General features: G+C 61.2%; 805 protein-coding genes, 29 tRNA genes, 17 pseudogenes and 1 riboswitch (1 of these 852 only partly in view). Of the genes and pseudogenes, 395 read left to right on the forward strand and 456 right to left on the reverse strand.

Going from position 1 to position 922746, the window contains the following annotated elements; genetic code table 11:
• Positions 1-25: 25 nt before the first annotated feature.
• The 3 genes from CXQ80_RS13695 to CXQ80_RS13705 form a co-directional block, all read right to left on the reverse strand.
• A complete protein-coding gene (locus tag CXQ80_RS13695) occupies positions 26-1981 on the reverse strand; it encodes a TonB-dependent receptor domain-containing protein (protein WP_101320357.1) in 1956 nt (651 codons plus the stop codon).
• 162 nt (positions 1982-2143) lie between these two features.
• Positions 2144-2803: a thiaminase II gene (gene tenA / locus CXQ80_RS13700; protein ID WP_101320359.1), complete on the reverse strand. Its 660-nt coding sequence runs from the start codon at positions 2801-2803 to the stop codon at positions 2144-2146.
• Between the two features lies 1 nt (position 2804).
• Positions 2805-3452: a TenA family protein gene (locus CXQ80_RS13705; RefSeq protein WP_101320361.1), complete on the reverse strand. Its 648-nt coding sequence runs from the start codon at positions 3450-3452 to the stop codon at positions 2805-2807.
• Between the two features lie 78 nt (positions 3453-3530).
• A riboswitch (TPP riboswitch) is annotated at positions 3531-3646 on the reverse strand.
• A 130-nt stretch (positions 3647-3776) separates the two neighbouring features.
• On the opposite strand from CXQ80_RS13705, the gene CXQ80_RS13710 reads away from it, so the two are divergent.
• Together CXQ80_RS13710 and CXQ80_RS13715 are read left to right on the forward strand one after the other, a co-directional pair.
• Positions 3777-4316 (forward strand): WYL domain-containing protein, encoded by a 540-nt coding sequence (locus CXQ80_RS13710; RefSeq protein ID WP_101320363.1) that lies wholly within the window; start codon positions 3777-3779, stop codon positions 4314-4316.
• A 283-nt stretch (positions 4317-4599) separates the two neighbouring features.
• The gene (locus CXQ80_RS13715; RefSeq protein ID WP_101320366.1) at positions 4600-6552 is read left to right on the forward strand and encodes an alkyl/aryl-sulfatase; all 1953 of its coding nucleotides are present in this window, start codon (positions 4600-4602) and stop codon (positions 6550-6552) included.
• Here the strand turns inward: CXQ80_RS13715 and CXQ80_RS13720 are convergent.
• The 4 genes from CXQ80_RS13720 to codB form a co-directional block, all read right to left on the reverse strand.
• Positions 6549-7289: a hypothetical protein gene (locus tag CXQ80_RS13720; protein WP_101320368.1), complete on the reverse strand. Its 741-nt coding sequence runs from the start codon at positions 7287-7289 to the stop codon at positions 6549-6551. The genes CXQ80_RS13715 and CXQ80_RS13720 overlap by 4 nt on opposite strands.
• Positions 7290-7432: 143 nt before the next feature.
• Positions 7433-8674, reverse strand: coding sequence for a cytosine deaminase (gene codA / locus CXQ80_RS13725; RefSeq protein WP_101320370.1), 1242 nt, complete (start codon positions 8672-8674; stop codon positions 7433-7435).
• Positions 8675-8678: 4 nt separating this feature from the next.
• Positions 8679-9893 (reverse strand): PucR family transcriptional regulator, encoded by a 1215-nt coding sequence (locus CXQ80_RS13730; protein ID WP_101320372.1) that lies wholly within the window; start codon positions 9891-9893, stop codon positions 8679-8681.
• Positions 9890-11149: a cytosine permease gene (gene codB, locus CXQ80_RS13735; protein WP_101320374.1), complete on the reverse strand. Its 1260-nt coding sequence runs from the start codon at positions 11147-11149 to the stop codon at positions 9890-9892. The genes CXQ80_RS13730 and codB overlap by 4 nt, the downstream gene beginning before the upstream one ends.
• 413 nt (positions 11150-11562) lie before the next feature.
• On the opposite strand from codB, the gene CXQ80_RS13740 reads away from it, so the two are divergent.
• The 4 genes from CXQ80_RS13740 (at position 11563) to CXQ80_RS13760 (ending at position 16400) form a co-directional block, all read left to right on the forward strand.
• Positions 11563-12276, forward strand: a complete 714-nt coding sequence (locus tag CXQ80_RS13740; RefSeq protein ID WP_157831750.1) for a CPBP family intramembrane glutamic endopeptidase — start codon at positions 11563-11565, stop codon at positions 12274-12276.
• Between the two features lie 383 nt (positions 12277-12659).
• On the forward strand, positions 12660-12866 hold the full coding sequence (locus tag CXQ80_RS13750) for a DUF6434 domain-containing protein (protein WP_101320380.1): 207 nt from the start codon (positions 12660-12662) through the stop codon (positions 12864-12866).
• A gap of 452 nt (positions 12867-13318) precedes the next feature.
• Positions 13319-15364 carry a TonB-dependent receptor domain-containing protein gene (locus tag CXQ80_RS13755; RefSeq protein ID WP_101320382.1) on the forward strand — a complete coding sequence of 682 codons (2046 nt, stop codon included), beginning with the start codon at positions 13319-13321 and terminating at the stop codon, positions 15362-15364.
• Positions 15365-15707: 343 nt separating this feature from the next.
• Positions 15708-16400 carry a YoaK family protein gene (locus tag CXQ80_RS13760; RefSeq protein ID WP_101320384.1) on the forward strand — a complete coding sequence of 231 codons (693 nt, stop codon included), beginning with the start codon at positions 15708-15710 and terminating at the stop codon, positions 16398-16400.
• Between the two features lie 957 nt (positions 16401-17357).
• Here CXQ80_RS13760 and CXQ80_RS13775 read toward each other — a convergent pair.
• The 3 genes from CXQ80_RS13775 to CXQ80_RS13785 form a co-directional block, all read right to left on the reverse strand.
• The gene (locus CXQ80_RS13775; protein WP_101320388.1) at positions 17358-18719 is read right to left on the reverse strand and encodes a CitMHS family transporter; all 1362 of its coding nucleotides are present in this window, start codon (positions 18717-18719) and stop codon (positions 17358-17360) included.
• A gap of 76 nt (positions 18720-18795) precedes the next feature.
• A complete protein-coding gene (locus CXQ80_RS13780) occupies positions 18796-19500 on the reverse strand; it encodes an RraA family protein (protein WP_101320390.1) in 705 nt (234 codons plus the stop codon).
• Between the two features lie 12 nt (positions 19501-19512).
• Positions 19513-20394, reverse strand: coding sequence for an NAD(P)-dependent oxidoreductase (locus CXQ80_RS13785; RefSeq protein WP_101320392.1), 882 nt, complete (start codon positions 20392-20394; stop codon positions 19513-19515).
• Between the two features lie 215 nt (positions 20395-20609).
• On the opposite strand from CXQ80_RS13785, the gene CXQ80_RS13790 reads away from it, so the two are divergent.
• From CXQ80_RS13790 to CXQ80_RS13800, 4 genes and pseudogenes are all read left to right on the forward strand, one after another.
• A complete protein-coding gene (locus tag CXQ80_RS13790; protein ID WP_101320394.1) occupies positions 20610-22568 on the forward strand; it encodes a sigma 54-interacting transcriptional regulator in 1959 nt (652 codons plus the stop codon).
• A 778-nt stretch (positions 22569-23346) separates the two neighbouring features.
• A complete protein-coding gene (locus CXQ80_RS24745; RefSeq protein ID WP_157831751.1) occupies positions 23347-23511 on the forward strand; it encodes a hypothetical protein in 165 nt (54 codons plus the stop codon).
• Between the two features lie 30 nt (positions 23512-23541).
• A pseudogene (locus tag CXQ80_RS13795) lies at positions 23542-23796 on the forward strand (site-specific integrase); the annotation flags it as partial.
• 311 nt (positions 23797-24107) lie between these two features.
• Positions 24108-25499 (forward strand): site-specific integrase, encoded by a 1392-nt coding sequence (locus CXQ80_RS13800; protein WP_101320396.1) that lies wholly within the window; start codon positions 24108-24110, stop codon positions 25497-25499.
• A gap of 479 nt (positions 25500-25978) precedes the next feature.
• Here CXQ80_RS13800 and gudD read toward each other — a convergent pair whose 3' ends face one another.
• The 8 genes from gudD to CXQ80_RS25355 all read right to left on the reverse strand — a co-directional run bounded on the left by gudD (position 25979) and on the right by CXQ80_RS25355 (position 36262).
• A complete protein-coding gene (gudD, locus tag CXQ80_RS13805) occupies positions 25979-27331 on the reverse strand; it encodes a glucarate dehydratase (RefSeq protein ID WP_101320398.1) in 1353 nt (450 codons plus the stop codon).
• A 25-nt stretch (positions 27332-27356) separates the two neighbouring features.
• Positions 27357-28730, reverse strand: a complete 1374-nt coding sequence (locus CXQ80_RS13810) for an MFS transporter (protein WP_101320400.1) — start codon at positions 28728-28730, stop codon at positions 27357-27359.
• Positions 28731-28879: 149 nt separating this feature from the next.
• Complete coding sequence (locus CXQ80_RS13815; RefSeq protein ID WP_101320402.1) at positions 28880-29905, reverse strand: LacI family DNA-binding transcriptional regulator; 1026 nt, start codon at positions 29903-29905, stop codon at positions 28880-28882.
• A 567-nt stretch (positions 29906-30472) separates the two neighbouring features.
• Entirely contained in the window at positions 30473-31999 is a 1527-nt protein-coding gene (locus CXQ80_RS13820; RefSeq protein ID WP_101320404.1) for a class I adenylate-forming enzyme family protein, read from the reverse strand.
• Between the two features lie 12 nt (positions 32000-32011).
• On the reverse strand, positions 32012-33247 hold the full coding sequence (locus CXQ80_RS13825; protein ID WP_218195348.1) for an aldehyde dehydrogenase family protein: 1236 nt from the start codon (positions 33245-33247) through the stop codon (positions 32012-32014).
• A complete protein-coding gene (locus tag CXQ80_RS25350; protein WP_218195349.1) occupies positions 33214-33429 on the reverse strand; it encodes an aldehyde dehydrogenase family protein in 216 nt (71 codons plus the stop codon). Before CXQ80_RS25350 ends, CXQ80_RS13825 begins: the two co-directional genes overlap by 34 nt.
• A 195-nt stretch (positions 33430-33624) precedes the next feature.
• Positions 33625-35337 carry a sigma-54-dependent Fis family transcriptional regulator gene (locus CXQ80_RS13830; protein ID WP_157831752.1) on the reverse strand — a complete coding sequence of 571 codons (1713 nt, stop codon included), beginning with the start codon at positions 35335-35337 and terminating at the stop codon, positions 33625-33627.
• A gap of 706 nt (positions 35338-36043) precedes the next feature.
• Positions 36044-36262 (reverse strand): hypothetical protein, encoded by a 219-nt coding sequence (locus tag CXQ80_RS25355; protein WP_371918874.1) that lies wholly within the window; start codon positions 36260-36262, stop codon positions 36044-36046.
• Positions 36263-36744: 482 nt separating this feature from the next.
• Between CXQ80_RS25355 and speB (CXQ80_RS13835) the strand changes: the two genes are divergently transcribed.
• The 5 genes from speB (CXQ80_RS13835) to CXQ80_RS13855 all read left to right on the forward strand — a co-directional run bounded on the left by speB (CXQ80_RS13835) (position 36745) and on the right by CXQ80_RS13855 (position 43864).
• Positions 36745-38109 (forward strand): agmatinase, encoded by a 1365-nt coding sequence (gene speB, locus CXQ80_RS13835; protein ID WP_218195350.1) that lies wholly within the window; start codon positions 36745-36747, stop codon positions 38107-38109.
• Between the two features lie 367 nt (positions 38110-38476).
• Positions 38477-39946 carry an APC family permease gene (locus tag CXQ80_RS13840; protein WP_101320406.1) on the forward strand — a complete coding sequence of 490 codons (1470 nt, stop codon included), beginning with the start codon at positions 38477-38479 and terminating at the stop codon, positions 39944-39946.
• A gap of 360 nt (positions 39947-40306) precedes the next feature.
• A complete protein-coding gene (locus CXQ80_RS13845; protein ID WP_101320408.1) occupies positions 40307-41476 on the forward strand; it encodes an MFS transporter in 1170 nt (389 codons plus the stop codon).
• A 60-nt stretch (positions 41477-41536) separates the two neighbouring features.
• Positions 41537-43192, forward strand: coding sequence for a choline dehydrogenase (locus tag CXQ80_RS13850; protein WP_101320410.1), 1656 nt, complete (start codon positions 41537-41539; stop codon positions 43190-43192).
• 15 nt (positions 43193-43207) lie between these two features.
• Positions 43208-43864 carry a glutathione S-transferase family protein gene (locus tag CXQ80_RS13855; protein ID WP_101320412.1) on the forward strand — a complete coding sequence of 219 codons (657 nt, stop codon included), beginning with the start codon at positions 43208-43210 and terminating at the stop codon, positions 43862-43864.
• Between the two features lie 37 nt (positions 43865-43901).
• Here CXQ80_RS13855 and CXQ80_RS13860 read toward each other — a convergent pair whose 3' ends face one another.
• Positions 43902-44411: a multidrug/biocide efflux PACE transporter gene (locus tag CXQ80_RS13860; protein WP_371918875.1), complete on the reverse strand. Its 510-nt coding sequence runs from the start codon at positions 44409-44411 to the stop codon at positions 43902-43904.
• A gap of 36 nt (positions 44412-44447) precedes the next feature.
• Here CXQ80_RS13860 and CXQ80_RS13865 point away from each other — a divergent pair, with 36 nt between their 5' ends.
• Positions 44448-45323 carry a LysR family transcriptional regulator gene (locus CXQ80_RS13865; RefSeq protein WP_101323053.1) on the forward strand — a complete coding sequence of 292 codons (876 nt, stop codon included), beginning with the start codon at positions 44448-44450 and terminating at the stop codon, positions 45321-45323.
• Here CXQ80_RS13865 and CXQ80_RS13870 read toward each other — a convergent pair.
• Complete coding sequence (locus CXQ80_RS13870) at positions 45291-45845, reverse strand: TetR/AcrR family transcriptional regulator (RefSeq protein WP_101320414.1); 555 nt, start codon at positions 45843-45845, stop codon at positions 45291-45293. The genes CXQ80_RS13865 and CXQ80_RS13870 overlap by 33 nt on opposite strands.
• A gap of 136 nt (positions 45846-45981) precedes the next feature.
• On the opposite strand from CXQ80_RS13870, the gene CXQ80_RS13875 reads away from it, so the two are divergent.
• The 13 genes from CXQ80_RS13875 to CXQ80_RS13935 all read left to right on the forward strand — a co-directional run bounded on the left by CXQ80_RS13875 (position 45982) and on the right by CXQ80_RS13935 (position 62301).
• A complete protein-coding gene (locus CXQ80_RS13875; protein ID WP_101320416.1) occupies positions 45982-47274 on the forward strand; it encodes an NAD(P)/FAD-dependent oxidoreductase in 1293 nt (430 codons plus the stop codon).
• A 15-nt stretch (positions 47275-47289) separates the two neighbouring features.
• Positions 47290-47610 carry a multidrug efflux SMR transporter gene (locus tag CXQ80_RS13880; RefSeq protein ID WP_101320418.1) on the forward strand — a complete coding sequence of 107 codons (321 nt, stop codon included), beginning with the start codon at positions 47290-47292 and terminating at the stop codon, positions 47608-47610.
• A gap of 480 nt (positions 47611-48090) precedes the next feature.
• Positions 48091-50223, forward strand: a complete 2133-nt coding sequence (locus tag CXQ80_RS13885) for a methyl-accepting chemotaxis protein (RefSeq protein ID WP_371918933.1) — start codon at positions 48091-48093, stop codon at positions 50221-50223.
• A 145-nt stretch (positions 50224-50368) separates the two neighbouring features.
• Positions 50369-51853: an aldehyde dehydrogenase gene (locus CXQ80_RS13890; protein WP_101320422.1), complete on the forward strand. Its 1485-nt coding sequence runs from the start codon at positions 50369-50371 to the stop codon at positions 51851-51853.
• A 12-nt stretch (positions 51854-51865) separates the two neighbouring features.
• On the forward strand, positions 51866-53089 hold the full coding sequence (locus CXQ80_RS13895; RefSeq protein WP_101320424.1) for an NAD(P)/FAD-dependent oxidoreductase: 1224 nt from the start codon (positions 51866-51868) through the stop codon (positions 53087-53089).
• A 31-nt stretch (positions 53090-53120) separates the two neighbouring features.
• Entirely contained in the window at positions 53121-54521 is a 1401-nt protein-coding gene (locus CXQ80_RS13900; protein ID WP_101320427.1) for an aldehyde dehydrogenase family protein, read from the forward strand.
• An 11-nt stretch (positions 54522-54532) separates the two neighbouring features.
• The gene (gabT, locus tag CXQ80_RS13905; RefSeq protein ID WP_101320430.1) at positions 54533-55804 is read left to right on the forward strand and encodes a 4-aminobutyrate--2-oxoglutarate transaminase; all 1272 of its coding nucleotides are present in this window, start codon (positions 54533-54535) and stop codon (positions 55802-55804) included.
• A 27-nt stretch (positions 55805-55831) separates the two neighbouring features.
• The gene (locus CXQ80_RS13910) at positions 55832-56152 is read left to right on the forward strand and encodes a 2Fe-2S iron-sulfur cluster-binding protein (protein WP_101320432.1); all 321 of its coding nucleotides are present in this window, start codon (positions 55832-55834) and stop codon (positions 56150-56152) included.
• 30 nt (positions 56153-56182) lie between these two features.
• Entirely contained in the window at positions 56183-57133 is a 951-nt protein-coding gene (speB, locus tag CXQ80_RS13915; protein WP_101320434.1) for an agmatinase, read from the forward strand.
• A 28-nt stretch (positions 57134-57161) separates the two neighbouring features.
• Complete coding sequence (locus tag CXQ80_RS13920; RefSeq protein ID WP_101320436.1) at positions 57162-58391, forward strand: cytochrome P450; 1230 nt, start codon at positions 57162-57164, stop codon at positions 58389-58391.
• A gap of 11 nt (positions 58392-58402) precedes the next feature.
• Positions 58403-59206, forward strand: a complete 804-nt coding sequence (locus CXQ80_RS13925; protein WP_101320438.1) for a coniferyl-alcohol dehydrogenase — start codon at positions 58403-58405, stop codon at positions 59204-59206.
• A 54-nt stretch (positions 59207-59260) separates the two neighbouring features.
• Positions 59261-60634, forward strand: coding sequence for an aspartate aminotransferase family protein (locus CXQ80_RS13930; RefSeq protein ID WP_101323054.1), 1374 nt, complete (start codon positions 59261-59263; stop codon positions 60632-60634).
• Positions 60635-60906: 272 nt separating this feature from the next.
• Positions 60907-62301: a sodium:solute symporter gene (locus tag CXQ80_RS13935; protein WP_101320440.1), complete on the forward strand. Its 1395-nt coding sequence runs from the start codon at positions 60907-60909 to the stop codon at positions 62299-62301.
• Here CXQ80_RS13935 and CXQ80_RS13940 read toward each other — a convergent pair.
• From CXQ80_RS13940 to CXQ80_RS13955, 4 genes are all read right to left on the reverse strand, one after another.
• A complete protein-coding gene (locus CXQ80_RS13940; RefSeq protein WP_101320442.1) occupies positions 62287-62895 on the reverse strand; it encodes a TetR/AcrR family transcriptional regulator in 609 nt (202 codons plus the stop codon). The two genes, CXQ80_RS13935 and CXQ80_RS13940, sit on opposite strands and share 15 nt — an antisense overlap.
• A 100-nt stretch (positions 62896-62995) precedes the next feature.
• The gene (locus CXQ80_RS13945) at positions 62996-64006 is read right to left on the reverse strand and encodes an AraC family transcriptional regulator (RefSeq protein WP_101320444.1); all 1011 of its coding nucleotides are present in this window, start codon (positions 64004-64006) and stop codon (positions 62996-62998) included.
• Between the two features lie 369 nt (positions 64007-64375).
• On the reverse strand, positions 64376-65107 hold the full coding sequence (locus tag CXQ80_RS13950) for a TorF family putative porin (protein ID WP_101320446.1): 732 nt from the start codon (positions 65105-65107) through the stop codon (positions 64376-64378).
• Between the two features lie 341 nt (positions 65108-65448).
• Positions 65449-66336 (reverse strand): LysR family transcriptional regulator, encoded by an 888-nt coding sequence (locus CXQ80_RS13955; RefSeq protein ID WP_101320448.1) that lies wholly within the window; start codon positions 66334-66336, stop codon positions 65449-65451.
• Positions 66337-66558: 222 nt separating this feature from the next.
• Between CXQ80_RS13955 and CXQ80_RS13960 the strand changes: the two genes are divergently transcribed.
• From CXQ80_RS13960 to CXQ80_RS13975, 4 genes are all read left to right on the forward strand, one after another.
• Positions 66559-67764: a CaiB/BaiF CoA-transferase family protein gene (locus CXQ80_RS13960; RefSeq protein WP_101320450.1), complete on the forward strand. Its 1206-nt coding sequence runs from the start codon at positions 66559-66561 to the stop codon at positions 67762-67764.
• A complete protein-coding gene (locus tag CXQ80_RS13965; protein ID WP_101320452.1) occupies positions 67761-68588 on the forward strand; it encodes a CoA ester lyase in 828 nt (275 codons plus the stop codon). The genes CXQ80_RS13960 and CXQ80_RS13965 overlap by 4 nt, the downstream gene beginning before the upstream one ends.
• Positions 68589-68670: 82 nt before the next feature.
• On the forward strand, positions 68671-71037 hold the full coding sequence (gene ppsA / locus CXQ80_RS13970; protein ID WP_101320454.1) for a phosphoenolpyruvate synthase: 2367 nt from the start codon (positions 68671-68673) through the stop codon (positions 71035-71037).
• Positions 71038-71106: 69 nt separating this feature from the next.
• Positions 71107-72624: a fumarate hydratase gene (locus CXQ80_RS13975; protein ID WP_101320456.1), complete on the forward strand. Its 1518-nt coding sequence runs from the start codon at positions 71107-71109 to the stop codon at positions 72622-72624.
• 320 nt (positions 72625-72944) lie between these two features.
• Here CXQ80_RS13975 and CXQ80_RS13980 read toward each other — a convergent pair whose 3' ends face one another.
• From CXQ80_RS13980 to CXQ80_RS14020, 9 genes are all read right to left on the reverse strand, one after another.
• A complete protein-coding gene (locus tag CXQ80_RS13980; protein WP_101320458.1) occupies positions 72945-73514 on the reverse strand; it encodes a hypothetical protein in 570 nt (189 codons plus the stop codon).
• Entirely contained in the window at positions 73511-74233 is a 723-nt protein-coding gene (locus tag CXQ80_RS13985) for an SDR family NAD(P)-dependent oxidoreductase (RefSeq protein ID WP_157831753.1), read from the reverse strand. Before CXQ80_RS13985 ends, CXQ80_RS13980 begins: the two co-directional genes overlap by 4 nt.
• A 153-nt stretch (positions 74234-74386) precedes the next feature.
• Complete coding sequence (locus CXQ80_RS13990; protein ID WP_101320462.1) at positions 74387-74788, reverse strand: nuclear transport factor 2 family protein; 402 nt, start codon at positions 74786-74788, stop codon at positions 74387-74389.
• 97 nt (positions 74789-74885) lie between these two features.
• Positions 74886-76193 carry a 4-aminobutyrate--2-oxoglutarate transaminase gene (gabT, locus tag CXQ80_RS13995; RefSeq protein WP_101323055.1) on the reverse strand — a complete coding sequence of 436 codons (1308 nt, stop codon included), beginning with the start codon at positions 76191-76193 and terminating at the stop codon, positions 74886-74888.
• Between the two features lie 232 nt (positions 76194-76425).
• A complete protein-coding gene (locus CXQ80_RS14000; RefSeq protein ID WP_157831754.1) occupies positions 76426-77199 on the reverse strand; it encodes an MBL fold metallo-hydrolase in 774 nt (257 codons plus the stop codon).
• Between the two features lie 213 nt (positions 77200-77412).
• A complete protein-coding gene (locus CXQ80_RS14005) occupies positions 77413-78570 on the reverse strand; it encodes an alkene reductase (RefSeq protein ID WP_101320466.1) in 1158 nt (385 codons plus the stop codon).
• A 104-nt stretch (positions 78571-78674) separates the two neighbouring features.
• Positions 78675-80195, reverse strand: coding sequence for a cytosine permease (locus CXQ80_RS14010; RefSeq protein ID WP_101320468.1), 1521 nt, complete (start codon positions 80193-80195; stop codon positions 78675-78677).
• Between the two features lie 430 nt (positions 80196-80625).
• Positions 80626-81537, reverse strand: coding sequence for a LysR family transcriptional regulator (locus CXQ80_RS14015; RefSeq protein WP_101320470.1), 912 nt, complete (start codon positions 81535-81537; stop codon positions 80626-80628).
• 167 nt (positions 81538-81704) lie between these two features.
• Positions 81705-82628 (reverse strand): LysR family transcriptional regulator, encoded by a 924-nt coding sequence (locus tag CXQ80_RS14020; protein ID WP_101323056.1) that lies wholly within the window; start codon positions 82626-82628, stop codon positions 81705-81707.
• A 389-nt stretch (positions 82629-83017) separates the two neighbouring features.
• Here CXQ80_RS14020 and CXQ80_RS14025 point away from each other — a divergent pair, with 389 nt between their 5' ends.
• The 5 genes from CXQ80_RS14025 (at position 83018) to CXQ80_RS14045 (ending at position 87540) form a co-directional block, all read left to right on the forward strand.
• A complete protein-coding gene (locus CXQ80_RS14025) occupies positions 83018-84181 on the forward strand; it encodes an acyl-CoA dehydrogenase family protein (protein WP_101320472.1) in 1164 nt (387 codons plus the stop codon).
• Positions 84182-84243: 62 nt separating this feature from the next.
• Positions 84244-84996, forward strand: coding sequence for an electron transfer flavoprotein subunit beta/FixA family protein (locus CXQ80_RS14030; protein ID WP_101320474.1), 753 nt, complete (start codon positions 84244-84246; stop codon positions 84994-84996).
• A complete protein-coding gene (locus CXQ80_RS14035) occupies positions 84997-85938 on the forward strand; it encodes an electron transfer flavoprotein subunit alpha/FixB family protein (RefSeq protein WP_101320477.1) in 942 nt (313 codons plus the stop codon).
• Between the two features lie 15 nt (positions 85939-85953).
• A complete protein-coding gene (locus CXQ80_RS14040) occupies positions 85954-86790 on the forward strand; it encodes a MaoC family dehydratase N-terminal domain-containing protein (protein ID WP_101320479.1) in 837 nt (278 codons plus the stop codon).
• A 102-nt stretch (positions 86791-86892) separates the two neighbouring features.
• Positions 86893-87540, forward strand: coding sequence for a TetR/AcrR family transcriptional regulator (locus tag CXQ80_RS14045; protein WP_101320481.1), 648 nt, complete (start codon positions 86893-86895; stop codon positions 87538-87540).
• Between the two features lie 117 nt (positions 87541-87657).
• On the opposite strand, the gene CXQ80_RS14050 is transcribed toward CXQ80_RS14045, so the two are convergent.
• From CXQ80_RS14050 to CXQ80_RS14085, 8 genes are all read right to left on the reverse strand, one after another.
• Positions 87658-88383, reverse strand: coding sequence for an MBL fold metallo-hydrolase (locus CXQ80_RS14050; protein WP_101320483.1), 726 nt, complete (start codon positions 88381-88383; stop codon positions 87658-87660).
• Between the two features lie 181 nt (positions 88384-88564).
• Positions 88565-89935 carry an aspartate aminotransferase family protein gene (locus CXQ80_RS14055; protein WP_101320485.1) on the reverse strand — a complete coding sequence of 457 codons (1371 nt, stop codon included), beginning with the start codon at positions 89933-89935 and terminating at the stop codon, positions 88565-88567.
• A gap of 30 nt (positions 89936-89965) precedes the next feature.
• A complete protein-coding gene (gene speB / locus CXQ80_RS14060) occupies positions 89966-90913 on the reverse strand; it encodes an agmatinase (RefSeq protein ID WP_101320487.1) in 948 nt (315 codons plus the stop codon).
• A gap of 478 nt (positions 90914-91391) precedes the next feature.
• Entirely contained in the window at positions 91392-92633 is a 1242-nt protein-coding gene (locus CXQ80_RS14065) for a multidrug effflux MFS transporter (protein ID WP_101320489.1), read from the reverse strand.
• Entirely contained in the window at positions 92630-93922 is a 1293-nt protein-coding gene (fabF, locus tag CXQ80_RS14070) for a beta-ketoacyl-ACP synthase II (RefSeq protein ID WP_101320491.1), read from the reverse strand. Before fabF (CXQ80_RS14070) ends, CXQ80_RS14065 begins: the two co-directional genes overlap by 4 nt.
• Positions 93923-93987: 65 nt before the next feature.
• The gene (locus CXQ80_RS14075; protein ID WP_101320493.1) at positions 93988-97080 is read right to left on the reverse strand and encodes an efflux RND transporter permease subunit; all 3093 of its coding nucleotides are present in this window, start codon (positions 97078-97080) and stop codon (positions 93988-93990) included.
• Positions 97077-98183, reverse strand: a complete 1107-nt coding sequence (locus CXQ80_RS14080) for an efflux RND transporter periplasmic adaptor subunit (RefSeq protein ID WP_101320495.1) — start codon at positions 98181-98183, stop codon at positions 97077-97079. Before CXQ80_RS14080 ends, CXQ80_RS14075 begins: the two co-directional genes overlap by 4 nt.
• Before the next feature lie 80 nt (positions 98184-98263).
• Positions 98264-98878: a TetR/AcrR family transcriptional regulator gene (locus CXQ80_RS14085; protein WP_101320497.1), complete on the reverse strand. Its 615-nt coding sequence runs from the start codon at positions 98876-98878 to the stop codon at positions 98264-98266.
• A 1305-nt stretch (positions 98879-100183) separates the two neighbouring features.
• Between CXQ80_RS14085 and CXQ80_RS14090 the strand changes: the two genes are divergently transcribed.
• From CXQ80_RS14090 to CXQ80_RS14130, 9 genes are all read left to right on the forward strand, one after another.
• On the forward strand, positions 100184-100921 hold the full coding sequence (locus CXQ80_RS14090; RefSeq protein ID WP_101320499.1) for a hypothetical protein: 738 nt from the start codon (positions 100184-100186) through the stop codon (positions 100919-100921).
• Between the two features lie 113 nt (positions 100922-101034).
• Complete coding sequence (locus tag CXQ80_RS14095; RefSeq protein ID WP_101320501.1) at positions 101035-101250, forward strand: AlpA family transcriptional regulator; 216 nt, start codon at positions 101035-101037, stop codon at positions 101248-101250.
• 3 nt (positions 101251-101253) lie between these two features.
• On the forward strand, positions 101254-102132 hold the full coding sequence (locus CXQ80_RS14100) for a ParA family protein (protein WP_101320503.1): 879 nt from the start codon (positions 101254-101256) through the stop codon (positions 102130-102132).
• A gap of 14 nt (positions 102133-102146) precedes the next feature.
• A complete protein-coding gene (locus tag CXQ80_RS14105) occupies positions 102147-103688 on the forward strand; it encodes a ParB family protein (RefSeq protein ID WP_101320505.1) in 1542 nt (513 codons plus the stop codon).
• A 16-nt stretch (positions 103689-103704) separates the two neighbouring features.
• The gene (locus CXQ80_RS14110) at positions 103705-104256 is read left to right on the forward strand and encodes a DUF2857 domain-containing protein (RefSeq protein ID WP_101320508.1); all 552 of its coding nucleotides are present in this window, start codon (positions 103705-103707) and stop codon (positions 104254-104256) included.
• The gene (locus tag CXQ80_RS14115) at positions 104250-105467 is read left to right on the forward strand and encodes an STY4528 family pathogenicity island replication protein (protein WP_101320510.1); all 1218 of its coding nucleotides are present in this window, start codon (positions 104250-104252) and stop codon (positions 105465-105467) included. The genes CXQ80_RS14110 and CXQ80_RS14115 overlap by 7 nt, the downstream gene beginning before the upstream one ends.
• A 150-nt stretch (positions 105468-105617) precedes the next feature.
• On the forward strand, positions 105618-106373 hold the full coding sequence (locus CXQ80_RS14120) for a PFL_4669 family integrating conjugative element protein (RefSeq protein ID WP_101320512.1): 756 nt from the start codon (positions 105618-105620) through the stop codon (positions 106371-106373).
• The gene (locus CXQ80_RS14125; protein ID WP_101320513.1) at positions 106370-106864 is read left to right on the forward strand and encodes a DUF3158 family protein; all 495 of its coding nucleotides are present in this window, start codon (positions 106370-106372) and stop codon (positions 106862-106864) included. The genes CXQ80_RS14120 and CXQ80_RS14125 overlap by 4 nt, the downstream gene beginning before the upstream one ends.
• Positions 106865-106868: 4 nt before the next feature.
• Positions 106869-107297, forward strand: a complete 429-nt coding sequence (locus CXQ80_RS14130) for a single-stranded DNA-binding protein (RefSeq protein WP_101320515.1) — start codon at positions 106869-106871, stop codon at positions 107295-107297.
• A 94-nt stretch (positions 107298-107391) separates the two neighbouring features.
• Here CXQ80_RS14130 and CXQ80_RS14135 read toward each other — a convergent pair whose 3' ends face one another.
• Positions 107392-107619: a hypothetical protein gene (locus tag CXQ80_RS14135; protein ID WP_101320518.1), complete on the reverse strand. Its 228-nt coding sequence runs from the start codon at positions 107617-107619 to the stop codon at positions 107392-107394.
• A 140-nt stretch (positions 107620-107759) separates the two neighbouring features.
• Between CXQ80_RS14135 and CXQ80_RS14140 the strand changes: the two genes are divergently transcribed.
• The 13 genes from CXQ80_RS14140 (at position 107760) to CXQ80_RS14200 (ending at position 118992) form a co-directional block, all read left to right on the forward strand.
• Entirely contained in the window at positions 107760-108104 is a 345-nt protein-coding gene (locus CXQ80_RS14140) for a helix-turn-helix domain-containing protein (RefSeq protein WP_101320520.1), read from the forward strand.
• Between the two features lie 98 nt (positions 108105-108202).
• Positions 108203-110170: a DNA topoisomerase III gene (locus CXQ80_RS14145; protein WP_101320522.1), complete on the forward strand. Its 1968-nt coding sequence runs from the start codon at positions 108203-108205 to the stop codon at positions 110168-110170.
• 745 nt (positions 110171-110915) lie between these two features.
• Positions 110916-111443, forward strand: coding sequence for an STY4534 family ICE replication protein (locus CXQ80_RS14150; protein WP_101320524.1), 528 nt, complete (start codon positions 110916-110918; stop codon positions 111441-111443).
• Positions 111444-111510: 67 nt separating this feature from the next.
• Positions 111511-111768, forward strand: coding sequence for a hypothetical protein (locus CXQ80_RS14155; protein ID WP_101320526.1), 258 nt, complete (start codon positions 111511-111513; stop codon positions 111766-111768).
• Positions 111769-111836: 68 nt separating this feature from the next.
• On the forward strand, positions 111837-112331 hold the full coding sequence (locus CXQ80_RS14160; protein ID WP_101320528.1) for a JAB domain-containing protein: 495 nt from the start codon (positions 111837-111839) through the stop codon (positions 112329-112331).
• A gap of 65 nt (positions 112332-112396) precedes the next feature.
• Entirely contained in the window at positions 112397-113113 is a 717-nt protein-coding gene (locus CXQ80_RS14165) for a hypothetical protein (protein ID WP_101320530.1), read from the forward strand.
• 131 nt (positions 113114-113244) lie between these two features.
• Positions 113245-113754, forward strand: coding sequence for a PilL N-terminal domain-containing protein (locus tag CXQ80_RS14170; protein WP_101320532.1), 510 nt, complete (start codon positions 113245-113247; stop codon positions 113752-113754).
• Positions 113751-114419 carry a hypothetical protein gene (locus tag CXQ80_RS14175; RefSeq protein WP_101320534.1) on the forward strand — a complete coding sequence of 223 codons (669 nt, stop codon included), beginning with the start codon at positions 113751-113753 and terminating at the stop codon, positions 114417-114419. Before CXQ80_RS14170 ends, CXQ80_RS14175 begins: the two co-directional genes overlap by 4 nt.
• Before the next feature lie 40 nt (positions 114420-114459).
• The gene (locus tag CXQ80_RS14180) at positions 114460-115149 is read left to right on the forward strand and encodes a TIGR03759 family integrating conjugative element protein (RefSeq protein WP_371918935.1); all 690 of its coding nucleotides are present in this window, start codon (positions 114460-114462) and stop codon (positions 115147-115149) included.
• The gene (locus CXQ80_RS14185; protein WP_101320538.1) at positions 115131-115685 is read left to right on the forward strand and encodes a transglycosylase; all 555 of its coding nucleotides are present in this window, start codon (positions 115131-115133) and stop codon (positions 115683-115685) included. The genes CXQ80_RS14180 and CXQ80_RS14185 overlap by 19 nt, the downstream gene beginning before the upstream one ends.
• Entirely contained in the window at positions 115682-116101 is a 420-nt protein-coding gene (locus tag CXQ80_RS14190) for an integrating conjugative element protein (RefSeq protein WP_101320541.1), read from the forward strand. The genes CXQ80_RS14185 and CXQ80_RS14190 overlap by 4 nt, the downstream gene beginning before the upstream one ends.
• 9 nt (positions 116102-116110) lie before the next feature.
• A complete protein-coding gene (traD, locus tag CXQ80_RS14195; protein WP_101320543.1) occupies positions 116111-118237 on the forward strand; it encodes a type IV conjugative transfer system coupling protein TraD in 2127 nt (708 codons plus the stop codon).
• Between the two features lie 26 nt (positions 118238-118263).
• Entirely contained in the window at positions 118264-118992 is a 729-nt protein-coding gene (locus CXQ80_RS14200) for a TIGR03747 family integrating conjugative element membrane protein (protein ID WP_101320545.1), read from the forward strand.
• A 148-nt stretch (positions 118993-119140) separates the two neighbouring features.
• Here the strand turns inward: CXQ80_RS14200 and CXQ80_RS14205 are convergent, their stop codons facing one another.
• Positions 119141-119641, reverse strand: coding sequence for a hypothetical protein (locus tag CXQ80_RS14205; protein ID WP_101320547.1), 501 nt, complete (start codon positions 119639-119641; stop codon positions 119141-119143).
• Positions 119642-119973: 332 nt separating this feature from the next.
• Between CXQ80_RS14205 and CXQ80_RS14210 the strand changes: the two genes are divergently transcribed.
• The 11 genes from CXQ80_RS14210 to CXQ80_RS24750 all read left to right on the forward strand — a co-directional run bounded on the left by CXQ80_RS14210 (position 119974) and on the right by CXQ80_RS24750 (position 129143).
• Positions 119974-120201 (forward strand): hypothetical protein, encoded by a 228-nt coding sequence (locus tag CXQ80_RS14210; RefSeq protein WP_101320549.1) that lies wholly within the window; start codon positions 119974-119976, stop codon positions 120199-120201.
• A gap of 177 nt (positions 120202-120378) precedes the next feature.
• A complete protein-coding gene (locus tag CXQ80_RS14215; protein WP_371918936.1) occupies positions 120379-120708 on the forward strand; it encodes an RAQPRD family integrative conjugative element protein in 330 nt (109 codons plus the stop codon).
• Positions 120695-120934 carry a TIGR03758 family integrating conjugative element protein gene (locus CXQ80_RS14220; protein WP_101320553.1) on the forward strand — a complete coding sequence of 80 codons (240 nt, stop codon included), beginning with the start codon at positions 120695-120697 and terminating at the stop codon, positions 120932-120934. Before CXQ80_RS14215 ends, CXQ80_RS14220 begins: the two co-directional genes overlap by 14 nt.
• 15 nt (positions 120935-120949) lie before the next feature.
• A complete protein-coding gene (locus CXQ80_RS14225; protein WP_101320555.1) occupies positions 120950-121327 on the forward strand; it encodes a TIGR03745 family integrating conjugative element membrane protein in 378 nt (125 codons plus the stop codon).
• Positions 121328-121337: 10 nt separating this feature from the next.
• Positions 121338-121739: a TIGR03750 family conjugal transfer protein gene (locus CXQ80_RS14230; RefSeq protein WP_101320558.1), complete on the forward strand. Its 402-nt coding sequence runs from the start codon at positions 121338-121340 to the stop codon at positions 121737-121739.
• Positions 121736-122374 (forward strand): PFL_4703 family integrating conjugative element protein, encoded by a 639-nt coding sequence (locus CXQ80_RS14235; protein ID WP_101320561.1) that lies wholly within the window; start codon positions 121736-121738, stop codon positions 122372-122374. Before CXQ80_RS14230 ends, CXQ80_RS14235 begins: the two co-directional genes overlap by 4 nt.
• Entirely contained in the window at positions 122374-123180 is an 807-nt protein-coding gene (locus CXQ80_RS14240) for a TIGR03749 family integrating conjugative element protein (RefSeq protein ID WP_101320563.1), read from the forward strand. Before CXQ80_RS14235 ends, CXQ80_RS14240 begins: the two co-directional genes overlap by 1 nt.
• Positions 123170-124678: a TIGR03752 family integrating conjugative element protein gene (locus tag CXQ80_RS14245; protein ID WP_101320565.1), complete on the forward strand. Its 1509-nt coding sequence runs from the start codon at positions 123170-123172 to the stop codon at positions 124676-124678. The genes CXQ80_RS14240 and CXQ80_RS14245 overlap by 11 nt, the downstream gene beginning before the upstream one ends.
• Positions 124641-125060: a TIGR03751 family conjugal transfer lipoprotein gene (locus tag CXQ80_RS14250; protein ID WP_060498896.1), complete on the forward strand. Its 420-nt coding sequence runs from the start codon at positions 124641-124643 to the stop codon at positions 125058-125060. Before CXQ80_RS14245 ends, CXQ80_RS14250 begins: the two co-directional genes overlap by 38 nt.
• Positions 125060-127801 carry a conjugative transfer ATPase gene (locus CXQ80_RS14255; RefSeq protein ID WP_101320567.1) on the forward strand — a complete coding sequence of 914 codons (2742 nt, stop codon included), beginning with the start codon at positions 125060-125062 and terminating at the stop codon, positions 127799-127801. Before CXQ80_RS14250 ends, CXQ80_RS14255 begins: the two co-directional genes overlap by 1 nt.
• Positions 127802-128372: 571 nt before the next feature.
• A complete protein-coding gene (locus CXQ80_RS24750; RefSeq protein ID WP_157831755.1) occupies positions 128373-129143 on the forward strand; it encodes a hypothetical protein in 771 nt (256 codons plus the stop codon).
• A 339-nt stretch (positions 129144-129482) separates the two neighbouring features.
• Here CXQ80_RS24750 and CXQ80_RS14265 read toward each other — a convergent pair whose 3' ends face one another.
• The 7 genes from CXQ80_RS14265 to CXQ80_RS14290 form a co-directional block, all read right to left on the reverse strand.
• A complete protein-coding gene (locus tag CXQ80_RS14265) occupies positions 129483-129776 on the reverse strand; it encodes a KTSC domain-containing protein (RefSeq protein ID WP_371918876.1) in 294 nt (97 codons plus the stop codon).
• 277 nt (positions 129777-130053) lie between these two features.
• Positions 130054-130647: a hypothetical protein gene (locus tag CXQ80_RS14270; protein ID WP_101320573.1), complete on the reverse strand. Its 594-nt coding sequence runs from the start codon at positions 130645-130647 to the stop codon at positions 130054-130056.
• Entirely contained in the window at positions 130648-131154 is a 507-nt protein-coding gene (locus tag CXQ80_RS24755) for a hypothetical protein (RefSeq protein ID WP_157831756.1), read from the reverse strand.
• Between the two features lie 104 nt (positions 131155-131258).
• On the reverse strand, positions 131259-131762 hold the full coding sequence (locus CXQ80_RS14275) for a Mov34/MPN/PAD-1 family protein (protein WP_371918877.1): 504 nt from the start codon (positions 131760-131762) through the stop codon (positions 131259-131261).
• Positions 131741-133357: a ThiF family adenylyltransferase gene (locus CXQ80_RS14280; protein ID WP_101320577.1), complete on the reverse strand. Its 1617-nt coding sequence runs from the start codon at positions 133355-133357 to the stop codon at positions 131741-131743. Before CXQ80_RS14280 ends, CXQ80_RS14275 begins: the two co-directional genes overlap by 22 nt.
• A 3-nt stretch (positions 133358-133360) precedes the next feature.
• Entirely contained in the window at positions 133361-134500 is a 1140-nt protein-coding gene (locus CXQ80_RS14285) for a cyclic GMP-AMP synthase DncV-like nucleotidyltransferase (RefSeq protein ID WP_101320579.1), read from the reverse strand.
• A 277-nt stretch (positions 134501-134777) separates the two neighbouring features.
• Positions 134778-135179, reverse strand: a complete 402-nt coding sequence (locus CXQ80_RS14290) for a hypothetical protein (RefSeq protein ID WP_371918878.1) — start codon at positions 135177-135179, stop codon at positions 134778-134780.
• A 714-nt stretch (positions 135180-135893) separates the two neighbouring features.
• On the opposite strand from CXQ80_RS14290, the gene CXQ80_RS14295 reads away from it, so the two are divergent.
• The 4 genes from CXQ80_RS14295 to CXQ80_RS14310 are packed head-to-tail and all read left to right on the forward strand — an operon-like array spanning position 135894 to position 140079.
• On the forward strand, positions 135894-136871 hold the full coding sequence (locus CXQ80_RS14295; RefSeq protein WP_101320583.1) for a TIGR03756 family integrating conjugative element protein: 978 nt from the start codon (positions 135894-135896) through the stop codon (positions 136869-136871).
• Positions 136871-138226, forward strand: coding sequence for an integrating conjugative element protein (locus CXQ80_RS14300; RefSeq protein WP_101320585.1), 1356 nt, complete (start codon positions 136871-136873; stop codon positions 138224-138226). The genes CXQ80_RS14295 and CXQ80_RS14300 overlap by 1 nt, the downstream gene beginning before the upstream one ends.
• Positions 138223-138528 (forward strand): hypothetical protein, encoded by a 306-nt coding sequence (locus tag CXQ80_RS14305; RefSeq protein WP_101320587.1) that lies wholly within the window; start codon positions 138223-138225, stop codon positions 138526-138528. Before CXQ80_RS14300 ends, CXQ80_RS14305 begins: the two co-directional genes overlap by 4 nt.
• Positions 138529-138537: 9 nt before the next feature.
• On the forward strand, positions 138538-140079 hold the full coding sequence (locus tag CXQ80_RS14310; protein ID WP_101320589.1) for a conjugal transfer protein TraG N-terminal domain-containing protein: 1542 nt from the start codon (positions 138538-138540) through the stop codon (positions 140077-140079).
• Here the strand turns inward: CXQ80_RS14310 and CXQ80_RS24825 are convergent.
• The gene (locus CXQ80_RS24825) at positions 140068-140298 is read right to left on the reverse strand and encodes a hypothetical protein (protein ID WP_178080771.1); all 231 of its coding nucleotides are present in this window, start codon (positions 140296-140298) and stop codon (positions 140068-140070) included. The genes CXQ80_RS14310 and CXQ80_RS24825 overlap by 12 nt on opposite strands.
• A gap of 573 nt (positions 140299-140871) precedes the next feature.
• Here CXQ80_RS24825 and CXQ80_RS14320 point away from each other — a divergent pair.
• Both CXQ80_RS14320 and CXQ80_RS14330 read left to right on the forward strand, forming a co-directional pair.
• On the forward strand, positions 140872-141237 hold the full coding sequence (locus CXQ80_RS14320; protein WP_101320591.1) for a DUF3085 domain-containing protein: 366 nt from the start codon (positions 140872-140874) through the stop codon (positions 141235-141237).
• A 704-nt stretch (positions 141238-141941) separates the two neighbouring features.
• The gene (locus CXQ80_RS14330) at positions 141942-142880 is read left to right on the forward strand and encodes an ArdC family protein (RefSeq protein WP_101320595.1); all 939 of its coding nucleotides are present in this window, start codon (positions 141942-141944) and stop codon (positions 142878-142880) included.
• Positions 142881-142965: 85 nt separating this feature from the next.
• Here CXQ80_RS14330 and CXQ80_RS14335 read toward each other — a convergent pair whose 3' ends face one another.
• The gene (locus CXQ80_RS14335; RefSeq protein ID WP_101320597.1) at positions 142966-143331 is read right to left on the reverse strand and encodes a histone-like nucleoid-structuring protein, MvaT/MvaU family; all 366 of its coding nucleotides are present in this window, start codon (positions 143329-143331) and stop codon (positions 142966-142968) included.
• 124 nt (positions 143332-143455) lie between these two features.
• Complete coding sequence (locus CXQ80_RS14340) at positions 143456-143650, reverse strand: hypothetical protein (protein ID WP_101320599.1); 195 nt, start codon at positions 143648-143650, stop codon at positions 143456-143458.
• Positions 143651-143872: 222 nt separating this feature from the next.
• On the opposite strand from CXQ80_RS14340, the gene mobH reads away from it, so the two are divergent.
• The 6 genes from mobH to CXQ80_RS14370 all read left to right on the forward strand — a co-directional run bounded on the left by mobH (position 143873) and on the right by CXQ80_RS14370 (position 153123).
• Positions 143873-145591: a MobH family relaxase gene (gene mobH, locus CXQ80_RS14345; RefSeq protein ID WP_101320601.1), complete on the forward strand. Its 1719-nt coding sequence runs from the start codon at positions 143873-143875 to the stop codon at positions 145589-145591.
• A gap of 169 nt (positions 145592-145760) precedes the next feature.
• A complete protein-coding gene (locus CXQ80_RS14350) occupies positions 145761-146933 on the forward strand; it encodes an ABC-three component system protein (protein ID WP_157831757.1) in 1173 nt (390 codons plus the stop codon).
• Between the two features lie 39 nt (positions 146934-146972).
• On the forward strand, positions 146973-147467 hold the full coding sequence (locus CXQ80_RS14355; RefSeq protein ID WP_256585574.1) for a three component ABC system middle component: 495 nt from the start codon (positions 146973-146975) through the stop codon (positions 147465-147467).
• The gene (locus tag CXQ80_RS14360; protein ID WP_101320608.1) at positions 147467-149452 is read left to right on the forward strand and encodes a DUF3732 domain-containing protein; all 1986 of its coding nucleotides are present in this window, start codon (positions 147467-147469) and stop codon (positions 149450-149452) included. Before CXQ80_RS14355 ends, CXQ80_RS14360 begins: the two co-directional genes overlap by 1 nt.
• A 289-nt stretch (positions 149453-149741) precedes the next feature.
• Positions 149742-150899, forward strand: coding sequence for an ATP-binding protein (locus CXQ80_RS14365; RefSeq protein ID WP_101320610.1), 1158 nt, complete (start codon positions 149742-149744; stop codon positions 150897-150899).
• Between the two features lies 1 nt (position 150900).
• On the forward strand, positions 150901-153123 hold the full coding sequence (locus CXQ80_RS14370) for a hypothetical protein (RefSeq protein ID WP_101320612.1): 2223 nt from the start codon (positions 150901-150903) through the stop codon (positions 153121-153123).
• A 738-nt stretch (positions 153124-153861) separates the two neighbouring features.
• On the opposite strand, the gene CXQ80_RS14375 is transcribed toward CXQ80_RS14370, so the two are convergent.
• The 9 genes from CXQ80_RS14375 to thrS all read right to left on the reverse strand — a co-directional run bounded on the left by CXQ80_RS14375 (position 153862) and on the right by thrS (position 161332).
• Positions 153862-153938: transfer RNA gene (locus CXQ80_RS14375), tRNA-Pro, on the reverse strand.
• Positions 153939-154036: 98 nt separating this feature from the next.
• Positions 154037-154393 (reverse strand): MerR family transcriptional regulator, encoded by a 357-nt coding sequence (locus tag CXQ80_RS14380; protein ID WP_101320614.1) that lies wholly within the window; start codon positions 154391-154393, stop codon positions 154037-154039.
• Positions 154374-154676 (reverse strand): integration host factor subunit alpha, encoded by a 303-nt coding sequence (ihfA, locus tag CXQ80_RS14385; protein WP_002553164.1) that lies wholly within the window; start codon positions 154674-154676, stop codon positions 154374-154376. Before ihfA ends, CXQ80_RS14380 begins: the two co-directional genes overlap by 20 nt.
• A gap of 4 nt (positions 154677-154680) precedes the next feature.
• Positions 154681-157062: a phenylalanine--tRNA ligase subunit beta gene (pheT, locus tag CXQ80_RS14390; protein ID WP_101320616.1), complete on the reverse strand. Its 2382-nt coding sequence runs from the start codon at positions 157060-157062 to the stop codon at positions 154681-154683.
• A 31-nt stretch (positions 157063-157093) separates the two neighbouring features.
• Positions 157094-158110, reverse strand: coding sequence for a phenylalanine--tRNA ligase subunit alpha (gene pheS / locus CXQ80_RS14395; RefSeq protein ID WP_101320618.1), 1017 nt, complete (start codon positions 158108-158110; stop codon positions 157094-157096).
• A 109-nt stretch (positions 158111-158219) separates the two neighbouring features.
• Positions 158220-158576: a 50S ribosomal protein L20 gene (gene rplT, locus CXQ80_RS14400; protein WP_043860801.1), complete on the reverse strand. Its 357-nt coding sequence runs from the start codon at positions 158574-158576 to the stop codon at positions 158220-158222.
• Between the two features lie 27 nt (positions 158577-158603).
• Entirely contained in the window at positions 158604-158798 is a 195-nt protein-coding gene (gene rpmI, locus CXQ80_RS14405) for a 50S ribosomal protein L35 (protein ID WP_028696462.1), read from the reverse strand.
• A 60-nt stretch (positions 158799-158858) separates the two neighbouring features.
• Positions 158859-159410 carry a translation initiation factor IF-3 gene (gene infC / locus CXQ80_RS14410; RefSeq protein ID WP_178080772.1) on the reverse strand — a complete coding sequence of 184 codons (552 nt, stop codon included), beginning with the start codon at positions 159408-159410 and terminating at the stop codon, positions 158859-158861.
• Complete coding sequence (gene thrS / locus CXQ80_RS14415) at positions 159410-161332, reverse strand: threonine--tRNA ligase (protein ID WP_101320620.1); 1923 nt, start codon at positions 161330-161332, stop codon at positions 159410-159412. The genes infC and thrS overlap by 1 nt, the downstream gene beginning before the upstream one ends.
• A 336-nt stretch (positions 161333-161668) precedes the next feature.
• On the opposite strand from thrS, the gene CXQ80_RS14420 reads away from it, so the two are divergent.
• Together CXQ80_RS14420 and CXQ80_RS14425 are read left to right on the forward strand one after the other, a co-directional pair.
• Positions 161669-161971 carry a hypothetical protein gene (locus tag CXQ80_RS14420; protein WP_101320622.1) on the forward strand — a complete coding sequence of 101 codons (303 nt, stop codon included), beginning with the start codon at positions 161669-161671 and terminating at the stop codon, positions 161969-161971.
• Between the two features lie 160 nt (positions 161972-162131).
• Positions 162132-162344: a cold-shock protein gene (locus tag CXQ80_RS14425; RefSeq protein WP_003179963.1), complete on the forward strand. Its 213-nt coding sequence runs from the start codon at positions 162132-162134 to the stop codon at positions 162342-162344.
• 105 nt (positions 162345-162449) lie between these two features.
• On the opposite strand, the gene CXQ80_RS14430 is transcribed toward CXQ80_RS14425, so the two are convergent.
• Positions 162450-162773, reverse strand: a complete 324-nt coding sequence (locus CXQ80_RS14430; protein WP_101320624.1) for an I78 family peptidase inhibitor — start codon at positions 162771-162773, stop codon at positions 162450-162452.
• A gap of 284 nt (positions 162774-163057) precedes the next feature.
• On the opposite strand from CXQ80_RS14430, the gene CXQ80_RS14435 reads away from it, so the two are divergent.
• Positions 163058-163273, forward strand: a complete 216-nt coding sequence (locus CXQ80_RS14435) for a hypothetical protein (protein WP_101320626.1) — start codon at positions 163058-163060, stop codon at positions 163271-163273.
• On the opposite strand, the gene CXQ80_RS14440 is transcribed toward CXQ80_RS14435, so the two are convergent.
• From CXQ80_RS14440 to CXQ80_RS14470, 7 genes are all read right to left on the reverse strand, one after another.
• A complete protein-coding gene (locus tag CXQ80_RS14440; RefSeq protein ID WP_101320628.1) occupies positions 163245-164252 on the reverse strand; it encodes a nucleoside hydrolase in 1008 nt (335 codons plus the stop codon). The genes CXQ80_RS14435 and CXQ80_RS14440 overlap by 29 nt on opposite strands.
• 64 nt (positions 164253-164316) lie before the next feature.
• Entirely contained in the window at positions 164317-164721 is a 405-nt protein-coding gene (gene rbsD, locus CXQ80_RS14445) for a D-ribose pyranase (RefSeq protein WP_101320630.1), read from the reverse strand.
• Positions 164718-165626, reverse strand: a complete 909-nt coding sequence (rbsK, locus tag CXQ80_RS14450) for a ribokinase (protein WP_101320632.1) — start codon at positions 165624-165626, stop codon at positions 164718-164720. Before rbsK ends, rbsD begins: the two co-directional genes overlap by 4 nt.
• A 9-nt stretch (positions 165627-165635) precedes the next feature.
• The gene (locus CXQ80_RS14455) at positions 165636-166661 is read right to left on the reverse strand and encodes a LacI family DNA-binding transcriptional regulator (protein ID WP_101320634.1); all 1026 of its coding nucleotides are present in this window, start codon (positions 166659-166661) and stop codon (positions 165636-165638) included.
• A 4-nt stretch (positions 166662-166665) separates the two neighbouring features.
• Entirely contained in the window at positions 166666-167649 is a 984-nt protein-coding gene (locus CXQ80_RS14460) for an ABC transporter permease (RefSeq protein ID WP_101320636.1), read from the reverse strand.
• Complete coding sequence (locus CXQ80_RS14465; RefSeq protein WP_101320638.1) at positions 167646-169199, reverse strand: sugar ABC transporter ATP-binding protein; 1554 nt, start codon at positions 169197-169199, stop codon at positions 167646-167648. Before CXQ80_RS14465 ends, CXQ80_RS14460 begins: the two co-directional genes overlap by 4 nt.
• 20 nt (positions 169200-169219) lie before the next feature.
• Positions 169220-170173 (reverse strand): sugar ABC transporter substrate-binding protein, encoded by a 954-nt coding sequence (locus tag CXQ80_RS14470; RefSeq protein ID WP_101320640.1) that lies wholly within the window; start codon positions 170171-170173, stop codon positions 169220-169222.
• Positions 170174-170508: 335 nt separating this feature from the next.
• Here CXQ80_RS14470 and CXQ80_RS14475 point away from each other — a divergent pair, with 335 nt between their 5' ends.
• Both CXQ80_RS14475 and CXQ80_RS14480 read left to right on the forward strand, forming a co-directional pair.
• A complete protein-coding gene (locus tag CXQ80_RS14475; RefSeq protein ID WP_101320642.1) occupies positions 170509-171597 on the forward strand; it encodes an asparaginase in 1089 nt (362 codons plus the stop codon).
• Positions 171598-171751: 154 nt separating this feature from the next.
• A complete protein-coding gene (locus CXQ80_RS14480; protein WP_101320644.1) occupies positions 171752-171994 on the forward strand; it encodes a DUF1654 domain-containing protein in 243 nt (80 codons plus the stop codon).
• A gap of 8 nt (positions 171995-172002) precedes the next feature.
• On the opposite strand, the gene CXQ80_RS14485 is transcribed toward CXQ80_RS14480, so the two are convergent.
• The 5 genes from CXQ80_RS14485 to CXQ80_RS14505 all read right to left on the reverse strand — a co-directional run bounded on the left by CXQ80_RS14485 (position 172003) and on the right by CXQ80_RS14505 (position 175752).
• The gene (locus CXQ80_RS14485; RefSeq protein ID WP_256585776.1) at positions 172003-174054 is read right to left on the reverse strand and encodes a PAS domain-containing sensor histidine kinase; all 2052 of its coding nucleotides are present in this window, start codon (positions 174052-174054) and stop codon (positions 172003-172005) included.
• Between the two features lie 134 nt (positions 174055-174188).
• On the reverse strand, positions 174189-174614 hold the full coding sequence (locus tag CXQ80_RS14490; protein WP_101320648.1) for a GTP pyrophosphokinase: 426 nt from the start codon (positions 174612-174614) through the stop codon (positions 174189-174191).
• A gap of 87 nt (positions 174615-174701) precedes the next feature.
• The gene (locus CXQ80_RS14495; protein ID WP_101320650.1) at positions 174702-175271 is read right to left on the reverse strand and encodes an SPOR domain-containing protein; all 570 of its coding nucleotides are present in this window, start codon (positions 175269-175271) and stop codon (positions 174702-174704) included.
• 136 nt (positions 175272-175407) lie between these two features.
• Positions 175408-175484: transfer RNA gene (locus tag CXQ80_RS14500), tRNA-Val, on the reverse strand.
• A gap of 191 nt (positions 175485-175675) precedes the next feature.
• Positions 175676-175752: transfer RNA gene (locus tag CXQ80_RS14505), tRNA-Val, on the reverse strand.
• A gap of 200 nt (positions 175753-175952) precedes the next feature.
• On the opposite strand from CXQ80_RS14505, the gene CXQ80_RS14510 reads away from it, so the two are divergent.
• Positions 175953-177236, forward strand: coding sequence for an FAD-binding oxidoreductase (locus tag CXQ80_RS14510; RefSeq protein WP_101320652.1), 1284 nt, complete (start codon positions 175953-175955; stop codon positions 177234-177236).
• Between the two features lie 47 nt (positions 177237-177283).
• On the opposite strand, the gene CXQ80_RS14515 is transcribed toward CXQ80_RS14510, so the two are convergent.
• Positions 177284-177973, reverse strand: coding sequence for a peptidase C39 family protein (locus tag CXQ80_RS14515; protein ID WP_101320654.1), 690 nt, complete (start codon positions 177971-177973; stop codon positions 177284-177286).
• Between the two features lie 209 nt (positions 177974-178182).
• Between CXQ80_RS14515 and CXQ80_RS24830 the strand changes: the two genes are divergently transcribed.
• Positions 178183-178359 (forward strand): hypothetical protein, encoded by a 177-nt coding sequence (locus CXQ80_RS24830; protein ID WP_178080773.1) that lies wholly within the window; start codon positions 178183-178185, stop codon positions 178357-178359.
• A 101-nt stretch (positions 178360-178460) separates the two neighbouring features.
• Here CXQ80_RS24830 and CXQ80_RS14520 read toward each other — a convergent pair whose 3' ends face one another.
• Positions 178461-179213, reverse strand: a complete 753-nt coding sequence (locus tag CXQ80_RS14520; RefSeq protein ID WP_101320657.1) for a TerC family protein — start codon at positions 179211-179213, stop codon at positions 178461-178463.
• 49 nt (positions 179214-179262) lie between these two features.
• Positions 179263-179505: a hypothetical protein gene (locus CXQ80_RS14525; RefSeq protein ID WP_101320659.1), complete on the reverse strand. Its 243-nt coding sequence runs from the start codon at positions 179503-179505 to the stop codon at positions 179263-179265.
• A gap of 129 nt (positions 179506-179634) precedes the next feature.
• Here CXQ80_RS14525 and nhaR point away from each other — a divergent pair, with 129 nt between their 5' ends.
• The 3 genes from nhaR (at position 179635) to CXQ80_RS14540 (ending at position 182537) form a co-directional block, all read left to right on the forward strand.
• Positions 179635-180528: a transcriptional activator NhaR gene (gene nhaR, locus CXQ80_RS14530; RefSeq protein WP_101320661.1), complete on the forward strand. Its 894-nt coding sequence runs from the start codon at positions 179635-179637 to the stop codon at positions 180526-180528.
• Between the two features lie 66 nt (positions 180529-180594).
• Positions 180595-181806 (forward strand): serine/threonine transporter SstT, encoded by a 1212-nt coding sequence (sstT, locus tag CXQ80_RS14535; protein ID WP_101320663.1) that lies wholly within the window; start codon positions 180595-180597, stop codon positions 181804-181806.
• 83 nt (positions 181807-181889) lie between these two features.
• On the forward strand, positions 181890-182537 hold the full coding sequence (locus tag CXQ80_RS14540; protein WP_101320665.1) for a YceH family protein: 648 nt from the start codon (positions 181890-181892) through the stop codon (positions 182535-182537).
• A gap of 27 nt (positions 182538-182564) precedes the next feature.
• On the opposite strand, the gene ahpF is transcribed toward CXQ80_RS14540, so the two are convergent.
• The 8 genes from ahpF to CXQ80_RS14580 form a co-directional block, all read right to left on the reverse strand.
• On the reverse strand, positions 182565-184127 hold the full coding sequence (gene ahpF, locus CXQ80_RS14545) for an alkyl hydroperoxide reductase subunit F (protein WP_101320667.1): 1563 nt from the start codon (positions 184125-184127) through the stop codon (positions 182565-182567).
• Positions 184128-184251: 124 nt separating this feature from the next.
• Positions 184252-184815, reverse strand: coding sequence for an alkyl hydroperoxide reductase subunit C (ahpC, locus tag CXQ80_RS14550; protein WP_101320669.1), 564 nt, complete (start codon positions 184813-184815; stop codon positions 184252-184254).
• A 177-nt stretch (positions 184816-184992) separates the two neighbouring features.
• Positions 184993-185373, reverse strand: coding sequence for a fimbrial protein (locus tag CXQ80_RS14555; protein WP_371918938.1), 381 nt, complete (start codon positions 185371-185373; stop codon positions 184993-184995).
• Between the two features lie 33 nt (positions 185374-185406).
• Entirely contained in the window at positions 185407-186762 is a 1356-nt protein-coding gene (gene gorA, locus CXQ80_RS14560; protein ID WP_101320673.1) for a glutathione-disulfide reductase, read from the reverse strand.
• A 69-nt stretch (positions 186763-186831) separates the two neighbouring features.
• On the reverse strand, positions 186832-187671 hold the full coding sequence (gene galU, locus CXQ80_RS14565; RefSeq protein WP_101320675.1) for a UTP--glucose-1-phosphate uridylyltransferase GalU: 840 nt from the start codon (positions 187669-187671) through the stop codon (positions 186832-186834).
• Positions 187672-187942: 271 nt separating this feature from the next.
• Entirely contained in the window at positions 187943-188857 is a 915-nt protein-coding gene (locus CXQ80_RS14570) for a c-type cytochrome (RefSeq protein WP_101320677.1), read from the reverse strand.
• Positions 188854-189504, reverse strand: a complete 651-nt coding sequence (locus CXQ80_RS14575) for a cytochrome c (RefSeq protein WP_101320679.1) — start codon at positions 189502-189504, stop codon at positions 188854-188856. Before CXQ80_RS14575 ends, CXQ80_RS14570 begins: the two co-directional genes overlap by 4 nt.
• Before the next feature lie 146 nt (positions 189505-189650).
• The gene (locus tag CXQ80_RS14580; protein ID WP_101320681.1) at positions 189651-190010 is read right to left on the reverse strand and encodes a hypothetical protein; all 360 of its coding nucleotides are present in this window, start codon (positions 190008-190010) and stop codon (positions 189651-189653) included.
• Between the two features lie 163 nt (positions 190011-190173).
• Here CXQ80_RS14580 and CXQ80_RS14585 point away from each other — a divergent pair, with 163 nt between their 5' ends.
• The 8 genes from CXQ80_RS14585 (at position 190174) to csrA (CXQ80_RS14615) (ending at position 195927) form a co-directional block, all read left to right on the forward strand.
• The gene (locus CXQ80_RS14585) at positions 190174-190476 is read left to right on the forward strand and encodes a DUF1883 domain-containing protein (RefSeq protein WP_101320683.1); all 303 of its coding nucleotides are present in this window, start codon (positions 190174-190176) and stop codon (positions 190474-190476) included.
• A gap of 7 nt (positions 190477-190483) precedes the next feature.
• Positions 190484-190654, forward strand: a complete 171-nt coding sequence (locus CXQ80_RS24835) for a hypothetical protein (protein ID WP_178080774.1) — start codon at positions 190484-190486, stop codon at positions 190652-190654.
• A gap of 50 nt (positions 190655-190704) precedes the next feature.
• On the forward strand, positions 190705-191778 hold the full coding sequence (locus tag CXQ80_RS14590) for a nitronate monooxygenase family protein (RefSeq protein ID WP_101320685.1): 1074 nt from the start codon (positions 190705-190707) through the stop codon (positions 191776-191778).
• 91 nt (positions 191779-191869) lie between these two features.
• Positions 191870-192625: a molybdate ABC transporter substrate-binding protein gene (gene modA / locus CXQ80_RS14595; protein ID WP_101320687.1), complete on the forward strand. Its 756-nt coding sequence runs from the start codon at positions 191870-191872 to the stop codon at positions 192623-192625.
• Positions 192625-193305 carry a molybdate ABC transporter permease subunit gene (modB, locus tag CXQ80_RS14600; RefSeq protein ID WP_101320689.1) on the forward strand — a complete coding sequence of 227 codons (681 nt, stop codon included), beginning with the start codon at positions 192625-192627 and terminating at the stop codon, positions 193303-193305. Before modA ends, modB begins: the two co-directional genes overlap by 1 nt.
• A gap of 1 nt (position 193306) precedes the next feature.
• Positions 193307-194398, forward strand: coding sequence for a molybdenum ABC transporter ATP-binding protein (modC, locus tag CXQ80_RS14605; protein ID WP_101320691.1), 1092 nt, complete (start codon positions 193307-193309; stop codon positions 194396-194398).
• Between the two features lie 58 nt (positions 194399-194456).
• Positions 194457-195473: a DNA topoisomerase IB gene (locus tag CXQ80_RS14610; RefSeq protein WP_101320693.1), complete on the forward strand. Its 1017-nt coding sequence runs from the start codon at positions 194457-194459 to the stop codon at positions 195471-195473.
• A 253-nt stretch (positions 195474-195726) separates the two neighbouring features.
• A complete protein-coding gene (gene csrA, locus CXQ80_RS14615) occupies positions 195727-195927 on the forward strand; it encodes a carbon storage regulator CsrA (protein ID WP_101320695.1) in 201 nt (66 codons plus the stop codon).
• 72 nt (positions 195928-195999) lie between these two features.
• Here the strand turns inward: csrA (CXQ80_RS14615) and CXQ80_RS14620 are convergent, their stop codons facing one another.
• Genes CXQ80_RS14620 through CXQ80_RS14630 form a run of 3 tightly spaced genes read right to left on the reverse strand, consistent with a single transcriptional unit; the run spans position 196000 to position 198975 of the window.
• Positions 196000-196353 carry a response regulator gene (locus CXQ80_RS14620; protein ID WP_101320697.1) on the reverse strand — a complete coding sequence of 118 codons (354 nt, stop codon included), beginning with the start codon at positions 196351-196353 and terminating at the stop codon, positions 196000-196002.
• A gap of 10 nt (positions 196354-196363) precedes the next feature.
• The gene (locus tag CXQ80_RS14625; RefSeq protein ID WP_101320699.1) at positions 196364-197809 is read right to left on the reverse strand and encodes an ATPase domain-containing protein; all 1446 of its coding nucleotides are present in this window, start codon (positions 197807-197809) and stop codon (positions 196364-196366) included.
• Positions 197810-197832: 23 nt separating this feature from the next.
• Complete coding sequence (locus CXQ80_RS14630) at positions 197833-198975, reverse strand: nitrogen regulation protein NR(II) (RefSeq protein ID WP_101320701.1); 1143 nt, start codon at positions 198973-198975, stop codon at positions 197833-197835.
• A 335-nt stretch (positions 198976-199310) separates the two neighbouring features.
• Between CXQ80_RS14630 and CXQ80_RS14635 the strand changes: the two genes are divergently transcribed.
• Together CXQ80_RS14635 and CXQ80_RS14640 are read left to right on the forward strand one after the other, a co-directional pair.
• Positions 199311-199395 (forward strand) — tRNA-Leu (locus CXQ80_RS14635).
• A 104-nt stretch (positions 199396-199499) separates the two neighbouring features.
• A complete protein-coding gene (locus CXQ80_RS14640; protein WP_101320703.1) occupies positions 199500-199913 on the forward strand; it encodes a DoxX family protein in 414 nt (137 codons plus the stop codon).
• 37 nt (positions 199914-199950) lie between these two features.
• On the opposite strand, the gene CXQ80_RS14645 is transcribed toward CXQ80_RS14640, so the two are convergent.
• Positions 199951-200142, reverse strand: a complete 192-nt coding sequence (locus CXQ80_RS14645) for a hypothetical protein (protein ID WP_101320705.1) — start codon at positions 200140-200142, stop codon at positions 199951-199953.
• Positions 200143-200496: 354 nt separating this feature from the next.
• Complete coding sequence (locus tag CXQ80_RS24840; protein ID WP_178080775.1) at positions 200497-200664, reverse strand: hypothetical protein; 168 nt, start codon at positions 200662-200664, stop codon at positions 200497-200499.
• A gap of 223 nt (positions 200665-200887) precedes the next feature.
• Here CXQ80_RS24840 and CXQ80_RS14650 point away from each other — a divergent pair, with 223 nt between their 5' ends.
• Positions 200888-201142: a Pathogenicity locus gene (locus tag CXQ80_RS14650; RefSeq protein WP_101320707.1), complete on the forward strand. Its 255-nt coding sequence runs from the start codon at positions 200888-200890 to the stop codon at positions 201140-201142.
• Positions 201143-201293: 151 nt separating this feature from the next.
• On the opposite strand, the pseudogene CXQ80_RS25040 reads toward CXQ80_RS14650, so the two are convergent.
• Positions 201294-201434, reverse strand: a pseudogene (locus CXQ80_RS25040) (chromate transporter); the annotation flags it as partial.
• A gap of 239 nt (positions 201435-201673) precedes the next feature.
• Between CXQ80_RS25040 and CXQ80_RS14660 the strand changes: the two are divergent.
• The 5 genes from CXQ80_RS14660 (at position 201674) to CXQ80_RS14680 (ending at position 207645) form a co-directional block, all read left to right on the forward strand.
• Positions 201674-202480 carry a shikimate dehydrogenase gene (locus tag CXQ80_RS14660; RefSeq protein WP_101320709.1) on the forward strand — a complete coding sequence of 269 codons (807 nt, stop codon included), beginning with the start codon at positions 201674-201676 and terminating at the stop codon, positions 202478-202480.
• Between the two features lie 105 nt (positions 202481-202585).
• Positions 202586-203395 (forward strand): IclR family transcriptional regulator, encoded by an 810-nt coding sequence (locus CXQ80_RS14665; RefSeq protein ID WP_101320711.1) that lies wholly within the window; start codon positions 202586-202588, stop codon positions 203393-203395.
• 250 nt (positions 203396-203645) lie between these two features.
• Entirely contained in the window at positions 203646-204989 is a 1344-nt protein-coding gene (locus CXQ80_RS14670) for an aromatic acid/H+ symport family MFS transporter (protein WP_101320714.1), read from the forward strand.
• A gap of 23 nt (positions 204990-205012) precedes the next feature.
• Complete coding sequence (locus tag CXQ80_RS14675; RefSeq protein WP_101320716.1) at positions 205013-205822, forward strand: sugar phosphate isomerase/epimerase; 810 nt, start codon at positions 205013-205015, stop codon at positions 205820-205822.
• 113 nt (positions 205823-205935) lie between these two features.
• Positions 205936-207645 carry an FAD-dependent oxidoreductase gene (locus tag CXQ80_RS14680; protein WP_101320718.1) on the forward strand — a complete coding sequence of 570 codons (1710 nt, stop codon included), beginning with the start codon at positions 205936-205938 and terminating at the stop codon, positions 207643-207645.
• A gap of 69 nt (positions 207646-207714) precedes the next feature.
• Here CXQ80_RS14680 and CXQ80_RS14685 read toward each other — a convergent pair whose 3' ends face one another.
• The gene (locus CXQ80_RS14685) at positions 207715-209175 is read right to left on the reverse strand and encodes an L-lactate permease (RefSeq protein WP_101320721.1); all 1461 of its coding nucleotides are present in this window, start codon (positions 209173-209175) and stop codon (positions 207715-207717) included.
• A gap of 131 nt (positions 209176-209306) precedes the next feature.
• Here CXQ80_RS14685 and CXQ80_RS14690 point away from each other — a divergent pair, with 131 nt between their 5' ends.
• The 3 genes from CXQ80_RS14690 to CXQ80_RS14700 all read left to right on the forward strand — a co-directional run bounded on the left by CXQ80_RS14690 (position 209307) and on the right by CXQ80_RS14700 (position 211801).
• Positions 209307-209795: an Lrp/AsnC family transcriptional regulator gene (locus CXQ80_RS14690; protein WP_101320723.1), complete on the forward strand. Its 489-nt coding sequence runs from the start codon at positions 209307-209309 to the stop codon at positions 209793-209795.
• Positions 209796-209975: 180 nt separating this feature from the next.
• Positions 209976-211394, forward strand: coding sequence for an ATPase domain-containing protein (locus CXQ80_RS14695; protein WP_101320725.1), 1419 nt, complete (start codon positions 209976-209978; stop codon positions 211392-211394).
• 44 nt (positions 211395-211438) lie between these two features.
• Positions 211439-211801 (forward strand): response regulator, encoded by a 363-nt coding sequence (locus tag CXQ80_RS14700; protein WP_101320727.1) that lies wholly within the window; start codon positions 211439-211441, stop codon positions 211799-211801.
• 202 nt (positions 211802-212003) lie between these two features.
• Here CXQ80_RS14700 and CXQ80_RS14705 read toward each other — a convergent pair.
• A tRNA-Cys gene (locus CXQ80_RS14705) sits at positions 212004-212077 on the reverse strand.
• A gap of 153 nt (positions 212078-212230) precedes the next feature.
• A complete protein-coding gene (sohB, locus tag CXQ80_RS14710) occupies positions 212231-213250 on the reverse strand; it encodes a protease SohB (RefSeq protein ID WP_101323058.1) in 1020 nt (339 codons plus the stop codon).
• Positions 213251-213447: 197 nt separating this feature from the next.
• On the opposite strand from sohB, the gene CXQ80_RS14715 reads away from it, so the two are divergent.
• The 4 genes from CXQ80_RS14715 to CXQ80_RS14730 all read left to right on the forward strand — a co-directional run bounded on the left by CXQ80_RS14715 (position 213448) and on the right by CXQ80_RS14730 (position 216606).
• Positions 213448-214158: a histidine phosphatase family protein gene (locus tag CXQ80_RS14715; RefSeq protein ID WP_101320729.1), complete on the forward strand. Its 711-nt coding sequence runs from the start codon at positions 213448-213450 to the stop codon at positions 214156-214158.
• Between the two features lie 54 nt (positions 214159-214212).
• Positions 214213-214530, forward strand: a complete 318-nt coding sequence (locus CXQ80_RS14720; protein WP_101320731.1) for an SCP2 sterol-binding domain-containing protein — start codon at positions 214213-214215, stop codon at positions 214528-214530.
• 217 nt (positions 214531-214747) lie between these two features.
• Positions 214748-215815 (forward strand): phosphotransferase family protein, encoded by a 1068-nt coding sequence (locus CXQ80_RS14725; RefSeq protein WP_101320733.1) that lies wholly within the window; start codon positions 214748-214750, stop codon positions 215813-215815.
• Between the two features lie 23 nt (positions 215816-215838).
• Positions 215839-216606, forward strand: a complete 768-nt coding sequence (locus CXQ80_RS14730) for an SDR family oxidoreductase (RefSeq protein WP_101320735.1) — start codon at positions 215839-215841, stop codon at positions 216604-216606.
• A 9-nt stretch (positions 216607-216615) separates the two neighbouring features.
• Here CXQ80_RS14730 and CXQ80_RS14735 read toward each other — a convergent pair whose 3' ends face one another.
• Complete coding sequence (locus CXQ80_RS14735; protein ID WP_101320737.1) at positions 216616-216966, reverse strand: hypothetical protein; 351 nt, start codon at positions 216964-216966, stop codon at positions 216616-216618.
• A gap of 117 nt (positions 216967-217083) precedes the next feature.
• Here CXQ80_RS14735 and CXQ80_RS14740 point away from each other — a divergent pair, with 117 nt between their 5' ends.
• On the forward strand, positions 217084-217386 hold the full coding sequence (locus tag CXQ80_RS14740) for an RcnB family protein (protein ID WP_101320739.1): 303 nt from the start codon (positions 217084-217086) through the stop codon (positions 217384-217386).
• Between the two features lies 1 nt (position 217387).
• Here CXQ80_RS14740 and CXQ80_RS14745 read toward each other — a convergent pair whose 3' ends face one another.
• Entirely contained in the window at positions 217388-218548 is a 1161-nt protein-coding gene (locus CXQ80_RS14745; RefSeq protein WP_101320741.1) for a GGDEF domain-containing protein, read from the reverse strand.
• A 244-nt stretch (positions 218549-218792) separates the two neighbouring features.
• Between CXQ80_RS14745 and CXQ80_RS14750 the strand changes: the two genes are divergently transcribed.
• The 3 genes from CXQ80_RS14750 (at position 218793) to CXQ80_RS14760 (ending at position 222736) form a co-directional block, all read left to right on the forward strand.
• Positions 218793-219188, forward strand: a complete 396-nt coding sequence (locus CXQ80_RS14750; RefSeq protein ID WP_101320743.1) for a bacteriocin — start codon at positions 218793-218795, stop codon at positions 219186-219188.
• Between the two features lie 201 nt (positions 219189-219389).
• The gene (locus CXQ80_RS14755; RefSeq protein ID WP_101320745.1) at positions 219390-221219 is read left to right on the forward strand and encodes an SLC13 family permease; all 1830 of its coding nucleotides are present in this window, start codon (positions 219390-219392) and stop codon (positions 221217-221219) included.
• 104 nt (positions 221220-221323) lie between these two features.
• Positions 221324-222736, forward strand: coding sequence for a GGDEF domain-containing protein (locus tag CXQ80_RS14760; protein ID WP_101320747.1), 1413 nt, complete (start codon positions 221324-221326; stop codon positions 222734-222736).
• A gap of 545 nt (positions 222737-223281) precedes the next feature.
• Here the strand turns inward: CXQ80_RS14760 and CXQ80_RS14765 are convergent.
• Complete coding sequence (locus CXQ80_RS14765; RefSeq protein ID WP_101320749.1) at positions 223282-223635, reverse strand: SH3 domain-containing protein; 354 nt, start codon at positions 223633-223635, stop codon at positions 223282-223284.
• A gap of 64 nt (positions 223636-223699) precedes the next feature.
• Complete coding sequence (locus CXQ80_RS14770) at positions 223700-224191, reverse strand: GNAT family N-acetyltransferase (protein WP_101323059.1); 492 nt, start codon at positions 224189-224191, stop codon at positions 223700-223702.
• Positions 224192-224317: 126 nt separating this feature from the next.
• Here CXQ80_RS14770 and CXQ80_RS14775 point away from each other — a divergent pair, with 126 nt between their 5' ends.
• Complete coding sequence (locus tag CXQ80_RS14775; protein WP_101320751.1) at positions 224318-225265, forward strand: LysR substrate-binding domain-containing protein; 948 nt, start codon at positions 224318-224320, stop codon at positions 225263-225265.
• 246 nt (positions 225266-225511) lie between these two features.
• Entirely contained in the window at positions 225512-225715 is a 204-nt protein-coding gene (locus CXQ80_RS14780) for a hypothetical protein (protein WP_224785525.1), read from the forward strand.
• Positions 225716-225726: 11 nt separating this feature from the next.
• Here CXQ80_RS14780 and CXQ80_RS14785 read toward each other — a convergent pair whose 3' ends face one another.
• The gene (locus CXQ80_RS14785) at positions 225727-226041 is read right to left on the reverse strand and encodes a hypothetical protein (RefSeq protein WP_101323060.1); all 315 of its coding nucleotides are present in this window, start codon (positions 226039-226041) and stop codon (positions 225727-225729) included.
• On the opposite strand from CXQ80_RS14785, the gene CXQ80_RS24845 reads away from it, so the two are divergent.
• The 4 genes from CXQ80_RS24845 (at position 226028) to CXQ80_RS14800 (ending at position 228718) form a co-directional block, all read left to right on the forward strand.
• A complete protein-coding gene (locus CXQ80_RS24845) occupies positions 226028-226294 on the forward strand; it encodes a hypothetical protein (RefSeq protein WP_178080735.1) in 267 nt (88 codons plus the stop codon). The genes CXQ80_RS14785 and CXQ80_RS24845 overlap by 14 nt on opposite strands.
• A gap of 105 nt (positions 226295-226399) precedes the next feature.
• Positions 226400-226735, forward strand: a complete 336-nt coding sequence (locus CXQ80_RS14790) for a hypothetical protein (RefSeq protein ID WP_101320755.1) — start codon at positions 226400-226402, stop codon at positions 226733-226735.
• A gap of 215 nt (positions 226736-226950) precedes the next feature.
• Positions 226951-228192, forward strand: a complete 1242-nt coding sequence (locus CXQ80_RS14795; protein WP_101320757.1) for a DUF1835 domain-containing protein — start codon at positions 226951-226953, stop codon at positions 228190-228192.
• Positions 228193-228382: 190 nt separating this feature from the next.
• Positions 228383-228718: a hypothetical protein gene (locus CXQ80_RS14800; RefSeq protein WP_101320759.1), complete on the forward strand. Its 336-nt coding sequence runs from the start codon at positions 228383-228385 to the stop codon at positions 228716-228718.
• Here CXQ80_RS14800 and CXQ80_RS14805 read toward each other — a convergent pair.
• Positions 228708-230312: a hybrid sensor histidine kinase/response regulator gene (locus tag CXQ80_RS14805; protein WP_178080831.1), complete on the reverse strand. Its 1605-nt coding sequence runs from the start codon at positions 230310-230312 to the stop codon at positions 228708-228710. The genes CXQ80_RS14800 and CXQ80_RS14805 overlap by 11 nt on opposite strands.
• A 123-nt stretch (positions 230313-230435) precedes the next feature.
• On the opposite strand from CXQ80_RS14805, the gene CXQ80_RS14810 reads away from it, so the two are divergent.
• Positions 230436-231038: a response regulator transcription factor gene (locus tag CXQ80_RS14810; protein WP_101320763.1), complete on the forward strand. Its 603-nt coding sequence runs from the start codon at positions 230436-230438 to the stop codon at positions 231036-231038.
• Between the two features lie 21 nt (positions 231039-231059).
• Here the strand turns inward: CXQ80_RS14810 and CXQ80_RS14815 are convergent, their stop codons facing one another.
• From CXQ80_RS14815 to CXQ80_RS14830, 4 genes are all read right to left on the reverse strand, one after another.
• Positions 231060-232658: a histidine kinase famiy protein gene (locus CXQ80_RS14815; RefSeq protein ID WP_101320765.1), complete on the reverse strand. Its 1599-nt coding sequence runs from the start codon at positions 232656-232658 to the stop codon at positions 231060-231062.
• 153 nt (positions 232659-232811) lie between these two features.
• The gene (locus tag CXQ80_RS14820; protein WP_101320768.1) at positions 232812-235298 is read right to left on the reverse strand and encodes a TonB-dependent siderophore receptor; all 2487 of its coding nucleotides are present in this window, start codon (positions 235296-235298) and stop codon (positions 232812-232814) included.
• Positions 235299-235414: 116 nt separating this feature from the next.
• Positions 235415-236374, reverse strand: coding sequence for a FecR domain-containing protein (locus CXQ80_RS14825; protein ID WP_101320770.1), 960 nt, complete (start codon positions 236372-236374; stop codon positions 235415-235417).
• Positions 236358-236876, reverse strand: coding sequence for a sigma-70 family RNA polymerase sigma factor (locus CXQ80_RS14830; RefSeq protein WP_101320772.1), 519 nt, complete (start codon positions 236874-236876; stop codon positions 236358-236360). Before CXQ80_RS14830 ends, CXQ80_RS14825 begins: the two co-directional genes overlap by 17 nt.
• A 237-nt stretch (positions 236877-237113) precedes the next feature.
• On the opposite strand from CXQ80_RS14830, the gene CXQ80_RS14835 reads away from it, so the two are divergent.
• Positions 237114-237731, forward strand: a complete 618-nt coding sequence (locus CXQ80_RS14835) for a glutathione S-transferase family protein (RefSeq protein WP_101320774.1) — start codon at positions 237114-237116, stop codon at positions 237729-237731.
• A gap of 227 nt (positions 237732-237958) precedes the next feature.
• Here CXQ80_RS14835 and CXQ80_RS14840 read toward each other — a convergent pair whose 3' ends face one another.
• Both CXQ80_RS14840 and arfB read right to left on the reverse strand, forming a co-directional pair.
• A complete protein-coding gene (locus tag CXQ80_RS14840) occupies positions 237959-238576 on the reverse strand; it encodes a hypothetical protein (protein ID WP_101320776.1) in 618 nt (205 codons plus the stop codon).
• Positions 238577-238669: 93 nt separating this feature from the next.
• Positions 238670-239083, reverse strand: coding sequence for an alternative ribosome rescue aminoacyl-tRNA hydrolase ArfB (gene arfB, locus CXQ80_RS14845; RefSeq protein ID WP_101323061.1), 414 nt, complete (start codon positions 239081-239083; stop codon positions 238670-238672).
• 116 nt (positions 239084-239199) lie between these two features.
• On the opposite strand from arfB, the gene CXQ80_RS14850 reads away from it, so the two are divergent.
• Both CXQ80_RS14850 and CXQ80_RS14855 read left to right on the forward strand, forming a co-directional pair.
• Positions 239200-239931, forward strand: coding sequence for a LexA family protein (locus tag CXQ80_RS14850; protein WP_371918879.1), 732 nt, complete (start codon positions 239200-239202; stop codon positions 239929-239931).
• 296 nt (positions 239932-240227) lie between these two features.
• Complete coding sequence (locus CXQ80_RS14855) at positions 240228-240878, forward strand: polysaccharide lyase family 7 protein (RefSeq protein ID WP_157831759.1); 651 nt, start codon at positions 240228-240230, stop codon at positions 240876-240878.
• Between the two features lie 170 nt (positions 240879-241048).
• On the opposite strand, the pseudogene CXQ80_RS14860 reads toward CXQ80_RS14855, so the two are convergent.
• The 3 genes and pseudogenes from CXQ80_RS14860 to CXQ80_RS14870 form a co-directional block, all read right to left on the reverse strand.
• A pseudogene (locus tag CXQ80_RS14860) lies at positions 241049-241345 on the reverse strand (transposase); the annotation flags it as partial.
• A 247-nt stretch (positions 241346-241592) separates the two neighbouring features.
• Positions 241593-241991, reverse strand: a complete 399-nt coding sequence (locus CXQ80_RS14865) for a TonB family protein (RefSeq protein ID WP_101320780.1) — start codon at positions 241989-241991, stop codon at positions 241593-241595.
• A 275-nt stretch (positions 241992-242266) separates the two neighbouring features.
• Positions 242267-242551, reverse strand: a pseudogene (locus tag CXQ80_RS14870) (terminase); the annotation flags it as partial.
• 249 nt (positions 242552-242800) lie between these two features.
• Between CXQ80_RS14870 and CXQ80_RS14875 the strand changes: the two are divergent.
• The 5 genes and pseudogenes from CXQ80_RS14875 to CXQ80_RS14895 form a co-directional block, all read left to right on the forward strand.
• Positions 242801-242914 (forward strand): annotated as a pseudogene (locus CXQ80_RS14875) (phage holin, lambda family); the annotation flags it as partial.
• Positions 242911-243744: an N-acetylmuramidase family protein gene (locus tag CXQ80_RS14880; RefSeq protein WP_101320782.1), complete on the forward strand. Its 834-nt coding sequence runs from the start codon at positions 242911-242913 to the stop codon at positions 243742-243744. The pseudogene CXQ80_RS14875 and the gene CXQ80_RS14880, both read left to right, overlap by 4 nt.
• 235 nt (positions 243745-243979) lie before the next feature.
• Positions 243980-244351 (forward strand): annotated as a pseudogene (locus CXQ80_RS25045) (LysB family phage lysis regulatory protein); the annotation flags it as partial.
• Positions 244272-244538 (forward strand): Rz1-like lysis system protein LysC, encoded by a 267-nt coding sequence (lysC, locus tag CXQ80_RS24915; protein ID WP_218195352.1) that lies wholly within the window; start codon positions 244272-244274, stop codon positions 244536-244538. The pseudogene CXQ80_RS25045 and the gene lysC, both read left to right, overlap by 80 nt.
• A pseudogene (locus tag CXQ80_RS14895) lies at positions 244522-245001 on the forward strand (phage tail protein). Before lysC ends, CXQ80_RS14895 begins: the two are co-directional and overlap by 17 nt.
• A gap of 204 nt (positions 245002-245205) precedes the next feature.
• On the opposite strand, the gene CXQ80_RS14900 reads toward CXQ80_RS14895, so the two are convergent.
• A tRNA-Ser gene (locus tag CXQ80_RS14900) sits at positions 245206-245293 on the reverse strand.
• A gap of 120 nt (positions 245294-245413) precedes the next feature.
• Here CXQ80_RS14900 and CXQ80_RS14905 point away from each other — a divergent pair.
• The 8 genes from CXQ80_RS14905 to CXQ80_RS14940 all read left to right on the forward strand — a co-directional run bounded on the left by CXQ80_RS14905 (position 245414) and on the right by CXQ80_RS14940 (position 251174).
• Positions 245414-246085 carry a Bax inhibitor-1/YccA family protein gene (locus CXQ80_RS14905; RefSeq protein WP_101320786.1) on the forward strand — a complete coding sequence of 224 codons (672 nt, stop codon included), beginning with the start codon at positions 245414-245416 and terminating at the stop codon, positions 246083-246085.
• Between the two features lie 185 nt (positions 246086-246270).
• Positions 246271-247650 carry a nucleobase:cation symporter-2 family protein gene (locus tag CXQ80_RS14910; protein ID WP_101320788.1) on the forward strand — a complete coding sequence of 460 codons (1380 nt, stop codon included), beginning with the start codon at positions 246271-246273 and terminating at the stop codon, positions 247648-247650.
• Positions 247651-247723: 73 nt separating this feature from the next.
• A complete protein-coding gene (gene tusD, locus CXQ80_RS14915) occupies positions 247724-248116 on the forward strand; it encodes a sulfurtransferase complex subunit TusD (protein ID WP_101320790.1) in 393 nt (130 codons plus the stop codon).
• Position 248117: 1 nt separating this feature from the next.
• Complete coding sequence (tusC, locus tag CXQ80_RS14920) at positions 248118-248477, forward strand: sulfurtransferase complex subunit TusC (RefSeq protein ID WP_101320792.1); 360 nt, start codon at positions 248118-248120, stop codon at positions 248475-248477.
• Positions 248477-248773: a sulfurtransferase complex subunit TusB gene (gene tusB / locus CXQ80_RS14925; protein ID WP_101320794.1), complete on the forward strand. Its 297-nt coding sequence runs from the start codon at positions 248477-248479 to the stop codon at positions 248771-248773. The genes tusC and tusB overlap by 1 nt, the downstream gene beginning before the upstream one ends.
• Positions 248770-249105 (forward strand): TusE/DsrC/DsvC family sulfur relay protein, encoded by a 336-nt coding sequence (locus CXQ80_RS14930; RefSeq protein WP_101320796.1) that lies wholly within the window; start codon positions 248770-248772, stop codon positions 249103-249105. The genes tusB and CXQ80_RS14930 overlap by 4 nt, the downstream gene beginning before the upstream one ends.
• Positions 249102-250115 (forward strand): glycosyl transferase family protein, encoded by a 1014-nt coding sequence (locus CXQ80_RS14935; RefSeq protein ID WP_101320798.1) that lies wholly within the window; start codon positions 249102-249104, stop codon positions 250113-250115. The genes CXQ80_RS14930 and CXQ80_RS14935 overlap by 4 nt, the downstream gene beginning before the upstream one ends.
• A gap of 96 nt (positions 250116-250211) precedes the next feature.
• Entirely contained in the window at positions 250212-251174 is a 963-nt protein-coding gene (locus CXQ80_RS14940) for a glutathione S-transferase family protein (protein ID WP_101320800.1), read from the forward strand.
• A 36-nt stretch (positions 251175-251210) separates the two neighbouring features.
• Here the strand turns inward: CXQ80_RS14940 and CXQ80_RS14945 are convergent, their stop codons facing one another.
• Together CXQ80_RS14945 and CXQ80_RS14950 are read right to left on the reverse strand one after the other, a co-directional pair.
• Positions 251211-251993, reverse strand: a complete 783-nt coding sequence (locus CXQ80_RS14945) for an SDR family NAD(P)-dependent oxidoreductase (protein ID WP_218195353.1) — start codon at positions 251991-251993, stop codon at positions 251211-251213.
• Positions 251994-252083: 90 nt separating this feature from the next.
• Positions 252084-253124: a sigma-54-dependent Fis family transcriptional regulator gene (locus CXQ80_RS14950; protein WP_101320802.1), complete on the reverse strand. Its 1041-nt coding sequence runs from the start codon at positions 253122-253124 to the stop codon at positions 252084-252086.
• A 158-nt stretch (positions 253125-253282) separates the two neighbouring features.
• On the opposite strand from CXQ80_RS14950, the gene CXQ80_RS14955 reads away from it, so the two are divergent.
• Positions 253283-254206, forward strand: a complete 924-nt coding sequence (locus CXQ80_RS14955; RefSeq protein ID WP_101320804.1) for a LysR family transcriptional regulator — start codon at positions 253283-253285, stop codon at positions 254204-254206.
• A 3-nt stretch (positions 254207-254209) separates the two neighbouring features.
• On the opposite strand, the gene CXQ80_RS14960 is transcribed toward CXQ80_RS14955, so the two are convergent.
• From CXQ80_RS14960 to CXQ80_RS14970, 3 genes are read right to left on the reverse strand one after another with little or no spacing between them, the layout of a single operon-like run.
• Positions 254210-255004, reverse strand: a complete 795-nt coding sequence (locus CXQ80_RS14960; RefSeq protein WP_101320806.1) for an SDR family NAD(P)-dependent oxidoreductase — start codon at positions 255002-255004, stop codon at positions 254210-254212.
• Between the two features lie 12 nt (positions 255005-255016).
• A complete protein-coding gene (locus CXQ80_RS14965; protein ID WP_218195354.1) occupies positions 255017-256897 on the reverse strand; it encodes a TRAP transporter large permease subunit in 1881 nt (626 codons plus the stop codon).
• A complete protein-coding gene (locus CXQ80_RS14970; protein WP_101320808.1) occupies positions 256897-257928 on the reverse strand; it encodes a TRAP transporter substrate-binding protein in 1032 nt (343 codons plus the stop codon). Before CXQ80_RS14970 ends, CXQ80_RS14965 begins: the two co-directional genes overlap by 1 nt.
• A 391-nt stretch (positions 257929-258319) precedes the next feature.
• Here CXQ80_RS14970 and CXQ80_RS14975 point away from each other — a divergent pair, with 391 nt between their 5' ends.
• The 5 genes from CXQ80_RS14975 (at position 258320) to CXQ80_RS14995 (ending at position 263427) form a co-directional block, all read left to right on the forward strand.
• On the forward strand, positions 258320-259489 hold the full coding sequence (locus CXQ80_RS14975) for an acetyl-CoA acetyltransferase (protein ID WP_101320810.1): 1170 nt from the start codon (positions 258320-258322) through the stop codon (positions 259487-259489).
• Positions 259486-261063 (forward strand): acyl-CoA synthetase, encoded by a 1578-nt coding sequence (locus CXQ80_RS14980; RefSeq protein ID WP_101320812.1) that lies wholly within the window; start codon positions 259486-259488, stop codon positions 261061-261063. Before CXQ80_RS14975 ends, CXQ80_RS14980 begins: the two co-directional genes overlap by 4 nt.
• Positions 261060-261611, forward strand: coding sequence for a hypothetical protein (locus CXQ80_RS14985; RefSeq protein WP_101320814.1), 552 nt, complete (start codon positions 261060-261062; stop codon positions 261609-261611). Before CXQ80_RS14980 ends, CXQ80_RS14985 begins: the two co-directional genes overlap by 4 nt.
• Positions 261608-262006, forward strand: a complete 399-nt coding sequence (locus CXQ80_RS14990; protein ID WP_101320816.1) for a PPC domain-containing DNA-binding protein — start codon at positions 261608-261610, stop codon at positions 262004-262006. Before CXQ80_RS14985 ends, CXQ80_RS14990 begins: the two co-directional genes overlap by 4 nt.
• A 110-nt stretch (positions 262007-262116) precedes the next feature.
• On the forward strand, positions 262117-263427 hold the full coding sequence (locus CXQ80_RS14995; protein WP_101320818.1) for an OprD family porin: 1311 nt from the start codon (positions 262117-262119) through the stop codon (positions 263425-263427).
• A 90-nt stretch (positions 263428-263517) separates the two neighbouring features.
• Here the strand turns inward: CXQ80_RS14995 and cysG are convergent, their stop codons facing one another.
• The 6 genes from cysG to ftsK all read right to left on the reverse strand — a co-directional run bounded on the left by cysG (position 263518) and on the right by ftsK (position 270977).
• Positions 263518-264906 carry a siroheme synthase CysG gene (gene cysG / locus CXQ80_RS15000; RefSeq protein ID WP_101320820.1) on the reverse strand — a complete coding sequence of 463 codons (1389 nt, stop codon included), beginning with the start codon at positions 264904-264906 and terminating at the stop codon, positions 263518-263520.
• Positions 264907-266187 carry a serine--tRNA ligase gene (gene serS / locus CXQ80_RS15005; RefSeq protein WP_101320823.1) on the reverse strand — a complete coding sequence of 427 codons (1281 nt, stop codon included), beginning with the start codon at positions 266185-266187 and terminating at the stop codon, positions 264907-264909.
• Between the two features lie 28 nt (positions 266188-266215).
• Positions 266216-266590, reverse strand: a complete 375-nt coding sequence (crcB, locus tag CXQ80_RS15010) for a fluoride efflux transporter CrcB (RefSeq protein WP_101320825.1) — start codon at positions 266588-266590, stop codon at positions 266216-266218.
• The gene (locus CXQ80_RS15015; RefSeq protein WP_101320827.1) at positions 266587-267912 is read right to left on the reverse strand and encodes a replication-associated recombination protein A; all 1326 of its coding nucleotides are present in this window, start codon (positions 267910-267912) and stop codon (positions 266587-266589) included. Before CXQ80_RS15015 ends, crcB begins: the two co-directional genes overlap by 4 nt.
• Positions 267913-267924: 12 nt before the next feature.
• Positions 267925-268548 (reverse strand): outer membrane lipoprotein chaperone LolA, encoded by a 624-nt coding sequence (gene lolA / locus CXQ80_RS15020; protein WP_101320829.1) that lies wholly within the window; start codon positions 268546-268548, stop codon positions 267925-267927.
• 62 nt (positions 268549-268610) lie between these two features.
• On the reverse strand, positions 268611-270977 hold the full coding sequence (gene ftsK / locus CXQ80_RS15025; RefSeq protein WP_178080833.1) for a DNA translocase FtsK: 2367 nt from the start codon (positions 270975-270977) through the stop codon (positions 268611-268613).
• A gap of 402 nt (positions 270978-271379) precedes the next feature.
• Here ftsK and aat point away from each other — a divergent pair, with 402 nt between their 5' ends.
• The 3 genes from aat (at position 271380) to infA (ending at position 273144) form a co-directional block, all read left to right on the forward strand.
• Positions 271380-272060 carry a leucyl/phenylalanyl-tRNA--protein transferase gene (gene aat, locus CXQ80_RS15030; RefSeq protein ID WP_101320833.1) on the forward strand — a complete coding sequence of 227 codons (681 nt, stop codon included), beginning with the start codon at positions 271380-271382 and terminating at the stop codon, positions 272058-272060.
• A 55-nt stretch (positions 272061-272115) separates the two neighbouring features.
• Complete coding sequence (locus CXQ80_RS15035) at positions 272116-272823, forward strand: arginyltransferase (RefSeq protein ID WP_101320835.1); 708 nt, start codon at positions 272116-272118, stop codon at positions 272821-272823.
• Between the two features lie 102 nt (positions 272824-272925).
• Positions 272926-273144: a translation initiation factor IF-1 gene (infA, locus tag CXQ80_RS15040; protein ID WP_002553999.1), complete on the forward strand. Its 219-nt coding sequence runs from the start codon at positions 272926-272928 to the stop codon at positions 273142-273144.
• A gap of 87 nt (positions 273145-273231) precedes the next feature.
• Here the strand turns inward: infA and clpA are convergent, their stop codons facing one another.
• Together clpA and clpS are read right to left on the reverse strand one after the other, a co-directional pair.
• On the reverse strand, positions 273232-275502 hold the full coding sequence (gene clpA, locus CXQ80_RS15045) for an ATP-dependent Clp protease ATP-binding subunit ClpA (RefSeq protein WP_101320837.1): 2271 nt from the start codon (positions 275500-275502) through the stop codon (positions 273232-273234).
• 30 nt (positions 275503-275532) lie between these two features.
• Complete coding sequence (clpS, locus tag CXQ80_RS15050; RefSeq protein ID WP_101320839.1) at positions 275533-275895, reverse strand: ATP-dependent Clp protease adapter ClpS; 363 nt, start codon at positions 275893-275895, stop codon at positions 275533-275535.
• A gap of 228 nt (positions 275896-276123) precedes the next feature.
• Here clpS and cspD point away from each other — a divergent pair, with 228 nt between their 5' ends.
• A complete protein-coding gene (gene cspD, locus CXQ80_RS15055) occupies positions 276124-276384 on the forward strand; it encodes a cold shock domain-containing protein CspD (protein WP_178080777.1) in 261 nt (86 codons plus the stop codon).
• A 69-nt stretch (positions 276385-276453) separates the two neighbouring features.
• Here the strand turns inward: cspD and icd are convergent, their stop codons facing one another.
• Positions 276454-277710, reverse strand: coding sequence for an NADP-dependent isocitrate dehydrogenase (icd, locus tag CXQ80_RS15060; RefSeq protein WP_101320841.1), 1257 nt, complete (start codon positions 277708-277710; stop codon positions 276454-276456).
• A 427-nt stretch (positions 277711-278137) separates the two neighbouring features.
• Here icd and CXQ80_RS15065 point away from each other — a divergent pair, with 427 nt between their 5' ends.
• The 8 genes from CXQ80_RS15065 (at position 278138) to CXQ80_RS15100 (ending at position 288122) form a co-directional block, all read left to right on the forward strand.
• Positions 278138-280363: an NADP-dependent isocitrate dehydrogenase gene (locus tag CXQ80_RS15065; RefSeq protein WP_101320843.1), complete on the forward strand. Its 2226-nt coding sequence runs from the start codon at positions 278138-278140 to the stop codon at positions 280361-280363.
• Positions 280364-280430: 67 nt separating this feature from the next.
• Positions 280431-280871 (forward strand): NUDIX hydrolase, encoded by a 441-nt coding sequence (locus CXQ80_RS15070; protein WP_101320845.1) that lies wholly within the window; start codon positions 280431-280433, stop codon positions 280869-280871.
• A 56-nt stretch (positions 280872-280927) separates the two neighbouring features.
• Positions 280928-282052 carry a tRNA 2-thiouridine(34) synthase MnmA gene (gene mnmA / locus CXQ80_RS15075; protein ID WP_101320847.1) on the forward strand — a complete coding sequence of 375 codons (1125 nt, stop codon included), beginning with the start codon at positions 280928-280930 and terminating at the stop codon, positions 282050-282052.
• Positions 282049-282675, forward strand: coding sequence for a high frequency lysogenization protein HflD (gene hflD, locus CXQ80_RS15080; protein WP_101320849.1), 627 nt, complete (start codon positions 282049-282051; stop codon positions 282673-282675). The genes mnmA and hflD overlap by 4 nt, the downstream gene beginning before the upstream one ends.
• A gap of 258 nt (positions 282676-282933) precedes the next feature.
• Entirely contained in the window at positions 282934-284304 is a 1371-nt protein-coding gene (gene purB / locus CXQ80_RS15085) for an adenylosuccinate lyase (RefSeq protein ID WP_101320851.1), read from the forward strand.
• Positions 284305-284385: 81 nt separating this feature from the next.
• Positions 284386-285552: a cupin domain-containing protein gene (locus CXQ80_RS15090; protein WP_101320854.1), complete on the forward strand. Its 1167-nt coding sequence runs from the start codon at positions 284386-284388 to the stop codon at positions 285550-285552.
• The gene (locus CXQ80_RS15095; RefSeq protein WP_101320856.1) at positions 285545-285979 is read left to right on the forward strand and encodes a GNAT family N-acetyltransferase; all 435 of its coding nucleotides are present in this window, start codon (positions 285545-285547) and stop codon (positions 285977-285979) included. The genes CXQ80_RS15090 and CXQ80_RS15095 overlap by 8 nt, the downstream gene beginning before the upstream one ends.
• Before the next feature lie 175 nt (positions 285980-286154).
• Positions 286155-288122, forward strand: coding sequence for a DNA topoisomerase III (locus CXQ80_RS15100; RefSeq protein WP_101320858.1), 1968 nt, complete (start codon positions 286155-286157; stop codon positions 288120-288122).
• Between the two features lie 15 nt (positions 288123-288137).
• On the opposite strand, the gene CXQ80_RS15105 is transcribed toward CXQ80_RS15100, so the two are convergent.
• From CXQ80_RS15105 to CXQ80_RS15115, 3 genes are all read right to left on the reverse strand, one after another.
• The gene (locus CXQ80_RS15105; protein WP_101320860.1) at positions 288138-289235 is read right to left on the reverse strand and encodes an extracellular solute-binding protein; all 1098 of its coding nucleotides are present in this window, start codon (positions 289233-289235) and stop codon (positions 288138-288140) included.
• Entirely contained in the window at positions 289235-290344 is a 1110-nt protein-coding gene (gene aguA / locus CXQ80_RS15110; RefSeq protein ID WP_101320862.1) for an agmatine deiminase, read from the reverse strand. The genes CXQ80_RS15105 and aguA overlap by 1 nt, the downstream gene beginning before the upstream one ends.
• 96 nt (positions 290345-290440) lie before the next feature.
• Positions 290441-291328 (reverse strand): LysR substrate-binding domain-containing protein, encoded by an 888-nt coding sequence (locus CXQ80_RS15115; RefSeq protein WP_101320864.1) that lies wholly within the window; start codon positions 291326-291328, stop codon positions 290441-290443.
• A gap of 136 nt (positions 291329-291464) precedes the next feature.
• Between CXQ80_RS15115 and CXQ80_RS15120 the strand changes: the two genes are divergently transcribed.
• Together CXQ80_RS15120 and CXQ80_RS15125 are read left to right on the forward strand one after the other, a co-directional pair.
• Complete coding sequence (locus CXQ80_RS15120; RefSeq protein WP_101320866.1) at positions 291465-292805, forward strand: glutamine synthetase family protein; 1341 nt, start codon at positions 291465-291467, stop codon at positions 292803-292805.
• Between the two features lie 106 nt (positions 292806-292911).
• Entirely contained in the window at positions 292912-293691 is a 780-nt protein-coding gene (locus CXQ80_RS15125) for a TSUP family transporter (protein WP_101320867.1), read from the forward strand.
• On the opposite strand, the gene nudC is transcribed toward CXQ80_RS15125, so the two are convergent.
• Both nudC and CXQ80_RS15135 read right to left on the reverse strand, forming a co-directional pair.
• Positions 293659-294489 (reverse strand): NAD(+) diphosphatase, encoded by an 831-nt coding sequence (gene nudC, locus CXQ80_RS15130; RefSeq protein WP_101320869.1) that lies wholly within the window; start codon positions 294487-294489, stop codon positions 293659-293661. The two genes, CXQ80_RS15125 and nudC, sit on opposite strands and share 33 nt — an antisense overlap.
• Before the next feature lie 35 nt (positions 294490-294524).
• Complete coding sequence (locus CXQ80_RS15135) at positions 294525-295337, reverse strand: crotonase/enoyl-CoA hydratase family protein (RefSeq protein WP_101320871.1); 813 nt, start codon at positions 295335-295337, stop codon at positions 294525-294527.
• A 217-nt stretch (positions 295338-295554) separates the two neighbouring features.
• Between CXQ80_RS15135 and nhaB the strand changes: the two genes are divergently transcribed.
• Positions 295555-297057 carry a sodium/proton antiporter NhaB gene (gene nhaB / locus CXQ80_RS15140; protein ID WP_101320873.1) on the forward strand — a complete coding sequence of 501 codons (1503 nt, stop codon included), beginning with the start codon at positions 295555-295557 and terminating at the stop codon, positions 297055-297057.
• Positions 297058-297067: 10 nt separating this feature from the next.
• Here nhaB and CXQ80_RS15145 read toward each other — a convergent pair whose 3' ends face one another.
• Together CXQ80_RS15145 and CXQ80_RS15150 are read right to left on the reverse strand one after the other, a co-directional pair.
• Positions 297068-297709 carry a LysE family translocator gene (locus CXQ80_RS15145; RefSeq protein WP_101320875.1) on the reverse strand — a complete coding sequence of 214 codons (642 nt, stop codon included), beginning with the start codon at positions 297707-297709 and terminating at the stop codon, positions 297068-297070.
• A gap of 135 nt (positions 297710-297844) precedes the next feature.
• Positions 297845-300205, reverse strand: a complete 2361-nt coding sequence (locus CXQ80_RS15150; protein ID WP_101320877.1) for an FdhF/YdeP family oxidoreductase — start codon at positions 300203-300205, stop codon at positions 297845-297847.
• 152 nt (positions 300206-300357) lie between these two features.
• On the opposite strand from CXQ80_RS15150, the gene CXQ80_RS15155 reads away from it, so the two are divergent.
• Positions 300358-300663, forward strand: a complete 306-nt coding sequence (locus CXQ80_RS15155) for an NIPSNAP family protein (protein ID WP_101320879.1) — start codon at positions 300358-300360, stop codon at positions 300661-300663.
• Between the two features lie 43 nt (positions 300664-300706).
• Here the strand turns inward: CXQ80_RS15155 and CXQ80_RS15160 are convergent, their stop codons facing one another.
• Positions 300707-301990 carry a Zn-dependent hydrolase gene (locus CXQ80_RS15160; protein WP_101320881.1) on the reverse strand — a complete coding sequence of 428 codons (1284 nt, stop codon included), beginning with the start codon at positions 301988-301990 and terminating at the stop codon, positions 300707-300709.
• Positions 301991-302040: 50 nt separating this feature from the next.
• Entirely contained in the window at positions 302041-303531 is a 1491-nt protein-coding gene (locus tag CXQ80_RS15165) for an NCS1 family nucleobase:cation symporter-1 (protein ID WP_101320884.1), read from the reverse strand.
• A 599-nt stretch (positions 303532-304130) separates the two neighbouring features.
• Between CXQ80_RS15165 and hydA the strand changes: the two genes are divergently transcribed.
• From hydA to preA, 3 genes are all read left to right on the forward strand, one after another.
• The gene (gene hydA / locus CXQ80_RS15170; RefSeq protein WP_101320886.1) at positions 304131-305570 is read left to right on the forward strand and encodes a dihydropyrimidinase; all 1440 of its coding nucleotides are present in this window, start codon (positions 304131-304133) and stop codon (positions 305568-305570) included.
• A 131-nt stretch (positions 305571-305701) separates the two neighbouring features.
• Positions 305702-307069 (forward strand): NAD(P)-dependent oxidoreductase, encoded by a 1368-nt coding sequence (locus CXQ80_RS15175; protein WP_101320888.1) that lies wholly within the window; start codon positions 305702-305704, stop codon positions 307067-307069.
• Positions 307070-308344, forward strand: coding sequence for an NAD-dependent dihydropyrimidine dehydrogenase subunit PreA (gene preA, locus CXQ80_RS15180; protein WP_101320890.1), 1275 nt, complete (start codon positions 307070-307072; stop codon positions 308342-308344).
• 52 nt (positions 308345-308396) lie between these two features.
• Here the strand turns inward: preA and CXQ80_RS15185 are convergent, their stop codons facing one another.
• The 6 genes from CXQ80_RS15185 to gnd all read right to left on the reverse strand — a co-directional run bounded on the left by CXQ80_RS15185 (position 308397) and on the right by gnd (position 315226).
• Entirely contained in the window at positions 308397-309017 is a 621-nt protein-coding gene (locus CXQ80_RS15185; RefSeq protein ID WP_101320893.1) for a TetR/AcrR family transcriptional regulator, read from the reverse strand.
• A 54-nt stretch (positions 309018-309071) separates the two neighbouring features.
• Complete coding sequence (locus CXQ80_RS15190) at positions 309072-310262, reverse strand: MFS transporter (RefSeq protein WP_101320895.1); 1191 nt, start codon at positions 310260-310262, stop codon at positions 309072-309074.
• 121 nt (positions 310263-310383) lie between these two features.
• Entirely contained in the window at positions 310384-310842 is a 459-nt protein-coding gene (locus tag CXQ80_RS15195; RefSeq protein ID WP_101320897.1) for a GNAT family N-acetyltransferase, read from the reverse strand.
• Positions 310843-310880: 38 nt separating this feature from the next.
• Entirely contained in the window at positions 310881-312671 is a 1791-nt protein-coding gene (locus tag CXQ80_RS15200) for a glycoside hydrolase family 15 protein (protein WP_101320899.1), read from the reverse strand.
• Between the two features lie 72 nt (positions 312672-312743).
• Positions 312744-314246: a glucose-6-phosphate dehydrogenase gene (zwf, locus tag CXQ80_RS15205; protein WP_101320901.1), complete on the reverse strand. Its 1503-nt coding sequence runs from the start codon at positions 314244-314246 to the stop codon at positions 312744-312746.
• Positions 314243-315226: a phosphogluconate dehydrogenase (NAD(+)-dependent, decarboxylating) gene (gene gnd, locus CXQ80_RS15210; RefSeq protein ID WP_101320903.1), complete on the reverse strand. Its 984-nt coding sequence runs from the start codon at positions 315224-315226 to the stop codon at positions 314243-314245. Before gnd ends, zwf begins: the two co-directional genes overlap by 4 nt.
• A gap of 198 nt (positions 315227-315424) precedes the next feature.
• Here gnd and CXQ80_RS24850 point away from each other — a divergent pair, with 198 nt between their 5' ends.
• The 13 genes from CXQ80_RS24850 to CXQ80_RS15270 all read left to right on the forward strand — a co-directional run bounded on the left by CXQ80_RS24850 (position 315425) and on the right by CXQ80_RS15270 (position 334468).
• Positions 315425-315592, forward strand: a complete 168-nt coding sequence (locus CXQ80_RS24850) for a DUF6026 family protein (protein WP_178080778.1) — start codon at positions 315425-315427, stop codon at positions 315590-315592.
• A gap of 90 nt (positions 315593-315682) precedes the next feature.
• Positions 315683-316138 carry a DUF4440 domain-containing protein gene (locus tag CXQ80_RS15215; RefSeq protein WP_101320905.1) on the forward strand — a complete coding sequence of 152 codons (456 nt, stop codon included), beginning with the start codon at positions 315683-315685 and terminating at the stop codon, positions 316136-316138.
• A gap of 145 nt (positions 316139-316283) precedes the next feature.
• Entirely contained in the window at positions 316284-316802 is a 519-nt protein-coding gene (locus CXQ80_RS15220; RefSeq protein WP_101320907.1) for a sigma-70 family RNA polymerase sigma factor, read from the forward strand.
• A complete protein-coding gene (locus CXQ80_RS15225; RefSeq protein ID WP_101320909.1) occupies positions 316799-317725 on the forward strand; it encodes a DUF4880 domain-containing protein in 927 nt (308 codons plus the stop codon). The genes CXQ80_RS15220 and CXQ80_RS15225 overlap by 4 nt, the downstream gene beginning before the upstream one ends.
• Before the next feature lie 806 nt (positions 317726-318531).
• Entirely contained in the window at positions 318532-320853 is a 2322-nt protein-coding gene (locus CXQ80_RS15230; RefSeq protein WP_101320911.1) for a TonB-dependent siderophore receptor, read from the forward strand.
• A gap of 11 nt (positions 320854-320864) precedes the next feature.
• Positions 320865-321698, forward strand: a complete 834-nt coding sequence (locus CXQ80_RS15235; protein WP_101320913.1) for an alpha/beta hydrolase — start codon at positions 320865-320867, stop codon at positions 321696-321698.
• Between the two features lie 499 nt (positions 321699-322197).
• The gene (gene glgA / locus CXQ80_RS15240) at positions 322198-323757 is read left to right on the forward strand and encodes a glycogen synthase GlgA (RefSeq protein ID WP_101320916.1); all 1560 of its coding nucleotides are present in this window, start codon (positions 322198-322200) and stop codon (positions 323755-323757) included.
• 14 nt (positions 323758-323771) lie between these two features.
• Entirely contained in the window at positions 323772-325514 is a 1743-nt protein-coding gene (gene treZ, locus CXQ80_RS15245; protein WP_101320918.1) for a malto-oligosyltrehalose trehalohydrolase, read from the forward strand.
• A complete protein-coding gene (gene malQ, locus CXQ80_RS15250; protein ID WP_101320920.1) occupies positions 325511-327580 on the forward strand; it encodes a 4-alpha-glucanotransferase in 2070 nt (689 codons plus the stop codon). The genes treZ and malQ overlap by 4 nt, the downstream gene beginning before the upstream one ends.
• Positions 327577-330345, forward strand: a complete 2769-nt coding sequence (locus CXQ80_RS15255; protein ID WP_101320922.1) for a malto-oligosyltrehalose synthase — start codon at positions 327577-327579, stop codon at positions 330343-330345. The genes malQ and CXQ80_RS15255 overlap by 4 nt, the downstream gene beginning before the upstream one ends.
• Positions 330346-330359: 14 nt before the next feature.
• Complete coding sequence (locus tag CXQ80_RS15260; protein WP_101320924.1) at positions 330360-330680, forward strand: DUF2934 domain-containing protein; 321 nt, start codon at positions 330360-330362, stop codon at positions 330678-330680.
• Between the two features lie 151 nt (positions 330681-330831).
• Positions 330832-332985, forward strand: coding sequence for a glycogen debranching protein GlgX (gene glgX, locus CXQ80_RS15265; RefSeq protein ID WP_101320926.1), 2154 nt, complete (start codon positions 330832-330834; stop codon positions 332983-332985).
• A gap of 406 nt (positions 332986-333391) precedes the next feature.
• Positions 333392-334468, forward strand: a complete 1077-nt coding sequence (locus CXQ80_RS15270; RefSeq protein ID WP_101320928.1) for an autotransporter outer membrane beta-barrel domain-containing protein — start codon at positions 333392-333394, stop codon at positions 334466-334468.
• Positions 334469-334516: 48 nt separating this feature from the next.
• Here the strand turns inward: CXQ80_RS15270 and glgB are convergent, their stop codons facing one another.
• Genes glgB through CXQ80_RS15285 form a run of 3 tightly spaced genes read right to left on the reverse strand, consistent with a single transcriptional unit; the run spans position 334517 to position 342086 of the window.
• Entirely contained in the window at positions 334517-336730 is a 2214-nt protein-coding gene (gene glgB, locus CXQ80_RS15275; protein ID WP_101320930.1) for a 1,4-alpha-glucan branching protein GlgB, read from the reverse strand.
• Entirely contained in the window at positions 336731-340042 is a 3312-nt protein-coding gene (treS, locus tag CXQ80_RS15280) for a maltose alpha-D-glucosyltransferase (RefSeq protein ID WP_101320932.1), read from the reverse strand. It lies immediately after the preceding gene.
• A gap of 25 nt (positions 340043-340067) precedes the next feature.
• Positions 340068-342086, reverse strand: coding sequence for an alpha-1,4-glucan--maltose-1-phosphate maltosyltransferase (locus tag CXQ80_RS15285; RefSeq protein ID WP_101320934.1), 2019 nt, complete (start codon positions 342084-342086; stop codon positions 340068-340070).
• Positions 342087-342225: 139 nt separating this feature from the next.
• Between CXQ80_RS15285 and CXQ80_RS24855 the strand changes: the two genes are divergently transcribed.
• The 5 genes from CXQ80_RS24855 (at position 342226) to CXQ80_RS15305 (ending at position 348290) form a co-directional block, all read left to right on the forward strand.
• On the forward strand, positions 342226-342387 hold the full coding sequence (locus CXQ80_RS24855; RefSeq protein ID WP_178080779.1) for a hypothetical protein: 162 nt from the start codon (positions 342226-342228) through the stop codon (positions 342385-342387).
• Between the two features lie 350 nt (positions 342388-342737).
• Positions 342738-343901 (forward strand): isovaleryl-CoA dehydrogenase, encoded by a 1164-nt coding sequence (locus CXQ80_RS15290; protein WP_101320936.1) that lies wholly within the window; start codon positions 342738-342740, stop codon positions 343899-343901.
• Between the two features lie 18 nt (positions 343902-343919).
• Positions 343920-345527, forward strand: a complete 1608-nt coding sequence (locus CXQ80_RS15295) for a carboxyl transferase domain-containing protein (protein ID WP_101320938.1) — start codon at positions 343920-343922, stop codon at positions 345525-345527.
• 4 nt (positions 345528-345531) lie between these two features.
• Complete coding sequence (locus CXQ80_RS15300) at positions 345532-346344, forward strand: gamma-carboxygeranoyl-CoA hydratase (RefSeq protein WP_101320941.1); 813 nt, start codon at positions 345532-345534, stop codon at positions 346342-346344.
• The gene (locus CXQ80_RS15305) at positions 346341-348290 is read left to right on the forward strand and encodes an acetyl/propionyl/methylcrotonyl-CoA carboxylase subunit alpha (RefSeq protein ID WP_101320944.1); all 1950 of its coding nucleotides are present in this window, start codon (positions 346341-346343) and stop codon (positions 348288-348290) included. The genes CXQ80_RS15300 and CXQ80_RS15305 overlap by 4 nt, the downstream gene beginning before the upstream one ends.
• Before the next feature lie 50 nt (positions 348291-348340).
• On the opposite strand, the gene CXQ80_RS15310 is transcribed toward CXQ80_RS15305, so the two are convergent.
• Positions 348341-349048, reverse strand: a complete 708-nt coding sequence (locus CXQ80_RS15310) for a LexA family transcriptional regulator (protein ID WP_101320946.1) — start codon at positions 349046-349048, stop codon at positions 348341-348343.
• Positions 349049-349145: 97 nt separating this feature from the next.
• Here CXQ80_RS15310 and CXQ80_RS15315 point away from each other — a divergent pair, with 97 nt between their 5' ends.
• The 3 genes from CXQ80_RS15315 to CXQ80_RS15325 all read left to right on the forward strand — a co-directional run bounded on the left by CXQ80_RS15315 (position 349146) and on the right by CXQ80_RS15325 (position 351700).
• Complete coding sequence (locus CXQ80_RS15315; protein ID WP_101320948.1) at positions 349146-349451, forward strand: DUF6124 family protein; 306 nt, start codon at positions 349146-349148, stop codon at positions 349449-349451.
• Between the two features lie 431 nt (positions 349452-349882).
• On the forward strand, positions 349883-350389 hold the full coding sequence (locus CXQ80_RS15320) for a sigma factor-like helix-turn-helix DNA-binding protein (protein ID WP_101320950.1): 507 nt from the start codon (positions 349883-349885) through the stop codon (positions 350387-350389).
• Between the two features lie 162 nt (positions 350390-350551).
• A complete protein-coding gene (locus CXQ80_RS15325; protein WP_101320953.1) occupies positions 350552-351700 on the forward strand; it encodes a M14-type cytosolic carboxypeptidase in 1149 nt (382 codons plus the stop codon).
• On the opposite strand, the gene CXQ80_RS15330 is transcribed toward CXQ80_RS15325, so the two are convergent.
• The 7 genes from CXQ80_RS15330 to CXQ80_RS15360 form a co-directional block, all read right to left on the reverse strand.
• Entirely contained in the window at positions 351701-352669 is a 969-nt protein-coding gene (locus CXQ80_RS15330) for a spore coat U domain-containing protein (protein WP_101320956.1), read from the reverse strand.
• Entirely contained in the window at positions 352666-354987 is a 2322-nt protein-coding gene (locus tag CXQ80_RS15335; protein WP_101323067.1) for a fimbria/pilus outer membrane usher protein, read from the reverse strand. Before CXQ80_RS15335 ends, CXQ80_RS15330 begins: the two co-directional genes overlap by 4 nt.
• A gap of 77 nt (positions 354988-355064) precedes the next feature.
• Positions 355065-355841 carry a molecular chaperone gene (locus CXQ80_RS15340; protein ID WP_101320958.1) on the reverse strand — a complete coding sequence of 259 codons (777 nt, stop codon included), beginning with the start codon at positions 355839-355841 and terminating at the stop codon, positions 355065-355067.
• Between the two features lie 36 nt (positions 355842-355877).
• Complete coding sequence (locus CXQ80_RS15345) at positions 355878-356381, reverse strand: spore coat U domain-containing protein (protein ID WP_101320960.1); 504 nt, start codon at positions 356379-356381, stop codon at positions 355878-355880.
• 3 nt (positions 356382-356384) lie between these two features.
• Entirely contained in the window at positions 356385-356918 is a 534-nt protein-coding gene (locus CXQ80_RS15350) for a spore coat U domain-containing protein (RefSeq protein ID WP_101320962.1), read from the reverse strand.
• 17 nt (positions 356919-356935) lie between these two features.
• Positions 356936-357466, reverse strand: a complete 531-nt coding sequence (locus CXQ80_RS15355; protein ID WP_101320964.1) for a spore coat U domain-containing protein — start codon at positions 357464-357466, stop codon at positions 356936-356938.
• Between the two features lie 30 nt (positions 357467-357496).
• Positions 357497-357988, reverse strand: a complete 492-nt coding sequence (locus CXQ80_RS15360; RefSeq protein ID WP_178080834.1) for a spore coat U domain-containing protein — start codon at positions 357986-357988, stop codon at positions 357497-357499.
• A 362-nt stretch (positions 357989-358350) separates the two neighbouring features.
• Here CXQ80_RS15360 and CXQ80_RS15365 point away from each other — a divergent pair, with 362 nt between their 5' ends.
• From CXQ80_RS15365 to CXQ80_RS15375, 3 genes are read left to right on the forward strand one after another with little or no spacing between them, the layout of a single operon-like run.
• A complete protein-coding gene (locus CXQ80_RS15365) occupies positions 358351-360603 on the forward strand; it encodes an ATP-binding protein (RefSeq protein ID WP_371918880.1) in 2253 nt (750 codons plus the stop codon).
• 15 nt (positions 360604-360618) lie between these two features.
• Entirely contained in the window at positions 360619-361080 is a 462-nt protein-coding gene (locus tag CXQ80_RS15370; RefSeq protein ID WP_101320970.1) for a response regulator, read from the forward strand.
• 11 nt (positions 361081-361091) lie between these two features.
• Positions 361092-363476: a hybrid sensor histidine kinase/response regulator gene (locus CXQ80_RS15375; protein WP_101320972.1), complete on the forward strand. Its 2385-nt coding sequence runs from the start codon at positions 361092-361094 to the stop codon at positions 363474-363476.
• Between the two features lie 91 nt (positions 363477-363567).
• Here the strand turns inward: CXQ80_RS15375 and CXQ80_RS15380 are convergent.
• A tRNA-Gln gene (locus tag CXQ80_RS15380) sits at positions 363568-363642 on the reverse strand.
• 269 nt (positions 363643-363911) lie between these two features.
• Here CXQ80_RS15380 and CXQ80_RS15385 point away from each other — a divergent pair.
• Complete coding sequence (locus CXQ80_RS15385) at positions 363912-364154, forward strand: DUF465 domain-containing protein (protein ID WP_101320974.1); 243 nt, start codon at positions 363912-363914, stop codon at positions 364152-364154.
• A gap of 172 nt (positions 364155-364326) precedes the next feature.
• Positions 364327-365406 carry a cell division protein ZapE gene (gene zapE / locus CXQ80_RS15390; RefSeq protein ID WP_101320976.1) on the forward strand — a complete coding sequence of 360 codons (1080 nt, stop codon included), beginning with the start codon at positions 364327-364329 and terminating at the stop codon, positions 365404-365406.
• On the opposite strand, the gene CXQ80_RS15395 is transcribed toward zapE, so the two are convergent.
• Positions 365403-367292 (reverse strand): propionyl-CoA synthetase, encoded by a 1890-nt coding sequence (locus CXQ80_RS15395; protein WP_101320979.1) that lies wholly within the window; start codon positions 367290-367292, stop codon positions 365403-365405. The genes zapE and CXQ80_RS15395 overlap by 4 nt on opposite strands.
• A 200-nt stretch (positions 367293-367492) precedes the next feature.
• On the opposite strand from CXQ80_RS15395, the gene CXQ80_RS15400 reads away from it, so the two are divergent.
• Positions 367493-368359: a LysR family transcriptional regulator gene (locus CXQ80_RS15400; RefSeq protein ID WP_101320981.1), complete on the forward strand. Its 867-nt coding sequence runs from the start codon at positions 367493-367495 to the stop codon at positions 368357-368359.
• Here CXQ80_RS15400 and CXQ80_RS15405 read toward each other — a convergent pair.
• From CXQ80_RS15405 to CXQ80_RS15425, 5 genes are all read right to left on the reverse strand, one after another.
• On the reverse strand, positions 368333-369490 hold the full coding sequence (locus CXQ80_RS15405; RefSeq protein WP_101320983.1) for an HPP family protein: 1158 nt from the start codon (positions 369488-369490) through the stop codon (positions 368333-368335). The genes CXQ80_RS15400 and CXQ80_RS15405 overlap by 27 nt on opposite strands.
• 133 nt (positions 369491-369623) lie before the next feature.
• Positions 369624-370943 (reverse strand): sensor histidine kinase, encoded by a 1320-nt coding sequence (locus CXQ80_RS15410; protein WP_101320985.1) that lies wholly within the window; start codon positions 370941-370943, stop codon positions 369624-369626.
• Entirely contained in the window at positions 370940-371608 is a 669-nt protein-coding gene (locus tag CXQ80_RS15415; RefSeq protein WP_101320987.1) for a response regulator transcription factor, read from the reverse strand. The genes CXQ80_RS15410 and CXQ80_RS15415 overlap by 4 nt, the downstream gene beginning before the upstream one ends.
• Positions 371609-371923: a PepSY domain-containing protein gene (locus CXQ80_RS15420; protein WP_101320990.1), complete on the reverse strand. Its 315-nt coding sequence runs from the start codon at positions 371921-371923 to the stop codon at positions 371609-371611.
• Positions 371923-372228 carry a PepSY domain-containing protein gene (locus CXQ80_RS15425; RefSeq protein ID WP_101320992.1) on the reverse strand — a complete coding sequence of 102 codons (306 nt, stop codon included), beginning with the start codon at positions 372226-372228 and terminating at the stop codon, positions 371923-371925. The genes CXQ80_RS15420 and CXQ80_RS15425 overlap by 1 nt, the downstream gene beginning before the upstream one ends.
• Before the next feature lie 225 nt (positions 372229-372453).
• Here CXQ80_RS15425 and queD point away from each other — a divergent pair, with 225 nt between their 5' ends.
• Positions 372454-372810 (forward strand): 6-carboxytetrahydropterin synthase QueD, encoded by a 357-nt coding sequence (gene queD / locus CXQ80_RS15430; RefSeq protein WP_101320994.1) that lies wholly within the window; start codon positions 372454-372456, stop codon positions 372808-372810.
• Positions 372811-372816: 6 nt separating this feature from the next.
• On the opposite strand, the gene CXQ80_RS15435 is transcribed toward queD, so the two are convergent.
• Positions 372817-373584 carry a hypothetical protein gene (locus CXQ80_RS15435; RefSeq protein WP_256585582.1) on the reverse strand — a complete coding sequence of 256 codons (768 nt, stop codon included), beginning with the start codon at positions 373582-373584 and terminating at the stop codon, positions 372817-372819.
• A gap of 67 nt (positions 373585-373651) precedes the next feature.
• Entirely contained in the window at positions 373652-374119 is a 468-nt protein-coding gene (locus tag CXQ80_RS15440; RefSeq protein WP_101320998.1) for a DUF1289 domain-containing protein, read from the reverse strand.
• A gap of 407 nt (positions 374120-374526) precedes the next feature.
• Here CXQ80_RS15440 and acnB point away from each other — a divergent pair, with 407 nt between their 5' ends.
• Positions 374527-377136 carry a bifunctional aconitate hydratase 2/2-methylisocitrate dehydratase gene (gene acnB, locus CXQ80_RS15445; protein WP_101321000.1) on the forward strand — a complete coding sequence of 870 codons (2610 nt, stop codon included), beginning with the start codon at positions 374527-374529 and terminating at the stop codon, positions 377134-377136.
• Positions 377137-377373: 237 nt separating this feature from the next.
• Here the strand turns inward: acnB and CXQ80_RS15450 are convergent, their stop codons facing one another.
• Positions 377374-378270, reverse strand: coding sequence for a LysR family transcriptional regulator (locus CXQ80_RS15450; RefSeq protein WP_371918881.1), 897 nt, complete (start codon positions 378268-378270; stop codon positions 377374-377376).
• A 131-nt stretch (positions 378271-378401) separates the two neighbouring features.
• On the opposite strand from CXQ80_RS15450, the gene araD1 reads away from it, so the two are divergent.
• The 4 genes from araD1 to CXQ80_RS15470 all read left to right on the forward strand — a co-directional run bounded on the left by araD1 (position 378402) and on the right by CXQ80_RS15470 (position 383981).
• Entirely contained in the window at positions 378402-379400 is a 999-nt protein-coding gene (gene araD1, locus CXQ80_RS15455) for an AraD1 family protein (protein WP_101321004.1), read from the forward strand.
• Between the two features lie 64 nt (positions 379401-379464).
• The gene (locus CXQ80_RS15460) at positions 379465-380784 is read left to right on the forward strand and encodes an MFS transporter (protein ID WP_101323068.1); all 1320 of its coding nucleotides are present in this window, start codon (positions 379465-379467) and stop codon (positions 380782-380784) included.
• Positions 380785-380811: 27 nt separating this feature from the next.
• Positions 380812-382365 (forward strand): UxaA family hydrolase, encoded by a 1554-nt coding sequence (locus tag CXQ80_RS15465; RefSeq protein ID WP_101321006.1) that lies wholly within the window; start codon positions 380812-380814, stop codon positions 382363-382365.
• 29 nt (positions 382366-382394) lie between these two features.
• Positions 382395-383981, forward strand: a complete 1587-nt coding sequence (locus CXQ80_RS15470) for an aldehyde dehydrogenase (NADP(+)) (protein WP_101321008.1) — start codon at positions 382395-382397, stop codon at positions 383979-383981.
• A gap of 142 nt (positions 383982-384123) precedes the next feature.
• On the opposite strand, the gene prpD is transcribed toward CXQ80_RS15470, so the two are convergent.
• From prpD to CXQ80_RS15500, 6 genes are all read right to left on the reverse strand, one after another.
• Positions 384124-385608, reverse strand: a complete 1485-nt coding sequence (gene prpD / locus CXQ80_RS15475; RefSeq protein ID WP_101321010.1) for a 2-methylcitrate dehydratase — start codon at positions 385606-385608, stop codon at positions 384124-384126.
• Positions 385609-385664: 56 nt separating this feature from the next.
• The gene (prpF, locus tag CXQ80_RS15480; protein ID WP_101321012.1) at positions 385665-386852 is read right to left on the reverse strand and encodes a 2-methylaconitate cis-trans isomerase PrpF; all 1188 of its coding nucleotides are present in this window, start codon (positions 386850-386852) and stop codon (positions 385665-385667) included.
• A gap of 136 nt (positions 386853-386988) precedes the next feature.
• Positions 386989-389577, reverse strand: a complete 2589-nt coding sequence (gene acnD / locus CXQ80_RS15485; protein ID WP_101321014.1) for a Fe/S-dependent 2-methylisocitrate dehydratase AcnD — start codon at positions 389575-389577, stop codon at positions 386989-386991.
• A 155-nt stretch (positions 389578-389732) separates the two neighbouring features.
• The gene (gene prpC / locus CXQ80_RS15490) at positions 389733-390860 is read right to left on the reverse strand and encodes a 2-methylcitrate synthase (RefSeq protein ID WP_101321016.1); all 1128 of its coding nucleotides are present in this window, start codon (positions 390858-390860) and stop codon (positions 389733-389735) included.
• Positions 390861-390926: 66 nt separating this feature from the next.
• Complete coding sequence (gene prpB / locus CXQ80_RS15495; protein ID WP_101321018.1) at positions 390927-391817, reverse strand: methylisocitrate lyase; 891 nt, start codon at positions 391815-391817, stop codon at positions 390927-390929.
• A complete protein-coding gene (locus CXQ80_RS15500; RefSeq protein ID WP_101321020.1) occupies positions 391814-392530 on the reverse strand; it encodes a GntR family transcriptional regulator in 717 nt (238 codons plus the stop codon). Before CXQ80_RS15500 ends, prpB begins: the two co-directional genes overlap by 4 nt.
• A 306-nt stretch (positions 392531-392836) precedes the next feature.
• Between CXQ80_RS15500 and CXQ80_RS15505 the strand changes: the two genes are divergently transcribed.
• The 5 genes from CXQ80_RS15505 to CXQ80_RS15525 all read left to right on the forward strand — a co-directional run bounded on the left by CXQ80_RS15505 (position 392837) and on the right by CXQ80_RS15525 (position 398208).
• Positions 392837-393373, forward strand: a complete 537-nt coding sequence (locus CXQ80_RS15505) for an ATP-dependent zinc protease (RefSeq protein WP_101321022.1) — start codon at positions 392837-392839, stop codon at positions 393371-393373.
• Positions 393374-393378: 5 nt separating this feature from the next.
• Complete coding sequence (locus CXQ80_RS15510) at positions 393379-394914, forward strand: inactive transglutaminase family protein (RefSeq protein ID WP_101321024.1); 1536 nt, start codon at positions 393379-393381, stop codon at positions 394912-394914.
• Entirely contained in the window at positions 394914-395897 is a 984-nt protein-coding gene (locus CXQ80_RS15515; RefSeq protein WP_101321026.1) for an alpha-L-glutamate ligase-like protein, read from the forward strand. Before CXQ80_RS15510 ends, CXQ80_RS15515 begins: the two co-directional genes overlap by 1 nt.
• 132 nt (positions 395898-396029) lie before the next feature.
• Positions 396030-397373, forward strand: a complete 1344-nt coding sequence (gene pabB, locus CXQ80_RS15520; RefSeq protein WP_101323069.1) for an aminodeoxychorismate synthase component I — start codon at positions 396030-396032, stop codon at positions 397371-397373.
• Positions 397374-397473: 100 nt separating this feature from the next.
• Positions 397474-398208, forward strand: coding sequence for a phosphoadenylyl-sulfate reductase (locus tag CXQ80_RS15525; protein WP_101321028.1), 735 nt, complete (start codon positions 397474-397476; stop codon positions 398206-398208).
• Between the two features lie 48 nt (positions 398209-398256).
• On the opposite strand, the gene cysB is transcribed toward CXQ80_RS15525, so the two are convergent.
• Together cysB and CXQ80_RS15535 are read right to left on the reverse strand one after the other, a co-directional pair.
• Positions 398257-399231 carry an HTH-type transcriptional regulator CysB gene (gene cysB / locus CXQ80_RS15530; protein WP_101321031.1) on the reverse strand — a complete coding sequence of 325 codons (975 nt, stop codon included), beginning with the start codon at positions 399229-399231 and terminating at the stop codon, positions 398257-398259.
• Positions 399232-399358: 127 nt separating this feature from the next.
• Positions 399359-399856 (reverse strand): universal stress protein, encoded by a 498-nt coding sequence (locus tag CXQ80_RS15535; RefSeq protein ID WP_101321033.1) that lies wholly within the window; start codon positions 399854-399856, stop codon positions 399359-399361.
• Between the two features lie 285 nt (positions 399857-400141).
• On the opposite strand from CXQ80_RS15535, the gene CXQ80_RS15540 reads away from it, so the two are divergent.
• Complete coding sequence (locus CXQ80_RS15540) at positions 400142-401218, forward strand: 3-deoxy-7-phosphoheptulonate synthase (RefSeq protein ID WP_101321035.1); 1077 nt, start codon at positions 400142-400144, stop codon at positions 401216-401218.
• 57 nt (positions 401219-401275) lie between these two features.
• Here the strand turns inward: CXQ80_RS15540 and CXQ80_RS15545 are convergent, their stop codons facing one another.
• Positions 401276-401557 carry a GNAT family N-acetyltransferase gene (locus tag CXQ80_RS15545; protein WP_101321037.1) on the reverse strand — a complete coding sequence of 94 codons (282 nt, stop codon included), beginning with the start codon at positions 401555-401557 and terminating at the stop codon, positions 401276-401278.
• Positions 401558-402064: 507 nt separating this feature from the next.
• Here CXQ80_RS15545 and oprI point away from each other — a divergent pair.
• Entirely contained in the window at positions 402065-402316 is a 252-nt protein-coding gene (oprI, locus tag CXQ80_RS15550) for an outer membrane lipoprotei OprI (protein WP_003259780.1), read from the forward strand.
• A 136-nt stretch (positions 402317-402452) separates the two neighbouring features.
• On the opposite strand, the gene CXQ80_RS15555 is transcribed toward oprI, so the two are convergent.
• The 3 genes from CXQ80_RS15555 to CXQ80_RS15565 all read right to left on the reverse strand — a co-directional run bounded on the left by CXQ80_RS15555 (position 402453) and on the right by CXQ80_RS15565 (position 404501).
• Positions 402453-403430 (reverse strand): L,D-transpeptidase family protein, encoded by a 978-nt coding sequence (locus tag CXQ80_RS15555; protein WP_101321039.1) that lies wholly within the window; start codon positions 403428-403430, stop codon positions 402453-402455.
• A gap of 125 nt (positions 403431-403555) precedes the next feature.
• Positions 403556-403837, reverse strand: coding sequence for a hypothetical protein (locus CXQ80_RS15560; protein WP_101321041.1), 282 nt, complete (start codon positions 403835-403837; stop codon positions 403556-403558).
• A gap of 58 nt (positions 403838-403895) precedes the next feature.
• A complete protein-coding gene (locus CXQ80_RS15565; protein ID WP_178080780.1) occupies positions 403896-404501 on the reverse strand; it encodes an arylesterase in 606 nt (201 codons plus the stop codon).
• Positions 404502-404511: 10 nt separating this feature from the next.
• Between CXQ80_RS15565 and CXQ80_RS15570 the strand changes: the two genes are divergently transcribed.
• The 3 genes from CXQ80_RS15570 (at position 404512) to greB (ending at position 408348) form a co-directional block, all read left to right on the forward strand.
• Positions 404512-405195: an ABC transporter ATP-binding protein gene (locus CXQ80_RS15570; protein ID WP_101321046.1), complete on the forward strand. Its 684-nt coding sequence runs from the start codon at positions 404512-404514 to the stop codon at positions 405193-405195.
• Positions 405195-407702 (forward strand): ABC transporter permease, encoded by a 2508-nt coding sequence (locus tag CXQ80_RS15575; RefSeq protein WP_101321048.1) that lies wholly within the window; start codon positions 405195-405197, stop codon positions 407700-407702. The genes CXQ80_RS15570 and CXQ80_RS15575 overlap by 1 nt, the downstream gene beginning before the upstream one ends.
• A gap of 169 nt (positions 407703-407871) precedes the next feature.
• Positions 407872-408348: a transcription elongation factor GreB gene (greB, locus tag CXQ80_RS15580; protein WP_101321050.1), complete on the forward strand. Its 477-nt coding sequence runs from the start codon at positions 407872-407874 to the stop codon at positions 408346-408348.
• Between the two features lie 32 nt (positions 408349-408380).
• Here greB and CXQ80_RS15585 read toward each other — a convergent pair whose 3' ends face one another.
• Together CXQ80_RS15585 and CXQ80_RS15590 are read right to left on the reverse strand one after the other, a co-directional pair.
• Entirely contained in the window at positions 408381-408689 is a 309-nt protein-coding gene (locus CXQ80_RS15585; RefSeq protein WP_101321052.1) for a hypothetical protein, read from the reverse strand.
• Positions 408690-408894: 205 nt separating this feature from the next.
• A complete protein-coding gene (locus tag CXQ80_RS15590) occupies positions 408895-410304 on the reverse strand; it encodes a transglycosylase SLT domain-containing protein (protein WP_101321054.1) in 1410 nt (469 codons plus the stop codon).
• A gap of 148 nt (positions 410305-410452) precedes the next feature.
• Here CXQ80_RS15590 and CXQ80_RS15595 point away from each other — a divergent pair, with 148 nt between their 5' ends.
• From CXQ80_RS15595 to CXQ80_RS15605, 3 genes and pseudogenes are all read left to right on the forward strand, one after another.
• Positions 410453-411262, forward strand: a complete 810-nt coding sequence (locus CXQ80_RS15595) for a TatD family hydrolase (RefSeq protein WP_101321056.1) — start codon at positions 410453-410455, stop codon at positions 411260-411262.
• 108 nt (positions 411263-411370) lie between these two features.
• A complete protein-coding gene (locus CXQ80_RS15600; protein WP_101321058.1) occupies positions 411371-412849 on the forward strand; it encodes a methyl-accepting chemotaxis protein in 1479 nt (492 codons plus the stop codon).
• Between the two features lie 75 nt (positions 412850-412924).
• Positions 412925-413146, forward strand: a pseudogene (locus CXQ80_RS15605) (terminase); the annotation flags it as partial.
• A gap of 2 nt (positions 413147-413148) precedes the next feature.
• On the opposite strand, the gene CXQ80_RS15610 reads toward CXQ80_RS15605, so the two are convergent.
• From CXQ80_RS15610 to CXQ80_RS15620, 3 genes are all read right to left on the reverse strand, one after another.
• Positions 413149-413946 carry an acyl-CoA thioesterase II gene (locus CXQ80_RS15610; protein WP_101321060.1) on the reverse strand — a complete coding sequence of 266 codons (798 nt, stop codon included), beginning with the start codon at positions 413944-413946 and terminating at the stop codon, positions 413149-413151.
• A 111-nt stretch (positions 413947-414057) separates the two neighbouring features.
• Complete coding sequence (locus CXQ80_RS15615; RefSeq protein WP_101321062.1) at positions 414058-414825, reverse strand: CHAD domain-containing protein; 768 nt, start codon at positions 414823-414825, stop codon at positions 414058-414060.
• A 14-nt stretch (positions 414826-414839) separates the two neighbouring features.
• Entirely contained in the window at positions 414840-415118 is a 279-nt protein-coding gene (locus CXQ80_RS15620; protein ID WP_101321064.1) for a hypothetical protein, read from the reverse strand.
• 154 nt (positions 415119-415272) lie between these two features.
• Between CXQ80_RS15620 and CXQ80_RS15625 the strand changes: the two genes are divergently transcribed.
• Positions 415273-416313: a patatin-like phospholipase family protein gene (locus CXQ80_RS15625; RefSeq protein WP_101321066.1), complete on the forward strand. Its 1041-nt coding sequence runs from the start codon at positions 415273-415275 to the stop codon at positions 416311-416313.
• Positions 416314-416386: 73 nt separating this feature from the next.
• On the opposite strand, the gene CXQ80_RS15630 is transcribed toward CXQ80_RS15625, so the two are convergent.
• The 11 genes from CXQ80_RS15630 to CXQ80_RS15680 form a co-directional block, all read right to left on the reverse strand.
• Positions 416387-418258, reverse strand: a complete 1872-nt coding sequence (locus CXQ80_RS15630) for a SurA N-terminal domain-containing protein (RefSeq protein WP_101321068.1) — start codon at positions 418256-418258, stop codon at positions 416387-416389.
• 180 nt (positions 418259-418438) lie between these two features.
• Positions 418439-418711, reverse strand: a complete 273-nt coding sequence (locus CXQ80_RS15635; protein ID WP_101321070.1) for an HU family DNA-binding protein — start codon at positions 418709-418711, stop codon at positions 418439-418441.
• Positions 418712-418881: 170 nt separating this feature from the next.
• Positions 418882-421278, reverse strand: coding sequence for an endopeptidase La (gene lon / locus CXQ80_RS15640; protein ID WP_101321072.1), 2397 nt, complete (start codon positions 421276-421278; stop codon positions 418882-418884).
• Between the two features lie 153 nt (positions 421279-421431).
• Entirely contained in the window at positions 421432-422715 is a 1284-nt protein-coding gene (clpX, locus tag CXQ80_RS15645; RefSeq protein WP_101321075.1) for an ATP-dependent Clp protease ATP-binding subunit ClpX, read from the reverse strand.
• A 108-nt stretch (positions 422716-422823) separates the two neighbouring features.
• Positions 422824-423465, reverse strand: coding sequence for an ATP-dependent Clp endopeptidase proteolytic subunit ClpP (clpP, locus tag CXQ80_RS15650; RefSeq protein ID WP_101321077.1), 642 nt, complete (start codon positions 423463-423465; stop codon positions 422824-422826).
• A 91-nt stretch (positions 423466-423556) separates the two neighbouring features.
• A complete protein-coding gene (gene tig / locus CXQ80_RS15655; protein WP_101321079.1) occupies positions 423557-424870 on the reverse strand; it encodes a trigger factor in 1314 nt (437 codons plus the stop codon).
• A 234-nt stretch (positions 424871-425104) separates the two neighbouring features.
• On the reverse strand, positions 425105-425410 hold the full coding sequence (locus tag CXQ80_RS15660; RefSeq protein WP_101321081.1) for a DUF6388 family protein: 306 nt from the start codon (positions 425408-425410) through the stop codon (positions 425105-425107).
• 161 nt (positions 425411-425571) lie between these two features.
• Positions 425572-425647 (reverse strand) — tRNA-His (locus CXQ80_RS15665).
• A 33-nt stretch (positions 425648-425680) separates the two neighbouring features.
• A tRNA-Leu gene (locus tag CXQ80_RS15670) sits at positions 425681-425765 on the reverse strand.
• 57 nt (positions 425766-425822) lie between these two features.
• A tRNA-His gene (locus CXQ80_RS15675) sits at positions 425823-425898 on the reverse strand.
• Positions 425899-425948: 50 nt separating this feature from the next.
• Positions 425949-426025, reverse strand: a tRNA-Arg gene (locus tag CXQ80_RS15680).
• Between the two features lie 269 nt (positions 426026-426294).
• Between CXQ80_RS15680 and folD the strand changes: the two genes are divergently transcribed.
• Positions 426295-427149, forward strand: coding sequence for a bifunctional methylenetetrahydrofolate dehydrogenase/methenyltetrahydrofolate cyclohydrolase FolD (gene folD, locus CXQ80_RS15685; protein ID WP_101321083.1), 855 nt, complete (start codon positions 426295-426297; stop codon positions 427147-427149).
• A gap of 78 nt (positions 427150-427227) precedes the next feature.
• Here the strand turns inward: folD and CXQ80_RS15690 are convergent, their stop codons facing one another.
• Positions 427228-428931: a bifunctional diguanylate cyclase/phosphodiesterase gene (locus tag CXQ80_RS15690; protein ID WP_101321085.1), complete on the reverse strand. Its 1704-nt coding sequence runs from the start codon at positions 428929-428931 to the stop codon at positions 427228-427230.
• A 401-nt stretch (positions 428932-429332) separates the two neighbouring features.
• Here CXQ80_RS15690 and CXQ80_RS15695 point away from each other — a divergent pair, with 401 nt between their 5' ends.
• The 4 genes from CXQ80_RS15695 to CXQ80_RS15710 all read left to right on the forward strand — a co-directional run bounded on the left by CXQ80_RS15695 (position 429333) and on the right by CXQ80_RS15710 (position 433193).
• The gene (locus CXQ80_RS15695) at positions 429333-430643 is read left to right on the forward strand and encodes a C4-dicarboxylate transporter DctA (RefSeq protein ID WP_101321087.1); all 1311 of its coding nucleotides are present in this window, start codon (positions 429333-429335) and stop codon (positions 430641-430643) included.
• Between the two features lie 69 nt (positions 430644-430712).
• On the forward strand, positions 430713-431420 hold the full coding sequence (locus CXQ80_RS15700) for a FadR/GntR family transcriptional regulator (protein WP_101323070.1): 708 nt from the start codon (positions 430713-430715) through the stop codon (positions 431418-431420).
• A gap of 16 nt (positions 431421-431436) precedes the next feature.
• Positions 431437-432132 (forward strand): GntR family transcriptional regulator, encoded by a 696-nt coding sequence (locus tag CXQ80_RS15705; protein WP_101321089.1) that lies wholly within the window; start codon positions 431437-431439, stop codon positions 432130-432132.
• Positions 432133-432206: 74 nt separating this feature from the next.
• Positions 432207-433193 (forward strand): hypothetical protein, encoded by a 987-nt coding sequence (locus tag CXQ80_RS15710; RefSeq protein ID WP_256585583.1) that lies wholly within the window; start codon positions 432207-432209, stop codon positions 433191-433193.
• On the opposite strand, the gene CXQ80_RS15715 is transcribed toward CXQ80_RS15710, so the two are convergent.
• Positions 433183-433611: a PACE efflux transporter gene (locus CXQ80_RS15715; RefSeq protein WP_101321091.1), complete on the reverse strand. Its 429-nt coding sequence runs from the start codon at positions 433609-433611 to the stop codon at positions 433183-433185. The two genes, CXQ80_RS15710 and CXQ80_RS15715, sit on opposite strands and share 11 nt — an antisense overlap.
• A 107-nt stretch (positions 433612-433718) precedes the next feature.
• Here CXQ80_RS15715 and CXQ80_RS15720 point away from each other — a divergent pair, with 107 nt between their 5' ends.
• From CXQ80_RS15720 to CXQ80_RS15730, 3 genes are all read left to right on the forward strand, one after another.
• On the forward strand, positions 433719-434597 hold the full coding sequence (locus tag CXQ80_RS15720) for a LysR family transcriptional regulator (protein WP_101321093.1): 879 nt from the start codon (positions 433719-433721) through the stop codon (positions 434595-434597).
• 176 nt (positions 434598-434773) lie between these two features.
• On the forward strand, positions 434774-436660 hold the full coding sequence (gene mcpA, locus CXQ80_RS15725) for a methyl-accepting chemotaxis protein McpA (protein ID WP_101321095.1): 1887 nt from the start codon (positions 434774-434776) through the stop codon (positions 436658-436660).
• Between the two features lie 168 nt (positions 436661-436828).
• Complete coding sequence (locus CXQ80_RS15730) at positions 436829-437614, forward strand: sulfite exporter TauE/SafE family protein (protein WP_101321097.1); 786 nt, start codon at positions 436829-436831, stop codon at positions 437612-437614.
• A 33-nt stretch (positions 437615-437647) separates the two neighbouring features.
• Here the strand turns inward: CXQ80_RS15730 and CXQ80_RS15735 are convergent, their stop codons facing one another.
• Together CXQ80_RS15735 and CXQ80_RS15740 are read right to left on the reverse strand one after the other, a co-directional pair.
• The gene (locus tag CXQ80_RS15735) at positions 437648-438694 is read right to left on the reverse strand and encodes a DUF1176 domain-containing protein (RefSeq protein WP_101321100.1); all 1047 of its coding nucleotides are present in this window, start codon (positions 438692-438694) and stop codon (positions 437648-437650) included.
• A gap of 100 nt (positions 438695-438794) precedes the next feature.
• Positions 438795-439334: a histidine phosphatase family protein gene (locus CXQ80_RS15740; protein WP_101321102.1), complete on the reverse strand. Its 540-nt coding sequence runs from the start codon at positions 439332-439334 to the stop codon at positions 438795-438797.
• 104 nt (positions 439335-439438) lie between these two features.
• Here CXQ80_RS15740 and CXQ80_RS15745 point away from each other — a divergent pair, with 104 nt between their 5' ends.
• Positions 439439-440008, forward strand: a complete 570-nt coding sequence (locus tag CXQ80_RS15745) for a biliverdin-producing heme oxygenase (RefSeq protein ID WP_101321104.1) — start codon at positions 439439-439441, stop codon at positions 440006-440008.
• Here the strand turns inward: CXQ80_RS15745 and CXQ80_RS15750 are convergent, their stop codons facing one another.
• The 5 genes from CXQ80_RS15750 to CXQ80_RS15770 all read right to left on the reverse strand — a co-directional run bounded on the left by CXQ80_RS15750 (position 440009) and on the right by CXQ80_RS15770 (position 446585).
• Positions 440009-440341, reverse strand: a complete 333-nt coding sequence (locus CXQ80_RS15750) for a DUF3325 domain-containing protein (protein ID WP_101321106.1) — start codon at positions 440339-440341, stop codon at positions 440009-440011.
• Positions 440338-441873: a PepSY domain-containing protein gene (locus tag CXQ80_RS15755; protein ID WP_101321108.1), complete on the reverse strand. Its 1536-nt coding sequence runs from the start codon at positions 441871-441873 to the stop codon at positions 440338-440340. Before CXQ80_RS15755 ends, CXQ80_RS15750 begins: the two co-directional genes overlap by 4 nt.
• Positions 441870-442157, reverse strand: a complete 288-nt coding sequence (locus CXQ80_RS15760) for an iron transporter (RefSeq protein ID WP_101321110.1) — start codon at positions 442155-442157, stop codon at positions 441870-441872. The genes CXQ80_RS15755 and CXQ80_RS15760 overlap by 4 nt, the downstream gene beginning before the upstream one ends.
• Positions 442158-442180: 23 nt before the next feature.
• Positions 442181-444421, reverse strand: coding sequence for a TonB-dependent siderophore receptor (locus CXQ80_RS15765; RefSeq protein WP_101321112.1), 2241 nt, complete (start codon positions 444419-444421; stop codon positions 442181-442183).
• A gap of 223 nt (positions 444422-444644) precedes the next feature.
• Entirely contained in the window at positions 444645-446585 is a 1941-nt protein-coding gene (locus tag CXQ80_RS15770) for a methyl-accepting chemotaxis protein (protein ID WP_101323071.1), read from the reverse strand.
• Positions 446586-446835: 250 nt separating this feature from the next.
• Between CXQ80_RS15770 and CXQ80_RS15775 the strand changes: the two genes are divergently transcribed.
• On the forward strand, positions 446836-448116 hold the full coding sequence (locus tag CXQ80_RS15775; RefSeq protein ID WP_101321114.1) for a Y-family DNA polymerase: 1281 nt from the start codon (positions 446836-446838) through the stop codon (positions 448114-448116).
• A gap of 2 nt (positions 448117-448118) precedes the next feature.
• Here the strand turns inward: CXQ80_RS15775 and CXQ80_RS15780 are convergent, their stop codons facing one another.
• Positions 448119-448550 (reverse strand): LexA family transcriptional regulator, encoded by a 432-nt coding sequence (locus CXQ80_RS15780; RefSeq protein ID WP_101321117.1) that lies wholly within the window; start codon positions 448548-448550, stop codon positions 448119-448121.
• Positions 448551-448652: 102 nt separating this feature from the next.
• Here CXQ80_RS15780 and CXQ80_RS15785 point away from each other — a divergent pair, with 102 nt between their 5' ends.
• Positions 448653-449360: an SOS response-associated peptidase family protein gene (locus tag CXQ80_RS15785; RefSeq protein WP_101321119.1), complete on the forward strand. Its 708-nt coding sequence runs from the start codon at positions 448653-448655 to the stop codon at positions 449358-449360.
• A 41-nt stretch (positions 449361-449401) separates the two neighbouring features.
• On the opposite strand, the gene CXQ80_RS15790 is transcribed toward CXQ80_RS15785, so the two are convergent.
• From CXQ80_RS15790 to CXQ80_RS15815, 6 genes are all read right to left on the reverse strand, one after another.
• Positions 449402-449611 (reverse strand): formate dehydrogenase subunit delta, encoded by a 210-nt coding sequence (locus CXQ80_RS15790; protein ID WP_101321121.1) that lies wholly within the window; start codon positions 449609-449611, stop codon positions 449402-449404.
• Positions 449608-452493, reverse strand: coding sequence for a formate dehydrogenase subunit alpha (fdhF, locus tag CXQ80_RS15795; protein WP_101321123.1), 2886 nt, complete (start codon positions 452491-452493; stop codon positions 449608-449610). The genes CXQ80_RS15790 and fdhF overlap by 4 nt, the downstream gene beginning before the upstream one ends.
• The gene (locus tag CXQ80_RS15800) at positions 452490-454043 is read right to left on the reverse strand and encodes an NADH-quinone oxidoreductase subunit NuoF (protein ID WP_101321125.1); all 1554 of its coding nucleotides are present in this window, start codon (positions 454041-454043) and stop codon (positions 452490-452492) included. Before CXQ80_RS15800 ends, fdhF begins: the two co-directional genes overlap by 4 nt.
• Positions 454037-454522, reverse strand: a complete 486-nt coding sequence (locus tag CXQ80_RS15805; protein WP_101323072.1) for a formate dehydrogenase subunit gamma — start codon at positions 454520-454522, stop codon at positions 454037-454039. The genes CXQ80_RS15800 and CXQ80_RS15805 overlap by 7 nt, the downstream gene beginning before the upstream one ends.
• A gap of 322 nt (positions 454523-454844) precedes the next feature.
• Complete coding sequence (locus CXQ80_RS15810; protein ID WP_101321127.1) at positions 454845-455132, reverse strand: DUF3077 domain-containing protein; 288 nt, start codon at positions 455130-455132, stop codon at positions 454845-454847.
• Between the two features lie 24 nt (positions 455133-455156).
• Entirely contained in the window at positions 455157-455411 is a 255-nt protein-coding gene (locus tag CXQ80_RS15815; protein ID WP_101321129.1) for a hypothetical protein, read from the reverse strand.
• A gap of 1044 nt (positions 455412-456455) precedes the next feature.
• On the opposite strand from CXQ80_RS15815, the gene CXQ80_RS15825 reads away from it, so the two are divergent.
• The 4 genes from CXQ80_RS15825 to CXQ80_RS24760 all read left to right on the forward strand — a co-directional run bounded on the left by CXQ80_RS15825 (position 456456) and on the right by CXQ80_RS24760 (position 461134).
• Positions 456456-457019, forward strand: coding sequence for a type 1 glutamine amidotransferase domain-containing protein (locus tag CXQ80_RS15825; RefSeq protein WP_101321134.1), 564 nt, complete (start codon positions 456456-456458; stop codon positions 457017-457019).
• Between the two features lie 683 nt (positions 457020-457702).
• Positions 457703-458584: a DUF2971 domain-containing protein gene (locus tag CXQ80_RS15830; RefSeq protein ID WP_101321136.1), complete on the forward strand. Its 882-nt coding sequence runs from the start codon at positions 457703-457705 to the stop codon at positions 458582-458584.
• Positions 458585-459157: 573 nt separating this feature from the next.
• On the forward strand, positions 459158-460495 hold the full coding sequence (locus CXQ80_RS15835; protein WP_101321138.1) for a hypothetical protein: 1338 nt from the start codon (positions 459158-459160) through the stop codon (positions 460493-460495).
• Between the two features lie 486 nt (positions 460496-460981).
• Complete coding sequence (locus CXQ80_RS24760; protein WP_157831760.1) at positions 460982-461134, forward strand: hypothetical protein; 153 nt, start codon at positions 460982-460984, stop codon at positions 461132-461134.
• 299 nt (positions 461135-461433) lie between these two features.
• Here CXQ80_RS24760 and CXQ80_RS15845 read toward each other — a convergent pair whose 3' ends face one another.
• The 3 genes and pseudogenes from CXQ80_RS15845 to CXQ80_RS15855 all read right to left on the reverse strand — a co-directional run bounded on the left by CXQ80_RS15845 (position 461434) and on the right by CXQ80_RS15855 (position 463040).
• The gene (locus tag CXQ80_RS15845; protein WP_101321142.1) at positions 461434-461844 is read right to left on the reverse strand and encodes a type II toxin-antitoxin system PemK/MazF family toxin; all 411 of its coding nucleotides are present in this window, start codon (positions 461842-461844) and stop codon (positions 461434-461436) included.
• A gap of 3 nt (positions 461845-461847) precedes the next feature.
• Complete coding sequence (locus CXQ80_RS15850) at positions 461848-462120, reverse strand: hypothetical protein (protein ID WP_101321144.1); 273 nt, start codon at positions 462118-462120, stop codon at positions 461848-461850.
• 144 nt (positions 462121-462264) lie between these two features.
• Positions 462265-463040 (reverse strand): annotated as a pseudogene (locus CXQ80_RS15855) (DNA adenine methylase).
• A gap of 72 nt (positions 463041-463112) precedes the next feature.
• Between CXQ80_RS15855 and CXQ80_RS15860 the strand changes: the two are divergent.
• Together CXQ80_RS15860 and CXQ80_RS15865 are read left to right on the forward strand one after the other, a co-directional pair.
• A pseudogene (locus tag CXQ80_RS15860) lies at positions 463113-463382 on the forward strand (pyocin activator PrtN family protein); the annotation flags it as partial.
• Between the two features lie 213 nt (positions 463383-463595).
• The gene (locus CXQ80_RS15865) at positions 463596-464609 is read left to right on the forward strand and encodes a DUF4062 domain-containing protein (protein ID WP_101321146.1); all 1014 of its coding nucleotides are present in this window, start codon (positions 463596-463598) and stop codon (positions 464607-464609) included.
• A 195-nt stretch (positions 464610-464804) separates the two neighbouring features.
• Here CXQ80_RS15865 and CXQ80_RS15870 read toward each other — a convergent pair.
• Positions 464805-465927: pseudogene (locus CXQ80_RS15870) on the reverse strand (tyrosine-type recombinase/integrase).
• A 103-nt stretch (positions 465928-466030) separates the two neighbouring features.
• Between CXQ80_RS15870 and dusA the strand changes: the two are divergent.
• The 3 genes from dusA to CXQ80_RS15885 all read left to right on the forward strand — a co-directional run bounded on the left by dusA (position 466031) and on the right by CXQ80_RS15885 (position 470204).
• Positions 466031-467041: a tRNA dihydrouridine(20/20a) synthase DusA gene (gene dusA, locus CXQ80_RS15875; RefSeq protein ID WP_101321148.1), complete on the forward strand. Its 1011-nt coding sequence runs from the start codon at positions 466031-466033 to the stop codon at positions 467039-467041.
• A 244-nt stretch (positions 467042-467285) separates the two neighbouring features.
• Positions 467286-468212 (forward strand): transaldolase, encoded by a 927-nt coding sequence (gene tal / locus CXQ80_RS15880; protein WP_101321150.1) that lies wholly within the window; start codon positions 467286-467288, stop codon positions 468210-468212.
• Positions 468213-468314: 102 nt separating this feature from the next.
• Entirely contained in the window at positions 468315-470204 is a 1890-nt protein-coding gene (locus CXQ80_RS15885) for an alkaline phosphatase D family protein (RefSeq protein WP_101321152.1), read from the forward strand.
• A gap of 21 nt (positions 470205-470225) precedes the next feature.
• On the opposite strand, the gene rssC is transcribed toward CXQ80_RS15885, so the two are convergent.
• The 3 genes from rssC to CXQ80_RS15900 all read right to left on the reverse strand — a co-directional run bounded on the left by rssC (position 470226) and on the right by CXQ80_RS15900 (position 472916).
• Positions 470226-470708 carry an anti-sigma factor antagonist RssC gene (gene rssC / locus CXQ80_RS15890; RefSeq protein ID WP_101321154.1) on the reverse strand — a complete coding sequence of 161 codons (483 nt, stop codon included), beginning with the start codon at positions 470706-470708 and terminating at the stop codon, positions 470226-470228.
• Positions 470705-471889, reverse strand: a complete 1185-nt coding sequence (gene rssB / locus CXQ80_RS15895; protein WP_101321156.1) for a two-component system response regulator RssB — start codon at positions 471887-471889, stop codon at positions 470705-470707. Before rssB ends, rssC begins: the two co-directional genes overlap by 4 nt.
• A gap of 319 nt (positions 471890-472208) precedes the next feature.
• On the reverse strand, positions 472209-472916 hold the full coding sequence (locus CXQ80_RS15900; protein WP_101321158.1) for a VacJ family lipoprotein: 708 nt from the start codon (positions 472914-472916) through the stop codon (positions 472209-472211).
• Positions 472917-473105: 189 nt separating this feature from the next.
• On the opposite strand from CXQ80_RS15900, the gene CXQ80_RS15905 reads away from it, so the two are divergent.
• Both CXQ80_RS15905 and CXQ80_RS15910 read left to right on the forward strand, forming a co-directional pair.
• A complete protein-coding gene (locus CXQ80_RS15905) occupies positions 473106-473663 on the forward strand; it encodes a phosphonoacetaldehyde phosphonohydrolase-related protein (protein WP_101321161.1) in 558 nt (185 codons plus the stop codon).
• Between the two features lie 122 nt (positions 473664-473785).
• Positions 473786-474049 (forward strand): DUF4404 family protein, encoded by a 264-nt coding sequence (locus tag CXQ80_RS15910; RefSeq protein WP_101321164.1) that lies wholly within the window; start codon positions 473786-473788, stop codon positions 474047-474049.
• 46 nt (positions 474050-474095) lie between these two features.
• Here the strand turns inward: CXQ80_RS15910 and queF are convergent, their stop codons facing one another.
• Positions 474096-474926, reverse strand: a complete 831-nt coding sequence (queF, locus tag CXQ80_RS15915; protein ID WP_101321166.1) for an NADPH-dependent 7-cyano-7-deazaguanine reductase QueF — start codon at positions 474924-474926, stop codon at positions 474096-474098.
• Positions 474927-474992: 66 nt separating this feature from the next.
• Positions 474993-475484 (reverse strand): plastocyanin/azurin family copper-binding protein, encoded by a 492-nt coding sequence (locus CXQ80_RS15920; RefSeq protein ID WP_101321168.1) that lies wholly within the window; start codon positions 475482-475484, stop codon positions 474993-474995.
• Between the two features lie 151 nt (positions 475485-475635).
• On the opposite strand from CXQ80_RS15920, the gene CXQ80_RS15925 reads away from it, so the two are divergent.
• Together CXQ80_RS15925 and CXQ80_RS15930 are read left to right on the forward strand one after the other, a co-directional pair.
• Positions 475636-476316 carry a heavy metal response regulator transcription factor gene (locus tag CXQ80_RS15925; RefSeq protein WP_101321170.1) on the forward strand — a complete coding sequence of 227 codons (681 nt, stop codon included), beginning with the start codon at positions 475636-475638 and terminating at the stop codon, positions 476314-476316.
• Positions 476316-477716: a heavy metal sensor histidine kinase gene (locus CXQ80_RS15930; RefSeq protein WP_178080782.1), complete on the forward strand. Its 1401-nt coding sequence runs from the start codon at positions 476316-476318 to the stop codon at positions 477714-477716. Before CXQ80_RS15925 ends, CXQ80_RS15930 begins: the two co-directional genes overlap by 1 nt.
• On the opposite strand, the gene CXQ80_RS15935 is transcribed toward CXQ80_RS15930, so the two are convergent.
• The 3 genes from CXQ80_RS15935 to CXQ80_RS15945 form a co-directional block, all read right to left on the reverse strand.
• Complete coding sequence (locus CXQ80_RS15935) at positions 477694-478938, reverse strand: lipoprotein-releasing ABC transporter permease subunit (protein ID WP_101323074.1); 1245 nt, start codon at positions 478936-478938, stop codon at positions 477694-477696. The two genes, CXQ80_RS15930 and CXQ80_RS15935, sit on opposite strands and share 23 nt — an antisense overlap.
• 61 nt (positions 478939-478999) lie before the next feature.
• Positions 479000-479683, reverse strand: a complete 684-nt coding sequence (lolD, locus tag CXQ80_RS15940; RefSeq protein WP_178080783.1) for a lipoprotein-releasing ABC transporter ATP-binding protein LolD — start codon at positions 479681-479683, stop codon at positions 479000-479002.
• A gap of 7 nt (positions 479684-479690) precedes the next feature.
• Complete coding sequence (locus CXQ80_RS15945; RefSeq protein WP_101321174.1) at positions 479691-480941, reverse strand: lipoprotein-releasing ABC transporter permease subunit; 1251 nt, start codon at positions 480939-480941, stop codon at positions 479691-479693.
• A 93-nt stretch (positions 480942-481034) separates the two neighbouring features.
• On the opposite strand from CXQ80_RS15945, the gene CXQ80_RS15950 reads away from it, so the two are divergent.
• On the forward strand, positions 481035-481619 hold the full coding sequence (locus CXQ80_RS15950; protein WP_101321176.1) for a PilZ domain-containing protein: 585 nt from the start codon (positions 481035-481037) through the stop codon (positions 481617-481619).
• Positions 481620-481650: 31 nt separating this feature from the next.
• Positions 481651-482367 (forward strand): glycerophosphodiester phosphodiesterase, encoded by a 717-nt coding sequence (locus tag CXQ80_RS15955; RefSeq protein WP_101321178.1) that lies wholly within the window; start codon positions 481651-481653, stop codon positions 482365-482367.
• Between the two features lie 48 nt (positions 482368-482415).
• Here the strand turns inward: CXQ80_RS15955 and sthA are convergent, their stop codons facing one another.
• Entirely contained in the window at positions 482416-483810 is a 1395-nt protein-coding gene (sthA, locus tag CXQ80_RS15960; RefSeq protein ID WP_101321180.1) for a Si-specific NAD(P)(+) transhydrogenase, read from the reverse strand.
• Positions 483811-484148: 338 nt separating this feature from the next.
• Positions 484149-485612: a glyceraldehyde-3-phosphate dehydrogenase gene (locus CXQ80_RS15965; RefSeq protein ID WP_101321182.1), complete on the reverse strand. Its 1464-nt coding sequence runs from the start codon at positions 485610-485612 to the stop codon at positions 484149-484151.
• A gap of 168 nt (positions 485613-485780) precedes the next feature.
• Between CXQ80_RS15965 and mfd the strand changes: the two genes are divergently transcribed.
• From mfd to CXQ80_RS15980, 3 genes are read left to right on the forward strand one after another with little or no spacing between them, the layout of a single operon-like run.
• Positions 485781-489230, forward strand: a complete 3450-nt coding sequence (mfd, locus tag CXQ80_RS15970) for a transcription-repair coupling factor (protein WP_101321184.1) — start codon at positions 485781-485783, stop codon at positions 489228-489230.
• A gap of 10 nt (positions 489231-489240) precedes the next feature.
• The gene (locus CXQ80_RS15975; RefSeq protein ID WP_101321186.1) at positions 489241-489813 is read left to right on the forward strand and encodes a CsiV family protein; all 573 of its coding nucleotides are present in this window, start codon (positions 489241-489243) and stop codon (positions 489811-489813) included.
• Between the two features lie 4 nt (positions 489814-489817).
• Positions 489818-493117: a DEAD/DEAH box helicase gene (locus CXQ80_RS15980; RefSeq protein WP_101321188.1), complete on the forward strand. Its 3300-nt coding sequence runs from the start codon at positions 489818-489820 to the stop codon at positions 493115-493117.
• A 43-nt stretch (positions 493118-493160) separates the two neighbouring features.
• On the opposite strand, the gene nagZ is transcribed toward CXQ80_RS15980, so the two are convergent.
• Positions 493161-494159, reverse strand: coding sequence for a beta-N-acetylhexosaminidase (nagZ, locus tag CXQ80_RS15985; protein WP_178080835.1), 999 nt, complete (start codon positions 494157-494159; stop codon positions 493161-493163).
• An 81-nt stretch (positions 494160-494240) separates the two neighbouring features.
• A complete protein-coding gene (locus tag CXQ80_RS15990; protein WP_101321193.1) occupies positions 494241-494954 on the reverse strand; it encodes a TetR/AcrR family transcriptional regulator in 714 nt (237 codons plus the stop codon).
• A gap of 235 nt (positions 494955-495189) precedes the next feature.
• Between CXQ80_RS15990 and lexA the strand changes: the two genes are divergently transcribed.
• The gene (gene lexA, locus CXQ80_RS15995) at positions 495190-495798 is read left to right on the forward strand and encodes a transcriptional repressor LexA (protein WP_101321195.1); all 609 of its coding nucleotides are present in this window, start codon (positions 495190-495192) and stop codon (positions 495796-495798) included.
• 13 nt (positions 495799-495811) lie between these two features.
• The gene (sulA, locus tag CXQ80_RS16000) at positions 495812-496291 is read left to right on the forward strand and encodes an SOS-induced cell division inhibitor SulA (RefSeq protein WP_101321197.1); all 480 of its coding nucleotides are present in this window, start codon (positions 495812-495814) and stop codon (positions 496289-496291) included.
• Between the two features lie 51 nt (positions 496292-496342).
• On the opposite strand, the gene CXQ80_RS16005 is transcribed toward sulA, so the two are convergent.
• From CXQ80_RS16005 to CXQ80_RS16035, 7 genes are all read right to left on the reverse strand, one after another.
• Positions 496343-496576: a hypothetical protein gene (locus CXQ80_RS16005; protein WP_101321200.1), complete on the reverse strand. Its 234-nt coding sequence runs from the start codon at positions 496574-496576 to the stop codon at positions 496343-496345.
• A 50-nt stretch (positions 496577-496626) separates the two neighbouring features.
• Positions 496627-497148 carry a DUF6586 family protein gene (locus CXQ80_RS16010; RefSeq protein ID WP_101321202.1) on the reverse strand — a complete coding sequence of 174 codons (522 nt, stop codon included), beginning with the start codon at positions 497146-497148 and terminating at the stop codon, positions 496627-496629.
• Positions 497149-497321: 173 nt separating this feature from the next.
• The gene (gene topA, locus CXQ80_RS16015; protein ID WP_101321204.1) at positions 497322-499934 is read right to left on the reverse strand and encodes a type I DNA topoisomerase; all 2613 of its coding nucleotides are present in this window, start codon (positions 499932-499934) and stop codon (positions 497322-497324) included.
• 101 nt (positions 499935-500035) lie between these two features.
• The gene (locus tag CXQ80_RS16020; RefSeq protein ID WP_101321206.1) at positions 500036-500287 is read right to left on the reverse strand and encodes a DUF1653 domain-containing protein; all 252 of its coding nucleotides are present in this window, start codon (positions 500285-500287) and stop codon (positions 500036-500038) included.
• A gap of 77 nt (positions 500288-500364) precedes the next feature.
• Complete coding sequence (gene fadA, locus CXQ80_RS16025) at positions 500365-501540, reverse strand: acetyl-CoA C-acyltransferase FadA (protein WP_101321208.1); 1176 nt, start codon at positions 501538-501540, stop codon at positions 500365-500367.
• A gap of 31 nt (positions 501541-501571) precedes the next feature.
• Positions 501572-503719, reverse strand: coding sequence for a fatty acid oxidation complex subunit alpha FadB (gene fadB, locus CXQ80_RS16030; RefSeq protein WP_101321210.1), 2148 nt, complete (start codon positions 503717-503719; stop codon positions 501572-501574).
• A gap of 501 nt (positions 503720-504220) precedes the next feature.
• Positions 504221-504658: a hypothetical protein gene (locus CXQ80_RS16035; RefSeq protein ID WP_101321212.1), complete on the reverse strand. Its 438-nt coding sequence runs from the start codon at positions 504656-504658 to the stop codon at positions 504221-504223.
• A 109-nt stretch (positions 504659-504767) separates the two neighbouring features.
• Here CXQ80_RS16035 and CXQ80_RS16040 point away from each other — a divergent pair, with 109 nt between their 5' ends.
• The gene (locus tag CXQ80_RS16040) at positions 504768-505208 is read left to right on the forward strand and encodes a universal stress protein (RefSeq protein WP_101321214.1); all 441 of its coding nucleotides are present in this window, start codon (positions 504768-504770) and stop codon (positions 505206-505208) included.
• A 49-nt stretch (positions 505209-505257) separates the two neighbouring features.
• Here the strand turns inward: CXQ80_RS16040 and CXQ80_RS16045 are convergent, their stop codons facing one another.
• Complete coding sequence (locus CXQ80_RS16045; protein ID WP_101321216.1) at positions 505258-507183, reverse strand: ATP-binding cassette domain-containing protein; 1926 nt, start codon at positions 507181-507183, stop codon at positions 505258-505260.
• 216 nt (positions 507184-507399) lie between these two features.
• Here CXQ80_RS16045 and CXQ80_RS16050 point away from each other — a divergent pair, with 216 nt between their 5' ends.
• Positions 507400-509328: a transglycosylase SLT domain-containing protein gene (locus CXQ80_RS16050; RefSeq protein WP_101321219.1), complete on the forward strand. Its 1929-nt coding sequence runs from the start codon at positions 507400-507402 to the stop codon at positions 509326-509328.
• Positions 509329-509387: 59 nt separating this feature from the next.
• Here CXQ80_RS16050 and CXQ80_RS16055 read toward each other — a convergent pair whose 3' ends face one another.
• Positions 509388-510191 carry an MOSC domain-containing protein gene (locus CXQ80_RS16055; protein WP_101321221.1) on the reverse strand — a complete coding sequence of 268 codons (804 nt, stop codon included), beginning with the start codon at positions 510189-510191 and terminating at the stop codon, positions 509388-509390.
• Positions 510192-510254: 63 nt separating this feature from the next.
• Positions 510255-511190 carry a chemotaxis protein CheV gene (locus CXQ80_RS16060; RefSeq protein ID WP_101321223.1) on the reverse strand — a complete coding sequence of 312 codons (936 nt, stop codon included), beginning with the start codon at positions 511188-511190 and terminating at the stop codon, positions 510255-510257.
• Positions 511191-511534: 344 nt separating this feature from the next.
• On the opposite strand from CXQ80_RS16060, the gene CXQ80_RS16065 reads away from it, so the two are divergent.
• From CXQ80_RS16065 to CXQ80_RS16075, 3 genes are all read left to right on the forward strand, one after another.
• A complete protein-coding gene (locus CXQ80_RS16065) occupies positions 511535-511975 on the forward strand; it encodes a histidine kinase (protein ID WP_101321225.1) in 441 nt (146 codons plus the stop codon).
• A gap of 375 nt (positions 511976-512350) precedes the next feature.
• A complete protein-coding gene (locus tag CXQ80_RS16070) occupies positions 512351-513247 on the forward strand; it encodes a sensor histidine kinase (RefSeq protein ID WP_101321228.1) in 897 nt (298 codons plus the stop codon).
• On the forward strand, positions 513237-513896 hold the full coding sequence (locus CXQ80_RS16075; protein WP_101321230.1) for a response regulator transcription factor: 660 nt from the start codon (positions 513237-513239) through the stop codon (positions 513894-513896). The genes CXQ80_RS16070 and CXQ80_RS16075 overlap by 11 nt, the downstream gene beginning before the upstream one ends.
• On the opposite strand, the gene yegS is transcribed toward CXQ80_RS16075, so the two are convergent.
• Positions 513880-514767 carry a lipid kinase YegS gene (gene yegS / locus CXQ80_RS16080; protein WP_101321232.1) on the reverse strand — a complete coding sequence of 296 codons (888 nt, stop codon included), beginning with the start codon at positions 514765-514767 and terminating at the stop codon, positions 513880-513882. The two genes, CXQ80_RS16075 and yegS, sit on opposite strands and share 17 nt — an antisense overlap.
• Positions 514768-515058: 291 nt before the next feature.
• Between yegS and CXQ80_RS16085 the strand changes: the two genes are divergently transcribed.
• Together CXQ80_RS16085 and CXQ80_RS16090 are read left to right on the forward strand one after the other, a co-directional pair.
• Positions 515059-516516 (forward strand): mannose-1-phosphate guanylyltransferase/mannose-6-phosphate isomerase, encoded by a 1458-nt coding sequence (locus CXQ80_RS16085; protein WP_101321234.1) that lies wholly within the window; start codon positions 515059-515061, stop codon positions 516514-516516.
• A 57-nt stretch (positions 516517-516573) separates the two neighbouring features.
• Positions 516574-517821, forward strand: coding sequence for a glycosyltransferase family 4 protein (locus CXQ80_RS16090; protein WP_101321236.1), 1248 nt, complete (start codon positions 516574-516576; stop codon positions 517819-517821).
• On the opposite strand, the gene glp is transcribed toward CXQ80_RS16090, so the two are convergent.
• Both glp and moaB read right to left on the reverse strand, forming a co-directional pair.
• Entirely contained in the window at positions 517810-518997 is a 1188-nt protein-coding gene (glp, locus tag CXQ80_RS16095; protein ID WP_101321238.1) for a gephyrin-like molybdotransferase Glp, read from the reverse strand. The two genes, CXQ80_RS16090 and glp, sit on opposite strands and share 12 nt — an antisense overlap.
• Positions 518998-519019: 22 nt before the next feature.
• Positions 519020-519559: a molybdenum cofactor biosynthesis protein B gene (gene moaB / locus CXQ80_RS16100; RefSeq protein WP_101321240.1), complete on the reverse strand. Its 540-nt coding sequence runs from the start codon at positions 519557-519559 to the stop codon at positions 519020-519022.
• A gap of 182 nt (positions 519560-519741) precedes the next feature.
• On the opposite strand from moaB, the gene CXQ80_RS16105 reads away from it, so the two are divergent.
• On the forward strand, positions 519742-519963 hold the full coding sequence (locus tag CXQ80_RS16105; protein ID WP_101321242.1) for a YgdI/YgdR family lipoprotein: 222 nt from the start codon (positions 519742-519744) through the stop codon (positions 519961-519963).
• 164 nt (positions 519964-520127) lie between these two features.
• Here the strand turns inward: CXQ80_RS16105 and CXQ80_RS25360 are convergent, their stop codons facing one another.
• The 3 genes and pseudogenes from CXQ80_RS25360 to CXQ80_RS16115 all read right to left on the reverse strand — a co-directional run bounded on the left by CXQ80_RS25360 (position 520128) and on the right by CXQ80_RS16115 (position 523700).
• Positions 520128-520895, reverse strand: coding sequence for a methyl-accepting chemotaxis protein (locus CXQ80_RS25360; RefSeq protein WP_371918939.1), 768 nt, complete (start codon positions 520893-520895; stop codon positions 520128-520130).
• Between the two features lie 165 nt (positions 520896-521060).
• Positions 521061-521804: pseudogene (locus CXQ80_RS25365) on the reverse strand (methyl-accepting chemotaxis protein); the annotation flags it as partial.
• A gap of 132 nt (positions 521805-521936) precedes the next feature.
• Entirely contained in the window at positions 521937-523700 is a 1764-nt protein-coding gene (locus CXQ80_RS16115; protein WP_101321247.1) for an ABC transporter transmembrane domain-containing protein, read from the reverse strand.
• 266 nt (positions 523701-523966) lie between these two features.
• On the opposite strand from CXQ80_RS16115, the gene CXQ80_RS24860 reads away from it, so the two are divergent.
• A complete protein-coding gene (locus CXQ80_RS24860; RefSeq protein WP_178080784.1) occupies positions 523967-524134 on the forward strand; it encodes a PA1571 family protein in 168 nt (55 codons plus the stop codon).
• A 95-nt stretch (positions 524135-524229) separates the two neighbouring features.
• On the opposite strand, the gene pdxB is transcribed toward CXQ80_RS24860, so the two are convergent.
• The 5 genes from pdxB to CXQ80_RS16140 form a co-directional block, all read right to left on the reverse strand.
• Positions 524230-525372, reverse strand: coding sequence for a 4-phosphoerythronate dehydrogenase PdxB (gene pdxB / locus CXQ80_RS16120; protein ID WP_101321250.1), 1143 nt, complete (start codon positions 525370-525372; stop codon positions 524230-524232).
• Between the two features lie 60 nt (positions 525373-525432).
• Positions 525433-525675 (reverse strand): sulfurtransferase TusA, encoded by a 243-nt coding sequence (gene tusA, locus CXQ80_RS16125; RefSeq protein WP_101321253.1) that lies wholly within the window; start codon positions 525673-525675, stop codon positions 525433-525435.
• A gap of 75 nt (positions 525676-525750) precedes the next feature.
• On the reverse strand, positions 525751-527154 hold the full coding sequence (locus CXQ80_RS16130) for an aspartate aminotransferase family protein (protein WP_101321255.1): 1404 nt from the start codon (positions 527152-527154) through the stop codon (positions 525751-525753).
• A 114-nt stretch (positions 527155-527268) separates the two neighbouring features.
• Positions 527269-528591, reverse strand: coding sequence for an ATP-binding protein (locus tag CXQ80_RS16135; protein WP_101321257.1), 1323 nt, complete (start codon positions 528589-528591; stop codon positions 527269-527271).
• Positions 528588-529262, reverse strand: coding sequence for a response regulator transcription factor (locus tag CXQ80_RS16140; RefSeq protein WP_101321259.1), 675 nt, complete (start codon positions 529260-529262; stop codon positions 528588-528590). The genes CXQ80_RS16135 and CXQ80_RS16140 overlap by 4 nt, the downstream gene beginning before the upstream one ends.
• Positions 529263-529444: 182 nt before the next feature.
• Here CXQ80_RS16140 and dsbD point away from each other — a divergent pair, with 182 nt between their 5' ends.
• The 3 genes from dsbD to dsbG are packed head-to-tail and all read left to right on the forward strand — an operon-like array spanning position 529445 to position 532753.
• A complete protein-coding gene (gene dsbD / locus CXQ80_RS16145) occupies positions 529445-531157 on the forward strand; it encodes a protein-disulfide reductase DsbD (protein WP_101323075.1) in 1713 nt (570 codons plus the stop codon).
• Positions 531157-531993 carry a TlpA disulfide reductase family protein gene (locus CXQ80_RS16150; RefSeq protein WP_101321261.1) on the forward strand — a complete coding sequence of 279 codons (837 nt, stop codon included), beginning with the start codon at positions 531157-531159 and terminating at the stop codon, positions 531991-531993. Before dsbD ends, CXQ80_RS16150 begins: the two co-directional genes overlap by 1 nt.
• Before the next feature lies 1 nt (position 531994).
• Positions 531995-532753, forward strand: a complete 759-nt coding sequence (gene dsbG, locus CXQ80_RS16155) for a thiol:disulfide interchange protein DsbG (protein WP_101321264.1) — start codon at positions 531995-531997, stop codon at positions 532751-532753.
• Between the two features lie 13 nt (positions 532754-532766).
• On the opposite strand, the gene rlmM is transcribed toward dsbG, so the two are convergent.
• Complete coding sequence (gene rlmM / locus CXQ80_RS16160; RefSeq protein WP_101321266.1) at positions 532767-533843, reverse strand: 23S rRNA (cytidine(2498)-2'-O)-methyltransferase RlmM; 1077 nt, start codon at positions 533841-533843, stop codon at positions 532767-532769.
• 243 nt (positions 533844-534086) lie between these two features.
• Between rlmM and acnA the strand changes: the two genes are divergently transcribed.
• Both acnA and CXQ80_RS16170 read left to right on the forward strand, forming a co-directional pair.
• Positions 534087-536828 (forward strand): aconitate hydratase AcnA, encoded by a 2742-nt coding sequence (gene acnA / locus CXQ80_RS16165; protein WP_101321268.1) that lies wholly within the window; start codon positions 534087-534089, stop codon positions 536826-536828.
• Positions 536829-536951: 123 nt separating this feature from the next.
• Positions 536952-538517: a PAS domain-containing methyl-accepting chemotaxis protein gene (locus CXQ80_RS16170; RefSeq protein ID WP_101321270.1), complete on the forward strand. Its 1566-nt coding sequence runs from the start codon at positions 536952-536954 to the stop codon at positions 538515-538517.
• 47 nt (positions 538518-538564) lie between these two features.
• On the opposite strand, the gene CXQ80_RS16175 is transcribed toward CXQ80_RS16170, so the two are convergent.
• The 5 genes from CXQ80_RS16175 to CXQ80_RS16195 all read right to left on the reverse strand — a co-directional run bounded on the left by CXQ80_RS16175 (position 538565) and on the right by CXQ80_RS16195 (position 541921).
• Positions 538565-539449: a pseudouridine synthase gene (locus tag CXQ80_RS16175; protein ID WP_101321272.1), complete on the reverse strand. Its 885-nt coding sequence runs from the start codon at positions 539447-539449 to the stop codon at positions 538565-538567.
• A gap of 50 nt (positions 539450-539499) precedes the next feature.
• Complete coding sequence (locus tag CXQ80_RS16180) at positions 539500-539805, reverse strand: transcriptional regulator (RefSeq protein WP_101321275.1); 306 nt, start codon at positions 539803-539805, stop codon at positions 539500-539502.
• A 72-nt stretch (positions 539806-539877) separates the two neighbouring features.
• Entirely contained in the window at positions 539878-540309 is a 432-nt protein-coding gene (locus CXQ80_RS16185; RefSeq protein ID WP_101321277.1) for a D-Ala-D-Ala carboxypeptidase family metallohydrolase, read from the reverse strand.
• Between the two features lie 110 nt (positions 540310-540419).
• Positions 540420-540656: a glutaredoxin family protein gene (locus CXQ80_RS16190; RefSeq protein ID WP_101321279.1), complete on the reverse strand. Its 237-nt coding sequence runs from the start codon at positions 540654-540656 to the stop codon at positions 540420-540422.
• Positions 540657-540712: 56 nt separating this feature from the next.
• Entirely contained in the window at positions 540713-541921 is a 1209-nt protein-coding gene (locus CXQ80_RS16195) for an ammonium transporter (protein ID WP_101321282.1), read from the reverse strand.
• A gap of 301 nt (positions 541922-542222) precedes the next feature.
• Here CXQ80_RS16195 and CXQ80_RS16200 point away from each other — a divergent pair, with 301 nt between their 5' ends.
• The 6 genes from CXQ80_RS16200 (at position 542223) to CXQ80_RS16225 (ending at position 549198) form a co-directional block, all read left to right on the forward strand.
• Complete coding sequence (locus CXQ80_RS16200) at positions 542223-542537, forward strand: YqjD family protein (RefSeq protein WP_101321284.1); 315 nt, start codon at positions 542223-542225, stop codon at positions 542535-542537.
• Between the two features lie 9 nt (positions 542538-542546).
• Entirely contained in the window at positions 542547-542918 is a 372-nt protein-coding gene (locus CXQ80_RS16205) for a phage holin family protein (RefSeq protein ID WP_101321286.1), read from the forward strand.
• Positions 542915-543244, forward strand: coding sequence for a hypothetical protein (locus CXQ80_RS16210; protein WP_101321288.1), 330 nt, complete (start codon positions 542915-542917; stop codon positions 543242-543244). The genes CXQ80_RS16205 and CXQ80_RS16210 overlap by 4 nt, the downstream gene beginning before the upstream one ends.
• Before the next feature lie 77 nt (positions 543245-543321).
• Positions 543322-544653 carry a deoxyguanosinetriphosphate triphosphohydrolase gene (locus CXQ80_RS16215; protein ID WP_101321290.1) on the forward strand — a complete coding sequence of 444 codons (1332 nt, stop codon included), beginning with the start codon at positions 543322-543324 and terminating at the stop codon, positions 544651-544653.
• A gap of 316 nt (positions 544654-544969) precedes the next feature.
• Positions 544970-545590 (forward strand): response regulator transcription factor, encoded by a 621-nt coding sequence (locus CXQ80_RS16220; RefSeq protein ID WP_101321292.1) that lies wholly within the window; start codon positions 544970-544972, stop codon positions 545588-545590.
• Positions 545590-549198 (forward strand): response regulator, encoded by a 3609-nt coding sequence (locus tag CXQ80_RS16225; protein ID WP_101321295.1) that lies wholly within the window; start codon positions 545590-545592, stop codon positions 549196-549198. Before CXQ80_RS16220 ends, CXQ80_RS16225 begins: the two co-directional genes overlap by 1 nt.
• Before the next feature lie 51 nt (positions 549199-549249).
• Here the strand turns inward: CXQ80_RS16225 and CXQ80_RS16230 are convergent, their stop codons facing one another.
• Positions 549250-549594: a YggL family protein gene (locus CXQ80_RS16230; RefSeq protein ID WP_101321297.1), complete on the reverse strand. Its 345-nt coding sequence runs from the start codon at positions 549592-549594 to the stop codon at positions 549250-549252.
• Between the two features lie 184 nt (positions 549595-549778).
• On the opposite strand from CXQ80_RS16230, the gene dacB reads away from it, so the two are divergent.
• Positions 549779-551239, forward strand: coding sequence for a D-alanyl-D-alanine carboxypeptidase/D-alanyl-D-alanine-endopeptidase (gene dacB / locus CXQ80_RS16235; RefSeq protein ID WP_101321299.1), 1461 nt, complete (start codon positions 549779-549781; stop codon positions 551237-551239).
• 65 nt (positions 551240-551304) lie between these two features.
• Here the strand turns inward: dacB and CXQ80_RS16240 are convergent, their stop codons facing one another.
• The gene (locus tag CXQ80_RS16240) at positions 551305-553662 is read right to left on the reverse strand and encodes a diguanylate cyclase (protein ID WP_101321301.1); all 2358 of its coding nucleotides are present in this window, start codon (positions 553660-553662) and stop codon (positions 551305-551307) included.
• A 101-nt stretch (positions 553663-553763) separates the two neighbouring features.
• Positions 553764-555965 (reverse strand): bifunctional 23S rRNA (guanine(2069)-N(7))-methyltransferase RlmK/23S rRNA (guanine(2445)-N(2))-methyltransferase RlmL, encoded by a 2202-nt coding sequence (rlmKL, locus tag CXQ80_RS16245; protein WP_101321303.1) that lies wholly within the window; start codon positions 555963-555965, stop codon positions 553764-553766.
• Positions 555966-556511: 546 nt separating this feature from the next.
• Here rlmKL and rmf point away from each other — a divergent pair.
• Positions 556512-556727: a ribosome modulation factor gene (gene rmf, locus CXQ80_RS16250; protein ID WP_101321305.1), complete on the forward strand. Its 216-nt coding sequence runs from the start codon at positions 556512-556514 to the stop codon at positions 556725-556727.
• A 97-nt stretch (positions 556728-556824) separates the two neighbouring features.
• Here rmf and CXQ80_RS16255 read toward each other — a convergent pair whose 3' ends face one another.
• A complete protein-coding gene (locus CXQ80_RS16255) occupies positions 556825-557850 on the reverse strand; it encodes a quinone-dependent dihydroorotate dehydrogenase (RefSeq protein WP_101321307.1) in 1026 nt (341 codons plus the stop codon).
• 138 nt (positions 557851-557988) lie between these two features.
• On the opposite strand from CXQ80_RS16255, the gene CXQ80_RS16260 reads away from it, so the two are divergent.
• From CXQ80_RS16260 to cobA, 5 genes are all read left to right on the forward strand, one after another.
• Positions 557989-559203, forward strand: a complete 1215-nt coding sequence (locus CXQ80_RS16260) for a CmpA/NrtA family ABC transporter substrate-binding protein (protein WP_101321309.1) — start codon at positions 557989-557991, stop codon at positions 559201-559203.
• 11 nt (positions 559204-559214) lie between these two features.
• Positions 559215-559790, forward strand: coding sequence for an ANTAR domain-containing response regulator (locus CXQ80_RS16265; protein WP_101323076.1), 576 nt, complete (start codon positions 559215-559217; stop codon positions 559788-559790).
• 193 nt (positions 559791-559983) lie between these two features.
• Positions 559984-561195 (forward strand): NarK/NasA family nitrate transporter, encoded by a 1212-nt coding sequence (locus CXQ80_RS16270; protein WP_101321311.1) that lies wholly within the window; start codon positions 559984-559986, stop codon positions 561193-561195.
• A gap of 9 nt (positions 561196-561204) precedes the next feature.
• Positions 561205-562875 (forward strand): bifunctional protein-serine/threonine kinase/phosphatase, encoded by a 1671-nt coding sequence (locus CXQ80_RS16275; RefSeq protein WP_101321313.1) that lies wholly within the window; start codon positions 561205-561207, stop codon positions 562873-562875.
• 26 nt (positions 562876-562901) lie between these two features.
• The gene (gene cobA, locus CXQ80_RS16280) at positions 562902-563651 is read left to right on the forward strand and encodes a uroporphyrinogen-III C-methyltransferase (protein ID WP_101321315.1); all 750 of its coding nucleotides are present in this window, start codon (positions 562902-562904) and stop codon (positions 563649-563651) included.
• A gap of 75 nt (positions 563652-563726) precedes the next feature.
• Here the strand turns inward: cobA and CXQ80_RS16285 are convergent, their stop codons facing one another.
• The 8 genes from CXQ80_RS16285 to ppsA (CXQ80_RS16320) form a co-directional block, all read right to left on the reverse strand.
• Positions 563727-564761: an OmpA family protein gene (locus tag CXQ80_RS16285; protein ID WP_101321317.1), complete on the reverse strand. Its 1035-nt coding sequence runs from the start codon at positions 564759-564761 to the stop codon at positions 563727-563729.
• Positions 564762-564871: 110 nt separating this feature from the next.
• Positions 564872-565438 carry an RNA polymerase sigma factor SigX gene (sigX, locus tag CXQ80_RS16290; protein WP_101321319.1) on the reverse strand — a complete coding sequence of 189 codons (567 nt, stop codon included), beginning with the start codon at positions 565436-565438 and terminating at the stop codon, positions 564872-564874.
• A 113-nt stretch (positions 565439-565551) separates the two neighbouring features.
• Positions 565552-566376 carry a mechanosensitive ion channel domain-containing protein gene (locus CXQ80_RS16295; RefSeq protein ID WP_101321321.1) on the reverse strand — a complete coding sequence of 275 codons (825 nt, stop codon included), beginning with the start codon at positions 566374-566376 and terminating at the stop codon, positions 565552-565554.
• A 2-nt stretch (positions 566377-566378) separates the two neighbouring features.
• Complete coding sequence (locus CXQ80_RS16300) at positions 566379-566630, reverse strand: CrfX protein (RefSeq protein WP_101321323.1); 252 nt, start codon at positions 566628-566630, stop codon at positions 566379-566381.
• An 89-nt stretch (positions 566631-566719) separates the two neighbouring features.
• Positions 566720-567715, reverse strand: a complete 996-nt coding sequence (locus tag CXQ80_RS16305; protein WP_101321325.1) for a CorA family divalent cation transporter — start codon at positions 567713-567715, stop codon at positions 566720-566722.
• Between the two features lie 27 nt (positions 567716-567742).
• Positions 567743-568234, reverse strand: coding sequence for a ribonuclease E activity regulator RraA (gene rraA / locus CXQ80_RS16310; RefSeq protein WP_101321327.1), 492 nt, complete (start codon positions 568232-568234; stop codon positions 567743-567745).
• Between the two features lie 47 nt (positions 568235-568281).
• Positions 568282-569301 (reverse strand): alpha/beta fold hydrolase, encoded by a 1020-nt coding sequence (locus CXQ80_RS16315; protein WP_101321329.1) that lies wholly within the window; start codon positions 569299-569301, stop codon positions 568282-568284.
• A 96-nt stretch (positions 569302-569397) separates the two neighbouring features.
• A complete protein-coding gene (gene ppsA / locus CXQ80_RS16320; RefSeq protein ID WP_101321331.1) occupies positions 569398-571773 on the reverse strand; it encodes a phosphoenolpyruvate synthase in 2376 nt (791 codons plus the stop codon).
• Positions 571774-571949: 176 nt separating this feature from the next.
• Here ppsA (CXQ80_RS16320) and CXQ80_RS16325 point away from each other — a divergent pair, with 176 nt between their 5' ends.
• A complete protein-coding gene (locus tag CXQ80_RS16325) occupies positions 571950-572768 on the forward strand; it encodes a pyruvate, water dikinase regulatory protein (protein WP_101321333.1) in 819 nt (272 codons plus the stop codon).
• Between the two features lie 701 nt (positions 572769-573469).
• Here CXQ80_RS16325 and CXQ80_RS16330 read toward each other — a convergent pair.
• Positions 573470-578335 (reverse strand): NAD-glutamate dehydrogenase, encoded by a 4866-nt coding sequence (locus tag CXQ80_RS16330; protein ID WP_101321335.1) that lies wholly within the window; start codon positions 578333-578335, stop codon positions 573470-573472.
• Positions 578336-578661: 326 nt separating this feature from the next.
• Here CXQ80_RS16330 and CXQ80_RS16335 point away from each other — a divergent pair, with 326 nt between their 5' ends.
• The 5 genes from CXQ80_RS16335 to CXQ80_RS16355 all read left to right on the forward strand — a co-directional run bounded on the left by CXQ80_RS16335 (position 578662) and on the right by CXQ80_RS16355 (position 583628).
• Positions 578662-579015, forward strand: a complete 354-nt coding sequence (locus CXQ80_RS16335; protein ID WP_101321337.1) for a hypothetical protein — start codon at positions 578662-578664, stop codon at positions 579013-579015.
• Positions 579016-579097: 82 nt separating this feature from the next.
• Entirely contained in the window at positions 579098-579808 is a 711-nt protein-coding gene (locus CXQ80_RS16340) for a FadR/GntR family transcriptional regulator (protein WP_101321339.1), read from the forward strand.
• 105 nt (positions 579809-579913) lie between these two features.
• Positions 579914-581107 (forward strand): L-2-hydroxyglutarate oxidase, encoded by a 1194-nt coding sequence (gene lhgO / locus CXQ80_RS16345; protein WP_101321341.1) that lies wholly within the window; start codon positions 579914-579916, stop codon positions 581105-581107.
• Positions 581108-581145: 38 nt separating this feature from the next.
• A complete protein-coding gene (locus tag CXQ80_RS16350) occupies positions 581146-582474 on the forward strand; it encodes an MFS transporter (protein ID WP_101321344.1) in 1329 nt (442 codons plus the stop codon).
• Positions 582475-582668: 194 nt separating this feature from the next.
• Positions 582669-583628 (forward strand): MoxR family ATPase, encoded by a 960-nt coding sequence (locus CXQ80_RS16355; RefSeq protein ID WP_101321346.1) that lies wholly within the window; start codon positions 582669-582671, stop codon positions 583626-583628.
• A gap of 6 nt (positions 583629-583634) precedes the next feature.
• On the opposite strand, the gene CXQ80_RS16360 is transcribed toward CXQ80_RS16355, so the two are convergent.
• Complete coding sequence (locus CXQ80_RS16360; RefSeq protein WP_101321348.1) at positions 583635-584924, reverse strand: DUF2235 domain-containing protein; 1290 nt, start codon at positions 584922-584924, stop codon at positions 583635-583637.
• 298 nt (positions 584925-585222) lie between these two features.
• On the opposite strand from CXQ80_RS16360, the gene CXQ80_RS16365 reads away from it, so the two are divergent.
• The 9 genes from CXQ80_RS16365 (at position 585223) to CXQ80_RS16400 (ending at position 596623) form a co-directional block, all read left to right on the forward strand.
• On the forward strand, positions 585223-586167 hold the full coding sequence (locus tag CXQ80_RS16365; RefSeq protein WP_101321350.1) for a DUF58 domain-containing protein: 945 nt from the start codon (positions 585223-585225) through the stop codon (positions 586165-586167).
• Entirely contained in the window at positions 586164-586658 is a 495-nt protein-coding gene (locus CXQ80_RS16370) for a DUF4381 domain-containing protein (RefSeq protein WP_101321352.1), read from the forward strand. Before CXQ80_RS16365 ends, CXQ80_RS16370 begins: the two co-directional genes overlap by 4 nt.
• Entirely contained in the window at positions 586651-587727 is a 1077-nt protein-coding gene (locus CXQ80_RS16375; RefSeq protein WP_101321354.1) for a VWA domain-containing protein, read from the forward strand. The genes CXQ80_RS16370 and CXQ80_RS16375 overlap by 8 nt, the downstream gene beginning before the upstream one ends.
• Positions 587728-587859: 132 nt before the next feature.
• Positions 587860-587937 (forward strand): hypothetical protein, encoded by a 78-nt coding sequence (locus CXQ80_RS25370; RefSeq protein WP_371918940.1) that lies wholly within the window; start codon positions 587860-587862, stop codon positions 587935-587937.
• A 98-nt stretch (positions 587938-588035) separates the two neighbouring features.
• On the forward strand, positions 588036-589448 hold the full coding sequence (locus CXQ80_RS16380; RefSeq protein ID WP_371918941.1) for a tetratricopeptide repeat protein: 1413 nt from the start codon (positions 588036-588038) through the stop codon (positions 589446-589448).
• Positions 589445-591076, forward strand: coding sequence for a BatD family protein (locus tag CXQ80_RS16385; RefSeq protein WP_101321359.1), 1632 nt, complete (start codon positions 589445-589447; stop codon positions 591074-591076). The genes CXQ80_RS16380 and CXQ80_RS16385 overlap by 4 nt, the downstream gene beginning before the upstream one ends.
• A 77-nt stretch (positions 591077-591153) precedes the next feature.
• Entirely contained in the window at positions 591154-592392 is a 1239-nt protein-coding gene (locus CXQ80_RS16390; RefSeq protein ID WP_101321361.1) for an exonuclease SbcCD subunit D C-terminal domain-containing protein, read from the forward strand.
• Positions 592389-596033, forward strand: a complete 3645-nt coding sequence (locus CXQ80_RS16395) for an AAA family ATPase (RefSeq protein WP_101321363.1) — start codon at positions 592389-592391, stop codon at positions 596031-596033. Before CXQ80_RS16390 ends, CXQ80_RS16395 begins: the two co-directional genes overlap by 4 nt.
• Positions 596030-596623: a glutathione S-transferase gene (locus CXQ80_RS16400; protein ID WP_101321365.1), complete on the forward strand. Its 594-nt coding sequence runs from the start codon at positions 596030-596032 to the stop codon at positions 596621-596623. Before CXQ80_RS16395 ends, CXQ80_RS16400 begins: the two co-directional genes overlap by 4 nt.
• Position 596624: 1 nt before the next feature.
• On the opposite strand, the gene CXQ80_RS16405 is transcribed toward CXQ80_RS16400, so the two are convergent.
• From CXQ80_RS16405 to CXQ80_RS16450, 10 genes are all read right to left on the reverse strand, one after another.
• Entirely contained in the window at positions 596625-597779 is a 1155-nt protein-coding gene (locus CXQ80_RS16405) for a lactonase family protein (protein ID WP_101321367.1), read from the reverse strand.
• Positions 597727-598032: a DUF5629 family protein gene (locus tag CXQ80_RS16410; protein WP_101321369.1), complete on the reverse strand. Its 306-nt coding sequence runs from the start codon at positions 598030-598032 to the stop codon at positions 597727-597729. The genes CXQ80_RS16405 and CXQ80_RS16410 overlap by 53 nt, the downstream gene beginning before the upstream one ends.
• Before the next feature lie 86 nt (positions 598033-598118).
• Positions 598119-600494, reverse strand: a complete 2376-nt coding sequence (locus tag CXQ80_RS16415) for an RND family transporter (protein WP_101323077.1) — start codon at positions 600492-600494, stop codon at positions 598119-598121.
• Positions 600495-600514: 20 nt separating this feature from the next.
• Positions 600515-601525, reverse strand: coding sequence for a YCF48-related protein (locus CXQ80_RS16420; RefSeq protein ID WP_101321371.1), 1011 nt, complete (start codon positions 601523-601525; stop codon positions 600515-600517).
• 351 nt (positions 601526-601876) lie between these two features.
• Positions 601877-604534 carry an aminopeptidase N gene (gene pepN, locus CXQ80_RS16425; protein WP_101321373.1) on the reverse strand — a complete coding sequence of 886 codons (2658 nt, stop codon included), beginning with the start codon at positions 604532-604534 and terminating at the stop codon, positions 601877-601879.
• 12 nt (positions 604535-604546) lie between these two features.
• A complete protein-coding gene (locus CXQ80_RS16430) occupies positions 604547-605377 on the reverse strand; it encodes a DUF2797 domain-containing protein (RefSeq protein WP_101321375.1) in 831 nt (276 codons plus the stop codon).
• Entirely contained in the window at positions 605374-605634 is a 261-nt protein-coding gene (locus tag CXQ80_RS16435) for a YeaC family protein (RefSeq protein WP_101321377.1), read from the reverse strand. The genes CXQ80_RS16430 and CXQ80_RS16435 overlap by 4 nt, the downstream gene beginning before the upstream one ends.
• Before the next feature lie 13 nt (positions 605635-605647).
• The gene (locus tag CXQ80_RS16440; protein ID WP_101321379.1) at positions 605648-606520 is read right to left on the reverse strand and encodes a rhomboid family intramembrane serine protease; all 873 of its coding nucleotides are present in this window, start codon (positions 606518-606520) and stop codon (positions 605648-605650) included.
• Complete coding sequence (locus tag CXQ80_RS16445) at positions 606517-607488, reverse strand: metallophosphoesterase (RefSeq protein WP_101321381.1); 972 nt, start codon at positions 607486-607488, stop codon at positions 606517-606519. The genes CXQ80_RS16440 and CXQ80_RS16445 overlap by 4 nt, the downstream gene beginning before the upstream one ends.
• A complete protein-coding gene (locus tag CXQ80_RS16450) occupies positions 607488-608378 on the reverse strand; it encodes an NAD(+) kinase (RefSeq protein ID WP_101321383.1) in 891 nt (296 codons plus the stop codon). The genes CXQ80_RS16445 and CXQ80_RS16450 overlap by 1 nt, the downstream gene beginning before the upstream one ends.
• A gap of 56 nt (positions 608379-608434) precedes the next feature.
• Between CXQ80_RS16450 and CXQ80_RS16455 the strand changes: the two genes are divergently transcribed.
• Both CXQ80_RS16455 and CXQ80_RS16460 read left to right on the forward strand, forming a co-directional pair.
• Positions 608435-609424, forward strand: coding sequence for a DUF1853 family protein (locus tag CXQ80_RS16455; protein WP_101321385.1), 990 nt, complete (start codon positions 608435-608437; stop codon positions 609422-609424).
• Between the two features lie 147 nt (positions 609425-609571).
• Positions 609572-610117, forward strand: a complete 546-nt coding sequence (locus CXQ80_RS16460) for a cytochrome b (protein ID WP_101321387.1) — start codon at positions 609572-609574, stop codon at positions 610115-610117.
• On the opposite strand, the gene CXQ80_RS16465 is transcribed toward CXQ80_RS16460, so the two are convergent.
• Together CXQ80_RS16465 and CXQ80_RS16470 are read right to left on the reverse strand one after the other, a co-directional pair.
• On the reverse strand, positions 610108-611007 hold the full coding sequence (locus CXQ80_RS16465; RefSeq protein ID WP_101321389.1) for a 1-aminocyclopropane-1-carboxylate deaminase/D-cysteine desulfhydrase: 900 nt from the start codon (positions 611005-611007) through the stop codon (positions 610108-610110). The genes CXQ80_RS16460 and CXQ80_RS16465 overlap by 10 nt on opposite strands.
• A 54-nt stretch (positions 611008-611061) precedes the next feature.
• Positions 611062-613089, reverse strand: coding sequence for an NADPH-dependent 2,4-dienoyl-CoA reductase (locus tag CXQ80_RS16470; protein WP_101321391.1), 2028 nt, complete (start codon positions 613087-613089; stop codon positions 611062-611064).
• Positions 613090-613280: 191 nt separating this feature from the next.
• Between CXQ80_RS16470 and CXQ80_RS16475 the strand changes: the two genes are divergently transcribed.
• Together CXQ80_RS16475 and CXQ80_RS16480 are read left to right on the forward strand one after the other, a co-directional pair.
• Positions 613281-614399, forward strand: a complete 1119-nt coding sequence (locus CXQ80_RS16475; RefSeq protein WP_101323078.1) for a nitrilase-related carbon-nitrogen hydrolase — start codon at positions 613281-613283, stop codon at positions 614397-614399.
• 4 nt (positions 614400-614403) lie between these two features.
• Positions 614404-615444: an AraC family transcriptional regulator gene (locus CXQ80_RS16480; RefSeq protein WP_101321393.1), complete on the forward strand. Its 1041-nt coding sequence runs from the start codon at positions 614404-614406 to the stop codon at positions 615442-615444.
• 251 nt (positions 615445-615695) lie between these two features.
• Here the strand turns inward: CXQ80_RS16480 and CXQ80_RS16485 are convergent, their stop codons facing one another.
• The 23 genes from CXQ80_RS16485 to leuC form a co-directional block, all read right to left on the reverse strand.
• The gene (locus tag CXQ80_RS16485) at positions 615696-616556 is read right to left on the reverse strand and encodes a DUF2242 domain-containing protein (RefSeq protein WP_101321395.1); all 861 of its coding nucleotides are present in this window, start codon (positions 616554-616556) and stop codon (positions 615696-615698) included.
• Between the two features lie 152 nt (positions 616557-616708).
• Positions 616709-617611, reverse strand: a complete 903-nt coding sequence (locus tag CXQ80_RS16490) for a homocysteine S-methyltransferase family protein (protein ID WP_101321397.1) — start codon at positions 617609-617611, stop codon at positions 616709-616711.
• Complete coding sequence (locus CXQ80_RS16495) at positions 617608-618657, reverse strand: glycine betaine ABC transporter substrate-binding protein (RefSeq protein WP_371918882.1); 1050 nt, start codon at positions 618655-618657, stop codon at positions 617608-617610. The genes CXQ80_RS16490 and CXQ80_RS16495 overlap by 4 nt, the downstream gene beginning before the upstream one ends.
• A gap of 14 nt (positions 618658-618671) precedes the next feature.
• The gene (locus CXQ80_RS16500; RefSeq protein ID WP_371918942.1) at positions 618672-620729 is read right to left on the reverse strand and encodes an ATP-binding cassette domain-containing protein; all 2058 of its coding nucleotides are present in this window, start codon (positions 620727-620729) and stop codon (positions 618672-618674) included.
• A 399-nt stretch (positions 620730-621128) separates the two neighbouring features.
• Positions 621129-621205 (reverse strand) — tRNA-Asp (locus tag CXQ80_RS16505).
• Between the two features lie 141 nt (positions 621206-621346).
• Positions 621347-621423, reverse strand: a tRNA-Asp gene (locus CXQ80_RS16510).
• A 96-nt stretch (positions 621424-621519) separates the two neighbouring features.
• A tRNA-Asp gene (locus CXQ80_RS16515) sits at positions 621520-621596 on the reverse strand.
• Positions 621597-621674: 78 nt separating this feature from the next.
• Positions 621675-621750 (reverse strand) — tRNA-Val (locus tag CXQ80_RS16520).
• Between the two features lie 146 nt (positions 621751-621896).
• The gene (locus CXQ80_RS16525) at positions 621897-622670 is read right to left on the reverse strand and encodes an SDR family oxidoreductase (protein WP_101321401.1); all 774 of its coding nucleotides are present in this window, start codon (positions 622668-622670) and stop codon (positions 621897-621899) included.
• A complete protein-coding gene (locus CXQ80_RS16530; RefSeq protein WP_101321403.1) occupies positions 622667-623878 on the reverse strand; it encodes an O-succinylhomoserine sulfhydrylase in 1212 nt (403 codons plus the stop codon). Before CXQ80_RS16530 ends, CXQ80_RS16525 begins: the two co-directional genes overlap by 4 nt.
• A gap of 14 nt (positions 623879-623892) precedes the next feature.
• Positions 623893-625398 carry an amidophosphoribosyltransferase gene (purF, locus tag CXQ80_RS16535; RefSeq protein WP_101321405.1) on the reverse strand — a complete coding sequence of 502 codons (1506 nt, stop codon included), beginning with the start codon at positions 625396-625398 and terminating at the stop codon, positions 623893-623895.
• A gap of 42 nt (positions 625399-625440) precedes the next feature.
• Positions 625441-625995: a CvpA family protein gene (locus CXQ80_RS16540; protein WP_101321407.1), complete on the reverse strand. Its 555-nt coding sequence runs from the start codon at positions 625993-625995 to the stop codon at positions 625441-625443.
• Between the two features lie 120 nt (positions 625996-626115).
• Positions 626116-626766 carry an SPOR domain-containing protein gene (locus tag CXQ80_RS16545; protein WP_101321409.1) on the reverse strand — a complete coding sequence of 217 codons (651 nt, stop codon included), beginning with the start codon at positions 626764-626766 and terminating at the stop codon, positions 626116-626118.
• Entirely contained in the window at positions 626750-628057 is a 1308-nt protein-coding gene (gene folC, locus CXQ80_RS16550; RefSeq protein WP_101321411.1) for a bifunctional tetrahydrofolate synthase/dihydrofolate synthase, read from the reverse strand. Before folC ends, CXQ80_RS16545 begins: the two co-directional genes overlap by 17 nt.
• The gene (gene accD / locus CXQ80_RS16555; protein ID WP_101321413.1) at positions 628057-628956 is read right to left on the reverse strand and encodes an acetyl-CoA carboxylase, carboxyltransferase subunit beta; all 900 of its coding nucleotides are present in this window, start codon (positions 628954-628956) and stop codon (positions 628057-628059) included. Before accD ends, folC begins: the two co-directional genes overlap by 1 nt.
• 239 nt (positions 628957-629195) lie before the next feature.
• Positions 629196-629816 carry a phosphoribosylanthranilate isomerase gene (locus CXQ80_RS16560; protein ID WP_101321415.1) on the reverse strand — a complete coding sequence of 207 codons (621 nt, stop codon included), beginning with the start codon at positions 629814-629816 and terminating at the stop codon, positions 629196-629198.
• Positions 629817-629874: 58 nt separating this feature from the next.
• Positions 629875-630729: a tRNA pseudouridine(38-40) synthase TruA gene (truA, locus tag CXQ80_RS16565; protein ID WP_101321417.1), complete on the reverse strand. Its 855-nt coding sequence runs from the start codon at positions 630727-630729 to the stop codon at positions 629875-629877.
• A 119-nt stretch (positions 630730-630848) separates the two neighbouring features.
• Positions 630849-633593 carry a FimV/HubP family polar landmark protein gene (locus CXQ80_RS16570; protein ID WP_101321419.1) on the reverse strand — a complete coding sequence of 915 codons (2745 nt, stop codon included), beginning with the start codon at positions 633591-633593 and terminating at the stop codon, positions 630849-630851.
• 71 nt (positions 633594-633664) lie between these two features.
• Positions 633665-634669 (reverse strand): aspartate-semialdehyde dehydrogenase, encoded by a 1005-nt coding sequence (locus CXQ80_RS16575; protein WP_101321421.1) that lies wholly within the window; start codon positions 634667-634669, stop codon positions 633665-633667.
• Positions 634670-634808: 139 nt separating this feature from the next.
• Positions 634809-635921, reverse strand: coding sequence for an aspartate-semialdehyde dehydrogenase (gene asd, locus CXQ80_RS16580; protein ID WP_101321423.1), 1113 nt, complete (start codon positions 635919-635921; stop codon positions 634809-634811).
• A gap of 64 nt (positions 635922-635985) precedes the next feature.
• Positions 635986-637068: a 3-isopropylmalate dehydrogenase gene (gene leuB, locus CXQ80_RS16585; protein WP_101321425.1), complete on the reverse strand. Its 1083-nt coding sequence runs from the start codon at positions 637066-637068 to the stop codon at positions 635986-635988.
• Positions 637069-637146: 78 nt separating this feature from the next.
• On the reverse strand, positions 637147-637791 hold the full coding sequence (gene leuD, locus CXQ80_RS16590) for a 3-isopropylmalate dehydratase small subunit (protein ID WP_101321427.1): 645 nt from the start codon (positions 637789-637791) through the stop codon (positions 637147-637149).
• On the reverse strand, positions 637788-639221 hold the full coding sequence (leuC, locus tag CXQ80_RS16595) for a 3-isopropylmalate dehydratase large subunit (RefSeq protein ID WP_101321429.1): 1434 nt from the start codon (positions 639219-639221) through the stop codon (positions 637788-637790). The genes leuD and leuC overlap by 4 nt, the downstream gene beginning before the upstream one ends.
• A 130-nt stretch (positions 639222-639351) precedes the next feature.
• Here leuC and CXQ80_RS16600 point away from each other — a divergent pair, with 130 nt between their 5' ends.
• Positions 639352-640230 carry a LysR family transcriptional regulator gene (locus CXQ80_RS16600; protein ID WP_101321431.1) on the forward strand — a complete coding sequence of 293 codons (879 nt, stop codon included), beginning with the start codon at positions 639352-639354 and terminating at the stop codon, positions 640228-640230.
• Between the two features lie 61 nt (positions 640231-640291).
• A complete protein-coding gene (locus CXQ80_RS16605) occupies positions 640292-643588 on the forward strand; it encodes a PAS domain S-box protein (RefSeq protein WP_101321433.1) in 3297 nt (1098 codons plus the stop codon).
• 49 nt (positions 643589-643637) lie between these two features.
• Here CXQ80_RS16605 and CXQ80_RS16610 read toward each other — a convergent pair whose 3' ends face one another.
• Both CXQ80_RS16610 and CXQ80_RS16615 read right to left on the reverse strand, forming a co-directional pair.
• Complete coding sequence (locus tag CXQ80_RS16610) at positions 643638-644081, reverse strand: Hsp20 family protein (protein WP_101321435.1); 444 nt, start codon at positions 644079-644081, stop codon at positions 643638-643640.
• Between the two features lie 126 nt (positions 644082-644207).
• Positions 644208-645182 (reverse strand): tRNA-dihydrouridine synthase, encoded by a 975-nt coding sequence (locus CXQ80_RS16615; protein WP_101321437.1) that lies wholly within the window; start codon positions 645180-645182, stop codon positions 644208-644210.
• Positions 645183-645878: 696 nt separating this feature from the next.
• On the opposite strand from CXQ80_RS16615, the gene CXQ80_RS16625 reads away from it, so the two are divergent.
• From CXQ80_RS16625 to CXQ80_RS16645, 5 genes are all read left to right on the forward strand, one after another.
• Positions 645879-646745 carry an McbB family protein gene (locus tag CXQ80_RS16625; protein WP_101321441.1) on the forward strand — a complete coding sequence of 289 codons (867 nt, stop codon included), beginning with the start codon at positions 645879-645881 and terminating at the stop codon, positions 646743-646745.
• On the forward strand, positions 646742-647539 hold the full coding sequence (locus CXQ80_RS16630) for a microcin B17 processing protein McbC (protein ID WP_101321443.1): 798 nt from the start codon (positions 646742-646744) through the stop codon (positions 647537-647539). Before CXQ80_RS16625 ends, CXQ80_RS16630 begins: the two co-directional genes overlap by 4 nt.
• Positions 647532-648725 carry a YcaO-like family protein gene (locus CXQ80_RS16635; RefSeq protein ID WP_101321445.1) on the forward strand — a complete coding sequence of 398 codons (1194 nt, stop codon included), beginning with the start codon at positions 647532-647534 and terminating at the stop codon, positions 648723-648725. Before CXQ80_RS16630 ends, CXQ80_RS16635 begins: the two co-directional genes overlap by 8 nt.
• 128 nt (positions 648726-648853) lie before the next feature.
• Entirely contained in the window at positions 648854-649468 is a 615-nt protein-coding gene (locus tag CXQ80_RS16640; RefSeq protein ID WP_256585585.1) for a hypothetical protein, read from the forward strand.
• A complete protein-coding gene (locus CXQ80_RS16645; protein ID WP_101321449.1) occupies positions 649469-650176 on the forward strand; it encodes an ATP-binding cassette domain-containing protein in 708 nt (235 codons plus the stop codon). It abuts the gene before it with no gap.
• Between the two features lie 8 nt (positions 650177-650184).
• On the opposite strand, the gene CXQ80_RS16650 is transcribed toward CXQ80_RS16645, so the two are convergent.
• The 11 genes from CXQ80_RS16650 to uvrB form a co-directional block, all read right to left on the reverse strand.
• Complete coding sequence (locus tag CXQ80_RS16650) at positions 650185-650613, reverse strand: thioesterase family protein (protein ID WP_101321451.1); 429 nt, start codon at positions 650611-650613, stop codon at positions 650185-650187.
• Between the two features lie 43 nt (positions 650614-650656).
• Positions 650657-651490, reverse strand: coding sequence for an alpha/beta hydrolase (locus CXQ80_RS16655; protein ID WP_101323080.1), 834 nt, complete (start codon positions 651488-651490; stop codon positions 650657-650659).
• Between the two features lie 22 nt (positions 651491-651512).
• Entirely contained in the window at positions 651513-652052 is a 540-nt protein-coding gene (locus tag CXQ80_RS16660) for a TetR/AcrR family transcriptional regulator (RefSeq protein ID WP_101321453.1), read from the reverse strand.
• Between the two features lie 171 nt (positions 652053-652223).
• Positions 652224-652299, reverse strand: a tRNA-Glu gene (locus tag CXQ80_RS16665).
• Positions 652300-652344: 45 nt separating this feature from the next.
• Positions 652345-652420: transfer RNA gene (locus CXQ80_RS16670), tRNA-Ala, on the reverse strand.
• A 64-nt stretch (positions 652421-652484) separates the two neighbouring features.
• Positions 652485-652560: transfer RNA gene (locus CXQ80_RS16675), tRNA-Glu, on the reverse strand.
• A 42-nt stretch (positions 652561-652602) separates the two neighbouring features.
• Positions 652603-652678, reverse strand: a tRNA-Ala gene (locus CXQ80_RS16680).
• Between the two features lie 53 nt (positions 652679-652731).
• A tRNA-Glu gene (locus CXQ80_RS16685) sits at positions 652732-652807 on the reverse strand.
• Positions 652808-652883: 76 nt separating this feature from the next.
• Positions 652884-652959 (reverse strand) — tRNA-Ala (locus CXQ80_RS16690).
• 245 nt (positions 652960-653204) lie between these two features.
• Positions 653205-654686, reverse strand: a complete 1482-nt coding sequence (gene gltX / locus CXQ80_RS16695; protein ID WP_101321455.1) for a glutamate--tRNA ligase — start codon at positions 654684-654686, stop codon at positions 653205-653207.
• Positions 654687-654820: 134 nt separating this feature from the next.
• On the reverse strand, positions 654821-656836 hold the full coding sequence (gene uvrB / locus CXQ80_RS16700) for an excinuclease ABC subunit UvrB (RefSeq protein WP_101321457.1): 2016 nt from the start codon (positions 656834-656836) through the stop codon (positions 654821-654823).
• Between the two features lie 279 nt (positions 656837-657115).
• Here uvrB and CXQ80_RS16705 point away from each other — a divergent pair, with 279 nt between their 5' ends.
• Entirely contained in the window at positions 657116-658312 is a 1197-nt protein-coding gene (locus CXQ80_RS16705; protein ID WP_101321459.1) for an amino acid aminotransferase, read from the forward strand.
• 36 nt (positions 658313-658348) lie between these two features.
• Here the strand turns inward: CXQ80_RS16705 and CXQ80_RS16710 are convergent, their stop codons facing one another.
• The 16 genes from CXQ80_RS16710 to CXQ80_RS16785 all read right to left on the reverse strand — a co-directional run bounded on the left by CXQ80_RS16710 (position 658349) and on the right by CXQ80_RS16785 (position 671591).
• Positions 658349-658909, reverse strand: a complete 561-nt coding sequence (locus CXQ80_RS16710) for a DUF1285 domain-containing protein (protein ID WP_101321461.1) — start codon at positions 658907-658909, stop codon at positions 658349-658351.
• A gap of 12 nt (positions 658910-658921) precedes the next feature.
• Entirely contained in the window at positions 658922-659527 is a 606-nt protein-coding gene (locus CXQ80_RS16715; protein WP_101321464.1) for a DUF4823 domain-containing protein, read from the reverse strand.
• A 66-nt stretch (positions 659528-659593) separates the two neighbouring features.
• On the reverse strand, positions 659594-660562 hold the full coding sequence (locus CXQ80_RS16720; RefSeq protein WP_101321466.1) for a GTP 3',8-cyclase MoaA: 969 nt from the start codon (positions 660560-660562) through the stop codon (positions 659594-659596).
• Positions 660563-660670: 108 nt separating this feature from the next.
• Positions 660671-661306 (reverse strand): TetR/AcrR family transcriptional regulator, encoded by a 636-nt coding sequence (locus CXQ80_RS16725; protein WP_101321468.1) that lies wholly within the window; start codon positions 661304-661306, stop codon positions 660671-660673.
• 405 nt (positions 661307-661711) lie between these two features.
• Positions 661712-662494, reverse strand: a complete 783-nt coding sequence (locus CXQ80_RS16730) for a TatD family hydrolase (RefSeq protein WP_101321470.1) — start codon at positions 662492-662494, stop codon at positions 661712-661714.
• A 31-nt stretch (positions 662495-662525) separates the two neighbouring features.
• Positions 662526-663512 carry a DNA polymerase III subunit delta' gene (locus CXQ80_RS16735; RefSeq protein ID WP_101321472.1) on the reverse strand — a complete coding sequence of 329 codons (987 nt, stop codon included), beginning with the start codon at positions 663510-663512 and terminating at the stop codon, positions 662526-662528.
• The gene (tmk, locus tag CXQ80_RS16740) at positions 663505-664137 is read right to left on the reverse strand and encodes a dTMP kinase (RefSeq protein WP_101321474.1); all 633 of its coding nucleotides are present in this window, start codon (positions 664135-664137) and stop codon (positions 663505-663507) included. The genes CXQ80_RS16735 and tmk overlap by 8 nt, the downstream gene beginning before the upstream one ends.
• Before the next feature lie 9 nt (positions 664138-664146).
• Entirely contained in the window at positions 664147-665340 is a 1194-nt protein-coding gene (gene mltG, locus CXQ80_RS16745) for an endolytic transglycosylase MltG (protein WP_101321476.1), read from the reverse strand.
• Positions 665341-665343: 3 nt separating this feature from the next.
• Positions 665344-666165 carry an aminodeoxychorismate lyase gene (pabC, locus tag CXQ80_RS16750; protein WP_101321478.1) on the reverse strand — a complete coding sequence of 274 codons (822 nt, stop codon included), beginning with the start codon at positions 666163-666165 and terminating at the stop codon, positions 665344-665346.
• A complete protein-coding gene (fabF, locus tag CXQ80_RS16755) occupies positions 666165-667409 on the reverse strand; it encodes a beta-ketoacyl-ACP synthase II (RefSeq protein WP_101321480.1) in 1245 nt (414 codons plus the stop codon). Before fabF (CXQ80_RS16755) ends, pabC begins: the two co-directional genes overlap by 1 nt.
• Positions 667410-667578: 169 nt before the next feature.
• Positions 667579-667815, reverse strand: a complete 237-nt coding sequence (acpP, locus tag CXQ80_RS16760; protein ID WP_004371293.1) for an acyl carrier protein — start codon at positions 667813-667815, stop codon at positions 667579-667581.
• A 215-nt stretch (positions 667816-668030) separates the two neighbouring features.
• Positions 668031-668771 (reverse strand): 3-oxoacyl-ACP reductase FabG, encoded by a 741-nt coding sequence (fabG, locus tag CXQ80_RS16765; protein ID WP_101321482.1) that lies wholly within the window; start codon positions 668769-668771, stop codon positions 668031-668033.
• Positions 668772-668787: 16 nt separating this feature from the next.
• Entirely contained in the window at positions 668788-669726 is a 939-nt protein-coding gene (fabD, locus tag CXQ80_RS16770; protein WP_101321485.1) for an ACP S-malonyltransferase, read from the reverse strand.
• Between the two features lie 127 nt (positions 669727-669853).
• Positions 669854-670864: a phosphate acyltransferase PlsX gene (gene plsX / locus CXQ80_RS16775; protein ID WP_101321487.1), complete on the reverse strand. Its 1011-nt coding sequence runs from the start codon at positions 670862-670864 to the stop codon at positions 669854-669856.
• Positions 670865-670867: 3 nt separating this feature from the next.
• Positions 670868-671050, reverse strand: coding sequence for a 50S ribosomal protein L32 (rpmF, locus tag CXQ80_RS16780; RefSeq protein WP_016485486.1), 183 nt, complete (start codon positions 671048-671050; stop codon positions 670868-670870).
• A 13-nt stretch (positions 671051-671063) separates the two neighbouring features.
• Positions 671064-671591 carry a YceD family protein gene (locus CXQ80_RS16785; protein WP_101321489.1) on the reverse strand — a complete coding sequence of 176 codons (528 nt, stop codon included), beginning with the start codon at positions 671589-671591 and terminating at the stop codon, positions 671064-671066.
• A gap of 94 nt (positions 671592-671685) precedes the next feature.
• On the opposite strand from CXQ80_RS16785, the gene CXQ80_RS16790 reads away from it, so the two are divergent.
• Entirely contained in the window at positions 671686-672264 is a 579-nt protein-coding gene (locus tag CXQ80_RS16790; RefSeq protein WP_101321491.1) for a nucleoside triphosphate pyrophosphatase, read from the forward strand.
• 38 nt (positions 672265-672302) lie between these two features.
• Here CXQ80_RS16790 and sppA read toward each other — a convergent pair whose 3' ends face one another.
• The 3 genes from sppA to rluC are packed head-to-tail and all read right to left on the reverse strand — an operon-like array spanning position 672303 to position 674938.
• On the reverse strand, positions 672303-673292 hold the full coding sequence (gene sppA / locus CXQ80_RS16795; protein WP_101321493.1) for a signal peptide peptidase SppA: 990 nt from the start codon (positions 673290-673292) through the stop codon (positions 672303-672305).
• A 6-nt stretch (positions 673293-673298) separates the two neighbouring features.
• On the reverse strand, positions 673299-673976 hold the full coding sequence (locus CXQ80_RS16800) for an HAD family hydrolase (protein ID WP_101321496.1): 678 nt from the start codon (positions 673974-673976) through the stop codon (positions 673299-673301).
• Positions 673973-674938, reverse strand: coding sequence for a 23S rRNA pseudouridine(955/2504/2580) synthase RluC (gene rluC / locus CXQ80_RS16805; RefSeq protein ID WP_101321498.1), 966 nt, complete (start codon positions 674936-674938; stop codon positions 673973-673975). The genes CXQ80_RS16800 and rluC overlap by 4 nt, the downstream gene beginning before the upstream one ends.
• Positions 674939-675721: 783 nt before the next feature.
• Between rluC and rne the strand changes: the two genes are divergently transcribed.
• Complete coding sequence (rne, locus tag CXQ80_RS16815) at positions 675722-678973, forward strand: ribonuclease E (protein WP_101321500.1); 3252 nt, start codon at positions 675722-675724, stop codon at positions 678971-678973.
• 99 nt (positions 678974-679072) lie between these two features.
• Here rne and murB read toward each other — a convergent pair whose 3' ends face one another.
• The 8 genes from murB to CXQ80_RS16855 form a co-directional block, all read right to left on the reverse strand.
• The gene (gene murB / locus CXQ80_RS16820) at positions 679073-680092 is read right to left on the reverse strand and encodes a UDP-N-acetylmuramate dehydrogenase (RefSeq protein ID WP_101321502.1); all 1020 of its coding nucleotides are present in this window, start codon (positions 680090-680092) and stop codon (positions 679073-679075) included.
• Positions 680089-680553 (reverse strand): low molecular weight protein-tyrosine-phosphatase, encoded by a 465-nt coding sequence (locus CXQ80_RS16825; protein ID WP_101321504.1) that lies wholly within the window; start codon positions 680551-680553, stop codon positions 680089-680091. The genes murB and CXQ80_RS16825 overlap by 4 nt, the downstream gene beginning before the upstream one ends.
• A complete protein-coding gene (kdsB, locus tag CXQ80_RS16830) occupies positions 680553-681317 on the reverse strand; it encodes a 3-deoxy-manno-octulosonate cytidylyltransferase (protein ID WP_101321506.1) in 765 nt (254 codons plus the stop codon). The genes CXQ80_RS16825 and kdsB overlap by 1 nt, the downstream gene beginning before the upstream one ends.
• Positions 681314-681499: a Trm112 family protein gene (locus CXQ80_RS16835; protein WP_028633616.1), complete on the reverse strand. Its 186-nt coding sequence runs from the start codon at positions 681497-681499 to the stop codon at positions 681314-681316. The genes kdsB and CXQ80_RS16835 overlap by 4 nt, the downstream gene beginning before the upstream one ends.
• Positions 681500-681542: 43 nt before the next feature.
• Positions 681543-682550 carry a tetraacyldisaccharide 4'-kinase gene (gene lpxK / locus CXQ80_RS16840; RefSeq protein WP_101321508.1) on the reverse strand — a complete coding sequence of 336 codons (1008 nt, stop codon included), beginning with the start codon at positions 682548-682550 and terminating at the stop codon, positions 681543-681545.
• Positions 682550-682984, reverse strand: coding sequence for a biopolymer transporter ExbD (locus CXQ80_RS16845; protein ID WP_060481531.1), 435 nt, complete (start codon positions 682982-682984; stop codon positions 682550-682552). Before CXQ80_RS16845 ends, lpxK begins: the two co-directional genes overlap by 1 nt.
• Positions 682981-683616 (reverse strand): MotA/TolQ/ExbB proton channel family protein, encoded by a 636-nt coding sequence (locus CXQ80_RS16850; protein WP_060481604.1) that lies wholly within the window; start codon positions 683614-683616, stop codon positions 682981-682983. Before CXQ80_RS16850 ends, CXQ80_RS16845 begins: the two co-directional genes overlap by 4 nt.
• 90 nt (positions 683617-683706) lie before the next feature.
• Positions 683707-685917, reverse strand: a complete 2211-nt coding sequence (locus CXQ80_RS16855; RefSeq protein ID WP_101321510.1) for a DNA internalization-related competence protein ComEC/Rec2 — start codon at positions 685915-685917, stop codon at positions 683707-683709.
• 142 nt (positions 685918-686059) lie between these two features.
• Here CXQ80_RS16855 and CXQ80_RS16860 point away from each other — a divergent pair, with 142 nt between their 5' ends.
• Positions 686060-686686, forward strand: a complete 627-nt coding sequence (locus tag CXQ80_RS16860; protein WP_150570139.1) for a DUF2062 domain-containing protein — start codon at positions 686060-686062, stop codon at positions 686684-686686.
• On the opposite strand, the gene CXQ80_RS16865 is transcribed toward CXQ80_RS16860, so the two are convergent.
• From CXQ80_RS16865 to CXQ80_RS16875, 3 genes are all read right to left on the reverse strand, one after another.
• A complete protein-coding gene (locus CXQ80_RS16865) occupies positions 686570-687349 on the reverse strand; it encodes an ABC transporter permease (protein ID WP_101321513.1) in 780 nt (259 codons plus the stop codon). The genes CXQ80_RS16860 and CXQ80_RS16865 overlap by 117 nt on opposite strands.
• Positions 687346-688278 (reverse strand): ABC transporter ATP-binding protein, encoded by a 933-nt coding sequence (locus CXQ80_RS16870; RefSeq protein WP_060481534.1) that lies wholly within the window; start codon positions 688276-688278, stop codon positions 687346-687348. The genes CXQ80_RS16865 and CXQ80_RS16870 overlap by 4 nt, the downstream gene beginning before the upstream one ends.
• 145 nt (positions 688279-688423) lie before the next feature.
• Positions 688424-689047, reverse strand: coding sequence for a glutathione S-transferase (locus tag CXQ80_RS16875; protein WP_101321515.1), 624 nt, complete (start codon positions 689045-689047; stop codon positions 688424-688426).
• Between the two features lie 168 nt (positions 689048-689215).
• Here CXQ80_RS16875 and CXQ80_RS16880 point away from each other — a divergent pair, with 168 nt between their 5' ends.
• Complete coding sequence (locus CXQ80_RS16880; RefSeq protein WP_101321517.1) at positions 689216-691663, forward strand: acyl-CoA dehydrogenase; 2448 nt, start codon at positions 689216-689218, stop codon at positions 691661-691663.
• 53 nt (positions 691664-691716) lie between these two features.
• Here the strand turns inward: CXQ80_RS16880 and CXQ80_RS16885 are convergent, their stop codons facing one another.
• Positions 691717-693246: a hypothetical protein gene (locus CXQ80_RS16885; protein WP_101321519.1), complete on the reverse strand. Its 1530-nt coding sequence runs from the start codon at positions 693244-693246 to the stop codon at positions 691717-691719.
• 217 nt (positions 693247-693463) lie between these two features.
• Between CXQ80_RS16885 and CXQ80_RS16890 the strand changes: the two genes are divergently transcribed.
• The 3 genes from CXQ80_RS16890 (at position 693464) to CXQ80_RS16900 (ending at position 695433) form a co-directional block, all read left to right on the forward strand.
• Positions 693464-693874 carry a PA2817 family protein gene (locus CXQ80_RS16890; protein ID WP_101321521.1) on the forward strand — a complete coding sequence of 137 codons (411 nt, stop codon included), beginning with the start codon at positions 693464-693466 and terminating at the stop codon, positions 693872-693874.
• A 228-nt stretch (positions 693875-694102) separates the two neighbouring features.
• Positions 694103-694642 carry a fimbrial protein gene (locus CXQ80_RS16895; RefSeq protein WP_101321523.1) on the forward strand — a complete coding sequence of 180 codons (540 nt, stop codon included), beginning with the start codon at positions 694103-694105 and terminating at the stop codon, positions 694640-694642.
• A gap of 119 nt (positions 694643-694761) precedes the next feature.
• Positions 694762-695433, forward strand: a complete 672-nt coding sequence (locus CXQ80_RS16900) for a molecular chaperone (protein WP_371918943.1) — start codon at positions 694762-694764, stop codon at positions 695431-695433.
• A 146-nt stretch (positions 695434-695579) separates the two neighbouring features.
• Here CXQ80_RS16900 and CXQ80_RS16905 read toward each other — a convergent pair whose 3' ends face one another.
• From CXQ80_RS16905 to CXQ80_RS16920, 4 genes are all read right to left on the reverse strand, one after another.
• Positions 695580-699296, reverse strand: coding sequence for an RHS repeat protein (locus CXQ80_RS16905; RefSeq protein ID WP_101321527.1), 3717 nt, complete (start codon positions 699294-699296; stop codon positions 695580-695582).
• Positions 699297-699354: 58 nt separating this feature from the next.
• A complete protein-coding gene (locus CXQ80_RS16910) occupies positions 699355-702177 on the reverse strand; it encodes a hypothetical protein (protein ID WP_101321529.1) in 2823 nt (940 codons plus the stop codon).
• Positions 702178-702179: 2 nt separating this feature from the next.
• Complete coding sequence (locus tag CXQ80_RS16915) at positions 702180-704627, reverse strand: hypothetical protein (RefSeq protein WP_101321531.1); 2448 nt, start codon at positions 704625-704627, stop codon at positions 702180-702182.
• 171 nt (positions 704628-704798) lie between these two features.
• Entirely contained in the window at positions 704799-706595 is a 1797-nt protein-coding gene (locus CXQ80_RS16920; RefSeq protein WP_101321533.1) for a hypothetical protein, read from the reverse strand.
• 322 nt (positions 706596-706917) lie between these two features.
• Here CXQ80_RS16920 and CXQ80_RS16925 point away from each other — a divergent pair, with 322 nt between their 5' ends.
• The 4 genes from CXQ80_RS16925 (at position 706918) to CXQ80_RS16940 (ending at position 716398) form a co-directional block, all read left to right on the forward strand.
• A complete protein-coding gene (locus tag CXQ80_RS16925) occupies positions 706918-707355 on the forward strand; it encodes a hypothetical protein (protein ID WP_178080785.1) in 438 nt (145 codons plus the stop codon).
• 27 nt (positions 707356-707382) lie between these two features.
• Entirely contained in the window at positions 707383-712500 is a 5118-nt protein-coding gene (locus CXQ80_RS16930; protein WP_101321535.1) for an RHS repeat domain-containing protein, read from the forward strand.
• Between the two features lie 242 nt (positions 712501-712742).
• Positions 712743-715322: a fimbria/pilus outer membrane usher protein gene (locus CXQ80_RS16935; RefSeq protein ID WP_101321537.1), complete on the forward strand. Its 2580-nt coding sequence runs from the start codon at positions 712743-712745 to the stop codon at positions 715320-715322.
• Positions 715319-716398 carry a fimbrial protein gene (locus CXQ80_RS16940; RefSeq protein ID WP_101321539.1) on the forward strand — a complete coding sequence of 360 codons (1080 nt, stop codon included), beginning with the start codon at positions 715319-715321 and terminating at the stop codon, positions 716396-716398. Before CXQ80_RS16935 ends, CXQ80_RS16940 begins: the two co-directional genes overlap by 4 nt.
• Positions 716399-716504: 106 nt before the next feature.
• On the opposite strand, the gene CXQ80_RS16945 is transcribed toward CXQ80_RS16940, so the two are convergent.
• The 5 genes from CXQ80_RS16945 to CXQ80_RS16965 all read right to left on the reverse strand — a co-directional run bounded on the left by CXQ80_RS16945 (position 716505) and on the right by CXQ80_RS16965 (position 717056).
• Positions 716505-716580 (reverse strand) — tRNA-Gly (locus CXQ80_RS16945).
• 85 nt (positions 716581-716665) lie between these two features.
• A tRNA-Gly gene (locus tag CXQ80_RS16950) sits at positions 716666-716741 on the reverse strand.
• A gap of 3 nt (positions 716742-716744) precedes the next feature.
• A tRNA-Glu gene (locus CXQ80_RS16955) sits at positions 716745-716820 on the reverse strand.
• Positions 716821-716902: 82 nt separating this feature from the next.
• Positions 716903-716978: transfer RNA gene (locus tag CXQ80_RS16960), tRNA-Gly, on the reverse strand.
• Positions 716979-716980: 2 nt separating this feature from the next.
• A tRNA-Glu gene (locus CXQ80_RS16965) sits at positions 716981-717056 on the reverse strand.
• 369 nt (positions 717057-717425) lie between these two features.
• Between CXQ80_RS16965 and CXQ80_RS16970 the strand changes: the two genes are divergently transcribed.
• Complete coding sequence (locus tag CXQ80_RS16970) at positions 717426-718193, forward strand: hypothetical protein (RefSeq protein ID WP_101321541.1); 768 nt, start codon at positions 717426-717428, stop codon at positions 718191-718193.
• A gap of 60 nt (positions 718194-718253) precedes the next feature.
• On the opposite strand, the gene CXQ80_RS16975 is transcribed toward CXQ80_RS16970, so the two are convergent.
• Both CXQ80_RS16975 and CXQ80_RS16980 read right to left on the reverse strand, forming a co-directional pair.
• Positions 718254-718736 carry a GAF domain-containing protein gene (locus CXQ80_RS16975; RefSeq protein ID WP_101321543.1) on the reverse strand — a complete coding sequence of 161 codons (483 nt, stop codon included), beginning with the start codon at positions 718734-718736 and terminating at the stop codon, positions 718254-718256.
• Between the two features lies 1 nt (position 718737).
• The gene (locus CXQ80_RS16980; protein WP_101321545.1) at positions 718738-719625 is read right to left on the reverse strand and encodes an ATP-binding protein; all 888 of its coding nucleotides are present in this window, start codon (positions 719623-719625) and stop codon (positions 718738-718740) included.
• Positions 719626-719702: 77 nt separating this feature from the next.
• On the opposite strand from CXQ80_RS16980, the pseudogene CXQ80_RS16985 reads away from it, so the two are divergent.
• Positions 719703-722059: pseudogene (locus CXQ80_RS16985) on the forward strand (response regulator).
• Here the strand turns inward: CXQ80_RS16985 and CXQ80_RS16990 are convergent.
• Positions 722049-722537 carry a glutathione peroxidase gene (locus CXQ80_RS16990; protein ID WP_101321549.1) on the reverse strand — a complete coding sequence of 163 codons (489 nt, stop codon included), beginning with the start codon at positions 722535-722537 and terminating at the stop codon, positions 722049-722051. The pseudogene CXQ80_RS16985 and the gene CXQ80_RS16990 sit on opposite strands and share 11 nt — an antisense overlap.
• A gap of 13 nt (positions 722538-722550) precedes the next feature.
• A complete protein-coding gene (gene msrB, locus CXQ80_RS16995) occupies positions 722551-722946 on the reverse strand; it encodes a peptide-methionine (R)-S-oxide reductase MsrB (RefSeq protein ID WP_101321551.1) in 396 nt (131 codons plus the stop codon).
• Between the two features lie 169 nt (positions 722947-723115).
• On the opposite strand from msrB, the gene CXQ80_RS17000 reads away from it, so the two are divergent.
• Both CXQ80_RS17000 and htpX read left to right on the forward strand, forming a co-directional pair.
• Positions 723116-724327: a pyridoxal phosphate-dependent aminotransferase gene (locus CXQ80_RS17000; protein WP_101321553.1), complete on the forward strand. Its 1212-nt coding sequence runs from the start codon at positions 723116-723118 to the stop codon at positions 724325-724327.
• A 218-nt stretch (positions 724328-724545) separates the two neighbouring features.
• Positions 724546-725433: a protease HtpX gene (gene htpX / locus CXQ80_RS17005; RefSeq protein ID WP_101321555.1), complete on the forward strand. Its 888-nt coding sequence runs from the start codon at positions 724546-724548 to the stop codon at positions 725431-725433.
• Positions 725434-725490: 57 nt separating this feature from the next.
• Here the strand turns inward: htpX and CXQ80_RS17010 are convergent, their stop codons facing one another.
• On the reverse strand, positions 725491-726141 hold the full coding sequence (locus CXQ80_RS17010) for a thiopurine S-methyltransferase (protein WP_101321557.1): 651 nt from the start codon (positions 726139-726141) through the stop codon (positions 725491-725493).
• Positions 726142-726243: 102 nt separating this feature from the next.
• Here CXQ80_RS17010 and CXQ80_RS17015 point away from each other — a divergent pair, with 102 nt between their 5' ends.
• Entirely contained in the window at positions 726244-727011 is a 768-nt protein-coding gene (locus tag CXQ80_RS17015) for a class III extradiol ring-cleavage dioxygenase (RefSeq protein ID WP_101323082.1), read from the forward strand.
• A gap of 66 nt (positions 727012-727077) precedes the next feature.
• Here CXQ80_RS17015 and CXQ80_RS17020 read toward each other — a convergent pair.
• Both CXQ80_RS17020 and CXQ80_RS17025 read right to left on the reverse strand, forming a co-directional pair.
• Positions 727078-728806: pseudogene (locus CXQ80_RS17020) on the reverse strand (DEAD/DEAH box helicase).
• A gap of 343 nt (positions 728807-729149) precedes the next feature.
• Entirely contained in the window at positions 729150-729905 is a 756-nt protein-coding gene (locus tag CXQ80_RS17025) for a spermidine synthase (RefSeq protein WP_101321561.1), read from the reverse strand.
• 119 nt (positions 729906-730024) lie between these two features.
• Between CXQ80_RS17025 and CXQ80_RS17030 the strand changes: the two genes are divergently transcribed.
• Positions 730025-731371, forward strand: a complete 1347-nt coding sequence (locus CXQ80_RS17030) for a class II 3-deoxy-7-phosphoheptulonate synthase (protein ID WP_101321563.1) — start codon at positions 730025-730027, stop codon at positions 731369-731371.
• 45 nt (positions 731372-731416) lie between these two features.
• Here the strand turns inward: CXQ80_RS17030 and CXQ80_RS17035 are convergent, their stop codons facing one another.
• Positions 731417-732166 carry a sulfite exporter TauE/SafE family protein gene (locus CXQ80_RS17035; RefSeq protein ID WP_101321565.1) on the reverse strand — a complete coding sequence of 250 codons (750 nt, stop codon included), beginning with the start codon at positions 732164-732166 and terminating at the stop codon, positions 731417-731419.
• 112 nt (positions 732167-732278) lie between these two features.
• Between CXQ80_RS17035 and CXQ80_RS17040 the strand changes: the two genes are divergently transcribed.
• From CXQ80_RS17040 to CXQ80_RS17050, 3 genes are all read left to right on the forward strand, one after another.
• Positions 732279-733232 carry a LysR family transcriptional regulator gene (locus CXQ80_RS17040; RefSeq protein WP_101321568.1) on the forward strand — a complete coding sequence of 318 codons (954 nt, stop codon included), beginning with the start codon at positions 732279-732281 and terminating at the stop codon, positions 733230-733232.
• Positions 733233-733289: 57 nt separating this feature from the next.
• Positions 733290-733745, forward strand: a complete 456-nt coding sequence (locus CXQ80_RS17045; protein ID WP_101321569.1) for a MarR family winged helix-turn-helix transcriptional regulator — start codon at positions 733290-733292, stop codon at positions 733743-733745.
• Between the two features lie 128 nt (positions 733746-733873).
• Complete coding sequence (locus CXQ80_RS17050) at positions 733874-734302, forward strand: organic hydroperoxide resistance protein (protein WP_101321571.1); 429 nt, start codon at positions 733874-733876, stop codon at positions 734300-734302.
• Between the two features lie 62 nt (positions 734303-734364).
• Here the strand turns inward: CXQ80_RS17050 and efp are convergent, their stop codons facing one another.
• Both efp and earP read right to left on the reverse strand, forming a co-directional pair.
• The gene (gene efp / locus CXQ80_RS17055; RefSeq protein WP_101321573.1) at positions 734365-734934 is read right to left on the reverse strand and encodes an elongation factor P; all 570 of its coding nucleotides are present in this window, start codon (positions 734932-734934) and stop codon (positions 734365-734367) included.
• Positions 734935-734982: 48 nt separating this feature from the next.
• Positions 734983-736116 (reverse strand): elongation factor P maturation arginine rhamnosyltransferase EarP, encoded by a 1134-nt coding sequence (gene earP / locus CXQ80_RS17060; protein WP_101321575.1) that lies wholly within the window; start codon positions 736114-736116, stop codon positions 734983-734985.
• A gap of 130 nt (positions 736117-736246) precedes the next feature.
• Here earP and CXQ80_RS17065 point away from each other — a divergent pair, with 130 nt between their 5' ends.
• Together CXQ80_RS17065 and CXQ80_RS17070 are read left to right on the forward strand one after the other, a co-directional pair.
• The gene (locus CXQ80_RS17065) at positions 736247-736633 is read left to right on the forward strand and encodes a hypothetical protein (protein WP_101321576.1); all 387 of its coding nucleotides are present in this window, start codon (positions 736247-736249) and stop codon (positions 736631-736633) included.
• Positions 736633-737118, forward strand: coding sequence for a GreA/GreB family elongation factor (locus CXQ80_RS17070; protein ID WP_371918883.1), 486 nt, complete (start codon positions 736633-736635; stop codon positions 737116-737118). Before CXQ80_RS17065 ends, CXQ80_RS17070 begins: the two co-directional genes overlap by 1 nt.
• Here CXQ80_RS17070 and CXQ80_RS17075 read toward each other — a convergent pair.
• Complete coding sequence (locus CXQ80_RS17075) at positions 737115-738053, reverse strand: LysR family transcriptional regulator (protein ID WP_101321577.1); 939 nt, start codon at positions 738051-738053, stop codon at positions 737115-737117. The two genes, CXQ80_RS17070 and CXQ80_RS17075, sit on opposite strands and share 4 nt — an antisense overlap.
• A 120-nt stretch (positions 738054-738173) precedes the next feature.
• Between CXQ80_RS17075 and CXQ80_RS17080 the strand changes: the two genes are divergently transcribed.
• The 3 genes from CXQ80_RS17080 to CXQ80_RS17090 all read left to right on the forward strand — a co-directional run bounded on the left by CXQ80_RS17080 (position 738174) and on the right by CXQ80_RS17090 (position 742579).
• On the forward strand, positions 738174-738923 hold the full coding sequence (locus CXQ80_RS17080; RefSeq protein WP_101321578.1) for a 3-oxoacyl-ACP reductase family protein: 750 nt from the start codon (positions 738174-738176) through the stop codon (positions 738921-738923).
• 132 nt (positions 738924-739055) lie between these two features.
• On the forward strand, positions 739056-740258 hold the full coding sequence (locus tag CXQ80_RS17085) for an MFS transporter (RefSeq protein ID WP_101321579.1): 1203 nt from the start codon (positions 739056-739058) through the stop codon (positions 740256-740258).
• Positions 740259-740452: 194 nt separating this feature from the next.
• Positions 740453-742579 (forward strand): TonB-dependent siderophore receptor, encoded by a 2127-nt coding sequence (locus tag CXQ80_RS17090; protein WP_101321580.1) that lies wholly within the window; start codon positions 740453-740455, stop codon positions 742577-742579.
• A 116-nt stretch (positions 742580-742695) separates the two neighbouring features.
• Here the strand turns inward: CXQ80_RS17090 and CXQ80_RS17095 are convergent.
• Positions 742696-742785, reverse strand: a tRNA-Ser gene (locus CXQ80_RS17095).
• Positions 742786-743073: 288 nt separating this feature from the next.
• On the opposite strand from CXQ80_RS17095, the gene CXQ80_RS17100 reads away from it, so the two are divergent.
• Together CXQ80_RS17100 and CXQ80_RS17105 are read left to right on the forward strand one after the other, a co-directional pair.
• On the forward strand, positions 743074-743763 hold the full coding sequence (locus CXQ80_RS17100; protein WP_101321581.1) for a crotonase/enoyl-CoA hydratase family protein: 690 nt from the start codon (positions 743074-743076) through the stop codon (positions 743761-743763).
• Positions 743764-743838: 75 nt separating this feature from the next.
• The gene (locus CXQ80_RS17105; protein ID WP_101321582.1) at positions 743839-744810 is read left to right on the forward strand and encodes a magnesium and cobalt transport protein CorA; all 972 of its coding nucleotides are present in this window, start codon (positions 743839-743841) and stop codon (positions 744808-744810) included.
• Positions 744811-744852: 42 nt separating this feature from the next.
• On the opposite strand, the gene CXQ80_RS17110 is transcribed toward CXQ80_RS17105, so the two are convergent.
• Positions 744853-745590 (reverse strand): amidotransferase, encoded by a 738-nt coding sequence (locus tag CXQ80_RS17110; protein WP_101321583.1) that lies wholly within the window; start codon positions 745588-745590, stop codon positions 744853-744855.
• A gap of 527 nt (positions 745591-746117) precedes the next feature.
• On the opposite strand from CXQ80_RS17110, the gene CXQ80_RS17115 reads away from it, so the two are divergent.
• Entirely contained in the window at positions 746118-746918 is an 801-nt protein-coding gene (locus CXQ80_RS17115; RefSeq protein WP_101321584.1) for a cytochrome c, read from the forward strand.
• Between the two features lie 48 nt (positions 746919-746966).
• Here CXQ80_RS17115 and CXQ80_RS17120 read toward each other — a convergent pair whose 3' ends face one another.
• From CXQ80_RS17120 to CXQ80_RS17135, 4 genes are all read right to left on the reverse strand, one after another.
• Positions 746967-747299, reverse strand: coding sequence for a ribonuclease E inhibitor RraB (locus CXQ80_RS17120; protein ID WP_101321585.1), 333 nt, complete (start codon positions 747297-747299; stop codon positions 746967-746969).
• A gap of 193 nt (positions 747300-747492) precedes the next feature.
• Complete coding sequence (locus tag CXQ80_RS17125; protein ID WP_101321586.1) at positions 747493-747729, reverse strand: hypothetical protein; 237 nt, start codon at positions 747727-747729, stop codon at positions 747493-747495.
• 147 nt (positions 747730-747876) lie between these two features.
• A complete protein-coding gene (locus tag CXQ80_RS17130; RefSeq protein WP_101321587.1) occupies positions 747877-749952 on the reverse strand; it encodes an LTA synthase family protein in 2076 nt (691 codons plus the stop codon).
• Between the two features lie 190 nt (positions 749953-750142).
• Complete coding sequence (locus CXQ80_RS17135) at positions 750143-750334, reverse strand: PLDc N-terminal domain-containing protein (protein WP_101321588.1); 192 nt, start codon at positions 750332-750334, stop codon at positions 750143-750145.
• A gap of 124 nt (positions 750335-750458) precedes the next feature.
• Between CXQ80_RS17135 and CXQ80_RS17140 the strand changes: the two genes are divergently transcribed.
• On the forward strand, positions 750459-751409 hold the full coding sequence (locus CXQ80_RS17140) for a ZIP family metal transporter (protein ID WP_101321589.1): 951 nt from the start codon (positions 750459-750461) through the stop codon (positions 751407-751409).
• A gap of 21 nt (positions 751410-751430) precedes the next feature.
• On the opposite strand, the gene CXQ80_RS17145 is transcribed toward CXQ80_RS17140, so the two are convergent.
• Both CXQ80_RS17145 and CXQ80_RS17150 read right to left on the reverse strand, forming a co-directional pair.
• Positions 751431-751961: a hypothetical protein gene (locus CXQ80_RS17145; RefSeq protein WP_101321590.1), complete on the reverse strand. Its 531-nt coding sequence runs from the start codon at positions 751959-751961 to the stop codon at positions 751431-751433.
• A 59-nt stretch (positions 751962-752020) separates the two neighbouring features.
• Positions 752021-752542, reverse strand: coding sequence for an ankyrin repeat domain-containing protein (locus CXQ80_RS17150; protein ID WP_101321591.1), 522 nt, complete (start codon positions 752540-752542; stop codon positions 752021-752023).
• Positions 752543-752812: 270 nt separating this feature from the next.
• Here CXQ80_RS17150 and CXQ80_RS17155 point away from each other — a divergent pair, with 270 nt between their 5' ends.
• Positions 752813-753085, forward strand: a complete 273-nt coding sequence (locus CXQ80_RS17155) for a DUF3509 domain-containing protein (protein WP_101321592.1) — start codon at positions 752813-752815, stop codon at positions 753083-753085.
• Positions 753086-753188: 103 nt separating this feature from the next.
• Here the strand turns inward: CXQ80_RS17155 and CXQ80_RS17160 are convergent, their stop codons facing one another.
• The 3 genes from CXQ80_RS17160 to aroC form a co-directional block, all read right to left on the reverse strand.
• On the reverse strand, positions 753189-753725 hold the full coding sequence (locus tag CXQ80_RS17160) for an oxidase (protein WP_101321593.1): 537 nt from the start codon (positions 753723-753725) through the stop codon (positions 753189-753191).
• Positions 753725-754879, reverse strand: coding sequence for an MFS transporter (locus CXQ80_RS17165; RefSeq protein WP_101321594.1), 1155 nt, complete (start codon positions 754877-754879; stop codon positions 753725-753727). Before CXQ80_RS17165 ends, CXQ80_RS17160 begins: the two co-directional genes overlap by 1 nt.
• A 63-nt stretch (positions 754880-754942) precedes the next feature.
• Positions 754943-756034 (reverse strand): chorismate synthase, encoded by a 1092-nt coding sequence (aroC, locus tag CXQ80_RS17170; RefSeq protein ID WP_101321595.1) that lies wholly within the window; start codon positions 756032-756034, stop codon positions 754943-754945.
• Between the two features lie 157 nt (positions 756035-756191).
• On the opposite strand from aroC, the gene CXQ80_RS17175 reads away from it, so the two are divergent.
• Positions 756192-757151 (forward strand): alpha/beta hydrolase, encoded by a 960-nt coding sequence (locus CXQ80_RS17175; RefSeq protein ID WP_101321596.1) that lies wholly within the window; start codon positions 756192-756194, stop codon positions 757149-757151.
• Between the two features lie 90 nt (positions 757152-757241).
• The gene (locus CXQ80_RS17180; protein ID WP_101321597.1) at positions 757242-758027 is read left to right on the forward strand and encodes a hypothetical protein; all 786 of its coding nucleotides are present in this window, start codon (positions 757242-757244) and stop codon (positions 758025-758027) included.
• Between the two features lie 134 nt (positions 758028-758161).
• On the opposite strand, the gene prmB is transcribed toward CXQ80_RS17180, so the two are convergent.
• On the reverse strand, positions 758162-759070 hold the full coding sequence (prmB, locus tag CXQ80_RS17185; protein ID WP_101321598.1) for a 50S ribosomal protein L3 N(5)-glutamine methyltransferase: 909 nt from the start codon (positions 759068-759070) through the stop codon (positions 758162-758164).
• 178 nt (positions 759071-759248) lie between these two features.
• On the opposite strand from prmB, the gene CXQ80_RS17190 reads away from it, so the two are divergent.
• From CXQ80_RS17190 to CXQ80_RS17210, 5 genes are all read left to right on the forward strand, one after another.
• Positions 759249-759839 carry a cysteine hydrolase family protein gene (locus CXQ80_RS17190; protein ID WP_101321599.1) on the forward strand — a complete coding sequence of 197 codons (591 nt, stop codon included), beginning with the start codon at positions 759249-759251 and terminating at the stop codon, positions 759837-759839.
• Positions 759840-759921: 82 nt separating this feature from the next.
• Positions 759922-760242, forward strand: a complete 321-nt coding sequence (locus CXQ80_RS17195) for a hypothetical protein (RefSeq protein ID WP_101321600.1) — start codon at positions 759922-759924, stop codon at positions 760240-760242.
• A 188-nt stretch (positions 760243-760430) separates the two neighbouring features.
• Positions 760431-760991 carry a Smr/MutS family protein gene (locus tag CXQ80_RS17200; RefSeq protein WP_101321601.1) on the forward strand — a complete coding sequence of 187 codons (561 nt, stop codon included), beginning with the start codon at positions 760431-760433 and terminating at the stop codon, positions 760989-760991.
• Between the two features lie 70 nt (positions 760992-761061).
• Positions 761062-761607 carry a GTP cyclohydrolase I FolE gene (gene folE / locus CXQ80_RS17205; RefSeq protein WP_101321602.1) on the forward strand — a complete coding sequence of 182 codons (546 nt, stop codon included), beginning with the start codon at positions 761062-761064 and terminating at the stop codon, positions 761605-761607.
• Between the two features lie 61 nt (positions 761608-761668).
• The gene (locus CXQ80_RS17210; RefSeq protein WP_101321603.1) at positions 761669-762040 is read left to right on the forward strand and encodes a glutaredoxin; all 372 of its coding nucleotides are present in this window, start codon (positions 761669-761671) and stop codon (positions 762038-762040) included.
• 39 nt (positions 762041-762079) lie between these two features.
• On the opposite strand, the gene CXQ80_RS17215 is transcribed toward CXQ80_RS17210, so the two are convergent.
• Positions 762080-762682, reverse strand: a complete 603-nt coding sequence (locus tag CXQ80_RS17215; protein ID WP_101321604.1) for a glutathione S-transferase family protein — start codon at positions 762680-762682, stop codon at positions 762080-762082.
• Between the two features lie 142 nt (positions 762683-762824).
• Between CXQ80_RS17215 and CXQ80_RS17220 the strand changes: the two genes are divergently transcribed.
• A complete protein-coding gene (locus CXQ80_RS17220; protein WP_101323084.1) occupies positions 762825-764015 on the forward strand; it encodes a benzoate/H(+) symporter BenE family transporter in 1191 nt (396 codons plus the stop codon).
• 187 nt (positions 764016-764202) lie between these two features.
• Here the strand turns inward: CXQ80_RS17220 and CXQ80_RS25375 are convergent, their stop codons facing one another.
• The 3 genes and pseudogenes from CXQ80_RS25375 to CXQ80_RS17230 all read right to left on the reverse strand — a co-directional run bounded on the left by CXQ80_RS25375 (position 764203) and on the right by CXQ80_RS17230 (position 767650).
• On the reverse strand, positions 764203-765075 hold the full coding sequence (locus tag CXQ80_RS25375; protein ID WP_371918944.1) for a methyl-accepting chemotaxis protein: 873 nt from the start codon (positions 765073-765075) through the stop codon (positions 764203-764205).
• A pseudogene (locus CXQ80_RS25380) lies at positions 765064-766140 on the reverse strand (HAMP domain-containing protein); the annotation flags it as partial. The gene CXQ80_RS25375 and the pseudogene CXQ80_RS25380, both read right to left, overlap by 12 nt.
• Before the next feature lie 85 nt (positions 766141-766225).
• Positions 766226-767650, reverse strand: a complete 1425-nt coding sequence (locus CXQ80_RS17230; RefSeq protein WP_101321606.1) for a PLP-dependent aminotransferase family protein — start codon at positions 767648-767650, stop codon at positions 766226-766228.
• Positions 767651-767774: 124 nt separating this feature from the next.
• Here CXQ80_RS17230 and CXQ80_RS17235 point away from each other — a divergent pair, with 124 nt between their 5' ends.
• From CXQ80_RS17235 to CXQ80_RS17250, 4 genes are all read left to right on the forward strand, one after another.
• Positions 767775-768968 (forward strand): MFS transporter, encoded by a 1194-nt coding sequence (locus tag CXQ80_RS17235; protein ID WP_101321607.1) that lies wholly within the window; start codon positions 767775-767777, stop codon positions 768966-768968.
• Between the two features lie 48 nt (positions 768969-769016).
• Positions 769017-769865 (forward strand): lipopolysaccharide kinase InaA family protein, encoded by an 849-nt coding sequence (locus tag CXQ80_RS17240; RefSeq protein WP_101321608.1) that lies wholly within the window; start codon positions 769017-769019, stop codon positions 769863-769865.
• 34 nt (positions 769866-769899) lie between these two features.
• Positions 769900-770763, forward strand: a complete 864-nt coding sequence (locus CXQ80_RS17245; protein ID WP_101321609.1) for an AarF/UbiB family protein — start codon at positions 769900-769902, stop codon at positions 770761-770763.
• Between the two features lie 140 nt (positions 770764-770903).
• On the forward strand, positions 770904-771905 hold the full coding sequence (locus CXQ80_RS17250) for an NADP-dependent oxidoreductase (RefSeq protein ID WP_101321610.1): 1002 nt from the start codon (positions 770904-770906) through the stop codon (positions 771903-771905).
• 40 nt (positions 771906-771945) lie between these two features.
• Here the strand turns inward: CXQ80_RS17250 and CXQ80_RS17255 are convergent, their stop codons facing one another.
• Positions 771946-772707 (reverse strand): lipopolysaccharide biosynthesis protein, encoded by a 762-nt coding sequence (locus CXQ80_RS17255; RefSeq protein ID WP_371918945.1) that lies wholly within the window; start codon positions 772705-772707, stop codon positions 771946-771948.
• A 225-nt stretch (positions 772708-772932) separates the two neighbouring features.
• Positions 772933-773634 carry an orotidine-5'-phosphate decarboxylase gene (pyrF, locus tag CXQ80_RS17260; RefSeq protein WP_101321611.1) on the reverse strand — a complete coding sequence of 234 codons (702 nt, stop codon included), beginning with the start codon at positions 773632-773634 and terminating at the stop codon, positions 772933-772935.
• 182 nt (positions 773635-773816) lie between these two features.
• On the opposite strand from pyrF, the gene CXQ80_RS17265 reads away from it, so the two are divergent.
• Complete coding sequence (locus CXQ80_RS17265) at positions 773817-773984, forward strand: DUF2897 family protein (protein ID WP_101321612.1); 168 nt, start codon at positions 773817-773819, stop codon at positions 773982-773984.
• Between the two features lie 92 nt (positions 773985-774076).
• On the opposite strand, the gene CXQ80_RS17270 is transcribed toward CXQ80_RS17265, so the two are convergent.
• Entirely contained in the window at positions 774077-774403 is a 327-nt protein-coding gene (locus tag CXQ80_RS17270; RefSeq protein WP_101321613.1) for a ComEA family DNA-binding protein, read from the reverse strand.
• 680 nt (positions 774404-775083) lie between these two features.
• On the opposite strand from CXQ80_RS17270, the gene wecB (CXQ80_RS17275) reads away from it, so the two are divergent.
• From wecB (CXQ80_RS17275) to CXQ80_RS17335, 13 genes are all read left to right on the forward strand, one after another.
• Positions 775084-776226, forward strand: coding sequence for a non-hydrolyzing UDP-N-acetylglucosamine 2-epimerase (wecB, locus tag CXQ80_RS17275; protein WP_101321614.1), 1143 nt, complete (start codon positions 775084-775086; stop codon positions 776224-776226).
• A complete protein-coding gene (wecC, locus tag CXQ80_RS17280) occupies positions 776223-777485 on the forward strand; it encodes a UDP-N-acetyl-D-mannosamine dehydrogenase (RefSeq protein WP_101321615.1) in 1263 nt (420 codons plus the stop codon). The genes wecB (CXQ80_RS17275) and wecC overlap by 4 nt, the downstream gene beginning before the upstream one ends.
• Positions 777486-777498: 13 nt before the next feature.
• Entirely contained in the window at positions 777499-782976 is a 5478-nt protein-coding gene (locus CXQ80_RS17285) for a glycosyltransferase (RefSeq protein ID WP_101321616.1), read from the forward strand.
• A 94-nt stretch (positions 782977-783070) separates the two neighbouring features.
• Positions 783071-786751 (forward strand): DUF6270 domain-containing protein, encoded by a 3681-nt coding sequence (locus CXQ80_RS17290; RefSeq protein ID WP_101321617.1) that lies wholly within the window; start codon positions 783071-783073, stop codon positions 786749-786751.
• Positions 786748-788370 (forward strand): aldolase catalytic domain-containing protein, encoded by a 1623-nt coding sequence (locus tag CXQ80_RS17295; RefSeq protein WP_101321618.1) that lies wholly within the window; start codon positions 786748-786750, stop codon positions 788368-788370. Before CXQ80_RS17290 ends, CXQ80_RS17295 begins: the two co-directional genes overlap by 4 nt.
• Entirely contained in the window at positions 788367-789053 is a 687-nt protein-coding gene (locus CXQ80_RS17300) for a cytidylyltransferase domain-containing protein (RefSeq protein WP_101321619.1), read from the forward strand. Before CXQ80_RS17295 ends, CXQ80_RS17300 begins: the two co-directional genes overlap by 4 nt.
• A complete protein-coding gene (locus CXQ80_RS17305) occupies positions 789050-789715 on the forward strand; it encodes an HAD family hydrolase (protein ID WP_101321620.1) in 666 nt (221 codons plus the stop codon). Before CXQ80_RS17300 ends, CXQ80_RS17305 begins: the two co-directional genes overlap by 4 nt.
• Entirely contained in the window at positions 789708-790154 is a 447-nt protein-coding gene (locus CXQ80_RS17310) for a hypothetical protein (protein WP_157831761.1), read from the forward strand. Before CXQ80_RS17305 ends, CXQ80_RS17310 begins: the two co-directional genes overlap by 8 nt.
• Before the next feature lie 65 nt (positions 790155-790219).
• A complete protein-coding gene (locus CXQ80_RS17315) occupies positions 790220-791935 on the forward strand; it encodes a hypothetical protein (RefSeq protein ID WP_101321622.1) in 1716 nt (571 codons plus the stop codon).
• 7 nt (positions 791936-791942) lie between these two features.
• Positions 791943-793265 carry a glycosyltransferase family 4 protein gene (locus CXQ80_RS17320; protein WP_256585586.1) on the forward strand — a complete coding sequence of 441 codons (1323 nt, stop codon included), beginning with the start codon at positions 791943-791945 and terminating at the stop codon, positions 793263-793265.
• Positions 793265-794455 (forward strand): glycosyltransferase family 4 protein, encoded by a 1191-nt coding sequence (locus tag CXQ80_RS17325; protein ID WP_101321623.1) that lies wholly within the window; start codon positions 793265-793267, stop codon positions 794453-794455. The genes CXQ80_RS17320 and CXQ80_RS17325 overlap by 1 nt, the downstream gene beginning before the upstream one ends.
• Positions 794456-794732: 277 nt before the next feature.
• Positions 794733-795401 carry a metallophosphoesterase gene (locus CXQ80_RS17330; protein WP_256585587.1) on the forward strand — a complete coding sequence of 223 codons (669 nt, stop codon included), beginning with the start codon at positions 794733-794735 and terminating at the stop codon, positions 795399-795401.
• A 50-nt stretch (positions 795402-795451) separates the two neighbouring features.
• Entirely contained in the window at positions 795452-796492 is a 1041-nt protein-coding gene (locus CXQ80_RS17335) for an acyltransferase (RefSeq protein WP_101321624.1), read from the forward strand.
• A gap of 89 nt (positions 796493-796581) precedes the next feature.
• Here CXQ80_RS17335 and CXQ80_RS17340 read toward each other — a convergent pair whose 3' ends face one another.
• The 33 genes and pseudogenes from CXQ80_RS17340 to mtnA all read right to left on the reverse strand — a co-directional run bounded on the left by CXQ80_RS17340 (position 796582) and on the right by mtnA (position 835684).
• Positions 796582-798576: a nucleoside-diphosphate sugar epimerase/dehydratase gene (locus CXQ80_RS17340; protein ID WP_101321625.1), complete on the reverse strand. Its 1995-nt coding sequence runs from the start codon at positions 798574-798576 to the stop codon at positions 796582-796584.
• Positions 798577-798638: 62 nt separating this feature from the next.
• Positions 798639-799664 carry a glycosyltransferase family 4 protein gene (locus tag CXQ80_RS17345; RefSeq protein WP_101321626.1) on the reverse strand — a complete coding sequence of 342 codons (1026 nt, stop codon included), beginning with the start codon at positions 799662-799664 and terminating at the stop codon, positions 798639-798641.
• Positions 799661-800626, reverse strand: coding sequence for an SDR family oxidoreductase (locus tag CXQ80_RS17350; protein WP_101321627.1), 966 nt, complete (start codon positions 800624-800626; stop codon positions 799661-799663). The genes CXQ80_RS17345 and CXQ80_RS17350 overlap by 4 nt, the downstream gene beginning before the upstream one ends.
• Positions 800626-801876 carry a glycosyltransferase family 4 protein gene (locus CXQ80_RS17355; RefSeq protein WP_101321628.1) on the reverse strand — a complete coding sequence of 417 codons (1251 nt, stop codon included), beginning with the start codon at positions 801874-801876 and terminating at the stop codon, positions 800626-800628. Before CXQ80_RS17355 ends, CXQ80_RS17350 begins: the two co-directional genes overlap by 1 nt.
• A 13-nt stretch (positions 801877-801889) precedes the next feature.
• A complete protein-coding gene (gene wecB / locus CXQ80_RS17360; RefSeq protein ID WP_101321629.1) occupies positions 801890-803020 on the reverse strand; it encodes a non-hydrolyzing UDP-N-acetylglucosamine 2-epimerase in 1131 nt (376 codons plus the stop codon).
• Between the two features lie 35 nt (positions 803021-803055).
• Positions 803056-804156 (reverse strand): NAD-dependent epimerase/dehydratase family protein, encoded by a 1101-nt coding sequence (locus tag CXQ80_RS17365; RefSeq protein ID WP_101321630.1) that lies wholly within the window; start codon positions 804154-804156, stop codon positions 803056-803058.
• Positions 804157-804158: 2 nt separating this feature from the next.
• The gene (locus tag CXQ80_RS17370) at positions 804159-805193 is read right to left on the reverse strand and encodes a polysaccharide biosynthesis protein (RefSeq protein ID WP_101321631.1); all 1035 of its coding nucleotides are present in this window, start codon (positions 805191-805193) and stop codon (positions 804159-804161) included.
• A gap of 34 nt (positions 805194-805227) precedes the next feature.
• Positions 805228-806010, reverse strand: a complete 783-nt coding sequence (locus tag CXQ80_RS17375) for an AglZ/HisF2 family acetamidino modification protein (protein WP_101321632.1) — start codon at positions 806008-806010, stop codon at positions 805228-805230.
• Position 806011: 1 nt separating this feature from the next.
• A complete protein-coding gene (gene hisH, locus CXQ80_RS17380) occupies positions 806012-806626 on the reverse strand; it encodes an imidazole glycerol phosphate synthase subunit HisH (RefSeq protein ID WP_101321633.1) in 615 nt (204 codons plus the stop codon).
• A complete protein-coding gene (locus CXQ80_RS17385; protein ID WP_256585588.1) occupies positions 806623-807777 on the reverse strand; it encodes an N-acetyl sugar amidotransferase in 1155 nt (384 codons plus the stop codon). The genes hisH and CXQ80_RS17385 overlap by 4 nt, the downstream gene beginning before the upstream one ends.
• A gap of 2 nt (positions 807778-807779) precedes the next feature.
• Positions 807780-809096: a hypothetical protein gene (locus CXQ80_RS17390; RefSeq protein ID WP_157831762.1), complete on the reverse strand. Its 1317-nt coding sequence runs from the start codon at positions 809094-809096 to the stop codon at positions 807780-807782.
• A gap of 16 nt (positions 809097-809112) precedes the next feature.
• Complete coding sequence (locus CXQ80_RS17395) at positions 809113-810339, reverse strand: lipopolysaccharide biosynthesis protein (RefSeq protein WP_101321636.1); 1227 nt, start codon at positions 810337-810339, stop codon at positions 809113-809115.
• Positions 810336-811640, reverse strand: coding sequence for a hypothetical protein (locus tag CXQ80_RS17400; RefSeq protein ID WP_157831763.1), 1305 nt, complete (start codon positions 811638-811640; stop codon positions 810336-810338). Before CXQ80_RS17400 ends, CXQ80_RS17395 begins: the two co-directional genes overlap by 4 nt.
• A 79-nt stretch (positions 811641-811719) precedes the next feature.
• Positions 811720-812478: an oxidoreductase gene (locus CXQ80_RS17405; protein ID WP_101321638.1), complete on the reverse strand. Its 759-nt coding sequence runs from the start codon at positions 812476-812478 to the stop codon at positions 811720-811722.
• Entirely contained in the window at positions 812465-813169 is a 705-nt protein-coding gene (locus tag CXQ80_RS17410) for a cytidylyltransferase domain-containing protein (RefSeq protein WP_101321639.1), read from the reverse strand. Before CXQ80_RS17410 ends, CXQ80_RS17405 begins: the two co-directional genes overlap by 14 nt.
• On the reverse strand, positions 813169-814179 hold the full coding sequence (locus CXQ80_RS17415; RefSeq protein ID WP_101321640.1) for a Gfo/Idh/MocA family protein: 1011 nt from the start codon (positions 814177-814179) through the stop codon (positions 813169-813171). Before CXQ80_RS17415 ends, CXQ80_RS17410 begins: the two co-directional genes overlap by 1 nt.
• Entirely contained in the window at positions 814176-815222 is a 1047-nt protein-coding gene (locus tag CXQ80_RS17420) for a nucleotidyltransferase family protein (protein ID WP_101321641.1), read from the reverse strand. The genes CXQ80_RS17415 and CXQ80_RS17420 overlap by 4 nt, the downstream gene beginning before the upstream one ends.
• Before the next feature lie 22 nt (positions 815223-815244).
• Positions 815245-815889, reverse strand: coding sequence for an acetyltransferase (locus tag CXQ80_RS17425; RefSeq protein ID WP_256585589.1), 645 nt, complete (start codon positions 815887-815889; stop codon positions 815245-815247).
• Positions 815890-815909: 20 nt separating this feature from the next.
• Positions 815910-816995, reverse strand: a complete 1086-nt coding sequence (gene neuB, locus CXQ80_RS17430) for an N-acetylneuraminate synthase (RefSeq protein ID WP_101321643.1) — start codon at positions 816993-816995, stop codon at positions 815910-815912.
• Between the two features lie 3 nt (positions 816996-816998).
• On the reverse strand, positions 816999-818153 hold the full coding sequence (gene neuC, locus CXQ80_RS17435; RefSeq protein ID WP_101321644.1) for a UDP-N-acetylglucosamine 2-epimerase: 1155 nt from the start codon (positions 818151-818153) through the stop codon (positions 816999-817001).
• Positions 818150-819301, reverse strand: coding sequence for a LegC family aminotransferase (locus tag CXQ80_RS17440; protein WP_101321645.1), 1152 nt, complete (start codon positions 819299-819301; stop codon positions 818150-818152). Before CXQ80_RS17440 ends, neuC begins: the two co-directional genes overlap by 4 nt.
• A 10-nt stretch (positions 819302-819311) precedes the next feature.
• Positions 819312-820292, reverse strand: coding sequence for an NAD-dependent 4,6-dehydratase LegB (locus tag CXQ80_RS17445; RefSeq protein ID WP_101321646.1), 981 nt, complete (start codon positions 820290-820292; stop codon positions 819312-819314).
• Positions 820293-820679: 387 nt separating this feature from the next.
• A complete protein-coding gene (locus CXQ80_RS17450; RefSeq protein ID WP_101321647.1) occupies positions 820680-821741 on the reverse strand; it encodes an LPS O-antigen chain length determinant protein WzzB in 1062 nt (353 codons plus the stop codon).
• 213 nt (positions 821742-821954) lie between these two features.
• Positions 821955-823386, reverse strand: a pseudogene (locus CXQ80_RS17455) (MBL fold metallo-hydrolase).
• Positions 823387-823489: 103 nt separating this feature from the next.
• Complete coding sequence (locus CXQ80_RS17460) at positions 823490-823753, reverse strand: LapA family protein (RefSeq protein WP_101321648.1); 264 nt, start codon at positions 823751-823753, stop codon at positions 823490-823492.
• 22 nt (positions 823754-823775) lie between these two features.
• Positions 823776-824075: an integration host factor subunit beta gene (gene ihfB, locus CXQ80_RS17465; protein WP_101321649.1), complete on the reverse strand. Its 300-nt coding sequence runs from the start codon at positions 824073-824075 to the stop codon at positions 823776-823778.
• Positions 824076-824358: 283 nt separating this feature from the next.
• Complete coding sequence (gene rpsA, locus CXQ80_RS17470) at positions 824359-826038, reverse strand: 30S ribosomal protein S1 (RefSeq protein WP_101321650.1); 1680 nt, start codon at positions 826036-826038, stop codon at positions 824359-824361.
• Positions 826039-826161: 123 nt separating this feature from the next.
• A complete protein-coding gene (cmk, locus tag CXQ80_RS17475; RefSeq protein WP_101321651.1) occupies positions 826162-826848 on the reverse strand; it encodes a (d)CMP kinase in 687 nt (228 codons plus the stop codon).
• Positions 826845-829052, reverse strand: a complete 2208-nt coding sequence (locus CXQ80_RS17480; protein ID WP_256585781.1) for a bifunctional prephenate dehydrogenase/3-phosphoshikimate 1-carboxyvinyltransferase — start codon at positions 829050-829052, stop codon at positions 826845-826847. Before CXQ80_RS17480 ends, cmk begins: the two co-directional genes overlap by 4 nt.
• A gap of 249 nt (positions 829053-829301) precedes the next feature.
• A complete protein-coding gene (gene pheA / locus CXQ80_RS17485; RefSeq protein ID WP_101321653.1) occupies positions 829302-830396 on the reverse strand; it encodes a prephenate dehydratase in 1095 nt (364 codons plus the stop codon).
• Complete coding sequence (serC, locus tag CXQ80_RS17490) at positions 830396-831481, reverse strand: 3-phosphoserine/phosphohydroxythreonine transaminase (protein ID WP_101323087.1); 1086 nt, start codon at positions 831479-831481, stop codon at positions 830396-830398. The genes pheA and serC overlap by 1 nt, the downstream gene beginning before the upstream one ends.
• A 70-nt stretch (positions 831482-831551) precedes the next feature.
• Positions 831552-834326, reverse strand: coding sequence for a DNA gyrase subunit A (gene gyrA / locus CXQ80_RS17495; RefSeq protein ID WP_101321654.1), 2775 nt, complete (start codon positions 834324-834326; stop codon positions 831552-831554).
• A gap of 281 nt (positions 834327-834607) precedes the next feature.
• Positions 834608-835684 carry an S-methyl-5-thioribose-1-phosphate isomerase gene (mtnA, locus tag CXQ80_RS17500; protein ID WP_101321655.1) on the reverse strand — a complete coding sequence of 359 codons (1077 nt, stop codon included), beginning with the start codon at positions 835682-835684 and terminating at the stop codon, positions 834608-834610.
• A 109-nt stretch (positions 835685-835793) separates the two neighbouring features.
• Here mtnA and CXQ80_RS17505 point away from each other — a divergent pair, with 109 nt between their 5' ends.
• The 4 genes from CXQ80_RS17505 (at position 835794) to CXQ80_RS17520 (ending at position 839345) form a co-directional block, all read left to right on the forward strand.
• A complete protein-coding gene (locus CXQ80_RS17505) occupies positions 835794-837116 on the forward strand; it encodes a TRZ/ATZ family hydrolase (RefSeq protein ID WP_101321656.1) in 1323 nt (440 codons plus the stop codon).
• A 64-nt stretch (positions 837117-837180) separates the two neighbouring features.
• Positions 837181-837879: a bifunctional 2-polyprenyl-6-hydroxyphenol methylase/3-demethylubiquinol 3-O-methyltransferase UbiG gene (gene ubiG, locus CXQ80_RS17510; protein WP_101321657.1), complete on the forward strand. Its 699-nt coding sequence runs from the start codon at positions 837181-837183 to the stop codon at positions 837877-837879.
• 2 nt (positions 837880-837881) lie between these two features.
• The gene (mupP, locus tag CXQ80_RS17515; protein ID WP_101321658.1) at positions 837882-838553 is read left to right on the forward strand and encodes an N-acetylmuramic acid 6-phosphate phosphatase MupP; all 672 of its coding nucleotides are present in this window, start codon (positions 837882-837884) and stop codon (positions 838551-838553) included.
• 51 nt (positions 838554-838604) lie between these two features.
• On the forward strand, positions 838605-839345 hold the full coding sequence (locus CXQ80_RS17520; RefSeq protein WP_101321659.1) for a YciK family oxidoreductase: 741 nt from the start codon (positions 838605-838607) through the stop codon (positions 839343-839345).
• A gap of 317 nt (positions 839346-839662) precedes the next feature.
• Here the strand turns inward: CXQ80_RS17520 and CXQ80_RS17525 are convergent, their stop codons facing one another.
• From CXQ80_RS17525 to CXQ80_RS17555, 7 genes are all read right to left on the reverse strand, one after another.
• Positions 839663-840448 (reverse strand): TenA family transcriptional regulator, encoded by a 786-nt coding sequence (locus tag CXQ80_RS17525; protein ID WP_101321660.1) that lies wholly within the window; start codon positions 840446-840448, stop codon positions 839663-839665.
• Between the two features lie 39 nt (positions 840449-840487).
• Positions 840488-842944, reverse strand: coding sequence for an EAL domain-containing protein (locus CXQ80_RS17530; protein WP_101321661.1), 2457 nt, complete (start codon positions 842942-842944; stop codon positions 840488-840490).
• 145 nt (positions 842945-843089) lie between these two features.
• Complete coding sequence (locus CXQ80_RS17535; protein ID WP_101321662.1) at positions 843090-844922, reverse strand: ABC transporter ATP-binding protein; 1833 nt, start codon at positions 844920-844922, stop codon at positions 843090-843092.
• Positions 844915-845547, reverse strand: coding sequence for a DsbA family protein (locus CXQ80_RS17540; RefSeq protein WP_101321663.1), 633 nt, complete (start codon positions 845545-845547; stop codon positions 844915-844917). The genes CXQ80_RS17535 and CXQ80_RS17540 overlap by 8 nt, the downstream gene beginning before the upstream one ends.
• Positions 845548-845550: 3 nt before the next feature.
• Complete coding sequence (locus tag CXQ80_RS17545; protein ID WP_101321664.1) at positions 845551-846483, reverse strand: rhodanese-related sulfurtransferase; 933 nt, start codon at positions 846481-846483, stop codon at positions 845551-845553.
• Positions 846484-846663: 180 nt separating this feature from the next.
• Positions 846664-846960 carry a BolA family transcriptional regulator gene (locus CXQ80_RS17550; protein WP_101321665.1) on the reverse strand — a complete coding sequence of 99 codons (297 nt, stop codon included), beginning with the start codon at positions 846958-846960 and terminating at the stop codon, positions 846664-846666.
• 10 nt (positions 846961-846970) lie between these two features.
• Positions 846971-847492 carry a DUF2059 domain-containing protein gene (locus CXQ80_RS17555; protein WP_101321666.1) on the reverse strand — a complete coding sequence of 174 codons (522 nt, stop codon included), beginning with the start codon at positions 847490-847492 and terminating at the stop codon, positions 846971-846973.
• A 154-nt stretch (positions 847493-847646) separates the two neighbouring features.
• Here CXQ80_RS17555 and CXQ80_RS17560 point away from each other — a divergent pair, with 154 nt between their 5' ends.
• Complete coding sequence (locus tag CXQ80_RS17560; protein ID WP_101321667.1) at positions 847647-849041, forward strand: class II fumarate hydratase; 1395 nt, start codon at positions 847647-847649, stop codon at positions 849039-849041.
• Positions 849042-849189: 148 nt separating this feature from the next.
• On the opposite strand, the gene CXQ80_RS17565 is transcribed toward CXQ80_RS17560, so the two are convergent.
• Together CXQ80_RS17565 and pap are read right to left on the reverse strand one after the other, a co-directional pair.
• On the reverse strand, positions 849190-850149 hold the full coding sequence (locus CXQ80_RS17565) for a DMT family transporter (protein ID WP_101321668.1): 960 nt from the start codon (positions 850147-850149) through the stop codon (positions 849190-849192).
• A gap of 161 nt (positions 850150-850310) precedes the next feature.
• Complete coding sequence (pap, locus tag CXQ80_RS17570; RefSeq protein WP_101321669.1) at positions 850311-851804, reverse strand: polyphosphate:AMP phosphotransferase; 1494 nt, start codon at positions 851802-851804, stop codon at positions 850311-850313.
• A 123-nt stretch (positions 851805-851927) separates the two neighbouring features.
• Here pap and mnmC point away from each other — a divergent pair, with 123 nt between their 5' ends.
• The 5 genes from mnmC (at position 851928) to CXQ80_RS17595 (ending at position 859120) form a co-directional block, all read left to right on the forward strand.
• Positions 851928-853904, forward strand: a complete 1977-nt coding sequence (gene mnmC / locus CXQ80_RS17575; protein ID WP_101321670.1) for a bifunctional tRNA (5-methylaminomethyl-2-thiouridine)(34)-methyltransferase MnmD/FAD-dependent 5-carboxymethylaminomethyl-2-thiouridine(34) oxidoreductase MnmC — start codon at positions 851928-851930, stop codon at positions 853902-853904.
• 141 nt (positions 853905-854045) lie between these two features.
• Complete coding sequence (locus CXQ80_RS17580; protein ID WP_101321671.1) at positions 854046-855833, forward strand: N-acetylglutaminylglutamine amidotransferase; 1788 nt, start codon at positions 854046-854048, stop codon at positions 855831-855833.
• Positions 855834-855836: 3 nt separating this feature from the next.
• Positions 855837-857582: an N-acetylglutaminylglutamine synthetase gene (ngg, locus tag CXQ80_RS17585; RefSeq protein WP_101321672.1), complete on the forward strand. Its 1746-nt coding sequence runs from the start codon at positions 855837-855839 to the stop codon at positions 857580-857582.
• A 64-nt stretch (positions 857583-857646) separates the two neighbouring features.
• Positions 857647-858831: an osmoprotectant NAGGN system M42 family peptidase gene (locus CXQ80_RS17590; protein ID WP_101321673.1), complete on the forward strand. Its 1185-nt coding sequence runs from the start codon at positions 857647-857649 to the stop codon at positions 858829-858831.
• Between the two features lie 61 nt (positions 858832-858892).
• Positions 858893-859120 carry a YheU family protein gene (locus CXQ80_RS17595; protein ID WP_101321674.1) on the forward strand — a complete coding sequence of 76 codons (228 nt, stop codon included), beginning with the start codon at positions 858893-858895 and terminating at the stop codon, positions 859118-859120.
• Positions 859121-859151: 31 nt separating this feature from the next.
• Here the strand turns inward: CXQ80_RS17595 and csrA (CXQ80_RS17600) are convergent, their stop codons facing one another.
• From csrA (CXQ80_RS17600) to CXQ80_RS17610, 3 genes are all read right to left on the reverse strand, one after another.
• Positions 859152-859331: a carbon storage regulator CsrA gene (gene csrA / locus CXQ80_RS17600; RefSeq protein ID WP_101321675.1), complete on the reverse strand. Its 180-nt coding sequence runs from the start codon at positions 859329-859331 to the stop codon at positions 859152-859154.
• A gap of 922 nt (positions 859332-860253) precedes the next feature.
• Entirely contained in the window at positions 860254-860586 is a 333-nt protein-coding gene (locus CXQ80_RS17605; protein WP_101323088.1) for a YnfA family protein, read from the reverse strand.
• A 50-nt stretch (positions 860587-860636) separates the two neighbouring features.
• The gene (locus tag CXQ80_RS17610) at positions 860637-861443 is read right to left on the reverse strand and encodes an SDR family oxidoreductase (protein WP_101321676.1); all 807 of its coding nucleotides are present in this window, start codon (positions 861441-861443) and stop codon (positions 860637-860639) included.
• Between the two features lie 197 nt (positions 861444-861640).
• On the opposite strand from CXQ80_RS17610, the gene CXQ80_RS17615 reads away from it, so the two are divergent.
• Positions 861641-861799 carry a DUF3309 family protein gene (locus tag CXQ80_RS17615; RefSeq protein WP_178080836.1) on the forward strand — a complete coding sequence of 53 codons (159 nt, stop codon included), beginning with the start codon at positions 861641-861643 and terminating at the stop codon, positions 861797-861799.
• Between the two features lie 82 nt (positions 861800-861881).
• Here the strand turns inward: CXQ80_RS17615 and CXQ80_RS17620 are convergent, their stop codons facing one another.
• The 3 genes from CXQ80_RS17620 to CXQ80_RS17630 all read right to left on the reverse strand — a co-directional run bounded on the left by CXQ80_RS17620 (position 861882) and on the right by CXQ80_RS17630 (position 864918).
• Positions 861882-863546, reverse strand: coding sequence for a cation acetate symporter (locus CXQ80_RS17620; RefSeq protein ID WP_101321678.1), 1665 nt, complete (start codon positions 863544-863546; stop codon positions 861882-861884).
• Positions 863543-863854, reverse strand: a complete 312-nt coding sequence (locus tag CXQ80_RS17625; protein ID WP_101321679.1) for a DUF485 domain-containing protein — start codon at positions 863852-863854, stop codon at positions 863543-863545. Before CXQ80_RS17625 ends, CXQ80_RS17620 begins: the two co-directional genes overlap by 4 nt.
• Positions 863855-864069: 215 nt before the next feature.
• Positions 864070-864918: a glycine betaine ABC transporter substrate-binding protein gene (locus CXQ80_RS17630; RefSeq protein ID WP_101321680.1), complete on the reverse strand. Its 849-nt coding sequence runs from the start codon at positions 864916-864918 to the stop codon at positions 864070-864072.
• 206 nt (positions 864919-865124) lie between these two features.
• On the opposite strand from CXQ80_RS17630, the gene CXQ80_RS17635 reads away from it, so the two are divergent.
• Positions 865125-866684, forward strand: a complete 1560-nt coding sequence (locus tag CXQ80_RS17635) for a beta (1-6) glucans synthase (RefSeq protein ID WP_101321681.1) — start codon at positions 865125-865127, stop codon at positions 866682-866684.
• Between the two features lie 3 nt (positions 866685-866687).
• On the opposite strand, the gene CXQ80_RS17640 is transcribed toward CXQ80_RS17635, so the two are convergent.
• Positions 866688-867065 (reverse strand): hypothetical protein, encoded by a 378-nt coding sequence (locus tag CXQ80_RS17640; RefSeq protein WP_101323089.1) that lies wholly within the window; start codon positions 867063-867065, stop codon positions 866688-866690.
• Positions 867066-867295: 230 nt separating this feature from the next.
• Between CXQ80_RS17640 and CXQ80_RS17645 the strand changes: the two genes are divergently transcribed.
• A complete protein-coding gene (locus CXQ80_RS17645) occupies positions 867296-868594 on the forward strand; it encodes a serine/threonine protein kinase (RefSeq protein WP_101321682.1) in 1299 nt (432 codons plus the stop codon).
• Positions 868587-869402 (forward strand): VacJ family lipoprotein, encoded by an 816-nt coding sequence (locus CXQ80_RS17650; RefSeq protein WP_101321683.1) that lies wholly within the window; start codon positions 868587-868589, stop codon positions 869400-869402. Before CXQ80_RS17645 ends, CXQ80_RS17650 begins: the two co-directional genes overlap by 8 nt.
• A gap of 35 nt (positions 869403-869437) precedes the next feature.
• Here CXQ80_RS17650 and CXQ80_RS17655 read toward each other — a convergent pair whose 3' ends face one another.
• Both CXQ80_RS17655 and CXQ80_RS17660 read right to left on the reverse strand, forming a co-directional pair.
• Complete coding sequence (locus tag CXQ80_RS17655; RefSeq protein ID WP_101321684.1) at positions 869438-870580, reverse strand: patatin-like phospholipase family protein; 1143 nt, start codon at positions 870578-870580, stop codon at positions 869438-869440.
• A gap of 25 nt (positions 870581-870605) precedes the next feature.
• Entirely contained in the window at positions 870606-871541 is a 936-nt protein-coding gene (locus CXQ80_RS17660) for a lipid A biosynthesis lauroyl acyltransferase (protein ID WP_101321685.1), read from the reverse strand.
• 111 nt (positions 871542-871652) lie between these two features.
• Here CXQ80_RS17660 and minC point away from each other — a divergent pair, with 111 nt between their 5' ends.
• From minC to CXQ80_RS17690, 7 genes are all read left to right on the forward strand, one after another.
• Entirely contained in the window at positions 871653-872411 is a 759-nt protein-coding gene (minC, locus tag CXQ80_RS17665; RefSeq protein ID WP_101321686.1) for a septum site-determining protein MinC, read from the forward strand.
• Between the two features lie 100 nt (positions 872412-872511).
• Complete coding sequence (gene minD, locus CXQ80_RS17670) at positions 872512-873324, forward strand: septum site-determining protein MinD (protein ID WP_101321687.1); 813 nt, start codon at positions 872512-872514, stop codon at positions 873322-873324.
• Positions 873325-873327: 3 nt separating this feature from the next.
• Entirely contained in the window at positions 873328-873582 is a 255-nt protein-coding gene (gene minE, locus CXQ80_RS17675) for a cell division topological specificity factor MinE (protein WP_101321688.1), read from the forward strand.
• Between the two features lie 138 nt (positions 873583-873720).
• Positions 873721-874356 carry an RluA family pseudouridine synthase gene (locus tag CXQ80_RS17680; protein WP_101321689.1) on the forward strand — a complete coding sequence of 212 codons (636 nt, stop codon included), beginning with the start codon at positions 873721-873723 and terminating at the stop codon, positions 874354-874356.
• A 71-nt stretch (positions 874357-874427) separates the two neighbouring features.
• Positions 874428-875717 carry a M18 family aminopeptidase gene (locus CXQ80_RS17685; RefSeq protein ID WP_101321690.1) on the forward strand — a complete coding sequence of 430 codons (1290 nt, stop codon included), beginning with the start codon at positions 874428-874430 and terminating at the stop codon, positions 875715-875717.
• Positions 875718-875812: 95 nt separating this feature from the next.
• Positions 875813-875980, forward strand: a complete 168-nt coding sequence (locus tag CXQ80_RS24865; RefSeq protein WP_178080787.1) for a hypothetical protein — start codon at positions 875813-875815, stop codon at positions 875978-875980.
• 44 nt (positions 875981-876024) lie between these two features.
• Positions 876025-878202, forward strand: a complete 2178-nt coding sequence (locus CXQ80_RS17690; protein WP_101321691.1) for a mechanosensitive ion channel family protein — start codon at positions 876025-876027, stop codon at positions 878200-878202.
• Positions 878203-878211: 9 nt separating this feature from the next.
• Here CXQ80_RS17690 and CXQ80_RS17695 read toward each other — a convergent pair whose 3' ends face one another.
• Positions 878212-878925 carry a UTRA domain-containing protein gene (locus CXQ80_RS17695; RefSeq protein ID WP_101321692.1) on the reverse strand — a complete coding sequence of 238 codons (714 nt, stop codon included), beginning with the start codon at positions 878923-878925 and terminating at the stop codon, positions 878212-878214.
• 329 nt (positions 878926-879254) lie between these two features.
• On the opposite strand from CXQ80_RS17695, the gene CXQ80_RS17700 reads away from it, so the two are divergent.
• The 6 genes from CXQ80_RS17700 to CXQ80_RS17725 all read left to right on the forward strand — a co-directional run bounded on the left by CXQ80_RS17700 (position 879255) and on the right by CXQ80_RS17725 (position 884504).
• A complete protein-coding gene (locus CXQ80_RS17700; protein WP_101321693.1) occupies positions 879255-880316 on the forward strand; it encodes an ABC transporter substrate-binding protein in 1062 nt (353 codons plus the stop codon).
• Positions 880317-880410: 94 nt separating this feature from the next.
• Positions 880411-881217 carry an alkaline phosphatase family protein gene (locus CXQ80_RS17705; RefSeq protein WP_101321694.1) on the forward strand — a complete coding sequence of 269 codons (807 nt, stop codon included), beginning with the start codon at positions 880411-880413 and terminating at the stop codon, positions 881215-881217.
• A gap of 29 nt (positions 881218-881246) precedes the next feature.
• A complete protein-coding gene (locus tag CXQ80_RS17710; protein WP_178080837.1) occupies positions 881247-882053 on the forward strand; it encodes an ABC transporter permease subunit in 807 nt (268 codons plus the stop codon).
• Positions 882043-882837, forward strand: a complete 795-nt coding sequence (locus CXQ80_RS17715) for an ABC transporter permease (RefSeq protein WP_101321696.1) — start codon at positions 882043-882045, stop codon at positions 882835-882837. Before CXQ80_RS17710 ends, CXQ80_RS17715 begins: the two co-directional genes overlap by 11 nt.
• Before the next feature lies 1 nt (position 882838).
• On the forward strand, positions 882839-883828 hold the full coding sequence (locus CXQ80_RS17720) for an ABC transporter ATP-binding protein (protein ID WP_101321697.1): 990 nt from the start codon (positions 882839-882841) through the stop codon (positions 883826-883828).
• Between the two features lie 22 nt (positions 883829-883850).
• On the forward strand, positions 883851-884504 hold the full coding sequence (locus tag CXQ80_RS17725) for an HAD family phosphatase (protein WP_101321698.1): 654 nt from the start codon (positions 883851-883853) through the stop codon (positions 884502-884504).
• 33 nt (positions 884505-884537) lie between these two features.
• Here CXQ80_RS17725 and CXQ80_RS17730 read toward each other — a convergent pair whose 3' ends face one another.
• Positions 884538-885500, reverse strand: a complete 963-nt coding sequence (locus tag CXQ80_RS17730; protein ID WP_101321699.1) for an NAD(P)H-quinone oxidoreductase — start codon at positions 885498-885500, stop codon at positions 884538-884540.
• 141 nt (positions 885501-885641) lie between these two features.
• On the opposite strand from CXQ80_RS17730, the gene CXQ80_RS17735 reads away from it, so the two are divergent.
• A complete protein-coding gene (locus CXQ80_RS17735) occupies positions 885642-887723 on the forward strand; it encodes a carboxy terminal-processing peptidase (protein ID WP_178080788.1) in 2082 nt (693 codons plus the stop codon).
• A gap of 197 nt (positions 887724-887920) precedes the next feature.
• Here the strand turns inward: CXQ80_RS17735 and CXQ80_RS17740 are convergent, their stop codons facing one another.
• The 7 genes from CXQ80_RS17740 to nirB form a co-directional block, all read right to left on the reverse strand.
• Positions 887921-888304, reverse strand: a complete 384-nt coding sequence (locus CXQ80_RS17740; protein ID WP_101321701.1) for a hypothetical protein — start codon at positions 888302-888304, stop codon at positions 887921-887923.
• Complete coding sequence (locus tag CXQ80_RS17745) at positions 888301-888651, reverse strand: helix-turn-helix transcriptional regulator (protein WP_101321702.1); 351 nt, start codon at positions 888649-888651, stop codon at positions 888301-888303. Before CXQ80_RS17745 ends, CXQ80_RS17740 begins: the two co-directional genes overlap by 4 nt.
• Before the next feature lie 100 nt (positions 888652-888751).
• Positions 888752-889192, reverse strand: coding sequence for a YkvA family protein (locus CXQ80_RS17750; protein WP_101321703.1), 441 nt, complete (start codon positions 889190-889192; stop codon positions 888752-888754).
• A gap of 272 nt (positions 889193-889464) precedes the next feature.
• Entirely contained in the window at positions 889465-890205 is a 741-nt protein-coding gene (locus CXQ80_RS17755) for an FKBP-type peptidyl-prolyl cis-trans isomerase (RefSeq protein ID WP_101321704.1), read from the reverse strand.
• A 229-nt stretch (positions 890206-890434) separates the two neighbouring features.
• Entirely contained in the window at positions 890435-891367 is a 933-nt protein-coding gene (gene pcaQ, locus CXQ80_RS17760) for a pca operon transcription factor PcaQ (RefSeq protein WP_101321705.1), read from the reverse strand.
• A gap of 43 nt (positions 891368-891410) precedes the next feature.
• On the reverse strand, positions 891411-891773 hold the full coding sequence (nirD, locus tag CXQ80_RS17765) for a nitrite reductase small subunit NirD (RefSeq protein ID WP_101321706.1): 363 nt from the start codon (positions 891771-891773) through the stop codon (positions 891411-891413).
• Positions 891773-894325: a nitrite reductase large subunit NirB gene (nirB, locus tag CXQ80_RS17770; protein WP_101321707.1), complete on the reverse strand. Its 2553-nt coding sequence runs from the start codon at positions 894323-894325 to the stop codon at positions 891773-891775. Before nirB ends, nirD begins: the two co-directional genes overlap by 1 nt.
• 485 nt (positions 894326-894810) lie before the next feature.
• On the opposite strand from nirB, the gene map reads away from it, so the two are divergent.
• From map to CXQ80_RS17785, 3 genes are all read left to right on the forward strand, one after another.
• On the forward strand, positions 894811-895602 hold the full coding sequence (gene map, locus CXQ80_RS17775; protein WP_101323090.1) for a type I methionyl aminopeptidase: 792 nt from the start codon (positions 894811-894813) through the stop codon (positions 895600-895602).
• 108 nt (positions 895603-895710) lie between these two features.
• Positions 895711-896403, forward strand: a complete 693-nt coding sequence (locus CXQ80_RS17780; RefSeq protein WP_101321708.1) for a DUF1266 domain-containing protein — start codon at positions 895711-895713, stop codon at positions 896401-896403.
• Entirely contained in the window at positions 896400-899048 is a 2649-nt protein-coding gene (locus tag CXQ80_RS17785) for a J domain-containing protein (RefSeq protein ID WP_101321709.1), read from the forward strand. The genes CXQ80_RS17780 and CXQ80_RS17785 overlap by 4 nt, the downstream gene beginning before the upstream one ends.
• Positions 899049-899096: 48 nt before the next feature.
• On the opposite strand, the gene CXQ80_RS17790 is transcribed toward CXQ80_RS17785, so the two are convergent.
• The 3 genes from CXQ80_RS17790 to CXQ80_RS17800 all read right to left on the reverse strand — a co-directional run bounded on the left by CXQ80_RS17790 (position 899097) and on the right by CXQ80_RS17800 (position 901125).
• Positions 899097-900803, reverse strand: coding sequence for a molecular chaperone HscC (locus CXQ80_RS17790; RefSeq protein WP_101321710.1), 1707 nt, complete (start codon positions 900801-900803; stop codon positions 899097-899099).
• Between the two features lie 156 nt (positions 900804-900959).
• Positions 900960-901036, reverse strand: a tRNA-Asp gene (locus CXQ80_RS17795).
• 13 nt (positions 901037-901049) lie between these two features.
• Positions 901050-901125 (reverse strand) — tRNA-Val (locus CXQ80_RS17800).
• A gap of 206 nt (positions 901126-901331) precedes the next feature.
• On the opposite strand from CXQ80_RS17800, the gene rdgC reads away from it, so the two are divergent.
• The 3 genes from rdgC to sugE all read left to right on the forward strand — a co-directional run bounded on the left by rdgC (position 901332) and on the right by sugE (position 903720).
• Entirely contained in the window at positions 901332-902249 is a 918-nt protein-coding gene (gene rdgC / locus CXQ80_RS17805) for a recombination-associated protein RdgC (protein WP_101321711.1), read from the forward strand.
• A 73-nt stretch (positions 902250-902322) separates the two neighbouring features.
• The gene (locus CXQ80_RS17810; protein WP_101321712.1) at positions 902323-903288 is read left to right on the forward strand and encodes a bile acid:sodium symporter family protein; all 966 of its coding nucleotides are present in this window, start codon (positions 902323-902325) and stop codon (positions 903286-903288) included.
• Positions 903289-903402: 114 nt separating this feature from the next.
• A complete protein-coding gene (gene sugE, locus CXQ80_RS17815) occupies positions 903403-903720 on the forward strand; it encodes a quaternary ammonium compound efflux SMR transporter SugE (protein WP_101321713.1) in 318 nt (105 codons plus the stop codon).
• Positions 903721-904216: 496 nt separating this feature from the next.
• Here sugE and CXQ80_RS17820 read toward each other — a convergent pair whose 3' ends face one another.
• On the reverse strand, positions 904217-906091 hold the full coding sequence (locus CXQ80_RS17820; protein ID WP_101321714.1) for an MFS transporter: 1875 nt from the start codon (positions 906089-906091) through the stop codon (positions 904217-904219).
• 208 nt (positions 906092-906299) lie between these two features.
• On the opposite strand from CXQ80_RS17820, the gene CXQ80_RS17825 reads away from it, so the two are divergent.
• Positions 906300-909776: a hybrid sensor histidine kinase/response regulator gene (locus CXQ80_RS17825; protein WP_101321715.1), complete on the forward strand. Its 3477-nt coding sequence runs from the start codon at positions 906300-906302 to the stop codon at positions 909774-909776.
• Here CXQ80_RS17825 and rmuC read toward each other — a convergent pair.
• Both rmuC and CXQ80_RS17835 read right to left on the reverse strand, forming a co-directional pair.
• The gene (gene rmuC, locus CXQ80_RS17830; RefSeq protein ID WP_178080838.1) at positions 909748-911106 is read right to left on the reverse strand and encodes a DNA recombination protein RmuC; all 1359 of its coding nucleotides are present in this window, start codon (positions 911104-911106) and stop codon (positions 909748-909750) included. The genes CXQ80_RS17825 and rmuC overlap by 29 nt on opposite strands.
• A 181-nt stretch (positions 911107-911287) precedes the next feature.
• Positions 911288-911617 (reverse strand): annotated as a pseudogene (locus tag CXQ80_RS17835) (sel1 repeat family protein); the annotation flags it as partial.
• Positions 911618-912573: 956 nt separating this feature from the next.
• On the opposite strand from CXQ80_RS17835, the gene CXQ80_RS17840 reads away from it, so the two are divergent.
• From CXQ80_RS17840 to CXQ80_RS17850, 3 genes are all read left to right on the forward strand, one after another.
• Positions 912574-912798, forward strand: a complete 225-nt coding sequence (locus CXQ80_RS17840) for a hypothetical protein (RefSeq protein WP_101321718.1) — start codon at positions 912574-912576, stop codon at positions 912796-912798.
• 248 nt (positions 912799-913046) lie between these two features.
• The gene (locus tag CXQ80_RS17845; RefSeq protein ID WP_101321719.1) at positions 913047-913529 is read left to right on the forward strand and encodes a hypothetical protein; all 483 of its coding nucleotides are present in this window, start codon (positions 913047-913049) and stop codon (positions 913527-913529) included.
• Between the two features lie 146 nt (positions 913530-913675).
• Positions 913676-914953, forward strand: coding sequence for an OmpP1/FadL family transporter (locus CXQ80_RS17850; protein WP_101321720.1), 1278 nt, complete (start codon positions 913676-913678; stop codon positions 914951-914953).
• 35 nt (positions 914954-914988) lie between these two features.
• Here CXQ80_RS17850 and CXQ80_RS17855 read toward each other — a convergent pair whose 3' ends face one another.
• The gene (locus tag CXQ80_RS17855; RefSeq protein ID WP_101321721.1) at positions 914989-915918 is read right to left on the reverse strand and encodes a LysR family transcriptional regulator; all 930 of its coding nucleotides are present in this window, start codon (positions 915916-915918) and stop codon (positions 914989-914991) included.
• Between the two features lie 122 nt (positions 915919-916040).
• On the opposite strand from CXQ80_RS17855, the gene CXQ80_RS17860 reads away from it, so the two are divergent.
• On the forward strand, positions 916041-916301 hold the full coding sequence (locus CXQ80_RS17860; protein ID WP_101321722.1) for a DUF2798 domain-containing protein: 261 nt from the start codon (positions 916041-916043) through the stop codon (positions 916299-916301).
• Between the two features lie 2 nt (positions 916302-916303).
• Here CXQ80_RS17860 and CXQ80_RS17865 read toward each other — a convergent pair whose 3' ends face one another.
• From CXQ80_RS17865 to cobU, 9 genes are all read right to left on the reverse strand, one after another.
• Positions 916304-916855, reverse strand: a complete 552-nt coding sequence (locus CXQ80_RS17865; RefSeq protein WP_101323091.1) for a glutathione peroxidase — start codon at positions 916853-916855, stop codon at positions 916304-916306.
• Between the two features lie 45 nt (positions 916856-916900).
• The gene (locus CXQ80_RS25050) at positions 916901-917023 is read right to left on the reverse strand and encodes a hypothetical protein (RefSeq protein WP_256585591.1); all 123 of its coding nucleotides are present in this window, start codon (positions 917021-917023) and stop codon (positions 916901-916903) included.
• A complete protein-coding gene (locus CXQ80_RS17870) occupies positions 917020-918222 on the reverse strand; it encodes an MFS transporter (RefSeq protein ID WP_101321723.1) in 1203 nt (400 codons plus the stop codon). The genes CXQ80_RS25050 and CXQ80_RS17870 overlap by 4 nt, the downstream gene beginning before the upstream one ends.
• 65 nt (positions 918223-918287) lie before the next feature.
• Positions 918288-918692, reverse strand: coding sequence for a MarR family winged helix-turn-helix transcriptional regulator (locus CXQ80_RS17875; protein ID WP_101321724.1), 405 nt, complete (start codon positions 918690-918692; stop codon positions 918288-918290).
• A 54-nt stretch (positions 918693-918746) separates the two neighbouring features.
• Positions 918747-919946 (reverse strand): glycoside hydrolase family 5 protein, encoded by a 1200-nt coding sequence (locus tag CXQ80_RS17880; RefSeq protein ID WP_101321725.1) that lies wholly within the window; start codon positions 919944-919946, stop codon positions 918747-918749.
• Positions 919947-920072: 126 nt separating this feature from the next.
• On the reverse strand, positions 920073-920813 hold the full coding sequence (locus tag CXQ80_RS17885; protein ID WP_101321726.1) for an adenosylcobinamide-GDP ribazoletransferase: 741 nt from the start codon (positions 920811-920813) through the stop codon (positions 920073-920075).
• Between the two features lies 1 nt (position 920814).
• Complete coding sequence (cobC, locus tag CXQ80_RS17890) at positions 920815-921381, reverse strand: alpha-ribazole phosphatase family protein (RefSeq protein ID WP_101321727.1); 567 nt, start codon at positions 921379-921381, stop codon at positions 920815-920817.
• Positions 921378-922433 carry a nicotinate-nucleotide--dimethylbenzimidazole phosphoribosyltransferase gene (gene cobT, locus CXQ80_RS17895; protein WP_101321728.1) on the reverse strand — a complete coding sequence of 352 codons (1056 nt, stop codon included), beginning with the start codon at positions 922431-922433 and terminating at the stop codon, positions 921378-921380. Before cobT ends, cobC begins: the two co-directional genes overlap by 4 nt.
• On the reverse strand, positions 922430-922746 hold the 3' portion of the coding sequence (gene cobU / locus CXQ80_RS17900) for a bifunctional adenosylcobinamide kinase/adenosylcobinamide-phosphate guanylyltransferase (protein ID WP_101321729.1). 205 nt of this gene lie beyond the right edge of the window; the window shows 317 of its 522 coding nt (coding positions 206-522); its start codon lies off the right edge, out of view; it ends in the stop codon at positions 922430-922432. The genes cobT and cobU overlap by 4 nt, the downstream gene beginning before the upstream one ends.

Below are 922746 nucleotides of genomic sequence, written 5' to 3' on the forward strand. Positions count from 1 at the left end.
ACGGCCCCGTTTGCAACGGCTCTGATCAGAAGTTGTAGGTCGCGCCCATCCACAGCGTGCGGCCATAGTTCACCGTGCCGTAGGTCTCGTCGTCCAGACGCTTGTCGGTAATGTTGTTCAGCGAGGCATTCACAGTCAGCGCATGGGTCAGGTCATACGAGCCGCCGATGTCGGCAGTGGTGTAGCCCGGCGCCGATTCGGCAGTGATGGTGTTGCCTGTTTCTTCGCCGTAGTAGCTGAGCGCGGCCCAGGCTTGGGCACGGTCATTGACCTGCCATTCGCCGCGCAGGTTGGCTTTCTGTTTCGGCGTCAGGGCAAGCGGCGCACCGGCGTTGGCACCGGTCTTCTGCTCGGAGTCGGTGTAGGTGTAGTTGCCTTTGATCAGCAGGTCGGAGCGGATGTCCCATTGACCGGTCAGCTCGACGCCACGGATCACCGCCTTGTCGACATTGACCCGGTCCATGACGATGTAGCCGTTCCAGCGCCGGTCAGTGGTTACGGTCGAGAGCTTGTCCTGAAAGTCGTTGTAGAACAACGTCACGCCTGCCGACAGATCATTGCGGTTGGACCACAGCGCCGACACTTCGTAGTTGGTGCTGGTCTCGGGCTTGAGGTCAGGGTTGCCGAGCATGACGAACCGGTTGCGGCGCAGGTAGGCGTAGCCTTCAACCACGGCGCGCAGCTCAGGGGTCTTGAAGCCGCGGGCAACACCGCCTTTGAGCGTCCACTGATCCGTCGCGCGCCAGACCCCGTACACGCGTGGGCTGAAGTGGTTGCCGTATTCTTCGTGGTTGTCCATGCGCAGGCCGCCGGTCAAGGCGAAGGTGTCGGTGACCGACCATTCGTTTTCGGCAAACAGCGCTTTTTGCTGGACCGAGAACTCGTAATCAACCTTGTCACCCAAGCCCTGGTTCCAGTCGGTGACCTGGTTTTCCTGCCATTGCAGGCCAACCGTGCTGACGTTGTAGGTGGTCGGCACGACCAACTTGGCGTCGAGCACGCGGTTGCGGATTTCAGGCTTGCGCCCGTAGATGTCGGTCTGGTCTGGCGTGGCCTTGCCTTCGCGGCTGGTGGTTTCCTGATAGAGGGCGACGTCAGAGGTGGCCCAGCCCCAGCGCCCCTGGTGCGACAGCGACCAGTGATCACGGTTGTTGTCTTGCTCGCGGGTGGCCCAGTTGGCACTGACGCCATCACCGTTTTTCAGGCGCGTAACGCCGGCTTCGAGCAGGATATCGTGGTCGATAGTGGGCGTGAAGGCCAGGCGCGTGGTCAGGTCGCGGTGATCGGCCTTGCTGTGGCCGTTGGTCTGTTCCAGGTCAGCATCGGCCTGGCGGTCCAGGTAGCGGCCCCACACTTGCAGGCCAAGCAGGTCTTGCTTGAGCGGGCCGCTCAAGTAGAAAGTGGTTTGCCCGGCGTCGCCCTCTGCGCTGTGCTGACGCGCCGAATAGTCGTAACCGATCGAGCCGCCCCACTCGGGCGAGACCTTGCGGGTAATGACGTTGATCACCCCCCCGATAGCGTCCGAGCCATACAGCGACGACATCGGCCCGCGCACCACCTCAATCCGCTCGATGGCGGCTGCCGGCGGGACAAAGCTCTGCTCGTAACCGGCGTTGCCGTTGACCCGTGATTCACGGGCGCTCTGGCGTTTGCCATCGACCAGAATCAAGGTGTAGTCGCCCGGCATGCCGCGCATCGAGATGTCGCTTTCGTTGGCGCCGCCGTTGACGGTGACCCCCTCGACATCACGCACTGCGTCACCGAGGTCGCGGTACGACTTGCGACGCAGGTCTTCGCCGTCGATCACGGTGATCGACGCGGGCGCGTCCTCAACCCGCTGCTCGAAGCCCGAGGCAGTCACAACCACATCTTCAAGGGTCAATGGGATGGGTTCTGGAGGGTTTGTCTGCGCGTGCGCGGCACCCGCCAGAAATACGGCCAACGTGGAGGAACGGCTGAAAATACGACGTGATGCGCGCATGCAAGTGACCTGTGAATTCCGCTGTAAAAGAGAATCCTAATCAGATGCATTGGCGCAAATGGGACAAAGTGTGACAGCCGCTGTCGACGACCGCGACGCCAAAGCCAGCGTCGAGGTACCACAGCTATGCCTGCAGGCACCTCAAGCACGCTGACCAGCCGATTATTCGGCAGCCTGCAATCCCATCTGCCAGAAGTCCGCCTCAAGCCGTGAGGCCTGGGCAAAGATCGCCGCCAGCTCGGTGAAACGTGACTCGGTCATGCTCCGCGCAGCCAGCTCGTCCAGGTGCTTGCGGGCAGACGCCGCCACGTCTTGATAGGCCTCACCGGCATACTCGCCGATCCATTCGCGGTACGGATGCTGGTTCAGATCACCGATTGCGCCGGCCAGGCGCTGGCCGATTTCGGCGTAGCCGATCACGCACGGTGCCAGCGCAACGTGCAGTTCAAGCAGGTCGCCGGCGGCTCCGCAGTCAAGCACATAGCGGGTATAGGCCACGGTCGCCTGATGCTCGGGGGCAGCTTGAATGTCGGCTTGCGACAAGCCCCAGCGGGCGCACAGGCGCAGGTGCAGTTCAGTCTCGTCAAGAATCGCCGCAAGCCCGGCCTGCGCGGCGCGGATGTCACTTGGCAGGCGACTCTTGTAGGCGGCCAGCGCCCAGGCGCGGGCGAACTGGATCAGGAACAGGTAGTCCTGCACCAGATACTCGCGAAACGCCGCCTGACTGAGGGTACCCGTCTGCATCTGCTGCAGGAAGTCATGCTCGACGTAGCTCGCCCATTGCGGCGCAGCGGCGGCCTTGAGCCGATCAAAAATATCCATGTCAGGCCTCGCCATCGTATACGGCATCGAAGAAGGCCAGTTCCAGCGCGACTGTGCGCAGGTAGAAGTCGCGGCTGAGCTCGGCCTCCTTTGGCCCGACGCGGTCAAGTTCAGCTTGCAGGAACGCGACAAAATCCTCGAAGAACGGGTTGTCATGCAAGGTGACCCACTCAGCGTGGACGAAATGCTCGGGCAGTGGCTGCGGCGCCTTCTGCGCCCAGTCCAGGTACACCCCCTCGGCCACATTCAGCACCGCCAGCGCTGCCGCATAGGAGCGGCTTGCCGCCGCCTCGGCCATGATCGCCTTGAAGCCTGCGGTGGGCGCACTGTCGGCAGGCTCGTCGCGCTGCGCCGGGCTTACATCGAGGGCCTCGAATGCACGCAGGAAATAGGTGTTTTCGTCACTCGAGATCATCCCGGCAAAACGGCCCAGACGCAGGCGCGCTTCAAAGGTATCGGCTGTGGCGATCGCCGCACCGAGCAAGGTCAGAAAGCTGTCGAGAAAGCGATGGTCCTGAACCAGGTAGCGGACCATAACCGGATCCGCCAGGGAACCATCACATAGCTGTCGCACGAAGCGGTGGCCAACGGCAGCCGACCAGGTCGGTTCGCTCTGCTCGCGCAAATAATGGGTAAAACGTTCGCTCATGCTGCTGTCCTCTGGGAGGTGGCAGCGAGGCCAGGCGGGTGGTGCATGGTGCGGCCTCGCAGTGAGGCCGGCGCAAAGGCAGGTCGGCGGTCCCATCCCTTCGCCGGCATGATCCGGATCAGGTGCTAAGGGTCACCGCGCTGCATCTCGCCAGCGGTTTCTCAGCCCGTCTCCGGGCTCCCCTTGGTAGCGCTCAGGTATACCGCAGACGCAGGCCAGTTGTCACGGCACGTTGGCTGCACGCCCAGCAAAAGGTATGCTAGGCGAACATAGCCAATTGCCACCACTAGAGCCGTGCAGTGATCGCGCGCCAAGGAACCCGCTTTGCCCAGCAACCCCACGCGCCAGACCATCGCCCGCCAGTGGCAGTTGCTCAAACTGCTGCCTGACCGCCACCCGGGCATGAGTTCCAATCAGTTGCAGCAGGCCCTGCACCAGGTCGGCCATGGCACCAGCAAGCGCACGGTCGAACGTGATCTGAACGAGCTGACCGAGCTGTTTCCGGTGCGCTGCAACAGCAAGGGCACCCCATATGGCTGGTACTGGCAGGCCGAGCTCAGCACCGAGCTGCTGCAGCCGCCGCAGCCCAGCGATCGTTGCATGGCGCAACCGATCACCTTGCGGGCCTGGGTGACGCCGGGGCTGGCGCGGCAGTTGGCGGCGCAGCCGCTGTCGGACGACATGTTGCTGGAGCCGCTTGCCGAAGGCGACGCCAGGTTGGTGGCCACGGTTGCCTATGACCAGGCCCTTTTGAGCTGGCTGCTGGCGCATGCCGGCTCGATCAAGGTGAGTGCCCCGGACAGCGTGCGTGAGGCTCTGCTCGAAAGGCTGCATCAAGCACTGCTGTTGCACGAAAGCGGCTAAGTCAGCGCTGCGATTACACGCGCAAGCATCCTGGATCTGCGATTAACGCCGCACAAATCATTGGCGCCACCGCTAAACTTCACCGGAAACGGCGGCGAGTTAAGTCAACTTGATAGACTGACTTGTCGTCGGGGTTGGGTTTCCAGCGCTGAACAACACGGCGCATCGTCTTAGGGCTGCTCAGCAGCCCTAAAACTCACAGCCACAGCGTTAACACCTGCCCAAACCTCCTTGCCATAGGCTACTGTTCCCCCTTGCGCGTCGTTCAAGCCAAGGAATCCCTATGCCGCATCGCCTGTTACTGCCGCTATTGCTGCTGTGCCCGCTCGCCTCTGCCGCCGATGCACCGCAAAAAGACGCCACCAGCTTCACCCGCCAAAGCAATCAACAATGGTTGCAGCGCCTCCCCTTCAACGACCGCGCCGATTTCGACGCCGCTCAGCGCGGCTTGATCGAGCGCTTCGATGGCCGCATCGACAATGCCGACAGCCAACCGGCGTGGGACCTGCAGCGCTACGCCTTCATCAACGGTGAAGCGCCTGCCACCGTCAACCCAAGCCTGTGGCGCCAAGCCCAACTGAACGCCATCGCTGGCCTGTTCCAGGTCACCGAGGGCATCTATCAGGTACGTGGTCTGGACCTCGCCAACATGACCCTGGTCGAAGGCGACAGCGGCCTGATCGTGATCGACCCACTGCACTCGGTAGAAACCGCCCGCGCTGCCATGGAGCTGTACTTCAAGCATCGCCCGCGCAAGCCTGTGCTGGCGGTGATCTACAGCAACCCGCAGGTGAGCAGCTATGGTGGCGTGCGCGGCGTCGTCGACCCCGCCGAGGTCAAGGCCGGCAGGGTTCAGGTGCTGGCACCGCGCGGTTTCTATGCGCAGGCCATCAGCGAGAACGTGCTGGTGGGCCCAGCGATGCAGCGCCGCGCCGAATACCTGTATGGCAACGCCCTGCCCCGCGGGCCTCGCGGCCAGGTCGATGCAGGCCTGGGCAAAGACATATCCAGCAACGCCACGATCAGCCTGATCGCCCCCACGCGGGAGATAAGCAAAGCGGTCGAGACCGTGCGCATCGATGGCATCGACATCGAATTCCAGCTCACCGCAGGCCAGGACGCGCCGGCACAGATGAACCTCTGGCTGCCGCGCTTCAAGGCGCTGGCCATGGGCGAGAACGTCGCCCACAGTCAACTGAGCCTGCTCGACCTGCGTGGCGCGCCGGTGCGCGATGCCAGAAGCTGGTCGCGCTACCTCGACCAGACCTTGGTGCGTTACGGTGAGCGGGCCGAGATCGTCCTCGGCCAGCATCACTGGCCAACCTGGAGCGGCGCGGCAGTGCGCGAGTACCTTGCCGACCAGCGTGACCTGTACGCCTATATCGATGGCCAGACGCTACGCCTGATCAATCAGGGCCTGACCCCGGACGCAATTGCCGCGCAACTCGCCACGCTGCCCCCGCGCCTGGCCAAGCGCTGGTACAGCCGCGATTACTACGGCTCGCTCAGCCTCAACGTGCGTGCGGTCTATCAACGCTACATGGGAAGCTACGACGGCAACCCCGCTACCCTCGACCCACTGCCACCGACCGACACCGGCCGGCGCTATGTCGAAGCCATGGGCGGCGCCAACCAGGTGCTGAGCCTTGCACGCAAGGCATTTGCTTCAGGTGATTACCGCTGGGTCGCCGAGCTGACTCGGCAATTGATCTACGCCCAGCCCGGTAACAGCGCAGCACGTCAACTGCAGGCCGATGCATTCGAGCAACTCGGCTACCAGAGCGAGAACGCTACCTGGCGCAATGCCTACCTGAGCGGCGCACAGGAGCTGCGCGACGGTGTTGCCGCAAGCCCAGCCCCCGGCAACGTCGATGACATGGTACGGGCCCTGGCAGCGCCACTGTTCTTCGATCTGCTCAGCGTGCGCCTCAATGCGCAAAAGGCAGCCGAGCAGGACCTGACCATCAACTGGCGCTTCACTGACCTGGGTGAAGATTATGCGCTGACCGTGCGCAACGGCGTGCTGACCCACCGCGACCGCACGCGCCACCGCCGTGCGGATGTCGAGGTGAGCATGAAAAAAGCCACACTCGATCGTATCGCCTTGAAGCAGACCGGCTTCGTCAAAGAGGTCACAGTGGGTGATATCAGCATCAGCGGCGAGCGGATCAAGTTCCTGCGCCTGATGTCCGGGCTGGAAGATCCGCAGGGGCGCTTCGAGCTGGTCGCGCCTTAAGCGCGGCGCTGGGCCGTAGCCTGCTGGCTGCGGCTCAGGCATGCATAACCAAGGCCCAATACACCGATTGCCAGTGCACCGAGCAAGGCCAGCAGCAGCTGGCTGTAGCTGGCAATGGTGGCTGGCAGGCCGACGAACTCGCGGTAAGCGAGAATCTGCGCCTCGCCGTCAGCGTGGCGAATGCTCAGGCCGCCCTGTCGGATCTGCGAGTAGTCCGAATCGAAGTACACCCATACCTTGCAGTCTTCGCGCCCGCCGATGGTGGCGATGTCGATCAGGTTGGTCGCCGCCTGTGGGATGATGTCGTTGCCGTCATCGTCGCGCACCTGCACCAGGCCCTTGGCCGGCAAGCGGATCTGAATGTTCTTCAGCGGGGCTTCGCGGGTGTTCTTCAGCTCTATCACCAAGCCGGTACGATGGTCGACCAGGCCTGCCTCGAACGGCTTGGCAAACAACGCCAGATACGGCGCCTGGGCCGCGTCCACCAGCTTGTCGACCTGCTGATTGCTCAACTGGCCCTGGCTGATATCGCTCATCTGCCCGTGCAAGCGCTCGTAGCGCAGCATGTCGTTGGCAGTACTGATGCGCTCGCTGAACTGGCTTGGGTAGGTCAGGTAGGAGTAGGTAAGCCGCGCTTCCAGGGCTGGGTCCTGCTTGAATGCCAGATACAGGCCGCCTGCACAGGCACCAGCGACCAGCAGGCCAACGAGGGCTTTACCGACTTTTTCCCAACTCACCTGGGCGTTTCCTTATTTCGCTGTAGGGGCGATGCAAAATCGCCGGCCAAGCGTGCCACTGATCGCGCTCAGGGGCAAATGCGAATTAGACCGATCGCCAGCCATCGCCCACGCAGATAAGCCTGCGCGGGCGATGGTCAGGATCAAGCCAGGCGCTGCACCTGGGCCGGGGTGCGGCGCATCAGCACCTTGCCATTGCGCACTGAAACCAGTGCGTAACCCTGGCTGCGGACCATCTCGTAATCATCCGGCGCCGACAGCACCAGCAGATTCGCTGGCCGTCCGACCTCCAGCCCATAGCGCTCGCCAAGATTGAGGGTGCGCGCGCTGTTGTCGGTGATCAGGTCGAGCGAGCGCTGCAGGTCTTCGTAGCCGAGCATGTGGCAGATGTGCAAGCCGGCCTCGAGAATGCGCAGAATGTTGCCATTGCCCAGCGGGTACCACGGGTCGACGATCGAGTCCTGGCCAAAGCACACGTTCATCCCGGCGCAGTCGATTTCGGCGACGCGGGTCAGGCCACGGCGTTTGGGGTAGGTGTCGAACCGGCCCTGCAGGTGGATGCTCTCGGTCGGGCAGGAAACAAAGTTGATGCCCGACATTTTCAGCAAGCGGAACAGCTTCGAGCAGTAGGCGTTGTCATACGAACCCATTGCCGTGGTGTGGCTGGCGGTAACCCGCGCACCCATGCCGCGCACTCGCGCCTCCTCGGCCAGCACTTCGAGGAAGCGCGACTGCGGGTCGTCGGTCTCGTCACAATGTACATCCACCAGGCAACCGCTGCGCTCGGCCAGGTCCATCAGAAACTTGATCGACGACACGCCCTGATCACGGGTGTTCTCGAAGTGCGGGATACCGCCCACCACATCCGCGCCCATCGCCACCGCCTCGGTCATCAAGGCGCGACCATTGGCGTACGACTCGATGCCCTCCTGCGGAAACGCGACAATCTGCAGATCGATCAGGTGGCGCACTTCTTCGCGGACTTCAATCATCGCCTTGAGTGCGGTCAGCTTGGGATCGGTGACGTCGACATGGGTACGCACATGCTGGATGCCGTGATCGACCAGCATGCCGATGGTCTTGCTGGCGCGGGTCTTGGTGTCTTCATGGGTATTGAGCTCTTTGCGCTCGGCCCAGCGCTCGATGCCCTCGAACAAGGTACCGCTCATGTTCCAGTTGGGCTCGCCAGCGGTGAGGGTGGCATCGAGGTGAATATGCGGCTCGATAAAGGGCGGCACCACCAGGTTGTGCTCGGCGTCGATATCACTGGCGTTATTCAGCGCCAGCGGCCCGCTCTGCGCCTGGATCGCAGCGATGCACTCGCCTTCGAGTTCGATGCGAAACAGCCCGTCCTTGCCACGCAGGCGTGCATTGATGATGTTCATGGTTCTACTCCTTGCCCTGGGCTGCGGTCATGCGCCATATGAGCATAGCGACCGCAGCATTCATACGAAAAAGCGGATCATCGAGTGATTGTCCGCTCAGTTGTTCGATTCTGCCGATGCGTTGATTGATGGTGTTGCGGTGCAGGCCCAAGCGCGCGGCGGCCTGCAAGGCGTTGCCGTTGGCGCCCAGCAGAGCATCGAGGGTGTGCAACAACGCATGGGGATGCTTGCGCCCGGTTTCGATCAGGCGACCGAGGGTTTGGCTGACGAAGCTGTCGATCAGGCCGCGGTCGCTGATCCCCTGCAACAGGCGCAGCACGCCCAGCTCGCTGAAGTCGCACAGGCCGCTGGCCGGGCGCAGGTGCTGGGCGACGTCGAGCGCCTGACGGGCTTCGTTGAGTGCCTGGCGATAGTGCGCGCAATCCTCGGCCAGGCAGGACATGCCCAGATATACCCCGGTGTCACCGGCAATAACCCGCAATTGCTGATGCAACTGCGCCAGCCCACCGCGCAGGTTCGCCACGTCAGGCAGCAATAGCACGAACAGATCGCCCGGCAACTGTGCCGTGACAGCGCCCGGCTGGGTGCGACACCATGCTTGCAGGCAGTCTTCCAGCGCTTGCTGGCTGGCCTGCCAAAGGCGCTCGGCTTGCTCCGGAGCATGCTGTTCGAATACCTCATCGCCTGCCAGCCGCAGCGCCACCAGCCGCCGCGGCTCGTCCAGCGCCAGCTGCAAGTGCGCGGCGCGTTGCCGGGCGATGGCCAGGCTTGGATAATCGCCGGTCAGCAATTGCCCGATGATGTCATCCCGCGAGCGGCGCGCTTGTGCCATCTGCACCAGCGCCGTACCGATCAAATGGGTCACCACCACCATCTTCAGCGCGTAGGGCTGCTCGATCAAGCTCAGGCCCAGTTGCTCGGCGCGTTCGATCACCTTCGGTGGAATCTGCTGAATGAAGCTGCCACCAGTGAGGATCACCAGACCGGCGATGCCCACCGCGTCGCCATCCTCGACCAGGCTCAGCAGATTGGCCTCGCCGCGCGGGTGATTGATGCCCGTAACGAACACCAGTTCACCGCCCATCACCCATTCGGCAATACCCTCGTTCTCGGCCACGTAGGGCCAGCGTACCCGCCGCTGCAGGTTGCGTTGGCCAGCGCGCACGGTCATCTGTGCAAGCCCGGGCAGGCGCAGAATTTCTTCCAATGCCAGGCTCACGGCTCGACCTGCGCCAGCGCCCGCCGCCGACCGCTCAGCTCAAGCAGGACGATATAGCACAGCGCCGAAGCGCCAATTCCCACCAGCGGCGCGACCCACGGCGAGCTGTAGGCCAACAGCGCACCGACGGCGTAGGCAGTCAGCCCCTTGAGGTTGTAGCGTGGCAACTGAACCGAGGCCAGCGCCGGGTATTTGCCGCGGTGGCGGTACCAGAAATCAGCCATGATCACCCCGCCGACCGGCGGAATGATCGAACCCAGCAGCACCAGAAACGGGATCAGCAGCTCGTACATGCCGCCAATAGCCAAGAGGATGCCCAGCCCCGCCGCGACCAGAGTTGCCGTGCGCCGGCGTTCGCTGCGCAGGAGATGGCAGGCCGCTGCCGAGACGTTGTAGATGGTCGGCCCCTGGATGGTCCACAGGTTCAGGCAGAGCATGATCACTGCCGCGAACGACAAGCCCTGCAGGATCATCACCTCGACGATATCGGCCTGCTGATAGACCATCGCGCACCATGCTCCCGCCACCACCATCAAGCCATTGCCGAGCAGAAAACTGACCACACTGGCGGTCACCGCGACCCGCCCGCTGCGCGACAGGCGCGTCCAGTTGGTGGCTTGAGTCGCACCGCTGGCGAAGGTGCCAAAGACCATGGTCACCGCCGCTGAAAACGTCATCGCCTCGTGCGGCACCACCGCAGCCAGGCCAGCAAAACCACCGGCGTCGCCGGTAGCGATGTACATCGACACCAGCAACAGCACGAACATCAACGGCACCGACACCCGCGACAGCAGGTCCAGGCCCTTGAAGCCAATGATCGCGGTAATGCTGAAACCAAGACCGAACAGCACCATCAGCGGCACAGTGAAGCCCTCAGCCAGGCCCAGGATCTTCACCAGCACGATCGCCACCGTCGCGGTGCCCCAGGCGTACCAGCCCAGCTCGGCGAAACCCAGCAGGAAGTCCGATAGCCGGCTGCCCGCCTCGCCAAAGCAAAAGCGCCCCATCAATACCGTATTCAGCCCGCTGCGCGAGGCGATGAACGCCAGGCTTGCGGCGTACAACGCCAGCAGTGAGTTGCCGATGGTGGCGATCCACAGCATGTCGACGAAATTGAACGCCATACCCAGCTTGCCGCCGGCGAACATGGTGCCGGTGAAGAAGGTGAAACTGAACAAAACCATGGCGATCGGCAGCAGGCCCTTGCGGGCTGACTGCGGGGCTTCGGATAACGGGAATTCGCTGGGCGCGCTCATCGATGCTGCTCCGGGTAGTGGATGGAGCAGCTAGAGCAATATGCGGGCCGCTTCGACGGGGCCGCTGATCTAGCAAAAAGCGTGCGTCTGCCACAATGATCACTGTGCAGTCAGCACACTTTCTTCAACATGACGGCCTCAGGCGTGTGCTTTATGACTCATCCCAAGGCAACCCTGCACCATTCAGGCGCATTGCTATGGGAAGTTGGGAAACGAGCGTTGTGCTGTCCAGCCATTACGAGATGATCTGGAATCAGCAGATCACCAGTGCCAGCAAGTTGGTGTCCGGGGACTGAGTGTTAGCCACGCTGGCGCCGCCCTGGGTAAATATTGTTTATCTACGATCGTCGATTGTCAGGCGATAGCGGCAACGGCAAGATGCCCGCCGAATTGCTCAAACAAGGAACGTCCCCGTGCAAACCTCAGCATCATCCCTGCCCTCAGCGGTAGCCCCTGCGCCGTCACGCTATAACGTCTTCAAGCGGCTTGGCATGCTGGCCCTGGCGCTCATCATCTACCTCGCCGCAAGCGTGCTGGTTGTCCTGCCCGACCCGTCCGCGCCCCTCACCAGCCAGAAGCTGATCAACTCGGTAGGCTACGCCGCGATCGGCCTGTTGGTGCTGCTGTGTTTGCAGTACCGCAAGCAAGGCCTCAGGCAGGTGATCCTCGGCCAGCACTGGCGGCGCCCGTTGCTGTTCGGTCTGATCGCCATGGTCGGGACCTACACGCTGTGCGCGCTGCTGATGCACCGTTTGCAGATACCCCGCGAAAGCTTCATGGTGCACTTCTACGACGGCCTTGGCCCGGCGCAGATTGCCCTGCTCTGCCTGACCTTGGTGCTGTTCCCGCCGGTCACCGAAGAGCTGCTGTTCAGGCACTACATGATGCGCGTGTTTCCGCTGGACAGTGGCCGCTTCTGGCAGTGCACCGCGATCGTGGTCAGCACGTTGGTGTTTGCTGCGCTGCACAACCAGTACGACAACCTGATCACCTTGGTAACGCTGGTTGCCGTCGGTTTGATCCTCGCCATTGCACGTATAGCCAGCGGCGGTTTGCTGGTGCCGGTGTTACTGCATGCCGCGGCGGAGGTGGTGGCGATTTCGATCAATTATCTGCAGATGGATTGACCGCCGGCTGATCGCGCCAGGGAGTCTGAACGTTGAACAGATTCGCCGCCTTGGCAGGAAACGGCTCTATGTAAATGGCGGCCAGTCGCACATGCTTGATGGCCTGGCCGCCGAGGCGCGCTTTCACTCGGCACCAGGCGGAATGCCATCCTTGTTCTTGTCCTTGAGCCGAGCCTTTTCCTCTTCGGTGGAATGAGCCGGCACCTGGCTGTCTTTCTGGTCGTCTTTTGGATCGGTCATCGCAGTTTCCTCAGTGTGTGGTCATTGGGCAGTCCACGTGCCGAGCAGTTCAGATTGAGCAGCCCAGCCAACTCAATCCATGGACAACGCCACGCCCTTCAGTGCTAACCTGCCCGCTTCACGTCGCCATCACCGGATCAGCCATGAGCTTAAACTGGCACTCAGGACCAATCACTCGCGCCACCCCATTGGACGCTCAGTACCGTAACACCCAGAAGGTCCGCCAATTCCTGATTGCCGAATGCGGCGAAGCCTTCAAATTCGACCGTACGTTCATGGCCTGGATCAAGAGCGGCGCGCCAGCAACCATGGGCGATGTCGCCGACGAGTGGTTGCGTACCCATGCCTGAGGCTAGCCCTCCATCAGGCTGAGTGAGCACAACTGCAACATCTCGCCTTCTTCTATCGTTGCCCTCACCTTTGTCGGTTCTGACAGCACCATCTGCGGCGCGCAATTTGAACAATTATCGCTCGACACACAGCGAGCCGATGATGTCCGACATTCAGCTTGCCCAGGTGATCGCCACCTCACTGTGAGATCGAGCACGGCGCTCATTGCGCCTGCTGTAACGTTACCGTGCTGCCGCCAAGCCCACCGCCGAGTGGGCTTTTTCACGCCTGAATGAAGCTCCGATCACGCCTTCAGCGAGCAAAAAGCGTCAACGTGCTCAGTAAAGTATTTGTCAGTTTTGTGTAAACAAAATTGGGCAATTACTTTTAAATGGTTCTCATTTGCGATACCGTCCGATCCCGATTGCATTCTGCCTCTTGAATCCAACCGATCGACAAGGACTGTTCCACGATGCCACGCCCACCGTTCTGCCGTGCCCTGCTCACCCTGGCGCTGATCGCCGCAAGCCCTGTTCAGGCCGAAGAAACCCTCGAGCTAGAGCCGCTGCCTGCCACTGAACTGCAAGCTTCGTTCGTCACCGCTAGCGGCGGCGGCACTGATGTGCGCGATGCCCCGGCCAGCGTCAGTGTCATCACCCGCGAAGAGATCGAGCGCCAGCCGGTGTACGACCTCAACACCCTGCTGCGGCGTATCCCCGGTGTGACCGGCGGCTTTGGCCCGGTGGGCGAGCAGTCGAAGATCAAGCTGCGCGGCCTGGACGACAAGTACACGCTGATTCTGGTGGACGGCAAACGCATCGGCAGCTCCGCCGACACCAACTACCGCCGCGACCTGGGCCGCCAGGACATCAACTGGATCTCGCCGAACATGATCGAGCGGATCGAGATCGTGCGCGGGCCGATGTCGTCGCTGTACGGCTCGGACGCCATGGGCGGCGTCATCAACATCATCACCCGCAAGGTTTCCCTTGAGTGGAGCGGCTCGCTCAACGCCAACACAACCATCCCGGAAGACTCCGACCGCGGTCAGACCAACCAGACCAGCGTCAACCTGTCCGGCCCGATCACCGAATCGCTAGGCCTGCGCCTGGGCGCCAACCTCACCCGGCGGGCGGCCGACGAAGTCGAACCGCGGGTCGATACCCTCGGCGACTTCGTCTACAACGACGGCGCTGGCGGGGCCAAGGACCACAGCGTCAACGCCCTGCTCAACTGGCAACTCAACGACAACCACCAGCTGTCATTCGAAGCCACACAAGGCGTGGAGCGCTCCTGGTCGTCGAAAAAGACCTTCGGCGACTGGGACGAAACCATTGGTGAAGGCTTTGGTGCTGCGCGTCTGACCCGAGACAGCTTCATCATCTCGCACAACGCGGACTGGGGCTTTGGCACCTCGCGGATCGACGCCTACCTGAACAAATTCAAGAACGACATCAGCTGGGGCAAGGCCAGCTCCGAGGAAAAGATCGTCGAAGGCAGCCTCAACATCCCGTTCGATCTGCTGATCAACCAGCGCCTCACCGTTGGCGGGCAATGGAAGCGCGAGCAACTGACCAACACCGACACGCTGGGTACCGTCCCCGTCGATTATCAGGGCAAGCCAGTCAGCGGTGCGGACCTTGAGGGCGACTACTCGGCGCTGTTCATCGAAGACGAACTGTTCCTGCTCGACAACCTCTCGCTGACCTTGGGCAACCGCTTCGACCACAGTGACGAATATGGCAACCACAACAGCCCGCGCGCCTACCTTGTCTACCACCCGCACCCGGACTGGACAGTTCGCGGCGGCGTGTCGCGAGGTTTCCGTGCGCCAAGCCTGAAAGAAGGCAGCGCCGGTGCGGCAACCAACTCCGGCGGTCGCGGCTGCACGTCGCTGCGGCCGCTGGGGTACGTCACCGGCGAATGCTGGATGGCCGGCAATCCAAACCTGCGCCCGGAAATCAGCACCAACAAAGAAATCGGCGTGTCCTTTGACCACGACGGCTGGGAAGCAGGCCTCACCTACTTCCACACCGACTTCAAGGACAAGATCGAATACGCCCCGCTGGGCAACTTCCAGGGCCGTTGGTGGACCATGCTGGAAAACGCCGACAAGGCCCGCACCCGCGGCTGGGAAGGCAGTAGCAAAGTCCCCCTGTGGGAAAATGCAAGCTGGCGCACCAACGCCACCTACATGCTCGAAAGCCGCAACCTGTCGACCGGCCGCGACCTGATCAGCGCGCCTAAACTGTCGCTGTTCAGCGCCATCGACTGGCAGATCAGCGACCGCATCGGCACCGAGCTGTCGGCGCAGCATGTGGGCAAGCAGCGCGGTTTGGGCACTGACTTCGTCAAGTCGTACACCACCTATGACTTGAGCGCCAACTGGGCGGCGACCAACTGGCTGTCACTCAATGCCGGCGTGCAGAACCTGCTCGATGAAGACCCGCGGGATGAGTCGACCAGCTTTTACGTGCCGGGTCGGGCGTACTTTGTCGGGATGACGACTTACTTCTGAAGCATGCCTGCTTTCAAACAGGTGGGTGGCAGCTATACGCGGGTTGATAGACCGAGGATGAGGGAACTCGGCGCACACGAGGTGCCCCACGTACAGCCGCCATAAGCGAGCACGTGATTCACTCATCAGTACAGCCTGTCAAAGCCGGTCGCAGCATTTGCGGCGACGGCATGAGGCTAGATGCGCTGAGGTTGGCCTGCAAGAGCTTAAAGGCGCTGGGAACATGTTTGGGAAATGAACTACAGCGAAGCAGGAAAATCAGCCTTAGGACATGATTTGACGCGGCCTGAAACAGGTTTTATTGTCCGGTAATACGTTGTTTCCAAAAGCCTCTGAGGCACTGATGCTCCCTGACTCAGCATTCTATACAGCACGCGGAAGACGCATAGCTAGGCTGCGTGGCAAAGTTGGGCTGTGCATGGTCGCAGCACTCTCCTTCCTCGCCGGCATGACTGACGCAGTCGGGTTCACCGCAACAGGTGATTTCGTATCCTTCATGAGCGGCAATACCACTCGCCTTGCGGTTTCAATTGGTGAGCGGGACTACAGCTCCATCCTCACCATCAGCACTCTGATCGGCGCGTTCATCGCTGGCAATGCCATCGGCGTGATCGTCACGCGCCTGGTCGGCCGCCGCTCCTGGCCGTTGCTGCTCTGCGTAGGCGCCCTGCTCTGCCTGGCGGGTTCGACCCCTATACCGCTGTTCTCGCTGGTGTGCACTGTCATAGCCATGGGTATGATCAATGCCGTGGTCGAGGAAGTGAATGGTTTGCCGATCGGGCTGACTTACGTCACCGGCGCCCTGTCACGCTTCGGCCGCGGGCTTGGCCGGTGGTTGATGGGTGAGCGCAAGCCGGGCTGGCGGGTGCAGCTTGTGCCTTGGATGGGAATGCTGCTGGGAGCAGTTGCCGGCGCGCTGCTGCAGGGGTATCTCGGGATCACGGCTTTTGTAATCAACGGGCTTCTGGTGTTTGCACTCGCCGCGTCCTCGCTAGCCATCCCACGTCGCTGGCAGCGGAACTACATGCCCAGGTAGCTCCAGAGTTTCAACAAGACGATGTTTAACCCGCGGCCTCTACGCCCTATGGCGGGACACGCATCAGAACAGGATGCAGCCCATCACAATTTAGAATTGCTACGGACACCTGACTCGTTTAATGCTTCCACTATTGAGGCTATAGGAGGAAGCCACATACAGCGTTACCACCTGAGCTCTCTCAGCGAGGAAGCCTTCGCACCTAAAGCCGCATGAAACGTTTGTCGTGAAACAAATGTTCTCATTCCTTACCTTGTAGAGATCACGCGGCCAAGAGCGGCAGTCGTCCTTGCCTCCGAGCGGACATGACATCTGTTCAATTTCGCCAGCAGCCACGATCTCAGAGCCGGGAAGCTGCCTCATGTCCCCGAAAGCAAAGACTTGAGCGCTTGCGAGGCTGATCAACAGCGAAGCGCAAAAGCGGATGAAAGATATGCAGTGTCGTTTTTGAATTTGCTCAGCAACTTTTGTCATGAAGCTCAGCCGGCCAAGCGCTCATGAACCACATGATTCCTGGAATCATCAAGTAGACCCAATACGTGCTTGGGTAAATGCAGATACCGACAGCCCAGACGGCAAGCAACGTTCCGCCCGCTCGCCGACGTCGCCGCGGCGTGAACCACTCCTGAAACGCTTTATGCCTCTCCCGCCAGCCCATTACCACTCTCCTTGTTTGGTAAGCGGAAGGATATCATCCCCCAAGCGATAAGTGCCTCCCCCGCACAGGCGGCGCCTGCATGCCCGCCAGAAGGTGATGACCATGTACGCTTTGGGCCACATAAACCCAGAGGGCACTGCCGCTGTGCATGGTCGCAGCGCTCTCGTTCCTCGTTGCCGGTGCACTGCTGCAGGGCTATCTCGGTATCACCGCTTTTGTGATCAAAAGGTTGTAGGCCAGTCATCGCGGCATAACCACAGCGATGACTGGATGCACCCAGCACTTGGCTGGCAGGCTGATTAGCCCACGGGCAACTCTCCCGTCACGATCGCGGTAACGATAAAGATGCCGAACAGCGGCAGCGACCATTTGAAGAACTCTTTCTGGTATTGCCCGAAGGTCATCTCGGTCCGGTTCATCAGCAGGAACAACCAGGCTACCGTAGGGCTGGCATAACGCAGCGCCTGCCCCATGAACGAGGCAACACCAATTTCAGTAGGAGTGATGCCGAACTGGTAGGCAATCGGCGCTACTACCGGCAGGATGCCGAAATAATAGGCGTCCACTGGCAATGCGTAGCAGGCGATCGCCCCCAGGAAGGCGAACATCAGGGCGGTATGACTGCCCATTGATTCGGGGATCAGACCCGCGATGCTTTGCGCGACCGCAGCAGCCATGCCACTGCCGTTGAAGATGCCGAGAAAACAGCCTGCCGCCATGATGATCGACGCAACTGCGATGGCATCGCCACCGTTGGCAGTGATACGGTCACGTTGCTCGGTGGCGCTGTAGTTCACCGCCAGAGCGATGGCGGTGCCGAGCATGAATACGATTGCCCCACTCGCCCAGCCTGCCAGCAGGGTGACCAGCATGCCGATGGTCAGGGCCAGATTGAACAGAAACAGTTTAGGCCGCTTAAACTCACGGTCGTTCTCCTCGATAACCGTGACCATTTCCTCAATCTGCTGCGGCGTGACGATGGCCCGCTCGCCCGGTATGAAACCTAGCCGAATGCGCTCCTTGCGCCCCATCAGATAGGCCATGAAAAACACATAAATGAATGACACGCCAAGGATCGGCAAAATTGCCACGAACAGCGTGTTCACCTCCACGTTGAGCACTGCGGCAGCACGCGCCAACGGCCCGCCCCAGGGCAGGCAGTTGCCAAGTCCGCAAGGGAGAATGATGAGCATGGCCAAGTTCGACAACTTCAAGCCCATTTGTCTGTAAAGCGGCAGGAAGGCGCTGGTGATGATCAATATGGTAGTGGTGCCATCACCATCGAGGGTTACCACGGAAGAAGTGAAAGCCGTGACCAGGATGATCTTCAATGGATCGCCATTGGCCTTGCGGATCAGGTATGTGCATAACGGATCGAATAGACCCACATTCATCATCAGGCTGAAGTAAAGAACTGCGAACAGGATCATCACCGTCGGGTTGACGGTCCCCAGCGACACCTTGCCTTCTGCGTTGACGGTGTAAAACAGGCCTTCCCTTACCCAGGTGACCAGCGTATCGAACGGCACACCGGAGGCCATGCACGCCAGCGCACCGACAATAAGCGAAACGACGATCAGCCCGGTGAAAGGGGAAAGCTTTTGCTTGATAACGAGGATCAGGAACGAAACGATCAACAAATAGCCGAGAGCGGTAAGCATTCGGGCATCTCCCAATTTTATTCTTATAGTGCGGAAACGGTGTATCAGGAGAGCCTCTTGGACTCCCTTGAATGCATCAGCGCCCGATCAGCAGTTCAGTCACCCAGGCCGGCGCGAGCTCTGGCAGCGGCTGACCGTTAGCCCTACGACGGGCGTAATCATCGATGACCTCGCGCCGCTTGGCCTCATAAGCATCCTTTTTCTCCGAAGCCTGCAAGACTTCGAGCAGGCGGCCACGAGGAACGACAGTGACACCGTCGTAATCGCCGAAGACCAAGTCGCCTGGAGTGACCTCTATCCCGGCACAGTGCACTGGTGCGTTGATCTTGCCGGGGCCCTGCTTGGCCGGGCTACGTTGCATGAATCCCTTGGCGTAGACCGGAATGTCCAGCTCAGCCAGCGGCACTTTGTCACGTACGCAGCCATCGATCACCAGACCGCTGAGGCCAACTGCCTGGGCAGCGCCAGCCATCAGATCACCGATGTAGGCACGACCGCGATAGCCCTTGCCAGCCACCACCAGCACGTACCCTGGCCGGCCTTGGTAAATGGCCACATGGATGGGGAAATTGTCACCGTCTTCGGTATCCACCGTGTAGGCGGTGCCGAGCATGATCTTGCTTTCATCAAGCGGCATCAGATCGCTGTCCATGCAGCCATTACGTGCAATACCAAGGCTTTGCATGCCATCGCAAAGCTGGGCGGGGCTGAGTTTGCGAAAGCGCTCGAGGATGTCCTGCGGGATGGGTTCAGGCAGAGCAAAATACTGTTCAGTGTTCATGATCGACAATCCTCAAGAGTGGCGGGCGAGATGGGCAATGGCGTCGCGATAATTCATGTCGCTGCCACCCGGCCCTAGCAGGCTGGCCCAGTCGCTCAGAGCAAGCTTCTGTAGTTGACCGCGGGTGGCCGTGGACATGGTGGAATCGACGCCGGCCGCTTCGAGCGTCGCCACTACATCGTCGAGTTCAGCACCGCGGCGCTTCGCATGGATCAAGGTCCGAGCGGTGAAGGTATTGGCGAGTTGCTCTACCGTTTTGCCGTTCAGTGAGTCAGCCAAGGATTCGACCAAGGTATCAAGCACGCCGAAACGCTCGGCCGCCAGGAAGGATTCCAGAAACAGTTGCGGCAAGCCTTTCATCACCACGCTTTTGAGCATCTTGATGGCCGAAGCAGAGCCGGGCTCGGCGTCCAGCACAGTCAGCCGCATACCGTGCGGCGTGAAAGCCTGCTCAAACGCCTGGGCGGCGCTCCCGGCCAGCAGCATCGGGACACGGTGGGCGTTACCCGGTACGGTACCCATCACCGCGACGTCGCAGAAGTCAACGCCGGCAGCCCGCGGTAATCGATCGATAGCCTGTTTGACAGTGGGGGCTGCCGAGTTCATATCGATGTAGTGCTGCCCGCTCTGGAGCAGCGGCATGATCCGCTCGGCCAGTGCAAGAGCGCTGTTGGCGCTGGTCAAACATGCGATGAAGCGCGCTTCTCGGCAGGCCTCTTCCAGGGTGTCATACAGCGTCACCTGCGCCTGCTCGGCACGTTGTTGAATCAGCGGGCCAGCCTTTGGGTCGTCTCTATAGGCGTCATATGCGCCTATACGCATTCCCCCTTGCTGCCCCAGGCCGCTGGCCAGGTGGAACGCGGCTTCGCCGAAACCGATAAAGATCAGGTCCATGAACACATTGCCTCTTATTGGATTTATTTCCTTGAGGTAGAGCAAGGCATGTGCCACGCGCGGCGACGTCGGCTTCACATAAAATAAAATCTTTTAAGATCAATTAATTAGCGCATGCTCGATCACCTGACCTTTGCCACGAGGCAACAGAGGGATAACCTGCTCATTGCAGTTAATTTCATTTCCTGAACAACAATGAAATATAAGGAAACCGCATGAAACAGGAGGTCTACTTGGCTGAGCAGCGAATTCCTACAAACGGGATCGCCGTCATCACGCCGTCCACCACCATGACCCGGGTAATGAACAGCATCCTGCGAGCGCGCCAGCTTTCGCTGCCCGTTGTGGAGGCGGCCCAGACCGATGCGATCAAGACTGCTCGGCAGCTGATTGAGGAAGGTGCTGAGGTGCTGATCAGTCGAGGCAAGACCGCAAGCATGCTTCGCGAACACTTTCGCGTGCCGGTCGTGGAGGTCAGGCATACCTTTTTCGATTGCATCAATGCTTATGAAAAGGCTTCACGTCTGTCATCGAAAATTGCTTTTTTGGCCACCTCAGAGGGCTACGCAAGAATCTTGGAAAAGTCCCGTCCATTCTTGCCCGATGCTTCAATCTGCTTTATCGACCCTCTGAGCAGCTTGCAAAACACCGACTCGGTACTCGACAACCTGCAGACGCAGGGTATCGAAGTAGCCATAGGTGGACTGTCACTCGAGGAACCGGTGAAATCGCGGGGCATGCACTATGTCATGTCCGATACCGACAGTGACGCAGCAGCAGAAGCGATCGACGAGGCCTTGCACCTTTTGCAGGTGCAGGAGGAAAGAAGACAGCAGCGACAGGAACTGCAACACCGATACGAGATGATCCAGTCGATTCTGGATTGCGTGTCTGAAGGCATCTTCAGCGTCGATGGTTCGGGCGTGGTAACCAGGATGAATAATGTCGCCCGGACCTACTTGAGTGCAGTCAGCTGCGGAGACGCCGTTACCCAACTACCGCTAAGCAATTACTTCACTCAGGCGCTCCGCCATGGCAAACCAGTGCGTGGCGCGTTGATCGACATAGGCCGACTTTCGCTGACACTGAGCATTGCCCCCATCGTGCTTGAGGGAGAAATAATCGGCGCCGTCGCCACCCTGCAAAACCAGACGGATATCAAAGCGATCGAGCAGAAGATGCGTCGCGCGTTGGCAGGCCGCCACCTGGCCGAAAGCAGCTTCGACGACATCATCGGCAACAGCGCCGCCTTGCTGAAAGCCAAGGCCCTGGCTGCGACCTTTGCAGGAGTGGACAGCACCCTGATGATTGAAGGTGAAACCGGCACCGGCAAAGAGTTGTTCGCGCAGAGTATCCACAATGCCTCACCACGCCGCAGCGGTCCCTTCGTGGCCATCAACTGTGCAGCCTTCGCGCCCAGCGTCCTGGAGAGCGAGTTATTCGGCTACGTGAAGGGCGCATTCACTGGAGCGGCGGCGGAGGGCCGGGCAGGAGTGTTCGAGCTCGCCCATACCGGCACTCTGTTTCTAGACGAAATCAGCGAAACCTCTACGGACATCCAGTTAAAGCTACTTCGAACTCTGCAGGAGCGGAAAGTGATCCGTTTGGGGGACGACAAGGTCACGCCGGTGGATATCCGCATTATCACCGCGAGCAACAAACCGCTGCCGGCGTTGATTGCCCAAGGGCTGTTCCGTGAGGACTTCTACTACCGGATCTGCGTGTTGAGGCTCAGGTTGCCTCCTCTGCGCGAGCGTCGAGAGGACATCCCTGCCCTAGCCCGCCACATTCTCAAAGGTAGCACCAGCGACGTACTGAAAACCACGCCAAAGCTTATCGCCAGGCTTTGCGATCACCACTGGCCAGGTAATGTACGACAGCTAGGCAACATCGTCGAACGCCTTAGCGTGATGAGTAAGTGCAGCATGTTGCTTCCGGACTGGCTGGACGAGGCGCTTGACGATCTTTCGCCGGCAGCCATCAATCCTGCTGGTGAAAGTGTGTCAAAGCTGCCGAACGAGCGAGACATTTTATTCGCCGCACTGACCAATGCTGGCGGCAATCGAAGAATCGCAGCCGAGCACCTGGGCATCAGCACCACCACGCTGTGGCGCAGGATGAAGAAATTCCTCGATCAGGATCCAGGCTGCTTCGATGCAGCCCGATACTCCTGATGCTTCCTGCATTGGGAGCGAATTCGGCGGATCAATCTAAATCACCCGCAGGACGTTAACCTTGAACACACTCCTGTAGCCACTGACAAACGCAAGCCATTCGGCGTCCGTCCAGTTGGACCTGCGCTTGACCTGCCGCAAGTCATGACGGCTTGCGGTCATTGCGGTGAAGCGTTTACCGCTGCGGCTGTGGAGCTGGCCAGCATGGAGCCAGCCCTCCTCCAGCAGTATCGCTGACCATCGGTCTTTGAAATGCAAAAAGCCCAGCGCGGTGCTGGGCTCTGTCGACTTAATCCAAAGGATCAGATGATCACTTAAGCCCCAATACGGAGATTATTCCCAGGGATGCTTTTGATATATGTAACGTTTTACAGTGGGTGAACCTGACAAATCCGGCGGCCCTTGCCTATTCACGCTCCGAAAGGGCGGATTCTGTACGTAACGGGCGCGATCCTCTGAACGATTTTTATCGGCTTGATCTTGTTGATCACCTTGATAGTTATCTTTATCAGCCGGCATGCTTACCAGCCTATCACTATCGATCCCATATCTATCTCTGGACATACGCACCTCTCAACGCTCAGAAATTCTGAGCTAAATCGAGTATGCGCCTATTCAAAATATGGAATTTTTCTATTAGACCGCCGGGCCAACTGAAAGCGGAAGGTATGGCCTGTCGCACATCCAGCGTGGATGAAAGGCCAGTATCGCGCCACTACAGCGCCGTCGTAGTGTTGCGCCTCGCAATGAACCGCCGCGGTTCGTTGCCGGAAAGCCCATGGACTGGGGCAATTCAGGAGATAAGGAATGCCTGCAAATCCCGGACAAAAAATTTGCTCCTACATCATCGTTCACCACCCTTTACGATGAGCTCAAGGCCATTGGCTCTGGATACGCACTGGTCCTGGAACTGGTGACCGGGAAGAAGCTGAGCAGTGCCTGATCCACAAGCTTGAGAAGCTGCGCAGCGAGGCAACATTTGCGCCCAGCTTGCCCTGGTTTCGCTTCAATCAGGACTCACGACCTGAAGCATACCTTCGGCATACGCCTGAAGGCAGCTGGCGTGACAGAGGAAGATCGGAAGTCGCTGCTTGGCCACAAGAACGGGAGCGTGACCAGTCACTACTCCGGCGCTGAGCTGGGTCAGTTGATAGAGGCGGCAAACAAGGTTTCAGCAACGGACTCGCGTGGGCCGGTGCTGACAATTCTGAAAAGGAGGCAGGCTTGAAAATGGAGAAGTCACGCAAAAGTCACGCAAATGAAAAAGGCCATTCCTTGCGGAAATGGCCTAAGTCATTGGGATTATTGGTCGGGACGGAGTGATTCGAACACTCGACCCCTTGCACCCCATGCGTATCTTTCGTGGTTCTTTATGGATCCCAATAGCCACCCCTGTCAGGCCAAAACCCAGTAAAATCGAGCACTACAGCCCCGACCGGCTACCACTTCGATCCGCCAGAATCCACCGACAGCCGAGTCACTCGGTGGGGTAAAAGTGGGGTAAAATTCGAGGTAACCGGTTCAAGCTGGGGGTGACACATGGCTAAGCTGACTGCCAAAAAATTGGAAGCTTTCACGGCTGACGATCACGGTACCGTTCTCCGAGAGGACGGTGGACTGGTCGCAAAAGTCCGCGCTGGAGTGCGTGGGGTCACCATAATTTTTCGCTTCGAGTTCAAACACGAAGGCGTGAAACGCGATTTGAGTCTGGGAAGTTGGCCAAAAAAATCGCTAGCTCAGATCCGCGCCGAACGTGACGAAGTAAAGGCCGTTACCACCAAAGGCATTCTTCCCGCAGCTGCTCGCAAAGCCGCCAACATAGAAGCTCAAGCAGCCGTAGCCGCCACCATTGCTCTAGCCGAGCAGAGCATTGCCGAAAATAAGACCGTTTCTGAACTCTTCGAGGATTGGATACGCGACGGTGTGTCTCGCGAGGATGCCAACGCAGAGCTCCGTCGGAGCTTTACCAAAGATGTACTCCCCGTAATTGGGAAGAAGCCACTAAGTAGTCTTACCGAGAAGGACCTGCTCACGGTCCTGCGCTCGGTGAAAGCCCGCGGGCTGAACCGCACTGTAGTGATTCGAAGTAACGATATTCGCCAGATGCTGCGCTGGGCCGAGAAACGCAAGCCATGGCGGTCTTTAATGGTCGACGGCAACCCCGCGGAGCTGATAGATGCTAAACAACTACTTGATCACGATTACCAAGAAGAGCGTAATCGCTTGCTCTCTCCGGACGAAATTCGCGAGTTGCGTGATATTTTCGCCCGTTTGGAGGTCGACTACGAAGCGCTGGATGCAGGTCAGAAATATTCAGTCGTCCGCCCGGCTAACAAACGTGTGCAATGTGCCGTCTGGATTTGCCTAGGTACGCTCTGCCGCATCGGTGAACTGCTGAAAGCCGAATGGAAGCACCTGGATCTCGATAAGGGGGACTGGTTCATCCCGGCCGAGGCCACCAAGGGACACAAGGGGAAACGCCAAGATCATCACGTTTTCCTATCCGCGTTCGCCTTGGATCAATTCAAGATATTGAAGGTACACACCGGGCATACGCGGTTCTGCTTCCCCAGCAGAGACGAAAGTAGCCACGTCGATACCAAGACCATCAGCAAACTGATAGGCGACCGGCAGTGCAGCCTCAAAAATCGCAGCAAACCGTTGTCTGGCCGTCATCACGATGACTCGCTGGTGCTAAGTCAAGGAACAAAAGGCGAATGGACACCGCACGATTTACGTCGCACTGGAGCGACCCTGATGCAGGAACTGGGTGTTAACCTGGACATCATCGACCGTTGTCAGAACCACCAACTCGGAGGTTCAAAAGTTCGTCGGCATTATCTACATTATGATTATGCGAAAGAAAAGAGCGAGGCCTGGCGCATCTTAGGGGAGCACCTTATAAATATCCTCTCAAGTCCAAACGACTGATCAACGGAGCGGAATTGAGACTCGGATTAGGCCTGCGAACTCTTGAAATATAGGCTTATTAAGCCATCCCTTTCGGGAGTTTAAACTCCGATCAGCAAAACTCGCTGATACCTATGAGTCCCTCATTGTACGAAGGAATTCCAAGTCAAGCACAGTTACACTATTTCCAGCTCAGCACTGCAGACGCTATCTGGCAAGGAAGATCATAAGCACTCCCTGGCTCCGCTCTTGCTGTAGACAAAGTCTGGCACTGTATGGATGCTCGGTGTCCCACCCTGGATGGAACCGCCGCGCCGGTGGCATTCACTTTTCATCACCAGGTCGAGGCGTTTCTTTCACTCAATTTTCACAATACCTCGGCGACACGTCACGAGCGGGTTTTCTTTTACCCGCAATTGCTCATCGAATTCGCCTAACCCAAAAAGCGCCTCAGGATCTAAAAATCCCGTGGCGCCGTAAAGGGTCAACTCAAGTATTCACTAGCGTACCAAGCACGGCTTTTTGTTATCGAATTTCCACCCCGACATTAGATACTGCATGGCTACCGCGTCGTCACGGGCTCCGAGTCCCATATTGCGATAGACCTCGTGCGCATTCATTAATGCATCCATGTCCAACTCGACACCCAGTCCCGGCTTTGCAGGTACCTGTACCAACCCCCCTTGAATTTTCGGAGGTTCCTTGGTCAGACGCTGACCGTCCTGCCAGATCCAGTGGGTATCAATCGCCGTCACATTGCCAGGTGCAGCCGCGGCAACGTGCGTGAACATGGCCAAAGAAATATCAAAATGATTGTTGGAATGCGATCCCCATGTCAGGCCCCAGTCGTTGCACATCTGGGCCACGCGCACTGAACCCTGCATTGTCCAGAAATGCGGGTCAGCCAAGGGGATGTCCACCGACTGTAACTGAATTGCATGCCCCATCTGTCGCCAATCGGTCGCAATCATATTGGTCGCTGTTCTCAGCCCAGTGGCGCGCCTGAACTCAGCCATTACCTCTCGACCGCTGTAGCCGTTTTCCGCACCGCATGGGTCTTCGGCGTAGGCCAGTACATCATGCTTATCCCGGCAGAGAGCAATGGCTTCTTTCAGCGACCATGCGCCATTCGGGTCTAGAGTGATACGCGCATCCGGAAAGCGTTCGGCCAGCGCTGTCACTGCTTCGATCTCTTCTGCACCCCTAAGCACGCCACCTTTGAGCTTGAAGTCCTTGAAGCCGTATCGCTCGAATGCCGCCTCAGCCAGCCTCACAACCCGCTCCGGAGTCAACGCTTCCTCGTTCCGAACGCGGAACCACGCGTTCTGCGCGTTCTCCTCGCTGCGATATGGCAAATCAGTGCGCGTACGATCGCCGACATAGAACAGGTAACCGAGCATCTCCACGGCATCGCGCTGCTGGCCTTCACCCAGCAACGCCGCAACTGGAACGTCGAGGTGCTGCCCCAGAAGATCAAGCAGCGCCGACTCCAAAGCGGTAACTGCGTGCACAGTAATCCGTAGGTCAAAGGTCTGCAGGCCGCGGCCGCCGGCATCCCGATCAGCAAACGCCAATCGTACCTGGTTCAGCAGGCTCTGATAGCTGCCAATCGACTGCCCAACCAAGAGCTCGCGAGCGTCTTCGAGCGTTTGGCGGATGCCCTCCCCGCCCGGAACTTCACCCACACCCGTACGCCCTGCATTGTCTTTCAGAATGAGCACGTTCCGGGTGAAGTACGGCCCGTGGGCACCACTGAGGTTCAGGAGCATGCTGTCGTGGCCCGCCACCGGCACGACCTGCAATTCGGTAATCACGGGCGCACCGCGGGTGGCTTGGCTGGTCAAAGCATTCATTGGCATTTCCTTGTTTTATTTGCATTCAACGCGAAGTCGGTGCGGTCACTGGGGCTGGGATGGGAGCTGGAGTGGCTGGATCTTCGAGGCCTTTCAATTCAATACGCTTGATATCGCCGACCACAAACAGATAGCTGACGGCCGCAATCAGCGCGTTGGCGCCAATGAACACCAGCGCCATCTTGAACGAGCCGGTAGCGGCGATGATGTAGCCGATGACGATGGGCGTGGATATCGACGACAGGTTGCCGATGGTGTTGAACAGGCCACCGGCCAGCCCAGCGATCTGTTTCGGTGAAGTATCCGAGACCACGGCCCATCCCAAGGCCCCTACGCCTTTTCCGAAGAATGCCAGTGCCATGAAGGCGACCACCATCCAGTCGGCTTCGACGTAGTTACAGATGATCATCGACATCGACAGCACCATGCCAAGCACAATCGGCGTTTTGCGCGCGACGCTCAGTGAGTTGCCACGACGCAGCAGCAAGTCGGAGAAAACCCCACCGAGGATGCCGCCGAGGAAGCCGCAGATGGCTGGCAGTGAGGCAATGATGCCGGCTTTGAGGATGGTCATACCCCGCTCCTGCACGAGGTACACCGGAAACCAGGTGAGGAAGAAGTAGGTCAGCGAGTTGATGCAGAACTGGCCCAGGTACACCCCCGCCATCATGCGGTTGGTCAGCAGTTGCCGCACATGATCCCACTTAGGGCCGGCGGCCCTCTGTTGCTTGCGCTCGTCGATGTCAACCAGGCCGCCGTTATCGGCGATGTACTGCACTTCGGCGGCATTCACCAGCGGATGTTTGCGTGGGCTGTATATCACCTTCAACCAAACCAGGGAGAACAGCATGCCCAGCACGCCCATCATAATGAACACGTGCTCCCAGCCGAACCGATAGACGATCCAGCCCATCAACGGTGCAAAAAGCGCGGTGGCAAAGTACTGCGCGGAGTTGAAGACCGCCGAAGCCGTACCGCGCTCCTTGGTCGGGAACCATGAGGCGACTATGCGCGAGTTGCCCGGAAACGATGGCGCTTCGGCTAATCCCACCGACATCCGCAGCAAGATCAGCAACACCACAGCCGTGGTGACGCCGAACTCACCCACGAAGCCTTGCAGGAGGGTGAACAGCGACCAGGTAAAAATGCTGGCAGCGTAAACCCGCTTTGAGCCGAATCGGTCAAGCAGCCAGCCGCCTGGGATCTGCCCAAGAACGTAGGCCCAGCCGAAGGCAGAAAAGATGTAGCCGAGAGTGATGGCATCGATGCCCAGCTCCTTTTGGATACTAGAGCCGGCGATCGAAATGGTGGCCCGATCAGCGAAGTTGATCGTGGTCACCAGAAAAAGCATGAGCAGGATCAAATAGCGGACTCGAGTCTGCTTGGTTTCTGGTTGCATCAGTAACGCTCCCACGAATTGTTTTTGTGCGGGTAGACGGACAGGGACCGCTGCAGACGTAGGTTGTCGTACAACGATAACGTTATCATTGCCTGGATAACGTTACCATTCAAGCCCCAAAACAATTTCTTTTTGAGGCATGAGGTGCTTCAGGTGCTAGAGCGCTCGATGAGGATGAAGCTGGTGTCCTGATGAACCGGGCTGGTAGAGCCCGAAAATCGGCGTAGCAGAGCCTCTGCGACGGCCTTGCCCATTGCCGCTGAGTTGACACCGATGGTTGAAAGCGCCGGGTGAGCAAAGCGGCTATTGGTGGTATCGCCAAAACCGAGCACAGCGATGTCTTGGGGTACCCTCAGCCCCAAATTTGCGGCCTCGGCCAAGACTCCTAGGGCGACGGTGTCTGAGCTGCAGAATACAAGCTGAGGACGACTTGGCAGTTTCATCAGCCGCTTCAGCCCCTCCCTTCCTACTTCCCAAGTGGCCGGCAATGGGAGCACCTCTAAAGCAATTTCATCAACGCCGAAAGTTTTCAAACGATCGGTCAGTGCGTTGCACCGTCTGATACCTCGGGGGTCGTCGACAGTAATCACCGAAAAGCGGCGATATCCCTTGTCATGGAAATGATCAGCTACAAGTCGTCCTACCTCTTCGTGAGAGAAGCCTACTTGCATGTCGAGGGCGTTGTCGCTGAGATCCCATGCCTCCACAACAGGAATTCCTGCGGAAGCCAAGCGTGCGCGGCTGCCTGAGGTGTGCAGAGTACCCGTGAGGACAATCCCATCCGGCCTACGGCCCAGAATCGCTTCTAAAAGCGCCTCCTCCTTTTCCGGGGAATAACCGGTGGGCCCAAGCAGCGCTTGATATCCTGCTTCTGTCAGACGATCCATCATGGCCTGAACAGCTGTGGAGAAAATCGAGTTGGCGATGGTGGGAAGCAGAATGGCAACCAAACGACTTTTGCTAGAGGCCAGACTGCCAGCTAGCAAATTCGGGACGTATCCCATCGCCCTAACGACTTCGAGCACACGCTCGCGAGTCGCCTCACTGACGCGCTCAGGCCGATGTAACGCACGCGAAACGGTAATAGGAGATACTCCTGCTACGCGGGCCACATCGATCACTGTAACCGGAAGATCGCCTTCCCCAATCAATTCTCTTTTAGATTTTCGTGCCACTGAATCACATTTTTTACACAAGTGGAGAAGGTGGTACCGGTCGACGGTGCCATATAGTGGAGCGTCACATTGTGTCAGTCTACGAAAGTAGGCGAAGCGGGGCAAATTTGATCCTATTGCCCGACCTGGCTAGTAATTAGTGGGCCGACCGAGTAACGGCCAGGTCCGTGAAAATTGGAATCACAACGAAGCGTGTCTGCATAAACATCCCTCTTCGTAGCACACCATTAGTATTAGCCTCTCTGTGCCAAAGCATCAAGGCAACTAATAGCGGTCGCCCCCCTTGACCCCCTTGTAACAGCACTGCACTCCTGCGTTAACCTGCCAGATCTCGCTGGGAGCGGATAATTGGATCGAACATACGCCAGGATGGTTGATTCGCGCCTTGCACGCAGGAGGTCGATTGACTGACTCCAGTTTAGTCGGTTTGGTCCCTATTGGGTGGGCGTCGGCTTTTCTACCGAGATGCCTTGGGCAGGTTAGTCCCTCCAGATCCCCCCACTGGGCACGCCGGGTGTGGGGGGGGGAATAACACAAGCCGGCGTATCCGTAGCACCCGCTTCGACCTCAGTCAAAAATCTCCCGAAGCTTACGCCTCATCACTTTGCCGCTTGCGGTCTTGGGTAGATCATCGACGATAGTGAAAAACCTCGGGACTTTGTAAGCCGCCAAACGCTGCCTACAGTGCTTTTCGACCTCTACAAGATCCAAGTCAACATCTGCTCGCTTGACGATGTAGGCCTTGGCTAGCTCACCTTTAGCCACGTCTGGAACGCTACCCACGGCAACCATACTGACACCTGGATGCTCGGCTATAACTCTTTCCAGTTCGGCGGGGTAGATGTTGAAACCTGCCGTAATGATCAGGTCTTTGAGACGGTCGACTACGAAGATGAAACCATTGGCATCAATGTAGGCAAGGTCACCAGTGCGCAACCAGCCTTTTTCATCCTTAGCTTCCCGGGTGGCATCCGGCCGGCCGAGATACTCTCGCATCACTATCGATCCTCGCATTTGAAGCTCACCGACTTCACCGGGCTCAGATACGCACTTATCTGAAACCGGGTCGACGATACGGGCCTGTTGATGCGGCAGTGGTATGCCTATTGCGCCCAAACGCCTGGGCCCATGAACCGAGTGGGTGGCCCCTAAACCACCTAGCTCCGTCATTCCCCACAGTTCAAGCAACCGGCAGCCAAATACCCTCTCAACTTCTTCCATTTTTGCCTCAGGCATGGTCTGACCACCTACAGTGCATCGACTCAGCGTGGAGAGATCGAAATCCTTCAGTCGAGGGTGATCAAGCAGATAGAGGTACATGGTGGGAACACCTTCAAATATCGTGGCCCGGTTAGCTTGCATGCTCTCCAAGATCGCGCCAGCTTCGAATGTCCTGTGCAGCACCAGTGTCATCCCGTAGCCAATCGCGGCATTCATCACCACGTTGCCGTATACATGAGACAGGGGAAGAGCACTCACTACAACATCCATCTGGTTACGCCCATGCATGGTCGCAGTCATGGCAACATTCATGAGGATCGATTGATGTGTGAGTACCGCTCCTTTTGGATGGCCGGTTGTTCCTGACGTGTACCCAATCGTAGACACGTCATCCGAGCTGATCCCCGCTAACGGAAATTCCGTCGTAGTAGACGTAGCCTTCAGCAACGTTACCAAACTCAAAGCTCCGGGAAGGGCTTGCCCATCCAACTGGATGTAATGTCGCAAACACGTCGTGGAAGCGCTCGATTGCAGCCCCTTGATCCTGTCGCTCGTGCCAAAAACCGCAACCGCGCCACAGTCAGCAATAGCGAATGCAGCCTCCTCAGGCGTGAGCATCAGATTTAACGGATTGATCACAGCTCCAGCTTTCAAAATACCGTAATAGACGAAAACCCATTCCGGGCTGTTTGGCGAGTAGAGGGAAACGACGTCGCCTGGCTGTACGCCTCGATCTATAAGTGACTGAGCGATGAGATTGGAAAGGTTGTCTAGCTGGGTAAAGCTCCAGGCGCTGCTCTCATAGATGACTGCAGCTTTATCGCCGTATCGTTGAGCTGCGTGACTGAGCAAAGCACCAATAGTATTTTGCATGCCACCCCTCCTTCACCCGGCACGTTTTTGGAGTATGGTCTGGATGTTTGTGTACTCGGCGAGCCCGTGCAGGGAGTTTTCGATTCCCATACCCGATGCCTTGTGGCCTCCAAATGCAACATGAGGTGAGAAATGATGGGCGTGATTGATCCATACGGTGCCGACCTGTAAGCGAGAAGCGATACGTGCAGCCGCCTCGAGATCGTTCGACCAGACCGAAGCAGCCAGACCATACTCGGTGCTATTGGCTCGGCGGATTACGTCTTCAACATCGCTGAATTTCAGCATTGGCAATACGGGGCCAAACGCCTCCTCTGTGACACAGCGAGCATCCTCCGGTGGGTTATCGATGATGCTTACCGGTATGAAGTAGCCCTTGGAGGTCGATGCTTCTCCTCCAATGAGGAAACGATGCCCGCTCACCTGGCTGTCTCTTAGCAGGTCTTTAACCTTTTCGTATTGCATGCTGTTCTGCAGTGGGCCCAGCTCAATGCCGGGCTCCATTCCATTGCCCATTTTTACCGTTCTGGCGTAGGCCACGAGCTCCTGACCGACCTCGTCATAGATGGCCTCATGCACATACAGCCGTTTGCAAGCTACGCAGAACTGAGCGCTATTAGAGAACGCCGCCCAGAAGAGATCTTTGGCGATGGATTTAGCGTCAACGTCGGGCATCACTATGGCAGGATCATTACCGCCGAGCTCTAGCGTAAGGCGCTTGAGGTTAATCGAAGCGCTTTGCATTACCCGCTTACCGGTGGCCGTCGACCCTGTGAAAGCGATCTTCCCGATGCCTGGGTGCTCGGTGATCCATTGCCCAAGGTCACTACCGCCAGCAAGCACATTGAGCACACCTGGCGGGAGTATCTCATTTGCCAGTTCGCCCAGTAAGAGGGTGCACAAGGGTGTGAAGGGGGAAGGTTTAAGCACCATGGTATTGCCGGCGACCAAAGCAGGGGCAATCTTCCAGATAGCCAACAGCACCGGGAAATTCCATGGGGTGATCGCACCCACTACACCAATAGGTGTGTGGCGTGAAACAATCCGATTTGTACCGTTGTCCTGAACAACCTCATCCACAAGCGCCTGCTTTGCAATTTCACGGCACCAGTGAATCGCTCCGCCAATTTCCCATTCAGCTCCCGAACGGGCTTTGCCTTGCTCGCTGATTAGTAGCTCTACAAATCGATCATGATGCTTCTCCAGCATATCGCCTAAAGCGCTGACAAACCGCTGCCGCTCAACCATCGGCCTCCCCCCCAAAAGGTGAAGGCAGTCTGAGCCGCGCAGACAGCCGCTTCCAAGTGCTCCCTGGTAGCTATTGGAAACTCACAAATGATTTGTTCGGTAGCGGGATTGATTGCGTTGGCGGTCTCAGGGGGGCTGACAAGACGTCCATCGATCGACAACGAGAACTCTAGCGTTTTCATCCATCTCTCCAAGGCCAAGGCCTTTTTTTCTTGTTGGAAAGATAGAGAGTGCAAGCACTGAGCCAAGACAAGTTCACTGAAAAAAATCAGCTAGATCAGTCAGCTACGAGCAGTCGCGTTCATCCTGTTGGCCAGCTTGTATCAGAAATGAACAAAGCCATGAATGCGACGTTCCGTAGCTGAACGATCAGCTATTCAAGATCTGGGCGCCCGTTGTAGGTATCTGTATAAGGTCGTCCTGGACACACCTAGAGCTTTAGCCGCAGCCGTCACACTTCCATTATGAGCGGCCAGGCTGGCCGTCACCCACTCGTCTCTTAAGCTCGACAGAGAAGTGCTAGGCTTGGGTGGGTGATCGGTGATCGAGCACCGAAGCCCACTGTGGCCAGATACTAGAATCTCTGCCGGCAGTGAATCCCTCTGGATCTCGCCGGATGGCCCGCTTAAGGCACACGCCACTTCGATCACATGCCGTAACTGACGAATGTTTCCTGGCCAACGGTACTGAAGCAGCAACGCCTCCACATCCTCAGGCAGATGACATCCTTGCCCATCCTGAAGATCTGTCATCAGCGTTTGGATCATCTGTCCCAGATCGGAGCGGTCACGCAGTGCTGGTAGCTGAACCTGAAAACCACTCAGTCGATAATAGAGATCTTCGCGAAAAGCCCTTGCTTCGACCATCGAGGCCAAGTCGCGATGAGTCGCGGAGACCACCTGAACGTCGATCTTTGTCTCTTTGACCCCGCCCAATCGAACGTTACTCCGCTCCTGTAGGCTCCTGAGTAGCCTCGTTTGCAGATTCAGAGCCATGTCGCCAATTTCATCGAGAAAAAGCGTTCCACCATTCGCTAGCTCAATTTTCCCAGGAGCACCTCCCTTTCGACTACCCGTGTATGCGCCCTCCTCGTAACCAAAAAGCTCGGCCTCCGCTAGGCTTTCTGCGATAGCTGAACAGTTGATGGCAATAAAAGGCTTGCCGGGTCTGGTTGCATCGTGAAGACGGCGGGCGAACCACTCCTTGCCTGTACCCGTCTCGCCTTGAATCAGCACAGGAATCTGACGTTTGAGTACGATTGCCGCACGCGACAGCAATGTACTCACCAGATCACCACATTTCGTCTGCGTTGAAACGACAAGTGCCTTCTGTGGATCGGTACGAATAGCCGGCGCTTGTAAAACGGACAGGTATAGCAAAGCTCCTTGATGGGTATGGACTGTGTGAATATTCTCGGATCCCAGTACCTCCATAAGTCTGTGATCGACTAGGTCCTCGAAGCCAAGCACTTGCCCTTTCTGTACGAAGCCGGGATCGACCTGGAGCATCTGTGTGGCATTGCGGTTTGCCGAGAGCAATCGTCCGTCTTCTCGCACCAGCATGAGGCCCTGCAGGGGAGTACGCAGGAGCCGTGGATCTTCATTGATACCTATCAAGATACCGGATGTACTGGCCGCAAAAAGCCGGTTCTCGATGGATCGCGCTGCCAAGCCCACCCGGTAAAGGGCGCGAGGATCGATAGCTGAGTCATAGCCGGTTGCATCCAAAACACCAGCGAGCGCGCCATCCAAGCCGAACACTGGCGCAGCTACACAACTGAAGCGACTCAGCTCATCCAGAAAGTGCTCTCCCCCCTGGACAACTGAGGCCTCGGACTCGCTCAACACTACTGCAGGGGCGTTGGTTCCCAGTTCTGATTCTGGAAGTCGACGTCCACACTGAAGAGGCAAGCGCAATTCGCGGGGAGCGAGGTCGTGATTTCCGGTGGAATGGAGAATGGTCCCATCTGCGTTAGTGAACAAAACCACCCAGGATGGCGACTTCATGGAGCGCATGAGCCCCACGACATCGGGTGTTGCGATCTCAATGAGGGCATGGTGCTGATCGCTCACTCGCCGCGCTTCAGCCATGCTCACGCTCTGCCCAAACAGCATCCGATCCGCTGGCCGAAGACCAGCGGCATATGTCCGCTCCCAGGACCGGAGCAGGGACTTAGAAATAATGCCTGGGGGCAGCTGCTCGCCTTCCAGGAATGAACGACGTGCGTATGAGATATCAAGTATATGACCATGCGATGCCATAGGAGCCGCCCCTTATTGTGGTTGTCAGGCGCTGTTCACATTTGATTGTCAATAAATAGCACGATTCAAAGGATGACACCACGGTGATGACGAACCGCCACACAGGCGAGCCAAGCTAGCCAACGCGTTTGGACGCAGCTTATGATTTATTACCGGACATGAAAGAACTGCGTACTTTATAAAATATTACCATTGATTCGTGATGCAAAAAAGGCGCCCGAGGGCGCCAAGAGGGAGCTCATTTTTGCGACTTAGGATTTTGGGTCACCCTGGGAATCCTTAATGAGACGGTTAACCTCAGACGCTTCATTAGCTTCCAATTGCTCCGCTCTCAGCCTGGCTCGCTCACGAGCTTCAGTCGCGGCCTTGTTTGTTGCTTTGACATATTGATTAAACTCTTTCGAACGTTGAGCACCATCCTCCGCGAATGAAAAATTGGCAAGCATAAGCCCTGTAACGAATGCAAAAAAAATACTTCATGGTGACCTCTGAGTAATGGGCGCTGGGATACTGCGCATTCAATTCACGTTGAGTTTTATGACACACGCCACGACGCTACAACATGCGAACCGTATGCCATCCTCCAGAGCTTAAGAAGTCCATGATTGGCCATCTTAGTCTCTGCAACCATTCCATCAGGTGGATTGACATAGTTTTTGACATCGCGTGATCTTCTAGTAGCTTTTATTCTTCTTTGGCGGAGTTCACTGTATGGAATAGTGACTGGTCTTAGTACATCGAGAACTTGGGGCATACCAGATCCGTATTCATCCAGCAGCGAAAAGTTGCGCTTCAAACCTGATATCTCGCTGGAGCGCGGGGCGTATCCGCCAGTTCTCGAGTTCTAGTACCTGAGCCTCTACAATTCCCTCCATATGGCGAAAAGCTGCCAACGCGACATCCCAATTGCTTCCTATGGTTCAAACTTTGGGTCACAGGCCGTATGAGGCGTGCAATCAAGGTTGGCGTAGGGGTATTTCCTGAGATCTGCAATACAGTCCGTAGGGGGCTCGCTAATCTTCCGATTTAAAATACGTTCGTATTGCTATTTTCACAAGTCGTAGGTCTTTGCTGAAAAATAAAGAAACATTTCAGGGAGGTAGTCACGGTCTCAGCTAGTTTTTTCCGGTCATTTTAGAAGCGTTTTGGCGATCTGGTACGGACGAATTCTGGCTCAACGAGATGGGCCAAACGTTACTAATTGTTACTCAGGAGAATGTCCCTGGCGGACTCCTAATGGCGTTCGTACCCAGCAAAATCGCGACGTTGCACACACCCTCTTCCGCAACACGCCGGAAAACCAATCTGCGGCGTGATGTCGCGACCCAATTGAACTGGGTTGTTAATTTTAAAATACGATCGCATTTTAAAAATGAGATGGGAAAACAGCTTGGTTTTGACGGGCCTCTGCTGCTTCCCCACCTCCAAACTCTCCAGCCTATCGGGCTCGGCCCTCAGCAGATCCGACCCAAGGCGCGAGAACCAAGTGTACCTAGCCTGACGTTCAACGTCGGCACGATGAGTGGATTTATGATTACGAAAAGCGCTCTTTCGAAAGCGATTGCATACTCTCTCCTTACAGTTAGCGCCCTGGCTAGCACGGCTTGCGTGGCTACGGCCGCTCCAGAAGAGAAAACGCAGAGCGTGCCTGCTATGGGTGGAGGCAAGCTTCCGCCCTCGAAAACCACTGGCGACTACTTGGCTTATGCAGGAATCCCCACATTCTGGCGTGCCCAAAGCACTCAGGATCTTACCGGCGTAGACATCGCAGTGATGGGCGTTCCATATGATATCGGGGTCACCAACCGTTCTGGTGCGCGCTTGGGCCCACGCGCAATCCGAGAAGCATCGCTGCACGTTGGCAATTTCCAGCACCCGTGGAAAGGAAATATTGCCAAGGATTTGAAGATCATCGATTACGGTGATGTAGGCATGGGTGTGGGTGGCGATGCAACCAAAAACATGATCGACGAAACCTACAAGCATGCGAAAAAAATCTTTGCCTCGGGTGCGCGCTTGTTCACCATTGGCGGGGATCACACCATTCCGTATGGCCCGGTTCGAGCAGCTAAGGATACGTTCGGTCAGATCGCACTGATTCACTTCGACAGCCATCAAGACTCGATGAGCAGCAATGGTGGAAAGGAGATTTTCCACGGCTCATTTGCCCACGACTTGGCTGAGGAAGACACGGTAAACGCTCACAAATCTGTCCAAGTGTTCATTCGCACGGACATGCCAAATGAAGAAGGCTACAACATCATTTACGCCCATGACGCGCTGTATTCTGAGCCGGAGGACGTTGCTGCCAATATCAAGAAAATCGTTGGGGACATGCCTGTCTACATTACATTTGATATCGACGCCCTTGATCCATCCTCTGCACCAGGTACTGGCACGCCTGTACCCGGAGGCCCTACCACGTTCCAGGCATCCGAGGTTCTTCGCAACCTTGCCGGTCTTAACGTCGTAGGCGCGGATCTAGTTGAAGTTGCCCCAATGTACGATCCGAGTGGTGTAACAGCCCTCTCTGCAGGTGCAATCTCTCGCGACCTTATGCACTTGCTGGCGGAACCGATCAAAAAGCAAAAGAACAAATAACGTTCACCAGAAACGCGCCTAGGCCTCCACAGCAGGTGGAACTACCACCTGCTGTGGAACTAATAAACTCAGCAAAAAAGTCAACAGCATGCTCGTCTCATGGGCGTTCGCCTAGTCACTGTCGCTGCACCCCTTCTCATTGGGACGCCAGGTGGCAGACATTCTGGGTCGCATGCTCGCCGCCCCTTAGCTGAATAGGCCAAAAAGCATCCGCAACGGCCAACCTGCTGCCGCTCCGTAGAGTTTTTTCCCTGCCTAGTGACACAATGTCGCAGCGCTAACCGTACCTATTTACCCCCTTGGCGTAAAATAAGAAGGTCAGTGCAACTTGAAACGGCAGGTTTAAACAATTCGGAATCCTAATAAAATGACATTCCCGCCCGCACAAAGCCCTATCGAAACCACTGTGCGATTGAAGCGCCAGTTTAAAATGCATGATGCATTCACCCTTGCGTTCGTTTACATCTCACCGATTGTTGCGCTTTACGCCGTTTTTGGACTGATTGTCCAAGCCGCCGGCCCTGCGGGCTGGTGGGTTTTCCCTATCGGCTTGTGCTTACAACTCTTAATCGCCCTTTCGCTCGGGGTAATGGTTTCACGCTGGCCCCTTCAAGGGGGAAGTTACCAATGGGCCCGGCGTCTGATGGGTGATAACTACGGCTGGTTAACTGGATGGTTCTACATCTGGACACTTATCTTTGTATTTGCCTCCAACGGATATGCCATCGCAAGCTTCATTCCTGCGGCGCTGGGTATCGAGGCATTCACGACATCAACCCAAATTTACATCGCGCTCAGCATCGTGTGCCTGGCAACAGTACTCAATCTGCTTGGCCCGGGTACCCTCAAACTGCTTGGCAAGCTTAGCTTGGGGGCTGAAGTCATTGGCTCACTCGGCCTGGCTACTGTCCTTCTGATTTGGCACCGTCAGCATGATCTCGACATCCTCTTCACCACAGCAGGCGCTGGTGGAGACAGCTATGTCCTAGGTGGTCTGCTGGTCGCTCTGGGCTTTGTAGGGTTCGGCCTGGCGGGCTTTGAGTCTGTATGCAGCATGGCAGAAGAGGTGGAGCAACCGGAAAAGAACATTCCCAAAGCTATCATTGGCGCCCTGCTCGCCATCGGCATTATTGTCAGCTACTGCGCCCTTGCGCTCATCCTTGCCACACCTGACTTCGCTGCCATCGTCAGCGGCGCTATCGTCGACCCGGCAGCCTCCACTATCCAGGCCGCATTTGGGGAGAACATTGCTCGCGTGTTCTTCGTCCTTGTCATTATCGGCTTTGCCGCTTCCATGATGATGGCTCAAACCAGCGTTTCCCGGGTCATCTGGGCATTCTCGCGCGACCGTATCTTGCCTGGCTCAGAATTTCTCTCGACGCTCTCAAGCAAGCACCGTACGCCCAACAGAGCAGTGATCCTCGTGGGCGCGCTTGCCGTAATTGTTACCTTGCTGGCTTTCTCAGAGCGCGTCTATGCGACCCTCATTTCATCGGCTACTGCGACCTTCTTTATCACCATGGGGTTTGCAGTCCTCGGTCTGCTGTACCGTCTGATGGTAAAAAAATGGCAAGCGGGAACTTTCAGTTTGGCCTCAATGACCCTACCCGTGGTTATCGGCGCCGCCTGTTGGATCGTTTTCGAAATCGCTAACTCTGCCTGGCCTCGCGAGGTAGTCGGTCAAAGCTGGTATGTGAGCTGGGCAGTATTCATCGGCATATCCCTGGTCGGCTTGAGTGGTGCCGCGGTATGGCTGAGCATTCGCAAAAATCTCAAAGGCTCCCAAGCGCTCTCAGAATCTGTAGAGCACCTGCTTCCTGATGAGGCTAATGGCTAACATCAGGCGCCAAGGACGGCACTCTCATTGCGCGCGCGGCACATCCATTGAAAAGAACTGTTGCCCCCCTTCGACCATGCCTTGCCCCTTGCGCACGGTCGCTATCGGGCGCCTCAAACGCCCTGCCACGCGGCGCCTGACCTGCATCGCCCCTTTTTGGCCATCCTCGCCATATCCACAGGGGCTCACATTACCGAGAATCGAATGACCCCCCAATCTGTGCAATTGGGGTCCGCCAGGGAGGCCAATACAAGAACAATGCTAGGGGCTAACCTCCCTCTATCACGTCAGGTAATGACGCCAAGCATCCTGCCAATACCGCATGCCATCAGCGTGCAACATAAAAACAGAGGATGAACCATGTCTTCGAACGTCGATCTGCATTTCCAGGCGTCCACGCTCCAAAAGGTCTCGGCGCTGTTGATCCCTTGCTTTGCATACGTAGCAGTCCTGGGTGTTCCAATCACCTTCACGGGCATTATTGAGACCTTCGGCATCACCCCCGCGCAGGCCACGATTGCCTCAACAGCAGAGATCGCGTGCATTGCATTTGCATCGATTTGTATGTCGCTTGTGCTCGGCATCATGAATCGCAAGACCCTCTATGTCCTCGGTGTCGCTTTGGCCATTGCGGGCCAGGTAGGCACTCTGGCTGCGGATGCCTTCAACCATGTTGTGGTGTACAGAGCTGTCGCCGGACTCGGCGAGGGTTTGTGCATCGGGCTAGGGTTCGCAAGCCTGGCTCAATTCAAAGGCGGTACCAAGCTCCTTGGCTATAGCTCGGCCCTCAGTGCAGCTGTGACACTCAGCGCCTTCCTGGTCGTCCCGCCACTTCATGGGGTTCTAGGTACCAAGGCAGTGTTTTGGGCGCTTTCAGCCGGGTACATCATTTTGCTCCCACTTGCCTTCGCTCTGCCCAATGTCAGCAAAATTCAGCACATAGAGCTGCCATCCCCTTCAGCCTCGATTGGTGTACGAAGCGTTTCCCTGTTTTTCCTCTGCCTCCTGAGCAGCATTGGAGCAAACACGCTATGGCTGTACTTTGAGCAGGTTGGTCAACAAGCTGGCTTGGACTTCGCCGGCGTCGGCCTCGTTGGGTCTGTAGGGATGTTCTGCTCCATCTTCGTTCCGTTAGTAGCTAATAAGGCGTTCGAAAAATTCAGAAACGCCCTCCCCTTGTTGGCTGCCTGTCTCCTAATGGCCGTTACGTCTTACCTGTACGTGAAACCGAATCTCTACATTTACTGGACCATCGGTTTGTCCATGACATTCCTGTACGTTTTCCTTCTGGCATACGCCCGTATGTATTCGTCTGACATTGATAGCACAGGCCGCACAACCGCTGCTGCCAGCGGCGCTGACTCGCTGGGTATGGTCATAGGGCCGATGATCGTCGCAGTGACGCTTCAGTTCGATAACGGATATGCCCAACTCGGCGAATTTGGCGTCCTTATGCAGTTGCTGTGCTTGATCCCTGCGGCGTTCATCCTCGTAAAAAAGACTAAAGCGGCGAACCCCGCCCGCCAATAAGAAAGGCAATCACCTGGTCGTTCAATCCGGCCAGGCTTTCAGTTTAAGGATTTACAGAATATGGAAATGGTGTTCGATTACGTCATCGTGGGCGGAGGCTCGGCTGGCTGCGTATTGGCCAATCGGCTGTCTGAATGCGGTCAATTCCAGGTCTGCTTGGTCGAAGCAGGCGGTAAAGACAATTCAATTTTCATCAAAATGCCCTGTGCTGTAGGTGTTCCCCTCGTCACCCCTAAATTCACTTGGGCATTCGAGTCAGAGCCCGAGGTGCACCTCAACGGTCGGCGTATATTTTCTCCGCGCGGCAGGGTGATAGGGGGCTGCTCATCGATTAATGGCATGGTGTACATGCGCGGCCATCCATTGGACTTCGATGAGTGGGAAAAGAGCGGTGCCGAAGGATGGGGCTACAGCAATGTGCTGCCCTACTTTAAAAAAGCGGAATGCCGAGCGGACGGCGGCAACGACTGGCGTGGCGCACATGGCCCGCTCAACACCCGCTATGGCACCCTAAGCAATCCCCTATACAGCGCCTTCATCAACGCAGCCAAGGAAGCCGGCTACGCCGAATCAGACGACCTCAACGGCTACCGCCAGGAGGGTTTTGGCCGGTTCGACATGACGGTACACAACGGCACGCGGTGGTCTACCGCTGCAGCCTACCTGCACCCAGTAACGAAGCGCAAAAATCTTCGAGTTCTCCATAACGCCGTGGTAACAAAGATCAATGTGGTGAATGGCGTGGCAGAGTCAGTCAACGTGGTTGAATCTGGCGTTAAGCGGGCTATCGCAGCCCGACGCGAAATCATACTGTCGAGCGGGCCGATAAACAGTCCAAAAATCTTGCTGCTTTCTGGTATTGGCGACAGCGAGCACATGCGCTCAGTCGGAATCGAGCCAGTGCATCACTTGCCCGGGGTCGGAAAAAATCTGCAAGACCACATTTCTTTGTATGTCCAAGTCAAATGCAAAAAGCCGGTAACGCTCAATGCCATAAGCCACGTGGCAAAGGCCAAACTCGGGGCACGTTGGCTGCTGCGTCGCGATGGCCTGGGCGCCACAAACCATTTCGAATGCGGTGGTTTTATACGCTCGAAGGCGGGGTTGAAGTACCCTGATATAGAGATCCATTTTCTACCGGTTGCGGTGCGGGACAAGGGGCATCCTCAAGCCAAGGAGCATGGCTTCCAGGTAGATGTTGGCACGACCAAGTCAAAAAGCGTGGGTCACGTTCTTCTCGCATCCAACGACCCCATGGAAGCACCCAAGATCACCTACAACTATCTCAGCAACTCGGACGACTGGCGAGAAATGCGCGCCTGCGTTCGCTTAGTAAGGGAAATTATCCGACAGCCAGCCTTGAGCCTCTACGCGGGCGAGGAGTTAATACCAGGAGTTCACGTCCAAACCGATGACGAGATAAATGATTTCATCGCTCAGAACGCACAAAGCGGATTTCATCCTTCAGGGACATGCAAAATGGGTCATTCTAACGACCCTATGGCAGTCGTTAACTCATCGCTTCAGGTCATTGGCGTACAGCATCTGAGAGTTGTTGATTCGTCAGTCATGCCGACTATTACCAACGCAAATCTTAATGCACCTACCATCATGATTGCAGAAAAGGCGGCGGACTTGATCCTCAACCGGCCACTCCTGAAACCTGAACAGGTAGATTACTTCATTCATGAAAACTGGATGACTGAACAACGCTGAAAAGGAAGCGCACTCATGTACACATTACACTTCGTTCCTGACTGGGCCTCGCTCGCAGTTCGGCTGACTCTAGAAGAATTCCAGATCCCGTATGTAGCCTCATTGGCCGAGCAACGTGATACGCCCGAATTTCGGAAAATGAGCCCGCTCGGATTGATCCCGGCTTTTAGTACACCAGTCGGTGACATGTGTGAGACCGTGGCGATTTTGCTGTGGTTGTCCGACCAACATGCGGGCGTTGCGCCCGCCGCGAATTCTCCGGATCGCGCCGCGTACCTGCGCTGGCTGTTGTTCATCAACAATTCGATCCATAACCACATCCTTTCCCTGTTCCATCCTGAGCGAGTCTCAAGCGCAGACTGCACTGACGCCACAATGCAAAACGCACGATGCCAGGTGCAGCACGCCTTGAGCATCGTCAACGAAATGATTACTCAAGACCAACCTTCATGGTTTCATCATCAGACGCCATCAGCAATCTGCTACTACCTCGGGCTGCTGATGCGCTGGATGAATGGCTTCGAGGTCACCCATCCGGCGCACATTTCAAGCACTGATTACCCGGCGCTGCATTCGATGTTAAAAGGTTTGGAGAATCGCAGAGCCTCCCGGGTATGCGCGAAACTGGAAGGCCTGGGTGACACCATTTTCACCAACCCCACCCTGGTTTGACGACCCGATTCGGCAGCCCAGCCAGGGGCTGTCGAGCCTACTGCTCAAGTTGACAGGAACGGTTCGCCGATGCGAAGAAGCGGTCGCGCACTTTGTCATACACGTAGTTAAACAGCATGGTATACGGCAAGAACATGAGCAGAATACCGATATCCAACCAGAAGGCTTCGAGCAGTGAGATGGACAGCCACCAGGCGGCCATCGGAACCACAAAAAAGATCAAACCAAACTCAAACATCACCGCGTGCACGACGCGCATCCCCACTCCACGCCTGAAACGAAAATGGTTCTGAAGTCGATCAAACAGGTAGTTATAGAGCATGTTCCACATTATCGCCACTGTCGATATGACGAGGGTCAGGACGCCAATGTCAAAGAGCGGCTTGGCCGTCACCACGCTAATGATCGGCGTAAAGCTTAATATCGCGCACGCCTCAAACGTCAATGCGTGGACAACACGTTCGCGTACACTGCGTTCGATCAAATTTTCTGCCATGACTCCATCGCCCACACTTATCAAGGATGCTTCGATGATACCCGGTGACATTTTTCGTTCCAGTTGGCTGCCATCGGCCTAACCGATATGTACTACTCAAATGAAACTCTAGAGGCGTTGGTCCACGCTGCCTCCTGCGGATCCTTCAGCGCAGCAGCGAGGCACTTGGGCAAAAGCCAGTCAACCGTCAGTGAACTAATCTCTCGGCTGGAGATCGATCTCAATACACAGGTTTTTGTGCGGGGAACGCGATCGCTAACGCCTACGCCTGCAGGTGTAGCGCTCATCCGATACGCCAAAGAGGCGCTTCACGCTGCCGACCGCTTCCGTTTACAGGCCAACTCAATGGCCAGTGGCAAGGAATTCAAGCTGACCTTGGTGCTCTCTGATTTATACCAGCATCAGCAATATGCAACGCGGCTGTCCGAACTCGATGCGCGTTATCCAGACCTTCAATTTGAATGCTTGATAGCCGAAAGAAAAGACGTTCTGAATCACATCCTCCAGGGGAGAGGTCAACTGGGCCTGCTAGCAGCCCAGCCCCACTATCCTGCGGAGGTAGCGAATTGCCGCCTCAATCATCCTTCCGAATTCGGTATTTTCATCCGCCATGGACATGAGTTGCTGGAACAAGGAAGTCCGACGCATCAGGACCTCATTGGGCACAGAATGCTTCGCTTGAGCAGCGTCGCACGCTCGGACGATGAAGATGAAAATTTTGCAATCTCCTCGCTGAAATTCTGGTCTGCACCAGACTACTTAACCTTGTTGGAGATGGCCGCCCTGGGGTTTGGATGGGCAATTCTTCCGAAGGCACTGGTGGAGGCATACGGAGGCGCGCGCCTTCAGGAGATCTCGGCATCTGGTTGGCCCAAGACTGTACCGGTGGACGCAGTATGGTCTCGTAAACATGCCCTGGGCCCCGCAGCCTCATGGCTTCTCGATCGCTTGATGGTTGATTGACCGGATGTCGGAAAAAAGCTCCAGCCAGGATTCGTCGTCGACCTCCATAAAACCGAAAAACCTGAGGAAGAACGCGCCTTCAGTGGCGAGAAACGCCAACCGCGCCCGCCTTCCTTCCTCGGTCTTTAGGTCTACGCCCTCCAACCGTGCTTGATACCAACCGCGGACCCATCCTAAGTGATCTGGGGTATCAATTAGCGCTGCCATTAGTCCTGCCGCCTTACCCAGAGAGGCTTGGTCAGCTATCCGAGTACATTCAATGTGGGCATCCACCCTGGCCATTGGCGAAGGGTCAGAACCAGCAATCGCCTCCACCGATTCCTCGTAGCTCTTGCCCCAACGCTTAAGCATGGCATCGATAAGCATCTCCTTGTTTTTGAAGCAGGATTGCACACCACCCTTTGTTATCCCAGCCGCCTTAGCAACCGAATCGATGGTAAGCGCAGATACCCCATTCTGCGCAACCAACTGCTCCGCGAGGCGTAAGACCTCATCCCTATCAATTGTCTTTCTTCGACCCATGGTGGTTGACTTCCCAAAATACGAATACGATTATATTGCTATTTCTACAGGGCGCAGGCTAGTGCCAAGCAATGATACGTGACAGATGCGTGTCTGCGCTTGACGCAAATCCCAGCCACTACGAGGTGCAGAATAGATGGGCAGAACCAAACGTGTAGTCATCGTGGGCGCCGGGTTTGGCGGCTTGGCGACGGCCAAGGCGCTGGCAGGCACGGCTGTGGAAGTGACCTTGGTGGATCGAAGCAATCATCACCTCTTCCAACCCCTTCTCTACCAAGTGGCCACCGCCACTCTTTCGCCTGCGGACATCGCATCGGCTACCCGTGCAGTGATACAGGGGCCGAACGTTCAGATCATCATGGATGAGGTCGTTGGAGTCGATACAACCCATAAGCTGGTGTTGACACGTTCTCGCAAAAATCTTCGCTACGATTACCTCGTGCTGGCCACTGGGGCTGATTATTCGTTCTTTGGGAATGATGACTGGGCAAGACATGCGCCAACCCTGAAAACGCTTGAGGATGCGCTGACCATTCGAGAGGGCCTACTGGCAAACCTGGAAAAAGCCGAGCGCAACGTAGCGCCGAGCGACGTAGAAGCACTTTTGACGTTTGTCGTCGTGGGTGGCGGCCCTACGGGCGTCGAAATGGCAGGCGCAATCGCTGAGCTGGCACGCTCCGCTCTGGCAAAAGACTTCAGAAACCTCGACCCCAAGATGCTCAAGATCCTACTGATTGAGGCGGGACCGAGGATTCTGTCTTCGTTCCCGAAGCATCTCTCAAACTATGCGGTCAACGCACTGGAGAAGCTCGGTGTAGAGGTTCGGCTAAATTCACCGGTCACTACCATCGACCAGAACGGCATCAATTTAGGGGCGACGCGGATCAGCAGCCGCAATGTGATCTGGTGTGCCGGCACTCAAGCCAGGCCTGCTGCAATGTGGGTTGGCGCCGCTGCGGACCGCAATCTCGCGGTGCGGGTAAGCAAGAACTGCTCGGTCATTGGCCAACCTGACATCTTCGCCATTGGTGATGTCTCAAGTTTCGACTCAGGCAATGGCTTGCGCCTACCAGGGCTTGCCCCCGTGGCCAAGCAACAAGGCCGATTTGTCGGCAGGTTGCTGCTGAACCGTGCTACCGGGCGCAAAGAACCGGGGGCGTTCGTTTACAAAAATTGGGGCGCCATGGCAGTTATCGGGCGTTCTCACGCCGTTGCAGACTTTGGCAAACTCCGATTGAAGGGTTTTATCGGCTGGCTGGCCTGGTCACTCGTCCACCTGATGTTGCTGATCGATTTTCGCAGCAGAGCGTCCGTTTATCTACACTGGTCGTGGGCATGGTTCACCCGCGGGAGGGCCGCAAGACTGTTAACCGGAGTGAAGCGCGGTTCTACTATCCAGATTCCATCTACCGAAACTATAGACTCCTAACGAGAGGTTGTTCACATGGCATGGTTTTACTTAATACTCGGCGGCATTTTTGAAGTGGGCTTCACTACCTGCATGCGCTATACCGAGGGATTTAAGAACATTCCTTGGACGCTGGCCTTTATCGTGTGCATTGGCCTCAGCATGTTCTTCCTCGAAGTTGCAGCTCGCACAATCCCACTGGGGACGGCCTACGCAGTATGGACGGGTATCGGCGCACTGGGCACGGTCGCTATTGGCATGATCTGGTTCGGCGAGCCGAGTACCTTGATCCGAATCTTGTTTGCCCTCGGCATCGTTGCGTGCATTGTTGGACTTAAGCTGACCTCCGGTCACTGAACACCCCACCGGCGCGCCCATTAAGGCGCGCCGCCCTTTGAAGGAGATCGACTTGGAAATAGAGAAGGAATGGATCGGCTTGGCGATATGCCTGCTGATCGTCGTCAGCGGGTGCTTGATCCACGGGCTATCGCCTGGCGCAGCAAGACCTCAAGCCAAGCAGGCATCAAAGTCGAGCGAGAACAGGCAGGAGGGTTAACTTAGAAGTTTGCCCGACTCGCCGCAACTCTTGATCACTTTGGGCTAACTGCTCGAACCACCACGACACGATTGTTTTTATATAATATTTCATGAGAGATACTCCGTGAGATGATCCTTTTGGTACAAAAACAATCCACCGTCAAGACCACCATTCAACATTGGCCGAAGGGGCATCTTTGTGACCTTTTCGGCCATATTTCATTGTTGGCAGCTAAGGCAAAATTAGCGCTTCCCTGCGGCGCTCGCCGCACCCCACCTCACTCACAATCGGGTGTGCCCGTGCAGCTATCGATTAAAAATAAAATCGTGATACTTGCAGGTTTGAGCCTACTCACCGTGGTGGCAGTTCTCTCGACCATCAACTTCGCTCAATCAAAAAAGAGCATCGCCTTCGTCAAAGAAAAAACCCTGACGCTCGCGGGCGAAACCGCCATTGAACGGATGAAGGCCTACAGCGACAATCAATCGCTAAAAATCCAGGCCTATTTTATCAGGGCGTTCCTGTACGGCAGTGGCCTGGCCGAGCAACTGGCGCAATACAAAACCGATGCCACGCACTATGCGCTCGATCATGAGCAGCTTCGTCGCCTGCTGCATGAACAGACTAAAAAGTCACTGGCAGGCAATCACTCACTGTTAAGTATCTATGCGGTTTATGAGCGCAATACCCTTGACGGCAATGACGCTCGCTTTCTCAATCGCGCAGATCTCGGCAGCATCGACAGTGGCCGCTTCACCAGTTACTGGACGCGGCGCAATGGGGAGGTGTCTCAGCTCAACACCGCTGAAGCGACCATGCACGACACTTCGCCGATGCTTGACGGCACCCCTTTCAATGCCTGGTACACCTGCCCTCTCACCACCCTCAAGCCTTGCATGCTCAACCCTTACATTGAAGAGCTAGGTAACCAAAAAAATCTGATTACCTCCATCACCTTCCCCATGCTTGAAAATGGCAAGCCTGTTGCGGTTCTGGGCATGGACATTGGCCTCCAGCGACTGCAGGAGCTTGCCACTGAAGGGGCTGAAACCATTTTTAACGGCCAGGCAGAGATCAGCATCATCAGCCCGGCCGGCCTCTTAGCCGCTCACAGTGCAAACTCCGAACTACTAAGCAGGCCGGCCTCCGAAGCGTTCGGCGAAAACTCGGAAGCGATCATGGCTGGACTGCAGTCCGACCAAGCTATAGTCAGCCGTGCAGGGCAGGCGCTCCGTATCGTGAGCCGATTTTCGCCGATCCCAGAAAGCAAACCTTGGTTGGTCGTCATCGAAATCCCTACATCAATGCTTTTCGAGCCGTCGAGGGTGTTGGAAGGACAGCTGGATCAGCAAGCCACAACCAGCCAGCGAAACAATTTCCTAGGCGGCCTCGCTGCGGTACTGGTGGGTCTTCTGCTTATGGGATTTACAGCTAGCAAGGTGACGCGGCCTATCGGAAACGTGTCCTCAATGCTCCAGGACATCGCTACAGGTGAAGGCGACTTGACTCAGCGGCTACCGCAACGGTCCAACGACGAGCTAGGTGAGCTCTCATCTTGGTTCAACATTTTTTTAGACAAGCTGCAGCCAATTGTGGCGCAGGTGAAATCATCTGTCCTAGAAGCTCGAGACACGGCGCATCGCTCAGCGAACATTGCGACGATTACCAGCGACGGCATGCAGCACCAGTACCGGGAAATCGATCAGGTCGCCACAGCTTCCCACGAGATGAGTGCCACCGCCCAAGACGTAGCCCGCAGTGCATCTCAAGCAGCAACCGCAGCCCAAGACGCAGAATCCGCTGCCAGGGCCGGCCTCGATGTTATCAACTCTACTTCGGAACGAATTGCCTACCTGGCAAGTGAGATGAATCAAGCCATGTCCCAGGTAGAGAGTCTCTCTCAACGCAGTGAACAGATTGGCTCCGTGCTGGATGTCATCAAGTCCATAGCTGAACAGACTAACCTGCTCGCTCTGAATGCCGCGATTGAAGCGGCACGTGCGGGTGACGCAGGCCGAGGATTCGCTGTCGTCGCTGATGAGGTTCGAAGCCTGGCGCGCAGGACTCAAGAATCTGTCGAGCAGATACGCAACGTCATTGAAAACCTGCAAACCGGAACCCGGATGGTAGTGAAAGCCATTGGCAAGAGCCATACGGACGTCCAGGACACCGCCGAGCAAGCCACCGTGGCCCTCGCCGCCCTGAGCAGGATCAGTGAGGCGGTACGGGTTATCAACGACATGAATCTGCAGATAGCGGCGGCGGCGGAAGAACAGAGCTCGGTGGCTGAAGAGATCAATCGAAATGTGGCAAACGTGCGCCAGGTGACGGAATCTCTCACGTCTCAAGCAGATGAGTCAGCCCAAGTCAGCCGCTCACTGAATGCCTTGGCCACTCATCAACAGGCGCTCATGTCGCAATTCAAGGTCTGACACCTCGTCGTGCTGACCAAAGGTCTTTTTTTAACACAACTGTCGTGCTATAAAGATTTCAAAACGCTCCCTCCTTTCCAAGGCCTTGCGTGGCCAGATCCAAATCAAAGGGGAGCACCTACAAAAAACTGGAGGTACTGAGTCGATGAATCGCTCTATTGAGTTTTGGCAAGCCAAAGGTGAAGCCCTGAATCCAGAAGGGAGGGCCTTCATTGATGGGAAGTATGTCGAATCGATTTCGGGTAAGTCCTTCCCCTGCATCAACCCTGCCACGGGCAAAGAAATCGGTCGCATCGCGGAATGCGACCGGGCCGACGTTGATTTGGCAGTTTCGATTGCCAAGCAACGCTTCGAAAGCGGCGTTTGGGCCAAGCGATCCCCTACCGAGCGCAAGAACGTTCTGCTGAAGCTGGCTGCTCTGATCCAGGAAAACATGGAAGAGCTGTCACTACTGGAATCCCTCGATATGGGTAAACCCGTCGAGGTGTCTTACACCTATGAAATGCCTGAACTGGCCGGCTATGTGCAATGGGTCGCTGAAGCCGTCGATAAGCTGTATGACGAAGTAGCGCCTACCGGCCAGGGTGATCTCGCGCTTATCCGGCGTGAAGCGCTGGGCGTGGTGGCTTGCGTTGTCCCTTGGAACTTCCCGCTCGACATGGCCATTTGGAAGTGCGTGCCAGCTCTGGCCATGGGCAACTCGGTCGTTCTGAAGCCGGCTGAGCAGTCCTCTCTGACCGCCATCAAGCTGGCCGAACTCGTCAAGGCTGCCGGGGTACCAGACGGGGTGTTCAACGTGATTACCGGCTTCGGCGAGACCGTTGGTGCATCCCTCGGCCTGCACATGGACATTGCCTGCCTTGCCTTTACCGGTTCCACCGAAGTCGGTAAATACTTCCTGAAATACTCCGCCGAATCGAACATGAAGCTGGTTTGGCTGGAATGTGGTGGCAAGAGTCCAAACATCGTTTTTGCCGACACAGAAAACCTGGATCAAGCAGCAGAACTGGCCGCCCGCGTCTTCTATAACCAGGGCGAGGTGTGTTCCTCCCCTACCCGTCTGCTCGTTGAAGAAACCATTCACGATGACTTCGTATCCAAGGTCATCAAGTACGCAGAGAGCTACGAGCCTAACGACCCGCTTGATCCAAACGCGCTGATGGGCGCCATGGTTGAGGACATTCATACCCAGCGCGTCATGCGCTACGTCGAAGCAGGCAAGGCTGAGGCAACATTGGCCTACGGCGGTGAGCAGGTGGTCATCAACGGCAGCTCCAACTTCATCCGCCCTACCATTTTTACCGGCGTGACGAACGAGATGCGTATCGCCAAAGAGGAAATCTTTGGCCCAGTGTTGAGCATCATCAAATTCCAGACCGAAGCAGAAGCCATCGAGATCGCCAACGACTCGATCTACGGCCTGATGGCCTCAGTATTTACCTCCAACCTGTCTCGCGCTCACCGTGTCGCTGAAGCGCTGAAAGCTGGGACAGTGACCGTTAATACCGTCGACATGATCTCCCCGCTAGTGCCATTCGGCGGGGTGAAACAGTCGGGCAACGGTCGCGATAATTCCCTCCATGCGTTCGAAAAATACTCGTCCCTGAAAACCACCTGGATCAAGTATTGAGAGGGGTGCGCCATGAGTCTCGATAGAGTAGTCATCATCGGTGCCGGCCAAGCCGGTTTCCAGGTCGCAGCCTCACTGCGCCAAGGTGGTTACGAGGGTTCTGTGACCATCGTCGGTGACGAGAACAACATCCCTTACCAACGCCCACCACTGTCGAAGGCATACCTGAAGCACCTGGCTGATGAGACCTCGATTCAGCTGCGCCCAGACAACTTCTATGCGGACAATCGCATCGAATTGATCAAGGGTGACAAGGTTGAGCGAATTGACCGCGCGGCCAAGGTCATTGTGACAGCCAGTGGTAGAGAGCTGGGTTACGACAAGCTGGCCATTACCACTGGTACCCGACCACGTCCGTTGGATCTGCCTGGCGCCAACCTGCCAGGCGTTCACGCTCTGCGCTCGTTCCTGCATGCAGCTGATCTGCGCGATGACATTCAGCAGCGTCAGAGCATCGTCATTATCGGCGGTGGGTTCATCGGGCTGGAAGTGGCCGCGTGTGCCGCGGGCCTCGGCAAAACCGTCACGGTCCTCGAGTACGCGCCTCGCCTGATGGGGCGGGCCGTTTCCACCGTAAGCTCCGACTTCTTCAAGGCTTACCACGAAAGCATCGGCGTTCGGATCATCACCGATGCTCGTATTGAGCGGATTGATGGCGTTGCGCGAGCTACCAGCGTATCGCTCCAAAATGGTCAGCAGATTCAATGTGACCTGATCTTGGTCGGTGTCGGCGCCCTCCCCAACGTGGAGCTTGCAGAACACGCGGGCCTCGATTGTGACAACGGGATCCTGGTGGACGAGTTCGCCGTCACCTCAGATGCCGACATTGTCTCAGCGGGCGACTGCACCAATCACCCCAATCCTTTTGCCAATGGTAGGTTCCGACTCGAGTCGGTACAGAACGCCATCGATCAAGCGAAGGTCGCCGCTGCCAGCATTCTCGGCACCGCCTGCGCTTACCGCGCAGCGCCATGGTTCTGGTCGGATCAGGGGGATATCAAGCTGCAGACCGTCGGTTTGCCTTTGGGCACTGATGAGTTGGTCGTTCGCGGGTCGCCGGACGAGAAGAAGTTCAGCGTCTTCCACTATCGCGAAGGCAAGTTGATTGCGGTTGAAAGCATCAACTCTGCGGGTGACCACATGGTGGCCCGCAAGCTGATTACCACCGGTGCCAGCCCCGCGCCCGTCCGGGTCTGCGATTCAACTGTAGAGCTGAAGTCGCTACTCGCCGGCTAATGCCCCTCTACCCGACAACTGGAAGAGCCTCATGACTGAAACAATCAAAATCAATGCGCCTTTCGACGGTGCCCTGCTGGCAGAGCTGCCTGTTTCGACCGATCAACAGATTGAGCAGGCGCTGGCTACTGCCCATGCTCTGTATCGAGATCGTAAAGGCTGGTTGAAGAAGGCCCAACGCATCGAAATTCTGAAGAAGGCGGCCACCATCATCACCGGTCGCCGCGAGGAGCTGGCCCGCCTGGTAGCCCAGGAATGCGGCAAGCCCCTCAAAGACGCCCTGATCGAGGTGGATCGCGGTGTTGATTGCCTGCACATCTGTGTTGAGGAAATTCGTACCAAGGCTGGCTCTGTCATCCCGATGGACTTGAATGCCACCTCGGCCGGTCGTATCGCTTTCACTCAACCTGAGCCGATCGGTGTAGTTGTGGGCGTGAGCGCATTCAACCACCCGTTTAACCTGGTTGTTCACCAGGCAGCCCCCGCTGTCGCAGTTGGTGCTCCGGTGATCATCAAGCCAGCCGCCAAGACGCCTTTGAGCGGTTACGCCTTCATTGAAATTCTCCACGAAGCGGGTCTGCCAAAAGAGTGGGCGCAGATCGTACTGCCAGGTACCAATGAGCAAGTTGGCAAGCTCGTGGCTGACCCTCGCGTTGGGTTCTTCTCGTTCATCGGTTCTGCTGCAGTGGGCTGGATGCTGCGTTCCAAGCTTGCTCCGGGCACCCGCTGCGCACTGGAACACGGCGGCGTTGCGCCAGTCATCGTTGCCCATGACGCAGACCTTCCAATGGCTATCCCTCGCCTAGCTCGCGGCGGTTTCTGGCACGCCGGCCAGGCATGCGTCTCGGTTCAACGCGTATTCGCAGACCGTCGAGTCTCGCGTGAAGTCGCCGAGCGCCTGGCCGCGGCTGCCGAGAAGATGACTGTAGGGAACCCAGTCCTCGAAACCACCGACATTGGGCCGATCATTTCGCATCAGGAAAACGACCGCATTCATCAGTGGGTTCAAGAAGCGATTGCTCAAGGCGCTGAGCTGATCTGCGGCGGCAAAAAAATCAGCGACAGCTGCTATGCACCGACCGTCTTGCTGAACCCAGCCGACGACTCCAACGTGATGCGTAAAGAGGTCTTCGGCCCAGTCATCTGCGTTTCCAGCTTCGACGATATCGACCAGGCGCTGGCCGCGGCGAATTCGCTCGACTTCTCCTTCCAGGCCGCTGTTTTCACGCAGAACCTGGACACCGCCTTGCACTGCTACAAGCACCTCGATGGCACTGCCGTGATGGTCAATGAAAACACCCTGTTCCGCGTTGACTGGATGCCTTTCGCCGGCGCCCGTCACTCCGGCCACGGCGTAGGTGGCATCCCCTACACCATGCACGAAATGCAGGTTGAAAAAATGATGGTCTGGCGCTCTGACGTCCTGAACTGAGAAGTGCGAACATGAACAATAAAGATCTTCTGGCGCGCCGCGACAAGGCTCTACCGCGTGGCGCCGCAACTGCCCTTCCTGTCTTCGTTAAAAAAGCTGCAGGCAGTGAAATTTGGGATGTCGAGGGCAACCACTACGTGGACTTCGCATCGGGCATCGCCGTTAACAACACCGGAAACCTCCACCCGAAGGTTGTGGAGGCCATCGCCGCTCAGTTGAACGACTATGCACACATCGGCTTCCCAGTGCTCTCTTGTGAGCCCTACGTGCGCCTGTGCGAACGCCTGATCGAACTTGCGCCTATCTCTGACGCCAAAGCCACCCTGTTTACCACCGGTGCAGAAGCGACTGAGAATGCTGTAAAGGTGGCACGGTATTACACCGGGCGCCAAGGCGTCGTGACCTTTACCGGCTCCTTCCACGGGCGGACTCAACTCGCTTTGGCCATGACCGGTAAAGTGCAACCGTTACGTACCGGCGTCACTCCCTCTCAAGCGGGTGTGTACCAGGTGCCGTTTCCAATCGAGCATCATGGCACCACCGAACAGGCAAGCCTGAAGGCACTGGATCATCTGTTCCGCGCGACCATCGCCCCTGATCAGGTCGCGGCCATCGTCATTGAGCCAGTGCAAGGTGAAGGCGGCTTCTACCAAGCATCTCCTGCCTTCATGCAAGCCTTACGCAAGATTTGCGACGATCACGGCATCTGCTTTGTCGTGGACGAAGTGCAATCGGGCTTCGGCCGCACTGGCAAGTTTTTCGCCACCGAGCACGCAGGCGTGCAACCCGATTTGATCGCCATTGGTAAGGCCATGGGCGGCGGCTTGCCTCTATCTGGCCTGATCGGCCGCAGCGAAGTGATTGATGCACCACCGCCAGGGTTCCTGGGCGGCACCTTTGCCGGCAACCCACTTGCATGTGCTGCCGCAAATGCGGTGCTGGATGTGATCGAGAGTGAAGGCCTGCTGGCACGCGCCAATGTCATCGGCAGGAAAATTCAATCGTTCCTGGCCGATCTGAAAGGTACTGGCGGCGTCCTGCCGCTGGGTGACATCCGTGGTCTGGGCGCAATGGTCGCATTCGAAATCGTCACCGAACCAAGCACTCATATCCCTGATGCCGACGCTACCAAACGTGTTGCAACCAAGGCCAAAGAGCTCGGCCTGCTGCTTCTGCCATGCGGTTACTACGGCAACACGATTCGCGTGTCTGCGCCACTGACTATCAGTGACGACGTTTTGGAAACAGGACTTTCCCGCCTGGCCGGCGCCCTGAAGGCCTAAACCCCCAGCCAAGTCGAGATAATAAAAATGGTCAAAATTACTTTCGTGCAGCCTGATGGTTCCTCCGTTCACGTCGACGCAAAAGTTGGCGGCACCGTGATGGAAGCGGCAGTCAACAACATGGTTAAAGGCATTGATGCGGATTGCGGCGGTGCATGCGCTTGCGCGACCTGCCACGTCTACATCTCTGATGAGTGGAAAGAAAAGCTTCAGGCCGCCGAGGTGATGGAGAGCGACATGCTTGAGTACGCCTTTGAGCCAGATGCCTCCAGTCGCCTTTCCTGCCAGCTCCGTATCACATCGGAGATGGAAGGCCTGGTGATTCGCGTTCCTAGTCAGCAGAGCTGACTAGGTACCCCCTTCAAAGGAGACAGCACCATGACTTTCAATCAACCTCTGGGTGGCAATCAAATGCCACGCTTCGGCGGCATTCCTACCATGATGCGCCTGCCTGAAGCCAAAACAACTGCCGGTCTGGATGCCTGCTTCGTCGGCGTCCCGCTCGACATCGGCGTATCAAACCGCTCCGGCACCCGAATGGGGCCACGCAGCATCCGCGCTGAGTCGTGCCTGCTACGTCCATTCAACCTGGCAACCGGGGCTGCGCCGTTTGAAAGCTTGCAAGTGGCGGACATTGGCGATGTCGCCATCAACACCTTCAACCTGCCGGACGCAGTGCGCCGGATCAAAGAGGCCTATGACGTCATCCTGCAGAACGACGTTGTGCCCTTGACCCTGGGCGGTGACCACACCATCACCTATCCGATCCTGCAGTCGATTGCCAAGAAACACGGCCCTGTCGCGCTGATCCACATCGATGCGCATGCAGACGTTGGCGAACACATGTTCGGGGAAAAGATCGCCCATGGCACCACCTTCCGCCGCGCTTATGAAGATGGACTGATCAATCCAGACCTGACCTTCCAGATCGGTCTGCGCGGCACCGGTTACTCGCCAGACGACTTCAATTGGTCCCGCAGCAAAGGCTTCACGGTAGTCACTTCTGATGAGTGTCAAGGGGTTTCGCTGGCGCCGCTGATGGCGTCAATCCGCGAAAAGATCGGCAACACCAAACTCTACATTTCGTTCGACATTGATGGCCTCGATCCCTCTGTCGCACCCGGAACCGGGACGCCGGAAGTCGGTGGTCTGACTGCGTACCAGGGTCAACAGATCATTCGCGGCTGTAAAGGCTTGAACGTCATCGGCGCTGACGTGGTGGAGATCTCACCCCCCTACGACAGCTCTGGGAACACCTCTCTACTGGGCGCAAACCTGCTGTTTGAAATGCTGTGCGTCCTTCCCGGCGTCAAATATCACAACGTCTAAGAACAACCAAAATTGTGGGTACAGACTCATGAGCCGCATCGATGTAGATAGCGTCAACCTGGCTGATATGGATTTTTGGAAGCGTCCGGATCGGGACGAGGCCTTCGCAGCGCTACGTGAGCACAAGCCGCTGAGCTGGCACGAATTTCCCGAAGGATCTCCGGAATACGGCTGCAAAGGGTTCTGGTCGGTCGTCCGATACGATGACATCACTGCAGTGAGTGGTGATGCTAAAACCTTCATCAGCGGCGAGGGCACCATTGTCGGTGACCAGAGTGTCGAGGAAGCACTCCAAGAAGGCTGGTTCCTCAATATGGACGCCCCGCGCCACTTCAAGCTGCGTCAAGTCGTGGCCCGCGCCTTCTCACCTCAGGGCGTTACCAAGATGTCCGAAGTGGCGAAGGAATATGCCGCATCGGTTGTTGCCAGCGTGAAAGATCGCGGCGAATGTGATTATGCCAAAGATGTCGCTCAAGCTTTCCCCGTTGAGGTGGTATGCGACTTCCTCGGGGCGCCGAAGGAAAATCGTCGTCGCCTGCACGAGCTGACCGTCACCGCACTCGCTGGCGATGTACTGGGCACTAACGCCATCGAAGCGATTACTGGCGCTTTTGCCGAGCTGAACGACTACGGTCGGTGCCTGGCTGCCGAAAAGCGCAAGAATCCAGGTGATGACATCCTCTCGATGATCCTTGCCACTGAAGTCGAAGGGAAGAAGCTGGACGATGTGGAGGCCGGCTATTTCTTCCAGTTGCTGGTGACCGCCGGCATGGAAACGACCGGCACGGTCGGGGCGCATGCGATGAAGTGCTTCCTCGAGTACCCAGAGCAGATGAAGATCTGGGCTAACGACCCCGCGGGTGTGGCAGTCAGCGGTTTTGAAGAGCTTGTGCGCTGGGTCACTCCGGTCATGCACATGCGCCGTACAGCCTCGCGCGATACCGAGATCCATGGCCAACGCATCGCCGCAGGCGACAAGGTAGTGATGTGGTTCAACTCGGCCAACCGCGATGCGGCCAAATTCGAGAACCCGAATGACTTCAACGTACTGCGCTCGCCCAACCCACATCTGGGCTTCGGTGGTGGCGGACGTCACACCTGCCTGGGGGCGCACCTGGCTCGCCTGGAGCTGCCCTTCCTACTCGCTGAAACCCTGAAGCAATTCAAGGACATCGAGTTGGCCGGAGCACCCGAAATGATCCCGTCGCGGTTCATCAACGGTATCGCTTCGCTCCCCATTCGCTTCAAGGCCGCCTAAGGAATACCGACATGTCGTTCCATGACAAACGAATTGTAGTCACCGGTGTTTCTTCGGGTGTTGGCCAAGCGACTGCGCTTGCATTAATGAACGCAGGGGCATTCGTCATCGGTTTGGACATAAAGCCTGCGAGCGATAGCTGCAGTCAGTTCATCCTGTGTGACCTGTCAAATCCAGCATCCATCGACGAAGCTGTCCTTCAAATCAAGCAGCCGATCGATGGCCTTGCCAACATTGCCGGCGTGCCAGGTAGCCTGCCAGCCGATGTGGTCTTCAAGGTTAATTTCCTCGGACTTCGCTATCTGACCAACCTGTTGCTGCCCAAGCTCGCTGACAGAGCGTCTGTGGTCAATGTCGCATCTACAGCGGGAGCCGGCTGGAGAAATCACAAATCGATTTGTGAGCGTCTCCTGACCCTGGGCGACTGGCATCAGTGCTTGGCAAGCTTCCAAGAACTTCACATGGATGCGGTTGCTACCTACGACTTCACCAAGGAGCTGGTCATCCTTTACACCATGTTGGTAGCCAGCAACCAACGTCATCGCGGAGTGCGTGTGAACTCGGTGAGCCCAGGGGCTGTTTGCACGCCGATTCTCGCGGCCTTCTACGACACCATGGGTGATGAGTTGCTGCACAACCTGAAGCAGCAGGCTGGAGGGCGTGATGCCTATCCAGACGAAATCGCCGGCGCCATTTTGCTGATGCTCGACCCCAAAGGCTTTTGGATAAACGGTACCGATCTCATCGTGGACGGCGGTGCTGAAGTTCTGATGAACCTTGAAGGTCTAGCGACGCCTCCCCTTCCATTCAACTGAGCCACCATGCGCACCGAGGTGGCTTGCAACCTCGGTGCTGAGCGAGCGCTTACCATGAACAATAAAACTTGCGCACTTGCCAATGTAGATGTGGACAGCGTTCTGCACCCTTACACTGATGCTCGCCAGCATCAGCAGCTGGGGCCGCTGATGATCGAGCGTGGTGAAGGCATCTACGTTTACGATACTGATGGGAAGGAATATATCGAGGCGATGTCTGGCCTCTGGAGCGTGGCCCTCGGCTTCAGTGAGGAGCGCCTGGTCAAAGCAGCGGAGACTCAACTGCGTACCTTGCCGTTCTACCACATCTTCAATCACAAGGCGCATGCACCGAGTACCAAGCTTGCCCGGAAACTGTTGGATCTAGCACCGGTGCCGATGAGTAAGGTGTTCTTTACCAATTCCGGGTCTGAAGCTAACGACACCATCGTCAAGCTTATCTGGTACCGCAACAATGCCCTGGGCAAGCCGCAGAAGAAAAAACTGATCAGTCGGTTGAATGCGTACCATGGCGTTACCGTGATGAGCGCGAGCCTGACCGGCCTCCCCAACAACCATCGCGGGTTTGACCTGCCACTCCCGCAAGTTTTGCACGTCAGCTGCCCTCACTACTACCGGTACGGCAATCCTGGCGAGACGCAAGAGCAGTATGCCGACCGCCTGGCACAGGAGCTGGAAGCGCTGATCCTCACAGAAGGCCCCGACACCATCGCGGCCTTCTTTGGCGAACCGTTGATGGGCGCCGGTGGCGTGCTCGTCCCTCCTCGGACGTACTGGCAGAAAATTCAGGCGGTCTGCCGCAAGTACGACATCTTGCTGATTGCCGACGAAGTCATCTGCGGCTTCGGTCGGACTGGCGCGATGTTCGGCTGCGACACCTTCGACATCTACCCCGATGCGATGCTGCTCTCCAAGCAACTGTCCTCCAGTTACCAGCCCATTGCAGCGGTACTGATCAATGAGAAGATCTACGAACCCATCGCTGATCAGTCCCACCAGATCGGAACACTGGGCCACGGCCTGACAGCAACGGGTCATCCAGTGGCCGCAGCCGTATCGCTGGAGAACATCCGGATCATTCAAGAGGATAATCTAGTAGGCCGGGCAGCCGACCTGGGGGCGCTCTTGATGGAGAAGCTCAGCTGCTTTAGCGACCATCCACTCGTAGGAGAAGTCCGCGGCCAGGGCCTGATCTCGGCAGTGGAACTGGTCGCCGACAAAGCCACCAAGGCTCGCTTTTCAATGCCCGGAAAAGTCGGCAGCTACCTTGCACAACGCGCTCAGCACCACGGAATCATCACCCGCAATATTGGTGATGCAATCGCATTCTGCCCCCCATTGATTACAACCGAAGCCGAGATTCAGAAGATAGTTGACCGGTTTCAGTGGGCCCTGAGCGACACAGAGCGCTGGTACTGCTCGAAATAGATCTGACGCTTTCCACTAGTTACGCGCTTTGCCCCGCATATGCGGGGCTTTTTTTGTCGTTCACCCACTTGGCCGGTAAGGTAATTATCTGACCGCTAGCGCTCTATACCTGTGATCCGCTTGGCAGCAGAATCCGACTGCACGCTTATGGCGTGAAGCTGCAGCGGGTTCCTTCAAATATATAAGGAACTCAGCGAGGGGCGGTGCTACTCGTACAGCAAGAACTAGCACCCGAACCAGATTCGCCACTTAAAATAACAAAGGTATAGCGTATGAGCCTCGATGTTGCAGCCATTGCAATTTACGGTCTGGGCATGTTGTTACTAGGCTGGTATGGCATGCGAAGAGCAACCAGCACTGAGGACTATCTCGTTGCAGGCAGAAATCTCGGCCCCAGCATGTACATGGGCACGATGGCAGCAACGGTTCTGGGTGGCGCCTCAACGATAGGTACCATTCGGTTAGGCTATGAATATGGCATTGCTGGACTGTGGATCTGTGCGGCGATGGGGTTCGGTATCCTGGTGCTCAATTTTGCACTCGCCAAACATCTGCTCAACCTGAAACTCATGACCGTGAACCAGGTGCTCGAAAAAAGATTCAACCGTTTCGCCCGCCGCGCCAGCGCAATCATTATGTTCTCCTACGCGATGATGATCTGCGTGGTGTCGTTCCTCGCCATCGGCACCGTGGCGCAAGTCATATTCGAACTGCCGGGATGGGTCGCTATCCTGGTGGGCAGCCTGATTGTCATCATCTATTCAACCCTGGGCGGCATGTGGTCACTGACGTTGACTGACATGATTCAATTCCTGATCAAGACCATTGGTTTGATCTTCGTACTGTTGCCGGTCTGTTTGATGAAGGCGGGTAACTGGGAAGGGCTTCAAGCCAAACTTCCCGAAACGTATTTCAGCCTGTCCAGCCTTGGCTGGGAGAAGATCACCACCTACTTTATCATCTACTTTTTCGGCATCTTGATCGGCCAGGATATCTGGCAGCGGGTGTTCACCGCGCGTTCCGTGAACGTCGCCAAATATGCAGGCATGATGGCCGGGCTGTACTGCTTCGTTTACGGCCTGGCCGGCGCTGTCATCGGGATGTGTGCAAAGGTTCTGTTCCCAGATATTGCGAATACCAGCACGGTCTTCGCTACCGCAGTCGAACACACGTTGCCGGCAGGTTTGCGAGGCCTGGTCATCGCTGCGGCGCTATCCGCCATGATGTCCACAGCAAGCGCGGGCTTATTGGCATCCTCGACCCTGCTCACCGAGGATCTGTTGCCCAAGCTAAAAGCACGCGGCAGAGACTCGCTGATGATCAGCAAGGCCATGACCCTTGCCGTAGGCTCAATTGCCTGCGCGGTCGCGCTGTGCGTAACGGATGTCCTCGACGCATTGACGATTGCCTACAACTTCCTGGTCGGCGGAATGCTGATTCCGTTGATAGCCGCGATTTACTGGAAACGCGCCACTACGCCTGGCGCGGTGAGCAGCATGCTGTCCGGTTTCGTGACCGTAATGCTGGTGATGTGGTGGGATGGGGTAGACTCCAACAGTGCTATTTATTGGAGCCTGGCGGTCAGCGGAGTGAGCATGGTGTTGATCAGTTTAGCCACATCAAAACCGCAACTCGCACGACCTGAGGGGGACTTAGCTCGCCGCTAGGTTGGGCGAGAGCAACCGGCTCATTGCAGCAGTCACTAGCCACTGACTGCGATGAGCGGGAAAGCGATCGGGGTCTAGCAAGAACGAGACAAGCAGACCGTCGGTGACGGCAACGATAAAATCAATTTCATCCTCCACGCCCCCTTGAATATGGAATTCACCGGTATTCAGACCTTCGCCAATGTAATCGCGAAGGTGGCACCTGAAGTTCGCATACACATCCTGAAACTTCCGCCGCAGCTTCTCGTCCTGACGCGCGGCAGCCCAAAACGACACCGAGATGACGGCATCATGCTCATCGCTGACTTGCGGCGTGAGTTCTTCAATCACCGCCCGCACCTTGTCCTGGGCTGTTTGGTATTCTCCGACCCGGTTCTCGATGCGCGCGAACGCGTGTTTCGAGATCTCGTCAAAGGCAAAGTTTATGAGTTCTTCTTTACTATTGAAATAATGGGCTAATGTCCCGCTGCTGAATCCACCCTCCCTGGCAATCCCGCGAATCGTGACATTGGCTAACCCTTCTTTTCCGATTGAACGAATAACGGCACGGGTGATTTCCGACTTTCGTAACTCATGATCAACTATTTTAGGCATCGTAGTTATTAACCCTACAAAAAGTATGACTCTTTGAAGATAAGAATGACGGCTCAGATCTTGAAAATCAACGACTTTCAGCGATGCCGCTGATCGTTGCTCACGCCTTGTATGCGCCTGGCGCCAGACCGCTCCAGCGTTGGAAGGCGCGTCGGAAGCCTGCCCCATCGCAGAAGCCCAAGCGCTCGGCAATCTGGTCGGTATGCAGCTTGCCCTCCTTGAGCATCAGCTTGGCTTTCTCAAATCGCACCTCATCGAGAATCTGTCGATAACTCGTTTTGAACACCCCGAGCTGCCGGCGTAGGGTGCGTGCTGAGCAATGCATGTGGTGGGCGACCTCTTCCAGGGGCCGTGGATTTTGCAGATCCTTCTCTAGAATCACCTTAACTTTGTGGAGCCATTCCCTTTCCGCCGCGTACTCTCGATTTTGCCGACGACAGGCATCTGTCACTTCTAAGTGAGAAACGGCATCGCGCAGAGGGAGCAGCTCGTCTAATAGAGCAGCATCAAAAACCATCATATTGCGAGGCTGATGATAGACAACGGTGCATCCGAGCGCGTGCTCACAGCGAGTGGCATGACTGGAGAGCACAGCTCCTTCAAAGGTGACTTCAGCAAGCGGCAAGTCACGCCCCAGGATATCGCTACAACTCCGTGTGAATGAAGAGACCGCCAGTTCCGCATACGCCGTCTTAAGATCCGTCGCGCCAGAATATCCGCTAAAGACCAGCCTGGCCTTCCCTTCATACTCCTCCAGGCTTAGGTTAAAGCCATTGGCGATGAGCGCAGGAAATTCAGCGGCCACCGACAACGCATCGCGCAGTGTGTTGGCCGTCAGCAGTGCATAGCCCAGCAGACCATAGACAGACACTCGGGCATTTAAGCCGATTTCCAACGTTATGTTGCGCTCTGGGAACATCGCATTCACATTGCGATAGACAACATATTCATCAACGATCTTAATTTTTCGGCTGAGGTCTGACAGCATGCCCGCTGTGATTTCGCTGCCCTCCAGCGCGGTCAATGGATCTCGACCGGCCGCCCGCACCTGAGCGAGTAGTTGCCCGGTATGATGTAGCGATGTGAGCGAACAGCTTTTCCAACCACTCATGAGCACACCCCAATAGTTACCTTCAACCGTAGTTACAGCACAGGCCCATCACCGCCTCAGGCAGAGATTGTGGCGGCGCGCGGGCTTCGCTAGCCAGCAGCCGTAGCCGCACGTGCTGCAAAAAGGTAGACCAGAGTGGTGAAAATTTCTCGGCGTTTCATGGGTTTGGCCTTCTTAGGATTGTTGTAAGGTTGCAAAACCGAGGAGCTGCACGACTCAAATATGAACATCACTAAGCCTGCCCATCCTTTTTAACACGACTGTCGTCTTAACAAAAGCCACGCGACGAACGGTTCAACTCAGTTGCCCCTACCCTCCGGGCAAAAAAAACCAGGCGTGAGCCTGGCAAATAGGTGAGTACGTGTACTGCTAGAAGCTTTTGCTAACGCCTACGACCAAGCGGGCTGAGCAAGACTCTTTGTCCCCTTGGAACCCGAGGCATTCTGTTTCCGACAGGTTGGTGTCGACGTAGCTGGCAGACCAGTCGAGCGATAGCCAATTTTTGCTCAGCTTAACCTCCCACTCTCGGTACGAGTCTTTGCTCGCACCCGTCGAGGAGAAGAAGGACGGGTCTTTATAGTCGGCGACACCGTATCTGAAATCCAATCCGAGCCCGTACGGGAGATCCTTGATTCCGTAACCCACATAGTTATAGATAAACGACTGATCACCATAGTAATCGTTCGAATAGTAGCTACCCAGTTTGAAACCATAAGCACTGAGGACTGCGTACGCCTCGCCAGCGTTGAGAATAGTCCCCTTGGGGAAGGTGTACTTGATGTACCCTACATCGAGACCGACCTGGTCGGAAAACTGATGAGCGAAGCCTGCAAAATAGTCTGCCTCGTAGCGGGCGTCGATACCTTCATTATCAACATTGGAACTCCAAACACCGGCATACAGTCCGCTGGAATGCACCAACGTCGCAGTCGCTTGAACGGCCGGCTTACGCTGGGTGTACGAGATACCCCGCATGGAGTATTCGGAGAACGCCCCGACTGAACCGATCAATTCCAAACTGTCATTCAGCGTTACAGCGTGTGCTAACGTACAGTGAGTAAATACTGCGCCCACGACAGCACTCAACAGCGTTTTTTTCATGATCATTCTCAATTTGTTTTTATGGCAGATCAGTGAAGCGCGATGCTTGTCTTACGTCAGACTTGCCCACCGATAAAATCGGAGCGGACATAGGAGTAAGCAATAATGCGCAAGGCGAGAAGATATAAAGTGGCAAACATAGAGCACCTATTATTATTAGATCGATCACCTAGGCTCGAGTGGCGAGGATGCCTTTAGCTAAATTCTCCGCCAACGATTTTTTCAGGGATATAGCCTAGGTGGCCAAAAATGATCCTCAAGGGTCATCATGGCGCTCGAGTACTCTTAGCCATGCAAGGCATAGATGGGCGCACTCGCCATAGTAGGGCGCGTGGCCGCCCTTAACCCGCCGGTCTCAGGATGCTAATCAAGGCCTTCACGCAACCAGGCAAGGCGTCGAATTCGCGAACCACAATGCTCCGCTCTCTGACTGCCCACGCTTCATCCAGCTGCCTGACACTGATGCTCAGCATTTGCTGATGGCGTAGCGCCGCTGATTCCGGGATCACGCCCACGCCGACACCCGCCTCGACCATTCGACAAACGGATTCGAAGCTAGACACCTGGATTCTCCAAGCCAGAGTATGGCCTACATGCCTTGCTTGCTCCCTCAAGAACTCGTGAAGCGTACTGCCCGCCTGCAGGCCGATCTGCGGGTACCTGATGACCTCTTCGAATCTGACGGCTTTTTCTGCTTCGAGCGAATGCCCTAACGGCAATACCAGTACCAGCCGATCAGTGCTGAAATGCATGATTTCCAGGTCTTTTGCTGACACAGGCCCAGCGGTGATCCCCATGTCGGTTGAACCGTCGAGCACCGCCCTGACGATGTCCGGAGAGTGGCGTTCCTGGAGGTCTATGGTGACCCCTGGATAGGTAGCCAAGTAACCTGCGAGCACTTGCGGGAGGAACTCACTGACAGCGGTAGTGTTTGCGAAAATCCTGATATGGCCGGACACATCGGCACCATAATCATCAAACTCGGTCCGCAGGTATCCGAGCTGGCGCATGATCAACCGCGCATGTGTGAGCAGCCTGCGCCCCCCCTCAGTCAAACCCACTCCTCTACTGTCGCGGTACAGCAACTGGGTCTTGAGCTCGCTTTCCAAAGCCTTGATTCGAGCACTAGCAGCCGCTGGCGACATGAACGAGCGCCTAGCACCTTGTGTCAGGCTGGGCGCCTCCGCGATCTGGATGAAAAGCGCCAGATCCTTGAAGTCGATATTCATCAGGCACGCCTCGAGTGAACAAATCTGGCGTTAGGCTACACCGAACGCCCACTTAACAGAATACCGATTCCAAGAACGCTGCCGGGGGCTCATGCTCTGTCCAACACCTGAGGGAATCCATCTCCCTAGCGGTGGCCACCTCCTCCAACAACAAAGCTCCTCGGTCACTCGATCATCTTGGGTCGCGTAGACGTTGAGCCAGTGGCATTACGGAGTAAACCCGTGACCGACTTCAGCTCCTCTCCTCGCCCGCTCGACGGCATCACTGTTGTCAGCTTCGAGCATGCCATCGCAGCGCCCTTTTGCACCCGGCAGCTGGCAGACCTTGGCGCTCGCGTCATCAAGATCGAACGCCCGAATGTAGGGGATTTCGCTCGCGCGTATGACAACCGTGCAAATGGCCTGTCTTCCCACTTCGTATGGACAAACCGCTCGAAAGAAAGCCTGGCCCTGGATGCGAAAAAGCCGGGCGCGGACGCGATCGTCGAGGGCTTGTTGGCCAAGGCCGACGTACTGGTACAAAATTTGGCACCCGGCGCTGCCGCCCGCATGGGCCTCTCTTTCGAGGCTCTGCATGAGCGCTTCCCGCAGCTGATCGTGTGCGACATTTCCGGTTATGGAGAGGGCGGCCCCTACGAGCAGAAGAAAGCCTACGATCTGCTCATTCAGAGCGAGGGTGGATTCCTATCGGTGACCGGCGGCGCGGGCGAAGAGGAAATCGCCAAGGCTGGTTGCTCGATCGCGGACATCGCAGCTGGCATGTATGCCTACACGGGCGTCTTGTCCGCACTGCACCTGCGAAACAAAACCGGCAAGGGTAGCCGCGTGGACGTGAGCATGCTGGAAAGTCTCGTCGAATGGATGGGCTTCCCCCTTTACTATTCATACGATGGTGCAAACCCACCACCGCGCGCCGGCGCTTCCCACGCCACTATCTATCCCTATGGCCCATTCCCGACCAGCCCTGGCGAGACGGTGATGCTTGGTCTGCAGAACGAACGTGAGTGGGCGTCTTTCTGCGAGAAGGTATTGCACAAGCCAGAACTACTGCAGGACGAACGATTCGATACCAATGCCAAGCGCTCCGGGAACCGTGAAGCCCTGCGAGCGATCATCATCGAGAAGTTCGCTGAGCTGGGTACCAAAGAAGTGGTTGCTCGCCTTGACGCAGCCCCGATTGCTAACGCTCAGGTCAACAATATGCATCAGGTGTGGGAACACCCACAGCTGCGTGCCCGTGAGCGATGGGTTGAGGTGGACTCGCCACAAGGCAAACTGCCCGCCCTCCTCCCACCAGGCGCTAACCGTGCCTATCAACCGCGGATGGACGCTATTCCATCGATTGGCCAGCACAATGAATCGATCCTGAAGGAACTGGGTTATTCGGCCTCTCAGATCGCCGAGCTGAAGGGAGTAGGTGCACTGTGAAGACGGATAAAAATCGCCTGATCCGTAGCGCCCTGTTTGTTCCCGGGAGCCGCCCTGAACGCTTTGCAAAGGCCCTGGCCAGCGGAGCAGACGTGGTCATCGTGGACTTCGAGGACGCTGTAGAGGAAGAGCTCAAAGCACAAGCCCGGGACAACCTGGCTGCCTTTCTGAATGAACACCCGGCAGCCTGCGTAGTGGTTCGCGTCAACGCGGCTGACCATCACATGCACAGCGATGACGTCGAGTTCTGCGGACGCCATCAAGGCATTGCAGCAGTGCTTCTTCCCAAGGCCGAATCAGCTCAACAGGTACTCGTTGCGGCCGAATGCAAGAAGCCAATCTGGCCGTTGATCGAGAGCGCAGCCGGCTTGGCCAACCTGAGCGAAATCGCCGAGGTTTGGGCCGTCCAACGTCTCACCTTCGGTGCGCTCGACCTGGCGTTGGATTTGGGCGTCCGAGCCTCAAGCGCTGCCGCCTATCGCGTATTCGACCAGGTGCGGTATCAACTGCTGATCAACAGCACCTTGCACAAACTTCAGAAGCCTCTGGATACCGTGTTCCCGAACATTGCCGACTCAGAGGGACTCGCCTCCTTTGCGCAGGACGCTCGAGATCTCGGCTTCACCGGAATGCTGGCCATTCATCCAAGCCAAGTTGCGGTCATTAACGAAGTATTCACTCCGTCCGCGAGCGAAATCAGCTGGGCGAAGCGTGTTGTTGAAGCCGCTTCTGGAGCACCCGGCGCATTCCGACTGGAAGGCAAGATGATTGATGCCCCCGTGATCGCGGAAGCCGAACGCATCGTGGCTTTCTACGGGGCGTAAGCCCGACCCCTGATAACAAGTACAGATTCGAGCAGCATGCCTTACTTGGGCAGGCCGCTCGAAAGCGCGCGGAGTTTGAGCTGTGGCCGATTACGTAGTATCCCTTCAACGCCTGGGTCTTGATGACGTCGAACATGTCGGCGGCAAGAACGCTTCTCTGGGTGAGATGATCAGTAACCTCTCTGAGGTTGGTATATCGGTACCGGGTGGCTTTGCTACTACTGCCCAGGCATACCGCGATTTCCTGGATCAGAGCGGACTGAATCAACGCATTCACGAAGCGCTAGACAACCTGGACGTCGACGACGTCGTTGCGCTCGCTCGCACTGGAGCAATGATTCGCCAGTGGGTGATGGAAGCCGAGTTCCCTGCACAGCTTGATCAAGAAATTCGTGAGCACTTCGCCCAGCTCTCTGAAGGGAACGCGGACATTTCCGTCGCCGTGCGCTCATCTGCCACTGCCGAAGATCTCCCCGATGCGTCGTTCGCAGGGCAGCAGGAGACCTTCCTGAACATCCGTGGCGTAGACAACGTCATCCGCGCGGCGAAGGAGGTTTTCGCCTCTCTGTTCAACGACAGGGCTATCGCCTACCGCGTACATCAAGGCTTCGATCATAAGCTCGTTGCCCTATCTGCAGGCGTGCAACGCATGGTGCGTTCTGAGACGGGGGCAGCGGGCGTACTGTTCACGCTCGACACCGAATCAGGCTTTCGCGACGTTGTATTCATTACGTCCTCGTATGGCTTGGGTGAAACCGTCGTCCAAGGCGCAGTGAACCCCGACGAGTTCTACGTTCACAAGCCCACGCTCGAGGCCGGGCGCCCAGCGATCATCAGACGCAATCTGGGCAGCAAAGCGATCAAGATGGTTTACGGCGACCTCGGCCAAGCCGGCCGGTCTGTAAAAACTGTGGAGGTCGAGCAACGTGAGCGAGAGCGCTTCAGTCTGAACGACGTAGAAATCGCGGTACTGGCCAAGCAGGCGCTGCTCATCGAGAAGCACTACGGCCGCCCCATGGACATCGAATGGGCCAAAGACGGCGATAACGGCCAGTTGTACATCGTCCAGGCGCGCCCTGAGACGGTTAAAAGCCGGGCGAAAGTGAATGTCATCGAACGTTACCTGCTCAAGCAACGTGCCGCAGTGCTGGTGGAGGGGCGTGCCATCGGCCAACGTATCGGCTCGGGCCGTGTGCGGATCATCACTGACGTTGCAGAAATGGACAAAGTACAGCCCGGTGACGTGCTCGTGTCAGATATGACCGACCCAGACTGGGAGCCCGTGATGAAGCGTGCGAGCGCTATCGTCACCAACCGTGGAGGGCGTACTTGTCATGCCGCGATCATCGCTCGTGAGCTCGGAATTCCTGCCGTAGTGGGGTGTGGCGATGCCACTCATCGACTGCAGGACGGTCAGGCGGTAACCGTGTCCTGCGCAGAAGGCGACACCGGCTTCATTTTCGAGGGCGAACTACCGTTCGACATCAGGCAGAGCGCAGTGGATGACATGCCGTCCCTGCCCTTCCAGGTGATGATGAACGTCGGCAATCCCGACCGAGCATTCGACTTTGCTCAGTTGCCCAACGCAGGAATAGGCCTGGCGCGCCTGGAGTTCATCATCAACCGCATGATCGGTGTTCACCCGAAAGCACTGCTGGGTTTTGATGATCTTCCACTGGACATTCGAGCCACTGTCGCCAAACGCATTGCAGGCTACGCATCCCCAGTAGATTTTTACGTGGACAAGCTGGCGGAAGGCATCAGTACCCTCGCCGCTGCGTTCTCACCGAAAAAAGTGATTGTCCGCCTTTCGGATTTCAAATCGAACGAATACGCCAACCTTGTCGGGGGGGCGCTGTTCGAGCCGGAAGAAGAAAACCCGATGCTCGGCTTCCGTGGCGCCTCTCGCTACATCAGCGAATCATTCCGCGACTGCTTCGAGCTCGAATGCCGCGCCCTCAAACGCGTGCGCGAAGAAATGGGCTTTACCAACATCGAGGTGATGGTGCCGTTCGTGCGAACCCTCAGCGAAGCCCGCAAGGTTGTCGAGTTGCTTGCAACCAATGGCCTCGAGCGAGGCAAGGCAGGGCTAAAAGTCATCATGATGTGCGAGCTCCCCTCGAACGCCCTGTTGGCCGAAGAATTCCTCGAGCACTTCGACGGGTTCTCGATTGGCTCGAATGACCTGACTCAGCTGACCCTTGGCCTAGACCGCGATTCGGGCGTGATCGCCCACTTGTTTGATGAGCGCAACCCGGCAGTGACAAAGCTGCTCTCGCACGCAATCGCTGCGTGCAACAAGGCTGGCAAGTACATCGGCATTTGCGGCCAGGGGCCATCTGACCACCCGGACTTCGCACAGTGGTTGATGGATCAAGGTATCAGCAGTGTTTCGCTGAACCCTGATTCGGTGATGGACACGTGGATGTATCTCGCTTCACAGCGTTGAGTGATCCCGCCGCAGTGGTTTCAGCCGGCCGATCCCGCCGGCGGAGCTGAAGATTCGACAGGAGTGGTTATGAGTACAATTAGTCAGCACGACGTGATTCAGAGCGTTGCAGATGCTCTGCAGTACGTCTCTTACTACCACCCCAGCGACTTCATCCAAGCGATGCATGCGGCATACCTGCGTGAGCAAGCGCCTGCGGCCAGAGATGCGATCGCGCAGATCCTGATCAACTCGAGGATGTGTGCAACCGGGCATCGCCCCCTCTGTCAGGACACCGGCATCGTCACCGTCTTCGTCAAGATCGGCATGGGCGTAAAGTGGGAAGATCCAACGATGAGCCTGGACGAGATGATCAACGAAGGTGTGCGTCGAGCCTACGCTCACCCAGACAATGTGCTTCGAGCCTCCATTGTGTCCGACCCGGCCGGCAAACGCCCTAACACCCAGGACAACACCCCAGCCATCATCCATTACTCCGTGGTGCCAGGCTCTGAGCTATCGATTGATATCGCAGCCAAGGGCGGTGGTTCGGAAAACAAGGCCAAGATGGTCATGCTCAATCCTTCCGACTCCATCGTGGACTGGGTGATGAAAGTAGTCCCAACCATGGGCGCGGGCTGGTGTCCTCCAGGGATGCTGGGGATTGGCATCGGTGGTACCGCAGAAAAAGCTGCTGTCATGGCGAAGGAGTCGTTGATGGACTCCATCGACATCCATGAACTCATTGAGCGTGGTCCTTGCAATCGGGTTGAAGAGCTCAGACTCGAGCTTTACCGCAAGGTCAACCAACTGGGTATTGGCGCTCAGGGACTCGGCGGGCTGACCACTGTGCTCGATGTGAAGATCAAGGATTATCCGACTCACGCAGCGTCATTGCCGATCTGCATCATCCCGAACTGCGCGGCGACACGCCACGTTCACTTCACACTCGATGGATCGGGCCCAGCTGTTTTGCAGGCACCCAACCTCGACGACTACCCGGACATCGCCTGGGAGACAGGTGAAGGTGTGCGCCGTGTGAATCTGAACACTGTGACGCCGGAAGAGGTACGCACCTGGAAGCCAGGCGAGACCATCTTGCTGAGCGGCAAGCTTCTGACTGGACGAGATGCAGCACACAAGCGGATGGTCGAGATGCTCGACAAAGGTGAGCCGCTCCCCGTCGATCTTAGAGGCCGTTTCATTTACTACGTTGGGCCAGTGGACCCCGTTCGAGATGAGGTCGTTGGCCCTGCCGGCCCTACGACCTCGACCAGAATGGACAAATTCACGCCGCGTGTTTTGGCAGAAACGGGATTGCTTGGAATGATCGGCAAATCTGAACGTGGCCCCGTCGCAATCGAAGCGATCAGAGAACATGGCTCGGTGTACCTGATGGCCGTCGGCGGCGCTGCTTACCTGGTCTCCCAGGCCATAACCCAATCACGCGTCGTCGCGTTCGAAGATCTCGCAATGGAGGCCATCTATGAATTTGAACTCAAAGACATGCCTACCACCGTGGCGGTCGATGCTTTAGGCGAGTCTGTCCATGATACCGGGCCCCAGCAATGGGCCCCCGTTAGTAACCTGATGTGGGCTGGTAGTTAGGCAACATGCAATTTCCGCTTCGGGGCGCCTGGATGTCCAAGCCTAAAGTCGCTGACATCGAGTCACCTGGAGCCACAGAGTCCAGCTCAGTTGTGCGTCCAACGTACCTCTGGGTTTGATCAGCGGTAGGAATGCGGCTCACGAGGCCAAACTCATGCAACTGATCGGACAGGTGCTGTTCTGACGGCTTTCAGCACCTTGAAGCCACCACCCCACGCAGGTGGTGGCTTTCTTTTTAGCGCTCTACTTCGCTTGTAGCGTCAGCGTTGTGAGCCCTTGACCGGACGCCCACCTTCAGGCGCCCGGGTAAGCCCGGCGTGTTACCAGCTACCCCAGCCGGTGATGGAGGTGCTGCTTGCAGGTTGCAGCACCTGACCGACTACGCCCTCTGCAGCTCTGGAGGCGAGCAGGTCGAGGCAGGCGCGAATGTCGCGCTCGTGTGGTTGTCGTGCCAGATCAACAGCCAGGCCGTTGATGCCGATGTGATGGGGGGCAAAATCCAGGCACAGTGCTTTGACCATTCCAGTGCAGCCGCCGGCAAGCGCATGCCGAATGGTCGCACCGCGGTCATCCTCGGCCCAGACCAGGGTAATGCGCCCACGCGCCGGATGCATCCGGGCCGCCGCGCTCTGTGCCGCTCTCAGCACCTTGCCCAGCTTGGCCGTTACCGCGCTGTTCCAGTCGGCGACCGGGGTGTCCAGTAGCGACCCCTCGGCCTCCGATCCGACCATGATGATCACCGAGGTCCAGCCGGGGAAGGCGCGGTTCTCCGGTTCGGCGTTGAAATCGTCAAGGGTCTGAATCTGACCCAGCCCTGAGCTTGGTAGCCACGGGAAGCACTCACTCGCCTGAGGGTCAACCAGAAGTATATTTTGGGAAGATTGGGTCATCGCGCCTGGCCTGCATTGGGGGAAAGGATTTGTCCGCTGAATCCGAGGGTGGGATCGCAAAGCAGCGCCACCGCCGCGCCAATTTCGGCCGGATCAATCAGGCGCGGCATCGGCAGGGAGGTCAGCTTTTCCGGCGTGCGCCAGATCGAATCGGGCGGCAGAATGGCAGTATCGGTTGCACCGGGAGCAACCGAGTTGATCCGGATGCCGCGTGAATGGGTTTCGCGAGCAAGCCCACGCATCATGCCCAGAACCGCACCTTTTGCCGTGACATAACAGGCATCATCCGGGTTGCCATTCAGGGCAAGGTCGGTGGTGATGAAGACGATGTTGCCTTGACCTCTTTTCAGCATGGCTGGCAGAACCGCCTTGGCGAAGTTTGTGCTGCCGGCCAGGTGAACGGCGGCCAGCTTCTCCCAAACGCTCTGATCATGCTGGAAGGGCGTGGTCCCCTGCCAGAAACCGGCTGCAGTCACCACAGCGGCAATCGCGCCGATCTCGGCTTCCACTTGCTCGCAGACAGCCGATACGGCTGCGCAATCGCTAACATCGCATTGGAAGGTCTGAAATTCGGCGCTTGTGCGCAGGTCTATGCCGACAACCCGCCATCCCTCACGTTCCAAAAGGTGGCCCACGGCATTGCCGATGCCGCTGGATATGCCCGTGACGATGACGACGGGTTTGTCGCCCTGTGGTTTTTGTGTACTTATGCTGTGCATGGTCTGGGATCCCTTGTCAGTTTGAATCATGCAAGGTGAAAGCCCGGGCGCCGACGCCCGGGCAGATATTCATCGATGATAGTTTCAGTACCACTTAACTTCGCCAACGACGAGCGATTGCATCATGACTCTGCTCGTAGTGGCGTGGCTGGATCAGGCCAGCTCGGCTTTCGACAAATGCTCGTGTACGGCAAGCCAGCGTCCATCGGGCTGCTGCCGGAACAGTATGGTCTCGCGTTCAAACCGTGTGTTCAGCGTGCCGTCATAAACGATGTCCGTCTCAACATCGTGGAGAAACACGGCAACGTCGGGCGTAACGAATTGCACGATCTGGTTCAGAGAGCGGCAACCCTTCACGGCGAAGTCGTGATCGTCTTCCCAGCGTTTCCATTCTTTGCGATAGGCGTTCAGGTCGCGCAGCGGCTTATCCTCGTAATAGAAGATAAAACTCGCATCTTCCGAGAAGCCCGCAAAATAGGCCGCAGTGTCATGGGCGCCAAAGACGCTGATAAGTGCTTTTGCCGCGTCAAGCACGGCTGCAGTGCTTTCAGTCATGCCATGTTCTCCATACGTTGAGTACCTCTTGTTTTCGATTCAGCGCGGTGGCCTGCCTCCACCAACCCAAAAGTGTTTTCGGCCCGCCTGGAAGTGCTCACGCCCCTGACAGCTCGCTTTGCGCCATGCGCAGCGCCTGGGTCAGAATTGCCAGGGCTTCGGCAAACACCTCATCTTCGATGGTCAGCGGGTAAAGGAAGCGGATTGCACTGCCCGCCTGACCACAGGTCAGCAGGATCAGGCCAAGATCCAGTGCGTGTTTCTGAACCGCTTTGGCGAAGTCGGCATTCGGCTTTTGGCCCGCCGGGGTCGTGCTGCGGAAGTCCGCTGCGATCATGCTGCCCAGCCCGCGCACTTCTGCCAGCTCCGGCAGATTTTCGATTCCGTGAAGATGGGTGCGAAGGCGTTCGCCCAGCAGGGCAGACCGCTCCAGCAGGCCCTCGCCTTCTATCACATCGATGACCGCATTCGCGGCGGCGATGCTGACCGGGTTGCCCGCATAGGTGCCACCCAAGCCTCCCGGAACGGGCGCATCCATCAGCGCTGCCCGACCGACCACCGCGGCTAGCGGGAAGCCGCCGGCAAGGCTTTTGGCCATGGTCATCAGATCGGGTTCGACCCCGGCATGTTCGACGGCAAACCACTTACCGGTCCGGGCAAAACCAGACTGAATTTCATCGGCAATCAGCAGGATGCCATGGGCATCGCACAGTGCGCGCAGCGCCTGCATGAAGGCAGGGCTGGCAACATTGAAGCCGCCTTCGCCCTGCACCGGCTCGATGATGATCGCAGCCACGCGATTGGCCGGAACATCATACGAGAACAAATCCTCGATGGCGGCGATGGAGGCCTCGGCCGTCACGCTGCCGGTCGGGAAAGGCACGTGGTAGACCTCGGCAGGAAAGGGGCCGAAGCCGTCCTTATAGGGGGCAACCTTGGCGGTCAACGCCATGCCCAGAAGCGTGCGGCCGTGGAAAGCTGCGCCAAATGCTATCAGGGCGCTGCGTCCGGTGGCAGCCCGGGCGATCTTGACCGCGTTCTCGACCGCTTCGACGCCGGTGGTCACCAGCAGCGCTTTCTTCGCACCGCTGATGGGGGTACGTTCAACCAGCCGCTCCGCGAGCTGTACATAGCTTTCGTAGGGGGCGACGGTGTAGCAAGTGTGCGCAAACTGGGTCAGTTGCGCCTGCGCTGCTGCCTGCACATGGGGATGCAGATGCCCGGTGTTGAGAACACCGATGCCACCGGCAAAGTCGATCAGTCGGCGGCCTTCGACATCATGGATGACTGCGTTTTTAGCGCTGTGCACGAAACGTCCGGTGATCGTCGGGGCGCCTCTGGGCACGACGGCGCTGCGCCGGGCCTCCAGGCTGGCGTTGTCGCTGGCCTGGACGGTCTGGTGAATGCTGTTCAAGTCTTTATCATCCGTTTTGGGCCGGTGGATTTACCTGCTGATGGCCGCGCAGGCGTAGCCTCGTCCGCGCGTAGTGTATTAATGCAGGCAGAAGCACCGGCGGGTGGTTAATAATCTGTTTAATCAACTTTCAGCCGTTAACATCAGCAGCTTAGTGCCGACGTTATGGCCATACCACTAACAAAGTGCCCTATCAGCTATGCCGGTATTTCATAACAAGACGTCACGCGTTCAGGCGCATCAGAATAGTATCGATCCGCGCCACCATTGCGGGTCTGCTGAACGCGCTATGACGCCCCGGATAGACAACCGATACGGGTAACTCCTTCAAGCGCAACAGTGTGCGCAGCCAATGGTCCATTACACGCGACGCTCTGTTCTGAGTGCAAAGGTCTTCATATAACGCCGCCCCTGAAAACAAAACGCCGCTCTCCCTGTCCCACAGTCCAATTGATCCCGGCGTGTAACCCGGGAGATGAAGTACTTCAAAAGCTCGATCGCCCAGATCGACGACGTCGCCCTCCTCCAAAGTGCGGCTGACCTTGACCGAAGTCTGCGGCCAGGCGGAGCTGTCAATCCCCGCTAACGGCAGCGCAGCCGTAATAAACGCGCCGACATCGGCGGGCGTTGACTTATTACTCGGGACGACGAACTCAGGCGCGGCGTGCAGCAAAGTAACGTTCAATTCCGCCGATTCAGAGACGTCCATTTTATGCGCCCAACACGCGTTGAACTCCGGGTGACCGCCAATCTGTTCTCGGTGAGCATGGGTCGCGATGGTAGTGACCGGACTGCGGAACAAATGCCCGCAGCCCGCGCGCAAACTACTTAATCCAGAGCCACTGTCGACCAGCAGATCCCGCGATCGCCCTCTCACATGCCAGACGTTACGCTGCACCGCAACGCTGAGGTGAGGTTCTGTAATCAAGCTCAGCGCTGGATCTATCCGTTCGATCTCAAACCACCGGTTTGCCACCTTCGCAACGCGCTTGCTCATACACATCGCCTAGCCACAGCCCCGACATTTCGACAGGCCCTTCGATTAACTTAGAGCTCGCCTACTGCCCGCCCTAGACCTGCCCACCTTGAAACTTAGCGTTCACCGCCAGCGTGTAAAAGATCTTTTCCAAAGCCCTCATAAAACACCCAGCGGCCACGACATTTTTTATTGTTTTCATGCCGATTACCCATTTAACAAACGCGAGCGAATTCAACTTGGGCTGTACGCCGGGTAATCCACATACCCCTTGGCACCGCCACCGTAAAACGATTCGAGGTCAGGTTGAGCCAGCGGCCACTGATTTTTCAATCGGGCAGGCAGGTCCGGATTCGCAATAAAAGGAATGCCGAAAGCGAATAGCTCAGCTTGGCGTTTGCTCAGCATGGATGTCGCGAGGTCCAGCGTCAGCCCCCCACAAATCATCACGGGGCCGCTGAACCACGCACGGAATTGCTCGAGGAAGTCGGTCGGAATCAATCGGGTGAACTCACCACCCGCGTCCTCTGCCAAGTGACCGACCTTCTCTTGATTAAGGTGCCCAATGGACACAGGTTCGTCATTGAAGTGAACGTAGGAAATCCCCAAGGCTTCCAGGGCCTGCGCCAGCGCCAGGTAGGTCTCAGCGGTCTTGGGATCCTTCGGCATTCCGTTGAAGGTGCCAAACGGTGACAGACGCACACCGATACGGATGGAGCTGTCCTTGGATTTGATTGCCTTGATGGTCTGTACCAGCAGTTCAATTCGAGAATCCGCCGACTGGCCACCAAATCGACCAGTGCGGGTGTTAACCACGCTATTCTGGAACTGTTCGAACAGATAGCCGTTTGCAGCCAGGATCTCAACGCCGTCAAAGCCGGCCGCGACCGAGTTAACCGCCGCAACCGCAAACCGCTCGATTGTTGCTTCGATGTCCGCGTCGGACATTGACCGCGGAGGAGTAGCCCGCACTTTACCTGGACGCCCCTGTTCATCGCGGCCGAAGACGTAGATCTCGTTCATCGGCTCAGAGGTCGGCCCTACGGGCACCGAACCACTTGGGATAGTTGAAAGGTGTGCCACCCGCCCCACATGCCAGAGTTGGGCGAAAATTTTGCCGCCTGATGCGTGCACGGCATCTGCAACCAGTGCAGCGCCTTTCACCTGTTCTGCGGTGTATATGCCCGGGGTAAACAGGTAACCACGCCCGACTGGATCGACAACGAGGGCTTCAGAAACAATCAGCCCGCCTTGGGCACGCTGTGCATAGTATTCAGCGTTGAGCGGGGTGAGCACCCCATCCATGCCTACACGCGATCGGGTCATAGGGGCCATGACGATCTTGTTGGACAGCCGTAGGCCCTGCAGGTCAAACGTGTCGAAAAGAGACATGTTACAAACTCCTAAATTAACTCTTGGTACTTTTTTCAGCCCAGACACTTCGCGTGCGTGTTGGATCACTCACGAAGTACACATTGAGATGTATTGCCGGCAGCTCAGTTGACAACAGCCTCACGGTTGCTGACCGCGTCATACTTGTTTTTGCGGCTAACGATGCGAGCGATAGGTTTTTCTACAGTCGGCGCCAAGCGGCTGCCCTGAGGTCCGAAGAGCGCTTGCGGCTCAGGAAAGACCCACAGCATTAATGGGTAGAGGATTGCCGGTAATACAATCGCCACCACCAGGGAAATATCAATACCGCCTGCCAGGTGACCCAGCCAGCCAGTAAAGTTATCCCCCATATTCACTGTCATCAGGGCCACGACTGCAGAGAACACCCAGACACACATTGCCGGCAGGTGCCAGCCGCCCCGGAACCAGTAAGCGCCACCCACTTGCTGGCGGTTAAAGACCTGCAGGGCGTCGGGGTTGTAATAGCCACGGCGGTTGATGTAGCCGAGGACCATAATAATTACCCACGGGGTGGTCATGACGATAATCAGCGACAAGATGGTGGACATCGCATCGACCAGATTGAACGCAAAGCGGCCGACGTAGATGAGGATGCAAGCGATAAAACCCACCAGCAGCGTCGACTGCAATCTGCTGCAGCGCGGCAGCACGCTGCTGAAGTCGAGGCCCGTCCCGTACAGGTTGAGGGTGCCGGTGGACATACCGCTGAGCAACGCGAGAAACAGCAGGGGGATGATGAACCCGGTTGGCGCGATCGCCAACAACCCGCCCATATAGTTGAAATGTTCGAGGTATTCGGGGGCGTGATTTAAAATGATCGATGACGTGACCAGGCCAAACATGAACGGCGGCAGCGCCAGCATTTGGAAAGCGAAACCTGCAAACATCAAGCGTGGCCGATTGACGGTGCGAGGCAGGTAGCGGGTCCAGTCCCCCAGAAACGCTGCAAACGACATGGGATTGGCAATGACCATCAGGGTGGCGCTGATGAAGGGTGCCCAGAATTGCGGGCTACCCCAGACAAAACCTGCCCCCTGGAAATTGGTATCCATTTGAGGCCAGAACACGAAAAAGCCGACCGCGAACATGAACGTCGCGGCGGCAACTGCGATCTTAGTCACCACGAGCATGATGTTGTAGCCGTACACCGCGATCACAATCATCACCACAGCGAAGATGCTGTACGCCCAGGCGTACTGCAGGTCGGTTGGCTCCAGGCCCAGCAGACGATGAAGGACGCCAATCAGCGCGTCACCACTCGACCACACGCAGATGGCAACGAACGATACCGATGCCAACAAACTCAATACCGAACCCACAATGCGACCGACCGCGCCAAAATGGGCACCGGAGGAAACAGCATTATTGGTTCCGGTGACGGGTGCAAATAGCGCCATGGACATGACGATCAGTGCACCGATAAACAAACCTATCAGCGTTGCGACGACCCCTTGCCAGAATGACAGGCCGAAGATAATCGGGAAGGCTCCAAGCACAGCGGATGAAAGCGACGTATTGCCACTCCACCCTATTCGGAAGTAATCCATTATCTTTCCGTTTCGATCTTCGTCAGGGATGACGTCCACACCATGTACTTCGATCATTTCTCACCTCTTGTTCTTCTTGTAGGGTCCGAATAGGAGAGCCGGGATCATCCTAGCCCTGCCCCTGGAACCGTTACATCACTGGTATGGAGCACTTACGCATCCAAATCGAAATGTAATGATCAGGGACGCCTGACCCTGTCGAGGTGCCAGCAAATGTCGACCAAACGACAGCTTCTGAGGGAACGCCGATTGCCCGCTTCCCTGCAAAAAAATTAGATAATCAGGAACTTAGCCGACATCGTGGTTCGCGGCGGGACTTGCTGCTGAGTGGGTCAGGCACTTCTGCGCAGCCTGTGAGGGGCACACTACGGATTCAGGTTTTCAAATGATTGCCGCCATTGACGGCTACTGGGCAACCCGCACTCAAGTCCAGCTTGATTGGCCTGCTGGCCTTTGAAGGTCAGCAAGCCCTCCACGCGTCAACCGATCAGTCGATCGAAGGCAGCCGCAGCGCAGACACAAGCTCTTCGATGAAAACGGACGCGACCAGCCGGCGAGATCGTGTCGCCGATGTCACCAGGTGGTTGTCATAGCTGCGCATAAATGTGTCCGGGAGCAGTGGCTGAAGTTCGCCCGTGCTAACCCATTGCCGGGCATAGTGCACGGGCAGGTACCCAATGTAGCAACCAGACAAAATGAGTACAGCGACCGCTTCAATGTTGGTCGATGTCGAGACCAGCCTCCAGTTGACGCATTCGGTCTCGATGACGCCATCCGTGTAACTGGCGTCGACAAACTCAAAATCGGCAAGCGCATTGAACAACTCGGCCCTTGCCAGCCGAGCGGCAGGGTGGCCTGCAGCGCAATACAGCAGGTGCTTTTCATTGAACAGCTTGTAGTAATTCAATGACGGCACACGATGATGAAAGAAGCCGATACCCAAGTCCCGGCTGGCGTCGATGACGCTTGTTTCTACATCGGTAGCCGACCCGATGGACAGCGACAAGTCGATATGAGGCGCTTTATCCCGCAGGCGACTGATCGCTTCACAGATTTTCGTGTCCGGGTTCGCTGCCGTGTTATCAACGATCGAGATCCGAAGCTCACCTTTTAGTTCCGAGGTATCGCGGGACACTATCGTCCTGAAGTTTTCAATTGACGCAAACAGGTCGAGTGCAGCCTGGTACACCACCCGCCCCTCTTCGGTCAGGCTAAAGCCTTTGCGCCCTCGCTCACAAAGGCGCACTTGCAGACGCTGCTCAAGCTGGCGAATCTGGTTGCTCATCACGGGCTGACTGGCGTTCAACTGGACCTGAGCGGCAGTGAAACCGCCGCTTTCGACGATCTGACAGAACACCCGAAGTGTTTTCAAATCTACGTTGTGCAGTGGAGGGATCACAGGCCGACCTTATCGTCATCGCGCGACAGCGCAGGTTCAAACTGCCCTTGGTGCATGGCCCAAAGGAATCTATTCAATCCATTTGCATCAGCGTTTGCCGTAGCCATGACGTCGCTGGGCAAAGGGTGCATTACCTGACAAGGGCGAGGCCTGGAAAAGCTTGCAGCTCACAGCATGTATCCAGTCCAGATGCCCTGCGTCACCATCTCTGAGGCGAGTTCGACAAAAGCGTCACCCACGTAGCGCGTGGCAGGGCTTACATGCCTTTCTGCAGGGTAGATTTTCACCAATTTACGCATGGGGGTCGGCTCCACCAGGGGTGCGGCACATAGGGTGCCATTCTGGATATGACCATAAATTGAAGCCAGCGGTAGCACCGTGAATCCAAAACCGTGGCGTACCAGCTCAATAAGCGCGCCCAAGGAATCGGCTTCAACATTGGCATTGATCTTGAAACCGGAGTCGGTAGCGCACTGATCGACGATTTTTCGCAATCCGTGGCGCCCACTGGGAAGCACCAATTGCTCTGCTGCAAGCCTCGAAAACTGAATAGGATTACCAAGTTCAAGGCCTGTAGATGGAGGGCCGATCAGCACCAGGCTCTCCATCATGACAGGGATAATTCGCAGGGAATTGAGCGGTTCGACGTCGTAAGAAATCGCCAGATCAAGCTCTCCGCGCTGTAACCAGTCCAGAAGGTAGCCGCTGAACGCCGAAGAAAAACGTACGGAAAGCTCTGGGTGGGTTTCACGGATTTGTTTAACCAGTGGCACAGTCACGATCTCAGCGATCGTCGGCGTAGTGCCAATGGCGACCGCGCCGCGGAAGGCGGTCTGCCCTCCCATCACCGAACAGCGAATCGCTTCCAGTTCGTCCATCACGCGAATAGCGTGCTGTAAAACTTCCGAGCCCGCCTCAGTGATAATCATACCCCTGCCATGGCGTTCAAACAGGTACACGCCGAGCTCTTTTTCCAACTGGCGAATCTGCCGGCTCAACGCTGGCTGGGCAACATGCAATCTATGCGCCGCGCGACTCAAACTGCCGAGTTCAGCGACGTGGATCAGTGTCTTGAGTTGAACAACGTCCATGAGCAGACCATTGATTTTATGTTGGACCTTGGAATGTTCCCGCCGCCAGTCTAGGGCAAGTGCCGCCTGCAAGCTATAGCATTTGAGCATAGCAGCTAGAGCCACAGTGAACAGGCACATTGCTTGGCGGCCTCTGTAATGCCCCAAGAGGCGTAACGAATCGTTAACTTCGAAACCAGTTGAGTCAGCAGTAAGGGCAATTGTTCATCAGCGGATCAACCTATGCCGTTAGAACATATCTCAAAGAAAAAAAAGGTAGTCGTCGTGGCCCGTTCTTCGATCCATGATGAGGGAAACCAACATGGGTACGTTGCCCGCATTACTGAGTCAGGGCCAGGTTGGCGGCGAAACGCAATACGCTGCCTGCCGGGCCCGCCTGGAGATGAAACTTGAACACCTATTACAACGAAGAACTTGATGCTATCCGTGAAGGCGTGCGTGCACTGTGCGCAGAGTTCCCTGCCGAGTACTGGCGCAAGATCGACGAGGAAAAGAGTTTCCCTGAAGCCTTCGTCAAAGCCATGACTGACGCCGGCTGGCTTGCCGCAATGATTCCGGAAGAGTACGGCGGCTCAGGTTTGGGGCTGGCCGAAGCATCGGTCATTTTGGAAGAGGTGAACCACTGCGGGGGCAACTCCGGCACAATCCACGGCCAGATGTACAACATGTTCACGCTGCTGCGTAACGGTAGTGAGGCGCAAAAAAGCTATTACCTCCCCAAACTCGCCAGCGGTGAATTGCGCCTGCAATCCATGGGCGTTACCGAACCTACCACGGGTACGGATACCACCAAGATCAAGACCACCGCCGTGCGTAAAGGCGACAAGTATGTGATCAATGGCCAGAAGGTGTGGATCTCCCGTATTCAGCACTCCGATCTGATGATCCTGCTGGCTCGTACCACGCCGCTTGCAGAGGTCACGAAGAAATCCGAAGGCATGTCCATTTTCCTGGTCGACCTGCGTGAATCGATCGGCAACGGTCTGACCGTGCAGCCGATCGCCAACATGGTCAACCACGAGACCAACGAGCTGTTTTTCGACAACCTGGAAATTCCGACCAATAGTCTTATTGGTGAGGAAGGAAAAGGCTTCCGCTATATCCTCGACGGCCTCAACGCCGAACGCACCTTGATCGCCGCCGAGTGCATCGGTGACGGCCGCTGGTTCATTGAGAAATCAGCACAGTATGCCCGTGACCGCGTTGTCTTTGGTCGCCCAATTGGCCAGAACCAAGGTGTGCAGTTCCCAATCGCCGAAGCCCATATCGAAATCGAAGCCGCCGACCTGATGCGCTGGAAAGCTTGCGAGCAGTATGACAACGGCCAGAATGCAGGCGCTGCTGCCAACATGGCGAAATACCTGGCGGCAAAAGCCAGTTGGGAAGCGGCGAACGCCTGCCTGCAAACCCATGGCGGTTTTGGTTTCGCCAATGAATACGACGTGGAGCGCAAATTCCGCGAAACACGCCTCTACCAGGTGGCGCCGATCTCCACCAACCTGATCCTGTCCTATGTAGCCGAGCACCTGCTCGAGTTGCCGCGCTCGTTCTAAATTCGGGTGCCCTCGCATCCACGCCATGCGGGGGGCTACTCATAACAATAGAGACGATATTTATGAGCAAAGTGCTAGTCGCCATCAAGCGAGTGATCGATCACAACGTCAAGGTACGGGTCAAGGCGGACAGTTCCGGCGTCGACCTAGCCAACGTCAAGATGTCCCTGAACCCCTTCTGCGAAATCGCCGTGGAAGAGGCTGTGCGTCTGAAAGAGAAGGGTATTGCATCCGAAATCGTGGTCGTCACCATCGGCTCGAGCATAGCGCAGGAGCAACTGCGTACCGCCCTGGCCCTCGGCGCCGACCGCGCCATCCTGGTGGAGGCTGCCGATGAGCTGAACGCCCTGGCCGTGGCCAAGCTGCTCAAGGCGATTGTCGACGAGGAACAGCCTCAGCTAGTGATCCTGGGTAAACAGGCCATCGACAGCGACAACAACCAGACCGGCCAGATGCTGGCGGCACTGACCGGTTTCGGTCAAGGCACCTTCGCCTCCAAGCTGGACGTGGCTGGCGGCAAGGTCAATGTCACCCGTGAAATCGACGGCGGCCTGCAGACTGTTGCGCTGGGCCTGCCCGCCATCGTTACGACCGACCTGCGCCTGAACGAGCCTCGTTATGCTTCGCTGCCTAACATCATGAAGGCCAAGAAGAAACCGCTTCAAACCGTCACCCCGGATACCTTGGGTGTTGCCATTGCGTCCACCAACAAGACCATCAAGGTTGAAAGCCCAACTGCTCGCAGCGCTGGCATCAAGGTCAAGTCGGTTGCAGAGCTGGTCGAAAAACTGAAAACAGAAGCGAAGGTGATTTGAATGACTGTCCTGGTTATCGCTGACTTTCTACAGAGTCAGGCAAACGCTACCCTTGCTCCTGCAACCTTGAACACCCTCGCAGCTGCCGCGAAAATCGGTGGTGATGTGCATGTGCTGGTCGCCGGCCAAGGCATTGGGGCCGTGGCTGAAGCGGCCGCCAGAATTGCTGGCGTTGCGAAAGTGTTGGTGGCCGATAACGCCGCTTATGCGCACTTCCTGCCGGAAAACATTGCCCCACTGGTGGTTGAACTGGCCAAGGCCTACAGCCACGTGCTGGCCCCGGCCACCTCCAATGGCAAAAACGTGCTGCCACGCGTTGCTGCCCAGCTGGACGTTGATCAGATCTCCGAGATCATCTCGGTGGAATCGGCTGACACCTTCAAGCGTCCTATCTACGCCGGTAACGCCATTGCCACCGTGCAGTCGAGCGCTGGCATCAAAGTCATCACCGTGCGCGCCACTGGCTTCGACGCCGTCGCTGCCGAAGGTGGCTCGGCCGCCATCGAAGCCGTGAGCGCCGCCCACGACTCAGGCAAATCGGCGTTCGTCGGCGAAGCGCTGGCCACGTCCGATCGCCCTGAACTGACGGCTGCCAAGATCGTCATTTCTGGCGGCCGCGGCATGCAGAACGGTGACAACTTCAAGCACCTGTACGCGTTGGCCGACAAGCTGGGCGCCGGTGTGGGGGCTTCGCGCGCCGCGGTGGACGCAGGCTTCGTGCCCAACGACATGCAAGTCGGTCAAACCGGCAAGATCGTTGCGCCACAGCTGTACATCGCCGTCGGAATCTCAGGTGCAATCCAACACTTGGCCGGCATGAAGGACTCCAAAATTATCGTAGCGATCAACAAGGACGAAGAGGCACCGATCTTCCAGGTGGCTGACTACGGTCTGGTGGCGGACCTGTTTGAAGCCGTGCCTCAGTTCGCCAGTCAGCTTTGAGCAGAGGACGCTAACATGACCCAGACGGACTACACCGCATGGATTAATCGCAGCGAGGTCAGCCATGACCGTATTAGCCATAACCTGGTCAAACGGATCGCCGCGACGCTTAGCGAACCCTGCCCAGCGCCGGGCGATGCCCTGCCCCAGCTGTGGCATTGGGCGTTTTTCCAAGAGCCTGTGCCGGAAGCAGGCCTGGGCGTCGATGGGCATCCCGCTACAGGTGGTTTTTTACCCCCTGCCGGCAAACGCAATCGGATGTGGGCCGGCAGCCGGCTGGAGTTTCTTTCTCCACTAAAGGTCGAGGCTCAGGTGTCACGCCGCTCGACCATCCTCAACATCGAAGAAAAGCATGGCCGTACTGGATCACTGCTGTTCGTCACGGTGAAGCACGATTACGTCCAGGATGGCCGCAGCGTCCTCATCGAAGAGCAGGACATTGTTTATCGCGAACCCACGCCGCCCAAGCTGACCAACACGCAAGTCGCACCTGCGGCCACCTGGCAGGAAATAGTCCAGCCCTCGCCTACCTTGTTGTTTCGCTATTCGGCCGTGACCTTCAATGGCCACCGCATTCACTACGACTGGCCCTACGTCACTGAGCAGGAAGGCTATCCCGGTTTGGTGGTGCACGGCCCTCTGATCGCGACATTGAACCTGGGTGCCTTCCAACGAGCCAACCCGCATGCACGCGTTCGTCGCTTCAGTTTCCGCGGCGTGCGGCCACTCATTGGCCCTGCCACTTTTGAGCTGGGTGGACGAGTAACCGCTGCAGGTGTTGCTCAGGTCTGGGCAACCGCCGATGCCGGCATGGCCCAGCTGGGCGAAGTCGAATTTGCTGTGCAGGCATAAGTGTCAGCAACGATCCCTGGCGATCCGTGCTGTTTGTCCGGCTCTGTGCACTCGAGCCGGGCAACGGCCCTTCAGCACGCACCTCCACGACCCCTACCGCCTATGAGTGAACTGAAGCAAACCTGCCCAGACTTTTTAATTGATGCCGCGATCGATCTGATGGCAGAACATGGGTATGTCGCGATGTCGATGAGAAAGCTGGCGAGTCACATCGGTATTCTGCCGGGTAGCCTTTACCACCACGTCTCGTCCAAGCAGGACATCTTGCTGGATGTGGTGCTGGCGGTGGTGGATCGGCGCCTGCACGCCTGGAGTCGGTACTCAGGTAAGCGGGACCTGGCGGGGTATATCAACTTCCTGATGGTGCGCCAGCGCAGCCATCCCAAAGAAGAACTGCTGTTGCGCCACGAACTCCGGCACTTGGAGCCCTCAGCGAAAATCTGGGGCCTGCAGGCCATGGAGAAACTTCGAACCCCGTTACAAACAATCATCGAGAATGGGCGGCGTGCGGGAATGTATAGCGTGGCAGAGCCAAGCGTTGCTACTGAGGCCGTGTTGGCACTGCTTGACGCGGGCAATAAACTGCGACAACTCCACTACCGCGCAGAACGATTGGAAGAGGAGATGCTGCAGATGGTAGAGGGCATGCTCGGCGCTAACCTCTCCCCTGCCCTAGCGTTGCAACAACCGCTGGAGGCCATCTCTGAGTTGCGCGCGCCCTGTGCATGTGCGTTAGGTTGGCCGCGCTAGCAGCGCTCGACTGGATTGATGACGCACTAAGCGCTGGTATCCTCGACCGCAAACCCCAAGCAATCAGCCAAGCCGCAAGGCGGCTGGCCCAGTACCTGCGCGGGCCTGCACTGCCCTTCAATCGTGGGTCTTCAACCAATTGTCGATCATGCCCCGCAAGCGTTCTCCGGAGAAACTGGGAAAATGCCCGCCATGCACGGTACGCACCGGCAGCTGACGCAGACGTTCGAGGCTGGCAGCATAATCGTCGAGATCAGAGTGGTATACGTCCTCGATCAACGGCCCATCGTAGATGATGTCCCCGGAAAACAGGGTTTGCGTAGCCGCTTCCCACAGGCTGATACCTCCCGGTGAATGACCGGGCGTATGCAATACCTGCAAGGTACGGTCGCCCAGATCGAGCACATCGCCTTCGTCGATTGTACGGGTCGCAGGCGCAGCTTTAACGCGGTATTCCGCATAACACAAAGGACAGTCAGGATGGGCTTCGAACATCTCGTCGCCCAGGAAACTGGAGACCAACGTGCGCTCACCATCGGGGCTCGCCAAGATGTCGGCTTCCGCCGGGTGCACCAGTCGCTGGTCGAATTCGTGATGACCGGCAATGTGGTCGAAATGGGTGTGACTGGCAACGGCCAGCAGCGGTCGCTCCGTCAACCAAGGCAATTGCTCCCGCAGGCTGACAAGCCCTGAGCCGCTGTCGACCAGAATGTCGCGATCACGGCCTTGAATGTGCCACATGTTGCACCGGTAGAAGGGACGGACATACGGCTCATGGATCTTGGTGACTCCATCCTGACAGCGCTGCAGCTCAAACCAACGATCACGGGTGACGATTTTCATGGACGAGTCCTTATTGATTTAGTTGGACTTGCTCTTGGCGAGTGAGGGCCGTGCACGCCTGGCGTTGACTCGGGCCAGCGGCTCAAGTCAACCTTTAGACGCGCAGCACCCCTGACATTTTCACGACCTTTACCGGTGCTTGGCCCACCCCGGAGGCGCCCTCTGTTTCAGCGGCAGTGGCTTACCGGGTAGCCCACGCGTAAGTATCGGTCAAAGCCAGTTCCAGGCGTTTGATGATCTGGTCCATCTCCGCCGGCTTGGTGATAAGTGGTGGGCACAGGGCGACGGCGTCACCGATCGGGCGCGTAATCAGGCCATGATGCTGGGCACGACCTGCCATGTAGCGACCCAGGCTGCCCACGGCGAACTGCTGTTTCATCGGCTCGTAGCTGGAGATCAATTCAACCGCTGCGATCAGACCAACGCCTCTTACCTCACCCACTAATGGATGACCGGCGAACCCTTGTAGCTTGGCATGCATGATTTCACCCACATGCCGAGCATTTTCGACGAGGCGCTCATCCCGAATGATGTTGAGATTTTCCAAGGCAACAGCGGTCGCGACAGGATGCCCGCTGGCGGTAAGACCATGGCCGAACGTTCCGATGCGCTGGCTTTCGTCTGCTATGGGTTCAAAGATCGAATCATTGACCAGGACCGCCGCGATAGGTTGATACGAGGAGGACAATTGCTTGGAAACCACGATTGCATCGGGCTGAATCTGATAGGTATCGCTGCCGAACATGTTGCCCGTGCGACCGAACCCGCAGATGACTTCGTCGATGAGCAGCAACACGTCGTTGCGCCGGCACACTGCCTGAATTTTTTCCCAGTAGGTCCTCGGAGGCACAATGACTCCGCCGGCCCCCATCACTGGCTCGGCAATGAAAGCGGCGACCGTCTCGCGTCCTTCACGCTGGATCATGTCCTCCAGCTCCGCCGCCAGGCGGCTGGCGAACGCCTCTTCGGTCTCTCCCGCCAACCCGCCGCGATAGAAATGGGGAGCGCTAACGTGCAAAGCACCCGGCAATGGCAGATCGAAAGACCGATGATTGTTGACAAGTCCGGTCAAGCTGGCACTCGCGATGGTGATACCGTGATATGCATTGCGCCGGCTGATGATTTTCTTTTTGCCGGGCAGGCCAAGCGCATTGTTGCGATACCAGATCATTTTGATGAGGGTATCGTTTGCCTCCGAGCCCGAGTTGGTGAAAAACACTTTGCTCATTGGCGCAGGTGCCATTGAGATCAGGCGGTCTGCCAGCTCGATGCTCGGCCTGTGCGATTTATGGTTGAAGATGTGGTAGTACGGCAGCCTGCTCATCTGCTGATGCGCAGCTGCCACCAGGCGTTGGTTGCTGAAGCCTACCGCGACACTCCACAAACCCGACATGCCCTCGATGTACTGCTTGCCCTGATCATCAAATACATAGATACCCTCCCCGCGCTCAATGACCAATGGCCCGATGTCCTGGTGGGCACGCGCATCGGTATAAGGGTGCATCAAGGAACTGACATCTTTGTCATGCAGTGTCTTTTTTGTACTTTGCATTTCGGCACCTAGAGGGGTCATCAGGACTGATCAAACGTGATATTGGACACCGGGCAACACGCAAAGCATCTCGAACAGCAAATTCGCCCCCACCAACGAGGTATTGCCGCTGGCATCGTAGGGCGGAGAAATCTCGACCACGTCAGCCCCGACGACCTGCTTGCCCTTGCATCCACGAATAATCTGTAGGCCTTGTTGCGCGGTGAGACCACCAATCTCCGGCGTGCCGGTACCCGGCGCAACAGAAGGATCCAGGCCATCGATATCAAACGAAATGTACAGTTTGTGATCACCAATCTTGGCGCTGATTCGCTCCATGATTGGCTGGAGCATTTGCCCGTAGCACTCCTCCCCGGTGATCACTTCGAAACCCTTGCTACGCGACCAGTTCAAGTCGTCGGGCGAGTAGCCGGTGCCGCGCAGACCAATCTGGAAGGTCAGATCGGGGTTAATCAAACCATCCTCGTAAGCACGCCGAAATACCGTGCCATGGGCCACTTTTTCGCCAAACATGTGCTCGCCAACATCGGCATGCGCGTCGACGTGAATCAGGGCGACTGGGCCGTGTTTTTTGGCGATAGCCTGTAGGATCGGGTAAGTAATGGTATGGTCGCCGCCCATCGTTAGCGGGACGACATCATGGGCAAGAATGTCGTGGTACGCGTGAGCAATGCGCTTAACCGCGTCAGGCAAATTGAACGTATTGATGGCTACATCGCCGATGTCTGCAACCTGAAGGCTTTCGAACGGCGCGGCTCCCGTCGCCAAGTTGAACGGGCGCAACAGACAGGACTCGGTGCGGATCTGACGGGGCCCCATACGCGTGCCGGATCGGTTGGAGGTACCGATATCAAGTGGGACACCGACGAAACAAGCATCCAGGCCCTCTGCAGTTGCAGCAGCTGGCAAGCGCATCATTGTCGCCGGACCACCAAACCGGGGCATTTGATTGCCGCCCATTGGCTGATTAAAGACCATGCTTTCACCCTCTCTAGTATTTTGGCTTGGCTGTGCTCGACGAGTGAGGGGGGCAATAGCCATCAGATGAGTAAGCATTCTGGCTAAGAAAGCTTTCGACCATCGCTCATCGCGCAAGCGTACGAACCTCATTGCGCCATTCAAATTGCTGCGGTCACGAAGCCCAAGGCAATAAGCGCTGTCGCCCCTGAGCGTGCCAGCTGCACTGAGGTTTCATGGCGTGAGTAAGCAGCAAGAGCGGACCGCAATGCAGTGCGGATTGAGTATGCGACACTGACCAAGATCAAACGACTAGCGATTGTTTATTTCAGATATACCCGCTATGCATAGGTGCAACATTAGATACGCTTAGTGAATCGCCCCTCACTGAGAAGTCAGTGGTGGATGGCTTCAATCGACCCAGAACAGCCCATCGCGACGGCTGTTATCGGCCAAAAGCTCCCTCTCGCGGCACGCCATCGGGTTCTATACCAAGTTTCTAATGTCTATCCCTACGTCTTTCGGTCTGGTTATTCAAACAGAACAAAGTTAGCGCCACTAAACAAACTGACGTCTGGATAACTCCTAAGCTCGATACCGGCGGATAGTCTAGAACCGATATCAGCCAGGTAGTGATCGCTGCAGCGCCCATAGTCAGAAAGCCGAGCAATGCCGACGCAAGCCCCGCCTCCTTGCCGAATGGCCCCATGGTGATGGCCGTACCCAACGGGTTGGCCAGGCCCATGCCCCACAGAAAGATCGCCATCGATAGCGAGTACCAACCCAGGCCTGGATAGTTGGGCCCGACCAGCAGAAGGCAGCCGGCTAGCATTGCTGTGGTCAGACCCAAGGTAGCGACCGTACGGCTGCCAAAACGTCGTGCCAGACGCGGTGCGGCCATGCCGGCAGCGAAGACCACGAAGACTGTGACAGCGAAGTACAACCCTGCCTGCAAGGACGATAAGCCCATGCCGCTCATCAGGATCGCGGGTGCAGCCGCGAAGGATGCGAACAGCCCACTCATAAGCAAGCTCACTGCTGTACCCGGAAGGATGAAGCGTCCATCGGTGATCAGCCGACAGTAGGCGCCCACTACCTGCGTTACCGACTGTGTGGCTCGGCGCTCAGGCGGCAGCGTTTCGCCAAGGCCACGTGCGTAGCAAAACGCGATGACCACAGCCGCAACGCCAACCAAAACGAAAATCGCTCGCCAACCCAACGCGGTGGTAAGCAAGCTGCCAAGCAACGGTGAGAAACCCGGGGCTGTCGCGGTGGCGATCATGGTCAGCGACAATGCTCGCGCCAGCGTTTCGCCTTCGAACAGGTCACGTGCAATGGCGCGAGCCAGCACAGCCGCGGCGCAAACGCCCAGCGCCTGGACTACTCGTCCGCAGATCAACATATCGAGTGAGCCGGCAAAGCCGGCGACCAACGTGCCTGCTACGAAAAGCGACAGGCCGCCGAGCACGAGCGGCATGCGACCGAAATGATCCGCCAGCGGCCCAACCACCAATTGCGCAAGCGCAAAGGTGATGAAGAAGCTGGAAAGCGTCAGGCCCAGCTCGCGGGACGATACGCCTAGCTGCTGGCCGATGTCCGGAAACGCGGGGAGGATAATGTTGGTGGACAAAATGCTGATCGCCGAAAGCGCAGCCAGCAGAGCCACAACTTTGCCGGTCAGCGGAGTGCCGGTCTCTGTAGGCATCACGATTTCGCTCGTGGCCTGGTGCTGCCCGCTCATGGCGTTGCCTCCCAGCGGCGGAACAACACACTGGCATTCACGCCGCCAAAACCGAAACCATTGGAGAGCGCATGGGTGATCGGCATTTTGCGCGCACTCAGCGCAACCAGATCTAAACCCGCCGCTGCTTCGTCCGGATTGTTCAGGTTTAGTGTCGGCGGCACAATCTGGTCACGCAGCGCCAGCACCGTGAAGATCGCTTCGATGCCACCGGCAGCGCCAAGCAAGTGGCCGGTGGCGGATTTGGTCGAGCTGATCGCCACGCCTGCGTCGGCGCCAAATAGCGCCTGGATAGCGGTCAGCTCGCCGTTGTCGCCAACCTGGGTAGAGGTAGCGTGGGCGTTGATGTGCTGCACATCACCCGGGCTCAGGTCTGCCTGTCGCAGCGCTTGTTGCATGGCGCGCAGGGCACCGCTGCCGTCCTCGGGCCCTGCGGTGAGGTGATAGGCATCGGCGCTTGTGCTGTAGCCCACCAGTTCGGCCAGCGGCGTGGCACCACGCGCAAGGGCGTGTTCCAGTGATTCGATCACCAGCAGCCCGGCACCTTCGGCCATCACGAAACCGTCACGGTCACGATCAAACGGGCGCGAGGCCTGCTGCGGGTTCTCGGCGAAACCGGTACACAACGCGCGCGCCGCCGCAAAGCAGCCCAGGGTCACGCGGTCGATAGCCGCTTCCGTACCGCCGCAGATGGCGATATCGGCTTCACCGCTTCTGATTAGGCGAGCGGCATCGCCAATTGCCTGAACACCTGCGGCGCAGGCGGTAACCGGCGCGCCAAGCGGACCTTTGAAGCCGTTGCGAATGGACACATGCCCTGCTGCCATGTTGGCCAGGAACGAGGGGGCTGTGAACGGCGACAGCCTGCGCGGCCCGCGTGAGTCGGTCGTGCGCACGGCCTCTGCCATGGCGCCGAACCCGCCCACGCCGGACGCGATGATGGTTGCGGTTCGTGCCTGCTCGGCTTCGCTGCTCGGGTGCCAGCCTGCCTGCTCCAGCGCTTCATGAGCGGCAATCAGCGCAAACTCGATAAAGCGGTCCATCTTCTTGCGTTCTTTCGGCGCGATGATCTGTTCGGGTTGATAGCCCGCCAGCGCGTCTTCTTCGAGCGTGGGCACTTGTCCTCCCACCGCCACGCCTGTGCCTTCGGTGATGTGCGCGGGCAGTGTGCGAATGCCCGAACGCCCGGCCAGCAGGCGGCGCCACACTTCATTCACACCACAGCCCAGTGGCCCGACGATGCCAGTACCGGTTACCACGATGCGTTTCTGCTGCTGAACGTTGCCCATTGGAACCTCTCTTTGTCGGTCGGCGTTCTCCCTGGCCGCAGGAGAACGCGTGCCCGGGAGCTGCGTCAGGCTTTCGCCGTGACGCTCGAATCATCGCCGAGTCGGCTGGGGCGGATCTTGAACCAGATGGAGTACATCGCCGGCAGAAACACCAGGGTCATGATGGTGCCGACAAACGTGCCGCCGATGAGGGTATAAGCCAGGGTTCCCCAGAACACCGAGTGCGTCAGCGGAATGAAGGCAAGAATCGCTGCCAGTGCTGTCAGCAACACGGGCCGGGCGCGCTGTACGGTGGCTTCGACCACCGCATTGAACGGTTCCAGGCCCTCGTTCTCGTTGTGATGGATCTGCCCGATCAGGATCAGCGTGTTACGCATCAGGATCCCTGACAGTGCAATCAGCCCGACCAGGGCGTTGATGCCAAACGGTTGATGGAACAGCAGAAGCACCGGCACCACGCCGATTAACCCCAGTGGCGAGGTGAGAAAGACCATGACCATCGCCGAGATCGAGCGCACCTGCAGGATGATGATCAGCAGCGTCAGGGCGATCATGATCGGCAGCAGCGGCAGAATCGCCTGGCTGGCCTTTCCCGATTCCTCGATAGAGCCGGCCATTTCGATGCGGTAGCCAGTTGGCAAGGTTTCAATGACCGGCTGCAGGTCTTTCCACACTGCTGCCGAGACGTCTGGCGGCTGCAGCTCTTCGGCAATATCTCCCCGTACGGTGATGGTTGGTGTGCGGTCACGACGGCGCAGAATCGGATCCTCCATACGCACATCGACTACGCCGATCTGCGACAGCGGAATGCGCTGACCGGCTGAGCCAACCAGTGTGAAACCCTCGATTTTCGACGGATCGAGACGGATATCCCCCGCTGCCCGGCCGACCACCTGCACCGAGCGAATGTCTTCGCGCACCGTGGTGATCGGTACGCCGTTGAGCAGGAACTGCAGCTGCTGAGCGACTGCGTTAGAGGTTAGGCCAACGGCCTGCAGGCGATCCTGATCCAGCGAGAAATGCAGCGTTGGCACCAGAGGGCCCCAGTCGCTGTTCACGGTTCTCATCATCGGGCTGGCTTGCAGAACGCCCTGCACACGGGTGGCGATTTCACGCAGTTGCATCGGGTCTGGCCCCATCACCCGATAGGCCACCGGGTAAGGCGAGTACGGGCCGAAGACCAGTTGCGTGACGCGCACCTTGGCCTCGGGCGCCAGCCCTTCGGAGACGGCCTCTCGAATACGCAGTTTGAGGGCCTCACGGGCCTCCTGACTATCCGTCAGTACCACGATCTTGGCAAACGACGGATCGGGCAGTTCCGGCGCCATGGCCAGGAAGAAGCGGGGAGGGCCTTGCCCTACATAGGAGGTCACGATCTTCGCTTCCTCCTGCTCGCGCAGCCATGACTCAACCTTCACTGCTGTGGCGTTGGTCTGCTCGATGGAGGTGCCGTACGGCATTTGCACTTCGACCAGCACTTCGGGGCGGTCGGACGTCGGGAAGAACTGCTTCTTTACCAACCCCATGCCCAGTACCGAAACCACGAACAAGCTGATGACCGTCCCGGCCACCGCCCATTTAAGGGCGATGACTCGCGCCAGCAACGCGCGGAAACGGTTGTAGTGGCGGGTGTTGTAGATGGCCGCATGGCCACCCTTGACCTGCTTGATATCGGGCAGCAACTTCACGCCCAGGTAGGGGGTAAACGCCACTGCCACCACCCATGAGGCGATCAGGGCAATGCCGACAATCCAGAACATGTTGCTGGTGTACTCACCTGCCGTGGACTGGGCAAAGCCGTTGGGCATGAAGCCGATGGCGGTGACCAGCGTACCGGAGAGCATCGGCGCGGCGGTGTGGCTCCAGGCATAGGCCGACGCCTTGAAGCGGTCGTAGCCCTCTTCCATTTTCACCACCATCATTTCGATGGCGATGATGGCGTCGTCTACCAACAGGCCCAATGCGAGGATAAGCGAGCCCAGGGTGATGCGGTCGAAGTGCTTGCCCGTGGCGGCCATCACCACAAATACGATGGCCAGCGTCAGCGGCACGGCAGCGGCAACTACGACGCCGACGCGCCAGCCCATGCTAATAAAGCAGACCAGCATGACCACCAGCAACGCGACGAAGAACTTGACCATGAACTCGTCAACGGACGAGGCGATATTGACGGCCTGATCGGTGACTTTGCTGAGCGTCATGCCCAGCGGCATGGCGTCGTTGATGCTCGCGGTTTCTGCCTGTAGCGCCTTGCCGAGGTCAAGCCCGTTCCAGCCCTCGCGCATGATCACACCGAGCAGCAAAGCGGGCTCGCCATCGTTGCGTACCAGGAAGGTGGCCGGGTCCTCGTAGCCGCGCTCCACGGTAGCCACATCGGAAAGCTTCAGCGTACGACCCTGGACGGCAATCGGTGTCTCGCGGATTTTTGCCAGTTTGTCGAAGGCACCGTCCAGGCGCATGACGACCTGCGGCCCGTTGGTTTCCACCGAACCGGCGGGCGTCAGGGCGTTCTGGGTATTGAGTGCAGCAAAGATGTCCTGCGGGGTCACACCCAGGGTTGCCAGCCGGTCATGGGAGAACGACACGAAGATGCGCTCGGCCTGTTCGCCGATGATATTGACCTTCTTGACCCCTGGCACGTGCAACAGCCGCTGACGCAGCGATTCGGCGTCACGCACCAGCTGGCGCTGTGGTTCACCCTTTGCCTTCAGGGCATACACCGCGAAGGTCACATCGGAGAACTCGTCATTGATCATCGGCCCGATAACGCCGGCAGGCAACGCTCTGGCTTCATCGCCCAGCTTCTTGCGGGCCTGGTAGAACTCTTCCTGCACCTGCGACGGCGGCGTGCTGTCGCGCAACGACACCATGGTGAAAGCCAAGCCAGCGCGAGTGTAGGTTTCGCTGCGGTCGTACCACTTCAGCTCCTGCATGCGCTTTTCCAGCGGCTCGGCGACCTGATCCTGCATTTCCAGCGCGGTAGCGCCTGGCCATGCGGTGATAATGGTCATCTGCTTGACGGTAAACGGCGGATCCTCGGCACGGCCCAACTGAAAGAACGCCAGCGTTCCGGCCACCGCGATCAGCAGAATCAGGAACAGTGTGATAGAGCGCTCGCGAACCGCAAGGGCGGACAGGTTGAAACGCCCCTCGCTCATCGCTGGCTCCCGGCGACTGGCGTGACAGCCGCTTGCGCAAGCCGCACATCCTGGCCATCACGCAGCAGGTGGGCACCTAGGGCAACCACTTGCTCGCCAGCCTTGAGCTTGCCAGCGACACGCGCCGTATCATCACTGATACTTATTACTTGAACGGGCCGCCAGGAGACTTTCGCAGGCTCGCCAGCAATTACCCACACCCCTGTGCCATTGCCTGGATCGTAGAGCGCGGCGATAGGTACCTGCGGCAGTTGAGTAGCGCTCTTGTCCTCTGCGATATTCAAGGTAATGGTGGAGCCAAGTGGCGCGTTCGCCAACGCGCCGTCAAGCACATACCGGGCTTCGAAGGTTCGGGTGGTGGCATCGGCAGCCTCAGAGAGCAAGCGCAGCTTGGCTGCCACAGCAGCGCCGCTATTGCCATACAACGTAGCTTGAGCTGTGGAGCCCGGCGTCGGGCGCAGGGTTTCAGGAAGGTGCACGACAGCTTCCCGCTGCCCCGCCCGCGCCAATCGCACCACCGCCTGGCCGGCACTGACCACCTGGCCGGGTTCAGCCAGAGTGTCCATCACCACCCCATTGGCGTCAGCCAGCAACACTGCGTAGCCCGTGGCATTGCGCGCCACATCAGCCTGAGCCTGGGCAGCGCTGAGCTGAGCCTTGGCGGAGTCGGCGGCGGCCTTGATCTGATCATAGCGCGACGCCGATACCGCGCCGGCGGTTACCAGCCTGCGATAACGCGCCTCGTCATCAGCCGTCTGCTTGGCCAGCGCCCTAGCGGCAGCGACCGTCTCCTGCTGCGCCCGCGCTTGTAGTTGCAGGTCGACGGGATCGAGGCGCATCAACGGCTGGCCGCGTTTGACCGTCTCACCCGTGTCAACCAAGCGCTCGAGAATCTTGCCCGACACCCGGAAGCCCAAGTCACTCTGGGTACGTGCGACCACAACTCCGGTGAATGATCGGCCCGCCTCGGACGACTGCTGGACCGCCGCCGCCCTGATCAGCGGCGGCTTGTTGCGGGGATCTTGGCTGACTGATGACTCGCCACACGCCACCAAGACGATAGGCAATACGCAAAAGACGAAGGTGGCTGGCTTGAGGCGCATGGGTTCCGTTACTCAAGAGCAAGAGAGGAACCACATTCTTAATCTAGTGACCAATCCTGTCAATGGTCACAGCCCGATAACTAAGGTGCCAGGCTGCGTAATATCAGTGCCGGCAGAAGTACGACGGCCTCAGGCGCTGTATCGAGGTTGTACTGCAATTGAGCCGCGTTGACGTAGGGGCGCAGCATCAAAAAGATTGCATTGACGGCCTCATCCAGGGGTGTTTTGCGCTCGAACTCCCCAGACTGTCGGCCTTCGAGGACAATCTGTTGGATAAGCTCGCGGATACGCAGCTCATGAGTCTTGACCGACGGCCACAGGTCGCGCGACGCGACGGCGGCGATGTCGTAAAGCTTGCGATCGTGGAAGAACAGATCGCTGCCAGCCTCGGAAATCGAGCGAAATAGGCGCCTTACTTTTTCGGATGCGGTCGGCGCCTCGGCAATGGCGGCTTCGACGATCTGCATGATCATGGCCAGGCGATTGCTGCATATCACCCCGCCGATGGCCTGCTTGGAATCGAAGAATTTATAGATGTAGGCCTTGGAGAAACCGATTGCCTTGGCGAGATCCGAGACGGTGGTCTTTTCGTAACCGTAATGGCCGAAATGCTGCGTCGCCGCGTTGATGATCTGGTCGCGGATCTCATGATCCAGCGGGCCACGTAGGGTCGAGGTGTTCATATCTTCATTCATGACCAAAGCTTAACTCCGTGGCGAACTGATTGACAGATTGTGACCAATCTAGGTCACAGTCACTACCTGAGTCGACTCTCCAGAACACTCTGCATGGGTTCCGTAATCTTGCTCCATTGACAGCAATACACCCGCCGGGCAGCGGTAGAGGCCCGAACCGCAGCAACCGCTGCAAACTTTCAGCTTTGGTGGGAAGGCTTTGGCGATCCGCAATGGAGTGCCCTGGTCAGCAGCCACTTGTCCAAAACCTCGAAATAACCCAGGCCCAAGTACGAGTCGCCAGACACGCGCCTGGGTGGGTGCTGCCAACGCGGCACTACTCTCTTGCGCCACCGTTACTGGCCAAGCCGCACGTGCCTAGCAGTCGGTGGAAACGCCACCGGGCAAGTGCTTGATGCCACGCCCAGCTATGACCGTTACCGTAATAGCTCCGAGGTCAACGCGAGCTGGGAACTAGATCATTTTGACGTGCTGCGCAGCGGCAGATGTGATCTGGTCCGAGGTCGAAGCGGACCTAGATATCGGCGAAATCGCCGGCTAGTTTTGCATGGGTTTGGCGTAGGTCGGCCATAAAAAAATCCAGCCACCGCTAAGTAACTGGATTCTTTGGAGTTTTTGATCGGGACGGAGTGATTCGAACACTCGACCCCTTGCACCCTAGGCGCATTTTACGTGGATCTTCCTGGACCTCAATGGCAACGCCTGGCAAGGCTAGACCCAGTAAAATCGGACACCACAGCTCCGGTCTACTACCACCTCGATCCGTCAGAATCCACCGACAGCCGCGTCACTCGGTGAGGTAAAATTCGGGCTAACAGATTTGGCACTTGGTAGCAGTACGCTGGCGCGTCAGTGCTCAACTACCGCTTTATAGTGGAGAACCAGGCGAACCATTTCAGAACTGGACTGGAGGAGCCGGCAACGTGGCGCTGTCAATCTATTAACGGAATTCAACGTGCCAAAAATAGCAAAGCTAAGCTAACACGCCTGTCATGTTTGAGAACGTAGTCTAGAACGTCAGACTCTCGGATCGAACAAGTTACAGTCTGCCCTTCAATCTCGCACTAAATTTATAGAGCTTACTGACGATGACTTGTGAATTCAGGATCGCTTTGAGAGCACGAAGTCTCAAGGCGGATCACGTCGAAACCTGTCGCGGTGGAGTCTGGTTGGCAGAACCAACCAAGGTGGAATTTGTCACCACCTTTGGATCAAAACAAGATCTTTTAGATTGGCTCGCTCGACAGAGGCCCTGCACCGCCCCCGCCAGCGATTATAGGACGAACGCAGCAGGAGCTGTGTGCCATGATCTCGATCAGAAGCTCTTACCATCCCGTTGACGCCGCTATTTTGTGGTGTGACCTAGCTGAGCACGAAGAGGAGATTCTGCGGATTGACCTCTCCCAGCCAGGTTGTCTGTTGAAGCATTTTCCACAATGGCCTTTCCTCCACATCTACACTGAATGTATCTATGACGCCATCCTCAGTGGCGAGCTGCCCGCAACCTACCTGGGGTGTCCGCTCAGTTCAAGATCCCATGCGCACCGAGAGTATTGTTCCATCCGACGTGCCGATCTCTTGGTTTGGTTCGTACGTAACTACCCCACCGAAAAGCCCGCCTTCTTGTTTCCTCAAAGCCTGGATCACTCTGAATGCATCAGCCTCAGTATGTACATGGTCAAGCAAGCAGAGCTGGAGGCTTCCCAGCGTGCCCTCGAAAAGATGCGTGAGGCGCTAGCAGCCACTACGGAAGAAATGGCCACGCTTATGGCACTCAACAGGCAGTTGTCGGAACGGCTAGAAGCCTGCGGGATACCCTCCGAGGTGTCCGAGGGGGCGCACAACACCCTCATCGGTGCCGTGCTGCAAGCCACACTGGGCAAATCAAACAGCGGCCAGGTCCAGTCCGTCTATCCAAGCCAGGCGGCCTTGGTCGAGGAAATCACCCGCCGCTTCCCGCGAGTGAGTGGCCTTAGTAAAAGTACCCTTGATCGGAGGTTTGCCGAGGCTCGCCGCCATTTCGCCCAAGTTTCCCGGGCGTGACGCAGCATTGTCAGGCAATGCCAGCCATTGCCTGACAATGTTTTTTGGCCTCAGTGAGCCTTCACTGACTGTCACATCCCACCACGCGCCACCCGGCGCTACGGAGTGACATCATGCAACCGACCAGCTCTGCATCTCTCCCTGTCGACCGCCACATCATGCGCCGCGATGAGGTGGAACAAAAAACCGGCTTCAAGCGCTCGCACATCTACAACCTGATGAAGGCCGGCCAGTTCCCGCAATGCCGGCGGATTGGCACACGCGCTGTCGGTTGGGACTCGCTGGAAATCGAGCAGTGGGTCCAAGACCGCCTTTCCAGCGGAGGCTAAATCATGGAAGTCCTTTCGCTGATCTCAACCAAGGGCGGCGCCGGCAAAACCACCGTGGCAGCCAATCTGGGTGGGTTGCTCGCCGATGCCGGCCTTCGTGTACTGCTGCTGGATCTGGACAGCCAGCCCACGCTGTCCAGTTATTACGCTTTGCGCCAGGCCCGTGAAGCAGGCAGCTATGAACTCATCACGCAGGGGCTCACGACTCCAGAGTTGGTGATTTCCAGCACTGTCATTCAACACCTGGACCTGATCGTGTCCAACGACCGTGCCGGCCACATCAGCACCCTGCTCTTGCACGCAGCCGATGGCCGACTGCGGCTGCGTAACCTGCTTTCAGCCTTCGAAGATGAGTACGATGTGCTGATCATCGACACCCAAGGGGCCCGCAGCGTGGTGGTGGAGATGGTGATCCTAGCCACCGACTGCGCGCTGTGCCCAGTGCCGCCGGAGATGCTCGCGGCACGCGAGTTGCGCCGTGGCACTCTGAGTATGTTCGAGGAGTTGGGGCCCTACCGCTATCTGGGCGTCGCCTTGCCGTCGATGAAGCTGCTGCTAAACCAGGTCAATGCCAATCGCCGCGACACCCGCTTGATCATGCAGAGCTTGCAAGCTTCATTCCAAGCCGATCCGCATGTCAGCGTCTGTACCACGACCATTCCCGACCGCGTGGCCTACACCAATGCCGCTTCGCAGGGGCTTCCCGTGCACCGAGTGGAACCTATGCCACCCTCCGGCAGCCGCAGTCCTTGCGCTGCCACGGTGATGCGCGCGCTGGCCGTCGAGCTATTCCCTCAGTGGACCGACCAGCTTCTTGGCTTGGATGCACGCTATTCAGGCCCACTGTCTGCTGCTGGACACGTACTGGTCCGTCGCGGCTGAACGGAGGATTGGTAATGAAGCCGCCAACGTCCGAAGACATTACGCGCCAACTGCAGAAGGCACATTTTCCGCAGAACCCCGACCGCGAAATTTCGTCCGTACCGATCGCTGATACCCCGATGGTGGTCAACCTTGAGCAGTTGCGCCCCTATGAGCTGAACCCGCGCGTGGTCCGCAACCCACTCTACGACGACATCAAGGCCTCGATCCGCTCACGCGGGCTGGACCAGCCGCCGTCCATCACCCGCCGCCCGAACGAACCGCACTTCATCATCCGCAACGGCGGCAACACGCGCTTGAGTATTCTTGCCGAGCTCTGGCAAGAAACCCGCGAGGAACGGTTTTTCCGCATCCACTGCCTGTTTCGGCCTTGGCGGTCCGAGGCTCATGCATTGCTAGGACACTTGGCCGAAAGCGATCTGCATGGCCAGCTCACCTTCATTGAGCGGGCCCTGGCCGTGGCCCAACTGCAGGGCATGCTTCAGGGGGCTGACGAATCACTGAGTCAGCGTGAGCTCTCTTCACGTCTGAGCCAAGGCGGCTACCCGATCTCACAGTCGCAGATCAGCCGCATGTTCGACACGCTTGAGTACCTGCTGCCTGCTATCCCGCAGGTGCTGTACGCCGGCCTCGGCAAGCCGACCATCGCACGGCTCATCAGCTTGCGGCGCCGGGCGGAGTCGATCTGGAACCAGCATTTTGGCGAAGCCTTAGAGTTTGTGCAGCTCTGGGTCGAAGTACTGTCGATGTATGACGGTGATAAGCCCGAGCTAGACGCGAGCGATTTACAGGACGAACTGCTGGCCAGGATGGCGGTGTTTCTCAAGCAGACACCGCGCCTGCTGGCCCTAGAGTTGCACCAAGAACGCCAACCCTCACCGCCGCAGCCGAGTGCCGCCCAGCGACTGCTCCAGGATCGACCATGCGGCGCACGGCCACAGTCTTGGGGTGTTGACGACATCCCCAAACCGCCACTGCAGTTGACCGGCACTGATCAGGGCGATAGCGGCGACGGCACCACGACCCCATTACAGGAAACACGTCTTCCCAAAATCCGTCAGGCCCTGGTTGAAGAACCGCCATTCGCTGAAGGGCCAGACGACCATGAAGCCGTTCGGGTGCCTGTGGACTCGCCGGCACTCCAGCCCCTCGCAAAAGATGACCTCAGCGCCTTGCGTGGGCGCTGCGCCGAGTTGGCATCAGAGCTCGCTACCTATGCCGATGTCTGTGCCATGGTCAGTCCACACGCGGATGGCCTGGGTTTCACACTGGCACCCGACCACGGCGAACAGATGAGTGCGCGTCACACCGGCATTCAGTTGCTGCTTTCAGCGCTGCTACGGCTGCAGGACGACGTGAGCTGGAAAGAACGTCAGCAGTTGCCCGCCGCGCTGTTCGGACAGCTGCTGATCGGTGCCTATGACCTGCCTTTTGCCGAGCGCCCGGCCCTGACGGTGGGCCTCGAGCGACTCCCTGACGCCCAACTCGAGCAGGTGTTCTCACTGATTCGCTACGCCCGGCAGCTCATTGAGCTGACGCTGTCGACCACTCGTTAACGTGAGGAGCTGCCTCATGAGCACGACCTTCAATCTACTGAACCACGCCATGTTGAACCAGGTGCTGCACGAGCTGCGCCATGGCCGGTTGCAGCGCTGCAAAGCCTTGGGCCTGGCCGATGAAGACATCGAGGTGCTGCAGTCACTGCCGCCCACGACCCTTTCGCACCTGGCGCATTCGTCGATCGCCTGGGTCGAAGTAAAGGTCGACACGACCGTGCTGCGTCGCCTCATCGCCCAGGCCGAACGTGACGAGCAGAACGAGCGGCTGATCAACCGTGCGCTCAAACTGGGTGCGAGCTCCAACATCATGTACCGCTGCTTCGGTCTGGACCACTCGGAAACCGCGTTGCGCCGGCGCGTGCTGAAAATCGAGACCCATCGCGGCCGACCGGTTCAACTTAGCGAAGCCCAGGAGCATGCGGTGTGGAACCGATGGAGCCAGCTGCGGGCGGAGGACCCCGACAACGATCCGTTGGACACGATGATGATGCTCGCTGAGGAACAACACATCACCTTGACCCTGGTCTGGCAGCAGATCGAGCTGTACGGAGGTGCACCGTGCTGAGTTTTTACGAAGTCGACTGGCAAGACGTGGTGCGTCAGTGTTACGACGCACTGCGCCGGCGGATCGAGTGGCAAGCGGCGCAGGCCAAGCTGGTTGAGGCCGAGGAGGCGCCAGCGGTGCGCACCATCTACTACGGCGACAATAATCCGCTGCCGATGGCGCTGCTGCTGGATCGTCGGCTAACACCCCTGGAGCGCAATACGTGGCAAGTGTTGCGCTGGCTTATCACCGAGCGCAAGTTCAGAACCCCACGCTACGAAGACCTGCAACCGTATCTGGCCACCAGTCCCTGCGGCACGCAAGCCTCACGCGAGACCATTGCCCGCGCGCTCAACATATTGCGCACCACCCGCTGGCTCAGCCTGGTTGACCGCTCACGTGATGCCCAAGGGTGCCTGCGCGGCTGTGTCTACGTGCTGCACGGCGATCCGTTGACCCCGGCCGAGCAACTCGAGCTCGACACTGGATACGCGACGCTGCTGCAACAGAACCTTAGCCATGCCACCAAAGGCGTGCGGGATGTGACACAGCACGTCATTGAGGAGATCCTGGCCGCCCCGCAAGTGGCCCAAGCAGACAAGGATCAGCTAGCCGCGGCAGTTCCGACAGTGCAACAGCAAGCGCTGCCGCTGACGTGTGGCGATGCGGAAAATTCCGAACCTGGCGAGCGCCACCCCGTTCGGGACTCTCGCGCGGCCCCCACCGATTCCGAACCTTGCGGCAATGCACCGGTTTCGGCTGACGTTCGGAATGCCGACGCTGGCCGTACAGTACAGAAAGAAAAAAGCAAAAAAAGTACGGTACTGGGGCAGGTGGAATTTGGTCGAGCGCGATGGCCTGAAGACTTACCGCTGAACCCGACCGAGCGACGCATGGCCTCCCAGGCAATGCGTCAGCTCGAGCCGGAACAGCAACAAGCGGTAATCAACGAAGCAGCGGTGCGCTGCGCCCGCGGAGAGATCCGCAAACCGGTCGCCTACCTGATGGGTTTGATCAAGCGCGCTTGCCAGGGCGAATTCACCTTGTGGGCCGCCCGCGCTGAAGCGTCGACCTCGGCGCCCCCCCCTTCGCGGATGGCGAAACCGGAGCCCATGTTGCAGCCATCCAGCGAAACACCACGCCGCAGCGGCCAACGTACTGCCTCTCCCCTCGCCCTTTCCTGCCTCGAGGAATTGAAGCAACGCTGTCGCGGGATCAGTGCGCCGACGTAGGCTGGACCTCAGTGGAATCAATGCCTCTGCAATCATTTCCACAGACGTCTACTACCGGAAAAATGCGACCTGATCATCTTCGTGTTGATGCTCGTAGGCCTTCACGGACCAGGCCATCGTCGGCGTCATTCCGACGGCGAGGTACTGGCGATGGCCGATCACTACCAACTCAACCTGGGGTCCCTGCGCAGCAGCATCACCCTGACCCTGCACACGCATCATGCGGCGCGGCTATGGCAGGGCCGCTCCCGGCGCGAGGGCGTGCATCCCATCCTCGGCATGCCTGGCTATATCGCCGTCACCAATCTGCTCAAGCAAGCCAGCAGCCAGGATGACCCCTACGCCGACTGGTTCATGCTGCAGCTGGAGGAAAAGCTGCTGCAGACCAAGGCCGAGATACGCAATTTGGTCCAACAGGTCAGTCAGGTGGAGCGCGACCTGCCCACCCAGGTCGATGTCGGTGACAACCTCAACATCCACCCAGTGACGCTGCCGCTGTACATCGGCAGTCAGCTCGGATTTCTCGCGGTCTACCTGCTCACCGATTACGACACCCTGGTCCGACGTGTGCTGCTCGCCCACCACACCGCGCTGATCGGCCGGGTCGACATGGAAAGCTGGATCGATGGTGGCGCCCATCACCTGCGCAGCCTGCTCGGCCTGGCCCAGAACTACCGCCTGGCGGGCGTCACTCGGGGGGATATGGCCGCCAACAACGCCCGGGCCCGCGAAGCCCTCGAGAAGTTTGGCACGCCGCCCCTGGACATTCTGGAAGGTACCCGCCGCTCCCAGTTCGCGCCTCCGATTGTGCGCACCAGCGCGGGCTCTGTGACTGAGCCGGCTGAGTCGCTGGAGGCCGAGGCCCCGCCTCTACCGGATGTCTCGGACGAAGGAGGTGACGCGTGACCTTGGCTGAGGCGATTGCCCGACGCTTGTCGACGGATGCCTATCGCGAGTTCGCACAAGGTGCCTCCCTAAAAGGCCTTTTAAAGCCTTTTAAGGGTAAGGGGGAGCTGCAGCAGTTCGCCGACACGCTCCTGCGCCTGCGCACTCGGGTCGCCGAACTGATGGGAGTGATGCTGGCGATCATGGCGCAACCACCCTTCACGTTGCTGGACCTGCGACTGGTCATTCAGCATAGCGCGACGGGTACCGATTTCCTGCGTTGGCGCAGTCCGGACTTTCAGCGCATGGGCGTGCAGGTATGGCAGGCAGCGGTGGTTCATCCGCACCTGCACCCGGAGCTGCGGCAGGCGCTGTACCAACTGGAGATCAACCGCGTGGTGCTGAACCTGCAGATGAGCAGCCTGCAATCGCTGTATCGGCAAGCCAGCAGCGGTGTCTGCAAGCTCCAGGCCGCCGAACACGCCCTTTCCCGTTTCCCCACCGAGGAGTAGCCCCATGAGTACGTTATTTGTTGGCGAAGGCAACATCGGCAGCGTGCCGGAATTTCAAGAGTTCAACACCAACCCGGATGAACCGCGGCGCTTGCTGCGGTTGAACGTCTATTTCGACAACCCGGTGCCGCGCGAAGGCGGTTACGAAGACCGCGGCGGCTACTGGGCCCCGGTCGAGCTGTGGCACCGCGACGCCGAGCACTGGAGCACTTTGTACCAGAAAGGCATGCGCATCCTGGTCGAGGGGCGCACGGTCAAGGAGGAATGGGAGGACAGCGAGGACAATGCGCGGGTGACCTTCAAGGTGGAGGCACGGCGCATCGGCATCCTTCCGCACCGCCTGGCCTCGGTGTCCATGCGTGAAAAGGCGCAGGAAAACGCCGGTTCCGGGCGTAAGGGAGGCGGCAAGAAAGCCCCACGCAAGGCCGGTTGATCAGGTGGTACTCAGTGGAGCGAGCGCCCGCCGCGCGATACCACTGGGGTTCGTACGCCCTGCTCGGCGGGCAATCCCGGCTATCGGCCGCTGTTCAGTTCCGTCGCGACCTCCCTTCCCCATCGCCGTGCAACACGTGCGATACCTCTGCCAGGTACTGGTCCAGGGCAAGGAACGCCTGCCAGTGCTCCGGGCTCTCCTGAACCCAAGCGATCAACGTGGCGCGCGCCTCGGCATTGTCGGGTTCCAGGTGGGTGGCCATGAACAACTCGTAGGCCTTGATCGCGAGCGCATCCGTCTGACTCTGGTTTGATCCGTGCAAGGGCTTGCCTCCGTAGTGACGGGCGGGTCTTACAGGTATTTTCGGTGATACGCCTCATAGGGTTGGCAGTCAACCTTTCAGGTCGTTCATATCTTTGGGTGGCTGGTCGACCATATGGGTCGAATTGGAGAGTGCCCCCATTGCCAGTGAAAGAGCCTAGCCCACATCACATTGGTCGCCAGCTGGCGGAGTACCGTCGCGCCCGCGATCTGACCCAGGCGAAGGTGGGCGAGCACCTGGGGATCTCCGGTGAAGCCGTGTCGCGGCTCGAACGTGGCGAGGTCGAGCTCTCAGTCAGTAAGCTGCTGCGATTGGCCGACCTGTATGGCTGCCCCGCCGATGAGCTGCTGTTGGCCATCAGTCCGCGCCCGCAGGATCAAGGCCAGCAGATCACCTCGATCATCAAGGAACTGAGCGAAGCGGATAAGCAGTTTGCCCTGCAGTTCCTGCAAACGCTGGCCAGCCATCTCGCTCGACGCAGATAGTACTGTCCCCGACGATATGAGCGCGGCGCCATCGCATTTTTGCTAGCGCTCCCTAATGACCCCGCCACCCTGTCGGTACTCACCGAGAGGGCCAAGTCATGCGCCTGTTTATTTGCGAGAAACCATCCCAAGCCCGGGACATTGCCCGCGTTCTGCAGGCCAACCGTCGCGGAGACGGCTGCCTGCAGGGGCAAGGCATCACCGTGACGTGGTGCGTCGGGCATCTGCTGGAAACCGCACCACCGGAAGCCTATGGCGATTACAAGCGCTGGTCACTGGAGCATCTGCCCATCATCCCCGCGCGCTGGAAAGTGGTGGTCAAGCCCAAGGTCGCCAGCCAGCTCAAGGTGATCGGTCAGCTGCTGCGCACCTGCAGCGAAGTGGTCATTGCCACGGATGCAGACCGCGAGGGCGAGATGATTGCCCGAGAGATTCTCGAGCGCTGCCAGTACCAGGGCCCGATTCTGCGCCTGTGGCTGTCCGCGCTCGACGATGCCTCGATCCGCCGCGCCTTGGCCACACTGCGCCCGGGTGAGCAGACGTTACCGCTGTATTACTGCGCGTTGGCCCGTTCCCGTGCCGACTGGCTGGTGGGCATCAACCTGAGTCGGCTGTTCACCCTCCTCGGCCGCCGCGCCGGCTTCGAGGGATTGCTGCCGGTGGGGCGCGTGCAGACGCCGACCCTGCGCCTGGTGGTGGAGCGCGACCGGGCGATCGCGAGCTTTGTGCCGCAGCCGTTCTGGGTTGTCGATGCTCAAATTGAGGCGGAGGGTGTAACCTTCAAAGCGCGCTGGCAGCCACCGGAATCCGCCTGTGACGCTGCTGGCCACTGCATTCAAGAGGTCGCGGCGCAGCAAGCGGCTCACCGCCTGAGCCAGCAGGCGACGACGCGCGTTCAGCGCATTGATGTTGAGCACGCTCGCGAAGGGCCACCGCTACCGTTCGACTTGGGCACCTTGCAGGAGATCTGCTCTGCCAAGCTGGGCCTGGGCGCGCAGGAAACCTTAGCCACCGCACAATCCCTGTACGAAACTCACAAGGCCACGACCTACCCACGCACCGACTGCGGTTACCTGCCCGAGAGCATGCTCGACGAGGTGCCGCGCATCCTTCCGGCCTTGGCCGCCGCCAGCCCATCCCTGGGCAAGATACTGCGAGAGGTCGACCGCTGCCGCCGTTCTCGCGCTTGGAACAGCAGCAATATCACCGCGCACCACGGCATCATCCCCACCGCGGTGGCCCTGGACCTGGCCCAGCTTACGGAACGCGAGCAGGCTGTCTACGCGCTGATCCGCGCCCGCTACCTGGCGCAGTTTCTGCCAGAGCACGAATACCTGAAATCACAGGTGCTGCTGCAGAGCGGGACCGATCAACTGCTGGCCCGCGGCAAGCAGATTCTGGCGCGTGGCTGGAAGGCGGTGATCGACGAAAGTCACAGCGACGAGGGCGGCGAACAGGCCCAGCGTTTGCCCACGCTACGCGAATTCGCCGTGGTGGCGTTGACGGATGCCACGGCCGTGGCCCAGCGTACCCAGCCGCCCAAGGCTTACACGGAGGGCACGTTGGTGAAGGCGATGAAAACCATCGCCAACCAAGTGGCAGACCCGCGGCTCAAGCAGAAGCTCAAAGACAGTTGCGGGCTGGGTACCGAGGCGACCCGCGCGGCGATCATCCAGGGCCTGATCGACCACGGGTATCTGACCAAGAAGAAGCGCAGCCTGGCGGCGTCGGCCGCAGCCCACACCTTGATTGAGGCAGTGCCGCCGGAGGTGGCTGACCCGGTGCTGACGGCACTGTGGGAGCAGGCGCTGGACCGCATCGAAGCGGGGCAATTAAGCGTCGACACCTTTCTTGCCAAGCAGGCGGAATGGTTGACCCGCCTGGTCCGCTCACACGCCTCGCTGAGTCTGCGCCCAGCTCCCGTCAAAGGACCGCACTGCCCGGTCTGCCGCAGCGCTATGCGCCAGCGCAAGGGCCGCACCGGCAACTTCTGGTCGTGTACCCGCTACCCGGACTGCAAGGGCACCAAGCCGGTGGCCAAGTCCAAACGTTCGAAGGATGCGTAACTTGACGCCGGACAGCGGCGCTGGTGTAGTGATCAGGCCCTTCGCCGTTTGGCGACCAAAGACCGATTCGCTCCGGGCAGCTCGGTCGGACTCATAGAGTTCGGAGCCACACTACTCAGCGTCCTCGGATCGCTTCTCAGCGTTTTCTCAAGTTACCCAGGCGGATGACCTGTGCGACTTATGCCAGGTCGTACAGGTCATCCGCTTCGGCGACGATGCTCAGCTCCGGTGCCCGCCGGCGAAACACTGGGCACCTTTTGTGCGCGGATGCGTGCCAGTTGATTCCGACCCAGGCCACGACAAGGGTCGGTTGATTCAGGTGGATCGATAGCGGTGGTTTTGCGACGAACCCCGGTGTCCGATTGCCGGGTCAAGCGTGGTCCAACTCCTCCTAGCCTGACGACCGTCGGGCTATTTTTTCGCCGCTGAGAATCCACTGAGCACCAACCACTTCCGCTTGCCTTGAGCGTGTTAAATCCGCAGTTGACGGGTCTTTCGCGGGGTTTTATAGATGGGCTGCACACCGCTGTCGTTGACAGCGCCCAGGTAGCCAGAACCTTCAAGGCTACGCCCGTTTCGGGTGGTTCTCCCCAAGTGCGATCCGCGTTCGGTAGCTCGCACGGTTACTGCCCCCCGCAGTGATGAGCGCCCTCTAAACGATCACGTTTTTGTACGTCCCCTTGCGGAACTCACCAGCCGCCAGGGCCGGTGGCTGTCCGCGTTTCTGCTCACCAGGAGATCAATCATGACTACTGCAAGCAACAACGCCCCTACCACCTATTTCAACCTGCACACTCAAGGCATCGGTTACTTGAACCGTGTACGTGAAGTCCCGGTTCGCCGTGGGCAAGCGTTCATGGCGTGTGACATCGCCGCCTTGCACGGTGCCGCTGACGACGTCGAGTACACCCGCTTCGACTGCAAGGTCGCCAGCGGTGAAGCCGACCGGCTGATCCGTGAACACCTGGAAGACGTCCGCGCGGAACGCAAAGTTCTTATCGCGTTTCGCATTGGCGACCTTTGGGTTGATCCGTTCATGTACGAGAAAGGCGAGCGCAAGGGGCAACCCGGCGCGAGCCTCAAAGGCCGGTTGATCTTCATCGAATGGATCAAGGTCGATGGCCAGTTCAGCTACCGCGCACCTGCTCGCACCGAGTCCGCTGCGGCCCCTGAGGCTGAAGCGGAAGTGGACGAGGCCGAAACTGATGCCGAACAGCCTCAGCCTGCCTCGGCCGCTGCACGTAAATCCACCGCAGCTCGCCAGTCTGCCTGAGGCAGCTTGACCGGCAACCACAGGCGTTCTTACGAACGCCTGTGGTTCATCTACGTCGGAGGCCGCCATGGAAAGCTTCTGGCTATGCGAGGACTGCTTGCAGGCAGTCGCGTATGACGACTTCAGTGCACTGTCGCTGTACTACAGCGAGGCTGAGATCGACCAACGCATCGCCCATCTGCGCAGCGAAGTGCAGACCTTGGTGCCACTGAGTGCTGATTTCGATCCCTGCACTGGCACCGGCATCGAGGTCTTTTCCACCCGACCGTGCGAGGGCTGCCACAGCCCACTGCACGGCGCTCGACATCGCTTTACGCGTCTGTGACTCACCACTCTCTCACCAGCCTGGGGCTCTCCCCGTGGGGGCGCTCCGTCTCCCACGAGGAATTGCCCATGAACACTGCCCAGAACCGAGTCGAGCGTCTCGACCCTGCATTGGCCCAGCGCGCCCGCGAGGATGCGTTGCTGACCGAAGCGCTGGAATTGCTGGATCAACGTTACTTTCAGCGCGGCGAACAACTGATCACGCCGTGCGATGCAGCGTCCTATCTGAAATTGCAGCTCGCACCCTATCACCATGAGGTGTTTGCCCTGCTCTGCCTGGACTCCCGGCACCGCGTGCTGAGTTTCGACATCCTCTTCACCGGCAGCATCGATGGGGCCTCCGTGTACCCGCGCCAGGTCGTCGTCAAGGCTCTCGAGCACAACGCCGCTGCGGTGATTTTCAGCCACAACCACCCCTCTGGCTGTTCGGAACCGAGCGGCGCCGACAGGGTGCTCACCAACCGCCTGATCGAAGCCTTGGCCCTGGTTGAGGTCCGTGTGCTGGACCACATCATCGTGGGCGAAGGCACGCCGCTGTCGTTGGCCGAATTCGGCTGGATCTGACCATCCCCACCACTTGGAGGGTCACTGCCTGTACGGGGTGACCTTCACCTTCTTGGAGCGCCCCCATGTCCACTTCCCTTCGCAATCCCTTCCTCCGCGGCTTTCAGGACCTGAGCTACGAACGCGTGGTGCAGATCAGCTACGCCGATGATTGCCCACCCTGCTACCGATCCCTTCACCCTGCCCTAAATGACCTGCCGGATAACGGCATCAATTTCCAGCCTTGCCTGTTCGATGATCACTTCGCGGTGATCACCGACGGCGAAAGCGTACCCGAGTTTGTGCGCATGCCATGTCCTGCCGACGGTACCGTCAGCCAGGTGCTGTATCAGGTCACTGGGCTACATCATGGCAAGCGGCAACACGTCAGCGATCTTCCCAGTGAGGAAGCTGCACAGGACTTGATTGACCAGCTGTCCTTCGCAACCGGGCACTACAGCCGCAGTTGGGAAATCAGCAGTGCGCACCTGCCGGCAGAAGAGTTCGAGTATCTGCAGGTATGCGCCTGGTGTCGTTCACACTCGGGCTTCTTCGAGTGCTTCGTGCTGAGCAGCAACAACGCGGTGGGCTGCAAGCTGTACTCGACGCCTTGGCTCAGAAACATTGCCGCGGGCGGCAGCTACTGCTGCATTGAGGAAGTGACTGCACGTCTGCGCGCAGATCATGTGACACCGGTCCTGCTGCGCCTGCTCCTGATGGCCGGTGAAGCAGACACCCGTTTGCTGATCTTCGACCCTGATGCGCGGCCGCTCCCCGACCTGCCGTTGTTCACCGAAGATTGACCTCAAGGCGCCCTCCGGGCGCCTTTTTCATGATTGCGCCAGCATAATCAGGTCGGCGAACTTCGATTTTTCGGTAGGGGCGCGCTCTGGCTTTTCGACAAAGTGTCGGCATCTTTTGTCGAGACCTGTTTATGCATACCTCCACTGTCTTCACGCTCGGACTGATGCTCACGTTGCTGGGCTGCAGCACGCCGCCACCGGCGCCCACCCCGGCACCACCTGTACCGGCCCCGACTGCAGTGGCCAAGCCAAAATCCCCGGTACCCGCCTGGGTCCGACAGGACCGCTACACCCTGGCCCGCACCCGGCCAACGCTGGAGCAGCGCCAACCGCTTTATCAGTTGGTCAACGTCCAGATCGCCCCTGCGCTGCACGCAACGGTCGGTGAGGCACTGCGCCACGTCATGCAGCACTCGGGCTACTCCCTCTGTCCAGACAACCCTGCCGTTGCGCGGTTGTTCCGCCGGCCCTTGCCTGCTGTCCATCACGACCTCGGACCGATCTCACTGCTGGATGCCTTGACCGTCATCGGCGGCTCCGCTTGGCGGCTGGACATTGATCCGGTCGAGCGAAGCGCGTGCTACGCCCTGCGCCTGCCAACACCCGAACCACCGTTTTCGACACTGGAGATCGCACCATGAAGGTTCACCAGTTTCAGGCTCTGGTGATCGGCGCACTGTGCCTCGGTGCAGCCGTCCTCGCTGCTGAAAGCTACAACCAGCACCAGCAACTGGCCGAGCTGCAGAGCGCCGCACGCAATGCGCCGGCCGACCCCAGCCCGTCACTACGTCGCGACATCGGTGAATTGCGCAGCACACTCGCCACGCTGTCGCCACAAGTCGCGGCACTCAAAGACGCACAACACCAGCACACCATCGCGCAGGCAACGCTCGGCCAGCAACTCGACGAGTTGTGGGCTTCCGTCAGGATCCTGCAAGCGGTACCACCAGGACCGAGCAGCGCCGAACTAACCGCCCTGGCGCAACGCATGGGCGCGGCAGAAGTGATACTGGAGAAACTGTCGACCGCCCCTAAAGTGCCGGCCGCCGCTGTGCCCACAACGTCCCCCATCAGCAATCAATCAAAAGCCAAGGCGCCGCAGCCGCCCTTCACCCTGCAGGGTATCGAGACGCGCGGCACCATCAGGTTCGTGGCCGCCCTGCCTGCCGGCGCCCACGCGCTGTCCACCGTGCACCTGCTCCAGCCCGGCGACAGCTTGAACGGTTGGCAACTGCGGGCGATTCGCGAAGGACAGGCCGTGTTCCACGTCCCGGGCCATGGCGATCGCACCCTGCCCATTCCGTGAGGAGGTGAACGTGCCTAGGTATTTCGCTGTTGCGCTCATCCTGCTACCGGCTTACGCGTTCGCCGATCAGGGCTCGAGTGTCGCCAAGCATGTCGACGCTCAGGTGCAGTTTAGCGAGCAGTCGCCGCTGGTGCGGCAGGATTCTGCAGCTGACCAGGCCAAGGCCTGGGGCCTGACGGATGACGAGTGGGCCACGTTTGAACGCCTGCAGACTGGCCCCCGCCATTACTGGACGCCGCAACTTGACCCGCTCACCACCCTGGGTGTCGAGGCCAACTCGGATCAGGAGCGGCAGCGCTACGCCGAGCTGCAGGTCCGCCTGGAAGCCAAGCGTGCCGAGCGCGAACTGGCCTACCAGAAAGCCTACACCGCGGCCTGGGCGCGGCTTTTTCCGAGCCTGCAACCGGTGCAGGGCATGAGCGACGATGCCGGCCCCTCGAGCAGCAGCCGCACGGCGCTTTTCGTGGAAGATCATTGCGCCGCCTGCGTGACCAGTCTGCAGCAATGGCTACAGGCCGGTGCGCATCTGGATGTATACCTGGTCGGCAGCCAAGGCAACGATGCGCGACTGCGCCAATGGGCCAAGGGCGCAGGCATCACCGCCCGCCAGGTCAGCGGCGGCCAGGTCACCTTGAACCATGACCGCGGCCGCTGGTTTGCCCTGGGCGCCAGCCGGCCCTTGCCAGCCCGCTATCAGCAGGTGGATGGAAAATGGCATCGTATCGACTGATCCTCGCCCTGGCGATGGTCGGCGTCGCCGCCGCTCACGCAGGTGTTTTGCCGCCGCCGGCGTATCAATTAGCGGCCGCGCGCGCCGGTATCCCCGCCTCGGTGCTGTTCGCCATTGCCCTGCAGGAGAGTGGCACCCCGCTGCGCGGACAGCTCATGCCTTGGCCCTGGACCCTGAATGTTGCGGGTTTACCGCTGCGGTTTGCCCGGCGCGACGAGGCCTGTGCCGCACTGAGGGAGGCGCTCAGCAGCCACGATCCCAAGCGCATTGATGTCGGGCTGGGCCAGACCAACCTGGGCTATCACCCGGACCGCTATACCAGCGCCTGCGATGCCCTCGATCCCCGCGCCAACCTCGCGGTGACCGCCGAGCTGTTGCGCGCGCACTATGCCGACACCGGTGACTGGGTTGTCGCCGCCGGCCGCTATCACCGGCCCGCCGGCGGTCCCCCTGCGGCACGCTATCGCCGTCAATTCACTCGTCACTGGCAAGGCGTCCAATCCGTCGCGTCGATCCCCGGACGGACACAGCCATGAGCTGTTTACGCTGGGTGGCCCTGGCCCTGTGCAGCTGGCAATCGCTTGCCGCGAGCGCTGAGTCCAGTAGCTCACCCGCCCCCTCCACGCTGAACTGGGTGCTGCCGGTACGCAGCGCTCGCCTCTTGCCCGGAATCGTGCCGCCCAGGGCATTGAGCCTTCCCAGCATGACGCCGCTATTTTTGGTTGGGCAGGACGCTGCTTCCCTGGAGTGGCTGTCGCGACGCGCCCAAGCGTTACAAGAGCTGGGGGCCAACGGGTTGGCAGTCGAGGTCGATGACGCGCGGGCGCTGCGCCGTATACAGACAACAGCGCCCGGGCTGAACATCTGGCCAGTCAGTGGTGACGACATCGCCGAGCGGTTGGAACTGGACCACTACCCGGTCCTGATCACGCCCACCGGTCTGGAACAGTGAGGGCACCTCATGGGCGAGCATGCGATGGAATCCCTGCTGCGACCTGCGGTGGAACTGTACACCGTGGGTATCTGCGCCGGCGCCGGTGCGCTGTGCCTCCATTCGCCTTGGGCCGTGGCCCTATCGCCTGAGGTAGGGACAGGCATGGCGCTGGCCTACACCGCGTTCGGCCTGAAGCGGCTCAACGAAGCGCGGATCGTCCTGCGCTACCGGCGTAACATCCGCCGCCTGCCGCGCTACTCGCTGACCAGCCGGCAGATTCCAGTGAGCAGTAAGCGCCTGTTCATGGGCCGCGGCTTCCGCTGGACGCGCCTGCACACGCAGCGCCTGCTCGAAGCCCAGGACCCGGCGCTGGCCCATTATGTCAACCAGTCGGCTGCCCACCAGTGGGCGCGGCGGATGGAGCAGCTGCTGGAGAAGGCCCCGCCAGGGCTGTCGCTGCTACCTCGTCTGACTGCCTGGGACAGCCCGTTCAACCCCGTGCGTCCGCTGCCATCGGTGGGTGGCTCGCCATTGCTGCACGGCGTCGAACCGAAGGAACAGGAAGCCAGCCTGCCGCTCGGTGAACGCGTTGGCCATACCCTGGTGCTGGGTACTACACGGGTGGGCAAGACGCGCCTGGCCGAGGTGTATATCACTCAGGACATTCACCGACCGGGTCGGGAAGTGGTCATTGTCTTCGACCCCAAGGGCGATGCCGACCTGCTCAAGCGCATGTACGTCGAGGCCCGCCGCGCCGGTCGTGAGCACGAGTTCTATGTGTTCCACCTGGGCTGGCCGGAAATCTCCGCGCGCTACAACGCCATCGGCCGCTTCGGGCGAATTTCAGAGGTGGCCACCCGGATCGCCGGCCAGTTGAGTGGCGAGGGCAACTCGGCGGCCTTCCGGGAGTTCGCCTGGCGTTTCGTCAACATCATCGCCCGGGCGCTAATCGAGCTCGGCCGACGCCCGGACTACCTGCAGATCCAGCGCCATGTGGTGAACATCGATGCGCTGTTTATCGAGTATGCCCAGCACTTCTTCGCCCGCCATAATCCGCAGGCCTGGGAAGCGATCGTGCAGATCGAGGGCCGACTGAACGAGAAGAATATCCCGCGGCACATGGTTGGTCGGGAAAAGCGCGTGGTTGCCATCGAGCAGTACCTGACCTCCAAGCGTATTTTCGACCCCGTCATGGACGGCCTGCGCTCGGCCGTGCGCTACGACCGCACGTACTTCGACAAGATTGTCGCGTCGCTGCTACCACTGCTGGAAAAACTCACCAGCGGCAAGACGGCGCAGCTGCTGGCGCCGAACTATTCCGACCTGGACGACCCGCGGCCGATCTTCGACTGGCTGCAGGTCATCCGCAAACGCGGCATCGTCTACGTCGGCCTGGACGCGTTGTCCGATGCGGAAGTGGCCGCAGCCGTCGGTAATTCGATGTTCGCGGACCTGGTCTCAGTTGCCGGCCACATCTACAAGCACGGCATCGATCACGGCTTGCCGGGCGCCTCCAGCGCGGCGGACAAAGTGCCGATCAACCTGCACGCCGACGAGTTCAACGAACTGATGGGGGATGAATTCATCCCGCTGATCAACAAGGGCGGCGGTGCCAGTATCCAGGTCACCGCCTACACCCAGACCTTGAGCGACATCGAGGCACGTATCGGCAACCGGGCCAAGGCCGGCCAGGTCATCGGCAACTTCAACACCCTGCAGATGCTGCGGGTACGGGAAACCGCCACGGCTGAATTGCTGACCAACCAGTTGCCCAAGGTCAACGTGCAGACACGCACCCTGGTCTCCGGCGCCACGGACACCGCCGACCCTGATGCCCATACCGACTTCACCTCCTCCTCGCAGGATCGGGTCACCACCACTGCGGTACCGCTGATCGAACCCGCGCACATCATCGCCCTACCCAAGGGGCAAATGTTCTCGTTCCAGGAAGGCGGCCAACTGTGGAAGGTGCGCATGCCACTGCCGCAGCCAGCCAGCGACGATGCGATGCCTGCGGATCTGCAGGCCCTGGCTGCGCGCATGCGCGAATCGTACAACGCCAACGCGGGGAGTTGGTGGATTAGCGCGGGAGGTGCACCCACGGCCGATTTCGATCCCGAGATGCCTCCTCCAGGGCGCAGGCACGCGTCGTAAGCGAGCGGGTACCGCGGAGCCCCACTATGCCGACCACTCCAGCCAGCCAACCTCCTGTGCAAAGACGTCCGGGGCTGATCTTCGGCACGCTTGAGCTTTGTCTACGGCTGCTCGGTTTACTGTTCGCTTCGCTGATCTTCTCCATCGTTCTGGAATTCGTGGGCATGTTGTGGTTCTGGCCCGAGCAGGGCTGGCATCACAGCCATGCCATGTGGCTCAGTGAGTTGGGATGGCTCAGCGATCACTTCAAAAATTCGCTGCTAGTGGAGGAGCCCGCGCAAGCCACTGCCAAAGTCCTTCAGCACCTGAACGAATGGGTTGTGGTCCGCTCCGGCTGGGCGCAATCAGACACTCAGCTGAAGCTCCTGAGTCACGAAATGTCAGTACAAGGCCAGTTTGCTCAAGCCTATGTCGTGCTGCAGGACTACCTATTGGCCGCCTTTTTCACCGTTTTGACCTTCGTCGTGCGCCTGGCCGTCCTCACCCTGGCCATGCCCCTATTCCTGCTCGCCGTGATTACCGGCGCGGTCGATGGCTTGATGCGCCGCGATCTTCGCAAATTCAGCGCCGACCGCGAGAGCAGCTTCGTCTACCATCGAGCGAAGCGGGCATTGTTGCCATTGATGGTAAGCCCTTGGGTGATCTACCTCTCCCTTCCCACCTCAGTAAATCCCAATTGGGTGTTACTACCATGCGCTGCATTGCTTGGGTGGATGGTGTCAATCACCGCTACAACCTTCAAAAAATACCTTTGACTGCACGCTATTGACCCAGAGCGGGCAACAATTAAAGAAAGAATTATTTTGAAAATCTATACGCACAGTAATAAAAGAAACAAACTCACATACCCCAGCACAAGCGCGGAGGGCCTGAACAACTCAATATGTTCCAGAACAAAATCAATTACCAATCGATATTCATGCCGCGACAGATGAAGGAGATTGCCAGGAATAAAAATCCAACACCGAAGCCAGTCCCCTTAGGGCATCTGATTAAAAAACGCGCAAGCGAGAGTTTCAACAATGAAAAGGCGAATGGCACTCCATCCTCACATATAGAGGCGAACAGCACATTCGCGCTTGAGAACAGCGCCAGCATTGAAATCAATACAAGCAGCAGTATCACCCAGACATTAAGCCAGGTCTCGGCGACTGGAATTACATATAAGGCTATCGCAAGACTAATCGAGAAAATTGCAAATACTTTTGCAATAGCTGATCGATTTGTTCTAGCTTTCAAATATGTCGAAGTAAGAAATTCCTGCTCGCTTCGCTGCAATTGATGAAGATGCCTTTTCAAAAATCCATTTAAGCGCCCCCGCTGATCTTCAGTCAAAAAATAGTCGAGCCCCATAAATACTGACGCCACCACCTGCAGCACCAGTATGTATTTCTCCTGAATCACTACTCTAACCTCAAAAAATGAAAATTTATTTCGACTCACTATCGGCAAGCTCGAAAAATTCTTTAGCCCGGGGCTTCCATTGTATCTCAAGCCGCCATTCACTTACGCCACCCCAGCTCTACTTAACTGGCCCGAGTCTTCATAGCGACACTGGCGGACTTGGGCCTTTTAAAGTAGCTAGTTATTTTAAAGCATAGGATTCGCAATCTAACATACACCACTCAAATATCTAATTGACTCTGACTTCCAGGCAACCGGCTCAGTACTAACACCGGCGATGTCAACTTGATCTGCTTTCCCGCCGCGCCGGCCGAAGATGGGGATCATCAGCGATGACCGGCAAAGTCTTTGGCCATATCGACCCGGAAACCAGCATCGCCCTCAACATCTTCTTCACCGAGGGCCGCAGCTCGCTGATCGTGCAGGCCTATTTGGCCTGGCCCTTGATCCTCACTGCTCACCGCCAGCCGGTACTACCATCGACGCCTTTCACTTGGGTCGCAGGCAGGCCAACCTGGGACAGGCTGTGGCTGGACAGATGCTGGGGATCTGGGGGTTAAATCAAGATCTGGCAGCGCCAGGCGCGATTCAAGGTTTTAGGCTGAAGCGACTCGCCCCAGCTATTGAAAATCCAGTCAACTCACTAAAACCGAACTCTCTACATTCCCTTTAGCACATGCCAATGCCAGCTTAAATGAGCAAGGTGGAGCCCAGATACTCAGCTGGATTCCGCCATGATGCTTTTCCCCTACTCCTTACTAATAACCTGCTTAATTGCCGCCACGGCCTCCGCTCAAGACGTGCGCGAGCGCTCGGACCTTAGTCTGGTGCAGCGGCAGATCACTGCCATCGAACTGTTAGCTGATCGCGCAAACCGCTCAGTCGATATCGCAGGGGCCCGCTATCGCTTCGATTATCCAAGGTTCACCGCTGACCTTGACAGAGTAAGGCAAGGGATCAGCAAGTACCTTTCGCCTTCCCGAGCGCAGCCAGCTGACTTGGTCGAGTTGATTGGGGATTACCGTGCTGAAGCACATGACTCGAGTCTATCCAATGAGCATGACTGACGCCCAACTGAGCGCGTTCTCCGCGGTGGCCGGGTTTACGCCGCAGCTCAGCTCGCTGCTATGGCGCTCATCCGTACTAGTGCTCGCATTGCTCTGGTGCGCCTGGGCGCTTTGGACCGGCTACCGCGGCTGGGCCGCTGGTAACGTCACGTTCGGTGCACTCGGCGGCAGCACGCTACGCCTGACACTCGCCCTGATCGTGCTGATGTTTTTCATGCTGTCGTGAATAAGAGGCCTTGCCATGAATACCTCACGCCGTTGCCATCGCCCGCTTCTAAAGCTGCGGGCTACCTGCTCGAAAGCTCTGTTCGCCGGCATGGTGCTACTGAGTTCGACGCTCGCTTGGGCTGACCTACCGACCATGGAAGCGCCCTCTCGCGGTGAAGGTTCAGGACTGATCGATACCATTAAGAACTACGCCTACGACGGCGGTATCCTGCTCGGCCTGCTGATCGCCACCCTCGCCTTTCTCGGCGTGGCCTGGCATTCGCTCACCGTCTACGCCGATGTGCAGAACCAGCGCAAGACCTGGAAAGACCTCGGCGCAGTGGTCGGCGTCGGCGCACTGCTGGTGGTGGTGATCCTGTGGTTCCTCACCAAGGCCGCGACAATTCTGTGAGGCCCTTCTCATGTCCGACACCCCTGCCACGCTGCCTGACGGCACACTGACCTTCCTGCCGGAACGCCTCAACCGTGATCCGGCCGTCCTACGCGGCCTCACCAACGACGAGATGTGGGTAGCCCTGATCGTCGGTGCCGGGCTTGGTGTGATCATCGGTGCGCCGCTGGCGGTGGCTACCGCCTCCATCGCCACCCTCCCCACCTGCATGTTCCTCTGCATGGCATTGGTGTTGCTCGGCGGCGGCAAGCTTCTGCGCCGGGCCAAGCGTGCTCGCCCCGAGACCTGGTTGTATCGGCGCCTGCAGTGGCACCTGGCGGTGCATTGGGGCATCGGCACCCACCAGCTGATCCTGCATTCGGGGACGTGGACCGTGCGCCGGACTCGCCGGCATAAGAGGGCCCACCCATGAGCCGCTTCCGCAACAAGGTGGATGCGCAGCAGGCGCATATTCTCAGCCTGCGCCTTGCCGTGGCCATCCTGGCGCTGCTGTGCGGTGGCCTGTGGTACGGCTGGCAGGCCGCGCCCTCCGAGCTCACCATTCATGTACCGCCTGATCTGCGCTCAGGCAGCACGCGCAAGTGGTGGGATGTGCCGCCCGAGAACATCTACGCCTTCGCCCTGTACATCTTCGGCCAACTCAACCGCTGGCCCACCGACGGTGAGGTCGACTACCACCGCGCCATCTTTGCTCTGCAGCCCTACCTGACGCCCGCGTGCAAGACGTTCTTCGACGGTGATTTCGAATACCGCAAGGCTGCCGGCGAACTGCGTGGCCGGGTGCGAGGGGTGTATGAGGTGCTCGGCCGCGGCTACAGCGACGACCCCGATCTGCGGGTGAAGCAACTGGACAAGCACAGCTGGCTGGTCAAGCTCGACCTCAATGCCGACGAGTACTACTCCGCCGAACCTGTGAAGCGCGTGGTGGTGCGGTATCCGCTGCGGGTGGTGCGCTTCGACGTCGACCCCGAGCGCAACAAGTGGGGCCTGGCCCTGGACTGCTATGAAGGCACACCGCAGAAGCTGACGCTGCCGGGAGGTGCGTGATGATGCGTGTCTTGATCCTAATTCTGGTGATGGCCAGCGCCTGGTGTTCAGCGGTCGGCGCCGTCGAGGTTAAATACTGGGACCGCCTGCCCTTGGCCGTTCCGCTCACGGTGGGCCAAGAGCGGGTCCTGATGCTCGATGAAGACGTTCGCGTTGGACTGCCCAGTGCGATCGCCAGCAAGCTGCGCGTGCAGTCGGTCGGCGGGACGGTGTACCTGCGCGCTGCGGAAGCGCTCCCCCCTACCCGGCTGCAACTGCAGTCCGTGAAGTCGGGCGACATCATCCTGGTTGACATCGAGGCGCTCGAGGGCAGTGAGGTACTGGAGCCAGTCAGGATCGTGGCCCAGGTTCAGGCGCCGGACGCGCAGACCGAGAAGGATGCAGCCCCCGTGGCGACGCCGATCCCAGTGGTGCTGACCCGTTATGCCGCGCAGAACCTGTATGCGCCTCTGCGGACCGTGGCGCCACTACCTGGTGTGCGGCGGGTGCCGCTGAGCGACTCCATCACATTCAGCACCTTGCTGCCCACCGAGCGGGTTTCAATCAAAGCGCTTGCGGCGTGGCGGTTGGGCGATTACTGGGTAACGGCGGTAAAGATCCTGAATCGCGGCTCTGGCAAGGTCGCGCTGGACCCGCGTCACCTGCAAGCCACGCTGTACGCCGCGACGTTCCAGCACGCAGACCTTGGCCTCGCCGGCACGCCTGAGGACACCACCGTGGCCTACCTCGTCACCCGCGGCGGCGACCTGAAGCACGCGCTGCTACTGCCACCACCAACGCCAGGGGCTGCCGATCATGAAAGCTAACGGCCTGCTGAAGTGGTTGGCGCCCGGGGTCCTGCTGGGCATCGTACTGATCATCTTCAAATCCTGGATGGCTGCTCCGGACGGCCAGCCCGCGCACGATCCGGACAAAACTACGCTCAGCGCGGAACAGGCCAAGGCCCTAGGCATCGCGGGCGATACCCCGCGCGACACCGTGGCTACGCTGATTGGCCAGGTCAAGGCGATGCGTAGCGAGATGCAGACGCTGAAGAAAGGCAACGATGCGCTGCAAACCGAGAACAACCGGCTGCGCTCGCGCGATGGCAATATCGACACGCGCATCCAGAGCACCTTGAGCAACGTCACCCAGCAGGTCACCGAACAGCGCCAGCAGGCCAACGATGCCCGGCAGAAGGCCGAACAGCAGCACCGCGAAACCCAGGGCCTGCTGTCCAGGCTCAAGGACCAGCTCACCAGCAAGCCGGCCGCGAAGTCGGATGTCCCCGCAGGTTTTGGCCTTGAGCCAGGCGACGAGCAACAGTTCTCGAGGGCTCAGCAGCCGGCTGACGCGATGCAGTGGATCGAGCCATCGAATGCGCGCGCCGGCCGGGACGACGCCAGCAAAGCTGACGGTCCGCTGTCATCGCTGACGTCGACGTTCCAGGACCTGCACGGTCTGGACAACAACGCCATTGATCGTGGCCAGGACCGCTTGCGTGCCGTCGCCAAAGGCGAGCGTGACTCGGAGAATGCCCAGGATCGCACCGAAGACGCTCGGCCCGTTTACACCCTCCCCGAAAACTCGACGCTGATGGGCTCGATCGCCATGACCGCGCTGATTGGCCGGGTCCCGGTAGACGGCACCGTGAACGACCCTTATCCGTTCAAGGTGCTGGTGGGCCCGGACAACCTCACCGCTAACGGCATCGACCTGCCGGACGTGGTCGGCGCGGTCATGAGCGGTACCGCCGCTGGCGACTGGACGCTGTCCTGCGTTCGCGGCCAGGTCGAGTCGATCACCTTTGTCTTCAGCGATGGCACCGTCCGCACGGTGCCACAGCCGCAGAAGGTCGTCAGCCGCAATCGCAGCAGCGCCCAGACCTCGGACACCGAGAAGATCCGTGGCGGGCTTGGCTATATCTCCGATACCTACGGCATTCCCTGTATTTCTGGGGAGCGCCGCTCCAACGCCCAGCAATACCTGGGCAGCCAGAGCCTGATCACCGCGGCCGGCGCCGGCTTCGCCGCGGGCCTGGGCAGCGAGCAGACCAACACCTCGTTCATCAACTCGGCCAGCGGCAGCCTGGGGTTGACCCAGAACAGCGTTAACAGCGCGCTGAACTCAGTCATCAGCGGTGGCATTGGAGATATCCGTGAGTGGATCAACAAGCTCTATGGCGAAGCCTTCGCCGCCATCTACGTGCCGCCCGGGGCCAAGGTGGCGCTGCACCTGGATCACGAAATCAGCATCGACTACGAGCCGAAAGGCCGGAGAGTGAACCATGAAAGCCCATCCGTTTCGGTACTGGATCTGGATTAGTCTGCTGCTCGCCCTGCACCTGAGCGGCTGCTCCACCAGCAAGGAGGAAATGCTGCCCCACGGCGATCAAACCATGCTGGACATCTGGAATGGCGGTGGCTCCGTCGGTTCCCAACAGCAGTTGCAGGAAGCGCGTGGCGAACTGCGCCGGCCAGTGCTCGACCCTGAGCGCCTGATAGGCGACCAAAGCGCTTACACGCGCACCGCCGCCAACGAGATCCGCGCCCAGTTCCCGCGCCTGCCCAATCCGGACCTGGTCATGTACGTGTACCCGCACCTGGCCGGTACCCAGCAGACCCCGGTACCTGGTTACTCGACCGTGTTCCCGCTGTACGAGAAGGTCCAGTACGCGCTGCCCGGCGAACGCCTGGACGATCTGTGATGGCCGATGACCCGAGTTACGACCCGCCGCGCTGGAAGCCCTGGCACACTGCACAGCGCCGGCGCGCGACGCTTGCCGACGAGTCCGCCCAGTATGCGCACAATCCCAGCTTTACCGATCACCTGCCTTGGGTCGAATACCTCGAGGATGAGCAGTGCGTTCTGCTCGATGACAACCGTTCTGTGGGCGCGGTGTTTGAACTGCAGCCGATCGGTACCGAGGGTCGTGAGCCCGAGTGGTTGATGGCGGCCCGCGACGCCCTGGAAGATGCGTTGCAGGACAGCTTCGACGAACTGGACCAGGCGCCCTGGGTGGTGCAGTTCTTCTGCCAGGACGACAGTGACTTTTCCCCCTTCCTCGAACGCCTGGAGCGCTATATCGCGCCCCGCGCCCGCGGCACACCATTCACCCAGGCCTTCTTCACGTCGATGCAGCGTCACCTCGACGCCATTGCTAAACCGGGTGGGCTGTTCGATGACCATGTCGTGTCCCACCTGCCCTGGCGCGGCAGCAATCGGCGGATTCGCCTGGTGGTCTACCGCTGGCTCGGGGACCAGGGTGACGAAGATGGGCAGAGCCCGACTCAGCTGCTGAGCCGCACCTGCGACCGCCTGGTGGCCTCGCTGCAGGCCTGCGGGGTCAGCCCTCGACGGTTGACCGGACGCGACTTCTACGCCTGGTTGCTACCCTGGTTCAACCCGTCTCCGGCCCTCACCGGCGAATCCCCCGCGGCGTTCTATCGACGCGTGCCCTATCCGGAGACGGACGATGGCGAAGAGCTGCCGCTGCCGTTCGACCACGATTTCGCCGAGCGGCTGTTTTTCCAGGAACCGCGCTCTGATATAGAACAGGGCCTCTGGTACTTCGATCAACAGCCTCATACGGTGATGGTGGTCGACAAGCTGCGCCGGCCGCCGCATATCGGCCAGCTGACCGGGGAAACGCGCAAAGGAGAGGCGTTGAACGCCTTATTCGATCAATTACCCGAGCAGGCGGTGATGAGCCTGACCCTCGTGATCACGCCCCAGGATGTGCTCGAGGAGCAACTCAACCGCCTGGCACGTAAAGCCATCGGCGAGAACCTCGCCTCAACCCAAACCCGCCAAGACGTGGAAGAAGCCCGCGCGCTGATCGGGCGCCAGCACAAGTTGTACCGAGGCACCTTGGCGTTGTATCTGCGTGGAACCGATGAACAGCAGCTGCGCCAGCGCTCGACTCAGGCCGCCAACGTACTGCTCGGCGCCGGCCTGCAGCCGGTGCGCGAGGGCGACGAAGTGGCCGCCTGCAACAGCTACCTGCGCTGGCTGCCGATGGTCTACAACCCGGCACGAGACACGCGCAACTGGTACACCCGCCTGTTGTTCGCCCAGCACGTCGCCAACCTGTTGCCGCTGTGGGGGCGCAGCATCGGCACCGGTAATCCAGGCGTCACCTTCTTCAACCGTGGGGGGGCACCGCTGTCGTTTGACCCGTTGTCACGTTTCGACCGCTCGATGAATGGCCACCTGCTGTTGTTCGGTCCGACCGGCGCCGGCAAATCGGCCACCCTGGTCTCGATCCTGATGCAGGTCATGGCCGTGTACCGGCCGAGGCTGTTCATCGTTGAAGCGGGCAACTCCTTTGGCCTGCAGGGCGACTACTTCGCCACGCTCGGCTTGTCCGTCAACAAGGTCCAGCTCAAACCCGGCAGTGGCCTAAGCCTAGCGCCGTTTGCCGATGCCCGTCGGCTGATCGAGCACCCGGACAAGGTGGCCAGCCTGTCGACCGAAGACCTGGATGAAACGGCGCCAGACAGTGATGAGCAGCGTGACGTGTTGGGCGAGTTGGAGATCACCGCGCGGCTGATGATCACCGGTGGTGAAGCCAAGGAAGAGGCGCGCCTGACCCGCGCTGATCGCAGCCTGGTCCGCGAGTGCATCCTCGATGCCGCCCAGCACTGCGCCGCGACCGAACAACAGGTGCTGACGCGCCATGTGCGCGATGCCCTACGCCAGGTCGCCAAAGACGCCCATTTGCCGGACAAACGCCGTGAGCGCGCTCAGGAAATGGCCGAGTCCATCGACCTTTTTTGCCAGGGTTTTGAGGGCGCGCTGTTTGACCGGCCGGGCACGCCCTGGCCAGAGAGCGATGTGACGATCGTCGACCTCGCCACCTACGCCCGTGAGGGCTACGAAGCGCAGATGTCGATCAGCTACATCAGCCTGATGAACACGGTGAACAACCTCGCCGAGCGCGACCAGTACCTCGGGCGGCCGCTCATCATGGTCACCGATGAGGGCCACATCATCACCAAGAACCCGTTGCTGGCCCCCTTTGTGGTCAAGGGCACGAAGATGTGGCGCAAGTTGGGCGCCTGGTTCTGGCTGGCAACGCAGAACCTGGCCGACTTCCCCGACGCGGCGCAGACCATGCTCAACATGATCGAGTGGTGGATCTGCCTGAACATGCCGCCGGCGGAAATCGAGGAAATCGCCCGCTTCAAGAAACTCACGCCGGCGCAAAAGGCGCTGCTGCTCTCCGCGAGCAAGGCCTCGGGCAAGTACACCGAGGGCGTAGTCCTGTCGAAGAACCTGGAAACACTGTTCCGCGCGGTGCCGCCGAGCCTGTACCTCGCACTGGCCATGACTGAGCCCGAGGAAAAAGCCCAACGCTGGCGATTGATGGAAGAGCACCAGCAGTCCGAGCTGGAGGCCGCCCTCCAAGTTGCGGTAGAGATTGATCGCCTGCGCGGCATGTTTTGAGTAAGAAAAGCACCAATTCAGCAGCTACAGCTGCGAGGCGTAGTGACTGCTTAGGACCCAGGCTGTGTGAAAACCCAAACGTATTCTCAGAACTTAAGCCTTGAATCGTCACCGCGATAACTTGACTGACGCAACGCCTGGCCGACTTTTCGTTGCAGTCCCCCATACCGCCAACGCCAGCAGAATGGTAAAATTCCAGCCATCACCATGCCACCCCAGCCTGCCCTTTGATTAAGCTGAACCGGGTGTCGAGCTGAGGGCCCCGATGAAGTAGCAGGTTATCTAGCATGGTGGCTTAGCCCGGGTTTTGGTATAAATATTTTTGTTGCAAGTGAGAACCTTCATTAAACCGTCGCTACCACGCAGCGGCATCTATCATGTGTTATAATCTTTCGCTTCTTATGCTGGGCCCGACAACTCAGTCCTGTCCCGCTTGTATTGGCAAAAACCAAGTACTGGTGTCAGGGCACCGATCCCATCCACTAAGCCTCGTCACTGCAAGGCATTCTATACATTCATCTGAGACAAAATTATTCTGGTGAGCGATAACGTAAACTTCTGAGATTTAGCAATGGATCTATTTAACATTTCAAATAAGCTAGGTCGTGCCAAGAGACTATTAAACTCTGATGATGAGAGCGATTTCAAATATGCATGCTTGGAGCTACGGTTCTGCTTAGAAACCGTAGCCTATCGACAGCTTAAGCAATACGATGACATTATACCTGGCACACTTGCCAATGAATGGCGGGCAGATCAGATCATCAGAACTCTAGCCTCGTTTGATCCCACGTCCGACCAAAGCGGGGATATTTCCATTGGTGAAGAAACAGACCCAGATGTAGAGCCTAAAACATGGCGCAGCATCGGAAAAGTACAAGCAATAAAATGGTCAAAATTTCGTAAGTACTATAACAAGCTTGGATCGTATCTGCATGCCCCCAAAGAAGCTGTAAATAGCCCACCAGATAAATCTTCTCTTGACGAAATTATTCGCGAGCTCGAACGAGTTACAACCAGTACGGCAATCGTCGCATACAAAAACGTACGTCATGCAGACTGCCCTAAGTGCGGGACTAAAGTGTACGCAGGTGAAGGCGAATTTGAAAACGGCCAGCTTGTCGTGTGTGGCAATACCAAGTGCGGCCAGCTGTTCAACAAAATGATCAACGATCAAGGGAACAAAGTAATCACTCCCGTGGATACCATCTGGTTCAAATGTAAGTGCGACGCACATATCCCTGTACGACTAGACGCGATATGGAGATCTTTCAGTTGCGGAGACTGCTTCAAAAAGTTCCGAGTAAACTTGGGCTACTCGGCCGTCGTTGAGCTGGACTAAGGCAATCAAAAAAAGGCCTGCCCAATGCGGGCCTTCTTCTTGCGAAGCGACTCAACGGCACTATGGCATTCAGGGGCAGTCCGCGGTGCTGATATTTAACGTAACCATGGTTGCCAGGACTGGACCCAAAGCGCACTCCCAAGGGACATGAATAATAACGCTCTTTGAACTACCCGCTATGGTCTCATCAGCAATCTGAGCATGCCCGCCTGGTGCATGCCCGAGCATTGGGGGGATTCCTAGGCTCTGTGCGTGACTTTATCAAGGTCTGCCATGGGTCGATCATCCACGACACGCAGCTAACGATCCAAAGCTGACCTTCTCAGTGGATCGCTATAGTCAGCACTGATAGCGGTCGCGAATGACCCGATCATAATAAGTTCCCACGGATCTGGCATTTATCAACCCCTGATACACCTCTGATGGCACACCGCAATAGTCATAAGTGCGACCTTGCTTGAATGCGATCTTCATTCTGCGAGTGGCTGCGTCGTAGCCCACAGCGGTGATCGCTGAAGACCGAACTGGTACCATCTGCATGACTTCCATTCTCCCGAGTTTGACAATTTTGGGTCGTAGTGGTAGTAGTCGAGGCCTTAACTTCCTAGTCTTTCTTATGTGGTGCTGCAGCATAGATCAGAGGCCAACGTCATCGTGCCTGCAACCGCCACCAATGCTTCGTCTCTTCTAAGAGGCCCGTTTTAAGTAGCTTTTAGTGGATCACGGTCTGATAGAGGTGATCTGCCTCGACACGAAGGTACTTAAGCTCTGATTCTGGTCACCAATTCGTATTCACATAAAACCAAGCTAATCTTTAACCCGCGCCTAGCAGCGCAAAATTCCCATTGCAACGCGTCCAATTCGAATCAAGCAAACAAGCTATTTCTGGGAAAAACAATTAAATCAAGCACTACCTTCTAGCCAAAGAAAAACACCCCTGACTGTTATTGCTTGTAAAATAGTTACCCCTTAAGACACCTCCCTCGTGCCCATAGAGCTTTAGAATGGAAGCTCCTTCATAGCCACTCCCAACCACACCTTTTGAAACCTTAGGAACAATCCTGTAGAAATAGTAAAGAACAGGACGAGCAGAGTTAGCGTCCTTTATAGTTTTCACTACAAGCGTCTCAGAATCAGAAGTATCAGAGTGAACCTCCATGCTGACCGAGAACAAGGTTTGCTTGATAGTCGCGACTGCTTTTGTCGAGCCTTCTTTACCATCCCACAAATAAGTAATATCCATATCCCACATGCCATTCAAATCAGGAAAAACCCAATCATTTAGCGCCGGATAGCGCCCCCAAATCTTTCTCCAAAGGAAGCTACCAAGCAAAAACAACGAAATCTCTAATACGACCGCTCCGCCCCCTACAATTCTGAGAGCTTGCTGCAGCGTAACCTCTACACCACAGAAAAACAAAATAAAGACCAATAAAGCAACGAAACCAGCATACAGCTTTGCAACTAGAACCATTGCTTTGAGAGGAGACAGAGTAGAAAACATTTACACTCCTTGAAAAAAAACTTCATTCCCATCTTTAAATATTGCAACCCCAAGCTTCGGAGTGGAAATCCCTGTAAATATTACACCAGGCAAAAATGACCCAAATAGAGCGGCCAAATAGCGTCCTCCGAATGCGCGATCTCGATTCGGCAAAATACCTGATGGAATCGGAGGAGAGAAATACTGTGCTAATGAGACAATTTTCAGGTCGGCATTCAGAATATGAAAACCATCGTGTAAATCGTTGTCAAGATGTGATATCTCTGCCAATAAATGCGCAGAATCCATTGAGCTATTTACTGCTACGTCAACACGCATCGGGAACGCAGGCAGAATGGCATCGTCTTCCGTCACGATTACACCTACCCCAGAAAAGTCTTCTCCTGAGAGCGCCGCCACATTTACAAGCAGATCGGCAAATCGCCCCAACGTCACGTTATAGCCCATCGAGTTAGCGTCATAAAAATCAAATCCTGACTTGATTATAGGTCTGAGTGAGGCAGTCAATACTTGAATGCTACGCTAGCATAGCTGCTCGGCTGCGCTTTAGAAAATAACCCCTGGTGCTTACGATTAGAAAAAATTTACTGGGGCAGTCTGCCTCAGATGCGCTACTCATCCCACTCACTCAAATGTGCATGCACAAGAGTATGGCGCTTACCTGTGCCCGACATGTACTCCACGTGAAGATCGGTCCTCCCAACAATGAGGGCTAGGAGCGACCTGCCGTCGACACGATCCGCCGCTAAGGCCTGCCATTCCCTCAGGTCAATTGATGACGGTGTTGGACGAGCTTGCGGATGGGTATGCCATTCGCCAATGTACCTCACTAGCCCGTTGCTTTCCTTCCAACGCTTCATGGCAAACCTATGGTGAAAGTAAGGCATTCGCTCGAAAAGAAATCTGAAACGCCTGTCCCAAAACGAGGGCTCAGTCGCTTCAACGATCTCCAGATGCTCACCGCGAACATGGCCAAGCAATATCCCACCAGCCTCCGTTGAGTCGACTCCTTCCTGGATATAGCGACTGAAGACCTCTAGGGGTTGCTCACGCAGATACACCATCTGCTGGGTACCAGGCACAACCCAAGTCGTTACGAACGGCATGCTGGACATCCCATATATGGCAATGGTGAGCAGTCAGGGGTTGCCGGTTCGTAGCTGTAATCCGCCAGCCGAGTCGTCAGGGTGGGCCAAGGCTTGTTCGCGACCCATGCCAAAGCAGTATCCAATGCCAACGCTGCTGCTTGAATCGAGACCGATGCAGGGAAAGGCACGTACAACCCTTCACACCCCTGCCCTGCGAAAATTGGCTCTACACCACCATTGACCGACAACAACTCGCCTTGTCTATTTGCTTCAGTCAGGCACCGATAACAACCTTGCTCCGCGCGGTGCTTGATCAGCGAGCGCACAGCAACACCAGCTCCCTCGATCCAGATATGCAAGGTTGGACAGGATGACGCTTTAGCGAGCCAGTGGCCGAAGGCCTCCTCTCCGGTAGCATCAATGATGAGATCCAAGTCAGCCAAATTTACGTCCTTGGCGTCGTTGTTATACCCGCGTACCTGGGCACTCGGCAGGACAATTTTGAGCTCTTCCGCAAGCGCTTGTGCCTTGGGTTTGAAGAGATAGTTGAAGCCTAATCGGTGACGCCCTAGGTTCTGTGGCATCACCAGATCGTCATCGATCAACAGCAACTCTCCCCCACCTGTTCCGGCACCGGCTTTGATGAGCATTTCGCCAAGAAACCCGCCGATGGTGCCGCACCCGACCAAACCGATGCGCTTACCGGCGAGGGTTGTACGCCCCGGAATGTTGCGCTCCGCCAGGTATTTATCATCGAGCCGCAGCATCTGCACGGGCTCTATGGGGCAGTCGAAAATGGGGATGCGCTGATCACACGCACGGTGGTCACTTGGACGGTTGCGCTGAAGCTCATGCACGATAAAACCGTAGCTGTATCCCGTCTTCTCGGACTCGATGACGATCAGTAGGCCCGGTGCTTTATCGCGGTAAGCTGCGATGATTTTGTCGCGAATTTTGCGCCGGCAGGCTTCATCCATCTCGTGTTGCCAGTCGAGAATCTGACTGACCGTTTTCGGTGGCCAGTTCTCCTGCAGCGGTCTCGGGGCTGCGCTGGATGTAATGAGCGCTATCTGGGAGATGAACTCATCAATCTTGCGCCCTGGGCGTGCGAACTTGGCACGACTGCGATCAACATCGTCAGTGAGCACGAACATCTTGTTGTCGGATAGCTGAAGCAACTCAGCCCGGCCAGACGTACGCCTTTCGACGTCATGGAAGCAGTAGATACCATCCCAGTAGACGAAGAACTCTTCCTGGAGATCTTCTTTCATCTTCCCCGCCAGAACCTGCTCCAGAACCTCTGCAGCCTGCAGCAAGGATGTCCGAATCTGTCCAACTGGATCGTACATATCGATCACCTGCGTCCCGGGCGCGGCGTAGCATAGATACCCATCCGGCCCAAGGTGCGGCACCAGCCGCGGAAGCGACCTTGGTAGCTTGGTGACCCACAGCTTCAGAGGCCGTTCGAATGAATGGTCTATCCACACTTCGCATGGCACATTGCCCTGGGTAGGAGTCGACAATTCTCCAGTCATCACAAGCCAGGCTGCATGGGGCTGGGGTTCCATTTTGGTGAACCCCCAGGCCGTCATGTGACGCAACACCTCCTGCATGGCGCTCATGGCTCAGCCTGCCTTGGTGCGTTTCACAGGCTCTGCAGGACCAGCCAAGGGAGCGATCGCAGCCATTGATGCCGGCATGCCCTCAGGGCTCGACCTCATGCGGTGAGGGGCGTAAGGGAAACGGTCACCTAGCATCTTATGCAACCAGTTATTGGCTGTAGTGGCATCAGTTGCATTGATGGCGCCTTCCAGGTGCCGGGCGAACTCTTCGAAAAATTCAACTGCGTCAGCAATGGCCTCTTTGGGCATGTGTGCAGTGAGCGATGCGGTGGAATCGATGGGGCTAGCGACACCGTTGCGCAAAGCGTCCGGAATGCCCTTCACCACATTGAGCAGCGAGCGGTCATCGCGCTTGTCGAAGTACTCGAACAGTGGGCAGGCTGCGGCCATGAGGAGGATCGAACTCGGCCCCTTCTCTTCCCACTGCTTGTCCCGGAATGCCTTCAGGTACCGGACGACGCGGATCAACTGATCACCCTTTTCCAGGCACTCGCGCTTGAACCAATTTTTCATTGCCATGGGGTCAGATTTACGCCAGCCCTGCTTGCGGTCAGCTAGCAGGATTTTGTCCGAAGGCAGGGTCTTCCAGCTATCGCGCTCGGAGTTGATCGCGCTATCGAAAACCGCATGCCCGCGGCTCTCCATGTTCGCCTTGATCTGCTGGAACAGCGTGTCGGGGATCACGTACAGCGGTAGGTCAATGTGCGCGTAAGGGGAGATGGTTACGCGAACGCAGGTGTCTTTGCTCTCGGTATGCCAGCCCCGTTCAGCGCACATAGGACGAAGGACGTCCAGGACTGCATCAAAGAACAAGGCGATTGCAAGCTTCGGACTACTCTCCTCACGCATGACACTAAGAGGCAGGTAAACGCCGTCATCGATATCTGATTGCTGAGGAGGGGTCGTGCAAGGGCTGTTTAGGGTTTTGTAAGCACGCGAACCCTGGATGTAAAACCGAGGTTCACAGATATCGCCTTCCAGGCCTTTATCGCGAAGAGCTCCGGGAAGATCGGCCTTCAAGGCTTCCCGGATGTCTTTCCGTGCATTATCAATACGGGACAGCTCTTCGGGTGCTAGATCAAGCTGGTCAAGGAAGCATGCTTCCCCGGTTGTAGTGAACAGCAAAGGACTAAAATTGGGCATGAAGCCTCCGCTCAGTCGCCAAATGAACGGTGCCTCCAGCAACTGCTGACCTTCACATCGAGATTACCGAGCGCTTATGCGTCCTTGAATCTCGTCACTGCCACCCTACGCCAACCACGTATTCCAAAGGGTGCAGTCCTTCCCGGTTTGTCAGCTACCATGCTCGATGACACGTGTGGAATGCCATTGTGCCACCTACACAACATGTAGAGCAATAGGCTAGACAAGACACCACATATAGTGAAATCGCGTAATTCGCTTCATGCCCGGTGAGACTTTATGGTGCTTTAGCTTTTGTGAGAGTGACCTGCCCCGCAGTGTTAAGGCCCTCAGTCCATTTGCGATCGGTAAAGTAAGTCCCTTCCATGTACAGCTCGCCATCCGACTCCTTAACGAACACCCGGCCAGCGCCGGTATGGGTGTTGGTGTCGGTAGCCACCGGAATTTGGGTGTAGTTGATGAACATGTAGTTCAGCTCCAAGAGGCCAGTCTGGTCGCTGGGCCGTACGGAGACGCTGATGGTCTTGGACTCGGAATATCCATTCGCGGACGTGAACTCCATCTTAACGCTGAACAGTCGCGCGGTAATTTTGACCTTGCCGGGTACGCTGATGAGCGAAGTCCCATCGCCCTGTCCCAACCACTTTTGCTTGATCCCCCAATTGGATTTCAGCTGCATGTCCCAGTCCCCTTCAATAGGGGGAAGGTACTTGCAAATGAGGGGCGCCCGACACAACCAAGCGAACAGAGGGCTTTGACCTAGCACCCAAAAAACGCCGGCGCCGATGGTGACCGCTGAGGAGATCGGACGACCAAGATCAATCAGAGGCCCTGCGACCAGCGTAGAGATGTCCTTGTAATGCATGATCAGGAAAACTACCACGCATGTGGTAGCGAAATACCCAAGAGTCTTGGTAACCCCTATGACTTGATACATTCCTTACCTCAATGTCGGATGGGTAGCTCGCACTAGTACATCCCTGTATCGCAGAAAATTTGCAGAAATTGGACATCCGCTCTGCCAACTGGGGCAACACCGACGATGCCTGGTAATACTGCAACGCTACCACCAACGGCAATTGGCCGACTATCACCAATATTGGCCACTCCATCATGATGTCGACGGTTTTCCCGATCATCGGCATAAATACATGCTATCCCAGGCGCCGGATTATGCGCTGGTGACGCGCCATAAGAGGTGCATCACCCCCAGAACTCGTACAGAGCACATTTGTACCCCAACATCATTTTCCTTATCTCGCGTCGCTAGATCGAGCGTCCGACGAAATCGATCAACCCGGGCTCGGTTTGTCCGCCCTCCCGCGGTGTTAGATCCGGGATGCTGAAACTTGGCGCATGGACGCACACCGCTGTCACCTGCCGAGCGTTGCCCATGAACGTCACCGCCTTTATCCGAAATAAAGCGCCAAAATTCAGAACGGCTCGCCGTGGTCGTGCCTTCACTGCGGCAGCTCTTCTGCTCGCCGCCGAGCAGTGCCTGGCACTGACCACCCCGACCATCATCGCCTCCGTCACTTCGCTGCAGTGCCTGGAGTACCGGGTCGTCGGCATCTGCTACTGGCTGCTGTGCACGCCGTTCGGTTGCACGGTGCGAACCTCGCCGAAGATACGGCACTTCATTCCCGAGCTGGTGGTGTCGAGTTACGCCGACACCGGCGCCAACCCCTGGAGCGAGATGTCGGCACTGTCGGCACCGACGCCAGCATCACAAGGGGGTGGCAACCTGATCACGCCTTCCCCGCAGCGCGACAACCTGCCACGGTTCAAGAATGTCGATGGCATCGGGCATCCCGGGGGCGCTGCCCTGACAGCCTTGGCGCACTCGTTCGGCTATGCCTGCCCTAGCGGTGCCGTGCCGTTTGCACCCTACTACCTCAGCACGCTCGACCCGCTGGCGTGGCGCCAGGCCATTCCCGAATCCGTCTACCCGCAGGCACTGGTGCCGGGAATGCGCGAGATCGGCAACCAGGCGCTCGGCGACATGTGGGGTAGCGTCTATCCACGCCACGGATTTCTGGTGCAGCACGACGACTTCAAGGCGGGTGCCGTAATGGCACAGCGCGCTAGCGACTTCATCACCCGCGTTGGCCAGCCGCATGTCTACCTGCCGCTGCAACCGATGCCTGCGCCCGGCTACTGGCCGCCACAGCCGGTGATTGAGAACAACGTCAACAACCACCGCTGGCAATTGCTCACGCCGGTGATCCAAGGCACCTGCGCCATCTTCCCCAGCCCAACGATCCAGAGCGCCGACGGCGCCTATGCTTGGTCGCTGTGGCGGCCCTACCGCTGCTGCCAGCGCATGGGCCAGACCTTCCTGTTCAGTATCGATTTTGACGGAGGCCAATGATGAAGACCCTCGCGCTCGGTCTGCTGTGCTTCCTCGTCTATACCGTGGGCCACGCCGCCGAGAACGGCTACCACCTTGGTGACCAGGCTCCGGTGCTGGACGACCGGGTGATGTATACCATCGGCGGGGGTTCAGCGGCAGGAGCGCCCTCCTCGCTCTACCGACCCAATGGCCTTGGCGTGGGCATGTCTTGGCGCGCCAACATGATGTGCGGAAACATGAACCTCTCGAACACCCTGCAGAACCAGCTCAATGGCGCCACCCAGGGCTTCCAGCAAATCATGGGCAACGTCATCCAGAACGCCACGCAGGCCGTCATGTCGCTGCCGGCGATGATCATCCAGCGGGCCAACCCCGGGTTGTATGAGCTGCTGAGCAACGGAGTGCTGCAGGGACGGATCGACTTTGATCGCTCCAAGCTCACTTGCCAGGCAATGGCGGCGAAGATGGCCGACAAGGTCGACCAGGCCGGCTGGGGCGCGCTGGCGCAGAACCAGGAGATGCAGCACAACCTCGAGCAGTCCGGCGGTGACGCCGTGACGGCGGTGAAGGACACCGAAGCGAACAACGGCAACAACGGCGTCAGTTGGGTCGGCGGGCAGAAAGCGGGTGGCAACGGCCAGCAACCCATCCGGGTGACGTCGGACGTGGTCAAGGCCGGCTACAACCTGCTGCACAACCGGGCGGTCGAGGATACCTCAGCTCTGGGTTCAGGTTGTCAGAATGGCGCCATCTGCCAAGCCTGGTCGAGTCCCGAGGAGGCCTCCGAGTGGGCGACGCGTGTGCTCGGGGAAACCGAGGTTCAGACCTGTGACGACTGCGAGACGCTGCGGGTAACTGCCGGTACCGGCCTGTCGCCGCTGATCCAGGAGACCTACACGGAAAACCTGGAAGGCTTGCAACGCATGGTTTCAGGCGCCGAGCAGCCCACGCCGGAGAACCTCGGCAAAGTCTCTAGCCCGTTGTTGCAGGTCTCCCGCGGTGTCATCGAGGGGCTACGCGACGACCCCGACCAGAACCTGCTGGCCCGGCGCCTGGCCAGCGAAACCGCACTATCGAGCGTGATCTACAAGGCGATGCTGCTGCAGCGCACGCTGTTTGCCGGCAGCCATGAGCCTAACGTGGCCTCAGCACAGCCCGCCACCAGCGCCCTCAATGGCAACGTCGAAACCCTTGAGCGCGAGATCCACCTGCTGCAAACCGAGCTGCAGGTGCGCCAGTCGCTGGCCACGAACACCGCCAGCCTGGTCCTCGATCGCCACGCCGGCGGCGCCGACGCCTCGCGTAGCATCGATCAGCGCGATCCGGAGCCGGATCGCCTGCGCCGAGCCGAGCAGGAGAGGAGCACGCCATGATCTCGTTTGGGATGCGGTCCACGCTCGGGCGTGCACTGATGATACTCGGCACCATGCTGGCCATCTTGTTGATGGCATGGATGGCGCTGCACCTGTCCGTGAGTCAGTTGAATTGGCTCGAACCAGCGCGAGGGACAACGCCCTACTTCGCGTGCTGGCGCGCGCTCTTGTACACCCTGATTTTTGCTGGCTGGGCCGCAGCGTTGCGCAGGCGGCCCACGGCTGCAGATCAGCAACGGCTCACGCGCCTGGGATTGATCGGCTTCAGCTCGATCATCCTGGTCGAACTGTCTCGCGTGTGAGGTGCAGACATGAACATGAGCACCAACAGCTATCTCGAGTACTACCTGTCGCTGCTGGCCTGGATCATCAACAACGGCATCTGGAACACGCTGGCAGACACAGGGCTGTTCGCCGCGCCCTTCGGTGCAATCATCCTGCAGGAATGGCTGTCGGCCCGCCAGCAAGGCGCAGACGAGGGCAACAAGGGGCTGTTGTCGATCCCACGCGTCGAGAACCGGCTGTGGATGAGCTACGTGGTCATATTGTTTGGCTGCATGCCGTTTTTCCCGCTAAACCTTTCATCCGTGAGCTTTGACGATGCTGCCAGCCAGCGGTGTGGCGTGTCCATGGCCAAGCCCGCGGACACGGCCTGGGGCACAACCTTCAACACCATCGGCGAGAAGTCAGCGAATGTCCCGGTGTGGTGGTTCCTAGTGCATACCATGAGCAAAGGCATCACCGCCGCTGCCACGGCTTCGATCCCGTGCGCACCCGACATCCGCGCAATGCGTATGGAGATCGACAGCTCGCGGATCAACGACCAGGTACTGCTGCAGGAAGTCGCCGACTTCACCCGAGACTGCTACGGCTTTTCGCGCTCACGGCTGTTCACCAATCGGCCCGATTTGGACGAATCCCAGAGCTACGACGCGTCCTGGATTGGCTCGACCTACCTGCTCAACACACCGGGCTACTACGACACCGATCGCTCGCGAATGCCCAGGGTCGATTGGCCATACGACGAGACGAGAGATACCTCGCTGCCCCAGCTCGACAACGGTGCTGGTTATCCCACCTGCAAGCAGTGGTGGAGCGATGGCACCATTGGATTACGTGATCGCTTGGTGGCCGAGGTCGATCCATCGCTGATGTCGCAGTTGCGGGGCTGGCTGACTGGACGCACCACCACCGAGATCGAAGACGCTACCTTGCGAGAGCTGGTGAGCCCGCGGCAACAGTCATTGAGCATGGCGCCTGGGCAGGTGTTCCAGGACTACGGCAGCAGTGCCAGGGGCGGCTCACTGACGCAAGGGCTCAACAACCTGGCCACCAACACCGGCCTGGCCCTGGGTTCTTTCAGCAATTTCCCGGCGATGAATGCCTTGCGTGCAGCCTTACCCATGGTCCAGGCCTTCCTGATCATGGGCACGATAATCAGCTTGCCACTGGTCCTACTGATCAGCACCTACCAATTGAAGGCGCTGATGACGATCACGTTCGCACTGTTCACCCTCCACATGCTGACGTTCTGGTGGGAGCTTGCGCGCTGGGTCGATTCGAGCATGCTGGAAACGCTATACAACCAAGTGTCAGTCACAGACCAGGCACTGTTGTCGTTGCCGACGGCCGGATTCATGGACGGGACTGTCACCGCGCAGGTGATCGAGTACGTCATGGGCTCAATGTTCATTGTCTTGCCAGCGTTGTTCGTGGGCACCATGAGCTGGGCAGGTTATGCCGTGGGTAACGGGATCCAGAGCATGCTGGCAAGTGGCGGCAAGAATGCAACCGACGCTGCAAGCAAAGGCACAGCGCAATTGACGAGTGCCGGTAAGAAATCAATCAGGTGACTTAAAGTCACCTATGTAATGGCCGTTGCTATCATAATCGCCAATATAGAGGTCAGCACCCAGAGAGTCTGGGACTGATTCTTCTCGACTCGCCACAGATTCGGCGCTCTCCCACCAGCTACGAACTAGCGCAAATGCCAGACTGGTGACGATCAGCAAAATAAATGAAAGAGCGACAGCAACAAGACCAAACACGCAAAGTAACTTGCTGGCTGCCATAACCAAAAACTTTCTACATGGAGCTTGGGCCGGGCTCTGAGAGCTAACTAACTTGGAGGCCAAATTTCGCCAGGCTGCTCCAAGGCTCGAACCTATACGGCCCGAAAATGAATGAGGACGGACTTGGCTACGCATCTTGTACCTCCCACAGGCAGATAGCCCGTTGGATCCAAGATTCAAGTCTACTCCTTTCCGCCCCACGAACAGCACCGCTCATCGTTCAGTAGCGGACTGAAACACCGTCATGGAACAATGCGGACACGACGCCTGAATCTGCATCTGCCCGACCATTGACCACAACCAACCTGCCTGATATTGAATAAGTGCAATCGCTGGTTATCCAGCATCCCAGGTAGCCATAACCTTAAAAGCTACGTCACACATGTGATGGTTGTCCCCAAATGCGATTCGCGTTCGGCAGCTCGCATGGTCACCGTTCCCGCGGTGATGAACGCCCTCTAAATCCCCAGGCTTCCAAAGCCTGCATCTTCGACGCGCCTACTCAAACCATTCCAGTGCTGGGAATTCTCCCGCACGGGAAGCATTCCTCCGCACCTCTTGGAGGATTTCATCATGCTGCGCTTCACAGGCTCTGAACTTCACGCGGTGTTGGCCGAGGCCGGTGTCAATGGCTGCAAAGTGATGCTAGTCAAGGATCACGGCATCTACCTGATGGCCGAGATCGGCGAGAGCAAACCCGATGGAAGCGGCCGCAAGCGAGTGGCGTATGCCATTGGCTGCAACCCCGAGGTCGACGACTTCGATACCTGGTGGAATCGCGCTAAAGACGAATTCGGCGGTGACGATTTCGCTGAGTACTTAGACATCGAAGATCCTGTCCTGGCCAGTCTTCGCGGGACAGCAGGATCTTTGGTGGTCGAAGCCACCTCCACTCACCTGTACTTGGCCGCCGAGGTCGAGCCGACGGAAAAATCTTAACCACCGACCTAAGTCACAGGCGCTTTCAGAGGGCTCGCTGTCGGGACCTCTGGAAGCGCCTTTCCGGCTGCCTTCCGCTCCATCCGAGGTCGCCATTTATCAGAAAGCTAAAGCTTCCAGCCTTCCTTGGAACGCTCTGGATAGGCGTATTTGTGATGTTCCTGAGTGGCCATTGACCAGCGCTCCACATAGGTTTTTTACTGCTTAGGCACTCCCTGCTCGCTGCAATATTTACATCGACTAAGCCCCCCACACTTCGACTGAGGTGCTCGCGAGTTCTACCCCGGAGGTACTCATGTCAAGCCACTGCAGCCTCTCCACGGCCATCGTGCTCAGTCCTGGCGTATGGCAGCAACTCATGAAGCCTGGCCCAGGAAACGTCTCCGCAGATCAGGTAGCACAACGTCTGTCCATCCTGCTCACTAGTGCTCTGGCGGCTGCTACTCATTCGTCACCCTGCCCAACTGATCTGCACATTCAGTTGCCACAGGACGTCGCGCCACCTGCGGCCGAACAACTTTCGCTCTTGCAGTTGGCCCACATCACGCCACGTAGCGCCCCTTCTTTCCTGCACATCCGCTTGCCAGCTGAGCATTCGGTGGATCTCACGGTCCTCTGACACGACCAGCACTTCCTCTGCCCTTACCCCAACCGGGAACACTTCCCGGATGGGGTGGCGTTCCCCTTCACAATCGGAGAACGTCATGTCCGACATCTATCTGGACGTCACCAATAAGATCGTCAACGCCCTTAGCCAAGGCGTGATCCCCTGGATCAAGCCCTGGACCACCACAGGTTCAAGCGTTGACGGCCCTTTTCCCATCAACGCCATTACCAAGCGTCCCTACGCCGGCATCAACATTCCGCTGCTGTGGGCGGAGGCGCGACTGCGAGGCTTCACCCAAGATCGCTGGCTCACGTACAACCAGGCGCGCAAAGCCGGCGGCCATGTGCGCAAGGGCGAGCAATCCACCCTCGCGGTGCTGTACAAACCGATGAGCAAGGAAGCGCACGACGAGGACGGCCAAGTCTTTCGTGATGAACAGGGCAACATCAAGATGGTGCAGTTTGCGCTGCTGCGGACGCACTGCCTGTTCAACATCGAACAGACCGAAGGCTTACCGGGCGAGGAGCCAGAGTCCGCTGAGCACGCCGAGCCCACGACCTTCATCGATCATGCTCCGGCCGAGCATCTGCTGGTCGCCAGCGGGGCGCGCATCGAGCATCGCTACGGCGATGACGCGTTCTATCAGCCGATTCGTGATTTGATTCAGCTGCCTACCAAGGCGCAGTTCGAAGACGTCGGCAGCTACTATGCAACGGCTCTGCATGAGCTCACGCACTGGTCGGGCCATCGCACTCGTCTGAATCGGGAAGGCATCACCGGCGGGCATGCATTCGGCTCCACGGCGTATGCCTTCGAGGAGCTGGTCGCAGAAATGGGCGCCGCGTTTCTCTGCGCACTCACCGGTACCACGGGTGAGTTGCGTCACGATGAATACCTGGCGTCCTGGCTGAAGATACTCAAGGAGGACAAACGAGCCATTTTCCGCGCCAGTGGTCAGGCCCGGGAAGCCTCTGAGTACCTGTTGGCCTTGCAGTCCGCTCAAGCCACGGATACCCCTACACGTCTCACCGCCTGATTTCATTCACCCAGCAAAAAGGCCCCGATCTGGGGCCTTTGTTTTATCTGCTGCGCGGCGTTGGCCGCAGGCAGGAAGCCAGTGATTACTGCAACCAGCTCTCGACGGTGTCCGAGCCATGCTCCTGCTTCCACTGCTTGAGGATCTTGTGGTTGCCCCCCTTGGTTTCCACAACCTCACCGCTCTGCGGATTCTTGTAGCGCTTCACCTCACGAGGCTTACGCTGAGTGCTGCTGGACGCGCTCGCGGTCGCTACATTCAGGCCCTTGGTTGGATCGAGAATGCTGACCACTTGGCGCAGGCCCATGCCGTACTCTTCCAGCAACGCTTTGAGTTTCTGTTCAAACTCGATTTCCTGCTTCAAACCGGAGTCGTTTTTCATGGCATCCAGCTGTTGCAGCTGCGCGGCCAGTTGCGCTTCCAGTGCTTTGAACTCGGCAAGTTTGGACATGAATAATCTTCCTAGGCGTGGGACAAGTGCAGGGATAATAACTGAGACCGCGGAGTTAGCCGAGGATTTACTTAAAGCACACGCGCTCTTGCACAGGGTTGGTTAAAAGACCTCATCTGGACGCTCAATCACTCAAGTGCTGACACAGGTGCGCCACAAGTTGCCACGGGTTTGCGCTGTTCCCAATCTTGAACACGATATCGCGCTGGCTGCGGGGCAGCTTTTTCGCACAACGTTTGGCCGCTGACCGGATGGCCGCATCAGTACCATGAATTCGATCGGCCAGTAACACGATCAATACCGCATCACTCAACGTCATCCGCGCCCCTGCTCTAGCAATGATGCCGGGCAGTCTACGCCCTGAACAAAGGGACCGCTATTCCGATCGGCCGCCGATCCCGATGCGCCTGGCTTCGAATTATCACACGCGTGAAAAGGGCCAAGGCGGTAAAGGGTAACGGCGGCAATGGAAGGGGGCGCAAGGGTAAGAGCTCTATCCGAAAAGGCAAAAGGACCTCCCGAACGAACAGCAGGTCATGCGATGAAACGCTGGTGGTTAACATTTCGAAAAGGTGAGGCGGCAGAGCCCACCTCTACGCCCATCGCCGAGGGCTTCATGCTCACCCAGTCGGCCGAATCTCTGCTCGACGTAGATCACCGGAACAGGCTGCTCGAACGCATCTGGCAGTACACGGCCCTCTCCGAAGCGCAGTTTGATCGGCTCTACCTCGAGCCCATCCGCCGCTACGCCAGCTTCGTACAGCAACTCCCGGCGAGCGAAAGCCATCATCACGCCTATCCCGGGGGCATGCTCGATCACGGATTGGAGCTGGTGGCCTGCAGCTTGAAGCTGCGCCAGTCCTACCTCCTCCCCAGTGGCGCTGCACCGGAAGATCAGGCCGCACAGGCCGATGCCTGGAGCGCCGCGATTGCCTACGGTGCCCTGCTGCATGACATCGGCAAAATCGCCGTAGACCTGCAGGTGGAGTATCAGAATGCCGAACGCTGGCATCCCTGGCACGGTCCCATAAACCAGCCCTACCGATTCCGCTACAACCCCGACCGCAATTACAAGCTGCACGGTTCCGCAGCCGGGCTGCTCTATACGCAGCTCTTGCCGTCAGCCCTGCTCGACTGGCTCAGCGATTACCCCGAATTGTGGAGTCAATTGCTGTTCCTGCTCGCCGACCACTACGAGCACGCTGGGACCCTCGGGGAATTGGTACTGCAAGCGGACCGAGTGTCCACCGCACAGAACATCGGTGGCAATCCCGCGAAGGCTCTGCAGGCGCCCAAGCACTCGCTGCAGCATCATCTGCTGACGGGTCTGCGCCACTTGGTCAAGAACGAGTTCAAGCTCAACCAGCCCGGCGCGGCCGGCTGGTTCACCGAAGACCACCTTTGGCTGGTCAGCAAGACCACGACCGACAAGCTACGGGCGCATCTGCTGGCTCAGGCCGTGGACGGGGTTCCCTCTTCAAACATCGCCTTGTTCGATGAACTGCAGTCCCATGGATTGGTGGAAGCGACACCGGAAGGCAAGGCGGTTTGGAACGCCATTGTCACGGACGGTGACTGGCAGCATCGCTTCACATTCATCCGCCTGAAGCCGAGCCTGATCTGGGCCGGTGAACCACGTCCAGAATGCTTCGCTGGCACAATTGAGCCGATGATGGGCCATCCCCTTCAGACAAGTGAAGCCAGCGAGTCGGCTCTAGAGCGACCGCAGGCACGTGCGGAAGAACAACTACCAACTTCCTTGCCGCTGAATCAGGATTTCGACTATCTCGACGATCTGATGGACATGCTGCAGGAGCCAGCCGAGTTCGAGACTGGATCAAATACGGGATCCCTGAAAACTGCCGCTGCGCAATCACAGGATGCCGTGGGGCTGGCCTTTCTCGAGTGGCTGCGAGACGGAATCCAAACTCATCGCTTAGTAATCAACGACAGCAAAGCCAAGGTCCACACCGTGGACGGCACCTTTTTCCTGGTCACGCCGGGCATTTTCCAGCGTTACGCTGCGGAGCATCCAGAGCTAGCAGCGGAAAACCCTGAAAGCGAAGCCTGGCGAGTTCTCCAACATCAATTTCAGAAACTGGATCTACATCTGAAAAAGCCCAATGGCCAAAACGTATGGACCTGCGCAGTGCAGGGTCGCCGCAAATCCTCCTCATTGAATGGCTATTTGTTGCGTAGCCACCAAACGCTAAGTCGCGATCCACCAAAGGACAACCCCTTCCTAGCGTTGCAGTCTTGAAAATTGATGGATGGTCTAGATGTCGCCTTGACGGCTTCGGCTGCAGCCCCCAATGTCCGCCAACCAACCAAAGTAGCAATCTGATATCATGCTTGGCATTGACAGCACTCTCATTGGGCTAGATAGCTCCCTGGACACGCCGCGACTCGCAAAGGAAGAGCACAGAGGCATGCAAATCCCGCCATCGACCACATCCTCAGCACCTGGGCAGTATTACGGATTTTCGATCCAACCGACGAGACAATGCCTGCATCTGCTACTCGCACCTGCAGGCTCTGTAGTCGCCTTGGAGGTTCTAGATGACACCGATGTCGTTCAGCCTGACGGCGAGGTCACGGTCGAGCAGTCTAAAAGCGGACTGGTAACTAACCCAATTTCAGATTGGTCAATCGATCTCTGGAAGACCTTCGCTAACTGGATTGATACAATCGAGGCGGGCCATATTGACTTAGCACGTACCCGATTCCACTTGTACGTAGTACAGCACAAACAAGGTGATATCGCAGATCTTCTAAAATTCGCGCATTCTGTTGAGTATGCACGTGAAGCCGTGGAGAAGATCACCAAACGGTTCAAAAAAGAAAAGCCAACCGGCTGCGAGCAACACGTTAGAAAGTTTCTAGAATATGAGCCTGATAAACTACATCAGCTCATCATAAAATTTAGTTACGAATGCGGCGACAGCGACCCGGTAAAACCAATTAAAGACATCTTGCGAAATACAGTTGCCGAGATATCTTTAGACGAGGTCTGCTGTACAGTAATAGGTTGGGTAAAATTACGCTCAGATGAGCTTATCGGCTCACGCAAGCATGCGGGCCTTGAAAAAAATGAATTCGCCGACTGGCTTTCTACCTATTGCTCAAAATTCTCGTACGAATACCTACTTACCTACACAGCCCCTAGTCCCGAGCGCCTGGAAGTTGAAGCCAACATCACCAAGCACCCTGTGATGATGTATCAGCTTGAACTGATCGAACAAGGCCAGAGAGAAAAGCTCAGGGCAATGACAGATTTCATGCGCTCCAAAACTGGGAAAACCCGCTGGGCAGAGGCCGGATTCATCGTCGAGTCACAGTTTGAAGACTATGTTGACGACCTTAAGATGCTATGGCGAAGCAACTACTTAGAGATTAAGGGCTCTACACCAGAGCTTTCCCCAGTTGAAAAAGGTGAGTCTTTATTCTTGAGATGCCATGCACTCAACCCACCAATAAATGGCAAAAGCGCACCCAACTACTTCCCACGTGGAACTTTTCATTATCTAGCCGATAAACAGCTGATTGGGTGGCATCCCACATATAAAGAGCTGCTAGAAAAGAAGCTTGGCAGCATCTCTTAGCAAAAAGCCAGACAAAGGAAAACAAGATGAGAATCAAGGATGCGGCCTAATCAAGACCTCGACGAAATTTACTTAATGCAGAACCCTGCTTTAGGTGCCTCGCTAGTTTGGCGATTTGTAGAAGGTTATGCTCCAAAAGGTAATGGAATACTACCCTGCATGCCGTTACTTTTCATAGTGCTTCCTATCCTGTATCACCAAGAGCTTCGGGATGCGGCCAAATCTACTTTCCCCTCATCGGGACTGCGCGTATTTGCAGGAAAATTCAAGGGTGAGCAGGAAATTTTATACGGTATTCAAGGCCGAATGCTTAAACTCAAAGAGGTGACTCTAGCCTCGATTTCCATTGCTATCCAGTGCGGATTGATATCTCTCAATACAGCTAATGCTGACGTAGAGAGCTTAAGACCTAAAGCCCCTACTGACCTAAATGAGAAAATCAAGGACATGCTTCGGTCTTCTGAAAAGCTAGGCCAATGGTGCAGAACACTGACAATACAGGAAGTTCAAGCAACTCTAAGGATTAAGCTGTAATGAAACTACAAATTCGCAAGCTCATCCTTTGGCCAAAAAACGGTGGAGCCTACCGAGAGCTTGAATTCGAGCCGGGCAAGGTCAACATCATCAGCGGATCTTCAAAGGCCGGCAAGTCCGCTGTTATCCCTATCATCGACTACTGCTTAGGCTCCGAGCGCTGCGCTATCCCGGTAGGCACCATCCGTAAAACTTGTGAGTGGTTCGGGATCCTGATTGATACTGACGAGGGTCAAAAGCTTATTGCTAGGATAGAACCTGGCAATCAACGCTCCACAGATGACATGTTCATCATCGAGGGGCAGTCAATCGAAATTCCCGATGCGATTGACAGTAAAAACACCAATCGTGAGAACGTGAAAGAGATTCTGAACCGGTTATCAGGCTTACCCAACCTCGGCTTCGGCGATGACCCGGCCGAGTTTGGCTTCAAGAACCGGCCAAGCTTTCGCGATCTGATGGCATTTACTTTCCAGCCGCAAAATATCGTAGCTAACCCAGATGTCCTTTTCTACAAAGCGGATAGCTATGGTAACCGTGAAAAGCTGAAGAGTATTTTTCCGTTCATCCTTGGAGCAATCGACTCGAAACTTTTAGTAATCGTGTGGGAACTCAAGGAGCTGAGGAAACAGCTCAAGACGCTGCAGAGCGAGCTCACGGCGATTGAAACGGTGTCGAAGCAGTGGAAAGCCGAAGCGCATGTCTGGTTCTACCGCTCCAGGGAATACGGATTGGTGGACGCTACCGTCCAGCCCCAGACCGAATGGCCGGATCTTCTTATGCAGCTGCAGGGCATCGCCCACAAATCATCTCGTGATGCAGTCACCACCCCTGCTGCTGCAGAGTCATCATCGGAAGTTCTGACGGTGCTACGGGAGCGCGAGACGCTAATTGGCGACAACATCTTTATAGCCAAACAAAAGTTGGAAGACCTCAAGGAGATCAAAGCGGAGGCGAAACACTATTCATCTTCGCTTGAAAAAATCGGGCAGCGACTTTCTCTGTCTACCTGGCTCAAAGAACTCGCTGAAAATAGCTCGGACACGAATCCCCTAGTGTTTCCCACTCTCACTCCGTCAACGCAGCTCACTGAACTGTGCAATGCCCTTGAAGAAATTGAGCAAGTCGCCAATTCAACACCAAAAGTGTCGGCATCCGTCGAGAGCGAAATCGTCCGGATTCGCAATCTCATCCGTCAAGACAGCGACACACTTGCTGCTATTCGGACAGAGATGAAAGGCATCGAAACCCGCGACGAACTCGTCGCCAAGCACTCGTTGCGCATGACGGAAATCGACCAGTTTTTGGGTAGCATGCAGCAGTCCATCAAGACCTACACTGAGGCGAGAGCAGACTCAACGCTCACAGAACGAGTGAAGGCGCTCGAGGAGCGAATAAAGCTGCTCGAGCCCCAGGTTTCAGACGCGACAGTAAAACTGAAAACCAGCCAAATCCTGGAAGAGATCAGCAAAATCTGCGCGCTGATCACTCCCCATCTGGATGCGGAATGGGCGGACGCCAAGATCACCCTTTCCATCCCTGACCTCGCAATCAAGGTAAAGCACGACGGACGCGACGACTTTCTTTGGGAAGTGGGTAGCGGAGCTAACTGGCTGGCCTATCACATCGCAATGCTACTCGCGCTTCAACTCTATTTCCTGAAGAAACCGGATCACTCTGTTCCCCACCTTCTGATCTTCGACCAGCCAAGCCAAGTCTACTTCCCCGTTAAAAGCGCGGTGCGCAAAGGAAAAGGCGTGGACGACGACGGAGACACTGAACCTGTACTTGACGATGAAGACCGCGATGCGGTTCGTAAAGTGTTCAGCGTACTTGCCAGGGGGGTCAATAAAGCAAAAGGTCGGCTCCAAATCATTGTTCTCGACCACGCGGGCAGCGAGGTTTGGGACGGCATTGAAGGCGTGAGTTTGGCCGAAGAGTGGCGGGATGGAGAAAAGCTTGTGCCACCACGCTTCGAGCGTTGAAAAACCGAAAACCTCTGATTAAAGGATGGAGAGCCTCAAGGGGCGCGGACGTTGTAAATTGAGAAGATGTTACAAGCGGTCTTGATGGGATCAGGTCGCATCCTTCTTAAGGCAGCAGCTTATTGGAGAAGCTGACCAGGCTGCCCCAAAGCCCACTCCAACCCCTAGTACTAGGGCGCAGTGAAGCTTAGATCGCCTATCGCGCCAATGATGGGTAGCGATATGATTCACCTGGGTGTGTCCAGAAATCTGGTTCAGCACTCGGAACGATGGACTGTTTGAGGTGCTGATGAAAATCGCCAAGGCTCTGAACACATACGAAATCGAAGACCTATACCCGCTCTGCAAAGAGGACGCCTCCCTACGTCTCCCAAAGACCATGAGTCACGGGGGCTTATTTGGGGTCGACGCGGCGCTTGCCCAGTTGGTAATCAGCTGGGCTCGTGCGCACGAGCAAAGCTTGCTCCACTTGTATGCGGGAGCTGAAAGCGCTCGTGATCGCATTCTTCAGCTTGGCCAGACTGCCGCTGGCCTAGCGGCTTTGATCATGTCTTCTCGCATCGAGACCGAGGCACATGAAACGATAGAAAAGCGCGCCGCCCTCACCGTGATCAGGCCTTTAATCGAAGCGATGTACGACGGCGACCTGCGGAACACCTCGAGCGAACGAGGAGCGCGGCCTACCACCATTAACCTCTTCAGCATCAACTTCGCGAAAATGGAGTTCATCAAACCTTTCTACTACGGAGGAGCGAGCCCGCAGATCCATTCCCACTCCTCGTTCGCAAGCCTCTTGGAAATGTCATCCGCGCTGATGCATACCAAGCAGGACAAGAAAGCACTTCATAAGGGCGGGCTTCCTGCCCTCGGCAGTGTGCTTGCCGAGCTGATCGCTAACGCAGATCAACACTCGGTCACCGATGTGAATGGGGTGAAATATAAAAAGGGACTGAGAGGCACCTCCGTGAAATCCGGGAGGATCAAGAAGGAAGACATCCACCTTGTTTCGAACAAGGAGCCGCAGTTTGCCCTGTTCGTGATGCGAAACATGCTTAAGGATGCGGAATACCTCGAATTCATTGAGATTTCCGTCATTGACAGCGGCCCGGGCCTAGCACGACGTTGGCTCTCGGTCAAACAAGGCGCTCCTGTTGAAGCTCTCGACGATCTCCCCCTAGCAGTGGAGCTTGAAGCAACCCTAGAGTGTTTCAAAAAACATGTCACGACCAAAGACTCAGTGACATCTGGCATGGGCCTTCACAACGCAGTCCAAGCGCTCAACAAGCTAAAAGCCTACGTACGTCTCCGCACAGGGAGAGTCTGCCTTTATCAGGCATTCCAAGGTCAAGACCAAGTCGTAGATTTCAACCCAAAGAATTGGAGCGGTGACCGTGAGCTGGTGGCAGCTGAAGGAACCGTATTCACCATTTGCATTCCGGTGAACTGAGATGCCTGACTTGTTCGATTTTGAAGTGACCCTGACCCCTTCCCCCACTGCTGAACCAGCGCATGTCGTGGTTTTTTTCACGGGCCCAGAACGAATCACAGACGCTCATATCACGGAGGCCCTGCAGAATCGGCTAAATGACTACGTCCTGCCGGATCATGTCACCTTCTTAGTACCTGATTGTCATCGTGCATGGCTCAAAGAAGAGTGTGCTGACAAGTCGTCAGCCATAGCCATTGCTCTGGAGCGACGCTCCAATGGCGGGACGCCATCGTATGGATTCTCCTTTTTCAACGAGCACGGAGAAATCTCGAAATACGTAAAAGTCGCCGGCGCCGACAGAGGAATCGGCAAGCTCATCACCCGAGCCACCGACAATTTTGTCCAGGCTGGAATGCGGAAGCTCGTCAAATGCACATCTGTGCTTACCAAGGCGCCGGCTGGATTCTTATTCTCGAAACCCTCCTCACGCGCTTCCAACTATTTCATCCGCGCAGAGAACCTTCTTACTGAGACGCTGCATTCGCACTTCCTGGCATTCTGCTGCCTTAAAGTGATCAAGAATGCCTCCGGTGACGGCATGCGAGAGCCGGAGACAATTTACCTGGACACCATGGCGTTCCTACCAGTAGCGCTCTCGATCCAGTTGTTCCAAACGAAATTCGGCAATCAAACGATCTCTAGTATCAAGTCGTTTCACTCACACGATGGCTTGAACGACGGCAGCCTGGCCGATGCCGCCACTTCGCTATGCCTGATTTCGGCCTCCACCAACTGTGGACTCGCCAAGGAGTGGATTAAGGTCAACCGCGCCCCACCTACCCGTGTCGCAACCTTCCTGTCTTTCGTTAGCCAATCAGAATCGTGCACCGTGCTGCATACCATTGAGAAGCCCGAGGACTTCGAGTCTGTAGCCGAGAGTGAGTCAACCGAGGGTCGTAAGCTTATTCGGATCCATGGCGAAAGGTTTGTTGCACAGCACACCGAAACTCGGCTGCTCAACATTGGCATGGGTCACCTTCCGGAAGGACTCCAGACCAAGTTTTTCTCGTTCATGGGCAAAGGCTTGTTCACGTGCTTCAGCCAAATCCCTCAAAGAGAACGCTACAGAACCGTCCAGGTAAACAAGGACAAGCTCGTTCGCACTGATGAGTTCGATAAATGGTTCAAGCAAATGCTCATGGAGGAGTCCCCTGCCTCGACCTCTTTCATCATCCATGATGATGATGGTGCCAGTAAAAAAATGGCCATCGACGCCTTGGCATTCCTCGAGGCAAAGGGTCTCAAATGTGAAGTGGTGAGCGCTTCAACATTTGACCCGAAGGACAAGTTCAAGGGTTCGGTGATCATCGTTGCCGCAGCTGCGGAACGAGGCACATTGCTTCTCAGCATCAGTCGCCGCCTCAGGTCTGCCCAGGAATCTGGGACTCGCGTTTACCTCGTAGGTGCGCTTCTGGGGCGTTCGCACGAGCTAATGGAGGAGCTTGCCTCGAATCTCACGCAGCCGCCCAAAGGAAGTCGAAAGTACGTATTCAAGTCTTTCATCGAGATCCCGGCCGCAAGTCTCGCTTGCAACAACCACTGGCACCAGGAACAGAAGCTACTCAACCGCTTGCTTTCATTCGGAGAAGACGGCGTTTCAGATGCCGTAAAAGCACGTATCGAGGCATTCGATAAGGCTAAAACTGACGGCCTTTCGGAGGCTGCGTTCTGGCCGAGCAGCTACCAGCCTGGGCAAATGAAGCTTAAAAAAGGATTCGCATTTGTCAGCGGAGCAAACGATGTCACCGTGGCTGCGTGTGCGGATATCTTTCTGACCATTCTGTGGATCCTGCAAAATGCCCGGAAAGGTGCCAAAATCGATCAATCGAAGCGATTAGAATCTGGGGAGCTTCAACAGGTGCTGCTCTCTCCCGAGATCTTCTCTCGCTACGACGACGGGATTATTCAAGGGGCATTCCTGAGAGCCGCGTTGCCCACCGAGCTTGATTACAGCGCCCATGAGACGCATAGCGCATCCATGGCCGACATCATCTTGCGCGTTGTTCAGGGCCACGGGTTCGAGCGGGGTGATGCTTCCATGGAGTTCATCACTGCACTGGCTATTGGCAAAATTCGGCTTCACAAAGAGGTAGATGAGAAGCTCCGAAACAACATCACAGTTGCCTTGGAAGGCAACACCGATGCGATCAAGATTCTCTTTGGAGAGGAATCGCCATTCTAGATCGGTGAGAGCATCGGTCGCGTTCAAGCTATGGCCGCTGCTCTCAGCCGTGATATCCCACACCAGCTTTTACTCGCCCCTATCCTCGGAAATAATCCGCGCTCTCTGGTGGGCCTGCGCCAAGAGAGGCCGTAGCCCTGGAGGGTAGCAGGCGAACAGGATGGAAGCCGGCGGGCCCGAGGCTGGGCGAAAGCCAAGGCCTGGCTATACGACAGCCTTCCCAATGTGAAAGGCGCATGTTTAAGCCAGGCTTTTCCCTGAAAAAAGCGCTCGCGCGCTCGGAGGCTTGAGACCGTCGGGCAGAAAATTCCAGGGACGCTCACTGAAAGCCAGCGCCCGAAGTATGGGCTAGGGTATGGGCTGAAAGCGACAAGACACAAAAAAGCCCTGAATAATCAGGGCTTTAATGAAAATAAGTGGCGGAAGCGTAGGGTTTCGAACTCGGATAGTCGACTACGCCGGCCTCCCGCAGCCACCTATCACCTTCCTAATCAACCACATCATTGTCACCGGCTTCGGCTCCGTGCGGAGGCACGGCTGCATCTAGGTACAGCCCTCGCATTCAACGCTTTGCAGCTCGGATCATACAGAACGCAAACTTGTATGCCCTGACAACGTGAGCTTGAGGCAGCTGAAAATCGGTGGGGTAAAAAGTGGGGTAAAAACGCATACGGAGAAAAATCATCGACCATAAAAAAATCCAGTCACCGCTAAGTGACTGGATTCTTTGGAGTTATTTGGTCGGGACGGAGTGATTCGAACACTCGACCCCTTGCACCCCATGCAAGTGCGCTACCGGGCTGCGCTACGCCCCGAACTGCTCTCAATACTGCTGAGAACGGTACAAAATCTACCCTAACCTTTTGATTAATGAAAGCTTTTTTTCGAAAAACTTTCCATTCGTCGGATCAGGTTATTTCTTCAACACCACCAGCACATCTTCCAACTCGACAATCATCTGCCGAATCATCTGCTTATACTGCGTCGTGTCGTCCTTGGCTTCATCACTGGACATGCGCAAGCGCGCACCGCCGATGGTGAAGCCTTGGTCGTACAGTAACGCGCGGATCTGGCGGATCATCAGTACGTCTTGGCGCTGATAATACCGGCGGTTGCCGCGGCGTTTGACGGGGTTGAGCTGGGGAAACTCCTGCTCCCAGTAGCGCAGCACGTGCGGTTTTACCGCACAGAGCTCGCTGACTTCACCAATGGTGAAGTAGCGTTTGCCCGGGATGGGGGGCAGCTCGTCGTTATGACTTGGTTCCAGCATAGGCCTCAACCCGGGCTTTCAATTTCTGCCCTGGACGAAAGGTGACGACGCGGCGTGCGGTGATCGGGATTTCTTCCCCGGTTTTGGGGTTGCGGCCCGGCCGTTGGCGTTTGTCGCGAAGGTCAAAGTTGCCGAATCCGGACAACTTGACCTGCTCGTTATCTTCAAGCGCGTGGCGGATCTCTTCGAAAAACAACTCGACGAGTTCCTTCGCCTCTCGCTTGTTAAGCCCAAGCTCCTCGTACAGCCTCTCGGCCATCTCAGCTTTCGTCAGAGCACCCATGCCGTTATTTCCTTAACGTGGTGTTCAACCTTTGTTCGAGCGAGGTGAGGATCAACTGCAGGGTGGCGTTCACCTCATCGTCATTAAGAGTGCGCGATGGATGCTGCCAGGTCAAGCCGACCGCGAGGCTTTTTCTATCAGGATCAATGCCTTTACCCTGGTAGACGTCAAACAGCCTGAGGTCTGTGAGCCATTCGCCTGCATTGTCACGAATTGCTTCAAGGACGTCGCTGGCGGCCACATCACGGCCGGCAATCAGCGCCAGGTCGCGGCGGGTTTCAGGGAACTTGGACAGTTCGCTGAATTTCGGCAGGCAACCTTCGACCACTTCTTCCAGGATCAGCTCGAAGACGAACACCGGGCGATCCAGGTCGAGGGTCTTGGCCAGCTCTGGGTGCAGAGCACCGAGGTAGCCGACTTCCTTGCCGTCGCGTTCGATACGGGCGGTCTGGCCTGGGTGCAGGGCTGGGTGCTTGCCCGCGACGAACTTGAACTCACCGAGCGCGCCGGAGTAACCCAGCACCGCTTCAACGTCGGCTTTGACGTCGAAGAAGTCAATGCCATCGCGTGGGTTGGCCCAGCCTTCTGGCAAGCGAGTACCGGTGACGACGCCGGCGAGCATCGGCTGCTGCTTGAGGTCGCCGAGTTGGCCGACAAAGCGCTGGCCGCTCTCGAACAGGCGCACGCGGTCTTGCTGGCGGTTAAGATTGTGCTGCAGCGCTTTGACCAGGCCAGGCCACAACGAGGCGCGCATGGCGGCCATGTCGTTGGAGATCGGGTTGGCCAGCAGCAGCGGCTCGACGGCAGGGCTGAATAGCTCGAACAATTTCGGGTCGATGAAGCTGTAGGTGATTGCTTCCTGATAACCGCGAGCTACCAGCAGGCGGCGCAGGGTTGGCAGCTCACCGCGGGCTTCCGGCGCGCCTTTGGGGGCGAGACGGGCTTGCGGATAGCGCACTGGCAGGTGGTTGTAGCCATACAGACGGGCCAGTTCTTCGATCAGGTCGACTTCAAGACTGATATCGAAGCGGTGGCTTGGCACTTGTACCGTCCACTGCCCTGCCCCATCGGCGCTGGTGGTCAGCTCGAGGGCGTTGAGCAGTTGCTCGACCTGGGCTGGGTCCATGTCCATGCCGAGCATCTGGCTGATGCGTTCGGCGCGCAGAATGATCGGCGCAACTTTCGGCAGGTGCTGCTCGCTGACTGCTTCGACGATCGGGCCGGCTTCGCCGCCGACGATTTCCAGCAGCAGCGCGGTCGCGCGCTCCATGGCTTCGCGAGCCAATTGCGAGTCGACGCCGCGCTCGTAGCGGTGCGAGGCATCGGTGTGCAGACCGTAGGAACGGGCCTTGCCAGCGACGGAAATCGGCTCGAAGAAGGCGCTCTCAAGGAACAGATCGCGGGTCTTCTCGGGATTCACGCCGCTGTGCTCGCCACCCATGACGCCGGCAATGGCCAGGGCCCGGGTGTGGTCGGCGATGACTAGGGTGTCGCTACGCAGGGCGACTTCCTGACCGTCGAGCAGGACCAGCTTCTCGCCTTCCTCGGCCATCCGCACGCGGATGCCACCGTTGATTTCGGCGAGGTCGAAGGCGTGCATCGGCTGGCCGAGCTCGAGCATCACGTAGTTGGTGATGTCGACTGCAGCGTCGATGCTGCGCACGTCGCTGCGGCGCAGGCGTTCTACCAGCCACAGCGGGCTTGGCTTGGCCAGGTCGACGTTGCGGATCACGCGGCCGAGGTAGCGCGGGCACGCGGCCGGGGCCGAGACTTCAACCGAGCGCACTTCGTCGTGGCTGGCGGCAACGGCCGGCACGTCGATGCGGGTAACCGGCACGTCGTACAGGGCGCTGACATCGCGCGCCATACCGGCCACCGAGAGGCAATCGCCACGGTTCGGGGTCAGGCCGATTTCGATGCTGGCATCGTCGAGATTGAGGTATTCACGGATGTCCTGACCAACCGGCGCATCGGCGGCCAGTTCAAGCAGGCCGTCGTTTTCTTCGCTGATCTGCAACTCGGCAGCCGAGCACAGCATGCCGTTGGATTCAACGCCACGCAGTTTGGCCTTTTTGATCTTGAAGTCGCCTGGCAGCTCGGCTCCGATCATGGCGAAGGGGATCTTCAGGCCCGGGCGCACGTTAGGCGCGCCGCAGACGACTTGGAAGGTCTCCTGGCCGTTGCTGACCTGGCACACACGCAGCTTGTCGGCATCCGGGTGCTGCTCGGTGCTGAGCACTTCGCCGACGATGATACCGCTGAACTGGCCAGCCGCCGGCGTGACGCTGTCGACTTCGAGGCCGGCCATGGACAGACGAGCAACCAGCTCGTCGCGGGAGACTTGCGGGTTTACCCAACCGCGCAGCCACTGTTCACTGAATTTCATGCTGTTCTCCTGAATATGGTCGAGGTGTGGCCTAGCGGAATTGCGCCAGGAACCGCAGGTCGTTGTCGAAGAACAGACGCAAATCGTTGACGCCATAACGCAGCATGGCCAGACGCTCGGCGCCCATGCCGAAGGCAAAGCCCTGGAACTCTTCCGGGTCGATGCCAGACATGCGCAGCACGTTCGGATGGACCATGCCGCAACCCATCACTTCCAGCCAGCCGGTCTGCTTGCACACGCGGCAGCCTTTGCCGGAACACATCACGCACTGAATGTCGACTTCAGCGGACGGTTCGGTGAAGGGGAAGAACGACGGACGGAAACGTACATCCAGCTGCTTCTCGAAGAACACCCGCAGGAATTCTTCGATGGTGCCCTTGAGGTCGGCAAAGTTGATGTCGCGATCGATCAACAAGCCTTCCACCTGGTGGAACATCGGCGAATGGGTGATATCCGAATCGCAGCGATAGACGCGGCCAGGGCAGACAATGCGAATCGGCGGCTGGGTCGATTCCATGGTACGTACCTGCACCGGCGAGGTGTGGGTGCGCAGCAGCATGTTGGCATTGAAGTAGAAGGTGTCGTGCATCGCCCGGGCCGGGTGGTGGCCGGGGATGTTGAGCGCCTCGAAGTTGTGATAGTCGTCTTCGACCTCAGGGCCTTCGGCGATCCCGTAGCCAATGTGGGTGAAGAACTGTTCGATACGTTCGAGGGTACGGGTGATCGGGTGCAGGCCGCCAGTGGTCTGGCCACGGCCCGGCAGGGTCACGTCAATGCATTCGGCAGCCAGGCGAGCGCTGAGCTCGGCCTCTTCAAAGCCAGCCTTGCGCGCATTGAGCACTTCGGTGACGCGCTCCTTGGCGTCGTTGATCAGCGCTCCAACCTTGGGGCGCTCTTCGGCTGGCAGGTTGCCCAGGGTCTTCATCACCTGGGTCAGCTCGCCTTTCTTGCCGAGAAATTGAACCCGGATCTGTTCCAGGGCATTGATGTCTTCAGCGCGCTCCACAGCTTCCAGGGCTTGGGAGACCAGCGCGTCCAGGTTTTCCATGTACAGACTCCAGATACAAAAATAGGGGAAGAGCTTTGAAGGCTCTTCCCCTATCGATGACGTTCAACACCCGACGGCGCATGCGCCGCCGGATGATTGTCGTGGGTACTTAAGCCAGAACGGCTTTAGCTTTCTCGACAATCGCAGCAAACGCCGCTTTTTCGTTCACTGCCAGGTCAGCCAGAACTTTACGGTCGATTTCGATCGACGCTTTTTTCAGGCCAGCAATCAGGCGGCTGTAAGACAGACCGTTGACGCGAGCACCAGCGTTGATACGAGCGATCCACAGAGCGCGGAACTGACGTTTTTTCTGGCGACGGTCACGGTAGGCGTATTGACCAGCCTTGATGACAGCCTGCTTGGCAACACGGAATACGCGCGAACGTGCACCGTAGTAACCTTTAGCCAGTTTCAGAATTTTTTTGTGACGCTTACGAGCAATTACGCCGCGCTTTACACGAGCCATGAGTAACTTCCTCTATCTAGACCAGAATTAACGAACGCGCAGCATGCGCGCGACTTTTGCCACGTCAGACGGGTGCAGCATGCTGCTACCACGCAGTTGACGCTTACGCTTGGTCGACATTTTGGTCAGGATGTGGCTCTTGAAAGCGTGCTTGTGCTTGAAGCCGGTCGCCGTTTTCAGGAAACGCTTCGCTGCACCGCTCTTGGTTTTCATTTTTGGCATGTTCGTAACTCCGCATTGGGGTGGATAAACATAACCGCAAGGCCTGCCGTGCCCTGGTGGTTATTTCTTTTTCTTGGGGGCGATGACCATCAAAAGTTGGCGTCCTTCCATCTTCGGATGCTGTTCGACGGTCCCGTATTCGGCGAGATCAGCTTCGATCCGCTTCAGCAGTTCCATACCCAGCTCCTGGTGGGCCATCTCACGACCACGGAATCTCAGAGAGATCTTGGTCTTGTCCCCATCACTTAGGAAACGTACCAGGTTGCGTAGTTTTACCTGGTAATCCCCTTCCTCCGTCCCTGGACGAAACTTGATTTCTTTGATCTGGATGATCTTCTGGTTTTTCTTGGCTGCAGCCTGTTGCTTCTTCTTCTCGAACAGGCTTTTGCCGTAGTCCATGACTTTACAGACAGGAGGTACGGCGTCAGCAGAAATCTCTACCAGATCCAGCTTCGCTTCTTCAGCGATACGAAGCGCTTCTTCGATCGAGACGATGCCCAACTGTTCACCGTCAGCACCAATTAACCGAACCTCGCGTGCAGAGATATTCTCGTTGATCGGGGCCTTCGGTGCAGCTCGTTTATCGTTTCTCATATCACGCTTAATAATCATTACTCCGATTCTTGGCGACCACGCCGGGAAACCGCATGCGCAAGGAACTCGGCGAATTGGGCGACGGGCATGGAGCCCAGGTCAGCGCCTTCGCGAGTACGCACAGCGACGGTTTGCGTTTCGACTTCACGGTCCCCTATAACCAAAAGGTACGGGACCTTGAGCAAAGTATGCTCGCGGATTTTAAAGCCGATCTTCTCATTTCTCAAGTCAGACTTGGCACGAAAACCGCTATCGGTCAGATTTTTTTCAACCTGAAGGGCAAAATCGGCCTGCTTGTCAGTGATGTTCATGATCACTGCCTGGGTTGGCGCCAGCCAAGCCGGGAATACGCCAGCATAGTGCTCGATCAGCATACCGATGAAGCGTTCGAACGAACCGAGGATGGCGCGGTGCAGCATTACCGGGCGCTTGCGCGCGTTATCTTCGGCAATGTAGCTGGCGTCCAGACGCTCAGGCAGGTTCGGATCGTACTGCAGGGTACCACACTGCCAGTTACGACCGAGGCAGTCACGCAGGGTGAACTCGATTTTCGGGCCGTAGAAGGCGCCCTCGCCTGGCTGATATTCCCACTCCAGGCCGGATTCGTTAAGTGCATCAGCCAGGGCGCCTTCGGCGCGATCCCACAGCTCGTCCGAACCGACACGCTTGGCCGGACGGGTCGAAAGCTTCATGGCGACGTCGACGAAACCGAAGTCTTTATAGACATCGAGGGTCAGCTTGATGAAGTCGGCCGCTTCTTTCTTGACCTGATCTTCGGTGCAGAAGATGTGCGCATCATCCTGAACGAAACCACGCACACGCATGATGCCATGCAACGCACCAGATGGCTCGTTACGGTGGCACGCACCGAACTCGGCCAAACGCAGTGGCAGGTCGCGGTACGACTTCAGCCCCTGATTGAACACCTGCACGTGGCACGGGCAGTTCATCGGCTTGACCGCGTAATCACGGCTTTCCGACGATGTGGTGAACATGTTTTCGGCGTAGTTGGACCAGTGACCGGAACGCTCCCAGAGGATTCGATCGACCACTTGCGGGGTCTTGATCTCAAGGTAACCGTTCTGACGCTGCACAGTACGCATGTACTGCTCGAGCACCTGATAAACAGTCCAGCCGTTCGGATGCCAGAAGACCATGCCCGGCGCTTCTTCCTGCAGGTGGAACAGGTCGAGTTGCTTGCCGATCTTGCGGTGATCGCGTTTCTCGGCTTCTTCGATGCGCTGAATGTAGGCAGCCAGCTGCTTCTTGTCAGCCCAGGCGGTGCCGTACACGCGCTGCAGCTGCTCGTTCTTGGCGTCACCGCGCCAGTAGGCGCCGGACAGCTTGGTCAGCTTGAACGATTTGAGGAAGCGGGTATTGGGCACGTGCGGACCGCGGCACATGTCGACGTATTCTTCGTGATGGTACAGACCCATGGTCTGCTCATCCGGCATGTCCTCAACAAGGCGCAGCTTGTAGTCTTCGCCACGGGCCTGGAACACGTCGATGACTTCGGCGCGCGGGGTGACCTTCTTGATGACGTCGTAGTCTTTCTCGATCAGCTGCTGCATGCGCTTTTCGATGGCAGCGAGGTCATCAGGGGTGAAGGGGCGCTCGTAGGCGATATCGTAATAGAAGCCGTCATCGATGACCGGGCCGATTACCATCTTGGCGGTCGGGTACAGCTGCTTGACTGCGTGGCCGACCAGGTGGGCGCACGAGTGACGGATGATTTCCAGCCCCTCTTGATCTTTGGGGGTGATGATCTGCAGGGTGGCGTCGTGTTCGATCAGGTCGCAGGCATCGACCAGCTTGCCGTCGACTTTACCGGCCAGGGTGGCCTTGGCCAGGCCGGCGCCAATCGAGGCGGCGACTTCGGCTACGGATACAGCGTGATCGAACGAACGTTGACTGCCATCGGGAAGAGTAATGGTGGGCATGGCGCCTCCTCTCCTAGTGGTGACCCCTACCAAAGGTCACGTGGGTTGGGATGAGCCAGTACAAGATCCGACCTGCCTTCCTTAATAGAGGAAGCCTGCCTCACAGTGGCAGAAGCCTGTCGGCTTGTCAGGGGCGAACCAGAGTGACTGGAAATAGAAAGATAGCTGCTGGCTGCCTCTGGGCAACTGCAAGCCGAGCATGCTAGCACGCAGGTTAGCGGCCAGGCACGAATATTTGGTAAATGCGTAAATCCGGTGAACTGTGAGTAAAAAAGCCTATCAGATTTGCTGATGCATCCGATTTTCATCAGACCTATATCAAGGGAGTGTCTGGTTATGCGACTTCAGTCTCTTCTGGCCCTGACCGCCGCGGGGGCACTGCTGCTGCCCATGGCGGCCCAAGCCGACTGGCCAGCCGGCAAGAAAGACGCCTACATGCAGCAATGCGTGCAGGTGGCCACCCAGCAAGGCGTCAGCGCCAAGGACGCCGACACCCACTGCAAGTGTGGTGCCCAGGCAATCGAGAAGAATTTCAGCAAGGCTGAGATCGAAGACCTCGACAGCAAGGACGGTGTTGACGCGAAATTGATGCAAAAGGCTCAAACTGTGGTAAAACAGGCGTGCACGACGAAAGGTTGACCGCCTAACAGCGGGCTTCCGAGCCTTTATTTGCGCTGTATCAGTTTTCTTCGCAGTTAAAAGGCGCGACACGCGCAGAATTAGACTATGATGTACCTGGCGCACGCAGCTTCGGCTACATCTGCACCGATAAAAAATTACGTTTCTGGAGATTCACCCCATGTCCAATCGCCAAACCGGCACCGTCAAGTGGTTCAACGATGAAAAAGGCTTCGGCTTCATCACTCCTCAAGGCGGCGGCGACGACCTGTTCGTACACTTCAAAGCCATCGAATCCGACGGCTTCAAGAGCCTGAAAGAAGGCCAGACTGTTTCCTTCGTTGCCGAAAAAGGCCAGAAGGGTATGCAGGCTGCACAGGTTCGTCCGGAGTAATTCGGATGCTGTAAAAAAACCCGCCCTCGTGGCGGGTTTTTTTATGCCTGAATTTTACAGATTGGTCGCCGCCGCCCATGGCGCCAGCGACCATTAAAGAGCAAATCAGCCGCAGTTGACGCGGACGACGTTACCCTGCTCGTCAACATTGAGGTTGAGTCGCTCGGAGCGGTACTCCAGGGTGACCATATCGTGCGGCTTGAGGATGCGGGCCATTTGCGAGCCGCTGGCTTTGCGCGCCTGCTCAAGCAGCTCGGGTGTGCCCGGTTTGCCTACGGTGAAGTCAGCGCCGCTGGCGTTACAGCGGCCATCGTTGCCAGCCGAGGCTGCCGGTGCGCTGCTGTCACCGCCCGGCGCGCTGCCAGTGCTGCAACCAGCCAGCGCAACAGCTACCAGTACGGTTGCCAGAGAAGCACGGGTACGGAACATGAATCCTCCTAATCATCATGGGAACTGCTGTATGCGACAGTAGTGCGCAATATTCGTTGCAAAACGCCCAAGTGTGCCTGACTCGCGCCCGCGAGGGGAAACAGCAATCGTCACCGGGTTTTGCACCGAATAAATAGTTTGTCGCGCACGGACTGTTATGCCTAAGTCGCAGGGCTCTTGACGCAAAGGCATGATTTACTGCAATAAGTGGAGTGCAGCATGCCTCCCTACGAACGCCAGGGCCCGGTGTTCGATCTATAGTCCGAACCAACGAGAAATTTCCAATGCGCAGCCTCAGCATCGATGCCGACATCCAGGTCCACTTACCCGCGGGCCATCGCTCGTACGCACCAGGCACCGCCGAGGAGCTGATGTTGATTGCCGTGGACCTGCTGGTACACGAACTCGGCAACGAAGGCTCCCGCAGCTTTATAGAGCAAGTGCTGGAGCGCTACGCGCCCCAGGCTGCAGCTATGGCAATCGAGCCAGCCGCTCGCTGAGCAGATCGAACAAGCCCTGGGCATCGCCCTCCTCTACCCACATGACGTTGGCGGGCTGCTTGAGCACGCCATACCAGTCGGCAACGGTCTGACCGAAGGTCGGGCCTTCGCGACTGTCGACACTCATGTGGATCTGCCGCCCGCTGAACATCTCTGGCTTGAGCAGATAAGCAATGACGCTCGCATCATGTACCGGCCCGCCGGGCATGCCGTAGAGCTGCATGTCATGCTGAATGTAGGCGTTGAGGATGTCCACGACCTGCTTGCTGGCTCGGTTGTTGACTGCGCTCAACTGCTTGAGCCGAGCATCGCTGGTCAGCAGCTTGTGGGTGACATCCAGAGGCAGATAGGTGAGCTTGACGCCACTGGCCAACACCACCTCAGCGGCATGCGGGTCCGCGTACAGATTAAATTCAGCGACTGGCGTGATGTTTCCGCCATTGAAGTGGGCGCCGCCCATGACCACGACTTCCTTGATGCCTTGGGCGATCCCTGGCTGCTGGATCAGCGCCAAGGCCAGGTTGGTCTGCGGCCCAAGCATGGCGATGGTGATGCTGTGTGGCTTGGCTGCGCTCAGGGTATCGACCAGATACTGCACCGCATTGCCCGCGGCCAAGCTTTGCTTTGGCTCATGCACCTGCACGCCGGTAATGCCCTCCTCGCCGTGAACCTCAGCGGCGTAGATGGGCGCGCGCACCAAAGGTCGCCCAGCACCGGCGTAGACCGGTATGTCTTCGCGCCCAGCCCACTCACGGGCCAGACGCGCGTTGCGGGCGGTTTTCTCCAGGCGCACGTTGCCGGCAACCGTGGTGATCGCGCGAATGTTCAGCTCCCCGGGTGATGCCATCGCCAAAAATAGCGCCACCAGGTCATCGGCACCAGGGTCGGTGTCGATGATCAACTCGCGCGGGGCGGCGTGCAGCGCCGAGGTGGTTACAGCGGCCATGAGGACGGCTCCTTGCAGCAGTTTCTTCAACATAAGGCACTCCTGCGCCAACAGTTTGCAAATTCAGGCCGCGCCACGGCGGATCGAAGCCAACAGGTCAAAACGTGACGCCAGCGACCAATGCGATATTGCTGAATGGCTTGCACTCCCCGGTGCGCACAATGACCTTGGCCTGACGACTCAGCAGCTTGAACTCACTGTGCGGCATCTGCTCGCGAACGCCGAGCAAGCCCAGCGCGCTGAGCTGCTGGATTTCAGCCAACGCCGGTGGCGCGACCTCGAACAGCTCGGCCGCCAAGACATGCCGTTCGACCTGCATTTCGCTCAGCACCACCCGCAGTACACTGGCAAAGTCCGGCAAGCCCGAGGTAATGGCCAGGTCGATCAATTCCACGCCAACCGGCACCGGCAAGCCGGCATCACCGATCACCACGATGTCGCCATGACCCAGACCGGCAATCGTGCGCGACAGAGCAATATTGAGCAGAGCGGTCTTTTTCATGGCTGCAGCTCCGCCAGATAGGGAATCGAGGGCTGCGCACCCGCACGAGTGACCGATATGGCGGCCGCGCGCTGACCGAGGGTGATCGCCTCAGCCTCACTCAGCCCACGCGCCAAGCCAGCGGCAAAGCCACCGATAAAGGTGTCACCGGCCGCAGTGGTGTCGAGCGCTTTGACCGGCGTTGCCGGATAGTGCTGGCAGCCTTGCGCGCTCACCACCAAAGCACCCTCGCTACCGAGGGTCATGATCACCTTGCCGACCCCGAACGCGAGTAACTGCTCGGCAGCGCGGCGGGCGCTGTCCTGATCGCTCACCGCAATGCCGGTCAAGGCCTGGGCCTCGCTTTCGTTGGGCGCGAGGTAGTCAATGTTGGTAAACCAGTCTGCCGGCAGCGGGCCGGTAGCGGGGGCAGGATTGAGAATCACCGTCTTGCCCAACTCACGGGCTCGGGCCAAGGTCCACGCGACCGTTGCCTGGGGCACTTCCAGTTGGCAGATGACGATATCAGCAGCCTGCAACAAGCTGTCAGCGCGCCGCACCGACTCGGCGCTGAGCAGGCCGTTGGCACCGGGGATCACCACGATTGCGTTCTGGCTGGCAGCGTCCACCACGATCAGCGCCACTCCGCTGGAAACACCCGCGCAGCTAGCCACTGCCTGACAATCAACGCCTTCGACCTGCAGCGCTTGTAGCAGCTGCGAGCCATAGGCGTCATCACCGACATTGCCGATCATGGCCACGCTGGCGCCGAGGCGCGCCACGGCCACCGCCTGGTTGGCGCCCTTGCCGCCGGGCACCGTGAAAAAACCGTCGCCGGTCAGCGTCTCGCCGGCTCGCGGCAAGCGCTCGGCGCGGGCCACCAGGTCCATGTTGAGGCTGCCGACCACTACTACCTTGGCATGCATGGGAAGTCCTTAGCGGTAATCATTGAACAGGTCCGGGCGTGGCCCGGTAGATTCGCGCATGATGATGCGCGGGGCGATGATGCGCTGCTCGGCCGGGGCGTCGTGCCGCGGCCTGGCGATGCGCGACAGCAGCAATTCGGCAGCACTCTCGCCGAGCTCGCGAATCGACTGGCCTACAGTGGTCAGCGGCGGGTATACGTAGCGACTGAGCTCGATGTCATCGAAACCGATCACCGACAGCTCGCCAGGCACGCTGATATTGCGCTCGGCGGCCGCGCGCAGGACGCCAAAGCCGATCATGTCGTTGCCGGCAAAAATCGCCGTGGGCCGCCGGCCGTCAAGCAACTGCGCCGCAGCAGCGTGGCCGCCTGGGCTGGTGAAATCACAGTGCAACACACGTGCTGCGCTGACCTCAGCCTGCGCCTCGGCCATAGCCCGATGAAAACCGGCCACGCGCAACTGGCTGACCCCGGTCTCGGCTGGCCCGCCAATACAGGCGATGTCGCGGTGGCCGAGCTCGAGCAGGTGACGGGTGGCGAGGTAAGCGCCTTGTTCGTGGTCGATCCGCACCAGGTCGGCATCTACGCCCTCCAGCGCGCGGTCGACGATGACCATCGGCGTGCGCACACAGGCCAGGCTCTGCAGCAAGTCACTGTCTTCACCGACTGACGCTACCACCAGGCCATCAATGCGCTTTTCCAGCAATACGCGCAGGTAGCTGCGCTGCTTTTGCGGATTGTCGTCGGAGTTGCACAGGATCACGCAGTAGCCATTACGCTCGCAGCCATCCTCGATGCCCCGGGCCAGCTCGGCAAAGTACGGGTTGACGCTGCTAGGCACCAACAGGCCGATAGTGGCGGTACTGCGCGCCTTGAGCGAGCGGGCTACGGCACTGGGCACGTAGTCGAGTTCGGCGATGGCCGCCTCGACCTTCAGGCGCACCTGTTCGCTGACCGGACGGGTCTTGTTCAGCACATGGGAAACGGTGGTGTAGGAAATCCCCGCCATTGCCGCGACATCTTTGATGGTTGCCATGGTTTCAGTTCCGCCGGCTCGCGCGCCGGCTGCGATAAGTGTCGAGCACCACGGCAATCACAATGACCGCCCCGGTGATAATGCGCTTGGTTGGTTCGGAAGCGCCGATCTGAGCCAGCCCGGCGGCCAGCACCGAAATGATCAGCACCCCGAAGAATGTACTGATCACTGAGCCGCGCCCGCCCATCAGGCTGGTACCGCCGATCACCACGGCGGCAATCACCTGCAGTTCAAGGCCAGCACCGGCGTTCGGGTCGGCGGCCTCCAGACGAGAAATCTGGAACAGCGCGGCGAGGCCGGCGAGCAGGCCCATCAGGGTGAACACCATGATCTTGTAGGGCCGCGGGTCGATCCCGGCCAGGCGTACAGCTTCTTCATTGGTACCAATGCCGATCAGGTAACGGCCGAACACTGTGCGTGTCAGTACAAGGTGGGCAACGACGATGACCAGCAAGGCGATGATGAAGGCTGGCGAGATGCCAAATGCTACTGGATTGGAAAACCAGGCGTAGGCATCGCCGATATAGGCCGTGCGCGAATCAGTGAACTGATAGGCCAGGCCACGGGCCATTTCCAGCACACCGAGCGAGACGATAAAGGATGGAATACGCCAGGCCACGGTAATGCAGCCAGTGACGCTGCCAGCCAGGGCGGCGACTGCCATGCCCAGCAGCGCAGCGGGCAACACGCTCCAGCCCCACCCCAGAATTGCCACGCTGACCGCCGAGGCTGCCAAGGCCAGCACCGAGCCCACCGACAGGTCGATGCCACCGATGATCAACACCAGCGTCATGCCTACTGCCAGCACCATCAGATCGGGGATCTGGTTGGCCAGGGTACTGAAGGTTGCGTACGACCAGAAATGGCTGCTCATAAACGAGAACAGCACAATCATTGCCAGCAATGCGCCGGCCAGCCCCAGGTAAGTACCCAGGCCCAGATAGGTGCCGCTGCGGCGAGCGGGAGTGTCGACGGGAGAGCTGTTCATGGGTCCATCCTGGGAGCTGCTTCATGCAGCAGAGCATCACGTTGTTGATAACCGGCGAAAGCCGCGGCAAGCAGTTGATCCTGGCTCCAGGCATCGCGCTCGAAGGTGTCGATCAGGCGCCCCGCAGAGAGCACACCGATGCGATCGCAGATCAGCATCAGCTCGCGCAGGTCACTTGAAACAACCACCAGCGCCTTGCCCTGGCGCGCCAACTCGGTAAGCAGGCCATAAATGTCGAACTTGGCGCCAACGTCGATACCACGGGTTGGCTCGTCGAACAGCAGTACCTGGCAGTCGCGCTCGAGCCAGCGGCCAATCACCACCTTTTGCTGATTGCCACCGGATAACTGACTGACAGCCTGCGCTGGGCTTGCGCTGCGAATGCGCATGGCGCTGATCTGGCGCTCGGCCAAGGCTGTTTCGGCAGCGCTGTTGATGACCCCAGCACGGGACACGGCGCCCAGGTTACCGAGGGCAATATTGGCGCTGATCGACTGCGTCAGCAGCAGCCCCTCACCTTTGCGATCCTCAGTAATCAATGCAATGCCAGCACGCACAGCGGCCTTGGGCGAGTCGACAGTGATCGGCTGCGGCGGCTGACCAAGGGCAACGCTGCCGCTGTCGGCGCGGTCGGCGCCGTAGATCAGCCGCAGCAGTTCGGTACGGCCGGCGCCGATCAGGCCGGAGATACCAAAGATCTCCCCTGCCCTCACCTCGAATGAAACCTCGCACACCTTGCCGGCACGGCTGAGCTTGTCGACCTTGAGCAGCGGCGCGCCGATCTGGCGCCCGCCCAGGTCGATATGCTCGCCCACGTCACGACCGACCATCAGGTTGACCAGCTCGGCACTGTTGTAACGTTGGATCGGCTCGGCGCACACCAGCTTGCCATCGCGCAGCACCGCGATGCGCTGGGCCACACGCTGCAGCTCTTCAAGGCGATGGGATATGTACACGATAGCCACGCCGCGCTGACGCAGGCGCTCGATCTGGACAAACAGCAGCTCGACCTCGCGGGCAGTGAGCATCGCCGTAGGCTCGTCGAAGATCAGCACCCGGCAATCACCAATCAGGTTGCGGGCGATCTCGACCATCTGTTGATGGCCAATACCCAACTCACCGACCAGGGTATCCGGGTCAATCGCGTCCAGGCCCACCTGCGCCATAGCGGCGACCGCCAACTGGCGCAGGCGCTTGTGATTGATCCAGCCGAGACGGCTGGGCAGGTTGTCGAGAAACAGGTTCTCGGCAACCGTCAGGGTGGGCAGCAGGTTCAGCTCCTGCATCACCATACGCACCCCAAGCCCCTCTGCCGCACTGCGGCTGGCAGGGCTGTAAGGTTGGCCGAGGTAGCTCATGTGCCCAACGGTGGGAATTTCCAGGCCGCTGATCAACTTCGATAGCGTGCTTTTGCCGGCGCCGTTCTCACCGGTCAGCGCCAGCACTTCGCCGGCGTACAGCTCCAGCTCGACGTCAGCCAGCACAGGCTGGGCGTAGCTCTTGCCCAGCCCGCTGACCGCGAGCACCGTTTGCGTGGCCGATGCAGACATGGCCGGGTCTCCTGCCTGGATCACGGCTTGGTGATCAATTCAACCGGGGTTTGGATGACATTGTCGGCATCGACAGCGGTTGTTTCGCCCTTGATCAACTGCAGCGCAGCCTGGATGCCATACACGGCTTGCTTCTTGGCATCCTGATCGAGCGTGGCGAGCACGCGGCCATCTTTGAGCATCGGCTTGATGGCGTTGATGTTGTCATAGCCGACTACCTGAACCTGATCTTTCTTGCCTGCGGCACGCACAGCCGAGACAGCCCCAAGCGCCATGCTGTCGTTGCCGGCCAACAGCGCTTTGATCTCTGGATACTCATTGAGCATGGCCGCCGCCACCGCGTTGCCCTTGTCGATTTCCCAGTTGCCAGACTGCACCGAAACGACCTTGATCTGTGCCGCCTGCATGGCGTCCTGGAAACCAGCCGTGCGCTGTTGGGCGTTGGTAGTGGTGGAGACGCCTTCGATAATACCCACCTGATCACCTGGCTTGAGCTTTTGCTGGGCCAGATAGTCGCCTACCAGCCTGGCACCCTTGCGGTTGTCAGGGCCAACGAAGGGCACGCTGAGATTTTTGCTCTTGAGCACTTCGGGGTCGAGGCGGTTATCGATGTTGATGACGGTGATGCCAGCATCCATGGCTTTCTTGATCACCGGCACCAGCGCCTTGGAGTCAGCCGGCGCGATCACCAGCGCGTTGGCGCCAGTGGCGATCATCTGCTCGACGATGCGGATCTGGTTGCTGGTGTCGGACTCGTCCTTGATGCCGTTGGCTACCAGGTCGAAGTCGTTAGGGTGCTCTTTTTGGTAGGCCTTGGCGCCGTCTTCCATGGTGCGGAAAAACTCATTGGCCAACGACTTCATGACCAGAGCGACCTTGGGTTTTTCTTCAGCCTGACCTGCCAGGGGCAGTGCGAGCGCCAACGAGGAGACGATAGCGAGGGACAGCAGACGACCGGGGAACGGCAGTTTCATGAGATGACTCCGAATCTTGTGTTTTTTATCGGATCGCAAACGTTTGCGTTAAGCCACTATGGAAACAAGCCCTGATTTTGTCAATTCCCTGAGACGCTGTTTTGGCAAACCGGGGCCAGCGGCAGGTTACGCGGATTGGCCACGGAAAACCGAACAACTTTACCTGTATCCGTTCGGTAAGCCGAATACATCCCATCGCTGGATTTGTCTCGGCATATGAGCGAACTCCCGCCGGGAATGGCTCAACCCAGACTCGACGCTGCGTTGGTATGAAACCTGCCTGCTTAGCTGTGCGACATATAAATCTCACCAGGAAGATCGAGAGAACAATAACGATGAAAACCGCACTGAAGACATTTGCCCCGGGCGCCCTCGCCCTGCTGCTGATCCTGCCGACTGCAGTTTCTGCCAAAGAAGCCGAGCAGCAACAAAAGCTCGCCAATGTGGTGATTCTCGCCACCGGCGGCACCATTGCCGGCGCCGGCGCCAGCGCCGCCAACAGCGCTACCTATCAGGCCGCCAAGGTAGGCATCGACAAATTGATCGCCGGCGTACCCGAGCTGGCTCAACTGGCCAATGTGCGCGGCGAGCAGGTCATGCAGATCGCATCCGAAAGCATCAGCAACGACGACCTGCTCAAGCTGGGCAAACGCGTCGCCGAGCTGGCTGACAGCAACGACGTCGACGGCATCGTTATCACCCACGGCACTGACACCCTGGAAGAAACCGCCTACTTCCTCAACCTGGTAGAAAAGACCGACAAGCCAATCGTAGTGGTCGGTTCGATGCGCCCGGGCACCGCAATGTCGGCTGACGGCATGCTCAACCTTTACAACGCCGTAGCCGTCGCCAGCGACAAGCAATCGCGCGGCAAAGGCGTGCTGGTGACCATGAACGACGAAATCCAATCCGGCCGTGACGTCAGCAAGTCGATCAACATCAAGACCGAAGCGTTCAAGAGCGCCTGGGGCCCGATGGGCATGGTCGTGGAAGGCAAATCGTACTGGTTCCGCCTGCCAGCCAAGCGTCACACCTCCAACTCCGAGTTCGACATCAAGCAAATCAGCAGCCTGCCTGCCGTAGACATCGCCTACGGCTACGGCAACGTTACCGACACCGCGTACAAGGCCCTTGCGCAAAACGGCGCCAAGGCGCTGATTCATGCCGGCACCGGCAACGGCTCGGTATCGTCACGTGTGGTACCGGCTCTGCAGGAGCTGCGTAAAAACGGCGTGCAGATCATTCGCTCTTCCCACGTCAACCAGGGCGGTTTCGTACTGCGCAACGCCGAGCAGCCGGATGACAAGAATGACTGGGTCGTCGCCCACGACCTGAACCCGCAAAAAGCACGGATTCTGGCGATGGTCGCAATGACCAAGACCCAAGACAGCAAAGAGCTGCAGCGGATCTTCTGGGAATATTGATCAGTTGATTGCCTGAGCCGAGCAACGCTTTGCTCACCGCTGTCGCGGGCTGTATGGCCCGCGACAGTCACTTGAGCCAAGGCTCACGAGGTTGTTGCGAAATTGCCTGCAGTGAAATACTGTACGCACATACAGCACAACAAGGAACACCCCGATGGCCGCTGCCTCTCAAGCCACCCCCAGCCCATACCAACAACTGGGCGAGCGCATTCAGAAAATCATCAACAGCCCTACCGCCCAGCGCAGCAAGTCTGCGTTGATCTTTCGGCTGGAGCACGAGTTGCCGGACGACTGGGCAACGCTACTCGAAGAGATCGCTGAAAACGACAACGTCACCCTTGCCTACCGGGATGATGGCGGCGTGCAGATCTTCTGGACTGTACCCAAGGAAGACTGAGCAGGGACTCAAGCCTTGGCGGTAGCATCGCCCGCTTGCGGCCTGAGCAAGGCATTGACCTGCGAGGTCAATGCCTCAAGAGCAAATGGCTTGGTCAGTATCGCCATAGTCGACTCCAGCGGCTGACGATCGAGCACTTCAGGCTGCGCATAGCCCGTCATCAGCAACACCGGCAGGTCAGGCCGCGATTGCCTGCCCGCCTCCGCCATCTGCCGCCCGTCAAGCCCGCCGGGTAAACCGATGTCGGTCACCAGCAGATCAATGCGGATGTCCGACCGCAGCAGTTGCAACCCTGCCAGGCTGTCCGCCGCCTCGATCACCACATAGCCGTAACTGCCCAGGGTTTCGCTGACAAACATGCGCACGGAGGACTCGTCATCGACCACCAAAACCGTTTCGCCAGCTGCGGCCGTGGGCTCGGCACACTCGCCAGGTTGCGCCTGCGGGGCGTCCACCGCAGTGGTGTGGCCCGGCAACTGCAGCAGCACCCGCGTGCCTTTGCCCGGCTCTGACTCGATCCTCACCTGGCCACCGGATTGCTTGGCAAAGCCATAGATCATCGACAAGCCAAGCCCGGTACCGGCGCCAACCGGCTTGGTCGTGAAGAACGGCTCGAAGGCCTTGCCGAGCACTTCGGCGCTCATGCCGGTACCACTGTCCGCCACGCAAATGCTCAGGTAGTTGCCGGGGCTCAACTCTGGATCAAGCTCGGACCCAGTCGTCAGCCGCTGGTCGCGAGTGCTTATCAGAATCCTGCCGCCACCCGGCATGGCATCGCGCGAATTGATACACAGATTGAGCAAGGCGTTTTCAACCTGCGCCGGGTCGACCAGACAAGCACTGGCCTGCGCTGCCAACTCCACCTTCAGGCTAATTGCCGGCCCGACCGTACGCCGGATCAGCTCCTCCATGCCGCCAATCAAGGCATGCACATCAGTCTCGACCGGCACCAGCGTCTGCCGACGGGAGAACGCGAGCAGGCGATGGGTAAGGGCAGCGGCGCGCTGGGCGGCACCATGAGCAACGCCCAGGTAACGCTCCAGATCGGCCGTGCGCCCCTGATTCAAACGCAGCCTGATCAAGTCGAGGCTACCGCTGATGCCGGCCAGGAGATTGTTGAAATCGTGAGCGATACCCCCGGTCAGCTGGCCCACAGCCTCCATCTTCTGTGCCTGACGCAGCGCAGCCTGAGCCGCCTCGCGCTCGGCAACGGCGACGCTGATGCGGGCTTCCAACGTACGATTTAGCTCGAGCAAGGCGGATTCGGCGTTCTTTCGCGCGGTGACATCCATCGAGGAGCCGATCAAACCGATCACTTCACCGGCGTCGCTCAGCAACGGCGCCTTCACCGACAGCCATACGGCTACAGAACCGTCCGGCATGTCGACCCGCTCTTCAATCTGCTCAGCCTGACCGCTGTCCATGATGCGCTGGTCGTTCGCCATGACCTGGCGCGCCTGCGCTTCGTCTTCAAGAAATTCCAGGTCGGTCTTGCCGAGGTAAACCTCGGGAGGCTTGCCGATCAGCTGCGTAGTGCCGTGGTTGGCGACCAGCATCCGTCCCTGGCGGTCCTTGGCGTACACCACGCCAGGCACTGCCGCCGTGAACGTGCGCAACAAGGCGTTTGCGCGATCGCGCTCAGCTTCGGCAACACGCCGCCCCTCAATGTCCATCAGCACGCCTGGAAAGCGCACAGCCATGCCCTGCTCATCGAGCTCGGCGCGACCATTGGCCTCTACCCAGCGATAGCAGCCGTCGTCCTGGCGAACACGATATTCACAGCGAAAGCGCCCACCGCGAGCCATGGCCTGTTCGATGTCGCGGCCAACCCGTTCGCGGTCTTGCTCGTGGATGGAGGCGAACGCCTCGGAGATCGGAATGCCGCTGGTGCAGCGTTCTGCAGACAGCCCGAATGAGCGGGCGAAGCGCTCGTCAGCCGTCACGCAGTCGTTGCGAATGTCCCACAGCCAGGTACCAATAATGGCGCCAGCGTCGAGAGCCAGTTGCAGACGCTCCGAGGCATCAGTCGGGAAAACCTGAAGACGGTCGGGCCTGATCATCGCTTCGACCCGCACCGCAGGGCCTTCTCGATCCATTGCTACCTCTTGAGTTACCCAGCTTCAAGGTCGGGCATATTACCGACCAAGCGGGTAAATGCGCCAGATAAAGTAGACAGCGCAACCGAGGCCAGCGTTCAAGTCAAGGTTTGCAGATAGGCACTGGCATGTTGATAGCGGCTGAGCCGGGCAAGGTCAGCGGGACCTGGGCAGGCGATGCGACTAAGGTCGCTGTTATCGGCCAGATCAGCCAGCTTGACCTCTCGTGCCAGAGGGTCAGCGCCTGCCCGAATCACAAACGCCTCATAGCTCTCGCCAGGACGTCGACTCAGCGAGAGCAAGGCGGCGAGGATTTTCAGCGGGAAACCCTCAAGAGCGAGGTCTGATACCGTCAGGGACGTGTCTTCGAGTACATCGTGGAGTACAGCGACAATGCGCTGCTCAGGTGTGGACACCCGCATCATCACCCGCAGCGGATGAAGAATGTAGGCCGCCCCACCCTTGTCGTACTGCCCCTCGTGGGCTTTGGCGGCTACAGCGATGGCCCGTTCCAATGTAGACATGCGACCCCTCCCTGTTCAGCGCCCGCTTAGCCAAGCATAGCCAACGATCGCGTTCAGGCACAGCCCACCTGCCTCATCAGTCACTTATCAGCGCTGGGCGCCATGCTGGATCACCACAGAGTCAGTGCCTTGACGCGCCATCACATCGGCCTTGCGCGCCTGCGCCTCTTCTTTGGTCGCGAATGGACCCAGCAGCACCACCGGCTTGCCATCACGGTACTCGACCGAAGAGGGAATACCCTTCTCTATAAGGCGCGCAGTCATGTCGCTCAGAGCCCCCATGTTCGGCCCCTGCACCACCTCGACATCCCAGCCCTCTGGCGCCGGCTGATCGGCCAGGGCTTCGGCGCGACGCTGCAGCTCGGCACCACCACAAATCTCGCGGATGCGCAGGTCGTCGCCGGTTTCGTCGACGATGATCTGGTACTGGCCATCCCGCTTGATTGCAACGTAGCTGCGGTAAGCCTCGAATTTGCCGTCAGCGTCCTTGCCACGGAATTGACCGCAGATCGAGCCATCGGTATCAAAGCGCACGTTGGCGAATTTGGCGGTCTTGGGATTACTCAGGTGTTCGGCCACCTGTTTGTGCACGCCATCCACTTCATTGTTGCAGCCCGCCAAGGCCAGCATTGCTGTTACCACCGCAAGTTTACGCACGCGTCTAACTCCAGAATCGAAGGCGCGGATTCTACCATGATGGCTGGCTAGCGCCGATGGGCAGGCTGCCGCAGGGTGTTTCAGGCGCTAAGCAAATGCAAAAAGGGCGACCCTTTCGGATCGCCCTCTTCAAGTTTGGTAGGCACAATTGGACTCGAACCAACGACCCCCACCATGTCAAGGTGGTGCTCTAACCAACTGAGCTATGTGCCTGTCGTGGGGCGCATATTACGAGTGAAGCGCACCCCTGTAAAGCTTTTTTTTGAAGAAAATCAAAACCTTTGCGCCACCGAGCGGCGAACTCTGGCGCACGCCCCTGAGACTCTCGTCGACCACCAGTATCAGCAACCAACGGCAGCGCAAATGAAAAAAGGGTGACCCTTACGGATCACCCCTTTTCGATTTGGTAGGCACAATTGGACTCGAACCAACGACCCCCACCATGTCAAGGTGGTGCTCTAACCAACTGAGCTATGTGCCTGTCGTGGGGCGCATTCTACGGAATCCAAAAACCCTGTCAACTGTTTTTTCCACGCTAAGCCACTGAATCATAAAAATATTTACTAATAGTCACGCGCCACCGCTGCGTAAAGGATTTTTACCGTACGACTAGCGGGTGTTTATTATTATTGATAGCATCGGTACATTCGTTAAAAATATAAAACACGAGGTCTCTCGAGCATGGCTAATACCCCCTACCCACAGTCCTACTACGCCGCCTCGGCCAACCCGGTGCCGCCACGTCCGGCGCTGCTGGGTGAGGTGGAAACCGACATCTGCGTAATCGGTGCGGGCTATACCGGCCTGTCCAGCGCACTGTTCCTGCTGGAGAACGGCTTCAAGGTTACCGTCGTCGAAGCTGCCAAGGTTGGCTTTGGTGCATCCGGCCGCAACGGTGGCCAGATCGTCAACAGCTACAGCCGTGACATCGACGTGATCGAACGCACTGTTGGCCCGCGCGAAGCAAAATTGCTGGGCGCGATGGCCTTCGAAGGCGGGCGTATCATCCGCGAGCGCGTAGCCAAGTACAACATCCAGTGCGACCTCAAGGACGGCGGCGTATTCGCGGCCATCACGCCCAAGCAGATGGCCCACCTGGAATCGCAAAAACGCCTGTGGGAACGCTATGGCCACACCCAACTGGAGCTGATGGACCAGAAGCGCATCCGTGAAGTGGTCGCGTGCGAAAGCTATATAGGCGGCATGCTCGACATGAGCGGCGGCCATATTCACCCGCTCAACCTGGCCTTGGGCGAAGCGGCTGCGGTCGAGTCGCTAGGCGGCGTGATCTATGAACAAACCCCAGCCATACGCATCGAGCGCGGCGCCAACCCTGTCGTGCACACCCCGCAGGGTAAGATCCGCGCCAAGTACATCATCGTTGCCGGCAACGCTTATCTGGGTAACCTGGTGCCGGAGCTGGCCTCGAAGTCGATGCCATGCGGTACTCAGGTGATCACCACCGAGCCACTCAGCGATGAGTTGGCACGTACCCTGCTGCCGCAGGACTACTGCGTCGAGGACTGCAACTACCTGCTCGACTACTACCGCCTGACCGGCGACAAGCGCCTGATCTTCGGCGGCGGCGTGGTCTACGGCGCACGCGACCCGGCCAACATCGAAGCGATCATCCGGCCGAAGATGCTCAAGGCATTCCCGCAGCTCAAGGACGTCAAGATCGACTACGCCTGGACTGGCAACTTCCTGCTGACGCTGTCGCGTCTGCCTCAGGTCGGCCGGATAGGCGACAACATCTACTACTCGCAAGGCTGCTCCGGCCACGGCGTGACCTACACCCACCTGGCGGGCAAGGTCCTGGCCGAAGCGCTGCGCGGCCAGGCCGAACGCTTTGACGCATTCGCCGGCCTGCCGCACTACCCGTTCCCGGGTGGCCAACTGCTGCGGGTACCATTCAGCGCCATGGGTGCGTGGTATTACAGCCTGCGCGATCGTCTGGGCTTCTGATCCATAGCGGATGAAGACGGCCGGCCATCAGCGCCGGCCGTTTGCGTTCAGGGCTGGCCGAGGCTGCTGACGGCTTGTCTGGCCGCCATTTCCTGCCCTGCCCGGGCCAGTTCATCGGCGCCTTGCAACCAGCGCTGGCGATCAACCTGTGCAGGCAGTTGCTGCGGTGGCTGTATCAACACTGCCCAACTACCCTGCTCCGCCCACGCCTTGGCAAAAGCGTCGAACGACATCATCTGCCGCCGCTGCATGCCTGCACGCAGCAGCACCCGCTGCTTGTAGCTGTCATAGCCGACCAGTACCGCATAGCGCGGCTCACTCCACCACGCCGAACCCTCTTGATAACGCAGCAGCACCGGGTTGCCCGCCGCCACCTGGGCGAGCAATGCATCCAGACGCTTGTCCAGCGGATACACCAGCATGCCGTAATCACGCGCCACAGGCGGGATCGATGCTTCCAGCGCTTCGGCTGCTTCAGGCAGCTTCAGCGGCTTGTCGAGCAAGCCCGGGGTGATCCGAATGCCTTGCTGCGAGAGCATCACCGCCAGCGCCATGGCGCCGCTGTGATTGGCGTTGCCGCGGAAGAACGGCACGCTGCTGATCTCGACCCGCTGCGGCAAGCCTTTTACATCTGCTGGAGGCGCGCCGGCGCAGCCAACCAGATTGGCCGCTAGCAGGCATGCAGCGAGCAGGCGCTGTGAAGGGTTGAGCAACGACTTGCGGGAAGCTTGCAACATGGACACTCACTTGTCTGAAGCCGGTCTGGCATCCGGCGATGGTCTCTGATCATAGGGCGGACGCGCGCGCAGGAATAGCCCGACGCAGGCTAGTAACAAATCGGACCAAGGGTTCGACCTAAGCTCAATTGAACGTCATGAGGGTAGCGCTAGACTAAGTAAGTATCTGGAAGGTAAGCCTGGGGCAAGCCTGAGAGAAGGAGGCACACATGAGCCTGACTATGGGAATTCTGCTGTTGGTAGGTATGTGGCTGAGTGTGGCCGCTGCCATGTTATGGGGCGTTCTACGCATAGTCCGCAGGCATTCGCATCATCCACTGCCGGTTCAGGCCAAGGCCAAGCCCTTGCCCGTGCAACGCGCCCGTCAGCCCGCTGCAGCGCACTGACATCGCGTCAGCGCAAAACAAAAAACCGCGCAGCTTGAGAGCATACGCGGTCGCTTGATGAAACTGCCATTGCGAATGGGGCGCCAAGCGCCCCGCGCACCTTACTCCTGTGCAGCCTCACGCTTGAGGCGAGCGCGGCGAGCAAAGATGTTTAGCATCTCGATCGCAGTCGAGAACGCCATCGCTGCATATACATAACCTTTAGGCACATGGGCACCGAAACCTTCGGCGATCAGGGTCATACCGATCATGATCAGGAAGCCCAAGGCCAGCATCACGACGGTCGGGTTGTCGTTGATGAAGTTGGCAAGCGGATCGGCGGCCACCATCATCACGATAACAGCTGCCACCACAGCGATGATCATGATCGGCAAGTGCTCGGTCATGCCAACTGCGGTGATGATGCTGTCGACCGAGAACACGATATCCAGCAGCAGAATCTGGAAGATCGCTGCGGCGAAGCCCAGGGTCACGGTGGATGAGACCGTGGCCTCATGCTTGGCACCGTGCGGATCGACACTCTCGTGGATCTCTTTGGTTGCCTTCCACAGCAGGAACAGGCCACCGGCGATCAGGATCATGTCCTTCCAGGAGAAGGCATTGCCGAAGATCTCGATCACCGGATCGGTCAACTGAACGATCCAGGCAACGGTGCTGAGCAACGCCAGGCGCATGATCAACGCCATGCTGATACCAATCCGGCGCGCCTTGGAGCGGTACTCGACAGGCAGCTTGTTGGTCAGGATCGAGATGAAGATCAGGTTGTCGATACCGAGCACGACTTCCATTGCCACCAATGTGGCCAAAGCTACCCAGGCGGTCGGGCTTGCGGCGAGTTCCAGCAAATATTCCATGAATCAATCCTGTTTCTGGCTATGTTAGGGCTATGTTCGCAGCTGTGGGTCAGATGTCCTGGGTCTTGCGTTCGCCATCGGCGGGCTTGGCCGATTTCTCACCCTCGCCGCCAATGACGTCATTCAACGCTTGCTGAGCGGCTTCATTGGTCTTGTCGATGGCCTGCTTGGCAGACTGCGCCGCCTGATCGAGCACCTGCTGGGCAGATTTCTCAGCCTGATCGCACCCGGCCAGGCTTAACAGCGCCAGCGCAAGCACCAACGGGGTACCGATGGATTTCAGTTGTAGCATGGGATCCTCACTTGTCATGTCCGGGCAGCACGTGGCGCCTGATGAAAGGCATTCTAATGAAGCGGAAACATCCGGAAAATTCGTTTTTTTAGCGGCTATACTTCGTTTTTTACGAATCCGGAAACAGCCATGCTCAATTACCGGCAGCTGCATTATTTTTGGGTAGTCGCACGCACCGGCAGTATTGCCCGCGCCAGTGAGCAACTGAATCTGACGCCGCAAACCATCAGTGGGCAGATCAGCCTGTTCGAGCAGACCCATGGTCTGGAATTGTTCCAGCGTGTCGGGCGTCAGCTTGAGCTGACCGAGAGCGGCAGGCAGACGCTGGTCTACGCCGAACAGATGTTCCAGATCGGCAGCGAGCTCGAGACCATGCTGCGCGCCGGGCCGCAGGAGCAGATCCTATTCCGCGTCGGCGTTGCCGATGTGGTCCCCAAGTCCATCGTTTATCGCTTGCTGGCGCCGACCATGGAGCTGGACGGCGCCCTGCGCATCAATTGCCGGGAGGACAAGCTCGAGCGGCTGCTGGCCGACCTGGCCATCCAGCGTCTGGACCTGGTGATTTCCGACAGCCCCATGCCCAGCCATCTGGATATCAAAGGCTACAGCCAGAAACTCGGCGAATGCGGCTTGAGCTTTTTTGCCACCCCAGCTCTGGCGGCAGAATACTCGGGTGCATTTCCGGCCTGTCTGAATGATGCGCCGTTGCTGATCCCAGGTCAGGAGACAGTGGTACGCAGCCGCTTACTGCGCTGGCTGTCCGAGCAGCAGGTGCAGCCGCGGATCGTCGGTGAGTTCGATGACAGTGCCTTGATGCAGGCCTTCGGTCAGTCCGGCAGCGGCATTTTCGTTGCGCCCAGCGTGATTGCCGATGAGGTGTGCCGCCAATATGCAGTGGTGCTGATCGGCCATACCGAGGCGGTCAACGAGTCGTTCTATGCGATCTCGGTAGAGCGCAAGGTCAAGCACCCGGGGATCGTCGCGATTACCGAGGGTGCGCGCAAAGAGTTGTTCCACTGGTAGGTAGCGGCCGGGAGCGCTGGTCTATGGTACAGTCGCGCCCGTCCAAATCCCTGAGATTCGCTGCACATGCTGCCTGTTCTTCGCCTGTTCACCCGCACCAGCCTGGTTACCCAGATCGTCATCGGCCTGATCGCCGGCATCGCCCTGGCCTTGCTCGCGCCTGCCGTGGCGCTGGACCTGGCGTTTCTCGGCAAGGTTTTCGTCAGTGCGCTCAAAGCGGTAGCGCCCGTGCTGGTGTTCGTGTTGGTGATGGCCTCGATCGCCAACCACAAGCACGGCCAGCAAACCCATATCCGGCCGATCCTGTGGCTGTACCTGCTGGGCACCTTTGGCGCAGCCGTGGTCGCCGTGATCGCCAGCATGCTGTTCCCCTCGACCCTGCTGCTCAGCGCCAGTGAGGCGTCGCTGAGCGCTCCGGGCGGTATCACCGAAGTGCTGCAGAACCTGCTGCTCAGCGCTGTCGATAATCCAGTAGCGGCGCTGCTCAATGCCAATTTCATCGGCGTACTGACCTGGGCCATCGGCCTGGGGATCGCCCTGCGCCATGCCAGCGAGGCCACCCGCACTGTAGTCGACGACCTGTCCAATGCGGTGACTTATATTGTGCGCGTGGTCATTCGTTTTGCGCCGCTGGGGATCTTCGGCCTGGTCGCAGCGACCCTGGCCCAGTCGGGGCTGAGCGCCCTGCTTGGCTACCTGCACCTGCTGGCGGTACTGATCGGCTGCATGCTGTTTGTCGCGCTGGTGATGAACCCGCTGATCGTGTTCTGGAAGATCCGCCGCAACCCCTACCCGCTGGTGCTGATGTGCCTGCGCGAGAGCGGAATCACGGCGTTCTTCACCCGCAGCTCGGCCGCCAACATCCCGGTCAACCTGGCACTGTCGGAAAAACTCGGCCTGCATGAAGATACTTACTCGGTCTCGATCCCGCTTGGCGCAACCATCAACATGGCCGGCGCGGCGATCACCATCACCGTGCTGACCCTGGCGGCCGTGCATACCTTGGGCATCAGTATCGATCTGCCCACTGCCGTGCTCCTCAGCGTAGTGGCTGCGGTGTGTGCCTGCGGCGCATCGGGCGTAGCCGGTGGTTCTCTGTTGCTGATCCCACTGGCGTGCAGCCTGTTCGGCATCCCCAGTGAAATCGCCATGCAGGTGGTCGCCGTCGGTTTCATCATCGGTGTGCTGCAGGACTCGGCTGAAACGGCGCTGAATTCTTCGACCGATGTGATCTTCACCGCCGCCGCCTGTGAGGCCCAGGAGCGACGCGCAGCCTGAGTGATAAGGCGGCGCCGCTGGCAATTGCTTAACGGCGCCGCTTTACCTAGGCTAGTGGCCTTTCCTCGCAACGAGACAGGGCCATGTCAGAACAACACAACCCCAGTGAAGGCCGCTTCAACAGCACCGAGATCCGCATCCTCGGATCGCTGATCGAAAAGCAGGCCACCAGCCCTGAAACCTACCCCCTGACCCTCAACGCGCTAGTGGTTGCCTGTAACCAGAAAACCAGCCGCGAACCGGTGATGAACCTCTCTCAGGGCCAGGTTGGCCAGGCGCTGCGGGCGCTCGAAGGGCGTGGTTTTACCAAACTGCAGATGGGCAGTCGCGCCGACCGCTGGGAGCAACGCGTCGACAAGGCGCTGGAACTGGTGCCCGCGCAGCTGGTGCTGATGGGTTTGATGTTTTTGCGCGGGCCGCAGACGATCAACGAGTTGTTGACCCGCAGCAATCGCTTGCATGAGTTCGAGGATGACCAGCAGGTCCAGCATCAGCTCGAGCGCTTGATTTCACGTGAGCTAGCGGTTCACCTGCCGCGTCAGGCTGGCCAGCGGGAAGACCGCTATACCCACGCGCTGGGTGATCCGGCAGAGATCGAGGCTATTCTTGCGGCGCGCCAGCAAGGCGGCGCTGAACGCAATTCGGCCCCTAGCATCGCTGAAGAACGTATCAGCGCGCTGGAGGCACGAATTGCAGCACTGGAAGAACGCCTGGCCCTGCTGGAAGGCTGAACCCAGCCAGCGCAGCAGGCGTCTACGTCAGGCCGGCGCCGAGCTGCGGATCAGGTGATCGAAGGCGGACAGCGAGGCCTTGGCACCCTCGCCCACCGCAATCACGATCTGCTTGTACGGCACGGTGGTGACGTCCCCGGCAGCGAACACACCAGGGATGTTGGTCTGGCCCTTGGCGTCGACGATGATCTCGCCACGCGGCGACAGCTCGACCGTGCCTTTGAGCCAATCGGTGTTGGGCAGCAGGCCGATCTGTACAAAGATCCCTTCCAGCGCGATGTCATGCAGCTCATCGCTGTTGCGGTCCTTGTAACGAAGGCCGTTGACCTTTTCGCCATCCCCCAACACTTCGGTGGTCAGCGCACTGGTGATCACCTTGACGTTGGCCAGGCTGTGCAGTTTGCGCTGCAACACCGCATCGGCACGCAGCTGGCTGTCGAACTCAATCAATGTCACCTGAGCGACGATACCGGCGAGGTCGATGGCCGCTTCCACCCCTGAGTTGCCGCCACCGATCACCGCCACGCGCTTGCCCTTGAACAGCGGGCCATCGCAGTGCGGGCAGTAGGCAACACCGCGGGCGCGGTACTGCTGCTCGCCAGGCACGTTCATCTCGCGCCAGCGTGCACCGGTGGCAAGGATCACGGTCTTGGCCTTCAGCGAAGCGCCGCTGGCCAGCCGCACTTCGTGCAGGCCGCCACCAGCAGCCGGGATCAATGCCTCACCGCGCTGCAGGTTCATGATGTCGACGTCGTACTGTTTGACGTGCTCTTCCAGCGCCGAGGCCAGTTTTGGCCCTTCGGTTTCCTGCACCGAGATGAAGTTCTCGATCGCCATGGTGTCGAGCACCTGGCCGCCGAAACGCTCGGCGGCAACGCCGGTACGGATGCCTTTGCGCGCAGCATAGATTGCAGCTGCGGCGCCGGCGGGGCCACCGCCCACCACCAGCACATCGAAAGCGTCTTTGGCGTTGATCTTCTCGGCCTGGCGTGTGCCAGAGCTGGTGTCGATCTTGCCAAGAATCTCTTCCAGGCCCATGCGGCCCTGGCCAAACACTTCGCCGTTGAGGTAGATGCTCGGCACGGCCATGACCTTGCGTGCTTCAACTTCGTCCTGGAACAACGCACCGTCGATGGCCACGTGTTTCACATTCGGGTTGAGCACCGCCATCAGGTTCAACGCCTGGACTACGTCCGGGCAGTTCTGGCACGACAGCGAGAAGTAGGTTTCAAAAGTGAAGTCGCCTTGCAGCGCCTGGATCTGCTCGATCACTTCGGCACTGGCCTTGGACGGATGGCCGCCGACTTGCAGCAGTGCCAGCACCAGTGAGGTAAATTCGTGGCCCATGGGGATGCCTGCAAAGCGCAGGCTGATATCAGCACCCGGGCGGTTCAGCGAGAACGAGGGCCGGCGCGTGTCGCTGCCGTCCTTATTCAAGGTAATCAGGTCCGACAGGCCGGCAATTTCCACCAGCAGGTCGTGCATTTCGCGGGACTTCGCACCGTCGTCGAGGGAGGCTACGATCTCGATCGGCTGGGTGACCCGCTCCAGGTAGGTTTTCAGTTGCGATTTAAGCGTGGCGTCCAACATACGGGCGATTCCTTGAGCAATCAGGGTAAACAAAAACGCCCAGGCAAAAGTGCCCGGGCGTTTGGCGGGGCGGTGATGACTTCAGCTATGGCGGCTGTTCACCGCCCGCGACTGGCGCACGATCTTAGATCTTGCCAACCAGGTCCAGCGATGGTGCCAGGGTGGCTTCGCCTTCTTTCCACTTGGCCGGGCAGACTTCGCCTGGGTGAGCGGCAACGTACTGGGCAGCTTTGACCTTGCGCAGCAGCTCGCTGGCGTCGCGGCCTACACCACCGTCGTTGATTTCGACGATCTTGATCTGGCCTTCTGGGTTGATCACGAAGGTACCGCGATCAGCCATGCCTGCTTCTTCGATCAGCACGTCGAAGTTGCGCGAGATGACGTGGGTCGGGTCACCGATCAGCGGGTACTTGATCTTGCCGATGGTTTCCGAAGTGTCATGCCAGGCTTTGTGGGTGAAGTGGGTGTCGGTCGACACACCGTAGATTTCCACGCCCAGCTTCTGGAACTCGGCGTAGTTGTCGGCCAGGTCGCCCAGTTCGGTCGGGCAGACGAAGGTGAAGTCAGCTGGGTAGAAGAACACGACAGCCCACTTGCCTTTCAGGTCGGCTTCGCTGACCTGAACGAATTCGCCGTTGTGGAAGGCAGTAGCGTTGAACGGTTTGACCTGGCTGTTGATGATAGGCATGAGAGAAGCTCCGTCATGGGATTAAGAAGTGGTTGACGGGGAGAATACTAACCACCTGAACCGGCGATGGCTCATTGGCAAAGCTCATGCTGCTGATTGGTTTTGGCTATAAGCAGCTCATTCCGATAGATCTTTTCATCCATAGGAAAGCAGCACAGTGGCACGCGCCCTAGCCACTCAGGGCCGAACGCTCTGCGCAATCTGCACATACGCCGCACGCAGGCCTATCCGCACAAAGTCGTCCCCAGGTCGCACTCTGGCCAAGTTATGCCGAGTGGTGCCCAACTGCAGCAAGCCGCCATCACTGCGCATCAGACGCACCACCAGGCCCGTAGCACTTGATTCGCCGGCAAGTTGCAGGTGATCAGTTGCGCCACCACCGCTGGCATCTTCGAGCTGCGCTAGCACCTGCACTGACCGTCGTTTTGTGCTCGGCTGGCAGCGCAACCGCAACCGCAACTCGAAGTCGACCGCCGCCGACTGGCTGCCAAGGCCGCGGAAACCGCTCCAGGACTGCACGCTGAGGTCGACCTGAGTGTGCCGGCTTGCCCCCTCCAGATGGCAGGTCGGCCCCTGACCCCACCAGCAGGATCAGCGCATTGCCGTGCGCATGGTTACAAACTCTTCGGCCGCTGTAGGGTGCACGCCAATAGTCTCGTCAAATTGCGCCTTGGTCGCGCCTGCCTTGAGCGCAATACCCAGGCCTTGAATGATCTCTCCCGCGTCTGGCCCGACCATGTGACAACCCAGCACCTTGTCGGTATCGGCGTCCACCACCAACTTCATCAGGGTCTTCTCCTGAATCTCGGTGAGGGTCAGCTTCATTGCTCGGAAGCGGCTTTCGAAAATTCGCACCTTGTGACCCGCCTCAATGGCCTGTTCCTCGGTCAGCCCAACCGTACCAATCGGCGGTTGACTGAACACCGCGGTGGGGATGTTCCGGTAATCCACCGGTCGGTACTGCTCCGGTTTGAACAGACGCCGCGCAACGGCCATGCCTTCAGCCAGCGCCACAGGGGTGAGCTGGACTCGACCGATGACATCACCAATTGCCAGAATAGAAGGCTCAGTGGTCTGGTACTGATCATCGACACGCACGAAGCCACGCTCGTCGAGTTCCACACCCGTGTGTTCCAGGCCAAGGTTGTCCAGCATCGGCCGGCGGCCTGTCGCGTAGAACACGCAGTCGGTGAGCAGCTCACGGCCATCTTTGAGGGTGGCCTTGAGGCTGCCATCTGCCTGCTGATCGATCCGTTGAATGTCGCTATTGAACTGCAGGTCAACGCCGCGCTTGTCCAATTCGTCCTTGAGATGAGTGCGCACCGAGCCGTCGAAGCCGCGCAGGAACAAGTCGCCGCGATAAAGCAGGCTGGTGGCGCTGCCAAGCCCTTGGAAAATGCCGGCAAACTCGACCGCGATGTAGCCGCCGCCGACAACCAGAATGCGCTTGGGCAGCTGCTTGAGGAAGAACGCCTCGTTGGATGTGATCGCCAGATCTTTGCCAGGGATGTCCGGCACCTGCGGCCAACCGCCGGTAGCGATGAGGATATGCTTGGCTGAGTAGCGCTGACCGTCTATTTCGACTTCATTGGCGCCCGTCAGTCGCGCATGGCCTTCAAGCAGGGTCACCCCACTGTTGACCAGCAAGTTGCGGTAAATGCCATTGAGCCGCTCGATTTCGCGATTCTTGTTGGCAATCAGCGTGCCCCAGTCGAAGTGCCCCTCTTCCAGCGTCCAGCCGAAGCCGGCAGCCTGCTCCATTTCGTCAGCGACGTGGGCCGCATACACCATCAGCTTTTTCGGCACGCAGCCCACATTGACACAGGTACCGCCCAGGTAGCGGCTCTCGGCCACAGCGACCCTGGCGCCAAAACCCGCCGCGAATCGCGCGGCACGCACACCGCCGGAACCGGCACCAATCACGAACAGATCAAAATCGTAAGTCACAATCCAGACTCCACAAAAAAGCCACCCAAGAGGGTGGCTGTTTTTCATACGGGCTGCAAGCCTGCAGGCTTAGTAAGCCTTGCCAGCCTTGTAGAAGTTCTCGAAGCAGAAGTTGGTCGCCTCGATGTAGCCTTCGGCGCCACCGCAGTCAAAGCGCTTGCCCTTGAACTTGTAGGCAATCACACAGCCTTCCTGCGCCTGCTTCATCAGCGCGTCGGTGATCTGAATCTCGCCGCCTTTGCCTGGCTCGGTTTCACGGATCTTCTGGAAGATGTCCGGGGTCAGGATGTAGCGGCCGATGATGGCCAGGTTCGACGGGGCATCTTCCGGTGCTGGTTTCTCGACCATGCTGTTAACACGGTAGATGTCGTCGCGGATCATCTCGCCAGAGATAACGCCGTACTTATTGGTTTCCTGCGGATCGACTTCCTGAATGGCAACGATCGAGCAGCGGAACTGGTTGTACAGCTTGACCATCTGCTGCAGCACGCCGTCGCCGTCGAGGTTGACACACAGGTCATCCGCCAGCACGACCGCAAACGGCTCGTCGCCGATCAGCGGTTGGCCGGTCAGGATGGCATGGCCCAGGCCTTTCATTTCGGTCTGACGGGTGTACGAGAACGAGCACTCGTCGAGCAGACGGCGAATACCGACCAGGTATTTTTCCTTGTCGGTACCTTTGATCTGGTTTTCCAGCTCATAGCTGATGTCGAAGTGGTCTTCAAGCGCGCGCTTGCCACGACCGGTCACGATGGAGATCTCGCTCAGGCCGGCATCCAGTGCCTCCTCGACGCCATACTGGATCAGTGGCTTGTTTACCACTGGCAGCATTTCCTTGGGCATGGCCTTGGTAGCTGGCAGGAAGCGTGTGCCATAGCCGGCTGCCGGGAACAAGCATTTCTTGATCATATACGTCCTTAACAAGGGCTTAGCGTACGAAATTCGGCGCAGTCTAATCAGGCGGCGCGCACCTTACAATGCCCAGCCTGAAGCGACCGCTGCCATGATAGAGATACCCCAGTGTAGTTAGTTCCAACGGATCGCAAATATTCAGCCTGTTGCCGGCAGGTTTGCCCCGCTGACAGCGGGCTCTGGTAACCCTGAACCCGCTTCGAAGCGCGTCATTTTCACGCCAGTGCATACGCAAAAAGACGCGCATCAGAAGTGTCTACCGCAAGCGTTACCGGGTTATCCCCTGCCCGATCAGCATGCCTTCGACCTTTTGCCCATACAGGTTGACGCCATCATTGGCATGAAACTTCAATCGGGTTTTTTCGACTGAGCCTTCCACCAGGCGCGGGTCCTGCGGCCGTTCGTGGCGATTGATCCATGCAGCGACATCCCATGCCTGCTGATCACTGAGGCTGCCGGGCTTACCAAGTGGCATGTTGTACTTGATGAACGACGCCGCCGTATTGATCCGGTGCATGCCAGCGCCCCAGTTGTAGGAGTCCTTGCCCCATAGCGGTGGCATCACGTATTCACCTGCCACCTGCTGGCCTTCGCCTTGATCGCCGTGGCAGATCGCACATTGCTCGCGATACACCTGCTTGCCGCGTTTGAAGTCATACCCTCCCTTGGGCTGAGGCACTTCGGGATAACCACGCCCAGGTGTCTCGACCGCGGTCGGCGCATTGGTCGACAGCCAGTATGAATAAACGCTCAGTGCGGTCATCTGCGGGCTATCCGCCGCAGGCGGCTTGCCGTTCATGCTGAACTGGAAGCAGCCCTGAATGCGTTCGGCGAAGGTATTGACCTTGTCATTTTTCTTGCGATATGCCGGGTACATCGGATAAGCGCCCCACAGCGGCGCAGAAAACGCCATACGGCCCTGATCAAGGTGGCAGTTGCTGCAGTTCATGCCGTTGCCCACAGCCTCGGGCATCAGCCGGCGGGTATCGACAAACAAGGCATGGCCCTCGCGGACCATCTGGCCAAAGGCGTTGTCCGGGATCTGGGTTTCAGCGGGCGGCGCGAACTGCACTGCAGCCTGCGTGCCGGGCACCTTGAGCTGGGATTGATCTTCCATGGCAATCGGCGTGGCAGCCTGGGCGCTACCCATGGCCAACAACAGGGTGGCAATGATCGGCTTCATGGCTTGACCTCCTGGGCCAGTGGATGGGCGAAGAACTCGGCAACTGCCGTGATCTCGGCATCGGTCATGGCCTTGGCCACGCCGACCATCAACTGATTGGGGTCATTGCTACGGCTGCCGTCGCGCCAGGCATTGAGCTGCGCCACCAGGTACGCCGCAGGCTGCCCCGCCAGTGGCGGGAAGTGCTCACCGACACCGCTGCCGCCTGGCCCGTGGCACTGCACACAACCCGGGATTTGCCGGTCCCAGTCGCCGTACAGGGCCAAGCGCGACACCGGGTCGGTGGCAATCTGCTGGCGACGCAGATCAGGTGCCGGGTCACTCGGCAGGCTGGCCAGGTACTCGCTGACAGCTTTGGCTTCCTGCGCGCTCAAGGCCTTGGCCAGCGGCTCCATTACCGGCTGTTTGCGGCTGCCACTGCGAAAGTCCTGCAGCTGCTTGTTCAGATACCCGGCCGACAAGCCGGCCAGCCGCGGAAACCCTGCAGCGGCGATGCCCTTGGCATCGGGACCATGACAGCCCAGGCAGGCCATCGCAGCGGGGTTGGCCCCACCCTGGGTGAAGATTTTCTGGCCTTCGGCGGCATGCGCCGCGGGCCAGGCCAGGATCAGCGCAGTGCTGATCGCAAAACGACTCAACGGATTCATCACGGGACGCTCCATTTCCTTGTTATAAGCTTAGGCTTAAAAGGTATAAGCACAAAAATAGTAGGCTTATCCTCCGGCAGGCAACAACGCCTACCGGACAAGAACATGACAATTGGCCCGCTAAATGGCCGTTTAGCTGAGCTGGATCAAGATCCGGAGATGCATTTGGTCGTGGCTGCGCGCACATCACCCAAGCGCAGCGGGAAGTTGTTCAGCCGCTCGCGCAGCTTGATGCTGCTGCCGCTACCACGCTTGTCGATGTCAATCAACGCAGCAGGACCCGCACCCGCGGTCAGCTTCTGCGGCACGATCAGACGCAGGCCGTCGCCGCGCTTTTCCTGCACCAGCGCGTCGCGGCTACTCGCCAACTCGGCCTTGATGCAGTCGGCGTACACCTGAGGCGCCTTGCCAGACATCACATCCATGGTTTCTCGCGATTGCTCCAGCTCAGCGACACTTACACAGCCGCCCAGAGTCAAGGTCATCGCCGCCACCGCCCACTTCATTGGAATACCTCTGCCTGCTTTAAAGAATGTGTATGACAACAACCGGGCGGGTTTGCTCCCTGCTTTGGCGGATTTATCCCTACCCCGGCCATCAGGGGCGGGAGTGTACCGCTACATCGTGATATCTTGCGCATTTGCACGAATAAACTTTGCGGAGCATCACATGAAATTCGTACACCAGCGCGAGCACCTCAACGAGGACGACATTGTCGTGATCGAGTGCTCCCAGCGCTGCAACATTCGCCTGATGAACGACGCCAATTTCCGCAGTTTCAAGAATGGCGGGCGTCACACCTACCATGGCGGCGCGTTCGACCAGTTCCCGGCGAAGATCGTCGTGCCGAGCACCGGTTTTTGGAACATCACCCTCGACACGACCACGCCCCGGCCGATCTCGGTCACGCGCAAGCCAACCTTCACGCACAAGATCAAAATCGTGCGTCGCTCGTCGTCGCAACTGAGATAAGCCCGCCATGACCCAGAACATCAAGTACGTGATCAAATACAAGCTCGATGGCGAGCAACGCTTCGACTTCGCCGTGATGCCGGACAACTCCGAAGAGCAGGCGCGCCTGGCGCTGCAACAGATCCATGGCGATGACGTCGCCAAGATCAGCGACATCAAAGTCAGCAAGGCCCTGTAAACCTGGCCCTGGCTGGGCGCCGAGTTGAAACAGAGTTGACAGGAGTGCACATGAGCAACTGGCCAGACCGCCGTATCCTGGATCTGCTCGGCATCGATGTGCCGATCCTGCAAGCACCGATGGCCGGAGCCACCGGCTCACCCATGGCCATCGCTGTGGGCACGGCTGGTGGCCTGGCCGCTCTGCCCTGCGCCATGCTCAGCCTGGATCAGGTGCGCAGTGAAGTGGCAGCGTTCCGCGCCGCCTGCGCAGGGCCTTTGAACCTGAACTTCTTCTGCCATCAACCGCCGCCCGCTGATGCAGCCCGCGCACTGCGCTGGAAGCAGGCCCTACAGCCGTATTATCAGGAGCTGGGCGCTGATTTCGCCGCGCCGACGCCGGTATCCAACCGTGCGCCATTCGATGAGCACAGCTGCCAACTGGTTGAAGAACTGCGCCCGCAGGTGGTCAGCTTTCACTTCGGCCTGCCCACTGCCAGCCTGCTGCAGCGGGTCAAGGCCACCGGCGCCAAAGTGCTGTCGAGTGCGACCACGGTGCAGGAGGCGCTCTGGCTGGAACAGCACGGTTGCGATGCGATCATCGCCATGGGCTATGAAGCCGGCGGCCATCGCGGCATGTTCCTTAGCGATGACATCACCAGCCAGATCGGCACCTTCGCCTTGATCCCGCAAATTGTCGACGCAGTGCGACTGCCGGTGATCGGCGCCGGTGGCATTGCCGATCACCGCGGCCTGGTGGCCGCACTGGCTCTTGGCGCCTCGGCGGTGCAGATCGGCACTGCCTACCTGTTCTGCCCGGAGGCGAAGGTATCTGCAGCCCACCGCCAGGCGCTGGATACCGCCCCCGCCAGTGACACAGCGCTGACCAACCTGTTCACCGGGCGGCCCGCGCGTGGCATCAACAACCGCATCATGCGCGAACTTGGCCCGATGAGCGATCTGGCCCCCGCCTTCCCCCTGGCAGGCGGCGCGTTGATGCCGCTGCGGGCGATCAGCGATAGCGCGGGCAGCAGTGACTTCAGCAATCTGTGGGCCGGCCAGGCTTTGCGCCTTGGCCGACACCTGCCTGCGACAGAGCTGACCAGAGACATTGCCGAGCGCGCGCTGGAGCAATTAGGGCGCTGATTCGATCCCGCGATTATGGCCCTTCCCGTAGAGTCGACTCTCGCTATATAGTCCCGTATATAACGATAACCTGCTCTCGGAGAGTTGCCTCATGCGTATGCGTTTGCCCTACCTGGCTGCAACGGCGGCCACCCTGCTCGCCTGCACCAATGCCTGGGCCGATGAAGTTCAAGTTGCCGTCGCAGCCAATTTCACCGCGCCGATCCAGGCGATTGCCAAAGACTTCGAGAAGGACACCGGACACAAGCTTATGGCCTCCTTCGGCGCGACGGGCCAGTTCTATGCGCAGATCAACAACGGCGCACCTTTTGAAGTATTCCTGGCGGCCGATGACAGCACTCCGGCCAAGCTTGAGCAAGAAAAGCAGACCGTTGAAGGCTCGCGCTTCACCTACGCCATCGGCACCTTGGCACTCTGGTCTGCCAAGCCAGGCTACGTCGACGCGCAAGGCGAAGTGCTGAAAAAAAATGACTACAAGCACCTGTCAATCGCCAACCCCAAGACCGCTCCCTACGGCCTGGCAGCGACTCAGGTGCTGGCCAAGCTGAACCTGACTGAAGCCACCAAAGGCAAGCTCGTCGAAGGCCAGAACATCACCCAGGCGTTCCAGTTCGTTTCCACCGGCAACGCTGAGCTGGGCTTTGTCGCCCTGTCGCAGATCTACAAAGATGGCAAAGTCGAAAACGGCTCGGCCTGGATCGTCCCGTCCAGCCTGCATGACCCGATCCGCCAGGATGCGGTAATCCTCAACAAGGGCAAGGACAACCCCGCTGCCAAGGCGTTTATCGACTACCTCAAAGGCCCCAAGGCCACAGCCGTGATCAAATCCTATGGTTATCAGATCTGATGCCGCTTGATGCTGCAGACTTCGGAGCGATCTGGCTGACCTTCAAACTGGCCAGCCTGACTACTCTGATTCTGCTCGTCATAGGTACACCGATTGCCTGGTGGCTGGCGCGGACCCGCTCGTGGTTGCGCGGCCCGGTCGGCGCGGTGGTCGCTCTGCCATTGGTGCTGCCGCCGACGGTGATCGGCTTTTACCTGCTGATCGCCCTCGGCCCGCACGGCTGGCTGGGCCAAGCCACTCAGGCACTGGGCCTGGGCAGTGTGGTATTCAGCTTCACCGGCCTGGTAATTGGTTCGGTGGTGTACTCCATGCCGTTTGTGGTGCAACCCCTGCAAAACGCCTTCAGCGCGATTGGATCAAGGCCTTTGGAAGTCGCCGCCACGCTGCGTGCAAGCCCTTGGGACACTTTCATTCATGTCGTGCTGCCGCTGGCTCGGCCTGGGTTCGTCACCGCCAGCATCCTTGGCTTTGCCCACACCGTTGGCGAGTTCGGTGTGGTGTTGATGATCGGCGGCAATATCCCTGACAAGACCCGCGTGGTGTCGGTGCAGATCTTTGACCATGTCGAGTCGATGGCCTACGCACAAGCACACTGGCTGGCCGCAGCCATGCTGGTGTTCTCGTTCCTGGTGTTGCTCCTGCTGTACGCGGGGCGCCGTGGCAAGCCCGGCTGGAGTTGAGATGAGTGCTTCAATACTGGCGCGGCTGACCCTGGCGCGCGACGATTTCACCCTGGATGTCGACCTGCAACTGCCAGGTTCAGGGATCAGCGCCTTGTTCGGCCATTCCGGGTCGGGCAAGACATCGTGCCTGCGTTGCCTGGCGGGTCTGGAGCGTGCGGCGAGCGCCTACATCGAGGTCAACGGTGAAGTGTGGCAAGACAGTGCCAGCGGGTTTTTCCTCCCGCCACATCGGCGCCCGATCGGCTATGTATTCCAGGAAGCCAGCCTGTTTCCCCACCTGTCAGTGCGCGCCAACCTGGAGTTCGGCTGGCGCCGGGTGCCGGCGGCACAGCGCAAGGTCAGCCTTGAACAGGCGTGTGCGCTACTGGGCATCGGTCATTTGCTTGAGCGCCGTCCAGCCACCTTGTCTGGCGGCGAAGCGCAGCGGGTCGGCATCGCTCGCGCCCTGCTCAGCAGCCCGCGCTTGCTGCTGCTGGACGAGCCCCTGGCAGCGCTGGATGGACCACGCAAACGCGAGATTCTGCCGTATCTGGAGCACCTGCATGAAGAGCTGCAGATTCCACTGGTCTACGTCAGCCATGCCCAGGATGAAGTGGCGCGACTAGCCGACTACCTGGTGTTGCTGGAGCAGGGCAAGGTGCTTGCAAGCGGCCCCATCAGCGAGACACTGGCGCGGCTGGACCTGCCGTTGGCTCAGGGCGACGATGCCGGGGTGGTGCTGGAAGGGCTGGTGGTCGGCCATGATCCGCACTATCAATTGTTCGACCTGCGCTTGCCCGGCAATGATGCCCAACCGCTGCGTATCGCCCATCCTTCGCTGCAAGTTGGCAGCACGCACCGGCTGAAGATCCAGGCCCGCGATGTCAGCCTGGCCTTGGCGGCAGACAGCCAGTCGAGCATTCTCAACCGCTTGCCCGTGCGCGTGCGTGAGCTGCGCGCCGCCGATAACCCGGCCCATCTGCTGGTCAGTCTGGATGCGGCCGGCACCACGCTGTTGGCGCGCATCACCCGTTACTCCGCCGACCAGCTCGGCGTGCACCCGGGCCAGGCGCTATGGGCGCAAATCAAATCGGTCGCTGTTTTACTCTGAGCATCCACGCCAACGGCGTTGTCCATTGAGCAGACACCTGGTCGCTGGATGCCGCCCCATGCTCGATTGCCCGCTGCCCCGTTCCCTGCACTATGTCGACGACAGCCAGCCTGGCCTGAGCCGACGCCGATGGCGTGATCGCTTTATCTACCTGGACGCGGACGGTGAACGGGTGCGCGATGAGGTGACGCTTGCGCGCATCGCGGCGCTGGTCATCCCACCGGCCTACACCGACGTGTGGATCTGCGCCGACCCGCAGGGCCATCTGCAAGCCACCGGCCGCGACGCTCGCGGACGCAAACAATATCGCTATCACGCGCAATGGCGCGAAGTGCGCGATCAGCATAAATACGGACGCATGCTGGCCTTTGCTCAGGTGCTGCCCAAATTGCGCAAGCAGCTCGACGCCCACCTGCGCCGCCCAGGGCTGGGGCGGGAAAAGGTCATGGCGCTGGTGGTCAGCCTGCTCGACTCGACCCTGATCCGCGTCGGCAATCGCCAGTACATGCGCGACAACAACTCCTATGGATTGACCACTCTCAACTCCGATCATGTTGAGGTCAAGGGCAGTACCATTCGCTTCCAGTTCAGGGGCAAGCGCGGCGTGGAGCACAACGTTACCTTGCGCGACCGGCGGCTGGCCGGCTTGGTCAAACGCTGCATGGAACTGCCTGGGCAGACGTTATTCCAGTATCTGGATGACAACGGTGAGCGGCACAGCATCGGCTCGAGCGATATCAACCTGTTTCTGCAACAGCTGACCGGCGCTGACTTTACCGCCAAGGACTACCGCACCTGGGCCGGCAGCAGCCTGGCCCTGCATCTGTTACGGCCATTGGCCTGGGAGCCGGAAACCGAAGCCAAGCGCCAGGTCACGGCGATTGTGCGTCAGGTTGCCGCACGCTTGGGCAACACGCCGGCAGTGTGCCGGCGCTGCTACATCCACCCGGCAGTGCTTGAGCATTTCCAGCTGGGGCGCCTCGGTGCTCTGCCGCGAGCCCGCATTCGCCAGGGGCTTGAGCCCGAAGAAGTGACCTTGATGCACTTTTTGCGGGCGCTGCAGGAGTCCGATTGAGCGGGTCTATATGCACTATCAAGCAGAGAAATTTCCAATCTGCGCGTAAGCCCCCTATTCTTGCCCCCGAGCACCTCCGCCGGGGCACTTCAACCCGCAAAACCGGCACCTGCAGCTAGAGACATGAAACAGATTTTATTTACGGGGGAATTACTATCCTCCGAAAGCGTCTTTAATGAGAAGGAAGAGGGACACGCTCCCGCCGCAGCGGTAACTGACCGCACGGTTTTCGTTATTACCCAAGGAGAACTACATGCTGATACTCACCCGCAAGGTCGGCGAAAGCATCGTCATCGACGATAATATCAAAGTGACCATTCTGGGCGTCAAAGGGATGCAAGTGAGGATCGGCATCGATGCGCCAAAAGATGTTCAGGTTCATCGCGAGGAGATTTTCAAACGCATCCAGGCAGGCAGCCCCGCACCGGAAAAGCCCCACGACGAGCAACACTGAAACCTGCATCGCTTGAAGCCGCACGGATGCGCTTGACCGATCGGCCCGCCGATGCGGGATCTTGCCAGGCCCTCAGCCGCCCAGCAGCTCCCGCACTTTGGCTACCATTTCATTGGCATGAAATGGTTTCTGAAATACTGCACCGAACAAATTGCAATCTGCTTGCGCGGCTTGCGCGCCGCTCATCAAGATCAGCGGTAAATGTGCCAGCGCAGGATCCTCTCGAATCGCCTTGGCCAATTCCTGGCCATTCTTCTTCGGCATCATGTAATCGGTAATCACCAGATCAATAGGCTTCTGGCGTAGCAGATCCAACGCCTTCTCGCCATTGTTGGCCTTTTCCACCAGAAAACCCTCGTCCTCCAGGGCATAACCCAGGATCTCGGCAATCAGGTATTCGTCATCGACGATCAAAATGGTCTTCATCGCTGGACTGTCAGCCGCCCTCCGACTGAGTAGGCGTGCTGCTAAGCACTGCGCTGGCACCTTCGAAAGCCTTGCGCACAACCACCCCATTCGGTCCCATGCACAGCTCATGGAGCGCAGGGTCGTAGTCACTGTCGCGCACCTTGAGCAGTGACAGCATGCGCCGCAGCCGGCTATCGAGTTCGACGAATCGGGTCAGGATCAGGTTATCGACGATGCTCGACAGGTCGGGTGACGGCGCACTGACTTCGGCACCAAACAGATCACGCATTTCCCAGGTCATCAACATCGTCACATCGCGGGCACGCAGCTCGCCGATCAGGGCGCGGAAGAAGCCATTGATGCGTGCCGGATCGAATGCCAGCCGGCTGAATGCACCGAGGCTGTCGATCACCACGCGCTTGGCACCGAGGCTATCAACCTGTTTCAGCAAGCGCGCACCGACCTGATCGAGCAGGCCCTCGGTGGTTGGCTGCCAGCTCAACAGCAAAGCCCCTGAGCGCTCCAGCTCAGCGAAGTCGTAACCAAAGGCACTGGCCTTCTGGCGCAATCGGGTAGGCGATTCGTAGAAGCCAAAATGCACCGCCGGCTGCACAGGTGACGCAGCCGCTACGAATGCCAGGCCCAGAGAGGTTTTGCCGATCCCCGAAGGCCCCATTACCAATGTGGTCGAGCCGATACTGACGCCACCGCCAAGCATGTCGTCCAGCGCTTGCGAGCCGGTGCTGATAGATTCCATTGTCTCCGAGCCAGATTGGCTGGGATGACTGTAGAGCGCGTCCAGACGCGGGAACACCGTCAGCCCGGCGCTATCGATCTGGCACTCGTGCAAGCCAGACAACGCAGCGCTGCCGCGGGTCTTGCGCAGCTGAATAGTACGCACGGCACGGCTGCCAACCAACGTCTCGCCAAGGTCGATGACGCCATCGACCATGGTGTGCTCTGGGCTGCCCTCCTGCAGACGCGAACTGGTCAACAGCAGCACAGTGCAGCCCGCGAAGGCGGCATGCCCTTGCAGCTCGGAGATGAATTTTTTGGTGTCGAGCGTGGTTTCGGCACGTATGCGGGCATTGAGCAGGCCATCGACGATCAGCAGGCTGGCCTGCTGCCGGCCAATTTCCTGACGCATCAGCCGCACCACGGCATCCAGGCCCTCCTGTTCGAGGGTGTCGAACGCGCTGACAAACTGGATCTGATCGCCTACCAGCGTCGGGTCGAAGAACTCTAGCGTCGACAGGCACTGGAACAACCGCTCATGGGATTCGCTAAGCAAAGTGGCCACCAGCACCCGCCCGCCATTGCGCACGTGGCCAAACGCCAACTGGTTGGCGAGAATGGTCTTGCCGGCCCCAGGCGGGCCTTGAACGACGTAGGACGCGCCAGCGACCAGGCCGCCACGCAGTAAAGCATCCAGCCCTTCGATACCTGTCTCGACTCGCTTGAGTACTTCAACCATGGCCGCTGCCTGTCGGGTTCGCGTTAAGGGGGGCTCAGCACCGCCGGCAGGTACAGGCACATACTGGTGCCCTCCCCGACCTTGCTGGACACACAGATGGCACCATTGCTCTGCTTGGCAAACCCATACACCTGGCTAAGACCCAGCCCGGTGCCCTTGCCAAACGGCTTGGTGGTGAAAAACGGCTCGAAGATACGCGGCAGCACATCCGCCTCGATACCCACGCCGGAGTCTTGCACATTAAACCGCACGAACGGCCCGTGCAGGCCCTCGACCTCACCTGCCAGTTGCACGCAATCGACCTCGAGGCGAATCCGCCCCGCACCTTCGATCGCATCGCGCGCATTGAACAGCAGATTGAGCAGAACCATCTGCAATTGGCCAGGGTCGGCCTGGATCAACGGCAGCTCTGCCGCCAGCTGCTGCTCGAATTCGATGCTGCCGGGTAGCGCGTGCTCGATCAAACCACGGGTCGAGTCAATCAGTGCGAGCGGAGCAATGCTCGCCGAACTCAACTGGCGATGGCGGGCAAAACTGAGCAGTTGCTGAGTCAGTTGAGTGCCGCGCTGCCCTGCATCGATGATGTGTTCCAGCAGGCGCTGAACCCGCTGCGGATCCTGGCTGTTGCTGGCCATCCGCGCCGAGCTGAGGATAATCGTCAGCAGGTTGTTGAAGTCATGCGCCAGCCCGCCGGTCAACTGCCCCAGGGCTTCGAGCTTTTGCGCCTGGAACAACTGCGCGCGTACCGCGTCGAGCTGCAGCGCAGACTCGCGCCGGTCGGTGATATCGCGCGTAACCTTGGCCAAGCCGATGATCTGGCCCTGCTCATCACGCACCACGTCCAACGCAGCCAACGCCCAGAACTGCGTGCCATCCTGACGCACGCGCCAGCCTTCCTCCTGGGCAACGCCATGCTCCAGGGCCTTGCGCAGGATCTGCTCGGGGCGATCCAGGGCACAGTCTTCAGGCGTGAAAAACACGGAGAAATGCTGGCCGATGATCTCGGCGGCCTTATAGCCCTTGATACGCTCTGCTCCAGCGTTCCACGACACTACGTAGCCAGAGGGATCAAGCATATAGATAGCGTAATCAACCACCGACTGAACGAGCTGCTCGTAGCGGTTGGCGGTCATATCGGATTGGTCCGGGGGGTCGGTTGAAACCATGAAAACTCCACAGGCACCACAAGCTGAGGCATAAACATAATGTTGAGTCTACTCGCCCTTTACAGGCTAAGCGAAGCTCTTGACGAGTAGCCAGCTGACGGAGCCGCTTCAGGCTGGTGATTTCGCTCGCAGTGAGCAGCATGGTCGCTTGAAACGTCGTGAACAGCGGCTTGATGGCACTATCAATTGGTTTGAGTACAGCCCTCAGGGATCAGCCAGGAATGCCGGCATGGAGGGTGTTTTGTTGACGCATCTATAACGATGGGTTATAAAGCGCGCTTGATTGCAGAGCACCTGTATTACAGCGTGCCGGTCGCGCAGACCCTTTCAAGCGTGCGAGTGTGGTGGAATTGGTATACACAGCAGACTTAAAATCTGCCGGCGTGAGCCTTGCGGGTTCGAGTCCCGCCACTCGCACCACTTATTGCGTAAAGGGCGCCCCATGGGGCGCCTTTTGTTTGCGCGCAAGAATTGCCCGCAACTCCTGCTACAGTGAAATCATCCAACTTCACTGGTACCCCGCCATGCGCTATACCCTGTTCGCTGGTCAACGCGATGCCATCATCCTGCTCGCACGCATCCTGCTGATGATCCTGTTCGTGCTCTCGGGCTGGAGCAAACTGACAGGCTTTGAAGGCACCGTCAGCTACTTCACCTCGATAGGTGCACCTGCGCCGACACTGGCAGCAGCCATCGCAGTGATCATGGAGTTCTTCGTTGCAATCGTGCTGATTCTCGGGTTCTACACGCGACCATTGGCGATGCTGTTCGCGCTGTTCGTGGTCGGCACCGCGTTGATCGGCCACCCGTTCTGGAACATGGTCGAGCCTGAACGCAGCGCCAACATGACGCAGTTCTTCAAGAACATGAGCATTGTCGGTGGTCTGCTGCTGCTCGCTGTAACGGGCGCTGGCAGATTCTCGCTGGATCGGCGCTGAGTGCGTGCCCTCGGCTTGATCTGCGTGCTGGCGTGAGTCAGTCGTCTACGTCATCGTGCCAGGCAGGATGGTCGTATTCGTCGTCGCTATCATCGAGCGTGCTTTCGTCATCCTCGACCTCATCCAGCAAACCCTGGGCATCGGCCTCGGGCGCAAAGTCTTCATAGAGGAATTCGTGATCAAGCAGATGATCGTGTTCGGGTTCGTGGAGGTCGTGTTCGTCGCTCATGCCAGGCTCCTTGAATAGCTCGCCTGTATAAAGTGATCATCGGTGCAGGTCAACGGCTGAACTGTTAATCCCGACTTAACCAGGGCATTGCACCCTGCCTGAGCTCCCTTCAAGAATCCTTGCCTGCCTTACGGCGGGCTTTTTTTTGCCTGCAGATTACCTGAATGATCTTGCTACATCGTCTTCACGTTTTACTGACAAGCCCGGTCAGATACTACACAGGCTCCGTACGATCTTTAGACCCGCCCACCGTTGGCGGGTTTTCTTTGCCTGTGATTCGGCAATCGCGCAACTCGGCATCCAGCCAGCGCAGCGCAAACGCGCACGCGCCGAAGGACACCTGTTACAGCAGACTCACGGCGTCTTGGCAGCCTGAGCCTTGGTCCAGTGCACCTTGGGCGCGGCAGGGTTGAAACCGCTGACGCCTCTTGGCACTTCCTTGATCTCGCCGCCCTTGGACAAGAACTGCTCAATTTGCTCATTCAAGCGCAGTTGAGCGTGATGGGTCGCAGACTGGGACATGCTGATACCTCACTGATGAGCCACCCAGAGAGAGGACTCGCCCGCCACTATACACCGCAAAGCACGTAAGCAGGACTTTAAAGCCAGATAAAGAGAGATCCCTGCCAAATTTGCGCAGATATCAGCAAGATTACCGAGCGTAAAATTTCGCGCTATTGCCTCGGTTGAGGTGGCCTCGAATATGAGTGAAGCTTGGCGAAACTCACGGAGAGAGGATGTACCCATGCCGTTTTCAGCGGACGAACGCGCAGCCCTGCTGGCGCTCAAGGGCGTAGGCCCGACGGTTATCAGCAGGCTTGAGCAGATGGGCATCGAGTCACTGCAGATGTTGGGCGATTCGAGCGTCGACGACATTCTGGCGCAGGCTTCGGCAGCGCTGGGGTCAACTTGCTGGAAGAACAGCCCACAGGCGCGAGCGGCGATAACGGCGGCAGTGATGCTTGGCAAGCAGTCGAGCGTTAGCCTGTCACTGCGCTAGCGCGCTCATCTATCAAACCCACAGCATATGGACTGCCAAACCTGCACCGGCGCAAGCGAATAGAACCTGGATCACTATTAGCTTGAAGCAGAACAGAGCAATAGCGACAGCAACCGAGACTACCGCTGCAGGCCGGTCAAATGCACCGCTAAATCGAAATCTGCCCGGCGGGCCCACCAAAACTGATGAAGCCTAGCTTGAGCCAGAACAGGAACGCCTGGTAAAGGCCGACCGGCCGCACAACCGGCTTGGATGGGGGCTGCTTGTTCACCGCGCTGGCGCTCTCAACCACCTTGAGCTTGCTCGTCAGCCAAGGCGGTCAGTTGCGAAAGTCGAAATTGGCTCAAAAAAGCCGGACAATATCGGAATCAACTTATCAACTGGAATTCAATTCCATTTTCTATATCATAGCCCCTGACTCAATCGAGTGGCTCGGTCGCAGCAATGGGCTGACACCCTCGCGAGCCATACCCTGCTGCTTCGCTTAGGTGCGGGATACGCAGCCTGGGACAGACCACTAGGAGAGAATAGATGTCACAGTTGTTGATACCCAGCCCAACTGGCAAGACCCGGATTTTTGCGGTTATCGGTGATCCAGTGAAGCAGGTCAAGGCTCCAGAGCTTCTCAACAGAGTGTTCGCTGATGAAGCTGTAGACGCAGTGATGATCGCGGTGCATGCCAGGCCTGAGCAACTCGCGACCGTGATACGTGGCCTCCAGGCGATGGATAATTTTTCCGGCATGCTGATCACCATTCCGCACAAGTTTGCTGCTCGAGATTTCGCGGAGTCGGTGAGCGTTGCCGTGCAGGTTTCTGGCAGCACCAATGCAATGCGCCGCAACGAACAGGGCGGGTGGGAAGCGGATAACTTCGATGGCGCGGGATTTACCTTGAGCCTTCAGCGCAAAGGGTATGACCTGATCGGGAAACGCGTCGTACTGGCCGGTGGTGGGGGTGCGGGTAGTTCGATCGCTGTCGCATTATTGCAAGCAGAGGTGGGCCGATTGTATCTACAGGAACCGGATGCCCTGAAAGCCGATGCACTGCTCGCCAGACTAAACCAGCACTGGCCTGGCCGATGCGAGCTTGCTCAGCCACACCACCTTGAGGTGGCCGATATCGTTATCAACGCAACGCCGTTAGGCCTCTCGGAGGATGATCCACTTCCGCTAGAGCTTGCCGCCGTGCCTGCCGGGGCCTTGGTTGCAGATATCATCATGCAACCTGCAGAGACTCGTCTGTTACGCACTGCAAAGGCCGCCGGGCACCCCGTGCACGCTGGTAGCCACATGCTCAGTGAGCAATTAGGCTGCTACAGACATTTCTTCAGGATCTGAGCCAAAAAACCGGATGAATCGGCAATTCAACGTGGATAACATTTGTCCGGAGGTGGCTGCCACTATCCATGGGCCGCTGATCTATCGCAAATCTAAGGAAACAACATGAGCAATGCGCTTGAACGCGGCCTGCATGCCATCGAGTTGCTCGCCGGCAAAAGCTCCGGGCTGGCACTTCAACAAGTAGCGGAAGCCTTGGACATTCCGCCGAGCGCGACCCACCGCATGCTCAATTGCCTGGTCGAACAGGGTTTCGTGCGCCAAGAGCATCAGCACGGCAATTACGTGCTTGCCCTGAAGCTGGTCTCACTGGCGCTCAAGCATCTGTCCAAGAGCGACATGGTCGACCTAGCCCGGCCGATACTCGAGCGCCTGGCGCAAGCGTCCGGCGAGCTTGTGCGCTTGAGCATTGTAGATGGCGATAACCTGATCTGGATCTCCAAGGCCCAGGGCAGCCGCTCCGGTCTGCGCTACGATCCCGATGCGGGTGCCGAGGCAAAGCTCTGCTGCACGGCGTCTGGCCTGGCCTGGTTGAGCTGCCTCAGCAACGAGCGCGCGCTGGAGTTGGTCTACCGGCAAGGCCTGGCTAAACCGGGCGAATATGGCCCCAATGCGGCCACCACCATCGAACACCTGCTCGACAACCTGAAGATCGCCCGTGAGCAGGGCTATGCCAGCGTCGACGAGAGCTTTGAAATTGGCGCCGCCTCGATGGCTGCAGCAATTCGCGATTCGCAGCAGCAGGTCGTCGGCGTGATCAGTATCGCCGGCCCCAGCGTCCGCCTCCCTGCCGAGCGCATGCAAGCGCTGAAGGCAGCGTTGCTGGACGCCGTAGAAGAGATCACCGCGATCAACCTGGACAGCCTCCCAAAGCTGTCGCTGATGACCTCCCACATCAGCGAACACACCGCCTGATCGGCACCTCGCTTGACCGCGGCCTGGCTTACTGACCTGGCCGCCGCTCCCTAGCAATTGCTCGACAGCAGGCCCTTCACAGGCCGTGGATTGCCAGCGCCCAAAAACCAATTGGAATCCAATATGAATATGGAATGGATTTCCAATTATGATAATATCGGCTTACCGACCCTGGTAATGCCTTGGCGCCAACCTGCCAGCCCATCACCGGAAAAGGCATTTTCATAAAAACAAAAAGCAGGAGTTATCCATGGCGAACCCTCCAGATGTAGATGTGAGCACCTTCATGGATGCTCGAAAGATGAGCACCCGACAGTGGCTGGTGCTGTTCCTCGGTTTCATGGTGCTGGTGTTTGACGGCTTCGACACCACCGCGATCGGCTTCATTGCCCCGGCGCTGGTCGACGACTGGGGCGTGCTGCGCCAGGACCTCGGCCCGGTAATGATGAGCGGGCTGCTCGGGCTGGCATTCGGTTCGTTGACTGCCGGGCCATTGGCCGACCGCTTCGGCCGCAGGCCAGTCATCATCGGCTCGGTGCTGCTGTTCGGTTTCTGGAGCCTGGCCTCCGCCTGGTCGACCGGGATCACCAGCCTGACGATACTGCGCTTTCTGACCGGGGTTGGGCTGGGTGCCTCGATGCCCAATACGGCGACCCTGATCTCGGAATACGCCCCCAAGCGCTACCGCTCTCACATGGTCTCGTTCATCTACTGCGGCTTTGCTTTTGGTGCGGCGCTGGGTGGTTTGGGCAGTGAGTGGCTGATCGAAAACTTCGGCTGGCGGTCAGTGTTAGTGGCCGGCGGCGTGCTGCCGATTGCGTTCGCCCTTCTGCTGCTCTTGAGCCTTCCGGAGTCCATCCGCTTCCTGGCGCAGAACAGTGCCTTGAAGGACCGCCTGATCAAGGAAATCAACAAGGTTGCTCCGGGCCTGGCCAACGCCCAGACGCGTTTCCATAGCAGCGAAGCGGCGATCAAGGCGACAGGCAAGGTCAGTGCCCTCTTCGCGCCCGGTTTCACCCTGGGCACCTGCATGATCTGGGTCACTCTGTTCATGGGTCTGCTGACCATGTACCTGCTGTCGAGCTGGCTGCCGCTGCTCAGCCGCGATGCTGGTCTGAGCATGGGTCAGGCGGCGCTGCTGGGCTCGTTGCTGCAGATCGGCGGCATGCTGGGCAACTTCACCGTCGGCATGAAGATGGACCGCTGGGAACACCACAAGGTGGTCGGCGCCACGGTGTTCTGCGGCGGGGCCTGCGCAGTGCTGATCGCCTTGCAGCAGCCGACCATGCAGGTGCTCTGCCCGTTGATACTGCTACTGGGCTACTTTCTGAACGGCGTAAACGTCGGCGGCTACGCGCTGGCCGCCTCCTTCTACCCCACTCAGATCCGCGCCACCGGCGTTTGCTGGGCCACTGGCATTGGCCGGCTGGGCGCGATCAGCGGCGCCGGGATCGGTGCACTGATGCTGGCCTCGCAATGGAATTTCAGCCAGGTCTTCCTGTTCCTCGCCATCCCTTCCCTGATCGGGGTTACAGCGCTGTGGATCAAAAGTCGCAAGCGCGACGCGTCGGCAATCCCCGCTGCCATCAACTGAAGCCAACTGTAGGTAGACATGCCATGCAAGCCAGCTATTCCATTGCACAACTGACCGCGCTCGCGTTAACCCCGCCGGAAATGATCGAACTGGCTGCACGCACCGGCTATGACCAGGCTGGCGTGCGTTTGCTGCCGGTGGCGCCAGGGGCAGTCGCCTATTCCTTGATGGACGACAAACCGATGTTGCGCGAAACCCTCGCGCGCATCGACGACACCGGGGTCAAAGTCTTTGATCTGGAATTGATCCGCCTCGACGGGCAATTCGACGTGCAGCGTTATCTGCCGTTCCTCGAAGTCGGCGCGCAGCTCGGCGCCAAGGCCGTACTGGTGGCAGGCGACGACCCGGAACCCAACCGGCTGATCGAACACTATGCGCGGCTATGCGACGCCATGCAGCCCTTCGGCCTGTCGGCAGACCTGGAGTTCATGCCGTGGACGGCTGTCCGCGACCTGGCCAGTGCACTGCACATCGTTGAACAGGCCGACCGCGCCAACGGCGGCATCCTGGTCGACGCGCTGCATTTCGACCGTTCCGACAGTCGCTTCGAGGACTTGCAACGTATCCCCGCGCAATGGCTGAACTACGCGCAGATATGCGACGGCCCAGCGCTGCGACCGAACACCCGTGACGGCCTGATTCAAGCAGCGCGTGGCGAGCGTCTATTGCCGGGCGAGGGCGATATCGACCTGGCGAGGATCTGGCGCAGCCTCCCGGCTACGGTCCCGGTCAGCGTTGAAATCCCCCATGACCGCAGGGTTGCGCAAGTGGGCGTCGAAGCCTGGGCACGACAGGCGCTGGCCGCTGCCAAGGCAATTATCGAACCGCTCTGATCCGTTTGAGCACACCACAGCAGGCAACTGCTGAATGCTGCCGACACTTCACCTGCACAAGGGCGGGCTGCCAAACCGCCCATGAATTACCACGCCATGAAGGAGCAACCATAATGAGCACCATCGCCCCCCTCCCCTGGGACCAGGAAGTCGACCTGCTGGTATTCGGCGCAGGCGCTGCAGGCATGACCAGCGCATTGATGGCCAGCCACCACGGGCTGGACGTGCTGCTGTGTGAAAAGACCGCCGTGGTGGGCGGCATCAGCGCGACCTCAGGCGGCACCACCTGGGTACCCGGCACCCACCAAAGCCAACGCGCAGGTGTACCGGACAGCGCGGCAGAGGCCGCGACCTTCCTCAAGGCGGTGGTTGGCGAACGCGGCGGTGAAGCGTTGCGCGAAGCTTTCCTTGCCAGCGGGCCACAAGCGATTGATGAACTCGAGCGCATCAGCGAGGTTAAATTCGTTGCAGCCGCCGCTCATCCCGATTACGTCAGCGGCCCCGGTGCAGCGTTCGGTGGCCGCGCCCTGGCGCCCCTCGCGTTCGATGGCAGGCTGCTGGGCAAAGACTTCGCCCGCGTGCGCCCACCTCGGCGCGAGTTCATGGGTCTGGGCGGCATGATGGTGCCACGCGCCGATCTGGATGCGCTGCTTTCGCCCTTCGCTTCGATGCACCACCTGACTCGCACCCTGAGCACAGTCGGCCGCTATTGCATCGACCGCCTGAGCTACCCACGCGGCACCAATCTGGTGATGGGCAACGCCCTGGTCGCCAGGCTGTTCTACAGCTTGCGCCAGCGCAAGGTGGCGCTGCGCTTTGAAACCCCTTTGCACGAACTCATTGTGGAAAACGGTCACGTAATGGGCGCCGTGGTACTGCACAACGGCGAGGCCATGCGCATACGCGCGCGTCGTGGCGTGGTGCTGGCTACCGGGGGCCTGACGCGCCATCCAACCCTACGCAAACAGCTGTTCCCGAGCGCTGCCCAAGCCCTTTCACTGTCGCCCCTGACCCACACCGGCGACGGCATCGATCGCGCGCTGAAGGCCAATGCCCAGCTCGACGACGGCCACGACAGTCCAGGCCTGTGGATGCCCTGCTCGATCCGCACCGCGAAGGACGGCTACCAGGCCATATGGCCACACATCCTGCTCGACCGCGCCAAGCCTGGATTGATCGCCGTGAATGGCCAAGGCAAGCGCTTCGTCAACGAGTCGGACTCCTACCACGACTTCGTCATGGGCATGCTTAACGACGGCAGCGCCACTGCTCACCTGATCTGTGACCAGACCTTCCTGCAACGCTACGGCCTGGGCCTGGTCATGCCGCTGCGCAGCGCCATCAATATTGCCAGGTTCGTCAAAGCCGGCTACTTGATCAAAAGCAGCACCCTGGACGAACTTGCCAGCAAGCTCAAGGTTGATGCCGAGGGGCTGGCAAACACCGTCAGAACCTACAACGCCGCCGCTGCAAACGGTGACGACCCTGCATTCAACCGCGGTAGCAGCCACATGAACCGTCACAATGGCGACCCGCAGCAACTGCCCAACCCCTGCGTGCGCCCCCTGGGCGATGGGCCCTACTATGCCGTCACAGTGCAACCGGCCGATCTCGCCTGCAGCGCAGGCTTGAGTGGTAACGCCGATGGCCAGGTGCTGGACATGCAAGGCCAGGTGATCGAGGGGCTATACGCTTGCGGCAATGACCTTGCTTCAATCTTTCGCGGCACCTACCCTGGCCCAGGCACCACGCTGGGACCTGCGATCGTATTCGGCTGGCGAGTGGCGCGGCATGCTGCGCGAGTTGCTGATCGCCAGTGTTGAAGCTAGCGACCAGTGAGCGCCTGCTTCGGGTTCAGGCTGTGTGAAAAAGTGCCATCCTCCAACACCAGGCTAGCCAAGCCATCCACTCAGCATCGCGGCGCCCAACGCGACTAACGCGGTATTGAGGCAGACCAGCATGAAGCCGAACCTTATCAGTTCGCCTTCCTCCTTGGCCTGGGTTTTGGCAAGCCCCAGAATCAGCATGACAACCGATAGCGAGCCCAGCGCCGCATGCCCCGCCGAGCTGTTCTGGACGGCAGCCAGCAGTAGGCGGGAGGACTCGGGCAACATCGCGATGGCCGGCATGAAGATCGCATTGCCGCCAACATTCGACCCGGTCATGTAGCCAGACAACGCGCCAAACAGGGCAACCAACGACGTCGCGGCGGTGGGCGACAGCCCAGCCAGCAGTTGCATCAACCCCGCAAGGAAGCCGGCCTTAACCATCATCTGCGACATCGCGAGAAAGAAGAAAATAGTCAGCAATGGCCGCTTCGCCCGAGCCAACAGCGCAGCAGGCAAGTTAACGTCGTGTGCGGTCCAGGATTGTATGTTGCGCGCGTGAGCGCCTAGCACGATCAGCACCATGACCAACGCCAGGCCTGGTGAGGCGAGTGGCTTCCAGTTGACCTGGGCGCCCTGTACAACCCAGTGCTCCTGCCAGGAGGTGATCGCCCACAGCATCTTCAAGCCGACAATGCAGACAATCAGCACCAGATACGGCCATGCCTGACGCGGCCATTGCACCGGACCGCGCTCGCTGTCGTTGCGGCGCAGGCGCCACAGCCCAACAGAGAGTATCACTGCTGCCGTCACCAGGCCCGCAGCAACGCCGGCTATTTCCGGCCCCAGCCACCGACTTGCACTGTAAAGAACACCCACAAACAGCAGCCAGAAAACGCCCAACGCCCCCCATCCCCGCGAGTCACGAACGCCTGCAAGATAGAGCGCGAGTGCACTGAGGGCGAAGAAAACCGGGGCGCTGGTCAATGCCGAGGTCGATGCCAGCATGGATGCGTCCAGGTGAACCAACGAAGCACCAATGACAGATGCCAGGCCCAGCGTTCCCCAGGGCATGATGGCCATGCCGGCCAGTGCGATCCGTAACGCGACCCGACGCTCGAAGAGACTGAGCAGCAGGGGCACTGTAGCGATCAACGACACGCCGAAACCAGTCATCGCTTCGAGCAACGGTGCCAACCCAAGGACAATTAACACGACTTGATCGCCGCGCCCAAGCCCCAGTGACCGCACCCATTGGCTCAGCGCCAGATTGACGCCCATGCGCTCGATAAAAATCACGAAGAGCAGACCTGGGACGATCACGAAAGCGGTACTTGCAAACAGCACGGCGGTATCTTGAGCGGCGGCCACCATACTGCTCAGACGCCATGCGTCTGCCGCGCCGGCGAGCCAGAGCACAATGACTAACAGAGTGCCTGCAACGGCGGCGTGAACGGGCGGCCGGCGCAATACCACGAGCATGGCTGTAACCAACAGGACCGGGGAAAGATGGAACAGTGCGAGCATGCCAACAATATCCTGTGTGTGTTCCCGAATAGGCTGCGTACGCAGACTGCTGGCAAGATAATATTGCTCTTACCTAGATAAAGGGCCGCAGTTTTCTGGTAGTTTTCGAGAAAATTTCTCACGGATTTACAATGGCGAAAAACGACGCTGCACCTGAATCGTTGGACAAATTTGACCGTGCCATCCTGGACCTGGTCCAACGTGACAACACCATGCCACTGCGGCTTATGGCCGAGCAGGTCAATCTTTCCACGGCCGCCGTTCAGCGCCGCATCAAACGAATGGAAGACGGGGGAGTCATCACGGGCAACGTAGCCATCGTCGATCCCACCGCCGTAGGCCGGCCGATCACGATCATCGTGGAAGTGATGGCTGAGCGCACCAGCATCGAGGCGCTGGAGGCGATGAAGGCACACTTCGCGGTGCCCGAAGTTCAGCAGTGTTACTACGTCACCGGCGAAGTGGATTTCGTTCTGGTACTCACCGTTGCCAGCATGAAGGAATACCAGATTCTGGCGCGGCGACTGTTTGCTGAAAACTCCAACGTTACCTGGTTCAAGACAATCGTCGCGCTGGACCGGGTGAAAGTCGGACTTGATGTACCAAGCATGGCCGGGTAGAGGCTCATGCAAAAGCCTCTGGTGGCTCGCGCCATGGCACCAGACTTGCGGCCCAGGTCGCCAGCTCAACAAAAGCCACGACTGCTGCGCACTAGTCGGCAATAGCCCCTGAACGAATTTGGCGTTAGCATCACACCCTTAGTCGGCTTAACAGCCTGTTTTTCAGATCAGGGTCGCATCGTGGAAAAGCTCAAACGCCTCCAAAGTGGAATAGAAGGACTGGACGCTCTGCTCAAGGGCGGGCTGGTCGCAGGTGCCTCGTACATTATCCAAGGGCGCCCAGGTTCCGGCAAAACGATCCTGGCCAACCAACTTGGATTCCATCATGCGAACAATGGCGGCCGCGTTTTGGTTGCCACGCTGCTGGCCGAGTCACATGACCGTCTTTTTCAGTTTCTTTCCACACTGAGCTTTTTCGACTCATCCAGGATTGGCGAAGAAATTCAGTTCGTCAGCGCATTTGACACACTGGAAAACGAAGGCCTGGATGAGGTAGTGAAGCTGCTGCGTCGCGAGATCAGCCGTCGCAAAGCCACCGTACTGGTCGTCGATGGCCTGCTCAATGCGCGCTCCAAAGCCGACTCACACATCGACACCAAAAAATTCATTTCAGAGCTGCAGGGCCACGCTGCTTTTGCCGGTTGCACCGTGCTGTTTCTCACCAGTTCACGGCTGGACGACGGTAGCCCTGAGCACACCATGGTCGATGGCGTCATTGAAATAGGCGAAGAGCTGTTCGGCACCCGCTCGGTACGGCGCATTCAACTGCGTAAAACGCGCGGCAGTGCTGCGCTGGCAGGCCTTCACGAGTGTGAGATTACCGACAACGGGCTGGTGGTTTATCCTCGTCTGGAAAGCCTGTACAGCCACCCGTCCGCACCCGACAGTGCTGACATGACGCGCATTGGCAGTGGGATTGCCTCACTGGACACGATACTGGGAGGCGGCCTTTACAGTTCCAGCGTGTCTTTGGTCATGGGCCCTTCCGGCATCGGCAAAACGACGCTGGGCCTGAAGTTCTTGGCGGAGTCGACGGTGGACAGCCCAGGGCTGCATTTTGGCTTCTACGAAAGCCCGCAACGGCTACGGCTCAAGGGCGACTCACTGGGCATCGACATCAAAGGCATGGAAGACAGCGGCGCCCTGACCATCGCCTGGCAGCCAACAACCGAAGGTCTGCTGGACGGGCTCGGTGCTCGACTGCTGAGCATTGTCGAAGACAAAGGTATCAAGCGCGTGTTCGTCGACAGCCTTAGCGGCATGACCCGAGTCGCGACCAATCCGGCAAGGATTACTGACTTCCTCAGCGCGCTGATGAACGAGCTGCGCGCCCGAGGTGTCACGGTACTGGCAACGTGGGAAATGCGCGATCTGCTGGGCTCCGAGGTCAGCGCGCCCAACTCCGACCTGTCGAGCATCGTCGACAACCTGATGCTGATGCGCTTCGCCGAGAATGACTTTGAACTAAAGCGAACGCTGTCCGTTCTTAAAGTCCGAGACAGCGCTTATGATCCCTCCCGATTCGAGGTCGTCATCCAAGCCCAGGATGTTTTACTCAAAAAGGCTTCAAGACATGAACCATCAGTCCCAACTGAGTGATGTCCTGGTTCTATCTCTTAGGTTTTTGAGTGGATTAAAATAAAGTGACTACCATCTTGGTCGTCGACGACGAATATTTAATTGCTGACATTCTCAGCTTCGCGCTGGAGGATGAGGGGTTTTCCGTGGTAACGGCCAGCAATGGCCGAAAAGGACTCGATGCTCTGGACAGAGTCAAGCCTGCCTTGATCATCACCGACTTCATGATGCCGGCCATGGACGGCCTGGAATTCGCTACCGCCGTGCGAGCCCTGCCATCGCTACATCAAGTACCGATTATTCTGATAAGCGGCGCCCAGGCACATATCGGTATGCAGCGACCGGATTTATTTGACGCGGTATTGCCTAAGCCCTTCAATATCGACGCAATTATCGCCGAGGTCAGAAAACTGCTGCATTCAGCGTAGCCGTGCCCGCGCGGCTAACACTGACTGCAGCGGCTACAGCCGAGTCATCGCCCGAGCCCGCTCGGTTGCGCAGCTGCCCCATCGGTGATTTCTGCCTGTTCGGCACCCACCAATAAACATTGGACTTCAGCTGCTTCACTCCATACTTTTCCGGCCCACAAAGAAAAACCCCGCAGACGTTAATCTGCGGGGCTTTCAAATATGGAGGCCGAGGTCGGAATCGAACCGGCGTAGACGGATTTGCAATCCGGAGCATAACCACTTTGCTACTCGGCCTCAAAGGTTGGATCTAGCGGCTTGCGCCCTGCTATCTCCTTGAAACTTCAGCGCTTTTTCAAGCTTGCTGCGCTTCAATGGACGCCATTATGTCTGCATTCGCTTGGCCTTGCAACCCCAATCTCAGAAAAAATCTTCAAGGGGTTCAAGGTGTTAGCGTAAGCGGCCGAGCTTGCTCCACAGCCCCACCAAGGTGTTCTCAACCGCGCCGCTGGCGGCCACACCAATGCGCTCCTGCAAGCTTTTGCGTTCGGCAAAGCGCAGGTGGTAAAGGTTGGCTTCACGGGCGCGGTCACTGAGGTATTCGTCGCTGGTGCGCAGCTCATCAACCAGCTGCATGTTCAGCGCCGCAACACCCAGCCAGACCTCGCCGGTGGCCACTTCGTCCATGTGCAGCTGCGGGCGGTAACGACCAACAAAGTCCTTGAACAGCTGATGGGTGACGTCGAGGTCTTCCTGGAACTTCTCGCGGCCCTTCTCGGTGTTCTCGCCAAATACGGTCAGCGTGCGTTTGTACTCACCGGCGGTCAGCACTTCAAAATCGATGTCGTGCTTTTTGAGCAGGCGATTGACGTTTGGCAACTGAGCGACCACGCCGATCGAGCCAAGGATGGCAAACGGTGCGCTGACGATCTTGTCGCCGATGCAGGCCATCATGTAACCGCCGCTGGCAGCAACCTTGTCGATGCACACGGTGAGAGGGATACCGGCCTGACGGATGCGCGCCAGTTGCGACGAGGCCAGACCATAACTGTGCACCAGTCCACCGCCGCTCTCGAGCCGCAGCACGACTTCATCACGCGGGGTGGCGAGGGTCAGCAGTGCGGTAATTTCGTTACGCAAACTTTCGGTGGCAGAGGCTTTGATGTCGCCATCGAAATCAAGAACGAAGACCCGCGCCTTGTCCTCGCCCTTGGCTTTCTTCTGCTGCTTGTCGGCCTTGGCCTGCTGCTTGCGCAGGGCCTTGAGTTGAGCCTTGTCGAACAGGCCCGCCTCGAGCCGCTCACGCAGCGCCTTGTAGAAGTCGTTGAGACGGGTGACCTGCAACTGCCCGCCGGGCTTGCCGCGGCCTTTGCCGCGCAGGCCGGCAATAGCCGAAAGCACCACCAGAAAAGCAATCACCAGGGTGGCGGTTTTGGCGAGAAAGCTTGCGTATTCTGCAAGAAACTCCACGTTGACTCCTTTATAAATCAGCACCTGCACGGTGCGAAACTGCTGCCAGCATACCGGGGCGTACCGGGCACTGCCAGCAGGCGAAAACGCTGGCAACATCTTTCAAACAAGCTTTTCAAACGCTTGTATGTTTTTTCGTTGACAGCCACTCTGGCGCATCCTAACCTCCCAGCAACTTCACTCGGCCGGATATCGATGTGGGCAACCTCTACCTGATCCGACATGGCCAAGCCTCGTTTGGTGCCGCCGACTACGACGTACTGTCGCCGGTCGGCGTGCGTCAGAGCCAGGCCTTGGGCAGCCATCTGGCTAACCTCGGCTTGCGCCTGGATCGTTGCATCGCCGGCGACCTGCGCCGGCAACAGGACACCGCCCTGCTCGCGCTCGAAGCCATGAGCACCCTGGGCTGCGCGGTGCCGGCGCTGGAGACCGATGCCGGCTTCAATGAATTCGACGCCGATGGGGTGATCCGCACACTGCTGCCGGCGCTGCTGCCAGAGGAGCCGCGGGCGCTGCATGTGCTCAGCAACGCTGCGCAAAACCGCAGCGAGTTTCAGCGCCTGTTTGCCTTGATGGTGCAGCGCTGGCACGACGGCCAGCATCCGGCCGATGGGCTGGAGAGCTGGGAGGCTTTTACCGGCCGCCTGCGCAGTGCCCTGCAGCGGGTGTTGGACGCCGCCGACAGCGGCGACAACGTGGCTGTTTTCACCTCGGGCGGCAGCATCGCCGCCCTGCTCCACCTGATTACCGGCATCACCCCCAGCCAGGCGTTTGCGCTGAACTGGCAGATTATCAACACGTCGTTCAGCCAGCTGAAGTTTCGCGGCCATGACGTGGCACTGGCTTCCTTCAACTGTCAGGCCCATGTGCAGCTGTTGAAGGCGCCGGAGCTCATCACCTATAGGTGAGCCCGGCCTGTTGTGTCCCTGCGGACGCGAATTTCACTTAACAAGGAATACACCATGAGCGATGTAGCTAAAGCCGTCGAAGCGATGAAAGCCAAGTTCAATCCCGCTGCTGCTGAAGGCCTGGACCTGGTGTTCGGCTTCAACATCACCGACGAAGACAAGCAGTACGCGCTGGTCGTCAAAGACGGCACCTGCGACATCCAGGAAGGTGAAAACCCAGACGCCAACTGCACCCTGGTGCTGGACAGCGAGACCCTCAAAGGCATCGTCAGCGGCGAAACCGATGGCATGCAAGCGTTCATGGGCGGCAAGCTGCGCGTTGAAGGCGACATGATGCTGTCGATGAAGCTCAGCGAGCTGTTCCCTGCCTGAATGGCGACGACGACTGTCTGAAAGAAACCGAAGCCGGCACCGGCTTCGGTTTTTTTTTGCCTGCTACGGCGCTCATCGCCCAGTGTAGGTAACGCGCATCAAGCGTACTGATCAAGCGCCAACACGCCTGCCTATATGGCGACTGGCACGCTTGTTCCATTACAGCAGGCCGATTAGATTAGCCAATAATCCTCGATACCGAGAATAAGGATCACGCATGACGCTGACTGACCAGTCCACCCAGGTACGCCCCGGCGAAGAACTCGATGCCAGCGTCATCGATCCCTATCTCAAAGCTCATCTGCCTGGCCTGGAAGGCGTGCCGCTGATCAGTCAGTTCCCGGGCGGCGCCTCCAATCTGACCTACCTGGTCAGCTACCCACAGCGTGAGTTCGTGTTGCGGCGTCCGCCCTTTGGCGCCAAAGCCAAGTCAGCGCACGACATGGCCCGTGAGTTTCGTATCCTCAATCAGCTCAACAGCGGTTTTCCTTACTGCCCCAAGGCGTACCTGCACTGCACCGACGAAAGCCTGATCGGCAGCGAGTTCTACCTGATGGAGCGGGTCGAAGGGATCATCCTGCGCTCGGACATCCCGCTGGAGCTGGGCCTCGATGCCCAGCGCACCGAAGCCCTGTGCAAAAGCTTCATCGACCGTTTGGTGCAATTGCATCAAGTCGATTACCGCGCCTGCGGCCTGGCTGACCTGGGCAAACCCGAGGGTTACGTGCAGCGCCAGATCGAGGGCTGGATCAGCCGCTATGAGCAGGCCGCCACCCCGGATGCACCGCGCTGGCAGCAGGTCATCGACTGGCTGCGGGCAAAGATGCCAGCCGACCACCCGCGCTCAGCCATCGTGCACAACGACTACCGCTTCGACAACGTCATCCTCGACGCAGCCAACCCGATGCAGATCATCGGCGTTCTGGACTGGGAGATGACCACCCTCGGTGACCCGTTGATGGACCTGGGCAACAGCCTGGCTTACTGGATCGAGGCCGACGACCCCGCCCCCGTGCAACTGATGCGGCGCCAGCCAAGCAACGCTCCGGGCATGCTCAGCCGGGCGCAGTTCGTTGCCTACTACGCCGAGCGCGCCGGCATCCGCATCGACAACTTCGACTTCTACTATTGTTATGGACTGTTCCGCCTCGCAGGGATCGTCCAGCAGATCTATTACCGCTTCCACCACGGCCAGACGCAGGACAAACGCTTCGCGCAGTTCATTCACATGAACCGCCTGCTTGAGCAGATGGCGCTGCAAGTGATCGGCAAGTCCGCACTTTGACCACACACAACAAGGGACACAGCATGGCCAAGACGCAACTGTTCGACCTCGACGGCAAGATTGCCTTCGTTTCCGGCGCCAGCCGCGGCATCGGCGAAGCCATCGCCCACCTGCTGGCAGAGCAAGGCGCGCAGGTGATTGTCTCCAGCCGCAAGCTCGACGGCTGTCAGCAGGTCGCCGACGCAATCATCGCAGCCGGCGGCAAAGCAACTGCAGTGGCCTGCCATATCGGTGAGCTGGAACAGATCCAACAGGTGTTTGCCGGCATTCGCGAGCAGTTCGGCAGGCTCGACATCCTGGTCAACAACGCGGCCACCAACCCCCAGTTCTGCAACGTGCTGGACACCGACCCGGGCGCCTTTCAGAAAACCGTCGACGTCAACATTCGCGGTTACTTCTTCATGTCGGTAGAGGCCGGCAAACTGATGCGTGAGCACGGTGGTGGCAGCATCATCAACGTGGCCTCGATCAACGGCGTGTCCCCGGGATTGTTCCAGGGCATCTACTCGGTGACCAAGGCCGCGGTGATCAACATGACCAAGGTGTTCGCCAAGGAGTGCGCGCAGTTCGGCATCCGCTGCAACGCCTTGCTGCCAGGCCTGACCGATACCAAGTTCGCCTCGGCACTGGTCAAGAATGACGCCATCCTCAACGTCGCCCTGCAGCAGATCCCGCTCAAGCGTGTGGCGGCGCCCAGCGAGATGGCCGGCGCAGTGTTGTACCTGGCGAGCGACGCCTCGAGCTACACCACCGGTACCCTGCTCAATGTCGACGGTGGTTTCCTGTCCTGAGCCGGCCGGTTACAGGCAGGTCGCCGCAGCAGCCCGGCGGCGCAGTGCGGTGGTGTCGGCTTTTTGCGCGTAATAGTCGACGCGTGTGCCACCGTCTTGCGGGTAGATGTCGGCAAACGACTCTGCCTCACGGGTATAAACCGTCAAGCCGCCACTCTTGCGCGGCTGCAGGTAACCACTGGCGTCGACCCCAAAGACAGCCTCATCCTGCCAACTGAACTGGATGCATTGGGCAACCAGTTCCGCAGCCTTTTGCGATTTCAGCTGTGCAGTCGGCGCAGTGCCGCGCGCGGCATCCATGGTCGACGAGGCACACCCCAGCAGCATCAATGCTGCGGCCATCGGCACAATTGCACGCATGTTTCATCCTCGTAGGCAAAAAAGAACGCGACTCTAGCATTTGCGTGCCTGCACAAGTGAATTCTCGACGCTCAGCCGTTGTCGCATTAACACACCTATTGCATTTGGAGACTGTGCATGAAAATGCGCCCACTGCTGTCCGCCCTGCTGTTCACCGCCACCCTGCCTTGCCTGCCATTGGCTGCCACTGCAGCCGAAAGCAACGTCGAGAGCGTCAAGGCGCCGGAGTCTCACGACCGCGAACTGAAGGTCGGTGACAAGGCCCCGGATCAATACAAACGCGATGATGCCGCCGTGGTTGACTGGAAAGCCAACGGCCTGCCAGCGCCGGAAAAAGAAAGCCACTGGGTTAAAATGGGCAATCGCTTCGTGCTGGTGCAGATCACCAACGGCGTCGTGCTGGCCATTCACTCGAAGTGATCTAGCAGGGGCCAGACACTGCTGCCATGTGCACGGTATTACGCCCATCCGCCTTGGCCTGATACAGCGCCGCATCCGCTCGCCCGAGCAGCGCTGCAGCACTGTCATCAGGCCCGGGCACTGCGCACCACAGGCCGACGCTGAAGCGCAGCTCGATAGTGTCGTCAGCGAACTGCGCCGGGCTTTGTGCGATGGCCTGGCGCAAGCCCTGCAGTGCCGCCATCGCGCCCTCACGGTCGGTATGTGGCAACAGCAGCAGGAATTCCTCCCCGCCATAACGTCCCAGGCTGTCAGCCGCACGCAGGCGCCGTTGTAGCTGGCGAACGCAGTGGCACAGCACCTCATCCCCAGCCAGGTGGCCATACAAATCGTTGATCCGTTTGAAGTGATCGATATCGATCATCGCAACGGCCAGGTGACTGCCCTCATCACGTGCGCGCTCCAGCTCTTGGTCGAAACGCTGGAGGATGGCCCGCCGGTTGTAAGTGCCGGTCAGCACATCGTGCAGCGCCATGTGCTGCAAGCGCGACTCGCTGCGCTCTTTGGCCATCAGCACCAGGCCGAGCGAATACATCATCACCGTTACCGTGCCGATCGCCACCGATACTGTCTGCTTGAGGTTGCTAATGTCGTAGCGCATATCGGCTGCCTCCCCAGCCAGCACCGCGATAACCCGCATACCCAGGCCTACCAGGCTTATAGAAGCGCCGATCACCAACAGCAGATGCGCCCGGCCGGGACGTTCGGCATGACGTCGTGCCCAATGCAGCAACAGCCCGCATTGAACCATGAGCACCACGGTGGCCAGCAGCATGCGCGGCTCGAGCGTCTCCAGCAGAAGCAGCAGCCCGCCTAACATGCATAACGGAATGATGAAAATAACTCGCCACGGTACTTTCAGTTCACGCACCCGAAACAAGCTTGCCGAGTAGAACGCCAACGCCAGCGACAGCAGGCTATTGCCCAAGGCATAGCTGACCCACAGTGGGGCCTGGGCATACAGCGTGTAGCAGATGTATGCGAGGGCGTGCGCAAGCAGGCCGCAGCCAGTCAGCAGCAGGTTGTCACGGCGGTTGTTTTGACCCACCAGCAACAGACAGAACGCCATGATGGTGGCGACCAGCGCGACTGCGGCGAACAGTGTAGGGGTATGGGCGATCATGTTGGTTAACCAGGCAGCGGGTGGCCGTCTCACTGCGGCCTGCCAACCAGTCTAGGGCGCCCCACGCAAACCAGCCATGACCGAACGGGACAGATCAGCAGCCATCGAGCCCGAGCGTTCCATCGAGTGACAAAAAATCCATTGTCGAAGAAACCAAATCGATCGAACCCGGTCCTACTGAGTACCCCGTAATCCCTTACGGATCAATGACCTGATTTAGCCACTTGTTTCGAGGTTCACCATTATGCGTCTGACTCTGCCTTCTCTCGCCTTGGGTCTGTTGCTGAGCCAAAGCGCTTTTGCCGGTGACGGCACTGCAGCTATCGGCGGCGGCCTCGGCGGCGTGCTCGGTAATGTGGTCGGTCAACAGATGGGGGGCCGCACCGGCGCAGCTATCGGCGCGGGCCTGGGCGGCGCAGCTGGTAGCGCCGTCGGCGCGCGCAAAGGCAATCGCACCGAGGCAGCGCTGGGTGGCGGCCTGGGTTCGGCAGGTGGCTCGCTGGTCGGTGGCGCCCTCGGCGGCTCGACCGGCTCGACCGTCGGCGCTGGCCTGGGCGGCGCAGCAGGTGGCGCCGTGGGTAACCACATGGGCGACAACGGCGGCAGCAAGAAGAAGCACAAGCGCCGCCATCGCCACTGATCGCAACTCAGAAAGCCGGGGCCCCGTTGCCGCCCCGGCAATCGCAAGCCGCCCCACCCTCACAACGCTTAGGCTGCTCCCGCACTGCACCAATGCAGCGCGTCAAAAACCTGCATCACATCAACACCCCCATCACGCCAAACTGCCACACTGCCTGCTACTGTCTTGTGTGCCCCCTGCGTGAAGGATCACTTCCTCGTCATGAACCCTGAGCTACTCATGGTGCTCGGCCTGCTGGCCGTGGTTATCCTGTTATTCATCCTCAACCGCCCACGCATGGACGTGGTTGCGTTGCTGGTCATCGTATTTCTGCCGCTGTCCGGCATCCTCACTGTAGAGCAAGCCCTGGCCGGCTTCAGCGATCCTAACGTGGTCCTTATCGCGGCGCTGTTCGTCATCGGCGAAGGCCTGGTGCGCACCGGCATTGCCTACCGCATCGGTGAATGGATGAGCGCCCGCGCAGGCGACAGCGAAGCGCGTCTGCTGGTCTTGCTGATGGTTTCGGTAGCCGGCCTGGGTTCGGTGATGAGCTCGACTGGAGTCGTCGCTATCTTTATCCCGGTGGTGCTGAGCATTGCCGCACGGCTCGGCCTGGCACCCAGCCGACTGATGATGCCGTTGAGCTTTGCCGGTTTGATCAGCGGCATGCTCAGCCTGGTTGCCACGCCGCCCAACGTGGTTGTACACAGCGAGCTGGTGCGTCATGGCGAGCAGGGCTTCGGCTTTTTCAGTTTCACCCCGTTCGGCCTGGTAGTGCTGGTGCTGGGCATCGGCTACATGCTGCTGACCCGACGCTGGCTCAACAGCGAAGTACGCAAGGATGGCCGCACCGAAAGCCGCCGCACCTTGCTCGACCTGGTGCTCGACTACAAGCTCAATGGCCGCGAACGGCGCTTGCGCATTCGCCCTGACTCACCGCTGGTGGGGCATACCCTGGGTGAACTGGAATTACGCACCCGCCACGGCGCCAACGTGATCGGTATCGAGCGCCAGCACAAGTTCACCACCCGGGTGATCAGCGCCGACTCCAACAGCGTTTTGCAACAGGGCGATGTGCTGCTGCTCGATCTGTTCGCCAACCGCGATGATCTGCGCAGTCTGTGCCAATCGATGCGCCTTGAGCCGCTGCACTTCAAGGCGGCCTACTTCATCGATCAGTCGCAGGAACTGGGCATGGCCGAAGTGTCGCTGCCACCTGGCTCGCAGCTGATCGGCAAAAGCATTCTTGAGCTGACCTTCCGCAGCCGCTACGACCTCAACGTAGTCGGTCTGCGCCGCGAACAGGCCGCCATCGACGAGCAACTGGTGGAAGAAAAACTGCGCCAAGGCGATACCTTGCTGGTGGTCGGTCCCTGGAAAGCCGTGCGTCAGCTGCAAAGCCAGCCCAAGGATTTTCTGGTGCTGAGCCTGCCTGCCGAGATCGATCAGGTGGCGCCGGCACGAAGCCGCGCGCCATACGCCGTGATCAGCCTGGCGGTGATGGTTGGCTTGATGGTCAGCGGGCTGGTCCCCAACGTCATCGCCGCGCTGATCGGCTGCCTGCTGATGGGCGCCGGACGCTGCATCGACATGAACAGCGCCTACCGCGCGATCCACTGGCAGAGCCTGGTGCTGATCGTCGGCATGTTGCCATTTGCCTTGGCCCTGCAGCAGACCGGCGGCATCGATCTGGCGGTCGGCGGCCTGGTCAGCCTGCTCGGCAATGCCGGGCCCAGCGCCATTCTTGCCTGCCTGTTCGCCGTGACTGCGATTATCGGCCTGTTCATCTCCAACACCGCAACCGCAGTGCTGATGGCGCCAGTGGCGATCAGCACCGCCCATCAACTGGGCATGTCGCCCTACCCGTTCGCCATGACTGTTGCACTGGCAGCCTCGGCGGCGTTCATGACGCCGGTGTCTTCACCGGTCAACACCTTGGTCCTGGGGCCTGGCCAATACCGCTTTGCTGACTTCGTCAAAGTGGGGGTGCCGTTCACCTTGCTGGTGATGCTGGTAACTGTGGTGATGGTACCGTGGTTCTTTGGGCTCTAGTGAGGCAATTTGACAGCAGGCGGGCTGGCGAAACACACTGACACTAATGTCCCAGGTGCCTGCAGTCGTTGTCCTGGATCCGTCTATGCCAGCCGGTAGAACCCATGGTGTTTCCAGCACGCTCGCAGCTCTTGCCTTATGTTGTCCTGTTCAGCCTGACCCTGGCCCTTACCCTTGGCGGCGTTCTCGCCCGCCCGATCGAGTCGTTGTCGCTGTTCTGGCCGGTCAACGCAGTGCTGGCAGGCGTCCTGCTGCGCTATCCCCGCCAGGCGACTCCACTTGGCTTCGCCTTGGTGTGGCTGGCCATGGTCGCTGCCGACCTGGCCTGCGGGAGTAATTGGCAACCGGCGCTGTGGTTCAACCTGTGCAATCTGAGCGTGATCGTCATGGTTTGGCTGCTGCTGGTCCGCTTGCCGCGCCAGCATCGGCGTATGCGCAGCCCTCAGGGCGTGCTTTGCGTGTTTGCCGCGTGCGCCGCTGGCGCCATGGTGGCGGCAAGCATGGCCTGCCTGATGTCGTCACCGTGGTTTCAGGAATCGATGCGCGCGACCTGGCTGGCCTGGTTCAGCGAACAGTTTTCCACCTGCATATTGATCGTGCCGGCCCTGCTGACCGCGCCCTCGCGAGGCGTGTTGCCGCATGGCGGCGGCAAGCCCGTTCGCCTGGCACCGCTGCTGGTGCTGGTGGGTTCGTTGGCATTAAGCATCGTATTTGGCGGCCCTGGCGCGATTGCGTTCCCGATCGCCGCCTTGCTCTGGTGTGCCTGGACTTACTCACCCTTCCTTGTGTCACTACTGGCGCTGATGGCGGGTAGCAGCTTGATCGTCGCCGTGGCGCAAAACCTCATGCACTTCAGCGTGCCGCAGAGCGTGTCGGGGGTGACCACGCTGATGTCGGCACGGCTGGGCATTGCCATGCTGGTACTGGGCCCTCTGGTAGTGGCCTGCGTGAGCAATGCCAACCGGAGTCTACTGGCGCGGCTTGAGCATCAGGCAACCATCGATCATCTGACCGGCGCCCTCACCCGCAGCGCTTTCACGCGTTTGGCCAATGCCCTGCTCGACAGCCGCCAGCAGCTTGATCAGGCCATGCCGCTGACCTTGATGATGCTCGATATCGATCACTTCAAAAGCATCAATGACCGCCATGGCCACGGTGTCGGCGACCAAGTGCTGCGCACCTTCGCCCACGCCCTGCAAGAGCAGCTGCGCGATGGCGAGCTGTTTGCCCGGTTGGGTGGCGAAGAGTTTGTCGTGGTCTTGCCCGGGCTTGCGCCCGAGCATGCCCAGTTCACTGCCGAACGCCTGCGCCGGGCAGTGCAGGACCTACACCTGAACCACGCTGACCCGCGCCTGCAGATGACCGTCAGCATCGGTCTGGCAGGTTGTGCCGAGGGCGGCCCATCGCCTGCGCTGGACGCGCTGCTGGTATGCGCCGACAAGGCGCTGTATCGCGCCAAGGCACGTGGCCGCAATTGCGTCGAGCTCGCCGAACAGGCGCTACGGCAGACCGTCTGAATCCAGGCCGATAATCGCTGCTCAAATTCTGCTCAATCTAACGCAGGCCGCTAACCACCTAACTTGCAGCGATTTATCCACAGACCTACCCACGTTTTCTGTGGACAGTTTTCCCAAGGCAAAGAACGACTTATCGCACATACGACAATGCCGAGTCGGCTTGTAGGCGACTCGGCTGTGGGTAGTTGCACAAGGGTGAGCGCCGCAGCTCTGGCCCGCCTGGGGAAGCAGCGGGCCGGCAGCGGGGTATCGCCGGTCAAGGCGGCGGAATGGTGCCCAAAAGGCCGATACAGATTGTCAGCAGCAGAAAACCACCGAGGAACAGCGCAAGCTTGCCCATTGGAACCTCTACAGTGTGAACACGAATTGGCGTAGCTGGCCCAGGGCGGACCATCGCAGCACAAGTGGCTTGGCGTGCAACGGTCAGTCGACTGGGCTTGTGAGGTATTTTCCGCTTTCGGCTGATACGGTTACAGATGCAGGTTCGCGGAAAAAAAGCAGATCAGATGAGACCAGCAGCTGGCCGCAGGCACCTTTTCAACGCGTCACTCCAGCAGTTGCAGCTTCTCGCCAGGCAGCCAACCCAACTCACCATTGCCAGCACGGCGGCACCACAACCAGCCGTTCATGGGCAACAGGGCGAGCACCTGCTGCCCCGGATCAACATCCAGCTCATGCGCCGAGTAGTGCTCCAGAGCCCTGCCCTGAGCGACGCCAACCCGCTCGATAAGCTGCGCCGGGACCCAGCCAGGTTCCTGCCCGGCGCAGGTGCACAGGTACCAGTCCAGCCAGCTCTCGTTACCCTCGTAACGCTGGCCGATCTCGAGCAGATCGCCCTTGGCGACCCGGATAGGTCGCGGGTATCCGGATCGATGAGCTTGGATAACAACGTACTTCACTTGCCTCTCCCTGGCTGAGTGCGCGTCGGGCCAACGTTGGCGCGCCGGAAATCATATAACTGCCTTACAACGCCATGACCATCTCGTGCCAGCTCATGCCACCGTGATCGGAGGGTGATGGCTGCACATAGCGATAGCCGAGTTTTTCGTACAGAGCCACGTGGCGTTGCTTGCACATCAGATGGATCGTCGCCTTGCCCCGCGCGCGCATCTGCTCGACGAAGTGCGCCATCAGCAGCCCGGCAAAGCCGCGCCCCTGCAGCGCCGGGTCTACCACCACCGACATGATCACCACATTGACAGCGCGCGGATCATGCCCGGCCAGCTCCTTGAAGGCCTCATCGGACATCACCACCTGCTCGGCGCAACCGCTGTTGATGAAACCAGCAATCTCGCCATCCAGTTCCAGAATCAGAAAGCCCTCTGGATACTGCTCGATGCGCATGGCTATCTTTTCCCGAGTGGCCGCCTCATCGCCCTCGTAGGCGCTGGTTTCGATCTGGTAGCAGCGCTCCACATCCTGCAAGCCGGCCTGGCGCAAGGTTGGCGTGGTCATCAAACTGTCCCCCATCTCGGTAAAGCCCACCATGCTAGCGCAACTGCCGGCGAACTTGTTGCTCGCGGGACAGACTGACGCCAGAATCAGCCGATCAGCCCACACGCGCCGCAGGAAGCCGCCCCCATGAGCACCGCCAAGCGACGCACCGCGCCGAGCGTAATCAATCATCTGGTTGCCTTTGAGGCCGCTGCCCGGCTGGGCAGCTTTCGCGCCGCAGGCGAGGCGTTGAGCGTCACCCAAGGCGCAGTCGCCCAGCAGGTACGCACGCTGGAAGAGAAGCTCGGCATGGCCCTGCTCGAACGCCTGCCACGCGGCCTGTGCACAACGCCCCAGGGCCGCGAGTACCTGCTGCGAGTGCAGCAGGCATTGCACATCATCGAAGACGCCACCACCGAGCTCCTCGCTCAAGGTGCCCCGGGCGATCCCCACCAGGTGGTGCTCAGCACCACGCCAGCCTTTGCCAGCCGCTGGTTGATCCCACGGCTGGGCCGGCTGGCGGCCGCACATCCGCAGATCGCGCTGATGATCGATGCCTCCGACAGTACCCGGCCACTGACCGGCAAAGGCGCGGTGGACATGGCCGTGCGTTGGGGCACTGCCCCTTTCGCGGGCTGTCACGCGCGTCACCTGCTGGCGGGCCAGGCTCTGCCCGTGTGCGCGCCGTCACTACGTAACGCGGGTGACTGGCAGGTACCTAGCGATCTGGCCAGTGCACCGCTGGTTTCCGACAGCCACAACAACTGGAAGCGCTGGTTCGATCACTACGGCCAGCCAGGCACCCGGTTTACCGGCCCAGCGTTCTCGCAAACCATTCTGGCGATAGAGGCGGCCGAGCAAGGCATGGGCATCGCCTTGGTGCCAGCACTGCTGGTAGCCAACGCCCTGCAGGCTGGCACGCTGGTACTGGCCTTGGCGGGCCATGAGTTACCCACCAGTGCGGGCTTCTACATACTTACGGGGGAAGCTGCGGCCGTTGGTTCGGCAGCCGCGCTGGTCACCCAATGGCTAGAGCAGGAGGCCGCCGAGCCAGATCAATTGCAACAGGTCATTTCACGCGAGCCGCGCAGCTAAGCGGATACAGGTGCAGTAACAAATTATTTCAGAGCGCAGACAAAAACTTTGGAAACACTGCACCGCTTGGCCTGTGAGTGCGTTGAATACAAACGCTTCGAAATATCGGCACACACCCATCGTAGGACGGCTCTGATCTGCTTGTAGGATTAAGCCTACAGCAGTGCAATACCTGTACGAAAACGCAGTTCCGGCTCCCAGAATGAGCTGATACGGTCGGCTCATTCCTACAACGGCAGGGACGCCATGAGCCAGAGAATCGAGATGGAAAACTACGACCAGTCCGCCCTAGCACTGCAGAAAAACCTACTCACCCTGCGTCAGCAGCGCGATCGTCAGCGCGCAGTCGGCAACCACACCGAAGCTGATCATCTGGACAAGCTGATTACCGGCATCGAGCAGACCTTCGCCCAGTTGCAGGACACGTTCAAGCCGACGACCCTGCAATGATCTGAGCCGCCTCAGGCGTCGAATTTCTGCCGCACGACCCAGCTCAATGCCCAGCCGGCGAATGCGTAGAACGCGTCCAGATAAACCAGGCCTTTGTAATTGGGCAGCAGCCCACCCTGTGCCAGCAGTTCGGCCATGTCCGGCGTCGGCGGGCTCAGCAGGTAGTAGGCGTTGGGCAACAATGCCAACGCCAGCAGGATCAGATACGTCACGCCTTTGAACAATGACTCTCGCTCGGGCGATTGTGCGGCCAGGCGCATCCCGAAAAAGGCGACCACGCCCGCTACTGGCAAGACCCACAGATGGGATGGCATGCTGAAGAAGATCTCTGCAGCCAGACTGCGTGATTCCACGGTTGAAGCTCCTTGTCAAAATGGGCAGGGCTTTTGCGGCGGCTGCATGACCGCCAAAAGGCCGGGATTGTTACAAGCGCGCAGACCAATTGCAAAGTCCGTACTGACTGAACGCGACCGCTCTCCCCCCTTCGACGAGAATTACTACGACGGCTTGGGCACCTTTGCCTCAGGCTCCTGCGGCGAACCCCGCAATGCGGTGGTCAATGCCAAGTGGCGCTTCTGACAGTGACGCGGGAATGAAGACAGCCAACTGCAGAACGTCGAGGTGTTCTGGTAAAGTGCCGCCGCCCAATATTTGGATTCGGGCTCTAGTCCATGGAGTAGTAATGTGAAGTCATTCAGCAAAGTCATCGCTTCTGCAGTACTGGGTCTCGCTCTGGCAGGTTGCACCGGCACCGCCATGAAAACTCAGCAGTACGACAGCAGCCAGTACACCGTTGTTGGCCACAGCGAAGCCAGTGCCACCGGCCTGATGCTGTTCGGCTTGATCCCGATTCGCCAGAACAGCCGCTTCGTACGCGCGCAAGATTACGCCATCAAGGCCAAGGGCGGCGATGCGATGATCAACACCCAGGTACAAGAGAGCTGGTTCTGGGCATGGGTTCTGAATGGCTACACCACCACCGTTTCCGGTGATGTGATCAAGCTGAAGACTGCTCAGTAAGTAGCGTCTTGCTTGATAAAGCCCGGTTCGCCGGGCTTTTCTATGTGTGCCAGCACGCGATCAGGCTTTACCTCCGTGACGCCTGGCCGTTACAGTCGATGCCTGGGCGTGTGCTGCGCCTGCGGTCCGCGCGAAGGGGTTTCCCAGGCATGCGTTGTACATTGCCCATTCCAGCTCCCGGCTTGTCGGCGGACCGAGCCCTGTAAGGAGTTGGCATGCCCGCCATTAATGCTTCCCGCCATCATGGTCTTGTTGACCTGCCCGCGCTGCGCAAACACGCAAAGCAGTTGCTCAAAGCCCTCAAGAACAACCAAGCCGAAGATACCCGCGTGCAGTTGCGCGCAATCGGCGTGCCTGGCCCTGAGTACAAGCTCGCCGACACTCAGTGGCTGGTAGCGCGTGAAACGGGTTTCTCTAGTTGGCCAAAGTTGATTGCACATGCCGACAGCGTCGCCTTCGCCGCACGTCATCCGGACTTTGCTGCGACCAATGAAGCCACCGTTCAGCACTGGCGCTGCGGCAACGATATCGAGCACAGCCTGCGAGTCGCTGGCTTCACGGGCACATTTCATATGTTCGATGATCCGATGGTCATGGGCCCTGTTCCGGCCCTGCCTGACGACGATTACTGGCAAGTGCGTGCAGCGTTCATTCAGCAGACATTCGGCCTATCGCCACGTGATGCCCAGCAACGCCAAGCCTCACAACGCCAGGCCCTCGCGCAACTTGGCCACGATAGTGAATTGGTGCTGTGGTGCGAGGGCGACGCCTATGATCAGTTGTTTCTGATTCGGCTCCTGGCGAGTTTGGCTACGGTGCCGCGCAGGCTGGAACTGATCGAGATCAACCGCGTGCCGGGCGTTGAGCGTTTCATTGGGCTGGGCCAGCTGGCGCCGGATGTGCTTGCATGGCTCTGGCCACAACGGCGAGCACTGGCTGCAGATGCCTTGGCGCTGGCACGGGAGGCATGGGCGGCCTATACCTCAGCCGACCCTGGCAACTGGGCGCGGATGGCAGGCCAGGTGCATCCGGCATTGCCGCTGCTCGGGCCCGCGTTGGCCAGGCAACTCCAGGAACTCCCGGGCGCCTCGGATGGCTTGAGTCTGACCCAGCGTCTGACCCTGCGGATACTGGCAGATCACGGAGCGCTGCCTGCCGGCAAAGTGTTCACTCATTTGAGCAAGGACTATGAACCTCTACCCTTTCTGGGGGATTTGATGTTCGCTACGCTGTTGCGCCCGCTCATCGATGCGCCGCAGCCACTGGTGCAGGAACAGCCGGGCGGTGAGTGGCAGCACGGTCTTGTTCGAATCACCGACCTGGGTGAGCGCGTATTACGAGGCACCGTGAATTGGCTCGACTGTGCCCCAGCCGAGCGCTGGGTTGGCGGCGTGCAGATCGTTGCTGAGCAAAAGCCATGGGTCGTCAGTGAACACGGGGACGTCTGCCGGCGTTGATTCAGTGATCAACGCGCTCCTTTTACCGCAGCCCTAAAGTGCCACTAGCACACTTGTGCTAATCGACCCCGCACCCACCTGGCGCTATATTCGCCAGCAACCCCAATGCTCCCCGCCAGCACGGCGAATTCGCCGTGCAAGGGATCGTTGCGCAAAAAAAAAACCAAAACATCCCCAAGGAAGAAGCGCCATGAAACTGCACGCTCCAGTCACCCGCCTCGCCCTGCTCGGCGCCCTGATGATCGGCGTTGCCGGTTGCAGCCATATGAAACCCACCGAAGACCATCTCAAAACGCTCTCGGAAACCAATATCGGTGAGACGGTCAAGCGCGTTTCCAATGTGCGCAGTGACTCCATGACCACGTATTACATCGCCAGCACCGCTTCCGGTGACTACAACTGCTCCGTGCCCAGCGGTGCCAGTGGCGGAATGTTCGCCGTGGCCAGCTTCGGCATGATGAAACCCGCCGCCTACTGCCAGCCCAAAGGCGCCCGCGGTAATGGGTTGACCCCGTTCAACCAGTAAGCGGCCCCTGACTGAGCTCGCGCAGAGCGCCCCGTAGTTCAGCGGGGCGCACTGGCTTGGACAGAATGGCGATCTGCCGATCGTGCAGGGCTGCCTGGATCCGCTCGAGATCATGCCCGGTCAGAATCAGCGCTGGCACCGCCACGCCGCGCTGCGCGCGCAGGTGGTCGATGCATTCGATACCGGTGGCGTGGTTGCCCAGGTCATAGTCGGCAACGATGATGTCGCAATCGCTGACCAGATCATGCCCGCTCGACTCCGCCTGCACCTTGCAGCCCCAGCGCTCCAGCAATGCCTGGGTGGCGAGCAGCACGTTGTGGTCATCTTCCACCAGGCACACTTTCAAACCGGTCAACAGCCCCGCCTGACGTGGATCGTCGCGCACAACGAGTTGCTCCGGCGCGGTCGCCAGCGGCAAGCCGCTGAGGCTGACCGAAGTGCCACGGCCCACCCGCGAGCGCAGCATCACGTCCATGCCCATCAACAGCCCCAGGCGCTTGACGATAGACAAGCCCAGACCGACCCCTTCAACGTCTTTATCGCGCAGCTGGCGAACGCGATAGAACTCCTCGAACACCCGCGACAGATGCTCCTCGGCAATTCCCTGCCCTTGGTCGTGGATCTCCACCACCAGCCCGCCGTGGCGCCGGCGCACGCCGACCAGTACAGGGCGCTGGCGGCCGTACTTCAAGCAGTTGGAGAGCACGTTCTGCACCATGGTCGCCAACAGTGCCGGGTCAACCCGCACCCAGTGTTTGCATGGCCGCAGGCGCAATTCGACCCCGGCCCAACGGGCGGCTTCGGCATTCTGGCGGAGTAACTCGGCGAGCAACTCGCCCAGGTGAACTTCCTGGTACTTGGGCAGCAAGCGGCCGTTGTCCAGGGTGTAGAGATCGAGAATGGAGCGGAACAATTGCGAGACGTTCAGCAGCGACCGGTCGATGTTGTCCACCAGCCGCCGCTCCTCTTCGCCCAGGCGCGCCTCACGCAGGCAGGCGGTGAACAGGCCGATGGAGTGAATGGGTTGGCGCAGATCATGGCTGGCCTGGGCCAGAAAGCGCGACTTTTCCAGGTTGGCGGCGATGGCCTCTTCGGAGGCCTTGCGCGTGCGCTCCAGCAGCAGGTGGGCGTAGACCGGAATCACCGTACTGGTGATCATCAGCATCAGCATCATGAACGGCTGCGCCTGCCACAACGGATTCAGCCCGTACACGACCAGCAGCGCCAGCAAGCCAAGGACGGTGGCAATCGCCAGATAGCGCGAACCATAGCGCATGCCGTTGCCCAGGTTGACCCAGACCATCACCGCATACAGCGGCAACGCCGCCTCGCCGCCGATCACCAGGCCGAACGAGGTGCCGGTATAGTCGTGAATCATCCCGAAAACCCGCCGCGCCGGGTAATGCCCGGGCCAGCGCGCGATGACCTGACGAAGTACGATCGAGGCCAGCAGGAACACCACGATATAGAGCATCACCGGCACGTAGTGCGCCACCGACTGCCCTGGCAAGAAGCCCAGCACACCGATGTACACCATGGCGCAAAGGGCTACCACAATACGCAGGTTGGCTTGATCCAGTTCAGCGTCTTTCATGAACTTCACGGGCAACGTCCTTGTACGGTCATCGTAATGCTGGCACGCCAAGCAAGCAGGCCCTGAGCAGAGTGTTAAAGTACCACGCAGGCGCAACACCTGACCCCCAGGGAGGGGCACTCCATGACATGCCGCATCATCATCGCTGACGACCACCCCATGTTTCGCGAGGGGATGCTGCGCACGGTGCAACGCTTGCTGCCCGAGGCTCAGGTAGAGCAGGCCGGCGATCTGGACACAGTACTGAACATGCTCGAACGCGACAGTGACGTGGACACGCTGATCCTCGACCTGCGCTTCCCCGGCCTGACCTGCATCAGCCAACTGGGTGAGCTGCGCAAGCAGCTGCGGCGTACCACATTGATCGTGGTATCGATGGTCGATGACCCGCTGTTGATCGAACAGGTGATGGCGATGGGAGCCGATGGCTTCATCGGCAAGAACATCGCGCCCGAAGAGATCGGCCAGGCGCTGCTCGCCATCCGCGAAGGCGAGGTGCTGGTCAAGTTCGCACCCTCAGGGCTATTACCTCTGGACACCAACACCCTGACTACGCGCCAGCAGGAAGTGTTGCGGCTGATCGCTCAAGGCAAGACCAACAAGGAAATCGCCAAGGCCCTGGATATTTCGCCGTTTACCGTGCGCATCCATGTATCCGGATTGCTGCGAACCCTCAACGTGCCATCGCGGGCAGCGGCAGCCGTCAAATACAGCGCATCCTTGTAAGTCAGCGCTGCCGGGACACTGTTATACGCCGCCCGGTGAATCCAGCACCATCCTCACCTTACGGCCAAGTTCCTGCGGTAAGTACGGTTTGGATATCACTTCAAATTCAGAACCGCCAATGTCAGTTCGCTCGATTGAGCTCTCTGCATAGCCAGTGGTCAGCAGCACCTTCATCGACGGATGCTGCAACTGCACCTTGCGCGCCAGCGTCACGCCATTGATGCCACCCGGCATGATCAGGTCAGTGAACAGCAGGTCGAAGTGCAGCCCCTTCTCCAGCATCATCAACGCATCCTTGGCATCATTGGCCACCTGGGTCTCATAGCCCTGTTCTTCGAGGATCACCTGGGCCAGCTCGGCAACATCGGCGCGGTCTTCCACGATCAGGATGCGCTCATCACCGGTTTTGGACTTGAGCAGGCTCGCGCGCTCCAAGGGGTGCAGCTCGCTGGCATCGGCGGGGAAGTAAAAGCGCACGGTAGTCCCTACGCCCTCTTCCGAGTAGATCTTGACAGTGCCACCGGACTGCTTGGCAAAGCCATACACCATCGACAGCCCAAGGCCGGTGCCCTTGCCCTCGTCCTTGGTGGTGAAGAACGGGTCCATCGCTCGACCGCGCACGGCCTCGGGCATGCCCTCACCGTTGTCGGTGACCGAGACGCAGACGTAATGTCCCGCATGCAGCCCTTCATAAGACGCTCGCGCATCTTCGGTCACGATGACGTTCTTGGTTTCAATATTGAGTGCCTGGCGCTCATCCCCAGCCATGGCATCGCGCGCATTGATGATGACGTTGAGCAAGGCGATCTGCGCCTGAGCCGGATCGATACGGCAGTTGTGCAATTCGTCATCCAGGCTGAGCGATACAGAGACACCATCGCCCAACGTCTGGTTGATCAACACCTGTGCGTCAGCGACGATCTGATTGATATTGATCACCCGCCCCTGCAGCGATTGCTTGCGCGAGAAGGCCAGCAATTGCTTGGTCAACGTATTGGCCCTTTCCACCGCCTGGGTGGCATGGGTCAGGCCCCTGACGATCCTGGCCAGATCGGGCTGCTCCTTCTCGGCAGCCGACTTGGCCAACGAGACATAACCACCGATGACCTGCAGCAGGTTGTTGAAATCGTGCGCTATGCCGCCTGTCAGCTGCCCCAATGCCTCCATCTTCTGCGACTGGCGCAATGCATCTTCCACATCTCGACGCCGGCTGACGTCCAGCTGGGATGCGAAAAAGTATTTGAGCTCACCGCTGTCGTTATAGATCGGCGAGATGAATAGCGCATTCCAGAACGAACTGCCGTCTTTCCGGTAGTTCAGCACCTCGGTGGAAAAGTCATAGCGCTGAGCGACGGCCTGGCGGATCGCAGAGATCACGTCCTGATCCGTATCCTTGCCCTGCAGGAACCGACAGTTGTGGCCGATCAACTCATCTTCGCCATAACCGGTCATTTCCTGAAAAGCCTGGTTGGCAAAGATGATCGGATTGTCCGGCTGGTTGGGGTCCGTGACGATCATCGGCATGCGAGTGCTTTCGACCGCGGCGAAGAAAATGTCCTTCGGATGGCCCATGACTTCAGCAGTGAATCGATTGTCTACTCTAATCCCACTGGTCGGCACTGCGGAGTCCTCTGCGAAGGTGCGCTGGGGTCTGCAAATTGTCGAGACCCAATGATGACGGTGGATGCAGGGCAGCGCGCCCAGATCCAAGCCATTGCGCTTGGATCATTGGGCAGCAGCAAAGGTTCGCAGATTTTTCGATTCAGCTCGCTGTCACCAATCGTAAGTCATTTCCACAGATGCAACCCGCTCCTGCCCGTAGTAGCAGCCAAACGCATAGTTGCAGTCCGAAATGAACTCGCGGTCAAACACGTTCTGCACGTTCAGGCTGGTACGCAAACCGCGCAGGCCGGCATCCAGCCCGCCCAGGTCGTAGCTGATGGTGGCGTCATAAACCACATAGGCGGGCACGTCGAACGAGTTGGCCGAGTCCCCTGGCTTGCGTCCGGTGTAGCGAGCGCCGGCACCGAAGGTCAGGCCAGCGAGCGTTGCCTGAGTGAAGTGATAATCGACCCACAGCGAGGCCGACACCGGCGCCGTTGCCTCACTGCGGTTGCCCTCATCGCCGTAGGTGCTTTTGGTATAGAACGCGTCGATGTAGGTGGCGGCGGCCATCACATCAACATTGTCGAGGCTGGACTTGGCTTCCAGTTCGATACCCCGGGCGCGCACTTCACCACTTTGCGTCGAGTATTGCGGGTACTGGGTGTCGCCCGTCAGCACGTTCTTCTGTTTGACCTGAAACACCGACGCGGTAATCAGCGTCTTGTCGAAGGGCTGGTACTTCACCCCCAATTCGTACTGCTCACCCTCGGTTGGCGTAAAGGCTTTGCCACCGCGCTCGGGGGCGGCGGTGCCCAGGGTCGGCAGGAACGACTCGGAGTAGCTGACATAGGGCGCCAGGCCGAACTCGGTGACATACGTCAGACCGACTCGTCCGGTGAACTTGTTGTCCCGCTGCGACGCTACGGTGTGGGCGAGCAGGTCCTTGTTGTCGATTTCCGCCCAGTCCTGGCGACCGCCAATGGTCAGGACCCATTGGTCGAAGCGGATCTGGTCCTGCAGGTACACGCCGGTCTGGCGTAGGGTGTTGTCCCATTGGGTGTCGAGCACCGGGGTTACGCTGGAGCTGTCGTAGTTGTTCTTGCCATACAGATCGACCGGCAACACGTTGTAGGCGTTATAGCCATCGTACTTGCGAGTGAAGTGACGATAATCGGCGCCGGTCAGCACGGTGTGCTCAAGCGCACCGGTGTTGAAGGTGTATTCCAGGTTGTTATCGATGGTGTAGGCAATGTTGTGCTGGCGCCAGTCGAGTTTGACTCGATTGGCCCGGGTCTGATCAACCACCCCGGCCGCATCGGTGACGAAGCTGCGCAGATAAAAGCCCTTGTACTGGTCACGCACGTCGGTGTAGCGCGCGGTGGAGCGGTAAGTCAGGTCGTCACTCAGGTTGTGGCTGAAGTCATAGCCAAAAATATACTGGTCACGCTTGTAGTCGTTGTATCGCGAATCACCGGAAAAGAACTCCCGCTTGATCTTCTGCCCGGTCGGGCCACGGTCCAGTGAGCCGATCCGTGGCAACGATTGATAGTCGGCCTGGCCATCGTCGCGCTGGATCTGCGCCAATAGGGTTAACGAGGTGTCTTCAGTGGGTGTCCAGGTCAAGCTCGGCGCCAGCAACATTCGCTCGGAGTGGGTATGCGCGACCTGCTCATTGCCTTTCTTGGCAACGCCGACAAGGCGATAGCTGAATTCCTTTTGCTCGTCGAGCGGGCCGCTGGTATCGATTGCACCGTTGACCCGGTTATAGCTACCCGCGCCGAGCTTGATCTGGCTGCGCTGTTCGCTGGTGGGGCGTTTGGACACCAGGTTGATCAGGCCGCCCGGCTGGTTCTGCCCGAACAACACCGATGACGGCCCTTTGAGCACTTCGATGCGCTCCAGCGTATAGGGGTCGATCTGCGGCGCACCGCCGAGGCTACCGGCATAAGGTATGTAGGCACCGTCGAAATACAGCGGCGTCGGGGCGAAGCCGCGGCTGGTGATCTCGTCGGCGATCACGTTGCGATCGGTGAAGCCGCCGGTGGTCAAGCCCGGCGTGTAGCGCAGGGCCTGGGTCAGGTTGCGCGCGCCCTGCACGGCGACCTGATCGGCCGTCACCACGTTGATCGCCTGGGGGATTTCCAGAATCGGCGTATCGGTCTTGGTCGCGGTAGCGCTGCGCGTGGCGACATAGCCGTCGACCGGTCCGTAGGCCGACTCGATGGCCTCGCCGGAAATATTGGTAGCGCCCAGTTGCATGGCGGCGCCCTGCTCACGCAGCAACAGCGAGTAGCTGCCGCTGGCCAAACGAACCGCTTGCAAGCGGGTACCGGCCAGCAGCTTCTGCAGCCCGGCATCAGTGCTGTAGCGGCCGCGCAAGCCGCTGGTCTGCTGCCCGGCAGCGTGGGCCGGATCGAACGAGACCGTCACGCCGGCAGCGGCCGCGAACTGAGTGAGCGCCGACCCCAGTGCGCCGGCGGGGATATCAAAGCTGCTTTCAATGTTGGTCTGAGCCGACGCCGGCGGGGCCATCAGCGCGTTGCCGACAGGCAGAGACAGCGCCATTCCCAGCAGCGCGGCGTGCACCGCACGGTTCAGGGGTTTGACTGCAGGTTTGCTGAAGATTTCGCGCGATTGAGGGTTGCGGGGGATCATGCGGTTTCCTTGCGCCCGGTGGCAGTAGATGACGGCGTCTGTGTGCGCCTCTACCTTCCAAGTCGAACGAGAATAAAAATCAACAACCCCTGCGCTGGATTATTTTTACAACGGTTTCAAGCCGGCTCGACGCGCGTCCAATAACGGCTGAACCGACGCAGGCGCACGGGTAAGGTCGACGTCAGATTGTCGAGGATGACGTCGCTGTCACCGAGGTGGAAGGCACCTGAAATCCGCAGCTGAGCCACCGCCGACGCACAGCCCAGATGGCCCCGGCGATAGCGTTGTAATTCGCTAATGAAGTCGCCCAGGGACCAGTCCTCGATAACCAGCATGTTGCGCGTCCAGGCATCCAGCTGCGACGGGGACTGCTGCAGCGTACCGGCCTCGGTGCTGACGAAATCCAGTTGTTGACCGGCATTGACGCGTACCGCCGAACCTATGGCGCTTGCGCAGCGCACTTCAACCGCATGCTCCTGCACACTGACCCGAGTACGTTGCGCGTCGTAGCGCACCACGAAGCGAGTACCCAGGGCGCGGATGCTGCCCGAAGGGGTATGCACGATGAAGGGGCGCGCCTGCGCGTCCGGCGCCGTCTCGATCTGGATTTCACCGCTGAGCAGTTGTATTTCACGCACGCTCGCGCTGTAGTGAATGTCCAACGCAGTGGCGGTATTGAGCATCAGCAAGCTGCCGTCATCCAAGCGCAGCCGACGCCGCTCGCCGGTAACGGTACGCTGGTCGGCCATCAAGGTTGGCAGTGGCGTTGTGCTCCAGGCCAGCGTGCCAGCCCCGCCTGCGGCCAGCAAAAGCGAAAGGACCTTGAGCACCTCGCGACGTTTGGCCCGGGCACTGCTCAGCGTTGGCCGGCCTATGCCTGGTGTGACCTGGGCGAGCTTGTCCTGCAGTCGAGCCAGTCGCTCCCACGCCTGAACATGCCGCGGATCACGCTCCAGCCAACGCAGATGCGCTTCACGCAGGGCAGCATCGGGCGTTTCGGTGCGCAAGTCGACGTACCAGCGCGCGGCGGCCTCGAGTGTTGCGTGGTCAAGGGCTTGCTCACGCACGTTCGTCATCTGCCAGCAGCAGGCAATGAGTCAGGGCGCGCACTGCGTGTTTCTTGACCGTGTTCACCGAGATGTTCAGGCGTCGGCCGATCTCGACATAGCTCAGCCCATCGAGCTGGGCCAGCAGAAAAATCTCGCGCGTGCGCCCACCCAGGCCGTCCAGCATGCGGTCGATTTCCATCAGAGTTTCGATGATCAGCGCGCGGGTTTCAGGCGAAATATCCAGCGGCTCGGGGCTGAGCGCGAGGGTTTCCAGGTAGGCCTGCTCCAGGTAGCGACGGCGGAACATGTCGATCATCAAACTGCGCGCGATGGTGCTCAGATAGGCGCGAGGCTCACGCAATTCGGTTGCCTTGCGCTGGGTGATTACCCGGATGAACGTGTCCTGGGCGAGGTCCGCAGCGTTGTCGACACAGCCGAGGCGCTGGCGCAACCAGCCGCAGAGCCACTGGTGATGGGTCTCGTAGAGTGACTGCACGGCGTTTTGCTGGGAGTAGTCGACAGAAGACATGAGAAGCGGCCTGGCGCAGGATCTGATAATGACTCTCATTTTGGCCAAGGGGTGTGGGGATGGCAATAGCCCGCTGCAGCGAGCGCATGTTTGGACCGCGGCGATCCTCTGCGTAACCGTCGGCACCGCAACTGTGAAACCTGTTCTGTGAACATAACCTCATCACGCGGTCAGTATGTATTCGGCAGCGCGGCTCTATTCATGCCCTCGCCTCCACCCTGACTGAGGATCACCATCATGATCACCCTGCATCACTTGAACGAATCGCGCTCCATTCGAACGCTATGGCTGCTGGAAGAGATGGGCGTGCCTTACAAAACGGAGTTCTATAGCCGTGATCGAGCAACCCATTTCGCCCCTGAGTCGCTGAAGGCCATTCATTCACTCGGCAAGTCGCCGGTGATCGAGCTCAACGGTAAGGTGGTTGCGGAGTCAGGTGCGATTACCGAGATTCTGATCGAACGTTACGCCCCGCACCTGGCGCCGGCGAGAGACAGCGATGAGTACGTCGAGTACCTGCAATGGCTGCACTTCTCTGAAAGCTCCGCCATGCTGCCGCCGCTGCTTCAGGTGTTCATGCAGCGCGAGACGGCCGAGCTGGTTTTCCTGCCGAGCTATGCCCAGGCCGAGGGCAAGAAGATCTTCGCTTATGTGGATGACCAGCTGGAGAACAAAGACTACCTGGTGGGCGGCAAACTGAGCGGCGCTGACTTCATGATGTACTTTGTGGCCGAGCTTATTCAGCGCTTTGACCGCAAGGGTGAATACCCGAACATCGGGAAGTATCTGCTCAATCTGAAAACGCTTGAGAGCTGGAAGAAGGCGCAGGCGATCGAGGCTAGCCACTACGGATAAAAAGGTCCGTAGTATCAGCTGAGGTCGGTCCGAGGCTGTCGCCTTGAAGCGCATCCCTTTCAAGGTGTTCTGAAATTGCACATGCTTCAAGATCGCTGGGGCCGCTGCGCGCCCCAGCGAGCACAAGCGAGAGAAAAATCCAGAAAAATGCAGAGACCTTGAAAGGGATGGCCTTGAAGCGGGCATGTAAAAGCCTGACAACTTCGAGACCAGCAGCGCTCGTCAGCTTAGCGACTCCTTGGGTAGGCCGCTTTGGCAACAAGAACGACAGAGACGTCGTACATGATGTCGCCCCCTCTTGTTGTCTTGTAAATATTACAGAGCATTCTGCCCTCGCCCTTAGGCGGTATCACTCTGATAGCATCTGGACCTGTGGTTCTTTCCAGGCTCAACGGCGCTGCTGTCAACTCTCCCGCGTAAATCTCGGCAACCACGATATTTTTGGGTGTCGTCTTCTGCGACCGTTGCCTGACTCCCTGCCCCAGCCCCCTGAGCCTTCCGGCAATCAAACGAACGCACATGTCATCCAACTGCGTCTTGAGGGGTCTGGAGTCCCTGCTGGATGGCCATCGGACAAAATCACTCTTGACGCTCTTGACATCTTTTTTCAGCAAATTCTCACCCGCAGACGGCACGCCAGAAGCATCCGCAGCGAAAATATAGCTAACCGTCGCGGGATAAGCAGATGCCAGCCGGCGCGGATCATTCTGGGCAAGGTGCTGTTTGACATAAGCCTGCGTATACCACCGCGCTTCAATCTTTACTCTCTTCTTGTCGGTAGCCGCGTGGGCGCTATTGGCAAAGACCAATGAAAGCACTGCGATAGCAATCAAGCTGAAATTCACGAGAGATCCTTTCTGTTTGTTGTGATGTGACGCGGCCGTTGGTTCAATCCTGCTATAGCAAAAGCTTCAGTGGCCTTGTTCTCGCCAGCAGTACTAGAAATCCACCTTGCCCCGACCTGACTTGATGGTGCTGCGCTTGGCTTTACCTTCGAGGCGGCGGGTCTTCGAGCCCAGGGTCGGTTTGGTCGGGCGGCGTTTCTTCTCGGTCTTGCCGGCAGCAATGATCAGCTCGGCAAGCCGCGCCAAGGCGTCGGTGCGGTTCTGCTCCTGGGTGCGGTACTGCTGGCCCTTGATGATCAACACGCCGTCGCTGGTGATGCGGCTGTCACGCAGCGCCAACAGCCGCTCCTTGTAAAAGTCGGGCAGCGACGAGGCGCGGATATCGAAGCGCAGGTGCACAGCGCTGGACACCTTGTTGACGTTCTGGCCACCGGCGCCCTGAGCGCGGATGTAGGTCAGTTCGATGTCGGTATCCGGCAGATGCACAGTGTTGGAGATGGTCAGCATGAGATGGCCTTTGTGGTTGCGCGCATTATCACAGGGTTGGCGGCTCGCCCATAGCAGCACAGCAAACTCCCTGAAGCAGTGCCGAAGTCGCCCTTCCGCAACGGAACGCGTTATAGATGATAACCCAAGCTATAGATAACAAAAACATAGGTTATTTGAAGCTTTATAACGCGTGTTTTACCCTTGGCGGTATGACCAAAGCCCCCGAAATGCTCAAAGATCGAATTCACCAACGCCGCACAGCCCTGGGCTTGAGCCAGCAGCAGCTCGCCGAAAGATCAGGGGTGAGCCAGGTCACTATTCAGCACTTGGAGAGCGGCCGAAACGCGACGTCGAAGAAGTTGCTGGAGATCGCGAGGGCGCTCGGCGTAACTGCGGAGTGGCTGGGCTCGGGGCAAGAGGCTCCACCGGCAAGGAGTAACGTGCAGGCGACGCACGTTCTGCCAGAGTCATACCAGTATCCGGTGATCAGCTGGGTTGCTGCAGGCGCCTGGGCCGAAGCGGTAGAACCCTTCCCGCCTGGCTACTCGGACAGGTATGAAATGTCCGATTACGACTCGAAGGGCACTGCCTTCTGGCTTGAGGTCAAAGGTGACTCCATGACCTCCCCAGTAGGCACCAGCATCACTGAAGGCATGCTTATCCTGGTAGACCCGGAGGCTGAAGCGATTTCCGGAAAGCTGGTCATCGCCAAACTTTCCGACAGCAACGAGGCCACCTTCAAGAAGCTGGTAGAGGATGGAGGCCGCCGCTTCTTGAAGCCACTGAACCCTGCATACCCAGTAGAGCAGTGCATGGAGGGCTGTCGCATTGTCGGTGTGGTAGTGCGCGCCATGATCAAGCTTTAAGCGCTTACCCTCCCAAGGCCCAGCCATCGAGCTGGGCTTTTTTTCGCCTAGCGTATTTCGCCGCGCCCAGTTCTCAAGCATTGAGAACCTTCGGCACGCAGGGGTCCCGCGCGTAGCGGGATTCCATGGCGGAAATTATAACTTGCGTTATTGACATAAGGGAAACCTGAATTATCATCAATCAATAACACAAGTTATTTTTGGCTTCGATAGCCATGACGCTCTGCCCAACCTGACGTGTCCACCTTGATGCACCCAGGCCATTACGTGTCTACAACGCGGCCTGGATTCCTACCTTGAACAAGGAGATCACCATGCACGCATTTGGCAACATCACCGCAAACGGCAAGGTCTATCTTTACCCAGCCGAGCTGCCCAGAGACCTGCTCTGGGTCGACCAGAACGGCCACACCAATTACTGGTGCTCGGTCCAGGCTGGCACCAGCGGCAGTTCAAAGAACCCACGCACCGAGGGCCGGCAAACGCTGCCAGGCACCGCTGTGTCTTTCAACTGGCTCCCGGGCAGCGCCAGGCACTCCATGTCCGGCCGGGTGCGGGTCGAGCAGGCGCCTTCCAGCGGCAAGGTCATCATCGGCCAGATCCACGCAGTCAATGCGCTCAACCCTTTTCTGATGGTGATCTGGTGGAATGGGTATGTGCGCATCGAGATTCGCGATGTGCCGCTCGGCGTCACCCGCACGCTGCTCAAGAAACAGATGCCGCTGGGCCAAGTGTTCGATTACTGCATCCAGGTCGACGAACGCAGTCAGCTAACTGCCACGCTCGACGAGCTCAGCGCCGGCGCGCCGGTGAATTCGAAGTGGAGCAAGTACCCGTTCTACTTCAAGGCAGGTGCTTATGTGATCGATAACAAAGGCGATGCAAGCGAGGGCGGATGGGTGGTTTACGAGGCGCTCGACGTGATCGACGGAGTGCTGCCCGCTTGATCACAGGGCTGGGTTTGCATGCCCCAAAAACGTAAAAGGCCCTGACAAGTCAGGGCTCTCAACAATCAGAGGCATCATACCCAACAATCCGCGCCACAGTGGTCGCCTGTCATGATGGCCATTATTGCGCCACTATCTCCACTTCATTTAACCGTCATTCAATCGCTGTACTAGCCTCTGTACGAAAAGAGATGTCGCAAACACCGCGGGGAACAAGCCAGCGAGACCATAGCGGCATAGCTTTTCGCGAGCTTGTCGAAGCGCGTCACCATGCGTCGGTTCTCTTTCAGCCAGCCAAACATGCGCTCGATGATGTTGCGCTGTCGGTACTTGGGCCGATCAAACAGCCTTGGTAAGCCAGGCTTGGGTTTGCGCTTCATCGAGCGCAGCGGGATGACGGGTTGTATTCGATATCGGTCGCAATAACGGCGTAGCGCTTCTGCATCGTAGCCCTTGTCGGCAAGCAACCTGGTTGGAAACCTTACAAAAAATCAGCTTCCGAGGGATGCCGATTGGGTTTCTCGGGATTTCGTACAGAGCCTAGACTAAATAGGCCGCGTTTTGTTGTGCCAAGGACGATGCGACTCAAGAAATCGGGAGCACATCCAGAGTGGATAGAGTGGATGCAGAGCGGCTCAGGGTAACGCAGTAGCGACAGTGCGCATGCAAACAGCCCAGCGCGAGGCTGGGCTATGGCGTTTCAGCCTGCACGGTCTACTGGCAGAGGCCGCAAGGATCTTCACCAGGAACGAAAACAAAGGGCGCTACCACTTCAATCTCGCCGTTTTCCAACACCCATGAAGGAGGGGCAGGCATAGGCGATGCATCTGTGACAATTTGCTGCGCGACCGCAAGAAATAAAGGTGAACCTGAGTGCTCAGTTATTCTTTGTCGCAACAGATTGCCCTTGGCATCGAGGACAAAAGCAACCTTGACGATTCCGTGTAAATTTCGAACACGCGCCTCTTCCGGGAACGTCTTGAATAGAGCAATTTGGTGTAGTACCTGGCTTACCCACAGGTTTTGTTCGGCCTGCTCCTGTGGGCTCGGCCCGCTTTGGCACCCTGCGAGTACGGCCACCATCAAGGCTAGAGCTGGTATCAAGTTTCGCATGCGTTCTCATTGTCCCTAAAAGTCACAGAGTAACTCTGCTCAAAGTGTTGCGAGCGTCCGGTGAACCCACCTCGTGTAAGACAGGCCGGCCCCAGTGTAACGCGATAGCAATCGCAGGATCCCACTTGACCGAGCCTACGCAGACACATCATTACATCCTCCAGCGCGCTCTGCTGCGGACTGACCCAGGCGGGCAAACGAGTGACCACGTCGATGCTACGCCACAGTTGGGATGACTCGCGCGAGGAGGCAGTCAGGAGGCGGCCGAAAGCGGGGGCTATATTCGGGTTCAGCTCGGTTTCGGTACCGCCACCCTGGAAGCGCTGAATTCTGGCTTGGCGCTCCAACTGGCGGTGCAGCAGACCGATTTCCTTGAAGTCCCCGGCACTCTTACCGTCCTTGAGGATCAGCTGCACGAGTCGGGCTTCCAGGGCGCCGCCGATGCGCTCTACGTTGTCTGCCCGGTCCGACTCGTCTCGGGCCTTCCAGCTGTGGACGGTCTTCTCCTTCTCGTCCAGGTAATCGGCAATATCAGTGATGCGCCAACCGGTGCAGTACAGGAACTTGGCGTGTCGGCGCGAGTCGGTGGTCGGTTGGCTGTAGTGTTCATGGCGCCGATGCTGACGCTCACGCGCGCGTTGCCCCACTGGCGCACCCTGTAGCCCGCCCTCCTACAAAGCCGCCGCGTTGCCGTACAGCAGCGCTTTGCGGACCATGCCCTCATCGCTAGGCACAACGCCACTGCACCGAGGACAGCCCGAATGGCCGCAAGCACCGCACCCGCCAAGAAACTTCGTTCCGACTGGTTCCGCATCCCAATCAGTGCTGCTCCGTTTTTCGGCGGTGTCATTGGCCTGCTGGGCGTCGAGTTCACCCGCGCCACCGCGAAGAAGTTCTTCACACGCAAAGAGGGAACCGCATGACCACACTTCGACACGGCGATCGCTCACAGGCTGTTCGTGAGCTGCAGCGCCTGCTCAACGCCAACGGCGCCGAATTGGACGCCGACGGTGCCTTTGGCGATGCAACCGAGGCGGCAGTCCGGACCTACCAGGGGAAGGTCGGGCTCGTCTCCGACGGCAAAGCCGGCCCGAAGACCATGGCCAGTCTGCAAGGCCTGGACATACGCAAGCTCCTCAAACATTCGGATCTGCTGCAGGCCTCCGCTCGCCTCGGCGTGCCGGTCGCGGCTGTGTACGCCTTGAACGAAGTTGAATCGAAGGGCCGCGGCTTCCTGGACAATGGAAAGCCGGTGATCCTCTTTGAGCGCCACGTCATGTACAAGCGTCTGCAACTGGCTGGTTCGCCGGGCGATGACCAGGAGCAGTTGCTCCACCGCGCCGATCTGCTGGCCAAGCAGGCGCCGAACCTGGTCAATCCAAAAGCCGGCGGCTACATCGGCGGAAGCGCCGAGCATCAGCGCCTTGCTCAGGCCCGGCAGCTGGATGAAGTAGCGGCACTGGAGTCCGCGAGCTGGGGTGGCTTCCAGGTAATGGGCTATCACTGGCAGCGTCTGGGTTACTCCAGCGTGCATGATTTTGTCGACGCAATGATGCGCAGTGAAGCAGACCACCTGGAAGCCTTCGTCCGCTACATCGAAGCCGACGCCAATCTGCTCAAAGCCTTGAAAGCCCAGAAGTGGGCAACGGTAGCCAAGCTCTACAACGGCCCGGACTACCAGCGGAACCTGTACGACGTGAAGCTGGAGCGCGCTTTCGAGCGGCACCAGAACCGCGCTTTGGTGGCGGCATGAGCGAGCGAGGGCAGAACCATCGCTTTCCATATCGAGAACTTATCCAGCGCATGACGAGCCTGTCACCAACTGGGGGATGCAGGGCTGTGCTTCTGCCGGCGGGGACTGACATCGAGGAATGCCAGAAGACCGCCGACGCACTAAAACAGGTGATGCCTACCCCGCCATTGGTGATCTGCGGCGATCTGCAGGCTCTCGATGAAGCAGGCATGAACGCAGCCGGATGGTATCGAAAATGATTGGCTTGCGCGAAGGGCTGTTGGCCGGAGCTTTGTTTGCTGCGGTTTCGGCTGGTCTGTGGGGGTGGGGCCAGCAGGTCTTGCTAGGGACTGAGCAGGGAAAATCAAAGGCCCTCCAGGACCAACTCACCACAGCCCAGGGCGAAGCCCGCGACAACCTGGCCGCTGCCAACACATTGAAAACCACCCTGGAGCGTGAACGCCAGAGCCAAGCCAAGCTGCTGCTGATACAGGGCGAGCTCCGCGCAGGGCTGGCGAACCGCGAAAGCCAGATCGAGGACCTGAAGAATGAGAACGAAGAACTTCGCAGCTGGGCTGGTCAGCCTATTCCTGGTGCTGCTCGCCGGCTGCGGCAGCGTCCTGCGATCACCGGAGCCGCCGCCTACCGTCAGTGGCTGTCCCGTGGTGGTCCCTTGCCAGCTGCCGGCGACGAAGCCAGCCCGGAACGGCCATCTATTGACTGATCAAGAGCGTACCGAGCTGGCGTGGGCCGAATGCGCTGCCCAAGTCGACGCAGTATTCCAGTACCAGGTGACCCATGAACAAACCCGATAGTCTTCGTGACCTCCTGCTGCAGGCCGTGCCCGGGCTGAGGAAAAACCCCGAGCGTCTGATGATGTTCATTGATCAAGGCAAGGTCCGCTGCACTGCAGCTGCGAGTCTGTAGTTCGAATACAGCTACACCCTGCAGATGATCTTGACCGACTTCGACGGGCACACTGACAGTGTGATGATCCCAATCCTGGACTGGCTTCGGGTCAATCAATCCGAATTGCTCGTAAACATGGACAAGTCTGCCGAGGGTCTCAAGTTTGAGGCCGAGATGCTTGACCGCAGTAAGGTGGATCTCAGCCTCACCCTGCCATTAACTGAGCGCGTGATCGTGACTCGCAGAGGTGGCGGCGGCTTTGCTGTCGAGCACGCCGCCGAGCCCCAATACGAGGGCCACGCCGAGCAGGGGTCTGTCACTCTATTTGCGGATGACGAACCGATCGCCACCTGGCATCGACGGCGATGATCTTCAAGCACTACGCGAAGTGGATCAGCGAGGACGGCCCTGATGTAGTGGGGTTGTTGAATCAGACGCTCAGGTTGACCTGAGCGCACAAAAAAGGGGCCGCAAGGGCCCCTTTCTTCTGCCTGTCATTCCCAAAGTGTTCCCAAAACGCTCCCATTTGCGGGGTTCAGCGGTGGCGAACATCAATGAAATCAAGCACTTGTGTGGCGGAAGCGTAGAGATTCGAACTCTAGGATAGTTGCCCATCGACGGTTTTCAAGACCGTTGCCTTAAACCACTCGGCCACGCTTCCGGATACAGCGGGCGCCATAATACCGTAATGAAACACGCTGTCAAACTCTCTGTGTCGCGGCCTGCGGTGGCTCTGGTATGCTCTCAGCATCCATAGGTTTCTACCCACAGGAGTGTCGCCATGCGCGAACAGGATTATGCCCTACAACACGGCCAGCAGGCCGAGCAGCTGGAGGTCAGCAAGGTCCTGCGTAACACCTACAGCTTGCTGGCGCTTACCCTCGCATTCAGCGGTCTAATGGCGTTCGTTGCGCAGCAGATGCGTGTCGGCTACCCGAACATCTTCGTGGTGCTGATCGGCTTCTACGGCCTGTTCTTCCTCACTGCCAAACTGCGTGACTCGGTCTGGGGCCTGGTGTCGACCTTCGCTTTGACCGGCTTCATGGGCTTCATTCTTGGCCCGATCCTCAACCGTTACCTCGGCATGGCCGGTGGTGCGGAAGTGGTCAGCTCGGCGTTTGCCATGACTGCACTGGTGTTTGGTGGTCTGTCGGCCTACGTGCTGATCAGCCGTAAAGACATGAGCTTCCTCAGCGGCTTCATCACTGCTGGCTTCTTCGTCCTGCTGGGCGCGGTGGTTGCGAGCTTCTTCTTCCAGATCAGCGGCCTGCAGCTGGCGATCAGCGCTGGTTTCGTGCTGTTCTCGTCGGTCTGCATTCTGTTCCAGACCAGCGCGATCATTCACGGCGGCGAGCGCAACTACATCATGGCGACCATCAGCCTGTATGTATCGATCTACAACCTGTTCATCAGCCTGTTGCAGCTGTTCGGCATCATGGGTCGTGATGACTGATCGTTGATTGACCGGTAACGCAGAAAAGCCCGCTTCGGCGGGCTTTTTTGTGGGCGACGTTTGGCGGTGGCCGACATCGCCAGGCGTATTCAGCCAGACACAGATCTGAAGCGCTGCATTTAGGCTACCCGAATCGGTCAGCGGACCTTAGAATGCGCTCCTTTTTTCTTCCGGGGCAGCTACCCATGAGTTCGATCGAACAAGGGCCCGGCGCGGCAGCGCCTGACAATGAACTGGTCCTTGGCCTGGAGGACAAGCCGCGGCCGCTGATTGCCATGCTCGCTGCCCTGCAGCATCTGCTGGCGATCATCGTGCCGATCGTTACCCCGGGCCTGCTGATCTGTCAGGCGCTGGGCGTTTCAGCGCGGGATACCAACCTTATCGTATCCATGTCGCTGGTGATTTCGGGGATTGCCACCTTTGTCCAATGTCGGCGCTTCGGGCCGTTTGGTGCGGGGCTGTTGATCGTACAGGGCACCAGCTTCAACTTTGTCGGGCCGTTGATTGCCGGTGGTGCGTTGATGGTCAAGCAAGGCACGCCGGTTGAGGGTGTGATGGCGGCGATCTTTGGTGTGGTGATTGCCGGCTCCTTCGTCGAGATGGGCGTGTCGCGCATTCTGCCGTTCATCAAACGCCTGATCAGCCCGCTGGTGACCGGCATCGTGGTGCTGATGATCGGTCTGACCTTGATCAAGGTCGGCTTGATCAGCATGGGCGGTGGCTTCACGGCGATGGCCAATGGCACTTTTGCCAACGGCGAAAACCTGCTGCTGTCGGGCGTGGTGCTGGCGATCATCGTGCTGCTCAACCGCATCCCGGTGGTGTGGATGCGCAGCTGCGCCATCGTCATCGCGCTGGCGGCGGGCTATGCCCTGGCCGGTTACATGGGCCGGCTGGACTTTACCGGTATGCACGAGGCGGCGCTGTTCCAAGTGCCGACGCCGTTGCACTTTGGCCTGAGTTTCTCGTGGGCGTTGTTCATTCCGATGCTGGTGATCTATCTGGTGACGTCGCTGGAAGCCATAGGTGACGTAACGGCGACCAGCAAGGTTTCGCGTGAGCCGGTCGAAGGCCCGGTGTGGATGCAGCGGATCAAGGGTGGCGTGCTGGTCAACGGCGCCAACTCGCTGCTGGCTGGGGTGTTCAATACCTTCCCGAGTTCGATCTTTGCGCAGAACAATGGCGTGATTCAGCTGACCGGGATTGCCAGCCGCCACATTGGTATCTGGATCGCTGCCATGCTGGTATTGCTGGGTTTGTTCCCGAGCGTTGCCGGGGTGATTCAGGCAGTGCCGGAGCCGGTGCTCGGTGGCGCAGCGATGGTGATGTTTGGCGCCGTTGCTGCTTCGGGGATCAATATCCTCGCCAGCACGCGGCTGGACCGGCGTGCCCTGCTGATCATCGCGGTATCGCTGGCCTTGGGCCTGGGCGTGGCGCAGGTGCCGGAGTTTCTTGCGCACATGCCGTCGGCGCTGCGTAACGTGCTGGAATCGGGCGTGGCCACCGGTGGCATCTGCGCGCTGGTACTGAACTGGTTCTTGCCCGAGAGCAAGGCGCAACAGTGAGCATTGCCCCGCCGGTAGCGGTGGCGGGGTTGTTTTGCTTTATCATGGTCGGATCACGTTGCAAGAGCCTCCCATGAAATTCGCCATCGCGGTTTTTTCCCCGGCCCATGCGCCCTCCTCGCGTCGCGCCCTGCGCTTCGCCGAGGCGGCGCTGGCCGGCGGGCATCAGATTGCCCGCCTGTTCTTCTATCAGGACGGGGTGCACAGCGCCTCGGCCAACGTCGTCACGCCGCAGGATGAACTGGACGTGGCTGCGCAGTGGCGTGCGTTCATCGAAGGCAACCAGCTCGACGCAGTAGTGTGCATCGCTGCCGCCCTGCGCCGCGGCGTGCTGGATGCGACCGAAGCCAACCGCTACCAGCGCCCTGCCGTGAACCTGCCGGCACCCTGGGAGCTGTCGGGGCTGGGCCAGTTGCACGAGGCGGCGCAGGTTGCCGACCGTCTGGTCTGTTTTGGAGGCGATTGAAGTGGCCAAATCCTTGTTGATCATCAGCCGCCAGGCACCGTGGAGCGGCCCGTCCGCACGCGAAGCGCTGGACATCGCCCTGGCTGGCGGCGCCTTTGATCTGCCGCTGGGCATGCTGTTCATGGATGACGGCGTGTTCCAGCTCGCCGCTGCCCAGCAACCGGTCTCGCTGCAGCTCAAAGACCTCGCCGCCAACCTGCAGGCGCTGCCGATGTTTGGCGTAGAAGAGCTGTTCGTCTGTGCCCACAGTGTGGCTGAACGCGGCCTGGACCCGGCCAGCCTGAGCTTGCCGGTCGAGCTGCTGGATGATGCAGCGCTGGCGGCATTGATTGGCCGTTATGACCAGGTGGTAACGCTCTGATGACGACCCTGCATGTAATCAGCCATTCGCCGTTTGGCGACAATCGCCTGGCCAGCTGCCTGCGTTTGCTCGCCGCCAACGACGCCATCCTGCTCTGCGGCGATGCGGTTTACGCACTGCGCGCAGGCACCGCGCCGCAGCAACTGTTGCAAACGGCACGGTTGCAGCACCGCCTGTTCGCCCTCGCTGAGGATGTTCAGGCGCGTGCCATCGACAGCACCTTGGCCGAAGCGGTGGACTACCCCGCTTTCGTCGAGCTGTCGTTGCGCTTCGACAAAGTGAACAGCTGGCTATGAACGCATTGACTGTCGGCGAGCATCACATCGCCCTGGACAAGGACGGTTTTCTGCTCGACCTGCAAGACTGGTCCCCCGCCGTCGCCGAGGCTCTGGCCGAGCGCGAAGGTATCGCGCTCAGCCCCGAGCACTGGGAAGTGCTCGAGGTGCTGCGTGGGTTCTACCAGGAATACCAGCTGTCACCGGCCACGCGCCCGCTGATCAAGTACACCGCGCTCAAGCTGGGTGTGGAAAAAGGCAACAGCCCGCACCTCAACCGCCTGTTCAATGGCACTCCCGCCAAACTTGCCGCCAAGCTGGCGGGCCTGCCCAAGCCGACCAATTGCATATGACCGAGCAACTCCCCGAACCGCGCCCGCTGACCCTGCATACCCCTGCCGAGCACCCGTTCGCCGAATTCGTGCGCATCCTCGGCAAAGGCAAGCGCGGCGCCCGCGGCCTGAGCCGTGAAGAAGCCCGTGCGGCGATGACCTTGCTGCTTGAAGGCAAGGTCGAGGACACCCAACTGGGTGCCTTTCTCATGCTGCTGCGGCACAAGGAAGAAAGCGCTGAAGAACTCGCTGGCTTCACCGAGGCCCTGCGCGCGCACCTGCAAGCCCCGCAGATCGCGGTCGACCTGGACTGGCCGAGCTATGCCGGCAAGAAGCGTCACCTGCCGTGGTACCTACTGGCGGCCAAGTGCCTGGCAGGCAATGGCGTGCGCATCATGCTCCACGGTGGCGGCGCGCATACCGCCGGACGCATGTATACCGAACAGGTGCTGCACCTGCTGGAGATTCCGCTGTGCCGCGACTGGGCATCACTCGCGCGCGCCTTGGACGAGCATCAGTTGGCGTTCTTCCCACTGCAGGACTGGGCGCCGCAGTTGCAGCGCATGATCGACCTGCGCAACACCCTTGGCCTGCGTTCGCCGATCCACTCACTGGCACGGGTGCTTAACCCACTGGCGGCGCGCTGCGGCCTGCAGAGTATCTTCCACCCGGGTTATCAGGCCGTGCACCGTGAAGCCAGCCGCCTGCTTGGCGATCACGTGATTGTGGTCAAGGGCGATGGTGGTGAGATCGAGATCAACCCGGACGTGGCCAGCCACCTGTACGGCACCAGCGGCGGCGAGAATTGGGACGAAGAATGGCCCGCCATGAGCGCCCAGCGCCATGTCAAACCGGCCTCCCTGCAACCCGAGCATCTGCTGGCGGTCTGGCGCGGCGAGGCGCAGGACAGCTATGGCGAAATGGCCGTGGTCGCCACCATGGCGCTGGCGCTGCGTGGTCTGGGTAAGGATCGCGATCAGGCCTTTGCCGACGCGCAGCGGTTGTGGGCGGATCGCAACAAGATCGACTAATTCGATAGATACCACGCAGTCTTTGCGCTATTTATTCGAACGCTAGTCCCTAGACTGGGCTCCAAAGACAAATCACTTTTGTACAAGGAGCTCGGCATGGGCCTTTTGATTGACGGTCGCTGGCATGACCAGTGGTACCAGACCAGCAAGGACGGCGCGTTTCAGCGCGAGAACGCACAACGGCGCAATCAGCTGCCCAAGGCCGAAGCCGGTCGCTATCACCTGTATGTGTCGCTAGCCTGCCCGTGGGCGCATCGCACGCTGATCGTCCGCGCGCTCAAAGGCCTTGAGCCGTTGATCGATGTCTCGGTGGTGAGCTGGCTGATGGGCGAGCACGGCTGGACCTTCGATCAGCAGCAAGGCTCCAGCGGTGATCACCTCGATGGCCTGCAGTACATGCACCAGCGCTACACTCGCGACGACCCGAACTATACCGGTCGCGTCACGGTGCCGGTGCTGTGGGACAAGCAGGAACAACGCATCGTCAACAACGAGTCAGCCGAGATCATCCGCATCTTCAACAGCGCCTTCAATGCGCTGACCGGCAACCACCTCGACCTCTATCCCGAAGCGCTGCGCCCTACCATCGATGCGCTCAACGAGCGGATCTACCCGGCCATCAACAATGGTGTCTACCGGGCGGGCTTCGCAACTTCGCAGGAAGCCTACGAAACCGCGTTCGATGAGGTGTTCAACGAACTGGACCATCTCGAGCAGCTACTGAGTGGCCAACGCTACCTGGCGGGCGAGTACCTGACCGAAGCCGACGTGCGCCTGTTCACCACGCTGGTGCGCTTCGATGCGGTGTATCACGGCCACTTCAAGTGCAACCTGCGCCGCCTCAGCGATTACTCGAACCTGTCCAACTGGCTGCGCGAGCTGTATCAGTGGCCGGGCGTGGCCGAAACGGTAAACATGGAGCATATCCAGAAGCACTACTACCTCAGCCACAAAACCATCAACCCCAACGGCATTGTGCCCAAAGGCCCGCTGCAGGACTTCAATGCAGCGCATGATCGTCAGCGTCTGCCAGGTAGAGGTATCTACCAAGGCGTTTGAACCGAGCCTGCCACCGCGGTGGCAGGTCAGCAAAGGTCAGTCGCGCATGAAGCCGCCGTCCACGTCCATGATCTCGCCGGTAACAAAGCCCGCCTCGACCGACGCCAGAAAGCACACTGCGGCAGCAATATCCCGCGGCGTACCCGCCCGGCCCAAGGGCATCTGTGCCAGCACCTGAGCGCGTGCCTGCGGTGCCAGCGCAGTAGTCATTTCAGTGTCGGTGAGCGCCGGTGAGACTGCATTGACTGTGATATCGAAAGGCCCGGCCTCGCGCGCCAGACCTTTGGTCAGGGCGATCACCGCGCCTTTGGCGGCGGCATAGCAGCTATTGCCCAGCAACCCTCCCCCACGCTTGCCAGCCACCGAAGCGATATTGATGATGCGCCCGCAGCGGCGGTCCATCATGCCCGGCAGCACCGCCTTGGCGCAGAAGAACACACTGTTGAGGTCGATTGCCATGACCCGGTTCCATTCCGCCGTGGTCAGCTCCAGCAGCGGTACGGTGGAGACGATGCCGGCATTGTTGACCAGGATATCGACCGGCCCAAGCAGCCGCTCGACCTCATCGACCATCGCCAGCACCTGCTCCTCCTGAGCCACGTCCACGGCCACGCCGATGGCCTGAATGCCCTGCGAACGCAGCGCTTCGGCAGCTCGTTCGGCTGCAATCGGATCAAGGTCGGCCAGGGCCACCTGGGCCCCGCAATGACCAAGCGCGACGGCAATCGCATGGCCGATACCGCGGGCGGCACCGGTCACCAAAGCGGTGCGGCCAGCGAGGCTGAAGTTCATCGGGGCGTAGGCGGCAGCTGTACTCATTATTGTTATGTCCTTGATGAAGGGCGAACTCGGGCTCACCCCCTGCGCAGCAAGGGGTGTTCAAGCAAAGAGGATCAGGTTGAATGCGGCTCAGGCGCGGCGGCAGGCGTCCAGCGCCAGCTGTTCCTTGAGCGGCGGGATATCCAGCCGACGCAGTACCCGGTACAGCGAGGGCCGGCAGATGCCCAGTTCGCGTGCGGCCGCCGACATGTTCCAACGGCAGGTCTGCAGCACTTCCAGCACATCGGCGCGCTCGTCACCGGCGCGGCTCGGGCGGATCGGTGTCACGTTCGGCACCACCACGCGCACAGCTGCGCTAGCGGCCGGCAGCTGGGCGATAAAGTCCACTGGCAGGTCGGCGCGGATGATCCGCGCGCCTTCCATCACCGCACAGGCGTAGCGAATCACCGCACGCATCTGGCGCAGGTTGCCCGGCCAGGCGTGGGTCAACAGCAGCGACCAGACCTCGGCGCTGATCACCTGGCGTGGATCACACCCCGGCAGTTCATGGGCGACCATGTTGCACAGCAGTTCGCCGCGGTCAGTGCGCTCGCGCAGCGGCGGCAGTTCGACCACGCCGGTGGCGATGCGATAGAACAGATCTTCACGGAAACTGCCGTCGGCTACCCGCGCCGACAAGTCCTGGTGGGTGGCGCAGACCAGGGCAAAGTTGACCGGTACGCTGCGTTCGGCACCCAGCGGGGTCACCTCACGTTCGGCGATTACCCGCAGCAGGCGAGTCTGCTGCTCGTAAGGCATGTCGCCGATCTCGTCGAGAAACAAGGTGCCGCCATCCGCCTGCTGCACCTTGCCCTTCTTGCCGCCGGGCAATGCCCCGGAAAACGCACCACGGCTGTAGCCGAACAGCTCGCTCTCGATCAGCGTCTCCGGGATCGAGGCACAGTTGAGCGCCACCATCTGTGCGGCGCGACGTTGACTGTGGGCATGCAGGGCGCGGGCGAGAATCTCTTTGCCGGTGCCGGTTTCACCGCGGATCAATACCGCGATGCCGCGCTCCATCAAGCGCAGCGCCCGGCGAAACGCCTGGCGCACTTGCGGGTCACTGTCGTGGGCGATATCGGTTTCGGCAACTTCGGCGTGGCAAACAGCAGGGTCGGTCAGGGAATGCATCAGCGTCACCTTTTATTGTTCTATAGCTTGTGACTATGTCGGCGGACGACGCTTGTGGCGTGGCCGGGGCCGATGGGGTGTGGCCTGATCACATTAGGTAGGCGGACTTATATTTTCCAATACATAATCAAGCATCCACTGATACCTTTGCGAGCATCATGATCGAACTTCGCCATCTGCAGTACTTCCGCACCCTGGCCGAGACCCTGCACTTCGGCCGCGCCGCCGAGCGCCTGCATATCTCCCAGCCGCCGCTGTCGCGGCAGATTGCCCTGCTGGAAGAGGAATTGGGGGTGAAGCTGTTCGACCGCTCACGGCGCCGGGTCGAGCTGACCGAAGCCGGGCAGCGCTTTTACCTGGATACCGGCACGGTGTTCGCCGCCTTCGAGCAGGCCAAGCGTAACGCCCTGGCAGCGGCACGCGGTGCTGCGGGCGAGTTGTCGGTGGGGTTCATGATGTCGACCGCCTACAGCATCACCCCGGCCATCACCCGCCGGTATGCTGCGTTGTTCCCGCAGGTCAATCTGAAGCTGACCGAGACCCTGCCGCTGGACCTGGCACAGGACATCAGCAGCGGCCACAAAGACGTCGCCATCATGTACCGACCGCAGGACTGCAGCGGGCTGGAGACGGTCACGCTGTACCGCGAAGAGATGACCCTGGTGCTGCCACCCGGCCACCGCCTGATGCAGCAGGAGCTGATCGAGCCGCAATCATTGGCGGGCGAGCCGTTCATCATCGTGCCGCGGCGAATCGCCCCGGCGCTGCATGACATGATCTGCAACTACTGCCTGCAACACGGCGTGACGCCCAACATCGGCATGGAAATCAACCTGCAGCAGACTATCGTCAACCTGGTCGGCGAAGGCCTGGGCGTGGCCATCGTGCCGCGCTCGATGCGCAACATGCGCCTGGCCACCACCAGCTTCAAGCCGCTGCGCGATGCACCGGTGATCGAAGTGGTAGCGGTATGGAAGGCAGACAACCACAACCCGTGCATTGCCACCTTCGTCGAGGCGGCGCTGCAGGCCGGCGAGCAGGCTACGCGCGAGGACCACGCGCAGCGGCTGCTGGAGGGATAACCCTCAGATTTCGAGGATGCCCGAGGCCATGAACCCGCCGTCCACCGGGATCACATGGCCACTGATGTAGGAGGCATCCTCGGACGCAAGAAACGCTACCGCACCAGCCATCTCCGCCGGCGTGCCATAGCGGCGCAGCGGCACCGCGCGGGCATACGACTCACGGGTGGCCGCCGAATGCAGCGCCTGGGTCAGCGGCGTATCCACCGGCCCTGGCGCGATGCCGTTGACGGTGATGCCGTGCTCGGCCAGCTCCACGGCCATCTGCCGGGTCAGGCCGATCACCGCCGCCTTCGACGTGCCATAGGCGGTACGGCCCATGCTGGCGCGCATGCCGCTGATCGAGGCGACGTTGACGATCCGCCCCCAGCCCCGTTCGCGCATCAGCTGCGCGGCGTGCTGGCTGCAGAGCAGAGTGCCGGTCAGGTTGATATTCATCAGGCGCTGCCAGCCTTCAAGCTCGGTATCGAGAAACGCCTGGGTGCGCGCCACGCCGGCATTGTTGACCAGCACATCGCAGCGGCCGAAGCGCTCGCGCAGCGCGGCGAACAATGCCCTGATCGACTGCGCATCACCGACATCGATGGCCATCGCCTGGGCCTCGATGCCCTGCACCCGCAGCCCGGCGACCATCTCCTCTGCCGCCGCCAGGTTGATATCGGCCACCACTACCGTGTGGCCATCGTGGCCGAGGCGCTCGGCAATGGCAGCGCCGATGCCCATGGCAGCCCCGGTCACCACGGCCACCCGACCATAGCCCGGCGCGTTGCGTGTTGTTGTTTTCGCAGCTTGGCTCATGACAGGACTCTCTTAAAGGAAACCAATGGAAATCCACGGGAAGCAGGCCACTACCGCCAGCGCTACCAGCAGCGCCCCGAGGTAACCCCAGACGCGGCGAATAACGTGGTCGGACGAGGTTTTGCTGATGGCGCAGGCGGCGTAGAAACCCACCCCCAACGGCGGCGCGAACAAGCCCACGCCCATCGCCAGGATCACCACCATGGCGTAGTGCACCGGGTGAATGCCGAGCATCTCTGCCAGCGGGAACATCAACGGGCCGAACAGGACGATGGCCGGAATGCCTTCGAGCACGCTGCCCAGAATCAGGAACACCAGAATCGTCACCACCATGAAGCCGAAGGTGCCGCCGGGGATTTCCTCGATCAGCTCCACCAGCGAGGCGGAGAAGCCAGATTGAGTCAGTGCCCAGGCCATCGCCGAGGCCATGCCGATGATCAGCAGGATCGCCCCCGACAGCGACGCCGCTTCCAGCAGCATCGGATACAGCCGGGCAAAGTCGATATGGCGCATGAACAAGTGCATGACCAGGCCGACCAGCACCACGTAGGCGACACCAATCGTCGACACCTCGGTCGCGGTCGCCGCGCCTTCAAGCACTGCCACGCGGATCAGCAACGGCAGGGCCAAGGCTGGCAAGGCGATGAGGAAGGTCTTGCCAACCCGCGACATCGGCGCGCGCTCGATCTTCGGCGCGTCTTCCTTGCGTGAACGCCACCAGCACACCGCCGCAATGGCAATGGTCGCGACCACGGCGGGCATCAGGCCGCCGATGAACAGCGCGGTAATCGAAACGCTGCACACCGCACCGATGGTGATCAGCACCAGGCTCGGCGGAATGGTCTCGGTCATGGCCCCGGTAGCGGCCAGCAGCGCCGCCAGTTCCTCGGGCTTGGAGCCGCGCTTTTTCATTTCAGGGAACAGCGCCGGTGCGACTGCAGCCATGTCGGCCACTTTCGAGCCGGAAATCCCCGACACCAGAAACATCGCCCCCAGCAGCACATACTGCAGGCCGCCACGGACATGACCGAGCAGCGAGGCCATGAAGTCGATCAGCGTGCGAGCCATGCCCGACAGCTGCAGAACCACGCCGAGCAGCACGAACAGCGGCACCGCCAGCAGGACCAGATGCGACATGCCCTCGTCCATCCGGCCGACCACGATCGACAGCGGCGCATGGGTCACCAGCGCCAGATAGGCCATGGTCGCAGTGCCGAATGCGAAAGCAATCGGGATCCCGCCAAACACGCAGGCGCCGAGCAACACCAGGAAGAACACCACCAGATTGTAGTTACCCATCGCCGCCAGCAGCGGCTGCGCCAGCCACAACACCGCGGCCACTGCCGCAACCACCACTAGCCCAGCCATAAACTGGCGTACCGTCGAATAACGCGCCATTCGCGCCACCGCAGCCAGCAGCATCAAAACCGCGCCAACCGGCAAGGCCGCCGCCCGCACACCGTCGGGAATGCCCAGCGCCGGCGTGGTGATCGACATCTGCTCGTGGGAGTGTTCCATGGCCGGTGAGATGATCATCGCCACGAACATACATACGATCAGCGCCGACAACGTCTCGCTGAACCCGCGCCAAGCAATCGGCAGCTTGTTGACCAAGGCCGACATGCGCATGTGCTCGCCGCGGTCCAGCGCCAGCACTGCGCCGAACATCGACAGCCAGATAAACAGCGACGAGGCCAGCTCGTCGGTCCAGATCAGTGGGCTGTGCAGCACATAACGGGAGATCACCCCCGCCAGCAGCACCAGCGTCTCGATTACCATCAAGGTAACGGCGAGTGCGCCAACCACGCGCATGATCCAGCTGTTCAGACAGATCAGCGCCCGGGCCGGCAGGCGCAGCGATTGATTGGGGGCCATGACGGCTGGCGCGCTCATCAGGCCAGCTTCCCGGAGAATTGCTCAAGAATCGCCCACGCCTCGTCACCAAATTTGCCATGCCAGTCGGCATAGTAATTGGCGCTGCGCAGCTTCTCGCGAAACGGCTCGGCCGGCGACTCGACCAGCTCCAGGCCTTTGCCCTTGAGGGTGTCGCGGGTGCTGCCTTCAAGGGTGGCAAGGTCGGCGCGCTGGGCCATCACTGCCTTCTCGATGTGCTTGCGCAGCACCTCTTGCAGTTCCGGTGGCAGGCGCCCGATCGAAGCGCTGTTGCCCAGCATCCAGAAGCCGTCCCAGACGTGGTTGGTCAGCGAGCAGTATTTCTGCACTTCATACAGCTTGGCCGATGACACCAGGGTCAGCGGGTTTTCCTGCCCTTCGACGATGCGCGTCTGCAACGCCGAATACACTTCGGCAAAGTTGATGCTGGTCGGCGCCGCATCCAGCGCACGGAAAATCGACATGATGATCGGGCTTGGCGGCACCCGCAGCTTCATCCCGCGCAGGTCATCCGGGGTGGCCACCGGGCGCGTGCTGGTGGTGGTCACGCGGAAGCCGTTGTCCCACATCCGCTCGTAGGCGAACAGGGTGCCGGTCTTGGCGATCTCGCTGCGCACGTGGGCTCCGAGCGCGCCGTCCATGGCACTCCAGACCTGCTGATAGTCCTTGAAGGCAAAGCCCACGGCGCTGATCTGCACCGATGGCACCATGGTGCCGAGGATCACCGGCGACAGTGAGAACAGGTCAACCGCCCCCGAGCGCACCTGCGCCAGGGTATCGGTGTCGCTGCCCAGCTGGCTGCTGGGGAACACCTGCACGCTCAAGGCGCCGTTGGTTTCCTCCTTGATCGCCTTGGCCATTTCCCGGGCGCGGATATTCATCGGGTGGCTGATGGGCAGGTTGTTGGCAAACTTCAGTTTGAAGTCGGCGGCGCGGCTGTTGCCGCTGTACAGGCCCATCCCGGCAGCGGCGACAGCAGCCCCTGCCAGCGAGGCGGTCTTGATAAAGGAACGGCGGGTGAAATCGCTCATGAAGCTCTCCTGACCTATTTGTTCTTATTGATCGAGTTGCGGCGATGATAGGCATGTTGTTAGCAATACGGGTGCCACGCTTGAGTAACAGCGCTCAGCAAGCCCCTTTGCAGGCTCGCAAGCACCGGGCAAGCGACTGATTTATCTTGAGAAAATATTTATCCGAGGTCTTGTTAGATTTTGTGACAGGCCTGCCAGAGGCGCCCAGCAGGTGTAACAGGTGTCTCCTTGAACTGTCGCCCTGGCAGCCAGGGCGACACCTGTAGACCGGCATTCGCTACCGACAACCACCCTCTTGCGCCAGCAAAGCCCCAGCCTAGAGGGCTATTACCGAGCTTGGCACCGCCCTTGCTATTGACCTCGCAAACAACATCATGCGAGGAAGCACCTCATGGATTCCCCGGTAATCAGCGGTTGGTACCACTCCCCATTCGGCAAGTTCCCCGAGATCGACCCCGAGCAGATGATGGCCGATGCCGCCATCGGCGCCCTGCAGCACGCCGGGCTCGACGCCGAGCAGATCGACTCGATTCACGTCGGCCACTTCAATGCAGGCCTGATCTACCAGGACTTCCCTTCCGCGCTGCTGGCCAATCATCTGCCGGCGCTGCGCTTTACCCCGTCGGTGCGGGTTGAAAACGCCTGTTCCACAGGCTCCGCAGCGATCCACTCGGCGCTGCAGGCCGTGCTCAGCGGCCAGGCCCGCCATGCCCTGGTGGTGGGCTTCGAGAAGATGAACGGGCTGCCCACCGCCGAAGTCGGCAAGATCCTGCTCAAGTGCTGTTATGCCCGCGAAGAAGCGCAGATCGAAAACGGCTTTGCTGGTGTGTTCGGCAACATCGCTCGGGCCTACTTCGAGCGCCACGGCGATCAGTCCGACGCGCTGGCGATGATCGCTGCAAAAAACCACGCCAACGGCGCCCTCAACCCGTTTGCTCATATGCGCCGGGATGTCGGCTATGACTTCTGCCGTAACCCGTCCGAGAAAAACCCGTTTGTGGCCGGCCCGCTCAAGCGCAGCGACTGCTCGCTGATTACTGATGGCGCTGCCGCGCTGGTGATCAGCCGTGCCGAACAACTGCCCGGGCAACAACCGGCTGTGCGCTTGCGCGCTGCGGTACAGGTCAACGATTACCTGCCACTGTCACGCCGCGACCCGACCGTTTTCGAAGGCGCCGCACGCGCCTGGCAGCAGGCCTTGAGCGAGGCCGGCTTGAGCCTGGCCGACCTGTCACTGGTCGAGACCCATGACTGCTTCACCATCGCCGAACTGCTCGAATACGAAGCCATGGGCCTGGCCCCGCGCGGCCAGGGCGCGCGGGTGATTGCCGAAGGCATCAGCCGCAAGGATGGCCGCCTGCCGGTCAACCCGTCGGGCGGGCTCAAGTCCAAAGGCCACCCGATCGGCGCTACCGGCGTGTCGATGCACGTAATGGCCGCCATGCAGCTAACCGGCCAGGCTGGCGACATGCAGCTGCCACGGGCTGACCGTGCCGGGGTGTTCAACATGGGCGGCGCGGCGGTAACCAACTACGTCAGCATCCTGGAGGCTGTGCAATGACCGGGATCGACAATGTCATGAACCTCGGCGAGCTGCTCGCCCAGATCGCCCGGCGCCTGCCCGATTCCCCCGGCTTCATCCGCGGTGCCGACAGCTACAGCTGGCTGCAACTGCTGACCCGCGTCGACAGCGTCGCCGCGGCCCTGCGCGAGCGTGGTCTGGGCAAGGGCGACAAGCTGCTGGTGCACTCGCGCAATAATTTGCAGCTGTTCGAGAGTGCCTGGGTGGCGTTCCGCCTGGGCATGGTCTGGGTGCCGACCAACGTGCGCATCACCCCGCCCGAAGCGGCTTACCTGGGCAGCTCCAGCGGCGCGGTGGCGATGCTCTACGACGATGGCATGGCGGCCTATGTCGACGCGGTGCGCGAAGCTTCGCCAGCACTGCGCGTGGTCATCGCCATCGGCGCCCCGCGTGACGGCGAGCTGAGCTACGACGCCCTGCTCGACCAAGGCGCGCCACTGCAACCAGCGTTTCGCCCAGCCGAGGTCAGCTATCACGACCCGCTGTGGTTCTTCTACACCTCCGGCACCACCGGCCACCCCAAGGCGGGCATCCTCACCCACGGCCAGATGGCATTCGTCATCAACAATCACCTGGCCGACCTGATGCCCGGCCTGAGCCCACACTCGCGCTCGCTGGTGCTGGCGCCATTGTCCCATGGCGCCGGTATCCATGCCCTGATCAATGCCGCCCGTGGCGCCGCCTGCGTGCTGCCGGCCGGCGACCGGCTGGACTGCGACGAAGCCTGGCGGTTGATCGAACAGCACCGGGTCGACAACCTGTTCACCGTGCCAACCATCGTCAAGATGCTCACCGAAGACCCGGCCGTCGACCGTTACGACCACAGCAGCCTGCGCTATGTGATCTACGCGGGCGCGCCGATGTACCGCGCTGATCAGTGCCACGCCCTGCGCACCCTGGGCAAGGTGCTGGTGCAGTACTACGGCCTTGGCGAAGTGACCGGCAACATCACCGTGCTGCCGGCGGACTGCCACGATGCCGAGGACAGCCCCCAGGCCAAGGTCGGCTCCTGCGGCTACCCGCGCACCGGCATGCAGGTGGCCATCCTCGATGAGCACGGCACTGAACTGCCAACCGGCAGCGATGGCGAGATCTGCGTACGCGGCCCGGCCGTATTCGCCGGCTACTACAACAATCCCAAGGCCAACGCCGAGTGCTTCCGCCATGGCTGGTTCCATACCGGTGACCTCGGCCACGTTGACCAGGAGGGTTATCTGTTCATCACGGGGCGCGCCTCGGACATGTACATCTCCGGCGGCTCCAACGTATATCCACGCGAGATCGAAGAGGCGCTGCTGACTCATCCGGCAGTCACCGAAGTCGCAGTACTGGGGCTGCCCGACGAGAAGTGGGGCGAGTGCGGCTGCGCCGTGATCGTGGTCACTGCCGAGGTCAGCGACGAGCAACTGTTGGCCCACCTGGAGCCACGCCTGGCCCGCTATAAATGGCCGAAGCGTTTTGTGCGCTGGACCGAGATGCCCAAGTCCGGCTACGGCAAAATCGTCAAAAAACAGATCCGCGCCCTGCTCGACGCCAGCGAGGCGGTGCTATGAACCCGCATTTTGAAGAGCGCAACGGCGTGCGCGTATTCATCCACGGCGGCCAACCGCAACAGCCGCGCTTGCTCGACTGTGAAGTGCCGGACTGCGAAGAACTGCGCGTAGTGCTGCCACTGGCCTGCAACGTTGCCCAGGGCCTGCTGCAGGCGCTGGAGGGCCGCCGCTATCGCAGTGCGGTCGGGCGCATCCTGTGTGGCGGCGCGGCGCACCTGAGCTATCACCGCATGGTCACCACCACTGACCAGCAGCGGCCCTACGACTACGGCCAGGCGGTGGTGCTGGACGGCTATATCACCTTTGTCAGCGGCGCCATCACCGTCGGCCGCGATGCCCACGGCGCGCCGCTGCTGCACTGCCACGCCGGCTTCATCGACCGCGACGGCCAGCAGCATGGCGGCCATCTGGTGCTCGACCGGTTGGTGGTCGGCAGCGAGCCGCTGGTGCTGCGCCTGTGCCTGTTCGACCAGGTCGCGTATCAGGTCAAGCCTGATGCCGAAACCCACTTCAACCTGCTTCATCCGGTGTTCCAGGAGGCGTCATGAACACTGCAGCAATCCAGAGCGAAGCGCAGGTACAGAGTGGCCGGCTTGGCCGCCTTGTAGTGGCCCGGCTCAAGCCCAACGAAGACATCATCGACAGCGCCGAAGCCCTTTGCGCCAGCCACGGCATCAGCCTGGCGGTGGTCCGTGGCGGCCTCGGCAGCCTGATCGACGGCGAGTTGCAGTACCTTGGCCGCAGCGGCATGCAGGACATCCATGTACCAGGCCCAGGGGTGGAAATCCTCAGCCTCAGTGGTGAAATCGCCCCCGGCGCGAGCAGCCTGCAAGCGGTGCTGGCCGACGCCGACGGCAAGATTTTCGCCGGCCGCCTGCAGCGTGGCCGCAACCTGTCGTTCATCACCGTCGAGCTGACCTTGCAGGAATGGCTGCCTGACTGACTGCCCTCACTGAAGAGCATCACCCGGGCGTTGCCGCGCCCGGCTTTCTTGCGCCCGCGCGTTGGGCGCCCCACTGCATCAGGAAAACAACAATGACAAGAAAGCCCTTAATGCACCTTTCACTGCTGACCGCTACCAGCGCCCTGCTCGTCCCCGCCGCCCAGGCGGCCTTCATCGAAGATGGCAAGGCCACGTTCAACCTGCGCAACTACTACTTCAACAACGACATGCGCGACCGCGCCGGTGCCGCCGGGCAAAGCAAGACGGCCGAATGGGCGCAAGGCTTCATGCTCGACTACAAGTCAGGCTTCACCGACGGCACGGTCGGCTTTGGCGTGGATGCCCTCGGCCTGCTTGGGGTGCGCCTGGACGGCGGCGCCGGCAATCATCGCGGCAGCTCGATGATCCCCGACGACAGCGACGGCAGCGCTGTCGACGAATGGAGCCGGCTGGGCCTGACCGGCAAGATGCGCTTGTCCAAAACCGAAGCGCGCTACGGCACCTTGCAGCCCAAGCTGCCGATTCTGGTGGCCAACGATGGTCGGGTGCTACCGCAGACTTTTGAAGGCGGCATGATCACCTCGCAAGAAATCGACGGCCTGACCCTCATCGGCGGGCGCCTCGAGCATGCCACCGGGCGCGCCTCGACCAACCGCTCAGGGCTGGCCGTGGCGGGCGGCACCGAGCAAAGCAACGAGTTCATCTTCGCCGGTGCCGACTATCAACTGAGCAAGGCGCTCAAGCTGCAGTACTACGCCGCCCAGCTCGAAGACTATTACGTGCAGCACTTCGGCGGCCTGGTGCATGTATGGGCACTGAGCGACAACCAGTCGCTGACCACCGACCTGCGCTACTTCAAGACCGATGCAAGCGGACGCAACGATTCGGCCAGCGGGCGCGGCGAGGGTTATCGCGTCAGTGGCCTGGCCGATACGCCGGGCAAGATCGACAACGATACCTGGAGCGCCATGTTCACCTATGCCATTGGCGGCCACAGCGTACTGCTCGGGCATCAGCGCGTGTCCGACAGTGGCAACTTCGTTCAGCTCAACCAGGGCAATACCGGCGAAGGCGCCGCAGGGTCGAGCATCTACCTGTTCACTGACCGCCTGGTGACCAGCTTTACCCGCGCTGGCGAGCGCACCACTTTTGGTCAATACGGCTACAATTTCGCCGCACTCGGGGTGCCAGGGCTGGTGGCATCGGTCACCTACCTGAAGGGCACGAATATTCGCATGGCCTCAGGAGGCGACGAAAAGGAATGGGAGCGCGATATCGCCCTGGATTATGTGGTGCAGGGCGGCACCTTCAAGGGGCTGGGGTTCAGCTGGCGCAATGGCATGTTGCGCAGCGGTGTGCCCAGCGAGTGGGATCAGGATCAGAACCGTTTGACCGTCAGCTATTCAATACCGCTGTTCTAGGCCCACAACCCTGAAACGACTCGGGGCCATTGCAGCAGGTTTCTACAACCTGACCGCAATGGCCCCGAGTTTCAAACAGAACAGCGCAGCTTAGTCCTGAGTGCCTTCGAACCAGGCCAGCTTCTCGCGCAACTGCACCACCTCACCGACGATTACCAGTGTCGGCGCATGCACTTCATGCTTGGCCACCATCGCCGGCAGATCTGCCAACGTGCCGGTGAACACTCGTTGATTACGCGTGGTGCCCTGCTGCACCAAGGCCGCTGGCGTAGTCGCCGCACGGCCATGGCGGATCAGTTCAGCGCAAATCGTCGGCAAGCCGACCAGGCCCATGTAGAACACCAGAGTCTGCCCGGGTGAAACCAGATCGTGCCACGGCAGGTTGCTGCTACCGTCCTTCAGGTGACCGGTAACGAAGCGCACAGACTGCGCGTAATCACGGTGAGTCAGCGGAATCCCGGCGTAGGCCGAGCAACCGCTGGCAGCGGTGATGCCTGGGACTACCTGAAACGGAATACCATGCTCGGCCAGCTCTTCGATCTCTTCGCCACCGCGGCCGAAGATGAACGGGTCGCCGCCCTTGAGCCGCAGTACGCGCTTGCCCTGCAAGGCCAGCTCAACCAACAGCTGATTGATCTGTTCCTGCGGCACCGAGTGATCGGCGCGGCGCTTGCCGACGTAGATCCGCTCGGCATCGCGCCGGCACATGTCGATGATCGCCGGTGCCACCAAGCGGTCGTACAGCACCACATCGGCCTGCTGCATCAGGCGCAAGGCACGGAAAGTCAGCAGGTCCGGATCACCCGGACCAGCCCCCACCAGATACACCTCACCGCCCTGCTGCACCGGTGCGCCGTCGACCATCGCCTGCAACAAACGCTCGGCTTCAGCGCTCTGCCCGGCCAGCTGACGCTCGGCAATCGGGCCCTGGAATACCGTCTCCCAGAAGCCGCGGCGCTGATTGACGTCCGGGTACAGCGATTTCACCTGATGGCGAAACCGCGCGGCAAGCCCGGCAAGCTCCCCATAGGCCGCCGGAATCCAGGCTTCCAGCTTGGCCCGGATCAGCCGCGCCAACACCGGCGCATCGCCGCCACTGGACACTGCTACCACCAACGGCGAGCGATCGACGATGGCCGGGAAGATCACCGTACACAGCGCCGGCGCATCGACCACATTGACCGGCAGGCTGCGTGCCTGCGCTTCGGCCGACACCTGAGCATTGAGCTGCGGATCGTCGGTGGCAGCGATCACCAGCCGGCACCCTTCCAGGTCCGTGACCTGGTAGCCACGCACCAGCACCTCGCCGCCGGTTGCCTCGGTCAAGCTGATCAGCTGGCTGTCGACCTGCGGCGCCACCACGCGCAGCGCGGCGCCGGCATCGGCCAGCAAGCGCGCCTTGCGCAGGGCGATTTCGCCACCGCCGACGACCAGTACCCGGCCGCCCTGCAACTTGTGAAACAGCGGCAGGTAATCCATTTAACCGATGACCTCGACGCCGCCCATGTACGGCTTGAGCACTTCCGGCACACGGATCGAACCGTCGGCCTGCTGGTAGTTCTCGAGCACTGCAACCAAGGTCCGGCCTACCGCCAGCCCGGAGCCGTTGAGGGTGTGTACCAGCTCGGGTTTGCCGGTTTCCGGGTTGCGCCAGCGCGCCTGCATGCGGCGCGCCTGGAAGTCGCCACAGTTGGAGCACGAGCTGATCTCGCGGAACTTGTCCTGGCTCGGCACCCACACTTCCAGGTCATAGGTCTTGACCGCACTGAAGCCCATGTCGCCGGTGCACAGGGCCAATACCCGGTACGGCAGCTCCAGCAGTTGCAGGACGCGCTCGGCGTTGGCGGTCAGGCCTTCCAGCGCTTCCATCGACTTGCTCGGCTCGACGATCTGGACCATCTCGACCTTGTCGAACTGGTGCTGACGGATCATGCCGCGGGTATCGCGGCCCGACGCACCGGCTTCACTGCGGAAGCACGGTGTGTGCGCAACGAACTTGATCGGCATTTGTTTGGCGTCGAGGATTTCGCCGGCAACGATGTTGGTCAGCGACACTTCGGCGGTCGGGATCAGGTAGAAGTCGGCTTCGCCTTCGCGGCTGATCTTGAACAGGTCTTCCTCGAACTTCGGCAACTGGCCGGTGCCCTGCAAGGCAGGCGCCTGCACCAGGTACGGGGTATAGGCCTCTTCGTAGCCGTGCTCGCTGGTGTGCAGGTTGATCATGAACTGCGCCAGGGCGCGGTGCAGGCGGGCGATCGGGCCACGCAGCAGGGCAAAGCGTGCGCCGGAGAGCTTGGCCGCGGTCTCGAAGTCCAGGCCACCGCTGATTTCACCCAGGGCAACGTGGTCTTTGACCTCGAAGTCGAAGGCACGCGGGGTGCCCCAGCGGCGCACTTCGACGTTGCCGTCTTCATCGGCACCGACCGGCACGCTGGCGTCCGGCAGGTTGGGGATGGTCAACAGAATACCGTCCAGCTCAGCCTGGATCTCGTCCAGCTCGGTCTTGCCGGCCGCCAGTTCGTTGGCCATGCGCTCGACATCAGCCATCAGCGGCGCGATGTCTTCGCCCTTGGCTTTGGCCTGGCCGATCGACTTGGAACGGGCGTTACGCTCAGCCTGCAGCTGTTCGGTACGGGTCTGCACCGCCTTGCGGCGCTCTTCCAGTGATTCGATGCGCGCGACATCCAGGCTAAAGCCACGGGAGGCCAGGCGATCCGCCACTTCCTGAAGTTGGCCGCGTAACAGTTTGGCATCGAGCATATCGTTCTCTCGTTATAGGTGTGTTGGTTCAGAATTTGGTTAGCGACAGGCCGGCCCAGGTGGCAAGCAACCCGCCGCATACGCTAATAGCGGTATAGCCCAGGGCCAGCGGTATCTGGCCGTTTTCCAGCAGGCGCACGGTATCGAGCGAAAATGACGAAAACGTGGTCAGCCCGCCGAGAAAACCGACGATCAAACCAGCGCGTAGCTCGACCGGGACCATCGGTTTGTACAGAAACAGCCCATACAGCAGGCCGATCAGCAAGCAGCCGACCAGATTGACCGCCAGCGTACCGAGATAGAAGTGCCGTGGCCAGTGGGCGCTGACCCAGTTGCTGGTGGCAAACCGCAGCAGGGTGCCGGCGACGCCGCCGGCGCTGACGGCCGCAATCAAGGCAATCATGGTTTTCTCCGCTGGCGAGGGCTGTTGCGATCGAGCTCGGCGAGGTGGCGCAGCTTCTCGCCGATCTTCAGTTCCAGGCCGCGTGGCACTGGCTGATAGTAAGGTCGTGGTTCGAGTTGGTCCGGGAAATAGTCTTCGCCTGCGGCGTAGGCATCCGGCTCATCGTGGGCGTAGCGGTATTCTTCGCCGTAGCCCAGTTGCTTCATCAATTTGGTCGGCGCATTGCGCAGGTGCAGCGGCACTTCCAGCGAGCCGTGCTCGGCTGCCTCGCGCATGGCCGCCTTGAAGCCCATGTACACCGCATTGCTCTTCGGCGCGCAGGCGATGTAAGTGATGGCCTGGGCCACCGCCAGCTCGCCTTCCGGGCTGCCAAGGCGCTCCTGCACGTCCCACGCCGACAGGCACAGGCTCAGCGCCCGCGGGTCGGCGTTGCCGATATCTTCGCTGGCCATGCGCACCACGCGCCGGGCGATGTACAGCGGGTCGCAGCCGCCATCGAGCATGCGCGCGTACCAGTACAGCGCGCCATCCGGGTTGGAGCCGCGCACTGACTTGTGCAGCGCCGATATCTGGTCGTAGAACGCTTCGCCGCCCTTGTCGAAGCGCCGGCGGCTGTCGCCGAGCAGGCTCTGCAGCAGATCAACGCCGATATCAGCACCGTCTTCGGCCAGGTCCGAAGCGTTTTCGAGGAAGTTGAGCATGCGCCGGCCGTCACCATCGGCAGCGGCCATGAGCATCTTGAAGGCTTCATCGCCCACCGTCAGCTGACGCTTGCCCAGGCCGCGCTCTTCGCTGAGGGCGCGATTGACCAATTTGCGCAACGCATCCTCATCCAGGCTTTTGAGCACATAGACGCGCGCCCGCGAGAGCAAGGCGTTGTTCAATTCGAATGAGGGATTCTCGGTGGTCGCACCGATAAAAATCAGCGTGCCGTCCTCAACGAACGGCAGAAATGCATCCTGCTGCGACTTGTTGAAGCGGTGCACTTCATCGACGAAGAGGATGGTCCGCCGGCCGTATTGAGCCGCCTGCTGCTTGGCCACCTCAACCGCCTGGCGGATCTCCTTGACCCCGGCCAATACTGCCGAGACCGTTTCGAAGTGGGCATCACAGAACTGCGCCAGCAGCCGCGCCAGGGTGGTCTTGCCAACCCCCGGCGGGCCCCAGAAGATCATCGAGTGCAGCGCTCCCTGCTCCAACGCCTCGCGCAGCGGCTTGCCGCGCGCCAGCAGGTGCTCCTGGCCTACATACTCGTCCAGGTTGGACGGACGCAGCCGGGCAGCCAGTGGCTGAGAGACGGGTTCGCTACGAAACAGGTCCATGACGGCCTCTGATTACTCCTGGATAACGTCCGCGCCTTGCGGAATCTTGAAGTTGAAGCGGTCAGCAGGCACCGGCTGGTTGGCCTTGACCCCATTGAACAGGATGTTGGTGCGCTGGCCGACGCTGTCGATCAGTTGCATGTCGTTGATCAGGCCTTTGCGGAACGACACGCGCAGCGAATCGAACAGGGTGTCCTTGGTTTTAGGCTTGAGGGTGAAGTCCATCACCTCGCCCTGCTCCTTGGAGGTGATATCGAAGCTTTGGCTGATCTTGGAGACATCGCCCGACAGCAGCAGCGCCGGGGTCTGGTTCAAACGTACATCGAGCTTCTTCACCGTGGCCTGTTCCAGGTCCGGGTCCCACAGGGTGACCTTCTGGCCATCGGAGACCACCACCTGCTCCTGCGGCGCATCGGTATGCCAGTAGAACAGGCCCGGACGCTTGACGGTCATCTTGCCCGTGGTTTCCTGCAGACTGGTACCGCCGGCATCCAGGGTCAGCTGGGAGAAATTGGCTTCGATGGTCTGCGACTTCTCGAGCAAATCGGTCAGGCGCTTCACATCGTTCTCGCCGGCATGCGCCGACAGGGTGCCCAGAGCCAGGGCGGAAACCAACAGCATGCGAATCGCGCGCATGGAAATCCTCGTTGAACAGTAGATGGGCCGGGCGCCGTGATTGGCGCCCGGCAGGGTGATGATCAATCGCGTGGGCCGCCCGGCGCAATCACTTCGCGCGAGCCGTTGGTGTTCATGGCGGTGACTACCCCGGCCATTTCCATCGACTCGATCATCCGCGCGGCGCGGTTATAGCCGATTTTCAGCTTGCGCTGCACCGCCGAGATCGAGGCGCGGCGGCTTTCAAGTACGAACTGCACGGCTTCGTCATACAGGGCGTCGGTTTCGGCATCGTCATCACCGCCACCGCTGCTGCCTTCAAAGCCGCTGCCGGCCTCTTCGACACCATTGAGGATGTCGTCGTTGTAGTCCGGCGCGCCACGCAGCTTCCACGCTTCCACCACGCGGTGGACTTCTTCGTCGGAAACAAAGGCACCGTGCACGCGGATCGGCAGGCTGGTGCCCGGCGGCATGTAGAGCATGTCACCGTGACCCAGCAGCTGTTCGGCGCCACCCTGGTCGATGATGGTCCGCGAGTCGATCTTGCTCGACACCTGGAACGCCATACGGGTCGGGATGTTGGCCTTGATCAGGCCGGTGATGACGTCAACCGATGGCCGTTGGGTAGCGAGGATCAGGTGAATACCTGCCGCCCGCGCCTTCTGCGCGATACGGGCGATCAGTTCTTCGACCTTCTTGCCGACGATCATCATCATGTCGGCGAACTCGTCGACCACCACGACAATGGTCGGCAGGGTTTTCAGGGTTGGCGGCTCGTCATCCATGCTCTCGCGACGGTACAACGGGTCATGAATGACCTCACCTGCCTCCTGGGCGTCCTTGATCTTGCGGTTGAAGCCGGCCAGGTTCCGCACGCCCATGGCCGCCATCAGCTTGTAGCGGCGCTCCATTTCGGCAACGCTCCAGCGCAGGGCGTTGGCTGCGTCCTTCATGTCGGTAACGACCGGGCAGAGCAGGTGCGGAATGCCTTCGTAGATCGACAGCTCGAGCATTTTCGGGTCGATCATGATCAAGCGGGCGTCTTCCGGGCCGGACTTGAACAGGATCGACAGGATCATGGCATTGACCCCCACCGACTTACCCGAGCCGGTGGTACCGGCCACCAGCAAGTGCGGCATCTTGGCCAGGTCGGTGATCACCGGCTTGCCGCCGATGTCGTGACCCAGAGCCAATGCTACTGGCGACTTGGCGTCATCGTACTGGGACGACGACAGCACCTCGGAGAAGCGCACCATCTGCCGGTTCTCGTTGGGGATCTCGATACCGACGGTGGTCTTGCCGGGGATCACCTCGACCACCCGCACGCTGGTCACGGCCAGGGAACGGGCCAGATCCTTGGCCAGGTTGGCGATACGGCTGACCTTGACCCCGGCTGCCGGCTGGATCTCGTAACGAGTGATCACCGGGCCAGGATGGATCGAGTCAACCGAGACCTCGACACCAAACTCCTTGAGCTTGATTTCCAGCAGATGGCCAACACCGGCCAGGGATTCTGGCGAGTATTCGATTTTCTTTTCTTCTGCCGGATCGAGGATCGAGATCGGCGGCAGAGTGCCTTCGACGGCACTGTCGACGAACAGCGGCGTCTGTTTTTCCTTGAGGATGCGTTTGCTCGGCTCCGGCGCCTTGACCGGGGCTGGCATGATCACCGGCGCCGGCTGCTGCACGCGCTGGGCAACGTGCTTGGTCAGCGCGTCGTCACGCTCGATGATGCGTTCGCGCGCCTTGAGCTGCTCGCGCTTGTCGGCCACCACCGGCGCTACGACCGTGTCGACCTGCTCGTCGACCTCACGCAGCTGCGCCACCAGGCGCTTGCGCTCGTTGCGAGCTTCCCACCAGCGATTGGCCGCACCTTGCACCAGCTCGAACAGGTCGAGGGTGATCTTGCCGGTCATGTCCATGACCTTGAACCAGGACAGATCGGTGAACACCGTCAGGCCGAACAGGAACAGGGCAATGAACATCAGGGTGCTGCCCTGCACATTCAACAGGCTGCGGGCCAGGTCGCCGAGGCTCTCGCCCAGCGCGCCGCCGGCCGAGAACGGCAGGCTTGCCGACGGGTGGAAATGGATATGGGCCAGGGCTGCGCCCGACAACACCAGAAACACCAGACCAATCAACCGCCAGGAGAACAACCAGCCACTCCACTGCCACGGCTGATGGCGCTCACGGAAGATCTGCCAGGTCTTGATCCCCAGCAGCAACGGGAAGATATAGGCGAAGTAGCCCAGCACCATGAACAGAATGTCGGCGAAGTACGCGCCAGCGCGGCCAGCCGCGTTCTGCACCTGATCGACATTGCTGGTGTGGGTGAAGCCTGGGTCGGCGGTGTCGTAGGTCAGCAGCGCCATCCACAGGTACAGGCACAGCGCGCCGACGGCGATCAGCGCACCTTCCTTGAGGCGATAATGCAACTGCTGGCGCCACATCGGTACCGGCAGAGGGGGCGGAGTTGCGGTGGATTTCTTCAAAACGCGTCTATTCCTGCGCTTGCTGCGCGTCCAGTAGTGATCGACCCGATGTCCGGTCAATGAACCCGTACTTTTAACATTACTGCCCGCCAGCCGCCATGGCGGCGCGCCGGATGGGCGCGAACGGTGAGCAAACTTTCATGGGTGCAATTTGAGCACGCATTGCCTTGCGTGACAAAGGCTTATGCTGTGTTTTTGCACAGGTGTGACAACAAAGCCTCGGGTTGGTGCCGATTGCCTGAAAAATCTGCTGGCAATTGCCTTGGCGAGCGTCAGCGCTGCGGGTTGGCGTTGGATTGACCTGCTGACGAGGGCGGGCCATGCTGTCAGCCCTCCCCTCCCCCACTGCACATGACGCCCATGCTGACCTGGCTGACCCGCGACTCGCTGACCTTTCCGCCCCTGACAAAGGCTCTGCAGGAGCCCAACGGATTACTTGCCGCTGGCGGTGACCTGAGCCCTGAGCGCCTGGTTCAGGCCTATCGGCATGGCTGCTTTCCGTGGTTTCAGGATGGTCAGCCCATTCTCTGGTGGTCACCCGACCCACGCACGGTGTTGTTCCCCGACGAGCTGCACGTGTCACGCTCGCTGGCCAAGCTGATCCGCCAGCAGCGTTACCAGGTCAGTTTCGATACTGACTTCGAAACGGTAATTGCCGCTTGTGCAGCGCCACGCGACTACACCGACGGCACCTGGATCACCGACCCCATGCGCGCAGCCTACTGCGAGCTGCACCGGCGCGGCTTCGCCCATTCGGTGGAAGTACGCGAGAACGGCGAGCTGGTCGGCGGCCTGTACGGCCTGGCCATGGGCCGGCTGTTTTTTGGCGAGTCGATGTTCAGCCGCGCCGACAACGCCTCCAAAGTGGGCTTCGTTACCCTTGTCGAGCACCTGCGTGCGGCCGGTTTCGTCCTGATCGACTGCCAGATGCCAACCAACCACCTGCACAGCCTCGGCGCCCGCGAAATCAGCCGCGCCAGCTTTGCCGAGCACCTCGCACACGACCTCGACCAGACCGTCGACATCAGCTGGGTTCGCTAGGCGAGTTTGCCCAGCTGGCTTACACTTAGGACTACGTCTTGCCGAGGGGTCGATCATGACAGAGTTGGCGCGGTTGAAGTTCTATGCCACTCAGCCCCACTCCTGCAGCTACCTGCCCGATGAGCAGGCCACCACGCTGTTCCTCGACCCTAGCCAGCCGATGGACGTCGATGTGTATGCCGACCTCTCCGAAATGGGCTTTCGCCGCAGTGGCGACCACCTGTATCGCCCGCATTGCCAGAACTGCAACGCCTGCGTACCGGCGCGCATCCCCGTCGCCCGCTTCATCCCCAATCGCCAGCAGCGGCGTATCCTCAAGCGCAACAGCGACCTGCAGGTAACTGCCGCCCGGCCATCGTTCAAGGAGGAATACTTCGACCTGTACCGGCGCTACATCGAGCAGCGCCACAGCGACGGCGACATGTATCCACCCAGTCGCGATCAGTTTTCCACCTTTCTGGTGCGCGATCTGCCATTCTGCTGGTTCTATGAGTTTCGCCTGAATGGGCGGCTGCTTGCGGTGGCGGTATGCGATATGCTGCCCAACGGGCTGTCGGCGGTGTACACCTTCTACGAGCCGGATGAAGAACGCCGCAGTCTAGGGCGCTTCGCCATTCTCTGGCAGATCAGCGATGCACTGCGCCAGAACCTTGAGGCGGTGTACCTTGGTTACTGGATCAAGAACTGCAAAAAGATGAGTTACAAGACCCAGTATCGCCCCATCGAACTGCTGATCAACCAACGTTGGGTCAGCCTCAATTGAAAGCATTGGCTTGAAATACTCTTTTCGGGCATAATCCACGCCACTTTTTTGCCCGGTGCAGTTGCGCGTCGGGCCTACACTGGATACCGAGGGCTTTACTGCATGTCGAAAGAAGACAGCTTCGAAATGGAAGGCACTGTCGTCGACACCCTGCCCAACACCATGTTCCGCGTGGAGTTGGAAAATGGGCACGTCGTAACCGCGCATATCTCCGGAAAAATGCGCAAGAACTACATCCGTATTCTCACCGGCGACAAGGTCCGCGTCGAGCTGACGCCTTACGACCTGAGCAAGGGCCGCATCACCTACCGCGCCCGTTAAGCTCCAGTCATGAAAAAGCCCGGCCAATGTGCCGGGCTTTTTTGTGGCCAAAGAAAAAGGGCCGCCGAGGCAGCCCACTCTGCTCGATCACGCCACTTCGGCAGTGGTCTCGAAGTCGAACACCAACTCGCCATCACGTAGCTCGATGTGCACCACGCCGCCATGCTCGGCCAGCTCACCGAACAGGATCTCTTCAGCCAAGGGCCGCTTGATCTTGTCCTGGATAAGCCGTGCCATCGGCCGGGCACCCATCTGCACGTCATAGCCGCTGGCAGCCAGCCAGCCACGTGCCTCATCACTGACCTCAAGCAGTACACGCTTGTCTTCCAGCTGAGCCTGCAGTTCGATAAGGAACTTGTCGACGATGCTTTTGATCGTCTCGTGGCTCAGGCGACCGAACTGGATGATGGTATCCAAACGGTTGCGGAATTCCGGCGTGAAGCTCTTGCGAATGACTTCCATCGCATCCGACGCATGGTCCTGATGAGTGAAGCCAATCGAAGCCCGCGCAGCGGTTTCGGCGCCGGCGTTGGTGGTCATGATCAGAATCACGTTACGGAAGTCCGCCTTGCGCCCGTTGTTGTCGGTCAGGGTACCGTGGTCCATCACCTGCAGCAGCAGGTTGAAGACTTCCGGGTGGGCCTTCTCGATCTCGTCGAGCAGCAGTACGCAGTGCGGCTGCTTGGTAATCGCCTCGGTGAGCAAGCCACCTTGGTCGAAACCGACATAGCCTGGCGGCGCACCGATCAGGCGCGACACAGTGTGCCGTTCCATGTACTCGGACATGTCGAAGCGCACCAGCTCAACGCCCAGCGCCTTGGCCAGCTGACGCGCAGCCTCGGTTTTGCCGACGCCGGTAGGGCCAGCGAACAGGAACGAGCCTACGGGCTTGTCCGGGGCCTTGAGGCCGGCTCGCGACAGCTTGATCGCAGTCGACAGCGAGTCGATCGCTGGGTCCTGACCAAATACGGTCAGTTTCAGGTCGCGCTCCAGGTTACGCAGCAGCTCCTTGTCGGAACTGGACACGTGCTTTGGCGGAATCCGAGCGATTTTCGCGACGATATCTTCGACCTGCGCCACTTCGATGCGCTTGACCCGATTGGCCTCCGGCTGCAGACGCTGGTAGGCGCCCGCCTCGTCGATCACGTCGATGGCCTTGTCCGGCATATGCCGATCATTGATATAGCGCGCAGCGAGCTCGGCAGCGGCGCGCAGGGCCTCGTCGCTGTACTCGATGTGGTGATGCGACTCGAAGCGACCTTTCAGCCCACGCAGGATACCCACGGTGTCTTCCACCGACGGCTCCGACACATCGACTTTCTGGAAGCGCCGCGCCAGGGCCCGGTCCTTCTCGAAGATGCCACGAAATTCCTGGAAGGTAGTCGAGCCGATGCAGCGGATATCACCTGATGAGAGCAGTGGCTTGAGCAGGTTGGACGCATCCATTACCCCGCCCGAGGCCGCGCCGGCACCGATGATGGTGTGGATCTCATCGATGAACAGGATGGCCTGCGGACGTTTTTTCAGCTCACCCAGCAGCGCCTTGAAGCGCTTCTCGAAGTCGCCACGGTACTTGGTCCCGGCCAGCAGTGCGCCGAGATCGAGCGAATAGACCACGCTCTGCGCCAGCAGATCAGGTACCTGACCGTCGACGATACGTTTGGCCAGGCCTTCGGCGATGGCCGTCTTGCCGACGCCCGCTTCACCGACCAGCAACGGGTTGTTCTTGCGCCGGCGAGCGAGAATCTGCGCTACCCGCTCGACTTCTTGCTCACGGCCCACCAACGGATCGATACGACCCTGACGCGCCTGCTCGTTGAGGTTGCTGGCGTAGGTATCCAGCGGATTGCTCGAGGACGACGTTTCGCCACCCTCTTCATCCTGCATGTCCTGGTCGCTGTCGGCGCTAGGCCCATGGCCTGGCACCTTGGAAATGCCGTGGGCAATGAAGTTGACCACGTCGATACGGGCCACGCTCTGCTGCTTGAGCAGAAACACGGCCTGACTTTCCTGCTCGCTGAAGATAGCCACCAGCACATTGGCGCCGGTCACTTCACGCTTGCCCGAACTCTGCACATGGAACACCGCGCGTTGCAGCACGCGCTGGAAGCCCAGGGTTGGCTGGGTTTCGCGGTCTTCGTCGTGCACCGGGATCAGGGGGGTAGTGGAGTCGATGAACTCTTGCAGGTCGTGCTTGAGCTTGTCGAGATTGGCGCCACAGGCGCGTAGAACGGTTGCGGCCGCCTCATTGTCAAGGAGTGCCAACAGCAGATGTTCGACGGTCATGAACTCATGACGCTTCGAACGGGCCTCCTTGAAGGCCAGATTGAGGGTGACTTCGAGCTCGCGGTTTAACATAGCTTCACCTCATACCCAAGTGGTCGGCGATTAACCGTCCTTCTCGATTTCACAGAGTAGCGGATGCTGGCTCTCCCGGGCGTATTGGTTGACCTGCGTCGCCTTCGTTTCGGCGATATCGCGGGTAAACAATCCGCATACTGCCCGCCCTTCGGTATGGACGGTCAGCATGATCTTGGTCGCCAGCTCGCGGTTCAAACTAAAGAACGTCTCGAGCACTTCGACGACGAAATCCATTGGCGTGTAGTCATCGTTGAATAAAACCACCTTGTACATGGGTGGCGCCTGCAGGATCGGCTTGGCTTCTTGAACAGCCAGACCGGAGCCATCGTCCTCGTTGGTCTGAGGACCATCCTGATTGAATGTTAGTCGAATCTGACTGTGTGCATGCATGGAAAGAATTTCATCACATCGACAAGTTAAGGTTGTGGGTTGACCGCATAGAGCTGGCGCCGGCGCAGGCGCCGCATGACCTTGACTATCGGCAAAACGGTGTTACAACCAATAGAACCCACCGTGGGCGATAAAGATCCGCGCAGTCAACCAGATTTTTCGCAAGGTTCGTATGCGGATACGTGGATGATACTCCAGTGATGGAGTCCTTTGCAGAGGGACATAGGGATGACAAGCGGTAAAGTCAAGTGGTTCAACAATGCCAAGGGCTATGGGTTCATCAACGAGGACGGCAAGACTGAAGACCTCTTTGCCCACTATTCGGCCATCGTAATGGACGGATACAAGACGCTGAAGGCCGGCCAGCTGGTCAAGTTCGAAATCATCCAGGGCCCCAAGGGCCTGCACGCGGTGAACATCAGCGACGCCAAAGCCGAGGTCACAAGTTCAGCAGATCCGGCGACTGAACGCACGAAGGCCACTGTCTGACCATTTGTCTGCCGCTGAGATGTGAACGGGCCGATCGCCTCTTGAACGAGGCGATCGGTTTTTTCGTGTCTACATGTGTTTGATCATCTCATCGCCAAAGCCTGAGCTACCCACCAGCGTGGCGCCGTCCATCAGGCGCTCGAAATCATAGGTAACGGTTTTCGCCGCAATTGCGCCGTTGGTCCCTTTGATGATCAGGTCGGCAGCCTCGGTCCAGCCCATATGCCGCAGCATCATTTCGGCCGAGAGGATAACCGACCCCGGGTTGACCTTGTCCTGGCCGGCATACTTGGGCGCGGTACCGTGCGTCGCTTCGAACATTGCCACCGTATCCGACAGGTTCGCCCCAGGCGCGATGCCAATCCCGCCCACTTCTGCCGCCAGCGCATCGGACAGGTAGTCACCGTTCAGGTTGAGCGTGGCAATCACGTCATACTCTGCCGGGCGCAGCAGGATCTGCTGCAGCATGGCATCGGCGATCGCATCCTTGACCACCACGTTCTTGCCACTCTTGGGGTTGGTGAACTGCATCCACGGCCCGCCATCGAGCAACTCGGCGCCGAATTCTTCCTTGGCCACCTCGTAGCCCCAGTCCTTGAACGCGCCCTCGGTGAATTTCATGATGTTGCCCTTGTGGACCAGGGTCAGCGACTCGCGGTCATTGTCGACCACATACTGCAACGCCTTGCGCACAAGGCGCTTGGTGCCTTCCTTGGAGACCGGCTTGACGCCGATGCCGCAGTCCTGGTCGAAGCGAATCTTGGTGACGCCCATTTCCTCCTTGAGAAACTTGATCACTTTGATGGCTTCGGGCGAACCGGCCTTCCACTCGATGCCGGCATAAATGTCTTCGGAGTTTTCCCGGAAGATCACCATGTCGACGTCTCCCGGCTTTTTCACCGGACTCGGCACACCCTCGAACCACACCACCGGGCGCAGACACACATACAGGTCAAGCTGTTGGCGCAGGGCCACGTTCAGCGAGCGGATGCCGCCGCCGACCGGTGTGGTCAGCGGGCCTTTGATCGACACCACGTATTCTTTGACTGCGTCGAGGGTCTCTTGCGGCAGCCAGGTGTCCTGGTCATACACCTGCGTAGCTTTTTCACCGGCATAGACCTCCATCCAGGCGATCTTGCGCTTGCCGGCGTAGGCCTTGTGCACCGCGGCATCGACTACCTTGATCATCACCGGGGAAACATCGACCCCGATGCCATCGCCTTCGATATAAGGAATGATCGGGTTGTCGGGCACATTGAGTGAATGGTCGGCATTGACGGTGATCCTGGCGCCGTCGGTCGGCACCGTGATTTTCTGGTATCCCATGCTTGCACTACTCCGGAGTCGGGTGTGGTTGGACATCATGCGATCCAATCAGCCTAAACCACATCTGCCGACCTGCAAGGCCGGGCTTGTACCTGCGGCAATGCACCACATTGCAGGTAAGTCTTTGGTCTTATAAATGCGCTGATACCACTTGGCCTTGCTGATTAGCCCAAAGGGTTTGGTATACTCCGGCCCTGACCGTAAGGTCATGGGGGCGAATCCCCGGAAATCGCGGCTTGCCCCCGGCCCTCGAAGGCCACAAAGTCTGGGCTGTTACCGCATCCCAGCCGCTTGACGCTCGACTGATGCATCCACCATCACCGCTCGTAGCCTCTCGACCTTTTGCCCATGGCGCGCCGTGGGCGATGCGCCTACCCAGCGCACCCCGAGACTCGAGTACGCTCAGCAAAACAGAGAGTTAACCCGCATGCCCACCCGCTCTAAGATCATCTATACCTTCACCGACGAAGCCCCTGCCCTCGCCACCTATTCGCTGCTGCCGATCGTCGAAGCGTTCACCGCCTCGGCTGACATCGCCGTCGAAACTCGCGACATCTCCCTGGCTGGCCGTATCCTTGCGGCATTCCCGGAGCAACTCGGCGCAGACAAGCAGGTAAGCGATCATCTGGCGGAGCTGGGCCAACTGGCCACCACCCCTGAAGCCAACATCATCAAGCTGCCGAACATCTCGGCCTCGGTGCCTCAGCTCAAGGCTGCGATCAAGGAACTGCAAGCCAAGGGTTACGCCGTCCCTGACTACGCCGACGAGCCTGCCAGCGCTGCCGAAAAAGAATCCCGCGCGCGCTACGACCGCATCAAGGGCAGCGCCGTGAACCCGGTACTGCGCGAAGGCAACTCCGACCGCCGCGCGCCGCTTTCGGTCAAGAACTACGCTCGCAAGCACCCGCACAAAATGGGCGCCTGGGCTTCCGATTCGAAATCGCACGTGGCCCACATGAGCCAAGGTGACTTCTACGGCAGCGAAAAAGCCGCACTGATCGAAGCTGACGACAGCCTGCGCATCGAACTGCTGGACAAGAACGGCGCAACTACCGTTCTGAAGGAAAAAACCGCTGTCAAAGCCGCAGAAGTGGTTGACTGCGCGACCATGAGCCGCAAAGCCCTGAAAGCCTTCATCGCCGAGCAGATCGCCGATGCCAAGGCCAGCGGCGTACTGCTTTCGGTGCACTTGAAAGCAACCATGATGAAGGTTTCCGACCCGATCATGTTCGGCGTCATCGTCGAAGAGTTCTACGGTGAAGTGCTGACCAAGCACGCTGCAGCGCTGGCTGACATCGGCTTCAATGCCAACAACGGCATCGGCGACCTGTACGCCCGCATCAAGGACCTGCCAGCTGACCAGCAAGCGCAGATCGAAGCCGACATCCAGGCCCTCTACGCCGTACGTCCAGCCCTGGCCATGGTCAACTCCGACAAAGGCATCACCAACCTGCACGTGCCGAGCGACGTAATCGTCGACGCCTCGATGCCGGCCATGATCCGTGACTCGGGCAAGATGTGGAACACTGCCGGCGAGCTGCAAGACGCCAAGGCCGTGATCCCGGACCGCTGCTACGCCGGTATCTACCAGGCTGCCATCGAAGACTGCAAGGTCAACGGCGCCTTCGACCCGACCACCATGGGCAGCGTACCAAACGTTGGCCTGATGGCGCAGAAAGCCGAAGAGTACGGCTCCCACGACAAGACCTTCGAAATCAAGGCCGATGGCGTCGTGCGCGTCGTTGATGGCAAAGGCAACGTGGTTCTGCAACAGAACGTCGAAGCCGGCGACATCTTCCGCATGTGCCAGACCAAAGACGCGCCGATCCAGGACTGGGTCAAGCTGGCCGTCAACCGTGCCCGCCTGAGCGGTACCCCAGCGGTGTTCTGGCTCGACCCGGAACGCGCCCACGACGGCGTGATGATCGAGAAAGTCCAGAAGTACCTGAAAGACCACGACACCACTGGCCTGGACATTCGCGTCCTGCCGCCGGTCGAGGCGATCAAGTTCTCCCTGGCCCGTATCCGCGAAGGCAAGGACACCATCTCGGTGACCGGCAACGTTCTGCGCGACTACCTGACCGACCTGTTCCCGATCATGGAGCTGGGCACCAGCGCCAAGATGCTGTCGATCGTGCCGCTGATGAACGGCGGTGGCCTGTTCGAAACCGGCGCTGGCGGTTCGGCACCCAAGCACGTGCAGCAGCTGGTCGAAGAGAACTTCCTGCGTTGGGATTCGCTGGGTGAATTCCTCGCTCTGGCGGCCTCGCTCGAGCACCTGGGCGACACCTACGCCAACCCACGTGCCAAGGTTCTGGCCAACACCCTGGACCAGGCTACCGGCAAGTTCCTCGACAATAACAAGTCGCCTTCGCGCAAGGTTGGCGGTATCGACAACCGCGGTAGCCACTTCTACCTGACCCTGTACTGGGCTCAGGCCCTGGCTGCGCAGAGCGACGACGCTGCGCTGCAAGCGCGCTTCGCCCCGCTGGCCAAGACCCTGACCGAGAACGAAGCGACCATCGTCGCCGAACTCAACGCCGTACAGGGCAAGCCAGTCGACATCGGTGGCTACTACGCCCCGGATGCCGAGCTGACCGCCAAGGTGATGCGTCCAAGCCAGACCCTCAACAACGCAATTGCTGCGCTGTAAGGTTCGCTTGAAGTAACCCCACAAACCCCGGCCACGCACCGGGGTTTGTGCTTTTCAGGATTCCACTATGACCTGGCACCCCCACATCACCGTAGCCACCGTGGTCGAAGACCAGGGCCGCTTCCTCTTCGTCGAGGAATTCAAAGCCGGCCAGCACGTCTTCAACCAACCGGCCGGCCACCTCGAGCCCAACGAAACCCTGCAGCAGGCCGCCCTGCGCGAAACCCTCGAAGAAACCGCCTGGGACGTCGAACTGACCGGCGTGGTGGGCATCTACCTGTACACCGCCCCCAGTAACGGCGTCACCTACCAACGCATCTGCTTCGCTGCCCGCCCCGTCCGGCACCATCCGCAACGCGCCCTCGACAGCGATATAACCCGCGCGCTGTGGATGACCCGCGCCGAGCTGCTGGCCGAGCCACAACGCTGGCGCAGCGAGCTGGTGCCGCGCTGCATCGACGACTACCTGGCAGGCCCGCTGCACAGCCTCGCCTTGCTGCGCGACTGACGCGCACGAGCGGGCCTGATAGAATCGACCTTTTTCCCTGATACACATCGGTAGCCATGACCAGCCCAGCACTCAAAGACCCCGCCAAGACCCGCGTCATCGTCGGCATGTCCGGCGGCGTCGACTCTTCCGTCTCCGCCCTTCTGCTGATAGAGCAGGGCTACCAGGTGGAAGGTCTGTTCATGAAAAACTGGGAAGAGGACGACGGCACCGACTACTGCACCGCCCGCGAAGACCTGGCCGACGCCCAGGCCGTGTGCGATCGCATTGGCATCAAGCTGCACACGGCCAACTTTGCCGCCGAGTACTGGGACAACGTGTTCGAGCACTTCCTTGAAGAGTACAAGGCTGGGCGCACGCCAAACCCGGACATCCTCTGCAACCGCGAGATCAAGTTCAAGGCCTTCCTCGACTACGCGCTGTCGCTCGGTGCCGACCTGATCGCCACCGGTCACTATGTACGCCGGCGCGACACCGGCGAGCTGACCGAGCTGCTCAAGGGCCTGGACCCGAACAAGGACCAGAGCTACTTCCTGCATGCCGTCGGCGGCAAGGAAATCGCCCGCACCCTGTTCCCGGTCGGCGAGCTGGAAAAACCCGAAGTGCGCGCCATCGCCGAGAAACATGGCCTGGCTACTGCCAAGAAAAAGGACTCCACCGGCATCTGCTTCATTGGCGAGCGGCGCTTCAGCGACTTCCTCAAGCAGTACCTGCCGGCCCAGCCGGGCAACATCGAAACCACCGAAGGTGAAGTCATCGGTCGCCACCACGGCCTGATGTACCACACCATCGGCCAGCGCCAGGGCCTGGGCATCGGCGGCCTCAAGGACGCCGGTGACGACCCGTGGTACGTGCTGGTCAAGGACCTCGCCCGCAACGTGCTGGTGGTCGGCCAGGGCAACGAGCACCCATGGTTGTTCTCCCGCGCCCTGCTCGCCTCGGACATCTTCTGGGTCAACCCGATCGACCTCGCCACCCCGCGCCGCCTCACGGCCAAGGTGCGCTATCGCCAGGGCGACCAGGGCTGCACCCTGGAACGCACCGAAAGCGGCTACCGCGCCGTGTTCGACGAGCCGCAACGTGCGGTCACCCCCGGCCAGTCGGTGGTGTTCTATGATGGCGAGGTGTGCCTGGGCGGCGGCGTGATCGAGACTGCTGAGCCGTGGAGCCCGCGCCCATGAGCAACCTGCACGAGCAGTTGATTGCCCTGGGCGGCGTGTTTCAGGCTGCAGTGCTGGTCGACAAGCTGGCACGCACCGGCCAGTCCAATGACGCCGAGCTTGGCTGCATGCTTGGCAGCCTGCTGGTGATGGATCCCAAGGACACCCTCGAGGTGTTCGGTGGTGATGACCTTAACCTGCGCGACGGTTACCGCGCCCTGGTCGGCGCACTCGAGCGCGAGCCCAGCAGCCTGCAGCGCGAGCCGCTGCGCTATGCCCTGTCGATGCTCGGCCTCGAGCGCCAGCTGGCCAAGCGTGGCGACCTGCTGGAAACCATCGGCAACCGCCTGCCGCAAATCCAGGGGCAGGCCGATCACTTCGGCCTGACCCACGAGAATGTCATCGCTTCCAGTGGCGCCTTGTATCAGGACACCCTGAGCACCTTGCGCCAGCGCATTCAGGTGCATGGCGACATGCGCTTCCTGCAGCAAGCCAGCAACGCCTCGAAGATCCGCGCACTGCTGCTGGCCGGGATCCGCGCCGCACGCCTGTGGCGCCAGCTTGGCGGGCACCGCTGGCAGCTGGTATTCAGCCGGCGCAAGTTGCTCAACGAGCTGTACGGCATGATGCGCACCAATTCCTGAATGCTGCGCATCCCCGCCTGGCGCGGTCCGTGTAGGAGCGGCCTTGTGTCGCGAGAGGTGCGCGAAGCGCGCCCAGCAATCCTAGGGTGCGGCACAAATCCTGGGGCCGCTGCGCCGCCCTTTCGCGACACGAGGCCGCTCCTACAGCGACCGCGATAAGCTTTGAAACGGCTCGACCTTTGGTCAGCCACCCGACCTCGGCGCATTTTTCATGTATGATATGCGCCCTCCAAAAGCCTGACTGTCCGAGAACACCCCATGCAGCTTTCCTCGCTCACTGCGGTTTCCCCTGTAGACGGCCGCTACGCCGGCAAAACCCAGGCCTTGCGCCCTATTTTCAGCGAATACGGCCTGATCCGTTTCCGCGCCCTGGTCGAAGTGCGCTGGCTGCAACGCCTGGCCGCTCACCCGCAAATCGGTGAAGTGCCGGCATTCTCGGCCGAGGCCAACGCCGTTCTCGATACCCTGGCCAGCGATTTCCAGCTGGCCCACGCCGAGCGCGTCAAGGAAATCGAACGCACCACCAACCACGACGTCAAGGCCATCGAGTACCTGCTCAAGGAGCAGGCTGCACAACTGCCTGAGCTGGCCAACGTCAGCGAGTTCATCCACTTCGCCTGCACCAGCGAGGACATCAACAACCTGTCCCACGCGCTGATGCTGCGCGCGGGCCGTGATGACGTGCTGCTGCCGCTGATGCGCCAGATCGCCGAAGCGATCCGCGCGCTCGCCCACCAGCATGCCGACGTGCCGATGCTGTCGCGCACCCACGGCCAGCCAGCCTCGCCGACCACCCTGGGCAAAGAGATGGCCAACGTCGTCTACCGCCTCGAGCGCCAAATTGCGCAAGTCGCTGCCGTGCCGCTGATGGGCAAGGTCAACGGCGCCGTCGGTAACTACAACGCGCACCTGTCGGCCTACCCGCAGATCGACTGGGAAGAAAACGCCCGCGCCTTCATCGAAGACGAGCTGGGCCTGCAGTTCAACCCGTACACCACCCAGATCGAGCCGCACGACTACATTGCCGAGCTGTTCGACGCGATCGCCCGCTTCAACACCATCCTGATCGACTTCGACCGGGACATCTGGGGCTACATCTCGCTGGGCTACTTCAAGCAGCGCACCGTTGCCGGTGAAATCGGCTCGTCGACCATGCCGCACAAGGTCAACCCGATCGACTTCGAAAACTCCGAAGGCAACCTCGGTATCGCCAACGCCCTCTTCCAGCACCTGGCCAGCAAACTGCCGGTTTCGCGCTGGCAGCGTGACCTGACCGACTCCACCGTGCTGCGCAACCTGGGTGTGGGCTTCGCTCACAGCGTTATCGCCTATGAAGCCAGCCTGAAGGGCATCAGCAAGCTGGAAGTCAACACTCAGCGCATCGCTGCTGACCTGGACGCCTGCTGGGAAGTGCTCGCCGAGCCGATCCAGACCGTCATGCGTCGTTTCAACATCGAAAACCCCTACGAGAAGCTCAAAGAGCTGACCCGTGGCAAAGGCATCACCCCTGAGGCGCTGCTGACCTTCATCGATGGCCTGGACATGCCAGCCGATGCCAAGGCCGAGCTCAAGCAGCTGACTCCTGCGACCTACATAGGTAACGCAGTCGCGCAGGCCAAACGTATCTAAGATTACGCCTGCGTCTGACGCCCGGCCTAGCCGGGCGTTTTTATTCCCGGACGAAAATTACGTTTTTTCAATAGGTTGAACATGAATTCTGATACTCCACTTCAGCTGCTTGGCGGTTTGACTGCTCGCGAGTTCCTGCGTGACTACTGGCAGAAGAAGCCATTGCTGGTGCGCCAGGCGTTCACCGACTTCGAAAGCCCGATCGACCCTGACGAGCTGGCTGGCCTGGCCCTGGAAGAGGAAGTCGAATCGCGCCTGGTCCTCGAACACGGCGAACGCCCGTGGGAGTTGCGTCGCGGCCCGTTCACCGAGGACGACTTCGCCACCCTGCCAGAGCGCGACTGGACCCTGCTGGTGCAAGCGGTCGACCAGTTCGTGCCAGAAGTGGCCGAACTGCTGGAAAGCTTCCGCTTCCTGCCGAGCTGGCGCATCGACGATGTGATGATCAGCTATGCCGCGCCCGGCGGCAGCGTCGGCCCGCACTTCGACAACTACGACGTGTTCCTGCTGCAGGGCTACGGTACCCGCAACTGGAAAGTCGGCCAGATGTGCGACAGCGACAGCAAGCTGCTCGAGCACGCCGACCTGCGCATCCTGGCTGACTTCGAGCAGACCGACGAGTGGCGCCTGGAGCCGGGTGACATGCTCTACCTGCCACCACGCCTGGCCCACTTCGGCGTTGCCGAAGACAACTGCCTGACCTACTCGGTCGGTTTCCGCGCGCCAAGCGCTGCTGAAGTGCTGACCCACTTCACCGACTTCCTCAGCCAGTTCCTGCCGGACGAAGAGCGCTACAGCGACGCCGACGCCCAGCCGGTCAGCGACCCGCACCAGATCCAGCACGACGCTCTGGACCGCCTCAAGGCCCTGCTGGCCGAGCACATGGGTGACGAGCGCCTGCTGCTGACCTGGTTTGGCCAGTTCATGACCGAGCCACGCTACCCTGAGCAGGTCGCCGGCGAGCCGCTCAACGAAGAAGAGCTGATCGACAGCCTGGAACAAGGCGCTATTCTTATCCGTAATCCAAGCGCACGCCTGGCCTGGTCGGAGGTCGATGACAATTTGCTGCTGTTCGCCAGCGGCCAGAGCCGTCTGCTTTCGGGCCACCTGCGCGATCTGCTGAAAATGATCTGCGCCGCCGATGCGCTGCACATCGAAAACCTGGGCCAGTGGCTCAAGGATGAAGAAGGTCTGACTCTGGTCTGCCAGCTGGTCGAACAAGGAAGTCTGGGTTTTGCCAATGAATAGAATCAGCGTTCGGCTTGCCGATTGGATCAAGGACAACAGTGACATCCGCCACATCCGCGATGCGGTGTTCGTTGCCGAGCAGCACATTCCGCCTGAGCTGGAATTTGACGCCGAAGACCCCCAGGCCGTGCATTTCCTGGCCCTTGAGGGTGACTACCCGATCGGCACCGCGCGCCTGCTGGCAGACGGCACCATCGGCCGCATCTCGGTACTCAAGGACTGGCGCGGGCTGAAAGTGGGCGACGCACTGATGCATGCGGTGATCGCCGAAGCCCAGGCTCGCGACCTCAAGCAACAGACCTTGAGCGCCCAGGTGCATGCCACGCCGTTCTATGAGCGGCTGGGTTTCAAGGTGGTCAGCGAGGAGTTCCTCGAAGCCGGCATCCCCCACGTGGAGATGGTGCGCGAGTCCTGCGACCTCTCCTGAGCAACCTCAGGGCCGCTTGAACCGGCCCTGTTTCGCAGCGGGCTGCAATGGCCCGCTGCGTGCTCTGCAACATCGGCTCACCAGCCAGCTGTATATGCATACAGATAAAACTTGCCTGGCGGCGCTTCTTTGTCCATCCTGACGCTCATCGTCTGCCCATGAAGCGTTCTCGGCCATGCGCCTGTTTCTCTGCGAAAAACCCTCCCAGGCCAAAGATATCGCCAAAGTGCTCGGCGCCACCCGCCGCGGTGACGGCTGCTGGCAAGGCACTGACGTGTGCGTGACCTGGTGCATCGGCCACCTGCTCGAAACCGCCCCGCCCGACAGTTACGACGCCCGCTACAAGCGCTGGAGCCTGGACGACCTGCCGATCATCCCGGGCCAGTGGAAAATGCTGGTCAAGCCAAAAACCGCCAGCCAGTTCAAGGTAGTCAAACGCCTGCTTGGCGAAGCGCGCGAACTGGTCATCGCCACCGACGCCGACCGCGAAGGCGAGATGATCGCCCGTGAGCTGGTCGAGCACTGCCGGTACCGCGGCCCGATCCAGCGCCTATGGCTGTCGGCGCTGGACGATGCCTCGATCCGCAAGGCTCTGGCCAAGCTGCTGCCCGGCAGCGAGACCTTCAGCCTGTACCATTCAGCTCTGGGCCGTTCGCGTGCCGACTGGCTGATCGGCATGAACATGAGTCGGCTGTTCACCCTGCTCGGGCGTCAATCCGGTTATCAAGGCGTGTTGCCCGTCGGCCGTGTGCAAACCCCGACCCTGCGCCTGGTGGTAGACCGCGATCGCAGCATCGCCGACTTCGTGCCGGTGCCGTTCTGGGCCATCGACGTGCAGCTTGAGCATGCCGGCAGCCTGTTCAACGCACAGTGGCGCGCGCCTGAAGACGCCTGCGATGATCAGGCCCGCTGCCTTAACCAGAGCCTGGCCCAGCAAGCCGCCGCCGATATGGCTGCGGCTGGCAGTGCGCAGGTCAGCAAGCTGGTCACCGAGCGGGTGCGCGAAGCCGCACCACTGCCGTTCGATCTGGGCACCCTGCAGGAAATCTGCTCGAAGAAGTTCGGCTACGGCGCCCAGGAAACCCTCGACATCGCCCAGGCCTTGTACGAAACCCACAAACTGATCACCTACCCACGCAGCGACTGCGGCTTTCTGCCAATGAGCCAGCACGCCGAGGCGCCGGCCATTCTCGCTGCATTGCAGCGCGCCGATGCCAGCCTGGCGCCGCTGCAAGCGCACCTGCAGCCGCAACGCCGCTCGCGCGCCTGGAACGACGCCAAGGTCAGCGCCCACCACGGCATCATCCCCACTGCCGCCGCCAGTGACCCGACGCGCCTGCCGCCCAAATACAAGGCCGTCTACACCCTGATCCGCGCGCGTTACCTGGCACAATTTCTGCCCAACCATGAATACGACCGCACCCAGGCTGATTTCGATTGCGCTGGCCACGCCCTGCGCGCCGTCGGCAAGCAGATCGTCGAACCCGGCTGGCGCCGCGCCCTGCCAGAGGCGCTGACACCGGCCAAGGGCCGTGAAGCGCCGCCGGCGCAGGTGCTGCCAGCCTTGCAGCAAGGCCAGGTCTGCGCAGTGCGCAACGTCCAGCTCAAGGACCTGTGGACCCAGCCGCCGAAGCCTTTCACCGAAGGCGACCTGATCAAGGCGATGAAAAACGTCGCCAAGCTGGTGGATGACCCCAAGCTTAAGCAAAAGCTCAAGGACACCACCGGCATCGGCACCGAGGCCACCCGCGCCAGCATCATCCAGGGCCTGCTCGACCGCGGTTATCTGGTCAAGAACGGCAAGGCCCTGGCCGCCACCCCAGCCGCGTTCAGCCTGATTGACGCCGTCCCACGGGCCATTGCCGACCCGGGCACCACGGCGATCTGGGAGCAGGCTTTGGACATGGTCCAGAGCGGCGAAATGACCCTCGAGGAATTCGTTGCCCGCCAATCGGCCTGGATGGGCAAACTGGTGGAGCGCTGTAGCGGCATGCGCATGACCATCAGCGGCCCGCTGGCACCCGCCGGTGGCAAGAAGGCGCCCTGGAGCAAGAAGCGCCGCTCGGGCACCAAGGCCAAAGCGGCCGACGGCAAGCCCAAGGCGGCCAAGCCGAGGGTTGCCAGGCGCAAGGCCACTACCTGAGCCTCAGACCTGGCCTCAGGTGCCGCTCTTGAGTCGGCTGAAGGCTCGGGTCAGTTCGCGGTTGAATTGCTTGCCATTGTCGTTCTTGCTGTACAACCGCGCGCGCACCTCGGCCGGCGGATAGGTGCCGGGGGCGTTGCGGATCTGCGCATCGACCAGGTTGTCGGCGGCACTGATCGCATTGGCGTAGTGAATGGTGTCGGTGATCGGTGCGATCACCTCCGGGCGCATCAGGTAGTCCATCAAGGCCCAGGCCGCCTGCGGGTGCGGTGCGTCCTTGGGCACCACCAGCGCGTCGAGCCAGATCAACGTGCCCTCCTTGGGGATTCGGTAATCGAGGCTGTAGGTTTTGCCCGCCTGCTGCGCCTGGCCCTGGGCGATAGCCACGTTGCCGTTCCACGACATCGCCACGCAGGTCTCGCCGTTGGCCAGGTCGTTGATGTTGCGATCATTGTCGAAGTAGCGGATGTACGGGCGGATCTTGCGCAGGTGTGCCTCGGCCAGCTTGAGGTCTTCGAGGCGCTGCTGATTGATGTCCAGGCCCATGTAGCGCATCACTGCGGCAAACACTTCGTTGGGGTCATTGAGCAGGCTCACCCCGCAATCGGCAAATTTCGCTACCACCGCCGGGTCGAACAGCATCGCCCAGCTGTCCAGCGGCGCATCGCTCAGGCGTGCGGTCACGGCCTGCTGCTGAAAGCCGACCCCGGTGGTGCCCCAGGCGTAGGTCCCGGCATAGCGGTTGCCGGGATCGAACACGGCCATGTGCTGACGAAACTCCTCGCCCACACCCTGCAGATGGGGCAGCCGGCTTTTATCCAGCGGCTGCAACGCGCCGCTGGCAATGGCCCGGCTCAGGTGCTGACCGGCGCTGAGCACCAGGTCATAGCCGCTGCGCCCGGTCAGCAGTTTGGTTTCGGCGGTTTCCAGCGAATCGAAGTGGTCGGCGACCACGCGGATGCCGGTTTCCTTCTCGAAATTGCTCAGCGTGTCTGGCGCCAAATACTCGCCCCAGATGTACAGGTTGACGGTGGGCTGCGCCGCATCGGCGGCGTGCCCCGCCGCCGCGCTGCCGGCCAGCGCCAACCCAAGTGCCAGCACAGAGGCTTTCATCAGCGAGGCCCTCCGGCGTATTGCGGCATGGTGATGCAGGCAACGTTGCCGCCGCCGAGCAGAATCTCGCGCGAGTTTTCGATGCCGATGATGCGCTTGCCCGGGAACAACTCTGCCAGGGTCGCCTGGGCGACGCTGTCATTGCGGTCGCCGAACAACGGCACGACGATGGCCGAGTTGCCGGCGTAGTAGTTGATGTAAGACGCACAGATCCGCGTGCCGGCTTGGCGCACATGAGTGCCGTCGACCTGATCCAGCCCGGCGGCTTCGGCAGCGGTCCACTGCAGCACATCGGGTTGGGGCAGCTTGTGCACCTTGAGCTCACGGCCGCGGCTGTCGCGGGTGCTGCGCAGGATGTCGTAGGCTTCCTGGTAGATCTCCCACTGCGGATCATCGCGGTTGTCGGTCCATTGCAGCACCACCTCGCCGGGCCGTACAAAGCAGGCCAGGTCGTCGACATGGCCGTCGGTTTCATCGAACTTGCAGCCACGTGGCAGCCAGATCACCTGCTCGGCACCAAGGTAATCCTGCAGGCGCCGGGTCACTTCTGCTTTGCCCAGATGAGCGTTGCGATTGCGGTTGAGCAGGCATTGCTCGGTGGTCAGCAGGCTGCCTTGGCCGTCACTCTGGATGCCGCCGAGTTCTGCGATCAACGGCGCGCGATAGCGGTCCAGGTTTTCGATCTCGAGGACCTTGCGAGCGATCTGGTCGTCCTTGTCCCATGGGTAGTAGAGCCCACCGTCGAGGCCGCCATAGGCGTTGAATTCGAAGTCGACGCCGCGTACCTCGCCGCTGTCATCGTTGACCACAAAGCACGGTCCGCTGTCGCGAAACCAGGTGTCATTGCAAGTCATCTCCACTACCCGCACCGCCTCCGGTAGCAGGCGTCGGGCATTGGCGTATTGCGCGGCGGAGGCACACACAGTGACCGGCTCGCTGCTGGCAATCGCCTTGACGATCTCGACCCACACCTGCTGCGCCGGTTTGGCGCCATTGCGCCACACGTCCGGCCGCTCCGGCCAACCGAGCCAGCAGCCGGCCTTGGCTTCGAACTCGCCGGGCAAGCGGAAACCATCGGCCTTGGGGATAGTGCTGAGCGAACGTGCCATGGGTCAACCTCGTCGTGACTGAGTGGGATGAGCCGAAGCTACGCCGCCAGCGGGCGCACATCCAACGATGAAAACTCAGCGATTGGTGAATTGAATTCACGGTTCGCTGATCTGTTCGATGAACCAGTCAACGAAGTCGCCCACTGCACCGCGCTCCAGGCGCAAGCGTTCGCAGACCAGCGCGTACTGCCCCTGCGCGGTCACACTGGCACTGAACGGGCGCACCAGTCGGCCACTTTGCAGGTCGGCCTGGCAGGTCAGGTTGTCGCCCATGGCTACGCCCTGGCCGAGCAGCGCCGCCTCCAGCGCCAACGCCGCATGGGGGAAGTACAGCTGGCGGTTGGGCTGGCCGTCTTCGGCGTGGGTGGCCAGCCACGAGGTCCAGGTCTTGCCGTCCTGGTCGTCGTGCAACAGACAGTGGCGCAACAGGTCGCGCGGGCGCTTCATGGCGCTCTGGTTGAACAGGCCGGGGCTGCACACTGGAAAGAACTGCAGCAGCGGCAACGGCCGCACGAAGTGCGTGCTGGCGTCCAGCGCGCTGGTGCCGTAGGTGATCGCCAGGTCAACGTCCAGCGCTGGCGCCCCGGCATTGATCGGCTGTTCGAGTAGATGCAGGGTGATGTGCGGGTAGCGGCTGCTGAAGTCAGCCAGGCGATTGATCAGCCATTTCTGCGCCAGCTCTGCCGTAACCGCAACCCGCAGCACTGCCTGCGAAGCCGGGTCACGCAGCTCGTCACAGGCCTTGCCGATCAACTCGAAGGCCTGTTGCAACTGCTGCAGCAGGCGCTCGGCTTCAGCACTCGGGCGCACCTGGCGGCCGACCCGCTCGAACAACGCCACGCCCAGCTGCGCTTCTAACTGGCGAATCTGGTGGCTGACTGCGCTGTCGGTGACGCACAGCTCGGCGGCGGCCCGGCCGAAATGGCCATGGCGGGCGGCGCACTCGAACGTGCGCAAGGCGGTCAGCGAGGGCAGACGGCGCATGGTTGAAGTCCTGACAGGCGGCTGATGGGCATCGCCAGCATCAGCCAGGCGTTGCAATAAATACAAGCTTGCTGGCGAAACCAGCACCAGCTGCTAGATTTTTCAGGCTGAATCACAGCGCCGTCTAGAGCTCGCAATGACCCCCACTACCCTGCTGGACGAAGTCCGCGCGTTTCGCAGCCAACACCCCGAAGTGCGCTATGTCGACCTGATCAGCCTGGACATCCCCGGGCATTTCTACGGTAAACGCTACCCCATCGACATGCTCGAAAAGCTCGCCGCCGGCAGCCCGCTCAAGCTGCCGCAGAACTGCGTGCTGCTCGGTGCCCAGGGTGGCTTGTTCCCGATTGGCGATTACTGCTTCAACGATGGCGACCCGGATGCACTGCGCCGGCTGATCCCCGGTACGCTCAAGCCGGTCAGCTGGGAAAAGCAGCCACTGGGGCAGATGCTGATCAGCTCCGACGGCACCGATGCGCCCATAGAGTTCGAGCCGCGCGAGGTCCTCGCCCGGGTGCTGCGCCGTCTGCAGGCGCGGGGCATTCGCCCGGTGGTTGCATTCGAGCTGGAGTTTTACCTGTTCGACCGCGCGCTGCAGGACGGCCTGCCGCAGTTTCCCCGCGACCCGGTCAGTGGCGATCGCGATGACCAGCCCAACCTGCATATCGAGCGGTTGTCGCGCTTCTGCGAAGTGCTGCACGACATGGTCGAAACCGCCAACGCCCAAGGCGTCGATGCCAACGTCATCACCGCAGAGCTCGGCCCGGGTCAGTTCGAGATCAACTTCGGCCACTGCGACGACGGCCTGCGCGCCGCCGACTGGGCCGCCCTGTTCTGCCGCAGCAGCCGCGGTGTGGCGCGCAAGCACGGCCTGCGCGCCAGCTTCATGAGCAAGCCCTACCTGCAGGCACCCGGCAGTGGCATGCACGTGCATGTCAGCCTTTACGACAGCAGCGGCAACAATGTGCTCGCCGCCGACCAGCAGCGGCCGTTGCGCCATGCCGTGGCCGGCTGCCTGGCCCTGCTGCCGCAGTGCATGCCGATCTTTGCCGGCAACCACAATGCGTTTCGCCGCTATGGCGCCATGGTCAACGCCGCCAGCCACGCCAGCTGGGGCTTTGAAGATCGTGACGCGTGCATTCGTATCCCCGAGTCGGACTCACGCAACCTGCGCATCGAGCACCGCCTGGCCGGCGCCGACGCCAATCCGTACCTGGTGCTGGCGGCAATCCTCTGTGGCATGGAGCAAGGCCTGGCGGCCCGACAAGAGCCGATTGCCCCGCTCAATGATGATCGCACCAGCGGCATCGACTTTCCCAAGGACATGCTTAGCGCGGTGGCCGCGATGCAAGCGCATCCTGCGGTCAGTGCCGGGCTCGGTGAGGAGTTCGTGAAGGTGTACTGCGAAAACAAACGCCAGGACCACCTGGCCTTCATGAATGAAGTCAGCGCACGCGAGTATCACTGGTTCCTGTAGCGGGCGGCAAAACCGCCTCGATACTGGCCACACCCGACGCTGGCGTTTACCATGGCAGCCTTTGCCGCGGCCTTTTGCCGCGCACTGCCGCTAAGCCCGAATCCTCATGCCTTTCGAACTCTCCGTTGAACCGCTGACGCTGCTGATCCTGACACTGGTTGCCTTTGTTGCCGGCTTTATCGACGCCATTGCCGGCGGCGGTGGTCTGTTGACTACCCCTGCGCTACTGACCGCGGGCATGCCGCCGCATCTGGTGCTGGGCACCAACAAACTCAGCTCGACCTTCGGCTCGGCCACCGCCGGCTTCACCTACTACCGGCGCAAGCTGTTCCACCCGGCGCAGTGGCGTCCGGCGCTGTTCGGCACGCTGGTAGGTGCCCTGCTCGGCGCGGTGATCGCCCATTACCTGCCGGCGGAGTGGTTGAACAAGATGCTGCCGGTGGTGGTGTTTGCCTGTGGCATCTACCTGTTGTTCGGTGGCACGCCAAAGGCGCCGCTGGACGCCGATGCGCCGATCAAGAAAACCTGGCAGTTGCCTCAGGGCTTCACCCTGGGCTTCTACGATGGCGTCGCCGGGCCAGGCACCGGTGCGTTCTGGACAGTCAGCACGCTGCTGCTGTATCCGATCGATCTGGTCCGCGCCAGTGGTGTGGCGCGGAGCATGAACTTCGTCAGCAACGCGGCGGCGCTGACGGTGTTCATCGCCTCTGGTCAGGTCGACTATATCGTGGGCCTGGCCATGGGCCTGGCGGTGATGGTCGGGGCGTTCTTTGGCGCACGCACGGCAATCAGCGGCGGCAGCAAGTTCATCCGCCCGGTATTCATCACCGTGGTCCTGGCGCTGACCGTGCGCCTAGCCTGGCAGCACTGGTTCGGCCAGGCCTAAGCGGCGCGCCACATACAGATCGATCAAGTGCCGGGCAATCGAACGCCCGGCCGGCAGTGGCGGCAGGGCATGCACGTTGAACCACTGCGCATCCTCGATCTCGTCCGGCTGCATGACGATCTCGCCACCAGCGTACTCGGCGTGAAAACCGAGCATCATCGAGTGCGGGAACGGCCAGCACTGGCTGCCGACGTACTGGATGTTCTTCACCTCTACCGCCACCTCTTCACGCACTTCACGCACCAGGCAGTCCTCAGCCGACTCGCCCGGCTCGGCAAACCCGGCCAGGGTGCTGTACACGCCAGTGACAAAGCGCGGTGAGCGCGCCAGTAGAATCTCGTCGCCGCGGGTGACCAGCACGATCATGCTGGGCGAAATGCGCGGGTAGCTGCGCAGGTCGCAGCTGGCACAGTGCATGGCCCGCTCCCAGTGGATCTGGGTCATGGCCTGGCCGCAGCTGCCGCAAAAGCGATGCTCACGCGCCCAGGTGCCGATCTGCGCCGCGTAGCCAAGCAGCTTGTAGATATCGAAGTCGCCTTCGAGCATGAACTGGCGCAGGCCACGCCAACCGCAACCGCTCACATCAGCGGTGCTGCGCAGCTCCAGCAGGAACACCGGCTCACCGTCGAAGTGACCGATGCCGTGCTCGCAGAGGATGTCCAGATCCTGGCGCTTGAGCCATTCACGCGGGAACAGCACGCCGTTATCGTCCAGCAGAAACCCGTCCGGGCCGCGGGCCACGGCCAGCCCTCCGGCGACATTGGGGTCGAGTACTGCGCTAGTCCAGCGTGCTGACATGGTGGGCTTTCCTTCAAGCGCGTCCACCGCCTCGGTCAGTCGGCGAACGTCGGTTTCTGTTTGCTCATGTGAGCCGCGACGGCGACCCGCAAGTCTTCGGACTGCAGCATGGCGGCGTTCCAGGTCGCAATGTACTCAAGGCCATCGGCGATACTGTGCTCGCGCATGTAATTGAGCATCTGCTTGCTGCCGGCCACGGCAATGGGGGATTTTCCCGCAATTTCACGGGCAATGGCAAAGACTCCGTCGAGCAGCGCCGCGTGATCGGGGTAAACCCGGTTGACCAGGCCGATCTGGTGCGCCTCCTGCGCCTCGACATGCCGCCCGGTGTAGGCCATTTCGCGCATCACGCCATCAGCGATGATCCGCGGCAGGCGCTGCAGGGTGCCGACGTCGGCGGCCATGCCCATGTCGATTTCCTTGATCGAGAACTGCGCGTCGCTGCTGCAATAACGCATGTCACAGGCCGAGATCAGGTCGATGGCGCCGCCCAGGCAGTAGCCCTGGATCGCTGCCAGCACCGGTTTGCGGCAGTTGTCGACGGCGGTGAACGACGCCTGCATGTTGAGGATGGTCTTGCGTAGCAAGCGCGCATTGCGGCCGACGTCCTTGCCCAGCTGGTTGGCCAGCGAGGCCAGCATCATCAAGTCGATGCCGGACGAGAAGTGCTTGCCGGCGCCGCTGATGACCACTGCGCGGACCGCATCGGTGTCATCGATCCACTGGAAGATCTCGATGATTTCCTGCCAGAACGCCGCGTTCATCGCGTTGATTTTTTCCGGGCGGTTGATCTGCACGTGCGCGATGTTTTCGGTCAGTTCAACTGTGAACGCGGTGTAGTCGGTCATCGGCGGAGCTCCTGTGGCTAAGGTGGTCAGCGCAGGACTATAGCGCACCTACTGGTCATCCGCTTAAGGTCTGCTGGATTCTGAATACTGCGCCTGGTTTGAGGACGTCCGGGGCTGCTTTGCAGCCCTTTCGCGACACAAGGCCGCTCCTACAGTTGCGCAATGAGCGTGCTTTGCGGCACCGTGCGCGACTGCAGAATCATAAGGATACAAATTCATGGAACGCTCCCTGCCGAGCTCCCTCGCCCATTCGTTTCTTGGCCAGTCGCCGCGCTGGTACAAGGCGGTAATCTGCCTGTTCCTGTTGCTCAACCCGCTGGTGCTGGCCACTCTAGGCCCGGTAGCGACGGGCTGGCTGCTGGTGATCCAGTTCATCTTCACCTTAGGGATGGCACTCAAGTGCTACCCGCTGATGCCAGGCGGGCTGCTGCTGATCGAGGCGTTATTGCTCAAGCTGACCACCGCCCAGGCGCTGTACGACGAACTACTGCACAACTTCCCGGTGATTCTGCTGCTGATGTTCATGGTCGCCGGCATTCACTTCATGAAGGAACTGCTGTTGTTCCTGTTCTCGAAGATCCTGCTCGGGGTGCACAGCAAGACCGTGCTGGCGCTGCTGTTCTGCGTACTGTCGGCGTTCCTCTCGGCGTTTCTCGATGCACTGACGGTGACGGCAGTGATCATCAGTGCCGCAGTCGGCTTTTATGCGGTTTATCACCGGGTCGCTTCCGGTGCCAATCCGCGTGAAGACACGGAGTTGGGCAGCGACCAGCAGGTCGCCCAGCTGCACCGCGAAGACCTTGACCAGTTCCGCACCTTTCTGCGTAGCCTGCTCATGCACGGCGCTGTCGGCACTGCGCTGGGCGGCGTCTGCACGCTGGTCGGCGAGCCGCAGAACCTGCTGATCGGGCATGAGCTGGGGTGGCACTTCGCTGACTTCTTCTTCAAGGTCGCGCCGGTATCGTTGCCGGTGCTGGGTGCCGGCCTGCTGACCTGCGTCGTGCTGGAAAAGCTACGCCTGTTCGGCTACGGCACCCTGATGCCGACGCGCGTGCGCCAGGTGCTGGCCGCCCACGCGGCCGAGGACGATGCCGCACGCACGCCGGCCCAGCGCCTGGCACTGTGGGTGCAAGGGCTGGCGGCGCTGCTGTTGATTGTCTGCCTGGGCCTGCACATTGCCGAAGTCGGCTTGATCGGCCTGATGGTGATCGTGCTGATCACGGCCTTCACCGGTATCACCGATGAGCACCGTCTGGGCCGTGCCTTCCAGGACGCCATGCCATTCACCGCGCTACTGGTGGTGTTCTTTGCGGTAGTGGCGGTGATCCACCAGCAGCAGCTGTTCAGCCCGTTGATCGCAGCGGTGTTGGCCCTGCCGCCCGAGCAACAACCGGGCATGCTCTATCTGGCCAACGGCTTGCTCTCGGCAATCAGCGATAACGTGTTCGTTGCCACCATCTACATCACCGAAGTGAAGCAGGCGTTCATCGACGGACGCATGAGCCGCGAGCACTTCGAGACCCTGGCGGTGGCGATCAATACCGGCACCAACCTGCCCAGCGTGGCCACGCCCAATGGCCAGGCAGCGTTTCTGTTTCTGCTGACCTCGGCGATCGCGCCGCTGGTGCGCCTGTCGTACGGGCGCATGGTGTGGATGGCGCTGCCCTACACCGTGGTCATGGGCGGCCTGGGCTGGTATGCGGTGACCTACTGGTTGTGACCGGCAGTGTTCAGGCGCTCTGCCGCCGCATGGCCAGGATCGCAGCGCCAAAGCCGATGAAGGTAGTGCCCACCACCCGGCTGACCCAGCGGGCAAACTGCGGCCGGGTCAGCACGCCTTTGGCCCGTGCTGCGAGGCTGGCGTAGACCGCCAGCGACAGCAGCGACAACGCCATGAAGATCGCGGTCAGGATCAAGAACTGCGGCAGCAATGCCGCGCCCTGATCGATGAACTGGGGAAACAAGGCGGTGAAAAACATGGTCGCCTTGGGGTTGGTGGCTGCGGTCAGAAACGCCGACTTGTATAGTTTCAGCCGCGTTGGCCTGAGCACCTTCACCGGTGCTGCGCCCGCCTCCGCCAGCATCGGATTCTTCTTCAGCAGCTGCTTGCCGCCGAGATAGAACAGGTAGGCTGCACCGAGAATCTTCACCGCGTTGAACAGCACTTCCGAGCTGGCCAGCAGCGCGCCCAAGCCGAGCATCGCCGCAGCCGACAGGCAGAACAGCCCGCTGACATTGCCCAGCGATGACCAGATCGCGGAACGTGCGCCGTACAGAATACTGTTGTTGATCGCCATCAACGAGGCCGGCCCTGGGCTGGCAATGGCGATCGCGGCGACCAGGGTGTAGGCAAGTAGCGAGTGGCTGTCCATGGCGTGTAACCCGATAAGCAAGTGAGGTGCTGCAGCGCTTGACTGTGCACAAGAGGCTCCGATGCTAAAGCACTCACTCACCCCGCATAAGTTACAGATGACCCTGAATCAGGCCATACAGAGCCCTCGCAGCACTCAAGCAATCTGCTCGCCCTTGGGTAGTGCGCGCTGCAGATCCTGCGCCGAAGGCTGCCCAGGATGCAGCGTCACCGGCACCGACTTGGCCGCCGGCACTTTGCTGCGTTCGGCGTGATGCCACAGCGGGATCAATGCGTTGCACTCGGGGTAATACGCCGCCGCGCAACCTGCGGGGATGTCGTAGGCGATGATCTGCATCGGCCCGACTTCGCGGCGCACGTCAGGCTCGACGGCGGTGCGCAGGTTGACCCAGTCGCCCGGGGCAAAACCCAGCCGAGTGACGTCGCTGTGGTTCATGAACACCACGCTGCGAGTGCCATGCACGCCGCGAAAGCGGTCATCGTAGCCATAGATGGTGGTGTTGAACTGATCGTTGCTGCGCAGCGTCATCAACTGCAGTACATCACGCCGCTCAGGGCTGACGGACACGTCATCATCCTCATCCAGGCGCCCGGCCGTGACGAACTGCGCCTTGCCCGATTCGGTCTGCCACTGGCGCTCGCAGGCCGGCAGCGGCCGATGGAAACCACCGCGCTGCCACATGCGGGTTTCCATGTCGTGGAAGATCTGCGGATACACCGCTGCGATCGCCTCGCGTATCAGCGCGTAGTCACGGCGCCAGGCGTCCCAGGGGATGTTCGCTTGCCCCGCGGTCAGGGTCGCTTCGGCCAGCCCGGCAATGATCGCTACTTCGGCGCGCAGGTGCTCGCTGGCCGGCTCCGCGGTGCCGCGCCAGCCATGCAGGCAGCCGGTACTGTCTTCGGTGCTGTAGCTTTGCGCCACACCGTCCTGGCGGTCGATCTCGATACGCCCCAGACACGGCAGCAACCAGCCATCGCGCCCCGGCAGCAGGTGGGTGCGGTTGAGCTTGGTGGCGACCTGCACGTTCAACTGAAGGTTGGCCCAGGCCGGCTCCATTCGCGAGGTGTCCGGGATAGCCCGGAGGAAGTTACCGCCCAGACCGATGAAGGCTTTCACCGAGCCTGCGAGGATGCCCTCACAGGTATCCACGGTAGCCAGCCCCATCTGCTCGGGCACCTTGAAGGCGAACAGCGCTTCAATCTTGTCCACCGGCACTTTGGCCGGGTCTTCGGTGATCCCAACCGTGCGCTGGCCCTGCACATTGGAATGGCCACGCACCGGGCACACACCGGCGCCGGGCTTGCCGATATTGCCGCGTAGCAGCAACAGGTTGACCAGCATCTGCACGTTGGCCACGCCATGACGATGCTGGGTCATGCCCATGCCGAACACCAGCATCACCCGCTCACTGCGGGCATATACCGTGGCGGCGGCTTCCATCGCTGCGCGGGCCAGCCCCGAGCGCTGCTCGAGCGTAGCCCAGCTGTAGCTGTCGACCTGTTCGACAAAGCTGGCAAATCCCTCGGTATGTTCGGCGATGAAGGCATGATCGAGCACCGCCGGCCGGCCCTCGACATGTGCCACGCGGTCCATCTCCAGCAGCGTCTTGCTGATGCCAAGCACCGCCGCCAGATCGCCGCCGATGGCCACTTGATGATACTGGCTGCTGATCACCGTAGAGTCTGGGCCAAGCATCTGGCGCGGTGACTGCGGGTTGACGAAGCGCTCCAGGCCGCGCTCGCGCAGCGGGTTGAAGGTGATGATCGGCACACCACGCCTGCGCGCATGCTGTAGGGGGTGAAGCATGCGTGGGCTGTTGCTGCCGACGTTCTGGCCGAAGAAGAAGATGCAGTCGGTCTGCTCGAAGTCTTCCAGGGTAACGGTGCCGACCGGCACGCCAATGCTCTCCTGCAAGCCAACCGAGGTGCTCTCGTGGCACATGTTGGAGCTGTCCGGCAGGTTGTTGCTGCCGTAGGCACGGGCAAACAGCTGGTACATGAACGAGGCTTCCAGCGAAGCCCGCCCCGAGGCATAGAACACCACTTGCTCGGGCGACAGCCTGCGCAAGGTCTGGCCGATTTCACGGTAGGCCTGCTCCCAGCTCACCGGCAGATAGCGATCACTGGCACGGTCATAGCGCAGCGGCTCGGTCAGGCGCCCATGCTGTTCAAGGTCGTGGTCACTCCAGCTGCGCAGTTCGCTGAGGGTATGCCGTGCGAAGAACTCAGGCTCGGTGCGTAACGAAGTCAGCTCCCAGGCGGTAGCCTTGGCGCCGTTTTCACAGAACTCCAGCGCGTGCGGATTACCCGGTTTGGCCCAGGCGCAACTGACGCAGGCAAAGCCGTCCGGTTTGTTCTGCTTGAACAGCGCCTTGGGTGACTTGGCCAAGGCCTGCTCACGCCAGAGGATGGTCATCACTGAGTGCGCCGACCCCCAACCTCCCGCCGCCGAGTGATAGGGCTTGAAGCGGGCGTGCGGATGAATAAGCGACGACATGGCATGCCTCGGTTGGCTGGATCAGAGGATTTGTCTAGATATTACGAGGCGAGACTGAGGGCTAAAGTTCAGGGCGGTTGCGGCGGGTCGACGCCAACGGTCGATCCGGCTACTGTGGGCGGCCGAGTTCCCTCACGCAAAGGATTGAAGCTGTGATCACCTGCCACCTGAAATACGTTATCGACCCCTATCAGATACCTGCATTCGAGGCCTACGCGCGGCTATGGATCGGCTTGGTCAATCGCATGGGCGGCACCCATCACGGTTATCTGCTGCCCGCCGAGGGCGCGAGCAATATCGCTTACTGCCAGTTCAGCTTCCCCAGCCTTGCCGCCTACGAGCAGTACCGCAAGGACTCGGAGAGCGACCCTGAGTGCCAGGCCGCATTTGCCCTGGCAACCGAACAGCGCTTTATCCTCAGCTACGAGCGCAGCTTCATGCGCCCCGTGTTCGAGTAAGTGCATCAGGGCAGCGTCTGCTGCCCCTTGCACATGTGCCCCTCTAGGCCGCCAGGCGCCCGCTGGCAATCGCTTCCGAGGCCGCCAGCATCGCGCGCAACAACACCGCGCAACCAGCGCCAAGATCTTCCGGCGTGGCGTTCTCGATTTCGTTGTGGCTGATGCCGTTTTCGCACGGCACAAAGATCATCCCGGCCGGCCCCAGCTCAGCGAGAAAGATCGCGTCATGCCCTGCCCCGCTGACGATATCCATGTGCGACAGCCCCAGCGCACCTGCAGCACTGCGGACGGCCGCGACACAGGTCTTGTCGAAGTACAGCGCAGGGAAATCCGCAGTCGGCGTCAGCTCGAAACTCAGACCATGTTTGGCACAGGTCGCCTCGATCACCGCTTGCACTTCAGCGATCATCGCTTGCAACCGATCAGCTTCAAGGTGACGGAAATCCAGGGTCATGCGTACTTCGCCGGGGATCACGTTGCGTGAGCCGGGATACGCCTGCAGGCAGCCGACCGTACCGCAGGCATGCGGTTGATGGCTGTGCGCGGTGCGGTTGACCGCTTCGACCACCGCCGCCGCGCCGACCAGAGCGTCCTTGCGCAGGTGCATCGGCGTCGGCCCGGCATGCGCCTCGACCCCGCGCAGGGTCAGGTCGAACCACTTCTGACCAAGCGCGCCGAGCACCACGCCGATGGTCTTGGCCTGGTCCTCAAGGATTGGCCCCTGCTCGATATGCGCCTCGAAATAGGCGCCCACCGGATGGCCGAGTACCGCGCGCGTGCCGGCGTAGCCGATCCCGTTCAACGCCTCGCCGACGCTGACGCCTTGCGCATCGGTCTTGGCCAGCGTCTCTTCCAGGGTGAACTTGCCGGCGAACACCCCGGAACCCATCATGCACGGCGCAAAGCGGGAGCCTTCTTCGTTGGTCCACACCACCACTTCCAGCGGTGCTTCGGTTTCCACGCCGAGGTCGTTCAGGGTGCGGATCACCTCGAGCCCGGCCATGACACCGAAGCAGCCGTCGAACTTGCCGCCAGTGGGTTGAGTGTCGATATGGCTGCCGGTCATCACCGGCGCCAGCGCAGGATTACGCCCGGGCCGGCGGGCAAAGATATTGCCGACCGCATCGATGCTGACGCTGCAGCCAGCGGCCTCGCACCACTGCACGAACAGGTCGCGCGCCTGGCGGTCGAGGTCGGTCAGGGCCAGCCGACAGACGCCGCCCTTGGCCGTGGCACCGAGGCGCGCCAATTCCATCAATGATTGCCACAAGCGCTGGCTGTCGACGTGGCTGTGGCTGGATTGCAGGACATCCTTGGCAGGGGTCATGGGCATATCTCCTCAGGCAAATGAGTGGCTGCGTGGTTGTGCGTGCGGCTTCATGGCAACGGCTTGGCCAGGCGCACCGGGCTGCGTGCGGCCAGCGGGCCGAGCACGTAGTACAGCGCCGCACCCAGCAGCGAACCGGTGAACCAGCCGTAGTCGTAGAACCAGCTGAAGCTGCTGTTGCCGATCGACATCAGCGTCAGCGCCACTGGCAGGGCAAAGGCCACAAAACCGGCCCAGTTCCAGGCCGGATAGACGTCATCGCGGTACAGCCCGGCCAGGTCCAGTTGCTGGCGGCGGATCAGGAAGTAGTCCACCACCATGATCCCGGCGATCGGCCCGAGCAGGCTCGAATAGCCCAGCAGCCAGTTGGAGTACACGCTCTCAAGGCTCAGGTCGGAGACGATCCAGCCCAGTTTCTTCAGCAGCTCGTGGCCCATCAGCAGCAGGCCGATGACACCTGTCAGCAGCACTGCGCGGGTGCGCCCGATCAGGCGCGGGGCGATGTTCTGAAAGTCGTTGGTCGGCGAGACGATGTTGGCCGCAGTATTGGTCGACAAGGTGGCAATCACGATCAAGGCCATGGCCAGCGCGACCCAGCCTGGGCTCTGGATGCGGCCGATCAGGCTGACCGGGTCGGATATGGTTTCCCCCACCAGCGACGCCGAGGCCGCGGTCAGCACCACGCCCAGTGAAGCGAACAGGAACATGGTCAGCGGCAGGCCGAAAATCTGCCCGAGAATCTGGTCTTTCTGGCTCCTGGCGTAGCGGCTGAAGTCGGGGATGTTCAGCGACAAGGTGGCCCAGAAGCCGACCATCGCCGTCAGCCCGGCGCAGAAGTAACTGACCACGCTGGCACCTTCCGGGCGTTTTGGCGGCTGCGCCAGCAGCTCGGTCATCGACATATGCGGCAAGGCCCAGAACAGCAGGCCAAAACCGACCGCCACCAGCAGCGGCGCTGAGAGCGTCTCCAGCCACTTGATCGACTCCGCCCCGCGCAGCACCACCCACAGGTTGAGCACCCAGAAGATCATGAAGCCGATCACCTCACCGGTGCCGGCCAGGGCCTTCCAGCCATCGAAGATCGAGCTGAGAAACAGGTGGATGGCCAGGCCGCCGAACATGGTCTGGATACCAAACCAGCCACAGGCCACCACCGCCCGGATCAGGCACGGCACGTTCGAGCCGATGATGCCGAATGACGAACGCAGCAGCACCGGGAACGGGATGCCGTACTTGGTGCCGGGGAAGGCATTCAGGGTCAGTGGGATCAACACGATCAGGTTGGCCAGCAGGATCGCCAGCAGCGCCTCGCCCACGCTCAGGCCGAAATACGCCGTGAGCACACCGCCCAGGGTGTAGGTCGGCACGCAGATGGACATGCCCACCCACAGCGCGGTGATGTGCCACTTGTTCCAGGTGCGCTGGTGCACCTTGGTCGGTGCCATGTCGTGGTTGTAGCGCGGGCTGTCGAGGACGTCGGAGCCTTCGGACAACTCGCACAAGCCGTCCTTTTCGATCACTTGCGATCTGCTCTGTTGCATGGGGCCTTCTCCAGGTTTTTCTAATTGTTTGCTCATCGGGCTAATGCGATGGCCGGAGTACCACCAGCAGTACTGCACCTGCGGCCCGGCCTGGCTGCGGGCGCACTCAATAAACGTGCCGAGTCGGCCAAGGCCTGTCTCGCTTGCCGCCGCCGGCCGCAGGTAACGTGCTGTTGTGCAAAGCATTCAAGTCATTGTTCGGTGTTGCCCTCGGTGGTGGCGGCCGGTGAACGTCAAAGTCGATTCACGGCAGCGGGTTTCAAACTGGTGCAGGCAATTTATTTTCACTCTGGCGTGCCTGTGTATCGCTGGATTTAAACATCTGATTTCGCATGAGAAATCTTGACCAAATTGGCATCTTGTCAAGTGCGTCAAAATGGTGAGGTGCCTCACCATTTTGGTGAATTTTGATTTTTATACTTATAAATCAACTGCTTAATAACGATATATGCTTATAAAAATATTTCTTGAACAATAGTAGATCAACAACTAGATTTCATTCTTGTCAGGTCTGACAGGATTGAAAATATCCTCCAGCTACTGGCAGCACGATAATTTCAAGAACCGGCCAAGACCGGTCAGCCTGCGAGGAAGACGGCATGTCCCTGATGATCCGTGGTGCCACCGTGGTCACCCACGAAGAGAGCTACCCCGCCGATGTCCTGTGTGTCGATGGCCGTATCCAGGCCATTGGGCAAAACCTCGATGTACCCGCCGGCTGCGAGATCCTCGATGGCAGTGGCCAGTACCTGATGCCTGGTGGCATCGACCCGCACACCCATATGCAATTGCCGTTCATGGGCACCGTGGCCAGCGATGACTTTTTCACCGGCACCGCTGCAGGCCTGGCCGGTGGCACCACCTCGATCATCGACTTCGTCATCCCCAACCCGCAGCAGTCGCTGCTCGAGGCTTTTCATACCTGGCGCGGCTGGGCCGAGAAGTCGGCGAGTGACTATGGCTTTCATGTCGCCATCACCTGGTGGAGCGAACAGGTTGCCGAAGAGATGGGCGAGCTGGTGGCCAAGCATGGGGTCAACAGCTTCAAACACTTCATGGCTTACAAGAACGCGATCATGGCAGCCGACGACACCCTGGTCGCCAGCTTCGAGCGCTGCCTGCAACTGGGCGCGGTGCCGACCGTGCATGCCGAAAACGGCGAGCTGGTCTATCACCTTCAGCAAAAGCTGCTGGCCCAGGGCATGACCGGCCCCGAGGCACACCCGCTGTCACGCCCGCCGCAGGTAGAAGGTGAAGCCGCCAGCCGTGCCATCCGCATCGCCGAGACGCTGGGTACGCCGGTGTATCTGGTGCACGTTTCGACCCGCGAAGCACTCGACGAAATCACCTACGCCCGGGCCAAGGGCCAGCCGGTCTACGGCGAAGTGCTGCCCGGCCACCTGCTGATCGACGACAGCGTCTATCGCCACCCGGACTGGTCCACAGCCGCCGGCTATGTGATGAGCCCGCCGTTCCGCCCGCGCGAGCACCAGGAGGCGCTGTGGCGCGGTTTGCAATCGGGCAACCTGCACACCACTGCAACCGATCACTGTTGCTTCTGCGCCGACCAGAAAGGCGCCGGGCGCAATGACTTCAGTCGCATCCCCAATGGCACCGCCGGCATCGAAGACCGCATGGCCGTGCTCTGGGACGCCGGCGTAAACAGTGGCCGGTTGTCGATGCACGAGTTTGTTGCGCTGACCTCGGCCAACACCGCGAAGATCTTCAACCTGTTCCCGCGCAAGGGCGCGATTCGCGTCGGCGCCGATGCCGACCTGGTGCTGTGGGACCCGCAAGGCACACGGACGATTTCGGCCAAGACCCACCATCAACGGGTCGACTTCAATATCTTCGAAGGCCGCACCGTGCGCGGTATCCCCAGCCACACCATCAGCCAGGGCAGACTGGTCTGGGCTGACGGTGACCTGCGCGCCGAAACCGGCGCCGGGCGCTACCTGGAACGGCCCGCCTACCCCTCGGTATTCGAAGTGCTCAGCCGCCGCGCCGAGCACCAGCGCCCCACGCCCGTCGAGCGCTGATTCAGCCTGCAAGGCGCACCGGCCCGGGAGAGGCCGGGCGCAGCCGTATTGCTGTTGTCTGCCATCAACCCAGACCGGCCAGGCGAGTAACCGCCGCCTGTACCGACAAAAAAAAGAGAGAGGCTCCAACCGTGATCGATGCCCTGAAGCACTTGCCGCGCCCGCGTGCCGGCGCCGAACAACTGGCCGATAACTTCGGCGATCTCGCCCCACCCCTCACCGCCCGCCAGGCTGCCGTGGAAAGCGCCCGCTGCCTGTACTGCTTCGATGCACCGTGCATCAACGCATGCCCCAGCGATATCGACATCCCGTCGTTCATCCACCGAATCAGCGACGACAACCTGCAGGGTGCCGCCGAGAAGATCCTCTCGGCGAACATCCTCGGCGGCAGCTGCGCGCGGGTCTGTCCGACCGAGATCCTCTGCCAGCAAGCCTGCGTGCGCAACAACGCCCAGGAATGCGCACCGGTCCTGATCGGCTTGCTGCAACGCTACGCAGTAGACAATGCCAATTTCAGTGAACACCCGTTCAAGCGCTCACCTGCCAGCGGCAAGCGCATTGCCGTGGTCGGCGCAGGCTCTGCCGGGCTGTCGTGCGCGCACCGGCTGGCCATGCATGGGCATGACGTGGTGGTCTACGAAGCACAAGAGAAGGCCGGTGGCCTGAATGAATACGGCATCGCCCGCTACAAGCTGGTGGACGACTACGCCCAGCGCGAGGTTGATTTCTTGCTCGGCATCGGCGGCATCGAGATTCGCCATGGCCAGCGCCTGGGCGCCAACCTCAGCCTCACCGAGCTGCATCAGCAATATGATTCGGTGTTCCTCGGAGTGGGCCTGAATGCTGTGCGCCAGCTGGGTCTGGCGGACGAAGAGGCACCAGGCCTGCTTGCAGCCACCGAGTACATCCGCGAGCTGCGCCAGGCTGATGATCTCAGCCAACTGCCGCTGGCAGAGCGCTGCCTGGTGATCGGCGCGGGCAACACGGCGATCGATATGGCCGTGCAGATGAGCCGCCTCGGCGCTCGCGACGTCAACCTGGTGTATCGCCGCGGCCATGCCGACATGGGCGCCACCGAGCATGAACAGGATATCGCCAAGGCCAACCAGGTCCGCTTGCACACCTGGGCGCGCCCCGATGCGGTATTGCTGGATGACATGGGTCGCGTGCGTGGCATGCGCTTCATACGTACCGAGATGGCCGACGGTCGCCTGCGCGACACCGGCGAAAGCTTCGAACTGGCAGCCGATGCCATCTTCAAGGCCATTGGCCAATGCTTCGACGACACCAGCCTGAGCGACCCACTGGCGGCGCAACTGGCCCGCGACGGCGAGCGCATTCGCGTCGACCAGTGCCTGCGCACCAGCCTACCCGGCGTGTATGCCGGCGGTGACTGCACGGCGCTCGGCCAGGACCTCACCGTACAGGCAGTGCAACACGGCAAACTGGCCGCTGAAGCCATCCATGCCCAACTCATGCTCAATGTGGAGGCCGCATAAATGGCCGATCTGTCCATCGTATTCGCTGGCATCAAGGCGCCCAACCCGTTTTGGCTGGCCTCCGCACCACCCACCGACAAGGCCTACAACGTGGTCCGCGCGTTCGAGGCTGGCTGGGGCGGTGTGGTCTGGAAAACCCTCGGCGAAGACCCGGCCGCAGTCAACGTGTCGTCGCGCTACTCGGCGCACTTCGGCGCCAACCGGCTGGTGCAGGGCATCAACAATATCGAACTGATCACCGACCGTTCCCTGGAGATCAACCTGCGCGAGATCACCCAGGTGAAGAAGGACTGGCCGGATCGCGCGCTGATCGTGTCGCTGATGGTCCCCTGTGAAGAGGAGTCGTGGAAGTTTATCCTGCCGCTGGTCGAAGCCACCGGTGCCGACGGCATCGAGCTCAACTTCGGCTGCCCCCACGGCATGCCCGAGCGCGGCATGGGCGCGGCCGTCGGCCAGGTGCCCGAATACGTCGAGATGGTCACCCGCTGGTGCAAGACCTACTGCTCGCTGCCGGTGATCGTCAAGCTGACGCCGAACATCACCGACATCCGCCAGTCGGCCCGCGCGGCCCATCGCGGAGGCGCCGATGCGGTGTCACTGATCAACACCATCAACTCGATCACCAGCGTCGATCTGGACCGCATGGTCGCCCACCCTATCGTTGGCGATCAGAGCACCCACGGCGGCTACTGCGGCTCGGCGGTCAAGCCGATCGCGCTGAACATGGTTGCGGAAATTGCACGCGATCCGCAGACCCGCGGCTTGCCGATCTGCGGCATCGGTGGCATTGGCAACTGGCGTGATGCTGCCGAGTTCATCGCCCTGGGCAGTGGCGCAGTACAGGTGTGCACGGCGGCGATGCTGCATGGTTTTCGGATTGTCGAGGACATGCAGGACGGCTTGTCGCGCTGGATGGATCAGCATGGCCATCAAAGCCTGGAAGCGTTCCGCGGTCAGGCGGTGGCGCACACGACTGACTGGAAGTACCTGGACATCAACTATCAGGTCATCGCCAAGATCGATCAGGATGCCTGCATCGGTTGTGGCCGCTGCCATATTGCCTGCGAAGACACCTCGCACCAGGCCATCGACAGCACGGTCAAGGCGGATGGCACGCACATCTACAGCGTGATCGATCAGGAGTGTGTGGGCTGTAACCTGTGCCAGATCACCTGCCCGGTCGAGAACTGTATCGAGATGGTCCCGCAGGACACCGGCAAGCCTTATCTGAACTGGACCCAGGACCCGCGCAACCCCTACCGCGAAGCCAGCTGAGGGCTGAACAGCGGCTATACAGTGCGCCGGGCTCAAGCCCGGCGCAGCTGTTTCAGGGCTCCAGGCCAATCCCGCGCAGGATCACCCCGGTTACGGTCTGGATGGCGCGCTCAAAGGCCATGTCCGACAGCGGCTCACCACCGTTGAGCAACGTCACCTGATAGCCGAAGTCGGCGTAGTGCTGGGTGGCGGCCCAGATCATGTACAGCAAGGCAGACGGCTCGACCGGCAGAATCTGCCCTTCTTCGACCCAGCGACGGATCTTGTTCTCCTTCAACTGCGCCCACGGCACCAGGCTTTCGTCCAGACTGGTGCCGAGCAGCGGCGCGCCGTGAAGCATCTCTTCAGCCCAGATCTTTGAGCCCAGCGAGCGCGAGCGCGAGTGGCTCATCTTGGCCCGGATGTAACTGGTCAGCACCACCCGCGGGTCGTCGAAACGCTCGAAGCACAGGGCGTCCTGCTTCCAAACCTCGAGCAGGTCCTGCAGCACGGCGCGGTACAGGTCGTCTTTGGTGTTGAAGTAGTAATGCAGGTTGGACCGCGGCAGCTCGGCCTGCTCGGCGATATCGCCCATCGACGTCGCGCCGAAGCCCTTCTCGGCGAAAACCTTTTCGGCAGCGTGCAGAATCTTTTCGACGTTACGGCGGCGGATCTCGATCTTGTGGTTGGCCATGGCCTGTCCAAAACGACTGAAACCCGTCAAGGCTAACAGTTTTGCCGGCGTTACTCACTCGGCAAGCGGCGCGCTGCGCTGTAGGCGTTGCAGCAGGCAACGGCCAGCTGCAAGCGCCCAGACCAACAGCGCGATCACGCTGACGCTGAACAGCATGCCCGAGACGCCGCTCTGGCTGATCAGCTTGCCAGCGAAGAACGGGAAGCCGAATACGCCGATGAAATACGCCAGGCTGAACAGCAGCAACGCCTGCGCGGTCAGGTGCGGCGGCGCTTCATTGGCTGCCAGGCCATTGATCACCGAGTAATTCAGGCCGTAGCCGATGCCCAGCACGCCGGCAGCCAGCACATAGCTGAAGCTGTCATGCACCCAGCTGGCAAAGCCCAGCACGGCGATCAGCATGAGTGTGGTCAAGGCCAGCGAGGCCGGCAGCGGACTGCGTTTGACCACCCAACCGGCGATCAACAACCGGCAGGTGATGGCGGCGCCCATGAAACCGATGAAAAACAGCGAATAGTCCAGACCAAGACTGGCCGCGTAACTGGTCTGGAAGCTGCCCATGCCGCCAAAGATTGCCCCACCCAGGCCGACCATCACGATCGACAACGCCGAGCGCGAGCGCAGCACCTCGGCCGCCGAGCGCAGGCTGATCTGTACCGGCTCGCTGGGGCGCTGCTGGGCGATGGCAGTGGCCGCGTCCAAGCGCCAGAAGTAGCCACCGCCCAGCGCTGCGGTCAACGCGGCAGTGATGAACGCGGCCTGCACCGGCAGCCCCGCCAGCGCCGCCAACTTGCCCGCCAACGGGCCGCTGCCGATGCCGGCCAGCATGCTCCCGGACAACAGCGCAAAGCAGTGCGTGCGCCGCGCCGGCGCGACCATCGCCGCGACCATGATCGGCCCCACGGTGTAGAACACGCCCCAGCCGATGCCAAGCAGTGCACCGCAGGCCATCAGCATCAGGCCCAGTCCCGGCGCCATGGCGAAGCCCAGTGACGCGAGCACAAGGCACAGTGCGCCCAGCGCAATACAGCGGGCCGCGCCCAAGCGCTGCAGCACGTGGCCGGATACCAGCACCGCGATCAGAGTACTGACCATGGCCACCGCGAATACCTGACCAGCATCGTGCTCGTTACCGCCGAACGAGCGCACCAGCAGCGACAGCAGAAAGGTCGCGCCATAGGCAATCGAGAGCAGGAAGCTGGCAAAGCAAAAGGCGCCGAATCGAGGGGTGGCGGGTGAGTTCATCGGCGCGATCCGTGGGCGACTGGGAGTTGCTTTCTAACACGGCCGGAGGCTGCCTTAGGCATGCCGATGCCGGAGTTGAGTTAACCGGGATTGCATCTTTCAGTCTGGATGACCCCGCTCGCTAGAGATCGCGAGCCATCAGCCACTGCTCCTTGTCCCAGGCCTCAAAGCGCTCCAGCACCTGCCAGCCGCGCTTGGCGTAGTAAGCGCTCTGGTCGTGGGTGTGCAGGTACAGGCGAGGGATGCCCAGTGAGCTGGCGTGAGCGCAGATCGCTTCGATCAACTGCGCCGCCAGGCCCCTGCCGCGAGCCTCGGGTTCGACCAGTACACATGCCAGCCAAGGGCCGAGGTCTGGTCGCTCAGGCAGGTCAGCGGCTGCCAGGCAGGCGCCGCCCAGCAAGCGCCCTTGCTCGAGCGCGACCAGGCATTTCCAGTCACCATTGCGCTGGCCCTCGGCAAACTCCGCTTGCCAGTCGGCAAGCGGCTGGGTTGCATACTCGTAGCTGAATTGCTGGTGAAGCCGTTGCGCCATATCGGCGCAGTGGTGCATGTGCTGTTCGAGCCAGTGCAGCGAATGCATGAGCAAATCCTTTACAGGCAGATCCCTGAAGACCACATTCAACCACAACGCGCCCGCGCCGGGCACTGTGCCTTGTGCAGGTTCAACGCGGTGTTGATGATGCCGATATGGCTGAACGCCTGTGGGAAGTTGCCGAGCATGCGCTGTGCTGTCGGCTCATATTGCTCGGCCAGCAGGCCGAGGTCGTTGCACAGCCCGAGCAGGCGCTGATACAACGCTTCGGCCTGTTCGTGACGGCCCTGCAACACGTACACATCAGCCAACCAGAACGAACACACCAGGAACGTCCCCTCGCCCGCCGACAGCCCATCGCCGCCGCTCTCACTGTCGTAACGCAGCAGCAAGCCATCCTTCAACAGCCGGCTTTCGATCTGCTCAAGCGTGCGCACAAAACGTGGATCGTCGGCGGGCAAAAATCCGGTCAGGGCAATCTGCAGCAGGCTGGCGTCCATTTCACTGGAACCATAGGCCTGAACGAAATACTCGCCACTCGGGTCCAGCCCGTTGGCACAGACTTCACGGTGGATCTCGTCCGCTACCCTGCGGTAATGCTGGCCGCGCTCAACCTCTTCCTCGGTGGTTTCTGCCAGGCTGGCGGCACGATCAAAGGCGACCCAGGCCATGACCTTGGAGTGCACAAAGTGCTGAGTGCCGCCGCGCACTTCCCAGATACCCTCATCGGGCTCGCGCCAAATGCTCTCCACATACGGCAGAATCAACCGCGCAATGGCCGCGCTGCGGGGATGGCGCGGCAGGCCGCCCTTGATCGCCTGGGTCATGGCATCGGCAACTTCGCCATAAATATCCAGCTGATGCTGCCCGGCCGCAGCGTTGCCGACCCGTACCGGCTGAGAGTGCTCATAGCCCGCCAGCCACGGCAGGTCGTACTCCTGCAGATCGCGCTCACCGGCCAGCCCGTACATGATCTGCATCTGCTCCGGGTTGCCCGCCACCGAACGCAGCAGCCATTCGCGCCAGGCTTGCGCCTCGTCGAAGTAGCCCAGGTTCATGAATGCCAGCAAGGTCATGGTCGCATCGCGCAGCCAGCAATATCGGTAGTCCCAGTTGCGCTCACCACCGACCCGTTCTGGCAGCGAGGTGGTCACCGCCGCGACGATGCCGCCAGTTGGCGCATAGGTCATCGCTTTGAGCGTAATCAGTGAACGCCGCACCTGAGCGCTATAGCGGCCAACGTCGGGGCAGCGGCCGGCAAAGGTCTGCCACTCGTTGAGGGTATGGGCAAATGCCTCGTCCAGGTCGCAGTCGGGCTGCACCGGCAGATGCGAAGGCTGATGGCGCAGGCTGAACACATGGCGCTCGCTGGCAGCTACGCGAAAGCGCACACCGGTATGGTGATCCCAGGCATGAGTGGCGACGCTGCTGGAAAGAATCAGACGGTCGGGCCCAGCCACCGCGCTGAGGGTCAGCGGGTCGATCTTTTCCACCCACGGCACGCTGCGGCCATAATCAAAACGCAGCACCAGATCCATCTCGAAGCTGGTTTCGCCAGCCAGGCCCTCGACGATGCGAATCACCGAGTTGGTGTCACCCAGCGGCATCAAATCAAGCACCCGCGCCCGACCGCTGGCGGTGCTGTACACCGTCTCCAGAATCAGGCTGTCTTCAAGGTACTGGCGCGTGCTGCTCTCAACCGGATCGGAGGGCGCCAGGCGCCAGCGGCCGTTCTCTTCGTTGCCGAGCAAGGCGGCAAACACCGCCGGGGCGTCGAAGCGCGGCAGGCATAGCCAGTCGATCGAGCCGTCGCGGCTGACCAAGGCGGCGCTACGGCAGTTGCCGAGCAGAGCGTAGTCTTCGATCGGGGCTGGCATTGAAACTCCTTGGCATGGGTTGAACAGGTTTGGCGGGTTAAATCACCGAAAAGTTCTACCGACCCGGCAACATCAGCCAAGGCTATGCCACTCGCGCTTGTCACGGCTGAGCAGCTCGTTGCCCGCTTCCGGGCCATCCTCGCCGGCGGGATATTCATGCACCTTGCTCTCGCTGGCCCAGGCATCGAGAAACGGCTGTACGGCACGCCAGCCGTTTTCGATGTTGTCAGCGCGCTGGAACAGCGTCTGGTCACCGGTCAGGCAGTCGTAGATCAGCGTCTCGTAGCCGGTGGCCGGCGGCATCTTGAAAAAGTCCTTGTAGGCAAAGCCGAGCTCGACATTCTCCATGATCATCTCCGGCCCCGGGCGCTTGGCCTGCAGGTCGAACCACATACCTTCATTGGGCTGGATCTGGATTTTCAGGTAGTTGGCCTTGGGCCGCTCCAGCTCCGATTCACGAAACTGTGCGTACGGCGCCGGCTTGAAGCAGATGGCGATCTCGGTGTCACGCACACTCATGCGCTTGCCGGTACGCAGGTAAAACGGCACCCCAGCCCAACGCCAGTTGTCGATCATCACCTTCAAGGCGACATAGGTTTCGGTCTGGCTGTCAGGGGCTACGTTGGCTTCTTCGCGGTATCCCGGCACGCGCTTGCGGCCCTGCTTGCCGACGCTGTACTGGCCGCGCACCGAGTTCTTCAGGGCCATCTTGGTCGACCAGGGACGGATGGCGCCGATCACCTTGGCCTTTTCGCCGCGCACCGCATCGGCGCCGAATGCAGCTGGTGGCTCCATGGCGACCATGGCCAACAGCTGGAACAGATGATTGGGGACCATGTCGCGCAGCGCCCCGGTGTTGTCGTAGAACGCACCACGGGTCTCGACGCCGACGGTCTCGGCAGCGGTGATCTGCACGTGGTCGATGTAGTGATTGTTCCAGAACGATTCAAACAGGCCATTGGAGAAGCGGCTGACCAGAATGTTCTGTACGGTCTCTTTGCCCAGATAATGGTCGATGCGGTAGATCTGTCGTTCATGCATGACCTTGAGCAGGCAGGCGTTGAGCGCTTCGGCGCTGGCCAGGTCGGTGCCAAACGGTTTTTCGATCACCACCCGGCGGAAGCCCCCTGCCGACTCATCGAGCAAGCCCGCCTCCCCCAGCCGCTGCGCGACCTCAGGGAAGAATCGCGGCGAGGTGGCCAGATAAAAGATGGCGTTGCCATGGCGGGTGCCCTCGACGCGCTTGGCCAGGGCCTGATAAGTGGCCGGGTCGAGGAAATCACCGGTCTGGTAATCCAGCCGCTTGGCCAGCCGCGCCCAGACCTTTTCATCGAGATTTTTGGGCGCGCCCTCGCCCTGCTCGCGGTTGGCCATGAAACTGTGCAGGCGCTCGGCAAACTCGTCTGCGCTGGCGGCGTTGTGGTCAACGCCGACGATACGCAAATTGCGATCGAGCAGGCCGTCGCGGCTGAGGTTGTACAGCGCCGGCATCAGCAGGCGCTTGACCAGATCACCATTGGCGCCGAACAGGAACAACGTGCACGGCGGTGCTGCGGGTATCTTCGTTTGGCTCATGGGCGCTTGTTCTCGACATGCCCACCAAAGCCCAGGCGCATGGCCGACAGGACCTTGTCGCCGAAGGTGCCCTGCTGCTGGCGTGAACGGAAGCGGGCAAACAGCGCGCTGGACAATACCGGTACCGGCACGGCCTGCTCGACGGCAGCGTCGATGGTCCAGCGGCCTTCACCACTGTCCGACACCGAACCACTGAACTGAGCCAAGGCCGGGTCGGCGACCAGCGCGTCGGCGGTCAGGTCGAGCAGCCACGAGGTGACCACGCTGCCACGGCGCCAGACTTCGGCGATTTCTGCCACGTTCAAGTCAAAGCGCTCGGCCTCGGGCAATTCATCACCGCCCTTGCTGCGCAGCAGGTCGAAGCCTTCGGCATACGCCTGCATCAAGCCGTATTCGATGCCGTTGTGGATCATCTTCACGTAGTGGCCGGAGCCTGCCGGGCCGGCATGGATGTAACCGTGCTCGGCACGTGCGTGCTCACCTTCGCGGCCCTGGGTGCGCGGGATCTCGCCAACACCCGGGGCCAGTGCGCTGAACAGCGGCTCCAGGCGCTCAAACACGTCTTTCTCGCCGCCAATCATCATGCAATAGCCGCGCTCCAGGCCCCAGACGCCGCCGGAGGTACCGACATCCAGATAATGCAGGCCACGCTGGGACAGCTCGGCCGCGCGGCGCATGTCGTCCTTGTAGAAGGTATTGCCGCCGTCGATGATCGCATCGCCTGGCTCGAGCAGGTCGGCCAGCTGGCGGATGGTCTGCTCGGTCGGCTCGCCGGCTGGCAGCATCACCCACACGGCGCGCGGAGCTTTGAGTTTTTGAATCATTGCGCCCAGGTCGTGGGCACCCTGGGCGCCTTCATTTTCCAGGGCGGTGACCGCGTCGCGATTGCGGTCATGGACCACGGTACGATGCCCGGCACGCATCAGCCGTCTTGCAATATTGCCGCCCATGCGGCCCAGCCCGACGATTCCCAATTGCATGTGGCGTCGCTCCCCTCAGAAATAGATAACAAGGCGTTTCAGGTTTTCAGATTAGTCCAGCTCATCGGCAAAGGGTTCAGCGACGAACGGCCTGACAACCATAAACAAAAAAGTTCCCAAGCTCGCAGAAAGAATTCAGAATGCGCGCCGTATGAGCGGCTACGCTTAGAATGTCACTAGCCAATTGCGAGGTGTGCAATGGGTACCTTGATGCAAAACACTCCTGTCCAGACCCTTTTTGTTTCCGTTCGCCGTGATGAACTGCGTCGTCTGAAGGAAGAGCGTGACCTGCTGTTGCAACAGGTCGCACAGTTGAGCCTGCAGCTTGAGCAGGGCAAAAACAGCGAAAAGTCCCTCATTAGCTGAGACCCTTTACCTACATTTATCGCACGTAGTTGTTTCTACCTTGGAAGCCTCGCAGGCCCACCCGGCGGCCTGCTTCCAAGGAGTTTCAGCATGAACCGCCCCTGCCTTTACCTATCTGTAGCTTTCCTGTGCCTGCCTGCATACGCGACCGCGGCAACCAAAGAGTGCCAGCCCGTTGCCGACGATGACGTGCTGTCGCTGTTCAGCCAGTGGAATGCCAGCTTGCAGAGCGGTGATCCCGCGGCCGTGGCCAGGCTGTATGCAGTAGACGCGCTGTTGCTACCCACGGTGTCCAGTCTGCCGCGGCTGAGCACTGCCGAGCGTGTTGACTACTTCAAGCATTTCCTTGCTGACCGCCCATCCGGCAGGCTCGATAGTCACCATGTCAGCATCGGTTGCAACCAGGCGTCACTGGCCGGGCTGTACACATTCGATTTTGCGGCGACCGGCAAGCAAGTGGCCGCTCGCTATACCTTTACCTACGACTGGACCGGCAGCGAGTGGCTGATCAGCCATCATCATTCCTCGCTGCTGCCTGCTGACTGAAGCTTGTACCAGGCTTGGCAGGGCACGGCAGGCGGGCGCCAAAAGAGCTGCGCAGCAGACAATAAATAAGTTGAATTGGGAACCATTCGCTTTTATCTTGCGCCCGGTCCTCAATTCAACTGTGCCTGTCTGCCAGGGGCGTCGCATGTCGCTGCATGAAACAGATTCGATCATCCCTCTTGATGTTCTCTACGGCACCCAGCGCAGCTGGCTGCAGGCATGGCTGCGGCGTTCGCTGGGCTGCTCGCAGCAGGCTGCCGACCTGGCGCAGGACACGTTCGTGCGTTTGCTGGTGCGTAACCAGCCAATCAGCGACCGCGCCCCGCGGGCATTGCTGGCCCGCATCGCCCGCGGCCTGGTGATCGATCACTGGCGCCGCGATGCACTGGAACGCGCCTACCTTGAGACCCTGGCCCTGCAGCCAGAGGCCAGTTTCCCATCCCCTGCAGTACGCCATGAGGCGCTGCAATGTCTGGAACGCATCGCGCAAATGCTCGACGGCCTCAAGCCGGCCGTGCGTGAGGCATTCCTGCTTTACCAACTGAGCGGCCTGACCCACGTGCAAGTGGCCGAGCAGTTGGGTATTTCCAGCCGCACGGCCGAGCGACACGTAGCCAGCGCCCTGCTCCACTGCTATCGGGTGTGCTTCGAGGACGCCCTGTGAGCGCCAGCGCGGAGCGGTTGCCGGAGGCGATCGTGTGCAAGGCCATCGAGTGGCAGATGCGCCTGCGCGATCAGCCGCACCACCCCGAGTTGCAGGCGCAGCTAATGGCGTGGCGGCAGCGCGATGGCCGGCATGAGTTGGCCTGGCTGCGCTTGGGCCAGTTGGCTGGTCAGTTTGACCCTGGGCGGTTACCGGATGCAGCGCAGACCTCGGCCGTGTTACGGCGGGCCGAGGTTGATGTGGGTCGACGGCGGATGCTGTCGTTGCTTGGGGTGGGTTTGGCGGTTGGCAGTGGCGCGTTGCTGTTGAGCCATACCGCACCTGGCTGGCGGAGTGACTTTGCTACGGCCACCGGGGAGCGTCGACGGGTGCCGATGGCCGCTGGTGGTGAGGTGCTGTTGAACACTGACAGTGCAGTGGATATCGAAGCTGGGCGGGTGCTGCTGCGTTCGGGTGAAGTGTTGCTGGATGGGCCTAGCTGGGTTGTCGGTTGCCGCTTCGCCAGTTGTGAAGGGCGCGGAGCGCGGGCGGTGGTGCGGGAGCGGGCTGGGTTCACTGAGGTGCATGTGGCGCGCGGACAAGTGCTGGTGCGCGGGTCTGGCGGGGTGCAGCAGTTGGCTGCGGGGGATGGGGTGGCGGTAGATGGCGGAGGGGTCAGGCCGTTGGCAGGCGTGGGGATCGATCCGTTTGGTTGGAGTCGGGGGGTGTTGGTTGCCAGTGATGTGGGGCTTGGGGAGTTTTTGGCCGAGGCTGGGCGGTATCGGGCTGGGTGGCTTGGGTGTGATGCGGGGATTGCCGGGCTGCGATTGAGTGGGGTGTTTCGTTTGGATGACCCTGAGGGGTTGTTGGGCAATATCGAGCGGTTGTTGCCGGTCAGGGTGGTGGAGCGGACGCGGTGGTGGGTTCGGGTTGTGCCGGTTTGATCGGTGGTTTGTAGTTTGCTGCTTGTTTTGTGAGCTTATCCATTTTCTGTTGTGGCAGTGCGGGCCCCTTTCGCCCTTACGGCGAGTCACTTTTTTGGCAAACGCCCCAAAAAAGTAACCAAAAAAGGGCTCGCTCCCACATACGGCCCCTGCGCTGCGCTCCGGGGTCCCCTCACTCCGGCATAGCTCCCGGGAGGACCGCGCTGTACGGCCCATCCTGGGCCGCAGCGCTTGCCGGCCATCCATGGCCGGCACCTCCCTTCGCAATGCCTGCGTTCGGCCTCCTGAGGTCGCTGGTAGATCAAGATCAAGAGCACGCCTCGCTGCGCTGGCGCAGATCAAAAGCGAAGGTCAAAAGCTGGGGCCGTTTTGCGGCCCCGCCCTTGATCTGCGCCAGCGCAGCGAGGCGTGCTCTTGATCTTGCTCTTGATCCACCGGCGACTCAGGAGGCCGAGCGCAGGTCTTGCGAAGGGAGGTGACGGGCATGGATGCCCGTCAAGCGCTGCGGGCCAGGATGGCCCGTACAGCGCGGTCCTCCCGGGAGCAAGACCGGAGCGAGGGAACCCCGCAGCGCAGCGAAGGGGCCGGATGTGGAGCCAAGACCTTTTTTGGTTACTTTTTTGGGGCGTTTGCCAAAAAAGTGACTCGCCGTAAGGGCGAAAGGGGCCCTAACAGCCACCACAGAAAACGGATAAGCCCACAGAGACAGAGGACAAACCACAAATAACCGAAGCCGCCAGAAAAAATTGTCGGACTTCCCCACCTCATCCGGTTAGCAAAGATATCCCCTTCAACGGACCACCCCAATGCCACCCCACAGCAGCAACCTCCCCACCGCCCTGGCCCTGGCCCTGACCCTCTTGGCCAGCAGCGCCAGCGCCGCCGAAAAAACCGCGCCAGCCATCCCCCCAGGCCCGCTGGCCCAAGCCCTGAGCACCTTCGCCGAACGCTCGGGCATCACCCTCTCCTTCTCCCCACAAACCGTTCAAAACCTCACAACCCAAGGCACCCAGCCAGGCGGCACGCTCGACGAAGCCCTCGCCCGCCTGCTCCAGGGCACCAACCTTAGCCCGCACAAAACCCAGTCCGGCTACGTCATCCTGCCCACCGCGACCGACACCAGCCTGCAACTCGATCCCACCAACATCGACGCCAACGCAAGCCAAAGCGCCTTCGCCCCGGTCAGCGGCTACTACGCCAGCAACGCCAGCAGCGCAACCAAGACCGACCGCCCGATCCTCGAAACCGCGCAAAGCGTCAGTGTCGTCACCGCCGCGCAGATCGCCGACCGCAAGGTCGACCGCGTCGAAGACGCCGTCGCCTACACCGCCGGCGTGCGTGTGGGCAGCTCGGGCCTGGACCCGCGCTTTGACATGATCAGCGTGCGCGGTTTCGAAACCACCATGTCCGCCGACTTCCTCGACGGCCTGCGCCAACCCGGCAGCGGCTGGCTGTCGCTGTACCAGACCGAAGCCTACAACCTGGAACGCATCGAAGTGGTCAAAGGCCCTGCTTCGGTGCTGTACGGCCAGATCAGCCCCGGCGGCATGGTCAACAGGGTCAGCAAACGCCCGAGCCTGGACGCACGCAACGAAGTGCAGATCCAGGCCGGCAACTATAACCACCAACAAGGCCAGTTCGACCTCGGCGGGCGCCTGGACGAACAAGGCGACCTGCTCTACCGCGTGGTCGGCGTCTACCGCGATGCAGAAAACTACATCGAGCAACTGAACAACGACGTGCGCCTGATCGCGCCCTCGCTGAGCTGGCAGATCGACCCCGACACCCGTCTCACCCTGCTCGCCCAATACCAGGAGCGTGAAACCGCCGGTTCACCGATGCTCTACCAGCAAGGCGAGCACCTGAGCAACTTCTGGCAGGGCGATGAATACTTCGACAAACTCGAACAGCGCCAGTGGACCCTGGGTTACGAGTTCGAGCACACCCTCAACGACACCTTCACCTTCCAGCAGAACCTGCGCTACGGCCAGGTCGACACCACCAACCAGTACATGCAGCCCTTCCAGGAGCGTGGCTCGGTGCTCGATCGACAAGCCGTCGGCGTCTACGAAAACATGACCTCGCTGTCGACCGACACCCGCCTGGTCAGCCGCTTCGACACCGGCAACCTGCGTCACACCCTGGTCAGCGGCTGGGACTATGCGCTGCTTGAAACCGACCTGCTGTACGCCATGGGCCCCGGGCCTTCGATCGATCGCTACGCGCCCGACTACCACCAGCCGGTTGCGCGCCCGAACACGGCCTGGGCCGACGAGGACGGCCTGGAGCACCGCAGCGGCCTGTACCTGCAAGACCAGATCGAGATCGACCGCTGGCGCCTGTCGGCCGGGCTGCGCCGTGACAAGGTAGATGTACGCCGCAGCAATCACCTCGCCGGCAGCAAGCGCAAGGACGAAGACGCGGCCACCACCGGCTCGATCGGCGCGCTGTACCTGTTCGACAACGGTGTCGCGCCCTACGTCAGCTATGCCACCTCGTTTTTGCCACAGAGCAGCAGCCAGCCCGATGGCAGCCCCTACAAGGCCACCGAAGGCGAGCAATATGAGTTGGGCGTGAAGTACCAACCACCGGGCAGCTCGACCCTGCTCACCGCCTCGCTGTATCACCTGACCCAGCAAAACGTACTGACCCGCGACCTGGCCGACCCGACCCGCAGCATCGCCACCGGTGAGCAGACCTCAAAGGGCCTGGAGCTGGAAGCGGTATCCGACCTGAGCGAGCGCCTCAAGCTGACTGCCAGCTACAGCTACAACGATGCCGAGGTGACCAAGAGCAACGACGGCAACCAGGGCAAGCAACCGCTCAACGTGCCACGCCATCTGGCCTCGATGTGGCTCGACTACCGCTTGCCGTTCGGCCTCGGCCTGGGCGCGGGTGCGCGCTACACCGGCAGCAACTTCGGCGATGCCGCCAACACCCAGAAGAACGAGGGCTACACCCTGGTCGACGCTGGCGTGCACTACGACTTTGCCGGCGACCTGGACGGCGTGCGCCTGGGCTTCAACGCGCGCAACCTGCTCGACAAGCGCTACATCAATTGCCAGCAGGGTTACTGCTATCGCGGCGAGGCACGCAGCCTGGTCACCAGCCTCAGCTATCGCTGGTAAGGAGAACACTGATGACGCGCACACTGTGGATTTACCTGAGCGCCCTGTTGTTTGCCGGGCTGGCACACGCCGCGCCGGTGACACTGGACGGCACCGAACAATGGACGATGAAAAGCGCCGAAGGCCGCGAGTACCGGATCATGGTCAGCCTGCCGGAAGGCGATGTGCCGTGGACCGGTGGCTACCCGGTGATCTACCTGCTCGACGGCAACGCGTACTTCCCGGCCTTCCACGCCGCCAAGCGCGCGCAGGAGCGCTTGCGCGGCTCGATTCTGGTGGCGATCGGTTATCCCAGTGACACCCCGCTGGACTTCGAGCGCCGCGCCTTCGACCTGTCTCCGCCGCAACCGGCCGAACGCAACGTGCCGCCGCAGGGGGGCCAGGACATGTTTCTGGATTTCATCGAAAAGCGGCTGATGCCTGAGGTCAACAGCCGCTTCAAGGTCGATCAAGACCAACGCAGCCTGGTCGGGCACTCGTTTGGTGGCATGTTCGCGGTGTATACCCTGTTCACCCGCCCGGCGCTGTTTCAGCATGCCGTGGCGATCAGCCCCAGCCTGTGGTGGCGGGACCGCTACTTGCTGGAACACGAGCGCACGTTCACCCAGCGTGCCCATGCCGGTCAGATCGACCTCACCCACAGCAGCCTGAGCCTGCTGATTGGTGATCGCGAGATGCCCCAGGAGATCCAGGACGCGCGCTCGCTGCAGTTGCGTCTGGAGCAGCTGTCGCAGTACGGCCTGCGCAGTGATTTCCAGATCGAGCCAGGCGAAGACCATATGTCGGCGCCATTTCGTGTTGCCCCGCGCGTGCTCGACGAACTGATGAGCACACGTCGCTACTGACCGACCGACATCACCCCAAAGCGGCGCACCAACACGGTGCGCCAGATCCAAGGCGCACCCCGCTGGCGCATTGCATCCATGACATGAAACTGTCGTAAATGGTCGAGATCTTCGCCATTTACACCTCGCTACAGACGCCAACGTTTGCGTCTGGCCCGCCTCATAACGAAAGTGACCGGCGGGTCACCTTTTTATCACCTACTCTCCTACACTCAAATTCCGGCCCGCCATTTGCTCTGTCTTGAAGTGACGCAAATAAGTCGAACTTTTCAAAACGGCGGTGGGTCAGCAAGTAAGTAGGCCAGGCGAGGGTAAAAACCAGCCCTGGTCAAGCCATCCCAGACCGATCGACCGCCTTTGGCAAGTATGCCGATTGCGCAGTGCCCGCGCGCACGATCACGAGCATGGATAGCACTACACCGTTTAGACCAGAGAGAACCCAACACGAAGCAATGCGACGGGTGCCAGCCACCCGACCAGATTAGGGATGGAGAGAAGAATGATCAGTGCCGCTGTCGAGCCACACGCAAGTACTTTCAACCCGAACAACCGCGAGCCGCTGCAGATGGAGCGCGGGACGGCAGGCAAGGCACCTGGTGCCGAGCGCCAGAACAACCCGAACAAGCGCAAGGTTCTCTTTGTTACTTCGGAATTCGCCGACCTGGTCAAGACCGGCGGCCTGGGCGACGTTTCGGCCGCACTGCCGCGTGCCATGGCTCACCTGCACGATGTACGGGTGCTGATCCCCGGCTACCCGCAGGTGGTCGACAGCGACTACCCGATCCATATCGTTGGCGAACTCGGCGGCCACGCTGCTCTGCCGCCGTGCAAGATCGGCCGTATGGACCTGCCCGATGGCCTGGTCATCTATGTGCTGATCTGCCCGGAACTGTATGAGCGTGAAGGCTCGCCCTACGGCGCCAACAACGGGCGCGATTGGCCGGACAACCATATTCGCTTCGCCCGCCTCGGCTTGGCCGCAGCAGAAATCGCTGCTGGCGAGGGCCTGGCACACTGGACCCCGGAGCTGGTCCACGCCCACGACTGGCCGGCTGGCCTGGCACCGGCGTACATGCACTGGCGCGGTCTGAAGACACCAACTTTGTTCACCATCCACAACCTGGCCTATCAGGGCGTGTACAACCGTGGCTGCAGCCCGGAGCTGGCGATCCCTGATCATGCCATGCAGCAGGAAGGCATGGAGTTCTACGGCAAGCTGTCGTTCCTCAAGGCCGGCCTGGCTTATTCCAGCCACATCACCACGGTCAGCGCCACTTACGCCAAGGAAATCACCACCCCCGAGTTCGGGTGTGGCCTGGACGGTTTCCTTGCCAGCAAGGCGCAACAGGGCTTGCTTGGCGGCATTCCCAATGGCATCGACGAAAGCTGGGATTCGGCGACCGACAAGCACCTGGTGCACAACTTCAGCATCAACGACTGGGACGGCAAGGCGCGCAATGCTGCGCAGGTCCGCGAGCTGTTCGAACTCGAGCCATCCGACGGCCCGCTGTTCGCGGTGGTCTCGCGCCTGGTGTTCCAGAAAGGTCTTGACCTGACCTTGGCCGTTGCCGACTTCATCGTCGAGCAAGGCGGCCAGATCGCGATCATCGGCCGCGGCGAGCCGGAAGAAGAACAGGCCATGCGCGAGCTTGCCCTGCGTCACCCAGGCCGGATCGGCGTGCGCATTGGTTTCAACGAAACCGACGCCCGGCGCATGTTCGCCGGCAGCGATTTCCTGCTGATGCCATCGCGTTACGAACCCTGCGGCTTGAGCCAGATGTACGCCCAGCGCTTCGGTTCGCTGCCGGTGGCGCGCAATACCGGCGGCCTGGCCGACACCATCGACAATGGCGTCACCGGTTTCCTGTTCAACGAATCCACCGTAGACAGCTATCGCGAGGCGCTGAGCCGCGCCTTCTATATCTATGGCAAGAAAGACCTGCTGCATGCCATGCGCTGCCTGTCGATGACCCAGCCATTCAACTGGTGTCAGGCGGTCGAACCCTATGCGCACCTTTATGAAGATCTGGTCAAACAGGTCCAGCTGAGCAATTACTGATCGGAGCTTCGAAGATGCACAGACATGGCGCACATATGTTGGACGCCACGTCCGCGCGCTTCGCCCTCTGGGCGCCGGATGCGCGCAGCGTGAGCCTGCAACTGCAAGACCAACCTGAAATCGATATGCAGCGTGACAGCGATGGCTGGTTCAGCATCGATGTCGCCTGCCCGCCCGGCAGCCGTTATCGCTATCGGGTCAACGCTGAACTGGAAGTGGCCGACCCGGCCTCGCGCTATCAGCCCGAGGGCGTACATGGCCCCAGCCAACTGGTCGACCTTGCTGCCTACCCCTGGCTGCACCCGTGGCAGGGCCGGCCCTGGCATGAAGCGGTCATTCAGGAGGTGCACGTCGGCCTGCTTGATGGCTATGCCGGGGTCGCCGGGCAACTGCCGCGGCTGGCCGAGCTGGGCGTAACTGCCATCGAATTGATGCCCTTGGGACAGTTCCCAGGCGAGCGTAATTGGGGCTACGACGGCGTGCTGCCGTTCGCCGCGCAGCACACTTACGGCAGCCCGCAGCAGTTGTGTGCACTGGTTGATAAAGCCCATGGCCACGGCCTGATGGTGATGGTCGATGTGGTCTACAACCACTTCGGCCCGGACGGCAACTACCTGCACGCCTACGCTGACCCGTTCTTCCGTGAAGACCGGCAGACGCCATGGGGCGCCGCGATTGATTTTCGCAAGCCCGAGGTGCGCGAGTACTTTATCCAGAACGCTCTGATGTGGCTGTGTGACTACCGCATTGACGGTCTGCGCCTGGATGCGGTGCATGCTATCGACCAACCGGATTTCCTGGTCGAGCTGGCCGCCCGGGTCCGTGCTGCAGTAGAACCGGGCCGACAGGTCTGGCTGGTACTGGAAAACGAGCACAATCAGGCCGACCTGCTCGAACAGGGCTTCGACGCGCAGTGGAACGACGATGGCCACAACGCCTTGCACGTGCTGCTGACCGACGAAGTGGAAGGGTACTACGAAGACTACAAGGACCGTCCAGTTGAAAAGCTCGCTCGCTGCCTGAGCGAGGGGTTCGTGTTCCAGGGGCAGAACACTCGCCACGGCACCCCGCGTGGTGAACCCAGCGGGCATCTGCCGCCGACCTCGTTCGTGCTGTTTTTGCAGAACCACGACCAGATCGGCAACCGCGCCATGGGCGAGCGCCTGACACGCCTCTGTCCGCCGCAGGCGCTGCGTGCCGCAACCGGGCTGTTGCTGCTGTCGCCGATGATCCCGTTGCTGTTCATGGGCGATGAAGAAGGCAGCTGCCAGCCGTTCGTGTTCTTCACCGACTTCCATGACGAACTGGCCGATGCAGTACGTGAGGGGCGCCGCGGCGAGTTTGCCCACTTCGCCGCATTTGCCAACCCCGATACCCGCGCCAAGATCCCCGACCCGAACGCCGCCGCGACCTTCAACGCCTCACGGCTTGATGGCCAGCAAGTACTGGCCGGCTGGCACGGCTTGTACCAGCAACTGCTGCAACTGCGCGCTCGGCATATCGTTCCGCATCTGCTCGGCACCCGCGCACTGGGCTGCGAAGTGCTCGGCGACAAGGCCGTCAGTGCGCGCTGGCAGTTGGGCAACGGCAGCGAGCTGCGCATCGACCTCAATCTGGGCGGCACTGCCGTCAACGCCAACCTGCCCACCGCCCGCTGGCGCCTGTTCGACACCGGCGCCGATGCCCACCCTGACACTTCCCTGACCGCGCACAGTTGCGTGGTCAGCCTGATCCCTTCTGGCCTGGAACCTTCATGAGCGACTCGCCCCTGCACCAATTGGCCGCTCGGGCCGGCCTGGCCCGAGACTGGATAGACGCCAACAACCGCCCGCAACAGGTCAGTGACGACGTCCTGCGCCAGGTCCTGGCCGGCCTCGGCCACCCTGCTGACGATGATGCCGCGAGCACTGCCAGCCTGCGTGATCTGGAACACGCCGAAAACGGCGAGCACCTGCCGCCGCTGTTGACCTGCGAGGTCGACCAGACGCTGTCGCTGGTGCATTACTTCCCGGCGGGCAGCGCTGTGCAGTGCGTGCTGGAAAACGGCGACCCGCTCGAGCTGCAACTGGACGAGCAGGCGCGGCTGCCGGGCACCCTGCCGCTTGGTTACCATCAACTGCAGATCGAGCAGCGCGAGTTCACCGTGGCGATTTGCCCGCCGCGCTGTTACAGCCTTGAACAAGCCGTTGACGAGCCGCCTGCGCGGCTGTGGGGCCTGGCCGCTCAGTTGTACAGCCTGCGCCGGGAAGGTGGCGGCGGTTACGGCGATTGCATGGCCTTGGAGCAACTCGCCCGCAGCGCTGCCGAGCGCGGTGCCGACGCCATCGCGATCAGCCCCATCCATGCCTTGAGCCTGGCCGATCAGCAGCATTTCAGCCCCTACTCGCCTTCCAGCCGGCTGCAGCTCAACAGCCTCTACGCCAGCCCCGCCACGGTGCTCGGTGAGCGTGCGGTGCGCCTAGCTGTGGAAACCTGCCTGTTGCAGCCAACCCTCGATGCACTGGAGCAGGAGCCGCTGGTCAACTGGCCGGTGGCCGCCGACGCGCAACAGCGCGTACTGGAAGCCCTCTACAAAGACTTCAATCAGGGCAATCATCCGCTACGTGAGGACTTTGACAGTTTCTGCGCCGCCGCCGGCGAGCCGCTCACGCTGCACTGCCGTTTTGAGCTGCTGCAGGCCGAAGCCGTCGCTCAGGGCATGAGCGGCGACTGGCGTAACTGGCCGCCGGCCTGGCAAGACCCTCACCACCCTGAAGTCGAAGCGCTGGCCGCCGCACATCCGTCGCGGGTCGAATACCATGCCTTCTGCCAGTGGCTGACCGAGCGCAGCCTGCAACGCGCGCAACAAGCGGCAGTTGCCGGCGGCATGGCCATCGGCCTGATCGCCGATCTCGCCGTGGGTGCCGACGGCGCCGGCAGCCAGGCCTGGAGCCGGCAGGATGAACTGCTGGCCAGCCTGACCGTCGGCGCACCGCCGGATATCCTCAATCGCTCCGGGCAAGACTGGGGCATCAGTGCGTTCTCCCCGGAAGGCCTCAAGCGCAACGGCTACCGCGCCTTCATCGAAATGCTGCGGGCCAACCTGGCACATGCCGGCGGCCTGCGCATCGATCACGTCATGGGCCTGCGCCGGCTGTGGCTGATTCCCAACGGCGCCAAACCCAGCGAAGGCGCGTACCTGAATTTCCCGCTCGACGACCTGCTGCGCCTGCTGGCGCTGGAGTCGGTCAAGCACGAGGCGGTGATCCTTGGCGAAGACCTTGGCACCGTGCCCGACGGCCTGCGCGAAACCCTGGCGAGCAAGGCCCTGCTGGGCATGCGCGTACTGCCTTTCGAGCAGCACTCCACCGGCGACTTCAAGGCGGTACTGGACTGGCCGGACGACGCCATGGCCACCACCGGCACCCATGACCTGGCGCCCCTCGCCGGCTGGCTGCAAAGCCGCGATATCGACTGGAGCCATCGCCTGCAGCTGCTCGATGCCACCGCCGAGCTGCACTGGCGTCACGACCGGCAAAAAGAGTGCGACGGCCTGCGCAGCCTGCTGGAAAGCAACTACGGCCCGCTGCCCGGTAACGACGAGTTGATTGACGCGGCTATCCGCTTTGTCGGCCATACCCGCGCGCCACTGGTGCTGATCCCGCTGGAAGACCTGCTTGGCAGCGATGAGCAGCCCAACCTGCCCGGCACTACCGAAGGCCACCCCAACTGGCGGCGGCGTTTTGCCAAGCCTGTAACTGAATTACTCGATGACGAAGACGCTGCACGGCGTTTGGAACTGCTGGCGCAAGCCCGCGAGCAAGCTTGGGAGCGTGACCGATGAAAGCCTTGACCGCCACTGTGCGCCTGCAATTGCACAGCGACTTCACCCTTGACGATGCAGTGCCGCTGGTGCCGTATTTTGCCCGCCTGGGCATCAGCCATGTGTACGCCTCGCCGATCCTCAAGGCCCGCGCCGGGTCACGTCATGGCTATGACGTGGTCGACCCGACCCAGATCAACCCGGAGCTGGGTGGCGAGGCAGCTTTGCTGCGCCTGATTGCCGCCCTGCGCCAGCACGGCATGGGCTTCATTCTCGACACCGTGTCCAACCACATGGCCGTCGGTGGCGCCGACAATCCCTGGTGGCAGAGCCTGCTGGCCTGGGGTCGACGCAGCCCCTACGCCGAATTCTTCGACATCCAGTGGCACTCCGCCGACCCACTGCTGGCCGGTCAACTGCTGCTGCCGTTTCTCGGCAGCGATTATGGCCAGGCCCTGCAGAACGGCGAACTGCCGCTGACCTTCGACGCCACGACCGGCGTGCTCGAGGTTGCTCATTACGATCACCGCTTCCCGATCTGCCCGGCCGATTACGGCCAGATCCTCAGCCACAGTCCACAGCTGCAAGACCTGGCCCAGCACTTCACTGCCCTGCGCGGTTCGGCGCAGCCGCTGATCGACGCCCAGGCGCTGCACGCCGAACTGGCCCGCCGGGTCAACGCCGGCACCTCGCTGGAGCCAGCCTTGGCCGCCTTCGACAGCAGCAGTGAGCAAGGCTTCCATCGCCTGCACGAGCTGCTCGAACGGCAGAGCTATCGCCTGGCCAGCTGGCGCACCGCTGCCGACGACATCAACTGGCGGCGCTTCTTCGACATCAATGAACTGGGCGGCCTGCGCGTTGAGCGTTCGGTGGTGTTCGAGGCGACTCATGCGAAGCTGTTCGAGCTGATCGAACGCGGCCTGGTCGATGGCCTGCGCATCGACCATATCGATGGCCTGGCCGACCCTCGTGGTTACTGCCGCAAACTGCGTCGACGGGTCGACAGCCTGCTCGCCGCCCGGCCAGTTGAAGCCGCCGTGGAGCACTTCCCGATCTACGTCGAGAAAATCCTCGGCGTCGACGAGCACCTGCATCAGGACTGGTTGACCGACGGCACCACCGGTTACGAGTTCATGAACCAGGTGTCGCTGGTGCAGCACGACCCGGCCGGTGAGGCGCCGTTGACCGAGCTTTGGCGCGAAGTCAGCGAACGCCCTGAGTTCGAGGAAGAAGTCCGCCAGGCGCGCAGACTGGTGCTCAACGCGAGCCTGGCCGGCGACTGCGAATCGGTGGCGCAGGCCTTGTTGCAAGTGGCCCGCGACGACCTGATGACCCGCGACCTGACCCTGGGTGCGATTCGCCGCGCCTTGCAGGCACTGGTCGAGCACTACTCGGTGTACCGCACCTACATCAACGCCCTCGGCCGTCCTGCCGAAGACGAAGTGTTCTTCCAGCAGGCCTTGCTCGCTGCCCGGCAGACCCTCAGTGAAGCCGACTGGCCGCTGCTGACCCAGCTCGAGCAGTGGCTCGGCGGCCAGCGCTGGCGCAGCCTGCCACCGGGCCGGGCGCGCAAGCAGCTGCGCCATGCCTGCGTGCGCTTCCAGCAGCTGACCGCGCCCAGCGCCGCCAAAGCGGTTGAGGACACGGCCTTCTATCGTTCGGCGCGGTTGTTGTCGCGCAATGACGTTGGCTTTGAAGCCGAGCGTTTCAGCGCACCGCCCGAGGCGTTCCATGAAGAAGCGCAGCGGCGCTTGCGTGACTTCCCGGACAACCTGCTGGCCACCGCCACCCACGACCACAAACGCGGAGAAGATTGCCGTGCTCGGCTGGCCGTACTCAGCGAACGCGGGCCATGGCTGGCGGGCCGTGTCGAGCATTGGCGCGAATTGGCCGAGCCGCTGCGCGAGGCGCTGGACGATGGCCCGGCACCGAGCCCGGGCGACGAGCTGATGCTGTATCAGACCCTGCTCGGCAGCTGGCCGCTGCACCTTGACCTGAGCGATCAGAGCGCGTTGGAGCAATACGCCGAGCGCATCCGCCAGTGGCAGCAAAAAGCCCTGCGCGAAGCCAAACTGCGCAGCGCCTGGAGTGCTCCAAACGAGGCTTACGAGGCCGCCTCGGCGGCGTTTGTCGATGGCCTATTGCTGGAGCGTGATCACCAGCAACTGCGCAACTCGCTGGCCGAAGCTGCACAGGCGCTGGCCTGCCCAGGCGCACTCAACGGCCTGGTCCAGACCCTGCTGCGGATGACCTCTCCGGGCGTGCCAGACTTGTACCAAGGCAACGAGTACTGGGACTTCAGCCTGGTCGACCCGGACAACCGGCGCCCGGTCGACTACGCTCTGAGACGGGCCACGCTGGATGCCAGCACGCCACTGGCCGAGCTGCTTGGGCAATGGCGCGATGGGCGCATCAAACAGGCGCTGATCGCCGAGGTGCTGGACCTGCGCATGGCGCACCCGCAGCTGTTCCGCCGTGGTGACTACCTGCCGCTGGAGGTACAGGGCGAACATGCCGACAAGGTCCTCGCGTTTGCCCGTGTTGCCGCGGGCGAGCGCGCCATCGTGGTGGTGCCGCGCCTGGCCAGCAGCTTGCTGGGCACTGCCAGCACACCGTTGATCCCAGCGCAGAACTGGGGCGACACACAGCTGATTCTGCCGTTTGCCGAGTCCACTGCACATTGGACTGGACTTTTTGCCAGCCGCGCGGTCAGCCCTACTAGAGCGCTGAATTTGCGCGAGGTATTGGCGCAATGCCCGGTCAATCTGTTGATACAACAATCTTGAGTATCAGGAGCGTCATGATGAGTGCCAACGAAAAGCGTATTCGCCAGTTTGCCTACGAAATCTGGGAGTCCGAAGGCAAGCCAGAGGGTCATGAGGAACGCCATTGGGAAATGGCCCGCAAGCTCGTCGAAGCGGAAGCCAGCTCGCCCCAGGCCGAGCCCCGTAAAAAACCTGCAGCCAAGCCCAAGGCCGCTGCCGAGCCCAAAGCTGCCGCGCAGCCAAAGCCCAGCGCCGCCCAGAGCAAAGCAGCACAGGCCAAACCTGCCGCCAGCGCAGCAGAAAAACCAGCCGCCGCGAAGAAGCCTCGCACTGCGAAGAAACCTGCCGGCAGCTGAAACGCAACAATTACGTAGCGGTTGAGGTCAACACCTCCAGTAACCCGGCGCCGTCCTGCAAAGCAAGTTTGCAGCGGCGCCGGGGCTGGCTTGAGATGCCCGTCGTTCAAACACCTTTGCCCACCCATTCCCCTTGCCATCGAGGTCTGCCATGAGCCCCCGTGCCCAAAAGAAAACCCGCTCCGTTGCTCCCTCGCGCATTCGCGAGGGCATGCCCTTCCCCCTCGGTGCTACCTGGGACGGCCTGGGCGTCAACTTCGCCTTGTTCTCGGCCAACGCCACCAAGGTTGAACTGTGCATCTTCGATTCCAGCGGTGAGCACGAGCTCGAGCGTATCGAGCTGCCTGAATACACCGACGAGATCTATCACGGCTACCTGCCAGACGCCCACCCGGGGCTGGTTTACGGCTACCGTGTGTACGGCCCGTACGAGCCGCAGAACGGTCATCGTTTCAACCCAAACAAGCTGTTGATCGACCCCTACGCCAAACAGCTGGTCGGCACCCTGAAGTGGTCGGAAGCGCTGTTCGGCTACACCATCGGCCATCCCGATGGCGACCTGTCGTTCGACGAGCGTGACAGCGCCCCGTTCGTGCCCAAGTGCAAGGTCATCGACCCGGCCTTTACCTGGGGCCGCGACCACCGGGTGCAGGTGCCGTGGGATCAGACCATCATCTACGAAGCCCACACTCGTGGCATCAGCATGCGCCACCCTTCGGTGCCGGAAGAGCTGCGCGGCACCTTCGCCGGCCTGGCCAACGATGATCTGCTCAAACACATCAAGGATCTGGGCGTTTCGTCGATCGAGCTGCTGCCGATCCACGCCTTCGTCAACGACCAGCACCTGCTGGAAAAAGACCTGAGCAACTACTGGGGCTACAACAGCATCGCCTTCTTCGCGCCGCACCCGGCGTACCTGGCCAGCGGCAAGATCGCCGAGTTCAAGGAGATGGTTGCGCACCTGCACAACGCCGACCTCGAAGTGATCCTCGATGTGGTCTACAACCACACCGCAGAAGGCAACGAGCAAGGCCCGACGCTGTCGATGCGCGGTATCGACAATGCCTCGTACTACCGCCTGATGCCGGATGACAAGCGCTACTACATCAACGACTCCGGCACCGGCAACACCCTCGACCTGAGCCACCCCTGCGTGCTGCAACTGGTCACCGACTCGCTGCGTTACTGGGCCGGCGAGATGCGCGTGGACGGCTTCCGCTTCGACCTGGCGACCATCCTCGGCCGTTACCATGATGGCTACAACGAGCGCCACAGCTTCCTCGTCGCCTGCCGCCAGGACCCGCTGCTGAGCCAGGTCAAGCTGATCGCCGAGCCGTGGGACTGCGGCCCAGGCGGTTACCAGGTCGGCAACTTTGCGCCGGGCTGGGCCGAGTGGAACGACCGCTTCCGCGACACGGTGCGCAGCTTCTGGAAAGGCGACGAAGGCCAGCTGGCCGACTTTGCCGCGCGCATGACTGCCTCCGGCGACATGTTCAACAACCGCGGCCGGCGCCCGTATTCTTCGGTCAACTTCATCACAGCCCACGACGGCTTCACCCTGCGTGACCTGGTCTCGTACAACGACAAGCACAACGAAGACAACGACGAGAACAACCAGGACGGCACCAGCAACAACATGTCGTGGAACTGCGGTGCCGAAGGCCCGACCGAAGATCCCGAGATCGCCGCCCTGCGCATGCGCCAGATGCGCAACTTCTTCTCTACCCTGCTGCTTGCCCAAGGCACGCCTATGATCGTTGCCGGTGACGAGTTCAGCCGCACCCAGCACGGCAACAACAACGCCTATTGCCAGGACAGCGAGATCGGCTGGATCAACTGGGACCTGGACGAAGAAGGCAGCGAACTGCTGGCCTTCGTCAAACGCCTCACCCGCTTGCGCCTGAAGTACCCGGTGCTGCGTCGCTCGCGCTTCCTGGTCGGCGATTACAACGAAGCGATCGGCGTCAAGGATGTCACCTGGCTGGCGCCGGATGGCAACGAGATGAGCGTCGAGCAGTGGGAAGATCCGCACGGGCGTTGCCTGGGCATGCTCATCGATGGCCGTGCGCAGGTCAGCGGCATCGCCCGCCCAGGCTCGGAGGCCACCGTGTTGCTGATCGTCAACTCGCACCACGACACGGTGCCCTTCCTGCTGCCTTCGGTGCCACAGGGCGAGCACTGGAACTGCCTGATCGACACCGACCGACCTGAGCTGCGCAAGGCTGAGCGGCTGGAGTTCGGCACCACCTTCGAGGTGACCGGCCGTTCGTTCCTGCTGATGGTGCTGGAGCATGACGACGACTGAGTGCGGGCTGATGACTGATGCACCTCTGCAGCGCTGTATCGCTGCAGAGGTGCAGGTCACACACCGAAAAGTCACACGCCGCTAGCAATGTTTCGGCATAGCCAATTCAGGGCAAATAGCGATCCTCGCTATGCGCCTTGAATTGTTCAACGATTCCAATCCTTTACCTCCATTTACAGTTCATCGACACGCCCTTCACAGATTCTTGACGCAAGCGCTGCGGTCTCCTTAGCTGAACTTACCAACTGAAGTAAAAATTTCGCGCCGGGCGCTCTGGCGCGCGCCTTCGTGCGCGTTGAACACGCCCTGCGTGCTGGTTTGGGTCGCCCTCTGATGTGTGCCGTACAGCCCGTGACAACAGGCCAGGTCCCTTGGCTGTATTCGATGACAACAGAGGAGAACCGCCATGAACAAGACAGCGCATCCATCACGGATGGAGCAGGTTTTCTACGCGGTTTCCACGTCGCTGCTTCTGGCAACCCCGGTGGAAACTTTTGCTTTCGATCAGCAGGACGACGAGCCCTTCGCCAGCCTCTGGCAGCAACCGGCTGCGGCGCAGTTTGCGCTTGATCCGGTCAGCGCCAGCGGCTTGAACATCAGTACCCTGAGCGCCCTCTCAGAACGGCTGAGCGAGCGTCAGCAGCGGCCCCTGGCTGACGTGGACGGCAACCAATGGGCGCAGCTTTTTCCCGGCCTGCCGCGCAGCAGCGCCCCAACGCAAAATCAGCTCGAAGCACGCAGCCAGCAGTTGATCGTCGGCCCTGACCTGCTGGTGCGCGAATCATCCGCCGGCAACCTGCACCGCGCCGGCATCTTCGTCGGCCAGAACAACCTGCAGAGCTCGTTCAACGGCATGCGCCCGCTGCTTGGCGACAAGCAGCGCAATGCAGTCAGCCTCAGCGGCGAAAGCCTGGGCGTGTACTGGAGCATGAGCAATGACAAGGGCTGGCACCTGGATGCCGTGGCCATGGGCACGCGCATCGACGTCAGCGGCCGCAGCGACAGCGGCCAGCGCCTGGACGACAGCGGTCACGCCATGACCTTCTCGGTCGAGGGCGGTTTGCCTATTGGTCTGGGTGGTGGCTGGGTGATCGAGCCGCAGGCGCAGTTGATCAATCAGCAGTTCTTCCCCGGTAGCCAGGCGCAGGAGGCGACGTTGCAGGCGTTCGACAGCCAGCCGAACTGGAGCGGCCGCGTCGGGGCCAAACTGTCGGCCCGCTATGATGTACGCGGAACGCCGGTCGAACCCTACCTGCGGACAAACGTCTGGTACGACTTCAGCAATGCCGATAGCGTGCAGCTGGATCAGGTCGACAAGATTTCCAGCTCGCGCAAGTCGACCACGGTCGAACTTGGCCTGGGGCTGGTGGCGCGGATGACGCCGGATGTGGCGCTATTCGTCAGCGCCGACTACAGCAGCGACGTCGACGACAATGACCTGAATGGGCTGATTGGCAGCCTGGGTGTGAAGATGCGCTGGTGAACCGATCCGGGCAAGCTGCAGCGAGGCTGCGGCTTGCCCGGACTGGATTCAGTTGGCTGGCTTAAGCACCAATACGCCCAGGGGCGGCAGGTTCAGCGCCAACGACAGCGGCTGCCCATGAGCCGGCAGCGCTTCAGTCGCTACGGCGCCCAGATTGCCGACGTTGGAGCCGGCATACTCCTGTGCGTCGGTGTTGAGCAGCTCTTGCCAGTGCTCGGCAAACGGCACGCCAACCCGGTAGCCCTCACGCGGCACTGGGGTGAAGTTGGCCACCACCAGCAATGGCTCGCCGCTGCTGCTCCAGCGTAACCAGGCAAATACACTGTTCTGCGCGTCGTCGCCGATCAGCCACTGGAAGCCCTGCGTCTGGCAATCCTGCTCGTGCAGCGCCGGCAGTTCGCGGTACAGGCGGTTGAGGTCGCCAACCAGCTGTTTGACGCCCTGGTGCTCGGAGTACTGCAGCAGGTACCAGTCCAGCTGCTGGTCGTGGTTCCACTCACGCCACTGGCCAAACTCACAGCCCATGAACAGCAGCTTCTTGCCTGGGTGCATCCACATGAATGCCAGGTAGGCGCGCAGGTTGGCAAACTTCTGCCAGCGGTCACCAGGCATCTTGTCGATCAGCGAATGCTTGCCATGCACCACTTCGTCGTGGGAAATCGGCAGGATGAAATGCTCGGAGTAGGCATAGATCAGGCCGAAGCTCATCTCGTTGTGGTGGTGATTGCGGTGTACCGGGTCGTTCTGGATGTAATGCAGGGTGTCGTGCATCCAGCCCATGTTCCACTTGTAGTCAAAGCCCAGGCCGCCCTGCTGGGTCGGTTGGCTGACGCCGGGCCAGGAGGTGGATTCCTCGGCGATAACCAAGGCCCCAGGCGCCTCATGGGCAACCACGCCGTTGAGGTGACGCAGGAAGTCGATGGCCTCCAGGTTCTCGCGGCCGCCATGGCGGTTGGGCACCCACTCGCCGGCCTTGCGCGAATAGTCGCGGTAGAGCATCGAGGCCACGGCATCGACGCGCAGGCCGTCGATATGGAAGTGCTTCAGCCAGTGCAGCGCCGAGGCCATCATGAACCCGCGCACCTCGTTGCGGCCGAGGTTGTAGATCAGCGTGTTCCAGTCCTGATGGAAGCCCTCCAGTGGGTTTTCGTACTCATACAATGCAGTCCCGTCAAAGCGCGCCAGGCCGTGCTCATCGGTCGGGAAATGCGCCGGCACCCAGTCGAGAATCACGCCGATGCCGCCCTGGTGGCAGGCGTCGATGAAGGCGGCAAAATCTTCGGCAGTGCCGTAGCGCGACGTCGGTGCGAACATCGACAGCGGCTGGTATCCCCACGAGCCCCCGAACGGGTGCTCCATGATCGGCAGCATCTCGATGTGGGTGAAACCCAGCTCCTGCACATAGGGCACCAGGCGCTCGGCCAGCTCACGCCAGTTATACAGTCGGGCTACTTCACCGCTGTCATTCAGCTCGCACTGCCACGAGCCTACGTGCAGCTCGTAGATCGACAGCGGCGCGTTGTAGGCATGGCGCTGGGCGCGTAGCTCCATCCAGTCCTGGTCGCGCCATTCGTGGCCCAACGGGCCGGCCACTTTCGAGGCAGTGCTGGGCGGCAGCTCGGTGGCGCGTGCCAACGGGTCGGCCTTGAGCGGCAGTACACCATCCTGGCCGAGCACTTCGAACTTGTAGGTTTCGCCAACGCCCAGGCGCGGCACAAACAACTCCCAGACCCCGGCGCCATGGCGCAGGCGCATCGGGTGGCGGCGGCCGTCCCAGTTGTTGAAATGGCCGACCACCGAGACCCGCTTGGCGTTCGGCGCCCACACCGAGAACAGCACGCCGTCGACGCCGTCGACCTGCATTGGCTGGGCGCCAAAACGCCCGGCCAGGTCACGGTGATTGCCTTCGGCAAACAGGTGCATGTCGATGTCGCCCAGCTGCGGGCCGAAGCTGTACGGGTCTTCAGTGACCTGTTCACCACCGGCCCAGTTGATTGCCAGTTGATAGTCCTGCGGCTGCGCCATGTGGGCGCTGAACAGGCCGGGCAAGCTGCCCTGTTGCATCTCGGCAAGCACGCTGCCATCGGTGCGCGAAATGACTTTGGCGCTCAGCGCGGCCGGTAAAAAAGCACGCACGAACTGGCCGCCCGCACCGTCCGGGTGCGGGCCGAGCACGGCAAATGGATCGGCGTGCTCGGCGCGGGCCAGGGCGTCGATGTCCCGTTGCCGAAGGCCGCCGTTGTCACGCTTGATTGCGTTCATTTATGACTCTCCCCAGGTACTGATCAGTCCATGCAGACCATGCAAAGGCACGGCCAGCCAGCTTGGCCGGTTTTCGGCTTCATAAGTAATTTCGTAAGCAGCCTTTTCCAGGCAGAACAGCTCCAGTGCCGCGCGCTCGCCATCGGCCTGCTCCCAGGCGTGGGGCATGGCGGCAGTGGCCAGGCCATAGGCTTCGACGAAGGCGTGACGCGACTGGTGCAGGTACTGCCGGGCAACCCGCTGCCGGGCCTGCCGCGCGGCGTCGGACAGGTCTACTGCCGAGTCGCTGCGCAGAATCATCGCAGCAGCATAGTCGAACGAGCGCAGCACGCCGCTGACATCTTTGTACGGGCTGTGCTTGGCGCGGCGCTCCTGCAGCGGCCGGGCCGGCTCGCCCTCGAAGTCGATCAGGTAAGCGTCGCCCTGCACCACCAGCACCTGCCCCAGATGCAGGTCACCATGCACGCGCATGAGCAAGCCACCCTGGGCCTGTTGAGCCAGCTCCTCGACGCGCTTGGCAAGGCCGTCGCGCTGTTGCTGCAGGTCGTCGACCAAGGCCTGGCTTTCGCTGTCGAGGCTATCGCGGTGCTGCGCCAGCAGGTCCAGCGCGTGGGTCAGTTCGGCGCTGATCTGCTCGCCCCAGCGGGCGCTGTCGTCGGCGCTGCTGGCGCGCGGCGCGAACGCCTCGTCCTCGGTCGGCGTGGCCAGCAGCAGGTGCATTTCACCCAGACGCTGACCGAACAGTGCAGCAAAGCCGTTGAGCTCGGTCAGGGCATCGGTGTGCGCTTCAGCGTCGGTACGGGTGGGCTCCATTTCATCGCGGATCGCGCGCTCCAGAGTGTTCTGGGTCCAGGCCCAGGCATCGCCCTGGTTGCTCAGGTAGCCCTGGGCGATCATCAATAAATTTGGCTCTTTCTGCGCATCCACTCGGCTGACCCACGCCAGCAGCGGCGAGATATTGGCAAAGCCGCCAGCGGTCAGGTAGGCGCTCATTTCCAGCTCGGGGTGAATACCCGGATTCACCCGGCGGATCAGCTTGAGCACTACGCAATCGCCGATCACCACCGAGCTGTTCGACTGCTCGGCACTCAGGTAGCGCACCGGGCTGTCTTCATCCAGGCCAAGCGGCGCCAGCAGGTCAGTCGCCTGGAAGCGCAACTCGCCATGCTCATAAGGCAATACGGTGCCGTCCTGGCAGTTACGCAGCACCGCACGAATGAACGGCTCGAGCACGAAGGCATCGGTGATGAGGCCAACCTGACTGCCTCGGCGCACGCGCGATAAGGCCAGTTGCTGCGGCAGCGCGCTGTGGATCTGGTCTTCGGGGAGCAGGCCGAATGGCAATTGATAATGGGTGGTCACGCCATTGCTGAGCACTTCCAGCTCGGCCAGCAACACCGGCGTGGTGGCCGTAGCCAGGCGGACGCCGTAGCTCAGCCGAACCTGGTCAATCGGTGCTTCCTTGCCGGCAAACCAGCGCCGCTTGGGCAGGTATTGCGGCAGTACCGAAGTTTCCAGGGCGTCTCGTGCGGGGGCATCAAGTAGCTCTTCCATACGTTTACGCAGCACCAATGTGGTCAGTTCAGGGAGGCTTTCTGCAGGTTCGGCATGCCAGCTGGGCATGCGCTCGCGCGAGGCGAGGACGAACCAGTAGAAGCCGTAAGGCGCCAAGGTCAACAGGAACGGCAACTGGCCTATCGGCGGGAAGGCACTGCCGCCGAGCATCTCCACCGGCACCCTATCGACGTACTGTGACAGGTCGAGCTCGGCCGCCTGCGCGGCGCGAGACACGTTGGCCACGCAGAGAATGGTTTCGCTGTTGCCGTTGGCATCGGTGTACTCGCGGATGTAAGCCAGAATGCGCCGGTTGCTCGGCGTCAGGGTCTTCATGCTGCCGCGTCCGAAAGCCTTTTGCTGCTTGCGCACGGCGAGCATGCGCCGGTTCCAGTTGAGCAGCGAATGCGGGTCGTGGGCCTGGGCCTCGACGTTGACCGTCTGGTAGCCGTAGAGCGGATCCATCACCGGTGGCAGCACCAGCCGCTGCGGGTCGGCGCGAGAGAAACCACCGTTGCGGTCCGGCGACCACTGCATCGGCGTGCGTACACCATCGCGGTCGCCCAGGTAAATGTTGTCGCCCATGCCCAGCTCATCGCCGTAGTACAGGGTCGGCGTACCGGGCATCGAAAGCAGCAGGCTGGTCAGCAGTTCGATGCGCCGGCGGTCACGCTGCAGCAGCGGCGCCAGGCGCCGGCGGATGCCGAGATTGATCCGGGCGCGGCGATCTTCAGCGTAGTAATTCCATAGGTAATCGCGCTCACGGTCAGTGACCATCTCCAGGGTCAGCTCATCGTGGTTACGCAGGAAGATCGCCCACTGGCAGTCCGCCGGGATCTCGGGCGTCTGGCGCAGGATGTCGGTGATCGGGAAGCGGTCTTCCATGGCCAGGGCCATGTACATGCGCGGCATCAACGGGAAGTGGAACGCCATGTGGCATTCGTCGCCAGTGCCCTCGCCAAAGTACGGCCGGGTGTCCTCCGGCCATTGATTGGCCTCGGCCAGGAGCATGCGGTCGGGGTAGTTGGCGTCGATCTCGGCACGGATGGCCTTTAGCACTACATGGGTTTCAGCCAGGTTCTCGTTGTTGGTGCCATCGCGTTCGATCAGATACGGGATCGCGTCCAGGCGCAGGCCGTCGACGCCGATGTCGAGCCAGTAGCGCATTACATCGATTACGGCCTTGAGCACCTGCGGGTTGTCGAAGTTGAGGTCTGGCTGGTGCGAGTAGAAGCGGTGCCAGAAGTACTGCCCGGCAACCGGGTCCCAGGTCCAGTTGGACTTCTCGGTATCGAGGAAGATGATCCGCGTGCCGTCGTACTTCTGGTCGTCATCCGACCACACGTAGAAGTCCCGCGCCTTGCTGCCACGCTTGGCATGGCGCGCGCGCTGGAACCACGGGTGCTGGTCGGAGGTGTGGTTAATGACCAGCTCGGTGATCACCCGCAAGCCGCGCTTGTGCGCCTCGGCGATGAAGCGCTTGGCATCGGCCATGCTGCCGTAGTCCGGGTGCACCGCCTTGTACTCGGCAATGTCATAGCCGTCATCACGCCGCGGCGACGGGTAGAACGGCAGCAGCCACAGCGTGTTGACGCCCAGCTCGGCGATGTAATCGAGCTTGCTGATCAGCCCGGCAAAATCACCGATGCCATCATTGTTGGCGTCGAAAAACGACTTGATGTGCAACTGATAGATCACCGCATCCTTGTACCAGAGCGGGTCGTCGATAAAAGCTGCCGGGCGTGAACGCTTGGCCATGTGCGACTCCTGTACGAGATCAAGGCTACTGCGCGGCGCTGATACGCCAGATACCAAACGGCTGATAACTCGGGTCGATGCGCATCCACTGGGTCTTGCCGTGCCAGGTCCAGCGGTGGCCGTTCATCAAGTCCTCGCCGTAGGTGTCGGCGTTGTCATCCAGGCCCAGCTCCCACAGTGGTAGTTCAAAGTTCGCCTCCTGGACGTTGTCCGGGTCCAGGTTGATCGCGATCAGAATGTAGTTTTCGCGGTCGGCAGTGCGCTTGGCGAAGTACAGGATGTTGTCGTTCCAGCAGTTGAAGAACGCCACGCCCAGGTGCGTCTGCAAGGCCGGGTTTTGCCGGCGGATGCGGTTGAGCTGGGCGATCTCGGCAATGATGTTGCCGGGCGCGGTGAAGTCGCGTGGGCGGATCTCGTACTTCTCCGAATCGAGGTATTCCTCCTTGCCCGGAATCGCCGCCGCTTCGCACAGTTCAAAGCCTGAGTACATGCCCCACAGCCCTGAGCCCATGGTCGCCAGCGCGGCGCGAATCAGAAAGCCGGCACGGCCTGAGCGCTGCAGGAAGAATGGGTTGATGTCCGGCGTGTTGACGAAGAAATTCGGCCGGTAGCAGTGGCTCCATGGCGGCTGGTTCAGTGTCTCGAAGTACTTCTGCAGCTCCTGCTTGCTGTTGCGCCAGGTGAAGTAGGTGTAGCTCTGCGCATAGCCGACCTTGCCCAACCGGGCCATCATCGCGGGTTTGGTGAAGGCCTCGGCAAGGAACAATACGTCGGGATACTGGCTACGCACATTGGCGATCAGCCATTGCCAGAACGGCAGCGGTTTGGTGTGCGGGTTGTCGACGCGGAAGGTCTTGACCCCCTCCTCGACCCAGCCGATGACCACATCGCGCAGCGCCAGCCACAGCGAGGGCACGGCGTCGGCGGCATAAAAGTCGACGTTGACGATGTCCTGGTATTTCTTCGGTGGGTTTTCCGCATAGCGGATGGTGCCGTCCGGGCGCCAGCTGAACCAACCGGGGTGCTCGACCAGCCAGGGGTGGTCTTGTGAGCACTGAATGGCGAAGTCGAGGGCGATTTCCAGGCCGTGCTCGGCGGCTGCAGCCACCAGCCGGCGGAAGTCTTCGCGGCTGCCCAGCTGCGGGTGAATGGCGTCATGACCGCCATCGGCACTACCGATCGCATACGGGCTGCCCGGGTCATCAGGGCCGGCCTGCAGTGAGTTGTTGGGGCCTTTGCGGTGGCTGCGGCCAATCGGGTGAATCGGCGGGAAGTACAGCACATCAAAGCCCATGTCACGGATCATCGGCAGGCGCGCATGGACGTCGTTGAAAGTGCCGTGGCGCGCCGGATCATCGGTGATCGAGCGCGGGAACAGCTCATACCAACTGGCGAACTGCGCCGCCGGGCGATCGACGTCCAGAGGGAATTCGATACTGCGGGTCAGGTAGCTGCGGTGCTCGGCCTCGGCCATCAGGCGCGCCGCATCTTCGCCGAGCAGCAATGCAACCTGGGCTTGCTCATCAAGCTCGGCCAGACGCGATTGCAGCGTCAGAATCTGCTCGCGCAAGGCGCCGTCCGTGCGCTCGGCGCCCTTGCCCAACAGCAGGCGGCCCTCCTCCAACTCCAGCTTGATCTCGACCGCAGCGTTGAATTTCTTTTCCAGGTCGTAGCAGTAAGTGGCGTACGGATCGATCCAGGCTTCGATGATGAACAGGTGCAGGCCCAATCCAGTCGGGGTGAATTGCCCAAGCCACAGATCATTGCCGGCGTCCTCCATCGGCACACTGTGCCACTCGCGGCTGCGCGCTTCACGCCAGTGCAGCAGCACCATCAGCCGATCATGGCCGTCGCTGTAGACTTTGCTGCTGACCGTCACCGGCTGGCCGCTGATGGCCTTGGCGGCAAAGGTGCCGCCGTCGAGTACCGGTGCGGTGTCTTCAATGACCAGACGCGGCGCCAGCAACGCCTGGGCCAGGCTGATCGCCTGATCCGGGTGGTCATTGGCCATGGGCACGCTTTCGAAGGGCTCGTTGCGAGACATCGGACCTTGCTCCCTGTGGGCTTGAGGCGGTAAGGGTTCAGAGCCGTCGAACGCGTGGGGGGTTCAAAAAAAAATGAGCAAATGGCGCAGGCGTGGTTCAAAGCCTTTGCATCCCTCATTTACCCAGCGAGGTCAGGCCATGAACATTCCAATCCCGGCGGAGACACCCGATCCGAACATCGACGATCCAAGCTTGCCGCCGCCGGTGCCGCAGGATGATCCGGATGAGTTGCCGATCAAGCCGACCATACCGCCTACGGTGGGCGATCCGCCGAGTGAGGAACCGCCGGTCAAGGTTTGAGCATAGTCAACAGGCGCGCTGAGCCTGTTTATGTTTGTTGTGGTGTGATATCCCGAGGGCCGCTTTGCGGCCCTTTTTGATGGCTCAGACGCTTGGAAAGCCCCCACAGGCAGACTAACGTTTACGTAAAGGTGATGCCGTGATTGACAGCCCTTGGCCGCAGGTTTACGTTAACGTCAACCCGCACCACACCGTGTAGGAGCGGCCTAGTGTCGCGAAAGGGCTGCGTAGCGGCCCCAGATTGCAGCCTCGCCGCCGAGATTGCTGGGCCCGCTTTGCGGGCCTTTCGCAACACAAGGCCGCTCCTGCACAGGGCGTGATGGTTTCAAGAACAATAAAGGTACCCAAGCATGCATTACCCCAGCCTGAACTTCGCCCTCGGCGAGACCATCGACATGCTTCGCGACCAGGTCCGCGCCTTCGTCGCCGCCGAACTGGCCCCGCGCGCGGCACAGATCGACCAGGACAACCTGTTCCCCGCCGACATGTGGCGCAAGTTCGGCGACATGGGCCTGCTCGGCATCACCGTGCCGGAAGAATACGGCGGCGCCGGCCTGGGCTACCTGGCCCACGTCGTAGCCATGGAAGAAATCAGCCGCGGCTCGGCCTCGGTGGCCCTCTCCTACGGCGCCCACTCCAACCTCTGCGTCAACCAGATCAACCGCAACGGCAGCCACGCGCAAAAGCTCAAGTACCTGCCCAAACTGCTAAGCGGCGAGCATGTCGGTGCCTTGGCGATGAGTGAGCCGAATGCCGGTTCCGACGTGGTGTCGATGAAACTGCGCGCCGAACAGCGCGGCGACCACTACGTACTCAACGGCAGCAAGACCTGGATCACCAACGGCCCGGATGCCAACACCTACGTGATCTACGCCAAGACCGACCTGGACAAGGGTGCCCATGGCATCAGCGCGTTCATCGTCGAGCGCGACTGGAAGGGCTTCTCGCGCAGCAGCAAGTTCGACAAGCTGGGCATGCGCGGCTCCAACACCTGCGAGCTGTTCTTCGACAACGTCGAAGTGCCAGCGGAGAACATTCTCGGCCAGCTCAATGGCGGCGTGCGCGTGTTGATGAGCGGCCTCGACTACGAGCGCGTAGTGCTCTCCGGCGGCCCGACCGGGATCATGCAGGCCTGCATGGACCTGGTGGTGCCGTACATCCATGACCGCAAGCAGTTCGGCCAGAGCATCGGCGAGTTTCAGCTGATCCAGGGCAAGATCGCCGACATGTACACCCAACTCAATGCCAGCCGGGCGTATCTATATGCTGTGGCGCAGGCCTGCGACCGTGGCGAGACCACGCGCAAGGACGCCGCCGGGGTGATCCTCTACAGCGCCGAGCGCGCCACGCAGATGGCGCTAGAGGCGATCCAGATTCTGGGCGGCAACGGCTATATCAACGAGTTCCCGGCAGGCCGCCTGCTGCGCGATGCCAAGCTCTACGAAATCGGCGCCGGCACCAGCGAGATCCGCCGGATGCTGATCGGCCGCGAACTGTTCAACGAAACCCGCTGAGCACAAGGACCCGCGCCCATGGCTATTCTGCACACCCAGATCAACCCGCGCTCTGCCGAGTTTACCGACAACAGCGCGGCCATGCTCGAACAGGTTCAGGCGCTGCGCAGCCTGCTCGCCCAGATCAGCCAGGGCGGCGGCGCCAAGGCCCAGGAGCGGCACACCGCGCGGGGCAAGCTGTTGCCGCGCGAGCGTATCGACCGCCTGCTCGACGCTGGCTCAGCGTTTCTTGAAATCGGCCAATTGGCCGCTTACGAGGTGTACGGCGAAGACGTGCCCGCCGCTGGCGTGATCGCCGGCATCGGTCGGGTCGAGGGCGTCGAGTGCATGATCGTGGCCAACGATGCCACGGTCAAAGGCGGCTCGTATTACCCGCTGACGGTGAAAAAACACCTGCGCGCGCAGACCATCGCCCTGCAGAACCGCCTGCCGTGCATCTATCTGGTCGACTCCGGCGGCGCCAACCTGCCGCGCCAGGATGAGGTGTTCCCGGACCGCGAACACTTCGGTCGGATCTTCTTCAACCAAGCCAACATGAGCGCCCTGGGCATCCCCCAGATCGCGGTAGTGATGGGCTCGTGCACCGCCGGCGGCGCCTACGTGCCAGCAATGGCTGACGAGGCGATCATGGTCCGCCAGCAGGCGACGATCTTTCTCGCCGGGCCGCCGCTGGTCAAAGCCGCCACCGGCGAAGTAGTGACCGCAGAGGAACTGGGCGGTGCCGACGTGCACTGCCGCATCAGTGGCGTTGCCGACCACTACGCCGACAACGACGAACACGCCCTGGCCCTGGCCCGGCGCAGCGTGGCCAACCTCAACTGGCACAAGCTCGGCCGTCTGCAATGCCGCGCACCGGTTGCGCCGTTGTACAGCGCAGACGAGCTGTATGGCGTGGTGCCGGCCGACGCCAAGCAACCGTTCGATATGCGCGAGGTAATTGCGCGGCTGGTCGACGGCTCGGTCTTCGATGAATTCAAGGCGCTGTTCGGCACCACCCTGGTGTGCGGCTTCGCCCACCTGCACGGCTACCCGGTGGCGATCCTGGGCAACAACGGCATCTTGTTTGCCGAGGCCGCGCAAAAAGGCGCGCACTTCATCGAACTGGCCTGTCAGCGCGGCATCCCGCTGCTGTTTCTGCAGAACATCACCGGCTTCATGGTCGGCAAGAAGTACGAAGAAGGCGGCATCGCCAAGCACGGCGCCAAGCTGGTGACGGCGGTGGCCTGCGCCCAGGTGCCGAAATTCACCGTGATCATCGGCGGCAGCTTTGGCGCTGGCAACTACGGCATGTGCGGCCGCGCCTATGACCCGCGCATGCTGTGGATGTGGCCCAACGCACGGATTGGCGTGATGGGCGCCGAACAGGCGGCCGGGGTGTTGGTCCAGGTCAAGCGCGAGCAAAGCGAACGCGCCGGTGCGGTGTTCAGCGGTGCCGACGAAGCCGCACTCAAGCAGCCGATTCTTGACCAGTACGAGCGCCAGAGCCATCCCTACTATTCCAGCGCGCGGCTGTGGGACGACGGCGTCATCGACCCAGCGCAAACCCGAGATGTCCTGGGCCTGGCGCTGTCTGCCGCACTCAATGCACCGATCGAACAGAGCCGTTTCGGCATCTTCCGGATGTGACCCAATGAGCGACTACAGCACCCTTGAACTGATCAAGGATCCCCGCGGCTTCGCCACCCTTTGGCTGAACCGGGCCGACAAGAACAACGCCTTCAACGCGCAGATGATCCGCGAACTGATCGTCGCCGTTGACCGGCTTGGCGCCGACCCAAGCCTGCGCTTCGTCCTGCTGCGCGGCCGAGGCCGGCACTTCAGCGCCGGCGCCGACCTGGCCTGGATGCAGCAATCGGCGCAGCTCGACTTCAATACCAATCTGGACGACGCCCACCAACTGGGCGACCTGATGTACAACCTGTACAACCTCAAGCTGCCTACCCTGGCCGTGGTGCAAGGTGCCGCTTTTGGTGGCGCCCTGGGTCTGATCAGCTGCTGCGACATGGCCATCGGCAGTGAGGATGCGCAGTTCTGCCTGTCGGAAGTGCGCATCGGCCTGGCACCGGCGGTGATCAGCCCATTCGTGGTCAAGGCCATCGGCGAGCGTGCCACTCGCCGTTATGCGCTGACAGCCGAACGCTTCAGTGGCGTGCGTGCGCAGCAGCTGGGCTTGCTGGCTGAAGCCTACCCAGCGGAACAACTCGATCAGCAGGTCGAGGCCTGGGTCGACAATCTGCTGCTCAACAGTCCGCAGGCACTGCGCGCCAGCAAGGACCTGCTGCGTGAGGTCGGCCACGGCGAGCTGACTCCGGCAGTACGCCGTTATTGTGAAAACAGCATTGCCCGCATCCGCGTCAGCGCCGAGGGCCAGGAGGGCCTGCGCGCCTTCCTCGACAAGCGCCGCCCCGCCTGGCAACCCACCGACAAGGAAGCACGCCCATGAGCCACGCCACCCTGACTACCTTGCTGGTTGCCAACCGCGGCGAAATCGCCTGTCGGGTGATGCGCACCGCCAAAGCCATGGGCCTGACCACTGTCGCCGTGCACAGCGCCATCGACCGCGACGCATTGCACGCCCGCGAGGCCGATATCCGCGTTGATCTGGGGGGCAGCAAGGCTGCCGAGAGCTATCTCGATATCACTAAACTGCTGGCAGCAGCCAAAGCCAGCGGCGCCCAGGCGATCCACCCAGGCTACGGCTTTTTGTCGGAGAACGCCGGCTTTGCCCGAGCCATCGAGCAGGCCGGGCTGATCTTCCTTGGCCCACCGGCCAGCGCCATCGACGCCATGGGCAGCAAGTCGGCGGCCAAGGCGCTGATGGAGGCCGCGGGCGTGCCATTAGTGCCCGGCTACCACGGCGCTGCGCAAGATCTGCAGACCTTCCGCGAAGCCGCCGAGCGCATCGGCTACCCGGTGTTGCTCAAGGCCAGTGCCGGCGGCGGCGGCAAGGGCATGAAGGTCGTGGAAGAGGTCAGCCAGTTGGCCGACGCGCTGGCCTCGGCTCAGCGTGAAGCGCAGGCCTCGTTCGGCAATGCGCAGATGCTGGTGGAGAAGTACCTGCTCAAGCCGCGCCACGTCGAGATCCAGGTGTTTGCCGACCAGCACGGCAACTGCCTGTACCTGAACGAGCGCGACTGCTCGATCCAGCGCCGCCATCAGAAGGTCGTCGAAGAAGCGCCAGCGCCCGGCTTGGCGCCGGAGCTACGCAAAGCCATGGGCGAAGCTGCCGTGCGCGCTGCACAGGCAATTGGCTATGTCGGCGCCGGCACGGTCGAGTTTCTGCTCGATGCCCGCGGCGAGTTCTTCTTCATGGAGATGAATACCCGGCTGCAGGTCGAGCACCCGGTGACCGAGGCGATTACCGGGCTCGATCTGGTCGCCTGGCAGATCCGCGTGGCCCGCGGCGAACCGCTGCCGATCACGCAGGCGCAGGTGCCGCTGCGCGGCCACGCGATTGAAGTGCGGTTGTATGCCGAAGACCCGGCCAACGAGTTTCTGCCAGCCACCGGGCGCCTGGCGCTGTACCGCGAGTCGGCGCCAGGCGAAGGCCGCCGGGTCGACAGCGGCGTCAGTGAAGGGGACCAGGTGTCACCGTTCTATGACCCGATGCTGGGCAAGCTGATTGCCTGGGGTGAAGACCGCGAGCAGGCGCGTCTACGTTTGTTGGCGATGCTCGACGAATTCGCTGTTGGCGGAGTCAAGACCAATATCGCCTTCCTGCGGCGGATTCTGGCGCACCCGGCGTTCGCTGCCGCCGAGCTGGATACCGGCTTCATCCCCCGGCATCAGCAGGCATTGCTGCCGGCAGCTGGTGAGCTGCCCGCGCAGTTCTGGGAAGCCGCAGCACAGGCTTGGCTGCAGAGCGAAGCCACGCGGGTTCGTGAAGATGATGCCGACTCACCGTGGGCCGCCCCCACTGGACTGCGCCTGGGCCTGCCTAGCCAGAGCAGCGTCCACCTGCACAGCGGCGGGCAGGCTCAAGCCGTGACGCTGCAGGCCAGCGCGCCGTCGACCCTGCGCCTTGAGGGGGAGCAGTTGTGCCAGGATCTGGACGGCGTGCGCCGGCGCCATCTGGCGATTCGTCGTGGCGCCACCCTGTACCTGCACTGGGACGGCGACATGCATGCCGTCAGCGCCTACGACCCGATTGCCGAAGCCGAGGCCAGCAACAGCCAGCACGGTGGGCTGAGTGCGCCCATGAACGGCAGCATCGTGCGGGTGCTCGTCGCACCTGGACAGGCGGTCGAGGCCGGCACTGCGCTGGTGGTGCTGGAGGCCATGAAGATGGAGCACAGCATCCGCGCCGCCCAGGCGGGTACGGTCAAAGCGCTGCTGTGCGAAGAAGGTGACATGGTCGCTGAGGGCGCGGTACTGGTCGAGCTGGAGTAACGTCTGTGCGTGCTCCGTGGCCCGCTTTGCGGCGCCACGGAGCACGCCGATCAGAAGATGCCGTGCACGCGCACCACGACACCAAGGAATTCACAGCCCTCTTCACACACCAGCGTTGGGTAACTGCCATTCAGCGCCTTCAGGTAGCGTTGGCCACCCTCCTCCGTCAGCTGGCGGAAGATCGCCGATTTGCCAGGTTGACGGGCCACAACCAAACGCCCTGGCTCCACGGCAACGCCACTGTCAACCAGCACCAGCATGCCCTCGGCAACGCTCTTGCCACTGACTGCGCTCATCGCATCGTTTTCTACCGGTAGCCACCAGGCGTTGCCCTTGGCCAGATAGTCGGTCTGCTCGAAGACAGCAGGTTCGGCTGCCACCTCGCTGCCCAGCGCATCCCACGCCAGCAGCGGGTAACGAAAGCACACGATGTATTTGGTCCAGTCTTCATCTTCGACGCTGTCGTCGACGGCATAGCGCACGCGCTCTTCACCGATCTGCCCGGCCACCTGCAACTGCAGGCTGACGTGGTAGTGCGGCATGCCCAGTTCGACGAACACCTTGTTCATCGAATCGACCCGTGGTTGCCGGCGTTTGCACAGCCAGTGGCCAATGCTGCCCTGGGACACGCCAACGCGTTCGGCGAGCAATTCCTGCGAGATGTCGAGCTCCTCCATCCGGTCACGGATGAGGGCAATCCATTTATCCATATTCATCGCTGGCACGATACGGACTGCCTCTAGGCGCTCAATACACATAAGGTAGTATTTCCTTGAAAGCACACAAATACATTAGGTATTAGAATCAGGCAGAGTCCTTCCCACAGCGCCGTTCCCGGTATCAGGATGAAACCCCATGAAAAAAGACGAAACAGATCTGGACAGTGAAGCTGCGCGCCGCGCGCTCGACTACTACCTCAACCCCACCCCGCCGCGGCCCAACCTGGACAACAAGGTGTGGACCTTGCAGCCCGGGGTTTCCATTGGCGAAGCCCATGACCATGCGCTGGCCCTGCTGCGCTGCGCGGCGGCAACGGCCCATGAAACCGCCACCCACCAGGACGGCATGACCCGCGAGGTGACACTGGCGCTGATGCATATGGTGAACATGGCAAGGTCACTGCTCGAGCACAAAAAGGCAGTGATGACGGACGATAGATAAGAGAAGAACGTGAACGCCAGGTAACGGCAATGGCCCCGATTGCCGGGACAGGATGAGGAGTGCAGGTAATTTTTTTACCGATTTCAACAAATATCGTTTGACTGGCAAATGATAACGATTATTATTGCACTCAGCAGGTCGCGAGACCCGCTGGATAACCTGGAGACCTTAGGTCGGACTCTCAGATTATCTCCTCATCAGGCTAATCACGGTTTTTGACCCGGCTTTTTGCCGGGTCTTTTTTTTGGTCTTCAGGCTAATGAAGATGGGTACCGCTTGATGGCCGCGATCATAGCAAAAGTGTTTCTACAGGTGAATGGATGTAACAGCCTTTTACGCAAACAGCACTTGAGAATCAATCTCGTTAAGATTAAGCTGTTTGCGCATCAGGGAAGATGCCCCCACCCCTACACCTGAGCAAGGAGCCACCCATGACCCGCCTGCTGCCCCTTGAACAGCACCTGCACAGCCATACCGATGAAGACGCCTTGCTGCACCGTCTGCGCCGTCTACCGCGGCGGGTGCAACAAGTATTTCTGCTCAGCCGCCTCGAACAATTGCCGTTCGCCGCCATCGCCGAGCGCCTCGATCTCAGCGTACACACCGTCGAACGCCACATGCATCAAGCGTTGCAGGGCACTCAGGCTCGGCCTGACAGCTTTGCCAGCGCCGCCGGCCATTGGTATGTGCGCCTGCAAAACCCACAGGTCAGTGCCAGCGAGCGAATCGACTTCCGCCGCTGGCTGGACGCCGCCGACGAGCACTTGCAGGCCTTCCACCAGACCGAGCTGCACTGGCGCCGCCTGCTCGCCCCGGCACGTCAACTGGGGCAGGACGGTTGGTACCGGCATGGTCAGGCAGCGCTGTCACTGGGCGGTTGCTCGATCGCGGCCGGCCTGGGCCTGGCCGCCCTGCTGGCAATGGCGTACTGGGCGTGAGTAAACCCAGCCCTTGAGCCAAGCGCGGCCTGGCTGCGTTGCCGAGCAATGCCGACACTCCATGAAACACCCCCCTGCCAACCGGCAACACATTTGCAGTCCCAGCCGGCGCTGCGAGCGGTGTAGAGTAACCGTCACAAAAAAAGCCACAGGAGCCTGGCAATGACCGTGACGTCGCCCGCTGTAACCATCGACTGCGCTTTCGATTCCGGCAATATTCAGGTGCTCGACGCCAGCAATCCAGAGCAGGTGCATCTGGCAATTCGCCCGGACAGCCACAGTGGCCACTTCCAGTGGTTTCACTTCAAGGTAGATGGCCTGACGCCTGGCCAGACTCACCGGTTCAGCCTCGACAATGCCAGCCAGTCTTCCTATCCCAATGCCTGGAGCGGTTATCAGGCCGTGGCCTCATATGATCAGCAGGTGTGGTTCCGCGTCCCCAGCCGCTTCGACGGCGAGGCCCTGCACTTTGAGTTGCAGGCCACTCAGCCGCAGGCCTGGTTCGCCTACTTCGAGCCCTACTCGCGTGCCCGCCACAATCAATTGATCGACCGCGCCCAGCAGTTGCCGGGAGTCGAGTTGCTGGCCCATGGACGCAGCGTGCAGGGCCGTGATATCCCCCTGTTGCGCGCTGGTGACGGTGCGCCCGGCAAGCGCAAGCTTTGGCTGATCGCCCAGCAGCACCCGGGCGAGCACATGGCCGAGTGGTTCATGGAGGGCGTGATCGAACGCCTCGAAGCCAACGATACGCAGATTCAGGCATTGCTCGCTCAAGCCGACCTGTACCTGATCCCGAACATGAACCCGGACGGCGCCTTCCTCGGCCATCTGCGTACCAACTTCAAGGGCCAGGATCTGAACCGTGCCTGGCAGTCAGCCAGTGTCGACACCAGCCCCGAGGTGCTGTTTGCCCAGGCACAGATGAAGCAATACGGCGTCGATGCATTTATCGACGTGCACGGTGACGAAGAGATCCCCCACGTGTTCACCGCCGCTTGCGAAGGCAACCCAGGCTACACCCCGCGCCTGGCGAAACTCGAGGAGCAGTTCCGCAGCACCTTGTGCAGCATCACCGCAGACTTTCAGACCACCCACGGCTATACCCGCGACCAGCCTGCTCAGGCCAACATGACCCTGGCCTGCAACGCTGTCGGGCAACAGTACGACTGCCTCTCACTGACCCTGGAGATGCCCTTCAAGGACCACGACGACGCGCCCAATGTGCAGACGGGCTGGTCTGGACAGCGCTCAAAGGACTTGGCCGGTGCGGTACTGGAGACGTTGGCGAAAATCGCGCGTGATCTACGCTAGCTAGAACTGCACATCCAGAATCACGCTGTCGCTGTAGGTCGCAGCCGGCGGCGTGGGCTGATCGCTGTAGACCCGCGCGTTGTAGTTGAAAATCTGGCTACCGGTGCCAGTGCCTGCGCCCGGGTTTACGTTGGCATCGGTACTGGCACGCCTAGCTGTATTCAGCGAGCCCCAGCGCTCGCTGCCGGCGCTCTTGAAAATGTCATAGGCCAGATAGTTATTGGCCGGTGATTTCATCCGTCGACGGCCGCCAGCCGGATTTACCCCATCATCCAGGCCAACGGTGTAGTTGCTGCCCTTGGTGCAGGAGATGTTGATGCTTTGATTGACCGTGGTAAACGCACTGACCACCGGCGCACTGTTGAAGGCAATGTTCGGGGTGGTGATCTGGCAGTCATTGCTTACCGTCAGGCTGACGTTGAGGGTACGGCTGCCATTGCCTCTATCGCGGCCCAGGCAAATCGTGCCGGCACTGATGCCAGAGCAGTAGTCCCAGACCCATGCGATGGTCAGGGTTTCCTGGTACAGGCCCGCAGCAACGTTGGCACCCAGGTTGGTCTTCACATACAGCGGCACGGTCTTGGGTGTGGTGCCATTGAGCAGGCCAAGCAGGTCGAGGATGCCATTGCGGGCGAAGTCGAACGCCACGCCACGGGTGATCGGAAAGCTCGTGCTGTTGTTGGCATACAAGGTGTAAGGGATCACATCACCGGTTGGCCCAACCAGCCCGCTGGTGCTGGAGGTGATGGTTGCGTAGAAGTGATCGCCCGAACTCAGCAGACTGAGCAAAGAACCGGTGCACTGCAAACCGGCATTGGTGGTCGAGGCGCTTTGCACTGTGCCGCGCACCAAGGTCGAATTGACCGTGCCGAAGCTCGCCGGCAGGGTATCGACCATATTGCACAGACCCCAGGCCGGCGCCGCCATCACCGTCGCGAGCAGCGCCACTGCCCCTGCAGAGCGGTTCATTGACACACCAGCGGGCCAATCAACGGCACCGGCCCCTGCCCTTCCGGCAGATCAAAGGCCACCTGGCACTGGCCGCCCTCGGCCAGCTCGACCTGCAGGGTGTTGTGCGCCGAGAGGTTCTCCAGGTACACCAGGCCGTCCCAGCCGACTACCGCCAGGCTGCCGCTCTGCTGATGGGTCACCCGGCTACCCAGCTTGAGGTTGTTCTGCTGCGCGTCGACCAGCACGATGCTCGCCGCCAGCACCCGCTTAAGCGGGAACTCCAGCAAGTAGCCGCTACCCCGGCGCACGGCGACCCGCTGCTCGACCTGCGGTGCCAGCACATCGGCCGCCAGCTCCATTGGATCGATCTCATACTTGCCGCGGTAGTAACCGCTGCTGTACGGCACCAACAAGTGGCCGTTGCGGTCAGTGCGGCCGACCAGCTGATTCTCGTAGCGCACCGGGACATCGGCGTAACCGTCGGTACTGACAACTACAAAGGCATCGTCAATCCGGTTGGCGGCAAACAGGCCGGCGTCCATCCATACCAGCGACCCGCTGGCGTCGGCCCAGCGGGTCATGGCGTCACTGCTGCCATAGGTGCCAGCCTGCAACTGCACCGACTGCAGGCGCCAGGTCGCGTCAGCCTGGCGATAGGCTTCGCGGTCGCCATCGGCATAACCGAGATTGAAACCGACACCGCCACCCACCGGTACGGCGCGGCTGTAGTTGACCCGCTGCTGGCGGCTGCCATCCTGGCTGCGCTCCATGCTCAGGGCCAGGTTGCCATGCAGGTCGAACGGGATCACCAGCTGCGCCTGCATGGCCCACTGGCTTTCGCCGATCTCGCGGTTGGCCGACAGGTACAAGCTGCTATTGCCCCACAACGAGCGGCTCCAGCTCAGGTTGAGCAGACGGGTACGCGAGCCGTCTGCGGCCTGCACATCGAAATAGCCGGCACCGAGGCTGCCATAGCGCTCAAGGTTCAGACTCAGGGTGACCTGTTCACTACGCCTGGACAGCTGCGTGTAGGGCGTGTCGACCCGCGACAGGTCGGCGTAGTCGCCATGGCGCTGCAGGCGCTGGTAACTGAAACCGAGGCGCTGGCTGTTGTATTGATACCCCAGTGCAATCTGCTGGCCCTGCTCGCCGTCGAAACGGCTTTGCGCCAATGCCGCATTGAGCACGCCAAAATTGCCCAGCCGTAGATTGCCACCCAGGCCGCCGAGGGCGAGGGTCTCGGCGGTCTCCAGATGGCCCTCGAGGGTAAAGCTGTCGCTGACACCGTGGCGCAGGCTGGCGCTGGCAACGCCTGTGCCGTAGCCAAAATCACGTACGCCGTAGTCGCGGCGCAGGCTGCCGGCCGCCAGGGTAAAGTCGCTCAGGCCTTTGCCCAGCAGGCTGCTGGTGACGTAGAACGGCAGCGTGGTCGACACCTGGCGGCCGAGGGCGTCGGTGGTCACCACCACCGCTTCGCCGGCACCGTTGATGAACGGCACGTTGGTCAGGGTGTATGGCCCGGGTTGCAGGTCGGTGGTGCTCGCCTTGTAGCCGTTGATGAACAGGTCCAGCGACGTCGGCACCGCCGCCTCGCCGGCAAAGGCCGGCAGCGGGTAGGTGACCAGGTCCGGGCGAGCGGCAAAATCACGCGAAAGCTGCAAGCCGCCGAGCCGCACCGAGCTGGTCCAGGGCAAGGCGCCGGTGACCAGGTCACCGGCCTCGATGGTCAGCAGGCGTTGCTCGTCGGTATAGCGCCAGGTCGTGTCGTAGCGCAGAAATCCCTGACGGGTATCGGCCTGCGGTGCGCTGTTGAAGGCCTGGCGCCACTGGCCGGTGGTGCTGAACGTGCCCCAGCTGTCGAACAGACGCAGCTCGTTCCAGGCGGCCAGGTAGGTGCCGCTCTCATCGGTGTCATTCAGGTAGACGTCGTAGTTGAGCAGCGCGCCGAAGCTGCTGCGGGCGTCGCTGGCCGGATACAGGCCGCGCTCGCCAACCCGCTGCAGCGGCAACCAGGCAGCGGGTACCTGCAACAGCAGGCGCTGGTTGGCGCTGTCGTAGTCGGCATGCAGGTCGGCATAGGCATCCAGCGCCACCTCACCCTGAGTAACCCCCGGCAGCCTGATGCCCGCTGCAGTGAGTACCTCACTGGCGATAAACAAGCGCCCGGCGCGTTGCTGCACTGGCACCAGCTCAGCCCTGGGCATTTGGTTCACCAGCAGGTCGAGGTACAGCGTGGCATCGGTGACCGCGCTGCTCTCGCTCGGTGGCGGCGGCAAGCCGTTGGCCAGCGCCAGCTGTGGCCCCAGCAGCAAGCCCAGGCACACCTGATGGGCCATCCACGACAGCCATTTCACACACGGCTTCCAGCCATTGTCGGGTCCTCCGTGGCCCCTGACGTCGATTCATCGAAGTTTCACTTGCCCGGGCTGATGGCCTGGGCCACGTCCTGTCCGTTGACCCGGCCCTTGAGCACACTCGCTGCGGTGGGGACTGCGGGCACTGGCCAACGCATGCTGGCGCCGGGCAGCACATAGCCAAGCAGGCCTTCAACCACCGGCTTGTCCTGGCCGGCCTGCTGCAGCACTACGTCGGTCAGGCGCGCGTGGACCGGGCCGCTGTTGCGCAGCTCGACGAAGGGCTTGCCCTGCACATTGACCGCGCGCCAGCTCAGCTGCGGCTTGCCGACTCCATCGGCGCTGCGCTTGCCTTCCGGGTCGGGTTTGCCCCACAGGCCTTCGCCATACACGAACAACGGCACCGAGTAGCGCATCTGCAGGCGGATCGCCGCCGTTGGTGCCTGAGTACTGGCATCGACCGGCAAGGGTGAGGGGATTTCGTCGATGATGATGCGGTAGGCCTGCTCCTGACCGGCCGGCGAGCTGCCGGTACGGGTCAGCCGGATCAGCTGCTTTTGCCCCGGCGCGATATTCGCCACCGGCGGGCTGCCGATAATCTCGCGCTGGGCCTGGAACTGCTCCTCAAAGCCGCCCTGGCGCCAGGCAAATACACGCACCTGCAGGTTGGCCGGTGTAGTGCCGCGGTTTTCCAGCCACAGCGCCCCCGCCTTCTGATCTGCCTCCAGCACCGGGTCAATTGGCCAGATCAGCACCGAGGTTGCCGCCGCCGCTGGCTGACTGGCCAGCAGCAAGCCAACGACTATTGCTTGCGCCCACTTCGCGCCTGCCCCCATGCCATTCTCCTTGGTTTGTTGTGTTGATCCCTGCGTTCACCAGGTCACCGTGACCTGCACGACATCGGTATAGGTACCTGCCGGCAATGTCCCCGGCAGCTGCGTGCGACCGTAAACCGGCAGCTTGATCGCCGTCGGGTCGCTGTAGCTGACCGACGTCACCTGGCCGATTGCAAGGCTCTGACTGAAGCCGGCGTCGCGATACAGCTGGTAGGCGAGCAGTTGCGTACCACCGCTGCGCTTCAGGTTGCGGGTCCCGCCGCTGTTGTTCTGGCCACCGTCCAAGGCCATGCTCAATGCCACCCCCGGCGTGCACTGAAAGCTCACCGTGCTGCCACCCAGCGCTGCGCTGACGCTGGCCTTGGACAGGGCTGATTGCGTGCCGAAGTCGAGGCTGCCGTAAGCGCTCACCCCGCCCACCACCAGGCAGCCGGCCACGACCTGCGCGCTGACCTGAAAGGTACTGGTGGTCGCTGCATCCAACGGCAACGCCAGCATCAGGCCCAGCCCCGCCGTGGTTGCGCGAACCCAGCGATTCATGGCTCAGAACGTCAGCTCGACGGCAACCGTGTCGGTGTAGGTGCCCGCCGGCAGGCCAGCCTTGCCCTTGGCCTGGCCGTACAGGTTGACGATCTGGGCAGCGCCGGTACTGGTCGGCACGGCGATGCTGCCGTCGATGGCCAGCGGCACGGTGTGGCCGGCATCGGTATAGAAGTCATACGGCACGAAGTTGCCATTGCCGTCGGCCAGCGCCCGCGTGCCTCCCGTCGACAAGCCATCATGAGCGCCGGCGCGCACGCGAATTGACGCCCCGGTGCCATTCGAGCAGAGGATGCTCATGGCGCCGCCACCCGGGCCCATGACCTGGGCATTGGCGGTACCGAACAAGGCGTCCTGAGTACCGAAGTTGAGGTTACCGAAGTTTACCCCGGAGGTACCGGCACTGCCGTTGACCTGGCAGGCGGCGATCAGGGTCAGGGTCGAGTTGATGGTCCCGGTCACGGTGGCTGCCTGGGCCTGGGACGCCAGCGCCAGGGCGAGCCCGGCGAGTACTGAGCAGGTGAGGTGTGTGCGCATCGGATTCTCCTTGGGTGTTACCAGTCCAGGGTCACGCTGAGGGTGTCGCGGTAAAGCCCGGCGGGCAGCGCGCGCGGCTGCGCGATGACCACGCCGTAGATCGGAATCGGGATCTGCTGGCTGCTGTTGACGGTGAAGGTGCGCGCCTGGCCTACCGGATAACGGCTGTTGCCGCTGGGATCGACCGCCAGTTGGTAAGGGATCATCTCGCGACCGTTGCTCAGCCGGCGCACCCCATCGCCACCGTTCTGGCCAGCATTGATGCGCACGCTGAAGGCGCGCACCGACGGCGTGCAACTGATCTGCAGGCCACCATCGCCTGCGATTTCGTCGACCTTGCCCTGCAACGGCTCCTGCCAGCTCGGCCCGCGCGAACCAAAGTCCATGACCCCTGGCGTACCCAGCGTCGCCGGTGGCTGGTCGCTGCTGATCTGGCACGCGGCACGGATCACCAGGCGCGCTTCGATAACCCCGGTGGTGCTGCCATGCACGGCGCCTGGCAGCAGCAGCGGGCCCAGGCTCAGGAGCAGAATGCTGGTGCGACTCATGACGTAGCCTCCTTGCTCATGGCGATGCCCCTACCAGGTGACCGTGACTTTCAACAAGTCGGCGTACAGGCCAGGCCGTGGCACCCAGGCCAGGCTGTCGATGCGCGCATACAGCGGCAATTCGACCGAGCCACTGTCTGGCACCCGCGCCGATTGTGCGCTGCCAACACTCAGCGGCTGGCGCCAGCCTGGGTCGCTGTAAAGCCGATAGGGAATGAGCCTGGCTTGCGCATCCGCGCTGGCCAGGAAGCGCAGCTCGCCTACGCCGCCATGCAGACCGCCGTCGACGCGGATTTGATAAGGCGTGTCCGGGTTGCATTCGAGCCGTGGTGGCCTAGGGCTGAGCAGCACGCCGGTCAGCGGCGCAGCGCCGCCGTCAAGGCGTGCTGCGCTACCCAGGTCGATCTGGCCCAATGCTTGCGCCGCCGCATCGCGGGGTTGGTTGACCAGCATGCAACCACGCTCGACCTGCACCCGCACCTCGACCAGAAAGTCCGCCGCCAGGCTGTTCACGCTCAACATCAGCCCCGACCACATGGCCACTCCGCGTACTTCCACCGCACTATCCCTGTTTCAGGCCCTGTTTGCAGGCTATGACCTTGAGGGTAGCAGCGCGGTCTGATCCCGCCGGGTTTGCCCTACCCTTCATTGGCATTAACAACAATGGCTTAGGTGGCTATTTGCCGCGTTAAAGGCCACCCGTTCGGCACCTTTCACGGCACTGCACGCTATTTTTGTAATCCAACCGGCGAACCCCTGAACTAATCAGACCTCAAATGGCCATATGCCGGCAAAGCAGCCGACAATCTGATACTTTTGCAGCAGCAACAGCCTATGCCATGCGCTTTTCGCCGGGCGAGGACAGAATCACCAGGAGTACCGCTTTGACAACTGCCCCCACCGCATTCGACCAGGCTGTCGAGCGCTGCGCCCAGGAACCTATTCAGGTCCCCGGCAGCATCCAGCCGCAGGGTTTCATGCTGGTACTCGACGAGCAGGACCTGTGCGTGCTGCAAGCCAGCGAGAACGCTGAGCGCTGGCTTGGTACTGCAGCGCCCGAGCTGCTTGGGCGCACTTTCGCCGAGCTGATCAGCGACAGTTTCGACCTGCGTGCACAGATGCAGTATCTGCCGGTCGATGAGGTATTCCCGTTTCATATCGGTGACATCGAACTACCCCAGCCCAGCCCAGACTGCAGCCACATGCGCGTACTGGTGCATCGTCACGACCAGGTCCTGATCACCGAATTCGAACCGATCCGCACGGCCAGCGGCCCGTCCGGGCATGGCGATTATTACCCGCTGGTACGCGCATTCGTCGGCAGCGTGCATAAGGTCAGCTGCATCGTCGAACTGTTGCAGCAGTCGGTCATGCAGATCAAACGCATTACCGGCTTTGGCAGGGTCAAGGCCTACCGCTTCGATGCCGAAGGCAACGGCCAGGTACTTGCCGAGGTCGCCGACCCCGGCTACCCGAGCTATCTGGGCCTGTGCTTCCCGGCCTCCGATATTCCACGCCAGGCCCGCGAGTTGTACCGAGTCAATCGGATTCGGGTCATCGAAGATGCCAACTACATTGCCGCGCCGCTGTATCCCCACAGCAACCCGCGCACCGGCAAGCCGCTGGACATGAGCTATGCGGCGCTGCGCGCGGTATCGCCGGTGCACCTGCAGTACATGCGCAACATGGGCACCCTGGCATCGACCTCTTTGTCGATTGTGGTAGACGGCAAGTTGTGGGGGCTGATCTCCTGCCATCACGACCAGCCGCACGCCGTCGACCTGCCCACTCGCACGGCCTGCGAGCTGCTGGCCAGCGTGCTGTCGCTGCAGATCGAATCCCGTGAAGCGCACACCGGCACCCAGACCATGCTCGACATGCGCCAGCGCATCGTGCGCATGCTGGCCTCGATGGCCGACCACGACAGCGTCAGTGCTGGTTTGAAGGCCTTGCCTCAGGTACTGCTGGACTTTGCCGGTGCCACTGGCGCGGCGATCATCAGTGCCGAGCGCTGCGACCTGATCGGCGTGACGCCGCCCGCTGCGCAGGTCAATGCGCTGGTCCACTGGCTGTCGCAGCAAGACGCCGAGTCGGTGTTCAGCACTGACAACGTGCGCCGCGACATTCAGGACTTGCCAGAGCTGGCCAAGCACGTTGGCGGTGTGCTGGCGGTGGCGATTTCGCAGATCCACTCGCACTATCTGGTGTGGTTCCGCCCCGAGCAGGTACGCACGGTCAACTGGGCCGGGCGCCCGGAAAAAGCCATCAGCGCCGCGGGCGACCTCAACCCGCGACACAGCTTCGAGCGCTGGCAGGAAGATGTTGGCGGCTACTGCGAATCCTGGGACCCGCTGATCATCGAAGGCGTGGCCGAACTTCGCGTAGCCGTACTGGGGATCGTGCTGCGCAAAGCCGAAGAGCTGGCGCAACTGGCCGGTGAGCTGCGCCAGTCGAACAAGGAACTCGAAGCGTTTTCCTACAGCGTGTCGCACGATCTGCGCGCACCGCTGCGGCACATCGCCGGCTACACCGAACTGCTCACCGAAGTCGAAAGCGAGAACTTCAGCGAACGCGGCCAGCGCTTCCTCAAGCACATCGAAGAAGCCGCGCACTTTGCTGGCACACTTGTCGACAACCTGCTCAACTTCTCCCAGATGGGCCGCTCTGCCCTGCGCATGTCGGATGTCGACCTGAACGCCCTGGTCGAAACCATTCGCAACGAGCTGACACCGGATTTTGCCGGCCGTACAATCATCTGGGACGTGGAAAAACTCCCAAAGGTGATCGCCGACCCGGCGTTCATCAACATGGCACTGCATAACCTGATCGCCAACGCGATCAAGTACACCCGTGGCCGCGATCCTGCGCGTATTGAGATCCGCGCCAAGCAACACCCGCACGAGACTGAAATCTATATTCGCGACAACGGCGTCGGCTTCGACATGGCCTATGCCAATAAGCTGTTCGGCGTGTTCCAGCGCTTGCACCGCATGGAAGACTTCGAAGGCACCGGCATCGGCCTGGCCAGCGTGCGCCGGATCATCGAACGTCACGACGGCCGTGTCTGGGCTAACGGCGAGATCAACCAGGGAGCGTCGTTCCATTTCGCCCTCCCGCGCCATTCATCGAACACCTGAGGTAACGTACACATCATGCTAAAACCGATCTTGTTGGTCGAAGACAACCCCAGGGATCTGGAGTTGACGCTTGTCGCGCTGGAGCGCAGCCAGCTGGCCAACGAAGTCATCGTACTGCGCGATGGCGCCGACGCCCTCGACTACCTGTTGCGCCGCAACGGTTACGCCGACCGCGACGATGGCAACCCGGCCGTGCTTCTGCTCGACCTGAAACTGCCCAAGGTGGATGGCCTGGAGGTGCTCAAGGCAGTGCGCGAAACCCCTGAGCTGCGCAGCATCCCGACGGTGATGCTGACCTCGTCGCGGGAAGAACCCGATCTGCTGCGCGCCTATGAGCTCGGGGTCAATGCCTACGTGGTGAAGCCGGTCGAGTTCAAGGAATTTGTCACGGCCATCTCCGATCTGGGGATCTTCTGGGCCGTCCTCAATGAACCGCCGCCTGGCTCGTTGCGGCTGACTCGGCGTGGTAACAATTGAGTCCAACTAGCATGTTGTCAGGCCCGCTCAAGCTACTGATGGTCGAAGACAGTTCGATGGATGCCGAGCTGACCTTATTGCGCCTGGAGCGCAGCGGGCTGCACATCGAGTCGCAACTGGTGTTCGACCATATTGGCGTCGAGCATGCGCTGCACCACGGCCGTTTTGACCTGATCCTGTGCGACTGCGTGTTGCCTGGCTCGTCCGGCACCGAGGTGCTGGCGATTGCTCAGCGGCTGGCGCCAGATGTGCCGTTCATCTTCCTCTCAGGCATTTATGGTGAAGAGCACGCGGTGGAGATGATCCGCCTTGGCGCCACCGACTATGTCCTGAAGAAGAACCTGCCGCTGCTGCCCAAGGCCGTGCGCCGGGCGCTGACCGAAGTGCAGGAACGCCATCGCCGCCGCCGCGCCGAGGAAGCGCTGGCCGAGCTTGAGGCGCGCGCCCGGTTTGCCATCGATGCTGCGGGCATGGGTACCTGGGACTATCGCCCGCAGGAAGATCTGCTGCTCTGGGATGACCGCTGCAAGACCTTGTTTGGCCTGCCTGTCGACACTCAGATGTCGTTGGATGTGTTCTACGCAGGCATCTATCCCGAAGACGTCGCGCTGGTTCGTGACGCTGTCGAGCAGGTCATGCAGCCCCAGGCAGGCGGTCACTACCGGGTCGAGTTTCGTATCAATCAGCGTGACGGCCTCGAGCCGCGCTGGTTGCTCTCGAGCGGCCAGACCCAATTCCTCGACGGCCGCTGCGTGCGCTTTTCCGGCGTATTGCAGGACATTCATGAACAACGCCAGGCGACCACGGCGCTCAAGCAGCTCAACGAGATGCTCGGCGAGCGGGTCGAGCGGCGTACCCGGGAGCGCGATCGCTCATGGGAATTGTCCCAGGACTTGCTGGCGGTACTGAACAGAGACCTGACCCCGGTCGCGCTCAACCCAGCCTGGGAAGTCAGCCTGGGCATCTCGCGTGAACGCCTGAGCCAGACCACCCTGTTGCAGTTGCTACCCGAGCCGGATCAGGAGGCCTTTATCGCTGAGCTGGCCGCCCTCGGCCAGGGCCGCACCAGTGCCCGCTTTGTAGGGCGGATTCAACACGCCAGCGGCCAACAGCGCTGGTTGTCGTGGGTGATCGTGCCCGAGGACACCCTGCTCTATGTGGTCGCCCGCGATATCACCAGTGAGCGCGAATCGTCGATGGGCCTGGCCGAGGCCAACATGCGCCTGCGCGAGCAGATCGATGAGCGCGAGCGTATCGAAGCTGCGCTGCAGCAGATGCAGCGACTGGAGGCAGTCGGCCAGCTGACTGCCGGGGTCGCGCACGACTTCAACAACTTGCTGACGGTGATTCTGACCGGCGCGAGTTTCCTTGAGCGTGACCTGCAGAAAGAGAATTACGACAAGGCCCGCAGCCGCCTCAAGCACATCCGCGAGGCTGGCGAGCGCGGTGCCAAGTTGACCTCACAGTTGCTGGCCTTCTCCCGGCGCCAGCGGCTCGAGCCTGTGCCGCTGAACCTGAACCAGACCCTCACCGGCCTGGAAGAGCTGCTGCGACGCACCTTGGGCGGCAATGTCTCGGTACGCCTGGATCTGGATGCCAGCCTTTGGCAGGCACTGACTGACCCGACCCAGACCGAGATGATCATTCTCAACCTGGCGATCAACGCCCGCGACGCCATGGCCGATGGCGGCCAGCTGATCCTGTCGACGCGCAATACCTTGATCACAGAACGCGCCCAGCGACCGGAAGACCCGGAGCCTGGCGAGTACGTGATGCTGTCGATTCGCGATACCGGTTGCGGCATGAGTGAAGAGGTAGTCGGCAAGGTATTCGAGCCATTCTTCACCACCAAGGACATCGGTAAAGGCTCGGGCCTTGGCCTGGCCCAGGTGTTCGGCTTCGCCAAGCAATCGGGCGGCGGCGTGTCTATCGATACTGCGCCGGACCAGGGTACCTTGGTGTCGGTCTACCTGCCTGCGGTCAAGCAGCCTGTAGCCTTCGAAGCACCCGCGGCGCCTGCGGCGCCAGCCCTCTCGGCAGAGGGCCGTGATCGCACCGTGCTGTTGGTGGACGATGATCACCTGGTCCGCGACATGATCGGCGAGCTACTGCGCTCGCACGGTTATCAGGTACGCCAGGCGCACGGTGGCGAGCAGGCCCTGTGCTTGCTCGATGAACACGTCGATGTGCTGCTGACAGACTTTGCCATGCCCGAATTCAACGGCGCGCAGCTTGCGTTGGCGGCGCGTGAGCGCTTCCCGCAATTGCCGGTGGTGATTCTCACCGGCTATGCCGAGCTGCAAGGCTTCGAGCTGGGCGACAGTGTGGTCATTCAGAAACCGGTACAGGATCAACTGCTGGCGAAAACCCTGGACGATTTGCTGGGCGCGGTCTGAGCACCGCGCTCGGCCGTTGCTCAGCAACTGCAATGCGGATGCGTAGCGTGGATTGCGCGGGAATAGAGAGAGGGTAAAGCGAGGGAGATAATGGCAGGGGCGGCTGGATTCGAACCAACGCATGGCAGGATCAAAACCTGCTGCCTTACCGCTTGGCGACGCCCCTGTATCTGATGCAACGAGTGCGATGCACTGTCGCTCTGACAATTCCCGTGGCTGACAACATGAGTTGTTGTCGGGGAATGCGCGGCACTTTAACAACAATCTTTGATCATGAAAACCCCTCTTTTAAAAAAAATCTCAAAAAAACAGCAAGTTAGTCAGGCGCCAGCCGCTGTGCAACCGCCTGTCGGCAAAGCTCGCCAAGCCAAAAAACCAAATCCCTGAAGCCCTGCCCAATAGTAAGTTAATCCCAGCGCTTACAAGGAGGGCGCCATGCCAGTTTCCCATGACCTGTACCAAGACCTGCACTACCCCCGCGAAATCGTTCAGCAGCGCCGCCAGCAGGATCAGACCCTTGATCGCCTGCTCGACGAGTACGTCGATATCGACAACCAGGTGCTGGCTGCCGAGGCCATCTCGGCGGGCTATACCAGCGATGATGACCTGCACCGCCTCAAGGAACGTCGTTTGTCGATCAAGTACATGATCGATCGTCAGCTCAAGCGCGAGGACTGAGGCTGTTCATTTGGCAGTGGCGCATGACCACTGCCAGTGGGCACTGACCGGTAGTCGCCCACAATCGCCTGGCTGCTCGCCGGGAAGATTGCCTGCCAGCGGTGCTTGCGGTGAAAATGGCCACTCACTGGAGGGCGCCAACCGCCCTGCCCCACCGTCGAGGACCACCTGCTTGTCTGCCTGGATTTCCACGCCGCTTCGCCACTTGCGCCGCCGCTCGCGTACCGATGCGCAAGGCGACTGCCAGCTGTTGAGCTACTTCGACGACAAGGCCAGGCAGCGCGACTATAGCTTGAGCGAAGGTCAACGGCGGGTTATCGAGCGCATGGCGCAACAGTTGGCTGCGCTGACTGACGGCCAGGCGCGCAGCCTGTATCTGTATGGATCGGTTGGCCGCGGCAAGAGCTGGCTGCTCGATGGCTTCTATCAGGCACTAGAGGTGGAGGCCAAGCTGCGCCTGCACTTTCACGATTTCTTCGCTCGTCTGCATCAGGGCATGCACCGCCATCGCGGCGCCGACAATGCTATGGCGGCAACCCTGGATGAACTGATTGGCGACTGCCGGGTGCTGTGCTTCGACGAGTTCCATGTGCACGACATCGGCGATGCGATGCTGCTCACCCGCCTGTTCAGCGCGCTGTTCGAGCGCAATGTATTTGTCGTCCTGACCTCCAACTATGCCCCTGAAGGCCTGCTGCCCAACCCGCTTTACCATGAGCGGTTCTTGCCAGTGATCCGCCTGATCAACAGCCGCATGCTGGTGATGGAAGTGGGCGGCGACATCGACTTTCGCAGCCTGCCGGCCAACCGCGCGCACCAGCGTTTTACCCAGGGCCACTACGTCTGGCCCGGCACAGCTGAGCAACGCCTGGCCCTGGCGCTGCCTGAAACCCAGCCGCTGACCCTGGACATCAACCAGCGCCCGCTGCGCGCCCTGGCCAGCCAGGATCGACAGGTGCACTTCAGCTTTGTCGATCTGTGCGAGCAGGCCACGGCGGTGGTGGATTATCTGGAGCTGGCCAGCCGTTACGATCGCTGGATCATCGACGACCTGGAAGACCTGGCCGAATGTTCGCTCGCAGCGCAGCAACGCTTCGTCAACCTGGTCGATGTGCTGTACGACCAAGACTGCGAGCTGGTGCTGATTGGCCGCTATCCGCTCGAGCAGAGCCTGGGTGGCGCTATTGCCGACCTGATGCGCACCCGCAGCCGTCTCGGCCAGCTGCATCAGGTCGGCACGACTGTGCTTTAACCCGCTCGGGGCAGATCGGCCAGCACCGCTTCGATTTCGCCAAGCACAGCCGGGTCATCCAGCGTTGACGGTGGTACATAGGCCTGACCGTCAGCGATCTTGCGCAGCACCGCGCGCAGAATCTTGCCGGAGCGTGTCTTGGGCAAGCGCTTGACCAACCGCACCCGGTTGAAGCATGCCAGCGCACCGATCTGCTCGCGCACACTGGCAACCAGCTCAGCCTGCAATTTTTGCTCGGCTAGCTCTTCGCCGTCCTTGAGTACCACCAACGCCAACGGCACCTGGCCCTTGATGTCGTCGTGCACACCGATCACCGCGCACTCGGCAACCGCTGCATGGCGGGCGACCAGATCTTCCATTTCGCCGGTAGACAACCGATGCCCGGAGACGTTGATGACGTCATCGGTGCGACCCATGATGTAGACGAAGCCGTCATCGTCCAGGTAGCCGCCATCACCGGTATGGTAGTAGCCCGGATAGGTGTGCAGATACGCCTGCAGATAGCGCTGATGATCACCCCACAGCGTCTGGCTGCAGCCCGGCGGCAGCGGCAGGGCGATGACGATCGCGCCCTGTTGATTCGGCCCGAGCAAATGCCCGTCGTCGTCCAGCACCTGCACGTGGTAGCCCGGTACTGCGCGGTTGCTCGACCCGGGGCGTGCGGCGCTGCCTCCAAGGCCGACACAGGGTGCGGTCACCGGCCAGCCGGTTTCGGTCTGCCACCAGTGGTCATGTACCGGTTTGCCGGTGACCTGCTCCAGCCATTGATGGGTGCTTGAATCAAGCTTTTCCCCAGCCAGGAACAATTGGCGCAGGGAGCTCAGGTCATACCCGGCGAGCAGTTCCCCTTGGGGGTCTTCCTTGCGAATCGCGCGCATCGCCGTCGGCGCGCAGAACAAGGCATTCACCTGATACTGCTCGACCACCCGCCAGTACGCGGCGGCGTCCGGGGTGCGGATCGGCTTGCCTTCATAGAACACCGTGGTGCAACCGGTCATCAGCGGCCCGTAGACGATCAGCGAGTGACCGACCACCCAGCCCACATCGGAAATCCCCCACCAGACATCGCCCGCCTGCATGCCATAGATATGGCGCATGGTGTAGCTCAAGGCGACCGCGTTGCCGCCGTTCTCGCGGACGATGCCCTTGGGTTTGCCGGTGGTGCCGGAGGTGTACATGATATATAGCGGGTCGGTTGCACTGAGCTCGACCGGCGCCACAGGCTGCGCGTTGACCAGTGCCTGTTGCCAGTCCAGGTCACGCCCAGGCTGCAGCGCGGCCTTGGCCTGTGGCCGCTGCAGCACCAGCACGTGGCGAGGCTGATGAATGGCCAGTTGCAGCGCGCGATCGATCAGCGGCTTGTATTCGATGACCCGATCAAACTCCAGCCCGCAGGAGGCCGTGAGCACCAGGGTCGGCTTGGCATCATCGATACGCAGGGCCAGCTCGTTGGCGGCAAAACCGCCGAACACCACCGAGTGCACTGCGCCAATCCGCGCGCAGGCGAGCATGGCCATGGCCGCCTGCGGCACCATCGGCATGTAGATGACGACACCGTCGCCCTTGCGCACGCCCAACTCGCGTAGCAGCCCGGCCAGCCGCGCCACCTCATCGCGCAACTCACGGTAGCTGAAGCGCTGCTGGGTGGCGGTTACCGGCGAGTCGTAGATCAACGCGATCTGCTCGCCACGGCCTTGTTCGATCTGGTGATCCAAGGCCAGGTAGCAGCTGTTCAGGCGCCCGTCGGCGAACCAGCAATGGCTGCCGTCGGTGTTGTTGATCAGGGTCTGGCGCGGCTTGTGGTACCAGGCCAGCTGGTCGGCCTGTTCGGCCCAGAAGGCCACAGGGTCGGAAATGGAACGGGCGTAGCTGTGCTGGTAGGTCATGTCAGTCGCAACCCGATACTTGTTGTTATTGAAGGGCGAGCCTGCAGTATGGACCTGCCTGACGCCCCTGCCATGGGACTAAAGTCCATAACCGACCTGCAAATTCGCAGCAACAGGCACTATCAAGGCGGCGCTTTTGAAGCGCCCCAAGCAACGAGCAAGGCTCTAGAATAGCCATCACCTTGATCAATGAGCACAGCATGGATATCGAACAGGCACGCACCTTTCTGGAGATTGTGCGCTGCGGCAGCCTGGTCGCCGCCGCCGAGGGCCTGTGCGTGTCGCAGACGGCAATCACCGCGCGGGTGCAGCGTCTTGAGCAGCAGCTAGGTTGCCAGCTGTTTGTCCGCAGCCGCAGCGGCGCCAGCCTGACCGCAGACGGCGAAGCCTTCGTCACCTACGCCCACCAACTGGTGGAAACCTGGGAGGCCGCCCGCCGTGACCTGCCGCTGCCGCAGGGTTGTCAGCAGCTGCTTCACCTGGGCGGTGAAACCAGCCTGGGCAACCCACTACTGCTTGACTGGGTCAGTGCGCTGTACCGCGAGATGCCCAGCCATGCCATCCGCAGCGAGGTCAGCGACGGCGAATCGTTGCTGCGCAAGGTCGAGCGCGGCTTGCTCGATGCTGCGCTGGTCTATCAGCCCATCTACGGGCCTGGCCTGCAGGTGGAGCAGTTGATGGAAGAAAAACTGGTGCGCATCCGCCACGTAGAACGGCCAGAGCCTTATGTGTATATCGACTGGGGCGAGACGTTTCGCCGCCAGCACGATGCCGCCCTGCCCGACTGCGCCCGCCCAGCGCTGAGCTTCAACCTCGGCCCGCTGGCCTTGCAGTTCATTCTCGAGCACGGTGGCAGCGGTTATTTCCGTACACGGGTGGTGCAGGCTTATCTGGACAGCGGCGTGTTCGAGCGGGTGCCGCAAGCGCCGGAATTCACCTACCCGACTTTTCTGGTGTACACCCGCAAGCACGACAGCGCCGCCTTGCAGCAGGCCTTCGGCGTGCTGCGCCGGCAAGTCGCAGCGGGCGTCAGTGACTGGTCACAACGCTGGGACCCGCTCATCTGAAGCAAGCGTGCTGTGGTTGAGCAACTGGCGCTTGAGACCGGCAATCAGGTCGGTCTGGGTGATCACCCCGACCAGCTTGCCGTCATCGAGTACCGGCAGGCAGTGCAAGCCTTGCTCGCACAGCAATGGCAGCAGACGCTCCAGCGGGTGCTGGCTGCTGACACTGATCACCCGCCGGCTCATCACCTGCTCCAGCACCACCGGCCTGCGCCGCCACAGCCCACGCCAGCTGAACCGCGCCCGCGCCATGGCCGCCGTCAGCACATCACTGAGGCTGACGATGCCAACCAGGCGCCCCTGCGCCAGTACTGGTAGCGTCTTCAGGTGGTGGCTGGCGAGCATCTGCCAGGCTTGCTCCAGCGTGGTCTGCGGGCTGGCAAACTGCACATCGCGGGACATCACCGAAGCCGCGGTGATACCGCCTAGACTGCGCTGCAAGGCATGCTGTTCAGTGGCCAGAAGAATACGCTCAAGCTCGTCACGGCTGACGTCAACGTACTCGCCGATGTCTTCCAGAGCCTGATCGAGGTCGTCGCTGCTGAAACCTACCCGGGCGCTGGGCACCGGGTCGTGGGTGTGGTGCAGATCCTTGCGCGGCAAGCCAGGCTTGGGATAGCGCACGCCCGTCAGGCGGTTGTAGACCACCGCCACTGCGACCAGCACCAGCGCATTGAGCATGATTGGCTCGAGCAGATGATCGCCCATGGCGACCAGCCCGGAATCGGCCAGTACCGCGCTGACCGCTACTCCGCCGCCCGGCGGGTGCAGGCAGCGCAGCAGGCACATGACCAACAACGACAAGCCCAGTGCAGCGCCAGCCACCCACAGCTCGCTGCCCAGGTGCTGGCGCATGACCAAGCCGATTACGCCCGCCAGCGCGTAGCTGCCCAGCACCGACCACGGCTGCGCCAGCGGCCCGGCGTGCACGGCGAAAACCAGCACGGCTGTTGCCGCCAGAGGGCCAAGCAAATGCAGCGCAATGGAGGGACCATAGGCCAGGCTGCATAGCCAACCTGCGAGGCACAGGCCGAGCAAGGCACCGACGCCTGCGCGCAGCCATTCTTTGGGAGGAATATTGAGGGGCGCCGGCATCAGGCGCTGCAACAGGGGTTCGGGACGCGAGGCAGACATCGGCAGAACGTGCTCTTCAACTTGGCCGGGATGAGCCATTTCAGAGCAAGAGTGTGCCGCGCGCACTATTGTGGGGCAAATTCAAAATAATGCGGTTTGGGCTCAATAATTTTGCAGCATCAGCGTAGGCCGTTCAGCGGCCTTTGCCGGGCAGCTCGATGCTCACTCGCAGGCCGCCTTGAGGGCTTTCCTGCAGGGAGATGGCGCCACCCCAGGCGTCGACGATATCGCGCACGATACCCAAGCCCAGGCCGTGACCATTGACCTGCTCGTCCAGCCGCGAACCTCGCTCGAGCACGAGCCTGCGTTTTCCCTCAGGGATGCCCGGGCCATCGTCATCCACCCATAACTGATAACCAGAGGCATTCGTGGCGATACCCAAGCGGACTTCGCTGTCAGCCCATTTGCAGGCATTGTCGAGCAGGTTGCCGAGCAGCTCGAGCAGGTCCTCGCGGTCCCAAGGCAGCAGCAGTCCAGCGGGCGTGTCGCGCTCCAGCAGCAGACCTTCACCATGAATCATGCCCAAGGTTGCCAGCAGGCTTGGCAACTCCGCATCGCAATCAAACTGCGCGCCGGGCAGAGCATCGCCCGCCAACCGCGCACGGTTGAGTTCACGTTCCAGGCGCTGCTGGATCTGTTCGAGCTGCTCGCGCATTTGCGTGCGTACCTCAGGCAAATCGCGCAAGCGCTCGCTGGAGGCCAGGCTGAGCAGAACCGCCATCGGCGTTTTCAACGCATGGCCAAGATTGCCCAGCGCATTGCGCGAGCGGCGCAGGCTGTCTTCGGTGTGGGCAAGCAGATGGTTGACCTGATCGACCAGCGGCTGCAGTTCGCTGGGCACTTCGGCATCCAGCTGTGAGCGCTGGCCTTGCTGCAGCTGCGCGATCTGCTGGCGGGCACGCTCCAATGGCCGGAGCGAGCGGGTAACAGTGATGCGCTGCAATACCAGCACCAGCACCAGGGCGATCAGGCCCATACCCAGGCCGATCTGCTGCATGCGCTGAAAGCCCTGGCGTACTGGTGAATAATCCTGCGCGACGCTGATCGAGATGTCCTGACCCAGGCGCCGATAGTCAGCACGCAGGGCCAGCAACTGTTGGCCTTCAGGACCTAGTACATGGGTATCTTCGAGTCCCGGCTTGGCCGGCTTGGGCATGTCCAGGTCCCACAATGAGCGAGATCGCCAACTGCCCTGCTCGAAATCGATGCGAAAGTAATACCCGGAAAACGGCCTTTGGTACGCAGCCGAGATGCGCCGCTCATCCAGCTGCAAGCCGTCCGGGCCGCGCCCCAGCGCCACCAGCAGGTTCTCGCTTTCCTTGCGCAAACCGACTTCGAGGTAACGCTGCAGGCCGGCCTCGAACAGCCACAGGGTCAACTGTGCAAAGGCCAGCCCGATCACTACCAACACGGCGATAAGGCCAACACTCAAGCGTGCCTGGATCGACTTCACGGCGTGCTGCCGGCGTAGACGTAACCTTGCCCGCGACGGGTTTCGATGACGCTGCGGCCGAGCTTACGCCGCAGGTGATTGACGTGCACCTCAAGCACGTTGGAGTCGCGCTCGGTTTCGCCGTCATACAGGTGCTCGGCCAGATGCCCCTTGGACAGCACCTGGCCGGGATGCAGCATGAAGTAGCGCAGCAGGCGAAACTCCGCCGCGGTCAGTTGCACATCGACACCCTCGCGGCTGACACACTGGCGGCTCTCGTCCAAGTGCAGGCCGGCTGCTTCAAGCTTGGGCTGATTGGCCAGGCCGCGCGCGCGGCGCAGCAGTGCCTGAATGCGCAGTTGCAGCTCTTCAGGGTGGAACGGCTTGCTCAGGTAATCGTCGGCGCCGGCCTTCAAGCCTTCGATGCGCTCGGCCCACGAGCCGCGCGCCGTCAGGATCAGCACTGGCGTGGCCAACCCGCCTGCACGCCACTGGGCGAGGACTTCCAATCCCGGCAAGCCGGGCAAGCCAAGGTCGAGAATGATCAGATCGTAGGGCTCGCTCTGGCCTTGATAGACCGCATCACGGCCGTCTGCCAGCCAGTCGACGGCATAGCCCTGACGCTGCAGGCCGGCAGTCAGCTCATCGGCCAGCGGCACGTTATCCTCGACCAGCAACAGGCGCATTCAGTCGTCCTCCTCGTCTTTGAGCAGCACACCGCTGCGGGCATCCAGCTTGATTTCGCGCACCACCCCTTCAAGGGTCAGCAGCTCGACCTCGTATTCATAGCGGCCGTGTTTTTCTTCAAGCTCTGCCTCAAGCAGACGTGCCCCGGGGTAACGCCCCAGGGCAGAGTCGAGCAGATGCTCAAGCGGCAGGATGATGCCCTTTTGCCGCAGCGCGAGGGCTTCATCCTGGTCAAGATCACGCGCCAGCGCCAGTGAACACACGGCCATCAGGGCCAGCGCCAGGTAGCGCGGCGTGCGCGATAGCGGGCTCATTATTTGTCTTGGGCGTTTTTCAGTATTTCGCCGGTCTTGGCATCCAGATCAACGTCCCATTCAACGTTCTGCGCATCACGCAGTTCGACCTTGAGGATGTAGCGGCCGTATTCGTTTTCAAGCTCGGAGTCGGTGATGGTTGAACCAGGATGCTTGGCCTTGGCAGTCTCGGCCAGTTTCTGCAATGGCTGCACGGTGCCGGCTTTTTCCAGGGCGCTGATTTCATGCGCCGGTACGTCGGCCAGGGCAGCGTTGGCAGCAACAGACAGGGCAGCAGCAGTGAACAGGGCAGTCAAAGTCTTCATGAGTATCTCTCCATCGGGATGTACAAGTTGTCTACGGGGTTAAGATTAACCACGGCTCCTTAAGCCAACCTGAAATTGCTCGCGGGCATGATAGCGCATGCCTCGAGCACTGTTGCAGTGGGTGCGCAAGCGCCACCGGGCAGCTGACCACACAGGCACAACCACTCACTGCGGCCATGCTGGTAGAATCGCCGCCATTCTCGCTTGCAACAGAGTTACTACCCCGTGGAAATTTTCAAAGAGTTCACCTTCGAATCGGCCCATCGCCTGCCCAATGTCGCGCCTGGTCATAAATGCGGCCGCTTGCACGGCCACTCGTTCAAGGTTGCCCTGCACCTGACCGGCCCGCTTGACCCGCATACCGGCTGGATCCGCGACTTCTCCGAGATCAAGGCGATTTTCAAGCCGATCTACGAGCAGCTCGACCACAACTACCTGAACGACATTCCTGGCCTGGAAAACCCCACCAGCGAAGTGATTGCGGTGTGGATCTGGCAGCAGGTGAAACCGCTGCTGCCAGAACTGTCCAAGGTGCGTATTCACGAAACCTGCACCAGCGGCTGCGAGTACAGCGGCGCGTAGGCGGTTTCACTCTATCGAGGGTTTCAGGTGCGGCGGCACGCATGGGTTGTCGATACACATCAGCAACACACCCGGCCTGCCGCGGCCTGCATTCAGATACCCTTGCCCGTTCTCTACCAGTCGGCGCACCTTGACAGCTTCAAGGCCGCCATAGAGAGACAGGTTCAGGTGCAGACCGCCCTCCACCAAGCGCTCCGGATTCAGGCCTGCGATGTGCCAGAGCGGCGTCTTCAAGCCCTTTCTGAGTTTGTAGAGCGGCAAGTCGAGATCAATCTGCGTGTCTACCGGGAGTTTTACCGCCGACGCTACACCGATCGGATCGTTCAGGGCTATTACCCCTTCTTTATCGATCAGGCTTCCAGCCTTGGCGTCTGTAGGGTAAAAACCCAGATAGCCGCTTCTGCTCACGTCCAACCAGTAGTTGAGCCTGGGATACTGGTCGCTGTTGCGGCCAGTATAGGCCGGGCGGATCTCGTAGACGTAGCCCAGCGCATGGCGATAGGTGCCGAACCAGAAGGTATCGACACCGAGCGATTGTCGTAAATCTTCACCCTGCCATTCGTCCGGCGGAAATGAATCTGGCCGTGTTCCGTCATAATTGCGGCTCGCTATCAACCAGCCGCTGTCGCTATTCCAGCCATCGAATTCGGTCCAGAGCGGCCGGGACAGGTCGTCACCGTCCTCCCATACCGCAGGGGTCGAAACATAATCTGCCAGTTGCCAGCGGCAGCGGGCGGTAAAACTCAGTTCAGGCATGAATACAAGGCTGCTCATCACGTCACTCCAGCTTGAAGGAGCGATGAACGCTAAGGACTGCTGGCGCCGCGCGGCATCTGGAAGGCTACCCCAGCACGTCCTTGAGAAACGACGGTGCGATGTAGCGCTGGTAATGTGCTTCGGACAACAGGAAGAACTCCCGGTCGATGGCGTCGCGCAACTGTGGCAGATCCCAGCCACGAAACTCAGGCAACAGCGCCATGCCATAGGCCTCAAGGTCACGGATCATCCGCGCGCCCCTGGCAATCAATTGGTAGGCCCAGCAGTACTCTGACTGCTGCACGACGAAGCGGATCGAGCGCTGCTCCAGTTGCTGGCGCAAGCAGTCTTTGTCGAACACTTCCAGCTTGGCCATCATCACTTGCACCAGCAACTGCTCCAAGCGCAGCCAGACCGCCCGCTTGGCCTCCTCGCTGTAGCCGTTCCAGTGGATCACTTCATGATGAAAGCGCTTGCAGCCGCGGCATACAAGGTCGCCGTAGACGGTCGAGCAGAGCCCGACACACGGGGTTTTGATGGACTGATTGGACATGAACAGACAACAGCTTGGCGGTGGCACACGGCTCCATGTTAGCCCTTTGTCTAACCAGGGTCACTTGTTAAAGTCGCATCCCGCGCCTTACTTTTGTTCAGTTTTTGCCGTAGAATCAATCCGCCTTTTCAAGGCAACAATGTCCGTTGGAAGCTGTTTTCAAAGCGTCACGAAGCACAGTTAATCCGGTAGAACGGTGTTGGCCGGCCCATGCAGCCCTCGCATGCTCCGCGCCAACCCCTCATCAGCGCTCCGTTCTACAGGCGTAAAACTTTGAAAACAGCTTCTGCAAGGATTTTCCGCACGCCTGGCTGGACGGCTCACGAAGCCGTATTGCGCATGGCCGCGTTGAATTCTGGATGAGCGTCCCGGACTCCCTTTAGGGACCACTGATGAGGGTAATAACTGTGCTTGAAGCCTACCGCAAACATATCGAAGAGCGTAAAGCCCTGGGCATCGTGCCCCAGCCGCTGAACGCCGAACAGACTGCAGGCCTGGTCGAACTGTTGAAAAACCCGCCAGCCGGCGAAGAAGCCTTCCTCGTTGACCTGATCACCAACCGCGTACCACCAGGCGTTGACGAAGCTGCCTACGTCAAGGCCGGTTTCCTCTCGGCAATCGCCAAGGGCGAAGCCACTTCGCCACTGCTCGATCGCAAGCATGCCACCGAGCTGCTCGGCACCATGCAGGGCGGCTACAACATCGAGACTCTGGTCGCGCTGCTGGACGACGCCGAACTGGCTGCCGTCGCGGCCGAACAGCTCAAGCACACCCTGCTGATGTTCGATGCTTTCCATGACGTCGCCGAAAAAGCCAAGGCGGGCAACGCCCACGCCAAGGCTGTGCTCGAGTCCTGGGCCAATGGCGAGTGGTTCACCAAGCGCCCTGAAATTGCCGAAAAGTACACCCTGACCGTGTTCAAGGTGCCTGGCGAAACCAACACCGACGACCTCTCCCCTGCCCCGGATGCCTGGTCGCGCCCTGATATCCCGCTGCACGCCCTGGCCATGCTGAAAATGGCCCGTGACGGCATCGAGCCTGAGCAACCAGGCTCGGTCGGTCCGCTCAAGCAGATCGAAGCCATGCGCGCCAAAGGCTTCCCGGTCGCCTACGTCGGTGACGTGGTCGGTACCGGTTCGTCGCGTAAATCGGCAACCAACTCGGTACTGTGGTTCTTCGGTGACGATATCCCCAACGTGCCGAACAAGCGCGCTGGCGGTTTCTGCTTCGGCACCAAGATCGCTCCGATCTTCTACAACACCATGGAAGACGCCGGCGCCCTGCCAATCGAATTCGACTGCAGCAACCTGGCCATGGGCGACGTCATCGACGTGTACCCGTTCAAAGGTGAAGTACGCCGTCACGAAAGCGACGAGCTGGTCACCACCTTCGAACTGAAGACGCCAGTCCTGCTCGACGAAGTCCGTGCTGGCGGCCGTATCCCGCTGATCGTTGGCCGTGGCTTGACCGACAAGGCGCGCACCGAGCTGGGCATGGGTCCAACCGACCTGTTCAAACTGCCGGACGCACCGGTCGATACTGGCAAGGGCTTCACCCTGGCGCAGAAAATGGTTGGCCGTGCCTGCGGCATGCCAGAAGGCCAGGGCGTACGTCCAGGCGCCTACTGCGAACCGAAGATGACCACCGTGGGTTCGCAAGACACCACCGGCCCGATGACCCGCGACGAGCTCAAAGACCTCGCCTGCCTGGGCTTCTCGGCTGACCTGGTCATGCAGTCGTTCTGCCACACCGCGGCTTACCCGAAGCCAATCGACGTCACCACCCACCACACCCTGCCGGATTTCATCCGCACCCGTGGCGGCGTGTCGCTGCGTCCTGGCGACGGCATCATCCACAGCTGGCTGAACCGCATGCTGCTGCCTGACACCGTCGGTACCGGCGGCGACTCGCACACCCGCTTCCCGATCGGCATCTCGTTCCCGGCCGGTTCCGGCCTGGTCGCCTTCGCCGCTGCCACCGGCGTGATGCCGCTGGACATGCCAGAGTCGATCCTGGTTCGCTTCAAGGGCAAGCTGCAGCCTGGCATCACCCTGCGTGACCTGGTCCATGCGATCCCGTACTACGCCATTCAGCAAGGCCTGCTGACCGTCGAGAAGAAAGGCAAGATCAACGCCTTCTCGGGTCGCATTCTGGAGATCGAAGGCCTCGACGAGCTGACTGTCGAGCAAGCGTTCGAGCTGTCCGACGCTTCCGCCGAGCGCTCTGCTGCTGGCTGCACCATCAAGCTGCCGGAAAAAGCGGTTGCCGAATACCTGCAGTCGAACATCACCCTACTGCGCTGGATGATCAGCGAAGGCTACGGCGATGCGCGGACCATGGAGCGCCGTGCGCAAGCCATGGAAGCCTGGCTGGCCAACCCGCAGCTGCTGTCTGCAGACGCCGATGCCGAATACGCCGAGATCATCGAAATCGACCTGGCCGACGTCAAAGAGCCTGTGCTCTGCGCGCCGAACGACCCGGACGACGCCCGCCTGCTGTCTTCGGTACAGGGCGAGAAGATCGACGAAGTGTTCATCGGCTCGTGCATGACCAACATTGGTCACTTCCGCGCTGCTGGCAAGCTGCTGGAGAAGGTCAAGGGCGGTATTCCGACCCGTCTGTGGCTGGCTCCGCCAACCAAGATGGACGCTCACCAGCTGACCGAAGAAGGCTACTACGGCATCTACGGCAAAGCTGGCGCGCGCATGGAAATGCCAGGTTGCTCGCTGTGCATGGGTAACCAGGCACGTGTGCAGACCGGTTCGACCGTGGTTTCCACGTCGACCCGTAACTTCCCTAACCGTCTGGGCGATGCCACCAACGTCTACCTGGCTTCGGCCGAGCTGGCAGCAGTGGCGTCGATCATCGGCAAGCTGCCGACCATCGAAGAGTACATGCAGTACGCCAAAGACATCGACAGCATGGCTGCCGACGTCTACCGCTACCTGAGCTTCGACCAGATCGCCGAGTTCCGTGACGCTGCGGAAAGCGCCAAGATCCCGGTTGTTCAGGCGTAACATCCGGCGGGAGCGTTGAGCTTCCAGCGGCATGAAAAAACCCGGCAGAAATGCCGGGTTTTTTTTGGGTTGTTGATGGAGGGATCATTCATTGCGTAACCGGCGGCGCCAGCAGAGCCAACAATTTTCAGCCTAACGGTCGATTCCGTCGACTCGGCCGGCCTCTTCGCGGGGCAAGCCCGCTCCCACAGGGTCGGGGAGTGTCTGGGTTGTATGATCGATGAGCGCGCCGACAAGCTACTCCATCAGGATTTCGACCAGCACCTGCGCTGGCGCACTCAACTCCACCCCCTGCCGCGTCACGACCTCGTACGGCTCACTGCGTGACTGCAATTGCAATGGCAGCCTCACCAGCATCCCGTGATCCAGCGCGACCTTGGCCACATCCCACGGCATCACCGCCAGCAAGCCCGGATCCTGCAACAGCATCGACAACGTGGTGAAGGTCGAAGACGTTTCGATCGGATACTGCGGAAAGCTCAACCCCGCCTCGCGAAACTCACGCTCCAGGGTCAGGCGCATCGGCATGTTCACCGGGAACACCACCCACCGCGAATCGGCCAGCTGTGCCAGGTTCAACGAAGCGCTGGCCGCCAGCGGATGCGCTGGGTTGGCCACCAGCACCAGCTGCTCCTGGTGCTTGACCCGGCTGTGGTACGCCGCCGGGCGCGGGCTGACACTGGTCCGGCAGATCACCACATCCAGTCGGCCCTGATCGAGCAGGGTCAACAAGCGATCACTGGTGTCCTCGACCACCGCCACCGACAGGTCCGGCTGGCTTTCGCGCAAACGCGCCAGGCCCTCCACCAGAATCGGCACCGCCCCCATGATCGTGCCCACCGACAACCGCCCGCCATGGCCCTGGAGAATTCCCAGCATCTCTTCACGCAGGTGCGCCAGGTCGTTGCCGATCAAGCGCGCATAACGCACCACGCAACGCCCCAGGTCATTCGCCTGCAGGCCCTTGCTGGTGCGCTCGAAGAGCACCGCGCCCAGGGTCGATTCGATCTCGTTGAGGGCCTTGGTCGCCCCCGGCTGGGTAATCGACATGGCCTCGGCCGCCTTGTGGATCGAGCCCAGCTCGTCAAGGCTGATCAGCAGGCGTAGCTGGCGCAAGCGCAGGCGCGACGCCATGGAACTCAAAGGTGGCAGCATAGGGGATCACTAAAAGTTATCACGGGGTCAACAGCTCTCATTAGGCAGCAACGCCGCGCAAATTTAAAGTGGCCGCACGTGCTTCCCCACAACAACAAACCGGAGCCAGCATGCGCCTGATCCAATTCGAAACCGCACCCGCCCAGCGCCACGTCGGCGTGGTCGAAGGCGACCTGATCCAGGTCGTGCGTGACACCACCCACCTGCGTGAACTGGCCTTGGCCGCCATCCGCAACCAGCGCAGCCTAACCGCCGAAGTGCTCGAGCGCGGCCTGGACAGCAGCGACCAGCGCTACAGCCAAGCCCTCGCCGAATGCCGGGTATTGCCACCGCTGGACCACGAAGATCCGGCCCACTGCCTGGTCAGCGGCACCGGCCTGACCCACCTGGGCAGCGCCTCGACCCGCGACAAGATGCACCAGCAGAAAGTCGACGACAGCGCCGCCCTCACCGACACCGCGCGGATGTTCCAATGGGGCATCGATGGCGGCCGTCCCGCCGCCGGCAGCGCAGGCGCGCAGCCGGAATGGTTCTACAAGGGCGACGGCTCGTGCGTAGTACGTCCGGGCCAGGCTTTGCAGACCCCGGCGTTCGCCGAGGACGCCGGTGAAGAGCCGGAGCTGGCCGGGCTCTATGTGATCGGCGATGATGGCCAGCCCTACCGGCTGGGCTTTGCCATCGGCAACGAGTTTTCCGACCATGTGATGGAGCGGCGCAATTACCTCTACCTGGCCCATTCCAAGCTGCGCAACTGCTCGTATGGGCCGGAACTGCGCGTGGGCGAGCTGCCGCGCCACCTGCAGGGCACCAGCCGGATCCGCCGGGGCGACCAGGTGATCTGGGAAAAGGACTTTCTCAGTGGCGAGGACAACATGTGCCACTCGCTGGAGAACCTCGAGTACCACCATTTCAAATACGTCCAGTTCCTCCGTCCGGGCGATGTCCACATCCACTTCTTCGGCACCGCGACCCTGTCGTTCGCCGATCAGATCAAGGCCGGCGACGGCGATGTGTTCGAGATCAGCCTGGCCGAGTTCGGCGCGCCGCTGCGCAATGGCATTGCCCTGGCGCCGGCGGCCATCTCACCCGGAGCGGTGACCACGCTCTGACCCGACGGCGGCGCAGGGCCGCGCCGCCGCGGCATTTCATAACAATCACAAGAGTGAGATGAGCATGAACAACAGCCCTTACCCGGCGGCCCCCGCGCCCGCCCTGGCTACCGCCGACAGCGCCAAGCCGACCACCGTGCGCTGGCGGATCTTCCTGATCCTGCTGTTGCTGGCCGCGATCAACTACATCGACCGCGCCTCGCTGTCGGTGGCGCTGCCGTTGATTTCCGCAGAGTTCGAACTGACTCCGGCGCTCGAAGGCCTGATCCTCAGCGCGTTCTTCTGGTCGTACGCCTTGATGCAGATCCCTGCCGGGGTGCTGCTCGACCGCTTCCAGGTGCGCAACATCATTGGCGTCGCGACCATCAGCTGGGGCGCCTTCCAGGCCCTTGGCGGCTTCGCCCACAACTGGATCACCCTGCTGGTCACCCGCATCGGCCTGGGCGTCGCCGAGTCGCCGATCATGCCCGCCGGCGCCAAGCTCAACGGCGCCTGGCTGACCCCCAACGAGCGCGGCCGCGGCGCCACCCTGGTGGACGGCGGCGCGCCGCTGGGCACCGCCCTTGGCGCGATCATCATCGCCGGGCTGATCACCTGGTTCGACTCCTGGCGCATCGCCTTCATCATCGCCGGCGTCGGCACCGTGGCCGCAGGCCTCTGGGCCTGGTGGTACATCCGCAACCACCCCAGCGAACACCCGCAGGTGAACGCCGCCGAGCTGGCCTACATCACCCAGGCCAACGATGCCGCGAGCAAGGCCAACGGCAACCGCAAGGCGGTGCTCAAGGAGCTGCTCAAAAGCCGTTCGGTGCTGTGCATGTTCGCCGGCTACGCCTGCTACAACAGCGTGTTCTATGGCCTGCTGACCTGGATGCCGAGCTACCTGCACCAGGCCCACAACCTCGACATTAAGGCCATGGGCGGGGCGACCTTCCTGATCTTCATGTGCGGTTTCGTCGGCGAGCTGATCGGCGGCTGGATTTCCGACAAATGGAAGGCCAAGGGCGGCCAGCCCAACACCGTCATGCGCAGCATGTTCGCCGGCTCCGCTGCGGTCGCCGCGCTGTGCATCCTGCTGGTGGCCTACACCCCGGACGCCGGCCTGGTCATCGCACTGCTCTGCGTGGCGCTGTTCTTCATCCGCTGGTGCGGCATGTACTGGTGCCTGCCGGCGATTCTCGGCGGCAAGTCCAAGGCCGGCGTGCTCGGCGGCAGCATGAACTTCTGCGGCAACATGGTCGGCGTGCTGGTGCCGATCCTGATCGGCCTGATCGTGCAGTTCACCGGTTCCTACTTCCTGGCCCTGATCTTCTTCGTGGTCATGGCCTTCGGCCTGATGCTGTTCTCCGGCCTGATCGACTATCGCGAGCGCGGGCTGGCCTGAGCCACGCGCCCCATTGAGGTGATTGTCATGCAACTCATTACAACAACAGGCAGTGCAAGCGCTGCCAACGCCGTGATCCGACTCAACCCCTTGGACGATGTGCTGGTCGCCCGCCAGCCGCTGCCCGAAGGCCTTTTGCTGGATGAAGGGATCACCGTGCGCGAGCCGATCCCGGCGGGCCACAAGCTGGCCGCGCGCGCCCTGGTCACCGGCCAGCCGCTGCGACGCTATGGACAGATCATCGGCTTCGCCAGCCAGGCGATCGCCGCTGGCGAGCATGTTCACGTGCACAACCTGGCGATGGGCGACTTTGCCCGCGACTATGCCTTCGGTGTCGACGCCAAAGGTCGGCAGGCGCCGACCGACGACACCTTCATGGGCATCGTGCGCAGCGATGGCCGGGTTGCCACACGCAACTACATCGGCATCCTGACTTCGGTGAACTGTTCGGCCACGGTGGCGCGGGCGATCGCCGACCACTTCCGCCGCGACATCCACCCCGACGCCCTGGCGCCCTACCCCAATGTCGACGGCGTGGTCGCCCTGACCCATGGGGTCGGCTGCGCGGTCGATCCCGGTGGCGAAGCGCTGGCGATGTTGCGCCGCACCCTCGGCGGCTACGCCGTGCACGCCAACTTCGCCTCGGTGCTGCTGATCGGCCTGGGCTGCGAAACCAACCAGATTCCCGACCTGCTCGCCGCCCAGGGCCTGGAGAGCAGCCATGCGCTGCGCACCTTTACCATCCAGGGCACCGGCGGCACCTCGAAGACCATTGCCAGCGGCATTGCCCAGGTCAAGTCGTTGCTGGCCGAAGCCAACCAGGTCGAGCGCCAGCCGGTCAGCGTTCGTCACCTCACCGTGGGCCTGCAGTGCGGTGGCTCGGACGGTTACTCGGGGATCACCGCCAACCCGGCGCTGGGCAATGCGGTAGACCGCCTGGTCGCCGCCGGCGGCACTGCGATCCTGTCGGAAACCCCGGAGATCTACGGTGCCGAACACCTGCTGACCCGCCGTGCGGTGAGCCAGCAGGTCGGCGAAAAGCTGATTACCCGGATCCAGTGGTGGGAGGCCTATTGCCAGCGGATGGGCGCCGAACTGAACAACAACCCGTCGGCGGGCAACAAGGCCGGTGGCCTGACCACCATCCTCGAGAAGTCCCTCGGCGCCGTGGCCAAGGCCGGTTCCAGCGACCTGGTGGATGTCTACGAGTATGCCGAGCCGGTACGCGCCCACGGCCTGGTGTTCATGGACACGCCCGGCTATGACCCGATCTCCGCCACCGGCCAGGTCGCCGGCGGCGCCAACCTGATCGCCTTCACCACCGGCCGCGGCTCGGCCTACGGCTGCGCGCCCTCCCCGTCGATCAAGCTGGCGACCAACACCCGCCTGTGGCAAACCCAGGAAGAGGACATGGACGTCAACTGCGGCGGCATCGCCGACGGCAGCATGACCATCGAAGAACGTGGCGAATACATCTACCGCATGATGCTGAGCATCGCCTCGGGCGAGCGCAGCAAGAGCGAACAGCATGGCTACGGCCAGAACGAGTTCGTGCCGTGGCAGATCGGCGCCATTACCTGATTCCCAGTCTTGTCATTACAGGAGCCCGCATGACCCGCATCCTCGGTCACAACTACATCGCCGGCCTGCGCTCGGCGCAAGGCGACACGCTGCTCGAGAGCCTCGACGCCAGCACCGGCGAACCCTTACCGGGCGTCTTCAGCCAGGCCACGCAGGCCGAAGTCGACGCCGCCGGCAACGCCGCAGCGGCCGCCTTCCCGGCGTACCGAAACCTGCCCGCCGAGCGACGCGCGGCGTTTCTCGAGGCGATTGCCGACGAGCTCGACGCGCTGGGCGATGACTTCATCGCCACCGTGTGCCGCGAGACCGCCCTGCCCAGCGGCCGTATCCAGGGCGAGCGCGCCCGCACCAGCGGCCAGCTACGCCTGTTCGCCCAGGTGCTGCGCCGGGGTGATTTCTATGCCGCACGCATCGACCCCGCGCTGCCCGAGCGCCATCCGCTGCCGCGGCCCGACCTGCGCCAGTACCGGATCGGCGTGGGTCCGGTGGCGGTGTTCGGCGCCAGCAACTTCCCCCTCGCCTTCTCCACCGCCGGCGGCGACACCGCCTCGGCCCTGGCCGCCGGCTGCCCGGTGGTGTTCAAGGCGCACAGTGGCCACATGGCCACCGCGGAAGCGGTCGCCGACGCCATCCTGCGCGCCGCCGAGCGCAGCGGCATGCCGGCCGGGGTGTTCAACATGGTCTACGGCGGCGGGGTCGGTGAGTGGCTGGTCAAGCACCCGGCGATTCAGGCGGTCGGCTTCACCGGTTCGCTCAAGGGCGGCGAGGCCCTGAGCCGGATGGCCGCCGAGCGCGCGCAGCCGATCCCGGTGTTTGCCGAGATGTCCAGCATCAACCCGGTGATCCTGCTGCCCGCGGCGCTGCAGGCGCGTGGCGAAAGCCTGGCGCGCGAGCTGGCGGCGTCGGTGACGCTGGGCTGCGGGCAGTTCTGTACCAATCCTGGCTTGATCATCGGCATACGCTCGGCGGCGTTCGCCGACTTCATCGCGCTGTTCAAGGCGCAGATGGCCGAGCAGCCGGCGCAGACCATGCTCAACCTGGGCACGCTGGCCAGTTATCGCCAGGGGCTCGAGCAGTTGCACAAGCACCCGGGCATCCGTCACCTGGCGGGCGCGGCGCAAGGCCCACGGCAGGCGCAGCCGCAGCTGTTCCAGGCGGACGTCGGCCTGCTGCTGGGGGGCGACAGGCTGTTGCAGGAAGAGGTGTTCGGCCCGGCCACGCTGGTCATCGAAGTCGCCGACCAGGCGCAGCTGGCCGCTGCCGTGCAGGCGTTGCGCGGGCAACTGACGGCCACCTTGATCGGCGAAGCTGTGGAGCTGCCGGACTACGCCTGGCTGAGTCAGTTGCTGCAGGACAAGGTTGGACGGGTGTTGCTCAATGGCTACCCGACCGGGGTCGAGGTGTGTGACGCGATGGTGCATGGCGGGCCTTACCCGGCGACCTCGGATGCGCGAGGGACCTCGGTCGGCAGCCTGGCGATCGACCGCTTCCTGCGGCCGGTGTGTTTCCAGAACTACCCGGATGCGCTGTTGCCGCCGGCGCTGCAGGATGGCAATCCGCTGGGGATTTCACGGTTGATCGAGGGTCGACAGAGTCGGGCGGTGATTGTTCGCTGAGGTCAGGCAGGTCGGGCCTCTTCGCGGGACAAGCCCGCTCCCACAGGTACCGCGCTGATCTTGCGAACGGCGCAATACCTGTGGGAGCGGGCTTGTCCCGCGAAGAGGCCGACACTGGCGCCACACCTGTGCGACGCTCCCCTCAGATCACCAACAGCTCAACGAACGTGTGCACCGGCGTCGCCTCCAGGCGCGCCTGGGCCTTGCACAGCTCGAAGATCTCGGCACAGCGCTGCCCGGCAAAGCGCGTGGCGAGGTTGGCCTTGAACTTCTCTTCCAGCAACGGAATCCCCTCGGCACGCCGGCGCCGATGACCAATCGGATATTCCACGGTCACCTGCTCGGTGCTGCTGCCATCGTTGAAGAACACCTGCAGCGCATTGGCAATCGAGCGCTTGTCGGCCTCGAGGTACTCGCGGCTGAACCGCAGCTCTTCGACGATTTCCATCTTCTCGCGCAGACGGTCGATGGTCGGGTGGGCGGCGTGGAAGCTGTCTTCATAGTGCTCGGCCACCAGGTTGCCGAAGATCAACGGCACCGCCGTCATGTACTGCAGGCAGTGATCGCGGTCGGCGGCGTTGGCCAGTGGGCCGACCTTGGAGATGATGCGGATCGCCGACTCGTGCGTGGTGATGACGATGCGCTCGATTTCGTGCAAGCGGTTACGCACCTTCGGGTGCAGCGTCACCGCCGCCTCGCAGGCGGTCTGTGCGTGAAACTCGGCAGGGAAGCTGATCTTGAACAGGACGTTTTCCATCACATAGCTGCCCAACGCCTGTGGCAGGCTGAAGCTGCGCTGGGCAGGCGGCTTGAGCGCGAGGTCCTTGTTGGTGTGGCTGAACAGCACATCATAGAAGCCCCACTGCGGCTCCGTGAGCACACCGGGAATGCCCATCTCGCCGCGCAGGGCGATATCGGCCAGGCGCACGCCGCGACTCGACGCGTCGCCCGCGGCCCACGACTTGCGCGAGCCGGCGTTGGGCGCGTGGCGATAGGTGCGCAACGCCTGGCCGTCGACGAAGGCGTGGGACAGCGCCGAGAGCATCTGCTCGCGGTTGGCCCCCATCAGCTTGGCGCACACGGCAGTCGAAGCGACCTTGACCAGCAGGACATGGTCAAGGCCGACCCGGTTGAACGAGTTTTCCAGGGCCAGTACGCCCTGGATCTCATGGGCCATGACCATCGCTTCGAGCACGTCGCGCATGCTCAACGGCGGCTCACCGCTGGCTACCCGGCGCTGCGAGAGATGGTCGGCCACCGCCAGGATGCCGCCGAGGTTGTCCGACGGATGGCCCCACTCGGCGGCCAGCCAGGTGTCGTTGTAGTCCAGCCAGCGCACGATGCAGCCGATGTCCCAGGCCGCCTTGACCGGGTCCAGCCGGTACGAGGTCCCGGGCACCCGCGCGCCATGCGGCACCACGGTCCCCTCGACCAGCGGCCCGAGGTGCTTGCAGCACTCGGGAAAACGCAGCGCCAGCAAGCCGCAGCCCAAGGTGTCGATCAGGCAGTTGCGCGCAGTGTCGAGGGCCTCCGCCGAGCCGACTTGGTAGTCGAGCACATAGTCGGCGATGGTCTGCAACACCCGGTCATAGTCCGGGCGGTCGTTCAGGTCAACGTTGGCACTCATCTCTCATGACTTCCTGTGGCAGAGGGTCGAACGAAAAGTCGAGCACCACACGCGTGCTAGAAGGCGTCGCCTGGCACTCGCACCCAACCTTCCATCAGCACCCGCGCACTGCGGCTCATGATGGCCTTGGTCACGGTCCACTGGCCGTCTACCTGGCGCGCCTCGGCACCGACGCGCAATGTCCCGGACGGGTGCCCAAAGCACACCGCAGTGCGTTCACCACCGCCTGCAGCCAGGTTGACCAGCGTACCGGGGATAGCGGCTGCGGTGCCGATGGCGACTGCTGCAGTACCCATCATGGCGTGGTGCAGTTTGCCCATCGACAACGCGCGCACCAGCAGGTCGATATCTGCCGCCGCGACCGCTTTGCCACTGGACGCAGCATAAGCAGCCGGTGCCGCGACGAAGGCCACCTTGGGCGTGTGCTGGCGTTCGCGGGCCTGCTCGAGGTTGCTGATCAAGCCCATGCGCAGTGCGCCATAGGCGCGAATGGTCTCGAAGCGCGCCAGCGCTTGCGGGTCAGCATTGATCGCTTCCTGCAATTCGGTGCCGCTGTAACCGAGGTCTTGCGCATTGAGGAAAATGGTCGGGATGCCGGCGTTGATCAGAGTCGCCTTGAACGTGCCAACCCCTGGCACTTCCAGGTCATCAACCAGGTTACCGGTGGGGAACATCGCACCACCGCCTTCATCATCGGCGGCCGGCTCGACGAACTCCAGTTGCACTTCGGCAGCAGGGAACGTCACCCCGTCCAGCTCGAAGTCACCGGTCTCCTGCACTTCGCCGTTGCTGATCGGCACGTGGGCAATGATGGTCTTGCTGATGTTGGCCTGCCAGATACGCACCGTGGCAGTGCCGTTGTGCGGGATGCGCGCTGGGTCGACCAAGCCGCTGCTGATAGCGAACGAGCCGACCGCTGCCGAGAGGTTTCCGCAGTTGCCGCTCCAGTCGACAAACGCCTTGTCGATGGCGACTTGGCCGAACAGGTAATCAACGTCGTGCTCAGGCTTGGTAGTGGTCGAGACGATCACCGCCTTGCTGGTACTCGAAGTGCCGCCGCCCATGCCGTCGGTCTGCTTGCCGTATGGGTCAGGGCTGCCAATCACGCGCAGGATCAGCGCGTCCCGGGCAGGCCCGGGCTGGCGAGCGCGCTCTGGCAAATCTTGCAGGGAGAAAAACACGCCTTTGCTGGTACCACCACGCAAGTAGGTGGCGGGGATTTTGATCTGCGGTGCGTAGGTCATGATTGAGTCCTATGAATTCTGCGGTCTAGCCGGGGCCGCTGCGCGCCCCTTCGCGGGTGAACCCGCTCCCACAGGCACCGCGCAAACCCTGTGGGAGCGGGTTCACCCGCGAAGGGCCGCACAGCGGCCCCGGTACTCAGGCGGTAGCTTCGAGGAAATCCTGGGCAAAGCGCTGCAGCACCCCACCCGCCTCGTAGATCGACACCTCTTCAGCGGTATCCAGCCGACAGGTCACCGGTACCTCGAGGCGCTCGCCGTTGCGGCGGGTGACCACCAGGGTGAGGGTCGCCCGCGGGGTGCGCCGGCCGAGCACGTCGTAGCTTTCGCTGCCATCGAGGCCGAGGGTGTTGCGGTCGGTGCCGGCCTGGAACTCCAGCGGCAACACCCCCATACCGACCAGATTGGTGCGGTGAATGCGCTCAAAGCCTTCGGCAACGATCGCCTCGACCCCGGCCAGGCGCACGCCCTTGGCGGCCCAGTCGCGTGACGAGCCTTGGCCGTAATCCGCACCGGCAACGATGATCAGCGGCTGCTTGCGCTGCATGTAGGTTTCGATCGCTTCCCACATGCGCACCACCTGCCCTTCCGGCTCAAGCCGCGCCAGCGAACCCTGCTGCACGCTGCCATCGGCCTTGCGCACCATTTCGTTGAACAGCTTGGGGTTGGCAAAGGTGGCGCGCTGGGCAGTCAGGTGATCGCCGCGGTGGGTTGCGTAGGAATTGAAGTCTTCCTCGGGCAGGCCCATCTTCGCCAGGTATTCACCGGCGGCGCTGTCGAGCATGATCGCATTCGACGGCGACAGGTGATCGGTGGTGATGTTGTCCGGCAGCACCGCCAGCGGGCGCATGCCGCGCAGGCTGCGCTCACCGGCCAGGGCGCCTTCCCAGTACGGCGGGCGACGAATGTAGGTGCTCATCGGGCGCCAGTCGTACAGCGGCGGGACCTTGGGCCCGGTGTCTTCTTCGATGGCGAACATCGGGATGTACACACTGCGGAACTGCTCGGGCTTGACCGCGGCACCAACCACGGCATCGATCTCGGCATCGCTGGGCCAGATGTCCTTGAGGCGGATTTCCTTGCCGTCGACCACACCCAGCACATCCTTCTCGATATCGAAGCGAATGGTCCCGGCAATGGCGTAGGCCACCACCAGCGGCGGCGAGGCGAGGAACGCCTGCTTGGCGTACGGGTGGATGCGCCCGTCGAAGTTGCGGTTGCCCGACAACACTGCGGTGGCGTACAGGTCGCGGTCGATGATCTCCTGCTGGATAACCGGATCGAGCGCGCCAGACATGCCGTTGCAGGTGGTGCAGGCGAAGGCGACGATGCCAAAGCCCAGTTGCTCCAGCTCATGTTCGAGCCCGGCTTCCTGCAGGTACAGCTTGACCGCCTTGGAACCCGGCGCCAGCGACGACTTGACCCACGGCTTGCGAGTCAGCCCAAGGCGGTTGGCGTTGCGGGCGATCAAGCCGGCGGCGATCACGTTGCGCGGGTTGCTGGTATTGGTGCAGCTGGTGATGGCAGCGATGATCACGGCGCCGTCCGGCATCTGCCCGGGCACATCCTGCCAGGCCCCGGCGATGCCCTTGGCGGCCAGCTCGCTGGTGGCCACGCGGGCATGCGGGTTGGATGGCCCGGCCATGTTGCGCACCACGCTCGACAGGTCGAAGCTGAGGGTACGCTCGTAAACCGCGTCGACCAGGCTGTCGGCCCAGAGGCCGGCGACTTTGGCGTAGTTCTCGACCAGTTGCACCTGCTGCTCTTCGCGGCCGGTCAGGCGCAGGTAGTCGATGGTCTGCTGGTCGATGGCGAACATCGCCGCAGTGGCACCGTATTCCGGAGCCATGTTGGAGATGGTGGCGCGGTCGCCCAAGGTCAGCGCGCGGGCGCCCTCACCGTAGAACTCCAGATAGGCGCCGACTACCTTCTGCTTGCGCAGAAACTCGGTCAGGGCCAGGACCAGGTCGGTGGCGGTGATGTTCGGCTGCAGGCGGCCGGTCAGCTCGACGCCGACGATTTCCGGCAGGCGCATCCACGAGGCGCGACCGAGCATGACGTTCTCGGCTTCAAGGCCGCCCACACCAATGGCGATGACGCCCAGTGCATCGACATGCGGGGTGTGGCTGTCGGTGCCGACGCAGGTGTCCGGGTAAGCTACGCCGCGCTCGCTGTGGATCACCGGCGACATCTTCTCCAGGTTGATCTGGTGCATGATGCCGTTGCCGGGCTGGATCACATCAACGTTCTTGAAGGCTTTCTTGGTCCAGTTGATGAAATGAAAGCGGTCTTCGTTGCGCCGGTCTTCGATGGCGCGGTTGCGTTCGAAGGCTTGCGGATCGTAGCCACCGCACTCGACGGCCAGGGAGTGGTCGACGATCAGTTGCACGGGCACTACCGGGTTGACCTGGGCCGGGTCGCCGCCCTTGTCGGCGATCGCGTCGCGCAGGCCTGCCAGGTCGACCAGGGCGGTCTGGCCAAGAATGTCGTGGCACACCACCCGCGCCGGGAACCAGGGGAAGTCGAGATCGCGTTTGCGTTCGATCAACTGCTCCAGCGAGGCATTGAGGGTGGCTGGATCACAGCGGCGCACCAGGTTTTCGGCCAGTACGCGGGAGGTGTACGGCAGACCTGCGTAGGCGCCGGGCTTGATCGCCTCGACCGCTGCGCGGGCATCGAAATAGTCCAGGCCGGAGCCTGGCAGGGCCTTGCGGAAGGTGCTGTTCATATAGTTATCAGGCTCACGGTATTGGTTGGTAAAGCTGGGGGCGCTGAGCGCCCCTTTCGCGACGCAAGGCCGCTCCTACAAAAGCACCGCAGTCCACTGTAGGAGCGCCCTTGTGTCGCGATAGGGCTGCAGAGCAGCCCCCGACACCCGCAGCCTCAACGCTGCTCTATCGGCACATACTCACGCTGCTCGACCCCGACATACTCCGCACTCGGGCGAATGATCCGGTTGTTGGCACGCTGCTCGAACACATGCGCCGCCCAGCCGGTCAGCCGCGAGCAGACGAAGATCGGCGTGAACAGCTCGGTCGGAATGCCCATGAAGTGATACGCCGAGGCATGGTAGAAGTCGGCGTTGGGGAACAGCTTCTTCTGCTCCCACATGGTCTTGTCGATCGCTTCGGAAACCGGATACAGCACGGTGTCACCGGCTTCATCAGCGAGCTGTTTGGCCCAGCCCTTGATCACCTCGTTGCGCGGGTCGGACTCTTTGTAGATCGCATGGCCAAAGCCCATGATCTTGTCCTTGCGCTCGAGCATCTGCAGCAGCTCGGCGGTCGCTTCCTGCGGGCTCTGGAAGCGCTCGATCAAGGCCATCGCCGCTTCGTTGGCGCCGCCATGCAGGGGGCCGCGCAGCGAGCCGATCGCCGCGGTAACGCAGGAATACAGGTCAGACAGGGTCGAGGCACAGACCCGGGCGGTAAAGGTCGAGGCGTTGAACTCATGCTCGGCGTACAGAATCAGCGAGACGTTCATCACCTTCACATGCAGTTCGCTCGGCTTCTTGCCGTGCAGCAGTTGCAGGAAGTGCCCGCCGAGGGTGTCTTCATCGCTGTTGCAGTCGATGCGCACGCCATGGTGGCTGAAGCGGTACCAGTAGCACATGATCGCCGGGAACAGCGCGAGCAGGCGATCGGTCTTGTCCTGTTGGGTGTCGAAGGTCAGTTCCGGCTCAAGCGTGCCGAGCATCGAGCAGCCGGTGCGCATGACGTCCATCGGATGGGTATCACGGGGAATGCGCTCAAGCACCTCCTTGAGCGCCTGGGGCAGATCACGCATGCCCTTGAGCTTGCGCTTGTAGTCGTTGACTTCGGCTTTGCTGGGCAGCTCGCCATACAGCAGCAGGTAGGCGACCTCTTCAAATTCGGCATGCTTTGCCAGGTCGCGCACGTCGTAACCACGGTAGGTAAGGCCGGCACCGGCCTGGCCAACGGTCGACAGCGCGGTTTGGCCGGCCACCTGGCCACGCAGGCCTGCGCCACTGAGTACTTTTGCTTCGGCCATGGGGCTTCTCCTTTATTGAACTTGTTATGGAATTGCTGGCTAATCCGGGCGACTGCTAACTGAGTGTCAGCCTTTTTTCTGGGCAAACAGCGCATCGAGGCTCTGCTCGAAGGCGTGGTAGCCGATGGCATCGTAGAGCTCCATGCGAGTCTGCATGGTGTCGATGACGTTTTGCTGAGTGCCATCGCGGCGCAGTGCGGTGTAGACGTTTTCCGCTGCTTTGTTCATGGCGCGGAACGCCGACAGCGGGTACAGCACCAGCGACACGTCGACCGCTGCCAGCTGTTCGGTGGTGTACAGCGGGGTAGCGCCGAACTCGGTGATGTTGGCCAGGATCGGCGCCTGCACGCGCTCGGCAAAGGTCTTGTACATCGACAGTTCAGTGATCGCCTCGGGGAAGATCATGTCGGCCCCCGCCTCGACACAGGCGGCGGCGCGGTCCAGCGCGGCGTTGAGGCCCTCTACTGCCAGCGCGTCAGTGCGCGCCATGATCACGAAGCTGTCGTCCAGGCGCGCATCGACGGCGGCCTTGATCCGGTCGACCATCTCCTGCTGGGTGACGATCTCCTTGTTAGGCCGGTGGCCGCAACGCTTGGCCCCAACCTGGTCTTCGATATGAATGGCCGCGGCGCCGAACTTGTTCATCGAACGCACGGTGCGCGCCACGTTGAATGCCGAAGCGCCAAAGCCGGTGTCGACATCCACCAGCAACGGCAGGTCGCAGACGTCGGTGATGCGCCGCACGTCGGTGAGCACGTCATCCAGACCGGTGATACCCAGGTCTGGCAGGCCAAGCGAGCCGGCGGCGACGCCGCCACCGGACAGGTAGATGGCCTTGAACCCGGCGCGTTTGGCCAGCAACGCGTGGTTGGCGTTGATCGCGCCGACCACCTGCAAAGGATGTTCAGCGGCAACCGCGTCGCGGAAACGTTGGCCTGGCGTGCTCTTCACAGTCATGACTCACCTCGTGGGCTGTTGTTGTCTACGCCTTCATAGTGGCGCGCGATATTGCGTTTGGAGGCGCCGATATGGCGGCGCATCAGCAGTTCGGCCAGCTCGCCGTCGCGGTCGGCAATCGCATCGAGGATGCGGTGATGCTCGGCGAAGGCCTGATGCGGGCGGTTAGGCGTGGCGGAAAACTGGATGCGGTACATGCGCACCAGTTGGTACAGCTCGCCGCAGAGCATCTGCACCAGGGTCTGGTTGCCGCTACCCTGAATGATGCGGTAGTGGAAGTCATAGTCGCCTTCCTGCTGGTAGTAGCCCACCCCGGCCTGGAACGCGGCATCGCGCTCGTGGGTGTCGAGCACCCGGCGCAGTTCGTCGATCTCGGCCGCACTCATGCGCTCGGCGGCCAGCCGACAGGCCATGCCCTCGAGCGATTCGCGGATTTCGTACAGTTCGATCAGTTCGGCGTGGCTCAGCGATACCACGCGAGCGCCAACATGCGGCACCCGCACCAGCAAGCGCTGGCCTTCGAGGCGGTGGATAGCCTCGCGCAATGGGCCCCGACTGATGCCGTAGGTGCGCGCCAGCTCCGGCTCGGAGATCTTGCTGCCTGGGGCGATTTCGCCTTTGACGATGGCAGCCTGGATACGCCGGAAGACGTTTTCCGAAAGCGTCTCGCTTTCTTCCACTATGGTCGGCGGGGCTTGGCTGAGGTCCAGCATATTGTCGACACCTTGAACTTCAATAGCCACAAAACTAGCTAAACAGACTTGAATAGTCAAAGCCAAAATGCACATTGTCGACAATCGTCTAACGGCGAACTTAAAGCGCGCCAGCACTGTCAGATTGCGACGCGCTGGCGTCAAGACGTCGCCGTGGTAGAATGCCGCGCTTCCCTGAGGGGGCATCAACAGTCCGCCTGTCGTCGCATGTCATTTGTGTAGTCATTTGTATAAGTGTCGACAGATCAAAAGGATGCTTGGCCAGTCGCCTTGCCCTGAACCCAGCACAGCACCGCGCCAGGATTTATGAGACTTACACCCGTTCTATTGTTGTTCTGCCTTGCCCTGCTGCCGACCTTCGGCCACGCAGCCGAGAAGACCGTGTACGGCCTGAACGAGTACGCCCACTTGAATGACCTCGACCTCGAGGTTGCGGCCAAGCTCGATACCGGCGCCAAGACAGCCTCGCTGAGTGCCCGTGATATCAAGCGTTTCAAGCGCAACGGCGAGAGCTGGGTGCGCTTCTACCTGGCCATCGATAGCGCTCACTCGCACCCTATCGAGCGGCCACTGGCCCGGGTCAGCAAGATCAAGCGGCGTGCCGGTGACTACAATGCCGACGAAGGCAAGGCCTACACCGCCCGCCCGGTCATCGAATTGAACATTTGCATGGGCCGAGCCCTGCGCACCATCGAAGTCAACCTTACCGATCGCAGCACGTTCCAGTTCCCGCTGCTGATCGGCTCCGAGGCCTTGAAAGACTTCGACGCGCTGGTCGACCCCAGCCTCAAATACGCGGCCGGCAAACCTGCCTGTGCCACCGACGCTCCCAAAGCAGAGTAATCCCGATGCGCTCTCTCACCCTTCACCTCAAAGTCCTCATCACCGTGCTGGTGTTGCTGGGCGTGGCGGTCACGGCCTATCAGATCTTCTTCCTCGGCATCCCGATGACCGAAGACGAAACCGACGACTTGTGGAACATCGACGCCAAGGTCGAGTTCGTCGCCAGTGCCAAGGATCCAGTCAAGGTGCAGATGTTCGTGCCGCCGCTGAGCCGCGATTACGTCAGCCTCAACGAGAGCTTCATCTCCAACAACTACGGCGTCAGCGTCAACCGCGCCGATGGCAACCGCAAGGTGACCTGGTCGGCGCGCCGCGCCAATGGCAATCAGACCCTGTACTACCGCCTGGTGCTGACCAAGCGCTACAGCAACGAGAAGATCGCCATCAAAGGCCCGACCTTCCGTGACAGCAAAGCTGTCGAGGGGCCTGAGAAGATTGCCGCCGAAGCGTTGATGGCGCCGATTCGCCAGCACTCGGCCGACGTCGAAACCTTTGTCGGCGAGACCATCAAGCGGGTCAACAACCTCAACGACGACAACGTCAAGCTGCTGTTGGCCGGCGACACCTCGGCCATGAACAAGGCCAAGGTCATCGACCTGCTGCTGTCCATCGCCCACGTACCGATGGAAAAGGTCCACACCATTCGCCTGATTGCCGATACCCCGCAATCGCCTGAACTGTGGCTGCGCAGCTTCAACGGCAACGACTGGCTGTACTTCAACCCGGACACCGGCGAGCAAGGCCTGCCCAGCGATCGCCTGCTGTGGTGGACCGGCGATGACAACCTGATCACCGTCGATGGCGGCAAGAAGGCCAACGTCACCTTCAGCATGAACAACAGCGAGATGAATGCCATCCGCCTGGCCAAGCTGACCGACGAAAACACCGACGCCGACTTCCTCGAATACTCGCTGTACAGCCTGCCGCTGCAAACCCAGCAGACCTTCATGATCATGGTCATGATCCCGATTGGCGTGCTGGTGATCCTGGTGCTGCGCAACCTGATCGGCCTCCAGACCCTGGGTACCTTTACCCCGGTGCTGATCGCCCTGGCCTTCCGCGAGACTCAGCTGGGCTTCGGCATCATCCTGTTTACCGTGATTACCGCCCTGGGCCTGTCGTTGCGCTCATACCTTGAGCACCTCAAGTTGCAGATGCTGCCGCGGCTGTCGGTGGTGCTGACCTTTGTCGTGGTATTGATCGCTGCCATCAGCCTGTTCAGCCACAAGCTGGGCCTTGAGCGCGGCCTGTCGGTGGCGCTGTTCCCGATGGTGATTTTGACCATGACCATCGAACGCCTGTCGATCACCTGGGAAGAACGTGGCGGTGGCCATGCCATGAAAGTTGCCATCGGCACCCTGTTCGCCGCCTCGCTGGCGCACCTGCTGATGATGGTCCCGGAGCTGGTGTACTTCGTCTTCACCTTCCCTGCGGTGCTGTTGATTCTGGTGGGCTTCATGCTGGCGATGGGTCGCTACCGCGGCTACCGCCTGACCGAGCTGGTGCGCTTCAAGGCATTCCTGAAGAAGGCTGACGCCTGATGTTCGGACTGATCAAGACGTGGAAAGCCCTGGAGGCCCGGGGCATCATGGGTATCAATCGGCGCAACGCGGACTACGTCCTCAAGTACAACAAGCGCAACCTGTACCCGATCGTCGACGACAAGATCATCACCAAGGAACGCGCCATCGCGGCCGGCATCCATGTGCCGGAAATGTATGGCGTGATCGAGACCGAAAAGCAGATCGACAAGCTGCACGAGATCATCGGCGGGCGTAGCGACTTCGTCATCAAGCCCGCTCAGGGCGCGGGCGGTGACGGCATCCTGGTCATCGCCGACCGCTTCGAGGACCGCTACCGCACAGTGTCGGGCAAGATCATGAGCCACGAGGAAATCGAACACCAGGTGTCGAGCATCCTCACGGGCTTGTACTCGCTTGGCGGCCACCGTGACCGGGCGCTGATCGAGTACCGGGTAACGCCGGACCAGATCTTCAAGAGCATCAGTTACGAGGGCGTGCCGGACATCCGCATCATCGTCCTGATGGGCTACCCGGTGATGGCCATGCTGCGCCTGCCCACTCGCCAGTCGGGCGGTAAGGCCAACCTGCACCAGGGCGCCATCGGCGTCGGTGTCGACCTCGCCACCGGCGTCACCCTGCGCGGTACCTGGCTGAACAACATCATCAGCAAGCACCCGGACACCACCAACTCGGTAGACGGCGTGCAGCTGCCCAACTGGGACGGTTTCATGAAGCTCGCCGCCGGCTGCTACGAGCTGTGCGGGCTGGGTTACATCGGCGTCGACATGGTGCTGGATCAGGACAAGGGGCCGTTGATTCTCGAGCTCAACGCCCGCCCGGGCCTGAATATCCAGATCGCCAACGACTGCGGCCTGACCCAGCGTACCCATGCCATCGAAGCGCATATCGAAGCGCTGGCCAAAGACGGCATCAGCGAAGATGCCGAGCAGCGCGTGCGGGTTGCGCAAAGCTTGTTTGGCCACGTCCCTTCGCACAACTGAGTAGTGCCTGCGCATGGGGCTGCGAGCAGCTCCACTGCGCTACCCAGGCTGCGGATGTCGCAGCCGGGACTAGGCCGCTCGGCATCAGCAGCCTACAATCGCCTCCTCGTTTTTTCAGCGCTGTTCATTCGCATGCCGACCTGTACGCTTCACCCCCTGCCCTATCAGGCCGACCCGGCCGTGTGGTTCGCTCGCCTGCGCCAGGCGCCGGGCGCGATCCTGCTGGACAGCGCCCGCCCCGGTGCTGAGCGCGGCCGCTACGATCTGCTCAGCGCCTGGCCAGTCGAGCAGCTGCAAATCCAAGCCGATGAAGATGGCCGGGCGTATCTGCAACGGCTGCGCGCCAGCCTCAGCCGGCTAGGCCGCGCCGAGCTGCCGGACGACGTCGAACTGCCCTTCGCTGGCGGCCTGATCGGCTACCTCAGCTATGATTTTGGCCGCCGCCTCGAGCAGCTACCGAACCAGGCTCGCGACGACCTCGGCCTGGCTGACGCGCAACTGGGTTTGTACGCCTGGGCCTTGGTCAGCGATCACCTGCTGGGCACCAGCCAACTGGTGTTTCATCCAAGCCTTGCGCCAGGCGAGCAGCAGCGGCTGATCGCGCTGTTCAGCACCGCGGCCGAGGCTGCGCCCGGCACGTTCAGCCTGCTCGCGCCGATGCGCGGCGATCTGCTGCCCGACGACTATCGCCAGGCGTTTGATCGCGTGCAGCAGTACATCAAAGCCGGCGACTGCTACCAGATCAACCTGACCCAACGTTTTCGTGCGCCCTGCCAGGGTGACCCGTGGGCCGCTTATCAAGCGCTGCGCAAGGCTTGCCCTACGCCGTTCTCTGGCTACCAGCAGTTGGCGGATGGCAGTGCCCTGCTGAGCTTCTCGCCGGAACGGTTTGTGCGAGTGAGCCAGGGCGAAGTGGAAACCCGCCCGATCAAGGGCACCCGGCCGCGCTCCAGCGACCCTACGGAAGACGCACGCAACGCCGCCGAGCTGCTTGCCAGCAGCAAGGACCGCTCAGAGAATCTGATGATCGTCGACTTGCTGCGCAACGACCTGGGGCGCACCTGCGAGACCGGCACGGTCAAGGTACCCGAGCTGTTCAGCCTGGAGAGCTACCCCAACGTGCACCACCTGGTCAGCAGCATCACTGGCCGCCTGGCCGCAGGCAAAGACTCGCTCGACCTGCTCGGCGATAGCTTCCCTGGCGGCTCGATCACTGGCGCACCGAAGATCCGCGCCATGCAGATCATCGACGAACTGGAACCCACCCGCCGCGCACTGTACTGCGGCTCGCTGCTGTACATCGATGTACGCGGCGAAATGGACAGCTCGATCGCCATTCGCAGCGTGCTGATCAAGGATGGTCAGGCCTGCTGCTGGGGCGGCGGCGCGGTGGTGGCAGACTCGCACTGGGAGGCGGAATACGAAGAATCGATCGCCAAGGTGCGGGTATTGCTGCAGACCCTGCAAAGGCTCTGAGCTGCGGCGCGGGGCATCACAAGCGGTCCGTCCTGCCAATTTTTGTTACCATTTGCCGACTACGAGCGCACAGCGCCATAAACCCGATGGAAACCGCCTGATGAGCCAAGCCTTCGACGTTGCCACCCTGGCTGCAAGTTACGCCAGCAAGTCCCCCCAGGACATTCTCAAACTCGCCTTCGAGCACTTTGGCGATGACCTGTGGATCTCTTTCAGCGGCGCCGAAGACGTGGTGCTGGTGGACATGGCCTGGAAGCTCAACAAGCAGGTCAAGGTGTTCAGCCTGGATACCGGTCGGCTGCATCCGGAGACCTACCGCTTTATCGATCAGGTCCGCGAGCAGTACAACCTGCCGATCGAAATCCTCAGCCCCGACCGGGCCAAGCTCGAGCCGTTGGTCAAAGAGAAAGGCCTGTTCAGTTTCTACAAGGACGGCCATGGCGAGTGCTGCGGGATTCGCAAGATCGAACCGCTGCGCCGCAAGCTGGCCACAGTCAGCGCCTGGGCCACTGGCCAGCGTCGCGACCAGAGCCCTGGCACCCGCAGCCAGGTTGCGGCACTGGAAATCGACACCGCGTTTTCAACGCCCGAGCACACCCTGTACAAGTTCAATCCGCTGGCGCAGATGAGCAGTGAAGAAGTGTGGGGTTATATCCGCATGCTCGAGCTGCCGTACAACAGCCTGCATGAGCGCGGCTTCATCAGCATTGGTTGCGAGCCGTGCACACGGCCGGTACTGCCCAACCAGCATGAGCGCGAAGGCCGCTGGTGGTGGGAAGAGGCAACGCAGAAGGAGTGTGGGTTGCACGCGGGGAATATCATTTCCAAGGCGTAGTGCAGGGCGCCTGGATCGGGGCTGCTTGGCAGCCCCTGATAGCGCAGATCAATGCACCGGCAGCTCAACCCCGTTGAACAGCTCTTCAAGCTCTTGCTTGTTATGGCACTGAATCGCCTTGGCCATTACTTCACGGGTCAGGTGCGGGGCGAACTTCTCGATGAAGTCGCACATGAAGCCACGCAGGAAGGTCCCGCGGCGGAAACCGATCTTGGTCACGCTGGCTTCGAACAGCTCGCTGGCATCCAGTGCCACCAGGTCGCTGTCGAGCTTGGCATCGACCGCCATGCCAGCCACGATGCCCACACCCAACCCCAGGCGCACGTAAGTCTTGATCACGTCGGCATCGGCTGCGGTGAACACCACTTTCGGGGTGAGGCCGCGATGGTTGAACGCCTCGTCCAGCTTGGAGCGGCCAGTGAATCCAAACACGTAGGTCACGATCGGGTATTCGGCAACCGCTTCCAGGGTCAGCTTCGGCAGCTTGGCCAGCGGATGTCCCTGCGGCACCACCACACAGCGGTTCCACTTGTAGCAAGGCATCATGATCAGATCGCCGAACAGCTCCAGCGCCTCGGTGGCGATGGCGAAATCGACGGTACCGTCAGCGGCCATTTCAGCGATCTGCATCGGCGAGCCCTGGTGCATGTGCAGGGACACATCCGGATATTGCTTGATGAAGCTGCTGATCACCGGCGGGAGCGCGTAACGCGCCTGGGTGTGGGTCGTGGCGATCGACAGCGTACCCTTCTTCTCGTTGGAGAATTCCTGAGCGATCTGCTTGATGCTTTCAACCTTGCGCAGAATCTCGCCAGCGGTGTTGATGATGCGCTCGCCGGCTGGAGTGACGCGGGTCAGGTGCTTGCCGCTGCGTGCAAAAACTTCGACGCCCAACTCATCCTCGAGCAGACGGATTTGCTTGCTGATCCCCGGCTGCGAGGTATACAGACTCTGCGCTGTTGCGGAGACGTTGAGGTCGTGGTGCGCCACTTCCCAGATGTAGCGCAGTTGTTGAAGCTTCATAGGTTTCCCTCGGTTCTGCGGTAAGTCACCAGCAGCAGGCAGCGACGATATATAACTATATTAGTGGCTAATGTAATAAATCTAGAACTATTTTGTTACATGAGCAGGAAATGTCCTACGCCGCATTTCACAATTTCCTACGCCCCAGATGCTGGGCCAGAGGCACCATGTAGACCGGCACCGACGACAGCTGCAACAGCCGCACCGCTGTGCGCCCGATGGGCACATCGACCCCTGCCCCGTGGGTATGGCTGCCGAAGATCAGCAGGTCGACGCTCAAGCGCTGGGCCTGCTCGAGAATGACCTGCGCAGGGTCGCCCTGGCGCACCCTGACCGCTTGAATCACCGCCAGATCGGCGTCCTCGCCGAGCTCCTCACGAAAACTGGCCAGCACCCTCTGCTCAATGTTGGCCATGACCGTGTTGACGCCCTGACTGTGCAACTGATCCAGGGTTTGCTCATCCAGATAACTCTGTAGCAACGACTCGGCAAACTGGCCCATCGGCTCGACTGCATGAATCACATAAAGCTGCGCATTGAAGGTTCGCGCCAGCGCCAGGGCATGCTGCATGACAAACGGCGCATAAACCCCAAGGTCGGTGGCGTACAGCATGGAACGAATCATTCGGCCTCCTGCCCTGCCGCCAAGGCAGAGCAACTTCAGCTTAGCAGCGCCGCGCCCGGACGCCGTGCCGTCCAGCTACGCCGCTGCCATAGTTGCCCGCGCATGCCGCTATCTTGTGGCACCAACTGTCATCTGATTGCACTCGCACCCTTTATTACCTGGGCTCAGCCCATTGTCGCGCCCCCTGTAACGCGCTAAGGTTCGGCCTCCCCGCTGCGAACAATCTGCTGCTGGGCCGCACGGGGATTGTTGGCGGCCGGCACCCGTGACCTGACGAGTAACACGATGGCTGATTTACCGATCGATGACCTAAACGTTGCCTCCAACGAGACCTTGATCACCCCTGATCAGCTCAAGAAGGAAATCCCTCTCAGCGCCAAGGCCCTGCAGACCGTTACTGCCGGCCGCGAAGTGGTGCGCAATATTCTCGACGGCAAGGACCACCGCCTGTTCGTGGTGATGGGCCCCTGCTCGATTCACGACATCAAAGCCGCCCACGAATACGCCGAACGCCTCAAGGTGCTCGCTGCTGAAGTCTCCGACACCTTGTACCTGGTGATGCGCGTGTACTTCGAGAAGCCGCGCACCACTGTCGGCTGGAAAGGCCTGATCAACGACCCGTACCTGGATGACTCGTTCAAGATCCAGGATGGCCTGCACATTGGCCGCAAGCTGCTGCTGGACCTCGCGGAAATGGGCCTGCCAACGGCTACCGAAGCGCTCGACCCGATCTCGCCGCAGTACCTGCAGGATTTGATCAGCTGGTCGGCGATCGGCGCACGCACCACTGAATCCCAGACCCACCGCGAAATGGCCTCGGGCCTGTCTTCGGCAGTCGGCTTCAAGAACGGCACCGATGGCGGCCTGACCGTGGCCATCAACGCCCTGCAGTCGGTCTCCAAGCCGCACCGCTTCCTTGGCATCAACCAGGAAGGCGGCGTGTCCATCGTCACCACCAAAGGCAACGCCTATGGTCACGTGGTGCTGCGTGGTGGCAATGGCAAGCCCAACTACGACTCGGTCAGCGTTGCGCTGTGCGAGCAGGATCTGGCCAAGGCCAAGATCAAGGCCAATATCATGGTCGACTGCAGCCACGCCAACTCCAACAAGGACCCGGCACTGCAGCCATTGGTCATGGAAAACGTCGCCAACCAGATCCTTGAGGGCAACCAGTCGATCATCGGCCTGATGGTCGAGAGCCACCTGAACTGGGGCTGCCAGTCAATTCCCAAAGACCTCGCCGACCTGCAGTACGGTGTTTCGGTGACCGACTCGTGCATTGACTGGAGCGCGACCGAGAAGGCCTTGCGCAGCATGCACAGCAAGCTCAAGGATGTGCTGCCGCAGCGTAAACGCGGCTGACGCCAGACAGCAAAACGCCGGGCATTGCCCGGCGTTTTTGTGTCCGCAGTCAGCGACTCAAGCCTTGCTCGAGTGGCGCTGCTGACGCTCCATGTAGCGCTCGACATACGAGCAGGACGGGATGACCGTATAGCCCATCTGTTCGGCATACTGCAGTGCCTGCTGGGTCAGCGCCGCTGCGATACCGCGACCGCGCAGGGCGTTGGGTACGAAGGTACGGTAGATATCCAGCGTTTGCTTACCCAGATCCATGTAGGTGAGGTAGGCACGATGACCGTCCACATTGGTCTCGAACTGATGACCGGCCTGGTCATGGTGGATGGTCAGCGCTTCGCTCATCACTACTCCTCGCAGGTCTCGTCGGCAGACCCATACCTTACCCGATTGATGTATCCGGCGGAGAAACTCTACGCCCCCTTATGCCCCCTTCGACCACAGGGTTCCCGGCACGTTCGGCATTTCTGGCACCTACAAATAGTAGGCGCCCGTGGCAGGATTGCTCAAGTTTTCAGCGCGCTTAGTCAGCGATGAGCAAACAGCGGTACACACCGCTGGCCCACTCACAAGAGCATCCGGATGATGTTCTGGTATGACGCTGAAAGACCGCTGAAGTCACCTTTAGTTCAACAAAAAAGTTCTGGTGCTACAAGTGCTTGCATGCGCCGGCGGCCATATTGGGGAAAACCCCGAGATGCGCCGCCAAGCCCCTATAAAGCGGCATTTTTTTCACAGTTCTTGCGCTCCGTCAGTTTACTTACTACAAGTAATGGGTACTATGTACGCCGGCCAGTTTCTCTTTTTTGAGAGATGGCTCTTTTGACTAGAAGATCCTTGAAGGGGAACACGATGAACAACGTTCTGAAATTCTCTGCTCTCGCCCTGGCCGCTGTTCTGGCTACCGGTTGCAGCAGCGTATCCAAAGAAACCGAAGCTCGCCTGACTGCTACCGAAGACGCAGCCGCTCGCGCTCAAGCCCGTGCCGATGAAGCCTACCGTAAGGCTGACGACGCTCTGGCTGCTGCTCAGAAGGCTCAGCAAACTGCTGACGAAGCCAATGAGCGCGCTCTGCGTATGCTGGACAAAGCCAGCCGCAAGTAATAATCCTCACGGATTGTTGTGAAGCCGACCCACTCGTGGGTCGGCTTTTTTATTGCCCAGGTTTTTCTGGGAAAACAAAAGTCTCAGGCAACAAAAAGGCCTGCACGCGGCAGGCCCTCGGGCAACGCACTGCGAGTTACTGCAGCTCTTCAGGAATGCTCGACACCATCGGTGCGCCAGCCTGCCCTGCCACCGGCACGGCAATTTCCACCGGCATGCCATCTTCGGCGGCGACAACATCGCGCACCATGTCCCAGTTCATGCGCAGGTTGTTGGCCAGGTCTTCGCGCTTGAGCAGGGCATTGATCACTGCGGTGTGCTTGTCGACCACCGACGGATCACCATGATCATCCAGCGGCGTGTGCGCTTCCAGATACACCTTGCCGGCACTAACACCAAACTTGTACGGCTCGTTGATGATGCGCACCGGGGTACCCACCGGAACCATCTTCGACAGCTCCAGCACATTATTGTTGAACATGCGGAAGCAACCGTGGCTGGTGCGCATGCCAATGCCGAACTTCTTGTTGGAACCGTGGATCAGGTAACCCGGCACGCCCAGGGTGAACTTGAACGGCCCAAGCGGGTTATCCGGCCCGGCCGGCACCACGGTTGGCAGAATGTCGCCATCGGCGGCATGCTCGGCACGGATCGAGGCCGGCGGCGTCCAGGTCGGGTTCGGCGTCTTGGCGGTGATCTTGGTGTTGGCGATCGGCGAGCCCCAGCCTTCGCGACCGATACCCAGCGGATAGGTATGCACCACGTTCTGCCCTTTCGGGTAGTAGTACAGGCGATATTCGGCCAGGTTGATCACCACCCCTTCACGGGGGCCAGGCGGCAGCACATAACGCGTAGGCAGGATGATCTCGGTGCCGGCACCCGGCAGCCACGGGTCGACACCCGGGTTGGCCGCAATCATCTCGAGGTAGCCGAGGTCGTTGGCGGTGCCGATGTCGGCGAAGGTGTCTTCGTACTTGGCTTTGATGGTCTGCACCTGACCAACGACGTCCTCACCAGGCGGCGGCAGTGGCAGTTCCAGCGCGCAGGCGGGGCCCGCTACCAGCAGGGCAGCCAGGGACAGGCGACGGGTGACGGCAGGAATGCGCGGCAACATCCGGAGAATCCTTCGAAGGTAGATCAAGACGGTCGATTGTACACCCGCCCCGGGGCAAGCGGGAGACGGGCAGTGGCTGCATACATTTCAGATGATGAAAGGCTGCTACGGTTCCACGCGGCCGTTCACAGCTGTGGCCAGACGGGACGAGTTCCGCGCCGCTGAGCATCGAGGATGGCCCGGCACAATGTACACAGGCGGTTATCGCGCTGGATCGAGCGCGGCACCACCGACCAGCGCGGCTGAGCCGGCAGTAAACCACCACAAAGGGTGCGGTCTACCGGCGCGCCCAACTCAAGTTGGCGAGCTACCAGGTGCACGCGGACTTCCTGACACGCGAACAGGTCCAGCTGATCATCAGGCTCGATCAGTTGATAGGCATACAGGGACCAGGCAGGACGCGGCATCGGGGGGTCTCGAAACGGGGGGCGCAACATTATCCGAAAGCGGCCCCCGTTTAAAGCGTCACAGCAAGGGTTTTATCACCGGCCAGGCATTTTCCAGCAGACGCTCCTGCGCGGCCTGCGCCGGATGAATGCCATCTGCCTGCATCAGCTCGGGTACCCCGCCCACGCCTTCAAGAAAGAACGGCACCAACGGCACCTTTTTATCAGCGCCCAACTCTTCGAACACCTGGGCAAAGGCCGTGGTGTAGCGCAGGCCGTAATTGGGCGGCAAGCGCATGCCCAACAGCACCACCTTGGCCCCGCTGGCCTGGGAGCGCTCGATCATCGACGCAAGATTTTGTTTCAATTGCGCTGGGGGCTGCCCACGCAGGCCATCGTTGCCGCCCAACTCGATGATCACCAGCTCTGGCTTGTGCGCTGCGAGCAGCGCTGGTAGCCGCGCCTGGCCGCCTGCGCTGGTATCGCCACTGATCGACGCATTGACCACTTTGGCGTCGTTGCCCTGGGCCTCGAGCCGCTGCTGCAACAGGGAAACCCAACCCTGGCGGGTATCCAGGCCAAAACCGGCACTGATACTATCGCCGACAACCAGCAGTGTCCCCGCCGTCGCGCTCTGAGCCAGGCAACACAAGGCCAGACCCGCACTCAACCACCACGCTCGCATTGGATTCTCCATGGATCAAAGCATTCTCGTTGCGCAGAACCTTAGCAAAGTGGTCCCCAGCACGGAAGGCGACCTGACCATCCTGCACGCGTTGGACCTGGATCTGGCCAAAGGCGACAGCCTGGCCATCGTCGGTGCGTCCGGTTCGGGCAAATCCACCCTGCTCGGCTTGCTCGCGGGCCTCGACCGGCCCAGCGCAGGCAACGTAATCCTGGCCGGGCAGGATCTCGGCCCGCTGGATGAAGACCAGCGCGCGCGGGTACGGGCCGAGCACGTCGGCTTTGTGTTCCAGTCGTTCCAGTTGCTCGACAGCCTCAACGCGCTGGAGAACGTCATGCTGCCGCTGGAGCTCGATGGCCGTGGTGACGCCCGCGAGGTGGCACGCAGCCTGCTCGAGCGGGTCGGCCTGGGCCAGCGCCTGACCCACACCCCGCGCCAGCTCTCCGGCGGCGAACAGCAACGGGTGGCGATTGCCCGCGCGTTCGCCGCGCAGCCGGCGGTGCTGTTCGCCGACGAGCCGACCGGCAACCTCGACAGCCACACCGGCGAACGCATCAGCGACCTGCTGTTCGAACTGAACAAGGAGCGCGGCACCACCCTGGTGCTGGTCACCCATGACGAGCGTCTGGCCAAACGTTGCCGCCGCCTGATCCGCCTGGACGCTGGCCGTCTGGTCGCACCCCTGGAGCCGTGATGAGACGATTGTCGTTGCTGCGCCTGTGCAGCCTGGCCCTGCGCCAGCTGCTGCGCGATGTTCGCGCCAGTGAAGTGCGTGTGCTGTTCTTCGCCCTGCTGGTGGCAGTGGCGGCAAGCACCGCCATCGGCTACTTCGGCGCCCGCCTCAACGGCGCCATGCAACTGCGCGCCAGCGAATTCCTCGGCGCCGACCTGGTCTTGCAAGGCAGCTCGGTGGCAACCGATCCGCAGATCAGTGCCGGCACAGAGCTGGGCTTGCGCCATGCGCGGGTCGTGGAGTTCACCAGCGTGGTCGGCACCGACGCCGGTATCCAGCTGTCGAGCATCAAAGCCGCTGATGCCGCCTACCCACTGCGCGGCGAACTGCGCAGCGCCGCCGCGCCGTTTGCCGAAGAACGCCCAGGCGGCGGCCCGGCGCCTGGCGAGGCCTGGGTCGAACCGCGCCTGCTGGTAGCCTTGGGCCTGGCCATGGGTGACAGCATCGACGTCGGCATGAAGAGCTTGCGCATCAGCCGGGTACTGACCTACGAGCCCGACCGCGCCAACAACTTCTACAGCCTGACGCCGCGGGTGCTGGTCAACTTCGACGACCTGCAGGCCACTGGCGTGATCCAGCCTGGCAGCCGAGTGACCTACCGCGACCTGTGGCGTGGCGAGGCCGAGACGCTGAGCCGCTATCGCCAGACCGTGGAGCCAACCCTGGCGGCCAACCAGAGCCTGCGCGACACCCGCGATGGCAATCGCCAGATCGGCGGCGCACTGGGCAAGGCCGAGCGTTATCTGAACATGGCCAGCCTGGTCGCAGTGTTGCTCGCTGGGGTAGCCGTGGCGCTGTCGGCCAGCCGTTATGCCGCACGCCGCCTCGACGCCAGCGCCCTGCTGCGCTGCCTGGGCTTGTCCAGGCGCCAGGCCTTGGGCCTGTACTGTGTGCAACTGGCAGCCCTGGGCCTGGTCGCGGCATTGGCCGGAGCGGTTATTGGCTGGCTGGCACAGCTGGGCTTGTTCCGCCTGCTCGATGGACTGATGCCGAGCATCATCCCGCCGGGTGGCCTCACTCCAGCGTTGGCCGGTATCGCCACCGGGCTGGTGGCACTGGCCGGCTTCGCCTTGCCGCCGCTGGCCGCGCTGGGCCGAGTGCCACCGCTGCGAGTATTGCGCCGTGACCTGCTGCCCGTGCCAGCCAGCAGTTGGCTGGTGTATGGCACAGCGCTGTTCGCCCTTGGCCTGATCATGTGGCGGCTGAGCCTGGACCTGTTGCTGACCTTTGCCCTGCTCGGTGGCGGCCTGATTGCCGCCCTGCTCCTCGGCGGCCTGCTCTTGCTCGGCCTGCGCAGTCTGCGCCGCTTGCTGGCCGGTGCGCCGCTGACCTGGCGACTGGGCCTTGGCCAGTTGCTGCGCCACCCGTTGGCCGCTGCCGGCCAGGCGCTGGCGTTCGGCCTGATCTTGCTGGCGATGGGCCTGGTCGCGCTGCTGCGGGCCGAGTTGCTGGACAACTGGCAAGCGCAGCTGCCAAAGGATGCGCCGAATCATTTCGCCCTGAATATCCTGCCGGATGACCGCGAGCCGTTCGCCCAGCGTCTGCGTGAAGCAAACGCCATCTCCGCGCCGTTGTACCCGGTCATCCCCGGCCGGCTGACCCATATCAACGATGAGCCGGTGCGCCAGCTGGTGAGCAAGGAGTCCACCGGCGAACGCGCTGTGCAGCGCGACCTGAGCCTGACCTGGGCAGCTGATCTGCCGCAGGGTAATGCGCTGGTCAGCGGTGAGTGGTGGCAGGCAGCCCCAGCGAGTGACGGCATCCCGGGGGTATCGGTGGAAACCGAGCTGGCTGCCAGCCTGCACCTCAAACTCGGCGACCTGCTCAACTTCGACATTGCCGGCCAGCAACGCCAGGCCCGCGTCAGCAGCCTGCGCAGCGTGCACTGGGACAGCTTCCAGCCAAACTTCTACATGATCTTCCAGCCGGGCACCCTGCAAGGCCTGCCTACCACCTACCTGACCAGCTTCTATCTGGCCCCAGGGCATGATCAGGAAGTGGTGGCGCTATCACGTGCGTTCCCGGCAGCCACCATCCTCCAGGTAGACGCCCTGCTCGAACAGCTGCGCAGCATCCTCGCCCAGGTCACCCTGGCGGTCGAATACGTGCTGCTGTTCGTGCTCGCAGCAGGCCTGGCAGTGCTGTTCGCCGGGCTGCAGGCCACCCTTGACGAGCGCATCCGCCAAGGCGCATTGCTGCGTGCACTGGGCGCCGGTCGGCCATTGCTGGTGCGGGCGCGACGGATTGAGTTCGGCCTGCTCGGCGCCGCCAGCGGTGTGCTCGCGGCAGTGGGCTGCGAGTTGATCAGCTGGGCGCTGTATCGCTACGCCTTCGATCTGCAGTGGGGCCCACATCCATGGCTGCTGTTGCTGCCGTTGATTGGCGCCCTGCTAGTTGGCGGTGCTGGGGTGTTTGGTACTCGCCGGGCGCTGAATGCGAGCCCGCTGACAGTGCTGCGCGAGGGCTGACGAGAAGCGCTCGACACCCGGTGTGACCGAGGCCAGCCTTGCGTCCTAGCCTCGGCTCCGTGACTGTTGGGCGTCTGCCCAATTCTGTATTGAATTCGACGTTTGCACGCCTGGCAACGCTAGCCTGGCCTTGTGCAAGCAGTCAGCTCGACCGTGCTCGGAGTCAGCATTGCCAACCAACATCATCACCCGCGCAGGCCACACTGCGCTGAAAGCAGAGCTGGATCATCTGTGGCAAACCTATCGCCCGGAAATCACGCAAAAGGTCGCCTGGGCGGCATCGCTTGGCGATCGCAGTGAAAACGCCGATTACCAGTACAACAAGAAGCTGCTGCGCGAAATCGACCGCAGAATCCGCTACCTGCGCAAGCGTCTGGAGGATATCCGCGTTGTCGACTATGCCCCCGAACAAGAGGGCAAGGTGTTCTTCGGTGCCTGGGTAGAAATTGATAACGAGGCCGGCGAGGTCAAACGCTTCAGAGTGGTCGGCTACGACGAAATTTACGGACGTAACGACTACATCTCCATCGACTCACCGATGGCGCGGGCGCTGTTGAAGAAGTCGGAAGGAGATGAGGTGATCGTGCAAACGCCGACCGGCGAAGCGGTGTGGTTTATTGCCAGTATCGAATATGAGGTGGGATGACGATTTGGGGGCTGCTCTGCAGCCCCACTCGCTCAACGCCGGGTAATCAACCCCTGCCGAGCAATCCGCGTCAGGTGACCGATCACCTCTCCGGCCTCCTCCGCCGTAGGCGACTGAATTACTGCCAGATCAAAACGATCACTTCCGTACTGCTTGAGCAAGGCACAGGTTTCAGCGAACTGGATCAGAAACGCGCGAGCCTGGCCCTTGCGCCGCGAAAAGCCGTCAAGGTGGCGCAACAAGGTAGGCTGGTGCTGACCGCTGAGTAGAATGCGCGGGGTGCGCGATACCTGGCCGGCAGGCAGAGGGGTCAGACAGACACTGGTACGTGGACAACTCATGGAATAATTCTCCGCCTCGCGAATCCCGCTGGGCTGCGGTGGGAGGCGTCACCGAACCAGCGTTTTAGCGGTATTTCAGAGTGCCCTGGCACGGGCTGCCTCCTGCGCCCCGCAAGTAGCTGTTTAAATCGGCGCAAGGGTTATGCTAGAGCTACACGCGACAACTTACAAGCTGTACGTGTAGCCCTTGTGACAGCCAGATTGCTCAACGCCTGGCGACGCGCTCGAGGCTGGCGCGCTCGCGATTGAAGGCGAGGAAGTACTTGTTGACGCTGTTGACGAAATTGACCGGGCCCATGCCGACCTGCTCCATGGCGATGCGCTCGGTCTGGAAGAACCACTGATTGCCATTGAGCCCGCGCCTGCGCGCTTCGGCACGCATCGCCTGGACCCGCTCCGGGCCGAGGTTGTACGCCGCCAGCACAAACGCCATGCGCTCGCGCTCGTTGAGCTGGGGGCTGGCGAAAAACTTGCGACGGATCAACGCCAGATATCGCGCGCTGGCTTGGACATTGCCATCCACGTTCGCCGTGTTGCGCACCCCTACCCGCTGCGCCGCCGACGGCGTGATCTGCATCAGCCCATGGGCGCCGCCGACGCCGCGCGCGGCAGGATTGAGGGTCGATTCCTTGAACGCCAGCGCGGCCAGATTGAGCCAGTCGATCTGCTGCGCCTCGCCGTGCTTCTGCAACACCCCACGCACCGCCTGCAAGCGCTGGCGCTCCTGGCGGGCCAGCGGATTGTGCACGCGGTACTGGCGCCGGTAGATACGCTCGAATGCGGCGTCCTGGTTTTCCGGGGCGCGGTAGCCGGCCAGAAAGCGGTCGACAGTTGCCAGCAACTGATCAGCGCCTTTACCGACGTACCAGCGCACAGCCTGCGGTTGGCCGATCTGTACCTTGCTGTCGACGCGCAGCCGCGGCATCACCCGCGCCCAGCGCAGCGCGATCGGCCGCTCTACAACAGTCAGGTGGTAAATGCCGGCCTGGACCATCTCCAGCACATCCTCGACCGCCAGCGTTGGGTCTACCCATTCGATCTTGATCGGTGCGCGCTTGCGCAATGCCAGCTGCTGATTGATAGCCTGGATCGCAGCGCCCGCACCGCTAGCGGTGGTCAGGGCGATGGTGCGCCCGGACAACTGCTCGACCCGACTGAAGCTGCGCTCGCCCTTGCGTCCAACCAGCAGCAGCGGCACCTTGTCCAGCACTGGCGCACTCACCCCAACGCCACTGACCTGGGCCGGGTCGAGCAGCTCACCCGGCGCTGCCAGGTCACCCTCCCCGCGCTGCAAGGCGCCGAGCAGTTGCTCCTTGGCCCGCGGGATCAATTTGACTTGAATCAGATCACCCTGGCGTTCGCGGCCATTGAGAAAATGCTCCAGCGCGCGCAGCCGATGGTATTCGATGCCGACCGGCTCGCCCTTGATTTCCCCGGAGCTGTTGCGGCTCTGGTTGACCAGCACCCGCAGTACCTTGCTGCTGCGCACCTGCGCAAGATCGCGCGGCTGCTTGCTGGTTGAGCTGGCCTGCGCCGGCCCGGACACTGCCGCATGCGCGGCGGCCGCCGTGAGCAGGCTGAACATCAGCGAAACAATCAGCAGGAATCGCTGCATCGGCAAACATGTCCATGGTGTGGGAAGATGCCTCTGCGGCGGCGCCAGCAGAGACTGAAAGACCTTGGCAATCCATTGAAGTTCTTGGCTTTTTCGCGATGTTCGGGGGATTTGCTATGCTGGCCGCCCCGCAGCACGAGGTAGCACCATGCAACTGATCGATATCGGCGTCAACCTGACCAACAGCAGCTTTCACGGCAAAGAGGCTGACATCGTCGAGCGCGCGCAGCAGGCAGGCGTCGTGCAACTGGTCGTGACCGGTACCAGCCTGGAAGGCAGCGAACAGGCGCTGGAGCTGTGCCAGCAACTGGATGAACCGGGGCATCGACTGTTCACCACTGCTGGCGTGCATCCTCATGATGCCAAGAGCTGGGGTGTCGACAGCGAGCGGCAACTGCGCCACCTGCTCGCTCAGCCTCGGGTAAAGGCAGTCGGCGAGTGCGGTCTGGACTTCAATCGCGATTTCTCGCCGCGGCCTGAGCAGGAGAAAGCCCTGCACGCACATCTGGCCCTGGCAGTAGAAACCCAACTGCCGGTGTTTTTGCATGAGCGCGATGCCAGCGAGCGCCTGCTGGCGATCCTGAAGGACTACCGTGACCAGTTACCGGCCGCCGTGGTGCATTGCTTCACCGGCGAGCGCGCGGCGCTGTTCGCCTATCTCGATCTGGACCTGCACATCGGCATCACTGGCTGGATCTGTGACGAGCGCCGTGGCACGCACCTGCATCCCTTGGTCAGCAGCATCCCCGTGGGTCGCCTGATGCTCGAAAGCGATGCACCGTACCTGCTGCCGCGCAGCTTGCGGCCGAAACCGAAAAGCGGCCGCAACGAGCCTGCGTTCTTGCCCGAGGTGCTGCGTGAGGTCGCCTTGCACCGCGGCGAGAGCCTGGAATACACGGCAAGGCACACCACCGAGTGCGCACGCCAGTTCTTCGCCCTGGCGCCGGCAGAGGCATAAGTCGACCGGGATTCGTTGACACACATCAAGACTCACTCTGAAGCAATCGGAAACAATGATGGCACCTTGCCAATACTGTTTCCGCTCAACTCAGAGAAGACCTATACGATGGGTGCCTGGCTTAGCAATATTTCCTTGAAGTACAAATTCTGGGCCGTCAACGCAGTGGCCTTTGTCACCACCCTGCTGCTGGTGCTGTACGCCGTGCAGCTCGAGCAGCAGGCCCGGGCCGAAGGTGCGCGAGCAACCGCCCAGGCGCAGGCTCGTCTGCTTGCGGCCTGGCCGGCCGGGCAAGCGCTGCCTGAACTGGCCAACCTGATCAGCTGGCAAGCCGGGCAAACGCCAAGTTTCGCCGGCCAACCACTGCCCGCGCTGAACAACGCCCAGGGCTGGGTCGAGCTGGCCAATCGCTCGCTATTGGGTGACAACCCGCTGCGCGGCGCTCAGGTCGTGAGCCATGGCCAACAGCAACTGGCGCTGCTGGCGCACTCGCCAAGCCTGCGCGAGGTGTTTATTGATCGCTTCGCCAATTACGCGGTGTGCGTGATGGTCCTGATGCTGGCCATGCTCGGTGCGTCGCAGTTGCTGATCCGCTTTCTGCTCAGCCAGCTCAACACGCTCAAGGACGTCATGCTCCACGTCGAGAAGACCGGCGACCTGTCGGCGCGTGTGCCGCTGGCCTGCGGCGATGAGGTCGGGCAAATGGCCGGCGCGTTCAACGCCATGCAGTCGACCTATCACCGGGTAGTCAGCACCGTAGCGCGCACTGCAGCGCAACTCGACTCCGGCGCCGCGCGCCTGGCAGCGAGCATGAGCGATGTACGCCACGGCATGCTCGGCCAGCAAAGCGAGACCGACCAGGCCGCTACCGCCATCAACGAAATGACCGCGACTGTGCACCACATCGCCCAACATGCCGGTGCCACCCGTGATTTGTCGCAAACTGCGGACAACCTTGCCGGCAGTGGGCAGGCAGTTGTCGGTCGCGTGCAGGATTCGATTTCCGGGCTGTCCAGCGGCGTGCAGCAGACCGCCGAAATGATCCGTCAGCTGGCGGAAGACAGCCAGAAGATCAACGGCGTAGTTGGGGTGATTCATAGTATTGCCGAGCAAACCAATCTGCTTGCCCTGAACGCCGCCATCGAAGCGGCGCGGGCGGGCGATCTGGGCCGTGGTTTTGCCGTGGTCGCCGACGAGGTGCGCAACCTCGCCAAACGTGTGCAGAGCTCCACCGACGAAATCACCGACATGGTCTGCGCCCTGCAGTCCGGCACCCGCGACGCGGTGGAGTTCATGCAAGAGAGTTCATACAAGGCCGATGACTGCGTCAAGCAGGCTCGCGAGGCTGGTGAGTCGCTGGCGGAGATCACCAGCGCGGTTGCGCAGATGCGCGAGAGCAACACCCAGATTGCCGTGGCTGCCGAACAGCAAAGCCAGGTGGCCGAGGAAATGAACCGCGCGGTGGTAAGCATCCGCGATGTCACCGAGCAGACCGTGCAGCAGACCGTCGGCTCGGCGACCACCAGCAGCGAGCTGGCAACCCTCGCCGGTGAGCTGAACAAGGCGATCGGTCAGCTCAAGCTATAGTCACCATAGCCAGCCTCGATTGGCCGCAATGATCGCGCAGCACTAAGCTTTGGGCATGACTGTGAGGAAATGCCCATGAGCAAGCGCCTGTTCAACCTTCACCCCAGCCAATGGCGTGGCGCCCACCACGCCCACCGCCAACCGGCCGAGCTGGCACTGTTGCTGCTAGCCGTAGCGTTGGGCGTTCTTGGAGCATTGCTGGTCCTGTCCGGCGTGTTCAGTATGGACCTGAGCCAGATTGCGGTAGGCCTGATCGCCTTGATCGCGGGTCTGGGCCTGCAACGCCACGGCTATCGTCGCTAGGCAAATACGGTGACGGTTTGGCGGCTGAGGGCAAGCAGCTCGCCGTCAGCCGTCCACAACGCCGCGCGGGCATGGCCGTAGCCATCCTTGGCGTATTCCGTATCCACGCAATACCGGCACCAGTCATGGGTGCTCAGTTGCGGCCGGGGCTGAATGAATTCGATGGTCCAGGTCAGGGTGCTGCCCGCCGCAGGCTGTTTCAGGTGCGGCAGCAGGCTCGGCGGCCAGGCGTCGACCAAGGCCAGCAGATGCGCTTCGGTCGCGGCTTCCTCAGGCACATCCCGCAGACGCACCCAGCCGCCCATTTGCCGTGAAGTGTTGCTACTGAAGGGCAGCCCGCCGAGCGTCCAGCGCAAGGCCACATTGCGCATGAACTCTGGCGTCACACCTTTGATATAAGGCAGTTCCGGCGCTGCTTCGGCGAGCGCCTTCATCTCGACCGGGGGCTGCGCAGGAACATCTATCAGCGAGGAGCGGCCCGCGCCAAAGCTGCCCTGCACGATCGTCACTACCTGGCCTTGCTGCACAGCACGCCCAAGCAGGGTGCTGACGGCTTTACCCTCGCGCAGCACCTCTACTTCGAAGCTGATCGGGATATCTGCCGCGGCGGGAGCAACGAAGGTGATGGCCAGCGAGCGCACCGGACGCTCGTCGACAAGTTGCAGGCGCATGCGCTCATAGACCATGGCGGCCATCAGCCCGCCGAAAACTGCACGCCCCTGCGCCCAGGTGGCAGGCACCGTGACGGCTTCTGGTGATTGTTGTACCGCGGCCAGCAATTGGGTGAAGGTCATGGCGATCTCGCAGGCTTGGCTATCGAATCGGGGCGGCCAAGCGCCCCAGCTGCAGCCGATCTTAACCAGCTGCGCTCGCCGATGCAGGCTTCATATCGGTCAATCCAGCGCCTAGCGGCGTGACACTGCCTTGTGCAGGCGCTTCAAGGTCAGGTCGCCTTGCCGCTCAGCGGCCTCAAGCTCAGCCTGCCAGGCCGCCTGGCAGGGCCGTAGCGCTGCGTCGAGCGGTACCTGCACCAACCACTGCAGACGGTCGTGCCAATCGCCCAGATCGCCTTGTGCGCGCTTGAGCAGGCGCTGCAACTTGTCGCCGGCATGATCAAGCTGTGGGTAGGCCTCATCGCCATAGCGCACCCGCTTGATCAGCAGGCGCAAACGGTGCCGATCGTGGGCTGGGTCGAGTAACCCCTGCTGTAGTTTGTGCCACTGTTTGCCGAGGCGTTTGTCGACGCGTTTTTGCAGGCCTTTGACCAGGCCTTCGCGATCCGCTGCCCGCAGAAACGCCGGAAACGCGTCGATGATCGCCAGCATGCGCGTCAACTCGGGACTCGCGGCCACAGTGGCAAAGGTCTGCGCCCTGCCCCGCAGGCGCCGCTCGGCAGCGTCCTGTTGACCACGCTCGCGCAACTCGGCAGCGAGCACCTCACGGTCACGCAGCGGCGTGGTCAGGGCGCCCAGTGCCCGCGCGGCATATTCCAACTGATCGACAGCAGGCAAGCCCCGCAGCGGCCGCAGCAAACTGCGCAGGCGCCGCGTGGTGGTGCGCAGGTCGTGCAGGGCTTCACTGTCGACATCAGCCGCCAGCCGCTCGCGACAGGCGAGCAAGCGCACCTGCAGGGTCAGCACCTGGGCAACCACGTGATCAAGCATGGCAGACATACAACGCTCCTTGTTCAACGCCCGGCGCGGGACTCACGAATGTAGAAGCGGGCCTTCTCGGATTTTTTCGCACAGCCTTCGAAGCCTTCGAACTGCTGCTGGGTCTTGGCCCCGGTCAACAGCGACAATGCCTTGGAATAACTGACGGTGCCCGCAAACCCTTCGGCCTTGGCCAGGTCGAGCTCCTTCCAGGCGGCGTCCAGCTGGGTTGCGCAGCTATCACGATAGGCCGTCTTGCCGGCGCAGCCAGCGAGCGCCACAACCATCAATGGCAGGCAGATCCATGCTTTCATCAGTAATACCTCAAAGTGCACAAGGGAGTGGCCGTTCGACGCTCGGCCAAGCGAAAAGTGCCCTCATCAGCGTAGTCCAGCAAGGCTTGCATTGAAGCCGAGGGCGCAATGGGTGCATTGTTCGGGGATGGTTGCACAGCCACGAGGGAATGACATGAGTAAACGCGTTGCATTGGTGCTGGGTTCGGGCGGTGCACGAGGCTATGCGCACATCGGGGTGATCGAAGAAATCGAGCGCCGCGGCTACGAGATATCCTGCATTGCCGGCTGCTCGATGGGCGCGGTGGTCGGCGGTATCTATGCGGCCGGCAAGCTCGATGACTATCGCCACTGGATCGAGAGCCTGGATTACCTGGATGTACTGCGGCTGGTCGATGTGAGCTTTCGTCTCGGCGCTATTCGCGGTGACAAGGTGTTTGGCCAGATCCGCAAGATTGTCGGTGAAATCAACATCGAACAGCTGCGCATTCCCTATACGGCGGTGGCCACCGACCTCACCAATCAGCAGGAAATCTGGTTTCAGGAAGGCTGCCTGCACCAGGCCATGCGCGCCTCGGCGGCAATACCAAGCCTGTTCACCCCCGTCGTGCAGGGCAACCGCATGCTGGTCGATGGCGGCATTCTCAACCCGCTGCCGATCGTGCCGGTGGTTTCCAGCCACTGTGACCTGATCATCGCGGTCAACCTCAACGCCACCAACCAGAACCAGTACCAGTTGCCGGTGATCGAGCGCCCCGCCGCGTTCAAGAAGCGCTTCGACGCGTTGATGAGTTCGGTGGGTTCGCGCCTGCCGTTCCGCCGCAAGCCGGCAGAGCAGCTCAGCCGCATCGACCAGGCAGTGCTTGCCGAGAACCTGATCGCAAGCAATCCGTGGCTGGGTGAAGCAGCCAACCCCGAAGGCCAGCAACCCGCTGCGGCGCCCGAGAGCGGCGGCGCACCGCGCTCAGCAGCGGGCTCGTTCATCATCGACAACGTCGGCCCGGCGTCCCTGCTCGACTTGATCAACCAGAGCTTCGAGGTCATGCAGACGTCGCTGGCGCAGTACAAGATTGCCGGCTACCCGCCAGATGTACTGATCAACGTGCCCAAGCGGGTGTGCCAGTTCTTCGAGTTCTACAAGGCACCGGAGCTGATCGCCCTGGGCCGGGAAATCGCCCGCGACACGCTGGACATCTACGAGGGCAAGCGGCGCTGATTACCGCGCATTTGCAGGCTGCAGAAACCAGACAGGCCGCATAAGCGGCCTGTCTGGTTTTGGGCAGATCAACTCAGTAGCGAGTGATCTCGGCATTAGCTGCCAACTGCTTGCGGTAGGCCGCGAAGTCCTGCTGACCGGCACGCGAAGCGAGGTAGCGGCGGATCTGCTGCTTCTCTTCGTCGGTGGCCGCAGCGCCTTCGTTGACGCCGCGCAGCTGGACCACCACCAGGCTGCCATCGGCGAGCACGGCACTGGCGTATTCAGGCTTGTCCTTGCCGGCAGGCTTGGCCAGGCGGAACACTGCCTGCAGCTCGACTGGGTCGATACCTTCCTGGCCGCGGCTGACCGCTTCCTGGACTTTCCAGGTCTGACCGTCATGGCCAGCACCGGCGACGATCGAACCGTCACGCAGACCGGCAATCAGTTTGTCAGCCTTGGCTTTGAGTTCGGCAGTCGCCTTCTCTTTGGCCAGGTGCTCGCTGATCCGTTGCGCGACTGCCTCCAGCGGCAGTTGCTCGGGCTTGCGGTGTTCTTTGACACGCAGCACCAGCACCGTCTCTGGATCCAGCTCGATGGCGCTGCTGTTGGCGCCTTCGTCGATCACTTCCTCGCTGAACGCGGCCTGGACGACCTGGCGGTTAGCGGTAATGCCGTCGCCACCTTCACGCCCGAACGGCGCCGAAGTCTGCACTTTCAAACCCAGGTCCTGAGCCGGTTGGGCCAGGTCGGAGGCTTCGAAGGCGGAGTCCTCCAGTTGCTTGGTCACTTCAACGAAGCGCTGCTCGACCTGTTGGGTTTTCAGCTCGCGGGTCAGCTTGTCTTTCAGGCTGGCGAAGGTCGGCACTTGCGGTGCCTCGACGCCCAGCAGCTTGATCAGGTGATAACCGAACTCGCTGCGAACCGGCTGCGACACCTGGTCCTTGTTCAGCTTGTACAGGGCATCTTCAAACTCGGCGTCGTAAGCACCAGGGCCGGCGAAGCCAAGATCACCACCGCTGGCAGCGGAACCGGCGTCCTGCGAGAACTCCTTGGCCAGGGCGGCGAAGTCTTCACCTTTGGCCAGACGCTGCTGGATCTCTTCGATCTTGGCCTTGGCCTGGGCATCGCTGACCTTGTCGTTGACATCGATGAGGATGTGCGCGGCATGGCGTTGCTCGGCCAGGTTGGCGATCTCTTTCTCGTACAGCGCTTGCAGCTCGGCCGGATCGACCTTGACCTGGTCGAAGAACGCCGACTTCTTCAGCTCGATGTAGTCGATGACGACCTGATCCGGCGTCATGAACTCCTTGGCGTGCTGGTCGTAGTGCGCCTTGACCTCTTCATCACTGACCTTGACCGCAGCCGGGTTGGCCTTGAAGGTCAGCGAGGCGAAGTCGCGGGTCTGTTTTTCCAGACGCGCAAACGCCTCGACTTGTTTGTCGGTGACAAAGCTGCTGCCGGCAAGCCCGGTGCGCAGCTGGCCGATGAGCATTTCTTCGGCGAGCATCTCGCGGAACTGCAGGCGCCCGTAGCCCATCTGGCGAATGACCTGGTCGAAGCGGTTTGCATCGAACTTGCCATCAACCTGGAACTCAGGCGTTTGCAGGATCACTTGATCCAGCGCCGCCTCGGAGAATGCAAATTTCGCGTCCTTGGCACCTTCCAACAGCAATTTGCGATCGATCAGGCCTTTGAGCGCTGCTTCACGCAGCATCTTTTCGTCCAGCAGAGCAGGATCGAAGTCCTTGCCCAGCTGTTGCATCAGCTGGCGGCGCTGCATATCGACAGCCTGGCTCAGCTCGTTCTGGCTGATGGTTTCACCGTTTACCTTGGCGGCGTCCTGGCTATGGCTGGCGGCCTGAAAAATCGCCTCGAAGCCCGTCAATGCCATCAGCACGACGATAAGGCCGATGATGGTCTTGGCAATCCAACCCTGTGAATTGTCCCTGATATTCTGCAGCATGCGTCCCCCAGAAACGGTTGTACCACTGCGTCGTCAACCGCGGAGCGTGGGTAGAGTCCTGATAGAAGAAAGGCGCATCCGAAGATGCGCCTTCTCGAAGCGAGCGTGACGGCGGGAACGTTTGCGTCCCGCCGTCACGCGATTGGCCACGGTAGCGCCGCGGCCGGCTGAACAGACGACTTAGTTGACAGCGTCTTTCAGGCCTTTGCCAGGCTTGAAGCCAGGAACCTTGGCGGCGGCGATCTTGATCGCAGCACCGGTTTGCGGGTTACGGCCAGTGCGCTCGGCACGGTCTTTGACCGTGAAAGTACCGAAACCTACCAGAACCACGTCGTCGCCTTTTTGCAGAGCGCCCTGTACGGAGTCGATCACTGCATCCAGAGCCTTACCGGCGGTGGCTTTCGAAATATCAGCAGATGTGGCGATAGCGTCAATCAGTTCCGACTTGTTCACTCTAAGTCCCCTTATATCTCTAATTTAAGTATGTTTCTAAGTATGTAATTAGTGCGTGTAAAAATTAGTGCGTGCAAAACGAGCGCTGGGTGGCCTGTTGACACGAGCGTGCCGCTTTATAGCAAGGGCCCGAAAAAACTGTCAAGGAAAGCCCCCCAGCGTGAAACGTATTAGTGCGTGCTGATTCTTTCCTTGGCATCGCTGTCGCGCTTGTCATCCTTCGCGACGATCTCCGGAGCCACATCTGGCAAGGGCTCGGGGGCGTATTGCAGCGCAATTTGGAGGACTTCGTCAATCCATTTGACCGGTTTGATCTGAAGATCCTGCTTGATGTTGTCCGGAATCTCTTTCAGGTCACGAACGTTCTCTTCGGGAATGATCACCGTCTTGATCCCACCCCGGTGCGCTGCAAGGAGCTTTTCCTTGAGCCCGCCGATGGCCAGAACCTGACCACGCAAGGTGATCTCGCCGGTCATGGCCACGTCGGCGCGTACCGGGATCTGGGTCAGTGCCGAGACCAATGCGGTGCACATGCCAACGCCTGCGCTCGGGCCATCCTTCGGCGTCGCGCCTTCAGGCATGTGGATGTGAACGTCGCGCTTCTCGTGGAAGTCAGCGGCGATCCCCAGACTACGGGCACGGCTGCGAACCACGGTTTGCGCCGCCGTGATCGACTCGACCATGACGTCACCGAGCGAACCGGTCTTGATCAACTGGCCCTTGCCAGGGATCACTACGGCCTCGATGGTGAGCAATTCCCCGCCCACCTGGGTCCATGCCAGGCCGGTCACTTGACCGATCTGATCCTGCTGCTCAGCCAGGCCGTAACGGAACTTGCGTACGCCCAGGTGATGCTCGAGCTGCTCGCTGGTGACCTTGACCTTCACCGATTTCTGCCCGCTGTGCTCCTTGACCACCTTGCGGCAGATCTTCGCAATCTGACGTTCGAGGCCACGCACACCGGCTTCGCGGGTATAGAAGCGGATGATGTCGCGGATCGCCGAGACATCGATGTCCAGCTCGTCCTTCTTCAGGCCGTTGGCCTTGACCTGCTTGGGCACCAGGTACTTGACCGCGATGTTGATCTTCTCGTCTTCGGTGTAACCCGGCAGACGGATGACTTCCATTCGGTCGAGCAGCGCCGGCGGGATGTTCATCGAGTTCGAGGTGCACAGGAACATTACGTCGGACAGGTCGTAATCGACCTCCAGGTAATGGTCGTTGAAATTGTGGTTCTGCTCGGGATCGAGTACTTCCAGCAGTGCCGAGGCCGGATCGCCGCGCATGTCGCTGCCCATCTTGTCGATCTCGTCAAGCAGGAACAGCGGGTTACGTACGCCAACCTTGGTCATTTTCTGGATCAGGCGGCCCGGCATGGAGCCGATGTAGGTACGCCGGTGACCACGAATCTCGGCCTCGTCACGCACGCCACCGAGGGCCATCCGGACGAACTTGCGATTGGTAGCAGTGGCGATCGACTCGGCCAGCGAGGTCTTGCCGACGCCGGGCGGGCCAACCAGGCACAGCACAGGACCACGGATCTTTTTCACCCGTTTCTGTACAGCGAGATACTCAAGGATGCGCTCCTTGACCTCGTCCAGGCCATAGTGGTCGGCGTCGAGAATTTCTTCAGCCTTGGCCAGGTCCAGGCGGACCTTGCTCTGGGCTTTCCATGGCACCTGCACCAGCCAGTCGAGGTAGGTCCGCACCACGGTAGCTTCAGCCGACATAGGCGACATCTGCTTGAGTTTGTTCAGCTCAGCCTGAGCCTTGGTCAGGGCATCTTTGGGCAGGCCAGCGGCATCGATGCGCTTTTTCAGCTCTTCGACTTCGTTGTGGCCTTCATCGCCATCACCAAGCTCCTTCTGAATGGCCTTCATCTGCTCATTCAGGTAGTACTCGCGCTGGCTGCGCTCCATCTGCTTCTTGACCCGGCCGCGGATGCGTTTTTCAACCTGCAGCAGGTCGATCTCGCCATCCAGCAAGGCCAGCACGTGCTCGACCCGCGCCTGCAGGTCGACAATCTCGAGGATCTCTTGCTTCTGCTCGATCTTCAGCGCCATGTGCGCGGCCATGGTATCGACCAGGCGACCCGGCTCTTCGATGCTGTTGAGCGAGGACAGTACTTCAGCTGGGACTTTCTTGCCCAACTGCACATACTGCTCGAACTGCGACAGCAAGCTGCGCACGAACACTTCCGACTCACGCTCTGGGGCGTCGGTTTCATCGATCAGGCTGACGTCGGCACGGACATGCCCATCAACCTCGTTGAAACGCTCGACAGCGCCGCGCTGCTCACCCTCGACCAGGACCTTGACGGTGCCATCGGGCAGTTTCAGCAGCTGCAGGACAGTGGCGATGGTGCCGACGCGGTACAGGGCATCTTCACCTGGATCATCATCGGCAGGGTTTTTCTGGGCAAGCAGCAGGATCTGCTTTTCGCCCGTCATCGCCGCCTCGAGGGCTTCGATGGATTTTTCGCGCCCCACAAACAGCGGGATAACCATGTGCGGGTAAACGACGACATCGCGCAATGGCAAAAGAGGCAAGTCGAGGGTTGTCTTCATGATTTCGCCTCTACAGCGGCCTTATGGCCGAATCCGGTGGAAATAGTGCTTGGACCTAATGTGGGGGTAGGTCCTTCAAATTACAAGCACTTAAGCGGGAAAAGCAGAAAGGGGCCCGAAGGCCCCTTTCATTTTTCACAACGGCTGCCTGGATCAGGCGTCCGGTGCGGCTTTGGCCTGCGGCTCGTTGTTCTCGTAAATGAGCAACGGCTGCGAGGTACCTTCGATGACGCTCTCGTCGATCACCACCTTGCTGACTTCCTTCTGCGAAGGAATCTCGTACATGGTGTCGAGCAACACGCCTTCGAGAATCGAACGCAGGCCACGGGCGCCGGTTTTGCGCTCCAGAGCCTTGCGCGCGACGGCCTTGAGGGCGTCGCTGCGGAACTCGAGGTCCACGCTTTCCATCTCGAACAGCTTGGCGTACTGCTTGGTGAGGGCGTTCTTCGGCTCGGTCAGAATCTGCATCAGCGCAGCTTCGTCCAACTCGTCGAGGGTAGCCAACACCGGCAGACGGCCAACGAACTCAGGAATCAGACCGAACTTGACCAGATCGTCAGGCTCGACCTCACGCAGGGATTCACCAACCTTCTTGCCTTCTTCCTTGCTGCGCACTTCTGCACCAAAACCAATGCCACCTTTGGTGGAACGGCCTTGGATGACCTTCTCGAGGCCAGAGAATGCGCCACCGCAAATGAACAGGATATTGCGGGTATCAACCTGCAGGAATTCCTGTTGCGGGTGCTTGCGACCACCTTGCGGCGGCACGGAAGCCACGGTGCCTTCAATCAACTTCAACAGCGCTTGCTGCACGCCTTCACCCGAAACGTCACGGGTGATCGACGGGTTGTCCGACTTGCGCGAAATCTTGTCGATTTCGTCGATGTAGACAATGCCCATCTGGGCCTTCTCCACGTCGTAGTCGCACTTTTGCAGCAGCTTCTGAATGATGTTCTCGACGTCCTCACCAACATAACCGGCTTCGGTCAGGGTGGTGGCGTCGGCAATGGTAAACGGTACGTTCAAAAGGCGTGCCAGGGTTTCGGCGAGCAGCGTCTTGCCCGAGCCAGTCGGCCCAATCAGGAGAATGTTGCTCTTGCCGAGTTCGACTTCGTCGCCCTTCTTGTCACGCTGATTCAGGCGCTTGTAGTGGTTGTACACCGCTACCGCGAGCACCTTCTTCGCGCGCTCCTGACCAATCACGTACTGGTCAAGGATGCCGCTGATTTCTTTCGGCGAAGGCAATTTGTGCGCATTGCTTTCGGCCTGGGCTTCCTGCACCTCCTCTCGGATGATGTCGTTGCACAGGTCGACGCACTCGTCGCAGATAAATACCGAGGGCCCAGCAATCAATTTGCGCACTTCGTGCTGGCTTTTGCCGCAGAAGGAGCAATAAAGCAATTTGCCGCTGTCCTCGCCGTTACGGGTGTCAGTCATTCGATCGATCCAATCCGGTAGGCTTGCAACACAAGATGAAGGCAATTGCGGGCTTTTTCAAGTCCGCAGGCAGGCGCTTTTGACGCCTGCCTGCTCTGGCCCTGAGGATCAGGACGCCAGTTGCCGCTTGTCGTATACCGAGTCGACCAGGCCGTACTCGGCCGCGCGCTGCGCGCTCATGAAGTTGTCACGCTCAGTATCACGCTGGATCGTCTCCAGATCCTGGCCAGTGTGGTAGGCCAGCAGCTCGTTGAGACGGGCCTTGATGCTGAGGATTTCCTGGGCGTGGATCTGGATGTCGGTGGCCTGACCCTGGAAGCCGCCAAGCGGCTGGTGGATCATGACGCGCGAGTTCGGCAGGCAGTGACGCTTGCCCTTGGCACCCGCGGTCAACAGGAAGGCACCCATGCTGCAGGCTTGGCCGATGCAGATGGTGGAGACATCCGGCTTGATGAACTGCATGGTGTCGTAGATCGACATGCCCGCAGTCACCGAACCGCCCGGTGAGTTGATGTAGAGATGGATATCCTTGTCCGGGTTTTCCGCTTCGAGGAACAACATCTGTGCCACTACCAGGTTGGCCATGTAGTCTTCTACAGGACCTACCAGGAAGATCACCCGCTCCTTCAAGAGGCGCGAGTAGATGTCATAGGCGCGTTCGCCGCGGGCGGACTGCTCGACAACCATCGGGACCAGACCGCCTGCGGCCTGGATGTCAGAGCTCTGCTGAATATAAGAATTGCGGGACATGTCCTGCACTCACTCCCAAATAGTCATGGCTTGAATACGCACAAGCCAGCGCGAAGGCTGGCTTGTGGTGGTTTCCTACGAGAGTTGCAGATTACTCAGCTTCGGCAGGAGCCTGTGCTGGTTTTACTGCTTCTTCGTACGAGACCGATTTGTCGGTCACAGTCGCTTTCTGCAGGACAGTATCTACAACTTGCTCTTCCAGCACAACCGAACGCACTTCGTTCAGCTGCTGGTCGTTTTTGTAGTACCAGCTGATGACCTGCTCTGGCTCCTGGTAAGCGGAAGCCATTTCTTCGATCATCTCGCGAACCTTGCCTTCGTCAGGCTTGAGGTCGAACTGCTTGACCACTTCAGCCACGATCAGACCCAGCACGACGCGGCGCTTGGCTTGTTCTTCGAACAGCTCGGCCGGCAGTTGCTCAGGCTTGATGTTGCCACCGAACTGCTGAACAGCCTGTACGCGCAGACGGTTGACTTCGTTTTCCAGCAGCGCTTTTGGCACTTCGATCGGGTTGGCGGCCAGCAGACCGTCCATGACCTGGTTTTTTACCTTGGTCTTGATCGCCTGGCGCAGTTCACGCTCCATGTTCTTGCGAACTTCGGTGCGGAAGCCTTCCAGAGTGGTTTCCTTGATGCCGAACTGGGCGAAGAACTCTTCGTTCAGCTCAGGCAGCTGGGGAGCCGAAACGCTGTTCACAGTGATGGTGAACTCAGCAGCTTTGCCAGCCAGGTCGAGGTTCTGGTAGTCCTCTGGGAAGGTCACGTTGACAACGCGCTCTTCGCCAGCCTTGGCGCCTACCAGGCCATCTTCGAAGCCTGGGATCATGCGGCCGGAGCCCAGTACCAGCTGGGTGCCCTTGGCCGAGCCACCGGCGAACTCTTCACCGTCAACCTTGCCGACGAAGTCGATGTTGACCTGGTCGTCGATCTGCGCAGCGCGCTCGACAGTTTCAAAGCGGGTGTTCTGCTTGCGCAGGACTTCCAGCATGTTGTCCAGGTCAGCATCAGCCACTTCGGCGCTCAGACGCTCGACGTTGATCGAGTCGAAGCCGGCAACGGAGAACTCTGGGAACACTTCGAAGATAGCAACGAATTCCAGGTCCTTGCCTTTTTCGAAGGACTTTGGCTCAACGGCCGGGGCGCCAGCCGGGTTCAGCTTCTGCTCAACCACAGCTTCGTAGAAGGACGACTGAACCAGGTCACCGAAGGCTTCCTGACGGGCAGCCTCTTCGTAACGCTGGCGGATCACGCTCATTGGCACCTTGCCAGGGCGGAAGCCCGCAACCTTGGCGCGACGGGCAGTCTGCTGCAGACGCTTGTTGACTTCGGTCTCGACGCGCTCGGCCGGGACGGCGATGGTCATGCGGCGCTCGAGAGCGGAAGTGTTTTCAACCGAAACTTGCATGGATATTCCTCGTTGCACAGACGTTAGCCGGCGAAAGCCCGACTCCAGAATCAAGGGCAAACATTCTAGTGACTCACGCACCAGAAGTCACCCCACTCAAGACGACGGGAAACCTCGCCGATCGATTTCATGGAAAACCCTGCGCAAAATGCGCCAGGCCTCATCTATAAAGGGCTGCACGCAGGCAGCCGCAGCCCCTGACTGAAAAACCTTGTCAAACAAACACGGCGGCAATCAGCCGTGCTCGGGATCGATCTCGTTGAACGCGCAATACTCATCCCACTCCATGCCCAACGCCTCGGCCACCTCACGGTGCACCTCAAGACGCATGGCGTGCAGTTCTTCAGGGCTCTGAGCGACCAGTTGCAGGGTCAGTTCCCAGGGCTCGATGCCCTGCTCCTGCGCTGCATCATCAAAGGCCCACTGGATCTGCTGAGCCTGCTCGCGCGAGCTCAATTCGCGGATCTCTTCAAGCATCTGCGGATTGGCCTCGGCAAAGCGTTGCAGTGCCAGCGCCTGGCGAGCTTCTTTGGCTATCATCGGGTATTTCCTCTGGCGGCACGTAACCGCAATTCAACCAGCTGAAATCTATCAGCTTTTATCTGGATTTCACCAGCACACAGTGCGCACCTGGCAGAGCCAAACTGTGGGAAACAAAAAAGGCGCCTGATCATTCGATCGAGGCGCCTTTAATATAAATATGGGGTGGACGATGGGAATCGAACCCACGACAACCGGAATCACAATCCGGCGCTCTACCAACTGAGCTACGCCCACCATAGTGCGGTACTGCGTTGAAACCTTGAAGCATGGTGCGGATGAAGAGACTCGAACTCTTACAGCTTGCGCCGCTGGAACCTAAATCCAGTGTGTCTACCAATTCCACCACATCCGCATGCAACACTTAAATCAAAGGCGCCAGATCGTTCAATCAAGGCGCCTTCGAAAAATATGGGGTGGACGATGGGAATCGAACCCACGACAACCGGAATCACAATCCGGCGCTCTACCAACTGAGCTACGCCCACCATATAGCGGCATTACGTTACTGCATCACTTGCGTGCCTAAGCTGCCTAATGGCGCACCCGGCAGGACTCGAACCTGCGACCATCCGCTTAGAAGGCGGATGCTCTATCCAGCTGAGCTACGGGCACATAAGCAATCTGCCTAACCTCACAGGGGCTGGCAGCAACGCTGCGAACCACCCATTCTGCCCGACTTCGCCAACCAGTGATAGGCTGTGCCCGACAAGTGCGCCGAATGTTATAGACGAGCTGTAAAAGCGTCAACACCTTTCTCTAAAAAATCGAAATTATTGAAGGAGTTAGAGGATTTGCCCGACCACCCGCCTTTGCCCTCGGGCCGTGTCGTGCGAGAATGCGCCATTCTATCTGTTTCTTTCTCGATGGTTAATCACGCGTCTATGACTGCACACCTTATCGATGGCAAGGCGATCGCCGCCAACCTGCGCCAGCAGATCGCTCAACAGGTCGTGGAGCGCCGCCAGCAAGGCCTGCGCACGCCAGGCCTGGCAGTGATCCTGGTCGGCACCGATCCCGCCTCCCAAGTCTATGTATCGCACAAGCGCAAGGACTGCGAAGAGGTCGGCTTTATCTCCCAGGCGTTCGACCTGCCCAGCGAAACCTCCCAGCAAGCGCTGACCGACCTGATCGACCAGCTCAATGAGGACGCCGCAGTCGACGGCATCCTCCTGCAGCTGCCGTTGCCAGCGCACCTCGACGCCTCGCTGCTGCTCGAGCGGATTCGCCCGGACAAGGACGTCGACGGTTTCCATCCGTATAACGTCGGCCGCCTCGCCCAGCGCATCCCGCTGCTGCGCCCATGCACCCCGAAAGGCATCATGGCCCTGCTGGAAAGCACCGGCCAGGACCTGTACGGGATGGACGCTGTGGTCGTCGGCGCCTCGAATATCGTTGGCCGGCCGATGGCCATGGAGCTGCTGCTGGCTGGCTGCACCGTGACCGTCACTCACCGCTTCACCAAGGATCTGGCCGAACACGTCGGCCGCGCCGATCTGGTCGTGGTTGCGGCGGGCAAGCCGGGCCTGGTCAAGGGTGAGTGGATCAAGCCGGGCGCGATCGTCATCGACGTCGGCATCAACCGCCAGGAAGACGGCAAGCTGGTCGGCGATGTGGTCTACGAGACCGCCCTGCCCCGTGCCGGCTGGATTACGCCGGTACCAGGCGGCGTTGGGCCGATGACTCGCGCCTGCCTGCTGGAAAACACCTTGTATGCGGCGCAAGAGCTGCATAAATAAGGTCAACGCCAACGGTGGCCAAGGCTGCTACAGCGTAAAAAACGGCACTCATGTGCCGTTTTTTTTGAGCCCAGTTCGTCAGATACGTTTGAGCACTCCACCAGGCCACTGCTCTGGCTGCACGTAGCCGTGCGCCCACACCAGCACATCCGCCGCCGGCATGGGCCGCGCAATCGCATACCCCTGAGCCAGATCACAGCCCAGCGCCATCAATACCAGGCCGTGCTCGTGAGTCTCAAGACCCTCGGCGATGACCTCGCGGCCAAAGGCCCGAGCCAGGCCGATCACCGCCCGGGTCAGAGCCAGGTCATCCTGATCATGCAAAATGTCCCGCACGAACGACTTGTCGATCTTGATCGTCTGCGCCTGCAATCGCTTCAGGTAGCTGAGCGAGGAATAGCCGGTACCGAAGTCGTCCAGCGAGAAACGCACCCCAAGGCCCTGACAAGCCGCCAGGCATTGGCTGACGTGCTGGATATTCTCGATGGCGACCGACTCGACGATCTCCAGGTCCAGCAGCGCCGGATCGACCGAGGCATGGCGCGCCAGCAATTGCTCCAGACGCTCGGCAAAATCAGCGCGCTGCAAATGACGCGCAGCGATGTTGACGCTGACCGACCATTGATGACCTTGCGTGTGCCAGCTTTGCAATTGCCTCAAGGCCTGCTCGATCACCCATTCGCCCAGTTCGACGATCAGGTCGGTCTGCTCGACCAATGGCAGAAAATCTCCAGGCATCACCATTCCGTTGAGCGGGTGCTGCCAGCGCAGCAGCCCTTCAAAGCCCAGCACTTCCCCGCTGCGCATATTCACCTTGGGCTGGTAATGCAGGCACAGCTCACCGTCATGCAGGGCCTGGCGAACCCGCGCCACGGTCTGGTGAGTAGCCTTGAGTTCAAGCTCCTGCGTCACGTCGAACAGGTGGTAACGGTTGCGCCCGCGCTGCTTGGCGACATACATGGCCTGATCGGCATGGCGCACCAGGGTGTCGGCATCCTCGTCATCCTGCGGAAACAGGGTAACGCCGATGCTCGCACTGACGATCACGGTCTGCTCGCGTAACGGATAAGGCGCCGCCAGGGCATCGAGGATGCGCTGCAGGCCTGCATGCAGCTGGTCACTGTCCTTTACATGGCGCAGGATCAGCACAAACTCATCCCCTGACAGCCGCGCCACCGAGTCCCCTGCGCGCAAGATCTTTTGCAGACGGCTCGCCACTTCCACCAGCAACCGGTCACCCGCGGCATGCCCGTAGCCGTCGTTGACCGCCTTGAACCGATCCAGATCAAGCATGCACACGGCCAACGGAATGTTCTCTCTGCGAGAAAAAGCCAGGGCCTGATTGAGCAGATCGGACAGGTAGGCGCGATTGGGCAGCCCGGTCAACACATCGTGTCCGACCCGCCACTGCAGGGTGTGCAGCAGTTGGCGCTTTTCGGTCACGTCGAAGCGGATCGAAACGTACTTGCGAACCTTGCCCGACGCCGGATCAATCAACGGCACCATGGTGCTGTCGACCCAGTACAACGAACCGTCCTTGGCACGGTTGCAGATCTCGCCTTTCCAGACCTGCCCGGCCACCAGCGCACGCCACATATCGAGGAAGAACTCAGGCTCGTGCAGGCCTGAATTGAGGATCCGGTGATTGGCGCCGAGCAGTTCCTCCCGGCTGTAGCCGGAGATGCTGCAAAACTGCTGGTTGACGTAGGTGATACGCCCGCTCAGGTCGGCTTCGGAAAAAATCGCGGCCGCGTCCACGGCCGCGCGGTAGTTATCGTCCATATGCCATCCTGGCCCAGCGCTTGAACCGCTTCATCCATACAGATCAGGCGGCCGCTCAAGCAAAAGCGGCGGATTCTACGTGTCCATGCCGAGAATGGAAATGAGGCCAAAGCATCAGCGCACTGGCTAGCGCCGTTTGGGTTCAAGCGGCATCTGCCGCACCCTGCACAGCAAATTGCTCTGGCTCGAGCGCTTGCACAGGTAATTTCCCGCGCCAGAGCGGCCAGATGCAATAGCTCGCAACTGGTCAGACCGGTCAGGCCAAATTCACTTGCAATGTAGGAAATTTCGCGGTTTTATGATCGGGCACTGAACAAACCGGTAAGACCACAATAATTAAGTCCTGCGCTCTTTGGCCCGCTGCTCCATCGAAGCAAGGACACCGATCTGAGACTCCTCCCATGCTTAAGTGGTGCTCGCGTTCGATTTTCCTTCAGGTGGTGCTAGGGCTGGTCCTTGGTATCGTTTGCGGCCTCAGCTTCCCTGAGGTCTCCCTCCAGTTGAAACCCCTCGGCGACGGCTTTATCAAGCTGATCAAGATGCTCATCGGCCTGATCGTGTTCTGCGTGGTGGTCAGTGGCATTTCCGGTGCCGGCGACCTGAAAAAGGTCGGGCGCATCGGCCTCAAGTCGGTGATCTACTTCGAGGTACTGACAACTATTGCCCTGGTCATCGGCCTGGTATTCGCCTTCAGTACCGGCATCGGTAGCGGCGCCAACATCCATCTGGATCAACTGTCTGTTGCCGACGCCAATGGCCTCGCCGACCGCGGCCAGCAGGTGCACAGCACCGCCACCTTCCTCATGGGCCTGATCCCGACCTCGGTCATCGGCGCCTTCGCCGACAACAACATCCTGCAGGTGCTGCTGTTCTCGGTGCTGTTCGGCAGTGCCCTGAACCTGGTTGGTGAAGCCGCGTCAGGCATTTCGCGCCTGATCAACGAACTCAGCCACGTGATCTTCCGCATCATGGGCATGATCGTGCGCCTGGCACCGATTGGCGTTTTCGGCGCGATCGCTTTCACTACCAGCAAATATGGCCTGGAGTCGCTGCACCACCTGGGCGGTCTGGTCGCGCTGTTCTACCTGACCTGCGCCGGCTTCGTGCTGGTCGTGCTCGGCACCGTGATGCGCCTGTCGGGCCTGCGCCTGCTGCCACTGATCAAGTACCTGCGTGAAGAGCTGACCATCGTCATGGGCACCGCTTCGTCCGACGCTGTACTGCCGCAGATCATGCGCAAGCTCGAGCACCTCGGTATCGGCAGCTCGACGGTTGGCCTGGTGATCCCTACCGGCTACTCGTTCAACCTCGACGGTTTCTCGATCTACCTGACGTTGGCCATCGTGTTCATCGCCAATGCCACCGGCACGCCGCTGGCCATGACTGACCTGATGACCATCTTGCTGGTATCGCTGGTCACCTCCAAAGGCGCCCACGGCATCCCCGGCTCGGCACTGGTGATCCTCGCAGCCACGCTGACCGCAGTGCCGGCGATCCCGGTGGTTGGCCTGGTGCTGGTGCTGGCAGTGGACTGGTTCATGGGTATCGGTCGCGCCCTGACCAACCTGATCGGCAACTGCGTCGCCACCGTGGCCATCGCCCGCTGGGAAAAAGACATCGACCTGGAGCGCGCCAACAACGTGCTCAGCGGCAAACCGGGCTTTGCCCACCAGCCGCGCAAACAACCCATCGCCCATCAACAGGAGTTCTGATTGAAACAGGCCGGCAGCGATGCCGGCCTGTTTCAGGAGCGTTATGCAACTTTTATCAGGAAACGACCCATGATCAGTTCATCGACCGTGGTCACATCAGTAGTGGAAAAACTGCGCCAGGCGCTGGCCCGCGGCCAGTGGCGCAGCGGTGAAATGCTGCCCGGCCAGCGCGAGCTGGCCGAACAGATGGGCATCAGCCGGCCGAGCCTGCGCGAAGCGGTAACCGTCCTCGAAACCCTCGGCCTGGTGCGCTCGCTGCCGGGCAAAGGGGTGCTGGTCCTGGACGCTGACGCCGCCGCAGCGCAGGAGCCGGTCGGCGACGCCGTCGGCGCTGCCAGCCTGGCTGACGTGCTCGAACTGCGTTACACCCTTGAGCCGTTTATCGTCGGCCTGGTCGCGCAGTCGGCTAACAGCCAGGACATAGGCCAACTGCGCCTGACCCTGATGGACATGCGCGAGGCGCTAGACGCCAGCGACAGCGAAGCCGGCGTCAACGCCTACATCGCCTTCCATCAGGAGCTGTTTGCCCTGACCACCAACCCGATTTTCCAGAGCGTGGTGCAACAGACCGGCAATGCCCTCAAGCAAAGCGCCGACATGCTGCGCAATTCGCCCGAGCACCTGGCTGCGCGCCTGCGTGAGAACGAAGCCGTGGTGCGTGCCATCCGTGACAAGAACAGCGCCCAGGCCAGTGCCCAGATGCGTCGGCACATCCTCCAGGAAGGCCTGCGCATGGGTATCGAACTGAATATCCCGGACGAACACCCCGGCCCATGACTCCAGGAGAGCGACCATGACCGCTTGCGCCCACGCCGCCCAGCCCCTGCCTGCCCTGCTCGGCGCCGGCGAGACCCGCCTCTCTGCCGAGCAGATCTACCCACGCTTGTTCGACGCCATCCTCGAACAGCGCCTGCCACCTGGCAGTGCACTGCCGGAACAGGCCCTGGGCGACGCCTTTGGCGTCAGCCGCACGGTGATCCGGCGGGTGCTTGGGCGCTTGTCCGATCAGCAAGTGGTGGTGCAGCGTCCAAGCCATACCGCGCACCTGGCCGCACCCGACCCGCAACAGGCGCGGCAAGTGCTCAGCGCCCGCCGCCTGGCCGAAACCACCCTGATCACCCTGGCGACCCAACGGGCCCGCCCCAATCAGATCCGGCAACTACGGCAACTGGTCGAGCGCGAGCGCCAGCACCATGAACAGGGCGAGCGCTGCACGGCGATCCGCCTCGGCGGCGAGTTCCACCTGAAGCTTGCGCAGATGGCCGCCAACGCACCCTTGGCGCGCTTTCTCAATGGCCTGGTGCCGATGACTTCGTTGATCATCGCCCGCTATGAGTCACCCTGCTGCGACCACTGCGCCTGGGAAGAACACGCCGCGATCATCGATGCCGTCGAAAGTGGCGACAGCAGCGCGGCGCTGACCTTGATGCACGAGCATCTGGACCGGCTCGAAGCCAAGCTCGATCTCGGCCAGGACCACAGCCTTTAGCAAAAACTGCCGCGGGGCCGCTGCCTACCTATAATCAGCTGATCCCCTCAGCCTCTTCACAAGGAGGCGCCGGCATGAATGCGCGTGGTGGCTTGCTCTTGCTCTGCCTGGTGCTGGCGGTAGGCGGTTGTGCCGGCAAGCGGCTCACGGCGCCGCCCCCGGTCGCTCTGAGTGTCGGCGCCTGGCAGCAGGTCGATCGCGAACTGATCAACGCCTCGCTGGCTGCCACCGGCTCGGCCAACGACTATGCGCGGCGCTCGATGCGAGTATGGAAGGACGAGGTGCAGAAACGCACCGAAAGCGACTTCATCCCGTGGTTCACCGGCTACTGGACGCAGCAGTGGCTGACCCTAAAAGTCGCCTGGTACAGGATGAACAGCGGCAACGGTGCCGAGCCACCCGAGAAGCGCCTGGCGTTGTATCTGCAGGAGCAGTATCACCAGCGCGTACTCGAGCCGGTGGCACGGGAGATCAACCCCGAAGCCATCCGTGACCGCGCCAGCGAGCTGTACCTGCAACTGTTTGCCCAGCAACTGACGGCCATCATCCAGCGCTACAACGCCCCGCCCGACCAGCTCAGCCAACGCCTCACGCGGGTCAAGGCAATCGCACTGGGCCCACCCGCTGCGCGGGATGCCAGCCTCTATCAATTGCTCAGAGCCAAACCCCTGGCGCAGCAACCAGCCTGGCTTGCGCTGCGCCAGCACCTCAATCAACAGGCAGCCAAACTCGCCAGCCAGACCCAGCTCGGCCTGTCGTCGGTGGCCACTCGCGCCAGTGAAAAGCTCAGCGCCACGCTCGCCCCACGCGGTATTGCCAGTGCGGTGGCGGCGGCGGTGGGCAAGGCTGCCGGGGCGTTGATCTCGGTAGCCGCTACCGGCATCGCGATGATCAGCCACGACCAGGAGCAACCGCAGATGGTCGAGCAACTGCGGGTGATCCTCAACGTTGCCTTCAACCAGGAGTGGCGCGAGCTGATGGACAACCGCCAGAGTGGGGCGATGTCCGGGGTGTATTACCTGTCGGGGCAGATCGAGGATGGCCTGCTGCTCAAGCAGTAGCCATGGCCGAGGTGGGCAGGCCGAACAGGCGATCGAATGCCCAGTTGTAGGCAAAGGTGTAGCACGGCACCAAGATAATGAACGCGAGATCCACCACCAGTGCTTCGAGCAAGGTCATGTCCAGCCACCAGGCAATCAGCGGGATCAGGTATATCACCAGGGTCAGCTGAAAACCGATGGCATGCGCTAGCCGCCGCGCCACGCTGCGCCCGCGCTTGCTCTGGCGCGCCTCCCAGTACTCGAACAGGCTGTTGTAGATCAGGTTCCAGAGCATCGCGATGGTGGTGATCATCACCGCCAGCGGCCCGGTATGTGACGCCTGGGTGTCGGACAGATAAGCCAGGCCGAGTGTCGACATGCACAGGCCGATCAGCTCATAGAAAGTCACGTAGACCAGTTTGCGTTTGACACCTTGCACAGCGTTACCTCACGTCTTGCGTTCACCGAAGGCGCGCAGGATGCTTCAGTGGACTTGACAGGAAAAGTCAGCTGCTATCAGCTTTGCTGACAGGAGCCTGACCGACCATGAATTTTTCCAGCGACACCATCCAGCTGTTTCTCGCCGTCCTCGACCACGGCTCGTTCTCGGCCGCCGCCCGCGCCTTGCGCCGGGTGCCATCGGCGGTGAGCATGGCAATCGGCAATCTCGAAGCCGAGCTTGGCTACCCGCTGTTTCAGCGAGGCCCGCGTGAGGCCCGCCCTACCCCGCAAGCACTGGCACTCGAGCCTCATGCACGGCTGATCGGCGACCAGCTGGGCCGCTTGCAGGTGCATGCGCTGGAGCTGTCCAGAGGGCTGGAAAGCAGCCTGGCCATTGCGGTGGTGCCGGACATCGACCACCAACCCCTGCTGCAAGCCATTGCGACCTTGAGCGCACGCTACCCACTGCTCGACGTCGAGCTGATCAGCGCGCCGCAGGATGAGGCCCTGCACTTGCTCGACAGTGCACGGGTGAGCCTGTGCCTGGCGTTTGCCGAGCTCAAGGTCGACTCGCGTCGCAGCTTTCACAACATCGGCAAGGAGTCGCTACTGGCAACCCTGGCACCGCATCATCCGGCCCTGAACGGCAAGCGCATCCGCTACCTCGAAGACCTGGTCAATGTGCGCCAGATTCTGGTCTGCAGCAGCGAGCTGCCGCTGGCTGATCCACGCACGCTGATCGGCGCCGCACACTGGCGCAGCAACAGCCTCGATCTGGCCCTGCAGATGGTCGAAGCAGGCTTGGGCTGGGGTGACTTCCCGGCCTCTCGAGTCACCCCACTGGTCGCCGCCGGGCGCTTGCTGCAGCTGGATTTCGGCAATACCCAGAACGCCCTGGAGCTGCCCGTGCATGCTTATTGGAGCAAACAGCAGCCGTTGGCGCAGGGCGCGCGAATGCTGGTCGAGCTGCTGACTGAGCGTTAGCCGCAAGGCACTGCAGCATGGGCAAACCAGCCGACGCTCACCGTCCGTCGCCGTGCACTAAATAAAGCCGCACTGGCCTATCAGTTTTGTCCGGCTTGAGCCGATAGAAATCAAGTAAGCCGTCATCGCGTCACAAGCGCCCGGCGTCCTCTCAACATGGCTCAAGGTCTCGAAACATGAACCTGAAGTTCCGCCACAAGATTCTCCTCAGTGCCTGCGGTGTCGTGGTGCTGGCATTTGCCCTGTTCACCCTCTACAACGACTACCTGCAGCGCAGTACGATTCGCCAGAACCTGGAATCGTCGGTGCAGCAGGCCGGCGCATTGACTGCCAGCAGCGTGCAAAACTGGATGAGTGGACGCATCCTGGTGCTGGAAAACCTCGCTGAAGACATTGCCGAGCAAGGTGCTGGCACTAACCTGGCCGGACTGATCGGCCAGCCTTCGTACACCCGCAACTTCCTCTTCACCTACCTGGGCCAGACCAATGGCGTATTCACCCAGCGCCCTGACGAGAAGATGCCCGACACCTACGACCCGCGTCAGCGTCCCTGGTACAGCGCCGCTGTCAGCGCCGGCCAGACCCTGCTAACGCCGCCCTACCAGAGCGCCGTCGGCGGCCTGGTGGTGACCATTGCCACCCCGGTCAAAGCCAAGGCCGACGGCCAACTGCTCGGTGTAATCGGCGGTGACCTGTCGCTCGATACCCTGGTCGAGATCATCAACTCGGTCGACTTCGGCGGCATCGGCCATGCGTTTCTGGCCGACCGCGACGGCCAGGTGATCGTCAGCCCGGACAAGACCCAGGTGATGAAAAACCTCAAGGACATCTACCCTGCCGCCAACCTGCGCGTCGAGCCGGGCATGCAGGACGTGGTGCTCGATGGCCAGGAGCGGCTGATCTCGTTCGCCCCGATCAACGGCCTGCCGTCGGCCAAGTGGTATATCGGCCTGTCCATCGACAAGGACAAGGCCTATGCCGCGCTGAGCCAGTTCCGCACTTCGGCAATCATTGCCATGCTGGTTGCCGTAGCGGCCATCGCCGGTCTGCTCGGTTTGCTGATCCCGGTATTGATGCGCCCGCTGACCACCATGGGCCGCGCCATGCGCGACATTGCCGAAGGCGAAGGCGACCTGACCCGCCGCCTCACCGTGCAGAACCAGGACGAGTTCGGCGAACTGGCGACCTCGTTCAACCGCTTCGTCGAGCGCATCCATGCTTCCATCAGCGAGGTGTCCTCGGCGACCCGCCTGGTCCATGACCTCTCGGAAAAAGTCGTCAGTGCCTCCAATGCCTCGATCAGCGGCTCGGAAGAGCAAAGCATGCGCACCAACAGCGTCGCGGCAGCGATCAATCAGCTCGGTGCCGCGACCCAGGAAATTGCCCGCAACGCTGCCGACGCCTCGCAACACGCCAGCGGCGCCAGCGACCAGGCCCATGACGGCCGCCAGGTGGTCGACGATGCCATCACGGCGATGACCGCACTGTCGCTGAAAATCAGTGAGTCGTGCGAGCAGATCGAAATCCTCAACACCAGCACTGACGACATCGGCAAGATCCTTGATGTGATCAAGGGGATTTCCCAGCAGACCAACCTGCTCGCGCTCAACGCGGCCATCGAAGCTGCCCGCGCCGGTGAAGCCGGCCGTGGCTTTGCCGTGGTTGCCGACGAGGTGCGCAACCTTGCCCACCGTACGCAGGAGTCGGCAGAAGAGATTCACCGCATGATCACCAGCCTGCAGGTCGGTTCGCGTGAGGCGGTGCACACCATGAACGCCAGCCAGGTGTCGAGTGAGCAGACCGTGCAGGTCGCCAACAAGGCCGGTGAGCGGCTGGCCAGTGTCACGCAGCGGATCGGTGAAATCGACGGTATGAACCAGTCGGTGGCCACCGCCACCGAAGAGCAGACTGCCGTGGTCGAGAGCCTCAACCTGGATATCACCCAGATCAACACCCTCAACCAGCAAGGCGTGCAGAACCTCAACGAGACCCTGCAGCACTGCGATGCGCTGAGCCAGCAGGCTGGGCGTCTGAAGCAGCTGGTCGGCAGTTTCCGTATCTGATCCAGCCCCGCGTAACAAAGCCCCGCGCCAGTTACGGCGCGGGGCTTGCCCGCAACACCCTCCCGCACCCGGTTATAACCTAATAACCAACAAATCTATTTGGCTATATCAACTACCTATATGCTTGCGCTCATCCGATCACGGGCAAGTTGGGCAGTCGAGTAACGTATGGATGTAGGTTCTTTCGGTTTCACCATTGCAGGGCTAATCGTAGGTTTCATCGTTGGCATGACTGGCGTTGGCGGCGGGTCGTTGATGACGCCGATCCTGCTCTGGTTTGGCGTCAACCCTGCAACTGCCGTGGGCACCGACCTGCTCTATGCTGCTATTACCAAGGCCAGTGGCGTCTGGGTGCACGGGCGCAACAAGAACATCGACTGGAAGATCACCGGCTGGCTCAGCCTGGGCAGTGTGCCTGCGGCGGCGCTAACCCTGTGGTTCCTCAGCACGCTGCATGCCGACACCTCGGCGCTGAATGCGGTGATCAAGCAAGGCCTGGCTGTGGTGCTGATCCTGACCGCGCTGGCGCTGCTGTTCAAATCGCGCCTGCAGGCCTTTGCCAGCCGCCATGCCGGCGACCACTATCACCTCAGCGATCGCACCCTCAACGGCCTGACCGTGTTCACCGGGGTGATCCTCGGCGTGATGGTGACCCTGACCTCGATCGGCGCCGGTGCCCTGGGTACGGTAGCGTTGTTCCTGCTGTACCCGTTCCTGGTTACCCGCCGCCTGGTCGGCACCGAGATCGCTCACGCCGTGCCGCTGACGCTGGTCGCGGGCCTTGGCCATGCCGGCATGGGCAACATGGATTGGTCGCTGCTCGGTTATCTGTTGCTGGGCTCGCTGCCGGGCATCTACCTGGGCAGCCACCTCAGCGGGCGCATCTCCGACAACGTCCTGCGCCCATGCCTGGCGGCGATGCTGCTGCTGATCGGTTACAAGCTGGCGTTCTGACCTTCTTCCGGGGCTGCAGCGCAGCCCTTGCCGTTACTTGCCGGCACGCCACAGCACCGGCCAATACTCTGAAGAAACCTGCGCACAGCGGTCCATCTTGGCCAGACTGAGCAAGCGCATGCGCTCACCGTCGTAGCGCCAGATCTCGTTGACACCGCAGTCGCCAATCCCGCGGCCCTTGTCGAAGCCGTACAGCTCGCCGCTGTTCGAATCGAACGCGACATAGCCGGTCAAGCGGCTGTCGACCACTTCACTTGCCGGCGCCTCGAACGGTAGCTCGCTGATCACGTAAGGCGCTGCGCGGCCAACCCGGTACAGCGTGTACGAACAGTTGTAGGCGCCGCATTCCGAACTGATCAGGGCCAGCGCGTGCTGGCTGTCGAGTGGCTGCAGCTCGAGGCTACGCACACCCTCTTGATCAAATACATCGCCGTCGGCCTTGGCTTTGGCCATGACCGCGCTGCGCATCTGGGTGGCCTGCGCAGGGTCCAGCGCGGGCGCTGCGGTGAACAGCGGCAGCTTGGCCATAGTGGGTGCTGGTGGCACGCTCGCATCGGCGGCAGTGCCGGGGCGCACCAACGCGCTGGCGTGGCCGATACGGCCTTGCACCGAATCGATCAGCAGCAGCGCCGCACTGATGCCCTGCAGCGATGCCTGCAACGCGCCGTCGCTGCTGGCCGCTGTCAGGCGCTCGCCGTTGCGCAACTGGCGCACGAGCGCGGCACCGGCCTCACCGTCCACCTGCAGGACGGTCTGATATTCGTCGCGCTGCTTGTGCCAGCTGGCCGTCAATGGCTGACCGTCGAGTAGCGGCGGCGAATCCCAGGCAGCACCGCCGACCACGCGCAGGCTCAGCGCACCGTTCAGACCGGCCTCGCGGTGCACCACCAGCCACAGCGAATTGGTATCTTCCTGCGCTGCGGCGACGGCGGTACAGGCGCGGGTGTTGTCGCAGCCAACGATCCAGTCCTTGATCTGCCGATATACCGGTACTGGTTCCGGGCCAGCCGCTACGGCCAGGCTCGGCAGCAACGCGAGGCCGAGCAGGGCTGCCCGGCATGGGAGGGTTACGTGCATCATGCTGATTCCTGTGCAGTCCTTGAGGTGCCCTGAACGGGCCTGACGATCATTGCAGATGCGCCGCCAAGTGCAACCGGGCGTTGCCAGGATTTGCGTCAGGTCACAGCAGACGCACCCGCCACTGCCCGTTGAAGCTCAGCTGTAGTTTTGCCAGGGGCAGGACATCGATGCGCTGCAGGGCAGCCAGCGGGCAGTCGAGCAGTTGCCCAAGCACAGCCCTGATCACCTGAGGATGAGTCACTGCCAAGGTCGAGCCTGGGCTGTTGAACGCCGCAAGCCAGGCGGCCACTCGTTCGCTCAGCTGAGCCAGGGATTCGCCGCCGTGGGAGGCACTGTAGGGATCGCTCAGCCACTGCGCCAGCGCATCCGGCTGCTCGCGCTGCAACTGCTTCAGCGTCAATCCCTGCCAGCGACCCAGATCAGCGTCGGCCAAGGCCGGCTCGCTCATCACCTGATCGCCCAGCACACCGGCGGTGTCGAGGGTACGGCGCTCGGGCGCTGACACTACCTGCGTGTAATCAGCCCTCAGTTCAGCGGCAGAAGGCAGCGCAACCAGCGCATCATCAGGGCAAGCCATACGGCCGAGACGCTGGGCATCGGTCAGTCCATGGCAGATCAAGGTCAAGCGAACAGCTTTCACCGGTGTCCTCCAACGCAGGCTTCAGGCGCGCTGATACTACGCTGCCACCGCTACCTTGCGGTAGGATGCTGTCTAGATGCCATACCCTTTTACCCGAGCCGCCAATGCCCCACACCCCCAGTCCGCTTCTGCTCGCACTGCGCGCAGGTACCCAAGCCTGTCACCAGCGCCTGGAAGCCCGCTTGCCGTTTTTCCGTGATGACTTCGACCTGCCTGCCTATCGACGGCTGATGCAGGCTTACTATGGCTTCCATGCCCCGCTACAAGCGCTACTGACAGACCATCAAGGCAGCGAGCGGGCCAAGACCACAGTGCTCGAACATGACCTTCAGGCGTTGGGCCTGAGCCGCGCAGAGGTTGCCGCCCTGCCCCGCTGCGAGGCGCTGCCGGCAACTGCCGATGAAGCCAGCGTGCTCGGCGTGATGTATGTGATCGAAGGCTCGACCCTCGGCGGTCAGGTGCTCAAGCGGGCGATGGCCGAGCGCCTGGGGATCGACGGCGACCACGGCGCGCGCTTTCTCGACGTGTACGGGCCGCTGACCGGCGCGCATTGGCGCAGTTTCCTGCAGCGCCTCGACCAGCCTGCCGCCAGTCACCCGCAGACGGTGGCCGCCGCCATCGCTACGTTTGAGTGCTTCGAGCACTGGCTGCAGGACTGCGGCGTGCTGGCCTGATCAACCGAACAGGTGCAGTACGCCCCACGCCGGTATTGCCGCCACCAGCGCTACGGCGAACCTGGGCCGGTACGGCAGCAGCATCACCAGCACCACCGCTGCCAGCGAGATCACCCCAAACCAGGCCACCGCGCCCATCGCCCAGCCCCAGGCCTGAGCGCACAGCAGCAAGCTCAACAGCAGCCCCAGCCAGCCCAGCGCGCGCAGGCTCAGGCGCAGCGCTGGCGACGGTGACCGTTGCCACACCTGTTTGTAATGGCGCTCCAGCCCCTGACACAAACCGAGCATGCCGGCATAGGCAAACAGCAGGCTACCCGTCACCAGACTGATCATGCCTTGGCCTCCATTGTGCGCGCCGCGCGCGGCTTGACCACCATCGGTTTGGGGCACGCCACACGCCATGCCGCCAAGGCCAGGCCAATACCCAACACCAGGCCCGTGACCTCGACACCCAGGCGCAGGTGGTCGACGCCGCCGGCAAAGATACCCAGCACACCCAGACCACCGCACAGCACGGCGCAAAGTGCCAACTGCTCGACCCATGCCTGTTTGGCAGGGCGCACGCCGGCATGCAGCAACGCCAGCAGCCACAGGCCAAAGAACGCCCGCACTTCCCACGCCTCACGTTGCGCCAGCTCCGCTGGCAACAGTCGGCTGGCCCACAGCAAGCCGACACAGGCGACCATCAGGCCGCTGATAAAGCCGACGTTGCACACTTCAGCCACGCGATACCAACGTCGCGCCGCCGCATCGGCACGGCTGTCGGCGGCGGCATATTTGCGCCCACGCTTGACGCAGAACAGCACCAGCCCGCTGGCGATCATTGCGCAGCTGATCAAACCGCAGATGAAGTACAGCCAGCGCATCGGGTAGCCACCAAACTGCGCAAAATGCAGCCCGGCCATGACCCGCTGAGTCAGCGGCGCCGGGCGCAGTTCGGGGACGTCGCTGAGCAGCTTGCCGCTGACACCGTCGAACACCATTGCATTGCCTTTGGTCAGCGCGATGCGATTACCCAGCACCGGCCGCACTTCGATCAGCGCCGCGGCGGTGTTCGGGTTACGAATGCCAATGCTGCCAATTGGCCCGAGACGAGCTTCGGCCTGGGCCAGCAGCGGCGCCAGTTCGACCAGCTCGGCGGGCGTCTTGGACAGCCGTCGCGGTTGTTCCACACGGGCATTGCCCTGGGCCTGGAAGTACGCCCGGCTGTCGCCCTCGAACACGGCGTCCACGCCTGCGGGGATGTAGATCATCATGAAAATCACCAGGCCGGTGTAGGTGATCATCAAGTGAAACGGCAGCAGCAACACCGCGCTGGCGTTGTGAAAGTCCAACCACGAGCGCTGGCCTTTGTCGGGGCGGAAGGTAAAGAACTCCTTGAAGATCTTCTTGTGAATGACGATGCCGGTGATCAACCCCGCAAGCATCACCAGCGCCAGCGCGCCGACCACGAAGATGCCCCAGTTGCGCGGCAGGTCGAGGGTGAAGTGGAAGCGGAAGAAGAAGTTGCCGCCGACGCTGTCACGTACGGCAAGCGGCTCGCCGCTGTTCGGGTCGAGCGGCACCACCACGCCGTGGCGGCGATCGCCGGTGGAGACGCTCAAGCCCGGCGAGCGCTCGGTCGGCAAGCTGATACCCCAGTTGCCGGCGTTGGCTTGGTGCTGTTGCAGATAGCTGATCGCGCGCTTGGCGGCATCGGCCTGGGACACTGTACTTGCCGGGATTTCTGGCTGCATCCAGTGGTTGAGCTCTTTGTCGAACACCGCCAGGGTGCCGGTGACAAAGATTGCGAACAGCAGCCAGCCAAAGATCAGCCCGGCCCAGGTGTGCAGCCAGGCCATCGATTGAGTGAAGGTGTTTTTCATGCCAGCCACCGCAGCGCCTGCGGCCAGAAGCCAATCAACGCCAACGGCACCGCCAGCGCCAGTGGCGCCCAGGCCCGCAGCGCGTCACGGCTGGCGAAGGCCCAGAGGATCGCCAGGGTATAGAAGACGAACGCCGGCAGCGTGGCGACGATCACCGCGTCCGCCGGCGCCAGCGGCAGGATCCGCGCCAGGCAGGCGGTGCTGGCGTAACTGAAGGCGTAGCCACCCAACAGGGCTGCGCCGCTGCGCGAGAGAATGCGCAGCCAGGTTGGGGTTTCGCTCATCAGAAGGTCCTTGTGCCGATCGATCAGAACGAAATGTTCAACGAGGCAAACACGGCGCGCCCAGGCTGGTTATAGGTGTTGGCGCCGGAGCTGCTAGCGTTGCCGCCGCGCAGGATCTGCTTGTCGAAGACGTTGTTCACGCCCACGCGCACATCGTAGTTCTGGTTGAATTTGTAGCCGGTGCTGATATCCACCAGGCCGTAGGCTTCCACATCCTGCTGTGCTTCCAGGTCGTAGTCCTGCTGGGTGCGGTAGTTGTAGCTTGGCGACTTCTGCTTGCCGAAGTAGGTGCCGGCGAGCTGGAACGACAGCTTGTCGGTGGCGCGCCAGTCGAGGGTGGTATTGACCGTGTACTCGGGGATCACCGACAGCGGCTCGCCGGTTTCACGGTTGTCGTTGTCGAGCATCCAGGTCAGGTTGGTGTTCCAGTCGAGCGCCGGGCTCAGCTCGATGAAGAAGTTGCCCTCGATACCCTCGACCCGCGCTTCGCCGGCGTTTTCCCACTGGGTCACGCGACGACCACTGTTGATCGCATAGATCACGTCGGTGCCACCGATGATCTTGTTCTGGTAGTCGTTACGGAAGTACGTCGCGCTGGTGCGCCAGGTGCCGCGGTCGTACTGCAGGCCGATTTCCTTGTTGACGCTGATTTCCGGCTTGAGGTCGCTGTTGCCCTGCAGGTAGCAGCCACCGGAGTTGGTCTGGCCGACGCTGCAACCGTTGCCGCGGCTGTACAACAGGTAGTTGGAGTTGTACTGGTACAGGTTCGGCGTTTTGTAGGCACGGGCAATGCCGCCCTTGACGGTCAGCGCCTCGGTCAGCTTGTGCGACAGGTTCAGGCTTGGGCTGAGGTTGTCACCGAAGGCTTCGTGGTGATCCAGGCGCAGCCCGGGGGTGACGGTGGTGTCGCCGATGATGACGTTGTCTTCGACGAACAGCGCGTAGCTCTTGGCAGTCATCTTCGAGTTGCTGCGATCAAAGCCACTGATCGCATCGCCGCCGTTGCCGCTCGGGTCGAAGCTCTGCGGGCGGAACGAGCCCTGGTCGTTGAGGCTCTCGTACAGGTATTCGCCGCCCAGGGTCAGCACGTGTTCGGTGCTGCCCATGGCGAACGGCAGGTTGACCTCACTGGTCAGGCGCGTGTTGCGCAGCCGCGACATAGCCGCGCCACTGTCGTTGATCGCGCCTTCCGGGCCACCGGCGAGGCCTTCGTTGAGGCGCCAGTTGCGCACGTACTCGTAGGCCAGCACGGTCTTGCTGGTGCCCCAGCTGAAGTCGCCCAGGTGGGTCAGGTCGTAGGTGCTGCGCTGCATGATGTTGGTCTCCTTGCCGTACAGGCTGGAGATCAGATCAACGTTGCCGCCGCCGTTGCTGTTCATGGTGTCGCCGGCGTAGATGTTGCCTTGGCGGCTGTAACCGCTGCTCATCTCGAGGCGATGCTCGTCGTTGAGCTTCCAGCTCAGCAGGCCGTTGATGTCTTTGTTGCGCACACCTTCGCGGCCGCCCACGAGGGCACTGTTGGCCGCGTCGGCATTGATGTCGAGGTCATCGGCATCGGTCTTGGCCAGGCCGCCGAACAGACGAAAGCCAAGGTTTTCGGTCAGGCCACCGCTGAGGTTGAAGTTGGTCCGCCGGCTCATGCCCTCGGCGCTGTCTTCCGGCAGCTGGGTGTAGACGTTGACGTTGCCCTTGAACTCATCGGTCGGGCGCTTGGTGATGATGTTGACCACCCCACCCATGGCCCCGGAGCCGTAACGCGCCGCCGCCGGGCCACGCAGGATCTCGATGCGCTCGACCGCTTCGGCCGGCACCCAGTTGGTCTCACCACGGGTATCGCGGTCGCCGTTCCAGCCGTAGCGCACTGCGTTGCGCGCATTGGACGGCTTGCCGTCGATCAGGATCAGGGTGTTTTCCGGGCCCATGCCACGCAGGTCGATCTGGCGGTTGTTGCCACGCGCGCCGCTGGCGCTGTTGCCGGTCAGATTGACCCCAGGCTCGCGGCGGATGATGTCGGACAGGTCATTGGCGGGCGGGCGGCGCTTGATGTCTTCTTCGGTAATGATCGACGAACCGAGCGCCTGACGCGCCTCACGTTCAGCGGTAACCAGAGTGTCCTGGATGATCAGTGCATTGCTGTCTAGCGGGACGTCCAGCACCTCGGCGTTTTGCTGCTCTTCGGCGTGAGCCGGCGCGACCAGCAGTGCTGGTGTGGCCAAGGCAACAAAAGCCAGGGCCAGGCCATTGGGTGAGGTTCTGGATTGCATCGACACATCTCCTGATCATGGGCAAATGCCAACCCCGACCAGGAAACCGAAGAGCCCACACCCTCCGGCCTCTCAAGCAGTACTTGGGGGGCCAATAGGGATGTGGAATATAACGATTCTCAAATGACTTTAAATCTTATTTACGAAATTTACAGATTGGGTGGGGAACTTGAACATTTTTGGGCCGCGTAGCGCCCCCAAAATCTGTCAGACCACCAAAATGTCAGGACTTGAACCGCCCAACCAACCCATTCAACTCCTGCGACAGCTGCGACAACCGCCCGGAGTCAGCCTGCGCCGAACTGGCCAGGCCCTCGACCAGCTGCGCTTCGTCATAGATCTGCTGAATATGCCGGTTGATCTCTTCGGCAACGCTGTGCTGCTCCTCCGCCGCTGCGGAAATCTGCAGGTTCTGGTCGCGGATTTCGTTGACCGACAACTGAATCCCTTCAAAGCTGTCGCGCGCACTCTCGATCGACGACACGCTGGCCCGCGACAGATCCAGACAGCTGTCCATCTTCTCCGAGACCTCTGCAGTCTTGCTGCCGAGGGTATTGAGCAACAGATCGATTTCGCCCGTGGAGTCAGCGGTACGCTTGGCCAGCGCGCGCACTTCATCGGCCACCACGGCAAAGCCGCGGCCCTGATCACCGGCGCGGGCAGCTTCGATCGCAGCGTTCAACGCCAGCAGGTTGGTCTGCTCGGCAATGGCGCGGATGGTGCCGAGGATCTGGTTGATGCTGCGACTGCCCTGCTCCAGCTCGACCATCGCCTGAGACGACTCGCTCAAGCGCATGCCGAGGCGGTTGACGTTGGCGGTGGTCTGCTCGATCTGCTGCTTGCCCTCAGCGACACGGCGGTGGCCGTTTTCGGCAGCATCGGCAGCGCTGCTGCACGAGCGCGCAACTTCATTGGCGGTGGCGACCATCTCGTTGAATGCAGTGGACACCAGTTCGACTGCTTCGCGCTGACGCCCGGCGGCTTCGTTCATGTTGCTCGCCACCTCGCTGTTGACCCGCGAAGCGTCCTCGAGATTGCTCGACGCAGCGCCGATGCGCTGGATCAGCTGGCGAATCGCCGCCAGGAACTTGTTGAACCAGCCGGCCAGCTCAGCCGTTTCATCCTTGCCCTGCACCTGCAGATCTCGGCGCAGGTCACCCTCGCCTTCGGCGATCGACTGCAAGCCGGTGCTGACCTGGCCGATGGGCTTGACGATCAGCCTGGAGAACGCCGCCGCGATCACCGCAAATACCAGCGCCAGCAAGATGACGATGACTGCCGTGAGATAGCTCATGCGCGTGGCCGCAGCCATCACTTCCTGCTTCTCGATCAGGCCGACAAAGCGCCAGCCCAGGCCTGGCGAAGTCCATACGTTGGCCATGTAGTTGACGCCATCGATCTCGACTTCAGTCGAGCCCTGCGCGGTCGCTGCCAGATGCGCGTAAGGCTCGCCAAGGTCCTTGAGCTGCTTGAAACTGTGGCTGGCGTCGCGTGGGTCGACCAGCACCGTGCCGTCTTCGACCAGCATCACGTAGCCGCTGTTGCCGAGCTTGATGCTCTTGATCAGCTCGGTGAGGTTTTTCAGCGAGACGCTGACGACGAACACACCCTTGGGCTTGCCGGCGTCATCGAGCAATGCCCGCGCAGTGCCGACCAGCGCCACATCGTCCTTGTCGTAGTAATAGGCAGCGGTGCGCACGGTCTTGTTCGGGCTGGCCATGGCCGCCTTGTACCAAGGCCGCGTGCGCGGATCGTAGTTGGCAAGCTTGGGATCATCCGGCCATTTCGCGTAACTGCCGTCTTCCAGGCCGATGGACAGAATCGCCGCGGCCGGGTGAGTCGAACCATAGCGGGCGAATTGATCAATGACCTGCTGCGCCGCAGCCGGCATTGGCTGACTGGCGGCGTCGGAACTGGTGTACTGTTTTAAAGTACTTACTGAAGTGTATACAGGATCAGCGGACAGTTGATCGACGTTTTGCGTAGTTGCATCAAAGAACTGACGCATGTTGCCGTCTATCTGACGGATTTCCCGCGTGCTGCCATCGACAAACTGTTCAAGTGCATCGGCGCGGATATTCAGCACCGATATAACTCCGACCACGCTGACTGGGATAAAGGCTACCGAGACGAAGGCAAGGATCAATTTGGTTTTTATTTTCACTGTCACGACCATCCATGTAGGGCGGGGGCAAATGGCCGCTGCTGGGCAGTAGTGGCGACCTGCTACTCACACTGTTTCGGCCGCACGGATCTATATCTTTAGCCAATCTCCTGTACACAATTTAACTGGCGATTGTTGTTGATCCACTGGTCAACTTTACCGACGACCCCGGGCCGGTGGTCGCCGCCAGCTTGACCGGATTAAACCGCAACTGTTTACTGTATGCATATACAGCTAAAAGCAAGCCGCCATGCCACCCTCCACCCCACCCGTATTCGCCCTGATTGACTGCAACAGCTTCTACGCCAGCTGCGAACGGGTGTTCCGCCCCGACTTGGTACGCACGCCGATCGTGGTACTGAGCAACAACGACGGTTGCGTCATTGCCCGCAGCGCCGAGGCCAAGCAATGGGTAAAGATGGGCCAGCCGTACTTTCAGGTGCGGGATGTGCTGCGCCGTCACGGCGTGGTGGCGTTCTCCTCCAATTACGCGCTGTATGGCGACATGAGCCAGCGAGTAATGACGGTGATTGAAGGCATGGTCCCGGCCACCGAGGTGTACTCGATCGATGAAGCCTTCGCCGACCTCAGCGGCGTGCCTGGCGATCTCGAGCAACTGGGCCGCGACATTCGCGAGCGTGTTCTAAAGCACACCGGCATTCCTGTCGGGGTCGGCATCGCCGGTACCAAGACCCTGGCCAAGCTGGCCAATCACGCGGCCAAGCGCTGGACCGCGCAAACCGGCGGAGTCTACGACATGCGTGACCCGGTACGGCGCGACTGGGTGCTGAAAAAGTGCCAGGCCTCAGAAGTCTGGGGTATCGGCCCGCGCCTGGCGGCGCACCTGACCGCGCTGAACATCCGCAGCGCCTGGGACCTGGCTCAGGCCGACCCGTGGAGCCTGCGCAAGCAGTTCAGCGTGGTAGTTGAAAAAACCGCCCGCGAGTTGTCCGGCACGCCCTGCCTGGAACTGCAGGCGCAGGAGCCGCCGCGCCAGGAAATCTGCTGCAGCCGCATGTTCGGCGAGCGGGTCAGCGAGTTGCAGCCGATCAGGCAGGCGGTGGCGACCTACGTCATGCGCGCCACCCAGAAACTGCGCGCGCAACGCTCGCTGGCGCGCAAGCTGCGGGTGAGCATCCGCACCGGCATGTTCAACCCCGAAGAAGCCAAGTACGCCAGCGGCGTAGTGGTGCAACTGCCCTACCCCACCGACGACGTACGGCTACTTACGCGCATGGCGCTGGAGGCGGTAGGCACGATCTTTCGCCCAGGCTTTCGCTACAGTAAGGCCGAGGTGTTGTTGATGGACCTGTGCCAACCGGGGGAGTTTTCAGATGACCTGTTCGCCCCCAGACAATCGCCGACTTGTGATCGCCTGATGCAGGTGATGGATGACATCAACGGGCGCTGGGGCTCGGGCACCATGCGCGCGGCCAGTGTGCCAGTGGCACCGGATTGGGAGATGCGCCGCGAGTTGATGAGCCAGAGTTTCACCACCCAATTCAATGCTCTCTGGCGTGCCCGATCTTGAACTCAAGCCTTGGGATCGTGGCTGCGCACGCTGAAGGTGACCACGCCCCAGATCGCCAGCTCGTCGCCCTCGAGGATATGCCGCGGGGCAAAGCGCGGGTTGTCCGAGCGCAGCACCACCTGCCGGCCGACCCTGTGCAGCCGCTTGCACAATGGCTCGCCATTGACGGCGGCGATCACCACATGGCCGTGCTGGGCTTCGATCGAGCGATCGACCAGCACCAGGTCGCCATCGAAGATGCCCGCGTCCTGCATGCTGTCGCCGTCTATTCTCACCAGGTACATATGCGGCGCGCGCAGGTTGAACAGCTCGTCCAGCGAGATCGGCTGCTCCATGTGGTCCGCCGCAGGCGAGGGAAAGCCTGCCGGCACGCTGAACAGATAGCGTGACAGCGCGCCTGCGCCGGCTGCGATGGGGCCAAGGATGGTAGTCATGAGGCACGCCTTGCAATTAAACTGTACGGATATACAGTTAATCGGGCGCCACGGCTTTGGTCAATTTCGGCGTAGGAAATTTCGACAAGTGGGAGACCTGCAATGTGCGGACGCTTTGTTCAGTCGCAAGGCCTGGCCGATTATCTGCGTGAGCTGGACGCCGAGCAGGATGTCATCAGTGGCTACGACAACGTGCCGATCGACCGCTACAACGTCGCCCCGGGCAGCCGTGTACTGATCCTGCACAACGCCGCCGATGGCCTGCGCATCGACCCGTGTCATTGGGGCTGGGCGCCGTTCTGGGCCACCGGCAAACGCCCAGCGCCGATCAATGCACGGGTCGAGACGGTGACTACCGGCAAGTTCTTTCAACCGCTGTGGCCGCAAGGCCGGGCACTGGTGATGGCCGATGGTTGGTATGAATGGGTGGTCGACCCGGCCGACCCCAAGCGCAAGCAGCCGTATTTCATCCGTTTGAAAAGCCGGGCGCCTATTTTCATGGCGGCGTTGGCGCAGGTGCAAGCCGGGCTTGAGCCGAACGAGGGCGATGGCTTTGTGATCATCACCGCGGCCAGTGATGAGGGCATGCTCGATATCCACGACCGCCGCCCATTGGTGCTGGGGCCGGAACAGGCACGGGCCTGGCTCGACCCGCAACTACCCGCCGAGCAGGCTGAACGGCTGGCTCGTGAGCAGTGCTTGCCGGTGGCTGATTTCGAGTGGTTTGCGGTCAGCAAAGACGTAGGCAACATGCGCAATGAAGGTGCCCAGTTGCTGGTGCTGGAAACAGTGCAAGGAACGCTGTTCTAGGCAGAAGGCAGCGGCTGGACGCCGCTGCCTGCCTCCTCTGGTCAACCCTCCGCGAGGGCCTCACGCACCAGATCGTCCACGCCTTCGTCGGGATGTGCCTGCATCCACTCGACGATCTGTTTGCGCATCAGCGGGGTCCAGAAGCTGTGAATATGCTGGCGTACCCCCTGCACCGCCAGCGTCCGGTTGGGCTCGCTGTCAAAGTAGTGGGCGATCTGGTTGGCCATCTTGACCAGGCTGTCGACACTCATCGGCGTACCTCGGCAGTTTCCTGTTGCTCGCTGTTGCGCCGCTCCTGCAGCAGGCGCCGTTGTTCGTCACTGAACGCCTGATAACGCTGCTGCCATTGCGACGGCTGCGATACACGCACCACTTCTACCGCCGTAACCTTGTACTCGGGGCAGTTGGTGGCCCAGTCGGAGTTGTCGGTGGTGATGACGTTGGCGCCCGACTCGGGGAAGTGGAAGGTGGTGTACACCACCCCCGGCGCAACCCGGGTACTGACCTGAGCACGCAGCACCGTCTGCCCGGCGCGACTGCCAATACCGACCCAATCGCCTTCGACAATGCCGCGGCTTTCGGCGTCGCTTGGGTGAATCTCAAGCCGATCCTGGGCATGCCAGGCGACGTTTTCGGTACGCCGTGTCTGCGCGCCGACGTTGTACTGGCTGAGGATGCGGCCAGTGGTCAGCAGCAGCGGATAACGGCTGTTGACCTTCTCGTCGGTGGGCACGTAGCCAGTCAGCATGAAGCGGCCCTTGCCGCGCACAAACTGGTCGATGTGCATGGTCGGCGTGCCGTCTGGCGCGGCTTCGTTGCACGGCCATTGCAGGCTGCCGTGACGCTCCAGTTCGCTGTAGCTGACGCTGTGGAAGCTCGGTGTCAGCCGGGCGATCTCGTCCATGATCTCTGACGGATGACGGTAGTTCATCGGGTAGCCGAGGGCGTTGGCCAGGGCCATGGTGCCTTCCCAGTCAGCCTTGCCGGCCAACGGCTGCATGACCTTGCGCACCCGCGAAATACGCCGTTCGGCGTTGGTGAAGGTGCCGTCCTTTTCAAGGAACGAGCTGCCCGGCAGGAATACATGGGCAAACTTGGCCGTCTCGTTGAGGAAGATATCCTGCACCACCACGCATTCCATCGCCCGCAGCGCGGCGGTCACGTGCTGGGTGTTGGGATCGCTCTGGGCGATGTCTTCGCCCTGGCAGTACAGCGCCTTGAAGCTGCCATCCAGCGCCGCCTCGAACATGTTGGGGATGCGCAGGCCTGGGTCAGGCTGCAGGGTCACACCCCAGGCCTGCTCGAACTCGGCACGCACGGTGGCGTTGGAGATGTGCCGATAACCCGGCAGCTCATGCGGGAACGAGCCCATGTCACACGAGCCCTGGACGTTGTTCTGCCCACGCAGCGGGTTCACCCCTACCCCTTCACGGCCGATGTTGCCAGTAGCCATAGCCAGGTTGGCGATGCCCATCACTGCGGTGCTGCCTTGGCTGTGCTCCGTCACGCCGAGGCCGTAGTAGATGGCCGCGTTGCCAGCACTGGCATACAGCCGGGCTGCCGCACGGATCTGCTCGGCCGGTACGCCACAGGTCGGGCCAAGGGCTTCGGGGGAGTTCTCTGGCAGGCTGACGAAATCGCGCCAGCGAGCGAACTCCGGCCCTTCACAGCGGGCATCGATAAAGCCCTGATCAAGTAGCCCTTCGGTAACGATCACATGGGCAAGTGCGTTGAGCATGGCCACGTTGGTGCCGGGGCGCAGTTGCAGGTGCAGCTCGGCGCGGGCATGCGGCGAGTCGACCAGATCGATCCGCCGAGGGTCGATGACGATTAGTTTGGCGCCTTCACGCAGGCGGCGTTTGAGCTGCGAGCCGAACACCGGGTGCGCGTCGGTTGGGTTGGCACCGATCACCAGGATCACGTCGGCCTGCATCACCGAGTCAAAGCTCTGGGTGCCAGCGGATTCGCCCAAGGTCTGCTTGAGGCCATAACCGGTCGGCGAATGGCAGACCCGTGCACAGGTGTCGACGTTGTTGTTGCCGAACGCCGTGCGCACCAGTTTCTGCACCAGATAGGCTTCTTCGTTGGTGCAGCGGCTGGAGGTGATGCCGCCGATCGAGTCGCGCCCGTACTTGAGCTGAATGCGGCGCAGCTCGCTGGCTGCGTAGGTGACCGCCTCGTCCCAGCTGACCTCTTGCCACGGGTCGTCGATGTGCTTGCGAATCATTGGTTTGGTGATGCGGTCCGGGTGGGTCGCGTAACCCCAGGCGAAGCGGCCTTTGACACAGGCATGGCCGTGGTTGGCGCCGCCGTTCTTGTCCGGGACCATGCGCACCAGCTGGTCGCCTTTCATCTCGGCGCGGAACGAGCAGCCCACGCCGCAATAGGCGCAGGTGGTGATCACCGCACGTTCTGGCTGGCCCAGTTCGACCAGGCTTTTTTCAGTCAGGGTTGCGGTTGGGCAGGCCTGCACGCAGGCGCCGCACGACACGCACTCGGAGGTGAGGAAGTCGCTACCGCCAGCCGCCGCTACTCGCGAGTCGAAACCGCGACCGGTGATGGTCAGAGCAAAGGTGCCCTGAATGTCTTCACAGGCGCGCACACAACGGCTGCAGACAATGCACTTGCTCGGTTCGTAATTGAAATATGGGTTGGACAGGTCCTTGGCCTCGGCAAGGTGGTTGGCGCCTTCGTAGCCATAACGCACCTCACGCAGGCCAACCTGGCCAGCCACGGTCTGCAACTCGCAGTTGCCGTTGGCCGAGCAGGTCAGGCAGTCCAGCGGGTGGTCAGAGATGTACAGCTCCATCACATTGCGGCGCAGGTCGGCCAGGCGTGGCGTCTGCGTGCGCACCACCATGCCCTCGGTGACCGGTGTGGTGCACGACGCCGGGTAACCGCGCATGCCGTCGACTTCGACCATGCACATGCGGCACGAGCCAAAGGCTTCGAGGGTATCGGTGGCACACAGTTTGGGGATGTTGGTGCCGAGTAACGCGGCGGCGCGCATCACTGAGGTGCCAGCGGGCACGCTGATGGCGCGGCCGTCGATATTCAGGCTGACCTGCACCTGGCTTTCACGCGCGGGGGTGCCGAGGTCGGCATCACTGGCAGGGTCGAAATAATTGATCATTGGGCGGCCTCCGGGCTGGCCAGACCGAAGTCGGCAGGGAAGTGCTTGAGGGCGCTGGCCACGGGGTATGAAGTCATCCCGCCCATGGCGCATAGCGAGCCGTATTGCATGGTGTCGCACAGGTCGTGCAGCAGGTTGGCCTGGTCGGCGCGGTAGGCCGGGTCGCTGCTGGCGATCAAGCGGTCGACCACCTCCATGCCACGGGTCGAGCCGATCCGGCACGGGGTGCACTTGCCGCAGGATTCTTCAGCGCAGAACTGCAAGGCAAAGCGCGCCATGTTGGCCATGTTCAGGGTGTCATCGGCGACGACCACACCGCCGTGGCCGATCATCGCGCCAAGCGCGGCGAACGCTTCGTAGTCCAGCGGCGTATCGAACTGGCTCGGCGGCACCCAAGCGCCCAATGGCCCGCCGACCTGAGCGGCTTTCAGCGGACGCCCGCTGGCAGTGCCACCGCCGTAGCCTTCGACCAGCTCGCGCAAGGTCAAGCCAAATGCACGTTCGACCAGACCGCCATAGCGCACGTTGCCCGCCAGCTGGAACGGCAAGGTGCCCAGCGAACGGCCCATGCCGAAGTCGCGATAGAACTGCGCACCCTTGGCCATGATGATCGGCACCGAGGCCAGGGTAAGCACGTTGTGCACCAGCGTCGGCTGGCCGAACAGGCCTTCGAGCGCCGGCAGTGGCGGCTTGGCGCGGACGATGCCGCGCTTGCCCTCGAGAGATTCGAGCAGAGCGGTTTCTTCACCGCAGATATACGCGCCAGCGCCAACCCGCACCTCCAGGTCGAACGCCACACCGCTGCCGGTGGTATCCAGATAGCCCGCCTCACGGGCCAACAACACCGCCTCGTTGAGCGCGTGGACCGCATCCGGATATTCCGAACGCACGTAGATGTAGCCCTTGCTGGCACCCACCGCCAGGCCGGCGATGATCATGCCTTCGATCAGCAGAAACGGATCGCCCTCCATCAGCATGCGGTCGGCAAACGTCCCCGAATCGCCCTCGTCGGCGTTGCATACCACGTACTTCTGCACCGCCGGAGCATCGCGCACCGTGCGCCATTTGATCCCCGCCGGAAACGCCGCGCCGCCCCGCCCGCGCAGGCCGGAATCGAGCACTGCCGCGACCACCTCTGCCTGCTCCAGCAACGCAGCCTTGGCCAGGCCTTCGAAGCCGCCGTGGTTGCGGTAATCCTCCAGCGACAGCGGCCGGGTGATACCGGCACGGGCGAACAGCAAACGCTGCTGACTGCTCAGATACGGGATCTGCTCGACCAGGCCCAGCGCCAGCGGATGCTCAGCCGGCGCCGCCGTCAACGCCTCGAACAGGCCCGCGACATCTTCGGCAGCCACCGGCCCAAAGCCCTGCCGGCCCTCAGCGGTTTCCACCTCAAGCAACGGTTCCAGCCAGTACAGCCCGCGCGAGCTGGTGCGCTGAATCTGTACCTCGACCTGCCGCCGTTGCGCCTCGGCGCTGAGCGCGTCGGCCAGTTGATCGGCGCCCACTGCACGCGCCACCGAGTCGCAGGGAACAAAGAGCTTCAGCATGGTTTCACCTCCTGCAGGCAGCCGCTGACCAGTGCGCTCAAACGCTCTGGCGTCAGCCGCGCATGCACCTGGCCATCCAGTTCCAGCGCTGGCGAACAGGCGCAGGCCCCCAGGCAATACACCGGTCGCAGGCTTACCGCGCCGTCGGCACTGGTGCCGTGATCATCCAGCCCCAACTGCTCGCGCAGCTGCGCCGCCAGCGTCTCGGCGCCACGGCTCTTGCAGGATTCGGCCCGGCACAGGCGCAGGATATGCCGCGCTGGCGGCGCGGTACGGAAGTCATGGTAGAAGGTGATCACCCCGCGCACCTCAGCCTGGCTGAGGTTCAGTGCATGGGCGATATCCGGCACGGCGGCATCGGGGATATACCCAACGCCGGCCTGGATCGCATGCAGGATCGGCAACAGCGCGCCGGGGGTCTCACGGTGGTGATCCAGCACACGCTGGATCACGGGCAGGTCAAGCGTTTCATCAGGCATACAGCGGACCTCGGCGTCGCGAGCGCAGGCAATACCTGCGCCCGACGTGTTCTGCTGCGGCGCACCGGCCACGTCACGATTGCGTGGTCGCCGGACACCTCCTTGCCCACGGCCGCGCATCTACGTGCACTGGCGTCGAGGGCATCCTGACAGCATGGCACTCCTGCCAGTACAGGGATGTGCGCCAGCGACCAGACGTATCCTGAAACCGACGCGATGACCGACAGCGCTACTCGGTCACCGTAGGAGCGGCCTTGTGTCGCGAAAGGGGCGCACAGCGCCCCCAAAGTTTCTGCCCGACAAATACCTTGAAGGGTTCCCTTCAAGAGTTTCTGTTAATGCCCATATGCGCATCATCCATCAGCGCTTTAGCCATTTCACCAAGAAAATGAGAGGCCCAAACCAGTGCAGGCTCATTGTCCATGACGCCAATAAACGAGGCCTTACGGGCGCTGTCCATCAACACCGATGCCTGCGCCAAGGCGTGATCACAACAGTTACCCGCTTCTACCCGAAACAGCCGCTTGCCCATAATGGCGCCTTCCAGGCAAGTCGCTGAGCCGACTGTCAGGCCCAGCCTGCCGATGCGGTCTAGCGGTTCTTTGTCCATATGCAATCCTCCGGCTTGGCTGATTCAGTGCAACGTCGGCTTGGTCGGCTCATCGAAGCGCTGTACCTGCGTGAGAGCCGTATCCACTAAAGCTCGGGCGGTTTCGAGCTCATGCATGATGGTCAGCATCATGATCGAGCCGGGCGTGCGCGGCAGGAGCAAGGCAGATTGATGGGCCACCGTCAGTGCGCACAGGACGTAATCTGCGGCTTGGATCAGGGTGTCTTCGAGGGCGTGGAGGGAGTTGGGATGGGGTGGGTCGGGGACGATTTTAATCATGGTGTGATCTCATCTTTGGACGATTGGACCACCACTTCACCACTTGCATTTGATGGGTGGCAGCTACGTACAGGTCTGCAAGACCGGAAGATGAGAAAACCGGCAGATCCGAAGATCTCCCATACGTAGCCACCATTGACCGAGTACACCGACATGCCTGAGCACAACAGTGTTTCGGAGGTGGGATTTCATCTTCGAGCTTGCAGGCCCGGTCGCAGGTTTGGCAGCGACAGGGCGAGACTAGAAGCTCAGAGAAACCACCGCAATGGCCCAAAGGCGGTAATAGGATGATTCGGAAATGGACTACAGGGAAGAGCGAAAATCTGATTAATTCACGTAGGAAGTAGGGCCGATATGAAACAAAATAAGACACGCGTCATATCGACCGAGCTGAGATTGAATCAAACCGCGAGATACACAAGCTTGCGCCGGCGTGGACTGCGGCGGAATCGCCACCACGGTTTCGCAGCCGCTGCAGACGCCCACAAGAATATCTCGCGCCTGGCCTTGGCCGTCGCTGAATGGCACGTCGCGACGCCCGTATACATACGAAATCCATCGTACATTACTGCAGTTTGGTCCAGCCCGCCTGTAGAGCCATCCCTTTTGAAGTGTTCTGAAAGTGCACTTGTCGTGAGGTCGTCGGGGGCGCTATGCGCCCCTTTCGCGACACAAGGCCGCTCCTACACAGACGGCGCCGTGCAGTAAATTTCGCCCACTGATCAAAATCAGGCTGCACGCCACCCTGTAGGAGCGGCCTTGTGTCGCGAAAGGGGCGCGCAGCGGCCCCAGCAATTTCAAGCCAGACAAAAATTCAGATAAATGCAGAGCCCTTGAGGGAATGCCCTTCAGAGCGGAGCAACCAATGATCGTCCGTCGCATGCCTCTGACCTTAGATCGACACCACTTGAGTCAGGCGCACCCGACACCCGCCTGAATCCAGCTGAACTTTCGAAACCGCCCTGCCCTCCCATTTTTACGCGTCGGGAAAACCACCGACCGAACCATTTCCACCACCTTGATCGAGAGGACCGAGAGACCACCATGAGTAATCAACTGGCAGGCAAGAAGGTACTGTTCATCACCGCAAACACCGGCATCGAACGCGATGAGCTGGTCAAACCGCTGGAAGCGCTGAAGGCTCAGGGTGCGGAAGTCACCCACGGGTCGAGCGAGGGCGGCACAACGCAGACGTTCGTTGGCGATACCGAGAAAGACCGCACTGTCGAGTCCCAGACCGCTCTGGCTGGGCTCAAGGCGGCAGACTTCGATGCGCTTGTGATTCCAGGCGGTACGGTCAATGCCGATACGCTGCGATTGGACGAGAACGCTCAGCGTTTGGTGAAGGAGTTCGCCGATGCGGGCAAGGTGATCGCTGCGATCTGCCATGGCCCTTGGGTGTTGATCAATGCCGGGGTTATTCCGGGCAAGACCCTCACCTCGTACCCTAGCGTTAGGCTTGACCTTGAAAATGCCGGGGCTGAAGGTTGGGTCGATGCTCAGGTGAAACAATGCGAGGCCAATGGCTGGACCTTGATTACTTCGCGGACTCCGAAGGATATTCCAGCCTTCAATGACGCTATCGCTGTGGCGATTGAAGGGAAATAAGGTACGCACAGATGGCAGCCCACGTGGGTTGCCATCAATCCCTGCTCGTTTTCCCGCCATAAACGGCTGATAAGGCAATATGGCACCCATCCGATCGGATGCTTGCTCCTGCCCTTTGAACTGCCAAGGGCGCAAATACCATTTTTCGTAATCACTTCACCTCTAGTCGCCTCGTTCGAGCCCTATCAGGGTGATCGCGGGCGAAGCTGCGGGCTTCTTGGTAGACTACGGCATCCTTTCAGGCTGGTAAGGGCGATGCAGCTAACCGATCCGTCAGCCTTATTACTTGCTCTCATTGTTGCCATCTCGACGGAGCCGGCGCTCCCAGCAGTGGAGACGCTCTCTCCGCTGTCATAACAAGGCGCCTACTCGTAGAAATGGTACGGACATGCGTAGACCAGAATGCCCCTAGAATCAGCCTCAAAGCCACAAACCAAGCGCCCTGAGCCGTCACGCCGGTTCAGCGTTGCGCCGATGATGGATTGGGCCTATTTATCGTATAGCTAGCGAAAAATAAGGGCTACACAGCACACACATCTCACCCGTACCAATTTTGTACCATTCCACCAAGAGTTCAGGTAGTCACGGGAGCTGACCTCTTCTACTCATTCCCGCCTGGATTGATTGACTAGGGGGACGAACCATGATGGCATCAGGCCAACCCTCAGTCAGAGACCGAGCCAATGCCTGAATCGTTCTTCAAGTACACGACGTATACGACCGCCAAAATTGTGCTCGAAAACCAAACACTTCGCTGGAGCACGCCTGCAACACTGAACGATCCTTATGATATTCAGTTTAACCTTCAGATAAACTTCGATCGAAACAAAATACTTAAAGACTCACTTAATAAGCTATGGAAGGCATTCAAGGGCGAATTGGACGGCCATCCGAAAAGTCGAATGACCGCCGCGCTTAATCTAATGAGACCAATGCTTCAAGGAATTCCAAAAAAGCATTTTATGCTCCAAATGGAAGCTGGCATTAGGCAGTCATTTGCATTAATGGATAAAAACATCCACGAGACTTATCGCTTAACTCGAGAACAGCTAGCCACAACTAAAATTTTATGCCTAACCGACTCAGCCACCAACCAATTAATGTGGGCCTATTACGCCGACAGCAATAAAGGGGTAGCACTTCGTTTCCAAGACGAGGCAGGCGCAGACAGCCCATATAAAACAGCCCGACAAATGTCTTACAAAAAAGACATCCCGATGCTTTTCGAAGAAGACGAGCTATCAGATTTTTTGGCCGGACTAGTCACATTCGATCAAGCAAGAAGAATTGAAACACTAATTTATACTAAATCAGATGCTTGGCAACATGAAAGTGAATGGCGGATTTTTGCTGGTGACGGGCGTGACAAACATGCTCCCTACGAGGACATTGCATTCGGTTCTAAGGAGCTTACGGGAGTTGTTTTTGGCTGTCGTATGCCACCCGACCAACAAGAATCCTTGATAAGAATCATAGAGCATCAATATCCACACGCAGAAATAATGAGAGCAACGCCGGCCGACAACTCCTTCCAATTAGAAATTCACTCGCATAAGCCAGCTTGACAACTTCAGACAACATGCCCCACCAATTCGAAAAACGACACTGGAGAACTACAAATGAGCAACACAAATTTTTTAAAAAATAGATCAACAACTTGAGTCGATCCGGGACAGCAAAAAAGCTGCAGAACAAACCTCCAAAACCAACCTCGACTATGTTGCCGAAATTATTCTACGTGTAAAACCACCAGCAGAAGGATATGCATCAGAACTAAAGCAACGCAAGATAACTATTGATATCAAGAGCTCCAAACACAGTATCACGTTTAGCATGAAATACAAAGATGGGGGACACCATTCCTTGACTCTTGGCGGCTCCCTTGGCGACAGCCGCTTAGAAATTACTGGCAACTACACTAATGACGACGGCAGAAATTACTCATCAACTGATGGAAAGTCTTACGATCAGAGCAATTGGTCAGATGATATTTACAAGGAGAAGCTTGAAAAGTGCATTGAAGACTTTATATTCTATGCACTCCGGCACGGCGGAGTATAATTTTCTTTCTTGAGCAACTGTGGTGATTCCTCTGCTGGTTTGTTGTTAGTTTAGCTGACGAACGTCAAGGAAATGACATGGCAAAAAGCAAAAAGAGAAAGGGCCCATATGATCCATCTCAGACCCTCCGCCCCAATCGGTTTGATTGCAGCCTTGAAAATCTAACCGCTGAAATTCATGATCTTGCCAGCAAAGGATCTAAACCAGTCTGGGACGAAATAAAGCTCAACAACGGGAAGCAGACGCCAGAGCTTCGTAAGAAATTCATATCTCTCGCTCACTCTGGCATGAGGCAAGCCCAAAGTAAAATAATTGACATAATTACAAGCAGCGACCCTTGGCCAAGAGCAAATATTCTACTACTTCACAAGCTAGCTGACAGCATGGCATGGCAGATGATTGGCAACCAACTCTGTTATGCTAGAAGATTTTATAAAGACCAGAAAATTGTCGATTTAAAACATTCAAACTTTAGCTCCATCATACGAGCAATAGAGCATTATCACGAGGCGACGCCCGACGGCTTCGCTCTAATTTCTGATTTGACAAGCTTTGTTCAAGTCGGCGATCTTCTGCTCGCTGGCCCTGAAGGACGTTTCAATATCGCCGAGGTAAAAGAGGGGGATAAAAATCATCAAATTCTAGACTTTCTGAAATTTTTCATGAAGAGCGAATGCCCTCGCGCCCTTCAGTTTTTTATAGACGAACACGGCCCCCAGTCACTAAAGCAACTACAGCGAATGGTGCGGCAAACTAATAGAATGGCGCACGTCGCTGAAATATTTAACTCTGGTGTTTCGCAAGACCCAGACACAGAACGCAAAATTAGCATACCCGAAGAAACCATTTATATTGGAAGCTGGGACGAAGAGCTGAATAATATTCTCAACATCTCAGACACCAGAGGATATGCGCTTGAAACGATAGACAGATGCTTATTTATAGCGTCGTATTCCAATACAACCATATGGGCAGGAGGTCACTTTGCTTTCAACACTTGGTTTGATAATTCCGGCGGCACTCCCAATTGTCCACGCACGCGATTAATCGACTGCATGTCACACCCGCTGGCTTTGCCTATTTTCAATCATAACATCGCTGATAGACACAAACTTGACATACTATTCGGGAGAAAGAACGTTTGCATTGGCTTGAATATACCTGCATTCTTTGAGCAGCTCATCAAGAATGGCGTACAAGTCCGCCAAGCCACCAACAAAGAAGCCAGTGAAATGGATCAGAAAGGCTTTCACCCGTACCGCCACGACGGGAAAGCCTATTTCATCGGCATTGACAATGTAGAAACGCCATTGATGGATGGAATTTTTCTAAGAGTTATGCACCATGGCCAACGGCCCATCGATACGGTCAAAGCAATCCTACAATCAACGGTCAACTTTGAACCGCCAGAATAGTAAATGCAGCGTACTAGCCCGAGATCGATGGCGAGCCAATCGCGCAGCTCAATTCTGTTGACATACCTGAAAGGGCTGAGTAACGTTTCCCTGTCGCAGTAAATCCTGCGACCTGGGACTGGCCTCCCGGAAATGCAGGCGGGTACGAACTGCCGCTTACGAGCGGTTTTTTGTGCCCGCAGCATGCCTGCACCCGTAATGGTCCGGAGCTTGGTGCCTCAACACAAGCGCAAGTTGCGTCGAGGTAATCGCGAAGTGTGGATGATCGATGCGGTAGGCGCTGAGCGTGCTGCAGACTACTGCAAGGCCGAGGTGGCCGCCGAATACCGCAAATGGCTTCAATGCCAGTTCCCCGAGAAGTCTATGGAGAAGCCCGCTGAAGCGCCGTCGCTTGTGGGACGGCGCTGGTTAATATCCTTCGTTGATTCAGGCAAGGAATAGATCCGACCGATTCCTGAAGACGCTGGTGTGATGACGATTCGGGAAATGCTCAACGCCGTCGCAACCGGCGATCTGTTGTTATCCACCGACGAGTTGTTTCAGTTATCAGCCGCCCTGCACCATCGAATCGAACGGCGCGCAACAGGTCAGGCTCAACAAATCAAGGAGCTGCTGCGGAAAGTCTCGCTAGGTCGATAGCTCACAGACTGCCTAAGGTGGGTGAGATGCCCACCCTGCATCAGAACAATTGCCCAAGCCCAGCGGGCTGCCAGGCCATGATCACAAGATCATCAGTTAGTTCTGTCTTACCCTGCCGCTGGTTCATAGTGTTATAGCGGATCGAAGAGTAATCAGAGGAAGGCGTGCTGGATGCCGGTTTGGTCATTGATGCTAAACAGCACCCTGCCCTCGAACCGGCGCATTAAGGAGCGAATGACTCAAAAATGCGGCACCATAAGCGCAAAAAACCGGCCAAGGCCGGTTTTTCCTAGTTTCAGTCAGGAGCTTTCTTCGTGGCCCAAGGCCTTTTTGATCGCCTGCATGTAGCTAGGGTGCAGCGTGCCCATCTTGGGCAGCGGAGTGGGCAACGTTGTCGCTCGATGCGGATGGAACCATCTATCCGTAAACGGCAAGTCGAACGTGTTGTTGAGATCGAATTTTGTTCGAGGTCCCAACCCACTGATATCGAATCCGTCATCCTGAGGGTCCATGACGAACTCTCCGGGGTAAATCTCTTCTTGGCCAGTTTTCTGGCTCGTACCGTAGCAAACCCGGACCATGTGGTCTTCATCAAAAACGCCCAGGATGAGACAAGGACGATTCTTAGGGCCGGGAATACCGACAGTTTCTGGGAATTTGCACCATACAATGTCGCCTGGTGCGGGCAGCGGTGTGAAGCTTTTTGTCATCTTTTAAAATAGCCTTCTAGTGATGCGCTCCTCTGGCTGGTCCGGGCATTCCGCACGGATAGCGGCCATTTGGGCGTCGGTTAATGGTCCGTCGTCCAGCTCGTACTTCGGCAAAAAGCGATCCGCCATTTGACGTAGAGCGAAGTGGATGACTTCGGTTTTGTTCAAGCCGGTCTGTGACATCAGCTGCTCAAATGTTGAGCCGCTTATCCCTGTGGGGGTGTCCTGAGGTCTTAACCTCAAAAGGACCGTTTCAGATCTTTCGGCGTGGGACATACGGGCTTACTCCGATTACTTACTTACTGTTTTCCTAGGTTTCTGGGACATTCCTGCCCCAGTGCTAGCAATTCTATATCACCAGAAGGCAATTTGTCAATACCCGCTATTGACAATGAAGCAACAAATCGATTACACCCCCCCCTAAAATAACCCACCCAGTGATGACGGCTGCCAGTTCATGATCACCAGCTCGCCGGTCACCTCCGCCTTGCCCTGCCGTTGGTTGGTGTTGCTGTACCGGATATCCAAGCACTCGAAGTGGAAGCCGTCGAAGGCGCGCCGGATTTCCGGGTGGTCGTTGATGCTGACCATCACCTTGCCCTTGCACCGGCGCATGAAGTCGGCCATGCGCTCGTAGTCATCAAAGGGGAAGTCCACGCCATAGCCGGCGGTCTGCCAATAAGGCGGGTCCATGTAGAAGAACGTGTGCGCTCGATCGTAGCGCTCGGCGCACGCGAGCTAGGACAGGTTTTCGACGTAGGTGCCGGCGAGTCGCTGCCACGCGGCGGATAGGTTCTCCTCGATACGCAACAGATTGATGGCCGGCCCGGTGGTTGCGGTACCGAACGTCTGCCAGCTGACTTTGCCACCGAAAGCGTGCTGCTGCAGGTAGAAGAACCGGGCAGCACGTTGGATGTCCGTCAGCGTTTCGGGGCGGGTCATCTTCTGCCACTCGAAGATCTGCCGGGAGCTGAGCGCCCACTTGAACTGGCGCACGAACTCCTGCAGGTGGTTCTGCACAACGCGGTACAAGGTCCGTTCAGATCGTTCAGAACTTACACGGGCGCTGCCTGGGGGCACATGAAGAACAACGCAGCGCCGCCGGCGAAGACTTCGACGTAGCACTCGTGAGGGGGAGAAAGAGGGATCAAGCGGTCGGCCAGGCGGCGTTTGGGCCCGCCGGACACCATCACCATTCGCGGCAAGGCCGCCGGCGTTGGGGAGGATCTGCAGCAGTTGCTTTTCGGTGCACTCGGCGGGGTTCGTTACGCGTAGCCACTGACTACCTCACGCACCTCACACCACTCGTATTCCAGCGCAAGGTGCTGGCCGGGGAGATCAAGCTGCCTATCACCCGACTTGAGCCAAGCCAGAATAGGGCCCGAGGGATACACATTGCCGATCTGGCCCTCTACCTGAACCAGCAGCGGGATGTCGCGCGCAAAGAGTGTTCGCAATTGAATAAGAGGTTACAGGCAGGCTGCCTCGGAGACTGCGCCCCACTTGATCAGTTTCAGCCATCCGCACGGGATATCTGACTGAACCAGACTCTTACACACAGTCGCCTTCGTCTTAGCTAACTGCGTCGATGGTCGCCTACCATCTGCGGCCGTCGCACCCTCCTTAAATCGGTCGGATCGATACAGGGAAATGCCAAAACCACTGACTTACACTGATGGCATAACGCCTTTAACGTAGTATGATTCGACCTAAATTTTGCCAGACTGGATCGATTGCTAGGGACGTGTAAGATGGCGACGCCGCGTGTATTTGTAAGCTCCACTTGCTATGATTTGAAATATATCCGCGAAAACCTAAAGTACTTTATTAGGAATATCGGATATGAACCTGTATTAAGTGACGATGGCGCTGTTTTTTACGACCCTAAAAAACATACTCATGAATCCTGCCTAACTGAAGTTCCCAACTGTCAACTATTCGTACTTATTATCGGAGGTCGATTCGGAGGCGAATATATTGGAAAAGAAACCTCGATTACCAATGAGGAATACAGAGAAGCAATAAGAAGAAAAATTCCGATTTTTGCGATGATAGAACAGGCCGTCTACTCGGATCACTTTGTTTACAGCTCAAATAAAAACAATAAAGAATTGGATAGATCTAAGATCTCATATCCATCGATAGACAAAAACGCCCCTAAAATATTTGAATTCATAGACGAAGTAAGAAAACAAGCCATTAACAATGCATTGATACCATTTCGAGACTTCAATGACATTGAAAATTATCTCCGCCAACAGTGGGCCGGAATGATGTTTTCATTCTTACTGCAAGATAATGAAAATGCACGAGTCGCAGACACAATGACTCATTTAATTGAGATAAATGAAAAGATAGCTTTTCTATCCAGCGAACTGCTCAGCTCCTTAGGATCAAAGGAAAGTAATATACTCGCATCGCTCTATGAGTTAATGATCGGCCGAGAATCTGTGAAAGCACTTCTATCAACTGGCTACAAGCCAACTCCTATAGCAATACTTTCAAGCGACAGCCTCTTAAGCTGTACAACAAACCTCGGAAAAACCATAAAAATAACCGATGATAAATCATTCGTAACATCAGGTAGTGGAATTATTCAAAGTGCTTACCTAAAGCGAATGGAAAAAGACTACACCGAACTAAAAGATGAGATGATTTATACGATCGAATCCTCTGGATCAACGGTAGCCGAGCTAATAAACAATCAACCTGTGAAAACCATAAAAAAATCTAATCCAACGCAACTAAAGACCAAGAGCGAGTAAACGTAGCGCACTTCAAGAACATGCAACAACGGCACAGATATGCGTATTTACTGAGCCGTTGTATGGGTCGGCAGCTGCTCTCCACAAGCGCCAGCCATCGACTCAACAGTATTTATGGCAACGTGCAAAAAGATATCTCGAGTAGTGGATTGAACTAGCTTACGAAGCTCGGCCATTACTGGCATTTTTAACCAACTACTCAACCCGGGCGCCTAGGGTAACTGGAGCTTGGACAATCTGCTTTAACCAACCCCACTCCATATATCGATCGCCACGACCCCCTTAGACGGGTGTAACGCCGAAGTGAGCTCCATTCACGATGACCGGAAACACTCCGTACGCGCGGGATATCCCAATCCATTTCGAACAGCCGGCTCACACCTTCGTGACGTAAATCGTGAAAGTGCAGATCCTCTATGCCAACCATCTTGCATGCCCTGGATCACGCCGTGCCGATTAAATCGGTGTTGTAAGGGAAGTTTTCAGAGCGCTGACGACGCATACTTTGCACAATGGCCCACGCCTCATCCGGTAGATGGCACCACACATCGTTGCCGATCTTCTGCCCGGGGTTCTTCATGTCCCGCACTTTCACAGCCTGGCGGTGCTCATCCAGGTCCTCCCACATGATACGAGCGATCCCGTCCATACGGCGGGTAGAAAAGATTGCAAACGCCACGACCTTCGGCATGTGAATGACTGTCGGACGCCGTGCAAGCATCTCGAAATAATGCTCAAGCACCTTGTCGAGTTCTTCGAGCGTTGGACGGCGATCCCGCTCTCTGCTTTTCATGTTGTAGCCGAGGCGCTTCAGGACAAGGCGTGCGTCGGGCATAGCTTGGTGGTTAATCTCGTACCCCCACGCGGCCCTAGCCAGCGACAACACAGAGCCTAGGTGAGCAAGATCATTGCCGGCTGTCTGCGGGTTGATACCACCGCCTTCAGGGCTCATACGCCATAGGGCATAGTCCACCAGCACCTGCTGAGAGATGTCGAAGTCGACCACTTCGCCGAGGTAACTGTTCTTGAGAGCCAGGAGGGTCTGCCGCTTCGTCTTACCCAGCGGCCGGGCTTTCTCGGCTTCCACCAGGTAGCGATCGATCATGTCCTTGACTGCGTGACCACCCCGGTTGGCCCGCTCGATCGCGCCTGGCTCAGCCAACTCGGTCTCTCGTCGCTTCGCCCAGGCTTGAGCGGCCTGCTTGCGGGCGAATGTCTGGGACTCTTGGTAGACTAGGACACCCTTTTCCTTGAGGCGGATCTGGACGGTATAGCTAACCGTTCCATCGGCCTTTTTCCTTGCTCTAATCGTTGCCATGATTTCCGGTGGTACAAGCGTGGCTAGCGGTGGTAAATCGTCCCACCGTCACACCAAAAACGCCCTAAAACCCAGAAAAATGGTACAAAATGCGTAGACCAGAATGCCCCTAGAATCAGCCTCAAACCCACAAACCAAGCGCCCTGAGCCGTCACGCCGCTTCAGCGTTGCACCGATGATGGACTGGACCGACCGCCACTGCCGGTACTTCCTGCGCCTGCTCTCCCAGCACACCCTGCTCTACACCGAAATGGTCACCACCGGCGCCCTGCTGCACAACGACGCCGACCGCTTCCTGCGCCATGACGTCTCCGAGCACCCACTCGCCCTGCAGCTAGGCGGGAGCAACCCGGCCGACCTGGCCGCCTGCGCAAAACTCGCGCAGGCAGCAGGCTATGACGAGGTCAACCTCAACGTCGGCTGCCCAAGCGACCGGGTGCAGAACAACATGATCGGCGCCTGCCTGATGGCCCACCCGGCGCTGGTAGCCGATTGCGCCAAGGCAATGCGCGATGCGGTTTCGACGCCGATCACGGTCAAGCACCGGATCGGCATCAACGGCCGCGACAGCTACGCCGAGCTGTGCGACTTCGTTGGCCAGGTGCGTGACGCCGGCTGCCAGAGCTTTACCGTACACGCGCGGATCGCGATTCTCGAGGGCCTCTCGCCCAAGGAAAACCGCGATATCCCGCCGCTGCGCTATGACGTTGCCGCGCAGCTGAAGACCGACTTCCCCGACCTGGAAATCATCCTCAACGGCGGCATCAAGACGCTGGATGAATGCCGCTCTCATCTGCAGACCTTCGATGGTGTGATGCTCGGCCGCGAGGCCTATCACAACCCGTACTTGCTGGCCGAGGTCGACCAACAGTTGTTTGGCAGCACCGCGCCGGTAGTCACCCGCAGCGAGGCGATGGCGCGCCTGCGGCCTTACATCGTCGCGCACATCGAAAGCGGCGGTGCGATGCATCACATCACTCGGCATATCCTCGGCCTCGGCCAGGGCTTCCCGGGGGCGCGGCGGTTCCGCCAGTTGCTGTCTGCAGACATCCACAAGACCGACCAACCGCTGGCGGTGCTGGATCAGGCGGCCGAGCTGCTGCAGGGCCGTTGAGCCGTCGGGCGGGAATGGATGGAACCCTGAGCACCGCTACGACTCGAACGTGCACACTTTCTTCAGCGCTGGGGCTGCGGTTCGCCGTCGGCCCCTGAGCTAACCCGCCGCCCCTCGTATTTGGCCCTGCCTGATCAAGGTTTCGCGCTATTTCACGAGGGGCATGCTCGGCCTGCCCTGACGCCCCTTGAGCGCTGCTCCGGGCTCGGGTAATGTCGAGCCATTGCACAGGACAGAGCACGCCATGACTTCCAAGCTGGAACAACTCAAGCAGTTCACCACCGTGGTCGCCGACACTGGCGATCTGGATGCCATCACCCGGCTGCAGCCGGAAGATGCCACCACCAACCCTTCGCTATTGCTCAAGGCTGCTGGTATTGCTGGCTATGCCGACTTGCTCAAGCAGGTGAAGGCGGATGCCAAAGGCGATGTTGGCCTTGCCTGTGACAAGTTCTCGGTAGCGGTAGGTAGCGGAATCCTTAAAGTCATCCCGGGGCGGATTTCGACCGAGGTCGATGCGCGCTTGTCGTTTGACGAAGATGCGCTGCTGGCCAAGGCGCGCCAACTGATTGCGCTGTATGACGCAGCCGGTGTTGGCCGTGATCGGGTGCTGATCAAGCTGGCATCGACCTGGGAAGGTATCCGTGCTGCCGAGAAGCTGGAGAAGGAAGGCATCCAGACCAACCTGACCCTGCTGTTCTCCTTCGCCCAGGCGCAGGCCTGTGCCGACGCTGGGGTATTCCTGATTTCGCCATTCGTTGGGCGTATCTACGACTGGTACAAGAAGAGCACCGGCAAAGAATATGTCGGCGCTGACGATCCGGGCGTGCAGTCGGTAACCCGTATCTACGACTACTACAAAACCAACGGCTACAACACCGTGGTGATGGGCGCGAGCTTCCGCAATATCGGCCAGATCGAGCATCTGGCCGGCTGCGACCGGCTGACCATCAGCCCTGAGCTGCTGCAGCAGTTGAGCGAAGACCACGGCGAGCTGCCGCGCATCCTCAAGCCTGGCAATGCCGGTGAAGCCAAGCAGCAACTGAACGAAAGCCAGTTCCGCTGGGCGATGAACGAAGACGCCATGGCCACCGAGAAGCTGGCCGAGGGTATTCGCCAGTTCGCCCGCGATCAGGAGAAGCTGGAAGCGCTGATGGCCGACAAGGCTTGATACAAATCTGCGCGTAAGCAACAGGCGGGAAATGCCGAGCATTTTCCGCCGTTTTTTTGCCTGTGAGATAATCCCCGGCTTCACCGAGCTGTTGAGTTGTCGATGACGCCTTCCCCCGAATCGTTTCCCCTTGCCCTCGCTGGCCCGGTACTGCGCCGCCTGGAGCCTCAGCGCCTGGCGATCTGGCTGGTTGGATCGCAACCGCTGCAGCTGGACTTCGTCCTTGAACACCCCGGTGTCACTGCTCAGATTAATTGCCAGACCGTGCCCATCGGCAGGTCGGCTTTTATCCACCTGCTGGATATCCATTTCGACACCGCGCTGCCGTTTGACGTGGCCCTCGAATACGACTTGCTGCTCGATTCAGGCGAAGGCATTGCCAGCTGGGCGCCGCACCTGCTCTACCCCGGCGCCAGCCGACCGAGCCTGGTGCTGCGTGAGCGCATCGACCAACTGCTGCATGGCTCCTGCCGCAAGCCTCATCACCCGGCGGCCGACGGCCTGCTCTGCGCCGACCGTTTACTGCAAGCGAAGCCAAATCCGGAGCAGCGGCCTGCGGTACTGATGATGACCGGCGACCAGGTTTACGCCGACGATGTCGCCGGGCCGATGCTGCGTGCGATTCACAGTTTGATCGAGCGTTTGCGGTTATTCGAGGAAAGCCTGGAAGGTGCGCTGGTCGCTGACAGCGCCGAGCTCTATGGCCACCCTGCCTGTTATTACCACCGCGCCGATCTGCTGCCCGCACAGGAAGGTAACGAGACCCTGCGTGAGCGCTTCTTTGGCGGCAAGCGCAAGCCGATCTTCTCCTCCAGCAACGCTGACAACCATCTGGTGACCTTCGCCGAGGTGATGGCGATGTACCTGCTGGTGTGGTCACCAACGCCTTGGAGCCTGGTGCAGATGGACATGCCGGCGGGGCTGACCGACAAGCGCCAGGCGCGCTATCAGGAAGAGCTGCCGCTGATCGAGGGCTTTGTTGCAGGGCTGGGTCAGGTCGCTAGGGTCATGGCGCATCTGCCGTGTCTGATGATCTTCGATGACCACGACATCACCGATGACTGGAACCTGTCGGCGCAGTGGGAGGAGACCGCTTATGGCCATCCGTTCTCGCGGCGGATCATCGGCAATGCCCTGCTCGGCTACCTGCTCTGCCAGGGCTGGGGTAACGACCCGGACAGTTGCGCGCCACTGCTGGAGCAGTATTGCAGCCTGGCCGAGCAACATCTGGCCAAGCAAGCGCAGGATGCACTGATTGGCGAACTGCTGCGCTTTCAGGGCTGGCAGTTCAGCCTGCCGACCACCCCGCCGCTACTGGTGCTGGACACCCGCACCCGGCGCTGGCGTAGCGAGAACAGCCTGAGCAAGCCTTCTGGCCTGCTCGACTGGGAAGCGCTGTGCGAGCTGCAGCAGGCATTGCTTGACCACCCTTCGGCGATCATCGTGTCACCGGCGCCGATCTTCGGCGTCAAGCTGATCGAGGCGGTGCAGCGGGTGTTCAGCTGGCTGGGTTATCCGCTGCTGGTCGACGCTGAAAACTGGATGGCGCACCGCGGCGCGGCGCAGGTCATCCTGAATATCTTCCGCCACTCGCGCACCCCGGGGCATTACGTGGTGCTGTCAGGCGACGTGCATTATTCGTTTGTCTATGAAGTGATGATCCGCCATCGCCAGCACAACCCGCACCTGTGGCAGGTCACCAGCAGCGGCATCAAGAACCAGTTTCCGCAGCGTTTGCTGGATGTGCTTGATCGGCTCAACCGCTGGCTGTATTCGCCGCGCTCGCCCCTGAACTGGTTTACCAAGCGGCGCCTGATGGAAGTCGCACCACGCCTGCCGAGCCGCAGCAAGGCCGGCGAGCGGCTGTGGAACAGCGCGGGGCTGGGGCAGGTGTTTTTCACCGCTGATGGCCAGCCAGAGCGGGTGTTCCAGCTCAATGCGGATGGCTCAGAGGCTAATGAGTTCTTGCGCGATAGTGAGCGGCTGCGGTGATCAGTTCACCGCAGTCGAGGCTCAGGAGCGTTCGAGCGCGCTGACCAGGTCATGGAAGGCTTCACGATTGGAGTCGTTCAGGCCCATGAGGATGCGGTGTGCTTCAAGCACCTTGGAGCGTACAACCTCTTCGCTCTGGTCTTGCGACGGCAGGTCGGTCAGGCACTCTGGGCAGGGGATCGGCCGACCCACAATGTTGAACACCTGATCGAAACCCATCGACTGCAGCAAGCGCGAGATATCCGGATTGGTGGTGACCACGGTCGGCAACAGACCCACCTTCTGCCGGGACAGAATGGACAATTTGGCCAACAGCCCCAGGGTGGTGCTGTCGATGCTTTCGGTTTCGGTCAGATCGATGACGATGGCCGAGAAATTCAGCGCAGTGAAGATTTTCTCGATCGTCGCATCCAAAGCCGAACACAAGGTCAGGCGTACTTCACCGACAAACTTCAGTACAAAGGTACCGCTTTGCTCGGCGAACTGGATTCTACCGGTACTCATTGAAGGTTCCTGCTTAACACCAATAGGGCGATATCATCCGGCATCTCCCCAAGCGTAGCCAATCCGAAACGTTGGCGCAGCCCATCCAGGCTACCCCCTGCTGCTTTGACGATCTCCGGCAAGGCAGCTTCTTTATCTTTGAGCGTGTTACCGGGCAAAAGGTCCAGAATACCGTCCGACATCAGGCTGAGGCTGAACTGCGCGGGCAGTTCGACCACCAGATCCTGATAGGTGGCTTCTTCGAACAACCCCACCGGCAGGCCGCGGCCTTCGAGGTAGCGCGTGTGCTCTGGGGTATACAGCACCGGCATTGGCAGGTGGCCACCGACGGCGTAGGTCAGAAGGCCGGTGTCTTCGTCGATGACGCCACCGACCATGGTCACATGCTTGCCCAGCTTGCAGTTGATCAGGCCACGGTTGATGTGACTGAGCACTTCCGAAGGCTTGAAATCGCGCATCTTGCCGCCACGCTTGAATTCGAACATCAGGCGGGTGGTCATGAATTTCAATAGTACGGTCACGAACGCCGACGAAGCACCATGGCCGGATACGTCGGCCAGGTAGAACGCGATACGCCGCTCATCCACGCGGAAGTAGTCGGCAAAGTCGCCCGACAGGTACAGCGACGGGATGATCTGGTGCTCGAAGGAGAACTCGCCGGCTACCCACGGGCTCTCGGGCAGCATGTTCATCTGCACCTGGCGCCCTGCGGTCTGGTCTTCCTGCAGCAGGTGCAGGCTGGCCTCGAGCTCGCGATTGGCGGTTTCCAGTTTGTCGCGATAGCGCTGGTTTTCGACCAGCAGGCGCGAACGGTCAAGCGCACGGTGCACCGAGTGCTCCAGCACTGCCAGGTCCTCGAGCGGCTTGATCAGGTAATCGTCAGCGCCCAGGCGCAGCGCCTCGACAGCGTCGCTCATGACACCGGCACCCGACACCACGATCACCGGCAACTGCGGGGCCACTTCGCTGATCCGACGGATCAACTCAAGGCCGCCCATCTGCGGCATGCGCAGATCGCAGATCACGAGATCAGGCTGGTGTTGTTCGAAGACCTGAAGCCCCTGCTGGCCATTGCCGGCCTGGAGGACGCTAAAGCCGCTGTCTTCGAGATACGCGGCGAGGCTCGCACGGACCACGTCGTCGTCATCGATAATCAGCAGCGTTGCACTGGTTTTCTGCATGTGGGCGAACGGCGCCGGATTAGGTTTGCGTAGGATCGTCGCAATTGCGCCTATCACTACTGGAATACTGTTTGGCTGCTCTACCTATAGAGTTGTAGGACAAGAACCCTTGTCCGGCAACAGCAGAGGTGCCCTGTCAGGCGCAGACGGTACTCCCATCCGCCGGGGGTTTCAAGCATGCGCGATTCGGCTTGATTACACAGCGTTTGGCAAATTGCTGGTAGTTATAAGAAATGTGTTTGAGGTAACCCGATGGATGGTCGCAAGGCCCGTTGCGGGCCCAGCTTTGGGGCTGCTTTGCAGCCCCAGCTACCCAGACTTAGAAGTCGTCTTCGACTTCGCCATCCTTGACCTTGAACTCGCGGTTCTGCAGGTAGGCGTTGCGGATGAACACGTACTTGTCGCCACTGATCAGCTTTTCAGCCGAGAGCAGGCTGGCACGGGTGTCAACCAGGTCTACCCCCAGCGTAGTGTTGCGGGTCGGTACATGATCGATGTAGCGGTACGGCTTGGTGTAGCTGTCCGGGTACTTGGCCAGGCCGTCACGCACGGTGCTCGGGCCGAGCAGCGGAATGACCACGTAGGGGCCACTTGCGACGCCCCAGTAACCGAGGGTCTGACCGAAGTCTTCGTCGTTGCGCTGCAGGCCCATGCGGGTACCCACATCGAACAGGCCGCCAATACCGAAGGTGGTGTTGACGATCAACCGGGCAGTGTCGACGCCAGCAGCGTGGGGCTTGAGCTGCAGAATATTGTTGGCCAGGTTGGTGACATCGCCGATGTTGCGAAAGACGTTGTGAATGCCGTCTTCGACGAACTGCGGGGTGATCGCCTGGTAGCCTTGGGCCAACGGCTTGAATGCATAGGTGTCGATCGTATCGTTGAACCGGAAGATCGGCCGATTGACCGCCTCCCAGGGATCTTCTTCGGTAGCTGCCTGCGTAGCAGCCACGGGCGCCAGCAACAGACTGGCGCAGACACAGGCCTGGGTGATTCGCTCGATCACACTGGCGCCGATCCTATGCATAGATGTTTCTCCATCAAGATTCACGGTCGCAGATGCGCGTTTGCTCTGCTGAGTTTGGCGACAGTATAAAGCGTCGACGGCTGATAAACAGCTTCGCTGAGTATTGCTCATTATTTTGTCAGTAATTGTTGCTACGTCATCTACGTGTAACAGTCGCTACTTAGTCTGACTATTTTCAGGGAAGTTGCCATGCACGACGCACCCGCCTTCACCGCTGTGCTTTTCGGGCTGCGTGGCTGCCTGGTGGAAACCGCCAATGACGTGTCTGCGCCAGCGCCTGGCGCGCTGGCCATGCTGGCTGACCTGCACAGCCAGCAGGTGCCTTGCATCTGGCTGGATGAGCCCGGCACCGGCGAGTCATTGACCAGGGTGCTGCCGAGTTGGCTGCCGGGGCATTCGACCCCTTCCCTGCCGTGGCCGGCACCGAATGCCTGCTGGCAGGCGCTGATGCAGCTCAACAGCGCGAAGCTCGATGGCAGCGTGCTGGTCAGCGGTGATCCGCGCTTGCTTGAATCTGCGCTCAAAGCCGGTTTGTGGACTATCGGCCTGGCGGCATGCAGTCCCCGCTGCGAGGCCTCGTCGAAGCGCTGGCAGGCGATGACCGCCCAAGACCAGCAAGCGAATCGCGGCAAGGCCACCCTTGAGCTGTTCAGGCTCGGCGCGCATTCGGTGATCGATCATTTGGAAGCGCTACAACCGTGCCTGGCAGATATCGCCCAACGCCGCCGCAAAGGTGAAAAACCCTGATACAGGCGGCTTGACGCGGATCATGCAAAGCCGTGGCGAGTGGATTACGCTTGAGGCATGCGCGAACCTTTGCCCAATGGCCGAGGTCCATCCTTTGCCAAGTCATAGAGGGAGAACACCTGATGCCTGCCCGCGAATTGCAAGAGCAGCTCGATAGCCTGCGCGATCAACTGGATCGCAACCCGCCGCTCACGCTGGAAGAGCGCGACAACCTGCACAGCCTGATGCAACAGATCGAGGCGCAGATCAAACTGGAAGAAGCCACCCAGGACACCAACCTGGTCGACGGCGTCAACCTCGCCGTCGAGCGCTTCGAGGTGGCCCACCCCGACCTCACCGCCACGCTGCGCAACATCGCCAACAGCTTGCACAGCATGGGCATCTGAATCAGGCGGGGCCGACGCGGCACTCATATGCCCCGTCGGCCCACTATTACTGCCGAACCAGACGCAGGTTTTGCGGGCTGATCGGCCCGGTGCTGCGGTACGGGTTGATATCCAGCCCACCGCGACGCACATACCGCGCGTACACCGTCAGGTGCTCAGGCTGCAGCAAGCGCTTGAGGTCCAGATAGATCCGCTCGACGCACTGCTCATGGAAGTCAGCGTGCTGGCGGAAGCTCACCAGATACGTCAGCAAGCTGGCGTGATCCAGCGCCAGGCCCTTGTACTTGACTACCACCGTGCCCCAGTCAGGCTGACCCGTCACCGGGCAATTGGACTTGAGCAGGTGGCTGTGCACCGTCTCTTCCACTACTTGGGTTGAATCGCACTGCAACAGTTGCGGCTGCGGTTGCTCGTAGTTGCTGATCGCGACATCGAGTTCGTCAATGCACACCCCAGGCAATGCCACTACACCTTCACTCTGCACTTCTGCCAGGCTGCGCACGCGCACCGTCACCGGCGCGCCCGCAGCGGCGGACAAGTCTTTCTCCAGGCAAGCCTGCAGCTCAGCGCTGCTGGCAAAGGCCGTCTGGTTAAGCGAGTTGAGGTACAGCTTGAACGACTTCGATTCGATGATATTCGGTGACTGTGCCGGGATGGCGAACTCACCGATGGCCACCACCGGCTTGCCGGACGGCAACAGCCAGGACAGCTCGAAGCAGTTCCAGTAGTCAACGCCCTGCCACGGCAGGGCGTCGCCACTGACACCGAGCTCGGCCCACTTGGCCAGGCGCGGAATCGGGAACAGCAGCGACGGGGTGTAGGTTGCAATGTATTCACTGGATTTACCCAGCGGAGAGTCTTCGGCAGCGGGATGCATGGTCAGGACCTGGAAAAAACGGATGCTCCCAGTTTACCGGTTTTGCAGTCCGCCTTGGGTCCGAACTCACTCGATGGTCAGCGGCCCGACCATCCCGGCCTGATAATGCCCCGGCACGTTGCAGGCAAACTCGATCGGCGCAGCGCTACGGAAGGTCCAGGTCAGCTCACCGCGCTGGCCGGGCTGCAGCAGCACGGTGTTGCCGCTGTCGTGGCCGTGTTCACCATGGTCCATCTGGCTGTGATCCATGCCCCCGGTGAACAGTTTGCCCTGCATCGCCACCATCTGTTTCTGATGCTCTGCGTGCATGGCCTTGTCGCCCAGGTTGAACTCGTGGGGCAACTGGCCCTGGTTGATCAGCACGAAACGCACGGTCTCGCCGGCCTTGACCTGCAAACTGCTGGGCTCAAAGGCGATGTCCTTGAGCACCACCTCAACCGTGCGAGTGGCCTTGGCCGCTGGCGCTGGCTCACCGAAAGCGAAGCTGGTGTGCTCGGCGTCAGCCCAGCCCGACGTGCTGAACAGCGCGAAGGCAGCGGCGATGAACAGGTGTTTCATATCTACTCCGATAATGACGGCAATGGCGTGCCACTCTGCGCTGGCGCAGCTGGCAACTGGCTGACCGCAAGATTACAACTTTGTCAGCTTGGCTTGAGAGCGGGTTCGTCACGTATCATTTCCACTACTCCCTGACCGACGCAAAAACCTGATGAAACTGCTGATCGTCGAAGACCAGGTCAAGACTGGCCAATACCTGCAACAAGGCCTCACCGAGGCCGGCTTTGCCTGCGAGCTCAGTGCCGACGGTGAAACCGGGCTGCACTTGGCGCTGACCGGCGATCATGCCCTGCTGATTCTTGATGTGATGCTGCCAGGCCGCAGCGGTTGGGAGATTCTGCAGGCGGTACGCCAGGCAGGGCTCGCCACCCCAGTATTGTTCCTCACCGCCCGCGACGCTGTGGAGGACCGCGTGCATGGCTTGGAACTGGGCGCAGACGACTATCTGGTCAAGCCGTTCGCCTTCTCCGAGCTGCTGGCCCGCGTGCGCAGCTTGCTGCGCCGAGGCGGCGCCGGGGTGCAGGACACCACCCTGGCCTTGGCGGACCTGCGCCTGGACTTGATCCGCCGCCGCGCCGAGCGTGCCGGCCAGCGCGTCGACCTCACCGCCAAGGAGTTCGCCCTGCTGGAATTGCTATTGCGCCGTCAGGGCGAGGTGCTGCCCAAGTCGTTGATTGCCTCGCAGGTGTGGGACATGAACTTCGACAGCGACACCAACGTCATCGAAGTGGCCATCCGCAGGCTGCGGCTGAAGATCGACGACGGTCACGCCAGCAAGCTGATACACACGGTGCGTGGCATGGGTTATGTACTCGAAGAGCGCCAGGACTGATGCGCCGGATATCCCTCGGCAGCCGCCTCGCTCTGCTGTTTGCTGCCTGTACCGCGGCGGTTTCGCTTGGCGCCGGCGTGCTCTTCACCCAAGCCAGCGAGCAGCATTTCATCGAGTTGGATGAGCAGCTGCTCGACACTCGCCTGACGCAGTTACGCGAGCAACTTACCGGTCTCCAGACACAGCAGCAGGTAGTCGACAGGCTCCCCGAGCTACGGAGCCAATTCAACCTCCAGACCGATGTCGCACTGCGCATCAGCAGCGGCACGGGCGAAGCCTGGTTCGAAAGCCGGCCAGGTTTGCCCGATGCCAACCAGTCTGCACAACTGAAGACACTGCAGGCCGGCGGCGTCGACTATCGCGGCTTGTCGGCGCCATTGATCGAGCATGACCCACAGTCACCGCAACTGACCGTGCTGCTCGACATCACCCATCACCAGCACTTCTTGCAGAGCATGCAGCGCTTGATCTGGCTAACGGTGGGTCTGTCGGCACTGGCCACGGCATTGCTCGGCGCCTGGGCGGTACGCCGCGGCTTGCGCCCGTTGCGCCAGATCGGCGCGGTGGCGGCGAGCGTCAACGCTCGTTCGCTGACCACACGTCTGCCAGTGGCGCAGATGCCCGAGGAGTTGGCTCAGCTGGCAGAAAGCATGAATGCCATGCTGCAGCGGCTGGACGATGCGTTTCAACGGCTGTCGGCGTTCTCCGCGGACATCGCCCATGAACTGCGCACGCCGTTGTCGAACCTGCTGACCCACACTCAGGTAACGCTAACCCGCCCACGCAGCCTGGACGAATATCGCGAGGCCTTGCATGGCAACCTTGAGGAGCTGCAATGGATGGCGCAGCTGGTCAACGACATGCTCTACCTGGCCAAGGCTGAGCACGGCCTGCTGGTGCCAGAACAGCAGGTGCTGGACCTTGCCTCGGAAGTGGATGCACTGCTGGAGTATTACGCGCCACTGGCTGAGGACGCTGGAGTGACCCTGCTCCGCGAAGGTGAGCTGATGATCGAGGGCGATCGGCAGATGTTGCGGCGGGCGTTGTCCAACTTGCTGGAAAATGCGCTGCGGTTTGCTGGAGTAGGTGGCGTGGTGAAGGTGCATTTACAAGCTGGAGGGCAAGTTACGGTCGCCAATACCGGTGCGGCGATTGAAGCAGCGGCTGCGCAGCGCTTGTTTGATCGATTCTACCGCGGGGATTCGGCACGGGCCGAAGGAGGCGCTGAGCACGCCGGGCTGGGCCTGGCAATCACCCGTTCGATCGTCCTCGCCCATGGTGGCGGGATTCAGGTGGAGTGCGAAGCAGGATGGACGCGGTTTGTGATTGATTTCGGCAAGGGGCCGCACAGCGACCCCAAAGATACCAACGCCGCCCTTACTCGTAACGCAATGCCATAGCCGGCTCGATCTGCGAAGCCCGGTAAGCCGGATACACAGTCGCCAGGAAGCTCATCACCAAGCCCGCCGTACAGATCATCAGCACATCCCCCCACTGCAACTGCGAAGGCAAGCTGCTGATGAAATACACATCGGAGGTGAAGATGTGCTGACCGCTGACCCGCTCCAGCCAGCCAACGATCTGACTCACGTTGATCGCCGCAATTACCCCCAGCACCCCGCCAATCAGCGTGCCGACCACACCGATCAAGCTGCCCTGAACCATGAACGTGCCCATGATCTGCATCGGCGTGGCGCCAATGGTGCGCAGGATGGCGATATCCGCGCCCTTGTCGTTCACCACCATCACCAGGGTGGCGATGATATTGAACGCCGCCACCGCGATGATCATCATCAGCAGCAAGCCGATCATGGTCTTTTCCATCTTCATGGCGCTGAAAAGGCTGCCCTGGGTGTGCGACCAGTCATCGGCGTGGTAGGCATCGCCCAACTGCCCGGCGATGGCCTTGGACACCTGCGGCGCCGCGTACAGGTCCTGAAGTTTGAGCCGCACGCCCTGCACGCTGCCCGGCGCCCAGCGCTGCATCTCGGCGGCGTCGGCCACGTTGATATAAGCCTGCGAGCCATCCAGCTCGGCACCCACCTTGAAGATGCCGACCACGGTCAGGCGCTGCATGCGTGGCGTGATACCACCCGGGGCCTTGCTGATTTCCGGCACGATCAAAGTCAGCTTGTCACCGGTGTTGAGCCGGAAGCGCCGCGCCGTCAGCTCGCCGATCACCACCCCGTATTCACCCGGGACCAGATCCTGCAACGCGCCCTGGACGATATGCTGGCCGACGATCGACACCTTGCCCTCTTCGGCCGGCTCGATCCCGCTGACCTGAATCGGCTGCATCGCGCCTTTGTACGAGAGCATGCCTTCCATTTCGGTGACCGGCGCCGCAGCGACCACTGCCGGGTTCTTCAGCGCTGCGTCAGCCACACTGCGCCAGTCGCTCAGCGGCTGCGCGCCAAGGATGCTCGCATGCGGCACCAGGCCAAGAATACGTGAGCTCATTTCGCGCTGGAAGCCGTTCATCACCGACAGCACCACGATCATGGCCAGCACGCCCAGGGACAAGCCGATCATCGAAGTCATCGAGATGAACGAGATGAAGTGATTGCGGCGCTTGGCACGGGTGTAGCGAGCACCGATGAACAAGGGCAAGGGTCTGAACATGTACGAGAACACCCAATGAACAAAAGTTGCGGGGTGGATCATTCCACCCCGGGCAGTCGACTCAGATCGCCACCAGGTGGCCATCTTCCAGCTTGAGCACGCGATCCATCTGCCGCGCCAGGCTCAGGTCGTGGGTCACCACCAGGAACGCAGTGCGCGATGAGCTGGAAAGCTCTTGCATCAGTTCCTGAATGCCCTGCGCAGTGTGATGGTCGAGGTTGCCGGTCGGCTCATCGAGCATCACCAGTCCCGGCCGATTGACCAGAGCGCGGGCGATCGCCACACGCTGGCGCTCACCACCGGACAGCTCGGCCGGTTTGTGGCTCAGGCGATGGCCGAGGCCGACCCGCTTGAGCAAGGCCTCGGCACGCTCGCGCGCTTCCGGGATCGGCGTGCGCCCGATCAGCAGCGGCATGCACACGTTTTCCAGCGCCGTGAACTCGGCCAGCAGGTGGTGAAACTGATACACGAAGCCCAGCGCACGGTTGCGCAGCAGGCCACGGGCGCGCTCGCCCAGTGCCGACAACTCTTCGCCAGCCAGCCACACGCTGCCCTGGCTCGGCGTGTCGAGGCCGCCCAGCAAGTTGAGCAAGGTACTCTTGCCGGAACCGGAGCTGCCGACAATCGCCACCCGCTCACCCGGCAGCAGTTCAAGCTGCAGATTGGCCAGCACCTGCACCGACTCCGGGCCCTCGTCGTAGGACTTGCCCAGGTTGCGGCAACTCAGAACGGCTTTATCACTCATGCGCGACTCACTCATAACGTAGCGCCTCTGCAGGCTGGGTGCGCGCCGCACGCCAGGCCGGATACAGGGTGGCGAGGAAACTCAGGATCAATGCCGCGCCGCAGACCATCCACACGTCCTGGGCGATGATCTGCGAAGGCAGGTAGTCGATGAAGTACACATCGGCGTTGAGGAACTTGTGCCCGATCAGCTTCTCGATGCCGGCAATCGCTGCGCTGACATTGAGCGCTGCGAGAATGCCAACCACCGCACCAATCAAGGTGCCGACCACGCCGATCACCGTACCCTGGACCATGAAGATGGCCATGATCTGCCCAGGCGTAGCGCCCAGGGTGCGCAGAATGGCGATGTCGCCACGCTTGTCATTGACCACCATCACCAGGGTAGAAATGATGTTGAACGCCGCCACCGCCACGATCAGCAGCAGGAGCAGACCAATCATCGCCTTCTCCATGCGGATGGCCTGATACAGGTTGCCGTGGGTGCGGGTCCAGTCACGCGAGTAGAACTCCTGCTCGCCCAACTGCTGGGCGATGCTCCAGGCCACGCGCGGGGCTTCGAACAGGTCGTCGAATTTCAGCCGCAGGCCCTGCACCTGATCCGCTTTCCAGCGGTGCAGGCGCGACAGGTCGGCGATGTTGGTCAAGCCCAGGAAGCCGTCGATCTCGCCCGCACCGACATGAAAGGTGCCGACCACGGTGAAGCGCTTCATGCGCGGGAACATGCCCGCCGGCGTGACGCTGACCTCTGGCGCCACGAAGGTCAGCTTGTCACCGACCTTGACACCCAGTTTGGCCGCGGCCTTGTCGCCGATCATGATGCCCCACTCGCCCGGCGCCAGCTTGTCGATGCTGCCTTCGCGGATGAAGTTGTCGATGATCGACACCTCTCGCTCACGCGCAGGATCAATACCGTTGAGCAGCACCTTGCTGACCTTGCCATCGAAGGTCAGCAGGCCCTGCATCTGGGTGAAGGGCGCGACCGCCACGACTTGTGGATTCTGCTTTACTTGTTGAGCAAGGGCAGGCCAATCATTGATCGGCTGGCCGCTCTCAAGCGTGGCGTGAGGGATCATGCCAAGCACGCGGGTACGCATCTCGTGGTCGAAGCCATTCATCACCGAGAGCACCACGATCATCACCACCACGCCCAGGGCGAGGCCGATCATCGAGGTCAGGGAAATGAACGAGACGAAATGGTTGCGGCGTTTGGCACGGGTGTAGCGAGTACCAATAAATACGAAAAGAGGTCTGAACATGTCGGGGCTTGTTCGGATGAAAGGGAACGTCCTTGTGGCGAGGCGCCTACGGCGGCTTTACACTCGGACCACCGCCGTAACCTTGGGTTCGCCATGACGACAATAGACGATGAAGATCGCCGCGAATACTACCGCATCGAAGACAGGATCGCACTGGAAATCACCCCGCTGAGCGCGGCTGAGGCCCTGGAGCCAGAACTGTTGCAGGATGATTCGCCGCTGTTCAACCTGCTCAGCGAACTGCATCTGTCGGACTTTGAATCGCAACATCTGCTGCGCCAGTTGAGCGACAAGGACCGCACCCTGGCGGCGTTTTTACGGGCCCAGAACAAACGCCTCGACCTGCTCAGCGCAGTGGTCGCGCACAGCCTGCTCGGCGAGATCGGCGCACCGCATCGGGTGATCCTGTCCGAGGGCGGCATCGAGTTCAGCCAGACCAGCGCGATCGCTGCCGGCACCCGGGTCAAGGTCAAGATGGTGTTGATGCCCCGCGCCCACGGTTTGCTGCTGCGCGGCCGGGTTACCCACTGCGACGCTCGCCCCGGCGGCGACTATGAAGTCGGCACCGAATTCACCGACATGACCGACGCCCAGCGCCAGTTGTTGGCGCGGTATATCCTGCAGCGCCAGCAACAGCAACGTCGGCAGGCACTGGAACAGAACGACCCCGCCTCCTGAGCTCCGCTCTTATTGATTTGAAGGAACGAACGTGACCCTGATCTACGGCCATCGCGGCGCCAAGGGCGAAGCACCTGAAAACACCCTGACCAGCTTCCGTCAGTGCCTGGAGCACGGCGTCAATCGCTGTGAACTGGATCTGCACCTGTCGGCCGACAACCAGCTGATGGTGATCCACGACCCGACACTCAAGCGCACCACTGGCCGCCGCGGCAAGGTGGTCGAGCACAGCGCCGCTGACCTGACCACCTATGACGCCCGTGCCGGCGGCCCCGGCCATGTACAGCCCTGCCCTATTCCACGGCTTGAAGAGCTGTTCGAGAAATGCGCATTCGAGCACTGGCAGCTTGAGGTCAAAAGCGCGTCGCGCACCCGCGCCGCCAGCACCGTGCTGGCCATTCGTGAGCTGGCGCAGCAATATGGCCTGCTCGACAAGGTCACCATCACCTCAAGCTCGCGTGAAGTGCTCAGCGCTGCGGTTGAGCTGGTGCCGGATGTATCGCGTGGACTGGTGGCGGAATATGCCTGGCTCGACCCACTGAAGGTCGCGCAGAACTACAACTGCCAGATGCTCGCCCTGAACTGGACGCTATGCACTCCCGAGCGCCTGATCAAGGCACAGCGCCAGGGTTTGCACGTGTCGGTATGGACGGTCAACGAGCCGGCACTGATGCGCCGACTCGCCGACTTTGGCGCTGACAGCCTGATTACAGACTTTCCCGGTTTGGCCAAGACCACCCTTGGGTAGGATTGAAACCGAGCTCCCCGACCGGCTCAGGCCACCGGTCGGAGCCGCTCAAAAAAGCCGGTTGAGGCCGTCGTAGGCCGCTACGCGATAGGCTTCAGCCATGGTCGGGTAGTTGAAGGTGGTGTTGACGAAGTACTTCAGGGTATTGCGCTCACCCGGCTGATCCATGATCGCCTGGCCGATGTGCACGATCTCCGAGGCCTGGTAACCAAAGCAGTGTACGCCAAGGATCTGCAAGGTCTCGCGATGGAACAGGATCTTCAGCATGCCTTGCGGCTCACCGGCGATCTGCGCACGCGCCATGCTCTTGAAGAATGCCTTGCCGACTTCGTACGGCACCTTGGCCTGGGTCAGCTCCTGCTCGTTCTTGCCGATCGAGCTGATCTCGGGAATGGTGTAGATCCCGGTCGGCACGTCGTTGACGAAGCGCCAGCTGCCATTGTCGACAATGCTGCCCGCTGCCGAGCGGCCCTGGTCGTGGGCGGCACTGGCCAGGCTCGGCCAGCCGATCACGTCACCGGCGCCATAAATGTTCGGCACGGTGCTGCGGTAGGCTTCGTCGACTTCGATCTGGCCACGACTGTTGACCTTGATGCCGATGTTTTCCAGGCCCAGCTTGTCGGTGTTGCCGGTACGGCCGTTGCACCAGAGCAAGGCGTCGGCCTTGATCTTCTTGCCCGACTTCAAATGCAGGATCACGCCGTTGTCGAGGCCTTCGACCCGCTCGTAGTCTTCGTTATGACGCACGGTGATGTTGTTGTTGCTGAAGTGGTAGCTCAGTGCCTGGGAGATTTCCGAATCGAGGAAGCTCAGCAACTGCCCACGGTTGTCGACCAGCTCGACCAGTACACCCAGGCCGCTGAAGATCGAGGCGTACTCGCAACCGATCACGCCAGCGCCGTAGACAATCAGTTTGCGCGGGGTGTGGCTGAGGCTGAGGATGGTGTCGCTGTCGTACACACGCGGGTGGTTGAAGTCGATATCAGCCGGGCGGTACGGGCGCGAACCGGTGGCGATGATGATGTGCTTGGCCACCAGCTTTTCGACCACGCCATTGGCGCAGACCACTTCGACGGTTTGCTCGTCGGCAAAACTGCCGGTACCGACAAATACATCGACGCGGTTACGGGCGTAGTAGCCGGTGCGCGAAGCGACCTGCTTGGAGATCACCTTCTCGGCGCTCTTGAGCACGTCCGGGAACGAGAACCAGCGCGGCTCGCCGATGGCACGGAACATCGGGTTGGTGTTGAACTGCATGATCTGCCGCACCGAGTGACGCAGTGCCTTGGACGGGATGGTGCCCAGGTGGGTGCAGTTGCCGCCAACCTGGCGACGGCTATCGACCATCGCCACCTTGCGCCCTGCTTTGGCGGCGTTCATTGCCGCACCTTCTCCGGCCGGGCCGGAACCCAGCACCACTACGTCGTAGTTGTAGACAGCCATGCGTACTCCTTCAAAACTGGCCCGCCGGCCGGTTGGCCGCGGGGCGCGATCATGTCGCCGCGGCGCCATGGAAAAATTCGGGTGCAGTCTAATCAAGCGGGAACGCCGCGCACATTAACCCTTGGTCGCGTCGTAGGCGAATTTTGCCTTCACTACATATCGTGGCAAGCACGCCTGCGTGAGGCGGCCGAATGCCCATCAGTTAAGCAATGGGGCCGCTTTGCGGCCCTTCGCGGGTGAACCCGCTCCCACAGGATCGCGCCTATCTGTGGGAGCGGGTTCACCCGCGAAGGGCTGCAAAGCAGCCCCAAAATCAGCAAAACAACGCTATCGGCGGATCAGCGCGGGAAGGCTGGTGGGTTGACCCCGGCCATGTCTTCCATCACGCGCACTACCTGGCAGCTGTAACCGAATTCGTTGTCGTACCAGACGTACAGGACAACACGGTTTTCGTTGCAGATGGTCGCTTCAGCATCAACCACACCGGCGTGGCGCGAGCCAACGAAGTCGGTCGAAACCACTTCCTGCGAGTTGACGTAGTCGATCTGCTTGTGCAGCTCGGAGTGCATCGCGGTCTGGCGCAGGTACTCGTTGATCTCTTCGCGGCTGGTGCCGGTTTCGAGGTTCAGGTTGAGGATGGCCATGGACACGTTCGGCGTCGGTACGCGGATCGCGTTGCCGGTCAGCTTGCCCTTGAGCACAGGCAGCGCCTTGGCAGCGGCGGTGGCAGCACCGGTTTCGGTGATGACCATGTTCAGCGGCGCGGCGCGGCCACGACGGCTGCCCTTGTGGAAGTTGTCGATCAGGTTCTGGTCGTTGGTGAACGAGTGAACGGTTTCGACGTGGCCGTTGATGATGCCGAACTTGTCGTTGACTGCCTTGAGCACCGGCACGATGGCGTTGGTGGTGCAGGAAGCCGCGGAGATGATCTTGTCATCAGCGCTGATTTCACCGTGGTTGATGCCGTGCACGATGTTCTTCAGCGCGCCTTTGCCAGGTGCGGTGAGGATCACGCGGGCAGCGCCTGGGCATGCCAGGTGCTGGCCGAGGCCGTCGGCGTCACGCCATACACCGGTGTTGTCGACGATCAGCGCATCTTTGATGCCGTACTGGGTGTAGTCGACTTCGCTCGGGCTCTTGGCGTAGATAACCTGGATCAGGTTGCCGTTGGCGGTGATGGTGTTGTTGGCTTCGTCGATGGTGATGGTGCCATCGAACGGGCCATGCACCGAGTCACGACGCAGCAGGCTGGCGCGCTTGACCAGGTCGTTTTCAGCACCCTTGCGGACAACGATGGCGCGCAGACGCAGGCCGTCGCCACCACCGGTTTTTTCGATCAGGATGCGTGCCAGCAGACGGCCGATGCGACCGAAGCCGTACAGCACGACGTCGGTGCCCTTGCGCGCCGAAACGTTTTGCTGACCAACCACGTCGGCCAGTTCTTCGCGGACGAACTGCTCGGCGCTGCGGCCATTGCCTTCAAGCTTGAACTTGTTGGCCAGCTTGCCCAGGTCGACCGAAGCGGCGCCCAGTTTCAGCTCGCTCATCGCCTTGAGCAAAGGGAACGTCTCGTGGACAGACAGTTCGGTCTCGTCGGTCTGACGGTGACGCGCAAAGCGGTGCGCCTTGAGGATCGAGATCACCGAACGGTTGATCAGGCTACGGCCATAGATCGAGCTCACCACATTGTTGTTGCGGTAGAGCTGACCGATAAGCGGGATCATGGCTTCAGCCAAAGCTTCACGATCAATCCACTCACCAAGACACTGGTCGGGCTTCTGAGTCACGGGAACCTTCCACATGTAGGGGTAGAAAAAAGGGGCTACATTATGACGCCCCACGGCGTATCGAGCAATGAGCGCCTGTCGTTAACGCTGCACACCGCTGCTTGAGCCCTCGCGAGCCTGACAGCTGGCACCGGCGTCGGTACAATCGACCTCTTTGCCGCAACGCTTGGAGTGCATTCTCCCGTGTCAGTTCTGCGCTTACCGCAATTGTCGGCCCAGGCCGGCAAACAAACCTGGGGCAACTTGCCCGGTGCCGCCCTCAGCCTGGCCATCGCCGAGGCCGCCAGTGGCGCCCGGCGCTTTACCCTGCTGCTGACCGCCGACAGCCAGGCCGCCGACCGTCTCGAGCAGGAGCTGCGCTTCTTCGCCCCGGACCTGCCGGTGCTGCCGTTCCCCGACTGGGAAACCCTGCCATACGATCTGTTCTCGCCGCATCAGGACATCATCTCGCAGCGTATCGCCAGCCTGTACCGGCTGCCGGAGCTGGACCACGGCATTCTTGTGGTGCCGATCACCACCGCCCTGCACCGCCTGGCGCCAACGCGCTTTCTGCTCGGCAGCAGCCTGGTCCTCGACGTCGGCCAGACCATCGATGTCGAGCAGATGCGCAGCCGCCTCGAAGCCAGCGGCTATCGCTGCGTCGACACGGTCTACGAGCATGGCGAATTTGCCGTGCGCGGCGCGCTGATCGACCTGTTCCCGATGGGCAGCAAGCTGCCGTTTCGGATCGACCTGTTCGACAACGAAATCGAGACCTTGCGCACCTTCGATCCAGAGACCCAGCGCTCGATCGACAAGGTCGAATCGGTACGCCTGCTGCCGGCACGCGAATTTCCGATGCAGAAGGAAGAAGTCACCCGCTTCAAGGCACGTTTCCGCGAGCGCTTCGACGTGGATTTTCGCCGCAGCGCGATCTTCCAGGACCTCGCCAGCGGGATCATCCCGGCCGGCATCGAGTACTACCTGCCGCTGTTCTTCGAAGAAACCGCGACACTGTTCGACTACCTTCCGGCTGACACCCAGGTGTTCTCGATGCCCGGCGTCGAGCAGGCTGCCGAGCATTTCTGGAACGACGTGCGCGGGCGCTATGAAGACCGCCGCGGCGACCTGACCCGACCACTGCTGCCGCCGGCTGAACTATTCATGCCAGTGGAAGACTGCTTTGCCCGCCTCAAGCAGTGGCCGCGCGTGGTGGTCAGCAGTGACGACCTCGAACCCGGCGCTGGCCGGCAGAGCTTCCCGGCGCGCGAGCTGCCCAACCTGGCCATCGAAGCCAAGGCCAATCAACCCCTGGCGGCACTGTCGGCATTTCTTGAGCAGTTCCCGGGCCGGGTGCTGTTCACTGCAGAATCTGCCGGTCGCCGCGAAGTGCTGCTGGAACTGCTCGAACGGCTCAAGCTGCGCCCGCAGACCGTTGACGGCTGGACCGATTTCATTACCGGCAAAGAGCGCCTGGCGATCACCATCGCACCGCTCGACTACGGCCTGTTGCTGGACGACCCGGCACTGGCGTTGATCGCCGAAAGCCCGTTGTTCGGCCAGCGCGTGATGCAGCGCCGACGCCGCGAAAAGCGCGGCGAGGCGGCCAACGATGCGGTGATCAAAAACCTCACCGAGCTGCGCGAAGGCGCACCGGTGGTGCATATCGATCACGGGGTCGGCCGCTATCTGGGCCTGGCCACACTGGAAATCGACGGCCAGGCCGCCGAATTCCTCACCCTTGAGTACGCCGAGAACGCCAAGCTGTACGTGCCGGTCGCCAACCTGCACCTGATCGCCCGCTACACCGGCAGCGATGACGCCCTGGCGCCGCTGCACCGGCTCGGCTCGGAAACCTGGCAGAAGGCCAAGCGCAAGGCTGCCGAGCAGGTCCGCGACGTGGCTGCCGAACTGCTCGACATCTATGCCCGTCGCGCCGCACGCAAGGGCTATGCCTTTGCCGATCCTGCAGCCGATTACGCCACCTTCAGCGCCGGCTTCCCGTTCGAGGAAACACCCGATCAGCAGAACGCCATCGACGCGGTGCGCGAGGACATGCTCGCTGCCAAGCCGATGGACCGCCTGGTCTGCGGCGACGTCGGCTTTGGCAAGACCGAAGTGGCCATGCGCGCGGCATTCATCGCCGTGCACAGCGGCCGCCAGGTGGCCGTGCTGGTACCGACCACCCTGCTCGCCCAGCAGCACTACAACAGCTTCCGCGACCGCTTTGCCGACTGGCCGGTAACCGTCGAGGTGATGAGCCGCTTCAAGTCAGCCAAGGACATCGCCGCTGCCGCCGCCGATCTGGCCGAGGGCAAGATCGACATCCTGATCGGCACGCACAAGCTGCTGCAGGATGACGTGCGCTTCAAAGACCTCGGTCTGGTAGTGATCGACGAAGAGCACCGCTTTGGCGTGCGGCAAAAAGAGCAGCTCAAGGCCCTGCGCAGCGAAGTCGACATCCTCACCCTGACCGCCACGCCGATCCCGCGCACCCTGAACATGGCCGTGGCCGGCATGCGCGACCTGTCGATCATCGCCACCCCGCCGGCGCGCCGGTTGTCGGTGCGCACCTTCGTCATGGAGCAGAACAACAGCACGGTGAAGGAAGCTCTACTGCGCGAACTGCTGCGTGGCGGCCAGGTGTATTACCTGCACAACGACGTCAAGACCATCGAGAAGTGCGCCGCCGATCTCGCCGAACTGGTACCTGAAGCGCGCATCGGCATCGGCCACGGGCAGATGCGCGAACGCGAGCTGGAACAGGTCATGAGCGACTTCTACCACAAGCGCTTCAACGTGCTGATCGCCTCGACCATCATCGAAACCGGTATCGACGTGCCCAGCGCCAACACCATCGTCATCGAGCGCGCCGACAAATTCGGCCTGGCCCAGCTGCACCAGCTGCGCGGCCGGGTTGGCCGTAGCCACCACCAGGCCTATGCCTACCTGCTCACCCCTGCCCGGCAGAAGGTCAGCAGCGACGCCGAAAAACGCCTGGAGGCGATTGCCAACACTCAGGACCTCGGTGCCGGCTTCGTGCTGGCCACCAACGACCTGGAAATCCGCGGCGCCGGCGAGTTGCTTGGCGATGGCCAGAGCGGCCAGATCCAGGCAGTCGGTTTCACCCTGTACATGGAAATGCTCGAACGCGCAGTCAAGGCGATCCGCAAGGGCAATCAGCCAAACCTGGAACAACCACTGGGTGGCGGCCCGGAAATCAACCTGCGCCTGCCGGCGTTGATCCCGGAAGACTACCTGCCCGATGTGCATGCGCGGCTGATCCTGTACAAGCGCATCGCTTCGGCGGCCGACGAAGAAGGCCTCAAGGACCTGCAGGTCGAGATGATCGACCGTTTCGGCCTGTTGCCGGAGCCAACCAAGAACCTGATCCGCATCACCCTGCTCAAGCTGCAGGCCGAAAAACTCGGCATCAAGAAAGTCGACGGCGGCCCCAACGGCGGCAAGATCGAATTCGAAGCCGAGACCCCGGTCGACCCGCTGACCCTGATCAAGCTGATCCAGGGCCAGCCCAAACGCTACAAGTTCGAAGGCGCTACCCAGTTCCGCTTCCTGGTGCCGATGGAACGCCCGGAAGAACGCTTCAATACCGTGGAGGCGCTGTTCGAGCGCCTCACCCCACAGCCTGCTTGAAGGAAGTTACATGCGTGCCATTCGTTGCCTGACCTTGCTGTTGACGCTGTGTGCGCCGACGGCGTTTGCTGATGGCTTGTATCAGGTGGAAATGCTGCTGGTGCGGCAAAACGATGTACCCGCGGTGACCAGCCAGTTCGCCCCGGAAGACTGGCGCGCCGGCGCGCCGCGCTTGAGCAAGGATGCCGAACGGCCACCGGTGCTGACCGACGAAGCGACCCGCCTCGAGGCCACGCCGAGCTACACCGTGCTGCTGCACAAGGCCTGGCAGCAACAGCTCGGCAGCGAGCCCAGCAGCATTGCTCTGGGCGCTGGCGAGGAGCAGTTCGGTCACTTCCCGATCGAGGGCAACCTGAGCCTGGCCGACGGCCGCTTCATCGCCGTGCAGGCGAGCTTCTGGGTCAACCAGCTCGATGGCAACGGTAACGTGCTGCGCAGCGAGCATTTCCAGCAGAGCAATCGCAACATGAAAAGCGGCCAGCTGACCTTCCTCGACGGTGGCCACCTGGCACTTCTGCTCAAGGTCGCACCTGTCGGCGCGCGCAAACTGCCGGAGATAACTCCGGAGATGATGGAGCAGTGACACCGTGACCTCCGACGCAGTCGCCCTGGTGCGCAGCAACATCAGCTGGAAACGCGCCTTCTCCGCTGCGGTTTTGCAACGCGGCCAGCGCTACGCCGAAGAAGACCGGGTACAGATCCTCGACCATGACGACACGCGGATTGAAGCCACCTGTCGCGGTAGCGGCAGCGGCATCTATACCCAGCGCATTTTCATCACTGCGGCAGCTGGCCAGTGCCATGTGCGCGGCCACTGTTCGTGCCCGGTCAGAGAGAACTGCAAGCACTGTGCTGCGGTGCTGTTCGCCCTGCTCGACAGCAGCGCGCCGGCTGACAGCGACGCCCTGCCCCATCATCTACAGCACTGGCTGCAAGGGATGCAGCAACCGGCCACCGTCAGCCTCGGCGCAGAGGACAAACGCGGGCGGATGGTCTGCTATCAGCTGGTGCTCCATGAAGACCGCAGCTGCAGCCTGCGCGTGCGCAAAGGCACCGACGATGAGCGTGGCCTGCGCTTCAGCCGGGTGCAGTCGCTGTATGACTTTTTGTATGACACGCCGCGCTTCGTCACAGCTGAAGACCTGCGCATCCTGCGCCAGTTGAATGGACAGAACATCCCTTACGGCCAGGACCGCGGCTACGCACTCAAAGGCCAGGAAGGCGGCGAATTGCTGCAGCGCGCACTGGACACCGGCCGCGTCCTGTACAGCGACGACCGGCCACTGCTGCGCCAGGGCCCGGAACGCGAGGCCGAGTTCCGCTGGGTGCGCCAGAGCGACGCCACCTATTGCGGCAGCTGGTTCAGCGGCGAGGAGAAGCTGTTCGTGCTGGCACTGGCGCCGCTGTTCTGGCTGGATGTACGCGCCGGTGAAATTGGCCGTGTCAGCCACTCCCTCGACCCGCATATAGCCCTGCAACTATCACTGGCACCACCGGTACCCGAGCATCTGGTAGTGCCGCTAAGTCACAAGCTCAACGCCCTCAACCATCAAGTGCCGACCCCGACCCAGGTCAAGCAGCAGTTGCTCGAAGATATCCAGCCGACCCCGCGCCTGACCCTGGGCAGTCTCGAGTTCAGCGCTTACACGCCCAAGACCGGGCGCATGCAGCGGCAGATGCAACACCGCGCCGCGCTGGCGTTCGACTACGACGGCGTGCTGGCAATCGGCAACGACGACAAGCCCCTGACCCGCCTGGTTGGCGCCACCAGCCAGCGCATCCGCCGTCAGCCACAGGCCGAGCAAGCCATGCGCAAGACCCTGCGCGAGCTGGGCTTCAAGCTGGCCACCCGGCAAAGCAAAGCGTTGCCCGACAGTGCCGGCGACATGCATCAGCTTGCCGACGACGAAGCGTGGCTGACATTTGCCCGCGACGGCTTGCCGCGCCTGCGTGAGGCCGGCTGGCACATCGATGTGCACCGCGACTTTGCCTTCAACTTGCAGGAGGTCGAAGACTGGTACGCCAGCGTCGACGAAGCGCCTGGCCACGAATGGTTCGACCTTGAGCTGGGCATCGTTGTCGATGGCCAGCGTCATAGCCTGCTGCCGATCGTGCTGCAACTGCTGCGCAGCAATCCGGAAATGCTGCGCCCCAGCGAACTGGCCCGGCGCGGTGACGATGAGCACTTGCTGCTGGACCTCAACCGCGGCCGCCTCGATAGCCCGCCGCTGCGCGTTGCCCTGCCCTATGGCCGGATCAAGGCCGTGATGGCGACCCTCGGCGAGCTGTACCTGCATGAACATGCAGGCGGCCCGGCGCTGCGCCTGGACCGCGCCGATGCCGCGCGCCTGAGCGACATGGAACACATGCCGCTGCTGTGGGAAGGCGGCGAGCACGTGCGCGGCCTCGGCCGACGCCTGCGCGATGCACGGGATATCCAGGTCGAGCCGCCGCTCGCGCTCAACGCCACCCTGCGCCCGTACCAGCAACAGGGCTTGAACTGGCTGCAGGCGTTGCGCGAGATCGGCACGGGCGGGATTCTGGGCGACGACATGGGCCTGGGCAAGACTCTGCAGACCCTCGCCCATCTGCTGCTGGAGAAACAACATGGCCGCCTGCTGCAGCCAGCCTTGGCGGTGATGCCGACCAGCTTGATCCCCAACTGGATCGACGAAGCCCAGCGCTTTGCCCCCGACCTGCGCGTGCTGGCCCTGCATGGGCCGGCGCGCAGCAAGCACTTCGCCAGCCTTGACCAATACGACCTGGTCCTGACCACCTACGCGCTGGTGCCGCGCGATATAGAGCAACTGCGCGGGCAGCACTGGCACACGCTGGTGCTGGATGAAGCGCAGAACATCAAGACCAGCACCAGCAAGGCCGCCGTCGCCGTCGGCGAGCTGCAGGCAGGCCAGCGCCTGTGCCTGACCGGTACGCCGATGGAAAACAACCTCGGCGAGCTCTGGTCGCTGTTTCACTTCCTCATGCCCGGCTGGCTGGGCGACAGCAAACGCTTCAATCAGGAATACCGCACCCCCATCGAGCGCCACGGCGATCAGGACCGCCTGGCCCACCTGGCTGGGCGCATTCGCCCGTTCCTGCTGCGTCGTACCAAAGAGCAGGTGGCCAAGGAGCTGCCAGCCAAGACCGAGATGGTGCACTGGGTCGAGCTCAGCGATGCCCAGCGCGACACCTACGAGGCGGTGCGGGTGGCGATGGACAAGAAGGTCCGCGACGAACTTGCCCGTAACGGCGCAGCACGCAGCCAGATCGTGATTCTCGATGCCCTGCTGAAGCTGCGCCAGGTGTGCTGCGACCTGCGCCTGGTCAAGAGTGTCGAGAGCAAGGGTAATCAAGCCGACAAGGGCAAGCTGGGCAGCCTGCTGCAGATGCTCGAAGAGTTACTCAGCGAAGGCCGCCGGGTCCTGTTGTTTTCCCAGTTCACCTCGATGCTGGCGCTGATCGAGCAGGAGCTGATCAAGCGTGACATCCGCTACAGCCTGCTGACCGGCGACACTCGCGATCGGCGCGCACCGGTGCAGCAGTTCCAGCAGGGTGACAGCGAAGTGTTTCTGATCAGCCTCAAGGCCGGCGGCACCGGGCTCAACCTGACCGCCGCGGATACGGTGATCCACTATGACCCATGGTGGAACCCGGCAAGCGAAAACCAGGCGACCGACCGTGCCTACCGGATCGGCCAGGACAAACCAGTGTTCGTCTACAAGCTGATCACTCGCGGTACCGTCGAAGAGAAGATTCAGTTGCTGCAGCAAGAGAAGGCAGCACTCGCCGCCGGCCTGCTCGATGGCGGCCATAGCGGCCAGTGGCGTCTGGGTGATGAAGAGATTGAAGCGCTGTTCGCGCCGCTGCCGGGCAAGCGCAGCCGTTAGGTGAGCCGGGCTGACCTGTCACCTAGGTCAGCTCGGCATTTGTTCAGTCGATCAACTGTGCTTCTTTCAAAGCGCCAAGCGCCTCCAGCCAGCGTGGCTGCTGGCGATAATCGGTGCTGGCAAAACCTTGCCCGCGCATGCCGGCAACCCGTGGCGAAGGCTTGACCTTAAGCCGCTGCGCTGCACTCAAAGCCAGCTCTGCCGCGGCCCGGTCATTACACACCAGGCCCATGTCACAGCCGGCGCTCAAGGCCGCTTCGATCCGGTTGGCGGCATCGCCGACCACATGCGCACCGGCCATCGACAGGTCGTCACTGAAGATAACCCCGGTAAAGCCCAGCTCGCCACGCAGAATGTCCTGCAACCAGCGGCGCGAGAAGCCAGCAGGCTGATTGTCGATCTGCGGGTAGATCACATGCGCGGGCATGACCGCAGCCAACTGACCGCGCAGGCGGGTGAACGGCACCAGGTCAGCCTGGCGCAACTGCTCGAGGCTGCGCTCGTCGGTGGGGATGGCCACGTGCGAGTCGGCCTCGGCCCAACCATGCCCCGGGAAGTGTTTGCCGCACGCAGCCATGCCGGCTGAGTTCATGCCGCGGATGAACGCGCCGGCCAGTTGCGTGGCCCGCTCCGGATCGCCTTCGAAGGCGCGGCTGCCAACCACTGCGCTGCGCTGATGATCAAGGTCGAGCACCGGCGCAAAGCTCAGGTCCAGACCGACCGCCAGCACTTCAGTGGCCATCAACCAGCCACATTGCTCGGCCAGGTACTCGGCATTGCGATTGTCGGCTATGGCGCGCATGGCCGGCAGGCGCACAAAGCCCTGACGCAAGCGCTGCACCCGCCCGCCCTCCTGATCGACAGCCAGAATCAGGTCAGGCCGGATCGCCCGAATCGACGCACACAACTCACGCACCTGGCGCGGGCTGTCGATATTGCGGGCGAAGATGATCAGGCCAGCTACTTCAGGCTGGCGCAGCAACTGCCGGTCCTCGGCAGTCAGCCAGGTACCGGCGATGTCGATCATCAGGGAGCCTTGCAGGCTGGCAGTCATGAAAAGTCCTTCAGGGAATGTCGTGCAGTGAATTATCTGCGAAGCCTATGCCCGCGCGCCAGTGCCGGCTCAGGCTTTGGCCGGCGTGCCAGCAGGGCTGGTCTTGCTGCGCGGGCGCAGTTGCGCGGCAGCCATGGCCTGGTCGGTGACGCCGCTGTCGGCACGCATACCGGCTGCGAGGAACGGCACCATCAGGCGCATGACCTGCTCGATCGAGGTGTTGATACCAAAGTCGGTTTCGGCGATAGCGCGCAAGGCCTTGATCCCGGACATGCTGAACGCCGCCGCGCCAAGCATGAAGTGCACCCGCCAGAACAACTCGATCGGCGGGATACGCGGCGCGGCATCATTGACCAGCAGCATGTAGCGGCGGAACACCTTGCCGTACATGTCTTCAAGGTAGCGGCGCAGGTGGCCCTGGCTCTGGCTGAACGCCAGGCCGAGCAGGCGCATGAAGATCGACAGGTCATTATTGCTGCGCGGCTGCACCACCAGCGCTTGCTCAACGAGCATCTCCAGCAGCTCTTCAAGGCTCGGCTTGAGTTCCGGGCGGCCCTGGCGGCGCTCGAGTTCACGCTCAAGGCTTGCGCAGAACGGCCCGAGGAAGCGCGAGAAGACCGCCTGGATCAGCGCCTTTTTCGAGCCGAAGTGGTAGTTCACCGCTGCGAGGTTGACGCCAGCCTTGCTGGTGATCAGGCGCAACGAGGTTTCCGCGAACCCCCTTTCCGCGAATAGCTGCTCGGCAGCATCGAGAATGCGTTCAACGGTTTCCGATTGGGCCATGACTACTCGCTACTCCGGGGTGGGGGCCTGACAAACAGTTGTTTGAAACATACGTTTCAGGCTTCTATCTGTCAAGGTTGGCTGACTCACCGGTCGCCATTAAAACACAGCCTAGCGTGCAGAGCTGCAGACCACGCCGTGCGTCAGCCCGAGCATCTTCTGCGGCAAGATGCTTGCAGCCAGCCTTCTACTGTATATAATCCCAGTCACTGTATAAAAAGACAGAGCGATCGCCATGTTGAAACTGACGCCACGCCAAGCCGAAATCCTGGCTTTCATCAAACGCTGCCTCGACGACAACGGCTATCCGCCGACCCGCGCGGAGATCGCCCAGGAGCTGGGCTTCAAGTCGCCCAACGCCGCTGAAGAACACCTCAAGGCCCTGGCGCGCAAAGGCGCCATCGAGATGACTCCGGGCGCGTCCCGCGGCATCCGCATCCCTGGCCACGAAGCCAAGGCCGAAGAGAGCGGCTTGCCGATCATTGGCCGCGTCGCTGCCGGTGCGCCGATCCTGGCTGAACAGCATATCGAGCAGTCGTGCAACATCAACCCGACCTTCTTTCACCCGCCCGCTGACTACTTGCTGCGCGTACACGGCATGAGCATGAAGGACGTCGGTATCTTCGACGGCGACCTGCTGGCCGTGCATACCTGCCGCGAAGCACGCAATGGCCAGATCGTGGTCGCACGCATTGGCGACGAAGTCACCGTCAAGCGCTTCAAGCGTGAAGGCAACAAGGTCTGGTTGATGGCCGAGAACCCCGAATTTGCCCCGATCGAAGTCGACCTCAAGCAACAGGACTTGGTGATCGAGGGCTTGAGCGTCGGCGTCATTCGTCGCTGATCCAGGAGGCGTCATGCAGCAAGCAATCCACGTACCGCAGTCAATTCAGTTGCCATTATTCGAAGCGTTTCTGGCCGAACCGGTGCTGCCTGGCCTCAAGGCCAGCGCCCAGGCACGGCAAAAAAACAGCGACCCCGAGCGGTTCAGCGAACTGGCCCTGCGCGGTGCGCCGGGACATTGCCAAAGCCTGCTGGCGCCGGTACTGCGCGACCTGAGCGAAGAAGTGGATGCGCGCTGGCTGACGCTGATCGCCCCGCCGACCAGCCTGACCCAGGCCTGGCTGCGCGATGCCGGGCTCAACCGCGAGCGCATTCTGCTGCTGCACCCCAGCAGCAACAAAAGCGCCTTGCAGCTCACCTGCGAAGCCCTGCGCATGGGCCACAGCCATACCGTAGTCAGCTGGCTGGGTAGCCTCAATGTCACCCTGCGTCAGCAGCTGATCCGCGCCGCCACGGTCGGAAACGCACAAAGCCTGAACATCCGCCTCGGCTGATGTTCAGGCTTCGCCTGCTCTCATCGTGATCGTGTAGGGGTCTGGCACTACTCAGTGCAGAACGCGCGGCCCTTCGTCACGCTCCAACTCGCCTTCCACCAGCTTGCCAGCCATTTGCACGCCGACGCTGAGCATGGCCTTGGCCACTTCGACGTGTTGACCCTGCAAAAACACCTTGGCGTCCTCGGAGAAATCCAGGGTTACCAATGAGCCTTCATCTTCGGCGCGACGCAGCTCGATCCGGCCATCAGGCAACTCTACAATTTCAAGAAAGGACGTCGACATAAAAGGCTGTTCTCCACGAAAGGCGAGCATTGTACCAGCCAAGTGCCTGCTCAGCACTCACTCAACGCATCACGAAAGCGCCTGGCCAAGTCTTTCAAATTGCTCCGCCACTGCTCGAGCTCTGCCCGCGAAAGCGCAGGCTGCTCGGGCTCGTCGAGGTTGATGGCCTGAATCAACGGCTGGGTGACGTCAGTTTTGGCGGTTTTTTTCGCGACAGGTGGTCGGAACAAATCTGCATAAGCGGTCAACATCTGCGCCAGCCAGGTTTGCCGATTGTCTGCCAGTTCGATCAGCTCGGCCAACTCCGGGATGGCCATGCCGGCCAGCACTTCGGCGTCCAGTAGCTGTTCAGCGCGAGCAGCGCCCGCTTGCGGCAGGCGGTAGAAGCCGGCGATTTCGTGACATAACCCAAGCAGCGCACCGTACAGATGAAACTGCGCCGCTTCGCGCTCAGCCTGCACCAGCCCCTGGGCGTTCATGGCCTGGCTTTGCTCAGCCTTGGCCATGGACTCCAGCGCGAGGCCGGCGAAGAACAGTTTCTGGTTGGTGCGGGTATAGAGTTCCTGGGCCATGGCGGTTGGCCTCCTGAGGGCAGCGTGGCGATCAGCAAGTTTCAGCTATCGCCGGGCACTCTCGCAAGCACAAAAGCCGCTAGCGCAAAAGCAGCGCGGGGCAAGCCTGCTGCTGCGCCTCACCCTGAGGACACAACAGCGGGCTTGCCCCGCGCAGGTGCTGCGGCGCCGGATCAGCGCTTGTCTTCGACCTTCCAGGCCTTGCCGTCGTAGAACGCCTTCCAACCGGTCGGCTTGCCGTCAACTTCGGACTGCACGTACTGCTCCTTGGTCTTGCGGCTGTAGCGGATCACGGTCGGGCGACCGTCTGGATCCTTGGCAGGCGCTTCACAGAGGAAGTGGTACTTGGGATCGATCTCATCCTTGTGCGGGATGATTTCTTTCACCAATGGCGCGCGAGTTTCGCGGTTTTTCGGGAACTGGCTGGCCGCCAGGAACAAGCCCGAGGCACCGTCACGCAGCACGTAGGTGTCATCGACCTTCTCGCACTTGAGCTCAGGCATTTCCACCTTGTCCATCTTCGGTGGCGCTGCTTCGCCGTTCTTGAGCAGCTTGCGAGTGTTTTTGCAGGCCGGGTTGGTGCAACCGAAGAACTTGCCGAAACGGCCGGTCTTGAGCTGCATTTCGCTGCCGCACTTGTCGCACTCAAGGCTCGGACCTTCGTAGCCCTTGATCCGGTAGCTGCCCTGCTCGATTTCGTAGCCAACGCAATCCGGGTTGTTACCGCAGATGTGCAGCTTGTGCTTCTCGTCCAGCAGGTAGGCATCCATCGCCGTGGCGCAGATCGGGCAACGGTGCTTGCCGAGCAGCACGCGCGATTCGGACTCACCCTCGTCGTCCGCGGCGATTTCGTCGCCGGGGACCAGGTTGACGGTCGCCTTACAGCGCTCTTTCGGCGGCAGGGTGTAACCCGAGCAACCGAGGAACACGCCGGTAGAGGCGGTACGAATCATCATCGGCCGGCCACATTCCTTACAGGCGATGTTGGTCATGGTCGGCTGGTTGGCGCGCATGCCGTTCTCGGGAGACTCAGCGGTTTGCAGCTTTTTGCTGAAATCGCCGTAGAACTCGTCGAGTACGTTTTTCCAGTCACGTTCGCCCTGCGCGACGTCGTCGAGGTTCTCTTCCATGCCGGCGGTGAAGCCGTAGTCCATCAGGTCGGAGAAGCTCTCGGACAACCGCTCGGTAACGATGTCGCCCATCTTCTCGGAGTAGAAGCGGCGGTTGTGCAGGGTGACGTAGCCGCGGTCCTGGATGGTGGAAATGATCGCTGCATAGGTCGACGGGCGACCGATACCGCGTTTTTCCATTTCCTTGACCAGGCTGGCCTCGGTGAAGCGCGCCGGCGGTTTGGTGAAGTGCTGGCTTGGATCAAGTTTGATCAACTTGAGCACTTCGCCCTGGCCCATGTCAGGCAGCACGTCATCTTCGCCTGGCTTGCTCTGCTGCGGCAGGACGCGGGTGTAACCGTCGAACTTGAGGATGCGGCCCTTGGCGCGCAGCTCGAAGTCACCGGCCTTGACCGTGACGCTGGTCGACAGGTACTGCGCGGGTGGCATCTGGCAGGCCAGGAACTGGCGCCAGATCAGCTCGTACAGGCGCTCGGCATCGCGTTCCATGCCAGTCAGCTTGCTTGGATGGGTAGCCACATCGGACGGACGAATCGCTTCGTGCGCCTCCTGTGCGCCGGCCTTGCTGCCGTAGACGATCGGCGCTTCCGGCAGGTACTGCTTGCCGAACTCGCGCTCGATGTAGCTGCGGGCCATTTCCACGGCATCGGCCGAGAGGTTGGTCGAGTCGGTACGCATGTAGGTGATGTAGCCGGCTTCGTACAGACGCTGGGCCATCATCATGGTCTTCTTCACGCCGTAGCCGAGGCGATTGCTCGCCGCTTGCTGCAGGGTCGAAGTGATGAACGGCGCCGACGGCTTGCTGCTGGTCGGCCGGTCTTCACGCTTGGCGACGGTGTAGCTCGACGACTTGAGCTGATCCAGGGCAGCCATGGCCTGGGCTTCGTCGAGCGGCTTGAAGGCTTCACCCTTCTCACGCGCTACTTCAAAGCGGACCTTGGCGTCCTTGGCGGTGCCGAGGTCGGCGTGTACTTCCCAGTACTCTTCCGGGTTGAACGCACGAATCTCGCGCTCACGCTCGACCACCAGCTTGACCGCTACCGACTGCACACGACCGGCAGACAGGCCACGGGCAATCTTCGACCACAGCAGTGGCGAGACCATATAGCCCACCACACGGTCGAGGAAGCGCCGCGCCTGCTGGGCGTTGACCCGGTTGATGTCCAGCTCACCTGGCTGCGAGAACGCCTCCTGGATGGCCTTTTTGGTGATCTCGTTGAACACCACGCGCTTGTAGCGGGTGTCATCACCACCGATGGCTTCACGCAGGTGCCAGGCGATTGCCTCCCCTTCGCGGTCCAAGTCGGTCGCGAGATAGATGGTGTCGGCATCTTTGGCCAGGCGACGCAGCTCTTCGATGACCTTTTCCTTGCCGGGCAAGATCTCGTACTTGGCTTTCCAGCCAGCGTCCGGATCGACACCCATGCGCGAGACCAACTGGCGGCGAGCCTTTTCTTTCGGCGTCAGTACCGGTGCCTCAGCCGCAGCTGCCTTGCCACGTTTGGCCGCCGGCTCCTTACTGGCGCTGGCCGAACCGCTGGTGGGAAGGTCACGGATGTGGCCGATACTCGACTTCACCACGTACTGGTTGCCCAGGTACTTGTTGATGGTCTTGGCCTTGGCCGGGGATTCCACAATGACCAGCGATTTGCCCATGGATCGGTGTATTCCTGAATCTGAAAATTAAAAATCGCGTCAGGTGCCGCACGCGGCACCGCTATATATAGTGGCTACAGGGTCAGGTCAAGCGCGCTCGACTAACCGCTGGCCTGTTCGGACGGGCCAAAACGCCCCTCCTCGGCCGTGACCAGAGCAAAGCGCGGGACCTGCTCGCCGTCAACTTCGACCGATTCGACAAACATTGCCAAGGGTCGCACCCACAGCCCGTAATCACCATACAGGCATTGGTAGAACACCATCCACTCTTCGCTTTCAGAATGGCGGGCTGCGCCGAACACACGATACTCAGGCCCTTTGTAATGCCGGTACACGCCTGGCTGTATGTGCATGTTGCTGACCCTCGTGATAAATCCTGTAAAAAACAAAAACCGGGGCACATGGCCCCGGCTGCTGTCTTGCGCCGCGATCAGACGCGTTCGAAGACAGTGGTGATGCCTTGGCCCAGGCCGACACACATGGTGGCGACGCCGAGGGTACCGCCATTCTGCTTCATGACGTTGAGCAAGGTGCCGGAAATTCGCGCACCGGAGCAACCAAACGGATGACCCAGGGCAATGGCGCCGCCGTGCAGGTTAACCTTCTCATTCATCTTGTCGAGCACTTTCAAATCTTTCAGCACCGGCAGGGCCTGTGCAGCGAAGGCTTCGTTGAGCTCGATGAAGTCGATATCGGCCATGCTCAAGCCGGCACGCTTGAGCGCTTTCTGCGTCGAAGGCACCGGGCCGTAACCCATGATAGCCGGGTCGACACCGGCCACCGCCATCGAGCGAAGCACCGCCAGCGGCTGGATGCCCAGGTCCATGGCGCGCTGACCGGACATGACGATCATGCACGAAGCGCCATCGGTAATCTGCGACGAGGTACCGGCAGTGACGGTACCACCTTTGGGGTTGAACGCAGGCTTGAGCGAGGCCAGGCCTTCGAGGGTGGTTTCCGGACGAATGGTTTCATCGAAGTCAAAGACCTTGAGGAAGCCATTCTCGTCATAGCCCTGCATCGGGATGATCTCGTCCTTGAACTTGCCCTCGACCGTGGCCTTGTGCGCCAACTGATGCGAACGCACGGCGAAAGCATCCTGTTGTTCGCGGCTGATGCCGTGCATCTTGCCGAGCATCTCTGCAGTCAGACCCATCATCCCGGAGGCCTTGGCAGCGTGCAAGGACATGTGCGGGTTGGGATCGACACCGTGCATCATGCTGACGTGACCCATGTGTTCGACACCGCCGATGACGAATACGTCACCGTTGCCGGTCATGATCGCCTGGGCAGCTGTGTGCAGTGCGCTCATCGACGAGCCGCACAGGCGGCTGACGGTCTGCGCCGCCGAGGTGTGCGGAATCTGGGTCATCAGCGAGGCCATGCGGGCGATGTTCCAGCCCTGCTCAAGGGTCTGGTTGACGCAGCCCCAGATCACGTCCTCGACTTCTTTCGGGTCGACCTTGTCGTTGCGCTCGAGCAACTTGCTGATCAGGTGCGCCGACATGTCTTCGGCGCGGGTGTTGCGGTGCATGCCACCCTTGGAACGACCCATCGGGGTCCGACCGAAGTCGACAATCACCACGTCTCTTGGATTCAGGCTCATATCAATACTCTCGCTCTAACTCGTTGGGCGCTCAGTTGAAGAAACGCTGGCCGGTCTTGGCCATTTCGCGCAGCTTCGCGGTGGGGTGGTACAGCGGCCCCAGGTCGGCGTACTGGTCAGCCAGGGCGACGAACTCGGCAACCCCGATCGAGTCGATGTAGCGCAATGCACCACCGCGGAAGGGAGGGAAGCCGATACCGTAGACCAGGCCCATGTCGGCCTCGGCTGCGGTTTCGACAATGCCGTCTTCCAGGCAGCGGACGGTTTCCAGGCACAGCGGGATCATCATCCAGTTGATGATGTCCTCGTCGCTGACTTCACGCTGCTCGAAGACAATCGGCTTGAGCACTTCGAGCACGCTCTCGTCGGCAACCTTTTTCGGCTTGCCGCGCTTGTCGGTCTCGTAGGCATAGAAGCCCTTGCCGTTCTTCTGGCCCAGGCGTTTGGCTTCGTACAAGGCATCGATGGCGGTGCGGCGATCGTCCTTCATGCGGTCCGGGAAGCCTTCAGCCATGACGTCGCGACCGTGATGGCCGGTGTCGATGCCGACCACGTCCATCAGGTACGCAGGACCCATCGGCCAGCCGAATTTCTCCATGACCTTGTCGATGCGCACGAAGTCGACACCGGCGCTGACCAGGCGAGCAAAGCCGCCGAAATACGGGAACAGCACGCGGTTGACCAAGAAGCCTGGGCAGTCATTGACCACGATCGGGTTCTTGCCCATTTTCTTGGCATAGGCAACGGTGGTGGCCACGGCCACTTCGCTGGACTTCTCGCCACGGATCACTTCCACCAGCGGCATCATGTGCACCGGGTTGAAGAAGTGCATGCCGACGAAGTTCTCCGGACGCTTGAGGGCCTTGGCCAACAAGTTGATGGAGATGGTCGAGGTGTTGGAGGCGAGAATCGCGTCCTCTTTGACCTGACCTTCGACTTCGGCCAGAACGGCTTGCTTGACCTTGGGGTTCTCGACTACAGCTTCGACCACGATGTCGACATTGGCGAAGTCGCCGTAGGACAAGGTCGGGCGAATCGCATTGAGCGCCTCGGCCATTTTCGCCGGGGTCAGGCGACCCTTCTCGACACGATTGCCGAGCAGCTTGGAGGCTTCGTTCAGGCCCAGCTGGATGGCATCCTCGCGGATATCCTTCATCAGGATCGGGGTGCCTTTGACCGCCGACTGATAGGCGATACCACCACCCATGATGCCAGCGCCGAGTACGGCAGCCTGCTTCACGTCATTGGCGATCTGGTCGTGCGCCTTGGCCTTGCGCTTGAGCTCCTGGTCATTCAGGAACAAGCCGATCAGGCTGGCAGCGACGGGCGTCTTGGCCAGTTTGGCAAAGCCTGCAGCTTCCACTTCCAGCGCTTTGTCACGACCGAAGTTGGCGGCTTTCTGGATGGTCTTGATCGCTTCGACCGGCGCCGGGTAGTTCGGCCCGGCCTGGCCGGCAACAAAACCTTTGGCGGTTTCGAAGGCCATCATCTGCTCGATGGCGTTGAGCTTGAGTTTTTCCAACTTGGGCTGGCGCTTGGCCTTGTAGTCCAGTTCACCGCTGATGGCGCGCTTGATCAGGTCCAGCGCTGCAGCCTGCAGCAGCTCTGGGGTGACCACGGCATCAACGACGCCAACCTTGAGGGCGTCTTCGGCGCGGTTTTCCTTGCCCGAGGCAATCCACTCGATGGCATTGTCCGAGCCGATCAGGCGCGGCAGGCGCACGGTACCGCCAAAGCCTGGGTAGATGCCCAGTTTGACCTCCGGCAGGCCGATCTTGGCGGTGCTGGACATCACCCGGTAATCAGCTGCCAGGCACATTTCCAGACCGCCACCCAGTGCGATGCCGTTGATCGCGGCAACAGTAGGTACGCCGAGGTCTTCGAAATCATTGAAGATGCGGTTGGCTTCCAGGTTGCCAGCGACCAGCTCGGCCTCGGGCAGCTTGAAGTTGTCGACAAACTCGGTGATGTCGGCGCCGACGATGAACACATCCTTGCCACTGCTGACGATGACGCCCTTGACCGAGGCGTCGCTCTTGATGGCGGCCACGGCCTGACGCAGATCGTCCAGGGTCAGGCGGTTGAACTTGTTGACGGACTCACCCTTGAGGTCGAACTTCAGTTCGACGATGCCGCTTTCAAGAGCCTTAACCGTGATGGCTTTACCTTCGTAAATCATCAACTGATCTCCACGATATGGAAGCTAAACTGTACACGCCGGACGCTGGCTAAACCCTGTCACAACAGCGGCTTGGTCAGGCACACCCGTCAGCGCGATAGTCGGGATTGGCATGAACGGCGCAACATACAAACGCTCAATTCATACGCCCGTTTGATTTGGGTACGCACACATTCTCCGAAAAGGTCGGCGTTGTCAAATCCTCCCTGAGGAGGTGAAAACGCGACTTTCCGGTCATTTTGTAGCGACTAGGTATCAACCTTGATGACAGTGATCGCCAGCCATTCATGCCAGCGATAAGTCCTTGGCGGGCAGCAGAAGCTGCGCCAGGCACCCGGCAAAAACTGCGCAGCAGGCTATAGTCACTCTCGCAAGCAAAGTATCCCGGCCTGCCTGGCCTTTCTGCGGCAGCAGAACGCATCGCGGGGCACCCCTGCCGATCCGCCACCTGAGCATGGGTGGCGGATCGGCAGGGGTGCCCCGCGATGTCGTTACGAAGGGTTAAGCGAGGTCTTCGAGGGTTTGCGCAATGTTCTGCAACACAGATTCATCACCGCGCTCGCCCCAGTACAAGGCAACCATTTGCGTGGTGGCCTCAATCATGTAGACATTGCTCGGCAACACCGCCAAGGCCTTGGCCAGGCGCGGATCTTCGCAAGGCTCACGCCACTTGTTCCACCACACCCCAGGGCTGACCTGCCAATACGCCCAGCAGTCATCCCGGCCCTTGCGCCGCGGCCGATGGTACTGCGGGCACGGGCTCGGCGGCTGCTGTTCGAGCCAGTGCGGCCACTGCTGCGGCGCCAACTGCATGGCCAGGCCAATGCGCCTGCCGGCCAGGCGCAGGCTCATCTGTTCGCTTTGTTTGCGTGATGGACGCAGCCAGGCAAGTGGGCTGAGAATCAGCGCAAGGATTGACACCACCAGCCATACCGTCATATCTGTAGATCCCATAAAGCGTTGCAAATGAGCTGGTTAGCCAGGTTTCACGGTAAACCGCCACAAAGCGACCATACTTCTACTATCGCGATTGTCAGGAGCACCTCCAATGTCCTACGAACATCTTCTGGTCGCTGTCGACCTCACCGAAGAATGCGATCCGGTGATCAAGCGCGCCAAGGCAATCGCTTCGGCGAGCGGCGCCAAGGTATCGCTGGTGCATATCGTCGAACCGATGGCCATGGCCTTTGGCGGCGACGTACCGATGGACCTGTCGCAGCTGCAGCAACAGCAGTTCGACCAGGCCAAGGAACGCATGGATCGCCTGTTCAACAAGTACCCGGATATCAACCGGGGTGACTCGCACCTGGTCTACGGCCAGCCGCGCCAGGAAATCCACCAGTTGGCCAAGGATCAGAAGTGCGACCTGATCGTGGTCGGCAGCCACGGTCGCCACGGCTTGGCACTGCTGCTAGGCTCCACCGCTAACGATGTGCTGCACGGCGCGCCGTGTGATGTGCTGGCAGTACGCCTGCTGAAGAAAGACTGAAAAATGCACTGACGCCATCGCGGGCAACCCCGCGATGGCTGATGGCCGCTTAGCCTTCCAGCTCTGCCCAGCGCTCGACCAGAACATCCAGCTCGCCCTGTAGCTTCTCGAGCTTGGCCAGCACCTCGGACGTCTCGCCGATCGGGCGCTGGTAGAAGTTCGCCGAAGCCACTTCTTCCTGAAGCTTGGCCATGGCTTTCTCGATCACGTCGATCTGCCCTGGCAACGCCTCCAGCTCACGCTGCAGCTTGTAGCTGAGCTTTTTCTTGCTCGCCTCTACCGGTGCAGCAGCAACTGGCGCGGCCACATCGGCAGCCTTTTCGACCACGGCGCTGTTGAGCTCGGACTTGCCACCCTTGCTTTCGGTGACGCCCAGCAGCTTCGGCGAGCCGCCCTGACGGATCCAGTCTTCGTAGCCGCCGACGTATTCCTGAACCTTGCCGCCGCCTTCGAACACCAGGGTGCTGGTCACCACGTTGTCGAGGAAGGCCCGGTCGTGGCTGACCATCAGCACGGTGCCCTTGTAGTTGCACAGAACTTCTTCGAGCAGCTCGAGGGTTTCCACATCGAGGTCGTTGGTCGGTTCGTCCAACACCAGCAGGTTGGCTGGCTTGCTGAACAGCTTGGCCAGCAGCAGACGCGCACGCTCACCTCCGGACAAGGCTTTGACCGGCGTCCGGGCACGCTGCGGGCTGAACAGGAAGTCGCCCAGGTAGCTCAGCACGTGACGGTTCTGGCCGTCGATTTCGATGAAGTCGCGCCCCTCGGCGAGGTTCTCGATGACAGTCTTTTCCAGGTCGAGCTGGTGGCGCATCTGGTCAAAATAGGCCACTTCCAGCTTGGTGCCGCTCTCGACCTTGCCCGACGTCGGCTGCAAGTCACCCAGCATCAGTTTGAGCAGGGTGGTCTTGCCGGTACCGTTGGCGCCGAGCAGGCCAATCCGATCCTGACGCTGCAGGACCATGGAGAAGTCCTTGACCAGCATCGGCCCGTTCGGGTGCGAGAAGCTGACGTTCTCCAGCAGCATCACTTGCTTGCCGGATTTTTCCGCGGTGTCGATCTGGATGTTGGCCTTGCCCTGACGCTCACGGCGCTCACCACGCTCGACGCGCAGCTCCTTGAGCGCACGCACGCGGCCTTCGTTACGGGTGCGGCGGGCCTTGATGCCTTGGCGAATCCACACTTCTTCCTGGGCCAGGCGCTTGTCGAACAGCGCGTTGGCGGTCTCTTCGGCCGCCAGCGCGGCTTCCTTGTGCACCAGGAAGCTGGCGTAGTCGCCGTTCCAGTCGATCAGCCCACCGCGGTCCAGTTCAAGGATGCGGTTGGCCAGGTTTTGCAGGAAGGAACGGTCGTGGGTGATGAACAGCACCGCGCCGCCAAAGCCGCTCAAGGCCTCTTCCAGCCAGGCAATCGCACCGATGTCCAGGTGGTTGGTTGGCTCATCGAGCAGCAGCAGGTCAGGCTCGGAAACCAGCGCCTGGGCCAACAGCACACGGCGACGCCAGCCACCGGAGAGCTCGGCCAGGGTCTTGTCGGCAGGTAGCTGCAAGCGGCTCAGGGTGCTGTCGACCACTTGCTGCAAACGCCAGCCATCGCGCGCTTCGAGCTCGTGCTGGACGTGCATGAGCTTGTCCAGATCTTCGTCGTTATGGATGTTCTGGCTAAGGTGGTGATACTGCGCGAGCAGCTCGCCTACGCCGTCCAGGCCAGCCGCGACCACGTCGAACACGGTCCGCTCGTCGGCCACCGGCAGTTCCTGCGGCAGCTCGCCGATTTTCAGCGCAGGTGCGCGCCAGACCGAGCCGTCATCAGGCTTTTGCTCGCCCTTGATCAGGCGCAGCATGCTCGACTTGCCGGTACCGTTGCGGCCGATGATGCACACCCGCTCACCTCGGGCGATCTGCCAGGAAACCTTGTCCAGCAGCGGCATCGCGCCGAATGCAAGGGACACATCGCTTAATTTGAGCAGGGTCATGATCATCTCCAAAAACTGGGCGCGTATTCTACCTGACTTGACCCTCGCCAGCACTAAGTCAGCGTGTGTATCAAGGCTTTGCGATATCCGGTCGCCGATAACACCCCGATACAACCGCAGCGCTTTCGCCGGTAGCCGGCAACCGGCTAAGCTAACGCCATACAACAGTGCTGGCACCGCCGTCACTTTCCCATGGTTCAACTGCCCGGACGTATCATGCGCAGCCGCCTGTTACAGATTGCTTCATGCCTGCTGCTGACTGCCGCCACCGCGAGTGCGGCACAGGCCATCGACCTTAGCCAGCAGCGTCAGTACTACGACGAAGCCAAACGCGCCCTGGCCAAGGGCGACAAAGGTCCCTACCTGCGCTACTCGCAGGCCCTCAGTGACTATCCGCTGACCCCGTATCTGGCGTACGACGAACTCACTGCTCGCCTGAAGAGCGCCAGCAACGAAGAGATCGAGGATTTTCTGGCCCAGCACGGCGACCTGCCACAAGCCAACTGGATGAAACTGCGCTGGTTGCGCTGGTTGTCCGAGCGCGGCGAGTGGGCCACCTTCGCCAAGTACTACGATCCCAAGCTCAACTTCACCGAGCTGGACTGCATCAACGGCCAGTACCAGCTCAGCACCGGCAAACGCGCCGAAGGCTTTGCCAGCGCTGCCAAGCTGTGGAACGTGGGCAAGTCGCAACCTGCTGCGTGTGACACGCTGTTTGCGATGTGGGCGGCCGAAGGTCAGCTCACCGAAGCCAGACGCTGGGAGCGAGCCAAACTGGCCGCACAGGCGCGCAACTACCCATTGGCGAACAATCTGGTCAAGACCCTGACCACCCTCGCCCCCCAGGGCCAATTGCTGATCGATGTGGCGCAGAAGCCCGAGCTGCTCAACCAGCCGTCGCGTTTCACCCCGGTCAACGAGGCAATGTCCGACGTGGTCAGCCTAGGCCTGCGCCGGCTGGCACGCCAGGACCCCGAGCGGGCCATGGCGCTGCTCGATGACTATGCCCAGCGCATGCATTTCTCGCGCGACGAAAAGGTTGCCATCGCCCGCGAGATCGGCCTGACCCTGGCTCGCCGCTACGACCCGCGCGCGCTCGACCTGATGACCCGTTACGATCCGGAGCTGCGGGACAACACCGTCAGCGAATGGCGCCTGCGCCTGCTGCTGCGCCTGGGCCGCTGGGAAGATGCCTACGAGCTGACCAAGCGCCTGCCGCAGGAGTTGGCCGCCAGCAGCCGCTGGCGCTATTGGCAGGCGCGCAGCCTGGAACTGGCACAGCCGAACAACGCGCAGATCCCGTTGCTGTACAAAGCGGTCGCGCGTGAGCGTGACTTCTATGGCTTCCTGGCCGCAGATCGGGTGCAGACGCCCTACCAGCTGAACAACAAACCGCTGGTGCTCAGCCCGCAGCTGGTCAACAAGGTGCGCAACACTCCGGGCGTGCGCCGCGCACTGGAATTCCATGCCCGCGGCCAGATCGTCGAGGGCCGCCGCGAGTGGTACCACGTCAGCCGCCACTTCAACCGCGACGAAATGGTCGCCCAGGCCCGCCTGGCCTACGACCTGCGCTGGTACTTCCCGGCGATTCGCACCATCAGCCAGGCGCAGTACTGGGACGACCTGGATATTCGCTTCCCGATGGCGCACCGCGACACCTTGGTGCGCGAAGCCAAGGTCCGCGGCCTGCACTCGAGCTGGGTGTTTGCCATCACCCGCCAGGAAAGCGCCTTCATGGAAGACGCTCGCTCGCCGGTGGGCGCCAGTGGCCTGATGCAACTGATGCCAGCCACCGCCAAGGAGACTGCACGCAAGTTCAGCATCCCGTTGGCGTCACCGGCTCAGGTACTCAACCCGGACAAGAACATCCAGCTCGGCGCCGCCTATCTGAGCCAGGTACATGGTCAATTCAACGGCAATCGGGTGCTGGCATCGGCCGCCTACAATGCCGGGCCAGGGCGCGTGAGGCAGTGGCTCAAAGGCGCCAAGCACTTGAGCTTCGATGTCTGGGTCGAGTCGATCCCGTTCGATGAAACCCGCCAGTATGTGCAGAACGTGCTGTCGTACTCGGTGATCTACGGGCAAAAGCTCAATTCACCGCAGCCGCTGGTGGACTGGCACGAGCGTTACTTCGACGACATGTAATCGAGCCACCCTAAGCTCAAGCCCGCCGCCATCGGCTGCAGCGGGCTTGAGCTGGCGGCTTACTCCAGCACTTCTACCGGCATGCCCACGGCAATCTCACCCGGCCCATCCACCGCCAGGTTCTGCCCGAACAGCACATCGCCATCACGCTCACGAAATGTCTTCAGGGTGGCCAGCGGTTCGCGGTCAGCACTGCGCTCGCCCGTGTGCGGGTCAAGGGTAGTGAATATGCAACGAACGCTCGGTTTGAGGATGCGATAAGTCAGCGCACCGATGCGGATCCGCTTCCAGCCGTCTTCGGCAAACGCTGCGCTGCCCTGCACCACCAGATTGGGCCTGAAACGCAGCATCTCCATCGCCCGGCCAACCCGCCGGCTCAGCTCATCCAGTGAACCCTGGCCGATCAGCAGCAACGGAAAGCCATCCGGAAACGCCGCACGGTCGCTGTTCAAGCCATAGCCGCTGGGCAGGTAACGCGCGCGCCGCTCGGGGCAATACACCAGCCGCACCGGCTTGCCGAGCAGTTGGCTCAACCACTGCGCAGCAGCGTCGCCTGCATCTGGCACGCGCAAGGTGTCGCGCCAGATGGTCACACCGCGCAAGTCTTCGTCGTCCGCCGGCACGGTGACCAGCAGCGGCGCCTGCCCTGGCGTCTCCAGCAGCAGATCACCACTGGCAGCGACCGTGGCACTGAGCTGACTCAGCAGTGGCCAGGCGCGCTGGGTCAGGAAGCGTCCGTTGTTCTCCTCTACCACCAGCCAGCGGCGGTCGCCTTCCAGGCCGAGCAGACCTACCGGCGAGGCCTGCAGGCTTTGCGCCCGACACGACTTCACCGGATACCGATACAACTCACTTACAAACATCCCTGCCCGCCTCATGCCAGTGCAAAAACGCCTAGCTTATACCCAGCAGGACGCGCGCAGGTATCAGGCCGGCGCGTGATCAAGCATCAGGCGCTGCCGCACCACCTCTACCAGACGGTCTGGCTGGAATTTGGACAGGAAATTGTCACAGCCGACTTTTTTCACCATCGACTCGTTGAAGCTACCCGACAACGAGGTATGCAGCACTACGTACAGGCCACGCAGACGCGGATCGCTACGAATCTCGGTGGTCAGGCGGTAGCCGTCCATTTCCGGCATTTCGGCGTCGGTGAAAATCATCAGCAGTTTTTCACACAGGTCTTCACCGGCATCTGCCCAGGCCTTGAGCATGCGCAGGGCCTTCAGGCCATCGCTGGCCACATGCAGTTTGACGCCCAGTTGCGACAAGGTATCGCGCAACTGCGCCAGGGCCACGGTGGAATCGTCGACCAGCAATATCTCGCGGCCGCGCGCCTTGGCCAGTACTGGATCGGCAAGCTTGTCGCCGGACACCTTGGCGTTGTACGGCACGATCTCGGCCAGAACCTTCTCGACGTCGATGATTTCGACCAACTGCTCTTCGACCTTGGTGATCGCCGTCAAATAATGCTGGCGACCGGCACTGGTCGGCGGCGGCATGATGGCTTCCCAGTTCATGTTGACGATGCGATCGACACCGCCGACCAGAAACGCCTGCACCGAGCGGTTGTACTCGGTGACGATGATGGTGCTGTCCGGGCCTGGTTGCAGCGGGCGCATGCCAATCGCCTGGGACAGGTCGATCACCGGCAAGGTCTGCCCGCGCAAGTTGACCACCCCACACACATAAGCGTGACGCTGCGGCATCAAGGTCAACTTGGGCAGCTGCAGCACTTCCTGCACCTTGAACACGTTGATGGCGAACAACTGACGGCCCGCCAGACGGAACATCAGGATTTCCAGGCGGTTCTCACCTACCAGTTGCGTACGTTGGTCTACAGTGTCGAGAATGCCAGCCATTGGAAGCCCCCAGGCGCGTATCGGGAAAATGTAATCATCTGCTCTGTATCGGCGGGTAAACCGGCAGCTTGACCCTCGTCAGCAAATCCAGACCAGGCGATTGATATCACTTTACCATCATGCTTTACTGCTTCGACACTTTCAGCAACACCTGTTACGGCGGCGTAACCAGCAACGCCCCTCAGGGTTTCCCCTATACCGCAATCAGGCCTGACCTGATGTTCGCGATATCCATTAGCCATTAATGTGACGCCATTCTCATTGCATGAATGGAGTCAGGCTTTTGCTAGCAATCGTTTCGGTGTTGCCCAGCCCGCTCCAGCCCACCGTGCTGGAGGCTCAGGATGGATAGCTGCGTGCCGCCCGGCGCCGAGCTGCCGGAATTCCTGCGGGATGCACAGCGCTTGTTGAGCCAGGCGCAGGAGTGCCTGCTACACCTGCAACTGATCGACAATGATCCAGATGCCTGCCGGTGCCTCAACGACACCCTCACCAAGCTGGCCAAGCGCGCCGAGCAACTGGGCCTTGACGAGGTCGCTCACTACAGCTCTGCCCTGCACCATCTGCTCGCACCTGCCTGCGGCCAGCGACACCTGCATAGCACAGCACTGCCGGCAGTCGAAGCCTGCCTGAACCTGCTGGACTGGCAACTGGAGCTGGTCGATGCCCAAACCGGACAACTGAACCTGGACCGCAGCGAGCAGGCAGTGCTTCTGGATGATCTGGCCATCGCCCTGCAAGGGTCAGCCAGGTCGCCATCGGAATCACCGCCAAACGTACAGTAAGTTCGGCATTCGTCTGCAACTAAGTCAATCAAGCTGCATTTATCAGCCAGACACTTGGCAACTTCCGAATGGCCGCTTGAGTAATAGTCGTTAGTTGCAGTGCTCGATTATGCACGCACTCGCCCATGCTGGCTTTTTGATAGTTATGCCAGACCCGGCCAGATCGTTTTGAGCCCGTGAATACGGCGGTTTGAGACCCCTGAGCAAGGCGACCAAACACAACTTAAGTGATACCATGCGCGCCAATGAATGCAGCCCATGCAGATAGCCGTCAATTGAACAGATGCTTTTAATTGATTGTGAGCAGGACGCCAAAGCCGCTGACTAGACACGTGCAAGGCCTCCAATAGCATTAACTCAGTGGCTTTCCAATTTATGTTCCCACGTTTGAATCTTACCCCGCGCCACTGCTCTCGCAGCGCCGTGGCGCGCTGGACGACCGCAGCGCTATGCGTGGCATCACTGAGCGCTAACGTGGCACTGCACGTAAAAGCCTTGCCGATGCCGATCGGCCTGATCCTGCTGCAGATGGCGGCCCTGCTTGGCGCCGCCTGGCAATGGCACCAGTGGGCCCGTTCGATCAGCCTGCGCCCCGCAGAACTGGCCGAGCGCATGCTCAAGGTCCAGGAGAACGAACGCCAGCGTCTGAGCCGTGAATTGCATGATGATATCGGCCAATTGCTCACAGCTGCGAAGCTGCAGTTGGACTGGCTCCAGCGGCGCCTGCCAAGCGAGCTGCTGAGCCATGCCAGCAGCTTGCGCAGCACCCTGGATGAGGCCTTGAACAGTGTGCGTGATGTTGCCGCCCTGCTTAATCCGCGCCAGCTGGCAAGCCTCGGCTTGGAAGCCAGCCTGCGCGAGCACCTGCTGCGCACGCTGAACGATAGCGAGGTGCAGTGGAGCCTGGAGTGCAAACAGCGCCTGACCGGGATCAACGACGATATCAGCATGGCTGCGTTTCGCATCACCCAGGAGGCTGTCACCAACATGCTGCGCCACGCCGGCGCGCGCAATCTGCGGGTGCAGTTGCAGCGCACCGCTGCGGGGCTGGCCTTGACCATCGAGGATGACGGCTGCGGATTCATCCCCAACAGCGATCCGGCTGCGGCCGGTCAGCGCGGTATGGCCGGCATGCATGAACGCGCCCGCGCGTTGCACGGTAGCCTGAGCGTGTACAGCCAACCGGGACGGGGCGCCCGCATCGAGGCCATGCTGCCGTGGCCAGCCCGCACTCAAGAACGCGCCAGGACCTTTGCCAGCCATGACCTGTAGATTACTTCTGGTCGATGACCATTCGCTCATTCGCGCGGGGGTGCGCGCGCTCGTGGCGGACATCGCTGGCTATACGGTGGTTGGTGAAGCGGATGACGGCGGCCAGCTCAACGCGCTTGTCGAACAGCTGCAGCCGGACATCGTCCTGCTGGATATCTCCATGCGCTCTACCAGCGGCCTTGACGCCTTGACCCAACTGCGTGCCAGCGGTCATCCCTGCAAAGTGCTGATTCTGTCGATGCACACTGATCCGGAGCTGATCATGCGTGCGCTCGAATGCGGTGCGCATGGCTACTTGCTCAAAGACACCAGCGCTGTTGAACTGGAGCAGGCGCTGAGCGCCTTGCGTGGGGATGAACGCTATCTCAGCCCAGCGATCGCTCACACCGTGATCAACCAGGCCTTGCTGCGCGCGCAGAACAGCCGCCAAAGCATCAACGACCGACTTAACCTCACTGCACGCCAGCTGGAAATCCTGCGCTTGATCGTACGCGGCAAATCAACTCGGGAAATAGCCGGCGGCCTGGGCCTGTCGATCAAGACCGTGGAGACCCATCGCTCCCAGATCATGAAGCGCCTGCAGATCTACGACGTCGCAGGCCTGGTGCTGTTTGCCGTGCGCGAGAAGATCATCAGCCTGGACGACTGAGCAGCGGTGAATCGGCTGGCAGGTGCACACGCAGTGCTGCCGGGACGGCTTCGAAGCGCAGACTTTCGCCGTGCATCGGCTCACCATCCAGGTTGATATCCAACCCCTGCGCACTTTTTATTTCGACCCACGGCAGGCGCGCACGCACGTACAAGCCCTCACCACCGATCAGCTCTTTCAGCGCACCGACCACCTCCTGCGGTGCGGGCAAGATGCCGATATCGAGCAGGCCGTCGTCAGCCAGCGCCTCGGGGCACAGCTCATGCCCACCTCCGGCCTGGCGGCCATTGCCGATACCCAACGCCAGCACATCGCCTTGCCAGTGAAAATCCGGCCCGGTCAGCTCGACTGCAGCGGCCTGCAGCTCACTGAAGCGCGACAGCCCGGTAAACAAGTAGGCCGCTGCGCCCAGGACTTTCTTGAGGTCCTCGGAAGTGTTGGCCGTAACCTGGCTGCCGAAGCCGCCAGTAGCCATGTTCAGAAACAACTGATCACCGGCCCGCCCCAGGTCGATGGCGCGTGCGGGCTGGTCCAGCAAGGCCAGCGCCTGGGCTGGCTCTAGCGGTATTCCGGCCGCTTTGGCGAAATCATTGGCAGTGCCCAGTGGCAGCAACACCAGGCTGGCCTGTGTCGCGGCCAGGCCCATGGCTTCGGCGATATCGCGAAGGGTGCCATCACCACCACCGGCGATGATGTGGCTGTACCCTGCTGCCAGGGCTTCAGTGACCAGCCGCTGGGCGTCGCCGCCCTCCCAGGTCAGGCGCACATCGAGCTGCCAGCCTTGCTCGCGCATGGTGCCCACAGCGGCTCTGACATCCTCGTTCATGGCTTGCTTGCCATGCAGCACCAACATCGCTTTGCGCTCGCTCATCCGTTCCACTCCGCAAAAATACCTATCCCAATCTCGACCATGGCCGAGGGCATATTGCTGCATACAAAGAGCGCTTGCGTCAGAAAATAAGCGGGTTTAACACAAATGCCATTGAAAGCCGGCGCGAGCAAGCGCATCATCGACAAATAATTGGCCATCACGGAGGATGCCACTAATAAATGTCGGTTTTTTGACTTATTGCCTCGCCGTACATCTGACAGATCGCCTGAGTCTATGGCGAAGTCCCTTTGATCGCGCTGCCCTCAGCGCCCCCGCTTCGAGGCTGTGATAATGAGCGTTCTGATCCCTTGCATCATTGCTGGCGGTGCCGGCACCCGATTGTGGCCGGTTTCCCGTGAAGCCATGCCCAAACCGTTCATGCGCCTGGCCGATGGTGAAAGCCTGCTGCAGAAGACCTTCGTGCGTGCCAGCGCCCTGCCGGGTGTCGAGCGCGTGCTGACAGTGACCAACCGCGACGTGCTGTTCCGCACCCAGGATGAATACAACCGGGTCAACAGCTTCAATGTCGCGCTGGACTTCATTCTCGAGCCATGTGGCCGCAACACTGCGCCGGCCATCGCTGCCGCCGCGCTGCACTGCGCCAAGCAGTATGGTGAGGATAGTCTGCTGCTGATCTTGCCGGCAGATCATTTGATCGAAGACATCCCAGCCTTCGAACAAGCGGTCGCCCAAGCGGCCCAGCTCGCCCATGACGGCTGGTTGAGCACCTTCGGCCTGCTGCCCAGCCGTGCTGAAACCGGCTTTGGCTATATCGAGCAAGGCGAGACATTGGGTGAGCGCGCGTACAAGGTCGCACGCTTTGTCGAAAAACCGGACGCCGCGACCGCTCAGGCCTACCTGGACAGCGGCCGCCACCTGTGGAACGCCGGCATGTTCTGCCTGCGCGTCGACGCCGTGCTGCGCGAGTTGCAGACCCACGCGCCCGAGGTGCTGGAAACCGTCGCCCATTGCCTTGAGCAGAGCGTCAGCAAACAAGGTGAGCGTGCCCTTCAGGTAGAACTGGACCCGGACACGTTCGTTCTGGCGCCGGACATCTCCATCGACTACGCGTTGATGGAGCGCTCCAGCCAGGTTGCAGTGGTACCGTGCGAGCTGGGCTGGAGCGATATCGGCAGCTGGGAAGCAGTACGCGAACTGCGCCAGACCGACGCTCAGGGCAACTACGCCAATGGCGAGACCGTACTGCATGATGTGAGCAACTGCTACATCGACTCGCCGCGGCGCCTGGTCGGTGGCGTGGGCCTGGACAACCTGATCATCATCGACACCCCCGATGCGCTGCTGATCGCCGATGCGGCGCGCAGCCAGGAAGTCAAGATCATCGCCCAGCAGCTCAAGCGCGAGGGCCACGAAGCCTATCGCCTGCACCGGACCGTGACCCGGCCATGGGGCACCTACACCATCCTCGAGGAAGGTGCGCGGTTCAAGATCAAGCGGATCATGGTCCGCCCCGGCGAATCGCTGTCGCTGCAAATGCACCATCACCGCAGCGAGCACTGGATCATCGTCAGTGGCATGGCCTGCGTGACCAACGGTGACGAAGAGTTCCTGCTCGACACCAACGAGTCGACCTTCATCAAGCCAGGCCGTACCCACCGCCTGACCAACCCGGGGGTGATCGATCTGGTGATGATCGAGGTGCAGAGCGGCGAGTATCTGGGCGAAGACGACATCGTGCGCTTTACTGATATCTACGGACGCGTCCCGGAAGAAGCCGCCATCGGCTGAACCTGTGCGGGCGTGCCTTGCCATCCATGACCCAACCGTCAGCGAGGATTTGGGGCGATGCGCATACTTTGGACTTTGCCCTACCTGCCCTGGCCAACCACCAGTGGCAGCAAGACCCGGCAATACCATCTGCTGCGCGAACTGGCGCAGCGTGGTCACCGGATTACCTTGCTGGTGCAGTCCAAGGTGCCCCTCGGCGACGCCGCCCGCACTGCCCTTGAACCCCTGCTCGAGCGCCTGATCGTGCTGCCCAGGCGCGCGTTGCACAGCCCACTCAACCTGCTTGCTTCGCCGATCATCGATTACCCCATGCGGGCGATCATCCATGGCCTGGCTCCTGCCCTGCGTCATCAGTTCGAACAACTGCTGGACGAGCCCTGGGATGTTATCCAGATCGAGCACAGCTACAGCTTTCAGCCCTTCGAAAAAGCTCTGCAGGCCCGCGGCTTGCCCTACATGCTCAGCGAACACACGCTGGAGTCGGTGATGGGTGCTGCCTGTCACGACCGCCTGCCGCTGTGGCTCAGACCTCTGAACGCATTCGACCGTTGGCGCTACCGGCGCTGGGAGCAGCGGGTGCTGCGCCAGCCCTCGGAGGTGGTCGCGGTGAGCCCGCATGATGCCGAGTTGATCAGCCAGATCAGCGGCCGGCCGGTCAATGTGGTGGTCAACGGCGTTGATTGCGACTACTTCGAACAGGTGCGCCCCGCCGCGCACAGTCAGCGCCTGCTGTTTGTCGGCAATTTCGAGTATGGCGCCAACCTCGAGGCTATCGAGTGGGCGCTGGAAGAAATCCTGCCGCAGGTCTGGCTGAGCAACCCCGCCGTGCGCCTGGCGATTGCCGGGCACGCCCTGCCGGCGAGCTGGAAGCTGCACTGGAACGACCCGCGTATCGAATGGATCGGCTACCGCCCCGACCTGCGCGAACTGCAGCACCGCTCCGCGCTGTTTTTTGCCCCGCTACGGTATGCCGGCGGCTCCAAAGTGAAGATTCTCGAAGCCATGGCAGCCGGCCTGCCGGTGATCACTACCAGCAAGGGTGTGTCGGGACTGGCGGTCAACAACGGCGAGCATTACCTGGGCAGCGATGACAGCGGCCAGTTGGCGTTGCAGATCACCCAGTTGCTCAATCAGCCGTGGCGGATGTGTCAGCTGGGCGAAAGCGGCCGCCAGTTCACCCGCCAGCGGCATGACTGGAGCGTCGTCGCGCAGCAGCTGGAGAGCGTGCACACGCGCTTGACCCAGACGCTGCCAAGCACCGCCCCAGCGCCAGCGGCGGTGATTCTGAGGCGCTCAGCCAAGTAGTTCGCTGAGGGGGATGAAACTGACGTTGTCGCCCTGTTGCGGGGTGCTGCCTTCGCGCACTTCGACCAGACCTTCAGCCCACGCCGCGCTGCGCAGCACACCCGAACTCTGGTTCTTGTAAATGCGCACGCGGCCGTCTTCGATACGGGCGCGCAGGTACTCGCGGCGCGTCCCGGCCTTGGGCCAATCGAACCCGGCTGGCACGCTGAACTGCAGCGGCGTGACATTTGCCACGCCCTGGCGACGCAATAGATAAGGTCGCGTCAGCAGGCCAAAGGTGACCAGGGTCGAGGCCGGGTTGCCAGGCAAGCCGATCACCGGTACACCGCGATAATGGCCAAAGGTCAGCGGCTTGCCGGGCTTGATCGCCAGCTTCCACAGCGCCAGCTCGCCAGCTTCACGCAGGGCGATGCCGAGATAATCAGCCTCGCCTACCGAAACCCCGCCCGTCGAAAGAATCAGGTCAACGTCAGCCAACCGCGCCAGGCAGTCGCGGGTCAGTTGCAGGTCGTCAGCCAGGATACCGGCATCGACCACTTCGCAGCCCAGACGTTGCAGCCAACTGGCGAGCAGGCGACGATTACTGTTGTAGATCTGCCCCGGCCCCAGGGGCAAACCCGGCTCGACCAGTTCGTCACCGGTCGACAGCAGCGCCACGCGCACCTTGCGCACCACTTCGAGGCGCGCATGCCCAAGCGTCGCCGCCAGGCCAAGTTCAATCGGCCCAAGCCGAGTGCCAGCGCTCATGACCTGCTCACCAACGCGGGTTTCCTGGCCCTGCGGACGAATATTCTGGCCCACCCGCAACGGCTCGCCGAAGGTTACCCGGCCGTCATCCAGCACTTGGGCGTTTTCCTGCATTTCGACACAGTCGGCGCCCTCGGGTAGCGGCGCGCCGGTGAAAATCCGCGCGCAGGTCCCGGCCTGGAGCGGCTGCGGCGCATGCCCGGCAAAGATCCGCTGGCTGACCGCCAGCGGCTCGCCGTGCCAGTCGGCCAGGCGCAGGGCGTAGCCGTCCATGGCGCTGTTCGGCCAGGGCGGCAGGTCCAGTGCGGCCACCAGCTCGGTGGCCAGCACGCGGCCTTCAGCGGCCGCCAAGGCAACCCACTCGGTGTCCTTGATTGGCGCAGCTTCGGCCAAGGCCAGCAGACGTTGCAGGGCCTCTTCGACCGGCATCAATGGCCGGCTTGGGGCGGGTTCAACCACGGCTGTCACAGGCCGCTGCCTGCTTCAGATGAGGGACAAAGTTGCACGGGCGATGACGCGCGTCGAGCTGTTCGGCAAGAATGCCGTCCCAGCCGGTGCGCACGGCATTGGTCGAGCCCGGCAGGCAGCACACCAGCGTGCCATTGGCCAGACCAGCCAAGGCCCGGGACTGGACGGTCGAGGTGCCGATGTCGGCAAGCGATATCTGCCGGAACAATTCGCCAAAGCCATCGACCTGTTTATCGAGAAGGCAGGCGACCGCCTCGGGCGTGCTGTCACGGCCGGTGAAACCGGTACCGCCGGTGATCAGCACCACCTGCACCTGGTCGTCGGCAATCCAAGTCGCAACCTGAGCGCGAATCTTGTACAGGTCATCCTTGAGCAGCACCCGCGCGGCCAATTGGTGACCAGCCTCGGTGAGACGGTCGACGAACACCTGGCCAGAGGTGTCGGTTTCGAAAGTGCGGGTATCGCTGACCGTGAGCACGGCAATGTTCAGCGGCACGAACGGGGTATCTGCCTTGGCTTTCATGGGGGCTCCAGCGCAGGGAAGGAAGAAGATGGCGCCTGTTATATCACAGCCCGCACAGCGCCGAACGCGAGGCTTGTTCTCGGTCAATGTCAGCCTGCTGTGACTATGCTGCACTGGCTGAGGAACTTGCGCGGACACACCGCGTCATAAAACCATCAAGCACCATCGACAGGAGAAACACGATGATTCGACGGACCCTTCCCGCCTTTATTCTTGCACTTGGCCTCGGCGCCCTCGCCGGCTGTGCTTCGCCAACCGTGATCACCTTGAACGACGGCCGCGAAATTCAGGCGGTAGATACTCCAAGCTATGACGACGATTCCGGCTTCTATGAAATCGAGCAGCTTGACGGCAAGCGTACCCGCATCAATAAAGATCAGGTTCGTACTGTCAAAGAGCTCTGATCTGCGCTAATGCTAAATCGCTGGGGCCGCTACACGACCCTTTCGTGACACAAGGCCGCTCCTACAGAGACCGCGCATTCAGGTAATACGCGGTCGGCGTAGGAGCGGCCTTGTGTCGTGAAAGGGCTGCGTAGCGGCCCCGGCAATTCTGAGTCAAACAAAGTTCACACCCCCAGCCGCGCCGTCACCTGCCCCAACTGCCCGGACAATCCATGCAAACGCTGCCCAGCCTGCTCGGTATGTTCCACGGCCCGTTGATTGGCGGTCGCGATGCGGGTGATTTCGATCAAGTTGCGCGAGATGTCCTCGGCCACGCTGGTCTGTTCCTCGGCTGCCGTTGCAATCTGCCGATTCATATCACGAATCGCCTCGACCGCCTGGGTAATCCGCTGCAGCATCTGCCCCGCATGCTGGACTTGTTCGGCGCCCTCCTCGCTGCGCCGCTGGCCGCTCTCGATCGCCTTGACCGCCTCCACCGCTCCTGATTGCACCGCGTCGATGATCTGATTGATCTCGGCAATCGAAGCCGCCGTGCGCTGGGCCAGGCTGCGTACTTCATCGGCGACCACGGCAAATCCGCGCCCGGCCTCTCCGGCACGCGCCGCTTCAATCGCGGCATTGAGTGCCAGCAGGTTGGTCTGTTCGGCGATCCCGCGGATGACTTCAAGCACTTTGCCAATGCGCGTGCTGTCGTGCTCCAGGTCGCGAATCACTGCAGCGGTGCCGGCAATCTCGCGGTTGACCCCGGCAATGGTGTCGATGGTTGCCTGCATCACCTGCTCGCCCGCCTGCGCACTGTGATCGGCATCGTCGGCAGCGTGGGCGGCCTGGGCAGCATGGCGCGCGACCTCCTGCGCAGTCGCCGACATTTCATGCATGGCCGTGGCCACCTGATCGGTGCGCTGGAACTGATCCTGGGTGCCCCGCGCCATATCGCCGGCAAGGTTGCGCAACTGGCCACTGGCGCCTTCCAGTTCTTCGGCGTTGTCCTTGAGCCGGCCGATGGTCTCGGCAAGAAAATCACGCAAGGTATTTGCCGCACGCGCCAGGCGCCCGAGCTCATCTTTACGGCGATCATCAACGCGGGCGGCGAAACGTCCTTGGCTGAGCTGGGCCACATAGTCGATCAACTGGCGGATTGGCTCGATCAGGCTGCGGTTGACCAGCCACAGGCTGAGCAACCCCACCAATATGGCTGAGCCGAGCATGACCAGCAGACCGATCCACACGGTACGCTGGGCGCTGTCATTGATGATCGCCGCACGCTCGCGGGCCTCACTGCGCAGTTGCTCGACCAGCGCGCTCATCTGCTCACTGGCGGCGCGGTCGACACCCTTGACCGCCGCATCGCCTGCCACCGGGTCGCCGCCGGCGGCCAGAAACGCCTCACGCCCCTTGCTGTAGGCCTGGCCCAACTGGCGATGGCTGTCGCGCAGCTGGCGCAGTGGCGCCGTCAGCTCGCCATCGCTGTCTGCCAGCAACTGCGCCAGCAGGCTCTGCACCTGCTGCTCGCGGCTCTGAAACTGTTGCCAGTACTTGTCCAGCTCGGCCGGTTGGCGGCCGCGCAGCAGCACGTTCTTCCACTCCTGCACCTGGATCTTGAATTGCAAATTGGCCTCGTCGATCAACTGTGACGCGCGCAATGGGCCATCGACCAGCTCGGCATAGCTGCGCACGCTGGACGACAGGAACTGGAAGCAAACCAGCGCGATCAGCAGCATGGCGATCAGGCTGCCGCCCAGCAGAGAGAGAATTTGCACGCGAAGGGATGTACGCAACATGCGGGTCTCGAGAACAAGGAGAGAAGAAAACGGCGCTGCAGGCAGCACCACGACAGACATCCATGTCCTCGTTCGCAGGGCAAAAAAAAGCTGCCATCAGTCGATAGCAGCCAGGTCGAGCACTTACGCTGAGGCAGATAGTCTCAGGCCATTGCTACAGAAATGTGACAGATCAGCGACGTGCCTCCAATTTCAGCTCGAGGTGAACTGCAACTGCGCCAACCGCGCATACAGTGGGCTTTCTTCGATCAACTGGCGATGACTGCCCACCGCCACAATCTGGCCCTTGTCGATCACCGCGATGCGGTCAGCATGCTGCACGGTGGCCAAGCGGTGCGCGATCACCAGGGTGGTACGGCCCGCCATCAGCGCGGGCAGCGCCTGCTGGATCAGGTGCTCGCTCTGGGCGTCGAGGGCACTGGTGGCTTCGTCGAGCAACAGGATCGGCGCATCCACCAGCAGCGCCCGGGCAATCGCCAGGCGCTGGCGTTGCCCACCGGACAAGCCGACCCCGCCTTCCCCAAGCAAGGTCTGATAACCCTGCGGCAGCTGCTGGATAAACTCCTCGGCATGCGCCCCGCGGGCCGCGGCCTGCACCTCGGCGAAGCTGGCATCGGGGCGGCCATAGCGAATATTGGCCTCAACCGAGCCGCGAAACAGCGCAGGGTTCTGCGCCACCATCGCGAACTGGCTACGCAACAACAGTGGGTCGAGACTGGTCAATGCCTGGCCATCGAGGAGGATGCTGCCTTGTTGCGGGTCATAGAAACGCAGCAACAGGTCAAACAACGTCGACTTGCCGGCGCCGGACGGACCAACCAGCGCCAAGGTCTGGCCCGGTTCGATCAGCAAGCTAAGGCCATCGAGCGCCGCCACGGTCGGCCGCGACGGGTAGGCAAAGCGCACCTCGCGCAGCTCGATGCGACCGCTGGCGCGCGCGTTGGCCAAGCCCGCGCTCAGCGCCGGCGGCAGGATCTTACTCTGCGCTGCCAGCAACTCGGCGATCCGCTCTGCCGCCCCAGCCGCGCGTTGCAGCTCGCCGATCACCTCGCTGAGGGTGCCAAACGCGCTGCCGACGATCAGGCTGTAGAACACGAATGCGGCCAGCTCGCCACCGGAGATACGCCCGGCGATCACGTCCATGCCGCCCACCCAGAGCATTACCCCGACAGCGCCGAGCACCAGCACGATGACCAGCGTGATCAGCCAGGCCCGCTGGGCAATCCGCTGCCGCGCCACATCAAAGGCCGCCTCGACCGTGTCGGCAAACCGTTCACGGTCGAGGTTTTGGTGGTTGTAAGCCTGCACGGTCTTGATCTGGCCGAGGGTCTCTGCGACATAGCTGCCGACATCGGCGACCCGGTCCTGGCTCTGCCGCGACAGGCTACGCACCCGTCGGCCAAACAACAGGATCGGCGCCAGCACCAGCGGCAGTGCCAGCACGACGATGCTGGTGAGCTTGGGGTTGGTGATGAACAGCAACACCACGCCGCCAATCACCATCAAGGCGTTGCGCAGGAACATCGACAACGACGAGCCGATCACCGATTGCAACAAGGTGGTGTCAGCGGTCAGCCGCGACTGGATTTCCGAACTGCGGTTGTCCTCGAAAAAGCCCGGATGCAGGCCGACCAGGTGGTCGAACACGGCGCGGCGGATATCGGCCACGCAGCGCTCGCCGATCCACGACACGAGGTAGAAGCGACTGAACGTGCCGATCGCCAGTGCCAGCACCAGCAACATGAACAAGCCGAGGGTCTGGTTGAGCTGGTGCGCAGAACCGGTCATGAAGCCTTGATCGACCAGCAGGCGAATGCCCTGGCCCATCGACAACGTGATCGCAGCGGTGACGACCAGCGCGAGCAGTGCCAGTACCGCCTGCTTGCGGTAGGGACGCAGAAACCGCCAGCTAAGGCGCAAGGCGCGGCGCTGACGTGAGGAGACAGGTTCGGTCATGACTCAGATCATTCAGGCGAAGAAGCAGCAAGCCTACCATCCATCTGCACAGGCTGAACTTTGCAGCGGTTGTCAGGATCGCAGAAAAGGACATGCCATTGGCCAGCACAGCAGAGCACAGTAGCAATAGCTTATGGTTCTAAAGTGCTGGTGGAGCTTTGCCGAGCTTTCTGTTGGACTAGAGCAGTCGTGGCGGCACAGACAATGTCATACGCCAGTCACGACCAGTGGATAGGCTTGGTTTGAACCTGATGAGGAGACAGCACATGCAGCAGCACAGTGAAACGCACGCCAACCAGCAAGCGCAACCGCAGCCGATTTGCGGCTCGATCATCGACGACCAGGGCCGCGAAGTGGCAATTACCCCTGAGATGATCAAACAAGCGTGTGAAGAGCTGGAAAAAAGCCGAGTGGCGCTTGCCGAGAAGAATTGATTGGATCACAGCAGCGTGGCGCTCAGTTAGCTAGTTGAGCGTTGCGCGGGCTGGATTGGGGCCGCCAGGCGGCCCCTGCTTTACTACACTACTGGCTAAACCAGAACCGCCCCCAGCGCATTGATCATCTGCGCCAACTGCGCCGACTCGCCGCGCACCTTCACTGCCAACCCTTCGATTTCCCTGCGCACGGGGTAATGCTTGCGCAGCAAGTCAAAGGTTGCTCGCTGTTCGATCGGATCCTCGCTCAAGCTACGGCGCATGTCGGCATCGTCGCGGCGCGGGTCGTAAACTGCTCGGCAGACCGTCGCCAAGGCCACGGCCGGATCACTGGCCGCATTCAGCTCTATCTGGACCAGGTCGCGTTCCGGCAGCAGATCGGCCAACTGCACAGGCGCCGGCACGCCGCGCCACTGGCAAAATGCCTGATAGATCTGTGCCGTACCGCGCTGCTTGCCGTCGAGGCTGTAACCGGCAATGTGCGGCGTCGCCAGCGTGCACAGGTCGGCCAGTTGCAGGTCAACCTGAGGTTCACCCTCCCACACATCCAGGACCGCGTTCAGATCGTCGCGCTGCAGCAGCAACTCACGCAGCGCCCGGTTATCCACCACCGGCCCGCGACTGGCGTTGATCAGCCACGCGCCCGGGCGCAACCGCGCCAGTTGCGGGGCGCCGAGCAAGTGCCAGGTGGGGTGTTCGCCGTCGCGCTGCAGCGGAGTGTGCAGGCTGATCACATCACACTGCTCGAGCACGCGATCGAGGCTGACGAAATCGCCGCCTTCCGCCGCCTGTCGCAGTGGGTCACACACCAGTACTTTCCAGCCCAGGCCATGCAGCACCCGCACCAGACGCTCACCAACCTGCCCGGCACCGACCACGCCATAGACCCGCTCGGCGAGGTTTTCACCCTCGAGTTCGGCCAGGGTCAGCAGGCTGCCCAACACATAGTCGACCACGCCACGGGCATTGCAGCCCGGGGCGCTGCTCCAGCGGATACCGGCCTCGGCGAAGTAGTCCAGATCCAGGTGATCGGTGCCGATGGTGCAGGTACCGACAAAGCCGACCTTGCTGCCTTGCAGCAGTTGCCGATTGACATCGGTTACCGAGCGCACCAGCAGCACGTCGGCATCTTGCACGCACTGAGCATCGATGCTGCGGCCAGGGTAGCGGCGGATCTCGCCGAATCCGGCAAAAAACGCGTCGAGCAGCGGGATGTTTTCGTCGGCAACTATCAGCATGGCGCTCTCCTGTCAGGGGCCCGCAGTGTAGGCCCTGCGCCGGGCGCGATCCAGCGCGGCTCAATCGGCCTTCTTGCGAATCCAATACAGATAAGTGCCAGCCTGTTCCTGCTGCTCAAGCAACTGATGGCCGAGGAAGGTGCAGAACTTGGGGATGTCACGCTGGGTCGACGGGTCGGTGGCGATGACCTTGAGCAGGCCGCCGGCAGCCAGTGCGCGCACCTGTTGATGCAGCATCATCACTGGCTCCGGGCAGTTCAGGCCGCTGGCGTCGAGGACGGCGTCGGGGGTGTAATCGGTCATGGGCTACTCCGTGAATGGCCGACCATTGTCGCTCAAGCCCGCCCCCAGAACCATCCTCGACGCCTTTTCGGCGAATTAGCCGCAGCTCCCCAGCGCAGCCTGCAAGGCCTCGGCAAAGCGCTGCGCGACCTCGTCGACCTGCTCGGCAGTGATGATCAGTGGCGGCAGGAAGCGCACCACTGCGCCATGCCGACCGCCGAGTTCGAGAATCAAACCGCGCTTGAGGCACTCGCGCTGCACCTTCGGCGCCAGCTCGCGGGCCACCGGCGGATGCCCGCGGGTGTCGAGTGGCCCATTCGGCTCGACCAGCTCGACGCCCAGCATCAGGCCACGCCCCCGGATATCGCCAAGCTGCGGGTAGCTGCGCTGCAACTGCTGCAGGTGGCCACGCAGGCGTTGGCCCATGGCCTCGGCGTGGTCTGCCAGGCGATGCTCGAGCAAATAGTCGATGACTGCCGAGCCCGCCGCCATGGCCATCTGATTACCACGGAAGGTGCCGGCATGGGCGCCCGGTTTCCACGTGTCGAGCCAGTCGCGATAGACCACCACGGCCAACGGCAGGCTGCCGCCAATCGCCTTGGACAGGGTCACCACGTCCGGCACGATGCCGGCATGTTCAAAGGCAAATATCCTGCCGGTGCGGGCAAAGCCGCTCTGGATCTCGTCGACGATCAACGCCACACCGGCCTGCTCGGTGATGCGCCGCACGCCCTGCAGCCATTCGATATCGGCGGGGATCACGCCGCCCTCGCCCTGTATCACTTCGAGGATCACCGCTGCCGGCAGCGGCACGCCGCCCTCCGGGTCAAGCAGCAGATTCTCCAGATAATGCAGGTTGGTGCGCACGCCTGCGGCACCGCCGAGGCCAAACGGGCAACGGTAGTCGTACGGATACGGCATGAACTGCACACCGTTGCCCAGCAACGCGCCCAGCGGTTGCTTGGGCCCGACGCTGCCCATCAAGCTCAGCGCCCCCTGCGACATGCCGTGGTAGGCACCCTGGAACGCCAGCACCGTGCTGCGACCGGTCGCCGTGCGCACCAGTTTCAGCGCAGCTTCCACCGCGTCGGTGCCGGTCGGGCCACAGAACTGGACCTTCGCCTCACGCCGCAAGGCTTCGGGCAGAATGGCAAACAGGTCCTGGACAAAGCGGTCCTTCACCGGTGTGGTCAGGTCGAGCGTATGCAGGGGCAGTTCATCGGCCAGCACACGCTGGATCGCCGCCACCACCACCGGGTGATTGTGGCCCAGCGCGAGGGTACCGGCCCCGGCCAGGCAGTCAATGAACTGCCGCCCTTCGACGTCCTCGACATAGATCCCGCGGGCGCGCTTGAGCGCCAGCGGAATCCGCCGCGGATAGCTGCGCGCATTGGACTCCTGCTGCTGCTGGCGCAGCAGCAACGGTGATTCGGCGAATTCATACAACGGCTGCGGCGTGGCAAGCGGCAGGATCTGGGCAAGGCTGGAAGCGGTCGACATTGAAGAGTCCCTTGCAAGCGAAAGGTGGCATCGCTTGAAATACGCTTCAGCCCGGCACGGATTTACAAACATTTTGCGTCTGGGCCAACCCAGGCCAAGGCGCCGCCGGCAAACTCAGTTGTCCGCCCGAGTCGGCACCTGCAGCCAAACCCGCAAACCATCGCTGCGGCTGTCAAAGCGCAGGCTGCCGGCACAGCGCTGGACAATCGCCTGCACAATCGCCAGGCCCAGTCCGCAACCGCCACTCTGGCTGTTGCGCCAGAAACGCTCGGTCATGTGCTGCAAATCGCCTGCGCTGATGCCCGGGCCATGGTCACGCACCAGGAACCCAGCCTGGCCGTCGGCCATCTGCACTTCCAGTTCCACGGCGGCATCACCGCCATGGCGCAGTGCGTTGTCGAGCAGGTTGCGCAACGCCGCCACCGCCAGCGGACCGGGCATGCTCAGGTAAACCTCGGTGGCGTCCTGCGGCAGGCGTACGGTGATCCGCCGACTGTCACCGGCGCCGACATCCTGCACGGCCTGGCGCACCACTTGCTCGGCAGTGCACTGCACCCCGTCGTCAAACGACAGGCTGCCCTCGACCCGCGCCAGCATCAGCAACTGCTCAAGAGTGCGGTGCATGCGGTCGGTGCCCTGCTCGGCGTGCTCGAGTGCCTGCTCGCGTACGGCGCCGTCGGTCATGCGTGCCACCTGCAGGTGCGTCTTGATCGCGGTCAGCGGGCTGCGCAGCTCATGGGCAGCGTCGTCGGTCAGGCGCCGCTCGCGCTCAAGGGTCTGGGCGATGCGCTGGAACAGCTGATTCTGGGTTTCCACCAACGGCTGCAGTTCACTCGGTATGCCACTGACCTGCAGCGGCTCGACGCTGTCGACACGACGCTTGCGCAACGCATCGCGGATCCGATTGATCGGCTCCAGCCCTTTGCCTAGACCGATCCACAACAAGCCCAGGCTGCCCAGCAAGGCCATCAGCACCGGTGCCGAAGCCGCCAGCAGGATCGATTGATTGAGCGCCTCGCGCTCTTGATGGCGGTCCGCCGTGGTGATGCGGATATCACCGCGGTGGTAGGTGAACGTGCGCCAGCTTGCACCGTCGATGGTTTGGTCACGAAAGCCGCTGTACTGGTCGTCCATGGTGCCTTCGTGCTTATGGTTGCTGGCGATGATCTCGCCGCGCAGCGAACTGACCTGGCAGGCCATGCCATCCGGCACGCTGAGCTGGTCAGCAGCAAAGCGAGTTTCTTCACCCTTGCCCGCCAGGGGCTGGGGCAACTGGTCGATCAGCCCGGCAACCATCCGCGCGGAGGCCACCAGGCGCTGGTCAAGGGAGAACATCATCTGCTGGCGCAGGTCGCGCAGCATCCAGGCCGCGGCAAGCGCCCAGATGACGATGAAGGCGCTGCCCAGAATAAGCGACAGGCGTACACGCAGGCTCATGGTGCGGGCACCTGCGCCGGGCCCAGCCGATAACCGAGGCCGCGCACGGTCTCGACAATGCCGTTGCCCAGCTTGCGCCGCAGGTGATGGATATGCACGTTGAGGGCATTGCTCTCGACTTCATCGCTGAAGCCGTAGACGCAGTCTTTGAGTTGTTCACTGGAGAGCACCCGCCCCTTGTTCTGCAGCAGCGCCTGCAGCAGCGCCTGTTCACGCCGGGACAAGTCAACAGGCTGGTCGCCCAGATAGGCTTCGCAGCTACTCGGGTCGTAGCGCAGCGGCCCGTGCTCGATCATGTTCACTGCGCGCCCGGCCATGCGCCGCAGCAAGGTGTGCAGCCGCGCCGCCAGCTCGCGCAGGTCGAACGGCTTGAGCAGGTAGTCGTCGGCGCCCGCCTCAAGGCCGGCGACGCGATCGGTGATCGCATCGCGGGCGGTCAGTACCAGCACCGGCAAGCTCTCGCCCTGCTGGCGCAGCCGCCGTAGCAACTTGAGGCCGTCTTCGTCAGGCAAGCCAAGATCGAGAATCATCACGTCGAACTGTGCCGCCTGCAGCAGCGCGCGGGCGGCCGAGGCACTGGCCACCCGATCCACGGTCAGGCCCTGGGCGGTAAGCCCGGCGCAGATGCCGCTGGCGATCAGGTCGTCGTCCTCGCAGAGCAGTACGTGCATGGTCAATCTCCAATAGGCGATGAGCTATTGCGCCATGGCCTGATTAAGTCAGGATTATGGACTGTGCGGCTGGATTAGTCGCCTGCGCCTGGCTGTAGGACGGCCCGTGTAGGACCGGGTTAACCCTCGGTTAATCAGGCCAATCCAGCATGGCCATTCTTCTGCACTGCCAAGGCCCAGACATGCGCGTTTTTCTGTTGCTGCTGACATTCTTCATGAGCGGGCCATTGCTGGCCAATCCATTCGAGGTCAAGCCTGACTTTCTCCCGGTGGAACAGGCGTTCATGCTCACCCATGAGCGCTTGCCGTCAGGCGAACTGCGCGTGCAGTTTCAAATCAAAGACGGCTATTACCTGTATCAGAAGCGGCTGAAATTCGACGGCCTGGATGCAACGCAGCACCCGCCGCTGCCAGCGGCACTCAACCATCACGATGAATTCTTCGGTGACAGTGCGGTGTACCGCAGCGAGCTTGAGCTGCTGATCCCGGCGACGGCCAGTGGCCAGCTGCGACTGGGCTGGCAGGGCTGTGCCGACGCCGGCCTGTGTTACCCGCCGCAAACCACCGTTATCGACCTTGGCGGCAGCACGCCTGCTACGAGCGCAGGCCAGGCGGATGACCAGGCGCTGGCAAGTGATCTGCAGCAGGGCCAGTTGGCCTGGGGCCTGCTGGCGTTCTTTGGCCTGGGGCTGCTGCTGGCCTTTACCCCCTGCTCGCTGCCCATGCTGCCGATCCTGGCCGGACTGGTGTTGGGCAACGGCGCCAGCGCTCGCCGCGGCTGGCTGCTGGCGGGCGTCTATGTACTGAGCATGGCTCTGGTCTACGCCGCACTGGGTGTGATCGCCGCACTGCTGGGCGCCAGCTTGCAAGCCTGGCTGCAGCAACCGTGGTTGCTCGGCAGCCTGGCGGGGCTGTTCATTTTGCTGGCGCTGCCAATGTTCGGCGCCTTCGAGCTGCAATTGCCTGTCGCCGTGCGCGACCGCCTCGACCGGGCCGGCCAGGGCACCCGCGGTGGCAACCTGTACGGTGCAGCCCTGCTCGGCGCGTTGTCCGGGCTGTTGATGGGCCCATGCATGACCGCGCCGCTGGCCGGTGCACTGCTGTATATCGCGCAGAGCGGCGATGTCGTGCAAGGCGCTCTGGTGTTGTTCAGCCTTGGCCTGGGGATGGGCGTGCCACTGCTATTGCTGGTCACCCTCGGTAACCGCTTCCTGCCGCGCCCCGGCGCCTGGATGAACCGGGTCAAGGGCCTGTTTGGCTTTGTCTTCCTGGCCATGGCCCTGTACACCCTCCGCGGCTTGCTGCCAGCGCCTCTACTGCTGGGTCTGGCCGGCAGCTGGCTGATTGCCCTGGCCTGGGCCGCCTGGCCCGCACTGCAGCGCTTGCCGGCGCTGCGCGTGCTGCCACTGCTCGGCGCGCTGTGGGGTAGCCTGCTGCTGGTGGGCGCCGCTGCTGGTGGCAGCGAGTTATGGCAGCCGCTGCATCCGTTTACCGCCGGTGCGCCAAGCTCAGCGGGTAAAACCGAAGACGCCTTCATCACCGTCAGCCAGCCGCAGGACCTGCAACGCGAACTGCAAGCCGCCAAGGCCCGTGGCCAGTGGGTGCTGGTCGACTACTATGCCGACTGGTGCGTGTCATGCAAGGTCATGGAGAAACAAGTCTTCGCTCGCGCTGATGTACAAGCCAGCCTGGCCGGTGTGCACCTGCTACGGCTGGATGTCACCGCTGACTCGCAAGCCAGTCGCGAGTTGCTGCAACACTACAAGGTACCGGGCCCACCCAGCCTGATCTGGATCGGCCCAGAGGGTGACGAACGCCGCCCCCGGCGCATCACCGGTGAAGTCGACGCGGCGACATTCTTGCAACACTGGGCACAGACAAGGAGCCAAGGCTGATGCTGAGCGTGACCCTCGGGCCATTGACCATGGCCCTGAACCATCTGCTGATGCTGGCGGCGCTGGCGATTGCCTGCGTGGTTGGCTGGGCCGTCGCCCGACGTGGTGGCCAGAGCCCGGAGTCGGCACTATTCAACCTGTTCTTGCTGGGGGTACTGGGTGCACGCGTGACCTTCGTGCTTGCCTACTGGCCGATGTACCGCGATGAGCTGCTGCAGATCATCGATATCCGCGATGGCGGCTTCTTGCTCTGGGGCGGCTTGCTGGCGATCGTGCTCGGCACCCTCTGGCAGGGCTGGCGCCAACCCGGCCTGCGCCGGCCGCTGGGCTGGGCGCTGGCCAGCGGCGGTGTGTTCTGGGTGCTGGCCAGCCTGGGCAGCCACCTGTACAGCAAGGGCACGGAGCTGCCGCAGCTGACCTTGCGCACCGCCAGTGGCCAGTCGATGGCGCTGCACGACTACCGCGGCAAGCCACTAGTGATCAATATCTGGGCGACCTGGTGCCCGCCTTGCCGGCGCGAGATGCCGGTGCTGCAACAGGCCCAGCACGAATACCCACACGTGACCTTCCTGTTCGTCAACCAAGGGGAAACCCCGGAAAACGTCAGCACCTTTCTTGCTACCACCGGCCTCAGCCTGACCCATGTGCTGTTCGACGGCGCTGGCCAACTGGCCCAACGGGTCGGTTCGATGGCCTTGCCCACCACCCTGTTCTACAGCGCCGACGGCAGGCTGGTCGGCAGCCACCTGGGCGAGCTGTCCCGGGCCAGCCTGAGCCACGCGCTGCAATCATTCGAGCGGGACGATGTGCCCGCCTCCGCTGCAAAAGGAAATTGACATGCGTTTGACCGCACTCCTGCCATTGACCCTCGCTCTGCTCGCCGCGCCCTTGCTGCAGGCCGAAGAACTGCCAAAAGCCATCCAGCAACTGCAGGCCAAGGGCGCCGTGATCAAGGGCAGCTTCGCCGCTCCAGACGGTATGCGTGGCTACGCAGCCGAGTACCAGAACAACGGTATTGCCCTGTATCTCACACCAGACGGCAAGCATGTGCTGGTCGGCAGCCTGTTTGACGAGCAAGGCCAGGATCTGAGCGCTGAACCACTGGAAAAACTGGTCTATGCGCCGATGAGCAAGGCGATCTGGGCAAAGCTGGAAAAATCGGCGTGGATTGCCGATGGCAAAGCCGATGCACCGCGCACGGTCTACCTGTTCAGCGACCCGAACTGCCCCTACTGCAACATGTTCTGGCAGCAGGCACGGCCGTGGGTCGAGTCTGGCAAGGTGCAGCTGCGGCACATCATGGTCGGCATCATTCGTGAAGACAGCCCAGGCAAATCGGCAGCCCTGCTGGCCGCCAAGGACCCAGCCAAGGCCCTGCTGCAGCACGAGAGTTCTGGCAAGGCCAGCACCCTCAAGGCGCTGGACAAGATCCCCGAGAGCGTCCAGCAACAGCTCGACAGCAACCTGGCGGTGATGGAAGAACTCGGCCTGTCGGCAACCCCGGCGATCTTCTACCAGGACGCGCAAGGTCGCCTGCAAAGTCAGCAAGGCGCACCACGGCCGGACAAGCTCGGCGAAATTCTCGGCAAGCGTTGATCCCGGCAGAGCCTCAGCCGCGCGTGTTGCGCGGTTTGAGGTCAAGCCGGCGCAAATGGCAGGTGACCTCTTCGCGGTCGTGATAGAGCTGCTTGCAGGCGATCGAGACCCTGACCTTGCGCTCCTTGAAGCCCGCTTCGATGCGGTCCAGCAGGCGCCGGACTTCGGCGTAGCGCTGCTTCATCGGCAATTTGAGGTTGACCACCGCCTCACGGCACAAGCCCTCGCCCAACCACGTCTCGATCAAAGCCGCACTGCGCGCAGGCTTTTCGACGATGTCGCAGACCATCCAGTCCACGGTGTGCTTGGGCTTCCAGGTGAAGCCATCGGCCATCAGGTGCTGCACCAGGCCGGTGTCCATCAAGCTTTCGGCCATCGGCCCGTTATCGATCGCGGTAACCAACATGCCGCGCTTGACCAACTGGTAGGTCCAGCCACCCGGTGAGGCACCCAGGTCGACACCGGTCATGTCATCCTGCAAACGCTCTTCCCACTGATCGCGCGGGATGAACTGATGCCACGCCTCTTCCAGCTTGAGGGTCGAACGGCTGGGCGCCTCACGGGGGAATTTAAGGCGCGGAATGCCCATTGGCCACAGCGCCGAGTTGTCCGCTTCGGCAAGGCCGACAAACACCCGTCGACCACTGATGAAGCTCAACAACAGGCGCGGCCGCTGAGCGTCTTCGACCAACCGGCCAGCCTTCTCCAAAGCCTTGCGCAACGGCCCTTCGAACTTGCGGCAGAACGTCGACAGCTCTTTGCCGTCATTGGTATCAAGCACCTCCAGCCACAGGCTGCCGGCGACCGGCAGTGCTGCCAGATGCTCAAGCAACACGCTGATGCGGTCGGTTTCGGGCAGCTCGATAAATTCACCACGCGCCCATTGGCGAGGGAAGATCAGTTTGTCGAAGCGCAGTTCACGCATCAGGCGCTCGGCGGCACCCGGCTCGCTGCAGACGAACTCGGCACTGGCGCTCTGCGCTTTACCTTTGGCATAGCCGGCCACCCCAAGCTGGGCGGCGTGTTCGCTGATTTCGGCGCAGACCTCGCCTTCGAAACCAGGCCGGCAATGCATGAACAGGGTATTCATTTGTCACTCCACATCGCTGACGGCGATCGTCAGCCTTGATCCAGCGCACAACACGCACCGGCACGGCGGCGATGATAAAGGAAGATCGGAACCAGCGACATGCCCCGCCTGTCCAGTACAGGGTCATGGCCGCAATTTCGGCCTAACCTGACTACTCAGCCAGGTCCGTGCCGTGCGGACCTATTCAGAGCGGTGACACCGGCATGCACAAGAGGCCGGGCACCGGCGCAGAAGGAGTTGGCAATGCCCTCGCTCGATAGCCTGAACACCCTCAAGACCCTGCAGGTAGGCGACCGCGCCTATCAATACTTCAGCCTCGACGAAGCCGCACAGCAGCTAGGCGACCTGCAACGCCTGCCGATGTCGCTCAAGGTTCTGCTGGAAAACCTGTTGCGCTGGGAGGACGGCAAGACCGTCACCGGCACCGACCTCAAGGCGCTGGCGCAGTGGCTGGACACGCGCAGCTCCGACCGCGAGATCCAGTACCGCCCGGCCCGGGTATTGATGCAGGATTTTACCGGCGTACCGGCCGTGGTCGACCTGGCAGCCATGCGCGCGGCGATGGCCAAGGCCGGTGGTGACCCGCAGCGGATCAATCCGCTGTCGCCGGTGGACCTGGTCATCGACCACTCGGTGATGGTCGACCGCTACGCCAGCGCCGATGCATTCGAAGAAAACGTCGATATCGAAATGCAACGCAACGGCGAGCGCTATGCCTTCCTGCGCTGGGGCCAGAATGCGTTCGATAATTTCAGTGTGGTGCCACCGGGTACCGGCATCTGCCACCAGGTCAACCTGGAATACCTCGGCCGCACCGTCTGGACCCGCGAGGAAGACGGCAAGGTCTACGCATTCCCCGACACCCTGGTCGGCACCGATTCGCACACGACCATGATCAACGGCCTCGGTGTACTTGGCTGGGGCGTGGGCGGCATCGAGGCGGAGGCAGCCATGCTTGGCCAGCCAGTGTCGATGCTGATCCCCGAAGTGATTGGCTTCAAGCTCACCGGCAAGCTGCGCGAGGGCATCACTGCAACCGACCTGGTGCTGACCGTCACGCAGATGCTGCGCAAGAAAGGCGTGGTCGGCAAGTTCGTCGAGTTCTATGGCGACGGCCTTGCCGAATTGCCCTTGGCCGACCGCGCGACGCTGGCCAACATGGCGCCGGAATACGGCGCCACCTGCGGTTTCTTCCCGGTGGATCAGGTGACCCTCGACTACCTGCGCCTGTCAGGCCGGCCGCAAGCCACGGTCGACCTGGTCGAAGCCTATTGCAAGGCCCAGGGCCTGTGGCGTATGCCAGGCCAGGAGCCACTGTTCAGCGACAGCCTGGGGCTCGACATGGACACCGTGGAAGCCAGCCTGGCCGGCCCGAAACGGCCGCAGGACAGGGTCGCTTTGGGTCAGGTCAGCCAGGCCTTCGATGACTTCCTCAAGCTGCAGGTCAAACCTGCCACCAAGGAAGTCGGCCGGCTCGAGAGCGAAGGTGGTGGTGGCGTTGCAGTGGGCAATGCCGACCAGACCGGGCAGATCGACTACAGCCACGAAGGCCAGAACTACACCCTGCGCGACGGCGCGGTGGTGATTGCCGCGATCACCTCCTGCACCAACACCTCCAACCCCAGCGTGATGATGGCCGCCGGTCTGGTGGCGAAGAAGGCGATCGAGAAGGGTTTGAGCCGCAAGCCTTGGGTCAAGAGCTCGCTGGCGCCTGGGTCCAAGGTCGTCACCGATTACTACAATGCTGCCGGCCTCACCCCATATCTCGACCAACTGGGTTTTGCCCTAGTCGGCTACGGCTGCACCACCTGCATCGGTAACTCCGGGCCGCTCGATGAAGCTATTGAAACGGCCATCGGCACCGCTGACCTGAGCGTCGCCTCGGTGCTCTCAGGCAACCGCAACTTTGAAGGCCGGGTGCATCCCTTGGTCAAGACCAACTGGCTGGCCTCGCCACCCTTGGTGGTGGCTTACGCGCTGGCTGGCAGCGTGCGCGTCGACCTCACCCAAGAACCATTGGGCGTCGGCAAAGATGGCCAGCCGGTGTACCTGCGCGACATCTGGCCGAGCCAGCAGGAAATCGCCGATGCGGTAGCCAAGGTCGATACCGCGATGTTCCACAAGGAATACGCCGAGGTATTCGCCGGCGATGAACAATGGCAGGCCATCGAAGTGCCCCAAGCGGCAACCTATGTCTGGCAGGCTGACTCGACCTACATTCAGCACCCGCCATTCTTCGAGGACATCGGCGGGGCGCTGCCCGAGATCGCTGATATTCAGCAGGCCCGAGTGTTGGCGTTGCTCGGAGACTCGGTCACCACTGACCACATCTCCCCTGCCGGCAACATCAAGGCCGACAGCCCTGCCGGTCGCTATCTGCGCGACAAAGGCGTGCAGCCCAAAGACTTCAACTCCTATGGCTCGCGCCGCGGCAACCATGAGGTAATGATGCGCGGCACCTTCGCCAACATCCGCATCCGCAACGAGATGCTCGGCGGCGAAGAAGGCGGCAACACCGTGCACGTGCCCAGCGGTGAAAAACTCTCGATCTACGATGCCGCCATGCGTTATCAGGCCGAAGGTACTCCGCTGGTGGTGATTGCCGGGCAGGAATACGGCACTGGTTCCAGCCGCGACTGGGCAGCCAAGGGCACCAACCTGCTTGGGGTCAAAGCAGTGCTGGCCGAGAGCTTCGAGCGCATTCACCGCTCGAACCTGATCGGCATGGGCGTGCTGGCGTTGCAGTTCATGGCCGGTGACAGCCGCAAGACGCTGAACCTGACCGGCACTGAACGCATCGATATCCTCGGCTTGAGCGACGCGCAGATCCGCCCGGGCATGACCCTGACCCTGCGCATCCACCGTGAACACGGCGAGCAACAGGACATCCAGGTGCTGTGCCGGATCGACACCCTCAACGAGGTCGAGTACTTCAAGGCAGGCGGCATTCTGCACTATGTGCTGCGGCAACTGATCGCCAGCTGATCGCCATCTCATCAACCCAGGGGCGCACTGCGCCCCTTCTCTCGCCCGCCGCTGGTTAAATAATCATTCAATAAAACCGCAGCCATGCCGATAGCCATGGAAAGCCTTGCGGACCGAGCAGCCATGCGTAACAACCAGCCGATTACCCAGAGAGAACGGACTTTCCCTGCCCAACAGCGGTTGATCTCCACCACCAATGCCAAAGGTGTGATCAGTTACTGTAACGATGCCTTCGTCGAAATCAGCGGTTTCTCACGCGAGGAATTGATCGGCGCTGCGCATAATCTGGTCCGCCACCCCGATGTCCCCGCAGCAGTGTTTGCCCACATGTGGCAGACCCTCAAGCAAGGCCTGCCGTGGATGGGTATCGTCAAGAACCGCTGCAAGAGCGGCGATCATTACTGGGTCAACGCCTACGTAACGCCGATTTTCGACAACAACCAGGTAGTCGGTTACGAATCGGTGCGGGTCAAACCTACCGCTGAACAGATTCGCCGTGCCGAAGGCCTGTACCAGCGCCTCAACCAGGGCAAGTCAGCGATCCCTCGCCGCGACCGCTGGCTGCCGGTGCTGCAAGACTGGCTGCCGTTCATTCTGGTCAGCCAGGTCGGCTTCCTGATCGGCAACTGGCTGGGCCATTCCTGGGGCTTCGCCCTCGCCGCCGGCCTGTCGGTACCGTTGGGCCTGCTCGGTTTGAGCTGGCAGCAACGCGGCCTCAAGCGCCTGCTCGGTCTGGCTGAGCAAACCACCTCCGACCCGCTGATCGCGCAGATGTACACCGACAGCCGCGGCGTACAGGCGCGTCTTGAAATGGCCATGCTCAGCCAGGACGCGCGGATGAAAACCTGCCTGACCCGCTTGCAGGACAGCGCCGAACACCTGAGCGAGCAGGCGCGTCAGTCCGATGTCCTGGCTCACCAGAGCTCATCGGGCTTGGAACGCCAACGGGTAGAAACCGAGCAGGTCGCAGCCGCGGTCAACCAAATGGCCGCGACCACCCAGGAAGTTGCCAACCACGTGCAGCGCACTGCCGATGCCACCCAGGAAGCCAATCGCCTGACCAGCCAGGGCCGGCAGATCGCCGGGGAGACCCGCGAGGCCATTGCTCGCTTGTCCACCGCAGTCGGCGAAACCGGGCAAACCGTGAAACAACTGGCCAAGGACAGCGACGAGATCGGCGGCGTGGTCGATGTGATCAAAGGCATTGCCGATCAGACCAACCTGCTGGCCTTGAACGCTGCCATCGAAGCCGCCCGCGCCGGCGAAATGGGCCGCGGTTTTGCCGTGGTGGCTGATGAAGTGCGCCAGCTGGCGCAACGCACTGCCGAATCCACCGGGCAGATCCACGGCCTGATTGCCAAGCTGCAACAGACGGCCAGCAGTGCCGTGTTGACCATGGAAAGTGGCCATCGCCAGGCGCAGGAAGGCGTTGCCCGGGTTATGGAAGCGGATCAGGCGCTGATCGGCATCAGCGAAGCGGTGGCCAATATCACCGACATGGCGACCCAGATCGCAGCGGCAACCGAAGAGCAAACCGCCGTGGCTGACGAAATCAGCCGCAATATCAGCACCATTGCCAGCCTTGCTGACGAAACCGCCGAACAAGCACAGCACTCGGCTTTGCTCAGCGAAGAGCTGACCGGCACGGCGGGGACTCAGTACTCACTGGTGGAGCGCTTCAACCGTTGATGTGCTGACGGAGCCGTTATCACTGGGGAACCTGCGATGACGGCGGTTTACCAGTCCAGCGCCAGCCGCGTCTCGAAACAGCGCTCGCTGCCGTCCAGCGGATCGGCAAAGCGCAGGCTCTGCGCCAAGAGTTTCAAGGGCCGTTGATAGTCATCCTCGACCGCCTGCAACTGCGGGTAAAACGGGTCGTTGCAGATGCCCGCCCCCAACGCGGCCATGTGCACGCGCAACTGGTGCGTCTTGCCGGTTACCGGCGACAGGCCATAGCGCCAGCAATCACCATTTTTCTCGATCACATGCGCCAGCGTCTCGCTGTTCTCTGCGCCGGGGACCTCGTGCATGCGGAAAAACGGTTCGCCGTGCACCAACCTGCTGCGTCGCACCAGCGGGAAGTCGAGTTCAGGCAGTGCAGCGGCAATCGCCTGATACTGCTTGTCGATACGCCGTTCGGGGAACAGGCGCTGATAGGCGCTGCGGGTCTCAGGGTTGGCCGAGAACATGACCAGTCCTGCCGTATGCCGGTCGATGCGATGCAAGGGCACCAGGTGCGGGTTGCCCAGCCGGCGGATGAGCCGACGGAGCAAAGTCTGCTCGACGTATTCGCCTGTGGGCGTCACCGGCAGAAAGTGCGGCTTGTCGGCGATGACCAAGTGCTCGTCCATGTGCACAATCGATTCGTGCACCGGGATCGGTTTCTCGTTGGCCACTTCACGAAAATAATGCAGGCGCATGCCGCGTCGGTAAGGCAAATCTGCGCCGATTGCACGCCCTTCAGCGTCCAGCACCCGACCGCGGGCAAAACGGTCAAGCCATTGCTCGCGATCAATCGCCTTGAAGTGCTCACACAAGCAATCAAGCACCGTCTTCCACTCGCCAGGCGGCAGGCATACCGTGCTGGCTTGTTGATGTGCAGGATCGAAAGGTGCGCTCATGTCAGGCTCAGGCAGTCAGTAAGCCGGCATTATCACCCATGCCCTGCAGCTCAGCCAGCTTCGGCCGTCTCGCAGCGCACCTTGAGCCAGCGCAGCACCTGCACGGCGTCCCAGCGGCCAGGATCGTACAGCGCATAAACCAGGCCTTGATAGCCGACGACATCCAGCGGTCGGTGAAAACCGGCCCGTTGAAACAACGCCTCGACTTCAGCGAAGCAGGTATTGAAGTGGACCTTGCCAAAGGGCGTCCGGTCATCCGTGACCAGGCCCTCGAGACGCAGCTCCAGAACGGCGTCGGCTACACGCTCGGGCGCCATCCTGTTGATGCTGTATTTCAGTTGCTCGACATTGAGCATCGCTTCACCCTGACACTGTATTTATATACAGCATACGAAGTTGTTCCGGCTTTCGTCAAATGGCAGGCGCTGTCAGTGGATGCCCGGTAGGTAGCCGCCGCCTCGTTGAATAGTCAGTACCTGACGGCGTGGATGCTCGGTCGAGACAGCCAGGTGGACCCAGCTGTCGAACTCGAGAATCAACTGATCGAACATGATGTCACTGTCGCGAATCCGTATTGCAACTTGGCGTGCGGGAATGTTCAAAGCCGTGAAGTCAGCCGCCAGCCCCAGTACATGAGCGCTTTGCGCTGTGCCGCCGACCTTCTGGTTGAGCGCCTGGCTACGAAAGCCGCTGGTAATCGTCAGTGGCACCTCGAGCAGACTACGCACCTGCTCGAGTACGCCGCATAACAGGCCCAGGTTCGCCAACGCCGCGGGCGGCGGCGTGTTATCCAGACCTGCAAGCGCTGCTGTGCTGGAAGCGGTCATTTCGGCTAGCGTGAAGTGGGGGGTGATGAACATCACGGACCTCTGCGTGGCTGATGGCAAGGCTCGCTCATGGCGGGCCAGGGCCGATCATCTGTCACCCCACAGATTTGCACACGAGGGACGCGCCGCCGCTGGTGCGATCATTACCGGAGGAAAGCCACCACCTGTTCGCTATCGAACGGCCAATGCAACTCATCGCCTGAATCGCACCGACGCAGCACCGGGATGATCAATCCATAGCGCTCGAACAAGGCCTGCTGCTCGCTGATATCGACCAACTCCACCAGCAGGCCGCGCTCGACGAATGGCATCAGCACGGCTTCGGCGACTTCGCACAGGTGGCACCCAAGGGTGCCCAGCAGTTGGCATTCCGGAAGCATGGCGGGCCTGCGCACAATGGAGAGGTGGACTTATTGTAAAGTCCAGCCCGCACCCGTCAATCCTGGCTGGTGGCACCAATTCGATGCAGCGACAGGTCCGCCCCCTGAAACTCCTGCTCATGGCTCAGACGCAAGCCCAGCGTAGCCTTGAGCAAGCCATACACGACCAGGCCACCGGTCAATGCCACGAGTACACCGCCGAGGCTGCCGATCAGTTGACTGATCATGCTCACCCCGCCCAGGCCAGCCAGGCTCGGCTGGGCAAAGATCCCGCAGGCGATGCCGCCCCACACACCGCAAACGCCATGCAGCGGCCAGACGCCGAGAACATCGTCGATTTTCCAGCGGTTCTGCGCAGCGGTGAAACACCAGACGAACAGCCCACCCGCCACTACGCCGGTGACCAGCGCGCCAAGTGGATGCATCAGGTCGGAGCCGGCACAGACCGCCACCAGCCCAGCCAACGGACCGTTGTGCAGAAAGCCTGGGTCATTGCGCCCGGCCAGCAGCGCTGCCAGGGTGCCGCCCACCATTGCCATCAGCGAATTGATCGCCACCAGGCCACTGATCCCTTGCAGGCTCTGCGCGCTCATGACGTTGAAGCCGAACCAGCCGATGATCAGGATCCAAGAGCCCAGCGCGAGAAACGGAATGCTCGAGGGAGCAAAGGCGATCAGTCGCCCGTCACGATAACGCCCACGCCGTGCGCCAAGCAGCAACACCGCTGCCAGGGCCAGCCAGCCGCCCATGGCATGCACTACCACCGAGCCAGCGAAGTCGTGAAACGGCGCACCGAAGCGCTGTTGCAGCCAGTCCTGCAAGCCAAAATTACCGTTCCACACAATGCCTTCATAGAACGGGTAGACGAACGCCACAATCAGTGCTGTCGCGCATAACTGCGGGGCGAAGCGGGCACGTTCGGCGATGCCGCCGGAGATGATCGCGGGAATGGCCGCTGCGAAGGTGATCAGGAAAAAGCACTTCACCAAGGCGTAGCCATGATCGCTGGCCAGCGTCGCTGCCGGCTGCAGGAAGGTCACCCCATAAGCAACCCAGTAACCGACGAAAAAGTACACCAGCGCCGAAATGGCAAAGTCGCTGAGGATCTTCGACAGTGCGTTGACCTGATTCTTGTGGCGAACCGTACCTACTTCCAGAAAGGCAAAACCGGCATGCATCGCCAGCACCAGAATGGCGCCCATCAGTAAGAAAAGCGTGTTGGAACCGTGGACCAGAGAGTCCATTGCGCTGTGGGTGATTTCCATGAAATTGGCAGACCTGCTGAAAAGGCACCATGACAGTTCAAGAACCGGCATCCCTGCACCGAATCGGTGCCCGCCCCGCTGCCCTGTTCTGGTGAGGCCTGGCGGAACGTGCGTGGTTTTTTCTTGGGTTTGTCGTGGATTGGGTTAAGGTTTATCGGTATGTGCAGACGTGATGCGCGAAATCGTCGCAGCCGCTGCGGGCACGCCCCAACACTTAGCAAACGCCATACCAGCAACTGCAGTGAACCTTCACAACAGCCATCACTCGAATTATCCACATACCTCAACAGGGAGAGACCCAATGGCCAGCAAATCGGCAAAGAATGCTCAAGAGATATTGATGGCAGACTTCCAGGCGCTAGTACGCGACACCGAGCGGCTGCTGGCGGACACGGCCAATCTGGCGGGTGATCAGGCTGACGAATTGCGCGAACAGATCCATGCGCGCCTCGAAGAAGCTCGTGCCAACCTGCAGGTGACTCAGGAATCGGTGCGCGCCCGCGGTCAGGAGGCGGTTGTTCAAGCCGAAGCCTATGTCCAGGAAAACCCTTGGCAGGCTATCGGCATTGCTGCAGGTGTCGGCCTGCTGATCGGGCTGCTGGCCAATCGCCGCTGAGGTAACTTCATGGAAAATGACGCCTCCACTGGCGCAACCGGCAAGCGCCTCGGCGCTGCCGTGCTTGGCCTGCTGCACAGCCACATCGAGCTGTTCGGCATCGAGCTGCAGGAGCAGAAAGGCCGTACCTTGAAGCTGCTGCTGTTCGCAGGCATGGCATTGGTATTTGCCCTGCTGTTGCTGTCGGCATTGTCTGGTCTGCTGCTGGTACTGGTCTGGGACAGTTATCGCCTGGCCGGGATCATCGGTCTGTGCGTGTTTTACTGCCTCGCCACGCTGTACTGCGCTGTTCGCCTGAAAGCTGCGGTATTCGATGAGTCTTCACCGTTCAGCTCCACACTTGAGGAGCTTGCCAAGGATCGGGAGCGACTGTTGCCATGAGCCTGCCTGAACTTCCCAATACGCGTAATCCGCGCGAGCTGCGCAAGGCGCTGTTGCGTCTGCGCCTCGAAATGCACCGCCAGGAAATCCGCCAGGAATCGGCGCAACTGCTCGAACCAGTCCGTCGCCTGCGCGGCATAGGTAGCTCTGTGCAGCAAGGGCTGGGGATCAAGCATGCGCCGTTATGGGGCATTGCCGGCGTGGTTTTGATGGGCTTTCTGACTGGCAAGGGTGCCCGCGGTGGTGGCCTTACGCGCTTGCTGCGTCTGGGCGGCACGTTGCTGCCCTTGGCCAGACTGTTCCTGCACAACGGTCGACGCCGCTAGCAGCGGCTGCGCCGGCCCCTTGCGCAGGCGCAGCGCTACCCTGAAGCTATGGCGATTATCCGATCGGAGAGCGAGCATTGGACTGGGATACCCTGCTGACCCGTGAGCGCCTGGGCAAGGCCTTGTACAGCCCTGAGGAACTAGGGCGCAGTCCCTTCCACAAGGACCACGACCGGATCATCTTTTCCGGTGCGTTTCGCCGGCTTGGACGCAAGACTCAAGTCCACCCGGTGTCGAGCAACGACCATATTCATACCCGCCTGACCCATTCGCTGGAAGTGAGCTGCGTCGGCCGCTCACTCGGCATGCGTGTGGGCGAGACCTTGCGCGACGAGCTGCCGGCCTGGTGCGAGCCAAGCGACCTGGGCATGATCGTGCAGTCGGCCTGCCTGGCCCACGACATCGGTAATCCGCCGTTCGGCCACTCTGGCGAAGACGCGATCCGCTCCTGGTTTCAGCAGGCGGCAGGTCGCGGCTGGCTGGACGGCATGAGCGACGAGCAACGCGCTGACTTTCTCAATTTCGAAGGCAATGCGCAGGGCTTTCGGGTGCTCACACAGTTGGAGTATCACCAGTTCGATGGCGGTACCAGGCTGACCTACGCCACCCTCGGCACCTACCTTAAATACCCGTGGAGTTCGCGTCACGCCGATGCCCTGGGCTACAAGAAGCACAAGTTCGGCAGCTATCAGAGCGAGCTGCCGTTGCTCGAGCAGATCGCACGCAAGCTGGGCCTGCCGCAGCTCGAGGAGCAACGCTGGGCACGCCATCCGCTGGTGTACCTGATGGAGGCTGCCGACGATATCTGCTACGCCTTGATCGACCTTGAAGACGGCGTCGAGATGGAGCTGCTGCAATATGCCGAAGTCGAAGCGCTGCTGCTGGACCTGGTCGGTGACGACCTGCCCGAGACCTACCGCCAGCTCGGCGCCAACGACTCGCGCCGACGCAAGCTGGCGATCCTGCGCGGCAAGGCTATCGAACACCTGACCAATGCGGCAGCCGAAGCGTTCGTCGAGCAGCAACGGGCGTTGCTCAGCGGTCAGTTAGCGGGCGACCTGGTTGAGCACATGCACGGCCCTGCCAAGCGCTGTGTACTGCAGGCCAAGGACATGGCGCGCAAGAAGATCTTCCAGGACAAGCGCAAGACGCTGCACGAGATTGGCGCTTACACCACGCTGGAAATCTTGCTCAACGCTTTTTGTGGCGCGGCCCTGGAACAACACGGCGGGCGCACCCCGTCGTTCAAAAGCCGGCGAGTGCTCGACCTGATTGGCAACCATGCGCCAAGCCCTGATGACACGTTGCACAACGCCTTCCTGCGAATGATTGATTTCATCGCCGGCATGACCGACAGCTATGCCAGCGAGATGGCTTGTGAGATGACCGGGCGTTCCAGCCCGACCTGAATACGGCAAACTTAGGCAGATCTCAGCCAGTATTGGGGCCGCTGTGCGGCCCCGACTATGCGAAGGTTAGCAGTGTAGATAGATGAACCAATCTCACGCCTATCGATTAACCAACCCCAACTAACAGCCACTCACACCAAGTTACTAATTTCTTGCTACATATAAACATCTCGTCTCAAGAATCATCGACTATGTAGTCTCTTACTGTAGTCCATTTCCCATATACGACTGACAAACGCTTGTTGCCTGCTTCCTGCCGCCCATCTGGGTTAAGGTGCGCTCTGTTCACGCCATCTGTCCCAATGGAATGTTAACTATGCAATCCGTATTTATTGTCGACGACCATCCGGTTATTCGCTTGGCCGTACGCATGCTACTGGAAAACCAGGGTTACAAGATCGTCGGCGAGTCTGACAACGGCGTCGACGCGATGCAGCTGATTCGCGAGGCACGCCCCAACCTGGTCATCCTTGACATCGCTATCCCGCGACTGGATGGGCTCGAAGTGCTGGCGCGTTTCCAGAGCATGGCCCTGCCCATGAAGGTGCTGGTACTAACTGCCCAGTCACCCGCGCTGTTCGCCATTCGCTGCATGCATTCGGGCGCATCGGGCTATGTCTGCAAGCAGGAAGACTTGAGCGAACTCATCAGTGCAATCAAGGCAGTACTTGCTGGCTACAACTATTTCCCCAGCCAAGTCCTGCAGGGTGAGACAGAAAGCAGCAGATCGGAATTAGGTCTATTCCGACAGGTCAATGATCGAGAACTGATGGTGCTGCAACTTTTTGCCCAGGGTCGAAGCAACAAGGAAATCGCTTCAGGCATGTTTCTCAGTAACAAGACAGTGAGCACCTACAAAAAACGTCTGATGCAAAAACTACGGGTAAGTACTTTGGTCGACCTGATTGACGTGGCCAAACGGAACGCGCTGGTGTGATGCTGCGAGTGCGGCATTACTTGACCTGTTTGTGCCTTGTCCTGGCCGCCACCGGCTTGTCGGTGGCGGCGGAGCAGGAGCCTACGACACTGACCTTGCTCAAACGTACGTCAGCACAACCAAGCCGCCCACAGCTCAGCGCCGAGCAGCGCAACTGGCTTGAGACAAAGCAGCAACTGACGCTAGGCACCTCTTTCCCCGATTACCCCCCGTTCGATATCACCAGCGGTGGCCGTGACTACCAGGGCATTACCGCCGAGTACGCTGCGGTGATCAGCAGCGCGCTCGGGCTGCCGGTGAAAGTATTGCGTTTCGACAATCGCCTGGATGCCGTCGAGGCGCTCAAGCAAGGGCGGATTGACCTGTTGGGCAGCGCGAACGGGTTCGAAGCCGCTGCGCAAGGGCTGGGGCTGTCGGTCCCGTATGCGGTCGACCAACCCGTGCTGGTGACTCGCGAGGACGAGGCGCGCCCGTTGAACAACGGCCTCAATGGCATGCGCCTGAGCATGCTGTATCACTACCTGCCGCCCAAGGAGGTACGCGAGACCTACCCCAACGCTTCACTGCTGACGTTCGGCTCGTCGACCCAGGCACTCAATGCGGTTGCATTTGGGCAGGCCGACGTCTTCATCGGCGATACCATTTCCACCTACTTTCAACTCAATCAGGGCCATCTGCCGCGCCTGCGTATGGCCAATTTTGGCCAACATGAGGCCATTGGCTTCAGCTTCGCCATGCGCCGCGACGCATCGATGCTCAGAGGGTTGATCAACCTCGCGCTGCAAGCTCAGCCAGTGGTGGTGCAAAGCAACATTCTCAAACGCTGGAGCGCCGGTAGCGACATTCTGCTGAGCGAGCGCAAGCTGCAGCTAAGCCCAGCAGAAGAACAGTGGCTAAGGCAGCGTCCATTGTTGCGGGTAGTCATCGACGAAACGGCGGCCCCGGTGTCCTACTTCGACGCGGCCGGTCAGTTCCGCGGCATTACCGCCGACCTGCTGGAAATGCTCCGGCTGCGCACAGGTCTGCATTTCGAGATTCAGCGTGCGGGCAGTGTTGACGACATGCTCGCGCGGATTGCCGATGGTCGCGCCGATGTCATTGCAGCACTGCCGATGCAAGAGCAGCACAACCCGCAACTGCTGGTGACTCGGCCCTATCTGGAAAGCTCGCTGGTGCTGGTCACCCGACACAACGAAACGGCCAGCTCATTCGAGCAACTCAACGGCAAACGGGTTGCCGTCACACGTGGCAGCGCAGCAGCGCAACTGCTTGCCCAGCAGTACCCGGATGTCATGGCTATCCAGACCGAAAGCCCGTACTACTCCCTGGCGCTGCTCAGCAGCAGTGCCGTCGACGGCGCTGTCAGCACGCTGATCGATGCCAATCATGCGCTGGCCAGCGACCCGGATCTGGTGATTCGCAATACGGTGGGCATCGAGCCCGCCAGCTTCGCGATGGCGAATGCCAGCAATGCGCAGCCGCTGGCAGCTATCCTCGACAAGGCCTTGTTGAGTATCTCTCCAGAAGAATTTGGCGTGATCTACAACCGCTGGAGCGGCCTCAATGCGCAAGACGATGCCTATTGGCGGAACCTGCGGCATCTGGCTCTGCAGATTGCAGTGGGGATCGGCTCTTTACTGTTGCTGGCGCTGGTCTGGAACGCGCATCTGCGCCGCCAGATTCGCCATCGCCAACGCGTCGAACGAGCCCTCAACGACCAACTCGAATTCATGCAGGTGATGCTCAATGGCACTCCTCATCCGCTGTTTGTGCGGGGTCGTGATGGCAAGTTGCAAAGCTGCAACGACAGTTACCTGAAGGCGATGGACGCCTGTGCGCAAGACGTCATTGGCAAACGCCTGGAAGAGAGCCTGGGCAGCCAGCATGCCTGTACGCATCAGATCGAAGCCGACTATCAGCAGGTCATGGCCGCCGGCGAGCCGTTGATCCTTGATCGCCAGCTCCGCCTGAAAAATCGCGAACTGACGGTGTACCACTGGGTCCTGCCCTATCGTGACTCGTTGGGTGAAGTGCAGGGCATCATTGGCGGCTGGATCGATATCAGCGAGCGCCGCCAGCTGGTGCAGGAGCTGCGCCTGGCAAAACAGCAGGCCGATGATGCCAACCGTGCCAAGAGCACCTTTCTGGCAACCATCAGCCATGAAATTCGCACGCCGATGAACGCAGTCATCGGCATGCTCGAACTCGCCGTCAGGCACGCCGATCAAGGCCGCGTGGACAAACCGGCACTGGAAGTCGCCTACCATTCCGCTACCGACCTGCTGGGCCTGATCGGAGATATTCTGGATATCGTGCGGATTGAATCCGGGCACATGAGCCTGGCGCCAGAATCGGTCGAGCTGGCTGCTTTGATCAAATCCGTAGCGCGGGTATTTGAAGGCCAGGCACGTGAAAAGGGCCTGGCACTGGAAGTCCAGATCGAGCCGAGCGCACAACGTCACGTACTGCTCGACCCACTGCGTTTCAAGCAGGTACTGAGCAATCTGCTCAGCAATGCGATCAAGTTCACCGACATTGGCCAGGTCCGCGTACACGCACAGCTGCACCGGTCAGTTTCTGCGCCAACCACCCAACTGGAACTTGAGGTGCGCGACAGCGGCATCGGCATTCCCGAGCACGAAATACAAGGGCTGTTCAGTCCCTTCGTGCAGGCCAACACCCAGAGCGACGGCGCACGCTGCGGCACCGGGTTGGGCCTGACCATCAGCCGCACCCTGTGCCAAATGATGGGTGGCACACTGACCCTGCGCAGTTTGCAGGGGGTAGGCACCCAGGTCCGCCTGAGCATGCCGGTCTGCCCAGCCGGTGCGCCGGTGGCAGCCGAGGCGGCGATACGCCAGGTCGACGCGCTCAATCCCGACTTGCGCGTACTGGTCATCGACGACCACCCCGCCAACTTGATGCTGATGGCGCAGCAGTTGAATTTCATGGGGCTGCGCCACACCAGTGCGCGGGATGGCAATGAAGCCTTGCAATGTTGGTACAGCGCTACGTTCGATGTGCTGCTGCTCGACTGCAACATGCCCCACATGAACGGCTATCAGGTGACGCGAGCCATCCGCGCTGAAGAGCGCGCCAGCAACCGGCCACCCTGCGTCATTTTTGGCTACACCGCCAATGCCCAACCCGAAGTTCGCCAGCGCTGCCTGGATGCGGGCATGAACGACTGCCTGCTCAAGCCGATAAGCCTGCGTACGCTGAGTGAGCACCTCGCCAACGTCACTCCATTACCCGAATCCGCGGCGCTACAGCCCCGCCGAACGGCGTTCGACGTCGCCAGTGTGAGGAGGGTTGCTGGCGACGACCCGGCAGATCAACAGCGTTTTCTGCAGCTGTTGCAGCAGAGCCTGAAGGATGACTGCACATTGCTGATGAGCCTTGATCCAGAGCAGCAGGCCCTGGCCATCGTCGAGCAGGCACACAAAATCCTCAGCGCCGCACGGATGCTGGATGCTCAGGCAATGATGGAGGTGTGCGAGCTGCTCGCCAGTGGCGAACTGACGCTGCACGAGTTGAAGCTGAAGCGGCAGGCCTTGGCAAGGCACATGCGCAGAACTGAAAAAGCCCTGAGCCGTCAGCTGGGCTGAGCGTTCAGGGCTTTGGCATGGCGGCGCGCCGACAGCGCCCGCCAGGCTGGATCAGGAAGCCGAGTTGATCGGCTTTTCCGGATACCAGGCGTCGAGCAGCGGGCTGACTTTGACTTCGGTCAGCTCGTTACGGCCCTTGAGCCACGCTTCGACAGCAGCACGCTGCTCTTCGCTGACCGAGCCACGCTCGGCCAGGCAGACCAGACCGAAGTCATCGCCGCCGACGTAGTCCAGGCCGTTGGCGTCCATGGCTTCTACCAGGAAAGCGTCGAGGAAGGCATCGATGGCTTCTTCAGACAGGTCTTCCTTGAAACCAAGGTTCAGTTCGAAGCCCAGCTCCTGGAATTCATCTACGCAGAGTTTTTTGCGCAGACGGCGGGAACGGTTGGTAGCCATGAAACAATCCTCTTAAGTAATTACGGGCGGCACTTTACCAGTTTCCGGGGCGCAGCGGCGCTTTTGTGTCGAACCCGGCACATACAGGACGCGCTTGGGGCATAATGCCCGCTATATTTCGATCTGGGGCCACCATCTTTTACAGCCCCGTTATTTCCCCCTCGCCCGCAGGGTTTTCCTACTTATGATCAAAGCGCTCCGCCCACTGCTGCTCGCCGGCCTGATGCTGCCTCTGGCCATGCCCACTCAGGCCGCCGTCAACACCACCTTGCCGCCCAAGGTGCAACAGGCTCTCAAGACCAACAAATTGCAGGACAACGCCCTGTCGCTGGTCATGCTGCCCCTCGATGGCCCCGGTACGGCAACGGTGTTCAACGCCGATGTGTCGGTCAACCCGGCCTCAACCATGAAACTGGTTACCACCTACGCCGCCCTCGAGCTGCTTGGCCCGACCTTTCAATGGAAAACCGAGTTCTACACCGATGGCACCCTGAGCAATGGCGTGCTCAACGGCAACCTGTACCTCAAGGGTGGCGGCGATCCCAAACTGAACATGGAAAAGCTCTGGCTGCTGATGCGTGACCTGCGCGCCAACGGCGTGCGCACCGTCACCGGTGACCTGGTGCTGGACCGCAGCCACTTCGTGCAGCCCAACCTGCCCCACTTCGACGATGACGGCGGCGACACCAACAAGCCGTTTCTGGTCAAGCCAGACTCGTTGCTGGTCAACCTCAAGGCGCTGCGTTTCGTTGCTCGCAATGACGGCGGCAAGGTCATGATTGCAGTCGAACCGCCGATTGCCAGCATCCGCATCGACAATCAGGTCAAGGCTGTCGCCTCCAAGCAGTGCGCCGGTGAGGTCCGCTATAACCCGCAGGTCAGACCAGACGGTGTCACCGTAGTGGTCAGCGGCCAATTGGGCGAAGGCTGCAACTCGCAGACCTATCTGGCCCTGCTCGACCACCCCGCCTACGCGGCAGGTGCCGTTCGCGCAATCTGGAACGAACTGGGCGGCACCATCCAGGGTGGCGATCGCATCGAGAACGTGCCGAAAAGCGCCCGAGTACTGGCGCGGGCATTCTCGCCCGACCTGGTCGAGGTGATCCGCGACATCAACAAATACAGCAACAACACCATGGCTCAGCAGCTGTTCCTGAGCCTGGGCGCGCAGTTCCGTACCGATGCCGACGGCGATGACGCGCGCGCCGCACAACGGGTCGTGCGTCAGTGGATGGCGAAAAAAGGTATCACCTCACCGCACCTGGTGATGGAGAACGGCTCTGGCCTGTCCCGCGCTGAACGTGTCAGCACACGTGAAATGGCCACCCTGCTGCAGGCGGCCTGGAACAGCCCTTACGCGGCTGAATTCATCAGCTCGATGCCGCTGGTGGGCATGGACGGGACCATGCGCAAGCGCCTTAAACGCACTGCCATGACCGGCCAGGCGCATATCAAGACCGGCACTTTGAATACCGTGCGCGCAATCGCCGGCTTCAGCCGCGACAGCAACGGCCACACCTGGGCAGTGGCGGCGATCCTGAATGATCCCAAGCCATGGGGTGCGTCACAAGTGCTTGATCAGGTGCTGCTTGAGCTGTATCGCCAGCCGAAGCTGAACACTGGCACCGCCGCATCGGGGCTCTGAACCAAGCAGTCTGAGCAGCGCGTGCCAGCCGCCGCGGCGCTGCTCGGCAGGCAGATCAGGCCGACTTAAGGCTGCACTACTTCAACTCGGTCGCGGCCACCCTGCTTGGCTGCGTACACCCCGGCATCGGCGCGCAGCAGCAGCGCATCGGCGCCCTCCCCCGGGTGCCAGGCAGCCACGCCGAAGCTTGCCGTGACCTTGCCGACCCCGTTGATCACCAGACTGCGTACCCCCTGCCACAGCTCCAGCGCCAGGGTGCGCGCCTGCGCGATATCGCTACCTGGGCACAGCACCATGAACTCCTCGCCGCCGAGCCGGCAGAACACGTCCGTACGGCGCAGACGATGGCTGATGTGCTGGCACAGGCTGCGCAGAACATCGTCACCTACCGCATGCCCATGCTCATCGTTGATGCGCTTGAAGTGATCGACATCGAGCATGATCACCGCCAGCTCCAGGCCATCACGCGCTGCGCGATCAAGCTCGATCTTCAGCCGCTCCTGGAAGTAGCGGCGGTTGTGAATACCGGTCAACACGTCGGTAATCGATAGCGCCCGCAGCTCGTGCTCGACCCGCTTGGGCTCGGAAACATCGGTCAGATAGCCATGCCACAAGGTGCATCCCGCCTCGCCCAGTTCAGGCGTGGCCTCACCGCGCACCCAGCGCAAACCGGCCTGCGGCAGAATCACCCGATACTCTTCGCGCCACGGGGCAAGGTGCTCTGCCGAGTAACGGATCGAGCGCAGCACCCGCTCCAGGTCATCAGGATGAATCCGCTCGGTAATCGGCGCCGCATCCTCACGCAGCTGATGCAGATCGATCTCGTAGATGTCGAACAAGCCCTGGCTGGCGTAGGGAAAACATGTATGTCCAGACGCATCCAGACGGTACTGATAGATGCCTCCAGGCACTTCGGCACTGAGCTTCTCCAGCAGCCGATCACGCACCGCCAGTGCCTCATGCACGCGGCGCCGTTCAGTGACATCAATGCAGATTGCCAGGTAGCCGACCCAACGGCCGTGCTCATCGAGCACCGGGCTGACCAGCATGGTCGCCAGCAGCTGGCTGCCATCGCTACGTTGCAGGGTCCATTCGCCAGGCTGGTTGTCCGCGGCCTGCGCCGCATCGGCAAAGATTGCCTGAGCGCAGCTGATGTCGCGGCCGTGCTGCTGGCTCAGGGCCTGGGCGCGCTGGTGCAACTCGTCGGCCTGAATCAGCGCGGGCAGATCAAGCCGGCCGACCACTTCGCTGGCGGCATAACCCAGCATGCGCTCGGCGCCAGCATTGAAGGTGATGATCCGGCCCTTGAGGTCAGTGGCGATAATCGCCACCTGAGTTGCCGCATCGAGCACGCTGCGCAGTTGGTTATGGGTGCCCCTGAGGGACTGCTCACTGATGCGCAATTCGGCCGTGCGCTGCTCGACCAGCTTCAATGCGCGCTGGCGCTGGCCGAGCACGCTGTACAGCAAAGCGCCGAGCAGCACGCTCAGCAGCGCCCCAAGTAGCGCGACCGCCGGCACCAACGATGAACGATTGGCGTGCACGAAGCTTTGGCTGGGACGAATCAGCATCTGATAGGGATAACCAGCCAGCTGCAGTTGACGGGCACTGGCCATTGCCAGCGGCGCTGCCGGGTTGAGCGACTGGTACAGCAGGTTTTGCCCGCTGCCATCGCTGATGCGCACCACCAGGTCGTCGTCCGTTGCAGCTGACACGCCCTCGCTGACCAAGCGCTGCAAGTCGAGCAGGACAATCACATAGCCACTGGGTATACCGTCGCCTGCAACATTGGCGAAGACTGGAGCAAGCATCATCAGCACTATCGCCGCAGGCTGCTCTGGCAACTGCCATGGCGCGGACACCGCCATGCTGCCTGGGGTAGTCGCGCGCACCAAAGTGCTTTGCACGCGCCTCAGGTTGAACAGCTCCAGGCCAGAAGGCAGCCCAGGCAGATTGGAAGTTTGCACAAAGCGTATGGGGTAGGCGTGGCCGCGTAATGCCAAGGGCTGTACCTGCGCCTGGCCGCCAGCATCAGGGGACGCATTGTGGACAGCCAGTTCGGCACTCGCCCCCCACCTGGCGGTGGCAACGGCGGGCGCCCAGGCGTAGGCCAAAGTGCGCTGCAACAGCGGTTTGACGTAGCCCTGAAATTCGCCTGCGGTGACGTTATCGGAATAACTGAAAAAGCGCCGCAGGCTATCCAGGCGCTGTTGCTGGTCTGCCAGGCGTTCGGCAATACGGCTGTAGCGGTCTGCGGCCAGCAGCTCGAAGCGCTGGCGCAGTTGCTGTTTGGAGAAGCTGTACGCGGCGGTCGTCAGCGCCGCCGTGAACAAAGCGCCGCTGATTACCGCCAGCAGCGCCAACGCCCAGGCCGGTAATGCCTGATAGAGCAGGCCAAACACATTCGCACGCACCTTCGACATAGAGCGATCTCGTCACGTCAGCGTCCTGCGAATTGTTCAACCCTGACTATTTATAGCTATTGGCCATTAGCGGCGCAACTCCGACATTACCCAGTACCACTTCAGCGCAGCTGCAAGCGCCAGGCACGGTGGATCTTGCTGTTGCGAGCAAAGTCCGGATCAACCGTCTGCGCGCTTATTTCTTCCACGACATACCGCGCGCTCACGCTCTCGTCGAGCTGGAACTTGCGGAAGTTGTTGGAGAAATACAGCACACCGCCAGGCGCCAACCGGGCCAGGGCCAGGTCAAGCAACTGCACGTGGTCGCGCTGCACGTCGAACACCCCTTCCATGCGCTTGGAATTGGAGAACGTCGGCGGGTCGATGAAGATCAGGTCGTAGCTCTCGCGGCAGCTCTCCAGCCAGGCCATGACGTCACCCTGCTCCAGGCGATGGCGATCGGAGTAGCCATTGAGCGAGAGGTTGCGCCGCGCCCAGTCCAGGTAGGTCTTGGACAGGTCGACGCTGGTGGTCTCGCGTGCGCCGCCCTTGGCCGCATGCACAGTCGCCGTGGCGGTGTAGCAGAACAGGTTGAGGAAACGCTTGCCGGCCGCCTCGCGCTGGATGCGCATGCGCATCGGACGGTGATCGAGGAACAGCCCGGTGTCGAGATAATCGGTCAGGTTGACCAGCAACTTGACGCCGCCTTCGCTGACTTCCTGGAAACGCCCTTCAGTCGCTTGACGCTCATACTGGCGAGTACCGCTCTGGCGCTGACGGCGCTTGAGCACAATACGCTGCTGATCGATGCCCAGTGCCTGCGGGATCGCTGCAAGCACATCGAGCAGACGCCCTTGGGCCTTTTCTGGATCGATGGTACGCGGGGCGGCGTACTCTTGTACGTGCACCCAATCCTGGTAGAGGTCGATCGCCACAGCGTATTCGGGCATGTCGGCGTCATACAGGCGGTAGCAGTCGATCTGTTCGCGGCGGGCCCACTTGCCCATCTGCTTGAGGTTCTTCTGCAAGCGGTTGGCAAACATCTGCGCACCTTCAGAAAGGCGTGCCGGCTCGTTGACGACTGCCACCGGGCGATCGCTGTCAGCTTCCTGGGCCTCGACAGAACGACGCTCGCCGGAGACACCCGTGACGAACTGATCAGGCTGGATCTTGAACAGCAGCAGTTTGCACGGCAACGCGCCGTTCCAGAACGCGTACTGTTTGTGGCTGCGCACACCCATACGCTTGCCCAGTTCAGGCGCGCCGGTGAATACCGCCGCCTCCCAGCCCAGACACGCCTGGCGCAGACGCTCGCCCAGGTTCTGGTAGAGGTAGAGCAAGCTGGCCTCATCGCCCAGACGCTCGCCGTAAGGCGGGTTGCTGATGACCAGACCTTTCTGGTTCTGGTCCGGACGCGGTTCAAACGTGCCGACCTCACCCTGGTAGATCTTGATCCAGTCGCTCAGGCCGGCCCGTTCGACGTTGTTGCGGCCCGGCTGAATCAGCCGTGGGTCGGCTTCGTAACCGCGAATCCACAGCGGCGGCTTGGCCAGGCCGGCTTCGGCGCGCTGGGTTGCTTCGTCATGAACCTTGCGCCACAACGCCGGCACGTGGCCAAGCCAGGCGCTGAAGCCCCAACGCTCGCGCTTGAGGTTGGGCGCAATATCGGCGGCGATCATCGCGGCCTCGACGAGGAAGGTACCGACACCGCACATCGGGTCAGCCAGCGCGCCGCCTTCGGCAGCAATGCGCGGCCAGCCGGAACGAATCAGCACCGCTGCGGCGAGGTTTTCCTTAAGCGGCGCGGCGCCCTGCTGCAAACGATAGCCGCGCTGGTGCAGGCTGTGCCCAGAGAGGTCGAGCGAGAGGATCGCTTCACCACGATCCAGGCGCAGGTGCACACGCATGTCCGGATTCAGCTTGTCGACCGACGGGCGCAGGCCGTCTTTGTCGCGCAGCTTGTCGACGATGGCGTCCTTGACCTTCAGCGCACCAAAGTGGGTGTTGTCGATGCCCGAGCCATGCCCGCTGAACTCCACGGCCAGCGAGCCATCGGCGAGCAGATGATCCTGCCATTCGACGGCATTGACGCCGTCGTAGAGGTCATCGGCATTTTTCATCGCAAAACGTTTGAGCACCAGCAGTACGCGGTTGCCCAAGCGGGACCACAGGCACAAGCGGTAGGCGGTTTCCATGTCGGCCTCGCCACGAATGGCCGAGGTGTGCTCACGCACGTCCTCAAGGCCGAGGCCTCGGGCCTCATCGGCGAGCAGGCCTTCTAGGCCCTTGGGGCAGGTGAGGTAAAGTTCGAAACGGTCCGACATGAGTAATCCAGTGCCTATGGCTATTTGAGTGACGGGACGACGCATCGTCCGTCAGGGTTTTCCCGAGCGCCCTTTTCAGGCGCTCGGGTGGCCTTGCGTGATTCGCGAAGGCCTGGCCGCCCGACAATTGTGCATGCACCCAAGGGTGAAAGCAGCCTTTGATCGTCGAGCAGTACGAAAAATTCTTGCGCCAGGTCATTAAAGCGACCCTTCGTCGCATTTCAAATTAATTCAGCCGTTTTTTGACGACGCTGGCCAAATAGCGGCCAGTGCGGCTAAACCCCGATCACAGCGGACATTTGCCCAAACAAGGTTGAGTCGCATTTATTTACTTATCACTTCACCTACAGAAACGTTACGTCCTTATGACAAAACGATCATTCACACTGTGACTTTCATTGGTTAGAACTGACCACAGGCCGCTTCGCAACGAAACGGCACTTCAAGCTCGCCACGCCGGCAGCGAGCGCAAACCGGCAGAAAGATTCTGCCCGGCCTCTGTGAGGCCGACGGGACATTACAGTCAACAAGTGAGGGCAACACCCTATGAGAAGACTTAAGCGTGATCCGTTGGAAAGAGCATATTCACGTGGCTACCAGTATGGGGTCACCGGCAAATCTCGCGAACTTTGCCCCTTCACCCTAGCATCTGTACGTCAGGCCTGGATAAACGGCTGGCGCGAGGGTCGCGGAGATAACTGGGACGGCATGACCGGCACTGCTGGCATTCATAGACTCAACGAAAATCACGCCGTTGGCTGATCAAGGAATCTGAATTCGAGTCACCATGCACGCCCCATCCGGGCGGCGGGCTGCGGCCCAGGGGCCCCTCAAAGGGGCCCTTTTTTATGCCCGCTGATCAGCCCCGTGGCATTGCTGCAATGGCATCGACTGCTTCGCGAATCAGCGCCGGGCCCTTGTAGATGAAGCCCGAATAGATCTGTACCAGGCTGGCACCGGCAGCGATTTTCTCAGCTGCGTGACGGCCTTCGGTGATCCCACCTGCGGCGATGATCGGCATCCGCCCGGCCAACTCCCCTGCCAGCACCTTGACCGTATGGGTACTCTTGGCCAGCACTGGCGCACCCGACAGGCCACCGGCTTCAGCGCCATACGGCAGGCTCTCGACGCCTTCACGGGACAGCGTGGTGTTGGTTGCGATCACTGCATCCATGCCCGACTCCAGCAGCGCCGCAGCTACCAGCGCGGTTTCTTCGTCGGTCATGTCCGGGGCAATCTTGATCGCCAGCGGCACACGCTTGGCATACTCAGTGGCAAGCTGCTCGCGGCGCACCGCAAGTGCATCCAGCAACTGCTTGAGCGAGTCACCGAACTGCAGCGAGCGCAGGCCCGGGGTATTCGGCGAGCTGACATTGACGGTGATGTAGCTGGCGTCGTTGTAGACCTTCTCCAGGCCAATCAGGTAATCGTCGACCGCGCGCTCGACCGGCGTGTCGAAGTTCTTGCCGATGTTGATCCCCAGCACGCCATCGAAGCGCGAGGCACGCACCCGCTCCAGCAGGTGATCGACGCCCAGGTTGTTGAAGCCCATGCGATTGATGATCGCCGTTGCCTCAGGCAGACGAAACAGCCGCGGCTTGGGGTTGCCCGGCTGCGGGCGTGGCGTCACGGTACCGATTTCGACAAAGCCGAAGCCCAGCTGGGCAAAGCCATCGATGGCCGCGCCGTTCTTGTCCAGACCCGCCGCCAGCCCGACCGGGTTGGCGAAGTTCAAGCCCATCACCGTCACTGGAGATGGCGCCGGCTGCTTGCACAGCAGGCCATTGAGCCCCAGCCGGCCACCGGCACCAATCAGGTCCAGGGACAGGTCGTGGGAGGTTTCCGGAGAAAGCTTGAACAGCAGCTGGCGGGCCAGGTTATACATGGGCGGACAATACTCGGGGATGAGTGAGGGGGCGATTATAGCCAGCACGCCGCTGGCGCGACAGGCCTTTGCTGACCGTCTGGCATATGCCTTGCTTCAACAGCAGGCACAGCCTATTCGGTACAGGCGAGGATTTTTGTGAATACAGCTCCCCACGCAACACCTCTGGCCTGGGTCAACGGTAGTGACGCGCCGGAAAAACCCAGCCTCGATATCGGTTTCATGGCCCTTACCGACTGCGCTTCGGTAGTGGTTGCCGCCACTCAGGGCTTCGCCCAGCAGCAAGGCCTGACCCTCAACCTCAAGCGCCAGGCCTCCTGGGCCGGCATGCGTGACAAGCTGGTCAGTGGCGAGCTGGATGCAGGGCATTGCCTGTATGGCCTGATCTACGCCGTGCACCTAGGCATCGGCGGCAGCGCCCGCCGCGATATGGCCGTGCTGATGGGCCTGAACCAGAACGCCCAGGCCATCAACCTGTCACCCGCCCTGCAGCGCAAAGGCGTGACCAGCCCTGAAGCACTGGCAAAACTGGTGCACCAATCAGGGGCGAAGCTGACCTTTGCCCAGACATTTCCTACCGGCACCCACGCCATGTGGCTGTATTACTGGCTGGCCAGCCAAGGTATTCATCCGCTGCACGACGTCGCCAGCGTCGTGGTGCCGCCCGCGCAAATGGTCGCCCATGTACAGGCCGGTCGCATCGATGGCTTCTGCGTCGGCGAACCGTGGTCAGCCCAGGCGGTGGCCGAGGGCCAGGGCTTCACCCTCGCCACCAGCCAGTCGATCTGGCCGAACCACCCGGAAAAGGTCCTTGGCTGCGCGCGAGCGTTTGTCGAGCTGTACCCCAACAGCGCCCGCGCACTGGTCAAGGCGATATTGGCCGCCAGCCAGTTCATCGAGCAGAGCCAGGAGAATCGCCGTAGCACGGCTCATCTACTGAGCGGCAGTGCCTACCTGGATACTGCAGTGGCGACGATTGAACCGCGCCTGCTCGGCGACTATCAGGACGGGCTGGGCAATCACTGGCAGGACCCCCACGCACTGCGCTTTCATGACCAAGGCCGGGCCAACCAGCCCTACCTGTCCGATGGCATGTGGTTCATGACCCAGTTCCGCCGCTGGGGTTTGCTGCGCGAAGACCCCGACTACCTGGAGGTCGCCAACCAGGTGCAGCAGCTAGCCCTGTACCGCGCTGCTGCCGCTGAGCTCGGCTTGCCAGGCGACGTATCAGCAATGCGCAGCAGCCTGTTGATCGACGGCATCCGCTGGGATGGCAGCGACCCGCATGGCTACGCCCGCAGTTTTCACCTGCACGCCATGACACCGGCGCCTAGCGCCCATCTCGCTCGGTGAAGGGGCTGAACATGCTACGGATCCTGTTGATCGACGACACAGAGAAAAAAGTCGGCCGGCTCAAGCTGGCACTGATCGAAGCCGGCTTCGAGGTCATCGAGGCCACGGGCCTCACCATCGACCTGCCTGCCTGCGTCGAAACGGTGCGCCCGGACGTGGTCTTGATCGATACCGAGTCACCGGGGCGTGATGTCATGGAGCAGGTGGTGCTGGTCAGCCGCGATCTGCCACGGCCGATTGTCCTGTTCACCGACGAACACGACCCGGATGTGATGCGCCAAGCGATCCACGCCGGGGTCAGTGCCTACATCGTCGAGGGCATTCAGAGCAGCCGCCTGCAGCCGATTCTGGATGTAGCGATGGCCCGCTTCGAGAGCGACCAGGCGCTCAAGGCCCAGCTGTTGGCGCGCGACCAGCAACTGGCCGAGCGCAAGCGTGTGGAGCATGCCAAGGGCTTGCTGATGAAGATGAAGGACTGCAATGAAGAGCAGGCCTACACCCTCATGCGCCGCCAGGCCATGAGCAAGCAGCAGAAGCTCATCCAGGTGGCGGAGCAGATCATCGCCATGCACGAGTTGCTCGGCTGAAACGGTTGCCTCCCAAGGGGTTGGCCCGGCTTTTGCTCTGCAATCACTACAGGTAGCCAACGGCGGTTGCCACAGTTTCCGACAAAGACGTCGCTCACCCCTCCATCAAGATGGATCGGGTAGCGGCGTCTTTTTCGTTCCAGCCCAGCACAGCCTGGGCATGACAACCGTTGCAAGCCGCGTGAGGTGTTCGATGAATACGAGCTTCTGGAAATCCGGGCATGTGCCTACCCTGTTTGCTGCATTCCTGTATTTCGACCTGAGTTTCATGGTCTGGTACCTGCTCGGCCCGATGGCGGTGCAGATTGCCACCGACCTGCAGTTGACCCCACAAGAGCGCGGCCTGATGGTCGCCACGCCCATCCTGGCCGGCGCCCTGCTACGCTTTGGCATGGGTCTGCTGGTCGATCGTCTGTCGCCCAAAACCGCTGGACTGATGGGCCAGGTGGTGGTGATCGTGGCGTTGGCCTGCGCCTGGCACTGGGGCGTGCACAGCTACGAACAAGCCTTGCTGCTGGGAGTTTTTCTCGGATTTGCCGGCGCTTCGTTCGCCGTGTCACTGCCGCTGGCCTCGCAGTGGTACCCGCCGCAGCATCAGGGCAAAGCGATGGGCATCGCTGGCGCCGGCAACTCCGGCACCGTCTTCGCGGCGCTGCTGGCGCCGGCCCTGGCCGCAGCCTATGGCTGGAACAACGTGTTCGGCTTCGCCCTGATCCCGCTGCTGCTGACCCTGCTGGTGTTTGCCTTGCTGGCCCGCAACGCGCCGCAACGACCAAAACGCAAAGCCATGGCCGACTACTTCAAGGCGCTGGGTGATCGCGATAGCTGGTGGTTCATGTTCTTCTACAGCGTCACCTTTGGCGGCTTCATTGGCTTGGCCAGCGCCCTGCCGGGCTACTTCAGCGACCAATATGGCCTGAACCCGATCACTGCCGGCTACTACACCGCGGCCTGCGTGTTTGGCGGCAGCATGATGCGCCCGCTGGGCGGCGCTCTGGCCGACCGCTTTGGCGGCATCCGCACCCTGCTCGGCATGTATGGCGTAGCTGCGGTATGTATCGCCGCGGTCGGCTTCAACCTGCCTAGCGCCACGGCTGCGCTGGCTCTTTTCGTCAGCGCCATGCTTGGCCTGGGCGCCGGCAATGGCGCAGTGTTTCAGCTGGTGCCGCAGCGCTTCCGCCAGGAAATCGGGGTAATGACTGGCTTGATCGGCATGGCCGGCGGCATCGGTGGCTTCCTCCTGGCCGCAGGGCTGGGCATGATCAAGCAGCACACCGGTGACTACCAGCTGGGTCTGTGGCTGTTCGCAAGCCTGGGCCTGCTGGCCTGGTTTGGCCTGCATGGGGTCAAACTACGCTGGCGCACCACCTGGGGCTCGGCTGCGGTTACCGCAGCGCGGGTATAGGGCAAACCCATGAGCCTGCAATTGCGCTTTGCCCAAGCCAGCGCCACCGGTCCGCGCAGCGAAAACCAGGACGCTCTGCGCCTGGTGACACCGGCGCCGGAATTGGCAGCGAGCAAAGGCTATCTGGTCGCACTGGCCGACGGCGTCAGTCAGTGCGCCGATGGCGGCCTGGCCGCGCGAGCCAGCCTGCAGGCGTTGGCGCTGGACTACTACGCCACGCCGGCCACCTGGCCGGTCGCGCAGGCGCTGGATCGCCTGCTGCTGGCGCAAAACCGCTGGCTGCGCGCCCAAGGCAGCGGCCAGCCGCTGCTGACCACCCTCACTGCACTGGTCCTGCGCGGGCGCCGCTTCACCCTCGCCCACGTCGGTGACTGCCGTGCCTATCGCTGGGATCAGGGCCGCTTGCTGTGCCTGAGCGAAGACCATGTCTGGGATCAGCCGGGCATGCAGCATGTCCTCAAGCGCGCGCTGGGCCTGGACCAGCATCTGTTGGTGGACTACCTGGACGGTGAGCTGGTTGCCGGCGAAACCCTGCTGCTGCTCAGCGATGGTGTCTGGGCCTGCCTTGGCGAGCAAGCGATTGCCGCCATCCTCAGAGATCAACCTGACCTGCAGGACGCCGCCGACATCTTGGTCGCCAGCGCCCATCATGCCGGTAGCCAGGACAACGCCAGTGCCGTGCTGGTGCAGATCGAACAGCTCGGCCCGAGCAACTTCAGCGACACCCTGGCGCAACTGCAGCAATGGCCAGTGCCCGGGCCGCTGCGCCCCGGGCAAGCCATCGATGGCTGGCAGGTCGATGCTCAATTGGCCCGCAGCCGCCAGTCGCTGCTGTATCGGGTGCATGACAGTCAGGGCCAGGCGTGGCTGCTCAAGACCCTGCCCGGCGCCGCCGAAGCAGATCCGGGTGCCGCTCAGCGCTTGCTGCAGGAAGAGTGGTTTCTGCGGCGGGTGGCCGGTCGGCACTTCCCTGAGGTGCATGCGGCCAATCACCGTCAGCATGTGTACTACCTGATGCGCGAATACCCGGGCCAGACCCTCAGCGCCCTGTACAACGTGCAAGGCCCGCTACCCCTGGCGCAGTGGCTGGAAATCGCCCGGCAGCTGCTGCAGGCAGTCGGCGTGCTGCACCGGCGCAACCTGCTGCATCGGGATATCAAGCCCGAGAATCTGCACCTGGGCACAGACGGCCAGTTGCGCCTGCTCGACTTTGGCCTTGCCTATTGCCCAGGGCTGTCTGAAGACGCCCCCCATGACCTGCCTGGTACGCCGTCGTTCATTGCCCCGGAGGCGTTCGACGGGCAACTGCCGCAGGCGCGCCAGGACCTCTATGCCACGGGTGTAACTCTGTACTACCTGCTCACCGGGCACTACCCCTACGGTGAAATCGAGGCCTTCCAACGGCCGCGCTTCACCCACGTGGTCAGCCCCGGCCGTTATCGCCCGGACCTGCCTGAATGGCTGCAACGCAATCTGGAGCAAGCCGTCGCGGCCGATCCCCGGCAACGTTTCGAAACCGCCGAGCAATGGCTGCTGTTGCTCGAACGTGGCGACCGCCAGGAACTGAGCGAGCGGCCACGGCCATTGCTGGAGCGCGAGCCGCTCAAGGTCTGGCAGACGCTTGCCGTGCTGTCTCTGCTGTTCAACCTGATATTGCTGTTCAGCCTGTTCAAGGGCTGAGCGCGCTGCTTGATGAGGAACATCTGATGAACGCGAAAATCTGGTTGGTTGGTGCCGGCCCCGGCGACCCTGAACTGCTAACGCTGAAAGCGGTGCGGGCCTTGCGCGAGGCGCAGGTGGTGATGATCGATGACCTGGTCAATCCGGCTGTGCTTGAGCATTGCCCAGGGGCACGGGTGATTGCCGTGGGCAAACGCGGCGGTTGTCGCTCGACGCCGCAAGCGTTCATTCAGCGCCTGATGTTGCGCCATGCCCGCCAGGGGCGCTGCGTGGTACGCCTGAAAGGCGGCGACCCATGCATCTTTGGCCGTGGCGGCGAAGAAGCACTGTGGTTGCAGCAGCGCGGTATCGAGGTGGAGTTGGTCAACGGCATCACCGCTGGACTGGCCGGTGCCACTCAGTGCGGCATCCCCCTCACCCTGCGCGGGGTCAGCCGTGGCGTGACCTTGGTGACAGCACATACCCAGGATGACAGCGAGCTGAACTGGGCAGGCCTGACTCAGGGCGGCACCACCTTGGTGGTGTACATGGGCGTGGCTCGGCTGGGGGACATTCGACAGGGTTTGCTCAAGGCCGGCATGGCGGCAGACACGCCCGTCGCCATGATCGAGAACGCTTCGCTACCGAGCCAGCGCGAGTGCCGCAGTACGCTGCTGGAGATGGCCATGGATGCGACCGCCTTCGCCCTGCGCAGCCCAGCAGTGCTGGTGATAGGCGAAGTGGCGCGGCAAGGCGCGGTGGCCGAGCTGGTGACCGCAGCCGTAGGCGCTGCCTGAACGCGGCACAGCGGACTTTTTTACAGGCAAAGAAAAACCCGGCCTAGGCCGGGTTTTTCCTGAATCTCAGACCAATTACTTGGCTTGAGCTTCTACTTGCGCTTCAACGCGACGGTTAACAGCGCGACCTTCTTCGGTGGCGTTGTCAGCAACCGGACGGGTTTCGCCGTAGCCAACCGAGTCAACACGGCTCGATTCTACGCCGTACTGCTGGGTCAGAACTTGCTTAACGGCGCTAGCGCGACGCTCGGACAGCTTCTGGTTGTAAGCGTCTGGACCTACGGAGTCAGTGTGACCTTCGACAGTGGTAGTAGTCGATGGGTACTGCTTCATGAAGTCAGCCAGGTTCTTGATGTCGCCGTAGCTGTTAGGCTTGACAACCGACTTGTCGAAGTCGAACTTGACGTCCAGCTCAACACGTACGACTTCGGCAACTGCTGGGCAGCCGTCGGCGTCAACGGTAACGTTGGCTGGGGTGTCTGGGCATTTGTCGACGTTGTCGCAGACGCCGTCGTTGTCGCTGTCGGAGCACACTTCAGCAACTGGAGCTGGAGCGACTTCAGCAGTCTTCGGGCTACCGCCGAAGTTCAGGCCGATACCAACGCTTGGCGCCCACTCGGTGTCGCCTTGGTCGATGTTGTACTGAGCTTCAACGCCAGCACGAGCGTAGAACATGTCGGTGATGTACCACTTGGCACCAGCGCCAACGTTGGCGAAGGTGGACTGGTTACGACCACCACGGCCGGTCTGGCCGATGGACTGGTGGGAGAAACCAGCCGACACGTACGGACGGATTGCGTCGTACGGGTTGTTGAAGTGGTACAGAGCGTCCAGGGCGGTGTTCGAGCCCTTGATGTTCTTGCCATCTTCGCCACGAGCGTTGTGGACTTCGTCGTAGCCCAGACGCAGTTCAACGTCGTCGGTCAGGAAGTAACCGATCGAGCCGCCGAACAGGTTGCCGTCGTTCTTGAAGTCACGCTGGCTGTCGAAGAATTCTTTCTTGTAGAAGCCTTCGACTTCTACAGCGCCTGTGCCTTGGGCCAGAGCGCCGAACGAAGCAGCGGCAACGAGCGAGCCAATGGCCAAGCCCAGAGTGTTTTTCAATTTCATCCGTTAAATCCCCATCGTGTGATAGATAAGCAGTCCCACCAAAAACCGGGGGACAACTCGACGGCAAGTCTAGCAGAACTCACCGGTGGTTTAGAGACATTTGCTGGCCACTAAGTTTCAACCTCGCCAGCAAATTTCTCTCTGAGCTTGTCGAGCGCACGCTTGTAGCGCATTTTCGTTGCGCTCAAGCCCATGTGCATGATATCGGCGATCTCCTGAAATTCCAGCTCTGCGACAAAACGCAGCACCAGGATCTCGCGGTCAATCGGGTTCACATGCACCAGCCACTTGTCCAGGCCGCCCTTTTCTTCAGGTTTTGGTGCCTTGTCCTCTGACGCCTCTTCTATAGGGTCAAGGCTCAAGGCATCCATCAGCCTGCGTTTGCGTCGCTCCTTGCGGTACTGGGTGATGCACTCGTTGTAGGTGATGCTGTAGAGCCAGGTCTTGAACTTGGATTTACCTTCGAAGTTCTTCAACCCGTACAGCACTTTCAGCATCACCTCCTGACAGACATCGTCAGCGTCGCGGTCGTTCCCCAAATAACGTGCACAAACGTTGAACAGGGTTCGTTGGTACCGGCGCATGAGTTCCTCATACGCCCGGGTAACGTGAAACAGCTCCTCATGCGAACGCGCCACCAACTCCTCGTCGGTGAGTTCGTGTGGGTCATAGCGCATGGGCGGCGAATGAACTTTATTCAAAACGAATCTGGCCGACAGTCAGGTCAAGTCGCCGCACGCACCCTCAGGGCGCCTTTTCGCGGCGACATACAGTAACAGCTTTTACCCGGTTAGCGGCTATCGACACGCTGTTCGAGCAAGCTGCGGTTGGCCAACGACACCAATTCGCCATCGTCGGTCAGCACTGTCGTCTTCACCGTGCCGATCTCTTCGATCTGGCCTTCAACCTCTCCAATCCGGACCTGCTGGCCAACCTGATACAGCTCGCGCACGTAAATCCCAGCCAGAATCTGCCCGGCAATTTCGCGGCTGCCCAAGCCCATCGCCAGGGCAATTGCCAGACCAACGGTAATCAAGCCAATGACGATTACGTGGTTGAGCAGGTCGGTCTTGACCTCCAGCTGGCTGATAGCCACCGAGATCGCAATGATGATCACCAGGCCTTGAGCGATGCGCCCGACGCCTGCAGCGTACTCCAGGCCGATGCCTTCCGCGGCGCCGCGGACCAGGCCATTGACCAGTTGCGCAAGCATGACCCCGGCCAGCAGCACCAGGGCCGCGCCAAATACCTTGGGCAGATACAGCGCAAGCATGTCCAGCGTTGCCGAGACCCGCTCAAGGCCGAGTGACTCAGCCGCAGAGACGAGGAAGATCAGCAGCACGAACCAATACACGATCTTGCCGATCAGGGTCGATATCGGCACCTGAATGCCGCCGCGGCTGAGCATCTTGGTCATGCCGGTACCGGCCATCAGACGGTCCAGGCCAAACTTGGCGAGCAGCTTGGACAACAGCGTATCGAGCAGCTTGGCCACCACGAAACCGAGCAGCACCACGACCAGCGCGCCGAACAGGTTGGGGATGAAGTTCGCCACCTTGGTCCAAAGGGCAGTCATTGCGGTGACCAGGCTCTGGGTCCAGAGATCGAGTTCCATATTCAATCAGCCTTATCAGCTTTGCTGCCAGCGGCAGGATTACGGCGCACCGGCGCAACATGCGCCGAGCCATTGTTGACGGCAATCATCAGCGCCTGGCTCCAACGGCCAAGCAAGCTGAACAGATCGCCCGCACCAACCTGACGGTTGGCGGTTTTCAGCACGCGACCCAGACACGCTGCGTCGTCTCGGTCCTGACCGGACGGCGACGCATTGAGCAGGTCACGCAAGGATTGTTCAAACGGATCGTGCATGGGCACCTCGCGTAATGTCAGTCAAAGACGAGGGCGCCGGGCAACGGGTCACAACGTCACCGCACGCGAATGTTTCAAAATGCACCGGATCACACCCAGCGCAGGCGGCGGAACAACCACCACTGCCCTGCCGCCAGTGCCAGGACCAGCAGGCTGGCGAACAGGAATCCATAGGGGCTGTCGGCGCCCGGAATGCCGCCGACGTTGATCCCCAGCAGGCCGGTGACAAAGCTCATCGGCAAGAAAATGCAGGTGATGATGCCGAAGCGGAACATGGTCCGGTTCATCCGCTCGCTGCGCCGCCGGTCTTCGCTCTCGAGCACCAGTGCGGCGCGCTCGCGGGTCAGTTCCAGCTCCTCGAGGTAGCGGATCAGGCTGTTGTTGAGTTCGTTCCAGTAATCGGCATCGGCGTCAGCGAACCAGCTCCACTTGTGCCTTGCAAGCTGTACGTAGATTTCCCGTTGCGGCGCCAGGAAGCGGCGCAGGCCGGCAGCGCGGCGGCGAATCTGCTGCAGCACACCGTCTTCTGGCGTGTACCGTTCGTCGGATTCCACCTTCTCTTCTTCGAAATCGACCAGTTCGGACAGATCACTGACCAGCGCCTGGACCTTTTCGGTCAGCAGTTCGCCCATCAGCAAGAGCAACTCGGAGGCCGATTTGGGCCCCCTGCCCTCGCTCAGCAGCTGCAGGATTTCGTCGCTGGCGCGCAGTGGCCGCAAGCGCAGCGAGATGATCCGTTGCGCCTCTGCAAATATGCGCACCGAGACCATATCTTCAGGCTCGGCACCAGGATTGAGATTGACCCCGCGCAAAAACAGCAGCAACTGCTCATCCGCCAACGGCAACAGCCGTGGTCGGGTGTTTTCTTCAAGCAGCAGCTCGCAGCTGAACTCGCTCAGCCCGCTTTCGCGCAGCAACCAGCTGCGGGTCTGCGGATGGCTGCGGTCCCAGTGCAGCCAAAGGCTCTGCTCTGGCTGCAACTGCAGGTCATCCAGTTCGGTCCGAGCGATAGAACGCGCGCCACCTTTGCCATCGAGCACCAGGGCATGCACCAGCCCCCACTGCGCGTTGTCTTCCTCGAACATTCCAGCTCCATCAGCGCGCGCGGCGCATCACTCGGGCATTTGCAGCGGTTGCGGCGAAACGATCACGCCGTTGTTGTCGGCGTAAACGTATTCACCCGGGCGGAAGGTCACGCCGGCGAAGGTCACCACCACGTTGAGGTCGCCAAGGCCACGCTTGTCGGTCTTCAGCGGATGCGCGGCCAGCGCCTGCACACCGACGTTGGTCTGCACCAGCACGTCGACATCGCGCACGCAGCCATAGATGACCAAGCCTTCCCAACCGTTTTGCGCAGCCTTGGCGGCAATCATGTCGCCCAGCAGCGCGCAACGCAGCGAGCCGCCACCGTCGACCACCAGCACCTTGCCGCGGCCATCAAGCTCGGCTTGAGCCTTGACCAGCGAGTTGTCTTCAAAACACTTGATGGTCACGATCTGGCCGCCGAACGAGTCGCGGCCACCGAAGTTGCTGAACATCGGTTCCAGCACCTGGACCAGGTCTGGGTTGGCGTCGCACAGATCGGGCGTTACGTAATGCTGCATGGGAAGGCTCCTGTCAGGCACAACGAAAGCGGAAAGTCCGGCCAAGGCTACACCGCGCGAGGTGGTGCAGTCATCTGCGACTGCTCAGTCAGGCTGGCCGCCAGTTCGGCGCCACGTACCGGCGCGTCAGGATCACGCAACCAGCCTTCGATCAGCGGCCATACCTGGATCTGCGCAGCCTTGCTTACCAACATGTCGACATGGCCAAAGGCATCGAAGCCCTGCTCCCGGCCCAGGCAAAGAAACTGCTTGCGCTCGGCGCCGTATTGCTCGAACAGCTTGCGGCAGGCCCACACCGGGTCCTGCAGATCACCCGCGCCCGCCACCGCCAGCAGTGGCACATCGACCTCGCTCAGCCCTGCCCACCAATCCTTGCCCTTCTCGCCGAAGCGCCCGAACAGGCCATGCCAACGCATGCTCTCCAGCGCCAGGCCGATCGGCTCGTCTTCCGGCCCGCGCTTGAGCCGGGAGCCAGAAATATGTGCAAAGCGTTTGAGCAGCAAGCGCGCGCCCCACTCCACTGTCGGCACCTTCAACGGCCAGTACACGCGGCTGATCTGGGTGCCAAACAGGGCCACGCTGGCCACCTGTTCAGATGGCAGGTAAGCGCCACCCAGCGCTGCCGTAAGCGTGGTCCCGCCCAGCGAATGGCCGATCCAGTGGGGAGCCCGGCCGGCTTGTTCATGGACAAATGCAGCAATCACCGGCAGATCGTAGCGCGCGTAGTCGGCTACGCGGTTTTGCCGCCACTGGCGATTACGCGGTGACAGGCCATGACCGCGCATCTCCGGGATCCACACATCAAAACCGGCCCTCGCCAGAAACGCGCCCAAGCCGATGCCTTTGGGCGAAAACCAGAACCGTCGATTGGAGAAGCTGCCGTGCAGCAGAATCACCGGTATGCCATGAACGCCGCCGTGATCGGCAAGGCCAAGACGCGTGACCGCCAGCTCGACGCTGGGGTCGGGGCTGTTGCCAGCCTTGATCCGGTACACGTCTTCACTGAGGTCACCGCGGCGTTCGGCACTTTGCAAGGCCACGGGGAAGAGAGCGCTACTGCTTTGCATAGAATACTTGTATGAAAAAGGGCGGGAACCATCGCTGGAACTCGCCCCGAAGAATACGCGCGCAGGCACGTTGGACGTGCCTGCGCAGTGCTTGGATCAGGCCGGGGCTTGACCTTCGGCCAGGAAGAACCAGGTCTCGAGTACCGAATCCGGGTTCAGCGACACGCTCTCGATCCCCTGTTCCATCAGCCACTTGGCCAGGTCTGGGTGGTCGGAAGGGCCCTGGCCACAGATGCCGATGTACTTGCCGGCCTTGTTACAGGCCTGGATGGCGTTGGCCAGCAGCTTTTTCACCGCAGGATTACGCTCATCGAACAGGTGCGCGATGATACCCGAATCGCGGTCCAGGCCCAGGGTAAGCTGAGTCAGGTCGTTGGAGCCGATCGAGAAGCCGTCGAAGTACTCGAGGAACTCTTCAGCCAGAATCGCGTTGGACGGCAGCTCGCACATCATGATCACGCGCAGGCCGTTGTCGCCACGAGCCAGGCCGTTTTCGGCAAGCAAATCGACAACCTGGCTGGCCTCACCCAGGGTGCGCACGAACGGTACCATGATCTCGACGTTGGTCAGGCCCATCTCGTTGCGCACGCGCTTGAGCGCACGGCACTCGAGCTCGAAGCAGTCACGGAACGACTCGCTGATGTAGCGCGAAGCACCGCGGAAGCCCAGCATCGGGTTTTCTTCTTCCGGCTCGTACAGCTTGCCGCCGATCAGGTTGGCGTATTCGTTGGACTTGAAGTCCGACAGCCGCACGATGACCTTTTTCGGATAGAACGCCGCAGCCAGGGTGCTGATGCCTTCGACCAGTTTCTCGACATAGAAGCCGACCGGATCGGAATAACCGGCGATACGCTTGTCTACACTGTCCTTCAGCTCAGGTGGCAACCCGGCGTAGTTGAGCAGCGCCTTGGGGTGCACGCCGATCATGCGGTTGATGATGAACTCCAGACGAGCCAGGCCGACACCAGCGTTGGGCAACTGGGCAAAATCAAAGGCGCGATCCGGGTTGCCGACGTTCATCATGATCTTGAACGGCAGGTCGGGCATGGCATCGACCGAATTCTGCTTGATGTCGAAGCCCAGCTCACCTTCGAAGATGAAGCCGGTATCGCCCTCGGCGCAGGACACGGTCACACCCTGGCCGTCCTTGAGCAGCTGGGTGGCGTTGCCACAACCGACTACGGCCGGAATGCCCAGCTCACGAGCGATGATCGCCGCGTGGCAGGTCCGCCCGCCACGGTTGGTGACGATGGCGCTGGCGCGTTTCATGACCGGTTCCCAATCCGGGTCGGTCATGTCCGAGACCAGCACGTCGCCCGGCTGGACGCGGTCCATTTCCGACACGTCGTTGATGATCCGCACCTTGCCGGCGCCGATGCGCTGGCCAATGGCGCGGCCTTCGACCAGTACCGTGCCCTTCTCTTTGAGCAGGTAGCGCTCCATGACATTGGCGCTGGCGCGGCTTTTTACCGTTTCTGGGCGGGCCTGAACGATGTACAGCTTGCCGTCGTCACCGTCCTTGGCCCACTCGATGTCCATCGGCCGCTGGTAATGCTGCTCGATGATCATGGCCTGCTTGGCCAGCTCGTTGACTTCGTCATCGCTCAGGCAGAAGCGCGCACGTTCGGCACGGTCGACTTCGACGGTCTTGACCGAACGACCGGCCTTGGCTTCGTCGCCGTAGATCATCTTCAGCGCCTTGCTGCCCAGGTTGCGGCGCAAGATCGCCGGGCGGCCGGCTTGCAGGGTGTGCTTGTGGACATAGAATTCGTCAGGGTTGACCGCGCCCTGAACCACGGTTTCGCCCAGGCCGTAGGCGCCGGTAATGAACACCACGTCGCGGAAACCCGATTCGGTATCGAGGGTGAACATCACCCCGGCAGTGCCGGTTTCGGAACGGACCATGCGCTGCACGCCAGCCGACAGGGCGACCAGTTTGTGGTCAAAGCCCTGGTGCACGCGGTAGGAAATGGCGCGATCGTTGAACAGCGAAGCGAATACTTCCTTGGCCGCGCGGATCACGTTTTCAACGCCACGGATATTGAGGAAGGTCTCTTGCTGGCCAGCAAAGGAGGCGTCTGGCAGGTCTTCTGCGGTGGCCGAAGAGCGCACGGCCACGGCCATGTTGTCGTTACCCTGGGCCATTTCGGCGAAGGCAGCGCGGATTTCGGCATTCAGGCGCTCGGGGAACTCGGCTTCCATGATCCACTGACGGATCTGCGCGCCGGTCTTGGCCAGGGCGTTGACGTCATCCACGTCCAGCGCGTCGAGCGCGGCATGGATCTGCGCGTTCAGCCCGCTCTGCTCGAGAAAGTCACGGTACGCCTGAGCCGTAGTGGCAAAGCCGCCCGGCACCGAGACGCCGGCACCTGCGAGGTTACTGATCATCTCGCCGAGGGATGCGTTCTTGCCCCCCACATGCTCTACATCATGGACGCCGAGCTTATCGAGGGAAACTACGTACTCTACCAAGGTGATCTCTCCACTAACGGTGTTGGAAAAGCTCAGAGCGCCCGCCTGACGGTTCAGACTGGGCCGGGCGCTTATGGCCGGGACCTGGAAAATAAGTGAGAATGCCAAAAGCCGCATTCGGCAAAGCGAACTTATCATATCCAAGAAACGTCATCAGCTTAAGGCCTAGGGTGCAAATGAAACGAACCGCGTTTTTCATCTCCGACGGCACCGGCATCACTGCCGAGACCCTGGGTCAAAGCCTGCTCGCACAATTCGAGAGCATTCCGTTCAATAAATTCACCCGCCCGTACATCGACAGCCCGGAAAAGGCGCGCACGATGGTGCTGCAGATCAACGCAGCGGCGGAGCGTGACGGGATGCGGCCGATCATCTTCGACACCATCGTCAACCAGGACATTCGCGAGATTCTGGCGACTTCCAACGGGTTCATGATCGATATCTTTTCGTCGTTCCTGTCGCCCTTGGAGCAGGAGCTGACCGCGCATTCGTCGTATTCGGTGGGCAAGTCGCACTCGATTGGCGGCAACTCCAACTATATGGAGCGGATCGAGGCGGTGAACTTTGCGCTGGACAACGATGATGGTGCGCGCACGCATTATTACGACAAAGCCGACCTGATTCTGGTGGGGGTGTCGCGCTGCGGCAAGACGCCGACCTGTCTGTACATGGCGATGCAGTTCGGGATTCGTGCGGCGAACTATCCGTTGACTGAGGATGACATGGAGCGGCTGCAGTTGCCGGCGGTGCTGAAGAAGCATCACAGCAAGTTGTTTGGCCTGACCATTGACCCGGACCGGTTGACGGCTATTCGCCATGAGCGCAAGCCTAATAGCCGATATTCGAGCTTTGCGCAGTGTGAGTTCGAGGTGCGTGAGGTGGAGAATCTGTTCCGCCGGGAGAATATTCCGAACATTGATTCGACGCATTTTTCGGTTGAGGAGATTTCGGCGAAGATATTGGTTGAGAAGGGGGTTGAGCGGCGGTTCAAGTAGGTTGGCTTTATTGGATGTGGGCTTATCTGTTTGATTTAGTGGCAGTTTTGGCCCCTTTCGCCCTTACGGCGAGTCACTTTTTGGCAAACGCCCCAAAAAGTAACCAAAAAGGCCAGGCTCCCACATACGGCCCCTGCCCTACCCTCCGGGGTTCCCTCACTCCGGCATTGCTCCCGGAAGGACCGCGCTGAACGGGCCATCCTGGCCCGCAGCGCTTGCCGGCCATCCATGGCCGGCACCTCCCTTCGCAATGCGTGCGTTCGGCCTCCTGAGGTCGCGGATAGATCAAGAGCACGCCTCGCTGCGCTGGCGCAGATCAAAAGCGACAGTCAAAAGCTAGGGCCGCTTTGCGGCCCTTCGCGGGCAAGCCCGCTCCCACAGGGGGCTGCGGGGTCTCAGGTCAGCATTAATCCCTTTGGACGCTACGGCGCTCCAGCAAATTTGCTACACAACTCATGAACAACGCTGACCCTGTGGGGGCGGGTTCACCGGGACGCCGGACCGCCGCGAAGGGTCGCGCAGCGGCCCAGCTTTTGAGACTTTTTTGGGGTGTTTGCCAAAAAAGTGACTCGCTGCAAGGGCGAAAGGGGCCCGCAAACCCACCACAAAATCCGGATAAGCCCCAAACCCATAAAAGCAAAAAACCCCGGCACCACCAAAGGCACCAGGGTCTCTCACTCACAAACCAACCAAATCAGCTATCAGGAAGGCACAACCACAGCCTGCCCACTCATAGCCAAATCAACCAACTCCCGGTTAGCGACCGCATACATCGCATAGTCATGCCCCGAAGCACTGCGCAGGTCATCCAGCATCGCGCGCCAGCGCTCCACCATCACCCGCCGCTGCTCAGACCACAATGCCACCCGCGCATCCATGTCCTGCGGCGCATCGGCCATCTGCAGCACAGAAATGGTGATCGCCCGCTGCTGCAGGTCGATATCGTCACGGAACGCCTCACGCGCCAGCGCCTGCCAGTTGTTCTCCACCGGCAAGTTGCTGATCTCCTGCAGGTACCAGGTCAGATCCAACGCACTGCCCACCGCGAAGAACGCCTTGGCCACCTGCGCCGGGTCATGCCCGGTCACATCCGAAGCCTCGATGATCGGCAGCAGCGTGTACAAATGCGTGGTCCCGGCAACCATCCGCGCCAGCAACTCGGGCACACCAGCCTCGACGAAGCCCTGATAACGCACCTGCCAGCGCTCACGGGTCGGCCCCTCCAGCAGCTCGTCCAGTTTCAGCCCAAGCTGGGCGATCTTCGGCCCGAAGTGCGCCACATCACGGCCTGCATCCTGCTCGTTGCGACGGCTACGCAGGAACCAGCGCGTGGCGCGGCGGCCCAGACGCATCAGCTCATCCATCAGGGTCAGCTGAATCTCGGCCGGGACCTGATAGTCCAACGCCTCGATCTGGCGGAACCAATGCGGCAGATGGAAGATATCGCGCACGATCACATAGGCCCCGGCGACGTTGGCCGGGCTCATGCCAGTCGACTCCTTGAGCCGCTGGACAAAGGTGATGCCCATGTTGTTGACCAGGTCATTGGCGATCTGGGTGCTGACGATCTCGCGCTTCAGACGGTGACGGCGCATGGCCTCGCCGAACTGGTTGAGCAGTGACGGCGGGAAGGCCGTCTCCATGTCGCGGGTCAGATAGTCGTCATCCGGCACCTGCGATTTCAGCAGTTGCTCTTTGAGGTCGATCTTGCTGTACGAAATCAGCACCGACAGCTCGGCCCGGGTCAGGCCCTGGCCTGCGGCCAGACGCTCGGCCAGTTGCTCTTCGGACGGCAGGAATTCGATCGCCCGATCGAGCTTGCCGCGCGCTTCAAGGTCGGCCATCAGGCGCTTGTACTCGGCAATCCGCTCGCGTACGCGACGGGCCGCCAGCGACAGCGCCTGGGTCTGCTTGTAGTTGTTGCCCAATACCAGCGCGCCAACTTCTTCGGTCATGCTGCCGAGCAGCTGGTTGCGCTGCTTCTCGGTCATGTCGCCACCCTGCACCACTTCGTTGAGCAGGATCTTGATATTGACTTCGTGGTCGGAGCAGTCGACGCCACCGGCATTGTCGATGAAGTCAGTGTTGGTCGCACCGCCGTTGAGGCCGTACTCGACCCGGCCAAGCTGGGTCATGCCCAGGTTGCCGCCCTCGCCCACTACCTTGCAGCGCAACTCGTTGCCGTTGACGCGCAAGGCGTCGTTGGCCTTGTCGCCGACGTCGGCGTGGCTTTCGCTGCTGGCTTTGACGTAGGTACCGATACCGCCGTTCCAGAGCAGATCGACCGGCGCCTGCAGCAGCGCGTGCAGCAGCTCGGTCGGCGTCAGACGGTCGGCTTCGATGGCGAAGCGTTCCTTCATCTGCGGGCTGATGCTGATGCTCTTGGCGCTACGCGGGAAGATCCCGCCGCCTGCAGACATGATGCTGGTATCGTAATCGGTCCATGCCGAACGTGGCAGGTCGAACAAGCGCTGGCGCTCGGCGAAGCTGCTGGCCGGGTCCGGATTAGGGTCGATGAAGATGTGCAGGTGGTTGAAGGCAGCCACCAGCTGCAGCTTGTCGGACATCAGCAAGCCGTTACCGAAGACGTCACCGGCCATGTCGCCGACGCCGACCACCGTGATCGAATCTTGCTGGACGTTGATGCCGCGCTCCCGGAAGTGGCGCTGCACGCCCACCCAGGCGCCGCGGGCAGTGATACCCATCTTCTTGTGGTCGTAACCAGCCGAGCCGCCCGAGGCGAACGCGTCTCCGAGCCAGAAGCCGTAGTCGATGGCAATGCCGTTGGCGATGTCGGAGAAGGTCGCGGTGCCTTTGTCGGCCGCCACCACCAGGTACGGGTCGTCATCGTCATGCCGCACCACGTTGGCCGGTGGCACGACGCCGCCGTCCTTGAGGTTATCGGTGATGTCGAGCAGGCCCGAGATGAAGATGCGGTAGCAGGCGATACCTTCAGCGGCGATGTCGTCACGGCTGCCGCCCAGCGGCAGGCGCCGTGGCAGGAACCCGCCCTTGGCGCCGACCGGCACGATCACCGAGTTCTTCACCTGCTGCGCCTTGACCAGGCCGAGCACTTCGGTGCGGTAGTCTTCTTCACGGTCCGACCAGCGCAGGCCGCCACGGGCGACGTTGCCGAAGCGCAGGTGGACGCCTTCGACACGCGGCGAGTAGACGAATATCTCGAACTTGGGCACCGGCTTGGGCAGTTCGGGGATCAGCTTGGGGTTGAACTTGAAGCTGAAGTACGACTTGGCCTGGCCGCTGCTGTCCGGCTGATAGAAGTTGGTACGCAGGGTGGCTTTGATCAGGTCCAGGTAGCGACGCAGGATGCGGTCTTCGTTGAGCACCTGAACGTCATCCAGGGCGCTGTTGATGGCCTGTTCCAGACGCAGCTGCTTGTCTTCCAGATCATCCTGGGTGAGCTTGCGTGCCAGGTAGAAGCGGGTCTTGAACAACCGGGTCAGCTCGCGCGCGATGTCGGTGTGGTTGTTCAGGGTGCTGGCGATGTAGCCCAGATCGAAGCCCAGACGAATCTGCTTCATGTAGCGGGCGTAAGCGCGCAGCAGCGCCACATCACGCCATGGCAGGCCGGCGGTCAGTACCAGGCGGTTGAAGGCGTCGTTTTCGGCGTCGCCCTTGACGATATGGATGAAGGCATCCTGCAGAGTGTCGTTGAGCTGCTGGATATCCAGGCTCAGGCCTTCGCTGTAGGTGAAGGCAAAGTCGTGGATCCAGTACTCGCGGCCATTGGCGTGGCGCAGGCGGTACGGGAACTCACCCAGCACACGCAGGCCAAGGTTCTCCAGGATCGGCAGCACGTCCGACAGCGCCAGCGGGGTATCGGCGTGGTACAGCTTGCAATGCAGCAGACGCTCGCCGTACTGGCCCAGGGGCTGATAGAAGCTCATCGCCAGCGGCTTGGCTTCGTTCAGGGCCAGCACATGTTGCAGGTCGACGACCGCCGAATGGGCGCCAAAGCGCTCGCGGTAGCCCGCCGGGAAACCCTTGGGGAAGTCCGCCAGGATATTGGTGCCCTGAGCTTCGCCGAAGTTTTCCACGACCAGTGCGGAGTAATCGTCCTGCCACGAACGGCAGGCCTGGATCACTTCGTTTTCCAGCTGCTGCGGGTCGATGTCGATGCGGTTCTTCGGGTCTACCCGCAGAATCAGTTGCACGCGCGCCAGTACCGACTCGGAGAAGAACGTCCAGAATTCGCAATCGCTGGCCTTCAGGCGCTCCATCAACACTTGCTGGATCTTCTGGCGCACTTCGGTCGAGTAGACCTCGCGCGGTACATAGGCCAGGCAGTAGCAGAAGCGGCCGTAAGGGTCTTTGCGCAGGAACACGCGGATCTTGTTGCGCTCCTGGATCTGCACGATCGACATGACAGTGCTGGACAGCTCGTCGATCGGGGTCTGGAACAGGTCGTCGCGCGGCAGCACTTCGAGCACCTGCGCCAATTCCTTGCCCAGGTGGGCCTTGGCATCGAAGCCGGAGCGGCGCTCGACTTCGGCTACCTTGCCGCGGATGTACGGAATGGCATGCACGCTCTCGCCATACACCGACGAGGTGTACAGGCCCATGAAGCGGCATTCCTTGATGACCTTGCCGTCGGCATCCAGCTGGCGGATCGACACATAGTCCGGGTAGGCCGGGCGGTGCACACGGCTCGGCAGTGCAGCCTTGGCGAAGGACAGCAGCAGCGGCTCGTTGAGGTAGGCCACAGCGTAGTCTTCGATGCGCAGCTCTTCGGCGGTCAGGCCGATGCGCAGGCGACGTGGCAGGCCGAGGAAGGACTGCTCGTCGTAGTTCATGCGGCCGCCATCGGCGCCGCCCTCGACGGTGAATTCTTCATAGCCGAGGAAGGTGAAGTGGTTGTCCAGCAACCATTCGAGGAACGCCTTGACCTCGGCCTTCTCGTGCTGGGCTTGCGGGTACGGGGTCTGCTCGACCAGCGCCGCCACTTCGCGCAGCTTGGCTTTCATCGGTTCGAAGTCGGCAACCGCAACGCGCACTTCAGCCAGGACCTGTTCGATTTCCCGGGCCAGCGAGCTCAGTTCGGCTGCGTTGGCACAACGGTCGATTTCCAGGTACATCAGCGATTCATGTTGAACGCCGTCACCGTGGGTGCCTTTGGGCAGCAGCTCGAGCAGTTCGCCCTTGGCGCCGCGGCGCACGCTGAGCACGGTGGTCTGCAGGGTGTGGATGCTGTAGCCGCGGCGGTTCAGCTCGGTGCGTACCGAGTCGACCAGGAACGGCAGGTCATGGTGCAGGACTTCGACCACACTGTGGGTCGACTGCCAGCCATTGCGCTCGTAGTCGGGGTTGTACACCCGCACCAGCGGGGTTTCAGGGTCGAAGCGCTCGATGATGCGCCAGGCAGACAGGGTGCAGCCAGCCAGGTCGGAAAGCCGCCGCTGGGTAAGTTCGTCCAGAGAGATGATGCCGAAGAACTGTTCGGCGAACAGTGCCACTTGTGGCAGTGACTGTTCGCTGATGTGCTGCGCCAGGGCCGCTTGCAGTTGGTGCTGGAAGTCGGCTTTGCTGGCTGCGGTGAAAAACGCCATCTGTGGTACTCCGCTTGGGCTTTGTTTTGTAGTGAAGCGTCGTGCATGTGCGTGTTGCCTGGGATCAACAATAGCAACCCGGGGCAAAACAGGCCGATGAAACCAGGCGCTGAGCGTGTTTGCCACGCTCATCTGTTGGGTACCTGCAAAAGCGACTGCCTGTGGCTGTGCCTTTACGGGGACCCATCGACTGCGCAGCTTAACGACTGAGCGGTCACCGCGGCTTGCAGCGCTGCGACATATTCGGTCAATGCCCGGTAACATTCGTTTATGGAACGGCCCAAGACTGGCAGAATTCCATTTCATTTCGTCAATTCGAGCCGACCATGCAACTGACCACCCCCCTGCTGTTCGCCACCCCTTGCGATGATGAAGAAGACAACATGGCGACCCTGTGCTGCCACAGCGACCAGGGCCAGATGTTCCTGCTGACCCGCTACCCGGACGAAGACACCGTCGACCTGACCCTGGACGATGAGCCGTCGACCCTGGACGGCATCAAAATCACCTTCAGCGCCAAGCGCCTGCTGCTGGAAGTTGCCGCCGGTGACACCGACGCCCTCAAGGGCGATGAGACCCTGGAGATCGTATTGACCAGTGACGGCAATGACCTGGCCGAGATCGACGAGACTTTACGGATCATTCTGAACGGCACCGGCACTTACGTCAGCGAGCTGTAATCTGGCTGAACTGGGGAAATAATTGACAGACACAGCGGATAGCGGGCATTGTCAGACAACCTGATCAATAGGCACTCCGTCCATGTTAGAGCTACAGCGCCCAGATACTCTGGTAGAAAGGGTTGTCGGCGCCATCCGTGCGGAAATCGACAGCGGCCGCCTGGCTGCCGAAGCACGCCTGCCCACCGAACAGCAACTGGCCGAGCAACTCAACGTCAGCCGCTCGGTGGTGCGCGAGGCAGTGGCTCAGCTCAAGGCCGACGGGGTGCTGATCGCCCGTCGTGGCCTGGGCTCGTATATCTCGCAGACGCCCCATGGCACGGTGTTTCGCTTCCCCGGCAGCAACGGGCGCAAGCCTGATCTGGTGCAGATGTTCGAAATGCGCCTGTGGATTGAAACCCAAGCGGCCGCCATCGCTGCCCGTCGCCGCGATGCCGGCGACCTGAGCAACATCGCTGCAGCGCTGGAGCAGATGCTCGACCCGCGCAATGACCTGGCCGCCGCCGCGGCCGCCGACGTGGCCTTTCACCGGGCCATCGCCGAGGCGAGCAAGAACGACTACTTTGTCGCCTTTCATGACTTTCTCGGCAGCCAGTTGGCCGCCGCGCGGCAGCGTGCCTGGGAAAACTCGGCGTCGCCTGCGGTAGGCGGCCCGGCAGACGCCAACCGGGAACATCAGGCGTTGTACCAGGCCATCGCCGATGGCGACCGTCACGCCGCTGCGAGCTGCGCCGAAGCGCATCTGCGGGCCTCGGCCAAACGCCTGGAAATTGAGCTTCCTGAACTGAACTGAACCGAGCAAACCGACCCTGCCCAATCAAGGCAGGGTTTTTAACGCACCACTTAGTCTGACAACCTGATAAGCAGATCCACTGACAAGAATGCCAAGGTACCCTGCATGACTTACGACTACTTGATCATCGGCGGCGGCATCGTCGGCCTGGCCACAGCGATGGCACTGCTCGAGCAGCGCCCCGGCGCTTCGTTGCTGATCGTGGAAAAAGAGGCCAGCCTCGGCCGCCACCAGACAGGCCACAACAGCGGCGTGATCCATGCCGGGATTTACTACGCGCCCGGCAGCCTCAAGGCCGAGCTGTGCAAACGCGGCGCGCAAGCGACCAAAGACTTCTGCAGCGAACACGGCATCCATTTCCAGGTCTGCGGCAAACTGCTGGTTGCCTCCAACGAACTGGAGATGCAGCGCATGCAGGCGCTGTATCAGCGCTCGCAGGAAAACGGGTTGAAGGTCGAGCAGCTCGACGCCGCTGAGCTCAACCGCCGCGAACCCAACATCGCAGGGCTGGGCGCGCTGTTCGTCGATGCCACCGGGATCGTCGATTACCGCCAGGTGTGCCAGGCAATGGCCAAGGTAATCGAACGCGCTGGCGGCGAGCTGCGCCTGTCGACCAGCGTCCGCTCGATCAAGGAATACTCCGAGCATGTCGAGGTATGCAGCGACGAGCACCGCTGGCAGGCGCGCCAGTTGGTGGCCTGCGCTGGTTTGCAGTCCGACCGCCTGGCACGCCTGGCCGGCGTGCGCATCGATCACCAGATCATCCCGTTCCGTGGCGAGTACTACCGCTTGCCTGCGAGCAAAAGCCAGATCGTCAACCACCTGATCTACCCGATTCCGGATCCGCAACTGCCGTTTCTGGGGGTCCACCTGACCCGCATGATCGACGGCAGTGTAACCGTCGGACCCAACGCGGTACTCGGCTTTGCCCGCGAGGATTACCGCAAGTTCGCCCGCAACTGGGCCGATATCGGCGAATTCGCGCGTTTCCCGGGCTTCTGGAAAACCCTCTGGAACAACCTCGGCTCGGGTACCGCCGAGATGAAGAACTCGTTGTTCAAACGCGGCTATCTGCAGCAGTGCCGCAAGTACTGCCCGTCGCTCGAGGTCGACGACCTGCTGCCCTACGAAGCTGGCATCCGTGCCCAGGCGGTGATGCGTGACGGCAGCCTGGTACATGACTTTCTGTTCGCCGAGACACCGCGCATGGTGCATGTCTGCAATGCGCCCTCGCCCGCTGCCACCTCGGCCATCCCGATCGGTCAGATGATCGCCGAAAAGATCCTCAACGCCCGCTGAGCTGCACCCCTAACTACAAAGACAATAAGGACCATCAGATGTCGGTACATCAAGCAGCAGTGACCGCAAGTGAAACGCCAGAACAGACACGCAAACGCCTGCGCAAAGTGGCCGCGGCGACCATTTTCGGCTCGATGCTGGAGTGGTACGACTTTTACCTGTACGCCACCATGGCCGCGATCGTCTTCTCGAAGATCTTCTTCGACGCCAGCAACCCTGCCGTAGCATCGCTGCTGGCGTTCTCGACATTCGCCATCGGCTTCATCGCCCGGCCCTTCGGCGGCGTCCTGTTCGGCTACCTGGGCGACCGGTTCGGACGCAAACACGTACTGGTGATCACCTTTTGCATGATGGGCGTATGCACCGCGCTGATCGGCTTGATTCCAAGCTATGCAACGATCGGCGTGTGGGCGCCGATCCTGCTGGTGGTGATCCGGATCATTCAAGGCCTGGGTGCGGGCGCAGAGCTGTCGGGGGCGGCCGTTACCTCCTATGAACATGCCAGCGAAGGCAAGCGCGGCAGCCAAGGCGCCTGGCCGGCATTGGGCTTGAATCTGGGCCTGCTGCTGTCGTCGCTGACCGTCTACCTGCTGACCATGAATGGCAATGACTTCCTGCTCGCCGGTGGCTGGCGCATTCCGTTCATTGCCAGCATCGTGCTGGTGGCAGTGGGCCTGTGGGTGCGCAAGAGCATTCCGGAAACCCCAGACTTCAAGGAACTCGATCGCTCCGACGCCAAGCCGCAGATATCACCGCTGAAACTGCTGTTCAAAAATGACCTGAAAGGCCTCGCCGTGGTGTTCTTCGTCGCCATCGGCTACAACGCCCTGAGCTACATCTTCAAGACATTTTCGCTGGCCTACCTGACCCAGTTCAAAGGTGTAGAGGCGCACGTCACGTCGCTGTCGGTGACCATCGCCAGCCTGGTTGCGATCTTTGCCGTGCCGTTCTTCGGTTGGCTGTGCGACCGTTGGAGCAGCAAGACCGTGTTGATGCTGGGTGGCGTGCTGTCTGCCCTGTTCGCCTACCCATTCCTGCAGTTGCTGAGCACCGGCGAGCCGAGCATGATCTACCTGGCGATCGGGATCGGCACCGGGATTCTGGCACCGATGATGTTTGCCCCGCAGGGCTCGTTCCTCAGCCGCCAGTTCCCGACCCAGACCCGCTCATCCGGGTTTGGCACGGGCCGCGAAGTCGGTACTGCCGTGGCCGGCGGCCTGGCGCCGTTGGGCGGGCTGGCCCTGGTGGCCAGCTCGGCGACGCATTCCACCGACGGCGTCGCGCTGATGCTGACCATTGCCGGGATATTGGTTGTGGTGTTTGCGTTCTTTGATCAAGGCCGCAAGCACTCCAGCTCGAAAAACTGACGGCCGCCCAGCGCCACCGCCCTGTTGCGACCTCACCGCAAACAGGGCAGTGGTCCGTGACGCCCAACAGCCTGTGCCAGCGATAAATTTCGCCTCTGCCATTGGTCGTCACCACCCCGGATGGATTAAAGTAGCAGGCCCTGCCCGGACTGCCTGCTGGCAACTCCCCGGCCCCTCTCCAGGAACCGTCGCCGATGGAACACCGTGAAGCGCTGAACGCGCTACGCACCTTTCTTTCCTCCCAGATTCTGGGCCAGGAAAAACTGGTCGAACGCCTGCTGATCGTCCTCCTTGCCGATGGCCACATGCTGGTCGAAGGCGCCCCGGGGCTGGCCAAGACCAAGGCGATCAAGGAGCTGGCCGAGGGCGTCGAGGCGCAGTTCCACCGCATCCAGTTCACCCCCGACCTGCTCCCGGCCGACATCACCGGCACCGAAATCTACCGCCCGGAAACCGGCAGCTTTGTCTTCCAGCAGGGGCCGATCTTCCACAACCTGGTGCTGGCCGACGAGATCAACCGCGCGCCGGCCAAGGTTCAGTCAGCACTGCTCGAGGCCATGGCCGAGCGCCAGGTCAGTGTCGGCCGCAGCACCTACGACCTGTCGCCGCTGTTTCTGGTGATGGCCACGCAGAACCCGATCGAGCAGGAAGGCACCTACCCGCTGCCCGAAGCTCAGCTCGACCGCTTCCTGATGCATGTCAAGATGGGCTTCCCCGACGCGGCAGTCGAACGGCGCATTCTGCAGCAGGCCCGCGGCGAGGCGCTCAATGGCGAGACCAAGCCCGAGCGGCGGGTCAGCCAGCAGGCGATTTTTGCTGCGCGCAAGGAAATCCTCGGCCTGTACATGGCCGATGCAGTGGAGGAATACCTGGTGCAACTGGTGATGGCCACGCGCACCCCGGCCAAGTTCGACAGCGACCTGGCTGACTGGATCGCCTACGGCGCCAGCCCGCGTGGATCTATCGCGCTTGACCGTTGCGCCCGTGCGCACGCCTGGCTGGCCGGGCGCGACTTCGTCAGCCCCGAGGATATCCAGGCGGTGCTGTTCGACGTGCTGCGCCACCGGGTGATCCTGTCGTTCGAGGCGGAAGCGGCCGGGGTCGATCAGGACCGCGTGGTCCAGCGCATCCTTGATGTGGTTGCCGTTGCCTGAGGCCGATCAGACGCTTGGCTCTACCAACCGCCCCTCATCAGCCGGGCGGTTGAGATAGACCAGATCGTCTGGCAGAAACCCGCAGGCAGTGAATGCCTCCCAATTCGCCGTGGTGTGCACGTATTTGCGGTACAGCAAGTGTCGCTCTGTCTCGGTCAGGCCAATCTCCGACGAGCGGCCCAGGGCGAAATCTTCCAGTTTGCCAGCGATAACCAGCAAATCCTGAGGCAGCTCCCAACCTGGCGAGGGCGCCGACAGCGGCTGCATCGGCACCTGCGAGTCGACCGCAAGGGCATGCATGATCCTCAGATAGACTCGCGACAAATGACCGTGAACCTCGCGCTCACGATGCAGCACGGCATTCACGGTCTTGCGCTGTCCAAGCAAGCCTGCCCGCGCTTCCCACACCCGCACTTGCGGCGTGAGCCCAGGTACATCGGTGTAGTCTGCAGCCAGCGCGAGCGCCGCAGCGTAAGCCTCGCTGTTGAGCGGATCGGCACCCTCACTCAAATCACTCGTTTGCACACGAGACAGGTCGATTTTTTCACGGCTCAGTTGCAGATAGCCGCCGCCAAGATCGGCATGGGCACCGGGCAAACGCAGGTCGTTGCCGGTCGCGACCAGCGGATAGTTGTAGCGATGCTCGTCAGCCGCTACCAACTGTATTACCTTGCCGGCGACGCCCGGCGCCAGGGCCAGATGCAACTGTCCGTAGTCGCCATTGGTCGGAGTGAAATTGAACTTCAGCGGCTCGACGATGGCCCCGACGGTGTCGAATAGACCTATGAACTCGATAGCGACGCCCTGCTCCCATCCCAGGCATGGTGAGAAATCGCAGGCTTGCGCAAGCAGGCTTTGAGTGCCTTTGCTCAGGTCATTGGCAAACGCTCTTGCGCCAGCCGCACCGCGACTGAAACCAAACAGGTCAAATTTCAGCGCCTGAAGCTGCACCGAGGGATGGCTCTGTCGCCAGGCCTGCAACTGCGCGGCCAGGGCCAAGGCAGCTTGCCCGAGGCGTTGATGAACCCCGGTTTCGCCGGTACCGGTATACCAGCCAATGTCGGAATCCGGTTTGCCCTGGAGGGTTCCTGGCCCTTCAACATACAGGCTCAGAAATCCTCGCGCGACCGGGTAGGCGTCATACAACAAGGCTATATTGGAGAGTGCACTCGCGTAGCTACCCGTTGCCTGCTCGGGCACAGGCTCGTCCCCTTTGACGGCGTTGCTGCGGTTGTTGCCTGTGCCATCGAAAAACACGCCGATACGCAGCGTGGTTGGCTCATATTGCGTTGCCATGGTTGAACCTCCGTGATCAAGGGCACCATTGAACGGCACACAGCCTGCACGCGAGCATCAGGCAAATCTGTGAGTACTGTGTGATCAGTGGTGCAGACGAAGGCCATACGCCGCAGTTGCAGTCAGTTTTTTAGCATTCACGTTGGTCGGCAATGCTGCGGATGCTTTAAAGTATTGCGCTCTGCGCAGCTCGCCCCCTGGCCGATGCGCTCCCTACCCAGGAACCGTCAACCATGCACCATCCTGACGCACGCATAGCGCGGCAAGACCTGCGCGGCTTCGCGGTCGCCTGACGCCCATGCCCACCGCACAATTGGCCGAACCCGGTATCCGCACCAGTCTCAGCGAGCTGATCGACATGCGCCACCGCGTGCGCGAGATTCAGCTGTTCTCGCGGCCCGGCCAGCGCAGCCCGCTGGTGGGCCTGCACCTGTCGAAGCTGCGCGGGCGTGGGGTCGATTTCGACCAGGTGCGGGTCTACCAGGCCGGCGACGACGTGCGCAACATCGACTGGCGGGTGACCGCGCGCACCCAGGAGCCGCACACCAAGCTGTTCCATGAAGAGCGCGAGCGGCCGATCTTCATCATGGTCGAGCAGAGCCAGCGCCTGTTCTTCAGCTCCGGGCTGACCTTCAAATCGGTGCTGGCGGCTCAGGCGGCTGCGCTGTTCGGTTGGGCGGCACTGGGCCACAACGACCGCATCGGCGGGCTGGTGTTCGGCGATAACGAGCACTATGAAGTCAAGCCAAGGCGCAGCAAGCAAAGCCTGTTGCAGCTGCTCAACCGCCTGGCCAAGGTCAATCAGTCACTGCACCCCGAGGCCGTGCCTCAGGCCGACAGCCTGTCGCTGGCCCTGCGCCGGGCGCGCGAAGTCCTGCGCCCAGGCAGCCTGGCCATCGTCATCTGCGATGAGCGCGCCCTCAGCGAAGGCATCGAGCAGCATCTGTCGATGCTCTCACGCCATTGCGATGTGCTGCTGATGCCGGTTTCCGACCCACTCGATCATGCCCTGCCTGCCGCCGGCCTGCTGCGCTTCGGCCAACGCGGCGCGCAGTTGGAGCTGGATACCCTCGACGGCAATCTGCGCCAGGCCTACCGCCAGCAAGCTGAAGCGCGGATCGAGCGCTGGGAGCTGCTGGCGCAGAAACTGCGTGTGGTGCTGATGCCGCTGAGCACCCAGAGCGAGATGGTCGAGCAACTGCGTGAATACCTCAACGCGCAGCGCCCGGGGCACCGCAAGTGAACCCGCTGGACGAGCTGCAGCCGTTGCTGGCGCCGCCGGCGATCAGCCTGTGGCCGCCGGCGCCCGGCTGGTGGCTGCTGCTGGCACTGCTACCGGTGCTCGCCTGGGGCCTGTGGCGACAGCGCCACTGGCGCCCGGGCAAACGCCGCGTGGTGCGCGCCGAACTGCCGCTTGACCCGGTCCGCGAAGCAGCCCTGGCCGAACTCGCGCGCCTGCCGCGCCCCTACGACGGCGCGCCGGCCGGTGCCTGGCTGCAGCAGATCAACGCGCTGCTCAAACGCCTGTGCCGCAACCATTATCCGGGCGCCAACAGCCATACCCTGAGTGGCCGGCAGTGGCTGGCGTTTCTCGACAACCGCTGCCCGGCGGCAGGCTTGACCCGCTGGATGGTGCTGGTCGAAGGCACCTACAAGCCCGAGTGCAAGCTCGACGACAAAGCCATCGTCGGCCTCAGCCAGGCGGTCGAAATCTGGATTCGCAAGCATGTTTGAACTGGCCTGGCCGTGGATCTTCGTGCTGCTGCCGCTGCCTTGGCTGGCACGGCTGGTGCTGCCGGCTGCCGACAGCGGCGAGCCGGTGCTCAAGGTCGGCTTCATGAACGAACTCGAAGGCCTGGCCGGGCGCCGTGCCCGTCTCAATCTGCCCACCTGGCGCCAGCAGGCGCCGTTCGTGCTGATCTGGCTGCTGCTGCTGTTGGCAGCGGCGCGCCCGCAGTGGCTGGGCGAACCGGTACCGGTGGAAGCCAGCGGTCGCGACCTGCTGGTGGCCGTTGATGTGTCCGGCTCGATGGACTTCCCCGACATGCAGTGGCAGAACGACGAAATCAGCCGGCTGGACCTGGTCAAGGCGCTGATGGGCGACTTTCTCCAGGATCGCCAGGGCGACCGGGTCGGCTTGATCCTGTTCGGCAGCGAGGCCTACCTGCAAGCGCCGCTGACCTTCGACCGACGTACCGTGCGCACCTTCCTCGACGAAGCGCAGATCGGCATCGCTGGCAAAAATACCGCCATCGGCGACGCCATTGGCCTGGCCGTCAAGCGCCTGCGCCAACGCCCGGCGCAGAGCCGGGTGCTGGTGCTGATCACCGACGGCGCCAACAACGGCGGGCAGATTCATCCGCTGACCGCAGCCCGCCTGGCGGCCCAGGAGAACGTGCGCATCTATACCATCGGCATTGGTGCCAACCCCGAAGCCAGCGGCACCCCCGGTTTACTCGGTCTCAACCCAAGCCTGGACCTGGACGAAGCGTCGCTGCGCGAAATCGCCGACATCACCCACGGCAAATACTTCCGCGCCCATGATGGTGCTGAGCTGGATGCCATCGGCGACAGCCTCGATCAGCTTGAACCGGTCGCTCAGCAACCGACCCAGACCCGCACCGCGAAAGAACTCTACGCCTGGCCGCTGGCTCTGGTGCTGCTGCTCAGCGTGTTGTTGGTGATTACCACGCTATGGCCAGACAACCTGCTGCAGCGCGCCCTGCGCCGGCCACGTTTTCTGCAACCGCACCCGGAATGGCGCCAGCGCCTCAAGCGTCTGCGCCTGCGGAGGCGGCGATGATCGATCTGTGGCCCCAATGGCTGCGCCCGCTGTGGTTGCTGGCCGTGCCGCTGCTCGTCTGGCTGCTGTTCAAGCTGTGGCATCGGCGCAAGCGCGCGGGCCGCTGGCAGATGATTCTGCCGGCGCAGTTTCATGCGGTATTGCTCGGTGGCGGCAGTGGCAGCAACAGCAAACTGCCATGGATCGCCCTCGGCGGCGCCTGGCTACTGATCGTACTGGCCCTGCTCGGCAGCAGCTGGCAACGCGTCGAGGAAACCCGCCAGCGCCCGGCCGACCCGCTGGTGATCATGCTCGAGCTGACCCCGCAGATGCTCGCCGAGGACAGCACGCCGAATCGCCTCGAACAGGCCCGGCGCAAGATCCTCGACCTGCTCGAGCACCGCCGCGACAGCCAGACCGCGCTGGTGGTCTACGCCGGCAGTGCGCACACGCTGGTGCCGCTGTCGGATGACCTAGGCACCACGCGTAACCTGCTGGAAGCGATCGACCCGTCGATCATGCCGCAACCCGGCCAACGCGCCGACCTCGCCGTGCAAAAGGGGCTGGCCCTGCTCGCCCAGAGCGGCCTCGGCCAAGGCCGCCTGCTATTGATCGGCTCATCCCTGAGCAACAGCGAACGCGATGGCATTCTGCGTGCCCTGGGCCGGCAAGGACCAAACCTGTTGATGCTCGGCATCGGCAGCAGCGAAGGCGCGCCGGTCCGCCAGGCAAACGGCGAGTTCCTCAAGGATGAGCAAGGCGCAATCCTCTTGCCACGACTGGACAGCGCCAGCCTCAAGGGCTTCATCAACAGCACCGGTGGCCGCTACCGCCACGCCCGCATCGACGACCTCGACCTGCGCGGGCTGGGCCTGTACGACAATCCACGCGCCCTGCGCAGCGACGGCCAGACCGTGCAACTGGACAGCTGGGCTGATCAGGGTTACTGGTTGCTGCTGCCGCTGCTGCTGTTGGCCGCCTGCGCCGGGCGGCGTGGCTGGCTGTTCTGCCTGCCGCTGCTGTTCTCCCTGCCGCAGCCCAGCCAGGCCTTTGAATTCAACGACCTGTGGCTGCGCCCCGACCAGCAAGGCCAGCGCCTGCTGCAACAGCAACGCCCCGCCGCTGCCGCGCGCCACTTCGAAGACCCGCAATGGCGCGGCATGGCCCTGTACCAGGCCGGCGACTATGAAGGCGCGGCCAAGGCCTTCGCCCAAGGCAGTTCCGCCGCCGCGCACTACAATCGAGGCAACGCACTGGCTCGCGCCGATCAGCTGGAAGCCGCCCTGGACGCCTACGAGCAGGCCCTGGAACGGCGCCCGGATCTGCAAGCGGCGCTGGATAACCAGGCGCTGGTCCAGCAATTGTTGCTGCAGCGCCAGGCCAAGGCCCAAGCCGAAGAGCAGCAAGCCAAGGAAGATGCACAAGGCGCCCCCGGCAAGGACACCGACGGCAACAGCAGCTCGGCCAGCGATCAGGCACCCGGCGATGCCGACCAGCCCCAGGCCAAGGCCGGCCAGGAGCAAGGCGACAGCGCCAGCAACACCCCGCCCCCCGCCGGCAATCAGGCGGGTGACGACGATAACCTTACCCAACCGCCGCAACGCCCGGTTTCCACCAGCCTCGATGGCGAACAACGCCAGGCCCTGGAACAGTGGCTGCGGGAGATCCCGGACAACCCTGCGCAGCTGCTGCGGCGCAAATTCTGGTATGAACAGCAATTGCATCAGGAAACCCCACGATGAGTCGCTGCGGCGTCTTGCTTGTCAGTCTGCTCTGGATGCTTCAGGTCCAGGCCCAACCGCCGCTCCAGGCCAGCGTCGATCGCACCCGCCTGGAAGCCGGCGAAACCTTGGAGCTGATCCTCGAAAGCGAGGACGTCACCCAGTTCGGCAAGCCCGACCTGCGTGCGCTGGAGGGCGACTTCGATGTGCGTGGCACGCGCCAGCTCAACAGCCTGCACACGCTGGATGGCGAGACCCGCGCCAGCACTCGCTGGATCATCACCCTGCTGCCAAGGCGCAGCGGCAGCCTGAGCATTCCCGCGCTGCAACTGGGCCAGTCGTTCAGCCAGCCGATCGAGGTGCAGGTGCTGCAGGCCGGCGACAACCGCCCGGAAAGCGCCTCGCAGGTGTTCGTCGAGGCAACTCTGGACAGCAACGATGTCTACGTTCAGGCCCAGGCCGTGCTGACCCTGCGCATCTATCATTCGGTGTCGCTGTATGACGACAGCAGCCTCAGCCCATTGCAACTGGACAACGCCAAGGTCGAGCCGCTGGGTGAGTCGCGTACTTATGAGAAAGAGATCAACGGCGTGCGCCATGGCGTGATCGAAACGCGCTACGCGCTGTATCCGCAGCAAAGCGGCACGCTCGATATTCCACCGATGACCTTTACCGCCACCGCTGCTGCCGCTGATACCGGCGAGCAGCCGTCTGCTGCCCCGCGCGCAGGCCGCCAGGTCCAGGTCAGCTCGTTGCCGCTGCGCCTGAACGTGCGGCCGATACCGACCAATTACCCAGCCGGCGCCGCCTGGCTGCCGGCGCGCAGCCTGACCCTGGAAGAACACTGGAACCCGGACCCGAGCAAACAGACCGTGCAGATCGGCGACTCGCTGACGCGCAGTATTACCCTGCGCGCCGACGGCCTCTCGAGCACCCAGCTGGCGCCGCTGCCGGCCACCGAAATCATCGGCCTGCGCCGCTACCCGGACCAGCCACTGCTGCGCAACGAGGTCACCGAGCGCGGTATGACCGCCAACCGCGAAGAGCGCGAAGCGCTGGTGCCGACCCACAGCGGCGAATTGACCCTGCCGGCGCTGGAAGTCACTTGGTGGAACACCCGCGAAGACCATCTGGAAAACACCAGCCTGCCGGCGCGCAGCCTCAGCGTGCAGGACAACCCGGCCCTGAGCGCCGAGACGCCGGTGGGTGACAGCAGTTCATCCAGTCGCCTGCTCTGGCCGTGGCAACTGGCAACCCTGCTGCTGGCCCTGAGCACTGTGCTCGGTTTCACCCTGTGGTGGCGAGCCCGCTCGCAGCCAGCGGTGCTGCGTGCGGCGCAGACCGGCCCGAGCTCGCGGACCTTGCTCGATGACCTTAAACGCGCGTGCCAGGCCAACGACCCGCAGGCGACCCGCCAGGCCCTGGATGCCTGGGCGCGCCAGCATCCGGAGACGCTGGCCGAGATGGCGGCGCGCTTCGTGCCGCTGTCGGATGCGCTGGATGGCTTGAACGGCGCGCTGTACAGCGAGAGCGGCCAGCACTGGCAGGGCGACGATCTGTGGCGTGCGATCAATGCCATTCCGCCGGCCGAGCAGTTGCTCGACCCGGTCGGCGATGGCGGCAGCTTGCCGCCGCTCTATCCGAAGTAGCCCGGCGCGGCTGACCCGTTGAGTTACCATACGCCGCGACCACTGCTTCCCTCGAATTCACTTCAAACAGGTTATTCATGCGTCTGTTCCACACCTCCGACTGGCACCTTGGCCAAAGCCTGCATGGCCAGGAACGCGACTTCGAACACGCCTGCTTTCTCACCTGGCTGCTGGGCCAGTTGCACTTGCGCCAACCCGATGCGCTGCTGATCGCCGGCGATATCTTCGACACGGTCAACCCGCCGGTCAAAGCCCAGGAGCGGCTCTACCAGTTCATCGTCGAGGCTCACGAGCAACAGCCCAAGCTGGACATCGTGATGATCGCCGGCAACCACGACTCCGGCTCGCGCATCGAGCTGCCCGGCCTGCTCATGCGCCGCCTGCGCACGCATGCCCTGGGCCGGGTGCACTGGCTCGATGAGGGCCAGCTCGACGCTGAGCGCTTGCTGATCCCGCTGACCAACAGCCGTGGCAAGGTCGCCGCCTGGTGCCTGGCGCTGCCTTTCCTGCGCCCGGCCGAAGTCACCGGCCCGCAGCTGGGCGACGACTATGTGCAGGGCATCACCCAGGTGCACCAGCAACTGATCAAAGCCGCCATGGCCAAGCGCAAGAAAGACCAGGCGCTGGTCGCCATCAGCCATGCGCACATGGCCGGTGGCTCGATCTCGGAAGACTCCGAACGCAGCCTGATCATCGGCAACGCCGAAGCGCTGCCGGCCAAGCTGTTCGATCCCGCCATCAGCTATGTTGCCCTGGGCCATCTGCACAAGCCGCAGAAGGTCAACCGCGAGGAGCGCATCCGCTACAGCGGCTCGCCGATTCCGTTGTCGTTTGCCGAGATCGGCTATCCGCACCAGGTGCTGGAGATCGAGCTTGAAGGCAGCCAACTGGTCAGCGTCGAGCCGCGCCTGGTCCCACGGGCCGTGGCGTTGCAGCGGATCGGCCCGGCGCCGCTGGCCGAGCTGCTCGAGCAACTGGCCGAGCTGCCGGTGATCGACCTGCTGAAAGACCCCAATCGCCAACCGTGGCTGGAAGTACGTGTGCGCCTCGACGAACCGCAGCCCGACCTGCGCCAGCAGATCGAGAGCGCCCTGCAAGGCAAAGCGGTGCGGCTGGTGCGGATCAGCGCCGAGTACGCCGGCCGCAGCGCGCTGGACGAGGACCAATTGCAGTTCGTCGAACTCAGTCAGATGACTCCGCAAGACCTGTTCAGCCGCGTCTGGGAGCAGGCCTACGGCAACCCGGTCGATGAGCAGACCCTGAGCGACTTTGCCCTGCTCCTGCAGGATGTGCAGCTGGAGGAGGAACAGCCATGAAAATTCTGGCCATTCGCCTGAAAAACCTCGCCTCGCTGGCAGGCCCGATCGACATCGACTTCACCGCCGAACCGCTGGCCAGTGCCGGCCTGTTCGCGATTACCGGACCCACCGGCGCCGGCAAGAGCACCCTGCTCGACGCCCTGTGCCTGGCGCTGTTCGGCAGCGTGCCGCGGCTCAATGACATCGGCCGTGAGGCCAAGGTGCCGGACGCCGATGGCGACATCCCCACCTACGACCCGCGCAACCTGCTGCGGCGCGGCACCGGCAGCGGCTATGCCGAAGTCGACTTCGTCGGTATCGACAGCAAGCGTTACCGCGCCCGCTGGGAGGCCAACCGCGCCCGCGACAAGGCCAATGGCAAATTGCAGATGAGTCGCCAGAGCCTCTACGACCTGGATGGCGAGCAACTGCTGGGCAGCGGCAAGAACGAATACAAGCAACTGGTCGAGGCACGCCTGGGCCTGAACTTCGAGCAGTTCACCCGCGCCGTGATGCTCGCCCAGAGCGAGTTCAGCGCGTTTCTCAAGGCCGATGACCGCGAGCGCAGCGACTTGCTGGAAAAGCTCACCAACACCGCCATCTACACCCGCCTCGGCCAACGGGCATTTGCCAAGGCCAAGCAGGCCGGCGAGGTCTATCAGGGCTTGCAGGAGCGCGCCAGCCACCTGCTGCCGATGGTCGAAACCGAGCGTACCGAGCTTGACCAGCGCCTGGAGCAGGCGCAACAGCTGCTCAAGGCCGAGCAGGCGCGCGAACGCGAACTGGACCAGCAACGCGCCTGGCTGCGCGATCAGGTGCAGCTGCAGCAGCAACTCAGCGCGGCTCGCGAGGCCTTGCACAGTGCCGAACACGACTGGCAGCAACTGGCCGGACAGCGCCTGGACCTGCAACACCTCGAGCGCCTGGCGCCGCAGCTTCATCAGTTCCAGCGGCAAATGGCGCTGGCCGGCGAGATTACTCCGCTGGCCGCAGCGGTCGCGGCGCAACTGGTTGAGCAGCGCAACCTGCACAGCCATAGCGAGCAGTTGCAGCAGGCCCTGCAAGCTGCCCGCGAGGCGCTGGCACAAGCGCAGGCTAAACACACCGACAGCGCCGCGAACCTGCGCCAAGCGTTTGCTGCTCAGGACAACCTGGCCCGCCTCGACACAGAGCTGGCGCAGTTGGGCACTGTCGGTGCCCAAGCCGATCAGGCCGTCAGCGAAGGCCAGTCGCAGCTGCAGCAGCTTGAGCAACAACAGCAGCACAGCCAGCAGCAGCTCGCCGCCATCGACGCCGCGCTGGCCGACAGCGCCGCACTGGCTGCTATCAGCAGCGCCTGGCAGGCCTACCGCGGCCAGTTGCAGCAACTGCTGCAGATCGGCAACCGCCTCAGCCAAGGCCGCGACGAGTTGCCCAGCCTGCAAGCCCAGGCCAGCCAGGCCAATGCCCTGCTGCAGGAGCAACGCGCCGCCATCGAGCTGCTGTTCCACGAAGCCGGCGCCGAACCGCACGCCCTGGCCGAACAGCTGGACCTGCTCGGCACCTTGCTCCAGGAGCAGCGCAAGCAGCAGCGCGCGGTCGAGCAATTGTCCCGCCTGCACGCTCGCGAGCAGGAGCTGCAGCACACCCTGCACAGCGTGCGCGAACGTCAGCAGCAAGGCTTGCAGCAGCGTCAGCAACTGATCAGCGAAGGCCAGGCGGCGAAGGCCGAACTGGACACCGCCGAGCAGGCTCTGACATTGACCCGGCAACTGCTTGAACGCCAACGCCTGGCGCGCAACACCAGTGTAGAGGAGCTGCGCGGGCAACTGCGTGATGGCGAGCCGTGCCCGGTGTGCGGCAGCGCCGAGCACCCGTTCCATCAGCCTGAAGCCCTGCTGCAAAGCCTGGGCCGGCATGACCAGGTCGAAGAGGCTGCGGCGCTGGCTCAGGTCGAGGCGCTCAATGCCCGCGTGGTCGAGTTGCGCACCCAGGTCGGCATGCTCAACAGCCAGGGCAAGGAGTACCAGCAGCAACAGCTACAGCTGAGCGAACAACTGCTACCGCTGCAGCAGGAGCTGCAAGCGCACGCCTTGTGGCCATCGCTCAGCACCCAAACCGACAGCACCCGCAGTGCCTGGCTGGACGGCCAGCTGCGCCGCCTCGAAGAAGAAATCAACCGCGACGAGCAACGCCAGAGCGCCCTGCTCACCCTGCAGAAAGACGCCGCCCGACTGACCCAGCAAGTGCAGGCCGCCAGCGACGCGCAGCAGCAAGCACAGCAGCGCCTGGATCAGCAGCACCAGGCCATGGCCGCCGATAAGCAACGCCTGGAGCAGACCCTGGCCGATTTTGCCGAGCTCCTTCCCGGCGATATCCTCAAGGCCCTGCGCGACGAGCCAGCCCATGCGTTTCTCGCCCTCGATCAACAGGTGGCCCAGCGCCTGCAACAGCTGGAGCAGCAAAAGGGCGAGCAAAACGAGCAGCAACAACGCCTGCAACAGCAGCAGCGTCTGGCCGACCAGCAGCAGAGCCGGCTGCAACGCCAGAGCGAGCTGCACCAGCAACTCGCAAGCCTTGCCGAGCAGCAACAACAGGCGCGCAGCGTGCTCGCCGAACTGCTTGGCGAACACGCCAATGCCGGTGCCTGGCAGCAGCACCTTGAGCAGCAGGTCGAGCACGCCCGCAGCGTTGAGGCCAGCACCGTGCAAGCGCTGCAGGACGCCCACAGCCAAAGCGTGCAACTGGCTGCTGAACTCAAGGCCAATCAGCAACGCCAGCAGGCCTTGGAGCAGGAACAGCAGACGCTGCAGGGCCAGATCAGCCAATGGCGAGCGGCCCATCCAGAACTCGATGATGCGGGCCTTGAGCGCTTGCTCAGTGTCGATGAAGCCACGCTGGACGCGCTGCGCCAGCAACTGCATAGCGTCGACAAGGCCATCGAGCAAGGCCGGGTATTGCTGCAGGAGCGCGAGCAGCGCCTGCAACAGCACAACCAACAGGCTCGGACCGAGCTGTCCAGCGAGCAACTCGAGCAGCACCTCGCCGACTTGCAGCAACAGCTGGTCGGGCACGAGCAACAATGCGCCGAGCTGCGCGCGCAGCAGGCCGACGACCAACGCCGGCAGCACGCGCACAGCGCCCTTGCCGCTGAAATCGAGCAGGCCCAGCAACAGTGGCAACGCTGGGCGCGCCTGAACAGCTTGATCGGCTCGGCCTCGGGCGATGTGTTCCGCAAGATCGCTCAGGGCTACAACCTCGACCTGCTGCTGCACCATGCCAACAGCCAACTGCGCCAGTTGGCCAAGCGCTACCGCCTCAAGCGTGGCGGCAGCGCACTGGGCCTCTTGGTGCTGGATACCGAGATGGGCGACGAACTGCGCTCGGTGCACTCGTTGTCCGGCGGCGAGACCTTCCTGGTGTCGCTGGCCTTGGCCCTGGGCCTGGCCTCGATGGCCTCGAGCACCCTGCGCATCGAATCGCTGTTCATCGACGAAGGTTTCGGCAGCCTTGACCCCGAGTCACTGCAACTGGCGATGGATGCGCTGGACGGCCTGCAGGCGCAAGGGCGCAAGGTGGCAGTGATCTCCCACGTGCAGGAGATGCACGAGCGCATCCCGGTGCAGATCCAGGTCCGGCGCCAGGGCAATGGCCTGAGCGAGGTGGAGGTCTGCGGATGATCCTCTACTCGTTTCGCCGCTGCCCCTGGGCCATGCGCGCGCGGCTGGCGCTGGCGTATGCTGGCTGCACCGTCGAGGTGTGTGAAGTGTCGATGAAGCACAAGCCGGCCGAGCTGCTGGCGTTGTCGCCCAAAGGCACGGTGCCGGTGCTGGACACCGGCGCCGGGGTGCTGGAAGAGAGCCTGGATATCATGCGCTGGGCCTTGCTTCAGCATGACCCGCAGGACTGGCTACTACGCGATGATCCAGCGGCAGCTGTGCAGGCAAACGCCCTGATTGCTCGCAATGACAGCACCTTCAAGGCTCAGGTCAACCTGTACAAGTATGCCGAGCGTTACCCCGAGCACACTCGCGAGGAGTACCGCCTGCAGGCCGAATCATGGCTTGAGGAGCTGGAGGCGCTGCTGCAAGGCAGGCCGTACCTGCTGGCCCAGCACCCAAGCCTGGCCGACGCCGCGTTGTTGCCGTTGCTGCGGCAGTTCGCCGGGGTCGAGCCTTTGTGGTTCGCCCAGGCGCCCTACCCCCAGCTGCGTGACTGGTTGCAGGGCTGGCTTGCGTCAGACCTGTTCAAGGCCGTGATGGCGCGCTGACTCAGTCGAGAAACTTCAGGTCCGACGGGGCCGACTGGTCGAACTTCTGCAGCGTTTCACCCAGTTGGCCAGTGCGTGGGTCGCGGTGCATGACCACGATCTGATTGCTCTTCTGGTTGGCCACCAGCAAATACTTGGCGCTTGGATCGATAGCAAATTCACGTGGGTGGTCGCCCTCAACCGAACGCCGCTGCAACAGGCTCAACTGGCCATCTTGCTTGCCGATCGCAAACACCACGATCTGATTGGCCGTGCCGCGATTGCTGACATAGAGGAAACGCCCATCGGCCGATAGGTGCAAGCCGCCGCCGGCCTTGGCGGCAGGGTCTTGGCTGTCGGTCAGCGGCAGGCGCTGGCGCTCGATCAGGGCATCGTCACGCACATCGAACATCACCACTTCAGCGCTCATCTCGAGGGTCAGATAGGCGTGCTTGCCCAGCGCGTCAAACAACAGATGGCGCGGGCCGCTGCCCGGCGGCAGGCTCACCGAAGCCGGCGTTGCCGGACTCAGGGGCTGCGTCGGGCTGGCGCCGTCGTAGGCGTAGACAAACACCCGGTCGGCGCCCAGATCGCTGGCGTACAGACGCAGGCCTTCGGCCGAAGGCACGACCGAATGCACATGGGCGCCGGCCTGGCGCTCCGGGTTGACCTTGCTTGGCGTGTGCGCCAACTGCTGCACCTTATCGCCAAGCTTGCCGTCCTTGGCCACTGGTAGCACCACCAGGCTGCTACCCGGGGCGGGCGCGACCGCGTAGTTGGCGACGAACAGGTAGCGCTGATCCTGGCTGAGGCTGGCGTGGGTCGGCTCATCGCCGGCGCTGGACACCTGGTTCAGTGGCGTGATCACGCCCTTGCTGCTCACTGCAAAACTGCTGACATGGCCGCGCGGGGTTTCATTGACGGCGAACAGCAAGCGCTGGTCGGCCGACAGCACCAGCCAGGACGGGCTGACCGTCTTCACCACCTGCAGCGGGGTCGGCTCGATACGGCCCTTGGCTGTATCGAACTGATATCGATAGATACCCTCGCTGGCAGTGCCTTCGGTATAGCTGCCAACCAGCAGGGTGGCCGCCTGCGCAGTGCCGAGCACCGCGCCCAATGCGCTAGCGCTCAACAGGGTTTTCCAGCTGCGGCTGATCATCTTCCTGGTCATCATCGTCTTCGTCCGAGCCGTACACGGCACTCATGCAGACTAGCTCATGCTCGCCCTGGTCATCGTTGAGGCGCCACTCTTCGCCTGCGCCGACCGCGGCCGCGACCTGTTCGGCAGTGAATTTCCAGCGTTTGAGGTTGCGCCCGTCCATGCATTCGATCACCAGGCCGCTGGCGTCGAAGGTGAAACCAAAGGCGTGCAGGCCATCGATCAGGAGCATGTCGCTGGTGGCGAGGGCAGTGGCGAGGGTGGTCATGGGGCTACCTTGATGCGCAAAGCGTCCAGTATAACCACACCCGGGCCAGGCCCGCTGCTCACCGCAGCGGCCTGACCGCACAAGCGTCAGTGGGCGAAGATCGAGCCGCCCTGCTTGCCTGCCAGTTTTTCCGGCTTGATCAGGAAGCGCGCCAGTGCCGGCAGCAGCCAGAGTGCACCGAACATGTTCCAGAGCAGCATGAAGGTCAGCATCAGGCCCATATCGGCCTGGAACTTGATCGCCGAGAAGATCCAGGTGCACACGCCGATGGCCAGGCACAAACCAGTGAACAGCACCGCCTTGCCGGTCGAGCGCAGGGTCTGGTAATAGGCCTCCTGCAACGGCAGACCAGCACGCAGGAAGCTCTCCAGACGGCTGTAGATATAGATCCCGTAGTCGACCCCGATACCCACGCCAAGCGCCACTACCGGCAAGGTCGCGACCTTGACGCCGATGCCCATGAACGCCATCAGCGCGTTGCCCAGCACCGAGGTCAGCACCAGCGGCAGGACGATGCACAGCATCGCGGCAAACGAGCGGAAGGTGATCAGGCACATGATCGCCACGCACAGGTAGACCAGAATCAGAATGGTCAGCTCGGCCGACTTGATCACCTCGTTGGTGGCCGCCTCGATGCCGGCATTGCCCGCCGCCAGAAGGAACTGCAAGCCGTCACGGTTGTGCGTATCGGCAAAGGCCTTGGCTGCGGCGGTGACGCGCTCAAGGGTTTCTGCCTTGTGGTCGTTGAGGAACACCAGCACCGGCGCCAGCGAACAGTCAGCGTTGTACAGGCCGTCGGCGCGGGCCACCGAGCTGTTGAGCACATCCGGGTTGCGCGAGAGGGTTTCCCATTTCAGGTTGCCCTCGTTCATGCCGCGGATCATCTGCTTGGACACACTCACCAGGGAGATTGCCGACTGCACCCCGGGGGTGTTCTGCATGGTCCACATCAGCTCGTCGATGGGGGCCAGGGTCGAGTGGATCGAGCAGCTCTCCGAGGGCGTCTTGACCATGATCACCAGCACATCGGAACTGGTCGAGTAGTTGCTGATGATGAAGTGGTTGTCCTGGTTGTAGCGCGAGTCCGGGCGCAGCTCCGGGGCACCCGGGTCGAGGTCGCCGATCTTCAGGTTCTGGCTGTACCAGAGGCCGCCGCCAAAGGCGACCAGCGCCAGCGCAACCGACACCGGTGCCACTTTAGGGCTGGCAAAGTTGGCCAGCAGGCGCCAGAACGGGTGCTCGCGGGTGGCGTCGCGCTTGGAGCGCTCGACGGCCTTTTTGCTGATGCCGACATAGGAGATCGCCACCGGCAGCAGGATCAGGTTGGTGAAGACAATCACCGCCACGCCGATCGAGGCGCCGATGGCCAGCTCGCGGATCACGCCAATGTCGATGATCAGCAGAGTGATGAAGCCCACCGCGTCGGCCAGAATCGCGATCATCCCCGGCAGGAACAGCTGGCGGAAGGTCCGCCGCGCAGCGGTCAGGGCATTGTCGGCGCCACTGGACTGCAGGGCGATGCCGTTGATCTTCTGCACCCCGTGGGAAATACCGATGGCAAAGATCAGGAACGGCACCAGCATCGAGTAAGGGTCGAGGCCAAAGCCCACCGCGTGCATCAGGCCCAACTGCCAGACCACCGCCACCAGGGTGGTGATCAACACGGCAATGGTGCTGCGGATACACCAGGTAAACCAGTACAGCAGGACCCAGGTGATCGCCAGCGCCACGCCGAAGAACAGCACCACCATCACCAGGCCGTCGATCAGGTCACCGACTTTTTTCGCAAAGCCGACGATGTGGATTTTCACATTGGGGTTCTGCGCCTGGAACTTGTCGCGGATCTTCTCTTCCAGCTGGTGCGAGAACTGCTGGTAGTCGAGCTTGACCTGCTTGCCCGGGTCCTGCGGATCGGGGTAGCTCTCCAGCAGTGGCACGTCGACGATGCTCGACTGGAAGTTGTTCGCCACCAGGCGCCCGACCTGGCCGGACTTGAGCACGTTGTCGCGCAGCTGATCGAGGCTTTGTGCGCTGCCATCGTAGGTGTTGGGGATCACCTCGCCACCGGCGAAGCCTTCTTCGGTGACCTCGGTCCAGCGCACGCTGGGGCTCCACAGCGACTTCAAGCCGGCGCGGTCGACACCCGGGATATAGAACACCTCGTCATGGATCTGGCGCAGGGTCTCCATGTAATCCTTGTCGAAGATGTCGCCGTTGACCGCCTCGACCGAGATGCGCACGGTGTTGCCGAGGTTGGCCAGGTCATTGCGGTGCTCGAGCATCTGTTCGATGAACGGGTGCTGCAGCGGGATCATCTTCTCGAAACTGGTCGAGGGACGAATCTGCGTGGCCTGCCAGAACAGCAGGATGCTCACCAGCAGGCAGAGGCCGATCACTACCGGACGGTTGTTGAAGATCATCCGCTCGAGCAGGGTGGGTTTGTCCTGATGATGCTGGGGCATGTCGAAGCGCTCCGGGCCGGTCATGGTTGCTGCTCCTCGGCGCCTTGGCCGTTGGCCAGGTGGATGCCGCCCTGCCCGACCAGCAGCAAGCCACCGTCGGCCAGGCTGGTGACGCCGGCCAGGGCGATGCGGTCGGCGCGATTGAATACGCTGAAGGTCAAGCCATCGTCACGGCTGCGCAGGACACTGCCGCCGTTGCCGACCAGGACGATACTGCCGTCCTCGAGCAGCGCCGCGCTGGCCAGGCCGAACTGCAGCGGGCCGCGACTGGCGGTCAGGGCGATCTGCTGCCAGCTGTCGCCGAAGTCACTGGAGCGGTAGAGGTTGCCCCGCAGTCCGTAGGCCAACAAGGTGTGCGCCTGGTCAGTGCCGAGTACGCCGAACAACGAGCCCTCGTACGGGCCCTCGACGCGCGACCAAGTGGCGCCGTTATCGCCGGAGCGGAACATGCTGCCCTGCTCGCCGACGATGAACAGGCCGGAGTCCTTGATCGCGGCGATGCCATTCAGGTGCAGTTGATCGGGGTTGTCGAGGCGCTCGGCGACGTCCTGCCAATGCTGGCCGCCGTCGGTTGTCTCGAGCAGCGCGCCGTAGGCACCGACGGCAAAGCCATGCTGGGCATCGACAAAGCTGACGTCGAGCAACGGCGCTTCGCGGGCGAGGTCTTCGAACTGCTTGCTCCAGGTGGCGCCGCCATCGCTGCTGGCGAGGATCTGCGCGTCGTGACCGACTGCCCAGCCGCGCTTGTCATCGATGAAGAACACCGCGGTGAGCAGTTGCCGGGTCGGCACGCGCGCCTGGCTCCAGGTCTTGCCCTGGTCATCGGAGAACAGGATATGGCCACGATCACCGACCACCACCAGGCGCTTGCCGGCGTGGGCGGCGTCGATCAGCAGGTTGTCGACTGCCTTGGCCGATTCGGTCGAGTACTCCTCGGCGGCAGCAGCGACGACAGTGCCGCTCCAGATACCCAGCAGCAACAGTGCGCCCGCGGCCAGTGGCCTGGCGTGCGCCATCACCCGTTCCCTCATGCCCTTCCCCTATTGTTTTTTTCTTGGTGGGTCATCCAGTGCAGGCACTGCAAGAAGCCTGATTCAGAGGCCTGCAACAGCTTTGAGCCATCCTAGCGGGGAGTTCTGCGGCAACACAATTGGCGGGACGTTATGTTTTGTTAACGGCGACAGCACCCTATTGTTTCGACCGCGTCGCCGGGGTGCTGCGCGGTCGGCGTAGGAGCGGCCTTGTGTCGCGAAAGGGCTGCGCAGCGGCCCCAGATTTCAGCTTCGCAGCCGATATCCCCGGGCCAGCTACGCTGGCCTTTCCGACCGGTCCGGCGCCCCGGCAAGGCCGCTCCTACGCCAGATCGCGGGCGCTCGCCAGGTTCATGCCAGGCTCTTGCTGACCACCTCATAGACGTCGCTGGACAAGGTGCCCGACGCCAGAATCCGCTCCAGCTCGGCCTTCATCAACGCCTGACGCGCGCTATCGTACTTGCGCCAGCGGGTCAGCGGCGCGAGCTGGCGCGAGGCGATCTGCGGGTTGAGCGCATTAAGCTCGATGACCAGGTCCGCCAGGAAGCGATAGCCGGAACCGTCGGCCGCGTGGAAGTTGACCAGGTTCTGCCCGGCAAACGCGCCGATCAGTGCGCGCACCTTGTTCGGGTTCTTCAAGGTGAATGCCGGGTGCTGCATCAGCGCCTTGACCCGCGCCAGGCCGCCCGGCAACGAGCTGGCTGCCTGCACGCTGAACCACTGGTCCATGACCAGCGGGTTATCCTTGAAGTGCTCGGCGAAGGCTTGCAGCACTTCGGCGCGCTCGGCCTCGAACGGCGAGTTGACCAACACCGCCAGCGCGGTCAGGCGCTCGGTCATGTTGTCGCTGTCCTTGAACTGCTCAAGGGTCGCCGCCAGCACCTGCGGCTTGCCGCTGAGCATCAGGTACGACAGGGCGATGTTCTGCAGGCTGCGCCGGGCGAAGTGCTCGGCGGCCGCCACATATGGCGTGCGCCGCGACACTTCACGGTTGGCCTGATAGCGCGACCACAAGGCGTCGAACAGCTGCTCGGCGATCTGCTTGCGGGCAAATTCGCGGGCCGCGTGGATCGCGTCGACGTCGGCCACCTGGCTGATCTCGGTCAGGTAGGCCTCACCTGGCAGCGAGAGCATTTCCGCGACCATGGCCGGGTCCAGCGCGTCATTGCCGATGACCGTGGCCAGGGCAGTGATCAAACGCGGATCGAGGCTCAACGGCTGGCCGGCCTGATGCTGGCCGATCAGCTCCTGCAGCACTTGCACCGACAATTGCTGGCCGGCTTCCCAGCGATTGAAACCGTCGCTGTCGTGCTGCATGAGGAACATCAGCTGGTCGCGGTTGTACGGGAAGCTCAGCTTGACCGGCGCACTGAAGCCGCGCAGCAGCGACGGCAATGGCTTGGCGGCGATGTCGAGGAAGGTGAAGGTCTGCTCGGCCTCGGTCAGCGACAGCACGCGGCTGCTGCCCTGGGCGCTGGCTTCGCCGTCCAGGCGCAGCGGCAGGTCGTTGCCGTCGGCGTCGAGCAGGCCCAGCGCGACCGGAATCACGAACGGCAGTTTCTCGCGCTTGTCCGGCGTCTGCGGGCAGCTCTGGCGGAAGGTCAGGCTGTAGCGCTGCGCTGTGCTGTCATAGGCTTCACTGACCTCGAGGCGCGGCGTGCCGGCCTGGCTGTACCAGCGTTTGAACTGGGTCAGGTCAACGCCGTTGGCGTCTTCCATGGCCTTGATGAAGTCATCGCAGGTAACGGCCTGGCCGTCGTGACGCTCGAAGTACAGGTCACTGCCCTTGCGGAAGCCCTCGGCGCCCAGCAGGGTGCGGACCATGCCGACCACTTCTGCGCCCTTCTCGTAGATGGTCAGGGTGTAGAAGTTGGAGATTTCAATGAAGCTGTCCGGGCGCACCGGGTGGGCCATCGGGCCTGCGTCTTCGGCAAACTGATGGGTTCGCAGGTACGCCACGTCCTCAATGCGCTTGACCGTGCGCGAGTTCATGTCGGCGCTGAATTCGGCGTCGCGGAACACCGTGAAGCCTTCCTTGAGCGACAGCTGGAACCAGTCGCGGCAGGTGATGCGGTTGCCGGTCCAGTTGTGGAAGTACTCGTGCGCGACCACCCCTTCAACGCGCTGGTGAGCGGCGTCGGTGGCCGTTTCGGCACGCGCTAGCACACAGCTGGAGTTGAAGATGTTGAGGCCCTTGTTTTCCATGGCGCCCATGTTGAAGTCGTTGACCGCGACGATCATGAAGATGTCCAGATCGTACTCGCGGCCATAGACTTCCTCGTCCCAGCGCATCGACTTCTTGAGGCTGACCATCGCGTGCTGGCACTTGTCGATGTTTTCTGGCTCGACATAGATGCGCAGCGCCACGTCACGGCCGGACTGGCGAGTGAAGGTGTCTTCGACGCACCAGAGGTCGCCCGCCACCAGGGCGAACAGGTAGGCCGGCTTCTTGAACGGGTCTTCCCAGGTTGCCCAGTGGCGGCCGTCGTCAGCCGGGCCGCTGCCGATCGGGTTGCCGTTGGACAACAGGATCGGATAGCGATGCTGCGCGGCGATCACCGTGGTGGTGAACGTGCTCATCACATCCGGGCGGTCGAGGTAGTAGGTGATCTTGCGAAAGCCCTCGGCCTCGCACTGGGTGCAGTACATCGACCCCGACTTGTACAGGCCCTCCAGAGCCGTGTTGCTCTCGGGGTGGATCTTCACCGTGGTGTCGAGGGTGAACGTCTGCGCTTTCGGATGCAGGGTCAGGCTGTCGTCATCAAGCTGGTAATCGCCCGCGCTCAGGGCCTGGTCATCCAGTTGCACACTGACCAGTTGCAGCTGTTGACCGTTCAGCACCAACGGCGGCAAGCCTTCGCCACGCGCCGGGTTGCGACGCATCAGCAGTTGCGCATGGACCAGGCTGTGGTCCTCGAACAACTCGAAGGTCAGGTGCGTCTCGTCGATCAGGTACTCGGGCGCCTGGTAATCCTTGAGGTAGATCACTTGCGGTTGTTCGGTGCGCATGTGGCTGTCCTTTTACTGATGCACGGCCAACTGGTAGGCCGTGTATTTACGAATATTGATCACGCCGGTATCGAAGATCAGGTACTGGCCCTTGATCCCGAGCAGAGTGCCTTCGATGACCGGGGTCTTGTCCAGGTTGAGGCTGACGATCTTTTTCGGATAGGCCTCGACCGGGTAACGGATCTCGACCACCTCGGCATCGGGCAGCGGCTGGATCGCTTGAAGGCCAAAACGTTCGTGCAGGGTGCGAATACCGTCGGCGCAGGCCTCGAAGATCTGCTCGCGAATCGCCGCCAGGTCGAGCACCTCGGCATCGCCCTTGAGCAGGTTGCGCCAGTTGGTGCGGTCTGGCACCTGGCTGCGCAATACATCCTCGACCAGGCCCGACTGCTGCCGAGTGGAAACGCGCATGATCGGCAGGGCCTGGATGGCGCCCTGATCGAGCCAGCGGGTTGGCAGTTGGGTAGCGCGGGTGATACCGACCTTGACCCCCGACGAGTTGGCCAGGTAGACCACGTGATCGGTCATGCAGAACTGCTCGCCCCAGGACGGCTCGCGGCAGGTGCCGGCGTCGTAGTGGCAACGTTCCGGAGCCATGATGCACAGGTCGCACTGGGCCAGCTTGGTCATGCACGGGTAGCAGTAGCCCTGGCTGTAGCTGGTCTTGGTGCGCTTGCCGCAGTGGCTACAGTGGATGGCACCGAGGTATTCAAGACGCAGGGTCTTGCCGATCATCGGGTTGACCGGCACCAGCGAATCACCCAGGCGAAAGCTGTATTGCACAACCGGTGCCTGCAACTGCACCGACATCTTGCTCAAAGAGCCACGAGCGAGTTCGATCAATGTACCGAGTCCGACTTGAACAGAATATTGGCGATGGGCGCCGACTTCGAGGCACACTCTTGCGGGCCCATGTAACCGGTACGCTGGTCTTCCGGCAGGTTCTGCAGTTCCCAGGCGATGACCGCCTGCAGCGACAGCTCTTTCTGCTCGACGGTGAGCTTGCGCCCGTCGGACCATTTGCCCAGCTCGACCGCAAGCTTGAGGCTCTGGTAGATCTCGGGGGTGATGTTTTCAATCATTTGGGCGAACGTGGACATTGTCTCTCCTCAATCAAGCCGACAGTTTACGCCGCGCCAGCGCGCCACCCAAGAGCCCAGTCAGGCATCCGATGAGCAGGCCACCGACATGCGCGGCATTGGCGATCTGGCCGAAGCCGAGCTGGCCGACCACGCCGGTCAGGCACACCACCAGCCAGATCAGCATCATCACCAGTACGCCCTTGGGCAGGCGGTAATGCGGGTTGGGTGCCAGCCACTGGTACAGCCAGACGTAGCCGAGCAAGCCGTACAATACGCCGGACAGCCCGCCGAACAGGCTCGGGCCGCCGACCAGGTGCTGGGCCAGGTTGGAGATCAGGCTGAACAGCAGCGTCAGCAACAGCAGCAACCAAGGCCCCTGGCGCAGCTCGATGCGCTTGCCCAGCTCCCAGTACCACATGCCATTCATGGCCAGGTGGAGGAAGCCGAAGTGCAGCAGCATTGGCGATATCAGGCGCCACCACTGACCGTCGCTCAGGCCTTGCGCCAGCGAGGTGAAGTACAGATATTCACCCTGCACGCGAAAATCGAGAAAGGTGAACCAGCTCAGAGTCGACAGGTTGTCGCCCAGCCCGGTGATTGCCGCCACCACCACGCACAGCAGCAGTACGCCAGCCGTGACCTTGCACGCGCGGGCCTGCTGGGCCAGGGACGGTTGCCTGGGCAGGCTGGCCTGAGCCGCGGCCGGAAGTTCAATCTGGTCGTTGCCTTCGGGGTAGCGCTCATACAGCTGGCGGACATCCTCGAGCAAGGCCTGCGGCGCCCACAGCACCTGCTCTTCGCCCTCCTCGCTGACCCGGTGCGGCACCTGCAGGCGGCGCAGCAGGCTGACAAAACCACTGAGGTCGACGGTCAACGGCAGGCGCAGCACTTCGATCACATTCATTGAGTGTCCTGTGGGCGCTCGACATCGACCCAGACGAACTTGTGCGGGTCGATGCCGGTTTCGTCATCCAGGCGATAGGCCGCCAGTTTGCCGTAGAGCACGGCGCTGTAATCCAGGCAGGCCAGATTGGGCCGGATCGGCGCCGGGCGACCGCTGCGCCAGTAATGGCCGACGAACAGCATCGGTTGCGCTTCGTCATAGCGCAGCAAGGCGTTTTTCTGCGTGTGGCTGAGCGGCGCGCTGGCCACCTCGTCCGGCAAGGCATCGGGCTGGAACACGATGTCGCCGTAGGTCTGCGGGTCTTCTTCCCAGAACTTGGTGCGGAAGAACGCCCGCGTCAGGCCATCGCCACCGGTCAGGGTGAGGCCATCCGGCAGGCGCATGTCGGTGCCGCGCAGGAGGCGATTGCACACGGTCGAGGCAAAGCTGCCGGACACACCCGAGGCCTGAATGAAGTGCTCGTCGATGCAGCCGCTTGGGTACTGCGGGCGCAACTGCTCGATCAGGCTCGGGTCCCAGCAGGCGTGCACCAGCCGGAAGCGCCCGGCATCGACAAACAGCGGCAGCTGGTAGAACCAGGCCAGGAAGTCGTGCCAGTCGCCCGGGTGCTGGGCGAACTGGGTCAGGGTTTCGTCGATCAGGCGCGCGTTACGCGGCGTGTGCTCACGGACAAATGCCTTGCCACTGCCGGGCAGCGCCGGCGTGACCCAGGCCAAGGCGTTGTACTCATGGTTACCCATGATGCAGAACGCCTGACCGGCCACGACCATGTCGTGGACGATATGCAGCGCCTCGCGAATTCGCGGGCCGCGATCGACGATATCGCCGAGGAACAGTGCCTGGCGCCGTGGATGCCGCCAGACCCCGCCCACGCGCTTGTAGCCGAGGGTATCGAGCAGGCGTTCGAGGGTATGTGCACACCCGTGCACGTCGCCGATGATATCGAAACTGCGCGCCGGATCGAGCATCAGTCGCCCCCACCCCCCAGGCGGCTGCCCCAGCCGAGCTTGGTGCGGCAGACTTCGTAGTAGTTGTGATCGAGCGGGTGGATCAGGCGCAGTTTCTGCGGCTTCTTGCTCACCGTGATGGTATCGCCGGGGGCGCAGGTGAAGTGGTTCTGGCCGTCACAGGACACTTGCGGATAGATCTGCAGGTCCTGCGAGACGACGATCTTCAGCTCGCTGTTGCCATCGACCACGATTGGCCGGCCCGACAGGGTGTGCGGGTACATCGGCACGATGACGATGGCGTCGAGCTTGGGGTGCATAATCGGCCCGCCGGCCGACAGCGCATAGGCGGTCGAGCCGGTGGGGGTGGCGACGATCAGGCCGTCGGCCTTCTGGCTGCAGACGAACTGGCCGTCAATGTAGATTTCGAACTCGATCATCCGCGTCGACTTGCCCGGGTGCAGGACCACGTCGTTGAGCGCGTCGCCCTGGCCAATGGCTTCACCGTGGCGGCGCACTTCGGCCTGCAGCAAGAAGCGGTTTTCCACCAGATAGTGGCCGTCGAGCACTTCGGCGACCTTGACCTCAAGCTCATCCGGGCGGATGTCGGTGAGAAAGCCCAGGTTGCCGCGGTTGATACCGAGCACCGGCACATTGTGCCGGGCCAGCGCGCGGGCGGCGCCGAGCAGGCTGCCATCGCCGCCGACCACGATGACCAGGTCACAGACCTCGCCGAGCAGCTTGCGGGTCGAGGTCTGCAGGCCATGCCCTGGCAGCACTTCGGCAATCGTGTCCTCGAGGATCACGTGCATATGGCGATCAAGGAGGAACGTTTTCAGTCGGCGAATGGTGTCGAGCACCTGTGAGCTGCCCAGGCGGCCGATGATACCGATATTGCGAAATTGCTCCATGGTGCTCCTGCAAGGCCGTGCGGCGGGTAACGATAGCGGGTAACGATAGACGGATTATGGTCGAAACGACCGTCCAGCGGCAAACCGGCTATGCTCGCAGGATGACGCCCCTCACCGAGCTGCGCGACCTGCCCCGCCGTTTGCGCCGCCCTGCGGTGCGCGATCTGGCCTGGGCGCTGCTGTCGCCACCGCTGATGCGCGACTTGCCCGCACCACAGCGCAACCCGTTGACCGCCAGTGACTGGGCTGCCGACCCGCAGCAGCTGCAGGACTGGTTACTGGCGCTGGATGGCGATGATCAGCCGCTGCGCGATTGGCTGATGAAGATGACCAGCCGGCGCCTGGGCCTGTATTACGAGGCCCTCTGGCAGTTCGCCTTGAACCACGCCAGCGGGGTCGAACTGCTCGGCGCCAATCTGCCGATCCGCCAAGGCGGCCGCACTCTGGGCGAGCTGGATATCCTCCTGCGCGACCGCGACGGTGTGCATCATCTGGAATTGGCGATCAAGCTCTACCTCGGCCCTGCCAATGGCGCTGGCCCAGGCTCGATGCACTGGTTGGGGCCGGGATGCCAGGATCGGCTCGATCTGAAACTGGCCCACCTTGTCGGTCATCAGCTGCCTATTTCTGCTCGCCCAGAGAGCCAGGCGCTGCTTGCGGAGCTTGGCCTGGATCAGCCCCAGGCGCATCTGTGGCTGAGCGGCTATCTGTTCTACCCAGGCATGCTTGCATTCCATCCTCCAGCCGGCGCAGAACCTGCGCACTTACGCGGTGACTGGCTGCACCGGCACGACTGGCCCGGCTACCGCAGCGGCGCGGCAGAGGGCCGCTGGCAGGTCCTGACGCGCCAGCACTGGCTGGCGCCCGCGCGTATTGCAGACAGCGACTGCTGGACGCCAGCGCAGTTCGAGCAATGGCTGATGCAGCTGGACCCGTTCGCACCCGCGCAATTGCTGGTCAGATTGACGCAGGCCGAAGACGGCGCCTGGGAGGAACAGCAGCGGTTGTTTCTGGTGGCGGACAGCTGGCCGCACTTGCCGAGCTGAGCAGCAGGCCGCCAAGGTTTTCGACAGATTCACGCAAATATCTGCGCAGCCTTCGACCTGTAGCAAAGAAATCTGTCAGCCATCGATTAGAGTTAGCGATACGCGCCAGCAAGAGCGCCTTTTCGACCTGATAAGTGAGGAGTGACCATGGTTTCATCCAACCCGCCGGCGCATTACGCGCGGATCTCGATTGCCCTGCACTGGCTGATGCTGGTGTTGCTGGCAAGCGTCTACGCCCTGATCGAACTGCGTGGCCTGTTCCCCAAGGACAGCGCCGAACGCAACCTGATGAAAGACCTGCACTTCATGTTCGGCCTGACCGTGTTCGTACTGGTCTGGCTACGCCTGGCCATGCGCCTGATCAACCCGACGCCGCCGATCACGCCCAAGCCGCCGGCATGGCAGACTGGCCTGGCGCACCTGGTGCACCTGCTGCTGTACCTGCTGATGATCGGCATGCCGCTGGCGGGCTGGTTGATCCTCAGCGCCGCCGACAAGCCAATCCCGTTCTACGGCTTCGAGCTGCCCGCGCTGACCGGGCCTGATTCGGACTTTGCCAAATTCATCAAGGGCTGGCATGAGCGGGTTGGCGGCTGGGGCTACTGGCTGATTGGCCTGCATGCACTGGCCGGGCTTTACCATCACTACATCAAGCGCGATAACACCCTGGTGCGCATGCTGCCCTACAAGTAACCGCGTCGGCCCTGCAGCCCGCCTGTGTGCACGAACAGCAGGCGGCTGCCGGGCCTGAAGCGCCCCGCCTCGACCTCATCGCGCAGCGCCAGCAGGGCCTTGCCGGTGTACACCGCCTCCAGCGGCAGGCCACTGTGCTGTTCGCTGTCGGCGATAAACGCCAGCAACTCATCATCCATGCGCGCAAAGCCGCCACGGCAAGCGTCATGCAATTGGTAGCCCTGCTCTCCCGCCAACGCTGCCACCGTTGCCGCCACGCCGTGGTCAGCCGGCACCGCAAGGGCGCCGTGCACCGGGCGCGCACCGGCCTCAGCGAGCACCAGCCCCGCCAGGGTGGTGCCGGTACCGACGGCCAGCCACCAGCCATCGTAGTCATCCCAACCCAGCTGCGGCAGCTGCTCGCGTGCCTGCTCGACGATCAATCGGCAACCCTGTGCGCCGGCCATGCCGCCACCGCCCTCGGCGATGCACTGCCAGCCGGGGTAGCGTGCTTGCCACTCAGCCCAGAACTGCGGCTCATGTCGCGCCCGGTAGCCGCCATAGCCGAGCCAGTGCAGTTGCATGCCCAAGGCTTGCAGGTCGCGCACGGTCGGGGTGTCCTGCGCATGGCCACGCAGCAGGCCGGCGGTGGCAAAGCCAAACCGTTTGCCGGCAGCGGCCAGTGCATGCAGATGGTTGGAATGGTTGCCGCCAAGGCTGATCAAGCCGGGCGCGTTGCACCGCCAGGCTTCGACCAGATGGTCGCGCAGCTTGAACCACTTGTTGCCGCTGATCAGCGGGTCGATCAGGTCCAGACGCAACACTGCGAGCTGGACCTCAGCGCGCTGAGTCCAGGGCAAGCACAGCGGTTGTAGAGGTGCCTGAGGCAGGCAGGAGAGTTCGGCAGACATCGGCCGAGTCTACCAGCTTGGGCCGGGGCCGCGCTGCAGCCCCACCCCATGCCGTTACAGCTCGGCGGCCAAGCGCGAACCTTGGTTGATGGCGCGCTTGGCATCCAGCTCGGCGGCCACATCGGCGCCGCCGATCAGGTGCACCGACTGCCCCGCTGCGACCAGCCCGTCCTGCAGTTCGCGCAGTGGATCCTGGCCTGCACAGATCACTACGTTGTCCACTGCCAGCAACTGCGGCTCGCCATCAGCAATGCGTACATGCAAACCAGCGTCGTCGATCTGCAGGTATTCGACACTGTTGAGCATCTGTACCTGCTTGTTTTTCAGGCCAGTGCGGTGAATCCAGCCGGTAGTCTTGCCCAGACCGTCGCCGACCTTGGTCTTCTTGCGCTGCAAAAGGTACACCTGCCGCGCCGGCGCATGCGGCTCGGGCTTGATCCCGGCCACGCCACCACGCGCTTCGAGCGCAGTGTCGATGCCCCACTCTTTCCAGAACGCGTCGCGATCCAGGCTGGTAGCCACGCCCTGGTGCACCAGGTACTCGGAGACATCAAAGCCGATGCCGCCCGCGCCGATCACCGCAACCCGCTGGCCGACCGGTTTGCGCTGCAACAGTACATCCAGATAATTCAGCACCTTGGCGTGCTCGATGCCGGGGATAGCCGGGTTGCGCGGGACAATCCCGGTGGCCAGGATGATCTCGTCATAACCGCCGGCAATCAGCTGCTCGGCGCTGACTCGGCTATTCAGGCGCACGTCCACGCCCGTGAGCTGCAGCTTGTTACGGAAATAGCGCAGGGTTTCGGAGAACTCTTCCTTGCCCGGCACGCGCTTGGCCACGTTGAACTGGCCACCGATTTCGCCAGCGGCGTCAAACAGGGTGACCTGATGGCCGCGCTCGCCGGCCACAGTCGCCGCAGCCAGGCCAGCCGGGCCAGCACCCACTACCGCGATACGCTTGGCCTGGGACACCGGCAGGTAATTCAGTTCGGTTTCATGGCAGGCGCGCGGATTGACCAGGCAACTGGTCAACTTGCCGCCAAAGGTGTGATCAAGGCAGGCCTGGTTGCAGCCGATGCAGGTATTGATCTGCTCGGCCTGATCGGCTGCGGCCTTGTTGACGAACTCTGGATCGGCCAGGAATGGCCGGGCCATCGACACCATGTCGGCATCGCCGGCAGCCAGCACGGCCTCGGCAACTTCGGGTGTATTGATGCGGTTGGTGGTGATCAATGGGATGTTGACGTGCCCACGCAGCTTGGCCGTGACCTTGCTGAAGGCCGCCCGCGGTACTTTGGTGGCGATGGTCGGAATGCGCGCTTCGTGCCAGCCGATGCCGGTATTGATCAGCGTTGCCCCGGCCTGCTCGATGGCCTTGGCCAGCTGCAGGATCTCTTGCCAATCGCTGCCACCTTCGATCAGGTCGAGCATCGACAGGCGGAAGATGATGATGAAGTTCGGCCCCACCGCCGCACGCACGCGGGTGACGATTTCGACCGCCAGGCGCATGCGGTTGGCGTAGCTGCCACCCCAGCGATCGGTGCGGTGGTTGGTGTGAGCGGCGAGGAACTGGTTGATGAAGTAGCCTTCCGATCCCATGATCTCGACGCCGTCATATCCCGCGCACTGGGCCAGTTCGGCACAGTTGACGAAGTCGGCGATCTGCTTCTCGATGCCGGCTTCGTCCAGCTCCTTGGGCTTGAACGGGTTGATCGGCGCCTGAATCGCGCTCGGCGCCACCTGGCGCGGGCTGTAGGCGTAACGGCCGGCGTGGAGGATCTGCAGGCAGATCTTGCCCCCAGCGGCGTGCACCGCCTCGGTGACGATACGGTGCTGGTCGGCTTCTTCAGCGGTGCTCAGCTTGGCAGCACCGGAGTACACGCCACCCTCATCGTTTGGCGCAATGCCACCCGTGACCATCAGGCCAACACCACCGCGTGCTCGCTCGGCGAAGTACACTGCCATGCGCTCGAAGCCGCCTGGGCGCTCTTCCAGGCCGGTGTGCATGGAGCCCATCAGGGTGCGGTTGCGCAAAGTGGTGAAGCCAAGGTCAAGCGGGGCCAGCAGGTTCGGGTAAGCCATGGAGCAACTCCACATGGGCAAAATCACGGGATGCAGGCGCCTCGCTGGGATGCGGGGCCCGTCGGTTATCTGCCCTCGACATTAAACAGCCGTTTGAACCGGCTCAATGATCGAAACTGACAACTTATTGATCCTGCTGCACAGCAGGTCTACCCTAGGGCTCCTTACATTCGATGGTGCCGCAGCGGTTCATGCGCAAACTTCTCGCAAGCGCCCTGGCGCTGGTAATGATCGCCGCGTTGTGTGGCTATGGTTTCTGGACGCAACAGCGCCCTGAAGGCCACTACCTGTCTGACCTGCGTATCGAGCTGGCGCTCAATCAGGGTAGCCCTGGCGAGCGCGGCAACCTGCTCGGCATCGAGCCGCTGCTCTACCCCAGCGACTATCAAAACCTGCAACGGCTGCGCCTCAAGCTTGCCGCTTACCTTGAGCAGGCCCGGGAACAGGGGCTGGTGAATCCGCGCACGGTGGTGGTGTTGCCTGAGCACATCGGCACCTGGCTGTGGGCGCGGGGTGAAAAAAACGAGCTGTATCAAGTGACCCAGCGGCGCGAGGCCGAGCAATGGCTTGAGCTGAGTAACCCGCTGCGCTACGGCCTGGCAATGCTTTGGGCGACCGGGGACGACCGCCGCGCCGATGCGCATCTGCGCATGAAGGCGGCGCAGATGGCCGCCGACTATCAGGCTCTGTTCAGCGGCCTGGCAAAGGAATTTGGCGTGACCCTGGTGGCCGGCTCGATTGTCTTGCCCGCGCCCTATGTGGAGAACGGCGTGCTGCACGCCGGCAGCGGCCCACTGTTCAACAGCAGCTTGGTATTCGCCGGCGATGGCAGTGTGCTCGGTCAGCCGCAACGCCAGCAGTTTGCCGACAGCGAAGTACGCCGGTACATTCAGGACGGTCGCGAGCAGCCCCTGCACGTCGTTTCGACCCCAGCTGGACGCCTTGGCGTGTTGATCGGCAGTGACAGCTGGTACCCGGAAAATTATCAGCAGCTGGCGCAGCAGTCCGCACAGCTGATCGCCAACCCGGTATTTCTCAGTGGCAAGCACAGCTGGGACGCCCCCTGGCGCGGTAATCGCCATCAGGATGCCGCCGCCGAGCTGCCACTGCAGCGTGGTCAAGTCAGCGAACAACAGGCCTGGCGGCAACTGACCCTGGCCGCCAATCCCGGCCTGACCAGCATCAGCGTGTTCATGCGTGGCCAATTCTGGGAACTTGGCGCTGACGGTCAAGGCTTTGCCAACCACGCTGGCGGCCAGTTGGCCGGCACCTCGCAGCATGGCGCCCGCCTGCTAAACGTGTGGTTGTAAGGCCATGCCCAGGCCGCGTGTGCGCCTCGGTGAATTGACTGTAGGGTTCGTCCAGCCTCTGGCCGAGGCCCTGCAACAGCTGGGGCATGACCCTACGCCGTTGCTCGAGCGTTACGGCCTGACTAGCAGCCGCCTGGCCCAGCCCGGCGCGCGCTTGTCGATACCGCGCTACATGCACCTGGGCCATGCAGCAATCAAGCTCAGCGGCGAGCCAGCGTTGGGCCTGCGCATGGGCTGCCTGAGCCGACTGGCACAGACAGGTTTGGCCGGAGTCACCGCAGCTCAAGCACCGACGCTCGGCGAAGCTGCCCGCACCTTGCTGCGCTTTGAGCCGCTCTATGCGGCCAACTACCGCGGCAGCTCGGTGTTTGTCGAAGACACGCAAGGCGCCTGGCTGCGCTTCTATTCGATCAGCCCCTACAACGACTACAACCGTTTCGTGGTCGACTCGCTGCTGTCGGGCTGGCTTGCGCAGTTAGGCCAGCTGGCGGGGCAGCCGGTGCAGGCAGAGCGAATGGAGATCGAATTTGCAGCGCCAAGCTACGCAGCGGGCTATCAGGCACTTTGTGCCACGCCGATACACTTCGCGGCCGAAGGTAATCAGCTGCGCCTGAGCCGGGCCACGCTTGAGCAGGCCAACCCGCAGCACTGCCCCAGCACCTGGCAGCAGCTGCTCCAGCTATGTGAAGTGGAGCTCGCCCAGCACACCCGTGTACGCAGCCTTGGCGAGCGCATCACGCATCTGCTCGGGCCGCTGCTTAACGGCGGGCGCGAGCCTGACCTGGAGGAAGTCGCCCGCCATTTGCAATTGCCGACCTGGACCCTGCGCCGCAAACTTGCCGAAGAAGGCACGCGCTTTCGCAGCCTGCTAAACGACACCCGCCAGGATCTGGCCGAGACCTACATCCGCGACACGGAGCTGGCCTTCGGCGAGATTGCCTATCTGTTGGGGTTTGCTTCAGCAGAAGCCTTTCAACGTGCGTTCAAGCGCTGGACCGGGCTTACGCCGGGGGAGTTCCGGCGTAATCAACGGCGCACCGGTTAGAGCTCGGTGGCGTCGTCTGGTTCGGGGGCGTCCAGTTCATAGGCCTGATATTCGAGCAGCTCTTCCTGATAGTCGTCCATCGCCCTGCTTCCTCTTCACTCATGATGTTGGCTCATGTCGCCACGCTAAAGCGGGCGCATGACGCATTAATGACAAGCTTATGAGTGATAAACGTAGCAGGGGTTCGAATGATTAGCCTGGCAAGCTGTAACAACAAACTGCAAGGCCGATCGAGGCCTTGCAGAGGCCATTTACATCGAGGCTGGAGCAGCCTCGCTGGCCGGAGCCTCCTGCTGCACCTGGATCGGCGAAGCCTCGTTGGGTGGCGCGATCGGCTGCGAGCCGCGGCTGTCGTCTACCACCGGCGCGGCAGGTGCCTCGCTGACGGGAGCAACGGCCGCTGGGGCGACTACAGGTGCTTCGGGAGCCGCTGGGGCCGCTGGGGCCGCTGCCGGCGCGACCGCTGCAGCCGGAGCCAATGCAGCCGGCGCTGGCGCTTGCTCCGGCAGGCCCAGATCTGGCGCTGGCTGTTCAGCCTTCGGCGCCTCGACCTTGGCTTCAGCCTTTTTCGCCTTCTTCGGTTTGGGCTTGGGCAGGAAGCTCTCGACCAGCGCGAAGTAGCGCTCATAGAACTGCGGCGCCGTGACGGTTTCGCTGGCCACCTTGACCATCGAATCATCGCTCGAGCCGATTGGCATCGACACCGAACCAAGAATCCCTACACCAAGGCTGGCCGAGGTATTGGACTTTTTCAGCGCGTAGCGATCCTGCAGGGCGTTGGCGAACATCGTCGAACGCTGGTCATCGCTGCTGTCGGGCGCACAGGTGACGCTGAAGCTGATCTGCAGATGGTTGTCGCTGTTCTGCTGAAAGCTCTTGTTGCCGGCGATCTGGTTGTCGCCCGTGCTGGTGATTATATAGCCCTGGCTGAGCAACGCGCGCCGGGCCGCTTCGCAGGAGCCGGCGTCGCTGACCGGGAAGCTGCGCGAGTAGGTGCCCGAGTCATCGAAGCTCTCGTGCTCGTAGACCGCAGGTTTTTTCGAGGAGCAACCGGATACGCCCGCCAGCACAAGGGCCAGCCCGAGCGCACCGAAGACGGATGATCTGGACATCATGAATACCGGATTGGTCGAATGGCGCCTATTGTGCAACACATACCCGCTGACTTAAACCGTTGATCTGTGAAGAGGCTGTCAGCTTTGGCTAAAGCTGGGCTGCCTCAACACGGTGATAGGGGCACTGTGAGCAAGATAGCAAGACGCGATCACCCTGCCGACAGGTGTGTATGCAACCGCTCGATGTGCTCCGGCCCGATCCCGCAGCAACCGCCAACGATGCTGGCGCCAGCGGCCACCCAGCTACTTGCCCACTGCAGATATGCCTGAGGGGTCAGATCATCACGAATCTCGAGCAAGGTACTATTGGCCTTGGCCGCCGCGCTGACTGGAGGAAACGCATTGGCATACACCCCAAGCTCGATGGGCTGACCGAGGCGCTGGATGACCACGCGCGCTTCATGCAAAGCCGCAGCCATCACCTCTGGCTGGCTGCAGTTGAACAACACCACGGCCGCGCCCAGCTCCGCCGCCACACGCACGGCCTCAGCCACCGCCTCACCTGAGCGCAAGCGCGGGGCCCCGGCGACCTCGTCCAGCAAGGTAAAGGACAACCACAGTGGCTTCGGCTGCGCACCCAGTGCCTCGGCCACGGCGCGAGCTTCGGCGACAGAGCTTTGTGTTTCCGCCAGCCAGACATCAACCCGCTCGCGCAAGCCAGCAATCAGTTGCCGGTGAATGGCGACACTGCGTGCATGATCGAACAAATCCGGGCGGTAAGATCCCAGCGCCGGCGGCAATGAGCCAGCCACCGTGACTGGCGCGGGAGACTCATCGGCAGCCTTGCGGGCAAGGCGCCCTGCCCTCTCGGCCAACGTCAGAGCATGCTCGGCAAAGCGCTCTTCACCAAGGTGAAACGGCACCACGGCATAGCTGTTGGTGCTGATGATCCTGGCGCCAGCGGCGATAAACGAGCGATGCGCCTGCAGCACGAACTCGGGCGCTTCAATCAATGCCAGCGCCGACCACTCCGGCTGCCTGAACGGTGCGCCGATGCGCTGCAGCTCACGGCCCATGCCGCCATCCAACAAACGAACAGTGGCTGCACTCATTGGTTGGCACTCACGGTCTGCTGAGGCTCGCCCAGCCAACGAGCAATGATGGCAGGGTTGGCCTGGACCCACGCCTTGGCTGCAATTTCAGCCGGCTGCTTTTCCTTTTCGATCTTGAGGATCAGGTCATTGAGCTGCGCAGGTTCGATAGCGACGTTTTGCAAAAACGCGGCAATTTTCGGTGCACGCTTTTGCAGGGCGACCGACGACAACACGTAAACCTTGGCATCCGGGTACGCGCAAGTGATCTGGCTTTTGTTGAGCCAGTCAGGGTCAACTGTAGGGCTGATGAACTTCCAGCAGCCGTCAGCCTTGTACAACGGATCCCCCTTCTTGTTGTCCTGGGCATACCCATCGAATGCCGGCTCCTGCAATCGGCGCAGGTCGAAGGCGGAGAATATCCAGTCCGGGGTATAGGCATAGAACACCACGCCTCGCCCTGCCTTGTAAGCTGCCGCCAGCCTGGAATAGGTGACGGCTGCCTCAGTAGAGATCGACTCGAATTTATCGGCAAACTGGTAATCCTTGGCCTTGATCTCACCGATGTAGGTTGACTCCCAGCCCGCCGGCCCGACCAGCAACTGGGCCTTGCCGCCGCCCGGTGGCTGGAAGAGCTCGGCGACTTCCGGCTTCTTCAGGTCATACACGGATTTCACCCCGTATTTGTCCTGCAGATAGCCGGGGATGTAAAAGCCTTGCTCGCCGGTGTACGGCTGTTTGTTCGGAAACAGCGAAGGGTTGGCACCGCTGACATATTTCGCCCAGGCAGCGGATTGGTTGGGCATCCAGATGTCGGTCAGCACGTCTACCGAACCATCGCCTTTCGACGCTGCGCTGAGCAGCACCGGGACGTCCCCCGCCAGGTAGGAGACGTCGGCGTCGAGGCGGCTCTGCAGCACTTCACCGAGGATGTACTGAATGGCGACTGCGCCAGTCCAGTTCTGTTCGCCAATGACGATCTTGTCCTTGGCCAACGCCGTGTTCGAACCGATAACGGCGGCCAGTACAGCCAGTGCGCCGAGGCTACGCGATAAAGATGGGTTCACGGTAAGTCTCACTTTCACTGGTAGAGTTGGCCTTGCTTGCGCAGGCTCGATTGAATGATCCGATCAGGGATCAGCGCGCACACGACAATCGCGATACCCGCAAGCACGCCCTCGCCGCCTTTGATGTTGCGCAGCGCAGTCATGACGTCGTAACCCAGGCCGCCGGCGCCGATCAAGGCAGCGACCACCACCATCGACAGGCTCATGACAATGGTTTGATTTATCCCCAGCAGCAGCGAACGCCGAGCCAGCGGCAGCTCCACCTTGCACAGCGTCTGCCAGGGGCTGGCGCCATGGGCGACGGCGGCTTCGAGGGCATCCTTGGGTACTTCCTGAATGCCCAGCGAGGTCAGGCGAATCATCGGCGCCAGCGCAAAAATCACGGTAGCAATCACCGCAGGCGTCTTGCCGACCGAAAAAAACGCCACGGCAGGGATCAGATAGACAAACGTCGGCAAGGTCTGCATGACATCCAGCAACGGTGTCATCAGCCGCCGCAGCAGTGGCCGTTTAGCCAACAAGATCCCGCTGGGGACGCCGATGACCAGGGCAATCAGCACCGAGGAGCCGACCAGCGCCAGCGTGGCAATGGTGTGGTCCCAGAAGCCGAACACGCCGATATACGCCAAGGCGGCGGCGCTGGTGAACGCCAGCCCCCAGCCAGCCGAGCGCCAGGCAAGGTACACCAGCGTCAGTGCCGCAACTGGCCATGGCAACCAGCCCAACAGGTTTTCGACACCCTCGATCACCGTGCGCACGGCCACGATCACACCAACGAATGCACCCTCAAAGGTGACCTGCGACCAACCGATAAAGTCGTCGATCGCTTGTGCGGTTACCAGCAGCAACTGGCGGTTGACCGGAAACTGCAGCAACGCGTGGCTTGGCTCTGGTGCGGCCACACGCCATAGCACCAGCGCCTGGCAGACAACCACCAAGGCCAGCGGCAGTAGCCAGCCAGTACCTTCGCTTGCACCCGCATGACGGCTCAGCCTGACCGCAGTCAGGCGGCTTGCCAGCAGTGCCAGCAGCGCGAGAATGCTCAGCCACCCGGCAGTCGACTGTGCCAGCCCGACCAGCGCGGCTAGCTCGACCCCAAACGTGCCCCAGAAGGCTGCGCCTTTGCCTCGCGCCGCTAACGCGGCTGGCCCCAGCAGCGCTGCTTGCCACCAAGGCAAGGCGGTGCTGCCCGGCTGCGCCCGGCGCTCTGCTGGCAAGGCGGTCTGGGTTGACCTGCTCGCCGCAGCCGGCGGGGTCGAAGCGGGCTGGCAGTCGCGGAAGAAATCCGCCACTTCGCTGTCAGCCGGCTGCTCGAGCAACGTCTGCGGTGCGGCCAATTGCACCAGTCGCCCGCCGCGCATGACTGCTATACGGTCGGCCAGTCGCAACGCCTCAGCAGGATCATGGGTCACCAGCAAGGTGGTGATGCCACGCTCACGGACCAGGCTCATAAAGTGCAGCTGCAGGTCTCGGCGAATAGTGGGGTCCAACGCGCTGAACGGCTCGTCCATCAACAGGATGTCCGGCTCCGACACCAGCGCCCTGGCCAGACCAACCCGCTGTTGCATACCTCCGGAAAGCTCATGCGGATAATGCTCGCCCCAGCCCTCAAGCCCGACCGCTTTGAGCTGCACGGCAGCTGCCGCGTGCCGAGCGCCCTCGGCTTCACCGCTCAACTCCAGCGGCAATGCGACATTGTCGAGCACGGTGCGATGGGGCAGGAGACCAAAGTGCTGGAACACCATGCCGATGCGTCGTGACCTGAGTACCCGCAGCGCGCTGTTGCTCAAGCCACTGAGGGCCTGGCCGTCGATGAGCACTTCACCTTGGCTCGGCTTGATCAGACGGTTGATGTGACGCAGCAGGGTCGATTTTCCGCTGCCAGAGGTGCCCATCAGGCACAGGACCTCACCGCGGCGCACCTTGAGACTGACGTCATTGACCGCAGGCAGCGATGGCGTGCCCTTGCCACGCAAGTAGCGCTTGGTCACCGAGCGAAGTTCAAGCACCACGTCGCCGTCGTCCTGCTCGGAAACATTGAGATCAAGCTCTGACTCATACACTGGCGCCAGCGGCGATTGGATGACTGTCACGACGACTCCCGACAGATCAGCTGGGCCAAAACCGGCTCACAGGCTGACGAAAAAAAAGCGGGCGTCAGTGGGATATTGCTTCAGCCCGACGCCTGGACAACGCCTGACTGGAAAGCAAGGCGTTGGGGTTGGGTTAAAGCTAAACGATCTTAAAAAAGCAAAATAAATACTTTTTTAGAATTAGCTTAGTCGTGTGCGTCGTAGTCACGAGGAGCGTCTACATGCTTCAGCACGCAGGCACGCCTGAGCAAGCGTCACAGTTCTATCGCTGAGTGGATACCGTCGATGAAGAGGGATAACTGCTGGAAACAAAAAAAGCGACCCGAAGGTCGCTTTCTCTGTGTGCTTCAAGGCGTTCAAGGGGCCTCGAAGCGAAGATGGCGCAGCGGACGGGACTCGAACCCGCGACCCCCGGCGTGACAGGCCGGTATTCTAACCGACTGAACTACCGCTGCGTATCATTCAGGCCTGCGCCTGTTTGAAACTGGGATCTGACCTACAGCAACCTGTGCTGGCGGTTCAGGCACAAAAAAAGCGATAACGTGATCGCTTCTTTTGTGTTGCTTCAAGGCGTTCAAAGGGCCTCGAGGCGAAGATGGCGCAGCGGACGGGACTCGAACCCGCGACCCCCGGCGTGACAGGCCGGTATTCTAACCGACTGAACTACCGCTGCGTATCGTTCAGGCTTGCGCCCGATTGAAACTGGGTCTGGCACAAAGGCTTGGCCTTTGAACCTCAGACCGGTGACAAGCACCCATCTGGAGAAAAGTGGCGCAGCGGACGGGACTCGAACCCGCGACCCCCGGCGTGACAGGCCGGTATTCTAACCGACTGAACTACCGCTGCGCATAGTGGACTTGCGTCCGGTTCCTCTCTACCGATTTGCTTCTTGCGAAGCTTACCAGTCAGGAACATCTCAGAAAGTGGTGGGTGATGACGGGATCGAACCGCCGACCCTCTGCTTGTAAGGCAGATGCTCTCCCGGCTGAGCTAATCACCCATATTCGCTTCAAGTGTTGCCTAGCCCTACTTAGTAGCACCTAGTCTTGCTTGTTACGTTTACTTCGCTGAGGCCGCGAAATTTACGCAGGTACCGATGCTAAGTCAATACCCCCATTGAATTTTTTTCAAAAAGGGCAAAACGGATCAGGTATAGATCATCTTCCGGCTCATGCCGCCGTCCACTACAAATTCCTGGCCGGTAACGAACCCGGCCTGACGCGACAGTAACCACGCCACCAGCGCAGCGACGTCTTCCACTGTCCCTACCCTGCCGGTCGGATGCTGGGCGTGGTCGGCATCGGTCAACGGCTCAGCCCTGCGCTGGGACGGGTCACGTGCGTCGATCCAGCCCGGGCTCACCGCATTGACGCGAATCTCCGGGCCCAGGCTCATGGCCAGGGCGTGGGTCAGCGCCAGCAGCCCGCCCTTGCTCGCTGCATAAGCCTCGGTATCAGGCTCGGATTGGCGTGCACGGGTCGAGGTCAAGTTGACGATGGCGCCGCCATGGGCACGTAGATACGGCGCACAGTGCTTGGCCAGCAGCATCGGGCCATTCAGATTGACCGCCAGCACCCGGTTCCACTGGCTCAGGCTCAAACTCTCGAGGGTATGGTTGTGCGGGTTGGCGATGGCGGCGTTGCACACCAGCGCATCGAGGCGACCAAATTGGCCAAGCACCTCGGACACCCCGGCACTGACCTGGGCTTCATCGGCAACGTCCATGGTGATGAACCAGGCATTGTCGCCCAGGGCCTTGGCCACCTTGGCACCGCGCGGGCGGTCAAGGTCGCTGAGGACCACTTGCCAGCCCTCACAGATCAGCCAGGCGGCAATGCCCAGGCCGATGCCGCGGGCGGCACCGGTAACCAGGGCGACCCGACCGTTATGGTCGGGCTCGCCGCCCTTCCAGTCGATCACAGCGCTGCCAGCCCACGCGCCAGGTCGGCTTGGAGGTCAGCAACGTCTTCCAGGCCAACCGCAATGCGGATCAGGCTGTCACGGATACCCGCCGCCTCACGCTCCTGCGGCGACAGACGGCCGTGGGAAGTGGTCGCCGGGTGGGTGATGGTGGTCTTGCTGTCACCCAGGTTGGCCGTGATCGAGAGCAAACGGGTGGCATCGATGAAGCGCCAGGCGCCGTCTTTGCCGCCTCTGACCTCAAAGCTCACCACCGCACCGAAGTCACTCATCTGCCGTTTGGCCAGTTCGTGCTGCGGGTGGCTGGCGAGGCCAGCGTAGTGGACTTTCTCTACCCCATCCTGCTGCTCAAGCCACTGCGCCAGCGCCTTGGCACTCTCGCAATGGGCGCGCATACGCAGCTTGAGCGTCTCCAGGCCTTTGAGGAAGACCCAGGCGTTGAACGGGCTGAGGGTAGGCCCTGCGGTACGCAGAAAGCCCACCACTTCTTTCATCTGCTCACTACGCCCGGCCACCGCACCGCCCATGCAACGGCCTTGGCCATCGATGAACTTGGTTGCCGAATGCACGACGATGTCGGCACCCAGCTTCAGCGGTTGCTGCAGCGCTGGGGTGCTGAAGCAGTTGTCGACCACCAGCAGCGCGCCGCGGGCATGGGCGATCTCGGCCAGCGCGGCGATATCGACCAGCTCGGCCAGCGGGTTGGACGGCGACTCGACGAACAGCAGCTTGGTGTTGGCCTTGATGCCCTGCTCCCAACCGCTGAGCTCGGCCAGTGGCACGTAGTCCACCTCGACGCCAAAGCGCTTGAAGTACTTCTCGAACAGGCTGATGGTCGAGCCGAACACGCTTTGCGAGACCAGCACATGATCACCGGCGCTGCACAGCGCCATCACCGTCGACAGGATCGCCGACATGCCGGTAGAGGTGCCGACTGCCTGTTCGGCGCCTTCCAGGGCCGCCAGACGCTCTTCAAAGGCGCGCACGGTCGGGTTGGTATAGCGCGAATAGACGTTGCCCGGTGTTTCACCAGCAAACCGCGCAGCTGCATCGGCAGCCGTGCGGAACACGTAGCTGGAGGTGAAGAACAGCGCGTCGCTGTGCTCAGCCTCCGGCGTGCGGTATTGACCGGCGCGCACCGCCAGGGTGTCGAAAGCGACACCCTCGAGGTCGCTGTCCAGTCGCCCGGCATCCCATTGATCCGTCATGCCGTCACTCCCAATCAGTTGTTGTAGAGGTCGATGATCGCGCTGACAGCCTGAGTCTTGACCTTCGCCGCATCGTTGCGATTTTGCTCGATACGGTCCAGGTAGGCGTCGTCGATGTCGCCGGTGACGTATTCACCGTCGAACACTGCGCAATCGAAATGCTCGATCTTGATCTTGCCGCCACCGACCGAATCGATCAGGTCTGGCAAGTCCTGATAAATCAGCCAGTCGGCGCCGATCAACTCGGCCACCTGGTCGGTGGTACGGTTGTGGGCGATCAGTTCGTGGACACTCGGCATGTCGATGCCGTAGACGTTGGGGTAACGCACTGCCGGGGCAGCGGAACAGAAGTAGACGTTTTTCGCGCCGGCCTCGCGGGCCATCTGGATGATCTGCTTGCAGGTGGTACCGCGCACGATCGAGTCGTCGACGAGCATCACGTTCTTGCCGCGGAATTCCAGCTCGATGGCGTTGAGCTTCTGGCGCACCGACTTCTTGCGCGCGGCCTGGCCGGGCATGATGAAGGTACGACCGATGTAGCGGTTCTTGACGAAGCCTTCGCGGAACTTCACGCCCAGACGATTGGCCAGCTCCAGCGCTGCGGTACGGCTGGTGTCCGGAATCGGGATAACCACGTCGATGTCATGCTCAGGACGCTCGCGCATGATCTTGTCGGCGAGTTTCTCGCCCATGCGCAGCCGCGCCTTGTACACCGAGACGCCATCCATGATCGAGTCAGGACGCGCCAGGTAGACGTGCTCGAAGATGCACGGCTTGAGCATTGGGTTATGCGCGCACTGCTTGGTGTGCAGCTGGCCTTCCTCGGTGATGTACACCGCTTCGCCCGGTGCCAGGTCACGGATCAGGGTGAAGCCGAGCACGTCGAGGGCGACGCTTTCGGAGGCGATCATGTACTCCACGCCCTCGTCGGTGTGACGCTGGCCGAACACCACCGGGCGAATGCCGTTGGGGTCACGGAAGCCGACGATGCCGTAGCCGGTGATCATCGCTACTACCGCGTAACCACCAACACAACGGCTGTGCACGTGGGAGACCGCCGCGAACACGTCTTCTTCGGTAGGCTGCAGCTTGCCGCGCACGGCCAGCTCGTGGGCGAACACGTTGAGCAGCACTTCCGAATCGGAGTTGGTGTTGACGTGGCGCAGATCGGACTCGTAGATCTCCTTGGCCAACTGCTCGACGTTGGTCAAGTTGCCGTTGTGGGCCAAGGTGATGCCGTACGGCGAGTTGACGTAGAACGGCTGGGCCTCGGCCGAGGTCGAGCTGCCCGCAGTCGGGTAGCGCACGTGGCCAATGCCCATGTGGCCGACCAGGCGCTGCATGTGCCGCTGCTGGAATACGTCGCGCACCAGGCCATTGTCCTTGCGCAGGAATAACCGGCCGTCATGGCTGGTGACGATACCGGCAGCATCCTGGCCGCGGTGCTGGAGGACCGTAAGCGCATCATACAGCGCCTGATTGACGTTCGACTTACCGACAATACCGGTGATGCCACACATGCGACGCAACCCCTACTTTGATGAAACTTGAGTGAATAGCGCTCAAGGCCGCGATGGCCCCAGCAACTGTTCCTTGAACGGAAGATCAGCAGGTGCGCTGATCCCACTGGACATCCACTGGCTGGTGAAACCCAGGATAAGGTTTTTCGACCAGTCAGCGACCAATAGAAATTGAGGTATCAGGCGCGACTCTTGCCACCATGGGTCCTGTTGTACAGGGCCAAGGCTGAGCAGACCGACTGCCACGACAACCAAAAGGGCTCCACGGGCGGCGCCGAAGGCCATGCCCAGAAAGCGATCGGTGCCGGACAGCCCGGTCACGCGGATCAGCTCGCCTATCAGGAAATTGAGCATCGCCCCGACAATCAGCGTGGCGACAAAAAGAATGGTACAGCCGGCGATGACCCGTGCCGAAGGCGTCTGGATGTAGCTTTCCAGGTACTGCGCCAACGAGCCGCCGAACATCCAGGCAACCGCACCCGCGGTAATCCAGATGACCAGCGACAGGGCTTCCTTGACGAAGCCGCGTGTCAAACTGATCAATGTGGAGACGGCGATAACAGCGATGATCGCCCAATCAACCCAGGTAAATGCCACGGTGCCGCCTGCATACGTTTGAGGCGGCGCATTTTACCAGAGCAACGGGCTGGGAGTAAGCGGAATGTCAGGGTGTTGCTTCACCAGCGCTGGCGACGCTGGCAAAGCGACATTCCGGACTCAGTTGCGCTCGGGCTGGAAGCGGGTGACAAAGCCCTTGAGCTTCTGCTGGCGGTTGATCACATCACGCAGCCGCTCGGCCTCGGCGCGCTCGATCAACGGCCCGACGTAGACCCGGTTCATGCCATCGGCGGAGCGGATGTAGGCGTTGTAACCCTGGCTGCGCAGGGTCTTTTGCAAGTTGTCGGCACCGGCCCGGTTGGACAGACTGGCCAACTGGATCGACCAACTGACCGGCAGACCATTGCTATCGATCTTGGACGCGGCGGCAGGCTTGGTGGCGGCGGCGCTGGCGGTGGCTGGCGCGGTGACCGGCGCACGGTTCTCGACCTTCGGCGCAGGCGCTGGCGCAGTTACCGGCGCTGGCGACGGTGCAGCACTGATCGGCTGGCTCGGCGTGGACGGTGGCGCGATCGACTCATCGACCACCACCGGTGGCTGCTCGACAATCGGCTGCTGCTCGGGCACCTGGATCGTCTCGACCTGCACCTGCGGCAAGCTCGGCATAGCCGGGGCCTCGGGCGCATCGACCCGGACCTGGCGCATCTCGTCTTCGCGGGTGAACAGCATCGGCAAGAAGATCACCGCCAGTGCAACCAGCACCAACGCACCGACCATGCGCTGTTTCATTCCCTTATCCAGCACTGCCATTTACTCCGCCCTCAGGAGCCTGCTGCGCAAGCCATTGCAAGGCCTGGGCAACACAGAAAAACGAACCGAACAGCACGATCTGATCATCGCCGGTCGCGTGTGCGCACTGGCCCTGCAAAGCGGCCTCGACGCTGGGGTAAGACTTCACCGACTGGCCAAGGTTCGTCAAGGCCTGCGCAAGCTCGCCAGCCGGGCGACTGCGCGGGGTGTCGAGCGGTGCCACGGCCCAGCTGTCGAACAGCCCCTGCAGCGGCGCGAGCACGCCGTCGAGGTCCTTGTCGGCGAGCAGGCCGAACACCGCCAGGCGTTTGCCCAGTGGTGGCCTGGCAGCCAGCCGTCGTGCCAGGTACTCGGCCGCATGCGGGTTGTGGCCGACATCCAGCAGGACCTCGACAGGTGTACCCTGCCAAGTCAGCGAACGCCGGTCGAGGCGACCGGTCATGCGCGTATCCAGCAGTGCCTGACGTACCTGCGCCGCGTCCCACTCCAGCCCCATCAGCAGATAGGCCTGCAACGCGAGCGCGGCGTTTTCCATAGGCAGATCGAGCAACGGCAGGCCATGCAGCTCGACCGCCGCGCCATCCAGGGTCCGCCCCCGCCAGTGCCAGCTATCGGTAGCCAGGCTCAAGTCAAAATCGCGGCTGCGCAGGAACAACGGGCAGTCCAGCTCGCGGGCTTTATCCAGCAACGGCTGCGGCGGCTCGAGATCACCACACAGGGCCGGTTTGCCCGGACGGAAGATGCCCGCCTTCTCGAACGCCACCGACTCTCGCGTGTCGCCCAGGTATTCGACGTGATCGACGCCGATACTGGTGACCAGCACCAGATCGGCATCGACAAGATTGACGGTATCCAGCCGCCCACCGAGGCCGACTTCAAGCACCACGGCATCCAGCACCGACCGCTCGAACAGCCAGAACGCCGCCAGGGTGCCCATCTCGAAATAGGTCAAGGAGGTGTCACCGCGTGCAGCCTCGACGGCGACAAACGCCTCGCACAGGCGCTCATCGCTGGCATCGACGCCATCGATGCGCACCCGCTCATTGTAGCGCAGCAGGTGCGGCGAGCTGTACACGCCAACGCGCAGGCCCTGGGCCTTGAGCAACGCTGCGACAAAGGCACAGGTCGAGCCCTTGCCGTTGGTGCCGGTAACCGTCACTACCCGCGGCGCCAGCTTGCCCAGCCCGAGCCGCTGCGCCACCTGCTGCGAACGCTCCAGGCCCATGTCGATGGCTGAAGGGTGCAACTGCTCGAGATAGGCGAGCCATTCGCCGAGGGTGCGCTGGCTCATCAGGCGACGGCCGCCACTTCCTGCACCAGGGCCTGGGCAGGCGTTGGCTGACCGGTCATCTGCGCCAGCAGACGGGCCAGACGTGGACGCAGTTCAGGACGGGAGATGATCAGGTCGATGGCACCGTGCTCCAGCAGGAACTCGCTGCGCTGGAAGCCTTCTGGCAGCTTCTCGCGCACGGTCTGCTCGATTACGCGCGGGCCGGCGAAGCCGATCAGCGCCTTGGGCTCGCCAACGATCACGTCGCCGAGCATAGCCAGCGAAGCAGAAACGCCGCCATAAACCGGGTCGGTCAGCACCGAAATGAACGGGATGCCTTCTTCACGCAGACGCGCCAGCACTGCCGAGGTCTTGGCCATCTGCATCAGCGAGATCAGCGCTTCCTGCATGCGCGCACCGCCGGAAGCGGAGAAGCAGATCATCGGGCAGCGATGTTCCAGGGCATAGTTGGCAGCACGCACGAAGCGTTCACCGACCACGGCACCCATCGAGCCACCCATGAACGAGAATTCGAAGGCGCTGACCACGACCGGCATGCCCATCAGGGTGCCGCTCATGGAGATCAGGGCGTCTTTCTCGCCGGTCTGCTTCTGGGCGCCGACCAGACGGTCCTTGTACTTCTTGCCATCGCGGAACTTGAGGCGGTCGACCGGTTCCAGATCGGCACCCAGCTCGGCACGGCCTTCGGCGTCGAGGAAGATGTCGATGCGCGCACGGGCACCGATACGCATGTGGTGGTTGCACTTGGGGCAGACGTCGAGGGTCTTTTCCAGCTCCGGGCGATACAGCACGTTCTCGCAGGCCGGGCACTTGTGCCAAAGGCCTTCAGGCACCGAGCTTTTCTTCACCTCGGAACGCATGATCGAAGGGATCAGTTTGTCGACTAACCAGTTGCTCATGCTTCGTCTCTCCAGTATTTGACGGACGGGGACCGGTCACGCCGGCCAAGCCCTGCCCTTGAGCTCAATTTTTTTCAAATGATTCGCTACCAGCTCGGTTCCGTGGCCCGCGGTAGTGCGGTGCCGGCCGGACGACCGGGCCGTGTTCAATCTGTTCGGCTGCGCCACAGCGCGCGCCGGGCAGCACCAGGCTGCGAAAGCTATGGACGATGGCGCGCGGCCAGCCGTCACATCTGCACTCATGCCTGGCGCACTGCGCGCATGAACGCTTCGATCCTGGCCGCGTCCTTGATGCCCTTGGCCTGCTCGACGCCGCCGCTGACATCCACCGCATACGGCTGCACCTGGGCGATCGCCTGGGCGACGTTGTCTGCGCTCAGGCCGCCGGCAAGGATGATCGGCTTGCTTAACTGCGCCGGCACCAACGACCAGTCGAACGCCTCGCCGGTGCCACCAGGCACGCCGGCGACGAACGTATCCAGCAGAATTCCGCTGGCACCCGCGTAGTGCTGGCAAGCCGCCTCCAGATCATCCCCCGGGCGCACCCTCAGGGCCTTGATGTATGGCCGGTTGAAGCCCGTACAGTCGCTCGGGGTTTCGTCGCCGTGGAACTGTAGCAGGTCCAACGGCACCGCCTCGAGGATCTCGTTGAGTTCGCAGCGTGAGGCATTGACGAACAAACCGACCGTGGTCACGAACGGCGGCAGCGCGGCGATGATCGCCCGCGCCTGGTGCACGTCGACCGCACGCGGGCTCTTGGCGTAGAACACCAGACCAATGGCATCGGCGCCTGCGTCGGCGGCAGCCAGGGCATCCTCGATGCGGGTAATCCCGCAGATTTTGCTGCGCACGTTGCTCATGGACGGCGACCCTCGGTAATCGATAGGGGGCGGATGGTAGCAAACGCTGGATGCCGCGTCAGTCCGCCAAGGTATCGAAACCGCTGAGAAAGTGTGGGCCGATGTAACGCTGAGGCAGCACGAATGGCTCGGGATATTCGACCTGCACCAGGTACAGCCCATACGGATGCGCGGTAACTCCGGCTTCGCGCCGGTCGCGGCTTTCCAGCACTTCACGAGCCCAGGCCACTGGCCGCTCACCGCTGCCGATGCTCATCAACACACCAGCGATGTTACGCACCATGTGGTGCAGAAAGGCACTGGCGCGGATGTCGAGCACGATCATCTGGCCGTGCCGGGTCACGCGCAGGTGGTACATCTCCTTGACCGGCGACTTGGCCTGACACTGGCTGGCGCGAAAGGCGCTGAAGTCGTGGGTACCGAGCAGGCATCGAGCGGCCTCGGCCATGCGCTCGACGTCGAGTGGGCGGTGGTTCCAGGTGACTTCCTCGGCCAGGTGCGCCGGGCGGATCGGATCATTGTAGATGACGTAGCGATAACGCCGGGCGTTGGCTTTGAAGCGGGCGTGAAAATCCGCCGGCATGACCGTCGCCCAGGTCACGCTGATGTCGTGGGGCAGATTGAAATTGGTACCCATGGTCCAGGCACGCTCGTCGCGCAACGCATTGGTATCGAAATGCACAACTTGACCACTGGCATGCACACCGGCATCGGTGCGCCCGGCGCAAGACACGGTAATGGGTGCATTGGCCACCTTCGACAGGGCCTGCTCAAGCGCCTGCTGAACACTCGGTACGCCACTGGTCTGGCGCTGCCAGCCACGGTAGCGGGCGCCCTTGTATTCCACGCCCAGGGCAATCCGGGAGAAGCCTTCGGCCGCCGATTCGGCCCGGTCGATGTCGATGATGTCCAAGTAACTGAAACCTGTGGATGGAACAAAAGGCGCCAGTATAACGACAACGGCAGCCGATAGGGCTGCCGTTGCCGGGCAGGCGCCATGTCGGCCCTGCCCCGTTCTGCTGAACTGGCTGACTAGACCAGACGCGAGAGCATGTCCTCAGCTTCGCTGCGCTGGGTGTCGTCGCCGTCCTTGACCACTTCATCAAGGATGTCCCGCGCGCCTTGATGGTCACCCATGTCGATGTAGGCACGCGCCAGGTCAAGCTTGGTCGCGACCTCATCGGCGCCGGAGAAGAAGTCGAAGTCCAAATCGTCCAGCGGCTCCAGCTCCTGCTCGGCATCGGCGGCCGTGAACTGCGGCTCGAGCGGCGGGGTTTCCAGGCTCTGCGACAGCTTGTCGAGTTCGGCGTTGACGTCGTCCAGCTCGGAGGCGAAGTTCTGCGCTGCCGGCGAGTCGTCGTCCAGCGACAGCGACAGATCGAAGTCGTCTGGCAGCTCCAGCTCGGAGATCGGATCGAACTCGGGAATTTCGTCGAATGCGGCCAGTTCCGCCGCGACATCTACCGGTGGCTCTGCTGCCGGCGGCTCGACTGCTACGTCGCCGACGTCAAGGTCGAAGTCAGCCAGGTCATCAACGGCCTGCGGCTCGGCCTGGGCCTGGGCTTGTGCCTGTGCCAGCAGCGCTTCGAAATCATCGTCCGCGTCGGTAGCGGCAGCGACAGGTTCAACCGGCTCGCTCAGCTCGGTTTGCGGATTATCGTCCAGCGTTACCGTGAGGTCGTCCTGGGGCTGCGCCTGCAGTGGCTCATCCAGCAACAGGTCATCGTCCAGACTGAGGTCGAAGGCAGTGTCCAGATCGTCTTCGGCAACCGGTTCGATATCGGCCAGTGCGGCCGGCTCGGGCTCAGGCTCTGCTGCAGGTGCGGGCTCGGTGATTACCGGCTCGGGCTCGAAAGACAGATCGTCAAGCACCGGCTCCGGCTCGACAGCGGCCGGGATGTCCTGTTCGTCCTGCAGCAGCTCCTGTACGTACTGCTCGTCCAGCTCAGCGGCCAGCGCCGCAGCACCGAGGCCGGCAGCTGCCACTGCAACCATGGCCGGGAAGCGCTCGCGCAGCGATTCGACTTCGGCTTGATTGGCTGGGTTGGCGGGCAACTGGCGTTCCTGCTCGACAAAGGCGTTTTGGTCGCCCTGGCGCGCGTAGACTTCCATCAGTTTGAGGCGCAGATCGCTGCGTTCCGGCTCGGCAGCAACCGCTGGTTCGAGCAGGTCGGCGGCGTGATTCAGGCGACCACGAGCCAGGCTCAGGTCGACTTCCGCGAGCAGTGGATCAGTCGTATCGGCTTGAGCTGCGGGCTCGGCCTCCACCACTGGCACCACCGGAGCAACTGGCACCGCCGGTTTCTCGGCCGCTGTCGCCGCTGCTGCCGACGCTGCTACTACCGCTGGTGCAAGGGTCACGCTCGGCGCCGACATGTCCAGACCGTCGAAGCTGCCAGGTGGCAGATCCAGATCAGGGTTGCGCTCGCCCTCCTCCGACAAGGCACGGGCCATGCGCAGGTGTTTTTCAGCCTCTTGGTCGGCTTTGCGCTTACGCGCCAGCAAGAGCAGGAGCAACAGCAGCACGAGCAGCGCGGAACCGGCGATCAGCGCCAGCAACAGCGGGTTGCCGAGCAACTGGTCCAGAGCGCTCTGCTCCGGCTTGACCTCGTCTGCAGGAGCGACTTGCGGCGCAGTATCCACAGCAGCTGGCGCAGGTGTAACCACCGGCTCGGCCGGGGCCAGTTGCGCATCGACAGCAGGTAAAGCAGGCTGAGCAGGCGTCTCTGCACCAGGCAGCGCAGCTGCAGCGGCCGGGTCTGGCTCGGCCGCGCCTTGGGCTTCAAGGCGGGCCAGCTGGTCGTTCTTCATCTGGATCAGACGCTGCAGCTTGTCCAGCTGGCTCTGCAGGTCGGTCATGCGGCTTTTCAGTTCGTCGTTGTCACGACGGCTGGTGTCCAGGCTTTCCTGGGCCACGGCCAGCTTGTCACTGACCGCCTTGGCATCGTTCCTGGCGGTCTTGCCGCCAGGGGTCACCAGGCGCAGGTTGTCGCCTTGAGCGATCTGCGCGGGCGTGGCTTCAGCGGCACCGCGGCGAGTGGCATCGAGCTGGCGGGCGCGCGGCCCGAGCCTGCGCCCTTCACGCCAGGCGGCATATTGCTCGGCCACATCGCGATTGGCCTCACCCTGCGGGATGCTCTGGATCTGTTGCTGATCAGGCAGGCGCAGCACCTGACCGACCTTGAGCTGGTTGATGTTGTTGCCGATGAACGCGTCCGGGTTGAGCGCCTGGATCGCCAGCATGGTCTGCTGCACCGAGCCACCCTGGCTGTTGCGCGCAGCAATCTGCCAAAGCGTGTCGCGGCGCTTGGTGGTGTAGTTGGCGGCACCACTCACGGCCGGGTTTATATTGGCTGCAGCAGGCTGCGCGCCTTGGGCCTGGGCTTGGTCGAGGAGAACGCTGTAGTCACGCAGCAATCGCCCCTGCGGCCACATTACCTGCACCAGGAACTTGACCACCGGCTCCGGCAACGGCCGACTGGAAGTAACCCGCAACACGCTCTTGCCGTTGGGGCTGAGCACCGTGGTGAAGGTCAGGTCCTCGACGTAGGACGGATAGGCCACCCCGGCCTTGGCGAACTCTTCGCGCGAAGCGAGGCTAGGTGCCACCTCGGCAGCGGTGAGGTCGCGAACGTCGAGCAGTTCGATCTCAGCGTCCAGCGGTTGGTTTTGCGCCGACTTCAGTGTCAGCTCACCCAACCCCAGAGCATTGGCCATGCCAGACGACAGCGCCGAAGCTGCCGCCATGGCCAGAACCAGTTTGCGAATTCGAAGCATGACCTCTTCCCTTGTATGAATCGTCCCGAAACCTGCATGCGGTGCAGGACAAAAGTGCTCAGCAGTATCTTTTACAGCCTGTGTTTAAGCAACAATTGGCCGACCTGCACGGCGTTGAGTGCCGCACCCTTGCGCAGGTTGTCGGTGGTCAGCCAAAGGTTGAGCTGCTCTGGCTCATCAATTCCGTGCCGTACACGACCAACATAGACCACGTCTTGGCCGACTGCGTCACCCACCGGTGTCGGATAATCATCCGCTTCGACCAATTCGATGCTCGCCGCCGCCTCCAGCGCCTGGTTCACCGCACCCAGATCCACCGGGCGCCGGCTTTGCACGGCCACACTCAAGCTATCGCCGAAAAACACCGGGACTTGAACGCAGCTCACAGAAATCTTCAGCGCTGGCATATCCAGCAGCGCCCGCAGCTCATTGACCAGGCGCCGCTCTACCGCGCTGTGGCCGTGCGCATCAACGGCGCCGACCTGGGCCAACACGTTGAACGCGATCTGCCGATCGAAGAAGCGCGGCTCCAATGGCCGCGCATTGAGCAGCTCGGCGGTCTGCCGGGCCAGCTCACCCACCGCTTCCTTGCCCTGGGCCGACACCGCCAGGCTGGCCATGACCTGCACCCGCTCGATATCGAGCAGGCCCTTGAGCGGCGCCAACGCCACCGCCAGGGCCACGGCACTGGCACTTGGGCTGGTGATCAGCGCGGGCAGGCTCAGGCCGGCCACCTGCTCGGGATTGGCTTCTGGCACCAGGGCAACGGCGTGCTCGAGCTCGCCGGACAGGTCGATCACGCTGCAACCGGCAGCATGGGCCTTGCTGGCGAAGCTGCGGCTGACCGCCGGGCCCGCAGCAAAGAAGGCCAGCTTGACCTGGCTGAAGTCGAAACTGTCGACCTCACGCACGCGCACCTTTTTGCCGGCGAACATCACACTGCTGCCAGCCGATTCCATGCTGGCCAGCAAATGCAGGGTGCCCACCGGGAATTCGAGCTCTTCGAGGATCTGCACGAGGGTTTCACCGACACTGCCGGTGGCGCCGATCACGGCGATATCTAGGGGTTGGCTCATGGGGAGTCCTCTGCTGAAACGGCGGGAGCGGCACTTTACTTGGATTCTCAGCCTGGGGGTACCTTGGCCGCGCCATCTACCGCCCATAAAAAAACCCGCGCTGGGCAACAGCGCGGGTTTTTCTTCAGTGCAAACGCAATCAGCGCTCCAGCAGAATCCGCAGCATGCGGCGCAGCGGCTCGGCAGCACCCCACAGCAGCTGGTCACCGACGGTGAACGCGCCCAGGTACTGGCTGCCCATGTTCAGCTTGCGCAGACGACCAACCGGCACGTTGAGGGTACCGGTGACGTTGGTCGGGCTCAGCTCCTGCATGCTGATTTCACGCTGGTTCGGCACCAGTTTCACCCATGGGTTGTGCTGGCTGATCATGCCTTCGATATCGGCCAGCGGCACATCCTTGTTGAGTTTGATGGTCAGCGCCTGGCTGTGGCAACGCATGGCACCGATGCGCACGCAGATGCCGTCGACCGGGATCGGGCTCTTGAAGCGGCCGAGGATCTTGTTGGTCTCGGCCTGGGCTTTCCATTCCTCACGGCTCTGGCCGTTGGGCAGCTCCTTGTCGATCCACGGGATCAGGCTACCGGCCAGCGGCACACCGAAGTTCTCGGTAGGGAAGGCTTCGCTGCGCATGGCCTCGGCAACCTTGCGGTCGATGTCGAGGATGGCGCTGGCCGGGTTGGCCAGGTCTTCGCTGACGGCGGCGTTGATGCCGCCCATCTGCTTGATCAGCTCGCGCATGTTCTGCGCGCCAGCGCCGGAAGCGGCCTGGTAGGTCATGGCGCTCATCCACTCGACCAGACCCGCTTCGAACAGGCCACCCAGGCCCATCAGCATCAGGCTGACGGTGCAGTTGCCGCCGATGTAGTTCTTGGTACCGGCATCGAGCTGCTGGTCGATCACCTTGCGATTGACCGGATCGAGGACGATCACCGCGTCATCTTGCATACGCAGCGACGATGCAGCGTCAATCCAGTAACCCTGCCAGCCGGCTTCGCGCAGCTTGGGGAACACCTCGTTGGTGTAGTCGCCGCCCTGGCAAGTCAGAATGACGTCGAGGGTCTTCAGCTCTTCAATGCTGTAGGCGTCCTTCAGCGGAGCAATATCCTTGCCCACGTTCGGACCTTGGCCACCGACATTGGAGGTGGTGAAGAACACCGGCTCGATCAGGTCGAAGTCCTGCTCTTCCAGCATGCGCTGCATGAGCACGGAACCGACCATTCCACGCCAACCGATCAGACCTACACGTTTCATCGCAACTACACCTTTGCTAAAAAGTGGGCCGCCACCGAGAGATATTGGCAGCGGGCCAGAGAGATTACAGATTCCGCAGCGCCGCGACTACTGCATCGCCCATTTCCTTGGTGCCAACCTTGTTGCAGCCTGTCGACCAGATATCACCCGTGCGCAGGCCTTGATCGAGCACCTGGCTGACCGCCTGCTCGATTGCCTCGGCAGCAGCCTGCTGATTGAAGCTGTAACGCAGCATCATCGACACCGACAGGATGGTCGCCAACGGGTTGGCTACGCCCTGGCCGGCGATGTCTGGCGCCGAGCCGTGGCATGGCTCGTACATGCCTTTGTTGTTGGCATCCAGCGAGGCCGAAGGCAGCATGCCGATGGAACCGGTGAGCATGGACGCTTCATCCGAAAGAATGTCGCCGAACATGTTGTCGGTAACCATTACATCGAACTGCTTGGGTGCCCGCACCAGCTGCATGGCGGCGTTGTCGACGTACATGTGGCTGAGTTCGACGTCTGGGTAATCCTTGGCAACCTCTTCAACCACTTCACGCCACAGCTGGCTGGACGCAAGTACGTTGGCCTTGTCGACCGAGCACAGCTTCTTGCCGCGCACGCGGGCCATGTCGAAGCCGACCCGGGCAATCCGGCGCACTTCGCTTTCGCTGTATGGCAGGGTGTCGTAGGCCTGACGCTCGCCGCCTTCCAGCTCGCGCTGGCCACGCGGGGCGCCGAAGTAGATGCCGCCGGTGAGTTCACGGACGATGAGGATGTCCAGGCCCGAAACGATTTCCGGCTTCAGCGAAGAGGCGTCGGCCAGTTGCGGGTAGAGAATCGCAGGACGCAGGTTGGCGAACAGGCCCAGTTGCGCACGAATCTTCAGCAGGCCGCGCTCTGGACGAATGTCCCGCTCGATCTTGTCCCACTTCGGCCCGCCGACCGCGCCCAACAGCACCGCATCAGCGTTGCGCGCACGCTCCAGGGTGGCATCCGCCAATGGCACGCCATGGGCGTCGATGGCAGCGCCACCGATCAGATCGTGCTCCAGGGCGAAACCGAGCTGGAACTTGTCGTTGGCCAGCTCCAGTACCTTGACCGCTTCGGCCATGATTTCCGGGCCGATACCGTCACCTGGGAGAATCAGAATCTGCTTGCTCATGCTTTTCTCTATCCGTTCAAACGGCGCCGCCGCCATGGCCGCGCCGAACAAAAATTAATGCCCGACCTGCGCGCTGCTTCAGGCTTCGCGGAACAGCCATGGCTGGCTGGCGCGGTGCCTGGCTTCGAACGCCTGGATCGACTCGCTATCCTGCAAGGTCAAGCCAATGTCGTCGAGACCATTGAGCAGGCAATGCTTGCGGAAGGCGTCGATCTCGAAGTGCAGCACCTTGCCGTCAGGACGGGTAACGGCCTGCGCCTGCAGGTCGACGGTCAGCTGATAGCCTGGAATGGCTTCGACCTGCTTGAACAACTCGTCGACTTCTTCGTCGCTGAGGATGATCGGCAACAAGCCGTTCTTGAAGCTGTTGTTGAAGAAGATATCAGCAAAGCTTGGCGCGATGACGCTGCGAAAGCCATATTCGTCGAGGGCCCACGGGGCGTGCTCACGGCTCGAGCCGCAACCGAAGTTTTCCCGGGCGAGCAACACACTGGCACCTTGGTAACGTTCGTGGTTGAGCACGAAGTCCATGTTCAACGGGCGCTTGCTGTTGTCCTGGTATGGCTGGCCAACGTCCAGGTAGCGCCATTCATCGAACAGGTTCGGGCCGAAGCCGGTGCGCTTGATCGACTTGAGAAACTGCTTGGGGATGATCTGGTCGGTATCGACGTTGGCGCGATCCAATGGCGCAACCAGGCCGGTGTGCTGGGTAAAGGCTTTCATGCTGCGCTCCCTTGAATCAACTCGCGGACATCGATGAAGTGGCCGGTCACCGCGGCAGCGGCGGCCATTGCCGGGCTGACCAGGTGGGTACGACCACCGGCGCCCTGCCGACCTTCGAAGTTACGGTTGGAGGTCGACGCGCAATGCTCGCCGCTTTCCAGCCGATCCGGGTTCATCGCCAGGCACATCGAGCAGCCCGGTTCACGCCATTCGAAGCCGGCTTCGATGAAGATCTTGTCCAGCCCTTCCTTCTCGGCCTGAGCCTTGACCAGGCCCGAGCCCGGTACCACCATCGCCTGCTTGACGGTAGCGGCGACCTTGCGGCCCTTGGCGACTTCGGCGGCAGCGCGCAGGTCTTCGATGCGCGAGTTGGTGCACGAGCCGATGAACACCCGATCGAGACGAATATCGGTGATCGCCTGGTTGGCACTCAGGCCCATGTACTTGAGCGCGCGCTCGATCGAGCCACGTTTGACCAGATCCGGCTCGGCAGCTGGATCCGGTACACGCTGGTCAACGGCCAGGACCATCTCCGGCGAGGTGCCCCAGCTGACCTGTGGCTTGATCTGTGCGGCGTCGAGCTCGACCACGGTATCGAATACCGCATCGGTGTCGGACACCAGCCCTCGCCAGGCGGCAACCGCTTGCGGCCACTGGCTGACAGTCGGCGCGTAAGGGCGGCCTTCGACGTAATCGATGGTGGTCTGGTCGACAGCGACCAGGCCAACTCGGGCGCCGGCCTCGATGGACATGTTGCAGATGGTCATGCGGCCTTCCATCGACAAGTCGCGGATGGCGCTGCCAGCAAATTCCATGGCATGGCCGTTACCGCCGGCGGTGCCGATCTTGCCGATCACGGCAAGGACGATGTCCTTGGCGGTCACGCCTTCGCCCAGCTGGCCCTCGACACGGACCAGCATGTTCTTCATTTTTTTTGCGACCAGGCACTGGGTGGCGAGCACATGCTCGACCTCGGAAGTGCCGATGCCGTGGGCCAGTGCGCCGAAAGCGCCGTGAGTCGAGGTGTGCGAGTCGCCACAGACCACGGTCATGCCCGGCAAGGTGGCGCCCTGCTCTGGGCTGATGACGTGAACGATGCCCTGGCGAATGTCGTTCATCTTGAATTCGACGATGCCGTATTCGTCACAGTTTTCATCGAGGGTCTGCACTTGCAAACGCGACACCTGGTCAGCGATGGCCTCGATGCCGCCTTTGCGCTCAGGGGTAGTCGGCACGTTGTGATCGGGCGTAGCGATGTTGGCGTCGATCCGCCACGGCTGCCGCTTGGCCAGACGCAGGCCTTCGAATGCCTGGGGCGACGTCACTTCGTGAATGATGTGGCGATCGATGTAGATCAATGACGAACCATCGTCGCGTCGCTTGACCTCATGCGCATCCCAGAGCTTGTCGTAAAGCGTTTTGCCGGCCATCAGACTGTTCCTCATCAGCGTCTTTCTATGCCAATAACCCCTTGGCTTGTACGGACGATGCTATGGGTTTAGATTGAATAACTCAAATTGATAATTTTTATGCTCTGGATAACCAAAAGGAATACCAGCAGTGGACCTGGCCAACCTCAGTGCGTTTATCGCCATCGCCGAGACCGGCAGTTTTTCTGGCGCAGGAGAACGCCTGCATTTGACTCAGCCCGCCATCAGCAAACGCATCGCTGGCCTTGAGCAGCAACTTGATGTTCGCCTGTTCGATCGGCTGGGCCGCGAAGTGACCCTGACCGAGGCCGGCCGCGCCCTGCTCCCGCGTGCCTACCAGATACTCAATGTACTCGACGATACACGACGCGCCCTGAGCAATCTGACCGGTGAAGTCACGGGTAGGCTGACCCTGGCGACCAGCCACCACATCGGCCTGCACCGCCTGCCACCGTTATTGCGGGCTTTCACCCGTCAGTACCCCCTGGTTGCGCTGGATATTCAGTTCCTCGATTCAGAAGCGGCCTACGATGAAATACTCCACGGCCGGGCTGAAATCGCGGTAATTACCCTGGCCCCCGAACCGCACAATCTGGTGCGCGCGGTGCCGGTCTGGGACGATCCGCTGGATCTGGTGGCTGCCCCCGAGCACCCGCTGGCCAGCAGCGAGACAGTGAGCCTGGCTGACGTCGCCCGCCATCCGGCAGTGTTTCCCGGCGGCAATACCTTTACCCACCACATTGTCCAGCGCCTGTTCGAAAGCCAGGGCCTGACACCCAACATCGCGATGAGCACCAACTACCTGGAAACCATCAAGATGATGGTCTCGATCGGCCTTGCCTGGAGCGTGCTGCCGCGGACCATGCTCGATGATCAGGTTGCGCCTATCGCTTTGCCCGGCGTAAAGCTGACGCGGCAGCTAGGCTACATTCTGCACACCGAGCGCACCCTTTCGAATGCCGCCAAGGCATTCATGGCCCTGCTCGACAGTCACGCCGGCAGCGCCTGACGGTTCGTCGGGGCGGCACACCACTCTCAGGGACAGGTCACTCGCCAAAGGTCTGGTATCGATGCCCAAATCAGCTAACCGTTTTCCGCGCTTGCCGCGTATTCCTGCTGTCGACCCGCAGGACTCGGAGTTGGCCTGGCAGAACGCCCCGCAGTTGCTGGCGGCACTCAATGGCGCGCAATTGGGCGCTTGGCTGTGGGATATCGACAGTGGCCGAATCAGTTGGTCGCGAGGCACCCAGGCGCTGTTCGGCTTCGATCCGCAGCAGCCTTTGCCCAGTGATATCGACTACCTTGAACTGCTCCCGGAGGAAGACCGCGCGCGCACCCGCCTGGCGTTTCAGGCGGTGGTCAATGGCGAGCCCATCGAGCAGGCCATGCGTCATCGGATTCGCTGGCCCGACGGCAGCCTGCACTGGCTGGAAGTCAGCGGCAGCCTGACCCACGACGGTAATGGCCGCCGGCAGATGATCGGCGTGATCCGCGAAATCACCCGCCAGCGCGACCGCGAAACGGCCTTGATCAACTCGGAAAAACGCTTTGCCAGCCTGTTTCACATGAGCCCCAATGCCATTCTGTTGAGTCGGCGCAAAGACGGCATGCTGTTCGAGGTCAACCAGCATTTTGAAGACATGTTCGGCTGGCCCGGGGCGCAGATCGTCGGCAAGACCAGTATCGAACTGGGCCTGTGGGTGCATCCGGAACAGCGCCAGCAGGTACTGGAGGCGACCCGCTACAGCACCGGGCCGATCACTATGGAAGTGCAGTTTCGCGGCAGCGGCGGCAAGGTCCACGACGGCATCCTGTGCACCCAGAGCATCGAACTGGAGGGCATAGCGTTTCTACTCACTACCTTTGTCGATACCAGCGAGCGCAAGCGCGCCGAGCTTGCCCTCAAGGACAGCCAGGAACGCCTCGACCTGGCGCTGGACTCTGCCCAGCTGGGCACCTGGGACTGGCATATCCCCAGCGGCATGCTCTACGGCTCGGCGCGCGCCGCGCAGCTGCATGGGCTGGAGCCGGTGCCGTTTCATGAATCCTTCGAAGCGTTTTTCGAAGGTGTGCCTGAACAGGAGCGTGAGGCCATGCGCCAGTCTTATCGCAGCTTGCGCGAAGGCCCGGCGGGCAGTTACCAGATCACCTACCGGGTGCAGCTGGAAAATGGCGCAGCGCGCTATATAGAAAGCCGCGCCCGCCTCTACCGTGACGAGCAGGGCAATCCGTTGCGCATGGCTGGCACCCTGCTCGACATCACCGACCAGGTCGAGCGCGAGCAGCGCCTGAGCGCCTCTGAAGAAAAGTTCGCCAGCCTGTTCCAGGTCAGCCCCGACCCAATCTGCGTAACCCGCCAGGACAATGGCCAGTTCATCGAGATCAACCCGGCCTTCAGCCAGACCTTTGGCTGGAGCGCGCAACAGGTGCTCGGCCGCACCGCCGAGCAGATCGGCCTGTGGGCAGAAACCGCAGAGCGCGCCCAGCGTATCGAACACGTGATCCGCGAACGGGCGCTGAGCAACGTCGCAGTCGTGGTCAACCATCGTAGTGGCGCGCCCATGACCTGTGTCATTTCCAGCCGCCTGATCATGGTCGATAACCAGCCCTGCAGCGTGACCTCACTGCGTGACATCACTCAGCAGCAGCGCGCCGAAGCGGCAATCAAGGCCAGTGAAGAGAAGTTCGCCAAGGCGTTTCACTCCAGCCCCGACGCCATCACCATAACCGTGCGCGCCAGCGGCCTGTACCTGGAAGTCAACGACGGCTTCTGCCGCCTGACGGGCTACAGCATTGACGAAGTGATCGGGCGTACCGTGCACGAGCTCGGCATCTGGGCCGACGACACGCAACGAGCGACCTTGCTCAGCGAGATCAAACTGCGCGGGCGGGTGCACCACCGCGAGATGCTCGGACGCAACAAACGCGGCGAGCTGCTGACGGTGGAAGTGTCGGTCGAGCCGATTACCCTGAATGCCACCGAATGCCTGCTGCTGACCGCGCGCGACGTCAGCCAGCTGAAAAACGCCCAGGCGCAGATTCGCCACCTGGCGTACCACGACCCGCTCACCAACCTGCCCAACCGCGCCCTGCTGATGGACCGCCTGAGCCAGCAGATCGCCTTGCTCAAGCGGCACAACCTGCGCGGCGCGCTGCTGTTTCTCGACCTCGATCACTTCAAGCACATCAACGACTCACTCGGTCACCCGGTCGGCGACATCGTGCTCAAGGTCATCACCGCCCGGCTCGAGGCCAGCGTGCGCCTGGAAGACACCGTGGCGCGCCTGGGCGGCGACGAGTTCGTGGTCTTGCTCAGCGGCCTGGAAGGCAGCCGCGAGGCGGTTGAAGGCAAGGTCCGCGAACTGGCCGATACCCTGCGCGAATTGCTCGCTGAGCCGATGTCTCTGGACGGCCAACGCCTGCAAGTCACCCCCAGCATTGGCGTTGCCTTGATCCCCGATCATGGGGCTACGCCTGCCGACTTGCTCAAGCGCGCCGACATTGCCCTGTACCGGGCGAAGGACTCTGGGCGCAACACCACCCAGCTGTACCACACCACCATGCAGAAGGCCGCCAGTGAACGCCTGCGCATGGAGAATGATCTGCGCCAGGCGTTGGCCCGCGGCGAACTGGCGCTGCACTTTCAGCCGCAGGTGGATGCCCGCGACAATCGCATTGTCGGCGCTGAAGTACTGCTGCGCTGGCATCACCCGCAACTGGGGCAGCAACCGCCCTCGCAGTTCATCCAGGTGCTGGAAGAAAGCGGGCTGATTCTGGAGGTGGGCAGCTGGATTCTCGACGAGGCCTGTGATGCCTGCGCCGGCATGCTCAGCGACGGCCTGATCAAGGCGGACGAGTTCAGCCTGTGCGTGAATATCAGCCCGCGGCAGTTCCGCCAGAACGACTTTGTCGGCAGAGTGCTGCGCAGCCTGGACGACTATCGCTTGCCCCGGCACATGCTCAAGCTGGAGATTACCGAGGGCATCGTGATCCAGAATCTGGAGGACACCATCGCCAAGATGCGTGAACTCAAAGGCTACGGCGTGAGTTTTGCCATGGATGACTTCGGCACCGGTTACTCGTCGCTGACCTATCTCAAGCGGCTGCCGGTGGATACCTTGAAGATCGACCAGTCATTCGTGCGCGATGCGCCGATAGATCCAAATGATGCCGAGATCGTCCGCGCCATCGTCGCCATGGCCCGCAGCCTTGAGTTGACGATCATTGCCGAGGGCGTCGAGCTGAGCGAGCAATTGGAGTTTCTGGAGCGGCTGGGTTGCCATTTGTATCAGGGGTATTTGCATAGCCGACCGTTGCCGCTGAGCGAGTTCAGGCAAATGTTACTTGAGGCACCGGCGGATTATTGATCAGGCGGGGGATAGAGGAATGGGGCCGCGAGGCGGCCCCAGCCAATCGTCAGTTCAACGCTGGCTTGTCAGCACTGATCGGGATCCGCTTGGCTTTGGCTTCTTCCGGCACGACGCGCAGCAGTTCGACGCTGAGCAGTCCGTTGGCCAGGCCTGCGGATTTCACTTCGATGTGGTCGGCCAGGCGGAACGACAACTTGAAGGCACGCTGAGCGATGCCCTGGTGCAGGTAGGTCACTGCGTCGTTGCTGGCGTCGCGTTTGCCGCCAGTAACCGTCAGTACACCCTTCTCAACCTGCAGTTCAAGGTCTGATTCCTGGAAGCCTGCTGCTGCAACCACGATGCGATAGTGATCATCGCCATGTTTTTCCACGTTGTAGGGCGGGTAGCTGCTACCGGCCTCATTACGCGCCGCGGATTCGAACAGGTCGTTGAAACGGTCGAAACCAACGGAATGGCGGAACAGTGGTGCAAGGGAGAAAGCGGTAGTCATGGTCATAAACTCCTGAAAATCAGCAAGTGAGTCAATCCGCGACCCGAATTCGGCATCGCGTACTAAATAGATATGGCCCGACCAACCGCTTTCAAGAGCTCAACCAAAAAAATTTTTAAAATTTGCTCAGGCCACTGCTTCACATGGCAGCTGGCTGATGTCGGCACCCAGCAAATGGGTGATCCGCTGACAATCATCGACCCGGCGCAGTTCGGCAAATAACAGTACTGCTTCCGGATAGCTGCGAGTCAGCATTGCCACCCACTGCTTCATCCGCCCCGGCGCATAGCGCGGCGACAGCTTGGCCTGGGCCTGACGCCAAAACTCGCGCAGCAACGGCAACAGCGCCTGCCAGGCAAGCGGCTGATACTCGAGCCCCGCCCGTGCAGCAGCAATCTGCAGGCCCAGATCAGGCCGCGACACCAGGCCACGGCCGAGCATGATGTCTTCAGCGCCGCTGACCTCGCGGCACCGTCGCCAGTCGTCCACGGTCCAGATCTCACCATTGGCGAACACCGGCACCTTGACCACATCCTGCACCCGCGCCACCCACTCCCAGTGCGCCGGCGGCTTGTAGCCCTCGACCTTGGTCCGTGCATGCACCACCAGGTGCGCCGAGCCACCTTCGGCCAACGCGGTAGCGCAATCGAGGGCGCCATCCGGGGTATCGAAGCCCAGACGCATCTTGGCCGTGACCGGGATGTGGGCAGGCACCGCCCGGCGCACTTCACGGACGATCGCGTGGAGCAACTCAGGCTCCTTGAGCAACACCGCCCCACCGCGGGACTTGTTCACCGTCTTGGCCGGGCAGCCGAAATTCAGGTCGATCACCGGCGCGCCCAGCTCGCAGGCCAATGCAGCGTTTTCAGCCAGGCACACCGGATCGGAGCCAAGCAACTGCACGCGCATGGGCACACCTGCCGCAGTACGCGCGCCGTGGCGCAGTTCAGGGGCGAGCTTGTCGAACTGGGAAGGTGGCAGCAGGCGGTCGCAGACGCGAATGAACTCGGTCACGCACCAGTCGACACCGCCGACCCGCGTGAGGACGTCGCGCAGGATGTTGTCGACCAGCCCCTCCATGGGGGCCAGGGCAATTTGCATGAGGGGGCTCTTCAAAAATTTGCATTCTATCAGAGAAGAAACCCGGACGGACGGAGGGCAGCTGCTGAGGCGAGAGCACCACGGTGCGCAACACAATCGCCCGTTTGAAAAATAATTGCGTGGAATTCAGATTTTTTTCACGTTTAACCGCTCGCGATTGACAGTAACAATTCCTACAGCGCATCCAGTACAGCCAGAAGAAAAACTTGAGCTTAAGAAAACAGCGAGCAACTAATAGCATTTCAATCCTGGGACTACATTAAATTAGGAAATTTCTGAAATCCATTTCGCAGGATTATTCACCAAATAACGAAACTCAATAAACAGACTACACCGTAGAGGTACTCACTGATCGCCGGGTAACATTGACGAACAGCATCAAAACTACTAAACCTTGAAAACCCCACACCGGGGCACTCAAGGAGGCAAAATGACAACTACATTTGGAACTACGCTGCTGAAGTTAAAAACAGGGGACGCCAACCACTTCGATTCTGAGTTCTTTGGCGGATCGGGCGGTGCAGGTGGCTGTGGAGGTAGCGGCGGATGCGGCGGCGGCGGCGGATGCAGCGGCGGGAGTGGTGGCTCTGGCGGATCTGGTGGCCATGCGGTGAGCAAGTCTGACCAGACTAATAAATAGGTGACTATCAAGGCATCCCTTCAGTAACAGCGTTGGGATGCCCTCCGGAGCCAGCCATGAAAAAAATGAAAATATGCAACTATGAGATTCTAAACTTCGATGCCGAGCCATTAATTTACTCTGATCACGGCATTACAAGGATAACCAATCCTCAACTGGTCCGCGCGCTGCAAGACCTGACGAAACATCGTAACAAAACAGTGACAGAGCTTCAGCTTGGCAAGGTACTGAGTGATTACTGCCTGGACCCGCAAGAAGCTAAAGATTACCTCAGGCGCCTTGAAATAATAGACAACCTCCGGCCCCCTCCTGTCTTGACAAACACCATTATTTATTGCGACTGGTACATTTCACAATCAACAAAGGATCAGATCGCATCCAGCGCACAAGGTATCTTGGAAGTAAAAGGCATAGCCGAAAACCCAACATTTAGCGCGCACACCCCAACACTATTCATATTGGTATATACCAAGCTCGACCTGACGGAACTGAGAGGCATCTATTACGACATAATAGACAAAAATCCGAAATCAGCTATAAGCGTTGGCTTTACGAGCGGCAACGTCTTTCATCTCACCGAGCCTCACATACCTGCTGTCAACAATCCATGCGCATTTTGCACGCTGGACCGAATTATTTACTACCAAAACATGAGAGGCAGCCACCACCATTGGAGCAAACTACTGGCTTTCTGCCACTCCGAAAACATTGCACTCCCTAAGAAAGAGCTGGAGGGTATGGAGAGCGCCTTGGTGCTCGGACTACTTGTAAGAGTCGCCAACAGGTTGACGTGCAATCAGCAGCGGAAATCCACACAAGATCGACTCCTCCACTCTACAACATTGGATTTAGAAACAGGATCGCTTCAGGAAGCCCCAAGCGTTCATTGGTCACTATGCAAGTGCCTGGAGGAAAAGAAATGACTATTCCTCACGATCACTACCTAAAGTTTGTTGAAAATAGCGTACTAGAGGAGACATTATTTTTTCACAATAGAGGCACTTACACAGTAGACAAACTGACTGGACACACAAGCACTCTTCACCATCTTCAGGGAAGCGAATTGGAGAGGATGACTGGGAATGAGTTACCGCTAGATATTATTCACACGCCCACCATGGAAACTAAACTGCAGCCACCGGACAGGCTACACCCGCTTACTCGAAATGATTCTTGTGAGCACTTCAATATGGGCAGCATGCCGTTCGAACTTGTCAAACAACTGCTCACGCCACTTCTCAAGAAACGAGATAGTCATTATGGCCGAGGCTACCCTAGCGGTGGCGCATTGTATCCTGTTGAGGTTTTCTGTTATGACTTGGGTCGTCGCGTCACCGACTGGCCACTTGAAAGCAGGTTGCTTCACCTTCTCCCTTCATCGAGATGTTTTGAAGCTCATGCAACGAATGTCGATGACACCAAACTCATCAACGCATTAACGCCACCCTGTTTCACGCTCGGCACCCCAGCGATAGCAATCGTTTATTGCATCTACCTGCCAAAAACCATTTTTAAATATCGCTACAGAGGCTATCGCCTCGCGCTAATGGAGGCAGGCTCCATGTACATGCTGGTAGACCTGAAGTGCAAAGAACTTAATCTTTCAAATCGGGTCTGGTCTGGATTTACCGACCATCAATTGACCTGCGGCCTAGCACTGAACCCTACACTGTTCTTACCCGCATGCATTCAATACATAGGGCCGCGAAATGAATAATTACAATGAACTACACACCCCACTCGAGGCAGACTTTCAATTTCTACTACCCAGCGCGATCAAAAGCCTACCACACAGTATCGAATACGGCAGCCGGTGGGACACTTACGGATCAAGTAGCGGATGGTCATACGACACTACTCAACCTGCCTTTGGTGAATACCTCGAACGCAAGCACTTTTATCTTGACGTGCCGACCCACGCACGAGAGCCACTTGATGAAACGCTAACAGCAGAGGAACTAGCTGAATTCCAATATGCCTTTGCCCAGACCGGTCGAGAGGCCGCTTCCCCATGGAAAAATAATCTACCATTAGAACTTACTAGGGTGATCAGAATAAAAGATTATTCGGCTTGTAAAATTCCAACGGCCTGCATCAAGCTCTCAGCATGTACCTCTGCGCACGACAATGAGATCTACCCACTTAGGGACACCTGCGGCTGCAGCGCACACACGAGTATAGACAAGGCTATCTTCGGCGCTATCAAAGAAGCGCTGGAGCGCCAATACCTATTGAGATTCTGGCTCACCGGTTCTTATTGCGAACCCGTAGAAACGTTACTTCTACTGGGGGCCCTAAAAAATTCGCCAACCTCGACCTTATTCAAGTGCCTGATGCAAAGCGGTGAAATTACTGCATTGAATCTCACTGATCGTAATTTTCCAGGGACGTGCATTCTGCTGTGCTATGGCAACCCCATGGCACATACGGCGGTACGTTACTGCGCGGGCATGGCTTACGCCGAAAACCTGGAAAACGCATTGGAGAAGTCAGTAATTGAGTTATGGCAAACCTTTAGATTTATGCACTCTTTTTCAGCAGCCGGCAAAGATTTAACGCAAATCAAAGACCCCTATCTACAACACTTTTTAAATGCAAACTCATACCAGACATATCTAACAATCACCACCATAACTCCACACACAGTAACTGAAAGTAATTCGCAAGAATTTACACTAGAAAACTTGATACAACTGTTACGCGAGCGCGAACTGTACGGCTACCTCTACCCAAATCAATTGCTCACCGACAAAACAACTATCTATTTCTGCAAGTACCTATCACCGAATATTTTTCTTCACATGAACAACTCGAAGAACTTTAACACCTCCAACCTCTATTCCCGACACTTCTTGAGCGAAATCAGGCCTGACCGTCTTGCTACCATGGTACCTTTCCCATGATAAAGCCATGCTTTAAGCGATCTCACATAAAGATATATACAATTACCAAATTATTTATCATCGAACAACTCAGAGAGCCCACCGCACTTCTATGGACCACACTCTCCCCGTGCGCATTATTCTACTTCATGGCTTCATCAAAACACGCTCAACTGGCGCCGCCAGACTACACGTCGTCGGCATCATGGTTTTATGCATACATCGCATGCAGCTCAGCCTTATTCGGCTTGAGCTACTACCTCATTGGCCGGCGAGAGAGTGGGTTCATACGGTCATTCATCTATAACGAATCTGCACTGAGGCTATTTCTAACCTCGCACATCCTCAGTAATAGCTGTATCAGCGCGATCCACTTCTCTATCTTCTATTTAATTACCAAGCCCATGACAGGCGCTTATTCCATCACGGAGTACACATTCCTACTGACGGGTTTTTACATTAGCTACCTAGGGTTTGCATCGATCGGTCTGATTTTTACTATTTTGCCGATCAAGTTCAGTACAGCAGGCACTCTATTTTCAATCTTTTCATTTGCGATGTTGGTGCTAGGGTTTATCAGTGCTTCAGCTACTGAATCCTCAACGCCTCTTTCACGCTACAATCCGCTTGCCCTGATCGCAGCGCTGCTATCGGGCGACATCCCATTGCTGACAGCTGCTGTCGCCGTCGCTGCTTCATTCCTGTTTAGTCTTTATCTGGCCAAGCGCTATTTTCGCATCCAACCCGTATGGAGCAGATACTGAATGACCAAGATCACTATCCGCGACCTAGGCTACTCATATGCTCGCACCCCGCTGTTCCATAAACTCAATTTTTCTGCCTACCGAGGTGAGGCTATCGGAATACTCGGCTCCAATGGCGCGGGCAAGACCACCTTGTTTGACTTGATTTGTAATCTTAGGAAGCCAGACGCCGGTACCCTGACCAATAACGCTTGCCGTCAGTTATACCTATCCCAAACGCTGTCACCTCCCCCAGGCTTGCGTATGCAGGAGATTCACGCCCTCATCACTCATCTTGATGGGGACAAGCCGCTTAGCGCGGGTGAAACCTTCAAGTGCATGGAGCGATGGTCAGTCCCCTTGTATAAACGCTATGCGGCCCTCTGGAACAAAAAACCAGCGAACTGCAGCTACGGAGAAATAAGGAGTTTTTTCACGCTGACGTTGCTCGTGATGCAGGGCGACTTGCTTATCCTTGATGAGCCGACAGCTGGCGTTGACCCGGAGTTCCGGCACTATATATGGCTGGCCATTCGCAAGGCCTGCGCAGAGGGCGCGACCGTGCTCGTCTCATCACACCACATTCAGGAAATCACGGCTAACTGTGATCGGTTCTACATGCTTGCTCAACGCACATTGCAGGAGTTCAGCAGTGCCGAACATTTTATGACCCACCACGACACAGAGTGCCTTGACGAAGCGTTTATCCTCGCTTCGTCGAAAGACTGATTGGGGTATCACATCAGCGCCTGCCCATAACCTTCAATGAATTCGCCCGGCATACGCTTGGGCTTGCCGGTCGACAGCTCGATACAGACAAAGGTGGTTTGCGCGCGCAGCAGGGTCACGCCGTCGCTCGGGCGCTTGAGCTGAAACCGGCGGGTCATGCGCAGGCGCTGGTCCCAGTCGACGATCCAGGTGGCCAGTTGCAGCTCGTCATCTTCGTAGCCGGCAGCCAGGTAATCGATTTCGTGGCGAACAACGGCCATGGCCCGGTCAAGACGGCGGTATTCGGCCAAGTCCAGACCCAGACGCTGCGAGTGGCGCCAGGCGCAGCGCTCCAGCCAGGTGACGTAGACCGCGTTGTTGGCGTGGCCGAGGCCGTCGATGTCGTCACCGCCAACGCGTAGGTCGATGATGAATGGCGATGCCAGATCCCAGCTCATGCGCGCTCCGAAGGTCATTGAAGGCGTTGATTGTAGCGGATGCTCAGGCGCTTTGGCGTGCTGGTGTGGCAGCGCGCGCCAGCAGCTCAAGCACGCCTTCGACCAGAAGCGGGTCGGCCAGCACACGCTGGTGACCGCCTTCTTCGAGCATCAGCAAGCGGCTGTCGAACCAGGCCTTGTGGATCAATTGCGCTTCGCTGGCAGCGACCAGAGGATCATCACTGGCGTGCACTATCAGGCCCGGCAGCTCGAGTTGATAGCCGTTGACGTCAAGCCGGGCGACTTGCAGGCCGACATCCTGCTCGACCTGGCGAATAAACGCCGCCCGCGCCCGCGCCGGCATGCCCAGCCGCTGGGCAAAACCGCGCAACACCCCGAGCAGTTGCGCCGGCGCGGCAATGCTGACCGCAGCCTCGGTGCGCAAACCCCATTGCAGCGCCAGCAAGACACTGGCACCACCCATCGAATGGCCGATCACGGCGCGCAGCGGCGGCAGTTCGGCAGCAGCTTCGAGCAGCGCCCGGGCAAACAGCGCCACATGCGCCTGTCGGCCCGGAGAACGTCCATGGGCCGGCCCTTCCAGCGACACCACGGTATGCCCGGCCGCCACCAGCGCTTCAATCAACGCGGCAAACTGGGTTGGGCGCCCTTCCCAACCGTGCATCATCAGCACTGTCGGCCCCTGGCCCCAGCGCAGCGCTGACAGGCCGAAGCGCAAGGTGATGCGTTCAGCTGTCGCCAGCAAGGGCAACTCCCATTGCCGCGGCGGCAGGTTGCGCGGGGTCATGAAGGCGCGGCGCATCTTGCCCGCTATATGCTCGGGGGCCAGCCGGCCCAGGGTACCGTTGACGCCGCGAATCCAACTCAGGGTAGTCATCATCAATACTCCAGTCAGGCCACTAGATGACCGCCGACTTGGCGGCGCGCAGGATTCGGTCGGACAGCTCACTGGTGCCCAGCGCTCGGGCCAGCGCCAGGCCACCGATCATCAGCGCCAGGTCGGCCAACGCCTTGTCGGCGTCTTCGGGGCGGTCGACCATCTGCGCGGTCATCAGCTCCAGGTGCTCGGCCAGCGCCTCGCGAAACGCTTCAGGCAGGCGCTGCATCTCGCTCAGCGAGGTGGGCAACGGGCATGCCTGCTCGAGCGCGTCGCGATGCTTGCGTGACAGGTAGAAAGCAGCAGCGAGGGCACGGCGCCCGGTGCCGTCCAGGGCTGGATCGATCTGGGTGAATAAACCGCGGCGCTCGCTCAGCAACTGGCTGAACGCCTCGAGCATGAGTTCGTCCTTGCTGTCGAAGTGCGCGTAGAAACCGCCCACGGTCAACCCGGCGGCGCCCATCACCTGACTCACACTGGGCTCGGCCGGTCCGTGCTGGATCAACGCGCTGCGGGCTGAATCGAGAATGCGTTGGCGGGTCTTGCTCTTCTTGTCGTTCATAAGCCACCCGATAAATATTATGAGCGTAATATGATGCACATAATATTTATTGGCAAGCGAAAAAATCGAGCTCAGGCCGCTTCATTGAAAAAGTAAGGAAGGCAGAAAAAACAAAAGGCCCATTCAATAATCGAATGAGCCTTATAAGCCCCGCAAAACGCGAGAAAAAAATGGCGTCCCCTAGGGGACTCGAACCCCTGTTACCGCCGTGAAAGGGCGGTGTCCTAGGCCACTAGACGAAGGGGACTTGTAACCTTCGTGCAGGCCCGCTTTCACGAACCCTGGCAAATATTGGTGGAGCTAAGCGGGATCGAACCGCTGACCTCCTGCATGCCATGCAGGCGCTCTCCCAGCTGAGCTATAGCCCCTAAAACAAAAGGCCCATCCAATATGCGAATGAGCCTTTAAAGCCCCGCAAAACGCGGGTAAAACTGGCGTCCCCTAGGGGACTCGAACCCCTGTTACCGCCGTGAAAGGGCGGTGTCCTAGGCCACTAGACGAAGGGGACATAACCTTCGTGCCGGTTCGCTTGCACAAACCGCGGCAAAATTGGTGGAGCTAAGCGGGATCGAACCGCTGACCTCCTGCATGCCATGCAGGCGCTCTCCCAGCTGAGCTATAGCCCCGGATTTCTAGCCTCGCGGCCCAGCGACATGGTTATACATCGCTTGTGTAAAACTGGCGTCCCCTAGGGGACTCGAACCCCTGTTACCGCCGTGAAAGGGCGGTGTCCTAGGCCACTAGACGAAGGGGACGAACCTTCTACCGTGAAACCTGGCGCTGGTGCCGGGTTTCATTCTCCGCCAGCAGTGCTGGCCAAGAATCGGAATTTGGTGGAGCTAAGCGGGATCGAACCGCTGACCTCCTGCATGCCATGCAGGCGCTCTCCCAGCTGAGCTATAGCCCCACAATGTCGCTTTGAACTGAATTGCCGGCTGGGTTGCTGACAGTTCGTTACGTTCATCGCTGTGGACGGGGCGCATATTAAGATCGGATGGCTATGCTGTCAAACGAATTTTTGAAATTAACCAAAAGATTTTTCACAGATAACAATCACTTACCGCCCTGCCCCAGCAATTGACGATTTTGCCTACGGCAGCCGGCCCGCCCAGCGTCAGCTGGGACAGGCAAGCACGCTTGGGTAGCTGGCTGTCAGGCAATGTTGGCCAGCAGTTTTTCCCATTCCTTGTTTTCTTTCTTCGACACACCACCGAGCAGATCCAGCGCCTGACGCAGGCGGTAGCGAGTCAGGTCAGGGCCAAGGATTTCCATCGCATCCAGCACCGACACCGAACTGGCCTGGCCTGAGATAGCAGCAAACATCAGCGGCATGGCGTCACGCAGCTTCAGCTCAAGCGATTCGACCACGGCCTGGATGCAACCGGTGATGCGGTCTTTTTCCCACTGGCGCAAGCTCTCCAGCTTCCACAGAATCAGCTGGATGACCTGGCGGACCTGATCGGGCGAGAGCTTCTTGTGCTCGAACAGCTTGGCATCAAGCTTCAACGCACCCTCGAAGAAGAAGCCACCCAACGGGGCGATCTGGCTGAAGGTCTCTACGCGACCCTGCACATGCGGCGCGATCTTCATCATGTAATCGCTGTTGAACGCCCACTTCTGTACCCGTGCAGCGAACTCCTCGACCGGCAACTCACGCAGCCACTGGCCGTTGAGCCAGGACAGCTTTTCGATATCGAAGATCGGCCCACCCAGGGAAATCCGCGACAGGTCGAAGTGCTCGACCATCTCGGCCAGGGAAAACTTCTCGCGCTCGTCCGGCATCGACCAGCCCATGCGGCCGAGGTAATTGAGCATGGCTTCGGGCATGAAGCCCATGCGCTCGTAGAAGGTGACCGAAGTCGGATTCTTGCGCTTGGACAGCTTGCTCTTGTCCGGGTTACGCAGCAGCGGCATGTAGCACAGCTGCGGCTGCTCCCAGCCGAAGTACTCATACAGTTTGATCAGCTTGGGCGCCGACGGCAGCCACTCTTCGCCACGCAGGACGTGAGTGATGCCCATCAGGTGGTCATCGACCACGTTGGCCAGGAAGTAGGTCGGCAGGCCGTCGTTCTTCATCAGGACCTGCATGTCCATGCGATCCCACGGGATTTCGACATCGCCACGGAGCATGTCCGGGACCACGCAGACGCCTTCGCTTGGCACCTTCATGCGGATCACATGGGGCTCACCAGCGGCCAGGCGACGCTGCACTTCCTCAACGCTGAGCAACAGCGCGCGGCCGTCGTAACGCGGCGTCTCGCCCCGGGCCATCTGTTCGGCGCGCATCTGGTCGAGTTCTTCTGCGGTACAGAAGCAGTAGAACGCATGCCCGGCGTCAACCAGCTGCTTGGCGTACTTCGCGTAGATCTCGCCACGCTCGCTCTGCCGGTAAGGGCCGTGCGGGCCGCCCACGTCCGGGCCTTCGTTCCACTCGATGCCCAGCCAGCGCAGGGCGTCGAAGATCTGCTGTTCCGATTCACGGGTCGAACGCAGCTGATCGGTGTCCTCGATGCGCAGGATGAATTCGCCGCCGTGCTGCTTGGCAAAGCAGTAGTTGAACAGGGCGATGTAGGCGGTGCCAACATGGGGGTCGCCGGTGGGCGATGGCGCGATACGCGTGCGAACGGTGGTCATGGAGGGTCTCGAACGAAGTTGAAACAAAGGCGCGATGTTAGCAGGGAGCGGGCATCAGGCTCCAGCGGTGGCGCAATCGCCCCACCGTCAGCCCAGGCGTGCAGATGATCGGCAGGCTATGCCGATCGGGCAACTTAGCTGGTGATCAGCCGCTCACGCAGCTTGGTGATCTCGTCGCGCATCTGCGCGGCGGCCTCGAACTCGAGGTCGCGCGCCAGCTGGAACATCTTCTCTTCCATCTGTTTGATGCGTTTGGTGATCTCGCCTGGGGTGCGCAACTCGGCTTCGTAGCGAGCGCTCTCCTCCGCCGCCTTGGCCATGCCTTTGCGCTTCTTGCTGCGCCCGCCGGGGATGTTGGCGCCTTCCATGATGTCGGTGATGTCCTTGACCACCCCTTTGGGCACGATGCCGTTGGCCTCGTTGAAGGCGATCTGCTTTGCCCGGCGGCGCTCGGTCTCGTCGATGGCGCGTTGCATCGAGCCGGTCATGCGGTCGGCATACAGGATGGCCTTGCCGTTGAGGTTACGCGCTGCGCGGCCGATGGTCTGGATCAGCGAGCGGTCCGAGCGCAGGAAACCCTCCTTGTCGGCGTCCAGAATCGCCACCAGCGACACTTCGGGCATGTCCAGGCCTTCACGCAGCAGGTTGATCCCCACCAGCACATCGAAGGTACCCAGACGCAGGTCGCGAATGATCTCTACCCGCTCGACAGTGTCGATGTCCGAGTGCAGGTAGCGCACGCGTATGTCGTGGTCGGCCAGGTAGTCACTGAGGTCTTCGGCCATGCGCTTGGTCAGCGTGGTGGCCAGCACGCGCTCGCCAACGGCCACACGTTTGCCGATCTCCGACAACAGATCGTCGACCTGGGTCAGCGCCGGGCGGATTTCTACCAATGGATCAACCAAGCCGGTCGGCCGCACCACCTGCTCGACCACACGCCCGGCATGCTCCGCCTCGTACTGACCGGGGGTGGCAGAAACGAAGATGGTCTGCGGGCTGACCGACTCCCATTCATCGAAGCGCATGGGCCGGTTGTCCAGCGCCGATGGCAGACGGAAACCGTACTCGACCAGAGTCTCCTTGCGTGAACGGTCGCCTTTGTACATGGCGCCGACCTGCGGAACGCTCACGTGCGACTCGTCGATCACCAGCAGGGCGTCGGCAGGCAGGTAGTCGTACAGGGTGGGCGGCGGCGCACCGGAAGGCCGACCAGACAGGTAGCGCGAGTAGTTTTCGATACCGTTGCAATAGCCCAGCTCGAGGATCATTTCCAGGTCGAAGCGAGTGCGCTGCTCGAGGCGCTGCGCCTCGACCAGCTTGTTGTTCTTGTGCAGGTACTCAAGGCGGTCCTTGAGCTCTTCCTTGATGCCCTCGATTGCCCCAAGCAGGGTTTCACGCGGGGTTACATAGTGGCTCTTCGGATAGAAGGTAAAACGTGGCAGCTTGCGCAGCACCTCGCCGGTCAACGGGTCGAAGGCGGCAATGTTCTCCACTTCGTCATCGAACAATTCGATGCGGATCGCCTCGAGATCTGACTCGGCCGGGTACACGTCGATGACATCACCGCGCACGCGGAAGGTGGCGCGGGCGAAGTCCATCTCGTTGCGGGTGTACTGCAGATCGGCCAGGCGCCGCAGCAACGCGCGCTGGTCGAACTTGTCGCCGCGATCGATGTGCAGGACCATCTTGAGGTACGTTTCAGGGCTGCCCAGACCGTAGATGCACGACACCGTGGTGACAATGATGGCGTCGCGTCGCTCGAGCAGGGCCTTGGTAGCCGACAGGCGCATCTGCTCGATATGGTCGTTGATCGATGCATCCTTCTCGATGAAGGTGTCCGAAGACGGCACATAGGCTTCCGGCTGATAGTAGTCGTAGTAGGAAACGAAATACTCGACCGCGTTGTTCGGGAAAAACGCCTTGAACTCGCCATACAACTGGGCCGCCAGGGTCTTGTTCGGCGCCAGCACCAGGGTTGGCCGCTGCACCTGCTGAATCACGTTGGCGATACTGAAGGTCTTGCCCGAGCCGGTTACCCCGAGCAGGGTCTGGTGCGAAAGCCCGGCGTCGATACCCTCGACCAACTGGCGAATCGCCTCAGGCTGGTCGCCGGCCGGCTGAAAACGGGTGACAAGCTGAAACTCGGACATGGCAGACCTCGAGCAACTGTAAATATAGCCAGTAGTCTACACCGAAACGGGCCTTTCCATTGCCCGCTTCGCGGCTGGCGCTGTGAACGTGTGTTTCTGTGGACCGGGCAATTAGACCAATGGTCCAAAAAAATTGCGAAAAAACGCCGGAAAACCTGCGCCCGATGGTCGCAGCGGTCGGCGCGTATCTCTATACTGACTCCCCGTTTGTGCACCGCTTCAGTGCATTCGGCTGGAGCGTGCAAGCCCTATCACACTCCATTCAGAGCCAAGGTAACAATGAGCCTGTTTTCCGCTGTCGAGCTGGCACCCCGCGACCCTATCCTGGGCCTCAACGAAGCTTTCAACACCGACCCGCGCACCGACAAGGTGAACCTGGGCGTCGGCGTTTACTGCAATGAGGAAGGCCGTATCCCGCTGCTGCGCGCAGTGATCGAAGCCGAGACCCAGCGTGCCGCACAGCATGCTTCGCGCGGCTATTTGCCGATCGATGGGATTGCCACCTACGACCAGGCTGTACAGAAGCTGCTGTTCGGCGCCGAATCGCCACTGCTGGCCGCTGGCCGCGTGGTCACCGTGCAGGCAGTGGGCGGCACTGGCGCACTGAAGATCGGCGCAGACTTCCTCAAGCGCCTGTCGCCTGATGCAGTCGTCGCCATCAGCGACCCGAGCTGGGAGAACCACCGCGCGCTGTTCGAGACGGCCGGTTTCCCGGTACAGAACTACCGCTACTACGATGCTGCCAGCCACGACGTCAACCGCGCCGGCATGCTCGAAGACCTCAACCAGCTGCCGTCGGGCTCGATCATCGTCCTGCATGCCTGCTGCCATAACCCGACCGGTGTCGACCTGACCCTGGACGACTGGAAAAACGTCCTGGAAGTGGTCAAGGCCAAAGGCCATGTGCCGTTCCTCGACATGGCCTATCAGGGCTTTGGCGCCGGCATCGCCGAAGACGCCTTCGCCGTACGCCTGTTCGCCGAGTCGGGCCTGGACTTCTTTGTCTCCAGCTCGTTCTCCAAGTCGTTCTCGCTGTATGGCGAGCGCGTCGGCGCGCTGTCGATCGTCACTGCCTCCAAGGACGAAAGCACCCGCGTGCTGTCGCAGGTCAAGCGGGTTATCCGCACCACCTACTCCAACCCGCCGACCCACGGCGCAAGCATCGTCGCTGCCGTGCTGAACAGCCCTGAGCTGCGCCAGATGTGGGAAGACGAGCTGGGCGAAATGCGTAATCGCATTCACGGCATGCGCAAGCAGATGGTCGAGTTGCTGGCTACCTATGGTGCCAACCGCGACTTCAGCTTTGTCGGTCGCCAGTGCGGGATGTTCTCCTACTCGGGCCTGACTGCCGAGCAGGTCAATCGCCTGAAGGATGAGTTCGGCATCTATGCGCTGGATACTGGCCGTATCTGTGTTGCTGCGCTGAACCAGAGCAACATCCACGTAGTGACCAAAGCTATCGTCGCGGTGCTTTGATGCAGTTGGGGGCTGCTCTGCAGCCCCCAACTGTTTTCAGCCAGCACGCCCAATCGGGTAAAACTGGCCATGGCTCCACACCCCGAGCCATTCCTCGCCGTCCAGCAAGCGCGGCACCGCCAGCTCCACCAACTGATAGAACACGTTGCGATGCAACAGCGCCTCAAGGTTGCTGCGCATCAGGATGTAGGGCGCAGGTTCCTGCGTGACCGGATCAACCTCGACCCGCAACGGATGCGCACTGCTAGCCTCAATCACATCCTCAACATTGCTGGTGAAACGCAAAACCTGCGCCTCCCCCGCGCCGATCACCTCCAGCAACACCGCCACAAACGGCGCGTCATCGACTTGGATGCCGACCTTCTCGACCGGCGTCACCAAAAAGTAATCATCACCGTCACGGCGCAGGATATTGGAAAACAGCCGCACCATTGGTTTACGGCCAATTGGCGTGCCCTGGTAAAACCAGGTGCCATCACGGGCGATGCGCATGTCGATGTCGCCGCAGAAATCCGGGTTCCACAGGTGAACCGGCGCCGGGCCCCTACCCTTGGGGATTTGCGCCAACAGATCGTTGGTCTCGACAGACTCGGTCATCACCCTCTCCTATCAGCGGCTCATACCCAACAGGCTACGAGCGTACTCGCGCATGGGCGCTGCGAGCAAATCCTGCGGGCTATTGTCGTGAAACGTCAACAAACCGCCACGGCTCTTGATCCGCGCTGTGTCGATCAGGTAGCGAGTGCTGGTTTCGATGAGCATCATCTGCACCACGCCCGTGTCCCAACCGAGCCGGTCGACTGCCTGTTCGTCGTACCACTCATCACCATTGCCGATGCGGTCGTCGGTACGAGCGAAGCGGGTATACAGCACGTAATGGGCACCGACCGAGCGGGCTTCGGCGATGGCATCTTCCAGGCCCAGCGGGCCTTGCGCACGACGCACCAGCGGGAAGTACTCGACAAAAGCCTTGAACGCCTCTTCGGCGACGATGTTCTGCTGCGGCAGCGGGCCTTTGCCCGGCGGCACGAACGCACCCTGGCCAATATAGATGAACGAATCCGGTTGCAGGCGCACCGACAGGCTGCGCTGGGTATCGCTATGATCGAGCAGACCGGCATCGCTCATGTGATAGCGAACACCTTCGCCCATATCGCTGACATTCATGCAGCCACCAAGCGCCATCAGCGCCAGCAGCAAAACCAGGCTACGCATTTTTCCTCCAGAGACCGGTGACGAAAAACCGGCGAATAGCCGCCAGATGCAGCTTTTGCGCCAGAGTCAGCCGCCGATCACCTTCATTACCGTTACCCCACCGGCGAACGCCAGCTCCTGCTTGTCAGCCAGGGCTTTTACCAGTAACCGTTGCAGCGCTGGCAACGCCAGGTGCCGGGGGCGATCAAGCAAGTCGCCGATGTAGTGCCGATTGCTGCTCGACAGGCAGCCATGCAGCCAGCCGGTTGAGGACAAGCGCAGCCGCGAACAGGCGCGGCAGAACGGTACGCTCTCGTTGGCGATAACGCCAAAATGGCCTTTGCCGGGGATCTGGTAGCGCAATGCGGTGGCATCAACAGCAGCGCTGGCCTGCTCAAAGGCATGGTGCTGGCCAATCAGCGCCAGCAGCTCAGGCAGGCTGACCAACTGCTGGCGAAAGGCATTGCCGTCGCGCGCCAGGTGGCCCATGCGCATCAGCTCGATGAAACGCAGCTCGTAGCCACGCGCCAGGCAGTAGTCAAGCAGCGGCGCGACCTGATCCAGATTCTGTCCGCGCATCGGCACCATGTTGACCTTGATGCGCATGCCAGCCGCACTGGCCTCTTGCATGCCAAGCAACACCGTGGCCAGGTCACCGCCGCGAGCAATGCTGCGAAATGCAGCGGCGTCGAGGGTATCCAGCGACACGTTCAAGCGGCGGATACCCGCGGCCTCTAGCAGCGGCAGGCACCGCGACAGTAACTGGCCGTTGGTAGTCAGGCTGATGTCGTGCAGGTCGAGGCCGGCGATGGCGATGAGAAACTCTTCGAGCCTGGGACTGATCAGTGGCTCGCCGCCGGTGATGCGTAGACGCTCGATGCCGGCCGCCTCGATCAGGTAAGCCACCCCTCGTGCCAGGGCCTCGCCAGAGAGCTCATCCTGCGCCGCCACCAAACGCTTGCCGTCGGGTACGCAGTAGGTACAAGCGTAGTTACAGGCCGCCGTCAGGCTGACCCGCAGGTTGCGAAAACGCCTGCCTTGACGATCGACGATCATGGATGACTCCGACATGGAAGAATAAGCCGTGCAAAACCTGACTCATAAATCAGGTTTTTGCAAGCTCCCATGTCGGACAGCCCCGCAAAGGGTGACGGGGCGTTGCTGTCAGGCGTTCGGTTCGGGGTCGCGCTTGCGCTTGTTACCCATGCGCACACCGATGTCCATCAGGAACTGGAAGAAGCCTTCCTGATCTTCCAGTACATTGCTCCAGAACGGCGAGTGGTACAGCGCCACTGCGCCATGCACCAGCGCCCAGGCGGCGCAGTAGTGGAAGTACGGTGGCACGTCTTCAAGCTTGCCTTCGCTGATACGACCCTTGATCAGTTGAGTCAGGCGATCGAAATTGGAGGCACGAATGCTGTGCAGCTCCTCGACCATCTCTGGTACCTGATTACCCTTGACCACCTTCTCTTCAAGGCGATCGAACAGCCGGTAGCGCTGCGGGTCACGCATGCGGAATTCGAAGTAGGCACGCGACAGTGCTTCTTTGTCGCGGTCGACATCGGCCGAGTGCAGCAAGGTGTTCAAATCGCGCTCGTAGTCGAGCATCAGGCGCAGGTAGATCTCTGCCTTGGACTTGAAGTGCTTGTAGATCGTACCTTTGCCGATGCCAACGGCGTCGGCGATCATCTCGACGGTGACGCTGTCTTCACCCTGTTCGAGGAACAGTCTGAGGGCGGTATCAAGGATCTCTTGTTCGCGACGGCGAAACTCACGGACCTTACGCGGTTCTTTCTGCATGGAAGGCTGCATGGGGGAGGACTGGCTGACAATCGAAGCGGATTATTATGCCTATCTTGCAAGAAATTGCACGGATCATCGGCGCATGTCTGTGTTTCACGATGAGTTCGCAAACGGTGGGATTGATTGGGCAAGCTGCAGATTGGCCAATCGAAGTGACTTGCCTGCAGGGAATGCACTGTGCATCCCGCGACGTATTCCAAATCTGTTTAAAAAACGACCAGTTGTCGCTGGCACTGTGCCAAAGCTGACCAATACTTGAAGTGTTGACCCGCCACATCCCCCCAAGTGGCGTGCCGATAAAGGCGCTCAGGGACCGCGTGCCTTTGTTTACTCCTAATGGTCTTAACCCGGTTTCCTCCCCCAGAACCCGGGTTTTTTTTGCCCGCCAATCAGGCTGTCAGATCAGCGTACTCGCGCAAGCGGGAACAAGCGCTTGAAGTTGGCCGTGGTTTGCTCGGCCAATTGTGCATAACTGACGCCACGCAGCGACGCGACGTATTCGGCGACTTCGCGCACGTACTGAGGCAAGTTGGGCTTGCCTCGGTAAGGGATCGGCGCCAGGTACGGTGAATCTGTCTCGACCAGCAGACGATCGCTGGGGACCTGGCGGGCCACGTCGCGCAGGGCCTCGGCATTGCGGAAGGTGACAATGCCGGACAACGAGATGTAGTAGCCCAGGTCCAGCGCCGCCTTGGCCATCGGCCAGTCTTCAGTGAAGCAGTGCAACACCCCGGCCTGCTCCAGGCTGGCTTCGCGTAACAGCGCCAGGGTGTCAGCCCTGGCCGCACGGGTGTGCACGATCACTGGCTTGCCGGTCTGCCGCGAGGCCTCCAGGTGCAAGCGGAAAGACGCCTGCTGCAGGCTCGCCGCCTCCGGCTCGTAGTGATAGTCCAGGCCAGTCTCACCAATCGCCACGACGTGCGGATGCGCAAGCTCGTTGAGCAACCAGTCCAGCGCTGGGGTTTCTCCTGGCGCCAGATCCAGCGGGTGAATACCCACCGAGCAGTCGACATCTGCGTACTGTTCACTCAACGCCTTTACCGCGCCGGCATTGTCAGCGCTCACGCCGATGCACAGAAAGTGCCCTACCCCGCGCTCACGCGCCGCCTGCAGGGCAGCATCGAGCGAGCCATCATGGGCACTCAGGTCTAGACGGTCGAGGTGGCAGTGGGAATCTACGAGCATGGCAGCAGGACACATATTTAGAAGAAGGGAGTCAGCGTGAGCCTGGCAGCTGGACCCAGTGGGCCAACAAGGCTTCCAGCAGCAACACGCGGTTGAGGTTGGCCTTGCCCAGCACCTTCTGCCGCTGTTCAAGGATCCACGCCTGGGTTTCCAGCACCTTGCCCTGGCGGCTCTTCTGCGCCAGATACTGCAGCACCTTACGCATATCAGCCAGGCCCAGGCCTTGTTCATCCTGAGTCATCTGATAGCGCAGGATCAGGTGCGACCACTCGAAGAACCAGTCAAACAACAACAGCAGCGGCACGCTGTTCCACGACTCGGCCAGTTGCGTCGGTGACTGTTGCTGCTTGAGCAGTTTTTTCACGCCCTCGGTGACCTGCGCACGTTGCTCGAGGACACCTTGCGCGTGCAGCTTGGCTGCCATCAGTGGCGATCCTGCCGCCAGGGTCAGCAGCTCCTCGCGCTCTCCCGGCTCACTGTCTGGCAACGCATTGGCGAGCCAGGCCTGGCTTTGGGCAAGGTTTGGTTGCGGACATACAACTTGCTGACAACGGCTCTTGATGGTCGGCAACAGTCGGCTCGGCTGATGGCTGACCAGCAGCAGCACCGTATTGCCGGACGGCTCTTCCAGACTCTTGAGCAAGGCGTTGGAGGCATTGATGTTCATGGCCTCGACCGGTTCGATCAGGATCACCTTGCGCCCGCCCAACTGCGCGGTCTGAACAACAAACGACACCAGATCGCGAACCTGGTCGATCTTGATCGGCTTGTCGACGTCTTCCGGCTCAAGCACGTAGTTGTCCGGATGGCTGCCAGCACGCAGCAACAGGCATGACTTGCACTGCCCGCAGGCATCAGCGCCTTGCGGCTGCTGGCACAACAAACGCGCCATCAGGCGCTCGGCCAGGGCCCGCTTGCCAATCCCCTGCGGACCGTGCAGCAGGTAGGCATGGGCATGCTGGCTGCGCCCGGCCAATTGCTGCCAGAGCGCATCCTGCCAGGCGAAGGCCTCAGCCACGGGCGCGTTCCAGCATGGCCGGCAACAAGCTGTCGATGTCGCGCTGCACCGCCTCCAGCGATTGGCCGGCGTCGAGGATGCTGTAGCGCTGCGGGTCAGCTTGGGCCCGTGCCAGATAGGCATGGCGCACGGCCTCGAAGAAGGCCGTGCCTTCTTGTTCGAAGCGGTCCAAACGGCCCCTGGCAGCCGCGCGCGACAGGCCGATCTCGATCGGCAGGTCGAACACCAGCGTCAGGTCAGGACGCAGATCGCCCTGGACAAATGTTTCCAGCGTAGCAATGCGCTCGACCGGCAAGCCGCGGCCGCCACCTTGGTAGGCGTAGGTGGCATCGGTGAAGCGATCGCACAACACCACCGCACCGCGCGCCAGCGCCGGGCGGATGACCTTGGCCAGGTGCTGGGCACGCGCCGCAAACATCAACAGCAATTCAGTATCCGCTGCCATGCTTTCGTCGCTTGGTGCCAGTAGCAACTCACGAATCTGTTCAGCAACCGGCGTGCCGCCCGGCTCGCGGGTCAGCACTACGTCCAGGCCCTGCTCGCGCAAGCGCTGCGCCAGATATTCGCGGTTGGTGCTCTTGCCCGCGCCTTCGGGGCCTTCCAGGGTAATAAACAAGCCGCTCACGCGCAGTCCTTAGGGTTTGTCATCGGGTGTCGGCGCCGCTGCGGGGGCAGCGTCGGTCGCCGGTGCGGTTGGCGGGGTCGACGCAGGTGCGTCCGCCGGTGCATCCGCAGCAGGTGTCGGCTGGTCTCCCGCTGCCGGTTCTGGCTGCTCAATCGCACCCGGCTGCGCCTGTGGCGCGGGGCTGGAGCGGTAGTCGCTGCGGCGCTTGAGTTGATACTCGCGCACTGCCGAGTTGTGGTTGTCGAGGTCGTCGGAAAACACGTGGCTGCCGTCGCCCCGCGCAACGAAGTACAGACTGGTGCCGTTGGCCGGGTTCAGCGCGGCATGAATCGCCTCGCGGCCGACGATAGCGATCGGTGTCGGCGGCAGGCCACTGATGGTATAGGTATTGTAGGGCGTGGGCTCACGCAGGTCGGCACGGGTGATCTTGCCGTTATAGCGCTCGCCCATGCCATAGATCACGGTCGGGTCGGTCTGCAGCATCATGCCCAGCCGCAGACGCCGCACGAACACCCCAGCAATCTGCGCGCGCTCTTGCGGGATACCGGTTTCCTTCTCGACCAGCGAAGCCATGATCAGCGCCTGGTACGGGTCGCGGTAAGGCAGATCGGTTGCCCGCTCGGCCCATTCCTTGGCCAACACTTGCTCAAGACGCATGTACGCCTGCTGCAGGAACTCGACATCGCTCATGCCACGCACGAAGCGGTAGGTATCCGGAAAAAAGCGCCCCTCAGGGAACACGCCACTATGGCCGAGTTTGTCCATCACCTCGGCATCGGACAGGCCGTCCAAGGTCTGGGTGATTTTCTCGTGCTTGGCCACTGCCGCACGCACCTGGCGGAAGGTCCAGCCTTCGACCAGAGTCAGGTTGTACTGCACAACATCGCCACGGCGCCAGGCATCGAACAGCTGGTTGACGGTCATGCCAGGTGTCAGCCGGTATTCACCGGTATGCAGTGGCGTGCCGGCCATGTTGAAGCGCCAGTAAAGGCGCAGCCAGACGGCATCGTCGAGCAAGCCGTCAGTCTGCATGCGGTAGAACATGCGATTGGGTGTGGTGCCGTTGGGAACCTCGAGCATCCGCTCCTGCTCGACGTGCAGGGGCTGCTCAAGGGCCGAATGGACTTTCCAGGCCGACCAGCCCAACGCCAGACCGGCTAGGATCAGGCCTATTTCCAGCAGCAGGAGAAATTTGCGTCTCACGAATCAGGTATCCAGTAACGTCCGGGCAACGGCCTGCAGTTTACGGGTGAGCGGCCCCGCCGGCCAGTTCAGCTTGAGCGCAGAGCACTCCAGTACCGGCCAGATTCCATACACGCTGTTGCAGAGAAAGACTTCCTCGGCCTGTTCCAGGTCAGCCAGGGCCAGATCACTGACCTGCACGCTGATACCCAGTGCGGGCGCTTGCGCCAGCAAGGCGCCGCGCATTACCCCGGCTACACCGCAGCGACTCAGCTCAGGCGTTTGCAGCACCCCGCCACGAACCATGAACAGATTGCTGTAAACGCCCTCGATGACCCGCCCGTGGCTGTCACAGACCAGCCCTTCGGCGTGCTCGGCGTCCTGCCATTCGGCGCGGGCCAGCACTTGCTCAAGGCGATTGAGGTGTTTGAGGCCGGCCAGCAGGGGTTGTTCCGCAAGGCGCGTCTGGCAGGCGAACAAACGCACGCCTTGCTCGGCATTGAGTGCGGGATACTGTGGCAGCGGGCTACCCTGAAGGATGCGCCGAGCCGCGGCGCCAACGCCTGGAGCGTAGCCGCGCTGGCTGTCGCCACGGGTAACGATCAGCTTGGCGACGCCGTCGCCGAGCTGGCTGGCAAAGCGCAGCAGTTCGTCGCGCACCAACGGCAGGTCGATGCTGATAGCCAGACGCTGGCAGCCCAGTGCCAGACGCTGTAAGTGCAGCTCCAGCAGGCTGGGCTTGCCGGCACGCACGGCGATGGTTTCGAACAGACCATCGCCGTAGGCCAGCCCGCGGTTGTGCAGGTTGACTGCAGTCGCGGGTTGGCCGTCGATCCAGCTATGCATCAGTCGGCGAACCGGCGGAACACCAGCGAGCCGTTGGTACCACCAAAGCCGAACGAGTTGGACAGCACCACGTCGATCGGCATGCTGCGGGCGTGATGGGCAACGAAGTCGAGATCGCAGCCCTCGTCCGGCTCGTCCAGGTTGATGGTCGGCGGCGCCATCTGGCTGTTGATTGCCAGCACGCTGAAGATCGCTTCCACGGCACCGGCAGCACCGAGCAGGTGACCCGTCATCGACTTGGTCGAGCTGACTGCCACCTTGTACGCATGCTCACCGAACACACGCTTGATCGCGGCCACTTCGGCGATATCGCCGGCCGGGGTCGAGGTGCCATGGGCATTGATGTAGCTGACTTCTTCCGGGGCGATGCCGGCATCGCGCAGGGCGTTGGTCATGCAGCGCGCCGCACCCTCACCGGAATCCGGTGGCGAGGTCATGTGATAGGCATCACCGCTCATACCAAAGCCAACCAGCTCGGCATAGATGGTGGCGCCGCGCGCCTTGGCGTGCTCGAGCTCTTCGAGCACCAGTGCACCGGCACCGTCGGAGAGCACGAAACCATCACGGCCCTTGTCCCACGGCCGACTGGCCCGGGTTGGCTCGTCATTGCGCGTCGACAGCGCACGCGAAGCACCGAAACCGCCCATGCCCAGGCCACACGCGGCCATTTCAGCGCCGCCGGCGATCATCACATCGGCTTCACCGTAGGCAATGTTGCGCGCGGCCATGCCGATGCAATGGGTGCCGGTGGTACAGGCAGTGGCGATGGCATAGTTCGGACCCTGCAGACCCAAATGGATCGACAGGAAGCCGGAGATCATGTTGATGATCGAACCAGGCACAAAGAACGGCGAGATGCGACGCGGGCCTTGCTCGTGCAAGGTCCGGCTGGTCTCTTCGATATTGGTCAGGCCGCCGATGCCGGAGCCCATGGCCACGCCGATCCGCTCACGGTTGCTGTCGTTGATTTCCAGCCCGGCGTTACGGAACGCCTGGAAACCTGCGGCCAGGCCGTATTGAATGAACAGGTCGAGCTTGCGGGCCTCTTTGACCGACAGGTACTGCTCGACTTCAAAGCCCTTCACCGAGCCGCCAAAACGGGTGGAGTAGGCCGTCAGATCGGAGTGTTCGATCGGACCGATGCCACTGCGGCCAGCCAGAATGCCCTGCCAGGTGCTCGGTACATCGGTACCCAGCGGCGACAGCATGCCCATACCAGTGACCACGACGCGTCTACGCGACACAGTACTCTCCTCATTGTCCAGTAACAGAGTCTCTTGCCGTTGCATTCTGCAGCAAAAGGCAATGGCAAAAGGCTCTTGGTGCCTGCTTCACACATCTCGCAAAGAAAAAACCGCACGCCAGTTACGGCAGTGCGGTTTTCCCCGACAAGAAGCGTCGACTACAGACGTCTTAAGCCTGGTGGCTGGTGACGTAGTCGATAGCAGCTTGAACGGTAGTGATTTTTTCGGCTTCTTCGTCAGGGATTTCGGTCTCGAATTCCTCTTCCAGAGCCATCACCAGCTCAACGGTGTCAAGCGAATCGGCACCCAGGTCTTCTACGAAAGAAGCACTGTTAGTTACTTCTTCTTCCTTGACGCCCAGTTGCTCGGCGACGATTTTCTTGACGCGCTCTTCGATGGTGCTCATACCTAATTTTCACTCCTAATAGACATATGTCAGGCAGCTGGCCGGTGACCGAGTTTATAGCAAGACGCCTGCTTTTCAAGCGTAACGCGCCCCGCCATCAACTGGCTATGTGGTCACTCGACCCTCTGCCCGGAATCTGGTTGCAGCTTTATAACGGATTTTAAGCTCGGAGTATGACTCTTTTTTGAAGCAATCCGTCACATTGAGTTGCGATATTACATGTACATCCCGCCGTTCACAGGCACTGTAGCACCTGTGACATAGGCTGCGCCGTCGGACGCCAGGAAAGCAACTACCTTGGCGATTTCGTCGGCTTGACCCAGACGGCCCAGCGGAATCTGGGTCTGCAACGCTTCACGTTGAGCCTCTGGCAGCTCACGGGTCATATCGGTGTCGATAAAACCTGGAGTTACCGAGTTGACAGTGATGTTGCGCGACCCGACTTCACGTGCCAGAGCGCGGCTGAAACCTTCCAGACCGGCTTTGGCGGCGGCATAGTTTACCTGACCGGCGTTGCCCATGGCACCCACAACCGAGCCGATGCTGATAATGCGGCCCCAACGCGCCTTGGTCATGCCGCGCAGCACGCCCTTGGACAGGCGGTAGAGGCTGTTGAGATTGGTGTCGATCACGTCGAACCACTCGTCGTCTTTCATCCGCAGCATCAGGTTATCGCGGGTGATACCGGCGTTGTTGATCAGGATCGCGGTAGTGCCGAACTGTTCCTGGATCGCGGCCAGAACGCTGTTGACCGACGCTTCATCAGTCACGTTCAGCTCCATGCCGGTGCCGGTGATGCCATGCTCCTTGAGCGTGGCAGCAATGCGCTCGGCGCCCGAGGCCGAGGTCGCGGTACCGATGACGGTAGCGCCCTGACGGCCCAGCTCGAGGGCGATGGCCTGGCCGATACCACGGCTGGCGCCGGTGACCAGTGCAACTTTACCTTGCAGGCTCATGCAAGCTTCTCCAGTTTCAGGCCAGCGCCGCACGGGTGGCGGCGATGGCATCAGGGGTATTGAGGTTGTAGGTGGTCACGCCTTCAGCGCAACGCTTGTTCAGACCGGCCAGGACCTTGCCCGGGCCGCACTCGACCAGATTGACCGCGCCATTGGCCGCCAGGGTCTGCACGCATTCAACCCAGCGCACGGGCTGGTACAACTGGGCCAGCAGGTCTTGCTTGAGCACGCCCAGGTCAGCTGGGATGGCTGCAGAAACGTTCTGCACCACTGGGATCTGCGGCGCCTGCCATTCGATGGCGTTGACCGACTCGGCAAAGCGCTCGGCAGCAGGCTGCATCAGGGCGCAGTGCGACGGCACGCTGACCGCCAGCGGCAAGGCGCGTTTGGCGCCCTTAGCTTTGCACAGCTCCATGGCGCGATCTACCGCTGCCTTGTTGCCAGCAATGACCACCTGCCCTGGCGAGTTGAAGTTGACCGCGCTGACCACCTGGTCTTCTGCTGCTTCAGCGCAGATGGCGACCACAACCTCGTCGTCCAGACCGAGAATCGCGGCCATGCCGCCATGGCCTGCCGGGACTGCTTCCTGCATCAGCTGGCCACGGCGCTCGACCAGGCGCACCGCGTCTTTCAGGCTGAGGCTACCGGCCGCTACCAACGCGCTGTACTCGCCAAGGCTATGCCCGGCGACGAACGCAGGCTTTGCGCCACCCTGCGCCAGCCACAGGCGCCACAACGCAATGGAGGCGGTGAGGATGGCCGGCTGAGTCTTGTCGGTTTGATTGAGTTGCTCTTCCGGACCTTGCTGAACCAGTGCCCACAGGTCGTAACCCAGAGCGTCGGAAGCTTCCTTGAAGGTTTCGACGATCACCGGCTCTACTGCGCCGATTTCGGCGAGCATGCCCAGCGATTGGGAACCTTGACCCGGAAAGACAAATGCGAGGGATGCAGACATTGAACAAGCCCTTATGATCTTGTCGTCGGAGAGGATGCGCCCAGCCCACGGCTGTACGCAGAATCTGAAAACTTGGATGAATACGAAAACCCAGCGGTCACATTTAACCACCTCATGGCGATTATGCCTAAGGCAGCAGGTCTTCGAGACGGCTGCGCAGGCGCCCGGGCAGGTTTTCCTCGATCTCGATCAGCGCACGCTGGATAGCGCTCTGCAGGCCTTCGACCCCTGCCGAACCGTGACTCTTGATGACGATGCCCTGCAGACCGAGAAAACTCGCGCCGTTGTGCCGTGCAGGCGCCAGGTCAGCCTGCAGGCGTTTGAGCAGCGGCATGGCCAGCACACCGACCGCGCGCGCCAGCACCCCCCTCTTGAACAGCGCCTCAATTCTGGCACTGATCATGGTTGCCAGACCCTCGCTGGACTTGAGCAGGATATTGCCGACAAAGCCGTCACACACCACTACATCGGCTTCACCGCGATACAGGCCATCACCCTCGACAAAGCCGACATAGTTGATACCGCGGGCATTCTGCAGCAGCGTTGCCGCCAGCTTGACCTGCTGATTGCCCTTGATGTCTTCGGTGCCGATGTTGAGCAGCGCAACGCGTGGGCGCGGAATGCCCAAGGCCTGCGCCGCCACCGAGCCCATCAACGCGAACTGGTAGAGATGCTCGGCACTGCAGTCAACGTTGGCGCCCAGATCGAGCAACTGGCAAAAGCCTGACTGAGTCGGGATCGCCGCGACCATGGCCGGCCGATCAATGCCTGGCACGGTCTTGAGGACAAAGCGCGACAGCGCCATCAGTGCACCGGTATTGCCGGCACTGACGCAGGCCTGGGCCTTGCCGTCCCGCACCAGTTCAAGGGCGATGCGCATCGACGAATCAGGCTTGCTGCGCAACGCTTGCGAGGGCCGCTCGTCCATCTCCACCACTTCACTGGCCCCGACAATTTGCAGGCGCGCGCGATCGGCAGCTGCTAGGCCGCTGACGAGTGATTCAAGAAGGGAGGGTTGACCGACGAGGGTCAGGTGCAGCGAGGGCGTAGCCGAGAGGCAAGCGATACTTGCCTGAACAATGTTGCGGGGACCGAAGTCCCCGCCCATTGCGTCGATCGCGATGATCTGAGCGGACAAGATTTACTCGTCAGCGCCCTTGTCGATCACTTTGCGGCCACGGTAAACGCCTTCTGGCGAAACGTGGTGACGCAGGTGAATTTCACCGGTGGTTTTTTCTACCGACAGCGCGTTTTCCGACAGGGCATCGTGCGAACGACGCATGTCACGGGCAGAGCGGGATTTTTTGTTCTGCTGAACAGCCATAATTGATTAACTCCTAAACGTTTGGGTCACGCTTTAACTGCGCCAGGACACTGAACGGGTTGGACCGCGTTACCTCGTCCTCGCTCGATTCGGGCTCATCGAGGCCCGCCGGCTGCTGGCATTCTTCCGGATGATGAGCAGGCACGATGGGCAAGGCGAGCAAAAGCTCTTCCTCGATCAGCGCCTGCAGATCCAAAGGATCTTCGCCCAGTTCCAGCACGTCATAGCCTTTCGGCAACGACTGGGTATTCGCACCCTCCTTCACCACCGCGTACGAACACTCGCTGTGGATCGGTAGGGTGACCAGCTCAAGACAACGCTGGCAAACCATTTTGACTTCGACGTCGAGCTCACTGTGGATAACCACGGCATGCTGTTCATCTCGTTCAAAATCGAACTTCGCCTGCACCGTACCGACATTGTCGGAAAGCGGGTCGCAGAGTCTTTCCAAATCAGCGAGTTGCAACGAACCTTGAAGGGTTACGCCACGATCGGCTAATTTGCGCGGGTCAACGTGAGGTGGAATCGGGTCATTCAACATAGGCGCAGCATTCTAGGGATGGCCCCCGCCCCTGTCAAAGGAAATTCGGCGGCAAGTGGATGATAGAATCGGTTGATCTGCCAAGGAGTCTACCATGCTGCCCCTGTTACTGGCTTCCAGCTCTGCCTACCGCCGCGAATTGCTCGCCCGCCTGCGCCTGCCCTTTACCTCGGCAAGCCCCGACCTAGACGAACAGCGCCTGCCTGACGAACCCGCCATCGCGCTGGTCAAGCGCCTGGCGCAGCAAAAGGCCGAGGCATTGGCCGCAGCCCACCCCGGCCATCTGATCATCGGCTCTGACCAGGTCGCGGTGCTGGGCGAACAGATCCTCGGCAAGCCACATACGTTCGAGCGCGCCCGCGAGCAACTGCTTGCCGCCAGCGGCCAACAGGTCACCTTTCTGACCGGCCTGGCGCTACTCAACAGCAGCAGCGGCCACTGCCAGGTCGACTGCGTGCCGTTCACGGTGGCCATGCGCGAGCTGAGCCAGGCCAGTATCGAGCGCTATCTGCGCGCAGAGCAGCCTTACGACTGCGCCGGCAGTTTCAAAGCCGAGGGATTGGGGGTAAGCCTGTTCCAGAGCACCCATGGCAGCGACGCGACCAGCCTGATCGGGCTGCCGCTTATTCGCCTGGTGGATATGCTGCTGGAAGAAGGCGTACAGCTGCCCTGAAGGGAAACTGCTGGCCTGCACGCGCAGGCCAGCAGCGCTTAGCGCAGGGTCGGTCCCTGGAAGCCCATCCACATTGCCAGGTGCTCAGCTACGCTGGCGCCGATGCGTTTGGAGAAACGGTCGAACGGCGACTCCTGCACAGTGAAATCGACCAGATCCTTCTCGCCAACGATATCTCTGGCGACATAGCTGGCACTGCCCAGACCATCTACCAGGCCTAGCGCCTTGGCCTGCTCACCGGACCAGATCAGGCCACTGAACAGCTCGGGGTGCTCTTTGTCCTTGAGCCGATCACCACGCCCCTGTTTGACCATGGCAATGAACTGCTGGTGAGTGGTGTTGAGCACGCCCTGCCAGAACTCGGTTTCTTCAGGTTTTTGCGGCGAGAACGGATCGAGGAATGCCTTGTGCTCACCGGCCGTATAGGTGCGCCGCTCGATGCCCAGCTTGTCCATGGCACCGACAAAGCCATAGCCCGCAGCGGTAACGCCGATCGAGCCGACCAGGCTGGCCTTGTCGGCATAGATCTCATCGGCAGCACTGGCGATGTAATAAGCACCCGAGGCACCGAGGTCGGTGATCACTGCGTAGAGCTTGATCTGCGGGTACTCGGCGCGCAGGCGGCGAATCTCGTCATAGACGTAACCGGACTGCACCGGGCTGCCGCCTGGGCTGTTGATACGCATCACCACTGCCTTGGTATTGGCATCCTTGAATGCCTCGCGCAGGCTCTTGATCAGGTTGTCGGCACTGGCCGCCTCCTGATCAGCAATAACCCCACGCACCTCGACCAGTGCGGTATGGCTGCCACTGCGCGAAGCAGCGCCGTCCATACTCATCAGCGGCGAGAACAGGAACAGGATGCCGAACAGGTAAAGGAACGTCAGCAGCTTGAAGAAAATCCCCCAGCGTCGCGCTCGACGCTGCTCCTGCACACCAGCAAGGAGGGTTTTCTCCAGCAGCTTCCAGCTCTTGCGATCCTCACTCTCGACCACTTCGGTCTCGGGCGCTTTCCACTCGTCAGCCATGCTCACCTACCTTGGAATTGATAATTGCGCCGAACCTGCCAACCACTCGCGCAACTGGGAAAAGTGTTCGATGCACACCTGCGGCCCGAACTCTGCCAGCGCCTGCAGCGACATAGCCCCGTAACCGACAGCCACCGAGTGCATGCCGGCGTTGTTGGCCATTTGCAGGTCGAACGCAGAATCTCCGACCATCAGCGCCTGGCCGGGTTCGGCGCGGCAGTGGGCAAGAATTTCTTCAAGCATCAATGGGTGCGGCTTGCCGCGGGTTTCGTCAGCCGCCCGAGTGATGTCGAAAAAGTCTTCCCAGCCATTGGCCTTGAGCACCCGATCGAGCCCGCGACGGGCCTTGCCAGTAGCTACTGCCAGGCGATAGCCCTGGGCGCGAAACGCATCCAGCGACTCGACCACACCGTCAAACAACGGTGACGGCTCCTGATCGAGCGCCATGTACACATCAGCATAGTGCTGACGGAAGCGTTCGGCCTGCAGCGGCTCAAGGTGCGGATACAGGGTCCAGATCGCCTCGCCCAGGGCCAGGCCGATAATGCCCTTGATTGCATCCTCGGCACTGGGCGCCTCACCGGCGCGTTCAGCGGCCTCATTCATCGCCAGAACGATGCGCCCGACAGAGTCAGCCAGGGTGCCATCCCAGTCAAAAATCAGTAGCTCGTAGGGTTTGCTCATGTGAAGTCAGGCCGCGCCAGGCGCTCTACAGTCTTGGCCCACATTTCGTCGACCGGCGCTTCTACCTTGAGCTCGCCGCCATCGGGCAGCGGCACGGTCAGGGCATAGGCATGCAGGAACAGGCGCTTGCCGCCGAGATCACGAATCTCGCGGGAGAATTCTTCATCGCCGTATTTGTTGTCGCCGGCAATCATGTGCCCGGCATGCAGGGCGTGCACGCGGATCTGATGGGTGCGACCGGTGATCGGACGCGCTTCGATCATGGTGGCGAAGTCGCCGAAACGGCGCAGCACCTTGAACAGGGTCAGCGCTTCCTTGCCCTCTTCGTTGACCTCGACCATACGCTCGCCAGAACGCAGGTTGCTCTTCTGCAATGGCGCATTGACCTGTTTCTTCGCGGTTGGCCAGTTGCCACGCACCAGCGCCATGTAGCGCTTGTCGACGCCATCACCGCGCAGGGCAGCGTGCAGATGGCGCAACATGCTGCGCTTCTTGGCGATCATCAGCAGGCCGGAAGTGTCACGGTCGAGCCGGTGCACCAGCTCCAGCTCCTTGGCATCCGGACGCAACTGGCGAAACGCTTCGATCACGCCAAAGCTCAGGCCGCTGCCGCCATGCACGGCAATGCCGGCCGGTTTGTTGAGCACGATGAGCGCCTTGTCTTCATAGACAATGGCCGCCTCCAGCCGCTGCAACAGCGATTGCGCCACCGGCACCGGCTCGTCACGCTCGGGCAGACGCACCGGTGGCACGCGCACGATGTCGCCGGCCTGGATCTTGTATTCAGGCTTGACCCGACCCTTGTTGACCCGCACTTCACCCTTGCGCAGGATGCGGTAGACCAGGGTGCGAGGCACGCCCTTGAGCGCCGTGATCAGGAAATTGTCGATTCGTTGGCCGGCAAGCTCCGGCGCGACTTCGATCAGCTGGACGCCGGAAGTCGGAGGGGTATTGGTAGTCATGGCGCCGATAATAACAATTTTTTAGGGAATTGAAGCACTTAATCATTGCTGCTATAGTCGCGAACGCCGCCAAAAGCGGTGGGCCAGCGGTACACGGCGCTTTGCCAGCCCCTGACCAACGCAATTCTCGAGGACGCGAGGCCGTCCTACGGGGCTTTCGCCAGTTTATCGAAATACCTGGAAGCGCCACTCGCGCCGGGTAGAGAAGACCGAAAAAAATCATAAGTGCGGTAGTTCACCTGCTTAACTGGTTTTTTTCGCCGTGTCTCTGCACCGCCATCGTCACTTCCTCCTGCACCCGGCGAATGCTTCGGAAATACCTGCCTTGGACATGAATGGCGCCAGCTTCCCTTATGAAGATGGCGAAAAATGCAACCCGTTGCGGATTCAGCGCGCGGCAGCACCCGAATTATCAGGGATACGTGCAGGGTGGAGATGCACAGCCCTCGGACCGTGTAGCACCGCGTCCGGCCACCGCCCCACTGTAATGGGCGGCGAGCGGATAAGGTCCTTACAGATGCCACGTAGGCGTCCACGGCTGACGGTTGATTCCTCCTCCTGACTGAGTGCACCAGGCCTGCCAGGTTGATCCCGATACCACAGGCCCACAGCACCGCAGCAACAGGACGCGTCGTCGCGACAACGGCAGGCTGGGCAACCGGCTGGTGCCGAACGTCGCCGACACGGGGGTGGTTCGCCACCCTTTGCGCACCTTGACACCGACCATGAGAAGTCGTGTGTGCCGAACGCCGTTTCCGGCAGCCCGGAAACCGACGGTACAACATGAAAAGAATGCTGATTAACGCAACTCAACCCGAAGAGTTGCGTGTAGCCCTGGTGGATGGCCAACGCCTCTACGACCTGGATATCGAATCCGGCGCCCGTGAGCAGAAAAAGGCCAACATCTACAAAGGCAAGATCACCCGGATCGAGCCCAGCCTCGAAGCCGCCTTCGTCGACTTCGGCTCCGACCGTCACGGCTTCCTGCCGCTGAAAGAAATCTCCCGCGAGTACTTCAAGAAGGCCCCAGAAGGCCGCGTCAACATCAAGGAAGTACTCACCGAAGGCCAGGAAGTCATCGTCCAGGTCGAGAAGGAAGAGCGCGGCAACAAAGGCGCCGCCCTGACCACCTTCATCAGCCTGGCTGGCCGTTACCTGGTGCTGATGCCAAACAACCCACGCGCTGGCGGCATCTCCCGCCGTATTGAAGGCGAAGAGCGCAACGAGCTGCGTGAAGCCCTCAACGGGCTGACCGTACCGGGCGACATGGGCCTGATCGTGCGCACTGCCGGCCTTGGCCGCAGCAGCGAAGAAATGCAGTGGGACCTCGACTACCTGCTGCAGCTGTGGACCGCCATCAAGGAAGCCTCGCTGGACCGCACCGCGCCGTTCCTGATCTACCAGGAAAGCAACGTCATCATCCGTGCCATCCGCGACTACCTGCGCCAAGACATCGGCGAAGTCCTGATCGACAGCATCGAGGCCCAGGAAGAAGCTCTGACCTTCATCCGTCAGGTGATGCCGCAGTACGCCAGCAAGGTCAAGCTGTACGAAGACAGCGTGCCACTGTTCAACCGCTTCCAGATCGAAAGCCAGATCGAGACCGCCTTCCAGCGCGTCGTCGAGCTGCCGTCTGGCGGTTCGATCGTGATCGACCCAACCGAGGCGCTGGTGTCGATCGACATCAACTCGGCGCGTGCCACCAAAGGCAGCGACATCGAAGAAACCGCCCTGCAGACCAACCTGGAAGCGGCTGAAGAAATCGCCCGCCAACTGCGTCTGCGTGATATCGGCGGCCTGATCGTCATCGACTTCATCGACATGACCCCGGCGAAAAACCAGCGCGCGGTCGAAGAGCGTGTGCGGGAATGCCTCGAGGCCGACCGTGCTCGCGTCCAGGTTGGCCGCATCTCGCGCTTCGGCCTGCTGGAAATGTCGCGCCAACGCCTGCGTCCATCGCTGGGTGAAAGCAGCGGCATCGTCTGCCCACGCTGCTCGGGCACCGGCATCATCCGTGACGTCGAGTCGCTGTCGCTGGCGATCCTGCGCCTGATCGAAGAAGAAGCCCTGAAAGACCGTACTGCCGAAGTGCGCGCTCAGGTGCCAATCCCGGTTGCCGCGTTCCTGCTCAACGAGAAACGCAACTCGATCACCAAGATCGAGATGCGCACCCGTGCTCGCATCATCATTCTGCCGAATGACCACCTGGAAACCCCGCACTTCGAAGTCCAGCGCCTGCGCGACGACAACCCGGAAGTGCTGATCAACCAGTCCAGCTACGAAATCGCCACCACCGAAACCGAGGAAGCGCCGCAGCAGGCCGCTACCCGCACCCTGGTTCGCCAGGAAGCTGCGGTCAAGACTGCTCCACCGCGTACCAACGCTCCGGTACCGGCTGCTGTAGAAGAGGCTGCTCCGGTTGCCGCTGCGCCAGCACCAAGCATGCCTGAGCCAAGCCTGTTCAAAGGCCTGGTCAAATCGCTGGTGAGCCTGTTTGCCGCCAAGGAAGAACCGGTCGCTGCACCGGCTGCCACCGAGAAGCCTGTTACCGAGCGCCCACAGCGCAACGAAGAGCGCCGCAACGGTCGTCAGCAGAGTCGCAACCGTAACGGTCGTCGCGACGAAGAGCGCAAGCCGCGCGAAGAGCGTGCACCGCGTGAAGAACGCGCTCCACGTGAAGAGCGTGCACCGCGTGAAGAGCGTGCACCGCGTGAAGAGCGTGCGCCACGTGAGGAGCGTGCTCCACGTGAAGATCGCCCACGTCGCGGCAACCGTGACGAGCGCCCTGTGCGTGAGCTGCGTGAGCCACTTGACGCTACCCCTGCATCGACTGAAGAACGCGCCCCTCGCGAAGAACGCGCTCCACGTGAAGAGCGCGCCCCTCGCGAAGAACGTGCTCCACGTGAAGAACGCGCCCCTCGCGAAGAGCGTGCTCCACGTGAAGAACGCGCCCCTCGCGAAGAACGTGCTCCACGTGAAGAACGCGCCCCTCGCGAAGAACGTGCTCCACGTGAAGAACGCGCCCCTCGCGAAGAACGTGCTCCACGTGAAGAACGTGTGCCGCAGGAAGAGCGTCAACTGCGCCCAGCCGCCCAGGCTGACGAGCAGGCCGCAGAGATCGCCGATGAGCAACTGCCGAACGACGAACTGCAGCAGGAAGAACAAGAAGGCACTGATGGCGAACGCCCACGTCGTCGCTCGCGCGGCCAGCGTCGTCGCAGCAACCGTCGTGAACGTCAGCGCAATGCCAATGGCGACCTGATCGATGGCGACGAAGAAAGCAGCGAAGGCAACGAAAACGGTCAAGAGCAGCAACCACGTCAGGCGACTGATCTGGGTGCCGACCTCGCCGCTGGCCTGGCCGTAACTGCCGCTGTTGCCACTAGCAACATCAGCGCCGCTGCCGAAGCACAAGCCAATCAGCAGGCTGAAATCGCTTCTACCCAAACGCCTGAAGCGGCTACCGGTGAAGTTATCGCCCTGCCAGCCGAGCCTGCACAGCAAGCTGATGACGTTGCGATCGCCCCTGTGGTCGAGCAGCCTGTCAGCGAGCCGGTTGCAGTGGTCGAGCCGAGCATCGAGCCGGTTGTCGAGGTTGCGCCGCAGCCCGTAGTCGAAGCACCTGCCGTTGAAGCAACCCCGGTTGCTGCAGCAGAAGTGGAAACTGCAACGCCAGTTGTTGAGGCGCCACTGGTCGAGGCACCAGCCGCCGAAGCCCCTGTGGTTGAAGCTCCGGTGGTTGAAACCGCCGTGGTCGAGTCGGGTGAAGCCGAGAAGCCAGTGCACGTTGCCGAGGCCCCAGCGGCCGCGCCAGTCGAAGCACCGGTGGTCGAGCAGGCCGCACTGGTTGAAGCCAAGCCCGAAGCTGTCGAGGCAGCGCCTGTAGCGGCTGAACCGGCGCCTGTAATGCTGGCCAACGGTCGCGCACCGAACGACCCACGTGAAGTGCGTCGCCGCAAGCGTGAAGCCGAGGCCGCTGCTGCCGCAGCTCAGGCCCAGGCATCGACCGATGAGCACAAGCCTCATCACGGTTGATAGCCACGGCTGAATGAAAAAGCCCCGCCAGTGCGAACTGGCGGGGCTTTTTTTTGCGTTGCATTCAGCGCTGCACTGGCATATCCATGTGCCACCTACTCAGTACAGATTCGGCTCCATCTCCAGTTCCACGCCAAACCTGGCGAAGATATCAGCCTGAATTTTCTGCGCCAGCGCATGCAACTGCGCTCCCGAGGCCTGGCCATAATTGACCAGTACCAACGACTGCAACCGATGCACGCCGGCATCGCCATCGCGATAGCCCTTCCACCCTGCCTGCTCGATCAACCAGCCCGCCGCCAGCTTCAGCTGGCCATCGGCCTGGGGATAAGCCACCACACCCGGATAGCGAGCGCGAAGCTGCTCGCCGAGCACGGCGCTGACCAGCGGATTCTTGAAGAAGCTGCCAGCATTACCCAGTTCGAGCGGGTCAGGCAGTTTCTCGCGACGAATGCTGCAGATCGCATCGCTGATTGCCTGCGCGGTCGGCTCGACGATGCCCTGCTCGTGCAGACGCTGACGCACTGGGCCGTAGTCCAGGTGCGCATGCAAGCTGCGACTCAGGGCAAAGCGCACGCGCAGGATCAACCAGCGGCCGGGATTGCGCTTGAACAGGCTGTCGCGGTAACCAAACCCGCACTCCTCAAGGGAAAAATCCTTGAGCTCGCCTGTTTCACGGTCGAGTGCGGTCAAGCCGGCAAACACGTCTTTGATCTCGACGCCATACGCGCCGACGTTCTGCATCGGCGCGGCACCGACGGTGCCGGGAATCAGGCTGAGGTTTTCCAACCCGCTGCAACCCTGCGCCAGGCTCCACTGCACAAACTCATGCCAGGGTTCACCGGCTTCGGCCTCGACCACCACACGATCGCCCTCCTCACTCAGCAGCCGCCGGCCACGGCTGGCCATATGCAGCACCAGCGCGTCGATGTCACCGGTCAACAGCAGGTTGCTGCCACCGCCGATGACCAGCACCGGGAGCTCAAGACGGGCCGCTTCGAGCAATGCCGCCCGCACCTCGGCGTCGCTGTGCGCCTGGGCGAAATAGCGGGCCTTGACGTCAATACCAAAGGTGTTGAAAGGCTTGAGCGATACCTGCTGTTGCCAGGTGGCAGTCATAGCCGCCCCCTGATTTCATTGACCAACTGCTCGCACGCCAGCTCGATCAGGTCCAACACCTGCTCGAAACCGGCCGCGCCGCCGTAATACGGGTCGGGGACTTCATCCAACGCGCCGTCATAGCGACGCAGGAACAGATCCAGCTCGCCCTTGGACGCCGGCGGGCGTATGGCCTTGAGGTCGGCGAGGTTGCTGGCATCCATGGCCAGCACCAGATCGTACTCGGCAAAATGGCCGGCCTTGACCTGCTGGGCACGTTGCGCCGACAGGTCATAGCCGCGCGCCAGCGCTGCCTTGCAGGTGCGCGCGTCCGGCGCCTTGCCCACGTGCCAGTCACCCGTACCGGCCGATGCCACTTCTACCTGGTCGGCCAGCCCGGCGCGTTGCAACTGATGGCGCAACACCCCTTCTGCGGTGGGCGAGCGGCAAATATTGCCCAGGCACACAAACAGGACGCGCATCAGGCCTCCAACAAGCGCCGAACGCGCTCCAGGTCTTCTGGGGTATCAACGCCCACGGCGGGAGCCTCGAGCGCATCTTCAACGTGAATACGCACGCCATGCCACAGCGCTCGCAGCTGTTCCAGTGCTTCGGTCTGCTCGAGCCAGCACGGGCCCCAGCTGACGAAGTCCTGAAGAAAACCAACTCGGTAGGCATACATGCCGATATGGCGGCGATAAGGCACTGCCGGCGGCAACTGCTCGCGGTTCACGGCAAACGCATCGCGGGCCCACGGCAACGGTGCACGGCTGAAGCTCAGGGCCAGGCCATTCTTGTCGCTGACTACCTTGACCGCGTTGGGATTGAACACCGTCTGCGGCTCATGGATCGGCTCAGCCAGGGTGGCGATGCCGGCTTCTGGGTGCGCAGCAAGGTTGGCCGCGACCTGGTCGATGATTACCGGCGGGATCAATGGCTCGTCGCCCTGCACGTTGACGACGATGGCATCACTGGCCAAACCCAGCTGGGCGGCAACTTCTGCCAGGCGATCAGTGCCTGACTCATGGTCAGCGCGGGTCAGCAATACCTCGGCACCAAATGCCTGACAGGCGGCAACGATGCTGGCGTCATCGGTGGCGATCACCACCCGGCTGGCGCTGCTTTTGCGCGCCTGTTCCCAGACGTGCTGGACCATCGGCTTGCCAGCGATCAACAGCAGCGGCTTGCCCGGCAGGCGCGTGGAGCGCAGCCGGGCGGGGATGACCACAGTGAAGTCCAGGCTCATTTGTCCAGACGCTCGTCGTCGGTCAAGGTGCGTGCTTCGCTTTCCAGCATGACCGGGATGCCATCGCGCACCGGGTAGGCCAGGCCTGCGCCTTTGCTGATCAGCTCGGTCTTGTCGGCGCTGAGCTTGAGCGGGCCTTTGGTGATCGGGCAAGCCAGGATATCAAGCAGTTTGGTGTCCATGAGTGCGTCCTTGGGGCCAAGCGGCCGGAAAAATTGAACAGGGTCAGGGCTGCTGCGCAGGCAGCAGACGCTCAAGCTGGGCGTCGAACCAGGTACTGAAGGCCGGCGACGGTTGCGCCTCGACCGTCAGGTACCACCAGTCGTCAGCGGCAAAGGCACGGCATTTCACCGCATCTTTTTCGGTCATCACCAGCGGCAGCGTCGGGCTGAACGTCAGCGCTTCGGCGCTGAACTGCGCGTGGTCGGCAAACGGGTGCGGCACCGGCTGCCAGTTTAGCTGCAGCAGGGTGTTGAAGAAACGTTGTGGATTACCAATGCCAGCCACCGCATGCACGGCCTGGCCAGGGCTGAAATGGTCAAGCCCACGGCGTTCGTCACTGCGCAGGTTGACCAGCGCCGAAGGCTTGAGTTGAAAGGCGAAGCCGTCTTCGCGGTCGCTGCTGGCACCGTTGTAGAGCAGCGCGTCGACCTCGTCGAGGCGCTCGACCGGCTCGCGCAGTGGCCCTGCGGGCAGGCATCGGCGATTGCCCAAGCCCCGTGCGGCATCGATCAGCACCAGCTCAAGGTCACGCGCCAGGCGGTAATGCTGCATGCCGTCGTCGCAGAGGATCAGGTCGAGGGGTTCGCTGGCAAGCAGCCCGCGTACGGCCGCCGAACGGTCGGGATCGATCATCAGCGGCACACCGGTGCGCTGAACGATCAACAACGGCTCGTCGCCGGCCTGCTCGGCGCTGTGCTCCGCCGCCACCCGCCAGGGCAGCGAAGGCGGCTTGGCACCGTAACCGCGGCTGACCACACCGACGCGCAAGCCCCGCTTGCGGCAGTGTTCGATCAGCCAGAGGATCATCGGCGTCTTGCCGGTGCCGCCAACGGTAATGTTGCCGACCACAATGACCGGCACCGGCGCGCGGTAAGCGGCGCTTGCACCACTGATGAAGCGCGCACGCTTGCGCAGCACGACGCGACGGTACAACAGCTCCAGCGGCCGCAAAAAGGCCAGCGCCGGGTGGCCGTTGTACCAGGCAGCGAGCAAGCGCTCGGTGAAAGCCATCAGGGCGTCCCCGCTGCAGCCTCGACCGTGGTCATGCGCAGCTGGCTGAAACCAAGCTTGCCCGCCGCGTCCATGGCCGTCACCACCGACTGATGCGGGGTCTTGCCATCTGCGCTGATCGACAACGGCAGCTTGGTATCACCGCCAGATTCCTGCTGCAGCGCTTCGACCAGAGTGGCCAGGTCGCTTTTCGGCAGCAGGTGGTTGTTCACCGAGTACACCCCGTCGGCACTGATGGTGATATCCACCCGCTTGCCCTCGTCGGCCTCGGCCGGCGCGCCTGTAGAGGCCTCCGGCAGTTCGACCCGCAGCTGGTTTTCGCGGGTGAAGGTGGTGGTGACGACGAAGAACAGCAGCAGCACGAACACCACGTCGATCAACGACGCCAGGTTGATGTCGACGTTCTCCCGCGCACGGTTGCGCCGAAACTTCACGCCTTGACTCCTGCCACTTCCACTTCGCGATCACCTTGCACGACTTCGACCAGCTTGATCGCCTCTTGCTCCATACCGACCACCAACTCGTCGATGCGGCGCAGCAGGAAGCGGTGGAAGAACACCGCCGGGATACCGACCATCAGGCCTGCAGCCGTGGTCACCAGGGCTTTGGAGATGCCACCGGCGAGCACCGAAGCGTTGGCGGTCATCTGCGACCCCATGAACGCGCTGAAGATGTCGATCATGCCCAGCACGGTACCGAGCAGACCCAGCAGCGGTGCCATCGCAGCGATGGTGCCGAGCGTGCTGATATAGCGTTCGAGCTCGTGAATAACCCGCGAGGCGGCTTCTTCAATGCACTCTTTCATGATTTCGCGGCCATGGCGCGAATTGGCCAGGCCGGCAGCGAGGATCTCGCCCAGCGGCGAGTCAGCGCGCAGGCTCTTGAGCTTGTCACTGGTGAGCTGCTTGTCCTTGATCCACATCCACACCTGACCCAGCAGGTGCGGCGGGGTTACGCGACTGGCACGCAGGGTCCACAGGCGTTCGACGACGATAGCCATGGCGACGATGGAGCTCAGAATGATCGGCAGCATCATCCAACCACCGGACTTTACCAATTCCCACACAGTAATCATCCCCTCGAAAAAGGCCGCCACTCTACCATAGGATCGCCCTCGGCTGAGTTGCCGGAGGTCGCAACAATGCGCGTGCCGGGGTCATTCTTTGTCACGCCAGAACCTGCGCTGGGCACGCTGCCCGGCAACCTGGGATTGAGCGCCCAGGCGCAAGCTCAAGGCGCCCTCTATGGCGGTGTCGTGAATCGCCAGCCCATGGCGCTGGTAGCGTTCCAGCACCTGCGCATGCGGATGGCCGAAACCGTTGTGCGCACCGCGGGAAATCAATACGCCGCGCGGCCTGGTGGCAGCAATGAAGGCCTCGGTGGAGGAGCTGCGACTGCCGTGGTGCGGCGACTGCAGCCAGTCGATGCGTTTGCCTTCATGCGCCGCCAGCCAGGCCCGTTCGGCGCTGGCTTCAATGTCGCCGGCCAACAGCAGACGCTCGCCCTGCGCCTCGACCAGCAATACGCAGGAGCGGTCATTGCTCGAGCGCCCCTGCGGCCAATGCCAGAGTGAAAAGTCGACCCCGTCCCACTGCCAGCCCTGCCCCGTCTCGCAGCTTTGTGCCTGGAAGGCCTGCTCCGACTCACCGGCCACAACGCGCCCGACCGACAGGCCGCGCTGCACGGCCGCTGCGCCGCCGGCATGGTCGGCATGGGCATGGCTGATCAGCAGCACATCCAGTCGATCGACGCCCAGTTTACGCAAAGTAGGCAGCACTACACTTTCGCCCAGATCGCTCTCGCCGCGCGCTGGGCCAGCATCGTAGAGCAGGCTGTGGTTGCGCGTGCGCAAAAGGATCGCCAGGCCTTGGCCGACGTCCAGCTGCAGCACCTCGACCTGCCCCTGCGGCAACGACTTGCCAGGCACCCACAGCGCCAGCAGCATCAGCGCGCCCAGGCCACGCATGGGTACGCCACGGGGCAGCAACACGTTCAACGCGCCACTGAGCACCAGCAACCAGGCCAGTAGCGGCAACTGCCGGGCAATCCATGCCGGCTGCCACTGAGCCACCACCGTCAGCACGTCGAACAACCCAGCCAGCGCTGCGCCGGCCAGCCATAGCAGCAGTTCGCCAAACCCCGCCAGCGGCAGCAACAAGGTGCCCAGCAACGCCAACGGCAGCACCACGAAGCTGATCCAGGGCACCGCGAGCAGATTAGCCAACGGCGCGCTCAGACTGATCGGTAGGCCCAGCGCCAGCATCGCCGGCAACAAGCCGATGGCGATCACCCACTGCGCACGCGTCCACGCTTGCCAAGGCCGCCAACCGCCTAGGCGCTGGGCAAAGCAGCAGATCAGCACTGCCACCGCGCCGAACGACAACCAGAATCCGGGCAGCAAACTGGCCAACGGCTCAACTAGCAGCACACCACACAGCGCCATCAACAGTGGTACAAAGGCGCTCACTTGGCGAAAGCGCAGGCGCCAGAGCAGCACCACCGCCAGCATCAGACAGGCCCGCTGCACAGGCACGCCAAACCCGGCCAGCCAGCCGTAGCCCAGCGCGGCCGTCATGGCCAGCCCGCACGCCCACGGCAGCCATGGCCAGCGCCGCGGCCAGCCTCCGTAACGTGCCAGCCCCGCCACCAGGCCGTAGACCAACCCTGCGACCAACCCAATGTGTTGGCCTGAGATGACCAACAAGTGCACCGTGCCGGTCGCCTGCAGCGTTTGCCAGTCTTGCCTGGCCAGCCCCGAGCCATCGCCCAGTACCAGCGCCGCCAACGTCGCTTCGCGGCCCCAGGCATCCACTGCCAGCAGGCGCTGGCGCAAATTGTCGCGCCAGCCGCCGGCCACCGGCTCCAGCAACGCTCCCGCCTTGACCGTGCCAGTGGCGCCGATGCGCCGGGCCAACAGCGTCGCCTCGCGGTCCGGCCCATGTGGATTGAGCAGGCCGCGCGGGCGTTTCAGGGTCACGGCCAGGCGCCAGCGCTCTCCGGCACGAATCTCTGGGCCGTTGAACCAGCTCAGTTGCAAGCGCCCGGGCAATTCGGCGCGGCGCGAAGCGGGTTCATCCAGCTCGAAGCGCACACCGTGGGCCGATACCGCTGGCAGGCCGACCACGCGCCCCTCAAGCCATAGCGTGCGGCCGTCAAGTGAATGCGCCAGACGATCATCCAGCGCCTGCTGCGCCGACCAGCACGCCCAGCAAAAGCCCAGCAGCAAGCAGCCCAGCGGCCAGACTCGCGTAGCCAGGCAGCCAAGCGCAGCCAGCAGCATCACCACCAGCCAGCCGACCGTCGGCAGAACGGGTAGAAAGCCCAGGCACAACAGCCCGAGCGCAAGCGCCAACATCCCTGTGCGCATAAGGTAGAGCTCCGCAAGCAAGACAGCCTGCAGAGGAATAGCGTATTTAAGGGTCAGTCTTGCTCAACAATTGTCACAAACTCTGAACAAGCCATTCCGGGAATCAAGGCATACTTGCCCGATCACTGCCCCGGGAGCCCCCATGCCGCGCCGCCTGTTCAAACGGTACATGCCGGATCCGACCAGCATTCGGGAACACAAGTCCTTACGCTTTTTCGGCAAGCTGCTGCACGACCCCAACCTCTGGCACCTGAACCGCCATTCAGTGGCACGGGCCATGGGCGTGGGCCTGTTTGCCGCATTGATCCCGATGCCGATGCAGATGCTGCTGGCCGCCAGCCTGGCGATCCCGCTGCGGGGCAACCTGCCGATCGCGGTCAGCCTGGTCTGGCTGACCAACCCGCTGACCATGCCGCCGGTGTTCTTCGTCACCTACATGACCGGCGCCTGGCTGTTGCAGACGCCACCACGCAGCCTGCCCGACGACCTCACCTTCGAGTGGATCACCGACCAGCTGGCTACCGTGTGGCAGCCATTTTTGCTCGGCTCAGTGGTGTGCGGCGTGGTTCTGGGCATCGCCGCCTACTTCATCACCATGAGCTACTGGCGCTGGTGGGTCGGCCGCCAGTGGCGCCGCCGCAAGCAACGTACGTCATGCACGCATGCCGCGGCCGCTGACCAGCAGGCGAATGCACAGGGCATACAGCACAGCCGTGGCCACCAGCATGAAGGTGATCGCAGTACCGATACTGATATCCGAAACCCCTAGGATGCCGTAGCGGAACGAGTTGACCATGTGCAGAACCGGGTTCGCCAGCGACACCACCTGCCAGAACGGCGGCAGCAGGCTGATCGAGTAGAACACCCCGCCCAGGTAGGTCAGCGGGGTCAGCACGAAGGTCGGGATGATCGAAATATCATCGAAGTTGCGCGCAAACACTGCGTTGACGAAGCCCAGCAGCGAGAAGATGGTTGCGGTCAACAGCACTACCACCACGGTCACGCCCAGGTGATGCACCTGCAGGTGGGTGAAGAACATCGACAGGATGGTCACGATCACCCCTACCGCCAACCCACGCAGCACGCCGCCGAGCACATAGCCGATAAGAATGGTGTGGGGCGACACCGGCGACACCATCAGCTCCTCGATCGAGCGTTGGAACTTGCTGCCGAAGAAGCTCGAGACCACGTTGCCATAGGAGTTGGTGATCACCGACATCATGATCAGCCCAGGCACGATGTACTCCATGTAGGTGAAGCCACCCATGTCGCCAATCTGCCGACCGATCAGGTTACCGAAGATGACGAAGTACAACACCATGGTGATGGCCGGCGGCAGCAGCGTCTGCGGCCAGATCCGCAAGAAGCGACGCACTTCGCGGTAAACGATGGTATTCAGGGCGACCCAGTTGGTGCGCAGTTCCACACTCATACGGCCACCTTCGACAGGTTTTTCTCTACCAGTGACACGAACAACTCCTCAAGCCGGTTGGTCTTGTTGCGCAGGCTCTGCACCTCGATGTTCTGCAAGGCCAGCTGGCCGAACAGCGCGGTGATGCCGATATCCTTGTCGACCTGCACTTCCAGCGTATGCGGGGTGATCAGCCGGCACGGGTAGCCGTGCAGGGTTGGCACCGTGGTCAGGTCCTGCTTCAAGTCCAGCACGAAAGTCTCGACATGCAGCGTGCCGAGCAGTTTGCGCATGCTGGTGTTTTCGACAATGGTGCCGTGGTCGATGATGCCGATGTTGCGGCACAGCTGTTCGGCCTCTTCCAGATAATGCGTGGTCAGAATGATGGTGATGCCTTTCTCGTTGAGCTCGGTGAGAAAGCTCCACATCGACCGACGCAGCTCGATATCGACGCCCGCGGTTGGCTCGTCGAGGATCAACAGGCGCGGCTCGTGAATCAGTGCACGGGCGATCATCAGCCGGCGCTTCATGCCGCCAGACAATGAGCGTGATGGCACGTCGCGCTTGTCCCACAGGCCCAACTGGGTCAGGTACTGCTCGGCGCGTTCCTTGGCCAGCTTGGGCGGGATGCCGTAGTAGCCAGCCTGGGTGACGACGATATCGAAGGTCTTTTCAAACTGGTTGAAGTTGAATTCCTGCGGCACCACGCCCAGGCAACGCTTCAGCGCGGCAGGCTCGCGGTCGAGGTCATGGCCAAAGACATTGACGCTGCCGCTGGTCTTGTTGACCAGGGTCGAGAGAATGCCGATGGTGGTGGATTTGCCGGCGCCGTTGGGGCCGAGCAAGGCGAAGAAGTCACCTTCGGCGACATCCAGATCAATACCCTTGAGGGCCTGGAAGCCGTTGCCGTAGGTTTTGGTCAGCTGTCGGATGGACAGAGCAGAACTCATAGCGGGTCACGTACCATTCTAGGAGGTTCAGGACACGCCAGATAAGGTCACTGGCGCAGTGAGTGCGGCCCATGGTGCAAGCCAGGGCCACACAAGTACAGTCATGTGCATTGATAGTGACTATCGAAAGCGCACAGGTGTTCGATCAGGTCAGCGCGGTCATTACCGCCGCTTGATAGGCCGGCCGCGCCTTGAGGCGCTCATACCAGGCTTGCAGATGGGGCAAATCAGGGCGCTCGATGGGCATCTCGAACCAGGCGTAGGCGAAACAGCCCAGGGGAATGTCACCCATGCCGATCTGCTCGCCGGACAAGTACGGTTGCCTGGCCAAGGTCTCATCGGCGATCGTCAGCAGGTTGCCACAGGTCTTTAGCGCGGCGTTGATCGCCACCCAGTCGCGTTGCTCCTCGGGGGTGCGCAGGATGCCCCAGAACAGCGGCCGGAACGGCGTGGCCAGGGAAGAAGTGGTCCAGTCCATCCATTTGTCCGCCAGGGCGCGCTGGCGTGGATCATCCAGATACCAGCCCTGCTCGCGGCCGTACTGCGCGCAGAGGTAGCGCACGATGGTGTTGGATTCCCACAGGGTCAGGTCGTCGTCTTCGACCATCGGCACCAGGCCGTTGGGGTTGCGCGCACGGTAGTGCGGCTCATTGACCAGACCAAAAGCGCCGCCGGCATCGATCGCTTCGAAATCCAGGCCGAGTTCGTGGGCAGCCCACAATACCTTGCGCACGTTGCTCGAGTTCTTGCGACCCCAGATCTTCAGCATGACGACGTCCTTATGAATGCAGAACCTGGAGTCTACTCCAGCGGCCCCCCAGGAAACATGCCCTGACAACACCCGGCGAACTCTTGGCGCCACGACCGGTCACTGAACAGACGAGGCCGTCTATGCTGCTGGGGTCGGCTCAAGCCCAACTTCCAAGGAGGAAGGATTATGTTGCTGTTGTGGTTGCTGGTCCTGGTGATCGGCACGGCGTACCTCACCCACCGGCGTCTGCCACCGTTGCAGATTCTCGCCATCGTTGCCGCCTATACCCTGCTGATGGGCATTTTCAGCAAGGCTCCCGGCTGGCTGCTGGCGCTCATCTGGCTGGTGCTGGCGGCGAAGACCGCCCTGCTGGTGCTCCACGATTGGCGCCGCAAGATCTTTACCGGGCCGGTGTTCAAGTGGTTCCAGCGCACCCTGCCGCCGATGTCGCAAACCGAGCGCGAGGCGATCGAGGCCGGCACCGTCTGGTGGGATGGCCAGCTGTTCAGCGGCCGTCCTGACTGGCATACCCTGCTCGACTACCCCGCGCCGAAACTCACCGAAGAAGAGCAAGCGTTCATCGACGGCCCCGCCGACGAGCTCTGCGCGATGGTCAGTGATTGGCAGATCGGCCAGGACCTGGACCTGCCCCCCGAAGCCTGGGCATACATCAAACAACACGGTTTCTTCGCCCTGATCATCCCCAAGGAATATGGCGGCAAGGGCTTCAGCGCCTACGCCCACTCCCAGGTCGCGATGAAACTGGCCACCCGCAGCGGTGACCTTGCCTCGACCGTGATGGTGCCCAACTCGCTCGGACCGGCCGAACTGCTGCTGCACTACGGCACAGACGAACAACGCAATCACTACCTGCCGCGCCTGGCCCGCGGCGACGATATCCCGTGCTTCGCCCTCACCGGCCCGCTGGCCGGCTCCGACGCCGGCGCCATGCCTGACACCGGCATCATCTGCAAAGGCCAGTGGCAAGGCGAGGAAGTCCTCGGCCTGCGCCTGAACTGGGAAAAGCGCTACATCACCCTCGGCCCGGTCGCCACCCTGCTCGGCCTGGCCTTCAAGGCCTACGACCCCGAGCACCTGCTGGGCGAGGAAGAGGAACTGGGTATCAGCCTGGCGCTGATCCCCACCGACACCCCCGGCGTGGAAATCGGCCAGCGCCACCTGCCGCTGGGGGCAGCGTTCATGAACGGGCCGAACAGCGGCAAAGACGTGTTCATCCCGCTGGACTTCCTCATCGGCGGCCAGGCCATGCTTGGCAAAGGCTGGATGATGCTGATGAACTGCCTGTCGGTCGGCCGCTCGATCTCCCTGCCGGCGGTCGGCACCGGCGCCGCAAAGTACACCAGCCTGGTCACCGGCCAGTACGCCAACATCCGCGAGCAGTTCAACGTACCCCTGGCCGCCTTTGAAGGCATCCAGGAATCGCTGGCGCGCATCGGCGGCAATGCCTGGCTGATGGACAGCGCGCGCCTGCTCACCGCCAAGGCGGTCGACCTGGGCGAGAAGCCCTCGGTGCTGTCGGCGATTCTCAAGTACCACCTGACCGAGCGCGGCCGTGAGTGCATCCAGCACGCCATGGACGTGCACGGCGGCAAGGGCATCATCATGGGCCCGAACAACTACCTGGGCCGCAACTGGCAAGGCGCGCCGATCTTCATCACCGTCGAAGGCGCCAACATTCTTTCGCGTAACTTGATGATCTTCGGCCAAGGCGCCATCCGCTGCCATCCGTTCGTGCTCAAGGAAATGGCTGCGGCCGGGCTCGAAGACCGTGAGCAGGGGCTGAGGACGTTCGATGATCTGCTGCTCAAGCACATCTCGTTCGCCGTCAGCAACGCGGCCAGCACCTTTATCCTGGGCATTGGCCTGGGGCGCTTCGAGCGGGCACCGGGTGACGCCTTGAGCCAGGGCTACTTCCGCGCCTTGAACCGCCAGGCCGCGGCCTTTGCGCTGCTCGCCGATCTGTCGATGATGCTGCTCGGCGGCGCGCTCAAGCGCCGCGAACGGCTCAGTGCCCGCCTGGGCGACGTGCTCAGCTACCTCTACCTGTCCTCGGCGGCGCTCAAGCGCTACCACGACCTGGGTTCGCCCGAGCACATGCAACCGCTGCTGCGCTGGGCCATGGAAGAAAGCCTCGGCCAGGCGGAAAAAGCCCTGGATCGCCTGCTGGACAACTTCCCCAACCGCTTCATCGGCTGCGCCCTGCGGGTGCTGGTATTCCCCACCGGCCGCTGCCATACCGGACCGAGCGACGAACTGGATGCGCAGGTCGCCGAACTGATCGGTCGCGGCAAAGGCGACCCGGCGCTCGAGGAATTGCTGGCGGGCTGCTACAGGCCCAATGCCGCCGACGACCCGGTGGGCGCACTGCAGCGCGCCAGCGACCTGCTCGATGAGGTCGCCCCGCTGCAACGAACGCTGCACCAGGCCCTCAAGGACGGCACCGTGCGACCCGCGCCCGGCGAGTCGGCCATCGATGCGGCGGTGAACGCAGGGGTACTGCAGCCGCAGGACGGGCAACGCCTGCTCGATGCGCAACAAGCCCGTCGACAGGTGATCGATGTGGACGCGTTCGAACCCGAGCAGCTGGCGCTGACCGAGGGCCAGATTCGCTGACGGCGTGCCAGCCCGGGACCGGCGATCGGTCCCGGGCTGGCGCTACAGGCGCCTCAACCGTTGGTCAGTTCAACGAAGCGAGCGGCGTCCAGCGTCGGTACAGGCAGGACAATCGACGCCCAATAGTGGAACTGCGCCTGATCCTGAGTATCTTCTGCCAATAGCACAGTGAAGGGGGATGGGTCGCTCGGATGTGGCGTAAACACCCCCGCTGCAGACATGCTGCCATTACCACTGATGACGGTCCATCGGACCTGGGCATCAGGCACCTCGACCACCCCCCCCCAAGTCTCATAAAACACCTTCAGCTTGACCTTGTTGTTGGCCAACTGCGCCTTGATGTAATGGGACTCTGTGGTGTGCAACGCAACGAAGGTGGACGTTGCACTTTGACCGCCCGCTGTTGCCTTGATGACATCCGCGCTGATCAGCGTACCGGCGTCGGATCGGCGCGCTACAGGATGCTTGGTCTTATTATTGGCCTCGAGCACGAAGGCCGGCGAGGGTGCATTGGGCGGGTAATAGAACATCTGCCCCTGTTCGTTTACCAAGCGGCCGAGAGCTCGACCCTCAAAGCTCCACTGCACGCTCGGCGCGCCAGGGGGCAAGCTCAGGGCCTGTTTTGGATCACCTGCGCCAACCAACCGAAGCCGAGGCGTAATGGACAGCGGTGGTGCAGCGAGTGCCTGACTGTGGTCTGGGCCCGCCACGCTGCTGACGTCATACATGGCCCAATACATCAACAGTTCAGGTATCAATTGCCCGGCGGTGAATTGCAGGGAAGCCGGCGGCGTGCAGAAGTTGGCAAGCCAGGCCCTATCAACAGGTGGCAGCCCGGTTAATACCTCGGGAAAAAGAGTGCTGAGGAACGATAAAACGGCCGCATCCCCTGCACGTGCAGGCGCAGGCGCTGGCGTTTCATCAACCGCGGCATGTTCTCCCGATAACGAAGACAACACCAGGTCCATACTGTCGTTGCGTATCGTGTAACTGCCTTTGATGTCGTGCAGCAGCGGACTGACTGGCGGAAGTACCTCATACAGATTGACCCGAGCCGCTGTTTTATAAAACTCGCTCAGCGCTGCCCAATTGTAATCACCGCCCGAGTTTTCGAACGTGGCCTGACCCGACCACTGCAGTCGAACGTCCCGCCCCTCGAGCGTCTTGTAACGCAAGTAGCCATTGGCCAGCGGTACCTTGACGGTGAATGTCGTCTCCGCACCCGGCAAGACTTCCAGGATTTCATGAACCCGTCGCACGGCACGCCCCAATTCCGCGCGAAAGGTAAACTGCGAGTCCTTTACAACGGGCAGGGTCAGGCTGATGGAATGATCGCCGTAGTGCACGCGTGGAACACCCACAGCGAGGGTGCCCACCCGCCACACATTACCCTCGACAATCCGGTCGTACTGTATCTGCTCACTGATGCGCTGCGCATCACGCTGAGCATAAGCCGACCAGGAGGCATTGACGACCTGCTGGGCAAAGACACCGATAAGCAGCGTTGGCGGGTCGACAGACAGCGTTTTCAAGGAACTGTCGGGCGTCGTGGGTTGCGTGCGGCGTGGCGTAGTATCAGGCATGGCAAAACTCCTTGTTCTTCAGGTCGCCCATATCAACATTGCGTCACCACCCCGCCAACTGACAGTCCTTGCAGTAGACAACCCACTCATTGGCAGAACACCCTGTCTGTCGCCCGCCCACATTGAGACGGGGGCGATAGCCGTTGGCGCGCATTCGGGACAGGAGGTCGGCCCTGAGCGTATAATTGCGCATTTTCTACGTACTCGAGTTGTTAACATGGCCCACTCCTATCTGGCACACCACCTGCAGCTTCTGCAGCACCTGCGTACCATCCTGGTGGCGCTCGGCGAAGCCGAACAGGTTCCCGAAGAAAGCCACGCGTTGTTCCTCGAGCGTTTCGACGAACTGCTGGAGCGTCTGCCGACCGATCCACTGGAAAGCCAATACCTCGGCCAGGACCTGATCTGTCAGGTCATCCAGCGCTATCCGCAGATCGCCCACCTGGTGCCCCGTGACCTGCTGTGGTTCTTCGGTGGCGACTGCCTGCACTTCATGCCGGACGACGAGCTCGAGCTGTACCAGCAACTGGAAGAAATGCGCTACGACGCCGAACAGCAAGGCGAAGCGTTCGATTGGCATCAACACAAAGAAATGCTGATGCTGTCCAATCGAGGATCCGCGCACTGAACACTGCGGTCTGCCATATCAGGGGCGGCGCGTCAGGCTGACGTGTGCCCCGCCTCTGCGCCCCTTGCGGCGCCCCCATCTGATAATCCACAGGCGCGGGTTAATTAGCCCTACATCCTGCCTGTCGCGTCCCCTTTAATCTGCTCGTCGCTCACATCCACCTAGCGCCGCTCCATCAGCGAGCCTGCTGGGCCTGCCACACATACGAACAGATTCAAGGAACTACCCATGAAAAAGACGTTACTCATGCTTGCCCTGGGAATGGCGAGCAGCACCGTGTTCGCAGCACCCGAAACCGGCCAGATCAACTTCTACGGTACCGTTTACGGCGGTGGCACCTGCCCCATCGAGGTGGTCAACCCGGGCGGCAGCGTCATCCCCCGTGTATCGCTGGGTAACTTCACCACCGGCTACTTTGGCGCGAGCGGCACTGCCACCCCAGACGTGGCATTTGCCTTGCGCGTGACGCCGACCGCCACGTGCGTCATCGCTCCTGGTACCAAAACCAAGGTGACCTTCACGCCATTGCACGGCGTGGTCGGCACCAACCTGTACGGCATTCGCGGTGGCGGCGCCACGGGACTGGGCCTCACGATCAAGGACCGGACCCGCGCCAAGCTCAACCCCGGTGCGGCATCCCCCGATTACGACCTGTACCAGTCGCAGCCTACCGACTTGATGTTCTATGCGGCGTATGAGTCTCACGCCGCCAGCGTCGGCGAAGGTCTGGCCGAGGCGGAAGTTTCGTTCCTGGTGAGCCTGCCTTAACACGCACTCCAGGTGCTGGCACCTGGAGTCGATTTCTTTACGCTCGGTCAAACACCATGCAGCCTTTGCCCCGCTCACTGATTACCCTGAGCAGCTGCCTGCTGCTGCTCAGCGCCAGCATGCCTAGCGCGTATGCCGCGCTCACCATAAGCCACACGCGAATCGTCCATGAGAGCGCCAAGCGGAGCTCTTCGGTGATTGTCGCAAACCCTTCGAAAACGTCGTACGCCGCACAGGCCTGGGTCAATACCGAGGCCGACGATGCGACCACTGCCGTCCCCCTGATTGCCTCGCCCAGCCTGTTCCGCATCGACCCTGACAATGAACAGACGGTGCAGATCAACGCCCTGCCCAACGACCTGCCGCAAGACCGTGAATCGCTGTTCTATTTCAACCTGCAGGAAATTCCGCAAGCGACGGACACTGGGCAAAACGTCCTCAACATCGCCCTGCGCACACGCATCAAGCTGTTCTACCGGCCCAGCCACCTCAAAGGCCGCCCGGAAGATCGACTCAAGGACCTGGTCTGGTCGGTACAACGGATCGACGGTAAACCGCACCTGGTGGTCGACAACCCCTCGCCCTACCACTTCACTTTCAACCAGCTGGTCATCAGCGGCGCCGGCGTCCGTGAAACCATCACCGCCCACGACATGGCCTTGCCATTGGCCCGCCAGACCTATGCGTTGAAGCAGGTATCGGTCACCAACGGCCTGCAGGTCAGCTTCACCACGATCAATGACTACAGCGGCATCACTGCCGAACGTTCCAGCCCGGTGGGCGTGCAGTGATTCAGCGTCGTTAGCGGCTGGCCGGTAACCACCCGGCCGCAGCTCACAGCAAAAAAAAAGGCCTGTGCATGCACAGGCCTTTGTTCATTCGAGGCAATCCAAAGGCCGCTGTGCCTGCACATGCCAGGTCACAGCGCGCCCGTCACTCAAAGCGTTTGTTGCATCGCCAACCGATCCAACGGGTCGTAGCCGTAAAGGGCGATGGTTGAACGGTCCTCGCCCTTGACGCTGTGCAAGCGCCCCAAGGCATCGTACTGCAGCTCGCGCCCTTCTTCGTCCAGCACCAGGTTGCCATCCAGGTCGTAGTCGAGCACGATCCGGCGCGGCGTTTCCTCAAGCCCGCGGACCTCGATACCGGTCAACTGCGCAGGATCGAGCGCATTGTCGAACTGATAGCGGGCGTCAATGGTGCCCCCCTCGAAGCGCGTGCGCACGCGGGTGATGTTGTCCAGGGCGTCCAGATCGAACCGCTGGATCTGGATTTTCTTGCCGTAGGGGTCCACCGGCACGTACGCGTCTTCACCCTCACACTCGTAATGGGTCAATCGGCCTCGCTCGTCGTAGTTGTACGTTTCCTCGCGAAGCCGTTGCCCGCCCTCGCTGAGCGTCTTGTTGACGATCGCATCGACCGCATCGTAGGTCTGCGCCAATACCTGCTGCGCATCGCCAAAATCAAAGTGGCGAGCGGTCTCACGCTCGAAGTCGTCATAGTCCAGGGTGATCTGCACGCTGCGAACAGCCTCATCGGCGTCACGCGTCCGGGTGGTGATCGACGTGTTGCGGCCCAGTGCGTCATAGCTGAAGGTGCTGGTCAGCGTGCCCAGGCTGGTCTGCTCGAGTTGGCCCAGCGGATTGTAGCTATAGGACTGGACCTGCCCGAGCACATCGGTGTAACTCAACAGGCGACCGGCCAGGCTGTGTACATAAGCCATCTCGTAGCGGGTGCCCTCCTGCACACGCGCCTCCGACCGCACCTGGCCGGTGCTGAAGTAGGTACGCGAGAGTTCCTCGCCCTGCTCCTTGCAATACAGCAGCCGCGCATTGTGCTTGTCGTAGTCGTATCGCGCCTCGACCCCGGAGCCAATCACCGCCCGCTGCAAGGGTTCCTCACCCAACTGCGGCAGGTACTCATAGCGGATGACCTGGCCACTGGGGGTGACCACCGACTCCGGCTGGCGCATGCCATCGGCGTACTGCAGCACCCGCCGACGGCCACCGGTGATGGTCTCGACCATGCGATCGAGGCCGTCGAACACCTGTTCACCCAGCACACTCTGGGTGGCACCGTCAACATGCCGCACCTTGATCAGCACCGGCAGGTCTTCATCGCTGTGCTCGGCATACTCGCGCAGCACCTGCGCGCCATCGGCCAGGGTATGCGTGTGCAGGCGGTCGAACTCGTCGTAAGCGAAGGCGGTCTGCGCACCACGGCCGTCGATTTCTCGCGCCGTCCGGCCCAGGCCGTCATAGAAGTACTGGTGCAGGCTCTCGCGCGCATCGTCACAGCACAGACGTTCGACGCGTACCGGCTTGTCGAACAGATTGTTCCAGGTGACGGTCTTGCCAGTGCGCACACGGCCATCCGCCGACTCACGCCACTGGGTGAGGATCGGCCCGTTCGATTCTGGCGTGCCGATCGGATCGACCTGCTCGTGGTTACGCACGCCGTCGGGGCCGATCACACAGCTGCGCTGGCCCCAGCCGTCGTATTCGAAGCGGGTGCGCAGCGGCAGGTCGTCCAACGCCAGCCACTCGTGCTCGATCTCTTCACACAGATTACCGAGGGCATCGTAGCGGGCACTGTAGCTCAGCCGCGGCGCTTCCTGGGCCAGCCGGGTCGTCGCGTAGTCAGGGTCCTGGCGCATCTGCCGGACCACCCGGTTGAGGCCGTCGACGTAGCTCCAGGTAGTGACGCCCTTGACGTCCGTCATGACCTGCACCGCCTGGTTGCCCGTGGCCGACAAATAGTAGCTGTAGGCGCGCGCGGCCTTGAACGCTTCCTCGTTCGGCGAGACGGTTTCGCGCACTACACGCCTGAGCGGGTCGTACTCGTAGGCGATCTGCACCTGATTGTCGTCATAGTTGAGCAGCGGCTCACCGATCAGCACCGAGTGTTGCAGGGTGGTGACTTTTTGCGTGTTATCGAAGCCCGTCAGGGTAGCCACCGTCTCCACCACCGGGTGCCGGTCGACCACGCGCTGGGCGTAGCGGTAGTCGGTACGGGTGCGCTTGCCGCCCAGGGTGCGCACCTCGCTCAAGCGCCGACCATGCAGCAGCGGATCGGCCAGGGCGGCCGCGTACTCGACCTGGGTGCGGCTGAGGACAGTGCCGTCACTCACACGCACCAGCACTTCGCTGTTCTGCAACAGCTCGCCCTTGGCCTGAGCATCGAGGGCGGCCAGCGCGATGTAGGTGTAATCGCGGCGCAGGGCCTCGGCCTGGCCCTCACCGTCGGCGGCCGGCAGCTGGACCTGCGACTTGAGCGTGCGCACAAAGCCTTCCGGATCGCGCGGGCAGCCCTGGCTTTGCGTGGCCGGGTAATAGCTGTAGTGGGTTTGCAGCCCGTTGGCCTGGACCTCGCGGATGAGGTTGCCGTGGGTGTCGTAGTCGGTGGCGGTCACTTCACTGCGGCGAGCCTGGGGGTTGCCTTGCAAGCGCCACTCGGTGGTCACCGTCTGGGGCAACTGGAAATGTTCAGGCTGGTCGGCGAACGGCAGATCGCTGAGCTCGTGATAGGTGGTTGTCGCCGTTTCGATGCAGCCTTGCTGGGTGGTGACCTGGGCGGTGAGCAAGTGGAAACGGTTGAACTCGCGGGTGATCGTGCGCAGCGCGGCGCCGTCCTGGTAGTGACTGGCCGTCGAGCTGTAGACGAAGCGTGAGCCGGTAAACTTGTACAGGTTGTCCAGACCATCGTTATCCCAGCTCACCCCGGTGCCATTGCCGAGGAAGTTGTTGCTGCTGAACGCGTAGTGCGTCTCGACGTCCGGCTGCCCGGCGCCCGGGCTGATGACATGGCGCCGCACGTACGGCACTGTGCGCCCCTGGCCGCCGGGCAAGGCATGGCCGTCATCCTTGTACTCGATCACTTCGCGGGCACCGACCGGGGTCTGCATGGCGGTCAGGCAGCGCAGCTCACCCACTCGACGATAGGTGAAGGCCCAGCATGCCTGGTCAGCGGTCGGCAATACGACCTTACCCAGCTCATCACCCGAACGTTCGAGGGTGTAGCGCGCAAAGGCTTCAGTGCCGGGATTGAGGTCGATCTTCACCTGCGCATTGCCGCTGTAATCGATCGCCAGCAGGGTGCGCGGGCGGCCGTCGAGCAGCGTGTCATCGGTGATCGTTTCGAGGCAAGGCGCGCCGTTTACCACGCGGTAGCTCAGGCTGATGCCGTGGCCGCTGGCGGCCAGCACGCGCACTGGCAGCGCCACCGTGTAATCCGGTGCCTGCGGTTCGAGCACCTCGATCAGGCCGGACTTGTGGGCGATGCGCACACGCTTGTGCGCACCCTCGCTGACATTCTCGAAGTGAAAGCTGTCGATCTTGCGTTCAGGGATCACTGCCGTCTGGCCAGGCCCATTGTCGGCCACCTTGAAGCTTTCGCCGGTGTGCAGGCCGAGCATGCCGGTGGTGACGTCGAACTGGGTCAGGTTGAAGCTCCAGCCGACGCCGAAGCCGCTGTCCTGAATGTTCAAGGGGTTGTAGCGCAGGCTCAGTGGCAGGTTGGGCCCACTGAGGTGGTTGGCCGGCAGCTCGGGCAGTGCGATGGCCAGGGAATAGAACCCGGTGCGCGGGTCGACACTGCCCTGCACGAAGCTGAGGAAGTTGAAGGCGTTGGAATGAATCAGGGTTTGCGTCGTCATAGGATCGTTTTCGTTCTGATAGCGATGGAAAGTCGCCCCACGAAGGGGCGACCCACACTTACTGAAGGTCCAGTGTCAGGGTGTTGCGACTGTCTGCTCCGGCACCGAAGGTGACCTTGAGCCGATGCGCAATGCCGAAGTTGTCGATCAGGGTGAACGACAGCGGCGTGTCCAGGACTTTGCGGTAATTGGTGCCTGCGGTGTCATACCAGTAGGCGAGGTTCGGTACCCGATCCAGAGTCAATAGCAGGCTGCCTTCAGCGACGTCTTCCTGGCCCTTGAAGCCATAGTCGAGTTCCTTGAAAGCCACTTGCCGTTCTTGCGCCAACAGCTGCAACTCGGCCTGGTATTCGATACCTGTCGATGTCGGCACTGCGCCCCGGTAGCGGCGCGGTTTGAAGGCGTAGCCGGTGTACGTGCAATACGACTCCTTGAGCAGTTCGCTTTCCCAGCGGATCATCGACGCTTTATCGAATCTGACACTGGTGAATTGCGTGTCCCTTGCGCTGATCACCCAGTAATCGGTGGTGTAGTGCCAGTAGTTGAAGGTATCCAGTGGCTGGCCGTGATCAAAGCCCATGCGACGGGCCACGCGCTTGGGCGCGATCGCGTAGTTGCCAAGGTTCGGTGGCGGTACCACCACCCCTTCGAGCTGCACGACGCCCTTGGTTTCGTCCTTGAGCTCGGAGTAATGCCAGGCATTGGCATGATCCTGGAACTTGGCCTTGAACTTGCGAACCTCTGCCTCCAAGCAATGCACGTAGACCGTGACGATGCGTCGGGCATCAGCCGGCGCCAGCTGCGGTGCCGGCGCGGCCTGGGCGCTGCGGTTGGCGGTTGGCAGGTAGTCGAAGCGATTGCGCACCTTGCTCACCGCCCAGTGCTTGCCGTCGCCGGGCTTATCCGGGTCAAGCCCTTCGCGCCCGGGCAGCAGGTAATCGACTTCAGTGCCGTCCTCATGCAGGATCACCAACGTCGACAGCTCCAGGTCGCTGACCGGGTCCCAGGCCGTACCGTCATCGTCCTCGAACGAGTTGGTTTCAAGCAGGATATCGATGCCCACCTGCTGCAACCCATTGGCCAGCACCCGGTTACGGTTGGCGTTATTGAGCGAAACCTCGAACCTGTTCAGGGTTTTCCAGCGCGCGCGCAGGCTGGCCATTTGTTGCGGGCTGTTACGCTGGTGTTCGATCACTGCAAAGCCGGCGTGCATACCGGCGATGCCGGCGACCACGCTGACCTCGCCCGCGCCGCTCTCAGGCGCCGTGTACTCACCGGTCGCTCGGTCGATTTCGCCGGCACCGAACAGTACCCAGTCATCAGCGGGGAAGTCGGCCAGGGCGAACGTCTGAACACCACTGGCGGGCATGGTGCTCACATGGAAGGGTTCGACGTTCAACACTGGCGTGTAGTTGAGAATCGCCACGGTCGCATAACCGCTGTCCGCGCCACGGGTGACCTTGATCCGCTGCAGCACGACCTGCGCCGCACCGGTCTGATCCTTGGGCACGAACTGCGCCGTACCCGGGTTTGCCGGGTCGGGCTGCAGGCTGCCGTGCGCTGCGCCCTCCAGCTCCCAGCGCAGGCCGTCACTCTGCGACGCGCTCAGGCTGACCGGGCCATCGCCCTTGCCCCACAGCACCACCCTCGGCGAGATCGCCAGGGACTCGCTGGACTCGACCAGCAACGCCGTACGCGGCTTGCTGTCGGCGGCATCGGCCACGTGTGCGGTGACCACCACCACTTGCTGATCGCTGACGAAATCTTCGCGCGCAGATGCGGTATAGCGGCCTTGACTGATCGCACCGCACGCACGTGGATGGACGAGGTTGCGCGCCGACCATGCGCTGGCGGGTGTTCCGTTCAGCTTGTAACTGACCTGCCGTGAGGCCGCGACACTGCTCAGGGCGGGTTGCAGATCACTGCTTTGCGCAGTGGCCTCGAGGTCACCGAACAGAATCATGTCGTGCGGCAGGTGCTCTTCGCTCATGCGCACCTGATAAGCCTGGGGTAGCAGCATGCGCGTCAGGGTATTGCTGGCCTTCTGGCCCAACAGCGGCGCACGAAACTTGTCGACCAGCAGGGCGGCATTGTAGTTGCCGCCACCGGCATCCTTCGCCGGCAGCAGGTACGGCAGCGCCGAAGGGACGTCACCTGCGGCGGCACTACCGCGCATCTGCAGGAGCAGCAGCACGGCACCATCGTCTGCCGGTGACGCGCCGCTGCCAGCGCCTTGTGGTGCTTTCTGCGCGACTACATTGAAATCGGCCACCGAGGTTGCGTCATAGCCGAGCATGTCGAGGGTCATCACCGGCAGTATCCACTCGGGGCGTTGCTCACCGAGTTGCTGCTGGATGAAGTTACCCATTGCGCGCCTGGCGATATCGCTCATCCCCAGGTTGCAGGTGGGCTCAGTGGCAGCCCCCAGGTCCAGGATCAACTGGCTCTGGCCGGACGCTTCCAGCGGGACCACGTGCAGCACCGCCTGCATTTCCAAGTGATAGCCCATGCCCTGCAGCAAGCGATGGCTGCGGCGCAGCCAGTCGGGGGCGCCTGGATGCTGGCCGATCGCGTAGCAGGTACCGGCGATCAGCTCCATGCTGACTGTGACCTGCGCCGTTTTCCCGCTGGCATGCTTGAACGACAGCTGAGGCGGGCCGAGCATGAGGTTGTCGAAGACGACCTTCTCGGTGCGGTTTTCCATGAAGTACTCGCCGCTGATCGGCAAGGTGAAATCCTGGGTCGCGAACGCATCGACGAATTGCGCTTCAAGCAACTGATTGAAGCGATCACGTCCCAGCGCAAGAATCGCGCCCCAACCATGCAGGGCATCGCCCTTTTTCAGCTCATCGAGCAGGGTTTGTTTAGCGTTGCCAGTCATGATCAGCCCTTCCTTTGAGTGCTGTGCGCGTGCACATGCTCGACCAATTCGGTGTAGGCCTGGTCATATGGCATCGGCAAGATGGTGTAGCTCCAGACAAGGGCCGGAGAAGTCTTGTCAACCGCGGCAACGATGATGTAGTCACCCTCGGCACCTGGCGTGTAGATCCCTGTTTCAGCCAGGGTGCCCTCACCCTTGACCAGGAACCACAGGGTATTTTCAGGTGGCACCTCCACCAAGCCGCCGCCCCAGCTCTGCCCCCACAAGCCCAGTTTGAGCGTATTGCCCGGTTGCGCAGTGGCCTTGAGTTCGGCGGTGGTGGGCATCCAGGGCAGGACGACATCCATGGTCTCGGTTTGTGCACCCGCACTCACCTTGACCGTATCCAGCTGCATCAGGTAGTCGATCGTGCCGATAGCGCCTTGTTGTCTGGTCGGCGCGACATAGATCCGCACCTCCTGGTCCACTGGGATGTCCAGGTCCGAGTCTTCAGCGCCCGGCGTGCGCAAGGTGCCTTTGGCCCCGGGTGCCATCGACCAGGTCAACGGGGCGCCCAGGCTTCCGCCGGTCACCACATAGCGGGACGGTTTCGCAGGCGCCTCGCTGGAGAATTGGCCACTGAGCAGGAAGGGGAAGACCGACACGCTGCGGGGAACGACGGTCACCAACGCGCGGCTGAGCTGGTCGCCGACCTTGGCGGTAACGATGACCCGCTTCGACGTACCGGTGATCGTTTCGCTGGCCGGCGCGCTATACACACCATTGACGATCGTGCCCTTGTCGCCGGTCTCCCCTGGCAGGTGGTCGACAGTCCAGGTCACCGTGCCCGAAGGGCGTGGCGTCAGCTGGAAGGTTTGGCTGGTGCCCGCAGAGAGCGCGGCGTTCAGCGGGTCGAGGGCGAATGCAGTGAGCTTGGGTGCCAAGGTGCCCAGCAGTGACAGGTCACCAGGGACCTGGAGGCTCTCCGGCTCGGCAGCCTGCTCGCTGCGAAACAGCAGGCCGTTCAAGCGCAGGACGTCCAGCGAGACCCCGGCGGCATCTACGGCAGCGGTAAAGGTATCGAACTTCGCGACGATCTGGTTCAGCAGCTTGGGGGCAGTATCACGGCGAATGTAATTCTGGAAGGGGCCGACATTCCAGTTGGTATCGTCCACCTGCTTGATGTCCACAGTGGACGTGACCGCGTCACCCTTGAAAATGACACTGCCTTTGCGCGCACCACTGGTCTGCAGTTCCGATACGAACTTTTTGGTGCAAGTAAAGGTAAACTCAGCCTTTCGGTCCTCTGCCACGACCCACGCATTGGCATATTTGAATCGGGCTGAGAAGGTGCCAACCGCCTTGGCGTGCCACGAGAAAACAATGTTGTTGTCTTCCAAACGGAAACTCAGCACGCTACGGCTCAGATCCAGAGCGAAGGCATCATAGGCCTGCCATGTCACCCAGTTATCGCCATCGAAGTCATCGCGGTCGGCCGGGAACGCGACATTGGCTGAGCCGAACTCAACCCCTACATTGAAACCATTCTCCACCACATAGGTCGGCACGGTCTCAGTAAAGCCAGGCACACTTCTGAGCCACTTCACCAGTACCTGCTGGGTCCAGCTCGCATTGCTCAAGAGCACGTTCATGGTGTACGGCGCATGACCACTGTTCGGCGCAGGCTCGGGCAGCAAGTACGGCATGTCCTGGTCACGGGTAGGAAAATCGCCACCCTTCGCGCCGTTGAAGGCGACACCGATCACCACTGCGCCCTCTTCTTGCTCAGCCCGATCGGTGCTGGCTACAGATTGCCCGGCGTTGGCCAAGGAATGGGTGCGTACCGCAAACGAGGTGGGGTTGAGCTCACCCTCGACCGGCTTCAGCGTGTTCAGCTCCCACACCCGCTCCTCGATCGGTAGCGCGGCAAAGCTCTGCTGAATAGCGGTGCCGACCTTTTCGTTCAAGTCTTTCCAGCTCGACACTTCGAAGGTGTAGCCCGAACCCTCGGAGAGGTCCAGGGTCACCCGTCCCTGATCGGTGATAGTGCCGTTGTTACTTTGGTTGAGGTTGATATTCATGCGCACGGCCGGAGCGTTCAGCGGGTCGAGCCGCGATATCCCCACCAGTTCGATCTGCTCACTGCCGGTCTTTCTGCGCAACTGTTTGAGTTTGCCACCCTGCATAGGCATGCTCAAACGGGCCGCCGAACTGCTGATGCTCGAATTGACGAAGGACAGGCTCGGCTTATCCATTGTCAAGTCGGAAACATCGGTCCAGCTGCCGCCTTCGGTTTCCACTCGCACGCTGATCGGTTTCAACCAACGGCTGTCGTCAAAGCGTTCGATATGTTCCTGCGCCAACAGCATGTTGGTTTTGAAACGGTCATACACCAACAGCGCACCCCAGCCTTTGGTGCGGGGTTCACGTTTCAAGTAAGTCAAATAATTTGCGAATGTAAGCTTGGCCATCAGGGTCTTTCTCCTAACCTATAGAGTCGTCATGAACAATTCTGCGAATTGCATGGAATTGCAGGCGATATGAATCGCCAGATAAACCTGGAGTCGATTTGGATTGTTTGTTATCAGTGTCTTGGAAGGCAGCTTGACAACGTGCCAACTGGGGTTATTGAATGGTATGAACTAGCGGTTCAACGTTAATGTGATACTACGAAACGGCGTGTAATAGTCCCCGCCGTCAAAACTGAGTCGTGGCGAAAGTGTGAAACGTTCGCCCATTACCAGCCCTTGCAGGAATGCCCTGGGCAACTTTGCCTGTACCCCTTTCTCGGCTTGCTCGGCCGTGACCGGAACGCTGTCGAGAATCACCTCCTCGACCTCGCCCGTTGCCGTCAGGCCGCTGGCTACCAGCGTCAGCAGTTGGCCTTCTTTGCCGAACAGCCAGGTCCCCAATGTCAGGTCGGCACCCGCAGCAGGAACCCTCGACAGTGACAGCCCCCCCGCATCGGCCTGGGTACAGTTGATCTGCGGGTAGTTGGCGCTGGGCACCGGCGTGATCCGAAGGTTGTACGGCAGCGAGTCGACATGGCCGTTAGCACCGATCAACCGGTAGAACACCGGAAAACGCCTGGACTCGTCCCGGTCACCGCGGCCAAAGTTCGCCGGTACATAGTCTTGCGGAATGAGGAAGCGCAGCGGGTTGGCCTCGCTGACCGGCGCCTTGGCGACATACTGGCCCAGCGCTGACTGGCCCATCCAGTGAACTTCGGCTCGCTCGCCCGGGGCCAGGGTGTCTGGGGGCACCACCACATAGACTCCGCCTCGGGCCTCGAGAGCGGGTATCCGGCCAGAGCCAGGCGCGCTTTCCGGGATGGCACTTCGGACATCAGCGGCAAGCAAGGTGCGTATCAATGCCACATCGATCAGCAGCTCCCTGGAGCCCAGGTTGCCGCCCTCGCGCCCATACTGGTAGGTCAAGCGCACGCTCGCGCCCGCGTTGTGCACCAGGTTTTCGGCAGGCACTCGGAAATACATCGAATCCGCCGTCACGCTGCTGAGGTCTACCCGCGCCGCCTGGATCAGGTCACCCGCCGGGCTACGCCAATGCAGCACGACATGGTCCGCCACAGCCATCCCCGGATAACCTGGCACGCGAAGGGTCAAACCGTTGCGAAAGCGTGCCGGGTCCAACGGCTCGCCCTCGGTGTGGCCCTCGATGGCGGGTGCATCGAGCAGGCCGGGGAGCGTTGCGCTCGAGTCGATCTTCCAGCGCTGCGCAGGCGAGTCCAGGCTGCTACCGTCAGCCAGGGCAATGCGGTAATGGCCTTCTACACATCCGTCTTCGAGGAAACTGAACCAGTTCTTGGGAACGTTGGCGGACAGCGGCTTCTTGTCGAAATGGTCTTTGTCCACCGTCAGCACAGTCGACCAGTCATCGTCCTCGACCCCATCTTCGTCGTACCCCACCAGCTTCACGGTGATCTTGTCACCGACCTGCATGGCCTGGTACGGCGCGACCACCAGCGTGATGACCCCATTGGAGGGCAACGCCCGTGGCTGCAGGGTCAGGTCATGCGAGGGCAAGGCATGCAGCACCGACAGGGTTTCCGCCGCGGGCTTTGGACGCAGGCCCAGGTAGCAGATCTTGCGCAGTGATTCCGGCCCTTCGTTGACGCTATAGGAATACACCGCCAGCCCCCCTGCGGCGGCGCGAATATCTTCATTCTTGATAATGACTGGATGACCGCTCACCAGATCATCCGGGCCCACCTGACGTACGGCCCCGACATCGTCGAACGGCTCGCCGCTGATACTGGCGCCTATCCAACGCGGCCGGAGCAAGTCACCATCTTGCATACCGGTATATTTGATATAGGTCAGCAGGTCCTGGTTACCCAACGCATCCAGGTCCAATTCATTCGATTCATTCAAATCAGGAACTGACGGTTCTTCGAGCCCTGCCGTCTGTTGCACACTCATGTTTAGCGACCTCAAATCAGAGACGGAACTTATTCAACCGCCGCATCGCCAGCGGTTGCCGGGCCTCAGTTATAAGCCGGGTTGAATGAGTCGAACAGCTAGCACAACTACTAGGCTGCTCACGGTGAACTCACCAGCCCTCTGGATTCGCCAGCTTGCGGCCAGCCTGCGCGCACCTGTGAATGTTACGAGGTGCGCACCCAGTCAAACTCTCCTAGCCTGCCAATCTTCAAACAGCGCTGCACGGCACCCGCCAATTGTGCTCACACAGCCCCTGCACGCACGTGTGAACCAAACTTTTAATTCACGAGGTTAGTGTTTCATGACCCATAACAACGCACGCTTGCAATCTGCGGTGATCATCGTCAGCGATCCCGATCAAGATTCAAAGATTCTCAATATCCCGGCAGATGCCAACGGTCGAACCTTCACACTGGACCTCACCCGAGGCAATACCCAACTGGGCAGACCGCGCAAGATTCAAATGGACGACTTACCGTCCGCCACACGCATCACACTCGCGTCCAGACACCTGAACAGTGACGGTACACCACAGTGGTGGATGCGTTTAAAAACCACTCACCAGACTTCAAAGTTGGACAGCCATGACGTCGATTACTTCGTTAATGGTTATCTGGCGAACGACTTTATCAAGGAAGGCCTGGGCATCGTCGTCGATGCAAAGACTGAAAATAATATAACCCGCGACACCCTCGGCAAAGTCACCGTCGACACGTCCCCTGTCCCCCCCACCCACTGAGCTGAGTGGTTTCACCTGGAGCACTGTATGTCTCTGCATTCAAATGCCTTCAACTTCATGAGTTTCGTTCAGGGCAGTGTCGACCCACGCACCGGCCAATATGCACTGGGCATCGACTTGCCGGCACTCAACCCCAACGCATTGTGCGGCCCCGATCTGCCCCTGCAGTTGAGCTTCAACCCGATGAACGAACGCAACAGCGGCTTCGGCATCGGCTGGAGCCTGAAACTGACCCGCTTCAGCCTCGCCGATGGCATGCTCGAGCTGCACACCGGCGAAAGCTTCAAGGTCGCCGATAACGGCCCTGGGCAAACCGCAGTCATCGCGGAGCGCAAACTGGAAAGCTTCCAGTTCAGCAACATCAGCGAAGGCGAACACAAGCGCTTGCGCATTGCCCATAAATCGGGCCTTGTCGAAATCCTCGAACCCCAGGGCCCAGGCTTCGACGTGGCCCTGCCGGTGCGGGTACTGGCGCCCTCCGGGCATGGCGTCGACCTGACGTATCAAGTCCTCAACGGCCAACCGCGCCTGGCGACGATCAGCGACGACAGCCAACGCACCCTGCTGAGCATCGACTACAGCGGCAACGCCCGGGTACTGCTCGACCTGCACCCCGCGACCGACGCCCATGCCCGCTTCACCCTGGGCCTGGAAGGCGACCAGCTGACCCGGATCACCCTGCCCGGCACCGACCAGGCGGGCTGGGACTTCACCTATCGAACCATTGGCGGCTTGTACTACCTGACTCGCTTGGCCAACCCCATCGGTGGCGTCGAGACGGTGGCCTACAAGGAAGACGGTCACGCGCTTCCGGGGGTCGCACGCACGCTGCCCTATGCCGCCGAACACATTCTCCAGCCTGACCCGCTGGATGAATCCACCCACATGAAGAACACCTACACCTTCAGCAGCAACAACTTTCTCGGCTATGGCGCCGGCGTCACCTGGTCGGACCAGGGCGAGGACAACCTCTACAAGTCGACCCAGGCCAACTTCAGCTACGACTCCACCGCCAGCCATTACCTCGATGGCCAGGTACTGCGCACCGTCAAGCGCAGCTTCAACCGTTTCCACCTGATGACCGAACAGGTCACTACCCAACAAGGCTGCATTGAAACCGTCACCACCACCTACCATGAACTGCCCAACCTGCAGTTCGCCGACCAGCCGAACTTCTTCCAGTTGCCGCACACGGTGACCAAGACCTGGACCCTGCAGGGCAACTCGCAGGACCGGCGCGCGGAAACCCTGCAAACCCGCTATGACGCGTTTGGCAACCTGATCGAAGAGATCAACGCCAATGGCATGCGCACCGTGCGCGAGTACTATCCCAGGACGCAAAGCGACGGCTGCCCGGCGGACCCGGAAGGCTTCGTGCGCAACCTCAAATGCGAGACGGTCTACCCCGCCCCGGTCGACGACGACACGCTGCCCGCTGCGGCGATCAAACGTAATCGCTATCGCTATGCGCTGCTCTCTGGCCTGAGCCAGAACACTCGTCAGGCGCTGCCTGAAGGCTGGCTCGCACTCGCGCAGGAGGACACCTTCGAGGTCACCCTCGATCAGGCCAAGGAACACGAAGCGCTGTTGCACAGCAACCGTCGCAGCTACCTGAACCTGCCCGACAAGCCCCATCTGCACGGTCGCCTCGACCAGCATCAGTTCAGCATGAACGGCGTTTCCGCCAGCCGCCGCTGGCGCTATGAGCTGGTCGATGACCCTGCCGGGCAATCGACCTGGCTGCAGACACGCGAGACCTACAGCGCGCCATGCGGCACCCTGGAGACCACCACCCGTTCGGCGCAGTCGATCATCAGCGGCCATCTGGTCGAAGACCAGGACACCCTCGGTGTGGTCACCCGCTACCAGTACGATGTGCTCGATCGCTTGGTCGAGCAGACCTCCGCGCCCGATGACCCGACCTACCAGGCCACCCGCCGCTTCGCTTACCCGATCCTGCAAGAAGACCGCCGCACGCGCAGCTGCGAGGAAGTCACCGACGCCAAGGGGGTGCTCACGCGCATCGTCTACGACGGCCAGAACCGCCAGATCAGGGAAGAGCGCGAAGTCGCCATGCCAGGCGACCCGCAACAGCGTCTGAAGTACACCGTGTCGACCATGCGCTACGACTCGGTCGGCCGTCTGGTCGGTGAAACCTTCCATGACTATCCGACGCAGCCAGCGGATGCCCGGGCGCTGACCCCGGACGTCACCCTGAGCTATAGCTACGGTTACGACGGCTGGGGCCGCCGCAGTGAAGTGACCCGTCCAGACGGCGTCAGGGAGCTGACCCACTTCACACCGTTCGGCGACGGTGGCGACCGTCTCAGCCACTGGTCCGAGAGCCCGGATGCACCCGGGGTCAAGCAACAGCTGCGGGTCAGCCAACTCAATGCGTTCAACAAGCCGGTGTTCGAGTACCGCCAGCTCGAGCAGGGAGACCAGCCAGCGCTCCAGGTGGGGCGTAAGGACTTCGTCTATGACGGGCTCGGCCGCTGCGTCCAGGACACCTTCAGCTTCACTGACAACAGCACCCAGGCAGTACGCCGCGTGACGCAATACACCTATGACGTCTGGGGCCGAATGGTCGAGACCGTGCGTCCGGATGGCAGCGCCCTGATCCGTCACTTCGCCGCGCAGAGCGCCAGTGAACTGACCACCGCCTTGCAGGTGCGCAAAAGTGCCGGCAGCGACGCCGAGACGGTCTGCGAGCGTGCCTTTGACGGCCTGGATCGGCTGGTCAAGGTCAAGGTTGGCCCGCGCCTCGAAGAATACGATTACCGCAGCACCACCCCGCTGGTGGAGAAGCGCACGAGCTACAGTCTCGAGCGCACTGGCAAGGGCCTGCGCAAGCGGGTGATCGGCTACCAGTACCTGCCGCAGTTGACCGTGCAGCCGACCCACGTCAGCGCCCGGATCGAAGTGGAGGGTCAAAGGGCGCCCAGCAGCGAACTGCAGGCCAATTATGCCTACGACGCGGTGAGCGCAGAGATTGCCAGTGCCGCCAATGCCAGCGTTAGCCGCGAATACCACTACTCCGCTCAGGGCCACCTGCGCGCAGAAACCTGGAAAGTCGCCGACCAGCAACAGCATCACAACGCCTACCGGCACTCGCTGCAAGGGCGAATCCAGGCCCGCGAGCACTCCGATGGTCACGACTGCCACTATGCCTATGACAGCCTCGGGCGCGTCACCCGCATGGACCAGGGCAGCCTGCACTGTACCTTCGGCTACAACAGCGAAGGCTTGCTCGCCTCCACCACCACCCGCGACAGCGACAATGCCGATCGCCAGGTGCAGTGCACGCTGACCTACGACGCGCTGGGCCGCGAGGTTACCCGCACACTGAGCGTCAATGGCAGCGAACAGCAGGTGGTCAACCTGACATGGCTGGACAACGACCTGCTCGCGAGCCGTACCTTGCACCGCGCTGGCAAACAGGTGCGCAAAGAGACTTTCGAGTACGATGAGCTCGATCGCCTGGTCGAGCATTACTGTGACGGCGAGGCACTGCCGCGCAATGCCAAGGGGCGGCCGATCAGTCTGCAGCAGTTCCGATTCGACGAACGAGACAACCTCACCCGCTGCGTAACCCAATTCGCCGATGGCACCAGCGACCGAGCCGACTTTACCTACGCGACGGATGGCAGCTTCAAGCTGACCAAAGTGACCCATCGCCTGCTTGAGGATTACCCCGCAGAGCAAGCGTTCGACTACGACGAATTCGGCAACATGCTCAATGACGAGCAGGGGCGCAAGCTTGAATACGACACCCTCGGCCGCCTGCAACGGGTGCTGGAGGTCGACGGTGTGACTCCGTTGGTCGAGTACCAGTACGATGGCCATGATGAGCTGGTGGGCTCGCTGCACGGCGGCACTCGCCAGGTCGACCGGCGCTTCCTAGGTCAGCAATTGCACTGCACCTCGCAAGACGATGTGCTGACCCACTACCTGTATGCCGGCATCCAACCGCTGGGGGTGCAGCACTACCCCGCCGATGCCGACGCCACGCAACTGCTGCTCAGCGACTTGTCGGGCAGCGTCATCGGCGAATGCGATGCGCAGGGCACCCGCCACGCAGACTATAGTGCCTACGGCGAACGGCCTGATGACAATGGCATGCGTAGCCTGCTGGCGTTCAACGGCGAAGCCCGTGAAGAGGCGCTTGGCTGGTACCTGCTGGGCAACGGTTATCGTGCCTACAACCCAGGCTTGATGCGCTTCCACAGCCCGGACTCGCTGAGCCCCGAAGAGGCCGGCATCAACCCCTACCTGTATGCACTGGGCAACCCGGTCAACTGGCGTGACCCCACCGGGCACCGGTCCGAAGGCGTCTCGCCGGATCGCGATCCACCGTCGTATGTCGATCCGCCGGAGAAGCCGAAGACACCGTGGGGCGCATGGATCGGCGTAGGCATCGCCGCCTTGATGCTCGGCGTGGCGGCTTTCACCATGCCGTGGACCGCACCGGCGACCATTGGCCTCACGCTGAGCTATGTTGCCGGTCTGGGCGGGGTGGCAGCCAACGCAGCGGCGCTCGGCATCCAGACCTACACCGCAATTACCGGAGATGACAACGCCAACCTGACCTACATCGCCTACGGGCTCAGTTTCATCGGCGGCTTCATCGGGGCTGCGGGGATCAGTAGCACTCGCACTGCACTTGGCGCAGTCAAGGCGGCGCAGTCTGCGAAAGCCGCGGCCAGTTACCAAGCGGCGAAAGAAGCCTTGTTCGACAAGGTCTCCAAGTTCGCCGCGGCCACGAGCAAGGTCAAAGGTAATGCGCCAGCGGGGCAGTCGAGGTCGCCGAGTCTGAGTGGATCCACCAGAAGCTCGATCGCCAGCTTGCCCGAGCCCAGCGCAGGCATGGGAAGCAGAACCGGTTCACAAAGTTCGTTAGAGCTGGACCTGGAGGTGTTCGACAACGCTTCCAGTCCGTCACCAGCCGCTTCCCCGGCACTCTCGCGCGCGAGCTCAGCGTCGAGCTTCAATCCGGTAGCATACAGTGGCCATACAACTGCCACACGATGGGAGGTATGCCCATGGAGACCAGTGCCCGCTGACTTGGCCCAAGTGGGTGTGGGGCAACGCATCGCCTACAGACGTAACCACCAGCAATGGAGAATCGAAAATAACTATCCCTAAGGGTTGTCGAGCCTGAACACCCTCTGCGCCATGCAGCGGTAGTCCATATCGCTACGTAGACTACTCCACTGCGAACCAGAGAAATTGCCTACATCCCCCCTTCCGGCGCCAGCCTAACCTAGCGCCCTCGAACCCGATGTACCTGCCGCTGAGGCGGTCGGTACATCGCGGTTCCCCCCACGCTCCAGCCACCACTCACCGATCCGCTGCGATCGGTAGTGCATGCAGTTCAGGATCCTCCCATGTCCCGACTTGACTGGCGCAGGCCTCTGCCGTCGCGCCTGCGCATCGCCCTGCTTCCACCCTTTACGGGCAGTTGCCTGACCTTGGTGCTGAGCGCACCCGCCCTTGCCGAAAGCCCCTCTTCGCAGTTCCAGGCAGGCTTCATGCGCCAACCACCCGGCCAGGCGGCCGAAGCGGGTGCGCTTGCCCTGCAAAGCCTGGCGGCGGATACCCCGCTGACCCCTGGGCGCTATCGGGTGGCACTGCTGGTCAACCTCACGCCCGTCGAAACGCGCGAGATCGAATTTCGTCAGTCTGCCACGGGCAAAGCGTTGCAGGCCTGCCTGACCCGCGACCTGTTGCGCGCCCTGAACCTGCGCGAGCAGGCGCTGGAAACGCCCTTGCCCGATGACGATCGCTGTATCGACCTGGCAGCGCTGATCCCCCAGGCGCGGGTTGATTTCGATCCGTCGCAGCTGCGCTTGTCGCTGTCGATCCCACAGATTGCCCTGCGCCAGGATCGCTCCAGCACCGTGACGCAAGAACGCTGGAACACCGGCATCCCGGCCGCCTTCATCAACTACCAGGCGTCTGCCCAGCACAGCAGCCGGCGCGACGGGCGCAACACCCACAGCCAGGACCTCAACCTCAACAGCGGGCTCAATCTGGGGGCCTGGCGCCTGCGCAGCCAGCAGTTCCTGCGCGAGGATGAACAGGGCCGGCGCCGCTGGACCCGCACCGACACCTACGCCCAGCGCGACCTGCCGGGCCTGTATGCCAACCTCACCCTGGGTGAAACCTTTACCAGCGGCGACATGTTTCGCTCCTTCGCCTTCTCCGGCGCGCGCCTGGCCTCCGACCAGGGCATGCTGTCCGATACCCTGCAACAGTACGCCCCGGTGATCCGCGGTGTGGCACAAACCCGGGCCAAGGTCGAAGTGCTGCGTAGCGGCTTCCCGATCTACTCGACCTACGTGGCGCCCGGCCCCTACGAAATCGACGACCTGAGTGTCGGCTCCGGCAACGGTGAGCTGGAAATCGTCGTCACCGAGAGCGATGGCCAGGTCAGCCGTTTCATCCAGCCCTATTCATCGATGGGCAGCCTCCTGCGCGAAGGCGTCTGGCGCTACAGCGCCACCGTTGGCAATTATACTGGCGCCAGGCACCTCGACGAGCCGCGCTTCTGGCAGGGCACGCTGGCGCGCGGCGGCGCCTGGGGCACCACCCTTTATGGCGGCCTGCTTGTCAGTGACCACTACCGAGCCGATGTGCTGGGCATGGCCCGCGACTTCGGCGAGCTGGGCGCGTTTTCGCTGGATGTCACCCAGGCCAATACCGACCTGGGTAGCACCCTGGGCCACGTCCAGGGGCAAAGTTACAGCCTGCGTTACGGCAAGACCTTCCAGACCCGCACCAGCCTGCGCTTCGCCGGCTACCGCTACTCCACCGAGGGCTACCGCGACTTTGACGAAGCGGTCCAGCAGCGCTTCGCCGACGCGCGCTTTGCAGGCAGCCGGCGCAGCCGGGTCGAAGCCTCGCTGTACCAGAACCTTGGCCGCAGCAGTTCGCTGAGCCTGACCCTGTCGCAGGAAGACTTCTGGCACAGCAATCAGCAACGCCGTCAGTATCAGTTGCAGTACAACACTCGCGTGGACAAGCTGGGGGTCAACCTCTTCGCCTCGCAATCGCTCAGTTCGCGCAACACCGACAGCCGCCAGTTCGGGGTCAGCTTGAGCCTGCCGCTGGACTTTGGCCGCCGCCCGCATACCGCTTCGTTCAACCTGCAACACGTCGATGGCAAGTCCACCGAGCGGGCGAGCCTGCAGGGCGGCCTGCTGGATGATCGCCTCAGCTACCATGCTTCGCTCAACAACGATCAGAACCAGCACCAGAACGGCGCCGTATCCCTCGCTTATCAGGGCAGCCAGGCCAGCTTCGGCGCAGGTTACAACGAGTCACGCCAGCAACGCAGCCTGTCCCTGAACGCCAGCGGTGCGGTACTGGTGCATGCCGACGGTATCGCCTTCGGCAGCTATCTGGGCGAAACCCCGGCCCTGGTCCATGTACCCGACGTCGCCAACGTCGGCGTACAGAACGCGTCCTCGGCTCGCACCGACGCCCAGGGCTATCTGCTGGTCTCGCACCTGAACCCATATCGGATCAATTCGCTGGTGCTGGACACCGACCAGCTGTCGCCCGAGGTCATCATCGACAATGCCAGCCAGCAGGTGGTGCCGCGCCGGGGCGCGGTGATCAAGGCCCGTTTCGATGCCCGCAAGGTGCTGCGGATGGTGCTGACCCTGCATCAGCCCGACGGCCGCCCGCTGCCCTTCGGTGCCCAAGTCAGCAATGCCCAGGGCGAGGTACTGGGGAGCGTCGGCCAAGCCGGGCAAACCCTGCTGGCCATCACCGAACCCGGGCTGCAGCAGCTGCAGGTGCGCTGGGGCGACAGCGCTATTCAACACTGCCAGGTGATGCTGGATGCGCAAACGATGCCGTACAGCGACGGCTATCGCCTGCAAACGCTGGCGTGCCTGCCGCACTCCCCTGACGACGCCGCCCCGGCCTCCGCTACCCTCTTACAGGAACAAACCTCATGACTTCTGCGCTGCGCAGTACCCTGCGTCCCCTCGTGCTGATCCTGGGCAACCTTGCGCTCGGGCTGGCCTCGACCAACGCCTACGGCAGATGCACATTTGGCACCGGTGGCGCCTACATGACCTTCGTCAAAGACATGGGCAGCTTCTGGATCCCTCGCGACGCCCCGGTCGGCACCGTCATTGGCAAAGCACGATTATTCGCTCGCAATAACGAGAGCACGACGCTGGAGTGTTTTTATAATGCCGCCACCCCAGTCACCGCCAGGTTGCCCAACACTGCACCGCTGTTCAGCGGCAGCCTGCCACCGGTCGAAGGCAAGAACGTTGATGGTTACGTGCTGCAAACCAATATCCCAGGCGTCGGTGTGTATATCGATTTGGGATATCCCTACGATGGCAGCAGCACCAATAGCTTCAGCCCGGACGCTGTCAACGCAGTCCCCTACTCTGGCGCCATGAGGACCATGACCAGCTTCCCCGCGTCACTGAGCACCATCAATGGCGAGGCGGTATTCATCAAGACCGGCGACATCGCCGCGGGGCCGCAGCGGATCGCTGGAGAGATGTTCCATGGGATTGTCCACGACCTGGGCAAAGTGCTGGACTACCGGCTCACGGCGACGGTCACTCGCGCGCAATGCTCCCTCAAAGCCGATGCGGTGAGTGCCGACCCGGTGTTGCTGGGTGATCACAAGGTTGAAGACTTCAAGGGCGTCGGCACGTACACGCCGTCCGTACCCTTCCATATCACCCTAAACGATTGCCAGGACAGCAGTGTGCCCGGCGCCACCCGTGCGGATGTCCATGTGTATCTCGACGGTGCCAAAGGCTCTCGGGTAATCGACCCTGATCAAGGCGTGTTCAGCCTGACGAGCACGTCGGACGATATCGGCCTGGGTATTCAACTATTGCGCAGCGACGGCTCGCCGATGCCGCTGCAAGCCGATCAGTTGATGAAAGCCCTGGACATCGGCCTCACCCGCCTGGATTTTCAGGCACGCTATATTCAGATCGACCCGCGGGTGAAACCGGGCGTGGGTGAAGGCGCGTTGAACTTCACCATCACCTACCGCTGAGCCCTACACGCCCCTGATTCAGGGGCGCCGGCGCAGCCACTGGGTCAGCGTGAAAAAATCCAGACGCAAAAAAGGGGACCAGAGGTCCCCTTTTTCGTACTACGTTTGGAGCGGGAAACGAGACTCGAACTCGCGACCCCGACCTTGGCAAGGTCGTGCTCTACCAACTGAGCTATTCCCGCAATGTAAAGCGTGCTTCTGTCGGCGTGACCGGCGTACTGCCCTTCACCACCGCTGTTACGTCATGAACGCCACAGTTTGAAAAACTGGAGCGGGAAACGAGACTCGAACTCGCGACCCCGACCTTGGCAAGGTCGTGCTCTACCAACTGAGCTATTCCCGCAAATGGCGTCCCCTAGGGGACTCGAACCCCTGTTACCGCCGTGAAAGGGCGGTGTCCTAGGCCACTAGACGAAGGGGACAATGCCGACGCTTTGCAGCGCACCAGGTACAAGCCCTGGATTTCTTTTTTCGAGCCCTGCCGTGAGGCAAAACCCTGAAAACTGGAGCGGGAAACGAGACTCGAACTCGCGACCCCGACCTTGGCAAGGTCGTGCTCTACCAACTGAGCTATTCCCGCAATGGCGTCCCCTAGGGGACTCGAACCCCTGTTACCGCCGTGAAAGGGCGGTGTCCTAGGCCACTAGACGAAGGGGACACGCTACATCTTCACTATTTATCACTGACTTGCTGCATCTGGCGGTTAGCTTTCCGCTGCAAGTGGCGCGCATTCTAGGGATGCCTTCGAAAGCCGTCAACCCCTTTGTATAAATTTATTGAAATCAATGACTTCGGCGCTGGCTGCGCAGCTATATAGGTAGCGGCCGGGGATTGGCGTTGATTTTCTGACAGCAGCCCGGCAAGCTCGCAGCAAAGTGCCACTAGCGATCGACTGCACTGCAGTTTTTGCCGTGCAAGCCGACACAGGATACAGGCATCGTGCCTGGCGTCCGCCAAGCTGCACTGTTCGCCCTCCAGCGAACTCACTACACTCATTGCAGCAAAACTTATTCATGAGGCGTTAACGGTGACACCACTTCTGATCACTCTGCTCATCGTTGCCGGCATTGCCCTGCTGATCGTTATCGGCTACCTCAACAATGTGGTCGAGAACAGCAAGCTCGAACGCGCACGGCTGAAAATCGAGCTGGCCGAACGTGCCCGCCGCTGTGGCGAAATCAACGAGACGTTCCCCGGGCAGCTGATGAACCCGGCGCTGAAGCTGTTGATGACGCGCCTGGAACACAACGTCACGCAGCGCCAGCTGGCAGTGGACAAGAACAGCGCCCTCCTGAAAGCGCGCCTGGCCGAGCTGGAAGGTTTGATTGCACTGGGCGACAAGCTGCCGGTGAACAATCCACCGAGCCCGATCCAGACCGAAGTCAAAGCCAAGGATGTGCGTTTCCTACTGGAAGCACTGCACAACCAGATCGTGCGTGCCACCCAGGAAGGCTTCCTGGCCAGCAACGAGGGCAAGTACTGGGTCAAGGAAATCCGCCATATCCTGGTGCTGCTGCACATCGAGTTCTTCAACAACCTCGGCCAGCAGGCACTCCAGCAAAATCAGCCTGGTCAGGCGCGGTTGGCCTTCGAGCGCGGCGTGCAGTACCTGCGCAAGCAGCAGGAGCCCAAGCAGTATGAAGAGCAGTTGACCTACCTGGAGAAGCTGCTGGCCCGCGCCAACGCTATGGTGCTGGACCAGATGGAGCCTGCCGAAAGCGACAACAATGAGTTGACCGAAGGCCTCAAGACCGACGAGGAAGAGACCTGGAAGAAAAAGGTCATCTACGACTGATTGGCATGCTGCATCGGTTGCAACACAGCACAAGGGGCCTGATCAGGCCCCTTGTCGTTTTCAGCAGTCGGTCAATTCCAGAAAGATCTCCGCCAATCGCTCCAGCCCCATCTGATCGGCCTCAGTGAAACGCGCAAGCCTGGGACTGTCGAGGTCGAGCACGCCAATCAGCCTGCCCTCCTTGACCAGCGGAATCACCAGTTCGCTCTGCGATGCACTGTCACAGGCGATATGCCCGGGAAACGCATGCACGTCTTCCACCCGCTGGGTCTGCCAGCTGGCTGCGGCCGCGCCGCAAACGCCCTTGCCGAAGGGAATGCGCACGCAGGCCACTTGCCCCTGGAATGGGCCAAGTACCAGCTCTTCGTCACGGTTGATATAGAAGCCGGCCCAGTTCAGGTCATCCAGCTGGCTGTACAGGAATGCCGAGAACTGCGCGGCATTGGCGATGAAGTCGCGCTCGTCGGCAAACAGCGCCTGCACTTGCGCGGCCAGCAGGTGATAGCCGTCCAGGCCTGCGCCACTGGCATTGAGGTCGATCATTTCAGTTTTGCTCCAGCAATTGCAGGCCGACCCAATAACGGGCGAACTGATAGGCACAGCGGCCGTTACGATTACCGCGCCCGGTGGCCCAGCGCACGGCGAGAATTTCCAGTGCTTCGTCGCGCTGCCATTGCAACCCGGCGGTACTGGCCAGTTGGCCGATCCAGTGCTCGACCACATCGAGGAAGTGCTCCTGGGTGAACGGGTAGAACGACAGCCACAGGCCGAAGCGGTCAGACAAGGCGATCTTGTCCTCCACCGCCTCGTTGGGGTGCAGCTCGCCGTCAACCATCTTCCAGTTTTCGTTGTCGCTCTGCTTCTCTGGCACCAGGTGGCGGCGGTTGGAGGTGGCGTACAGCAGGACGTTGTCCGGCGCCTGCTCCAGCGAGCCATCGAGCACGCTCTTGAGCACGCGGTAGTCGCCCTCGCCTGCTTCAAACGAGAGGTCATCGCAAAACAGCACGAAGCGCTGCTTGAGCTTGCTCAATTGCTCGACCACCCGGGGTAGGTCGGCCAGGTGATCGCGCTCGATCTCGATCAGGCGCAGACCGGCGCCGGCGTGCTCGGCGAGCAAGGCGCGCACCAGCGACGACTTGCCGGTGCCACGCGAGCCCCACAGCAGCGCGTGGTTGGCCGGCAGGCCGTTGATGAATTGATGGGTGTTGCGGCCGAGTTGATCGCGCTGCTTGTCCACCCCGATCAGGTCGGACAGGCGCATGTCCAGGCTGACTTCCAGCGGCATCAGGTAGCCGCTGCGGCCATCGCGCTGCCAACGGGCCGCCAGGGTTATGTCCCAGTCGATCTGCGGGCGCAGCGCGGGCAGCAGCGGTTCGAGCCGGGCGAGCACCGATTCGGCGCGCTCGAGAAAGGCGGTGAGGCGGGGGTCCATGGTGACTCCTGGTTAAAACGGATGCAGGGAAAGGCTGAATGTTTGACAGACCCACCAGTTGCCGAGGTTGATCGGCTATGCTTGCGCAGCGCAGGAGCGCGAAACCGGCTTGGGATCCATGGATATAAAGTTCACCAATCGTCTGTCTTACAAGCAAGCCCGGCTGACTGTCCTGGTCGGCTTCATACTGGGAACATTGCTCAGTCTCATCCAGATCGGTATCGATTATGCCAGCGAAGACGCGTCTATCAACCGCGAAGTGCAGGCATTGCTGCAAATCAGCCACAACCCCGCCTCACGCATCGCCTACAACATCGACACCGAGCTTGCCCAAGAGCTGACCGGCGGCCTGCTGCAATCGCCGGCGGTGATCCGTGCGCGGCTGATCGACAACAATGACACGGTGCTGGCCGATGTGCAGCGCCCGCGCCTGGAAGACCGCTATCGGCTTTTGAGCGACTTTCTGTTCGGCGAGCAACGCCAGTTTCAGGAGCGCCTGCACCTGGCGCAGATGCCCAAGGACTACCTCGGCACGCTGTACCTGGACGTCGACACCTACACCTTCGGCGGGCGCTTTCTCGAGCGCGCCTGGGTCACCCTGCTCAACGGCTTTACCCGCAGCCTGGTGCTGACCGGCATCCTCCTCGGCCTGTTCTACATGATGCTGACCAAGCCGCTGGTGACGGTGATTGCCGCGCTGAGCAACAGCGACCCGCGCCAGCCCCAGCAAACCCGGGTGGATTGCCCGCCCGGGCACGAGTCGGACGAGATCGGCGTGCTGGTCAAGGTGGCCAATCGGCAGTTCGTCAGCATGGCCACCGAGATTCAGCAGCGGCGCGCTGCGGAAAACCGCCTGACCGACTACCTCAACGAACTGGAGGACCGCGTCTCGGCCCGCACCGACGAGCTCAAGGCAAGCAACGATCGCCTCAGCCAGACCAACCAGGACCTTGAAGAAGCACGCCGCCGCGCCCTGGAAATGGCCCAGGCCCGCGCGGCGTTCCTGGCCAACATGAGCCACGAGATCCGCACCCCGCTGAACGGCATGCTGGGCATGATCTCGCTGGCCCTGGACAGCGGCCTGCCGGCCGAGCAGCGCCAACAGCTGTCGATCGCCCATGATTCCGGCAAGGTGCTGGTCGAACTGCTCAACGATATTCTAGACCTGTCCAAATTCGACGCCGGCCAGCTGGAGCTGGAGCGCATCCCGTTCGACCTTGGCGCGATGGTCGAAGACACCGCCAACCTGCTGTCGCAGAACGCCGCCGCCAACGTCGAGCTGACCTGCCTGATCGCCAGCCAGTTTCCCAGTACCGTGCTCGGCGACCCAACGCGGGTGCGCCAGATCGTCAGCAATCTGCTGTCCAATGCGCTCAAGTTCACCCGCTTTGGCCGTGTCGATGTGCGCCTGTCGCCAATTGTCGGCGGCGTACGCCTGGAAGTCTGCGACACCGGCATCGGCATCCCCGAAGAGGCCCAGGCACGAATCTTTCAGCCGTTCACCCAGGCCGGTGCCGGCATCACCCGCCAGTACGGCGGCACCGGCCTGGGCCTGGCCCTGACGCGCAACCTGTGCAAAGCCATGCAAGGCCACCTGCATATCCAGTCAGCCGCAGGCTTTGGCAGCCGTTTCAGCGCCGACCTGCCGCTGCTGACCCACACCGAAGCGATTCCCGCCGCGCCGCTGCGTGGACGCGTGGTGGTCCTGAGCAAGGCCGGCAGTGGCCTGGCCGAGCTGCTGAGCAGCAACCTGCCTGGCTGGAGCCTGGACTATCAACAGCACGAAAGCGCCAGCACGCTGCAGCCAGGCGCATTCGAGCTGTTGATCACCGATGACCTCGAGCAACTGCTCGCGCTGCGCCCGCAATTCGCTGCGCCGATTCTGCTGGTCACAGCCTACGGCAACTTCCTCCCCTCCGAGCGCGCCGGCGAGCTGGCTCCGCTGGTGCAGCTGGCTCGGCCGTTGGCGCGCAACGCGCTCTACCAGACGCTGCGGCGGATGCTCCAGGGCGAACAGGCCCACACCGCTCCCGTGCAGGCTTCGCCCAACGCCCTGCAGCACCGCGCACGAGTGCTGCTGGTCGAAGACAATCCAGTCAATCAACTAGTGGCCAAGGGCATGCTGGGCAAGCTCGGCTGCCAGGTGCTGGTCGCCAGCCAAGGCGCCGAGGCCCTGGAAATGCTCGAACGGGAAACCGTCGACATGGTCCTGATGGACTGCAACATGCCGGTCATGGACGGTTACGAAGCCAGCCGGCGGATTCGCCAGAGCGGACGTTGGCAACAATTACCCATCGTCGCCCTGACCGCCAATGCCATGCCGGAAGAGCGCGAGCGCTGCCGCGCCGCCGGCATGGATGACTACCTGGCCAAGCCGTTTCGCCGCGAAGACCTGCTCGCACTGATCGAACACTGGGTGCCGCTCAAGGGTTGAGCAGTTTCTCCACCGCAGCCTGTAACGCCTGCGGCTTGGTGGTCGGAGCAAAGCGGGTGACCTTGCCGCTGACCGGGTCGAGCAGGAACTTGGTGAAGTTCCACTTGACCTTCTCGGTGCCAAGCAGGCCCGGCGCGCGTTTTTTCAGCTCGACGAACAGCGGATGAGTGCCTGGGCCGTTGACGTCGATCTTGCGCATCAACGGGAAACTGACGCCAAAGCGTGCTTCGCAGAACGAGGCGATTTCGCGGGCATCGCCGGGCTCCTGCTTGCCGAACTGATTGCAGGGAAAGCCCAGCACCACCAGGCCCTGCCCGCGATAGTCGCGCCATAGCTGTTCCAGGCCCTGATACTGCGGGGTGAAGCCGCACTGGCTGGCGGTGTTCACCACCAGCAGCGCCTTGCCGGCGAAGTCGCCGAGCAGCTTGTGCTCGCCGCTCAAGGTCACGCAGGGGATGTTCAGCAAAGAATCGTCCATGGTCGCTCTCCGGTCAGTCACGCGGCTTGAAGTCCAGACACACCGAGTTGATGCAGTAGCGCAGCCCGGTCGGCGGCGGGCCGTCAGGGAACACATGACCCAGGTGCGCATCGCACTGGGCGCAGGTGACTTCAGTACGGATCATGCCGTGAGTCGTGTCACGGATTTCGATCATCGCGCTGTCGGCAATCGGCGCATAGAAGCTTGGCCAGCCACAGCCGGAATCGAACTTGGTGGTCGAGTCGAACAGGTCAGCGTTGCAACAGATGCAGGTGTACACACCGTCGGCCTTGTGGCTGTTGTACTTGCCGCTGAACGGGCGCTCGGTGCCTTTCAGGCGACACACCTGATACTGCTCGGGGTCGAGCATGGCGCGCCATTCATCCAGGGTTTTGTCGATCTTTTGCATGTTGTCACCTCGGCAGGCTGAATTTCACCTCGCACCGGCTTTTCCACGGCGCGGGTGGCACGTATATTAGTTGGCTTCGTGCGCAAGGCTCCAAGTCTGGCACCCGCGCCGCGCCCTTACAAACCTTTCGACGGCGACGCGTCCGCGACTTCTCAATCGGGATCACATCATGCAGTTCAGCAAATCGAACAAGCTGGCCAATGTCTGCTACGACATTCGCGGCCCTGTGCTCAAGCACGCCAAACGCCTGGAAGAGGAAGGCCACCGCATCCTCAAGCTGAACATCGGCAACCCGGCGCCGTTTGGCTTCGAGGCGCCGGATGAAATCCTCCAGGACGTGATCCGCAATCTGCCGACCGCCCAGGGCTACAGCGACTCCAAAGGCCTGTTCAGCGCGCGCAAGGCAGTCATGCAGTACTGCCAGCAAAAAGAGATCGAAGGCGTCACCATCGAGGACATCTACCTTGGCAACGGCGTCTCCGAGCTGATCGTGATGTCGATGCAGGCGTTGCTCAACAATGGCGACGAAGTGCTCATCCCGGCACCGGACTACCCGCTGTGGACCGCCGCAGTAAGCCTGGCCGGCGGCAACCCGGTGCATTACCTGTGCGACGAGCAGGCCGACTGGTTCCCGGACCTGGCCGACATCAAGGCCAAGATCACCCCCAATACCAAGGCGCTGGTGATCATCAACCCGAACAACCCTACCGGCGCGGTGTACTCCAAAGAGATGCTGCTGGGCATGCTCGAACTGGCTCGCCAGCACAACCTGGTGGTGTTCTCCGACGAGATCTACGACAAGATCCTCTACGACGAAGCCGTGCACATCAGCACCGCCGCGCTCGCCCCGGACCTGCTCTGCCTGACCTTCAACGGCCTGTCCAAGTCGTACCGGGTGGCGGGCTTCCGCTCCGGCTGGCTGATCATCTCCGGGCCCAAGCACAACGCCCAGAGCTACATCGAAGGCATCGATATGCTGGCCAACATGCGCCTGTGCGCCAACGTGCCGGCCCAGCATGCGATCCAGACTGCCCTGGGTGGTTACCAGAGCATCAATGACCTGATCCTGCCGCCAGGCCGCCTGCTCGAGCAGCGCAACCGGACCTACGAGCTACTCAACGACATCCCGGGTGTCAGCTGCGTCAAGCCGATGGGCGCGCTGTATGCGTTCCCGCGGATCGACCCGAAGGTCTGCCCGATCCTCAACGACGAGAAGTTTGCCCTCGACCTGCTGCTCTCCGAGAAGCTGCTGATCGTCCAGGGCACTGCGTTCAACTGGCCGTGGCCGGACCACTTCCGGGTGGTTACGCTGCCGCGCGTGGATGACCTGGAGCAGGCCATCGGCCGCATCGGCAACTTCCTGCGCACCTATCAGCAGTGATCCAGCCTTGAGCATGACGGGGCCGCGCTGCGGTCCCGTCTACGGGTGCGGAATTCCCCTTACATCCTGCAACGCTCTCGCCTACAGCTGGGCGAAATTCCTCTGCCATACTCCGCGCTACACAGTTTGAAATAGTCGCCCGGTTGAATCAGCGCGACAGCCCCCTTATATACCCCGCAGTCAGCAAAATTTTCATCCGTCAGGAGAACGTAACAACCATGATGCGCATTCTGTTGTTTGTAGCCACCAACCTCGCGGTGGTGCTGGTTGCAAGCATTACCCTGAGCCTGTTCGGCTTCAATGGGTTCATGGCCGCCAATGGGGTTGACCTCGACCTCGGCCAGTTGCTGGTCTTCTGCGCCGTGTTCGGCTTCGCCGGCTCGCTGATCTCGCTGTTCATCTCCAAGTGGATGGCGAAGATGAGCACCGGCACGCAGATCATCACCCAGCCCCGCACCCGCCATGAGCAATGGCTGTTGCAGACGGTCGAAGAGCTATCCCGCGAAGCCGGCATCAAGATGCCCGAGGTGGGTATCTTCCCGGCTTACGAGGCCAATGCCTTTGCCACCGGCTGGAACCGCAACGACGCCTTGGTCGCCGTGTCGCAAGGCTTGCTCGAGCGCTTCTCGCCCGATGAAGTCCGCGCGGTGCTGGCCCACGAAATCGGCCACGTCGCCAACGGTGACATGGTCACCCTGGCGCTGGTGCAGGGCGTGGTAAACACCTTCGTCATGTTCTTTGCGCGGATCATCGGCAATTTTGTCGACAAGGTGATCTTCAAGAACGAAGAAGGCCGCGGTATCGCCTACTACGTCGCGACCATCGTTGCCGAGCTGATCCTGGGCATTCTGGCGAGCATGATCGTCATGTGGTTCTCGCGCCGCCGCGAGTACCGCGCCGACGAAGCCGGCGCTCGCCTGGCCGGCACCGGCGCCATGATCGCTGCCCTGCAGCGCCTGCGCGTCGAGCAAGGCATGCCGGTGCATATGCCCGACACGCTGAAGGCCTTCGGCATCAACGGCGGCCTCAAGCAGGGCCTGGCTGGTCTGCTGATGAGCCACCCGCCGCTGGAAGAGCGCATCGAAGCGCTGCGCCAACGCGGTTGATAACCCGCCGGGCCGCTGCCAAATGCAGCGGCCTGGCACGTTACATCTCGGACCGCTTCAACGGTGCAAGTGATACACCCTCTCCAACAAGCTGCTCACACCGGCCTGACTGTACTTAGGGCTTTCGGCAATGATCTGCCGGGCCTCCAGCGCATCGACCTGCCAGTCTGCATAGCCTTCCCGCACTTCACGCTCAGCCACTGAAAACGGCGGACCGTCGATACGTGCCTGATCGTACTCAAGGGTCACCAGCAGGCCTTGGGCGCCAGCCGGCAAGCCGTTGCCAAGCAACTGCAGATAGCTGCTACGCATTTCCTGCGGCAAGGCAATCAGCGCCGCACGGTCATACAGCCCGGCGCACTCGGCCAGGTCAGCCGCCTGCAAGTCGAAGATATCGCCACACCAAAGCTCGATTTCCCCGCTGCGCCAGACCTCGAACTGGCCCTGACGGGACACCTCTGGCTGCAGCCCGTTGCCGGCAAAAAACGCCTCGATTGCCTGAGCGGACAGCTCTACTCCACGCACCTGATGGCCCTGCCCGGCGAGCCAGAGCAGATCCAGGCTCTTGCCACACAGCGGCACCAGCACCCGGCTACCAGGCGCCAGTTGCAGGGCCGGCCAATGCGCCTGCAAATAGGGATTTACCTGGCTCTGGTGAAAACCGATCTGGTTGTCTGCCCACTTCTTGTGCCAAAACGCAGCCTGCATGCTTCCTCCTGGTTTTTCGATCAGTCACTGCAAAAACTTATATTGGAAGTCGATCTGAATCTGCTCGAAGATGGCCTCATCTTAGCCTTCAGGACCACCGCCATGTTGCCCAGCCTGTTTATTTCCCACGGCTCTCCAATGCTGGCCCTGCAACCTGGGGCCAGCGGGCCGGCCCTGGCCAGGCTGGCCCGCGAGCTGCCTCGACCTAAAGCCATCGTACTGGTCTCGGCCCATTGGGAGAGCCGCGAGCTGCTAGTCATGAGCAACCCGCAGCCAGCGACCTGGCACGACTTCGGTGGCTTCCCGCCAGCGCTGTATGCCGTTGAATACCCGGCACCGGGTGCGCCCGAGCTGGCCAGTCAGATCAGCCAGCAACTGAGCGCTGCCGGCCTGCCAGCGCGGCTTGATGACCAGCGTCCGTTCGACCATGGCGCCTGGGTACCGCTGTCGCTGATGTACCGCGAGGCCGATATTCCCGTAGTACAGGTGTCGCTGCCCAGCCACGCCGGGCCGGAGCTGCAACAGCGCGTCGGTCAGGCACTGGCCGCGTTGCGCGCAGACGGCATCCTGCTGATCGGCTCAGGCAGCATCACCCATAACCTCGGCGAGCTGGACTGGCACGCTGGGCCAGATGCTGTAGAGCCCTGGGCGCTGGCGTTTCGCGACTGGATCGTGGCCAGGCTGGAGGCGGATGACCGCCCTGCCCTGCTTGACTACCGGCGCCAGGCACCGCACGCGGTACGCAACCACCCGAGCGATGAGCACCTGCTGCCGTTGTTTTTCGCGATGGGTGCAGGGGCGCGCCTTGGCGTGGTCCATCAAGGCTTCACCCTCGGCGCGCTGGGCATGGACATCTATCGCTTCGATTGAGCCTGGGCGTTTTTCAGGCAAAAAAAATCCCCGAATCAATCGGGGATTTTTTTTAGTGCGCCAGGATCAATCCTCGCGATAGCGGCGCAGCTTGAGCTGCTTACCGGCTACGCGGGTGTCCTTGAGCTTGGTCAGCAGACGCTCCAGACCATCTTCCGGCAGCTCGACCAGGCTGAAGCTGTCGCGCACCTGGATACGGCCGATAGCATCGCGGGCCAGGCCGCCTTCGTTGAGGATCGCGCCGAGCAGGTTCTTGGCGGCGATGCCGTCACGAGCACCCAGAGCGGTACGGCAACGCACACGGCCTTCGGCCAGTGGCATTGGCGCACGGCGCTCACGGTCGCCACGGTCGCTGCTGCTGCGCTCGCCACGATCAGGGCGGTCGCTACGCTCGGTACGCTCGCCACGCGGGGCACCGGTTGGTACCAGCGGCTGCTCGCGCTCAACCGAAGCCAGATCCAGCGGCTGACCGTTGGTGGCCTTGCTCAGCAGGGCGGAAGCCAGGGCACGCGGGGTGCATTCCAGCGAAGCGGTCAGGCGGTCGAACAGGTCGCCGTGGGTGGTTTCTGCTTCGGCTACCAGTGGCGCCAGGCTTGCGGTCAGCTTCTTGATGCGCGCATCGAGCACAGCTTGTGGGCCAGGCAGACGGGCTTCAGCAACTTTCTGACCGGTCACACGCTCGATAACCTGCAGCATGCGGCGCTCACGTGGAGTCACCAGCAGCAGTGCACGGCCTTCGCGACCGGCACGGCCAGTACGGCCGATACGGTGAACGTAGGACTCTGGGTCGTACGGCATGTCCACGTTGAACACGTGGGTGATGCGCGGTACGTCCAGACCACGGGCAGCGACGTCAGTAGCGACGACGATGTCCAGGCGGCCATCCTTGAGCGACTCGATGACGCGCTCACGCTGGTTCTGGGCGATGTCGCCGTTCAGCGCGGCAGCCTTGTAGCCTTTGGCTTCAAGGGCGGCAGCGAGATCCAGGGTGGCTTGCTTGGTACGCACGAAGGCGATCAGGGCATCGAACTCTTCGACTTCCAGCAGACGCAGTACGGCAGCGATCTTCTGGTCGGCGTGAACCATCAGGTGAGCCTGATCGATCGCGGTGACGGTCTGAGTCTTGCTCTGGATCTTGACGTGTTTCGGCTCGCGCAGATGACGCTCGGCGATGCTGCGGATCGACGACGGCAGGGTCGCAGAGAACAGCACGGTCTGGCGAGTCGGCGGCAGGGCCTCGAAGATGACTTCGAGGTCGTCCATGAAGCCCAGCTTGAGCATCTCGTCGGCTTCGTCCAGCACCAGGTGCTGAACAGTCGACAGAACTTTCTCGTCGCGACGCAGGTGGTCGCACAGACGGCCTGGGGTGGCTACGACGATCTGAGCACCATTGCGAATGGCACGCAGCTGTGGGCCCATCGGGGCGCCACCGTACACAGCCACTACATTGATACCCGGCGTTTGCTTGGCGTAGGTTTCGAATGCGGTAGCAACTTGCAGCGCCAACTCACGGGTTGGCGCCAGGATCAGGGCTTGCGGTTCGCGCTTGCTCACATCGATGCGATTCAGGATCGGCAGAGCGAAGGCAGCGGTTTTACCGGTGCCGGTCTGCGCCTGGCCGATCATGTCATGACCGTCGAGGATGATCGGGATCGACTGATGCTGAATGGCGGACGGCTCTTCGTAGCCGGTGGCCATTACAGCAGCAACAATGTTCGGGTTAAGTCCGAGAGCGGCGAATCCGCCGGTTTCCTGGGTCATGGGTCTGCCTCTATGTGCATCCGCAAAGACCCATGCTCCAAAACTGCACATGCCTTGAAAGACCCAAAGGTCACCCAGGCAGTTTTGGCGGCGGGGATTTGCGAAAACGATTGAAAAAGAAATACTTGAGAAGGTCCGACTAGCGGACGTGCAGCCGAAGCTGGACTCGGAGGATTTGCACCACCTGATTTTGCGGCCCGCTAAAAGACCGGCGCGTACTATACCCGAAATCCTTGATTACGGTGAAATTTTTTTATCGACCGTGGTGGGGTGGGTAGCTGGCCAGGGATTATGGCTGAATCGGTTCGGCTTTTGCGGGTGGCAGGATGAAGAATTGTAGTGTGCAGGCAATTCGGGGGGCATGCGCCCCAAAGGCCTCAGGTCGCCGGGCGAATCGCCTTGATCAGGTACTCAAGGCTATACCCCAACTGCGGCGCCAGCGCCTCGGCCCGCGCGCGCAACTCGTCGATCTGCAATTCCTGATCGAATTCGGCTGGCACCAGCACCACGACATTGCCCTCCTTCACCGGCAACTCCCAATAATGCCGGTGGTAGAGCCCACGCAGCAGCGCCGCACCCAGCGGCTTGCCGTCATCGCCGGCCCACTGGTTGATCACCAGCCAACCGCCTGGGTTTAGCTGCTGCTGACACTGCTCGAGGAAATTCCAGGCCAGATGCGCCACTCCCGGCCCATGGTCGGTATACAGGTCGACAAAGATCAGGTCAGCCTTCTCGGCCGTCGGCAGCAACTCGACCGCATCACCAATGCGTACATACAGCCGCGGGTCATCGTCCAGACCGAGGTATTCCATGGCCAGCCGCGGTACATCCGGGCGCAGCTCGATGGCTTCGACGTCATCCAACGGCAGGAACTTCAGGCACGCCTGGGTCAGCGTACCCGCACCCAGGCCGAGAAACAGCGCGCTCTCGGGCAGCTCATGGCACAGCGCGCCGATCAGCATCGCCCGGGTGTAGTCGTATTCAAGCCAGCTAGGGTCAGCGGTAAACACGCAGCTTTGCTCGATGGCCTCACCGAATTCGAGAAAACGATAATCCTCGACCTCGTAAACGCTGACGATGCCATAGGCATCCTCGACCCGAGCCAGCAGCCGCTCTTCCCGCTCGTTAGTCATTACCACTCCCGCTGCACCGCGCACAAAAGCGTCATTGTCCGTCAATGCCTGCGGTGCAACAAGCACGCCGCCACCTGATACCATGAGCCATTGCCCATAACAGCCATAACGAGCCCGTGATGAACCAACCCTGGAGCCCTGAAAGCTGGCGTGCCCTGCCCATCCAGCAGCAGCCGAGCTACCCCGATGCCGCGCACCTGGCCAAGGTCGAGCAGACCCTCGCCAGCTATCCGCCGCTGGTGTTTGCCGGTGAAGCGCGCGAGCTGCGCCGGCAATTCGCCGAGGTCACCCAGGGCCGGGCGTTTCTGCTGCAGGGCGGCGATTGCGCCGAGAGCTTTGCCGAGTTTTCCGCCGCGAAGATCCGCGACACCTTCAAGGTGCTGCTGCAGATGGCCATCGTCATGACCTTTGCGGCCGGTTGCCCGGTGGTCAAGGTCGGGCGCATGGCCGGGCAGTTCGCCAAGCCGCGTTCGGCCGGTGACGAGACCATCGGCCAGGTGACCTTGCCAGCGTATCGCGGCGACATCGTCAACGGCATTGGCTTCGACGCACCCAGCCGCATCCCCGACCCCGAGCGCTTGCTGCAGGCGTATCACCAGTCCACCGCCAGCCTCAACCTGTTGCGCGCGTTCGCCCAGGGCGGTTTTGCCGACCTGCATCAGGTGCACAAGTGGAACCTCGACTTCATCGCCAACTCAGCCCTTGCCGACAAGTACCACCAGCTCGCCGACCGTATCGACGAGACCCTGGCGTTCATGCGCGCCTGTGGCCTGGACAGCGCGCCGCAGCTGCGCGAAACCAGTTTCTTCACCGCCCACGAAGCGCTGCTGCTGAACTACGAACAGGCGTTTGTACGCAGCGACAGCCTGACCGGCGATTTCTATGACTGCTCGGCGCACATGCTGTGGATCGGCGATCGCACCCGCCAGCTCGATGGCGCGCATGTCGAGTTTCTGCGCGGTGTGCACAACCCGATCGGGGTCAAGGTCGGCCCGAGCATGGACCCTGAGGAGTTGATTCGGCTGATCGATGTGCTCAACCCGAGCAACGATCCAGGCCGTTTGAACCTGATCGTGCGCATGGGCGCAGGCAAGGTCGGCACACACCTGCCGGGGCTGATCCGTACGGTAGAGCGCGAAGGCCGCCAGGTGCTGTGGAGCTGCGACCCGATGCACGCCAACACGATCAAGGCCAGCAGCGGCTACAAGACCCGCGACTTTGCGCAGATCCTCGATGAGGTGAAGCACTTCTTCCAGGTTCATCAGGCCGAAGGCTCGTACGCTGGCGGCATTCACATCGAGATGACCGGGCAGAACGTCACCGAGTGCATTGGCGGTGCGCGACCGATCACCGAAGACGGCTTGTCCGATCGCTACCACACCCACTGCGACCCGCGGCTGAATGCCGACCAGTCGCTGGAGTTGGCATTCCTCATCGCCGAAACCCTCAAGCAGGTCCGTCGCTGACCTGCTCCCGCGCAGTCACTGCCAGCCAGTGACTGCGCGACCGGCTTACAGCTCGTAAGCCAGCAGCACGGCGCACACCACCAAAAAGCCACAGAACATCATGCGCAGCACGCGCTCGGGCAAGGCGTGCGCGAGCTTCACGCCCCAACTGATGCTGAGCAGCCCGCCCACGGCCAGGGCAGCGCCCATCTGCCAGTCAACACTGTGGTGCAGGCCGTAGGTGAGCAAAGTCACCGAGGTGCTCGGTGCCGCCAATGCCAGCGACAGGCCCTGGGCGACTACCTGAGTGGTGCCGAACACACTGGTCAGTACCGGTGTGGCAACCACCGCGCCGCCAACCCCGAACAGCCCGCCCATGGTCCCGGCAAAACAGCCGAGCACACCCAGCCACGGCCACGGATAACGCAACTGGCTGCTGGCCGGTGCGGTGCGCATGAACATCCGCGCCAGGTTCCACACCACCAACGCCAGCAAAAAGCCGACAAAGCCCAGGCGCATCGAATGGGCATCGATGCCGACCGCCCAGATCGAGCCCAGCCAGGCGAACAGCAGACTGAAAAGCGACAACGGCAAGGCGTAGCGCAGTTCGATGCGGTTGCGCTGGTTGTAGCGCCACAGCGCCAGCAGCACATTCGGCACCACCATCACCAGCGCGGTGCCTTGCGCGAGTTGTTGGTCCAGACCGAACAGCACGCCCAATGCCGGTATCGCGATCAAGCCGCCACCGATGCCGAACAACCCGCCCACCGTGCCCAATGCAGCGCCCAGTACGATATACAGCAACCACTCGATCATCAGGGCCTCATCTGCCTGTTACACAATGTGTACATGCTAACCATTGCGGGCTGGTAGGGAAACGCACAGCAGCGCACAATGGCTTTGCGTATCTCGCACAAGCAGAGTCTTAATGAACCCCGATGCCCTTACCGAACAGCTGAGCCTGTTCCTCGACGTGCTCGACACCGGCAGTTTTTCCGCAGCGTCCAGGCGCCATCCCCTGACCCCATCTGCCGTGGCTCGGCGCATCGACAGTCTCGAGGCAGCGGTGGGCAGCCGGCTGTTCATGCGCAGCACCCACGCCGTACGCGTGACGCCCGCCGGCAAGGCCTTTGCCGAACGCGCGCGGCGCATCATCGAAGAGCTGCGCCTGGCCCGCGCCGAAGCGGTGTCGCTGAGCAACGCCCCTGAGGGGCTGATCCGCATCGACGCCCCGGCCGCCTTCGGCCGCCTGCACCTGGCCCCGGCGATTGCCGACTTTCTCGCGGCGTATCCCGGGCTGGACGTGCGCCTGCGCCTGATCGACAGCTTCGTCGACCTGCACGGCAGCCACCTGGGCGAGGTCGATCTGGTGTTGCGCGCCGGCCCCTTGGCAGACACCCGCCTGGTTGCTACGCCACTGGCCTATATGGTCCGCGTGGCCTGTGCCAGCCCGGCGTATCTGACCAACCGTGGCTTGCCAAACTGCCCCAGCGAACTGCCAGAGCACGACGGCCTCGACTGGGACGGCCTGGCGCCACCGTTTGCCTGGCGTTTCAACGTCGATGGCCAACTGCGCCTGTATCGGCCCAGCCGCATGCGCATGTCGGCCAACAACGCCGAGACCCTGCTGTGCGGCGCCCTGGCCGGTTTGGGCGTGGCGCACCTGCCGACCTGGCTGATCAGCGAGCACCTGCTGCGCGGCGACCTGGTGCCGTTATTCTGTCAAAACGGCCTGCCTGCAGCCGAGACCAGCGGTATCTATGCATTACGCCTGGAACATGAAACGAACTCTCGCAGTCGCTTGCTGCTCGAATTCCTCAAGAGCCGGTTCAGTCCGTTGCCGCCGTGGGATCTTGCCCTGCGCAGCGAATTACGCTGGTAGTGACCGCGCCAGTTATCAGCGTGCTAGATTTTAAATCTGAAGAATTCAAGGACCTGCATGAACGCCGACACTAAAGCCCCTTGCGACGAGCTGCTGCTGAACAACCAGGTCTGTTTTGCCCTGCACTCGACCTCGTTGCTGATGACCAAGGTTTACAAGCCCTTGCTGCAGGCACTGGGCCTGACCTATCCGCAATACCTGGCGATGCTGGTGTTGTGGGAGCAGGACGGCCTGACCGTAGGGGAAATCAGCAATCGCCTGCTGACCGACCCTGGCTCGCTGACCCCGCTGCTCAAACGCCTGGAAAGCGAGGGCCTGCTCAAGCGCACCCGCAGCCGCGAGGATGAACGGGTGGTACTGGTGCAACTGACCGACAAGGGCCATGCCCTGCATGAGGATGCCAAGCGCGTGCCGCAGTGCATTCTGCAGGCCAGCGGGCGCAGCCTGGAGCGGCTGCAGCAGTTGCAGGCCGAGCTATTGGACCTGCGCGCCAGCCTGCAAAAAGCCGTGTAGCGACTACGCTGGCACAGCGGCCCCGACAAACGGCTGATGTTTTATCTTGCGCGCTAACTAATTGCGCGCTAATTTAAATCCCACACCAACCAGCGCCACGGCGCGCAGCACATTACGCGAGGCTAGTCATGCAAAAGGTCACTCCGCTGTACATTGCCCAAGCCACTTCTACCGGTGGTCGTGATGGCAAATCCCGCTCGGACGACGGCAAGCTCGAAGTCAAACTGAGCACGCCGAAAGAGCTCGGCGGCGCCGGCGGCGAAGGCAGCAATCCCGAGCAGCTGTTTGCTGCCGGCTACTCGGCCTGCTTCATCGGTGCCCTGAAGTTTGTCGCGGGCCAGGCCAAGCAGCCGTTGCCAGCAGACACCTCGATCACCGCCAAGGTCGGCATTGGCCAGATTCCCGGCGGCTTTGGCCTGGACATCGACCTGGAGATCAGCCTGCCCGGCCTGGAACAAGCCGCAGCGCAGGAACTGGTCGACAAGGCACACCAGGTCTGCCCGTACTCCAATGCCACCCGCGGCAACGTCGATGTACGCTTGCATGTGAACGTCTGAGTAATCTTCAGGCATAAAAAAACCCGGCCAGCGCCGGGTTTTTTTGCGTTCGGCAGAAGTGATTACTTCTTCGAACGGCCTTTGAAGCTACCGTCACGGGTGTCGATATCGATCATTTCGTCGATTTCGATGAAGTCAGCAACCTGAACTTCAGTACCGTTGGACAGTTTGGCAGGCTTCATGACCTTGCCCGAAGTGTCGCCACGCGCCGAGTTCTCGGTGTAGACAACTTTACGGCTGATGGTGGTCGGCAGTTCAACCGAAACCAGACGGTCTTCGAAGAACACCGCTTCGCAGACGTCTTCCATGCCTTCTTCGATGTACGGCAGAACGGCCTCGATGTCTTCGGCGTTCAGCTCGTACATGGTGTAGTCGCTGGTGTCCATGAAGGTGTACGAGTCACCGCTGATGAACGACAGGGTCGCTTCTTTGCGATCGAGGATCACGTCGTCCAGCTTGTCGTCTGCACCGTACACGGTTTCAGTCTTGTAGCCGGTCAGCAGGTTTTTCAGCTTGGTCTTCATGATCGCGCTGTTACGGCCCGACTTGGTGAACTCAGCTTTCTGAACCAGCCACGGATCGTTATCGATGCGCAGAACGGTACCGGGTTTGATTTCTTTACCAGTTTTCATTGCGAAATATCCGAATCTGGATGGATTTATAAAAATCGAGGCCGCGTATCATAGCGAATTTCGGCAAAAGTGTACTAGCGCTGTGGCGAGGTCCGGCTGAGCGGCTTGCGCGACAGCCCATTCGCGGGCATGGGTTTGCAGTTCGTCCCAGTGTGGCTGCAGCGCTTGCCAGGCCTGGCCCGTGTCGCCGTCGATGTTCCATGCCCGCCACAATGCGGTCAGCGCCACGCTGGCCGGGTCTGACAGACCCTGGCGATAGAGCGCCAGGAACGCTTCGAGTTTTTCCCAGTGGGCGTTCTCGTCCTGGACGTAGATATGCCACAGCATCGGCACGCCGGCCCATTGCGCACGCACGAACGAATCTTCACCGCGCACGGCATTGAAGTCGCAGGCCCACAGCAGCTTGTCGTAATCACCCTGACTGACGAATGGCACCACCTGCACAGTCAGCGCGCCGCGCTGATGCAGCGCACCCGGCGCCAACGTGGCAACCTCGAGCCAGGCCGCCAGGTCCGCCAGAATCCGCCCTTGTGGCACCAGCAAGTGAGTCGCTTGCGGCCCTGCCGCCAGCGCCTGCAGCCAACTGCCCAACTGGCGGTTCTCATAAGCGAACAGCGACAGCAGCCGGCTGCCGGATGCGACCTGCACGCCCAGCCCTGCCAAAAACTCTGCCCGTTGCTTTGGCGCTGACTGCAGGCTGTCGCGGCTCGCCAGCAAACCGGCCTCGCGCAGCAGGCCGCCGGTCCTGGCGGTGAAACCCGGGAAGAAAAACACCTTGCGCAGGCCGTTGGGCTGGGGCGACGGCAAACCGTGGCAACCCTCGACCCAGTCTTCGGCGCTCAGGTACTCGAGGTTCAGCCACAACGGCGGCGTCGCTTGCGCGCTCATCGCTTCGATGTAGGCCGGGGGCAGTTGGCAGGCAAAAGCACCGATCACCACCTCGGCTGGTGTAGTGGCCGGCCATGCCGCCGGCCAATGGCGCACGTCGACACCCTCGTGCCACTGCTGCTCGGCGTTGGCGTCAGCGGCTGGGCACAGCGGCACGAAGGCATTCAGGTCGTCGACCCACAAGCGAACAGCCAGGCCATGTTCAGCCACCAGTTGCCGGGCCAGGCGCCAGGTCACGCCGATATCACCGTAGTTATCCACAACGGTGCAAAAGATATCCCAGCTGGCTTTCATCGCCGCTCCCATGCTGCGCGGTAAAACCCGCGATTTTGCGGATAAACGCCTGCCGACAAAAGCACCGCGCTGAATATTTGTCGGCGGCCATGCGACAATGCTCGCCACCCCGCCCTGCCAGGAGGCCGCCATGTACCGCCGCCGTGAACTGAAGATTACCCTCAAGCCCGTGCAACTGGTGCTGTGTATTGCCTTCGGCCTGTGGCTTGGCGTCGTCGCGATTGCCGTGAGCCTGTGGCTGGCGGCGCGGTTGTGGCCCGAACAGGTGCAGCCGGTCGCTCAGGTGCTGGCACCGGCAATCGTAGCGCCAGCACCGGCCGCAGCCGGCGATGCCCAGGCGCAGATGTTCGAGCGCTACAAGGACATTCTGCACAACCAGGAAGCCGAGCAGGCCGCCGCAGCCGCGCGGGGCAACCCGCGTAACCTGAACAAGCCCAAGTGCCAGTTCTGGCTGCAGCAGAATCGCACCGCGCCGACCGACAAGAGCCAGGCCAACGTACTCGAGTTCTGTTACTGATGCTGAACAAGAATGAAGTCCTCAGCGCCATCGTCACTGCCCTCGAAGCCGACGTCGAGGCACTGCGGCGGGCCGCGCAGATCGCCTATGAAGCCGCCACCGCCGAAGAGAACAAGGCCGAGAACAAGTACGACACCCTCGGCCTCGAGGCTTCTTACCTGGCAACCGGCCAGGCCCGTCGCGCTGCCGAGATCCGCCAGGCGCTGCTGACCTATCAACAGTTGGTGCTGCGTGACTATGACCCCGCACGCGGCATTCAGATCAGCAGCCTGGTCACCCTCGAAGACGAACAAGGCGATCAGCGTCGGGTGTTCATTGGCCCGGAGGGCGCCGGCCTGAAGATTGGCCACGGGCCGCAGCAGGTGACCGTGATCACCCCGCGCTCACCACTGGGGCAAGTGTTGATCGGCAAGCGGCTGGACGATGAAGTGAGCCTGGTGGTGGCAGGTGTGGCCCAGGTGTCCGCCGTGGTTGCTGTCGTTTAAAGCAGCTCCAGCGCATCAAAGGCGCTGGCCAGGCCCTGCTCGGCAAACTGCTCGACGACAAAGTCGATGAATGCGCGGGTCTTGCCCGGCAGCAGCTTGTGCCCGGCGTAATAAACACTGATGTTGCCATCATCCACGTACCAGTCCGGCAGCACCCGTTGCAGCAGGCCTGCGCGCAGATACGGCACGGCAAACGGCAGGCTGACCAAGGCAATCCCCAGGCCTTGCTGGGCCACCGCGCAGGCAGCATCGGAGTCGCTCATGGTCATGGCCTGACGCAACTGCAGCGGTCGTTGCTCACGCCCGCGACTGGTCAATGGCCAGGCCCGCACGCGGCCGGTCTGCGGCGAGCGGATAAGAATGCCGGGCAACTCGAGCAGATCTTCCGGCTGATTGATCGCGGCGCGCCCTTGAATAAACCCAGGCGCCGCGACCAGCACCCGATGCGCTGGAGTCAACCGCCGCGCCACCACCCCCGGCGGCAGCTCGAAGCCGCCGCCGATGGCCGCATCGAAGCCCTGGCCGATCAGGTCGACCTGGCGGTTGTCGAAGTGCCAATCCGGCGTGATCGCCGGGAAGCGCTGCAAAAACTCACCCAGCAGCGGCAGCACGTACAGGCGGCCGAACACCGTGCCCATGCTCACCCGCAACAGCCCCGCCGGCTGCCCCTGCGCGCTGGCCAGGTTGGCCATTGCCGACTGGATAGTGCCGAAGCTGTCCTTGACCTCGCTTAAAAAGCGTTGGCCGGCTTCGGTCAGGGTCAGCTTGCGGGTGCTGCGCTGAAACAGCCGCACACCCAGGCGCGACTCCAGCTGGGCAACGTTCTTGCCCACTGCGGCCGGAGTCAGGCGCAGCCGCCGAGCCGCTTCGGCGAAGCTGCCAACCTCGGCGCTGCGGATAAAGCATTCCAGCGTACTGAATGACTCGATGGCCATGATTAGCAACCCAGGGTTTACTCTGCTGATCGTGATTAGCATCTTATCAGTAGCTAATCGGCAGCGGATACTGCGCCCATGCCAAGGCCTTTCGCCTTGCCCACTAGCAGGAGTTCGCCCATGTCCAGTTCCCTCATCCTCACCGGCAAAGTCGCTTTGGTCCAAGGCGGTTCGCGTGGCATCGGTGCAGCCATCGTGCGCCGTCTGGCGCTGCAAGGCGCACACGTCGCGTTCACCTACGTCAGCTCCGCCGGGCCTGCCCAGGCCCTGGCCGAAGAGATAAATAGCGCCGGCGGCAAGGCCTTGGCGCTGCGCGCAGACAGCGCCGATGCCAGCGCCGTCCAGCAAGCGGTAAAGAACACCGTGGAGACTTTCGGCCGGCTGGATATCCTGGTCAACAACGCCGGCGTGCTCGCCGTTGCACCTGTCGCCGAGTTCGATCTGGCCGAGTTCGACCGCATGCTTGCGGTCAACGTGCGCAGCGTGTTCGTAGCCAGTCAGGCTGCAGCGCCGCACCTGGGCCAGGGCGGGAGGATCATCAATATCGGCAGCACCAATGCCGAGCGCATGCCGTTTGCCGGCGGCGCCCCGTATGCCATGAGCAAGTCAGCGCTGGTTGGCCTGACCAAAGGCCTGGCACGCGACCTCGGCCCGCAGGGCGTGACCGTCAACAACGTGCAGCCAGGGCCAGTGGATACCGACATGAACCCGGCCGATGGCGACTTTGCCGACAGCCTGATCCCGTTGATGGCCGTCGGCCGTTATGGCCACGCCGAGGAAATCGCCAGCTTTGTCGCCTATCTGGCCGGCCCCGAAGCGGGCTACATCACCGGCGCCAGCCTGACCGTGGATGGCGGCTTTTCGGCCTGAGTACCTGCCCCGTTGCGCCAGACAGCGCGACGGGGTCGCCTGGTAATCGCTACCATGCAGCAATTGAATTGGGATGGGGCCAACGCAGCCCCAATACTCGATGTACTTTTTACTGCCAGCAAAGGACCTGCCATGCCCTCCCCGACCTTGAGGCGCGCCCTCATCCTGCTGATGGCGACCGCCACCGGCCTGGCCGTTGCCAGCAACTATTACGCGCAACCTTTGCTGCACAGCATCGCCGAACAGTTTGGCCTGAGTACGGCCAGCGCCGGCACCATCGTCATCGCTGCGCAGCTCAGTTACGGCGCCGGCCTGCTGCTGCTAGCGCCGCTGGGCGACATGTTCGAGCAACGGCGGCTGATCGTGTGCATGATTGCCATCGCCACGGTCGGCCTGGTCATCAGTGCCTGCGCTCCGAACCTGGCCTGGTTGCTGGTCGGCACCACGCTGACCGGATTGTTTTCGGTGGTGGCGCAGATTCTGGTGCCGATGGCCGCCAGCCTGGCCGCCCCCGAACAACGCGGCCGCGCGGTCGGCACCTTGATGAGCGGGCTGCTGCTGGGGATCCTGCTGGCGCGCACCGCTGCGGGCTTCATGGCCGAGCTGGGCGGCTGGCGCAGCATCTATGTGCTGGCGGCAGTGTTGATGGCGATCAGCGCCATCGCGCTATACCGCAGCCTGCCGCAGCACAAGAGCCACGCTGGGCTGAAATACCCGGCACTGATTGGCTCGGTGTTTCGCCTGTTCGCCGAAGAGCCGGTGCTGCGCCTGCGCTCGTTGCTGGGGCTGTTGGCGTTCAGCCTGTTTGCGTTGTTCTGGACCCCACTGGCGTTTTTGCTGGTGCGCGAGCCCTACCACTATGGCGAGGCGGCCATCGGCCTGTTTGGCCTGGCCGGGGCTGCCGGTGCCCTGGCAGCGAACTGGGCCGGGCGCCTGGCCGACCGCGGCAAGGGTGCCCTCGGCACTACCGTGGGCCTGAGTGCGCTGGTGCTGTCGTGGCTGCCACTGGGTTTTGCCGAACAGTCGCTGGTGGCCCTGCTGATCGGTGTGTTGTTGCTTGATCTGGCGGTACAACTGGTACATGTCAGCAACCAGAACGCCGTGATCAGCCTGCGTCCCGAGGCCCGCACCCGGCTCAATGCCGGCTACATCACCTGCTACTTCATCGGCGGCGCGCTGGGCTCACTGCTGGGGACGCAGTTGTTCGAGTACAGCGGCTGGAAAGCCATCGTCGTCGCCGGGATCCTGATCGGCACGCTGGCCTTGCTGGTGTGGGTTCTGGCCGAGCGCAGGCGCAAGCTGCAGCCGCCGCGCCCGTCGGCTGCCGCGAGCTGAATTATCTGCCAGCTCAATCGTTTCTCTGAACGGGCGCCTCTGAAATAGGGGCGCCCGGCGCTGCTGCGCCTGCTACCATGGCGCCCCTTTTTCGCCTGCCTGGCGCAATACCAGCAGGCTGCCCGCTGCCGCTGCCACGCCTCGCCTGCCCTCGGCGCAGCGGTGCCGCGCGCGCGTTTTTCCAGGAGCCCTGCATGACCTCGCTTCGCCCTCGCCTGCCCCTGAGCCTGCTCAGCCTTGGCCTTGCTCTGCACAGCGGGCAGGCCCTCGCTGACGGCGTGACCCTGGCGCCGTTGCAGGTGACCGATGTTTCCGCCAGCGACGGTTATCAGGTGCGCCAGGCGCAGGTCGGCGGCTGGCAGCCAGCGGCGCTGCTCGACACCCCGGCCTCGATCAGCGTGTTCAGCCAGCAACTGCTGGAAGACCGCCAGGTGCGCAAGCTCAGCGAAGTGCTGCAAAGCGATGCCTCGGTGGGCGAAAGCTATGCGCCGATTGGCTACTACGAAAATTTCAACGTGCGCGGCTTCGAGCTCAATGCTGCCAGCAGCTACAAGATCAACGGCCAGACCATCGCCGGCGAGCAGAACGTCGCACTGGAGAACAAGCAGCAGGTGGAACTGCTCAAGGGCTTGTCGGGTTTGCAGAGTGGCCTCTCCGAGCCGGGCGGCCTGATCAATTACGTGACCAAACGCGCCGCCGATGTGCGCAGCGTCAGCGTCTCGACCAACGAACACGGCGAGCGCTATCTGGCCACTGACGTTGGCGGCTGGTTCGGCAGCGAGCGCCAGTTCGGCCTGCGCGCCAACCTCGCCCACGAGGACATTCGCTCGTATGTCGACCACGCCGACGGCAAGCGTGATTTTGCCTCGTTGGCGTTTGACTGGCAGATCAGCAGCAACGCCACCTTGCAGGTGGACGCCGAGTATCAGCACCGCGAGCAGCGCTCAGTGCCGGGTTATCAGCTGCTTGGTGGCAGCACAGTGCCGCATGGGGTCGATCCGAGTGATCGGCTTGCTTATCAGCAATGGGCCAAGCCCGTGCAGAACGATTCGCTGAACCTTGGCGGGCGCTTCGAGTACCGCTTCAATGACGACTGGAGCGGCACGCTGAGTGCTTCGCGCAGCAAGGTGGTGATCGACGATTACAGTGCGTTTGCCTGGGGTTCGAGCGAAGGCGCGTTCTTTGCCGGCAATGGCGATTACGACATCTATGACTACCGCAGCCCGGACGACACCCGTCGTACCGATGAGGCGCAGGCAATGCTCAATGGTCGCTTCGATGCCCTGGGCCTCGGCCACGAATTGACCGTAGGTGCCAGTGCGCAACGCCGTACCCTCGACCAACGCCCGTACTACAACGAATGGCTCGGCAGCGGCAATATCGATACCGGCGCGCCGCCACTGGAACCGTCGAGCAAGGCCGTTGGCGCCAGCGAGCGCCGCCTCGACAGCCGCCAATACGGTGTGTTCTTCAGCGACCGCATCACCTTCAACGAGCAGTGGCAAACCGTGCTCGGTGCCCGCGAAGTGCGCCTGGATGAGAAGACTTGGGACGAGACTGGCATTGCGGGCCGCCACACGCAGCAGTATCAACTGCTGCCAAACGCCGCGCTGATCTACAAGCCGCAGCCTGACACCACCGTCTACGCCAGCTACTCCAAAGGCCTTTCGGCCGGGGGCACGGCACCGTGGTTCACCAGCAACCTCGGCCAAATCCTCGCCCCGACGCTCTCAAGGCAACTGGAACTGGGCATCAAGCATGACTGGCAAGGCATGAGCTTCAGCGCTGCGCTGTTCCAGATCCGCCAGGCCTACCAGTACGCTCGCCCTGAGGTCGGTGGCTTTACCTACGTCCAGCAAGGCCAGCAAAAAAACACCGGCCTGGAGCTCGGCGCCAGCGGTTGGGCCACCTCGAAGTTGCAACTCCAAGCCAGCGTCGCAGCTATTCGCGCGCGGGTCGAAGACAGCGGCACCGACGCTTACGAAGGCCACCAGGCGATCAACGTGCCGAAGGTGCGCGCCGCGCTGCACGCCGAATACACCCTACCGGTGCCCGGCCTGGCCCTGCTCGGCGGCGCCCGTTACAGCGCCAGCAAGTACGCCAGCCAGGCCGGTAACGTCGAAGTCGGCGGCTACACCGTATTCGATCTCGGCAGCCGCTACCGCACAGCCATCGGCGGCTATGACACGGTACTGCGCCTGACCGTCGACAACCTGTTCGACAAACGTTACTGGCGCGACACCGGTGATTATCTGGGCGACAACTATCTGTTCCAGGGCGCCCCGCGTACGGCTCGGTTGTCGGCTTCGGTGAGTTTTTAACCCAGCGTCGACCTGCATGCGGTCATCAACCGCGTGCAGGTGAAGTACAGCCCGCCAAACCGCGCCCAATACAAAAAGCCCCCGAACTTTTCAGTTCGAGGGCTTCTCGTAGAATGTGGCGGTGAAGAAGGGATTTGAACCCTTGATACGATTTCTCGTATACACACTTTCCAGGCGTGCTCCTTCGACCACTCGGACACTTCACCGTTTCTCTTCAAGCTATTCAGCCTGTCGAGGCGCGCTAATTTAGTCGAAGAGTCGGGTGTTGGCAAGCGCTTTTTTCAGAATTTTCATGCGCTTAAGCAAACCCGAGGATCGCTGCAGGGGCCGATGGCAAAGCTGCCATTGTACCCGGCGCTTTTCCCGCGCAACGGCGGCCACGGCCGCAACCCGTGGCCGCGATGGCCGCAGCTGACTGGCCGGTCAGCCTTGCTGCTTTACCTGCGCAGCTGCGCTGGGTAACGTCATCGCCACGCCACTTAAAGGACTCTGCCATGAACGAGCTGATCACTTACCACGCCGAAGACGGCATCGCCACGTTGACCCTGAACAACGGCAAGGTCAACGCCATCTCGCCAGACCTGATCACCGAATTCAACGCCGCCCTTGATCGTGCGGTAGTGGAGCGCGCTGTGGTGATCATCACCGGTCAGCCCGGCATTCTCTCCGGCGGCTACGACCTCAAGGTAATGACCTCGGGCCCACAGCAGGCGGTCTCGCTGGTCACCGCAGGCTCGACCCTGGCCCGCCGCCTGCTCGCGCACCCATTCCCGGTGATCGTCGCCTGCCCCGGCCATGCCGTGGCCAAGGGGGCGTTCCTGCTGTTGTCGGCCGACTACCGCATCGGCGTCGAAGGGCAGTACAAGATCGGCCTCAACGAAGTCGCCATCGGCATGACCATGCACCACGCCGGCATCGAACTGGCCCGCGACCGCCTGCGCCGCTCGGCCTTCCACCGCTCGGTGATCAACGCCGAGATGTTCGACCCGCAGGCGGCCCGCGAAGCTGGCTTCCTCGATGCGGTGGTGCCTGCCGAGCAATTGCTTGAAGCCGCCACCAGCGCAGCCCATACGCTGAAAAAACTGAACATGAATGCGCACAAGAAAACCAAGCTGAAAGTGCGCAAGGACCTGCTCAATGCGCTCGACGAAGCGATCATCCTCGACCAGGACTTTGCCCTCTGAGCCCGCGCCGAGGTTGCCTGCGCGGCGCAGACCGACCAAGCTGTCCGACATAGTCAACCGAACAAGCGGACAGCCATGGGTCGAGTCGTCGCAGCGGCGGTGTACAGCGCCGGAAGAAAGGTCACCAACATCAGCATCGACGAGGGCAGTGAGTGGGCGAAAAAGCCCGGCCACTTCGTCTGGATCGGCCTGGAAGCGCCCAGCGCCGAAGAGCTGGCCAGCCTGCAGTGCCAGTTCAACCTGCATGAGCTGGCCATCGAGGACGCGCTGGAGAAACACAGCCGGCCCAAGCTGGAAACCTTCGGCGATGCGCTGTTCATCGTCACCTATTCGCCGGTGCGGCAGGACGGCAAGCTGGAATTCATCGAAACGCACATCTTTGCCGGCAACGGCTACATCATCACCTGCCGCAACGGCCACTCCAAATCCTACGCGCTGGTGCGCCAGCGCTGCGAAGCCCGACCGTTGCTGCTCGATCACGGTGAAGACTTCGTGCTGTATGCCCTGCTCGACTTCGTCACCGAGAATTACCAGCCAGTCAGCGAAGCGATCCACGGCGAGATCGAGGAGCTGGAACAGAGCGTGCTCAGCAGTTCGCTGATGGAAGACGACATCCGCCGCCTGCACAGCCTGCGCCGCGACATCCTGCGCCTGCGCCGCTACGTGGCGCCGATGGTGGAAATCAGCGAAGAGCTGCAGCGGCTGAGCTTCCCCTTCATCGACAAAAACATGCGCCCGTATTTTCGCGACGTGCAGATCCACGTCACCCGGCAGATGGAAGACCTGGTGAGCATTCGCGATATCGCCAGCCAGACCATCGAGATCGGCATGCTGCTGGAGTCGTCACGCCAGAGCATTACCCAGCGCAAGTTCGCCGCGTGGGCAGCGATCCTGGCGTTCCCAACGGCGATTGCCGGGATCTACGGGATGAATTTCCAGAATATGCCCGAGCTAAGCTGGCACTACGGCTACTTTGCCGTGCTGAGCGTGATCGGCCTCGGCTGCACCGGGCTGTTCGCCAGTTTCAAGCGCTCGGGTTGGTTGTAGCGGGATAAGCAGGAGCCGCGCTGGCAGCTCCTGACAACTGCCTCAGGCGGCGCCTTCCTTGGCGCTCGATGCGTGCGCAACAAAGCGCAGCATCCACTCGCCAACCAGATCGCCTTGGTGCTCCAGCTTGAGGCTGGCAATGGCGCGCTGGTAAACCTCGTCCCCCAAATGCTCCTGGCGGGCATCGAGCAGTGCCCGCGAGTAATCATGGACAAACTCAGGATGGCCCTGAAAGCACAGCACCTGATCGCCCACATGGTAGGCAGCGTTCGGGCAGAAATCGCTTGAAGCAATCACCGTGGCGCCTTTGGGCAGCTGAGTGACCTGATCCTGGTGGCTGATCAGCAGGGTCAACTCGGTTACCTGCGGGTCCATCCATGGCGCATGCGCAGCCAGGGTGTAGCGGTGCACGCCCACGCCCCAGCCACGGTCGGCACGTTCGGCCTTGCCGCCGAGCACCAGCGCCAGCAGTTGGTGGCCAAAGCACACACCGAGCAACTTGTCACCACGCTCGTACAGCTTGAGCAGGTACGCCTTGAGGGTCTGGATCCACGGATCATCGCCGAATGAGTCGGCCTTGCTGCCGGTCACCAGATACGCATCGAAGCGCTCGCCCTCGGGGGGATAGTCGCCGTTCATCACGTTGTACACACGAAACTCGGCCTGGTTGACCGACTGACGCAAGAACAGCTGCTCGAACATCCTGCCGTAACCCTGGTACTGCGCCGTCAGCTCTGGCCGCAGGACGTCGGTTTCAAGGATGCAGATGCGTAACGACATAGCGATAGTCCTGAACGACACAAGGAGGGTTTGGCTGTAGAGACTGCCGCGAAAGACACGTACAAGCAAGTAGGCTGTACTGACGAACGGTAAGGGGTGTCACCCTTGGTAACCCCCATCGCGCAGCGGTCTAGCCCAGACATATCGGGCTGCTGGCAAGTGGCCTTAAATGAAACTTGAATGACAAAGCCCGCACTTAGAACAAAGGGTTCTCAAACATGCATAACCTACACCCTACTGTTGGATGTATACCCAAAAGCAGGAGGTCAGCAGAACCGGCGTGTAGCCACGCCGCTGTGATCGACCCGACCCGGCAAAGGGAAGCCAACGGCTATTCAGGAATAACAACAAGAAGGCGGTCCGCCATGTTCAGACAATCAAAAGTACGCCAAGCCGGACTCATATTGTTCGCTACCACCTTGCTGCTGATCTTGCCGAACCTTTCTCGGCTGTTTGGCTGACAGCTTGTGTGGCTATTTCAGACACTGCGTAGGTAATCTGCCGATCTCACCGGTTGGAGATTACCTATGCGCATCACCTTCGCCCTGCTGGCACTGCTGCTCAGCCTGCCCGTGGCTGCGGCGCAGCTGAACCTTGAGCTGGGTGAGCGCACGCGCCATTGGCAAACTGCTGAGCTGCTTGCCCATCCGCAGGCACGTGATATCGACATTCCGGCAGACGTCGCCTACAAGCGGCCCATGCATTACCGCGTAGTGCCCTTGGCTGTGTTGCTCGAGGGCGTGCAGCCAGGCGAACACCTGCAGGCCATTGCGCTGGATGGCTTTGCTGCCGAGATGCCCGCTGCGCCGCTGTTGGCCAATGGCCCCGCGCAGGCGTGGCTGGCGGTAGAGGACAGCGCCAAGCCATGGCCCGCACTGGGTAAAGACCAGCCGAGCGCCGGGCCATTCTATCTGGTCTGGAGCAACCCTAAGGCCAGTGCCATCCGCCCGGAGCAATGGCCCTTCCAGATCGCCACCATTCGCCGCCTGGCAGCGGTCGAGCAACGCTTCCCGGCACTTCTGCCCGAAGCCGGCCTGCCCAGTGACGACCCGGTACGCCAGGGCTTTGCCCTGTATCAACAGAACTGCATGGCCTGCCACCGCCTCAATGGCGCCGGTGATGCGCAGTTCGGCCCGGAGCTGAATCGCCCCTACAATCCTACCGAGTACTTCCAGCCGGCGTTTTTGCGCAAATACATTCGCGACCCACAAAGCTTGCGCCAGTGGTCGCAGGCAAAAATGCCTGGCTTTGCCGAAAGTGTATTGAGTGAACAGGAACTGGACGCGCTGCTGGCGTACCTGACGCACATGAGCAAGCGCAAAGGGTGAGCCGCAGGTAGAGCCATTCGCGAGCGCACTCGCGAATGGCCATGGCACTTAAGCGGTTTGCCGCTCGTGCTTGACGCCCCAGCCTTCGACTTCGCCACCGAGGGGCGAAACCACCCCCTCGAAGGCCTCTTCGAAGGCACCGATGCCGCGGTAGGTTGCATACATGATCTTGCTCAACTCAAGGTTCCAGCCGCCATCATCACGTTCTCGTACCTGAGCATTCAACGACTCGCCACGAAACCGCCCGGCCGCCTGGCGGGCGCCGCTTTCATCTGGAAATACCGCATAGAACTCGATGGGGTGGATCTGGGTGAAGTCAAAACCGCCAGCTTTCATCTGGCGCAGGACATTGCTGCTGATGTCGTCGTTCTGGCTGCTCATGAATCGTCCTCCTGAATAATGCAATGGATAGACTTTCCGTGCACTACGCACTTGCCGGCGCCGGGAAGGGCCGCAAACAAGCCGAGCTGATCGAGCTGATGCAAGACGCGAAGAAAACCGCGTCGGCCCGCAGAAGAGGCCGATGCGTGAGACTAGCGTAGTGCTTATCGCAGTACTACGCCAGAGGGGCTGCTCAAGGCAGTTCGCGGATGTCGCTGATGGTTACGCCGTTCTGCTCCTTGAGCCAGCGTGCCGTCGGCGCGTCGCTACGGTCCTGGAAGTCATTCAAATCCAGTTCATTCAAAAGCGGAAAAAGCTTGGTGCGTATTGCGCGTGCCGCCTCTTCATCACTGGGACGCTGATCGCCGGTAAGCAGCAGCGTCGTCGGTTCACCTTTCTGGTCGGCAAAGATGACTTCCCACTCTTTCATCGAATAACCCTCGGTGGATACGGAATTGACTGACATCCGTTCTAGCTTGACCACTGGCTGCAGAAGTTGTTCAGCGCGCTCGCCAGGCGCACATGAAAAAGGGCCCGCCGGTTACCCGGCGAGCCCTTCACGGTGCCTCAGCGCGCCCTATTTGGGCGTGCCGTGGACCACGCCTGCGGTGTTGTCGAGCAGGCTCTTGGTAGCGGTCTGGATGTAGGCTTCGAGGTTTTTCAGCAGTTCGGGCTGATCCGGGCTTTCGATCAGTTCGGCCTTGAACTCGCTGCCCAGCTGGTAGCGATACATGCGCGGGGTCATGTCCTTGGACTCGATCAAAATCCGGTCGCCCTTGACCAGGCCGACGATCTGCTCGCTACCCGATGGCTTGATCATGCCCATGCCCTGGTCGCCTTCCGGCAGGTTGAGCAGGTCACGGCCCCAGCACTGATGACGGGTCTGACCACCCAGGCGGCCCATGATGGTCGGCACGATGTCGACCTGGGTGCCGACGGTGTGGTCGACCGCGCCGAACTTCTCCTGGATGCCCGGACCGATCAACAGCAGCGGCACGTTGAAGCGGCCCAGATCGAGCTCGGTGACCTGTTGATGGTTACCAAAGCCGTGGTCGCCAACGATGACGAACAGGGTCTCCTTGAAGTACGGCTCTTTACGCGCCTTCTCGAAGAACTGGCCCAGCGCCCAGTCGGAATAACGCATGGCGGTCAGGTGCTCGTCGAGACGGCCCTGGCCGGTCACAGGCTCAACCGGCAGGTCTTTGGGCAGCGCGTACGGCGTGTGGTTGGAAAGCGTCTGCAGCAAGGCGTAGAACGGTTTCTTGCCGTAGTTTTTTGCCAGCTCTTCGGCACCACGGTCGAACATGTCCTGGTCGGACACACCCCAGGTTGGATCGGAGAACACCGGATTGACGAAGTCGTTACGGCCGATAAAGGTGGTCATGCCCTGGTTGCCGAAGAAACCGGACTGGTTGTCCCAGGCAAAGTCGCCGTTGTAGACGTACACATCGTCGTAGTCGCGGGCACTGAGCAGCGCCGGCAGGCCGGACAGTTTGTGGCCGCCCTCAGGGGTCTGCATCAGGTATTCGAAGCCCGGCAGGTTGGGGAAGCACGCCATGGTGGCAAACATGCCCTGATGGGTATGGGTGCCGTTGGAGAAGAAGCGGTCGAACAGCAGACCCTCCTTGGCCAGCTTGTCGAAGTACGGCGTGATGTTGTTGGGGCTGCCCAGCGCGCCCACCGAGTGACCGGCAAAGCTCTCCATCAGGATCACCACGACGTTCTTGATCGGCAGGGTGCGCTCGGCTGGCGGTACGAAATCACGGCGGATCGCAGCTTCGTCGGCATCGACCAGGGTGTCGTGCGGCGTCAGCAGCAGGTCACGCACAGTTTGCTGTGCCACTTGCTGATCGAGCACCGGCTTCCAGACATTGGCGCGATCTTCGCCGAAACGGCTCTTGGCAGCGTCGATCAGGGTCAGGGTGCCATTGAGGCCCAGCTGGTTGATGAAGTTGGAGTCGGTGGTGAAGGCGTCGCCCCAGCGCATCGGCGGGCCTTGGCGCAGGGTGCCACGGGCGGCAATCACGGCAATCAGCAGGATCACCATGAATACGGCCAGGCGGTAATACCAGGCCACAGGCGGGCGCGGGTTGCCGTGCAGCGCGCCGCTGGCAGGCCGGGTCAGCCGATCGATGCCTTTGAACAACAGGCTCAGCAGCCAGGTGCCGATCACCCAGGCGAGCAGATAGCGCACCACCGGGAAGCCGTACCAGAGCATGCTCAGGACGGTTTTCGGGTCTTCCTTGACGTACTGGAACACCAGTCCGTTGAGGCGCTGGTGGAACTCGCGATAGAAGTCCAGCTCCATCAGGCCAAGGAACATGACCACGCTCGAGGCGATCGTCAGCCACACGCGGAATACACCACGTGCTGCCATCGCGGCCGGGCTGAGGATCGCCAGCAGCAGCGGGATGCTCAGGTACACCACCACCCGCAGGTCGAAGCGCAGGCCATTGAGGAAGCCCTCGGCAACCGTGGAATACGGCGTATCGCCGATCATGTCGCTGTTGTAGACCAGCAGGCCAAGGCGTACCAGGCTGAGCATCAGCATGATGACCAGGCCGCAGAGCAAGGTGTAGGCCAGGTGCGATTGCAGGGTTGGCGCGGAACGAACCGGCACGGCCCGTTGTTTCAAGGCATCCGTGTTAGCCATGAATGGGGAGATCCTAGGAGTTTGCGGGAAGGCGACAGCGCCCATAAGCCCTGCCAGCGGTCGTGGCGATAGGGCAAACGCGGCATTGTGCGGCGCGGATTCTGGTTAATCCAGTGTGAAAATTGTGTCACGAAACAGCGACTGTGCAGTCAGCTCCGCGCTGGCACGGGGCTGACTGCCGCCAAGCGGGTCAGACGCGCACGTTGCCGCGCGGCCCGGCGATGGCCCAGATGATCAGGCCCACTACTGGCAGCACCAGAATCAGCAGGATCCAGAGCAATTTACTGCCCGTGGACCCGCCGCTTTTGACCACATTGATGATCGCCCAGATATCCAGGGCAAGAATAATCAGGCCGATCAGGCCGTTGAATGTCGATCCCATGCAGGTACTCCCCATAAAGTCATGTCCGGTGAGCATAGTCGCCTATCACGTCGATAGAAGGGAATCCTTGGCGAGCAGGCGCGGTCACTGCTTAGACTGCTTCATCCATTGCCCAGAGGTTCGCATGCCCCCCGCTCACACCGACAGCGCCGTCGACAGCCCGACCGTTTCCCGCCTGTTCAGTAGTCTGCGCCAGCATGCGCAGGCGTCGCCGTGGCTGAGCTTCGGCCTGGGGGTGGCCTTGCTGGCCATCCTCGGCTTGCTCGGCGCCAGCATGTGGAATGCGGTCAATGGCGATCACTCGGAGAACCTGCACCTGGCCGTCCTAGGTGGCCTCGCCGGCTTTGGCGCGACGGCGCTGGGCGCGGTATTGGCGGTGGTGCTGCGCGATGTCAGCTCGCGTAGCCAGGATGTGATGCTCGGCTTTGCCGCCGGCATGATGCTCGCGGCCAGTTCGTTCTCGTTGATTCTGCCGGGGCTGGAAGCAGCCCGGGAAATTACCGGCAACGGCGCAGCAGCAGCACTGACCGTGGTGGTCGGCATGGGCCTGGGCGTGTTGCTGATGCTCGGCCTGGACCGCTTCACCCCGCATGAGCACGAAACCGTCGGCCGGCAAGGGCCGGAGGCCGAGCGGATAAATCGGGTGTGGCTGTTTGTGCTGGCGATCACCCTGCACAACCTGCCCGAGGGCATGGCCATCGGCGTCAGTTTCACCAATGGCGACATGGCTGTCGGCCTGCCGCTGACCAGCGCCATTGCCATTCAGGATATCCCCGAAGGCCTGGCAGTCGCCCTGGCCCTGCGCGCGACCGGGCTGTCGAACTTCAAAGCGGCGCTGGTTGCTGTCGGCTCGGGCTTGATGGAACCGCTAGGCGCGGTGATCGGCCTGGGCATCTCTACCGGCTTTGCCCTGGCCTACCCGATCAGCATGGGCCTGGCGGCTGGCGCGATGATCTTTGTGGTGTCCCACGAAGTGATCCCCGAAACCCACCGCAATGGCCACCAGACTTCGGCAACGCTGGGCTTGATGGGCGGCTTTGCGGTGATGATGTTTCTCGATACCGCGCTGGGCTAACCCCGGCGCGCGATCCCCGGCTCAGACGTGGACGGCGACCTTCAAGGCTTCCAGTGCCGGCTCGACCTTGATATTCAGTTGCTGGCCCAGCTCCAGCACCCGCGCCAGGTCATGCTGGCCAACCATGACCATCTGCAGCTCCTCGTCCAGTAACTGGCTGAAGTTGAGCAGTACATAGCCGCCGGCCTCCTTGTTCAAGGCAGCCATCTGCACCTGAATGCGGTTGAGCGCAGTCAGCGCCTCGGTCTTGGCCAGTTGCTTGGGCTTGAGGTTGAGGGCGACGCTACTGTCGAACGACTCGCTGATCGCCTGGAACAACTCCTGATAGCTGTCACCGATGAACACCACCGTCTCCGGCAAGCTGCCGAGCACGATCCACTCGCCCAGCGGCATCGGGTAGCTGTCGTCGTAGTTGATGTCTGGGTTGGCAGCGAGGAATGCGGCGGGGTCGGCGTAGGCCTGAGCGGCCTCGTCGGCAATGCGCTCGATCTCGTCATCGGGCATGCAGCCGGCACCGATGAGGCTGATGAATTCGCGCAGTTGGTCTTTCATGTGGGGGCTCTGCAAGGTGAAAAATGTCACCAAGGATAGCCGCAAACGCCCCCTGAGGGTTAGCCGGCGAGCGCCTGCAAGCGTGCTGCGGTGTCGGCCGCACCCATGGTCTGCGCTGCTGCCAGGGCGTTGGCACCGCGCACATCCTGGCGTACCGGGTCTGCGCCCTTGGCCAGCAGGAACTCAAGAATTTCGCTGCGGTTGAACATTGCCGCCAGCATCAACGCCGTACGCCCGTCGGCAGCGGCGGCATCCACCGGTACCCCATGCTCGATCAGCAGCTCGATCATCGGCAGGTCACCCTTGAACGCCGCGCCAGCAATCGGCAACTGGCCGTTGTCGTTGGCAATCAGCGGATCGGCGCCGTGCTCGAGCAGCACGCGCACGGCCTGATGATGGCCGTGGTAGCTGGCAAGCATCAGCAGGGTATCGCCCTTGTGGTTACGCAGGTTGACCGGCAGGCCGCTGTCGAGCAGGCGCCCTAACATGTCGGCGTCGCCACGCCGGGCGCGGTCGAACACCTCGTCGGCAAATGCGGCTGCTTCATCGTCATTCATGGTGGCGGGCTGTTGGTCGGACATCTGTAACCTCCTGGCAAAATGGATGGCCCAAGTGTTGGTGAGGCACTGCCAGTGGGTCAAAGGTTCAGATTCTATGGGGGCAAGAGGCTGCGGCTATTACCTTGCAAAATGCACTGTGCAAATTGCATGACCTTGCACACTGCACGAGGCGCAAAATCAATAATAGGTTCAAGCTGCTGATTTTAAAGGGGTTTTTTACATGGCAAAAGCTGGCACGGTCACTGCAACCATCAACTCAACGTCTGCACACACATTCAGCCAGGAGTTGATATGGACCTTATTCAGCAAAAATTCGCCTCGGTCTTTTCCGCCTACTCGGTCAACACTCAGCCACGCCCTGACGGCGGTATCCTGCTGACCCTGCGTGCTGCCGATGGCAAAGTTACCCGCCGTGTCCTGACCTACGGTCAAATGCACAGTGCCGAGCAGCTGTCGTGGGCCATCAGCGCTATCCGCCGCGACCTGGCTGAACAAGCCAGCGAACTGCCGATGATCAACATGCTGCAAAGCCAGCAGCGCTTTGCACTGCCGACTTATCGTTAAGCAAAAAGCACCTGCGCGAAGCTGATTCTGTACAGCCTGTTCAGGCCTTACAGGAGCAGCCTTGCAGCGCTGGCGAGGGCGCAATCCTCGCCAGCACTACCCTTCAGAGTTCGTCCATCCCCAAAAATTCCCTTGCTGCCGGATCCCCGGTGAATTGTGCTTGCACGCCTTGCTGATCGCGGAACAATCGCGCCGCCAGGCAAAACGGCGAGTTACCCAGATCAATCCAGCGTTGCGTCTGTGCCGGCACGTGCAATACATCGCCCTTCTCACATACCACCGCAAAAACAAATTCGCCTAGACGCAGAGCCATTTGAGCACGTCCGCTGATCACGGCGAACAGCTCGTCGCTGCTGTGCACATGCTCGTCGCGCAGGTCGATCTGCGACTCGATGGCACCTGCCTGATTGAGCAGGCTGACCGCGCTGAAACCGTTGGCGGTCAGCAACTGATCGAGCCGCTCACGCCAGGCATCGAGCACCTGATCATCCGGCGTACCCGGACGAATACGTACATCTGCAGGTTGCCGGGCAAAATGCACGCCGTGTTCGGCCAAGGTGGCGGTGATGTCGTCGTGGTGGGTCAGAACCTTGTTCGGCTGGCCGGGGCTGGAGGGGTGGAAAACACTGAGGATGCTCATCAGGGGCTGTTCCTGCTATCGGTCATTCGAGTGGCAATGATACCGGCTGCGGCAAAGGCTGCGACGCTGGCCATACCAAAGGTGAAGTTGGGGCCCAACAGGTTCCAGCTGTAGCCCGCATACAACGCGCCAAGCGCGCCGCCAGTGCCGGACAGCGCCGCATACAGCGCCTGGCCCTGGCCTTGCTGGCGGGCGCCGAAGCTGGCCTGGACGAAGGCGATCGAGGCGGCATGGAAGCAGCCGAAGGTGGCCGCGTGGAGCAACTGCGAAACGATCAGCACGCCAGCATGGTCGGCCAGACTACCTAACAGCAGCCAGCGCAAGCCCGCCAAAACAAAGCTGACCAGCAGCACCTGGCGCACCGAAAAGCGCGCGAACAGCCGGCTCATGGCCATGAACATCAGCACTTCCGCAACAACCCCGAGTGCCCACAGCAAACCGATGCTGCCGCGGCTGTAACCCAGATGCTCCAGGTGCAGGGTGAGGAAGGTGTAGTACGGGCCGTGGCTGAGCTGCATCAACGCCACGCACAGATAAAAGGCAATCACCCCTGGCGCCAGCAGCTGGCGACCGAATCCCCCTGCCCTGCTGCGTTCGGCGTTCTCCACCGGCTGGGCGTTAGGCACCCACAGGCTGGCGCCGAAAATCCCGGCCATGATCGCCACCAGCGCCAGCGGGTAGATATCCAGGCTCAGCCATTCGAACAACTGGCCCAGTCCCACCACCGCCAGAATAAAGCCGATCGAGCCCCACAGCCGTACCTGGCTGTAGCGCGAGGTCTGGCCATGTAGGTGGGCCAGCGTAATCACCTCGAACTGCGGCAATACCGCGTGCCAGAAGAACGCATGCAGGGCCATCACCAGCGCCAGCCAGGCGTAGCTCTTGCCGAAGAAGATCAACGAGAAACTGGCCAGGGTCGCCAGCGCGCCGAGGCGCACGATCAACAGCCGCTGACCGCTGCGATCACCCAGCCAACCCCACAGGTTGGGCGCCACGCAGCGCATCAGCATGGGGATCGCGACCAACTCGCCAATCCGCGCCGGAGAAAATCCCAGATGATCGAAATACAGCGCCAGAAACGGCGCAGTAGAGCCGAGCAATGCGAAGTAACAGAGGTAGAAACTGGACAGGCGCCAGTACGGGATGGGCGGCATGGGCGGGGTCGTCATGTACTGCCGTTGGCGGCCCGCACGCAGGCCGCCCGTGGCGAGCGAAATTTACAGCTGGCGCAGGACCGGCGTCGTTACCTGCACATTGGCGTTTTGCGCGCGGTGGCGCAGCAGATGGTCCATCAGCACCAGGGCCATCATCGCCTCGGCGATCGGCGTGGCGCGGATGCCAACGCACGGGTCATGGCGACCCTTGGTGATGACCTCCACCGGATTGCCATGGATATCGATCGACTGGCCTGGGGTGGTGATGCTCGAGGTCGGCTTCAAGGCCAGGTGGGCGACAATCGGCTGGCCCGAGGAGATCCCGCCGAGAATGCCGCCGGCATTGTTGCTGAGGAAGCCTTGCGGGGTCAGCTCGTCACGGTGCTCGGTGCCGCGCTGGGCGACGCTGGCAAAGCCGGCGCCGATTTCCACGCCTTTGACCGCGTTGATGCTCATCAGCGCGTGGGCAAGTTCGGCATCGAGGCGATCGAAGATCGGCTCGCCCAGGCCAGGCATGACGCCTTCGGCAACCACGGTGATCTTGGCCCCGACCGAGTCCTGGTCGCGGCGCAGCTGGTCCATGTAGGCCTCGAGCTCCGGTACCTTGTCCGGGTCGGGGCTGAAGAAGGCGTTGTCTTCGACGCTGTCCCAGGTCTTGAACGGGATTTCGATCGGGCCGAGCTGGCTCATGTAGCCACGCACGGTGATGCCAAGGCCGGCCAGGTATTTCTTGGCGATGGCACCTGCCGCTACACGCATGGCCGTTTCGCGGGCCGAGCTGCGCCCGCCACCACGGTAATCACGCTCACCGTATTTGTGGTGATAGGTGTAGTCAGCGTGGGCCGGGCGGAACAGGTCCTTGATCGCCGAGTAGTCCTTGGACTTCTGGTCAGTGTTGCGGATCAGCAGGCCGATCGAGCAGCCGGTGGTGCGCCCTTCGAACACGCCGGAGAGGATTTCGACTTCGTCCGGCTCCTGGCGCTGGGTGGTGTGACGGCTGGTGCCAGGCTTGCGCCGGTCGAGGTCGCGCTGCAGGTCGGCCTGGGAAATTTCCAGACCTGGCGGACACCCATCGACAATGGCGACCAACGCCGGGCCATGGCTTTCGCCAGCGGTGGTAACAGTGAACAGCTTGCCGTAGGTATTGCCGGACATGGACGCTCCGCGAAATCAGCCTGAATGGGGTGCAGCGGGCAGTATACGGAAAGCAGCCGCCTTGCGACGAGTCTGCGGGCTGATTTGTTGCCTGCAGCCGCCAGAACCTTCGTCAGAGCGCTGGGTCAAACCGTCAACTCACTACGAAGCCCTGCCCATGCTGCGCCTCACCGCCCTGCTCGTGCTGCTGTGCAGCACCCTCGCCAATGCCGCCGCCCCGACCGTTCTGCAACGCCCGATCGAACTCGATACTGGCCATGGCGTGCTGTACGGCAGCCTGCTGTTGCCACAACAGGACACCCCGCCGCCGGTGGTGCTGATCATTGCCGGCTCCGGGCCGACCGACCGCGATGGCAACAACCCGGCGGGCGGGCGCATCGACAACCTCAAGCGGCTGGCCTTGCTACTGGCCGGCGAACACATCGCCAGCGTGCGCTTCGACAAGCGTGGCGTGGCCGCCAGCCAGCCGGCGACTCCAGACGAACGCAACCTCAGCGTCGAGGCATATGTGGCCGATACCGTGGCCTGGGCGCACAAGCTCAAGGCCGACCCGCGCTTCGGCCCGCTGATTCTGCTCGGCCACAGCGAGGGCGCGCTGATTGCCACCCTGGCCGCTGAACAAGCCGGCGCCAGCGCCGTGATCAGCCTGTCCGGCAGCGGTCGTCCGGTAGCCGAAGTCATCCGCGAACAACTGGCCCAGCGCCTGGCGCCGGCGCAACTGGCCCAGGGCACCGCATTGCTCGACAGCCTGCAGGCCGGGCAGACCAGCCTCAACGTACCGGTGCCACTGCGCCAGGTGTTCCGCCCGACCGTGCAGCCGTACTTGATCTCGCTGCTGCGTCAAGACCCGGCCGCAGCGTTCGCCCAACTCAAGGTGCCGGCGCTGATCATCCAGGGCCGCAACGACGTGCAGGTGGATGTGGCCGACGCCGAGCTGCTCAAGGCGGCCAAGCCCGATGCGCAACTGGTGTTGATCGATGGCATGAACCACACCCTGCGCATCAGCCCGCGGGACATCAGTGGCCAACGGGAAACCTACCAGAATCCAGAGCTGCCGCTGGCGCGCGAACTTGGCCAGCGGATCGTCGCTTTTATCCGGCAATTGCCACCAGCCTGAGTAGATCGCCCTCAGGTCTTGCCTGCGTCTGCCGATAAGCAGGCATTGGCCCGCGTTTGACTGGCCGACCCCGATTCGAGGACGACCGTGATGACCGATGCCCCAGCCGCCGAAGCGACCGCAGAGCCGCAAGCCCCGGAGAGCGCCCCGCTGCCTTGGGCGGATCTGGCCGCCGAGCACTTCCAGTTGCTGCGCCTGGCGCCATTGCCCACCGACCGCCACACCGGCCCGCGACCGCTGCGTTTTGTGCAGTTTGGCTATGCCGAGCGCCACAGCAAAGAGCACAGCCTGCTGCGCATGCAGATCACCCTGCCGGGACAAAAGGTGCGCAAAGAGCAGAATCAGCTCGACATCCGCGTCGATCACCAGCTGCAACGGGTGTCGATTGGCAGCGAAAACGGGCTGCAGATGGAGCCGCTCAACCGCGGCCTGGGCCGGTTTCTGTTCGCCCAGGCGGTGCAGTGGCTGCAGGCCAACTGGTCGCACTACCAGATCGAGACGGTGGCACTGCCAAACAAGGACGCACTCAACGAAGACACCCGCCTGCGCCGCGACAATGTGCTGCGCTGCGTCGGTGTTGAAGTCGAGTACGTAGAAGGGCAACTGCTCAAAGGGCGCACGCCCGCGCTTGCCGTCAGCCAGCTCAAGGGTGGCTGGAACACCGAGAAAGTCCAGCGGGTGGACATCCTCGAATCGGCCGGCATGCTGCAACAGGCCGAGCAGACCTTGCTGGAGAAAGAAGCTCAGATCCGCGAGCGGGATGAACGCGTGGCCAAGTACCGTCGCGAAGACGGCGGGCTGCGCTTCACCATCACCTGCCTGGTGGCCTTTGCGGTGTTCCAGGCAGGCCTGCTGATCTGGATCGCTACACGCTGATCGGCTAGCCAGGCGGGGCCGTTTTCCAGCCCTTCGCGGGCAAGCCCGCTCCCACAGGTTACGGCGGCGCTGCAAAATCCTGTGGGAGTGGGCTTGCCCGCGAAGGGCCGCAAAGCGGCCCCAAAACAATCAAATCAGACCCGCGCCTGGAACAGCTCCTGGTGCTGACGGCACTGCTCGGCAGTCAGCATGAACACGCCATGGCCGCCCCGCTCGAACTCAAGCCAGGTGAAGTCGACCTCGGGGTACAGCGCCTCGACGTGGACCTGGCTGTTGCCCACTTCGACAATCAGCAAGCCCTTGTCGGTCAGGTGCTCGGCCGCTTCGGCGAGCATGCGCCGCACCAGGTCCAGGCCATCGTTGCCGCAGGCCAGGCCCAACTCAGGCTCGTGGTGATATTCGGCCGGCATGTCGGCGAAGTCTTCGGCATCGACATACGGCGGGTTGGACAGGATCAGGTCGAAGCGCTGCCCCGGCAGACCGGCGAAACCATCGCCCTGCACGGTGAACACGCGCTGATCGAGGCCATGCCGTTCGATGTTCTGGTTGGCCACTTCGAGAGCGTCGAAGGACAGGTCGGCCAGCACCACCTCGGCCTCGGGGAACACGTCAGCCGCGACGATACCAATGCAGCCAGAGCCGGTGCACAGGTCGAGAATGCGCGCAGGCTCCTGCGCCAGCCATGGCTCGAAGCGCTTTTCCAGCAGCTCGCCAATCGGCGAACGCGGCACCAGCACGCGCTCATCGACAATGAACGACATACCACAGAACCACGCTTCGCCGAGCAGGTAAGCGGTCGGCACGCGGTCTTCGATGCGGCGCTTGAGCAGGTGCAGCAGGCGCACGCGCTCATCGTCTTCCAGGCGGCAGTCGAGGTAGCTGTCGGCGATTTCCCACGGCAGATGCACCGAGCCCAGCACCAGCAGGCGGGCTTCGTCCCAGGCATTGTCGGCACCGTGGCCGAAGAACAGCTCGTTCTCGTGGAAGCGGCTGACCGCCCAGCGAATATGGTCGCGCAGAGTGCGCAGGCGTGAAGTGATCACGGGGGACTCCTTTTCAGACAGCCTGAAAGTCTAACAGGCCCACCCGCTGAAATGTTCCACCAACGCCCTGCCGGTGGGACAGATGCCAGTAATTGCATCGCTTGCAATGTCAACCATTCCCATTGGTCGCCAAGCAGGGGACAATAGCCCGACAAAAGCCCTGCTCAAGGAGCCCTTGATGTCTGTTCCAACCACGATGTTCCGCCTCAGCGGCCGCGACTATCCGCCGGCCAAGCTGGGCAACGCCAGCCTGATCATCATCGATGCGCAGAAGGAGTACCTCAGTGGTCCCCTGCAACTGTCGGGCATGGACGAGGCCGTGGCCAACATCGCCAGGTTGCTCGACGCGGCGCGCAAGGCTGGCCGGCCGATCATCCATGTGCGCCACCTGGGCACCGTTGGCGGCCTGTTCGATCCACAAGGCCCGCGCGGCGAGTTCATCGAAGGCTTGGAGCCACGCGGTGACGAGATCGTCATCGAAAAGCGCATGCCCAATGCCTTCAAGAACACCTCGCTGCACGAAACCCTGCAGAACAAGGGCCATCTGGACCTGATCGTGTGCGGCTTCATGAGCCATTCCAGCGTCAGCACCACGGTGCGCCGCGCCAAGGACTATGGTTATCGTTGCACGCTGGTCGAAGATGCCTCCGCCACGCGCGATCTGGCGTTCAAGGACACGGTCATTCCAGCGGCACAGATTCACCAGGGCGAAATGGCCGTGATGGCCGACAACTTTGCCTGTGTTGCACCGACTGCCAGCCTGGTCTGAGCACGGTTAGGCGCCTGCCGGGCGGGCGGAACCGGGTGACTGCAGGTGGGTCGAATGGCCGATAGCGCAGAGGAAATCCGCAATGAAGCTTTCTGACAGTTTCGACGCCAAGCGCCTGCGCTCGCGCCCGCCGCGCAACTGGACGGCGCGGTTGGGCGCTGGCCTGTCTGTGCTGATCGCGACCTTGGGCATCCTGTTGATGATGGCCGGGTTTGCCGGTTTGCTGGGCAACTATGCAGCGCTGGCGGATTTGAATGCCAACCGGCCGCTGGCAGCGACCGTGCTGGGTGGCGGCGTGTTGTTGCTGTGGCTGGGGGTTTGGTTGTGGCGGCGCAGCCGGATCAGGTTGCGCCGTGGCCGTGAATTGAACATTGCCCCGCACTTGATGAAGAAGCACGACTGACGTTCCTCGGGGCCGCTTTGCGCCCCTTTCGCGACACAAGGCCGCTCCTACAGCGACCGCGTCAGGCTGGGTAGACGCAGCCCCTGTAGGAGCGGCCTCGTGTCGCGAAAGGCCAGCAAAGCTGGCCCCAGCTGCCTCCCGCTGATCCGCAGACTCGCGTAAACTCCCCGGCCCACGTGGAGGCCTGCATGCAAGACGATGACTTTTCCCTGTTCCATGCCGAAGTGCGCGGCGTAAAGCCGATCAAGCATGACCGCGCCGAGGTCGGCAAAGCCAAGCCTGACCGCAAGCAGCTGGCCGGCCTGCGCCAGTCCGCCACGGTACGCAGTGATCAGCCGCTGGTGGTTGACGGCATGTCTGACCAGTTCGTCATCGACGTAGCCGCCGAAGACGAGCTGTCATGGCGCCGCGATGGCGTGCAGGAAAGCCAGCTGCGCAAGCTCAAGCTCGGCCAGATCGCCTTTGAAGGCAGCATCGACCTGCACGGCATGAGCGTCGAGAAAGCCCGCGAGATCCTCTGGGCGTTTCTCGCCGAAGCCACCAAGCTGGAAGTGCGCTGCGTGCGTGTGACCCACGGCAAGGCTGCGCGCCTGGACGGCAAGCGGCCGATGATCAAGAGTCACGTCAATACCTGGCTGCGCCAACACCCTCAGGTACTCGGCTTCACCTCATGCCAGGCGCGCCACGGCGGCACTGGCGCGGTATACGTGATTCTGAAACGAACCATGCTCGACGGCCGCGACGAATAACGCCGCGCTTGCAGCGCCGTCGTTGCCGCCGTACCCTTGCGTATTTGCGTTTACTCCCACAGGTAGATCCATGTCCCTGGAACAGAACTACACCGAGATCCTCAGCCAGATTGGCGAGGACGTCTCCCGCGAAGGCCTGCTCGACACGCCAAAGCGGGCCGCAAAGGCCATGCAGTACCTTTGCCGCGGTTATCAACAGACCCTGGAAGAGGTCACCAACGGCGCGCTGTTCACCTCCGACAACAGCGAGATGGTGTTGGTGCGGGACATCGAGCTGTATTCGATGTGTGAACACCACATGCTGCCGTTCATTGGCAAGGCGCATGTAGCCTACCTGCCCAAGGGTAAAGTGATCGGCCTGTCCAAGGTCGCGCGGATCGTCGACATGTACGCCCGCCGCCTGCAGATCCAGGAAAACCTCAGCCGCCAGATCGCCGAGGCGATCGAGAAGGTCACTGGCGCTGCCGGCGTGGCCGTGGTTATCGAGGCCAAGCACATGTGCATGATGATGCGCGGCGTCGAAAAGCAGAATTCGAGCATGATCACTTCGGTGATGCTCGGTGAGTTCCGCGCCAATGCCGCGACTCGCAGCGAGTTTCTCAGCCTGATCAAGTGATCGGCTGGTGATCCCGAACCGACCCTGATGGGTCGGTTTTTTATTTGTTCAGGAGTTGCCCATGATCGTCAAAGCCCTGCGGGTCGGCCTCGGCCAGCTTATCGTGTTCGGTGACTTGATCAGCCGCCCAGCCAAGCGCAAGCGCAATGCCGCGGCCCAGGCTGCGGTCGAGCAGCAGGCCAAGGGCCTGGCTTTGTACCAGTTTCATGCCTGCCCGTTCTGCGTGAAGACCCGGCGTAACCTGCATCGGTTGAACGTGCCGGTGGCGCTGCGCGATGCCAAGAACGACCCGCTGCATCGCCAGGCGCTGCTCGAAGGCGGCGGCCGAGTCAAAGTACCGTGCCTGCGCATCGAAGAAGCCGGAGAAGTGACCTGGATGTATGAGTCCAAGGCAATCATTGCTTATCTGGATCAGCGCTTCGGTACCGCCTGAGAATGCCGGGGCTGCTTTGCAGCCCCACCTACGCCGCCCTCACTCCCCCATCGGCACATGCCGTGGGTGCTCAGCCACCCGCGCCAACCACTCGCGCACCGCAGGGTAGCCAGCCAGGTCAAAGCCGCCCTGATGCGCCACGTGGGTGTAGGCATACAGCGCCACATCGGCAATCGAATACTGCTCGCCGACCAGGTATGGGGTCATCTCCAGCTGCTTGTTCATCACCTTGAGCGCCTTGTAGCCGCCCTTGTGCAAGCCTTTGTATTCTTCCAGGCGGTCATCCGGCAGGCCCAGGTAGTACTGAATGAACCGCGCCACGGCGATGTACGGCTCATGGCTGTACTGCTCGAAGAACTGCCACTGCAACACTTGCGTTCGCAGGCGCGGCTCGGTCGGCAGGAACTCGCTGCCATCGGCGAGGAAGTTGAGAATCGCGTTCGACTCCCACAGGCAGGTGCCGTCTTCAAGCTCGAGCACCGGCACCTTGCCGTTAGGGTTCTTGGCGAGAAACGCCGGGGTTTCGGTCTCGCCTTTGAGAATGTCCACCGGGTGCCATTCAAATTCATGCCCGAGCAGGTTCAGCATCAGCTTGACCTTGTAGCAGTTGCCCGATTTGTAATCGCCGTAAACCTTGTACATCGCCCCTTCCCCTCTGCGCAGTTGTCGACCGTGGGCCAATAGTTGGCGACTGTACGGCTAAAAGCAATGGTCGCTGTATGGCAAGGATCAAGCCTGGCCGCGTTAGCCTGCAAAAAATACTTACATGTACAAGGACAGCACCATGACCGATGCCACCTCAGCGCGCCTGCGGCCCTTGGCAGACAGCTCCCCCTCGGCGGTGGTCGCCGGCTTCATCGCCATGCTTACGGGCTATACCAGCTCGCTGGTGCTGATGTTCCAGGCCGGCCAGGCGGCCGGGCTGACCACTGCGCAGATCTCCTCGTGGATCTGGGCGCTGTCGATCGGCATGGCGATCTGCAGCATCGGTTTGTCGCTGCGCTATCGCACACCGATCACCGTGGCCTGGTCGACCCCGGGCGCCGCGCTGTTGATCACCAGCCTCGGCGGCGTCAGCTACGGCGAGGCCATCGGCGCCTACATCACCTGCGCCGTGCTGGTGTTGATCTGCGGCCTGACCGGCAGCTTCGAGCGCCTGGTCAGGCGCATCCCGGCATCGCTGGCTTCGGCGTTGCTGGCAGGCATCCTGTTCAAGATCGGCAGCGAGATCTTCGTCGCCGCACAGCACCGTACCCTGCTGGTGCTGGGCATGTTCTTCAGCTATCTGCTGGTCAAGCGCCTGTCGCCGCGCTACTGCGTGCTGGCTGCGCTGGTGGTCGGTACGGCGTTATCGGGGGCGTTGGGCCTGCTCGACTTCAGCCACTTCAACCTGCAGGTGGCTACACCGGTGTGGACCACTCCAAGCTTCTCGCTGGCAGCAACCATCAGCATCGGTATCCCGCTGTTTGTGGTGGCGATGACCTCGCAGAACATGCCCGGCGTGGCCGTGCTGCGCGCCGACGGATACCAGGTGCCGGCCTCGCCGCTAATCACCGCCACCGGTTTCGCCTCACTGCTGCTGGCGCCGTTCGGCTCGCATGGGGTCAATCTGGCGGCCATCAGTGCGGCAATCTGCACCGGCCCGCATGCCCATGAAGACCCGAACAAGCGCTACACCGCGGCAGTCTGGTGCGGGATTTTCTACGGCATTGCCGGGGTATTTGGCGCGACCCTGGCCGCGCTGTTTGCCGCCCTGCCCAAAGAGCTGGTGCTGTCGATTGCGGCACTGGCGTTGTTTGGCTCGATCATGAACGGCCTGAACGTGGCCATGAGCGAGCCACGCGAGCGCGAGGCGGCGTTGATCACCTTCATGGTCACCGCCTCCGGGTTGAGCCTGTTCTCCATCGGCTCGGCGTTCTGGGGGATTGTTGCCGGGGTGATTACCCTGCTGATCCTCAACCCGCGCAGGGCTTGATACGGCCTGTCTTCTTGAATGCCGGTCAGCAATGCTGGGGCTGCTGCGCAGCCCTTCGCGGGCAAGCCCGCTCCCACAAGGTTCGCGGAGCCCTGCCGCTCTCGGGCAATGCAATACTCTGTGGGAGCGGGTTTACCCGCTAAAGGTCGCAAAGCGGCCCCGACGATCTCAAGCCATTCAGGAGAACCTACAAACGGAAATGCCCAACCATCCCCTTGAGCTCATCGCCCAACTGGGCCAGCTCGACACTGGAACGGGCATTGCCCTGCATCGCCAGCGCGGCCTGATCGGCGCTGCTGCGGATCTGCGTGACGCTGCGGCTGATCTCGTCACTGACCGAGCTCTGCTGCTCGGCGGCAGCGGCAATCTGCTGGTTCATCTGCTGGATCTGTGACACCGCCACCGCGATGCTGGCCAGGGCGCTTTCAGTCTGCAAGGTGTCGGCCACTGCCAGGCGCACCAGCTCGGTACTGCCACGGATCTGCGCCACCGACTGCTCGGCATTGCCGCGCAGGCTGGCGACCAAGCGCTCAATATGCTCGGTGGATTGTTGCGTACGCTTGGCCAACGCCCGCACCTCATCCGCGACTACCGCAAAACCGCGACCCTGCTCGCCCGCCCGCGCCGCCTCGATGGCGGCATTCAGCGCCAGCAGGTTGGTTTGCCCAGCAACGCTCTTGATCACTTCAAGCACATCGCCAATGGTATGAATCTCGGCACTCAAACTGTCGATGCCGGCGCTGGCCGCTTCTGCCGCCACGGCCAGCTGCTCGATGCGCTGCAGGCTCTGACGCACCACCTGCTGGCCCGAGTCGACCTTACCGTCGGCGGCTTCGGCCGCCTGCGCCGCCTGTTCGGCATTACGCGCGACATCGTGCACGGTCGCGCTCATCTGCTGCATGGCGGTGGCGACCTGCTCGGTCTCCTGCTGCTGGCTGCCAACTTCACGATTGGTCTGTTCGGTGACCGCCGACAACGACTGGGCGCTGCCGGCCAATTGCTCGATACCCTGTTGCAGGCCGCTGACAATGCCACTCAAGCCCGCCGCCATCTGCTGCATCGCCAGCAGCAGTTGGCCGACTTCATCGCGGCGCGGCGGCTCAGCCTCGCCGGCCAGGTCACCGGCGGCAATCCGCTGGGCGCGACCGATCACGCGCTGCAACGGGCCGACTATCGCCCGGGTGATCAACCAGGCCGCCAGCATGCCGACCAGCAGCGCCAGCGCGGTGGCAATGGCAATCGCCACGCCGTTGCGCTTGAGCTCGCTGTGCATGGCCTGCTCCTGGCTGGCGTAAGCCTGGTCGACCGCGCTGGTGGCCTGGTTGGCGCGCGCCTGCAACTGCGCCTTGATGCCCTGCTCTTGCGCAAGCAGGTCGGTGTATTCATTGAGCTTGTCGGCAAAGCTGGCGATATGCCCGGCGACCTCAGCGAGCACACCTTGATAGCCGCTGTCGGCAACTGCGCTTCTGAGTTGCTCGACCAGGCTGGCCGCCTCGACGGTCTGGGCGATGCGGCCACTGTTTACCTCCTCGCCTTTGCGGCTTTGCTCCAGGCGCACACGGGCCTCGTCCATCGCCTGCAGCATCAGGCGCGAGACGGCTGCCACCTGCGTGGCCTGATCGAGGAACTCGCTGCCTTGCTGGCCCTGGGATTGTTTCAGGGTGTAGGCGCCGTCATCAGCCAGGCCGGCCTGGAGCACGTCGAGGTTGTTGGCCACGCTTGAGACCGACCAACTGGCCGTGTCCAGCGCCAGCTCCTTGGCCTGCACCGCCTCGACAAATGCGTCGAACGCCTGGCCATAGGCGCTCAGATCCGCTTCGGTGGCGCTCAACTGGGGCACGCCGCGGGCTCGCTCAAGAAGATTTTGCAGGCCGTTGCGCAGTTTGTCGGCCTCCTCGCTGTCGGAACGCAAGGCAAAACCCTGCTCATGCTGGCGCAGGCGCAGCAGGTCGCTGTTGAACTGAGTCATCTGCCGCAGGCTGTCGAAGCGCTGGCTGACGCTGTACAGCGAAGCCACGCCAATCGCCGCCACCGCCAAGGTCAGCAGCAGCACCAGGGCAAAGCCCAGGCCGAGTTTGCGGGCCATGCCCAGGTTGGCCAGAACACCGTGCTTGCTCGCCGTCATTGCTCATCCCCCGGTTGCGAAGGCCAAGAGTGACAACGCCGCCAGCCCCCTCACAAGGGATTGACGCCACAATAGTGTCAAATAGCTATGTGATGTCGCCCAGAGCATGATCGAGGTCGCCTTTGGCCTCACCCGCCGCACGCAGGAACCCCTGGGCGCGCACGTCCTGAGCATAGGCGACGTTGATCCGCAGCCAGTCGCTGCTGCGCCCTTGATAATCGAACGCAGCACCCGGTGTGAGCAGCACCGAATGCGCCAGCGCCAGGCGCTCGAGGCTGGCAAAATCATGCCCGGGCGCCCGCACCCAGACGAACATGCCGCCATTGGGCTCGGCGAACACCTGCCAGCCATATGCCTCGAGCTGGGCCAACAGCCTGGCCCTGTGCTGACCCAGACGCACACGCAGGCGCTGGGTGCTCTTGCGATAACTGCCGTTGGCCAGCATCTGCGCCAGCACCTGCTCGGCAAACCGCGAAGTGCCGATGCCGCTGACCATCTTCAACTCGGCCAGGCGCGCGATCAACGCTGCATCGGCGACCACATAGCCGACCCGCAGCGAACTGCTCAAGGTCTTGGAAAAGCTCGCCAGATAGATTACCCGCTGCTCACTGTCGAGAGTCGCCAGCCGTGTCGCCGGGCCTTCCTGAAAGTCGGCATAGATGTCGTCTTCGATGATCCGCAGGTCATGCTCGCGGGCCAGTTCCAACAGGCGGTAGGCGACCTTGGGCGTGAGGCTGGTGCCGGTCGGGTTGTGATACAGGCTGTTGATGAACAGGCAGCGCGGCCGGTGCTCGACCAGCAGGCACTGCAGCGCGTCCAGATCCGGCCCAAGGACGGTACGCGGCACGGCAAGCATGTTTACCTGGTGGCTGCGCAGCAGGTTGAACAGGTTGTAGTACCCCGGGTTTTCCACCAGCACCGTATCGCCCGGACGCAGCAACGCGCGCACCAGCAGATCGAGCGCCTGACTGGCGCCGTGGCTGGTGACAATGCGCTCGGTGCCTGCGGCGATATCCAGCCGCTCCAGACGCTTGTGCAACTGCTCGCGCAGGCTGGCCAGGCCGAGCGGCGGCGCGTAGTCGAACAGGTCGGCCGGGTTGCCACGGCTGACCTGGCGAATGGCCTGGGCCAGTTCATCTGCGGCGCGCCAGGCCGACGGCAACCAGCCGCAGCCGAGCTTGAGCAGTGCCTCCTGGCCTTCATCGAACTGCCGCCACTTACCATCGACCGTCTCGCCCCACAGCGCTGCGTCCTGCTCAGGCAGCCCGGCCTTGCGCTCGGCGACGAAAAAGCCGGTGCCGTGGCGCGCCTCCAGCCAACCGCTGGCCACCAGCCGATCGTAGGCCTCGATCACACAGGCGGCGCTGACCCCGTGGGTTTTCGCCAAGGCCCGGATCGACGGCAGCCGCGCGCCCGGACGCAGGCGTTGCTGCTCGACCCACGCTTGCAGCTGGGTGGTGAGTTGCTGAACCAGCGACACGGCGCTGAGGCGATCGAGGGTGAGGTGCATAGATCAACTGTTCGCGATTTTTATGCGAACAGTTAAGCATAAATGGCTGCCCGCTGTGCCTTGTTGCGCGCCCACAGCAAGCGCAGCCTGCAGCCAGTACCCGTTCAATCAAGGACCTGCGTCAATGCGCGACCGCCACGCCCCCGCCCTGCTCGCCTTCGCCCTGTGCATCATCACCCTTGCAGTCAACCTGCAGGCGCCGCTCTACACCACCTATGCCGACCTCTCCGGGCTGGGCGCGACGGCTACCGCCGTGGCGTTTTCCGCCTATGTGCTGGGCGTGCTGCCGGTGCTGCTGGCTCTGGGCGGGCTTGCCGACCGGATTGGCCGGCGGCCGATGATCATCGCCGCGTTGAGCTTGTCGATCATTGCCACCCTACTCGCGCTCAGCCTACCCAGCCTGTACAGCATTGGTGTCGCGCGGCTGCTGCTGGGTATCGGCACCGGCCTCGCCTCGGCTACCGCTACGGTGTACATGAGCGAACTGCTGCCTGCCGAGCGCAGCAGCAACGCCGCCAGTTGGGTCACTGCCAGCACCTCACTGGGCTTCGGCCTGGGCGCTGCGCTGACCAGCCTGTGCCTGCTACGCGGGCCCAGCCTGAGCCCGGCCAGCTTTTATCTGCACCTGCTGCTGGCCGCGCTCGCGCTGATACTGGTCTGGCGCCTGCCGGAGCCACGCCAGGCAGCACGCGCGGCCATGCTGCGCCTGCCTTGCTACCCGCCCGGCAGCCTGGTGTATGGCTGCGCCATTCTGCTCGCCTGGGCCTGCGTCGGGCTGGTCACCGGGCTGCTGCCGGCAGTACTGCGTCAGCATGATTTGAGCGCCTGGTCAGGGTTTTCCACGTTCTGCGTGATCAGCTGCGGTGTGCTGTTTCAGCCCTTGGCCAAGCGCCTGCCAAGTGCCACGGCGGTGCTGCTCGGGCTGGTCATCCTGCCCTGCAGCTATGCGCTGCTGGCCTGGGGCGCAGAACGCGGCGCGCTGCTGGCGGTGCTGCTCGGCGCCGTCGCGGCCAGCAGCGCCTGCTACGGCTTTATCTACCTGGGCGGGCTGGCCGCGGTGAATGAACTGGCCAGCGAAGAAAAGACCCGCGCCACTGCTGGGTTCTTTTTGTTGGCCTATGTCGGCTTCAGTTTGCCGGTGATCGTTACCGGCTTGATCGGCGACTGGCTGGGCATGCGCATGGCGTTGATGCTGTTCGGCATGGCATTGCTGGCGGGCAGTGTCGCTATCGCCGTCGCGCTGGCTCGGCAACACAGCCATCGTCTTGGATCCAAAAAAGAGCACAGTGCCTATAGGACAAATCTGAAAGAAATGTGAAAATAGTGTGAATGTTTGTAAAACCGATCTATTCAGCAAGGATGCAGTGTGTCACCGGACCCAAGTACCTGGCCAAAAGAGTACCCCTACACTCTCAAGCATCGCCGGACCACGCTGCACTTCCAGACGCCACTGGCAGAGCACACCCGTACGGCCCTTGAACGCCTGGTCGAGCGCGCCCGCGTGCCCGGCGCCAAGCGCATCAGTGCACCGCTGGACTGTGAGCGCAGCCAGCTGTTCGCCAAGCGCGAACAGCTCGACAGCCTGAAGAAAAAGTGGCGTGTGCAGCGCGGCGCGGCGCGCAGTGATGGCACCTACGACTGGGCCGTCGAAGAAATCATCAATACCTACAAAGCCCATCAACGCGGCGCCCCGGTGCCCGAGTTGGTGGGCTTTGGCTACACCCGCTCCCGGCTTGGGCTGGTGCAGGACCTGTTCGTAATCACCCGCCTGCTGCAGGGCTACAGCGATGGCCTCAGCGTGCTGCAGCAAGACCCCAGCAGCGTCTACCGCGTGCTCGATGCCTCGACCGAACTGATGTTCAGCCTGCACAAGCAAGGCATCACCCACATGGACCTGTGGGCCGGCAACGTCATGCTCTGCGACAGCCAGGCAGGCGCGCCGGTAGCAATTGATCTGGAAAACAGCTTCTTCGTACCCAGTGCATTCGCCAGTGAAACCCTCGGCTTCCAGTTTGCTTTTCTCTACCTGCGGGAAATCTACCGTTACATCACCGAAGCCAAGTACGACGCGTGGGTGGACATTGCGCTGAACAACTTCGCCCCGGAGATTGATAAGGCCGCCTTCCGCCGGGTTTATGAATACGCCAAGCATGAGCACATCGGGCGCCTGGATCGTCGCGAGATCTTCCTTACAGGCCAGGTGGCCGGCTGCTGAGCAGCGTTTTCAGACTTGTTTGTCGGAGCACTCCATGCGTCACCTCAAGCACCTGACTAGCGCTTTCACGCGCCAGCGTATTCAGGGCAACACCTTTCATCTCGATCCGAGTCAGAGCCAACCACTGGCCTCTGCGATCACGGCGTTTCTGGCAGCGCCCGAGCAACACCAGACGCTCGATATCCCCGAAGCCACCCGCGGCGTTTACCTGCTGCACGGCGAACGCAAATGGGTGCTCAAGCACAACCGCCTGCAGCACTGGAAAAAGCGCCTGCAAAACTATCTGGGCCTGAAAAAGAGCTACGGCCTGCACGACCTGACCAACGAGTTCATCAACCTCTCGGTGGCTGGCAGCAAGTCGCAACTGGTGCCCAGGGTTGCCGCCTTTGGTTACCAGGCGCGCTTCCCATTCCTGCGCGACGAGTACCTGCTGATCGAGTTTCTCGACGACCACAGCAACGTCGATGAGCGCCTCAGCGCCCACCCCGATACAGCGGCAACATTGCTGCCGCAGGTGTTCGCGCTGTTCAGCCAGATGCTTGCCGATGGCTTCGTGCACATGGACCCGCACCCGAAGAACATCCTCATCAGCCCGAGCGGCGAGCTGCGCCTGATCGATTTCGAGTGCTGCGCGCATACGGTGATCGACCCGGACTTCAGCCTGGGCTTTCTGATGGGCTACTTCTATCACTTCTGGATCAAGCGTTTTGTCGCACTGGACGACTACCGCGCGTACAGCGAGGCGTACCTCGCAGCCACTCAACCGCACTTGGACAGAGCGGTATTCGAGCCCGTGTTCGAACGCTTTCTGACTGACAAGGTCTCTCGTACCACGCGCTATTCGATCCTCACCAGCGCGCCCGCACAACTGGCATTCAAGGCCAGCCTGCGCGGTTGAGCCACGCGCACAGGTTGCAGCGGGGCCGATACCGGCCATCACCCTGATGGATCATCGGCCATTCGCCCCGCGCACAAGCCTTGCCAGCGGCTGTCCGTACCTCTATCAAAGGCAGTGTCCATTTTTCAGTGAGAGCCCCCATGACCCAGACCAACCGCCGCTTCCTGCTCGCCAAACGCCCTGTCGGCGCCGTCACCCGCGAAGACTTCAGCTTTGAGCAAGGGCCCGCCGCCGAGCCTGCCGAGGGTCAGATCCAGGTCCGCAACCTGTACCTCTCGCTCGACCCGGCCATGCGCGGCTGGATGAACGAAGGCAAGTCCTACATCCCGCCAGTGGGCCTGGGCCAGGTCATGCGCGCCCTCGGCGTCGGCGAGGTAACTGCCTCCAAACACCCTGACTTCAAGCCCGGCGACCACGTCAGCGGCGCCCTTGGCATCCAGGACTACTTCACCGGCGAGCCGCAGGGCCTGCACAAGATCGACCCCAATCTCGCACCCCTGCCCCGTTACCTGTCGGCACTGGGCATGACCGGCATGACCGCCTACTTCGCCCTGCTCGACGTCGGCCAACCGAAAGAAGGCGAAACCGTAGTCATCTCCGGCGCTGCCGGCGCGGTTGGCAGCATCGCCGGCCAGATCGCCAAGCTCAAAGGCTGCCGTGTAGTCGGCATCGCCGGTGGCAAGGACAAGTGCCAATACCTGCAGGATGAACTCGGTTTTGACGGTGTCATCGACTACAAGGCCGAAGACGTGCTGGCCGGTCTCAAGCGTGAATGCCCGAAAGGTGTCGACGTGTACTTCGACAACGTCGGCGGTGACATCCTCGATGCCGTGCTCAGCCGCCTGAACTTCAAGGCCCGCGTGGTCATCTGCGGCGCTATCAGCCAGTACAACAACAAGGAGGCGGTCAAAGGCCCGGCCAACTACCTGTCGTTGCTGGTCAACCGTGCGCGGATGGAAGGCTTTGTGGTGATGGACCACGCCAAGGAGTATGGCAAGGCCGCACAAGAGATCGCCGGCTGGATGGCCAGCGGCAAGCTCAAGAGCAAAGAGCATGTGGTCGAGGGGCTGGAGACCTTCCCGGAAACCCTGCTCAAGCTGTTCAACGGCGAGAACTTCGGCAAGTTGGTGTTGAAGGTCTGATCAAGTAGCCACTGTATGGCGGGCGAAGCGCCTTTGGGCGTTACCCCGCCATCAGCTGCTGCTGGGGATGCTCAGCGCTGAGCGACCTTGGCCTGGCACCACCTTTGCGGAAAACCATCGAATGCGCTTGCTCGACAGTGATCTTTGGGATCACCGAAGCCGGGATGCGTGACGCTGCAGACAGGTTGAACACGGCAAAACGCTCGTCCACCACCCGCTCGGCCATCAGCTTGAGCGACGGCAATACCCGCCCTTCATAATGCTGATCAAGCCCACAGGGCGACTTGGCAGAATCGGCTGTTTCATAGAAGCGTCCAGCGGCCTGGTTCAAGTCCACCCCGACCAGGAATACCTTGCTGAAGCCCAGATGATAAGCGAGCTGCAACGCCGCATATGCCACTGTGCGCGCATCGAAAAAGCCTTCACTGAGGTCCTTGCTGAAACCGATCGAGCGTGCACGCGCATTCCAGGCAAAACGAGGGCGCACGCACGCGGACTGGCCTTGCGACATAGACTGTTTCAAGGAAAATCCGGCGGCTTTCTGCAGCGGATACAGTTTGGCAGAGCAAGTACCGGCCACCTCGGCGATCTGCTCCGTCCACAAGGCTACATGCTGGCTGCTGCTCAACGCCTGGGCGAATAACTCGGGCTGCTGCTTGGGGAAGCTGGTGTCGGTGCAGATATAGAAGAACGGCTTGATCGCCGTGTCGGTGAACATCGAGATGGCGCCGTTCATGGTGATTACCGGCACACCGGCGAAGCGCTCCAGCGGGAAGTCCTTGGCGGAGCTGCCCGAGGCCATGATGATGACCGAGCCCTTGGCGATGTTGCGCACATCAGCAAAGTCACCAATGACTGGCTTAGAAGTCTCAGTACCGCCCGATGTATCCGCCAAAGTGTCTGCCTCAATCCGGATTTTCGGATAATTCTGACAGAAAAAACGGCACGGAGTTCAGGCGCTGGTCGTAGTTCCCCCCGGAGACTATGAAATAAAACTCACCTACCGGGGGGCTGTGCAGGGCTTTATTCAGCCGCGAATGTCGGCAACAACTGCCGCAAGTGCCTGGGCGGGATCGGCCGCTTGGCTGATCGGGCGACCAATAACGAGGTAATCAGACCCAGCATCCAGTGCCTGGCGCGGGGTGAGAATACGGCGCTGGTCATCTTGTGCACTGCCAGCAGGACGAATCCCCGGGGTGACCAGTTGCAGCGACGGATGGGCCGCTTTCAGTGCAGTGGCCTCCAGCGCCGAGCAGACCAGCCCGTCCATACCGGCTTTCTCTGCCAATGCCGCCAGACGCAGCACTTGCTCCTGTGGCTCGATATCCAGACCAATACCGGCCAGGTCCTCACGTTCCATGCTGGTCAGCACGGTCACACCGATCAGCAACGGCTGCGGCCCACCACGCTTGTCCAGCACATCGCGGCACGCCGCCATCATGCGCAGGCCGCCTGAGCAGTGCACGTTGACCATCCACACGCCCATCTCGGCGGCGGCCTTCACCGCCATCGCCGTGGTGTTGGGGATGTCGTGGAACTTGAGGTCCAGGAACACTTCAAAACCCTTCGCGCAGAGGGTCTCGACAATCCCCGAGGCGCTGCTGGTGAACAGCTCCTTGCCGACCTTGACCCGGCACAGCGCCGGATCGAGCTGGTCAGCCAGCGTCAGAGCGGCCTCGCGGGTAGGGTAATCCAGGGCGACGATCAGGGGCGTCTGGCAGACGGACATGGTCAGGGTCTCTTGGCAAGTCGAAATCGGCGCGCATTGTAAACGATGTGGGACGTGGATTGGGGGCCGCGGATCAGCAGAATTGGCCCAGGCGGTGGCGAGTCCTATAATTGAACCAACGCACGCGGGTTTTGCTCAAAATTGATAGACGCGGTGCTGACCCCGCCTTTAGGAGAACGACAATGCCTTGGTATGCTTGGCTGATATTGATAGTCGCCATTGGCTCGATCGTAGGTGGGCTGATGATGTTGCGCGATACCGCGAAGAAAGTGGACTTGACTGAGGAGCAGTTGAGGAAGGTGCATGAACGCAATGCCCAGGCGGATGCCAAGGATGCACAAGATCGATAGCCCACCCCGGCGAGTTCAAGTACTTGCAGATTAGCGCTTTATCAAAATCAGGGCTGGCCCACCGAGGTGCCCAGCCCCAACCTCTGCTCCCCTTATTCCACCATCAATTTGTCGCGATTGCGCTCTAGCAGTGCATTGCCGATGCCCTTGATCTCCAGCAGCTCATCCACCGAGGTGAACGGCCCATTGGCTTCGCGGTAGGCGACAATGGCTTCGGCCTTGGATTTGCCGATTCCGCTGAGTGCCTGTTGCAGCGTTGCGGCGTCGGCAGTGTTCAAATTCAACATCGATTGCTCAGATCGCATTTCTCTGACCATCGGCATTGACTCGGGGGCCGGGCTGGCGGGGGCTGCGGAAAGCGAGAAGGACAGACTGGCGAAGAGCGGCAAGAGTAGGTAGGTAAGGACGGTATTGCGCATTTTCGAAACTCCTTGGGCTGAACTGGATGGGCAGCGTTCCATTGGCTGCGCAATAACCCTAGCGACAGTTCACACTTCCAAGAAGAGCTGAGCCCGGCTAAGTCATTACTAGAAAAAACAGTAATCAACACAATTCCCGCACCCCATTGGGGATAGCGAACTGCCACCCCCCAGGTCAAACTTGATGAATTCGTTAAACTTTCCATCAGGCGGCGGATAAATTCCCGTTTAACTGCGGGCTCATTCAGACAAAACCCTGTTGCTTTTCCTGCGCACCACGCCGATCAAGGCTCGCAGCCGTTCGTCGCATTGCTGGGATAAATCTACCGTGCCGGCATGATGTCCCAATGATGCCATTCAATCGAATTCGCGCTACTTATGTGCACTCAAACAGTCAAATATTTCGATACTACAGGCCTAAATGACGGGCTCATGGGAAAAAACCATGCCAAAGGGATGTTATTATGATCGCTAAATGTTAAATTCGTTCCTATCAAGACGCTGCCAGCGTAGGAAGGATCCGACATAAAATGAAACATTTTTCACACTCTCCTCTGGAGCAACTCTATGTCGTGAGCTTGCGCCCAGCCAGGCCACACCCCCCGGCCGCCTTCCGCAGTACCTGAAATCCTTCCAACACACCTGACCTGTCCTCACTCATCGCATAGAAGAACGTCGCCGTGCCTCTCAAGACTCTTACCGTTTTTGGAACCCGCCCCGAGGCCATCAAGATGGCACCTCTGGTACTCAGCCTTTCCCAGGACGACCGTTTCGAGTCGCGCGTCTGCGTAACTGGTCAACACCGCCAGATGCTCGACCAAGTGCTTGAGCTGTTCGACATCACCCCCGACCACGACTTGAACATCATGAAGCCAGGCCAGGACCTGACCGATGTGACCACCGCGATCCTGCAGGGGCTGAAGCCCGTGCTGGCGGAGTTCAAGCCCGATGTGGTGCTGGTGCACGGAGACACGGCGACCACCTTGGCCACCAGCCTGGCCGCGTATTACCAGCAGATTCCGATCGCTCACGTCGAAGCTGGCCTGCGTACCAACAACCTCTACTCGCCGTGGCCAGAAGAGGCCAACCGTCGCCTGACCGGCACCTTGGCGGCCCTGCACTTCGCGCCCACCACGACCTCCCGAGACAATTTGCTCAAGGAAGGCACCAACGCCGCACAGATCCATACCACGGGTAACACGGTGATCGATGCGCTGCTGGAAGTGGTGCGCAAGCTGGAGAGCCCGGAGCTGAACGCGAAGTTCGCCCGCCAGTTCGAGTTCCTCGCCCCGGAACGGCGCATGGTGCTGGTCACTGGCCACCGCCGCGAGAACTTCGGTGACGGCTTTGAACGCATTTGCCAGGCCCTGGCCCAGACCGCCCGCGAGTTTCCGGACGTCGATGTGGTCTATCCGGTGCACCTCAATCCCAACGTTCGCGAGCCGGTCAATCGCCTGCTGGCCGGGATAGACAACGTGTACTTGATCGAACCGCTGGACTACCTGCCGTTCGTCTACCTGATGAGCCGCTCCTACCTGATCCTCACCGACTCCGGTGGCATTCAGGAAGAGGCTCCAGCCTTGGGCAAGCCGGTGCTGGTCATGCGCGACACCACCGAGCGCCCAGAAGCTGTAGCGGCTGGCACCGTCAAGCTGGTTGGCACCGAAGTTGAATCGATCACCCAGCACCTGGCTCAGTTGCTCAGCGATGAGGCCACGTACCGCGACATGAGCTTCGCCCACAACCCCTATGGAGACGGAAACGCCTGCGCGCGAATCCTCGATGCCCTTTCTGTATTTGCAAAGTCCGAGGACGCAGCATGAGCTTCAACAAGATTTCGGTCGTAGGCCTGGGCTATATCGGCCTGCCTACCGCAGCAGTATTCGCCGGCCGCAAGAAGCACGTGATCGGCATCGACATCAACCAGCATGCGGTCGACACCATCAACCGCGGCGAAATCCACATTGTCGAGCCTGAGCTGGACATGCTGGTTCACGCCGCAGTGACCGAGGGCTACCTGCGTGCCTCCACCGTACCGGAAGCCGCCGACGCCTTTTTGATTGCGGTACCAACGCCGTTCATGGACGATCACCAACCGGACCTGAGCTACATCGAGTCGGCGAGTGAAGCCATCGCGCCGGTATTGCAGAAAGGTAACCTGGTCATCCTCGAGTCCACCTCCCCAGTCGGCGCCACCGAGCAGATGGCGTTCTGGTTGGAGAAGGCACGACCGGACCTGACCTTCCCGCAGACCCACGGTGAAGCGTCCGATATCCGCATCGCTCATTGCCCTGAGCGCGTCCTGCCGGGTCATGTGTTGCGTGAGCTTGTCGAGAATGACCGGATCATCGGCGGCATGACCAAGAAGTGCTCGGAGGCGGCCGTACGGCTCTACCGCACCTTCGTCGAGGGCGAGTGCATTATCACCAATGCGCGCACCGCTGAAATGTGCAAGCTGACTGAGAACAGCTTCCGTGACGTCAACATCGCGTTCGCCAACGAACTGTCGATGATTTGCGACAAGCTGAACATCGACGTCTGGGAGCTGATCCGCCTGGCCAACCACCACCCGCGCGTCAACATTCTCCAGCCGGGCCCTGGCGTCGGCGGCCACTGCATCGCCGTCGACCCATGGTTCATCGTTAGCCAGACGCCAGAGCAAGCGCGCCTGATCCGCACCGCGCGGGTGGTCAACGACAGCAAGCCGGAATGGGTGATCAACAAGGTCAAGATGGCGCTGGCGAACTTCCTCATCAAGAACCAGAGCAAGTCGGCGCAGCAGGTCAAGATCGCCTGCTACGGCCTGGCGTTCAAGCCCGATATCGATGACCTTCGCGAAAGCCCGGCACTCAGCATCGCGCAGCGCCTGGGTAACGAGCTGGAATGCACCCTGCAGCTGGTCGAGCCGAACATCGAGCAGTTGCCAGAAACGCTGGCGCGCCATGAGCACGTGGACTTCGAGTACGCGCAGGACAGCGCGGACATTCACGTATTGCTGGTCAAGCATCGCGAGTTCCGTGGTGCATTCAACGTGCGCGATGCTGCGTTCGTCATCGACGCTGCAGGCGTCAACCAGGCTTGATGGAACAAACCGCATGAACAACCCGACGCATGAGAACCCTACCGTGAACAACGAGCTGCCATCACCCTTGGCCGACATTCATGACCGTGTGATGGAAGCCTATTACGGCAAGCTGGGTGAGCAGTTCATGCGGGAAACCCAAGCCCGCATTCACTGGATCTGCGCTCAGATCAAAGGGCGTCGGGTATTGGATGTGGGCTGTTCGCAAGGGATCGTGCCGTTGCTTCTCGCGCGCGAGGGTTGTCAGGTGACCGGCGTCGACACTAGCCCGCAGGCGATCGAGGAGGCCAAGGCTTACCTCGCTGCCGAGCCTGCGCATGTGCAGCAGAACATTACCTACGTCAACGCCGACTTCCTCGGCCTGGATGTGGTGGATGTAGAGCCTGACACGATCGTCATCAGCGAAGTGCTTGAGCACCTGGTGAGGCCTGAGCTGTTTGTCGAGAAGGCCGCTAGCCTGCTCAAGAGCAATGGACGTCTGGTCATCACCGTACCGTTCGGGGTGAATGACTTTATCGATCACAAACATACATTCTACTTGATGGAGCCCTTCCAACTCCTCAGCGAATACCTGCAGATCACTGAGATCAAGGTCCTGGGCAAATGGCTTGGCATCGTGGCGCAGAAAGCCGCAGTCGCTGACGCGCAGGCAATCGACTCACTGCCGGCGCAACGCGTCCGAGAGCTGGAGAAGGCCTTCGAGGCAATCGAGCGTAATCTGCGCGAGAACATCACGACGATCAGCAAGCGCCTTGAAGAGGCCAACAAGAAATATCGCAGCGCAACTGAACAGATTACCCAGCTCAAGCCGGAAGCCCAAAAAGCTGAAGCCCTGTCACGACAGTTGCAAAGCCGCGAAGCGGATGTTGCCGCCCAGCAAAAATCCAATCGTGAAATCCTCGAAGCCAAGGCGCGAATCGTCCAGGAGCTCGATGAGATAAAGCAGCGTCTGGATGAAGCGAACAGGAAGTACCGCGTCGCGACCGAACAGATCACCCTGCTGAAACCAGAAGCCCAAAAAGTGGAGGCGCTGTCCAAACAGCTGCAGGAGCGGGAGCAAGAACTTGCCACTGTGCAGCGCGCTAGCAGCGAATCACTGCAAGCCAGCGCGACCAACATCCAAGCACTGAAAGATGAGTTGGAGGCTCTCCGCCAGCAGCTCGAAGAAAGCAATGAGAAGTACAGTGCGGCAACGCAACAGTTCGGTCAACTGAAAGAACATCTCGCCGCCGTGGACGTGGCTCGCGCACACGATGAGACTGAGGCCGCACAAAAGCTGCTCTCAGTGCGGAACGACTTGAATAGCGCTCACGTTCGGGAGCAAGCCCTCGAAGAACAACTCCGTGGGTCTAACGCCGAACTACAGCGATCGTTGCAGACATCCTCCGACCAGACGCTGCAAATTGAGCAACTCAGCGCAACGCTAACTCAGCGCCAACACGCGTTAGAGGTACTGACAGAGCAGAGCGGCGCTCTGGACGTAAGGCATTCCGCCCTCCAGGAGCAGCATGCTTCCCTCTATGAGCACATGAGCGCCTTGACTGAGCAAGCCGGTCAGCTACAACGCGAGCACCACGCACAGGCGGATACCATCACCGTCTTGCTGGAGCAGCGTGGTGAGCTGGACCATCAGGTGCAAGTCATGGTCAAGACGAAAGCGCAGGACGACGACCAGCTTGCCCAACAATCGCAGGCAATCGCCGCACTGGAAGAAGCACGAGACGCTCTTGAGCAACAACTGCTGCTGGAGAGCGCTAGCCGTCAAGCGGCCGAAACCATGCTCGCAGCCACCCAGGAGCAATGGCAAGGCCTGCGCCTGCAACTGGAAAATGAACTGAACGCCTCCCGTACAGGACTGGGCGTGGCAAACATGAAATACCGCACCGTAACCGGCGAGCAGATACCGCAACTGAAAGCGAGCCTCAACCAGTTGCTGGAACGCAGTGCGGCTCAGCAACTCAAGATCGACGAACTGAACGAGCATCTACAGCGCGCGAATTCGCAGCGCCACCTTGCCGAACAGCGCCTCGTCAAGACACGCGCCAGCCTGACGTATCAGTTGGGCTATCAGATCAAGAGCAGTGCAAGCTCTCTCGGAGGACTGGTCAAGCTGCCTGTCCGGCTGCTGCGCTTGTACCGAAAAGCCAGCAATCAGCGACAGCAGAGCCAACAGAAGCTTCTGGCCAGCGACGCGCTGAAGGCTGTCCTACCCCCATCCCCACCGCTACAGGACGAAAACTACCTGAAGCTGCCGCCTGTACTTCCGAGTAGCGAACACAGCCGTGCCAACCTGCTTCGCAACGCCGACCAGCCGGCGAGCAAGCTCAGGGTGGCGTGCATCATGGACGAGTTCACCTTCGGCTCCTACCGCCACGAGTGCATCCTGCAACCGCTCACCCCGGTTAACTGGAAAGCTGAACTGGAAGGTTTTGGCCCCGAACTGCTCTTCATTGAGTCTGCCTGGCGCGGCAAGGACGACCTTTGGGGCAGCAAGGTTGGACATAACAGCCAGGAGCTGCAAGGCATCCTCGCCTGGTGCCGTGAGCATGAGGTCCCAACAGTATTCTGGAACAAGGAAGACCCGGTTCACTTCGAGACCTTCCTGACCACTGCCAAACAGTTCGACCACGTATTTACGACGGATATCGACTGCATCCACCGCTACAAGGGCGCGCTGGGCCACGAGCGGGTCTACCTGCTGCCGTTTGCCTGCCAGCCAGCGCTGCACAACCCGATCGAACTCTATGAACGCAAGGACGCCTTCTGCTTTGCCGGCGCCTACTACGCACGCTACCCCGAGCGAACCCGTGACCTGGGTAACTTTGTCAGCGAGCTGGCCAAGTTCCGTCCCCTGGAGATCTTCGACCGAAACTACGGCAAGAACGATGCGAACTACCAGTTCCCGGCCGAGTACCAGCCCTACATCGTCGGCACCTTGCCATTCGAGAAAATCGACACTGCCTACAAAGGCTACCGCTACGCGATCAACCTCAACTCGATCAAGCAGTCGCAATCGATGTTCGCGCGCCGGGTATTCGAGCTGCTGGGCTGCAATACGCTCACCGTGAGTAACTTCTCACGGGGCGTACGCCTGATGTTCGGCGACCTGGTTGTAACGACCGACAACGGTGAAGAGATGCTGCGGCGCCTCCAATTGTTGGCTGAAAACCCGCTCAACAGCGACAAACTGCGCCTGGCGGCCCTGCGCAAGGTCATGCAAGAGCATACCTACACCCAGCGGCTCGACTATGTGGTGAGCAAGGTCAGTGGCAAGACCGAAGCCCATCACCTGCCTCAGGTTGCGCTGATTGGCGAAGCCAATGATCGCGATCAATTGGCTGCACTGCGCAACCACCTGAACTGCCAGACCCACGACAACGTGCGACTGTTCATTATCACCGATGCTTTCGATGCCAGTGCGGTGCAGGACGATGCACGCATCCAGGTAGTCAAGCGTGCGCAGTTGAAGAAGACCACCCTGGGCGAGCTGATCGGCGAAACTCCATGGGTTGCAGGGCTGTGCGCTGACGACCACTACGGCCCCAACTACCTGCTGGACCTTGCCTTGGCGACGCGTTACAGCCGCGCCAAAGTAGTCGGCAAGGTCGCGCACTTCGCTTGGGACGGCCAAGGTGCTCAGTTGCTCGCGGATGGCAAAGCCTACCGTCCTACCGAAACCTTGAGCGCACGACGCTCGATGGTCTCAGCCGACCTGGTTGCTGCCCAGCCGCTTCGCAGCTGGCTGAAAAACCTGCCGTCACTGAACTACACCTATGAGCAGAGTCTGGCCATCGACCCGTTCAACTACTGTGAGAACGGCGAAGCGCAAGCGCAAGCCATCTCTAGCCAGGTCAACGACCTTGAGATCGACTGCGGCCTCACCATAGGTCAATTGCAGGCCCGTGCTGAAGCCATTGCGCCTTTGGAGGTCAGCCACGACGCACCGGAGATCTCGGGGCGCGCCATGGCTGAACTGTTCAGCGTAACGCGTAACAAGTTTCTGGACCTGGAAGTGGATGGCGACAACTGGCGCGTCCACTCCAGGCTGGAGGACGGCAAGCATGAATACGTGTATTCCCTGCAAGACACCAAACTGGACGAGCTCAATATCGAGAGCGGCCAGTTAAAGCTGTTCCTTGACTGCACCCCAGGTCTCAACTTGCAGTTGGTGGTGATGTTCCTGGATGCCGACAAGCAACGGATCAGTCACGTCATGCAGCACGCCAACAGGAACCAGACGTCGGAGGTTCCGCCCGAAGCGGTCTTCGTCCGCTTTGGCCTGCGCGCCTACGCTGCTGGCAACACCGAGATCAAAGCGCTGGTGCTCGGCCATCGCAACCTGCAGCCATCGGAGATGTTAGCGCGGGCGGAACATCTGCTGGTAACCAATCACTATCCTGCCTATGCAGACCTCTACCGCAATGGCTTCGTTCATACACGGGTCACGGCCTATCAGGAACAGCGATTGTGCGTCGATATTTTCCGACTGCGCAAGCATGAAGCCGTGAGCTACCACGAGTTCCAGAACGTGGACGTCGTGACGGGCTGCCAATCAACGCTTGGCAAGATGCTGGAAAGCGGACAGTACAAAAGCGTGCTGGTGCACTTCCTTGATCCTGAGATGTGGGAAGTACTCAAGCACCTTAGCCCTACCGTGAAAATTGTGGTGTGGGTGCACGGTGCCGAAATCCAGCCTTGGTGGCGCCGTGAGTACAACTACGCAGACGAAAACCAGTTGGCGTCAGCGAAACTTGAGAGCGACAAGCGCATGGCGTTCTGGCGCGAAACGCTGGGCAACATGCCGAAAAACCTGAAGCTGGTATTCGTCTCTCGCTACTTTGCCGAAGAGGTGATGGAAGACCTTGGATTCCGTATTCCTGAAGCGTGCTACGAGATCATTCACAATCCGATTGATACGGAGACATTCTCCTATCATGAGAAACCCCTCGAACAGCGCTTGAAGCTACTGTCCATACGTCCCTATGCATCAGCCAAATACGCCAATGACTTGAGCGTGAAGGCAATCGAACTGCTAGCCGAAAAGCCCTACTTCAATAACCTCGAGATCCGTATGATCGGTGACGGGGCCTTGTTTGAGCAGACCCTTGCGCCCCTGCGCAGGTTCTCGAACGTCACCATCGAGCGCGGCTTCCTTAAACATCAGGAAATCGCTGCATTGCATAAGGAATACGGTCTCTTCCTCTGCCCTACCCGCATGGACGCGCAAGGTGTTTCCCGTGATGAGGCCATGGCCTCCGGGCTCGTGGCCGTAACCAACAACGTAACAGCCATTCCAGAGTTCGCCGATGAGGATTGCGCAATACTGGCTCCCGGGGATGATGCCCAGGCGATGGCGGCAGGGATTGCCCGTGTTGTCGAGTCACCAGAATTATTCCGCAGGTTATCCGCGGCAGCACGTGCGCGCGTGGAAAATCAAACTGCCAAGCATTCGATCATCACCCGTGAAATCGAACTGATTCAACAGGATTGATAGTCGAAGCTACCTGCCTGGAGCGCCGAGCCGCCTGGTCACCTACCCAGTGACAGGTTGGCATCGAGCGCACGGGCCGCTTTTAGGTAATGACATGCAAGTAATCAACGTTCTTATTTTTGGCAGCTGTGTGTCGCGAGACGCGGTCGAATATGACAAAGACGGGATCATCACCCTCGTCGATTATTTTGCGCGCTCTTCATTGGCCGGTGTGGGTACCGCCGCCAGCGATCGCGAGGTCTCACTGTCGGAGATCACGTCTGCGTTCCAGCGCCGAATCGTGACGTATGAACTGGAGAAAACGTTTCTTGCCAGAGTGCAGCGCGAGGCATTCGATGTCCTGCTCATCGACTTGATTGATGAGCGCTTCGCGCTGTCCCGCTCACCCGAAACCGGCGCGATTTTTTCCCTCTCCAACGAACTGTTGAAAACCGACTTCACGACTGCCTACCCCCAGCATGAGACAGTGCCTGCGGTGAGTGACGAGCATTTTGCATTGTGGGAGCGGGGTTGGCAGGTGCTGGTAGGGATACTCCTGAAAACGCAGCAGCTCGACAAAGTGTTGGTCAACCGAGTCTTGTGGGCCAAGAGGGATGTTGAGGGACGTTCGCTCGAAGACATGTACAGAGAAGGCTGGATCGAGAAGAACAACGACTTTCTCCGTAAAATGTACAAACGAATGGCACAGGATCTTCAGCCAGACCAGTTTGTGACATTTTCTGCAGACGAACTGCATGCAGACCCTGCACACAAGTGGGGAGTGAGTCCTTTTCATTACACCCCCGGCACCTACGAAAAGGTGCTGGAGGCCATGACCACTTTCAATTGCTCTAATCGTGAAAACTTACAGCCCATGATGCTAGCCAAGCAGTTATCAATGCTGGAATTTGGTCAAGACGTTGACGTCGTGACGTTGCACAGCGCCGCCACTATCGACACCCTGCCCGGTCTGAATGACTTCTACACTCAGGTCACGACCCGTGACGCCGAAGACATAGTCAATTCCAGCCTCGCAGGGAAGCCAGTGTTGGTCGCATCACCTCGACATGCTGGCACCATGAGAATGTTGGGCAGCACGTACCTGGCCAGTAGAAACTTCATTTATTTCGACGACAACGGCACATTGGCCGTAATGGTGCAACATCATAAGTTCTGCCGAGCCTTGTATTACCCTGCATTGCGTTTACTCTTGAAGCTTGACACCATCGACTTGCCGAACAGCTGCCTTAATGTGCTCCACGAGTACTGTGCCTCACGCAAAGACGAATTTGAGCAGTACTTCTTATCCGCCGTGTTGGTGCAAAACCGCAGCGCTGGTCTCCTGGTTTCCTATGCTCGGCCATATCACTATTTTTATGATATGTTGCCTAGTGCAATGACCTACCGGGACAGCGTTCGCGCAGAGCACGACATTCTCAGTATTCGTGGCGGAAGCTTCTTCCCTGCTTTCAGTATGTTCGGCAAGGATCAAGGGCGTGAGTTCGAGTCTGACGCAGCACTGAGCGACTATCTACTCGCGCAAAGAAAATCAATTGTATCCTCTGGGTACCCTCAGTCTCGTCCGAGTGACTTCATCCAGTATGATGCACTGATCGTGACGGAAAGCCTGCGAAGGCTGCAGCGTGATGAGCCCATATTGATAGAAAGGCTAGAGGGCGCTGACGGGGTCTTCTGGTTCGGCTTGTGCTTGGAAAAACGAATTTGGAAAGAACAAATTCAAGCCATTCGCGAAATAATCGCCGATCTATTGCAGGCTCACAGTGCGCCGTTGTTCATCTTTGATGGCTTGACGGCGACAGAAGATGCAGGACCGAACTTCAGAGCCACCGCATGTGGCGCTGAAATGAAGCTACTCAACGACGTGGTGATAGGCCTAGTACCGCAAAACACCATTGTTAACCTGATTGGTGTCAGCGCGCAGAAAAAAATTGCCTGCGCCCACTACGTTTCGCTATTCCTGACCAGCTTCCTCACCGACTCAATGTATGTTGCGCGCTTCAACCGCAGACCAGGTATAGGCTACGGCGCGCGGACTGCAATGCACACCGATCACGTTCACCCCGATACCTACTTTGTCCCTCTGTCTTGGGTAGTGGACGACCCGGCGGGCAGCCGCAATTGGTCAGAGGTCTCCTATTCGATAGATCCAAACTTGATGCGTTCGTATTACGACGCCGTGAGGAAGAAGAACACGTCGCGGCTGGACGTGAAGGGCATACAACTCAAAGCCTCGAGCGATGTGACGCTGACCGTCATCGACGACGGTATTGAACTCACCGCGGACACTGGCCAACGGCATATGTTGCTGGCGCTGGTGCCTGATCGAGCAAAAGTCATGCGCTTGCCAGGGGATCTTGAGATACCCGCCAACACCTCGATCGTTATACGGTTTCTCGGTAAATCAGACCGTAAGTTGTCGATCAGCACCGTCGTAACCATTAAAGATGACCGCCGTGGAGCTGAAAGCGAATACATCACACTCGGCAAATCCCTGCACCTGCCGGCCGTGCCTTCAGCGCGCCGGGTAAGCTTTGCAGTCCGCCTGAAAGGCGAAGGGCGCGCCGCCATTCGAGCCCTCGACTGTATTTCACTGGAAGCGCCCATGCCGTCAAATGACTTAGATACCTCCGGTTACCGAGCGTTTGATGTCGCGGCTACCCCCGACAGCATTGCCAACCTCCCGCAGGTCACAGCAAACTATCGTTGCGATCTCTCAGGGACGCCGCTGTATTTCAGGTATGTACCCAACGGCTCACAAAATCTCCTGGTATTTTTCCACTCGGCGTTGACCCGAACAGCGGACAACAAAATGCCCGCGTTTGCAGGTAACGGCGCGATTGGCCTCGTTGATGCAAATATTCTGATGATCAGTGACCCGGCGATCACCGACGACAACAACATTTCTTTGGCGTGGTATGCAGGAATGGAGGGCGTCCCCTTCCAAACTGCAATTCAGAACCTGATTGAAGGTTTTTCCCACGCGGTAGGGTCACGCCGCACAGTTTTATACGGCGGAAGCGGCGGTGGGTTTGCGAGTTTGTATTATGGGCGAAACTTGCCAAACAGCTATTCGATAGGGGCAAACCCGCAAATCAATATCAGTTCGTACAACGAGGGATCGGTAACAGCGTATTTGAACACGTGTTTCCCATCGTCTGGTGAAGGCAGCAACGATTCCAGGCTGAAACAGACGGGTATTGACTACACGCTCAGCCGAAATTTCCAACAGAATACCGTTATTTATTTGCAGAATGTGCACGACCATCACCACATCAATGTCCACCTGCCACAGTATTTCAGCGGAAAATCCCCGGACATTGCGCTTGGCGGAAACTGGGTGGATGAAAACACCCTCATGTACATTTCGAACGCTTGGGGATTGGGACATGCTGCCCCCCCAAGAGCATTCGTATTTGAAGCATTGAAGTACCTCTTCTCGGCTTCCTTCTGCCGGGAAGAACTTGAACAGACGCTCCGCAGACTCGATGACAAAAATGCGTCACTGATCAATCGCGTTTCGCTACGGCGCGACGGTGAGCAGTTGGTGTGTGCAATCACCGCGAACCTGCCTTCAGGTTCTGAAGGTGATGCGCGCTATGCCTTCTACTTGCTTCAAGATGGCAAGCGCATTGCCTACATCCCTTATCAAGCAGACGCCAAGATTACATTCAAGGCCGAAAACGACGTTGCACGCTATCAAGCGGTGGGCTTCGTGCGCTTCGCTGATCGTACGAGTTCTGTGAAATCTAATAAAATCATCGGGAGTACGGAATGAAAACCCTGATTCTGGACTGCACCCTTCGAGACGGGGGTTATTACAACGCCTGGAATTTCCCGATCACGGTGATCAACGACTATCTGCAGGCCATGTCAGCCGCAAAAGTTGACATCGTTGAACTCGGGTTGCGCTCACTCAAAAACGCAGGATTCCAAGGCGCAACAGCATTTACGACAGACGAATTTATTCGCAGCCTGGTCCTGCCGAGTGATTTGACTTTTGGCGTCATGATCAATGCCTCCGAACTCATGGGCAGGGACCGGTCTCTTGAGCAAACCCTCCAGCTCCTGTTCCCAGAAGAAGCCCAAACCTCACCCGTACAGCTGGTCCGCATCGCCTGCCATGTGCATGAGTTCAAAGCGGCCCTGCCCGCCTCGTCTTGGCTGAAGGAGCGTGGATTTCTTGTCGGCTTCAACCTCATGCAGATTTCGGATAGAAGTCAGCAAGAGGTCGAGGCACTGGCGGAAGAGGCAGTACGCTGGCCGTTGGATGCGTTGTACTTCGCAGACAGCATGGGCAGCATGAACCCGACGCAAACGGCAGAAACCATCGGATGGCTACGTCGTCACTGGAAAGGGGCGATGGGTATCCACACTCATGACAACATGGGCATGGCACTACAGAATACGCTAGGCGCTCTCGCTAACGGCGTTACCTGGCTTGACGCAACCGTCACTGGGATGGGGCGCGGTCCGGGCAACGCCAAAACTGAGCAGCTTGCACTGGAAATCGCCGAACGTCGTGGTGAAGCGTGCAACATCGTCCCACTGATGGGGCTGATTCGTAAGTATTTTCAGCCGATGCAGCAGTCGTGCGGATGGGGCACCAATACCTATTATTACCTGGCGGGTAAGTACGGGATCCACCCGACTTATATTCAGGAAATGCTCGGCGACTCTCGGTACAGTGAAGAAGACATCTTGGCTGTCATCGAGCATTTGCGCATCGAGGGTGGTAAAAAGTTCAGCCCAAATACACTAGAGGCTGCACGTAATTTCTACCAAGGCCCGCCTCGGGGGAATTGGCGCCCTGCCAGCGTGCTGAAGGGCCGAGAAGTACTACTGCTGGGTACCGGTCCCGGAGTTGGTGAACATCGGGTAGCGCTGGAGCGCTATATCAAGCAGGCGAAACCTTACGTGATGGCCCTTAATACCCAGGGTCAAATCGGGGCGGAGTTCATCGATGTCCGGCTTGCCTGCCACCCTGTCAGGCTGCTTGCCGATTGCGAGGAGCATGTCACGCTCCCACAACCGCTGATCACTCCCGCCGCGATGCTGCCGCAGGACGTTCGTCAGGCGCTAGAGGGGAAAGACCTGCTGGACTTCGGTGTTGAGGTCAAGCATGGCGAGTTTGAATTCCATGAAGACTTTTGCGTCCTGCCAACGGCACTGGTCATCGCCTATGCACTCGCCGTGTCGGCAAGCGGCGGCGCCCGACGCATCCTGCTTGCGGGTTTCGACGGCTATGAGGCTGAAGACCCTCGCAATAATGAAATGAACAAATTGCTTTCGCTGTACCGTCGCAGTGCGGGTGCCGTCGATATGCTGGCGATCACGCCTACGCGTTACGAGGTTCCTGCAGCGAGTGTGTACGGCAGACTGGGAGATCACGCATGAGTGTTTCATGCTTCCTACCGTGCAGAAAGGGTAGCGAGCGCGTACCGCGCAAAAACATTAAAAAATTCGCCGGTTTCGAGTTCGGATTGATTGAAATCAAACTCAACCAACTGGATCAGTGCGAGCAAATCGATGAAGTGGTGCTCAGCACAAACGATGAAGAAATCCTTGATTTCGCCAAAGCCTTTAAATCAAAAAAACTGCATATACACGTGCGCGAAGACGCATTGGCGAGCAGTGCTACCAGTACCGATCAACTGATCGCGCTGGCCGAACAGATCACCAATGAAGAGCACATAATCTGGACACATGTCACTTCGCCATTTTATAGCAGCCGCAGCTACGCAGACGCGATCGACGCCTATTTCAGCGCACGCGAATCAGGCTACGACTCGCTGATGTCGGTGAAGGCCGTTCATGGTTTCCTGTGGAAAGGCCAGCAGCCACTGAACTACGATAGAAACGTCGAAAAATGGCCGCGTACGCAGACACTAGCGCCTATCTATGAAATTGACAGTGCTATTTTCATCCTGGACCGCGCGGGATACCGCACCCACCAGGATCGAATTGGCGCCAAGCCTTTCTTGCATGTCTCGAACCGGCTCCAAGGCTTCGATATTGACTGGCCTGACGACTTCACCTTGGCAGAAGCCATGATCAACAGCGGCGTGGCGGCTGTATGAAGTTCAGCGATTACGCAACCGTAGTATTTGATTGCGATGGGGTCATACTCGACTCCAATCGGATCAAGACCGAGGCATTTCATCAAGCGGCCCTGCCGTATGGTGCGGAAGCAGCAAGAAACCTGGTGGAGTATCACACGCAAAACGGCGGTATCTCGCGATACAAGAAGTTCGAGTATTTTCTGTCGAATCTCGTGCCTGCCGACATGACGGGGCCCACACTGCAACAGCTGCTGGCCACGTATGCAGCAGCAGTCAAGGCTGGGCTCGCTTCATGCGCTAGCGCCAAGGGCTTGGAAACGTTGCGCCGTGCTAATCCTTCTGCGCGCTGGTTGGTCGCCTCGGGTGGCGACCAAGTGGAGTTACGCGAGGTCTTTGCGAGTAGAGGCCTGACACCTCTATTTGACGGGGGGATATTTGGCAGCCCTGATGACAAGTTAGATATTTTGGCAAGAGAAATGACCTCAGGTAATATTTTAATGCCTGCACTGTTTCTTGGCGACAGTAAGTACGATCATGTCGTGGCACTCAGCCAGCGAATCGATTTTGTTTTCTTGTCAGCCTGGAGCGAGTTCGCTGACAGGGAAACGTATTGCAGCCATCACTCGATAAGCGTATTTGAGACTTTAGAAGATTTGATAGGGGACGTTGAAATTGCTTAAAAAGACTTGGATGTTGTGTGCACTGGCTATGCTGGCCGGCTGTGGAGAGGGCAGCGGCAGCGCTGACCAGCGCCTTGCTTCGACCCCGCAAGCTTCGCAACAGGGTGTGTTGCATAAAAATGCCATCCACCTGCCGAGTGGAGAAAACCTTGATATTGCCGGCCGGTTGCGCAGCTATAACTTGCTGAGCAATGAGCAAGGTGACTTTGACCGTTATGTGTTTGAATCGCCTGAAGATCTGATGGCTCTCGAAGGACAGATCTACTCCACACTGGCGAAACGGGGTTATGTTCGCAAGATCAAGAGCGAAACACCTGGATTGTTCGTCGTTCGCTACGCGAAGCGTAATGCGCCGTCCATCATGATCAGTTACGAAACCCGCCAAAATGGTACGGCAGAATTTAAGACACAGATGAAAATCAACTGGAAAAATAGCTGACAGCGCATCGCCTGTCTTGAAAAGCAGGCACCCCCTTGCGGGGCGTGTCTGTTTCGGAAAACTATATGTTTGTCACGGATCTTTTGCGCTGGGCCTGGTCTGTCGGAGGTAAGATTTTCCGAGTAGTACCTGCTGCATCCATATTGGTCGTCATTTTCACACTGGCCTCCCAGGTGTCTGCTTTGTTAGCGGCACTGCTTCCACTTAAAGTCATCATCTTGCTGGGGTCCGAACGTGTCCCCGCCTACTTTCCGGCGCTGCTCCACGGTTATGAGCGTTCAACGCTTATCCTCGGCTTATGCATCACTGCAGTCGTATTTTTTACGTTTCACCTCATTGCCGAAGGACTGCTCACCCGGCTGTCGGACCACGGCGCACGTGCATTGATTGCCCGCAGTCGAAAATTGACCTTGTTTGACAATCAGGAACGCACCCTGAGCAAGGCGTACCAGCGCTTTGCGGGCACCTTGGCAGGTGGCGTCTTCATCGCGATCGCCAGTATTGCGCTGATCACCGTTTACCCCTTGCAAGCATTGGTCGTCGCAGGCTATCTGGCGATCACATGGGCGGGACTGACCCTGATCCACCATTTCACTTCAGTTTTCCATGGCCACACCGAAGATCATCTATTCAAACTGATTGGCATCCTGGGCAGTGTCGGATTTTTCATCACCTTCGGCTGCATAGTTGCAGATATTTTATTGGGCTCCGATGTTTCGGTGTTCTGGGCGCTGTTCACCCTCTTACTGGTGCGTCAGGTCTTGCGGCGGTGTGCGTCGTTCGTAACAGATCTGATCAGCCTGTATGGGCAACGCTTGCAGTTGAATGCCTTGCTTTTTCAAGGGCATGTCTATTCAGGAAAGGCTAATGGCGAGGCGTCCGGTTCGCTTTGGTCTCTGGCAGACCCGCAGAAAACCCACACATGGATATCGCCACTTATTCAACGCCTGATTGGGAACATCGAGACTGAATTTGAACTGCATATTCTCCAATCCGGCATGGCGGACCTTGTCCAGTGGCGAGTTGAGGTAGCGGGAAGTGGCCAATCCTACCTGGTCAAGGTATTCGGTAAGAGCAGGGCTGCTCTGGCTCGACATGAAGCGAGTCTGTTTACAGTAATGAATGAGGGAAGCGCTCCTCTTGGCCAGCTTTGCTTGGTAGAAGAGGTGGACGGTTTCCATTGCCATGTGTTTCTGTGGCCCGTCCCCAGCGTCTTGGACCCAGCCCTGGCGAAGCGCGCATCGATGCAGGTTACCAGCGGTTTGCTCGCGCTCTCTCCATCCTCCTCGCTGGTCGACATGTTTAGCCGGTCACGGCCGATGCTGTGGCAAAGAATAGACCTTGAGGTTTTGCCACGGCTCGAACTCTTTGCCCATGACAGTCGCGATTTAGCGAAAAAATGGAATGGATCATGGGCCGCCATCAGGTCGCGTCTACAAAATATGCCGCTGACCTTGATGACGACAGACCTATCACCCGACGCCATAGGCTACGACGGGGACGGCGTAATCTGGGCGTGCCAATGGGGACGTTGGTCCTTGGAACCTGTCGGGGCGGGCTGGCCGGTATCTGAGAAAACGCTGCCGTTCCTGGAGTTTGCCCTGATCGAAGCGCAAAGGAGTCGTCCGGAGTTACGGCATGTAGAGCTGGATGACGCCAAGCTTGCCGCGTACGCCTTTGCTTTCGAAAAAGCCTGTCAACGCCAGAATTATAGAACAGCTGTCGAGTTGCTTGACCTTATCTTCGCGCTCTCGGTCTCCTTGGATACCTGCCGCCAGTAGAGACTTTGTGTCACGCGTCATTTTTTGTTTTAGCGTACGTATGTATTTTGGAGGTTATGTGGCCAATGTCGCCATGGTGGTATGGAACGAGTTTCGCAATGACGCCCGGGTGCTTAAAGAAGCCCAAACGCTCGCTGCTGCCGGTCACCACGTCACAGTACATGCGCTGCATACACCTGGCGTCACTCACGAATACGAGCGGCTTGAGTCAGGTATAGAGGTTTCACGCGTGGCGCGCAGCCCTTTTTGGAAGTGGCGCAAGCGCCCGTCTGCGGCGCCAACGGATGCTAAAGAGGGACAGCGCTCGCAACGGCCCCCCCTGTCACAGTCAGGGCCTCTGCCGAAACTTAGTCCTGTGCGTCAGATAATGCGGATTGCGGCAAGGCTATGGACCCACGCAGGTCTGTTTTGGCGTATGGCACGCCTGCGTGCCAATATCATCCACGCCCACGATGTGAATACATTGCCAACTGCTTGGCTTGCGGCCAGATGCTCCGGTGCGAAACTTATTTACGATGCCCACGAAATCAGCACAAGCCGTGAAGGCTATGCGAGTTTTCGTCGACTGGTAGCACTGGTCGAGCAGATACTGATGCCCCGCGTGTCGGGCACCATCACGACGACTCAGGCTCGTGCCAAGTTCTTCGCTAGGGCGTATGGCATCCCACGGCCGATCGTGCTTCAAAATCGACCACGCATGCAGACTGCAACACGCTCATCGCGTATCCGGGATGAACTCGGATTGGACAAAGCTTGGCCCATCATAGTGTATCAAGGCGGCGTACAACAGGGTCGAGGGCTGGAGCGCCTGGCGACGATTGCTGCAGAAGTACCCAACGCATACTTCGTCTTCATCGGGGGCGGGCGCCTCAATCAAACGCTGCACGCCATAGTCGAAACCCTGGCCCTCCAGGAACGCGTGCATTTTATCCCCACAGTGCCGCTCGCAGAGCTGCCGACTTATACCGCCTCCGCGGATATAGGGGTGCAGCCCATCGAGAATACGTGCCTGAATCACTATACGACCGATTCCAACAAGTTGTTTGAGTACGTTCAAGCGGGCCTGCCTGTCGTGGCTTCTGACCTTCCGGAGATCCGCCAGGTCGTCTCCCGCCATGACCTGGGCTTACTTGTTCCGCCAGGGGACAGTGCAGCATTGGCATCTGCGCTACGCACCTTGGTGGAGGATGTTGGAAAACGCAAACACCATGCGACGCAAGCGTGCAAAGCGGCACAGGTCCTGCACTGGGAAGGGCAAGAGTACGAGCTCGTTCAGCTCTACGAACGCGTTCAAGCAAATATGCTACCCATGAGAAGCAGCGCCGAGTGATGAAAAAACGAATCCTGCTACTGACATTCTTCTACCCACCTGACTTGAGCGCCGGATCGTTTCGCGCCCATGCATTGGTTGAAGCAATGCGCTTGCAATCTTTGGGTTGCGCGCACATTGATGTGCTCACAACTCAGCCGAACCGTTATCACACCCATGCAAAAATCGCTGACAGCGTCGAAGATTCAGGACATGTACGCATTCGCCGGATTCAGTTGCCACCCCATAAGAGCGGCATGCTGGACCAGTCTCGCGCGTTCGTGCAGTTCGCGCGTATCGCGGCGCGGTTAGCGCGCGAGGAACGATATGATCTGGTGATCGCCACCTCCTCACGATTGATGACAGCAGTGTTAGGCGCATGGGTTGCATATCGACAGGGGGCAAAACTCTACCTGGACATACGCGACCTGTTTGTCAAAAACATCGACGAACTGTTTTCTGCCCCCTTGGCGAGGCCGTTGTCAGCGATCTTCGGCGCGCTGGAGCGCTTCACTATCGGAAGGGCACATCGGGTCAATCTTGTCTCGCGAGGCTTCCTCGAGTATTTCAACGCTCGTTACCCTGGCAGACCCTTTTCATTGTTCTCTAACGGTGTGGATAAAGACTTCGTAGATTTTCCAGTGAGCGCGCCGGCCCCGCAAATTGAGCAACGACCGGTGGAAGTGTTATATGCCGGCAATATCGGGGATGGGCAAGGGCTTCATTTAATCATTCCCCAGCTCGCCAAGCAGCTAGAGGGCAAAGTTCAGTTTCGGGTTGTCGGCGCAGGGGGGCGCTTGCAAATGCTGCAGCAGGCTATATATGAACAAGGGGTGACCAATGTCGAACTGCTGGGGCCCGTCGCGCGAAAAGAGCTGCTTAACATGTACCATCAGTCAGATGTGCTGTTCCTCCACCTGAATGACTTCCAGTCGTTTCACCGGGTGCTGCCTTCGAAGCTCTTTGAATACGCCGCCACCGGTAAGCCGATCTGGGCGGGAGCTAGTGGTTACACTGCAGAATTTATCGGCAAGGAAGTTACTAACGCTGGCGTCTTTGCACCTTGCAACCCTGCAGATGCGCTACAGGCGTTCCAGACACTCCATTTCGAGCAGATACCACGACCGGAATTCGTATTGCGCTTTGCGCGCAATCGGATAATGAAACCTATGGCGACTGAGGTTTTGGAGTTGATGAATTCAGGCGAATGAATGTTCGCCAAGCCAACGGCGAACACTGGTGATTCATTCTGCTTGCCGTCGCGGACAGCTCTTACGGCTAATACGCCTATCGCATAGACTTCCGCCATGGCAAGCACGGGAGTCTACCAGCATACCCCTCCCTCATAATCCAGACCTTTCTGCGCCTCACCCTTGCTGCTAAGCTCATCCCCTTTACGACCCCACCGTCGACGCAACCGTGAACCTGCCCCCCCCAAGCCCTCCCTTGAAATCCTTCCCGGCCAATCAGCACGGCCGCGACCTCATCGTGGGCGACGTTCATGGCCATTTCGAGATGCTCCAGTCCCTGCTGAACACAGTCGACTTCACCCCAACCCACGACCGCCTCTTCGTCACGGGCGACATCGTCGATCGCGGCCCGTACTCGAACGAGGCCCTGAACTGGCTCGCCAATCCCTGGTTCCACACCGTCAGAGGCAACCACGAACAGATGGTCCTCGACTCGGTCAACGGCCAAGGCGACCCGCCTCGACACACCCGAAACGGCGGCGCGTGGTTTTATGAACACCCTTACGACAGGCAAGTGCAGATCGCCCAGCAACTGCAGGCACTACCGATCGCTATCGAAATAGAACTACGCACTGGCGAGAAAGTGGGCATCATCCACGCCGAACTCCCCGGCTGGGAGCAAGGGCGAACGTGGCGCGAGGGGATCGAGCTGTTGCAGGCAGCCGACCCGGCAACCCGCCAGGCGGCCCTGATGCAAGCCCTTTACACACGCCGCCGGATCAATGACCGCGACGACTCACCGATCGCCGGCCTGGCCCGGCTGTATGTAGGCCACTCGACAGTGCCGGAGGTGCTGACATTGGGGAATGTCGTGTACCTGGATACCGGCTGCTCGTTCGCCGACGGCAAGCTGAGCATCATCGAAGCGGCGTCCAACACCTGCTGGTCCTGCCTGCCGCACCCTTAGAATGAAACCCTTTGCCTACACGACCGCGCACACCTGGAGCTTTGACACCCATGAGACCTTTGAGCGAAAAATGTATTACATTTTTCGATTTCCTGCGCTTCAGCCTTGCCCAGATCGTCTTGGTCGGCCATGGCATCGGCTTTTTCTACGGTTACTGGGGTGGTTTTTTCCCCAACCAGGTCCCCTACCCTCAACAAATCGCCGTGGTGGGCTTCTTCCTGGTCTCTGGGTTTCTCATTTGCCGCAGCGTCATGGCCAACCTCAAGTACAAGGGCGCCGACGCGGCACGCTACTTCAGCGATCGGTTTTCGCGGATCTACACCACGCTCATTCCCTCGCTGCTGCTTGTTTTCGTCATCGATAAAAGCTTTGGCCTGTTCTATCCGCAAGCCGAATTGCTCAGCTACAGCAGCCTGAAAATCTTCTTCAACAACCTGTTGCTGATCCCGTCCATGCCCTTTGGCACCTTGCGCCCGATCTGGAGCCTGATGTTCGAATGGTGGATCTACATCCTCTTCGGCGGGCTGGTGTTCTTCCGCAAACACTGGATCTTCGCCACCGTGTGCCTCTTCCTGGGGGCCAAATACACCTTCTGGGAGAATGCCAAGGGCGAAGCGGGCCACCTCGAGATCATCTGGTTTGCCGGCGCACTGGGGGCCTATTACTTTGATCGCCTGACCCTTCGACGACTCCCGGCAGTGTGGACATGGCTCCTGTTCGCGGCTGCGGCAGCAATCTACCTATACAGCAAACAGGCTTACAACCTGCCGGCCGGGCTATTGATGGCGGGGGGCCTGGTGCTGCTTGCAGCCCGGCTGAATGGCGACAGCGCTGCCGTCAGCAGCGCTCGCAAAGCGCGTTGGGCCTCCTTGGCGGGATTCAGCTTCACGCTGTTCTTGACGCACTACAGCATTCTTTACTGGATACAGCAGGTTCTGGGCAGCTCGACCGCCGGTTTCGTCCTGGCGATGCTGCTGGCAAACATCGTGGCGTTTTTCATCGCCTATGGCACCGAGCGACACCACAAGGCTGTGTCGGAGTGCATGCTCGGCTGGGTACGCCGCGTGGGAATGCGCAGGATCTCAAGCTGAAGGCATTGCTCAGTAAGGTGTGGGTTGCGTCGTTAGAGGGCAAGGGCAAACCCGCCTCTACAGCGTAATGACCCAGGATCACCCCCTGATCAAGGCTCCAGCCGCCGCTGCTGATAGATCCAGTCGACGATCTCCCCTTCCGGCACGTAACCAGATACGGTTTCGCGCAGCAGTTGCCGCACGCGCGCGTAATCATCGATGGCAATCGCGGCCAGCAGATCATCGACACGGGTTTTGAGCAGCTCCCACGGCAGGCAATCCTCGTTGGCACTCATGATCATCGGATGACGGGTAGCGTCGACCTTGTCGCCAATCAGCAACTCTTCATACAGCTTCTCGCCTGGGCGCAAGCCGGTGAACTCGATGGCAATGTCGCCCTGCGGGTTGCGCTCGGAACGAATGCTGAAGCCGGACAGGTGAATCATCTTTTCCGCCAGCTCGACAATCCGCACTGGCTCGCCCATGTCCAGCACGAACACATCGCCACCCTGCCCCATCGAGCCGGCCTGGATCACCAACTGTGCAGCCTCGGGGATGGTCATGAAGTAACGGGTGATCTTCGGATGGGTGACCGTCAGCGGCCCACCCAGCTTGATCTGCTTGTGGAACAACGGAATGACAGAGCCCGACGACCCCAGCACATTGCCGAAGCGGACCATGGTGAAGCGGGTCTTGTTGACCTGCGAGACATTGCCGGTGTCGCCGAACAGGACCGGGGCAGTCTCCTGGCTCAACGCCTGCAGGGTCATCTCCGCAAGCCGTTTGGTGCTGCCCATGACATTGGTCGGGCGCACCGCCTTGTCGGTGGAAATCAGCACGAAGTTGGCGACGCCTGTCTGCAACGCCGCCTGGGCGGTGCGCAGGGTGCCCAGCACGTTGTTGATCAAGCCTTCGGCAATGTTGTGCTCGACCATAGGCACATGCTTGTAGGCTGCGGCGTGATACACCGTATTGACCCGCCAAGTGCGCATGATGTCGGTCATCTGCTGCTGATTGCGCACCGAACCGAGAATAGGCACCAGGTTGATCGACAACGCCCCGCGGTGCATGCGCTGCTCCAACTCGGAGAGGATGCTGTACAGGTTGAATTCGCTGTGCTCGAACAGCAGCAAGGTGCGCGGGCGCAACTCGATGATCTGCCGGCACAGCTCCGAACCGATCGAGCCACCGGCACCGGTAACCATCACCGCCTGGTCGACAATGCAGCGCTGGAGCAGGTCGGCCTGCGCCGGCACGGCATCACGGCCAAGCAGATCGGCGATGTCGACCTCCTGGATGTCGTCGACCTTGACTCGGCCACTGGCCAGATCCATGAAACCCGGAATACTGCGGATATGCAGCGGATAGCTTTCGAGCAGGCCCAGAATCTCCCGGCGGCGAGCGCGCGTGGCCGAGGGTATCGCCAGCAGAATTTCCTGGGTCCCGGTCGCTTCGATCATGTCTTGCAGGCTCTGAGAGCTGTAGACCTGCAGGCCGGAAATCACCCGGTCGACAATGCTTTCGTCATCGTCGATAAACGCCACTGGGCGCATCACTTTGCCCAGGCGCAAGGCAGCCACCAACTGATTGCCAGCCGAGCCTGCACCATAGATCGCGACCCGTGGCAGGCCGTCGTCACGGTTAGTGAACGGCACGTGCTGAACTGCGCTGAACCAGTCGCCGAGGAAGTACTGGCGCATGGCAAGGCGCAGGCCGCCGACCAAGACCATGCTCAACCACCAGTAGTTAAAAATGATCGAACGCGGCACTACGTGTTGATGATTGCTGTACCAGTACACCACTAGGCCAAGAATCAGCGCCGACAGGCTGACAGCCTTGATAATGGCGATCAGCGCGTCGTTGCCGAAGTAGCGCATCACCGCACGGTACATGCCGAAGCGGATGAACAATGGGATCGCCACCACCGGCGCCGCGCCGAACAGCCACAGATGGTCCATGACCGGGTTGGCCATCTCTTCGATGCCCAGACGCACCAGGAACGCCAGCCACAACGCCACCCATACCAGGGCGATGTCGGTCGCAACCTGCAGCAGCCGCTTGTACCTTCGGGGTAGTTTCAGCAGGTATGTCCGCACACTATTCATAACCCGTTCGAACGCTCCATCCAAAACTGCATTGCTCGCACTCCTAATGATCGACCGAACGATCAGTTGGTACTGGCCAACTCCAATGTACCCGCACGATAGCGTATGGCCAGGACAATCAACGGAAGATATGCCAGGACCACGCCAATCGCGCCGTCCAGCCCCAACAACATGACGCACAGGGCCACTGGCAGCAGCCACAACACATTCAGCGCTAGCACGGCCAGGGTCACCGGCAGATGCCGCCCGTACAGGCGTGAGGCGAATTGATAAGCATGGCTGCGATGGGCTTCATAGACTTTGTCGCCACGGATCAGCCGTTTGATCAAGGTGAACGTCGCGTCGACAATGAATACTCCAAGCAGGATAAGCCAGCACCAGAACAAGTCGAATGACACCCAAGCGGCCTGCAGCGACAGCACCCCAAGGGCGATGCCGAGGAAGCCACTACCGGCATCGCCCATGAATATCCGCGCGGGTGGGAAGTTCCAGCACAGAAAGCCGAGCACCGCGCCCGCCAGCAGCAACGGCAGGGCAATCAGTTGCTCATGCCCGCTCAGGGTATACAGCAGGCAAGCGCCCATGCAGGCGCAGATGGCCTCCACACTGGCAATCCCGTCGATGCCGTCCATGAAGTTGTACAGGTTGAGCAACCAGACCAGATAAAACGCCGCCAGCACCCCGCCGACCCACGCCAGGTCCAGCTCGACACCCAACACTTCGATGGGGGGCAAGCCACCCAACCAGAACAACGCCCAGATCGCGGCGACGAAATGGCCGATCAAACGCCAACGGGCGGCGATGTGGCCATGGTCATCCATGAAGCCGATAACGGCGATCAAGGCACTGGCGCCACCCAGCGCCAGCAGCGCGTCCACGCTGACGGCGCCGAGCAGGGCCATGCCAACGAGTGCCGCGAGAAACGCCAGGACGATAGCCACACCGCCCCCACGAGGGGTGGGAACGGCATGCGAACTACGCGCGTTAGGGATGTCCATGATGCTTCGCGCCAGCGCATAACGGCGCAGTAACCATGTCATAGCGAACGCCGCCAAGACCACTACCGGAACCAGCCACGACAGATTCATTTGTTTGTTTTTTCCTGGTAATCACGGGCAGCCAACAAAAATGCCTCATCGACGCTCAACGGGGGCGTCCAGCCCAACAACGAACGGGTCTTGCCAATATCCACCTGCAGCGAGCCACACAACCGATGCGACAAGGCTTTTTTGCCCAGCGCCGTCGCCATCCATTGCAGCAGGACACCCGGCACTGGCAGCAGGCGCGCCGGGCGGCCGAGTGCCGACGCCATGCGTTGCAACAATGCGGTGGTGGAGAGGTCTTCGCCATCACTGACCAGGAAGGTCTGGTTGGCCGCCGCCGGGTGCTCCGCGCAAGTCGCCACCAGATCAGCCAGGTTGCCCAAGGCGACCAGGCTGCGGCGGTTGTCGATCGCGCCGAACGGCAGCGGGACACCCTTGTCGAGCCAGCGCATCATGGCCAGGAAGTTGGCTTTTACCCCTGGGCCGTAGACCAGCACGGGGCGAACGATCACCACTTCCAGCCCGGTTTCATTGGCAAGCTTGCGCAAACCGTCTTCGGCTTCCTGCTTGGAAATACCGTAGGGGTCGCAAGGCGCGGGCTTGTCGTCCGCCGCATAGGGCCTGGCTTTGGCTGTGCCTTCGCCATTGACCTTGATCGAGCTGATGAACACCAAGCGGCGAACACCGGCCGCCACTGCTTGCCTGGCCAGGTTCAAGGTCGCATCGACGTTGACCCGGCGAAACGCCGCCAGTGGATCCGCTTCGGTATCGTTCATGACATGCACGCGCGCCGCCGAATGGATGACCGTGCGCACCCCCGCCAATCCTGCTTGCCAGGGGGTTTCGCCATCCAGCTGGGCGAAGTGAAAGACCTCGGCGCGCGGGTCGAGGGTTTGCGGCACCTGACGCAGGGCGGCTATGACCTGATGACCACGGTCCAGCAGGCACTGCATGACCGCCGCGCCGACAAACCCGGATGCACCGGTCAATAAAATACGTTGCGACATCATTTGCCTCCATTACGTAGCGTCGCGCTCCGAAAGAGAGATTCCAGTCGCTCCATCAGTCTAGGCTTCGAGTAGTGTTCAAGGTAGTAACGGCGCCCGGCTGCGCCCATCTCGGCGCGCTGCGGGGCAGATGCCTCAGCCAGACGCGCAACGATCCCGGCCAACCCCGGCGCATCGCTCGAGTCGCAGGCCAGACCCGCGCCCGACTCACGAATGACCCGCGCCGCCTCACCGTTGATCATGCCCAACAGCGGACGCCCCGACGCCAGGTACGCCTGGACCTTGCCGGGGATGGTCTTTTCGAACACATCATTGGTTTTAAGCGACACCAGCAGTGCGTCCGCCGCGGCAAACAGGGCCGGCATCGCTTCCAGCGGGTGGCGCCCCAGCAGATGCACGTTGTCCAGCCCGCGCTGGCTGACCTGCGCGCCGAGCCATTCACTCATGCGCCCGTCACCGACGATGATCCAGCGCACCGCCGCCTTGCCCCGCAGCGCCTGCGCCGCATCGAGTACCGCCGGGAAGTCCTGGGCTTCGCCGAGGTTGCCGGCGAACACCACGGTAAACACTTCAGGGTCGGGCGTAACCAGCGTACTGCTGGCGACCGGTGCCGAGAATTCGTCCTCGGCCCAACTCGGGAAGTACACCAAGCGCTCGGCCGCAATTGGCCGGGTGCAATAGCCTTTGACGTTGTCGATGAAGCCGTGCGACTGCAACAACAGGTAATCAGTGCGGTTGTAGATCCACGACACCATGCGCCCGACCAGCGCGAGCAACCGCGGGTGCTTGAGCACACCGACCGCACGCAGGGTCTCCGGCCACAGGTCGAGCACCCAGACGAACACCGGGGCCCGCTTGAGGCGCCCGATCACCACGGCCGGGATCGCTGCCATGATCGGCGACACCGCATACACGAACAGCGCATCGAACTGCCGCCCGCGCAGCTTGAAGGCACCGATCGACGCGGCGCTGAGAAAGAACGTCGCGTAGTTGAGCATCAGCGTCAGGCTGCGCTTGCCGCGCGCGCGCATCGGTACCCGCACGACGTCGGCCCCGTGGTACGAGGCATAGGCGCTCGGATCACGCAGGTAGTCCTGGTAAACAGCGCCCTCCGGGTAGTTGGGCACACCCGTGAGTACGGTGACCTCGTGGCCTTTTTCCCTGAGGTCACGCACGAGGTCGTTGATCCTCATGTTTTCTGGCCAGAAGTACTGAGTCACCACCAGGATCCGCAGTTTTGCGTCACGCATACCTTGCATCCAGTCAGTACCGCTTCCATACCGTACGGTTCACATAGTCGGTGTAGCTGTGCACGATCCGCACCACTTTTTCCGACACATTGGGCATGCTGTAGTCATCGACCTGGCGCATGTCACGCACCTCGCCACGCCCCTGCCCCTGCAAAATAGCTAGGCCCTGCAGGACTCGCTCGATATCCAGCCCGACCATCATGGCGGCGGTTTCTTCCATGCCCTCTGGGCGCTCATGCGCTTCGCGGATGTTCAGCGCCGGGAAGTTCAGGATCGAGGCTTCTTCGCTGATCGTGCCGCTGTCGGACAACACCGCCTTGGCTTCGACCTGCAGCTTGTTGTAGTCCTTGAAACCCAAGGGCTTGAGCAGTCGCACATTGGCGTGGAAACGCACGCCCAGCGCGTCCACGCGCTTTTGTGTGCGCGGATGGGTGGAGACGATGATCGGCAGGTCGAACTGCTCGGCGACGCTGTTCAGCACCTCGACCAGCTTGAGGAAGTTGGTGTCCGAGTCGATGTTCTCTTCACGGTGCGCGCTGACCACGAAGAAGCCTTGGGGGGCCAGGCCCAGGCGCTCGAGCACGTCCGACGCGTCGATGCCCGGACGGTAGAAGTTCAGCACTTCGAACATCGGGCTGCCGGTCTTGATGATGCGGTCTGGCGGCAAGCCTTCACGCAGCAGGTAGTCACGCGCGATGGTGCTGTAGGTGAGGTTCATGTCGGCGGTGTGGTCGACAATGCGCCGGTTGATTTCCTCGGGCACGCGCATGTCGAAGCAACGGTTACCGGCTTCCATGTGGAAGGTGGGGATCTTACGGCGCTTGGCCGGGATGACCGCCATGCAGCTGTTGGTGTCGCCCAGTACCAGCAATGCTTCTGGCTGGATCTCGGCCAGGACACGGTCAACCGCGATGATCACGTTACCGATGGTTTCGGCACCGCTGGCACCGGCGGCGTTGAGAAAGTGATCGGGCTTACGGATGCCGAGGTCTTCGAAGAAGATCTCGTTCAACTCGTAGTCGTAGTTCTGCCCGGTATGCACCAGCACATGGTCGCAATACTCGTCGAGCGCGCTCATCACTCGGGACAGGCGGATGATCTCGGGACGGGTGCCGACAACGGTAACGATTTTCAGTTTTTTCATTTCAACCTCACGGCATGCGCCTTTGTTGCCCAGGGCTACAAGGGCAGCGAATAAGTGTCGGGGCGCTCACGGTCAAAGATCTCGTTCGCCCACAGCATCACGATCATCTCGTCACTACCGATATTGGTAATATCGTGGGTCCAACCCGGTACGGTCTCCACGATCACCGGGCGCTCGCCGGAGGTCTTCAGTTCGTGGAATTCGCCCGTCATGACATGACGGAAACGGAAATTGGCCTGCCCTTTGATGACCAGGAATTTCTCAGTCTTGGTGTGGTGGTAATGCCCGCCTCGGGTAACCCCTGGGTGGGCTGTGAAATAGGAAAACTGCCCGGCATCGGGGGTTTTCAACATTTCGACAAAGGTCCCGCGCGGGTCAGTGTAGCCAGGCACTTCATAGTCGAACGCCGCAGGCGGCAGGTAGCTGAGGTAGGTCGAGTACAGTGCCCGCACCAGGCCGGTGCCGACGCGCTCGGTGATCAGGCTGTCGCGGCTGGCCTTGAACGCACGCAGGTGGTCGGCCAGCGCCCCGACGGTGGTGCTGTACACCGGTTCGACCTGGCTGCCAGGGGCGACGCCAGTGCCGTCCATGATGGCTAGGCAGTGGCTGATCACATCGTCGATGTAGACCAGTTGCAGGGGCGCGTTGGGGTCATTGACCTGGATCGGCAGGTCGCGTGCGATGTTGTGGCAGAACGTCGCGACCGCCGAGTTGTAGTCGGGTCGCGCCCATTTGCCGAACACATTGGGCAGGCGCAACACATGCAACTCGATCGCCTGCTGCGCCGCAACCGCGCGCAAGGCGGCTTCGGCGGCGCGCTTGCTGGCGCCATAGGGGTTGTCCCGATCGGCCTGGATCGACGAGCTGTAGACCACCGGGATCTGTTTGCCGCTGCGCTCGAGCGCTGCACACAACGCCCGGGTGAAGTCGCTGTTGCCCGCGACGAACTCATCAGGATGCTCCGGACGGTTTACCCCGGCCAGATGGAAGATGCAGTCAGCCCCGGCGACGCGCGCCTGCAGCCCCGCCAGGTCGTCGCGCGCGCACTGCAAGACCTGCACATCCTTGCGCTCGCGCAATACGCTCAGCAGGTTCTGGCCGATGAAGCCGTTGATGCCGGTAATCAGGACGTTCATGGTCACTCCTCGGGCGTCGCGTGCTCACCGCGCTGGATGGCGCGGATGAAGTCGAGTTTGAGCAGCAGTTGCTGCATGCCCTCGACATCCAGCCGTTGGGTGTTGTGTGAGTTGTAGTCTTCGGTGTGCGACAGCCGCTCCTCGCCCTGCTCCACATACTTGCTGTAGTTGAGGTCGCGCAGGTCTGGCGGCACGCGGTAGTAGTCGCCCATGTCTTCGGAGCAGACCAGCTCTTCACGGCTCAACAGCGCCTCGTAGAGTTTCTCGCCGTGGCGGGTGCCGATCACTTGCACCGGATGGTCCGGCTTGCCCAGCAGGCCACACAGTGCCTTGGCCAGGGTTTCGACGGTCGCAGCAGGCGCCTTCTGCACGAACAGGTCGCCATTATTGCCGTGCTCGAAGGCATACAGCACCAAGTCGACCGCATCGGCCAGGGTCATCATGAAGCGCGTCATGTTCGGATCGGTGATGGACAAGGGCTGGCCCTTGAGGATCTGCTCGACGAACAACGGGATCACCGAACCGCGCGAGGCCATGACATTGCCATAGCGGGTGCCGCAGATGACGGTCTTGGTTTCATCGACGTTGCGCGCCTTGGCCACCATGACCTTTTCCATCATGGCCTTTGAGATACCCATAGCATTGATCGGGTAGACGGCCTTGTCGGTGCTCAGGCACACGATCCGGCGCACTTCGTTCTGGATCGCCGCTTCGAGCAGGTTCTCGGTGCCAATGACGTTGGTTTTCACCGCTTCCATCGGGTGGAACTCACAGGACGGGACCTGCTTGAGGGCCGCGGCATGGAAGATGTAGTCCACGCCCCGCGTAGCATTAAGCACGCTCTGGTAGTCACGCACATCGCCAATGTAGAACTTCAGCTTGCTATTGGCGTACCGCTTGCGCATGTCGTCCTGTTTCTTCTCATCCCGGCTGAAGATGCGAATCTCGGCGATGTCCGTGTCCAGAAAACGCTTGAGCACCGCGTTGCCAAACGAACCGGTGCCACCTGAAATGAGAAGTTTTTTTCCGCTGAACATAATGATTCCTGAATTGAATGCGGGCGGCCCGGCGCTACCGGGACTGCAGAGCTGAGAAGACCACTTCGTCCTTCTGCCTAGCGCTTGGATAACTGATCAATACAGCGCGGTAGCTGCCCTTGAAGACAAAGAAGCTACCGGCAGCTATACCCACCACGCCGCAGGCCGACACCAGGCTGCGCATGTCTTCCAGTGACCCACCGCCACCCAGAATGGTCACCGGAATGCTCACGGCCTCACGCAATTGGGTGGCCAATGCAACATCGTAGCCTTTCATCCGGCCATCGTGATCAATCGAGTTGATGACGATTTCGCCCGCACCGGCGGCTTCCATCTGCCGGGCGACATCGAGCACGTTGCGCTTGGTGTTGCGGGTGCCGTTGTGGGTCCAGACGTCCTGCTGCTTGCTCAGCATGCGGTGCTTGTGGTCGAGCACCACCACCACGCTCTGGCTGCCGATTTCTTCGGCGATCCGCGTGACCAGGCTCGGATCTTCAAGTGCAGCGGCACTGATCGCGACCTTCTCGACCCCCAGGGCAATGATCGCCCGCGCCTGTTCAGGGGTGCGGATACCCCCGCCGTAACACAGCGGCATGCGGCACTCGGCGGCGAGGTTGGCGATCTTCTTGTAGTCCGGCTCACGGCCATGCGCCGTGGCATCGATGTCGAGGACGATCAGCTCATCGGCTTCTTTCTCGTTGAAGATCTTCACCGCGTTGATCGGGTCCCCGACGTACTTGGGGTCCTTGAAGCGCACAGTCTTAACGAGCCCACTATCCTGAATGAGCAGGCAGGGGATGATACGAGGTCTCAGCATCTCAGATTTCCGCGAAGTTTTTCAGGAGGCCAACGCCAAAGTGGTGGCTTTTCTCCGGGTGGAACTGCACACCGTAGACGTTGTTTGCCGCCACCGCGCAGCCAAAGTCGAGACCGTACTCGGATCGCGCGACCACGTGCTGGTCTTGCGCACATTCAAAATAGAACGAATGCAGGAAGTAGAACCGCGCGTCTTGCTCGAAGCCCTTGAACAACGGGCAATCGTTGACAGGCGCGACGTCGTTCCAGCCCATATGCGGCATCGCGATGGTTTCCAGGCCGGCCACGGAGCGGAATGAGCGGACCTTGCCAGGCACCCAGCCCAGGCCCGGCAACACGCCCTCGTCACTGCCATCGGCAAGCATCTGCATCCCGACACAGATCCCCAGCACCGGCACGCTGTCGCGGTGAACCAACTGTTCGACGGTGTCGCGCATGCCCGAATCGCTGAAGCGCTGCATGGCATGATCGAAGGCGCCGACCCCGGGCAGAATCAGTTTTTCGGCACCGCTCAGGGCCTCGACGCTGCTCGCCACCCTGACCGGGATGTGCAGGCGCTTGTAGACGTTGACGAACGCCTGAAGATTGCCGAGGCCGTAATCAATAATGGTGATCATCTGAACAGCCTTCTTTCCAAGCCCAGGGCACTCATGATACGCGCGCCCATACCGATCATGAACCGCTTGTTCTTGTAGTCGCGGAAGGTCTTGTTAGTGCCTTCGAAGATCCCGCGCAACTCGTCGACAGAGAGGTCGAGCTTGTTGGCGACGTACTCGAACTCGGTAGACAGGAACTGCTCGCTCATTTCGGGCTGGGCAATACGCTGAAGCGCTTGTTCGCGGGTCATCTGGCCGGTCATGATCAGGCTGGAGAAGTGCGCACGGCGCTTTTCATAGCCGAATTTCCTGGGCATCCAGTAGTCTTCGTAGAAACGCGTAAAGCGCGACTCATGGTGCTTGTGCTGGAACGGCAGCCAACCGTACAGGCGGTTCAAGGTCTGCTCGGCGTCTTGCTTCACGTACGGTACTAGGTTCAGTGGCTTGACCACTTGCATGCCCAGTACATAACGGTAATAGAGTTTATATTTGAGAATATCGACCAGCGGGAACGACTTCAGCACGCGACGGCCGAAACGCCCGTGGATATCCTTGAACAAACGCTTGTCGATACCGGGATAACCGCCCCACTCTTCAGGCTCGCGGCAGCACTCGGTAGAGAAGTTACCGCCGGTCAGTACATACTTGATCTTGTGCGCGCGGGCGAACTTGTACAGGCCGGAAAAGAATGCGGCGTCCTGCGGCAGGTCCTGGTCGGAGATTTGCGACTTGAGGAAGGCAACTTGCAAGTCTTTCATCTCTTCCCAATTAATAACCTCGGTGTACAGTTCTACGCCGAGGCCATCGACCAGTTTTTCAATATTGCCGACTGCCTGATCGGTATTCCAACCCGCATCGACATGGAACAGCAATGGGCGCAGGCCCATCTTTTCTTTTGCGATATAACTGACGTACGAACTGTCTAGGCCGCCGCTGAGGCCGATGATGCAATCAAACTCGCGGTCTTTGCCGTCTTTCTTGATCAACTCGGCCAAGCGCATGAGTTCCGCTTCGCCGCGCGCATCGGTGTGCCAGTTGGGAACAATCACGCCGTCAAAATTCTGACAGTATTCGCACAGACCCGCCTTATTGAAGCTGATGTGCGGATCGGAGGTATCCATGATGCAGCGTGAACAGATTTTATAGCCCATAAATAGATGCGCCCCGGCCAATCTCAATGTTTCGTGTGAACCCCTTTCTGGCGCGCGAGAAGCTCAACTGCTCGCTTGATCGATTCGATCAAATCGCCTGCGTCCGCTGGAGGCATGTTCAAAGGGTGGATGATAGCAGGTATGTTCATCCCCTCGTACTCCTTTACCAGGGTCGACGGGTAGGAAATGAGTAAGTCCACTTCGGGAAATACCGTCTTGTCATGGATGACGGTCCAACTCGCTGAGTTAACGCGAGCGCTACTCGGATTAGCCGGGTGCGGTTTGTAATAACTAGAAATACCCTCACCCAGCGCCTCTACGATGTGCACATGCAATGTTTCGCAGATTGGATGCCCGACAAACAACAGCCGTAATGAATGGACACTTTTCATTGGCCTCACGTGTATGACAGGGCTATACAAACGGACCGCATCCGGGGCTAGTCGACACAATGGCGAAAGTACCGCATCACGGATTATTTCGACAGAGCCTTGATCAAACGCATACAGTGTTTTAACGCTGCGTAAACGGCAAGCCAGCGCCACAGGCAAACGTCGTGGCTGGTCCGCTGCACTGTCTCCCAACGCTTCCAGGGCACCGTGCTGCACTAGCACGATGCCCTGGGCATTGCGCGCATCTCGCGCACGTGCCGCCCACATTACCCGATCGGCCAAAATGGCCCAGCGGTCGTAGTGTTCGCCGATCAATAGGGTTTTAGCGGGCAACTTCTCCAACGCCAAGCGGACACAGAACCACCGAAACGCCGTATAACTCTGCAACCCCCAAGGCGCGGCTCTGGCCGAGGTATTGAGCTTTCGCGACGCTACGATTGCATAGCCGAGCGCTTTCTCAAGGTCGGCCTGATCCAGCAGGTCCGTGATCGCCATCGCGGGTTGGTCGTCGAGCTGGACCGGTACCCACGGCAGGGTTACCCAGCAGAAGCGTTCGCCGATCAATTGCGGGGTAATCAACTGCGCAGCCCTTGCAGAAAAGCCCAGCGCAAAGGCATCGAAACCGTCACCGATGGCCCCTCTCTGGCTAGACAGTGCCGCGCGCAGGCGCTTGCACTGCACGCGGAACAACAGCCGTGCCGCACCCCAGCGCCAGACCGTGCGCAGCAGCACCATGAGCATGTGCAGCAGCGTGCGGTAGCGCGCATAGGCCACCAGCTTGCTTGGCCGCGGCGCGCAGCCGAAATCGTCGGGCGACAGCCCGCACAGCGCATACATGCTCTGATCGATCGCTATTTCATTTCGAGTAGCCAGCAGGTACTCAGCGATGATCTTGTGTTCACTTCTATTCACGAGCACACCCTTGTATCGCAGCACAACGTGCGGCATGTCTTCCACCCCAGTGTCATTGCACCCCCCTTACGACATTGAAGTAGACCACGCTTTTCCAGATCAACATGGCCAGGAAGGCAGCAGCCATCGCCCAGGCAATGGCCACTGCGCCACCGACCGGACCCAGCAGATAGGCCGCGCCGATAAACACCACCAGGCCAAATACTTGCGAATACATCAGGTGACGATCATGCCCCAGCGCATAGAGCCCCAGATGCGGGATCGTGCTTACCCCAAAAAACGCGCTGCCCAGCAATAACCAGTACAACATCGCCACATTGTCTTTATAGACCGGCGACGCCAACCAGCCAGGAATGAACAAACTGGCGACCCAGCAACTCAGCGAGAGCAGCAGCACCACCGCGACCACGTTTACGGTCAGCGAGCGCATGGCTTGGCGAAACTCCGAACGCTGTGCGTGCTTGGCCGCTTGGATCAGCCGCGGCATGAAGAACACCACCACGCCCGCATCCAGAAAGGACAGGATCGCGGTCGCCATGCCCACATACAAGGTATAGGCGCCCAGCACTTCGAGGCTGGCCAGGTGCTCGACCCAATACCGGTCGAACGTGTAGATGCCTCGAATGGCCAGGCTGGCCACCAGAAACGGCGCTGCCACCCACAGACCGCGACGCACCCACTGCCAGTCGATGGGCTGCAACCCTCGGATATCACCCAGCTGGGCCAGATAATAGCCGGCGATGCCACACGCCAGCAGGCACGCCAGCAACCAGCTGGAGACGGTGAATTGCAGGTTCCTGAACAGTGGGTCGAACCACATGCAGGCAATCACCACCAAGCACCACACCCCGCTGCGCACGAACAACACAATGCTGGCCAGCAGTTGCCGCGAGGCGGCAACCAGTATCCGGTTAGCCTCCTGAGCGGCATGCTCGACAAGCAGCAGCACGATGAACACGGGCAGGTAGGACCACGGCAGCCAACCCTGAACGAATACCCCTACGATAATCGGCAGGCACAGCAGGTACATGAATCCATAGACGACGCACTGATCACGCAGGATTCCCAGCCAACGCTCACGCGGTGCACCGATCATCTCGCGGTTGGCGAAGGTATAGAACTCGAAGCCGACGACATAGATGCCATAGCCGATCGATGCCGCCAGCAACCCATACAGGCCAACCTCCTCCGCCGGCAGGAAGCGCGCCAGAAAAAACACCAGGAGAAACTTGCTGAGCAGCGTAACACCACGCAGGCCGACGTTAATGAGTCTGATCACGCTGCACCTTGCCCATTCTGGACCGTTTCGACAGCCTGCTCACCGGCCTTCGGCAATGGTTTGACGCGCGCAAACATCAAACGCTGCCCGAGCATCAGCATCAGATAGAACAGCACATTGAACAGGATAATCCACTGCAGCATGCTGCCACGGAACATGCTCAGGAACATGAACAGTTCTGACATGCAGATGAACAAAAAGACAGGCCCCCCCCTGAAACGCAAGGCGTACAAGGTACAGATAAAGACGGCGTACAAGGCGATCGGCACCACCCAGAACACGTAGCTGCCGTAGTTCAGGTACAGCTCGGTCTCGATCGGCCATTGCTGGGTGGCCGACTCATCGAACCATTGCGAGGGGAAATACATCGCGGTCAGCCAGCGGCTGATGTCATGCAGGTAATCGGGTGAGGACACACCGATCAACGACAGCCATTTATTGATCGGGTAGCCCATGGTCAACAAGTAGTCCGGCTGCATGTCCTGCAGAATCATGTCGTGCAGGAAGATCGTGTTGAAGTACGTCAGGAAGTACTCCAGGAGCATTTCCGGGGTATTGTAAAACCCGTTGGAACGGACATACATCGCCCCTGAAAACAGCACCATGAACCCAAGAAACAGGCAAACCCCCTGCTTCAGGCTCAAGCGCGCCACCGCCAACCACGGCAGGCTGAAAAAGATGCCGAACATGAAGATCCGGCTCTTCACCCCTTGGACGAAGGCGCAGCAGGCCAGGACCAACAGCACGAAGAGCAGCAGCAACAGGCTTCGACGCGGTGCGGTGCGGCAGTAAAAACCCACCCAGAATGCCAAGAAGTTCGACCACATGATCAGGAAGAAATTGAGCAGCCCGTAACCCTTCTTTTTCGACAGGTAGGTTTCGCTGTAATCACTCGTCCAGGCGTCTATGCCCCCCGTCACCTGGAAGAAGTACGCGCAGCCCACCAACAGCAGGAGCGCGCAGACCCACAAAGCGGCGGGCCGCGCTCGATGCTCGCGGATGATGTCGGGTTGTTCGGCGCGATCGATCAGCACCTCCATACCGCGGGTGAGATAGAAGAACAGGGTAAACACATAGAGGTAGGCCAGGATCGCCTCCTGCGACACCCCTGCCCAGTCGTTCATCTTCCCCCACGGCAAGACATACTCCCAGGAGATCCACTCCAGGAAGTAAAACAGCGTCGCCGGAAACACCAGGTAGAGAAAGTAATTGCCAAATACCACATTGGAAGGGCAGATAATTCTCTTGTTCCTGAACGCCAGGAACGAAATAAGTATCAACAGAATGACAAAAAAAATCATGAAGTCTGGATGCCATCACTTGTCAATGCGGTATTGGCTCGATGCCCGCCAACGTTGATTATTCTTGAGTGTGTCGCACTCACAAGGTAAATCCGTCATCCACGATCAGGTTTTGCCCGTTCACGTAACGCGACTGGTCAGACAGCAGGAACACGATCGAACCGAGGACGTCATCGATGTCGAGCATTCCTTTACCCAGGCAGGCCTCGCGGTAACGCTGCAAGAACGCCTCTGGCTGGCCATCGCGAATACCGCCGGGGCTCACGCAGTTGGAGCGGAAGCGGCTGTCGGCGACGAACGCCGCGGCGTACTTGCTCAAGTGGATAAGCGCAGACTTGATGGCCGCATATTCCACCGGCATGGTCATCGGGGTGTTCTCGTAGACCTCGAACTTCGGTGGGATCACGCCATACACCGATGAGATGTTCACCAACGAAAACGGCTGCTGGCTACGCTCGAAGTAACGTGCGCATTCCTGGATGAACAGGAACGACGCCCCCAGGTGCAGCGAGACGTTCTCGTTGAAGTCACTCAGCTCGACGTCATAGAAGCTGCGGCCGTACTGCTTGTTGCGCGGGTAGGCGCAGTTGACCGCTCCCTCCAGCCCAGCCGTAGCCTCGAAAAACGCCGAGACCTCAGCTTTCGAGTTGAGGTCCAGCCGAGCAATCGTCAAGTTGTCGTGGGGCGCCACCTGGGCGTTTTGCAAACGCTGCGCGAGGGTAGCCTGTTCGAGATCGACCGCCACCACCGACGCACCGTCGGCCAACAGTCGCCCGACCAGGCGGCAGCCCAACAGACCACCGGCGCCCGCAACCAGAATCTTCTTACCGCTCAGCATTGTTCGACCCCTTCTCCATCAGGAACAGCTCTGCCATCTTGAAATCGTAGATATCGTCGATATCCACCGCCCGCTTGCGCGGCACCACGACTGAGCGGACCGTGCCGGCAAATAGCTTGTCGTTGCCCAGAATGAACTGCGGCCGCGCCACGTAGGCGACCGTGGTCATATCGTAGACCTTGGGTGCGTCCTGACGGCGGTGAAAGGTTGTGCCAGAGCAGACCACCGAGCTGATGCCCTGCTCGTCGCGCACCAACATATTGAAATACGGGCTGCGTGCCGCCTCGGTGACCGTCACCACGACATCCGCATCGGCATCCGCACCATCGATGCACTGCTGCACGTCCTCGGCGCTGCGCAGCGGGCTGGTGGCAGGCAAGCTCACGAACAGGTCGAACTGCTCGCCCAATGCCTGCACATGGCGAATGGCGTGCTGCCAGGCGAGCCACTCAGGGGCGTGATCGGTGGCCAGTTCGTCTGGACGATCGATCACCTCGGCGCCGTACTCACGCGCGACCGCGGCAATCGCCGGGCTGTCGGTAGACACGAACACCTTCTTGATCTGCGCAACCTGCCGGGCCACTTCGATCGAGTGGGCGAGCAATGGTTTGCCGCCGAGCAGCTTGATGTTCTTCCCAGGCAGGCCTTTGGAGTTTCCGCGGGCGAAGACAAATGCATACGCAATAGACATTAAAGATCCTTCAGGGCGACGGACGCACCGGTGGCGGACGATCGCTTGAGCGCCTCCACCAGTTTCAGCGTTTCAAGGCCTTGCTCGAGCGTTACAAAGGGGGTGGACTGCGCTTGGGCAACGTCAACGAAATGCGTGAGCTCGTCGACATACATCCGATTGCGGTCGTACCCGGGATCGTCATGCAGCAAGGTCGTACGGCCACCGCCTTCATGCAACGCAACGCGGTTGTTGAGGATGTCCCACTCCAGCGTCGCGTGCTCGGCAACGACCCGGCACCGCCGCACCGGCGCACGCTGCAGGAAGTCCATGTGCAGGTTGATCACCGTGCCACGCTCGGAGGTCATCAGGGCATCCACCGTGTCTTCGACGTCCAGTTGCAGGCTGCCGGTGGTCCGCGCCTGGCAGTAGACCGAGCGCATGGCGCCGAACAGCCACTGCAGGTAGTCCAGCTCGTGGCTGAGTTCGAGAAGAACGCCACCGCCGAGGGCGCGTTGCGCCGACACATTGTTGCGGTAGTCACTGGCCGGCCGCCAGTCGGGAAGGTACTGACCCACCTCACTCGCGACCGAGTGAATCGCTCCCAGCTGACCGCTTTCGATGACCTGCCGAGCAATCACTGCCGAGGGCATGAAGCGCAGATTGTAGGCCACCACCAGCTTGTCACGGTATTCATGCAAGGGCTCGGCGTGGGCAGCCAGACGCGCCAACGAATCGCTCAGGGGCTTCTCCACCAACACAGTCAGGCCGCCAGACAGCAGCGTGGCGGCCTGCTCGGCATGTAACGGCGCGGGCGAGGCAACGATGGCAAGCGCCGGCCGGCGCGCGAGCGCCTGCGCCAGCGATGCACACGCGATCACGCCCTCAGGCAGTTCGTCGGGCCGCAACTCACGACCCGAGGCGGAGATACAGTCGACCGTTGCCCGCGGGTAGGCTGCACGGATATTGTTCATGTGGCGCCGGGCAATGCTGCCGCTGCCCACCACCAGAAAATGCTCAGGGGCGGTCATAGACTGGCGAACTCCTGCTGGGCACGCTGGAAGTCTTCCATCCGTCCGATATCCAGCCAGTACTCATGCACCGGGAACATGTTGACGTCGCGCTGCTGAGCGATCTCTTGCTCCAGCAGGGTCGGCATGTCGATACGGGTCTCGGCTTGCACGCTTTTCACCAGTTCCGGCGAGAGCAGGTAGATCCCGGCATTGATGAAGAACTTGTGCACCGGTTTTTCCACCATTGAGCGGATCTTGTGCCCTTCGCTCTCCACCACGCCATACGGCACGGTGTATTCGTACTCGCGCACGCACATGGTCGCAGCGCCACCATGGGTTTCATGGAACTCGAGCAGGTTGAGGAAGTTGAGCGTGGTCAGCAGGTCGCCGTTCATAAGGAACAACGGCGAATCGATCTCTTCGTGAGGCAACAACCCCAGCGCACCGCCGGTACCCAACGGTACCTCTTCGTGGACATAGCGAATGTCGACGCCCCAGCGGCTGCCGTCGCCGAAATGCGCGCGGATCATCTCGGGCATGTAGTGCGTAGAGATGAAAAAGCGGTGGAAACCGGCACTGATGAAGCGCTCGAGAATAATCTCCAGGATCGGTTTGTCACCCACTTTCAGCAACGGCTTGGGGCAATTGTGCGTCAACGGCCGAAGGCGCGTGCCGAAGCCGCCGGCCATGAGAAACACCGGGTTGTTCAGGCGTGGTCTGTTGAGCAGATCGTGCAGCGTCTGCAGGCCGATGACCGTGCCTTGGGCATCGACTACCGGCAGCTGCAGCAGCGAGTACTTTTCCATCACCGACAGGATGCGCTCTCTGCCCCAGCTTTTTTCCGCCGTGCGCGGGGACGCGCACATGACTTCACGCACCGGGGTGGCCAACGGCCGCTGCTTGAGCAGGGCCCTGCGCACATCACCGTCCGTGAGGGTGCCGAGGAGCTGGCGCTGAGTATCCACCACCATGACGATGCGCACAGCCACGCGATCCAGGGTAGCGATCGCTTCTTCCATGGTGCAGTCCGGGCTGATAAGCGTTTTTTCCCACTGCTTCATTGCATTCCTTCTCTAGGTTGAATCAGCTGTCCGTCAACGGCACTGGGCGCACTGAAAGCCCTTTTACGATGCTGTCGGGCGGCACTTCGCGCACTACTACGGTACCCGCACCGACAACTGATCGCGCGCCGATGACAACGCCTTGAATAAGAGTCGCGCCGCTGCCGATAAAAGCCCCCTGGGCCACGACAACGCCACCACAGAGCACCGCACCAGGGGCGATATGGACATGCGCGGCGATGACGCAGTCATGATCCAGGCTCGCCCGGGTATTGATCACGCTATTCACGCCAATGCGCACATCTGGCTGAACGATGGCCCCGGCCATCACTTGCACACCCTGCCCCAGCTCGACAGATTCGTCGACCCATGCAGCCGGATGAATCAAAACAGGAAACGTAAAACCATCAGCGCACGCCTGTTCGTAGACACGTTGGCGCAGCCCACTGCCCACCAGCTGACCAATGCCGTTGACCAAGCCCACCGTGGACGAGTCAAGCGTCTTCAGGGCTTCATCGCCCCCTAACACAGGCACGTCTCGCCAATGACTCGCACCCGCCTTGGCCAGGGCCGGGTCACACACACCGAGCAACTCCCGGCCAGCGGCTTTGATCAGCGAAAATAGCACCTTCGCATGGCCGCCCGCGCCAAGCAGGACCAGCGGCATGTGTGCCTGCTTGCTCGGGCTCATTGTTCCAGGTTCTCACCCGCCGCGAAGGCTCGTTTGCTGGTACTCCCGACCAGCTCCCAAAGCACCGTAGGCGCCAATCCGCCGCCACTGCGGGCAGTGGTCAGGTCATCACGAGCAATTATGGCGCCGGCGGCGATGTCCCGTGCGGCCACGACCTGCTGGCGGGCAGCCTTGCGAGTGTCCCACTCGCTAGGCTGCGGCGCCTTGCAGGGGTCCCCGAGCGCTGTTTGCAGGGTGCGGATCTGGCTGACCATCAGTGCCAGTTCATCCGGCTCGAGCGACGCCTTGTGATCAGGGCCCGGCAAGCTGCGGTCGAGCGTGAAGTGTTTTTCGATGACGCTGGCCCCACGGGCTACCGCCGCAACCGGGATCAGGCACCCTTCGGTATGGTCCGAATAGCCGACCGCCAGGTCGAACGCCTTGAGGGTGTCCATGGCCAGCAGGTTCACCTCCTGCGCAGGGGTCGGATACTGCGATGTGCAATGCAGCAGGGTCACGTGGCCCTTGAGACGCAGGCGACTGGCTGGGTTGCTCCAGTTCTGCCAGACCTCATCCATGGTCGCTGGCTCAGACTCGCTGGTCAGCGCGTGGGCCACGATCGCCAGCCCTTGCTCGACTTCGCTCAGGGTCGCCATGCCCGTGGAAAGCACCAGCGGCTTGCCGGTCCTGGCGAACTGCCAGAGCAACGGGCCGTTGGTCAGCTCACCGGACGGCACCTTGAACAGCGGCAGGTCCATCTCGGTGAGGAACGCCAGGCTGCCGCTATCGAATGCGGTCGAGAGAAACTCCACGCCACGGCTGCGGGCGTAGGCCTGCAGCTCGTAGTGCCATTCGCGCGGCAGCTCGAGCTTCTTCAGCATCGCCAGCTGACTTTCACTGGCGTCGGTGCTGTGCTTCTGATACTTGGCCTTGGGTGCGCTGGTCGACGCCAGGCGCTGGGCATCGAAGGTCTGGAACTTGACGGCATCCGCGCCAGCCTGGGCAGCAGCATCGATCAACCGAAACGCCAGTTCACGCTCGCCGTTATGGTTGACGCCGGCCTCTGCAATGATGAAGACAGACGTGTCATCGGGTAATTTCATGATTCAACTCAAGTCGTGGAATGGCTTAACGGATTCAGGCTGGAACCGCTCGAGGACATTGACGATCTGGCTGGACGCATCTCCCGCCCCATACGGGTTGTCCACTTCGGCGCACAAGCGGCTGAACACCGGACTCAGGGCTTGGCGCAACGCCGCCTCTATCGCTTCGGTTTCTGCCGCACAATGCAGCACCGATTCAGCCGCCAGGCGGCCATCCTGACGGGCACCAATATTGACTGTCGGCACCTTGAATGACGGCACTTCGATGACGCCACTGGACGAGTTGCCCACCACAGCACTGGCAAGGCCCACGGCACTCAGGTAACGCTTGAAGCCCAGCGACGGGATTGCCAGCACGCGGCCAGGCGCTTGCTGGGCGTAGTCTTCGAGCAGAGGGATGATAGCCCGGCCACCGTTGTCGGCATTCGGATAGGTCAGAATGACGCTGTACTCAGGGAACCGGTCGAGGGCGTCGAGCAGTGCCTGAAAGCTCTCGCGGGGGCTCTCTTCACTCAGCGTCACCGGGTGATAGGTGACCAGTAGGAACGGCTTCGAGAGGTCGAAGCCAAGGCTTTGCGAAAGCTCATCGCGACTCATCAACGGGCTGCGCGCCAGGTGATCGAGGCCCACGGCACCGACATTGAAAACGCGCTGCGGCGCCTCGCCCAGTTGGATGACCCGCTGCCGATAGGGTTCGGTGGAGGTAAAGTGCAAATAGGACAACTTGCTGATCGCATGACGAATCGAGTCATCATAGGCACCTTCGGTGATCTCGCCGCCATGCAAGTGGGCAACCGGAATCCTCATGATCAGCGCTGACTGGACGATTGCCAACGCCTCGAAGCGATCGCCAAGTACCACCAGCACATCGGGACGCAGGCGATCGAGCGCATCGGCGAAGCCCAGCACCCCCAGCCCCATGGATTTGACGACGCCCACGTCGCTGTCGGATGACAGCAGCATCTCGACTTTGGCATCGATGGCAAAACCATCGTTTTCGATGGTTTGCCAAGTGTTGCCGAACTCTGGCGAAAGGTGCATGCCACTGACGATGACTTGCAGTTGCAGCAGGTCGCTGCTCTGAATGTCCTTCATCAGCCAATACAACAGCCCGTACTCGGCACGCGTCCCGGTAAATACAGCAACCTTGCGTTTCACGACAGCTGCTCCGGGAGCACGCTGCTGGGCAGGTTCACGACCCGCTCTTCGAGCCACAGGGCGTTGGGCAACGGGCCGCGCAGGCAGTGCGCGAAGGCTGGCAGGTGGGTCATCAGCTTCCAGATCGGGCGGGTCATCACGCCGGCCTGATTACTGGCCTCGAGCAGCGCATCGCGCTGCTGCAGATCAGTGCACAGCACCGCATTGAGCCAGTAGTTGGAGCGGCAGCCTTCGGGCTCGACGACAAAGGTCAGCGAGCTGTCCGACAGGAAAGCCTGATAGCGCGATGCCAACAACCGTTTCGATGCGATGAACGCCTCCAGACGCTCCAACTGTGCGCAGCCCAACGCCGCATTGAGGTTGGGCATGCGGTAGTTGAAGCCAACTTCGTCGTGCACGTACTCGAACGGATGGGGCTTCTTGGCGGTGGTGGTGATGTGCTTGGCCCGCACCCCCAGCGCTTCGCCGGTGAGCACCATGCCGCCGCCACCGGTGGTGATGACTTTGTTGCCGTTGAAGCTGAGGGTGCCGAGCAGACCGAACGTGCCGGTATGCCGGCCCTTGTACAGGCTGCCCAGTGACTCGGCGGCGTCCTCGACCAGGGCTAGGCCCCAGCGCGCACAAACGTCGACCAGTGCATCGAGCTCGACCGGATGACCAAAGGTGTGCATCGGCAGGCATGCGCGCAGCGGACGATCACCGGACTTGGTACGGCAGGTGCCGTCGCCATCAACCCGTGCGTTTTCCTCGAGCCAGGCCTCCAGGGCGACTGGAGACAACCCGAGGGTATGCCGATCTACGTCGATGAACACCGGCTCTGCACCGCAGTAGGCAATGGCGTTGCAGGTCGCGACGAAGGTCAGCGGCTGGGTGAGGATCAGGTCCCCGGGCTTGACGCCGGCGAGCAGCAGCGAAACATGCAGCGCCGCCGTACCGTTGACGGTCGCGATGGCCCGCGGCGAACCAGTGTAAGCGGCCATGTCCTGCTCGAATCGGTCCACGAAGGCACCGACGCTGGACACGAACGTCGAGTCTACCGTCTCGGCGACGTACTGCTTTTCATTGCCCCCGAACACAGGCGCGTGCAGCGGAATAAAGTCCTTTGTAGCGTATTGTTCACGAACAAAACCGATAAGCGCATCAAACATGGGGCACGCCTCAGACGTTGTAAAGATCGGCCTTGTACTTGGCCAGGTTTTCGGGACGAACGAACCAGTCGATCGTTTCCTGCAGTCCCTGGCGAATCGAATACGCTGGCTCGAAGCCGGTCAGCCCATGAATCTTGGTGTTGTCGCACCACAGTCGGAACACTTCCGACTTTTCTGGGCGCAGGCGCTGGTCATCGGTCAGGAAACGAACATCGCTGTTCATCAGTTCGCGAATCAGCTCAAGGGTATCGCCCACCGAAATTTCGAAGTTGGAGCCGATGTTGACAGTCTCACCGACAGCCTTGTCGCAGCGCGCCAGTTCGAGGAAGCCGCGGCAGGTATCCGCCACGAAGTTGAAGTCGCGGGTCGGTGAAACATCGCCGAGCTTGATCTCTTTCTTACCGCTGGCGATCTGCGTGATGATGGTCGGAATAACTGCCCGGGCGGACTGGCGAGGGCCATAGGTGTTGAACGGACGCGCAATGGTCAGCGGCAGGTCAAAGGCGTTGAAGAAACTCATGGCCATGGCATCGGCGCCGATTTTCGACGCGCTGTAAGGCGACTGCGGCTGGATCGGATGTTTCTCGTCGATCGGCACATATTGCGCCGTGCCATACACCTCACTGGTGGAGGTATGGATAACGCGCTGCACGCCGTTATCAAGGGCGGCCTGGCAAATATTCAGGGTGCCCTTGACGTTAGTATCCACATAGCTGTCCGGCGCGACATACGAATAAGGGATCGCGATCAGTGCGGCCAGGTGGAAGACCGCGTCGACGCCTTTAGTGATGTGTTTGCAATAATGCGGGTCACGCACATCACCATTAAGAACTTCAATCTGCTTGAGGCAATCAACGTCCTCGAGCCAGCCCCAATAGTTGAAAGAGTTATATTGGGACAGTGCCTTGACCTCGTACCCCTCACGAACAAGCAACTCCGTCAGGTGCGAGCCAATAAACCCATCCGCCCCAGTAACCAATACCTTCTTCATGTGCTGACCTTAATTCGTTTTAAAATACTGAAAACTGCCACCGCGGGACAGAGATCAGAAGAATGCAGCAGGGCCATGACAAACATGGCAATCGGCCTGTATCGACTGTCGCTCAGCGCGTGTCGAAAAGAGTTCAATCTACCGTCTTAACGACCTGGACACCAGCTTTGCCGGGCCCTTCCCCTCACCCACCCACAGCAGCCGTTTTACGCCACTCATCAATCGCCGCTGCCGCTAGCTGGAGCGTGCCAGCATCAGGAAACCGCGCATGCTGCCACACACATGGCAAAATACAAGCGCTTAGCCACATTGCATGCCATCCACCCTGAGAGCCGACCCCGAACCCGGAAGCCCGGAGTAGCATGACCTGACACTCAACCACGCACCTCAACCACGGCTTCCTTGATGACGTCGCAGGTTATCCCGCACACTGGCAAGGGTGGCGAACACAAAGCCCAGAACAACACCCAACATAAGGCCGAGCCCGATAATCAACAGCTTCTTCGGCTTGATCGGCGAATCGGGCGACTCCACTGCACCATCCTGGCGGTAGACCTGAACGGCCGACGGATCGATATCAAACTTGCGCAAGAGCAACAACTGCTCTTGGCGCTGGCGCAGGTTCACAATAAAAGCGTCATCAGATGTGCGAGAACGCAGTGTCTCAATTTCGGCTTCCAGCGCATTACTTCCCCGCATGTACGTCAGCGAGTCATCCATACCCGCCGACACTTCAGCCGACAACGAATTGGAAATGATCGGCGGCTTTTCAATATTCACCGCACGTGCAATAGTTAAGGCTTCCGTCAATTGAGCGATGCGGTCTTCGCGTTGTTTCCGGGCACTTTCACGGGCCATCGCAATTTGCTGATCCAGGTCATTGGCCATCATCAGGATGTCCGACTGCGCATCCTTGATGATCTCGCGTGTTGCCCGCTGCCCCGCCATCTCGATGTACCGCAGACTCAAGTCGACCGCCTGCTGCGGATCGGGCAAGGTCGTCATCACAAAGAACCGGTCTGGGGACTCCTTGCTCACAGGGCCCTGGACCAGCACTTCATGGAAACGCCGATAGAGCGCATCCTGCAAACCGGCGCGCTGCTCGACAGGCACACTCGGAATATAGAACTCACGGAAGAAGTCCCGGCGCAGCGCCTCCGACTGAAGGTTGCGCAGATACACGCCGTAGACCTCTTTGACGGTGTACACCGGCAGGCCGGATCGCTCACCACGTCCGTAGTTGAGCTGGGCAATAGCGTTTTGCGTGGGTGGCTGAACAAAAACCTTGGACTCATACAGCGGCGTAACTAGGTAGGCATACGCCACCGCCAGAATGGTCACGACCAAGGCCGTCACAACAACCAGTAACCTGTACCTCCAGACCCCTTCCGTCAACTCAAACAAGTCAATCTCGCCCGCACTGCGTAGGCGCTCACGTTCACTGTGCATTTATTCTGTTTTTCCTTAGGTCCGGATAACGTACAAAGCCACATCGGGAGACCTTGGACGGAAGCGAGTCAGACCCCACTCCGATCCCCACCCCGAAAGCGTAGCGACAATTCCAAAACCTGCACGCTAGCGCCCAAACTAAAGCATCAATTGCATGGTAGAGGGGGAAACGCTTCGTTTAGTTCCTCCCCGAATCCGCCGGGCGTAGGGGGACTACGTCGGAACCGTTATAGCCACCTGATGCCCGGGAAATGCCTGCGCGCTCAACGCCGCCGCCAACACCCGCTTCGCCCCGGTCTCCCCATGCACCAACACCACCCGCTTCGCCGGACTGTCCCCCCCCATCGCAAACCCCACCAACCCCGCCTGATCCGCATGCCACGAATACCCACCAAAGTCACCACCTTGGCCCGCAGCACATCCCGCCCCCCCCCACACATCAATCCCCACATCCCCCTGCACCCCTCACACGCCTGTGTCCGCGCCCCCCCGGCGCCCCCCTCACCTGGTACCCGACAAACAGCACCTCATGCCGCGGATCACCCAGCATGGCCTTGAGGTAATTAACGATCCGCCCACCCGAACACATGCCATTGCCGGCAATCACAATCGCTGGCCGGCCAGTACTCTTTAGATAATTGACCACTTGCTGGTGCTTGGCGTGGCTATCCACACACACCAACTGGGAAAAGCCAAGCGGCTTGCGCCCTTCGCTCAAGCGTAGTCGGGCTTCGTCATTCCAGTACTGATGCAGCTCCCGGTAGACCTGCGTCACGCGCTGAGCCAGCGGCGAGTCGAGGATGATCGGTAACTGCGCCCAGTCGACCTGATCATCGCAGGCTGCCGCGCCCGAGGTGTCGAGCAGGCCTTTAAGGTGAAGGACCTCTTCAATCTCATAGAGCAACTCTTGCGTACGACCGAGACTGAATGCGGGGATCAGGATCGTGCCCTGGTCAGCCAAGGCACGATCTATCGCTGCTTCCAGACGCTGGCGCCGGTCGCTGCGGTCAGGATGCAGGCGGTCGCCATAGGTGCTTTCGAGCACCAGCACATCGGCGCGCTCTGGCGGCTGGACTGGACACAGCAAGGGGCTGTGGGGCGCGCCGATATCGCCAGAGAACACCACACGTGTGCTGCACGATTGCGCAGGGGTACTGATGTCACACTCGACGTACGCTGAACCGAGCAGATGGCCGGCACGCTGCAGGCGGATGCGACATTGCAGGTGCCCTTGCTCGATCAGACTGTGCCACTGACCAAAGGCGATCGGCTCAACCAGACTTTTCAGCAGATGCAGAAAATGCGCTACCTGCGCGGGCTCGCTACTGATGCCGAGCTTGAAGGCATCTTCAAGAACCAGCGGGAGCAGCTTCGCGGAAGGCTCGCTACAGAAGATCGGGCCGCGAAAGCCTGCGGCCAGCAGTGCCGGAATGCGACCGACATGGTCGAGGTGCACATGGGTGATCACCAACGCCTGGATGCCGCTGACATCGAAGCCCAGCGCGGAAGAATCAGGGCGGGCATCGGCGCCTTGCTCAAGCCCGCAATCGATGAGCAGGCTGGTGGCGGAATCTAGGTGCAGCTGATGACAGGAACCCGTGACGCCGCGGGTGCCACCATTATGCGTGATAACGGGGAAAGTCATGCTGCTGAAGCCCTGCGCAGGGTTGAACACGAAGCGGGCTATTACTCCATTTTCTTCGCAGGATTCATATCAGCTATGTCCGCTAAAGCTGTAGGACGTTTCCTCAGCCCTCTGCCAAGGCCGCCTGACGTGCCGATGCACGAATCCTGCGCTTACTGCGCATGACGCCGTAGGCACCAAGCAATGGACCGAGGGCCAACCCCACCACCAAGGCGGCGAGTACTGGCAGTGCTACGGGCACTGCAGGGGCAGTCCAGCCGAACAATACCAGGGCGACGGTTTGCTGGTTCTCCAGCACGAAGAACATCACCACTGCTGCCAGCAGCAGGACGAACAACAGCGCCAGGGCGCGCTTGAGGTTACGCATCGGTCTGATCCTTTGATTGCACTCAGGCTTCGGTTTCGTGCTCTTCTTCGTTGACCCGGTCGCGCAATTCCTTGCCCGGCTTGAAGTGCGGCACGAACTTGCCTTCAAGGCTTACCGACTGGCCGGTCTTGGGGTTGCGACCTACGCGAGGTGCGCGATAGTGCAGCGAGAAGCTGCCAAAGCCGCGGATCTCGATGCGATCGCCCGTTGCCAGGCACTGGGCCATTTGCTCGAGCATGGTCTTGATGGCCAACTCGACGTCCTTGGACGAGAGTAAACCCTGATGGGTGACAATACGTTCGATCAGCTCCGACTTCGTCATGTTTTTCCCTTCGTTATCAAGCAGCTAGATCATTGCTTAACCAGTTTGTAGCACGCTCAGGGGGATTTGAACAGGGCGGTTCTTGACTTAATAAAAAAATTCAAGATTGGTGCGCGGGGAACTTTTTCGGTGCACCGGGTTGGGCAGCGCCGGGTAGAGGGGTTTGCACCAGTTGGGCTGAGACGCCGCGGGCAACTGCGCAACCCTCTGACAACAGGCGACAAATCGCAGGCAATAAAAAAGGGCGACCTAAGTCGCCCTTTTTCTACCGATCAAGCAGAACTTAGTTCTGTTTGGCCATTGCTTCGCGCAGCAGCGCAGCCATGGTGGTGTCGGCAGCAGCTGCCTCAGGAGCCTGTTTCAGGCTCTGGATAGCTTCACGCTCTTCAGCATCGTCTTTCGATTTGATCGACAGGCTGATAACGCGCGACTTACGGTCAACGCTGATGATCTTGGCTTCGATCTCTTCGCCTTCCTTCAGAACGTTACGCGCGTCTTCAACGCGGTCACGGCTGATTTCGGAAGCTTTCAGAGTAGCTTCGATGTCGTCGGCCAAGGTGATGATGGCGCCTTTGGCGTCAACTTCTTTGACGATACCCTTGACGATTGCACCCTTGTCGTTGACAGCAACGAAGTTGGAGAACGGATCGTCTTCCAGCTGCTTGATGCCCAGCGAGATGCGCTCGCGCTCTGGATCAACCGACAGGATGACAGTTTCCAGCTCGTCGCCCTTCTTGAAACGACGTACGGCTTCTTCGCCGGTTTCGTTCCAGGAGATGTCGGACAGGTGAACCAGACCGTCGATGCCGCCGTCCAGGCCGATGAAGATACCGAAGTCGGTGATCGACTTGATGGTACCGGTGATCTTGTCACCCTTGTTGAACTGGCCGGAGAAGTCTTCCCATGGGTTGGACTTGCACTGTTTGATGCCCAGGGAGATACGACGACGCTCTTCGTCGATGTCCAGAACCATAACTTCCACTTCGTCGCCAACCTGAACGACTTTCGACGGGTGGATGTTTTTGTTGGTCCAGTCCATTTCGGAAACGTGTACCAGACCTTCAACGCCTTCTTCCAGCTCAGCGAAGCAGCCGTAGTCGGTCAGGTTGGTAACGCGAGCTTGTACGCGAGTACCTTCTGGGTAACGAGCAGTGATAGCTACCCACGGATCTTCGCCCATCTGCTTCAGACCCAGCGAAACGCGGTTGCGCTCACGGTCGAACTTCAGGACGCGAACATCAACTTCGTCACCAACGTTGACGATTTCCGACGGGTGCTTGATACGCTTCCAAGCCATGTCGGTGATGTGCAGCAGGCCGTCGATGCCGCCCAGATCCACGAATGCGCCGTAGTCGGTGAGGTTCTTGACGATACCTTTGACTTGCTGGCCTTCTTGCAGAGTTTCGAGCAGAGCTTCACGCTCGGCGCTGTTCTCGGCTTCGAGGACGCTGCGACGCGAAACAACGACGTTGTTGCGCTTCTGGTCCAGCTTGATGACCTTGAATTCCAGCTCTTTGCCTTCGAGGTGGGTGGTGTCGCGCACTGGGCGGACATCAACCAACGAACCTGGCAGGAACGCACGGATACCGTTAACGTCGACAGTGAAGCCGCCTTTAACCTTACCGTTGATAACGCCCTTGACAACTTCTTCGGCAGCGAAAGCAGCTTCCAGAACAATCCAGCACTCGGCGCGCTTGGCTTTTTCACGGGACAGCTTGGTTTCGCCAAAGCCGTCTTCGACCGCGTCCAGCGCAACGTGAACTTCGTCACCGACCTTGATGGTCAGCTCGCCAGCTTCGTTGTAGAACTGCTCGAGCGGGATGACGCCCTCGGACTTCAGGCCAGCGTGTACGGTAACCCAGTCGCCGTCGATGTCGACAACGATACCGGTGATGATCGCACCCGGCTGAAGATTGAGGGTTTTCAGGCTTTCTTCAAAGAGTTCTGCAAAGCTTTCGCTCATTTTAATTCCTGTAGATTTGGGCGAAGAAGACGCCCCTAACCACACTCCAGACAATGTGGGTTTCGTTATTTAAAGGAAAACCGGCAAGACGTTGACTGGTGCCCCTGCCTGCTTTCCTGATCATCAGGCGATACCGCGCAGGGCGATCTCGCTTTTGATGCGTTGCAACACCTGCTCGATGGACAACTCGGTAGAGTCCAGCTGAATCGCGTCGGCCGCCGGTTTAAGCGGGGCCACCGCACGCTGGGTATCGCGCTCATCGCGCGCACTAATCTCATCTAGCAGACTCGCCAGCCTAACATCGTCGCCTTTCGCTTTCAACTGCAAATAACGACGACGCGCCCGCTCCTCGGCGCTGGCGGTCAAAAACACTTTCAACGGCGCGTCCGGGAACACCACAGTGCCCATGTCGCGGCCGTCTGCGATCAGCCCCGGAGCCTCCTGAAACGCGCGCTGGCGCTGCAGCAGGGCATCGCGCACCGCGGGCAGCGAGGCCACCATCGAGGCGCCGGCGCCGACTGCTTCGGTACGGATGTCGAGGCTGACGTCGTCACCTTCGAGCATGATGCGCTGCAGCTTACCCTCCTCGGCCGGGTAGAACTGCACATCCAGATGAGCGGCCAGCTTGGTCAGCAGCTCTTCGTTGGTCAGGTCGACGCCATGGTTGCGCGCGCTGAAGGCGAGCAACCGGTACAGCGCGCCGGAATCGAGCAGGCGCCAGCCGAGCTCACGTGCCAGCAGCCCGGCTACAGTGCCTTTGCCCGACCCGCTCGGGCCGTCGATGGTAATGACCGGGGCCTGGGCGTTCACGACTTGGCCTCTTCGGCCACACGAATGCCGACTTCGGCGCACAGCGCGAGGAAGTTCGGGAACGAGGTGGCAACGTTGGCGCAGTCATGGATACGCACCGGCGCAGTGGCCCGCAGCGAGGCGATGCTGAAAGCCATGGCGATACGGTGGTCGCCGTGGCCGTGCACTTCGCCACCGCCAATCGGGCCGCCGTCGATGATGATCCCGTCCGGGGTCGGTTCGCACTTCACGCCCAGGGTGATCAGGCCGTCGGCCATTACCTGGATGCGGTCGGATTCCTTCACTCGCAGTTCTTCCGCGCCACGCAGGATGGTCCGGCCTTCGGCGCAAGCCGCGGCGACGAACAGCACCGGGAACTCGTCGATAGCCAGTGGTACCAGCTCTTCCGGGATCTCGATGCCTTTGAGCTTGGCGCCACGCACACGCAGGTCGGCTACCGGCTCGCCACCGACTTCACGCTGGTTCTCCAGAGTGATATTGCCGCCCATCAGGCGCAGGATGTCGATGACACCAGTGCGGGTCGGGTTGATGCCGACGTGCTCAAGCAGCAGGTCGGAGCCTTCGGCGATCGACGCGGCAACCAGGAAGAACGCAGCAGACGAGATATCTGCCGGCACTTCGATACGGGTTGCGGTGAGTTTGCCACCCGCTTGCAGCGAAGCGACCGGGCCGTTGGACTCGACCGCATAGCCAAAGCCGCGCAGCATGCGCTCGGTGTGGTCGCGGGTTGGCGCAGGCTCGGTGACGGTGGTCACGCCTTCGGCATACAGGCCGGCCAGCAGCAGGCAGGATTTGACCTGGGCACTGGCCATTGGCAGCGTGTAGTTGAGTGCCTTGAGTTTTTGCCCGCCACGAATGGTCAGTGGTGGCCGGCCATCGGCGCCGGTTTCGACCACTGCGCCCATTTCCCGCAGCGGGTTGGCGACACGGCCCATCGGCCGCTTCGACAGCGAAGCATCGCCAGTCATGGTCACGTCGAACGGCTGGCCGGCGAGCAGGCCCGACAGCAGGCGCATCGAGGTGCCGGAGTTGCCGACGTAGATCGGCCCGGGCGGAGCTTTCAGGCCGTGCAGGCCGACACCGTGAATGGTGACCTTGCCATGGTTGGGGCCTTCGATGACCACACCCATGTCGCGGAAGGCCTGCAAGGTCGCCAGAGCGTCCTCGCCTTCAAGGAAGCCTTCGACTTCAGTGGTGCCTTCGGCCAGCGAGCCGAGCATGATCGAGCGATGGGAAATCGACTTGTCGCCTGGAACGCGGATCCGTCCGGACACGCGGCCACCAGGTTGGGCCAGGAAAATCAGATCGTTGGCGTTCATAGCGTCCACATAGGCCCGGCGGGCCAGGATTTTACTGAAATGCTCGCGGGCAACCCGTGCGCGGGTAAATACCCCCAGCAGCTGGTGCCCATCCCCTGCATCGACCGCGTCGCGCAAGGCGTCGAGGTCGCTGCGAAATGTATCTAGCGTGCGCAGCACCGCCTCGCGGTTGGCGAGGAAGATGTCATGCCACATGATCGGGTCGCTGCCGGCGATTCTTGTGAAATCGCGAAAGCCCCCTGCAGCGTACCGGAAGATTTCGAGGTTTTCATTGCGCTTGGCCAGCGAATCGACCAAGCCGAAGGCCAGCAGGTGCGGCAGGTGACTGGTAGCCGCCAGCACTTCGTCGTGACGCTCGACCGTCATGTGTTCGACATCGGCGCCCAATGCGCGCCACAGGCGGTCGACCATGGCCAGTGCGGCAGGGTCGGTTTCAGCCAGTGGCGTAAGAATGACTTTATGCCGGCGGAACAGCGCGGCGTTGGAGGCCTCTACCCCGCTCTGCTCGGAGCCGGCAATCGGGTGGCCGGGAACGAAGCGCGGCAGATTGCTGCTGAACACTTCGCGGGCAGCACGGACCACGTTGCACTTGGCGCTGCCGACGTCGGTGACGATGGCATTGCCAAGGTCGAGCCTGGCCAGCACGGCGAGCAGTTTTTCCATGGCCAGGATCGGCACGGCGAGCTGAATCACGTCGGCGCCGATGCAGGCGCTGGCGAGGTCTTCTTCGCAGCGATCGACTACACCGAGAGCGACAGCCTGCTTGCGCGACGGGGCATCGAGATCGACGCCGACGACTTCGCGGCACAGGCCGCTTTCACGCAGGCCCTTGGCGAACGAGCCGCCGATTAGGCCGAGGCCGACCACGACCAGGCGGCCGATAATCGGCGCGGATTTGTTTGCTACCACATCAACCACGAGTGCGAACCCTGTTCAGAACGGCAGCATGTGCCGGATCAAACCATGCTGATCGATTGCCGCACCGGGGCCGCTGCGCGACCCTTCGCGGGCAAGCCCGCTCCCACAGGGTTTTGCGTCGATCACCCGTGCGGGCTTGATACAAATCCTGTGGGAGCGGGCTTGCCCGCGAAGGGCCGCGCAGCGGCCCCAGTAGCGCAGAGACCAGCTTCAACCTCAGAGTACCGCCTTCGGATACGAGCCCAGCACTTTCAGCGCAACGGCTTCCTGGCTGATCTGCTCCAGCACCGCCTTGATCAGCGGATCCCGATGATGGCCGACAAAGTCGATGAAGAACACGTAGGTCCACTTGCCGCTACGCGAAGGACGCGTTTCGATCCGGGTCAGGTCGATGCCGTTGTCGTGGAACGGCACCAGCAGCTCGTGCAGCGCGCCCGGCTTGTTGCTCATCGACACAATGATCGAAGTCTTGTCGTCGCCGGTCGGCGGCACTTCCTGGCTGCCGATCATGAGGAAGCGCGTGGAGTTGTCCGGGCGGTCTTCGATTTTCTCGGCAATACGCGTCAGGCCATACAGGTTGGCTGCCATATCGCCGGCAATCGCCGCCGAGTTCCATTCACCCTTGACCCGCTTGGCCGCTTCGGCGTTGCTCGACACCGCCACCCGTTCAACATTCGGGTAATGCGCATCGAGCCACTTGCGGCACTGGGCCAGCGACTGGGCGTGGGAATAGATGCGGGTGATGCTGTCGGTTTTGGTGCTCTCGCCCACCAGCAGGTGATGGTGAATGCGCAGCTCGACTTCGCCGCAGATAACCATGTCGTGCTCGAGGAAACTGTCGAGGGTGTGGCTGACCGCACCTTCGGTGGAGTTTTCCACCGGCACCACGCCAAAGTTGACCGCACCGGCGGCCACTTCACGGAACACTTCGTCGATCGCCGCCATTGGCCGGCTGATCACCGCGTGGCCGAAGTGCTTCATCGCTGCAGCCTGGGTGAAGGTACCTTCAGGGCCGAGGTAGGCGACCTTCAGCGGCTGCTCCAGGGCCAGGCACGAAGACATGATTTCGCGGAACAAACGCGCCATCTCTTCGTTGCCCAGTGGGCCGCCGTTGCGCTCCATGACGCGCTTGAGCACGGCAGCTTCCCGCTCGGGACGGTAGAACACCGGCGTCTCGCCTTCGGCCAGGTTGGCCATCTTGACCCGGGCCACTTCCTGGGCGCAGCGGGCGCGCTCGCTGATCAGCTCGAGGATCTTCTCGTCGAGGCTATCGATGCGTACACGCAGGGCTTTGAGTTCGTGCTCGACCATCAGGCGTGCTCCTTCTCGAATTCAGCCATGTAGCTGACCAGAGCTTCAACGGCGTCCTGACCCAGGGCGTTGTAGATCGATGCGCGCATGCCGCCCACCGAGCGATGGCCCTTGAGGTTGAGCAGGCCGCGGGCGTCAGCACCGGCGAGGAAAGCTTTGTCCAGGCGCTCGTCAGCCAGGCGGAACGGCACGTTCATCCACGAACGGGCGTTGACGCTGATCGGGTTGCTGTAGAAATCGCTGGAGTCGATGAAGCCGTACAGGCGATCTTTTTTCGCCCGGTTGCGCGCTTCCATGGCTTCGACACCGCCCTGCTCCTTGAGCCACTCGAAGACCAGCCCCGAGAGGTACCAGGAATAGGTCGCCGGCGTGTTGTACATCGAGCCGTTATCGGCCGAAACCTTGTAGTCGAGCATGGTCGGGCAGCTGCTGCGGGCGCGACCGAGCAGGTCTTCACGCACGATCACCACAACCAGGCCGCTTGGGCCGATGTTCTTCTGCGCGCCGGCGTAGATCAGGCCGAACTGGGACACGTCGGTCGGGCGCGAGAGGATGTCCGAAGACATGTCGACCACCAGCGGTACGTCACCGGTCTGCGGCACCCAGTCGAACTGCAGGCCGCCAATGGTTTCGTTGGACGCGTAGTGGACGTAAGCGGCGTCCTTGCTCAGGGTCCAGTCGTTCTGGCCGGGGATAGCGAGGTAATCGTAGGGCTTGGCGCTGGCAGCAATGTTGACGTTGCCAAAGCGACGCGCTTCTTCGATGGCCTTTTTCGACCAGATGCCGGTCTCGATGTAGTCCGCGGTGCCGTTTTCCGGCAGCAGGTTCAGCGGGATCTCGGCAAATTGCTGGCTGGCGCCACCTTGCAGAAACAGCACTTTGTAATTGGAGGGGACGGACAGCAGGTCACGCAGGTCCTGCTCGGCCTTTTCGGCAATGGCCACGTAGTCATCGCTGCGATGGCTCATTTCCATCACCGACAGACCTTTGCCATTCCAGTCCAGCATTTCCGCCTGGGCGCGCTGCAGGACTGCTTCAGGAAGCGCAGCAGGGCCTGCGCAGAAGTTAAAGGCTCGTTTGCTCACATCCACTCTCGCTCTGCTCTGGTCAGTAAGCGGGGCGACCATGGCCGCCCCGCTCGGGTTGTTGCGCTGTTTATTCCTGCGGCGCCTCTTCGGCGGCGCCGGCGTCATCAGCTGCCGCCTCTACCGCATCGAGTTCGACGCCCTCTGCGCCCTCCTCGCCTTCGAGCAACTCCTCGAGGTCTTCGGATGGCTCCTGGATCCGCTCAAGGCCCACCAGGGTCTCGTCGCTGGCCAGTTTGATCAGGGTCACGCCCTGGGTGTTACGACCCAGGCTGGAGACTTCGCCAACGCGGGTGCGCACCAGCGTGCCCTGGTCGGAGATGAGCATGATCTCTTCACCTTCCTGCACCTGGATCGCGCCGATCAGCAGGCCGTTACGGCCCTTGGTGCCCATGGCGATCACGCCCTGACCACCACGACCGCGCCGTGGGAACTTGGACAGCGGGGTACGCTTGCCGAAGCCACGCTCGGAGGCGGTAAGGATCTGCGCACCGGACTCGGGGATCAGCATCGAGATGATACGCTGGCCTTTGCCCAGCTTCATGCCGCGCACACCGCGAGCGGTACGGCCCATTTCACGCACGACGCTTTCAGCGAAGCGGATGACCTTGCCGGCGTCGGAGAACATCATGACTTCCTTGGCGCCATCGGTGATGGCGGCGGCAATCAGGGTGTCGCCTTCTTTCAGCTTCAGCGCAATCAGGCCGCTGGTACGTGGACGCGCAAACTGCGCCAACGGGGTCTTCTTGACGGTACCGGACGCCGTCGCCATGAAGATGTAGGCACCGGTAGGCTCTGCAGCCCACTCGGCAGTGTCGCCGTCTTCTTCGTCGACTTCTTCGGCTTCGACCAGCTCACCCTCAAGCACGGTGTCGTCGCCATCCTCCAGCTCTTCATCGACATCGGCGCTCTGCTGCAGTGCCTCGAGGTCGATCTGCAGCATGGCGGTAATGCGTTCGCCGTCTTCCAGCGGCAGCAGGTTGACCAGCGGACGGCCACGGGCAGCGCGCGAGGCTTCCGGGATGTCGTAGGTTTTCAGCCAGTAGACCTTGCCCTTGCTGGAGAACAGCAACAGCGTGGCGTGGCTGTTGGCAACCAGCAGGTGTTCGATGTAGTCCTCGTCCTTGACGCCGGACGCCGACTTGCCTTTGCCGCCACGGCGCTGGGCCTGGTACGCAGTCAACGGCTGGGTCTTGGCGTAGCCGCCGTGGGAGATGGTCACCACGCGCTCTTCTTCCGGGATCATGTCGCCGTAGCTGAGGTCGTGACGGGCATCGAGGATCTCGGTGCGGCGCACGTCGCCGTATTCGGCACGGATCGCTTCGAGCTCTTCGCGGATCACTTCCATCAGGCGCTCGGCGCTGCTGAGGATGCGGATCAGCTCGCCGATCTGCTCGAGAATCTCTTGGTACTCGGCCAGCAGCTTTTCGTGCTCGAGGCCGGTCAGGCGGTGCAGACGCAGGTCAAGAATGGCCTGGGCCTGCTCTGGCGACAGGAAGTACTTGCCATCGCGCATGCCGTACTGGGCATCGAGGTTTTCCGGGCGGCACGAGTCGGCGCCTGCGCGCTCGACCATGACCTGCACCGCGCTCGATTCCCACGGCATCGCAACCAGGGCTTCCTTGGCTTCGGATGGGGTCGGCGAGGCCTTGATCAGGGCGATGACCGGGTCGATGTTGGACAGTGCGACAGCCTGGCCTTCAAGGATGTGGCCACGTTCACGGGCCTTGCGCAGCTCGAATACGGTACGACGGGTCACCACTTCACGGCGGTGACGGACGAACGCTTCGAGCAGGTCCTTGAGGTTGAGCAGGCGCGGTCGACCGTCGATCAAGGCGACGATGTTGATACCGAACACGCTCTGCAGCTGAGTCTGCTGGTAGAGGTTGTTGAGGACGACCTCAGGCACCTCGCCGCGACGCAGCTCGATGACCACGCGCATACCGTCCTTGTCGGACTCGTCGCGCAGCTCGGTGATGCCTTCGAGCTTCTTCTCTTTGACCAGCTCGGCGATCTTCTCGATCAGGCGAGCCTTGTTCAGCTGGTACGGCAGCTCGGTGATGACGATCTGCTGACGGCCACCGACCTTGTCGATGTCTTCGACCTCAGAGCGGGCGCGCATATAGATGCGGCCACGACCGGTGCGATAGGCCTCGATGATGCCGGAGCGGCCGTTGATCAGGCCGGCAGTCGGGAAGTCCGGACCAGGGATGAACTGCATCAGCTCATCGATGGTGACTTCAGGATTGTCGATCAGCGCCAGGCAGCCGTCGATCACTTCGCCGAGGTTGTGCGGCGGGATGTTGGTCGCCATGCCCACGGCGATGCCGCTGGAGCCGTTGACCAGCAGGTTGGGGATGCGCGTTGGCATTACCGCCGGGATCAGCTCGGTGCCGTCGTAGTTGGGTACCCAGTCGACGGTTTCTTTGTGCAGGTCAGCCAGCAGCTCGTGTGCCAGCTTGGACATGCGCACTTCTGTGTATCGCATTGCCGCAGCGTTGTCGCCGTCGACCGAACCGAAGTTGCCCTGGCCGTCGACCAGCAGGTAGCGCAGCGAGAATGGCTGGGCCATACGCACGATGGTGTCGTAGACCGCAGTGTCGCCGTGCGGGTGGTACTTACCGATAACGTCACCGACCACACGGGCGGACTTCTTGTACGGTTTGTTCCAGTCGTTGCCCAACTCGCTCATCGCAAACAGAACGCGGCGATGCACGGGCTTCAAGCCGTCACGCGCATCGGGCAGTGCACGCCCGACAATCACGCTCATCGCGTAGTCGAGGTAAGACTGTCTCAGTTCGTCTTCGATATTGACCGGGAGGATTTCTTTGGCCAGTTCGCCCATGAGAAGCCTGATTCCTTTTTCTGGTGAAACCTCGTCCAAGTCCCCAGAGGACGAACGAAGCTCGTCGCCGCAGCGCACAGTGGTGCGACGACTTACGACAAATCAATAGGTTGTGCCTTGGATCTGCGCAATGAAGACCGCATAAACGGGCGGCCTTGGAAACTGCCGGATGGTACCACAAAAATGCATCAGGCTTAAGCCTCAAGCTGCAACAAGAAGCGGCGCTGCCAAGCAATGGCCGCTTTGCCCCGACAGCTGCGTCCTGCGCGGCGCGGTGGCGCTCAATGCAGGCGCTTGCGGCACATCAGCTGGGCGATCTTGGCGGTGTCTGGGCGCTCTACCACGCCTTTTTCGGTCACGATCACGTCAACCAGGTCAGCCGGAGTCACGTCGAACACTGAATTGAACACCTCGACCTGTGCGGCAACCCGATTGCCGGCAACGTCCAGCAGCTCGTCTGCTTCGCGCTCTTCCAGCGGGATATCGTCACCGGTTGCCAGGTTCAGGTCGATGCTGGTGCTTGGCGCCACCACCATGAAGCGCACGCCATGGTGCATGGCCGCTACCGCCAGTTGGTAAGTGCCGATCTTGGCCGCGACATCGCCGTTGGCAGCGATGCAGTCAGCACCCACCACGACCCAGGTGATGCCCTTGACCTTCATCAGGTGCGCCATCGCCGAGTCAGCGCAGAGGGTGACCGGCACGCCTTCCTGCGCCAGTTCCCAGGCGGTCAGGCGCGAGCCTTGCAGCCAAGGCCGGGTCTCGCCGACGTAAATCCGCTCGACCATGCCCTCAAGGTAAGCTGCACGCAGCACGCCCAGCGCGGTACCGAAGCCCCCGCTGCCCAGCGCACCGGCATTGCCGTGGGTCAGCATGGTCTGCTCATTGCCTTGCTGGCGGCGGATCAGCTCGATGCCGTACTGGGCCATGGTCAGGTTGGCTTCGCGGTCGCTGTCGTGGATGGCGATGGCCTCGGCCTCCATGGCCGCCAGCAGGTTTTCATTGGGGCGCAGGCGCTGCAAGCGATCACGCATGCGGTTGAGCGCCGAGAACAGGTTGGCCGCGGTGGGCCGCGCCTCGGCCAGATCGAGAAAGTCTTCTTCGATCGACTCTTCCCAGTCGCCCTTCTCGGCAAGCCGGGCACGCAGCGCCAGGACCAACCCATAAGCGGCGCTGATGCCAATGGCCGGCGCACCGCGCACCGCCATCGAGCGGATCGCGCTCACTACCTGAGACACGTCGGTACAGGCCAGCCAGCGCTCTTGCGCTGGCAGCAGACGCTGGTCGAGCAGATGCAGGGTGCCGTCACGCCACTGAATGCCGGTCACCTTCTCTGCCGCCAAAAGTCGCTCGCGCATCGCCTCTCCCCGTGCTTTGCTGATCAAAAGCCGGCGATTATAGCGAGCCTCAGCCGCGGGCGCTCGGGTATACTGCGCGATCCGCCCAAACCCTTCAGGTAGCTGCCGCATGCCGACCTCCGTAGCCCCCCTCGACCTGCTCCTGGTGCCGACCTGGCTGGTGCCTGTGGAGCCAGCCGGAGTGGTACTCGAAGGGCACGCGCTGGGCCTGCGCGACGGTTTGATCGCCTGGCTCGGCCCGCGCGAGCGCGCGCCGGCGGCGCTGCAGGTGCGCGAGTTGCCCGACTGCCTGCTGTGCCCAGGCCTGATCAACGCCCACGGCCACGCCGCCATGAGCCTGTTCCGCGGCCTGGCCGACGACTTGCCGCTAATGACCTGGCTGCGTGAGCACATCTGGCCGGCCGAGGGCCGCTGGGTCGATCCGGGCTTTGTCCGCGACGGTACCGACCTGGCCATCGCCGAACAGCTCAAGGGCGGCATAACCTGCTTTGCCGACATGTACTTCTATCCGCGCGAAGCCTGCGAGCAAGTCGAGCAGAGCGGCATTCGCGCCCAGGTGGCGGTGCCGCTGCTGGACTTCCCGATACCCGGTGCAGCGACTGCGGACGACGCCCTGCATCAGGCCATCGAGCTGTTTGGCGAGTTGCGCCACCACCCGCGCATCACCATAGCCCTCGGCCCCCACGCGCCGTATACGGTCGGTGACGAAACGCTGGAGAAGATCCGCGTGATTGCCGATCAGCTCGATGCGCCGCTGCACATGCACATCCACGAGACCGCCAGCGAAGTCGAGCAGGCCGTTGCCGAGCACGGCGAACGGCCGTTGGCTCGGCTGGCGCGGCTTGGCCTGCTGGGGCCGAGCCTGCAGGCGGTGCACATGACCCAGATCAGCGACGACGACCTGGCCCTGCTGGTAGAAAGCAACACCAGCGTGATCCACTGCCCGGAATCCAACCTGAAACTGGCCAGCGGCTTCTGCCCGGTTGAGCGTTTGTGGCAGGCCGGGGTCAATGTCGCTATAGGCACCGATGGCGCGGCCAGCAACAACGACCTCGACCTGCTCGGCGAAACCCGCACCGCCGCCCTGCTGGCGAAAGCGGTGGCCGGCTCGGCGTCGGCACTGGACGGCCATCGGGCCTTGCGCATGGCGACCCTTAATGGCGCCCGCGCCCTGGGTCTGGACACACAGATCGGCTCGCTGGAACTGGGCAAGGCCGCCGACCTGGTGGCGTTCGACTTGTCTGGCCTGGCCCAGCAGCCGGTGCACGACCCTGTGTCACAATTGATCTATGCCACCAGCCGCGACTGCGCGCGGCATGTCTGGGTTGCCGGCGAGCAGTTGCTCGAAGAGCGCCGCCTGACCCGCATGGACGAGGCAGCACTGACCGCCATGGCCCGCGCCTGGGGCGCGCGCATCGCAGGCAAGGAATGACCACGCGTCAGCTGCGGCTGGCGCTTAGTGACACCTTTTATTCAAGTTTCAGAGGATCTGTTCAATGAGCAACGTCGACCACGCCGAAATCGCCAAGTTCGAGGCCCTCGCCCACCGTTGGTGGGACCGCGAAAGCGAGTTCAAGCCCCTGCATGACATCAACCCGCTGCGGGTCAACTGGATTGACGAGCGCGTCAGTCTGGCCGGCAAGAAAGTCCTCGATGTCGGCTGCGGCGGTGGCATCCTCAGCGAAGCGATGGCGCAACGCGGTGCCACCGTGACCGGCATCGATATGGGCGAAGCGCCGCTGGCGGTAGCCCGCTTGCACCAGCTCGAGTCGGGCGTCGAGGTCGAGTACCGGCAGATCACCGCTGAGGCCCTGGCTGAAGAAATGCCCGAGCAGTTCGACGTGGTCACCTGTCTTGAGATGCTTGAGCACGTGCCTGACCCATCGTCGGTGATCCGCGCCTGCTACCGCATGGTCAAGCCGGGTGGCCAGGTGTTCTTCTCGACCATCAACCGCAACCCCAAGGCCTACCTGCTGGCGATCATCGGCGCCGAGTACATCCTCAAGATGCTGCCGCGCGGCACTCATGACTTCAAGAAATTCATCCGCCCGTCCGAGCTGGGCGCCTGGAGCCGGGTTGCCGGGCTTGAAGTCAAAGACATCATCGGCCTGACCTACAACCCGCTGACCAAGCACTACAAGCTGAGCAGCGACGTCGACGTCAACTACATGATCCAGACCCTGCGCGAGGTGTGAGCATGCGTTTGCGAGCAGTACTTTTCGACATGGACGGCACGCTGCTGGACACCGCGCCTGACTTCATCGCCATCTGCCAGGCGATGCTCGCCGAGCGCGGCATGGCGCCGATCGCCGACAAGCTGATCCGCGACGAGATCTCCGGCGGCGCGCGGGCGATGGTTGCCGCGACCTTTGCCATGAACCCTGAAGACGAAGGCTTCGAGGCATTGCGCCTGGAGTTTCTCGAGCGCTACCAGCGTGACTGTGCAGTGCACAGCAAGCTGTTCGAGGGCATGCCCGAGCTGCTCGACGATATCGAAAAAGGCGGCCTGATCTGGGGCGTGGTGACCAACAAGCCAGTGCGCTTCGCCGAGCCGATCATGCAGCGCCTGGGCCTGGCCGAGCGCTCTGCGTTGTTGATCTGCCCGGATCATGTCAAGAACAGCAAGCCTGACCCCGAGCCACTGATTCTGGCCTGCAAGACCCTGGATCTGGACCCGGCCAGCGTGCTGTTCGTCGGTGACGACCTGCGTGATATCGAGTCTGGGCGCGACGCCGGGACCCGTACCGCAGCAGTGCGCTATGGCTATATTCATCCGCAGGACAACCCCAACAACTGGGGTGCAGACGTGGTGGTGGACCACCCGTTGGAGCTGCGCAAGGTGCTCGACAGCGCGCTGTGCGGCTGCTGATCAATCGCTGAGGGCGCGCCCGCCGCGCCCTGGCTTGCAAAGGATAGACCTATGTTCGATTACACCGCCCGCCCCGGCCTGCTCGCTGGCCGAGTGATCATGGTGACTGGCGCCGGCCGCGGCATTGGCGCTGCGGCGGCTAAGGCCTACGCCGCGCTGGGCGCGACCGTGTTGCTGCTGGGCAAGACCGAAGCCAACCTCAATGAGGTCTATGACGAGATCGAAGCCGCTGGCCACCCGCAACCGGTGGTGATCCCGTTCAACCTGGAAACTGCCTTGGCGCACCAGTATGACGAGCTGGCAGTAATGATCGAGAACGACTTCGGTCGGCTTGACGGGCTGCTCAACAACGCTTCGATCATTGGCCCGCGCACGCCGGTGGAGCAACTCTCGGGCGACAATTTCATGCGCGTGATGCACATCAACGTGAATGCCACGTTCATGCTTACCAGCACCCTGTTGCCGCTGCTGAAGTTGTCCGAGGATGCGTCGGTGGTGTTCACCTCCAGTAGTGTCGGGCGCAAGGGCCGGGCTTACTGGGGTGCCTATGGGGTGTCGAAGTTTGCCACCGAGGGCTTGATGCAGACCCTGGCCGACGAGCTGGAAGGCGTGGCACCGGTGCGTTCCAACAGCATCAACCCGGGCGCGACCCGCACTGCCATGCGTGCGGCGGCGTATCCGAGCGAGAATCCGCAGGACAATCCGTTGCCTGAAGAAATCATGCCGGTTTACGTGTATTTGATGGGGCCGGACAGCAAGGCGGTGAATGGGCAAGCGTTCAACGCCCAGTAAAGGTAGCCCAGTCGTAACGCGGCCCCTTGTAGGAGCGGCCTTGTGTCGCGAAAGGGGCGCGCAGCGGCCCCTTGTAGGAGCGGCCTTGTGTCGCGAAAGGGGCGCGCAGCGGCCCCTTGTAGGAGCGGCCTTGTGTCGCGAAAGGGGCGCGCAGCGGCCCCTTGTAGGAGCGGCCTTGTGTCGCGAAAGGGGCGCGCAGCGGCCCCAGCATTTTGTGGTGCTGCACAAATCCTGGGGCCGCTGCGCGCCCCTTTCGCGACACAAGGCCGCTCCTACAGGGGACAGCGCACGTAGGTAATGGCGGTCCTGTACCGTGATCAACCGGCTGCCAAGCCCAGCCGCGTACGCCCAGCCTGACGCTGCTCCAGCTGCATGCAGCGCTCGAGGAACAGGTACATGCAGTCGTAGCTCTTGCATACCGCCTTGCGCAACTCGGCGCGCAGCAACGGCGTCGGGCTCTCCCCCACCAGTGTGCAGATGATCTCCAGCGCCTCCCAAGGGTGCGCATCGTCATACTGGGCATGCATCTTCAGCCACTTCATGGCGCGCTTGCGGGTCTCTTCCGGGAAGCCCTCGGCATACGCACCATCCGCACAGACCACCGCCGACCATTCGCCGGTAGCGCCTTCAATCGCATAGTTGGTGGCCGCCATGGCAATCGCCAGCGACTCGGTCGAGCACACCCGCCAGCACCAGTCATTCAAGCCATTAAGTTCGGCTGGCACGTCCTGCGCCTGCAGATCGCCCAAGGTCACGCCGTGGGCATGGCACCAGTGCACCCAGTAATCAGCATGGTTGAGTTCGACGCGGATATTGCGCATCAGCCAGCGCCGGGCCATGTCCTCACCAGGGTGGCGGGCAAAGCGGGTCTTGGTCAGATTGTGCGCCATGTACAGGGAAAACTGCTCAACCACTGGCCAGCCACCAATCAGGTACTGGCGAATGGTCGCTTGACGCAGTTGACCATCGCGCAGGCGCTGGTAGAACTCGTGCTCGACTACCCGACGCTTGCTCTCGCGGCAGTCTTCGATCATTTGTTGCGCCCACAGCGGGTAGCTGGCGGGATCCATCAGCGGCCCAATCCGAACGAATGCGTCACTCACTGTCAGCTCCTTGATTCCCTGTGATGTAGCCGTCCACTCTCAGCGAAACGTCCCTGGCGCGCGCTGCAGCAAAGGCCGTGCTGCAATTCGTTGGCGTTGCAGGCTATCGCAGGTAAACACCTGCGGCCGCTCGATCAGGTAGCCCTGGGCGTAGTCCACGCCGATTTCCTGCAGGGCCTGCTCGATCAACGGCGTTTCAACAAATTCGGCAATGGTGCGTTTGCCCATGACGTGGCCGATGTGGTTGATCACCTCAACCATAGCGCGATTAATCGGATCATCCAGCATGTCTTTTACAAAACTTCCGTCGATCTTCAGGTAGTCCACCGGCAAATGCTTCAAATAAGCGAATGACGACATTCCGGCGCAGAAGTCATCCAGCGAGAATTTGCAGCCCAGCCCTTTCAATTCATTGATGAAGCGAATGGCACTGCCCAGGTTGGCAATGGCGCTGGTTTCGGTAATTTCGAAGCAAATCATCCGTGGCGGGATTTCAAACTCGCTGAACAGACGTTGCAAATAATCGAGAAATTTATCGTCGCCGATGCTCGAACCAGACAGGTTGATCGCAACCAGCGCCAACGGCCCCGGGCGCCCCTCGTTCAGGCACTGGCGGATAACCTGGAATACGTTGCGCACTACCCAGCGATCCAGCGCGGTCATCAAGCCGTAGCGCTCGGCCGCGGGGATGAAGCTGTCGGGCAGAATGGTCCGCCCGCTTTCATCGTGCAGGCGCAGCAGGATCTCGATATGCCCCGGCCCTCCCTGATCACTGAGGGCGGCAATCTCCTGGGCGTACAAGCAGAAGCGGTTTTCCTCGAGCGCCACATGCAGACGCTGAATCCAGGCCATTTCGCCAAAGCGCATGGACAGCTCGCTGTCGTCAGCGTGGTACACCTGGACCCGATTGCGGCCCTTCTCCTTGGCCATGTAGCAGGCCATGTCGGCAGCGCGCAAGGAGGCCTCAAGGGTGCCGGGCGCTTGCGCCATGCTCACCAGGCCAATGCTCACAGTGGTTATGAACGGCCGCCCCTTCCAGACAAAATGCAGGCTCTGCACCGCCTGGCGCAGTTGCTCGGCGATGCGCTCGGCCTGCTCCTGCGGACAGTTCTCGAGCAGTACCCCAAATTCGTCTCCCCCCAGCCGCGCCAGGGTATCGCCCTCGCGCAGGCCGGACTGCAGCACCGCACAGATATGGCGCAGCAGCTCGTCACCCGCGGCGTGGCCGCAGGTGTCGTTGACCAGCTTGAACTGGTCCAGATCGAGAAACATCAACGCATGCCGGCCAGGCTGACGCGCCAGGCCGTTGAGCGCCTGTTCAAGGCGGTACTCAAACTCGCGGCGGTTGGCCAGTCCGGTCAGGGCGTCATGGGTGGCCTGCCACGACAGGTTGGCGATGTACTGCCGCTCCTGGGTCATGTCATGCAGCACCAGGACGATGCCAGTGGCCTGGCCATCGCTGAGGATCGGTGAGCCCACCAGGTTGACCGAGACCGTGCTGCCATCCAGGCGCTGGATCAACCGTGCATGCTCGGCGCCGCCGCGCAGGCTGCCGGCCAGCACCTGCTCGATCAAGGTGCGCGCATCTTCGTCGCTGTGCTCGTCGAGCAGGCTGAACAGCGCCGACAACGGCAGCCCCTGAGCTGATGCAGCTTGCCAGTGGGTCAGCTGCTCGGCGGCGGCGTTCATGTAGAGGATATTGCCGTCGACGTCGGTGGTGATCACCGCATCGCCAATCGAGGCGAGGGTGATCTGCGCACGGTCCTTTTCGGCCTGCAGTGCACTGGCAAACGCCTGGCGCTGGGACAGCAACTTGCTCGAACGGCGCCAGGCCATGGTAATGAGGAAGATCGCCGTCAGCAGGTTACTGATCAGCAACACCTTGAGCAGCACCCGTGACCCTTCGCCTAGGGCGTCGCTGAAGGCCTTGGCGGCCGGCGTCACGCCTTCGTTGATGGTGGCGATGCGCGCCTTCCACTCATTGACCTGCTCCGGGGTCGGCTGGCCGCTGCTGAAGCTGCTGTGGATTTCAGTCGCGAGCAGGTCCAGCTGGCGCAGGTAGTCGTCGCCGATATCCCAATAGGCGATGGCCTTCTGCATGAAGCTGATGTTACGAAAGTAGCTGTAGAACCAGATGATCCGACTGACGTCTTCAGGGTGGTTGCCGCCCTGCAGGATGCCGGTGCGAGCTGCAGCGTAGTCGGGTGTGGGCTGGTCCAGCGCGATGCGCAGTTCGTGATCACCCTGGGGCACGGCGATGGCTTGGTGAAAACGCTGCAGAAAGCGCGGCTCAGGCCGCTCGGCGTACAAATTGAGGTAATAGATGGCGTCTTTCTGCGCCTTCGACCAGAGGCTCTCGCCGGCGACATAAGCGCGCACGGCCGAAAGCGTGTACAGGCTCAGGCCGGCCAGCAAGACCTGCAGGATCACCACGGCGACAAACGGCCAGATGATACCCAACAGCCTAGGCGCTTGATGAATATGAGTTCCCTTCATGGAGTCCCTGTCACGGCGGCAGATAAAGCACTAATCAAACCAGACAAGCACAGCGTAGGCGAGAAACCGCTACTAGCTACACGATCGCATTGCAAAAAGAGCGGGATTTTCCTGCTCATGCAGCGCCGCCGGCGCCAGCCACTGCTCAGCTTTGCTGCAGATGGCCGTACAACTTGGCGTAAAGCCCACCGTCAGCAATCAATTGCTGATGATCACCGTCTTCGGCGACATGCCCGCCGTCAAATACCAGGACCCGGTCGGCCTGCTTCACCGCCGAAAGCCGGTGGGCGATGATCAGCGTGGTACGGCCACTGAGAAACCGCGCCAGGGCCTGATGCAGGTTGTATTCAGTGGCGGCATCGAGGGCCGAGGTGGCTTCGTCGAGGATCACCACCTTAGGCTCGGCGAGGACCATCCGGGCAATCGCCAGGCGCTGACGCTGGCCGCCGGACAGGCGCACACCAGAGCGGCCAACGACGCTATCAAGGCCCTGCGGCAAGGCACTGATGGTGCTGTCGAGCTGGGCGATGCGCAGCGCCTGCCAACAGGCTTCGTCACTGCATTCGCGGCCCATGGTCAGGTTGGCGCGCACGCTGTCGTTGAACAAGGCCGGATGCTGCAGCACCACCGCAACGTTTTCGCGCAGGGTCTCCAGGCCAATCTCCTGCAGGCTGGCGCCGCCGAAACGGATGGTCCCGGCCTGAGCGGTGTAAAGACCCAGCAGCAACTGAACGAGGGTGCTCTTGCCGCCACCGCTGGCGCCGACAATCGCGACCTTTTCGCCTGGCGCAATCGACAGATCGAGGTGCTCCAGCACCGGCTCGTCAGCGTAGGAGAAACGCAAGTCGCGCACCTCGATGCCAACCGTATCGCGCCCGGCAAACGGATCGCTGGCAGCGGCGTACTGCGGCTCGTCCTCGCGCGCCAGCAGCTCGTTGAGGCGGCTCAGCGCGCCACCGGCGGCGTAGTAGGCGTATTGCAGGTTGAGCAGCTGCTCGACCGGGCCGATCATGAACCACAGGTAGCTGAACACAGCGAGCATCTGCCCGATCGACAGGTCGGAGAACAACACGGTGAGCATCGCCGCAGCGCGGAAGATGTCGATGCCGAACTGGAACAACAAGCCGCTGGCGCGCCCGCTGGCATCGCTTTTCCACTGCGAGGCCACGGCGTAGTCACGCACTTCACGGGCGCGCAGGCCAAGCCGACCGAGGAAATAACCTTGACGGTTGCCGGCGCGGATTTCCTGAATGGCATCCAGCGTCTCGGTCAGCGCCTGGGTAAAGCGGCCAGTGCTGTCGTTCTCGAGTTTCTTCAGGTGTTTGACGCGCTTGCCCAGCTGCACGGTGAAGTAGATCACCAGCGGGTTGAACAGCAAAATCAACAACGCCAACTGCCAGTGCATCCACAGCAGGATTGCCGCAGTGCCGGTCAGGGTCAGCATCGCCACCAGGAAGCGACTGAGGGTTTCGCCGACAAACTTGTCCAGGGTGTCGAGGTCAGTGACCAGGTGAGTGGCCACGGTGCCGCTGCCCAGGCTTTCGTATTCCTTGAGCGAGATACGCTTGAGGCGCTCGATCAGGCGAATCCTCAGGCGGTAGACGATGTCTTTGGCCAGGCCGGCAAACAGCTTGGCCTGAACCACGTTGAAGGCCAGCGCGCAAACCCGCAGGCAGAAGGTCACCGCGAGCATCAAGCCGATATAGCCGGTTGCCTGCTGCCAGTGGCTAGGCAGCAGATGATTCATCCACTTGAGTGCAGCGTCGCCGTGGCCCAGCAGCACCTCATCGACCAGCAGTGGCAGCAGCAACGGAATCGGCACGCTGCACAGCACCGCCAGCATCGCCACCAGGTTGGCGCCCCACAAGGCCTTGCGGTGATGCAGTGCCAGCCGGCGGATTTCTGCCCAACTCAGCCGATCAGGGGCGCCATGAGGCTTCCCCGGAACAGGGTCGGGCGACCCCGGCAGGTCAAGCACACGCGGCCTGCTGCAGCCAGCGGCCGAGCAAAGGCTGCAAGCTGGTCAGCGGCTGATAGCCGTTGGTCAGCAAGGCCAGTTGACCGTTACGTTCGGCCAGCAGGGTCGGGAAACCGGCAATACCCAGGTCTTGCACCCAGCTGAAATCAGCGGCGGTAGCACTGCGGGTTTCGCTGCGAATCAGCGCTTCAGCGAATTGCGCGCGGTCAAAGCCGGCCTGCTCGGCCAGGTCGACCAGTTGCGGCGGGCGGGTTACGTCCAGGCCTTGCTCATAGAAACCCGCCTGAATCAGCGCCAGCAACGACCAGGCGCGTGCGGCGTCGAGTTCGCGCGCAGCAACCAGCGCACGGCAGGCCGGCTCGGTGTCATAGACAAAACCATCGGGCAGCGCGTCGTCGAATCGAAACGGCTGACCGGTGGCTTCGGCGACCGCCTGCCAATGCTCGAGGATGTAGCGCCGAGTAGAGACATCCAGGGCGCTGCTGGCCGAGCGCAGGCCGCCCACCACCAGCCGCGTCGGCACGCCGGCATCGGCTGCCTGGGCGATGAGCGCCGCGGCCACCGGGGCGAAACCCCAGCACCAGGAGCACATCGGGTCCATCACATACAGCAGGCGTGCAGACATGCCTCAGGCCTCGGCTTTGTAGTTGAAACCAATCGGGTGTGGCTGGTTGCGCGCCTTGGCCAGTTCGATCTGTTTCTGCCGGTCGATGGCGCTGCGGCGAGTCTTCTCGCTCAGGCTGTCCCAGCAATGCGGGCAACTGACGCCTGGCGAATAATGCTCGGACGCACGCTCTTCGGCGTTGATCGGGTGGCGGCAGGCATGGCACTGGTCGTACTCGCCCTCGGTCAAGTCGTGACGCACCGTGACGCGGTTGTCGAAGACGAAGCAGTCACCATCCCAAAGGCTCTCTTCCTGAGGCACTTCTTCGAAGTACTTCAGCACGCCTCCCTTGAGATGATAGACCTCCTCGAAGCCTTCACCGAGCATATAGCTGGAGGCTTTTTCACAGCGGATGCCGCCGGTGCAGAACATTGCCACCTTCTTGTGCTTGCTCGGGTCGAAGTTGGCCTTGATGTACTCGGGAAACTCGCGGAAGGTCTCGGTCTTGGGGTCGACCGCACCCTTGAAGGTGCCGATCGCCACTTCGTAGTCGTTGCGGGTGTCGATCAACAGCACTTCAGGGTCGCTGATCAGGGCGTTCCAGTCCTTGGGCTCAACGTAGGTGCCCACCTTGTGGTTTGGGTCCACGCCAGGCACGCCAAGGGTCACGATCTCTTTTTTCAGCTTGACCTTGGTGCGGTAGAACGGCTGCTCGTCGCAGTACGACTCTTTATGATCGATGTCGACCATGCGCGGGTCGCTGCGCAACCACTGGAGCAGGCCGTCGATCCCTTCGCGGGTGCCCGAGACGGTACCGTTGATGCCTTCCAGCGCCAGCAGCAGAGTGCCTTTGACGCCGTTGTCGAGCATGGCCTTGAGCAGCGGCTCGCGCAGTTCGAGGTAGTCTTCCAGGGTGACGAATTTGTACAGCGCCGCGACGACGATAGCTTGTGACATGTAACGAGTTCTCCAGGTGGTCACCCTCGTAAGGGGCGGACCGGAATGACAGTTTGAGCGGGTGGCGTTGAAACACACATGGGAGCGGCGATGCGCTGACCCAGGCTGAAAACAGCTCGGGTCAACGCACCACCGCTCCCACGGGGATGTTGCGCAGTTTACCAGAATGCCTGGGAGGTTTCAGTGACCGCCGCCAGCACACACCGGCGATGCCGGTGCTGCGCCAACCTTGGCCCACTCCTCAGGGGTGTAGGTGTGAATGGCCAGAGCATGAATCTGCCCCATCAGATCGGCCATGGTCGCGTACACCCGCTGGTGGCGCTTGACGCTGTTGAGGCCAGCGAACTGCTCGCTGACCAGCACCGCCTTGTAGTGCGTCTCCAGCCCACGGCTGTGCATGTGGCTTTCGTCGAGCACCTCAAGGTGCACGTTGGCCAATGCCGCCAGTTGCTGTTCGATGCGTTGCTGCATGTTCATCAGCGTTGGCTCACTTCTTCGCAGGAGCGGCTTTGCCAGCGTTCGGGTCGAGCTCTTTGGTCATGTCTTCAAGCAGCTTGTTGACCACCGGTACCGCTGGCTCCAGGCTCTGCTGGGTCAGCTGGGCCGACTGCTGAGTGACCTTGGGCATTTCGCGCAGGACTTTCTTGCCCAATGGCGACTCGTAGAACTTGACCAGGTCCTGCAGCTCGCCTTCGGTGAAGGTCGCGGTGTACAGGTTGACCATCTGCGGCTTGAGCTTTTTCCAGCCAATGGCGTTGTCCAGAGCAGCGTTGGCCTTGGCCTGGTAGCTGTCGAGCACGGCTTTCTTGGAGGCTGGCGCCTTGGTCTGCTCGAAGCGCTGGGCAAACATCTGCTGCACCTGCATGTACACCGGAGTGCCCAGCTTGTCGGCATTGGCCAGGGTCAGGAACTTCTCGGCGGCTTGGTTGTGCGCAGGGGTTGCGGCAAGAACCGAACCGCTGGCGCAGGCCAGGGCGACGGCGGCACAAAGGACACGGAGACGGGTCATTGCAAATCCTTCAGGAAAGGGAGGCGAGTACCTCAGAGACGAGCATTCTGCGCCGCGCCGGGCGCTCTACTCAAGTAGCACGATGAGCGATTGAACCGCTCGGTCGAATCGGGGCCTAAACTGCGGATTCAGACGATTATGGAGTGAACGCCGCATGAGCCGTATCGAAACAGACAGCCTGGGCCCGGTCGAAGTTCCTCAGGACGCCTACTGGGGCGCGCAAACCCAGCGCTCGCTGATCAACTTCGCCATCGGCCAGGAGCGCATGCCGCTGGCCGTTTCGCACGCCTTGGCGCTGATCAAGAAGGCCGCCGCACGGGTCAACGACCGCAACGGCGACCTGCCGGCGGATATCGCCCGGCTGATCGAACAGGCCGCCGACGAAGTGCTCGATGGCCAGCTGGACGAGCAGTTCCCGTTGGTCGTGTGGCAGACCGGCAGCGGCACCCAAAGCAACATGAACGTCAATGAAGTGATCGCCGGCCGCGCCAACGAGCTGGCCGGCCAGGGCCGCGGCGGCAAGTCGCCGGTACACCCGAATGATCACGTCAACCGCTCGCAGAGCTCGAACGATTGCTTCCCTACCGCGATGAACATTGCCGCGGCGCAGGCAGTGCACGACAAGCTGCTGCCAGCGATTGCCGAGCTGTCGTCGGGGCTGGCCGAGCTGTCTGCGCGCCATCACAAACTGGTCAAGACTGGCCGCACGCACATGATGGACGCCACGCCGATCACTTTCGGCCAGGAGATCTCGGCGTTCGTCGCCCAGCTCGACTACGCCCAGCGAGCGATTCGCGCAGCGCTGCCGGCAGTGTATGAACTGGCCCAGGGCGGCACGGCTGTGGGCACCGGCCTGAACGCACCGCATGGCTTTGCCGAAGCGGTCGCCGCCGAGCTGGCGGCATTGTCCGGGCTGCCCTTCGTCACTGCGCCGAACAAGTTTGCCGCCCTGGCCGGGCATGAGCCGCTGGTCAACCTGGCCGGCGCGCTGAAATCACTCGCCGTAGCCCTGATGAAAATCGCCAACGACTTGCGCCTGTTAGGCTCCGGCCCACGTGCAGGGCTGGCCGAGGTGCGCCTGCCGGCCAACGAACCAGGCAGCTCAATCATGCCCGGCAAGGTCAACCCAACTCAGTGCGAGGCGTTGTCGATGCTCGCCTGCCAGGTGCTGGGCAACGACGTCACCATCGGCTTTGCCGCCAGCCAGGGGCATCTGCAGCTGAACGTGTACAAGCCGGTGATCATTCACAATCTGCTGCAGTCGATCAACCTGCTCGCCGACGGCTGCAGCAACTTCCAGCAGCACTGCGTGGCCGGCATCGAGCCGGATGCCGAGCAGATGGCCGAGCACCTTGAGCGTGGTTTGATGCTGGTGACTGCGCTGAACCCGCATATTGGTTATGACAAGGCGGCAGAGATTGCCAAGAAGGCTTACAGCGAAGGAACGACCTTGCGCGAAGCTGCCCTGGCGTTGCAGTACTTGACCAATGAGCAATTCGATCAGTGGGTGCGCCCGGAGAACATGTTGGCGCCTGGCGCCAAGGGCTGAGTGAGTCGGGGGCTGCAATGCAGCCCTTCGCGGGTAGACCCGCTCCCACAGGACACTGGCCAGCAGGTCAAGCCCAGTCCTCTGTGGGAGCGGGTTTACCCGCGAAGGGGGGCGCAGCGCCCGCATCATTATTAGCGGCCAACAATCCTCAACCAACCTGCAACCGCGCACGCCGCGCTCGCCAACTGGCCAGCAGCGACGGCCCCAACGCCACCAGCGCCGAACCCAGCACTACCGTCACCGCGCCGATATAACCCAGCGCATTGATCTGTTCGGCATGCACATACTCCGGCCACAGCCACGCAGCCAGCGCTACAGCGACAAACGTCACCAAGGGCGTCAACGCCAATGTCGCACTGACCCGCGACGCCTCCCAGTGCGCCAGCGCCTCGGCGAACGCGCCGTAAGCCACCAAGGTATTCAAACAGCAGGCCAACAGCAGCCAGCCTTGCAAGGGGCTCAACTGCAGCGCCTCGAGCGGATGCACCCAGGGCGTCAGCAGCGCCGCGCACCCCAGGTAGATCACCATCATCACCTGCTGCGAATTCCATACGGTGAGCAGCTGTTTTTGGCTAAGCGCATAAAACACCCAGATGCTGGTCGCCAGCAAAATGGTCAAGACACCCGTGGTGTAGGTGCCCAACGACCCCAGCAGCTCGGCCAGGCGCTGATTGAAAAACAGCCCAAAGCCCATCAGCAGCACGACCAGACCCATGCCCTGGCCCCAACTGAAGCGCTCCCTGAATACGAATACGCTGGCCACCAACAACAGCACCGGGCCGATCTGCACCACCAACTGGGCAGTGCCGGGGCTGAGCAGCTTGAGCCCGACCAGGTACAGCACGTAATTGCCGAGCAGGCCGAAGATGGCCAGCGCCACCAGGCCGGTACGCTTGCGGCCCAGGCCGGCAAATGGCGGCAGGCGGCGCTTGGCCGACAGCCAGATGAACAACAGGCCACCGGATACCAGCAGGCGATACCAGGTCACCGTGACCGGATCCATCACCTGCAGGACCTGCTTCAACTTGATCGGCAGGATGCCCCAGAGCAGCGCGGTCAACAGTGCCAATAGCAGGCCATGGACCCAGCGTCCGGAAGTGGTGTGCATAACGTCCTCGATCAAAGCCCGTGGTGGGGGTGATTGCAGTCTAAGGGCTTGGCGGATGTGACAGGTCCAAAATGACTGGAAAAAAATGCATCAGGTCATTCCCTGGCGGCATGCCTACCTGCTGCGCGCTGGGCGCGACGCCGCAGGCAGGGCGTTTGCGGTTACTTCTTGTGCTTGGCGAACGCTGCTTCCAACGCCTCGTTGATGGTGCGCAGGACCTTGACCCGCGCCCAGCGCTTGTCATTGGCCTCGACCAGCGTCCAGGGTGCAATCTCGGTGCTGGTGCGGTCGACCATATCGCCGACAGCTTCGGTATAGACGTCCCATTTTTCGCGGTTGCGCCAGTCATCTTCGGTGATCTTGTAGCGTTTGAAGGGTATTTGCTCGCGCTCTTCAAAGCGCTCCAATTGGGTCTGCTGATCGATCGCCAACCAGAATTTGACCACTACCACGCCGGCGTTGCTCAGTTGCTCTTCGAAGTCATTGATCTCACCGTAGGCACGCATCCAGTCGGCAGGCGTGCAAAAACCCTCCACCCGCTCCACCAGCACCCGCCCATACCACGAACGGTCGAAGATGGTGAACTTGCCGCGCGCCGGCACATGCCGCCAGAACCGCCACAGATAAGGCTGGGCGCGCTCGTCTTCAGTGGGTGCGGCAATCGGCACGATGCGGTACTGGCGTGGGTCGAGCGCAGCGGCCACACGGCGGATCGCGCCGCCCTTGCCGGCCGCATCGTTGCCTTCGAACACCGCGACCAGAGCATGCTTGCGCATGTGTTTGTGACGCAGCAAACCGGCCAGGCGCGCTTGTTCGCTGACCAGTTGCTGCTCGTAGTCCTTCTTGTCCAGGCGCTGGCTCAAATCCAGCGCGTTGATCAGGTTGAGGTCGTCGATGCTGCGGCCCAGCGGGGCGACGTTGCCCTTGTGCTTGGCCTTGGGGTCCACGGCCAGCGCGGCCTGCATGCTCTCCAGCAGGATCTGGCCGACGGCCAGGCTGCGGTAATGCGGGTCGGCGCCTTCGATCACGTGCCAGGGCGCATAGTCGCGGCTGGTGCGGCGCAGCACGCGCTCGCCGAAGCGCACGAAGCGGTCGTAGGTCTGCGACTGTTGCCAGTCCAACGGGCTGATCCGCCAGCTGTGCAGCGGGTCGTCGCGCAGGGTCTTGAGGCGCACCTTCATCTGCTTCTTGGACAAGTGAAACCAGAACTTGATGATCAACGCGCCTTCATCGCAGAGCATCTGTTCCAGCCGCTCGGCGCCGGCAATCGCTTGATCGAGCACGGCGTCCTTGAATTGGCCATGCACCCGGCCTTGCAGCATCTGGCTGTACCAGTTGCCGAAAAACACCCCCATCCGGCCCTTCGGTGGCAGCGCCCGCCAATAGCGCCAGGCGGGCGGCCGGGCCAGTTCTTCGTCGGTCTGCTGGTCGAAGGTCAGCACGTCGATCAGGCGCGGGTCCATCCATTCGTTGAGCAACTTGACCGTCTCACCCTTGCCGGCGCCTTCGATGCCATTGATGAGGATGATCACCGGTAGGCGAGACTGCTGCTTGAGCTCGTACTGAGCGTCGAGCAGCGCCTCGCGCAGCGCCGGCACTGCAGCATCAAAGGTGTCCTCGTCGATGTGGTGACCGATTTCCGCAGATTCAAACATGCTGGCGTGGCTCCTTCATTGGAATGACAAGACTAGCGGATCGGCAGCGATTTATGCGCTTGCGTGCAGCCTAAGACCTGCGCAATGGCTTAAAATCCCGCTTCCGCTGCCGCCGAGCCGACCATGCCAGACCCTACCCTCCCCCAGCACGCCCAGATTGACTGGGACGATCAGGGCCGCCCGCACTCGCGGCAATACGACGACGTGTACTTCTCCACCACTGAAGGCAGCCTCGAAACCCAATACGTGTTCATCGAAGGCAACCGCCTGCGCCAGCGCTTTGCCGAGCTGCCAGCCGATGGCTGCCTGGTGATCGGCGAGACCGGGTTTGGCACCGGGATGAACTTCTACTGCGCCTGGCAGCTGTTTGCCGAGCAGGCCACGGGCGGCGCCCGCCTGCATTTCGTCAGCGTCGAAAAGTACCCGTTGAGCCTTGCCGACCTGAGCCGCGCCGTTAAGCTGTGGCCGGAGCTGGCGGCTTACTGGCAGCCGCTGCTGGACCAGTACGTGGCAGTGCATCCGGGCTTTCAGCAGTTCAGTTTCGACGGCGGCCGGGTGACCCTGACCTTGCTGATCGGTGATGTACTCGAGCAACTGCCGCTGCTCGATGCGCGCATCGACGCATGGTTCCTCGACGGTTTCGCGCCGGCGAAAAACCCTGACATGTGGACCCCCGAGCTGTTCGCGCAACTGGCGCGGCTGTCGCATGCAGGCACCAGCATCGGCACCTTCACCACCACCGGCTGGGTCCGCCGGAGCCTGATCGAGGCTGGCTTCAGCATGAAAAAGGTGCCTGGGCTGGGCACCAAGTGGGAGGTGATGCACGGCCACTACAGCGGCCAGCCGGCGGTGACCGCCACGGCACCGTGGTACGCCCGCCCAACAGCCACCAGCGGCCCGCGCCAGGCACTGGTGATCGGCGCCGGGCTGGCTGGCAGCGCCAGCGCCGCCAGCCTGGCCGCGCGAGGTTGGCAGGTGACGGTGCTGGAGCGCCATGCTGCGCCTGCACAGGAAGCCTCGGGCAACCCGCAAGGCGTGCTGTATTTGAAGCTGTCTGCCCATGGCACAGCGCTGTCGCAGATGATCGTCGCCGGCTTCGGCTACACCCGCCGTTATCTGGAGCGCATGCAGCGCGGACGCGACTGGGATGCTTGCGGCGTGCTGCAACTGGCCTTCGATGACAAGGAAGCCGGGCGTCAGGCCAAGCTCGCTGGCGCCTTCGACAGCAGCCTGCTGCGCCCGCTGAGCCAGCTCGAGGCCGAGCAGGTGGCAGGGGTCAGCCTGGCCAGTGGCGGCCTGTTTTATCCACAGGGTGGCTGGGTGCACCCGCCGGCGCTGTGCGCTGCGCAATTGCAGCACCCGCGCATTGAAGTAAAGGTGCATCAGGAAGTGCTCGAGCTGCGCCAGGTCGATGGCCTCTGGCAAGCCTGGACGGGCGCGCGCCTGCTGGCCACTGCGCCGGTGGTGGTGCTGGCCGGCGCGGCCGACGTGCGCGCTTTTGCGCCGTGCGCCGAGCTGCCGCTCAAACGCATCCGTGGGCAGATCACCCGCTTGCCGGCCACTGCCGAGAGCCGCGCATTGAGCACGGTGGTCTGTGCTGAAGGCTATGTGGCGCCGGTGCGTGACGACGAACACACGCTTGGCGCCAGCTTTGACTTCCACAGCGACGACCTGACCCCGACCGTGGCAGAGCACCAAGGCAACCTCGAGCTGCTTGAAGAAATCTCTACCGACCTCGGTCAACGTCTGCAGCTGGCCACACTGGACCCGGCACTGCTGCAAGGGCGCGCGGCGTTTCGCTGCACCAGCCCGGACTATCTGCCGATCGTCGGGCCGATTGCTGACGCTCAAGGCTTCAACGAGGCCTATGCCATGTTGCGCAAGGATGCTCGGCAATTGCCTGCAGTCGATTGCCCGTGGCTGGATGGCCTGTATGTAAACACCGGGCATGGCTCGCGAGGCCTGATCACCGCCCCGCTCAGCGGTGAGTTGCTGGCGGCCTGGATCTGTGGCGAACCCTTGCCGGTGCCGCGGTCGGTAGCTGAAGCGTGCCACCCGAATCGCTTTGCATTACGCGCCCTGATTCGCGGCAAGGCCTGAGCAACGGGCTGCTTGCAGCCCACCGACCATTCATCCTTTATAACCGATTGATATAAAACTCTCAGAAACCGCTCCGGTCACTACCTAAGTGCCCGTCATCCGGCGAGGCACCTTCCCCAACGGCAAAACCGGTAAGGACTTATGTGCGGATTAGCTGGAGAGTTACGTTTTACCCCGATCAATCAGGCCCCGCGCCCCGCGGATCTGGCTGCGGTTGAGCGCATCACCCACCATCTGGCCCCACGCGGCCCGGATACCTGGGGCTTCCATAGCCAAGGGCCGATTGCCCTCGGCCATCGGCGCTTGAAGATCATGGACTTGTCCGACGGCTCGGCGCAGCCGATGGTCGACAACAACCTCGGCCTGTCGCTGGCGTTCAACGGCGCCATCTACAACTTCCCGGAACTGCGCCAGGAGCTGCTCGACCTGGGTTATACGTTCTGGTCCGACGGCGACACCGAAGTGCTGCTCAAGGGCTATCACGCCTGGGGCGCCGCGCTGCTGCCCAAGCTCAACGGCATGTTCGCGCTGGCCATTTGGGAGCGCGACACCCAGCGCCTGTTCCTGGCCCGTGACCGCCTTGGCGTGAAGCCGCTGTACCTGTCGCGCAACGGTGAGCGCCTGCGCTTTGCCTCGACCCTGCCGGCACTACTCAAGGGCGGCGATATCGACCCGGTGATCGACCCGGTCGCGCTCAATCACTACCTCAACTTCCACGCTGTGGTGCCGGCGCCGCGCACCTTGCTGGCCAATGTGCAAAAGCTCGAACCTGGCACCTGGATGCGTGTCGACCGCCACGGCGAAGTCGAACGTCAGACCTGGTGGCAGCTCAAGTACGGGCCGAATGCCGACGAGCAGAAGCTCGACCTGGAGGATTGGACCACCCGCGTCCTCGATGCCACCCGCGATGCTGTGGCGATTCGCCAACGCGCTGCGGTGGATGTCGGTGTACTGCTGTCAGGTGGTGTCGATTCGAGCCTGTTGGTCGGTCTGCTGCGCGACGTTGGCGTGGACGACCTGTCGACCTTCTCGATCGGCTTCCAGGATGCTGGCGGTGAGCGCGGCGACGAGTTCGAATTTTCCGACCTGATCGCCCGTCACTACGGCACTCGTCACCACCAGCTGCGCATCGATGAACACGAAATCATCGACCAGTTGCCGGCGGCGTTCCGCGCCATGAGCGAGCCGATGGTCAGCCACGACTGCATCGCTTTCTATCTGCTATCGCGTGAAGTCGCCAAGCACTGCAAAGGCGTACAGAGCGGCCAGGGTGCCGATGAGCTGTTTGCCGGTTACCACTGGTACCCGCAGGTCGATGGCGCAGCGGACCCGTACTCGGCCTACCGCGATGCGTTCTTTGACCGGAGCCATGCCGAATACCGCGAGACAGTGCAGGCACCGTGGCTGCTGGACAACGACGCAGCCGGTGATTTTGTTCGTGAGCATTTCGCCCGCCCTGGCGCGGCCGATGCGGTAGACAAAGCGTTGCGTCTGGACAGCACGGTGATGCTGGTCGATGACCCGGTCAAACGCGTCGACAACATGACCATGGCCTGGGGCCTGGAGGCGCGCACGCCGTTCCTCGATTATCGCCTGGCGGAACTCTCGGCGCGGATCCCGGCACGCTTCAAGCTGCCCGATGGCGGCAAGCAGGTGCTCAAATCGGCCGCACGTCGGGTCATCCCGCATGAGGTGATCGACCGCAAGAAGGGTTACTTCCCGGTCCCTGGCCTCAAGCACCTAGAAGGCGCCACCCTGGGTTGGGTGCGCGACCTGCTGACCGACCCGAGCCAGGACCGTGGCCTGTTCAACCCGGCCATGATCGACAAGCTGCTGAGCAACCCGCACGGCCAGTTGACCCCACTGCGCGGCTCCAAGCTGTGGCAGTTGGCGGCACTGAACCTGTGGCTCAGTGAACAAGGAATCTGATTGATGAAAGCCCACGAAACAGCCTACGGCCAGCGCTTGCTGCGCGGCCAGGCCCCCTCCTACGCGCGGCTGCAGGCGCGCCTGGCCGAAGACGGCAGCGAGCCGCACGACCAGCCGCGAGCAGTCCACTGCGGCTGGGGCCGGCTGCTGATCGGCCATACCTACCCGGACCCCAGCTGCCTGGCACAGGCGCTGCTGGAAGAAGCCGCCGGTGAACGCGACATTGCCCTCTACGTGGCGGCGCCGCATCAGGTACTGGCGCACGCTCCGCAACAGCTGTTTCTCGACCCCTCGGACACCCTGCGCCTGTGGTTCAGCGACTACCGCCCGGCGCAGCGGGTGTTCCGTGGTTTTCGTATTCGCCGGGCACAGAGCGAAAGCGACTGGCAGGCGATCAATGCGCTGTACCAGGCGCGCGGCATGCTCCCGGTCAACGCCGAGCTGCTCACCCCGCGCCATCAAGGCGGGCCGGTGTACTGGCTGGCCGAGGATGAAGACACCCATGCTGTGATCGGCAGCGTGATGGGCCTCAATCACAGCAAGTCGTTCGATGACCCCGAGCATGGCAGCAGCCTCTGGTGCCTGGCCGTCGACCCGCGCTGCAGCCGGCCTGGGGTTGGCGAGGTGCTGGTACGGCATTTGATCGAGCACTTCATGAGCCGCGAGCTGGCCTATCTGGATTTGTCGGTGATGCACGACAACCGCCAGGCCAAGCGCCTCTACGAAAAGCTCGGCTTTCGCAACTTGCCGACCTTTGCCGTCAAGCGCAAGAACGGCATCAACCAGACCCTGTTCCTCGGGCCTGGGCCTGAGGCCGAACTCAACCCGTACGCGCGCATCATTGTTGACGAAGCCCACCGCCGCGGCATCGAAGTGCAGGTCGACGACGCCAAGGCCGGCTTGTTCACCCTCAGCCTGGGCGGGCGCCGGGTACGCTGCCGCGAGTCGCTCAGCGACCTCACCAGCGCCGTCAGCATGACCCTCTGCCAGGACAAGCGCCTGACCCAGCACGCGCTGGAAAAGGCCGGGCTGAAGGTGCCGGTGCAACAGCTGGCGGGCAATGCCGACGACAACCTGGCGTTTCTGGAAGAGCACGGCGCGGTAGTGGTCAAGCCGGTCGATGGCGAGCAAGGCCAGGGGGTAGCGGTCAATCTGACCACGCTTGAGGAGGTTTCCCAGGCCGTCGCACACGCCCAGCGTTTTGATAGCCGCGTGCTGCTCGAGAGCTTCCATCCGGGGTATGACCTGCGCATCGTGGTCATCGGCCACGAAGTGGTAGCCGCAGCCATTCGCCACCCGGCACAGGTTATCGGTGACGGCACGCACAGCGTCAAGGCGCTGATCGAAGCCCAGAGCCGCCGCCGCGAGGCTGCCACGGCCGGCGAAAGCCGAATCCCCATGGATGAAGAAACCGAGCGCACCGTGCGTGCGGCAGGTCATGAGTACGGCGATATTCTGCCGGCAGGCGAGCGCCTGGCGGTACGCCGTGCGGCTAATCTGCACACCGGCGGCATTCTCGAAGATGTCACCGAACGTTTGCATCCGGCCCTGGCCGATGCCGCCGTGCGCGCGGCGCGGGCGCTGGATATTCCCGTGGTCGGCCTGGACTTCATGGTGGGCGATGCCAGCCAGCCCGACTACGTGATCATCGAAGCCAACGAGCGCGTTGGCCTGGCCAACCATGAACCGCAACCCACGGCCGAGCGCTTTGTCGATCTGCTGTTTCCGCACAGCCGGGCGCCAGCCTGAATCACCCAGGGGGCCTGCGCGGTAACCACGTCAGGCCACCCTGCCCCACCGCCGAGGAGTGACTATGTCTGTAACCCACCCCGAACCGGATCTGGACTACCTGAAACGTGTCCTGCTGGAAATGCTCGCCATCCCCAGCCCGACCGGCTTTACCGATACCATCGTGCGCTATGTCGCCGAACGTCTGGATGAGCTGGGCATTCCTTTCGAGCTGACCCGCCGCGGGACTATCCGCGCCACCCTCAAAGGTCGGCAAAGTTCGCCTGACCGCGCTGTATCAGCCCACCTCGACACCATCGGCGCCAGCGTGCGTCAGTTGCAGGACAACGGCCGCCTGGCCCTGGCGCCGGTCGGCTGCTGGTCGAGCCGGTTTGCCGAGGGCAGCCGGGTCAGCGTCTTTACCGACACCGGTGTGTTCCGCGGCAGCGTGTTGCCGCTGATGGCCAGCGGGCATGCATTCAACACCGCCATCGACCAGATGCCGATCAGCTGGGACCACGTTGAAGTGCGCCTGGACGCCTACTGCGCGACCCGCGCCGACTGCGAGGCGTTGGGGATCTCGATTGGTGACTTCGTCGCCTTCGATCCCCTCCCCGAATTCACCGAGAGCGGCCATATCAGCGCCCGCCACCTCGACGACAAGGCCGGTGTGGCCGCGCTGCTGGCGGCGCTCAAGGCGGTGGTGGAAAGCGGCCAGCAGCCGCTGATCGACTGCCACCCGCTGTTCACCATCACCGAAGAGACTGGCTCTGGTGCAGCAGGTGCATTGCCGTGGGACGTCAGTGAATTTGTCGGCATCGACATTGCGCCGGTGGCACCTGGGCAGGCCTCCAGCGAGCATGCGGTGAGCGTGGCTATGCAGGATTCGTCGGGGCCGTACGACTACCACCTGTCGAGGCACCTGCTCAAGCTTGCCAACGACCAGCAACTGCCGGTACGCCGCGATCTGTTCCGCTACTACTTCAGCGATGCGCACTCGGCGGTTACGGCGGGCCATGACATCCGCACGGCGCTGGTGGCGTTTGGTTGCGATGCCACCCACGGGTATGAGCGGACCCATATCGACAGCCTGGCAACCCTCAGCCGGCTGCTCTCGGGTTACCTGCTCAGCCCACCGGTGTTTGCCAGCGATTCGAACCCGACCAATGCTTCGCTGGAGCGCTTCAGTCACCAGATAGAGCATGACGCGCAGATGGAGAGCGATACCCGTGTGCCGCCGGTCGACAGCCTTTTGGGTAACAAGCTGTGACGCCTGTGGTGCGTGAATCGCGTAGCATGGCGGGATTTTCGATCAATCTACGAAGTTGCCCATGCTGATCCCTTACGACCAACTCGAAGCTGAAACCCTGACCCGCCTGATCGAGGACTTCGTGACTCGCGAAGGCACCGATAACGGCGATGACACGCCGCTGGAAACCCGTGTGCTGCGGGTGCGCCAGGCGTTGGCCAAGGGTCAGGCGTTTATCCTGTTTGATCTGGAAAGCCAGCAGTGCCAGCTGCTGGCCAAGCATGATGTGCCCAAGGAGCTGTTCGAGTAATGCTGTGGGGGCTGCGAGCCGGTCCCCCTTTTTACTGCTCCCGCACTTCGCGGGCTTTGATTCGCTTGTAGATTTCACAGCGGTGTACGGGTAGGTCGCGTGGGGCGTCGATGCCCAGGCGGACGATGCCGTGGTCGATCGCTACTACCACGATCTGGATGTCATCGTTGATGGCGATGACCTGGCCAACTTCGCGAGTCAGTACCAGCATGCTTTGATCCTCCTCGTTCCAGGGAAGATTGGAGACTGCACCGGGTACATTCGCCTACACAACGTTGCTCCTGCTAAATAGATCGGTCCTACGCTTGAGGGTAAAAATCCCTACAAGTTTGGGGTGGTTAGGGGGTGGGTGTTTCAGGGTTATTGTGGGCTTATCCGGTTTATCGATGGGTGGGACTGGCCCCTTTCGCCCTTACTGCGAGTTACTTTTTGGCAAACGCCCCAAAAAGTAACCAAAAAGGCCTGGCTCCCACATACGGCCCCTGCGCTGCGGGGTTCCCTCACTCCGGCATTGCTCCCGTGAGGACCTGCGTTCGGCCTTCTGAGGTCGCGGGTAGATCAAGAGCACGCCTCGCTGCGCTGGCGCAGATCAAAAGCGACAGTCAAAAGCTGGGGCCGCTTTGCGGCCCTTCGCGGGTGAACCCGCTCCCACGGGGATCTGAGGGGTCTCAGGTCAGCATTGATCCCTTTGGTCCAGCGCTGCAGCAGCCTCGCCTCCACAATGACCACACACCCCCGGCCAACGCGACCCTGTGGGAGCGGGTTCACCCGCGAAGGACCGCAAAGCGGCCCCCGCTCTTGATCTGCGCCAGCGCAGCGAGGCGTGCTCTTGATCGTGCTCTTGATCTACCGGCGACTCAGGAGGCCGAGCGCAGGTCTTGCGAAGGGAGGTGACGGGCATGGATGCCCGTCAAGCGCTGCGGCCCAGGAGGGGCCGTACAGCGCGGTCCTCCCGGGAGCAAGACCGAAGCGAGGGAACCCCGCAGCGCAGCGAAGGGGCCGGATGTGGAGCCAAGCCCTTTTTTGGTTACTTTTTTGGGGCGTCTGCCAAAAAAGTGACTCGCCGTAAGGGCGAAAGGGGCCAGAACTGCATACAAATCAAATGGATAAGCCCACAACCGGATAAGCCCCATTCACCCCTGCTGCAACCGCGGCCCAAACACAATAATCGTGGCCCCAACCACACACAACAGCGCCCCAAGCCAATCGCTGCCCAACGGCCGAACCCGCTCAACCAGTGCCAGCCAAAGCAGCGAAGAAACAATATAGATCCCGCCATAAGCCGCATAAGCCCGTCCCGCATAGGCGGCCTCGACCCGCGTCAATATCAACCCAAAAACACTCAGGCTGACCAGTGCCGGCACCACCCACCAGGCACTCTTGCCCAACCGCAGCCACAGGTAAAACGCATAGCACCCGCCAATCTCGAACAACGCCGCAAGAAAGAACCAGAAGTAATTGACCACAGCCCACGCCCGTGCAGATTCAAAGCTGCCGAGCATACCTCACTCGCCCACTACTGCCGCGCCTTGGCCCGCATCTTCACCGCCATCCCCGCCATCTCGGCATACAACAATTCCGGCGTCTGGCACTTGAGTTTCCAGGCCGCACGCCCCGCCTCATGCGGCAGGATCAAAAACTCATCCGCAGCAATCCGCTCATGCATGTAGTCGGCAATTTCGGCAGCACTGATTGGCGAGCCTTCGAGCAACTTGCCCACCTGAGCTTTCATCGCTGGGTCCGGCCCGCGGAAAGAATCCAGCAGGTTGGTCTGGAAGAACGACGGGCACACCACATGCACCGCTACCTGCACCTGACGCAGCTCGACCAGCAGGCTTTCCGATAACGCCAACACCCCGGCCTTAGCCACGTTGTAGTTGCTCATGCCCGGGCCCTGCATCAATGCTGCCATCGAGGCAATGTTGACGATCCGCCCCTGGCTGCGCTCGAGCAATGGCAAAAACGCCTTGCAGCCTTTGACCACGCCCATCAGGTTGACCGCCAGTTGCCAGTCCCAGTCCTCCAGCGACAACTCGGCAAAAAAACCGCCCGAAGCAACCCCGGCATTGTTGACGATCATGTCGATGCCGGCAAAGCGTTCCTCGCAGGCCTGGGCCAGCGCCGTAAGCTGGCTGTAGTCGCGCACGTCACAACGTTGCACAAAACCTTCGCCACCAGCCGCCTGCACCAGCTCAAGAGTCTCGCGCAGACCGGCCTCGTTGACATCGGCCAGCGCCAGGCGCCAACCCTCGCGCGCCCAACGCAGGGCAATTTCACGGCCGAGGCCAGACCCGGCGCCGGTAATCATCATTCGCTTGTGCATGCTGCAGGCCTTGTTTGGTGGGCAATAGCGCGAGTCTAGCCAAGGCCGGCCAGGGCCTGGTGCGCTATCGAAATGCTGAATGAGCGAACATGCCGCCAAGGCAAATAATCAATTGAATTTTCTTGTAACAGCCGAGGTCGGAAATGTAAGCGGCCAGGATTGCCCGGCCCCTTCCCCCACGAAAACACGCAAGGATTCTGCCCATGACCACGATCCTCATCATCATCCTGATTCTGCTGCTGGTTGGCGGCTTGCCAGTCTTCCCTCACTCGCGCAGCTGGGGCTATGGCCCGTCCGGCATCATTGGTGCGGTCCTGGTGGTTCTGTTGGTGCTGTTGCTGCTTGGCATGATATGACCCGGCGCTGGCAGCTTGACCTGCCAGCCGCACAATAAAAAAACGCCCCGCAATGCGGGGCGTTTTTTATTGGGTCAAGCGGTTAGTGAGAAACCGCACCACTGGCGCCCAGGCCGGTTTGCGAACGGACGAACTGTGGGAAGAACAGCGCACGCTCGTTGACCGCTTCCTTGGACTTGTCGGTGACCGAGAAGAACCAGATACCAACGAAGGCAATCAGCATCGAGAACAGTGCTGGGTATTCGTACGGGTAGATGGCCTTTTCATGACCGAGGATCTGCACCCAGATGGTCGGGCCAAGGATCATCAGGCCAACGGCACTGATCAGGCCCAGCCAGCCGCCAATCATCGCGCCGCGGGTGGTCAGCTTCTTCCAGTACATCGAGAGCAGCAGTACCGGGAAGTTACAGCTGGCGGCAATGGAGAACGCCAGGCCAACCATGAAGGCAATGTTCTGCTTCTCGAACAGAATGCCCAGCCCGATCGCCAGCACGCCGAGGAAGATCGTGGTGATCTTCGACACCCGGATCTCATCCTTGTCGTTGGCCTTGCCTTTGCGCCAGACGCTGGCATACAGGTCATGCGACACCGCCGAGGCACCGGCCAGGGTCAGGCCGGCAACCACTGCCAGGATGGTGGCGAAAGCGACTGCCGAGATGAAGCCGAGGAAGATACTGCCACCCACAGCGTCAGCCAGGTGCACCGCAGCCATGTTGTTGCCACCCAGCAGTGCGCCGGCGGCGTCCTTGAAGTCCGGGTTGGTGCTGACCAACAGGATCGCGCCGAAGCCGATGATGAAGGTCAGGATGTAGAAGTAACCAATGAAGCCGGTGGCGTACAGCACGCTCTTGCGCGCTTCCTTGGCATCGCTGACGGTGAAGAAGCGCATCAGGATGTGCGGCAGGCCGGCGGTACCGAACATCAGTGCCAGGCCCAGCGAGAACGCCGAAATCGGGTCTTTGACCAGGCCACCCGGGCTCATGATCGCTTCACCCTTGGCGTGTACCTTGATCGCTTCGGAGAACAGCGTGTTGAAGTCGAAGTTGACGTGTTTCATCACCATCAGCGCCATGAAGCTGGCACCGGACAGCAGCAGCACTGCCTTGATGATCTGCACCCAGGTGGTCGCCAGCATGCCGCCGAACAGCACGTACATGCACATCAGGATGCCGACCAGAATCACCGCAACGTGGTAGTCCAGGCCGAACAGCAGCTCGATCAGCTTGCCGGCACCGACCATCTGCGCGATCAGGTAGAACGCTACCACCACCAGCGAACCGGAGGCCGACAGGGTGCGGATCTGTTTTTGCCCGAGGCGATAGGACGCCACGTCGGCAAAGGTGTACTTGCCCAGGTTACGCAGGCGCTCGGCGATCAGGAACAGAATGATCGGCCAGCCGACCAGGAAGCCGATCGAGTAGATCAGGCCGTCGTAACCGGAGGTGAACACCAGCGCGGAAATACCCAGAAAGGACGCCGCAGACATGTAGTCACCGGCAATCGCCAGGCCGTTCTGGAAACCGGTGATCTTGCCGCCGGCTGCGTAGTAGTCCGAGGCTGACTTGTTGCGCTTCGAAGCCCAGTAGGTAATCCCCAGGGTGAACAACACAAAGGCCAGGAACATCAGAATGGCAGCCATGTTCAGGGGCTGTTTCTGCACCTCGCCAGTGAGCGCGTCAGCCGCCCACACAGCGGGTGCGAAGACACCGCAGGCCAATATGGCCAAAGTTTTGGTAGGTCGCATCATTGCTTGGCCTCCGCCAGAATTGCCTTGTTCAGTTCGTCGAACTCGCCGTTGGCGCGACGCACATAGATGGCGGTCAGCACAAAGGCTGAAAGGATCAGGCCGACGCCCAGGGGGATGCCCCAGGTGATGGACGACTCTGGGCTGATCTTGGCGCCGAGCAGGTGCGGGCCATAGGCGATGAGCAAGATGAATCCGCAATAGAGGCCGAGCATGATTGCCGAAAGAATCCAGGCGAATCGCTCGCGTTTGCTGACCAGTTCCTTGAAGCGCGGACTGTTCTGTATCGAGAGGTAAATGCTGTCGTTCATTGTTTTTGTCCTAGCAGCACAGATTATGGATAACCCACCTGTAACTTTATGCTGCTGTTGGACGCCAACCAGACGACCTTAGTCTTAGATGCAAGAGTGTTTTGCGGTTTTGGTAACAAACCTCAGGCAGCGCAGCGCTTTTTCAGCTGACAACAGCGCGCCCAAGGTGACGACTCAACCTTGGGCGGCGATGCTGCTATGGCTCGTTCAACGCGTTACTTGGCAGTCCACTCCGCCACGCGCTCAGGGTGTTTGGCGACCCACTCCTTGGCCGCTTGTTCTGGCTTGGCGCCATCCTGAATGGCCAGCATGACTTCGCCGATCTCATCTTTGGACTGCCACTGGAACTTCTTCAGGAACGCTGCAACTTCCGGGGCCTTTTTCTCCAGGTCCTTGCTGCCGATGCTGTTGACGGTTTCAGCCGCGCCAAACACGCCTTTCGGGTCTTCGAGGAACTTCAGCTTCCACTTGGCGAACATCCAGTGCGGCACCCAACCGGTAACAGCAATCGACTCCTGCTTTTTCTCGGCGCGGCCCAGTTCGGCGGTCATGCCGGCGCCGGAGCTGGCCTGCAGCTTGTAACCGGTCAGGTCGTAATCCTTGATCGCCTGATCGGTCTTGATCATCACGCCCGAGCCTGCGTCGATGCCGACGATCTTCTGTTTGAAGCTGGTGTCGGTCTTGAGGTCTTCGATGCTATTGGCTTTGACGTACTCAGGCACGATCAAGCCAATCTTGGCGTCTTTGAAGTTAGGCCCGAAGTCGACCACCTTGTCTTTGTTCTTGGCCCAGTATTCACCATGGGTCACCGGCAGCCAGGCCGAGAGGATCGCATCGAGTTTGCCGGTGGCAACCCCTTGCCACATGATCCCGGCCGCCACTGCCTGCAGCTTGACGTCATAGCCGAGCTTTTCCTTGATAACCTCGGCGGCGACGTTGGTGGTCGCAACACTGTCGGCCCAGCCATCGACATAACCGATGCTTACTTCTTTAGCCATGGCCTGCCCAGCGCTCATGGCCAACAACAGGGCGGACCCCACCCCCAGCATACGTCGCATGTTCATCAATGCATCCCCTCGTCAGGTCTCGGAGATAGCATCATCAACCTGCAACAAAGCGCGACCTGCTCCAGCCGCGACCTCTACCTTAACCAGATGCGACAGCACTTGGCCATTAGCGCCATCGGCCGACATTGGCCTGCGCGATCCTTGCATGCCAATGCGTTGGCGCCGGCGATTTGCGGCTATCATCTAGCGCTTTGCGCCTGACGATGGACCGCCCGATGCCCCGCTCCGCCCGCAATCTGCTGCCACTCTTTCTCTTCGCCTGCCTGCTCGCCCTCGCCGGGCTGGGCGCGCTCTGGTACGGGCTGGGCAAGCCGGTGCTGCTGCCCGACGCCGCCAGCCCGACGCATAAACTGCAGTGCGCCTCGTACACCCCGTTCGACAAGGACCAATCGCCGTTCGACCAGCCGTTTCGCCTGCGCCCGGCGCGAATGGACGCCGACCTGGCCCTGCTGGCCGAACGTTTTCAGTGCATCCGCACCTATTCGATGACCGGTCTTGAGGCGATCCCGGCGCTGGCGCGCAAGCATGGCCTGAAAGTCATGCTCGGCGCCTGGGTGAATGCCAATCCGGTCGACAGTGACAAGGAAGTCGCATTGCTTATTGCCGCCGCCAATGCCAACCCTGATGTGGTCAGTGCAGTGATCGTCGGCAACGAGACCCTGCTGCGCAAGGAAGTCACCGGCGAGCGCCTGGCCGAGCTGATCAAGCGGGTCAAGGCCCAGGTCACGGTGCCAGTGACCTACGCCGATGTCTGGGAATTCTGGCTGCAGCATCCACAGATCGCGCCGGCAGTAGACTTCCTGACCATTCACCTGCTGCCGTACTGGGAAGATGACCCACGTAGCATCGACCTGGCATTGGCCCATGTCGCCGAGGTGCGCCAGGTATTCGGCGCCCGTTTTGCGCCCAAGCAGATCATGATCGGCGAGACCGGCTGGCCCAGCGAAGGCCGCCAGCGTGAAACCGCGCTGCCCAGCCGGGTCAACGAGGCACGCTTCATTCGCGGTTTTGTAGCGATGGCAGAGCAGAACGACTGGAGCTATAACCTGATCGAAGCCTTCGACCAGCCCTGGAAGCGTGCCAGCGAAGGTGCGGTGGGCGGTTACTGGGGGTTGTACGACGCCGACCGGCAGGATAAAGGCATTCTCGAAGGGCCGGTCAGCAACCTGGCTCTGTGGCCACAGTGGTTGGCGGCGAGTGCGCTGTTGCTGCTGGCGGCACTGCTGTTTGCCGGGCGCCCGGTCAATGCCAGGGCCGCACTGCTGCTGCCGTTGCTTGCAGCGATTGGTGCTGCCAGCCTTGGCTTATGGGGCGAATTGATGCGGACCAACGCACGCTTTGCCGGCGAATGGCTGTGGGCAGTGTTGCTGGCAGGCCTGAACCTGCTGGTGCTGGCCCACGCCCTGCTGGCCTTGGCGCAGCGCCAGGGTTGGCGTGAGCGGCTGTTTGCCTGGTTTGAAGCGCGCGCCGGCTGGCTGCTGCTGGCGGCGGGTTTCGCCGCTGCAGTGAGCATGCTGGCGATGGTCTTCGAGCCGCGCTATCGCAGCTTCCCGACTGCCTCGTTGCTGTTGCCGGCGCTGGTGTACTTGCTGCGACCAGTCGTGGCGCGTCGGGCCGAGGTGGCCTTGCTGGCATTCATCATCGGCGCCGGGGTGCTGCCACAGCTGTACCGTGAAGGGCTGGCCAACCAGCAAGCCTGGGCCTGGGCAGTGGTCAGCGTACTGATGGTCGGCGCGTTGTGGCGCAGTTTGCGTAAGCGCTGAGCTTCATGCCAGCCTGGCGACTTGTGCCTGACGCACCAGGCGCAAGCCGGCCAGGACCACCGCGAACACGGCGATACTGGCGGTATACAGCACCAGCGCGCTGAGCCCGAACAGCAAGCCGACTGCGGCCAGATACCAGCCGGCGCGGCCCTTGAGCAGTTGCGCGAGCACGCTCAGGGCCACAGCCAGCCAGGCAATCAGCTGAAAATGGATCGCCAGGCCCAGCAGCGAGCGCACCTGGCATTGCCAATACTGCGCAGGCACGCCGCACAGGCCAACCCACTGGCCGTCCTCCATCAGCCCGTAGCGCACGCCATAGCTGGCCGCCAGCCACAACGGCAGGCAAAGCAGCAGGACAATGGCGGGCAATGAACGAGGCATGAAGATCTCCGGGCAAATGTAAACAAACGCCAGCATAATCACTGGCGACATCTGTGCAAGGCAAGATTTCCCGGCAGCCGCTATGTTGCACAGAGCGATTGTTACCGCACTATTCACTGGCGCGGTAAAAACTGGCATAACAAATGGCCATACACCCGGCAACTTTGCCTGCTGGGCCGTGGTCAGAGCCTGCGTACCGTCATGCCTTGCCGAATATTCTGGGGGATTCAATGCTTCGATCACTGCGCCTCGCTGCCCTTCTGGGTGGCTTGCTTATGGCTGCGGCCGCCTCGGCGCGGGATATCGACGCCGCCAGCTATGGCTTTCCCTTGACCAACCCGTTCGAGGCGACGATTGCCACCACCCCGCCTGAACTGCGGCCGACGCTGCCCAGTGATGATGACATCACCCAGGCCGACTACAGCCTCACCCTGCGTCCGGAGCGTGAGTTCACCCTGCCGGACAACTTCTGGCCGGTAAAAAAGCTCAAGTACCGCATTGCCCGTCAGGACCACGAAGCGCCGCTGATCTTCATCATTGCCGGCACCGGCGCGCCCTACAGCAGCTCGACCAACGAATACCTGAAAAAGCTCTACTACCAGGCTGGCTTCCATGTCGTGCAGCTGTCGTCGCCGACCAGCTGGGACTTCATGAGCGCCGCCTCGCGCTTTGCCACCCCAGGCGTGACCAAAGAAGATGCCGAGGACCTGTACCGGGTCATGCAGGCGGTGCGCGCGCAGCACCCGCGCCTGCCGGTCAAGGACTTTTACCTCACTGGCTACAGCCTCGGCGCCCTCGATGCGGCGTTTGTCAGCCATCTGGACGAAACCCGGCGCAGCTTCAACTTCAAGCGCGTGCTGCTGCTCAACCCGCCGGTCAACCTCTACACCTCGGTGAGCAACCTCGACAAGCTGGTGCAGACCCAGGTCAAGGGCATCGACCGCAGCACCACGTTCTACGAACTGATGCTGGAAAAGCTAACCCGCTACTTCCAGGACAAGGGCTACATCGACCTCAACGACGCGCTGCTGTATGACTTCCAGCGCTCGCGCGAGCACCTGTCCAACGAGCAGATGGCGATGCTGATCGGCACTTCGTTCCGCTTCTCGGCGGCCGACATTGCCTTTACCTCCGACCTGATCAACCGCCGCGGCCTGATTACCCCGCCAAAGCAGCCGATCACCGAAGGCACAAGCTTGACCCCGGCGTTCAAGCGCGCCCTGCAGTGCGACTTCGAGTGCTACCTGACCGAGCAGGTGATCCCGATGTGGCGCGTGCGCACCGACGGTGGCAGCGTGCTGCAGCTGGTCGATCAAGCCAGCCTGTACGCCCTTGAAGGCTACCTGAGCAAAAGCCCGAAGATTGCCGTCATGCACAATGCCGACGACCTGATCCTCGGCCCTGGCGATATCGGTTTTCTGCGTAAAGTATTTGGCGATCGGCTGACCTTGTACCCGCACGGCGGCCATTGCGGCAACCTTAATTACCGCGTCAACAGCGACGCCATGCTGGAGTTCTTCCGTGGTTAAACGACTGCTGCTCGTCACCGCTTTGCTCGCCGCCGGGTATGCCCAGGCCGAGGAGATCGCGCCGCGTACCAGCGTGATCGATGCCAACGTGGCCGATGCGCCGGTCGAGCAAAGCGATGGCTTTCTCGACCCGTTGCGCTCGCTCAAATTCAACCCTGGGCTGGACCAGCGTGAGTTCGAACGCTCGACCCTGACCGCGCTGAATGTCTACGATCCGCTGGAGTCGGTGAACCGGCGCATCTACCACTTCAACTATCGCTTCGATCAGTGGGTGCTGCTGCCTGCCGTCGACGGTTATACCGCGATCACCCCACGCTTCGTGCGTACCGGGGTGAGCAACTTCTTCAGCAACCTTGGCGATGTGCCCAACCTGTTCAACAGCGTGTTGCAGCTCAAGGCCGAGCGGTCGGCGAAGATCACTGCAAGGCTGATGTTCAATACCATCATCGGTGTCGGCGGCCTGTGGGACCCAGCGACCAAGATGGGCCTGCCGCGCCAGAGTGAAGACTTCGGCCAGACCCTGGGCTTCTATGGTGTACCCGACGGGCCGTACATCATGCTGCCGATCCTCGGCCCATCGAACCTGCGCGACACTACCGGGGTGGTGGTGGACTACGCCGGCGAACAGTCGATCAACTACCTGGACATGGCCAATTTCACCAGCGATCACCCGGAGATTCTGTTCCTACGGGCTGTGGACAAGCGCTACACCACTGCCTTCCGTTATGGCCAGCTGAATTCGCCGTTCGAATACGAGAAGGTGCGCTACGTCTACACCCAGGCGCGCAAACTGCAGATCGCCGAGTAATCAGCATATTTGGGGCCGCTTTGCGGCCCCAAAACTCACAAGCCGAGAAAACGACTCAGCGCCCCACGCTTGGCCAGGGCATCGCGCCGGCCAAGCTCGATCAGCTCGCTGCAATAACTCGCCTCGAACAGCAAATAGCTCAACACCCCTGCCCCACTGGTACGAGTCGCCCCCGGCCCACGCAGGAACATGCGCAAGGCCGCCGGCAGCTGGCGTCGATGGCGAGCGGCGATTTCATCCAGCGGCTGGCTCGGCGCAACCACCAGTACCTCGATCGGTGCCAGGCCCAGCGCCCGCGCATTCAAATGCGCCGGCAGCAGGTGGCTGAGGTGATTGAGCCGTTGCAGTAGCTCGATGTCGTCTTCCAGGCTGTCGATGAAGGTGCTGTTGAGCATGTGCCCGCCGATCTGCGCCAGGCTCGGCTGGCGACCGCTGAACAGACGCTGGCTGGGCAACGGCGGCGCCGGCCGTTGCGGGTTGCCGCTGACGCCGACCACCAGCACCCGGCTCGCGCCCAGGTGCAAGGCAGGGCTGATCGGCGCCGACTGGCGCACCGCACCATCGCCAAAGTATTCGTCGCCAAGCTTGACCGGGGCAAACAGCAAGGGGATCGCCGAGCTGGCCAGCAAGTGCTCGATGCTGAGCGCGGTTGGCACGCCAATCCGGCGGTGGCGCAGCCATGGCTGAATGGTCTCGCCGCCTTGATAGAAGGTCACTGCCTGGCCCGAGTCGTAGCCAAAGGCGGTGACGGCCACGGCGCGCAATTGCTCGCTGGCCAGCGCCTCGCCAATGCCGTCAAGATGCAGGTGCGCTTGCAACAGGCCACGCAGCGGGCTGCTGTCGAGCAACGCCACCGGGACATCGCCGCCAACACCCAGCAAGCTGTGGCTGACGAAGCGACTGGCCTGGCGAATCACCCCGGGCCAGTCGCTGCGCAGCACCAGATGGCTGCTGAAGTTCTGCCAGAAGGCGGTGAGGCGCTGCACCGATTCGGCAAAACGAGTTGCACCGCTGGCCAGCGTCACCGCATTGATGGCCCCGGCCGAGGTGCCGACGATCACCGGGAACGGGTTGGCCGCGCCAGGCGGCAGCAACTCGGCAATACCTGCCAGCACCCCCACCTGATAAGCCGCGCGGGCACCGCCGCCAGAGAGAATCAGGCCCGTGGTTGCAGTCATGTGATCCTCCCTGGATGCGCTGGCGTCAGCGCTGCTTCTTGTCGTACAGCCGTGGCGCGCCTTCAGGGCGGGACTTGAAGCGGCGATGCGCCCACAGGTACTGCTCCGGGCATTCACGCAGCACGCTCTCGACCCACTGGTTGATGCGCAGGCAGTCGGCCTCCTCGGTCTCGCCCGGGAAGTCCTGCAGCGGTGGATGCACAACCAAACGGTAACCGCTGCCATCCTCAAGCCGGCGCTGAGTGAACGGAATCACCCGCGCCTTGCCCAGACGGGCAAACTTGGTGGTGGCGGTAACCGTTGCCGCCGGGATACCGAACAGCGGCACGAACACACTCTGCTTGGCGCCGTAGTCCTGATCCGGTGCGTACCAGATCGCGCGGCCGCTGCGCAGCAGCTTGAGCATGCCGCGCACGTCCTCGCGCTCGATCGCCAGCGAATCGAGGTTGTGCCGCTCGCGGCCACTGCGCTGGATGAAGTCGAACAGCGGATTGCCATGCTCGCGGTACATGCCGTCGATGGTGTGCACCTGGCCGAGCAGTGCGGCGCCGATTTCCAGGGTGGTGAAGTGCACCGCCATCAGAATCGCGCCCTGGCCATCGCGCTGGGCGGCCTGCAGGTGCTCGATGCCTTCGATATGCGCAAGCTGCGCCAGCCGGGCCTTTGGCCACCACCAGCTCATGGCCATTTCGAAGAAGGCGATGCCGGTGGAGGCGAAGTTTTCTTTGAGCAACCGCAGCCGTTGGTCGGCGGAAAGCTCAGGGAAGCACAGCTCGAGGTTGCGCGCAGCGATGCGCCGACGCTCGCCGGCAAAGCGATACATCACCGCGCCCAGCGCACGGCCCAGCGCCAGCAGTGCCCGATACGGTAGTTGCACAGTCAGCCACAGCAGCCCCAGGCCCAACCACAGCCCCCAGAATCGCGGGTGGAGAAAATAACGACGAAAACGCGGGCGTTCCATTCAAGCTTCCGGAAAGACAAAGGCCGCGCATTCTACAACGGATCGCCGCCGGTTGCGGGCAACCCGCGTTCTCGTTATAAGTCAGGGCACTTTTTCCGTTACAAGCCGTCTATGCAGACCATGAGCCCAAACCACACCCCCGAACACGCACCGGCGTTCCAGCTCAAGGGCAGCATGCTTGCCATTACCGTTCTGGAACTGGCGCGCAACGACCTTGAATCGCTGGACCGCCAGCTGGCGGCAAAAGTCGCCCTGGCACCGAATTTCTTCAGCAATACACCACTGGTGCTGGCGCTGGACAAACTGCCGGCCGGCGAAGGCGCCATCGATTTGCCCGGGCTGATGCGCATCTGCCGCCACCATGGCCTGCGCACTCTGGCGATCCGCGCCAACCGTATCGAAGACATCGCTGCGGCGATTGCCATCGACCTGCCTGTGCTGCCGCCGTCCGGTGCCCGCGAGCGGCCATTGGAGCCTGAGCCGGAAGTCAAGAAGCCCGAGCCAGAACCGGCGCGCGTGGTACCCGCCGAGCCGGAAGTGCGGCCGACCCGGATCATCACCACGCCGGTGCGCGGTGGCCAGCAGATCTACGCCCAGGGCGGTGACCTGGTGGTGACCACATCGGTCAGCCCGGGTGCGGAACTTCTTGCCGATGGCAACATCCATGTCTACGGCGCAATGCGTGGTCGGGCCCTGGCGGGGATCAAGGGCAACACCAAGGCGCGCATCTTCTGCCAGCAGATGACCGCAGAGCTGGTCTCGATTGCCGGTCAGTACCGGGTCTGCGAAGACCTGCGCCGCGACCCACTGTGGGGTTCGGGGGTACAGGTCAGCCTGTCTGGCGATGTGTTGAACATCACCCGGCTTTAACGGATACTTGCGGCATTTTTAGAGCAACTTTTTCATCGTTGCCGTTTTGTGCTTTTTCAGGGACTGCTGTCCCGACTATTTTATTTAGGGGTGAAACACCTTGGCCAAGATTCTCGTGGTTACTTCCGGCAAAGGGGGTGTGGGCAAGACCACCACCAGCGCCGCCATCGGTACCGGCCTGGCCCTGCGCGGGCACAAGACTGTCATCGTCGACTTCGACGTCGGCCTGCGTAACCTCGACCTGATCATGGGCTGCGAGCGTCGCGTGGTGTATGACTTCGTCAACGTGGTCAATGGCGAAGCCAACCTGCAGCAAGCACTGATCAAGGACAAGCGCCTTGAGAACCTGTTCGTGCTGGCTGCCAGCCAGACCCGCGACAAGGACGCGCTGACTCAGGAAGGCGTCGAGAAGGTCCTGATGGACTTGAAGAAAGACTTCGAATATGTGGTCTGCGACTCCCCTGCCGGTATTGAAAAGGGCGCCCACCTGGCCATGTACTTCGCTGACGAAGCGATCATTGTGACCAACCCGGAAGTGTCTTCGGTACGTGACTCGGATCGTATGCTCGGTCTGCTGGCGAGCAAGTCGCGCCGCGCCGAGCGTAATGAAGACCCGATCAAGGAACACTTGCTGATCACCCGCTACCACCCAGAGCGCGTAAGCAAAGGCGAAATGCTCGGGGTCGACGACGTCAAGGACATCCTTTCGGTAGATCTGATCGGCGTGATTCCGGAGTCCGAAGCCGTACTCAAAGCCTCGAACCAGGGCGTGCCGGTCATCCTCGACGATCAGAGCGATGCGGGCCAGGCCTACAGCGACACCATCGACCGCCTGCTCGGGAAAAACCTTCCGTTGCGGTTCATCGAAATGCCGAAGCAAGGATTCTTCGCGCGCCTGTTTGGAGGCAAGTAAACCATGAACCTTTTTGACTTCTTTCGTGGCAGACAGAAACAGAGCAGTGCGTCGGTAGCGAAAGAGCGTCTACAGATCATCGTGGCGCACGAGCGCGGTCAGCGCACCACGCCGGACTACCTGCCGGCGCTGCAGAAAGAGCTGGTCGAGGTGATCCGCAAGTACGTCAATATCGGCAACGATGACGTGGTGGTTGCCCTGGAGAACCAAGGCAGCTGCTCGATCCTCGAGCTGAACATCACCCTGCCCGAGCGTTAATCAACGCTGCAGGCACACCTGCAGGAGCGGCCCTGAACCGCGAAGCAGCCACTGACGCAACCAGAACATCTGGTGCCGCCCGTGGCTGTTTTGCGGTTCAGGGCCGCTTTTGTCAGTTTTTCCAGAGAAGACGCAACAATGCCCCTGTCGAACGTGCACATCCTTCATCAGGACGACGCTGTCCTGGTCATCAACAAGCCGACCCTGCTGCTTTCGGTGCCGGGCCGCGCCGACGACAACAAGGACTGCCTGATCACCCGCCTGCAGGAAAACGGCTACCCGGAAGCGCTGATCGTGCATCGCCTCGATTGGGAAACCTCGGGGATCATCCTGCTCGCTCGGGATGCCGACAGTCATCGAGAACTGTCGCGCCAGTTTCATGATCGCGAAACCGAAAAGGCCTACACCGCACTGTGCTGGGGCCAGCCGGCGTTGGACAGCGGCAGCATCGACCTGCCACTGCGCTATGACCCGCCGACCAAACCGCGGCATGTGGTCGACCACGAGCAAGGCAAGCATGCACTGACCTTCTGGCGCATCGTCGAGCGCTGTGGCGACTATTGCCGGGTCGAGCTGACGCCGATCACCGGCCGCTCGCATCAACTGCGCGTGCACATGCTGTCGATCGGCCATCCGCTGCTCGGCGACCGGCTGTACGCCAACCCGGAGGCGCTGGCCGCCCATGAGCGGCTATGCCTGCACGCGAGCATGCTCAGCTTTACCCATCCGGTCAGCGGTGAGCGCTTGAAGTTCGAGTGCCCGGCTCCGTTCTGAAGTCGCTGTGCGCCGACACAAAACGTCGCAGAACTGCGTTAAACTCGCGCCATTGCTGTCTGGAGTGAACTATGCGCGATGTTTTGAACCAGGGCCTGATCGAATTCCTCAAGGCCTCCCCGACGCCCTTCCACGCCACGGCAAGCCTGGTCCAGCGCCTCGAAGCCGCTGGATTTCAGCGCCTCGACGAGCGTGACAGCTGGGCCACCGTGCCTGGCGGGCGTTACTACCTGACCCGCAACGACTCGTCGCTGATCGCGATCAAGCTCGGTTCGCTATCACCGCTGCTGAGCGGTATCCGCATGGTTGGCGCGCACACCGACAGCCCGTGCCTGCGAGTCAAGCCGCAGCCTGAACTGCAGCGCCACGGCTTTTTGCAGCTGGGCGTCGAAGTCTACGGCGGCGCGCTGCTGGCGCCGTGGTTCGACCGCGACCTGTCGCTGGCCGGGCGGGTGACCTTCCGCCGTGATGGCAAGGTCGAAAGCCAGTTGGTCGACTTCAAGCTGCCGATCGCGGTGATCCCCAACCTGGCGATCCATCTCAATCGCACCGCCAACGAAGGCTGGCCGATCAATGCCCAGCTCGAACTGCCGCCAATCATCGCCCAGGTGGCCGGTGACGAGCGGGTCGATTTCCGCGCTGTGCTCACCGAGCAGTTGGCCCGCGAACACGAACTGAATGCCGACGTGGTGCTCGACTACGAGCTGAGCTTCTACGACACCCAGGACGCGGCCCTGATCGGCCTCAATGGTGACTTCATCGCCGGCGCCCGCCTCGACAACCTGCTGTCGTGCTATGCCGGCCTGCAGGCGATGCTGGCAACCGACAGCGACGAGACCTGCGTGCTGGTCTGCACCGACCATGAAGAAGTCGGGTCCAGCTCGGCCTGCGGCGCCGACGGCCCAATGCTCGAACAAACCCTGCAGCGCCTGCTGCCGGATGGCGACGAGTACGTTCGCGTGATCCAGCGTTCGCTGATGATCTCGGCCGACAACGCCCACGGCGTGCACCCCAACTACGCCGACAAGCACGACGGTAATCATGGGCCCAAGCTCAATGCCGGGCCGGTTATCAAGGTCAACAACAATCAGCGCTACGCCACCAACAGCGAAACCGCCGGGTTCTTCCGCCACCTGTGCATGGCTGAAGAAGTACCGGTGCAGAGCTTTGTGGTGCGCAGCGACATGGGTTGTGGTTCGACCATTGGCCCGATCACCGCCAGCCACCTGGGTGTGCGCACGGTCGACATCGGCTTGCCGACCTTTGCCATGCACTCGATCCGCGAGCTGTGCGGCAGCCATGACCTGGCTCACCTGGTCAAGGTTCTGAGCGCGTTCTACCGCACCCGCGAACTGCCTTGAAGGCAACCTGCCGAGGGTCAATGGCCACCCTCGGCGCAGCCGCTATGCTGGATGCATAGTGGCTATCCAGTTACCCCGCAGAAGGATTCTGTCGCATGTCGCCCTTTCTCTCATTGTTCGTTCCGGTATTTCTGTTCCTGATGCTGCTGACCATCGGCTTCAGCCTGCGCGAGCGCAACGCCGGGGTGCTGATGATGTGGATCGGCACCTTGGGCATTTTCGGCATCATGTGCTGGAAGATCCTCGAGAAACTGCCCACATAAACCTCTACACTCGGTCGATCGATTGTCCTGAGGTAGTTTTTCCGGTGCCTGTCTTCCTGCGTTGCCTGACCCTGCTGCTGTTGCTGTTCATCACGCCGAGCTATGCCGCCGGCATTCCCGGCCTGCTCGGCTCGAACGCGCCGGCACAACCGCAAGCCAGCGAGCCGCTGGCCAAGTCGCTGGACGAGGTGATCAAGAACCTCGAAAACGACCAGCAACGCAGCAAGCTGCTGGCCGACCTGAAAAAACTCCGTGATGCCAGCAAACAGACCCAGGCCAACCCGGAACAAGGCGTGCTCGGGCTCATCAGCGGCGCCCTGCATGACATTGAAAAGCAGTTCAGCGGCGATGAAAGCCCGTTTCGGCGCTGGTCGCTGGAAATCAATCAGGCCCAGGATGAGCTCAGCGCGCTGATCGTGCCGGTGCAGCAGTGGCCGGCGATTCTGTTCGGCTTCGCGGCTGTGATTGCGGTGTGGAGCTTGCTGGCCATGCTGTTCAACTGGATCGGTCAGCGCGTGCGCCTGCGCTTCGGTCTCAAGGCTGAGCTGCCGCAACACCCGCGCACCGGTGACCTGGTGTTGTTTGCCTTGCGCAAACTGGGGCCGTGGCTGGTGGCACTGATCATCACCGTCTACCTGAGCTTCGCCCTGCCCCCCTCGCTGGGCAAATCGATGGCGATGGTGCTGGCTTACGCGTTGGTAGTGGGCACCTGCTTCTCGGCGATCTGCGTGATTGCCTTCTCCCTGCTCGATGGCCCGCACCGCCACCGCGCCCTGCATATTCTGCGGCATCAGGCGTTTCGCCCGCTGTGGCTGATCGGCAGTTTCGCGGCGTTTGGCGAAGCGATGAACGACCCGCGCCTGACCGCAGCGCTGGGCACCCATCTGGCCCACGCTCTGGCGACCCTGGCCAACGTGTTGGCGGCGCTGTGCACCGGATTGTTCGTGCTACGCTTCCGCCGCCCGATTGCCCACCTGATTCGCAACCAGCCACTGTCGCGTCGGCTGAACCGGCGCACCCTGAGTGACACCATCGAGATTCTCGGCAGCTTCTGGTTCATTCCAGCGATGATTCTGGTGGCGATCTCGCTGGTGGCCACCTTCGTCTCCGCTGGCGATACCAGCACAGCCCTGCGCCAGTCGCTGATGTGTACCGTGCTGGTGGTGGTGTGCATGGTGGTCAATGGCCTGGTGCGCCGCCACGCGGCCAACCCGAAGCGGATCAATCGCCGTCAGGCGGTGTATGCCGAGCGCTTGCGCAACTTTGCCTACGCCCTGCTGCATGTGCTGATCTGGCTGGTGTTCATCGAGCTTGGCCTGCGCGTCTGGGGCCTGTCGATGATCGGCTTTGCCGAGGGCGAAGGGCATGACGTCAGCCTACGTCTGCTCGGCCTGGCCGGTACCCTGATCGCCGCCTGGCTGGTGTGGATCCTCGCCGACACGGCGGTGCATCATGCGCTGGTGCGCTCGCGCCGTGGCCTGGCCAACGCCCGCGCGCAGACCATGATGCCGCTGATCCGCAACGTCATGTTCGTGGCTATCTTCATCATTGCGGTGATTGTCGCCCTGGCCAACATGGGCATGAACGTCACGCCGCTGCTGGCCGGTGCCGGTGTCATCGGCCTGGCCATCGGCTTTGGTGCGCAGTCGCTGGTCGCCGACCTGATCACCGGGCTGTTCATCATCATCGAAGACTCACTGGCCATCGACGATTATGTCGAAGTCGGCGGCCACCTGGGCACCGTCGAGGGCCTGACCATCCGTACCGTGCGCCTGCGCGATATCGATGGCATCGTGCATACCATCCCGTTCAGCGAAATCAAGAGCATCAAGAACTACTCGCGTGAGTTCGGCTACGCGATCTTCCGCGTGGCCGTGCCTCACGGCATGAGCATCGACAAGGCCATCACCCTGATCCGTGAGGTCGGCCAGACCCTGCGCAGCGACCCGCTGATGCGCCGCAACATCTGGTCGCCACTGGAGCTGCAAGGGGTGGAAAGCTTCGAGGCCGGCCAGGCGATCCTGCGGGCGCGCTTCAAGACTGCGCCGATCAAGCAGTGGGAAGTATCGCGGGCGTTCAACCTGGCGCTCAAACGCCAACTTGACGCAGCCGGCCTCGACCTGGCGATGCCGCGGCTGTCGGTGCAGGTGGTCACGGCCGGCGGCGGCGGGCTGAGCGAAGCGGTTGCCCAGGATGCACCCACAGCGCCGCCGACCCGTTGACTGTTCAGGCTAGCCCGCCTCGGCCCTGATCCGCACTGCATCATGGCGCCAGTACTCCAGGTCACAGTCGATCAGATGACCCTGCTGATCGCAGTTGACCCGGGTCACCTGCAAGCCCGGGCTGCCCGCTGAGATCTTCAGCGCACTGGCGGCGGCCAGAGGCAACGCGGTGGGCAGGATCTCGAAGCAGACCCGGCCATATTCAATCTGATACTCGCGAGCGTAGATCTCGGTCAGCGACTGACTGAGGTCCTGCTCGAGAATCTGCGGGAAGTACGCTGGCGCCAGGTAGTGCTCGGTATACAGCACCGCGCGCCCGTCAATCCGCCGGACCCGGCAGATCTGCACCACGCTGGACAACCCCGGCAGGCGCAAGCGCGCGCAGATCGCCGCCGAGGCCGGCTGCAGGCGCGCCGACAACAGCTCGGTGGCCGGCACCCGCCCCTGCTCGCGAACCATCGCGTGGAAGTGGCTACGGGCAATCAGGTCATAGCTTAACCGCTGCGGCGCAACGAACCAGCCACGGCGCTCTTCGCGATAGATCAAGCCCTGTGCCTCCAGCTGCAGAAGTGCCTCGCGCAGGGTGATGCGCGTGGTGGCGAAGACTTCACTGAGCTTGCGCTCGGCCGGCAGTTTGCCGCCCGGCGCCAGCAGGCCGTGTTCGATCTGCTCCTGCAGGGCATGACAGATGACTGTTACCGCGCGCGCTGGCGTCGCTTGCATCAAAGGTTACCTATCTGGACTAGTCCAGCCCCACAACAGGGCAACTGGAGAATAGTGCAAGCCTAGGCACAGGCCATGAACATCCGGTTACAGAAGCCCCTCAAGGGTGACATTGAAAATGCATCAGGCCAGGCGAATCAGGGCCTGGGATCTGGTCTACGCTGTATTTTCAGGCATCCCGGTAGGCCGGCCAAGGCGCTGACCTACATCAAACTGTCACGCTGGCGGCCTACCTTGGCGCAAGGTTTGCTGACCTAGACCACTTACGTCACGCGCACGGTTTGCATCCTCATATCGCCTGCAAGGCATTCCCACCCAAGGAGCTTCGGATGAAACAGTTTTTCATGGCGTCATTGCTCGGTTCGGCCATCGCCCTGTGCACCTCGGCAATGGCCGCCGACGACCTCAAGACACTGGAAGATGCAGCCCGCAAGGAAGGCGCGGTGAATAGCGTGGGCATGCCCGATGCGTGGGCCAACTGGAAAGCCACCTGGGATGACCTGGCCAGCAAGTACGGCCTCAAGCACATGGACACCGACATGAGCTCGGCGCAGGAAATCGCCAAGTTCGAGTCGGAAAAGGACAACGCCAGCGCCGACATCGGTGACGTCGGTGCCGCCTTTGGCCCGATCGCCGTGGCCAAGGGCGTGAGCCAGCCGTACAAGCCAAGCACCTGGGACCAGGTACCGACCTGGGCCAAGGACCAGGACGGCCACTGGGCGCTGGCCTACACCGGCACCATTGCTTTCATCATCAACAAGCAACTGGTCAAGGAAGGCGAGCGGCCGAAAACCTGGCACGACCTCGAGAAGGGCAAGTACAAGGTCGCCATCGGTGACGTCGGCACCGCAGCCCAAGCGGCCAACGGCGTGCTCGCTGCGGCCATCGCCTACAAGGGTGATGAACGCAACATCGAGCCAGGCCTGCAGCTGTTCACCAAACTGGCTCAGCAGAAACGCCTGTCGCTGGCCAACCCGACCATCCAGACCCTGGAGAAAGGCGAAGTGGAAGTCGGCGTGGTCTGGGACTTCAATGGCCTGAGCTACCGCCAGCAGATCGACCCTGAGCGCTTCGAGGTGTTGATTCCGGCTGACGGCTCGATTACCTCGGGCTACACCACCATCATCAACAAGTACGCCAAAAACCCCAACGCGGCCAAGCTGGCTCGCGAATACATCTTCAGCGACGCCGGCCAGATCAACTTGGCCAATGGCCACGCGCGGCCGATCCGTGCCGAGCACCTGAAGCTGCCGGCTGATGTACAGGCCAAGCTGCTGCCCAATGAGCAGTACGCGCCGGCCCAGCCAATCAAGGACGCGACAGCCTGGGAGACCACCTCCAAGGCGCTGCCGCAAAAATGGCAGGAGCAGGTCATCATCGAGATGGAATGACGCTTGCCTGGGTAATGCTCTGAACAGCTCTCTGCACCGTAACAGCGGGGCAGAGGGCAACCCCACCGTGTGTTCCACCTGCCGTGGAGTCTCCATGCAACACAACGTCATTCTGGTCCTGCTCGACGGCCTCAACCACGAGGTCGCCCACCATGCGATGGGCCACCTGCACGCTTACGTCGAGGCTGACCGCGCTGCGCTGTACCGGGTCCAGTGCGAGCTGCCGTCGCTGTCGCGGCCGCTTTACGAGTGTATTCTCACCGGCGTACCACCGCTGGAAAGCGGCATCGTCCACAACAACGTCAACCGCCTGTCCAACCAGCGCAGCGTGTTTCACTACGCCCGCGAGGCAGGCCTGGGCACTGCGGCTGCGGCCTATCACTGGATGAGCGAGCTGTACAATCGCTCGCCGTTCGACCCGCTGCGCGATCGCCATACCCATGCGCCAAAGCTGCCGATCCAGCACGGGCTGTTCTACTACGCCGATCACTACCCCGACTCGCACCTGCTGGCCGACGCCGAGTACCTGCGCCGCCGCCACGCCCCGAATTTCCTGCTGGTGCACCCGATGAACATCGACGATGCCGGCCATCGTCATGGCCTCGACAGCAGCCAGTACCGCAATGCCGCGCGCGGTGCCGACATCCTCTTGGCCGACTACCTGCCGCGCTGGCTCGAAGAGGGTTACCAGGTGCTGGTGACCGCCGACCATGGCATGAACAACGACCGCTCGCACAATGGCCTGCTGGCCGAGGAGCGCGAGGTGCCGCTGTTCGTCTTCGGCAGCGCCTTCAGCCTCGACCAGAATGCCAAGCCGCTACAGACCGAGCTGTGCGGAACGATCTGCGAGCTGCTCGGCGCCGCCCATGACAAAAGCGTTTGCCGCGAGCTGCTGTCGTGAAGGCCGGCACCCGCGGGCGCTACCTGGCCATGCTCTGCCTGCTGCCGTTCGCGCTGTTCTTTCTGGTGTTCCAGATCGCGCCGCTGGGCTGGGTGGTGATTCACAGCGTGCAGGCCGAGGGCGGCTGGAGCCTGGACAACTTCAGCAAGGTGTTCGCCTCCAAGTTTTATCTGCAGGCGCTGCAGCGCAGCCTGGAGATCAGCTTCTGGTCGAGCCTGTTCGGCATCATCATCGCCACCCTTGGCGCCTATTCGCTGCGCCAGGTCGACTCGAAGCTGCGCGACTTCGTCAGTGCCTTCGCCAACATGACCAGCAACTTCGCCGGAGTGCCGCTGGCCTTCGCTTTCATCATTCTGCTCGGCTTCAACGGCGCACTGACCTTGCTGCTGAAGCAGATCGGCCTGCTCGAAGACTTCAGCATCTATTCCAAGACCGGCTTGATCCTGGTGTACACCTACTTCCAGATCCCGCTCGGCGTGTTGCTGCTGTACCCGGCGTTCGACGCCCTGCGTGAAGACTGGCGCGAATCCGCGGCGCTGCTCGGCGCCAGCCACTGGCAATTCTGGCGGCACATCGGCCTGCCGGTGCTGACCCCGGCGCTGCTCGGCACCTTCGTGATTCTGCTGGCCAATGCCCTCGGTGCCTACGCCACGGTCTATGCACTGACTACGGGCAATTTCAACGTGCTGCCGATCCGCATCGCGGCGCTGGTGGCGGGCGACATCAGCCTCGACCCGAACCTGGCCAGCGCCCTGGCGATGGTGCTGGTGGGGCTGATGACGCTGGTCACGGTGGTTCATCAATGGCTGTTGAAGAGGAGCTACCATGCGCGCTGAATCCCGCCCGGGCGGCTGGTACCACCGCGCCGTGGTCTACCTGCTGTTTCTGATCCTGCTGCTGCCGCTGGCCGGCACCCTGCTCTACTCACTGTCGACCAGCTGGTCGGCGAGCCTGTTGCCCAGCGGCCTGACTTTCAAATGGTACGTGGCGCTGTGGAGCGAGCCGCGCTTTCTGGCCGCCTTCGGCCAGTCGCTGCTGGTGTGCGTCGGCGCGCTGCTGTTGTCGGTGGTGCTGATCCTGCCGTTGCTGTTTGTGGTGCATTACCACTTCCCGCGGCTGGATGCGCTGATGAACATCCTCATCCTGCTGCCGTTTGCGGTACCGCCGGTGGTGTCGTCGGTGGGCTTGCTGCAGCTGTATGGCAGCGGGCCGATGGCGATGGTCGGTACGCCGTGGATTCTGATCGGCTGCTACTTCACCGTAGCGCTGCCGTTCATGTACCGGGCCATCACCAACAACCTGCAGGCGATCAACCTGCGCGACCTGATGGACGCTGCCCAACTGCTCGGTGCCAGCACCTGGCAGGCGGCGTTTCTGGTGGTGCTGCCAAACCTGCGCAAGGGCCTGATGGTGGCGCTGTTGCTGTCGTTCTCGTTTTTGTTCGGCGAATTCGTGTTCGCCAACCTGCTGGTCGGTACCCGCTACGAAACGCTGCAGGTGTACCTGAACAACATGCGCAACAGCAGCGGCCACTTCAACAGCGCGCTGGTGATTTCCTATTTCGCCTTCGTCCTGGTGTTGACCTGGGTGGCCAATCGCTTGAACAAGGACAAACCCTGAGATGAGCTTCGTCAGCGTAGAGAAACTGCAAAAGAGTTACGCCGGCAGCCCGGTGTTCGACGATATCGACTGCCAGATCCAGCGCGGCGAATTCGTCACCCTGCTCGGCCCGTCCGGTTGCGGCAAGTCGACCTTGCTGCGCTGCATTGCCGGGCTGACCCCGGTCGACAGCGGCCGGATCCTCCTCGACGGCCACGACCTGGTGCCGCTGAGCCCGCAAAAACGCGGCATCGGCATGGTCTTTCAGAGCTATGCACTGTTCCCCAACATGACCGTCGAGCAAAACGTCGCCTTCGGTTTGCGCATGCAGAAAACCCCTGCTGCAGAAAGCCGCACGCGGGTGCGCGAAGTGCTCGAGCTGGTCGAGCTGGGCAGCTTTGCCGGGCGCTATCCGCATCAGTTGTCGGGCGGCCAGTGCCAGCGGGTGGCGCTGGCCCGATCGCTGGTGACCAGGCCGCGCCTGTTGCTGCTGGATGAGCCACTGTCGGCGCTGGATGCACGTATTCGCAAGCACCTGCGCGAGCAGATTCGGGCAATTCAGCGCGAGCTGGGGCTGACCACGATCTTCGTCACCCACGACCAGGAAGAAGCGCTGACCATGTCCGACCGCATCTTCCTGATGAACCAGGGCCGGATCGTCCAGAGTGGCGACGCCGAAACCCTCTACACCGCGCCGGTGGACCTGTTTGCCGCAGGCTTTATCGGCAACTACAACCTGCTCGATGCCGACAGCGCCAGCCGCCTGTTGCAACGCCCGGTCAGCAGCCGCCTGGCGATCCGCCCCGAGTCGATCAGCCTGAGCCTCACCGGCGAACTGGACGGCCAGGTGCGCAGCCATAGCCTGCTCGGCAACGTCATCCGCTATCGGGTCGAGGTGCGCGGTGTCGAACTGGTGGTTGACGTGCTCAATCGCTCGTCAGAGGATCTGCATGCGGACGGTCAACGGGTATCCTTGGCTATCGACCCAACGGCGCTACGCGAAGTGGCATAGAAGTAGCTCAGGAGAAGTACCGATGGCTTTGGCAATTTTCGATCTCGATGAAACCTTGATCCATGGCGACTGCGCGTCGCTGTGGAGCGAGCACATGGTGCGGCTGGGCTGGGTCGATGGCGAGTCGTTTCTGCGCCGTGACCGCGAGCTGATGGAGGCGTACAGCAAGGGTGAGATGGCCATGGAAGACTACATGGCCTTCAGCCTCGAGCCGGTTGCCGGGCGCACGCTGGAGGAGTTGGCGCACCTGGTCGAGCCATGGGTGGAAGATGTGATCGAGCCGATCATCTACGGCGACGCCTGCCGCTGCATTGCCGAGCACCGCAAGCAAGGTGATCGGGTGCTGATCATCTCGGCTTCTGGCACCCACCTGGTCGGGCCGATTGCAGCCCGCTTGGGTGTAGACGAGTACTTGGCGATCGAACTGGAAGCGGTCAATGGCGTGTACACCGGCAACACTCATGGCGTGCTGACCTACCGCGAGGGCAAGATCACCCGGCTGCTGGAGTGGCTGGATCAGGAACAGGAAAACCTCGAGGGCGCGAGTTTCTATTCGGACTCGCGCAATGACCTGCCGCTGCTGCTCAAGGTCGATCATCCCAGGGCAGTCAACCCTGACCCGGTCCTGCGCGCCCATGCCGAGCAGCATGGCTGGCCGATCCTCGCCTGGAAGTGAAACAGCCGGGGCCTGAGCCCCGGCATGGCTGACTCAGGCCAGCGTCTGGTCGATCACCAGCACCAGCTTGCCGGAGACCTGATTGGTCGCAAGCTCGGCGTAGGCGGCCTCGGCGAACGCGACCGGATAGGTGTCCACCAGTTGCGCCTTGAGCCGGCCATCGGTGAACAACGGCCAGACCTGCTGGCCGAGCTCCTTGAGCAGTTCGGCCTTGAAGTCATCATCGCGATTGCGCAAGGTCGAGCCGGTCAGCTGCAGGCGCTTGCCGAGAATCTGCGCCAGGTCCAGTTCGACCTTGCGCCCGCCCATCAAGCCGATCATCACCCAGCGCCCGTCGCGGGCCAGCAGCTCGACATTGAGCGGGCCGTAGCTGGCGCCAACCGGGTCAAGGATCACGTCGAACGGGCCCAGTTGCTTGAGGTCATCGAGGTTGGCATTGCGCACCACCCCACCGGCAGCGCCCAGCGCCTCGCAGTAGGCCAGCCGCTCTGGCGAGCCAACGCTGACCCAGACCGCATTACCCAGCGCCTTGCACAGTTGAATCGCCGCCGAGCCGACGCCACTGGCGCCGGCATGTACCAGCAGCTTTTCCCCAGGCTTGAGCCCGCCGAGCTGGAAGATATTCAGCCAGGCCGTGGCATACACCTCGGGGATCGCCGCCGCTTCGTGCAGGCTCAGGCCCTCGGGCACCGGCAGCACGTGGCGAGCATCGACCACCACTTCCTCGGCCATGCCACCGCCCGCCAGCAGCGCACAGACGCGCTCGCCGACGCGCCAGTCGGTGCCGGGGCCGACTTCACTGATGATCCCGGAACATTCCAGCCCCAGGTAAGGGCTGGCGCCCGGCGGCGGCGGGTAATTGCCCGCGATCTGGAGCATATCCGCCCGATTCAGGCCTGCCGCGGCTACGCGAATGCGTACCTGGCCGGCATCACAGGTCGGGCGCTCGGCCTCGACCCACTCCACATGTCCGTCAACGCCTTGCAATGCCTTCACAGTGCCTCCATAGTTGAGTCATGACTGAGCCCGGGATCGCCTTGTCCCGGGCTTTTTGCAGTATTTGCCCGGCTCCATGGAACCGGCGAACGGAATAGACGGCCTACTATGCGTGATCAATTGCCTTTACGTCGAATCAGCATGAAGCATTTTCTGCCCAGCACCGCCCTCGCCCTGCTCATTGGCGTTGGCAGCCTGACGCTTGGCGGCAATGCGGCCGCCGCCAACAAGTGGGAAAGCCTGCAGCCAGACCGGGATGAGGTGGTTGCCAGTCTCAATGTGGTCGAGCTGCTCAAGCGCCACCACTACAGCAAGCCGCCACTGGATGACGCCCGCTCGGTGATCATCTACGACAGCTACATCAAGCTGCTCGATCCATCGCGCAGCTACTTCACGGCCTCGGACATCGCCGAGTTCGACAAGTGGAAGACCCAGTTCGACGATTTCCTCAAGAGCGGCAATCTCGATCCGGGCTTCACCATCTACAAGCGTTACCTGAACCGCGTCAAAGCCCGCCTGGACTTTGCCCTGGCCGAACTCAACAAGGGCGTCGACAAGATCGACTTCACCGTTGACGAGTCGCTGCTGGTCGATCGCAAAGACGCGCCATGGCTGAAAAACGACGCCGAGCTGGACGACCTCTGGCGCAAACGGGTCAAGGATGAAGTGCTGCGCCAGAAGATCGCCGGCAAGGACTTCAAGCAGATCCAGGAAACCCTGATCAAGCGCTACAAGAACCAACTTGCGCGGCTTGACCAGACCCGTGCCGAAGACATCTTCCAGGCCTACATCAACACCTTCGCCCAGTCCTACGACCCGCACACCAATTACCTGTCGCCGGACAACGCCGAAAACTTCGACATCAACATGAGCCTGTCGCTCGAAGGCATCGGTGCGGTGCTGCAGAATGACAACGATCAGGTCAAGATCGTCCGTTTGGTACCGGCCGGCCCTGCCGCCAAGACCAAACAGGTCGCCCCGGCCGACAAGATCATCGGTGTGGCCCAGGGCAACAAGGAAATGGTCGACGTGGTCGGCTGGCGTCTGGACGAAGTGGTCAAGCTGATCCGCGGCCCTAAAGGTTCGGTGGTGCGTCTTGAAGTCATCCCGGCCAGCAATGCGCCGAGCGACCAGACCAGCAAAATCGTTTCGATCACCCGCGAAGCAGTCAAGCTTGAAGAGCAGGCGGCAAAAAAGTCGGTGCTCAAGCTCAAGCAGGATGGCCGTGACTACAAGCTGGGGATCATCGAGATCCCGGCCTTCTACCTCGATTTCAAGGCCTACCGTGCCGGCGATCCTGAGTACAAGAGCACCACGCGCGACGTCAAGAAACTGCTCACCGAACTACAGAACGAGAAAGTCGACGGCGTGGTCATCGACCTGCGCAACAACGGCGGCGGCTCGTTGCAGGAAGCCACCGAGCTGACCAGCCTGTTCATCGACAAAGGCCCGACCGTGCTGGTACGCAACAGCGACGGCCGCGTCGATGTGCTTGAAGATGAAAACCGCGGCGCCTTCTACAAAGGCCCGCTGACGCTACTGGTCAACCGTCTCTCGGCCTCGGCTTCGGAGATTTTCGCCGGCGCCATGCAGGACTACCACCGCGCCTTGATCATCGGTGGCCAGACCTTCGGCAAAGGCACCGTGCAGACCATCCAGCCGCTCAACCATGGTGAGCTGAAACTGACCCTGGCCAAGTTCTATCGGGTTTCCGGGCAGAGCACCCAGCATCAGGGCGTGCTGCCGGATATCGACTACCCGTCGATCATCGACACCAAGGAAATCGGCGAGAGCGCCCTGCCCGAGGCCATGCCATGGGACACCATCAAGCCGGCGATCAAGCCTGCCGTGGACCCGTTCAAGCCGTTCCTCACCGAGCTGAAGGCCCGCCACGACGCCCGCAGCGCCAAGGATGCCGAGTTCACCTACATCCGTGACCGCCTGGCCCTGAGCCAGAAGCTGATGAGCGAGAAGAGCGTCAGCCTCAACGAGCAGACCCGTCGCGCCCGCCACGATGAGATCGAGGGCAAGCAACTGGCCCTGGAAAACATCCGCCGCAAGGCCAAGGGTGAAGAGCCGCTCAAGGAACTGAAGAAAGAAGACGAAGACGCGCTGCCGGTGGAAGATGAAAACACCAAACCGGAAGACGACGCCTACCTGGCAGAAACCGGGCGTATCCTGCTTGATTACCTGAGCCTGAGCTCGTCGGTAGCCAAGAAGTGATCGCCGGCTGATGCCAGTCGCAAAAAAAGGGGGTGGACGCCTAGGTGTCCACCCCCTTTGACCGTCTGCGTACCGGTCGCGATCCCTGTAGGAGCGGCCTTGTGTCGCGAAAGGGTCGCGGCAGCGGCCCCGGCATTCTGTGGTGCTACACAAATCCCGGGCACGCTACGCGCGCCTTTCGCGACACAAGGCCGCTCCTACGCAGAGCGCGTCGTTCCGGACTCGGGATAGCAGTGCTCGAATACCCTGGCCACTTCCGACGCGTGCCAGGAGGCTGCTTCCATGCCATCGACCGGCCCGGTAAACCTGCCCAGGCGCTCGGCACATTCGAAAAAGCCGGTACGCGGCAGGCGGCTAGCGCCCTGGCTGATCACCAGCGAGCTGCGCAGCGGCTGTTCGGCGCGTGCGTCGATAGCGGCCAGATGCTCCAGCGCGGCGGTCAGCGTCTGCATGGCCGGGGTTGGCAGCTGCAGACGCTCGAGCAGGGCACGGTAGGTCAGCAGGTGGCGCTGGCGGCGGGCCATGTCCAGCTCGCCGAGCAGCCCATCCCAATGCTGGCGACTGATCCTGACGCCGCTCATGACGGCTCGCTCCAGCCAGCAATACCCAGGTGCCAGGCCAGGCTGCGCAGGATCGGCGCACCCGCTTCACGCTCGCCCGCTTCGATCATGGCCAGGTAGGCCGGACTGATGCCGACGCTGCGCGCCAGTGCTTCAGGGGCCAGGCCCTTGGCTTCCCGCAGGCGGTCCAGCTCGCTGATTGCCGGCAGGCTGGCAGGCGCCGCAGCAGGCTCTGCTAGCGTCTGCTCTGCCTTGGCAGGGCTGGACGCAGGCGCCTGGCCGGCAGCGACCAGCAGGGCCTGATACTGCTCCCAGGGAATGACGGCGTATTCGGGCTTATCGTCCCGGCTGATGACCTGAATTTCCATTGCAAACCCCTCACGTAGGGCTACTGCATGTAGCCCTTAGGCATAACCTTTATGCCAATTATATGACCAAGTGCGAGGGTCTGCGCGGATCAGGCTGAATTCAAGGCGTACCGCGCTCCAGGCGCAGGGCCTCGGGGGTGTCTGGCAGGCGCTCTACCACGCGCAAACGCTCTGGCGTCTGAGCGTCGCGCCAGGCCTTGAAACGGCCCAATTCGTCAGCCACGGTCTTCAATACCCAGCCGAGCACGGCGATGTCATCGAGAAAGCCGACGCCCAGCAGCCAGTCGGGGATCGCATCCAGCGGGCTGACGAAGTACAGCAGGCCGGCCACGATGGTCACCAGCGCCTTCGGGCTGATGGCGCGGTACTCGCCGCGCCACCAGGCCAGGCACAGGCTCTGCATCAAGCGCAGGTCTTCACGCAGTTGGCCAAGCTTGGGGCCTTTGCGCGCGACCGCAAACAACAGCGCCGGCAACCGGCCACGGCTGAGCAGGCGCTCGGCAAGGGGCAGAAATCGGCTGAAATTCCAGGGTGCACTCATGGGGCCTCCGGGCGATGAGGTTATCCACATTTATTGTGGATAACCTTGTGAACAGGGCACAGTTTCCGCCGCCCCGTGCCGACAGGGCAAGGGTCGCGCTTAGATCGGGCGTTTTTTACCCAATCGTGACAGCTGCGCAAACGTTTTGCGTCATTGGGCAGACATGTACCGGCCACCCAATCTCGGACAAGCAATGCCCGCCGAGGTTCGTCTGGGTGCCCGCAAAAACGACAACGCCCCGTCGAGACGGGGCGTTGTAGACACGCTAAGGCTTACTGAGCCGGAGCTTCGGCTGGCGGCTCGGCGCCTTCGAGCTTGCTCGGATCTTTGATCGCCAGCAGTTCCAGGTCGAACACCAGTACCGAGTTGGCCGGGATCAGCGGGCTCGGGCTCTGTGCGCCGTAAGCCAGCTCAGCCGGGATGTACAGCTTGTACTTCTCACCGACGTGCATCAATTGCAGGCCTTCGACCCAACCTGGGATCACACCGCTGACCGGCAGATCGATCGGGCTGCCGCGCTCGACCGAGCTGTCGAACACCTTGCCATCGATCAGCTTGCCTTCGTAGTGAACGGTCACAACGTCAGAGGCTTTTGGCTGTGGGCCATCGGCTTTCTTCACGACTTCGTACTGCAGGCCGGAAGCGGTGGTCACAACGCCCTGCTTCTTGGCGTTTTCTTCGAGGAACTTCTTGCCAGCCGATGCGGCTTCTTCGCTGGCTTTGGTCAGGCGCTCTTCGGCACGCTTTTGCAGCGCGGTGAAGGCCTCGACCAGTTCGTCATCCTTGATGCGCTGCTCTTTCTTGCTGACAGCGTCATCGATACCCATGGCGACTGCTTTCGAATCAAGGTCTTCCATGCCTTCCTGAGCCAGGCTCTTGCCCATGTTCAGGCCGATACCGTAGGAGGCTTTCTGTGCCGGGGTTTTCAGCTCGACGTCGCTGGTCTGAGCGTCGCAGCCCGCCAGAACCAAACTTACCAGGGCAACCGCAGCCGCCAAACGATGTTGTTTCATGCTAGTTCCTTGTTCATGCGCCATAAGGGCAATCAGGGTAAAGCCGCGAGCTTAGCAGGCGGTCGTTACCAATGGCTACCGGCATAGGAGCCGCTTGCGGGCAGTAAGTTCAGTAGGTGAAAGGTTGTTCATGGCAACGCTGCAGCCACTGGCCAGTATTGAGCCCAGATGCTACCTGCGGCGGGTATTGTGGCTATTTATGTCTGCCCTGCGAAACATGACAGATCCGTCAGGGATAAAGCCCTTCGCGGTACTCCCCGGCCAACTCGCGCAGCACCTCGCACACCCACTGCGCCGGAAGGCTCTGCGGCAGCGCGGCATTGCGGCAGATGCCCACCGAGCCACCCGGTTCGTAGATGCCAAGGTCCAGCTCGACCAGCTCGCCGCGGCCCAGGTCGATCAGCACCGCGTCACGCGGGGCGACCCAGACTGCATCGCTGCCCAGCAGGTAGCGCCGGCTCAGCGCCAGCGACAAGGTCTCCAGACGTTGCGCCGGCATGTGGATGCCGCACTGCACAAACAGGCTGTCGGCGTGTTGGCGGATGGTGGTGCCAAGCGGAGGCAACACCAGCGGATAGTCGCCAACCCGGCTGCGCTCGAGCGGCTGTAGCGCCAGCAGCGGATGGCCCGGACGCACCACCAGACTCATCGATTCGCTGTACAGGTGCTCGAATGACAAGCCCTGAATCTGCGGGCTGTCGGTCATGCGCCCGACTACCAACTCCAGCTCACCCAGGCGCAATTGGCCGAGCAACTGCGCACTGACCCCGGTGCTCACGCTGATCAGCAACGCCTGATGGCGCTGATGCAGGCGGCACAGCGCCTCCGGCATAAGCAGGCCTTCGACGGTCGAGAGCACGCCAATGCGCACCTGCGACGGCGCCCGCGCCTCGCCGCGCACACTGCTCACGCCATCGCGCAGGGCCTGCACGCTGGGGCCAGCGTAGCGCATGAAGCGCGTGCCAGCGGTGGTCAGCTCGACGCCCAGCCGAGTGCGCTCGAACAGCCGCGTCTCGAGCAACTGCTCAAGCTCCTTGAGGGTCTTGGAAATCGCTGGCTGACTGATCGCCAGAACGTCGGCCGCACGCGCCAGGCTGCCCTGGCGGGCGATTTCCAGAAAGCACAGCAAGTGGCGGTACTTGATTCGAGTGTCGAGATTCATGCGTAAGAGCAGCTCTGCCCGCGATCAGCGTCGGTCAGCCATCTTAGCGCATCGCCACCTCGACAGCCTCCCCTGCCAGGCGCACCGGCCAGGTCCGCAGCGCCTGCTGCGGGTCTTCCAGGCAGCGCCCGCTGCGCAGGCTGAAGTGCTGCTTGTACAACGGCGCCGCCACCGTCAGCTCGCCACCGATGCTACCGATCAGGCCGCGGCCGATGATATTGGCGCCCGAGCGCGGGTCGCGATTGGCCACGGCATAAAGCGGCTGAGCCTGGCCAGGCAGGTAGAACAGCGCCACCTGCTCGCCGTCCAGCCACACCACTACACCGGAATCGGCGACCAGATCGCCGCGCTGGCAAACTGTTTGCCAGTTGGGTTGTTGCGCTACTGCGACATTGCATGAGTTCATCAGACAGCCTCCTCGACAGTTGGGATCAGGTGCAGCGCGGCCACCGGCCGGCGTTGTTCGCGTTCACGCACAAAGTGCACGTCCGGGTCAGCGCGCTGGTCGTTGACGAAGGTGCGGAACCGTTTGAGTTTTTCCGGATCGTTGAGGGCGTTGGCCCACTCGCATTCATATTGATCGACCACGTGCTGCATCTGCGCTTCGAGCTCGGCGCCAAGCAGCAGGCTGTCCTCAAGGATCACCGCCTTGAGGTAATCCAGGCCACCTTCCAGGCCCTCGCGCCAGACCGAGGTGCGCTGCAGCTTGTCGGCAGTGCGGATGTAGAACATCAGCACGCGGTCGATCATGCGGATCAGGCTGTCGTCATCGAGGTCGGTGGCAAACAACTCGGCATGCCGCGGGCGCATGCCGCCGTTGCCGCAGACGTAGAGGTTCCAGCCCTTGTCGGTGGCGATCACGCCGATGTCCTTGCTCTGCGCCTCGGCGCACTCGCGGGTGCAGCCGGACACGGCAAACTTGAGTTTGTGCGGCGAGCGCAGGCCCTTGTAGCGGTCTTCCAGGCGCAGGGCCATGGCCACGCTGTCCTGCACGCCGTAGCGGCACCAGGTGCTGCCGACGCAGGATTTGACCGTACGCGTCGACTTGCCATAGGCATGACCGGTCTCGAAGCCCGCAGCGATCAACTCGCCCCAGATCAGCGGCAGTTCGTGCAACTGCGCGCCGAACAGGTCGATGCGCTGACCGCCGGTGATCTTGGTATAGAGGTCGTATTTTTTCGCCACCTGGCCGATCACGATCAGCTTGTCCGGGGTTATCTCGCCACCGGGAATGCGCGGCACCACCGAGTAGGTGCCGTTTTTCTGCATGTTGGCCATGAAGGTGTCGTTGGTGTCCTGCAGCGGCACCAGAGCGGCGTCCATGATCGGCTGGTTCCAGCACGAGGCCAGGATCGAACCCACCGCCGGTTTGCAGATGTCACAGCCGACATGGCCTTTACCGTGACGCTCGAGCAGCTCATTGAAAGTGCGGATGCCCTCGACCCGGACCAGCCCATAAAGCTCCTGGCGGGTATAGCCGAAGTGCTCGCACAGGCTCTTGTCGACGGTGACCCCACGGGCAGTCAACTCGTGCTCGAAGACCTGCTTGAGCAGCGCCGCGCAACCGCCGCAACCGCTGGCCGCCTTGGTGCAACTCTTGACCGCGGCGAGGTCGCTGCAGCCGCTGTCGATGGCCGCACAGACCGCGCCCTTGCTGACGTTGTGGCAGGAGCAGATGGTCGCCGTATCGGGCAAGGCATCGGCACCCAGCGCCGGCGCGCCGCCGCCCTGCGGCAGGATCAGCGTGGCCGGATCAGCTGGCAGGGCAATGCCGTTCTGGCAGTACTGCAGCAGGGTGTCGTAGTAGCTGTTGTCACCGACCAGCACCGCGCCGAGCACGTGCTTGCCGCTGGCATCGACCACCAGCCGGCGATAGGCCGCGTTGGCCTCGTCGATGAAGCGGTAACTGCGCGCGCCAGGAGTCGCGCCGTGGGCGTCGCCGATCGAGCCGACATCGACTCCAAGCAGCTTGAGTTTGGTTGACATGTCGGCGCCGGTGAACGGGGTGGACGTTTCACCAAGCAACAGCGCAGCAAGGTTGCGCGCCATGCTGTAACCGGGCGCGACCAGGCCGAACACGCTGCCATTCCACGAGGCGCACTCGCCGATGGCGAAGATCTGCGGGTCGCTGCTGCGGCAATCGTGGTCGATCGCCACCCCGCCACGCGCACCAATCTCCAGGCCGCAGGCGCGGCCGAGGGCGTCTTGTGCGCGGATACCGGCAGAGAACACGATCAGGTCGGTTTCAAGATACTCGCCACCGTCGAAATTCATTCGATAGCGGTACTCACTGCCGGTGCTGATCGACTGGGTGGCGCGTGACACATGCACCCCCACGCCCAGCGCCTCGATCTGCGCCTTCAATGCCGCGCCGCCTTCGCTGTCGAGCTGCACCGGCATCAAGCGCGGCGCGAACTCCACCACGTGGGCTTCCAGGCCCAGCGACTTCAAGGCGTTGGCCGCCTCGAGGCCCAGCAAGCCGCCACCGACCACCACACCCCGGCGGCTGCCGCTGGCGGCGGCGCGAATGGCGTCAAGGTCATCCAGAGTGCGGTAGACCAGCCGCGACGTGCCGCTGGAGCCTTCGACTGGCGGCACGAACGGATAAGAGCCGGTGGCCAGGACCAACTGGTCGTAGCCATAACGGCCCTCTGCGGTGACCACTTCACAGCGCTCGCGATCGATCTCGAGCACGCCCTCGCCGAGGTGCAGGTGCACGCCGTGGCGATCGTAGAAATCCGCCTCGCACATGGCCAGCGCTTCGCTGTCGCTGCCGGCGAAGTACTCTGAGAGATGTACGCGATCGTAGGCGCGCTGACGCTCCTCGCCGAATACGCGCACCTCGAAGCGCGCCAGTGCGCCGCGCTCGACCAGTTGCTCGACGCAGTGATGGCCGACCATGCCGTTGCCGACGATGACCAGTCGCTGAAGTTGTCCGCCGTTCGCTGTTGCCTGCATAGCCGATCCTCGATCACGGGTTGGCGGGGTTGGCCGCCGCAAAGACAAAAAAAAACGCCTGGAGCCGAAGCTCCAGGCGCCTTTGCCTGTTCTCATCTGGGTGAGGCCCCTGATTGATCGCCGTTGATCAGTGGGGCGTGTTGTAGCTGGGTCAAAGCAGGGACTGTGCCAACCTCGTGTAGTGCGTACAGGCGTACTTGCGTGATGCGTACGCGTGTAGGAGCGGCCTTGTGTCGCGAAAGGGGCGCGCAGCGGCCCCGGGATCTGTGCAACGCCGCCGAATCGTCGGGCCAGCTCCGCTGGCCTTTCCGACCGGTCTGGCGCTCCGGCAAGGCCGCTCCTACATACGCCAGTGCAGGGAGACAGCCGATTTTCGGCCTGTATTGGTGCACCGCTCCCCATCCTGGGGCACGGCGCTGAGGTAGCAAGGCTGAATATCAGGGGATATGCTGCAGCTTGATTCAAACGAGGTCTCTCAAGCGCACATGTCCCAAGTCATCCTCAAGACACCCGAACAACTCGACCTGATGCGCCGCGCCGGCCAGTTGCTGGCGCAAGTGTTTGCCGAACTCGACGGCTTCATCCGCCCCGGCGTGACCACGATGCAGATCAACGACCACGCCGAGGCGTTCATCGTCCAGACCCTGCGCGCCCGGCCCGCCAGCAAGGGCCAATACGGTTTCCCCTATTCGCTGAACACTTCGGTCGATCACGTCGTCTGTCACGGCATGCCCAAGGCTGACGAAGTGCTCGCTGAAGGCTCGATCGTCAACGTCGACATCACCCTGGAACAAGGCGGTTATATCGCCGACTCGTCGAAGATGTACCGCATCGGCGCGATCAGCGCTGAAGCCGAGCGGTTGGTAGAAACCACTTATGACGCGCTTTGGCGCGGCATCGAGCAAGTTCGCCCGGGGGCCACTCTGGGCGACATCGGCCACGCCATTCAGAGCACCGCTGAAGCGGCTGGCTACAGCGTAGTACGTGAATACTGTGGCCATGGCATCGGCCAGCAGATGCACGAAAAACCGGAAATCCTCCACTTCGGCCAACGCGGCATGGGCATGAAGCTCAAGCCTGGCATGGTCTTCACCATCGAGCCGATGATCAACCAGGGCGCGCGCGGCACCCGCGAGCTGAAAGATGGCTGGACGGTGATCACCCGCGACGGCGCGCTGTCGGCGCAGTGGGAACACACCGTTGCGGTCACTGCTGACGGTTATGAAGTGCTGACCCTGCGCGAGGAAGAACGTCTGGCCGGAAAAACGGTCAGCTGAAGCGCCATCCCGAGCAGGCCATTTGCCGCCGTGCTGGCCGCTATTTACAATCGCCACCCGCAAGGCCGGCCGTCCTCTCTGTTCTGCGCCGGCCCAGGAGTCCGTGTCATGGAAGAAACCGCGCAGCATTGGCTGCATGCCTTGTCCGCACCGATGGCTGCCCTCAACGGTGCCAGCTACACCGCGCCGGACTATCACGAGGGCGACGACCAGAGCGACCTCGAACGCTGGTGGGGCATCAGCAACCGTGCGCAGTTGCTGGACATGCTCGGCATGGCTGACAACGGCCACGCCACCGAGCTGTCCGAAGCCTACTGGCAGTTCCAGCGCTGCTTGCCCAGCCAGTGGCAAGCGCTGCTCGAGCGCCTGCCCGAACGGGACCGGATCAAGTACCAGTACGCCGCCCGCACCTACCCGGACTGCGGCCCCGGCGGCACCCGCGCCTGGGACCTGGGGCGGATGAGCTTTCTGCTGCGCGCCGGGCTGAAAAAGTCCTATATCACTGCCGAAGAAAGCCTCTACCTGCATTACCGCCTGGCCTTGCGTGCCCGCCATTACTACAACAGCTGGGACGGCTACCTGGCCGGCTACCTGTTCGGCAAGGCGCTGTGGAACGTCTCTGACAGCAGCGACCAGGCACTCGCCGCCGAACTCGAACGCCAGGGCAATGAGCACTGGAACCGCTGCATCCTGCTCAACCTGCGCCTGGGTGCCAGCGAGCTGCTGGCCAGCCTCAGCTGGGATCTGCCATTACCTGAACCGGAACGCCCGGCATCGCTGGAAGAGGACTGCTGGTCATGAGTTGCTGGATACGCCTTGGCCTGGAACCGACCCAGGACCTCAATCTGATCCGCCAGGCCTACCGCGGCCTGCTGCCGGCACATCATCCGGAAACTGACCCGCAAGGTTTCCAGGCGCTGCGCGAGGCCTACGAACAAGCGCTGCGCCTGGCCCGTGAAAGCGAGGCCGACGCCGCGCCAGTGGTCGAAGCCGAAGCCAGAGCTGACGAGATGTCAGGCGCATTGCGCGGTTTTCACCGGTTGCTGGAAGACCCCACCCTGCGTTTCGATCCCGCCGCCTGGCAGGGCTATATCGCCGAGCTCGACGAACTGCCGTTGGACGAACTGGAACAACTGAGCTGGCAACTGCTGCATGAACTGCGCAGCTGCGGGCCGATTTCGCACCGCTGTGCCGGCCTGCTGGCACAGCGCCTGGGTTGGGCTGAACAGTTGCTGCGCCTGCAAGACCCGCAGGAGGTCGAAGCATTCCTCCAGCGCCTGAGCGAACCCGATCCATTCGATACCAGCCTGATGCGCGACTGGCCACCCGCTGCGCAATTGGAGACGCTGTGGTACTTCCGCAGCCTGGAATACTGCTTCAATCAGCGCCCGCTGTTCGAGTACGAGCAGTTCGTGCAGGCTCACACCTGCCTCGCCTTCCCCAACGACGAAGCTCTGCTGCAACGCCTGCTGGTGCAGTTCTGCCAGGCCGGGATCGGCAGCCAGACCCTGCACGCGCAGGTGCAGCAGCAACTGCAACAGGCGCCCGACGATGTCGACCTGCTGTACCTGCTGGCGCGCCAGGCCGAGGCGCTTGGCGCTGAACAGCAGGCACTGGAATGCTGGCTGCGGCTGTGGCGCGAACATCGCCACCCGCAGGCCGAGCGCTGGCTGCTCAACCTGTGCGCACGGCACCAGCCGCAGCGCTTGCCGCTGCTGATCCAGGCGTTCGACCTGCAGACCCCGTGCGACAGCTGGCCGGCCGACCTCGCCGACCCGGCGCAGGCCTGGGGTAGCCCGTCGCAGAGCCCGCAGACCTTGTCGCGCTGGCTCGAAGCGGCGCGGCTTGAACTGGGCGACATTGCCGCGACATTCATCGATTGGCGCCTGGACGGTGACGACGAATTGCCGCTGCTGGCCTGGTTGCTGCAGGAGCAGCCGGACGCAGACTTACAGCGCTTGTACTGGCTGGCCTGGGCCCTGCAACGCGGTGAAGCCGAGCTGCTGCGTCTGGTAGTCGCTGAGCCAGCGCGGGAAGCCACTCTCGATAACCTGATCCTCGAAGGCTTGCAGGCGCAAGCGGCGCAGCAGCTGCACTGGCTCGAACAGTCGCCGGTGGTGCAGGCATTGGTAGATCTCTGCGCAGCCAATGATCCACGTGCACAGTTGCCTGAAGCGCTCAGTGAAGACGCCATCCGCCCGGTCTGCCGCGAGTGGCTGCGGCGTATGCGGGTGTATCCCGAGCACGCCCTGCATGAACTCAACAGCCAGTTCGACATGCGCCGCATGTTCACCCGGCCGTTCGCCCTGCAGACGCAGGAAGCCCTGGCCGCCCATGGCGCGCCACTGCCAGCGCCGGCAGCAGGCGAATCACTGTGGGCCTGGCACCGTCAGCAGCTGTTCATGCTGGCGCTGTTCGACCAGCCAAGCCGCTGGCTGGCGTTGATCGACCCGCAACTGCCCGGGCAACTGCACTACCCTGCCGAGCACCCGTTTGCCTCGCTGCACAGCGCGCTGCTGCAGGCCATCGCCGGGCCGCATGGCAGCAGCGATGTGCTGGCCGCGCTGGACTACAACGAACCGATGCAAGGCCTGCTCGCCAGCCGCGTGCTGAGCCTGCGCACGGCCCTCGACAGCAGCCGCCTGCCCACCGCTGCGCAGTTGCTGACCTGCCTGGAAAACGAACCGGCGGTGCTCGACGATTACCCGCTGGGCAAAATGCTGTTCTGCGCCGTGCTCTATCACGATCGCAGCCTCGACGAAGCCCAGCGCACCCGCCTGCGCGATCGCCTCGAGGCGCTGTACATCGAGGACTACTGGTACGAGCCGTTACGCCGTAGCCTGGTGGCCGGCAAGTGCACACATCCAAGCGGGCAGCTACTGCGTAAACAAGGGATGGCCAGCGCCCCGTTCAACGACGCTCTGGATGCCCTCGACAGCCTGCTCAATGACTGCGCACCGCCGAAAACGCGGTTGTTGCGTAGATTGCAGAAAGCCAAGGACAACGTCGACCTCGACCCCGGCCTGCGCTGCGCGATCATGGCGTTGCTGGGCTGGACCGAGCGCATGCTGCGCAACAACAGCAAGCAGGTGGCGCAGCCAATGTGGGCGGTGTGGAAGCTCAACAGCCGCCTCGACCGCAAGGGCTTCGGCCTGCATCTGTTAGCGGTGATCGCCTGCGGCAGCCTGATGACCTTGCTGCCGGCGATGGCAGCGCCGATGGTGCTGCTGATGGTCAGCGCCATGCTGCGGCGCCTGCGCGATCTTGGCCAGGGCGTGCCGGTGCTGATCCTGCTTGTGGTGCTCAGCCGGGTGCTGCCGGTGGTGCCGCTGATACTGGTGAGCCTACCGGGAGACAAACTGCCCAACCGCTATGGGCCAGTGCCGGGCAAGGCGGCCGATCTGGAGGGTGGTTTGCAGGCGGCCTTGCGCCGGATGAACGGCTAGCCATCACCCTGAGCAAGGCAACGGGCCGCAGTGCGGCCCGAGCCAAGGTCAGTAACGCAGCTCGTCCAGCGCCTGGCTCAATTGCTGGCGCTGGCGGCTGATCTCGCCGGCCTGCTGCCCGGCCAACACTCCGTTGAACGTATCCAGCCAGCTGCCGATCAGCTCGCGCTCATCGCCCAGGCTCTGCATCCAGGCCCGCTCCAGCCGCGCCAGCAAGGTCCGGTTGGGCAAGGCATCGCGTGGGTGAATCTTCAGCCGCGACAAGCGCTCATGGCTGGCCTGGCGCGCGTCCTGATCCAGCCCGGTCGGGCTGCGGTCAATGCTGTGGCTGTGTTTGAGGCCGGTTTCGATGAATGTCACATCGACTTCAAGCAAGCCGTTGATGTCGTAGCTGAAACGCACGTCCAGTGACTGGATCTGCCCGGTCGACTGCAGCGGGACCTCGAAACTGTCGACCAGAATATTGTCGCGCACCCAGGGACGCTCGCCTTGGTATACCGCGATACGCACGGTTTTTTGCTCCGGGTGGGTGCTGTAGAAGCGCTCGACCCGTGAGGTGGGGATCACCGTATTACGTTCGATGATCGGCGAAAACGCGCCGGCGCTCTGCTCGCCACGCTGCGAGGCAATGCCCAGGGTATACGGGCACACGTCGGTCAGGATCAATTCGTCGATGGCCGCATCGCGGGCCTTGCAAGCCGCCTGGCTGGCGGCGCCAAGGGCGACGATGGTGTCTGGGTCCAGGTGCCGGTACGGCAGCCGGCCAAACAGCTTGGCCACCAACTGCTGCACCTGCGGCATGCGCGTAGCGCCGCCGACCAGCACCAGGCTGTCGAGCTCCTTGGGGCTCAAGCGCGCATCGCGCAGGGCCTGTTCGATCGGTGCGCGCACCCGAGCCAGCAACGGCGCCCAGATGCCCTGCAGCTTGAGCTCGTCGAGCTGCCACTCACGGGCCTGGCCGTCGCCTTGCCAGGTCAAGGTCGATTGACCCTCACCCAGCGCATGTTTGAACTGGTCGATGGCGTCGTGCAGGCTGGCCAGCGCCTGTGGCTCGAGCTGCTCGAGTTTGAGCCCCCAGTCGCGCAGGCACGCCAGCAACAATGCATCGGTGAAATCTTCACCGCCCAGATAGTTGTCACCGGTGGAGGCATGCACTTCGATCAGCGGCAGCGCGTATTCCAGCACGGTCACATCGAAGGTGCCGCCGCCCAGGTCGAACACCAGTGTGCGCTCGAACTTTTGTTCGTGCAGGCCGTAGGCCATGGCTGCTGCGGTTGGCTCGTTGATCAGCCGCTGCACCTTGAGCCCGGCCAACTCTGCGGCAAACACCGTGCGCTTGCGCTGCTCGTCACTGAAATAGGCTGGAACCGAGATAACCGCTTCGCTGACCGGGCAGCCCAGATACGCTTCGGCATCCTGCTTCAAGGCACCCAGCACCAGCGCCGACAGTTCCTCAGGGGTGAAGCGATGTTCGCCCAGCTCGAAGCGCTTGTCGCTGCCCATAAACCGTTTGAAGGCAGCTGCGCTGCGCAGCGGATGGGTGGTCAGGCGGGCTTTGGCGGCTTTGCCGACCAGAATACTGCCATCGTCATCGACGCTGACCACCGATGGCGTCAGTACGTCGCCGAGGGCATTGGCGATCAGTTGGGCTTGGCCATCCTGCCATACGGCGATCAGGCTGTTGGTGGTGCCCAGGTCGATACCGAGCAAGGGCGCCGCAGTGGCGGGCGTTGGAGAGGTACTGGCATCCTGCATGGTCGGTCTCTTGCGTGCAATGAAGAGCCGGAGCACAGCCTGCTGGCCGCGACCGGCGGACAAGGCATTCTGACGCAATGCCAGAAACAAAAAAAGCGACCCTAAGGTCGCTTTCTCTGTCGCTTCAAGGTGTTCAGTGGGCCTTGAAGCTCAATATGGCGCAGCGGACGGGACTCGAACCCGCGACCCCCGGCGTGACAGGCCGGTATTCTAACCGACTGAACTACCGCTGCGCTATACATCGAGTGGTGGGTGATGACGGGATCGAACCGCCGACCCTCTGCTTGTAAGGCAGATGCTCTCCCGGCTGAGCTAATCACCCTTCGTCTCGGTGTGGCGCGCATTCTACGGAGGACATACCACCCTGGCAAGCACTTTTTAAAAATAATTTTGCAGGCCTTTCAAGGACCTAGCGCTATCAGGCTTTTATTGACCATTAACCGCCTGATGGCCCTCTGACAGGGTTGGCCGCATGGCCCCAGTCGGAGAATAATGCCCGCCTTATGCATTAAGGAGAGATCTACCCCCATGTGGTTCAAGAACCTGCTGACCTACCGCCTGACCCAGGAAGTCCCATTCGAGCCTGAGGCACTGGAAACTGCCCTGGCCAGCAAGCCGGCCCGTCCGTGCGCCAGCCAGGAGCTGACCACCTATGGTTTCGTCGCGCCGTTCGGCAAGGGTGAAGACGCCCCGCTGGTGCACGTCAGCGGCGAGTACCTGCTGATTGCCGCGCGCAAGGAAGAGCGCATCCTGCCCAGCAGCGTGGTCAACGACGCGGTCAAAGAAAAGATCGAAGAGATCGAGACCGAGCAGATGCGCAAGGTCTATAAAAAGGAGCGCGACCAGATCAAGGACGAGATCATCCAGGCCTTCCTGCCACGCGCCTTCATTCGTCGCTCGATGATCTTTGCCGCCATCGCCCCGCGTCAGGGCCTGATCCTGGTCAACTCGGCCAGCGCCAAGCGCGCCGAAGACCTGCTGTCGACCCTGCGTGAAGTGATGGGCTCGCTGCCGGTACGCCCGGTCACCGTGAAGGCCGCGCCTAGCGCGACCATGACCGAGTGGGTCACTTCGCAGGCGGCTGAGGACTTCCATGTCCTGGACGAGTGCGAGCTGCGTGACACCCACGAAGACGGCGGCATCGTCCGCTGCAAGCGCCAGGACCTGAAAAGCGACGAGATCCAGCTGCACCTGGGCAATGGCAAGGTCGTCACCCAGCTGGCCTTGGCCTGGCAGGACAAGCTGTCGTTCGTACTCGACGACAAGACCGTGATCAAGCGCCTGAAATTCGAAGAACTGCTGCAAGAGCAGGCCGAGCAGGACGGCGGTGAAGAAGCGCAGCAGCAGTTCGATGCGAGCTTCCTGCTGATGATGATGACCTTCAAGGAGTTCCTGCCGGCGCTGTTTGAAGCGCTGGGTGGTGAAGACATTCCGCAGGGCGTCTGATTGCGGCGTGGGGTTGCCCGCGCAGCCCCACCTGCATCGATTGGCTACTTAATAGAAGAACAAGGATTGCCCCATGCGTGCCCTCGCCGCCCTCAGCCGCTTCGTCGGCAACACCTTCGCCCTCTGGGTATTACTGTTTGCCTGCCTGGCGTTCCTGCAGCCGCAATGGTTCATCGGCCTGAAGGTGGCCATCGTGCCGCTGCTCGGGCTGGTGATGTTCGGCATGGGCCTGACCCTCAAGCTCGACGACTTCGCCGCCCTCGCCCGCCAGCCCTGGCGGGTTGCGCTTGGGGTGGTCGCGCACTTTGTGATCATGCCGGGCATGGCCTGGCTGCTGTGTCAGCTGTTCCAGCTTCCGGCAGAGATTGCCGTCGGTGTCATTCTGGTCGGTTGCTGCCCGAGTGGCACGGCCTCGAACGTGATGGTCTGGCTGTCCAAGGGTGACCTGGCGCTGGCGGTGGCGATCGCGGCGGTGACTACCCTGCTGGCGCCGTTGCTGACACCTGCGCTGATCTGGTTCCTGGCTTCGGCCTGGCTACCGGTCTCGTTCATGGACATGTTCTGGTCGATTCTGCAGCTGGTGATGCTGCCGATCATTCTCGGCGTGCTCGCCCAGCGCTTGCTGGGCGCACGGGTGCAGGCTGCGGTGCAGGTGCTGCCGCTGGTATCGGTGGTGAGCATCGTACTGATCGTCTGCGCGGTAGTTGCGGCCAGCCAGGCGAAGATCGCCGAGTCGGGGTTGCTGATCATGGCGGTGGTGATACTGCATAACAGCTTTGGCTATTTGCTTGGCTACCTCACCGGCAAGCTGTGCAAGTTGCCGCTGGCTCAGCGCAAGTCGCTGGCGCTGGAAGTTGGCATGCAGAACTCGGGGCTGGGCGCGGCGTTGGCGGCGGCGCATTTTTCGCCGTTGGCGGCGGTGCCGAGCGCGTTGTTTAGTGTGTGGCACAACATTTCTGGTGCGTTGCTTTCGACCTGGTTCCGGCGCATGCGGGAGCCGGGGCATACCCGGGTTGAAACCAGGCCCGAGGCTCATTGACTTGCCTTGGTAAACGCACTTGTGCAATATAGTGCACACGTGAGGACGACCTCACCACGCACTGCGTGACCAGCCTGGGGACGGCCCCATCCTTAATAAGATGGAGACTCACAGATGTCCTGGATCATTCTGTTTTTCGCCGGCCTGTTCGAAGTGGGCTGGGCGGTAGGTTTGAAATATACCGACGGGTTTACCCGGCCGTTGCCTACTGTGCTTACGGTGGGGGCGATGGTGATCAGCCTTGGCTTGCTGGGGTTGGCCATGAAGGAGTTGCCGCTGGGGACTGCTTACGCCATCTGGACCGGGGTGGGGGCGGTCGGTACGGTGATTGCCGGGATTATCCTGTTTGGGGAGTCGATGGCTTTGATTCGGCTGCTTAGTGTGGCTTTGATCATTACTGGGTTGGTGGGGTTGAAGGTTAGTGCTAGCTGATGGAGTGACTGGCTGTTTTGGGCACTATCCATTTGATTTGGCGGCTGTTCGGGCCCCTTTCGCCCTTACGGCGAGTCCCGTTTGGTCGTACTGCGTCCGCGGCAAAACGAACCAAAAGCCGTCGCTCCCACATACGGCCCCTGCGCTGCGGGGTTCCCTCTCTCCGGTATTGCTCCCGGGAGGACCGCGCTGAACGGGCCCTCCTGGCCCGCAGCGCTTGCCGGGGTCGCTTCGCGACACAAGGCCGCTCCTACAGGCAACGCGTAATTGCATCATGCGCGGTCAAAATGTAGGAGCGGCCTTGTTTCGCGAAAGGGCCGCAGAGCGGCCCCAGCTCTCGATCTGCGCCAGCGCAGCGCAGGGGCCGGATGTGGAGCCAAACGTTTTTTGTGGTTACTTTTTTGGCGCGTTTGCCAAAAAAGTGACTCGCCGTAAGGGCGAAAGGGGCCCTAACAGCCACCACAAAAAACGGATAAGCCCCCAGTCCAGAAAACCCTCAACGCCGCCCCCCACGCAACCCCAAAACCCGCTCCCGCAATACCTCAGGCCCCGCCAAATCCCCAACAACAGCCTCCCCAGCCACAATGGTCACCCGCGACCACAGCCGCTTGAACAGGCCCTTGGCCGGATCGCGACTGAAGAAACTCCCCCACAACCCTTGCAAGGCCAGCGGAATCACCGGTACAGGGGTTTCCTGCAGAATCCGCGTGACCCCACTCTTGAACTCATCGATCTCACCATCGGCCGTCAGTTTGCCCTCAGGGAAGATACACACCACCTCACCCGCCGTCAGGGCCGCAGCGATGCGCGCGAAGGCCCGCTCATAGGTGGCTTCATCCTCACTTCGCCCAGCAATCGGGATCGCCCCAGCGGTGCGGAAGATGAAGTTGAGCACTGGCAAGTTATAGATCTTGTAGTACATGACAAACCGAATCGGCCGGCGAATCGCCCCAGCGATCAACAGCGCATCGACGAACGACACATGGTTGCACACCAGCAGCGCCGCCCCCTCATCTGGAATACGCTGCAGGTCCCGATGCTCGACCCGATACATCGAGTGACTCAGCAGCCAGATCAAGAAGCGCATGGTGAATTCAGGCACGATGCTGAAGATATAAGCGTTAACGGCAATATTAAGCAGCGACACCACCAGAAACAGCTGTGGAATGGTCAGCTCGACCACGCTCAACAGCACAATGGTGACCAACGCCGACACCACCATGAACAACGCATTGAGAATGTTGTTGGCAGCAATCACCCGCGCCCGCTCACCCTCGGCAGTCCGCGCCTGGATCAGCGCATACAGCGGCACGATATAGAACCCGCCAAACACCCCAAGGCCAACGATCGACAGCATGATCCACCAAGCCTGGTGCATGCCCAACAACGCCAGCCAGTCGTGCGCCACGTCGGTGCTCGGCACATCGCCCGAATGCCACCACCAGAGCAGGCCGAACAAGGTCAGGCCGAACGAGCCGAACGGCACCAGGCCGATTTCCACCTTGCGCCCACTGAGCCGCTCGCACAGTAGCGAACCCACCGCGATGCCTACCGAGAACAACGTCAGTACCAGCGTCACCACCGTCTCGTCGCCGTGCAGCCAGTCCTTGGCGTAGGCCGGGATCTGGGTCAGGTAGATAGCGCCGACAAACCAGAACCACGAGTTGCCGACAATCGAGCGCGACACCGCCGGCGTCTGCCCAAGCCCCAGGCGCAAGGTTGCCCAGGACTGCTTGAAGATGTTCCAGTCGAGCTTCATCTGCGGCGCCACCGCAGCAGCGCGCGGGATCCAGCGGCTGGCCAGATAGCCGAGCACGGCGGTGCCGACGATGCCGCCGGCGACCACCGTTGCATAGCTGCTGGACGACATCATCACGCCAGCGCCAATGGTGCCCGCCAGAATAGCCAGGAACGTGCCCATCTCGACCAGGCCATTACCACCGACCAACTCGTCCTCGCGCAGCGCCTGCGGCAGGATCGAATACTTGACCGGCCCAAACAGCGCCGAGTGGGTGCCCATGGCGAACAGCGCCAGCAGCATCAGCACCAGGTGATTGCTGACAAAACCCACCGCGCCGATCGCCATGATGACGATCTCGGCCAGCTTGATCGCCCGTATCAGCGCATCCTTGGCGAACTTCTCGCCAAACTGCCCGGCCAGTGCCGAGAACAGGAAGAACGGCAGAATGAACAGCAGCGCGCACAGGTTGACCCAGATCGAGCGGTCGCCCTCAAGGCTGAGCTTGTACAGGATCGCCAGGATCAACGACTGCTTGAACAGGTTGTCATTGAACGCGCCCAGTGACTGGGTGATGAAAAACGGCAAGAAGCGCCGCTTGCCGAGCAAGGTAAATTGCGAGGGGTGACTCATCAATCGATTCCCTGAGTGATGCCGGTGGCTGTTTGTTGATTAGAATGCACCTGAGCGTCATTGCGCCACATCCAGATGCAGGTCGCCTGCCCTCAGGCCGCACTGCGACGACACGCCACTGCGACCATGGTCGACGCTGACGACGCGCAAGGCACATGCCAGACTTGTTCACCGGGCCCACGCTCTACCCTATTGCTGCGGAGTTTTCATGTCGTTGTCCAGCGGGCTGATCGCCGTGGTCGCCCTGGTCTATATGGCCATCATGTTCGCCATCGCCTTTTACGGCGACCGCCGCAGCACGCCTCTGCCGCCGCGCCTGCGCGCCTGGGTATATAGCCTGTCGCTGGCCGTGTACTGCACCAGCTGGACATTCTTTGGCGCGGTCGGCCAGGCCGCCGAACAGCTCTGGGCGTTCTTGCCGATCTATCTGGGACCGGTGCTGCTGTTGGTGTTCGCGCCGCAGGTCGTGCAGAAGATGGTGCTGATCAGCAAGCAGCAGAACATCACCTCGATTGCCGACTTCATCGCCGCACGCTATGGCAAGTCGCAGAGCCTGGCGGTGGTGGTGGCGCTGATCTGCCTGGTCGGCGTACTGCCCTACATTGCCTTGCAACTGAAGGGCATCGTGCTCGGCGTCAACCTGTTGATCGGCGCCAATGCCGATGCCACCGGCACCCGTGTGCAAGACACCGCACTGGTGGTGTCATTGGTGCTGGCGCTGTTCTCGATCGTGTTCGGCACGCGCAGCCTGGACGTCACCGAGCACCACCGCGGCATGGTCCTGGCGATTGCCTTCGAGGCGCTGGTGAAGCTGCTGGCATTTCTTGCCGTGGGCGTGTTCGTGGTGTTCAACCTGTATGACGGCTTCGACGACCTGTTCACCCAGGCGCGCCAGTCGGTGCAGTTGGAGAGTTACTGGCAGGAGACCATCAACTGGCCGTCGATGGTGGTCCAGACCGGGGTGGCAATGATGGCGATCATCTGTCTGCCGCGGCAATTCCACGTCACCGTGGTCGAGAACATCGAAGCGCAGGACCTGCGCACGGCGCGCTGGGTGTTCCCGATGTACCTGGTACTGGCAGCGCTGTTCGTGGTGCCGATTGCCCTGGCTGGGCAGATGCTGCTGCCGGGCACGGTGATCTCCGACTCGTTCGTGATCAGCCTGCCACTGGCCGAAGCGCATCCAAGCCTGGCCTTGCTGGCCTTTATCGGCGGCGCCTCAGCGGCCACCGGCATGGTCATCGTCGAGGCGGTGGCGCTGTCGACCATGGTCTCCAACGACATGCTGCTGCCGTGGCTGCTGCGGCGCAAAAACGCCGAGCGCCCGTTCGAAGCGTTCCGCCACTGGATGCTCTCGGTGCGCCGGGTGACCATCGTGGTAATCCTGTTGCTGGCGTATGTCAGTTACCGCCTGCTGGGCTCCACCGCGAGCCTGGCGACCATTGGCCAGATCGCCTTCGCTGCGGTCACCCAGCTGACCCCGGCGATGCTCGGCGCGCTGTACTGGAAGCAGGCCAACCGCCGTGGCGTATTCGCCGGGCTGGCGGCGGGGATCTTCCTCTGGTTCTACACCCTGGTGCTGCCGATTACCGCGCACAGCCTGGGCTGGTCGCTGCAACTGTTCCCAGGCCTGACCTGGCTCGACAGCAACCCACTGAACCTGCCGATCACGCCACTGACCCAAGGTGTGGTGCTGTCGCTGGCGGGCAACTTCATCCTGTTTGCCTGGGTCTCGATCCTGTCGCGCACGCGCGTGTCCGAGCACTGGCAGGCGGGCCGGTTCATCGGCCAGCAAACCAGTGAGCGGCCCAACAGCCGTTCGCTGCTGGCGGTGCAGATCGACGACCTGCTCAACCTCGCCGCCCGCTTTGTCGGCGAAGAACGCGCCCGGCAGAGCTTCATTCGCTTCGCCTACCGCCAGGGCAAGGGCTTCAACCCCAACCAGAACGCCGATGGCGACTGGATCGAACACACCGAACGGCTACTCGCCGGCGTACTCGGCACCTCCTCGACCCGCGCCGTGGTCAAGGCTGCCATCGAAGGCCGCGACATGCAGCTGGAAGACGTGGTGCGCATCGCCGACGAGGCCAGCGAGGTGCTGCAGTTCAACCGTGCGTTGCTTCAGGGTGCCATCGAGAACATCAACCAGGGCATCAGCGTGGTTGACCAGAACCTGCACCTGGTGGCCTGGAACCGGCGTTATCTGGAGTTGTTCAATTACCCTGAGGGGCTGATCAGCGTTGGCCGGCCGATCGCCGATATCATCCGCTACAACGCCGACCGCGGCCTGTGCGGCCCGGGCGAGGCGCAGGTGCATGTGGCGCGCCGGCTGCACTGGATGCGCCAGGGCCGGGCGCACACCTCCGAGCGGCTGTTCCCCAATGGCCGGGTGATCGAGCTGATCGGCAACCCGATGCCGGGTGGTGGTTTTGTCATGAGCTTTACCGACATCACCCCGTTCCGCGAGGCCGAGCAGGCCCTCAAAGAGGCCAACGAAGGCCTCGAACAACGGGTCGCCGAACGCACCCATGAGTTGTCCCAGCTCAACCAGGCGCTGACCGAGGCGAAGAGCCGGGCCGAGGCCGTAAGCCAGTCGAAAACCCGATTCCTCGCCGCGGTCAGTCATGACCTGATGCAGCCGCTCAACGCTGCACGCTTGTTCTCGGCAGCGCTGTCGCAGCAAGCCGAAGGCATGAGCAGCGAGTCCCAGCAACTGGTGCAGCACATGGACAGCTCGCTGCGTTCGGCTGAAGAGCTGATCAGCGACCTGCTGGACATCTCGCGCCTGGAAAACGGCAAGATCACTCCCGACGTGAAAGCCTTTGCCCTGAGCGATCTGTTCGACGCGCTGGGCGCCGAGTTCAAAGTGCTGGCGGCAGAAAAGGGCCTGGAGTTCCGTGTCCGTGGCAGCCGCCTGCGGGTGGACAGCGACATCAAGCTGCTGCGCCGGGTGCTGCAGAACTTCCTGACCAATGCCCTGCGTTACGGCAAAAGCCCGATCCTGTTTGGCGTGCGCCGCAAGGGCGGCCGGCTATGGCTGGAAGTGTGGGACCGCGGCCCGGGCATCACCGACGACAAACTGCAGGTGATCTTCCAGGAGTTCAAGCGCCTGGACAGCCACCAGACCCGCGCCGAAAAAGGCCTGGGCCTGGGCCTGGCGATCGCCGATGGCCTGTGCCGGGTACTCGGCCATGCCCTGGAAGTGCGCTCGTGGCCGGGCAAGGGCAGCGTGTTCCGCGTCAGTGTGCCGATTGCCAGCGGCAGCGTCGCGCCGGCTGCAGCCATTGAACAGCAGCCGGGGCAACCGCTGGCGGGCCTGCAGGTGCTGTGTGTCGACAACGAAGACAGCATCCTGCTCGGCATGAACAGCCTGCTCAGCCGCTGGGGCTGTCAGGTCTGGACTGCGCGCAATCGTCAGGAATGCGAAGCGCTGCTGGCCAATGGCATGCGCCCGCACCTGGCGCTGGTCGACTTTCACCTGGATGAAGGCGACACCGGCACCGAGCTGATGGCCTGGCTACGCACGCGCCTCGGTGAGCCGGTGCCGGGTGTGGTGATCAGCGCCGATGGCCGCAGCGAAACCATTGCCATGGTCCACGCCGCCGGCCTCGATTACCTGGCCAAGCCGGTCAAGCCAGCCGCCTTGCGCGCTCTGCTCAACCGCCATCTGAGCCTGGTTCAGTAAGCGCTTCGTCACTCAAGGCGCGCTCCAGCAAGTCCGCCGGCAGGCTCTTGCTGGCCCGCGCGCCGAGCAACTTGAGCTGCTCACTGCGGCTGATCAGGTTGCCACGCCCTTCACAGAGCTTGTTGCGCGCAGCGGAGTAAGCCTTGTCGACCTGCTGTAAGCGACTGCCGAGCTCGTCCAGATCCTGGATGAACAAGACGAACTTGTCGTACAGCCAGCCGGCCCGCTCGGCGATTTCCCGCGCGTTCTGGCCCTGGCGCTCCTGCTTCCAGAGGCTGTCGATCACGCGCAGGGTGGCCAGCAAGGTGGTAGGGCTGACAATCACGATCTGCCGATCGAAGGCCTCCTGGAACAGGTTCGGCTCGGCCTGCAATGCCGCGGAGAAAGCCGCTTCGATCGGCACGAACAGCAGCACGAAATCGAGGCTATGCAGCCCCTCGAGGCGGCTGTAGTCCTTGCCGGACAAGCCTTTGACGTGGCTGCGCAGCGATTGCACATGCTGCTTGAGCGCCGCTTCGTCATTGCCGCTGACCCACTGCTGATAGGCCGTCAGGCTGACTTTGGCGTCGACCACCACCTGCTTGTCGCCGGGCAGCATGATCAGCACGTCTGGCTGAAAGCGCTCGCCGTCGGCGCTTTTCAGGCTGACCTGGGTTTGGTACTCGCGGCCCTTCTCCAGCCCTGCGTGTTCGAGGACCCGCTCAAGAATCAGCTCGCCCCAGTTGCCTTGGGTCTTTTGCCCTTTGAGCGCCTGGGTGAGGTTGGTGGCTTCATCCGACAGGCGCAGGTTGAGCTGCTGCAGACGCTCCAGCTCCTTGCTCAGCGAGAAGCGCTCACGGGCCTCCTGCTGGTAGGTTTCGTCGACGCGCTTCTCGAAGGCATGGATACGTTCCTTGAGCGGATCAAGTAACTGTCCGAGTTGCTGCTGGCTGGTCTGGGTGAAGCGCTGCTCGCGCTCGTCGAAGATCTTTGTAGCCATTTCGGCGAACTGCGCGCGCAGCGTGTCGCGGGCCTCTTGCAGGTCTTCCAGGCGCTGCTGATGGCTCTCCTGCTGCTCGCGCAGCTCGGCTTGCAAGCCGGCGGCATGGGCTTCCAGACGGCGCAGCTCGGACTCGCGGTTGCTGCGTTCGAGTTGCCAGGCATGGGCGGCGTCGCGGGCATTGTCACGCTCGACCTGCAGCAGTTCGACTTCGCGGCCCTGGGCGGCCAGGCTGGCCTGCTTGGCGCTATTGGCCTCGGCCAGGTCGCTGATTTCGTCACGGCTGGCGTCAAGCTGGGCCTGCAGCCCTTGCTGCGCGAGCAATGCCGTGCTCAGGCGCTCTTCGAGCAAGGCCCATTGGCGCTGCTGGGCAGCATGGCGCTGCTGTAGGTGCCAGACCCAGCCTAGGCAAGGAATTGCCGCTGCTACAAGGCCCAGCACGATGCTGAGCAGATCGACCGCCATAGCTACCTCAATTGCGTCTATCCAGAGGCAGGCAGCTTAACAGGCCGGCGCAGCGGCTTCAGGAAGGATTGTGCTCGCTGGCCGGATTCAACCGGGCGTACTCGGCCTGAGCCTGCGGATCGCCGGCACGTGCGGCCTGGCGCAGCAGCTCGTGGCCGATACGCCGGTCGCGGGCATTGCCGCAATCGCGACAGAGCATCTGCCCCAGACGGCTCTGGGCGACCACCACCCCTTGCCGCGCAGGCTGCTTGAGCAGGCGTCCAGCCAGGTGTTTGACGCTGTGCTTCTCGCCCAGGCGCGGACTATCGAGCAGCCACAAGGCAACCTTCAAGGAAAAACGCTTGGGTGCAGGCGCAGATACAGACGATGGAGCGAGGTTTTTACCGCGAAAATTCATAACCGACAGCGATGGCAATTCGTGAGGCGCGCCACTCTACCGGATTTTTCAACGAAAGGGCTGCGCCTCGGTTGATGAAATTTTCACAAAATCTGCCGTTCCTTTATTGACCTTTTCAAACGGGCCACACCGCCCAGGCTATTTCGACAGGATTGTCCGACAGCAATCGAAAGTGCTGGCACGCCCGTGCTAGAGCGAACGCGCGGGACAATCCACAGAACCTGTGGATAACTCGGTGGACAACCACTTCATGATGTCTTCAAACCCTTGTGAAATGGGGGCTGCAGTCAAGTTGACGATTTTTTCACCAGCTCAAATAAGTGTTTTTTTTCATTGACTTAAGGACGCGGCCCAGGCATTGCCCGAGCTATCCGAACGAATGGCGCAGCCTGACAATGGCTGCGCTGAATGTGTACAAGTGCACCGCAATGCTGCAACCAAATGAACCAAAGTGGCCCATCTCGGCTAATAGAGGCTACACAATTGCCCCTTCACAGGCGTGTGCATAAGCGCCATAATGATCGGCTTCGCGGGTCATTCTCTAAATAAATTTGCCAGCCTTGGATTAATCCTGTAGGGTGGCCCTCGTTAGTACCCAGCTGAAAGTCAATTCTGGCCAGTAAGGTCCCTGCAGTGCCCGGCTCCCCCCAAGAGCACGAACTGCTGAAACAGGACCGGCCCTTTCGATGATTCACTCGGCAGCCAAAGCTGCTCAAGCGCGAATCACCCTTGCAGATTGATCGGGATCTTCACCCAGAGGCCATGAACCTTTGCCTCGGTGTGCCTGCCCGCCTTTTGACGTACCTACCAGTCAGCCAAGCGCCTACCTAATTTGATGCGCCACCTCTGGCTGCCCTGTTCCAGTCAGGTTCAGCGCCACTTTAATAAAGGCGTCACTGGAACGTTTATAAGATGCACGGATCGAATCCCGTGTCCAAAGCAGGAACCTCCACATAATGACAAATCATCATCAGTTTCACAGTGCCGTTGGCACGCTTTCCCAGGCCTTCGCTCCATTGAAGTGCCTCATCGTTGCCCCGCGTAAGGGCAGCTTCAGCTTCACCCTGGTTGACGAGCATGGCATTGCTTGCCACAGCGAACGTCTTTATCCAGAGCAGTACAACCGCGCCGGCCCACTGCAAGCAGTGATCGACCGCACGCGTCAGTCGCTGGTCGCGTAAGGGCTGAATATCAGCCCATTCGCGCGCTGAATTTGCTATCGAAACTACTGCCGGTTGGCTCTTGGCTTAATTGCTGCAAAGCATATGGCCCCCAACCTCTGGCAGTAATCGATTTAAAAACAGGCCTTTACACCGTGATTATCACACTACACTTCAACTCGAGCGGTGCGATCCGCTTCCGACGGGCCTGACCCTTCCCCAGCTGCCAAGCTCCAGCGCCCGTCGGCCCTTAATTGAATGAGGGCATCATGGGTATCGCTGCCAGTGAATTGTGTCGTTATGTAATCAAACCCACCCTGGTTTACCTCGGCCGGCATTGCGCCAGCGCCGAAGCTTTGCTGCTGGGCGTTGCAGCCAGCCAGTCGGCTTTGGGCTCTGCCCTGCACGACCGCCGCGGGCACGGCCTCTACCGAATCGGCGAAAGCCGCCACCAGGCGCTCTGGGACGAGTTTCTTGCCCACGACCCGGAACTAGCCAGCCTGATCCGCGGCCTGGCCAGCCAGCATGCCTTCCTGCGCGGGCCGCATCTGGAGCTGGCCGTCAACCTGCGCTACTCCACCGCCATCGCCTGGATGCTGATCGAACAGCGTGCGTTGCCCTTACCGGCGGCGGACGACCTGATCGGGCACGCGCGAATATGGCGGCAGATTTTCCATCCGCAGGGGCGTCTACGTGACTTCACCCATGCTTGGCATACCTGCATCGAGCCAGTGATGGCGCCGGAGTCGTAGGACTGCTCCTACAGAAATCGAGAAAAAGTACGATTTTGGTCGGATTGTCCTACAAAACCGCTCTATCTCCTGCGTTTGAGCCTATAGCGCGACGCGCGATTTGTTGGTAGCTTTTCGCCCCGGAGATCCCAAGGAGTTTCACAATAATGAAAAAATCAATGCTCAAAACCTCCCTCGGCGTTGCTGTTGCCCTCGCTTCCAGCCAATTGCTGGCCAGCGGCTTTGCGCTCAACGAGCAGAGCATCAGCGGTATGGGGACAGGTTTCGCGGGTCGTTCTTCTTCTGCCGAAGACGCCAGCACCGTGTTCGGCAACCCTGCCGGCATGTCGCGGCTCAAGCGCGAACAAGTCACCGTCGGTGGTGCAGCCGTGATTGCCAAGTCCAAGATCAGCGGTCAAGGCAGCTATGGCGGTGAGACCGATGGCGATATGGTGCCGGTCGTCGGCGTACCCATGGGTTACTACGTCAAGCCGATCGATGATCACTGGAGCGTCGGTTTTGGTGTCTATGTGCCGTTTGGTCTGGTTACCGACTACGGTAGCGACGACGCTGCGCGCTACTGGGGCAAGAAAAGCCACGTAGAAGTGGTCACCTTCCAGCCGACTGTCAGCTATGCCTTCAACGACAAGGTATCGATTGGTTTCGGCCCGACCATCAACCGTATCGAGGGTGAGTTGGGTTCCAACCTCAACCAGCGGTTCATCGGTCAGGGCGATGGCGAAGTGAAAATCAAAGGCGACGACGTTGCCATCGGTTACAACGTCGGCGTCATGGTCCAGGCAACTGATCGCACCCGCCTCGGCCTGACCTATCACTCGATGGTCGACTACAAGCTGGAAGGCAAAACCCGCGTCAGCACAGCACTGATCGGCCCGTACAACGGTGACAAATTCGACGCCAAGTTGAATATCAAGACGCCGGAATCGGTGGACTTCTCGGTCACTCACGAACTCGACGACCAGTGGACGCTGTACGCCGGCAGCACCTGGACCCGCTGGAGCCGCCTGAAGGACATCACTGTCGAGAACGACGTTCCGGCAGCGCTGCGCGGTTCGGCGTTCCAGACCATCAGCGAAGAGCAGAACTGGCATGACACCTGGGCGCATGCCATTGGCGCATCGTACAAGGTCAACAAACAATGGACGCTGCGTACTGGCTTCTCGGTCGATCAGTCGCCGACCAACAACGAAAACCGCTCGCCACGGATCCCGACTGGTGACCGCAAGATCTTCAGCCTTGGCGCAGGCTGGAGCCCGAACGAAGACATGACCATCGACGTGGCTTATTCCTACCTGTGGGAAGAAGACACCAAGGTCAACAACCAGCCGGGCACGGCGCAGGAAGGCCTGTTGAAAGGCTCGTACCAGGCCAAGTACGAAAACAGCGCTCATGGCGTAGGTGCATCGCTGACCTATCGCTTCTGAGGTTGAGGTACGGGGGCCGCTCTGCGGCCCCCAATTCACCCTGGCACAGGCCAGACATCACCTAGACACTCCTGCAGATAATCCATGAACGCACGCACCTTGGCGGTCATGGCAGAGCGGTCCGCCACGCATACAAACACATCCATCGGCTCGGTCTGCGCGTAGGCCTGACCTGCATCGCGGTTTTCAAACAACGCCACCAGCGCTCCCGACTGCAAATGCGGCCTGACGATAAACTCGGCCAGGCGAGTGATACCCCCGTCGTTCAAGGCCATTTGCGCCAATGCATCGACGTCATCGCTGACCAGCACCTGGCCAAACTCGGCGTCAAAGCGCAAGCCGTCACGGACGAACCCCCAGCGCAGGTAACGGCCATCCACCGGATACCGGAACACCAGGCAACGGTGCGTGCGTAGCGACTCGGGCGCAGGCGGCATGCCCATCTTGGCCAGATAACCGGGCGATGCGCAGCAGACGAAAGGAATCTGCGCCAGATGGCGGGCGACCAGATTGTCTTCCAGCTGGGCGTTGATACGTAGGCTTACATCGACCCCTTCCTTGGCGTGATCGACGCGTCGATCATTCGTTACCAACTCTATTGAAAGCTGCGGGTATCGCGCGCTGAACGCCGGGATCAGCGGCGCCAGCACATGCCGGCCAAATGCTGACGTCGAGGCAACGCACAGCCGCCCCTGGGGCTCGCTGTCAGGCGTGGTCACCGCCAGTTCGGCCAACGCCAGATCATGCTCGATTTGCCTGACTCGCTCGTAATAAAGGCTGCCCGCCGGCGTCAGGCTCATACTGCGCGTGGTTCGTGCCAACAGGCGCACCTGCAGGTGCGCTTCAAGCCGGGCCAGATTCTGGCTGACCGCGGCAGGCGACAGGCCCAGCGTGCGGGCGCCAGCGGCAATGCTGCCGGTCTCGACCACCTTGATGAAGCTGCGAATGGTATTGAGCAAATCCACAGGACAGATCCCGATATTCGTAAGATTCTCTTTATAAAGAACTCAACGAATCCGGTCTACAAGGCCAACCGAGCACTTGCTAACCTGCAAGCCTGAATCGGCTAACCAGCGAGAGCTCTCTCATGCAAGAACTGCCTCAAACCCGCTCTAACCGTAAGTTGCGCCCCGCCGCCACGCCTTATGTATTCGCTCTGTATATGTCGGCGATCATGGCGTGCCTGATGTGCTTCGTCATCACCGCTGCCAACTCCGACATCAATGACGATTACCTGCACAACGTGTTCAAAGCCTACCAGCTGGCCATGCCGGTAGCCTTTTTATGTGTGTTGATGGTACGGCCAGTGGTAGTGCGCCTGGTTGCACTTACCGTGCACCCGCACTGACATCACGGCTTGGACGCGATGGCCTTGGCGATCGCGGCCTTGAATTCCGGATCGTCCGGTTTGGTCAGGCTGGAGAAGTTACCAATCACCTTGCCCTGGCGATCAACCACGTACTTATAGAAGTTCCACTTTGGCGCGCTGCTTTGCTTGGCCAGCTCGGCGAACAGGGGCGTGGCATCGTTGCCGCGCACGTGCTGCGCCTGGGTCATGGTGAAGGTGACGCCGTAGTTGGCGTAGCAGACCTTGGCGGTCTTCTCGCTATCTTTGTCTTCCTGCTTGAAGTCGTTGGAGGGCACGCCGAGGATTTCCAGGCCTTGTTCTTTATTGGCCTTGTAGACGGCTTCCAACCCTTCGAACTGCGGAGCGAAACCGCAGTAGCTGGCAGTATTGACTACCACCAGCGGTTTGCCGGCGAAGCGCTGGCACAGGTCGATCTGCTCCTTGCCGCCCAGCTTGGGCAGGCTGCCCTGGAGGAGTTCAGGGCAGTCCGCCGCCCAGCTCGCGGCCAGCGGAGCCAGGCACAGCAACGGTATCGATAGCCAGCGTGCATGCATCATTCTCAGTCACTCCTGCAAGTCCTTGAACCTGCAGGGTAGCCCTTAACAGACGCCCATGCCCAGCTGCATCAATGCCAGCCCGCCCTGCTGCCATCCCCACCAGGCCACCGCCAGCAGCAGCAAGCCTGCCCCAGCCAGCAAGCCCTGCAGCACATAGCGCCTCATGCCGGCTGCGCCTGCAGGCGCGCGACAGGCCGTTCGCGCACTGGCCAGTTGAGCCCAGCCGCGACCAGGCTGAGCACAATCGCAATCTGCCAGACCAGGTCATAGCTGCCCGTCTGGTCGTAAACCACCCCGCCCAACCAACCGCCGAGGAACGCCCCGATCTGGTGGAACAGGAAGACGATCCCGCCCAGCATCGACAGATTGCGCACGCCGAACAGGGTTGCCACCGTGCCGTTGGTCAGCGGCACCGTCGACAGCCACAGCAGGCCCATGGCGATACCAAACAGGTAGGCACTGAACTGGGTCACCGGCGCCCACAGGAACAGAACAATGACCACCGCGCGCAGCAGGTACAGCGCGGTCAACAGGCGTGGCTTGGACATCCGTCCACCGAGCCAGCCGGCGGTGTAGGTGCCGACAATATTGAACAAGCCGACCAGCGCCAGCACCGTTGTCCCGGTTGCGGCGGGCAGATGTTGGTCAACCAGATACGCCGGCAGGTGCACACCGATGAACACTACCTGAAAACCGCAGACGAAAAAGCCCAGCGCCAGCAGCCAGAAGCCCGAATGCGAACAGGCCTCGCGCAGCGCCTGGCCGAGCGTCTGATCGACGCCCTGGCTGGGCATGGGGCGATCCTTGAGCATGGCCACGAACGGCACGATCAGCGCCACCATCAGGCCCAGCACCAGCAGCGCCGCCGACCAGCCCAGCCACTGAATCAGGCCCTGGGTGCCGGGCAGCATGGCGAACTGGCCGAACGAGCCGGCGGCGCTGGCGATACCCATGGCCATGCTGCGCTTTTCCGCTGGCACCGCGCGGCCGACCACGCCGAGGATGACCGAGAACGAGGTGCCGGAAAGGCCGATACCGATCAGCAGGCCGGCGCTCAGCGACAGCGACCAGAGCGAGTCAGCCATGCTCATGGTCAGCAGGCCAGCGGTATAAAGGATGCCGCCAATGATCACCACCTTCGCCGCGCCGAGGCGGTCCGCCAGGGCGCCGGCGAAGGGCTGGGCAAGGCCCCAGATCAGGTTCTGCAGGGCAATGGCAAAGGCAAATACCCCACGCCCCCAGCCAAATTCCGTGCTCATGGGGTTGAGAAACAGGCCAAAGCCATGGCGCACGCCAAGCGACAAGGCCAGGATCAATGCTGCGCCAAGAAGCACCCAGCCGCTGGTTCGCCACACCGATGTCATTATTGTTTTCTCCAGCAAGCCGCAAGGTTAATTACAGGTATATACCCGTTTATAGTCGAACCACATCAGGCCAAAACGCCCAGCAAGCGCACCAGTTCATCACGTTGTCCGGCGCCGAGCTTGTCCACCAATGTCAGTTGTGCCTGCTCCCAGGCCGGGCCGGCGTCATGCAGGCAGGTCGCGCCCGCCTCGCTCAACAGCACCACCCGATTGCGCTGGTCGGCACCTTCGGCCAACGTCACCAGGCCTTCGGCCTCAAGCACCTTGAGGTTGCGTCCCAGGGTACTCCGGTCCAGGCCCATGACTTGCGCCAAAGTGGTTATGCTCGGGCGGTCCAGCCGCTGCAGCTGACGCAACAGGGAAAACTGGGCAACGTTGATGCCGAAGTCAGCCAAGGCCTCGTCATAGTGTCGGCTAACCCCGCGGGCGGCACGACGTAGGTGGGTGCAGATGCATTCACTGGTCAACATGATTACGTGTATATACCCGCACTCCATTTGTTGCAACAGGTTTCATCTGCGCCGCTAAGCACCGGGGGCACCTGCCTGCGGCTGCAAGCGTCGTCGAATCGGCTCGAATGCGGGGGTAGCCTTGCGCGCTATTGGATCTGCCGCGCCCTCATCGATGGCTTGCCAGTAACGCCATGGCACCTTGCCGGTGCCTAGCTCATAGTCCATACCATCCCAGCTGTCTTCACGGAAGCTGTAGAAGGCCCAGTGCAGCGCGTTGCTGTCGGTAACTGCGAGCACGTCTTCAAGATATTGCTGGCAGCCGGGCAGACGGCGCATGCAACCGAACTCGCCGACCACCAGGCGCGAACGCGGCAACTGCACGGCATCGACCCAGTCCAGCGACTGCTGCAGGTATGCCGCCACACGCTGGCCGTCCCAATGCTCTTCGCGCCCGGCGAACGGCACCGTACCCGGATAGGCCAATGGCACTTTACGGGTCATGTTGGGCGCGCTGGTGGCTGCGTACGGTTCGTACATATGCACGCTGTAGAGCAAGCGCTGATCAGCCAACGGCTCTGGCCAGTAACTGAACGCATCAGCCGCAGCAAACCAGCCGGCATCGAGCATGATCGGGGTGACGCTATCAACCTCTCGGACGGCTGCAATGATCTGCTTGTACAGCGCTGGCAGGTCGCGTGCGCCGCCCTTTTGCGCGGCGTACCACTGGCGCATCTGCTGGCGGTCAGCATGCTCGGCCAGCCCGCCGTGCTTTTCTGGTGCGGGTTCGTTGATCAAGTTGTAACCAGCGACTGCCGGATGGTCCTTGAGCACGTCCGCTAGGTCACGCCAGAACGCTGCGGCCTGGTCCCAGTAGCGTTTGTCTTGCCACAGGCGGTCATCGAACCGGCCTTGATTGTTCTGCGACCAGCGCATGCCCGGCAATGAGAGCGGCGCGATGACCACCTTGAGCCCGGCGGCATGGGCGTGGTCGAGCACCTGACGTAACTGACTCACGTCAGCAGCCGTCAGGCCTTGGTAGGCGTCGGCATCGCCGAGCAGGAAGTCGCGTTGCTCCGGGCGCCATTTGTCGTAGGACAACCGCACCCAGGTGGCGCCGTAGCCATGCAAGGCTTCGAAGTAGGCTTGGGTCGGTGGCAGCCGATTGAAACTGTTGCCGCCATGGCGCGGTGTATCCCAGAAACTCATGAGATCGGCCGCAGTAACGTGCGCGCTGGTCAGAAGCAACAGGCTGGCGAGAATCCACTGACGCATGAGCAGTGCCTCCAAGGTAGAGGTTAACGGGCGGCCGAGGATACGCCCGCCCCTGCTCAGCGGCATCTAACGAACGATTGCCGCAAATTGCACGATATTTCCAAACATGTAACGACCGCCTATGACTCAGGCCAGTGGCATCAAGGCCAGGCTCAGCACTACTGTCAGCTCCAGCAATTCCAGTACGGCACCGGCGGTATCGCCGGTAGTACCACCCAGCCGACGGCACATCGCCCGGCGCAGGCCGATAAACACCAGCAACGCCAGCAGCCCTGTGCACAGCGCAGCCCAGCCGCCGAGCAAGACGCAACCCAGCACGGTGGCGAGCAGGACTCCGTAGCCGGCGCGACGCGGCAAGTGCTCTGCCAGGGCTTGCCCCAGGCCACCTGCGCGCACATACGGAGTACTCAGGAACAACCCAAGCATCGCCGCCCGTCCAACTACAGGCGCCAGCAGCAGCCAAGCCCCCGCATCGCGCTCGAGCAACACCCACAGCGCGCAGAATTTGAGCAGCAGCACCAGCATCAGGGTGACCACTGCAATTGGCCCGCTGCGCGGGTCTTTCATGATCAGCAGCGTGCGTTCACGATCACCGAAGCCGCCCAGCCAGGCATCGGCGCTGTCGGCCAGTCCATCCAGATGCAGCGCCCCGCTGAGCAGTACCCACAGTGTCAGCAGCAGGGCCGCCTGCAACGGCGCGGCGGTGCCTTGCAAGAGGTAGCTGGCCAGCCACAGGAGCACGCCAAACAGCAAGCCCACCAGTGGATAGAACAGCAACGAGCGGCCCACCTGACGCGGCTCGGGCATGCCTGCCAAGGTCACGGGCAGGCTGCTGAGAAACTGCAGGGCGATCCACCAGGGCAGCATCTCAGAGCACCTCGTGAAGGATGCCGGCCTGCCACTGCAGGCGCGCCCGCGCACCGTGGCCGACCTCGACCTGCAGCAACTGCTCACGCGGCAAGCCTCGCGCCCGCGCCAGCAGCAGGCGCATCACACCGCCGTGGGTCACCAGCAATACATGCCGCCCGGCATATTCGAGCGCAAGGCGGTCGATGGCCGTCAGCACCCGTTCAGCGAAGGCGGCCACCGGCTCGCCGCCGGGCGGCGTGTAGGCGTAAGGATCGGCCCAGAACTGGCCGAGCTGATCGGCCTGGTCCTGCATGATCTGCAGCGCTGTGCGCCCTTCCCAATCACCGAAGTGCAGTTCACGGATACCCGCTTCGCGCTGCACCGGCAGCGCCAGTTGCTGCCCCAGCTCGTCGGCAAACAGTGCACAGCGCTGCAATGGCGAGGTGATCAGCGCCTGCCACGGAGCGGTCTGCTCCACTGCCGTACGCATCTGCGCCCACCCCTTGGCCGTCAGGGCGTCATCCAGGCTGCCACGCAGGCCGCCGCCCAGTTCGGTTTCGCCATGGCGCAGCAGGTCGATGATCATGCCGGGCGATCCGCGACTGCCGCTTCGGCAAAGGTCGCCATTTGCCCGTGCAGCGCGCAGGCCAGCCGCAGCAGCGGCACCGCCAGAGCTGCGCCACTGCCCTCGCCCAGACGCAGGCCGAGGGCCAGCAACGGCTCGGCCTGCAGCGCCTCGAGCAGCACCTGATGGCCCGGCTCGGCGCCTTGATGGGCAAACAACAGCCAAGGCCGGCACTGCGGATTGAGGCGCACGGCGACCAGCGCCGCGACGCTGCAGATAAAGCCGTCGACCAGAACTCCAACACCTTGCTGGGCACAGCCCAGATAAGCCCCCACCAGCGCGGCAATTTCAAAGCCGCCGACACAGGCCAGCGCCCACAGCGGGTCATCTGCCTGCAGGCCATGCAGCTTCAGCGCGCGCTCGATTACGGCGGCCTTGTGTTGCACACCGGCACTGTCCAGGCCAGTGCCCGGGCCACTCAGTTCACGCGCTGGGCAAGCCAGCAGCACGCTGGCCAGGGCCGCCGCAGCGGTGGTATTGCCGATGCCCATCTCACCGCCAATAAACAGTTGAGTACCCTGCTCGGCAGCACGCTGGGCGCTATCGCGGCCGGCCTGCAGGGCAGCCTGCAATTGCGCGTCGGTCATCGCTGGCTGCTGAGCGAAGTTGGCGGTACCGGCCCCCAGTTGCAGGTGGCGTACACCTGGCAGTTGCAGGCTCGGCTCGATGGTACCGAGGTCGACCACCTCAAGGCTCGCACCCAATTGCCGCGCCAGCACGCTGATCGCCGCACCGCCGCCGACAAAGTTACGCAGCATCTGCCCGGTCACGGCCTGCGGGTAGGCCGAGATGCCCTCCGCGACCACGCCATGGTCACCGGCAAAAATGCTGATGGCGACCTGCTCCAGGCTTGGCCGCTCGCGACCCTGCAGGCCGGCCAGGGTCAGCGTAAGGGTTTCCAGCTGACCGAGTGAGCCGGCCGGTTTGGTCAATTGCTGCTGACGCGCACGGGCCTGTTCGATGGCGGCGTGATCAACAGCTTGGCAGGCATCACGCCACCAGAAAGGGTTCATAGAGCAGGTCCTTTAAGCATGAGAGGGAGGCCGGCGACCGTCAGCACCACGCGCTGGCAGCGCTCGGCCACCGCCTGGTGCAACAGGCCGGCCAGGTCGACGTAGCGGCGGGTCAGTTCGCCCATGGGCACCACGCCCAGGCCGCTTTCGTTGCTGACCAGAATCAGCGTGCCCGGCAACCCCGGCAGGCACTCGAGCAGCGCATCGCGTTCAGTAGCGAGGCGCTCGGGGTCGTCGAGCATGAGCAGGTTGGTCAGCCACAGGGTCAGGCAGTCGACCAGCAGGCAGCGGCCTTCAGCGGCTTCGGCGCGCA

The sequence above is a fragment of the Pseudomonas sp. 02C 26 genome, assembly GCF_002843585.1.
Classification (GTDB): domain Bacteria; phylum Pseudomonadota; class Gammaproteobacteria; order Pseudomonadales; family Pseudomonadaceae; genus Aquipseudomonas; species Aquipseudomonas shirazensis.

Bases quoted from the DNA above. Each gene is read 5' to 3' on its own strand.
- CXQ80_RS13695 (WP_101320357.1), bottom strand. From the start codon at position 1,981: ATGCGCGCATCACGTCGTATTTTCAGCCGTTCCTCCACGTTGGCCGTA.
- tenA (WP_101320359.1), bottom strand. From the start codon at position 2,803: ATGGATATTTTTGATCGGCTCAAGGCCGCCGCTGCGCCGCAATGGGCG.
- CXQ80_RS13705 (WP_101320361.1), bottom strand. From the start codon at position 3,452: ATGAGCGAACGTTTTACCCATTATTTGCGCGAGCAGAGCGAACCGACC.
- CXQ80_RS13715 (WP_101320366.1), top strand. From the start codon at position 4,600: ATGCCGCATCGCCTGTTACTGCCGCTATTGCTGCTGTGCCCGCTCGCC.
- codA (WP_101320370.1), bottom strand. From the start codon at position 8,674: ATGAACATCATCAATGCACGCCTGCGTGGCAAGGACGGGCTGTTTCGC.
- codB (WP_101320374.1), bottom strand. From the start codon at position 11,149: ATGAGCGCGCCCAGCGAATTCCCGTTATCCGAAGCCCCGCAGTCAGCC.
- CXQ80_RS13750 (WP_101320380.1), top strand. From the start codon at position 12,660: ATGAGCTTAAACTGGCACTCAGGACCAATCACTCGCGCCACCCCATTG.
- CXQ80_RS13755 (WP_101320382.1), top strand. From the start codon at position 13,319: ATGCCACGCCCACCGTTCTGCCGTGCCCTGCTCACCCTGGCGCTGATC.
- CXQ80_RS13760 (WP_101320384.1), top strand. From the start codon at position 15,708: ATGCTCCCTGACTCAGCATTCTATACAGCACGCGGAAGACGCATAGCT.
- CXQ80_RS13775 (WP_101320388.1), bottom strand. From the start codon at position 18,719: ATGCTTACCGCTCTCGGCTATTTGTTGATCGTTTCGTTCCTGATCCTC.
- CXQ80_RS13780 (WP_101320390.1), bottom strand. From the start codon at position 19,500: ATGAACACTGAACAGTATTTTGCTCTGCCTGAACCCATCCCGCAGGAC.
- CXQ80_RS13785 (WP_101320392.1), bottom strand. From the start codon at position 20,394: ATGGACCTGATCTTTATCGGTTTCGGCGAAGCCGCGTTCCACCTGGCC.
- CXQ80_RS13790 (WP_101320394.1), top strand. From the start codon at position 20,610: ATGAAACAGGAGGTCTACTTGGCTGAGCAGCGAATTCCTACAAACGGG.
- CXQ80_RS24745 (WP_157831751.1), top strand. From the start codon at position 23,347: ATGGACTGGGGCAATTCAGGAGATAAGGAATGCCTGCAAATCCCGGAC.
- CXQ80_RS13800 (WP_101320396.1), top strand. From the start codon at position 24,108: ATGGCTAAGCTGACTGCCAAAAAATTGGAAGCTTTCACGGCTGACGAT.
- gudD (WP_101320398.1), bottom strand. From the start codon at position 27,331: ATGAATGCTTTGACCAGCCAAGCCACCCGCGGTGCGCCCGTGATTACC.
- CXQ80_RS13810 (WP_101320400.1), bottom strand. From the start codon at position 28,730: ATGCAACCAGAAACCAAGCAGACTCGAGTCCGCTATTTGATCCTGCTC.
- CXQ80_RS13820 (WP_101320404.1), bottom strand. From the start codon at position 31,999: ATGCAAAATACTATTGGTGCTTTGCTCAGTCACGCAGCTCAACGATAC.
- CXQ80_RS13825 (WP_218195348.1), bottom strand. From the start codon at position 33,247: ATGGTTGAGCGGCAGCGGTTTGTCAGCGCTTTAGGCGATATGCTGGAG.
- CXQ80_RS25350 (WP_218195349.1), bottom strand. From the start codon at position 33,429: ATGAAAACGCTAGAGTTCTCGTTGTCGATCGATGGACGTCTTGTCAGC.
- CXQ80_RS13830 (WP_157831752.1), bottom strand. From the start codon at position 35,337: ATGGCTGAAGCGCGGCGAGTGAGCGATCAGCACCATGCCCTCATTGAG.
- CXQ80_RS25355 (WP_371918874.1), bottom strand. From the start codon at position 36,262: ATGCCCCAAGTTCTCGATGTACTAAGACCAGTCACTATTCCATACAGT.
- speB (WP_218195350.1), top strand. From the start codon at position 36,745: ATGGCGTTCGTACCCAGCAAAATCGCGACGTTGCACACACCCTCTTCC.
- CXQ80_RS13840 (WP_101320406.1), top strand. From the start codon at position 38,477: ATGACATTCCCGCCCGCACAAAGCCCTATCGAAACCACTGTGCGATTG.
- CXQ80_RS13845 (WP_101320408.1), top strand. From the start codon at position 40,307: ATGTCTTCGAACGTCGATCTGCATTTCCAGGCGTCCACGCTCCAAAAG.
- CXQ80_RS13850 (WP_101320410.1), top strand. From the start codon at position 41,537: ATGGAAATGGTGTTCGATTACGTCATCGTGGGCGGAGGCTCGGCTGGC.
- CXQ80_RS13855 (WP_101320412.1), top strand. From the start codon at position 43,208: ATGTACACATTACACTTCGTTCCTGACTGGGCCTCGCTCGCAGTTCGG.
- CXQ80_RS13860 (WP_371918875.1), bottom strand. From the start codon at position 44,411: ATGTCACCGGGTATCATCGAAGCATCCTTGATAAGTGTGGGCGATGGA.
- CXQ80_RS13865 (WP_101323053.1), top strand. From the start codon at position 44,448: ATGTACTACTCAAATGAAACTCTAGAGGCGTTGGTCCACGCTGCCTCC.
- CXQ80_RS13870 (WP_101320414.1), bottom strand. From the start codon at position 45,845: ATGGGTCGAAGAAAGACAATTGATAGGGATGAGGTCTTACGCCTCGCG.
- CXQ80_RS13875 (WP_101320416.1), top strand. From the start codon at position 45,982: ATGGGCAGAACCAAACGTGTAGTCATCGTGGGCGCCGGGTTTGGCGGC.
- CXQ80_RS13880 (WP_101320418.1), top strand. From the start codon at position 47,290: ATGGCATGGTTTTACTTAATACTCGGCGGCATTTTTGAAGTGGGCTTC.
- CXQ80_RS13890 (WP_101320422.1), top strand. From the start codon at position 50,369: ATGAATCGCTCTATTGAGTTTTGGCAAGCCAAAGGTGAAGCCCTGAAT.
- CXQ80_RS13895 (WP_101320424.1), top strand. From the start codon at position 51,866: ATGAGTCTCGATAGAGTAGTCATCATCGGTGCCGGCCAAGCCGGTTTC.
- CXQ80_RS13900 (WP_101320427.1), top strand. From the start codon at position 53,121: ATGACTGAAACAATCAAAATCAATGCGCCTTTCGACGGTGCCCTGCTG.
- gabT (WP_101320430.1), top strand. From the start codon at position 54,533: ATGAACAATAAAGATCTTCTGGCGCGCCGCGACAAGGCTCTACCGCGT.
- CXQ80_RS13910 (WP_101320432.1), top strand. From the start codon at position 55,832: ATGGTCAAAATTACTTTCGTGCAGCCTGATGGTTCCTCCGTTCACGTC.
- speB (WP_101320434.1), top strand. From the start codon at position 56,183: ATGACTTTCAATCAACCTCTGGGTGGCAATCAAATGCCACGCTTCGGC.
- CXQ80_RS13920 (WP_101320436.1), top strand. From the start codon at position 57,162: ATGAGCCGCATCGATGTAGATAGCGTCAACCTGGCTGATATGGATTTT.
- CXQ80_RS13925 (WP_101320438.1), top strand. From the start codon at position 58,403: ATGTCGTTCCATGACAAACGAATTGTAGTCACCGGTGTTTCTTCGGGT.
- CXQ80_RS13930 (WP_101323054.1), top strand. From the start codon at position 59,261: ATGAACAATAAAACTTGCGCACTTGCCAATGTAGATGTGGACAGCGTT.
- CXQ80_RS13935 (WP_101320440.1), top strand. From the start codon at position 60,907: ATGAGCCTCGATGTTGCAGCCATTGCAATTTACGGTCTGGGCATGTTG.
- CXQ80_RS13940 (WP_101320442.1), bottom strand. From the start codon at position 62,895: ATGCCTAAAATAGTTGATCATGAGTTACGAAAGTCGGAAATCACCCGT.
- CXQ80_RS13945 (WP_101320444.1), bottom strand. From the start codon at position 64,006: ATGAGTGGTTGGAAAAGCTGTTCGCTCACATCGCTACATCATACCGGG.
- CXQ80_RS13950 (WP_101320446.1), bottom strand. From the start codon at position 65,107: ATGAAAAAAACGCTGTTGAGTGCTGTCGTGGGCGCAGTATTTACTCAC.
- CXQ80_RS13955 (WP_101320448.1), bottom strand. From the start codon at position 66,336: ATGAATATCGACTTCAAGGATCTGGCGCTTTTCATCCAGATCGCGGAG.
- CXQ80_RS13975 (WP_101320456.1), top strand. From the start codon at position 71,107: ATGAGTACAATTAGTCAGCACGACGTGATTCAGAGCGTTGCAGATGCT.
- CXQ80_RS13980 (WP_101320458.1), bottom strand. From the start codon at position 73,514: ATGACCCAATCTTCCCAAAATATACTTCTGGTTGACCCTCAGGCGAGT.
- CXQ80_RS13985 (WP_157831753.1), bottom strand. From the start codon at position 74,233: ATGCACAGCATAAGTACACAAAAACCACAGGGCGACAAACCCGTCGTC.
- CXQ80_RS13990 (WP_101320462.1), bottom strand. From the start codon at position 74,788: ATGACTGAAAGCACTGCAGCCGTGCTTGACGCGGCAAAAGCACTTATC.
- CXQ80_RS14000 (WP_157831754.1), bottom strand. From the start codon at position 77,199: ATGAGCAAGCGCGTTGCGAAGGTGGCAAACCGGTGGTTTGAGATCGAA.
- CXQ80_RS14005 (WP_101320466.1), bottom strand. From the start codon at position 78,570: ATGTCTCTTTTCGACACGTTTGACCTGCAGGGCCTACGGCTGTCCAAC.
- CXQ80_RS14010 (WP_101320468.1), bottom strand. From the start codon at position 80,195: ATGATCGAAGTACATGGTGTGGACGTCATCCCTGACGAAGATCGAAAC.
- CXQ80_RS14020 (WP_101323056.1), bottom strand. From the start codon at position 82,628: ATGGACGTTGTTCAACTCAAGACACTGATCCACGTCGCTGAACTCGGC.
- CXQ80_RS14030 (WP_101320474.1), top strand. From the start codon at position 84,244: ATGAGCAAAGTGCTAGTCGCCATCAAGCGAGTGATCGATCACAACGTC.
- CXQ80_RS14035 (WP_101320477.1), top strand. From the start codon at position 84,997: ATGACTGTCCTGGTTATCGCTGACTTTCTACAGAGTCAGGCAAACGCT.
- CXQ80_RS14040 (WP_101320479.1), top strand. From the start codon at position 85,954: ATGACCCAGACGGACTACACCGCATGGATTAATCGCAGCGAGGTCAGC.
- CXQ80_RS14045 (WP_101320481.1), top strand. From the start codon at position 86,893: ATGAGTGAACTGAAGCAAACCTGCCCAGACTTTTTAATTGATGCCGCG.
- CXQ80_RS14050 (WP_101320483.1), bottom strand. From the start codon at position 88,383: ATGAAAATCGTCACCCGTGATCGTTGGTTTGAGCTGCAGCGCTGTCAG.
- CXQ80_RS14055 (WP_101320485.1), bottom strand. From the start codon at position 89,935: ATGCAAAGTACAAAAAAGACACTGCATGACAAAGATGTCAGTTCCTTG.
- speB (WP_101320487.1), bottom strand. From the start codon at position 90,913: ATGGTCTTTAATCAGCCAATGGGCGGCAATCAAATGCCCCGGTTTGGT.
- CXQ80_RS14065 (WP_101320489.1), bottom strand. From the start codon at position 92,633: ATGAGCGGGCAGCACCAGGCCACGAGCGAAATCGTGATGCCTACAGAG.
- fabF (WP_101320491.1), bottom strand. From the start codon at position 93,922: ATGGGCAACGTTCAGCAGCAGAAACGCATCGTGGTAACCGGTACTGGC.
- CXQ80_RS14075 (WP_101320493.1), bottom strand. From the start codon at position 97,080: ATGAGCGAGGGGCGTTTCAACCTGTCCGCCCTTGCGGTTCGCGAGCGC.
- CXQ80_RS14080 (WP_101320495.1), bottom strand. From the start codon at position 98,183: ATGCGCCTCAAGCCAGCCACCTTCGTCTTTTGCGTATTGCCTATCGTC.
- CXQ80_RS14085 (WP_101320497.1), bottom strand. From the start codon at position 98,878: ATGAATGAAGATATGAACACCTCGACCCTACGTGGCCCGCTGGATCAT.
- CXQ80_RS14090 (WP_101320499.1), top strand. From the start codon at position 100,184: ATGATCTCGATCAGAAGCTCTTACCATCCCGTTGACGCCGCTATTTTG.
- CXQ80_RS14095 (WP_101320501.1), top strand. From the start codon at position 101,035: ATGCAACCGACCAGCTCTGCATCTCTCCCTGTCGACCGCCACATCATG.
- CXQ80_RS14100 (WP_101320503.1), top strand. From the start codon at position 101,254: ATGGAAGTCCTTTCGCTGATCTCAACCAAGGGCGGCGCCGGCAAAACC.
- CXQ80_RS14105 (WP_101320505.1), top strand. From the start codon at position 102,147: ATGAAGCCGCCAACGTCCGAAGACATTACGCGCCAACTGCAGAAGGCA.
- CXQ80_RS14110 (WP_101320508.1), top strand. From the start codon at position 103,705: ATGAGCACGACCTTCAATCTACTGAACCACGCCATGTTGAACCAGGTG.
- CXQ80_RS14120 (WP_101320512.1), top strand. From the start codon at position 105,618: ATGGCCGATCACTACCAACTCAACCTGGGGTCCCTGCGCAGCAGCATC.
- CXQ80_RS14130 (WP_101320515.1), top strand. From the start codon at position 106,869: ATGAGTACGTTATTTGTTGGCGAAGGCAACATCGGCAGCGTGCCGGAA.
- CXQ80_RS14145 (WP_101320522.1), top strand. From the start codon at position 108,203: ATGCGCCTGTTTATTTGCGAGAAACCATCCCAAGCCCGGGACATTGCC.
- CXQ80_RS14150 (WP_101320524.1), top strand. From the start codon at position 110,916: ATGACTACTGCAAGCAACAACGCCCCTACCACCTATTTCAACCTGCAC.
- CXQ80_RS14155 (WP_101320526.1), top strand. From the start codon at position 111,511: ATGGAAAGCTTCTGGCTATGCGAGGACTGCTTGCAGGCAGTCGCGTAT.
- CXQ80_RS14160 (WP_101320528.1), top strand. From the start codon at position 111,837: ATGAACACTGCCCAGAACCGAGTCGAGCGTCTCGACCCTGCATTGGCC.
- CXQ80_RS14165 (WP_101320530.1), top strand. From the start codon at position 112,397: ATGTCCACTTCCCTTCGCAATCCCTTCCTCCGCGGCTTTCAGGACCTG.
- CXQ80_RS14170 (WP_101320532.1), top strand. From the start codon at position 113,245: ATGCATACCTCCACTGTCTTCACGCTCGGACTGATGCTCACGTTGCTG.
- CXQ80_RS14175 (WP_101320534.1), top strand. From the start codon at position 113,751: ATGAAGGTTCACCAGTTTCAGGCTCTGGTGATCGGCGCACTGTGCCTC.
- CXQ80_RS14185 (WP_101320538.1), top strand. From the start codon at position 115,131: ATGGCATCGTATCGACTGATCCTCGCCCTGGCGATGGTCGGCGTCGCC.
- CXQ80_RS14190 (WP_101320541.1), top strand. From the start codon at position 115,682: ATGAGCTGTTTACGCTGGGTGGCCCTGGCCCTGTGCAGCTGGCAATCG.
- traD (WP_101320543.1), top strand. From the start codon at position 116,111: ATGGGCGAGCATGCGATGGAATCCCTGCTGCGACCTGCGGTGGAACTG.
- CXQ80_RS14200 (WP_101320545.1), top strand. From the start codon at position 118,264: ATGCCGACCACTCCAGCCAGCCAACCTCCTGTGCAAAGACGTCCGGGG.
- CXQ80_RS14210 (WP_101320549.1), top strand. From the start codon at position 119,974: ATGACCGGCAAAGTCTTTGGCCATATCGACCCGGAAACCAGCATCGCC.
- CXQ80_RS14215 (WP_371918936.1), top strand. From the start codon at position 120,379: ATGCTTTTCCCCTACTCCTTACTAATAACCTGCTTAATTGCCGCCACG.
- CXQ80_RS14220 (WP_101320553.1), top strand. From the start codon at position 120,695: ATGAGCATGACTGACGCCCAACTGAGCGCGTTCTCCGCGGTGGCCGGG.
- CXQ80_RS14225 (WP_101320555.1), top strand. From the start codon at position 120,950: ATGAATACCTCACGCCGTTGCCATCGCCCGCTTCTAAAGCTGCGGGCT.
- CXQ80_RS14230 (WP_101320558.1), top strand. From the start codon at position 121,338: ATGTCCGACACCCCTGCCACGCTGCCTGACGGCACACTGACCTTCCTG.
- CXQ80_RS14235 (WP_101320561.1), top strand. From the start codon at position 121,736: ATGAGCCGCTTCCGCAACAAGGTGGATGCGCAGCAGGCGCATATTCTC.
- CXQ80_RS14240 (WP_101320563.1), top strand. From the start codon at position 122,374: ATGATGCGTGTCTTGATCCTAATTCTGGTGATGGCCAGCGCCTGGTGT.
- CXQ80_RS14245 (WP_101320565.1), top strand. From the start codon at position 123,170: ATGAAAGCTAACGGCCTGCTGAAGTGGTTGGCGCCCGGGGTCCTGCTG.
- CXQ80_RS14250 (WP_060498896.1), top strand. From the start codon at position 124,641: ATGAAAGCCCATCCGTTTCGGTACTGGATCTGGATTAGTCTGCTGCTC.
- CXQ80_RS14255 (WP_101320567.1), top strand. From the start codon at position 125,060: ATGGCCGATGACCCGAGTTACGACCCGCCGCGCTGGAAGCCCTGGCAC.
- CXQ80_RS24750 (WP_157831755.1), top strand. From the start codon at position 128,373: ATGGATCTATTTAACATTTCAAATAAGCTAGGTCGTGCCAAGAGACTA.
- CXQ80_RS14265 (WP_371918876.1), bottom strand. From the start codon at position 129,776: ATGCTGCAGCACCACATAAGAAAGACTAGGAAGTTAAGGCCTCGACTA.
- CXQ80_RS14270 (WP_101320573.1), bottom strand. From the start codon at position 130,647: ATGTTTTCTACTCTGTCTCCTCTCAAAGCAATGGTTCTAGTTGCAAAG.
- CXQ80_RS14275 (WP_371918877.1), bottom strand. From the start codon at position 131,762: ATGTCCAGCATGCCGTTCGTAACGACTTGGGTTGTGCCTGGTACCCAG.
- CXQ80_RS14280 (WP_101320577.1), bottom strand. From the start codon at position 133,357: ATGAGCGCCATGCAGGAGGTGTTGCGTCACATGACGGCCTGGGGGTTC.
- CXQ80_RS14285 (WP_101320579.1), bottom strand. From the start codon at position 134,500: ATGCCCAATTTTAGTCCTTTGCTGTTCACTACAACCGGGGAAGCATGC.
- CXQ80_RS14290 (WP_371918878.1), bottom strand. From the start codon at position 135,179: ATGCAGCTGAAATCCAATTGGGGGATCAAGCAAAAGTGGTTGGGACAG.
- CXQ80_RS14295 (WP_101320583.1), top strand. From the start codon at position 135,894: ATGAACGTCACCGCCTTTATCCGAAATAAAGCGCCAAAATTCAGAACG.
- CXQ80_RS14300 (WP_101320585.1), top strand. From the start codon at position 136,871: ATGAAGACCCTCGCGCTCGGTCTGCTGTGCTTCCTCGTCTATACCGTG.
- CXQ80_RS14305 (WP_101320587.1), top strand. From the start codon at position 138,223: ATGATCTCGTTTGGGATGCGGTCCACGCTCGGGCGTGCACTGATGATA.
- CXQ80_RS14310 (WP_101320589.1), top strand. From the start codon at position 138,538: ATGAACATGAGCACCAACAGCTATCTCGAGTACTACCTGTCGCTGCTG.
- CXQ80_RS24825 (WP_178080771.1), bottom strand. From the start codon at position 140,298: ATGGCAGCCAGCAAGTTACTTTGCGTGTTTGGTCTTGTTGCTGTCGCT.
- CXQ80_RS14320 (WP_101320591.1), top strand. From the start codon at position 140,872: ATGCTGCGCTTCACAGGCTCTGAACTTCACGCGGTGTTGGCCGAGGCC.
- CXQ80_RS14330 (WP_101320595.1), top strand. From the start codon at position 141,942: ATGTCCGACATCTATCTGGACGTCACCAATAAGATCGTCAACGCCCTT.
- CXQ80_RS14335 (WP_101320597.1), bottom strand. From the start codon at position 143,331: ATGTCCAAACTTGCCGAGTTCAAAGCACTGGAAGCGCAACTGGCCGCG.
- CXQ80_RS14340 (WP_101320599.1), bottom strand. From the start codon at position 143,650: ATGACGTTGAGTGATGCGGTATTGATCGTGTTACTGGCCGATCGAATT.
- mobH (WP_101320601.1), top strand. From the start codon at position 143,873: ATGAAACGCTGGTGGTTAACATTTCGAAAAGGTGAGGCGGCAGAGCCC.
- CXQ80_RS14350 (WP_157831757.1), top strand. From the start codon at position 145,761: ATGCAAATCCCGCCATCGACCACATCCTCAGCACCTGGGCAGTATTAC.
- CXQ80_RS14355 (WP_256585574.1), top strand. From the start codon at position 146,973: ATGCGGCCTAATCAAGACCTCGACGAAATTTACTTAATGCAGAACCCT.
- CXQ80_RS14360 (WP_101320608.1), top strand. From the start codon at position 147,467: ATGAAACTACAAATTCGCAAGCTCATCCTTTGGCCAAAAAACGGTGGA.
- CXQ80_RS14365 (WP_101320610.1), top strand. From the start codon at position 149,742: ATGAAAATCGCCAAGGCTCTGAACACATACGAAATCGAAGACCTATAC.
- CXQ80_RS14370 (WP_101320612.1), top strand. From the start codon at position 150,901: ATGCCTGACTTGTTCGATTTTGAAGTGACCCTGACCCCTTCCCCCACT.
- CXQ80_RS14380 (WP_101320614.1), bottom strand. From the start codon at position 154,393: ATGCTGGAACCAAGTCATAACGACGAGCTGCCCCCCATCCCGGGCAAA.
- ihfA (WP_002553164.1), bottom strand. From the start codon at position 154,676: ATGGGTGCTCTGACGAAAGCTGAGATGGCCGAGAGGCTGTACGAGGAG.
- pheT (WP_101320616.1), bottom strand. From the start codon at position 157,062: ATGAAATTCAGTGAACAGTGGCTGCGCGGTTGGGTAAACCCGCAAGTC.
- pheS (WP_101320618.1), bottom strand. From the start codon at position 158,110: ATGGAAAACCTGGACGCGCTGGTCTCCCAAGCCCTGGAAGCTGTGGAG.
- rplT (WP_043860801.1), bottom strand. From the start codon at position 158,576: ATGGCTCGTGTAAAGCGCGGCGTAATTGCTCGTAAGCGTCACAAAAAA.
- rpmI (WP_028696462.1), bottom strand. From the start codon at position 158,798: ATGCCAAAAATGAAAACCAAGAGCGGTGCAGCGAAGCGTTTCCTGAAA.
- infC (WP_178080772.1), bottom strand. From the start codon at position 159,410: ATGATTATTAAGCGTGATATGAGAAACGATAAACGAGCTGCACCGAAG.
- thrS (WP_101320620.1), bottom strand. From the start codon at position 161,332: ATGCCCACCATTACTCTTCCCGATGGCAGTCAACGTTCGTTCGATCAC.
- CXQ80_RS14420 (WP_101320622.1), top strand. From the start codon at position 161,669: ATGCGACTTCAGTCTCTTCTGGCCCTGACCGCCGCGGGGGCACTGCTG.
- CXQ80_RS14425 (WP_003179963.1), top strand. From the start codon at position 162,132: ATGTCCAATCGCCAAACCGGCACCGTCAAGTGGTTCAACGATGAAAAA.
- CXQ80_RS14430 (WP_101320624.1), bottom strand. From the start codon at position 162,773: ATGTTCCGTACCCGTGCTTCTCTGGCAACCGTACTGGTAGCTGTTGCG.
- CXQ80_RS14435 (WP_101320626.1), top strand. From the start codon at position 163,058: ATGCGCAGCCTCAGCATCGATGCCGACATCCAGGTCCACTTACCCGCG.
- CXQ80_RS14440 (WP_101320628.1), bottom strand. From the start codon at position 164,252: ATGTTGAAGAAACTGCTGCAAGGAGCCGTCCTCATGGCCGCTGTAACC.
- rbsD (WP_101320630.1), bottom strand. From the start codon at position 164,721: ATGAAAAAGACCGCTCTGCTCAATATTGCTCTGTCGCGCACGATTGCC.
- rbsK (WP_101320632.1), bottom strand. From the start codon at position 165,626: ATGCATGCCAAGGTAGTAGTGGTCGGCAGCCTCAACATGGACCTGGTG.
- CXQ80_RS14455 (WP_101320634.1), bottom strand. From the start codon at position 166,661: ATGGCAACCATCAAAGATGTCGCGGCAATGGCGGGGATTTCCTACACC.
- CXQ80_RS14460 (WP_101320636.1), bottom strand. From the start codon at position 167,649: ATGAACAGCTCTCCCGTCGACACTCCCGCTCGCCGCAGCGGCACCTAT.
- CXQ80_RS14465 (WP_101320638.1), bottom strand. From the start codon at position 169,199: ATGTCTGCATCGGCCACGCAAACGGTGCTCGCGGTCAGCGGGCTGGGC.
- CXQ80_RS14470 (WP_101320640.1), bottom strand. From the start codon at position 170,173: ATGAAACTGCCGTTCCCCGGTCGTCTGCTGTCCCTCGCTATCGTCTCC.
- CXQ80_RS14475 (WP_101320642.1), top strand. From the start codon at position 170,509: ATGAAAACCGCACTGAAGACATTTGCCCCGGGCGCCCTCGCCCTGCTG.
- CXQ80_RS14480 (WP_101320644.1), top strand. From the start codon at position 171,752: ATGGCCGCTGCCTCTCAAGCCACCCCCAGCCCATACCAACAACTGGGC.
- CXQ80_RS14485 (WP_256585776.1), bottom strand. From the start codon at position 174,054: ATGATCAGGCCCGACCGTCTTCAGGTTTTCCCGACTGATGCCTCGGAG.
- CXQ80_RS14490 (WP_101320648.1), bottom strand. From the start codon at position 174,614: ATGTCTACATTGGAACGGGCCATCGCTGTAGCCGCCAAAGCCCACGAG.
- CXQ80_RS14510 (WP_101320652.1), top strand. From the start codon at position 175,953: ATGGCTAATACCCCCTACCCACAGTCCTACTACGCCGCCTCGGCCAAC.
- CXQ80_RS14515 (WP_101320654.1), bottom strand. From the start codon at position 177,973: ATGTTGCAAGCTTCCCGCAAGTCGTTGCTCAACCCTTCACAGCGCCTG.
- CXQ80_RS24830 (WP_178080773.1), top strand. From the start codon at position 178,183: ATGAGCCTGACTATGGGAATTCTGCTGTTGGTAGGTATGTGGCTGAGT.
- CXQ80_RS14520 (WP_101320657.1), bottom strand. From the start codon at position 179,213: ATGGAATATTTGCTGGAACTCGCCGCAAGCCCGACCGCCTGGGTAGCT.
- CXQ80_RS14525 (WP_101320659.1), bottom strand. From the start codon at position 179,505: ATGCTACAACTGAAATCCATCGGTACCCCGTTGGTGCTTGCGCTGGCG.
- nhaR (WP_101320661.1), top strand. From the start codon at position 179,635: ATGCTCAATTACCGGCAGCTGCATTATTTTTGGGTAGTCGCACGCACC.
- sstT (WP_101320663.1), top strand. From the start codon at position 180,595: ATGCTGCCTGTTCTTCGCCTGTTCACCCGCACCAGCCTGGTTACCCAG.
- CXQ80_RS14540 (WP_101320665.1), top strand. From the start codon at position 181,890: ATGTCAGAACAACACAACCCCAGTGAAGGCCGCTTCAACAGCACCGAG.
- ahpF (WP_101320667.1), bottom strand. From the start codon at position 184,127: ATGTTGGACGCCACGCTTAAATCGCAACTGAAAACCTACCTGGAGCGG.
- ahpC (WP_101320669.1), bottom strand. From the start codon at position 184,815: ATGCCTATCATCAACAGCCAGGTCAAACCGTTCAACGCTACTGCCTTC.
- galU (WP_101320675.1), bottom strand. From the start codon at position 187,671: ATGATCAAGAAATGCTTGTTCCCGGCAGCCGGCTATGGCACACGCTTC.
- CXQ80_RS14570 (WP_101320677.1), bottom strand. From the start codon at position 188,857: ATGAAGCCGATCATTGCCACCCTGTTGTTGGCCATGGGTAGCGCCCAG.
- CXQ80_RS14575 (WP_101320679.1), bottom strand. From the start codon at position 189,504: ATGAATCCGTTGAGTCGTTTTGCGATCAGCACTGCGCTGATCCTGGCC.
- CXQ80_RS14580 (WP_101320681.1), bottom strand. From the start codon at position 190,010: ATGAAGTGGGCGGTGGCGGCGATGACCTTGACTCTGGGCGGCTGTGTA.
- CXQ80_RS14585 (WP_101320683.1), top strand. From the start codon at position 190,174: ATGAAATTCGTACACCAGCGCGAGCACCTCAACGAGGACGACATTGTC.
- CXQ80_RS24835 (WP_178080774.1), top strand. From the start codon at position 190,484: ATGACCCAGAACATCAAGTACGTGATCAAATACAAGCTCGATGGCGAG.
- CXQ80_RS14590 (WP_101320685.1), top strand. From the start codon at position 190,705: ATGAGCAACTGGCCAGACCGCCGTATCCTGGATCTGCTCGGCATCGAT.
- modA (WP_101320687.1), top strand. From the start codon at position 191,870: ATGCGTATGCGTTTGCCCTACCTGGCTGCAACGGCGGCCACCCTGCTC.
- modB (WP_101320689.1), top strand. From the start codon at position 192,625: ATGCCGCTTGATGCTGCAGACTTCGGAGCGATCTGGCTGACCTTCAAA.
- modC (WP_101320691.1), top strand. From the start codon at position 193,307: ATGAGTGCTTCAATACTGGCGCGGCTGACCCTGGCGCGCGACGATTTC.
- CXQ80_RS14610 (WP_101320693.1), top strand. From the start codon at position 194,457: ATGCTCGATTGCCCGCTGCCCCGTTCCCTGCACTATGTCGACGACAGC.
- csrA (WP_101320695.1), top strand. From the start codon at position 195,727: ATGCTGATACTCACCCGCAAGGTCGGCGAAAGCATCGTCATCGACGAT.
- CXQ80_RS14620 (WP_101320697.1), bottom strand. From the start codon at position 196,353: ATGAAGACCATTTTGATCGTCGATGACGAATACCTGATTGCCGAGATC.
- CXQ80_RS14625 (WP_101320699.1), bottom strand. From the start codon at position 197,809: ATGGTTGAAGTACTCAAGCGAGTCGAGACAGGTATCGAAGGGCTGGAT.
- CXQ80_RS14630 (WP_101320701.1), bottom strand. From the start codon at position 198,975: ATGGTTTCAACCGACCCCCCGGACCAATCCGATATGACCGCCAACCGC.
- CXQ80_RS14640 (WP_101320703.1), top strand. From the start codon at position 199,500: ATGCGCTATACCCTGTTCGCTGGTCAACGCGATGCCATCATCCTGCTC.
- CXQ80_RS14645 (WP_101320705.1), bottom strand. From the start codon at position 200,142: ATGAGCGACGAACACGACCTCCACGAACCCGAACACGATCATCTGCTT.
- CXQ80_RS24840 (WP_178080775.1), bottom strand. From the start codon at position 200,664: ATGTCCCAGTCTGCGACCCATCACGCTCAACTGCGCTTGAATGAGCAA.
- CXQ80_RS14650 (WP_101320707.1), top strand. From the start codon at position 200,888: ATGCCGTTTTCAGCGGACGAACGCGCAGCCCTGCTGGCGCTCAAGGGC.
- CXQ80_RS14660 (WP_101320709.1), top strand. From the start codon at position 201,674: ATGTCACAGTTGTTGATACCCAGCCCAACTGGCAAGACCCGGATTTTT.
- CXQ80_RS14665 (WP_101320711.1), top strand. From the start codon at position 202,586: ATGAGCAATGCGCTTGAACGCGGCCTGCATGCCATCGAGTTGCTCGCC.
- CXQ80_RS14670 (WP_101320714.1), top strand. From the start codon at position 203,646: ATGGCGAACCCTCCAGATGTAGATGTGAGCACCTTCATGGATGCTCGA.
- CXQ80_RS14675 (WP_101320716.1), top strand. From the start codon at position 205,013: ATGCAAGCCAGCTATTCCATTGCACAACTGACCGCGCTCGCGTTAACC.
- CXQ80_RS14680 (WP_101320718.1), top strand. From the start codon at position 205,936: ATGAGCACCATCGCCCCCCTCCCCTGGGACCAGGAAGTCGACCTGCTG.
- CXQ80_RS14685 (WP_101320721.1), bottom strand. From the start codon at position 209,175: ATGCTCGCACTGTTCCATCTTTCCCCGGTCCTGTTGGTTACAGCCATG.
- CXQ80_RS14690 (WP_101320723.1), top strand. From the start codon at position 209,307: ATGGCGAAAAACGACGCTGCACCTGAATCGTTGGACAAATTTGACCGT.
- CXQ80_RS14720 (WP_101320731.1), top strand. From the start codon at position 214,213: ATGAGCGATGTAGCTAAAGCCGTCGAAGCGATGAAAGCCAAGTTCAAT.
- CXQ80_RS14725 (WP_101320733.1), top strand. From the start codon at position 214,748: ATGACGCTGACTGACCAGTCCACCCAGGTACGCCCCGGCGAAGAACTC.
- CXQ80_RS14730 (WP_101320735.1), top strand. From the start codon at position 215,839: ATGGCCAAGACGCAACTGTTCGACCTCGACGGCAAGATTGCCTTCGTT.
- CXQ80_RS14735 (WP_101320737.1), bottom strand. From the start codon at position 216,966: ATGCGTGCAATTGTGCCGATGGCCGCAGCATTGATGCTGCTGGGGTGT.
- CXQ80_RS14740 (WP_101320739.1), top strand. From the start codon at position 217,084: ATGAAAATGCGCCCACTGCTGTCCGCCCTGCTGTTCACCGCCACCCTG.
- CXQ80_RS14745 (WP_101320741.1), bottom strand. From the start codon at position 218,548: ATGATCGCCCATACCCCTACACTGTTCGCCGCAGTCGCGCTGGTCGCC.
- CXQ80_RS14750 (WP_101320743.1), top strand. From the start codon at position 218,793: ATGCGTCTGACTCTGCCTTCTCTCGCCTTGGGTCTGTTGCTGAGCCAA.
- CXQ80_RS14755 (WP_101320745.1), top strand. From the start codon at position 219,390: ATGAACCCTGAGCTACTCATGGTGCTCGGCCTGCTGGCCGTGGTTATC.
- CXQ80_RS14760 (WP_101320747.1), top strand. From the start codon at position 221,324: ATGGTGTTTCCAGCACGCTCGCAGCTCTTGCCTTATGTTGTCCTGTTC.
- CXQ80_RS14770 (WP_101323059.1), bottom strand. From the start codon at position 224,191: ATGACCACGCCAACCTTGCGCCAGGCCGGCTTGCAGGATGTGGAGCGC.
- CXQ80_RS14775 (WP_101320751.1), top strand. From the start codon at position 224,318: ATGAGCACCGCCAAGCGACGCACCGCGCCGAGCGTAATCAATCATCTG.
- CXQ80_RS14780 (WP_224785525.1), top strand. From the start codon at position 225,512: ATGAGCCAGAGAATCGAGATGGAAAACTACGACCAGTCCGCCCTAGCA.
- CXQ80_RS24845 (WP_178080735.1), top strand. From the start codon at position 226,028: ATGCTGAAGAAGATCTCTGCAGCCAGACTGCGTGATTCCACGGTTGAA.
- CXQ80_RS14795 (WP_101320757.1), top strand. From the start codon at position 226,951: ATGCCCGCCATTAATGCTTCCCGCCATCATGGTCTTGTTGACCTGCCC.
- CXQ80_RS14800 (WP_101320759.1), top strand. From the start codon at position 228,383: ATGAAACTGCACGCTCCAGTCACCCGCCTCGCCCTGCTCGGCGCCCTG.
- CXQ80_RS14805 (WP_178080831.1), bottom strand. From the start codon at position 230,312: ATGAAAGACGCTGAACTGGATCAAGCCAACCTGCGTATTGTGGTAGCC.
- CXQ80_RS14810 (WP_101320763.1), top strand. From the start codon at position 230,436: ATGACATGCCGCATCATCATCGCTGACGACCACCCCATGTTTCGCGAG.
- CXQ80_RS14820 (WP_101320768.1), bottom strand. From the start codon at position 235,298: ATGATCCCCCGCAACCCTCAATCGCGCGAAATCTTCAGCAAACCTGCA.
- CXQ80_RS14825 (WP_101320770.1), bottom strand. From the start codon at position 236,374: ATGACGAACGTGCGTGAGCAAGCCCTTGACCACGCAACACTCGAGGCC.
- CXQ80_RS14830 (WP_101320772.1), bottom strand. From the start codon at position 236,876: ATGTCTTCTGTCGACTACTCCCAGCAAAACGCCGTGCAGTCACTCTAC.
- CXQ80_RS14835 (WP_101320774.1), top strand. From the start codon at position 237,114: ATGATCACCCTGCATCACTTGAACGAATCGCGCTCCATTCGAACGCTA.
- arfB (WP_101323061.1), bottom strand. From the start codon at position 239,083: ATGCTGACCATCTCCAACACTGTGCATCTGCCGGATACCGACATCGAA.
- CXQ80_RS14850 (WP_371918879.1), top strand. From the start codon at position 239,200: ATGATAACCCAAGCTATAGATAACAAAAACATAGGTTATTTGAAGCTT.
- CXQ80_RS14865 (WP_101320780.1), bottom strand. From the start codon at position 241,991: ATGCGAAACTTGATACCAGCTCTAGCCTTGATGGTGGCCGTACTCGCA.
- CXQ80_RS14880 (WP_101320782.1), top strand. From the start codon at position 242,911: ATGACCACACTTCGACACGGCGATCGCTCACAGGCTGTTCGTGAGCTG.
- lysC (WP_218195352.1), top strand. From the start codon at position 244,272: ATGAGAACGAAGAACTTCGCAGCTGGGCTGGTCAGCCTATTCCTGGTG.
- CXQ80_RS14905 (WP_101320786.1), top strand. From the start codon at position 245,414: ATGCGCGAACAGGATTATGCCCTACAACACGGCCAGCAGGCCGAGCAG.
- CXQ80_RS14910 (WP_101320788.1), top strand. From the start codon at position 246,271: ATGAGTTCGATCGAACAAGGGCCCGGCGCGGCAGCGCCTGACAATGAA.
- tusD (WP_101320790.1), top strand. From the start codon at position 247,724: ATGAAATTCGCCATCGCGGTTTTTTCCCCGGCCCATGCGCCCTCCTCG.
- tusB (WP_101320794.1), top strand. From the start codon at position 248,477: ATGACGACCCTGCATGTAATCAGCCATTCGCCGTTTGGCGACAATCGC.
- CXQ80_RS14930 (WP_101320796.1), top strand. From the start codon at position 248,770: ATGAACGCATTGACTGTCGGCGAGCATCACATCGCCCTGGACAAGGAC.
- CXQ80_RS14935 (WP_101320798.1), top strand. From the start codon at position 249,102: ATGACCGAGCAACTCCCCGAACCGCGCCCGCTGACCCTGCATACCCCT.
- CXQ80_RS14940 (WP_101320800.1), top strand. From the start codon at position 250,212: ATGGGCCTTTTGATTGACGGTCGCTGGCATGACCAGTGGTACCAGACC.
- CXQ80_RS14945 (WP_218195353.1), bottom strand. From the start codon at position 251,993: ATGAGTACAGCTGCCGCCTACGCCCCGATGAACTTCAGCCTCGCTGGC.
- CXQ80_RS14950 (WP_101320802.1), bottom strand. From the start codon at position 253,124: ATGCATTCCCTGACCGACCCTGCTGTTTGCCACGCCGAAGTTGCCGAA.
- CXQ80_RS14955 (WP_101320804.1), top strand. From the start codon at position 253,283: ATGATCGAACTTCGCCATCTGCAGTACTTCCGCACCCTGGCCGAGACC.
- CXQ80_RS14960 (WP_101320806.1), bottom strand. From the start codon at position 255,004: ATGAGCCAAGCTGCGAAAACAACAACACGCAACGCGCCGGGCTATGGT.
- CXQ80_RS14965 (WP_218195354.1), bottom strand. From the start codon at position 256,897: ATGAGCGCGCCAGCCGTCATGGCCCCCAATCAATCGCTGCGCCTGCCG.
- CXQ80_RS14970 (WP_101320808.1), bottom strand. From the start codon at position 257,928: ATGAGCGATTTCACCCGCCGTTCCTTTATCAAGACCGCCTCGCTGGCA.
- CXQ80_RS14975 (WP_101320810.1), top strand. From the start codon at position 258,320: ATGGATTCCCCGGTAATCAGCGGTTGGTACCACTCCCCATTCGGCAAG.
- CXQ80_RS14980 (WP_101320812.1), top strand. From the start codon at position 259,486: ATGACCGGGATCGACAATGTCATGAACCTCGGCGAGCTGCTCGCCCAG.
- CXQ80_RS14985 (WP_101320814.1), top strand. From the start codon at position 261,060: ATGAACCCGCATTTTGAAGAGCGCAACGGCGTGCGCGTATTCATCCAC.
- CXQ80_RS14990 (WP_101320816.1), top strand. From the start codon at position 261,608: ATGAACACTGCAGCAATCCAGAGCGAAGCGCAGGTACAGAGTGGCCGG.
- CXQ80_RS14995 (WP_101320818.1), top strand. From the start codon at position 262,117: ATGCACCTTTCACTGCTGACCGCTACCAGCGCCCTGCTCGTCCCCGCC.
- cysG (WP_101320820.1), bottom strand. From the start codon at position 264,906: ATGGATTACCTGCCGCTGTTTCACAAGTTGCAGGGCGGCCGGGTACTG.
- serS (WP_101320823.1), bottom strand. From the start codon at position 266,187: ATGCTCGATGCCAAACTGTTACGCGGCCAACTTCAGGAAGTGGCGGAT.
- crcB (WP_101320825.1), bottom strand. From the start codon at position 266,590: ATGATTGCCTTGATTGCGGCCGTCAGCGCCGGCGGCGTCGCCGGCACC.
- CXQ80_RS15015 (WP_101320827.1), bottom strand. From the start codon at position 267,912: ATGGACCTGTTTCGTAGCGAACCCGTCTCTCAGCCACTGGCTGCCCGG.
- lolA (WP_101320829.1), bottom strand. From the start codon at position 268,548: ATGCGCGCGATTCGCATGCTGTTGGTTTCCGCCCTGGCTCTGGGCACC.
- ftsK (WP_178080833.1), bottom strand. From the start codon at position 270,977: ATGTGGCGCCAGCAGTTGCATTATCGCCTCAAGGAAGGTGCGCTGATC.
- aat (WP_101320833.1), top strand. From the start codon at position 271,380: ATGCTGACCTGGCTGACCCGCGACTCGCTGACCTTTCCGCCCCTGACA.
- CXQ80_RS15035 (WP_101320835.1), top strand. From the start codon at position 272,116: ATGACAGAGTTGGCGCGGTTGAAGTTCTATGCCACTCAGCCCCACTCC.
- infA (WP_002553999.1), top strand. From the start codon at position 272,926: ATGTCGAAAGAAGACAGCTTCGAAATGGAAGGCACTGTCGTCGACACC.
- clpA (WP_101320837.1), bottom strand. From the start codon at position 275,502: ATGTTAAACCGCGAGCTCGAAGTCACCCTCAATCTGGCCTTCAAGGAG.
- clpS (WP_101320839.1), bottom strand. From the start codon at position 275,895: ATGCATGCACACAGTCAGATTCGACTAACATTCAATCAGGATGGTCCT.
- cspD (WP_178080777.1), top strand. From the start codon at position 276,124: ATGACAAGCGGTAAAGTCAAGTGGTTCAACAATGCCAAGGGCTATGGG.
- icd (WP_101320841.1), bottom strand. From the start codon at position 277,710: ATGGGATACCAGAAAATCACGGTGCCGACCGACGGCGCCAGGATCACC.
- CXQ80_RS15065 (WP_101320843.1), top strand. From the start codon at position 278,138: ATGCCCACCCGCTCTAAGATCATCTATACCTTCACCGACGAAGCCCCT.
- CXQ80_RS15070 (WP_101320845.1), top strand. From the start codon at position 280,431: ATGACCTGGCACCCCCACATCACCGTAGCCACCGTGGTCGAAGACCAG.
- mnmA (WP_101320847.1), top strand. From the start codon at position 280,928: ATGACCAGCCCAGCACTCAAAGACCCCGCCAAGACCCGCGTCATCGTC.
- hflD (WP_101320849.1), top strand. From the start codon at position 282,049: ATGAGCAACCTGCACGAGCAGTTGATTGCCCTGGGCGGCGTGTTTCAG.
- purB (WP_101320851.1), top strand. From the start codon at position 282,934: ATGCAGCTTTCCTCGCTCACTGCGGTTTCCCCTGTAGACGGCCGCTAC.
- CXQ80_RS15090 (WP_101320854.1), top strand. From the start codon at position 284,386: ATGAATTCTGATACTCCACTTCAGCTGCTTGGCGGTTTGACTGCTCGC.
- CXQ80_RS15095 (WP_101320856.1), top strand. From the start codon at position 285,545: ATGAATAGAATCAGCGTTCGGCTTGCCGATTGGATCAAGGACAACAGT.
- CXQ80_RS15100 (WP_101320858.1), top strand. From the start codon at position 286,155: ATGCGCCTGTTTCTCTGCGAAAAACCCTCCCAGGCCAAAGATATCGCC.
- CXQ80_RS15105 (WP_101320860.1), bottom strand. From the start codon at position 289,235: ATGAAAGCCTCTGTGCTGGCACTTGGGTTGGCGCTGGCCGGCAGCGCG.
- aguA (WP_101320862.1), bottom strand. From the start codon at position 290,344: ATGGCACGTTCGCTCAGCACTATCCCCAAGGCCGATGGTTTCCGCTTG.
- CXQ80_RS15115 (WP_101320864.1), bottom strand. From the start codon at position 291,328: ATGCGCCGTCTGCCCTCGCTGACCGCCTTGCGCACGTTCGAGTGCGCC.
- CXQ80_RS15120 (WP_101320866.1), top strand. From the start codon at position 291,465: ATGACCCCCACTACCCTGCTGGACGAAGTCCGCGCGTTTCGCAGCCAA.
- CXQ80_RS15125 (WP_101320867.1), top strand. From the start codon at position 292,912: ATGCCTTTCGAACTCTCCGTTGAACCGCTGACGCTGCTGATCCTGACA.
- nudC (WP_101320869.1), bottom strand. From the start codon at position 294,489: ATGTCAGCACGCTGGACTAGCGCAGTACTCGACCCCAATGTCGCCGGA.
- CXQ80_RS15135 (WP_101320871.1), bottom strand. From the start codon at position 295,337: ATGACCGACTACACCGCGTTCACAGTTGAACTGACCGAAAACATCGCG.
- nhaB (WP_101320873.1), top strand. From the start codon at position 295,555: ATGGAACGCTCCCTGCCGAGCTCCCTCGCCCATTCGTTTCTTGGCCAG.
- CXQ80_RS15145 (WP_101320875.1), bottom strand. From the start codon at position 297,709: ATGGACAGCCACTCGCTACTTGCCTACACCCTGGTCGCCGCGATCGCC.
- CXQ80_RS15150 (WP_101320877.1), bottom strand. From the start codon at position 300,205: ATGTCGTCGCTTATTCATCCGCACGCCCGCTTCAAGCCCTATCACTCG.
- CXQ80_RS15160 (WP_101320881.1), bottom strand. From the start codon at position 301,990: ATGACCCCTGCCAAGGATGTCCTGCAATCCAGCCACAGCCACGTCGAC.
- CXQ80_RS15165 (WP_101320884.1), bottom strand. From the start codon at position 303,531: ATGCAACAGAGCAGATCGCAAGTGATCGAAAAGGACGGCTTGTGCGAG.
- hydA (WP_101320886.1), top strand. From the start codon at position 304,131: ATGTCCCTGATGATCCGTGGTGCCACCGTGGTCACCCACGAAGAGAGC.
- preA (WP_101320890.1), top strand. From the start codon at position 307,070: ATGGCCGATCTGTCCATCGTATTCGCTGGCATCAAGGCGCCCAACCCG.
- CXQ80_RS15185 (WP_101320893.1), bottom strand. From the start codon at position 309,017: ATGGCCAACCACAAGATCGAGATCCGCCGCCGTAACGTCGAAAAGATT.
- CXQ80_RS15190 (WP_101320895.1), bottom strand. From the start codon at position 310,262: ATGAACTCACCCGCCACCCCTCGATTCGGCGCCTTTTGCTTTGCCAGC.
- CXQ80_RS15195 (WP_101320897.1), bottom strand. From the start codon at position 310,842: ATGCATTCGCTGCACTGGCTCGAACAGCACATGCACCACTGCGCCGAT.
- CXQ80_RS15200 (WP_101320899.1), bottom strand. From the start codon at position 312,671: ATGCCAGCCCCGATCGAAGACTACGCTCTGCTCGGCAACTGCCGTAGC.
- zwf (WP_101320901.1), bottom strand. From the start codon at position 314,246: ATGAGCCAAACGAAGATACCCGCAGCACCGCCGTGCACGTTGTTCCTG.
- gnd (WP_101320903.1), bottom strand. From the start codon at position 315,226: ATGCAATTGGGAATCGTCGGGCTGGGCCGCATGGGCGGCAATATTGCA.
- CXQ80_RS24850 (WP_178080778.1), top strand. From the start codon at position 315,425: ATGGGTACCTTGATGCAAAACACTCCTGTCCAGACCCTTTTTGTTTCC.
- CXQ80_RS15215 (WP_101320905.1), top strand. From the start codon at position 315,683: ATGAACCGCCCCTGCCTTTACCTATCTGTAGCTTTCCTGTGCCTGCCT.
- CXQ80_RS15220 (WP_101320907.1), top strand. From the start codon at position 316,284: ATGTCGCTGCATGAAACAGATTCGATCATCCCTCTTGATGTTCTCTAC.
- CXQ80_RS15230 (WP_101320911.1), top strand. From the start codon at position 318,532: ATGCCACCCCACAGCAGCAACCTCCCCACCGCCCTGGCCCTGGCCCTG.
- CXQ80_RS15235 (WP_101320913.1), top strand. From the start codon at position 320,865: ATGACGCGCACACTGTGGATTTACCTGAGCGCCCTGTTGTTTGCCGGG.
- glgA (WP_101320916.1), top strand. From the start codon at position 322,198: ATGATCAGTGCCGCTGTCGAGCCACACGCAAGTACTTTCAACCCGAAC.
- treZ (WP_101320918.1), top strand. From the start codon at position 323,772: ATGCACAGACATGGCGCACATATGTTGGACGCCACGTCCGCGCGCTTC.
- malQ (WP_101320920.1), top strand. From the start codon at position 325,511: ATGAGCGACTCGCCCCTGCACCAATTGGCCGCTCGGGCCGGCCTGGCC.
- CXQ80_RS15255 (WP_101320922.1), top strand. From the start codon at position 327,577: ATGAAAGCCTTGACCGCCACTGTGCGCCTGCAATTGCACAGCGACTTC.
- CXQ80_RS15260 (WP_101320924.1), top strand. From the start codon at position 330,360: ATGATGAGTGCCAACGAAAAGCGTATTCGCCAGTTTGCCTACGAAATC.
- glgX (WP_101320926.1), top strand. From the start codon at position 330,832: ATGAGCCCCCGTGCCCAAAAGAAAACCCGCTCCGTTGCTCCCTCGCGC.
- CXQ80_RS15270 (WP_101320928.1), top strand. From the start codon at position 333,392: ATGAACAAGACAGCGCATCCATCACGGATGGAGCAGGTTTTCTACGCG.
- glgB (WP_101320930.1), bottom strand. From the start codon at position 336,730: ATGAACGCAATCAAGCGTGACAACGGCGGCCTTCGGCAACGGGACATC.
- treS (WP_101320932.1), bottom strand. From the start codon at position 340,042: ATGGCCAAGCGTTCACGCCCGGCAGCTTTTATCGACGACCCGCTCTGG.
- CXQ80_RS15285 (WP_101320934.1), bottom strand. From the start codon at position 342,086: ATGTCTCGCAACGAGCCCTTCGAAAGCGTGCCCATGGCCAATGACCAC.
- CXQ80_RS24855 (WP_178080779.1), top strand. From the start codon at position 342,226: ATGAACATTCCAATCCCGGCGGAGACACCCGATCCGAACATCGACGAT.
- CXQ80_RS15290 (WP_101320936.1), top strand. From the start codon at position 342,738: ATGCATTACCCCAGCCTGAACTTCGCCCTCGGCGAGACCATCGACATG.
- CXQ80_RS15295 (WP_101320938.1), top strand. From the start codon at position 343,920: ATGGCTATTCTGCACACCCAGATCAACCCGCGCTCTGCCGAGTTTACC.
- CXQ80_RS15300 (WP_101320941.1), top strand. From the start codon at position 345,532: ATGAGCGACTACAGCACCCTTGAACTGATCAAGGATCCCCGCGGCTTC.
- CXQ80_RS15305 (WP_101320944.1), top strand. From the start codon at position 346,341: ATGAGCCACGCCACCCTGACTACCTTGCTGGTTGCCAACCGCGGCGAA.
- CXQ80_RS15310 (WP_101320946.1), bottom strand. From the start codon at position 349,048: ATGTGTATTGAGCGCCTAGAGGCAGTCCGTATCGTGCCAGCGATGAAT.
- CXQ80_RS15315 (WP_101320948.1), top strand. From the start codon at position 349,146: ATGAAAAAAGACGAAACAGATCTGGACAGTGAAGCTGCGCGCCGCGCG.
- CXQ80_RS15320 (WP_101320950.1), top strand. From the start codon at position 349,883: ATGACCCGCCTGCTGCCCCTTGAACAGCACCTGCACAGCCATACCGAT.
- CXQ80_RS15325 (WP_101320953.1), top strand. From the start codon at position 350,552: ATGACCGTGACGTCGCCCGCTGTAACCATCGACTGCGCTTTCGATTCC.
- CXQ80_RS15330 (WP_101320956.1), bottom strand. From the start codon at position 352,669: ATGAACCGCTCTGCAGGGGCAGTGGCGCTGCTCGCGACGGTGATGGCG.
- CXQ80_RS15335 (WP_101323067.1), bottom strand. From the start codon at position 354,987: ATGGCCCATCAGGTGTGCCTGGGCTTGCTGCTGGGGCCACAGCTGGCG.
- CXQ80_RS15340 (WP_101320958.1), bottom strand. From the start codon at position 355,841: ATGGGGGCAGGCGCGAAGTGGGCGCAAGCAATAGTCGTTGGCTTGCTG.
- CXQ80_RS15345 (WP_101320960.1), bottom strand. From the start codon at position 356,381: ATGAATCGCTGGGTTCGCGCAACCACGGCGGGGCTGGGCCTGATGCTG.
- CXQ80_RS15350 (WP_101320962.1), bottom strand. From the start codon at position 356,918: ATGCGCACACACCTCACCTGCTCAGTACTCGCCGGGCTCGCCCTGGCG.
- CXQ80_RS15355 (WP_101320964.1), bottom strand. From the start codon at position 357,466: ATGAGTCGCACCAGCATTCTGCTCCTGAGCCTGGGCCCGCTGCTGCTG.
- CXQ80_RS15360 (WP_178080834.1), bottom strand. From the start codon at position 357,988: ATGTTGAGCGTGAACAGCCTGGCGGCGGACTTTCTGGTCGAGGTGCGG.
- CXQ80_RS15370 (WP_101320970.1), top strand. From the start codon at position 360,619: ATGCTAAAACCGATCTTGTTGGTCGAAGACAACCCCAGGGATCTGGAG.
- CXQ80_RS15375 (WP_101320972.1), top strand. From the start codon at position 361,092: ATGTTGTCAGGCCCGCTCAAGCTACTGATGGTCGAAGACAGTTCGATG.
- CXQ80_RS15385 (WP_101320974.1), top strand. From the start codon at position 363,912: ATGCCAGTTTCCCATGACCTGTACCAAGACCTGCACTACCCCCGCGAA.
- CXQ80_RS15395 (WP_101320979.1), bottom strand. From the start codon at position 367,292: ATGACCTACCAGCACAGCTACGCCCGTTCCATTTCCGACCCTGTGGCC.
- CXQ80_RS15400 (WP_101320981.1), top strand. From the start codon at position 367,493: ATGGATATCGAACAGGCACGCACCTTTCTGGAGATTGTGCGCTGCGGC.
- CXQ80_RS15405 (WP_101320983.1), bottom strand. From the start codon at position 369,490: ATGTCTGCCTCGCGTCCCGAACCCCTGTTGCAGCGCCTGATGCCGGCG.
- CXQ80_RS15415 (WP_101320987.1), bottom strand. From the start codon at position 371,608: ATGCGCCTGTTGCTGGTCGAGGATAACGTGCCGCTGGCCGATGAGCTG.
- CXQ80_RS15420 (WP_101320990.1), bottom strand. From the start codon at position 371,923: ATGAGCCCGCTATCGCGCACGCCGCGCTACCTGGCGCTGGCCCTGATG.
- CXQ80_RS15425 (WP_101320992.1), bottom strand. From the start codon at position 372,228: ATGAAGACTTTGACTGCCCTGTTCACTGCTGCTGCCCTGTCTGTTGCT.
- CXQ80_RS15435 (WP_256585582.1), bottom strand. From the start codon at position 373,584: ATGAGCAGCCTTGTATTCATGCCTGAACTGAGTTTTACCGCCCGCTGC.
- CXQ80_RS15440 (WP_101320998.1), bottom strand. From the start codon at position 374,119: ATGTCCAATCAGTCCATCAAAACCCCGTGTGTCGGGCTCTGCTCGACC.
- CXQ80_RS15450 (WP_371918881.1), bottom strand. From the start codon at position 378,270: ATGGCGTCGCGCCTGCGCTTGCGCCAGCTACGCCTGCTGATCAGCCTT.
- araD1 (WP_101321004.1), top strand. From the start codon at position 378,402: ATGCGCCTGATCCAATTCGAAACCGCACCCGCCCAGCGCCACGTCGGC.
- CXQ80_RS15460 (WP_101323068.1), top strand. From the start codon at position 379,465: ATGAACAACAGCCCTTACCCGGCGGCCCCCGCGCCCGCCCTGGCTACC.
- CXQ80_RS15465 (WP_101321006.1), top strand. From the start codon at position 380,812: ATGCAACTCATTACAACAACAGGCAGTGCAAGCGCTGCCAACGCCGTG.
- CXQ80_RS15470 (WP_101321008.1), top strand. From the start codon at position 382,395: ATGACCCGCATCCTCGGTCACAACTACATCGCCGGCCTGCGCTCGGCG.
- prpD (WP_101321010.1), bottom strand. From the start codon at position 385,608: ATGAGTGCCAACGTTGACCTGAACGACCGCCCGGACTATGACCGGGTG.
- prpF (WP_101321012.1), bottom strand. From the start codon at position 386,852: ATGACCTACGCACCGCAGATCAAAATCCCCGCCACCTACTTGCGTGGT.
- acnD (WP_101321014.1), bottom strand. From the start codon at position 389,577: ATGAACAGCACCTTCCGCAAGGCCCTGCCAGGCTCCGGCCTGGACTAT.
- prpC (WP_101321016.1), bottom strand. From the start codon at position 390,860: ATGGCCGAAGCAAAAGTACTCAGTGGCGCAGGCCTGCGTGGCCAGGTG.
- prpB (WP_101321018.1), bottom strand. From the start codon at position 391,817: ATGACTGTGAAGAGCACGCCAGGCCAACGTTTCCGCGACGCGGTTGCC.
- CXQ80_RS15500 (WP_101321020.1), bottom strand. From the start codon at position 392,530: ATGCTGGACCTCAGCCAAGCCCCGCCGACCATAGTGGAAGAAAGCGAG.
- CXQ80_RS15505 (WP_101321022.1), top strand. From the start codon at position 392,837: ATGAGACTTACACCCGTTCTATTGTTGTTCTGCCTTGCCCTGCTGCCG.
- CXQ80_RS15510 (WP_101321024.1), top strand. From the start codon at position 393,379: ATGCGCTCTCTCACCCTTCACCTCAAAGTCCTCATCACCGTGCTGGTG.
- CXQ80_RS15515 (WP_101321026.1), top strand. From the start codon at position 394,914: ATGTTCGGACTGATCAAGACGTGGAAAGCCCTGGAGGCCCGGGGCATC.
- pabB (WP_101323069.1), top strand. From the start codon at position 396,030: ATGCCGACCTGTACGCTTCACCCCCTGCCCTATCAGGCCGACCCGGCC.
- CXQ80_RS15525 (WP_101321028.1), top strand. From the start codon at position 397,474: ATGAGCCAAGCCTTCGACGTTGCCACCCTGGCTGCAAGTTACGCCAGC.
- cysB (WP_101321031.1), bottom strand. From the start codon at position 399,231: ATGAAGCTTCAACAACTGCGCTACATCTGGGAAGTGGCGCACCACGAC.
- CXQ80_RS15535 (WP_101321033.1), bottom strand. From the start codon at position 399,856: ATGATTCGTTCCATGCTGTACGCCACCGACCTTGGGGTTTATGCGCCG.
- CXQ80_RS15540 (WP_101321035.1), top strand. From the start codon at position 400,142: ATGGCTGATTTACCGATCGATGACCTAAACGTTGCCTCCAACGAGACC.
- CXQ80_RS15545 (WP_101321037.1), bottom strand. From the start codon at position 401,557: ATGAGCGAAGCGCTGACCATCCACCATGACCAGGCCGGTCATCAGTTC.
- oprI (WP_003259780.1), top strand. From the start codon at position 402,065: ATGAACAACGTTCTGAAATTCTCTGCTCTCGCCCTGGCCGCTGTTCTG.
- CXQ80_RS15555 (WP_101321039.1), bottom strand. From the start codon at position 403,430: ATGTTGCCGCGCATTCCTGCCGTCACCCGTCGCCTGTCCCTGGCTGCC.
- CXQ80_RS15560 (WP_101321041.1), bottom strand. From the start codon at position 403,837: ATGCCGCGTCCTGCCTGGTCCCTGTATGCCTATCAACTGATCGAGCCT.
- CXQ80_RS15565 (WP_178080780.1), bottom strand. From the start codon at position 404,501: ATGCGAGCGTGGTGGTTGAGTGCGGGTCTGGCCTTGTGTTGCCTGGCT.
- CXQ80_RS15570 (WP_101321046.1), top strand. From the start codon at position 404,512: ATGGATCAAAGCATTCTCGTTGCGCAGAACCTTAGCAAAGTGGTCCCC.
- CXQ80_RS15575 (WP_101321048.1), top strand. From the start codon at position 405,195: ATGAGACGATTGTCGTTGCTGCGCCTGTGCAGCCTGGCCCTGCGCCAG.
- CXQ80_RS15585 (WP_101321052.1), bottom strand. From the start codon at position 408,689: ATGAGTTGTCCACGTACCAGTGTCTGTCTGACCCCTCTGCCTGCCGGC.
- CXQ80_RS15590 (WP_101321054.1), bottom strand. From the start codon at position 410,304: ATGCAGCGATTCCTGCTGATTGTTTCGCTGATGTTCAGCCTGCTCACG.
- CXQ80_RS15595 (WP_101321056.1), top strand. From the start codon at position 410,453: ATGCAACTGATCGATATCGGCGTCAACCTGACCAACAGCAGCTTTCAC.
- CXQ80_RS15600 (WP_101321058.1), top strand. From the start codon at position 411,371: ATGGGTGCCTGGCTTAGCAATATTTCCTTGAAGTACAAATTCTGGGCC.
- CXQ80_RS15610 (WP_101321060.1), bottom strand. From the start codon at position 413,946: ATGACCTTCACCCAATTGCTGGCCGCGGTACAACAATCACCAGAAGCC.
- CXQ80_RS15615 (WP_101321062.1), bottom strand. From the start codon at position 414,825: ATGTCTGCCATGCTTGATCACGTGGTTGCCCAGGTGCTGACCCTGCAG.
- CXQ80_RS15620 (WP_101321064.1), bottom strand. From the start codon at position 415,118: ATGAAAGCATGGATCTGCCTGCCATTGATGGTTGTGGCGCTCGCTGGC.
- CXQ80_RS15625 (WP_101321066.1), top strand. From the start codon at position 415,273: ATGAGTAAACGCGTTGCATTGGTGCTGGGTTCGGGCGGTGCACGAGGC.
- CXQ80_RS15630 (WP_101321068.1), bottom strand. From the start codon at position 418,258: ATGCTGCAGAATATCAGGGACAATTCACAGGGTTGGATTGCCAAGACC.
- lon (WP_101321072.1), bottom strand. From the start codon at position 421,278: ATGAAGACAACCCTCGACTTGCCTCTTTTGCCATTGCGCGATGTCGTC.
- clpX (WP_101321075.1), bottom strand. From the start codon at position 422,715: ATGACTGACACCCGTAACGGCGAGGACAGCGGCAAATTGCTTTATTGC.
- clpP (WP_101321077.1), bottom strand. From the start codon at position 423,465: ATGTCCCGCAATTCTTATATTCAGCAGAGCTCTGACATCCAGGCCGCA.
- tig (WP_101321079.1), bottom strand. From the start codon at position 424,870: ATGCAAGTTTCGGTTGAAAACACTTCCGCTCTCGAGCGCCGCATGACC.
- CXQ80_RS15660 (WP_101321081.1), bottom strand. From the start codon at position 425,410: ATGATAGCCAAAGAAGCTCGCCAGGCGCTGGCACTGCAACGCTTTGCC.
- folD (WP_101321083.1), top strand. From the start codon at position 426,295: ATGACTGCACACCTTATCGATGGCAAGGCGATCGCCGCCAACCTGCGC.
- CXQ80_RS15690 (WP_101321085.1), bottom strand. From the start codon at position 428,931: ATGGACGATAACTACCGCGCGGCCGTGGACGCGGCCGCGATTTTTTCC.
- CXQ80_RS15695 (WP_101321087.1), top strand. From the start codon at position 429,333: ATGCTTAAGTGGTGCTCGCGTTCGATTTTCCTTCAGGTGGTGCTAGGG.
- CXQ80_RS15700 (WP_101323070.1), top strand. From the start codon at position 430,713: ATGATCAGTTCATCGACCGTGGTCACATCAGTAGTGGAAAAACTGCGC.
- CXQ80_RS15705 (WP_101321089.1), top strand. From the start codon at position 431,437: ATGACCGCTTGCGCCCACGCCGCCCAGCCCCTGCCTGCCCTGCTCGGC.
- CXQ80_RS15710 (WP_256585583.1), top strand. From the start codon at position 432,207: ATGAATGCGCGTGGTGGCTTGCTCTTGCTCTGCCTGGTGCTGGCGGTA.
- CXQ80_RS15720 (WP_101321093.1), top strand. From the start codon at position 433,719: ATGAATTTTTCCAGCGACACCATCCAGCTGTTTCTCGCCGTCCTCGAC.
- mcpA (WP_101321095.1), top strand. From the start codon at position 434,774: ATGAACCTGAAGTTCCGCCACAAGATTCTCCTCAGTGCCTGCGGTGTC.
- CXQ80_RS15730 (WP_101321097.1), top strand. From the start codon at position 436,829: ATGGATGTAGGTTCTTTCGGTTTCACCATTGCAGGGCTAATCGTAGGT.
- CXQ80_RS15735 (WP_101321100.1), bottom strand. From the start codon at position 438,694: ATGATGCACGTAACCCTCCCATGCCGGGCAGCCCTGCTCGGCCTCGCG.
- CXQ80_RS15745 (WP_101321104.1), top strand. From the start codon at position 439,439: ATGCCCCACACCCCCAGTCCGCTTCTGCTCGCACTGCGCGCAGGTACC.
- CXQ80_RS15750 (WP_101321106.1), bottom strand. From the start codon at position 440,341: ATGATCAGTCTGGTGACGGGTAGCCTGCTGTTTGCCTATGCCGGCATG.
- CXQ80_RS15755 (WP_101321108.1), bottom strand. From the start codon at position 441,873: ATGAAAAACACCTTCACTCAATCGATGGCCTGGCTGCACACCTGGGCC.
- CXQ80_RS15760 (WP_101321110.1), bottom strand. From the start codon at position 442,157: ATGAGCGAAACCCCAACCTGGCTGCGCATTCTCTCGCGCAGCGGCGCA.
- CXQ80_RS15765 (WP_101321112.1), bottom strand. From the start codon at position 444,421: ATGCAATCCAGAACCTCACCCAATGGCCTGGCCCTGGCTTTTGTTGCC.
- CXQ80_RS15775 (WP_101321114.1), top strand. From the start codon at position 446,836: ATGCCACCCTCCACCCCACCCGTATTCGCCCTGATTGACTGCAACAGC.
- CXQ80_RS15780 (WP_101321117.1), bottom strand. From the start codon at position 448,550: ATGACTACCATCCTTGGCCCCATCGCAGCCGGCGCAGGCGCGCTGTCA.
- CXQ80_RS15785 (WP_101321119.1), top strand. From the start codon at position 448,653: ATGTGCGGACGCTTTGTTCAGTCGCAAGGCCTGGCCGATTATCTGCGT.
- CXQ80_RS15790 (WP_101321121.1), bottom strand. From the start codon at position 449,611: ATGAGTGTCGACAGCCTGGTCAAGATGGCCAACCAGATCGCCCACTAC.
- fdhF (WP_101321123.1), bottom strand. From the start codon at position 452,493: ATGATCAATTATTTCGACCCTGCCAGTGATGCCGACCTCGGCACCCCC.
- CXQ80_RS15800 (WP_101321125.1), bottom strand. From the start codon at position 454,043: ATGCTGAAGCTCTTTGTTCCCTGCGACTCGGTGGCGCGTGCAGTGGGC.
- CXQ80_RS15805 (WP_101323072.1), bottom strand. From the start codon at position 454,522: ATGCCTGATGAAACGCTTGACCTGCCCGTGATCCAGCGTGTGCTGGAT.
- CXQ80_RS15810 (WP_101321127.1), bottom strand. From the start codon at position 455,132: ATGGACAAAGAACCGCTAGACCGCATCGGCAGGCTGGGCCTGACAGTC.
- CXQ80_RS15815 (WP_101321129.1), bottom strand. From the start codon at position 455,411: ATGATTAAAATCGTCCCCGACCCACCCCATCCCAACTCCCTCCACGCC.
- CXQ80_RS15825 (WP_101321134.1), top strand. From the start codon at position 456,456: ATGAGTAATCAACTGGCAGGCAAGAAGGTACTGTTCATCACCGCAAAC.
- CXQ80_RS15830 (WP_101321136.1), top strand. From the start codon at position 457,703: ATGCCTGAATCGTTCTTCAAGTACACGACGTATACGACCGCCAAAATT.
- CXQ80_RS15835 (WP_101321138.1), top strand. From the start codon at position 459,158: ATGGCAAAAAGCAAAAAGAGAAAGGGCCCATATGATCCATCTCAGACC.
- CXQ80_RS24760 (WP_157831760.1), top strand. From the start codon at position 460,982: ATGCTCAACGCCGTCGCAACCGGCGATCTGTTGTTATCCACCGACGAG.
- CXQ80_RS15845 (WP_101321142.1), bottom strand. From the start codon at position 461,844: ATGACAAAAAGCTTCACACCGCTGCCCGCACCAGGCGACATTGTATGG.
- CXQ80_RS15850 (WP_101321144.1), bottom strand. From the start codon at position 462,120: ATGTCCCACGCCGAAAGATCTGAAACGGTCCTTTTGAGGTTAAGACCT.
- CXQ80_RS15865 (WP_101321146.1), top strand. From the start codon at position 463,596: ATGGCGACGCCGCGTGTATTTGTAAGCTCCACTTGCTATGATTTGAAA.
- dusA (WP_101321148.1), top strand. From the start codon at position 466,031: ATGCCCCTAGAATCAGCCTCAAACCCACAAACCAAGCGCCCTGAGCCG.
- tal (WP_101321150.1), top strand. From the start codon at position 467,286: ATGACTTCCAAGCTGGAACAACTCAAGCAGTTCACCACCGTGGTCGCC.
- CXQ80_RS15885 (WP_101321152.1), top strand. From the start codon at position 468,315: ATGACGCCTTCCCCCGAATCGTTTCCCCTTGCCCTCGCTGGCCCGGTA.
- rssC (WP_101321154.1), bottom strand. From the start codon at position 470,708: ATGAGTACCGGTAGAATCCAGTTCGCCGAGCAAAGCGGTACCTTTGTA.
- rssB (WP_101321156.1), bottom strand. From the start codon at position 471,889: ATGCAGAAAACCAGTGCAACGCTGCTGATTATCGATGACGACGACGTG.
- CXQ80_RS15900 (WP_101321158.1), bottom strand. From the start codon at position 472,916: ATGCATAGGATCGGCGCCAGTGTGATCGAGCGAATCACCCAGGCCTGT.
- CXQ80_RS15905 (WP_101321161.1), top strand. From the start codon at position 473,106: ATGCACGACGCACCCGCCTTCACCGCTGTGCTTTTCGGGCTGCGTGGC.
- CXQ80_RS15910 (WP_101321164.1), top strand. From the start codon at position 473,786: ATGCCTGCCCGCGAATTGCAAGAGCAGCTCGATAGCCTGCGCGATCAA.
- queF (WP_101321166.1), bottom strand. From the start codon at position 474,926: ATGCATCCCGCTGCCGAAGACTCTCCGCTGGGTAAATCCAGTGAATAC.
- CXQ80_RS15920 (WP_101321168.1), bottom strand. From the start codon at position 475,484: ATGAAACACCTGTTCATCGCCGCTGCCTTCGCGCTGTTCAGCACGTCG.
- CXQ80_RS15925 (WP_101321170.1), top strand. From the start codon at position 475,636: ATGAAACTGCTGATCGTCGAAGACCAGGTCAAGACTGGCCAATACCTG.
- CXQ80_RS15930 (WP_178080782.1), top strand. From the start codon at position 476,316: ATGCGCCGGATATCCCTCGGCAGCCGCCTCGCTCTGCTGTTTGCTGCC.
- CXQ80_RS15935 (WP_101323074.1), bottom strand. From the start codon at position 478,938: ATGTTCAGACCCTTGCCCTTGTTCATCGGTGCTCGCTACACCCGTGCC.
- lolD (WP_178080783.1), bottom strand. From the start codon at position 479,683: ATGAGTGATAAAGCCGTTCTGAGTTGCCGCAACCTGGGCAAGTCCTAC.
- CXQ80_RS15945 (WP_101321174.1), bottom strand. From the start codon at position 480,941: ATGTTCAGACCTCTTTTCGTATTTATTGGTACTCGCTACACCCGTGCC.
- CXQ80_RS15950 (WP_101321176.1), top strand. From the start codon at position 481,035: ATGACGACAATAGACGATGAAGATCGCCGCGAATACTACCGCATCGAA.
- sthA (WP_101321180.1), bottom strand. From the start codon at position 483,810: ATGGCTGTCTACAACTACGACGTAGTGGTGCTGGGTTCCGGCCCGGCC.
- CXQ80_RS15965 (WP_101321182.1), bottom strand. From the start codon at position 485,612: ATGTGGAAGGTTCCCGTGACTCAGAAGCCCGACCAGTGTCTTGGTGAG.
- CXQ80_RS15975 (WP_101321186.1), top strand. From the start codon at position 489,241: ATGCGTGCCATTCGTTGCCTGACCTTGCTGTTGACGCTGTGTGCGCCG.
- CXQ80_RS15990 (WP_101321193.1), bottom strand. From the start codon at position 494,954: ATGGCCCAATCGGAAACCGTTGAACGCATTCTCGATGCTGCCGAGCAG.
- lexA (WP_101321195.1), top strand. From the start codon at position 495,190: ATGTTGAAACTGACGCCACGCCAAGCCGAAATCCTGGCTTTCATCAAA.
- sulA (WP_101321197.1), top strand. From the start codon at position 495,812: ATGCAGCAAGCAATCCACGTACCGCAGTCAATTCAGTTGCCATTATTC.
- CXQ80_RS16005 (WP_101321200.1), bottom strand. From the start codon at position 496,576: ATGTCGACGTCCTTTCTTGAAATTGTAGAGTTGCCTGATGGCCGGATC.
- CXQ80_RS16010 (WP_101321202.1), bottom strand. From the start codon at position 497,148: ATGGCCCAGGAACTCTATACCCGCACCAACCAGAAACTGTTCTTCGCC.
- topA (WP_101321204.1), bottom strand. From the start codon at position 499,934: ATGGGCAAATCGCTGGTCATTGTGGAATCCCCGGCCAAGGCCAAGACC.
- CXQ80_RS16020 (WP_101321206.1), bottom strand. From the start codon at position 500,287: ATGCACATACAGCCAGGCGTGTACCGGCATTACAAAGGGCCTGAGTAT.
- fadA (WP_101321208.1), bottom strand. From the start codon at position 501,540: ATGAGCCTGAATCCAAGAGACGTGGTGATTGTCGACTTCGGTCGGACC.
- fadB (WP_101321210.1), bottom strand. From the start codon at position 503,719: ATGATTTACGAAGGTAAAGCCATCACGGTTAAGGCTCTTGAAAGCGGC.
- CXQ80_RS16035 (WP_101321212.1), bottom strand. From the start codon at position 504,658: ATGACGGTATGGCTGGTGGTGTCAATCCTTGCGCTGATTCTCAGCCCA.
- CXQ80_RS16040 (WP_101321214.1), top strand. From the start codon at position 504,768: ATGTCCTACGAACATCTTCTGGTCGCTGTCGACCTCACCGAAGAATGC.
- CXQ80_RS16045 (WP_101321216.1), bottom strand. From the start codon at position 507,183: ATGACCCTGCTCAAATTAAGCGATGTGTCCCTTGCATTCGGCGCGATG.
- CXQ80_RS16050 (WP_101321219.1), top strand. From the start codon at position 507,400: ATGCGCAGCCGCCTGTTACAGATTGCTTCATGCCTGCTGCTGACTGCC.
- CXQ80_RS16055 (WP_101321221.1), bottom strand. From the start codon at position 510,191: ATGTTTGTAAGTGAGTTGTATCGGTATCCGGTGAAGTCGTGTCGGGCG.
- CXQ80_RS16060 (WP_101321223.1), bottom strand. From the start codon at position 511,190: ATGGCTGGCATTCTCGACACTGTAGACCAACGTACGCAACTGGTAGGT.
- CXQ80_RS16065 (WP_101321225.1), top strand. From the start codon at position 511,535: ATGGATAGCTGCGTGCCGCCCGGCGCCGAGCTGCCGGAATTCCTGCGG.
- CXQ80_RS16070 (WP_101321228.1), top strand. From the start codon at position 512,351: ATGTTCCCACGTTTGAATCTTACCCCGCGCCACTGCTCTCGCAGCGCC.
- CXQ80_RS16075 (WP_101321230.1), top strand. From the start codon at position 513,237: ATGACCTGTAGATTACTTCTGGTCGATGACCATTCGCTCATTCGCGCG.
- yegS (WP_101321232.1), bottom strand. From the start codon at position 514,767: ATGAGCGAGCGCAAAGCGATGTTGGTGCTGCATGGCAAGCAAGCCATG.
- CXQ80_RS16085 (WP_101321234.1), top strand. From the start codon at position 515,059: ATGAGCGTTCTGATCCCTTGCATCATTGCTGGCGGTGCCGGCACCCGA.
- CXQ80_RS16090 (WP_101321236.1), top strand. From the start codon at position 516,574: ATGCGCATACTTTGGACTTTGCCCTACCTGCCCTGGCCAACCACCAGT.
- glp (WP_101321238.1), bottom strand. From the start codon at position 518,997: ATGCCGGTCGAAGAGGCCCTGCAACGTCTGCTGGCCTTGGCCGAAGCT.
- moaB (WP_101321240.1), bottom strand. From the start codon at position 519,559: ATGAAAGCCAAGGCAGATACCCCGTTCGTGCCGCTGAACATTGCCGTG.
- CXQ80_RS16105 (WP_101321242.1), top strand. From the start codon at position 519,742: ATGATTCGACGGACCCTTCCCGCCTTTATTCTTGCACTTGGCCTCGGC.
- CXQ80_RS25360 (WP_371918939.1), bottom strand. From the start codon at position 520,895: ATGGCGCGGGGCACCCAGGATCAGTTCCAGCGCACCGATCAGGTGGCC.
- CXQ80_RS16115 (WP_101321247.1), bottom strand. From the start codon at position 523,700: ATGACCGAACCTGTCTCCTCACGTCAGCGCCGCGCCTTGCGCCTTAGC.
- CXQ80_RS24860 (WP_178080784.1), top strand. From the start codon at position 523,967: ATGCAGCAGCACAGTGAAACGCACGCCAACCAGCAAGCGCAACCGCAG.
- pdxB (WP_101321250.1), bottom strand. From the start codon at position 525,372: ATGCTGATAGTTGCCGACGAAAACATCCCGCTGCTCGACGCGTTTTTT.
- tusA (WP_101321253.1), bottom strand. From the start codon at position 525,675: ATGACCGATTACACCCCCGACGCCGTCCTCGACGCCAGCGGCCTGAAC.
- CXQ80_RS16130 (WP_101321255.1), bottom strand. From the start codon at position 527,154: ATGTCGACCGCTTCCAGCCTTGCCCAGATCCTGCCGCTTGCCACGCCG.
- CXQ80_RS16135 (WP_101321257.1), bottom strand. From the start codon at position 528,591: ATGAGCCTGCGTGTACGCCTGTCGCTTATTCTGGGCAGCGCCTTCATC.
- CXQ80_RS16140 (WP_101321259.1), bottom strand. From the start codon at position 529,262: ATGCACGTACTGCTCTGCGAGGACGACGACCTGATCGCCAGCGGCATC.
- dsbD (WP_101323075.1), top strand. From the start codon at position 529,445: ATGCGCGTTTTTCTGTTGCTGCTGACATTCTTCATGAGCGGGCCATTG.
- CXQ80_RS16150 (WP_101321261.1), top strand. From the start codon at position 531,157: ATGCTGAGCGTGACCCTCGGGCCATTGACCATGGCCCTGAACCATCTG.
- dsbG (WP_101321264.1), top strand. From the start codon at position 531,995: ATGCGTTTGACCGCACTCCTGCCATTGACCCTCGCTCTGCTCGCCGCG.
- rlmM (WP_101321266.1), bottom strand. From the start codon at position 533,843: ATGAATACCCTGTTCATGCATTGCCGGCCTGGTTTCGAAGGCGAGGTC.
- acnA (WP_101321268.1), top strand. From the start codon at position 534,087: ATGCCCTCGCTCGATAGCCTGAACACCCTCAAGACCCTGCAGGTAGGC.
- CXQ80_RS16170 (WP_101321270.1), top strand. From the start codon at position 536,952: ATGCGTAACAACCAGCCGATTACCCAGAGAGAACGGACTTTCCCTGCC.
- CXQ80_RS16175 (WP_101321272.1), bottom strand. From the start codon at position 539,449: ATGAGCGCACCTTTCGATCCTGCACATCAACAAGCCAGCACGGTATGC.
- CXQ80_RS16180 (WP_101321275.1), bottom strand. From the start codon at position 539,805: ATGCTCAATGTCGAGCAACTGAAATACAGCATCAACAGGATGGCGCCC.
- CXQ80_RS16185 (WP_101321277.1), bottom strand. From the start codon at position 540,309: ATGTTCATCACCCCCCACTTCACGCTAGCCGAAATGACCGCTTCCAGC.
- CXQ80_RS16190 (WP_101321279.1), bottom strand. From the start codon at position 540,656: ATGCTTCCGGAATGCCAACTGCTGGGCACCCTTGGGTGCCACCTGTGC.
- CXQ80_RS16195 (WP_101321282.1), bottom strand. From the start codon at position 541,921: ATGGAAATCACCCACAGCGCAATGGACTCTCTGGTCCACGGTTCCAAC.
- CXQ80_RS16200 (WP_101321284.1), top strand. From the start codon at position 542,223: ATGGCCAGCAAATCGGCAAAGAATGCTCAAGAGATATTGATGGCAGAC.
- CXQ80_RS16205 (WP_101321286.1), top strand. From the start codon at position 542,547: ATGGAAAATGACGCCTCCACTGGCGCAACCGGCAAGCGCCTCGGCGCT.
- CXQ80_RS16210 (WP_101321288.1), top strand. From the start codon at position 542,915: ATGAGCCTGCCTGAACTTCCCAATACGCGTAATCCGCGCGAGCTGCGC.
- CXQ80_RS16220 (WP_101321292.1), top strand. From the start codon at position 544,970: ATGCAATCCGTATTTATTGTCGACGACCATCCGGTTATTCGCTTGGCC.
- CXQ80_RS16225 (WP_101321295.1), top strand. From the start codon at position 545,590: ATGCTGCGAGTGCGGCATTACTTGACCTGTTTGTGCCTTGTCCTGGCC.
- CXQ80_RS16230 (WP_101321297.1), bottom strand. From the start codon at position 549,594: ATGGCTACCAACCGTTCCCGCCGTCTGCGCAAAAAACTCTGCGTAGAT.
- dacB (WP_101321299.1), top strand. From the start codon at position 549,779: ATGATCAAAGCGCTCCGCCCACTGCTGCTCGCCGGCCTGATGCTGCCT.
- CXQ80_RS16240 (WP_101321301.1), bottom strand. From the start codon at position 553,662: ATGTCGAAGGTGCGTGCGAATGTGTTTGGCCTGCTCTATCAGGCATTA.
- rlmKL (WP_101321303.1), bottom strand. From the start codon at position 555,965: ATGTCGGACCGTTTCGAACTTTACCTCACCTGCCCCAAGGGCCTAGAA.
- rmf (WP_101321305.1), top strand. From the start codon at position 556,512: ATGAGAAGACTTAAGCGTGATCCGTTGGAAAGAGCATATTCACGTGGC.
- CXQ80_RS16255 (WP_101321307.1), bottom strand. From the start codon at position 557,850: ATGTATAACCTGGCCCGCCAGCTGCTGTTCAAGCTTTCTCCGGAAACC.
- CXQ80_RS16265 (WP_101323076.1), top strand. From the start codon at position 559,215: ATGCTACGGATCCTGTTGATCGACGACACAGAGAAAAAAGTCGGCCGG.
- CXQ80_RS16270 (WP_101321311.1), top strand. From the start codon at position 559,984: ATGAATACGAGCTTCTGGAAATCCGGGCATGTGCCTACCCTGTTTGCT.
- CXQ80_RS16275 (WP_101321313.1), top strand. From the start codon at position 561,205: ATGAGCCTGCAATTGCGCTTTGCCCAAGCCAGCGCCACCGGTCCGCGC.
- cobA (WP_101321315.1), top strand. From the start codon at position 562,902: ATGAACGCGAAAATCTGGTTGGTTGGTGCCGGCCCCGGCGACCCTGAA.
- CXQ80_RS16285 (WP_101321317.1), bottom strand. From the start codon at position 564,761: ATGAAATTGAAAAACACTCTGGGCTTGGCCATTGGCTCGCTCGTTGCC.
- sigX (WP_101321319.1), bottom strand. From the start codon at position 565,438: ATGCGCTATGACCCACACGAACTCACCGACGAGGAGTTGGTGGCGCGT.
- CXQ80_RS16295 (WP_101321321.1), bottom strand. From the start codon at position 566,376: ATGGAACTCGATCTCTGGACCCAGAGCCTGGTCACCGCAATGACTGCC.
- CXQ80_RS16300 (WP_101321323.1), bottom strand. From the start codon at position 566,630: ATGCACGATCCGTTTGAACAATCCTTGCGTGACCTGCTCAATGCGTCG.
- CXQ80_RS16305 (WP_101321325.1), bottom strand. From the start codon at position 567,715: ATGTTCGAGGAAGACAACGCGCAGTGGGGGCTGGTGCATGCCCTGGTG.
- rraA (WP_101321327.1), bottom strand. From the start codon at position 568,234: ATGCAGCATTACGTAACGCCCGATCTGTGCGACGCCAACCCAGACCTG.
- CXQ80_RS16315 (WP_101321329.1), bottom strand. From the start codon at position 569,301: ATGCAAAGCAGTAGCGCTCTCTTCCCCGTGGCCTTGCAAAGTGCCGAA.
- CXQ80_RS16325 (WP_101321333.1), top strand. From the start codon at position 571,950: ATGAAACGAACCGCGTTTTTCATCTCCGACGGCACCGGCATCACTGCC.
- CXQ80_RS16330 (WP_101321335.1), bottom strand. From the start codon at position 578,335: ATGGCGTTTTTCACCGCAGCCAGCAAAGCCGACTTCCAGCACCAACTG.
- CXQ80_RS16335 (WP_101321337.1), top strand. From the start codon at position 578,662: ATGCAACTGACCACCCCCCTGCTGTTCGCCACCCCTTGCGATGATGAA.
- CXQ80_RS16340 (WP_101321339.1), top strand. From the start codon at position 579,098: ATGTTAGAGCTACAGCGCCCAGATACTCTGGTAGAAAGGGTTGTCGGC.
- lhgO (WP_101321341.1), top strand. From the start codon at position 579,914: ATGACTTACGACTACTTGATCATCGGCGGCGGCATCGTCGGCCTGGCC.
- CXQ80_RS16350 (WP_101321344.1), top strand. From the start codon at position 581,146: ATGTCGGTACATCAAGCAGCAGTGACCGCAAGTGAAACGCCAGAACAG.
- CXQ80_RS16355 (WP_101321346.1), top strand. From the start codon at position 582,669: ATGGAACACCGTGAAGCGCTGAACGCGCTACGCACCTTTCTTTCCTCC.
- CXQ80_RS16360 (WP_101321348.1), bottom strand. From the start codon at position 584,924: ATGGCAACGCAATATGAGCCAACCACGCTGCGTATCGGCGTGTTTTTC.
- CXQ80_RS16365 (WP_101321350.1), top strand. From the start codon at position 585,223: ATGCCCACCGCACAATTGGCCGAACCCGGTATCCGCACCAGTCTCAGC.
- CXQ80_RS16375 (WP_101321354.1), top strand. From the start codon at position 586,651: ATGTTTGAACTGGCCTGGCCGTGGATCTTCGTGCTGCTGCCGCTGCCT.
- CXQ80_RS25370 (WP_371918940.1), top strand. From the start codon at position 587,860: ATGCGGTATTGCTCGGTGGCGGCAGTGGCAGCAACAGCAAACTGCCAT.
- CXQ80_RS16380 (WP_371918941.1), top strand. From the start codon at position 588,036: ATGCTCGCCGAGGACAGCACGCCGAATCGCCTCGAACAGGCCCGGCGC.
- CXQ80_RS16385 (WP_101321359.1), top strand. From the start codon at position 589,445: ATGAGTCGCTGCGGCGTCTTGCTTGTCAGTCTGCTCTGGATGCTTCAG.
- CXQ80_RS16390 (WP_101321361.1), top strand. From the start codon at position 591,154: ATGCGTCTGTTCCACACCTCCGACTGGCACCTTGGCCAAAGCCTGCAT.
- CXQ80_RS16395 (WP_101321363.1), top strand. From the start codon at position 592,389: ATGAAAATTCTGGCCATTCGCCTGAAAAACCTCGCCTCGCTGGCAGGC.
- CXQ80_RS16400 (WP_101321365.1), top strand. From the start codon at position 596,030: ATGATCCTCTACTCGTTTCGCCGCTGCCCCTGGGCCATGCGCGCGCGG.
- CXQ80_RS16405 (WP_101321367.1), bottom strand. From the start codon at position 597,779: ATGATGACCAGGAAGATGATCAGCCGCAGCTGGAAAACCCTGTTGAGC.
- CXQ80_RS16410 (WP_101321369.1), bottom strand. From the start codon at position 598,032: ATGACCACCCTCGCCACTGCCCTCGCCACCAGCGACATGCTCCTGATC.
- CXQ80_RS16415 (WP_101323077.1), bottom strand. From the start codon at position 600,494: ATGCCCCAGCATCATCAGGACAAACCCACCCTGCTCGAGCGGATGATC.
- CXQ80_RS16420 (WP_101321371.1), bottom strand. From the start codon at position 601,525: ATGAGGGAACGGGTGATGGCGCACGCCAGGCCACTGGCCGCGGGCGCA.
- pepN (WP_101321373.1), bottom strand. From the start codon at position 604,534: ATGCGCACCGAACAACCGCAAGTGATCTACCTCAAGGATTACCAGGCG.
- CXQ80_RS16435 (WP_101321377.1), bottom strand. From the start codon at position 605,634: ATGTCCACGTTCGCCCAAATGATTGAAAACATCACCCCCGAGATCTAC.
- CXQ80_RS16440 (WP_101321379.1), bottom strand. From the start codon at position 606,520: ATGAATGTGATCGAAGTGCTGCGCCTGCCGTTGACCGTCGACCTCAGT.
- CXQ80_RS16445 (WP_101321381.1), bottom strand. From the start codon at position 607,488: ATGCTCGATCCGGCGCGCAGTTTCGATATCATCGGCGACGTGCACGGG.
- CXQ80_RS16450 (WP_101321383.1), bottom strand. From the start codon at position 608,378: ATGGAGCAATTTCGCAATATCGGTATCATCGGCCGCCTGGGCAGCTCA.
- CXQ80_RS16455 (WP_101321385.1), top strand. From the start codon at position 608,435: ATGGTCGAAACGACCGTCCAGCGGCAAACCGGCTATGCTCGCAGGATG.
- CXQ80_RS16460 (WP_101321387.1), top strand. From the start codon at position 609,572: ATGGTTTCATCCAACCCGCCGGCGCATTACGCGCGGATCTCGATTGCC.
- CXQ80_RS16465 (WP_101321389.1), bottom strand. From the start codon at position 611,007: ATGTCTGCCGAACTCTCCTGCCTGCCTCAGGCACCTCTACAACCGCTG.
- CXQ80_RS16470 (WP_101321391.1), bottom strand. From the start codon at position 613,089: ATGGCTTACCCGAACCTGCTGGCCCCGCTTGACCTTGGCTTCACCACT.
- CXQ80_RS16475 (WP_101323078.1), top strand. From the start codon at position 613,281: ATGCGCAAACTTCTCGCAAGCGCCCTGGCGCTGGTAATGATCGCCGCG.
- CXQ80_RS16480 (WP_101321393.1), top strand. From the start codon at position 614,404: ATGCCCAGGCCGCGTGTGCGCCTCGGTGAATTGACTGTAGGGTTCGTC.
- CXQ80_RS16485 (WP_101321395.1), bottom strand. From the start codon at position 616,556: ATGTCCAGATCATCCGTCTTCGGTGCGCTCGGGCTGGCCCTTGTGCTG.
- CXQ80_RS16490 (WP_101321397.1), bottom strand. From the start codon at position 617,611: ATGAGTGCAGCCACTGTTCGTTTGTTGGATGGCGGCATGGGCCGTGAG.
- CXQ80_RS16530 (WP_101321403.1), bottom strand. From the start codon at position 623,878: ATGACGGATCAATGGGATGCCGGGCGACTGGACAGCGACCTCGAGGGT.
- purF (WP_101321405.1), bottom strand. From the start codon at position 625,398: ATGTGTGGCATCACCGGTATTGTCGGTAAGTCGAACGTCAATCAGGCG.
- CXQ80_RS16545 (WP_101321409.1), bottom strand. From the start codon at position 626,766: ATGGCAGTGCTGGATAAGGGAATGAAACAGCGCATGGTCGGTGCGTTG.
- folC (WP_101321411.1), bottom strand. From the start codon at position 628,057: ATGAGCCAGCGCACCCTCGGCGAATGGCTCGCCTATCTCGAGCAGTTG.
- accD (WP_101321413.1), bottom strand. From the start codon at position 628,956: ATGAGCAACTGGTTAGTCGACAAACTGATCCCTTCGATCATGCGTTCC.
- CXQ80_RS16560 (WP_101321415.1), bottom strand. From the start codon at position 629,816: ATGAGCAACGTGCGCAGCAAAATCTGCGGGATTACCCGCATCGAGGAT.
- CXQ80_RS16570 (WP_101321419.1), bottom strand. From the start codon at position 633,593: ATGCTTCGAATTCGCAAACTGGTTCTGGCCATGGCGGCAGCTTCGGCG.
- CXQ80_RS16575 (WP_101321421.1), bottom strand. From the start codon at position 634,669: ATGAGCCAACCCCTAGATATCGCCGTGATCGGCGCCACCGGCAGTGTC.
- asd (WP_101321423.1), bottom strand. From the start codon at position 635,921: ATGAAACGTGTAGGTCTGATCGGTTGGCGTGGAATGGTCGGTTCCGTG.
- leuB (WP_101321425.1), bottom strand. From the start codon at position 637,068: ATGAGCAAGCAGATTCTGATTCTCCCAGGTGACGGTATCGGCCCGGAA.
- leuD (WP_101321427.1), bottom strand. From the start codon at position 637,791: ATGAAAGCCTTTACCCAGCACACCGGCCTGGTTGCGCCATTGGATCGC.
- leuC (WP_101321429.1), bottom strand. From the start codon at position 639,221: ATGGCCGGCAAAACGCTTTACGACAAGCTCTGGGATGCGCATGAGGTC.
- CXQ80_RS16605 (WP_101321433.1), top strand. From the start codon at position 640,292: ATGCCCAAATCAGCTAACCGTTTTCCGCGCTTGCCGCGTATTCCTGCT.
- CXQ80_RS16610 (WP_101321435.1), bottom strand. From the start codon at position 644,081: ATGACTACCGCTTTCTCCCTTGCACCACTGTTCCGCCATTCCGTTGGT.
- CXQ80_RS16615 (WP_101321437.1), bottom strand. From the start codon at position 645,182: ATGCAAATTGCCCTGGCCCCCATGGAGGGGCTGGTCGACAACATCCTG.
- CXQ80_RS16625 (WP_101321441.1), top strand. From the start codon at position 645,879: ATGAAAAAAATGAAAATATGCAACTATGAGATTCTAAACTTCGATGCC.
- CXQ80_RS16630 (WP_101321443.1), top strand. From the start codon at position 646,742: ATGACTATTCCTCACGATCACTACCTAAAGTTTGTTGAAAATAGCGTA.
- CXQ80_RS16635 (WP_101321445.1), top strand. From the start codon at position 647,532: ATGAATAATTACAATGAACTACACACCCCACTCGAGGCAGACTTTCAA.
- CXQ80_RS16640 (WP_256585585.1), top strand. From the start codon at position 648,854: ATGGCTTCATCAAAACACGCTCAACTGGCGCCGCCAGACTACACGTCG.
- CXQ80_RS16645 (WP_101321449.1), top strand. From the start codon at position 649,469: ATGACCAAGATCACTATCCGCGACCTAGGCTACTCATATGCTCGCACC.
- CXQ80_RS16650 (WP_101321451.1), bottom strand. From the start codon at position 650,613: ATGAGCTGGGATCTGGCATCGCCATTCATCATCGACCTACGCGTTGGC.
- CXQ80_RS16655 (WP_101323080.1), bottom strand. From the start codon at position 651,490: ATGACTACCCTGAGTTGGATTCGCGGCGTCAACGGTACCCTGGGCCGG.
- CXQ80_RS16660 (WP_101321453.1), bottom strand. From the start codon at position 652,052: ATGAACGACAAGAAGAGCAAGACCCGCCAACGCATTCTCGATTCAGCC.
- gltX (WP_101321455.1), bottom strand. From the start codon at position 654,686: ATGACCACCGTTCGCACGCGTATCGCGCCATCGCCCACCGGCGACCCC.
- uvrB (WP_101321457.1), bottom strand. From the start codon at position 656,836: ATGTCCGAGTTTCAGCTTGTCACCCGTTTTCAGCCGGCCGGCGACCAG.
- CXQ80_RS16705 (WP_101321459.1), top strand. From the start codon at position 657,116: ATGAGCCTGTTTTCCGCTGTCGAGCTGGCACCCCGCGACCCTATCCTG.
- CXQ80_RS16710 (WP_101321461.1), bottom strand. From the start codon at position 658,909: ATGACCGAGTCTGTCGAGACCAACGATCTGTTGGCGCAAATCCCCAAG.
- CXQ80_RS16715 (WP_101321464.1), bottom strand. From the start codon at position 659,527: ATGCGTAGCCTGGTTTTGCTGCTGGCGCTGATGGCGCTTGGTGGCTGC.
- CXQ80_RS16720 (WP_101321466.1), bottom strand. From the start codon at position 660,562: ATGATCGTCGATCGTCAAGGCAGGCGTTTTCGCAACCTGCGGGTCAGC.
- CXQ80_RS16725 (WP_101321468.1), bottom strand. From the start codon at position 661,306: ATGCAGAAAGAACCGCGTAAGGTCCGTGAGTTTCGCCGTCGCGAACAA.
- CXQ80_RS16730 (WP_101321470.1), bottom strand. From the start codon at position 662,494: ATGCTCGTAGATTCCCACTGCCACCTCGACCGTCTAGACCTGAGTGCC.
- pabC (WP_101321478.1), bottom strand. From the start codon at position 666,165: ATGCATAGCTGGATCGACGGCCAACCCGCGACTGCAGTCAACCTGCAC.
- acpP (WP_004371293.1), bottom strand. From the start codon at position 667,815: ATGAGCACCATCGAAGAGCGCGTCAAGAAAATCGTCGCCGAGCAACTG.
- fabG (WP_101321482.1), bottom strand. From the start codon at position 668,771: ATGAGCCTGCAAGGTAAAGTTGCACTGGTCACCGGCGCCAGCCGTGGT.
- fabD (WP_101321485.1), bottom strand. From the start codon at position 669,726: ATGTCTGCATCCCTCGCATTTGTCTTTCCGGGTCAAGGTTCCCAATCG.
- rpmF (WP_016485486.1), bottom strand. From the start codon at position 671,050: ATGGCTGTTCAGCAGAACAAAAAATCCCGCTCTGCCCGTGACATGCGT.
- CXQ80_RS16785 (WP_101321489.1), bottom strand. From the start codon at position 671,591: ATGTTGAATGACCCGATTCCACCTCACGTTGACCCGCGCAAATTAGCC.
- CXQ80_RS16790 (WP_101321491.1), top strand. From the start codon at position 671,686: ATGCTGCCCCTGTTACTGGCTTCCAGCTCTGCCTACCGCCGCGAATTG.
- sppA (WP_101321493.1), bottom strand. From the start codon at position 673,292: ATGGCTGACGAGTGGAAAGCGCCCGAGACCGAAGTGGTCGAGAGTGAG.
- CXQ80_RS16800 (WP_101321496.1), bottom strand. From the start codon at position 673,976: ATGAGCAAACCCTACGAGCTACTGATTTTTGACTGGGATGGCACCCTG.
- rluC (WP_101321498.1), bottom strand. From the start codon at position 674,938: ATGACTACCAATACCCCTCCGACTTCCGGCGTCCAGCTGATCGAAGTC.
- rne (WP_101321500.1), top strand. From the start codon at position 675,722: ATGAAAAGAATGCTGATTAACGCAACTCAACCCGAAGAGTTGCGTGTA.
- murB (WP_101321502.1), bottom strand. From the start codon at position 680,092: ATGACTGCCACCTGGCAACAGCAGGTATCGCTCAAGCCTTTCAACACC.
- CXQ80_RS16825 (WP_101321504.1), bottom strand. From the start codon at position 680,553: ATGCGCGTCCTGTTTGTGTGCCTGGGCAATATTTGCCGCTCGCCCACC.
- kdsB (WP_101321506.1), bottom strand. From the start codon at position 681,317: ATGAGCCTGGACTTCACTGTGGTCATCCCCGCCCGGCTGCGCTCCACG.
- CXQ80_RS16835 (WP_028633616.1), bottom strand. From the start codon at position 681,499: ATGGACACCAAACTGCTTGATATCCTGGCTTGCCCGATCACCAAAGGC.
- lpxK (WP_101321508.1), bottom strand. From the start codon at position 682,550: ATGGCTTTCACCGAGCGCTTGCTCGCTGCCTGGTACAACGGCCACCCG.
- CXQ80_RS16855 (WP_101321510.1), bottom strand. From the start codon at position 685,917: ATGCGCACAGGGATGTTGGCGCTTGCGCTCGGGCTGTTGTGCCTGGGC.
- CXQ80_RS16860 (WP_150570139.1), top strand. From the start codon at position 686,060: ATGCCGCGCCGCCTGTTCAAACGGTACATGCCGGATCCGACCAGCATT.
- CXQ80_RS16865 (WP_101321513.1), bottom strand. From the start codon at position 687,349: ATGAGTGTGGAACTGCGCACCAACTGGGTCGCCCTGAATACCATCGTT.
- CXQ80_RS16870 (WP_060481534.1), bottom strand. From the start codon at position 688,278: ATGAGTTCTGCTCTGTCCATCCGACAGCTGACCAAAACCTACGGCAAC.
- CXQ80_RS16875 (WP_101321515.1), bottom strand. From the start codon at position 689,047: ATGCTGAAGATCTGGGGTCGCAAGAACTCGAGCAACGTGCGCAAGGTA.
- CXQ80_RS16880 (WP_101321517.1), top strand. From the start codon at position 689,216: ATGTTGCTGTTGTGGTTGCTGGTCCTGGTGATCGGCACGGCGTACCTC.
- CXQ80_RS16885 (WP_101321519.1), bottom strand. From the start codon at position 693,246: ATGCCTGATACTACGCCACGCCGCACGCAACCCACGACGCCCGACAGT.
- CXQ80_RS16890 (WP_101321521.1), top strand. From the start codon at position 693,464: ATGGCCCACTCCTATCTGGCACACCACCTGCAGCTTCTGCAGCACCTG.
- CXQ80_RS16895 (WP_101321523.1), top strand. From the start codon at position 694,103: ATGAAAAAGACGTTACTCATGCTTGCCCTGGGAATGGCGAGCAGCACC.
- CXQ80_RS16900 (WP_371918943.1), top strand. From the start codon at position 694,762: ATGCCTAGCGCGTATGCCGCGCTCACCATAAGCCACACGCGAATCGTC.
- CXQ80_RS16905 (WP_101321527.1), bottom strand. From the start codon at position 699,296: ATGACGACGCAAACCCTGATTCATTCCAACGCCTTCAACTTCCTCAGC.
- CXQ80_RS16910 (WP_101321529.1), bottom strand. From the start codon at position 702,177: ATGACTGGCAACGCTAAACAAACCCTGCTCGATGAGCTGAAAAAGGGC.
- CXQ80_RS16915 (WP_101321531.1), bottom strand. From the start codon at position 704,627: ATGGCCAAGCTTACATTCGCAAATTATTTGACTTACTTGAAACGTGAA.
- CXQ80_RS16920 (WP_101321533.1), bottom strand. From the start codon at position 706,595: ATGAGTGTGCAACAGACGGCAGGGCTCGAAGAACCGTCAGTTCCTGAT.
- CXQ80_RS16925 (WP_178080785.1), top strand. From the start codon at position 706,918: ATGACCCATAACAACGCACGCTTGCAATCTGCGGTGATCATCGTCAGC.
- CXQ80_RS16930 (WP_101321535.1), top strand. From the start codon at position 707,383: ATGTCTCTGCATTCAAATGCCTTCAACTTCATGAGTTTCGTTCAGGGC.
- CXQ80_RS16935 (WP_101321537.1), top strand. From the start codon at position 712,743: ATGTCCCGACTTGACTGGCGCAGGCCTCTGCCGTCGCGCCTGCGCATC.
- CXQ80_RS16940 (WP_101321539.1), top strand. From the start codon at position 715,319: ATGACTTCTGCGCTGCGCAGTACCCTGCGTCCCCTCGTGCTGATCCTG.
- CXQ80_RS16975 (WP_101321543.1), bottom strand. From the start codon at position 718,736: ATGATCGACCTCAATGCCAGTGGCGCAGGCCTGGACGGCTATCACCTG.
- CXQ80_RS16980 (WP_101321545.1), bottom strand. From the start codon at position 719,625: ATGGACCCCCGCCTCACCGCCTTTCTCGAGCGCGCCGAATCGGTGCTC.
- CXQ80_RS16990 (WP_101321549.1), bottom strand. From the start codon at position 722,537: ATGGACGATTCTTTGCTGAACATCCCCTGCGTGACCTTGAGCGGCGAG.
- msrB (WP_101321551.1), bottom strand. From the start codon at position 722,946: ATGCAAAAGATCGACAAAACCCTGGATGAATGGCGCGCCATGCTCGAC.
- CXQ80_RS17000 (WP_101321553.1), top strand. From the start codon at position 723,116: ATGCAGTTCAGCAAATCGAACAAGCTGGCCAATGTCTGCTACGACATT.
- htpX (WP_101321555.1), top strand. From the start codon at position 724,546: ATGATGCGCATTCTGTTGTTTGTAGCCACCAACCTCGCGGTGGTGCTG.
- CXQ80_RS17010 (WP_101321557.1), bottom strand. From the start codon at position 726,141: ATGCAGGCTGCGTTTTGGCACAAGAAGTGGGCAGACAACCAGATCGGT.
- CXQ80_RS17015 (WP_101323082.1), top strand. From the start codon at position 726,244: ATGTTGCCCAGCCTGTTTATTTCCCACGGCTCTCCAATGCTGGCCCTG.
- CXQ80_RS17025 (WP_101321561.1), bottom strand. From the start codon at position 729,905: ATGACTAACGAGCGGGAAGAGCGGCTGCTGGCTCGGGTCGAGGATGCC.
- CXQ80_RS17030 (WP_101321563.1), top strand. From the start codon at position 730,025: ATGAACCAACCCTGGAGCCCTGAAAGCTGGCGTGCCCTGCCCATCCAG.
- CXQ80_RS17035 (WP_101321565.1), bottom strand. From the start codon at position 732,166: ATGATCGAGTGGTTGCTGTATATCGTACTGGGCGCTGCATTGGGCACG.
- CXQ80_RS17040 (WP_101321568.1), top strand. From the start codon at position 732,279: ATGAACCCCGATGCCCTTACCGAACAGCTGAGCCTGTTCCTCGACGTG.
- CXQ80_RS17045 (WP_101321569.1), top strand. From the start codon at position 733,290: ATGAACGCCGACACTAAAGCCCCTTGCGACGAGCTGCTGCTGAACAAC.
- CXQ80_RS17050 (WP_101321571.1), top strand. From the start codon at position 733,874: ATGCAAAAGGTCACTCCGCTGTACATTGCCCAAGCCACTTCTACCGGT.
- efp (WP_101321573.1), bottom strand. From the start codon at position 734,934: ATGAAAACTGGTAAAGAAATCAAACCCGGTACCGTTCTGCGCATCGAT.
- earP (WP_101321575.1), bottom strand. From the start codon at position 736,116: ATGAAAGCCAGCTGGGATATCTTTTGCACCGTTGTGGATAACTACGGT.
- CXQ80_RS17065 (WP_101321576.1), top strand. From the start codon at position 736,247: ATGTACCGCCGCCGTGAACTGAAGATTACCCTCAAGCCCGTGCAACTG.
- CXQ80_RS17070 (WP_371918883.1), top strand. From the start codon at position 736,633: ATGCTGAACAAGAATGAAGTCCTCAGCGCCATCGTCACTGCCCTCGAA.
- CXQ80_RS17075 (WP_101321577.1), bottom strand. From the start codon at position 738,053: ATGGCCATCGAGTCATTCAGTACGCTGGAATGCTTTATCCGCAGCGCC.
- CXQ80_RS17080 (WP_101321578.1), top strand. From the start codon at position 738,174: ATGTCCAGTTCCCTCATCCTCACCGGCAAAGTCGCTTTGGTCCAAGGC.
- CXQ80_RS17085 (WP_101321579.1), top strand. From the start codon at position 739,056: ATGCCCTCCCCGACCTTGAGGCGCGCCCTCATCCTGCTGATGGCGACC.
- CXQ80_RS17090 (WP_101321580.1), top strand. From the start codon at position 740,453: ATGACCTCGCTTCGCCCTCGCCTGCCCCTGAGCCTGCTCAGCCTTGGC.
- CXQ80_RS17100 (WP_101321581.1), top strand. From the start codon at position 743,074: ATGAACGAGCTGATCACTTACCACGCCGAAGACGGCATCGCCACGTTG.
- CXQ80_RS17105 (WP_101321582.1), top strand. From the start codon at position 743,839: ATGGGTCGAGTCGTCGCAGCGGCGGTGTACAGCGCCGGAAGAAAGGTC.
- CXQ80_RS17110 (WP_101321583.1), bottom strand. From the start codon at position 745,590: ATGTCGTTACGCATCTGCATCCTTGAAACCGACGTCCTGCGGCCAGAG.
- CXQ80_RS17115 (WP_101321584.1), top strand. From the start codon at position 746,118: ATGCGCATCACCTTCGCCCTGCTGGCACTGCTGCTCAGCCTGCCCGTG.
- CXQ80_RS17120 (WP_101321585.1), bottom strand. From the start codon at position 747,299: ATGAGCAGCCAGAACGACGACATCAGCAGCAATGTCCTGCGCCAGATG.
- CXQ80_RS17125 (WP_101321586.1), bottom strand. From the start codon at position 747,729: ATGAAAGAGTGGGAAGTCATCTTTGCCGACCAGAAAGGTGAACCGACG.
- CXQ80_RS17130 (WP_101321587.1), bottom strand. From the start codon at position 749,952: ATGGCTAACACGGATGCCTTGAAACAACGGGCCGTGCCGGTTCGTTCC.
- CXQ80_RS17135 (WP_101321588.1), bottom strand. From the start codon at position 750,334: ATGGGATCGACATTCAACGGCCTGATCGGCCTGATTATTCTTGCCCTG.
- CXQ80_RS17140 (WP_101321589.1), top strand. From the start codon at position 750,459: ATGCCCCCCGCTCACACCGACAGCGCCGTCGACAGCCCGACCGTTTCC.
- CXQ80_RS17145 (WP_101321590.1), bottom strand. From the start codon at position 751,961: ATGAAAGACCAACTGCGCGAATTCATCAGCCTCATCGGTGCCGGCTGC.
- CXQ80_RS17150 (WP_101321591.1), bottom strand. From the start codon at position 752,542: ATGTCCGACCAACAGCCCGCCACCATGAATGACGATGAAGCAGCCGCA.
- CXQ80_RS17155 (WP_101321592.1), top strand. From the start codon at position 752,813: ATGGACCTTATTCAGCAAAAATTCGCCTCGGTCTTTTCCGCCTACTCG.
- CXQ80_RS17160 (WP_101321593.1), bottom strand. From the start codon at position 753,725: ATGAGCATCCTCAGTGTTTTCCACCCCTCCAGCCCCGGCCAGCCGAAC.
- CXQ80_RS17165 (WP_101321594.1), bottom strand. From the start codon at position 754,879: ATGCCGCCCATCCCGTACTGGCGCCTGTCCAGTTTCTACCTCTGTTAC.
- aroC (WP_101321595.1), bottom strand. From the start codon at position 756,034: ATGTCCGGCAATACCTACGGCAAGCTGTTCACTGTTACCACCGCTGGC.
- CXQ80_RS17175 (WP_101321596.1), top strand. From the start codon at position 756,192: ATGCTGCGCCTCACCGCCCTGCTCGTGCTGCTGTGCAGCACCCTCGCC.
- CXQ80_RS17180 (WP_101321597.1), top strand. From the start codon at position 757,242: ATGACCGATGCCCCAGCCGCCGAAGCGACCGCAGAGCCGCAAGCCCCG.
- CXQ80_RS17190 (WP_101321599.1), top strand. From the start codon at position 759,249: ATGTCTGTTCCAACCACGATGTTCCGCCTCAGCGGCCGCGACTATCCG.
- CXQ80_RS17195 (WP_101321600.1), top strand. From the start codon at position 759,922: ATGAAGCTTTCTGACAGTTTCGACGCCAAGCGCCTGCGCTCGCGCCCG.
- CXQ80_RS17200 (WP_101321601.1), top strand. From the start codon at position 760,431: ATGCAAGACGATGACTTTTCCCTGTTCCATGCCGAAGTGCGCGGCGTA.
- folE (WP_101321602.1), top strand. From the start codon at position 761,062: ATGTCCCTGGAACAGAACTACACCGAGATCCTCAGCCAGATTGGCGAG.
- CXQ80_RS17210 (WP_101321603.1), top strand. From the start codon at position 761,669: ATGATCGTCAAAGCCCTGCGGGTCGGCCTCGGCCAGCTTATCGTGTTC.
- CXQ80_RS17215 (WP_101321604.1), bottom strand. From the start codon at position 762,682: ATGTACAAGGTTTACGGCGATTACAAATCGGGCAACTGCTACAAGGTC.
- CXQ80_RS17220 (WP_101323084.1), top strand. From the start codon at position 762,825: ATGACCGATGCCACCTCAGCGCGCCTGCGGCCCTTGGCAGACAGCTCC.
- CXQ80_RS25375 (WP_371918944.1), bottom strand. From the start codon at position 765,075: ATGCAGCAGATGGCGGCGGGCTTGAGTGGCATTGTCAGCGGCCTGCAA.
- CXQ80_RS17230 (WP_101321606.1), bottom strand. From the start codon at position 767,650: ATGCACCTCACCCTCGATCGCCTCAGCGCCGTGTCGCTGGTTCAGCAA.
- CXQ80_RS17235 (WP_101321607.1), top strand. From the start codon at position 767,775: ATGCGCGACCGCCACGCCCCCGCCCTGCTCGCCTTCGCCCTGTGCATC.
- CXQ80_RS17245 (WP_101321609.1), top strand. From the start codon at position 769,900: ATGCGTCACCTCAAGCACCTGACTAGCGCTTTCACGCGCCAGCGTATT.
- CXQ80_RS17250 (WP_101321610.1), top strand. From the start codon at position 770,904: ATGACCCAGACCAACCGCCGCTTCCTGCTCGCCAAACGCCCTGTCGGC.
- CXQ80_RS17255 (WP_371918945.1), bottom strand. From the start codon at position 772,707: ATGGCCTCGGGCAGCTCCGCCAAGGACTTCCCGCTGGAGCGCTTCGCC.
- pyrF (WP_101321611.1), bottom strand. From the start codon at position 773,634: ATGTCCGTCTGCCAGACGCCCCTGATCGTCGCCCTGGATTACCCTACC.
- CXQ80_RS17265 (WP_101321612.1), top strand. From the start codon at position 773,817: ATGCCTTGGTATGCTTGGCTGATATTGATAGTCGCCATTGGCTCGATC.
- CXQ80_RS17270 (WP_101321613.1), bottom strand. From the start codon at position 774,403: ATGCGCAATACCGTCCTTACCTACCTACTCTTGCCGCTCTTCGCCAGT.
- wecC (WP_101321615.1), top strand. From the start codon at position 776,223: ATGAGCTTCAACAAGATTTCGGTCGTAGGCCTGGGCTATATCGGCCTG.
- CXQ80_RS17285 (WP_101321616.1), top strand. From the start codon at position 777,499: ATGAACAACCCGACGCATGAGAACCCTACCGTGAACAACGAGCTGCCA.
- CXQ80_RS17290 (WP_101321617.1), top strand. From the start codon at position 783,071: ATGCAAGTAATCAACGTTCTTATTTTTGGCAGCTGTGTGTCGCGAGAC.
- CXQ80_RS17295 (WP_101321618.1), top strand. From the start codon at position 786,748: ATGAAAACCCTGATTCTGGACTGCACCCTTCGAGACGGGGGTTATTAC.
- CXQ80_RS17300 (WP_101321619.1), top strand. From the start codon at position 788,367: ATGAGTGTTTCATGCTTCCTACCGTGCAGAAAGGGTAGCGAGCGCGTA.
- CXQ80_RS17305 (WP_101321620.1), top strand. From the start codon at position 789,050: ATGAAGTTCAGCGATTACGCAACCGTAGTATTTGATTGCGATGGGGTC.
- CXQ80_RS17315 (WP_101321622.1), top strand. From the start codon at position 790,220: ATGTTTGTCACGGATCTTTTGCGCTGGGCCTGGTCTGTCGGAGGTAAG.
- CXQ80_RS17325 (WP_101321623.1), top strand. From the start codon at position 793,265: ATGAAAAAACGAATCCTGCTACTGACATTCTTCTACCCACCTGACTTG.
- CXQ80_RS17335 (WP_101321624.1), top strand. From the start codon at position 795,452: ATGAGACCTTTGAGCGAAAAATGTATTACATTTTTCGATTTCCTGCGC.
- CXQ80_RS17340 (WP_101321625.1), bottom strand. From the start codon at position 798,576: ATGAATAGTGTGCGGACATACCTGCTGAAACTACCCCGAAGGTACAAG.
- CXQ80_RS17345 (WP_101321626.1), bottom strand. From the start codon at position 799,664: ATGAATCTGTCGTGGCTGGTTCCGGTAGTGGTCTTGGCGGCGTTCGCT.
- CXQ80_RS17350 (WP_101321627.1), bottom strand. From the start codon at position 800,626: ATGTCGCAACGTATTTTATTGACCGGTGCATCCGGGTTTGTCGGCGCG.
- CXQ80_RS17355 (WP_101321628.1), bottom strand. From the start codon at position 801,876: ATGCGTGACGCAAAACTGCGGATCCTGGTGGTGACTCAGTACTTCTGG.
- wecB (WP_101321629.1), bottom strand. From the start codon at position 803,020: ATGAAAAAACTGAAAATCGTTACCGTTGTCGGCACCCGTCCCGAGATC.
- CXQ80_RS17365 (WP_101321630.1), bottom strand. From the start codon at position 804,156: ATGAACGTCCTGATTACCGGCATCAACGGCTTCATCGGCCAGAACCTG.
- CXQ80_RS17370 (WP_101321631.1), bottom strand. From the start codon at position 805,193: ATGTTCAGCGGAAAAAAACTTCTCATTTCAGGTGGCACCGGTTCGTTT.
- CXQ80_RS17375 (WP_101321632.1), bottom strand. From the start codon at position 806,010: ATGCTGAGACCTCGTATCATCCCCTGCCTGCTCATTCAGGATAGTGGG.
- hisH (WP_101321633.1), bottom strand. From the start codon at position 806,626: ATGATCACCATTATTGATTACGGCCTCGGCAATCTTCAGGCGTTCGTC.
- CXQ80_RS17390 (WP_157831762.1), bottom strand. From the start codon at position 809,096: ATGCCGCACGTTGTGCTGCGATACAAGGGTGTGCTCGTGAATAGAAGT.
- CXQ80_RS17400 (WP_157831763.1), bottom strand. From the start codon at position 811,640: ATGATTTTTTTTGTCATTCTGTTGATACTTATTTCGTTCCTGGCGTTC.
- CXQ80_RS17405 (WP_101321638.1), bottom strand. From the start codon at position 812,478: ATGCTGAGCGGTAAGAAGATTCTGGTTGCGGGCGCCGGTGGTCTGTTG.
- CXQ80_RS17410 (WP_101321639.1), bottom strand. From the start codon at position 813,169: ATGTCTATTGCGTATGCATTTGTCTTCGCCCGCGGAAACTCCAAAGGC.
- CXQ80_RS17415 (WP_101321640.1), bottom strand. From the start codon at position 814,179: ATGACCGCCCCTGAGCATTTTCTGGTGGTGGGCAGCGGCAGCATTGCC.
- CXQ80_RS17420 (WP_101321641.1), bottom strand. From the start codon at position 815,222: ATGAAGCAGTGGGAAAAAACGCTTATCAGCCCGGACTGCACCATGGAA.
- CXQ80_RS17425 (WP_256585589.1), bottom strand. From the start codon at position 815,889: ATGCCGCTGGTCCTGCTTGGCGCGGGCGGCCATGCGAAGGTGCTATTT.
- neuB (WP_101321643.1), bottom strand. From the start codon at position 816,995: ATGAAATTACCCGATGACACGTCTGTCTTCATCATTGCAGAGGCCGGC.
- CXQ80_RS17440 (WP_101321645.1), bottom strand. From the start codon at position 819,301: ATGTTTGATGCGCTTATCGGTTTTGTTCGTGAACAATACGCTACAAAG.
- CXQ80_RS17445 (WP_101321646.1), bottom strand. From the start codon at position 820,292: ATGAAGAAGGTATTGGTTACTGGGGCGGATGGGTTTATTGGCTCGCAC.
- CXQ80_RS17450 (WP_101321647.1), bottom strand. From the start codon at position 821,741: ATGCACAGTGAACGTGAGCGCCTACGCAGTGCGGGCGAGATTGACTTG.
- CXQ80_RS17460 (WP_101321648.1), bottom strand. From the start codon at position 823,753: ATGCGTAACCTCAAGCGCGCCCTGGCGCTGTTGTTCGTCCTGCTGCTG.
- ihfB (WP_101321649.1), bottom strand. From the start codon at position 824,075: ATGACGAAGTCGGAGCTGATCGAACGTATTGTCACCCATCAGGGTTTA.
- rpsA (WP_101321650.1), bottom strand. From the start codon at position 826,038: ATGAGCGAAAGCTTTGCAGAACTCTTTGAAGAAAGCCTGAAAACCCTC.
- pheA (WP_101321653.1), bottom strand. From the start codon at position 830,396: ATGGTCGAGCACGAACTCAAAGCCCTGCGTGTACGCATCGATAGCCTC.
- gyrA (WP_101321654.1), bottom strand. From the start codon at position 834,326: ATGGGCGAACTGGCCAAAGAAATCCTCCCGGTCAATATCGAAGACGAA.
- mtnA (WP_101321655.1), bottom strand. From the start codon at position 835,684: ATGCGCGAGCGACTTTTGGCGGCAGAGAAGGTGACCGGCATTCAGTGG.
- CXQ80_RS17505 (WP_101321656.1), top strand. From the start codon at position 835,794: ATGCCGACCTCCGTAGCCCCCCTCGACCTGCTCCTGGTGCCGACCTGG.
- ubiG (WP_101321657.1), top strand. From the start codon at position 837,181: ATGAGCAACGTCGACCACGCCGAAATCGCCAAGTTCGAGGCCCTCGCC.
- mupP (WP_101321658.1), top strand. From the start codon at position 837,882: ATGCGTTTGCGAGCAGTACTTTTCGACATGGACGGCACGCTGCTGGAC.
- CXQ80_RS17520 (WP_101321659.1), top strand. From the start codon at position 838,605: ATGTTCGATTACACCGCCCGCCCCGGCCTGCTCGCTGGCCGAGTGATC.
- CXQ80_RS17530 (WP_101321661.1), bottom strand. From the start codon at position 842,944: ATGAAGGGAACTCATATTCATCAAGCGCCTAGGCTGTTGGGTATCATC.
- CXQ80_RS17540 (WP_101321663.1), bottom strand. From the start codon at position 845,547: ATGTCTGCACGCCTGCTGTATGTGATGGACCCGATGTGCTCCTGGTGC.
- CXQ80_RS17545 (WP_101321664.1), bottom strand. From the start codon at position 846,483: ATGTCACAAGCTATCGTCGTCGCGGCGCTGTACAAATTCGTCACCCTG.
- CXQ80_RS17550 (WP_101321665.1), bottom strand. From the start codon at position 846,960: ATGAACATGCAGCAACGCATCGAACAGCAACTGGCGGCATTGGCCAAC.
- CXQ80_RS17555 (WP_101321666.1), bottom strand. From the start codon at position 847,492: ATGACCCGTCTCCGTGTCCTTTGTGCCGCCGTCGCCCTGGCCTGCGCC.
- CXQ80_RS17560 (WP_101321667.1), top strand. From the start codon at position 847,647: ATGAGCCGTATCGAAACAGACAGCCTGGGCCCGGTCGAAGTTCCTCAG.
- CXQ80_RS17565 (WP_101321668.1), bottom strand. From the start codon at position 850,149: ATGCACACCACTTCCGGACGCTGGGTCCATGGCCTGCTATTGGCACTG.
- pap (WP_101321669.1), bottom strand. From the start codon at position 851,804: ATGTTTGAATCTGCGGAAATCGGTCACCACATCGACGAGGACACCTTT.
- mnmC (WP_101321670.1), top strand. From the start codon at position 851,928: ATGCCAGACCCTACCCTCCCCCAGCACGCCCAGATTGACTGGGACGAT.
- CXQ80_RS17580 (WP_101321671.1), top strand. From the start codon at position 854,046: ATGTGCGGATTAGCTGGAGAGTTACGTTTTACCCCGATCAATCAGGCC.
- ngg (WP_101321672.1), top strand. From the start codon at position 855,837: ATGAAAGCCCACGAAACAGCCTACGGCCAGCGCTTGCTGCGCGGCCAG.
- CXQ80_RS17590 (WP_101321673.1), top strand. From the start codon at position 857,647: ATGTCTGTAACCCACCCCGAACCGGATCTGGACTACCTGAAACGTGTC.
- CXQ80_RS17595 (WP_101321674.1), top strand. From the start codon at position 858,893: ATGCTGATCCCTTACGACCAACTCGAAGCTGAAACCCTGACCCGCCTG.
- csrA (WP_101321675.1), bottom strand. From the start codon at position 859,331: ATGCTGGTACTGACTCGCGAAGTTGGCCAGGTCATCGCCATCAACGAT.
- CXQ80_RS17610 (WP_101321676.1), bottom strand. From the start codon at position 861,443: ATGCACAAGCGAATGATGATTACCGGCGCCGGGTCTGGCCTCGGCCGT.
- CXQ80_RS17620 (WP_101321678.1), bottom strand. From the start codon at position 863,546: ATGATGCGACCTACCAAAACTTTGGCCATATTGGCCTGCGGTGTCTTC.
- CXQ80_RS17625 (WP_101321679.1), bottom strand. From the start codon at position 863,854: ATGAACGACAGCATTTACCTCTCGATACAGAACAGTCCGCGCTTCAAG.
- CXQ80_RS17630 (WP_101321680.1), bottom strand. From the start codon at position 864,918: ATGAACATGCGACGTATGCTGGGGGTGGGGTCCGCCCTGTTGTTGGCC.
- CXQ80_RS17635 (WP_101321681.1), top strand. From the start codon at position 865,125: ATGGACCGCCCGATGCCCCGCTCCGCCCGCAATCTGCTGCCACTCTTT.
- CXQ80_RS17640 (WP_101323089.1), bottom strand. From the start codon at position 867,065: ATGCCTCGTTCATTGCCCGCCATTGTCCTGCTGCTTTGCCTGCCGTTG.
- CXQ80_RS17645 (WP_101321682.1), top strand. From the start codon at position 867,296: ATGCTTCGATCACTGCGCCTCGCTGCCCTTCTGGGTGGCTTGCTTATG.
- CXQ80_RS17655 (WP_101321684.1), bottom strand. From the start codon at position 870,580: ATGACTGCAACCACGGGCCTGATTCTCTCTGGCGGCGGTGCCCGCGCG.
- CXQ80_RS17660 (WP_101321685.1), bottom strand. From the start codon at position 871,541: ATGGAACGCCCGCGTTTTCGTCGTTATTTTCTCCACCCGCGATTCTGG.
- minC (WP_101321686.1), top strand. From the start codon at position 871,653: ATGCAGACCATGAGCCCAAACCACACCCCCGAACACGCACCGGCGTTC.
- minE (WP_101321688.1), top strand. From the start codon at position 873,328: ATGAACCTTTTTGACTTCTTTCGTGGCAGACAGAAACAGAGCAGTGCG.
- CXQ80_RS17680 (WP_101321689.1), top strand. From the start codon at position 873,721: ATGCCCCTGTCGAACGTGCACATCCTTCATCAGGACGACGCTGTCCTG.
- CXQ80_RS17685 (WP_101321690.1), top strand. From the start codon at position 874,428: ATGCGCGATGTTTTGAACCAGGGCCTGATCGAATTCCTCAAGGCCTCC.
- CXQ80_RS24865 (WP_178080787.1), top strand. From the start codon at position 875,813: ATGTCGCCCTTTCTCTCATTGTTCGTTCCGGTATTTCTGTTCCTGATG.
- CXQ80_RS17695 (WP_101321692.1), bottom strand. From the start codon at position 878,925: ATGCAAGCGACGCCAGCGCGCGCGGTAACAGTCATCTGTCATGCCCTG.
- CXQ80_RS17700 (WP_101321693.1), top strand. From the start codon at position 879,255: ATGAAACAGTTTTTCATGGCGTCATTGCTCGGTTCGGCCATCGCCCTG.
- CXQ80_RS17705 (WP_101321694.1), top strand. From the start codon at position 880,411: ATGCAACACAACGTCATTCTGGTCCTGCTCGACGGCCTCAACCACGAG.
- CXQ80_RS17710 (WP_178080837.1), top strand. From the start codon at position 881,247: ATGCTCTGCCTGCTGCCGTTCGCGCTGTTCTTTCTGGTGTTCCAGATC.
- CXQ80_RS17715 (WP_101321696.1), top strand. From the start codon at position 882,043: ATGCGCGCTGAATCCCGCCCGGGCGGCTGGTACCACCGCGCCGTGGTC.
- CXQ80_RS17720 (WP_101321697.1), top strand. From the start codon at position 882,839: ATGAGCTTCGTCAGCGTAGAGAAACTGCAAAAGAGTTACGCCGGCAGC.
- CXQ80_RS17725 (WP_101321698.1), top strand. From the start codon at position 883,851: ATGGCTTTGGCAATTTTCGATCTCGATGAAACCTTGATCCATGGCGAC.
- CXQ80_RS17735 (WP_178080788.1), top strand. From the start codon at position 885,642: ATGAAGCATTTTCTGCCCAGCACCGCCCTCGCCCTGCTCATTGGCGTT.
- CXQ80_RS17740 (WP_101321701.1), bottom strand. From the start codon at position 888,304: ATGAGCGGCGTCAGGATCAGTCGCCAGCATTGGGATGGGCTGCTCGGC.
- CXQ80_RS17745 (WP_101321702.1), bottom strand. From the start codon at position 888,651: ATGGAAATTCAGGTCATCAGCCGGGACGATAAGCCCGAATACGCCGTC.
- CXQ80_RS17750 (WP_101321703.1), bottom strand. From the start codon at position 889,192: ATGAGTGCACCCTGGAATTTCAGCCGATTTCTGCCCCTTGCCGAGCGC.
- CXQ80_RS17755 (WP_101321704.1), bottom strand. From the start codon at position 890,205: ATGAAACAACATCGTTTGGCGGCTGCGGTTGCCCTGGTAAGTTTGGTT.
- pcaQ (WP_101321705.1), bottom strand. From the start codon at position 891,367: ATGAATCTCGACACTCGAATCAAGTACCGCCACTTGCTGTGCTTTCTG.
- nirD (WP_101321706.1), bottom strand. From the start codon at position 891,773: ATGAACTCATGCAATGTCGCAGTAGCGCAACAACCCAACTGGCAAACA.
- nirB (WP_101321707.1), bottom strand. From the start codon at position 894,325: ATGCAGGCAACAGCGAACGGCGGACAACTTCAGCGACTGGTCATCGTC.
- map (WP_101323090.1), top strand. From the start codon at position 894,811: ATGTCCCAAGTCATCCTCAAGACACCCGAACAACTCGACCTGATGCGC.
- CXQ80_RS17780 (WP_101321708.1), top strand. From the start codon at position 895,711: ATGGAAGAAACCGCGCAGCATTGGCTGCATGCCTTGTCCGCACCGATG.
- CXQ80_RS17785 (WP_101321709.1), top strand. From the start codon at position 896,400: ATGAGTTGCTGGATACGCCTTGGCCTGGAACCGACCCAGGACCTCAAT.
- CXQ80_RS17790 (WP_101321710.1), bottom strand. From the start codon at position 900,803: ATGCAGGATGCCAGTACCTCTCCAACGCCCGCCACTGCGGCGCCCTTG.
- rdgC (WP_101321711.1), top strand. From the start codon at position 901,332: ATGTGGTTCAAGAACCTGCTGACCTACCGCCTGACCCAGGAAGTCCCA.
- CXQ80_RS17810 (WP_101321712.1), top strand. From the start codon at position 902,323: ATGCGTGCCCTCGCCGCCCTCAGCCGCTTCGTCGGCAACACCTTCGCC.
- sugE (WP_101321713.1), top strand. From the start codon at position 903,403: ATGTCCTGGATCATTCTGTTTTTCGCCGGCCTGTTCGAAGTGGGCTGG.
- CXQ80_RS17820 (WP_101321714.1), bottom strand. From the start codon at position 906,091: ATGAGTCACCCCTCGCAATTTACCTTGCTCGGCAAGCGGCGCTTCTTG.
- CXQ80_RS17825 (WP_101321715.1), top strand. From the start codon at position 906,300: ATGTCGTTGTCCAGCGGGCTGATCGCCGTGGTCGCCCTGGTCTATATG.
- CXQ80_RS17840 (WP_101321718.1), top strand. From the start codon at position 912,574: ATGACAAATCATCATCAGTTTCACAGTGCCGTTGGCACGCTTTCCCAG.
- CXQ80_RS17845 (WP_101321719.1), top strand. From the start codon at position 913,047: ATGGGTATCGCTGCCAGTGAATTGTGTCGTTATGTAATCAAACCCACC.
- CXQ80_RS17850 (WP_101321720.1), top strand. From the start codon at position 913,676: ATGAAAAAATCAATGCTCAAAACCTCCCTCGGCGTTGCTGTTGCCCTC.
- CXQ80_RS17860 (WP_101321722.1), top strand. From the start codon at position 916,041: ATGCAAGAACTGCCTCAAACCCGCTCTAACCGTAAGTTGCGCCCCGCC.
- CXQ80_RS17865 (WP_101323091.1), bottom strand. From the start codon at position 916,855: ATGCATGCACGCTGGCTATCGATACCGTTGCTGTGCCTGGCTCCGCTG.
- CXQ80_RS25050 (WP_256585591.1), bottom strand. From the start codon at position 917,023: ATGAGGCGCTATGTGCTGCAGGGCTTGCTGGCTGGGGCAGGCTTGCTG.
- CXQ80_RS17870 (WP_101321723.1), bottom strand. From the start codon at position 918,222: ATGACATCGGTGTGGCGAACCAGCGGCTGGGTGCTTCTTGGCGCAGCA.
- CXQ80_RS17875 (WP_101321724.1), bottom strand. From the start codon at position 918,692: ATGTTGACCAGTGAATGCATCTGCACCCACCTACGTCGTGCCGCCCGC.
- CXQ80_RS17880 (WP_101321725.1), bottom strand. From the start codon at position 919,946: ATGCGTCAGTGGATTCTCGCCAGCCTGTTGCTTCTGACCAGCGCGCAC.
- CXQ80_RS17885 (WP_101321726.1), bottom strand. From the start codon at position 920,813: ATGCTGCCCTGGTGGATCGCCCTGCAGTTTCTCAGCAGCCTGCCCGTG.
- cobC (WP_101321727.1), bottom strand. From the start codon at position 921,381: ATGATCATCGACCTGCTGCGCCATGGCGAAACCGAACTGGGCGGCGGC.
- cobT (WP_101321728.1), bottom strand. From the start codon at position 922,433: ATGAACCCTTTCTGGTGGCGTGATGCCTGCCAAGCTGTTGATCACGCC.